The sequence below is a fragment of the Microbispora rosea genome, from assembly GCF_044460045.1.
GTDB lineage: Bacteria > Actinomycetota > Actinomycetes > Streptosporangiales > Streptosporangiaceae > Microbispora > Microbispora rosea.
Genome location: NZ_JBITJO010000001.1, coordinates 411,047 through 1,309,773, shown reverse-complemented (window position 1 = coordinate 1,309,773; position 898,727 = coordinate 411,047). Strand labels below are relative to the sequence as shown.

At 70.5% G+C, this 898,727-nt stretch carries 880 protein-coding genes, 9 tRNA genes, 1 other RNA gene, 14 pseudogenes and 2 riboswitches (2 of these 906 running past the window's edge); of the genes and pseudogenes, 426 read left to right on the top strand and 478 right to left on the bottom strand.

Going from position 1 to position 898,727, the window contains the following annotated elements; translation table 11 throughout:
- The 9 genes from ACIBK1_RS06410 to ACIBK1_RS06370 form a co-directional block, all read right to left on the bottom strand.
- Positions 1-826 carry the 5' portion of a hypothetical protein gene (locus ACIBK1_RS06410; protein ID WP_051762090.1) on the bottom strand. Its footprint begins 29 nt before the window's first position, so 826 of the gene's 855 nt are visible here — the first part of the coding sequence; it begins with the start codon at positions 824-826; its stop codon lies off the left edge, out of view.
- 54 nt (positions 827-880) lie between these two features.
- Positions 881-1,768, bottom strand: a complete 888-nt coding sequence (locus ACIBK1_RS06405; protein ID WP_396732781.1) for a glycosyltransferase family 2 protein — start codon at positions 1,766-1,768, stop codon at positions 881-883.
- Between the two features lies 1 nt (position 1,769).
- Positions 1,770-3,350, bottom strand: coding sequence for an oligosaccharide flippase family protein (locus ACIBK1_RS06400; RefSeq protein WP_396732778.1), 1,581 nt, complete (start codon positions 3,348-3,350; stop codon positions 1,770-1,772).
- Positions 3,351-3,365: 15 nt separating this feature from the next.
- The gene (locus tag ACIBK1_RS06395; RefSeq protein ID WP_030510106.1) at positions 3,366-4,373 is read right to left on the bottom strand and encodes a hypothetical protein; all 1,008 of its coding nucleotides are present in this window, start codon (positions 4,371-4,373) and stop codon (positions 3,366-3,368) included.
- Between the two features lie 4 nt (positions 4,374-4,377).
- Positions 4,378-5,634 (bottom strand): DUF4910 domain-containing protein, encoded by a 1,257-nt coding sequence (locus ACIBK1_RS06390; RefSeq protein ID WP_030510107.1) that lies wholly within the window; start codon positions 5,632-5,634, stop codon positions 4,378-4,380.
- Positions 5,631-6,650 carry an NAD-dependent epimerase/dehydratase family protein gene (locus ACIBK1_RS06385; protein ID WP_030510108.1) on the bottom strand — a complete coding sequence of 340 codons (1,020 nt, stop codon included), beginning with the start codon at positions 6,648-6,650 and terminating at the stop codon, positions 5,631-5,633. Before ACIBK1_RS06385 ends, ACIBK1_RS06390 begins: the two co-directional genes overlap by 4 nt.
- The gene (locus ACIBK1_RS06380; protein WP_030510109.1) at positions 6,650-7,297 is read right to left on the bottom strand and encodes a PIG-L deacetylase family protein; all 648 of its coding nucleotides are present in this window, start codon (positions 7,295-7,297) and stop codon (positions 6,650-6,652) included. The genes ACIBK1_RS06385 and ACIBK1_RS06380 overlap by 1 nt, the downstream gene beginning before the upstream one ends.
- On the bottom strand, positions 7,294-7,824 hold the full coding sequence (locus ACIBK1_RS06375) for a glycosyltransferase family protein (protein ID WP_231514047.1): 531 nt from the start codon (positions 7,822-7,824) through the stop codon (positions 7,294-7,296). The genes ACIBK1_RS06380 and ACIBK1_RS06375 overlap by 4 nt, the downstream gene beginning before the upstream one ends.
- Positions 7,825-8,069: 245 nt before the next feature.
- Complete coding sequence (locus ACIBK1_RS06370) at positions 8,070-9,284, bottom strand: class I SAM-dependent methyltransferase (protein WP_396732772.1); 1,215 nt, start codon at positions 9,282-9,284, stop codon at positions 8,070-8,072.
- Positions 9,285-9,461: 177 nt separating this feature from the next.
- Here ACIBK1_RS06370 and rfbC point away from each other — a divergent pair, with 177 nt between their 5' ends.
- Positions 9,462-10,028 (top strand): dTDP-4-dehydrorhamnose 3,5-epimerase, encoded by a 567-nt coding sequence (gene rfbC, locus ACIBK1_RS06365; RefSeq protein WP_396732769.1) that lies wholly within the window; start codon positions 9,462-9,464, stop codon positions 10,026-10,028.
- A gap of 42 nt (positions 10,029-10,070) precedes the next feature.
- Here the strand turns inward: rfbC and ACIBK1_RS06360 are convergent.
- Positions 10,071-11,272: pseudogene (locus ACIBK1_RS06360) on the bottom strand (RNA-guided endonuclease InsQ/TnpB family protein).
- A gap of 151 nt (positions 11,273-11,423) precedes the next feature.
- Here ACIBK1_RS06360 and ACIBK1_RS06355 point away from each other — a divergent pair.
- A complete protein-coding gene (locus ACIBK1_RS06355; RefSeq protein WP_396732766.1) occupies positions 11,424-12,269 on the top strand; it encodes a glycosyltransferase in 846 nt (281 codons plus the stop codon).
- Here ACIBK1_RS06355 and ACIBK1_RS06350 read toward each other — a convergent pair.
- From ACIBK1_RS06350 to ACIBK1_RS06310, 9 genes are all read right to left on the bottom strand, one after another.
- Positions 12,264-13,433 (bottom strand): hypothetical protein, encoded by a 1,170-nt coding sequence (locus ACIBK1_RS06350; RefSeq protein WP_396732763.1) that lies wholly within the window; start codon positions 13,431-13,433, stop codon positions 12,264-12,266. The two genes, ACIBK1_RS06355 and ACIBK1_RS06350, sit on opposite strands and share 6 nt — an antisense overlap.
- 4 nt (positions 13,434-13,437) lie before the next feature.
- A complete protein-coding gene (locus ACIBK1_RS06345; protein WP_396732760.1) occupies positions 13,438-14,226 on the bottom strand; it encodes a WecB/TagA/CpsF family glycosyltransferase in 789 nt (262 codons plus the stop codon).
- Between the two features lie 113 nt (positions 14,227-14,339).
- Complete coding sequence (gene rfbD / locus ACIBK1_RS06340) at positions 14,340-15,197, bottom strand: dTDP-4-dehydrorhamnose reductase (protein ID WP_396732757.1); 858 nt, start codon at positions 15,195-15,197, stop codon at positions 14,340-14,342.
- Between the two features lie 10 nt (positions 15,198-15,207).
- Complete coding sequence (rfbB, locus tag ACIBK1_RS06335) at positions 15,208-16,179, bottom strand: dTDP-glucose 4,6-dehydratase (protein WP_030510118.1); 972 nt, start codon at positions 16,177-16,179, stop codon at positions 15,208-15,210.
- 92 nt (positions 16,180-16,271) lie between these two features.
- Entirely contained in the window at positions 16,272-17,336 is a 1,065-nt protein-coding gene (locus ACIBK1_RS06330) for a glucose-1-phosphate thymidylyltransferase (RefSeq protein WP_363527249.1), read from the bottom strand.
- Between the two features lies 1 nt (position 17,337).
- On the bottom strand, positions 17,338-18,807 hold the full coding sequence (locus ACIBK1_RS06325; protein ID WP_051762093.1) for a sugar transferase: 1,470 nt from the start codon (positions 18,805-18,807) through the stop codon (positions 17,338-17,340).
- 531 nt (positions 18,808-19,338) lie between these two features.
- Complete coding sequence (locus tag ACIBK1_RS06320; protein WP_030510121.1) at positions 19,339-19,710, bottom strand: hypothetical protein; 372 nt, start codon at positions 19,708-19,710, stop codon at positions 19,339-19,341.
- Positions 19,711-19,786: 76 nt separating this feature from the next.
- Positions 19,787-20,401, bottom strand: a complete 615-nt coding sequence (locus tag ACIBK1_RS06315) for a GntR family transcriptional regulator (RefSeq protein WP_030510122.1) — start codon at positions 20,399-20,401, stop codon at positions 19,787-19,789.
- Positions 20,402-20,410: 9 nt separating this feature from the next.
- Positions 20,411-21,334, bottom strand: a complete 924-nt coding sequence (locus ACIBK1_RS06310) for an EamA family transporter (protein ID WP_396732752.1) — start codon at positions 21,332-21,334, stop codon at positions 20,411-20,413.
- A gap of 232 nt (positions 21,335-21,566) precedes the next feature.
- Between ACIBK1_RS06310 and ACIBK1_RS06305 the strand changes: the two genes are divergently transcribed.
- Positions 21,567-23,609 (top strand): sensor histidine kinase, encoded by a 2,043-nt coding sequence (locus tag ACIBK1_RS06305; RefSeq protein ID WP_396732749.1) that lies wholly within the window; start codon positions 21,567-21,569, stop codon positions 23,607-23,609.
- Positions 23,606-23,959, top strand: coding sequence for a DUF742 domain-containing protein (locus ACIBK1_RS06300; protein WP_030510125.1), 354 nt, complete (start codon positions 23,606-23,608; stop codon positions 23,957-23,959). The genes ACIBK1_RS06305 and ACIBK1_RS06300 overlap by 4 nt, the downstream gene beginning before the upstream one ends.
- Positions 23,960-23,963: 4 nt before the next feature.
- On the opposite strand, the gene ACIBK1_RS06295 is transcribed toward ACIBK1_RS06300, so the two are convergent.
- Both ACIBK1_RS06295 and ACIBK1_RS06290 read right to left on the bottom strand, forming a co-directional pair.
- Positions 23,964-24,368: a hypothetical protein gene (locus ACIBK1_RS06295; protein ID WP_030510126.1), complete on the bottom strand. Its 405-nt coding sequence runs from the start codon at positions 24,366-24,368 to the stop codon at positions 23,964-23,966.
- 90 nt (positions 24,369-24,458) lie between these two features.
- Positions 24,459-24,911 carry a hypothetical protein gene (locus ACIBK1_RS06290; protein WP_231514048.1) on the bottom strand — a complete coding sequence of 151 codons (453 nt, stop codon included), beginning with the start codon at positions 24,909-24,911 and terminating at the stop codon, positions 24,459-24,461.
- Between the two features lie 285 nt (positions 24,912-25,196).
- Between ACIBK1_RS06290 and ACIBK1_RS06285 the strand changes: the two genes are divergently transcribed.
- The gene (locus ACIBK1_RS06285; protein ID WP_231514049.1) at positions 25,197-25,523 is read left to right on the top strand and encodes a hypothetical protein; all 327 of its coding nucleotides are present in this window, start codon (positions 25,197-25,199) and stop codon (positions 25,521-25,523) included.
- 79 nt (positions 25,524-25,602) lie between these two features.
- Here ACIBK1_RS06285 and ACIBK1_RS06280 read toward each other — a convergent pair whose 3' ends face one another.
- Complete coding sequence (locus ACIBK1_RS06280; RefSeq protein WP_396733161.1) at positions 25,603-26,436, bottom strand: hypothetical protein; 834 nt, start codon at positions 26,434-26,436, stop codon at positions 25,603-25,605.
- Positions 26,437-26,526: 90 nt separating this feature from the next.
- Positions 26,527-27,081, bottom strand: a complete 555-nt coding sequence (locus ACIBK1_RS06275) for a TetR/AcrR family transcriptional regulator (RefSeq protein ID WP_030510130.1) — start codon at positions 27,079-27,081, stop codon at positions 26,527-26,529.
- 99 nt (positions 27,082-27,180) lie between these two features.
- Between ACIBK1_RS06275 and ACIBK1_RS06270 the strand changes: the two genes are divergently transcribed.
- Entirely contained in the window at positions 27,181-27,633 is a 453-nt protein-coding gene (locus ACIBK1_RS06270) for a nuclear transport factor 2 family protein (protein WP_030510131.1), read from the top strand.
- Positions 27,634-27,677: 44 nt separating this feature from the next.
- Positions 27,678-28,193, top strand: coding sequence for a GNAT family N-acetyltransferase (locus ACIBK1_RS06265; protein WP_063754670.1), 516 nt, complete (start codon positions 27,678-27,680; stop codon positions 28,191-28,193).
- A gap of 30 nt (positions 28,194-28,223) precedes the next feature.
- Here the strand turns inward: ACIBK1_RS06265 and ACIBK1_RS06260 are convergent, their stop codons facing one another.
- From ACIBK1_RS06260 to ACIBK1_RS06240, 5 genes are all read right to left on the bottom strand, one after another.
- Positions 28,224-29,411: an acyl-CoA dehydrogenase family protein gene (locus ACIBK1_RS06260; protein ID WP_396732744.1), complete on the bottom strand. Its 1,188-nt coding sequence runs from the start codon at positions 29,409-29,411 to the stop codon at positions 28,224-28,226.
- A 30-nt stretch (positions 29,412-29,441) separates the two neighbouring features.
- Positions 29,442-30,701 carry an acetyl-CoA hydrolase/transferase family protein gene (locus ACIBK1_RS06255; RefSeq protein ID WP_030510134.1) on the bottom strand — a complete coding sequence of 420 codons (1,260 nt, stop codon included), beginning with the start codon at positions 30,699-30,701 and terminating at the stop codon, positions 29,442-29,444.
- A gap of 113 nt (positions 30,702-30,814) precedes the next feature.
- Positions 30,815-31,033, bottom strand: a complete 219-nt coding sequence (locus tag ACIBK1_RS06250; RefSeq protein WP_396732741.1) for a hypothetical protein — start codon at positions 31,031-31,033, stop codon at positions 30,815-30,817.
- 77 nt (positions 31,034-31,110) lie between these two features.
- Positions 31,111-31,992, bottom strand: a complete 882-nt coding sequence (locus ACIBK1_RS06245) for a GNAT family N-acetyltransferase (protein ID WP_396732738.1) — start codon at positions 31,990-31,992, stop codon at positions 31,111-31,113.
- 43 nt (positions 31,993-32,035) lie between these two features.
- Positions 32,036-32,485, bottom strand: coding sequence for a MarR family winged helix-turn-helix transcriptional regulator (locus tag ACIBK1_RS06240; RefSeq protein WP_363396755.1), 450 nt, complete (start codon positions 32,483-32,485; stop codon positions 32,036-32,038).
- 57 nt (positions 32,486-32,542) lie between these two features.
- Between ACIBK1_RS06240 and ACIBK1_RS06235 the strand changes: the two genes are divergently transcribed.
- A complete protein-coding gene (locus tag ACIBK1_RS06235) occupies positions 32,543-33,151 on the top strand; it encodes a TIGR03086 family metal-binding protein (protein ID WP_396732734.1) in 609 nt (202 codons plus the stop codon).
- A gap of 179 nt (positions 33,152-33,330) precedes the next feature.
- Positions 33,331-33,768, top strand: a complete 438-nt coding sequence (locus ACIBK1_RS06230; protein WP_051762097.1) for a nuclear transport factor 2 family protein — start codon at positions 33,331-33,333, stop codon at positions 33,766-33,768.
- Between the two features lie 7 nt (positions 33,769-33,775).
- Here the strand turns inward: ACIBK1_RS06230 and ACIBK1_RS06225 are convergent, their stop codons facing one another.
- Complete coding sequence (locus tag ACIBK1_RS06225; RefSeq protein ID WP_396732731.1) at positions 33,776-35,266, bottom strand: nitrilase-related carbon-nitrogen hydrolase; 1,491 nt, start codon at positions 35,264-35,266, stop codon at positions 33,776-33,778.
- A gap of 232 nt (positions 35,267-35,498) precedes the next feature.
- On the opposite strand from ACIBK1_RS06225, the gene ACIBK1_RS06220 reads away from it, so the two are divergent.
- From ACIBK1_RS06220 to ACIBK1_RS06210, 3 genes are all read left to right on the top strand, one after another.
- Entirely contained in the window at positions 35,499-36,635 is a 1,137-nt protein-coding gene (locus ACIBK1_RS06220) for a sensor histidine kinase (RefSeq protein WP_396732728.1), read from the top strand.
- 4 nt (positions 36,636-36,639) lie between these two features.
- The gene (locus ACIBK1_RS06215; protein WP_363416893.1) at positions 36,640-37,320 is read left to right on the top strand and encodes a response regulator transcription factor; all 681 of its coding nucleotides are present in this window, start codon (positions 36,640-36,642) and stop codon (positions 37,318-37,320) included.
- 275 nt (positions 37,321-37,595) lie between these two features.
- On the top strand, positions 37,596-39,392 hold the full coding sequence (locus tag ACIBK1_RS06210; RefSeq protein WP_396732724.1) for a glycoside hydrolase family 6 protein: 1,797 nt from the start codon (positions 37,596-37,598) through the stop codon (positions 39,390-39,392).
- Positions 39,393-39,407: 15 nt separating this feature from the next.
- Here the strand turns inward: ACIBK1_RS06210 and ACIBK1_RS06205 are convergent, their stop codons facing one another.
- On the bottom strand, positions 39,408-41,870 hold the full coding sequence (locus ACIBK1_RS06205) for a DUF6185 family protein (RefSeq protein WP_396732721.1): 2,463 nt from the start codon (positions 41,868-41,870) through the stop codon (positions 39,408-39,410).
- A gap of 87 nt (positions 41,871-41,957) precedes the next feature.
- Entirely contained in the window at positions 41,958-42,938 is a 981-nt protein-coding gene (locus ACIBK1_RS06200; RefSeq protein ID WP_051762099.1) for a lytic transglycosylase domain-containing protein, read from the bottom strand.
- 168 nt (positions 42,939-43,106) lie between these two features.
- On the opposite strand from ACIBK1_RS06200, the gene ACIBK1_RS06195 reads away from it, so the two are divergent.
- Positions 43,107-44,210: a HesA/MoeB/ThiF family protein gene (locus ACIBK1_RS06195; protein WP_051762100.1), complete on the top strand. Its 1,104-nt coding sequence runs from the start codon at positions 43,107-43,109 to the stop codon at positions 44,208-44,210.
- On the opposite strand, the gene ACIBK1_RS06190 is transcribed toward ACIBK1_RS06195, so the two are convergent.
- Positions 44,195-45,079: an NAD-dependent epimerase/dehydratase family protein gene (locus ACIBK1_RS06190; protein ID WP_396732717.1), complete on the bottom strand. Its 885-nt coding sequence runs from the start codon at positions 45,077-45,079 to the stop codon at positions 44,195-44,197. The genes ACIBK1_RS06195 and ACIBK1_RS06190 overlap by 16 nt on opposite strands.
- 161 nt (positions 45,080-45,240) lie before the next feature.
- On the opposite strand from ACIBK1_RS06190, the gene ACIBK1_RS06185 reads away from it, so the two are divergent.
- The 4 genes from ACIBK1_RS06185 to ACIBK1_RS06170 all read left to right on the top strand — a co-directional run bounded on the left by ACIBK1_RS06185 (position 45,241) and on the right by ACIBK1_RS06170 (position 47,864).
- A complete protein-coding gene (locus tag ACIBK1_RS06185; RefSeq protein ID WP_396732714.1) occupies positions 45,241-46,092 on the top strand; it encodes a helix-turn-helix transcriptional regulator in 852 nt (283 codons plus the stop codon).
- Between the two features lie 145 nt (positions 46,093-46,237).
- The gene (locus tag ACIBK1_RS06180) at positions 46,238-46,666 is read left to right on the top strand and encodes a hypothetical protein (protein ID WP_396732711.1); all 429 of its coding nucleotides are present in this window, start codon (positions 46,238-46,240) and stop codon (positions 46,664-46,666) included.
- A complete protein-coding gene (locus ACIBK1_RS06175) occupies positions 46,660-46,893 on the top strand; it encodes a helix-turn-helix transcriptional regulator (RefSeq protein ID WP_030510150.1) in 234 nt (77 codons plus the stop codon). The genes ACIBK1_RS06180 and ACIBK1_RS06175 overlap by 7 nt, the downstream gene beginning before the upstream one ends.
- Entirely contained in the window at positions 46,890-47,864 is a 975-nt protein-coding gene (locus ACIBK1_RS06170) for an NAD(P)-dependent alcohol dehydrogenase (RefSeq protein ID WP_396732709.1), read from the top strand. Before ACIBK1_RS06175 ends, ACIBK1_RS06170 begins: the two co-directional genes overlap by 4 nt.
- A gap of 6 nt (positions 47,865-47,870) precedes the next feature.
- Here ACIBK1_RS06170 and ACIBK1_RS06165 read toward each other — a convergent pair whose 3' ends face one another.
- The gene (locus ACIBK1_RS06165) at positions 47,871-48,272 is read right to left on the bottom strand and encodes a nuclear transport factor 2 family protein (protein ID WP_030510152.1); all 402 of its coding nucleotides are present in this window, start codon (positions 48,270-48,272) and stop codon (positions 47,871-47,873) included.
- Positions 48,273-48,383: 111 nt separating this feature from the next.
- Here ACIBK1_RS06165 and ACIBK1_RS06160 point away from each other — a divergent pair, with 111 nt between their 5' ends.
- The 4 genes from ACIBK1_RS06160 (at position 48,384) to ACIBK1_RS06145 (ending at position 50,869) form a co-directional block, all read left to right on the top strand.
- Complete coding sequence (locus ACIBK1_RS06160) at positions 48,384-48,968, top strand: TetR/AcrR family transcriptional regulator (RefSeq protein ID WP_396732705.1); 585 nt, start codon at positions 48,384-48,386, stop codon at positions 48,966-48,968.
- 83 nt (positions 48,969-49,051) lie between these two features.
- On the top strand, positions 49,052-49,978 hold the full coding sequence (locus tag ACIBK1_RS06155) for an SPFH domain-containing protein (protein ID WP_030510154.1): 927 nt from the start codon (positions 49,052-49,054) through the stop codon (positions 49,976-49,978).
- A gap of 3 nt (positions 49,979-49,981) precedes the next feature.
- Complete coding sequence (locus ACIBK1_RS06150; RefSeq protein WP_030510155.1) at positions 49,982-50,224, top strand: hypothetical protein; 243 nt, start codon at positions 49,982-49,984, stop codon at positions 50,222-50,224.
- Positions 50,225-50,239: 15 nt separating this feature from the next.
- Positions 50,240-50,869 carry a GOLPH3/VPS74 family protein gene (locus ACIBK1_RS06145; protein WP_030510156.1) on the top strand — a complete coding sequence of 210 codons (630 nt, stop codon included), beginning with the start codon at positions 50,240-50,242 and terminating at the stop codon, positions 50,867-50,869.
- Positions 50,870-50,924: 55 nt separating this feature from the next.
- Here the strand turns inward: ACIBK1_RS06145 and ACIBK1_RS06140 are convergent, their stop codons facing one another.
- Positions 50,925-51,590, bottom strand: a complete 666-nt coding sequence (locus ACIBK1_RS06140) for an HNH endonuclease family protein (RefSeq protein ID WP_396732701.1) — start codon at positions 51,588-51,590, stop codon at positions 50,925-50,927.
- Positions 51,591-51,717: 127 nt separating this feature from the next.
- Between ACIBK1_RS06140 and ACIBK1_RS06135 the strand changes: the two genes are divergently transcribed.
- The gene (locus tag ACIBK1_RS06135; protein WP_030510158.1) at positions 51,718-52,707 is read left to right on the top strand and encodes a pirin family protein; all 990 of its coding nucleotides are present in this window, start codon (positions 51,718-51,720) and stop codon (positions 52,705-52,707) included.
- A gap of 112 nt (positions 52,708-52,819) precedes the next feature.
- On the opposite strand, the gene ACIBK1_RS06130 is transcribed toward ACIBK1_RS06135, so the two are convergent.
- A complete protein-coding gene (locus ACIBK1_RS06130; protein ID WP_396732698.1) occupies positions 52,820-53,401 on the bottom strand; it encodes a TetR/AcrR family transcriptional regulator in 582 nt (193 codons plus the stop codon).
- Between the two features lie 83 nt (positions 53,402-53,484).
- Here ACIBK1_RS06130 and ACIBK1_RS06125 point away from each other — a divergent pair, with 83 nt between their 5' ends.
- The 3 genes from ACIBK1_RS06125 to ACIBK1_RS06115 all read left to right on the top strand — a co-directional run bounded on the left by ACIBK1_RS06125 (position 53,485) and on the right by ACIBK1_RS06115 (position 56,873).
- Entirely contained in the window at positions 53,485-54,693 is a 1,209-nt protein-coding gene (locus ACIBK1_RS06125; RefSeq protein WP_396732695.1) for an FAD-dependent monooxygenase, read from the top strand.
- 77 nt (positions 54,694-54,770) lie between these two features.
- Positions 54,771-55,688, top strand: a complete 918-nt coding sequence (locus ACIBK1_RS06120) for a hypothetical protein (protein ID WP_396732692.1) — start codon at positions 54,771-54,773, stop codon at positions 55,686-55,688.
- 93 nt (positions 55,689-55,781) lie between these two features.
- Positions 55,782-56,873 carry a hypothetical protein gene (locus tag ACIBK1_RS06115; protein WP_396732689.1) on the top strand — a complete coding sequence of 364 codons (1,092 nt, stop codon included), beginning with the start codon at positions 55,782-55,784 and terminating at the stop codon, positions 56,871-56,873.
- A gap of 12 nt (positions 56,874-56,885) precedes the next feature.
- Here ACIBK1_RS06115 and ACIBK1_RS06110 read toward each other — a convergent pair whose 3' ends face one another.
- Positions 56,886-57,428, bottom strand: a complete 543-nt coding sequence (locus ACIBK1_RS06110; protein ID WP_363527317.1) for an isochorismatase family protein — start codon at positions 57,426-57,428, stop codon at positions 56,886-56,888.
- Positions 57,429-57,486: 58 nt separating this feature from the next.
- Between ACIBK1_RS06110 and ACIBK1_RS06105 the strand changes: the two genes are divergently transcribed.
- Together ACIBK1_RS06105 and ACIBK1_RS06100 are read left to right on the top strand one after the other, a co-directional pair.
- The gene (locus ACIBK1_RS06105; RefSeq protein WP_030510164.1) at positions 57,487-57,927 is read left to right on the top strand and encodes a MarR family winged helix-turn-helix transcriptional regulator; all 441 of its coding nucleotides are present in this window, start codon (positions 57,487-57,489) and stop codon (positions 57,925-57,927) included.
- 440 nt (positions 57,928-58,367) lie between these two features.
- Positions 58,368-58,525, top strand: a riboswitch (cyclic di-AMP (ydaO/yuaA leader).
- A gap of 94 nt (positions 58,526-58,619) precedes the next feature.
- Entirely contained in the window at positions 58,620-59,159 is a 540-nt protein-coding gene (locus tag ACIBK1_RS06100; RefSeq protein ID WP_396732685.1) for a C40 family peptidase, read from the top strand.
- 77 nt (positions 59,160-59,236) lie between these two features.
- Here ACIBK1_RS06100 and ACIBK1_RS06095 read toward each other — a convergent pair whose 3' ends face one another.
- On the bottom strand, positions 59,237-59,653 hold the full coding sequence (locus ACIBK1_RS06095) for a MarR family winged helix-turn-helix transcriptional regulator (protein ID WP_396732682.1): 417 nt from the start codon (positions 59,651-59,653) through the stop codon (positions 59,237-59,239).
- A 62-nt stretch (positions 59,654-59,715) separates the two neighbouring features.
- Here ACIBK1_RS06095 and ACIBK1_RS06090 point away from each other — a divergent pair, with 62 nt between their 5' ends.
- Entirely contained in the window at positions 59,716-60,510 is a 795-nt protein-coding gene (locus ACIBK1_RS06090; RefSeq protein ID WP_030510168.1) for an alpha/beta fold hydrolase, read from the top strand.
- A 7-nt stretch (positions 60,511-60,517) separates the two neighbouring features.
- On the opposite strand, the gene ACIBK1_RS06085 is transcribed toward ACIBK1_RS06090, so the two are convergent.
- On the bottom strand, positions 60,518-61,513 hold the full coding sequence (locus ACIBK1_RS06085) for a helix-turn-helix transcriptional regulator (protein WP_396723682.1): 996 nt from the start codon (positions 61,511-61,513) through the stop codon (positions 60,518-60,520).
- Positions 61,514-61,607: 94 nt separating this feature from the next.
- On the opposite strand from ACIBK1_RS06085, the gene ACIBK1_RS06080 reads away from it, so the two are divergent.
- On the top strand, positions 61,608-62,006 hold the full coding sequence (locus tag ACIBK1_RS06080) for a VOC family protein (RefSeq protein WP_396732679.1): 399 nt from the start codon (positions 61,608-61,610) through the stop codon (positions 62,004-62,006).
- Positions 62,007-62,033: 27 nt separating this feature from the next.
- On the opposite strand, the gene ACIBK1_RS06075 is transcribed toward ACIBK1_RS06080, so the two are convergent.
- From ACIBK1_RS06075 to ACIBK1_RS06050, 6 genes are all read right to left on the bottom strand, one after another.
- Positions 62,034-63,056: an alpha/beta hydrolase gene (locus ACIBK1_RS06075; protein WP_396732676.1), complete on the bottom strand. Its 1,023-nt coding sequence runs from the start codon at positions 63,054-63,056 to the stop codon at positions 62,034-62,036.
- Complete coding sequence (locus ACIBK1_RS06070) at positions 63,053-64,213, bottom strand: glycoside hydrolase family 68 protein (protein WP_396732673.1); 1,161 nt, start codon at positions 64,211-64,213, stop codon at positions 63,053-63,055. The genes ACIBK1_RS06075 and ACIBK1_RS06070 overlap by 4 nt, the downstream gene beginning before the upstream one ends.
- 160 nt (positions 64,214-64,373) lie before the next feature.
- Complete coding sequence (locus ACIBK1_RS06065; protein WP_030510173.1) at positions 64,374-65,291, bottom strand: ROK family protein; 918 nt, start codon at positions 65,289-65,291, stop codon at positions 64,374-64,376.
- A gap of 5 nt (positions 65,292-65,296) precedes the next feature.
- Positions 65,297-66,121: a carbohydrate ABC transporter permease gene (locus ACIBK1_RS06060; RefSeq protein ID WP_396732670.1), complete on the bottom strand. Its 825-nt coding sequence runs from the start codon at positions 66,119-66,121 to the stop codon at positions 65,297-65,299.
- Positions 66,118-67,026 (bottom strand): carbohydrate ABC transporter permease, encoded by a 909-nt coding sequence (locus ACIBK1_RS06055; RefSeq protein WP_051762101.1) that lies wholly within the window; start codon positions 67,024-67,026, stop codon positions 66,118-66,120. Before ACIBK1_RS06055 ends, ACIBK1_RS06060 begins: the two co-directional genes overlap by 4 nt.
- A gap of 68 nt (positions 67,027-67,094) precedes the next feature.
- Positions 67,095-68,450, bottom strand: coding sequence for an ABC transporter substrate-binding protein (locus ACIBK1_RS06050; protein WP_357320893.1), 1,356 nt, complete (start codon positions 68,448-68,450; stop codon positions 67,095-67,097).
- 141 nt (positions 68,451-68,591) lie between these two features.
- On the opposite strand from ACIBK1_RS06050, the gene ACIBK1_RS06045 reads away from it, so the two are divergent.
- Entirely contained in the window at positions 68,592-69,653 is a 1,062-nt protein-coding gene (locus tag ACIBK1_RS06045; RefSeq protein ID WP_357320896.1) for a LacI family DNA-binding transcriptional regulator, read from the top strand.
- Positions 69,654-70,342: 689 nt separating this feature from the next.
- Positions 70,343-71,707, top strand: coding sequence for a cellulose binding domain-containing protein (locus ACIBK1_RS06040; RefSeq protein ID WP_396732667.1), 1,365 nt, complete (start codon positions 70,343-70,345; stop codon positions 71,705-71,707).
- Between the two features lie 91 nt (positions 71,708-71,798).
- Here the strand turns inward: ACIBK1_RS06040 and ACIBK1_RS06035 are convergent, their stop codons facing one another.
- Together ACIBK1_RS06035 and ACIBK1_RS06030 are read right to left on the bottom strand one after the other, a co-directional pair.
- A complete protein-coding gene (locus ACIBK1_RS06035) occupies positions 71,799-73,169 on the bottom strand; it encodes a hypothetical protein (protein ID WP_396732664.1) in 1,371 nt (456 codons plus the stop codon).
- Positions 73,166-73,588, bottom strand: coding sequence for a MerR family transcriptional regulator (locus ACIBK1_RS06030; RefSeq protein WP_076435331.1), 423 nt, complete (start codon positions 73,586-73,588; stop codon positions 73,166-73,168). The genes ACIBK1_RS06035 and ACIBK1_RS06030 overlap by 4 nt, the downstream gene beginning before the upstream one ends.
- Before the next feature lie 28 nt (positions 73,589-73,616).
- On the opposite strand from ACIBK1_RS06030, the gene ACIBK1_RS06025 reads away from it, so the two are divergent.
- Positions 73,617-74,369, top strand: coding sequence for an MBL fold metallo-hydrolase (locus ACIBK1_RS06025; protein WP_030506921.1), 753 nt, complete (start codon positions 73,617-73,619; stop codon positions 74,367-74,369).
- Entirely contained in the window at positions 74,366-75,052 is a 687-nt protein-coding gene (locus ACIBK1_RS06020) for a siderophore-interacting protein (protein ID WP_396732660.1), read from the top strand. The genes ACIBK1_RS06025 and ACIBK1_RS06020 overlap by 4 nt, the downstream gene beginning before the upstream one ends.
- 87 nt (positions 75,053-75,139) lie before the next feature.
- Here ACIBK1_RS06020 and ACIBK1_RS06015 read toward each other — a convergent pair whose 3' ends face one another.
- Positions 75,140-75,868, bottom strand: a complete 729-nt coding sequence (locus tag ACIBK1_RS06015; RefSeq protein ID WP_396732657.1) for a LysR family substrate-binding domain-containing protein — start codon at positions 75,866-75,868, stop codon at positions 75,140-75,142.
- Positions 75,869-75,924: 56 nt separating this feature from the next.
- Here ACIBK1_RS06015 and ACIBK1_RS06010 point away from each other — a divergent pair, with 56 nt between their 5' ends.
- Entirely contained in the window at positions 75,925-76,296 is a 372-nt protein-coding gene (locus tag ACIBK1_RS06010; protein WP_396732654.1) for a DUF5997 family protein, read from the top strand.
- Here the strand turns inward: ACIBK1_RS06010 and ACIBK1_RS06005 are convergent.
- The gene (locus ACIBK1_RS06005) at positions 76,293-76,871 is read right to left on the bottom strand and encodes a TetR/AcrR family transcriptional regulator (protein WP_396732651.1); all 579 of its coding nucleotides are present in this window, start codon (positions 76,869-76,871) and stop codon (positions 76,293-76,295) included. The genes ACIBK1_RS06010 and ACIBK1_RS06005 overlap by 4 nt on opposite strands.
- An 82-nt stretch (positions 76,872-76,953) precedes the next feature.
- On the opposite strand from ACIBK1_RS06005, the gene ACIBK1_RS06000 reads away from it, so the two are divergent.
- On the top strand, positions 76,954-77,838 hold the full coding sequence (locus ACIBK1_RS06000; protein WP_396732648.1) for an NAD(P)H-binding protein: 885 nt from the start codon (positions 76,954-76,956) through the stop codon (positions 77,836-77,838).
- Positions 77,839-77,845: 7 nt separating this feature from the next.
- Here ACIBK1_RS06000 and ACIBK1_RS05995 read toward each other — a convergent pair whose 3' ends face one another.
- Both ACIBK1_RS05995 and ACIBK1_RS05990 read right to left on the bottom strand, forming a co-directional pair.
- The gene (locus ACIBK1_RS05995) at positions 77,846-78,463 is read right to left on the bottom strand and encodes a histidine phosphatase family protein (protein WP_396732645.1); all 618 of its coding nucleotides are present in this window, start codon (positions 78,461-78,463) and stop codon (positions 77,846-77,848) included.
- A gap of 40 nt (positions 78,464-78,503) precedes the next feature.
- Complete coding sequence (locus ACIBK1_RS05990) at positions 78,504-79,739, bottom strand: PEP/pyruvate-binding domain-containing protein (protein WP_396732642.1); 1,236 nt, start codon at positions 79,737-79,739, stop codon at positions 78,504-78,506.
- A 58-nt stretch (positions 79,740-79,797) separates the two neighbouring features.
- Between ACIBK1_RS05990 and ACIBK1_RS05985 the strand changes: the two genes are divergently transcribed.
- Both ACIBK1_RS05985 and ACIBK1_RS05980 read left to right on the top strand, forming a co-directional pair.
- On the top strand, positions 79,798-80,187 hold the full coding sequence (locus tag ACIBK1_RS05985; protein ID WP_396732639.1) for a DNA-binding protein: 390 nt from the start codon (positions 79,798-79,800) through the stop codon (positions 80,185-80,187).
- A complete protein-coding gene (locus ACIBK1_RS05980) occupies positions 80,184-80,819 on the top strand; it encodes a transcriptional regulator (protein WP_396732636.1) in 636 nt (211 codons plus the stop codon). The genes ACIBK1_RS05985 and ACIBK1_RS05980 overlap by 4 nt, the downstream gene beginning before the upstream one ends.
- Before the next feature lie 34 nt (positions 80,820-80,853).
- On the opposite strand, the gene ACIBK1_RS05975 is transcribed toward ACIBK1_RS05980, so the two are convergent.
- Positions 80,854-81,801 carry an SDR family NAD(P)-dependent oxidoreductase gene (locus ACIBK1_RS05975; RefSeq protein ID WP_396732633.1) on the bottom strand — a complete coding sequence of 316 codons (948 nt, stop codon included), beginning with the start codon at positions 81,799-81,801 and terminating at the stop codon, positions 80,854-80,856.
- Positions 81,802-81,910: 109 nt separating this feature from the next.
- Here ACIBK1_RS05975 and ACIBK1_RS05970 point away from each other — a divergent pair, with 109 nt between their 5' ends.
- Together ACIBK1_RS05970 and ACIBK1_RS05965 are read left to right on the top strand one after the other, a co-directional pair.
- Positions 81,911-82,576 carry a TetR/AcrR family transcriptional regulator gene (locus tag ACIBK1_RS05970; protein WP_030506910.1) on the top strand — a complete coding sequence of 222 codons (666 nt, stop codon included), beginning with the start codon at positions 81,911-81,913 and terminating at the stop codon, positions 82,574-82,576.
- A gap of 99 nt (positions 82,577-82,675) precedes the next feature.
- Positions 82,676-84,166, top strand: a complete 1,491-nt coding sequence (locus ACIBK1_RS05965) for an ArnT family glycosyltransferase (protein ID WP_396732630.1) — start codon at positions 82,676-82,678, stop codon at positions 84,164-84,166.
- A gap of 91 nt (positions 84,167-84,257) precedes the next feature.
- On the opposite strand, the gene ACIBK1_RS05960 is transcribed toward ACIBK1_RS05965, so the two are convergent.
- The gene (locus ACIBK1_RS05960; protein ID WP_030506908.1) at positions 84,258-85,283 is read right to left on the bottom strand and encodes a DUF5937 family protein; all 1,026 of its coding nucleotides are present in this window, start codon (positions 85,281-85,283) and stop codon (positions 84,258-84,260) included.
- A gap of 101 nt (positions 85,284-85,384) precedes the next feature.
- On the opposite strand from ACIBK1_RS05960, the gene ACIBK1_RS05955 reads away from it, so the two are divergent.
- From ACIBK1_RS05955 to ACIBK1_RS05925, 7 genes are all read left to right on the top strand, one after another.
- A complete protein-coding gene (locus ACIBK1_RS05955) occupies positions 85,385-85,960 on the top strand; it encodes a dihydrofolate reductase family protein (protein WP_030506907.1) in 576 nt (191 codons plus the stop codon).
- A 10-nt stretch (positions 85,961-85,970) separates the two neighbouring features.
- Positions 85,971-87,053, top strand: coding sequence for a questin oxidase family protein (locus tag ACIBK1_RS05950; RefSeq protein ID WP_396732626.1), 1,083 nt, complete (start codon positions 85,971-85,973; stop codon positions 87,051-87,053).
- Between the two features lie 168 nt (positions 87,054-87,221).
- The gene (locus ACIBK1_RS05945; protein WP_231513796.1) at positions 87,222-88,190 is read left to right on the top strand and encodes an ABC transporter ATP-binding protein; all 969 of its coding nucleotides are present in this window, start codon (positions 87,222-87,224) and stop codon (positions 88,188-88,190) included.
- Positions 88,183-88,935 carry an ABC transporter permease gene (locus tag ACIBK1_RS05940; RefSeq protein WP_156080836.1) on the top strand — a complete coding sequence of 251 codons (753 nt, stop codon included), beginning with the start codon at positions 88,183-88,185 and terminating at the stop codon, positions 88,933-88,935. The genes ACIBK1_RS05945 and ACIBK1_RS05940 overlap by 8 nt, the downstream gene beginning before the upstream one ends.
- Positions 88,932-89,690 (top strand): ABC transporter permease, encoded by a 759-nt coding sequence (locus ACIBK1_RS05935; protein WP_030506903.1) that lies wholly within the window; start codon positions 88,932-88,934, stop codon positions 89,688-89,690. The genes ACIBK1_RS05940 and ACIBK1_RS05935 overlap by 4 nt, the downstream gene beginning before the upstream one ends.
- 10 nt (positions 89,691-89,700) lie before the next feature.
- Positions 89,701-90,837: a sensor histidine kinase gene (locus tag ACIBK1_RS05930; RefSeq protein WP_396732621.1), complete on the top strand. Its 1,137-nt coding sequence runs from the start codon at positions 89,701-89,703 to the stop codon at positions 90,835-90,837.
- Positions 90,834-91,439 carry a response regulator transcription factor gene (locus ACIBK1_RS05925; protein WP_030506901.1) on the top strand — a complete coding sequence of 202 codons (606 nt, stop codon included), beginning with the start codon at positions 90,834-90,836 and terminating at the stop codon, positions 91,437-91,439. The genes ACIBK1_RS05930 and ACIBK1_RS05925 overlap by 4 nt, the downstream gene beginning before the upstream one ends.
- A 167-nt stretch (positions 91,440-91,606) precedes the next feature.
- Here the strand turns inward: ACIBK1_RS05925 and ACIBK1_RS05920 are convergent, their stop codons facing one another.
- Positions 91,607-92,326, bottom strand: a complete 720-nt coding sequence (locus ACIBK1_RS05920; RefSeq protein ID WP_363524221.1) for a DUF2306 domain-containing protein — start codon at positions 92,324-92,326, stop codon at positions 91,607-91,609.
- Positions 92,327-92,425: 99 nt separating this feature from the next.
- Between ACIBK1_RS05920 and ACIBK1_RS05915 the strand changes: the two genes are divergently transcribed.
- On the top strand, positions 92,426-93,166 hold the full coding sequence (locus ACIBK1_RS05915) for a TetR/AcrR family transcriptional regulator (protein ID WP_396732618.1): 741 nt from the start codon (positions 92,426-92,428) through the stop codon (positions 93,164-93,166).
- 224 nt (positions 93,167-93,390) lie between these two features.
- Here ACIBK1_RS05915 and ACIBK1_RS05910 read toward each other — a convergent pair whose 3' ends face one another.
- The 7 genes and pseudogenes from ACIBK1_RS05910 to ACIBK1_RS05880 form a co-directional block, all read right to left on the bottom strand.
- Positions 93,391-93,807, bottom strand: coding sequence for a PIN domain-containing protein (locus tag ACIBK1_RS05910; protein WP_396732615.1), 417 nt, complete (start codon positions 93,805-93,807; stop codon positions 93,391-93,393).
- Entirely contained in the window at positions 93,783-94,094 is a 312-nt protein-coding gene (locus tag ACIBK1_RS05905; RefSeq protein ID WP_036405561.1) for a hypothetical protein, read from the bottom strand. Before ACIBK1_RS05905 ends, ACIBK1_RS05910 begins: the two co-directional genes overlap by 25 nt.
- Before the next feature lie 479 nt (positions 94,095-94,573).
- Positions 94,574-96,646, bottom strand: coding sequence for a WD40 repeat domain-containing protein (locus tag ACIBK1_RS05900; RefSeq protein ID WP_396732612.1), 2,073 nt, complete (start codon positions 96,644-96,646; stop codon positions 94,574-94,576).
- Between the two features lie 495 nt (positions 96,647-97,141).
- Positions 97,142-97,558, bottom strand: coding sequence for a type II toxin-antitoxin system VapC family toxin (locus tag ACIBK1_RS05895; RefSeq protein WP_396732609.1), 417 nt, complete (start codon positions 97,556-97,558; stop codon positions 97,142-97,144).
- Positions 97,555-97,761 carry a hypothetical protein gene (locus ACIBK1_RS05890; RefSeq protein ID WP_030506893.1) on the bottom strand — a complete coding sequence of 69 codons (207 nt, stop codon included), beginning with the start codon at positions 97,759-97,761 and terminating at the stop codon, positions 97,555-97,557. Before ACIBK1_RS05890 ends, ACIBK1_RS05895 begins: the two co-directional genes overlap by 4 nt.
- Positions 97,762-97,904: 143 nt before the next feature.
- A pseudogene (locus ACIBK1_RS05885) lies at positions 97,905-98,009 on the bottom strand (peptide-methionine (S)-S-oxide reductase MsrA); the annotation flags it as partial.
- An 11-nt stretch (positions 98,010-98,020) separates the two neighbouring features.
- Positions 98,021-99,094 carry a hypothetical protein gene (locus tag ACIBK1_RS05880; RefSeq protein WP_396732606.1) on the bottom strand — a complete coding sequence of 358 codons (1,074 nt, stop codon included), beginning with the start codon at positions 99,092-99,094 and terminating at the stop codon, positions 98,021-98,023.
- Positions 99,095-99,337: 243 nt separating this feature from the next.
- On the opposite strand from ACIBK1_RS05880, the gene ACIBK1_RS05875 reads away from it, so the two are divergent.
- From ACIBK1_RS05875 to ACIBK1_RS05865, 3 genes are all read left to right on the top strand, one after another.
- Positions 99,338-100,615, top strand: a complete 1,278-nt coding sequence (locus tag ACIBK1_RS05875) for a sensor histidine kinase (RefSeq protein WP_081903364.1) — start codon at positions 99,338-99,340, stop codon at positions 100,613-100,615.
- Complete coding sequence (locus ACIBK1_RS05870; RefSeq protein ID WP_030506890.1) at positions 100,612-101,277, top strand: response regulator; 666 nt, start codon at positions 100,612-100,614, stop codon at positions 101,275-101,277. The genes ACIBK1_RS05875 and ACIBK1_RS05870 overlap by 4 nt, the downstream gene beginning before the upstream one ends.
- Before the next feature lie 80 nt (positions 101,278-101,357).
- Entirely contained in the window at positions 101,358-102,308 is a 951-nt protein-coding gene (locus ACIBK1_RS05865; protein WP_030506889.1) for a MerR family transcriptional regulator, read from the top strand.
- Here ACIBK1_RS05865 and ACIBK1_RS05860 read toward each other — a convergent pair.
- The 3 genes from ACIBK1_RS05860 to def all read right to left on the bottom strand — a co-directional run bounded on the left by ACIBK1_RS05860 (position 102,305) and on the right by def (position 104,887).
- Complete coding sequence (locus ACIBK1_RS05860) at positions 102,305-102,886, bottom strand: hypothetical protein (protein WP_051761458.1); 582 nt, start codon at positions 102,884-102,886, stop codon at positions 102,305-102,307. The two genes, ACIBK1_RS05865 and ACIBK1_RS05860, sit on opposite strands and share 4 nt — an antisense overlap.
- 463 nt (positions 102,887-103,349) lie before the next feature.
- Positions 103,350-104,318, bottom strand: a complete 969-nt coding sequence (locus ACIBK1_RS05855; protein WP_396732602.1) for an NADP-dependent oxidoreductase — start codon at positions 104,316-104,318, stop codon at positions 103,350-103,352.
- Between the two features lie 20 nt (positions 104,319-104,338).
- The gene (gene def / locus ACIBK1_RS05850) at positions 104,339-104,887 is read right to left on the bottom strand and encodes a peptide deformylase (protein WP_396732599.1); all 549 of its coding nucleotides are present in this window, start codon (positions 104,885-104,887) and stop codon (positions 104,339-104,341) included.
- 122 nt (positions 104,888-105,009) lie between these two features.
- On the opposite strand from def, the gene ACIBK1_RS05845 reads away from it, so the two are divergent.
- The gene (locus ACIBK1_RS05845; RefSeq protein ID WP_396733158.1) at positions 105,010-105,435 is read left to right on the top strand and encodes a LysR family transcriptional regulator; all 426 of its coding nucleotides are present in this window, start codon (positions 105,010-105,012) and stop codon (positions 105,433-105,435) included.
- Positions 105,436-105,944: 509 nt separating this feature from the next.
- Here the strand turns inward: ACIBK1_RS05845 and ACIBK1_RS05840 are convergent.
- The gene (locus ACIBK1_RS05840) at positions 105,945-107,129 is read right to left on the bottom strand and encodes an FAD-dependent monooxygenase (RefSeq protein ID WP_030506884.1); all 1,185 of its coding nucleotides are present in this window, start codon (positions 107,127-107,129) and stop codon (positions 105,945-105,947) included.
- An 88-nt stretch (positions 107,130-107,217) separates the two neighbouring features.
- Between ACIBK1_RS05840 and ACIBK1_RS05835 the strand changes: the two genes are divergently transcribed.
- Positions 107,218-107,730 (top strand): MarR family winged helix-turn-helix transcriptional regulator, encoded by a 513-nt coding sequence (locus ACIBK1_RS05835; protein WP_081903362.1) that lies wholly within the window; start codon positions 107,218-107,220, stop codon positions 107,728-107,730.
- Between the two features lie 251 nt (positions 107,731-107,981).
- Here ACIBK1_RS05835 and ACIBK1_RS05830 read toward each other — a convergent pair whose 3' ends face one another.
- A complete protein-coding gene (locus ACIBK1_RS05830) occupies positions 107,982-108,500 on the bottom strand; it encodes a type II toxin-antitoxin system RelE/ParE family toxin (RefSeq protein WP_396732594.1) in 519 nt (172 codons plus the stop codon).
- A gap of 3 nt (positions 108,501-108,503) precedes the next feature.
- Positions 108,504-108,812 carry a type II toxin-antitoxin system prevent-host-death family antitoxin gene (locus tag ACIBK1_RS05825; RefSeq protein ID WP_030506877.1) on the bottom strand — a complete coding sequence of 103 codons (309 nt, stop codon included), beginning with the start codon at positions 108,810-108,812 and terminating at the stop codon, positions 108,504-108,506.
- 178 nt (positions 108,813-108,990) lie between these two features.
- Between ACIBK1_RS05825 and ACIBK1_RS05820 the strand changes: the two genes are divergently transcribed.
- The gene (locus ACIBK1_RS05820) at positions 108,991-109,602 is read left to right on the top strand and encodes a DUF4240 domain-containing protein (RefSeq protein ID WP_396732591.1); all 612 of its coding nucleotides are present in this window, start codon (positions 108,991-108,993) and stop codon (positions 109,600-109,602) included.
- Between the two features lie 464 nt (positions 109,603-110,066).
- Here the strand turns inward: ACIBK1_RS05820 and ACIBK1_RS05815 are convergent, their stop codons facing one another.
- The 3 genes from ACIBK1_RS05815 to ACIBK1_RS05805 all read right to left on the bottom strand — a co-directional run bounded on the left by ACIBK1_RS05815 (position 110,067) and on the right by ACIBK1_RS05805 (position 111,652).
- Positions 110,067-111,140, bottom strand: coding sequence for a TRM11 family SAM-dependent methyltransferase (locus ACIBK1_RS05815; protein ID WP_396732588.1), 1,074 nt, complete (start codon positions 111,138-111,140; stop codon positions 110,067-110,069).
- 176 nt (positions 111,141-111,316) lie between these two features.
- Entirely contained in the window at positions 111,317-111,499 is a 183-nt protein-coding gene (locus ACIBK1_RS05810) for a hypothetical protein (RefSeq protein ID WP_051761454.1), read from the bottom strand.
- A gap of 15 nt (positions 111,500-111,514) precedes the next feature.
- Positions 111,515-111,652: a hypothetical protein gene (locus ACIBK1_RS05805; protein ID WP_357314367.1), complete on the bottom strand. Its 138-nt coding sequence runs from the start codon at positions 111,650-111,652 to the stop codon at positions 111,515-111,517.
- A gap of 335 nt (positions 111,653-111,987) precedes the next feature.
- Between ACIBK1_RS05805 and ACIBK1_RS05800 the strand changes: the two genes are divergently transcribed.
- Complete coding sequence (locus ACIBK1_RS05800; protein ID WP_396732584.1) at positions 111,988-113,409, top strand: recombinase family protein; 1,422 nt, start codon at positions 111,988-111,990, stop codon at positions 113,407-113,409.
- 379 nt (positions 113,410-113,788) lie between these two features.
- On the opposite strand, the gene ACIBK1_RS05795 is transcribed toward ACIBK1_RS05800, so the two are convergent.
- From ACIBK1_RS05795 to ACIBK1_RS05780, 4 genes are all read right to left on the bottom strand, one after another.
- A complete protein-coding gene (locus ACIBK1_RS05795; RefSeq protein WP_396732581.1) occupies positions 113,789-114,259 on the bottom strand; it encodes a DUF4262 domain-containing protein in 471 nt (156 codons plus the stop codon).
- A 291-nt stretch (positions 114,260-114,550) separates the two neighbouring features.
- Positions 114,551-117,652: a tetratricopeptide repeat protein gene (locus ACIBK1_RS05790; RefSeq protein WP_396732578.1), complete on the bottom strand. Its 3,102-nt coding sequence runs from the start codon at positions 117,650-117,652 to the stop codon at positions 114,551-114,553.
- A gap of 1,281 nt (positions 117,653-118,933) precedes the next feature.
- Positions 118,934-119,452, bottom strand: a complete 519-nt coding sequence (locus ACIBK1_RS05785; RefSeq protein WP_396732575.1) for a hypothetical protein — start codon at positions 119,450-119,452, stop codon at positions 118,934-118,936.
- 1,642 nt (positions 119,453-121,094) lie between these two features.
- Complete coding sequence (locus ACIBK1_RS05780) at positions 121,095-121,313, bottom strand: hypothetical protein (RefSeq protein ID WP_396732572.1); 219 nt, start codon at positions 121,311-121,313, stop codon at positions 121,095-121,097.
- 86 nt (positions 121,314-121,399) lie between these two features.
- Here ACIBK1_RS05780 and ACIBK1_RS05775 point away from each other — a divergent pair, with 86 nt between their 5' ends.
- The gene (locus tag ACIBK1_RS05775) at positions 121,400-121,651 is read left to right on the top strand and encodes a GntR family transcriptional regulator (protein ID WP_150935878.1); all 252 of its coding nucleotides are present in this window, start codon (positions 121,400-121,402) and stop codon (positions 121,649-121,651) included.
- Positions 121,652-121,681: 30 nt separating this feature from the next.
- On the opposite strand, the pseudogene ACIBK1_RS40600 reads toward ACIBK1_RS05775, so the two are convergent.
- The 3 genes and pseudogenes from ACIBK1_RS40600 to ACIBK1_RS05765 all read right to left on the bottom strand — a co-directional run.
- Positions 121,682-121,804, bottom strand: a pseudogene (locus ACIBK1_RS40600) (peptide-methionine (S)-S-oxide reductase MsrA); the annotation flags it as partial.
- A gap of 350 nt (positions 121,805-122,154) precedes the next feature.
- Positions 122,155-123,186, bottom strand: coding sequence for a hypothetical protein (locus tag ACIBK1_RS05770; RefSeq protein WP_396732569.1), 1,032 nt, complete (start codon positions 123,184-123,186; stop codon positions 122,155-122,157).
- 405 nt (positions 123,187-123,591) lie between these two features.
- Positions 123,592-123,690 (bottom strand): annotated as a pseudogene (locus ACIBK1_RS05765) (peptide-methionine (S)-S-oxide reductase MsrA); the annotation flags it as partial.
- Positions 123,691-123,801: 111 nt separating this feature from the next.
- Here ACIBK1_RS05765 and ACIBK1_RS05760 point away from each other — a divergent pair.
- A pseudogene (locus ACIBK1_RS05760) lies at positions 123,802-123,912 on the top strand (HNH endonuclease); the annotation flags it as partial.
- Positions 123,913-123,941: 29 nt separating this feature from the next.
- On the opposite strand, the gene ACIBK1_RS05755 reads toward ACIBK1_RS05760, so the two are convergent.
- Positions 123,942-124,457: a hypothetical protein gene (locus tag ACIBK1_RS05755; RefSeq protein ID WP_150935870.1), complete on the bottom strand. Its 516-nt coding sequence runs from the start codon at positions 124,455-124,457 to the stop codon at positions 123,942-123,944.
- Between the two features lie 438 nt (positions 124,458-124,895).
- Entirely contained in the window at positions 124,896-126,056 is a 1,161-nt protein-coding gene (locus ACIBK1_RS05750) for a hypothetical protein (RefSeq protein WP_396732566.1), read from the bottom strand.
- A gap of 188 nt (positions 126,057-126,244) precedes the next feature.
- Here ACIBK1_RS05750 and ACIBK1_RS05745 point away from each other — a divergent pair, with 188 nt between their 5' ends.
- Positions 126,245-127,765, top strand: a complete 1,521-nt coding sequence (locus ACIBK1_RS05745) for a recombinase family protein (protein ID WP_396732564.1) — start codon at positions 126,245-126,247, stop codon at positions 127,763-127,765.
- A 700-nt stretch (positions 127,766-128,465) separates the two neighbouring features.
- Entirely contained in the window at positions 128,466-129,863 is a 1,398-nt protein-coding gene (locus ACIBK1_RS05740; protein ID WP_396732561.1) for a replication initiator, read from the top strand.
- A gap of 197 nt (positions 129,864-130,060) precedes the next feature.
- On the opposite strand, the gene ACIBK1_RS05735 is transcribed toward ACIBK1_RS05740, so the two are convergent.
- A complete protein-coding gene (locus tag ACIBK1_RS05735) occupies positions 130,061-130,330 on the bottom strand; it encodes a GntR family transcriptional regulator (protein WP_076437814.1) in 270 nt (89 codons plus the stop codon).
- A 131-nt stretch (positions 130,331-130,461) separates the two neighbouring features.
- On the opposite strand from ACIBK1_RS05735, the gene ACIBK1_RS05730 reads away from it, so the two are divergent.
- Both ACIBK1_RS05730 and ACIBK1_RS05725 read left to right on the top strand, forming a co-directional pair.
- On the top strand, positions 130,462-130,803 hold the full coding sequence (locus ACIBK1_RS05730; protein WP_396732558.1) for a hypothetical protein: 342 nt from the start codon (positions 130,462-130,464) through the stop codon (positions 130,801-130,803).
- A 13-nt stretch (positions 130,804-130,816) separates the two neighbouring features.
- Positions 130,817-131,116, top strand: a complete 300-nt coding sequence (locus ACIBK1_RS05725) for a hypothetical protein (RefSeq protein ID WP_396732555.1) — start codon at positions 130,817-130,819, stop codon at positions 131,114-131,116.
- Positions 131,117-131,422: 306 nt separating this feature from the next.
- Here ACIBK1_RS05725 and ACIBK1_RS05720 read toward each other — a convergent pair whose 3' ends face one another.
- A complete protein-coding gene (locus ACIBK1_RS05720) occupies positions 131,423-131,923 on the bottom strand; it encodes a phage antirepressor KilAC domain-containing protein (RefSeq protein WP_396732552.1) in 501 nt (166 codons plus the stop codon).
- Between the two features lie 395 nt (positions 131,924-132,318).
- Between ACIBK1_RS05720 and ACIBK1_RS05715 the strand changes: the two genes are divergently transcribed.
- Positions 132,319-133,359 carry a helix-turn-helix transcriptional regulator gene (locus ACIBK1_RS05715; protein WP_396732549.1) on the top strand — a complete coding sequence of 347 codons (1,041 nt, stop codon included), beginning with the start codon at positions 132,319-132,321 and terminating at the stop codon, positions 133,357-133,359.
- 455 nt (positions 133,360-133,814) lie between these two features.
- On the opposite strand, the gene msrA (ACIBK1_RS05710) is transcribed toward ACIBK1_RS05715, so the two are convergent.
- Positions 133,815-134,477, bottom strand: coding sequence for a peptide-methionine (S)-S-oxide reductase MsrA (gene msrA / locus ACIBK1_RS05710; protein ID WP_396733154.1), 663 nt, complete (start codon positions 134,475-134,477; stop codon positions 133,815-133,817).
- Between the two features lie 135 nt (positions 134,478-134,612).
- On the opposite strand from msrA (ACIBK1_RS05710), the gene rarD reads away from it, so the two are divergent.
- Entirely contained in the window at positions 134,613-135,518 is a 906-nt protein-coding gene (rarD, locus tag ACIBK1_RS05705; RefSeq protein WP_036405613.1) for an EamA family transporter RarD, read from the top strand.
- Between the two features lie 75 nt (positions 135,519-135,593).
- Positions 135,594-136,445, top strand: a complete 852-nt coding sequence (locus ACIBK1_RS05700; protein ID WP_396732545.1) for a TIGR03621 family F420-dependent LLM class oxidoreductase — start codon at positions 135,594-135,596, stop codon at positions 136,443-136,445.
- 2 nt (positions 136,446-136,447) lie between these two features.
- Here the strand turns inward: ACIBK1_RS05700 and ACIBK1_RS05695 are convergent, their stop codons facing one another.
- Positions 136,448-136,921, bottom strand: coding sequence for an RrF2 family transcriptional regulator (locus tag ACIBK1_RS05695; protein ID WP_076439964.1), 474 nt, complete (start codon positions 136,919-136,921; stop codon positions 136,448-136,450).
- Positions 136,922-136,999: 78 nt separating this feature from the next.
- Between ACIBK1_RS05695 and ACIBK1_RS05690 the strand changes: the two genes are divergently transcribed.
- Complete coding sequence (locus ACIBK1_RS05690; RefSeq protein WP_396732542.1) at positions 137,000-137,743, top strand: SDR family oxidoreductase; 744 nt, start codon at positions 137,000-137,002, stop codon at positions 137,741-137,743.
- Positions 137,744-137,821: 78 nt separating this feature from the next.
- Here ACIBK1_RS05690 and ACIBK1_RS05685 read toward each other — a convergent pair whose 3' ends face one another.
- The 19 genes from ACIBK1_RS05685 to ACIBK1_RS05595 form a co-directional block, all read right to left on the bottom strand.
- Positions 137,822-138,790: a hypothetical protein gene (locus tag ACIBK1_RS05685; protein ID WP_396732539.1), complete on the bottom strand. Its 969-nt coding sequence runs from the start codon at positions 138,788-138,790 to the stop codon at positions 137,822-137,824.
- A gap of 25 nt (positions 138,791-138,815) precedes the next feature.
- Positions 138,816-139,811: a polyprenyl synthetase family protein gene (locus ACIBK1_RS05680; RefSeq protein WP_030506868.1), complete on the bottom strand. Its 996-nt coding sequence runs from the start codon at positions 139,809-139,811 to the stop codon at positions 138,816-138,818.
- An 11-nt stretch (positions 139,812-139,822) separates the two neighbouring features.
- Positions 139,823-141,376, bottom strand: a complete 1,554-nt coding sequence (gene nuoN, locus ACIBK1_RS05675) for an NADH-quinone oxidoreductase subunit NuoN (RefSeq protein WP_030506867.1) — start codon at positions 141,374-141,376, stop codon at positions 139,823-139,825.
- The gene (locus ACIBK1_RS05670; protein WP_030506866.1) at positions 141,376-142,881 is read right to left on the bottom strand and encodes an NADH-quinone oxidoreductase subunit M; all 1,506 of its coding nucleotides are present in this window, start codon (positions 142,879-142,881) and stop codon (positions 141,376-141,378) included. The genes nuoN and ACIBK1_RS05670 overlap by 1 nt, the downstream gene beginning before the upstream one ends.
- Positions 142,881-144,722, bottom strand: a complete 1,842-nt coding sequence (gene nuoL / locus ACIBK1_RS05665) for an NADH-quinone oxidoreductase subunit L (protein WP_036405611.1) — start codon at positions 144,720-144,722, stop codon at positions 142,881-142,883. The genes ACIBK1_RS05670 and nuoL overlap by 1 nt, the downstream gene beginning before the upstream one ends.
- Before the next feature lie 66 nt (positions 144,723-144,788).
- Complete coding sequence (gene nuoK / locus ACIBK1_RS05660) at positions 144,789-145,085, bottom strand: NADH-quinone oxidoreductase subunit NuoK (protein WP_030506864.1); 297 nt, start codon at positions 145,083-145,085, stop codon at positions 144,789-144,791.
- On the bottom strand, positions 145,082-146,008 hold the full coding sequence (locus tag ACIBK1_RS05655) for an NADH-quinone oxidoreductase subunit J (RefSeq protein WP_036405554.1): 927 nt from the start codon (positions 146,006-146,008) through the stop codon (positions 145,082-145,084). Before ACIBK1_RS05655 ends, nuoK begins: the two co-directional genes overlap by 4 nt.
- On the bottom strand, positions 146,001-146,516 hold the full coding sequence (gene nuoI, locus ACIBK1_RS05650) for an NADH-quinone oxidoreductase subunit NuoI (protein WP_396732534.1): 516 nt from the start codon (positions 146,514-146,516) through the stop codon (positions 146,001-146,003). The genes ACIBK1_RS05655 and nuoI overlap by 8 nt, the downstream gene beginning before the upstream one ends.
- On the bottom strand, positions 146,503-147,864 hold the full coding sequence (gene nuoH, locus ACIBK1_RS05645; protein WP_030506861.1) for an NADH-quinone oxidoreductase subunit NuoH: 1,362 nt from the start codon (positions 147,862-147,864) through the stop codon (positions 146,503-146,505). The genes nuoI and nuoH overlap by 14 nt, the downstream gene beginning before the upstream one ends.
- Positions 147,861-150,215 carry an NADH-quinone oxidoreductase subunit G gene (locus tag ACIBK1_RS05640; protein WP_396733151.1) on the bottom strand — a complete coding sequence of 785 codons (2,355 nt, stop codon included), beginning with the start codon at positions 150,213-150,215 and terminating at the stop codon, positions 147,861-147,863. Before ACIBK1_RS05640 ends, nuoH begins: the two co-directional genes overlap by 4 nt.
- A gap of 38 nt (positions 150,216-150,253) precedes the next feature.
- Complete coding sequence (nuoF, locus tag ACIBK1_RS05635; RefSeq protein ID WP_030506859.1) at positions 150,254-151,540, bottom strand: NADH-quinone oxidoreductase subunit NuoF; 1,287 nt, start codon at positions 151,538-151,540, stop codon at positions 150,254-150,256.
- A gap of 49 nt (positions 151,541-151,589) precedes the next feature.
- Positions 151,590-152,261, bottom strand: coding sequence for an NADH-quinone oxidoreductase subunit NuoE (nuoE, locus tag ACIBK1_RS05630; RefSeq protein WP_030506858.1), 672 nt, complete (start codon positions 152,259-152,261; stop codon positions 151,590-151,592).
- Positions 152,258-153,586, bottom strand: coding sequence for an NADH-quinone oxidoreductase subunit D (locus tag ACIBK1_RS05625; RefSeq protein ID WP_030506857.1), 1,329 nt, complete (start codon positions 153,584-153,586; stop codon positions 152,258-152,260). Before ACIBK1_RS05625 ends, nuoE begins: the two co-directional genes overlap by 4 nt.
- Before the next feature lie 49 nt (positions 153,587-153,635).
- Positions 153,636-154,301 carry an NADH-quinone oxidoreductase subunit C gene (locus ACIBK1_RS05620; RefSeq protein WP_030506856.1) on the bottom strand — a complete coding sequence of 222 codons (666 nt, stop codon included), beginning with the start codon at positions 154,299-154,301 and terminating at the stop codon, positions 153,636-153,638.
- Positions 154,298-154,849, bottom strand: a complete 552-nt coding sequence (locus tag ACIBK1_RS05615) for a NuoB/complex I 20 kDa subunit family protein (RefSeq protein ID WP_030506855.1) — start codon at positions 154,847-154,849, stop codon at positions 154,298-154,300. Before ACIBK1_RS05615 ends, ACIBK1_RS05620 begins: the two co-directional genes overlap by 4 nt.
- Positions 154,850-154,851: 2 nt before the next feature.
- The gene (locus tag ACIBK1_RS05610) at positions 154,852-155,211 is read right to left on the bottom strand and encodes an NADH-quinone oxidoreductase subunit A (RefSeq protein WP_030506854.1); all 360 of its coding nucleotides are present in this window, start codon (positions 155,209-155,211) and stop codon (positions 154,852-154,854) included.
- Between the two features lie 2 nt (positions 155,212-155,213).
- Positions 155,214-155,387 (bottom strand): hypothetical protein, encoded by a 174-nt coding sequence (locus ACIBK1_RS05605; RefSeq protein ID WP_156080834.1) that lies wholly within the window; start codon positions 155,385-155,387, stop codon positions 155,214-155,216.
- Complete coding sequence (locus tag ACIBK1_RS05600; RefSeq protein WP_396732530.1) at positions 155,384-156,637, bottom strand: geranylgeranyl reductase family protein; 1,254 nt, start codon at positions 156,635-156,637, stop codon at positions 155,384-155,386. The genes ACIBK1_RS05605 and ACIBK1_RS05600 overlap by 4 nt, the downstream gene beginning before the upstream one ends.
- A gap of 162 nt (positions 156,638-156,799) precedes the next feature.
- The gene (locus ACIBK1_RS05595) at positions 156,800-157,522 is read right to left on the bottom strand and encodes a demethylmenaquinone methyltransferase (protein WP_030506852.1); all 723 of its coding nucleotides are present in this window, start codon (positions 157,520-157,522) and stop codon (positions 156,800-156,802) included.
- A gap of 101 nt (positions 157,523-157,623) precedes the next feature.
- On the opposite strand from ACIBK1_RS05595, the gene ACIBK1_RS05590 reads away from it, so the two are divergent.
- Positions 157,624-158,871 carry a hypothetical protein gene (locus tag ACIBK1_RS05590; protein ID WP_396732527.1) on the top strand — a complete coding sequence of 416 codons (1,248 nt, stop codon included), beginning with the start codon at positions 157,624-157,626 and terminating at the stop codon, positions 158,869-158,871.
- Here ACIBK1_RS05590 and ACIBK1_RS05585 read toward each other — a convergent pair.
- The gene (locus ACIBK1_RS05585; protein ID WP_030506850.1) at positions 158,868-159,077 is read right to left on the bottom strand and encodes a DUF4229 domain-containing protein; all 210 of its coding nucleotides are present in this window, start codon (positions 159,075-159,077) and stop codon (positions 158,868-158,870) included. The genes ACIBK1_RS05590 and ACIBK1_RS05585 overlap by 4 nt on opposite strands.
- Before the next feature lie 259 nt (positions 159,078-159,336).
- On the opposite strand from ACIBK1_RS05585, the gene ACIBK1_RS05580 reads away from it, so the two are divergent.
- On the top strand, positions 159,337-159,558 hold the full coding sequence (locus ACIBK1_RS05580; RefSeq protein WP_036405550.1) for a BldC family transcriptional regulator: 222 nt from the start codon (positions 159,337-159,339) through the stop codon (positions 159,556-159,558).
- 113 nt (positions 159,559-159,671) lie between these two features.
- Here ACIBK1_RS05580 and ACIBK1_RS05575 read toward each other — a convergent pair whose 3' ends face one another.
- Together ACIBK1_RS05575 and ACIBK1_RS05570 are read right to left on the bottom strand one after the other, a co-directional pair.
- On the bottom strand, positions 159,672-159,908 hold the full coding sequence (locus ACIBK1_RS05575) for a hypothetical protein (RefSeq protein WP_030506849.1): 237 nt from the start codon (positions 159,906-159,908) through the stop codon (positions 159,672-159,674).
- Positions 159,909-159,917: 9 nt separating this feature from the next.
- On the bottom strand, positions 159,918-160,763 hold the full coding sequence (locus ACIBK1_RS05570) for a hypothetical protein (RefSeq protein WP_396732524.1): 846 nt from the start codon (positions 160,761-160,763) through the stop codon (positions 159,918-159,920).
- Positions 160,764-161,025: 262 nt separating this feature from the next.
- Between ACIBK1_RS05570 and ACIBK1_RS05565 the strand changes: the two genes are divergently transcribed.
- Positions 161,026-161,331 carry a PLD nuclease N-terminal domain-containing protein gene (locus ACIBK1_RS05565; RefSeq protein WP_051761469.1) on the top strand — a complete coding sequence of 102 codons (306 nt, stop codon included), beginning with the start codon at positions 161,026-161,028 and terminating at the stop codon, positions 161,329-161,331.
- A 34-nt stretch (positions 161,332-161,365) separates the two neighbouring features.
- Here ACIBK1_RS05565 and ccsB read toward each other — a convergent pair whose 3' ends face one another.
- The 6 genes and pseudogenes from ccsB to ACIBK1_RS05535 form a co-directional block, all read right to left on the bottom strand.
- On the bottom strand, positions 161,366-162,313 hold the full coding sequence (gene ccsB, locus ACIBK1_RS05560) for a c-type cytochrome biogenesis protein CcsB (protein WP_076440112.1): 948 nt from the start codon (positions 162,311-162,313) through the stop codon (positions 161,366-161,368).
- Positions 162,314-162,316: 3 nt separating this feature from the next.
- Positions 162,317-164,092 (bottom strand): cytochrome c biogenesis protein ResB, encoded by a 1,776-nt coding sequence (locus tag ACIBK1_RS05555; protein ID WP_396732520.1) that lies wholly within the window; start codon positions 164,090-164,092, stop codon positions 162,317-162,319.
- Positions 164,092-164,823: a cytochrome c biogenesis CcdA family protein gene (locus tag ACIBK1_RS05550; protein ID WP_030506844.1), complete on the bottom strand. Its 732-nt coding sequence runs from the start codon at positions 164,821-164,823 to the stop codon at positions 164,092-164,094. The genes ACIBK1_RS05555 and ACIBK1_RS05550 overlap by 1 nt, the downstream gene beginning before the upstream one ends.
- On the bottom strand, positions 164,816-165,418 hold the full coding sequence (locus tag ACIBK1_RS05545) for a TlpA family protein disulfide reductase (protein WP_363416667.1): 603 nt from the start codon (positions 165,416-165,418) through the stop codon (positions 164,816-164,818). The genes ACIBK1_RS05550 and ACIBK1_RS05545 overlap by 8 nt, the downstream gene beginning before the upstream one ends.
- 181 nt (positions 165,419-165,599) lie before the next feature.
- Positions 165,600-166,235 (bottom strand): annotated as a pseudogene (locus ACIBK1_RS05540) (histidine phosphatase family protein); the annotation flags it as partial.
- A gap of 12 nt (positions 166,236-166,247) precedes the next feature.
- Entirely contained in the window at positions 166,248-167,177 is a 930-nt protein-coding gene (locus tag ACIBK1_RS05535) for a LysR family transcriptional regulator (RefSeq protein ID WP_030506841.1), read from the bottom strand.
- Positions 167,178-167,378: 201 nt separating this feature from the next.
- On the opposite strand from ACIBK1_RS05535, the gene ACIBK1_RS05530 reads away from it, so the two are divergent.
- Together ACIBK1_RS05530 and ACIBK1_RS05525 are read left to right on the top strand one after the other, a co-directional pair.
- Positions 167,379-168,266: an EamA family transporter gene (locus ACIBK1_RS05530; protein WP_396732517.1), complete on the top strand. Its 888-nt coding sequence runs from the start codon at positions 167,379-167,381 to the stop codon at positions 168,264-168,266.
- A 100-nt stretch (positions 168,267-168,366) separates the two neighbouring features.
- Positions 168,367-168,963: a Uma2 family endonuclease gene (locus ACIBK1_RS05525; RefSeq protein ID WP_030506839.1), complete on the top strand. Its 597-nt coding sequence runs from the start codon at positions 168,367-168,369 to the stop codon at positions 168,961-168,963.
- A gap of 1 nt (position 168,964) precedes the next feature.
- On the opposite strand, the gene hemL is transcribed toward ACIBK1_RS05525, so the two are convergent.
- From hemL to ACIBK1_RS05490, 7 genes are all read right to left on the bottom strand, one after another.
- Positions 168,965-170,260: a glutamate-1-semialdehyde 2,1-aminomutase gene (gene hemL / locus ACIBK1_RS05520; protein ID WP_396732513.1), complete on the bottom strand. Its 1,296-nt coding sequence runs from the start codon at positions 170,258-170,260 to the stop codon at positions 168,965-168,967.
- A 205-nt stretch (positions 170,261-170,465) separates the two neighbouring features.
- Positions 170,466-171,110, bottom strand: a complete 645-nt coding sequence (locus ACIBK1_RS05515) for a bifunctional DNA primase/polymerase (RefSeq protein ID WP_030506837.1) — start codon at positions 171,108-171,110, stop codon at positions 170,466-170,468.
- Between the two features lie 123 nt (positions 171,111-171,233).
- On the bottom strand, positions 171,234-172,220 hold the full coding sequence (hemB, locus tag ACIBK1_RS05510) for a porphobilinogen synthase (protein WP_396732510.1): 987 nt from the start codon (positions 172,218-172,220) through the stop codon (positions 171,234-171,236).
- A gap of 68 nt (positions 172,221-172,288) precedes the next feature.
- Positions 172,289-173,878 carry a bifunctional uroporphyrinogen-III C-methyltransferase/uroporphyrinogen-III synthase gene (locus ACIBK1_RS05505; protein WP_396732507.1) on the bottom strand — a complete coding sequence of 530 codons (1,590 nt, stop codon included), beginning with the start codon at positions 173,876-173,878 and terminating at the stop codon, positions 172,289-172,291.
- Positions 173,875-174,747, bottom strand: a complete 873-nt coding sequence (gene hemC, locus ACIBK1_RS05500) for a hydroxymethylbilane synthase (protein ID WP_396733148.1) — start codon at positions 174,745-174,747, stop codon at positions 173,875-173,877. Before hemC ends, ACIBK1_RS05505 begins: the two co-directional genes overlap by 4 nt.
- 35 nt (positions 174,748-174,782) lie before the next feature.
- Positions 174,783-176,081: a glutamyl-tRNA reductase gene (locus tag ACIBK1_RS05495; RefSeq protein ID WP_030506833.1), complete on the bottom strand. Its 1,299-nt coding sequence runs from the start codon at positions 176,079-176,081 to the stop codon at positions 174,783-174,785.
- 25 nt (positions 176,082-176,106) lie between these two features.
- Positions 176,107-176,805: a redox-sensing transcriptional repressor Rex gene (locus tag ACIBK1_RS05490; RefSeq protein ID WP_030506832.1), complete on the bottom strand. Its 699-nt coding sequence runs from the start codon at positions 176,803-176,805 to the stop codon at positions 176,107-176,109.
- Positions 176,806-176,999: 194 nt separating this feature from the next.
- On the opposite strand from ACIBK1_RS05490, the gene ACIBK1_RS05485 reads away from it, so the two are divergent.
- Positions 177,000-177,248: a glutaredoxin family protein gene (locus ACIBK1_RS05485; protein WP_030506831.1), complete on the top strand. Its 249-nt coding sequence runs from the start codon at positions 177,000-177,002 to the stop codon at positions 177,246-177,248.
- An 85-nt stretch (positions 177,249-177,333) separates the two neighbouring features.
- Here ACIBK1_RS05485 and ACIBK1_RS05480 read toward each other — a convergent pair whose 3' ends face one another.
- Positions 177,334-178,956 (bottom strand): hypothetical protein, encoded by a 1,623-nt coding sequence (locus ACIBK1_RS05480; RefSeq protein WP_363524130.1) that lies wholly within the window; start codon positions 178,954-178,956, stop codon positions 177,334-177,336.
- Between the two features lie 289 nt (positions 178,957-179,245).
- On the opposite strand from ACIBK1_RS05480, the gene ACIBK1_RS05475 reads away from it, so the two are divergent.
- The 3 genes from ACIBK1_RS05475 (at position 179,246) to ACIBK1_RS05465 (ending at position 181,625) form a co-directional block, all read left to right on the top strand.
- On the top strand, positions 179,246-179,785 hold the full coding sequence (locus ACIBK1_RS05475) for a sigma-70 family RNA polymerase sigma factor (RefSeq protein WP_231513791.1): 540 nt from the start codon (positions 179,246-179,248) through the stop codon (positions 179,783-179,785).
- A 153-nt stretch (positions 179,786-179,938) separates the two neighbouring features.
- Positions 179,939-180,700: a DUF5667 domain-containing protein gene (locus ACIBK1_RS05470; RefSeq protein ID WP_030506828.1), complete on the top strand. Its 762-nt coding sequence runs from the start codon at positions 179,939-179,941 to the stop codon at positions 180,698-180,700.
- Between the two features lie 55 nt (positions 180,701-180,755).
- A complete protein-coding gene (locus tag ACIBK1_RS05465) occupies positions 180,756-181,625 on the top strand; it encodes an HAD family hydrolase (RefSeq protein WP_076440002.1) in 870 nt (289 codons plus the stop codon).
- A 298-nt stretch (positions 181,626-181,923) separates the two neighbouring features.
- Here ACIBK1_RS05465 and ACIBK1_RS05460 read toward each other — a convergent pair whose 3' ends face one another.
- The 11 genes from ACIBK1_RS05460 to ACIBK1_RS05410 all read right to left on the bottom strand — a co-directional run bounded on the left by ACIBK1_RS05460 (position 181,924) and on the right by ACIBK1_RS05410 (position 192,037).
- Positions 181,924-182,826: a lysophospholipid acyltransferase family protein gene (locus ACIBK1_RS05460; RefSeq protein WP_396732502.1), complete on the bottom strand. Its 903-nt coding sequence runs from the start codon at positions 182,824-182,826 to the stop codon at positions 181,924-181,926.
- Positions 182,827-182,836: 10 nt separating this feature from the next.
- A complete protein-coding gene (locus tag ACIBK1_RS05455; protein WP_030506825.1) occupies positions 182,837-183,889 on the bottom strand; it encodes an NAD-dependent epimerase/dehydratase family protein in 1,053 nt (350 codons plus the stop codon).
- Between the two features lie 71 nt (positions 183,890-183,960).
- On the bottom strand, positions 183,961-184,059 hold the full coding sequence (locus ACIBK1_RS05450; protein ID WP_018654693.1) for a 30S ribosomal protein bS22: 99 nt from the start codon (positions 184,057-184,059) through the stop codon (positions 183,961-183,963).
- Between the two features lie 155 nt (positions 184,060-184,214).
- Positions 184,215-184,418, bottom strand: coding sequence for a helix-turn-helix domain-containing protein (locus ACIBK1_RS05445; protein WP_030456159.1), 204 nt, complete (start codon positions 184,416-184,418; stop codon positions 184,215-184,217).
- A 312-nt stretch (positions 184,419-184,730) separates the two neighbouring features.
- Positions 184,731-185,522: a phosphatase gene (locus tag ACIBK1_RS05440; protein WP_357315956.1), complete on the bottom strand. Its 792-nt coding sequence runs from the start codon at positions 185,520-185,522 to the stop codon at positions 184,731-184,733.
- Between the two features lie 42 nt (positions 185,523-185,564).
- Positions 185,565-186,728: an acetoin utilization protein AcuC gene (locus ACIBK1_RS05435; RefSeq protein WP_030506823.1), complete on the bottom strand. Its 1,164-nt coding sequence runs from the start codon at positions 186,726-186,728 to the stop codon at positions 185,565-185,567.
- A 111-nt stretch (positions 186,729-186,839) separates the two neighbouring features.
- The gene (locus ACIBK1_RS05430; RefSeq protein WP_030506822.1) at positions 186,840-188,024 is read right to left on the bottom strand and encodes an ABC transporter permease; all 1,185 of its coding nucleotides are present in this window, start codon (positions 188,022-188,024) and stop codon (positions 186,840-186,842) included.
- 10 nt (positions 188,025-188,034) lie between these two features.
- Entirely contained in the window at positions 188,035-188,805 is a 771-nt protein-coding gene (locus ACIBK1_RS05425) for an ABC transporter ATP-binding protein (protein WP_396732497.1), read from the bottom strand.
- A complete protein-coding gene (locus ACIBK1_RS05420; RefSeq protein WP_036405547.1) occupies positions 188,802-190,199 on the bottom strand; it encodes an efflux RND transporter periplasmic adaptor subunit in 1,398 nt (465 codons plus the stop codon). The genes ACIBK1_RS05425 and ACIBK1_RS05420 overlap by 4 nt, the downstream gene beginning before the upstream one ends.
- Before the next feature lie 109 nt (positions 190,200-190,308).
- Positions 190,309-191,103 carry a pyrroline-5-carboxylate reductase gene (proC, locus tag ACIBK1_RS05415; protein WP_030506819.1) on the bottom strand — a complete coding sequence of 265 codons (795 nt, stop codon included), beginning with the start codon at positions 191,101-191,103 and terminating at the stop codon, positions 190,309-190,311.
- Positions 191,104-191,200: 97 nt separating this feature from the next.
- Complete coding sequence (locus ACIBK1_RS05410) at positions 191,201-192,037, bottom strand: NAD(P)H-binding protein (RefSeq protein ID WP_396732492.1); 837 nt, start codon at positions 192,035-192,037, stop codon at positions 191,201-191,203.
- 80 nt (positions 192,038-192,117) lie between these two features.
- On the opposite strand from ACIBK1_RS05410, the gene ACIBK1_RS05405 reads away from it, so the two are divergent.
- On the top strand, positions 192,118-193,098 hold the full coding sequence (locus ACIBK1_RS05405) for an AraC family transcriptional regulator (RefSeq protein WP_396732489.1): 981 nt from the start codon (positions 192,118-192,120) through the stop codon (positions 193,096-193,098).
- A gap of 27 nt (positions 193,099-193,125) precedes the next feature.
- Here ACIBK1_RS05405 and ACIBK1_RS05400 read toward each other — a convergent pair whose 3' ends face one another.
- Positions 193,126-193,860 (bottom strand): ABC transporter permease, encoded by a 735-nt coding sequence (locus ACIBK1_RS05400; RefSeq protein WP_030506816.1) that lies wholly within the window; start codon positions 193,858-193,860, stop codon positions 193,126-193,128.
- Positions 193,861-193,960: 100 nt separating this feature from the next.
- Positions 193,961-194,689 carry an ABC transporter ATP-binding protein gene (locus ACIBK1_RS05395; RefSeq protein WP_197042513.1) on the bottom strand — a complete coding sequence of 243 codons (729 nt, stop codon included), beginning with the start codon at positions 194,687-194,689 and terminating at the stop codon, positions 193,961-193,963.
- Positions 194,690-194,774: 85 nt separating this feature from the next.
- Here ACIBK1_RS05395 and ACIBK1_RS05390 point away from each other — a divergent pair, with 85 nt between their 5' ends.
- The 7 genes from ACIBK1_RS05390 (at position 194,775) to ACIBK1_RS05360 (ending at position 203,701) form a co-directional block, all read left to right on the top strand.
- On the top strand, positions 194,775-195,251 hold the full coding sequence (locus ACIBK1_RS05390) for a hypothetical protein (protein WP_396732485.1): 477 nt from the start codon (positions 194,775-194,777) through the stop codon (positions 195,249-195,251).
- A 190-nt stretch (positions 195,252-195,441) separates the two neighbouring features.
- Positions 195,442-197,307 (top strand): molecular chaperone DnaK, encoded by a 1,866-nt coding sequence (gene dnaK, locus ACIBK1_RS05385; RefSeq protein ID WP_030506813.1) that lies wholly within the window; start codon positions 195,442-195,444, stop codon positions 197,305-197,307.
- A gap of 32 nt (positions 197,308-197,339) precedes the next feature.
- Positions 197,340-197,948 (top strand): nucleotide exchange factor GrpE, encoded by a 609-nt coding sequence (gene grpE, locus ACIBK1_RS05380; RefSeq protein WP_396732481.1) that lies wholly within the window; start codon positions 197,340-197,342, stop codon positions 197,946-197,948.
- A 123-nt stretch (positions 197,949-198,071) separates the two neighbouring features.
- Positions 198,072-199,244 (top strand): molecular chaperone DnaJ, encoded by a 1,173-nt coding sequence (gene dnaJ / locus ACIBK1_RS05375; protein ID WP_076440022.1) that lies wholly within the window; start codon positions 198,072-198,074, stop codon positions 199,242-199,244.
- A 4-nt stretch (positions 199,245-199,248) separates the two neighbouring features.
- Entirely contained in the window at positions 199,249-199,596 is a 348-nt protein-coding gene (locus ACIBK1_RS05370) for a heat shock protein transcriptional repressor HspR (protein ID WP_030506810.1), read from the top strand.
- 24 nt (positions 199,597-199,620) lie between these two features.
- On the top strand, positions 199,621-202,212 hold the full coding sequence (gene clpB, locus ACIBK1_RS05365) for an ATP-dependent chaperone ClpB (protein ID WP_030506809.1): 2,592 nt from the start codon (positions 199,621-199,623) through the stop codon (positions 202,210-202,212).
- A gap of 160 nt (positions 202,213-202,372) precedes the next feature.
- Positions 202,373-203,701: a hypothetical protein gene (locus ACIBK1_RS05360; protein ID WP_030506808.1), complete on the top strand. Its 1,329-nt coding sequence runs from the start codon at positions 202,373-202,375 to the stop codon at positions 203,699-203,701.
- 218 nt (positions 203,702-203,919) lie between these two features.
- On the opposite strand, the gene ACIBK1_RS05355 is transcribed toward ACIBK1_RS05360, so the two are convergent.
- On the bottom strand, positions 203,920-204,459 hold the full coding sequence (locus tag ACIBK1_RS05355) for a YfgM family protein (RefSeq protein WP_030506807.1): 540 nt from the start codon (positions 204,457-204,459) through the stop codon (positions 203,920-203,922).
- Between the two features lie 163 nt (positions 204,460-204,622).
- Here ACIBK1_RS05355 and ACIBK1_RS05350 point away from each other — a divergent pair, with 163 nt between their 5' ends.
- Entirely contained in the window at positions 204,623-205,018 is a 396-nt protein-coding gene (locus tag ACIBK1_RS05350; protein WP_030506806.1) for a hypothetical protein, read from the top strand.
- A gap of 47 nt (positions 205,019-205,065) precedes the next feature.
- On the opposite strand, the gene ACIBK1_RS05345 is transcribed toward ACIBK1_RS05350, so the two are convergent.
- Both ACIBK1_RS05345 and ACIBK1_RS05340 read right to left on the bottom strand, forming a co-directional pair.
- Positions 205,066-205,635 (bottom strand): TetR/AcrR family transcriptional regulator, encoded by a 570-nt coding sequence (locus tag ACIBK1_RS05345; RefSeq protein ID WP_030506805.1) that lies wholly within the window; start codon positions 205,633-205,635, stop codon positions 205,066-205,068.
- A 281-nt stretch (positions 205,636-205,916) separates the two neighbouring features.
- Entirely contained in the window at positions 205,917-207,023 is a 1,107-nt protein-coding gene (locus tag ACIBK1_RS05340; protein ID WP_030506804.1) for a CapA family protein, read from the bottom strand.
- A gap of 100 nt (positions 207,024-207,123) precedes the next feature.
- On the opposite strand from ACIBK1_RS05340, the gene ACIBK1_RS05335 reads away from it, so the two are divergent.
- Together ACIBK1_RS05335 and ACIBK1_RS05330 are read left to right on the top strand one after the other, a co-directional pair.
- Positions 207,124-207,567: a Fur family transcriptional regulator gene (locus ACIBK1_RS05335; protein WP_036405543.1), complete on the top strand. Its 444-nt coding sequence runs from the start codon at positions 207,124-207,126 to the stop codon at positions 207,565-207,567.
- 68 nt (positions 207,568-207,635) lie between these two features.
- Positions 207,636-209,084: a catalase gene (locus tag ACIBK1_RS05330; protein WP_030506802.1), complete on the top strand. Its 1,449-nt coding sequence runs from the start codon at positions 207,636-207,638 to the stop codon at positions 209,082-209,084.
- Between the two features lie 194 nt (positions 209,085-209,278).
- Here the strand turns inward: ACIBK1_RS05330 and ACIBK1_RS05325 are convergent, their stop codons facing one another.
- Both ACIBK1_RS05325 and ACIBK1_RS05320 read right to left on the bottom strand, forming a co-directional pair.
- On the bottom strand, positions 209,279-209,485 hold the full coding sequence (locus ACIBK1_RS05325; RefSeq protein WP_030506801.1) for a DUF397 domain-containing protein: 207 nt from the start codon (positions 209,483-209,485) through the stop codon (positions 209,279-209,281).
- A gap of 63 nt (positions 209,486-209,548) precedes the next feature.
- Entirely contained in the window at positions 209,549-210,406 is an 858-nt protein-coding gene (locus ACIBK1_RS05320) for a helix-turn-helix domain-containing protein (protein ID WP_030506800.1), read from the bottom strand.
- Positions 210,407-210,924: 518 nt separating this feature from the next.
- Here ACIBK1_RS05320 and ACIBK1_RS05315 point away from each other — a divergent pair.
- From ACIBK1_RS05315 to ACIBK1_RS05305, 3 genes are all read left to right on the top strand, one after another.
- Positions 210,925-211,131: a hypothetical protein gene (locus ACIBK1_RS05315; protein WP_156080830.1), complete on the top strand. Its 207-nt coding sequence runs from the start codon at positions 210,925-210,927 to the stop codon at positions 211,129-211,131.
- Positions 211,132-211,235: 104 nt separating this feature from the next.
- Positions 211,236-211,838: an HD domain-containing protein gene (locus ACIBK1_RS05310; protein ID WP_030506799.1), complete on the top strand. Its 603-nt coding sequence runs from the start codon at positions 211,236-211,238 to the stop codon at positions 211,836-211,838.
- A gap of 101 nt (positions 211,839-211,939) precedes the next feature.
- Positions 211,940-212,848 (top strand): Rieske (2Fe-2S) protein, encoded by a 909-nt coding sequence (locus ACIBK1_RS05305; protein WP_357314547.1) that lies wholly within the window; start codon positions 211,940-211,942, stop codon positions 212,846-212,848.
- 39 nt (positions 212,849-212,887) lie between these two features.
- On the opposite strand, the gene ACIBK1_RS05300 is transcribed toward ACIBK1_RS05305, so the two are convergent.
- Genes ACIBK1_RS05300 through ACIBK1_RS05290 form a run of 3 tightly spaced genes read right to left on the bottom strand, consistent with a single transcriptional unit; the run spans position 212,888 to position 214,737 of the window.
- Positions 212,888-213,133, bottom strand: a complete 246-nt coding sequence (locus ACIBK1_RS05300) for a hypothetical protein (RefSeq protein ID WP_239104857.1) — start codon at positions 213,131-213,133, stop codon at positions 212,888-212,890.
- A gap of 6 nt (positions 213,134-213,139) precedes the next feature.
- On the bottom strand, positions 213,140-213,889 hold the full coding sequence (locus ACIBK1_RS05295) for a sulfite exporter TauE/SafE family protein (RefSeq protein ID WP_030506796.1): 750 nt from the start codon (positions 213,887-213,889) through the stop codon (positions 213,140-213,142).
- Positions 213,890-213,948: 59 nt separating this feature from the next.
- Entirely contained in the window at positions 213,949-214,737 is a 789-nt protein-coding gene (locus tag ACIBK1_RS05290) for an ABC transporter ATP-binding protein (RefSeq protein ID WP_030506795.1), read from the bottom strand.
- A 71-nt stretch (positions 214,738-214,808) separates the two neighbouring features.
- Here ACIBK1_RS05290 and ACIBK1_RS05285 point away from each other — a divergent pair, with 71 nt between their 5' ends.
- Positions 214,809-215,534 (top strand): hypothetical protein, encoded by a 726-nt coding sequence (locus tag ACIBK1_RS05285; protein ID WP_030506794.1) that lies wholly within the window; start codon positions 214,809-214,811, stop codon positions 215,532-215,534.
- Positions 215,535-215,541: 7 nt separating this feature from the next.
- On the opposite strand, the gene ACIBK1_RS05280 is transcribed toward ACIBK1_RS05285, so the two are convergent.
- From ACIBK1_RS05280 to ACIBK1_RS05265, 4 genes are all read right to left on the bottom strand, one after another.
- Positions 215,542-216,450 carry an LLM class flavin-dependent oxidoreductase gene (locus ACIBK1_RS05280; RefSeq protein ID WP_396723620.1) on the bottom strand — a complete coding sequence of 303 codons (909 nt, stop codon included), beginning with the start codon at positions 216,448-216,450 and terminating at the stop codon, positions 215,542-215,544.
- Positions 216,451-216,531: 81 nt separating this feature from the next.
- On the bottom strand, positions 216,532-216,996 hold the full coding sequence (locus ACIBK1_RS05275; RefSeq protein WP_030506792.1) for a MarR family winged helix-turn-helix transcriptional regulator: 465 nt from the start codon (positions 216,994-216,996) through the stop codon (positions 216,532-216,534).
- Positions 216,997-217,037: 41 nt separating this feature from the next.
- Entirely contained in the window at positions 217,038-217,661 is a 624-nt protein-coding gene (locus ACIBK1_RS05270) for a response regulator (RefSeq protein ID WP_030506791.1), read from the bottom strand.
- Complete coding sequence (locus ACIBK1_RS05265; protein WP_051761448.1) at positions 217,658-218,815, bottom strand: GAF domain-containing sensor histidine kinase; 1,158 nt, start codon at positions 218,813-218,815, stop codon at positions 217,658-217,660. Before ACIBK1_RS05265 ends, ACIBK1_RS05270 begins: the two co-directional genes overlap by 4 nt.
- 125 nt (positions 218,816-218,940) lie before the next feature.
- Between ACIBK1_RS05265 and ACIBK1_RS05260 the strand changes: the two genes are divergently transcribed.
- The 3 genes from ACIBK1_RS05260 to ACIBK1_RS05250 are packed head-to-tail and all read left to right on the top strand — an operon-like array spanning position 218,941 to position 221,266.
- Positions 218,941-219,603: an SDR family NAD(P)-dependent oxidoreductase gene (locus ACIBK1_RS05260; protein ID WP_030506789.1), complete on the top strand. Its 663-nt coding sequence runs from the start codon at positions 218,941-218,943 to the stop codon at positions 219,601-219,603.
- The gene (locus ACIBK1_RS05255) at positions 219,600-220,652 is read left to right on the top strand and encodes an S-adenosylmethionine:tRNA ribosyltransferase-isomerase (protein WP_396732470.1); all 1,053 of its coding nucleotides are present in this window, start codon (positions 219,600-219,602) and stop codon (positions 220,650-220,652) included. Before ACIBK1_RS05260 ends, ACIBK1_RS05255 begins: the two co-directional genes overlap by 4 nt.
- 41 nt (positions 220,653-220,693) lie before the next feature.
- Positions 220,694-221,266, top strand: a complete 573-nt coding sequence (locus ACIBK1_RS05250; protein ID WP_156080829.1) for a hypothetical protein — start codon at positions 220,694-220,696, stop codon at positions 221,264-221,266.
- 67 nt (positions 221,267-221,333) lie between these two features.
- Here ACIBK1_RS05250 and ACIBK1_RS05245 read toward each other — a convergent pair whose 3' ends face one another.
- The gene (locus tag ACIBK1_RS05245; RefSeq protein ID WP_051761446.1) at positions 221,334-222,329 is read right to left on the bottom strand and encodes a lysophospholipid acyltransferase family protein; all 996 of its coding nucleotides are present in this window, start codon (positions 222,327-222,329) and stop codon (positions 221,334-221,336) included.
- On the bottom strand, positions 222,326-223,060 hold the full coding sequence (locus tag ACIBK1_RS05240; protein ID WP_396732466.1) for a GNAT family N-acetyltransferase: 735 nt from the start codon (positions 223,058-223,060) through the stop codon (positions 222,326-222,328). Before ACIBK1_RS05240 ends, ACIBK1_RS05245 begins: the two co-directional genes overlap by 4 nt.
- A 189-nt stretch (positions 223,061-223,249) precedes the next feature.
- On the opposite strand from ACIBK1_RS05240, the gene serB reads away from it, so the two are divergent.
- On the top strand, positions 223,250-224,473 hold the full coding sequence (gene serB, locus ACIBK1_RS05235) for a phosphoserine phosphatase SerB (protein WP_231513787.1): 1,224 nt from the start codon (positions 223,250-223,252) through the stop codon (positions 224,471-224,473).
- 4 nt (positions 224,474-224,477) lie between these two features.
- On the opposite strand, the gene ACIBK1_RS05230 is transcribed toward serB, so the two are convergent.
- The 5 genes from ACIBK1_RS05230 to ACIBK1_RS05210 form a co-directional block, all read right to left on the bottom strand.
- A complete protein-coding gene (locus ACIBK1_RS05230; protein ID WP_396732463.1) occupies positions 224,478-226,610 on the bottom strand; it encodes an FUSC family protein in 2,133 nt (710 codons plus the stop codon).
- Positions 226,611-227,084 carry a SixA phosphatase family protein gene (locus tag ACIBK1_RS05225; RefSeq protein WP_063754572.1) on the bottom strand — a complete coding sequence of 158 codons (474 nt, stop codon included), beginning with the start codon at positions 227,082-227,084 and terminating at the stop codon, positions 226,611-226,613. It abuts the gene before it with no gap.
- Between the two features lie 177 nt (positions 227,085-227,261).
- Entirely contained in the window at positions 227,262-229,595 is a 2,334-nt protein-coding gene (locus ACIBK1_RS05220) for a sodium-translocating pyrophosphatase (RefSeq protein ID WP_030506781.1), read from the bottom strand.
- 550 nt (positions 229,596-230,145) lie between these two features.
- Positions 230,146-230,574, bottom strand: a complete 429-nt coding sequence (locus tag ACIBK1_RS05215) for an ATP-binding protein (protein ID WP_030506780.1) — start codon at positions 230,572-230,574, stop codon at positions 230,146-230,148.
- A gap of 19 nt (positions 230,575-230,593) precedes the next feature.
- Positions 230,594-230,944, bottom strand: a complete 351-nt coding sequence (locus ACIBK1_RS05210) for an STAS domain-containing protein (protein ID WP_030506779.1) — start codon at positions 230,942-230,944, stop codon at positions 230,594-230,596.
- A gap of 403 nt (positions 230,945-231,347) precedes the next feature.
- Between ACIBK1_RS05210 and ACIBK1_RS05205 the strand changes: the two genes are divergently transcribed.
- Entirely contained in the window at positions 231,348-233,732 is a 2,385-nt protein-coding gene (locus ACIBK1_RS05205; protein ID WP_396732459.1) for a DEAD/DEAH box helicase, read from the top strand.
- A 199-nt stretch (positions 233,733-233,931) separates the two neighbouring features.
- On the opposite strand, the gene ACIBK1_RS05200 is transcribed toward ACIBK1_RS05205, so the two are convergent.
- Positions 233,932-235,068, bottom strand: coding sequence for a hypothetical protein (locus ACIBK1_RS05200; protein ID WP_396733176.1), 1,137 nt, complete (start codon positions 235,066-235,068; stop codon positions 233,932-233,934).
- Between ACIBK1_RS05200 and ACIBK1_RS05195 the strand changes: the two genes are divergently transcribed.
- The 7 genes from ACIBK1_RS05195 to ACIBK1_RS05165 all read left to right on the top strand — a co-directional run bounded on the left by ACIBK1_RS05195 (position 235,040) and on the right by ACIBK1_RS05165 (position 240,255).
- On the top strand, positions 235,040-235,669 hold the full coding sequence (locus ACIBK1_RS05195) for a CpaF family protein (RefSeq protein ID WP_396733145.1): 630 nt from the start codon (positions 235,040-235,042) through the stop codon (positions 235,667-235,669). The genes ACIBK1_RS05200 and ACIBK1_RS05195 overlap by 29 nt on opposite strands.
- The gene (locus ACIBK1_RS05190) at positions 235,666-236,406 is read left to right on the top strand and encodes a type II secretion system F family protein (RefSeq protein ID WP_396733143.1); all 741 of its coding nucleotides are present in this window, start codon (positions 235,666-235,668) and stop codon (positions 236,404-236,406) included. Before ACIBK1_RS05195 ends, ACIBK1_RS05190 begins: the two co-directional genes overlap by 4 nt.
- 153 nt (positions 236,407-236,559) lie before the next feature.
- Positions 236,560-237,315 (top strand): type II secretion system F family protein, encoded by a 756-nt coding sequence (locus ACIBK1_RS05185; protein WP_396732456.1) that lies wholly within the window; start codon positions 236,560-236,562, stop codon positions 237,313-237,315.
- Between the two features lie 235 nt (positions 237,316-237,550).
- The gene (locus ACIBK1_RS05180; protein WP_396732453.1) at positions 237,551-238,042 is read left to right on the top strand and encodes a DUF4244 domain-containing protein; all 492 of its coding nucleotides are present in this window, start codon (positions 237,551-237,553) and stop codon (positions 238,040-238,042) included.
- An 80-nt stretch (positions 238,043-238,122) separates the two neighbouring features.
- Positions 238,123-238,455: a TadE family type IV pilus minor pilin gene (locus ACIBK1_RS05175; protein WP_036405542.1), complete on the top strand. Its 333-nt coding sequence runs from the start codon at positions 238,123-238,125 to the stop codon at positions 238,453-238,455.
- A gap of 326 nt (positions 238,456-238,781) precedes the next feature.
- The gene (locus tag ACIBK1_RS05170; protein ID WP_396732450.1) at positions 238,782-239,174 is read left to right on the top strand and encodes an Rv3654c family TadE-like protein; all 393 of its coding nucleotides are present in this window, start codon (positions 238,782-238,784) and stop codon (positions 239,172-239,174) included.
- 301 nt (positions 239,175-239,475) lie between these two features.
- Positions 239,476-240,255, top strand: coding sequence for a hypothetical protein (locus ACIBK1_RS05165; protein ID WP_396732447.1), 780 nt, complete (start codon positions 239,476-239,478; stop codon positions 240,253-240,255).
- On the opposite strand, the gene ACIBK1_RS05160 is transcribed toward ACIBK1_RS05165, so the two are convergent.
- The 3 genes from ACIBK1_RS05160 to ACIBK1_RS05150 all read right to left on the bottom strand — a co-directional run bounded on the left by ACIBK1_RS05160 (position 240,160) and on the right by ACIBK1_RS05150 (position 243,479).
- Positions 240,160-240,738 (bottom strand): ATPase, T2SS/T4P/T4SS family, encoded by a 579-nt coding sequence (locus tag ACIBK1_RS05160; RefSeq protein WP_396732444.1) that lies wholly within the window; start codon positions 240,736-240,738, stop codon positions 240,160-240,162. The two genes, ACIBK1_RS05165 and ACIBK1_RS05160, sit on opposite strands and share 96 nt — an antisense overlap.
- Positions 240,735-241,832, bottom strand: a complete 1,098-nt coding sequence (ssd, locus tag ACIBK1_RS05155) for a septum site-determining protein Ssd (protein ID WP_396732441.1) — start codon at positions 241,830-241,832, stop codon at positions 240,735-240,737. The genes ACIBK1_RS05160 and ssd overlap by 4 nt, the downstream gene beginning before the upstream one ends.
- Positions 241,833-242,702: 870 nt before the next feature.
- A complete protein-coding gene (locus ACIBK1_RS05150; RefSeq protein ID WP_030506769.1) occupies positions 242,703-243,479 on the bottom strand; it encodes a Fic family protein in 777 nt (258 codons plus the stop codon).
- A gap of 262 nt (positions 243,480-243,741) precedes the next feature.
- Here ACIBK1_RS05150 and acs point away from each other — a divergent pair, with 262 nt between their 5' ends.
- The 4 genes from acs to ACIBK1_RS05130 all read left to right on the top strand — a co-directional run bounded on the left by acs (position 243,742) and on the right by ACIBK1_RS05130 (position 248,230).
- Positions 243,742-245,718, top strand: a complete 1,977-nt coding sequence (gene acs / locus ACIBK1_RS05145; RefSeq protein ID WP_030506768.1) for an acetate--CoA ligase — start codon at positions 243,742-243,744, stop codon at positions 245,716-245,718.
- Between the two features lie 254 nt (positions 245,719-245,972).
- Positions 245,973-246,473, top strand: coding sequence for a phage holin family protein (locus tag ACIBK1_RS05140; RefSeq protein WP_030506767.1), 501 nt, complete (start codon positions 245,973-245,975; stop codon positions 246,471-246,473).
- Positions 246,463-247,383 carry an alpha/beta fold hydrolase gene (locus ACIBK1_RS05135; protein WP_030506766.1) on the top strand — a complete coding sequence of 307 codons (921 nt, stop codon included), beginning with the start codon at positions 246,463-246,465 and terminating at the stop codon, positions 247,381-247,383. Before ACIBK1_RS05140 ends, ACIBK1_RS05135 begins: the two co-directional genes overlap by 11 nt.
- A gap of 445 nt (positions 247,384-247,828) precedes the next feature.
- Positions 247,829-248,230 (top strand): DUF309 domain-containing protein, encoded by a 402-nt coding sequence (locus ACIBK1_RS05130; protein WP_231513785.1) that lies wholly within the window; start codon positions 247,829-247,831, stop codon positions 248,228-248,230.
- A gap of 102 nt (positions 248,231-248,332) precedes the next feature.
- Here ACIBK1_RS05130 and ACIBK1_RS05125 read toward each other — a convergent pair whose 3' ends face one another.
- The 3 genes from ACIBK1_RS05125 to nth all read right to left on the bottom strand — a co-directional run bounded on the left by ACIBK1_RS05125 (position 248,333) and on the right by nth (position 251,103).
- Complete coding sequence (locus ACIBK1_RS05125) at positions 248,333-249,523, bottom strand: MarP family serine protease (protein WP_030506764.1); 1,191 nt, start codon at positions 249,521-249,523, stop codon at positions 248,333-248,335.
- A gap of 88 nt (positions 249,524-249,611) precedes the next feature.
- Positions 249,612-250,274 (bottom strand): NUDIX hydrolase, encoded by a 663-nt coding sequence (locus ACIBK1_RS05120; RefSeq protein ID WP_030506763.1) that lies wholly within the window; start codon positions 250,272-250,274, stop codon positions 249,612-249,614.
- Between the two features lie 91 nt (positions 250,275-250,365).
- Complete coding sequence (nth, locus tag ACIBK1_RS05115) at positions 250,366-251,103, bottom strand: endonuclease III (RefSeq protein WP_030506762.1); 738 nt, start codon at positions 251,101-251,103, stop codon at positions 250,366-250,368.
- A 342-nt stretch (positions 251,104-251,445) separates the two neighbouring features.
- On the opposite strand from nth, the gene ACIBK1_RS05110 reads away from it, so the two are divergent.
- Positions 251,446-252,126, top strand: a complete 681-nt coding sequence (locus tag ACIBK1_RS05110; protein ID WP_030506761.1) for a Crp/Fnr family transcriptional regulator — start codon at positions 251,446-251,448, stop codon at positions 252,124-252,126.
- Positions 252,127-252,129: 3 nt separating this feature from the next.
- Here the strand turns inward: ACIBK1_RS05110 and ACIBK1_RS05105 are convergent, their stop codons facing one another.
- From ACIBK1_RS05105 to ACIBK1_RS05090, 4 genes are all read right to left on the bottom strand, one after another.
- On the bottom strand, positions 252,130-252,963 hold the full coding sequence (locus tag ACIBK1_RS05105; protein WP_396732436.1) for an MBL fold metallo-hydrolase: 834 nt from the start codon (positions 252,961-252,963) through the stop codon (positions 252,130-252,132).
- 45 nt (positions 252,964-253,008) lie between these two features.
- A complete protein-coding gene (locus ACIBK1_RS05100) occupies positions 253,009-253,818 on the bottom strand; it encodes an NUDIX hydrolase (RefSeq protein WP_030506759.1) in 810 nt (269 codons plus the stop codon).
- A 93-nt stretch (positions 253,819-253,911) separates the two neighbouring features.
- Positions 253,912-254,373 carry a RidA family protein gene (locus tag ACIBK1_RS05095; protein ID WP_030506758.1) on the bottom strand — a complete coding sequence of 154 codons (462 nt, stop codon included), beginning with the start codon at positions 254,371-254,373 and terminating at the stop codon, positions 253,912-253,914.
- The gene (locus ACIBK1_RS05090) at positions 254,373-254,525 is read right to left on the bottom strand and encodes a DUF4177 domain-containing protein (protein WP_076440089.1); all 153 of its coding nucleotides are present in this window, start codon (positions 254,523-254,525) and stop codon (positions 254,373-254,375) included. Before ACIBK1_RS05090 ends, ACIBK1_RS05095 begins: the two co-directional genes overlap by 1 nt.
- 412 nt (positions 254,526-254,937) lie before the next feature.
- Here ACIBK1_RS05090 and ACIBK1_RS05085 point away from each other — a divergent pair, with 412 nt between their 5' ends.
- A complete protein-coding gene (locus ACIBK1_RS05085; RefSeq protein WP_076440091.1) occupies positions 254,938-255,978 on the top strand; it encodes an ArsA family ATPase in 1,041 nt (346 codons plus the stop codon).
- Positions 255,979-256,038: 60 nt separating this feature from the next.
- Entirely contained in the window at positions 256,039-257,178 is a 1,140-nt protein-coding gene (locus ACIBK1_RS05080; RefSeq protein ID WP_076440093.1) for an ArsA family ATPase, read from the top strand.
- 88 nt (positions 257,179-257,266) lie between these two features.
- On the opposite strand, the gene ACIBK1_RS05075 is transcribed toward ACIBK1_RS05080, so the two are convergent.
- Positions 257,267-257,563: a WhiB family transcriptional regulator gene (locus ACIBK1_RS05075; RefSeq protein WP_030506755.1), complete on the bottom strand. Its 297-nt coding sequence runs from the start codon at positions 257,561-257,563 to the stop codon at positions 257,267-257,269.
- A 258-nt stretch (positions 257,564-257,821) separates the two neighbouring features.
- Here ACIBK1_RS05075 and ACIBK1_RS05070 point away from each other — a divergent pair, with 258 nt between their 5' ends.
- A complete protein-coding gene (locus tag ACIBK1_RS05070; protein WP_396732431.1) occupies positions 257,822-260,089 on the top strand; it encodes a transglycosylase domain-containing protein in 2,268 nt (755 codons plus the stop codon).
- A 144-nt stretch (positions 260,090-260,233) separates the two neighbouring features.
- Here ACIBK1_RS05070 and ACIBK1_RS05065 read toward each other — a convergent pair whose 3' ends face one another.
- Entirely contained in the window at positions 260,234-260,689 is a 456-nt protein-coding gene (locus ACIBK1_RS05065) for a GatB/YqeY domain-containing protein (protein ID WP_030506753.1), read from the bottom strand.
- 80 nt (positions 260,690-260,769) lie between these two features.
- Between ACIBK1_RS05065 and ACIBK1_RS05060 the strand changes: the two genes are divergently transcribed.
- A complete protein-coding gene (locus ACIBK1_RS05060; protein ID WP_030506752.1) occupies positions 260,770-261,702 on the top strand; it encodes a metallophosphoesterase in 933 nt (310 codons plus the stop codon).
- Positions 261,703-261,737: 35 nt separating this feature from the next.
- Positions 261,738-261,814, top strand: a tRNA-Pro gene (locus tag ACIBK1_RS05055).
- A gap of 463 nt (positions 261,815-262,277) precedes the next feature.
- On the opposite strand, the gene ACIBK1_RS05050 is transcribed toward ACIBK1_RS05055, so the two are convergent.
- Together ACIBK1_RS05050 and ACIBK1_RS05045 are read right to left on the bottom strand one after the other, a co-directional pair.
- The gene (locus ACIBK1_RS05050; RefSeq protein WP_396732428.1) at positions 262,278-262,646 is read right to left on the bottom strand and encodes a tyrosine-type recombinase/integrase; all 369 of its coding nucleotides are present in this window, start codon (positions 262,644-262,646) and stop codon (positions 262,278-262,280) included.
- 302 nt (positions 262,647-262,948) lie between these two features.
- Complete coding sequence (locus ACIBK1_RS05045) at positions 262,949-263,476, bottom strand: AAA family ATPase (RefSeq protein WP_363528275.1); 528 nt, start codon at positions 263,474-263,476, stop codon at positions 262,949-262,951.
- A gap of 360 nt (positions 263,477-263,836) precedes the next feature.
- Between ACIBK1_RS05045 and ACIBK1_RS05040 the strand changes: the two genes are divergently transcribed.
- Both ACIBK1_RS05040 and ACIBK1_RS05035 read left to right on the top strand, forming a co-directional pair.
- On the top strand, positions 263,837-264,961 hold the full coding sequence (locus ACIBK1_RS05040; protein ID WP_396732423.1) for a lactonase family protein: 1,125 nt from the start codon (positions 263,837-263,839) through the stop codon (positions 264,959-264,961).
- Positions 264,962-265,199: 238 nt separating this feature from the next.
- The gene (locus tag ACIBK1_RS05035) at positions 265,200-265,397 is read left to right on the top strand and encodes a hypothetical protein (protein WP_396732420.1); all 198 of its coding nucleotides are present in this window, start codon (positions 265,200-265,202) and stop codon (positions 265,395-265,397) included.
- Positions 265,398-265,454: 57 nt separating this feature from the next.
- Here ACIBK1_RS05035 and ACIBK1_RS05030 read toward each other — a convergent pair whose 3' ends face one another.
- Positions 265,455-265,589 carry a hypothetical protein gene (locus ACIBK1_RS05030; protein ID WP_396732418.1) on the bottom strand — a complete coding sequence of 45 codons (135 nt, stop codon included), beginning with the start codon at positions 265,587-265,589 and terminating at the stop codon, positions 265,455-265,457.
- Between the two features lie 131 nt (positions 265,590-265,720).
- Here ACIBK1_RS05030 and ACIBK1_RS05025 point away from each other — a divergent pair, with 131 nt between their 5' ends.
- Together ACIBK1_RS05025 and ACIBK1_RS05020 are read left to right on the top strand one after the other, a co-directional pair.
- Positions 265,721-267,580 (top strand): Na+/H+ antiporter NhaA, encoded by a 1,860-nt coding sequence (locus ACIBK1_RS05025; protein WP_396732415.1) that lies wholly within the window; start codon positions 265,721-265,723, stop codon positions 267,578-267,580.
- 117 nt (positions 267,581-267,697) lie between these two features.
- Complete coding sequence (locus ACIBK1_RS05020; protein WP_396732413.1) at positions 267,698-267,925, top strand: hypothetical protein; 228 nt, start codon at positions 267,698-267,700, stop codon at positions 267,923-267,925.
- Positions 267,926-268,231: 306 nt separating this feature from the next.
- Here ACIBK1_RS05020 and ACIBK1_RS05015 read toward each other — a convergent pair whose 3' ends face one another.
- Positions 268,232-268,561: a hypothetical protein gene (locus ACIBK1_RS05015; protein WP_357312758.1), complete on the bottom strand. Its 330-nt coding sequence runs from the start codon at positions 268,559-268,561 to the stop codon at positions 268,232-268,234.
- Positions 268,562-268,646: 85 nt separating this feature from the next.
- On the bottom strand, positions 268,647-268,982 hold the full coding sequence (locus tag ACIBK1_RS05010) for a TraR/DksA family transcriptional regulator (RefSeq protein ID WP_051761659.1): 336 nt from the start codon (positions 268,980-268,982) through the stop codon (positions 268,647-268,649).
- A 335-nt stretch (positions 268,983-269,317) separates the two neighbouring features.
- On the opposite strand from ACIBK1_RS05010, the pseudogene ACIBK1_RS05005 reads away from it, so the two are divergent.
- Positions 269,318-269,785: pseudogene (locus ACIBK1_RS05005) on the top strand (GNAT family N-acetyltransferase); the annotation flags it as partial.
- A 428-nt stretch (positions 269,786-270,213) separates the two neighbouring features.
- On the opposite strand, the gene msrA (ACIBK1_RS05000) reads toward ACIBK1_RS05005, so the two are convergent.
- The 4 genes from msrA (ACIBK1_RS05000) to egtD all read right to left on the bottom strand — a co-directional run bounded on the left by msrA (ACIBK1_RS05000) (position 270,214) and on the right by egtD (position 273,428).
- Positions 270,214-270,744, bottom strand: a complete 531-nt coding sequence (msrA, locus tag ACIBK1_RS05000; protein WP_030507816.1) for a peptide-methionine (S)-S-oxide reductase MsrA — start codon at positions 270,742-270,744, stop codon at positions 270,214-270,216.
- Positions 270,741-271,223: a peptide-methionine (R)-S-oxide reductase MsrB gene (gene msrB, locus ACIBK1_RS04995; protein ID WP_357312749.1), complete on the bottom strand. Its 483-nt coding sequence runs from the start codon at positions 271,221-271,223 to the stop codon at positions 270,741-270,743. The genes msrA (ACIBK1_RS05000) and msrB overlap by 4 nt, the downstream gene beginning before the upstream one ends.
- Positions 271,224-271,325: 102 nt before the next feature.
- Positions 271,326-272,093 (bottom strand): SDR family NAD(P)-dependent oxidoreductase, encoded by a 768-nt coding sequence (locus ACIBK1_RS04990; protein WP_030507814.1) that lies wholly within the window; start codon positions 272,091-272,093, stop codon positions 271,326-271,328.
- Between the two features lie 336 nt (positions 272,094-272,429).
- On the bottom strand, positions 272,430-273,428 hold the full coding sequence (gene egtD, locus ACIBK1_RS04985) for an L-histidine N(alpha)-methyltransferase (RefSeq protein ID WP_036406302.1): 999 nt from the start codon (positions 273,426-273,428) through the stop codon (positions 272,430-272,432).
- Positions 273,429-273,947: 519 nt separating this feature from the next.
- On the opposite strand from egtD, the gene ACIBK1_RS04980 reads away from it, so the two are divergent.
- From ACIBK1_RS04980 to ACIBK1_RS04970, 3 genes are read left to right on the top strand one after another with little or no spacing between them, the layout of a single operon-like run.
- Positions 273,948-274,259 (top strand): four-helix bundle copper-binding protein, encoded by a 312-nt coding sequence (locus ACIBK1_RS04980; protein ID WP_231513868.1) that lies wholly within the window; start codon positions 273,948-273,950, stop codon positions 274,257-274,259.
- A gap of 35 nt (positions 274,260-274,294) precedes the next feature.
- Positions 274,295-275,599: an ergothioneine biosynthesis protein EgtB gene (gene egtB / locus ACIBK1_RS04975; RefSeq protein WP_030507811.1), complete on the top strand. Its 1,305-nt coding sequence runs from the start codon at positions 274,295-274,297 to the stop codon at positions 275,597-275,599.
- On the top strand, positions 275,596-276,999 hold the full coding sequence (locus ACIBK1_RS04970) for a dihydrolipoyl dehydrogenase family protein (protein ID WP_231513867.1): 1,404 nt from the start codon (positions 275,596-275,598) through the stop codon (positions 276,997-276,999). Before egtB ends, ACIBK1_RS04970 begins: the two co-directional genes overlap by 4 nt.
- 159 nt (positions 277,000-277,158) lie before the next feature.
- Here the strand turns inward: ACIBK1_RS04970 and ACIBK1_RS04965 are convergent, their stop codons facing one another.
- Positions 277,159-277,722, bottom strand: coding sequence for a dihydrofolate reductase family protein (locus ACIBK1_RS04965; protein WP_030507809.1), 564 nt, complete (start codon positions 277,720-277,722; stop codon positions 277,159-277,161).
- A gap of 212 nt (positions 277,723-277,934) precedes the next feature.
- Between ACIBK1_RS04965 and ACIBK1_RS04960 the strand changes: the two genes are divergently transcribed.
- The 3 genes from ACIBK1_RS04960 to ACIBK1_RS04950 all read left to right on the top strand — a co-directional run bounded on the left by ACIBK1_RS04960 (position 277,935) and on the right by ACIBK1_RS04950 (position 280,838).
- The gene (locus ACIBK1_RS04960; protein WP_396732405.1) at positions 277,935-278,441 is read left to right on the top strand and encodes a hypothetical protein; all 507 of its coding nucleotides are present in this window, start codon (positions 277,935-277,937) and stop codon (positions 278,439-278,441) included.
- A gap of 416 nt (positions 278,442-278,857) precedes the next feature.
- The gene (locus ACIBK1_RS04955) at positions 278,858-279,064 is read left to right on the top strand and encodes a cold-shock protein (RefSeq protein ID WP_030507808.1); all 207 of its coding nucleotides are present in this window, start codon (positions 278,858-278,860) and stop codon (positions 279,062-279,064) included.
- Positions 279,065-279,404: 340 nt separating this feature from the next.
- A complete protein-coding gene (locus ACIBK1_RS04950; protein WP_081903502.1) occupies positions 279,405-280,838 on the top strand; it encodes a DEAD/DEAH box helicase in 1,434 nt (477 codons plus the stop codon).
- A 118-nt stretch (positions 280,839-280,956) separates the two neighbouring features.
- Here ACIBK1_RS04950 and ACIBK1_RS04945 read toward each other — a convergent pair whose 3' ends face one another.
- Together ACIBK1_RS04945 and ACIBK1_RS04940 are read right to left on the bottom strand one after the other, a co-directional pair.
- Entirely contained in the window at positions 280,957-281,211 is a 255-nt protein-coding gene (locus ACIBK1_RS04945; protein ID WP_051761670.1) for a helix-turn-helix domain-containing protein, read from the bottom strand.
- 618 nt (positions 281,212-281,829) lie between these two features.
- Positions 281,830-282,024: pseudogene (locus ACIBK1_RS04940) on the bottom strand (transposase); the annotation flags it as partial.
- An 83-nt stretch (positions 282,025-282,107) separates the two neighbouring features.
- Between ACIBK1_RS04940 and ACIBK1_RS04935 the strand changes: the two are divergent.
- On the top strand, positions 282,108-282,284 hold the full coding sequence (locus ACIBK1_RS04935; RefSeq protein ID WP_156080891.1) for a hypothetical protein: 177 nt from the start codon (positions 282,108-282,110) through the stop codon (positions 282,282-282,284).
- A gap of 378 nt (positions 282,285-282,662) precedes the next feature.
- On the opposite strand, the gene ACIBK1_RS04930 is transcribed toward ACIBK1_RS04935, so the two are convergent.
- A complete protein-coding gene (locus ACIBK1_RS04930; protein WP_396732401.1) occupies positions 282,663-284,141 on the bottom strand; it encodes an RICIN domain-containing protein in 1,479 nt (492 codons plus the stop codon).
- Between the two features lie 845 nt (positions 284,142-284,986).
- On the opposite strand from ACIBK1_RS04930, the gene ehuB reads away from it, so the two are divergent.
- From ehuB to ehuA, 4 genes are read left to right on the top strand one after another with little or no spacing between them, the layout of a single operon-like run.
- A complete protein-coding gene (gene ehuB, locus ACIBK1_RS04925; RefSeq protein WP_396732398.1) occupies positions 284,987-285,919 on the top strand; it encodes an ectoine/hydroxyectoine ABC transporter substrate-binding protein EhuB in 933 nt (310 codons plus the stop codon).
- 7 nt (positions 285,920-285,926) lie between these two features.
- Positions 285,927-286,658 carry an ectoine/hydroxyectoine ABC transporter permease subunit EhuC gene (gene ehuC, locus ACIBK1_RS04920; protein WP_396732395.1) on the top strand — a complete coding sequence of 244 codons (732 nt, stop codon included), beginning with the start codon at positions 285,927-285,929 and terminating at the stop codon, positions 286,656-286,658.
- On the top strand, positions 286,655-287,308 hold the full coding sequence (gene ehuD, locus ACIBK1_RS04915; RefSeq protein ID WP_396732392.1) for an ectoine/hydroxyectoine ABC transporter permease subunit EhuD: 654 nt from the start codon (positions 286,655-286,657) through the stop codon (positions 287,306-287,308). Before ehuC ends, ehuD begins: the two co-directional genes overlap by 4 nt.
- 31 nt (positions 287,309-287,339) lie before the next feature.
- On the top strand, positions 287,340-288,101 hold the full coding sequence (gene ehuA / locus ACIBK1_RS04910) for an ectoine/hydroxyectoine ABC transporter ATP-binding protein EhuA (RefSeq protein WP_396732389.1): 762 nt from the start codon (positions 287,340-287,342) through the stop codon (positions 288,099-288,101).
- Between the two features lie 114 nt (positions 288,102-288,215).
- Here ehuA and ACIBK1_RS04905 read toward each other — a convergent pair whose 3' ends face one another.
- Positions 288,216-289,070: a DUF6745 domain-containing protein gene (locus tag ACIBK1_RS04905; RefSeq protein ID WP_051761669.1), complete on the bottom strand. Its 855-nt coding sequence runs from the start codon at positions 289,068-289,070 to the stop codon at positions 288,216-288,218.
- Between the two features lie 277 nt (positions 289,071-289,347).
- On the opposite strand from ACIBK1_RS04905, the gene ACIBK1_RS04900 reads away from it, so the two are divergent.
- Positions 289,348-289,863, top strand: a complete 516-nt coding sequence (locus tag ACIBK1_RS04900; RefSeq protein ID WP_396732386.1) for a DUF6624 domain-containing protein — start codon at positions 289,348-289,350, stop codon at positions 289,861-289,863.
- Between the two features lie 110 nt (positions 289,864-289,973).
- Here ACIBK1_RS04900 and ACIBK1_RS04895 read toward each other — a convergent pair whose 3' ends face one another.
- Positions 289,974-290,579 carry a TetR/AcrR family transcriptional regulator gene (locus ACIBK1_RS04895; protein ID WP_396732383.1) on the bottom strand — a complete coding sequence of 202 codons (606 nt, stop codon included), beginning with the start codon at positions 290,577-290,579 and terminating at the stop codon, positions 289,974-289,976.
- Between the two features lie 141 nt (positions 290,580-290,720).
- On the opposite strand from ACIBK1_RS04895, the gene ACIBK1_RS04890 reads away from it, so the two are divergent.
- Positions 290,721-292,172: an MFS transporter gene (locus tag ACIBK1_RS04890; RefSeq protein WP_396732379.1), complete on the top strand. Its 1,452-nt coding sequence runs from the start codon at positions 290,721-290,723 to the stop codon at positions 292,170-292,172.
- A 19-nt stretch (positions 292,173-292,191) separates the two neighbouring features.
- On the opposite strand, the gene ACIBK1_RS04885 is transcribed toward ACIBK1_RS04890, so the two are convergent.
- The 6 genes from ACIBK1_RS04885 to ACIBK1_RS04860 form a co-directional block, all read right to left on the bottom strand.
- Positions 292,192-292,551 (bottom strand): hypothetical protein, encoded by a 360-nt coding sequence (locus ACIBK1_RS04885; RefSeq protein WP_357314863.1) that lies wholly within the window; start codon positions 292,549-292,551, stop codon positions 292,192-292,194.
- A gap of 140 nt (positions 292,552-292,691) precedes the next feature.
- Entirely contained in the window at positions 292,692-293,723 is a 1,032-nt protein-coding gene (locus ACIBK1_RS04880) for an ABC transporter ATP-binding protein (protein WP_396732376.1), read from the bottom strand.
- Positions 293,720-294,490 carry a molybdate ABC transporter permease subunit gene (gene modB, locus ACIBK1_RS04875; protein ID WP_081903500.1) on the bottom strand — a complete coding sequence of 257 codons (771 nt, stop codon included), beginning with the start codon at positions 294,488-294,490 and terminating at the stop codon, positions 293,720-293,722. Before modB ends, ACIBK1_RS04880 begins: the two co-directional genes overlap by 4 nt.
- 35 nt (positions 294,491-294,525) lie before the next feature.
- Positions 294,526-295,302, bottom strand: a complete 777-nt coding sequence (gene modA, locus ACIBK1_RS04870) for a molybdate ABC transporter substrate-binding protein (RefSeq protein WP_396732373.1) — start codon at positions 295,300-295,302, stop codon at positions 294,526-294,528.
- Between the two features lie 11 nt (positions 295,303-295,313).
- A complete protein-coding gene (locus tag ACIBK1_RS04865) occupies positions 295,314-295,724 on the bottom strand; it encodes a TOBE domain-containing protein (protein WP_030507791.1) in 411 nt (136 codons plus the stop codon).
- 81 nt (positions 295,725-295,805) lie between these two features.
- Positions 295,806-296,402: a class I SAM-dependent methyltransferase gene (locus ACIBK1_RS04860; protein ID WP_396732370.1), complete on the bottom strand. Its 597-nt coding sequence runs from the start codon at positions 296,400-296,402 to the stop codon at positions 295,806-295,808.
- 102 nt (positions 296,403-296,504) lie between these two features.
- On the opposite strand from ACIBK1_RS04860, the gene ypfJ (ACIBK1_RS04855) reads away from it, so the two are divergent.
- Both ypfJ (ACIBK1_RS04855) and ACIBK1_RS04850 read left to right on the top strand, forming a co-directional pair.
- A complete protein-coding gene (gene ypfJ / locus ACIBK1_RS04855) occupies positions 296,505-297,389 on the top strand; it encodes a KPN_02809 family neutral zinc metallopeptidase (protein WP_396732366.1) in 885 nt (294 codons plus the stop codon).
- A gap of 113 nt (positions 297,390-297,502) precedes the next feature.
- Positions 297,503-298,168 carry a DedA family protein gene (locus tag ACIBK1_RS04850; protein ID WP_396732363.1) on the top strand — a complete coding sequence of 222 codons (666 nt, stop codon included), beginning with the start codon at positions 297,503-297,505 and terminating at the stop codon, positions 298,166-298,168.
- 102 nt (positions 298,169-298,270) lie between these two features.
- Here ACIBK1_RS04850 and ACIBK1_RS04845 read toward each other — a convergent pair whose 3' ends face one another.
- Positions 298,271-299,305, bottom strand: a complete 1,035-nt coding sequence (locus ACIBK1_RS04845) for a lysylphosphatidylglycerol synthase transmembrane domain-containing protein (RefSeq protein ID WP_239104868.1) — start codon at positions 299,303-299,305, stop codon at positions 298,271-298,273.
- A 264-nt stretch (positions 299,306-299,569) separates the two neighbouring features.
- Here ACIBK1_RS04845 and ACIBK1_RS04840 point away from each other — a divergent pair, with 264 nt between their 5' ends.
- Positions 299,570-300,634: a sporulation protein gene (locus tag ACIBK1_RS04840; RefSeq protein WP_396732360.1), complete on the top strand. Its 1,065-nt coding sequence runs from the start codon at positions 299,570-299,572 to the stop codon at positions 300,632-300,634.
- Between the two features lie 267 nt (positions 300,635-300,901).
- Complete coding sequence (locus ACIBK1_RS04835) at positions 300,902-301,252, top strand: hypothetical protein (RefSeq protein WP_396732357.1); 351 nt, start codon at positions 300,902-300,904, stop codon at positions 301,250-301,252.
- 349 nt (positions 301,253-301,601) lie between these two features.
- Here the strand turns inward: ACIBK1_RS04835 and ACIBK1_RS04830 are convergent, their stop codons facing one another.
- From ACIBK1_RS04830 to ACIBK1_RS04820, 3 genes are all read right to left on the bottom strand, one after another.
- Positions 301,602-301,847, bottom strand: coding sequence for a hypothetical protein (locus tag ACIBK1_RS04830; protein WP_030507785.1), 246 nt, complete (start codon positions 301,845-301,847; stop codon positions 301,602-301,604).
- A gap of 351 nt (positions 301,848-302,198) precedes the next feature.
- A complete protein-coding gene (locus ACIBK1_RS04825) occupies positions 302,199-302,567 on the bottom strand; it encodes a hypothetical protein (RefSeq protein WP_030507784.1) in 369 nt (122 codons plus the stop codon).
- 136 nt (positions 302,568-302,703) lie between these two features.
- Positions 302,704-303,126 (bottom strand): hypothetical protein, encoded by a 423-nt coding sequence (locus ACIBK1_RS04820; RefSeq protein ID WP_030507783.1) that lies wholly within the window; start codon positions 303,124-303,126, stop codon positions 302,704-302,706.
- A 699-nt stretch (positions 303,127-303,825) separates the two neighbouring features.
- On the opposite strand from ACIBK1_RS04820, the gene ACIBK1_RS04815 reads away from it, so the two are divergent.
- Together ACIBK1_RS04815 and ACIBK1_RS04810 are read left to right on the top strand one after the other, a co-directional pair.
- Positions 303,826-304,761 carry a hypothetical protein gene (locus tag ACIBK1_RS04815; protein WP_396732352.1) on the top strand — a complete coding sequence of 312 codons (936 nt, stop codon included), beginning with the start codon at positions 303,826-303,828 and terminating at the stop codon, positions 304,759-304,761.
- A 410-nt stretch (positions 304,762-305,171) separates the two neighbouring features.
- Complete coding sequence (locus ACIBK1_RS04810) at positions 305,172-305,645, top strand: hypothetical protein (RefSeq protein WP_030507780.1); 474 nt, start codon at positions 305,172-305,174, stop codon at positions 305,643-305,645.
- A 258-nt stretch (positions 305,646-305,903) separates the two neighbouring features.
- On the opposite strand, the gene ACIBK1_RS04805 is transcribed toward ACIBK1_RS04810, so the two are convergent.
- From ACIBK1_RS04805 to ACIBK1_RS04785, 5 genes are read right to left on the bottom strand one after another with little or no spacing between them, the layout of a single operon-like run.
- Entirely contained in the window at positions 305,904-308,783 is a 2,880-nt protein-coding gene (locus tag ACIBK1_RS04805; protein ID WP_396732349.1) for a DUF5682 family protein, read from the bottom strand.
- Positions 308,780-309,895: an AAA family ATPase gene (locus ACIBK1_RS04800; protein WP_396732346.1), complete on the bottom strand. Its 1,116-nt coding sequence runs from the start codon at positions 309,893-309,895 to the stop codon at positions 308,780-308,782. The genes ACIBK1_RS04805 and ACIBK1_RS04800 overlap by 4 nt, the downstream gene beginning before the upstream one ends.
- 11 nt (positions 309,896-309,906) lie before the next feature.
- The gene (locus ACIBK1_RS04795; RefSeq protein WP_396732343.1) at positions 309,907-311,391 is read right to left on the bottom strand and encodes a VWA domain-containing protein; all 1,485 of its coding nucleotides are present in this window, start codon (positions 311,389-311,391) and stop codon (positions 309,907-309,909) included.
- Positions 311,388-312,869, bottom strand: coding sequence for a hypothetical protein (locus ACIBK1_RS04790; RefSeq protein ID WP_396732340.1), 1,482 nt, complete (start codon positions 312,867-312,869; stop codon positions 311,388-311,390). Before ACIBK1_RS04790 ends, ACIBK1_RS04795 begins: the two co-directional genes overlap by 4 nt.
- Positions 312,869-313,372, bottom strand: a complete 504-nt coding sequence (locus ACIBK1_RS04785; protein ID WP_051761668.1) for a hypothetical protein — start codon at positions 313,370-313,372, stop codon at positions 312,869-312,871. The genes ACIBK1_RS04790 and ACIBK1_RS04785 overlap by 1 nt, the downstream gene beginning before the upstream one ends.
- A 211-nt stretch (positions 313,373-313,583) precedes the next feature.
- On the opposite strand from ACIBK1_RS04785, the gene ACIBK1_RS04780 reads away from it, so the two are divergent.
- Positions 313,584-314,672 carry a ThiF family adenylyltransferase gene (locus tag ACIBK1_RS04780; protein ID WP_396732337.1) on the top strand — a complete coding sequence of 363 codons (1,089 nt, stop codon included), beginning with the start codon at positions 313,584-313,586 and terminating at the stop codon, positions 314,670-314,672.
- A 117-nt stretch (positions 314,673-314,789) separates the two neighbouring features.
- On the opposite strand, the gene ACIBK1_RS04775 is transcribed toward ACIBK1_RS04780, so the two are convergent.
- On the bottom strand, positions 314,790-315,248 hold the full coding sequence (locus tag ACIBK1_RS04775; RefSeq protein ID WP_030507773.1) for a nuclear transport factor 2 family protein: 459 nt from the start codon (positions 315,246-315,248) through the stop codon (positions 314,790-314,792).
- 84 nt (positions 315,249-315,332) lie between these two features.
- On the opposite strand from ACIBK1_RS04775, the gene ACIBK1_RS04770 reads away from it, so the two are divergent.
- Positions 315,333-315,971 carry a TetR/AcrR family transcriptional regulator gene (locus ACIBK1_RS04770; protein WP_231513864.1) on the top strand — a complete coding sequence of 213 codons (639 nt, stop codon included), beginning with the start codon at positions 315,333-315,335 and terminating at the stop codon, positions 315,969-315,971.
- A 52-nt stretch (positions 315,972-316,023) separates the two neighbouring features.
- Here the strand turns inward: ACIBK1_RS04770 and ACIBK1_RS04765 are convergent, their stop codons facing one another.
- The 8 genes from ACIBK1_RS04765 to ACIBK1_RS04730 form a co-directional block, all read right to left on the bottom strand.
- Positions 316,024-317,343 carry a sensor histidine kinase gene (locus tag ACIBK1_RS04765; protein ID WP_051761652.1) on the bottom strand — a complete coding sequence of 440 codons (1,320 nt, stop codon included), beginning with the start codon at positions 317,341-317,343 and terminating at the stop codon, positions 316,024-316,026.
- Complete coding sequence (locus ACIBK1_RS04760) at positions 317,340-318,029, bottom strand: response regulator transcription factor (RefSeq protein WP_231513863.1); 690 nt, start codon at positions 318,027-318,029, stop codon at positions 317,340-317,342. The genes ACIBK1_RS04765 and ACIBK1_RS04760 overlap by 4 nt, the downstream gene beginning before the upstream one ends.
- Before the next feature lie 102 nt (positions 318,030-318,131).
- A complete protein-coding gene (locus tag ACIBK1_RS04755; RefSeq protein ID WP_051761651.1) occupies positions 318,132-319,502 on the bottom strand; it encodes a cation:proton antiporter domain-containing protein in 1,371 nt (456 codons plus the stop codon).
- A 45-nt stretch (positions 319,503-319,547) separates the two neighbouring features.
- Complete coding sequence (locus ACIBK1_RS04750; protein WP_396732331.1) at positions 319,548-320,933, bottom strand: cytochrome P450; 1,386 nt, start codon at positions 320,931-320,933, stop codon at positions 319,548-319,550.
- Positions 320,927-321,970: an alpha-hydroxy acid oxidase gene (locus tag ACIBK1_RS04745; protein ID WP_030507767.1), complete on the bottom strand. Its 1,044-nt coding sequence runs from the start codon at positions 321,968-321,970 to the stop codon at positions 320,927-320,929. The genes ACIBK1_RS04750 and ACIBK1_RS04745 overlap by 7 nt, the downstream gene beginning before the upstream one ends.
- A gap of 5 nt (positions 321,971-321,975) precedes the next feature.
- Complete coding sequence (locus ACIBK1_RS04740; RefSeq protein WP_030507766.1) at positions 321,976-323,544, bottom strand: NAD(P)-binding domain-containing protein; 1,569 nt, start codon at positions 323,542-323,544, stop codon at positions 321,976-321,978.
- 31 nt (positions 323,545-323,575) lie between these two features.
- Positions 323,576-325,246, bottom strand: coding sequence for a class I adenylate-forming enzyme family protein (locus tag ACIBK1_RS04735; protein WP_396732328.1), 1,671 nt, complete (start codon positions 325,244-325,246; stop codon positions 323,576-323,578).
- 269 nt (positions 325,247-325,515) lie between these two features.
- Positions 325,516-326,376: a GNAT family N-acetyltransferase gene (locus tag ACIBK1_RS04730; protein WP_396732325.1), complete on the bottom strand. Its 861-nt coding sequence runs from the start codon at positions 326,374-326,376 to the stop codon at positions 325,516-325,518.
- 143 nt (positions 326,377-326,519) lie between these two features.
- Here ACIBK1_RS04730 and ACIBK1_RS04725 point away from each other — a divergent pair, with 143 nt between their 5' ends.
- Positions 326,520-327,182 (top strand): GNAT family N-acetyltransferase, encoded by a 663-nt coding sequence (locus ACIBK1_RS04725; protein ID WP_030507763.1) that lies wholly within the window; start codon positions 326,520-326,522, stop codon positions 327,180-327,182.
- Here ACIBK1_RS04725 and ACIBK1_RS04720 read toward each other — a convergent pair.
- Entirely contained in the window at positions 327,157-327,567 is a 411-nt protein-coding gene (locus tag ACIBK1_RS04720) for a DUF2000 domain-containing protein (RefSeq protein WP_030507762.1), read from the bottom strand. The two genes, ACIBK1_RS04725 and ACIBK1_RS04720, sit on opposite strands and share 26 nt — an antisense overlap.
- Before the next feature lie 74 nt (positions 327,568-327,641).
- Here ACIBK1_RS04720 and ACIBK1_RS04715 point away from each other — a divergent pair, with 74 nt between their 5' ends.
- Complete coding sequence (locus ACIBK1_RS04715) at positions 327,642-328,469, top strand: AraC family transcriptional regulator (RefSeq protein ID WP_396732322.1); 828 nt, start codon at positions 327,642-327,644, stop codon at positions 328,467-328,469.
- A gap of 2 nt (positions 328,470-328,471) precedes the next feature.
- Here ACIBK1_RS04715 and ACIBK1_RS04710 read toward each other — a convergent pair whose 3' ends face one another.
- The 3 genes from ACIBK1_RS04710 to ACIBK1_RS04700 form a co-directional block, all read right to left on the bottom strand.
- Entirely contained in the window at positions 328,472-329,638 is a 1,167-nt protein-coding gene (locus ACIBK1_RS04710; RefSeq protein WP_396732319.1) for an MFS transporter, read from the bottom strand.
- A 22-nt stretch (positions 329,639-329,660) separates the two neighbouring features.
- A complete protein-coding gene (locus ACIBK1_RS04705) occupies positions 329,661-330,122 on the bottom strand; it encodes a PPOX class F420-dependent oxidoreductase (RefSeq protein WP_030507759.1) in 462 nt (153 codons plus the stop codon).
- Positions 330,123-330,222: 100 nt separating this feature from the next.
- On the bottom strand, positions 330,223-331,266 hold the full coding sequence (locus tag ACIBK1_RS04700; protein ID WP_030507758.1) for a GntR family transcriptional regulator: 1,044 nt from the start codon (positions 331,264-331,266) through the stop codon (positions 330,223-330,225).
- 135 nt (positions 331,267-331,401) lie between these two features.
- On the opposite strand from ACIBK1_RS04700, the gene ACIBK1_RS04695 reads away from it, so the two are divergent.
- The 3 genes from ACIBK1_RS04695 to ACIBK1_RS04685 all read left to right on the top strand — a co-directional run bounded on the left by ACIBK1_RS04695 (position 331,402) and on the right by ACIBK1_RS04685 (position 333,417).
- Positions 331,402-332,505 (top strand): FAD-dependent monooxygenase, encoded by a 1,104-nt coding sequence (locus ACIBK1_RS04695; protein ID WP_030507757.1) that lies wholly within the window; start codon positions 331,402-331,404, stop codon positions 332,503-332,505.
- A 163-nt stretch (positions 332,506-332,668) separates the two neighbouring features.
- Complete coding sequence (locus ACIBK1_RS04690; RefSeq protein ID WP_030507756.1) at positions 332,669-332,860, top strand: DUF5999 family protein; 192 nt, start codon at positions 332,669-332,671, stop codon at positions 332,858-332,860.
- Positions 332,857-333,417, top strand: coding sequence for an ATP-binding protein (locus tag ACIBK1_RS04685; RefSeq protein WP_051761649.1), 561 nt, complete (start codon positions 332,857-332,859; stop codon positions 333,415-333,417). The genes ACIBK1_RS04690 and ACIBK1_RS04685 overlap by 4 nt, the downstream gene beginning before the upstream one ends.
- Here the strand turns inward: ACIBK1_RS04685 and ACIBK1_RS04680 are convergent.
- The 10 genes from ACIBK1_RS04680 to ACIBK1_RS04635 all read right to left on the bottom strand — a co-directional run bounded on the left by ACIBK1_RS04680 (position 333,380) and on the right by ACIBK1_RS04635 (position 341,789).
- Positions 333,380-335,785: an ATP-binding protein gene (locus tag ACIBK1_RS04680; protein WP_231513862.1), complete on the bottom strand. Its 2,406-nt coding sequence runs from the start codon at positions 335,783-335,785 to the stop codon at positions 333,380-333,382. The genes ACIBK1_RS04685 and ACIBK1_RS04680 overlap by 38 nt on opposite strands.
- A 139-nt stretch (positions 335,786-335,924) precedes the next feature.
- Complete coding sequence (locus tag ACIBK1_RS04675) at positions 335,925-336,149, bottom strand: hypothetical protein (protein ID WP_030507753.1); 225 nt, start codon at positions 336,147-336,149, stop codon at positions 335,925-335,927.
- Between the two features lie 73 nt (positions 336,150-336,222).
- Positions 336,223-336,726 (bottom strand): NUDIX domain-containing protein, encoded by a 504-nt coding sequence (locus tag ACIBK1_RS04670; protein ID WP_396732313.1) that lies wholly within the window; start codon positions 336,724-336,726, stop codon positions 336,223-336,225.
- A 126-nt stretch (positions 336,727-336,852) separates the two neighbouring features.
- Positions 336,853-337,833, bottom strand: a complete 981-nt coding sequence (locus ACIBK1_RS04665; protein WP_030507751.1) for a GlxA family transcriptional regulator — start codon at positions 337,831-337,833, stop codon at positions 336,853-336,855.
- A 42-nt stretch (positions 337,834-337,875) separates the two neighbouring features.
- Positions 337,876-338,289, bottom strand: coding sequence for a universal stress protein (locus ACIBK1_RS04660; protein ID WP_030507750.1), 414 nt, complete (start codon positions 338,287-338,289; stop codon positions 337,876-337,878).
- A 27-nt stretch (positions 338,290-338,316) separates the two neighbouring features.
- Positions 338,317-339,552 carry a YbfB/YjiJ family MFS transporter gene (locus ACIBK1_RS04655; protein WP_396732310.1) on the bottom strand — a complete coding sequence of 412 codons (1,236 nt, stop codon included), beginning with the start codon at positions 339,550-339,552 and terminating at the stop codon, positions 338,317-338,319.
- A gap of 190 nt (positions 339,553-339,742) precedes the next feature.
- A complete protein-coding gene (locus tag ACIBK1_RS04650) occupies positions 339,743-340,174 on the bottom strand; it encodes an ester cyclase (protein WP_036406283.1) in 432 nt (143 codons plus the stop codon).
- A gap of 80 nt (positions 340,175-340,254) precedes the next feature.
- Positions 340,255-340,806: a GNAT family N-acetyltransferase gene (locus ACIBK1_RS04645; RefSeq protein WP_396732306.1), complete on the bottom strand. Its 552-nt coding sequence runs from the start codon at positions 340,804-340,806 to the stop codon at positions 340,255-340,257.
- A gap of 78 nt (positions 340,807-340,884) precedes the next feature.
- A complete protein-coding gene (locus ACIBK1_RS04640) occupies positions 340,885-341,616 on the bottom strand; it encodes an MBL fold metallo-hydrolase (protein ID WP_051761647.1) in 732 nt (243 codons plus the stop codon).
- Positions 341,617-341,642: 26 nt separating this feature from the next.
- Positions 341,643-341,789 carry a hypothetical protein gene (locus ACIBK1_RS04635; protein ID WP_197042582.1) on the bottom strand — a complete coding sequence of 49 codons (147 nt, stop codon included), beginning with the start codon at positions 341,787-341,789 and terminating at the stop codon, positions 341,643-341,645.
- A 116-nt stretch (positions 341,790-341,905) separates the two neighbouring features.
- On the opposite strand from ACIBK1_RS04635, the gene ACIBK1_RS04630 reads away from it, so the two are divergent.
- Complete coding sequence (locus ACIBK1_RS04630) at positions 341,906-342,721, top strand: zinc finger domain-containing protein (protein WP_396733141.1); 816 nt, start codon at positions 341,906-341,908, stop codon at positions 342,719-342,721.
- A gap of 14 nt (positions 342,722-342,735) precedes the next feature.
- On the opposite strand, the gene ACIBK1_RS04625 is transcribed toward ACIBK1_RS04630, so the two are convergent.
- Complete coding sequence (locus ACIBK1_RS04625; protein ID WP_396732303.1) at positions 342,736-345,216, bottom strand: FtsX-like permease family protein; 2,481 nt, start codon at positions 345,214-345,216, stop codon at positions 342,736-342,738.
- A complete protein-coding gene (locus ACIBK1_RS04620) occupies positions 345,210-345,938 on the bottom strand; it encodes an ABC transporter ATP-binding protein (RefSeq protein WP_030507743.1) in 729 nt (242 codons plus the stop codon). Before ACIBK1_RS04620 ends, ACIBK1_RS04625 begins: the two co-directional genes overlap by 7 nt.
- 134 nt (positions 345,939-346,072) lie before the next feature.
- Between ACIBK1_RS04620 and ACIBK1_RS04615 the strand changes: the two genes are divergently transcribed.
- Both ACIBK1_RS04615 and ACIBK1_RS04610 read left to right on the top strand, forming a co-directional pair.
- Positions 346,073-348,820 (top strand): helix-turn-helix transcriptional regulator, encoded by a 2,748-nt coding sequence (locus ACIBK1_RS04615; protein WP_396732299.1) that lies wholly within the window; start codon positions 346,073-346,075, stop codon positions 348,818-348,820.
- A gap of 108 nt (positions 348,821-348,928) precedes the next feature.
- Positions 348,929-350,734, top strand: a complete 1,806-nt coding sequence (locus ACIBK1_RS04610; RefSeq protein WP_396732296.1) for a S9 family peptidase — start codon at positions 348,929-348,931, stop codon at positions 350,732-350,734.
- Here the strand turns inward: ACIBK1_RS04610 and ACIBK1_RS04605 are convergent.
- Entirely contained in the window at positions 350,731-352,209 is a 1,479-nt protein-coding gene (locus ACIBK1_RS04605) for a PP2C family protein-serine/threonine phosphatase (RefSeq protein WP_231513859.1), read from the bottom strand. The two genes, ACIBK1_RS04610 and ACIBK1_RS04605, sit on opposite strands and share 4 nt — an antisense overlap.
- A gap of 215 nt (positions 352,210-352,424) precedes the next feature.
- Here ACIBK1_RS04605 and ACIBK1_RS04600 point away from each other — a divergent pair, with 215 nt between their 5' ends.
- Together ACIBK1_RS04600 and ACIBK1_RS04595 are read left to right on the top strand one after the other, a co-directional pair.
- Positions 352,425-356,642 (top strand): HAMP domain-containing protein, encoded by a 4,218-nt coding sequence (locus tag ACIBK1_RS04600; RefSeq protein ID WP_051761646.1) that lies wholly within the window; start codon positions 352,425-352,427, stop codon positions 356,640-356,642.
- Positions 356,643-356,645: 3 nt separating this feature from the next.
- Entirely contained in the window at positions 356,646-357,269 is a 624-nt protein-coding gene (locus tag ACIBK1_RS04595; RefSeq protein WP_030507738.1) for a response regulator, read from the top strand.
- Between the two features lie 129 nt (positions 357,270-357,398).
- Here ACIBK1_RS04595 and ACIBK1_RS04590 read toward each other — a convergent pair whose 3' ends face one another.
- Both ACIBK1_RS04590 and ACIBK1_RS04585 read right to left on the bottom strand, forming a co-directional pair.
- Complete coding sequence (locus ACIBK1_RS04590) at positions 357,399-359,213, bottom strand: NYN domain-containing protein (RefSeq protein ID WP_396732292.1); 1,815 nt, start codon at positions 359,211-359,213, stop codon at positions 357,399-357,401.
- Between the two features lie 251 nt (positions 359,214-359,464).
- Complete coding sequence (locus tag ACIBK1_RS04585) at positions 359,465-363,271, bottom strand: sigma factor (RefSeq protein WP_396732289.1); 3,807 nt, start codon at positions 363,269-363,271, stop codon at positions 359,465-359,467.
- 188 nt (positions 363,272-363,459) lie between these two features.
- Between ACIBK1_RS04585 and pyrE the strand changes: the two genes are divergently transcribed.
- Positions 363,460-363,996, top strand: a complete 537-nt coding sequence (gene pyrE / locus ACIBK1_RS04580) for an orotate phosphoribosyltransferase (protein ID WP_030507735.1) — start codon at positions 363,460-363,462, stop codon at positions 363,994-363,996.
- Here the strand turns inward: pyrE and ACIBK1_RS04575 are convergent.
- Together ACIBK1_RS04575 and ACIBK1_RS04570 are read right to left on the bottom strand one after the other, a co-directional pair.
- Complete coding sequence (locus ACIBK1_RS04575; protein WP_396732286.1) at positions 363,966-364,439, bottom strand: hypothetical protein; 474 nt, start codon at positions 364,437-364,439, stop codon at positions 363,966-363,968. The genes pyrE and ACIBK1_RS04575 overlap by 31 nt on opposite strands.
- 165 nt (positions 364,440-364,604) lie before the next feature.
- A complete protein-coding gene (locus ACIBK1_RS04570; protein WP_051761644.1) occupies positions 364,605-365,285 on the bottom strand; it encodes a DedA family protein in 681 nt (226 codons plus the stop codon).
- Between the two features lie 177 nt (positions 365,286-365,462).
- Here ACIBK1_RS04570 and fbaA point away from each other — a divergent pair, with 177 nt between their 5' ends.
- The 4 genes from fbaA (at position 365,463) to ACIBK1_RS04550 (ending at position 369,518) form a co-directional block, all read left to right on the top strand.
- Positions 365,463-366,485: a class II fructose-bisphosphate aldolase gene (fbaA, locus tag ACIBK1_RS04565; RefSeq protein WP_030507732.1), complete on the top strand. Its 1,023-nt coding sequence runs from the start codon at positions 365,463-365,465 to the stop codon at positions 366,483-366,485.
- A 104-nt stretch (positions 366,486-366,589) separates the two neighbouring features.
- On the top strand, positions 366,590-367,012 hold the full coding sequence (locus ACIBK1_RS04560) for a DUF3151 domain-containing protein (RefSeq protein ID WP_030507731.1): 423 nt from the start codon (positions 366,590-366,592) through the stop codon (positions 367,010-367,012).
- 193 nt (positions 367,013-367,205) lie between these two features.
- Positions 367,206-368,489 (top strand): adenylosuccinate synthase, encoded by a 1,284-nt coding sequence (locus ACIBK1_RS04555; protein ID WP_396732283.1) that lies wholly within the window; start codon positions 367,206-367,208, stop codon positions 368,487-368,489.
- A 102-nt stretch (positions 368,490-368,591) separates the two neighbouring features.
- The gene (locus ACIBK1_RS04550) at positions 368,592-369,518 is read left to right on the top strand and encodes a glycerophosphodiester phosphodiesterase family protein (protein WP_036406278.1); all 927 of its coding nucleotides are present in this window, start codon (positions 368,592-368,594) and stop codon (positions 369,516-369,518) included.
- A gap of 296 nt (positions 369,519-369,814) precedes the next feature.
- Here the strand turns inward: ACIBK1_RS04550 and ACIBK1_RS04545 are convergent, their stop codons facing one another.
- The 3 genes from ACIBK1_RS04545 to ACIBK1_RS04535 form a co-directional block, all read right to left on the bottom strand.
- Positions 369,815-370,009, bottom strand: coding sequence for a ferredoxin (locus tag ACIBK1_RS04545; protein ID WP_030507728.1), 195 nt, complete (start codon positions 370,007-370,009; stop codon positions 369,815-369,817).
- 19 nt (positions 370,010-370,028) lie between these two features.
- Positions 370,029-371,225, bottom strand: a complete 1,197-nt coding sequence (locus ACIBK1_RS04540) for a cytochrome P450 (protein ID WP_396732279.1) — start codon at positions 371,223-371,225, stop codon at positions 370,029-370,031.
- Between the two features lie 188 nt (positions 371,226-371,413).
- Entirely contained in the window at positions 371,414-372,484 is a 1,071-nt protein-coding gene (locus tag ACIBK1_RS04535; protein ID WP_231513858.1) for a magnesium and cobalt transport protein CorA, read from the bottom strand.
- 538 nt (positions 372,485-373,022) lie between these two features.
- Here ACIBK1_RS04535 and purD point away from each other — a divergent pair.
- From purD to ACIBK1_RS04505, 6 genes are all read left to right on the top strand, one after another.
- Complete coding sequence (gene purD, locus ACIBK1_RS04530; RefSeq protein ID WP_396732275.1) at positions 373,023-374,264, top strand: phosphoribosylamine--glycine ligase; 1,242 nt, start codon at positions 373,023-373,025, stop codon at positions 374,262-374,264.
- A 91-nt stretch (positions 374,265-374,355) separates the two neighbouring features.
- Positions 374,356-375,204 (top strand): phosphoribosylaminoimidazolesuccinocarboxamide synthase, encoded by an 849-nt coding sequence (locus ACIBK1_RS04525; protein ID WP_396732272.1) that lies wholly within the window; start codon positions 374,356-374,358, stop codon positions 375,202-375,204.
- A 174-nt stretch (positions 375,205-375,378) separates the two neighbouring features.
- A complete protein-coding gene (gene murA / locus ACIBK1_RS04520) occupies positions 375,379-376,656 on the top strand; it encodes a UDP-N-acetylglucosamine 1-carboxyvinyltransferase (RefSeq protein WP_030507723.1) in 1,278 nt (425 codons plus the stop codon).
- A gap of 262 nt (positions 376,657-376,918) precedes the next feature.
- Positions 376,919-378,163: a transcriptional regulator gene (locus ACIBK1_RS04515; protein ID WP_159454805.1), complete on the top strand. Its 1,245-nt coding sequence runs from the start codon at positions 376,919-376,921 to the stop codon at positions 378,161-378,163.
- Between the two features lie 36 nt (positions 378,164-378,199).
- A complete protein-coding gene (locus tag ACIBK1_RS04510) occupies positions 378,200-379,162 on the top strand; it encodes an EamA family transporter (protein WP_051761643.1) in 963 nt (320 codons plus the stop codon).
- 291 nt (positions 379,163-379,453) lie between these two features.
- Positions 379,454-379,903 (top strand): Clp protease N-terminal domain-containing protein, encoded by a 450-nt coding sequence (locus ACIBK1_RS04505; protein WP_396732269.1) that lies wholly within the window; start codon positions 379,454-379,456, stop codon positions 379,901-379,903.
- Here the strand turns inward: ACIBK1_RS04505 and hisC are convergent.
- Both hisC and ACIBK1_RS04495 read right to left on the bottom strand, forming a co-directional pair.
- Positions 379,900-380,961: a histidinol-phosphate transaminase gene (gene hisC / locus ACIBK1_RS04500; protein WP_396732265.1), complete on the bottom strand. Its 1,062-nt coding sequence runs from the start codon at positions 380,959-380,961 to the stop codon at positions 379,900-379,902. The two genes, ACIBK1_RS04505 and hisC, sit on opposite strands and share 4 nt — an antisense overlap.
- Before the next feature lie 75 nt (positions 380,962-381,036).
- Positions 381,037-381,513 carry a hypothetical protein gene (locus ACIBK1_RS04495; protein ID WP_396732262.1) on the bottom strand — a complete coding sequence of 159 codons (477 nt, stop codon included), beginning with the start codon at positions 381,511-381,513 and terminating at the stop codon, positions 381,037-381,039.
- A 163-nt stretch (positions 381,514-381,676) separates the two neighbouring features.
- On the opposite strand from ACIBK1_RS04495, the gene ACIBK1_RS04490 reads away from it, so the two are divergent.
- The gene (locus tag ACIBK1_RS04490; RefSeq protein WP_396732259.1) at positions 381,677-382,504 is read left to right on the top strand and encodes a polysaccharide deacetylase family protein; all 828 of its coding nucleotides are present in this window, start codon (positions 381,677-381,679) and stop codon (positions 382,502-382,504) included.
- On the opposite strand, the gene ACIBK1_RS04485 is transcribed toward ACIBK1_RS04490, so the two are convergent.
- The 7 genes from ACIBK1_RS04485 to ACIBK1_RS04455 all read right to left on the bottom strand — a co-directional run bounded on the left by ACIBK1_RS04485 (position 382,483) and on the right by ACIBK1_RS04455 (position 391,759).
- A complete protein-coding gene (locus ACIBK1_RS04485; RefSeq protein WP_051761641.1) occupies positions 382,483-383,727 on the bottom strand; it encodes an acyltransferase family protein in 1,245 nt (414 codons plus the stop codon). The two genes, ACIBK1_RS04490 and ACIBK1_RS04485, sit on opposite strands and share 22 nt — an antisense overlap.
- 156 nt (positions 383,728-383,883) lie before the next feature.
- Positions 383,884-384,540, bottom strand: a complete 657-nt coding sequence (locus tag ACIBK1_RS04480) for an NUDIX hydrolase (RefSeq protein ID WP_030507715.1) — start codon at positions 384,538-384,540, stop codon at positions 383,884-383,886.
- Positions 384,541-384,738: 198 nt separating this feature from the next.
- Positions 384,739-385,326, bottom strand: coding sequence for a hypothetical protein (locus ACIBK1_RS04475; RefSeq protein WP_030507714.1), 588 nt, complete (start codon positions 385,324-385,326; stop codon positions 384,739-384,741).
- Positions 385,327-385,660: 334 nt separating this feature from the next.
- Entirely contained in the window at positions 385,661-387,487 is a 1,827-nt protein-coding gene (locus ACIBK1_RS04470; protein ID WP_396732255.1) for a DUF4434 domain-containing protein, read from the bottom strand.
- Between the two features lie 128 nt (positions 387,488-387,615).
- On the bottom strand, positions 387,616-388,704 hold the full coding sequence (locus tag ACIBK1_RS04465) for a glycosyltransferase (protein WP_030507712.1): 1,089 nt from the start codon (positions 388,702-388,704) through the stop codon (positions 387,616-387,618).
- 14 nt (positions 388,705-388,718) lie between these two features.
- Complete coding sequence (locus ACIBK1_RS04460) at positions 388,719-389,981, bottom strand: nucleotide sugar dehydrogenase (RefSeq protein ID WP_030507711.1); 1,263 nt, start codon at positions 389,979-389,981, stop codon at positions 388,719-388,721.
- A 110-nt stretch (positions 389,982-390,091) separates the two neighbouring features.
- Positions 390,092-391,759 (bottom strand): glycosyltransferase family 4 protein, encoded by a 1,668-nt coding sequence (locus tag ACIBK1_RS04455; RefSeq protein ID WP_076436212.1) that lies wholly within the window; start codon positions 391,757-391,759, stop codon positions 390,092-390,094.
- A 98-nt stretch (positions 391,760-391,857) separates the two neighbouring features.
- Between ACIBK1_RS04455 and wecB the strand changes: the two genes are divergently transcribed.
- Positions 391,858-392,985 (top strand): non-hydrolyzing UDP-N-acetylglucosamine 2-epimerase, encoded by a 1,128-nt coding sequence (gene wecB, locus ACIBK1_RS04450; RefSeq protein ID WP_363526323.1) that lies wholly within the window; start codon positions 391,858-391,860, stop codon positions 392,983-392,985.
- Between the two features lie 3 nt (positions 392,986-392,988).
- Here wecB and ACIBK1_RS04445 read toward each other — a convergent pair whose 3' ends face one another.
- Positions 392,989-393,390 (bottom strand): carboxymuconolactone decarboxylase family protein, encoded by a 402-nt coding sequence (locus ACIBK1_RS04445; RefSeq protein ID WP_030507708.1) that lies wholly within the window; start codon positions 393,388-393,390, stop codon positions 392,989-392,991.
- A 126-nt stretch (positions 393,391-393,516) separates the two neighbouring features.
- Between ACIBK1_RS04445 and ACIBK1_RS04440 the strand changes: the two genes are divergently transcribed.
- From ACIBK1_RS04440 to ACIBK1_RS04415, 6 genes are all read left to right on the top strand, one after another.
- The gene (locus ACIBK1_RS04440) at positions 393,517-394,422 is read left to right on the top strand and encodes a LysR family transcriptional regulator (protein ID WP_051761640.1); all 906 of its coding nucleotides are present in this window, start codon (positions 393,517-393,519) and stop codon (positions 394,420-394,422) included.
- Between the two features lie 67 nt (positions 394,423-394,489).
- Positions 394,490-396,568: a glycosyltransferase family protein gene (locus tag ACIBK1_RS04435; protein WP_030507706.1), complete on the top strand. Its 2,079-nt coding sequence runs from the start codon at positions 394,490-394,492 to the stop codon at positions 396,566-396,568.
- 251 nt (positions 396,569-396,819) lie between these two features.
- Positions 396,820-397,749: a CPBP family intramembrane glutamic endopeptidase gene (locus ACIBK1_RS04430; RefSeq protein ID WP_396732249.1), complete on the top strand. Its 930-nt coding sequence runs from the start codon at positions 396,820-396,822 to the stop codon at positions 397,747-397,749.
- A 90-nt stretch (positions 397,750-397,839) separates the two neighbouring features.
- Complete coding sequence (locus ACIBK1_RS04425; RefSeq protein ID WP_051761639.1) at positions 397,840-399,159, top strand: sensor histidine kinase; 1,320 nt, start codon at positions 397,840-397,842, stop codon at positions 399,157-399,159.
- Positions 399,147-399,806: a response regulator transcription factor gene (locus tag ACIBK1_RS04420; RefSeq protein ID WP_076436220.1), complete on the top strand. Its 660-nt coding sequence runs from the start codon at positions 399,147-399,149 to the stop codon at positions 399,804-399,806. Before ACIBK1_RS04425 ends, ACIBK1_RS04420 begins: the two co-directional genes overlap by 13 nt.
- 114 nt (positions 399,807-399,920) lie before the next feature.
- On the top strand, positions 399,921-401,453 hold the full coding sequence (locus tag ACIBK1_RS04415; protein ID WP_396732245.1) for an MDR family MFS transporter: 1,533 nt from the start codon (positions 399,921-399,923) through the stop codon (positions 401,451-401,453).
- Between the two features lie 32 nt (positions 401,454-401,485).
- Here the strand turns inward: ACIBK1_RS04415 and ACIBK1_RS04410 are convergent, their stop codons facing one another.
- Positions 401,486-402,517, bottom strand: a complete 1,032-nt coding sequence (locus ACIBK1_RS04410) for an aldo/keto reductase (RefSeq protein WP_396732242.1) — start codon at positions 402,515-402,517, stop codon at positions 401,486-401,488.
- 163 nt (positions 402,518-402,680) lie between these two features.
- Between ACIBK1_RS04410 and ACIBK1_RS04405 the strand changes: the two genes are divergently transcribed.
- On the top strand, positions 402,681-403,523 hold the full coding sequence (locus ACIBK1_RS04405) for a helix-turn-helix transcriptional regulator (RefSeq protein ID WP_363526310.1): 843 nt from the start codon (positions 402,681-402,683) through the stop codon (positions 403,521-403,523).
- A gap of 50 nt (positions 403,524-403,573) precedes the next feature.
- On the opposite strand, the gene ACIBK1_RS04400 is transcribed toward ACIBK1_RS04405, so the two are convergent.
- From ACIBK1_RS04400 to ACIBK1_RS04380, 5 genes are all read right to left on the bottom strand, one after another.
- Positions 403,574-405,082: an SPFH domain-containing protein gene (locus ACIBK1_RS04400; protein ID WP_030507700.1), complete on the bottom strand. Its 1,509-nt coding sequence runs from the start codon at positions 405,080-405,082 to the stop codon at positions 403,574-403,576.
- 46 nt (positions 405,083-405,128) lie between these two features.
- The gene (locus tag ACIBK1_RS04395) at positions 405,129-405,329 is read right to left on the bottom strand and encodes a hypothetical protein (protein ID WP_030507699.1); all 201 of its coding nucleotides are present in this window, start codon (positions 405,327-405,329) and stop codon (positions 405,129-405,131) included.
- A 199-nt stretch (positions 405,330-405,528) separates the two neighbouring features.
- Positions 405,529-406,575: an acyltransferase family protein gene (locus ACIBK1_RS04390; RefSeq protein WP_030507698.1), complete on the bottom strand. Its 1,047-nt coding sequence runs from the start codon at positions 406,573-406,575 to the stop codon at positions 405,529-405,531.
- 87 nt (positions 406,576-406,662) lie between these two features.
- A complete protein-coding gene (locus ACIBK1_RS04385) occupies positions 406,663-407,442 on the bottom strand; it encodes an SDR family NAD(P)-dependent oxidoreductase (RefSeq protein ID WP_030507697.1) in 780 nt (259 codons plus the stop codon).
- Positions 407,443-407,654: 212 nt separating this feature from the next.
- A complete protein-coding gene (locus ACIBK1_RS04380) occupies positions 407,655-408,467 on the bottom strand; it encodes an SDR family NAD(P)-dependent oxidoreductase (RefSeq protein WP_030507696.1) in 813 nt (270 codons plus the stop codon).
- 186 nt (positions 408,468-408,653) lie between these two features.
- Between ACIBK1_RS04380 and ACIBK1_RS04375 the strand changes: the two genes are divergently transcribed.
- From ACIBK1_RS04375 to ACIBK1_RS04360, 4 genes are read left to right on the top strand one after another with little or no spacing between them, the layout of a single operon-like run.
- Positions 408,654-411,215 carry a sensor histidine kinase gene (locus ACIBK1_RS04375; protein WP_396732237.1) on the top strand — a complete coding sequence of 854 codons (2,562 nt, stop codon included), beginning with the start codon at positions 408,654-408,656 and terminating at the stop codon, positions 411,213-411,215.
- Positions 411,212-411,619: a roadblock/LC7 domain-containing protein gene (locus tag ACIBK1_RS04370; protein ID WP_030507694.1), complete on the top strand. Its 408-nt coding sequence runs from the start codon at positions 411,212-411,214 to the stop codon at positions 411,617-411,619. Before ACIBK1_RS04375 ends, ACIBK1_RS04370 begins: the two co-directional genes overlap by 4 nt.
- A gap of 13 nt (positions 411,620-411,632) precedes the next feature.
- Entirely contained in the window at positions 411,633-411,998 is a 366-nt protein-coding gene (locus ACIBK1_RS04365) for a DUF742 domain-containing protein (RefSeq protein ID WP_081903487.1), read from the top strand.
- Positions 411,979-412,554 carry a GTP-binding protein gene (locus tag ACIBK1_RS04360; RefSeq protein ID WP_030507692.1) on the top strand — a complete coding sequence of 192 codons (576 nt, stop codon included), beginning with the start codon at positions 411,979-411,981 and terminating at the stop codon, positions 412,552-412,554. Before ACIBK1_RS04365 ends, ACIBK1_RS04360 begins: the two co-directional genes overlap by 20 nt.
- Here the strand turns inward: ACIBK1_RS04360 and ACIBK1_RS04355 are convergent.
- Positions 412,526-413,629, bottom strand: a complete 1,104-nt coding sequence (locus ACIBK1_RS04355) for an alkene reductase (protein WP_396732234.1) — start codon at positions 413,627-413,629, stop codon at positions 412,526-412,528. The genes ACIBK1_RS04360 and ACIBK1_RS04355 overlap by 29 nt on opposite strands.
- Positions 413,630-413,829: 200 nt before the next feature.
- On the opposite strand from ACIBK1_RS04355, the gene ACIBK1_RS04350 reads away from it, so the two are divergent.
- Positions 413,830-414,120: a helix-turn-helix domain-containing protein gene (locus ACIBK1_RS04350; RefSeq protein WP_036406260.1), complete on the top strand. Its 291-nt coding sequence runs from the start codon at positions 413,830-413,832 to the stop codon at positions 414,118-414,120.
- 56 nt (positions 414,121-414,176) lie between these two features.
- Here the strand turns inward: ACIBK1_RS04350 and ACIBK1_RS04345 are convergent, their stop codons facing one another.
- Complete coding sequence (locus tag ACIBK1_RS04345) at positions 414,177-415,055, bottom strand: LysR family transcriptional regulator (RefSeq protein WP_396732230.1); 879 nt, start codon at positions 415,053-415,055, stop codon at positions 414,177-414,179.
- 202 nt (positions 415,056-415,257) lie between these two features.
- On the opposite strand from ACIBK1_RS04345, the gene ACIBK1_RS04340 reads away from it, so the two are divergent.
- The gene (locus ACIBK1_RS04340) at positions 415,258-415,953 is read left to right on the top strand and encodes a type 1 glutamine amidotransferase domain-containing protein (protein ID WP_396732227.1); all 696 of its coding nucleotides are present in this window, start codon (positions 415,258-415,260) and stop codon (positions 415,951-415,953) included.
- Positions 415,954-416,014: 61 nt separating this feature from the next.
- On the top strand, positions 416,015-416,806 hold the full coding sequence (locus ACIBK1_RS04335) for an SDR family NAD(P)-dependent oxidoreductase (RefSeq protein ID WP_396732223.1): 792 nt from the start codon (positions 416,015-416,017) through the stop codon (positions 416,804-416,806).
- 112 nt (positions 416,807-416,918) lie between these two features.
- Here ACIBK1_RS04335 and ACIBK1_RS04330 read toward each other — a convergent pair whose 3' ends face one another.
- Entirely contained in the window at positions 416,919-417,131 is a 213-nt protein-coding gene (locus ACIBK1_RS04330) for a DUF4287 domain-containing protein (protein ID WP_030507686.1), read from the bottom strand.
- A 128-nt stretch (positions 417,132-417,259) separates the two neighbouring features.
- Between ACIBK1_RS04330 and ACIBK1_RS04325 the strand changes: the two genes are divergently transcribed.
- On the top strand, positions 417,260-418,285 hold the full coding sequence (locus ACIBK1_RS04325; RefSeq protein ID WP_396732219.1) for a PLP-dependent cysteine synthase family protein: 1,026 nt from the start codon (positions 417,260-417,262) through the stop codon (positions 418,283-418,285).
- A 173-nt stretch (positions 418,286-418,458) separates the two neighbouring features.
- Here the strand turns inward: ACIBK1_RS04325 and ACIBK1_RS04320 are convergent, their stop codons facing one another.
- The 3 genes from ACIBK1_RS04320 to xylA form a co-directional block, all read right to left on the bottom strand.
- Positions 418,459-419,124, bottom strand: a complete 666-nt coding sequence (locus ACIBK1_RS04320; RefSeq protein WP_363422493.1) for a DUF998 domain-containing protein — start codon at positions 419,122-419,124, stop codon at positions 418,459-418,461.
- 147 nt (positions 419,125-419,271) lie between these two features.
- Positions 419,272-420,642, bottom strand: a complete 1,371-nt coding sequence (gene xylB / locus ACIBK1_RS04315; RefSeq protein WP_030507683.1) for a xylulokinase — start codon at positions 420,640-420,642, stop codon at positions 419,272-419,274.
- A 28-nt stretch (positions 420,643-420,670) separates the two neighbouring features.
- The gene (xylA, locus tag ACIBK1_RS04310) at positions 420,671-421,816 is read right to left on the bottom strand and encodes a xylose isomerase (RefSeq protein WP_030507682.1); all 1,146 of its coding nucleotides are present in this window, start codon (positions 421,814-421,816) and stop codon (positions 420,671-420,673) included.
- A 242-nt stretch (positions 421,817-422,058) separates the two neighbouring features.
- Here xylA and ACIBK1_RS04305 point away from each other — a divergent pair, with 242 nt between their 5' ends.
- Both ACIBK1_RS04305 and ACIBK1_RS04300 read left to right on the top strand, forming a co-directional pair.
- Positions 422,059-423,342, top strand: a complete 1,284-nt coding sequence (locus ACIBK1_RS04305) for an ROK family protein (RefSeq protein ID WP_396732214.1) — start codon at positions 422,059-422,061, stop codon at positions 423,340-423,342.
- 350 nt (positions 423,343-423,692) lie between these two features.
- Positions 423,693-424,106, top strand: a complete 414-nt coding sequence (locus ACIBK1_RS04300) for a hypothetical protein (protein WP_396732211.1) — start codon at positions 423,693-423,695, stop codon at positions 424,104-424,106.
- A 184-nt stretch (positions 424,107-424,290) separates the two neighbouring features.
- Here the strand turns inward: ACIBK1_RS04300 and ACIBK1_RS04295 are convergent, their stop codons facing one another.
- Positions 424,291-424,527: a hypothetical protein gene (locus ACIBK1_RS04295; protein WP_231513856.1), complete on the bottom strand. Its 237-nt coding sequence runs from the start codon at positions 424,525-424,527 to the stop codon at positions 424,291-424,293.
- A 165-nt stretch (positions 424,528-424,692) separates the two neighbouring features.
- Here ACIBK1_RS04295 and ACIBK1_RS04290 point away from each other — a divergent pair, with 165 nt between their 5' ends.
- The 4 genes from ACIBK1_RS04290 (at position 424,693) to ACIBK1_RS04275 (ending at position 431,761) form a co-directional block, all read left to right on the top strand.
- On the top strand, positions 424,693-425,196 hold the full coding sequence (locus ACIBK1_RS04290; RefSeq protein WP_030507678.1) for a VOC family protein: 504 nt from the start codon (positions 424,693-424,695) through the stop codon (positions 425,194-425,196).
- A 184-nt stretch (positions 425,197-425,380) separates the two neighbouring features.
- Positions 425,381-426,238 (top strand): SAM-dependent methyltransferase, encoded by an 858-nt coding sequence (locus ACIBK1_RS04285; protein WP_030507677.1) that lies wholly within the window; start codon positions 425,381-425,383, stop codon positions 426,236-426,238.
- Positions 426,239-426,438: 200 nt separating this feature from the next.
- Complete coding sequence (locus ACIBK1_RS04280; protein WP_030507676.1) at positions 426,439-426,798, top strand: STAS domain-containing protein; 360 nt, start codon at positions 426,439-426,441, stop codon at positions 426,796-426,798.
- Between the two features lie 562 nt (positions 426,799-427,360).
- Positions 427,361-431,761, top strand: coding sequence for a cation-translocating P-type ATPase (locus ACIBK1_RS04275; RefSeq protein ID WP_396732208.1), 4,401 nt, complete (start codon positions 427,361-427,363; stop codon positions 431,759-431,761).
- Positions 431,762-431,768: 7 nt separating this feature from the next.
- Here ACIBK1_RS04275 and ACIBK1_RS04270 read toward each other — a convergent pair whose 3' ends face one another.
- From ACIBK1_RS04270 to ACIBK1_RS04260, 3 genes are all read right to left on the bottom strand, one after another.
- Positions 431,769-432,323, bottom strand: a complete 555-nt coding sequence (locus ACIBK1_RS04270) for a hypothetical protein (protein ID WP_030507674.1) — start codon at positions 432,321-432,323, stop codon at positions 431,769-431,771.
- A gap of 128 nt (positions 432,324-432,451) precedes the next feature.
- Positions 432,452-433,882: an aldehyde dehydrogenase family protein gene (locus ACIBK1_RS04265; RefSeq protein ID WP_363526256.1), complete on the bottom strand. Its 1,431-nt coding sequence runs from the start codon at positions 433,880-433,882 to the stop codon at positions 432,452-432,454.
- Positions 433,883-434,119: 237 nt separating this feature from the next.
- Positions 434,120-434,728: a cupin domain-containing protein gene (locus ACIBK1_RS04260; protein WP_396733138.1), complete on the bottom strand. Its 609-nt coding sequence runs from the start codon at positions 434,726-434,728 to the stop codon at positions 434,120-434,122.
- A 241-nt stretch (positions 434,729-434,969) separates the two neighbouring features.
- On the opposite strand from ACIBK1_RS04260, the gene ACIBK1_RS04255 reads away from it, so the two are divergent.
- Positions 434,970-436,082: a L,D-transpeptidase gene (locus ACIBK1_RS04255; protein WP_081903485.1), complete on the top strand. Its 1,113-nt coding sequence runs from the start codon at positions 434,970-434,972 to the stop codon at positions 436,080-436,082.
- A gap of 350 nt (positions 436,083-436,432) precedes the next feature.
- Here the strand turns inward: ACIBK1_RS04255 and ACIBK1_RS04250 are convergent, their stop codons facing one another.
- From ACIBK1_RS04250 to ACIBK1_RS04240, 3 genes are all read right to left on the bottom strand, one after another.
- Positions 436,433-438,916, bottom strand: a complete 2,484-nt coding sequence (locus ACIBK1_RS04250) for an HNH endonuclease signature motif containing protein (RefSeq protein WP_396732204.1) — start codon at positions 438,914-438,916, stop codon at positions 436,433-436,435.
- Between the two features lie 111 nt (positions 438,917-439,027).
- Positions 439,028-439,207, bottom strand: coding sequence for a hypothetical protein (locus ACIBK1_RS04245; RefSeq protein ID WP_396732201.1), 180 nt, complete (start codon positions 439,205-439,207; stop codon positions 439,028-439,030).
- Positions 439,208-439,368: 161 nt separating this feature from the next.
- Positions 439,369-439,857, bottom strand: coding sequence for a DUF5946 family protein (locus ACIBK1_RS04240; protein ID WP_396732198.1), 489 nt, complete (start codon positions 439,855-439,857; stop codon positions 439,369-439,371).
- A gap of 250 nt (positions 439,858-440,107) precedes the next feature.
- Between ACIBK1_RS04240 and ACIBK1_RS04235 the strand changes: the two genes are divergently transcribed.
- From ACIBK1_RS04235 to ACIBK1_RS04220, 4 genes are all read left to right on the top strand, one after another.
- A complete protein-coding gene (locus ACIBK1_RS04235; RefSeq protein WP_030507667.1) occupies positions 440,108-440,593 on the top strand; it encodes an SRPBCC domain-containing protein in 486 nt (161 codons plus the stop codon).
- A 171-nt stretch (positions 440,594-440,764) separates the two neighbouring features.
- Positions 440,765-440,887 carry a hypothetical protein gene (locus ACIBK1_RS04230; RefSeq protein WP_269321783.1) on the top strand — a complete coding sequence of 41 codons (123 nt, stop codon included), beginning with the start codon at positions 440,765-440,767 and terminating at the stop codon, positions 440,885-440,887.
- Positions 440,888-440,928: 41 nt separating this feature from the next.
- Positions 440,929-441,840, top strand: a complete 912-nt coding sequence (locus tag ACIBK1_RS04225) for a CDP-alcohol phosphatidyltransferase family protein (RefSeq protein ID WP_030507666.1) — start codon at positions 440,929-440,931, stop codon at positions 441,838-441,840.
- A gap of 57 nt (positions 441,841-441,897) precedes the next feature.
- Positions 441,898-442,344: a hypothetical protein gene (locus ACIBK1_RS04220; protein ID WP_051761632.1), complete on the top strand. Its 447-nt coding sequence runs from the start codon at positions 441,898-441,900 to the stop codon at positions 442,342-442,344.
- A gap of 201 nt (positions 442,345-442,545) precedes the next feature.
- Here the strand turns inward: ACIBK1_RS04220 and ACIBK1_RS04215 are convergent, their stop codons facing one another.
- On the bottom strand, positions 442,546-442,887 hold the full coding sequence (locus ACIBK1_RS04215; protein WP_396732194.1) for a winged helix-turn-helix transcriptional regulator: 342 nt from the start codon (positions 442,885-442,887) through the stop codon (positions 442,546-442,548).
- Positions 442,888-442,984: 97 nt separating this feature from the next.
- On the opposite strand from ACIBK1_RS04215, the gene ACIBK1_RS04210 reads away from it, so the two are divergent.
- The 7 genes from ACIBK1_RS04210 (at position 442,985) to ACIBK1_RS04180 (ending at position 449,769) form a co-directional block, all read left to right on the top strand.
- The gene (locus ACIBK1_RS04210; protein ID WP_396732191.1) at positions 442,985-443,857 is read left to right on the top strand and encodes an NAD(P)-dependent oxidoreductase; all 873 of its coding nucleotides are present in this window, start codon (positions 442,985-442,987) and stop codon (positions 443,855-443,857) included.
- 88 nt (positions 443,858-443,945) lie between these two features.
- Positions 443,946-444,440 carry a DUF1992 domain-containing protein gene (locus ACIBK1_RS04205; protein WP_396732188.1) on the top strand — a complete coding sequence of 165 codons (495 nt, stop codon included), beginning with the start codon at positions 443,946-443,948 and terminating at the stop codon, positions 444,438-444,440.
- Between the two features lie 146 nt (positions 444,441-444,586).
- Complete coding sequence (locus ACIBK1_RS04200) at positions 444,587-446,101, top strand: serine hydrolase domain-containing protein (protein WP_051761631.1); 1,515 nt, start codon at positions 444,587-444,589, stop codon at positions 446,099-446,101.
- A gap of 25 nt (positions 446,102-446,126) precedes the next feature.
- Positions 446,127-446,801 (top strand): response regulator, encoded by a 675-nt coding sequence (locus ACIBK1_RS04195; RefSeq protein WP_396732185.1) that lies wholly within the window; start codon positions 446,127-446,129, stop codon positions 446,799-446,801.
- Positions 446,802-446,805: 4 nt separating this feature from the next.
- Positions 446,806-448,404: a sensor histidine kinase gene (locus ACIBK1_RS04190; RefSeq protein ID WP_396732182.1), complete on the top strand. Its 1,599-nt coding sequence runs from the start codon at positions 446,806-446,808 to the stop codon at positions 448,402-448,404.
- Between the two features lie 167 nt (positions 448,405-448,571).
- A complete protein-coding gene (locus ACIBK1_RS04185; protein WP_036406256.1) occupies positions 448,572-449,225 on the top strand; it encodes a DUF6461 domain-containing protein in 654 nt (217 codons plus the stop codon).
- A 148-nt stretch (positions 449,226-449,373) separates the two neighbouring features.
- Entirely contained in the window at positions 449,374-449,769 is a 396-nt protein-coding gene (locus tag ACIBK1_RS04180) for an ACT domain-containing protein (RefSeq protein ID WP_396732179.1), read from the top strand.
- Between the two features lie 63 nt (positions 449,770-449,832).
- Here the strand turns inward: ACIBK1_RS04180 and ACIBK1_RS04175 are convergent, their stop codons facing one another.
- Together ACIBK1_RS04175 and ACIBK1_RS04170 are read right to left on the bottom strand one after the other, a co-directional pair.
- Positions 449,833-451,281 carry a pectinesterase family protein gene (locus tag ACIBK1_RS04175; RefSeq protein WP_396732176.1) on the bottom strand — a complete coding sequence of 483 codons (1,449 nt, stop codon included), beginning with the start codon at positions 451,279-451,281 and terminating at the stop codon, positions 449,833-449,835.
- A 266-nt stretch (positions 451,282-451,547) separates the two neighbouring features.
- On the bottom strand, positions 451,548-452,033 hold the full coding sequence (locus ACIBK1_RS04170; protein ID WP_030512167.1) for a DUF2000 domain-containing protein: 486 nt from the start codon (positions 452,031-452,033) through the stop codon (positions 451,548-451,550).
- A 110-nt stretch (positions 452,034-452,143) separates the two neighbouring features.
- On the opposite strand from ACIBK1_RS04170, the gene ACIBK1_RS04165 reads away from it, so the two are divergent.
- Both ACIBK1_RS04165 and ACIBK1_RS04160 read left to right on the top strand, forming a co-directional pair.
- Positions 452,144-452,596: an Lrp/AsnC family transcriptional regulator gene (locus tag ACIBK1_RS04165; RefSeq protein WP_030512168.1), complete on the top strand. Its 453-nt coding sequence runs from the start codon at positions 452,144-452,146 to the stop codon at positions 452,594-452,596.
- 261 nt (positions 452,597-452,857) lie between these two features.
- Entirely contained in the window at positions 452,858-453,559 is a 702-nt protein-coding gene (locus tag ACIBK1_RS04160) for a helix-turn-helix domain-containing protein (protein WP_357319342.1), read from the top strand.
- A gap of 18 nt (positions 453,560-453,577) precedes the next feature.
- Here the strand turns inward: ACIBK1_RS04160 and ACIBK1_RS04155 are convergent, their stop codons facing one another.
- A complete protein-coding gene (locus ACIBK1_RS04155) occupies positions 453,578-454,081 on the bottom strand; it encodes a nucleotidyltransferase domain-containing protein (RefSeq protein WP_396732172.1) in 504 nt (167 codons plus the stop codon).
- A 73-nt stretch (positions 454,082-454,154) separates the two neighbouring features.
- Positions 454,155-454,316 (bottom strand): hypothetical protein, encoded by a 162-nt coding sequence (locus ACIBK1_RS04150; RefSeq protein WP_231514182.1) that lies wholly within the window; start codon positions 454,314-454,316, stop codon positions 454,155-454,157.
- Between the two features lie 266 nt (positions 454,317-454,582).
- On the opposite strand from ACIBK1_RS04150, the gene trpD reads away from it, so the two are divergent.
- Positions 454,583-455,635, top strand: a complete 1,053-nt coding sequence (gene trpD / locus ACIBK1_RS04145; RefSeq protein WP_396732169.1) for an anthranilate phosphoribosyltransferase — start codon at positions 454,583-454,585, stop codon at positions 455,633-455,635.
- 48 nt (positions 455,636-455,683) lie between these two features.
- On the opposite strand, the gene ACIBK1_RS04140 is transcribed toward trpD, so the two are convergent.
- Positions 455,684-456,658, bottom strand: coding sequence for a LacI family DNA-binding transcriptional regulator (locus ACIBK1_RS04140; RefSeq protein WP_357319348.1), 975 nt, complete (start codon positions 456,656-456,658; stop codon positions 455,684-455,686).
- Between the two features lie 645 nt (positions 456,659-457,303).
- On the opposite strand from ACIBK1_RS04140, the pseudogene ACIBK1_RS04135 reads away from it, so the two are divergent.
- Together ACIBK1_RS04135 and ACIBK1_RS04125 are read left to right on the top strand one after the other, a co-directional pair.
- Positions 457,304-457,576 (top strand): annotated as a pseudogene (locus tag ACIBK1_RS04135) (cellulose binding domain-containing protein); the annotation flags it as partial.
- Between the two features lie 237 nt (positions 457,577-457,813).
- Complete coding sequence (locus ACIBK1_RS04125) at positions 457,814-459,385, top strand: cellulase family glycosylhydrolase (RefSeq protein WP_396733135.1); 1,572 nt, start codon at positions 457,814-457,816, stop codon at positions 459,383-459,385.
- Positions 459,386-459,622: 237 nt separating this feature from the next.
- On the opposite strand, the gene cpt is transcribed toward ACIBK1_RS04125, so the two are convergent.
- Both cpt and ACIBK1_RS04115 read right to left on the bottom strand, forming a co-directional pair.
- On the bottom strand, positions 459,623-460,159 hold the full coding sequence (gene cpt, locus ACIBK1_RS04120) for a chloramphenicol phosphotransferase CPT (protein ID WP_030512174.1): 537 nt from the start codon (positions 460,157-460,159) through the stop codon (positions 459,623-459,625).
- 172 nt (positions 460,160-460,331) lie between these two features.
- Positions 460,332-460,790, bottom strand: a complete 459-nt coding sequence (locus ACIBK1_RS04115; protein ID WP_396732166.1) for a nuclear transport factor 2 family protein — start codon at positions 460,788-460,790, stop codon at positions 460,332-460,334.
- Positions 460,791-461,013: 223 nt separating this feature from the next.
- Here ACIBK1_RS04115 and ACIBK1_RS04110 point away from each other — a divergent pair, with 223 nt between their 5' ends.
- A complete protein-coding gene (locus ACIBK1_RS04110) occupies positions 461,014-461,328 on the top strand; it encodes a hypothetical protein (protein WP_396732163.1) in 315 nt (104 codons plus the stop codon).
- 497 nt (positions 461,329-461,825) lie between these two features.
- Here ACIBK1_RS04110 and ACIBK1_RS04105 read toward each other — a convergent pair.
- The 3 genes and pseudogenes from ACIBK1_RS04105 to ACIBK1_RS04095 form a co-directional block, all read right to left on the bottom strand.
- A pseudogene (locus ACIBK1_RS04105) lies at positions 461,826-461,939 on the bottom strand (transposase); the annotation flags it as partial.
- A 494-nt stretch (positions 461,940-462,433) separates the two neighbouring features.
- Positions 462,434-462,775: a hypothetical protein gene (locus ACIBK1_RS04100; protein ID WP_396732160.1), complete on the bottom strand. Its 342-nt coding sequence runs from the start codon at positions 462,773-462,775 to the stop codon at positions 462,434-462,436.
- Positions 462,776-463,882: 1,107 nt separating this feature from the next.
- On the bottom strand, positions 463,883-464,530 hold the full coding sequence (locus ACIBK1_RS04095) for an RNA polymerase sigma factor (protein WP_396732158.1): 648 nt from the start codon (positions 464,528-464,530) through the stop codon (positions 463,883-463,885).
- A gap of 99 nt (positions 464,531-464,629) precedes the next feature.
- On the opposite strand from ACIBK1_RS04095, the gene ACIBK1_RS04090 reads away from it, so the two are divergent.
- Positions 464,630-465,676, top strand: coding sequence for an NBR1-Ig-like domain-containing protein (locus ACIBK1_RS04090; protein ID WP_396733132.1), 1,047 nt, complete (start codon positions 464,630-464,632; stop codon positions 465,674-465,676).
- A 59-nt stretch (positions 465,677-465,735) separates the two neighbouring features.
- On the opposite strand, the gene ACIBK1_RS04085 is transcribed toward ACIBK1_RS04090, so the two are convergent.
- From ACIBK1_RS04085 to ACIBK1_RS04075, 3 genes are read right to left on the bottom strand one after another with little or no spacing between them, the layout of a single operon-like run.
- Entirely contained in the window at positions 465,736-466,686 is a 951-nt protein-coding gene (locus ACIBK1_RS04085) for a peptidase inhibitor family I36 protein (protein ID WP_396732155.1), read from the bottom strand.
- 34 nt (positions 466,687-466,720) lie between these two features.
- Positions 466,721-467,617, bottom strand: coding sequence for a peptidase inhibitor family I36 protein (locus ACIBK1_RS04080; protein ID WP_396732152.1), 897 nt, complete (start codon positions 467,615-467,617; stop codon positions 466,721-466,723).
- A 41-nt stretch (positions 467,618-467,658) separates the two neighbouring features.
- Positions 467,659-468,504 (bottom strand): peptidoglycan-binding protein, encoded by an 846-nt coding sequence (locus ACIBK1_RS04075; protein ID WP_396732149.1) that lies wholly within the window; start codon positions 468,502-468,504, stop codon positions 467,659-467,661.
- 813 nt (positions 468,505-469,317) lie between these two features.
- Between ACIBK1_RS04075 and ACIBK1_RS04070 the strand changes: the two genes are divergently transcribed.
- A complete protein-coding gene (locus tag ACIBK1_RS04070) occupies positions 469,318-470,517 on the top strand; it encodes a PAS domain-containing sensor histidine kinase (RefSeq protein WP_396732146.1) in 1,200 nt (399 codons plus the stop codon).
- 325 nt (positions 470,518-470,842) lie between these two features.
- Here the strand turns inward: ACIBK1_RS04070 and ACIBK1_RS04065 are convergent.
- Both ACIBK1_RS04065 and ACIBK1_RS04060 read right to left on the bottom strand, forming a co-directional pair.
- Positions 470,843-470,915: transfer RNA gene (locus tag ACIBK1_RS04065), tRNA-Arg, on the bottom strand.
- A gap of 163 nt (positions 470,916-471,078) precedes the next feature.
- Entirely contained in the window at positions 471,079-471,537 is a 459-nt protein-coding gene (locus ACIBK1_RS04060; protein ID WP_030512183.1) for a MaoC family dehydratase, read from the bottom strand.
- Between the two features lie 209 nt (positions 471,538-471,746).
- Here ACIBK1_RS04060 and ACIBK1_RS04055 point away from each other — a divergent pair, with 209 nt between their 5' ends.
- Positions 471,747-471,869, top strand: coding sequence for a hypothetical protein (locus tag ACIBK1_RS04055; RefSeq protein ID WP_269321836.1), 123 nt, complete (start codon positions 471,747-471,749; stop codon positions 471,867-471,869).
- Between the two features lie 54 nt (positions 471,870-471,923).
- Here the strand turns inward: ACIBK1_RS04055 and ACIBK1_RS04050 are convergent, their stop codons facing one another.
- Complete coding sequence (locus ACIBK1_RS04050) at positions 471,924-472,439, bottom strand: DUF4142 domain-containing protein (protein WP_051762778.1); 516 nt, start codon at positions 472,437-472,439, stop codon at positions 471,924-471,926.
- Between the two features lie 108 nt (positions 472,440-472,547).
- A complete protein-coding gene (locus ACIBK1_RS04045; protein WP_396732143.1) occupies positions 472,548-473,369 on the bottom strand; it encodes a glycoside hydrolase family 16 protein in 822 nt (273 codons plus the stop codon).
- A 152-nt stretch (positions 473,370-473,521) separates the two neighbouring features.
- Here ACIBK1_RS04045 and ACIBK1_RS04040 point away from each other — a divergent pair, with 152 nt between their 5' ends.
- Positions 473,522-473,935 (top strand): ribonuclease domain-containing protein, encoded by a 414-nt coding sequence (locus ACIBK1_RS04040; RefSeq protein ID WP_030512186.1) that lies wholly within the window; start codon positions 473,522-473,524, stop codon positions 473,933-473,935.
- An 8-nt stretch (positions 473,936-473,943) separates the two neighbouring features.
- A complete protein-coding gene (locus ACIBK1_RS04035) occupies positions 473,944-474,312 on the top strand; it encodes a barstar family protein (RefSeq protein WP_396732140.1) in 369 nt (122 codons plus the stop codon).
- A gap of 27 nt (positions 474,313-474,339) precedes the next feature.
- Here the strand turns inward: ACIBK1_RS04035 and ACIBK1_RS04030 are convergent, their stop codons facing one another.
- Both ACIBK1_RS04030 and ACIBK1_RS04025 read right to left on the bottom strand, forming a co-directional pair.
- Positions 474,340-474,969, bottom strand: a complete 630-nt coding sequence (locus ACIBK1_RS04030; RefSeq protein WP_030512188.1) for a GNAT family N-acetyltransferase — start codon at positions 474,967-474,969, stop codon at positions 474,340-474,342.
- A gap of 149 nt (positions 474,970-475,118) precedes the next feature.
- The gene (locus ACIBK1_RS04025; RefSeq protein ID WP_030512189.1) at positions 475,119-475,814 is read right to left on the bottom strand and encodes an SDR family NAD(P)-dependent oxidoreductase; all 696 of its coding nucleotides are present in this window, start codon (positions 475,812-475,814) and stop codon (positions 475,119-475,121) included.
- Between the two features lie 101 nt (positions 475,815-475,915).
- On the opposite strand from ACIBK1_RS04025, the gene ACIBK1_RS04020 reads away from it, so the two are divergent.
- Entirely contained in the window at positions 475,916-476,776 is an 861-nt protein-coding gene (locus ACIBK1_RS04020; protein WP_030512190.1) for a helix-turn-helix domain-containing protein, read from the top strand.
- A 140-nt stretch (positions 476,777-476,916) separates the two neighbouring features.
- Here the strand turns inward: ACIBK1_RS04020 and ACIBK1_RS04015 are convergent, their stop codons facing one another.
- Positions 476,917-477,690 (bottom strand): SDR family NAD(P)-dependent oxidoreductase, encoded by a 774-nt coding sequence (locus ACIBK1_RS04015; RefSeq protein ID WP_396732135.1) that lies wholly within the window; start codon positions 477,688-477,690, stop codon positions 476,917-476,919.
- A 107-nt stretch (positions 477,691-477,797) separates the two neighbouring features.
- Positions 477,798-478,262: a hypothetical protein gene (locus ACIBK1_RS04010; RefSeq protein ID WP_396732132.1), complete on the bottom strand. Its 465-nt coding sequence runs from the start codon at positions 478,260-478,262 to the stop codon at positions 477,798-477,800.
- Between the two features lie 276 nt (positions 478,263-478,538).
- Here ACIBK1_RS04010 and ACIBK1_RS04005 point away from each other — a divergent pair, with 276 nt between their 5' ends.
- Entirely contained in the window at positions 478,539-479,546 is a 1,008-nt protein-coding gene (locus ACIBK1_RS04005) for an RNA polymerase subunit sigma-70 (protein WP_396732129.1), read from the top strand.
- Positions 479,547-479,769: 223 nt separating this feature from the next.
- On the opposite strand, the gene ACIBK1_RS04000 is transcribed toward ACIBK1_RS04005, so the two are convergent.
- A complete protein-coding gene (locus tag ACIBK1_RS04000) occupies positions 479,770-480,354 on the bottom strand; it encodes a dihydrofolate reductase family protein (RefSeq protein WP_396732126.1) in 585 nt (194 codons plus the stop codon).
- On the opposite strand from ACIBK1_RS04000, the gene ACIBK1_RS03995 reads away from it, so the two are divergent.
- Complete coding sequence (locus ACIBK1_RS03995) at positions 480,332-480,652, top strand: hypothetical protein (RefSeq protein WP_396732123.1); 321 nt, start codon at positions 480,332-480,334, stop codon at positions 480,650-480,652. The two genes, ACIBK1_RS04000 and ACIBK1_RS03995, sit on opposite strands and share 23 nt — an antisense overlap.
- The gene (locus ACIBK1_RS03990) at positions 480,636-480,770 is read left to right on the top strand and encodes a hypothetical protein (protein ID WP_396732120.1); all 135 of its coding nucleotides are present in this window, start codon (positions 480,636-480,638) and stop codon (positions 480,768-480,770) included. Before ACIBK1_RS03995 ends, ACIBK1_RS03990 begins: the two co-directional genes overlap by 17 nt.
- Before the next feature lie 4 nt (positions 480,771-480,774).
- Here the strand turns inward: ACIBK1_RS03990 and ACIBK1_RS03985 are convergent, their stop codons facing one another.
- Entirely contained in the window at positions 480,775-482,211 is a 1,437-nt protein-coding gene (locus ACIBK1_RS03985) for a serine/threonine-protein kinase (RefSeq protein WP_269321839.1), read from the bottom strand.
- Positions 482,212-482,374: 163 nt separating this feature from the next.
- Here ACIBK1_RS03985 and ACIBK1_RS03980 point away from each other — a divergent pair.
- Positions 482,375-482,488 (top strand): annotated as a pseudogene (locus ACIBK1_RS03980) (hypothetical protein); the annotation flags it as partial.
- Positions 482,489-483,121: 633 nt separating this feature from the next.
- Here ACIBK1_RS03980 and ACIBK1_RS03975 read toward each other — a convergent pair.
- Together ACIBK1_RS03975 and ACIBK1_RS03970 are read right to left on the bottom strand one after the other, a co-directional pair.
- A complete protein-coding gene (locus ACIBK1_RS03975) occupies positions 483,122-483,799 on the bottom strand; it encodes a hypothetical protein (protein ID WP_396732117.1) in 678 nt (225 codons plus the stop codon).
- Positions 483,796-484,401 carry a PadR family transcriptional regulator gene (locus ACIBK1_RS03970; protein WP_030512453.1) on the bottom strand — a complete coding sequence of 202 codons (606 nt, stop codon included), beginning with the start codon at positions 484,399-484,401 and terminating at the stop codon, positions 483,796-483,798. The genes ACIBK1_RS03975 and ACIBK1_RS03970 overlap by 4 nt, the downstream gene beginning before the upstream one ends.
- Positions 484,402-484,495: 94 nt before the next feature.
- Here ACIBK1_RS03970 and ACIBK1_RS03965 point away from each other — a divergent pair, with 94 nt between their 5' ends.
- Entirely contained in the window at positions 484,496-485,398 is a 903-nt protein-coding gene (locus tag ACIBK1_RS03965; RefSeq protein ID WP_051762873.1) for an alpha/beta fold hydrolase, read from the top strand.
- A gap of 23 nt (positions 485,399-485,421) precedes the next feature.
- On the opposite strand, the gene ACIBK1_RS03960 is transcribed toward ACIBK1_RS03965, so the two are convergent.
- Both ACIBK1_RS03960 and ACIBK1_RS03955 read right to left on the bottom strand, forming a co-directional pair.
- A complete protein-coding gene (locus ACIBK1_RS03960) occupies positions 485,422-485,715 on the bottom strand; it encodes a hypothetical protein (protein ID WP_156081272.1) in 294 nt (97 codons plus the stop codon).
- A gap of 376 nt (positions 485,716-486,091) precedes the next feature.
- The gene (locus tag ACIBK1_RS03955) at positions 486,092-487,018 is read right to left on the bottom strand and encodes a hypothetical protein (RefSeq protein WP_396732114.1); all 927 of its coding nucleotides are present in this window, start codon (positions 487,016-487,018) and stop codon (positions 486,092-486,094) included.
- A 1,122-nt stretch (positions 487,019-488,140) separates the two neighbouring features.
- On the opposite strand from ACIBK1_RS03955, the gene ACIBK1_RS03950 reads away from it, so the two are divergent.
- The gene (locus tag ACIBK1_RS03950; RefSeq protein WP_357314037.1) at positions 488,141-488,365 is read left to right on the top strand and encodes a tyrosine-type recombinase/integrase; all 225 of its coding nucleotides are present in this window, start codon (positions 488,141-488,143) and stop codon (positions 488,363-488,365) included.
- A gap of 59 nt (positions 488,366-488,424) precedes the next feature.
- Here the strand turns inward: ACIBK1_RS03950 and ACIBK1_RS03945 are convergent.
- Together ACIBK1_RS03945 and ACIBK1_RS03940 are read right to left on the bottom strand one after the other, a co-directional pair.
- Positions 488,425-488,514: transfer RNA gene (locus ACIBK1_RS03945), tRNA-Ser, on the bottom strand.
- Between the two features lie 180 nt (positions 488,515-488,694).
- Entirely contained in the window at positions 488,695-489,258 is a 564-nt protein-coding gene (locus tag ACIBK1_RS03940) for a YceI family protein (RefSeq protein ID WP_030512449.1), read from the bottom strand.
- Between the two features lie 98 nt (positions 489,259-489,356).
- Here ACIBK1_RS03940 and ACIBK1_RS03935 point away from each other — a divergent pair, with 98 nt between their 5' ends.
- Positions 489,357-489,854, top strand: coding sequence for a MarR family winged helix-turn-helix transcriptional regulator (locus ACIBK1_RS03935; RefSeq protein WP_030512448.1), 498 nt, complete (start codon positions 489,357-489,359; stop codon positions 489,852-489,854).
- 137 nt (positions 489,855-489,991) lie between these two features.
- Positions 489,992-490,996: a thermonuclease family protein gene (locus ACIBK1_RS03930; protein ID WP_396732110.1), complete on the top strand. Its 1,005-nt coding sequence runs from the start codon at positions 489,992-489,994 to the stop codon at positions 490,994-490,996.
- Between the two features lie 6 nt (positions 490,997-491,002).
- Here the strand turns inward: ACIBK1_RS03930 and ACIBK1_RS03925 are convergent, their stop codons facing one another.
- The gene (locus tag ACIBK1_RS03925; RefSeq protein WP_030512446.1) at positions 491,003-491,503 is read right to left on the bottom strand and encodes a SigE family RNA polymerase sigma factor; all 501 of its coding nucleotides are present in this window, start codon (positions 491,501-491,503) and stop codon (positions 491,003-491,005) included.
- 274 nt (positions 491,504-491,777) lie between these two features.
- On the opposite strand from ACIBK1_RS03925, the gene ACIBK1_RS03920 reads away from it, so the two are divergent.
- Both ACIBK1_RS03920 and ACIBK1_RS03915 read left to right on the top strand, forming a co-directional pair.
- Positions 491,778-492,758: a hypothetical protein gene (locus tag ACIBK1_RS03920; RefSeq protein ID WP_396732107.1), complete on the top strand. Its 981-nt coding sequence runs from the start codon at positions 491,778-491,780 to the stop codon at positions 492,756-492,758.
- Between the two features lie 3 nt (positions 492,759-492,761).
- Entirely contained in the window at positions 492,762-493,592 is an 831-nt protein-coding gene (locus tag ACIBK1_RS03915) for a MauE/DoxX family redox-associated membrane protein (RefSeq protein WP_030512444.1), read from the top strand.
- A 105-nt stretch (positions 493,593-493,697) separates the two neighbouring features.
- On the opposite strand, the gene ACIBK1_RS03910 is transcribed toward ACIBK1_RS03915, so the two are convergent.
- From ACIBK1_RS03910 to ACIBK1_RS03900, 3 genes are all read right to left on the bottom strand, one after another.
- Positions 493,698-494,879 carry an ATP-binding protein gene (locus ACIBK1_RS03910; RefSeq protein ID WP_357123710.1) on the bottom strand — a complete coding sequence of 394 codons (1,182 nt, stop codon included), beginning with the start codon at positions 494,877-494,879 and terminating at the stop codon, positions 493,698-493,700.
- Between the two features lie 390 nt (positions 494,880-495,269).
- On the bottom strand, positions 495,270-496,256 hold the full coding sequence (locus ACIBK1_RS03905; protein WP_396732103.1) for an ankyrin repeat domain-containing protein: 987 nt from the start codon (positions 496,254-496,256) through the stop codon (positions 495,270-495,272).
- A 105-nt stretch (positions 496,257-496,361) separates the two neighbouring features.
- On the bottom strand, positions 496,362-497,240 hold the full coding sequence (locus ACIBK1_RS03900) for an oxidoreductase (protein WP_396732100.1): 879 nt from the start codon (positions 497,238-497,240) through the stop codon (positions 496,362-496,364).
- Between the two features lie 82 nt (positions 497,241-497,322).
- Here ACIBK1_RS03900 and ACIBK1_RS03895 point away from each other — a divergent pair, with 82 nt between their 5' ends.
- Together ACIBK1_RS03895 and ACIBK1_RS03890 are read left to right on the top strand one after the other, a co-directional pair.
- Positions 497,323-497,988, top strand: coding sequence for a DNA-binding response regulator (locus tag ACIBK1_RS03895; protein ID WP_396732097.1), 666 nt, complete (start codon positions 497,323-497,325; stop codon positions 497,986-497,988).
- A 75-nt stretch (positions 497,989-498,063) separates the two neighbouring features.
- A complete protein-coding gene (locus ACIBK1_RS03890; protein WP_030512439.1) occupies positions 498,064-499,116 on the top strand; it encodes a protein kinase in 1,053 nt (350 codons plus the stop codon).
- 51 nt (positions 499,117-499,167) lie between these two features.
- On the opposite strand, the gene ACIBK1_RS03885 is transcribed toward ACIBK1_RS03890, so the two are convergent.
- The 4 genes from ACIBK1_RS03885 to ACIBK1_RS03870 form a co-directional block, all read right to left on the bottom strand.
- Positions 499,168-499,509 (bottom strand): hypothetical protein, encoded by a 342-nt coding sequence (locus ACIBK1_RS03885; protein ID WP_396732094.1) that lies wholly within the window; start codon positions 499,507-499,509, stop codon positions 499,168-499,170.
- On the bottom strand, positions 499,506-501,074 hold the full coding sequence (locus tag ACIBK1_RS03880; RefSeq protein WP_156081270.1) for a radical SAM protein: 1,569 nt from the start codon (positions 501,072-501,074) through the stop codon (positions 499,506-499,508). Before ACIBK1_RS03880 ends, ACIBK1_RS03885 begins: the two co-directional genes overlap by 4 nt.
- The gene (locus ACIBK1_RS03875; RefSeq protein ID WP_396732090.1) at positions 501,071-501,364 is read right to left on the bottom strand and encodes a hypothetical protein; all 294 of its coding nucleotides are present in this window, start codon (positions 501,362-501,364) and stop codon (positions 501,071-501,073) included. The genes ACIBK1_RS03880 and ACIBK1_RS03875 overlap by 4 nt, the downstream gene beginning before the upstream one ends.
- Positions 501,365-501,705: 341 nt before the next feature.
- Positions 501,706-502,539, bottom strand: coding sequence for a prolipoprotein diacylglyceryl transferase (locus ACIBK1_RS03870; protein WP_396732088.1), 834 nt, complete (start codon positions 502,537-502,539; stop codon positions 501,706-501,708).
- A 176-nt stretch (positions 502,540-502,715) separates the two neighbouring features.
- Here ACIBK1_RS03870 and ACIBK1_RS03865 point away from each other — a divergent pair, with 176 nt between their 5' ends.
- The gene (locus ACIBK1_RS03865; protein ID WP_396732086.1) at positions 502,716-503,546 is read left to right on the top strand and encodes a M15 family metallopeptidase; all 831 of its coding nucleotides are present in this window, start codon (positions 502,716-502,718) and stop codon (positions 503,544-503,546) included.
- A 763-nt stretch (positions 503,547-504,309) separates the two neighbouring features.
- On the opposite strand, the gene ACIBK1_RS03860 is transcribed toward ACIBK1_RS03865, so the two are convergent.
- A complete protein-coding gene (locus tag ACIBK1_RS03860; protein WP_396732085.1) occupies positions 504,310-505,932 on the bottom strand; it encodes a cellulose-binding domain-containing protein in 1,623 nt (540 codons plus the stop codon).
- Between the two features lie 601 nt (positions 505,933-506,533).
- Here ACIBK1_RS03860 and ACIBK1_RS03855 point away from each other — a divergent pair.
- Genes ACIBK1_RS03855 through ACIBK1_RS03845 form a run of 3 tightly spaced genes read left to right on the top strand, consistent with a single transcriptional unit; the run spans position 506,534 to position 508,847 of the window.
- On the top strand, positions 506,534-506,785 hold the full coding sequence (locus ACIBK1_RS03855) for a hypothetical protein (RefSeq protein ID WP_030510952.1): 252 nt from the start codon (positions 506,534-506,536) through the stop codon (positions 506,783-506,785).
- A gap of 39 nt (positions 506,786-506,824) precedes the next feature.
- Positions 506,825-507,700, top strand: coding sequence for an NUDIX hydrolase (locus ACIBK1_RS03850; protein ID WP_396732083.1), 876 nt, complete (start codon positions 506,825-506,827; stop codon positions 507,698-507,700).
- A 46-nt stretch (positions 507,701-507,746) separates the two neighbouring features.
- Positions 507,747-508,847: a calcium:proton antiporter gene (locus ACIBK1_RS03845; RefSeq protein ID WP_030510954.1), complete on the top strand. Its 1,101-nt coding sequence runs from the start codon at positions 507,747-507,749 to the stop codon at positions 508,845-508,847.
- A gap of 64 nt (positions 508,848-508,911) precedes the next feature.
- Here ACIBK1_RS03845 and ACIBK1_RS03840 read toward each other — a convergent pair whose 3' ends face one another.
- The 4 genes from ACIBK1_RS03840 to ACIBK1_RS03825 all read right to left on the bottom strand — a co-directional run bounded on the left by ACIBK1_RS03840 (position 508,912) and on the right by ACIBK1_RS03825 (position 513,276).
- Complete coding sequence (locus tag ACIBK1_RS03840) at positions 508,912-510,237, bottom strand: family 16 glycosylhydrolase (RefSeq protein ID WP_396732082.1); 1,326 nt, start codon at positions 510,235-510,237, stop codon at positions 508,912-508,914.
- 68 nt (positions 510,238-510,305) lie between these two features.
- Positions 510,306-511,151: an MBL fold metallo-hydrolase gene (locus ACIBK1_RS03835; protein ID WP_396732079.1), complete on the bottom strand. Its 846-nt coding sequence runs from the start codon at positions 511,149-511,151 to the stop codon at positions 510,306-510,308.
- A gap of 72 nt (positions 511,152-511,223) precedes the next feature.
- The gene (locus ACIBK1_RS03830; RefSeq protein ID WP_396732076.1) at positions 511,224-511,646 is read right to left on the bottom strand and encodes a nuclear transport factor 2 family protein; all 423 of its coding nucleotides are present in this window, start codon (positions 511,644-511,646) and stop codon (positions 511,224-511,226) included.
- Between the two features lie 199 nt (positions 511,647-511,845).
- Complete coding sequence (locus tag ACIBK1_RS03825; protein ID WP_396732073.1) at positions 511,846-513,276, bottom strand: MFS transporter; 1,431 nt, start codon at positions 513,274-513,276, stop codon at positions 511,846-511,848.
- 127 nt (positions 513,277-513,403) lie between these two features.
- On the opposite strand from ACIBK1_RS03825, the gene ACIBK1_RS03820 reads away from it, so the two are divergent.
- Positions 513,404-514,354, top strand: a complete 951-nt coding sequence (locus tag ACIBK1_RS03820) for a sigma-70 family RNA polymerase sigma factor (RefSeq protein WP_030510959.1) — start codon at positions 513,404-513,406, stop codon at positions 514,352-514,354.
- 7 nt (positions 514,355-514,361) lie between these two features.
- Here the strand turns inward: ACIBK1_RS03820 and ACIBK1_RS03815 are convergent, their stop codons facing one another.
- Entirely contained in the window at positions 514,362-515,060 is a 699-nt protein-coding gene (locus ACIBK1_RS03815; protein ID WP_036408336.1) for an alpha/beta fold hydrolase, read from the bottom strand.
- A gap of 148 nt (positions 515,061-515,208) precedes the next feature.
- Here ACIBK1_RS03815 and ACIBK1_RS03810 point away from each other — a divergent pair, with 148 nt between their 5' ends.
- A complete protein-coding gene (locus tag ACIBK1_RS03810; protein ID WP_197042843.1) occupies positions 515,209-516,408 on the top strand; it encodes an MFS transporter in 1,200 nt (399 codons plus the stop codon).
- A 52-nt stretch (positions 516,409-516,460) separates the two neighbouring features.
- On the opposite strand, the gene ACIBK1_RS03805 is transcribed toward ACIBK1_RS03810, so the two are convergent.
- On the bottom strand, positions 516,461-516,940 hold the full coding sequence (locus ACIBK1_RS03805) for a hypothetical protein (RefSeq protein ID WP_231514097.1): 480 nt from the start codon (positions 516,938-516,940) through the stop codon (positions 516,461-516,463).
- Positions 516,941-517,020: 80 nt separating this feature from the next.
- On the opposite strand from ACIBK1_RS03805, the gene ACIBK1_RS03800 reads away from it, so the two are divergent.
- Positions 517,021-517,866, top strand: a complete 846-nt coding sequence (locus ACIBK1_RS03800; protein WP_396732068.1) for a PIG-L family deacetylase — start codon at positions 517,021-517,023, stop codon at positions 517,864-517,866.
- A gap of 33 nt (positions 517,867-517,899) precedes the next feature.
- Here ACIBK1_RS03800 and ACIBK1_RS03795 read toward each other — a convergent pair whose 3' ends face one another.
- On the bottom strand, positions 517,900-518,610 hold the full coding sequence (locus tag ACIBK1_RS03795; protein WP_142619189.1) for a helix-turn-helix domain-containing protein: 711 nt from the start codon (positions 518,608-518,610) through the stop codon (positions 517,900-517,902).
- A gap of 240 nt (positions 518,611-518,850) precedes the next feature.
- Here ACIBK1_RS03795 and ACIBK1_RS03790 point away from each other — a divergent pair, with 240 nt between their 5' ends.
- A complete protein-coding gene (locus tag ACIBK1_RS03790) occupies positions 518,851-519,669 on the top strand; it encodes an oxidoreductase (protein ID WP_396732066.1) in 819 nt (272 codons plus the stop codon).
- A gap of 59 nt (positions 519,670-519,728) precedes the next feature.
- Here the strand turns inward: ACIBK1_RS03790 and ACIBK1_RS03785 are convergent, their stop codons facing one another.
- The gene (locus tag ACIBK1_RS03785) at positions 519,729-520,685 is read right to left on the bottom strand and encodes a helix-turn-helix transcriptional regulator (RefSeq protein ID WP_396732063.1); all 957 of its coding nucleotides are present in this window, start codon (positions 520,683-520,685) and stop codon (positions 519,729-519,731) included.
- A 59-nt stretch (positions 520,686-520,744) separates the two neighbouring features.
- Here ACIBK1_RS03785 and ACIBK1_RS03780 point away from each other — a divergent pair, with 59 nt between their 5' ends.
- The gene (locus tag ACIBK1_RS03780) at positions 520,745-521,290 is read left to right on the top strand and encodes a DinB family protein (RefSeq protein ID WP_363421807.1); all 546 of its coding nucleotides are present in this window, start codon (positions 520,745-520,747) and stop codon (positions 521,288-521,290) included.
- Complete coding sequence (locus tag ACIBK1_RS03775; protein ID WP_396732060.1) at positions 521,287-521,901, top strand: GNAT family N-acetyltransferase; 615 nt, start codon at positions 521,287-521,289, stop codon at positions 521,899-521,901. The genes ACIBK1_RS03780 and ACIBK1_RS03775 overlap by 4 nt, the downstream gene beginning before the upstream one ends.
- 24 nt (positions 521,902-521,925) lie before the next feature.
- Here the strand turns inward: ACIBK1_RS03775 and ACIBK1_RS03770 are convergent, their stop codons facing one another.
- Complete coding sequence (locus ACIBK1_RS03770; RefSeq protein ID WP_357316557.1) at positions 521,926-522,660, bottom strand: alanyl-tRNA editing protein; 735 nt, start codon at positions 522,658-522,660, stop codon at positions 521,926-521,928.
- 190 nt (positions 522,661-522,850) lie between these two features.
- Here ACIBK1_RS03770 and ACIBK1_RS03765 point away from each other — a divergent pair, with 190 nt between their 5' ends.
- The 4 genes from ACIBK1_RS03765 (at position 522,851) to ACIBK1_RS03750 (ending at position 527,923) form a co-directional block, all read left to right on the top strand.
- On the top strand, positions 522,851-523,684 hold the full coding sequence (locus tag ACIBK1_RS03765; protein WP_396732057.1) for a TetR family transcriptional regulator: 834 nt from the start codon (positions 522,851-522,853) through the stop codon (positions 523,682-523,684).
- 32 nt (positions 523,685-523,716) lie between these two features.
- Positions 523,717-525,720, top strand: a complete 2,004-nt coding sequence (locus tag ACIBK1_RS03760) for an ABC transporter ATP-binding protein (protein ID WP_396732054.1) — start codon at positions 523,717-523,719, stop codon at positions 525,718-525,720.
- Between the two features lie 332 nt (positions 525,721-526,052).
- Positions 526,053-526,682, top strand: coding sequence for a polysaccharide deacetylase family protein (locus ACIBK1_RS03755; protein WP_396732051.1), 630 nt, complete (start codon positions 526,053-526,055; stop codon positions 526,680-526,682).
- 50 nt (positions 526,683-526,732) lie between these two features.
- A complete protein-coding gene (locus ACIBK1_RS03750) occupies positions 526,733-527,923 on the top strand; it encodes an endo-1,4-beta-xylanase (RefSeq protein ID WP_036408340.1) in 1,191 nt (396 codons plus the stop codon).
- 239 nt (positions 527,924-528,162) lie between these two features.
- Here the strand turns inward: ACIBK1_RS03750 and ACIBK1_RS03745 are convergent, their stop codons facing one another.
- From ACIBK1_RS03745 to ACIBK1_RS03735, 3 genes are all read right to left on the bottom strand, one after another.
- Positions 528,163-528,987, bottom strand: a complete 825-nt coding sequence (locus ACIBK1_RS03745; protein ID WP_396732048.1) for a helix-turn-helix transcriptional regulator — start codon at positions 528,985-528,987, stop codon at positions 528,163-528,165.
- 134 nt (positions 528,988-529,121) lie between these two features.
- Positions 529,122-530,579: an MFS transporter gene (locus ACIBK1_RS03740; RefSeq protein ID WP_051762361.1), complete on the bottom strand. Its 1,458-nt coding sequence runs from the start codon at positions 530,577-530,579 to the stop codon at positions 529,122-529,124.
- A 327-nt stretch (positions 530,580-530,906) separates the two neighbouring features.
- Entirely contained in the window at positions 530,907-532,364 is a 1,458-nt protein-coding gene (locus ACIBK1_RS03735) for an MDR family MFS transporter (protein ID WP_231514100.1), read from the bottom strand.
- A 484-nt stretch (positions 532,365-532,848) separates the two neighbouring features.
- On the opposite strand from ACIBK1_RS03735, the gene ACIBK1_RS03730 reads away from it, so the two are divergent.
- Together ACIBK1_RS03730 and ACIBK1_RS03725 are read left to right on the top strand one after the other, a co-directional pair.
- A complete protein-coding gene (locus tag ACIBK1_RS03730; protein WP_030510978.1) occupies positions 532,849-533,961 on the top strand; it encodes a molybdopterin-dependent oxidoreductase in 1,113 nt (370 codons plus the stop codon).
- The gene (locus ACIBK1_RS03725) at positions 533,958-534,380 is read left to right on the top strand and encodes a hypothetical protein (protein ID WP_081903886.1); all 423 of its coding nucleotides are present in this window, start codon (positions 533,958-533,960) and stop codon (positions 534,378-534,380) included. Before ACIBK1_RS03730 ends, ACIBK1_RS03725 begins: the two co-directional genes overlap by 4 nt.
- Here the strand turns inward: ACIBK1_RS03725 and ACIBK1_RS03720 are convergent.
- A complete protein-coding gene (locus ACIBK1_RS03720) occupies positions 534,264-535,454 on the bottom strand; it encodes a hypothetical protein (protein WP_396732042.1) in 1,191 nt (396 codons plus the stop codon). The two genes, ACIBK1_RS03725 and ACIBK1_RS03720, sit on opposite strands and share 117 nt — an antisense overlap.
- A 106-nt stretch (positions 535,455-535,560) precedes the next feature.
- Here ACIBK1_RS03720 and ACIBK1_RS03715 point away from each other — a divergent pair, with 106 nt between their 5' ends.
- Positions 535,561-536,133 (top strand): TetR/AcrR family transcriptional regulator, encoded by a 573-nt coding sequence (locus tag ACIBK1_RS03715; protein ID WP_396732039.1) that lies wholly within the window; start codon positions 535,561-535,563, stop codon positions 536,131-536,133.
- 7 nt (positions 536,134-536,140) lie between these two features.
- On the opposite strand, the gene ACIBK1_RS03710 is transcribed toward ACIBK1_RS03715, so the two are convergent.
- Together ACIBK1_RS03710 and ACIBK1_RS03705 are read right to left on the bottom strand one after the other, a co-directional pair.
- Complete coding sequence (locus tag ACIBK1_RS03710) at positions 536,141-536,365, bottom strand: hypothetical protein (RefSeq protein ID WP_396723555.1); 225 nt, start codon at positions 536,363-536,365, stop codon at positions 536,141-536,143.
- A complete protein-coding gene (locus ACIBK1_RS03705; protein WP_357312679.1) occupies positions 536,362-537,036 on the bottom strand; it encodes an RNA polymerase sigma factor in 675 nt (224 codons plus the stop codon). The genes ACIBK1_RS03710 and ACIBK1_RS03705 overlap by 4 nt, the downstream gene beginning before the upstream one ends.
- A 101-nt stretch (positions 537,037-537,137) precedes the next feature.
- Between ACIBK1_RS03705 and ACIBK1_RS03700 the strand changes: the two genes are divergently transcribed.
- Positions 537,138-537,623, top strand: coding sequence for a peroxiredoxin family protein (locus ACIBK1_RS03700; RefSeq protein WP_030510984.1), 486 nt, complete (start codon positions 537,138-537,140; stop codon positions 537,621-537,623).
- Positions 537,624-537,737: 114 nt separating this feature from the next.
- Here ACIBK1_RS03700 and ACIBK1_RS03695 read toward each other — a convergent pair whose 3' ends face one another.
- Positions 537,738-538,460, bottom strand: coding sequence for a hypothetical protein (locus ACIBK1_RS03695; protein ID WP_396732035.1), 723 nt, complete (start codon positions 538,458-538,460; stop codon positions 537,738-537,740).
- Between the two features lie 68 nt (positions 538,461-538,528).
- Here ACIBK1_RS03695 and ACIBK1_RS03690 point away from each other — a divergent pair, with 68 nt between their 5' ends.
- Positions 538,529-539,173 carry a winged helix-turn-helix transcriptional regulator gene (locus ACIBK1_RS03690; protein ID WP_030510986.1) on the top strand — a complete coding sequence of 215 codons (645 nt, stop codon included), beginning with the start codon at positions 538,529-538,531 and terminating at the stop codon, positions 539,171-539,173.
- 72 nt (positions 539,174-539,245) lie between these two features.
- Here ACIBK1_RS03690 and ACIBK1_RS03685 read toward each other — a convergent pair whose 3' ends face one another.
- Positions 539,246-539,959: a Type 1 glutamine amidotransferase-like domain-containing protein gene (locus ACIBK1_RS03685; RefSeq protein ID WP_396732031.1), complete on the bottom strand. Its 714-nt coding sequence runs from the start codon at positions 539,957-539,959 to the stop codon at positions 539,246-539,248.
- A 143-nt stretch (positions 539,960-540,102) separates the two neighbouring features.
- Here ACIBK1_RS03685 and ACIBK1_RS03680 point away from each other — a divergent pair, with 143 nt between their 5' ends.
- The 3 genes from ACIBK1_RS03680 (at position 540,103) to ACIBK1_RS03670 (ending at position 545,458) form a co-directional block, all read left to right on the top strand.
- The gene (locus ACIBK1_RS03680) at positions 540,103-541,794 is read left to right on the top strand and encodes a hypothetical protein (protein ID WP_396732028.1); all 1,692 of its coding nucleotides are present in this window, start codon (positions 540,103-540,105) and stop codon (positions 541,792-541,794) included.
- Positions 541,795-542,584: 790 nt separating this feature from the next.
- Positions 542,585-542,980, top strand: coding sequence for a hypothetical protein (locus tag ACIBK1_RS03675; protein ID WP_036408343.1), 396 nt, complete (start codon positions 542,585-542,587; stop codon positions 542,978-542,980).
- 27 nt (positions 542,981-543,007) lie between these two features.
- Positions 543,008-545,458 carry a hypothetical protein gene (locus ACIBK1_RS03670; protein WP_396732025.1) on the top strand — a complete coding sequence of 817 codons (2,451 nt, stop codon included), beginning with the start codon at positions 543,008-543,010 and terminating at the stop codon, positions 545,456-545,458.
- Between the two features lie 569 nt (positions 545,459-546,027).
- Here ACIBK1_RS03670 and ACIBK1_RS03665 read toward each other — a convergent pair.
- A complete protein-coding gene (locus ACIBK1_RS03665) occupies positions 546,028-546,690 on the bottom strand; it encodes a TetR/AcrR family transcriptional regulator (RefSeq protein WP_030510991.1) in 663 nt (220 codons plus the stop codon).
- 127 nt (positions 546,691-546,817) lie between these two features.
- Here ACIBK1_RS03665 and ACIBK1_RS03660 point away from each other — a divergent pair, with 127 nt between their 5' ends.
- The 3 genes from ACIBK1_RS03660 to ACIBK1_RS03650 are packed head-to-tail and all read left to right on the top strand — an operon-like array spanning position 546,818 to position 549,755.
- Positions 546,818-548,254, top strand: a complete 1,437-nt coding sequence (locus tag ACIBK1_RS03660) for an aldehyde dehydrogenase (RefSeq protein WP_030510992.1) — start codon at positions 546,818-546,820, stop codon at positions 548,252-548,254.
- Between the two features lie 17 nt (positions 548,255-548,271).
- The gene (locus ACIBK1_RS03655) at positions 548,272-549,294 is read left to right on the top strand and encodes an aldo/keto reductase (protein WP_396732021.1); all 1,023 of its coding nucleotides are present in this window, start codon (positions 548,272-548,274) and stop codon (positions 549,292-549,294) included.
- Positions 549,295-549,341: 47 nt separating this feature from the next.
- A complete protein-coding gene (locus ACIBK1_RS03650) occupies positions 549,342-549,755 on the top strand; it encodes a carboxymuconolactone decarboxylase family protein (RefSeq protein WP_030510994.1) in 414 nt (137 codons plus the stop codon).
- Positions 549,756-550,608: 853 nt separating this feature from the next.
- On the opposite strand, the gene ACIBK1_RS03645 is transcribed toward ACIBK1_RS03650, so the two are convergent.
- Both ACIBK1_RS03645 and ACIBK1_RS03640 read right to left on the bottom strand, forming a co-directional pair.
- A tRNA-Ser gene (locus ACIBK1_RS03645) sits at positions 550,609-550,697 on the bottom strand.
- 86 nt (positions 550,698-550,783) lie between these two features.
- Positions 550,784-553,267 (bottom strand): nucleotide-binding protein, encoded by a 2,484-nt coding sequence (locus tag ACIBK1_RS03640; protein ID WP_396732018.1) that lies wholly within the window; start codon positions 553,265-553,267, stop codon positions 550,784-550,786.
- Between the two features lie 186 nt (positions 553,268-553,453).
- Between ACIBK1_RS03640 and ACIBK1_RS03635 the strand changes: the two genes are divergently transcribed.
- Together ACIBK1_RS03635 and ACIBK1_RS03630 are read left to right on the top strand one after the other, a co-directional pair.
- The gene (locus ACIBK1_RS03635) at positions 553,454-554,416 is read left to right on the top strand and encodes an NAD(P)H-quinone oxidoreductase (protein WP_030510997.1); all 963 of its coding nucleotides are present in this window, start codon (positions 553,454-553,456) and stop codon (positions 554,414-554,416) included.
- A gap of 58 nt (positions 554,417-554,474) precedes the next feature.
- Positions 554,475-555,002, top strand: coding sequence for a bacterial proteasome activator family protein (locus tag ACIBK1_RS03630; protein ID WP_030510998.1), 528 nt, complete (start codon positions 554,475-554,477; stop codon positions 555,000-555,002).
- 19 nt (positions 555,003-555,021) lie between these two features.
- Here ACIBK1_RS03630 and ACIBK1_RS03625 read toward each other — a convergent pair whose 3' ends face one another.
- Positions 555,022-555,819, bottom strand: a complete 798-nt coding sequence (locus ACIBK1_RS03625) for a Cof-type HAD-IIB family hydrolase (RefSeq protein ID WP_030510999.1) — start codon at positions 555,817-555,819, stop codon at positions 555,022-555,024.
- A 240-nt stretch (positions 555,820-556,059) separates the two neighbouring features.
- Between ACIBK1_RS03625 and ACIBK1_RS03620 the strand changes: the two genes are divergently transcribed.
- Positions 556,060-556,263, top strand: coding sequence for a cold-shock protein (locus ACIBK1_RS03620; RefSeq protein ID WP_030511000.1), 204 nt, complete (start codon positions 556,060-556,062; stop codon positions 556,261-556,263).
- A 352-nt stretch (positions 556,264-556,615) separates the two neighbouring features.
- Here ACIBK1_RS03620 and serS read toward each other — a convergent pair whose 3' ends face one another.
- The 7 genes from serS to ACIBK1_RS03585 all read right to left on the bottom strand — a co-directional run bounded on the left by serS (position 556,616) and on the right by ACIBK1_RS03585 (position 565,356).
- Positions 556,616-557,881 (bottom strand): serine--tRNA ligase, encoded by a 1,266-nt coding sequence (gene serS, locus ACIBK1_RS03615; protein ID WP_030511001.1) that lies wholly within the window; start codon positions 557,879-557,881, stop codon positions 556,616-556,618.
- A gap of 38 nt (positions 557,882-557,919) precedes the next feature.
- Positions 557,920-558,840, bottom strand: a complete 921-nt coding sequence (gene pheA / locus ACIBK1_RS03610) for a prephenate dehydratase (protein ID WP_030511002.1) — start codon at positions 558,838-558,840, stop codon at positions 557,920-557,922.
- A 92-nt stretch (positions 558,841-558,932) separates the two neighbouring features.
- Positions 558,933-559,352 (bottom strand): DUF4446 family protein, encoded by a 420-nt coding sequence (locus tag ACIBK1_RS03605; RefSeq protein ID WP_396732014.1) that lies wholly within the window; start codon positions 559,350-559,352, stop codon positions 558,933-558,935.
- 22 nt (positions 559,353-559,374) lie between these two features.
- The gene (locus ACIBK1_RS03600; RefSeq protein WP_363421758.1) at positions 559,375-560,628 is read right to left on the bottom strand and encodes a glycosyltransferase 87 family protein; all 1,254 of its coding nucleotides are present in this window, start codon (positions 560,626-560,628) and stop codon (positions 559,375-559,377) included.
- Positions 560,629-562,659: 2,031 nt separating this feature from the next.
- Positions 562,660-564,120, bottom strand: coding sequence for a polyprenol phosphomannose-dependent alpha 1,6 mannosyltransferase MptB (gene mptB, locus ACIBK1_RS03595; protein WP_396732010.1), 1,461 nt, complete (start codon positions 564,118-564,120; stop codon positions 562,660-562,662).
- 146 nt (positions 564,121-564,266) lie between these two features.
- Positions 564,267-565,001, bottom strand: a complete 735-nt coding sequence (locus tag ACIBK1_RS03590) for a glycosyltransferase (protein WP_036408349.1) — start codon at positions 564,999-565,001, stop codon at positions 564,267-564,269.
- 4 nt (positions 565,002-565,005) lie between these two features.
- Positions 565,006-565,356 carry an STAS domain-containing protein gene (locus ACIBK1_RS03585; protein ID WP_030511009.1) on the bottom strand — a complete coding sequence of 117 codons (351 nt, stop codon included), beginning with the start codon at positions 565,354-565,356 and terminating at the stop codon, positions 565,006-565,008.
- A gap of 260 nt (positions 565,357-565,616) precedes the next feature.
- Here ACIBK1_RS03585 and ACIBK1_RS03580 point away from each other — a divergent pair, with 260 nt between their 5' ends.
- The 3 genes from ACIBK1_RS03580 to ACIBK1_RS03570 all read left to right on the top strand — a co-directional run bounded on the left by ACIBK1_RS03580 (position 565,617) and on the right by ACIBK1_RS03570 (position 568,227).
- The gene (locus tag ACIBK1_RS03580; protein WP_231514101.1) at positions 565,617-566,018 is read left to right on the top strand and encodes a hypothetical protein; all 402 of its coding nucleotides are present in this window, start codon (positions 565,617-565,619) and stop codon (positions 566,016-566,018) included.
- 191 nt (positions 566,019-566,209) lie between these two features.
- A complete protein-coding gene (locus tag ACIBK1_RS03575) occupies positions 566,210-566,680 on the top strand; it encodes a hypothetical protein (RefSeq protein WP_396732005.1) in 471 nt (156 codons plus the stop codon).
- A gap of 11 nt (positions 566,681-566,691) precedes the next feature.
- Positions 566,692-568,227, top strand: a complete 1,536-nt coding sequence (locus ACIBK1_RS03570; RefSeq protein WP_396732002.1) for a multicopper oxidase family protein — start codon at positions 566,692-566,694, stop codon at positions 568,225-568,227.
- Between the two features lie 54 nt (positions 568,228-568,281).
- On the opposite strand, the gene ACIBK1_RS03565 is transcribed toward ACIBK1_RS03570, so the two are convergent.
- Positions 568,282-569,397 carry a sensor histidine kinase gene (locus tag ACIBK1_RS03565; RefSeq protein ID WP_030511013.1) on the bottom strand — a complete coding sequence of 372 codons (1,116 nt, stop codon included), beginning with the start codon at positions 569,395-569,397 and terminating at the stop codon, positions 568,282-568,284.
- Positions 569,394-570,107, bottom strand: coding sequence for a response regulator transcription factor (locus tag ACIBK1_RS03560; protein ID WP_030511014.1), 714 nt, complete (start codon positions 570,105-570,107; stop codon positions 569,394-569,396). The genes ACIBK1_RS03565 and ACIBK1_RS03560 overlap by 4 nt, the downstream gene beginning before the upstream one ends.
- Before the next feature lie 191 nt (positions 570,108-570,298).
- On the opposite strand from ACIBK1_RS03560, the gene ACIBK1_RS03555 reads away from it, so the two are divergent.
- The 4 genes from ACIBK1_RS03555 to ACIBK1_RS03540 all read left to right on the top strand — a co-directional run bounded on the left by ACIBK1_RS03555 (position 570,299) and on the right by ACIBK1_RS03540 (position 571,688).
- Positions 570,299-570,466, top strand: a complete 168-nt coding sequence (locus ACIBK1_RS03555; protein ID WP_167769268.1) for a hypothetical protein — start codon at positions 570,299-570,301, stop codon at positions 570,464-570,466.
- Between the two features lies 1 nt (position 570,467).
- Positions 570,468-570,749, top strand: a complete 282-nt coding sequence (locus tag ACIBK1_RS03550; protein WP_030511015.1) for a DUF6412 domain-containing protein — start codon at positions 570,468-570,470, stop codon at positions 570,747-570,749.
- 73 nt (positions 570,750-570,822) lie between these two features.
- Positions 570,823-571,485, top strand: coding sequence for a YidC/Oxa1 family membrane protein insertase (locus ACIBK1_RS03545; RefSeq protein ID WP_396731999.1), 663 nt, complete (start codon positions 570,823-570,825; stop codon positions 571,483-571,485).
- Positions 571,486-571,511: 26 nt separating this feature from the next.
- Positions 571,512-571,688, top strand: a complete 177-nt coding sequence (locus ACIBK1_RS03540) for a hypothetical protein (RefSeq protein ID WP_156081148.1) — start codon at positions 571,512-571,514, stop codon at positions 571,686-571,688.
- A 143-nt stretch (positions 571,689-571,831) separates the two neighbouring features.
- On the opposite strand, the gene ACIBK1_RS03535 is transcribed toward ACIBK1_RS03540, so the two are convergent.
- On the bottom strand, positions 571,832-572,284 hold the full coding sequence (locus tag ACIBK1_RS03535; RefSeq protein ID WP_308441062.1) for an ATP-binding protein: 453 nt from the start codon (positions 572,282-572,284) through the stop codon (positions 571,832-571,834).
- Between the two features lie 149 nt (positions 572,285-572,433).
- Positions 572,434-574,284: a PAS domain-containing protein gene (locus ACIBK1_RS03530; RefSeq protein ID WP_030511019.1), complete on the bottom strand. Its 1,851-nt coding sequence runs from the start codon at positions 574,282-574,284 to the stop codon at positions 572,434-572,436.
- Positions 574,285-574,625: 341 nt separating this feature from the next.
- Between ACIBK1_RS03530 and ACIBK1_RS03525 the strand changes: the two genes are divergently transcribed.
- The 4 genes from ACIBK1_RS03525 to ACIBK1_RS03510 all read left to right on the top strand — a co-directional run bounded on the left by ACIBK1_RS03525 (position 574,626) and on the right by ACIBK1_RS03510 (position 578,031).
- The gene (locus ACIBK1_RS03525; protein WP_030511020.1) at positions 574,626-575,186 is read left to right on the top strand and encodes a methylated-DNA--[protein]-cysteine S-methyltransferase; all 561 of its coding nucleotides are present in this window, start codon (positions 574,626-574,628) and stop codon (positions 575,184-575,186) included.
- A 359-nt stretch (positions 575,187-575,545) separates the two neighbouring features.
- On the top strand, positions 575,546-576,688 hold the full coding sequence (locus ACIBK1_RS03520) for an ABC transporter permease (RefSeq protein ID WP_396731995.1): 1,143 nt from the start codon (positions 575,546-575,548) through the stop codon (positions 576,686-576,688).
- Complete coding sequence (locus tag ACIBK1_RS03515; RefSeq protein ID WP_357312941.1) at positions 576,685-577,410, top strand: ABC transporter ATP-binding protein; 726 nt, start codon at positions 576,685-576,687, stop codon at positions 577,408-577,410. The genes ACIBK1_RS03520 and ACIBK1_RS03515 overlap by 4 nt, the downstream gene beginning before the upstream one ends.
- A gap of 24 nt (positions 577,411-577,434) precedes the next feature.
- On the top strand, positions 577,435-578,031 hold the full coding sequence (locus tag ACIBK1_RS03510; RefSeq protein ID WP_030511023.1) for a TetR/AcrR family transcriptional regulator: 597 nt from the start codon (positions 577,435-577,437) through the stop codon (positions 578,029-578,031).
- Between the two features lie 55 nt (positions 578,032-578,086).
- Here ACIBK1_RS03510 and ACIBK1_RS03505 read toward each other — a convergent pair whose 3' ends face one another.
- From ACIBK1_RS03505 to ACIBK1_RS03490, 4 genes are all read right to left on the bottom strand, one after another.
- Entirely contained in the window at positions 578,087-579,427 is a 1,341-nt protein-coding gene (locus ACIBK1_RS03505; RefSeq protein ID WP_363421728.1) for a purine-cytosine permease family protein, read from the bottom strand.
- Positions 579,417-579,534, bottom strand: a riboswitch (TPP riboswitch). (Overlaps the previous gene by 11 nt.)
- Positions 579,535-579,589: 55 nt before the next feature.
- Entirely contained in the window at positions 579,590-579,913 is a 324-nt protein-coding gene (locus tag ACIBK1_RS03500) for a rhodanese-like domain-containing protein (RefSeq protein WP_030511025.1), read from the bottom strand.
- A gap of 92 nt (positions 579,914-580,005) precedes the next feature.
- The gene (locus ACIBK1_RS03495) at positions 580,006-580,884 is read right to left on the bottom strand and encodes an Fpg/Nei family DNA glycosylase (RefSeq protein WP_396731992.1); all 879 of its coding nucleotides are present in this window, start codon (positions 580,882-580,884) and stop codon (positions 580,006-580,008) included.
- A gap of 23 nt (positions 580,885-580,907) precedes the next feature.
- Positions 580,908-581,513 (bottom strand): TenA family protein, encoded by a 606-nt coding sequence (locus ACIBK1_RS03490; RefSeq protein WP_030511027.1) that lies wholly within the window; start codon positions 581,511-581,513, stop codon positions 580,908-580,910.
- A gap of 43 nt (positions 581,514-581,556) precedes the next feature.
- Between ACIBK1_RS03490 and ACIBK1_RS03485 the strand changes: the two genes are divergently transcribed.
- Positions 581,557-582,207 carry a GOLPH3/VPS74 family protein gene (locus ACIBK1_RS03485; RefSeq protein WP_030511028.1) on the top strand — a complete coding sequence of 217 codons (651 nt, stop codon included), beginning with the start codon at positions 581,557-581,559 and terminating at the stop codon, positions 582,205-582,207.
- Positions 582,208-582,277: 70 nt separating this feature from the next.
- Here ACIBK1_RS03485 and ACIBK1_RS03480 read toward each other — a convergent pair whose 3' ends face one another.
- On the bottom strand, positions 582,278-583,531 hold the full coding sequence (locus tag ACIBK1_RS03480; protein WP_396731989.1) for an LCP family protein: 1,254 nt from the start codon (positions 583,529-583,531) through the stop codon (positions 582,278-582,280).
- Between the two features lie 254 nt (positions 583,532-583,785).
- Between ACIBK1_RS03480 and ACIBK1_RS03475 the strand changes: the two genes are divergently transcribed.
- Positions 583,786-585,270, top strand: coding sequence for a hemolysin family protein (locus ACIBK1_RS03475; protein WP_357312929.1), 1,485 nt, complete (start codon positions 583,786-583,788; stop codon positions 585,268-585,270).
- The gene (locus tag ACIBK1_RS03470) at positions 585,267-586,283 is read left to right on the top strand and encodes a hemolysin family protein (RefSeq protein ID WP_363421720.1); all 1,017 of its coding nucleotides are present in this window, start codon (positions 585,267-585,269) and stop codon (positions 586,281-586,283) included. Before ACIBK1_RS03475 ends, ACIBK1_RS03470 begins: the two co-directional genes overlap by 4 nt.
- A 637-nt stretch (positions 586,284-586,920) precedes the next feature.
- Here the strand turns inward: ACIBK1_RS03470 and ACIBK1_RS03465 are convergent.
- Positions 586,921-587,003 (bottom strand) — tRNA-Leu (locus ACIBK1_RS03465).
- A 157-nt stretch (positions 587,004-587,160) separates the two neighbouring features.
- Here ACIBK1_RS03465 and ACIBK1_RS03460 point away from each other — a divergent pair.
- The 7 genes from ACIBK1_RS03460 (at position 587,161) to pknB (ending at position 595,987) form a co-directional block, all read left to right on the top strand.
- Positions 587,161-587,901 carry an FhaA domain-containing protein gene (locus tag ACIBK1_RS03460; protein ID WP_030511032.1) on the top strand — a complete coding sequence of 247 codons (741 nt, stop codon included), beginning with the start codon at positions 587,161-587,163 and terminating at the stop codon, positions 587,899-587,901.
- 17 nt (positions 587,902-587,918) lie between these two features.
- On the top strand, positions 587,919-588,383 hold the full coding sequence (locus tag ACIBK1_RS03455; RefSeq protein ID WP_030511033.1) for an FHA domain-containing protein FhaB/FipA: 465 nt from the start codon (positions 587,919-587,921) through the stop codon (positions 588,381-588,383).
- The gene (locus tag ACIBK1_RS03450) at positions 588,380-589,654 is read left to right on the top strand and encodes a Stp1/IreP family PP2C-type Ser/Thr phosphatase (protein ID WP_030511034.1); all 1,275 of its coding nucleotides are present in this window, start codon (positions 588,380-588,382) and stop codon (positions 589,652-589,654) included. Before ACIBK1_RS03455 ends, ACIBK1_RS03450 begins: the two co-directional genes overlap by 4 nt.
- A gap of 26 nt (positions 589,655-589,680) precedes the next feature.
- The gene (locus ACIBK1_RS03445; protein ID WP_030511035.1) at positions 589,681-591,027 is read left to right on the top strand and encodes an FtsW/RodA/SpoVE family cell cycle protein; all 1,347 of its coding nucleotides are present in this window, start codon (positions 589,681-589,683) and stop codon (positions 591,025-591,027) included.
- Positions 591,024-592,481, top strand: coding sequence for a peptidoglycan D,D-transpeptidase FtsI family protein (locus ACIBK1_RS03440; protein ID WP_030511036.1), 1,458 nt, complete (start codon positions 591,024-591,026; stop codon positions 592,479-592,481). Before ACIBK1_RS03445 ends, ACIBK1_RS03440 begins: the two co-directional genes overlap by 4 nt.
- Positions 592,482-592,488: 7 nt before the next feature.
- Positions 592,489-593,994 carry a serine/threonine-protein kinase gene (locus tag ACIBK1_RS03435; protein WP_396731984.1) on the top strand — a complete coding sequence of 502 codons (1,506 nt, stop codon included), beginning with the start codon at positions 592,489-592,491 and terminating at the stop codon, positions 593,992-593,994.
- A gap of 67 nt (positions 593,995-594,061) precedes the next feature.
- Complete coding sequence (gene pknB / locus ACIBK1_RS03430) at positions 594,062-595,987, top strand: Stk1 family PASTA domain-containing Ser/Thr kinase (protein WP_396731981.1); 1,926 nt, start codon at positions 594,062-594,064, stop codon at positions 595,985-595,987.
- Positions 595,988-596,267: 280 nt separating this feature from the next.
- Here the strand turns inward: pknB and ACIBK1_RS03425 are convergent, their stop codons facing one another.
- Complete coding sequence (locus ACIBK1_RS03425; RefSeq protein WP_396731978.1) at positions 596,268-596,846, bottom strand: anthranilate synthase component II; 579 nt, start codon at positions 596,844-596,846, stop codon at positions 596,268-596,270.
- 195 nt (positions 596,847-597,041) lie between these two features.
- Between ACIBK1_RS03425 and ACIBK1_RS03420 the strand changes: the two genes are divergently transcribed.
- A complete protein-coding gene (locus ACIBK1_RS03420; RefSeq protein WP_030511040.1) occupies positions 597,042-597,287 on the top strand; it encodes a cell division protein CrgA in 246 nt (81 codons plus the stop codon).
- A 142-nt stretch (positions 597,288-597,429) separates the two neighbouring features.
- On the opposite strand, the gene ACIBK1_RS03415 is transcribed toward ACIBK1_RS03420, so the two are convergent.
- Positions 597,430-597,636, bottom strand: a complete 207-nt coding sequence (locus ACIBK1_RS03415) for a 4-oxalocrotonate tautomerase family protein (RefSeq protein WP_030511041.1) — start codon at positions 597,634-597,636, stop codon at positions 597,430-597,432.
- Between the two features lie 63 nt (positions 597,637-597,699).
- Positions 597,700-598,434, bottom strand: coding sequence for an SDR family oxidoreductase (locus ACIBK1_RS03410; RefSeq protein ID WP_396731975.1), 735 nt, complete (start codon positions 598,432-598,434; stop codon positions 597,700-597,702).
- Positions 598,435-598,546: 112 nt separating this feature from the next.
- Here ACIBK1_RS03410 and ACIBK1_RS03405 point away from each other — a divergent pair, with 112 nt between their 5' ends.
- A complete protein-coding gene (locus ACIBK1_RS03405) occupies positions 598,547-599,260 on the top strand; it encodes a TetR/AcrR family transcriptional regulator (protein ID WP_396731972.1) in 714 nt (237 codons plus the stop codon).
- Here ACIBK1_RS03405 and ACIBK1_RS03400 read toward each other — a convergent pair.
- Both ACIBK1_RS03400 and ACIBK1_RS03395 read right to left on the bottom strand, forming a co-directional pair.
- Positions 599,253-600,119, bottom strand: coding sequence for a rhomboid family intramembrane serine protease (locus ACIBK1_RS03400; protein WP_036408358.1), 867 nt, complete (start codon positions 600,117-600,119; stop codon positions 599,253-599,255). The two genes, ACIBK1_RS03405 and ACIBK1_RS03400, sit on opposite strands and share 8 nt — an antisense overlap.
- Before the next feature lie 120 nt (positions 600,120-600,239).
- Positions 600,240-600,773: a peptidylprolyl isomerase gene (locus tag ACIBK1_RS03395; RefSeq protein ID WP_030511045.1), complete on the bottom strand. Its 534-nt coding sequence runs from the start codon at positions 600,771-600,773 to the stop codon at positions 600,240-600,242.
- Between the two features lie 152 nt (positions 600,774-600,925).
- Between ACIBK1_RS03395 and ACIBK1_RS03390 the strand changes: the two genes are divergently transcribed.
- Complete coding sequence (locus ACIBK1_RS03390; RefSeq protein WP_143734430.1) at positions 600,926-601,414, top strand: hypothetical protein; 489 nt, start codon at positions 600,926-600,928, stop codon at positions 601,412-601,414.
- 138 nt (positions 601,415-601,552) lie between these two features.
- Here ACIBK1_RS03390 and ACIBK1_RS03385 read toward each other — a convergent pair whose 3' ends face one another.
- From ACIBK1_RS03385 to ACIBK1_RS03365, 5 genes are all read right to left on the bottom strand, one after another.
- Positions 601,553-603,823 (bottom strand): HelD family protein, encoded by a 2,271-nt coding sequence (locus ACIBK1_RS03385; RefSeq protein WP_396731968.1) that lies wholly within the window; start codon positions 603,821-603,823, stop codon positions 601,553-601,555.
- A 446-nt stretch (positions 603,824-604,269) separates the two neighbouring features.
- Complete coding sequence (locus ACIBK1_RS03380) at positions 604,270-605,445, bottom strand: zinc-dependent alcohol dehydrogenase (RefSeq protein WP_030512105.1); 1,176 nt, start codon at positions 605,443-605,445, stop codon at positions 604,270-604,272.
- Positions 605,442-605,918: a hypothetical protein gene (locus tag ACIBK1_RS03375; protein WP_030512106.1), complete on the bottom strand. Its 477-nt coding sequence runs from the start codon at positions 605,916-605,918 to the stop codon at positions 605,442-605,444. Before ACIBK1_RS03375 ends, ACIBK1_RS03380 begins: the two co-directional genes overlap by 4 nt.
- 195 nt (positions 605,919-606,113) lie before the next feature.
- On the bottom strand, positions 606,114-606,497 hold the full coding sequence (locus ACIBK1_RS03370; RefSeq protein ID WP_076437185.1) for an STAS domain-containing protein: 384 nt from the start codon (positions 606,495-606,497) through the stop codon (positions 606,114-606,116).
- The gene (locus ACIBK1_RS03365; protein WP_396731963.1) at positions 606,497-608,050 is read right to left on the bottom strand and encodes a PP2C family protein-serine/threonine phosphatase; all 1,554 of its coding nucleotides are present in this window, start codon (positions 608,048-608,050) and stop codon (positions 606,497-606,499) included. The genes ACIBK1_RS03370 and ACIBK1_RS03365 overlap by 1 nt, the downstream gene beginning before the upstream one ends.
- Before the next feature lie 379 nt (positions 608,051-608,429).
- Here ACIBK1_RS03365 and ACIBK1_RS03360 point away from each other — a divergent pair, with 379 nt between their 5' ends.
- Together ACIBK1_RS03360 and ACIBK1_RS03355 are read left to right on the top strand one after the other, a co-directional pair.
- Positions 608,430-609,242 carry a glycerophosphodiester phosphodiesterase gene (locus ACIBK1_RS03360; RefSeq protein ID WP_396731960.1) on the top strand — a complete coding sequence of 271 codons (813 nt, stop codon included), beginning with the start codon at positions 608,430-608,432 and terminating at the stop codon, positions 609,240-609,242.
- A 205-nt stretch (positions 609,243-609,447) separates the two neighbouring features.
- Entirely contained in the window at positions 609,448-610,707 is a 1,260-nt protein-coding gene (locus tag ACIBK1_RS03355; RefSeq protein WP_036409164.1) for an MFS transporter, read from the top strand.
- Positions 610,708-610,781: 74 nt separating this feature from the next.
- Here the strand turns inward: ACIBK1_RS03355 and ACIBK1_RS03350 are convergent, their stop codons facing one another.
- The gene (locus ACIBK1_RS03350) at positions 610,782-611,450 is read right to left on the bottom strand and encodes a class I SAM-dependent methyltransferase (protein WP_030512111.1); all 669 of its coding nucleotides are present in this window, start codon (positions 611,448-611,450) and stop codon (positions 610,782-610,784) included.
- 169 nt (positions 611,451-611,619) lie between these two features.
- Entirely contained in the window at positions 611,620-612,270 is a 651-nt protein-coding gene (locus tag ACIBK1_RS03345; RefSeq protein ID WP_396731957.1) for a PadR family transcriptional regulator, read from the bottom strand.
- A gap of 152 nt (positions 612,271-612,422) precedes the next feature.
- On the opposite strand from ACIBK1_RS03345, the gene ACIBK1_RS03340 reads away from it, so the two are divergent.
- Both ACIBK1_RS03340 and ACIBK1_RS03335 read left to right on the top strand, forming a co-directional pair.
- Complete coding sequence (locus ACIBK1_RS03340) at positions 612,423-613,001, top strand: RNA polymerase sigma factor (protein WP_030512113.1); 579 nt, start codon at positions 612,423-612,425, stop codon at positions 612,999-613,001.
- A gap of 2 nt (positions 613,002-613,003) precedes the next feature.
- Entirely contained in the window at positions 613,004-614,056 is a 1,053-nt protein-coding gene (locus tag ACIBK1_RS03335) for an LCP family protein (protein WP_396731952.1), read from the top strand.
- Positions 614,057-614,110: 54 nt separating this feature from the next.
- Here ACIBK1_RS03335 and thrS read toward each other — a convergent pair whose 3' ends face one another.
- A complete protein-coding gene (gene thrS, locus ACIBK1_RS03330) occupies positions 614,111-615,406 on the bottom strand; it encodes a threonine--tRNA ligase (protein ID WP_269321834.1) in 1,296 nt (431 codons plus the stop codon).
- 162 nt (positions 615,407-615,568) lie between these two features.
- Positions 615,569-616,459 carry a LysR family transcriptional regulator gene (locus ACIBK1_RS03325; RefSeq protein WP_030512115.1) on the bottom strand — a complete coding sequence of 297 codons (891 nt, stop codon included), beginning with the start codon at positions 616,457-616,459 and terminating at the stop codon, positions 615,569-615,571.
- A 141-nt stretch (positions 616,460-616,600) separates the two neighbouring features.
- Here ACIBK1_RS03325 and ACIBK1_RS03320 point away from each other — a divergent pair, with 141 nt between their 5' ends.
- The 4 genes from ACIBK1_RS03320 to ACIBK1_RS03305 all read left to right on the top strand — a co-directional run bounded on the left by ACIBK1_RS03320 (position 616,601) and on the right by ACIBK1_RS03305 (position 619,051).
- Positions 616,601-617,131, top strand: coding sequence for a YceI family protein (locus tag ACIBK1_RS03320; protein WP_030512116.1), 531 nt, complete (start codon positions 616,601-616,603; stop codon positions 617,129-617,131).
- A 114-nt stretch (positions 617,132-617,245) separates the two neighbouring features.
- On the top strand, positions 617,246-617,980 hold the full coding sequence (locus ACIBK1_RS03315) for a CPBP family intramembrane glutamic endopeptidase (protein WP_030512117.1): 735 nt from the start codon (positions 617,246-617,248) through the stop codon (positions 617,978-617,980).
- A gap of 31 nt (positions 617,981-618,011) precedes the next feature.
- Positions 618,012-618,347 carry a PadR family transcriptional regulator gene (locus ACIBK1_RS03310; RefSeq protein ID WP_030512118.1) on the top strand — a complete coding sequence of 112 codons (336 nt, stop codon included), beginning with the start codon at positions 618,012-618,014 and terminating at the stop codon, positions 618,345-618,347.
- Positions 618,347-619,051: a hypothetical protein gene (locus tag ACIBK1_RS03305; RefSeq protein WP_036409167.1), complete on the top strand. Its 705-nt coding sequence runs from the start codon at positions 618,347-618,349 to the stop codon at positions 619,049-619,051. Before ACIBK1_RS03310 ends, ACIBK1_RS03305 begins: the two co-directional genes overlap by 1 nt.
- Before the next feature lie 30 nt (positions 619,052-619,081).
- On the opposite strand, the gene ACIBK1_RS03300 is transcribed toward ACIBK1_RS03305, so the two are convergent.
- Complete coding sequence (locus ACIBK1_RS03300; RefSeq protein WP_030512120.1) at positions 619,082-620,200, bottom strand: serine hydrolase domain-containing protein; 1,119 nt, start codon at positions 620,198-620,200, stop codon at positions 619,082-619,084.
- A gap of 61 nt (positions 620,201-620,261) precedes the next feature.
- Positions 620,262-620,435 carry a hypothetical protein gene (locus ACIBK1_RS03295; protein WP_156081243.1) on the bottom strand — a complete coding sequence of 58 codons (174 nt, stop codon included), beginning with the start codon at positions 620,433-620,435 and terminating at the stop codon, positions 620,262-620,264.
- A 223-nt stretch (positions 620,436-620,658) separates the two neighbouring features.
- Between ACIBK1_RS03295 and ACIBK1_RS03290 the strand changes: the two genes are divergently transcribed.
- Together ACIBK1_RS03290 and ACIBK1_RS03285 are read left to right on the top strand one after the other, a co-directional pair.
- A complete protein-coding gene (locus ACIBK1_RS03290; RefSeq protein WP_030512121.1) occupies positions 620,659-621,393 on the top strand; it encodes a GbsR/MarR family transcriptional regulator in 735 nt (244 codons plus the stop codon).
- 155 nt (positions 621,394-621,548) lie between these two features.
- Positions 621,549-622,751, top strand: a complete 1,203-nt coding sequence (locus tag ACIBK1_RS03285) for a methyltransferase (protein ID WP_396731945.1) — start codon at positions 621,549-621,551, stop codon at positions 622,749-622,751.
- Here the strand turns inward: ACIBK1_RS03285 and ACIBK1_RS03280 are convergent, their stop codons facing one another.
- The 6 genes from ACIBK1_RS03280 to ACIBK1_RS03255 form a co-directional block, all read right to left on the bottom strand.
- Positions 622,752-623,615 (bottom strand): DUF72 domain-containing protein, encoded by an 864-nt coding sequence (locus tag ACIBK1_RS03280; protein WP_396731942.1) that lies wholly within the window; start codon positions 623,613-623,615, stop codon positions 622,752-622,754.
- Between the two features lie 36 nt (positions 623,616-623,651).
- Positions 623,652-624,605, bottom strand: coding sequence for a DUF4380 domain-containing protein (locus ACIBK1_RS03275; protein ID WP_396731939.1), 954 nt, complete (start codon positions 624,603-624,605; stop codon positions 623,652-623,654).
- Positions 624,602-625,669, bottom strand: a complete 1,068-nt coding sequence (locus ACIBK1_RS03270; RefSeq protein ID WP_396731936.1) for a zinc-binding dehydrogenase — start codon at positions 625,667-625,669, stop codon at positions 624,602-624,604. The genes ACIBK1_RS03275 and ACIBK1_RS03270 overlap by 4 nt, the downstream gene beginning before the upstream one ends.
- The gene (locus ACIBK1_RS03265) at positions 625,666-626,679 is read right to left on the bottom strand and encodes an ABC transporter permease (protein WP_363526927.1); all 1,014 of its coding nucleotides are present in this window, start codon (positions 626,677-626,679) and stop codon (positions 625,666-625,668) included. Before ACIBK1_RS03265 ends, ACIBK1_RS03270 begins: the two co-directional genes overlap by 4 nt.
- Positions 626,680-626,687: 8 nt before the next feature.
- Positions 626,688-628,181, bottom strand: a complete 1,494-nt coding sequence (locus tag ACIBK1_RS03260; protein WP_076437136.1) for a sugar ABC transporter ATP-binding protein — start codon at positions 628,179-628,181, stop codon at positions 626,688-626,690.
- A 62-nt stretch (positions 628,182-628,243) separates the two neighbouring features.
- A complete protein-coding gene (locus ACIBK1_RS03255; protein WP_396731933.1) occupies positions 628,244-629,257 on the bottom strand; it encodes a substrate-binding domain-containing protein in 1,014 nt (337 codons plus the stop codon).
- Positions 629,258-629,396: 139 nt separating this feature from the next.
- On the opposite strand from ACIBK1_RS03255, the gene ACIBK1_RS03250 reads away from it, so the two are divergent.
- From ACIBK1_RS03250 to ACIBK1_RS03230, 5 genes are read left to right on the top strand one after another with little or no spacing between them, the layout of a single operon-like run.
- On the top strand, positions 629,397-630,161 hold the full coding sequence (locus ACIBK1_RS03250) for an SDR family NAD(P)-dependent oxidoreductase (RefSeq protein WP_030512129.1): 765 nt from the start codon (positions 629,397-629,399) through the stop codon (positions 630,159-630,161).
- A gap of 18 nt (positions 630,162-630,179) precedes the next feature.
- Entirely contained in the window at positions 630,180-630,884 is a 705-nt protein-coding gene (locus ACIBK1_RS03245; RefSeq protein WP_030512130.1) for a FadR/GntR family transcriptional regulator, read from the top strand.
- Positions 630,881-632,026: a galactonate dehydratase gene (dgoD, locus tag ACIBK1_RS03240; protein WP_030512131.1), complete on the top strand. Its 1,146-nt coding sequence runs from the start codon at positions 630,881-630,883 to the stop codon at positions 632,024-632,026. The genes ACIBK1_RS03245 and dgoD overlap by 4 nt, the downstream gene beginning before the upstream one ends.
- A gap of 5 nt (positions 632,027-632,031) precedes the next feature.
- Entirely contained in the window at positions 632,032-632,664 is a 633-nt protein-coding gene (locus ACIBK1_RS03235) for a bifunctional 4-hydroxy-2-oxoglutarate aldolase/2-dehydro-3-deoxy-phosphogluconate aldolase (protein ID WP_396731929.1), read from the top strand.
- Positions 632,661-633,605 (top strand): sugar kinase, encoded by a 945-nt coding sequence (locus ACIBK1_RS03230; RefSeq protein WP_396731927.1) that lies wholly within the window; start codon positions 632,661-632,663, stop codon positions 633,603-633,605. Before ACIBK1_RS03235 ends, ACIBK1_RS03230 begins: the two co-directional genes overlap by 4 nt.
- A 127-nt stretch (positions 633,606-633,732) precedes the next feature.
- Here ACIBK1_RS03230 and ACIBK1_RS03225 read toward each other — a convergent pair whose 3' ends face one another.
- Positions 633,733-636,126: a discoidin domain-containing protein gene (locus ACIBK1_RS03225; protein ID WP_396731925.1), complete on the bottom strand. Its 2,394-nt coding sequence runs from the start codon at positions 636,124-636,126 to the stop codon at positions 633,733-633,735.
- Positions 636,127-636,395: 269 nt separating this feature from the next.
- On the opposite strand from ACIBK1_RS03225, the gene ACIBK1_RS03220 reads away from it, so the two are divergent.
- On the top strand, positions 636,396-638,720 hold the full coding sequence (locus tag ACIBK1_RS03220; protein ID WP_396731923.1) for a M28 family peptidase: 2,325 nt from the start codon (positions 636,396-636,398) through the stop codon (positions 638,718-638,720).
- Here the strand turns inward: ACIBK1_RS03220 and ACIBK1_RS03215 are convergent.
- Positions 638,708-639,379 carry a hypothetical protein gene (locus tag ACIBK1_RS03215; RefSeq protein ID WP_396731921.1) on the bottom strand — a complete coding sequence of 224 codons (672 nt, stop codon included), beginning with the start codon at positions 639,377-639,379 and terminating at the stop codon, positions 638,708-638,710. The genes ACIBK1_RS03220 and ACIBK1_RS03215 overlap by 13 nt on opposite strands.
- A 52-nt stretch (positions 639,380-639,431) precedes the next feature.
- On the bottom strand, positions 639,432-643,721 hold the full coding sequence (locus tag ACIBK1_RS03210; RefSeq protein ID WP_396731919.1) for an nSTAND1 domain-containing NTPase: 4,290 nt from the start codon (positions 643,719-643,721) through the stop codon (positions 639,432-639,434).
- Positions 643,722-644,107: 386 nt separating this feature from the next.
- On the opposite strand from ACIBK1_RS03210, the gene ACIBK1_RS03205 reads away from it, so the two are divergent.
- The 3 genes from ACIBK1_RS03205 to ACIBK1_RS03195 all read left to right on the top strand — a co-directional run bounded on the left by ACIBK1_RS03205 (position 644,108) and on the right by ACIBK1_RS03195 (position 646,002).
- Positions 644,108-644,701: a dihydrofolate reductase family protein gene (locus tag ACIBK1_RS03205; RefSeq protein ID WP_396731917.1), complete on the top strand. Its 594-nt coding sequence runs from the start codon at positions 644,108-644,110 to the stop codon at positions 644,699-644,701.
- A 94-nt stretch (positions 644,702-644,795) separates the two neighbouring features.
- Positions 644,796-645,335, top strand: coding sequence for an NUDIX domain-containing protein (locus ACIBK1_RS03200; protein ID WP_030512139.1), 540 nt, complete (start codon positions 644,796-644,798; stop codon positions 645,333-645,335).
- A 118-nt stretch (positions 645,336-645,453) separates the two neighbouring features.
- A complete protein-coding gene (locus tag ACIBK1_RS03195) occupies positions 645,454-646,002 on the top strand; it encodes a dihydrofolate reductase family protein (protein ID WP_030512140.1) in 549 nt (182 codons plus the stop codon).
- Positions 646,003-646,011: 9 nt separating this feature from the next.
- On the opposite strand, the gene ACIBK1_RS03190 is transcribed toward ACIBK1_RS03195, so the two are convergent.
- The gene (locus ACIBK1_RS03190) at positions 646,012-646,437 is read right to left on the bottom strand and encodes a nucleoside deaminase (protein ID WP_030512141.1); all 426 of its coding nucleotides are present in this window, start codon (positions 646,435-646,437) and stop codon (positions 646,012-646,014) included.
- The gene (locus tag ACIBK1_RS03185) at positions 646,434-647,282 is read right to left on the bottom strand and encodes an LLM class flavin-dependent oxidoreductase (RefSeq protein ID WP_396731914.1); all 849 of its coding nucleotides are present in this window, start codon (positions 647,280-647,282) and stop codon (positions 646,434-646,436) included. The genes ACIBK1_RS03190 and ACIBK1_RS03185 overlap by 4 nt, the downstream gene beginning before the upstream one ends.
- 93 nt (positions 647,283-647,375) lie before the next feature.
- Here ACIBK1_RS03185 and ACIBK1_RS03180 point away from each other — a divergent pair, with 93 nt between their 5' ends.
- On the top strand, positions 647,376-647,837 hold the full coding sequence (locus ACIBK1_RS03180) for an Lrp/AsnC family transcriptional regulator (protein WP_030512143.1): 462 nt from the start codon (positions 647,376-647,378) through the stop codon (positions 647,835-647,837).
- Positions 647,838-647,871: 34 nt separating this feature from the next.
- On the opposite strand, the gene ACIBK1_RS03175 is transcribed toward ACIBK1_RS03180, so the two are convergent.
- Positions 647,872-648,417: a MarR family winged helix-turn-helix transcriptional regulator gene (locus ACIBK1_RS03175; protein WP_396731912.1), complete on the bottom strand. Its 546-nt coding sequence runs from the start codon at positions 648,415-648,417 to the stop codon at positions 647,872-647,874.
- A 91-nt stretch (positions 648,418-648,508) separates the two neighbouring features.
- Here ACIBK1_RS03175 and ACIBK1_RS03170 point away from each other — a divergent pair, with 91 nt between their 5' ends.
- Together ACIBK1_RS03170 and ACIBK1_RS03165 are read left to right on the top strand one after the other, a co-directional pair.
- Positions 648,509-650,779: an LLM class flavin-dependent oxidoreductase gene (locus ACIBK1_RS03170; protein WP_396731909.1), complete on the top strand. Its 2,271-nt coding sequence runs from the start codon at positions 648,509-648,511 to the stop codon at positions 650,777-650,779.
- A gap of 115 nt (positions 650,780-650,894) precedes the next feature.
- The gene (locus ACIBK1_RS03165; protein WP_396731907.1) at positions 650,895-651,860 is read left to right on the top strand and encodes a hypothetical protein; all 966 of its coding nucleotides are present in this window, start codon (positions 650,895-650,897) and stop codon (positions 651,858-651,860) included.
- Between the two features lie 19 nt (positions 651,861-651,879).
- Here ACIBK1_RS03165 and ACIBK1_RS03160 read toward each other — a convergent pair whose 3' ends face one another.
- On the bottom strand, positions 651,880-652,833 hold the full coding sequence (locus tag ACIBK1_RS03160; RefSeq protein WP_030512147.1) for a helix-turn-helix transcriptional regulator: 954 nt from the start codon (positions 652,831-652,833) through the stop codon (positions 651,880-651,882).
- A gap of 96 nt (positions 652,834-652,929) precedes the next feature.
- Between ACIBK1_RS03160 and ACIBK1_RS03155 the strand changes: the two genes are divergently transcribed.
- Together ACIBK1_RS03155 and ACIBK1_RS03150 are read left to right on the top strand one after the other, a co-directional pair.
- Entirely contained in the window at positions 652,930-653,487 is a 558-nt protein-coding gene (locus ACIBK1_RS03155) for a DinB family protein (RefSeq protein ID WP_030512148.1), read from the top strand.
- 107 nt (positions 653,488-653,594) lie between these two features.
- Entirely contained in the window at positions 653,595-654,038 is a 444-nt protein-coding gene (locus tag ACIBK1_RS03150) for a GNAT family N-acetyltransferase (RefSeq protein WP_231514180.1), read from the top strand.
- A 58-nt stretch (positions 654,039-654,096) separates the two neighbouring features.
- Here ACIBK1_RS03150 and ACIBK1_RS03145 read toward each other — a convergent pair whose 3' ends face one another.
- Positions 654,097-654,648 (bottom strand): TetR/AcrR family transcriptional regulator, encoded by a 552-nt coding sequence (locus ACIBK1_RS03145; RefSeq protein WP_030512150.1) that lies wholly within the window; start codon positions 654,646-654,648, stop codon positions 654,097-654,099.
- A gap of 379 nt (positions 654,649-655,027) precedes the next feature.
- Between ACIBK1_RS03145 and ACIBK1_RS03140 the strand changes: the two genes are divergently transcribed.
- Entirely contained in the window at positions 655,028-655,906 is an 879-nt protein-coding gene (locus tag ACIBK1_RS03140) for an alpha/beta fold hydrolase (protein WP_396731904.1), read from the top strand.
- Between the two features lie 83 nt (positions 655,907-655,989).
- Positions 655,990-656,901, top strand: a complete 912-nt coding sequence (locus ACIBK1_RS03135) for a helix-turn-helix domain-containing protein (RefSeq protein ID WP_357312352.1) — start codon at positions 655,990-655,992, stop codon at positions 656,899-656,901.
- A gap of 99 nt (positions 656,902-657,000) precedes the next feature.
- On the opposite strand, the gene ACIBK1_RS03130 is transcribed toward ACIBK1_RS03135, so the two are convergent.
- A complete protein-coding gene (locus ACIBK1_RS03130; RefSeq protein WP_030512153.1) occupies positions 657,001-657,804 on the bottom strand; it encodes an aminotransferase class IV family protein in 804 nt (267 codons plus the stop codon).
- A 403-nt stretch (positions 657,805-658,207) separates the two neighbouring features.
- Between ACIBK1_RS03130 and ACIBK1_RS03125 the strand changes: the two genes are divergently transcribed.
- Together ACIBK1_RS03125 and ACIBK1_RS03120 are read left to right on the top strand one after the other, a co-directional pair.
- Positions 658,208-658,645 carry a VOC family protein gene (locus ACIBK1_RS03125; RefSeq protein ID WP_396731902.1) on the top strand — a complete coding sequence of 146 codons (438 nt, stop codon included), beginning with the start codon at positions 658,208-658,210 and terminating at the stop codon, positions 658,643-658,645.
- 474 nt (positions 658,646-659,119) lie between these two features.
- Complete coding sequence (locus ACIBK1_RS03120) at positions 659,120-659,551, top strand: hypothetical protein (RefSeq protein WP_363529655.1); 432 nt, start codon at positions 659,120-659,122, stop codon at positions 659,549-659,551.
- Positions 659,552-659,749: 198 nt separating this feature from the next.
- On the opposite strand, the gene ACIBK1_RS03115 is transcribed toward ACIBK1_RS03120, so the two are convergent.
- Positions 659,750-660,028 carry a class I SAM-dependent methyltransferase gene (locus ACIBK1_RS03115; protein ID WP_396731900.1) on the bottom strand — a complete coding sequence of 93 codons (279 nt, stop codon included), beginning with the start codon at positions 660,026-660,028 and terminating at the stop codon, positions 659,750-659,752.
- Between the two features lie 28 nt (positions 660,029-660,056).
- Between ACIBK1_RS03115 and ACIBK1_RS03110 the strand changes: the two genes are divergently transcribed.
- Together ACIBK1_RS03110 and ACIBK1_RS03105 are read left to right on the top strand one after the other, a co-directional pair.
- Positions 660,057-660,206 carry a hypothetical protein gene (locus tag ACIBK1_RS03110; protein ID WP_396731898.1) on the top strand — a complete coding sequence of 50 codons (150 nt, stop codon included), beginning with the start codon at positions 660,057-660,059 and terminating at the stop codon, positions 660,204-660,206.
- Positions 660,207-660,309: 103 nt separating this feature from the next.
- A complete protein-coding gene (locus tag ACIBK1_RS03105) occupies positions 660,310-660,498 on the top strand; it encodes a hypothetical protein (RefSeq protein WP_030512157.1) in 189 nt (62 codons plus the stop codon).
- Here ACIBK1_RS03105 and ACIBK1_RS03100 read toward each other — a convergent pair.
- Together ACIBK1_RS03100 and ACIBK1_RS03095 are read right to left on the bottom strand one after the other, a co-directional pair.
- On the bottom strand, positions 660,473-661,141 hold the full coding sequence (locus ACIBK1_RS03100; RefSeq protein ID WP_396731896.1) for a response regulator: 669 nt from the start codon (positions 661,139-661,141) through the stop codon (positions 660,473-660,475). The two genes, ACIBK1_RS03105 and ACIBK1_RS03100, sit on opposite strands and share 26 nt — an antisense overlap.
- Positions 661,138-662,208, bottom strand: a complete 1,071-nt coding sequence (locus ACIBK1_RS03095; RefSeq protein ID WP_396731894.1) for a sensor histidine kinase — start codon at positions 662,206-662,208, stop codon at positions 661,138-661,140. The genes ACIBK1_RS03100 and ACIBK1_RS03095 overlap by 4 nt, the downstream gene beginning before the upstream one ends.
- A gap of 121 nt (positions 662,209-662,329) precedes the next feature.
- Between ACIBK1_RS03095 and ACIBK1_RS03090 the strand changes: the two genes are divergently transcribed.
- A complete protein-coding gene (locus ACIBK1_RS03090; protein ID WP_396731892.1) occupies positions 662,330-662,896 on the top strand; it encodes a hypothetical protein in 567 nt (188 codons plus the stop codon).
- A gap of 73 nt (positions 662,897-662,969) precedes the next feature.
- Here ACIBK1_RS03090 and ACIBK1_RS03085 read toward each other — a convergent pair whose 3' ends face one another.
- The 3 genes from ACIBK1_RS03085 to ACIBK1_RS03075 form a co-directional block, all read right to left on the bottom strand.
- Entirely contained in the window at positions 662,970-663,815 is an 846-nt protein-coding gene (locus tag ACIBK1_RS03085; protein WP_030512161.1) for a carbohydrate ABC transporter permease, read from the bottom strand.
- Between the two features lie 10 nt (positions 663,816-663,825).
- Complete coding sequence (locus ACIBK1_RS03080) at positions 663,826-664,782, bottom strand: carbohydrate ABC transporter permease (RefSeq protein WP_051762769.1); 957 nt, start codon at positions 664,780-664,782, stop codon at positions 663,826-663,828.
- 66 nt (positions 664,783-664,848) lie between these two features.
- Complete coding sequence (locus ACIBK1_RS03075) at positions 664,849-666,126, bottom strand: ABC transporter substrate-binding protein (RefSeq protein ID WP_357312328.1); 1,278 nt, start codon at positions 666,124-666,126, stop codon at positions 664,849-664,851.
- A 561-nt stretch (positions 666,127-666,687) separates the two neighbouring features.
- Between ACIBK1_RS03075 and ACIBK1_RS03070 the strand changes: the two genes are divergently transcribed.
- A complete protein-coding gene (locus tag ACIBK1_RS03070; protein ID WP_396731889.1) occupies positions 666,688-667,680 on the top strand; it encodes a PaaX family transcriptional regulator in 993 nt (330 codons plus the stop codon).
- A gap of 439 nt (positions 667,681-668,119) precedes the next feature.
- Positions 668,120-669,418: a ricin-type beta-trefoil lectin domain protein gene (locus ACIBK1_RS03065; protein WP_396731887.1), complete on the top strand. Its 1,299-nt coding sequence runs from the start codon at positions 668,120-668,122 to the stop codon at positions 669,416-669,418.
- Positions 669,419-669,444: 26 nt separating this feature from the next.
- On the opposite strand, the gene ACIBK1_RS03060 is transcribed toward ACIBK1_RS03065, so the two are convergent.
- The gene (locus tag ACIBK1_RS03060; RefSeq protein WP_396731885.1) at positions 669,445-670,266 is read right to left on the bottom strand and encodes a DUF3626 domain-containing protein; all 822 of its coding nucleotides are present in this window, start codon (positions 670,264-670,266) and stop codon (positions 669,445-669,447) included.
- A gap of 352 nt (positions 670,267-670,618) precedes the next feature.
- Positions 670,619-671,872 carry an MFS transporter gene (locus ACIBK1_RS03055; RefSeq protein WP_051762690.1) on the bottom strand — a complete coding sequence of 418 codons (1,254 nt, stop codon included), beginning with the start codon at positions 671,870-671,872 and terminating at the stop codon, positions 670,619-670,621.
- A 42-nt stretch (positions 671,873-671,914) separates the two neighbouring features.
- On the opposite strand from ACIBK1_RS03055, the gene ACIBK1_RS03050 reads away from it, so the two are divergent.
- Complete coding sequence (locus ACIBK1_RS03050) at positions 671,915-672,595, top strand: FadR/GntR family transcriptional regulator (RefSeq protein WP_396731882.1); 681 nt, start codon at positions 671,915-671,917, stop codon at positions 672,593-672,595.
- Positions 672,596-672,775: 180 nt separating this feature from the next.
- Here ACIBK1_RS03050 and ACIBK1_RS03045 read toward each other — a convergent pair whose 3' ends face one another.
- A complete protein-coding gene (locus ACIBK1_RS03045) occupies positions 672,776-673,363 on the bottom strand; it encodes a TetR/AcrR family transcriptional regulator (RefSeq protein WP_396731880.1) in 588 nt (195 codons plus the stop codon).
- Positions 673,364-673,640: 277 nt separating this feature from the next.
- On the opposite strand from ACIBK1_RS03045, the gene ACIBK1_RS03040 reads away from it, so the two are divergent.
- Entirely contained in the window at positions 673,641-674,576 is a 936-nt protein-coding gene (locus ACIBK1_RS03040; RefSeq protein ID WP_396731878.1) for an LLM class F420-dependent oxidoreductase, read from the top strand.
- A gap of 287 nt (positions 674,577-674,863) precedes the next feature.
- Here ACIBK1_RS03040 and ACIBK1_RS03035 read toward each other — a convergent pair whose 3' ends face one another.
- Positions 674,864-675,472 carry a TetR/AcrR family transcriptional regulator gene (locus ACIBK1_RS03035; RefSeq protein WP_197042934.1) on the bottom strand — a complete coding sequence of 203 codons (609 nt, stop codon included), beginning with the start codon at positions 675,470-675,472 and terminating at the stop codon, positions 674,864-674,866.
- Between ACIBK1_RS03035 and ACIBK1_RS03030 the strand changes: the two genes are divergently transcribed.
- The 3 genes from ACIBK1_RS03030 to ACIBK1_RS03020 all read left to right on the top strand — a co-directional run bounded on the left by ACIBK1_RS03030 (position 675,375) and on the right by ACIBK1_RS03020 (position 679,318).
- A complete protein-coding gene (locus ACIBK1_RS03030) occupies positions 675,375-676,781 on the top strand; it encodes a glycosyltransferase (RefSeq protein WP_396731876.1) in 1,407 nt (468 codons plus the stop codon). The two genes, ACIBK1_RS03035 and ACIBK1_RS03030, sit on opposite strands and share 98 nt — an antisense overlap.
- Positions 676,782-677,344: 563 nt before the next feature.
- Positions 677,345-677,872, top strand: a complete 528-nt coding sequence (locus tag ACIBK1_RS03025; RefSeq protein ID WP_396723496.1) for a nitroreductase/quinone reductase family protein — start codon at positions 677,345-677,347, stop codon at positions 677,870-677,872.
- Positions 677,873-678,958: 1,086 nt separating this feature from the next.
- A complete protein-coding gene (locus ACIBK1_RS03020) occupies positions 678,959-679,318 on the top strand; it encodes an Arc family DNA-binding protein (protein ID WP_396731874.1) in 360 nt (119 codons plus the stop codon).
- Positions 679,319-679,831: 513 nt separating this feature from the next.
- On the opposite strand, the gene ACIBK1_RS03015 is transcribed toward ACIBK1_RS03020, so the two are convergent.
- A complete protein-coding gene (locus tag ACIBK1_RS03015; protein WP_396731871.1) occupies positions 679,832-681,502 on the bottom strand; it encodes a hypothetical protein in 1,671 nt (556 codons plus the stop codon).
- Between the two features lie 2,335 nt (positions 681,503-683,837).
- Here ACIBK1_RS03015 and ACIBK1_RS03010 point away from each other — a divergent pair.
- The 5 genes from ACIBK1_RS03010 to ACIBK1_RS02990 all read left to right on the top strand — a co-directional run bounded on the left by ACIBK1_RS03010 (position 683,838) and on the right by ACIBK1_RS02990 (position 687,275).
- Positions 683,838-684,680, top strand: coding sequence for a Scr1 family TA system antitoxin-like transcriptional regulator (locus ACIBK1_RS03010; protein WP_396731869.1), 843 nt, complete (start codon positions 683,838-683,840; stop codon positions 684,678-684,680).
- Positions 684,681-684,773: 93 nt separating this feature from the next.
- A complete protein-coding gene (locus tag ACIBK1_RS03005) occupies positions 684,774-685,193 on the top strand; it encodes an ATP-binding protein (protein WP_396731867.1) in 420 nt (139 codons plus the stop codon).
- A 5-nt stretch (positions 685,194-685,198) separates the two neighbouring features.
- Positions 685,199-685,465 carry a hypothetical protein gene (locus tag ACIBK1_RS03000; RefSeq protein WP_396731865.1) on the top strand — a complete coding sequence of 89 codons (267 nt, stop codon included), beginning with the start codon at positions 685,199-685,201 and terminating at the stop codon, positions 685,463-685,465.
- A gap of 146 nt (positions 685,466-685,611) precedes the next feature.
- Complete coding sequence (locus ACIBK1_RS02995; RefSeq protein ID WP_396731862.1) at positions 685,612-686,454, top strand: sigma factor-like helix-turn-helix DNA-binding protein; 843 nt, start codon at positions 685,612-685,614, stop codon at positions 686,452-686,454.
- Positions 686,454-687,275, top strand: coding sequence for an integrase (locus ACIBK1_RS02990; protein ID WP_396731860.1), 822 nt, complete (start codon positions 686,454-686,456; stop codon positions 687,273-687,275). The genes ACIBK1_RS02995 and ACIBK1_RS02990 overlap by 1 nt, the downstream gene beginning before the upstream one ends.
- Positions 687,276-687,310: 35 nt before the next feature.
- Here the strand turns inward: ACIBK1_RS02990 and ACIBK1_RS02985 are convergent, their stop codons facing one another.
- Positions 687,311-688,786 (bottom strand): restriction endonuclease, encoded by a 1,476-nt coding sequence (locus tag ACIBK1_RS02985; protein WP_396731858.1) that lies wholly within the window; start codon positions 688,784-688,786, stop codon positions 687,311-687,313.
- A gap of 373 nt (positions 688,787-689,159) precedes the next feature.
- Here ACIBK1_RS02985 and ACIBK1_RS02980 point away from each other — a divergent pair, with 373 nt between their 5' ends.
- The 8 genes from ACIBK1_RS02980 to ACIBK1_RS02945 all read left to right on the top strand — a co-directional run bounded on the left by ACIBK1_RS02980 (position 689,160) and on the right by ACIBK1_RS02945 (position 694,848).
- Positions 689,160-689,570 (top strand): plasmid replication, integration and excision activator, encoded by a 411-nt coding sequence (locus ACIBK1_RS02980; RefSeq protein WP_396731856.1) that lies wholly within the window; start codon positions 689,160-689,162, stop codon positions 689,568-689,570.
- The gene (locus ACIBK1_RS02975) at positions 689,570-689,839 is read left to right on the top strand and encodes a hypothetical protein (RefSeq protein WP_396731854.1); all 270 of its coding nucleotides are present in this window, start codon (positions 689,570-689,572) and stop codon (positions 689,837-689,839) included. The genes ACIBK1_RS02980 and ACIBK1_RS02975 overlap by 1 nt, the downstream gene beginning before the upstream one ends.
- Positions 689,839-690,141 carry a hypothetical protein gene (locus tag ACIBK1_RS02970; RefSeq protein WP_396731852.1) on the top strand — a complete coding sequence of 101 codons (303 nt, stop codon included), beginning with the start codon at positions 689,839-689,841 and terminating at the stop codon, positions 690,139-690,141. The genes ACIBK1_RS02975 and ACIBK1_RS02970 overlap by 1 nt, the downstream gene beginning before the upstream one ends.
- An 85-nt stretch (positions 690,142-690,226) precedes the next feature.
- Positions 690,227-691,654, top strand: coding sequence for an FtsK/SpoIIIE domain-containing protein (locus ACIBK1_RS02965; protein ID WP_396731850.1), 1,428 nt, complete (start codon positions 690,227-690,229; stop codon positions 691,652-691,654).
- Positions 691,651-691,806 carry a hypothetical protein gene (locus tag ACIBK1_RS02960; RefSeq protein ID WP_396731848.1) on the top strand — a complete coding sequence of 52 codons (156 nt, stop codon included), beginning with the start codon at positions 691,651-691,653 and terminating at the stop codon, positions 691,804-691,806. The genes ACIBK1_RS02965 and ACIBK1_RS02960 overlap by 4 nt, the downstream gene beginning before the upstream one ends.
- 89 nt (positions 691,807-691,895) lie before the next feature.
- Positions 691,896-693,470 carry a replication initiator gene (locus ACIBK1_RS02955; RefSeq protein WP_396733127.1) on the top strand — a complete coding sequence of 525 codons (1,575 nt, stop codon included), beginning with the start codon at positions 691,896-691,898 and terminating at the stop codon, positions 693,468-693,470.
- Complete coding sequence (locus tag ACIBK1_RS02950) at positions 693,467-693,712, top strand: helix-turn-helix domain-containing protein (RefSeq protein WP_396731846.1); 246 nt, start codon at positions 693,467-693,469, stop codon at positions 693,710-693,712. The genes ACIBK1_RS02955 and ACIBK1_RS02950 overlap by 4 nt, the downstream gene beginning before the upstream one ends.
- Positions 693,712-694,848, top strand: coding sequence for a tyrosine-type recombinase/integrase (locus ACIBK1_RS02945; RefSeq protein ID WP_396731844.1), 1,137 nt, complete (start codon positions 693,712-693,714; stop codon positions 694,846-694,848). The genes ACIBK1_RS02950 and ACIBK1_RS02945 overlap by 1 nt, the downstream gene beginning before the upstream one ends.
- A gap of 56 nt (positions 694,849-694,904) precedes the next feature.
- Here ACIBK1_RS02945 and ACIBK1_RS02940 read toward each other — a convergent pair.
- From ACIBK1_RS02940 to ACIBK1_RS02915, 6 genes are all read right to left on the bottom strand, one after another.
- A tRNA-Ala gene (locus tag ACIBK1_RS02940) sits at positions 694,905-694,980 on the bottom strand.
- A 150-nt stretch (positions 694,981-695,130) separates the two neighbouring features.
- Positions 695,131-695,847, bottom strand: coding sequence for an HAD family hydrolase (locus ACIBK1_RS02935; protein WP_036409044.1), 717 nt, complete (start codon positions 695,845-695,847; stop codon positions 695,131-695,133).
- A gap of 39 nt (positions 695,848-695,886) precedes the next feature.
- Complete coding sequence (locus ACIBK1_RS02930; RefSeq protein ID WP_208802288.1) at positions 695,887-696,006, bottom strand: DLW-39 family protein; 120 nt, start codon at positions 696,004-696,006, stop codon at positions 695,887-695,889.
- 304 nt (positions 696,007-696,310) lie between these two features.
- Positions 696,311-696,706, bottom strand: a complete 396-nt coding sequence (locus ACIBK1_RS02925; protein WP_030511964.1) for an ATP-binding protein — start codon at positions 696,704-696,706, stop codon at positions 696,311-696,313.
- Positions 696,707-696,846: 140 nt separating this feature from the next.
- On the bottom strand, positions 696,847-697,752 hold the full coding sequence (locus ACIBK1_RS02920) for a helix-turn-helix domain-containing protein (protein ID WP_357312284.1): 906 nt from the start codon (positions 697,750-697,752) through the stop codon (positions 696,847-696,849).
- A 77-nt stretch (positions 697,753-697,829) separates the two neighbouring features.
- Entirely contained in the window at positions 697,830-698,078 is a 249-nt protein-coding gene (locus ACIBK1_RS02915) for a DUF397 domain-containing protein (protein WP_139575366.1), read from the bottom strand.
- Positions 698,079-698,374: 296 nt separating this feature from the next.
- On the opposite strand from ACIBK1_RS02915, the gene ACIBK1_RS02910 reads away from it, so the two are divergent.
- The 3 genes from ACIBK1_RS02910 to ACIBK1_RS02900 all read left to right on the top strand — a co-directional run bounded on the left by ACIBK1_RS02910 (position 698,375) and on the right by ACIBK1_RS02900 (position 700,249).
- The gene (locus ACIBK1_RS02910) at positions 698,375-698,779 is read left to right on the top strand and encodes an ATP-binding protein (RefSeq protein WP_051762686.1); all 405 of its coding nucleotides are present in this window, start codon (positions 698,375-698,377) and stop codon (positions 698,777-698,779) included.
- A gap of 124 nt (positions 698,780-698,903) precedes the next feature.
- The gene (locus ACIBK1_RS02905; protein WP_396731842.1) at positions 698,904-699,746 is read left to right on the top strand and encodes an SAM-dependent methyltransferase; all 843 of its coding nucleotides are present in this window, start codon (positions 698,904-698,906) and stop codon (positions 699,744-699,746) included.
- 188 nt (positions 699,747-699,934) lie between these two features.
- Positions 699,935-700,249, top strand: coding sequence for an STAS domain-containing protein (locus ACIBK1_RS02900; RefSeq protein ID WP_197042932.1), 315 nt, complete (start codon positions 699,935-699,937; stop codon positions 700,247-700,249).
- A gap of 18 nt (positions 700,250-700,267) precedes the next feature.
- Here the strand turns inward: ACIBK1_RS02900 and ACIBK1_RS02895 are convergent, their stop codons facing one another.
- Genes ACIBK1_RS02895 through ACIBK1_RS02885 form a run of 3 tightly spaced genes read right to left on the bottom strand, consistent with a single transcriptional unit; the run spans position 700,268 to position 702,445 of the window.
- Positions 700,268-701,140, bottom strand: a complete 873-nt coding sequence (locus ACIBK1_RS02895) for an SRPBCC family protein (RefSeq protein ID WP_396731840.1) — start codon at positions 701,138-701,140, stop codon at positions 700,268-700,270.
- Positions 701,137-701,463, bottom strand: coding sequence for an ArsR/SmtB family transcription factor (locus ACIBK1_RS02890; RefSeq protein ID WP_076437341.1), 327 nt, complete (start codon positions 701,461-701,463; stop codon positions 701,137-701,139). The genes ACIBK1_RS02895 and ACIBK1_RS02890 overlap by 4 nt, the downstream gene beginning before the upstream one ends.
- A 46-nt stretch (positions 701,464-701,509) precedes the next feature.
- Complete coding sequence (locus ACIBK1_RS02885; RefSeq protein WP_396731838.1) at positions 701,510-702,445, bottom strand: aldo/keto reductase; 936 nt, start codon at positions 702,443-702,445, stop codon at positions 701,510-701,512.
- A gap of 111 nt (positions 702,446-702,556) precedes the next feature.
- Here ACIBK1_RS02885 and ACIBK1_RS02880 point away from each other — a divergent pair, with 111 nt between their 5' ends.
- The 3 genes from ACIBK1_RS02880 to ACIBK1_RS02870 all read left to right on the top strand — a co-directional run bounded on the left by ACIBK1_RS02880 (position 702,557) and on the right by ACIBK1_RS02870 (position 705,764).
- Positions 702,557-703,924, top strand: a complete 1,368-nt coding sequence (locus ACIBK1_RS02880; protein ID WP_396731835.1) for an NUDIX domain-containing protein — start codon at positions 702,557-702,559, stop codon at positions 703,922-703,924.
- Between the two features lie 119 nt (positions 703,925-704,043).
- Positions 704,044-704,481, top strand: coding sequence for a CBS domain-containing protein (locus ACIBK1_RS02875; protein ID WP_030511955.1), 438 nt, complete (start codon positions 704,044-704,046; stop codon positions 704,479-704,481).
- Entirely contained in the window at positions 704,478-705,764 is a 1,287-nt protein-coding gene (locus tag ACIBK1_RS02870; protein WP_396731832.1) for an ArsB/NhaD family transporter, read from the top strand. The genes ACIBK1_RS02875 and ACIBK1_RS02870 overlap by 4 nt, the downstream gene beginning before the upstream one ends.
- 108 nt (positions 705,765-705,872) lie before the next feature.
- Here the strand turns inward: ACIBK1_RS02870 and ACIBK1_RS02865 are convergent, their stop codons facing one another.
- On the bottom strand, positions 705,873-706,232 hold the full coding sequence (locus ACIBK1_RS02865) for a hypothetical protein (protein WP_396731829.1): 360 nt from the start codon (positions 706,230-706,232) through the stop codon (positions 705,873-705,875).
- A gap of 189 nt (positions 706,233-706,421) precedes the next feature.
- Here ACIBK1_RS02865 and ACIBK1_RS02860 point away from each other — a divergent pair, with 189 nt between their 5' ends.
- On the top strand, positions 706,422-706,685 hold the full coding sequence (locus tag ACIBK1_RS02860; protein ID WP_030511952.1) for a hypothetical protein: 264 nt from the start codon (positions 706,422-706,424) through the stop codon (positions 706,683-706,685).
- 108 nt (positions 706,686-706,793) lie between these two features.
- On the top strand, positions 706,794-707,264 hold the full coding sequence (locus ACIBK1_RS02855) for a MarR family winged helix-turn-helix transcriptional regulator (RefSeq protein WP_030511951.1): 471 nt from the start codon (positions 706,794-706,796) through the stop codon (positions 707,262-707,264).
- A 9-nt stretch (positions 707,265-707,273) separates the two neighbouring features.
- On the opposite strand, the gene ACIBK1_RS02850 is transcribed toward ACIBK1_RS02855, so the two are convergent.
- Positions 707,274-707,612 (bottom strand): hypothetical protein, encoded by a 339-nt coding sequence (locus tag ACIBK1_RS02850; protein ID WP_396731826.1) that lies wholly within the window; start codon positions 707,610-707,612, stop codon positions 707,274-707,276.
- A 181-nt stretch (positions 707,613-707,793) separates the two neighbouring features.
- Here ACIBK1_RS02850 and ACIBK1_RS02845 point away from each other — a divergent pair, with 181 nt between their 5' ends.
- Both ACIBK1_RS02845 and ACIBK1_RS02840 read left to right on the top strand, forming a co-directional pair.
- Positions 707,794-708,627: an alpha/beta fold hydrolase gene (locus ACIBK1_RS02845; RefSeq protein WP_030511949.1), complete on the top strand. Its 834-nt coding sequence runs from the start codon at positions 707,794-707,796 to the stop codon at positions 708,625-708,627.
- A gap of 130 nt (positions 708,628-708,757) precedes the next feature.
- The gene (locus ACIBK1_RS02840) at positions 708,758-710,179 is read left to right on the top strand and encodes an alkaline phosphatase PhoX (protein ID WP_231514170.1); all 1,422 of its coding nucleotides are present in this window, start codon (positions 708,758-708,760) and stop codon (positions 710,177-710,179) included.
- 63 nt (positions 710,180-710,242) lie between these two features.
- Here the strand turns inward: ACIBK1_RS02840 and crcB (ACIBK1_RS02835) are convergent, their stop codons facing one another.
- From crcB (ACIBK1_RS02835) to crcB (ACIBK1_RS02825), 3 genes are read right to left on the bottom strand one after another with little or no spacing between them, the layout of a single operon-like run.
- The gene (crcB, locus tag ACIBK1_RS02835; RefSeq protein ID WP_030511947.1) at positions 710,243-710,614 is read right to left on the bottom strand and encodes a fluoride efflux transporter CrcB; all 372 of its coding nucleotides are present in this window, start codon (positions 710,612-710,614) and stop codon (positions 710,243-710,245) included.
- A complete protein-coding gene (locus tag ACIBK1_RS02830; RefSeq protein ID WP_030511946.1) occupies positions 710,611-710,964 on the bottom strand; it encodes a DUF190 domain-containing protein in 354 nt (117 codons plus the stop codon). The genes crcB (ACIBK1_RS02835) and ACIBK1_RS02830 overlap by 4 nt, the downstream gene beginning before the upstream one ends.
- Complete coding sequence (crcB, locus tag ACIBK1_RS02825) at positions 710,961-711,488, bottom strand: fluoride efflux transporter CrcB (protein WP_396731822.1); 528 nt, start codon at positions 711,486-711,488, stop codon at positions 710,961-710,963. Before crcB (ACIBK1_RS02825) ends, ACIBK1_RS02830 begins: the two co-directional genes overlap by 4 nt.
- A 384-nt stretch (positions 711,489-711,872) precedes the next feature.
- Between crcB (ACIBK1_RS02825) and ACIBK1_RS02820 the strand changes: the two genes are divergently transcribed.
- From ACIBK1_RS02820 to ACIBK1_RS02790, 7 genes are all read left to right on the top strand, one after another.
- Positions 711,873-713,213, top strand: coding sequence for a hypothetical protein (locus ACIBK1_RS02820; protein ID WP_396731819.1), 1,341 nt, complete (start codon positions 711,873-711,875; stop codon positions 713,211-713,213).
- A 38-nt stretch (positions 713,214-713,251) separates the two neighbouring features.
- Positions 713,252-715,087: an AfsR/SARP family transcriptional regulator gene (locus tag ACIBK1_RS02815; RefSeq protein ID WP_396731816.1), complete on the top strand. Its 1,836-nt coding sequence runs from the start codon at positions 713,252-713,254 to the stop codon at positions 715,085-715,087.
- A gap of 203 nt (positions 715,088-715,290) precedes the next feature.
- Positions 715,291-715,503 (top strand): aroma-sacti cluster domain-containing protein, encoded by a 213-nt coding sequence (locus tag ACIBK1_RS02810; RefSeq protein ID WP_036409041.1) that lies wholly within the window; start codon positions 715,291-715,293, stop codon positions 715,501-715,503.
- The gene (locus ACIBK1_RS02805) at positions 715,500-718,610 is read left to right on the top strand and encodes an AAA family ATPase (RefSeq protein WP_396731813.1); all 3,111 of its coding nucleotides are present in this window, start codon (positions 715,500-715,502) and stop codon (positions 718,608-718,610) included. The genes ACIBK1_RS02810 and ACIBK1_RS02805 overlap by 4 nt, the downstream gene beginning before the upstream one ends.
- A complete protein-coding gene (locus ACIBK1_RS02800) occupies positions 718,607-719,548 on the top strand; it encodes a S8 family serine peptidase (RefSeq protein WP_396731810.1) in 942 nt (313 codons plus the stop codon). The genes ACIBK1_RS02805 and ACIBK1_RS02800 overlap by 4 nt, the downstream gene beginning before the upstream one ends.
- On the top strand, positions 719,535-720,161 hold the full coding sequence (locus ACIBK1_RS02795; RefSeq protein WP_051762674.1) for a GAF domain-containing protein: 627 nt from the start codon (positions 719,535-719,537) through the stop codon (positions 720,159-720,161). The genes ACIBK1_RS02800 and ACIBK1_RS02795 overlap by 14 nt, the downstream gene beginning before the upstream one ends.
- 115 nt (positions 720,162-720,276) lie before the next feature.
- The gene (locus tag ACIBK1_RS02790; protein WP_363527803.1) at positions 720,277-720,561 is read left to right on the top strand and encodes a DUF1540 domain-containing protein; all 285 of its coding nucleotides are present in this window, start codon (positions 720,277-720,279) and stop codon (positions 720,559-720,561) included.
- On the opposite strand, the gene ACIBK1_RS02785 is transcribed toward ACIBK1_RS02790, so the two are convergent.
- The 5 genes from ACIBK1_RS02785 to ACIBK1_RS02765 form a co-directional block, all read right to left on the bottom strand.
- Complete coding sequence (locus tag ACIBK1_RS02785) at positions 720,542-722,374, bottom strand: IucA/IucC family protein (protein WP_396731807.1); 1,833 nt, start codon at positions 722,372-722,374, stop codon at positions 720,542-720,544. The genes ACIBK1_RS02790 and ACIBK1_RS02785 overlap by 20 nt on opposite strands.
- A complete protein-coding gene (locus ACIBK1_RS02780) occupies positions 722,371-722,943 on the bottom strand; it encodes a GNAT family N-acetyltransferase (protein ID WP_396731804.1) in 573 nt (190 codons plus the stop codon). Before ACIBK1_RS02780 ends, ACIBK1_RS02785 begins: the two co-directional genes overlap by 4 nt.
- Positions 722,940-724,235 carry a lysine N(6)-hydroxylase/L-ornithine N(5)-oxygenase family protein gene (locus tag ACIBK1_RS02775; protein WP_396731801.1) on the bottom strand — a complete coding sequence of 432 codons (1,296 nt, stop codon included), beginning with the start codon at positions 724,233-724,235 and terminating at the stop codon, positions 722,940-722,942. Before ACIBK1_RS02775 ends, ACIBK1_RS02780 begins: the two co-directional genes overlap by 4 nt.
- A complete protein-coding gene (locus tag ACIBK1_RS02770) occupies positions 724,222-725,733 on the bottom strand; it encodes a pyridoxal phosphate-dependent decarboxylase family protein (RefSeq protein WP_396731798.1) in 1,512 nt (503 codons plus the stop codon). Before ACIBK1_RS02770 ends, ACIBK1_RS02775 begins: the two co-directional genes overlap by 14 nt.
- A gap of 87 nt (positions 725,734-725,820) precedes the next feature.
- A complete protein-coding gene (locus tag ACIBK1_RS02765; RefSeq protein ID WP_030511934.1) occupies positions 725,821-726,846 on the bottom strand; it encodes an ABC transporter substrate-binding protein in 1,026 nt (341 codons plus the stop codon).
- A 131-nt stretch (positions 726,847-726,977) separates the two neighbouring features.
- Here ACIBK1_RS02765 and ACIBK1_RS02760 point away from each other — a divergent pair, with 131 nt between their 5' ends.
- From ACIBK1_RS02760 to ACIBK1_RS02735, 6 genes are read left to right on the top strand one after another with little or no spacing between them, the layout of a single operon-like run.
- Positions 726,978-728,009, top strand: coding sequence for a FecCD family ABC transporter permease (locus ACIBK1_RS02760; RefSeq protein ID WP_396733123.1), 1,032 nt, complete (start codon positions 726,978-726,980; stop codon positions 728,007-728,009).
- The gene (locus tag ACIBK1_RS02755; RefSeq protein WP_396731795.1) at positions 728,006-729,046 is read left to right on the top strand and encodes a FecCD family ABC transporter permease; all 1,041 of its coding nucleotides are present in this window, start codon (positions 728,006-728,008) and stop codon (positions 729,044-729,046) included. Before ACIBK1_RS02760 ends, ACIBK1_RS02755 begins: the two co-directional genes overlap by 4 nt.
- Before the next feature lie 26 nt (positions 729,047-729,072).
- A complete protein-coding gene (locus ACIBK1_RS02750; protein WP_396733120.1) occupies positions 729,073-729,897 on the top strand; it encodes an ABC transporter ATP-binding protein in 825 nt (274 codons plus the stop codon).
- Between the two features lie 25 nt (positions 729,898-729,922).
- The gene (locus tag ACIBK1_RS02745; protein WP_396731792.1) at positions 729,923-732,208 is read left to right on the top strand and encodes a penicillin acylase family protein; all 2,286 of its coding nucleotides are present in this window, start codon (positions 729,923-729,925) and stop codon (positions 732,206-732,208) included.
- Positions 732,198-732,782: a GNAT family N-acetyltransferase gene (locus tag ACIBK1_RS02740; protein WP_396731789.1), complete on the top strand. Its 585-nt coding sequence runs from the start codon at positions 732,198-732,200 to the stop codon at positions 732,780-732,782. Before ACIBK1_RS02745 ends, ACIBK1_RS02740 begins: the two co-directional genes overlap by 11 nt.
- Before the next feature lie 16 nt (positions 732,783-732,798).
- Entirely contained in the window at positions 732,799-733,506 is a 708-nt protein-coding gene (locus ACIBK1_RS02735; protein WP_396731786.1) for a hypothetical protein, read from the top strand.
- A 70-nt stretch (positions 733,507-733,576) separates the two neighbouring features.
- Here ACIBK1_RS02735 and ACIBK1_RS02730 read toward each other — a convergent pair whose 3' ends face one another.
- Both ACIBK1_RS02730 and ACIBK1_RS02725 read right to left on the bottom strand, forming a co-directional pair.
- Complete coding sequence (locus ACIBK1_RS02730; protein WP_331281189.1) at positions 733,577-734,566, bottom strand: RNA polymerase sigma-70 factor; 990 nt, start codon at positions 734,564-734,566, stop codon at positions 733,577-733,579.
- On the bottom strand, positions 734,566-735,768 hold the full coding sequence (locus ACIBK1_RS02725; protein ID WP_396731782.1) for an NAD(P)/FAD-dependent oxidoreductase: 1,203 nt from the start codon (positions 735,766-735,768) through the stop codon (positions 734,566-734,568). The genes ACIBK1_RS02730 and ACIBK1_RS02725 overlap by 1 nt, the downstream gene beginning before the upstream one ends.
- 162 nt (positions 735,769-735,930) lie before the next feature.
- Between ACIBK1_RS02725 and ACIBK1_RS02720 the strand changes: the two genes are divergently transcribed.
- Together ACIBK1_RS02720 and ACIBK1_RS02715 are read left to right on the top strand one after the other, a co-directional pair.
- Positions 735,931-736,308 carry a type II toxin-antitoxin system RelE/ParE family toxin gene (locus ACIBK1_RS02720; protein ID WP_231514167.1) on the top strand — a complete coding sequence of 126 codons (378 nt, stop codon included), beginning with the start codon at positions 735,931-735,933 and terminating at the stop codon, positions 736,306-736,308.
- On the top strand, positions 736,305-736,643 hold the full coding sequence (locus ACIBK1_RS02715; RefSeq protein WP_396731779.1) for an XRE family transcriptional regulator: 339 nt from the start codon (positions 736,305-736,307) through the stop codon (positions 736,641-736,643). The genes ACIBK1_RS02720 and ACIBK1_RS02715 overlap by 4 nt, the downstream gene beginning before the upstream one ends.
- A 29-nt stretch (positions 736,644-736,672) precedes the next feature.
- Here ACIBK1_RS02715 and ACIBK1_RS02710 read toward each other — a convergent pair whose 3' ends face one another.
- The 8 genes from ACIBK1_RS02710 to ACIBK1_RS02675 all read right to left on the bottom strand — a co-directional run bounded on the left by ACIBK1_RS02710 (position 736,673) and on the right by ACIBK1_RS02675 (position 745,674).
- Positions 736,673-737,194, bottom strand: a complete 522-nt coding sequence (locus tag ACIBK1_RS02710) for an AAA family ATPase (protein ID WP_396731776.1) — start codon at positions 737,192-737,194, stop codon at positions 736,673-736,675.
- Positions 737,191-737,403: a hypothetical protein gene (locus tag ACIBK1_RS02705; RefSeq protein ID WP_076437008.1), complete on the bottom strand. Its 213-nt coding sequence runs from the start codon at positions 737,401-737,403 to the stop codon at positions 737,191-737,193. Before ACIBK1_RS02705 ends, ACIBK1_RS02710 begins: the two co-directional genes overlap by 4 nt.
- A gap of 196 nt (positions 737,404-737,599) precedes the next feature.
- On the bottom strand, positions 737,600-738,268 hold the full coding sequence (locus ACIBK1_RS02700; protein ID WP_030511921.1) for a response regulator: 669 nt from the start codon (positions 738,266-738,268) through the stop codon (positions 737,600-737,602).
- The gene (locus tag ACIBK1_RS02695; RefSeq protein ID WP_396731773.1) at positions 738,265-740,919 is read right to left on the bottom strand and encodes a DUF4118 domain-containing protein; all 2,655 of its coding nucleotides are present in this window, start codon (positions 740,917-740,919) and stop codon (positions 738,265-738,267) included. Before ACIBK1_RS02695 ends, ACIBK1_RS02700 begins: the two co-directional genes overlap by 4 nt.
- Positions 740,920-740,925: 6 nt before the next feature.
- A complete protein-coding gene (locus tag ACIBK1_RS02690; RefSeq protein ID WP_396733117.1) occupies positions 740,926-741,789 on the bottom strand; it encodes a potassium-transporting ATPase subunit C in 864 nt (287 codons plus the stop codon).
- A gap of 14 nt (positions 741,790-741,803) precedes the next feature.
- Complete coding sequence (gene kdpB / locus ACIBK1_RS02685) at positions 741,804-743,921, bottom strand: potassium-transporting ATPase subunit KdpB (protein WP_396731770.1); 2,118 nt, start codon at positions 743,919-743,921, stop codon at positions 741,804-741,806.
- A gap of 2 nt (positions 743,922-743,923) precedes the next feature.
- Positions 743,924-745,585: a potassium-transporting ATPase subunit KdpA gene (kdpA, locus tag ACIBK1_RS02680; protein WP_396731767.1), complete on the bottom strand. Its 1,662-nt coding sequence runs from the start codon at positions 745,583-745,585 to the stop codon at positions 743,924-743,926.
- Positions 745,585-745,674, bottom strand: a complete 90-nt coding sequence (locus ACIBK1_RS02675; RefSeq protein ID WP_051762707.1) for a potassium-transporting ATPase subunit F — start codon at positions 745,672-745,674, stop codon at positions 745,585-745,587. The genes kdpA (ACIBK1_RS02680) and ACIBK1_RS02675 overlap by 1 nt, the downstream gene beginning before the upstream one ends.
- Before the next feature lie 321 nt (positions 745,675-745,995).
- Between ACIBK1_RS02675 and ACIBK1_RS02670 the strand changes: the two genes are divergently transcribed.
- Together ACIBK1_RS02670 and ACIBK1_RS02665 are read left to right on the top strand one after the other, a co-directional pair.
- Positions 745,996-746,439 (top strand): hypothetical protein, encoded by a 444-nt coding sequence (locus ACIBK1_RS02670; RefSeq protein ID WP_396731764.1) that lies wholly within the window; start codon positions 745,996-745,998, stop codon positions 746,437-746,439.
- A 116-nt stretch (positions 746,440-746,555) separates the two neighbouring features.
- Entirely contained in the window at positions 746,556-746,933 is a 378-nt protein-coding gene (locus ACIBK1_RS02665) for a DUF3147 family protein (protein WP_030512020.1), read from the top strand.
- A 33-nt stretch (positions 746,934-746,966) separates the two neighbouring features.
- Here ACIBK1_RS02665 and ACIBK1_RS02660 read toward each other — a convergent pair whose 3' ends face one another.
- Entirely contained in the window at positions 746,967-747,611 is a 645-nt protein-coding gene (locus ACIBK1_RS02660) for an isochorismatase family protein (protein ID WP_051762716.1), read from the bottom strand.
- A gap of 95 nt (positions 747,612-747,706) precedes the next feature.
- Between ACIBK1_RS02660 and ACIBK1_RS02655 the strand changes: the two genes are divergently transcribed.
- The 6 genes from ACIBK1_RS02655 (at position 747,707) to ACIBK1_RS02630 (ending at position 753,143) form a co-directional block, all read left to right on the top strand.
- Positions 747,707-748,345: a TetR/AcrR family transcriptional regulator gene (locus tag ACIBK1_RS02655; protein WP_051762717.1), complete on the top strand. Its 639-nt coding sequence runs from the start codon at positions 747,707-747,709 to the stop codon at positions 748,343-748,345.
- Positions 748,346-748,502: 157 nt separating this feature from the next.
- Entirely contained in the window at positions 748,503-749,777 is a 1,275-nt protein-coding gene (locus tag ACIBK1_RS02650) for a cytochrome ubiquinol oxidase subunit I (protein ID WP_396731760.1), read from the top strand.
- 13 nt (positions 749,778-749,790) lie between these two features.
- Complete coding sequence (gene cydB, locus ACIBK1_RS02645; protein ID WP_030512024.1) at positions 749,791-750,804, top strand: cytochrome d ubiquinol oxidase subunit II; 1,014 nt, start codon at positions 749,791-749,793, stop codon at positions 750,802-750,804.
- A gap of 106 nt (positions 750,805-750,910) precedes the next feature.
- The gene (locus ACIBK1_RS02640) at positions 750,911-751,780 is read left to right on the top strand and encodes an MEDS domain-containing protein (protein ID WP_081904013.1); all 870 of its coding nucleotides are present in this window, start codon (positions 750,911-750,913) and stop codon (positions 751,778-751,780) included.
- A complete protein-coding gene (locus tag ACIBK1_RS02635) occupies positions 751,770-752,573 on the top strand; it encodes an STAS domain-containing protein (RefSeq protein WP_051762718.1) in 804 nt (267 codons plus the stop codon). Before ACIBK1_RS02640 ends, ACIBK1_RS02635 begins: the two co-directional genes overlap by 11 nt.
- Before the next feature lie 48 nt (positions 752,574-752,621).
- Positions 752,622-753,143, top strand: a complete 522-nt coding sequence (locus ACIBK1_RS02630) for a hypothetical protein (RefSeq protein WP_030512027.1) — start codon at positions 752,622-752,624, stop codon at positions 753,141-753,143.
- 12 nt (positions 753,144-753,155) lie between these two features.
- On the opposite strand, the gene ACIBK1_RS02625 is transcribed toward ACIBK1_RS02630, so the two are convergent.
- The 3 genes from ACIBK1_RS02625 to ACIBK1_RS02615 form a co-directional block, all read right to left on the bottom strand.
- Positions 753,156-754,202: a glucose 1-dehydrogenase gene (locus ACIBK1_RS02625; RefSeq protein ID WP_357312856.1), complete on the bottom strand. Its 1,047-nt coding sequence runs from the start codon at positions 754,200-754,202 to the stop codon at positions 753,156-753,158.
- The gene (locus ACIBK1_RS02620) at positions 754,202-756,061 is read right to left on the bottom strand and encodes a glycoside hydrolase family 15 protein (protein ID WP_051762719.1); all 1,860 of its coding nucleotides are present in this window, start codon (positions 756,059-756,061) and stop codon (positions 754,202-754,204) included. The genes ACIBK1_RS02625 and ACIBK1_RS02620 overlap by 1 nt, the downstream gene beginning before the upstream one ends.
- A gap of 188 nt (positions 756,062-756,249) precedes the next feature.
- On the bottom strand, positions 756,250-756,660 hold the full coding sequence (locus ACIBK1_RS02615; protein ID WP_231514174.1) for a winged helix-turn-helix transcriptional regulator: 411 nt from the start codon (positions 756,658-756,660) through the stop codon (positions 756,250-756,252).
- Between the two features lie 50 nt (positions 756,661-756,710).
- Between ACIBK1_RS02615 and ACIBK1_RS02610 the strand changes: the two genes are divergently transcribed.
- Entirely contained in the window at positions 756,711-757,607 is an 897-nt protein-coding gene (locus tag ACIBK1_RS02610) for an NAD(P)-dependent oxidoreductase (protein ID WP_396731753.1), read from the top strand.
- Between the two features lie 154 nt (positions 757,608-757,761).
- Here the strand turns inward: ACIBK1_RS02610 and argG are convergent, their stop codons facing one another.
- The 3 genes from argG to ACIBK1_RS02595 all read right to left on the bottom strand — a co-directional run bounded on the left by argG (position 757,762) and on the right by ACIBK1_RS02595 (position 761,573).
- Entirely contained in the window at positions 757,762-759,210 is a 1,449-nt protein-coding gene (argG, locus tag ACIBK1_RS02605; protein WP_396731750.1) for an argininosuccinate synthase, read from the bottom strand.
- A gap of 89 nt (positions 759,211-759,299) precedes the next feature.
- A complete protein-coding gene (locus tag ACIBK1_RS02600; RefSeq protein WP_396731747.1) occupies positions 759,300-760,385 on the bottom strand; it encodes an ROK family protein in 1,086 nt (361 codons plus the stop codon).
- Between the two features lie 360 nt (positions 760,386-760,745).
- Positions 760,746-761,573, bottom strand: coding sequence for an SDR family NAD(P)-dependent oxidoreductase (locus ACIBK1_RS02595; protein ID WP_030512034.1), 828 nt, complete (start codon positions 761,571-761,573; stop codon positions 760,746-760,748).
- A gap of 84 nt (positions 761,574-761,657) precedes the next feature.
- Here ACIBK1_RS02595 and ACIBK1_RS02590 point away from each other — a divergent pair, with 84 nt between their 5' ends.
- Positions 761,658-762,503, top strand: a complete 846-nt coding sequence (locus ACIBK1_RS02590) for a helix-turn-helix domain-containing protein (RefSeq protein WP_396731743.1) — start codon at positions 761,658-761,660, stop codon at positions 762,501-762,503.
- Between the two features lie 12 nt (positions 762,504-762,515).
- Here ACIBK1_RS02590 and ACIBK1_RS02585 read toward each other — a convergent pair whose 3' ends face one another.
- The 4 genes from ACIBK1_RS02585 to ACIBK1_RS02570 form a co-directional block, all read right to left on the bottom strand.
- Positions 762,516-763,145, bottom strand: a complete 630-nt coding sequence (locus ACIBK1_RS02585; protein WP_030512036.1) for a TetR/AcrR family transcriptional regulator — start codon at positions 763,143-763,145, stop codon at positions 762,516-762,518.
- Between the two features lie 52 nt (positions 763,146-763,197).
- Entirely contained in the window at positions 763,198-764,403 is a 1,206-nt protein-coding gene (locus tag ACIBK1_RS02580) for a cytochrome P450 (protein WP_076442689.1), read from the bottom strand.
- 150 nt (positions 764,404-764,553) lie between these two features.
- Positions 764,554-764,856 carry an STAS domain-containing protein gene (locus ACIBK1_RS02575; protein WP_030512038.1) on the bottom strand — a complete coding sequence of 101 codons (303 nt, stop codon included), beginning with the start codon at positions 764,854-764,856 and terminating at the stop codon, positions 764,554-764,556.
- Complete coding sequence (locus ACIBK1_RS02570) at positions 764,856-769,058, bottom strand: SpoIIE family protein phosphatase (protein ID WP_396731739.1); 4,203 nt, start codon at positions 769,056-769,058, stop codon at positions 764,856-764,858. Before ACIBK1_RS02570 ends, ACIBK1_RS02575 begins: the two co-directional genes overlap by 1 nt.
- A gap of 429 nt (positions 769,059-769,487) precedes the next feature.
- Between ACIBK1_RS02570 and ACIBK1_RS02565 the strand changes: the two genes are divergently transcribed.
- The 3 genes from ACIBK1_RS02565 to ACIBK1_RS02555 all read left to right on the top strand — a co-directional run bounded on the left by ACIBK1_RS02565 (position 769,488) and on the right by ACIBK1_RS02555 (position 772,406).
- Positions 769,488-770,465, top strand: a complete 978-nt coding sequence (locus ACIBK1_RS02565) for an L-threonylcarbamoyladenylate synthase (RefSeq protein WP_036409111.1) — start codon at positions 769,488-769,490, stop codon at positions 770,463-770,465.
- Positions 770,466-770,627: 162 nt separating this feature from the next.
- Entirely contained in the window at positions 770,628-771,257 is a 630-nt protein-coding gene (locus tag ACIBK1_RS02560; protein WP_030512041.1) for an HD domain-containing protein, read from the top strand.
- A gap of 234 nt (positions 771,258-771,491) precedes the next feature.
- Complete coding sequence (locus ACIBK1_RS02555) at positions 771,492-772,406, top strand: alpha/beta fold hydrolase (RefSeq protein ID WP_030512042.1); 915 nt, start codon at positions 771,492-771,494, stop codon at positions 772,404-772,406.
- Positions 772,407-772,454: 48 nt separating this feature from the next.
- Here the strand turns inward: ACIBK1_RS02555 and ACIBK1_RS02550 are convergent, their stop codons facing one another.
- Positions 772,455-773,498, bottom strand: coding sequence for an RNA polymerase subunit sigma-70 (locus ACIBK1_RS02550; protein WP_396731735.1), 1,044 nt, complete (start codon positions 773,496-773,498; stop codon positions 772,455-772,457).
- Between the two features lie 242 nt (positions 773,499-773,740).
- Between ACIBK1_RS02550 and ACIBK1_RS02545 the strand changes: the two genes are divergently transcribed.
- The 5 genes from ACIBK1_RS02545 (at position 773,741) to ACIBK1_RS02525 (ending at position 778,023) form a co-directional block, all read left to right on the top strand.
- A complete protein-coding gene (locus tag ACIBK1_RS02545) occupies positions 773,741-774,196 on the top strand; it encodes a cupin domain-containing protein (protein ID WP_396733114.1) in 456 nt (151 codons plus the stop codon).
- 120 nt (positions 774,197-774,316) lie between these two features.
- Positions 774,317-774,781, top strand: coding sequence for a DUF417 family protein (locus tag ACIBK1_RS02540; protein WP_051762721.1), 465 nt, complete (start codon positions 774,317-774,319; stop codon positions 774,779-774,781).
- Between the two features lie 154 nt (positions 774,782-774,935).
- Entirely contained in the window at positions 774,936-775,544 is a 609-nt protein-coding gene (locus ACIBK1_RS02535) for a hypothetical protein (protein WP_396731732.1), read from the top strand.
- A 131-nt stretch (positions 775,545-775,675) separates the two neighbouring features.
- Entirely contained in the window at positions 775,676-777,532 is a 1,857-nt protein-coding gene (locus tag ACIBK1_RS02530; RefSeq protein WP_396731729.1) for a glycoside hydrolase family 15 protein, read from the top strand.
- A 128-nt stretch (positions 777,533-777,660) separates the two neighbouring features.
- The gene (locus ACIBK1_RS02525; protein ID WP_030512048.1) at positions 777,661-778,023 is read left to right on the top strand and encodes a nuclear transport factor 2 family protein; all 363 of its coding nucleotides are present in this window, start codon (positions 777,661-777,663) and stop codon (positions 778,021-778,023) included.
- A gap of 103 nt (positions 778,024-778,126) precedes the next feature.
- Here ACIBK1_RS02525 and ACIBK1_RS02520 read toward each other — a convergent pair whose 3' ends face one another.
- The 3 genes from ACIBK1_RS02520 to ACIBK1_RS02510 are packed head-to-tail and all read right to left on the bottom strand — an operon-like array spanning position 778,127 to position 780,445.
- The gene (locus tag ACIBK1_RS02520; RefSeq protein ID WP_197042937.1) at positions 778,127-778,630 is read right to left on the bottom strand and encodes a hypothetical protein; all 504 of its coding nucleotides are present in this window, start codon (positions 778,628-778,630) and stop codon (positions 778,127-778,129) included.
- 19 nt (positions 778,631-778,649) lie between these two features.
- Positions 778,650-779,978: a diaminopimelate decarboxylase gene (gene lysA / locus ACIBK1_RS02515; RefSeq protein WP_030512050.1), complete on the bottom strand. Its 1,329-nt coding sequence runs from the start codon at positions 779,976-779,978 to the stop codon at positions 778,650-778,652.
- A complete protein-coding gene (locus tag ACIBK1_RS02510) occupies positions 779,975-780,445 on the bottom strand; it encodes an Lrp/AsnC family transcriptional regulator (RefSeq protein ID WP_051762722.1) in 471 nt (156 codons plus the stop codon). The genes lysA and ACIBK1_RS02510 overlap by 4 nt, the downstream gene beginning before the upstream one ends.
- 376 nt (positions 780,446-780,821) lie before the next feature.
- Here ACIBK1_RS02510 and ACIBK1_RS02505 point away from each other — a divergent pair, with 376 nt between their 5' ends.
- Complete coding sequence (locus ACIBK1_RS02505) at positions 780,822-782,735, top strand: amino acid transporter (protein WP_396723452.1); 1,914 nt, start codon at positions 780,822-780,824, stop codon at positions 782,733-782,735.
- 160 nt (positions 782,736-782,895) lie between these two features.
- On the opposite strand, the gene ACIBK1_RS02500 is transcribed toward ACIBK1_RS02505, so the two are convergent.
- Complete coding sequence (locus ACIBK1_RS02500) at positions 782,896-783,156, bottom strand: SAV_915 family protein (protein WP_051762723.1); 261 nt, start codon at positions 783,154-783,156, stop codon at positions 782,896-782,898.
- A gap of 409 nt (positions 783,157-783,565) precedes the next feature.
- Between ACIBK1_RS02500 and kdpF the strand changes: the two genes are divergently transcribed.
- Genes kdpF through ACIBK1_RS02470 form a run of 6 tightly spaced genes read left to right on the top strand, consistent with a single transcriptional unit; the run spans position 783,566 to position 791,571 of the window.
- Positions 783,566-783,655 carry a K(+)-transporting ATPase subunit F gene (kdpF, locus tag ACIBK1_RS02495; protein ID WP_051762724.1) on the top strand — a complete coding sequence of 30 codons (90 nt, stop codon included), beginning with the start codon at positions 783,566-783,568 and terminating at the stop codon, positions 783,653-783,655.
- On the top strand, positions 783,655-785,316 hold the full coding sequence (gene kdpA / locus ACIBK1_RS02490; RefSeq protein WP_396731725.1) for a potassium-transporting ATPase subunit KdpA: 1,662 nt from the start codon (positions 783,655-783,657) through the stop codon (positions 785,314-785,316). Before kdpF ends, kdpA (ACIBK1_RS02490) begins: the two co-directional genes overlap by 1 nt.
- Complete coding sequence (kdpB, locus tag ACIBK1_RS02485; RefSeq protein WP_396731722.1) at positions 785,316-787,469, top strand: potassium-transporting ATPase subunit KdpB; 2,154 nt, start codon at positions 785,316-785,318, stop codon at positions 787,467-787,469. Before kdpA (ACIBK1_RS02490) ends, kdpB (ACIBK1_RS02485) begins: the two co-directional genes overlap by 1 nt.
- Entirely contained in the window at positions 787,470-788,342 is an 873-nt protein-coding gene (locus ACIBK1_RS02480) for a potassium-transporting ATPase subunit C (RefSeq protein WP_396731719.1), read from the top strand. It abuts the gene before it with no gap.
- A gap of 5 nt (positions 788,343-788,347) precedes the next feature.
- Positions 788,348-790,906 (top strand): DUF4118 domain-containing protein, encoded by a 2,559-nt coding sequence (locus tag ACIBK1_RS02475; RefSeq protein ID WP_396723448.1) that lies wholly within the window; start codon positions 788,348-788,350, stop codon positions 790,904-790,906.
- On the top strand, positions 790,903-791,571 hold the full coding sequence (locus tag ACIBK1_RS02470; protein WP_030512511.1) for a response regulator: 669 nt from the start codon (positions 790,903-790,905) through the stop codon (positions 791,569-791,571). The genes ACIBK1_RS02475 and ACIBK1_RS02470 overlap by 4 nt, the downstream gene beginning before the upstream one ends.
- Before the next feature lie 295 nt (positions 791,572-791,866).
- Here ACIBK1_RS02470 and ACIBK1_RS02465 read toward each other — a convergent pair whose 3' ends face one another.
- Together ACIBK1_RS02465 and ACIBK1_RS02460 are read right to left on the bottom strand one after the other, a co-directional pair.
- On the bottom strand, positions 791,867-792,013 hold the full coding sequence (locus ACIBK1_RS02465) for a hypothetical protein (protein ID WP_156081280.1): 147 nt from the start codon (positions 792,011-792,013) through the stop codon (positions 791,867-791,869).
- Between the two features lie 224 nt (positions 792,014-792,237).
- Positions 792,238-792,624 (bottom strand): winged helix-turn-helix transcriptional regulator, encoded by a 387-nt coding sequence (locus tag ACIBK1_RS02460; RefSeq protein WP_051762904.1) that lies wholly within the window; start codon positions 792,622-792,624, stop codon positions 792,238-792,240.
- Positions 792,625-792,783: 159 nt separating this feature from the next.
- Here ACIBK1_RS02460 and ACIBK1_RS02455 point away from each other — a divergent pair, with 159 nt between their 5' ends.
- Positions 792,784-793,743 carry a quinone oxidoreductase family protein gene (locus ACIBK1_RS02455; RefSeq protein ID WP_030512513.1) on the top strand — a complete coding sequence of 320 codons (960 nt, stop codon included), beginning with the start codon at positions 792,784-792,786 and terminating at the stop codon, positions 793,741-793,743.
- Positions 793,744-793,774: 31 nt separating this feature from the next.
- Positions 793,775-794,539 (top strand): SDR family NAD(P)-dependent oxidoreductase, encoded by a 765-nt coding sequence (locus ACIBK1_RS02450; RefSeq protein WP_396731714.1) that lies wholly within the window; start codon positions 793,775-793,777, stop codon positions 794,537-794,539.
- Between the two features lie 46 nt (positions 794,540-794,585).
- On the opposite strand, the gene ACIBK1_RS02445 is transcribed toward ACIBK1_RS02450, so the two are convergent.
- On the bottom strand, positions 794,586-795,146 hold the full coding sequence (locus tag ACIBK1_RS02445) for a TetR/AcrR family transcriptional regulator (protein ID WP_449566878.1): 561 nt from the start codon (positions 795,144-795,146) through the stop codon (positions 794,586-794,588).
- Between the two features lie 115 nt (positions 795,147-795,261).
- Here ACIBK1_RS02445 and ACIBK1_RS02440 point away from each other — a divergent pair, with 115 nt between their 5' ends.
- Complete coding sequence (locus tag ACIBK1_RS02440) at positions 795,262-796,218, top strand: NADP-dependent oxidoreductase (RefSeq protein WP_036409567.1); 957 nt, start codon at positions 795,262-795,264, stop codon at positions 796,216-796,218.
- Between the two features lie 70 nt (positions 796,219-796,288).
- Here the strand turns inward: ACIBK1_RS02440 and ACIBK1_RS02435 are convergent, their stop codons facing one another.
- From ACIBK1_RS02435 to ACIBK1_RS02415, 5 genes are all read right to left on the bottom strand, one after another.
- Entirely contained in the window at positions 796,289-797,167 is an 879-nt protein-coding gene (locus ACIBK1_RS02435) for a metal ABC transporter permease (RefSeq protein ID WP_030512517.1), read from the bottom strand.
- Positions 797,164-798,015 (bottom strand): metal ABC transporter ATP-binding protein, encoded by an 852-nt coding sequence (locus ACIBK1_RS02430; protein WP_396731707.1) that lies wholly within the window; start codon positions 798,013-798,015, stop codon positions 797,164-797,166. The genes ACIBK1_RS02435 and ACIBK1_RS02430 overlap by 4 nt, the downstream gene beginning before the upstream one ends.
- Complete coding sequence (locus ACIBK1_RS02425; RefSeq protein WP_396731704.1) at positions 798,012-798,959, bottom strand: metal ABC transporter solute-binding protein, Zn/Mn family; 948 nt, start codon at positions 798,957-798,959, stop codon at positions 798,012-798,014. The genes ACIBK1_RS02430 and ACIBK1_RS02425 overlap by 4 nt, the downstream gene beginning before the upstream one ends.
- Positions 798,960-799,096: 137 nt before the next feature.
- The gene (gene rpsR / locus ACIBK1_RS02420; protein WP_030512520.1) at positions 799,097-799,324 is read right to left on the bottom strand and encodes a 30S ribosomal protein S18; all 228 of its coding nucleotides are present in this window, start codon (positions 799,322-799,324) and stop codon (positions 799,097-799,099) included.
- On the bottom strand, positions 799,321-800,460 hold the full coding sequence (locus tag ACIBK1_RS02415) for a CobW family GTP-binding protein (RefSeq protein ID WP_396731701.1): 1,140 nt from the start codon (positions 800,458-800,460) through the stop codon (positions 799,321-799,323). Before ACIBK1_RS02415 ends, rpsR (ACIBK1_RS02420) begins: the two co-directional genes overlap by 4 nt.
- A gap of 78 nt (positions 800,461-800,538) precedes the next feature.
- On the opposite strand from ACIBK1_RS02415, the gene rpmG reads away from it, so the two are divergent.
- The 6 genes and pseudogenes from rpmG to ACIBK1_RS02385 form a co-directional block, all read left to right on the top strand.
- The gene (rpmG, locus tag ACIBK1_RS02410) at positions 800,539-800,703 is read left to right on the top strand and encodes a 50S ribosomal protein L33 (protein ID WP_030512521.1); all 165 of its coding nucleotides are present in this window, start codon (positions 800,539-800,541) and stop codon (positions 800,701-800,703) included.
- The gene (locus ACIBK1_RS02405; RefSeq protein ID WP_030512522.1) at positions 800,700-800,945 is read left to right on the top strand and encodes a type B 50S ribosomal protein L31; all 246 of its coding nucleotides are present in this window, start codon (positions 800,700-800,702) and stop codon (positions 800,943-800,945) included. The genes rpmG and ACIBK1_RS02405 overlap by 4 nt, the downstream gene beginning before the upstream one ends.
- A complete protein-coding gene (rpmB, locus tag ACIBK1_RS02400) occupies positions 800,945-801,181 on the top strand; it encodes a 50S ribosomal protein L28 (RefSeq protein ID WP_030512523.1) in 237 nt (78 codons plus the stop codon). Before ACIBK1_RS02405 ends, rpmB begins: the two co-directional genes overlap by 1 nt.
- Complete coding sequence (gene rpsN, locus ACIBK1_RS02395) at positions 801,181-801,480, top strand: 30S ribosomal protein S14 (RefSeq protein WP_396731697.1); 300 nt, start codon at positions 801,181-801,183, stop codon at positions 801,478-801,480. The genes rpmB and rpsN overlap by 1 nt, the downstream gene beginning before the upstream one ends.
- A gap of 2 nt (positions 801,481-801,482) precedes the next feature.
- A complete protein-coding gene (rpmF, locus tag ACIBK1_RS02390; protein ID WP_030508570.1) occupies positions 801,483-801,650 on the top strand; it encodes a 50S ribosomal protein L32 in 168 nt (55 codons plus the stop codon).
- A pseudogene (locus ACIBK1_RS02385) lies at positions 801,608-801,826 on the top strand (oxidoreductase); the annotation flags it as partial. The gene rpmF and the pseudogene ACIBK1_RS02385, both read left to right, overlap by 43 nt.
- Before the next feature lie 213 nt (positions 801,827-802,039).
- On the opposite strand, the gene ACIBK1_RS02380 reads toward ACIBK1_RS02385, so the two are convergent.
- Positions 802,040-802,834, bottom strand: coding sequence for a Cof-type HAD-IIB family hydrolase (locus ACIBK1_RS02380; protein ID WP_396731694.1), 795 nt, complete (start codon positions 802,832-802,834; stop codon positions 802,040-802,042).
- A 354-nt stretch (positions 802,835-803,188) separates the two neighbouring features.
- Here ACIBK1_RS02380 and ACIBK1_RS02375 point away from each other — a divergent pair, with 354 nt between their 5' ends.
- The 7 genes from ACIBK1_RS02375 (at position 803,189) to ACIBK1_RS02345 (ending at position 807,825) form a co-directional block, all read left to right on the top strand.
- Complete coding sequence (locus tag ACIBK1_RS02375) at positions 803,189-803,326, top strand: site-specific integrase (RefSeq protein ID WP_331281172.1); 138 nt, start codon at positions 803,189-803,191, stop codon at positions 803,324-803,326.
- 216 nt (positions 803,327-803,542) lie between these two features.
- A complete protein-coding gene (locus ACIBK1_RS02370) occupies positions 803,543-803,743 on the top strand; it encodes a DUF4192 family protein (RefSeq protein WP_396733110.1) in 201 nt (66 codons plus the stop codon).
- Between the two features lie 3 nt (positions 803,744-803,746).
- Positions 803,747-803,944, top strand: coding sequence for a hypothetical protein (locus tag ACIBK1_RS02365; RefSeq protein ID WP_030508572.1), 198 nt, complete (start codon positions 803,747-803,749; stop codon positions 803,942-803,944).
- Positions 803,945-804,236: 292 nt separating this feature from the next.
- Positions 804,237-805,298, top strand: coding sequence for a hypothetical protein (locus ACIBK1_RS02360; protein WP_396731690.1), 1,062 nt, complete (start codon positions 804,237-804,239; stop codon positions 805,296-805,298).
- A 393-nt stretch (positions 805,299-805,691) separates the two neighbouring features.
- Positions 805,692-806,891: an RNA ligase RtcB family protein gene (locus ACIBK1_RS02355; protein WP_396731687.1), complete on the top strand. Its 1,200-nt coding sequence runs from the start codon at positions 805,692-805,694 to the stop codon at positions 806,889-806,891.
- A complete protein-coding gene (gene prfH / locus ACIBK1_RS02350) occupies positions 806,888-807,562 on the top strand; it encodes a peptide chain release factor H (protein ID WP_396731684.1) in 675 nt (224 codons plus the stop codon). The genes ACIBK1_RS02355 and prfH overlap by 4 nt, the downstream gene beginning before the upstream one ends.
- A gap of 137 nt (positions 807,563-807,699) precedes the next feature.
- The gene (locus ACIBK1_RS02345; RefSeq protein WP_269321786.1) at positions 807,700-807,825 is read left to right on the top strand and encodes a hypothetical protein; all 126 of its coding nucleotides are present in this window, start codon (positions 807,700-807,702) and stop codon (positions 807,823-807,825) included.
- A gap of 17 nt (positions 807,826-807,842) precedes the next feature.
- On the opposite strand, the gene ACIBK1_RS02340 is transcribed toward ACIBK1_RS02345, so the two are convergent.
- The 4 genes and pseudogenes from ACIBK1_RS02340 to ACIBK1_RS02325 all read right to left on the bottom strand — a co-directional run.
- Positions 807,843-809,303 carry a hypothetical protein gene (locus tag ACIBK1_RS02340; RefSeq protein ID WP_030508577.1) on the bottom strand — a complete coding sequence of 487 codons (1,461 nt, stop codon included), beginning with the start codon at positions 809,301-809,303 and terminating at the stop codon, positions 807,843-807,845.
- Positions 809,304-809,345: 42 nt separating this feature from the next.
- Positions 809,346-810,110 (bottom strand): hypothetical protein, encoded by a 765-nt coding sequence (locus tag ACIBK1_RS02335; RefSeq protein WP_051761825.1) that lies wholly within the window; start codon positions 810,108-810,110, stop codon positions 809,346-809,348.
- Between the two features lie 71 nt (positions 810,111-810,181).
- Positions 810,182-811,483, bottom strand: a complete 1,302-nt coding sequence (locus ACIBK1_RS02330) for a WD40 repeat domain-containing protein (protein ID WP_396733107.1) — start codon at positions 811,481-811,483, stop codon at positions 810,182-810,184.
- 297 nt (positions 811,484-811,780) lie between these two features.
- Positions 811,781-812,125, bottom strand: a pseudogene (locus ACIBK1_RS02325) (hypothetical protein); the annotation flags it as partial.
- 3,116 nt (positions 812,126-815,241) lie between these two features.
- Here ACIBK1_RS02325 and ACIBK1_RS02320 point away from each other — a divergent pair.
- Positions 815,242-815,502, top strand: a complete 261-nt coding sequence (locus ACIBK1_RS02320) for a hypothetical protein (protein WP_156080949.1) — start codon at positions 815,242-815,244, stop codon at positions 815,500-815,502.
- Between the two features lie 355 nt (positions 815,503-815,857).
- Here ACIBK1_RS02320 and ACIBK1_RS02315 read toward each other — a convergent pair.
- The 9 genes from ACIBK1_RS02315 to dnaA all read right to left on the bottom strand — a co-directional run bounded on the left by ACIBK1_RS02315 (position 815,858) and on the right by dnaA (position 828,327).
- A tRNA-Ile gene (locus ACIBK1_RS02315) sits at positions 815,858-815,934 on the bottom strand.
- Positions 815,935-816,089: 155 nt separating this feature from the next.
- On the bottom strand, positions 816,090-816,827 hold the full coding sequence (locus ACIBK1_RS02310; protein WP_231513924.1) for a DUF3566 domain-containing protein: 738 nt from the start codon (positions 816,825-816,827) through the stop codon (positions 816,090-816,092).
- Positions 816,828-817,044: 217 nt separating this feature from the next.
- Positions 817,045-819,546: a DNA gyrase subunit A gene (gyrA, locus tag ACIBK1_RS02305; RefSeq protein ID WP_030508583.1), complete on the bottom strand. Its 2,502-nt coding sequence runs from the start codon at positions 819,544-819,546 to the stop codon at positions 817,045-817,047.
- A gap of 29 nt (positions 819,547-819,575) precedes the next feature.
- Positions 819,576-821,522, bottom strand: a complete 1,947-nt coding sequence (gyrB, locus tag ACIBK1_RS02300; RefSeq protein WP_081903600.1) for a DNA topoisomerase (ATP-hydrolyzing) subunit B — start codon at positions 821,520-821,522, stop codon at positions 819,576-819,578.
- Positions 821,523-822,010: 488 nt separating this feature from the next.
- Positions 822,011-822,544: a DUF721 domain-containing protein gene (locus tag ACIBK1_RS02295; protein WP_396731677.1), complete on the bottom strand. Its 534-nt coding sequence runs from the start codon at positions 822,542-822,544 to the stop codon at positions 822,011-822,013.
- On the bottom strand, positions 822,534-823,721 hold the full coding sequence (gene recF, locus ACIBK1_RS02290) for a DNA replication/repair protein RecF (protein WP_396731674.1): 1,188 nt from the start codon (positions 823,719-823,721) through the stop codon (positions 822,534-822,536). The genes ACIBK1_RS02295 and recF overlap by 11 nt, the downstream gene beginning before the upstream one ends.
- Before the next feature lie 229 nt (positions 823,722-823,950).
- Positions 823,951-824,895 carry a phosphogluconate dehydrogenase (NAD(+)-dependent, decarboxylating) gene (gene gnd, locus ACIBK1_RS02285; RefSeq protein WP_030508587.1) on the bottom strand — a complete coding sequence of 315 codons (945 nt, stop codon included), beginning with the start codon at positions 824,893-824,895 and terminating at the stop codon, positions 823,951-823,953.
- Positions 824,896-824,998: 103 nt separating this feature from the next.
- Complete coding sequence (gene dnaN / locus ACIBK1_RS02280) at positions 824,999-826,138, bottom strand: DNA polymerase III subunit beta (protein ID WP_030508588.1); 1,140 nt, start codon at positions 826,136-826,138, stop codon at positions 824,999-825,001.
- Between the two features lie 524 nt (positions 826,139-826,662).
- On the bottom strand, positions 826,663-828,327 hold the full coding sequence (dnaA, locus tag ACIBK1_RS02275; RefSeq protein ID WP_357312414.1) for a chromosomal replication initiator protein DnaA: 1,665 nt from the start codon (positions 828,325-828,327) through the stop codon (positions 826,663-826,665).
- Positions 828,328-828,762: 435 nt separating this feature from the next.
- Here dnaA and rpmH point away from each other — a divergent pair, with 435 nt between their 5' ends.
- The 9 genes and pseudogenes from rpmH to ACIBK1_RS02230 form a co-directional block, all read left to right on the top strand.
- Positions 828,763-828,900, top strand: a complete 138-nt coding sequence (rpmH, locus tag ACIBK1_RS02270) for a 50S ribosomal protein L34 (protein ID WP_015772801.1) — start codon at positions 828,763-828,765, stop codon at positions 828,898-828,900.
- Positions 828,901-828,961: 61 nt separating this feature from the next.
- On the top strand, positions 828,962-829,339 hold the full coding sequence (gene rnpA / locus ACIBK1_RS02265) for a ribonuclease P protein component (RefSeq protein ID WP_030508590.1): 378 nt from the start codon (positions 828,962-828,964) through the stop codon (positions 829,337-829,339).
- A 26-nt stretch (positions 829,340-829,365) separates the two neighbouring features.
- Positions 829,366-829,650 carry a membrane protein insertion efficiency factor YidD gene (gene yidD, locus ACIBK1_RS02260; protein WP_396733105.1) on the top strand — a complete coding sequence of 95 codons (285 nt, stop codon included), beginning with the start codon at positions 829,366-829,368 and terminating at the stop codon, positions 829,648-829,650.
- A gap of 4 nt (positions 829,651-829,654) precedes the next feature.
- Complete coding sequence (yidC, locus tag ACIBK1_RS02255) at positions 829,655-830,605, top strand: membrane protein insertase YidC (RefSeq protein WP_030508591.1); 951 nt, start codon at positions 829,655-829,657, stop codon at positions 830,603-830,605.
- Between the two features lie 18 nt (positions 830,606-830,623).
- A complete protein-coding gene (locus ACIBK1_RS02250) occupies positions 830,624-831,118 on the top strand; it encodes a Jag family protein (RefSeq protein ID WP_030508592.1) in 495 nt (164 codons plus the stop codon).
- Between the two features lie 189 nt (positions 831,119-831,307).
- Positions 831,308-831,988 carry a 16S rRNA (guanine(527)-N(7))-methyltransferase RsmG gene (rsmG, locus tag ACIBK1_RS02245; RefSeq protein WP_030508593.1) on the top strand — a complete coding sequence of 227 codons (681 nt, stop codon included), beginning with the start codon at positions 831,308-831,310 and terminating at the stop codon, positions 831,986-831,988.
- Positions 831,989-832,310: 322 nt separating this feature from the next.
- The gene (locus ACIBK1_RS02240; protein ID WP_197042656.1) at positions 832,311-833,084 is read left to right on the top strand and encodes a ParA family protein; all 774 of its coding nucleotides are present in this window, start codon (positions 832,311-832,313) and stop codon (positions 833,082-833,084) included.
- A gap of 525 nt (positions 833,085-833,609) precedes the next feature.
- Positions 833,610-834,596, top strand: a complete 987-nt coding sequence (locus tag ACIBK1_RS02235) for a ParB/RepB/Spo0J family partition protein (RefSeq protein ID WP_030508595.1) — start codon at positions 833,610-833,612, stop codon at positions 834,594-834,596.
- A gap of 276 nt (positions 834,597-834,872) precedes the next feature.
- Positions 834,873-835,010, top strand: a pseudogene (locus tag ACIBK1_RS02230) (argininosuccinate synthase); the annotation flags it as partial.
- 626 nt (positions 835,011-835,636) lie between these two features.
- Here the strand turns inward: ACIBK1_RS02230 and ACIBK1_RS02225 are convergent.
- Complete coding sequence (locus ACIBK1_RS02225; RefSeq protein ID WP_030508596.1) at positions 835,637-836,587, bottom strand: D-alanine--D-alanine ligase family protein; 951 nt, start codon at positions 836,585-836,587, stop codon at positions 835,637-835,639.
- Between the two features lie 477 nt (positions 836,588-837,064).
- A complete protein-coding gene (locus tag ACIBK1_RS02220; RefSeq protein WP_081903601.1) occupies positions 837,065-838,297 on the bottom strand; it encodes an aminotransferase-like domain-containing protein in 1,233 nt (410 codons plus the stop codon).
- 352 nt (positions 838,298-838,649) lie between these two features.
- On the opposite strand from ACIBK1_RS02220, the gene ACIBK1_RS02215 reads away from it, so the two are divergent.
- Complete coding sequence (locus tag ACIBK1_RS02215; protein ID WP_030508598.1) at positions 838,650-839,270, top strand: GNAT family N-acetyltransferase; 621 nt, start codon at positions 838,650-838,652, stop codon at positions 839,268-839,270.
- A gap of 140 nt (positions 839,271-839,410) precedes the next feature.
- Here the strand turns inward: ACIBK1_RS02215 and trxA are convergent, their stop codons facing one another.
- From trxA to ACIBK1_RS02175, 8 genes are all read right to left on the bottom strand, one after another.
- On the bottom strand, positions 839,411-839,734 hold the full coding sequence (gene trxA / locus ACIBK1_RS02210) for a thioredoxin (protein ID WP_030508599.1): 324 nt from the start codon (positions 839,732-839,734) through the stop codon (positions 839,411-839,413).
- A 78-nt stretch (positions 839,735-839,812) separates the two neighbouring features.
- A complete protein-coding gene (trxB, locus tag ACIBK1_RS02205; protein WP_030508600.1) occupies positions 839,813-840,742 on the bottom strand; it encodes a thioredoxin-disulfide reductase in 930 nt (309 codons plus the stop codon).
- Positions 840,743-840,893: 151 nt separating this feature from the next.
- Positions 840,894-841,877, bottom strand: coding sequence for an anti-sigma factor family protein (locus ACIBK1_RS02200; protein ID WP_396731667.1), 984 nt, complete (start codon positions 841,875-841,877; stop codon positions 840,894-840,896).
- The gene (gene sigM / locus ACIBK1_RS02195; RefSeq protein WP_030508602.1) at positions 841,867-842,508 is read right to left on the bottom strand and encodes an RNA polymerase sigma factor SigM; all 642 of its coding nucleotides are present in this window, start codon (positions 842,506-842,508) and stop codon (positions 841,867-841,869) included. The genes ACIBK1_RS02200 and sigM overlap by 11 nt, the downstream gene beginning before the upstream one ends.
- Before the next feature lie 9 nt (positions 842,509-842,517).
- A complete protein-coding gene (locus ACIBK1_RS02190) occupies positions 842,518-844,044 on the bottom strand; it encodes a serine/threonine protein kinase (RefSeq protein WP_396731664.1) in 1,527 nt (508 codons plus the stop codon).
- 416 nt (positions 844,045-844,460) lie between these two features.
- Positions 844,461-846,059, bottom strand: a complete 1,599-nt coding sequence (gene murJ / locus ACIBK1_RS02185) for a murein biosynthesis integral membrane protein MurJ (protein WP_030508604.1) — start codon at positions 846,057-846,059, stop codon at positions 844,461-844,463.
- Positions 846,060-846,156: 97 nt separating this feature from the next.
- A complete protein-coding gene (locus ACIBK1_RS02180; protein WP_156080951.1) occupies positions 846,157-848,403 on the bottom strand; it encodes a hypothetical protein in 2,247 nt (748 codons plus the stop codon).
- Between the two features lie 46 nt (positions 848,404-848,449).
- Complete coding sequence (locus tag ACIBK1_RS02175) at positions 848,450-848,986, bottom strand: aminoacyl-tRNA deacylase (protein ID WP_030508606.1); 537 nt, start codon at positions 848,984-848,986, stop codon at positions 848,450-848,452.
- Between the two features lie 142 nt (positions 848,987-849,128).
- Here ACIBK1_RS02175 and ACIBK1_RS02170 point away from each other — a divergent pair, with 142 nt between their 5' ends.
- On the top strand, positions 849,129-850,565 hold the full coding sequence (locus ACIBK1_RS02170) for a CCA tRNA nucleotidyltransferase (RefSeq protein ID WP_396731660.1): 1,437 nt from the start codon (positions 849,129-849,131) through the stop codon (positions 850,563-850,565).
- Positions 850,566-851,831: an adenosylmethionine--8-amino-7-oxononanoate transaminase gene (locus tag ACIBK1_RS02165; RefSeq protein ID WP_396731657.1), complete on the top strand. Its 1,266-nt coding sequence runs from the start codon at positions 850,566-850,568 to the stop codon at positions 851,829-851,831.
- A gap of 21 nt (positions 851,832-851,852) precedes the next feature.
- Here the strand turns inward: ACIBK1_RS02165 and ACIBK1_RS02160 are convergent, their stop codons facing one another.
- Positions 851,853-853,151, bottom strand: coding sequence for an MFS transporter (locus ACIBK1_RS02160; RefSeq protein WP_076439863.1), 1,299 nt, complete (start codon positions 853,149-853,151; stop codon positions 851,853-851,855).
- A 101-nt stretch (positions 853,152-853,252) separates the two neighbouring features.
- Between ACIBK1_RS02160 and idi the strand changes: the two genes are divergently transcribed.
- A complete protein-coding gene (gene idi / locus ACIBK1_RS02155) occupies positions 853,253-853,849 on the top strand; it encodes an isopentenyl-diphosphate Delta-isomerase (RefSeq protein WP_076439861.1) in 597 nt (198 codons plus the stop codon).
- A gap of 78 nt (positions 853,850-853,927) precedes the next feature.
- On the opposite strand, the gene ACIBK1_RS02150 is transcribed toward idi, so the two are convergent.
- Entirely contained in the window at positions 853,928-855,007 is a 1,080-nt protein-coding gene (locus ACIBK1_RS02150) for an inositol-3-phosphate synthase (protein ID WP_030508611.1), read from the bottom strand.
- 13 nt (positions 855,008-855,020) lie between these two features.
- Positions 855,021-855,659 (bottom strand): PadR family transcriptional regulator, encoded by a 639-nt coding sequence (locus tag ACIBK1_RS02145; RefSeq protein ID WP_076439859.1) that lies wholly within the window; start codon positions 855,657-855,659, stop codon positions 855,021-855,023.
- Between the two features lie 125 nt (positions 855,660-855,784).
- Between ACIBK1_RS02145 and ACIBK1_RS02140 the strand changes: the two genes are divergently transcribed.
- From ACIBK1_RS02140 to ACIBK1_RS02125, 4 genes are all read left to right on the top strand, one after another.
- The gene (locus ACIBK1_RS02140; RefSeq protein WP_076439857.1) at positions 855,785-856,168 is read left to right on the top strand and encodes a DUF5318 family protein; all 384 of its coding nucleotides are present in this window, start codon (positions 855,785-855,787) and stop codon (positions 856,166-856,168) included.
- Positions 856,169-856,588: 420 nt separating this feature from the next.
- Positions 856,589-859,180: a transglycosylase domain-containing protein gene (locus ACIBK1_RS02135; RefSeq protein WP_396731651.1), complete on the top strand. Its 2,592-nt coding sequence runs from the start codon at positions 856,589-856,591 to the stop codon at positions 859,178-859,180.
- 103 nt (positions 859,181-859,283) lie between these two features.
- Complete coding sequence (locus tag ACIBK1_RS02130) at positions 859,284-860,651, top strand: glycosyltransferase family 87 protein (RefSeq protein WP_387067569.1); 1,368 nt, start codon at positions 859,284-859,286, stop codon at positions 860,649-860,651.
- 114 nt (positions 860,652-860,765) lie between these two features.
- On the top strand, positions 860,766-862,001 hold the full coding sequence (locus ACIBK1_RS02125) for a glycosyltransferase 87 family protein (RefSeq protein ID WP_387067572.1): 1,236 nt from the start codon (positions 860,766-860,768) through the stop codon (positions 861,999-862,001).
- A 43-nt stretch (positions 862,002-862,044) separates the two neighbouring features.
- On the opposite strand, the gene ACIBK1_RS02120 is transcribed toward ACIBK1_RS02125, so the two are convergent.
- Positions 862,045-862,836 carry a deoxyribonuclease IV gene (locus ACIBK1_RS02120; protein WP_387067575.1) on the bottom strand — a complete coding sequence of 264 codons (792 nt, stop codon included), beginning with the start codon at positions 862,834-862,836 and terminating at the stop codon, positions 862,045-862,047.
- Positions 862,837-863,017: 181 nt separating this feature from the next.
- Between ACIBK1_RS02120 and ACIBK1_RS02115 the strand changes: the two genes are divergently transcribed.
- The gene (locus ACIBK1_RS02115; protein ID WP_167530482.1) at positions 863,018-863,194 is read left to right on the top strand and encodes a hypothetical protein; all 177 of its coding nucleotides are present in this window, start codon (positions 863,018-863,020) and stop codon (positions 863,192-863,194) included.
- An 86-nt stretch (positions 863,195-863,280) separates the two neighbouring features.
- Here the strand turns inward: ACIBK1_RS02115 and ACIBK1_RS02110 are convergent, their stop codons facing one another.
- The gene (locus tag ACIBK1_RS02110) at positions 863,281-863,613 is read right to left on the bottom strand and encodes a hypothetical protein (protein ID WP_076439847.1); all 333 of its coding nucleotides are present in this window, start codon (positions 863,611-863,613) and stop codon (positions 863,281-863,283) included.
- A 184-nt stretch (positions 863,614-863,797) separates the two neighbouring features.
- On the opposite strand from ACIBK1_RS02110, the gene rpsF reads away from it, so the two are divergent.
- From rpsF to ACIBK1_RS02075, 7 genes are all read left to right on the top strand, one after another.
- A complete protein-coding gene (rpsF, locus tag ACIBK1_RS02105) occupies positions 863,798-864,088 on the top strand; it encodes a 30S ribosomal protein S6 (RefSeq protein WP_030508619.1) in 291 nt (96 codons plus the stop codon).
- A gap of 101 nt (positions 864,089-864,189) precedes the next feature.
- Positions 864,190-864,735 (top strand): single-stranded DNA-binding protein, encoded by a 546-nt coding sequence (locus ACIBK1_RS02100; protein ID WP_387067578.1) that lies wholly within the window; start codon positions 864,190-864,192, stop codon positions 864,733-864,735.
- A gap of 86 nt (positions 864,736-864,821) precedes the next feature.
- A complete protein-coding gene (gene rpsR / locus ACIBK1_RS02095) occupies positions 864,822-865,058 on the top strand; it encodes a 30S ribosomal protein S18 (RefSeq protein WP_076439843.1) in 237 nt (78 codons plus the stop codon).
- Between the two features lie 19 nt (positions 865,059-865,077).
- Entirely contained in the window at positions 865,078-865,524 is a 447-nt protein-coding gene (gene rplI / locus ACIBK1_RS02090; protein ID WP_030508622.1) for a 50S ribosomal protein L9, read from the top strand.
- 179 nt (positions 865,525-865,703) lie between these two features.
- The gene (locus ACIBK1_RS02085) at positions 865,704-866,585 is read left to right on the top strand and encodes an ABC transporter substrate-binding protein (protein ID WP_076439941.1); all 882 of its coding nucleotides are present in this window, start codon (positions 865,704-865,706) and stop codon (positions 866,583-866,585) included.
- Entirely contained in the window at positions 866,582-867,490 is a 909-nt protein-coding gene (locus ACIBK1_RS02080; RefSeq protein WP_083744672.1) for an amino acid ABC transporter permease, read from the top strand. Before ACIBK1_RS02085 ends, ACIBK1_RS02080 begins: the two co-directional genes overlap by 4 nt.
- Positions 867,487-868,230, top strand: a complete 744-nt coding sequence (locus ACIBK1_RS02075; RefSeq protein WP_030508625.1) for an amino acid ABC transporter ATP-binding protein — start codon at positions 867,487-867,489, stop codon at positions 868,228-868,230. The genes ACIBK1_RS02080 and ACIBK1_RS02075 overlap by 4 nt, the downstream gene beginning before the upstream one ends.
- A 1-nt stretch (position 868,231) precedes the next feature.
- Here the strand turns inward: ACIBK1_RS02075 and ACIBK1_RS02070 are convergent, their stop codons facing one another.
- Positions 868,232-869,560 carry an MATE family efflux transporter gene (locus ACIBK1_RS02070; protein WP_030508626.1) on the bottom strand — a complete coding sequence of 443 codons (1,329 nt, stop codon included), beginning with the start codon at positions 869,558-869,560 and terminating at the stop codon, positions 868,232-868,234.
- A gap of 291 nt (positions 869,561-869,851) precedes the next feature.
- Between ACIBK1_RS02070 and dnaB the strand changes: the two genes are divergently transcribed.
- Positions 869,852-871,219, top strand: a complete 1,368-nt coding sequence (dnaB, locus tag ACIBK1_RS02065) for a replicative DNA helicase (RefSeq protein ID WP_030508627.1) — start codon at positions 869,852-869,854, stop codon at positions 871,217-871,219.
- Positions 871,220-871,253: 34 nt separating this feature from the next.
- Here the strand turns inward: dnaB and ACIBK1_RS02060 are convergent, their stop codons facing one another.
- Positions 871,254-871,808 carry a PadR family transcriptional regulator gene (locus ACIBK1_RS02060; protein WP_387067586.1) on the bottom strand — a complete coding sequence of 185 codons (555 nt, stop codon included), beginning with the start codon at positions 871,806-871,808 and terminating at the stop codon, positions 871,254-871,256.
- Positions 871,809-871,902: 94 nt separating this feature from the next.
- Here ACIBK1_RS02060 and ACIBK1_RS02055 point away from each other — a divergent pair, with 94 nt between their 5' ends.
- Together ACIBK1_RS02055 and ACIBK1_RS02050 are read left to right on the top strand one after the other, a co-directional pair.
- Complete coding sequence (locus ACIBK1_RS02055) at positions 871,903-872,460, top strand: hypothetical protein (RefSeq protein ID WP_076439839.1); 558 nt, start codon at positions 871,903-871,905, stop codon at positions 872,458-872,460.
- A gap of 14 nt (positions 872,461-872,474) precedes the next feature.
- A complete protein-coding gene (locus tag ACIBK1_RS02050; RefSeq protein ID WP_387067589.1) occupies positions 872,475-873,794 on the top strand; it encodes a carotenoid oxygenase family protein in 1,320 nt (439 codons plus the stop codon).
- A 136-nt stretch (positions 873,795-873,930) separates the two neighbouring features.
- Here ACIBK1_RS02050 and ACIBK1_RS02045 read toward each other — a convergent pair whose 3' ends face one another.
- On the bottom strand, positions 873,931-874,302 hold the full coding sequence (locus ACIBK1_RS02045; protein ID WP_396731641.1) for a hypothetical protein: 372 nt from the start codon (positions 874,300-874,302) through the stop codon (positions 873,931-873,933).
- Between the two features lie 68 nt (positions 874,303-874,370).
- Here ACIBK1_RS02045 and ACIBK1_RS02040 point away from each other — a divergent pair, with 68 nt between their 5' ends.
- Positions 874,371-874,928: a TetR/AcrR family transcriptional regulator gene (locus ACIBK1_RS02040; RefSeq protein WP_159454856.1), complete on the top strand. Its 558-nt coding sequence runs from the start codon at positions 874,371-874,373 to the stop codon at positions 874,926-874,928.
- 71 nt (positions 874,929-874,999) lie between these two features.
- Here ACIBK1_RS02040 and ACIBK1_RS02035 read toward each other — a convergent pair whose 3' ends face one another.
- The 5 genes from ACIBK1_RS02035 to ACIBK1_RS02015 all read right to left on the bottom strand — a co-directional run bounded on the left by ACIBK1_RS02035 (position 875,000) and on the right by ACIBK1_RS02015 (position 878,870).
- Positions 875,000-875,734: a metallophosphoesterase gene (locus ACIBK1_RS02035; protein WP_076439831.1), complete on the bottom strand. Its 735-nt coding sequence runs from the start codon at positions 875,732-875,734 to the stop codon at positions 875,000-875,002.
- 96 nt (positions 875,735-875,830) lie between these two features.
- Positions 875,831-876,283, bottom strand: coding sequence for an SRPBCC family protein (locus tag ACIBK1_RS02030; RefSeq protein WP_239105219.1), 453 nt, complete (start codon positions 876,281-876,283; stop codon positions 875,831-875,833).
- Positions 876,284-876,365: 82 nt separating this feature from the next.
- Positions 876,366-877,157: a helix-turn-helix domain-containing protein gene (locus ACIBK1_RS02025; RefSeq protein ID WP_030508635.1), complete on the bottom strand. Its 792-nt coding sequence runs from the start codon at positions 877,155-877,157 to the stop codon at positions 876,366-876,368.
- Between the two features lie 79 nt (positions 877,158-877,236).
- Positions 877,237-877,986, bottom strand: a complete 750-nt coding sequence (locus ACIBK1_RS02020; protein WP_076439827.1) for an ABC transporter permease — start codon at positions 877,984-877,986, stop codon at positions 877,237-877,239.
- On the bottom strand, positions 877,983-878,870 hold the full coding sequence (locus ACIBK1_RS02015) for an ABC transporter ATP-binding protein (protein WP_076439825.1): 888 nt from the start codon (positions 878,868-878,870) through the stop codon (positions 877,983-877,985). The genes ACIBK1_RS02020 and ACIBK1_RS02015 overlap by 4 nt, the downstream gene beginning before the upstream one ends.
- 132 nt (positions 878,871-879,002) lie before the next feature.
- Here ACIBK1_RS02015 and ACIBK1_RS02010 point away from each other — a divergent pair, with 132 nt between their 5' ends.
- The 3 genes from ACIBK1_RS02010 to dnaN (ACIBK1_RS02000) all read left to right on the top strand — a co-directional run bounded on the left by ACIBK1_RS02010 (position 879,003) and on the right by dnaN (ACIBK1_RS02000) (position 882,299).
- The gene (locus ACIBK1_RS02010) at positions 879,003-880,502 is read left to right on the top strand and encodes a sensor histidine kinase (protein WP_396731634.1); all 1,500 of its coding nucleotides are present in this window, start codon (positions 879,003-879,005) and stop codon (positions 880,500-880,502) included.
- The gene (locus ACIBK1_RS02005) at positions 880,493-881,140 is read left to right on the top strand and encodes a response regulator transcription factor (RefSeq protein WP_030508639.1); all 648 of its coding nucleotides are present in this window, start codon (positions 880,493-880,495) and stop codon (positions 881,138-881,140) included. Before ACIBK1_RS02010 ends, ACIBK1_RS02005 begins: the two co-directional genes overlap by 10 nt.
- Before the next feature lie 67 nt (positions 881,141-881,207).
- Positions 881,208-882,299, top strand: a complete 1,092-nt coding sequence (dnaN, locus tag ACIBK1_RS02000) for a DNA polymerase III subunit beta (RefSeq protein ID WP_396731631.1) — start codon at positions 881,208-881,210, stop codon at positions 882,297-882,299.
- Positions 882,300-882,389: 90 nt separating this feature from the next.
- Here dnaN (ACIBK1_RS02000) and ACIBK1_RS01995 read toward each other — a convergent pair whose 3' ends face one another.
- The 6 genes from ACIBK1_RS01995 to upp all read right to left on the bottom strand — a co-directional run bounded on the left by ACIBK1_RS01995 (position 882,390) and on the right by upp (position 886,451).
- Positions 882,390-883,079, bottom strand: coding sequence for a FadR/GntR family transcriptional regulator (locus ACIBK1_RS01995; RefSeq protein ID WP_030508641.1), 690 nt, complete (start codon positions 883,077-883,079; stop codon positions 882,390-882,392).
- Positions 883,080-883,178: 99 nt separating this feature from the next.
- Positions 883,179-884,501, bottom strand: a complete 1,323-nt coding sequence (locus ACIBK1_RS01990; protein WP_036406927.1) for a helix-turn-helix domain-containing protein — start codon at positions 884,499-884,501, stop codon at positions 883,179-883,181.
- A 138-nt stretch (positions 884,502-884,639) separates the two neighbouring features.
- Positions 884,640-885,170 (bottom strand): PH domain-containing protein, encoded by a 531-nt coding sequence (locus ACIBK1_RS01985; RefSeq protein WP_030508643.1) that lies wholly within the window; start codon positions 885,168-885,170, stop codon positions 884,640-884,642.
- Complete coding sequence (locus ACIBK1_RS01980; RefSeq protein WP_156080953.1) at positions 885,167-885,343, bottom strand: hypothetical protein; 177 nt, start codon at positions 885,341-885,343, stop codon at positions 885,167-885,169. The genes ACIBK1_RS01985 and ACIBK1_RS01980 overlap by 4 nt, the downstream gene beginning before the upstream one ends.
- Before the next feature lie 75 nt (positions 885,344-885,418).
- Complete coding sequence (locus tag ACIBK1_RS01975) at positions 885,419-885,637, bottom strand: hypothetical protein (protein ID WP_030508644.1); 219 nt, start codon at positions 885,635-885,637, stop codon at positions 885,419-885,421.
- Between the two features lie 175 nt (positions 885,638-885,812).
- On the bottom strand, positions 885,813-886,451 hold the full coding sequence (gene upp, locus ACIBK1_RS01970) for a uracil phosphoribosyltransferase (protein WP_076439819.1): 639 nt from the start codon (positions 886,449-886,451) through the stop codon (positions 885,813-885,815).
- 138 nt (positions 886,452-886,589) lie between these two features.
- Between upp and ACIBK1_RS01965 the strand changes: the two genes are divergently transcribed.
- The 4 genes from ACIBK1_RS01965 (at position 886,590) to ACIBK1_RS01950 (ending at position 888,210) form a co-directional block, all read left to right on the top strand.
- On the top strand, positions 886,590-887,078 hold the full coding sequence (locus tag ACIBK1_RS01965) for a tRNA adenosine deaminase-associated protein (RefSeq protein WP_030508646.1): 489 nt from the start codon (positions 886,590-886,592) through the stop codon (positions 887,076-887,078).
- Positions 887,079-887,093: 15 nt separating this feature from the next.
- Positions 887,094-887,576 (top strand): tRNA adenosine deaminase-associated protein, encoded by a 483-nt coding sequence (locus tag ACIBK1_RS01960; RefSeq protein ID WP_030508647.1) that lies wholly within the window; start codon positions 887,094-887,096, stop codon positions 887,574-887,576.
- Positions 887,577-887,608: 32 nt separating this feature from the next.
- Positions 887,609-888,064, top strand: a complete 456-nt coding sequence (gene tadA / locus ACIBK1_RS01955) for a tRNA adenosine(34) deaminase TadA (RefSeq protein WP_396733102.1) — start codon at positions 887,609-887,611, stop codon at positions 888,062-888,064.
- Between the two features lie 61 nt (positions 888,065-888,125).
- Positions 888,126-888,210: transfer RNA gene (locus ACIBK1_RS01950), tRNA-Ser, on the top strand.
- Positions 888,211-888,289: 79 nt separating this feature from the next.
- On the opposite strand, the gene ACIBK1_RS01945 is transcribed toward ACIBK1_RS01950, so the two are convergent.
- The 4 genes from ACIBK1_RS01945 to ypfJ (ACIBK1_RS01930) all read right to left on the bottom strand — a co-directional run bounded on the left by ACIBK1_RS01945 (position 888,290) and on the right by ypfJ (ACIBK1_RS01930) (position 892,118).
- Positions 888,290-889,492 carry a tetratricopeptide repeat protein gene (locus ACIBK1_RS01945; RefSeq protein WP_396731628.1) on the bottom strand — a complete coding sequence of 401 codons (1,203 nt, stop codon included), beginning with the start codon at positions 889,490-889,492 and terminating at the stop codon, positions 888,290-888,292.
- Positions 889,486-890,814: an ATP-binding protein gene (locus ACIBK1_RS01940; RefSeq protein WP_076439816.1), complete on the bottom strand. Its 1,329-nt coding sequence runs from the start codon at positions 890,812-890,814 to the stop codon at positions 889,486-889,488. The genes ACIBK1_RS01945 and ACIBK1_RS01940 overlap by 7 nt, the downstream gene beginning before the upstream one ends.
- A gap of 94 nt (positions 890,815-890,908) precedes the next feature.
- Positions 890,909-891,205, bottom strand: a complete 297-nt coding sequence (locus tag ACIBK1_RS01935) for a type II toxin-antitoxin system VapB family antitoxin (RefSeq protein ID WP_030508651.1) — start codon at positions 891,203-891,205, stop codon at positions 890,909-890,911.
- A gap of 55 nt (positions 891,206-891,260) precedes the next feature.
- Positions 891,261-892,118: a KPN_02809 family neutral zinc metallopeptidase gene (ypfJ, locus tag ACIBK1_RS01930; protein ID WP_030508652.1), complete on the bottom strand. Its 858-nt coding sequence runs from the start codon at positions 892,116-892,118 to the stop codon at positions 891,261-891,263.
- Positions 892,119-892,251: 133 nt separating this feature from the next.
- Here ypfJ (ACIBK1_RS01930) and ACIBK1_RS01925 point away from each other — a divergent pair, with 133 nt between their 5' ends.
- Positions 892,252-893,790 carry a dolichyl-phosphate-mannose--protein mannosyltransferase gene (locus tag ACIBK1_RS01925; RefSeq protein WP_396731624.1) on the top strand — a complete coding sequence of 513 codons (1,539 nt, stop codon included), beginning with the start codon at positions 892,252-892,254 and terminating at the stop codon, positions 893,788-893,790.
- 8 nt (positions 893,791-893,798) lie between these two features.
- Here ACIBK1_RS01925 and ACIBK1_RS01920 read toward each other — a convergent pair whose 3' ends face one another.
- Positions 893,799-894,656 carry an MBL fold metallo-hydrolase gene (locus tag ACIBK1_RS01920; RefSeq protein WP_030508654.1) on the bottom strand — a complete coding sequence of 286 codons (858 nt, stop codon included), beginning with the start codon at positions 894,654-894,656 and terminating at the stop codon, positions 893,799-893,801.
- Positions 894,657-894,666: 10 nt separating this feature from the next.
- On the bottom strand, positions 894,667-895,515 hold the full coding sequence (locus tag ACIBK1_RS01915; RefSeq protein WP_396731621.1) for a LysR family transcriptional regulator: 849 nt from the start codon (positions 895,513-895,515) through the stop codon (positions 894,667-894,669).
- Positions 895,516-895,620: 105 nt separating this feature from the next.
- Between ACIBK1_RS01915 and ACIBK1_RS01910 the strand changes: the two genes are divergently transcribed.
- Positions 895,621-896,346, top strand: a complete 726-nt coding sequence (locus ACIBK1_RS01910; protein ID WP_030508656.1) for an SDR family oxidoreductase — start codon at positions 895,621-895,623, stop codon at positions 896,344-896,346.
- A 67-nt stretch (positions 896,347-896,413) separates the two neighbouring features.
- Here the strand turns inward: ACIBK1_RS01910 and ACIBK1_RS01905 are convergent.
- Positions 896,414-896,499: transfer RNA gene (locus ACIBK1_RS01905), tRNA-Ser, on the bottom strand.
- Between the two features lie 86 nt (positions 896,500-896,585).
- On the opposite strand from ACIBK1_RS01905, the gene ffs reads away from it, so the two are divergent.
- An RNA gene (gene ffs / locus ACIBK1_RS01900) (signal recognition particle sRNA small type) lies at positions 896,586-896,681 on the top strand.
- Positions 896,682-896,724: 43 nt separating this feature from the next.
- A protein-coding gene (locus ACIBK1_RS01895) for a DNA polymerase III subunit gamma and tau (protein WP_396731616.1) crosses the window boundary here: on the top strand, positions 896,725-898,727 show its 5' portion. It continues 181 nt past the right edge of the window; the window shows 2,003 of its 2,184 coding nt (coding positions 1-2,003); the start codon lies at positions 896,725-896,727; its stop codon lies beyond the right edge, outside the window.

Sequence of the window (898,727 nt, the reverse complement as noted above, 5' to 3'; positions counted from 1 at the left end):
GGCGGCCGACGTACCGGCCGTAGTCCGGGTGGTCGAAGCGGTGCAGCGCGACGATGTTGTCGTTCCACGGCGCGGGCACGGCCCGCTTGTGGCGCAGACCGTTGATCGGGGCGATCTTCAGAGTCTCGTTGGCCTCGTTGAACTCCCTGATGGCCCGCAGCTCGCCGACGTAGTCGTTGTGCAGGATCTGGTCGTCGTCGCCGACGGTGTCGTCCAGATAGCAGAAGACGCGGGGCAGGAAATACTTGTGGTCGCCGGCGAAGATCCGCAGCGCGGCGGCCGTGGACGAGTAGAAGTCCACGTCTACGGAGACGAAACCGATCGGCGCGGGCCGCCTGTCGTCCAGGAATTCCGCCACGGTGTCCGTGATGTTCCCGAGGACCAGGTGGGCCTCGGGCAGGCGCGCGTGCAGGGCCTCGACGTCCATGCTGAAGTCGCCCTCGCGCCAGATGTAGGGCAGGTCGCGGTAGTCGGTCGGCTTCGGCAGGCCCTCTCCCGTGTCGAAGCCGTACACGTCGATCCGCACGCCGGTGGCGGCGGTGGCCAGCCGTGCCTGGCGGCACATCTCGACCAGGCCCGCGCCGCCCGCGACGCCGAACTCGACCACGCTGATGCGGTCGACGCCGAGCCTCCTGGCCAGTTCGGCCGCCTGCTGGACCCCGTAGGCGTAGTGCGGCCGGGGGAACAGGTCGAGAGCGCAGCGCAGCTCGTACGAGCCGAAGGGCAGGCGGCGCATGACGGCGACGACCGCCCGTCCGGGCTGCATCAGCACCCGGACGAGGCGTATCGCGGTGCGGTCGAACCCGCTTCGCGGCGAGGACGTCATAGTGGGTCGGCCTTTCTTCTGGTGTGGTTGGTTTGCGGCCGCCGTGCCCGCGGGTCAGCCTCCCAGGAGGCGAACGGCGAGACCGGTGAGCTTGCGGCCGCGGTGGGCCAGCACCTGGCGCTGGCGGCGCCCGTAGATGCGGGCCAGCACGGCCCGGCCCCGGCGGCGCTGCTCGGGGGTGAGGTCCACGGTGCGCAGCGCCCGGTACATCGCGCGGAACTGGAGCGTGTTGGCGAAGTGCGCGGTCCACACCGGCACGCCGATGGCCCGGGCGATGTGCGGCAGCCGCTTCCAGCGCAGGTTGCGGTGGGCCAGCACCTCGGGGACGTGGCCCCACGGCCCGGTCAGGGCGAGCATGGTGGCGTACACCTCGTCCTCGCGGATCATCACGGGCCTGCGGATGCCCGCCACCGCCTCGCGCCGCATCACGCCGTACAGCGGGTCGAGGAGCATGTGCTCGGTGGTGACCGCGTCCCACAGCTCCGCCAGCCGGTCGACGGGGTCGGCGGAGAGCATCCCCGTGCCCTGGTAGGACGGCCGGTGCACCGAGCCGTCCGGGCTGGTGTACGCCGTGTCCGAGGTCACCAGGATGAGCCGCTCGTCGGTCAGCAACGGCTCGAGCGAGCGGGACACGCAGTGGGGCTCGAGATGGTCGTCGTCGCCCATCCAGCGGAAGAACTCGCCCCGCGCCAGCCGCAGCACCTCGGTGAAGTTGCCGACGATGCCGATGTTGCGGGGCTGGCGGTGGTAGACGACCCGGGAATCCTCCCGGGCGAGCCGCCGGCACAGCTCCTCCGTGCCGTCCGTGGACGCGTTGTCCGAGATGACGACCTCAAGCCGTTCGTGGTCCTGGGCGAGGACGGACCGCACGGCCTCCTCCAGCCGGTCGGCGCCGTTGCGGACCGGTATGCCGATGGAGACGAGTCTCCGTGAATCCGCCACGTCAGTGCTCCTTCGCCGTCGCCTCGACCGGCACCGGATGCCGGTGACCGGCGGGCAGCCGCTCCATCATGTGGCCGCCCACCGTTCTCATCTGGTGCAGCGGCACCACGATCAGCACGTAGACCAGCAGCCCTCCGGCGCCTCCGACGACGAGCTGGAGGAACTGGCTGCCTCCGGTCAGCGTGGCGAGGCCCACGGTGACGGCGAACGACACCGCGGCTCCGGCGAACGGCCGTACCAGCTGGGGGAGGATCGGGCGCAGCCGCACCCCGGTGCGCTGCACGGCGAGCATCGCGAGCGGAAGGGCCACCACCAGCGCGGCCGCCGCCTGGCCGACGGCCGCGCCCCGGATGCCGTCGAGGTGCGTGCCCACGATCACCGCGGGGATCAGGGCCACGCCGTACCCCAGGTTCATCCAGACGGTCGAGCGCGTGGCGCCCTGCCCGTTGAGGATGTCCAGGGCGAAGGAGGTCAGCATGCGCACCACCATCAGCACCGCGAGGAACCGCAGGACGCCGGCCGCCTGTCCCCACTTCTCGCCGTACAGGAAGTAGATGAGCGGATGAGCGAGCACCGCCATGGCCACGGCCAGTGGCAGGATCGCTGTGATCAGCATCGGCACCGACTTCTGCACGCCGAGCGACAGCGACTGCTCGTCACGCTCGGCGAGACGCGAGAAGCCGGCGATCGACACCGAACGGATCGCTGTGCCGATCAGTCCGGGCACCCAACTCGACACGTTGAAGGCCATCAGGTAGAAGCCCAGCCAGTCGGGCCCCATGATGGCGCCGACGATGATGTAGCCGACGTTGAGCAGCATGATTTCCAGGGCGATGCCCGCCGCGGAGGGGATGCCGAACCACAGCAGCTTCTTGGCGACGCCCCGGTCGAATCCCAGACGCCAGGGCAGCCGGGCGTAGGCGAGCATGAACACGCCGGTGACCACGGCGCCGGCCACCTGTCCCCAGGCGAAGCTGTACGGCCCGGCGCCCTCGGCGGCGAGCGCGATCGCCACCGGGGCGTTCACCAGGAACCCCGCCAGGATCGCCTTGGCGCTCTTGCCCACGTGGAACCTGCGCAGCAGTGTGGCGCTGCGCACCGCGGTGACGGCCTCGATGAGGATGACCGCGGTGAGGAGCCGGACGACCGGGGTGGCCTCCTCGCTCCCCGCGAGGCTGGAGAAGTACGGCGCGCCCACGTAGAACGCGCCGTACAGGGTGAGGGCGGAGATCATCGAGAGGGTGGTGGCGGTCGGCGCGACGTCCTCCAGCCTGCCCCGCCACTGCACGACCGCCGCCATGACGCCGATGTCCTTGACGACCATGACGAACTGGGTCGCGGCCAGCGCGACCGCGTAGATGCCGAAGTCCTCAGGGGACAGCAGACGGGCCAGGACGAGGCCCATGAGAAACGATCCCGCCCGGGTCGCCAAGGTGCCCAGCAGGCTCCAGCCGAGCCCGCGTCCGGCCTTGCGGCCGATCTCCCGGAGGTGGCCGGCCTCGCCGTCCGGCGGCCCGGCCGACTCCTCCGGCTCCTCCGGCTCTTCTAACTCCTCTGGCTCCGCGTCCTGGCTTTCTCGCATCGGCTCTCCCGATCCCTAGTTCTCCTCGGTGACCCGCTCCAGCCAGATCTCCCGCCAGAACGGCACGAACGCCCGTGGGCAGTTGGCCTTGTACACACCCGCGCAGACGACGCCGTCGAGGATGATGCAGGGGTTCTTCATCTGCAGCAGCCGCCCGGTCTTCTCGTCGATGCATCGTTCCACGCGCGCGGCGACCCGGCCCACGTGTCCGCAATACCGCGCCATCTCCTCCTCGAACCCCATGCCGCGGTTGAGCCGCTTCGTGTCGAGCGTGGCGACGATCGCCTCCCGCGACTTGACCCGCACGAGCTCGCCCGGTTGCAGGTCGCTCAGCTCGGTCGGGGTCGTGGTGTTCGGGCCTGGCGCCACGAAGCCCCATGCCATGCCGTCCCTGAACCGCAGCCGTCGGGGCAGCCTGCGGCTCGCCCTCTGTAATCGGTTGAACAGCCCGAAGAAGATCGTGCGGAGGGTGGCCAGGACGCCGGCGTTGCCCACCCGGACGTCCGTGACGTACTGGCCGAGGTCCCTGAAGGGCAGGGGCTCGGGCGCGGCGCGCAGCAACTCGGTCGCCTGGCAGCGGTACCGGACCTCGCCGTCCACGGCCGGTTCCCTGCGCGAGTTGATCTCAAGCAGGGGAAGCCTGCGCTCGGGCGCGGGCGCGTCGTCGGGCACGGGCGGGCCCGGGTCCACCCGTTTGAGCCAGGCCTCCTTCCAGTACAGCGAGCACGCGGTCTGGCAGCCGCCGTGGGCCGAGCCGTCGCAGCGCGCCCCGGTCAGGTGCACGGCGTCCCGCATCCGCCGCATGCCCGTGCCGGTCAGCGTGTCGCACAGCTTGTGCGCCACCTTGTGCACCGTCATCCGCCGCCCGCAGAACGACAGCATCTCCGGCATGAAAGGCAGGCCGTCGAGCTCGCCCTTCTCGTCGAGTGTGGCAATGATCTCCTCGACGCTGCGGACCTCCACCACCTCGCCGACCGTGAGGCCGAGGGCCTTCGGTCGTGCGGAGGCCTCGAACTGCGTCATCCGGTCACTCCTTCACGAGTCCCGCGACCAGCAGAGCCTGCGCCGCGTCCGCCACCACGTCGAACGGCAGTCCAGAACGTTCCGAGATGTCGAGCAGGCTGTGGGCGCCGTCGGACTGGTTCAGCACCCACAACATCGCCATCTGCGCCTGTTTCGTGTCGCTGCGCCCGCCGAGCGACTCGTACAGGCCGCGCCTGCCCAGCTGGGGCTCGCCGTACGGGCTGAGGTTCACGTAGGTGCGGTTGCGCTCCAGCACCTCGAAGGCCCGCACACAGGTGTCCAGCGTGTCCAGCATCGCCTCCTCTGTGACGAAGTCCGGGTCGTCCGCCGAAGTGTGATACTCGGGATAGCCGGCGTACGGGGTCCTGGTCAGGCAGCCGACCGGCAGGTCGAACCCGGGCGAGCAGTACTGCCGCTCGTCGTAGCCGTAGGGGGAGAAGTCCACCAGCGTGTGCGGGCGGTCCCGCAGGACGTGGGCGAGGACCCGGTCGATCTCGGCGTCCCCCCGCCGGCTGCGCTTGTAGGTGATCGGCCCCCGGTCTCCCGCGCAGGCGAGCACGATCCCGTGCCTGATCCGGCCGGCCCGGTCCCGGTTGCGCGCCAGCCAGGCGATGGAGCCGATGGTTCCGGGCGCGAACAGGAAGCGGTAGGTGTAGTGCCGCTCCTCCCGCGCCAGCAGCCGCGCCAGCCGGGTCGCCACGGCGACGCCCGCCAGGTTGTCGTTGGCGAGCGAGGGATGGCAGACATGACACGAGACCAGGACCTCCTCCGCGCTGCGGCCCGGGATCACGTGCTCGCCGTACGTCAGGTGCCCGTCGGCGAGCGACGAGTCGATGCGCACCTCGTACGGCCCCGGTCCCATCCCCGCCAGCGTGTCCTCGCTGAGGCAGAACCCCCACGTCTCGGCGTAGTAACTGGTGCGGTACGGCACCAGACCGGGCCGGCCGGGAAGCGTGTGCAGGTGGGGGCGGAGCTCCTCCAGGGTCATGGTCGCCGACACCGGCACGCTGTAGCCGACCACGTGCAGGTTGGACGCCGCGAAGTCGACGATCCGGGTCCCGGAGGAGTCCTTGATGTAGGCGTCGCGGATGTTCCATTCCTTGGGAATGGTCCAGTCGAGGACCTGGGTGCCCGTGGGCACCTCGCTGATCTCCAGCGGGATCGACTCGCCGATGATCTCCAGGGTGCGCCGCAGGCCGGATCCGGTGATGCTGCGGCACAGCGGGTAGAGCCGCCTGACCAGCGCGTGCATCTCGCTCATGGGCGCAGCGAGGAGTCGACGGCCCCCGCCTCCCGCCGGTCGGACAGGCGGGCGAGCCGGGTGAAGCGGCGCTCGAAGTCCTCCTTGGTCAGCCCGTACTCGCGGTAGGCGTCGACCAGTTCCACCGCGCCGTCCTTGACCGACCAGCGGGCCTCGTATCCGGGGAGGGCGGCCCTGATACGGGAGAAGTCCACGCGGTAGGAGCGCGGGTCGGCGCCCGCCTCGCCGGTGATCACGAGCGTGGCGCCGGGCACGGCCTCGACGACCTCGTCCGCGATCTCCGCGACGGTCAGGTTGTTGCGCTCGGTGCCCACGTTGAACGCCTTCGCGTGCACCGCCTCCCTGGGCGCGGCCAGCGCGGCGGCGAACGCCTCCGCGATGTCGCGGGCGTGGACCAGCGGGCGCCAGGGCGTGCCGTCCGACAGCACGCGCACCTCCCCCGACAGGCACGCGTGGCCGACCAGGTTGTTGAGCACGATGTCGGCCCGCAGCCTCGGCGAGAAGCCGAAGGCCGTCGCGTTGCGCATGAAGACGGGGGTGAAGTCGTCGTCCGCCAGAGCGGTCAGGTCGTCCTCCACCCGGACCTTCGACTCCGCGTACGGGGTCACCGGCCGGAGCGGCGCGTCCTCGTCCAGCAGGTCGTCGCCGCCCGACGCGCCGTACACCGAGCAGGTCGACGCGTACAGGAACCGGCGCACGCCGGCGTCCCTGGCGAGCCGGGCCAGCCGCGAGGAGGCGTGGTGGTTGATGTCGTAGGTCAACTCGGGGGCCAGCGAGCCGAGCGGGTCGTTGGACAGCGCGGCGAGGTGGACGACGGCGTCGAACCCCGCCAGGTGCTCGGGCCGGACGTCCCGCAGGTCCACCGCGTACGTCTCGGGGTCGGCGGGCGGGGGGCCGAGCACGCAGTCGGCGAACAGCCCCGAGTCGAGACCGACCACCTCGTGGCCGGCCTCGGCGAGCACCGGGGCCATGACCGTGCCGAGATAGCCCTGGTGTCCGGTCAGCAGTAGCCGCATCAGTTCTCCAGGTCGAGGGTGAGCTTGTCCACGTGAAAGGCCTCGGCGTACCGCGCGTGGCACTCGATGCCGCGGATGCGGGCGAGGCCGAGGAAGGCCTCCGGGTCGTACCAGGGGCGGTGCCGCTGTGAGGGGTAGTGGCTCTGCAGCAGGGCGACCTTCTCCTCCGCCACTGCGGGGGTGAGCGGCTGGTAGACCGCCGGCCGGCCGAGGTCGCCGTCCCACTTGACGATCTCGTAGCCCAGGACCAGGTGGTCACGGAACGCGGTCGGCACCAGTTCGGCGAGGCCCCGGTGATCCTGGTGCAGGTCGCCCCGGTGGGGGGCGACGACCAGGTCGGGGTCGCCCGCCGCGCGCAGCTCCTCGACGGCGTTCTTGGCCTCGTCCCAGTGGGCGGGCAGCCGCCCGTCGGGCAGCTTCAGCACGGTCAGCCGCAGGTCGGCGCCGGGGCAGAAGGCGGCGAGCGCGGCCCGTTCCTCGTCCTCCCTCTCGGTGCCGCCGCCGGACAGCACCAAGGCGTCCACGCGGACGCCGGGGTGCGCGGCGCAGACGGTCAGCAGCGTGCCGCCCGCCCCGATCGCGATGTCGTCGCAGTGCGCCGCGAGCGCCGCGATCCCGCGCACGCGGCCGGGCCGCAGCCCGATCACACGTGCTCCCACAGCGCCCACGGCCGGTCGCCGCGCGCCCACGCCTGGTCCAGCTCCAGCCGCTGGTTGACGGTGTCGCTCGGCCGCCAGTAGCCGCGGTGGGGGTAGGCGAGCAGCCGGCCCCGCTTGGCCAGCTCGGCGCAGCCGTCGGCCACGAGGTCGCCGTTCACGGGGATGTGGTCGAAGACCTCCTGGCGGAGCACGAAGAAGCCGCCGTTGACCCACAGCGGCATCTCGCTGACCGCCGTGATCGAGCCGACCCTGCCGTCCTCGCCCACATCCACGCAGTGGAAGGTGTTGGACGGCGGGACCACCATCATCGACGCCCCGGCGTCCGCGGCGCGGAACCGCTCGACGATGTCGGACAGCGGCGCGTCGGTGAGCACGTCCGCGTAGTTCGCCAGAAAGATCTCATCGCCCTCAAGATAGGGGCGTACCCGGCGGAGCCGCTCCCCGATGGGCGAATCGACCCCGGTGTCCACGAGGGAGATCGACCAGTCGGAGATGTCGGTGGACAACAGGTCCACGCGGCCGTTACGCAGGACGAAATCGTTGGACGCCGTTTCCTGATAGTTCAGGAAAAAACTCTTGATATGTTGCGCGCCATATCCGAGACAAAGGATGAAATCCCGATGTCCGAAGTGCGCGTAATACCGCATCACATGCCATAGCAGCGGACGAGGGCCGACGAGCTGCATGGGTTTGGGGATGTCCCCGCCGGGAAGGTCGCTGCGCATCCTGGTGCCCCGGCCTCCGCAGAAGAGGACGACTTTCACACGATCTCCAGACTGGGGATCGGGAAGACCAGCCGGCCTCCCCACTCGCGTACGTACGAGAGCTGGGCGGTCAACTCCTCCCTCAGGTTCCAGGGGAGCACCAGCACGTAGTCGGGGCGATCGGCGGCGATCTGCTCCGGTGGGAGGACGGGGATCCGCGCGCCGGGGGTGAACCGTCCGTGCTTGTAGGGGTTCCGGTCCACCGTGTAACGCAGCAGGTCGGGACGGATGCCGCAGTGGTTGAGCAGGGTGTTTCCCTTGCCGGGGGCGCCGTAGCCCACGACCGTTCTGCCCTGCGCGGCCGCGTCGAGGAGGAAGGTCAGCAGCTCCCGCCGGACCCGCGCCACCCGCTCGGCGAACTGCGCGTAGCCGGACAGCTCGTGCAGCCCGGCGGCCTTCTCCGCCGCCAGCACCTCGGCCACGCGCGGGCCCGGCTCCGCGCCGAGCTCCGCCGGGCGGGCCCACAGCCGGATCGATCCGCCGTGGGTCGGCAGCAGCTCGACGTCCACCAGGGCGAGCCCGCCGCTCGCCAGCGCCCGCTCGGCCGAGGCGACCGTGTAGTACTGGAAGTGCTCGTGGTAGATCGTGTCGTACTGGTTGAGCTCCATGAGGGTGAGCAGGTGCTGCACCTCGATGGAGACCCAGCCCCGGTCGTCCACGAGCGCGCGCAGCCCCTTGGTGAAGCCGATGACGTCGGGGATGTGCGCGTACACGTTGTTGGCCACGACGAGGTCGGCCGGCCCGTGCTCGGCCCGTACGGCGGCGCCCGTCTCCGGCCCGAGGAACGCCGTGACCGTCGGGACCCCGTTGTCCCTGGCCGCCTGGCCGACGTTCACCGACGGTTCGATGCCGAGGCACCGAATGTCGCGTTCCACGACGTGCCGCAGCAGGTAGCCGTCATTGCTCGCCACCTCGACCACGAAGCGGGGGCGCAGCCGCTCGGCCGCGTCCGCCACGAACCGCCGCGCGTGCTCCACCCACGAGGTGGAGTACGACGAGTAGTAGGCGTACTCGGTGAAGGTTTCCTGCGGCGTGATGAGCGCGGGGATCTGGGCCAGCCAGCAGTCGGTGCACACCCGCAGGTGCAGCGGATAGGTCGTCTCCGGTTCGTCGAGCTGCTCCGCGCCGAGGAACCGCTCGCACGGCGGCGTCGCGCCGAGGTCGACCACGCCGACGAGGCTCGCGGACCCGCACAGCCGGCACGTCGTCATCAGAACCTCCTCCGACCGTGCGGAGAACTTCGCACCGGCCGTTCTCCGGATGAATTCCGGGCAGGCGTAACCGACAGAAACTGAGCTGGCATTTCCCTCCCAGCACCGGAGTCCGACAGTCATAAGTCGGGCGCTGGACCGCGAGCGTTACAAGACGCCTGTGTCATGATTCCGGCCATGGAGCGGATGAGTATCGAGGGGGCGTGGAGCTTCACCCCACGAATCCACAGCGACATCCGGGGCGACTTCCTCGAATGTTTCAGGGCGGGGGAGTTACGCGAGGCGATCGGGCACAGCATGGAGCTGGCCCAGGCCAACTGCTCGGTTTCCCGGCGCGGCGTGCTGCGCGGCGTCCACTTCGCGGACGTACCGCCCGGCCAGGCCAAATACGTGACCTGCGTCTTCGGGGCGGTGCTCGACGTCGTGGTGGACCTGCGGGTGGGCTCGCCCACCTTCGGTATGTGGGAGGGGCTCGTCCTCGACGACGTGTCCCGGCGCGCGGTGTACGTGTCGGAGGGCCTCGGCCACGCGTTCGCCGTCCTCAGCGAGCAGGCCACGGTGCTCTACCTGTGCTCCCAGCCGTACGCGCCGGGGCGCGAGCACGGCGTGCACCCGCTCGACCCGGAGATCGGCGTCGACTGGCGGCTCGACGGTGAGCCGGTCCTGTCGGACAAGGACGCCGCGGCGCCCACGCTGAGCGAGGCGCTGGATTCCGGGATCCTCCCGAGATATCGGGCCTCCTGACATGGAGGAGACCCATACTGCTCGTTTGACTTCCTCCCGGCCCTAAAGGACCGGGATTCCCGCCCTCACGGGCTGGGCTTCCTGCTTCATTGCCGACCACCGAAGGGAGGCCCCTTGCGGACTTACGTCAGCTCCACAGGCGTACACCGCTCGACCAGCGGCCAGGATGTTCTTGGCGGCGTTGACGTCCCGGTCGTGCCGGGTGCCGCAGTCCGGGCACGTCCAGTGCCGGGTGGACAGGGAGAGTTCGGCGAGCAGGTGCCCGCACGCGCTACACGTCTTCGAGCTGGGATACCAGCGATCGATCATGACCAGGTGGCGGCCGTACCGCTGGGTTTTGTACTCCAGTTGACGGCGGAACTCCCCCCACCCGCAATCGGAGATCGCCCGCGCCAGGCAGTGGTTGCGCACCATGCCTTCGATGTTGAGGTCTTCGATCACGATGAGGTCGTGGTCGCGAACCAACCGCGTGGAGGTGCGGTGCAGGAAGTCGGCGCGGGCTTCCCGCACTTTGGTGTGGGCGCGGGCGACCTTCGCCCTGGCCTTGGCCCGGTTGTTACTGCCGCGCTGTTTGCGGGCCATCCTGCGCTGGTAGCGGGCCAGGTTCCTGGCCTTGCGCTCCAGATGGCGCGGGTTGGGGATCTTCTCGCCGGTGGACAGGACAGCGAAGTGGGTCACGCCGAGGTCAATGCCGACCTGGCCGCCGGTGGCGGGCAGCGGCTCGGGTCCGGTCGCGGTCTCCACCGCCAGGGAGACGTACCAGCGGCCATCAGAGTCGCGGGAGACGGTCACCGTGGTCGGGTTGATCGTGGCAGGGTCGACTTCGGGCCAGGACCAGACGAACTCCAGCGGGTCGTCCATCTTCGCCAGGAACAGCCTCCCGCCCCTCCAGCGAAACGCCGAGCGGGTGTAGGTCGCCGATTGCCTGCCATGCCGCGACTTGAAACGCGGGTATTTGGCGCGTCCGGCGAAGAAGTTCACGAACGCCGTGTGCTGGTGCCGCAACGCCTGCTGCAACGGGACGCTGGACACCTCGTACAGGAAGTCGTGGCCGCCGTCGCGTTTCAGTTCGGTCAGGTACCGGTCGGTCTGCGCATAGGACGTTCTCACGCTCTCGTCCCGGTAGCGCGCCTGCCGCCACGCAGGACCGTGTTCCAGACCAGGCGTACGCAGCCGAACGTGCGGTTCAGCACCGCTACTTGTTCGGCGGTGGGGTAGACCCGCACCTTGTAGGCCGTACGCATGTTCGTATTTTACGAGCACTTTGCCTGGCCGTCAGCGGAAGGAGCAGATCATGAGCGCTTCGCGCTCTGGGCAGCCCCGGCTTCGCCGGGCCACCCCTCACGGGGTCCGGATTCCTCCCGGCTCTGAAGCACCCTTCCTCAGGAGAATCCGGTGACGAGCGTCGTGATTCCCGCGCACAACGAGGCTCCGGTCCTCGGTCGTCTGCTCTCCGGGCTGCTGGGCGACGCCCGGCCGGGCGAGTTCGACGTCGTGGTCGTCGCCAACGGGTGCACCGACGAGACCGAGTCGGTCGCGCGGGCGCACGGAGTGCGCGTGCTCAGCACGCCGGTGCCCTCCAAACGCGAGGCGCTGCGTCTCGGCGACCGGGAGGCCCGCGGCTTTCCCCGGCTCTACGTGGACGCCGACGTCACCGTGAGCACCGCGGGCGTACGCGCGCTCGTGGCCCGTCTCGGCGGGCCGGGCACGCTGCTCGCGGCGGCGCCCGAGCGCGATCTGGCGCTTGCCGGACGGCCCTGGGCCGTCCGCGCGTACTACGCGATCTGGACCCGTTTGCCGCACGTGCGCACGGGGCTGTTCGGCCGCGGGGTCATCGCGGTGACCGAGGCGGGCAACGACCGGATCCGCGCGCTCCCGCCGGTCATGGCCGACGACCTGGCCGCCTCCCTGGCGTTCGGCGAGGACGAGCGGACGGTCGTGGCGGAGGCGCGGGCCGGGATTCAGACCCCCCGCACGTTCGCCGACCTGCTGCGCCGCCGCGTCCGTGCGGCGACCAGCGTGAGCGAGCTGGAGCGCGAGACCGGTCCGGGCGGGCCGTCCGCGCGCACGAGCCTGGGTGACCTGGTCCGCATCGCCGCACGAGAGCCGTGGCTGCTCCCGGCGGCGGCCGTCTTCACCTCCGTCACCGTGCTGGCGCGGCGCAGGGCGCGCCGCGCCGTACGGGCGGGCGACTACACGACCTGGCTGCGCGACGAGAGCAGCCGGGCGCCGGGATCATGACGGACGCGGCAGCTCGAACAGCCAGGCGTACAGGAGCCAGCCCAGCTCGTAGGGCCGGCATTCGCGGTCGACGGCGACCGGCGGGTAGAACCGGTCGAGGGTGGCGAGCCGGGCCGCCGGACGGGTGCGGGTGGCCACCGCGCGCAGACCGCGCACCAGCTTCTTCGGGTCCGCCCTGGCCGCCTTCCGCCAGGTGAGGCTCAGCCGCTCGTCGATGAGCGACTCGCCGGACTCGGGCCGCTCGCTCATCCAGCGCACGCCCTCGCCGATCTCGTCCAGGTAGGCCGTGCCCCCGGCGTCGGCGAGGTCGAGCAGGGCCATCGGGGCCATCGCGAGCTGGTGGACGCTGTAGACGGGATATCCCTCGACCACGGCGCCGGTGCGGGCGTCGTAATGCCACCACCACTGGCCCTCGGCGCCCTGGGCGGCGCAGATCCCCGCGGCCACCTGTTCCGCGGCGGCCAGGGCGTCGGCGTCCCCGACCGCGGCGTGCAGCCGCGCCAGCGCCTGCAGCGGGTACACCTGGTCGGCGAAGCAGCCGACGTGCGCCCGGTACCACGGCACGAGCGGCCCGGACGACGGACCGAGCACGTGCCGGTAGAGGCGGCCGGACGCCAGGCCGCCGAGCAGCCGGGCCCGGGCGCGTTCCAGCCTGCCGTCCAGCTCGGAGCTCGCTCCGAGCCTCGTCCTGGCGGCCACGAGCGCCGCGAGCTCCCACGCGGCCTCGACCGTGTACACCTGACCCGAGGAGGCGAGCCGGTCGATCCCGGCCAGGTGCCGCAGCGCCTCGTCCAGCGCCGGATGTCCCGTCTCCGCCGCCGCCCAGCAGATCAGGGCCGCGTCGCCGAGCCCGCGTACGCCGGGCAGCCGTCCGACGAGTCGCCCAGCCAGGTCGGCCGCGGTGTCACCGGCGAGCGCGGCTCGCTGCCGCTCCTCCGGGAGGGTGGCCACGCCGAGCGCGACGATCGCCGAATAACGCACGCTGCGGCCCTCCGCGACGGCGTCCCACGTGCCGTCGGGCCGCCGCATGCCCCTGCGGGTGAACACGAACTCCCCGTCCACGTAGCCGGGCGGCAGTCCGCGCACCGCCAGGTCCACCATGGCCGGCAGCAGGCCGGCCGGCGCGCCCGGGCCCAGCAGGGCGATTCTGCGGTGCTGCGTCACGTTGTCACTCCAGAGAATCGGCGGAACTCGCGAGACGGCCGCGGTCACGGATCAGTCCCGCGGCCACGAGGAGGAGGAACCTCCCGTTGGTCTTCAGATATCGGGGGCCGAGGCGCGCCGGCTCCTGCAGCAGGCGGTACAACCACTCGAACCCGAGGCGCTGCCAGGCGCGCGGCGCCCGGCGGGTGCGTCCGGACAGCACGTCGAAGGCGCCGCCCACCCCGTGCACGACCTTGGCCCCGGTGGCCTCGCCCCAGTCGCGGACGAAGATCTCCTTCTTCGGCGAGGTCATGCCGAGGAACAGCAGGTCGGCTCCGGACAGCGCGATCTCCTCCGCCACCCGCGCGGACTCCCCGGCCGGGAAGTAGCCGTCGCGGTACCCGGCGATCCGCAGGGCGGGGAAGTCGCGCCGTACCCGCTCGACCAGCAGGGCGAGCACCTCCGGCGTGGCCCCGAGGAAGTACGGCCGGTATCCGCGCCGCTCCCCCTCGGCCAGCAGCTCCGTGAACAGGTCGATCCCGGCCACGCGTTCCGGCAGCGGGTGGCCCAGCAGGCGCGCGGCCCACACGACGGCCTGCCCGTCGGCGAGGACGAGGTCGCAGTCGAGCACCGACCGCCGCAGCTCGGGGTCCCTGCGCATGGTGACGATCTTCGCGGCGTTCACCACGCCGATGTCGAGCCGTCCGCCGCCGTCCACCGCCTCCACGCAGGCGGCGACGACCTGCCGCATGGTCAGCGCGTCCAGCGTCGTGCCCAGCACCGACCGCCTGTGTGCCCGTCCCGGCGCCGTCATCGGGGGACAGTCCCGTCCGCGTCGTGCGCCACCGATCCGTCCACGAATCCCCACCGTCCATGAATGCGCCACGGGATGCCGTCCATGGGTTATCGCGCGGACGCCCGCGAACGTCACAACCCGCCGGAGCCGGCGAGCCAGGGCCAGGCGTCGCGCAGTGCCTCGCGCCAGTCCCGCATCGGGGCCAGCCCCGCCCTCCCCCATGCCTCGTGCCCGAGGACGCCGTACGCGGGGCGCCGGGCCGGGCGGGGGAAGTCCCGGCTGCTCGTGGGCCTGACGCGGTCCGGGTCGTCGCCGAGCAGGCGGAAGATCTCCCGGGCGTAGCCGTACCACGTCGTCCGGCCCGCGTTCGTCCCGTGGTAGACGCCGGGGGGCGGGCTCGCGCGCACCAGCCGCACGATCTGGGCCGCCAGGTCGCCCGTCCAGGTGGGCTGGCCGTGCTGGTCGTCCACCACGCGCACCGGGTCGCCCCCGGCGGCGAGCCTGATCATCGTCTTGGCGAAGTTCGGCCCGTGCGCGCCGTACAACCAGGCGGTGCGGACGACGTAGCCGCCGTGCCGCAGGGCGGCCCGTTCCCCCGCCGCCTTGGTCCGCCCGTACGCGTTGACCGGGTTGACCGGCTCGTCCTCGGCGTACGGCGTCCGCGCCGTGCCGTCGAACACGTAGTCGGTCGACAGGTGGACGAGCGTCGCGCCGTGGCCGGCGCACGCGGCGGCGAGCGGGCGCACGGCGTGGCCGTTGACCGCCAGCGCCTCCCGCTCGCGGGTCTCCGCCTCGTCCACGGCCGTCCAGGCCGCGCAGTTCACCACGACGTCCGGTTTCTCCGTACGGACCGCCGCCCGGACGGCCGCCGGGTCGCACAGGTCGAGGTCCCGCCGGGACAGCGCGGCGACGTCCTCGCCCTCGCCGGCCAGCAGCGTGGTGAGTTCGGCGCCGAGCATGCCCGCGGCGCCCGTGACCAGCCACCTCATGGCGTCGCCGTCACCGGGCCTCCGCCCGCAGCGGTTTCCACCACGACGGGTTGTCGGCGTACCACCGCACGGTCGACTCCAGGCCCTCGTCGAAGGACACCTGGGGGGCGTAACCGAGGGCGCGCAGCTTCCGGTCGTCGAGGGAGTAGCGGCGGTCGTGCCCCTTGCGGTCCTCCACCCGTCTGACGAGGTCGGGTGAGGCGCCGAGCAGGTCGAGCAGGCGCCGCGTGAGCTCCAGGTTGGTCAGCTCGGCCGTGCCGGCCACGTGGTAGACCTCCCCCGGCCCGCCCACCTCGGCGACGAGCTGGATGGCCCGGCAGTGGTCGGAGACGTGGATCCAGTCGCGGACGTTTCCGCCGTCGCCGTACAGGGGAACGGGCCTGCCCTCGATCAAATTGGTGATGAACAGCGGGACGACCTTCTCCGGGTACTGGTACGGCCCGTAGTTGTTCCCGCACCGCGTGACGGAGACCGGCAGCCCGTGGGTGACCGCGTACGCGCGAGCGATCATGTCGCCGCCCGCCTTCGAGGCGGCGTAGGGCGAGCGCGGCGCGAGCGGCGCGTTCTCGTCCCACGACCCCGTCTCGATCGACCCGTACACCTCGTCGGTCGATACATGGACGACGCGCCGCACCCCGGCGGCCAGGCACGCGTCCATGACCGTCTGCGTGCCCAGCACGTTGGTCCGCACGAAGTCGGCCGCGCCGTCGATCGACCGGTCGACGTGGGACTCGGCCGCGAAGTGGATCACCACGTCGTGGCCCGGCACCACCTCGCCGAGCAGGCCCGCGTCGCACACGTCGCCGTGGACGAAGTCGTACCGCCCCTCCACCGGGGCGAGGTTGGCGAGGCTGCCCGCGTACGTGAGCCGGTCGAGCACCGTGACGGACGCCCCGGCGAAGGCCGGGTATCCGCCCGTGAGAACCGTACGGACGTAGTGGGAGCCGATGAAGCCGGCGCCGCCGGTGACCAGTAACTTCACAGAAGAACCACACCTGTCTTCGAGCTCGGGACGGGAAAGGGCTTGTGCCGGACGGGCCGGGAGAGCGGCAGCGGTCGGAAACCGTGCGGCGGTCAGGAACTGATCTGGACCCTGCTGTGGTCCCCCAGCACCAGCCGGTGGGCCTTCGGCGTGTCCGGAGCCGGCGTGATCTCCACGTCGTGGCCGATCAACGACGCCTCGATCCGCCGGACCCCCTCGATGGACGAACGGGCGAGCACGATCGAATACTCGATCTCGCTGCCGCTCACCACGCAGTCGGCGCCGATCGACGTGAACGGGCCGACGTACGAACGGTCGATCACGGTCCCCGAACCGACGACCACCGGGCCGACGATGCGGGAGCGGCGCACCGAGGCGCCGGCCTCCACCACGACCCGCCCGATGAGCTCGCAGTCCTCGGTGTCGCCGTCGACACGGCGCTCCAGGGATTCCAGCACCAGCCGGTTCACCTCGAGCATGTCGGCGACGTTCCCGGTGTCCTTCCAGTATCCCGAGATTACGGCGGGCTCGACCTCGTGGCCGGCGTCGATGAGCCACTGGATGGCGTCGGTGATCTCCAGCTCCCCCCGCCAGGACGGCTTGAGCTCCGCCACGGCGTCGTGGATCGCCGGGGTGAACAGATAGACGCCGACCAGGGCGAGGTCGCTCTTCGGCTCGCGCGGCTTCTCCTCGAGGCCGACGACCCGGCCGTCGCCGGCCAGTTCCGCGACGCCGAACTGGCGGGGATCGGACACCCGGGTCAGCATGATCTGCGCACTGGGCCGCCGCTGCCGGAAGCGTCCGACCAGGTTTTCGATGCCGCCCACGATGAAGTTGTCGCCCAGATACATGACGAAGTCGTCGTCGCCGAGGTAGTCGCGGGCGATCAGGACGGCGTGCGCCAGCCCCAGCGGCGCCTCCTGCCTGAGGTAGCTCGCCTGCAGGCCGAACCGGGACCCGTCGCCCACCGCCGCCTCGATCTCGTCCTGGGTGTCGCCCACGACGATGCCGACCTCGCTGACGCCGGCCGCCGCGATCGACTCGAGGCCGTAGAACAGGACGGGCTTGTTGGCCACCGGGACCAGTTGCTTCGCGCGGGTGTGGGTGATGGGCCGCAGCCGGGTGCCGGACCCGCCCGCGAGCACGAGGGCCTTCATGTCAGTAGGCCCCCCTGCCGCCGGTGACCGCGGACCACGTCTTCCACAGGATCTGCAGGTCCAGCAGGAGCGACCAGTTCTCCACGTACCGCAGGTCCAGCCGGACCGACTCCTCCCAGGACAGGTCCGACCTGCCGCTCACCTGCCACAGCCCGGTCATGCCCGGCCGTACGACCAGGCGCCGGTGTACGTCCGTGCCGTACCGCTCGACCTCGGCGGGCAGCGGCGGGCGCGGCCCGACGAGCGACATCTCGCCGCGCAGCACGTTGAGGAGCTGGGGCAACTCGTCCAGCGAGTAGCGGCGCAGCATCAGGCCCACGCGGGTGATCCGTGGATCGTTCCGAATTTTGAACAACACGCCGTCCGAATCGTTGGATGCGGCCAGAACCGGCTTGAGCCGCTCGGCGTCCACGACCATGGTCCGGAACTTGAGCATGTGGAACTCGCGGCCGTACCGGCCGATCCTGGTCTGCCGGAACAGGGCGGGGCCGGGGCTGGTGGCGCGCACCACCGCCGCGATGGCCAGCATCGGGAAGAGCAGGACGAGCAGGAACGCGGCCGCCACGATCCTGTCGAAGCCGTTCTTGACGAGGCGCCTGGAGCCCTGGAGATCGGGGTGCTCGACGTGCAGCAGCGGCATCCCCGCGACCGGGCGGACGCTGATGCGCGGCCCCGCGACGTCCATCAGCGCCGGGGCGACGAACAGGTCGGTCCCTCGCGACTCGATCCCCCAGGCGAGTCGGCGCAGTGCGGCGCCGTGGAGTTCGGGACACGCGAGGACCGCGACCGCCTCGGCGTCGACCTTGTCGACCACCGTGGGCACGTCCCGGAAGTCTCCGAGCACGGGCACGCCGTCGATGTGGGAGCGCTGCCTGCGGTACTGCGCGCTCGGCAGGCATGCGGCCACCACCCGCATGCCGTGGTACGGCTGCCGCCTGAGCTGCAACACCAGTTCGTGGATGGACTGCCGGTGCCCCACCGCCACGACGGGCCGCATGTACCGGCCCTTCATGCGCAGCCGGTGCAGCCGCTTGCGCAGGCGGTGCCGGATCAGCAGCGTCAGCACCGTGGCGAGCGGCAGCATCGCCATGACGTAGCTGCGGGCGACGTTCGTCTGCGTGAGGTACGCCCCGATCGCGACCGCCGCGATGAGGCCCAGACCCGCCTGGGCGACCGAGCGGAACTCCTCCGTCCCCTCGCCGTGGGCACGCGTGCGGTAGCCGCCGGCGACGCCCACGACCAGCGGCCACGAGATCGTCAGGGTCACGCCGAACGCGAGGTCGTACACGGGGATGAAGGCGCCGAACCACAGCCGCGTGAGCTCGACGCCGGCGAGGGCGACGACAGCGCAGAGCAGGTCTCCCACCAGGAGAACCTTCGAATAGGAGCTCGTCGACACGCTCACCGGCAGCCGCACATGGACTTCACGGGGAAACACCCCCGATTGCGCCAACTCCGTTTGCGATTCCATCTCACCGCGCCTAGGTAGTCGGACCGTCCAGGTGATTGACGCCCCTCGCGTCCCAAAGGTTGACCCACGACTCACCCATTTGAGGGCGTGCCCGCACGAGGATGATGTTAGACAGCGACCGCCCGGTAGGGAACGTAAGCCTCCTGTCCACAATTGGTCGCAATGACCCCACCTGGAGGGCTTGACGGGAACGGTCCAAGATGGCACGACCGGCCCTCAGCACGACATATACCGGCAATACATGCCGATACATAACGTACCTACATGGCCAACTCATACAACCGCGAAGAGGCGCGGCAGGCCCGAAGATCCCGCGAATACCTACCCCTATACACCTCGGAAATACCGTTTGGTCGAATCAACTCCACAATCGCACCCGACCTTACTTTCCGATTCAAACATGCCGGAATGCGATGCCGTTTGGATGGCCGACGCCGGCCCCGGAAACTCACCGAACTACATCCGGAGGAGTGCGGAAGTCCGCCTCGCCGCGCGAAACGATTCACGGGACGGCGCGGCGCCCGCCGGCCTCTAGTCGTATTCCAGGTCCGGCAACGGGGAGGGGGGCTCCGGGCTGCGCCACACGACGACGTAGTCCGAGCGCGCGCTCGCGACCGCCGTGCTCAGGCGTTCGAGGTCGAAGTCCGGCAGGTAGCGCAACCGGGACAGGAAGCTCGCGTCGGTCGCCGAGTGCGGCACCACGCAGCCCTCGCCCTCACGGTCCAGCAGGACGATGAAGACGTCCTCCGGCTGGCCGGGCGGATCCTGATCGTCGTGGCCGCCGACGCGGACCTCGACCACGTCCTCCCAAGCGAGGGCCTCGACGCTGCCGTCGGCGTAGTGACGTGTCACGCCTTCTTCGGTGACGTACACATAGGTGTCCGGCACAGGGTTGCCGTGCATGGGCGCGATTGTGACGACTTGAAGCGGGGCCGTGCAAGGGAATCCGGATCTCCGGCCGCCCGGAGCGCCTCCGGGCTCAGGCGTGCCGCCACCGCAGGTGCTCGCGCATCGCGTGAACGGCCGCGTCCGCCGGCCCCTCGGCGACGAGGCGCAGCAGCGCGGCGTGCTCCGCGGCGAGCTCGTGGGGATCCTCGTAGGAGTGCCTGAGCCCGACCAGCCCGAGCCGCGTCTCGGCCGCGAGCGTGGCGTACAGGCGCTCCAGGCGGGGGCTTCCGGCGGCGGCGACGAGCGCCTCGTGCAGCGCCATGTGCTCGGCCACCACGGCCGCCCAGGGCGCGCCGGCCGGCAGGCCGGACAGGCGGTCCAGCGCCTCCTCCGCCGCCGCCACCCGGCGGCCCGCGACGGCCTGCGCCATCAGTTCCTCCAGCGGCGCGCGCACGTACATGAGGTCGGCGAGGTCGGCGGAGGTGAGCACCGGGACGTACGCGCTGCGGTTGCGCTCGCGCCGCAGCAGTCCCTCGTGGACGAGCAGCGCCAGCGCCTCCCGCACGGTGGGGCGGGCCACGCCGTATCGGGCGGACAGCTCCTGCTCGGGCAGCGCGGCCCCCGGCTCGATGTCCCCGGACAGCACCCGCTCGCGCAGCGCGGCGGCGAGCGCCTCGACGGTGGAGACGGGCCTCAGGGTGGTCACGTGCCGAGCCTAGTGGCGGCCGCGGGCCGGCGCCTTCGGCGTCTCGGGGGCGGGGGTGCCCGGCGGGCGCGTCCCGGCGGGCAGCGCCACCACGACCAGCCCGAGGGCGAGCAGCACCAGACCGGCCCACGAGACGAGGGACAGGTGCTCGCGCAGCGCCACGACGCCCAGCAGGGCCGCGACGGCCGGCTCGGCCAGCGCGAGCGTGGCCGCCGTGGCGACGGGCGTCGTGCGCAGGCCCCGGCCGTACAGGAGATAGGCCAGCCCCGTCGTGGCGCAGCCGAGGTAGAGCGCGGCGAGCAGGCCGCCCGGGCGCGCGAGCCAGCCCGGCCCGGTCAGCGCGAGGACCGGCAGCATGAGCACCGCCGCGCCGCCGAACATGACGCCCATGACGGTCCCCGATTCCATGCCCCCGCCGATGGCCCGGGCCGCCACCACCGCGTAGAAGGCGTAGAGGAGCCCGCCGAGGAGGGCGAGCGCGACGCCTCCGGCGTCCACGCCCCCCGTTCCCCTCCCGCCGGTGACGAGCACCGCGCATCCCGCGACCGCGGCGGCCGTGGCGAGCGCCCAGCGCCCGCTCGGCCGCTCGCGCCCGACGATCCAGGACAGGAGCCCGGTGAAGACCGGGCCGCTGCCGATGGCCACGACCGTGCCGATCGCCACGCCCGTCCTGCCGACCGCGGCGAAGAAGCACAACTGGTAGGCCGCGACCGCGGCGGCCCCAAAGACCAGCGACCGGCGCATCGGAACGTTCCCACCGGAGGCGCGGCGCTGCCTGACAAGCGCCAACGCGCCCAGCAGGGCCCCGCCGAGCACGAGGCGGGCCGCGGCCAGCGAGACGGAGCCGGCGGCGGCGAGGGTGCCCACGGTGCCCGCGGTCCCCCACAGGACGGCCGCCGCGACCACCGCGAGCGGGCCCGATCTGGAGTTCATGGCAGGATTGTCTGACAACTAGACAGTCCCAGGCAAGTACTTTCCCCCGGAACGTCGAGACTGTCCCGATATGGGGCTGTGGCCCAAGTCGTTAGGAACGATCCCTGGTGGCCCAGCTAACCGATTGCTATGGTTTCGCCACTGTTAACACATATGTAACCGACGGGCAGGTCTAATGGCTGGTCGGAAACGGTCCATCCGCTTCAAGATTTTCGCGATTCTGCTGGTGCCTGTGACCGCCCTGGTGGTGATCTGGGGGTTCGCCGCCAAGCTGACCATCGAGCAGGGGCAGCAGCTCCTGCGCATCCAGAAGGTCTACGACAACATCGTCTATCCCGTCAGTGCGGCCATCAACGAGCTGCAGACCGAACGGTTCGTGTCGGTGAGCTACCTCGCCTGGCGCACCTCGTCGCTGCGCACCGATCTCCAGGTGCAGCGCCGCAAGACCGACGCCGCCGCGGTCCTGCTGACCCGCCTGTCGGAGCAGGCCCGGGACGAGACGCCTCCCGCCATGTGGGACCGGGCCCAGGACCTGATCCGGCAGATGGACCGGCTCGACATCCTGCGCGGCCAGATCGACGACCACCGGCTCACCCGCCTGGACGCGATCGAGGAGTACAGCACGGTCGTCGAGACCGCCCACCAGGTCTACGACCGCCTGATGATCTCCCCGGACATCGACCTCATCGAACAGACCAAGGCGCTCATCCTGATCACCCGCAGCCGCGAGCTGGTCAGCCAGCAGTCCGCGCTCGTGCTGGGCGCGCAGGCGTCCGGGCGGATGACACAGGACGAACGGGACGCCTTCTCGGGGATGGTCGGCAAGCGCCGCCTGCTCTACCAGCTCGGCACGAGCCAGCTCGACGCCGGCCTGCTCAAGCAGTACGGCGCGCTGAACTCCACGCCGGTCTACACGTCGTTCGTCTCCCTGGAGGACGACGTGATCTCCAGGGTGCGGCCGGGCCAGCCGCTCCCGCCGGAGGCGCTCGCCTGGCCGACGACGGCTCAGGCCCTGACCCGCCAGCTCACCGAGACGACCGACGCGGCCGCCGACGCGACCGCCGCCCGCGCTGTGCCGCTGGCGCAGAGCGTGCTCTGGGACATCGGCATCGTCGGCGGGCTCGGCCTGGCGGCCGTCCTCGCGACCGTGTTCATCTCCTTCCGGTTCGCCCGTACGGTGACCGGCGAGCTGAGCATCCTGCACCGGGCCGCGGCCGACCTGGCCGGGCGGCGGCTGCCCGACCTCGTACGGCGGCTGCGGCGCGGCGAGGACGTCGACGTGGCGGCCGAGACGCCGCCGATGGCCCAGGCCAGCGGCACCGTCGAGATCGAGAACCTCGGACGCGCGTTCACCTCGGTGCAGCTCACCGCGATCGAGGCGGCCGTCGGCCAGGCCGAGCTGCGCAAGGGCGTCAACAAGGTCTTCCTGAACCTGGCCCGCCGCAGCCAGTCGCTCCTGCAGCGCCAGCTCGGCATGCTGGACGGCCTGGAGAAGGAGATCAACGACCCCGACCTGCTGAAACGGCTGTTCGGCGTCGACCACCTCACCACCCGCATGCGCCGCCACGCGGAGGGTCTGATCATCCTGTCCGGCGCCGTCCCGGGCCGCGGCTGGCGCAACCCGGTCCGGCTGTACGACGTGGCCCGCGCCGCCACCGAGGAGGTGGAGGACTACCTGCGGGTGGACGTGAACATGCCCCACGGCTACTCGCTCACGGGCGGCAGCGTCACCGACGTCGTCCACCTGCTCGCCGAGCTGATCGAGAACGCCACGGTCTTCTCCCCGCCGCAGACCCGCGTGCAGGTCAGGGGCGAGCTGGTCGCCCGGGGCTTCGCCATCGAGGTCGAGGACCGCGGGCTCGGCATCCCCATGGAGGAGCTGGCGCACCTCAACGCGCGGCTCGCCGACCCGCCGGAGTTCGACCTGGCCGACAGCGACAGGCTCGGGCTGTTCGTCGTCGGGCTGCTGGCCCGGCGGCACAACATCCGCGTCTCCCTGCGCACCTCGCCGTACGGCGGGACGAGCGCCGTGCTCCTGCTCCCGCAGGAGATCGTGGTGGAGAACGACACGAGGGAACCGGCGGTCGAGCGCCTCGCCCAGCCGGAGACCCCGCCCCCAGCCCTGGCCCTCACGCCGCCGATCGGCGGCGGCGCCCAGGACTCCCTCCCCCGCCGGGTGCGGCAGGCCAGCCTGGCGCCGCAGCTCAGAGAGGAGCGGGGCGACCTGTTCTCCTCCTTCCAGGCCGGCTGGCAACGCGCTCAGGAGGACTCGTGACAGAACACGAGGACGGGCCGCTGCTGCGCCCCTACACGCTCACCCGTGGCCGTACGCGCCCGAGCGGGCCCGACTTCGACCTGATGACCATCATCAGGACGGCTCCCGCGGCGTACAGCGGGGTCTCCGGGCTGGCCCCCGAGCACTGGCGGATCCTGCAACTGTGCCGGATCCCCCTCTCTGTGGCCGACCTGGCCTCGGAGCTCGGCATGTCGCTGAACGTCGTGCGCATCCTGCTGGGCGACCTGCGCGACCAGGGGCTGATCAACGCGCGGCCGCAGGCCACGGTCGCCCAGCTGCCCGAGGAGCGCATCCTCCGCGAGGTGATCCAGGGACTCCAGGCGCTGTGAGGCGTCAGAAGTCCTCCTCGCAGGACTCGATCAGCCGCTGCACGTGCCAGCGGGCCGGTGTCATCAGCTCGTCGGCGTACCGGTCCAGCAGGGCCGCGCACGCCACCGCGTCGGCGGTCTCGACGGACGGCAGGACCAGGATGTCCTCCTCGCCGTCCAGCACGAGGCCGCCCCGCACGCTGAACGTCTCCTCGCCGACCGCGACGGCGGTCTCGAACACGAGGTCGTGCCCCGGGAGCGCCAGCGCGGCGCCGAGCCGTACGGCGGGCCCGGCCAGGTCGGAGACGGGCTCGGCGCGGACGTGGGGGAAGAAGTCGCGGGAGACGGACCGCCCCATCTCGCTGAACCGCGCCGCCGTTCGCATCAGCGCTTCCAGGAGTTCGGCGGCACCCTGACTGTTGGCGTCCACCCCCGCAGGGTAGATCACGGAAAGTTGCGGTTTGGCCAAATTATTAGGTTGGACCGGAGATTTCGCCGGAAAGGGCGGCGATCCGGCAACTCAGCGGAAGGCGTAGCACTCCACCTCGGCCCGCCGGCGGGTCAGCCCGCCGCCCACCGACTCCTGGACGCAGGCGCGCTGCGCGGCGCTGAGTTCGAGAACGCCGCAGACGCTGACCCCGGAGTACGTGCGGCAGTCGAGGGCCGGGTTGAACGTGCCCACCTTGTATTGCTCGCGCACCTGCGTGCGGCAGCGGTCCCGCGCCTCCGGCGTCTTCGCGTAGCGGCATTGGCCGACGAGGATGTCGTACTGCCTCTGGCTCACCTCCTGCCGCTGCACCCCTCCTTTGGGCGGCACGGGCCCTTTGGGCAGGGCGAGCGCCTGCGGCGGACTCCCGGCCCACGGGCCGGTCCTGGGGTGGCCGCCGGTCCCGGCGGCCACCGACGCGACTGCGGCGACCGTGCCGAGCATGGTCATCGCAGCGAACACGGCGACAGCGACGATCTTTCTCATGGCGATCCTCCCGATCAGAAACGTACCCACGGCCGAACGGCCGCCCCCGGCGCCGCGCCGAGCCTCGCATGGACCGTCGTGACCTTGTGTCATGCCGGAGCCGACACATGCACTACGGGGAGTAAATACGTCATTGCGACGTGTGATCGAAGACGATCAAGGGTAGATGTGGCGACGGATCCGACGGGGACGGCGTTGCGCCATTCACACCCGATTCTTCGATCCGAAATCCGGTCATTTCCGATACAACGGAGCTTTTACGTGCGATTTGTTCAGGCAATCACGATGAGCGCGCTGGTCCTCACCGGGCTCACGGTCACCGGCGCGGGCGCGCTGGCCGACGCGGGCCCGCAGACCACGTCCCCAGCCGTCGTCGACGGCTACCAGATCGTGACGCTGCCCAACGCGAACGTGCCGAACTTCACCCGGCGCACCGTGTACTGCCCCGCGGGCAAGCGCGCCGTGGGCGGCGGCGGCGAGGCGCAGGGCAACGACGCGGTGCTCGTGGGCAGCTTCCCCACCCCGGACGGCACCGGATGGATCGCCCTCGGCCGGCAGAACTCCTACAACACCGTGGGCATCAGCGTCTACGCCATCTGCGCCAACGCCTGACCAGATCACACTCAGCGGATCACACTGGGCAGGGGAGCGGGCAGAGCCCGCTCCCCTGCCCACGTGAGGGCGTGACGCGTCAGGAAGTGCCAAGGGGCGACGGCGCCGGGCTCCCGGCCGGTTCCCTTCTGATGAAGGCGGAGGAGGCCCCGCCCAGCGCCAGGCGAGCCGGCAACCCCGTCGTCCGGCTTCGGCGCCCGGCGCGCGCGAGCCCGCTCACGGTCAGCGTCCCGTCGCACGGCCACTCGTCCGCCTGGTCGCCCGACCGGTCCCACACGGCCAGCGGGCCGTCCATGTGCGCGGTGAGCAGATACTGCAACGGAGTGCGCGGCAGGAACAGGTCGGCGTCGGGGGTCGCGCGCCGTACGGCCCGGGGCAGCACCGGCTCGCGCAGCCGCACCAGCGTGGCGGGCTCGGCCCGCTCGACCAGCGCGCGGATGTCCGGACCGGACAGGGTCGCCACCTCCCGCGCAATCGAGACGTTCCTCACCAGCACGCGCACCGGTCCGGACGCGCCGTCCATGCGGGCCAGCGCCTGCTCGGACCTGGCGTCGCAGACCACCTGGTCGGCGAACAGATCGTGCACGCGGGCCACGCCCCCGGCCCCGATCGCCGCGACGGCCGCGGTCAGCGCGTCCGCACCCGTGGCCGCCTCCCACCGGAGGGCGGGGCCGCAGGTCGCGCAGCCCGTCGCGACGGACGCGGACCTGCGGACGTCCGGCGCCCGGCTCTCCCGTCCGCAGTCCTCGCACAGGACGGCAGAGGGCGAGTCGGCAGAGGGCGGGCGGCAGTCGTCGCAGCAGACGAGCGGATACAGATACCTGCGGCCGGCCCGGTCGAACAGCTCACGCACGCAGGCCGGACAGAGCCCCCGCTCACTTCGCCGAGTGCCGGGGGAAGCCGAGATGACCATGGAAGCGGCACTGCCCACGGCCGAGCGCTCTAATCACACAGGTCACGGGATTCTCAGGAGTCCCACGCGCGGTCCTGCCGTACGGCCTCCTCAGCCGTCGGCGAGGGAGCGCAGGGACGGGCGGAGCGCCTCGGCGATCCGTTCGGGGGACGCGTCGCGCAGGGCCGTGAGGCCGAGCAGCTGATGGGCGATCGTCACGCCCAGCATCGTGCTGACCATCAGGGCCGCCCGCAGTTCGGCGTCGCCGGAGCCGATCGCGTCCGCCAGCTGCGCCACCTGGGCGTCGAGCTTGCCGCGCACCTCATCGGCGGCGTCGGGGTGAGTGAGCATCGAGCGCATCATCGCCACAGTCGCCTGCGGCAGCGGCCCCATCTTCATGCCGATCCTGCCCAGCAGCTCCTCGACCGGCTCCAGCTCGCCGTCCAGCGGCGGAATCGACGGAATCCGCACGGCCTGCTCGAACAGCTCCTGTTTCGACCCGAAGTACTGCATGACCAGGGCCGGATCGACCTCGGCCGCCGCCGCCACCGCCCGGATCGTCGTCCGCTGGAAGCCGCGCTCGGCGAAGATCGCGCGCGCGGCGGACAGGATGCGCTCCTCGGTGCGGCGCCGGCGCTCTGCCCGGCTCGTCGGCGTCCCCTCCACGCGTCGACTCTACCGGCGTTGACCGATCGGCCCATTCACTCTACAGTCGTTGAGTCTCAACAGCTGTTGAGTGAAGCGCTTGAACGATCGGAGATACGGATGCGACTCACCCCACGCGAGGTCCTGGCCCGCTACCACCGGGCGATGGTCGGCAGGTCGGCCGACGACCTCGCCGACCTCTACGCCGCCGACGCCCTGCACACGTTCCCGTTCCGGGCGCCGCTGTTCCCCGGCCGTCTGGAGGGGCGGGAGGAGATCCGCGCCCTCTACCGGGCCGCGTGGGGCGCGAGCCCCGTACGGATCGCCGAGCTCCACGACGTCGTCGTCCACGAGGCGGCCGACCCCGAGGTCGTCATCGGCGAGTGGGAGGCCACCGGCACGGTCGAGCCCGACGGACGGCCGTTCCGGGCCACGGGCCTGCTGACCCTGCGCGTACGGAACGGCGAGATCGTGGAGACGCGCGACTACATGGACGTGTTCGGCACCTACCACGCGATGGGCCGGCTGGAGGACGTCGTGGCCGCCGCGCAGAGCGGCGCGGCCACGGCCTGATCGGGATCACGCTTCCGCCTGCGGGCACGGCCACAATGGTGACCATGACGATCTCGGGGACCGTGGTCCGCCGGGCGGGGGCGGCGGACGCCGCGGCCCTCGTCCGCCTGCGCGCCGTGATGCTGGAGGACATGGGGGCGGACGTCGGGGACGAGAGCGCGCCCTGGCGGGCGACGGCCGAGGCGTGGTTCACCCGGCGGCTGAGCGATCCGAGGGACTTCGCCGCGTTCGTGGTGGACGACCCGGCGCTCGGCGTGGTGAGCTGTGCGGCGGGCACCTGTGACTCCCGCGCGCCGGGGCCGACGAACCCGAGCGGCCTGCAGGGCCACGTCTTCAACATCTGCACCGACCGGCGCCGCCGCCGGCTCGGCCTCGCCCGCGCCTGTCTCGACGCGCTGCTCGCCTGGTATCGCACCGAGACCGGGGTCCGGACGATCGACCTCAACGCCACGTCGTACGGGATCGAGCTGTATCAGTCCCTCGGGTTCGACGCGCCCCGCTATCCGGCTCTTCAGCTGCGGCTGGGCCCGCCGCTCGGGCACGGCTTCACGAGCCGCTAGCCAGTGCCCCTTGGTGACGATCGTGATCGTTCAGTAGGAGCGGGGCAGTCCGAGGACGTGCTGTCCGAGGAAGGCCAAGATCAGGTTGTTGTTGACAGGGGCGACCTGGTAAAGGCGGGTCTCGCGGAACTTCCGCTCGACGTCCCAGGTATCCACGAACCCGTTGCCGCCGTGGGTGTCCAGGCAGACGTTGGCCGCCTGCCAGCTGGCCTCGCTCGCCAGGAACTTGGCCGTGTTCGCCTCAGCTCCGCTGTGCTGCCCACTGTCGAACAGGGCGGCCGCGCGGGTGCGCATCTGGTCGGCTGCGACGACCTGGGTGTAGGCGCGGGCCAACGGGAACTGCACGCCCTGATCGGCCCCGATGGGGTGACCGAAGACGTCACGCTGCCTGGCGTACGCGACCGCCCGGTCGAGGAACCAGTACCCGTCGCCGATGGCCTCGGAGGCCAGGAGGATGCGTTCGGCGTTCCAGCCGTCGATGACGTAGCGGAATCCTTGCCCCTCCTCGCCGATCAGGCTGTCGGCGGGGATCCGCATGCCCTTGTACCAGACCTGGTTGGTGGCGTAGTTGAACATGGTGCGGACCGGTTCGATGACCAGCGTGCCGGGCTGCTCCTCACGGACCTTACGCAGGTCGACGAGGAAGAGACTGATGCCCTCGGCCCGTTCAGCGGGATCCTCCGCCGGCGGACGAGTGCGGGCCAGCAGCATCAGAAGGTCCGACTGGGCGATCCGGCTGGTCCAGTTCTTGTGGCCCGTCACCACGTAGTCCTCGCCGTCGCGCACCGCCATGGTGTGGATCCGGGTGGTGTTGGATCCGGCCTCGGGCTCGGTGATGGAAAATGCCTGCAGCCGCAGCCTGCCGGTCGCGATCTCGGGCAGATAGCGCCGTCTCTGCTCCTCGCTGCCGTGCCGCAGCAACGGTGCCATGGTGTACATCTGGGCGTGGCAGGCGGCAGAGTGCCCGCCGGAACGGTTGATCTCCTGCAGGATGATGCTTCCCTCAGTGACCCCCATCCCCAGCCCCCCGTACTCCTTCGGGATGAGGACTGACAGGTACCCGGCCTCGGTGAGGGCGCGTACGAACTCCTCCGGATAGGCCCGCTCGCGGTCGCGGGCGCGCCAATATTCGTCGCCGAAACGCTCACAGAGTTCGCGCACCCCCGCGGATAGCCGCTGGTGGGCGGCGTCGGTGTCGTGAATGGCGATATCGTTCATGCCCGGTCCCCTCCCTCATTGTGGCGCCGTTCAATGCAACAACCCGGCGTGGCGGGCCTCGTAGGTGAGCCGGTCGCGGTGATCGGGGTGGGCTATGGCGATCAGCGCGGCCGCGCGCTGGGAGATGCTGCGCCCCCTCAGCTCAGCGATGCCGTACTCGGTGACGACGTGGTCGATGGTGTTCTTCAGCGTGGTGACCGGGGTGGCGCGGCCGAGCTGGACCTTGATTCTGCTGATGCCGTCGCTGGTGGTCGCGTGGGTGACGAGGAACGCCTGTCCCCCGTCGGAGTACATGGCGCCGCGGGCGAAGTCGGCCTGCCCTCCCGAGCCCGACCAGTAACGACCTGCGATGGTCTCGCTGGCCGCCTGGCCCATGAGGTCGATCTCACTGGTGGCGTTGATCGACATCATGGCGGGTTCGCGGGCCACCACTCGTGGGTCGTTGACCCAGTCGACCGGCAGCATGGCCACCGACATGTTGCCGTCGAGCCAGTCGAAGAAACGCCGGGTGCCGATGCAGAAGGTGGCGACATGCTTGTCGCGTTGGAGCTTCTTGCGCACGCCGGTGACGACGCCTTGTTCCGCCAGGTGCATGACGCCGTCGGACATCGCCTCGGTGTGCACGCCCAGATCGCGGTGCCCCGCCAGCTCGGCCAGCAGCGCGTTGGGGATGCGGCCGACGCCGATCTGCAGGCATGCCCCGTTCGGCACGCGCTCGGCGACCAGTTCCGCGATGCGCGTGTCCCGGTCGTCGGATACGGCCGGCATCGTCTCCCGCAGGGGGTAGTCGGCGACGCACCAGCCGGCGACCTGGCTGACGTGGATCTGGTTCTGTCCGAAAGTGCGCGGCATCCGCGGGTTGGCCTCCAGGAAGAACGGCACCTCACCGATGAAGGCGGCCACGTAGTCGGCATTGGTGCCCAGGCTGAAGTAGCCCTGCTCGTCGGGCATGGTCGAGGCGGCCAGGACCAGGGAGTGCCGGGTGTGCTCGCGTAGCAGCAGGGGCATCTCGCTGAAGTGCGCCGGGACGAGCTCACACGTGCCGTTCCAGTACGCCTGCCGGCAACCAGGCCCCAGGTAGTAGCTGACATGGGTCAGCCGCCCTGGGTATTCGCCGTTGATATAGGGGCGTTCGCGGGCGGGATCCATCTGATGGATCCGAACACCGGTCAAGCGGTCGGCGTGGGCCTCAAGAGCATCAATGACAGTGTGCGGTTCGCCGTGGTGGATCGGCACGATCAGGTCCGCGCCGTCTCGTACCAGTTCCAGCACGTCGGTCGGCGCGTTCATGACACCTCCTGGTGGACCGCAACTGCCGTCGCGCCGCCGATCCGGCGGTCAGGTGTCTTCCTGACCTCCCTGCTTCAGCAATCGGCGGGCAGCCTCCAGTCGCGGCCTGTCGATCATCTGTCCTTCAACTCGCCCAGCGCCTCGGCGACAGCGGCTCTGGCCCGGATCTTGTCGTCGGGCGCAGGCATGGCGTTCTGGGTCAGGAGGGCCTGCCATATGTTGTCCGTGGCGGCCACCGTCCGCCCCAGCGGATGCCGATACATGCCGCCCACTGGGAAGTCCTCAAAGTAGCGGCCCGGCCACGAGACCCGCCCTGCCGATTCGGTGGTCATCTCGACCTCCTCTTCGGTCCGATTCCTTCCCAGTCTGCCACCCGACGCGGTCGCGCCCGGCAGATGTCAGAACGACCTTAGAGGTCGAGCCGGTACCGCACGGTCCGGTGCGTCGGCAGGTAGCCGAAGGCGTCGTTGATGGCCCGCATGTACGTGTTGCCGTCGGCGGTGTCGGCGAGCAGCCCGCCGAGGTCCGGGTGGCGTTCCCGGACCAGCCGGATCATTTCGGCCTTCATCCAGCGGCCGAGGCCGCGCCCGCGGTGCTCGGGAAGGACGCCGGTGCCGTAGTGCTGCCCGTCGCCCGTGCCGTCGCCGGGCACCACCAGCTCGGTGAAGCCCGCGATCGTCCCGTCGGCCTCGTCGACCGCGGCGACGGTGTGCAGGAGCTCGCCACGCCGCGCGATCGCCTCGGCGGCGGCCCTGACCCGGGCGACGTCCCAGGGCGCCGGCCGGTAATCGAGGCCGTCCATCGGCATGTCGTCCATGGCGCGGCGGGACTCGGCGAACGTCCCGGCCAGTTCGTCCGGGACGACGCCCTCCCAGGAGACCAGCCGATATCCCGGATGCGGCTCCGGGAGGGCCCCGCCGAGGACGGCGGGGTCCACCCCGGCCATCGGCAGGCGGGTGAACGTCAGCCCCAGCGCCGGGCGGAACCCCCGCGCGGCCAGGAACGCCTCTCCGGGGGCGCCGGCCTCCGCCTCCGCGGTGACGCACCGCCTGCCCTCCTCACGCGCCGCCGCCAGGGCCGCGCCGAGCAGGTGCGACCCCACCCCGGCGCGGCGCTCGGCCGGGTGGACGTGCAGGTCGAGCTCGGCGAGATGCTCGTGCCCTGCGGCGGTGAACAGGCGCAGGTACGCCGATCCCGCGGGCGCGCCGTCGGGCCGGGAGGCCACCCAGGCCAGACGGTGACTCGATGTGCCGGTGTGCGGATCGACCAGACGGGTCAACTGCAAAGACATGGGGGCACACCGTAACCATCGGCCCATCATCGATCAACGGGATTTACCGGAACTCCTGCGAAGGCAGAGCGGACAGGACCCGCAACACCCGCACGAACGCCTCCTTGTCGTCGTCGGGCAGCCGGGACAGCAGCCGTTCCTCCATCCGGCGGATGCCCGCCTGAGCCGCGTCCCGCAGGCGGCGACCCTCGGGAGTGATGGACAGGAGCCGGACGCGCCGGTCGGCCGGGTCCGGGCTCCGCTCGATCAGCCCTCTGCGCTGGAGGTCGTCCAGGACGCTGATGATGCGTGTCTTGTCGGCGCCGATCGACTCCGCCAGCGCGGCCTGCGTGCGCACGGGCCGCTCGTCCAGACGCAGAAGCACGGCGTACGCCCACATCGACAGGCCGTGCTCCCGCAGGATCGGCGTCTCCGCGGCCATCAGCGCCCTGGTCAGGGGGGCCGCCATCGCGGCGAGATCGGGGCGGTCGGGCATGCCCCACAGCTTAGGCATTGACAGACAATAAGCATGTGCATATTGTCTGCATGCGCTTATGAAATTGGAGGAAAGATGGACATGCGGGAACTGGACCGGCGGGCCGTGCAGGCGAGCGTCGACATCGTGGCCGAGGTGCGCCCCGGCGACCTGGAGCGCCCGACCCCCTGCGCGGGCTGGACTCTGGCCGACCTGCTCGCGCACATGACCGCCCAGCACCTCGGCTTCGCCGCCGCGGCGGAGGGCCGCGGTGCCAACCTCGACGCGTGGCGGGAGCGGCCCGCCCCCGACCCCGTCTGGGCCTACGCCGCGGCCGCCGAGCGCCTCACCGCCGCGTTCGCGGCCGAGGGGGTGCTCGACCGCGGGTTCGTCCTTCCCCACGTGGGGGTGGACGCGCCGTTCCCGGCCGCGCACGCCATCGGCTTCCACTTCATCGACTATCTGGTCCACGGGTGGGACGTCGCCCGCACACTGGGGATCGCCTACGACCCCGACCCCGACCTGGCCGAGGCGGCCTGGCCGATCGCCCTGGCCGTGCCGGACGGCGAGTATCGCGAGAGGCCGGGCGCCGCGTTCGCGCCGAGCGTGCCCACCGCCCCGGAGGCCTCCCGCTTCGACCAGATCCTCGCCCGCCTCGGCCGGACCCCCGCTGCTTCCCGCTCACGGGAGCAGCGGGCCCGATAGAGGGACCGTGGAAGGCACAGGACAGGGGCGCTGACGAGTCCTGAGTCCCCGTCGACTCACACGACCCAGCCTGTGACCTGGGTTATCGTGAAAAAGCCGCCGATGTCCGGGCTTCGTCATGCCGGTCACGGCGCATGCGTACCGTACGGCCGCTCTCGTCGGGGGGAAGGGAACGTCAGATGTCCGAAGTGCTTCGTGCCGTGGACAGGCTAAGACAGGCCATCAACCGTCATGACCTCGACGCCTTGGCGCAGTGCTTCGACGAGCGGGCCGTGCTCGTCGCCCCGGACGGCATCGCCGAGAGCAGGGAGGAGATCGCCTCCTATTACACCCAGTGGCTGGAGGCGTACCCCAACATGGTGATCACCCCGCAGTCGGTGACCTTGTTCGGAGACACCGTGGCGGCGGAGTTCACGATCAGCGGCACCCACAAGGGACCCCTCCTCTTCCCCGGCGGGGACGTGCTGGAGGGCACCGGGCGGGCCGTCCTCCTGCGCTCGTGCAGCTTCTCCACCGTGGAGGGCGGGGTGATCCTCAGCCATCGGCTCTTCTACGACCAGTTAGAGGTGGCGGCCCAGCTCGGGGGTGGTCTCTCGTTCGACGGCGGTTCCCCGTAGTGCCCCGTCACGGCGCGGCGGCGCTCGCCGCCCGCACGCGCCGGACGCCTGCCGCGCGCCGGTCGAGGGCCGGGGACGCGAGTGCGAGCAGCAGCAGGAGCGCGCAGGCCCAGGCGAACCAGTCGCCGAACCTTGTGTAGAGCGTGTCGGCCGAGCGGGCGGGCAGCGCGGTGAGGGCGGACACGACGGGCGCGTCCGCGCTGTGCGCCTCGGTCCTGATCCGGCCGTCGGCGTCGCTCACGACCAGGTCGCCGTTGCGCGCCGCGCGTGCCACGGTGAGCCCCGTCTCGACACCCCGGGTCACCGCCATCCTCCCGTGCAGCCAGCGGTCCCGGTCGAAGTCCCAGGCCGGCACGAAGATCGCCGTGGCGCCGCTCCTGCGGTAGTCGCGCACCAGGCCGGGCAGGTCCAGGTCGAAACAGATCGCGATCCCCCAGCGGGAGCCCGAACCGGGCACGAAGGCGTTGCGGTCCCCGGGTCGGAAGTCGCTTTCCAGTCCCGGGATCAGGTGACGCTTGAAGTACTCGACCGGCCGGCTCCCGTCGGCGGGCACGTCGAGGGCCGCGTTGCGGAGGGTGCCCGACCGCTTGAGGACCAGCCCGACGATGATGTCGACGTGGTGGTCGGCGGCGAGCCGCGCCAGCGGCGCCACCAGCAGGGGCAGCGTCGCGTCGTCGGCGATGAAGACCTTCTCCGGCATGACCACCACCCGCGCGCCGCGTGCGGCGAGGTCCGGGATCCGCGCCGTGTATCGCCCGAGGAGGGCACGTCCCTCCGCCGAGGCGACCGGCGCCCAGTCGCCCCCGTCGGCGGCGAGCAGCGCCACCTTCTCCGCGCCCGAGTCGTCCCCGTACGGCGCGCGCAGCCGCCAGGCGCCGTACCCCACCGCCAGGGCCAGGACGACCACGGCGGTCACCGCCACCCGCAGCCGCCCGGCCGCCCCCGGTGCTACGGGAAGCGGTGCGAGGAGCGCGGCGGCGGCCGCCGGAACCCCGAGGACCAGGAAGGTGATGCCCCACGGTCCGGTGACCGAGGCGGTCTGCAGGACCGGAAGGACGTCGGCCTGGGTGTAGGCCAGGCTCCACCAGGCCCCGTTCGGCGACAGCACCGAGACCGCGTACTCGGCCGCGACCCAGGCGGCCGGCACGACGGCGGCGGCCGCCAGCGGACGTCCTCTCCGCATCAGCGCCCGCGACGACAGGACGACCAGCCCGAACAGCAGCGCCGACCCGACGAGCATCGACACGACCATCGGCGGCGGGATCTGCACCGTGTCGAGGAAGTAGCCCCACATCGCCGTCTCACCGCCGAGCCACGCGGCCGACGCCGCGAGGAACGCGGTGCGCGCGCCGACGTGGTGAGCGAGGACGAACACCGGGAGCGGTGCGAGCCAGGTGAGCCAGGGCACCGGCGTGAGCCCGGTGCCGAAATGGAACAGCGTCGCCGACAACGCCGTGGCGGCGAGCGCCACGGCCAGACGTCGAATCGATGGATTCATCGAGCAGCCTCCTTCTCCAGCCGCCCCGACCCTCCGGGATCCGGCCTGGACGGCACATCACCGGCGAGAGCGAACCGGGGGCCGGTCGCGGGGACCTGAAGCACTCGGACGGCCGGGGCACGGCCTCTCACTCGAAGGAGCGAGACGGCCATCGGCCGGGCGGCGGAGGCGACCGCGGGCGCCGCGCGCATAGCCTTGCCGGGTTCCCTCGGACAACCCCCCGGAGCCGGTCATGCGGGCGAGCATCCTCAGTCCCTCAAGGGCCGACGTCGCGATCGCCGTCGCCGTCACCGTGATGACGGTGACGCCCGTCCTCCTCCCGCACCGGCAGCCGTGGTGGGCCGTGGTGCTCGCCGTGCTGATGTCGGTGCCCGTGCTGTGGCGGCGTCGCGCCATTCTTTCGGTCGGGGCGGTCGTGGGCTGCGCCACGACGATCCTGGCGATCACGGCGAAGTCGCTGCCGCACTCCTCGACCCTGGTGGTGCTGCTGCTTCCCTACGGCGTGCTGGTGTGCACCTACACGTTCGCGGCGGCGGATCTGTCCCGGGCGCGGCGCGCCGCGGGCATCGCGGGTCTCGTCGCCGGCGTGGCCGTGTCGCTCGTCGTCCCGCACGAGAATCTGGAGACCTACCGTTATCTCCTCACCGCGATCGTCGCCGCGTACGCCGTCGGCGTGGGCGCACGGGCCCGGCGGGCCGGCCGGGACGCGGAGCGGGAGCGCGAAGCCCGCATCCGCGAGGAGCGCGCCGCCGCGGTCGCCCGCGAACGCACCCGGATCGCCCGCGACATGCACGACATCGTGACCCATTCGGTCGGCCTCATCGTGATCCAGGCGGAGACCGGCCCGCTGGTGATGCGCGATCACCCGGAGAAGGCCGAGGCGGTCTTCGAGGCGATCGCGGCGGCCGGGCGGGACGCGATCGGCCAGCTCCGCCTGATCCTCGGCGCGCTGCGCGGAAGCGAGGCATCCGGCGGTCCGGCTCCGGCCCGGGGGCCCCAGCCGGGGCTCGACGCCCTGCCCGGCCTGTTGGACAACGCCCGCCGGGCGGGCCTGGAGGTCTCCGCCGACGTACGCGGCGAGCCGCGGCGCCTTCCGTCCGACGTGGACATCGCCGCGTACCGGATCATCCAGGAGGCGCTGACGAACACGATCCGGCACGCTGGAGCGAGCACCGTCCGCGTGGGGCTCCGCTGGTCCGGTGACACCCTGGACGTGGAGGTCGCCGACGACGGACGGGGCGCACGGGAGCTACGGGAAGGACACGGCATGATCGGGATGCGGGAGCGGGTCACGGCGTGCGGCGGCCGCCTCGCCGTCCGGGCCGGGAACCCGGGTCTCACCGTCACCGCGACCCTGCCGATCGGCTGACGGCATGCTGCGCGTACTCGTCGCCGACGACCAGGACCTGTTCCGCGGCGGCTTCGCCATGATCCTCGACGCCCACGACGACATCACCGTGGTCGGCGAGGCGGCCGACGGCGCCGAGGCCGTCGCGAAGGCGGTCGAACTGCAGCCGGACGTGGTGCTCATGGACATCCGGATGCCCGGCGTGGACGGCGTCGAGGCCACCGCGCGGGTGTGCCGCAGGACCGACGCGAAGGTGCTGGTCCTGACGATGTACGACGTCGACGAGTACGTCTACGACGCCCTGCGCGCCGGAGCCAGTGGCTTCCTGCTCAAGGACGTGCGGCGGGACGACCTCGTACGCGCCGTCCGCCTGGTCGCCGGCGGGGAGTCGCTGCTGGCCCCGGCGATCACCCGGCGCCTGATCGCCGAGTTCGTCGGGCGTGGACGTGCCCGGCCCCGGCTGCGGCAGCGACTCGGTGAGCTGACCGACCGGGAGATGGATACGCTCCGGCTGCTCGCACGCGGCCGGTCCAACGCCGAGATCGCCGCGGATCTGGTGGTCACCGAGCACACGGTCAAGAGCCACGTGAGCAACCTGCTGACGAAACTGGACCTGCGCGACCGCGCCCAGGCCGTCGTCTTCGCGTACGAATCCGGCCTGGTCGTCGCCGGCGACCAGGAAACGCCCCGCGCCGACCGGGGATGACGACGCGCGGCCGCCCGTCGCCGCGTCGGTCATGGTGCGATCACGCCGGTGAATATTTCACCGGATTCGGCGGCGATCGGCGATTCGCGTGCGTGAGTTTCCCGAGGTGCCGCGCGATTCCGGTGAATCCGGCGCGGAAACGAATATTTCCACTTCGGCGAACCGTGTACACGAGCCGGGCCGTTGCCGAATCTGGGAGCGTCGGCCCCCATGCGCGAACCGGAACGGGCGCCGGCAGGCCAGAGCCGGTCACCGCACCCTGGAGACGATCGCCCATGCCCTTCGGCGACGCACGGTTTGCCCGCAGGATCCTGACGGCCGCCGCGGCGGCGGTCCCCGTCGCGGCGGTGGCCGTGGCGACGCCGGTCGTGGGTGCGGCGTCCGCCGGCGCCGCGGTCACCTGTCAGGTGACCTACGCGACCACCCAGTGGGGAACGAGTTCGGGCGGCTTCACGGCCGGGATCACGGTCAGGAACACCGGCGAAGCGCTGACCGGCTGGAAACTGACGTTCACGTTCCCCGGCTCGCAGAGGCTCACGCAGGGCTGGTCGGCCCGGTGGACCCAGCTCGGCAACCGCGTCGTCGCCGAGAACGAGTCCTGGAACGGCGCGTTGGCGTCCGGCGGGTCCCTGCAGCTCGGATTCAACGGCACCTGGACCGGGAGCAACCCGCCGCCGACGGACTTCCAATTCGCCGGCGTGCCCTGCCAGGTCGTCGTGCCGGGCACGTCACCGAGTCCCTCCCCCAGTCCGAGCCCGAGCCCGAGCCCCAGCCCCAGCCCCAGCCCCAGCGGGGACGTGCCGGTGGACAACCCGTTCGCCGGCGTCAGGGGGTACGTGGACCCCGATTGGGCGGCCGACGTGGAGTCCTCCGCCACGAAGGTGGACGACGCGACCGCGCAGAAGATGCGCGGCCTGAAGCAGACGCCCACCGCGGTCTGGCTCGACCGGATCGCGGACGTCACCGGCGGCTCCGGAGTCGCCCGTACGCTGAAGGACCACCTCGACACCGCCGTCGAGCAGGGAGCCGGATACGTCACGCTCGTCCTCCACGACCTGCCCGACCGCGACTGCCGGTCGCTGGTCTCCACCGCCGAGCTGCACGAGCAGGAGAACGGCCTCAACCGCTACAAGGCGGAGTTCGTGGACCCCGTCGCCGCCCTCCTGGCCAGGCCCGAATATCGCCACCTGCGCGTCGCGGCCGTCATCGAGCCGCATGCCCTGATCGACCTCATCGTGGGAAGGACGAGCACCTACCCGTGCGACCAGGCGGCGGCGTCGGGCGTGTACGTGATGGGCATCCGTTACGCCCTCGACAAGCTCGCACCCCTGCCCAACGTCTACACGTACCTCGACGCGGGCAGCACGGGATGGGCCGGCTGGGAGGACAACTTCGCCGCGCTCGCGACCTCCATCACCGAGACCGCACGCGGCACGGCGGCGGGCCTGAACAGCCCCGACGGCATCGCCACGAACGTCGGGGACTACGTCCCCCTCGTGGAGCCCTTCCTGACCGACCCGGAACAGGTCGTGGCCGGCCAGCCGATCAAGCTGAGCAGGTTCATCGACTGGAACCCCTTCCTGAACGAACGGGACTACGCCCTCGCGATGCGGAACGCCCTGATCGCCAAGGGCTTCTCCAGCCTGCTCGGCGTGGTCGTCGACACCTCGCGCGACGGCTGGGGCGGGCCGGACCGGCCCACCGCGGTGAGCACCTCGCTCGACGTCAACACCTACGTGGACCAGAGCCGCGCCGACCGGCGTCCGTCGCGCAGCGCGATGTGCAACCAGAAGGGCGCGGGGCTGGGGGCGCGGCCGGTCGCCGCTCCCGTCCCCGGCGTCGACGCCTACCTGTGGATCAAGCGGCCCGGCGAGTCGGACGGCGCGGGCGGACCGCTCCTGCCCGAGGACTCCGACCGGCTGCTCGACCGCATGTGCGACCCCAACGGCTCCCTCACGCCCTGGTCGAACGGGATCCGGCCGACCGGCGCCCTCCCCGACGCGCCGCTGGCGGGCGACTGGCATCACGAGCAGTTCGTGATGCTGGTGGACAACGCCTACCCCGCCCTGTGAGCCCGTGATGCGTCCTCATCTGTCCACGCGGCCCAGGAGCACCTGCGCGTCGGCGCCGGCCTGCGCCTGGGCCGAGGTGTCCACCTGCGAGGTGATGTCGATGCCGTTCCTGAGCTGACTCCACAGGCCGAGGACGGCCGCCGCCTGCGCGACGATGAGCGCGATCCCGCTGCCCGCCGTACCGAGCCGGTAGACGACGGCCACGGGGGTGAGCCGCGACGCGAGACCACCCGGGCGGGTCTGGAGGGTCCGCGCGTCCATGAGGACGGCGACCACGGTCAGCACCAGGAACAGCAGCAGCACCCGCACGAGTGAACCGCGTACGGGGGCCTGGCCGATGACGTTGTTCAGTACGGCGTGGGCCCCCGTCGCCGCGGCGTACGCGAGGACGGGCACGACGCCCTTGAGATAGCCGCGCCTGCCGGGCAGGCGGCGCCACAGCGCGCCCAGCACGAAGCCCGCCACCGGCCAGATCAGCAGCCCGCCGATCAGGTCGCCGGCCAGGCCGTAGAACCCGTCGGGATCGCCGAGCCGGTCGAGCCAGCCGTCGTGTCCCCGGCTGTCGGTGCTCCACGTGGCCCAGATCAGGAACACGGCGGCGGGCGCGCCCACGTAGGACGCGTATCGGGCGGCGAGCCGCGCGTTCGCCCACCACGTCACCCCCGGGCCGCGCGACAGCGCGACGTCGAGCGGGCTGAGGCCGTCCTCCCTGTCGGGGTCGAGGCCGATCTCCATGCGGAGCCGTCGGATGCGGCCGACGACCGGCCCGGCCTCCTTGGTGTGTTCCTCGTCGTCGAGCTCCCCCGCCGCCCAGCGGCGCCGCAGCCCCTTCTCCCGCTGCTCCAGGTCCCGGTACTCGTCCACGATCATCGCGAGCCTGCGGCGTGACACGCCCGGGTCGGCGACCTCGGCCCGCCGCGTCAGCCGCAGCAGCAGGGGCAGCGCGGCCAGCCCCACGAGCCCGGCGAGCGGGAAGGGCATTCCCGCGTACGTGTTGAGCCACCTGATCGTGCCCACGACGAACAGGAACACCAGGAGCCACAGGGTGGACGGCCCGACGGAGTCCGTACGCCGCCCGTGCAGGCGGAGCAGCAGCAGGAGCAGGAGCACCACCAGCGGCCACATCAGATAGGCGAGGCTGCGCAGCAGGAAGAAGGGCGACGTCGCCGCGGCCGGCAGGAAGCCCGAGGTCCGCAGGCCGACGACGGCCGTCTGGGTCACGTAGGCGAGGGTCAGCAGCGCGAGGCCGGGGACGCTCCAGCACAGCAGGGCGCGCACGGCGCGCGGCGTCCTGCCCCGGACGCGGGCGGCCCGGACCGCGATCGCCCATGCCGCCCCGGTGAGCAGCAGCGCCGTGACCACGGCCGGCGCGACCCGCAGGGGGTCCGACGGCTGATCGCCGAAGAGCCGTGCCGCCAGGAGCGCCAGCCCGCCGACGGCGGCGAGCACCGCACCGGCGAGCATGGGGAGCCCCCACCGGAGTCCGGTGCGCGCCAGCCCCCGCACCGCCAGGCAGAGCGGAGCCGCCACCACGACGATCGCCAGCGTCTCCGGCACCTGGAACAGGCCGGCCAGGAAGAGCGTGCCGGTCAGCACGCCCACGATCAGCACCGCCTCGGTCGCCGTGATCATCGCCAGGGCGCCGAGGGTGATCCTGACGAGAGCGCGCTCGTCCCGGTCGCCGGAACGCCGATACAGCACCACGAGCAGCCCGGCCAGCAGCAGGTAGGGCAGCGCGAAGCCCAGGTAGGTCGCGACCGTCAGCACGTCCTGCCCCCGCACCCCGCTCCAGCGCTGGAACGCCGACCGCGCGGACAGCGGCAGAGCGACCTCGACACGCGGCGGGGCCGCGCCGTCGCGCCAGACGTACGTGCCGCCGGGAAGCACCTCCGACGGCAGGGGCGTCACGGTGCGTGCCCGAAACTCCGGCGTCTTGACGACCACGGTCCGCCACCGTGCCCCGGCCAGCCCCGGCGGCAGGTCCGCGGGCGAGGGCAGCAGCCCGACGAACCGGGTGTCGCCGGACGTGCGGCTCGACCACAGCCCGGCGGACTCCGCGCCCCACTCGGTGTCGTACAGCTCCAGCGGGGTTTCCCGGGTGCTCTGGACCACGACGTCGGCGCCGTCGGCCGGCATCGTGACGCTCGGCGTGCCGCCGGGCGGCAGCAGGCAGCCGACGGCGCTCCCGTCGCCGAGCAGGGCGGCGGCCCCCGGCCAGTCGCGGGGGACGCCGACGCGCGTCGTGCTCGTCATCACCGGGGTGTCGTGGCCGCGTTCCGCGACGACCACGGACGTCTCCACCCATGACGAGCGGGGAGGCCCGAATCCGCAGGACATGTCGTCGGCGAGCGCCGGACGCGGGCTCAGCGCCGGCAGGCCGAGCACCGCCGCGATGAGGAGCGCGGCTCCCCGAAGCAGCGCGGCTCCAGCAGATGGCCCGATGGGCTTCGTTCCGGCATCAGTCGTCAGCCGCCGCACAACCGACCTCCCGTACGCGATCGCTCCCGAAGGATGAGTCGCGCGAAAGGCGGCATCGGTTACGGATCCCCGCCTGCCGCCTTCTCGTCAGGGGCCGGTCAGGCGGCGCTCGCCCTTCGGTGTGATCACGTAGACCTGCCAGGTGTAGTAGGCGTAGTAGTTCCGGATGTCCCGCTTCATCTGGCGCGCGTGCAGCAGGACCGCGTCGACGTACGCCTGGGAGTGGTTGTAGGCGTACAGCGCGCGCCGGTAGTCGCCGGGCGCGCCCGACGCGTGGAGGTAGTTGGCCGCGGCGAGCAGGGCGTCGCCGGTGTCGTCGATGTCGCCGCCCATGCCGTACGCCTTCCAGGTGCCCGGCATGAACTGCATCGGCCCCTTGGCGCCCACGTAGCTCGGCGAGCGCACCCGCCCGAACTTGGTCTCCACGAGCATCACCGCCGCCAGCACCTCCCACTCGACGCCGAACCGGCGTTCGGCGCGCCGGAAGGCGGCGAGCAGGGCGTCGGCGGGCTCCGCCGGTCTGACCTTGATCTTGATCGGGCCGCTGACGGGGTGGGCGAGGGAGAGCAGGTCGCGGATGGCCGTCACGTTGTCCCGCGCCCGCGCGGCCATGTCCTTCGGCAGTTTTCCGTAGGTGCGGGACGCGACCGCGGGATTGCGGGCGAGATAGCGGTAGACGCGCTGCTCGTACAGGGACAGCAGGACCACCGATTCGGGCGCCTCCCCCTTCGCGGGGTCACCCGTACGTCTCCAGTCGTCGATCGCGTCACGCAGCCGCCCGACCGTACGCGTGAGTGCGTCGGCCAGCCGCTCGGGGTCCTTGGAGACCGCCGCGTCCGGCGCGGGCAGGTCCCGTGCCGACGGCTCCGGGCTCGCGGAGGACCGCTCCGGGCTCGCGGAGGACCGCTCCGACGCGGGCGGGGTCACCCGCTCACGGGAGGCGACCGAGGCGGCCTCGCCCGCCGTGCCCGCGCATCCCGAGAGCGGGACGACCACGGCGGCGAGCGCGGCGGCCAGCACCGTGCGGCGCGGCAGCGGCGGGGGGATCACGGCAGGCTGATCGTTCATCGTCACCAACGTATGCCCAGCGGTGACGTTCCATGCCCTCTTCGCGGCGGCGCGCCGCCCCGCGGGAGACGGCCGGTGCGGACGGGAACGTTTTACGGCCGACCCCTTTTTCCCTTCCGCGAAATTCGGTGTTGACTCGCACACTTATCGCCCACTAATCGTCGTCACGTGCGACTGCCCCGCGTGAAATTCGAGCACCGTCCTCATCGATACGAGGACGGCACCATTCGCATCGGCGGAGAGATTTACGGGATCGCCGCCGAAATCGCGGACCCGTACGGCTGGGTGTGGACGGCCCTCACCCTGATGGACGGCACCCGTTCTCGCGACGAGATCGCCGAACGGCTGCGCCTGGCCCATCCGGAGCTGCCGGACGCCCCGTCGATCGTCGAGCAGTTGGCGGCCACCCGATATGTGGAGGACGCCGCGGCGCTGCCGCCCGCCGGGCTGAGCGCCCGCGAGCTCGACCGCTACAGCAGGAACCACGCGTTCTTCCGGGCCGTCGACGTCGTCCCGCGCGCGCACGGCTGGGAGACCCAGGTCCGGCTGAAGTCCGCGCGGGTCGTCGTGCTCGGCCTGGGCGGCACGGGCTGCCACGCGGCCTGGGCGCTCGCCGCCCTCGGCGTCGGCGCGATCCACTGCGTGGATCCCGACCTGGTCGAGCTGTCCAATCTCAACCGCCAGGTGCTCTACGGCGAGGACGACGTGGGGCGCCCCAAGGCGGAGGCGGCCGTCGCCCGGCTCCGCACCGTCAACTCCGACATCTCCGTCACCGGAGAACGCCGCCACATCGGCAGCAGACGCGAGCTGGACGACCTGATCGCGGGCTACGACGCGCTCGCCCTCTGCGCGGACCGGCCCACCGGGCACGCGATCAGGGTGTGGGCCAACCGCGCCTGCGCCGCCGCGAACATCCCCTGGGCGGGTGGCGGATACAACGGGCCGCTGGTCACCGTGGGGTGCTTCGCGCCGGGAGCGGGCGCCTGCTACGAGTGCCTGAGCAGCGGCGAGGAGGCGCGGCGCCGCCCCGGCACGCCCGTGCACCTCTGCGGCCCCGGCGTGATCGCCACCTCGGCGGGCGTGTCCGGCCAGCTCGTCGCCCACACGCTGCTCGGGCTGCTGACCGGCGTGCCCGTGCCGCCGGTCGGCACCATTCGGGGAGTCAACCTGACCGCGGCGGACCACCATGTGTGGGTCCGACATCCGCCTCGTCCCGGCTGCCCGGTGTGCGGGGGAACCGGTCGTGGCGGCCGCGCTCAGGACTGTGCGTAGGAGCCGGTGGTCAGCTCCTCGACCAGCCCGGCCCGAGTGGGAGTCCAGCCGTACAGCCGGCGGGCACGCGAGGCGTCCAGCGGCGACGAACGGGTGAGCGTGGCGGCGAGCGGCCCCATCGCGGCGGTCCCCTGCTCCAGCGTGAGCGACACGGCCTGGGCGCCGGTCAGGCCGGCGACGGCCTCGGCGATGCGCCGGATCGAGGTCCGCTCGGCCGAGGCGGCGTTGACGACGACCCCCGGCTCGCGGCGCTCCAGCGCGGCCACGTACAGCGCCGCGAGGTCGTCGACGTGCACCGACGACCACTCGTTGGCGCCGTCGCCGATGTAGGGCACCATCCCGTTCTGCCGGCCGGCGCCGATGAGCCCCTGGAGCAGGCCCGATCCGCCGCGCCCATAGACCAGCGCCGCCCGGATCACCGTGCCCGCCACATGGCCGGCCGCCAGGACCCGCCGCTCGCCGAGGACCTTGTAGGGCTGGGGCGACGTCTCGGGGGCGACGGGGTGGTCCTCGTCCACGGTCGCGCCCTGCCGGTCGGGGTAGACCAGGCCGGTGCTGGTGTAGACGAACCGGCCGCCCTCGTTCAGGCCGCCCAGCAGCGCCGCGAGGGCGTCGCCCTCGATGTCGCCCATCTCGGGATCGGCGTAGTCGACGGCGGTGTGCACGACGGCCTCGGCCGCCGCCGCGGCGCCGCGCAGGACGTCGAGGTCCCGCAGGCTTCCGGACACCGCCTTGGCGCCCAGCCCTTCGACCCGCTCGCGGGCCCGGTCGGACCGGGCTAGGGCGACCACCTCGTGCCCGGCCCTGACGAGGTGCTCGGTCACGACTCCGCCGACGTAGCCGCTCGCACCCGTGATGAGAACTCGCATGATCACATGCCTTTCGTGAGGTCGGTGACCGGCGGCGCGTCCGTGTCCGCCGCCGGTCGGTGCCAACCCCACGGTCGCCCCGGGCCGTCCCGCACAACCAGGGACCAGGAGTCCGTGGCTGCGCGGTCCGTACGGTCGATTTCCGTCGTACGGTCGCAGGTATGGACAAGCACGGCCTGGCGAAGTTCCTGCGCGGCAAGCGTGAGCAGGTCGGCCCCGCCGACGTCGGCCTGCCCGAGGGACGCCGCCGCCGCACGCCCGGCCTGCGGCGCGAGGAGGTCGCCCAGCTCGCGTACATCTCGGTGGACCACTACACGCGGCTTGAGCAGGCGCGGGGGCGGCACCCGTCACGGCGCGTGCTCGACGGCATCGCCCGCGCCCTCCGCCTGTCGGACCAGGAACGGGCCCACCTGTTCCACCTGGCCGGGGAGCGGGAGGAGAGCCGGTCCGCCGAACCCGTACGCGAAGTGCGGCCGAGCACGCTGCGACTGGTCGACCGGCTGACCGACGCCGCCGCGATCGTCGTGGACGACACCTGCCGCGTGCTGGCCTGGAATCCGCTGGCGGCAGCCCTGTTCGAGGACTTCTCCGCGCTGGCGGGCCAGGAGCGCAACGTCATCCGGCGCTACTTCCTGCACCCCGACCCCGAGCGGCGGCACTACGGCATGGGCAGCTCGGAGCGGTTCGTCGTCACGGCGGTCAGCTACCTGCGCGTCGCCGTCACCCGCTATCCCGACAGCCGTGAGCTGAAGAGCCTGATCGATGAGCTGCTGGCCGGGAGCGCGGACTTCGCCCGCCTGTGGAACTCCCAGCGGTTCCACATCGAGCGGCACCTGCACCAGACCGTGCGGCACCCGCGCGCCGGGCAGATCGAGCTGGACTTCGACGTGCTGACCGTGCCCGACCAGGAGCAGCAGGTGGTCATCTTCACCGCCGAGCCCGGGTCCCCGGCGTACGAGTCCCTGCAGTTCCTGAAGGTCATCGGCGCCGAGCAGGTGGCCGCCGAGGCCTGACCCGCCGCCCGCGTACGTCCGTCCCCCGCTCGACCGCGCCGGGCTCGACCAACGTGCTCGATGTAAAAAGTTCTGTACATCACGTCAAAGACGGTTTACCTTGAGGGTGTCAAAGATTCTGTACATCCAGAAAGGGGGGCCGATCATGACGCACGAGGAGAAGCGCGCCTGGATCCGGCTGGTCGTCGCCGTGGTCGCCTACGCCGTGTACGTCGTCACCATCCTCAGACGGGCGGACGGAGGCCCGCTACCAGACGTGCCGTACGCCGCCGCCATGCTGTGGACGATCGGCGGGGCGATCGGCGCGGCGATCCTGGCCGAGATCGGGATGGCGATCGTCAATCCGCGGGCCTCGCGCGTCATCGACGTCCGCGACAAGGAGATCGGGCGGCTCGGCGACTACACCGGTCAGGCGTTCGTGGCCATCGGGGCGATCTCGGCGATGCTCATGGCCGTGGCGGAGTGGGACAGGTTCTGGATCGCCAATGTGATCTACCTCTTCTTCGTCCTGTCGGCGATCCTCGGCGACACCACCAAGATCATCCTCTATCGCAGGAGCGTGCCGGAGTGGTGAAGCCCACCCGAGTGACGAACCGCATCCGCGCACTGCGGTTCGCCCACGACGAGATGACCCAGGCCGAACTCGCCGAGCGCATCGGCGTGACCAGACAGACCGTCATCGCCATCGAGCAGGGCCGATACTCGCCGTCCCTGGAGATGGCCTTCCGGATCGCCCGGGTGTTCGGCGCCCCGCTCGACGACGTGTTCCAGTATCCCGACCTCCCCGAGGAGACGAAGTGAAGGCCATCGTCCAGGACACGTACGGCCCGGCCGACGTGCTCGAATTACGCGACATCGACCGCCCCTCGATCGGCGACGAGGAGGTGCTCGTCGAGGTCCGCGCGGCCGCCGTGGACCCCGGCGTGTGGGTCCTCATGACCGGCACGCCGTACCTCGCGCGCGCCGGATTCGGGCTGCGCCGCCCCAAGGTTCCCGTCCGGGGCCGCGACGTCGCCGGGGTCGTGACGGCCGTCGGCGCCGGCGTCACCCGCTTCCGGCCCGGCCAGGAGGTGTACGGCACCTGCCCGACCGGCTCGCTCGCCGAGTACGCGAAGGCGCCGCAGGCCCGCCTCGCGCCGAAGCCGGCCAACCTCACGTTCGAGCAGGCCGCCGCGGTGCCGGTCTCCGGCATGACGGCGCTGCAGGCCGTACGTGACGTCGCCGGCGTGCGCCCGGGGCAGCGGGTGCTGGTGATCGGCGCGTCGGGAGGCGTGGGGTCGTTCGCCGTGCAGATCGCCAAGGCGCTCGGCGCGAGCGTCACCGGCGTGTGCGCGGCGGCGAAGGCGGAGTTCGTGCGGTCGCTCGGGGCCGACGACGTCATCGACTACGCCCATGAGGAGATCGACCGCGACGGCGCACGCTACGACGTCGTCGTCGACACCGCGGGCAACCGGCCGCTGTCCCTGCTGCGGCGCATCCTGACCCCGCGCGGCACGCTGGTGATCGTCGGCGGCGGGCACACCGCGTACCGCTTCACCGGTGGCATGGGACGCACGTTCCGGGCGCCGCTGCTGTCGGCTTTCACGCGGCAGCGACTGCGCCCGATGTTCTCCCGCGAGCGCGCCGAGCACCTGGAGGAGCTGACCCGGCTCATCGAGTCGGGCGCCGTCGTCCCGGCGATCGACCGCGCCTATCCTCTCGCCTCCGCGCCCGACGCGATCCGCCACCTCGCCGGAGGCCATCCCGCAGGCAAGGTCGTCGTCACCGTGTGACCACCCTCAGGACGTGAGAGGGATCCGGCGGGCGCGGACCGTGCGGCGGCTGATCCGCCAGCCGTGGTCGTCACGCACGATCGTGTCCTCGTAGGTCACGCTGCCCGTGGTCCCGTCGGTGTCGACCCCGATGCCCTTCGACAGCGCTCGCGCCCGGCCGTCCGCCGCCTCGGTGACGACGATGTTGGTCACGTGGTGAGCGACCGGATTCCCTTCGCCCAGGGCGAGCGCGGCGTCGCGCAACGCCGCGAGCCCGACGATCACCCCGCCGCCGAGATCGCTGACGTCGTAGACCACGTCAGGCACGAACACCTCGTGCAGGCCGTCGAAGTCGCCGCTGTCCGTGAGATGGCCGTGCAGGTTGATCAGGTCCGTGATGGCCGCGCGGTCGTCGGCAGTCAGCGTCATCGTCCTCCGCCGTTTCATCCAAGTGGGGAGCTCCCCGGTTAGGCTTGTCACCGTAAACGGGGAACTCCCCAGATAGCAAGAGAAGCTGGATAGCAAGAGAAGGGAGTGCGGATGCCGTCGAGTGGTCCCGAGCCCGCGCCGCCCCGCCGTACGCGCAGGGCGGACGCCTCGCGTAACGCCACACTGCTGCTCGCCGCCGCACGCGAGCTCGTCGCGGAGTCGGGGCCGGAGGTCGCGCTGGACGAGGTGGCGCGGCGAGCCGGCGTCGGCAACGCGACCCTGTATCGGCACTTCCCCACCCGCGCCGACCTGCTCGTCGCCGTGTACGCGGACGAGGTGGCGGATTTGTGCCACGGGGGCGCCGACCTGCCGGCGGGCCTCTCCCCGGCCGACGCGCTCTTCTCCTGGCTGGACGCGTTCGTCGTGCACGTCGCGACGAAGCGGCCGCTCGCCCTCGCGGCCACGGAAGGTTCCACCGGTCGTCGTAGCGCGTTGTTCGACCAGTGGCACACCTCGATCCGCGCCACCGCGTCCGACCTGCTGCGGCGGGCCCAGGACGCCGGTGCCGTGCGGCCCGGACTCACCGTGACCGACCTGCTGGCGCTCGCCGGCGGCGCGGCACTCACCGGAACCGACGTGGCCCACGCCCGGCGGCTCACCGCGCTCCTGCGCTGCGGCCTGGAAACCGGCGACTGAGAGTTCGGCTTCTCGGGCGAGAACAGGTCTGGCGAAAAGTGATATCACTTTGCTAGTGTCGTGCTAGACACCGAGGAGAAGACATGACAGACCTGCAGATCGCCGTCGACATGCCGGCCCCCCAGACTCACGAGCGGACGGCGCGAGCGGCCTCGGGGTGGCCGCTGCTGGTCCTGGCCCTGCTCGGCCTGCTGAGCCCGTTCGCGCTGGTCCCGATCGGAGCCGTCCTCGCGGCCGGCGGCAGCGGCGGCGCGGGAGCCGCCCTGATCGCCGCCGGGGTGCTGCTCCTCCTGGCGGCCGTCGTCGTCTTCACCGGCCTCACCGCGGTCGCCCCCGGCGAGGCCCGCGTGATCCAGCTGCTCGGCCGCTACGTGGGCACGGTCCGCACGCCCGGCCTCCGGTTCGTGGCGCCCTTCACGCAGAAGCGCCGGGTGTCGACCCGGATCCGCAACCACGAGACCGACATCACCAAGGTCAACGACGCCGACGGCAACCCGATCGAGATGGCGGCCGTGGTGGTGTGGCAGGTCGAGGACACGGCGAAGGCCGTCTTCGAAGTCGACGACTTCATGGAGTTCGTCGCCTTCCAGACCGAGACCGCGGTGCGTCACATCGCCGGCAGCTACCCGTACGACGGGCACGACGACATGCTGTCCCTGCGGCAGAACGCCGAGGAGATCACCGGCCGCCTGTCGGCCGAGATCCAGGCCCGGGTGGCGTCGGCCGGAGTCGAGGTCATCGAGTCGCGCATCACCCGCCTGGCGTACGCCCCCGAGATCGCACAGGCGATGCTGCGCCGCCAGCAGGCCGGAGCGGTCGTCGCGGCCCGCCAGCGGATCGTGGACGGCGCCGTCGGCATGGTCGAGGCCGCCCTGGCCCGCCTCGACGAGCACAACGTGATCGAGCTCGACGAGGAGCGCAAGGCCACCATGGTCAGCAACCTGCTCGTCGTCCTGTGCGGCGACCGCGACGTGCAGCCCGTGGTGAACACCGGCTCCCTGTACCACTAGACCGTGGCGACCGAGAGAAAAGGCATCTTGTTGCGGCTGGACCCGGCGGTGCACGACGCGCTGGCCCGCTGGGCCGGCGACGAGCTGCGCAGCACCAACGCCCAGATCGAGTTCCTGCTGCGCCGGGCGCTGTCGGAGGCGGGACGGCTGCCGAGCGGCGCCGGTCGCATCCCCCGGCGCGGCCGGCCCGCCAAGAAGGGGACCCCGCCTCCGGAGGCTCCCACCGCCGATCCACCCGACGACTGAGAGGAAGCCAGTGCCGTGGACGTCCCCCGCTCCCTGACGGCTCAGCTCTACCTGCTGGCCTACGACGCCCGCAAGGAGCGGGTCGTGACGAACTACCGCTTCCCCTACCTGCTGCGCGCGGCCGCGCTCACCGACCTGCTGCTGACCGGACGGATCGCCGACGACGGCGGCAAGGTGCGCGTGGTGTCGGAGGACCGGCTCGCCGACCCGGTCCTCGACGGCCTGCTGCACCAGATCGCCCAGTCGGGGCCCCGGCCGTGGCGGCACTGGATCAGCAAGGACGGCCGGGCGACAGTGCGGGCGGTCCGCGACGAACTCGAGACGGGACGCTGGGTCAGGGTCGAACTGCGCCAGCCGTTCCTCGTCTTCAACAGGAGCTACGTCCGCGTACGCGACACACGTGTGGTGAAAAGACTCGTGTCACAGGTCTCCACCGCTCTCACCGGCCCGGTCTCCCGGGTCGGGGACCGCCAGGCCGCCCTTATCGGCCTGGCCGCGGCGGGAGAGCTCGGGACGATCCTCCCGCGAGCCAGACGACGGGCGCACGAGCAGCGTATCGCCCTGCTGTCCGAACGCGGCGGCCCGGCGGCGCCGGCCCTTCGCAAGGTCATCCAGCAGGCCCGCGCCGTCGCGAGCGGCGGCTGACCCCGGGACAGACCCGCCTGCCCCCACTCGGCCGCCGCTCCGGCACCGCCTCCGTTCACCTTCCGCAGGTGCGGAGCATGTTGAGCAGAGCGACCTTCTCCGTACGGGTCACGAAGAGCCGGTAGTGGTGCTTCACCGTGATCCACGAGGTCGCGTAGCGGCACCAGTAGGCGCGGCGCGGCGGACGCCAGCTCTGCGGTCCCTGGCCTCCCTTGGCCATGTTGACGGAGTGGCTCACCACAACCAGCTCGGGGCGGCTCAGGTCGTTGGCGAACGCGCGCCGCTTCGCCTGGCTCCACCTCTTCGCCCCGGAACGCCAGGCGTAGGCCAGGGGGACGACATGGTCGACGTCGACCTGCTTCACGCTCTTCAGCACCTTGCCGTCGTACGGGCTGCGCCAGACGCCCTTCACGGACTGACACGCCCCGTTCCTCCGTACGCCCCGGCCCTGGCGGGCGAGAACCACTTCCCGTGCGTCGCACTCCCCCTTGTGGTGCGCCCATCGCGGCTGGAACCGCCGATGGCTGTAGCCGCGCAGCGACAGCGGCGCGGCCACCTTCAGCTGCGCCAGCATGCGACGGGCCGACGCCCCCGCGTCCGTCCGGCCGCGGGCGTCGGCCGCGGCCGGCGGGGCGATCGCGACAGCGGTGATCGGAAGGACGGCAAGGGACAGTGCGGCGGCCTGGAGGGTGCGACTCAGGGAGATCATGGTTTCAGCCATATCAGTCCCTCCCCACGGGCCGTGACGATATGCGGCGGGAACGGGGCGATCCTCGGGTGGGAATGCCCGGCGACCGCGGATGGTTCCAAGGCGACGGAAGTTGAACATTCAATTAGGAGGGGCGGCCATGCCCGCTGTCACCGCCGACACCCTGACGCTCCCACGCGTCGCCGCACCGGATCCCGCCGTCGCGGCACCACGCCCCGTTCGCTCGGTGACGACCGCGCCCAGCGGCTTCGAGGGTGAGGGCTTCCCCGTACGCCGCGCGTTCGCCGGAGTGCCGCAGCAGACGCTGGACCCGTTCATCCACATGGACCAGATGGGCGAGGTCGAGTACGCCCCCGGCGAGCCGAAGGGCACGCCGTGGCACCCGCACCGCGGTTTCGAGACCGTCACCTACATCATCGACGGCGTCTTCGAGCACCAGGACTCCAACGGAGGCGGCGGCACCATCACCAACGGCGACACCCAGTGGATGACCGCCGGGGCCGGCCTGCTGCACATCGAGAAGCCACCGGAGCACCTGGTGGTCTCGGGCGGGCTCTTCCACGGCATCCAGCTGTGGGTGAACCTTCCTCGCGCGCACAAGTTCCACCTGCCCCGCTACCAGGACATCCGTGGGCGGGAGGCGGCGCTGCTCGCCTCGGCCGACGGCGGCGCGCTGCTCCGGGTGATCGCCGGTGAGCTGGACGGTCACGCGGGCCCGGGCGTCACGTTCACCCCGATCACGATGGTGCACGCCACCGTCAGCCCCGGCGCCCGGCTCGACCTGCCGTGGAACCCGGAGTTCAACGCCCTCGCCTACGTTCTGGCCGGTCAGGGCTCCGTGGGCGCTGAGCGTCGGCCGGTCCGCAAGGGTCAGCTTGCCGTCTTCGGCCCCGGCGGGTCGCTCACGCTCGCGGCGGACACCGCCCAGCCCCAGGCCGAGCCCAATCTGGAGGTGCTGCTGCTCGGCGGGCAGCCGATCCGCGAGCCGGTCGCGCACTACGGGCCGTTCGTGATGAACACCCGCGCCGAGATCATGCAGGCGCTGGAGGACTACCAGGCGGGCCGCCTGGGCGTCATCCCCGCCGAGCGGGTTCCGCACGCCGACGGACCCCTGACCGCGACGGACTGACCCCCACCGGCGCCCGCCGACCGGGCGGGCGCCGTCGAAACGGCCGGCCGAGAAGCATGCCCACCCGCCACTCGGCCGGCCTCACGCGGCGGAGAGCCGCGTTCGCCGCCGGTCACTCCGTTCCGAGCCCCGCGCCGACCGCGCGCAGCGCTTCGAGGAGATCGCGGGCCGACGGAGCCTGCTCGGGATCGACGAGCCACTGGGCCGCCATCCCGCCGAGCAGCGCCTGGTAGAACGCGCCGACAGCCACGGCCTTGCGGTCGTCCGCGGCCGGATCCAGGTGTTCGAAGATCGCCGCCAAGCCGAGCTTCGCCTGCCGGTTGGCGGCGGCGAACGCCTCGCGCAGCTCCGGGAGCCGGTCCATCTGGGCGATGAGCTCGAACTGGATGGCCCACAGCGGTCTCATCCTGGCGAACGACTCGATGATCCGCGTCCAGGTCGCCTCGAATCGCTGCGCGGGCGCGCCGTCGAGCGACGCGTCCGCGGCCAGGGTCTGCTCGATCTCCTTTCCCCATTCCTCCATCGCCTCGATGAGGGCCGCGTCGAGCAGGGCCTTCGTCGATCTGAAGTGATAGCCGATGGCGGCGAGGCTCGTGCCGGCGGCCGCCGCGATGTCACGCGCGGTGGTGCCGGAGTATCCCTTCTCCATCAGGCACCGTTTGGCGCCCGCGAGCAGATCTTCCCGGTTTCCCATGCTCAGAGCCTAGCCCATGCTCACACGAATGTCTTGGACAATCGTGCTAGACAGTTGATTGAGACGCTTGTACAGTTCAGGGCATGGCGAACATCTTGATCTCCGGCGGAAGCGTCGCCGGGCTGACGCTGGCTTACTGGCTCCGCGAGCGCGGCTTCACGGTGACCGTCGTCGAACGCGCACCCTCCCTGCGGGACGGCGGCTACAAGATCGACGTCCGGGGAGCGGCACTCGACGTCGTCGCCCGCATGGGGCTGCTCGACGAGGTGCGGCGGCACAGCACGGACATGCGGATCGCACGCTTCGTCGACGCGCGGGGCCGGCAGATCGGCACGATGAGCGCCCAGTTGTTCGGCGGCCGCGAGGGCGACGACGTCGAGATCATGCGCGGCGACCTCACCCGGCTCCTGCACGCGGCGGCCGATGACGGCGTCGAGTACGTCTTCGACGACTCCGTCACCGCGCTGCGGGAGACTCCCGAAGGGGTGCACGTCACCTTCGCCAACAGCGCTCCGCGCACGTTCGACCTGGTGGTGGGGGCCGACGGCCTGCACTCCACCGTGCGCGCGCTGACGTTCGGCGAGGAGTCGCAGTTCGTCCACGACCTCGGGCACCACATCTCGATCTTCACGGTGCCGAACCATCTCCACCTGGACCGGACGGAGATGATGTATCCGGCGCCGGGCACAAGCACCGGGATGTACAGCACGGGGCGCGCCGACGACGCCAAGGCGATGTTCCTGTTCTCCTCGCCGCCGCTGGAGTACGACCGGCGGGACCCCGCCCAGCAGAAGAAGCTGCTCGCCGACCTCTTCGCCGGTCAGGGCTGGGAGGTCCCGCGTCTCCTCGACGCCATGCGGGACGCGCCGGACTTCTACCTGGACTCGATCAGCCAGGTGCGCATGGACCGCTGGTCGTCGGGCCGGGTGGCACTCGTGGGCGACGCCGCCTACGCGGCCTCACCCGCGTCCGGTCAGGGCACCAGCCTGGCCCTGGTCGGCGCCTACGTTCTCGCGGGCTGCCTCGCCGAGGCGGCGGGGGACCACGCCGCGGGCTTCGCCGCGTACGAGCGCGAGCTGCGGCACTTCGTGGAGGAGAACCAGAAGCTCGCCGCGAGCAACCTCAAGGGGATGGTGCTGAAGTCCGCGGCGCAGATCCGGTTCCAGATGCTGATGCTGCGGCTGATGCCGCACCTGCCGGGGAAGAACCGCATGATCGAGCGGGTCACCGAGCCGATCCGCAAGGCCGCGACCGCGATCACGATCAGGGACTACCGGACGCCGGCCGCGTAGCCGCACGCACCGTCATCCGCAGGATCGCCGGGCTCGAAAGCGGCAACATTTCCGGGATCTCCGGCATCTCACCCCACATGAGATTGCGCACGGTTCTCGCGACGCTCCTCCTGACCGCCGTTCCCCTGGGCGGGCAGCCCGCGGCGGCCGCCACGCCGGTCACGATCGCGTACGCCCAGCGGACGCAGACCTGGGAACTGGTGCTGACCGACGGGCAGGTGGTGAAGGTGCCGGAAGCGCTCGTCGTGGCGCCCCGCGACACGATCAGCGAAGGGGCACCGGCGACGTTCCTGATCAGCGGAGATGGCCGGCACTTCTTCTACTTCCGCAAGTCCGACGGGCGATTCACCGAGCGGACCCTGCACGGCAAGGAAAGAGCGATCCGGGACATCACGGTGGACACGGTCGGCGAGGAGTGGCCGTCGTCGGTGTCGTACGACGGCAGTTTCGTGCTCACCGAGACCTCGGCGCCGGGCCTGGGGGCCCTGGTCGACCTGCGGAAAGGCAAGAGCCTGCCGCTGCCTGGAAAAATGGCCACGTGGGGCTTCGCGGGATTCAGCCCGGACGGCGAGCGGCTGCTGCTGCAAGGGGGCGAAGACGGCCGGATGACGGTGTTCGACCGCAGGCTGCGCACCTGCCTGCGGTCGAAGACGCGGCTGTGGGCGACGGCCCTGGCGAACGACTACGTGACGGCGGCGGAGCCCGTCGGCTCGTGGCCGAAGTCGCGCACGCTGCGCCTGGTCGACCTGCGCACCGGCAAGGCGAGCGGCACCGTGACCGTGCGGCTCCCCCGCGGGCAGCGGATCGACGATCTCGACTTCGACAAGGCGGGACACCTGGTCGTCCGGTCGAAGACCACGACCGGGGTGGCGGTCTACCGGGTCTCGAAGACGACCGGCGCGGTGACGCCGCTGCGGACGATGGTCAGGCCCGACGTGAAGGTCTGGGTGCTCCCCGGGGACGACGAATACGAGCCGTGGGCGGAGAAGAAGTGAGTCCGGCCCTTGCCGCCGGCCACGTGTGAACGGCCACGTGTGAACGGCTCCCCTCCCTCAGACGTCGTACAGGTGAGCGGAGGGGAGAGCATCGTGCGTACCGCATTCGTCTCGGGCCTGACGGCGCTCGGGCTGGCGTGCATGCCGGCCGTGGCGGCCTCGGGGGTGACCGACCAGGGCGGCCAGGCCGGTGAGACCGCGCCGGCGTGGCGACTGACCAGGGTGAACACCCTGCCTGGGGACGACGTGCTCGACGACGTGACCGTCCTGGGCAACGGGTCGGTGTGGGCGGCCGGTCACCGGGCCGTGAACGGCAGGCTGCGGGGCCTGGTCGAGTGGTTCGACGGCACAGCGTGGAAGGTGATCCCCGGCAGCCCGCCGTACGAGCTGAAGGCCGTGACCGCCGGCTCGAACAGGGACGTATGGGTCTTCGGCCCGGGGAAGGCGAGCCGGTGGAACGGCCGGGCATGGGCCACCTCCTCCCTCGGCAGCGGCTTCTCCACGACGGACGCCGACGGAACGGGCGCGAAGGACGTCTGGGCGGTCGCCGAGTCCTCGGCCTCGGCCAGGCACTGGAACGGGTCGTCCTGGAAGAGCGTCCGGCTGCCGGCCCACGCCGCAGCGGTCGACGCGTACAGGGCCGGTGACGTCTGGGCGGCGGGGACCAAGGGCGGCGGTCCCGCGATCATGCGGTGGAACGGGAAGGCCTGGGCACTGGCGCCCACCCCCGCGATCACGCTTCCCGCTCCCGACGCCGCCGCGGTCCTCAACGACATCGCCGTCCTGGGCCCCGGCAACGTGTGGGCCGTCGGCGGCGTCAGCTGGGAAGGGGCCAACGACGAGGGTGACGACGTGACCTTCAGCCGCACCCTGGTCATGCGCTGGAACGGCCGTTCATGGAGTGCCTCGCTCGGTGCCGCCAACGCCCAGCCCTACACGGAGGTGGAGCCCGACGGCAGGGGCGGCGTGTGGGTCGTCCAGGGCAACTGGAACCCCACCCTGTGGCGGGTCACCGGTTCGACGTGGCGGAGCACCCCGATCCCCCGGAAGGCCGGCACCGACGCCGCCCTGTTCTCGATGGCGCGCAGGCCCGGGACGACGACGGTGTGGGGCGCGGGCTTCACCGTGCCGCAGGGCGACCCCGACGACCCCTCGGCCAACGGCGCCTTCTGGCGTACGAACTAGCCGGCCTGCGGGTCACGCCAGCTGGTGCAGAGCGGCGATGACCTGCCGGCCGGCGGGTGTGGTGAAGTCGCGCACCATGTCGGCGGCGAAACCCGCCACCGAAGTCACCACGCCGCCCGCGGCCTCGATCTGCCGCAGGGCGGCGTCTTCGGTGCGGGCGGCGATGCCCCCGCAGGCGTCCACCAGGACCTGCACGTCGAGGCCGCCCTCGATCGCGTCGAGAGCGGTGCGCAACACCACGATCTCCGTCGTCACCCCGCAGATCACCAGGGTGGAACGGCCCCCGGACAGGACGGCCTCGCGCCAGGCCACGTCGTCCCAGCAGGACGGTCCGGTGCGCACGTACGGCTCACCGTCCGGCAGTTCCTCGACCATCACGGGGCCGCCGGGGCGAGGCGCGGCCGAGAGGGTGAACGGGATGTCCAGGGCTGCGACGAGTCCGTTCAGGACCTTGGCCGCGCGGCGGATGGAAGAGGCCGGGTTGGTCGCACTGGCCTCGACGATGCCGGCCTGAAGGTCGGCGAACACCACGTGGACGGAGGCGGGGTTCAGCATCGTTCTGACTCCAAATCGTTCAGAGGTTGAATCGTTTAAGGACGGTAGCATTGAAGGCATGAACGATGTCAAGCTGACCTCGACGCTGGCCTTCCGGCTCGGCACGCTGGGGGCCGTTGTGACCGAGCGGTTCTCGGCGCGCCTGGCCGGCCACGGCCTCAAGCCCAAGCACATAGGACTGCTGACGGTGCTGGAGTCCGGAACGGCGACCTCTCAGCTCGACATCGCCAAGCTCATGAACGTGGCGCCCAGCCTGGTGGTGTCGCTCGCCGACCGCCTGGAGGAGCTCGGCGCCATACAGCGCGAACGCGACCCTTCGGACCGGCGCAGGCAGACGCTCGCACTCACCGAAGAGGGCCGGGAGCTGCTGGCCACCTGCACCGCGGCGGCGGCCGAACTCGACAGCGAACTGACCGACGGCCTCGACCCCGAGGAGACCGAGGCACTGCGGAGCGTTCTGCTCACGCTGGCCCGCCGCAACGGCCTGCCCGCCGACTAGCGGGCGGCTAGCGGCGCATCCACGGACCGCGACCGGGTCCGGTCACCGGTCGTTGTGCATATGCCGGGCCGACGCCGTCCGGGCCCTCGCCCCCTTGTCCGCGACGCCACGAGGCCGCGACGGCGGGCACGCGTTTGCACTGCGGTGAGCACCCCGCCTTGCTGTGCAGCTCATACAGGCGCGCCCCCCTGCGACCGGAAGATCCCGGCAAGTGTGACGAGCGCCACATTTTGCATTCAGAGCCGCCCTGACCTGCGGTTTCGCGCTTTTGATCCTTTTTATACGGTCATTACCCTTTTCATGCCCTTTGCGGCGATATGGGCTGCTTGGTAGTTTCCTTGCCCTGCGGTGGGGTCCGCGTGACGCCGCCGTGACGAACCCGGCCCGGCCGGGTTCGACCATCCACTGTCGCCGTCGCCACGTCCTCTCCGCCCCCCTGGGCGACGGTGATGCCGAATCCGTGCAGCAAGGAGGCTCGGAGCCGGGGAACCAATCGACCTTCGACGAAGGTCTGGGGTGAATCGGCGCGCCAGCGCCGTAGGGCAACTTCCCTGCCCGAATCCGTCAGCTAACCCGGTAGGCGCAAGCGGAAGACCAAAGGGAGAGATCCCCTGTCCACCAACTCCACCACTCTGCTCCACATCGCCTGCGTCACGCTCAGTAGCGCGGCGCTCACCGCGTCCGCGGGAGCATTGAGCGCACTCCCCGCAGCCGCCGCGCCGACACCGGCGACGGCCCCGCCCCCGGCCTCGACGATCATCCCGCCCGAGCCCGCCGCCACGGCGACCACCCCGTACAACCGCGAGGCTCCCCTGACGTCCACGGCGGACGACTCCGCCACCACGAAGCTCACCAAGTCGGCCCTTCAGCAGCAGAAGGCCGAGCGCGCCATCGAGGTGGCGAAGAAGCAACTCGGCGATCCGTACATATGGGGCGCCACGGGCCCACGGGCGTTCGACTGCTCCGGGCTGGTCCAGTTCGCCTGGCGCAAGGCCGGCGTCAAGCTCCCGCGTACGACGTGGTCGATGCTCAACGCCGCCAAGAAGAAGGTCTCCCTGCCGCACCTCAAGCCCGGCGACCTCATCTTCACCAGTGGCGGCGGCCACGTGGGCATGTACATCGGGCACAAGAAGGTGATCAGCGCCCCCCACAGCGGCGCGGTGGTCAGCATCGACAAGCTCGACTCCTACTGGAGAGGCAGCTTCCTCACCGCCGTACGCCCCGGCGTCTGACCTGGGAATCCTCCGTGGAGATGCCCCGAAGCGCGCCGTCGGGGCGTCTCCACCGGAGGCCGGCCGCGGGCCGGAGGCTACGCGTCCTCCACGATGAGGCGCTGGAGCAGGGCCAGCAGCGTCGCGCGGTCTACGTCCGTCAAGGCGGTGTAGCACCTGGCGAGCACCTCGTCGGCGACCTTGTGCCCGGCTTCCAGGACCCGCTCGCCGGAAGAGGTGAGATGGTGCTCGATGCGCCGGCCGCGCCCGGGCCTGCGCTCGATCCATCCCTGGGCCACCAGCCGACCGGCGAGGGCCCCGAATGCCTGCTCGGTCTGGAACGTCGCCGCGGCCAGTTCCCGGGCCGACGCCCCGGGAGAACGGCTGATCGCTCGGAGGGCGTCCCACTGGGCGAGCGTCGCGCCGACCGCCGACAGCCCGCCCTCCAGGGCCCGGTGCTGCCGATATTGGACCTGCTTGACCGCTCGCCCGAGTTGTTGCAGATCACTACGCACGAGACGAGTGTAGTACGAAAACTAAGCTAGTTTAAATAAGCTTCTTTAGTTATGCTGCGGCCATGGACACCATCCCGCTCTATGACGATCTGTCCCTCCACGTGTCGGAGGCCGGAACCGGCAGACCGGCCCTGATCCTGCACGGCGGCGGCGGCCCCGCCACGGTCGCCGGGCTCGCCGGGCACCTCTCCCGGACGACACACACCGTCACGCCCGTGCACCCCGGCTGGGACGGCGCCCACCGCCCCCCATGGCTCACCGGCATAGACGACCTCGCCCTGACCTACCTGCACTGTCTGCATCGCCTGGGACTGCGCGACGTCCTCGTCGTCGGCTCCTCCCTCGGCGGCTGGACCGCCGCCGAGATGGCCGTACGCGACACGGCGGGCGTCATCACCGGGCTGGTGCTGATCGACGCCGTCGGCGTGGACGTGCCCGGCGAGCCGATCCGCGACTTCTTCTCCCTGGACGCCCGCGGCGTCGCCGAATACGCCTGGCACGACTCGCAGCGCTTCTACGTCGACCCGGCCGGCGTCCCCGCCGACCAACTCGCGCGCCGGGCAGCCGACATGGCCACCATGCGCACGCTGGCGGGCGACCCCTACATGCACGATCCCAAGCTGCTCCGCCGGCTGCGGCACCTCGACGTGCCCGCTCTCCTGCTGTGGGGGGAAAGCGACCGGATCGTCACGCCCGCCTACGGCGCCGCCTACGCCGACGCCTTCCGGAACGGCCGGCTGGAGGTGATCCCCGAGGCCGGTCACCTCCCGCACATCGAACAGCCGGCGGCCACCTTCGCCGCCATCGACCGTTTTCTGCACGCGGCCGCGACCGGTTCCCCGGCGGCCACGGCATAGCCCACCGTCACCCGGCGGTCCTGCGGGCGGAGGCCGCGAGCCGGTCCGCGAGCGCGGCGACGAGATCGCGTAGCTCGTCCGGTCGCTCGATGACGAACGGCCGGTCAAGCGACGCGAGCACCGCGGGCAGCCAGTCGAGCCGCTCCGCTCGCACCTCGACGCGGAGCCAGCCCTCGTCGCCGGGATCCGCGCCCTCCTCGGACGGGAATTCCTCCACGGTCGCGACGCCGGCGGGAAGCCGGACACGGATCTGCTCGGCCGTCCCCTGGATCCGCAGGACGACTTCGTGCCGATACCGAGCCGTGGCGAATCCGGTCAGGACGTGCTGCGCCGGATCCAGCCCGGCGGGCGGCTCGAACGAACCGGGCAGCGCCCTCGCGTCCGCGATGCGATCCAGCCGGAAGGTCCGATCCTCGCCGATCTCCGGATCCGCGCCCGTGACGTACCACCGGCCCGAATGGGCGACGAGCCCGTACGGATGCAGCGTGCGCTCGCTGCGCCGTCCGTCGGCGGCGGTGTACCTGATCGAGATCGGCCGTCGATGGCGCACCGCGTCGGCGACGGTGAGCAGGACCGCGGTCTCGGGGACGGCGAACTCGCCGGGCGGAGCCGTGAACGCGAGGGACTCGAGCACGGTGTCGAGCCTGCGGGCGAGCCGCTCGGGCAGGACCCGCCGGATCTTGGCCGTCGCCGTCTCGCTCGCCGTGCCCGTCGCCGTCGTCAACCCCGCCCGGCGGCCGGCCACCAGGCCGAGCAGCACGGCGAGCGCCTCGTCGTCGCTCAGCATGAGCGGAGGCATGCGGTATCCGGGGGCGAGGCGGTATCCGCCGTAGCGGCCGCGCACCGACTCGACGGGGACGTCGAGGTCGATCAGGTGGTCCACATACCGCCGCACGGTGCGCTCGTCCACGCCGAGCCGGTCGGCGAGCTCGGCCATCGTCCGGATGCCGCCCGACTGCAGGAGCTCCAACAGGGTGAGAACGCGATGCGTAGGTCGGGCCACGTCACACAATCTAGTGACGATACTGGGCGGTTTCTGTCCGGTATCCGCCCTAGTGTTCCGCGGGAGAACGGCCCCACGAACCAGGGAGATCACCATGGACTTCGTATCGATCCGCATCATCACCGCCGACGTGGCGCGCCTCGTGGGCTTCTACGAGCGCGCCACGGGAGTGCGCGCTACCCGATACAGCGAGGACTTCGCCGAGATCAGGACCGCCTCCGCCACCCTCGCGATCGGCAGCACCCGCACCGCTCCGTTCATCACGCCCGGCGCCGCCCGGGCGGCCGACAACCACAGTGTGATCGTCGAGTTCCGCGTCGACGACGTGGACGGCGTGCATCAGAGCCTGGCCGGCCACGTCGAGGATTTCGTCCAGGAGCCCACCACGATGCCCTGGGGCAACCGGTCGCTCCTGCTGCGCGACCCCGACGGCAACCTGGTCAACTTCTTCACCCCCGTCACCCCGGCCGCCGTCGCGAGGTTCGCCCGCTGACGACCGCGGCGGCGCGGGCGGCCTCCCTCACGGCCGATCGGCCGCCGGGCCGAGCGCGAGCCCGGCGGCCAGAGCGTCGAGCATGCCCTGGCGGAACGCGCGCATGGACGGCGCGGTCGCGTGGTGGTCGAAGTCGGCGGCGTGGTACATGCCGGGCTCGACGACGAGGTCGACCGGCACGCCGGCCGCCCTGAGCCCGTCGGCGTAGCGCAGGTTCTCCTCGTAGAAAAGATCGAGGTCGCCGACGCCGATCCACGCGGGCGGCAGCCCACGCAGGTCCTCCCGGCGGCCCGCAGCGGCGTAGGGGCGGGATTCGGCGACGCTCGGCCCGTGACCGAGATAGCAGGTCCAGGCGTACGCGTTGGAGCGGGGCGTCCATCCGATCCTGCCGCGTCCCCGATGGTCGCGCACCAGGGCCGTACGGTCGTCCAGCATGGGATAGAGGAGCATCTGAAACGCCACCGGCAGCCCCTGATCGTGCGCCTTCTGCACGACCGAGGCCGCCAGGCCGCCGCCGGCGCTCGCTCCGCCCACCGCGACACGCGTACCTTCCCCGCCGAGAGCGGGGGCGGCATCGTGCAGCCAGCGCAACGCGGCGAAGCAGTCGTCGAACCCGGCGGGGAAGGGGTGCTCCGGAGCGAGCCGGTAGCGTGGGCTCACCACCACGATCCGCAGGTCGCGGGCGATGCGGCTGCACAGTTCGTGGTCGCTCTCGGGGTGGCCGAGGATCGTGCCGCCCCCATGGATCCACAGCAGTGCCCCGCCGGGGCGCCGGTGACCGGGCGGCTCGTACACGAAGGCGTCCCGTCCGCCTGGAACGTCGTGCCGCGTGATCGCCACCCCCGCCACCGGGTCCGACGCCCGGCGTGAGCGCCGCCGGGCGAGGGCCAGGCTCCGCTTGCCGATGATCGGGCGCGGCAGCCACAGCGCCGGTGCCCTCAGCTCCGGCGCGACGGCGGACAGTGAGTGGTGACGACGCGCCGCGGTGACCGCCACCGAGGCGGCGGCCGCCGCGAGCACTCCCGCCGCCGCACCGCGCGACGTGCTCAACGCCCTGCTCCCGAGGACACGGGAACGACCACAGAGGTGGCGTCCTCGTTCAGGATGAGTTCGAGAACGGGCGCGATCGTCCCACCGAAGGCGGCCCTGGCCTCGGCGGGCCCGGCCTGCCACGGATCCGTTCCTCCGGTGGAGCGGTAGTTGACGAAGCCCACGACCTTCAGATCGGGCAGGACCACCCAGGCGTACGCCTGGTCGGGCTGTTCCGCGGGGTTGCCCAGCACGAGCCCCGAGCCGTTCAGCGGCGTGTACGGCCCGGTGAGGCTGGGGGCGACGAAGCCGTAGAGCCCGGTGGGCGCGCTTCCCGGCGGGTGGAACGAGTGACGATGCGTGCAGAAGAAGAGGTAGTACGACGACCCGTGCACCACGACGTGCGGCCGTTCGATCTCGTGGTTGACTCCGTCGGCCACGAGGAGCGGCGGCCGCAGCGACCAGCCGCCCGGTGTCGCGGCGGCGAGGGCCACCGCGCCCATGAAGGCGTGGTCCGCGTCGGCGGACGCCGCGACGGACGCGGCGACGAGCAGATACTCGCGCCCGTCGGCGGGGTCGCGGAACCAGCCCGGATCGCGGAAGGCCTTGATCCGCCCGGGTCCTCCCTCGACCTCGTCGGCCGGCAGGTACGTCACGCCGTCCGAACGGAGGATCTCCCGGTGCTCGGCGGCCTGGTCCAGCAGGATCCGGCCGTCATCGGTCACCAGCCGGCCGCGGGCCTCGACGACCGTCTGGGCGAACGTCGGGCGGGCCTCCCCTCGCCGGCCCGCGGCCGTGTAGAACACCGACAGCGTGCCGTCCGGTCTGCGGACCGTCGATCCCGACCATTCGCGGCTGCCCGGCGAGGCTCCGTCGGCGAAGACGTGGCCGAGGTCGGTCCAGCCGTCGGCGTCCCTGGCGAGCAGCCGGAGGCGGGCGAGGTCATGACGCTCCTCGGGGTGGCCGAGGGCGGGCGCGGAGAGCGCGATCCACAACTCGTGGCCCCGCACCACAGTCGTCGAGCCGTCCTCCTCCTGGATCGGCCACAGATCCCAGATGTCGTCGTGGGGCAGCACGCGCGGCGGGGCAGGAAGGCCGATCACCGGTGCGGTCGTCGCCGCGTCGCCGACAAGCGCGGCGAGGTGCTTCCGCGTCCAGCGCGCGGGCTCGCCGTTCACGCGGTCCCCCCGTCACGTCGCCGCCCGCCGGCGAGCACCTCGTACGCGCCGGACCGGATCTCCGGTCCGGGCGTGCCGTCTCGCCGCCCCCATGCAGCCATGCGAAGAACCTCCAACTCAGTCGCGCGGGCTGTTTCCCGGCGCGTCACGGAAAGCGTCATCAGAAACGGGGTGAGTTCGGCGCGGCCCCTGCCGCGCGTGCGAGTTCCACGGCTCCGGCCACCCCCGAACGGTCGCCGAGGAAGGGGCCGGTGACGTACTCCTCCATGGCCGCGGGGCCGACGGGCACCGGCGCCCCCGGGTAGCCGGCGGTGAGGGTGAGCAGCCGCGCCCGCACGGCGGGAAGCAGCGCGGGGTGCTTGGCGACGCCCCCGCCCACGACGATCCGCTCGGGCGACAGCGCGTAGGTCAGGTTCATCACCGCGAGGGCGACGTACTCGGCCTCGAGTTCCCACACCGAAGGGTCGTCCAGGTGCTCGGCGGGCCGCCCCCATCGCCGGCGCATCGCCGCACCCGACGCGAGCCCTTCGAGGCAGTCGCCGTGGAAGGGACAGCTCCCCTCGAACGGGTCCCTCTCCAGGTCGTGGGGGATGCGGATGTGCCCGAACTCGGGATGCAGGAGCCCGTGCACGAGCCCGCCGTTCACCACCGCCCCCATGCCGATGCCGGTGCCCACGGTGATGTACGCGAGCGTGCCGAGCCCCGCGCCCGCTCCCCGCCGCCATTCCCCCAGCGCCGCGGCGTTGACGTCCGTGTCCAGGCCGACGGGTACGCCCAGCGCGGCGCGGAAGGGGGAGACGACGTCGACGTCCGCCCAGCCCGGCTTCGGCGTGGCCAGGATGTGGCCGTACGTCGGCGAGCCCGGCCGCACGTCCACCGGGCCGAAGGTGCCGATGCCGAGCGCGGCGATCGGCTGACGATCCTCGAAGAACCGCATCGCGGCGCCAATCGTCGTCTCCGGCGTGGTCGTGGGGATCACCTCGGTCGCGAGGAGGTCTCCCTCGGCGTCGGCGACCGCGCACACCCACTTCGTCCCGCCCGCCTCGATCCCCCCGAAGAACGGGGCAGCTTCATCCATGTGCGTCACCCCTTCAGAGAACCCTGGAGCAGAGCCGTGACGAAGCGGCGCTGGAAGATGAGGAAGATCACGAGCGTGGGGGTCAGGATCAGCAGCGATCCCGCGCAGAGCAGCGGCATGTCGGTTCCCCACTGCCCCTGGAAGGCGCCCAGGGCCCCGGACATCGTCCGTTTCAGCGGGTCGTCGACGAGGACGATCGCCAGGAGGAACTGGTTCCAGGTCCACAGGAGCAGCAGGATGGCCAGGGACGACAGCGCCGGCATGGCCAGCGGGACGTGGATGCGCCAGAAGAGCTGCCACACGTTCGCGCCGTCCATCCGCGCGCTCTCGGACAGCGCGTCGGGCACGTTGACGAAGTGCGCCCGCAGCCAGAAGACCGAGAACGGCATGAACAGCCCGATGAGCGGCAGGATGATGGCCCACCGGGTGTTCAGCAGTCCCATGTCGCGCACCTGGTAGTACAGCGGCGTGATGATGCCTTCGAACGGCAGCGTCAGCCCGAGCACGAACACGAGGAACACCAGATTCCGTCCCGCCATCCGCAGGTGGCCGATGGCGAAACCCGCCAGCGTCCCGAGGAGCAACGATATGGGGACCACGCCGAGCACGATGAGCGCGCTCGACTTGATCAGCTCGATCATCTGGGCGGCCTGGAACGCCTTGACGAAGTTGCCCCACTGCGGATCGCGCGGCCACTCCAGGCCGGACGGGTAGCTGCCCGACGGGTGCAGCGCGGTGACGAACAGGCTGATGAACGGCATGAGCGTGACCGCCATCAGCAGGACGAGCAGCACCCTTGCGGTCCACGTCTCCCGACGTCCGACGATCATGAGGACCTGTCCTTGGTGAGCCACTGGATGGGAAGGGCGACGAGGAGGACGAGCACCATGAGCACGACGGCCAACGCGGACGCCATGCCCACCTGCCGCTCCGAGAAGGCCAGGTAGTAGATCTCCAGCCCGGGGACCATGGTCGCGTTACCCGGACCGCCCTGCGTGGAGACGTAGACGATGTCGAAGCTCGCCAGCGCGGCGATCACGGTCACCGTGATGCAGACGCCGATCTCCTGCCGCAGGCTGGGCACGGTGATCGAGACGAACTCGCGCAGCGGTCCCGCTCCGTCCATCCGGGCCGCCTCGTACAGCGCCGGGTCGATCTTGCTCAGGCCGGACAGGAGGAGGATCGTGCACAGGCCGAGCAGCACCCACGCCCCGATCACGCCGACCGCCGGCAGGGCCGTGGAGAAGTCGCCCAGCCATGCGCGTGCCACGCCGCCGAGCCCGGCCAACCTGAGCAGCTGGTTGACCAGTCCGGTCGACGACAACAGCCAGCTCCAGGCGATGCCGGCGGCGACGAGCGGGATGACCTGCGGCAGGAACAGGACCGTCCGCGCCACCAGCGCGAGCCGGCTCGCGGCGATGCGGCGGATCGTCGAGGCGATCGCCAGGCCCAGCAGGACCGGGATCACGCTGAAGAAGAGGATCAGCTTGATCGCGTTGAGGATCGAGGCGAACAGGTCGGGGTCGGTGAACACCTTGGTGTAGTTGCCCAGCCCGGCCCAGGTGGACGGGCCGATGCCGTCCCAGCGGTACAGCGAGTACTGAATGGTGAGGACGATCGGCCGTAGTACGAAGACCGCGTAGACGATGAGCGCCGGAGCGACGAACAACCAGGCGACCCAACTCGGCGTGCGGAGCCCCGCCGCGCTGGCGGGGCTCCCCTTCTTCCTCGTCACGGCTGCCGCCCCGGGGCGGGTCGCGGGGGGATGCCCGCGTTGTCGGGAGTCGGCCGTGTCATCGGTGCTCAGCTCCCCCCGACCTGGCTCGTGTAGTCGCTCTGCACCGACTTCAGCAGCTCCTCGGGGGTCTGCTGCCCGGCGACCAGCTTCTGCAGCTGGGGCGTCCAGCTCTTGGCGTAGATCGCGCCGGTGGCGTTGGCGATGAAGTCCATCGAGCCGTTGTCCTGGGCGATCTTCGCCCCTGCGTCCAGCGTGCTCGCGGTGACCGTGCCCTCCGCCACCTCCGGCATGGGGGCGTCCGCCGGGCCCATCGGGTGCGACCCGCCGACCTTCACGCCGATCTCACGCGCCTTCGGGTCGGTCGCCACCCAGTTGAGGAAGAACGCCGCGCAGTCGGCGTTCTTCGCCCTGGAGCTGATCCCGTAGGTGAGGGGCGCCGACATGGCGGCCTGCTTGCCGCCCTGCTGCACCGGCGGCATCAGGAAGAAGCCCACGTTGCCCGCCATCTGCTTGTCGAGGTTCCCCGACTCCCAGTCGCCGTTGAACGAGAACAGGCCGTCGCCCTTGATGAAGCGGCTCATCATCGTCGCGTAGTCGACGGCGTTGACGTCCTTCCAGAAGTACCCAGCCTTGATCCACTTCTCCAGGTGCTGCGTCGCCTGCACGTTGGAGGGGGTGTCGATCGTGGCGCCCGGCTTCTGGTAGATCCAGTCGTTGATCGGCCCCGGGGGACCGTACGAGGCCATCAGGTCCTGCAGCGGGAAGGCGAGTCCGCCGGTGGCCCCGCCGTTGAACTGGGCGATCGGGGTGATGCCCGCGCTCTTGGCCTTCGCGAGGGCGTCGTCCAGCTCGGCCAGGGTGGTCGGCGGGGACGACATGCCGATCTTGTCCGCGAGCTTCTTGTTGTAGAACACGCCGGTCATGCTGAAGTTCAGCCCCATGGCGTACAGCGATCCCTCGCCGCGCGTCTTCCCGCCGGGGGCCAGGCGCATCTGCTCCAGCTGAGAGGCGGGCCAGGCGTCCCAGCCGAACGCCTTCGCGTAGCCGTCGAGGTTCTTCAGCAGGTTGTTCTTCACCAGCTCAGACACCTGCGGGAGCCGCATCAGGTCCGGCGGGTCGTCGGCGAGGACGCGCGGCGCGTTCTGCGTGATCACCGCGAACTGGTCCTCACGGATGTTCCACTTCACGTTCGGATACTGCTTGGAGAACTCGGTGCTGAGCTCTTTCGGCAGGGGGAAGCCGGTCTCGATGTAGGCGTTGAGCGTGACCGGCGCCGTGCCGCAGGTCGGCGCGGCCGCCAGGGACGCGCTCGTGGCCTCCGGCTGAGGGGCGTCGCCGCCGGGCGCGCCGCAGCCGGCCGCCAGCGCCCCTCCCATCACGACCGCGAGCGCGGCCCCGTTCCAGCGAGTTCGACGCGACATCTGCGTCTCCTTGATTGCTAGGGGACTCGCCGGCACACACCGGATGCCCCAGGACTCAGGTTGCTAAATCGGATTAGCAGTGCGATAGTCTCATCACACGAGTCGCGCAGTGTCAACCCCCACATCGCAGGAGGTCACCCGGTGAGCCCACGACGGGTCACGCTGGCGGACGTTGCCAAGACCGCCGGCGTCTCGCCGACCACCGCGTCGCTCGTGCTGTCGGGACGCGGCCGGGAGCTGCGCATCTCCCAGGACGTCGAGCAGCGTGTCCTCAAGGCCGCAGCCGAGTTGCAGTACCGGCCGAACATCGTATCCGTAGGCCTGCGAACTGGGACAACTCGGACTATCGGCTTTATTTCGGACACGGTTGCCACGTCACGTCTCGCCGGCGACATGATCAAGGGCGCCCTCGAGGCCGCGCGGGAGCGCGGCTTCATGCTGTTCATCGGTGAGACGGAGGGCGACGCCGAGCTCGAACGGCTCCTGCTGCAGGCCATGCACGACCGTCAGGTGGACGGGATCATCCTGGCCGCGATGTACACGAGAACTATCAAGGTGCCGAAGGGCATGGCGGCGGCCCCCGCCGTCCTGCTCAACGCGCTCCCCAAACAGCCGTCACCGATGCCCTCGGTCATCCCCGACGAGATCGAGGCCGGACGCGTCGCCGCGAGGGCTCTGCTCGACGCCGGCCACCGCGAGGGCATCCACCTGATCGGCGCAGGCCCGGGACGGCGCAACGTCCCCGCGGGGGGAAGCGTCGCGGCCGTCGAACGGCTCATCGGCATTCGCGAGGTGCTCGCCGAGGCGGGAGTCAAGCCGGCCGGCGGCCACGTCTGCCCCGACTGGCAGCCAGAGTACGGCCTCGCCGTAACCCGGGAACTGCTGAAGAAGGAGCGCCCGAAGGCGTTGATCTGCTTCAACGACCGGGTCGCCCTCGGCGCCTACCAGGCGCTCGACGACTTCGGGCTCGAGGTGCCCGCCGACGTCTCGGTCGTGTCCTTCGACGACCACCCGATCGCCTCGTGGATGCGCCCCCAGCTGACCACGGTGGCCCTCCCGCACTACGAACTCGGCCGCAAGGCCGTCGACGTGCTGTTCACGGAGATCGGCCGTGACCGCGAGGACGACGGCGGGGAGGGCGAGGTGCATCGCGTGCCGATGCCCATCCGCCCCCGCGAGTCGGTCGCGTCGCCGGCCGCCTGACCGGCGCTCCGGCCGGCGGTGAAAAGGGCGGCCTCGCCGCCGGAAACGCGGAGCCGCGGGCGATGAAATTTTCATCGCGGCGTCGGCGGCGACCGCGACCTCTTCCCTGGTCAAAACTCAGGGAATGGACGGCCGCGGGCGAGGGGATCTCGGCCGGGAAGCAAGATCCTTGACATGCATCCTGACTTCATATTTGCTCCGCTTCACCACCACTTCCAGTCGCCCGGCAGAGAGGAGCACGCGCCCGCCCCCGTCTCTGTTATCGCTAACAATTTGTCGGCTCGACGCCAGGCGAAGCTGATCGGGGTCGCCAGATCCCGGCGTAATCCGCCTTCATCTGGCATTCGCCAGGCCACAAGCCGGATTCCACGATTCCGCTGCGTTCTCCGTCGGAACCGCCGAGGAGAGAACGCGGCAGCAGGATAACGGCGATAACGGAAACCTGAATTCGCCTTGCTCTTCCCCGGTGGGGAAAGGGCGAGCACGCGCGCGCCGACGACGGCCGGTCGCCGCGCTCCTCCGGGGTCGACTGACGGTGGGCTCATTCAGCGTTCGAATTCGTTCTGCGAGACCGCCCGGCCGGCAGGCACATGCCGGGGTTCCGGCGCTCCACCAGAACTTCACCAGAACGAGAACCCATTGGCTTCCCTATCGACGTACGTCGACTTTCGAACGACAAAGGGAGTTGCGTGAAGTTGAGACAGAGATCCATCTTTACCGCTGTCGCGGCCGCCGCGCTTCTCGTCCTGAGCACGGGACGCATGGCGCTGAGCGACAGCCTCGGTGCGACCACGCCGTCCTCGGCGAGCGCCGCCGCGGCGGCGACCTCCGGCTGCGGGAAGACCCCGGCGCTGAGAAGCGGTTCACAGACGATCACGACCAGCGGCAAGAGTCGCAGCTGGATCCTGCGGATTCCCGACAACTACGACAACAGCCGCCCCTACCGGTTGATCATCGCGTACCACTGGCTGAACGGCACGGCGCAGATCGTCGACTCGGGCGGGTCGGACGGGTCCGTCTGGGCCTACTACGGGCTCAAGCAGCTGTCGAACAACAGCACGATCTTCATCGCGCCCCAGGGCATCAACAACGGCTGGGGCAATTCCAACGGTGAAGACCTGACCTTCACCGACGACGTGCTGAGGCTCGTCGAGAACGATCTGTGTGTCGACACGACGCAGCGCTTCGCCATGGGGTGGAGCTACGGCGGCGCGATGAGCTTCGCGGTCGCGTGCGCCCGGCCGACGATCTTCCGTGCGGTCGCCGTCTACTCCGGCGCGCAGCTCAGCGGGTGCAACGGCGGCACCCAGCCGGTCGCGTACATGGGAATCCACGGCATCCACGACTCGGTGCTCAACATCTCCAACGGCCGGCAACTGCGTGACCGGTTCGTCTCGAACAACGGCTGCACTCCCATGAGCCCCAGAGAGCCCTCGCAGGGCAGCCTGACGCACATCATCACCGCCTACTCGGGGTGCCGGGCCGGCTATCCGGTCGTATGGGCGGCGTTCGACGGGGATCACACCCCCTCCCCCAACGACGGGTCCACCTCCACGAGCGGCGCCAGGACCTGGACGTCGGCAGAGGTGTGGAAGTTCTTCACCCAGTTCCAGTCCGGTCCGTCTCCGTCCCCGTCTCCCTCGGCTTCGCCGTCCTCGTCCCCGTCTGCGTCCCCGTCCGCGTCGCCTTCCGCGTCGCCTTCCGCGTCCCCGTCCCCGTCGCCCAGCGGCGGATCGGGCGCCTGCCGGGTCAGCGCCACCGTCAACGCGTGGAACAACGGCCTGACCGAGCAGATCGCCATCACCAACACCGGGTCCTCCACCGTCAACGGCTGGTCCCTGACCTTCACCCTCCCCAGCGGGCAGACCATCACCAACGGATGGAACGCCGCCTACTCCCCCAGCAGCGGACAGGTCACGGCGAGGAACGTCAGCTACAACGGCACGATGGCCCCCGGATCCACCACTGAGATCGGCTTCCAAGCCACCCACACCGGCAACGCCGCCAAGCCCACCGCGTTCGCCCTCAACGGAAACCCCTGCACCGTCGCCTGATCGCGGCAATCACCGGGGGTGGAGCCCGACCGGGCCCACCCCCGGGTCCTCCCCGCCGCGCAAGGCACGCGCCCTTCCGAAGCGGCGTTCCCTAGCCCGCACGCCAGAGAGCGGCGTGGGAGACGGCGAAGGGGTTCCCCTTCTTCGAGGTCACCGAGCCTGCCGCGTAGACCTGGCCCGTGCCGGGTCGCAGGGCCAGAGAGTTGACCTGTGCCACGTACCCCGCCGGCGCGGGGATGCGGTGGCGGGTCCAGCGCCCCTCGGACAGATGCCACAGCAGGTCGCCACGGCCGAGCACCCACAGGCCACCCCTGCCGTCGGGCTCCGCCTGGCCGAACGTCGTTATCCGCCAGGCGGGACGCCCCACGCTCGACCCCGGCGGACCCCAGTGGCAGGTCCACGACCTCCCGTCCCAGTGCAGAGCCACCGGGCGTCCCCTTTCCAGCGGCTCGCCCTCATCGTCGTACTCGTGCTCCATCAGCCACGAGACCCCGCCCACGACCCACACGTCATCCGGGCCGATCACGCCGACATCCCGGAGCACGCTGCCCGCCACTTCGTGGTCCGGCGTTTCCAGGACGGGCACCCCGATCAGGCGCCAGCCCACCTGCTCCCTGCCTACCTGCTCCCAGCGCATCGCCGCCGACTGCCCGCCGCGCCCCCCGGTCACGGCCCAGACCTGCTCGTCCTGCGAGCTGAGCGCCCCCGCCTCGGCGGGCAGGCGATAGTGCTGCCATTCCCGCCCCGTCCACAGCAGCCCCACCCGCCCGTTCACGGTCCACGCACGGTCCGCCCCAGCGGATCGCGCGGCGGTGAAGCCCCACCCGATCGTGTCGGCCGCCGGCTTCGCGAGTGCCTCCGAACGCCACCGGCCCCTCTCGTAGGTGCCGATGAAACCGATCGTGTCCCCGCCCTTCCTGCCACTGGAGTTGCCGATCGCCCAGGCCTTGTCCGCTGAGGCGGCGGCGAGCGCGACGACCGACGGCGCGCCACGATCGGGTAGGGGAGGGATCTCGAACGTCCGCCATGCCCCGCCGTCCCGACGACGCACCCCGCCGTCCCTGGTTTCCAGGGAGGTCCCGCGCTGCCTTTCTGTCCAGAAGGTGGCCCAGAGCGCGCCGTCGGCGGCCACGGCGAGCAGGTCGATGGATCCGCGGGCGCGGTCGACCCAGAGCGTCCGCCACGCCGTCGCGACATCGGACGCACGCAGGTCGTCGCGGCCCTCCGGCGGCAGCGCGCACCTCGCGGGCCGGGCCGGCAACGGCTGAAGCTCCGTAGCGCCGGCCGGACGCGGCGAGATCACGGCCATCGGCTTCGCATCGGCGGCGCGGCCTGGTGCGGGCGTACGCCTGCCGATGGCGTCAGACGTGGACGCGCGATCGGCGGGGGTCGCGTCGGGATTGAACGCGCAACCGGCGACGGCCACCATCAGCACGGCCAGTGCCCGACTCACCGTTCTCATGCCCGGAGTCTCTCGTCCGTCGAGCCGGGCGGGATACGCGCCGCGATCTGCTCGCGGGCGTGCGGGCAGTCCGCCAACCTGTGCGGGCAGGCGAGCGCGTGCTCGATCAGGTCCTTGGCCGCGCGCGCCCGCGCGATGCGCTGTTCCAGTGCGGCGACGTGGCGGCGCAACAGGTCCCGGTGGTCCATCGGATCGGGAGCCGACAGCACGGCGCTCAGCTCGCGCAGCCCGAGCCCCGCCTCCTTTCCCATCAGAATCAGCGCCACTCGCACCAGCGCGTCCTGTCCGTAGCGGCGCCGGCCGCCGGCACGCCGAGCGGGTTCGATCAGCCCCACGCTCTCCCAGTGCCGCAGCACATGCGTGGCCAGGCCGAACCGGTCCGCCAGCTCACCGATGGTCAGCTCCTCACTTGACTTCATGTGAACATTAACCGGCACCGTTGGCCGCATGCTCAAGCAAGCAATCGCCGTCACCCGCGTGGTCAACTCCTGCGTGCTACTCGAACTGGACGACCACGCCGTGCTCACCGACCCGTGGTTCACCGAACGATGGTTCCTGCGCCGGGGCGAGCCACTCGGGCTGCGGGTCGCCGAGTTGCCCCCACTCTCCGCGATCGTCGTCACCAATCTGGCCACCAATCACTGGGACCTGCGCGGGCTGCGCGCGTTGCCCGGCAAGGACTCCACACCGCTGTACGTGCCCACCGCGGGCATGGCCCGCCGGGCGAGGGCGCTGGGCTTCCGGCGCGCAGAGCGGGTGCGCTGGGGGGAGACGTACGAGATCGCGCCCGGCCTGTCCATGCGGGTCGTGCCTGCCGGCCGGACCCTCGTGTGGCCCAACAACGCCTACGCGTTCAGCACGGCGAACTCCCGGCTGTTCTTCGGCGGGGAGATCGCCGACGTGGCGCTGCTGGAGCGCTACCGCGCCGAGCACCCGCCTGCGGATCTGGCCCTGCTGCCGGTGAACGGCCTGCGGCCGCCGCTCGGACCGCCTTTGGTGATGGGTCCCGCCCAGGCCGTGGCCGGGGCGTCCGCACTCGGCGCGAAGGTCCTGGTCCCGGTGCACGACGCCCACGGGCACGATCCGCTCTCGGCGCTGTTCCGCACCACGGGCACCGCCTCGGACGCGATCGCCCTGGCCGGACCGGATCTGACGGTGATAAACCTGCCCACGGGCGAGCGCTGGGAGTTGACACCATGATCGGGTTCCTTCACGGAACGGTTTCGGAGATCGAGCAGATCGCCGAACGCATGCGCCGCATCCGGATCACCGGCCCGGACCTGCGCGACCTGACCTGGATGCCGGGCATGCACACCCGGCTGCGGGTCGGCGACCCCCGCTCGCCCCGCTCGTGGTTACGCGGGCTCCGCCGCACCTACTCCATCTGGGACTACTCCCCCGCCGGCCGGCTCGATCTGTGCGTACTCGACCATCCGTCCGCCGGGCCCGGAGCGCAGTGGGCGCGGCGGGTACGCGTCGGCGACCCGGCGGCTCTCACTTCGCCGGAAGGCAGGCTCGTCCTCCGTGAGGATGCGCGCTACCACCTGTTCGTCGGCGACGAGACCGCGACCGCGGCCTTCGGAGCGATGCTGCGCGCGTTGCCCTCGTCCGCGATCGTGCACGGCGCGATCTCGGTCGGGGACCCCGGCGACCGTCTCCCACTGGACCATGCGGATCGCCTGACGTGGAGGTGCCGCCCGGCCGACCTCGCCGACGTGACCCGCTCCCTGGAGCTCCCCCACACGCCGGGGGTCGCCTATCTCGCCGGAGAGGCCCGCGCGTGCCAAGCCGTACGTCTCCACCTCGTCCGAGAACGCGGCTGGCCTCGCGGATCCGTCGTCGTGAAACCGTTCTGGACCCCCGGACGGCGCGGCATGGACTGACCGCTTCATCGAAGGCCGCCCTTCGACGAGGGCGGCCTCGTACCTGTCACGCCCGCCTGCGGTCAGGCGAAGGTTCGGGGTCGGAGGTCACCGCGACCGATAGCCCTTCCTCTTGCGGCCGGCCGGCACGCCCCGGCGACCGGAGCCGTTCTGCGCGGGTTTCTGGGCCTGCCGGGGTGCTGGTTTCTCCGCGGGCGAGGCAGGGGTCCGGCCCCGCGAGCTGTTCACCGTCCGGCCGCGGACGATGCCGATGAAATCTTCGACCAGGTCGGTGGTCGCGTCCGTGGGCCAGGTCAGCGCGATCTGAGACTGCGGCGCGTCGAGCACCGGCCGGTACGTGAGATCCCTCCGGTGGTAAAGGCGTGCCAGCGACTGCGGGACCAGGAGAAGCCCGGTGCCGGCCGCCACCAGCTGGACCGCGTCCTCCGTCGTGGCCGGACGGGTGAACGCGCGCTGCCCGGGCCGGACCTGCCACTCGATCGTGTCGTCCAGGGCGTGGAACACCTCGTCGTCGGCGAGGTCGGCGACGGTCACCTCGTCGGCGGCGGCCACCGCGTGGTCCTTGGGCACCACGACCACTGTGGTCTCCACGTAGAGAGGAATCACGCTGAGCCCGTCTCGGTCGATCGGTAGCCGGGCGAATCCGGCGTCGGCGCCGCCGTTCCGGAGGAGCCCCACCACCTCGTCGGCGGCAACCGCGACCAGGGCGACCGGCACGTCGGGCGTCCTCTCGGTCCAGATCTTGACCCACTTCGCGGGTGTCACCCCGGGCACGTAAGCCAGCCGGAACACCCTGCCGGTCTCTCCATCAGTCACTTCCTCAGGCTACCGATGTCATGGGAACCCGCTCCGACTGACTACTCTTGACGTTTATGAGCTCGTCCAAGCCGAAGACCATCCAGACGATGAAGCCCGCGACCGCGGCCAAGAAGCTGGGTGTCCTCCTCTCGGCCACGCCCGCCGAGTTCCAGGCGGGTGTCGTCTCCAGGGACGAGCTGAACGAGTTGCAGTCGACGCCGCCCGCCTGGCTCCTCGACCTGCGCCGCAACGGCCCGCACCCCAAGCAGGTCATCGCCGCGAAGCTGAGGATCTCCATCTCCGGCCTCATTAGAGGCGGAATCACCGGACCGCTCACCACGGCCGAGATCGAGGCGCTGAAGGCGGAGAACCCGCCGTGGCTGGAGCACGAACGGTCCGTCCAGGCCGAGGTCCGCAAAGAAGCACTCCGTCTCAAGCAGCGCTAGACGTCTCCCGCGGCTGGGCCGGAGCCGCGGATGCCCTCCAGCACAAGCATGACGTGCCTGCGCCAGGCACCGGCACCGGTCATGTTGGCCATGGCACCACGGGTGATGAGCACGAAGTCATCGGCGCGGAAGTCTTCACGGAGGCGGCCGGCGTCGACGGCGCGCCGCACGATGCGTTCGGTGATCGCGGAGAAATCCGTCTTCTCGGCGGCGATGTCGTTCCAGCTCGGCTCTTCCGGGCCGAGGAGCGCGAAGCGGAACGCGGCGTCGGCCTCCGCGGACTCCAGATAGCCGTACAGCAGCGTCTCGAACGCCACCCACGGATCCTCGGCCTCGTCGGCGGCGCGGGCGAGGCCGGTTATCGCCTCGAACCGGCGGCCGATGATCGCCGCGAGTAGCGCTCGCTTGTCGGCGAAGTGCCGGTAGAGGGTGCCGACTCCGAGGCCGGCACGCTCGGCGATCTCGTCCATCTGCACGGCGTCGCCTCGCCGGGCGAACAGTTCGGCGGCCGCATCGAGGACGGCCTCGCGGTTGCGCCGGGCGTCGGCGCGCAACGAGCGTACGGGAGCGGTCATGGTCACTCCACTCTAATTGACGTTGCCTGGAAGCCGTGCCATATTCGGAACCGGAGTTCAGGTTCAGCTTAGGAGAGATCTAATGATCGTCGTCACCACACCGACAGGACAGATCGGCAGCCGGCTGGTCCGTCGGTTGCTCGACCAGGACGAAGAGATCCGGGTGATCGTCCGGGACGCCTCGCGTCTGAATGGCGCGGTCCGCGAGCGGGCCGAGATCGTCGTTGGCTCCCACGACGATCCGGCCGCGCTCGACAAGGCACTACCCGGGGCCGATGCGCTGTTCTGGCTCGTCCCACCGAATCCACAGGCGCCGAGCGCCGAGGAGCACTACCTCGCTTTCGCCCGGGCGGGCTCCGCTGCCGTCGCCCGCCACGACGTCGGTCACGTCGTCGGTGTCTCCAGCGCCGGGCACGGCTGGCCGGCCCCGGCAGGCGTCCTCTCGGCGGCTTTCGCGATGGACGCCGAACTCCGCACGTCCGGTGCGGCGTACCGGGCGTTGTCCATGCCCTTCTACATGGAGAACCTCCTCGGGCAGCTCGATGCGATCCTCGGACACGGCGCGTTCTCCCTGACCTGTGCGGGTGACCTGCCGCTGGCGTCGATCGCGACGCGGGACATCGCCGGCATCGCGGCCGGCCTGCTCACCGACCTGTCCTGGACCGGGCAGGAGAACCTCCCCGTGTTCGGCCCCGACCGGCTGACCCCTGACGGCATGGCCGAGGTGATCAGCCAGGAGCTCGGGCGTCCGGTCGCCTACCGTCGTGTGAGCCTGGACGATTACGCGTCGCTTCTGCGCTCCCGGGGCGCCGGCGACCAGGCGGTGAAGGACGTGACCGAGGCGTTCGCCGCGCAGGACCACGGCATCTACGACGCGGACTGGGCGACCGCCACGCCCACGCCGACGGACTTCCGCACCTGGTGCAGGGACGTGCTCAAGCCCGCCGCGGACGCCCGGGCATCCTGACGCCGCCTCACGGCCTGATGCCTGCGGGGAATCCGGTCCACCGCAGGTCGGGCGGGAGGTGACTCATGTCGTTGAACATCACGATCGTGGGCGGCAGGCCGTCGCGGTATTCGATGACCGTCAGCGCGGTGTTGGCGCTGTTCAGGCCAAGCCACCGGGACGGCGGCGCGTCCAGGGCGTGCCGCACCAGCCACGCGATCGGATAGGCGTGCGTCACCAGGACCTCGTGCGTGCCGGGCCGCACGCCTTCCGCGGTTGGCTCGGGGACCTTCGCGAACCGGGCGACCAGAGCATCGGCGATCCTCTGGCCCGAGGCCGCCGCGGCCTCGTCGTAGCCGTCGAAGAAGCCGGCCCAGGACGGGGGCGTCTCTGCCGCTCCGGGCACGTAGGGCACGTGGTCGACGAGTTCGGCCGCCTCGGTCACGGGCACGTTCTCCGGCAGATGACGCGCGAGTTCGTACGCGCTTGCCACCGCACGCGGCAGCGGTGAGTGCCACACCGCGTCGACAGGCACGGCCGCCAGCCGTTCGCCCAGCAGGCCTGCCTGCCGACGCCCGACATCGGTGAGTTCGCCGAACGCGTCGGCTGCGCCGTGGCGCGCGAGGTAGAGGCGTCTGATCGTCATGACAGGTACGGGAGCCGGCGCGGACGACGGAAGTGAGCAGTCACGCGTCTGCCGCCGTGACGGTGCCGGTGGTGCCGTCAATGGTGACGACGGTGTCGTCGCGGAGCCTGCTCGTCGCGTTCGGGACGCCGAGGACGGCGGGGATGCCGTGCTCCCGAGCGACAATCGCGGCGTGGGAGAGCACGCCTCCGGTTTCGGTGACGACGCCGGCGGCGATGCGGAGCAGCGGCGTCCAGGCGGGGTCGGTGAAGGGGCAGACGAGGATGTCGCCCGGGCGCACGCGCGCGAAGTCGCCGAACCCACGGACGATCCTCGCGGTGCCGGTCACGGTCCCGTGACTGCCGGGCGTTCCAGCGAGCTCGGCGATTGTGACGCCCGGGGCTCCGGGTGGGGGTGGTGGGAGTGCGGCGGTGACCGGCCGTGCTTGCAGAATCCACGTGCGGCCGTCGGCGATCGCCCACTCGATGTCCTGCGGTCCGCCGAGTGCGGCAGCGATCTGTCCGCCCAGCTCGGCGAGCCGCGCGGCGGTCGTGTCGTCGATGGCCGGCCGGTTCCGGACAGCGGTGGGCACGTCGCGGATGACGAGCCGCGTGCCACGCCGGTCGAGGCGCTTCTGTTTGTCCGCGACGGTGCGGGTGACCGACCCGTCCCGGGCGACGCGGTAGGCGTCAGGGGTGACTCTGCCCTCGACGATGCTGGGGCCGAGGCCCCAGGACGCCTCGATCCGGGTCGCCTCGTCCGGGTCCGCCGGTGTGAACATGACCCCGGAGATCTCGGCGTCTACGTGGCGCTGGACGATGACGGCCATCAGAAGATCGCTGAACGGTTGATCGTCCGAGGCAGCCCTGTAGGCGACGGCACGCGGGGAGAACAGCGAGGCCCAGCAGGCGCGTACGGCCGTGGCGACCGAACCGACTCCGCGCACGGCGAGGAAGCTGTCGTGCTGGCCGGCCGCCGATGCCTGGCCGGTGTCCTCCTTCGCCGCCGATGATCTCACTGCCACGGGCGGATCACCGAGCTGGTCGAGCGCGCGTCCCAGCGCATCGATCACGGCGGCGGGGACCGGCCGCGCCTCGACCGCCTGCCGCGCCGCGGCGACGTCGTCCGGCTCGCCGGCGAACCGCCCGAGGTCCAATTCATGGACAGCGGCGAGGTAGGCGTCGAACGGGACGACGAAGCCGTCAGGAACCGGCAGATCCGCACGGAGCAACGCGCCGAGCGCGCCGGCCTTGCCCCCGCACGTGCCGACGACGCTCTCCAGGAGAGGTACGACCACGACGCTTCCCTTCAACGAAGCGTTGACAATAATTTGTTGATTGTGCATTCTGAGCCCTATGCAACGCAAGGACGACATCAGCGCGCACGCCGACAACGTGCAGGCTCAGCGTGAACGGGACGCGCGTGAACGTCTTCTGGGCCTGGGCGCGGACGAGCTCGACGCCCGCCCGTGGCGTCCCTCACCCGTCCCGCCGTCGGCGGTCGACCTTGTGCAGTTCGCCGTCTGGCGCAACGCCGGCCTGGCGCCGGAGGACATCCTGAGCGCACTCGCCCTCCTGCCGGCCGCACGAGCCGAGGTCGAAGGACTCGAGTCCGCCCTGCTGTTCATCGCCCGGAGCGCAGGTCTGACCTGGGCGCAGATGGCACACGTGATGGGGTTCAACTCCCCCCAGGCGTGCCAGCAGCACTACACCCGCCTGACGGCACGACAGGACGCCGGCTCGTGACGCGCGACTCCGCGCCCGACCTCCTGGTCCTGCACGCCGTACGCATCACCGGGTTCGCGGACACCCCGGCGATCGCGCATCGGTACGGACTCGACGCGGCCACGACGAAGGAGGTGCTGCGCGACGCCGAGGCACGTGGCTGGGTGGAGCACACCGCCTTCGCGGGCACCGGAGGCTGGTCGCTGACCGAACCGGGCCGCGCCGAGAACGAGCGCCGGCTCGCGGCCGAGCTCACCCGCGTCGGCGGCGCCGACGAGGTCCGAGACGTCTACCGCATGTTCCTTCCGCTGAACGCTCTCCTGCTGCAGGCCTGCACCGACTGGCAACTCCGGCCCACCGCCGGCGATCGGCTCGCCGTCAACGACCACTCCGATCCCACCTGGGACGCCGGAGTGCTTCACGAGCTCGCCTGCATCGACCGGGCACTCACGCCACTCGTCGACCGGCTCGGCCGCGTCCTCACGCGGTTCCACGGATATGACACACGATTCGCCACAGCCCTGGCACACGCCCGAGCCGGGAAGGGCGCCTGGGTCGACCGCACCGACGTGGACTCCTGCCATCGTGTCTGGTTCGAGCTCCACGAAGACCTCCTCGCCACGCTCGGCCTCGACCGGCACGAGCGACCCTGACCCGTTCGCGTACGACGAAGGCGAACAACGCCGCCTACATCGTGACGACCGATCCGGAGGGAAACGGGTTCTGCTTGGACTGAACGACGGGGAACCTCACTCCGGTGAGGTCTTCGGAGACGGCCCACAGCCGCTGCTGGACGGCCATCTCGTACGACTCCGGGCTGGAGGTGACCAGCCGGGGGTGGCCCATGATCTCGTAGCGTCCGCCGGGACCGTAGTACTGGCCGCCGAGCACCGCGGGGTCGGCGGCGGCGCGCAGGGTCGGCAACGCGCCCATCGCCGACGTCTGGGCGATCAGCGGCGCGAGCCAGGTGAGCGGAAGCCGGAGGGCCGCGGGGGCGTTGCGGGCGAGCTCGGTGTTGGACACGCCGGGGTGGGCGGCCACCGCGACGGTGGTGCCGTGCGCGGCGAGCCGGCGCTGCAGCTCGTACGTGAACATCAGGTTGGCCAGCTTGGACTGGCCGTAGGCGGCGACCCGGCTGTACGACCGCTCCCACTGCAGGTCGTCGAAGTGGATCGCGGCCCGGACGCGGTGGCCGGTGCTGCTGACCGTGACCACGCGCGAGCCGGGCACCGGCAGCATCAGGTCGAGCAGCAGCCCGGTGAGCGCGAAGTGGCCGAGGTGGTTGGTGCCGAACTGCATCTCGAAGCCGTCCCGGGTGGTCTGCTTCGGGGTGTACATCACGCCGGCGTTGTTGATCAGCAGGTCGATCCGGTCGAGCCGGGACCGCAGCGCCGCCGCCGCGGCCCGGACGGAGTCGAGCGAGGTCAGGTCCAGCGCCTGCACAGTCACGTCGCCGGTCATGCGGGCCGCGGCCTGCTCGCCCTTCTCCACGTTGCGTACGGCGAGCACCACGGACGCCCCGCGCTCGGCGAGCGCCTTGGCGGTCTCGTACCCCAGTCCGGTGTTGGCCCCGGTCACCACGGCCACCCGTCCGCGCTGGTCCGGAATGTTGGCCGTCGTCCACTTCTCGCCCATGTCAGGCTCCCAACTAACTAACGTACCGAAGGTATCTTGTACCGACGACGCTAAGGTACTCGCGGTACGTTGTCAACGTACCGGAGGTACTTAAGTTAGGCTGGCGATCGTGACTTTCCAGCGGGCGCGCACCGAAGAGCAGCGGGAGATCCGCCGGCGGGCGATCCTCGACATGGCGTCGGCGATGCTCGACGAGATGCCCGTGGCCGCGGTCACCCTGAACGAGCTCAGCCGCCGGGTGGGCCTGGCGAAGCCGAACGTGCTGCGCTACTTCGAGTCCCGCGAGGCGGTGCTGCTGGAACTGCTGGACCGCTTCCTGCGGGAGTGGCTGAGGGAACTGGCGGACGAGCTGGCCGCCGGCGTCGACGAGAATCTGCCCATGGCGGAGCGAGCGGCAGCGGTGGCCGACATTCTCAGCCGCTCGCTCTCCAGCCGAGTGGTGCTGTGCGACCTCTTCGGCGCACAGGGCGGCGTCCTGGAGCACAACGTCTCCGTCGAGGTCGTAGCACGCTACAAGCGCGCCTCCCTGGAGCGCCTGGCGGCCATGACCGCCCTGATCCAGAACTACCTGCCCGAGCTGGGCGAGAACGCGACACAGTTCAGCCTGCAAACCATGGTCATGGCCGGCGCGCTGTCGGCGTACAGCACACCCCCACCCAGCCTGCAGGCGGCCTACCAGGCCGAACCCGACCTGGCCCGCTTCCACATGGAGCTGAAGGACTCCTTGAAGCTGGCCCTGACCGCGACTCTCCTCGGCGTGCTACCCCGCCGCTGACCTGCTCTGCTCCTGCTCGGCGATCGCCCGGGCGATTAGCTCTGATCGACTTTGTTACAGGCCCTGGCGCCGTGGCGGTAGCGCGATCACACTGTGACAATGCCGGACACCACCCAGCGCACCCGGTCCTTCGTCGTCCCCTGGCCGGTGGTCCTGATCGCTGGTCTGGTAGTCGCTCTGCTGCTGGCGTTCTCGGGCGCCTACGGCTTCCTGGGCGACGAGATGTATTTCGTCGTGGCGGGTCGGCATCCCGCCTTCGGCTACGTCGACCAGCCGCCGCTGACCCCGTTGCTCTCCGCCGCCTCGGTGGGCCTGCTGGGCGTCTCGCCGACCGCGGTCCGGGTGCTGCCGGCCGTGGAGGCGGCGCTCGTCGTCGTCCTCGTCGCGCTCATCTCACGCGACCTCGGCGGGTCTCGGCGGGCGCAGTTCCTGGCGGCCGTCACGGCCGCCGTCTCCGGCTATCTCGCCGCCGGCCACATGGACACCACCACAGGTCTCGACCTGCTCGCCTGGGCGCTCATCCTGTGGCTGGCGGTCCGGCTTCTCGCCGGTGCCGACCGGCGCCTGTGGCTGGCGGTGGGCCTGACCGCCGGGATAGGGCTGCAGAACAAGGACACCCTGCTGTTCCTGGCCGCGGGGCTGGCGCTGGGCGTTCTCGCCGCCCGGCGCTGGGACGTCGTCCGTTCACCGTGGCCGTGGGCGGCCATCTCGATCGCTTTCCTGCTCTGGGCGCCGAACCTCGCCTGGCAGGCGGCGAACGGCTGGCCCCAGCTCACCATGGCCTCGCGCATCGCCGGGTACGCGGCGGACAACCGCGCCCAGATCGTGCCGCTGCTCTGGCTCTTCACCGGTCCGATCCTGTTCGCCGTGAGCCTCGCCGGAGCGGTCTGGCTCCTGCGTTCGAGGAACGCGGTTCCGTGGCGGGCGATCGGCATCGCGGGCCCCGTCGCGCTCGTCCTCGCCGTCGCGACCGGAGGAAAGGCCTACTACGCGATCGGCACCGCGGCCGTGTTCATGGCCGCCGGTTCGATCGTCGTCGACCGCTGGCTCGTACGCGGCCACGCCGGCATCAAGGGGGCAGTCTTCACCGTCGCCGCCTTGGTCTCGGGTCTGCTCATCGCGTACCTGACCCTGCCGGTCCTGCCCGTCGCCACCTATGCCGCCAGCACCCTTCCGGCCACGGTGCCGGACACCGCGAACCAGATCGGCTGGCCGGCGTTCGTCTCCACGGTCAAGGGCGTGGTGGCAGCCCTGCCCCCCGACGAGCGCGCCCGAGCGGTGATCCTGGCCAACGACTACAGCGAGGCGAGCGCACTCGACCTGCTCGGATCGGGACTGCCCCCCACCTACTCCGGTCACAACTCGTACTGGTCATGGGGCCCGCCACCGGCTCAACGCACCGTCGTCGTCCACGTCGGCGACTGGCGGCCCACCGACTGGAGCAGGTTCTTCGTCGGCTGCCACGACGTGGCCCGGATCGACAACGGACTGGGCGTTCCGAACGGGGAGCAGGGCAAGGCCGTCTCGGTATGCACCGGCCTGAAGTCGTCGTGGACCGCGATGTGGCCCGGGCTCCGAACCATCAGCTGAGGAGCTCGTGCAGCCGGTGCCGCCACTGTTCGGCAGGGATCGCCGCGAGCTCGGCGGGCGCAAGCTCCCTGGTGGCGGGGGACGCTGCGGCTCAGGCGTCGGGCTGCCGGCCTGCCTCGCTGAGCAGCCGGTCGCCGAGTTCGGTCCGGGAGTAGAGCACCTGCCGGCCCGCCCGGCGCGAGGTGAGCAGCCCGGCGGCACGCAGCGCCTGGAGGTGCACGCTGAGCGTCGGCGCGGAGAGCGCCATCTGAGTGGCGGCCTGGCTGGTCGACATCGGCAGATCGAGCTGGGCCAGCAGGACGGCCCGGGTCTGCCCGAGGACGCCGGCGAGCGCCGAGCCGCTCTGCTCGGGGTACTCCTCCCAGAGCCGGCCGAGGCCGCGCGGGGAGTAGGAGACGCTGGGTGAATCCGGCTGCGCGGTCCGCACCAGGACGTCCGGCCAGGCGAAGGCGCACGGCACGAGGAACAGGCCGCGCCCGCCGCAGTCGGCGTGGCCCTCGTAGTACTTGACGATCCTCAGCGTCTGGTCGGCGAACGTCACCGACGGGTGCAGGTTGCCCATCATCCGGTCGACGCCGCCGTCGGCCAGGGCATCGAGTCGGTAGGCGATGTCGTCGTGGAGTAACGCATTGATCCGCGGCCACTCTGGGGCGATCGCGACCCGGTGGTACGTCTCGAGCGCCTCCGTGACGGGGCCGATGCCCGCGTCCGGCCGATCCACCAGCGCCTGGAGCAGCGCTCGCCGCCCTTCGCGGCCGGGCCCCTGCTGGGCCACCGGGTGGGCCGCCAGGTGCGCCAACTCCTGCGCCACGATCTCCGGGTCGGCGTCGGCGATCTGCGCCAGCGCGTCCGCGAAGGTCGAGGACCGGCGACCCGGCGGCGGCACCAGGAAGTCGGGGATGTAGCCCTCCGGACGCACCAGCGCCCGCAGGAGGTCGAGGTCGCGCTCGCGCAGCCGGCCCGCTCGCTCGGCGAACCGGTCCATCCAGGGCCGGTGCAGGTGCCGCCCCTGCCTGCGGGCGGCCAGCGTACGCAGGCTGGCGACGGTCTCCATGAGGGGTGAGACGGCGAAGCGTACGCGGGTCAAGTCCGTCGCCGTGAAGTGCAGGTGGATCACGCGGCCGCCCTTCCGATTAGCCCTGAGCCTAATCGTGGCCGTGTCCGTGATGTCAGGACAGACTCAGGCCATCCACGTTGACCACGGATAGGACATCGAAGATGCGCACGCTGATCTACACCGCCTTCGTCTCGCTGGACGGCGTCGTCGATTCTCCCGGCGGCGGCACCGAGGCCCACCGCAGCGCCGGCTGGACCTTCAAGGACATCGAGTTCCTGCCCGAGGCGTACGAGCTGAAGGGCCGGGAGATCGAGGAGGCCACCGCGCTGATGTTCGGCCGGACCAGCTACGAGGTGTTCTCGCCGGTGTGGCCGGACATGGAGGAGTTCGCCGCTCTCAAGGAACTGCCGAAGTACGTCGTCTCGACCACCCTCGGCCAGGACGCCCTCGTCGACAACTGGGGTGACATCACGATCCTGCGCTCCCTCGAGGACGTCGTGAAGGTCAAGGAGAGCGACGGCGGCCCGATCTTCATCCACGGCAGCGCCACCCTCGCCCACAGCCTCTCCGACGCCGGCCTGATCGACCGCTACCACCTGCTGGTCTTCCCCGTGCTGCTCGGAGCCGGCAAGCGGATGTTCAGCGACACCGACAAGGACAAGCAGATGCTGAAGGTGGCCGAGTCCGAGACGTACGCCAACGGCATCACCAAGCTCGTCTACGACGTCGTCCGCTGAGGTGGCCGTCATGACCCGCGAGTCGATGATGGAGACCCTGCCAGCAGCGTACGAGCGACTGCACGCGTACGGGCCGGAGTTCGGCGGCGACGAGGAGGGCAACCACGGGTTGACCAACCACGGTCCGATGGCCGTGGAGGTCATGGTCCGGCGGGGGCTCGACATCGACGTCGACGGCTGGCTCGACCGCTACGTACGCCGCCTGGCGGAGCTGCCCGGCACGAGCGCGGCCATCCAGCCGGGCGAGTGGCGCGCGGCGCTGGGCCAGGCGCGACGGCTGCCCGACTGGGCCGCGTACTTCCGGCACGAGCTGACCGAGCGCCCGTGGCAGGAAGTGCTCGCCGAGTGGTGGCCACGGCTGGTGCCGGGCATCGTGGCCGGCTCGACCCACGGCGTGATCCGGGTCAGTCACGCGGTGCGTACACTGCGCGGCACCGCTTGCGCCCCAGCACGCCAGACCCTCGACGAACTGGCCCACGGGCTGGCGTTCTGGGCCGCGCGCTATCGCGAGCTCGCCGGGGTGGTCGCGCCGGGGGGCGCCCTCACACCGCGACAGGCCCTGCCGGCCGTCACCCGGCTCAAGGAGCAAAACGGCTTCATCGCCCATCGGCTCGACCGGCTCGAGCGCAGCCCGGGCTGGACGGAGAGCCTGCGCGCGCTGAAACCCGCCGCGTCCGCCGAGGATGTCCCGGCGCGGCTGGAGTCGCTCGTCGACAGCGCCGCCCACGCGTACCTCGGGCTCGGCCACGGTTCGCCGGTCCTGCTGGTCCACGCCGCTACCGCGCCCAACGCCGTGCGGCACGTGCTCCCGGTCCTGCCGGCAGAGCAGTGGCTGCCGAGCCTGACGGCGGCCTGGGCGGCCGTGGTGGCGGTCATCGCGACGTACGCCCCGGCCCGGCCGGCCCCGTGCGCGGAGATCGTCCGGCGCTATCCCGAGCTGACCCGCGAGGACGCGCTCCAGCGAGCAGCCGAGCACGGCGACGAGCACGTCCTGAAGTTCGCCGACACGGCCGTCGAGTCGTACGACCGCACCGGCGACCCCGAGCTGCTCGCCGCGACCCTGCACGTCGGCGAGCTGATCGACCGTCCGTGACGCGAGCGAGGTCAGGTCCTGACGACGGCCTTGGTTCGCTCCTCGCGCATGCGCCGCCCCCCTCAATCGGTTCATGGGCGAGTCGCGCGGCTTCGTATGCATCGCTCGCGCCGCGAAGTTGTGAATTGCTCACTGTTTCCGTCGCCGCCCCGGGCGAAGGATCGAGACGTGGCAGCGATTCAGGTGAACCATCTCAGCAAGAGCTATGGCGGATTCCAGGCGGTCGACGACATCTCGTTCGAGGTCGAGGCGGGGACGGTCTTCGCCTTGCTCGGCCGCAACGGCGCGGGCAAGACCACGACGATGGAACTGCTCACCGGGTTCCAGAAGCCGGACGCCGGTTCGGTCAGGGTGCTGGGCCTCGATCCGTTCAAAGACCGCGCCCGGGTGCGCGGCAACGTCGGGATCATGGTGCAGGAGGCCGGATTCTTCCCCGATCTGACGGCCGGGCAGACGGTCGGGATCTGGCGTGACTTCACCCCCGCCGCGCGCCCGGCGAGCGAGGCGCTGGAGTTGGCGGGCCTGACGGCGAAGGCGAAGACGAAGGTGCGGCAGCTGTCCGGCGGTGAGAAACGCCGCCTTGACCTGGCGCTGGCCCTCCTGGGCGAGCCCGACGTGCTGTTCCTGGACGAGCCGACAACCGGCATGGATCCCGAGGCCCGCCGCAACATCTGGAAGGTCGTCCGCGATCTCGCCGCCGGGGGCACGACCGTGCTGCTGACCACCCACTATCTGGAGGAGGCCCAGCAGTTGGCGACGAACCTGGCCATCATGGACAGGGGCGAGATCGCCGTCGGAGGCGACATGGCCGAGACGTTGGCCGCGCGGGTGGGACGGGTCTCGTTCGAGCTGCCGTCCGTGAGCCATCCCGGGGAGCTGCCGCTGCCCGCGACCGTGCGGGGCAGGCTCGCCGTGGTCAAGGCCGCCGATCCCGACCTGGCCGCCCAGACGCTGCTGGGCTGGGCGAGCGAACGCGGCCTGCGCCTGCGCGGCCTGGAGGTCCGGACGGCCTCACTGGAGGACCTGTTCCTGGAACTGGCCCGAAACGACGAAATGTCCCAAACCAACGCGCCCGCCCGAAGCGACCACGGAACTCGAAGCGACCGCCCTGCCCGAAGTGGTGGCGCCGGTGCGTGAGGTGCTGGCCGTGGCACGGCTGGGCGGACGGCTGTTCTGGCGCGACGGGCGGGCCGTCGGCGGCATCGCGGCGCTCGGCGTCTGCCTGGGGGCGGGCCTGCCGTTGCTGATCGCCGCCTCGCTCAGGAGCCGCGACTTGGACGTGGTGCTCGGCATGCATCTCGGCATGCTCGCCATGGTCCTGACCATCGTCGCGACCACCCAGACGGCCGTGACGCTCTCGACCAGGCGGGAGATGCTGGTCCTCAAGCGGCTACGCGCCTCGGGCCTGCGCGGGCGGGCCATCATCAGCGGCGAGCTCGTCAACATCGTCACGCAGGCCACTCTCCTGTCGGCCGTCGTCTCGGTGATCCTCTACACCTTCACCTACCTACCGCCACCCGAACTGCCGCTGCTGTTCGCGGCGTGCGTCGTCGCGGTGGCTGGGGTGCTGGCGCTGATCGGCGTCGTCTTCTCGATCGTGACCCGCCGCCCCGACCTGAACGCCCCCGCCACGATCCCGTTCATTCTGGCCACCACGGTCGGGGCCGGAGGATATGGGCCGTTCGTCACCGGCCTCCTCCCCGGCTGGGTCCGCTGGACACTCGACCTGCTGCCGACCGGAGCGATGGTCGAGATCTCGCGGCTCGCCTACAGGGGCGGCGAGCTCACGACGCTGACCGGGCCCGTTCTGAACCTGACCGTCTGGGCCCTCCTCGGCCTGGTCGCCATCCGCCTCCTCTTCCGATGGGACCCACGTCGATGAGCCTCACGGCCACCTACAAGCTGAGCGCCCGGCTGTTCTGGCGCGACAAGGGCATGCTGCCCGCCTCCGTGATCACCCCGCTGGGGCTGGCGATCGGGATGCCGGCGCTGATGCGCGACGTTCAGGCCGACGGCGTCACGGCGGCGACGCAGATGTTCGTGGGGACGCTGGCGCTCATCCTGTCGGGGACCGCGTTCCTGAACATCACCGTCGCCCTGACCATGCGCCGTGACCAGCTCCTGCTCAAACGGCTGCGCACCACCCGGCTCACCGACCGGCAGATTCTCCTCGGCGAGGTCGCGAACACCGTCACGCAAACGGTCGCCCTCATGATCGTGTCGGCCGTGGCCGTACATCTCCTGGCCGACGTGCCGCTGCCGAGGAATCCCGTGCTGTTCGCGGTGTTCGCGGTCGCGGGTTCGGCGGTGCTGGCGACGCTGGGGGTGGCGTGGACGGCCGCGATTCCCCGCGGGGAGCTCGCGGCGCCCATGACTCTGCCGTTCTTCTTCCTGGCCGGCCTCGCGTCCGGGGCGATGGGTTCGATCATGGACCTGCTGCCCTCCTGGCTGCGCCCACTCCTCGCCGCCCTGCCCACCAGCGCGGTGGTCGACGCGGTCCGCGCCTCCTACGGGCCGGGCACACTCGGCTCCGATCTGACGGCGGCAGCCGTACCGGCTCTGGTTCTGGCGGTGTGGGCGGGGGTCGCGCTCCTGTCGATCAGGAGGTGGTTCCGCTGGGAGTCCAGGCGGTCATAATGGGGCGATCATGACCTCCACCTCCGCGCGACGGCTCGGAATCGCGCTGATCGTCCTGGTCAGTGTCGGCTACACGATCATCCCCCTCGCGGTCTCCCTTGCGACCACCTCCGCGTCGCTCAACGCCCGGCTGCTCATGGTGCTCACCGCTTTCTACTGGCCGCACTTCCTTCATGTACGGCAGGCGTTCACGGGCGTCCGATCCCGGTGGCTCCCCGCGACACTGGCGGTGCAGGTGGTCGCCACCTACCTGCCGGAGGCCCTCGGGTTCACCGGCTGGTCGGCCGGGACCGCGCCGCTCCTGGCCGGGCCGGTGCTCCTGCTGCTCCCTCTGCGCTGGGGCGGCGTCGCGGTGATGACGATGGCGGCGGCGGAGTTCTGGTGGCTACAGGGCATCTACCACAACGTCACCGGCTCGTTCTTCTACGCCCTCACCATCGTCATCACCGGTGCCATGATCTACGTCGTCGTGCGGCTGGTCCGGGTCACCGCCGAATTGAAGCAGGCGCGGGCCGACCTGGCGGAGGCTGCCGTACTGAAGGAACGGCTGCGGATCTCCCGGGACCTGCACGACGGGCTGGGCCACAGCCTCACCGCGATCGTGTTGAAGGGCGACCTGGCCGCCCGGCTCATGGACCGCGATCTCCCCGCCGCGAAGACCGAGGTCGGCGCGTTGGTCCAGGTGGCGAGAGAGGCCGCGCAGGAGGTGCGTCAGGTGGCTCGCGGCTACCGCCGGATGACGCTCGCCGATGAGGTGCACCGGGCCGTGGCGCTGCTGGAATCCTCCGGCATCGGCTGCCAGGTCAACCTCGCCGAGATCACCCCGTCCCGCGAGCCGGACGAGGTTCTCGCCTGGGCCGTGCGCGAAGGCGTCACGAACATCCTGCGGCACAGCCGCGCCACCACCTGTTCGATCACCACCTCGAACCGCGCGGGACGCACCCACCTGGAGATCGTCAACAACGGCCTCCAATCTGATGCCACGCGACCCGCTGCCGACCCGGTCGATGACGGGCCCGTGGGCGCCCAGCCCCTTGGCGGCGGGCTGATCGGGCTGGTGGAGCGGGCAGCGCAGGTGGGGGGCACGGTTGAGGCTGAGCGAACGTCCGAGGGCGGGTTCCGGCTGACGATGGAGGTGCCCACGTGATCCGCGTCCTCCTGGCCGAAGACATGCACATGATCCGGGCCGCGCTCACCGCCCTGCTGCACCTGGAGTCCGACCTGGAGGTGGTGGCCGAGGTGACGCGCGGGGACGAGATCGTCCCCGCCGCGCTGCGGGTGCGGCCGGACGTGGCGATCGTCGATATCGACCTGCCCGTCCTGGACGGCATCAGCGCCGCCGCGCAACTGCGGAAGATGCTCCCCACCTGCCGCATCCTGGTGCTGACCGCGATGGGCCAGCCGGGTCAGGTACGGCGGGCGTTGTCGGCGGGCATCGAGGCGTTCCTGGTGAAGGACGCCCCCGGCGACCGCCTGGCCGACGCCATCAGGCGTACGGCGGCCGGGCTGCGGGTGCTGGACGCGGAGTTGGTGGCCTCGGCGATGCAGCACGGAGAGAGCCCTCTCACCCCACGCGAGGCCACGGTCCTTCGCGAAACCGCCCGAGGGGCCTCCGCCGAGGAGATCGCCGCCCGGCTGCACCTGTCGGCGGGCACCGTACGCAACTACCTCACCGGCGCGATCACCAAGACCGGCGCCCGCAACAAGATCGACGCTATCCGAATCGCCGAGGACGCCGGCTGGCTGTGAACCGCGGTTCGCCGTGAGACCCGCAGAGCCTGTCAGGCTTCGCCGGTAGTGAGGCCGACGGCGCAGGAGAAGCCGGTGCCGACGAGCCTGCAGTGGCGGAGACCACCCGCGGCGGTGGTTCCCGGGCGGGCGGTCGTTCCGGGGTCGGATGGGACCGCCCTACGGGATCAGGTCGCGAGTGCGGTACGGCGGCCGCGGCGGGCCACCTCGCGCTCCAGGTACCACTCCACGGCCAGCAGCGGGATCGTCCAGCCGAGCCACCCGGACAGGCCGGAGATCGTCCACGCCATCAGGTCGGGGTCGCCGCGGAAGACGGTGTCCTGCAGCGGGGCCAGGGCGATGATCAGGGTCCCGGTCCACACCCGGTTGGTGATGATGGAGTAGGTCAGCACGGCGCTGCGCAGCATCCAGCGCCGGTGGTCGGCGTACCGGCGGGCGCGGGCGGCGCGCCAGCCCGCCACGGTGAAGGCGAGCCACAGCAGGGCGAGGAGCACGTCGCTGACCGCGAGGAACAGCCCGAACGGGGTACGCGCCCCGATGACCAGGCCGGTCAGCCCGGCAGGCAGCACCCCGGCGAACACGTAGACGCGCCCGGCGCGCCGATGCCCCACCGGGTGCCGCCGCCGGAACCACGGCCATACCTGGAAGAACGCGGTGACCATGGCGATCGAGGCGAACAGCACGTGCGCCACGAGCAGCGGGTAGTGCAGGCCGAACCCCTGTGGCTGCGGCACCCGGGACAGCGACGGGTCCCCGGTCAGGTACGGCGGCAACGAGAACGCGAGGAACCCGGCCGTGACCAGGCCGAGCGGCAGCGTCCAGCGGCGCCGCCACCACGGACGCCGGCGGGCCGATACCGGCGGAGGACTGTCGATCGTCGTGTGCATTACGGCTCCAAGAGGACGGTCGAGAATGCGTATCCCATACGCTAATGCGTACCATATACGCAACGCGTAGGCCATACGCAAACTGGTAAGCTCACTGGAATGCCGGACGACATCGGGAACGAGCTGCCGCACGCGCTGAACGTGCTGTGGGGACGGGCCAAGCCGAAGGGACGGGGACGCACGCCCGCGCTCAGCCTGGAGCGGATCGTGGCGGCGGCCATCGCCCTCGCCGACGAGGAGGGCCTGGCCGCGCTGTCCATGGCCCGGCTCGCCGAACGGCTCGGCTGCGCGCCCATGTCGCTGTACCGGCACGTGGCCGGCAAGGACGACCTGCACCTGTTCATGCTGGCCGCCGCGCCCGGCCCGCCGCCGGAGTTCGACACGGCGCCGGCCGACTGGCGCGGCTCACTCACCCGATGGGCCGTCGAACTGTTCGACGTCTACCTGCGGCATCCGTGGATCGCCCAGCTGGCGAACTCCCCGCCGATGGACCCCGGCCAGCTCGCCTGGCTGGACGCCGCGCTGCGCTCCCTCGGCGGCACGCCACTGGACCCGCGGGCCCGGTTCTCAGTGGTCATGCTGGTGCTGCACTACGTGCGCGGCGCCGCCCAACTCCTGACGTCCATCCCCGCCGAACCAGAGGAAAGGGCCGACGAGACGTACGCCGCCCTGCTCACCGAGCTCGCCGACCCCGCCCGGTTCCCGGCACTGGCCCGCGCCGTCGAGGCCGGGGTGTTCACCCCCCACCCGGAGGCCGCTCCGGACGACGACTTCCGCGCCGGCCTTGACCACCTGCTCAACGGCGTGGGAGTGGCGATCGAACGCGCCGCCCGGGCCTGAGCCGGGTCAGCCACGCTGGATCAGCGGGACTATCTCGTCATTGCCCCTCGTCATCTTCCCAAAGGGCAACGACTCACGATCCTGCCCGGCGACTGATCAGCTCTCGCCGGTGGTCAGACCGACGGGGCAGGAGACGCCGGTGCCGCCGATGCCTCAGTAGCCGTTCGGCACCTTGAAAAGGTATTGCTGGTGGTAGTCGTATCGCTGGGGCATTAGTTCAGCACCTACACGCGCACGAGACGAACCGTCTTGCCGCAGAGCTTGCTCATGTCGTCCTCGTTCGAGGTGAGGACGATGACGGGCCGAGTGGAGCGAAGTGCCGTGGCGGCCACGACGGCATCGATCGCGTACTTGTGGCCGTGAAGACCGCTCTCACGGAGCAGGTCCAGCGCGTGGACGGAGACCTCCTCGGTCACCGGTTCGACACGCAGTCGGGAAAGGTGCCAGCGCAACCGGTCGTTCGTCACCCGGCCGTCGAAGGCCTCGATAGGCGTCAGGGCACTGATGGCAACGCGAAAGTCGTTGTTCTGCGCCTCTCGCACGACCGCCGTAACACGCCGGTCGGCCGCACACCACTTCGAGAGTCCCTCGGAGTCAAGGATGACCGTCCCCGCACTCAGCTTGCTTCGTGCGCGTGCCATCCACGCTCCCCCTGTAGCTCCGGACCGGACTTCACGCTACGGAACAGCTGCTCGGCCTCGTCCCGCAGATGCTGCGGGATGGGACCGCACTCGTTCTCGTTCGCCTGCAGGGCCTCCTCCAGCAGGTCCCGCTCGATCTGCCGCTCCACAGCGGCGTCCACATAGGCGGAGAACCCACGTGCGCCGACACGCTCCTTGATGGCGCGGATATTGCCGGCCCGCAAGGAGACGCTCACCTTGGCCGCAGGCCCTTCCCCTGGCGGGAAGGCCTGTTCAGGCGTACTCATAGAAGCAGTTTACTACTTCAAGTAGCAAACCACCGGCACCGAAAACGTGAAACCTCCAAGTAGCGCGACGCCGCACGGAGGTCTCACGATCCCGCTACTCGCCGCCAGAGATCGCCAGGCCGACGGGGGCAGCTGACGCCGGTGCCGCCGAGGCCGCAGTAGCCGTTCGGCACCTTGAAAAGGTATTGCTGGTGGTAGCGGTTCTCTTCGGGCAATAATTCGCGGCTAGCGTGGGCTGGAGCGGAAGTCAGCCCAGACGTCGACCGCCTGCTGGAAGTCGAGGCGGCCACGTCCTCGCGAGACATACCGACGGTGGAGATCGAGCGATCCGCGAGCCAATCCGGCACCGGCTCCCTGGGAGGCAGTTGCGTCTACGCGAGGGTCTCGGCCGGTGGCGTGGACGCCTCGCCGACCGGTAGGACGTGGCGCTCGTAACGGCATCGACGACGCTCCGATGATCATTGGACGGTCCTCCTGTATTACGCGGCAGGCCCCAGATCCCAGGTCCACAGCGCTTCGCGACCGCCGCCGACAAGCACGGCGCGGCCGTCGAGGTAGCTGATCGAGAGAGAGCCGAGGTAGCGGGAAGGACGCTGAAGCGTCCCGACCTGCCGGCTGGTCGTGAGGTCCCAGACCCGCATGCTCTTGTCCTGTGGCGAGTAGGTGACCGCGATCGGGACACCAGCGACGCGCCCGGAGGCGATGCTGTTCACCTGCCTGGAGTGGCCGAGCAACGGACGCTCGACCTGCTTGCCCGTGGCGAGGTCGTAGAGTTCCACGGTCCGGCCTGTGGCCACGATCGCGACCGTCGTGCAGTCGAACAAGGCGATCTCCACCCGGGCCGAGTGCTCGGTCTTCGCGATGCGGAACGATGCCATCCGTTTTCCCGCGCCGACGTCCCAGAGCCGGGCGCGGGTGGCGCTGAAGGTCACCGCGACCGGCCGGCCGGCGAGGCTGATGAGGGCCAGCTGTCCGGCTGGGCCGTTTCTGACGGCGAGATCGTGCAGCAGCGCTCCCGAAGGAAAGTCCCAGATGCGTACCGCGCCCCGAGAAGAAGAGTCACCGGCCGCGTCGTCCTCGTCGACCGCTCCGACCACAAGCGCCCGGCGATCGGTTTCGGTCAGCGCGACCCCGTTGACGAAGCCGTCATAGCCGATGAGGGGTTCACCGATCGGCATGCGACTGGCAAGATCGAATACCCGGATCGAGGAGTCTCCGAAACCGATCCCCGCGACCAGAACCGCTCGTCCGCCGTACTCGCCGGTCGCGAACGAGGTGATGCCCCCGGGCAGCCTGACCGGCGCGTCCAGCGGCCTGCCGCTGCCGAGATCCCACACGCCGGGGAATCTGTCGTCACCGTTCCCTTGGGCCACCACGATCGGCCTGCCGCGCAACTCGCCGTTCACGGCGTGGATGTCACCGTTGGGCCCCCCGGTGGCGGGAGGAGCGGATTCCCGGCCGGTGGCGAGATCGTAGGCGCGGACGGCGTTGTCGCGCCCGCCGGTCACGATCATGGGACGGTCGCCGAGATCACCGACCGCCAGCGACGTGACGTGCCCCGGGATCTCGAAGGACGACACCCTCTCACCGGTGGCCGGATCGATGACCGCGATCGAGCTTCGGAGCCTCGATCCGTAAGGGTCGGTGGCGATGCCCTCGACGGTTTCGACCGAGACGAACACGGTCCGGCCGTTCAGCACGGCGAGCGACGAAGGGCCGAACCTCCCCTCCAGCGAGTGGTAGGTCGCCTCACGCGTGACCAGATCCCAGCGGATCACCCCGAGATCGGCCGTGGGGATCAGGGCCACCGGACGGCCGCCGATCGTGGTCGTCCTGATCGTGCTTATAGTCTGGATGAACTCGCTCTGAAGAGTGAGCGGTTTCCCGACGGGTTTTCCGGACACCGGATCCCAGGCGATCACAGCGTCGCCCTCTCCGGTCAGCACGAGCAGGACGCCGTGGACGCGGGTCAGCGCGACGGCGCCGAAGATCCCGGTGCCGATGGGCGGACCGATTCGGCGGCCGGTCGCCAGATCGAACACGTGGGCGCCGTCGGTGCCCGCCGCGGCGGCGATCGGCCTGCCGTCGAACTCGCCGAACGCGACGGCACGAAACCGCCCGGCGGGGAGCGGTCCGCCGACGGGCAGCCGAGTGGTCGCGTCCCACCTCTGGAGCGCCCCGTGGCTCCGGCCGAGGATGACAGGTCTGCCGTCGACGGTGCCGTACGCCACCGGGCCGTCGCCGGGGATCGGATCGCCGATCGGTTTCAGAGTGGCCCTGTCCCAGATCCGGATGGTGTGCTCGGCACCCGCGCTGATCGCGACGGGCCGGCCGTCCAGCTCACCCACGGCCACCGAGGTCACGTCCGAGTGACCGCCCATGTCCATCGCGACGGGCGCCGCGAACGAGGCGGGAACGCCACCGGGTGACGTCTCCTGGCAGGTGGTGGCCGCCCGGGGCCATCTCACGACGGTCGACCCGGCCGAGGCCAGCGGCACGAACCCGGCCAGAACCAGCACGGCGAGGAGGGGTGGCAGCCGTCGAAAGAACATCCGAACCCCTGTCGCCGAATCGCTCCCGAGCATAAACCGCATCCCCCGCCGGCAGTGTCGCCCCGACGTGATCCGCCGGAAGGACACCCGGGCCCCGCGCATCGAGTCCGGATACGATTCTCGGCATCGGCCCTCCGAACTTCGGTATCGAATCTCGCGGCAAGTCCTCGACGAACGTCAGGTTCGCCGACGTGCAACCATCCGGCACTGCCGAGCGGTGTCCCCGGCACCGCCTTGAGTCCGCGCGAGAGTCTCCCCACTGCCGCGCTTACTTCTCCGGGTCCGTCGGGCCCGTCTGGCAGTCGAGCCACTCGGAGGGATCACCTAGCTAGACGCTGGTGCCGCCGATGCGTCAGTAGCCGTTCGGCACCTTAGAAAGGTATTGCCGGTGGGAGCGGTTCTCTTCGGGCAATAATTCGCAAGGCCCGCGCCCGCCCTGGCAGGACCCTCAACCAAAGGGAACACCGCTCTCCATACTGGCGGGCGGGACAGCGTTCAGAGCCGCTCCGGTAGGAGCATGAACGCTCCGGTGTGCTGTGGGCGGACAACAGTGAAATGGCGGCGATCGAGAGTGGCCACCTCTGTGATACCGAGTCGTTCAGCGACGGCGACGACAGAGGCATCCACCGCACCGAGGGGAAGGCTGGCGTACGTCTCAACCAGAGTGCTCATTCGCTGAAGATCACGGTCCGCGAGCTCCACCAAGGTAAGGCCAGACTCGAAGGATCGCAGGAACGCCGCCTCCGCCTTGCTCCCCTGCCGCTTCTCAACGAGTTGACAGACCTCGGTGACCACGGTCGCGGGGACGAGCAGTGGCTCTGGATGGGTCTGCAGAAGGCGGGCACAGGCCTCGTGGTAGCGATCGCGGATCTTCAGGGCGGTGATCAACGGACCTGAGTCAATGACGATCACAAGGAGTGATTGTCCTCCGCACGCAGGATCTCCTCCGAGCGTTCCGCGAAATCAGGCTCCGCTTCGAGCAGGCCGATGAACGGCAAGTCACGTACCACAGGCGCTTCTTCGAGCTGATCGCGGACAAGCCTGAGCAGAGGAGCCACCTTCTCCTCCGGCAGCCGATCCACCAGGTGGTGGAGTTCCTCGCGCATCACGCTCATGCATCGAGGGTAATCAGTCGGGCTGCTACGGACAGTCCCGTAGCGCCTCTCCTTTACTTCCGCGAACCTGGCCGCTGCCGAGGCTGTCAGCCCAGGGCCTTCAGGCGGGAAGCCTGGCGTCTCCGGGCCGACGAGACCCGCCCTCAGGCTTCGCCAGCGGTCAGGCCGACAGGGCAGCTCACGCCCGTACCGCCGATGCCGCAGTAGCCGTTCGGCACCTTGAAAAGGTATTGCTGGTGGTAGAGCTCCATCTCATGCGCTAAGCGGGCAGGCCGGTCGAGTCCTCGGCGATCTGACAGTGGCGACAGGTTCCGCGCCGACGCAGGCCGTAGGCGCAGGCGGCGGCGCCAAGGGCAGCGCCCCACACGATCCACAGCATGCTCGGCGCGTTGGTGCCCCATACGGCGAGATCGACGCCCATCCGGACGTTCATCAGCCCGGCGGGTATCAGGACGACCGCCACGATGGACGCAGGGATCACGGCGAGCGCCGGCGGGACTCGTTCGCCCGCCTTGAACCAGACCCAGCGTGGGTAGACCTCGCCCCACCGGTGGACGAGGCCGTGGGTGAGGATGCATCCGCAGATCGACGCGATGGCGTACCCAAGTCCCACCTCCAGCATGCCGGGCGTCTCCCGCATCATCCGCGCGAAATCCTCCGGGATGCCGAGCGGGATTCCGAAATACCAGGCGATTCTGGTGACCTCGTACGGCACTGGTGCGGCGCACGCCACGTAGACGGCCCACCGGCCCCAGCTGCGCACCGCGTCCGGTGTGGTCCACCGCCCCGTCACCCCGCCGCGCCGGCCGCAGTGCGCGCACGCCCGCCTGGTACGCCTCTGGTAGGCGAGGGTCGCCAGGGCCCACAGCAGGCCACCGGCGAAGACCACGATCAGGTTCACCCGATGCCAGTACAGGATGTCCCCGATGCCGTCCTGCGGTCCGGGCACCCCGGTGAAGGCGAACACCAGTAGCAGCGGGGCCAAGGCCACCAGCATGAGCAGGGTGTAATCAGGGATCACCAGGGCGAGCGTCCCGGCCAGGGCCCAGCCGAAGACGACCAGTGCCGTACGGGTACTGTCTCGTCTCCATTCCCTGGCCATCGCCAGCGCGGCTATCGCGCCAACGAGTCCGACGACGGCCATGGCCGGCGCGACGATCCCGACCTGGCTGCCCTCCAGGATCGAACCCGACGCATGGTCGTCGCCGACGGACGCGAACGGAAAACCATCGCCGCCCAGCGCCCAGAAGAGCCCGAGCGCCCCGTATGACAGCGACCACGCGGCCGCGGCGTATCCGGACCAGGCCGGCCAATACCTCCACCAGCGGAGCATCTACCCATCACGTCCTGACGATCTCGTTGGGGAATCACGTTCGGACGCGCCGGCGGCTGCAGGCGTCCCAGGCGGCGGCGAGCCCATGTCCACGGCCCTGGGAAGGTCACGTCCTGGGTCCAGCGTCGAGGAAACATGGGCCATCGCCCATGTGCCGAACGGCATGGCCGAAGGCGGAGTCGGGCGTGTGAATGTGCCGTTCGGCACAGGCCGCTGGAACGGCCGGATATCTAGGCTCGGGGTATGCGTACACGACTCAGCGGAGCCCCGCGGTGGCGCGAGCGGGCCGGTGCGGCCGCTGCCGTCCTCGTGGCGCTGACCGGGATCGCCGCCGCGCCCGCGTGCGGCCCGTCGGCCACGCTGCCGATGTCTTCGACGATGGCGGCCGCGCTCGGGATGCTCGCCGTCTGGCCGTACGACGGCCGCCGGATCGCGGCGGTCACCGGCGGAGCGGGCGTCGTGTCGCTGACCGCTACCGCCGGCGTCCTGCTGCTCGGCCGGGAACACAGGGCGGCGACCTCTGCTACCGGCTGGATGGTCGGCGAGTCCGCGGGCTTACTCATCCTGGTCATCCTGGTGGTACGTGCCGCGCCTGTCCGCCACGCGCTGATCGCTGCTGGACTGGCGGGGGTGGCCACACCGGTCTTGCTGCTGCGGTTCGGGCTGGGGCCTCCGACCCTCGCAGCCCTGGCCGGATTCGCCGTCTGGGGGTTGTCGGCGGCACTCGCGGCCGCGGTCGGGCTCTACCTGCGCTCCATGGACGACCATCGCGCCCGCTCGGTACGCGCGGCGCGCCGGGCGCAACGCACGCAGCTCGCCCGCGACCTGCACGACTTCGTCGCCCACGACGTCAGCGGGATGCTCGCCCAAGCCCAGGCCGGCCGAATCCTCGCCGAACAGGACCCGCAGCAGGCGGTGGCCGCGTTCCAGCGCATCGAGCAGGCCGCGCTCCAGGCACTGGCATCGATGGACCGGACCGTGCGGGTGCTGCATGACGCGGACGATCTCACGGCCGGGGAGTCGGAGGGCCGAACGCCGCTCCCGGGGCTGGTGGACCTTCGCGGTCTGGCCGATCGGTTCTCCGACTCCGGCACCGCAGTGGTCCACCTCGACATTGACGCGCGGCTAGAAGACCCGAATGGCGGCCTGCCCCGGGAAGTGGCCGCAACGGCGTACCGGATCGTCGTGGAGGCATTGACCAACGTCCGCCGCCACGCGGTGACGGCGAGCCGAGTGGAGGTCACCGTCCGCCGCACCCGTATCGTGGGTGATCTCGCCGGGGGCGCCCTGGAGGTCACCGTGACAGACGACGCTCGAACCGGGCCCGCACCCACCCGGCCCGTGCTCGGCGCCGCAGGCCGCGGCGGCGGTTTCGGCTTGGCCGGCCTGACCGAACGCGTCGAAGCGCTCGGCGGCACGCTTGCCGCCGGCCCGTATGCTCCGCACGGATGGCGTGTCGCCGCCACTATGCCGCTGGCTGCCTCGCTCCATGGCGGGGGCATCCGGCCGGTGACAGCATGACCGGCAGGCCGACCCGGGTCCTGGTGGCCGACGACCAGGAGAACATCCGCAGCGCATTCCGGATCATCCTTGACGCCCAACCGGACATGACCGTCGTCGCAGAAGCCGCCTGCGGGGCGACCGCCGTCGAACAGGCCCGCCATCTGCGCCCGGACGTGGTACTCGCCGACATCCGAATGCCCCGCATCGACGGGCTGGAGGTGACCCGCCTGCTCGCCGGGCCACAGGTGGCCGACCCGATCCGTGTCGTGGTCGTCACCACCTTCGACCTCGACGACTACGTCCACACCGCACTGCGCAACGGAGCCTGCGGCTTTCTGCTGAAACGCTCCAGCCCCGCCCTCCTTGCCGAAGCCGTCCGCGCAGCCATGTCCGGTGACACCCTCATCAGCCCGCAGATCACCGTACGGCTCCTACGCGATTTCACCATGCCACCGCCGCCCACGCCCGGCCGCGTCGGCTCCACGCGACTCACCGATCGCGAACTCGGCATCACTCGCCTGGTCGCCCAGGGCCACACCAACGCTGAGATCGCGGCCGCCCTGTTCATCTCGCCCGGTACGGTCAAGAACCACATCGCCGGCATCCAGCGCAAGCTCGGGGCCCGGAACCGCGTCGGCATCGCCGCCTGGGCCTGGGACACCGGCAACGCCACCCCGTGATCGGGTTCGCCCCCTACCGGACGCGTCTCCCTCGTGAAGCCGGCACACCGAAAGGGCGGCTGATAAGCCAGGCTGGACGTGTGAAGGACGACGGGCTCTACACGATCGGCCAGGTGGCGCGGCTCGCCGGGGTGCCGGTGCCGACGGTCCGGTACTACTCCGACGAAGGGCTGGTACCTCCAGCTGGTCGGTCGGCCGGCGGCTACCGGCTCTACGATCACGACGCCCTGGACCGGCTGGAACTCGTCCGTACGCTGCGAGATCTCGGCGTCGAGATCGCGACGATCGCACGGGTGCTCGCCGACGCGCAGACTCTGGCCGAGATCGCCGACGGGCAGATCGCGGCCATGGAGGACCAGATCCAGACCTTGCGGGTACGCCAAGCGGTGTTGCGCTACGTCACCACCCGCCATATCGGCACGGCCGGAATCGCCCGCGTGAACCGGCTCGCCCGGCTACCGGCGGAGCAGCGCCGGCAGCTGGTGGCCGATCTCGTGGCCGAAGCGACGGGCGGGCTCGACATGGAGCCCGCGTTCGCCGCGCACCTGCGCTCGATGCTGCCCGACCTGCCCGACGACCCATCGGTCGAGCAGCTCGACGCGTGGCTGGAGCTGGCGCACCTGGTCCGCGACCCGCACTTCCGGGAGAGCGTACGCGAGGCGTTCGAGCGGCACGCGAGGGACCGCTCCTCCGGCGCCGATCACGGCGACCACGAGAGCTGGGCGCGGGCCGAGCAGGCCGCGCTGGACCTCGTCGGCCGCGCCCTGGCGGACGGGATTCCGCCGGTCTCCGCCCTGGCCCGGCCCATCGTGAACGAGCTGGTCGCCGTCTTCGCCCAGGCCCATCGGCGGTCTGACGACGCCGGGTTCCGGCTCTGGCTCGCCGAGCGGATCCGCATCGGGGCCGACCCTCGGGTCTCCCGATACTGGCAACTGCTGGCCATGATCAACGGTACGCCCCCGAAACCCGATCCGGTCCCTGCGGCCCGCTGGCTCCTCGCCGCACTCGACCCCCGCGTACCCGACCTCTAGGGAACGGGATGGTGCCGGAGCGCCTGAGTGAACCAGTCGAACGCCGGCGCCAGGCTCGGCGGCACCGGCCAGCCGTTGATCGTGCATAGCAGGGCGAAGTACCGCTCCGTACGGGGATCATTGGCGATCTCCAGCCGAGTCAGCAGCTTCCGGCGGTACTCGGCACTGTCGAGATGGCCGAATGTCGCGGTGTATCCGGCGATCAGCTCGACCAGCACCATTCGCGCCTCCGGCGAACCCGGCTCGACCCCGTCCGCCTGCGCCTGCCGCACCCGTTCCCGGACCAGCTCGGTCACCTCGTGATGCAGGCCGGTCTGATCCCCGGCCGCCCTCTCGGCCGCCTGATGCTCGGCCATCCTGCGGACCCTGGCCTTGAAGTCGGCATCGCGGACCAGCTCGGACAGCTCCGCCCAGGCGCCCAGCTGCTCAGGGCTGGGATCGGCGGGCATCTCAGGCACCACCGTACGCAGCATGGCGACGAATTCCGGGTTGGCGTCCAGATCACCGAAAGTCTCGTCGATGAAGTCGTTGATGAGGCGCTTGCCATCCTCAGCGGACGGCGCCACGTATCGCGGCATTGGAATGTGCTCTCCCGGAGTCGGATCGATGGGTCGCGGACGGCGGAAACGAGCACGCGCCGCCCACGGCATCGATCCTGGAGTCTCCGGTTACTTGAGGCTCAAGTGCCGGTCCGAACAAAGGCTCAGCCCGCAAGGCGAGCGGCGAGGAAGTCGTTGACGGCGGCGAGAAACTGGCACGTACGTTGTGGCCGGCCGCGATGATGACGAGGATGGCGTCGGGCATCCGCTCGACCATCTCGGCGATCAGGTGCCGGGAATCCGGCTGTCCGGGCGCCGCCGACAAGCTCACGGACCTGTGAGCCCGTTCTGAAACTCTGATGGCCCGCGATCATGGACCATCGGTTCGAAGGGTTACGCCTCGCCGCTGGCGAGGCCGACGGGACACGCGACGCCGGTGCCGCCGATGGCGCAGGAGCCGTTCGGGTTACGGAACAGATACTGCTGGTGGTAGCGATTCGGCTCAGGCGGCAGAATCGGGGTTGCCGTCTTCGGTGAGGACTTCCAGGACGACCTTGCCACGCGTGTGCCCGCGCTCGGCGTAAGCGTGTGCGTCGGCTGCCTGGTCAAGCGGAAACGTCCTGTCGACGTTGATCAACAAATCCCCGCGTCCGAGCAACTCGGCGACTCGATCGAGCTGCCGTCCCTCCGGGTGGACGAACACGGTGTATGCGATCAATCCGCGCGCCCGAAACCTCTCCAGATCAGGCGAGACGATGGACACGAAGGTTCCCCCCGGCCGCAGGAGCTCAGCCAGTTCGTCCTCGGCCTCCCCATGGGCATCGATCACGACGTCGACCGGGCCTTCGACCTGTACGGCGAGCTCCCGCGAGTAATCCAGGACCTGCGTGGCCCCGAGTCCCTCGACGAAGGAACGGTTGCGGGGGGACGCAATGGCGAGGACCTCGGCACCGGCCCCGCGGGCGAGCTGCACGGCGATGTGTCCCACCCCACCGGCGGCGGCGTTGACGAGCACCCGCTGCCCCTCTCGTAGTTTCGCGGCCTCGAAGAGCGCCTGCCACGCGGTGAGGGCGGCCAGCGGCGCACCCGCGGCCACCGGGAAGGTGACGCCGTCAGGCAGGGCGGCCAACTCGTTCACATGGGCCGTCACGTACTCGGCGTAGGTGTTCGCGGGCTGCGGGAAAGCCGGCAGGCCGAAGACACGGTCGCCAACGGCGAAGGCGTGGACTCCTGGGCCCGCCGCGCTCACCGTACCGGCGACGTCCCAGCCCAGCACAGCGGGAAACTGAGAGATGAGAGCGCCCTCGTGGCCCTGGCGGGTCTTCCAGTCGGCGGGATTCACCCCCACTGCATGCACCTTGATCTGCACCTCCCCCGGTCCGGGCTGGGGCCTGGGCGACCGGGTGAGCCGCAGAACCTCCGGACCGCCGAAGGCGTCGATCACGACGGCCGCCATCTCGGGCTGGGACATGTCACGCTCCTGGATCAGGGTCACCGGTAACGGCCGAACATGGGATGCGGGCTGACCTTCACCTGGGCTTTCCCGTCGGTGTTCCACGGCGCGTTCCGAATTTCACGCAGGGCGGTACGGCGTGTGCGAGGGTCCAACCGGTCGATGAACAACACCCCGTCGAGATGATCGCTCTCATGCTGCAGGCAGCGGGCCAGCTCGGCAGTGCCGACGACCTGGATCGGCCGACCGTGCACGTCGCGTCCACGCGCTACTGCGTTCAGCCGCCTGCGAGTGTCGTAGTACAGACCCGGCATGGACAGGCATCCTTCTGGACCGTCCTGCTCCTCGGCGTCAGGGAAGCTCAGCCCGGGATTGACCAAATGCCCGCGAACGCCGCCGACGTCGAACACGAAGACCCGAAGCGACACGCCGAGTTGCGGAGCCGCAAGCCCTGACCCACGCTCGTCACGCAAGGTGTCCGTGAGGTCCTCCACCAGGCGGCGCAGTTCACTATCGAAATCCACCACCTCCTCCGCAGGAGTGCGCAACACCGGATCACCGAAATATCGCACCGGCCGGATCGGCATCTTCCCTCCTCCGCTGACACCGTCAGACAGTCTCAGACCGGAGAATCAGCAGATCAATGCCCATTCACAGCACGGACGTGATGGAGGACAACACGATGGCGACTATGGTGTGACCGGTGGACATGCGCGAGATCGAGGCCTTTCTGGCCGTGGCCGAGGAACTGCACTTCGGCCGTGCCGCGCAGCGCCTGCACCTGTCGACCTCGCGGGTCAGTCATCTCATCCGTGCGCTGGAACGGCGGGCGGGCGCGCCCTTGTTCGAACGGACCAGCCGCCGCGTGCATCTGACGACGGCGGGTGAGGGACTTCTGGCCGAGGTCCGCCCCGCCTACGAGCGGCTGAGTACGGCCCTGCGACAGGCGCGCGAATCTCCACGCCGATGCACCCGATCCCTCATCGTCGAGATCACACCGGTCGGCGCCGAAGCTCACGACGAGACCGAGCAGCGCTACCGGATGCGCGACGTCGACGACCCACACCGGCCCGAACTGTACTTCTCCCACGCCCAGTGGGACGCGTTCGTCCACAGCGCGAGCGCTCGACAGTGATGCGCGTGCCGGAAGGTCCGCCCGGTTACCGGCATCCGCAGCCCACAGACTCCAGGGACAGACACCCGGGCGCCCTACAGGAACGACTCCGGCCTTCGATCGGGTCCGGACGAAACCGGCGATCGAGGGCCGTGGGCGTCCAGAGGTCACGCCTCGCCGGCGGTCAAGCCCACAGGGCAGCTCACACCGGTGCCGCCGAAGCCGCAGTAGCCGTTGGGCACCTTGAACAACTATCGCTGGTGGTAGCGATTCACTTCAGGCAGTAACTCATGCGGCAGAGGCACGTAGCTAATTCGTCAGGTGGCTTGGGCCCGACCATGAGCTCGCGAAAGTTGATCGGCCCCCGCCGAGGGGGTCCGTCGGACTTTCGAGCTCCGATCTAGTCCAGCTTGTTGGCGCAAAGGCGAGCGGGCGCGGCTGCAGGAACTCGCGGATCGCCCCCGCACTGCGGTGCTGCCGGTGCTTGCGAGCCATATGTGGAAACTCTTGTAACTGTCAGGTCATCCCGTTCACGAGGTGACCGTGCTGTCGAAGTCGATGCGGTGGTCGTACAGCCAGGCCAAGGCTTCGGGGCTGCCGAACCGCTTCATGAGCACCGGAAACATCGCGTCGCGGAGCACGCGAGCCAGGCCGGTGGCGGACTTGCTCCGGTTGACCTGCCGTGCGCCGGCGTGCACCTTGCGGAGGCGTCCTTCCCGTAGCCGCTGGTAGGCCGGAAGGGCTTGGGCCAGCGGCAGATCGCGCAGGCAGCGGGCGAGCTCGATGGCGTCCTCTATGGCCATTGCCGCGCCCTGTCCTGAACTGGGGGAGGTGACGTGGGCAGCGTCGCCGATCAGTACGGCCCGGCCCCGGTGCCAGGTCCTGGGCGCCTTCATCTGATGGGAAACGAACCAGTCGTAGCCGGGCGGCGTGGCCTGGATGATCCGGGCAGCAGGGGAGGCGTCGACCGCAAGGAGCTCATGCAGCCGGTGCCGCCACTGTTCGGAAGGGATCGCCGCGAGCTCGGCGGGCACGGGCTCCCTGGTGACGGGGACGTTGACGAACCACCACACGCAGCCGTCCTCGCGCTGCACGTAGCCGAAGAACGCTCGCCTGCCGAACACCATATGGAAGGTGCCGGGTTCGGTGTCCAGGTCGAGACCGTGCGCGAACCCGTTGGTGCCGAAGATGCCGCAGTAGCGGGGACGGGGCGCGCCGGGAGCGACGAATCGCCTGGTCGCTGAACGCATGCCGTCGGCGCCGATCAGTACATCGCCTACTGCCTCGCCGCCGTCAGCGAAGCGCGCGACGACTTGGTCTCCGTGGTGGTCGACCTCGACGAGACGCCTGCCGTACTCGGTGCGCACACCCCTGGTAGCGGCGTGCTCGTGCAGTGCGGCGTACAGGTCGGCGCGCAGGAGCTGGATGGCCGTCGTACCGTCCGGCAGCGGGGTCGGGACGTCCTCGCCGAGCCGCCGACCGTTGCCGAGCCACATCACGCCTCGGGGGCAGGGGAACCCGGCGTCGGCAACGGCCCGGTGCGCGTCCAGAATCTGGAGCGCTGCCAGCCCGTTGGTGGACAGGCCCATCGTGGTGCCAACGCCGTGCGCGCCGATGGGATGGGCCTCGCAGAGAGTTGAGTCGATGCCGACCTTCTGCAGCGCCATGGCCGCCACCGGCCCGGCGATGCCGCCGCCGATGATCAAAGCTTTCATGGTCTACCCTTCAGGCGAAATCTACACTTGAGGAAGTAGCTTCCTGGAGAAGGTTACTTCTTTGGGAAGCTAACTTGGGGAGCATCAGATGTCAACAGGGCGAGGAGAGTTGGAAGCCGCCGCCTTTGCGGAGATCCCGCAGTTCGTTAGTGCGACGACGCTGTTCCAGAACGCCGTGGCCGACCAGCTCGGCGTGCCCGTCAACGACCTGCACTGCCTGAACCTGGTGAGCTCGGGCCAGGCCGTGACACCCACGCAGCTCGCCGAGCGCATGGGGATGACCACCGGCGCCGTCACGAAGATGCTCGACCGGATGCAGGAGCAGCGGCTGATCCGGCGCGAGCACGACCCCGGCGACCGCCGACGCGTAATCATCAGCCAGCTACCCGACAGGCTCGCCGAGCTCGCCGAGCTCTACCGGCCCATGGCCGCCTTTCTCCAGGAACGGCTGGCCGCCTGCACCGTCGACCAGCTCCGATTCATCGCCGACTTCGCCGGCACGGCCAGGGACGTCGCTCTCGATCAGGCCGCCCTGCTGCGCAGGAACGGCAAGGCGCATGCCACGCGCAGGGCTGCCGCTGAGAAGCGTGAACGAATGTGAGACCTGAACGACACACGGCCCTGCTTAGATCAGGCGCCGGTGGTAGGCCATAGATCTCTGACGCATAACTTGTGGCCCTCGGTCGCCCGGGCGGCCGAGGGCCAGGATCAGTCAGTTACGGCAGGTCTACGCGTTCGCCAGTGGTCAGGCCGACGGGGCAGGAGACACCGGTGCCGCCGATGCCGCAGTAGCCGTTCGCCACCTTGAAAAGGTATTGCTGGTAGCGGTTCTCTTCGGGCAATAATTGACGGCTAGCGTGGGCTGGAGCGGAAGTCAGCCCAGAGGTCGACCGCCTGCTGCAAGTCGAGGGCGGCCACCTCCTCGCGAGACATCCCGACGGTGAAGATCAAGCGATCCGCGAGCCAATCCGGCACCGGCTCCCTGGGAGGCGGTTGCTCCACGCGGATGTGATCGGCCAGCGCGCCCAGGCGTTCGATGATCTGCCCAAGCTGCACCACCTCGGGACGCCCCTCGCCGGCGGCACGAACCCTGGATGTGGCCTCGGCGTAGACCTCACCGTCGGCTCTTTCGCCCACAGCCCATACTTCGCAGATCTCGATCGACTTCTCGTCCGTGATGCGATAGACGACCCGCCAGGTGTTACGCCCGACCACAAGCTTGCGAAAGCCAGTCAGCTCTCCGCCCAGCGGATAGCCCGCCTCGGGATTGTCGAGCATGAGAAGGATCTTCTTGAGCACCTTGGGCGCGGCGTCCGGACCGATCCGCCGAAGATCATCGACCGCCGGAGCCGTGAAGACGACGTCGGACACGGGCTACTCGTCGTCCGGCAGCGCGGCCAGAGACTCCCGCGTGTGCCCGAAAGCGGAGAGCACGTCATCGAGCGAGACACGCTCCCCCGTGTCGGTCACCGAGCGTGCGAGCACGAGCGCCAGATCTCGGAGATCGGCGGCGGCCTCCTCCAGCTCATTCAGGCGCCGGATGCTGACGACCGCCGCCACCGGCTGATGCCGACGGGTCACCACCAGATCGGTCCCGCGTTCAGCGTCGGCGACCAGACGGGCCACCCCACGCTGGGCCGCTTCTGTGACGCTCAACTCGGCAGCTTCATGCAGCACGGTCATACAACCACTGTACAGCAATCTATACAGAACAGACAGGCGACGCCCCGTCGTTCGGTTATGGCGATCATGACACCGGACCGCGTCATTTGAGCGGCTTGCGCGTCTCCCGGATGTGCACTGCTCACGCTGACTGCTTCCGCTGAACTATGGCGTGAACGCCGTGCCATTATCGCTTCTCGTGGACGAGGACCGATTCTGGGAACTGATTGAGCGTTCCGACAGAGAGACACGCAGCAGGAAGGAGCGCCTGGCCTGGCTGAACACCCAGCTCTGCCAACTCTCCGCCGACAAGATCATTGATTACCACATGTGGTGGGAACTCAATGCGAACCGCGGCTACACATGTGATATGTACGCGCTGAGCTGTTACCTGTTACGACGCGAATCGACTGACGGCTTCGAATATTTCATCTATTGGCTCATGAGCTTGGGTCGAGAAGCGTACGATCAAGTCGCCGATTGCCCGGATCGCGTCTTGGAACTGCCGCAGGTCGTACACCTCCTCGACCTGAAGCGACGCTGGCCTGCCGAACGACGTCGCGGCTTCCCGTGGTCCGACGAGGAGTACCCGGGTTTCGAACTCCTTGCCTACGTGGCGCTGGACGCCTATGAGCAGGTCACGGGCGAGAATGTGGACATTCTCTACGCCGCTCTCAAAGCTCGAGGAGTCCGCAGTAGGTTTCCGCTCCTTGCGGCCGAATTCGGCGAGCAGGACTGGCATATCGCCGATGATGGGGAGATTGCCCGTAGACTTCCCCGGCTGGCCCGCTACCTGACCAGCCCTAACTGAGCTCATGGGTTTCCGCAACCACTGATTACAGACGTGCTCCCTGAAGCGCCGGCGCGGGCGATACGGGCGCGGTCAGCGCTGCTTACTCTCCGCGCGCACCGATACCGCAGAGCCTTCGAGCGCTGCGCGTCAGCTTGATCATGCGTCCGTGTCTTTCGGATAGCGAGGCGAAGCCTAGATCACCCACACAGTGCGCGTCCCGTCGTCGACGACGTACCGGACGCGGCCTCCGTTTGTGACCTCAGGCATCGCGATAGCCAAGGTCCTGGGAGTATCCGCCCTCCTACCTCATCTCCGAGGTCCAGATGGAAAGCGAGTTCGGCGTCGCCCGCGTGACCATACGCAAGGTGACCGCCAAGCTCCGTGAGGACGGCCTCATCGTCACCACCCCGGGCATGGGTGGGCCCGCCGCCCGCCCCTCCGCCGGGAGTAGACAAGCATCCACTCCCGGCGGAAAGCCCCGCTCACCCCAGCCGGGGCGCCGTCCACCGGACGAGGAACGACTCCGCCCCGGCGACCCGTGCGCGTTGCAGGTGCACGGGCGTGAGGCCCTGACTGATGCCGAGCGGCAGCTCGCCGACGCCGGGAAGCAGGACCACGGCGGTCCCGCCGGGCGCGAGCACCCGGCGCAGCTCCGCCCACCAGCGTCCGGCGGACGCCGCCAGCAGACCGCCCGGGGCGACCTGCCCGCCCCAGGGCGGGTTGGCCAGCACGCGGTCGGCGACGCCGTCCGGCACCGGCAGGCGGCCGGCGTCGGCCAAGGTGACGGCGACGGGCAGCCCCGCGGCGTTCTCCCGCGCGGCCGCCACCGCCTGCCAGGCCAGGTCGAACCCGTGGGCGCGGATGCCCGGCCGCTGCCGCACAGCTTCGATCAGCAGCGTCCCAGCGCCGCAGCAGGGATCTAGGACCGTGTCGCCGGGTTCAATGCCTGCCATGGCCACCATGGCGGCGGCGAGCGGGGGGTGCAGGGTCCCCGGGACGGACCGCCGCTTGTACGCCCGCCGATGCAGGGGGCGCTCGGCGATCCGCAGCAGCAGCGTGGCCCGCTCACCGTCGAGGGTGACACGCCAGCCGCTGTGACCCGGGGGCGGCGCGCCGCCGCGCCGTGAGTGGTAACCGACCCCCAGGCGGGCAGCCAGGGCGTGCCCGACCGCGTCCTCCACGTCGTACCTCGTGAAGTTGCGCCTGCCGAGGAACGACGCTGACACCTCAACGCCGGTGATCGCGCCCAGGCCGCCGTGGTGGCGGCGCAGCCGTGCCAGGACGGCGAGGTCGGCGGCCCCCGCGAGGCCCGCGAGCGCGGCGGCTCCCTTCCGCGACACGCCGACGTCGGAACCCTGCGCGGCCAGCAGGAACACGTCGTCCGCCGTGCGCAGGTCCCCTATGAGGCCGGGCGGCGCGGGCGACCGCGCCACCCGGAAGTGCACCTCGCGATGCCCGATGTGAGTGATGACGCCGAGCCCGCGCCGCAGTACCTCTGCGGCGACCGTCGGCTCAAGCCCGTGGACGCACCGCGCCACCAGGCTCGCCGCCGTCATGGGACGGAGAGAGCGCTGGGACGCGGAGCGGTGAGAGTGACAGCGCGTACGCGCATCGTGACCGTTCTTCTTCCGCGTCGGCCCGGGACGGCACACCGCCGTCCCGCCTCGTCGGCGACGGGCAGGGCCTCGCTTCGCCGACGGCGGCTAGCGGAGGTGGAAGAAGAACGTGAACGTCACGGCCGCAATCCTAGGGGCCGCGGGAGCGTCCGATCAACGTCCCTCCCGGCCAGCGCGTTCACCGCGGTGCACGCTTCGGCGAGCGACCTGTCGCCCAGTTCCCGGAAGCGGGCCAGCGCGGGGACATCCCCGGCACGGGTCATCGCGGCCTGCACGACGTGCAGGTTCTCCTCGGCCACCCCGAGATCCTGCAATTAGGTCCGCAGGTAGGGCGTCTGGAAGTCGAAGCCCTCCCGTGGGGTGCCGGGGCCGTAGGCGCCTCCCCGGGCGGTGACCACGGTCACCGCCGTGTCGCGCAGGCGGCTGCTCCGGGTGTCGAGGTCGACTCGCACGCCGCACTCCGGCCCGCCGTCCCCGCACGCCATCGCCGACGACGGACTTCGCGTGATCGAGGTGACGCCTCACAACTACCGCCGGATGTCCGAGCTGCTCTCGGCCTACGCTTCGCTCCGGCTTCAGGCTGTGGACGCCCGCGTGATAGCCCTGGCCGAGCGCTTCGACCTTCGCGAAGTCGCCAGGCTGGATCAGCGGGACTGTCGTTGCCCCTCGTCATCTTCCCAAGGGGCAACGACTCACGATCCTGCCCGGCGACTGATCAGCTCTCGCCGGTGGTCAGACCGACGGGGCAGGAGACGCCGGTGCCAACGAGCGTGTATCTATGTGACCCATGCGCAGAGCTGCGATCTACTGCCGGATAAGCCAGGACCGCGCGGGTGCCGGGCTCGGCGTCGCCCGTCAGGAAGCCGACTGCCGAGCGCTGGCCGAACGCCGCGAATGGCAGGTCATCGACGTCTACTCCGACAACGACGTCAGCGCCTACTCCGGAAGCCCCCGCCCCGCATGGCAACGACTTCTCGGCGACATCGAGGCCGGGACCGTCGACGCCATCGTGTGCTGGCACGTCGACAGGCTGACACGGTCCCCGCGCGAGCTGGAAGACGTCATCGACCTGGCCGACCGGCGCGGCATCGAACTCGCCACGGTCACCGGGGAGATCGACCTGGCCACGCCGACCGGGCGGCTGATCGCGCGCATGCTCGGGGCCGCCGCCCGCCACGAGGCGGAGCACAAGGCCGAACGACAAAAGCGACAGCGACGCCAGAACGCAGAGGCGGGCAAGGTCTCCGGCGGTGGGATGCGCCCCTACGGCTACGCCGAGGACCGCATCACCGTGATCGACGAAGAGGCCGAGGTAATCCGCGAGGCCGCCCGGCGTGTGCTGGCCGGCGAATCCTTGGCGAGCGTGTGCAAGGACTTCCAGCGGCGGGACGTGAAGACGCCTTCCGGGCGTCACTGGGTTCCCACTACGTTGCGGCGCCTGCTCGCCTCAGCACGGATCAGTGGGCGAAGAGAGCACACCCCTCGCAGCAGCTTCCAGACCACCCGCCCTCTGCTGGGTGAGATCGTCGCCGACGCCGTCTGGCCCGCGATCATCAGCCCCGTCGACTCCGACCGGCTGCGCGTATTACTCAGCGATTCCGCCCGTGACTACCGCCGCCAGGCCGCCACCGGGCGCACCTACCTCCTGTCCGGGATTCTGCGCTGTGGCCGGTGCGGGCACCGGATGAACGGCCGTCCCCGAGCAGGAGTCCCCCGGTACGTGTGTCCGAACGTTCCCGGCAGCGGCTCATGCGGCGGTGTCGCCACCAACGCTGCCCGTACCGACGACTACGTCCGTGACATGCTGCTGACGGCGCTCGACTCTCCCGCCCTCGCCGAGCGCATCCATCACGACGGCGGCGATGACGACAACCTCGCCGAGGCCGTACGCGCCGACGAGGAACTGCTGGAAGAACTCGCCCAAGCCTGGGCCAGCCGTGAAATCAGCCGCAAGGAATGGATGGCCGCCCGCGCCCCGATCGAACTGCGGCTGGACAAGAACCGTGCCCAGTTGGCGAGCCTGTCGCGTACCTCGCCCCTGATCCCCTTCGTCGGCACCGCTCAGGAGATGCTCACCCGATGGGAGGCTATGAACGTCTCCCAACGACGCGCGATCGTCGCCGCGGTCATCCGCACGATCACTGTCGCGCCCGCCGACCCGCGCAAGAAGTGGGACCCTGATCGGTTCACCTTCGACTGGATCGCTTAGGCCACCTGGCGCAGGTGTTCCGGCCCGTCCTCGCCGACGAGCCGGAACACTGACGCCACCCATTCCAACACCGCCAGATCCTCGATCACTGGCGGAAGTCCCTGAGCCGCCCGAGATGCCGCCACCCGCGCCCGCATCTCGTCATTCACTCACTCCGACCGGTGAGCGATGGCCCGCACTCGCCGCCACCACACGGCACCGCTCTACCGGATCCTCCCCTCGCTGCATACGCTGCCTCCCTTCGCACTCCTCTCTGTCGATGGACAGGATCAAGGGTGCAGCCAGCAGCAAGGTCAAGGAGACCACCCGATGGGACGCCGTCAAGACGTCCTAGAAATCCCTCGCAGGAGCAAGTCGTCCCCAGCGCGGCGTCTTACCTTCACCGAGACGAAGAAAGATCTCGTTGGTCGCCGGGCCAGAGCCACAGCGAGGGCTGTAGCTCCCGATACTGCGCGGCGTAGTCCGGGTGCCAAGGGAACCGGCCATCGGGGTCAGGCCACACAACATCCAGCACCGAAAATGGTGAACGCCGATAGAACGCGATCGCCTGCCCAAAGAACTCCCGATACCACCGCAAGTCGACCTGCTTGAGGACGACGGGGTGCCGTGTGATGAGGTCGTGCCGCTCCTGCTCGGCTTCGACAGGCTCCCCGGAAGCGACACCGTCTCCGAGGCGGTTCAGCAGCTCGTGCATGAGGTGAATGTCCAGATTGAACATTGCCAGGTCGGGCGACCGGTAGGTGTGCCACAGGCCGACGGTGTAGGCGAAGCCGTGCCCCAGATCGTCCTCCGGAATCATCCTCACGCTCCAGCCGCGACTCCGGACGTGCTCAACGGTGTGCCGATCCATGGCATCCCACTCATCGCAGTCCCCGTAGTCACGGCAGAGGATGCAGCGACAACCCGAACCATCGGTAGACATGAGCCGTAGCGTACGGACTCCGCGACCAGCGGCGCAGCCGGCCTCCGACCTGCGACGTCCGGACTCGCCCCCAAGATCGGAAGCAACTTTTCTTCTCGCTATCAAGGGCGATCCGCCTGCGGCGTCTCGCCGCGCGTCGGCGGTCGCTGGCCGCGCTGCGGCTCTCCGGCCGGTCGCGGCCAGCGCCGCCCGGCGCGCTTGTGAATCGTGATCGACTTCCTACCCCCCTTCCATCCATTCGGGCGGGTTGCTGCCTTTGAGATTAAGCCACGTCTGTGTGACCTGCCTAGGACTCTCCTGATAAGCCGCACGAAGCAAACTGACAACAGTTGAAATCAACTTCTTTAGATCTCTTTCGGTAGCTATCTCCAGGCTCTCGATCAGAAAAGGAGCCGATTCTGCCGCCTTTTCATTTTGGAGAAGCACCATTCCCTTAACCGTCAAACTTGTTGCGAGGTCGGGGAGGAAGGCGTTGGGGCGGGTTTCTGCCAGGGCCCGGCGGATGCCCACTGCTTCCTCGATTGCCGCGAGGGCCTCTTCCCGTCGTCCGAGATCAGCTAGGCAAGTGGACTGGTTATTTAGCGACATGGCAAGGTCGGAGAGGAAGGCGTTGGGGCGGGTTTCTGCCAGGGCCCGGCGGATGCCCACTGCTTCCTCGATCGCCGCGAGAGCCTCTTCCCGTCGTCCGAGATCAGCTAGGCAAGTGGACTGGTTATTTAGCGACACGGCAAAGCCGGGAAGGAAAGCATCCGGGCGAGTTTCGGCCAGCGTGCGATAGAGGGTGGTGGCTTCCTCAATTGCCGCGAGAGCCTCTTCCCGTCGTCCGAGATCAGCTAGGCAAGTGGACTGGTTGATCAGCGATGCGGCGAGGTCGGGAAGGAAGGCGTTGGGGCGGGTTTCTGCCAGGGTCCGGCGGATGCCCACTGCTTCCTCGATTGCCGCGAGGGCCTCCTCTTGCCGGTCCAGCTTCGTAAACCGGATGGAGTAGTTGTTGAGCGATGCGGCGAGGTCGGGAAGGAAGGCATCGGGGCGGGTTTCTGCCAGGGTCCGGCGGATGCCCACTGCTTCCTCGATCGCCGCAAGACCTTCCTCCGCACGCCCCAGGCTCGCAAAGCGATTGGAGTAGTTGTTGAGCGATGCGGCGAGTTCGGGGAGGAAGGCGTCGGGGCGAGTTTCGGCCAGTGCGCGGTAGAGGGCGGTAGCTTCCTCGATCGCCGCCAGGGCATCCTCCCGCCGGCCCACGCCAGCCAGGCAGTTGGAGTAGTTGTTGAGTGATCCAGCGAGTTCGGGGAGGAAGGCGTCGGGGCGAGTTTCGGCCAGTGCGCGGTAGAGGGCGGTAGCTTCCTCGATCGCTGCCAGGGCGTCCTCCCGTCGCCCCACCCCAGCCATGCGGATGGACTGGTTGATCAGCGATGCGGCAAAGTCGGGAAGGAAGGCGTCGGGGCGGGTTTCTGCCAAGGTCCGGCGGATGCCCACTGCTTCCTCGATCGCTGCAAGGGCATCCTCCCGTCGTCCGAGATCAGCTAGGCGAGTGGACTGGTTGATCAGCGATGCGGCGAGGTCGGGGAGGAAGGCGTCGGGGCGAGTTTCGGCCAGTGCGCGGTAGAGGGCGGTAGCTTCCTCGATCGCCGCCAGGGCATCCTCCCGTCGCCCCACCCCAGCCAGGCAGTTGGACTGGTTGATCAGCGATACGGCGAGGTCGGGGAGGAAGGCGGGGCGGGTTTCTGCCAAGGTCCGGCGAATAGCCGCCGCTTCCTCGATCGCTGCCAGGGCTTCCTCCCGTCTCCCTAGCTCCATAAGGCGGATGGCCTGGTTGTTCAGCGATCTAGCAAGTTCGGGGTCGGCGCCGGGGCGGGATGCTAGGGTCCGGCGGATGCCCACTGCTTCCTCGATCGCTGCCAGGGCATCCTCCCGCCGTCCGAGATCAGCTAGGCAAGTGGACTGATTATTCAGTGACATGGCGAGGGCGGATAGATAGGCGCCGGGTTGCGTTGCGGTTAAGGTGCGATACAGGCCGGTAGCCTCCTCGATCGTGGCCAAGGCCTCCTCGCGCCTCCCGATTTGCGACAAAGCAACAGCGAGTTGACCGGTCCATCGCGCACGATCATCATGATCCACACCTGCAGAAAGAAAATCGCAGATCCGGGTTAAAGTGACGGCGCTGGCGTCAGCCAGGGCGATGGAGGGATACGGGATTACCTTGGCTATGGTCTGAAGATGCTCTAGCGAGGCAGAAGTCTCCTCCAACGCCCGGGCCAGAAGATCACCCAGGAGAACCCCCGTCTGCACCGCCACTGCCACCGCGGGCAACGCTAGATGCTCTAAATCGTCAGCCAAAGCCGTCGCCAATACTTTGCGCGCCGCGTCGTGGTGTGCGCACGCTCGTACCAGCACAGTCAATGCATACTCGGCCTGCTCAGAGTCTAGATCTGTCAGACAGCCGCGGCGTAGAGACTCCGAGGCTGCTAACTGCGTCGCGCAATGGTGCTCAGCCAACAAGTCCGGCCGTAGTGGTTCCAGCCAACTGTAATCCCGACCGGGATAGAGCTCCCGCAACCATCGGCTAATCCTCCCCAGCCGTTCCCGCCCAGCATCTGCCAGATCTGGTACCCGCATCAGCACATGCCGTACCTGATCCTCATCCCGTCCGCCGAGCAGAGCAACGGCGGCCATTACTTGCTTGATCGTGGTCAACGCCAATCCCAGCCCAGCCTGTTCAGCGCTGTCGACCCACAACCGCCCCTCATGCCCCAGCAGCGCGGCCAAGACCCCCATATCCACCATCGCTCGTGAGCCGTCGCCACCATCGGCTTGGGAGTCCAGTACCGCCAGTAGCGCCGCCGCGTGCAACACCAGGACCGGCAATCGCCTGCCGTCAGTCACCATGAATTGCACCGACGGCGCTGGCGTCCCTAACACACGTGCGAAACATGGCACCGCCTCTGCTGCCACGTCCTCCGCGCTGACACCCTCATCCAACGCCGCGGATAGCACCGCGACCGGTGTGGCGGCAACCAGATCACGCACTGCCGCGGCAGCCTTAGTGCCCAGCAGATCCCACCATTCACCAGCCTGCCGAGCCAGCAGTAGCACCCGCACCCCGGATGCATTTCCCTCAGCGACCAGCCTGGCAAGCCGGGTCAGCAGATCCTCCAACCCAACCCGGGTCTCGGCATAATCGATGATCAAGAGAACCGGCTGCTCCAGCGCCTGCGCCGTCGTGAGCGCGGCTGTCTCCTCCCCTTCACCGACCACTTGATACCGCCACGCTATGGCCTGGCATTCCTCGGCAAACTCCAATGCCAAACGGGTCTTCCCCACCCCACCTGGCCCTGTCAGCAACCAAAGTGGGCTGGCATCCTCCCTCTCACGCCACGATCGCAGTACCGACATCTCCACATCTCGCCCGCGAAACGGCACGATCCCCCGCTCAGGACGAAGCAGTCCGGTCAGACTGGACTCAGAGGTAGCTGGTTCAGCATGTAAGCGAGAGTTCTCCCGCGCTTTCTCGCGCTGAAGCTCTGCAGCGGCCTCTTCGGCACGCTGCGTTTCGTACCGCTCCAACGCCCTGTCAAGCCCCACTCCGGCAGCCGCAGAGAGGATGCCGCCCACCACAGACACCGCACCGGCACCAGCCGTCCCCGCAGCTAAAACACCAGCTAATGCGCTACCACCTGCACCCACCACCCCGAACCCCAAGGGCAGCGTCCATCGCCGACGAGGCCTCCGCATATACTCCATGCTCCCCGCCTGGCCATGCACAACGAAGCCATCGCCGTACACGGCGGCCTAACCGTTATCGGACATATATTGCCGCGCGGCTTCCGGGCCTCGGGCCTAGCGGCCCTGTGCTCCGGGTCAGCTTGCCACCGGATACGCGGGTTGCTGTGGTGTGCTGTACAGCAGGGAAGTACAGCAACGCCGCCTCACGCATCCTGATCGTCCCGTACGGCGCCCCATGGTTGAACAGTAGCGCCGACCCTGGGCCACGATGCTCCGCTTCACTCGTAATGACGTGTTCGCGGCGGAGGCTGTGACGATCGCCGGCTTCGGACCTCCCCGTAGGCGGCTGGGGCGATTGGAATTGACAGCCGCGGCCCTCCTGCGTCGGGCCTTGCCACCGGATATTTCTGGCCGAGGTGACAGCAGGGCTGACAGCAACGTCCCCACACGCCGACGCATCCAAGTCACCTTCTACACGCGTCTGACCAGGGTGGCGATCAGCCGAGCAGGATAATTGGTCCGCCTGAAAGCGGAAGGTCGGCAGTTCGACCACGTCCCTGATTACCGCCCCTGAACAGCAGAGGCCCTAAGCGTTGGCATCCGTGATGCCGAAACCAAGGTCTGGATGAGTTGTACTGGCCCAGGCCGTCACCCCATCATCTCGGCGAGCTGCCGATTCGTCATAGCGATCACAGTAATTGTCGGGTGTAACAGTCCCCAATTTTGTCATGCGGCAAAGTGCATGCGGGTTGCGCGGGAGAGGTAAAGAGGGGACGGGGTCGTTATCCTCCCGATCGGGCCAACGGTTAACGGGAGCTGGAGAAGGTCACGGAGAGCATCGGGCGGCATTAAAGGGATGACCACCAGAGAAAAGAACGTCTAGAGTACAATAAAAACATAGAGCGCAAGTCCGGCAAACACTGTTATAAATGACAGCCATAGGACTTGAAAATAGTCTCGAACCCCAGCGTTCCCGGTGAAGAAGGACAGCACAAGCTCAAGAATTCCCTTGTTCGCCTTGACGGGAGGCATAGGGAGGGGTGAGTCTCGCCAAAGCAGGTTGTATTCCTTAATGTACGCCACATTCGCCGCCCGGAAGTATCTGCCCTCGTGACGCTGGACCCTGAATGCCGTGACCGCGAGAACGATTCCGACGATAGAACCTGCTAGGATGATTATGATCTTTCCAGATGTGCCCAGGCTTGTGCTCGCCAAAGTTACCAGTTGAGCCGAAAGTAAGATCGATATCAGCCACGTAAAGTGCTTCTGTTCCTCCCAGATGGCGTTGTGATGATAGGAGCGTACTGTGAACATAAATTTGAGCCTTTCAAGGTTGTCGGTGCAGTCTGTTTCGGGAATGGAATTACTTGATGTATTGGAAAGCTCGGATTCGTGCATAATAGTTTCTCCCTTGTTGGGGTGACTTCAACCTACGGACTTGGTATTTCGACTGTCTGTGACTGATGCACAGCACTACATGTTTCTTGCCTCTAATGGCTTGAGAAGCCCAGGGCCGCGAACGGCGACGCGACGCTGCGCGCACTAGTCAAACACTCCTGGTAGGTGGCCGGGCAACCGTTCGCTGATCAGTTCAAGGTGCAGGCCCAGTTCGTCTCTTAGTAATGGGAGCACACTTCAATGTCGCCTCCCCCACACGGGTCGTTACATCTGTCCTGTGTGGGTCGTAGTCGTCTACATCACCCGGCATGGGAGCACGGGCCGCTCGCAGGTCGAAGCGAGTCCAGCGGCCTCCGCTCTCCCATACGGACAACACCGGTGTAGATCTTGGCGAGCCGTTCCAGGTATGAGCCGAGAAGTTCGCCCACGAGTAAGGCTTGGGCCACCAGGGTTGCCGAGGCAGTAGACATCTATACGCTGTCCGGTCGGGAGCGGCGTAGTTGGAGAAGCGGTGCTGTCCTACGATCGCGCCTGTGCGGGCGGCTTACGCTCTTCGGTCTGGACAAGACCCTGGTGGACTTGAACCACGCCTTTGGTGTCTGGGCCGCCGAGTTCGCAGAAGAGCGTGGATTGGGTGCGCAAGCGGTTGACTGGTTGATCGCGTTGGATCGGGTTGGCCAGCCTCATCGGAGCTATTCTTCGCCAGGGTCCGCGACCACGGACCGCGCCGGACGCCTGTCCAACCTGGGGAACGCACTGCGGGTCCGGTTCGAGCACACCGGGGTGATGGCGGACCTGGACGAGGCGATCCAACGGGGGCGCCAGGCGGTGCAGATCACTCCCGCCAACCACCCCGACCGCGCCAGGACCCTTCCCCATCACTCCCGACGGGTGACCGCCCTGTCCGATGACGCGTCAAAGCCGACAACAATGAGACGTCCCACCAGCGATCTCCCACCGGCGCACGGACTGGGCTGCTGGATGGTGGACAGGCGCGAACTATACGCGAAAAATGATCAAGCAGGGTACGAGGGCTTGCCAAGGCGTTTAGGCAGATCAACGCCATAGCTCAAGTTCAAGGATCACCGCTTTCCTAATGCGGGTGCTTCAAAGATCTGCCGCGCGGCTTCCGGTCCTCGGGCCTGGCGGCCCTCCGGTCCGGGTCCACTTGGCACCGGATTACGAGGGTGCGCCATCGGGCGAGGTTGCTGTACAGCAGTAACGCCTCACGCGGTAACACCTCACCTGCGCCGCCCGAGCAGCTTCCCTCCTGGCCTACGAGGCTCTTGCCTTTCCGAGACAGAAGTCAGGCGTCAACGGGCTGAGCCCATCAGAATCCGCATCCACCAGTAGCGGGCTTCGTCGCCTCTCCAACCGCCGGTGTATGTGTGCTCGGGCGGGTCAGACTGGATAACCTTGTGAACCTGGTAGATGCCGCCGACACAGATCAGCTCGTATACAACCGCCTGACAGCAACAGGTGTGGTCGACGACTCGGTAAGGGCCGCGAGGCTGGTCCTGCCACTCCAGCCGTTTCCGGCTCCGTAGCGCGATGCCCGGATGGACCGCGATTCCCGGACAGTCCCACTCTGGGAACCCCACCAGATCGCGTGCCAGCCGACGCGGCCCTCCCTGCACCGCCGTCATCGCGCCGCCGACCGGACGATCTGTTCGTCCAGCGCGCGCCGCAGCTCGTCCAGAGTCTCAGCGGCTACCGTCATGCAAGCGCCGGCCACTAGCTCGGCCTGGGTAAGCCGATGGCCCCGTCGCGTCGCGTACCAGTCTCCCGGCCTGTCATCTGCTCGGCTGCGCCAGATCGACCAGCCGGGGAAACCCGCTACCAGGTCCTCAAGCTCCGTCATGCACCGCAGGCTACAGAGCCTAAATATACCTGTCTATAGCTATGAGCTTCTATGCCTCTCCTGGAGCTACTACCTACAGTTGCCGAGTGATCGACTACGACCCGACGCGACCCAAGTGGGTGCAGATCTACGAGGTCGTACGCGCACGTATCGAGTCGGGCGAGTACCCGCCCCGCTACCTCATCTCCGAGGTCCAGATGGAAGGCGAATTCGGCGTCGCCCGCGTGACCATCCGCAAGGTGACCGCCAAGCTCCGCGAAGACGGCCTCATCGTCACCACCCCGGGCATGGGCTCCTTCGTGGCCCAGGACAAGAACGAGACCTCCGAGCAGGCCTAAACCGCCACCCGGAGGTCCCAGCAATCCCGGCTACTCCTCCGAAGAGGCCGTCAGCCCAGTCGGGCACCAGGCCGAAGGGTCACCTGCGTTGACACCGGTGCCGCCGATGCCGCAGTAGCCGTTGGGCACCTTGAAAAGGTATTGCTGGTGGTAGCAGTTCACCTCAGGCAATAGATCTTGCTCCGCGCACGACAGTGGATCGGATGTCCAGGTCTGGTCGAGGACGGTACCTCACGTACCCCCACCATAGGAAGCCGGCGGAGCGGCAACAGGGTGATCCTTTGTGACACAGGACCGCTGGTCGCCGCTTCCAACAAGACCGACAAGGATCATGCCCTCGCGGCAGACCGGACTCCGCACGTGCCGGAGGCGAGACCAGGCAGACACAGTGGACGCCATCGCGTGCCGGCATGGGGACAGGCTGACACGACGCCTTCGAGCTACAAGAACGCTTCCGTTGGTTGCCATCGCTTCTCACCTGGCGGCGGGCAGGCCGAAAGAACTCACTGCATATTCTCCAGATGAGGGTGGTCGAAGGACTCCGGACAGATGTAGATCTGCATGTTGTAGCCGCGGCCGATGGAGACCATCGGAGGGTCGGAAGGCCTGCGGAGGCCGGCTGGTCCCGGCGGTACGCGGTCTTCGAGGGGAATCCAGCTTCCGCTCCCGCCGTCCCATTCACCGGAGCTGACGGTCAGCAGTGGCCGGCATTCGGTCTTGCAGGTGGCACAGAGCATGGGGCACGGGTCGCAGAAGCTCCATGGCCCCCACCCACCGACCTTCCATCCGGGGGCGACGGACAGCTCATACTGGTAGTAAGCGCCGCCACTCTCATCTTCATCCTCCGGGTGGCTTTTGGCCCATTCCGCGGGGCCCCAGGCAACGAGACGGCCCGCCAACTCTTCCGGCAACTCATGCGGAGCCGGATACTCCATGACGGCCTCCGGGTGAAGGACGCAGGGTTCGGGGACATAGTTGCCGTAGGGATCGACATCGGCCGGCTCGGGCGGACTGACCAGAGGATCGACGACGCTCGCGGTGTCCCGCCACACCAGGCGGGCCGCAGGCAGTCCGCTTTCGTGATCGAGGGGACACCACAACACCTGGAGCAGATCTGCACCATCGGGGCCAGTCAGCCCAGGGATGTCGCGCAGATAGAGCTGTGCGACGGGCAGCAGGGCATTCGGCTCGCCGTGCCAGGGGTGGCCTGCTTCCAATGTGTCCAGTAGGGCCCGCTCCTCTGGGGAGAGAAGGTTCTCCTTAGGGCCACGGGGACGAAGCCATGCTGCTTCCAGCAGGGCACGACGCCTACGCACGTCGTCCAGCGACACCGGCAGCTGCCAATCATCGTGCACTTCCGCGCACACCGGCCACTCCTCATCCGCCGGCCAGAGCAGCGGGCCACCAATGGAACTCTCGTAAGGCGTCGGTATGCCTGGGCGCGGATGCAGCCGGATCGCCTGCCTGGCCAGCGGAGCCAGCTCAGGGAATATGGAAGCGATGTCAACCGGACGCGGCGGCGTAGTCCGCACCATCAAAACTCCTTCTACAGTCACCTGCGCCCGTCGGCGGCATGGTTCAATCGGTGATCATTCTCTGAGTGGGGCTACCAGGACCTGGACCTGTGGCCTCTTCTTTTATCAGGCGACAGCGACAGATCTGAATCACACGCCCGGACCGTCAGTTCTCGGACTCGACGACAAGACATACGGGTTCATCGAGGAGACGGACGGCGGTGACGGCGGCGGCTACGTGGGCGTCTTCCAGGTCGGCCAGTGGTGTGCGGCCATGGAGCCTGGATGCCCACGCTCCATGAGGTGGTTACCGAGTTGTCGCGGGGCTGTGAGGTGCCGGCGGTCCTCGCCGAGTACGGCTCCGGCCCTCGATCGGCACCGGGCTAGCCGGGCGACCAAGGGCCAGGATCAGTTAGTTACCGCAGGTCAGGCCTCACCGGTGGTCAGGCCTATCGGACACGCGACGCCGGTGCCGCCGATGCCGCAGTAGCCGTTCGGCACCTTAAAGAGGTATTGCTGGTGGTAGCGCTTCACTTGAGGCAATAGGTCTCGGCCAGCGCGGGTTGGACCGGAAGTCAGCCCAAAGCTCGACCGCCTGCTGCAGATCTCACCTCATAGGGACCACCACAGCCCGCGTGGGCGCGGCTCATGGTGAGTCGGCGACGCAAGACCCTCGCGCCCTGCCGGTCCTGCCACGTGTCGGTGATCTCTTGCTGCTCCTCCGACGTGGCGGCGTCTGTCGGCTGAGACCGCCAGGCGCCCGGGGCGGCGTAGGGCTACATTCCTCGCGCCCGCTGGTGCGTATCCAGAGGAGTGACGTTCTCTGGCAGTTCGTCATCGGCTGCTCGCTCGGCCACCTTCTCAAAGATCGCGCGGGCATCTCTGCCGATGTGGTCACTCTCCGGCGACTCCAAGGAGAGGATCTTCTCCGCCAGGTAGATGGCACCTCGGAGGTTTGCCTCCACCGCATCCGGTCGCCGTTCGTAGATCTTGCTGATCCAGATGTTGTTCCAGCTGCCCTTTTTGTGGCCTTGCTCTACGTAGGCGAGGAGCAGCCGCCCCACCTCTTCCTCCGCGGTCACTTCTCGTGCGGGGGCATGGTGCTCACCGAGAGTCTCCTCGACCCTCCTCAGCGCCCCCTCTATCCGCGCGATCGCCTTCTGCACCTCGGTGACCTGACGCTTGATTTCCTCGGCCGCCGTCCGCGTTTCATGAGAGGCATCTCGGGCCGCCTCTGCGGCATGTCTAGTCCGGCCCAGTATCGGGCCCTTCGCACTCCCTTGCTCCGTCATACATCCCCTCGCCTGGGTTGATGGAGACATCACCCGGAAGGTACGAAAAGAGAGGACCACCAGCCAGGCACGATTCCCTGCCCAGCTGGAAAGCGAGCGGTGGCCAACAAGGCCATATCAGCGTCCCCCAGTCAGCCGAGGAGGACCAGGTCGGCGATTCGGAGCAGGCGGGCGACGTAGGTCCGGCCCTCGCGCCGGCGTAGACGCGGAAGCAGCGGCCGCAGATCGCGGGCGCGCTCCCTCACGATACGGAGTTGATTCCAGCACCCCGCGCTAACTTCCTACATAGCTGGTCAGAGGGCCTGCACAGGAGTCGAGGTTACGGGGGCTAGTGGGAGCTCCGCGCGGGGTTGAGCCTGTGCGGAGGTCTCGTTCCGAAGCAGGCACCAACTCCCTACCCAAGGATGGCGCATCGATGCTCCCAGGGGGAAGGGAGGCTTAGATCCTCATCCTTCTACACGCCCTCTTGTACTCCTTCATGCAAGCTTCAATCGCCGCATCGTCCACAGAAAGCTCCAGGGTCAAATTTATTTCTAGCCTGCCCCTATTTGGCTTCTCCAACCACTGCGGTATCCTGCCGTACTCTTCCACTACCCGATCAACAAAATCCCGTATATCTCTAGCCAGCCTATCCGCCACCCGGGCAGCAAGCTCCGCGGCATGGCGCATCTCCTCTGGATATACAGTGCCGCGAATATCACTTGCCCAATCTAGAAGATCTTCATAAGTGGAGATTATCCGCCCGGCAAAGTGGACAATCTTCCCGGGATCCCCAGGGACTCCAGGAGGACCGAAAGCCTCCTCCTGAGCTCTTTCATCGAAGATAGGCTTGATCCCGTTACCGACAACAAGGGCGTCACCAAAGACGCCGCCGAGGCGAGCTACTGCAGACTTATCGTCGAGATATACGCCGTTGCGCCGCCCATATCCCATCTGAAAGTCGCGCCATTTTCCCTCGAGTCGCTCTTTCCCCTGCAGGAGTGACCCAGCAAAGAGGAGGTACTCCCAGGCTGGCGGAGCTTGCGAAATCAACAGCTGCTGCTCTTCGGGATTTCGCGGGACCCAAGTAACTACTGGATCCCTTTGATCTACTCTAAGAGATTCTATTTGCTCAGTTATCTCCTCAAGCTTCCACATGATGTCATTCGCAAGAAGATTCGGGAAGAGCTCTCTAACACTCTTGAAGCGCTGCAGCACTCCAGCAAAGTAATCCGGCCCTCGCCAGCTAACTTCAATATCAGCATCACGCCCCGCCTTCAATATGCGGGAAGCGATGGCTTCCGGTATCGGATAGTTTGAAAGAAACGTCCAGTGACGAATCTCCCAATCCCCATCACCTTTGAGGGCGATAGCCTTTTTCAGATCACTGCTCATCTTGGCATATATTTCACTATCTAGACCGCGATTTTGGATCCGCTTAAAACAGTGGGCCGCAAATATCCGTTTCTCAGACTTGAGGTAGCCGTCATTTCCTCTATCCGGCCTATCGTCATCAATTGGAAGAAAATCATCTCCGTACTCAGCTCGAAGGACAGTGTTACAGAGACGCGTGAAATCCTGAGGAACCGTTATTAGTTCTATCTGGGCTTGAAGGTTCACTCATCCACACTACATCGGCAGCCATACACTGCGATTCGATTCCACGCATTTCGGACACGGTAACGGCCTGATTTATGCGGTCCCTTATACGTCATACCTGCCCAAAATATCCATAGCGGGATGAATTTCGGATGGAAACCGCTGGCGGCAGTCCTGAGGCTCGGGCAATAATTGCTGCGGAGGTCGCCTTGGCAACGCACACGCCCCCCATTCCCGTCGTCTCCTACGCTCGTATCTCCGCCGACACCAAGCGGGACGAGCACGGAGTCCAGGACCAGCACAAGCTCAACCGGGAGACCGCGGCCCGGTACGGCTGGACCGTCGTCCATGAGTTCACGGACAACGACAAGTCAGCCGCGAAGGCCGATGTCGTCCGCGACGAGTTCGAGGCCATGTTGAAGGTGCTCCGCTCGGGCGAGCTTCCGGACGGCGCGGAGGTGCGAGGCGTCGTCATCGTGGCTGAGGATCGCCTCGCTCGACGTCCGGGTGACTACGAACGCTTCGTGGAAGCGATCACCTACCAGGACGGCCGCGTCTTCGCGGATGCGCGGGGTCAGAAGGATCTCTACAGCGAAGACACCGAAAGCATGGGCCTGTTCGGCGCGGTCATCTCCAAGATGGAGGTGCGGAAGATGCAGCGCCGCATGCGCCGCTCCCACCGGGCACGCGCCGAGCAGGGACTACCCGTTGGAGGCACGCGTCCCTTCGGCTGGTTGCCCGATCGCTTGACCCTCGATCCGCAAGAGGCGCCTCTCGTACGTCAGGCGATCCTCGACCTCGTCGCCGGCCGATCGCTCAACTCCATCGTGAACCAGTGGCAGCGGGATGACGTGAAGACCTCCCTGGGCAACCTCTGGACTCCCCGCTCCCTGAAGATCACGGTTACCAACCCTCGGGTTTGCGGCTGGCGCGAGATGAATGGCGAGTTGATACGGGACTCCGAGGGCAACCCGGTGGTCGGGCAGTGGGAGCCGATCGTGACGCCGGAACAGTGGATGGCGGTCAAGTCCATCTTCGATGCGCGCAAGGGTCACTTCGTCTACCGGGACGGCCGACTCGGCCCGATCCTTCCGCGAGACTTCAAGGAGCCCCGCCACCTGCTTACCGGGTTCCTCCGGTGTGGCCGGACCCAACCAGACGGCGCTCTGTGCAACGCGTCCCTCCGGGTCACGCACCAGAAGCACTGCGTGCAGCACATCTACATCTGTCCCGCCAAGACGGTGGGTGGCTGTGGCGGTCTCGGCAGACGTGGGGACATGGTTGACCTCTACGTCTCGGAAGCGGTCCTCGCGAAACTCGAAGAGGTGCAGTTGGCCTCTTCTACAGGTCCTACCGAATGGCCTGGCCAACAGGATTACGAAGACGCCAAGGCCCGACTCGAAGAGCTACGCAGCCAATGGACGGCTGGAAAAATCAGCAATGAATTGTTCTTCACGGCGGCTCCTGACCTAGAGAAGCGCATTTCCCGCCTTCGCGCCGACGCTCAGAGCTTCACGGCGACGGCTCAACGACGACAGGCCCGCTCCGCTACCGACGTGGCCGAGATACGGCGGCGGTGGTTCCTGTCGGAGAGTGAGGGCGGTCTACCGCTCTCGTTGAAGCGGTCCTACATTCGGGAGGCGCTGCATGCGGTGATCATCTACCCGAGCGGTAAGGGGCGTAGGCGCTTCGATCCCGACCTTCTTGAACTGGTCTGGCGTGAGGACTGAGAACGCGAGAACACCCAGGACGTCCAGGACGTCCAGGACGTCCAGGACGTCTTGCGATCGGCGGTAGCTCCTCCGGCCTTACTCGCAGGCGACAACTCGCTCACCGTCCTCCCACAGCAGCCGGACGTCTACGGACGCCACTGGACGCCAGCGGACGCCCTGGGACACCGTCAAAGACGTCATTCCAATTCCGGCTTCGGAACTGACCAGTACGCATACGCGTTCTACTGGGGTAGAACAGAACTGTAAGAAGTCACCGTCTCCCTGACGGAATGACACAGGCGAGAAGCTACGCGACCCATTTTCCGGCGTGCATGAGATCCGGGCGGCAAACAAAACAACTAACGCCGTACCGCTGGAGGGACCCGGCCCAGCGGCAGGCGTCACGCCATTTCACTTTCTGGTCGCACACTCCCAGGTTCTCTCGCTGACGTGCCCGTGTTCGGCCTTTCGGCTGCTGGCTCACGGTGCGCGGCGTCTGTTCCGCATGCGCGGCGGTGGCTCCACCCGCGAGGAAAGGAGCCCACCTGACCACACCGACCCCCATGTCTGCCCAGGAGTGGGGCAGACGCAAAGCCGCCGAGTCTCCTCGTTGGTCTGCCGACAAGTGGCACCGAGTGGCCACGGTTCTCGGTGCCGTTCTGGCCGACGAACCTGGCCGCGCCGAACCTACCGACGAGGAGAGCGGGAGGGATGCCGCGTGAGCGAACTCCCTCCCCTCTCCCCCGATGTCCTCGCCGCTGCCCAGCGCGCCTCCATGCCGGACTTCGCCCGGTGGCAGGAGATGGTGCGCGCCACGGGTGGCTGTGCCCAGCCGATCCGGCTGCAAGGTCACCGGATCACCTTCGATGCCGGGTTGGAGGTGCTGGACGTCTACCGGACGGCCGACGAGCCGACCGGCTACCTGCTGAGCGCGTGCGGCAACCGGCGCGCGTCGCGGTGTCCGGCCTGCTCGGAGGTCTACCGGGACGACACCTATCACTTGATCCTGTCCGGCCTGCGCGGCGGCAAGGGCGTGCCCGAGGACGTCAGTGCCCATCCCCGCGTGTTCGCCACGTTCACGGCCCCCTCGTTCGGCGCGGTCCATGCTCGTCGGCAGAAGGGTGACAAGGTGCTGCCGTGCCGTCCACGGCGGGACAACCCGGTGTGCGAGCACGGCAGGCCGGAAGGCTGCGGGGTCCGCCATGCCGACGATGACCCCCAGGTCGGACAGCCGGTCTGCGTGGACTGCTACGACTACCGGGGCGCGGTGCTGTGGAACGCGCATGCCGGTGAGCTGTGGCGGCGCTTCACCCAGGCGCTACCGACCACCTTCGCCCGGCACCTCGGCATCACGCGGGCCCAGCTGCGGCGACGGCTGCGACTGTCGTACGCCAAGGTGGCCGAGTACCAGGCGCGGGGCCTGGTCCACTTCCACGCGGTGATCCGCCTCGACGGCCCGGATGGTCCGTCGGACCGTCCGCCGGACTGGGCGACCGTGCCCGTGCTCCAGGAGGCGATTCGGGAAACCGCGGCTGCGGTCTCGGTTCCCGTACCGGACGATGACCCATCGTTCGTCGGCCAGTGGGGGACGCAACTCGATGTGGATCCCATCTACGTCGCAACGGGATTGGAAGGGCTCGCTGACCAGCGGGTGGCGGCCTACATCGCCAAGTACGCGACCAAAGGAGCCGAGTCAGCCGGGACCGTGGACGTGCCCATCCGCGAGGTCGCCGACGTCGCGCGGCTCCACGTCACGGAGCATGCCCGGCGCATGATCTACACCTGCTTCGCGCTCGGCAACGATCCGGCCTACCGGCTGATCCCGTTGCGGCGGTGGGCGCACATGCTCGGTTACCGGGGCCACTTCTCAACCAAGAGCCGCCACTACTCGACCACGCTCGGCGCGCTGCGTCAGGTGCGGGCCGATCACCAGGCCGAGCGGGCGCGAGAACGGCGGGGCCTGCCTGATCCTGCCGAACGGGAGACGGTGACGGTCGGTGAGTGGTGCTTCGCCGGGAGCGGGTACCGGCACGGCGAACACCTGTGGGCCGAGATGATCCGGCAACGCGTCGCCACCGCGCGCCGGATCGCCCGTGAACGGGGAGAGTCTGCCTGACCTTGCCGGATGTGAGGCGGGAGTGGCGCGGCCGGCGCAATGCCGTAGGCACCCGAAGGGCCGCGAAGCGGTTGGGCCGGCGGCGCCACGGCGGAACGCTACTGCCCTCGGCCCGTGGGCTCTACGCTTGGTGCGCCTTCCATCGTCTCGCTGACAACCGATAGAAGGCAGAAGGCCCCCGATCCGTTCGGGGGCCTTCACTCGTCTTCGGTGTCTCTCCTGGGCGGGCCGCCGGTCTCGGGGTCGGCGACGAAGGTTCCCTTGCCGAGCACGGTGTAGACGTCTCCTGCTTTGAGCAGTTCGTTAATGACGCGGCGTGCGGTGCCCTTGGCGATGCCGAACTCCTCGGCCATGCGGGGTTCACCAGGGATGGGGTGACCCACCTGGTATTCGCCCGTCCGGATACGCCGTCGTATCTCTTCGAGGACGGCTTCCCATTTGAGCTGGTCAGGCCGGAACTCGATCACGGGCTCAAGAGTAGGAACGAAAGCGTTCCATGTCGTTACCACAGGTACCTAGAGGTACCTACGAGAAGGACTAGGTACGAGTAGGAAGGTTGGCGTACGCTCAACCCGTCAGCGAGACAGACGGGAGAGACATGCGCCAGATCACGAACGGCACCCGAACCGCCAACCAACAGGCGGGCATCCTGGCCGCGCTCGGCGACCTGCTCCGATCACAAGGGGTCCAGACGCGCTTCATCAGCCACATCACCCTGCGGATGACCGGGTTCCCGGTGCAGGAGAAGGCGGGCTCGGAGCTGGACGTCTACGACTTCGGCGGGCAGGTCGCGACGGTCACCATCGACTTGGAGAACAAGCCACGCCGTTTCCTGATCAAGCTACCGAAGTCCGGGACCGTCGTTCCGCTGTCCACGGTCGACCACCCACAGTCCGCCGTCCGCTGGATCGCCGGCTGGGCCAACGGCGGGACACGGTAAGGCGGCAGTACTGATGGCGGCCTCCATCCCGCACCTGGACGAGTGCCTGAGTCCGCACTGGGAGATGCGCCAAAAAGATCACGTGAAACTCGTCTGGCATGAGCCGTTCGAAGGGGTCCGGCGGGTGCGAGCGCTCGCGTGGACGTGCGGCTGCCGGGCCGTCGTCTACGAACTACTCCAGGCCGGTGGGCAAGCGTTCATCCGCAAGACCACCCAGACCGAACCCATACCAACGGTCACGGAGACACACCGCTGGTCGATCGAGGAGGCGCGCAGGGTGTGGCATGCCCTGCTGCTCGGCGAGATGCGATAGACGGTCCAGCCCTCACGCGGCTCGGCTCACTCGGGCGGGGCCGCACTCGCGTTTACCCGCGCCACTCCTCCCCCGCCCCCGATAGCTGCCGACATCAGTGGCCCGACCGAGGTGTCAGTGCCGTCTTCGCGTGTCCGTCCACCAACGACGTACACCGCAACCCGACACCCAACCCGCACAGACGGCGTTGACACCGACCAAGGGCCACGAACAATCGAGCAGCGGGGGCGGAACGCAGCGCGTTACCCGCCCGCAGAACGTGAAGCGGCCCCGTCCACCGGGAACGGGGCCGCGTGTCGATCAGACTCAGGCCGCCGATCGGCGCCAACGGTCGATCACCAGCTGCGCGCCACTAGGCGTGGCGTAAGCGACTGAGAACGTCCAACCGTTCTTGCTCTCGATCTTCACCACGAAGTACCCCGCGTCCTGCGCACTCTTACGCGGGAGGTGCCGACGGCTCCCGTTCCGGGAGGGGTACTTCCGAAACAGCTTCTCCTCCACGAGCCAGGAGGTGAGCCGCCGGACGTCCACGTGCAGGATGTCGGCCAGTTCCGTCATGCCGACAAGACCTTCGGCATCGGCGCAGGCTTCCCACATGTCGGCCTTCGGCTTGGCGGACTCCAACTCGTTGCTGAGGACCTGCTCGCGCTCCAGGGCCGCGAGGTAGCGCCGCACGACCTCGATTTCGGACGCGACAGCATCACCGCCCCGGGACGTCGAAGCCGAGGGAAGGGTCGCGTGCCACGAGCTCCCAACCTGGGGGTTCGTGGACGGCTCCTCGAACCGCCCGCTATTCTCCTCACTCAAGGGCTACTCCTATCTATCGACTGCTGCGTTGATCGGGATAGTCCTCCGGCGTCCGGGTGTTCCTGCACCTGGGCGCCTTTTGCTGCCAGCCACCAGCCCTGCCGATGCGTTGAAGTCGCGAGCCCTCAAGATCCCGCCGCGATCCGCACTCGACAGGAGCCGTCGACCGCGTCACGGCTTCCCCCGATCGACAACGAGTGTCCCACCCCTGTCCCTCTATGCGCAACCTCTGCCACATCTTGACCACGTCGTTGGCCAAGCCCTGGAGGCGGGTCATGGTCAAGATCCTTTATTTGGTCGCCTTGCCTGCACATAGCCAGATGAGCAAGACTGCACTGGGATAGCTCTGAGACGCTTGAAGTGCCGAGCATCCTATTGATCAGGAGGGGGATCGAATGTCGGATAAGCGGATTATCGGCGACTTAGTGGCTGAACGGCGCAAGTCTCTAGCACTGACTCAAGCTGGCTTGGCCAGCCTGGCAGGAATTTCGCGCGGGACAGTCAGAAATATTGAGACCGGAACCGTCGAACCCAATGATTCAACTTGGGAGCGCCTTGAGCCCGTTCTCGGATGGGCAACCGGGAGCATGCGGGCTTTTCAGCAAGGCGACAACCCGATAGAGGTCTTGCCTCGTGATGCTCTTTCATTCGTGCTTGGCACTCTCACGGATGCCATCGAGAACGAATGGACGAATGACAGAGCCCAAAAGATCCTCACCAACTTCAAGGAGGTGATCAACCACGCAAGAGGCGACGGCTCCCTAAGCGACGAGGATCGTATTGCTCTTACCGACCTTGTCGATTCGTTAGAGCAGTTTGCAGACGAGGAACAAATTGAGGCTGCTCAGAAAGAGATAACCGAGTGGTTCAGAAGTAGATCCGTCGCTCCTCGTATGTCCCTCAGGGAAGTAGAGCAGCTCAACGAAGGTGACCAGGTAGTACACGCCAACTTTGGGCCCGGCGAGGTCATCTGGACGAGTGGGGCCGGCGAGAAGAGAAAAATCAAAGTCGCCTTCCAAGATGGCGAGAAGACGCTACTTCCACGATATGCACCACTTGTCATAGTTAAATCATCAGCCACGGGGTCAGCGGGAGTTCACACTATGCCCTCTCCGGAAAACCGTACGGAGCTCAACATGAATCAACTGGGTGATGATATCGCAAAGCTCCTCAGGGAAGGATACGTCATTGACTACCATGTAACCGAACCGGCAAATACGCAGAACGTAGCCATGGTAACACTGCTATTTCGGAAAGGTCCCGGCGCCCTATCTTCCGGAGACCGCTACTACATCTCCAACGCTATGAACGCGCCCGCAAGCCCCGAGTTGACGCTCCGCTTATCGGATGGCTCTTTTGTTCGGGTTAATATCAAGCCAAAGCCAAAGAGTCCAAGCTTCGGCGAAAATTCCTTTCCGGATGATCCGCCTTTCTAGAGCAGGTCTCAATGCCGAGCTCTCTATACGTGATCAGCAGCCTTCCCGCTTTCTGATTAGCCTCCTCGCACGGAAGGACTTGACCACAGGACCGGTGCGGCATCCCCCTGAGGCGATGGCAAGGAGAGAAATGCCATCCCCGCTCTCTCCGGTAGGGGGGCTGATCCTGCGGCTCTTCCCTCGGGTGAGCGCCTCCTGGCGATATCGACCGTCTTGCTGGTCGTGCTGACATCGCACTTCAGCGCCCCATGGTCTGGTCCCGCGAGGGGCGGCGCGGGCCGGGACCGGCCGGAGAGCCGCACGCCCGGCCCGCTGGCCGCCCTGCGCGGCGCGAGCCGCCGCAGGCGGCTCGCCTTGACCTTGTAGTGAAGGTTCTCGCCGAAAACGACTCTGGCCCTCGATCGGCACCGGGCTAGCCGGGCGACCAAGGGCCAGGATCAGTCAGTTACCGCAGGTCAGGCCTCACCAGTAGTTAGGCCGATCGGACACGCCACGCCCGTGCCTCCGATCCCGCAGTACCCGTTAATGTTGCGGAAAAGGTACTGCTGGTGATAATCCTCGGCGAAGTAGAACTCGCCGGCGGGGGCGATCTCGGTGGTGATCTCGCCGTACCCGGCCTTGGTGAGCACCTCCTGGTACGCGTCCCGGGACGTCGCGGCCGCCTTGGCCTGCTCCGGGCCGTGGGTGTAGACGGCCGACCGATACTGCGTGCCGACGTCGTTGCCCTGGCGCATGCCCTGCGTGGGGTCATGGGCCTCCCAGAACACCTTCAGGAGTTCCTCGTACGACACCTCCGCCGGGTCGAAGATCACCCGGACGACCTCGGTATGCCCGGTCCGCCCCGTGCAGACCTCCTCGTACGTCGGGTTCGCCGTATAGCCGCCCGCGTAGCCCACTGCGGTCGAGACGACCCCGGGGGTCTGCCAGAACTTGCGCTCGGCGCCCCAGAAACAGCCCAGCCCGAATTCGGCGATCTCCGTGCCCTCGGGGTACGGCGGAGCCAGCGGCGCGCCGAGGACCTGGTGGCGAGTGGCCACCGGCATGACCTCGACCCGGCCCGGCAGCGCCTCCGCGGGGTCCACCATCGTCGTCTTGTCTGTGCCGAAGAGCCAGCCCATCACTTACCCTTCCTTCCGCTCTGCCATCCCCAACCAGACACCAGGCGACCTTGTTCCCCACGTAAGCGTCTCTAAATCTCAGACATAGAGACCCTTATTTGTGCTGAATCCAGGTAAGCAGCGAAGATGGGGTTCATGCCTGATACGCGCCGCGGTGTCCTGTACGGCGTCGCCGCCTACACAATGTGGGGTCTGTTCCCTCTCTACTGGCCTCTGCTCAAGCCGTCCGGCGCCGTGGAAATCCTCGCCCACCGAATGGTCTGGTCGCTGGTCGTGGTCATCACGGTCCTCGCCGTACGCCGCCACTGGTCGTGGATCCGCGCGATAACGCGCCGGCAGCTGATCCTCCTCGCCCTCGCGGCCGTCACGGTCTCGGTCAACTGGGGCGTCTACATCTACGCCGTCAACGCCGGCCACGTTGTGGAAGGCGCGCTCGGCTACTTCATCAATCCCCTGGTCAGTGTGCTGTTCGGAGTGCTGATCTTCCGGGAGCGGCTGCGCCGGTGGCAGTGGATCGCCGTGGGGCTGGGCACTCTCGCGGTCCTCATCCTGACGCTCGGCTACGGGCGCCTCCCGTGGATCGCCCTCGTGCTCGCCGTCAGCTTCGGCACGTACGGACTGATCAAGAAGGCGGCGGGGGTGGGCAGCGCGGAGAGCCTGACCATCGAGACGCTCGTGCTGCTGGTGCCGGCCCTGGGCTACCTGCTCGTCCTGCAGGCGAACGGCACCGGGACCTTCGGCAACCACGGTCTCGGCCACGCGTTGCTGCTGGTGGTGTCCGGTCTCATCACCGCGGTGCCACTGATGCTCTTCACGGCCTCCGCGCTGCGGGTTCCGCTCACGGTCATCGGCCTGCTCCAGTACATCGCCCCGGTGTTGCAGTTCCTGTGCGGGGTGCTGATCGTCCACGAGACCATGCCCGTCAGCCGGTGGGCCGGGTTCGTGGTCGTCTGGCTCGCGCTGAGCGTCTTCACCTGGGACAGCGCGCGCTCCGCCCGTACGTCCCGGCTGGAGCGCGCGGCCGCGCTCGAAACCGTCTGATACGCCTTCCGGAGTACGGGACCCGCCTCCGGCGGTACGACGACGGGGCCGGCCGGAACGGCGAGGATCGGTGGCATGAGCAAGGAATTCCGTTTCGGGATCGTCGCCGGTCTGGCCCCCGACGCCGCCGCATGGACGCAGACGGCCCGCCACGCCGAGGGCCTCGGCTACTCGACCCTGCTCGTCCCCGACACGCTGGGGACGCTGCCGCCGCTGCTCGCGATGACCGCCGCGGCCACCGTCACGACGACGCTCCGCGTGGGCACGTTCGTGCTGGCCGCGCCCTACCGCAACCCCCGCCTGCTCGCGCACGAGCTCGCCGGGCTCGACTTCCTGTCCGGCGGACGGCTGGAGGTCGGCGTGGGGGCCGGACGTCCCGCCGCCGAGGAGGACGCCCTCGCGCTCGGCATGCCGTACGGCACGGCGGGCGAACGCCTCGCCCTGGTCCGTTCGGTGATCGGCGAAGTGCGGGAGGCCTTCGCCGGGAGCAGGACCAACGCCTTCGCCAGAAGCATGAACACCGTGCAACGCCAGGGTCCGCCAATCATGATCGCGGGAGCCGGTCCCCGCATGCTGACGCTGGCCGCGGAGGAGGCGGACATCGTCGCGCTCGCCGTACAGGCCGACACGCCGGAGGAGGGCCTGCGCGGGCCCGTCGGCACGCTGCGGGACCTGGCCGGGGCGAGGTTCGACGACATCGAGCTGAGCATGAACCTGCTCCAGATCGGCGACGAGCCGCCCCCATGGGTGCCCGAAGGGCTGAGGAGCACGTCGGCGCAGGCCGCCGCCATCTTGCGCGGCTCACCTCGCGAGATGGCCGACACGCTGCTGCGCCGCCGCGACGAGCTGGGCCTGTCCTACATCACTGTCAGCGGCTTTTTCGCCGACGCCCTCGCCCCCGTCGTCGAACTCCTCGCCGGTCGCTGACGTCACCGGGTGGCCGACAGGCGTGACCGGGTGCGGGCAGGCGCCCATGCTGGCAGCCCGGCGACGATGTCGGCGAGCGTGACCCCTCCGAGGCTGCCGCGCCACGCCCGGTGCGCCTCGGACATCTTCTCGGCGATGATGCAGATGCTCCGGCAGTCCTCGGGAGGCAGGGCCCCCCGTCCCTGCTGACGGATCTCACGGCACTCGTACGGCGAGGAGGCGCCGTCGACCGCCTCGACGATCTGCAGCAACGTGATGTCGGGAGCCGCCCGTGCGAGCCGGAATCCGCCCCGCGGGCCCGTCATCGCGGCCAGCACGCCGGCTCTGACGAGCGCCTGCAACTGCTTGGCCAGGTAGGGCGCCGGGACGTCGTAGTACTCCGCGAGCTGCGCCGCCGACGCGGTCGCTCCCGGCTCGAGCTGCGCCAGCGTGGCGGCGCAGTGCAACACCCACTCGGTGCTCGCAGGCAGCTTCATGCCCTCCAGTGTATTGGAGACATTGCAGATCTATTTTGTCCGAGATAGCATCCGTGGCGTCTAGCGAAGGAGAAGACAATGCGCATCGCAGTCGCCGGCGCCACCGGGAACATCGGGAAACTCACCGTCGCCGCCCTCGAACGGGACGGGCACGACGTCGTCCCCGTCAGCCGCTCTCTCGGTGTGGACCTGATGACGGGCGAGGGGCTCGACAAGGCCCTGGACGGCGTCGAGGCGGTCGTGGACGCGATCAGCTCAAACGCGGTCGACCGGGACGAGTCGGTGGCCTACTTCGGCACGACCACCAGGAACCTGCTGGCCGCCGAGGAGCGGGCGGGCGTCCGCCACCACGTGTTGCTCTCGATCATCGGAATCCACAAGGTGGAGGGCAACGCCCACTACGCCGGCAAGCGGGAGCAGGAGCGCCTGGTGTCCGCCGGTTCTGTGCCGTGGACGATCGTCCCGGTCGCGCAGTTCTTCGACTTCGCCGCGATGGTGGCGGGGTGGGCCGAGCAGGACGGCGTCGCCACCATCGCGCCGCTGCTGGTGCAGCCGATCGCGCCCGCTGACGTGGCCGACGTCCTCGCGGAGATCGCGGTGGGCAGGCCGCAGGGCCGTTACACCGACGTGGCCGGTCCCGAGCCGCAGGACCTCGTCGACATGGCCCGGCGCACCTTCGCGGCGCGCGGCCGGACGGTCAAGCTCGTGCCGACCTGGTCGGGAATCTTCGGCACGGCGATGGCCGGCGACGTGCTGCTGCCCCGGGAAAGCGCCCGCATCGCGCCGACCACCTTCGACGAGTGGCTCGCGACCCAGCAGTAGACACCGGCAGCGCGCCCCTTCGGGCCTCGTGCTCGGCCGCCCCCCACTCAGGGCAGGGCGGCCACGGTCACGAAGGCGTCAGGTCAGCGCCGCCTCGGCCCTGGCGTACGCGGCCTCGGCGATGCGCGGCAGCAGTACGGCGGGGTCGGTGCGCGGCCTCGGCCACTGGTTCGGGATCCGCACCTCCAGCACGTAACGCGGCGTCCGCACCACCTCGACCCACTGCGTGACCGACTTCCCCTCCATGACTCGGAAGGCCCAGGACCGGGTGCCAAGAGGCGGCACGGGGATCGGCCGCACGCTCATCGAGCGGCCGAACGCGCTGGAGAATTTCCGGCAGGAGGCCATCGCGGCGGGGTCCCCAAGAGTGCTCAGCATCGGAGCGGGCCCGGTGACGATGGTCTCTGAGAACTCCGCCGACCGTTCCCACGCCTCGTCAACCGTCGCGCGCAGCCGCGTCGCGGCGATCTGCACGCCGTGCCGGTTGAAGTCGCGTAGTACGACGCGCCACGATCCCTCGTTCCACCGCGTGCAGACGGATGACGCGTGGAACAGCTCGGCCGCCCTCGGCGGCGAGATGAACTCCACCGCTCGGCCCTCGGCGGCGGGCAGGGCGACGACCACGCCCGGCCTGGTGATCGGCTCGCCGGCCCCCTCGAAGTTGACGAGCAAGGCCTGACGCAGCAGGGGATCGCCGGGGCCGCTGCCAGGGTTGGGCAGCGAAGACGGCTGCCCCTTCTTCTTCAGCACCTCCGCCTTGAAATCCTGTTCCACGGAGGATTTCGGGGACGAGCGTGCCGACGCGCGCGAAGCCGGCTTGGGCGAAGCCGCCGCGGCGATGGCGTCGCACAGGGCTTGCGCCGAGCCCTCGCCCTCCCCGCACGTGAGGACCTGGTCCTTGTCCACCACGATGGAGTTCGCGGGTGTCGAACCCACCGGGGCCGGGACGGCGGCGGGCGTGCCCGCGCGTGGCATACCGCCGCAGGCCGCCACCGCCAGGAGGCACAGGGCCGCCGACACCACGACCGCACACCGGGTGAACTTCACCCGGCCATGATCTCCTACAGGACGGTCAGCCCGTGCGCTCGACGACGTAGTCGCACAGGGCGACCAGGGCCGTACGCGCGGGGATGTCGGGCAGGCCGGCGAGGGCGGACTTGGCCCGGTCGATCCAGCGGGTGAGCTCCTCGCGGGCCTGGTCCATGGCCCGGTGGGCCCGCAGCAGCGTCAGCGTCTCCTCGACGTCCTGCTCGGCCACCGGTCCCGACAGCAGGGTGCGCAGCCGGGCGTCGGCGGGGTCGTCGGAGGTCAGCGCGTACAGCACGGGAAGCGTGTGGACGCCCTCGCGCAGGTCGGTGCCGGGGGTCTTGCCCGAGTCGGCCGTGGGCGCGGCCACGTCGATGAGGTCGTCGCCGAGCTGCCAGGCCACGCCGATCGCCTCGCAGGCGTCGGTCAGGCGCTCGACCACGTCGGCGGGGGCGCCGGCCAGCATGGCGCCGAAGCGGCCCGAGGTGGCGATGAGAGAGCCGGTCTTGTCGGCCAGCACGCTGATGTAGTGAGCGATCGCGTCGCCGCCCTCGGCGGGCCCGATCGTCTCGCGGATCTGGCCGCGCACCAGGCGGGAGAACGTACGCGCCTGGATCCGGATGAGCTCGCTGCCGAGGTCGGCGAGGATCTCCGACGCCTGGGCGAACAGGTAGTCGCCGGTGAGGATGGCCACGGTGTTGTCCCACCGGGCGTTGGCGGACGGGGAGCCCCGGCGCACCGGGGCCTCGTCCATCACGTCGTCGTGGTAGAGCGTGGCCAGGTGGGTCAGCTCGATGACGACGGCCCCGGGCACGATGCCCGGGGCGTCCGGGTTTCCGAACTGGGCGGCCAGCAGCACGAGCATCGCCCGGAACCGCTTGCCGCCCGCCTCGATGAGGTGCCTGGACGTCTGGGTGACGAAGGCGTCCTCACTCTCGACAGACGAGCGCAGCAGCTTCTCCACCGCCGCGAGCCCGCCCGCGAGATCGTCGGCCAGCCGCTCGTCTACAAGAGGAATGTCCACAACGGGCGGCGCGGCCATACGGAGATCTCCTATCGTACGAACAGGGATTGTGCAGCCGTGTGCGCGAGGTCCAGCACGGGCTGGGGGTAAACCCCGAGAACTACCGTAGCCAATGCCGCGATGCCGACGACGGCCGCGGTCCCCCGCGAGGGCAGCACGACGGACGGACCGTCGGCGGCCGGGTCGCTGAAGAACATCAGCACGATCACACGCACGTAGAAGAACGCCGCGATGGCCGAGGCCACCACACCGATGATGACCAGCGGCGTGGCGCCGTTGGCGACGGCGGCCTGGAAGACCGCATACTTCCCGAAGAACCCGCTGGTCAGCGGGATGCCGGCGAAGGCCAGCAGGAAGAACGCGAACGTCCCGGCCAGCAGCGGCGAGCGCTTGCCGAGCCCGGCCCAGCGGGACAGGTGCCACGCCTCGCCACCCGCGTCACGCACCATCGTGACGATGGCGAACGCGCCCACCGTGGTGAAGCCGTACGCGACCAGGTAGAACAGCAATCCGGACAGGGCCGAGGTGTTCTCCGCCTGGGTGTGGCCGGTGGCGATGACGCCGATGAGCAGGAAGCCGCCGTGCGCGATCGACGAGTAGGCGAGCATCCGCTTGATGTCGGTCTGCGTGATCGCGAGGACCGCACCGACCACCATCGTGAGAATCGCCACACCGTAGAGCACCGGGCGCCAGTCCCAGTCGAGGCCGCCGAGACCGACCCAGAACACCCGCAGCAGCGCGCCGAAGGCGGCCACCAGGGTGCCCGAGGCCATCAGCGCGGTGATGGGCGTGGGCGCGCCCTGATAGACATCCGGCTTCCACGCCTGGAACGGCGCGGCGCCGATCTTGAACAGCAGGCCGACGCCGAGCATGGCCGCGCCGATGTAGAGCAGCGTGTCCTGGCCGCCGACCGCGCCCAGCGCCTGGTTGATCTTCGCGAGGTCGACCGAGCCTGCGTAGCCGTACAGCAGGGCCGTGCCGTACAGGAAGAAGGCCGAGGAGAACGCGCCGAGCAGGAAGTACTTGACCGCGGCCTCCTGCGACAGCAGGCGGCGGCGCCTGGCCAGGCCGCACAGCAGGTAGAGCGGCAGCGACATGACCTCGAGGGCGACGAACGCCACGAGCAGGTCGTTGGACGCGGGGAACAGCAGCATGCCGCCGACCGCGAACAGCAGCAGCGGATAGACCTCGGTGTGCGCGGCCCGCTCGACGAGCGACTGCTCCTCCTCGGCCGAGCCGGGCACCGCCGCCGCGGAGCCGACGAAGTGCTCCTCGTCCTTGATGAGCAGCACGCTCACGAAGGCGAGGATCAGGATCGTCCCCCAGATGAACAGGGCCGGGCCGTCCACGGCCACCGCGCCCATCGCGGCGGGCTTGGTGGGCACGCCCTTGATCGCCTGCCAGACGGCCAGCGCGAACGCGCCGGCCAGCGACAGCAGCGTGAGCGGCAGGTGGATCGCCGAGCGCAGGTAGCGCGGGGCGAATGCCTCCACCAGCACGCCGACGATCGCCGCGCCGAAGACGACGAGTATCGGCGCCAGCAGGGCGTACTCGATACTCGGCGCCTGAATGGTGCCGTTCACTACTGGCCCTCCTGAGCAACGGGTACGGCCGGCTTCGGGTCCGTGACGGAGACGCTCGACAGCGTGTCCTTCACGGCGGGGTTGATCACGTCGAGCAGCGGCTTGGGATAGAAGCCGAACACCAGCAGCAGCGCGACGAGCGGCGCCACCACCCACTTCTCCCTGGCGTTGAGGTCGGGCAGCGACTTGACCGACTCGGCCGTCGGGCCGTTCATCGTCCGCTGATACATCCACAGGATGTAGATCGCGGCGAGGATGACGCCGACCGTGGCGATCACCGCGGGGACGACGTACCGCTGGTAGGTGCCGGTCAGCACCATGAACTCGCTGACGAACGTGCTGAGACCCGGCAGCGAGAGGCTGGACAGACCCGCCACCAGGAACGTCCCGGCGAGGATCGGCGCCACCTTCTGCACGCCGCCGTAGTCGGCGATGAAGTGCGAGCCCCTGCGGTAGATGAGGAAGCCCGCGATCAGGAACAGCGCGCCGGTCGAGAAGCCGTGATTGACCATGTAGAGCGTCGCGCCCGAGCCCGCGCTGGTGGTCATCGCGAACACGCCCATCGCGATGAAGCCGAAGTGCGACACCGAGGTGTACGCGATGAGCCGCTTCATGTCGGTCTGCCCGATGGCCACGATCGCGCCGTACACGATGCCGATCACCGACAGCGTGATGACCAGCGGCGTGAAGAACTTCGCGGCGTCAGGGAAGAGCTCAAGGCAGAAGCGCAGCATGCCGTACGTGCCGACCTTGTCCAGCACGCCGACGAGCAGGACGGCCGCACCGGCCGGGGCCTGTGCGGCGGCGTCCGGCAGCCAGGTGTGGAACGGCCACAGCGGCGCCTTGATCGCGAAGGCGATGAAGAAGCCGAGGAACAGCCACTTCTGCGTCGTCACGTCCTGGATGGTCCCGACCAGGTCGGAGAACATGAACGTGCCCTTGCCGGCGATCGTGTAGAGCGCGATCACCGCCACCAGCATCAGAAGCCCGCCGAACAGCGAGTACAGCAGGAACTTCACGGCCGCGTACGACCGCTGCGCTCCTCCGTACGACCCGATCATGAAGTACATCGGGATCAGCATGGCTTCGAAGAAGACGTAGAAGAGAAAGACGTCGGTCGCCGCGAAGACGCCGATCATCATGGCCTCGAGCACGAGCAGCAGCGAGAAGTACGTCCGGACCGAGCGCTTGCCGGCCTCGGCGTCGTGCCACGAGGCGAGCACCACGATCGGCACGAGGATCACCGACAGCAGGATCAGCACCAGGGCGATGCCGTCCACGGCGACGCCGTAGTGGACCCCGAACTGGGGGATCCAGTCGTACGTCTCGGCGAACTGGAACTTGTCGCCGTTCGGGCTGAACTGGACCGCCATGGCGACGGTCAGCGCCAGCACGATCAGCGACACCACGAGGGTGAACTGCTTGGCGAGCTTGTCGTTGCGGACAAGGGTCACGCCCAGCGCGCCGAGTACGGACACGCCCATCAGGGTTGAAAGCCAGGGCATCACAGGTTCCCTACGACGAGCCAGGCACCGGCCAGAACGGCGGCGCCCAGGAATATCGACAGCGCGTACGAGCGGACGAACCCGGTCTGGACCCTGCGCAGGCGCCCGGACGTACCGCCGATGCCGGCGGCCAGGCCGTTCACGAGGCCGTCGACGCCGCGGTTGTCGAAGAACACGGCCAGGCGGGTCAGCCACTGGCCGGGGCGCATGAACAGCGCCTCGTTCAGGGCGTCGCCGTACAGGTCACGACGGGCGAAGGTGGTGAGGAACGAGGCGCGCGGGGCCACCGCGGGCACCTCGGCCCTGCCGTACTTGACCCAGGCGAAGGCCGCGCCGATCGCGACGAGCGCGAGCGTGACCAGACCGGTGAGGCTGAACGGGTGGAACGACGGCATCTCCTCCGGCGCGCCGACGGCCGGCGCGAGGAAGGTCATGAACCGGTTGCCCAGCACCAGGAACGCACCGAGCCCGATCGCGCCGATCGACAGGATGATCAGCGGCCAGGTCATGACGGCGGGCGACTCGTGCGGGTGGGCCGTGGGCTCCCAGCGCTTGGCGCCGAAGAACGTCATGAACACCAGGCGCGACATGTAGAAGCCGGTGATGCCCGCGCCGAGCACGGCCAGCCAGCCGAGGATCGCGTTGTGCTCCATCGCGGTCTCGATGATGCCGTCCTTGGTGAAGTAACCGGACAGCAGCGGGAACCCGATGATCGCCAGGTAGCCGATGAGGAACGTCACGAACGTGACCGGCATGACCTTGCGCAGCGCACCGTACTTGCGCATGTCGACCTCGTCGTTCATGGCGTGCATGACCGAGCCCGCGCCGAGGAACATGTCGGCCTTGAAGAAGCCGTGCGTGATCAGGTGGGCGATCGCGAAGGCGTAGCCCACCGGGCCGATGCCCGCGGCGAGCACCATGTAGCCGATCTGCGACATCGTCGAACCGGCCAGCGCCTTCTTGATGTCGTCCTTGGCGGTACCGATGATCGCACCGGCGAGCAGCGTCGCGACGCCGACGATCGTCACCACGAGCTGCGCGGTCCCGGCGCCCTCGAAGATCGGGCCGGACCGGACGATCAGGTAGACGCCGGCGGTGACCATGGTCGCCGCGTGGATGAGGGCCGAGACCGGGGTCGGGCCCTCCATCGCGTCGAGGAGCCAGGACTGCAGCGGGAGCTGCGCCGACTTGCCGCAGGCGCCGACCAGCAGCAGCAGGCCGATCGCGGTGAGCGTGCCCGAGGACGCCTTCGAGGCGTTCCCGAGGACGTCGCTGAAGGCCAGCGTGTGGAACGTCGCGAAGATCGTGAAAATGCCGATCAGCAGGCCGAAGTCGCCGACGCGGTTGACGATGAACGCCTTCTTGGCCGCGGTCGCCGCCGAGGGCTTGTGCTGCCAGAACCCGATCAGCAGGTAGGACGCGAGGCCGACACCCTCCCAGCCGACGAACAGGGCCACGTAGTTGTCGGCCAGCACCAGCAGGAGCATGGCCGCGACGAACAGGTTGAGGTAGGCGAAGAACCGCCGCCTGTTCGGGTCGTGCGCCATGTAGCCGATCGAGTAGATGTGGATCAGCGAGCCCACGAAGGTGATCAGCAGGCAGAACGAGATCGACAGCGGGTCGACCAGCAGGCCCACCTTCGCGAGGCCCGGGATGAAGTCGTACAGCTCGATCCCGCGGCGGCGCTCGCCGGGGGCGAAGCCGAGCAGCTGCGCGAACGACAGCGCCGCCACCACGAAGGACGCGACGGCCATGAGCACGCCCAGCAGGTGGCCGAACTTGTCGGTCCTCCGGCCGCCAAGCAGGAGGACCGCCGCTCCCACCAGGGGCAGAGCGATCATGAGCCAGGCTGCTCCGATCGCTCCGCCGGAGTGCTGGATGATCTCAGCGGGTTCCACGGCCACCTCTTAGTACTTCAGCAGGCTGACGTCGTCGACCGACGCGGACCTGCGGGTTCGGAAGATCGTCACGATGATGGCCAGGCCGATGACCACCTCGGCGGCGGCCACGATCATCACGAAGAACGCGATGAGCTGGCCGTCGAGGTTGCCGTTCTGCCGGGCGAAGGTGACGAACGCCAGGTTGCAGGCGTTGAGCATGAGCTCGACGCACATGAACACCACGATGGCGTTGCGCCGTACGAGCACGCCGACGCCGCCGATGGCGAACAGCAGCGCGGAGAGCACCAGGTAGTGCGTGGTCACTTGCCGTCCTCCTCGCTCAGGGACTCCCTCGGGGACTCACCGCGCGGGCGGACGACCCGGCCCGCCACGACACTGTCTCCGACGCCGTCGTCGGGCATCGGCTCGGTGTCGGGGCCGCCGTCCCTGGCCTCCTCGGCCACGGTGGGCGTGCTGTGGCCGTTCGCGTGCAGCGCGGCCTCCTCCTGCTCCAGCACCCGGGCGACCTCGGGAGACAGGATGCCCTGGGACTCCTCGTACCGGGCGATGTAGCGGTTGATCGACAGCGGAGAGACCGACCCGTCGGGCAGCAGCGCCGGCATGTCGATGGCGTTGTGCCGGGCGTAGGTGCCGGGGCCGGGCAGCGGCGCCGGGTTCTTGCCCGTCCTGCCGAAGGCGACGAAGCGCTGCCGGGACAGGTCCTTCTGGGTCGGCTTGGCCTCGGCGCGCTCCCGGTGCGCGAGCACCATCGCGCCGAGCGCCGCGGTGATCAGCAGCGCCGAGGTGACCTCGAAGGCGAACACGTGGCGCGTGAAGATCAGCTCGGCCAGGGAGGGCACGTTGCCCGCCTGCGTGGCGGCGGTCAGGCCCTTGGCGGAGCCGACCACCGCGTTGCCGATCCCGGCCGTGAGCAGGACGGCGAAGCCGAGCCCGCCCACGATGGCCCAGAACCGCTGTCCCCTGATCGTCTCCACGAGGGAGTCCGACGAGTCCACGCCCACGAGCATGAGCACGAACAGGAACAGCATCATGACCGCGCCGGTGTAGACGATGATCTGCACCGCCGCCAGGAACGGAGCGTCCTGCACCGCGTACAGCACCGCCAGCGAGAGCATGACGACGCCGAGCATGAGGGCCGAGTAGACGGCCCTGCGACTGAAGACGAGTCCGAGCGCCGCGATCACCGAGATGACCGCGAGCACCCAGAACGTGATGGACTCACCCATTGCTTCGACCCAACCGGTAGTAGTCCTCTTCGGTCTCGCCGAGGCGCATCGGGTGGGGCGGCTGCTCCATGCCCGGTCCGAGCGGCGCGAGGAGCATCTCCTTGGTGTAGATCAGCGAATCGCGGCTGGAGTCGGCGAGCTCGTACTCGTTGGTCATCGTGAGCGCCCGGGTGGGGCACGCCTCGATGCACAGCCCGCAGAGGATGCAGCGCAGGTAGTTGATCTGGTAGACGCGGCCGTACCTCTCACCCGGCGAGAAACGCTCCTCGTCGGTGTTGTCGCCGCCCTCGACGTAGATGGCGTCCGCCGGGCAGGCCCAGGCGCACAGCTCGCAGCCGACGCACTTCTCCAGTCCGTCGGGCCACCGGTTCAGCTGGTGCCGCCCGTGGAAACGCGGCGCGGTGGGCCGCTTCTCCTCGGGATAGTTGGTGGTCACCGGCTTCTTGAACATGTGGTGGAAGGTGACGCCGAATCCCTTGATCGGGTTCAGCCAATCAGTTGCTCCCACTGGTCACCTCCTTGGCGGCGTCGGAATTGAGACGCGCGGCGGGCACGGCTCCGTGGTAATGCGGGGCGTCGAGCGGCGGCACCGGGAACCCGCCCGCGGACGGCTCCTCGCGCAGCTGCTCGAACTCCTCCTCGATCGCGGCGGCCTTGGCCTCCCTGCGGCGCTGGTTGACGGTGTCGAACCGCAGCCAGATCGCGAGGGCCCCGATGATGACCACAGCACCGATGGTCATGATGATCGCCCGGTTGCTGTCCGGCATCCGGAGCGCCTTGAACGTGGCGGCCAGGAGGATCCAGGCCAGGTTGAGCGGGATCAGCACCTTCCAGCCGAAGGCCATCAGCTGGTCGTACCGGACCCGCGGCAGCGAGGCGCGGACCCAGACGAAGAAGCCGAAGGCGATGACCAGCTTGATGAAGAACCACAGCATCGGCCACCAGCCGGAGTTCGCGCCGTCCCACAGGGAGATCGGCCACGGGGCCCGCCAGCCGCCGAAGAACAGCGTGATCGCCATCGCCGAGACCGTGAAGACGTTCACATACTCGGCGAGCATGAACATCGCGAACTTCAGCGAGGAGGAGTACTCGGTGTGGAAGCCGCCGACCAGCTCGCCCTCGCCCTCGGGGAGGTCGAAGGGCACGCGGTTCGTCTCACCCAGCATCGTGATCGCGTAGATCAGGAAGGACGGGATCAGCGAGACCACGTACCAGGACGGCGCCGGGATGGACAGTCCGAGGATGTCCCAGGTGCCGCCGCTCGCCTGCTTCGCCACGATCTCCGAGGTGGACAGCGTGCCCGCCTGGAGGAACACCGCGACGAACGACAGGCCCATCGCGATCTCGTACGACACCACCTGGGCGGCCGAGCGCAGACCGCCCAGCACGGCGTACGGCGAGCGGGAGCCCCACCCGGCGAGCACGACGCCGTAGACGCCGATCGAGGCGGTGGCAAGGACCAGCAGGACCGCGACCGGCAGGTCGGTGAGCTGCAGCGGCGTCTTGTGGCCGAACATCCACACCATCGGCCCGAACGGCACGACGGAGAAGGCGAGGAAGGCCGGGACGGCGATGATGACCGGGGCAAGGAAGTAGATCACCTTGTCCACGGTGCGCGGCATGAGGTCTTCCTTGAGGCCCATCTTCAGGCCGTCGGCGACCGTCTGCAGCAGGCCGAACTTACCTGCGCGGTTGGGGCCGTAGCGGTGCTGCATGCGCGAGATGAGCTTGCGCTCGGTCCACACGCCCATCAGCACGCCCAGCATCAGGAACACGAAGATCGCGACGGCCTTGATGATCGTGATCCACAGTGGATCGTGGCCGAAGTCGCTCAGCGTGGGTCCGGGGTTGTTCACGAGACGCTCCCGATCGTTACGACGTCTCCGGCGACCGCGCGCAGGTCGCGCGTGACCGACAGGCCGGCGGAGTTGGACGGCACCCACACGACACGGTCGGGCAGGTCCGCGACGCGCACCGGGACGACCACGTCGTCACCGATGGTGATCTTGCCGCCGTCGACCGCGCCGATCTCGGCGGCCGTCGCCTCGGACAGCAGCGCCGCGACCGAGCGGGCGGTCCCCGCGAGGTAGGGCTCGCCGTCCTGCATCCGGCCGTCGTCGAGCAGCAGATGCCAGGTCGCCAGCACGGCCTCGCCCGCCTGCGGCTCCCTGACCGGGCGGCCGGTGACCGCCGGCGCGACCGGGCGGGTGCCCTTCCACGCGCCGAGCGCGGCCATCTCGCGCCGGGCGGCGGCGGGGTCGGGCAGGCCCAGGTGGACGTCCATCTGGTCGGCGACCGAGGCGATGGCGCGCAGGTCGCTCATCAGCCCCGGGACGGCCGTGGCCACCCCGAACGAGCGGCCCCTGCCCTCCCAGTCGACGAACGTCCCGGACTTCTCGGCCACCGCGGCGACCGGCAGGACCACGTCGGCCCGGTCGGTGACCGCGCTGGCGCGGATCTCCAGGCTGACGATGAACGGCGTGTTCTCCAGCGCCGCCAGCGCCCTGGCCGGGTCGGGCAGGTCGTAGGGGTCCACGCCCGCCACGACCAGCGCGTCGACCTCGTCGTTCAGCGCGGCCTCGATGATGCCGGCGGTGTCGCGGCCGGGCGTCCCGGGCAGCGAGGCGACGCCCCAGACCCTGGCGACCTCCGCGCGGGCGCTCTCGTCGCCGGCCGGGCGGCCGATCGGCAGCAGCCCCGGCAGGGCGCCCGCCTCCAGCGCGCCGCGCTCACCGGCCCGGCGCGGCACCCAGGCGAGCCTGGCGCCGGTGGCCTGCGTGAGCCGTACGAGCGCGGACAGGGCGCCGGGGGCGGTGGCGAGCCGCTCACCGGCGAGGACGATCGTGCCCGCGGGCAGCAGGTCGCCGCCGATGAGGTCGCCGAGCGCCTCGGCCTCGGCGCCGGGCGCGGTGCGGATCAGCGTGCCCTTCATCTTGGCCAGGCCCGGCGTGGCGAACGGCGCGAGCGAGTAGACCTTCAGGCCCCGCTTGCGCGCCGCCTTGCGCAGGCGCAGGAAGACGATGGGCGACTCCTCCTCGGGCTCGAACCCGGCCAGGAGCACGGCCGGGGCCGTCTCCAGGTCGGCGTAGGAGACCTCGATGCCCTTGCCGGCCACGGCGTGGGCGAGGAACCGCGTCTCCTCCTCGGAGTGCGGGCGCGCCCGGAAGTCGATGTCGTTGGTGCCGAGGGCGATCCTGGCGAACTTGCTGTACGCGTAGGCGTCCTCGACGGTGAGCCGCCCGCCGACCAGCACACCGGCCTTGCCCCGGGCCCGCAGCAGGCCCTCGGCGGCGACGGCCAGCGCGTCCGGCCAGGAGGTCGGGACGAGCTTGCCGCTCTCGTCACGGACCAGCGGCGACCGCAGCCGGTCGGGCGCGGTGGCATAGGTGAAGGCCCAGCGGCCCTTGTCGCAGTTCCACTCCTCGTTGACCTGCGGGTCGTCACCGGCCAGGCGGCGGGTGACCTTGCCGCGGCGGTGGTCGGTGCGCAGCGAGCAGCCCGACGCGCAGTGCTCGCACGCGCTCGGCGTGGAGACCAGGTCGAACGGGCGGGAGCGGAACCGGTAGGCCGCGCCGGTCAGCGCGCCCACCGGGCAGATCTGGATGGTGTTGCCCGAGAAGTAGGACTGGAACGGCTCGCCGTCGGCGACGCCCACCTGCTCCTTGGCCCCGCGCTCGAAGAAGTCGATGAGCGGGTCACCGGCGATCTGCTCGGAGAAGCGGATGCAGCGCGCGCACTGGATGCAGCGCTCGCGGTCGAGCAGCACCTCGCTCGACAGCGGGATCGGCTTCTCGAACGTGCGCTTCTGCTCGACGAACCGGCTCTCGCCCTGGCCGTTCGACATGGCCTGGTTCTGCAGGGGGCACTCGCCGCCCTTGTCGCAGACCGGGCAGTCGAGCGGGTGGTTCAGCAGCAGCATCTCCATCACGCCGCGCTGGGCCTTCTCGGCCACCGGCGAGGTGAGCTGCGTCTTGACCACCATGCCCTCGGCGACCTCGATCGCGCAGGACGGCTGCGGCTTGGGGAAGCCGCGGCCGTTGCCCGCGTCGGGGATGTCGACCAGGCACTGGCGGCAGTTGGCCGCCGGCGAGAGCAGCGGGTGGTCGCAGAACCGGGGGATCTGGATCCCCAGCAGCTCCGCGGCCCGGATGATCAGCGTGCCCTTGGGGACGCTGATCTGGAAGCCGTCGATGGTCAGGGAGACCATGTCCACGACCGGCTGCTCCGGCTGCGTCGTCTGAACTGTCACTTGGACCCCCACACCGTGGAAGCGGCGGGATCGAACGGGCAGCCGCCGATCTCGAAGTGCTTGAGGTATTCGTCGCGGAACTGCTTCACCGACGAGTGGATCGGGCTCGTCGCGCCGTCGCCGAGGGCGCAGAACGAACGGCCCAGGATGTTGTCGGCGATGTCGGTGATCGTGGCCAGGTCCTCCTCGGACCCCTGGCCCTTCTCCAGCCGCTTGAGCACCTGCTTGAGCCAGTAGGTGCCCTCACGGCACGGGGTGCACTTGCCGCAGGACTCGTGCGCGTAGAACTCGGTCCAGCGCAGGACGGCCCGCACCACGCAGGTCGTCTCGTCGAAGATCTGCAGGGCGCGGGTGCCCAGCATCGAGCCCTTGGCCCCGACCGACTCGAAGTCGAGCGGCACGTCGAGGTGCTCGGCCGTGAAGATCGGCGTCGAGGAGCCCCCCGGCGTCCAGAACTTCAGCTCGTGGCCCTCGCGGATGCCGCCCGCCATGTCGAGCAGCTCGCGCAGCGTGATGCCCAGCGGGGCCTCGTACTGGCCCGGCCGGGTCACGTGGCCCGACAGCGAGAAGATGCCGAAGCCCTTGGACTTCTCGGTGCCCATCCCGGCGAACCAGTCGGCGCCGTTGGCGATGATGCTCGGCACGCTCGCGATCGACTCGACGTTGTTGACCACCGTCGGGGAGGCGTACAGGCCGGCGACCGCCGGGAACGGCGGCTTGAGCCGGGGCTGGCCGCGGTAGCCCTCCAGCGAGTCGAGCAGCGCGGTCTCCTCGCCGCAGATGTACGCGCCTGCGCCGCTGTGCACGACGAGTTCGAGGTCGTAGCCCGAGCCGAGGATGTCCGTCCCGAGGTAGCCCTTCTCGTACGCCTCCCGGACCGCGGCCTGCACCCGGCGGATGACGTGGAGCACCTCGCCGCGGACGTAGATGAACGCGTAGTTGGCCCGGATGGCGTAGGACGCGATGATCACGCCCTCGACCAGCGCGTGCGGGTTGGCCATCATGAGCGGGATGTCCTTGCAGGTCCCCGGCTCGGACTCGTCGGCGTTGACCACGAGGTAGTGGGCCTTGCCGTCGCCCTGCGGGATGAAGCCCCACTTCATGCCGGTGGGGAAGCCCGCGCCGCCGCGGCCGCGCAGGCCGGAGTCCTTCACCGCCTGGATGACGGCGTCCGGGTCCATGCCCAGGGCCTTCTTGGCTGCCGCGTACTCGCCGTACCCGTCGAGGGTGAACGAGTCCGCCTGGTCCCAGTTCCTGGTGAGGACTGGAGTCAGCGTTGTCATCGGTCGCTCACCGCTCCTCGTTCGCTGCGCGGGCCGCTCGTCCGCGTCGTCACTTCTCGCTCCCCTCGGCCTTGGGGGCCTCCCAGCCGTTGGCCTTGGCGATCTTCAGGCCCTCCAGCGACGGGCCGGCGGCCGACGGGCCGTCACCGGCCAGGCCGTCGGGCAGCCCGGCGAGGACCCGGGACGCCTCCTTGAACGTGCACAGCCGGCCCGGGCCGCGCGTGGGCGCGACCTCCTTGCCCGCGCGCAGGTCGTCGACGAGCTGCTTGGCCGACTCCGGGGTCTGGTTGTCGAAGAACTCCCAGTTGACCATCATGACCGGCGCGAAGTCGCAGGCGGCGTTGCACTCCAGCCGCTCCAGCGTGATCTTGCCGTCCCCGGTGGTCTCGTCGTGGCCGACGCCCACGTGCTCGCTGAGCTCTTCCCAGATCCGGTCGCCGCCCATGACCGCGCACAGCGTGTTGATGCAGACGCCGACGTTGTACTCGCCGGCCGGCTTGCGCTTGTACATCGTGTAGAAGGTCGCCACGCCGACGACCTCGGCCTTGGACAGGCCCAGCATCTCGGCGCAGAACTCCTGGCCGTCGTCGGAGACGTAGCCGTCCTCCGACTGCACCAGGTGCAGCAGCGGCAGCAGCGCCGAGCGCGGCCGGGGGTAGCGGCCGATGATCTCCTTGGCGTCCGTCTCCAGACGCTCGCGGACCTCGGGCGAGTACGTCATCGGTCCACACCTCCCATGACCGGGTCGATCGAGGCGACCGCTGAGATGACGTCGGCGACCATGCCGCCCTCGCACGTCGCGGGCACCGCCTGCAGGTTCGTGAACGACGGGTCGCGGAAGTGGACCCGGTAGGGCCGGGTGCCGCCGTCGCTGACCACGTGCGCGCCGAGCTCGCCGCGCGGCGACTCGACCGAGGCGTACGCCTGCCCCGCCGGCACCCGGAAGCCCTCGGTCACCAACTTGAAGTGGTGGATCAGGGCCTCCATGGAGCTGCCCATGATGTGGGCGATGTGGTCGGGCGAGTTACCGAGGCCGTCGGGGCCGAGCGCGAGCTGCGACGGCCAGCCGATCTTCTTGTCCTCGATCATCACCGGGCCGCCCTTGAGCGGGCCGGACAGGCGGTCGAGCGCCTGCTCGATGATCTTGAGGGACTCCTCCATCTCGGCCATGCGGACGAGGTAGCGGCCGTACACGTCGCAGGTGTTCTGCGTCGGCACGTCGAACTCGTACGTCTCGTAGCCGCAGTAGGGCTGCGACTTGCGCAGGTCCCACGGCAGGCCGGCGGCGCGCAGCATCGGCCCGGTGACGCCCAGCGCCATGCAGCCGGTCAGGTCGAGGTAGGCCACGTCCTTGGTGCGCCGGGTGTAGACCGGGTTCGCGTCGAGGAGCTTGCGCATCTCCTTGATCCGCCCCGGCATGATCTTGAGGAACTCACCGATCTTGTCGACCGCGCCGGCCGGCAGGTCGACGCTGACGCCGCCCGGCCGGACGTACGCCATGTTCATCCGCAGGCCGGTGATGTACTCCATCAGGTCGAGCACCATCTCGCGCTCGCGGAAGCCGAACAGCATCGGCGTGGTCGCGCCCAGCTCCAGGCCGTACGTCGCGATCGCGACCAGGTGCGAGGAGATCCGGGTGAGCTCCATCGTCAGGACCCGGATGGCCTGCGCCCGGTCCGGGATCCTGTCGGTGATCCCCAGAAGCTTCTCGACGCCCATGCAGTAGGCGGTCTCGTTGAAGATCGGCGCGAGGTAGTCCATGCGGGTGACGAACGTGACCCCCTGGGTCCACGTCCGATACTCCATGTTCTTCTCGATGCCGGTGTGCAGGTAGCCGATCACCGTGCGGGCCTCGGTCACGGTCTCGCCGTCGAGGGTCAGCACGAGCCGGAGCACGCCGTGGGTCGACGGGTGCTGCGGGCCCATGTTGACGACCAGGCGCTCGTCGGCCGACTCGCTGACGGTCTTGACCAGCTCGTCCCAGTCCTGACCGGCGACGTCGTAGATCCGGCCCTGGGTCTCGGTGGCGGTCTCGGTGGTGCTCACGACGCTCTCCTCGCTGCGCTCGTCCACTCGTGCAGGTCGCCGCGGATGCTCACGAGTACGACCTCCTCCGGTCCGGCGCGGGGACCTCGGCGCCGCGGTACTCGACCGGGATCCCGCCGAGCGGGTAGTCCTTGCGCTGCGGGTGCCCCTCCCAGTCGTCCGGCATCTCGATCCGGGTCAGCGCCGGGTGGCCGTCGAAGACGATTCCGAAGAAGTCGTACGTCTCGCGCTCATGCCAGTCGTGCGTGGGGTAGACCTGAACCGTGGAGGGGATGTGCGGGTCGGCGTCGGGGCAGGAGACCTCCACCCGGACGCGCCGGTTGTGCGTGATGGAGCACAGGTGGTAGACGGCGTGCAGCTCCGCGCCGGTCTCCTCGGGGTAGTGCACACCCGAGACGCCGAGCGACAGCTCGAACCGCAGCGCGGCGTCGTCGCGCAGGTGCTGCATCACCTCGGGCAGGCGCTCGCGCCGCACGTGGAAGGTGACCTCGCCGCGGTCGACGACCACGCGCTCGATGGCGTCGGCGAACGCCGGCTCCAGCGCGTCGGCCACCTCGTCGAAGTACGACCCGTACGGCCGGCTGCTGGACAGCTTCGGCGCGCGGCGGACGACCAGGCGGTTGTAGCCGGAGGTGTCGCCGCTGTCCTTGACGCCGAACATGCCCTTGCGGGCGACGGGCTCCTCGGGCAGCCCGGGCAGGTTCTCGGTGGTCACTTCCCGGCCCCCTGGTCGATCAGCGGCAGCGTGCGCAGCGCCTGGAGCTCCAGCTCCTCGATCTGCTTCTCGCGGTGCGCGCCGAACTTCATGTTCTGAATCTTGTCGTGCAGCTTCACGATGGCGTCGATCAGCATCTCCGGGCGCGGCGGGCAGCCGGGCAGGTAGATGTCGACCGGCACCACGTGGTCCACGCCCTGCACGATGGCGTAGTTGTTGAACATGCCGCCGCTGGACGCGCACACGCCCATCGCGATGACCCACTTGGGCTCGGCCATCTGGTCGTAGATCTGGCGGAGGACCGGCGCCATCTTCTGCGACAGCCGGCCGGCCACGATCATCAGGTCGGCCTGCCGCGGCGACGCGGACGCGCGCTCCATGCCGAAGCGGGCCAGGTCGTGGTTCGGGCCACCGGTGGCCATCAGCTCGATGGCGCAGCAGGCGAGACCGAAGGTCGCAGGCCAGACGGAGTTCTTCCGGGCCCATCCGGCCACCTGCTCGACGGTGGTGAGGACGAACCCGCTCGGGAGTTTCTCTTCAAGACCCATGACTAATCCCAATCGAGGCCGCGACGCCGCCACACATAGGCGTACGCCACGAGGACGGTGACGATGAACAGCACCATCTCGACGAGCCCGAACACGCCGAGTTTGTCGAAGGCCACCGCCCACGGATAGAGGAAGATGATCTCGATGTCGAACACGATGAACAGCATCGCGGTGATCATGTACTTCAGCGGGAAGCGGCCGCCGCCGACCGGCTGCGGAGTGGGCTCGATGCCGCACTCGTAGGCGTCCAGTTTCGCGCGGTTCCAGCGCTTCGGCCCGGTGAAGGGTGCAATGCCCACGGAGAACACGGCGAATCCCGCCGCGAGGACCGCGAGCACCACGATCGGCACATACAGCTCCATGGCTACATGTCCTCGCTAACTCGGTGAATTTGGGCGATCACGAGAATGGCGGAGAGCGCGGCCGGCCGCACGGCCGTCTTCGGGGCCGGCGGCGCTGTGCGCGTCGTCTCGGTCATGCGGGCTTCAGTCATGCGGGTTCGCATCGTGCGGGTTCGCGTCATGCTGGCTTCGGTCATGATGGCGGAGCCACCTTCGACAGGGCGTTGATTATGCGGTCGGAGACGTCGCCCCGCCGGTCTGTGAGATTAGCGAGCAGCTTGAAGGCGAATCTCATCAGGGTGGGATGGGGCATCCCGTGCCGGGTGGCGAAGCTCATCACTCCCGGCCTCCCGATCGCCTCGACGAACAGGCGGCCGAGGGTGAAGTATCCCCCATGGGCGTCTTTGAGGATACGCGGGTAGGCGAGTAATACGCGCTCACGCTGGGCGGGCGTCGGCCGGGACAGCGCCTGGACGATCACCTCGGCCGCGGTCCTGCCGGTCTCCATGGCGTACGCGATGCCCTCGCCGTTGAACGGGTTGATCGACCCGCCGGCGTCGCCCACCAGCACCAGCCCGCGGGTGTAGTGCGGCTGCCGGTTGAAGCCCATCGGCAGCGCGGCGCCCCTGATCGGGCCCGTCATGTTCTCTTCGGCGAAGCCCCACTCCGCCGGCGTGTTCTTCATCCAGCGCCGCAGCAGGTCGCGGTAGTCGATGTTCTTGAACGCGTCGCTGGTGTTCAGCAGGCCGAGGCCGACGTTGGAGGTGCCGTCGCCGACGGGGAAGATCCAGCCGTAGCCGGGGAGCAGCCGCTCGCCGTCCCACAGTTCGAGCCACGTCTCCAGGTAGTCGTCGTCGTGCCGGGGGCTCTTGTAGTAGGTGCGCACCGCCACACCCATCGGGCGGTCCTCGCGCTTGTGCAGGCCCATCGTGAGCGACAGCCGGGTCGAGTTGCCGTCGGCCGCCACCACGAGCCGCGAGCGGTAGGACACCTCTTCGCCGTCCGTTTTGGCCGTCACGCCCACGATGTGGCCGCTGCGCTCGTCGAGCAGCGGGCCTGTAACGTTCACGCCCTCGCGCAGCCGGACCCCCGCGCGCTCGGCGTGCCTGGCGAGGATCTGGTCGAAGTCGGCGCGGGTGCGCACGAGGCCGAAGTCGGGGTAGCTCGACAGCTCGGGCCAGTCGAGTTCGAGGCGCACGCCGCCGCCGTAGACGCGCAGCCCCTTGTTCCTGACCCAGCCGGGCGCGTCGATGTCGACGCCCATGGTGATGAGTTCCTTGACCGCGCGCGGGGTCAGCCCGTCACCGCAGACCTTCTCGCGCGGGAAGCGCGTCTTCTCCAGAAGCAGCACGTCGAGACCGGCGCGGGCGAGGTGGAAAGCCGTCGTCGCACCCGCGGGACCCGCACCGACGACGATGACGTCGGCGTCGACATCTCTCCGCGTCACGCGGGCTTGCTCGCTCACGGGGGACCTATCCGTTCCAGGGAAGGAAGGCCTCGAATTGGTTTAGACCTTCGTGCCTTTGTGAACAACTTCACAAACTGTCGCGCCGCAGTCTAACCCCTTCCCGGCGCACAGTGTCAGAGGGGTATGGCCAAGCACGTCTCATTACGCTTTGACCGCCCGATGCAGGGCCACGATGCCGAGCGTGAGGTTGCGCCAGGCCACCTTCCGCCAGCCGGCCTTCTGAATGATTCCCGCCAGCGACTCCTGATCGGGCCACGCCCGGATCGACTCGGCGAGGTACTCGTACGAATCGGGGTTCGAGCTGACCATCCGGGCCACCGGCGGCAGCAGCTTCATCAGGTACTGCGAATAGACGAGATCGAACGACTTCGGCGTCGGCCGGGAGAATTCGCAGATCACCAGCCTGCCGCCCGAGCGGGTCACCCGCAGCATCTCGCGCAGCGCGTGCTCGGTGTCGGCCACGTTGCGCAGGCCGAAGGAGATCGTCACCGCGTCGAACGTCTCGTCGCGGAACGGCAGGCGCAGCGCGTCGCCCGCGACGAACGTCACCCCCCGCACGCCCCCGCCGTACAGGCCGGAGCCGCCGCGCCGCTCGACGCCGGTGCGGAGCATGCCGAGCGAGAAGTCGCACGCGATCGCCCGCGCCCCGAGCGCGGTGAACGCGTCGGTCGAGGTGCCGGTGCCCGCGGCGAGGTCGAGGACCAGCTCGCCCGGCCCCGCGTCGATCGCCGCCGCCGTGGACTTCCGCCACAGGCGGTCCTGGCCGAGCGAGAGGACGTCGTTGACAAGGTCGTAGCGCCGGGCCGTGCGATCGAACATCGCGGCGACCTCGTGCGGCTGCTTGTCCAGCGATGCGCGCGTCATGCACGCAAGCCTAGGCCGCGAAGGGCGTGCCCCCTCATCGCCGCCACCGGATGAGCGGAACGTAGTTCATCGATTACGCTGCGTCTGCTAGAAATTGGGGAATGCGCGTCACCACCGCACTGCTCCCAGTCGCATCGCTCGTCACCTTTGCCGCCGTCGTCCCCACCGTCGCCGCGTCCGCGGGGACGCCGCAGCCCCGCGTGGTCTCGGAGAACCCGGTCAACACCACTCCGCACGTGCTGGACGGCATCGTCAACGCGTTCGCGCTGGTGGGCCGCACCGTCGTCGTGGGCGGCGAGTTCAGCGCGGTCCGCGAGGCCCGGGGCGGGGAGGACCTGCCACGGTCGAACGTCTTCGCCTTCGACCTCTACACCGGGCGCGTCCTGCCCGACTTCGCGCCGGACCTCGACGGGCCGGTGGCCGCACTGGCCGCCGGTCCCGGCGACACGGTCTACGTGGGCGGCGCGTTCGGCGCTCCCTACCGGGGCCTGGTCCGCCTCAGCGTGGCCGACGGCGCTCCCGTCGAGGATTTCGCCGCCCCCGTCTACGGCGGGAAGGTCACCAGCCTCGTGCGGCTGGGCCAGGCGCTCTACGTCGGCGGCGACTTCAGCAGGATCGGCCGCAGCCCGCGCACCGCGCTGGCCCGCGTGGACGCCGAGACCGGCGCGGTGGACCCCCGGTTCACCGTCACCCCCGGCGACGGGCGCCACGGCGATCCCGGGATCTACGCCATGGCGGCCGTACGCGACCGCTTAGTGGTGGACGGCTCGTTCTCGACCCTGGACGGCCTGCGCCGCCCGCAGCTCGGCGTGATCGACCTGACGACCGGGCGGGTGGCCGGCTGGCGCACCGAGGCGTACGCCCCGGCGTGCAAGCCGAACTTCCCGTCGTACGTGCGGGGGCTCGACCTGTCTCCGGACGGCCGCTACTTCGTGGTCGTCACGACGGGCGGGGCGGCGCGCGGCACCTCGAAGCTGTGCGACTCGGCCGCCAGGTTCGAGACGTACGCGAAGGGCGAGGCGGTCCGTCCGACCTGGGTGAACCTCACCGGAGGGGACTCCCTGTACGCGGTCGCGGTCTCGGGGTCCGCCGTCTACGTGGGCGGACACCAGCGCTGGCTGGACAACCCGAAGGGCGCCGACACGGCCGGCGCCGGAGCGGTCTCCCGGCCCGGCATCGGGGCGATCAACCCCGCCACAGGCAGGGCGCTGCGCTGGAACCCCACGCGGGAAAGGGGAATCGGGGTAAAGGCCTTCCTGACCGTAAAGACAGGTCTTTTGGTGGGAAGCGACACGACGGAGCTCGGGCATGAGTACCATGCCCGCGTCGGCATGTTCCCGGCGACCTAGTTCTTCCCCGCCTCCCGCCGTTTCGCGGCGATGCGCTCGCTCACCGCGTCGCGCTGTTTGGTCAGCAACACGTAGCTGGCCAGGCCGCTGACCAGGACCGCGAGCAGGAGGAGTGGGAACGACCGCAGGCCGACGAGATACAGGACGCCGAGGGCCACAGCGAACAGGCCGAGGCGCGAAAGGGTGTAAACGACAACCGGATGCACAGCGTCGAGGTTACGTCACTCTCACGACGCGCCGGTCTCTCTTCGCATCTGCTGCGGGCACTGCTAGTGTTCACAACAAGGCGCTTTTGTAAAGAAACACCCATGAGCGCCCCAAAGAGGCTCTATCATATAACAATCGGGCACTGAGCCGGTAACAACCCGTGATCTTCTGCGAAAACCACGGATAAATCAGGCTTCGCTCGGCACACTGGTTACCTGTCCGCCCGCTGCAGGACGCGGGACGCGAGGGGGAGAGATTGTGGAGAGTAGCAGCGAGCGACTGCTGACTCCTGGAGAGGTTGCCGCTCTCTTCAGGGTCGACCCGAAGACCGTGACCCGTTGGGCCGCGGCCGGGCGTATCAGCAGCATCCGTACCCCCGGGGGGCACAGGCGATTCCGTGAATCGGAAGTGCACGCCCTCCTTCGCGGTGAGGACGTCTTCACGGCCGAACGGCCGAACGGCGACTCCCCGCGAGTCTGACGAGTACCAGCACCGGGTGATCCTGCGCGCTACCCGGACGCCGCAGGGTCACCGGAGTCAGCCCCACCGTCGAGTCTGCGTCCCCGGCCTGTCCTGCTCCCTTGCCGGGAACGTCAGTCCTGCTCCGCTTTGAAGGCCAGGAACGCCTGCTCCAACGCGTCGTCACCCTCACGCCAGCGGCGCCGCCGCTCGGCGTCCTCCTCCTCGGTGATCGACTCCGCCAGCCAGCGTTCGTAGTCCGGTTCTCCCGGCGCGACCTCCACGTACGCGTTGCCGATGAGGCGCCCGTCATCGGTGGTGAGTGACCTGGGCACGCGCAGCGTGCCGTCGCCGAGCCGGATCACGTACATCCGAATCACCTAGATTCCGTAACGCCGGTTGAAGAAGAGCATGACGTTGAGGGCGGTCCTCGTGTCGCCGCCCAGCATGTCGACAAGGGCCGGACGCTGCCGGGACGCGATCGCCGCGAACGCGTCGGCGAAGAACTCCTTGCGCCCCAGGCCGCCGGGCTGCCGGTGGAACGACGACGCGAACAGCGGCAGGCACTCCTCGTAGAGCGCCGCGAACTCGGGAGAGTCCGAGACCCACTCTCTCGGACCGGCGTCCACGTCGTCCAGCGCGTGTCCGACTTCGTGCATCATCACGTCCGGCGTCGGCGACGGCCGGTCCCCCACCACGATCTTGCGGTCGCCGTACGCGCCGGCGCAGATGTCCCAGGTGGCCCGTCCCGACGGCAGCGGCGCGCCGCGCAGGTAGCCCATGTCGTCCAGGTCGGGCACCCCGCCGCGCCCGACATAGATGCCTTCGAGCCCGATGGCGAGCTTGGTCTTGAGTTGCTCGGGCAGGCTCGCCAGGCTGTCCACGGCCCGCACGGCGTCGGCCGAGGGCGGTCCTTCCGCGGCGTCCCACTCGCGGTGCAGGATGCGCTCCAGCGGCCCGCAGTGCCGCCTACCGTCCCGCAGGTCAGGCGCGTCGGGAGAGTGGGGCGCGGCCCGCGTCGGGAGGTCGTCGAGCTCGAAGTCCTGCCAGATGTAGTGCGGCCGATCGTCCACCACGGGCGCCGTCACGGTGTGGACCCGGTCCACCGGCTGCTCCGGCGGCCAGCCGGGCCAGTCGGCGCCCCACTGCGCCTCCCACTGCGCGCGCCGGCCCTGCGAGCGTTCTGCGGGCCGATCTGCGGGCCGGTCCTGGGTCCATTCCGCCATATGGTCGGCGGCTCGGTCGGAGACCCGGTCGGGAGGGCGCTCCGGGAGGTCACTACGGCGGTGGGAGGACCAATAGGGCCCTCGCTGCCACCACCGCGACCCCCGCCGGTGGCGGCCCCTGTCGCCCGGCTCCGCCATCGCACCCCTCGTCAGGCTCCGCGTTCCCGCCATGCCGTGTACCGGTCCACCGTACGATGCCGGACCGTCCCCGTCACCCCGATGGCCGACACGATCAGTCGCCGGCATGGCTTACCGTGTGGGCATGCCTAGCGTGATTATCGGCCTGGCGCTGCTTGCCCTCTGGCTTTACTGCCTGTTCGACGTGATCACGACCCCCGAGGAGGACGTGCGCAACCTCCCCAAGTTCATGTGGGTCCTCATCGTGATCTTCCTGGCGGACGTGGGCGCGCTGACCTGGCTCCTCGTGGGTCGCCCCCGTAGTGCCCGGCACGCCATGTACGCGGCGGGCGGCGGCGGGTGGGCCCAGAGCGGCGACGTGCCCCGCGGCCCCGACGACGACCCCGAGTTCCTGCGCAGCCTGGAGCGGCGCCTGCGCGACGAGGACTGATTCCCCCTCAGGCGCCGCCCCTCCCCCGCCCGTCTTACTTGGGCACGTCGGCGTAGGAGTGCAGCCCCGAGAAGAAGATGTTGACGCCGATGAGGTTGAACAGCAGGCAGCCGAAGGCGACCAGCGAGACGATCATCGCGGCCTTGCCGCGCCACCCGGCCGTCGCCCGGGCGTGGAGATAGGCGGCGTAGACGACCCACGTGATGAACGCCCACACCTCCTTGGGGTCCCAGCCCCAGTAGCGGCCCCAGGCCCGGTCGGCCCACAGAGCGCCGGCGATGACGGCGAAGGTCCAGATCGGGAAGGAGATGACGATCGCGCGGTGCGCGACGCGCTCCAGGCCCTCCCTGCTCGGCAGCACCGACGGCCGCCCGTCCTTGCGGATCAGGTAGAGGATCGCGCAGACGCCCGCCAGGATGAACAGCCCGCTGGCCACGATCGCCGCCGTGACGTGGATCGCGATCCAGTACGAGTGCAGCGCGGGCATCACCGGCCCGGCCTGGACGTGCAGGAACAGCACGGCGAAGCCCAGCCCGAGTGCCGCGGTCACGGTCACGAACGCGCCGAGGAAGCGGATCGGCTGACGGATCAGCAGCGCGAGGAACGCGGTGACGGCGGCGAAGCAGATGGCCACCACGAACTCGTACATGTTGGCCCACGGCCAGCGGCCGACGGCTACGCCGCGGGTGAGGATGCCGGCGAGGTTGCCGGCCCACGCGATCCAGGTGAGGACCACGCCGACGGTTCCGGCTCGGGCCGCCCACGCGGCCGGCTGCGGGCCTGACGCCTCCGCCGTCTCCTCGGGCAGGGCGGGACCGCCCGCGCCGACAAGCTGCCGCCGGCGTTCGGCCACGACCGTACGGGCCCGGCCGAAGGCGAGATCCAGCGCGTAGCAGATCATCGCGCCGAGATACAGCAGGACGGTGACCAGGATGAGCTGGTCGCTCAGCGTGGCGAGACTCTCATTGACCTCGGCGGGCATCACTCACTCCTCGTCCGGGCGGGCGCCCGGCGCAGTGTTTCCGGTGGGCGCGTCCGGCGCGACGTGCCCGGCGCTTCCGGGTTCGTCCGGCTCGCCGCTCTTGTCGCCGCCCTGGTCACCGGTGGGCGGGTCGTCGCCCGCCCGGTCGCCGGTGGGCGGGTCGTCGCCCGCCCGGTCGCCGGTGGGCGGGTCGCCGCGCAGGGCGGCGACGATCTCCGCGAACTCCTCGGCGAAGGCCGCGCCACCGCCTTCGGTGCGGGTCAGTCCTCCCACCGTGACCGTCCCGTCCTTCACCCGCGCCCAGACGCGGCGGCGGCGGATCGTGAGGGACAGCACGAGCCCGATCACCGCGGCGGCCGCCGCAAGCAGGGCGGGCTCCCGGCCCGGGTCGTAGGTGATCTGGAGGCTGATCCACTCCTTGACGCCGGTGAACTCGATCTTCCCGGCGCCGTCGGCGAGCTCCTTGGTCTCGCCCACGTTGAGCGGGGTCGGCTGGGCCGACATCTTGCCGAGCGGCTTCAGGCTCGTGGTGTCGAGCTGGTACACCGACTGCGGCTGCCCCGACTTCAGGCCGAGGTCACCGGCGAACGGGAAGACCTGCACGGTCGGGTTCGCGGCGCCCGGGAAGACGGACACCCAGGCGTCGCCGTTCGGCACGGTCGTGGGCAGGAAGCGCGCCAGGAACCCGAGCTGGGTCGGCTGCGCGTCCGGCACCTTGATCACGCACTCGGACGTGTACGTGGCCTGGTCGTCGGCCAGACACGGCACCGGGCCGTCGTAGGCCACCTGGCCCTTGCCGTCGGTCACCCGGAACGTGGGGGCGTACCCGTGCCCGATCAGGTAGGTGAGGGTGCCGTTCACGTCGAGCGGGTCGTTGACCTTGAGGTCCACCTCGCGCGGCGCGGCCGTCGGCGAGTCCTGGACGGTGAGCTTGGCGAGGTAGTCGAGGGGCTGGCCCTGCTTCTCCCCCGTGGCCACGTAGCTCGCCTGGAAGTCCTTGAGGGTGAAGGAGAACGGCTCGAGCGACTCGGCGGTGACCCGGCTGCCGGGCATGAAGCGGTCGTAGGCCGCGACGGCGTTGGAGAAGCCGTCGCCCTCGACCACCAGCACGTTTCCGCGATAGCCGAACAGGCCTCCGGCGCCGACGGCGAACAGCAGCACGAGCAGCGCGACGTGGAACAGGAGGTTGCCGGTCTCGCGGAGGTAGCCCTTCTCGGCCGACACCCAGCCGTCGCCGGTGACCACCCGGAACCGCCTGCGCCTGAGCTCGGCGGCGGCCTGCTCCAGCGTGAGCCCGCCCTCGAACGCCTCGCTGTGCGGCAGGCGCAGGAGGTTGCGCGGCGCGGCGGGCGGGCGGCGCCGGATCTCCTTGAGATGCGCCAGCGCGCGCGGGAACACGCAGCCGGCCAGCGAGATGAACAGCAGCAGGTAGATCGCGGCGAACCAGGGTGAGCTGAAGACGTCGAACAGCCAGAACCGGTCGAGCCACTTCGCCTGGGTCGGGTTGTCCTTGAAATACTGCGCGACCCTGCCCGGGTCGACGCTTCGCTGCGGGTAGATGGACCCGGGGACCGAGCCGAGCGCGAACAGGAACAGCAGGATCAGGGCCGTGCGCATCGAGGTGAGCGTGCGCCAGGTCCAGCGCGCCCAGCCGACCACGCCCAGGCCGACGGGCTTCGTCCGCTCCTGTGCCTGCTGCCCGGCCTGCTCCTGCTCGGCCTGCTCCTGTGTGGCGGACTCTTCGCGCACGGCCGAGGCGAGGTCGTCGGGGGCGCTCATCAGATCACCGGCCTGAAGCCGCCGACCCAGACCTGCAGGTGGACGATGATCTCCGACCACTGCCCGGTCACGAGCAGCACGCCGACGGCCACGAGCATCGCCCCGCCGACCTTGGTGATCAGCGGGGTGTGGCGGCGGACCGCCTTGAACGTGTGGAGCGCCTTGCGGTAGGCCAGCCCCGCCACCACGAACGGCAGGCCGAGGCCCAGCGCGTACGCGAAGGCGAGGGCGGCGCCGCGCATCGCGCTGCCCTGGTTCACCGAGAGCGTCATCACCACCGCCAGCGTCGGGCCGATGCACGGCGTCCAGCCGAGGCCGAAGACGACCCCGAGCAGCGGGGCCGTCGCGATCCCGGCCGAGGGAAGCCGATGGATGCGCACGTCGCGCTGGAGGCCGGGGACGATCCCCACGAAGGCCAGCCCGAGGACGATCGTCACCACGCCGAGGACCCTGGTGATCACGTCGGCGTTGCCGTGCAGCGCCGCGCCGAGGCCGCCGAACAGCGCGCCCCCCAGCACGAACACGGCCGCGAACCCGAGCACGAACAGCGCGCTGCCGAGCACCATCCGGCCGCGCTTCGGGTCGCCGCTCATGCCCGTGACGTACGACAGGTAGCCGGGGACCAGCGGCAGCACGCACGGTGAGACGAACGACACGAGCCCCGCGGCCGCCGCGATCGGCGCGGCCAGCAGCAGCGACCCGGTCGCCACGGTGCTGCCGAGGTCACTCATCGGTCACCTTGGTGACGGCCGACAGCAGGTCGTCGTACTTGACCGCGCCGAGCGCACGGGCGGCGATGCGGCCCTGGGCGTCGATGATCAGCGTGGAGGGGATGGCGGCGGGCGGCACCGTGCCCTGGAACTGCAGCAGCACCTTGCCGCTCTGGTCGTAAATGCTCGGGTAGCCGGGCTCGATCGAGCGGTCGTACGCCTGGGCGGAGGCCTTGAGGTCCTTGAAGTTGACGCCGAGGAACTCCACGCCCTTGGACTTGCTGGTCGCCGCGATGTCCTTGAGCACGGGCGCCTCGGCCCGGCAGGGCGCGCACCAGGAGGCCCAGAAGTTCAGCACGTGGACCTTGCCCGCGGTGAGCGTAGCGGTGCCGCCGTCGAGGGTCTGCCCCTCGATCACGGGCGCCTTGTGACGCTGCGCGGCGGCGAAGAATTCGACACGGCCGTCCCCCGCGACGAAGCGCGTGTCGCCGGAGCGGGGCTGGGCCGCCTGGCCGCCCGCGCAGCCGGCGAGGGCCGTCGCGGCCACGGCCGCGGCGACGAGCGCGCTCAGGCGCTTGGCGGTGGCGCGGTCGGCTGTCAGGCGCTTGGCGGACACGGGAGGAGGATCTCCTTGTACTACAACCGGTAGAGCTGTAAGCCTACCGAGCGACGCGCGTGCCCCGTTCGCCGGGTCACACGCCGGGGACGGATCGCGGTCCGGGGGTCTCCTCGTCCTCCGAGCCCGGCCGAAGGACCTCCGGGAGCGCGTCGTCGGCCTTGTCGAACAGCGCGGCCTCGCCCTGCAGCGGCGCACCGGCCCTAAGCAGCGCCCCCGCGGGCTCGCTGTAGCCGACGCTGATGAGCCGGTTGCCCTCGAAGGTCAGGCTGGTGAGACTGGCGAGCGCGCACTGGCGGCGGCGGGGATCGTGCCACAGCCGCCTGCCCTCGGCCGCCAGCCGGATGATCCAGATGGGCAGCTGGTGGCTGACGAGCAGTGCCTCGTGGCCGCGTGCCGCCGCGCGCGCGTCGTCCACGACCGCCTTCATGCGCGCCACGACCTGCGTGTACGGCTCGCCCCAGGACGGACGGAACGGGTTCCTGAAGTGGCGGTAGGAGCGGGGGTCGCGGAAGACGTTGTCGCTCCCGGCCATCCGCAGGCCCTCGAAGACGTTGCCGGCCTCGGTCAGCCGCTCGTCGGTCGCCACCTCCAGGCTCAGTGCCTGGGCGGACGGCGCCGCGGTCTCCTGGGCGCGCTCCATGGGCGAGCTCCACAGCGCGACGATGTCTCTGCCCTCGACGGCCTTGGCGACCACCTCGGCCATCCGGCGGCCGGTCTCGGACAGGTGGTAGCCCGGCAGCCTGCCGTACAGGACCCCACGGGGATTGTGAACCTCACCGTGCCGGAGCAGGTGAACGATGGTCATCTCTGTCATGACCTGGACAGCCTACCCGCCGGGCAGCTCGGAGCACGCGGGGCGCAGCGCGTCGGTGGCAGAACGCAGCGCGTCGGTGGCGGCGCGGATCGCGGGGCGGCGGGCGGCGTCGGTCCGCCAGACCGCGTAGATCCGCCGTACGGGCGGCGGCTGGACGGGCAGGACGGCGACGCCCTCGGGCAGCGGTCCCCGGCCCAGCCGGGGGATGAGCGCGCAGCCGTGGCCCTCGGCGACCAGCGCGAGGTGGGTGGGGTACTCGTCGGCCATGCAGACGATCCGCGGCTCCCGCTCCTCGGAACGAAACAGGAACACCAGGAAGTCGTGACACACCGTGCCGGGGGTCGAGCTGATCCAGTTGTCGCCGGCGAGGTCGCTCAGCCGCACCCGCTCGGCGTTCACCAGGGGGTGGTCGGCCGGCACGACGACGTCGGCCACGTCGTCGAGCAGGGTCGTGCGCGACAACCCTTCGGGCAGCGCCATCGGCCGGTTGAGCCAGTCCTGCAGGACGGCGAGGTCGAGGTCGCCGCGTACCAGCTCGCGGATCTGCCGCTCCGGCTCCCTCTCGTAGAGCAGCAGGTCGAGATCGGGATGCTGTCTCTTGAGCAAGGTCAGGGCGCGCGGCACGATGCCCCGGGCCGCGGTGGGGAAGGCGGCCATGGTCAGCTTGCCGACCACCTCCCCGCGCAGCGCCTCGAAGTCGGCCTCCGCCGTCTCCACGAGCGCGAGGATGCGCTCGGCGTGCTCGGCGAGCAGCCCGGCGGCGTCGGTCAGTTTGACCCCGCGCCCGTTGCGCTCGATCAGGACGGCGCCGGTCTCCCGTTCGAGCTTCGCGAGCTGCTGGGAGATCGCCGAAGGGGTGACCATCAGCGCCTCGGCCGCCGCGCCCACGGAGCCGTAGACCGACACGGCGTGCAGTGCCTTCAACCGGTTCAGGTCCAACATGTAGCCAGTCTAAACCGTTCTGCTTAGAAAAACTTGTTTGCGCTCAACTGTTTAGCGATGCGACGATATATCCATGCGAATCTTCAACAGACTCTTCACGAAGCCCATCCGTTCCGAGCAGACGTCCTATCTGGAGACCCTGGCGCGGCAGACGCGGCAGTCCCGCGACCGCCGCCTCTCCTCGCGCTGATCCGCTGATCCATGCGCCCCCGCCACCTGGCTCTCGCCGTCGCACTCGCCGCCGTCTGGGGCTTCAACTTCGTCGTCATGCAGACGGGTCTGAAGCACTATCCGCCGCTGACGTACGCCGCCCTCCGGTTCCTGCTGGCCGCCTTCCCCGCCGTGCTCGTCGCCGGAGGGCCACGCGTGCCCTGGCGGTGGGTGCTGGCCACCGGCGCGTCACTCGGCGTCGCCCAGTACGGCCTGCTGCTGCTCGGCATGCGTGCCGGCATGCCCGCCGGACTGACCTCCCTGGTCCTCCAGGTACAGGCGGTCTTCACCGCGCTGTTCGCGACCACGCTTCTGGGCGAGCGCCTGGGGCGGCGCCGGATCATCGGTATGGCGGTGGCCTTCGGCGGCCTGGGCCTGATCGCGGCCGACGTGGCCGCGAAGTCGGGGGCGATCCCCTTCGGCGCGTTCCTGCTGTGCGTCGGCGCGGCGGCCGGGTGGGGGCTCGGCAACGTCGCCACCCGCAGGGCCGCGCCGCCCGACTCCCTGCGGTTCATGGTCTGGGTGAGCGCGGTCTCGGCGCCGCCCCTGCTGGCGCTGGCCCTGGCGACCGAGGGGCCGTCCTCGCTGGGGTCGTTCACGGCCGAGGGCGTGGGCGCCGTGCTCTACACCGCGTTCCTGTCCACCCTCGGCGGGTTCGCCGTCTGGGGGTGGCTGCTGGCCCGCTACGACGCCTCGGTCGTCGCGCCGTACAGCCTGCTCGTGCCGGTCTTCGGCATCACCTCCGCCGCGCTGTTCACCGGCGAGCCGATCTCCCTCCTCACGGTCGCCGCCGGCGCCCTCATCCTCGCCGGTCTCCTGTTCGCCAACGCGCGCCCTCGTACGGTTCTCACGCCACCCCCCGTGCCCGCCTCCCGCTGACCCTCGCCCTCGCATGCCGATCGGGAGACAATGGGTAAGGGTCACGAGATTGAGTGGAACGGCTACCGTGAGTGACGAGGATGACACTGAAGTGCACGACGTGAGCAGCGCACTCGAGTACTGGCCGGCGCCGCCTCCCTGGGGGTGGAGCGCGGACGACCTCGATCATCTGCCTTCGGAGGGCCCGAACGGCGAGCCCGACTTCTTCAAACGCGTCGAGCTGATCGATGGAGCACTCGTCTTCATGTCCCCCCAGCGGCGATTCCACCAGAGCCTCATCCGCGGCCTGAACGAACATCTCAATGCTCAGTCCCCAGCACACCTGACCGCCGTCGACCAGATGGACGTCAAGCTGGGGGAGCGTACGCGACCGTGCCCGGATCTGATGGTCATCGACGCCGAGGCCGCGGCGGACATGAACCGTACCTATTACGAAGCGCGGGAGGTCCGTCTCGTGATCGAGATCGTCTCCCCCGAGTCGGTGGAGCGCGACCGAAAGCTCAAGCCCCTACGGTATGCGGAGGCGGGCATCCCGCACTTCTGGCGGGTGGAGGAGAGCGACGGCCGTCCCGTCGTCTACGTGTACGAACGGGACCCCGCCACGGGCGCGTACACGCCGACCGGGATCCACCACGGGCACCTGGCGGTGCAGGTGCCCTTCCCGTTCGAGGTGGATCTCGACCGGCTGGTGAAGTGAGTCAGACCCCGGCGGTCTGGGCGGCGGCCTTGGCTGCCAGGGGCAGGGCCTCGGCCACGCGGGTCAGCGCCTCGTCGTCATGGGCCGCCGACAGGAACCACGCCTCGTATGCCGACGGCGGCAGGTAGACGCCCTGGTCGAGCATGCTGTGGAAGAACGCGCGGTACGCGTCGGTGTTCTGCGTCCGGGCCGAGTCGAAGTCGGTGACCGGGGTGTCCGTGAAGAAGATCGAGAAGAGGTTTCCGGCCCGCTGGAGCCGGTGCGGGACCCCGGCCGCGGCCAGCGCGTCGGAGGCGGCCCTGCCGATGACCAGCGCGGACGCGTCGATCCTGTCGTACGCGTCGTCGTCGCAGGCACGCAGCGTGGCCAGCCCGGCCGCGCAGGCGAGCGGGTTGCCCGACAGCGTGCCGGCCTGGTAGACGGGCCCCTCGGGGGCGAGGGCGGCCATGACCTCCGCCCGCCCGCCGAACGCGGCGGCGGGCAGCCCGCCGCCCATGACCTTGCCGAACGTCATCAGGTCGGCCTCGACGGGGTCCAGGCCGTACCAGCCGGAGGCGGACACGCGGAACCCGGTCAGCACCTCGTCGATGATCAGCAGCGCACCGTGCTCGGTGCACAGCTCGCGCAGGCGCCGGTTGAAGCCGTCCGCCGGCGGCACGACGCCCATGTTCGCCGGGCACGCCTCGGTGATCACGCAGGCGATCTCGAACGTGCGGAACGCCTCCTCGACCGCCTCGACCGAGTTGTACGGCAGCACGATCGTGTCGGCCGCGGACGCTCCGGTGACGCCGGGAGTGTCGGGGAGGCCGAAGGTGACGACGCCGGACCCGGCCGAGGCCAGCAGCGCGTCCACGTGCCCGTGGTAGCAACCGGCGAACTTCACGACCTTCGCCCGCCCGGTGAAGCCGCGGGCAAGCCGTACGGCGGACATGGTGGCCTCGGTGCCGGAGCTGACCAGGCGGACCTTCTCGACCGGGGCGACCCGGGAGACGATCTCCTCGGCGAGCAGGACCTCGCCCTCGGTCGCGGTGCCGAACGAGAAGCCGCGCGCGACGGCCTCCTCCAGGGCCTCCACGACGGCGGGGTGGCGGTGGCCGAGGATCATCGGGCCCCAGGAGCACACCAGGTCGACGTAGCGGTTGCCGTCCACGTCGGTGATGTACGAACCCTCGCCGGAGGCCATGAAGCGGGGCGTGCCGCCCACGGCGCCGAAGGCGCGCACCGGCGAGTTGACGCCGCCGGGAACGATCCGGCGGGCGCGGTCGAACAGGTCCTCGGAGGTCTGCGTGCGAGTCACGCCCTCCAGATTACGGGCCCACCCCTACGGGGCCTGTATCGGGAACGGGGAGCGTCTCGTGATCTTTTGCCGTAGCGAGGATCGGCCAGATGGATGCATCGCAAGGCCGAGGAGGAGCCCATAGCGGAGCTATGGGCGACGACGAGAACGCAGCGAGGCGCCATCTGGGTGACCGCAGTAGGCGAGAAAGATCACGAGACGCGACCTACTCGCAGAAGTCGGCGAGCAGGTCGAGCACGCGCAGCGGATCGGGCAGCGGACGCCCGTCGGGGGGCCTGATCCAGCCCAGGACCTCGCCCGAGGGCGTGGTGGACGGCGGCGCGAGCACGAAGCTGTCCCGGCAGTGCCAGCGCAGCCCCGGCGTGCTGTCGATCGTCTCGGGCCCCGCGTCCAGGCTGCAGGACCACCACTCGTCCTCGTCCTCGGGCGCCCCGCGCGTCGCCACGAAAAAAAGCACCCGGTCGCCGTTCTCGGCGACCGGGCCCGTGTCGAAGCCTGCGGCGTCCATCGCGGCCAGGGCGGGACGGCCCGCCGAGGCCGGTACGTCGAACACGTCGAACACCCTGCCGGTGGGCAGGATCACGTTCGCGTCCGGATCCTGTTTCCACCACCGCGTGAGCAGCGCCGTGTCCGTCGTGGCCTGCATCTGCCACGCGGGCGACAGCGGGTGCATGCCGGGGTCGGGACAGCCGACCCGGTCGCAGGAGCACGCCCTGCCTCCCTCGCTCAGCGGGTGAGCGCCCATACAGCTCGCCCAGCCCAGCTGCGCGTACTCGAGCACCGACGTCATCTTCCGCGGCGCGTGATGCGCACGCCGTTTCGCACGTCGGGCCAGCGGTACCCCCACCATGGCGCTCCTCCCCACAAGCGTCACGCCCGCTGCCCTCCTGCGTTACGCAAGATGCTCGCGGTACATGTACCTGATAATGCCTTCTGCCCGATCGCGGCGCGGCAGGACCCCCCTGATGAGGTGTCAGGATAGTCCGCGGGCGACCTCGGTGGCCCAGTAAGTGAGGATCATGTCGGCACCGGCGCGGCGGATCGCGATCAGCGATTCCATGATCACCCGCTCCCGGTCGATCCAGCCGTTGGCCGCCGCCGCCTCGACCATCGCGTACTCGCCGCTGACCTGGTAGGCCGCGACCGGCACCTCGACGGTGTCGCGCACCTGCCGCAGGATGTCGAGATAGGCCAGGGCGGGCTTGACCATGACCGCGTCCGCGCCCTCGGCCAGGTCGAGGCGCACCTCGCGCAGCGCCTCGCCGATCGGACCGGCCGGGTCCTGCTGGTAGGCGCTGCGGTCGCCGAACTGCGGCGCGCACTCGGCGGCGTCGCGGAACGGCCCGTAGAACCCGGAGGCGTACTTCGCGGCGTACGCCAGGATCGGGATCTCGGCGAAGCCGTTGCCGTCGAGGGCCGCGCGGATGGCCCCCACCTGGCCGTCCATCATGCCGCTCGGCGCGATCATCCTGGAGCCGGCCGCCGCCTGCGCGACCGCCGCCGACGCGTAGCGCTCCAGCGTCGCGTCGTTGTCCACCTCGCCGTCGGCCGTCAGCAGGCCGCAGTGGCCGTGGTCGGTGTACTCGTCCAGGCAGGTGTCGGTCATCAGCACCAGCGCGTCGCCCAGGTCGGAGGCGAGGTCGCGCAGCGCCACCTGGACGATGCCGTCCGGGTCGTCGGCGCCCGAGCCCCGGGCGTCCTTGTACGCCGGGATCCCGAACAGCATGATCCCGCCCACACCGGCCTCGGCCGCCTCGTGGGCCGCCTTGCGCAGCGACTCGCGGGTGTGCTGGACGACCCCGGGCATGGAGCCCACCGGCTGCGGCTCGGCGATGCCCTCCTTGACGAACATCGGCAGGATGAGCTCGGCCGGGTGCAGCCGCGTCCCCGCGACCATCCGGCGCATCGCGGCGGTACGGCGCAGCCGCCGGGGCCGTGCCACCGGGTATTGAGCGTTCACAGTGCTCTCTCCGCTCGGAACGGCGCCGGCCCGCGGAGACGTCTCCCGCGGGCCGTACGCGAATCAGTTCATTTCACGCGTCGCCGCGCGCCCCTGCGCATCTGGGACGGGCGGCGAGGCACCTCGCCCGCCGATACGGCGGCGTGCCGCATCTTGGCACCATAGTCCGCCAGCGCGGCGGCGAGAGCCGTAGCGGACGGTTTGTCGGCCATCACGTCGACCCGCAGGCCGAACTCCTCGGCCGTCTTGGCCGTCTGCGGCCCGATGACCGCGATCACCGTGACGTTGTGCGGCTTTCCTGCGATGCCGACGAGGTTCCGCACGGTCGAGGACGAGGTGAACAGCACGGCGTCGAACCCGCCGCCCTTGATCGCCTCGCGGATCGGGGCGGGCGGCGGCGCGGCGCGCACGGTCCGGTAGGCCGTCACGTCGTCGCACTCCCAGCCGAGCTGGGTCAGCCCCGCCACCAGTGTCTCGGTCGCGATGTCGGCCCGCGGCAGCAGCACCCGGTTGATCGGGTCGAGCATCGAGTCGTACGGCGGCCACTCGGCCAGCAGGCCCTCGGACGACTGCTCGCCCGTCGGCATGAGGTCGGGCTTCACGCCGAACTCCACCAGCGCCCGCGACGTGGCGTCGCCCACCGCGGCGACCTTGAGCCCGGCGAACGCCCGGGCGTCCAGGCCGTACTCCTCGAACTTCTCGCGCACCGCCTTGACCGCATTGGCGCTGGTGAAGGCGACCCACTCGTAGCGGCCGGTCACCAGGCCCTTGATGGCGCGATCCATCTGCTGCGGCGTGCGCGGCGGCTCGACGGAGATCGTCGGCACCTCCTCGGGCACCGCGCCGTACGAGCGCAGCTGCTCCGACAGCCCCGCGGACTGCTCCTTGGTGCGCGGCACGAGCACCCGCCAGCCGAAAAGCGACTTGGTCTCGAACCAGGACAGGCGGTCGCGCATGCCGACCGCGTCGCCCACCACGATCAGCGCGGGCTCGGTCATCCCGGCGTGCTTGAGGTCGGGACCGAGCCGCCCGAGCGTGGAGACCACGGTGTACTGCTCGGTGGTCGTGCCGTCGCTGGTCACCGCCACCGGGGTCGAGTCGGGCTTGCCGCCCGCGATCAGCGCCTTGCCGATCGGGACCGCGTCCGCGACGCCGTTGTAGATCACCAGCGTGCCGTCGCACGCGGCGTGCTTGGCCCAGTCTTCCGTCTGCGCGGCGTCCACGATGCGGAACTCCGGGGCCGACGCCGCCGGCGGGATGCCGGCGTACGTCAGCACCGCCGTGGCCGGCGGCACGCCGGGCACGATCTCGAAGTCCACGTCCGCCTTGGCGCAGGCGGCCACCTCGTCGGTGACCGAGGAGAAGAAGGACGGGTCGCCCGAGCAGAGCCGCACGACCGTGCGGCCCGCCTTGGCGGCCTGGATGGTCTTCAGCGACACCGAGTTCTCCGCCGCGTCGGCGGAGATGTCGACGACCTCGACGTCCTCGCGGCAGTGGCGCAGCAGCGAGCCGTACGCCTGCCGGTCGAGCACGACGACGTCCGCCCTGCCCAGCAGGTCGGCGCCGCGCAACGTGAGCAGGTTCTCGTCACCGGGGCCGGCGCCGACGAAGGCGACGAACCCGGACCGGGTCTGCGTGCTGTGATTCGCGGGGCTCAACGGGCCTGCTCCCCCATCAACGTGTCGGCCCCCTCGGCGATCATGGCTGCCGCGAGTTCGCGGCCCATCTCCACGGCCGCCGTAGAGGGTCCGGAGGTGGACTTGCGCACCGACCGCCCGCCGTCGACGGCGACGACGGTGGCGGTCAGATTGAGAATGTGCCCGTCACCGGAGGCGAAAGCACCTACCGGGGCCGCGCAACCGGCCTCGAGGGCGGCGAGCACCGAGCGCTCGGCGCTCACCGCGGCCCGCGTCGGCGGGTCGTCGACGGCGCGCAGCAGCTCGATGAGATCGTCACGGTCGGCCAGGCACTCGACGGCGAGGGCGCCCTGCCCGGGAGCGGGCAGCATCTCGTCGACCTCGAACACCTGGGCGATCTCCCCGTCCCGGCGGATCCTGACCAGCCCTGCGGCGGCCAGCACGACGGCGTCGAGCTCGCCCGACGTCACCTTGCCGATGCGGGTGTCCGCGTTTCCCCTGATGGGGACGTAGTCGATGTCCGGCCGGAGCAGGCGCAACTGGGCCACCCGGCGCGGTGAGCCGGTGCCGATGCGGGCGCCGGCGGGCAGGTCGTGCAGCTTGACCGAGCCGACGAGCGCGTCGCGCGGGTCGTCCCGCCGCGTGATCGCGGCCATGGCGATCCGCTCGTCCGGCTTGGTCGGCAGGTCCTTGAGCGAGTGGACCGCGAAGTCGACCTCGCCGGCGAGCAGCCGGCCGCGCAGGTCGTTGACGAACACGCCCGTGCCGCCGAGCTGGGTCAGGTGGGCCCGGGACACGTCGCCGAAGGTGGTGACGCCGACGAGCTCCACCGCCCGGCCGGTCAGGGCGCTCAGCCGGTCGGCGACGATCTGCGACTGCGAAGTCGCCATCAGGCTCTTGCGGGTGCCGAGCCGCAGGGGGGCGGTCACTGCTCCACCTCCAGGCTCGAAACGGCGTCGGGCGTCTTCGGGTCGAGGCCGAACAGCTCGCGCAGCGCCTCCGCGTACTGGTCGCCGCCCGGGGATGCGGCCAGCCGCTTGACCCGTACGGTCGGCTCGTGGAGCAGCTTGTCCACGACCCGCCGTACGGTCTGGTTGATCTCGTCGCGCATCCGCCCGTCGATGTCCGGCAGGCGGGACAGCAGCCGGCCCATCTCCGCCTCGACCACCCCGGCGGCCTTGCTGCGCAGGGCCACGACCGTGGGGGTGACGAGCGCGGCGCGCGCCGCGTCGAGGTAGGCGGCGACCTCCTCGGTCACGATGCGCCTGACCTCGCAGATCGCCTCGGCCCTGCCGCCGTCGGAGACGTCGTCGCCGACGCCGTCCTGCTGCATCGACTTCAGGTCGACCAGCGTCACGCCGGGCAGGTCCCGTACGCCGGGGTCCACGTCGTGGGGCAGCGCGAGGTCGAGGACGAACAGCGGCCTGTCGCGGTCCCCGAGCGTCTCCGGGGTGATCGTGCGGGTTCCCGCGCCGATGCAGGAGATGACCAGGTCGGCCTCCGCCAGCTCGGCCGGGACGTCGGCCAGGTCCGCGGCACGCCCGCCGACCGTCTCCGCGAGCCGTTCGGCCCGCTCGCGGGTGCGGTTGGCGATGACGATGTCGGTCACGCCAGCCCGGGACAGCGTCGCGGCGGACAGCGAGCTCATCGAGCCCGCGCCCACGACCAGGGCGCGCCTGCCGGTGATGTCGCCGAGCGCCCGCTCGGCGAGCGTCAGCCCCACCCCGACCAGCGACGCGCCGGCCCGGTCGATGCCCGTGTCGGCGTGCGCGCGCTTGCCCACGCGCAGCGCGTGCTGGGCCAGCTCGTTGAGCGTGGTCCCGGCCGTGCCCTCCTCCTGCGCCAGGCGCAGCGCGGTCCGGATCTGGCCGAGGATCTGCCCCTCGCCGATCACCATGGAGTCGAGCCCGCAGGCGACGGTGAACAGGTGCTGGACCGCCCGGTCCTCGTAGTGCACGTACAGGTGCCGCGCGAGCGTCTCCTGCGGCAGGCCCGAATGCACGGCGAGCATGTTGGTCACGGCGGTGACGCCGCCGTGGAACCGGTCGACCACGGCGTAGACCTCGACGCGGTTGCACGTCGAGACGACCAGCGCCTCGGACACGTTCTCGTCAGACTGCACGTCGTGCAGCAGCTTGACGAGCGCGTCCCCGCTGACCGTGACACGTTCGAGCAGCGCGACCGGCGTGGTCCGGTGGCTCAGGCCGACGACGAGGACACTCATGAGCTCGCTCCGATCGATGGCTCACTCACATGACCACCCCGTCCGGCCACTCCTCGGCCATGATGGGCCCTCCATTAGCCTTGCGCTGCTCGTGGAACGCAAGTATCTGCAGTTCGATGGATAAATCGACTTTACGGACATCCACGCCGTCAGGCACAGCCAAGACGACGGGGGCGAAGTTCAAAATACTGGTGACGCCGGCCGCGATGACACGGTCGCATACCTGCTGGGCCGACGTGGCGGGGGTGGCGATCACCACGATCGAGACTCCGCGCTTCTTGATCACGGACTCCAGCTCGTCGGCGTGCTCGACGACGAGACCTGCGATGCGATCGCCCACGACGTGCGGATCGGCGTCCAGCAGGCCCGCGATCCGGAACCCGCGGGAGGCGAACCCGCCGTAGTTGGCCAGCGCCCGGCCGAGGTTTCCCACGCCGACGATGGCCACGGCCCAGTCCTGAGTGAGACCAAGCTCACGCGAGATTTGATAGATGAGGTACTGCACGTCGTAGCCGACACCTCTGGTGCCGTACGACCCGAGGTGGGACAGGTCCTTGCGGAGCTTGGCGGAGTTCACTCCGGCGGCGAGCGCGAGATCCTCCGAGCTCACCGTCGCCGTGCCCCGTTCGGCCATCCCGTTGAGTGCGCGCAGGTAGAGCGGCAGCCTCGCCACCGTGGCGTCGGGGATGCCGCGGTCACGGGCCTGCGGGATACGGCGGATCACTTGCCGGGGCTCCAGGGGGACGGACGGCCGGTTGCGCCCCCGGCCGCATAGCGGATGCGACGGATGAGTACCAGGTTAGTGCCTTTGTGAAGCAATGCACAAAGTCGATCGTGCGCGGTTTCCCTCATCACAAGGGTCCCAGGAGGGGGCGGCGGTCTCCATTCCGGGCCGGGGGGATCGTGATAATCGAGGGCATGGCTCCTCAAGACCACCGGATCACGCTGCTCGGCAAGCCCGGCTGCCACCTGTGCGACGACGCCCGCGCCGTGGTCGAGCGCGTGGCCGCCGAGCTGGGCGTCCCCTGGGACGAACGCGACATCACCGCCTCGCCGGAGGACCAGGCCGAATACTGGGAGATGATCCCGGTCGTCCTGATCGACGGCGTGCAGCACGACTACTGGCGGGTCAACGAGAACCGCCTCCGGGAGGCCCTGCTGCGGTGAGACCGCGGCCGGCGTGGGTGCGGCGTGGGTGCGGCGTGCGGCCACCCTGAACCGGCCTGCCTGGACCTCTCCGGCCTGCCCGGACCTAGAGGATCCGGCGGGCGGGGAGGGGAACCACCTTGGCGGCGTTGACGCTGAGCTCGATGACGTTGGCCGCCAGCACGTACTTCACCCGCTCGGTCGCGAACCGCTCCATGTGCGGCTGCCGCTGGTGCTCGCCGTAGCCGACCTCGTCCCGGTAGAGCTCGTAGACGATGCGCTGGAGCGGGGCCGACTTGACCGCGTGGCAGACGAACAGCAGCGTGTCCGGCTCGTTGCGCTGGACCGCCTCCACCGTCTCCTCCGCCAGCGTGTCGAACGCCTCGCCCGAGCCGTCGAGCAGCGTGAAGACGGTCAGCAGGCCGTAGATGCCGGGGGCCGGCTTCACCGAGCCGCCCTGACCGGCGGGCCGGCCCGCCTGCTGCGGCCCCTGCCCGCCGTCCTGGCGGCTCATGGCCGGACGGGACCTGCCGCCGAACCCGACGCCGAAGCTCGCGGCGAGGTCGGCCGGATCGGGGACCTCCGCCCCGGGATAGAGGGCCCCCGTGGCGGGCATGGCCCGGTCGGGCTCGGCCGGAGCCGCCGCGGGCATGCCGTATTCGGGCCGGCGGGGCTGGCCGTACTGGTCCGCGGCGAGAAGCTGGCCGGTCGCGGGCCCGCCGAAGTCGTCGGGGGACAGCGGACCGTCGGAGGGCCGCATGCGGGCGGCGTAGTCGACCTCGTTCTGCTCCCCCGCCCGGTATTCGGCCACCAGGTCGCCGAGCCCCGAACGGCGCGGCGCTCCCGGCCCCCCGGCTCCCGCACCTCCGGCTCCCGGCATACCGGACGGCACCGCACCGGCTCCGGCGGAGCGGCCTCCAGGAGCCCCGCGCGGCGGCACGGGCGGCCCCGAGGGCGCGGAGGGCACGCGGGTCTCGGCCCGCAGGGCGCTGTCGGCCCGGCCGCCGCGCCGCCCCTGCCACTCCTCCTCCGGGGCCTCGTCGTCCTCGCCCTCGTCGTCGTACGGCGCGAGCGGCCGGGCCACGACGTACCAGACGCCTCCGGCGGAGGCGGCCAGCACCGCGACGACGACCAGCCCGGGAAGCCCGAACTCGAGCACACCCGAGATCGCCATTCCCGCCGGGGCGAGCACGACCGTTGCGTTCATGTTGTCGACGTCGTACTCGTCTCCGTCCCGCCAGGCCATCACCGCCATGGCGAGGCAGAGCAGGAGGATGAAGACCACCAGGCCGTGGACGCCCCGCAGCAGCCACTCCGGCCAGAGGTCCCAGTGGGCCGGCCCGTCGGGCAGCGACTTGCCGAAGCCGGCGGTGACGACGGGGTCGAGCACCATGATCACCGTGCCCACGACCGTGAGCGCGGCGCCGAGGAGCCAGCCGGCGAAGCGGGCGCCGCCCTTCTCCGCGAGGAGCTGGATGACTCCGATCGTCAGCCAGAGCGGCGCCAGCAGCGAGCCGGTGATCTGGTAGGCCCGGAACGTCACGGGCCCGAATCCGGTGAGATGGCCGACGGCGACGGCGCCGAGCGACAACGCCAGCGTGCCTGTGGCGATGCTCCACGCGATCAGCCAACCGGCCGGCTCGTCACGGAGACGCCCGACGAGGACGCCGGTGGTGATGCCGGCGAGCAGGGCGCCGGCGAACGCGAGGAGAGCGACGAGGACTTCCATGGTGGCACCCATGCTGCCGGACATCGGCTTGTCACCGGTAGCCGGTCACCCTGTCCGGGAATGTCACTCGCCGCGTACGCACTCCTGAAGCGGATTCCTCCACCCGAACGGATTGTGTAATCCCCCGTTGATTTCTAGAGTGTTCGAGCACGCCGACTCCCCTTCCCCCATGGGATCACGGATGCCGAACACGTGGCCGTTGGCCGGGCTTTCCCCTCCGGTAGCAGCAGGAGCAGCGCAACCCGCGCGTTCCGCCGATCTCTCCGATCGCGAGCGCGAGCACGACGAGATGCGGAGCCTCGTGCTGCGCGCCAAGACCGGCGACAGCGAGGCGTTCGGCGCGCTCTACGACCACTACCTGGATCTGGTCTACCGGTACGTCTACTTCCGGGTCGGCAGCCACGCGCTCGCCGAGGACCTGACGAGCGAGACGTTCCTGCGGGCACTGCGGGGCATGGCCGAGTTCACCTGGCAGGGTCGCGACTTCGGCGCCTGGCTCGTCACGATCGCCCGCAACCTCGTCACCGATCACTACAAGTCGGGCCGCAACCGCCTCGAGGTGACCACCGCGGAGATACTCGACACGCCTCTGGACGGCCCGCACATCCCCGAGAACGCGGTCGTCACGAACATGGTCAACGAGCGCGTGATGCAGGCGATCAAGCAACTCGGCCCGGAGCAGCAGGAATGCGTGATCCTTCGTTTCCTGCACGGGATGTCGCTCGCGGAGACCGCGATGATCATGGGCAAGAAGTCCGGGGCGATCAAGGCGCTCCAGTTCCGGGCGATCAGGGCGCTCGCCCGGGAACTCCCCGACGATCTCGGTTGACACCCCCCGTAACCATTACCCATACCCCATCGTTGGGCATGTGGCAGGTCGGATCTTCAGGTGGACTTCGCGGGCAGGCCGGAAGGTGACGAACGCTTCCCAGCCCCGCGAGCGGCTCCGCTGGGCGTCAAGCGGGGGATGGCGGGAGCGGTGATGGGCTGGTGGCGACGCTCGCGCCGCGGGGGCGGCCGGTCGTCGGCCCGTTCCCGCGACGGCGCCGGTCGCCGTTTCCTGCTGCGCGGCCGGTCGCCGGCCCGCACCCGCGGGGTCGTCGCACGCGTGGCCGGTCTCCGCTCCCTGCTGGGCGGCCGCCCGAGACCGGAGTTCCGCGAGAGGCTGCGGGCCGACCTGATGCGGGCCCACGCCGCCGAGCGCGCGGCGGGCAGGCAGGCGGCGGGAAAGCACGCGGCGCCCGCCGCCACACCCCCGCGGCCCCGGTCCCGCTGGTCCCTGCTCGTACGGCTGCGCCCCCTGCTGGTGTTCTGCGTGCTGCTGGCGGTGATGTTCGGGACCGGTGTGCGCACCCACTACGCGGTGCCCGGCGAGGTGCTGTATCCGCTGAAGAGGATGGCGGAGTCGACGGTGCTCCGTCTCGCGCACGACGACGAGGAACGGGCGCAGCGGCAGATGGTCGCGGCGCGGCAGCGCGCCTCCGAGACCGCGTCGCTGGTGAACGCGGCGACCCCGGAGCGCCGCCGGCTCATCGGGCAGACGCTCGACGACATGGAGACGACCACCAGGGCCGCGCTGAGCCGGGTGGTCCGGCAGGGACGCGCCGACGGCAAGGCGCGCGAGTTCGCCCGTGAGCAGCGCAATCTCGTGGAGCCGTTGCTGCCGAAGCTCGACGGGGAAAATCGCGACAAGGTTAACCAATACCTAATTTATATCGATTCGTTCACGGGTTCCGGACGTTGACACGTCATGTCCCGCTCCCGTTCCGTGCACTCTGCGGCGGTTAAGCTGATGAGTCATGAGGCGGCTATTGCGACGGCGGGAAGAGGCGGAGATCGCCGGCGAGGTGGCGGCCGCCGCGGCGGTGTCCGTCCCCGAGGTCGTCCCCGACCTCACGGCGGCGGCGTTCTTCGACGTCGACAACACCATGATGCGTGGCGCCTCGATCTACCACTTCGCCCGGGGACTGGCGTCGCGCGGCCTGTTCACCAGCCGTGACCTCATGAAGTTCGCGCTCGGGCAGGCGTGGTTTCGCGTGCGGGGCAACGAGAACCCCGAGCACATCGCCAAGGCCAAGGAGATGGCCCTCGCCTTCGTCGCCGGGCTGAAGGTGGACGAGGTCGTCCGCCTGGGCGAGGAGATCTACGACGACGTGATGGCCGACCGCGTGTGGCAGGGCACCCGCGCGCTGGCCCAGGCGCACCTGGACGCCGGGCAGCGGGTGTGGCTGGTCACCGCCACGCCGGTCGAGCTGGCCCGGGTCATCGCGCAGCGGCTCGGGCTCACCGGCGCGCTCGGCACGGTCGCCGAGACCGCGGACGGCGCCTACACCGGAAGGCTCGTCGGCGACCTGCTGCACGGCCCGGCCAAGGCCGAGGCCATCCGCGCGCTGGCCCGCCGCGAGGGCCTCGACCTGGCCCGCTGCTCGGCCTACAGCGACTCTGCCAACGACCTGCCGATGCTCTCCCTCGTCGGGCACCCGCACGCCATCAACCCCGACAGCGAGCTGCGCGAGCACGCCAGGGAGAACGGCTGGGAGGTCCGCGACTTCCGCACGGGCAGGAAGGCGACGATGATCGGTCTGCCGATCGCCGCGACCGCGGGAGCCATCGCGGGCGGCGTCGCCGCGGGCATCGCCCTGCGCCGCCACTACCGCTCCGCCCTCTAAGACACCACCGCTCCGCGCTCTAAGACACCGCTGCTCCGCGCTCTGAGCGCGCTCAAGGCGGCCGGGCACCTCACTCCCGCGGCCGCGCCGGCCGGAATCCGCCCGGCACGCGCCGCGACGGCGCTCAGGCGGCGGACCGGCCCTTCGACCGGCCCGGCGTGAGGTCCGGCGCGGCCCGCTCGATCAGGGCGGCCAGCTCGCGGTTCACCAGTCCTGGACGTTCGAAACCGATCATGTGCCCGGCGCCGGGGATCCGTACGGGGGACCCGATGCCCTACACGTTTCCCGCAGGGCGACGTCACATCGCGATCGGGGGAAACGCGGGGCCCCGGCGCAGCCGCAGCGCGTCGAGCTGCCGTTGCATGGTCTCCCTGATGTGGTCGGTCAGGTCGAAGACCAGCATGGGGTCGTCGGCCTCCTCCGGGGCGTACTCGTCGGTCCTGATCGGCTCGCCGAACTCGATCAGCCACTTGGACGGCAGCGGAAGCAGACCGAGCGGCCCGAGCCAGGGGAACAGCGGCGTGATCGGCAGGTAGGGCAGGCCGAGCAGCCGGGCGAGCGCGGGAAGGTCGCCGACCTTGGGGTAGATCTCCTCCGCCCCCACGATGGCGCACGGGACGATCGGCACGCCGGCCCTAATTGCCGACGCGACGAACCCGCCCCGGCCGAACCGCTGGAGCCGGTAACGCTCGGAGAACGGCTTGCCGATGCCCTTGAACCCCTCGGGGAAGACGCCGACGACCTCGCCCTTGCGCAGCAGCCGGTCGGCGTCCTCGGGACAGGCGAGCGTGTGCCCGGACTTGCGGGCCAGGTGCCCGAGCACGGGAAGCTGATAGACCAGGTGCGCCCCGAGCAGGCGCAGCGGCCTGCTCAGCTCGTCGTGCACCGCCACCTGCAGCATCAACGCGTCCACGGGCAGCGTGCCGGAGTGGTTGGCCACGATCAGCGCGCCGCTGTCGGCCGGCACGTTGCCGAGCCCGAGGGCCTCGGCCCTGAACCAGCGCCGGTAGAGCGGGCGCAGCGCCTCCAGCAGCACCTTCTCGTTGAGCTCGGGATCGAAGCCGAACTCGTCGACCTCGTAATCGCCGGTGATCCTGCGCCGCAGGAACGCGAACAGCTCGGCGAACCGATCGTCGGCCGCGCTCCCGTCCCTGCTCTCGTTCGTGCTGACGTCCGTGCGCCGGCCCTGGAAATCGTCCATCAACGTCCCGTCACGAGATCGGCCGGACGAAGTCGGCCAGCCAGTCGACCAGGGCACGAGGCAGGTCACCGGGGCCGCCGCGCGATCTGAGGAAGTCGTCAAAGGCCGCGGCCGTGCTGTATTTCGGCCGCCAGCCGAGCTCGGCGGCGAGCCTGGTGGTGTCCACCGCCCGTCCGTGGCTCATGAGCGCGAGCTGCTCGGGCGAGAAGTCCACCAGCCGCGCGCCCCGGGCGAGCCCGCTGACGAAGCGGAAGGCGGGGGACGGCATAGGGATCACCGGCCGGCCGGTGCGCCGCGCGCACTGCGACAGCAGCAGGACGCCGTCGCCCGCGACGTTGAACACGCCCGGGTGGTCGGCCCGCGCCGTACGGCACAGCACCTCGACGGCGTCGTCCTCGTGCACGAACTGCAGCCGGGGATCGAAGCCGAGCACGGTGGGCAGTACCGGCTGCGAGAAGTAGCCGGTCAGCGGCGAGTCGACGCCCGGCCCCATGAGAGTGGCGAACCGCAGCGTCGTCGTCGTCACGTCGGGCCTGCGCCGGGCGAAGCCCCGCACGTACGTCTCGACCTCGGTGGCGTCCCTGGCGTACCCGGAGTGCGACACCTCGACGGGCTCGGTGTCCTCCGTGAACACGGCGGGAGCGTGCGGCGAGGAGCCGTACACGGCCGTGGTGGACCGCACGACCACCCGGCGCACCGTGGCGGAGCGCTGGCAGGCCGCGAGCAGCTGCATCGTCCCGATGACGTTGTGCTCCTTCATGGCCGGCCGGCCGCCGCCCGATCCGCTCGCCCGGCCGCTGCCACCGGGGCCGCTGACCAGGCTGAGGTGCACGACGGTGTCGACGTCGGCGTCCCTGATGACCTTGACAAGGTCGGGACTGCGCAACGCGACCCGGACGAACTCGGTGCGGCCGAGCACCGCGCCGTCCTCCCCGGCAGGGGATGGCGGCGGCGCCGTGTCCACGCCGATGACCCGGTCGATCTCCGGGTCGGCCGCGAGCGCGAGCGCCACACGAGCGCCGATGTGACCGGAGACACCGGTGACCAGCACAGTACGAGTCATCGACGCCTCGCCGGGGGTGTGCGTGTTCACGGTCGCCCGGCCCCTGAGGACCGGTGCGCGCTCCGTCTCGGCTACTTCTTGTTACGCCGCTGGATGCGGGTCTTCTTCAGCAGCTTGCGGTGCTTCTTCTTGGCCATACGCTTGCGGCGCTTCTTGATCACAGAGCCCACGGGACCCCCAGGTGAAGGTGTGACTGTCTAACCGGCGCGCGAGCGCACACCGGCTCAACAGACTACCGGCGATCCGTGGTAGATCGCTCCCCCGGGGGACCCCGCGTCGACCGGGAGTCGGCCACGCCGCCGTCAAGCGTGGTCGCCTGCGCGGTTCACCCTGCTTCGATGAACGCGTCTCGCAAGTAGTCGTGGACCGCCTGCTCTGGCACTCTGAAGGACCGGCCGACACGGATGGCCGGTAACTCTCCGGAGTGCACGAGCCGGTACACGGTCATCTTGGACACCCGCATGACGGTCGCCACCTCGGCCACCGTCAAGAACTTCACCTCGCTGAGAGGTCTTTCGCCTGCACCCATCGGACGCCTCTTCCGCACGTGTTTCCGGGTTATCCCCACTGGTGCCATTGCTCACGCACGTGTACTGCCGTCAGCGTAAGTCCGGACTCCGAGTAGGCAAACCCCTCATTCCGTCAATCAACGGAGTCGTGTGCCCTCAGAGTCGGGAAAGTCGCTGGCAGCAGCCGGGTCGTGCCCCTCGCCTCAATCTTGGAACGGACCAACTTCTCTCACATTAGAGTCGCCCAGGCACACGAAAAAGTTGGCAAACGGCCGACACAGAGGCGCAAAAGCGGGCGCGAAATGCCCGGTTTGGGAGGTCCGGAAGGGGAGTCAGAGGCTGCGGGCGACCCGGGCGAGCAGGTACGCCGTCAACGGAGCGTAGAAGCGCGGAAGCACATTGTCATCCAGGGGAACGGTGACGGCGATCTTGCCCTCGGCCTCGCCCACGAACAGCGCGGGGTCGTTGCTGTCGGCGAAGCCCACGGTCTCGACCCCGGCCTCGCCCGCGGCCCCCGCCCAGCCGTGATCGGCGATCACGAAGTCGGGCCGCTCCTCGGCGAGCATCGCCTCCATCGGCGCCGCCTCGTGCGTGTGCACGAAGGTGCCCCGGTCCTCCAGCATCGCCACGCCGTCGAGGTAGCGGATCTGCCTGCGGCGGCCGAGGCCGCCGACGTACGTCCACCCCTCGGCCGGGAAGAGCAGGGTCGCCCCGTTCTCCGCGAGGAACCGCGCCAGCGCGAGGTGGACGGTGAGCAGACCGGTCGGATGCCCGGTGGCGAGCACGATCCGGGGCGCAGCGCGCCGCAGCACCTTGGCGATCCGCTCGCCCATCTCCTCCACGGCGTCGATGGTCCGCTCGGGGTCGATGGTGTCGGCGCCCTCGCGATGGCCGGGGTCGGCGGTCACCCCCACCTTTTCGGACATGAGCGCCAGCACGTCGGGGTAGGACCACTCGCCCTCGAAGGTGAGCCCGAAGAGGTAGTGCGGGTCGCGCAGCGCGAGCGACCGGTAGTGATCGAGGTTGTTCTCGCGGCTGGTCGCCACGTCACCCGCGATGGCGGTCCTGACGAGGTGCTCGCGCAGTTCGGCTCGGGAGGGCGTTCTGGAGGGTGGTGCGGTCACGACAGGTACAGCGCTCCTCGGCTCGGCAAGATTCCGTACTTCTCAGGGCATGGGGTCCAGGCCGTGGAAGGGGAACACCGCCTTCCTCGTCGCGATGACGGCCCGGTCGACGGCGTCGGCTGGATCGTACCCTTCCGAAATGTCGCGCCATTGCGGGTGACGCCCGTCTGTCATGGTCAGGGGTGGTATCTCCCCGGTGCGCTCCCGCACGTACGTCCGCCACGTCGCCGGTGTGGCGGTCGACGGCTCGACGGGGCGCCCCAGTGCCTCGGCCATCAGATGCGTCCACGCCCGCGGCACGACCTGGACGAGCTCGTATCCCCCGCCGCCCATCGCGATCCAGCGGCCGCCGGCGGTCTCGTGGGCCAGCCGGTGCAGCGCGGCGTACGCCGTGCGCTGCCCGTCCAGGCTCAGCATGAGATGGGCCAGCGGGTCGAGGGCGTGGCTGTCGCAGCCCTGCTGGGTGACCAGGATCTGCGGCGCGAAGGCGCGCAGCAGCGGCGGGACCACCGCGTGGAAGGCGCGCAGCCACCCGGTGTCGCCGCATCCGGCCGGCAGCGCCACGTTCACCGCGGTGCCGTCCGCGCCGGTCTCCTGCGGGAAGCCGGTGCCGGGAAACAGCGTGCGCGGGTTCTCGTGCAGGCTGATCGTGAGCACCCTCGGATCGTCGTAGAACGCCGCCTGCACGCCGTCGCCGTGGTGCACGTCCACGTCCACGTACGCGATCCTCGTCGCGCCCTGCGACAGCAGCCACGCGATGGCGACCGCCGGGTCGTTGTAGACGCAGAAGCCGCTGGCGGCGCCGGGCATGGCGTGGTGCAGACCGCCCGCGACGTTGACCGCGTGCTCGGCCTCACCCGTCCACACCGCCCTGGCGGCGGCCAGCGAGGCACCGGTGACCAGGGCGGACGCCTCGTGGACGCCCCTGAAGGCGGGATTGTCCTCGGTGCCGAGCCCGTAGCGCAGGTCGGGGCGGCCGTCCTTGGAGACGTTCTTGACCGCCTCGATGTAGTCCCGGTTGTGCACCAGGGCGATCTCGTCCTCGGTGGCGGGGACGCACCCGGTCATCTCGGCGCCGTCGAGCACGCCCAGGTCGCGGGCGAGCGCCATGGTGAGCTCCACGCGTACGGGCGCGAGCGGATGGCCGGGCCCGAAGTCGTAAGAAACCAGAGCGTCGTCCCAGACGACCCGCACCGCCTGACTCATGCCGTGACGCTATCGCACCGGCCCCCGGACGCCGTCGCTCGGGCAGTCGTCGCCGATCACGCGGGCGTCACCCGCGCGATCAGTCCATGCCCCGATCAGTCCGCGCCCCGATCAGTCCGTACGCAGCGCGACGACGGGATCGAGCCTGGCCGCCCGCCGGGCGGGGGCGACGCCGAAGAAGACGCCGACGGCCGCGGAGACCCCGAAGGCGAGCACGATCGACCACCAGGTGATCGACGCGGGCACCGGCGAGACCGCCTGGATCAGCAGCGCACCGCCGACCCCGGTCAGGATGCCGATCACCCCGCCGATCGTGGTCAGCAGCACGGCCTCGATCAGGAACTGGCCGAGGATGTCACGGCCGCGCGCGCCGAGCGCCTTGCGCAGGCCGATCTCCCTGGTGCGCTCCCTGACGCCGACCAGCATGATGTTGGACACCCCGACGCCGCCGACCAGCAGGGAGATCCCCGCGATGGCGGCCAGCACGCCGGTGAGCATGCCGAGGACCGTGCCGATCGTGCCGAGGAGCTGGGTCTGGGTGACGGCCGAGAACGTCTCGCCCGGATAGCGGGCGGCCAGGGCGGCCACGACCCGCTGCCGCAGCGGTTCGATCTCGTCAGGGCCGGAGGCGCCGACGGCGATGCCGTTGATCCTCGGCAGCCCGATCAGCCGCTGGGCGGTCGTGACCGGCAGATGCACCTCCTGGTCCCGCGCCACCCCGAACGTGGATCCGACGGTCTCGTAGACGCCGATCACGCGGAACCGCACCCCGGCGATCGTGACCTGGCGGCCGATCGGATCGACGTCCCCGAACAGCTTGGCCGCGACCTCCGAGCCGAGGATCACCACGCGCCGCCGCGTGTCCACGTCGGTCTCGGTGAGATAGCGGCCCCGGCGCAGCGGCCGGTCGAAGACGTGGGGCATGTTCTCGTCGGTCCCGGTGAGCGTGGCGAACACCTCCACGCGGCCCACCCGCACCGGCTCGCCGGAGTTCACCGCGACCGTCACCTTCGACGGATCGCCGACCACGCGGCGCACGTATGCGACGTCCGACAGGTCGAGGCGGCTCTGGGTGGGAGCCGCGCCCAGCCCCACCTGTCCCGGGACCACGAGGATGATGTTGCTGCCGAGCCCCGCGATCTCCTTCTCGACGGCGTTCTTGGCTCCGGTGCCGATGGCGACGAGGATCACGACCGAGAGCACGCCGATGATCACGCCGAGCATGGTCAGCATGCTGCGCAGCCGGTTGACCCGCAGCGCCTCCACCGCCATGCGCAGCGCCTCGGCCGTCCTCATGACGCCGTCCTCATGTGTCGCGCTCGATCCGGCCGTCGCGTACGTGAATCTGACGGCGGGCCCGGGCCGCGACGCCGGCGTCGTGGGTGACGAGGACGACGGCCACGCCGCCCTCGTTGAGCCGTTCGAGCAGGCCCATCACCTCCTCGCCGTTGCGGGTGTCGAGGTTGCCCGTCGGCTCGTCGGCCAGCAGCACCCGGGGATCGCCCACCAGGGCCCGGGCGATCGCCACCCGCTGCTGCTCGCCGCCGGACATCTGCGACGGCCGGTGCGTGAGCCGGTGGCCGAGCCCGACCGCCTCCAGCGCCGCCCTGGCCCGCTCCCTGCGCCCGGCGCGGGACACGCCCCGATAGACCAGCGGCAGCGCCACGTTGTCGAGCGCGGACGTGCGGGCCAGCAGGTGGAAGGACTGGAACACGAAGCCGATCGTGCGGTTGCGCAGATCGGCCAGCCGGGCGTCGTCGAGCGTCGCCACGTCCACGCCGTTCACCCGCAGCGTGCCTGAGGTCGGCCGGTCGAGGCAGCCGAGCAGGTGCATGAGCGTGGACTTGCCCGAGCCGGACGGGCCCACGATCGCCGCGAACTCCCCCTGCCCGATGCGCAGGCTCACCCCGCGCAGCGCGTCGACCAGCACTCCGCCGTCCAGCCGGTAGGAGCGGGTGAGGCCGATCGCCTCGAACGCCGGGACGGATGTGCCGGTCGCCCCCGGCGTCGCAGGCGTCGCCGGTGTCGCGGGTGTCGCCGATGTCACCGGCCCGTCGGCACGCTCGTCGTGGCTCACGACAGCGACTGGCCGGGGCGTACGGCGTCGGCGCCCTTGACGACCACCCGCTCACCGGGGGACACCCCGCTGAGGATCTCCACGACCGCGTCGCCCTGCGCGCCCAGCCGGACGGCCCGCCGCTCGGCTCTGCCGCCACGCACCGCCCACACGATCGTCTCCCTGCCGCTCGTCACGATCGCCGACGCGGGCACGGCCGTGGCGTTCTCCGAGCGGCGTACGGCCAGCCGCACCACGGCGCTCATCCCCGGCTTGGGCGCGGGGGCCGCGCCGCCGTCGTCGTAGGCGCCGCGGCCCAGGCGCAGCCGTACGGGATAGCTGACCCCGCCGGTCGCGCCCTCCTTGGGGGTGACCCCCACGCCCGTCACGCTGCCGGTGTACGTCGCGCCGGTCACCGCGTCGAACTCGACCTCGGCCGGCGTGCCCCTGCGCACCAGCAGCACGTCGGTCTCGTCCACGTCGGCCGACAACGTGAGCACCGACACGTCGGTCACCGTGACGATCGGGTCCCCGGCGGCGACCGGGACTCCGGTGGCGATCGTCCCGCCGGAACGGCCGGCGGGGGCGGCGGCCGCGGCTCCCGCCTGGCTCGCCAGGCCGGCCGGCAGCTGCGAGACCAGCGCGCCGAGACCGGCCCCGCCCACGGCGGAGGACGCGCCGCCGAGCGTGACCACGCCGCCGAACGGCGCCCTGACGACCAGGGCGTCCACGGTCTGCTCGGCCGCGCGCACGGCCGCCCTGGTCTGCGACCTCGACGCGGCCCGCAGGGATGCCATGGACGCGCTCAGCCCGCTCATCCCCGCGCTCACCTGGCCGCTCATCTGTGACAGCGTCTTGTCGAGCGAGCGGGCCAGTCCGTCGAGCACCTCGCCGAGCGCCCGCCGCTGGGCCCGCTGGCGCTTCTCGGCGGCGTCGATGGCGGCCAGCAGCCGGGTTCTGGCCGCGCGGTCGCCGATCGACCTGGCCGCCTTCCTGGCCTCGGCGAACGACCGGGCGACGTGCGCGTCGAGCGAGCCCGGCAGCCGCGGGCGCGGCAGCCGTACGCTCACCGGAGCGCCGCCCGCGCCTCCAAAGGAGACCGGGCGGGCGGCCTGCCGGTCGGCCTCGCGCGCGGCGGAAAGCTGCTGCCTGGCCTGCGGAGAGCCGATCCTGGCGAGGATCTGGCCCTTCTTCACCGTGTCGCCGTCCTGGACGTACAGGCGGGTGACCGTGCCGGACGCGGGAGCGGTCAGGGTGGCGGTCGCACGCGCGCCCACCGTCGCAGGGGCCTCGACGACCTCGCTGACGGTGGTTCTCGTCACCAGGGCCACCGGGGGCTTCTGGGGTTCCGAGGACGTGCATCCGGCGGCGAGCAGGACGGCGAGAAGCGGGACGACCCCGCGACGACACGTCACCCGCCAATCGTAAAGCGGTGGTCATCTCCCGTCTCGGGAACCCCGGTCGGCACAGGGCAAAGTGCGGCAACCGGGGCAGCCGTCCCCGAACCGGGGCGAGCGCCTTCCGTCAGCCGCCGGCGAGACGGCGGCTGCGCTCGCAGGCCGCCTCGATCGCGTCGAGGAACGCGGCCCGCACTTTGTGGCGCTCCAGCTCGGCGATGGCGGAGATCGTGGTGCCTCCCGGTGAGGTCACCGCCTCGCGCAGGATCACCGGGTGCTCCCCGGAGTCGCGCAGCATGATCGCGGCGCCCACGATCGATTGGGTGACCATGTCGAGGGCCGCGGCGCGCGGCATGCCCAGCAGGATCCCGGCGTCGACCATGGCCTCGACCAGGTAGAAGAAGTACGCCGGGCCGCTGCCGGACAGCGCGGTGGCGGCGTCCTGCTGCGACTCGGGGATGCGCAGCACCTTGCCCACCGGGCTGAGCAGTTCCTCGGTGCGCTTCAGATGCTCCTCCGAGGCGTGCGCCCCTGCCGAGATGACGCTCATGGCCTCGTCCACCAGGACGGGCGTGTTGGACATGACGCGGACGACCGCCACGCCGTCCCCGAGCCTCGCCTCCACGAACGCGGTCGTGATGCCGGCGGCCACCGAGATCACCAGCCGGTCGGCGGCCACGTGCGGGGAGATCTCGGTCAGCAGCGCGCTCATGTCCTGCGGCTTCACCGCGAGGATCAGCGTGTCGGCGAGCTTGGCGGCCTCGGCGTTGCCCGCGACGCGCACGCCGTACCGCTCGCGCAGCGCCTCGGCCCGCTCGGGCCTGCGGGCCGTCGCCACGATCTCTTCCGGCCGCAGACCGGCGCGTACCAGCCCGGAGAGCAGGGCCTCGCCCATCTTTCCTGTGCCGAGAATCGCGATCATTCCTGCACCTCTTCTGGGCTTCGCCGGGATCTCCCCGCAGCTTACCGACCCCGCGGAACGGAGCCGAATGCGCTGCGCCGCGGCCTGGCCGACAGGGTCAGTTCCAGTGGCCCGCGGCGGCGGTCTCGGCGACGTAGTCCTCGAACCGCCGGGGCGGCCGGCCGAGGGCGCGTTCCACGCCGTCGCAGGGCTCGGCGCCCCGCCCGTCGCGGATGTCCACGAGGAGACCGGTGAGCAGCCGCGCGGCGTCGGACGGGACGCCGTTCGCGACCTGGCGTTCCACGAAGGCCTCGGGGTCCACGTCGACGTGCCGGACCGTGCGTCCCGTGGCCCTGCCGATGAGCTCGGCCGCCTCTCCGAAGGCGATGGCCCGCGGGCCGGTCAGGTAATGGATCCGGCCGCTGTGGCGCTCCTCGGTCAGCGCCGCCGCGGCGACCTCGGCGATGTCCTCGGCGTCGACGAACGGGGTGCGCCCGTCGCCGGTGGGCAGGGCCAGGGCCCCGGAGACGATCCCCTGCCGCCAGAAGGCCTCGCTGAAGTTCTGCGAGAACCAGTCGGGCCGCAGGATGGTCCAGCCGACGCCCGAGTCGCGCACGGCCTGCTCCGCGGACTTCAGCGGGTGGTCGTCACCGGCCTCGCCCACGCCGTGGGCGGACAGCAGGACCAGCCGCCGCGCGCCCGCGGCCACCGCCTCGGCGACGAGAGCGGGGACGCGCGCCCGGCGGTCCAGGCCCGGCCGCAGGTCGGGCTCGACGATGTAGACGGCGGCGGCCCCGTCGAGCGCGGGCGCCCAGGTCTCCGGCCTGCCCCAATCGAACAGGACGTCCTCTCCGGTGCGGGATGCCGTACGGGCCTGCGTACCGGCGGCCTTCAGGCGCCGGACGACGCGGCGACCGGTCTTGCCGGTGCCGCCGAGAACGAGGATCTTCTCCATGCCTCAAGGAAACCGGGGGTAGCCAAGACAATCCATGGGAGAACGTCCCTCATTCATTTGTGAGCGTCTAGCGTGACGGCATGGACGTGCTGAGCGATCTGCTCCATCGGGCTCATGCCAGGAACGCGCTGGTCAGGCAGTTGATTCAGCGTCCGCCGTGGGCGCTGGCCTTCACCGGCGCCCCTCCTCTCACGGTCGTGGCCGCGCTCGGCGGCCACGCGTCGGTCCGGCTCGACGACGCCGGCGTCGCGCCGGTGCGCCTGGCCCCGGGTGACATCGCCCTCATCGGCGGCGCCCATCCGCACACGATCGCCGACGATCCGTCCACCCCGCCGCAGGCCGTGATCCACGGGAGCAGGAAACTCCTCATCGGCGACGGCGTGGCGGCGGCCGGGGCGGCGGCCGGGGTGATGGCCAGGGCGATGGTCGGGGTGCAGCGGAGTCTCGGCCCGCGCACCTACGGCGACGGCCTGCCCGGGGCCACGATCATGCTCAGGGGCGCCTGCGAACTGCGCGGCGAGGCCGGCGTCCGGCTGCTGGGCATGCTGCCGGCGTTGGCGGTCGTGCCGGCCGGGCCGCGCACCCGGGCGGCCCTGGATCTGCTCGCCGCCGAGGTCGCCCGCGACGAACCCGGCCAGGACGCCGTCCTCCACCGGCTGCTCGACCTCGTGCTCGTGCTGGCGTTGCGGGCCTGGTGCGCCGGACCGGGGGCTTCGGTCCCCTCCTGGCACCGGGCGCTGGCCGATCCCGTCATCGGCGAGGCGCTGCGCCTGCTGCACGAGCGTCCCGCTCATCGGTGGACGGTCGCCGAGCTGGCCGCCGGGGCCGGCATGTCCCGCGCCGCCTTCGCCGCGCGCTTCAGGAGCATGGTGGGCGAGCCCCCGCTCACCTACCTCACCGGCTGGCGGATGACCCTGGGAGCCGATCTGCTCAGCGACACCGATGCCACCGTCGCCGCCGTGGCCCGCGAGGTCGGCTACGGGGACGCGTTCGCGTTCAGTGTGGCGTTCAAGCGTGCCCACGGCGTCAGCCCCTCGGCCTGGCGCCGCCGGACGCACTGATGCGGCGGCGGCGCTCAGGGGATTCGGTCAGGAGGTTCGGCGGCGCAGCGTGGCGGCGCCGAGCAGAAGGGCCAGCACGGCCGACCCCGCCACCACGACGACGTCGCGCCAGAACTCGCCGCCCGGGTCGGCGTCCGCGACCGCGTGCGCCATCGCCTCGATCGCGTACGACATGGGCAGCACGTCCGAGATCCACTCCAGCAGGGTCGCCATCTGCCCGCGCGGCACGAGGATTCCGCCGAGCAGGATCTGGGGGATCATCACGATCGGCATGAACTGCACGGCCTGGAACTCCGTACGGGCGAACGCGCTGCACAGCAGGCCGAGCGCGGTGCCGAGCAGGGCGTTGAGCAGGGCGACGAGCACCAGCGGCCACAGCGGGCCGGGCAGGTCCATGCCCAGCCAGGTGAGGGAGACGGCCAGCGCCAGCGCCACCTGGGCACACGCCGCCAGCCCGAACGCGAGGCCGTAGCCGAGGAGGAGGTCGAGCCGGCCGAGCGGCATCGCCATGAGGCGCTCCAGCGTGCCCGACGTGCGCTCGCGCAGGGTCGCGATCGAGGTGATGAGGAACATCACCAGGAAGGGGAAGACGCACAGCAGGATCGGCGCCCAGTGGCCGAACGCGCGCTCGTCGTCCATCACGTAGTAGAGCAGGATCATCACCAGCGTCGGCACCAGGACCATGAGCGCGACCGTCCGACGATCGTGGCGGAGCTGGGTCATGATCCGCCTGGCCGTGGCGAGGGTGATCGCGAGACTCATGCCGCCTCCTCGCCTTCGGTGCGGAGTGGGGTCGTGCCGGAGGCGCGCAGGCGAACACCGCGCCGGACGCTGTGCCTGTCGATTCGCTCGCTGCGCTCGCTCACGCCGCCGCCCTTTCCTCGATCAGGCGCAGGAACGCCTCCTCCAGGTCGGTCGTGCGCGTGCGCGTGCGCAGGGCGTCCGGGGTGTCGTCGGCGAGGATCTCCCCCTGACGCAGCACGATCAGCCGTTCGCACCGCGCGGCCTCGTCCATGACGTGGCTGGAGACCAGGATCGTGGTGCCGCCCTCCGCCAGTCGGTGGAAGAGCGTCCACAGCTCCTGCCGCAGCACGGGGTCGAGCCCGACCGTCGGCTCGTCCAGCACGAGCAGTTCCGGACGGCCGAGCAGGGCCGCGGCGAGCCCCGCACGGCCCAGCTGACCGCCCGAGAGGGTGGACGCGAGCCGGCCGGCGGCGCCGGCGAGCCCCACCTCCGCGAGCACCCGCTCGGGGTCGTCCTTCGGCGCGCCGAGCACGGCGGCGAAGTAGCGCAGGTTCTCCAGCACGGTCAGGTCCCGGTAGACCGCCGGGCTCTGCGTCGAGTAGCCGATCCTGCGGCGCAGGCCCGCGCTCCCTGCGGGTTCGCCGAGCACGCTCACCTCGCCGCCGGACACGATCTGTACGCCCACGACCGCCCGCATGAGCGTCGTCTTGCCGCAGCCGCTCGGCCCGAGCAGGCCGGTGACCTGCCCTCGGGGCACCTCGAAGGTCAGGCCGTGCAGGACCTCCGCCCCGCCCCGGACCACCCGCAGATCCCGTACGGCGATCGCGGGACCCGATAAATTCATCATGTGATGAAATTAGACCCGCGGCACGGGCGCGTCAACGCTTGAGCGGCCGGTCGAACCACAGGCTCTTCACAGCCGTGTAAGGGGCATGAGAAAGCTCTGGCTCGTGGCCCTCCTGTTCCTGGCGGTCGCCTGCGGAGGGACCTCCTCCACCTCGGCCTCACCCGAGCAGCCCGAGGCCTCCCCCTCCGGCACCGGAGCCGATCACGGCTCGTCCGCGCCCGCCTCGCCGGTCGGCCCGTCCGGCGTGCCGAGCGGCACTCCGTCTCGCGTGACGCCCGCCGGCCCCACGCTGAACCCGCACAAGGTGCCGTGGGAGAGCGCCACCCCCACAGGGGACGGCAGGTCCCTCGACGTCGTGTGGTGGTCCGGAGTGGAGCCCTGCAACGTGCTCGACCGGGTCGAGGTGACCGAGACCGCGCGCGAGGTCACCGTCACCCTGTACGAGGGGCAGGACCGGCGTTCACCCGACGCCGTCTGCATCGAGATCGCGATCATGAAGAGCACGAAGGTGCACCTCAAGGCCCCCCTTGACGGCCGGAAGGTCGTGGACGGGGCGAAATAGATCACGTTCCGCCGCCCGGCATGTCCGTCCCAGACGGGGCAGAGAGGACCGTCCACACAAGTTCGTGATGACGGGATGAAACCCGCGCGCTCCAGGGTTGAGCCCCATAGACTCAAGACGTTTGACAGACCCCTCGGCGGGGCTAGTATTTGAGTCTGACCGACTCAACTTTGACTACAAGGACGTACTCATGGCACGTGCGGTAGGTATCGACCTGGGGACGACCAACTCTGTCGTCTCGATCCTCGAGGGCGGCGAGCCCACGGTCATCGCGAACGCTCAGGGCTCGCGGACCACGCCGTCCGTGGTCGCGTTCGCGAAGAACGGCGAGGTTCTCGTCGGCGAGGTCGCCAAGCGGCAGGCGGTGACCAACGTCGACAGGACCATCCGCTCGGTCAAGCGCCACATGGGCACGAACTGGTCGATCGAGATCGACGGCAAGAAGTTCACGCCCCAGCAGATCAGCGCGTTCGTCCTGCAGAAGCTCAAGCAGGACGCGGAGGCGTACCTGGGCGAGAAGATCAACGACGCGGTCATCACCGTTCCGGCGTACTTCAACGACGCCCAGCGGCAGGCCACCAAGGAGGCCGGCCAGATCGCGGGCCTCAACGTGCTGCGCATCATCAACGAGCCCACCTCCGCGGCCCTGGCCTACGGCCTCGACAAGGAGAAGGACCAGACCATCCTGGTCTTCGACCTCGGCGGCGGCACCTTCGACGTGTCCCTGCTCGACGTCGGCCAGGAGGACGGGCACGGGTTCGTCGAGGTCAAGGCCACCAGCGGTGACAACAACCTCGGCGGCGACGACTGGGACCAGCGGGTCGTCGACGAACTGGTGACCCGTTTCAAGAACGCGCACGGCGTGGACCTGGCCAAGGACAAGATGGCCCTCCAGCGCCTGCGCGAGGCGGCCGAGAAGGCCAAGATCGAGCTGTCGGCCCAGACCGAGACCACGATCAACCTGCCCTACATCACCGCCTCCTCCGAGGGTCCGCTGCACCTGGAGGAGAAGCTGACCCGGGCGGAGTTCCAGCGGATCACCGCCGACCTGCTCGAGCGATGCAAGGGCCCCTTCCACCAGGTCATCAAGGACGCGGGCATCAAGATCGCCGACATCGCCCACGTGGTCCTGGTCGGCGGCTCCACCCGCATGCCGGCCGTGTCCGAGCTGGTCAAGGAGCTGACGGGCGGCAAGGAGCCCAACAAGGGCGTGAACCCGGACGAGGTCGTCGCCATCGGCGCCGCGCTCCAGGCCGGTGTCCTCAAGGGCGAGGTCAAGGACGTCCTGCTGCTCGACGTCACCCCGCTCAGCCTGGGCATCGAGACCAAGGGCGGGATCTTCACCAAGATCATCGAGCGCAACACGACGATCCCGACCAAGCGCTCGGAGGTCTTCACCACGGCCGAGGACAACCAGCCGTCGGTGCAGATCCAGGTCTACCAGGGCGAGCGCGAGATCGCGGCGTACAACAAGAAGCTGGCCACCTTCGAGCTGACCGGCATCGCGCCGGCCCCGCGCGGAATCCCGCAGATCGAGGTCACCTTCGACATCGACGCCAACGGCATCGTGAACGTGTCCGCGAAGGACCTCGGCACGGGCAAGGAGCAGTCGATGACCATCACCGGCGGCTCGGCCCTGGGCAAGGACGACATCGAGCGCATGATGCGCGAGGCGGAGTCCTACGCCGAGGAGGACAAGCGGCGCCGCGACGAGGCCGAGGTCCGCAACAACGCGGACTCGCTGGCCTACCAGACGGAGAAGTTCCTCCGCGAGAACGACGAGAAGGTCCCGGCCGACGTGAAGACGGAGGTCAACGACTCGCTCGCCGAGCTGAAGAAGGCGCTGGAGGGCACCGACATCCCCGCCATCCGCACCGCCGCCGAGAAGCTCGCCACGGTCAGCCAGAAGATGGGCTCGGCCATCTACGCCCAGTCGCAGGCCGGCGCCGAGGGCGCCCCGGCCGGCGCGGACGCGGAGGGCGCCCAGGCGAAGGCCGACGAGGACGTGGTCGAGGCCGAGATCGTCGACGACGAGCGGGAGGGCGGCCACAAGTGAGCCCGCGTGAGAGCGGTTCCGAGGAGGAGCCGGTGATCCGCGACAACCGCAAGATCGACCCGGAGACCGGCATGGCTCGCGAGGCCGCCGGGGACGCCCCCGAGGCCGCCCCCGGAGACCAGGGCACGCAGACGGCGGCGGCGCCCGCCTCGGGGTCCGCGACGGACCTGCTCGCCGAGCGCACCGCCGACCTGCAGCGGCTCCAGGCGGAGTTCAGCAACTACCGCAAGCGGGTCGAGCGCGACCGGATCGCCGTCAGGGAACAGGCCGTCGCGAGCGTGCTCACCGAGCTGCTGCCGGTGCTCGACGACATCGGCCGCGCCCGTGACCACGGCGAGCTCACCGGCGGGTTCGCGAAGGTGAGCGAGTCGCTGGAGGCGGCCGTCGGCAAGCTGGGCCTGACCGCGTACGGCGTGAAGGGCGACCCCTTCGACCCGACCGTGCACGAGGCCCTGCTGCACAGCTACTCGGCGGAGGTGACCGAGCCGACGTGCGTCGAGATCCTCCAGCCGGGCTACCGGATCAACGACCGGATCCTGCGGGCCGCCCGCGTGGCGGTCGCGGAGCCGAGCGAGGATGCCGCGGCGCCGGAGGAGACGGCGGCCGGCTCCGGCGAGTCCGGCGAACCGGACGCGAACTGAGACCGCGGGGTCTCTCCCGATCGGCGAAGATCGGGAGAGACCCGCGAGGGCGCCCGTGACGACAGCCACGGGGGCCTGCGCGGAACACCGATTCACTCCCCTTTCGTGCGAAGGAAGCGATAGATGAGCACCAAGGACTACTTGGAAAAGGACTACTACGCCGTCCTTGGTGTGCCCAAGACCGCGAGCGCCGAAGAGATCAAGAAGGCGTACCGCAAGCTCGCCCGCAAGTACCACCCCGACGCCAACCCGGGGAACAAGGAGACCGAGGAGAAGTTCAAGGAGGTCTCCGAGGCGTACGACGTGCTCTCCGACGTCAAGCGGCGCAAGGAGTACGACGAGGCGCGCACGCTCTTCGGGTCGGGCGTCGGCGGCTTCGCGGGAGCGGGGGGCCCGCGCGGCGCCGGCGGCGGCTTCAACTTCGACCTCGGCGACCTGTTCGGCGGCTCGGGGTCGAGCGAGCGGATCGGGGACCTGTTCGGGGGGTTGTTCAACCGGGGCGGAGCGGGCACGCGCACGACCACTGCCCGGCCACGGCGCGGCCAGGACGTCGAGTCGGAGGTGACGCTCGCCTTCGGCGAGGCGGTCGACGGCACCACCGTGTCCCTCCGGCTCACCAGTTCCGCCGCCTGCACCGCCTGCGGCGGCACGGGGGCGAAGGCGGGCACCACGCCACGGGTCTGCCCGACCTGCGAGGGAACCGGAGCGGCCAGCCGCAACCTCGGCAACTTCGCCTTCTCCGAGCCGTGCCGCGACTGCCGCGGCCGGGGCCTGGTGGTCGACGACCCCTGCCCCGTCTGCGAGGGCAGCGGGCGCGGCAAGAGCACCCGTACGATCCAGGCCCGCATCCCGGCCGGGGTCGGCGACGGCCAGCGCATCAGGATCAAGGGCAAGGGCGCGCCCGGTGAGAACGGCGGCCCGGCCGGGGATCTCTACGTGCTGGTCCACGTCAAGCCGCACCCCGTGTTCGGGCGCAGCGGGGAGAACCTGACCGTCACCGTCCCCGTCACCTTCCCCGAGGCCGCGCTCGGCGCCGAGATCAAGGTGCCGACGCTCCGGGGGATGCCGGTGACCCTGCGCATCCCGGAGGGAACGCCCAACGGGCGGACGTTCCGGGTGCGTGGCCGTGGGGCCCCCCGCAAGGACGGCACGAAGGGCGACCTGCTGGTCACCGTCCAGGTCACGGTGCCCCAGACCCTCGACGACAAGGCCCGCGCGGCCCTTGAGGAGTTCAGGAACGCCACGGAGGGCCAGGACCTTCGCGAAGAGCTGATCAAGCAGGCCAGAAGCGAGTGAGCCGATGGATGCCAGGTTTTTCGACATCTCCGACGACACCCCCGTCTATGTGATCTCCGTAGCCGCCCAGCTGTCCGGGCTGCACCCGCAGACGCTCCGCCAGTACGACCGGCTCGGGCTCGTGAGCCCCGGCCGTACGGCGGGGAGGGGGCGGCTGTACTCGACAAGGGACATCGTGCTTCTGCGCGAGGTCCAGCGGCTCTCCCAGGAGCACGGCATCAACCTCGCCGGCATCAAGCGCATCCTCGAACTCGAAACCGAGAACATGCGCCTGCACGAGGAGGTCACCCGGCTCAGGGGTGAGCTCACGATGTTGCGGGCACTGGTCCGCTACGAACTGCCACCTGCCTGATCGGCGGAAACGAGGCATTCACATATGGACTACAAGTTCACCCAGAAGAGCCAGGAGGCCCTGTCCGCGGCCGTCCGGCGTGCCGCGGCCGACGGCAACCCCGAGGTCGCGCCCGCGCACCTGCTGACGACCCTGCTCGCGCAGAACGGCGGCATCGCCGGTTCGCTGCTGCAGGCCGTCGGCGCGGACCCCCGGCACCTGCGTGCCCAGGCCGAGGACCTGCTCGACCGGCTTCCGAAGGCGCAGGGCTCCACCGTGAGCGCGCCGTCCAGCTCACGCCAGCTGCTGACCGTGCTCAACACCGCCGCGCAGCGGGCCAAGCAGCTTGAGGACGAGTACGTCTCGACCGAGCACCTGCTCGTCGGGCTGGCCACCGACGGCGGGCAGGTCGCCGACCTGCTCAAGGCCGCGGGCGCCACCCCCAACGCGCTGCTGGAGGCGTTCGAGAAGGTCCGCGGGCACGGGAGGGTGACCAGCGAGACCCCCGAGGACACCTACCAGGCGCTGGAGAAGTACGGCGTCGACCTCACCGAGCGGGCGCGTTCGGGCAAGCTCGACCCGGTGATCGGGCGCGACAGCGAGATCCGCCGGGTCATCCAGGTGCTGTCGCGGCGCACCAAGAACAACCCCGTGCTGATCGGCGAGCCCGGCGTCGGCAAGACCGCCGTGGTCGAGGGCCTCGCCCAGCGGATCGTCGCGGGCGACGTACCCGAGAGCCTGCGCAACAAGCGCCTGGTCGCGCTCGACCTCGGCGCGATGGTCGCGGGCGCCAAATACCGCGGCGAGTTCGAGGAGCGCCTCAAGGCCGTGCTCAACGAGATCAAGGAGAGCAACGGCCAGATCGTCACGTTCATCGACGAGCTGCACACGATGGTCGGCGCGGGCGCCGCCGAGGGCGCGATGGACGCCGGCAACATGCTCAAGCCCATGCTGGCCCGCGGCGAGCTGCGCATGATCGGCGCCACCACGCTCGACGAGTATCGCGAGCGCATCGAGAAGGACCCGGCCCTGGAGCGGCGGTTCCAGCAGGTCTACGTCGGCGAGCCGACGGTCGAGGACACGATCGCGATCCTGCGCGGGCTCAAGGGCCGCTACGAGGCGCACCACCAGGTGCAGATCTCCGACAGCGCCCTGGTCGCCGCCGCGACGCTCTCCGACCGCTACATCACCGCGCGGTTCCTCCCCGACAAGGCCATCGACCTGGTGGACGAGTCGATGTCGCGGCTGCGCATGGAGATCGACTCGCGTCCGGTGGAGATCGACCAGCTCCAGCGGATCGTGGACCGGCTGAAGATGGAGGAGCTCGCGCTCGCCAAGGAGACCGACGAGGCCAGCCGGCAGCGTCTGGAGAAGCTCCGCGAGGAGCTGGCCAACCGCCAGGAGGACCTCAACGCCCTGGTCAGCCGCTGGGAGCACGAGAAGGCCGGGCTCAACAAGGTCGGCGAGCTGAAGAAGCAGCTCGACGAGGCGCGCGGCGCGGCCGAGCGGGCCCAGCGCGACGGCGACTTCGAGGCGGCCTCCCGTCTCATGTACGGCGATGTGCCGCGGCTGGAGAAGGAACTGGCCGAGGCCACCAAGGCGGCCGAGAAGGCGGAGGCCGAGGCCGAGCCGATGGTGAAGGAGGAGGTCGGGCCCGACGACATCGCCGAGGTCATCTCCTCGTGGACGGGCATCCCGGCGGGCCGGCTGCTGGAGGGCGAGACCGCCAAGCTGCTGCGCATGGAGGACGAGCTGGGCAGGCGCCTGATCGGCCAGCAGCAGGCCGTCCAGGCCGTCTCCGACGCCGTGCGACGGGCCAGGGCCGGCATCTCCGACCCCGATCGGCCGACCGGCTCGTTCCTCTTCCTCGGCCCCACCGGCGTCGGCAAGACCGAGCTGGCCAAGGCGCTCGCCGAGTTCCTGTTCGACGACGAGCGGGCCATGACCCGCATCGACATGAGCGAGTACAGCGAGAAGCACAGCGTGGCCCGGCTGGTCGGCGCACCGCCCGGATACGTCGGCTACGAGGAGGGCGGCCAGCTCACCGAGGCCGTGCGGCGCAGGCCCTACACCGTGGTGCTGCTCGACGAGATCGAGAAGGCCCATCCCGAGGTCTTCGACATCCTGCTGCAGGTGCTCGACGACGGCCGGCTCACCGACGGGCAGGGCCGCACGGTCGACTTCCGCAACACGATCCTGATCCTCACCTCGAACATCGGCTCGCAGTTCCTCGTGGACCCCACGATGGAGAACGAGGCCAAGCACGAGGCGGTGATGAACGCGGTGCGGGCGTCGTTCAAGCCCGAGTTCCTCAACCGGCTCGACGACATCATCGTGTTCGACGCGCTCGGCACCGAGGAGCTGTCGCAGATCGTGGACCTGCAGGTCGCCCGGCTCGCCCAGCGCCTGTCCGACCGCCGTCTCAAGCTGACCGTCACCTCGGCCGCCCGCGACTGGCTCGCGCTGACCGGCTACGACCCGCTGTACGGCGCGCGCCCGCTACGCCGCCTGATCCAGTCGGCCATCGGCGACAAGCTCGCCAAGGAGCTGCTGTCGGGGGCCATCCGGGACGGCGACGAGGTAATCGTCGATGTTGACGAAGCAGGTGACACGCTGACGATCCAGCCCTCTCGGTAAGGTCTTCCCCACCATTGGGGCAAGCGCGCCCCGCCCTTTCCTCTCGCTGCTACGTTCGGCGTTCGTCGGACTACCGTACGCGATCAGGGGGACGTGGATGTCCAGGACATCACGAAGTATTCGAGGGCGGTGCGTCGCGCTTGCGGCGGTCACTGCCGGGGTGAGCTGGCTCACCGGGGGCCCGGCGATGGCGAAGGACGGAGCGCTGGCCGACGCCTGCCGGGCCCAGACCCGCGACGTCACCGGCCACGACGCCACCGGCCGCGACCTCACGGGAGGACTGACCACCCTTCCGGCGGCGGGCGTGCTGAGCATCGCCGACGCGGCCGGAGCGGCAGCCGGGCAGGGGCACGACTCGCTTCCCACAGGCTCGGCCACGGTCGCCCGGACCATCCCGGGGCCCTCGGCGCTGCCGGCCGTGCCCGGCCCCCGTACGCTGCCGGGCACGGCATCCGGTGCCGCCAAGGCCGCTCCCGCCGTTCCCGGTGTTCCCAGCGTTCCCGGGGCCACAGCGGCGCTGCCCGCACCGGCGGGCGCCGCGAAGACGCTTCCCGCCGACGCCACGACCCTCTCGGCGCCCGCGAAGGCGGTCTCCGCGCCGGTGCACAACGCCGTGGCCGGCGCCACGGCCGTCGCCGAGCCGCGCCGCGCGCCCGCCGTTCCCGGGGCCGACGCCAAGACCCTGTTCCCGGTCAGGAGCACCGTGCCCCTCCTGGCCGTCGCCCCTGCCAAGCCCAGCACCGCGAACGCCTGCGCGCCGCAGGCGCTGCGGACCGCGCCGGCCGCCCGGGAGCGGGAGCACCCCGTCGCGCAGGGGAATCCGAAGAAGAGCCACCGGCATCCCAAGCCGCAGGACGAGTCGGCGGGCGCGGCGACCCGGGGCGACTCCGCCCAGGGCCGGGCGGCGCAGAAGCCGGGGACGCAGAAGCCGGGGACGCAGAAGCCGGGGACGCAGAAGCCGGGGACGCAGGAGCCGGGCCAGAGGCCGGATGCGCGGAACCAGGGCGCACAGGGCGCTCTCGCGCCCCAGGGCGTGTCCAACAGCACCAGCTCGCAGAGCGGCGCCTCGGGCCAGGAGCAGAGCACGAAGACCTTCCCGGTGAAGGACCGCCGCCACCGCAAGGCGCACCACCCCCACAAGCAGCCCGGCGTCGCGGCTCCCGCCCAGGGCGCCAATCAGGCGGGTCAGGCCGGGCGGCCCATGCCCGGCACGCGCAACACCGCCCTGGCCGAGGGCGAGCGCAAGAAGGGGACCAAGGACAAGCGTCAGCGGGACGACGCCGCGCGCGGGCAGGGAACCGGCATGGGCGTGGAGCCTGACGTCGCGGACGGCCGGCACGTGCCGCGGCTGCGGCCGCGCGTGTACCCCAAGGCGGCCTCGCACCAGCAGGTCGGCGACATCACCGCCCCGGCCGCCCTCACCAAGGCGACGGACACCCGCGCGGTGACCGATTTCGCCGCCGCGACCGGCAAGAAGCTCCTGCCGTAACCCCCGATCCGCCGTACGACGCGTAAGACGGCGGCCTTGCGGCCGGCGGCCCGGGTTCGGCGACCGGGCCGCACGACGAGTGGTTCGCCGGGCGAGTTCGAGAAGACAGCGTGACCAAGGGGCCGTGACGCACGGCCCCTTTTCACATGCCCTCACACCGGCCGGCGTACGTGACCGCTGCGACCCGCGCGGCCCCGAAGCCGGGATGCGGGAAGGACTCAGCGGGAGACGTCGAGGAGGGCGTCGAGGTCGTCCTCGGGCAGGCCGAGATCGACCCGGATGCGATAGCGGGTGCGCAGCAGCGAGTCGCGGATGCCCGACCCCGTCGTGCCGCACGCGCGGATGCCGTCGGTGGCCCACTCGTGCGCCGCGTCGAGGTCGCCGTACGCCATGAGCGTCTCGGCGACGGTCAGCGCGGTGGCCGGGTTCCAGTCCCCCGACCTGACCGCGGCGATCACCGCCCTGGCCTCCTCGGGCCGGTCGAGCTCGAACAGTGTGTCGGCGATTCCCGCCCGCGGGTCCACCGGCACCTCCCCGCCGTCCTCCAGGGCGCTCTGGTAACGGTCGAGGGCGGTCGCGGGCTGCCCGGCCGAGCGCCACTCCTCCGCGGAGAGCACGAGGATCGCCGCCCTGGACATCTCTCCCGACTCGTACCCCTGGGCCAGCGCGTCGAGGCGGCGGGCGAGGGCACCGTGGTCATCGAGCAGCAGAGCCTGTTCGAGCAGTCGGTCCACCTGCTCATTTGTCACATGTGCCACAGAGCCGAGGCTACCGATCCCGGCCTGTTTTCGCAGGACAACACCAGGCATTGCCGAAGCAACGATTAGTACACGTTTGACTACTATCCGCTTTTCCCAGCAGATAGTCGGGCATATCGCACCATGCCTGTGCCAATCGAAGCTCGGCGAGGAGCGTTACAGCATGTCCAAGCGGGTGATTCTGACTCTCGCCTCCACAACGGTGCTCGCCGCCGTGGTTCCGGGTTTCGCCGGCTTCGTCACGGCCCAGTACGAGGCGCTCGACCAGGCCCGCGCCGAACTGGCCCGGCTGCAGACCAAGCTTCAGATGATGGAGCTGCGCGTCGAGCCTGCGGCGACGCTGCGATGCCGCACCGGCGCGACCGGGAAGAGACAGCCGAGCCTGATGGACGAGGACGACACGCGGGAGCTGACGATACCGCCGCGCACCCGCACCAGGTCGTGGCAGAACACCGCCTACGTCCAGGGCACCGTACCGGAGCGGTGGCCCTCGATCGGCGTCCCCCGCGTCGTACCCGGCCCGCAGGCGCCGGGCGATCCGCACCGCCCCCGCGAGTGAGCCGCTCCGCCCATAGGGAACGGCCCGCACCGCGAGGGCGCGTGTCGTCAGGCGCGCCGCGAGACGGCGGAGGCGAGCTGGCGGGACAGATACCCGCGGACGAGTTGTTTGGCTTCGTCCACGATCCCGGGGTCGCCGTGCGGGTCGTGCCGGAAGGCGAGCTTCAGCACCGCGTCCCCGGCCTCGACGGCGACGAGGATGGCACGATCCAAATCCTCACTGTCGGCCAGTCCGAATTCGGCGAGCAGCAACGCGCGCAGCCGCCCGGCGATCACGGTGTTGTTGTCGGACACGGAGTCGAGGAGGTCGAGGTCGAAGACCTCGCCGAAGTGCAGCGAGCGGAACCCGGGAACGCTGCGGTGCATCTCGACGTACTCGTCGATGATGGCGCCGACGGCGTCCCACCAGCCGGAGTAGTCCTCCACCATGAAGCGACGCCCGACCCGCGCGACGAACAACTCGACGTTCCGCCGTGTCAGGGCCTGGCTGAGCGCCCGCTTGTCCGGGAAGAACTGGTAGACCGACCCGATCGCCACTCCGGCCCGCTCGGCCACCCGGGTGGTCGTCAGCGCGTCGTACCCGCCCTCGTCGAGCAACTCGGCGCAGGCGTCGAGCATCCGCTCCACTCGGCGGGCACTGCGACGCTGCGAAGGACGCCGCCGCAGCGGCTCACCGGGATGTGACGCGCGGGGCGACATCCCCTCACCACTCCCATGGCCCCGTTTTTCGGCGGCAGCACAGGTCTCAACGGCAGCACACTGCTCGACGGCGAAAGCGGGACCGCCTGCTTCCTTCACATACCGGCTGGACACTCACCCATCTTGCCTGTTTCACGCGCCGTGGTCAGCGCTTATCGACCGGTCGTCTGAATTGCGGCAAGAATCCCGTAGCGCCATCGTCAGGAGTCGGCGGGTGCGGCCGACAGGCCGGTGCAGCCGCGCAGCGCGCGGTACGCGCCGAGCGCCTGCTGCTTGGCCCCGCCCGTCACGGGAATCGGCACGCCGCCGTTGATCCGCGCGGGGGTCCACTGGTCCTTGAGCACCTTCCTGCCGTTGATCGTCAAAGTGAGCACCCCGGTCGTCCCGGTGTCCGGGCCCCAGTTGTAGAAGGCGAAGTTGCCCAGGCCGTAATGCACGTACGCCTCACCGGAGTAACCGCCGCCCAGCAGGATGTGCGCGTGGCTGCCCACGATGACGTCGGCTCCCGCGGCCACCAGCTTGTCCGCCAGGCTCCGCTGCACCGGCGTCGGGCACTTGACCAGCTCGGTGCCCCAGTGCAGGAACACGATGACGGTGTCGGAGTTCTTGCGTGCCTGCCGTACGGCACGCAGGAGGCGGGGCTCGTTCTTCGCCGACGCGAGCCCGGCCTTGTCCCCGGAGGCGGTCCACGACTGGATGAACTGCTGGTCGAGCACCTGGGTCGCACCGATGATCGACACCCGGTTGCCGTTGACCGTCCTGCGATAGGGCCGGTATGCCTCGGTCTCGTTCGCGCCGATGCCGATGACGGGGAACTTCGAGGACCTGATCGCGGCGAGCGTGTCCCGCAGGCCGCTCTCCATGTAGTCCATGCCGTGGTTGTTGGCCATCGTGACGACGTCCACCCCGGCGGCCTTGAGAGCCGTGAACGCCGCGGCCGGGGCGCGGAAGGTGAACTGCTTGCCCGGCGCGGGCGTGCCGGCGGTGGTGATGGCCGTCTCGAGGTTGAGGGCGGTGAGATTGGACCTGCGCAGCACGGCGGCGATCGGGCCGAGCGCCGTACGCGGGTCGGCGTTGAGCCGGTTGCGCAGGATGCCCTCGAAGTGCACGTCACCCGCGAAGGAGATCGTGAAGGGGCGCCGCTGCGGCTTGGGAGCCGGCGTCGCGGTCTTGACCTCCAGTTGTGACGCGCCGGGGACGGGCTCACTCTCCGCCGGGCTGCACCCCGCGACGAGGAGGGGGGCCGCGAGGAGAGCGAACAGGGACAGGGCGAGGGGCTGACGTCTCACGGCACCCGAGCATGCCATCTCCCGCCGTCGTCCGGGGAGCCCGGGGGAGATCCAAGGGCAAATAACTGGGAGAGTTCCTTTACTTGAATCGTTCAAGTGTGCTGCTAACGTGGGAGCTGTGGACGACGCCGGGCGCCTTCGCCAGGCCGGACTTCGGGTGACCGCGGCTCGGCTCGCGATCTTGCACACCGTGGATGGAGGCGACCACCTCGACGTGGAAGCCATCCATCGCGGAGTGTGCGATCGCGTCGGCCAGGTGTCCCTGCAAGCCGTCTACGACTCGCTGAACGCGTTGCAGCGCGGCGGACTGCTCCGCCGCATCGAGCCCGCGGGCAGCCCGACGCGGTACGAGACGCGGGTGGGCGACAACCACCACCACCTCGTCTGCCGCAGCTGCGGCAGAGTCACCGACGTCGACTGCGCGGTGGGGCACGCGCCCTGCCTGGAGCCGGTGTCGGACGCCGGCTACCTCGTGGACGAGGCGGACGTCATCTACTGGGGCCTGTGCCCCCCGTGCCGGGCCGAGACCGGCAGCGCCCAGCCCCACTCCGCCCACGCCTGAGCCTCGCGCCCCCTGCTTCCGTCGTTTCCGCACGCGGTTCCAATGAAGTGACTCCGGAGGACAGCCCCATGACCGACAGGCCCATCACCACCACTGACGCCGGGATCCCCGCTCCCAGCGACGAGTTCTCGCTGTCCGTCGGACCCAACGGCCCGCTGCTGATGCAGGACCACTACCTGATCCAGAAGATGGCCCACTTCAACCGGGAGCGGGTGCCCGAGCGCGTGGTGCACGCCAAGGGCGGCGGCGCGTACGGCGTGCTGCGGATCACGGAGGACGTCAGCCAGTACACCAAGGCCTCGCTGTTCCAGAAGGGCAAGGAGACCGAGCTCATCCTGCGGTTCTCGACCGTCGCCGGCGAACTGGGCAGCGCCGACACCGTGCGCGACCCCCGCGGCTTCGCGATCAAGTTCTACACCGAGGACGGCAACTACGACATCGTCGGCAACAACACGCCGATCTTCTTCATCCGCGACCCCTCGAAGTTCTCCGACTTCATCCACTCGCAGAAGCGCCGTGCCGACACCCACACGCACGACCACAACATGCAGTGGGACTTCTGGACGCTGTCGCCCGAGTCGGCCCACCAGGTGTCGTTCCTCATGACCGACCGCGGCACTCCGCGCAGCTGGCGGCACATGCACGGCTTCGGGTCGCACACCTTCCTCTGGTACAACGCCGCCGGCGAGAAGTTCTGGGTCAAGTATCACTTCAAGACCGAGCAGGGCGTCGAGAACTTCACCGACGCCGAGGCCAAGGCGCTGGTGGCGGAGGACCCGGACTTCCATCTCCGCGACCTGCACACCGCCATCAGGAACGGCGACCACCCGGCGTGGACGGTCAACGTCCAGATCATGCCGTTCGAGGACGCGGCGGACTACCGGTTCAACCCGTTCGACCTCACCAAGGTCTGGCCGCACTCCGACTACCCGGAGATCACCATCGGCCGGTTCATGCTGAACCGCAACCCGGAGAACTACTTCGCCGAGGTCGAACAGGCGGGATTCGAGCCGGCGAACCTGGTGCCGGGCGTCGGGCCCTCCCCGGACAGGATGCTCCAGGGCCGGCTGCTCTCCTATCCGGACGCCCACCGCTACCGCATCGGGCCGAACTATCTGCAGCTTCCGGTCAACGCGCCGAAGGTGCCCGTGCACAGCTACAACCGCGACGGTCATATGCGTTACCGCAACCCGGGCGACCCGGTCTACGCGCCGAACAGCGTCAACGGCCCCGCGGCCGACCCGTCGCTCTACGAGGGCGAGAACTACCAGATCACCGGTGAGATCATCCGGAGCGCCTACGTCAGGCACCGCGAGGACGACGACTACGTCCAGCCCCGCGCGCTGTGGGAGAACGTGCTCTCGGACGTCGACCGCGACCACATGGTGGGCAACATCGTCGGCCACGCCTCGGCTCCCGAGGTCACCGCCGACATGAGGAAGCGCGTTGCCGACTACTGGACCAACGTCCACAAGGACCTCGGCCAGCGCGTGGCGCAGGGACTCGGCGTCGCCTGACCCCCTTCCCCTGACGTACGGCTCGCGCCCTTCTCGGGGCGCGGGCCGTACGTGCGTGCGCGACCGTCGTCACGAGCGCCCCGCGGGCGTCGTTTCCCGAGGTCGGAACATCCGGCCGGACTCGCCTCGCGGAAGGCCGGATCACCGAGGACCGGGGCCTGCGAAGGCCGGATTCGCTGAAAGTCTGGGCTGATTTAAAGGTCGAACTCGCCGTCCTTCACGCCGCCGATGAACGCGTCCCATTCCGCGGAGGTGAAGACGAGAGCGGGACCGTCCTGGTTCTTGCTGTCGCGCACGCCTACATGCCCGTCGGGCAGTACGGCGACTTCCACACACTGGCAGTTGTTAGAGCTCCGGCTGCTCTTCCACCAGGCGGCGCCGGACAGGTCAATCGAGTTCATGGACAATGTTTCTCTCCCCCCGGAAATCATGTCGCGCAGGTTCCCGGGGCGGTCTAGAGCTGGCTAACGCCAGTGACGGACAGTTTTCTCCAAGAACCGGCGGGAGTCGTCCACGTCGAGAGCCTTCGTCTCCAGGTAGTCGAATGCCACCTCGTACCGGTAGACGATCGCCTCGTCCTCGACCAGACGCCCGCCCAGGAGTGCCTCCAGGTATACGACGTCGTGGAAGTCGGGCACCTTGAGGTGACAGAACGCCCCGGTGTTGATCGGGTGGTCCGCGTCGAGCGGCAGGATCCGCAACTCGACGTTCGGCAGCTCCGACACCTCGATCAACCGCTTGAGCTGTTCCCGCATCACCTCGTGGTCGCCGAACCGGCGCAGCAGGACCGACTCCTCCAGAACGGCCGAGATGGCCAGCGGGCTATCCGCCCTGAGAACCGCCTGCTGGCGCGCCATCCGGACCTCGATCCGGCTGCGGACGCCGCCCGGCAGCTCAAGGGTGCTCCGTTGTCCGCTCTCCATCATGGCCCGGACGTACGCCTCTGTCTGGAACAGACCCGGCACCACCTGGGGTTCCCAGTCACGTGCCGCCGTGGCTTCGGCCTCCAGTCCAAGGAACGTCGTGTATTCCTTGGGCAGGGAGTCGTGGTAATCCTCCCACCAGCCCTTCCGGGTCGCGTCCCGGTGCAGGGCGAGCAGCTCTTGGCGTTGGCGGGAATCTACCATGTAGATCACGAGAAGTGCCTCAACATCGCTCGTGCGAGGCGAGGTCCGCGCCGTCTCGATCCTGCTGATCTTCGCTGCCGACCAGCCGAGCCGCGCGGCGACCTGGTCGCCCGTCAGATCGGCACGCTCACGTAAGCGGCGCAGTTCCTGCCCCAGCCGACGGCGGCGGACGGTGGGACTGCCGTGCTCGGGCATCCCTGCCGACCTCCTTCATCCGGTGAATCCGGTGGTTGCGATGGACGCACGGATGGTGGGCGCGCCCTGGCCGATCGGGCGCGCGGGTGAGGGGCGCCCTGTTCGAAGATTACCGCGCCCGCTCGTGCAACTTGCACCGTAATTTTCAGCGTATCCACACAAGATTCTTGCGGATTTCTTTTCGTCAAGTATTGCAGGGCATTGCGTCCTGAGTCACGATCGATGTGGGAAAGGTCTCCGGAGTGTGGGGGCGCCGGCGTCGCCGGCGAAATACTCCGAAACCGCTTCCCCATCCGGGGCACGCGCCCGGCGAGGGGCGCCGGCCGCTTCGGATGCGCGTGACAACGGGAGGCATCCGGGCCAGCGGGATTTCGAGATTCGGCCGGCGTCGCCGGCGCTCGCATCGCACGAGCAGCGAACACCGAATTGAGCCGTTCCGAGGATTGGACGCGCTCTCCGTACGACGAATTCAGGACGACGAGATCTCCGTTTGGCACCTCTCCGGAAGGAGTCTCTTGGTGAACCCCCCAGGTGCCGCCTGGTTATTACTGATCAAAAGCCGGATGACGATGGCCGACCTGGCGCTGTGCGCCGACCAGGACAGGTGGGCGCGCGAACTGAGATGGACCGTGAGCCGCACCGGTTTCGGCGCCCGCCACTATCGCGACCCCCGCTTCGACCTCGTACGCGAACTGGAGGAGGTCGGCCGCCTCTTCACCGTCTGACGCCCGCGGGCGCCGGACGGGAGAAGGGCATGCGCTTCACCAGCCTGACGGCGCGCGGCGCCGGATCGGGGACGAACTGATCGTGACCGGTTAGGCTTGCACGGGTGACGACCGCGCTCATCCACGAACGGCTGCAGTCCCAGCTCGCCTTCCACACAGAGATCGACAAGCTGAAGCGCGTCATCCGCCGGAACTCGCTGATCGACGGCTCGCGCCGGGAGAACGACGCCGAGCACTCGTGGCATCTGGCCATGATGGCGATGACGCTGGCCGAGCACGCGCCCCCGGGAACCGACATGTCCAAGGTGGTCGCGATGCTGCTCGTCCACGACATCGTGGAGATCGACGCCGGTGACACCTTTATCTACGACCCCGTCGCGGTCGAGGGGCAGGCCGCTCTCGAACGCGCGGCGGCCGACCGGATCTTCGGGCTGCTGCCGGACGACCAGGGGGCGCGGCTGCGCACCCTGTGGGACGAGTTCGAGGAGCGGCGCACACCGGAGGCGAGGTTCGCCAGGGCGCTCGACCGGCTCGCGCCGATCATCGCCAACCACCACAACGAGGGCGGCACCTGGCCGCTCTACAAGGTGACGGCCGCCCAGGTCATGGAGAAGGTGCGGCTCATCGAGGAGGGGTCGCCCACGCTCGGCGAGTACGCGGCGGAGTTGGTCGCCGGTTCGGTCGCCCGGGGTCATCTGGCGCCCTGATTGGGAGCGCGCCGGCCCGGAACTCGCTTGTACCGTCCCATACCTGTCCATGTTCACACCTGTGACGCGGGGGTACGTGATCCCGTGTTAGGGGGCGAAACATGGAAGAGACGACCAGGCCGAAGGCGGGCCGGACGGCACGGAGGGTCCCTTCGGCAGAGCTCCTCGACGGGCTCGAGCGGGCCACCGCGCTCGACCGGCCGATCGCCGTCATATCCAAGAAGGTCCGCCGCAGACTCGGCCCGGGCAAGCTCCGGGACGTCCTGCACGGGGTGCCCATGGGACACCCGCTGCACCCGGCGCTCGCGGTGACGACCTTCGGCTGCTGGCTGTCGGCGAGCCTGGTGGACATGACCAAGACGGGCTCACGCGCGGCGCGGACGCTGATCCTGGCGGGGCTGAGCAGCGCCGTTCCCACGGTGGCGGCCGGCCTCACCGATTGGTCCACTCTCCACCGCGAACAGCAGCGCGTGGGCCTGGTGCACGCCATGACCAACACCGCCGCGGCGCTCTGCTACACGGGTTCTCTCTTCTTACGGGTGACGGGACGCGAACGCGCCGGGCGCATGCTGGGGTACGCGGGACTCGTGGCGGCGTCCGCGGGTGCGCACCTCGGCAGCCACATGTCCTACCGCCAGGCGGCCGGGGCCAACCACGCGGAGTCGGTCGGCCACCTCATGCCGCTCGGCTGGCACGACCTGTGCGCGCTCAAGGACCTGCCCAACGGGCGGCCGGTCCGGCGGCGGCTCGGCTACATCGACCTTTTCGTCCTTCGCCTCGGCGACGACGTGAGCGTCCTCGCGGACAACTGCTCCCACCTCGCCGGCCCTCTCCACCAGGGGCGGGTCGCCATGGAGGAAGGCCAGGCATGCATCGTCTGCCCGTGGCACGGCAGCGCCTTCCGCATCTCCGACGGCCGGGTCATGCACGGTCCCGCCACGTCGCGCCAGCCGGCCTTCCAGACCCGGCTGCGGCAGGACGGCGTCATCCAGGTCCGGCCCGCGGAGTGACTCCAGCCCGCAGCGGCGCGTCGCGCGCCCGGACCCGGGTCAGCCGGTGTCCGGGCCGCGGTCGTCGGCGGGATGTTCGACCAGCGCCAGCACGCGGTTGGACATGAACCGCGCGGTGCGGACGGGCGTGCCCGCCCGCGTGACCTCGGTGACCTCGACCACTCCCCGGCCCGTCGTGATCTCGATCCGGCGGCCCGCCCTGGTCGCGACCACCTCGTAGGTGCGCGGGGTTCCCCCCGCATCGATGACGATCTCCACCCGGTCGCCCTTCACAAGGGCATACATACCCTTTCAGGACAGCAGCTTCACTATCGCCACGATTCCGACGACAACAATGAATCCCCGCAGCAAGGGTGCGGGCAGCCGGCGGCCCACGCGGGCCCCGAGGAAGCCGCCGGCGGCCGAGCCCAGCGCGACCAGCAGCACGGCGATCCAGTCCACCGGCGCGATGAACGCGAACAGCACCGCGGCCGCGGTGTTGACCAGCAGCGACAGCAGGTTCTTCGCCGCGTTCACCCGTTGCAGGTCCTCGTCGAGGAAGCTGCCCAGCAGGCCGATCAGCACGATGCCCTGGGCGGCGCCGAAGTAGCCGCCGTACATGCCCGCGCCCAGCACGCCCAGCCACAGCCACGGCCCCCCGTGGGGGTGCGGCCTGCGCCGTGCGGCCAGCCACTCGTTGATCCTCGGCTGGAACACCACCAGGAGGCAGGCGACCGCGATGAGCACCGGGACGATGACCTTGAACGCCTCGGCCGGCAGGAGCAGGAGCAGGACCCCGCCGGCGAGCGAGCCGATCACCGATGCGACGCCGAGCCGCAGCAGCCGCTCACGCTGGCCCTTGAGCTCGGCGCGGTAGCCGAGCACGCCGGTCACGCCGCCGGGGACGAGCCCGACGTTGTTGGACACGTTCGCGACGATCGGCGGGAAGCCGACGGCCAGCATCGTCGGGAACGTGATGAGGGAACCCGACCCCACGACGGCGTTGATGGCCCCGGCCCCGACACCGGCCGCGAAAACCGCGGCCGCCTCCCACGGCGTCACTCGCATCTCTCCCTCGTACGGCTATCCGCCAAGGGTAGGCGGCGGGCTCCGCCCGAAGGTCAGAGGGGACGGGCGTACCAGCGGCCCTCCTGGCCGCGGTCGAGGTGCAGCGGCACGCCGAAGGTCGCGGACAGGTTCTCCTGCGTCATCACCGCGTCGATCGGCCCCTGGTCGACGACCGAGCCGTGCCGGAGCAGCAGCACGTGGGTGAACCCGGCCGGGATCTCCTCGACGTGGTGGGTGACCAGCACCATCGTGGGCGACTTCGGGTCCCGGGCCAGCGCGCCGAGACGGCGTACGAGATCCTCGCGGCCGGCCACGTCGAGCCCGGCGGCGGGCTCGTCGAGCAGCAGCAGCTCCGGGTCCGGCATGAGCGCACGGGCGATCTGCACCCGCTTGCGCTCGCCCTCCGACAGCGTCCCGAAGCGCCGCCGGATCAGGTGGGCGCAGCCGAGCTGGTCGATGAGCTCGACCGCCCGGGTGACGTCGTGGGAGTCGTACTCCTCCGTCCACCGGCCCAGGATCGCGTACGACGCGGTGAGCACGAGGTCGATGACCTTCTCGTCCGGCGGGATGCGCTCCGACAGGGCCGCGCTGGCCAGGCCGATCCGGGGCCGCAGGTCGAACACGTCCGTCTGGCCGAGCCGCTCGCCGAGGATCTCCACCGAGCCCTCGGACGGGAACAGCAGCGATGCGGCCACCTGGAGCAGCGTCGTCTTCCCCGCGCCGTTCGGCCCGATCACCACCCAGCGCTCGTCTTCCCTGACGCTCCAGTCGATGCCGCGCAGCAGGGCCGCGCCGTCCCTTCGGACGGCCACGTCCTGAAGCTGAAGCACCTGACCGCCCATGTGGTCCCCCTCCCGTGGTTCGCTGAGATAAAACTATGGCAGTCCCACCACATATCGTGGATCGGGTGCGCATCGAATCACCGATCTCCGCCACGCTCGTCGCCTGGGGCAACGCCTGGCTCGGGGGACACGTGAGCCTGGAGCACGCCCTCGACCGCGTCGAGCGCGAGGCCGGGCCTCAGGTGGTGGCGGCGGATGACGTCGAGACCCCCCTGCTCGCCTACCTCGTCGACCGGCGGATCGAGGGGCTGGGCGCGTTCCGGCTGGCCCTGCCGGTGCCCGGCGACCCCCTCGGGCTCACCGGGCCGCCCGCCTTCAACGGCGCCGCGATCGACGCGGGCCAGGCCGCCGTGGCCGTGCTGTCCGGCCGGTGCCTCGGTCTCGTGCCGTCCGCCGACCGGCGCGGCTCGTCGTACTGCGGAATCCGCTGGACCGTGGCCGAGGCGTCGTCCGTGCCACCCGACGTGCCGTCGCTGGCCGAGGCGGAGCAGGCGCTGCGGACCACCATGATGGCCGCCACCGAGGCGCTGCTGGGCGTGGGCGGCCCGGCGCAGGGCTTCCCGGCGCCGGACGCGCTCGACCGCGCGGGCGAGGCCCTCGCCCCCGGTTATCCCGGCAGGGCGCACCGGGTCGGCGCCCTGGCCGCCCGGTTGTCTGTGGCGCTGCGTCTCGCCGACGAGCGGGGGCTCACCTCCGGGCAGGTCACCGCCCGCGGGCAGGCCCTGCGCGACCTCGACCGCGCCGTACGGCGGGCCAGGGTGGCCGCGCACAACGCCATCGTCGAGTCCCAGGTCTGACCCGCGTTCACGGCGCGGCGACCGCCTCGCGGACGGCGGGCGCGACCTCCTGGGCCCAGCGGGCCAGAAGGGTGAGGTCGGGGGCGCCGTGGTCGGCGGAGAAGAGCGTGAAGCCCGACGCGCCGTGCTCCAGCACGGCTCCGGTCAGTTCCTCGACCCACTGGGCGGCGGAGCCGCCGATCCAGCGGCCGTCGGAGTCGCGGGTGGCGGGCAGCGGCCGGTCGGTGATGCGCCCGGGGAAGTTGAAGACCGTGCGGATCTCCCGCGGATCACGGCCGGCGGACGCCGCCGCCTCGTCGACGACCGGCCGCGACGTGCGGTAACGCTCGCTGAGCCAGTCGGCCGCGTGGCCGGGGATCCAGCCGTCGGCCACCCGGCCGGTGGCCGCCAGGGATTTGCGGCCGACCGACCCGGTCCACACCGGCGGCGCGGGCACCGGCGCCGGCTCTATGTGGTTCACCTGGTAGTGCGTGCCCTGGTAGGTGACCGGAGGGCCGCCGCCCGACAGCAGCTTGACCAGGACGATCGCCTCCTCGAAGGCGTCCACGGCGTCGCCTGGTGTCAGCCGCGGCACCCCCATGTCGGCGATGCGATCCCACAGCCCGCCCGCGCCCATGCCGAGCACGATCCGGCCGCCCGACAGCGCCGACAACGACGTCACCATCCTGGCCAGCATGGGGGCGGGGCGGGTCGGCAGGTTGGTGACGTTGGCGAAACCGGCGATGTGCCGCGTCTGCCCGAGGATGAAGCCGAGCGCGGCGTAGGCGTCCACGCGTCCGCCGAGGTAGGGGTGGTCCGACAGCGTGAAGATGTCGAGCCCGTCCCTGTCGGCCTGCCGGACCATGCGCAGCAGCTCGGGTATGTCGTCGACGCCGGAGTGCGCGCCGAACCCGAAGACGACGTCTTGTGCCGACATTGTTCCGCCTTTCCCCGAAAACAAAAGTTCGTGCCACGAACCATATTAGTTCGTGGCACGAACTTCAATCGTCCCCGGGATTCAGCGCACGGGATCCGGTTCCAGGAAGACGGTGGGGACCTTGTTGTCCGTCACGACACGGCCGAGCAGGGCGGCGAGCGTGTCACGCTCCGCCGGGGCCAGCCCCGACGCGAGTTCCTCGACACGGCGACAGGTCTCGGTGTAGAACTCGTCGGCCAGTTTGGCGCCCTGCCCGGTGAGCGACACCCGCACCGCGCGGGAGTCCTGGGGGTCGGGGGTGCGTTGCACCAGCCCGTTGCGCTCGCTGCGGTCCACCAGGCCGGTCAGGCTCGACTTCGCCAGGCCGAGCATCGCGCCCAGCTCGCTCATGCCGTAGGGCTGCGCCATCAGGACGCACAGCAACTGGCCCTGCTGCTGGGTGAGGCCGTACTCGCGGGCGGAATTCGCATACACGGCGTTCACCAGGAACGTGGACCGCACCAGTGCGGCCACCGTCCCGATCCGGCCATCGGCATTCTTGCTCACCGGACCAGAGTAACCAGTTCGCGACGCGAACTGACAGTTCGTCAGGCCAGGCCGTGGCGCACGGCATAGAGCGCGGCCTGGGTGCGGTCCTGCACGCCGAGCTTCATGAGCACGTTGGAGACGTGCGTCTTCACGGTCTTCTCCGCCACCACGAGCTCACGGGCGATCTCGCGGTTCGACCGCCCGGCGGCGAGCAGCCGCAGCACCTCGCGCTCCCGGTCGGTCAGCGCGGACCCCGCCTCGGTCTGCACGCGGTCCGCCGGGCCGGCCAGCATCGCCTCGGCCGCCTCGGGCGCGAGCAGGACCTGCCCGCCGTACACGGCCCGGATCGCCTGGACGAGGGCGCCGGGGTCCACGTCCTTGTAGAGGAAGCCCGCGGCGCCCGCCCGCATGGCCGGGGCCACGTCGCCGCGGTCGCTGACCGAAGTGAGGACGATCACTCGCACGTCCCGGCCGGACAGCTCCGCGAGCGCGCCGAGGCCGTCGAGCACCGGCATCTTCAGGTCGAGCAGCAGCACGTCGGGTGCGAGCGCACCGGTCATCTCGACCGCCTCGGCGCCGTCCGCCGCCTCCCCCACGACGCTGATGTCCTCCTGGATCTCCAGGAACGTACGCAGGCCCTGCCGTACGACGGGGTGGTCGTCGGCGATGAGCACGCGGATCACGCGGGCACCTCCAGTCGTACCGTCGTGCCGCGGCCGGGCGCGGAGGAGACCGTCAGCGTGCCGCCGGCGGCCTGGGCCCGGTCGCCCATCGACGGCAGCCCCAAGCCGTGCACGCCCGCCTCATCGAATCCGACGCCGTCGTCGGTCACCTCCAGCACCAGGGCGGCCTCCCGGTGCGCGAGCCGTACGTCGATGCGGGCGGCCCTGGCGTGCCGCACGGCGTTGTGCAGCGCCTCCTGGGCGACCCGGAGCACGGCGACCTCGATCTCGGGCGCGAGGTCGCGGTCGTCCGGCGGCTCGCCCTCCGCCGAGAACGCGACCGTCACGGGGTGCAGGCGGTCGAGGAGGGCCGCCTGCTTGCGCACGCTCTCCACCAGGCCGTGCCGGTCCAGCTCGGCCGGGCGCAGCTCCACGATCACCGCGCGCAGCTCGGTCAGCGCCTCACCCGCCATCCGCTCGACACGATCGATCGCCTCGGCCGCCCGCTCGGGGTCCGTACGCGCGAGCGCCGCGGCGGCCCGCGCGGTCAGCCGCAGCGAGAACAGCTTCTGGCTGACGGCGTCGTGCAGCTCGCGGGCCATCCGGGTGCGTTCCTCGACGACCGTGAGCTCACGCCCCCGCTCGTACAGCCGGGCGTTGGTGATCGCGATGGCGGCGTGCGCCGCGAACAGCGTCAGCAGCTCCTCGTCGGCCTCGCCGAACCCGCCGGGCGTCCGCTTGTTGGACAGGAAGATGATCCCGAGGACGGTGGCGCCGTCCGTGATCGGCACACCGAGGAAGTCCTTGAGGATGGGATGGGCCTTCGGCCACCACTCGAACCGGGGGTCCCTACGGATGTCGGGCAGCCGCACCGGCGTCCCCTCGCGCAGCATCGCGCCCAGCATGCCGTGCTGGCGCGGGGTGGGCCCGATGGCCGCCCACTGCTCGTCGGGGATGCCCTCGGCCACGAACTCCGCGAACGCGCCGTCGTCGTCCGGCACGCCGAGCGCGGCGTACTTCGCGTCGAGCAGCCGCGCCGCGGACCGCACGATCACCTGGAGGACCTCGCGGACCGACAGGTGACGGGTGACGGCGAGCACGGCCGAGCTGACCGCGTGCAGCACCGCGTCGCGGTCCCGTTCACAGGCGGCAGCGGGGTCGGCAGGCTCGGGCACGCAACACAGAGTAGGTCCCGCGGCGAGTGGGCCGCGTCGGCCGCAGGACCTAGACCCAACTGCCGAGCGACGGCCGGACCTCGGTCCGATGCGCCTCTGACGTGCCGATTTCTAGCGTGGAGCGCATGAAGCACGCACTCATCACCGGAGCGTCGCGAGGGCTGGGACTCGCTCTCGCCAAGGCACTCGCCGACGACGGCTGGTCGCTCCTGCTCACCGCGCGCGGCGAGGAGGACCTGATGTCGGCCGCTTTCGACCTCGGCGCCCGGGCCCTTCCCGGAGACGTCGCCGACCCGGCGCACGTGGCCAGGCTCGCCGATTCCGTGCCCGAGCTGGACCTTTTGGTCAACAACGCGAGCGGGCTCGGCCCCACCCCGCTGCCCAGGCTCGCCGACTATCCGCCGGACGCGCTGCGCGCGCTGTTCGAGACGAACGTGATCGCGCCGCTCGCGCTGGTCCAGGCGACGCTGCCCGCGCTGCGCAAGCGGAAGGGCGCGATACTCAACATCTCCTCCGACGCCGCCGTCGAGGCGTACGAGGGCTGGGGCGGCTACGGCGCGACCAAGGCCGCCCTCGACCAGGTGTCGAACGTCCTGGCCGCCGAGGAGCCCGACGTGGCGGTCTGGTGGGTGGACCCGGGCGAGATGCGCACCCGCATGCTGGCGGACGCCGTCGGCCCGGAGGAGGCCGGGGCGGCGCCGCCGCCCGAGAGCGTGGTCCCGGCGCTGCTGCGCCTGGTCGGCTCCCGTCCCGCTCCCGGCCGCTTCACCCGCGGAGCGCTGGAATGACGGCCCCCGATTCGGCGATCCGGCCCCATGGGGCGAAGGGGTCGTTCGAGTTCGCGCTGACGGCGCCGCTGGAGGCGCACGAACCGCCGGAGGCGCGCGGGCTGCGCCGCGACGAGGTCAGGCTGCTGGCGTCCCGGCGTGACACCGGCGAGATCACCCATCACGTCTTCGCCGACCTGCCGTCGCTGCTGTCCCCCGGCGACCTGCTGGTGGTCAACAACTCCGCCACCCTGCCCGCGGCGGTGCGGCTCGACCGGCTTGCCGTCCACTTCTCCGGCCGCCTCGCGTCCGGAGAGTGGCTGGTCGAGCTGCGCCGCCGTACGGCGAAGGCGACGGAGCCCTACTCCGGCGCCGCGCCCGGCGAGTGGCTGCCGCTGCCGGGAGGCGCCACGCTGCGCCTGCTGGCGCAGGAGACGCCGCGCCTGTGGCGTGCCCACCTCGATCGCGACGTGCTCTCCTACCTCGCCGCGCACGGCGTGCCCATCCGGTACGGCTATGTGGGGCGCGACTGGCCGCTCGCCCACTACCAGACGGTCTTCGGGGTCGAGCCGGGCAGCGCGGAGATGCCCAGCGCCGGCCGGCCGTTCACCCCGGAGCTCGTCACCGCCCTGGTCAGCCGGGGGATCGGCGTCGCACCGATCACGCTGCACACCGGGGTCGCGTCTCCGGAGAAGGACGAACCGCCCTACCCCGAGTGGTTCTCGGTCTCCCCGTGGACGGCACGGCTGGTGAACATCACCCGCGAGCACGGGGGCCGGGTGATCGCCGTCGGCACGACCGTCGTACGGGCTCTGGAGACCGCCGCCCTCGACGCCTCCGCCCCGGACACGGTGCGGGCGGCGTCGGGCTGGACCTCACACGTCGTCACGCCCGCGGGAGGCGTGCGAGCGGTGGACGGCCTCGTCACGGGTCTGCACGAGCCCCGCTCCAGCCACCTGATGATGCTGTCGGCGATCACCGGGACCGGCGTGCTGACCTCCTCGTACGAGGCGGCGCTGGAGGAGGGCTACCTCTGGCACGAGTTCGGCGACAGCCATCTCATCCTGTGACACGTGATCGAACCGTGATCTCGATCGTCAAGGCTGACCGCATGCGTACCCTCATCGGCAAGCCGACCGCGCTGCTGGCCCTGCCACTGGCCGCGGGCGCGCTGGTCGCGTCCGGCGCGCCCGCCTCCGCCGCGTCGTCGGCCACGTCCAGCTCGTCCTCGGCGACCGCGACGTCCGCGGCGACCACGGCGACCTCGGCGCCCGTCCGCATCCAGGTCAGTTTCCCCTACCGCGTCCGTGCCGGGCGCGTGGTGACGTACAAGGTCACGCTCGTCAACAAGCTCAGGACCAAGACCGACGAGATCTTCCTCGCGGTCAAGTTCCCCAAGAACGTGACCAAGACTCGGATCTACGTGCCGCACGGCTCCAGGTATCACGAGCACTGCACGCGGGAGCGGACGCGCGCGCTGTGCGTGCTGCCCGGCCTCCAGAAGGGCAAGAGCTACACGTTCTATGCGAAGGCCCAGGTGAGCGGGTCCGCCCGCGGCAACCTCTACGGCTACTTCGGCGGCGCCGTCGTCGACACGTCGACGAACACCAACCCCAAGGAACTGCTCACGGAGTTCGGCGACAGCATCGGCTGGGTGAAGTCGAAGAGCACGATCACCCGCTGACGTCCATCCATCCCCCACGGCGCCCGCCCGCGTCCCGGGCAGGCGCCGTCGATCGTCCGGCGCCCCGTCAGGCCGCTACGGCCTGCTCCCCGGGTCCCGCCAGACCCGTCCTGACCTGAGCCTCGGCGATCCGCGCGAGTGCCATCCGCGCCTCCCTCCTGGGGGTCCGCCCGCCGTACGCGGCCGGACGGTCCAGCCGTACGGCGGGGAAGACCGTCACCTCCGCGACGAGGCCCCTGGCGGCGACGATCCGCAGGACGGACGCGAGCAGCGTGTCGTCCCCGACGTACGACGGCCGGGTCGAAAGGGCGGTCCGCTCGCCGGCGCCTCCACAAACCCCGGCGCCTTCAAACGCTGCGCCTCCACGAACCGCGCTGCCTCGCCCGGCCGCGGCGCCCTCCAGGAAACGCAGCGCCATCGGCCGCACGGGCACCCCCGCGTCGAGCGCCGCCTGGAACACCGCGGGCCGGAACCGCCCCATCTCGCGTCCGCACCACGTCGTGCCCTCGGGGAACGCGGCCACGCTCTCACCGCGCCGCAACGCGGCGGTCATGTCCGCGACGACCCCCGGCAGGGCGGACGGCCTGTCCCTGTCGATGAACAGCGCGCCGCCCCCGGCGGCGAGCGTGCCCACGATCGGCCACCTGCCCACCTCCGCCTTGGCCAGCGGGCGGCAGGCGAAGGTCGCCGTGATCACCAGGGGGTCGAGCCACGAGACGTGGTTGCCGACGAGCAGGGCGGGCCCGTCCTCCTCCGGTACGGCTCGCGCCCGAGCCGCGCCCCCGATGCAGGAGAACCCGCGGCGCGTCACGATCCTGATGCCGAGGGCCCGCAGCAGCAGACGCGACCAGCGCGTCGTGACCGCCCCCCGCCACGCCGTACGGCCCAGCGCGAGCGCGATCGGCAGACCGGCGAGCAGCACGAGGACCGCGCCCGTCAGGCGGGCGGCCCGCCGCAGGGGACCGGCCGTACGCGCCTGCGTCCGCAGGCAGACGTCCGGCGCGCAGGGGGACGCCGGCAGCCAGGCGGAGGAGGCCGCCGGCAGGTGGGTGACGGCGCTCATCGCGTCCCGCCCAGGAAGTGCCGCAGGTAGCGGGGGTCGGCGTCGGCCACGGAGAGCAGCACGAAGAAGTCCGCGGTGCCGAAGTCCGGATCGTGGGCGGGAGCGCCGCAGATCCACGCGCCGAGCCGCAGGTAACCGCGCAGCAGCGGGGGCACCGTGAACCGGTCGGGGAGGGGGACCCCGGCATCGCGCCAGGGCGTGTGCGGCGTGACGCGATACTCTTCGGGCCCCAGCGCGACCCGGTCGACCACACCGGCGGCGACCGCGCCGCCGTCGTCCAGTGGCACCGAGCAGCAGCCCGCCAGCCAGGCGTGCCCGAGGCTGGTCATGTACTGCGCGATCGCTGCCCACATCAGGGCGACGACCGCGCCGCCGCGGTGGTCGGGGTGCACGCACGTACGCCCGGCCTCGACCAGGTCGCCGCGCAGGCCCTTCAGCGCGCGGAGGTCGAACTCGGAGTCGGAGTAGAGCCGGTCGGAGCGGCGGGGCGGCAGCAGGCGATAGGTGCCGACCACCGTGTCGCCCTCACGGACGAGGATGTGGTCGCAGTACGCGTCGAGCGGTTCGACGTCGAGCCCGTTCAGGGGGGAGTCGAGCCGGGCGCCCATCTCCCCGGCGAACACCTCGTAGCGCAGGCGCTGGGCGGCACGCAGGTCTGCGGCGCTCTCGGCGAGCCCGACGGTGTAGCGGCCGGAGTCAAGGGAGTGCTGGGACTGCAGAGAGATCGTCATGCGTGTCGCATCCTTCCTCGGGGGGTGCCGGCCGCGGCGAGGCGTCCCGTCTCTCCCGGCCCGTTTCGCGGCCCACCACCATGACGACATGCGGAAATGACAGCGGAGCCTCAGGGCGGGGGCATGAAGGCGTCCGCATCGTGAACCTCGTGCGCGCTCATGACAAGCGGCGCAGTAACCTCAAACAACGTGAACCAGCGCACGCTCCTGATCACGCTGACCGGTCCGGATCGCCCGGGCGTCACCTCGCGGCTGTTCTCCGTACTGTCCGGGTTCCCGGTCGTCGTGGCCGACGTGGAGCAGGTCGTCATCCGCGGCCGCCTCACCCTGGGCGTCCTCGTCGCCTACGCCGGGGGGCCACCCACCGGCACCGGAGGCACGATCGGCGGCCTGTGGACGGCCGTCGAACAGGTCGCCGCCGACCTCGACATGGACCTGGAGATCGCGACCGGCACCACTTCCAAGGAGAAGCGACGACGCGGGCGGCTGCACGTCACCGTCCTCGGCGCGCCACTGCTGCCCGCCGCCATGGCCGGGATCGCCGGCCGGATCGCGGCGAGCGGCGCCAACATCGACAGGATCGAACGCCTGTCGAGCTATCCGGTGACGTGCATCGAGCTCGCGGTGTCCGGCGCCGACCCCCAGGCGATGCGGGCGGAGCTGGCCGCGGAGGCGGCGGCGCAACAGGTGGACGTGGCCGTGCAGCGCACCGGCCTGCACCGCCGCGCCAAGCGCCTGATCGTGATGGACGTCGACTCGACGCTGATCCAGAACGAGGTCATCGAGCTGCTCGCCCGGCACGCCGGGTGCCTGGACGAGGTCGCCCGGGTCACCGACGAGGCCATGCGCGGCGAGCTCGACTTCGCCGAGTCGCTGGTCAGGCGGGTCGCGCTGCTCGAAGGGCTGTCGGAGGAGGTCTTCGAGAAGGTCGTCAAGGAGGTCGTCCTCACGCCCGGCGCGCGCACGCTGGTGCGGACCCTCAAGCGGCTCGACTACCGCTTCGCCATCGTGAGCGGCGGCTTCACCCAGATCACCGACTCCCTCGTGGCCGACCTCGGCATCGACTACTCGGCCGCCAACACCCTTGAGGTCGTGGACGGCCGGCTCACGGGCCGGGTCGTCGGCGAGATCGTGGACCGGCCGGGCAAGGCCCGCGCGCTGGAGCGCTTCGCCGCCGAAGCGGGCATCCCGGTGAGCCAGACCGTCGCGATCGGCGACGGCGCGAACGACCTCGACATGTTCGCCGTCGCCGGGCTCGGCATCGCGTTCAACGCCAAGCCCATCGTGCGGCAGGCCGCCGACACCGCGGTCAACGTGCCCTACCTCGACTCGATCCTCTACCTGCTCGGCATCTCCCGCGAGGAGGTAGAGGCGGCCGACGCCGAGGACGGCATGCCGCCCGCCATGAACTGAGATCTCAGGGCCCGGTTGCGAAGGCGTCGGCCGCCGCGGCGCACAGCCGTACGGCGTCGGCGTCCAGCGAGCGCAGCGCCTGGTCGACGGCGGCGGTGCGCAGCAGCGCCCGCCCCGAGCCCGGCTCGGTCGCGTCCGCCTCCAGTTCGGTGAGGCGGCGCTCGGCCTGGGCGCCGACCCACACGGCGTCGTCCGCGAGTCCCCGGCACATCTCCGCCGCCGGCTCGTACGGCTCCCGCCCCCGCACGGCCTGTGCGGTGGCCCGCAGGTGGCCGGCCACCGCGTCGAGGACGTCGGGGACCGGGCCACCACCCGTGGGCTCGTCGCGGAGCACCGAGATCAGCGTCAGCAGGTCGTCGCGGACCCGCTGGGCGGCCTCCAGGGCCTCGTCGACGGTCTCGGGGGCCGTGCCGCCGGGCTCCTTGGCGATGTAGCAGAGCGCCCCCGTGACCATCTCCGCGTCCACCGCGGCCTTCCTGATCCGTTCCTCGGCCCGCTCCGCGCCCGCCTTCCTCCTGGCCAGCTGCGCCACCGTCCGGGCGACCGCCGCGTGCGAGTCGAGCATCCGGCCGACCCGCTCGGCCAGGTGTTCCGTCTCCCCCCGCGGCCACAGCAGCCGCGCGCACGCGATGGCGATGACGCCACCGGCGACGGTCAGGACGACCCGCGACTCGGCGATCGTCGCGGTCTGCGGCATCTGGAAGTCGAGCAGCAGCAGCACGCACATCGTCATGAACGTCGCCCAGTAGGCCTGGTGCGTCGGCGCCAGGCCGAACGCCAGCGCGGCCGACACCCCGATCAGCGCGACGAGCGTCCAGTGCCCCGGCGCGATGTTCAGGATGGCCGCCGAGACCAGACCGCCGGCCGTGCTGCCGCCCACCCGCGCCCACACCTTGGCCCGCGTCTCCCCGTACGTCGGCTGGATGGTGACCAGCACCGCGATCACCAGCCAGTGCGGGAACGCGGGCTTGAACAGCACGATGACGATCGAGGCGAAGGCGGTGCCGAGCAGGACCCGCAGGGCGTGACGCACGCGGGGGTCGTCGAAGGCGAGCGACGAGGGAACCGCCAGGGTGGCAAGATCGAGGCGGTGCGCGCACAGCCAGCGGGCCGCCTCGGTGGAGCCGTCGAGCGCCTCCCGGATCCGCCCGGCGCTGTGGGCGATCTGCCGGAGGAGGACGAGCACCACCATCTCGCGCTCGCCGCCCGCGGCCCGGTCGCGCAGCCGGTCGACCCGGTCGCCGAAATCCATGACTGACACGTGCTCGGGCGGGCACTCGGCCAGATAGGTGCTCAGCGCCGCGGACAGCGAGCCCACGAGGTCGCGGATTCCCGCCTCGTCCGCCGCGCCGGGCGCACGCCGGGCCAGCGTGTCGCACAGCCCGCGCAACGCGATGATCTCGTGGAACACCCGGCGCAACGCGAGCGCGACGTCCGCGGCCGCCCGCGACCGCTCCCACCGGACGCGGCGGGCCCGGGCCAGGCGGACTTCGGCGATCGCGTCGGCCGCCTTCCTGCGGCGCTCGTCCCACTCGTCCTGACCCACCGAGGGGTCGGCCACGGCCTCGACCAGCCCGGCCAGGGTGTCGGCGGTCTCCCCCAGCATCGCGACGACCGGGCGGGTCCGCCGCCACGGCCAGGGCAGGGTGAGCAGGACGGCCGCCAGCAGGCCGCCGAGCAGTTGCAGGCCGGTGTGCGGCGCGGGATCGAGCGGCAGCGGGTTGGCGGCGGTCAGCAGCAGCGTGAGCGCCGGGGTGACGCCGATCGGGCGCACCAGGCCGCCCAGCCCGGCCAGGGCCGAGGCGACCAGGACCATGGCCCAGCTGCTGCCCGACAGCAGGATCCCCAGCGACGTCCCCACGCCGACCGACAGCACCACGCCGAGAAGGTAGGGCGTGCGCATGCCCGCGGGGTTCACGATGGCCCGCCCCGCGACCAGCCACGCGCCGAGGCCGACCGTCGCGCCGCCCGCGGGATGCCCGGTGAGCAGGCCCGTGAGCAGCGGGATCACCAGGCAGGCGGCCCCGGTCAGGCCGAAACCGAGCGCGAGGCGTGGATCCTCCAGCCTCAGCGCCCTGGCGAGCACGACGTTCCTGAGCGGCAGGCGCTTGTTATTACCCGCCGTGCCGCACCGCAATCAGGGGCGGCTCATCCGGGCCAGCCGCCCGGTGCCGGGGGTGAGGTCCTCCCACGGCACGTCCAGCTCGATCACCGCGTACGCGCCGGGTGGGAAGCCGTCGAGCCGCGCGTCGGTCAGGGCGGCGACGAGCTCGTGCACCCCCGGGTTGTGGCCGACGAGCACCACCGACATGATCTCGCCGTCCGTACGGCGCAGCACGCCGAGCAGGTCGTCGGGGTACGCCTCGTAGATGTCGCGCTCGATCTCGACGGGAGCGTCGAGGCCGAGCAGTTCGGCGGTCCTGCGGGTGCGGACCGACGGCGAGCACAGGACGAGTCCGGGGACGAGCCCGGGTGCGAGTCGCCGGATCTCCTCCCCCGCCTCCCGGGCGTCCCGCTCACCGCCGGGGGTGAGCGGACGTTCGCTGTCCGGGAGGCCCGGCGCCTGACCCGCCTTGGCGTGCCTGACCACGACGAGCGTCCGCGCGCTCACGGCATGGCCCAGACGGCGAGGCCCACGATCACAGCAATCATCACCGCCATGGTCAGCAGGATCAGCGCCAGCGTCCTGCCCCCGTTTGGCTTGTCCATAAGTGCTCAGTGTATGGAGAAGGTCCCCCGCTCCAGGAGCAGGGGACCTTCGTTCTCAGTGCCTTCGGTTGACGAGCGTTCAGTGCGCGACGGGCTCCGTGGCGCGGGAGGCCTCGTCGGCCTCGCCGGACGGGGCGATGCCCGAGGCGCGGCGCTTGGAGACCACCACGGCGCCGACCACGACCGCCACCGCCACGATCGTCGCGGTGACGCGGACCGCGACGTTGTCGGCGTACGTGACGACGGCCGGGGCGATCAGCAGCGCGACCAGGTTCATCACCTTGATCAGCGGGTTGATGGCCGGGCCCGCGGTGTCCTTGAACGGGTCGCCGACGGTGTCACCGATGACGGTGGCGGAGTGCGCCTCCGAGCCCTTGCCGCCGTGGTGGCCGTCCTCGACCAGCTTCTTGGCGTTGTCCCAGGCGCCGCCGGAGTTGGCGAGGAACACCGCCATCAGCGTTCCGGCCGCGATGGCGCCGGCCAGGTAGGCGCCGAGCGGCGCGTACCCGAGCGCGAAGCCGACCGCGATCGGAGTCAGCACGGCGAGCAAACCGGGGGTCGCGAGCTCGCGCAGCGAGTCGCGGGTGCAGATGTCCACCACACGGCCGTAGTCCGGCAGCTCGCTGCCGTCCATGATCCCCGGCTTGGTGCGGAACTGCTCGCGCACCTCGTACACGACCCGGCCGGCGGCTCGGCCGACGGCGCTGATCGCGAGGCCGGAGAACAGGAACACGACGGCCGCGCCGACGATGAGGCCGACCAGGACGTTCGGGGCGTCCACCGAGAGGCTGAAGTTCGCGAACGACCCGAGGGCGTCCTTCACGCCCTGTGACGCCTTGGCCAGCTCGCCCTCGACCGCGGTCCGGAACGAGCCGAACAGCGCGGTCGCCGCGAGCACGGCGGTCGCGATCGCGATGCCCTTGGTGATGGCCTTGGTGGTGTTGCCGACCGCGTCCAGGGAGGTGAGGACCCGGGCGCCCTCGCCCTCGACGTCACCCGACATCTCGGCGATGCCCTGGGCGTTGTCGGAGACCGGGCCGAAGGTGTCCATCGACACGATCACGCCGACCGTGGTCAGCAGGCCGGTGCCCGCGAGGGCCACGGCGAACAGCGCCACGGTCACGTTGCCGAAGCCGAGCAGGAAGGCGCCGTAGACCGCGCCGCCGATCAGCAGCGCCGAGTAGACCGCGGACTCCAGGCCGACCGAGATGCCGGACAGGATGACGGTGGCGGGACCGGTGAGCGAGCTCTCGCCGATCTCCCGCACCGGGCGACGGTTGGTCTCGGTGAAGTAGCCGGTGAGGATCTGGATGGCGCTGGCCAGGACCAGGCCCACGAGCACCGCGCCGATGGCGATCAGGCGCGGGTCGGCGGTGAGCCCGGCGACGTTCGCGGCGGCGCCGGACAGCTCGGCGAAGCTCGACGGGAGGTACGCGAACGCGGCGACGGCCACCAGCACGGCCGAGATGGCGGCGGAGATGAAGAAGCCGCGGTTGATGGCGGCCATGCCGGAACGGTCGCTGGAGCGGGGAGCCGTGGTGAAGATGCCGATGACCGCGGTGATCACACCGATCATCGGGACGATCAGCGGGAAGACCAGGCCCTCGGTGCCGAACGCGGCCTTGCCCAGGATCAGGCTCGCGACCAGGGTCACGGCGTACGACTCGAACAGGTCGGCGGCCATGCCGGCGCAGTCGCCGACGTTGTCACCCACGTTGTCGGCGATGGTGGCGGCGTTGCGCGGGTCGTCCTCCGGGATGCCCTGCTCGACCTTGCCGACCAGGTCGGCGCCGACGTCGGCGGCCTTGGTGAAGATGCCGCCGCCGACACGCATGAACATCGCGAGCAGCGCGGCGCCGAAGCCGAACCCCTCGAGGACGTTCGGCGCGTCACCCTTGTAGACCAGCACGACGATCGCGGCGCCCAGCAGGCCCAGGCCGACCGTGAACATGCCGGCGACGCCACCCGTGCGGAACGCGATGCGCATCGCGGTCTTCTCGCCCGACTCACGGGCGGCGGACGCCACGCGGACGTTTCCGCGTACGGCGAGCCACATTCCGATGAAACCGGTCAGCGCGGAGAACACCGCACCGACGACGAAGAACACGGACCGGCCGATTCGCTCGCCGGTCGAGCCCGCGGGGAGCAGCAGAAGCAGGAACGGAATGATGACGACGAATATGGCCAGCGTCCGGAACTGCCGCGCGAGATACGCGGCGGCGCCCTGTTGCACGGCACGCGCGATGTTCTGCATTCGCTCGGTGCCCTGCCCGGCGGCGAGCACCTCGCGGACGAGAGTGCCCGCGACCGCCAATGCCAGCAACGCCACGACGGCGACGACTATGACAAGAGTGAGATGGGAACCGTTCAGGGCTACCGCTGCGCCTTCGCCAGCGGCGTGCAAGGCAAACATCCGTCCTCCTCGGCCAGACGGGGTTTCGGTCCTCCTGCCCGGACGACGCTGGACGAACCCACTGGCTGTGCGGCGCTTCCGGGCGGGTTGGCAAGTGCCGCTTCCGGTTGCATCCGCAATACCTTGGCCGGTGCCGGGAGTCTACGCAGCGACGCCACGGATATGAAGGCCCTCGCGCGTCGTAATCGAAGCGGCGTCTAGTAATGCCCCAACATTTGCACCGCTATGAAGGGGCTTTGACCAGCGGAGTCAGGTGCGCGGCGGTGATGGTCGCCCTGGTTACGGCACTCCCTTGTCCCTGATTTCGGACCGTCCGAAATCAGGCCGGGCATAGCAAAAGATCGAGTGTCACGCCGGGGGCGACACTCGATCTGCTTGAAGGTCGTGCCTTGAAGGTCCCGTCCCAGCAGGTTTCGGAGTCCGTGAAGGTCCTGCCTACGGCGGGTTTCGGAGTCCGTGAAGGTCCTGTCTCGGCGGGGTTTCGGGGTCCGTGAAGGTCCTCCTCGGATGCCCTCGGAGGTTCTCCGAAGTCCTCGGAGGCTTTCGCCGGTCAGAGGGCGGCGATGCCGTGGGGCGACGCGGGCCAGCTCATGCGGATGCGCATGCCCTTGGGCCCCGGAAGCACCTCGACGTCGTCGGCCAGCCCCGCGATGACCGCGATGCCCAGATTGTCGATCTCGGGCATGAGGCTGCCGTCCGCCTCCAGCACCTGGGGCGTCACGTCCTCACCGGGGGCGGCGTCGGTGACCGTCACCTCGAAACGCCCCGCGTCATCGCGTAACTCGATGCGCACCGGCTCCCCCGGGCAGTGGAGGCGGTGCGCCTCCACAGCCCGCGAGCACGCCTCTCCGACGGCGAGCCGCACCTCGTCCAGGATCGCCTCAGCCACTCCCGTGCGACGGGCGATGGCCGTGGCGACCAACCGGGCCGTGCGCACGTGGGCGGGCAGAGCGCTGAACGTCAGCTCGACGGTGGCCATGTTGCTGAGTCCCCGGCCGTCACTTGTCCCGGCCGTGGGCTTCCTTGGCCTCCTCGACCGAGGCGTAGATCCCGAAGACCTTCGTCAAACCGGTGATGCGGAAGATCTTCAGGATGCGCTCCTGCGTGCAGACGAGCTCCAGGGAGCCGTCGTGCGCCCGCACCCGCTTGAGGCCGCCGACCAGCACGCCAAGGCCAGTCGAGTCGAGGAAGTCCACCTTCTCCATGTTCACGAGCAGGTGGAAGTTGCCCTTGTTGACCAGGTCGATCAGCAGCTCACGCAGTCTGGGCGCGGTGTAGACGTCGATCTCACCCTCGACATCGACGATGGTGAGATTGTCCTCGGAATGGTGGTCCAACTTCAGATCCACAGATCCTCCAGCGCCTTACTTGCGTAGGTCTCGATACAGGTCATGCATCCTGGTAGTCCAGAGGCACGACCCGATGCGCGGCATTCAACCACGCTACGACTCCGTGTCTATACGAAATCACGACTCCGGGCGACTCTCCCCGCAGATGCCAAACTGGAAACCAGTGACTCCGACTTCTTCGTCCTCTGCCCGAACAGGCGACCTTCTCACCCGTCTGCTCGCGGTTCCCGCACGCCGGGGGCGCGTGACTCATGTGGAGCATGTTCCAGCACGTCAGGCAGGTGAGGCGCGATGGCCGGAATGGGCTCCTGAGCTGCTGGTCTCACGCCTGCGCCTGCAAGGCGTCTCGGGCTTGTGGGAACACCAGTTTATAGCCGCCGAGCTGGTTAAACGTGGCCAAAACGTGATCATTGCCACAGGAACCGCGTCCGGAAAGTCCCTGGCCTACCTGGTGCCGGCCGTCGCGGAGATCTTCTCCGGTGGCACCGTGCTCTATCTCACCCCGACCAAGGCGCTCGCCGCCGACCAGCTCAGGGCCCTGCGCAAGCTGCGGCTGACGCAGGTGCGCGCCGCGACGTACGACGGCGACACGCCGCCCGAGGAACGCCGGTGGGTCCGCCAGAACGCCAACTACGTGCTGACCAACCCGGACATGCTGCACAGGTCGGTTCTGCCCCGGCACTCGTCCTGGTCGTCGTTCTGGCGGCGGCTGCGGCTGGTGGTCGTGGACGAGTGCCACGGCTACCGGGGAGTCTTCGGCTCCCACGTCGCCCAGATCCTGCGCCGGCTGCGCCGGGTGGCCGCCAGATACGGCTCCTCCCCGGTGTTCCTGCTGGCGTCGGCCACCGCGAGCGACCCCGCCGCCGCGGGAATGCGCCTGACCGGCCTTGAGATGGCCGAGGTGACCGCGGACGCCTCCCCCCGGGGTTCGACCACCTTCGCCCTGTGGGAGCCGCCTCTGACCGATTTACGCGGGGAAAGCGGCGCTCCGGTCCGCCGTACGGCCACGGCCGAGGCGGCCGATCTCCTGGCGGACCTCGTGATCGAGGACGTCCGCACTCTCGCGTTCGTCCGCTCCCGCCGCGGCGCGGAGGCCGTGGCCCTCACCGCCCGCCGCACGCTGGAGGAGGTCGAGGCCCTCCTCGACGCCGGGCCCGCGCCGTACGGGGAGTACGCCGAGGGCGTGCCGGAGGAGGTGGGCGGCGCGGGCGCCGGCGGAGCTCTGGGCGACGCTGCGGGGAACGGCGGAGCTTTCGGCGACGCCGCGGGCGGCGCCTTCGAGACCGTGGGCGGGACCTTCGAGACCGCGGGCAGGACCTTCGACGCTGCGGGCAGGGCCTTCGACGAAATCGGCGGGCGAGAGCGGTCCTCCTCCGGGGCTGCCGAGGCCTCTCAGGCCGCCGAGACCGCAGAGGCGGGTGAAACCGGCGTGGGACGCCGGACGGACCGTGGAGGGCAGCTGGCCGACCGGGTGGCGGCCTATCGGGCGGGCTACCTGGCCGACGACCGGCGCGTGCTCGAAAAGGCCCTGCGCTCGGGCGAACTGACCGGCCTGGCCACCACCAACGCGCTCGAACTCGGCGTCGACGTCTCGGGGCTCGACGCGGTCCTCATCGCCGGATGGCCCGGCACCCGGGCCTCCTTGTGGCAGCAGGCGGGCCGGGCCGGCCGCGCGGGCCAGGACGCGCTGGCCGTGCTGATCGCGCGTGACGACCCGCTCGACACCTACATCGTCCATCACCCGGAGGCGGTGTTCGGACAGCCCGTGGAGGCCATCGTCCTCGATCCCGACAATCCGTACGTGCTGGCGCCCCACCTGTGCGCGGCCGCCGCGGAGATCCCGCTGACCGAGGACGACCTGATGACCTTCGGCCCGGCGGCGCGGGGCGTGCTCGACGACCTGGTGGACCGGGGACTGCTGCGCAGGCGCCCCACGGGGTGGTTCTGGACGAGCCGGGACCACGCGGCCGATCTGGCGGACATCCGGGGCTCTGGCGGCGCCCCCGTGCAGGTCGTGGAGGCCTCCACCGGTCGCCTCCTGGGCACGGTCGACGAGCCGTCGGCGCACGCCATGGTCCATGCGGGAGCCGTCTACCTGCACCAGAGCGAGACGTTCGTGGTCGACGTGCTCGATCTGGACGCCGGGGTCGCCCTGGTCACCGCCGCCGAACCGGACTACGCGACCTTCGCGCGCGACGTCACCGACATCCGGGTGATGGAGTCGCTGCGTTCACGGCCCTTAGGGCCCGGCACCCTGCACTTCGGCTCGGTGGAGGTCACCCGCCAGGTCGTCTCGTACCTCAAGCGGCGCGCCCAGACCGGGGAGGTCCTCGGCGAGGAGCCGCTCGACCTGCCGCCGCGCACGCTCTGCACCCGTGCGGTCTGGTGGACCCTGCCCACGCCCGCACTCGCCGATCTCATCAAGCCCGGACACGGGGTGGATCTCGGCGGGGCGGCGCACGCGGCCGAGCACGCCTCGATCGGCCTGCTGCCCCTGTTCGCGACCTGCGACCGCTGGGACATCGGCGGCGTGTCCACCGAGCTCCATCCCGACACGGGCCTGCTCACGGTCTTCGTCTATGACGGCCACGACGGAGGCGCGGGCTTCGCCGAGCGCGGGTACGCCCGGGCGGCCGACTGGCTGACGGCGACGCGGGAGGCGATCGCCTCATGCGAATGCGAGCGCGGCTGCCCGTCCTGCATCCAGTCCCCCAAGTGCGGCAACGGCAACGAGCCGCTCGACAAGGCCGGTGCCATCCGCCTCCTCGACATCCTCCTGGGCACCTGACCCCGGCGCGCGGAACACGGCAGATCGCGGACCCGCCCTTCCGACAGCGGACCCGCCCTTTCGGGAGCGGACCCGCCCTTTCGGGAGGCGTTCGGGCACGCGCTCCCGGCACGACCGCCCGCGAGGCGAACAGGGGTGGAGGTAGCCGGCGCGCACCGAAGGCACGTGATCCCGGCAGGTGCCGGGGACCACGCGACCGTCAAAGGTCGTGGTGGCGGCCGGAGTAGAGGCTGTCGTCGTCCTCCGTCCAGACGTCCGGCTCGGGCTGGCGGAGAGGCCGTTCCTGCATCTGGTCGTTGATCGTCGTACCCGCGGGCATGGCCGACGCCGAGATCACCGGCATCTGCCCGGGCAGCACCGCCGGAGACGGCGACTCGTGAGCGGAGGCCCTCCGGCCGCCCTCGTCCGGCCGTGTCGTCAACGACGGAAGCGATGCCGGCCAGTCCGGCGTGGCTCGCACAGGCGGCTCGCCTTCGGCGGGAACGGCCGGCTCCTGACCGGACACCGTGGTCTCCGTGTCCGTGTCCGTCCTCATGTCCGTGTCCGCGCCCGCGACGGTGTCCACGCCCGCGCCTGAACTTGGGACGGTGCCCGCGCCCGCGCCTGCACCCGCGATGGTGTCCACGCCCGCGCCGGCGACGGTCTCCGCGCTCGCGCCTGAACTTGGGATGGTGTCCATGCCCGCGCCTGGGATGGTGTCCATGCCCTCGGCCGTCGAGGTGACGGCGTCCAAGCGGGCCTCGGTGTCGGCGTCCGCCTCCGGGAGATTCTCGCGGGGCTTCGGCCTGGCCAGGATCACGGAGGGACGTCGCACAGGCGCCTTCCCCCGGGTCTTCGCCGTGGCGGCGCCGCTGAACGCGGCCACGCCGCTCGCCACCGTGGCGGCCTCAGGCGAGGCGCCCGTCCTTCCTGCCGCCGGCCGCGGCTCCGAGCCACCGGATCGTCCCTCGCCCGCGCTGTCACTTGTCAGTCCCTTACGCCGCAGCCAGGCGCCCAGGTTCGCGCCCGTGAGCAGCAGGACGACGGCGAGAGCGACATACACGCCGAAGCTCAGCCCGCCGAGCGGCAGGAAAGACGACTGCGCCGTCATCTTCGGATCGTCGGTCTTCTCCGGGACGACCACCGGCTCGGTCTGGTCACTGCCGCCGTTCGCCTCCGGCAGCGTGAGCTCGGTGTCCTTCGGCAGCTCGGTGTCCTTGGGCCGTGTGGCGTCCTTAGGCAGCGCCGGTTCCGCGTTCGGCACGGCGGTGGACTGGTGCGTCTTCGGAGTCTCGGCGGCGGGCGACTTGACCGTGCTCCGCGCGATCATGGCGGCCCGGCTGGCGTTCCTGGTCACGGGCGGCACCGGCACTGGCAAAACGACGATGTTGAGTGCCATGCTCTCGCTCGCCGGCCCGGCGGAGCGCCTGCTGCTGGTCGAGGACTCCGCCGAGTTGCAGCCTCTGCACCCTCACGTCGTACGGCTGGAGGCACGGCCGCCGAACCTGGAAGGCGCGGGCGGGGTCGGGCTGCGCGATCTTGTACGGCAGGCTCTCCGGATGCGACCCGACCGCCTCGTCGTGGGCGAGGTGCGAGGGGCGGAAGTCGTCGACTTGCTGGCCGCGCTCAACACCGGCCACGAGGGAGGCTGCGGCACGCTGCACGCCAACAACGCCGCCGACGTGCCCGCGCGGCTGGAGGCTCTGGCCTGTGCGGCGGGGCTCACGCGTGAGGCGGTGCACAGTCAGATCGCCGCCGCGCTCGATCTCGTCATCCACCTCGTGCGGGAGGCCGGCGGCGGCCGCCGCCGCGTCGCGGAGATCTGCGTGCTCGAACGCGGCCCGTCCGGTCTGGTGGCGGCGGCTCCGGCCCTGACCTTCGATCCGGACGGCCGGGCGCGCCGGGGCCCGTCCTTCGAGGCGCTGCGGGCACGTTGCCCGGCCTCGTGGCCGTCATGACGCCGCCGGGCGGGCTGGCTCCGGGCCTGGTCGCGATGCTTGCCGCCGCCCTCGCCGCCTGGGAGTGGGCCGGGCCGGACGCCGGGACGACACGGCTGACGTCGCTCACGCGAAGGCGGCGGCCACGGGACATGCGCAGGTTCTGGGCCGCGCTCACCCGCCGTCCACGGCCAGGGGCGACGGCGGCGGCCTGGCGTGCGGCGTCCATCGAGCTGTGCCAGAGCCTGGCAGCCGAGCTGTCGGCGGGCAGGACTCCGGGCGACGCCCTCGCGCGGGCGGTCTCCTCGGTCAACCCGCCCGATCCGGCGGCGCTCGCGCCGGTGGCCGCCGCCGCCCGGGACGGCGGCGATGTCGCCGCGGCCCTGCTGCACGCCGCCCCCGCCCGCGGCGGCGAGGGACTGGTCCGGCTGGCCGCGTGCTGGCGGGTGAGCGTGGCCGTGGGCGGGGGCCTTATCGCGCTGGTGGAACGGGTGTGTGCGTCTCTTCGGGAGGCGCAGGCCCACCGAGAGGAGGTCGCCGCCCAGCTGTCCGGCCCCCGGGCGACCGCCCGGATGCTGGCGGGCCTGCCCGTGCTCGGCCTGCTGATGGCCGCCGGGCTCGGCATGGATCCTCTGGCGTTCCTGTCCGGCGGCCCGGCGGGGTTCGTCTGCCTGGTCGTCGGGCTCGCCCTCGACGCCGCCGGCGTCTGGTGGACCCACAGGCTCGTCACCAGGGCCGAGGAAATGACGTTGCCGTGAACGGCGGCCCCGTCATCGGCGCGAGCTGTGCCGGGGCTGTCGCGAGGGGTCCGGGCGGGGTGTCACGTGGGGTGAAGAGGACGGCTGTCGTCGTGGGAGACGACGCCGGTTGCTCTTCTGGGGACGGTTGTCCTGCTGGAAGGGGAGCGAGACATGATCGCTGTACTGGCCGGGCTTCTGACCACGCTGGCCATGCTGACGTGGCCGGTTGCTCGTTCGCCGGCCGTGCGGCTGAACGCCATCGCGTCGTCGGCGGCGTCGGAGGCGCCGGCAGGAGGGCCACCGGGCGCCGCGCCGATGGGCGCGAGCGCGGCACGCCGAGGGGTGGCCGTCGCGGCACCCGCGGGGATCGCGCTGTTCCTGCTTCTCGGTGGCCTGACGGGGGCGTGCGCGGGGACGGTGGTGGCCGTCGGTCTGTTCGCCGCCGTTCGCAGGCGGGAACCAGCCGAGGTCAGGCGCCTCCGGGAGCGTATGGGGGCCGACCTTCCGTTCGCCGTCGATCTGATCGTGGCCTGTCTCCGGGCAGGACAACCGATGAGCAGGGCAGTCGAGACGACCGCCGTCGCGATCGCGGGCCCGATGGGTGAGCGCCTCTCGTGGGCGGGCGCTCAGATGCGCCTGGGGGCTCCCCCCGAGGAGGCGTGGGCCGCCTTGTCCGACGAACCGGCGCTCGCCGTCCTGGCCAGGACGATGATCCGGGCTGCGCAGAGTGGCGCGCCGGTCGCCGACGTCCTCACCCGGCTGGCCGACGACTCCCGGCGTACGGCTCAGGCGACGGCCTCCGCTGCGGCGCGGAGGGTGGGCGTCCACGCCGTCGCGCCGCTCGGGCTCTGCTTCCTGCCGGCCTTCGTCTTTCTGGGGATCGTCCCCATGGTCGCGGGCCTGGCGGGTCAGATCCTCCTGCCGTGAACAGCCTGTGGACAGTCTCATCCACACGTGTGGACAGCGAATGGGGTAAAGGGCTCAGGAGCTCAGTAATCGCCGCTCGTTCTTCCGCACATGAGGGCTTGGGTGTTGTGGACAACCGCGGCGGCAGCGCTCCTGTCCACAGAACCACGCTCGGCCCGAATCCGCCCATGCGTGATCCCGCAGTCTGGCCCCAGCACGGGCGGAGTGGCCGCCCCGAGCGGGATCAGGAGGACCGATGAGCAAGCACGCCGCGACCGCCCGGAGGAACCAGGCGGGCACGACCCTCCGGCGGCAAGACGGTGACGCTGTGGGCCGTCACAGGGCGCGGCCGGCACGTTGGGTGGCGCTCGTGCGCTCCGCGCGAAGGGCGCTGCCCGGCCGCTCCGGGCGCACATCCGCGTTCACCCGTTTCGGCCGCCTGGGACAGCGGGCGGTCCTCGGCCGGCTCCGGAACGCCGTGCAGGGGATGGGCGACGTCCTGCGGAGGTCGTCCGCCGCGCTGCGGCAGCCGGTCGTCCGAGCCTCCTGCCGCGCTCGAGAGCTGACCCTTCAGTGGGCGGTGCAGGCCGGGACGAGGGCCGACGCGGGCATGTCCACTGCGGAGTACGCCGTCGGCACGATAGCCGCCTGCGGGTTCGCCGCACTGCTCTGGAAGGTGGTCACCAGTGCCGAAGTGAGGTCGATGCTCGCCGCGCTCATCCAAAAGGCCCTGAAGCTGGCCGCCTGAGGCTTCCGGTGATGCGCTGCCGTGCGTGGACGCCGCGACCTCGGCTGGTGGACGTGCGGCCCCGGCGAAATCGAGGGTCGGTGACGGCGGAGACCGCCGTCGCACTTCCGGCCCTCGTGCTGGTGCTGACCGCCGCACTGTGGGCGGTGACGATCGTGGGCGCGCAACTGCGATGCGTCGACGCGGCCCGGGCCGGCGCACGCGCGGCTGCACGTGGCGAGGTGACCGAGGAGGTGCGTGAGGCAGTCCGGCGACTGGCTCCGGAGGGCGCCACGGTGACCATCCGCGTGGATGCGGACACCACCCGGGTCGAGGTCGTCGCGACCGTCCGTCCGCCCTTCAGGTCGCCGCTTCCGCCCGCTCGCCTCCGGGCCGCCGCCGTCTCCAGCACCGAACCCGGCGTTCTTCCGTAACTGCGCGCGGCTACGGGCGCGAACCGGTCTCCGGGCTTCCGGGAAGACCTGGTCGCTCCGAGACCAGGCGCACGCGAACGACGATCGGCTCCGAAGCCGCGAGAACGCGGTAGGGAGTTGCCCTGGACTCGGAGGCCTGGGCTCGAAGGGCCGGGCTCGGAGGCCTGGGCTTGGAGGGTCGGGGCTCGAAGGACCGAGCTAAGGGCCGGGTTCGGAGGGCCGGGGCTCGGAGGACCAGGCTCGCAGGACGAGACTTGCGGGACCTGGGCTCGGAGGACATGGGCTCGGAGGACATGGGCTCGGAAGACAGGGAGGAGCGCGGAATCGTGAGAGCGGAATTTCAGGCCCGCGGGGGCGGAGGACCCTCCAGCCGGGAACGCGGCTCGGCGACCATCTGGACGATCGCCCTCATGACCGCCGTCTGGGCGATGGCGATGGTCGTCGTCCAGGTGGGCGTCGCTCGCGTCGCGCGACACCGAGCGCAGAGCGCCGCCGACCTCGGCGCGCTCGGTGCCGCTCGCGTGGCGCTGGCGGTCCCGGATGAGGCGTGTCGTCGAGCGGGGGCGATCACGGTCGCCAACGGCGCGTCGCTGCGGTCGTGCTCGCTGTCGGGCGGTGTCGCACAGGTCGCGGTAACCGTGCGGTTCGTGGTCCCCCTCCTCGGTCCCGCGACGGCCACCGCTTCCGCATCGGCCGGCCCGGTCGGTGCCGCAGCATGAGGGAGCCACCGGGGTGGGCGGATCAGCGTGCGGAAAAGAACAAGACTGCTTACTTCCCGAGGCCCGCCCTAAGTTCGACAGCCGTGGCGGATGAGGCGTAATCGGGCGCTCAGGCAGCGGCCTGCATACGAAGCATCCGGATCTCCGTAATCCGAGACTACTTGTGTCGCAATAGAATCACGACTTCTTGGACATAGGGTCTAAGAGTGGACGGCTGGCGTACAGTGCCGCGTACTCTCAGTCGCCGTGCGTATTCGGCCGAGGCAGCCGGGGCGGACGGTTTTCCATGAAGGGATGCGTCGTGACCAGGGTTCGTAGGCTGGGCACAACGGCGATGATCGTCCTGATGGCTCTGGCGTCCACGCCGATGATCGGTGCCGCACCCGCGTACGCGGCCGACGCCGAGATCCTGTCCCCGGCGGACGGGGCGGTGGTCAAGTCGTCCGGTGCGGTGGCCGTGTCCGCGAAGACGGACTGGTACCAGATCAGCATGGCCCTGTACGTCGAGGGACCCTCCCTATCCCGGCAGAAGATCGCCTCGGGTGGCGCGAACGAGACGATCAGCGGATCCTTCGACCCCGGCGACGCCCCCAACGGCACGTTCACGGTCAGTTTGTTCGGTGAGGTCACGCACAAGACCTACGCCACCTCGACCTTTGTGCTCAGCCGTCCGCCGGAGGCCCCCTCCGGCGTCCAGGCGCAGCTCAAGAATCCCTCGACAATCCTGGTCCGCTGGGCGAAGGGCGCGGAGCCGGATCTCCAGTCGTACGAGATCGCCTCGGTCAAGGCCGGCAGGTCCGGCTCCGTCTCCGCCGACTCCGCCTGCTCCGGATCGAGCTGTCAGACGAGCATGACGCTTCCGGCAGGCATGGCCGGACAGAAGGTGGACGTCTCCGTCCGCGCGTTCCGCTCGGACGGCACCGGCGGCACCGTCGCATCGCAGCGCTCCGCGGCGGCGTACGTGACCGTTCCCGCCCCGAAGCCGTCACCGAGCCCCTCTCCTAAGCCGTCGAAGAAGCCGGGCCAGTCGGGCGGCTCCGCCCTCCACGGCGAGTTCCTCCACCGTGAACGCCCGCCGTGACGGCAGCCGCAGGGACAGGCAGGTTCCCTCAGCCGCGATCGGCGGGAGGACCGCGTGCAGGCGCACGCCGCCGGCGAGCCGGGCGTCCACATAGGGGCAGGCGTCGTCGAGACGACGCCCGGCCGCCGCGGCCAGGCGCTGGGCGAGCCTGCGGACCTCGTCGTCTCCCGGAAACGTCACGCTCGTCCTGCGCAGGCCGTCCCCGTCGTCCACCCACACCTCGCGCGGCCCGTTCACCAGGATGTCCGTGACACCCGGCTCGGCCAGCAGGGCTTCGAGCGGGCCCGCGCCGATGAGATGGGCGCGAAGCGTTCGAGCGACGGCCAGGACCTCGGCGTCGCCCAGCACGGCCCGCTCCGCGCGCAGGGCCGCCGCCACCTGGGCCTCGCTGGGGGCGGCACCGGTCTGCGACAGCCGTACGCGAACCGCCTCGACGAGATCCGCGCCGACCCCGGGAACGGTCGCCGGTCCTTGGCGGGTCACGGGCCACCTGCCCCGGCAGAGGGCAGGCCGGTCGTGCCGGTCCTGCGGGTCTCGGGGATCCCGCCGACGAGGGACTCGATCAGCTCGCCGCAGAAGCGGCCCAGCGGGGAGCGGCGCAGCGGCGGCGGGTCTCCCCGATCCAGCGTCTCCACGAGCCCGCGCACCTCCGGGAGCACACCCACGCACGGGACCGACAGGGAGGCCGCGACGACCTCAGGATCGAGCGTGCCGGCGCGCATCACCAGGCGCAGATCGCCGGTCCCCGGCCGGAGCAGCGTCACCGTCTGAGCCGCCGCGAGGGCTCCTCGCAGGTCCGCCGGAACGACGACGATCGTCGCGGCGGCCCTGGAGAGCGCCTCGGCCTCGCCTTCGCCGAGATACCGGGGCAGGTCGACCACGACGAGGTCACAGCCACGCTGCGCGGCGTCGAGCACGACACGCATCGCCTCCCGGGGGATGCGCACCGGCTCGCCGCGATGCGCCGACAACACCGTGAGCTCCCCGAAGGTGGGCAGGGCGTCCTGAAGGGCGGCGAAGCTCACCCTGCCCTCCCTGCCGACGACGTCGGGCCAGCGGGCGCCCAGGGCCTCCTCCTGACCGAGCAGCACGTCGACGCCGCCGCCGAGCGGGTCGGCGTCGACGAGGAGCGTGCGCAGCCCGCCGCGGGACGCCGTCAGCGCCAGGGACGCCGCGAGGACTGTGGCACCGGCGCCGCCCTTCCCTCCCGCGATGCACAGGACCGTGCCGGCCCTGGTCACGGGCTCGGCGGCGTCGCCGAACTCCTCCACGAGGAGCCGCTCGGCCTCGGGCAGCTCCAGCACGGTGTGCGCCCCGACCGCGACGCACCTGCGCCACATGTCGGGATCGTCGGCCGTCCGCGTCACGACGACCACGTTCTGCCGGGGCGGCGGACCCGTGGCGGCGAGATCGTCGGCCAGGTCGCCGCCGACCACGACCAGCGGAGCCCTCGTCCAGTACGGCCGGGCGTGGGCCACCGCGTGGGCGACGTCGAGTTCGACGCCCGCAGCGGCGGCGATGCGGAGCAGGTCGTCGAGGAGTTCCTGATCGTCGGTTATGGCCAGTGGGCGTGGCATCGGTGTCTCCCTGTCGTCCGGGACGACTCGGCGGTTGGGAGGACCACGATGCGAGAGGCCCCGACCGGCACGGGCGAGCGAACGGCGTTCTGTGGACGAGGCCCGGCCTGTGGACAAGACCAAGGCAGTTCAGGTCGTCCGCTTTTGGCCGCAGGGAAGTCGATCGAGAAAAAGGCGACCCCCGCCGGGGGGGGAGAGCGGGGGTCGCCTGGCGGTCCGGCTCTGGGGGGGTAGAGCCGGTCCCGTTTTAGAAGAAAGCTTTAAACAAGGGACCAGGACATGGCAAGGGTTCGAACCCCCTCAAGCCACATCGTTCCGATGGAGACACACCGTATGCTGCCTGATCACGAGAGGTACGTCGAGAACCTCTCGCATCTGAGTAAAAATTTTTCCCAGAGTCAGTGTGGCATGTCGACATACACAGTTGCAACGGGTAAGGGAAGTGGCCACGAGGAGTCACACCGATCATCTCTCGCATGCGACATTCGGTACGAATGTGGACAGAAGTACCAGAATGACCAAGGTGGCTCGGTAAAGGTCTTGGACGCAGGGGTTTCCATCACGGGGAAACGGACGTAAAAAGGGATTACGGACCTGCGGGTTCGTGTACGACATCGGGCACCCACGCGCGACCAGCCGCGGGAGGCGTGTCGAGACGGGCTTGACCCGCTCCGACAGATCAGGTGCACGCTTGGTAACCCGGTGACACGTACCGGCGACGGCGTTCCACACCAGGGACGCCGTCCGCTTTGTCCGCCCCCGGTGCACAGCGCGACCCCCGCACCACCACCGCAGGAGCAGGCTCCACACGACCCGAGCGGACCGCACCCGCCCACGCAGGCGCCGCGTACGGCGGCCCGCAAGAGCGGATCAGCGGGACATGGCCTCGCAGATCGCCGTCGTCTCACGGACGCCGTGGACGACCGCCGAGGCGCAGTGCCTCACCCACGTTCCGACACCCTCACCCGTGCCCTTGAGATACGCCCTGAGGCCCTCGGCGTACGCGTCGCCGAGGTCGGCGTGGCCCACCTCCACAACGGCCAGCGACTTGGGATCCAGGCCGAGGTCGACCAGCGTGAGCCGCTCGGCGGCGCGGGCGACCAGGCCGTCGGCGACACCGAAGGGACGCAGCACCGCCAGCTCCGCATGCACGATCGCGGCGAGCACGAGAGCGGGCGCCGCGGTGGACTCCTCGACCAGCCCGGCGAGTGCCGACATGCGGGCCGCCGTCTCCTCCGGTCCGGGCGCCGGGCCGAGCCCGAGCGGATCGGCGGTCGTGGGCGCGGTCCTCGGCCTGCCGGGGTCCGCGGTCAGCCCGGCCGCCGCCAGCGCGTGCAGCCGGGCGAGGACCTGCCGCGGCGCCGAGCGCCATGTCGGGGCCAGCCGGCCGAGCTCGGCCGACGCGCGCAGCGCACCCTGCACGACGGGATCGGTCACCTCGCCCATGCGCAGCGGCTCGAGCGGCACCTCGACGCCCTCGATCGCGGCGGACGCGCGGGCGCCGCGCAGGGCCGACTCGGCCGACACCTCGGGACTGCGCCGGCGCAGCACCCGGTGCCGATAGAGCCGGTCGACGGCCTCTCGGGCCTCCTGTACGGCCTCGGGCACGCCGGGAAGACCGGCGATCGCGGCCAGGGGATCGCTCACAGCCCCCGACCATACCCGCCGGTAGAAGGTCGTTCGCCGAGGAGGTGAGGCCGTTCAGCGCACAAAGGCGACGCCGGTCTCGGTCGGTTCGTCGCCTATCGCTAGGTTGGCAGGTTATAGGCAGTAACCGGACAAAACGCCCCCACCCCGATTACTTGTACTTGACACCGCTCGCCTGGTGAAGTGGGACACGACATACCCCAGCTTGGCCGAGGCGGCCGAACGAGAGACAACCTTTTTAGAAGCTACGAAGGAGTACGGAGTGGCCACCGAGACCCCCGGTCAGGAAACCCAGGAGACGCTGTCGAACCTGCTGAGCGAGACGCGCCGGTTCGAGCCCCCGGCGGACCTGGCTTCGGCCGCGAACGTCACGGCGGACGCCTACGAGGAGGCCGCACAGGACCGGCTCGCCTTCTGGGAACGGGCCGCGGAGCGGCTGACGTGGGCGGAGCGCTGGAACACCACGCTTGAATGGAAGCCGCCCTTCGCCAAGTGGTTCATCGGCGGCAAGCTGAACGTCGCCTACAACTGCGTCGACCGCCACGTGGAGGCCGGCCGGGGCGACAAGGTCGCCTTCTACTGGGAGGGCGAGCCCGAGGGCGACAGCCGTACGATCACCTACGCCGACCTGCAGCAGGAGGTCGCGAAGGCCGCCAACGCCCTGCAGGAGCTGGGGGTGCGCAAGGGCGACCGGGTCGCGGTCTACATGCCGATGATCCCCGAGCTGCCGATCACCCTGCTGGCCTGCGCCCGGATCGGCGCGATCCACTCGGTGGTCTTCGGCGGCTTCTCCGCCTCCGCGCTCAAGAGCCGCATTCACGACGCGGACGCGAAGGTCGTCGTCACGGCAGACGGCGGATTCCGCCGCGGCGCGCCCAGCGCGCTCAAGCCGACGGTCGACGAGGCGGTCGCCGAGTGCCCCGGCGTCGAGCACGTCGTCGTCGTACGCAGGACCGGCCAGGACGTCGCGTGGAGCGACCTGGACGTCTGGTGGCACGACCTCGTGGACCGCCAGCCCGCCGAGCACGAGCCGGTGCCGCACGACGCCGAGGACCCCCTGTACATCCTCTACACCAGCGGCACGACCGGGAAGCCGAAGGGCATCCTGCACACCACCGGCGGTTACCTCACCCAGGTCGCCTGGACCCACGACGCGGTCTTCGACCTCAAGCCCGAGACCGACGTCTACTGGTGCACCGCCGACATCGGCTGGGTGACCGGGCACTCGTACATCGTGTACGGCCCGCTCGCCAACGGCGCGACCAGCGTGATCTACGAGGGCACCCCGGACACCCCGCACCGCGGCCGTTTCTGGGAGATCGTGCAGAAGTACAAGGTCACGATCCTCTACACCGCGCCCACCGCGATCCGTACGTTCATGAAGTGGGGCGACGACATCCCCGCGAAGTACGACATGTCGTCCCTGCGGGTGCTCGGGTCGGTCGGCGAGCCCATCAATCCCGAGGCGTACGTCTGGTACCGCGAGCACATCGGCGCCGGCCGCTGCCCGGTGGTGGACACGTGGTGGCAGACGGAGACCGGCGGCATCATGATCAGCCCGCTCCCGGGCGTCACGGCCGCCAAGCCCGGCGCCGCCATGCAGCCGCTGCCCGGCATCGCGGCCGACGTGGTCGACGACCAGGGCAACTCGGTGCCGAACGGCGGCGGCGGCTTCCTCGTGGTCCGCGAGCCCTGGCCGTCGATGCTCCGGACCATCTGGGGCGACGACAAGCGCTACATCGACACCTACTGGTCCCGGTTCGAGGGGATGTACTTCCCCGGCGACGGCGCCAAGCGCGACGAGGACGGCGACCTGTGGCTGCTCGGCCGGGTGGACGACGTCATGCTCGTGTCGGGGCACAACATCTCCACGACCGAGGTCGAGAGCGCGCTGGTCAGCCATCCGAAGGTGGCCGAAGCGGCCGTCGTCGGCGCCACCGACCCGCTGACCGGCCAGGCCATCGTGGCCTTCGTGATCCTGCGCGGCAACGCCGAGGAGAGCGACAACATCGCCGCCGAGCTGCGCGCCCATGTGGCCAAGACGCTCGGCCCGATCGCCAAGCCGCGGCAGATCCTGGTCGTGCCCGAGCTGCCGAAGACCCGCTCCGGCAAGATCATGCGCCGGCTGCTGCGCGACGTGGCGGAGAACCGCTCGCTCGGCGACGTCACCACGCTGACCGACAGCTCCGTCATGAGCCTGATCGCGGAGAAGCTGCCCAGCGCCAAGAGCGAGGACTGAACGCGAGCCGCCTGAGCTCGTGAGGAAGGCGTGGACGAACGGCGTCCACGCCTTCCGCGTCTCCGGCACCGGCCGCCGGCCCGGCACGACGAGGAGCGCACGGATCGCCTGCGCCGTCATATTCCGGTCGTCTGCGGGCAGACCTCCGCGTGACGCGTCCGTCGAACCGGGTTATCCCCAGGCAAGGGCTTCACGTGCACCGTGCGCGGACGGGCACGAGATGATGTTTGATAGTCGCAGATAGGAGTTCGCTCATGCCCGAGGACGAATCGCTCGGTGCGCTGGTCGCCCAGGCGAGCCATCACATCTCGACCCTCGTACGGTCGGAGATCGAGCTGGCGAAGGCCGAGCTCAAGTTCGACGCGAAGCGGGTCGGCGTGGCCGCCGGACTGTTCGGCGCCGCGGCCTTCATGGGGCACCTGTGCCTGATCCTGGCCTCGTTCGCGATCGCGTACGCCCTCGTGGCCGTGGGGCTGGCCACCTGGCTCGCGTTCACGATCGTCACGGTGTTCTACCTCCTGATGGCCGGGTTGCTGGTCTTCGTCGGCTACCGCCGGCTCAAGGGGCTGACCGGCATGAAGCGCACCAGGCGGAGCCTGCGCGGCCTGGGGGGCCCGGAAGAGGCGGAGGAGGAGCTGCCGGAGGCGGTTCCGTCCACCGTGTCGCGGCCCGCGGCCCCGGCGCCCCCGCCGTACACGGGCCCGACCGCCGGGCAGGTGGGCGCCCACCGGGAGTCCGTGAGCGATGCCGGTTGACGAGACGCTGATCGAGGTCGACGGCCCCTGGACACACCGGACGGTGCACGCGGGCGGTGTGCGCTTCCACGTGGCCGAGGCCGGCGAAGGGCCGCTGGTCCTGCTGCTGCACGGGTTCCCCCAGTTCTGGTGGACCTGGCGGCACCAGCTTCCGGCGCTGGCCGAGGCCGGCTACCGTGCCGTCGCCGTCGACCTGCGCGGTTACGGCACCAGCGACAAGCCGCCGCGCGGCTACGACCTGCCCACGCTGGCCGTCGACGCGGCGGGCCTGGTGCGCGCGCTCGGCGAGACGAGCGCGATCGTGGTGGGCCATGACTGGGGCGGCCTGCTGGGCTGGACGATGAGCGTCCTCGACCCGAAGGTGGTGCGGCGGCTGGTGCCCGTCTCGGCGCCGCATCCGCTGCGCATGCGCTCCGCGCTGTTCACCGACCCGCTCGGCCAGCTCAAGGCCAGCCGGTACGCCCTGGGGTTCCAGCTCCCCTTCCTGCCGGAGCGGAAGCTGGCCCGCAAGGGCGGAGCCGCGGTGGGCAGGCTCGTCGAGAGGTGGGCCGGACCGCAGTGGCCCGGCGACGGCGTCACGGGGGTGTACCGGGAGGCGATACGGCTCCCGGCGGTGGCGCACTGCGCGCTGGAGTACTACCGCTGGTTCGCCCGATCCCAGCTCCGCCCCGACGGCTTCCGCTACGCCCGGCAGATGCGCGCGGAGATCGAGGCGCCGACGCTGCAGCTGCACGGCGCGCTCGACCCGTGCATCCTGCCGCGGACCGCCCAGGGCTCCAGCAGGTTCGTGGCCGCGCCGTACCGGTGGCGGCTGATCGAGGGCGCCGGGCATTTCCCGCACGAGGAGCGCCCCGAGCAGTTCAACGCCGAGCTCATCTCCTGGCTCTCCGACCCCGAACCCGACCTCTGAGCCCGACTGCCGAGTCCGACCACCGGGTCCCACGGCGAACCCCGCGCTGGGCCCGCCGCCAAGCCCGTTCCGACCCGAGTCCGCCGCTGAGCCCGCCGCTCAACTGGGCCTCTGACGTGCCGCGGGGCACCAGGCACCGTCTGCGGCCGCCGGTCCGGCACACCGCCCTAACAGCCCGTGACCGCTCCCGGACGGCCGCCCCTGCTGCCGGATCGCTACCCGTGATCTTGTAGAAGATAGTAGAAATGTGCCCTGAAGTGGCTCAACTTCCTGGTTGATCTCCGGGCGATCCGGGAGTCGCCGGGGGCTTGCGCCGCTCCGAACCGCCCACGCGCCCTGCGGAGAGACCATGCGTGACCGTGACGAAGCGGGTCGCCCCCGCAATGCGCGCCCTCGCGACGAGTACGGCAGGCCGCTCCCCAGAGGCACAGAGGGAGTGCCCCGGGTGCCGGACGACTACGCCCCCACAGCCGAGGAGGCGCTGGAGGAGGCCAGGAAGCTGCTCGCGGCGGGCCGGCCGTTCCATGCCCACGAGGTGCTCGAGGCCCGCTGGAAGACGGGCCCGGACGAGGAACGCGAGTTGTGGCAGGGGCTCGCGCAGATATGCGTCGGTCTGACGCACATCCAGCGCGGCAACCTCTCCGGCGCCGCCGCCCTGCTGACCCGCGGGTCCGCCCGGCTCGGCGCGTACGGCTCCACCCGGCCCTACCGGCTGGACCTGCGGGCCCTGGCCGTGGAGGCCGACGCGGTCACGACCGCCATCGATGAGGGGAACGCCGACGCCGGCTCCGCCATCGCCGCCATCCTGACCCGTCTGACTCCGGCTCCGCCGAGGACGCCCTCCTGACCCGCCTGGCGCCTGCTGTGCCAAGGCTGCTCTCCTGACCCCGCCTGACGCCGGCTCCGGCTCTCCCGACCCGGCCAGCCCCCGCATAGCGACGCGGGGGGGCTAGTCGCAGTCCTGGGTGCCCACGCGGGCGACGGCGGCGCTGCCGTCCTTGGCGTCGGCCATGACCTCCTCCGCCGTGAGGGCGTAACCCGTCTCGGGCTGGTCCGTCGCGGCGGCGAAGATCACTCCGAACACCCGGCCGTCCGAGCTCAGCAGCGGGCCGCCGGAGTTGCCCGGCTGGACCTTGCCCCTGATGGCGTAGACCTCGCGCTCGACCTTGCGCCGGTTGTAGATGTCGAACGACTCGGCGCGCTGCTTGATCCTGATGCGCGCGGCGAGCGGCGTGAAGGGGTGTCCCTTCGGGTAACCCGCGATGATCGCGTTGTCGCCCTTGTCGGCGTCCAGGTCGAAACGCAGCCCGTTCATCGGAAGGCCCGGGACGAGCAGAACCGCGATGTCACGCTCGGGGTTGTACAGGACGACCTGGGCGTCGTACTGGTTGCCCTCGTAGTCGGTCACCCGCAGTCCCTCGGTGACCCCGGCGACGACGTGCGCGTTGGTCATGATCCGCTGCCGGGCGTAGACGAACCCGGTTCCCTCGATGCGCTTGCGGCAGCTCGGGGCCGTGCCCTGCACCTTGACGATCGCTCTGCGGGCCCGTACGAGGGCGGGGCTGCTGTTGATCAGGCTCTGGTCCGGCGGGGGCACGTTCTGGCCGCCGATGGACGTGATGACCTGCGGCCACTCCGACGTGTTGACGAAGTCCCTGAAGCGCTTCTGCAGCGCCCCTACGCCGTCCGGGATGGCCTCGTCGACCGTCCCCCACACGACGGATCCGTTGATCTGGTCCTTGATCAGCGGCTGGCCGATGCTCATCGAGACCATCAGGGAGCCGATCAGCCAGGCGATGGCCAGAACCGACAGGCCGCTGGCGACCGAGCCGCCGAAGGCGTCGACGGCCTTGGCCGGCTCCCAGGTGACGTGACTGCGGGCCACCGCGCCGATGGTCGAGGACGCGAACTGCCCGATCGTCGCGGCCAGGAAGACGATGACGATGGCTAACAGGGCCCTTTCGATGTCACCGCTGACGATCGCTCCGGCCAGGGGCGGCGCGATGAACAGGCCAAGGACGGCGCCCCCGATGAATCCGATGAAGCTGAAGGCCCCGATGATGAAGCCCTGCCGGTAACCGGATACCGCAAAGGCCACAACCAGGCCGATCAGAATGAGATCCAGAAGATCGCCGCGCACAGTTTCCACGGTATAGGCACGCCAGTCGTCGTGTGCGGGCGTCTGCCGGGTCTCGTCGCCATACGCGGCGTACGAGCACCTCGCCGGGTCAGCCCCGCGCGGCCAGGTCGACGACCTCGGGGGGAAGATCCTCGACCCGTGAGCGGTCCCAGGGACGCTCGAAGCCGGCCGCGGTCAGCACGCCGTCCAGCACGCCGGCGGTGAACCCCCACACGAGCAGGCCGCGTACGCGGAACGCCACGGAGGGGACGATGCCGGCCGGGTGGCGCAGCCGCAGCCGGTTGGCCGGGTCCACGAGCTCCGAGACCGGGACCCGCTCGACGGTCTCGACCTCGTCGGGGGACGCGGCGTGCACGGCGCAGGGCGTGTGCCACCAGGCGAGCACGGGCGTCACCCGGTTGTCGCTGCGCCAGACGTAGAGCTCGGGCATGGTGCCGACGACCTCGACGCCCGAGGGGTCGAGCCCGGTCTCCTCCTGGGCCTCGCGCAGGGCCGCACCGATCGGGCCGTCGTCACCGGGATCGACGCCGCCGCCGGGGAACGCGGGCTGGCCGGCGTGCACCCGGCCCTTCGAACTGCGCTGGATGAGAAGGATGTCGGGCCCTTCGGGCCCCTCGCCGAACAGCAACAGCACCGCGGCCGAGCGGCCGGCGCCGTTCGCCGGCGGCCGCAACGCGGTGGGAACAGGGCTGTGCGCGGCCTTCGCGGCCAGCTCCGTCAACCAGGGGGGAGCCACTGACCACCTCCACATCGTCACACCGCATCGTCACACGGGGCATGCGCGGACCCAGGCGTGCCGTACAACCACGCGAGAGCGTCCGAGCTTCCCGATTACCGCAGACTTATGAGAACGGTCCCGGTCGCACCAGCTTGCGCGCCTCGTCCGCGTCCGTGGGGCCGGTGCCGTACGACGGGCAGAGCGCGGCGAGGGGGCACACCCCGCAGGCGGGCTTCCTGGCGTGGCAGATGCGCCGCCCGTGCCAGATGAGCCGATGCGACAGCATCGTCCACTCGGACTTGGGGATCAGCTCGCCGACCTCGTGCTCGATCTTCACGGGATCGGTCTCGGTCGTCCAGCCGAAGCGCCTCGTCAGCCGCTGGAAGTGCGTGTCGACGGTGATCCCGGGGACGTCGAAGGCGTTGCCGAGCACGACGTTCGCGGTCTTGCGGCCCACACCGGGGAGCTTGACCAGGTCGGCGAGCTTGCCCGGAACCTCCCCCTTGTGGTGTTCACACAGAGCTTGCGCCATCCCGATGATGCTGTTGGCCTTCGCCCGGAAGAACCCGGTGGACTTGATGATCTCTTCGAGTTCGGCGCGGTCGGCCCCGGCGTAGTCGGCCGCGGTGCGGTACTTCGCGAAGAGCACCGGAGTGACCATGTTGACCCTCTTGTCGGTGCACTGCGCCGACAGGATCGTGGCGACCAGCAGCTCCAGGGGGTTGCCGAAGTCGAGTTCGCAGTGAGCGTCGGGATAGGTCTCGGCCAGGATCCGGTTGATTCGCCGCGCCCGCCGCACGAGCCCCAGGCGGGTCTCGGCCTGGCGCTGACGCCGTCGGGGAGCGGCCGTGTTCGTCGCCATGCCGCAAGCGTAGGGCCTCGCATCCTCGGCCCGCGCCCAGGTCATGGCTTGCCACACATGCCACATATCCAGCCTGTATTTGCCAATTTGTCCCTACGCTGCGCAATACACTGTGCCCGTAGGGGGACGACCGGCTGCCCGAGCCGGTCGAGCGCGCAGTGGGCGTAAGGATAGGTTTCCGCCAAGATTGTGTTGTTTCGCCAGGCACGACGCACACCAGTGCGAGCCGGGAGCCATGCCCATGCGACGTAACGGGACACCCCGCAATACGTCGTGGAAGGTGTGGGTCACAATGGCTAGCACGGAGCCGGCGACCGAGCGCGCCCGCAGCAAGGAGGCACCGTGAGCACCGAGGAAGTACTGAGCAAGGCGCCGCTGTTCTCCGCGCTCGACCGCGAGAGCGCCGCGGCTCTGCGTACGAGCATCACCGAGGTGGAGCTGCCCAAGGGCCGCACCCTCTTCAGTGAGAACGAGACGGGCGACCGGCTCTACGTGGTGCTCGAAGGCAAGATCAAGCTGGCGCGCACCGCCCCGGACGGCCGGGAGAACCTGCTGAGCGTGCTCGGCCCCGGCGAGATGTTCGGCGAGCTGTCGCTGTTCGACCCCCGCCCGCGTACGGCCTCTGCCATCGCGCTGACCGACGTGCGCCTGGCCGGGCTCGGCCACGACGACCTGCGGCCGTGGCTGACCGGCCGGCCCGAGGTCGCCCTCCACCTGCTGCGCGCCCTGGCCCAGCGGCTGCGCCGCACCAACGACGTGCTCGCGGACCTCGTCTTCACCGACGTCCCCGGCCGCGTCGCCAAGCAGCTCCTCGATCTGGCCGACCGCTTCGGGCAGAAGACCGACGACGGCATCCGGGTGCACCACGACCTCACCCAGGAGGAGCTCGCCCAACTTGTGGGCGCCTCGCGGGAGACGGTCAACAAGGCCTTGGCCGACTTCGCCCAGCGCGGCTGGCTGCGCATCGAGGCCAAGGCCGTCGTGATCATGGACAGGGAGCGGCTCTTCAACCGCTCCCGCTGACCGCTAGAGCGTCTTGAGGTAGTTGAGCTGGGCCGCCACCGACATCTCGGCGGCCGGCCACAGTGACCGATCCACGTCGGCGTAGACCATCTCCACGATCTCGCGCGCGTCTCTCGCGCCCCTGCGGATCGCCTCGCGGATCTGGTCCAGCCGCTCGCGCCGGTGGGCGATGTACGCGTCGAGCACCCCGGATGGATCGGGCAGGACGGGCCCGTGCCCCGGCAGCAACACCGCGGCCTCCAGCATCTCGGCGCCCTGCCTGAGCCTGTCCAGGCTGCGCAGGTAGTCGCCGAGATCCCCGTCGGGCGCGATGACGGTCGTCCCCCGGCCGAGGATCGTGTCGCCGGTCAGGATCGCCCGGTCGCCGGGCAGCCAGAAGCACAGCGAGTCGAACGAGTGCCCGGGCGTGCCGACGACCCGGACCTCCACGTCGCCCGCCGTCACCACGTCGCCGTCGGCCAGTCCCTCATCGCCCAGGCGGAGGCGCGGGTCGAGCGCCCGCACCGGCGCGCCCAGCATCCGCCTGAGCGTCGTCGCGCCCTCACTGTGGTCGGGGTGGCCATGCGTGAGCAGGACGGCGGTCACCCGGCGGCCGTCCACCCGCTCGGCGACCCGCCGCAGGTGCGCCTCGTCGTCCGGGCCGGGGTCCACGACCAGTACGGCGTCCGCCCCGCCGACGATCCACGTGTTGGTGCCGTCGAGGGTCATCGGCGACGGATTGGGCGCCAGCACGTTCACGGCGCTCGCCGTGCCCGCGCCGTCAAGGCCCCCGGAGGCGTCACGACCGGCGCCGCCACCACCGACGCCGTCCGGTCCGGGGATGCGCAGGCCGCTCACTCGGCCGCCTTTCCTGTCTCGGGAATCATCAGCTCTCAGGAATCATCAGCTCTCGGGAATCACGAGCACCATCCGCCCGTCCACCTCGGCGGGCTCCGGCATGACGGTCGTGATCGACCGGGGGCAGGCGAGCACGTCGCCGGCCGACTCGAACGCCGCCATCTCGGTCAGCGTCCGGAAGGTGGGCGGCAGCATGCGCGCCGTTCCCGCCCTCGCGGCGGCCAGCGCGTCGCCCGGCCGCATCCAGGCCACCCCCGACGCCTCCCCGCCCACGTCACGCGTACGCTGCCCGGGAGGCAGAGCCGCCACGAAGAAGCGGGTGTCGAAGCGCCGGGGCTCCATGACGGGCGTGATCCAGTGCGCCCACGCCTTGAGCAGGTCGGACCTGAGCACGAGACCACGCCGGTCGAGGAACTCGGCGAACGACAGCGTGCGCGCGATCAGCGCGAGGCGGTCGGCCTCCCAGTCCGGGCCGGTCGTGTCCGTCACCACCGTGTCCCGGCCGGGCCCGGCCAGGAGCACGCCCGACTCCTCGAACGTCTCGCGTACGGCGGCGCAGACGAGGCCCCGGGCCGTGCGCTCGTCGGCCCGGAAGACCTCGCCCCACTCGGCGGGCGACGGGCCCGCCCAGGCCACCATGTGGTCGGCGTCCCGCGGGTCGACCGACCCGCCGGGGAACACGTAGGCGCCGGCGGCGAAGGCCATCGTGGCCTTGCGCCTGAGGAGGTACACCTCCAGAGGGCTGTCACGCAGCAACACCACCGTCGCCGCGTCCCTGGCGGGGACGGGAGCCAGGCGGCCGGCGAGGAACTCCCGCGCCCGTTCGCCGACCTCGCCGGGCAGCGGAAACCCCATGAGGCCCTCCAGAACAACAATCGGGTCAACCGGCCCCCATGCTCCCCCACGCGTTCACGGAACCGCAAACCCCGGTTCCGGCCCGCCGTACGGTCAGCGGACCTCCGCGATGACCTCCACCTCGACCGGGGCGTCGAGCGGGAGGACCGCCACGCCGACCGCGCTCCTCGCGTGCTTGCCCGCCTCGCCGAACACCTCGCCGAGCAGCTCGCTGGCGCCGTTGACGACCTGCGGCTGTCCGGTGAAACCGGGAGCGCTCGCGACGAACCCGACCACCTTCACGATCCGCACGACCTGCGACAGGTCACCCACCAGCGCCTTGATGGCCGCCAGGGCGTTGACCGCGCAGATGCGCGCCTGTTCCTTGGCCTCCTCGGCCGAGACCTCCGCGCCGACCTTGCCGGTGACGCCCAGCTCGCCCTTCACGAGCGGAAGCTGGCCGGAGGTGTAGACGTGATCGCCCGTCCGTACGGCGGGCACGTACGCGGCCAGCGGGGGCACGACCTCGGGCAGCGTGAGCCCGAGCTCGGCGAGGCGCTCCTCCGGGGTGGCCATCACTTCGGCCGCTTCATGTAGGCGACCAGTTGCTCGGGGTTGGGCCCCGGAATGACCGAGACGAGCTCCCACCCGTCTTCGCCCCAGTTGTCCAGAATCTGCTTCGTGGCGTGCGTGAGCAACGGCACGGTGACGTATTCCCACTTGGTCATGGGCAAAGGCTATCGATGCACGGCGCGCCGGGGGCGCTCAGGAACGCCGTTCGCCGCGAGGCGTGCGGGCGTCCGCGTCGAACGGCGTGCCGGGCAGGCCGGCCGGGGCGGAGGACATCCACACGGGCACCTCATCGCGAGGATCCCCATGTGCACTTTTTGCGTGCGGTCGACGATCGGGACGATCAGGTGCGGACCGGGACTCGGCACTGGGCAAGCGCGCATTGGCGAACCCTTACCCCATCCACGCGCAAGCCGTACCTCCGGGTCCCTACTGGGGACGACCCCCGCGTATCGGCAGGTGACCCTTGGGTAGCCTTCCTCACGTGGGCGAGTGGAGCAGGCACGCCGACGGGAACCACCGCGCGACGACCCGCGGACGCGATCTCGCCGGCCGTCCGGAGGAGGCACGGTGAGTCAGCCGACCAGCAGTCGCGGCGGGAGCAACGGGGAGGCCCGTGACACCGACTGGGACGGCGTGCGCCTGCACATAGTGAGCGGCAAGGGCGGCACCGGGAAGACGACGGTCGCCGCCGCGCTCGCGCTGGCCCTGGCGGCGGGCGGGCGCAAGGTGCTGCTCGTCGAGGTCGAGGGACGGCAGGGCATCGCCCAGGCGTTCGACCTGCCGCCGCTGCCGTACGAGGAACGCAAGATCGCCGTGGCGCCCGGCGGCGGGGACGTGTACGCGCTGGCCGTCGACCCCGAAGAGGCCATGCTCGACTATCTCGAGATGTTCTACGGCATCAAGCGCGTGGGCAAGGCGCTGACCCGCATGGGCGTGGTCGACTTCGCCACGACCATCGCCCCCGGCCTGCGGGACGTCCTGGTCACCGGCAAGACCAGCGAGGCCGTACGGCGTCGCGACAAGCTGGGCCGGAGGGTGTACGACGCGATCGTCATGGACGCGCCCCCGACCGGCCGGATCGCCCGCTTCCTGAACGTGACGCAGGAGGTCGCCGGGCTGGCCCGGGTCGGGCCGATCAAGAACCACGCCGACCTGGTGCGGGGCGTCCTCGCCTCCCCCGAGACGGCGGTCCACTTCGTGACGCTCCTGGAGGAGATGCCCGTCCAGGAGACGCTGGACGGCATCGAGGAGCTGCGCACGACCGGCCTGCCGGTGGGCGGCGTGTTCGTCAACATGGTGCGCCCCGCCGGGCTGCCCGAGGGTGTGCTGGAGGCGGCCAGCCGGGGCCGGTTCGACTCGGCCGAGCTCGCGCTGGGCCTCAAGGCGGCCGGGCTGACGGACGTCACGGCCGACTCCTCCGCGGTCGCCGAGGCGCTCGCCCGCGAGGTGACCGAGCACGCCCTGCGGACCGAGCTGGAAAAGCGCGAGCGCGTCGCGCTGGAGGAGGCCGGCGTGCCGCGGTACGACCTGCCGCTGCTGCCCGACGGCGCCGACCTGGCCGGGCTCTACGAGCTGGCCGACGCGCTGCGGGCCCAGTCTGTCGCGTGAACTGTGCTGCTGTGCCCTGCGTGACCTGCTGATCGAGTGCATCGAGTGAGAGGCTGAGCTGTGACGAGGACGGCGCCCGCGCTGGACATCGACGCGATCCTGGATGATCCGGACACCCGGATCATCGTGTGCTGCGGTTCGGGCGGTGTCGGCAAGACCACGACGGCCGCGGCCCTCGGGCTGCGCGCCGCCGAACGGGGCCGCTCGGTGGTCGTCCTGACCGTGGACCCCGCCAGGCGGCTCGCCCAGGCCATGGGCCTGACCGAGCTCGACAACACCCCCAGGCGCGTCCACGATGTGGACGGCGCCGGAGAGGCCGGCGGCGAGCTGCACGCCATGATGCTCGACATGAAGCGGACCTTCGACGAGATCATCGAGGCCCACGCCGACCCCGAGCGCGCCCAGCAGATCCTGACGAACCCCTTCTACCAGTCGTTGTCGTCCAGCTTCTCCGGCACGCAGGAGTACATGGCGATGGAGAAGCTGGGCCAGCTGCGCCGTTCGAACGAGTGGGACCTGATCGTGGTGGACACCCCGCCGTCGCGGTCGGCGCTCGACTTCCTCGACGCCCCCGAGCGCCTCGGCCGGTTCCTGGACGGCAGGCTGATCCGCATCCTCACGGCGCCGGCCAAGGCGGGCGGGCGCAGCGCGTTCAAGCTGCTCAACGCCGGTTTCGGCATGGTCGCGGGCATCCTGACCAAGGTGATCGGGGCCCAGGTGCTCCGCGACATCCAGATGTTCGTCACCGCGCTCGACGCGGTGTTCGGCGGTTTCCGACAGCGTGCCGAGCAGACGTACCGGCTGCTCCAGGCGCCCGGCACGGCGTTCCTCGTCGTCGCCGCGCCCGAGCGCGACGCGATGCGCGAGGCGTCCTACTTCGTGGAGCGGCTTGCCGACGAGCGCATGCCGCTCGCCGGGCTGGTCGTCAACCGCGTGCACCGGCCGCTGGCGCCGTCACTGTCGGCGGCGCGCAGCTCCGCCGCCGCCGAAGACCTGGACGCCAAGGGCGAGCACGAACTCACCGCGGCCGTGCTGCGGTTGCACGCCGGAAGGATGCAGCTCGCCTCACGGGAGCAGCGCCAGCAGGAGCACTTCACCTCGGCGCACCCGACGGTGCCCATCGCACAGGTGCCCGCGATGCCCGAGGATGTGCACGATCTGGCGGGACTTCGCCAGATCGGGCAACTCCTCGCGTCCTGAAGACGCGACATCCGTCCTCAAGACGCGACATCCTGTCTGGAGACGCGACGTCCGGCGCCCCGCTTCGCCGCGGGACGCCGCGCCGGGCTCAGCCGGCGATCAACTCGTTGGTGCGCTCGTACTCTTCCTTGGCGGACTCCAGCAGGTCTCGCCAGGACTCCACATCCGGCCTGCGCCTGAGCAGCGCACGCCGTTCCCTCTCCGTCATCCCGCCCCACACCCCGAACTCGATGCGGTTGTCCAGCGCATCGGCGAGGCATTCGGTACGGACGGGGCATCCACGGCAGATGAGCTTTGCCCGGTTCTGGGCGGCGCCTTGCACGAAGAGTGCGTCAGGATCCGCACCTCGGCAGGCGGCACGGGAGGTCCAATCCGTGATCCACATGTTCGACCCCACTCCCCTTAGGTGGTCAGTCGTCGTTTCGGCCGACGGGCGCGGGCGTCGGGCCTCCTGGTTGCAGTAGCCGCAGAGGAGAAAGTACGCAACGAAACGATCGAACCGACATACCCCGGGGGGACCAAATTCGTGCATGGTCATGTCAGGCCATGTGGCCGGGAATGACTAGTCCCCCCCGCCAAGGGGTAATGCGGAGCTGTGATGTCGATGCCGGGAGAGTCACCAAACGGACGTACCCTTGGATCCGTGCAAGCTCACGGCAAATCTCTGGCATCCCGGACAGGTGCGGCCCTGCGCCTCGTCGGCGCCGCGGGCGTCGCGGGAGTGCTGGCGGCGGCGATTGCACTACCCGCCGTGGGCGGGGCCGGCGTCACGGTCAAATCGAGCATCGAGACCCTGAGCCTCAAGCCGGCGAAACTCGACGAACCGCCGCTGCCCGAGAAGACGGTCCTGCTCGACGCGGACGGCAAGCAGATCGCCCAGTTCTACTTCGAGAACCGGGAATCGGTCCCGATGGACCGTATCGCGCCGATCATGCGTAAAGCGATCGTGGCGATCGAGGACTTCCGTTTCTACGAACACGGCCCGCTCGACGTCGAGGGCACCACCCGCGCCCTCGTCAGGAACTTAACCACGGGTGGGGTGACGCAGGGCGGCTCGTCCATCACGCAGCAGTACGTGAAGCAGGTGCTGTACAACAAGGCGGAGACCGACGAGCAGAAGGCCGCCGCAGTCGCGCCGACCGTCGGTCGCAAGCTCAACGAGATCCGCTACGCGATGGGGATCGAGCAGAAGTACAGCAAGGACGAGATCCTCAACCGCTATCTCAACATCGCCTATTTCGGCGCCAGCGCGTACGGCATCGAGGCGGCGTCCAAGCGCTTCTTCGGCAAGCACGCCTCCGATCTGAGCCTGAGCGAGGCCGCCACGCTGGCGGGAGCCGTACAGGACCCGAACGCCACCGACCCCAACCGGGGCAAGGAGTTCCGCGACCGGCTGCTGACTCGGCGCAACGTCGTGCTCGACCGCATGCAGGAGCTGCACATCATCACCGAGGCCGAGCGTGACGCGGCCAAGAAGAAGAAGCTGGGGTGGAAGGACAAGGAGATCCCCGGCGGCTGCGAGGAGAGCGACTACCCGTACTTCTGCCTGTACGTGCGCAACGAGATCCTCAACGACCAGCAGTTCGGCAAGACCAAGAAGGCCCGTCAGGACTTCCTGGCCCGCGGCGGCCTGACGATCCGCACCACGCTGAACCGGAAGATGCAGAAGGCCGCCGATACGGCGATCAAGAAGTACGTCCACCCGTCGGACAAGCCGGTCGCCTCCGAGGCCCTGGTCGAACCGGGCACGGGTGCCATCAGGGCGATGGCCGCCAGCCGGAGGTTCGGCACCAGCAAGAAGAAGAACGAGATGTCGATCAACGTCGTGGCCGACGCGCAGCACGGCGGCGGCGCGGGCTTCCAGGCAGGATCGACCTTCAAGGTGTTCACGCTGCTCACCGCCTTGAAGGAGGGGTGGAAGATCAACGACGGCATCAGCACCGGCGCGACCTTCCAGGCCAGCGGTCCCTCGGCCTTCAAGGACTGCGACGGCAACCTGGTCGGTGACCCCCGGGTCGTCCAGCACAACTCCGAGGGCGGCAGCGGCGGGTTCCTGACCCTGCAGACCGGCACCTTGAAGTCGGTGAACACCTTCTTCATGACCCTGGAGCAGAGGGTGGGGCTCTGCGACGTCGTGAAGACCGCCAAGGACTTCGGCATCAAGCGCGCCGACGGCGCGAAACTGCGCGAGTTCCAGACGTTCACGCTCGGCTTCAACGAGATGGATCCGGTGACCGTGGCCAGCGCGTACGCGGCCGTCGCGGCACGCGGGAAGTACTGCAAGCCCATGGCGATCACTGAGATCACCGACCGCTACAACAAGGTGACCTCGTTCAAGCCGTCCTGCAAACAGGCCATCGAGGCCGAGATCGCGGACGCCGCCACCTACATCATGTCGGGCGTGTTCACCAAGGGCACCATGTCGGCCGTCGGCGGCATCGGCCGGGACGCCGCCGGCAAGACCGGTACCGGCGACGAGTCGCGCACCGTCTGGTTCGCCGGGTTCACCCCCGACCTCGCGGGCGCGGTCAGCCTCGGCGACCCGCGCGGCCCGATTCGGTATCCGCTCCCTGGACAGGTGATGGCAGGCCGGACGTACGGCTCGGTCTTCGGTGCCACCGTCCCCGGTCCGATCTGGAAGGCCACCTTCCTGTCGGCGCTCAAGGGCATCGAACCCTCGTCGTTCGTCAAGCCGGACATGTCGAGGTTCGGCGGCTGCGCCCACCAGTGCGCTCCCCCGCCGAAGCCGAAGTCCGACCGGGGCGACGGCGGCGATCATGGCGACGGTCCCGGCGGCGGCGGTTTCGGCAACGGCCGTGGCGGCGGCCCCGGTGGTGGGCACGGCGGCGGGCCCGGCGGAGGCCGTGGTGGCCCGGGTGGCGGCGACTCGCCCTTCAACCCGTTCGGGTGATCCTTCTCCCGATGGGCCGCTCCTCTCTCCGGGGAGCGGCCCATCGGCTTTTCAGCCTCGCCGTGAGGCGTTTCCAGCCTCGGCTGCGAGGCGGAGTTCCCGGTCTCGGCCGTGACGCCGGGTTTCCCGGCCTCGGCCTCGGCCTCAGGCGGACAGGCGGGCGCGTACGGCCTGGGCGACCCGGCCGCCCTCGGCGCGGCCCGCGACCTTCGGGTTCAGGATCTTCATGACCTGGCCCATGGCCTTGGGGCCCTCCGCGCCGCTCTCGGCGATCGCCGCGTCGACGAGCGCGTTCAGCTCGTCGTCGCTCAGCTGGGCGGGGAGGTACTCCTCCAGGACCGCCTGCTCGTCCAGCTCCGCCTGCGCCTGCTCGGCCCGCCCTGCGCCCGCGAACGCCTCGGAGGCCTCCCGGCGCTTCTTGGCCTCGCGGGTCAGCACCTTGATGACCTCGTCGTCGGAGAGCACGCGGGCCTCCTTGCCGGCGACCTCCTCGACGTTGACGGCGGCCAGAGCCATCCGGATGGTCCGGAGCCGTACCTCGTCACGGGCCTTCATCGAGGCCGCGAGGTCGGCCTTCAGCTTGTCCTTCAACGCACTCATGCGTCCATCTTGCCGTGCCCGGGCTCCCGACTTCGCCAGGTTATGCGGGAGGCGGGCCGTACGTCGGGCATCATGGCTGTGTGAGGAAAGCAGCCGCGATTCCCCTGTCCGTCCTCGGCCTCGGCATTGCCGGTGTCGGCTACGCCTCGGTGATCGAGCGAAACTGGTTCCGGCTGCGCCGGTTCGACGTCCCCGTCCTGGCTCCGGGCCAGCGGCCGGTCCGGATCCTGCAGATCTCCGATCTGCACCTCACGCCCCGGCGTCGCCGGCTGATCACGTGGGTGCGTTCGCTGGCCGCGCTCGACCCCGACCTCGTCGTGAACACCGGCGACACGCTGGCACACCCCGACGCCGTCGAGTCGTACATGTACGCCGTGGAGCCGCTGCTCGACCGGCCGGGCCTGTTCGTCTACGGCTCCAACGACCTCTACGCCCCCCGGCCGAAGAACCCCGCTCGCTATCTGTGGCGTACGTCCAAGGGGGACTCCCGGCAGCACGTGCCGAACCTGCCGTGGACCGAGCTGGGCGCCGCGATGCGGGAGGCCGGTTGGCTGGACATGAACAACACGACGGCCCGCCTCAAGGTGGCCGACCTCGACGTCCACGTGGGCGGCATCCACGACTCCCACATCGACCGGGACCGGTACGACGAGATCGCGGGCCAGGCTCCGGTGGACGCCGACCTGCGGCTCGGCGTCATGCACTCGCCCGAGCCACGCAACATGTCCCGCTTCGCCCAGGACGGATACCAGTTGCTGCTGGCCGGGCACACCCACGGCGGACAGCTGTGCATTCCCTTCTACGGCGCCCTGGTGACCAACTGCGGGATCGACCGCGCCCGCGTCAAGGGGCTGAGCAGGCACGAGAGCTCCTGGCTGCACGTCTCGGCCGGGCTCGGCACCTCGCCGTACGCGCCCGCGCGTTTCGCCTGCCCGCCCGAGGCGACCCTGCTGACGCTCGTCCCCCGCCGCCCCGTCGTGCCGGATGACACAAGCAGCCGCAAAGTCCGCTAGACTTGCCGAGGCGCAGGACGAAAAGTCCAAGCGACCGGGGTGTAGCGCAGCTTGGCAGCGCGCTTCGTTCGGGACGAAGAGGCCGTGGGTTCAAATCCCGCCACCCCGACCATGTAGTACCAGCTGAGAGGCCGGTTCCGAAGATCGGAACCGGCCTTCTGCATTGCTGAGTGACTAACTGAGTGACTACCCTCCTGATCAGCACCCGGCCGGGGCTCTCCGCCAGATAGCCGACTGGTTCAAACCGTAGGAATGCTGGCCGAGATCCTAAAGTGGCTAGGACGGCCGTGTTCGTGATCCCTGAATGGGGGGAGTCTCGGTTCGAGTCCGTGGCTTCCGCAGGCAGGGTCCGTGGCTGCTGCATGTCTGCTGCTGGTTCCGGAACTCCGTGACCTTAGGAAGAGGTGCATGCAGATGGTTTCTAAGCTCTTGAAGTCCAAGACATTCTCGTCTCTTCGAGTCCTCATGGCGGTTGTTGGTGTAATTGGCAGCACGCCCCCTGTTCAGGGATCGCGAGCCTGTACGACATGAGGCCCCACCACTTTTTCCGGATGGGGCCTCCGTCGTTGCTGCCACTATTCCTGTTTGAAGATCCGGTCCATGGTCGCGGCACCGCCCTGGAGGACAGGGCGGATCTGCTTGCGGTAGACGGCTTCCGTCGTGGCTGTACTGCTGTGGCCGACTAGGCGGGAGATCTCCTCCAGGGGAAGGCCGTTGTCGGACAGCAGCGAGACGAAGCTGTTCCGGAGCTCTCGGGGCGTCCACTCGGCGGGGTTCACCCCCTCGGCGTCCTTGATGGCGTTGCGGAAGTCGCGCCGTACGTGCGAGGGATCAAGGCGACGGCGCTCCGCGCCGCCGCTGGCGGCCCCACGCCCGCCCGCCGTCCGGGCGTGCGGCTCTCCGGCCGGTCCCGGACGTCGGCGGCTCGGGCCGCCCCACGGCAACCAGCGCCAGGCCGTACCGACCGAACCCGTCGATCACACACGCGCCGTCGCCCACCACTCCGCCGCCGGCCCAACCGCTTCGCGGCCCTTCGGGCGCCTACAGCGTTGCGCCGGCCGCTACGCTCCCCTGCTTGAGATACAGGGCCGAAAAGGGCTGAGCATGAATGTGCCTCCGGCGGGGGCACTCCGGCCCCGAGGTGATCGCCGAGCAAGAGCACGCGCCGTAGGTGGCGGGGCTGATCGCCTCGTGCTGTCACCGGAAGCGTTCACCGGGGCGCACAGTTTTCGCGTGGGGGCGAACCTCAACTTTTGACGGCCTCTGCGATCTGCAGTGCTACCTGGGCGGGTGTTAGGTGCGTGGTGTCGACGACCTCGGCCTCGCCGTGTAGCCACGTGCGGGCCGCCTCGGCGTAGGGCTCAAGGTATCTGAGACGGAAGGGAGAGGGGCGGGGGCCGAGAAGAGTGTCCCCCTCGATGCGCCTGCGGAGAGTGTCCTGGTCAGCGTGGAGGACGAAGTGCCGCACGGGGATGGCATGTTGGGTAAGGCCCGTGCTGATCTCGCGCCAGTACTGCTCGACCAGGACAGTCATGGGCATCACGAGAGTGCCGCCGGTGTAGTCGAGTACGAGGCGGGCGGTCTCGACTACGAGTGGCCGCCACGGCGGCCAGTGCTGGAAGTTGTCGGTCGCCGGCAGCCCCGGCGTGATGTCCATGAGTGTCTCGCCTACCTTCTCGGCGTTGAACACCCGTGAATTCGGGATCAGTTGCTGCACGAGTGCAGCGGTCGTCGTCTTGCCTGCGCCGTGGGTGCCGTTAAGCCATACGATCACGGAATCGGATGCTAGTGCTGTGCGGGCCGTGGGAACGGACGCCGAGAAACAGGTCCTGCCGTGGCGGATGCATGCCCCACCCGCGGTGAACGTTTCTGGTCACAGCACTAGCGAACTCGGCCCAGCAGGACCGAATGCCACCAGAGACGAGCCTCTGGCTGCTGGTGACCGGCGTGTTGTTCGCGAGGTCGGCGCCGGCCTGTGTCGTACTGGTGGGCTGGGCGTCAGGAAGCAAGCATCGGAGGGCAGATGTTACGAACCGGAAAACTGATCGTTAATTCGGCGGGCCGCCGGTAAGCATTCGGGCCGCGTGGCCACTAACGGACCGTTCGTCTTTACCCATCCTTGAACGAGGAGACCATGAAGACCACCGTCCGTGCCCTCAGCCTGGCCGGCGTCGCCGTCACCGCGGCCGCCGCACTCGCCGCCCCCGCCTCCGCATCGGCGCGGAGCGGGGACGCCCACCCGGTGTTCGTCCAGACCGACGACCTGCAGGGCAACACGGTCGTCGCCTATGACCGTGGCAGCGACGGCTCCCTCACCCAGGCGGGCACCTACGCGACCGGCGGCCTCGGCGGCGTACTCGACGGCTCGGTCGTCGACCACCTCGCCTCCCAGGGCTCCCTCACCTACGATCAGCAGCACGGCCTGCTGTACGCGGTCAACGCGGGCAGCGACACCGTCACCGTCTTCACCGTCCACGGCGACCGGCTCACCCGCACCCAGGTCGTGTCCTCGGGCGGAAGGTTCCCCGCCAGCGTCACCGTTCACGGAAACCTCGTCTACGTGCTGAACGCCCTGGATGGAGGGTCGATCCAGGGCTACCGCCGGATCGGCGACCGCATCCTGCGCGTTCCCTCCTGGAAACGCAGGCTCGACCTCGACCCCGCCGCCACCCCGCAGTTCACCACCACCCCGGGCCAGGTCGGCTTCACCCCAGACGGCGACCACCTCGTGGTCACCACCAAGGGAAACGGCCACGCCATCAAGGTGTTCGCCGTCGGCCCCCTGGGTCCCTCCGCCAAGCCGGTCACCACCACGGAGGACGGCACGGCCCCGTTCGGCTTCACCTTCGACGACGGCGGCCGCATGGTCGTCGCCCAAGCGGGGCCCAACGCCGTCGCGACCTACACCCTCGGCCGCACCGGCACGGCGACCCAAATCCAGCAGATCGCCACCGGCCAGGCGGCGACCTGCTGGATCGTGAAGACCGGCCCCTGGCTGTACGCCTCCAACACGGGCAGCGGCACACTCTCCGGATACCGGGACACCGGAATAGGCACGGTCAAGGCCCTCGGCACCACCGCCACCGACGCCGGCACCGTGGACGCCGCCGCCTCCTCCGACGGCCGCTACCTCTACGTGCAGACCGGCAAGGACGGGAACGTCAACGCCTTCCGCGTCAACTCCGACGGCTCCCTCACCCAGGTCGGCACCGTGACCGTGCCCGGCGCCGTGGGCGGCGAGGGGATCGTCGCGCTCTGAACGGCGCGGCTCCAGTGGTCCAGCACGTGAACCAGGACGCGATCCAGCACGTGATCAGACGCGCCCGCAAGGTGTGACGACTCTCGGAAACGCCTCATAGAACCCCGCGGCGGGCGCCCTTGCGTAGCCGGGCGTCCGCCGCGTCCACTGTCGTCTCCGCCGTCCGCTCGCGGCCTCGTCCGCGCAGCTCGCCTGGCCGTCGCCGCCGGGCAAGGATCGCGGCAACAAGATCCTCTGGGTGTCGCGGGTATCCCAGGACGGGGATCCCCTGCTGATCGAGGCGCGCCTGGACGGCTCGGGCTCGCCTGTCACGCGCGAGGTGCCCGGCGGGCCCGGTCCGTCGGGCGTCGACCTGCCGGAGGCGGGCTGCCGGCACGTGACGTTGCGCTGGTCCGGCCACGTCGACACCCTCAGGCTGCGGTACGTCCAGCCGTGACGGCGGGGCGGCGGGCGCCACCCGAAGCGGTGCCGCCCGCCGCCCCGCGCCGGGTTGTTACTGCGGGCCGGGCCGGAGCGCGCGGCCGCCGCCGTACGCCTTCACGCGGCAGTCATCCTGGATCTTGGAGATGTCGACGCCGGGTCCGGGAACGCTCCCGTACCGCCAGCCGAGCTTGGCGGGGCCGTCCACCTTGACAACCTGCCTCCGGCGGGGCCCTCGACTCCGGGCTGCGCCTGGCCGGCAGCCCGAGGACCGCGAGGCCTACAGCGTCTACTTGGGCCAGTTGCCGGCGAGACAGCCGGTGCTGTCACCATGTCGTCGTGTCGTACGACGAGACCACGCGTCGGGCCCACCGGTTCGCCGGCGGCTTGCGGACCTTCGCGGCCGCCGAGTCCGCCAGCGCCTTCGCCCTCGGCGCCGCCGTGGTGGCGGCACTGGTCTGGTGCACCGCCTCCCCCGAGGGCTATGAGAGGCTGTGGTCGACCCACCTCACCCTCACCCTCGGCGACCACGAGCTCGGAGAGAGCCTGCGGGTCTGGGTCAACAGCGGACTGATGACAATCTTCTTCCTCGTCGTCGGGCTGGAGGCGCGGCGCGAGTTCGACCTGGGCGACCTGCGGGAGCGCCGCCGCTTCCTCCTCCCCTGCGCCGCGGGCCTGGCGGGCATGCTCGTGCCCGCGCTGCTGTATCTGGTGATCCTTCGAGGTCACGACGGTGCCGGCGCCTGGGGCATGGTCATCTCGACCGACACCGCCCTCGCCCTGGGGCTGCTCAGCCTGGTCGGCCGCGGCCTACCCGAACAGCTCCGCGTCTTCCTGGTGACCGTCTTCGTCGTCGACGATGTGGTCGCGCTGCTGGTCGTCACCCTCGCCTACACCGACCACGTGAACCTCCGCCTGCTGTTCTTCGCCCTCGTAGCGCTGGCCGCCGTAGCCGTGGTCCGACGGTTGGGGTCACGCCCCGTGCTCGTGCCGGTGCTGCTCCTCGCGGTCGCCTGGGTCGGCCTGCTCGAGAGCGGGGTCGACCCGATCATCCTGGGACTCGTCGTGGGGCTGGCCACCTCTGCCTACGCGCCGAGCCGGGGAGACCTCGAGGAGGCGAGCAACCTCTTCCTCGGCTTCCGCGAGCAGCCGACGGCGGAGCTCGCCCTAGCGGCCAACGCCGGCGTGATCCGGAGCCTGTCTCCCAACGCGCTGCTGCAGAGCCGCCTCCTCCCGTGGACCGGCAACATCGTCGTACCGCTGTTCGCCCTCGCCAACGCGGGCATCCCCCTCGATCCCGACTTCCTCGCCTCCGCCTACTCCCACCCGCTCGTCTGGGCGATCGTGGTGGCCTACGTCGTCGGCAAGCCCGTCGGCGTCGTGCTGGTCTCCTGGCTGGTAGAGCGGCTGACCGGCGGCTCGGTCAGGCCCGCGGTGGGGTGGACCGGCGTCTTGGGAAGCGGGACCCTGGCGGGCATCGGCTTCACCGTCTCCTTCATCGTCGCCGCCATGGCCCTGAGCGGCGACCGCCTGGACGAGGCCAAGCTCGGCGTGCTCACGGCGGCCGTGCTGGCGACCGCCGTCTCGGTCGTCGTCTTCGCCCGCACCTCCCGGATGACGGAGGAGCGCCGGGCCCGTGCCCTGCTCGGTCAGGCGGCCCCGTTGCAGGACCTGCGCACCGACGTCGACCCCGAGCACGACCATGTCCGGGGCGCCGCCTGCGCCACCGTCACGCTCGTCGAGTACGGCGACCTGGAGTGCCCCTACTGCGGACGTGCCGAGCCCATCGTCCGCGAGCTCCTCGCCGACACCGACCTGCGCTACGTCTGGCGGCATCTGCCTCTCACCGACGTCCACCCGTATGCGCAGCTGGCCGCGGAGGCGAGCGAGGCGGCCGGAGCCCAAGGACGCTTCTGGGAGATGCACGACCGGCTCCTGGAGCATCAGGACCGGCTGGCGCCGCACGACCTGCTCGAGCATGCCCGAGCACTCGACCTCGACCTCGACCTCTTCCGTGAGGACCTGGTCAACCACCGCCACTCCGCGCGCGTCGCTCGCGACGCGGAGTCAGCGGACCTGTCCGGCGTGGCCGGGACACCGACCTTCTTCATCAACGGCCGGCGCCACCACGGCTCGTACAACCTCGCGACGTTGTCGGCAGCGATCGCCGACGCGCGAGCGCGAGCCCTAATGCGGTAATGAGCGGACCGGCCGACCCGTGCGGCATCGCACGGACTGGCTGGCCTCCCCGCCCTCGAGGAGATCGTCCAGGGTGGTCTAGCCCAGGTCGGGCAACGCGAAGCCGGCTCGAACGTCGTGATCGAGGCCATCAACCAGGGACTGCGCGCGCACCGAGAGCGGCGTACGCACATCGCCGAGGATCACTCCAAGCTGATCCAGATCCTCCGTACCGGCAACGGTGAGGCGGAGGCGATAGCCGCACCGGGCTCGCCCACCTTGATGGGCAGCGACCTCGGTACGTGGGCAGCATCGACGAGAACCGGGGGGCGACGGCTGCCACAAACCATGCGCACCGCGCCGTAGCCGTGCCGACTCGTCAACGGTGCGGGTTGCGCTCGGCGTGCTCGCGCCAGGCGGTGGCTGCTGCTCGGGCCACTGTTGGTGCGAGGCAGGGAACCACAGGCGGGTTCGGACCAACCTTGTCGCCGCGAATCACTACGTTCGGTGAAAGACACACCGGTATTGACGGTGACGAATGCCAGGTCGACTGCTCGCGAGCCGCCGCGGGTCGGTGGCAGCACGACCACACAACGTCCCTGGCCGGCTTCGGCCGAAGGAGCGCCAGATCATCACCGAGGAACTACCTCCGACAGCACGGCGACAAACGGCTCACAGATAGTGTCCCTCGAAGCGAGCACCACGTTCTGTCTCCGTGAAGGTCAGCCCTGTGATCACGCCCTCCTCCACGACCCAGCGCACCACGTAGGTTGCCTGGTAGTCCGGGGGCCAGAAAGACACGAACTTCCCGTCGCCAAGCACCCACCAATCGCCCCGACTCGGTCGGCCATGCTCCGTGTAGGTAGTGTGTCCATCCGAGGTGAAGACCTGGGTCGCACCGTCGCCGAACACAAGCGTCCCGGCAGTCAGTGCAGCGGGCATGTGATCAGCGTCGACGAGCTCGTCGTTGCCGACCCGTAGTTCTTCAAGTGCCTCAGGCATAAGATGCGCTCCTTTCACGAGCCCTACGCTTTGCAGCGTGGTCGGTTGGTGGGTTTGCACTGTACGAGGTCAAGATCGCCACCTCTTAGTGCCCGGCCTCATCGACGAGAAGCTCCGCCGCAGGGTCAGCCTCAAGCCGCTCGTCGGGGATCGGCCGGCCGCTGCGCAACGAAACTCCGTAGGTACCGGCCCGCAGGCGCTCGCCGGCCCGATCGAGTGCGGCCAACCGTGCGCTGAGTTGCTCGGCTACAGCATCGTCAAGAAGCTCTTGGGCGAGCGGGCTCGCCGAATCGAAGACCGAGGTCCTCGCGTCAGCGGCCGCGTCCAGGTCAGCCGCCCGCGCAGCGGCTGAGTACGTGAGAAGTTCCTTGATGCGTGCACGTTCAGCCTCGATCAACTCATGCGCGCGGTTTGGGTCCATCTGCAACTCCCTGCTGGTGTCGATTGATGATCAGCGTCGGTTGGCGAGACTCCAGCCGGCCGATCTCGCGGGGCGTTCGACACCACGTGTGCGGCACCGCCGCTCATCGGCCTCGTCCTCACTTCCGAGGTAGTGCTCGACCGCTCCGGGCCTTGCTGTCGGCCGGCCCAGGTCATGTCTGCCCCTGGCTCTCTTTCGATTAGTGTCCGGGAGGCCGCATCTCTTTCGTCCGGTGTCTCCGGCTCGCTGCGAGATCACCCGGTGCGGCTAAATGGTCGACTTCGTCCAATACGGCGTAATGTCATCAACCGCCAAGCGCCAGCTCGGAGGTCTCCCGGTGGCTGGCCCCGGCGATGGATCACGTCAACGACCTCGACCAGATGCGTGCGCTGATCACCGGATGGATCGCCGCACCTCCGCGACCCGAAGGGCGCCCGAGTGGCCGGTGGGTGATCGAGGAGACCGAGAGCGGGCGCGTCGCCGGCTCGGGGCAGATCCTTCCGCTGCCGCCGGAGGGCGAGGACCTGGAGCTGGGCTACCAGCTCGCTCCATGGGCGTGGGGTCGGGGGCTGGCGGCCGAGGCAGGTCATGCCCTGGCCCACTATGCGTTCAGCAACGGCGAGGAGGAGGTCTTCGCCGTCGTACGGCCCAAGAACGAGCGGGGCAGCCGCGCCGCCCGCCGCATCGGGATGGAGTGGGTCGGAGAAACGGACAAGTACTACGACCTGCGTCTTCAGGTCTTTCGGCTGCGGAAGGGCGACTTGGACACCTCCGCGCTCGAGCCGGGCCCCGTCGAACGCTGATCCCGGTTCACGCCTGGTCGTTCTCGAGCAAGATGGCCACACCCTGCCCCGAGCCCGCGCACACACCGAGAACGCCGTAGCGAGCGTTTCGCTCGCTTCGTGGACCTCCCACACACCGATCTCGTCGGGAGCGATACCTGCAGCCGTGATGACCTTGGTCATCGCCCACGCCGGCGCGATGCCCTCAGGCCAGGCTCCAGCGCATGCAGCGCCGAACCGACGATCCCGGCCAACGGCGCAACCCCTAGCTCCGCAACTGTGGCACCGCCGGCGATGAGCCTAGCCAGAGTGCCCAGCCGACGAGAAGCAGTCCCCATCTTGTTGGAGTCGCGGGGTCTGCTCCTGGCCTGGCCGTTTCGGTGATGTCGATTGCAGCGATCTCGGGGTGAGGCATCCGAGGCGGGTGGTCATCACCAGCCGCACTTCAATCAGCTGGCGTGTTCTTGGCGAGGCAGCTTCCACTGAGGCCGGACGTAGTGGCACGTGTAGCCGTCGGGATACTTGATCAAGTAGTCCTGGTGCTCAGGCTCCGCCTCCCAGAACGTCCCGGCAGGGGTCACCTCCGTAACGACCTTGCCGGGCCACAGACCGCTGATCTCGACGTCTTTGATCGTGGCGTTGGCGATGTCGCGCTGTTGCTCGTTCTGGTAGAAGATCGCCGAGCGGTAGCTCGTCCCGACGTCGTTGCCCTGCCTGTTCAGGGTCGTCGGGTCGTGGACCTGGAAGAAGAACTCCAGCAGATCGCGGTAGGTGACCTTCAGCGGGTCGTAGACGATCTCGACTGCTTCGGCATGGCCGGGATGGTTCCAATAGGTGGGGTGCTCGTTCTCGCCGCCGGTGTAGCCCACTCGAGTGGACAACACCCCGTCCTTCTTGCGCAGCAGGTCCTGCATGCCCCAGAAGCAACCGCCGGCGAGGACCGCGGTCTCGGGCTGGTAGTTCACCCCGCACGTGGTCATGCGACACCTCCCCCGGATGCCGCCGGGCCGGGAGCCGCGTCGAACAGGTGCGCGTACTGGCCATAGCCTTCGGTCTCGAGGTCCTCGGCGGCGATGAATCGCAGCGAGGCGGAGTTGATGCAGTAGCGCATGCCACCCGCATCGGCTGGGCCGTCCGGGAAGAGATGGCCGAGGTGGCTGTCACCGTGTGCCGAGCGAAGCTCTGTCCGGACCATCCCATAGCTGGTGTCGCTGTGCTCTACGACGTTGCCCGGCTCGAGCGGGATGGTGAAACTGGGCCAGCCCGTGTGACTGTCGAACTTGTGGACCGACGCGAACAGCGGCTCGCCTGAGACCACATCGACGTAGATGCCCGGTTCCTTTGAGTCCCAGAACTCGTTTTCGAAGGGCGGCTCGGTGGCGTCGCCCTGGGTGACCGCCCGCTGTCGTGGCGTCAGTCGCTCGACCGCCTCGGGCGTGCGCTCATATGTCTGTGCCATGGTCCTAGCTCCTCGCTGTGAGGTTTGCCTGCTCCTGTTGTCTGCCAAGGAGTCCGTGCTGCTCAGTGCCGGACCTCGCGTGGCCGGGAATCTCTTCGATGCCTAATTCCGGCCCGCCATGACGCCGCCGTCGACGTTGAGGATCGCACCGGTGACCCAGCCGGCATCGTCAGAGAGCAGGTAAGTCACCGCAGAGGCGATGTCCTTGGGCGTTCCCACACGGCCGAGCGGGTGGAAGCCGTTGAATCCGGCGAGCGCGGTCTCGAGCTGGTCCTTGGGGATGAAGCCCTCGTACAAGGGGGTCGCGACAACGGCAGGCGCCACGGCGTTGACGCGGATCTTGTGCTCCGCGAGCTCCATGGCCAGGTTGTGGGTGAGCGCGTGGAGGGCCGCCTTGCCCATCGAGTAACCGGACGAGGGAGTTACGGCGATGGCTTGGTGGGCCCACATCGAGCCGATGTTGACGATGGCGCCTCCGCCGGCACTGATCATGCCCCGGGTGACGGTCTGGGTGAGGAAGAAGGCCGACCTGGCGAGTTCGAGGTAGGAGTCGTAGTGAGACTCCTCGTAGTCGAGGTAGGGCCTGGGGATGAAGAAGCCGGCCGCGTTCAGCAGGAGGGTGGCGTCAGCGTGCTCGGCCGCCAGTATGTCCTGGACCCGCCTGACGTCGTCGCGGTTGGCGAGATCGGCAGTGATGCCCCATGCCTCCCCGTTCTTCGACAAGGTGGTGACGGTGTCGTCCACGCGGGCCTGGTCGCGGCCGATGATGACGGCCGAGCCGCCGGCCGCGACGACGTCTTCAGCACTCTGCCGTCCCATACCGCTGCTGCCGCCGATGGCGATCAGTTTGCGACCTTCGAAAGAACCCATGTTTCTTCACTCCTTCGCGATGCGGCTCGTGCCGCCGGTGGCGTCTGAACCACAGATCCTGCTGGGTACGTCTAGTGAGTGACAGGCTCGCGGCAGGTCTTACACGTCAGGTCGTCGGAGATCCAGAGGCCAGTCAGCATCCAGCTACGCGACGACCCGGGATCAGGCGCCAAGGCGGCCATCGGGTAAGGATCCCGGCGCGGGCGGTACGAACCACCTGTCAGGCCCGCTGGGTCCGGTTCAGCCTTTACGCATGTGCTGAATCGGACCCAGCTTGATGCCGGGGCGGCCGGGAGGAGGTTAAAGGGCTCGATGAGTCAAAACCCGCTGCACGGGTCAGGACCGCACGCCGAGCACGACGGCGTAGTCGCCGCCGGCGTCACTTTGGCCAGTGCCCTCGCTCTCGGCCCACCAGTCCGCGAGTGCGAACCCCGCGTTGTCGAACTCCCGCTCGAGGGTTGTGCGATCAAACTTGGTGGAGATCTCCGTACGGATCTGTTCTCCCTCTTCGAACGCGACCGTAGTCCCCAACAGGCCGAGTCGGACCTTCATTGCCTCCCGCGCCTGAAGCCTCATTTCGATCCAGGAGTGCTCCTCGTTCCACAGCGCGACGTGATCGAATCGGGCAGGCTCAAAGTCAGCCTCGAGGAGGCGGTTGAGCACGTTGAGCATGTTGAGATTGAACAGGCGGGTAGTTCCAGTCGCATCGTCGTACGCCTCGACGAGTCGCCTTCTGTCCTTCACCAGGTCGACGCCGAGCAGGAGACTCTCTCCGGGCGCCAAAGCGGCAGCCACGTTGTTCAGGAACATGGCCCGGCCCTCCGGGTCCAGGTTGCCGATCGTGCTGCCGAGAAGGGCCAGCAGCCGGTCCCCGTGCTGGGGCAGTGTGTCCAGCGGCTGTTCGAAGTCCCTCACGACTCCATGAATGGGGAGCAGCGGATAGGCCTCGCGTAGATCCCCAACGGCCCCAGCCAGAGCGTGAAGGCTGACGTCGACCGGCACGTAGTTCACGTTCGTGCTCAAACGCTGCATCGCGTCGAGGAGGAGAGGGGTCTTCGATGACGACCCCGAACCAAGTTCCACCAACGACGTGAACCTCGGAGCCGTGGCAACGATCTGATCGGCGCGTTGCGACAAGATCCTGCGCTCCAGCCGCGTCGGGTAGTACTCCGGTAGGAGCGTGATGCGCTCGAACAGCTCACTGCCTTGCTGATCGTAGAAGTACTTCGGAGGCAATACCTTCGCAGACGCCAACAGTCCGCGGGAGGCGTCTGCCACCAAGGTCTTTCGTAGCTGCTGCTCGGTGAGGTCGATGTCGATCCGAGTGAGGGTCATGTGCGACTGCATCCTTGGTCACCATTGAACGGGCTGAGCGAACGTCGGGCGTTGACAACGGCCGTCACACACCGCCCACTCCCTCAGCTGTCGACACAGCTCAGGGCCATCGGGTGGCGTCCTGTCTGCACGACACCCGAATCGGCAGGGCGATCAGCGGCTGCCGTGTCGCCGTTGACGAACCAGGCGCGGAGACCCTGGTCGTGTCCCGCTCTGCTTAGTGACGCGGGATGCCCGTCCCTTACGTGCGGCCCGACCCCTCGTCCATCTTCTCGATGCCCTGCCGCGTAAGACCTCGTGTGGGAGGCGCTACAGACAGACGAGCGAACAAGTCGAAGGGGTGCTCCCACTGATCGTGACTTTGGAAGGAGAGTCGAGAGCGAGATGACTTCGGTGGCTACGGCGATGTTGGAGAGCTACCCGGGCTCGACGATCGAGGTGCGGCAAGAGCTCCTCACCAGTTGCATCAGCGCTTGCCTGAAGTGTTCCCTTGCGTGTACAGCCTGCAGTGATGCGTGCATGGCTGAGAGTGACATCTCGGCGCTCGTCAAGTGCATCCGAACCGACCTCGACTGTGCCGACATGTGTGACGCGACCGTCAAGGTGTTGACGCGACAAACAGCGTACGACCTGACGGTGATCCGATCGGTCGTCAGCGCCTGCCTGACCACCGTCATCGCGTGTGCCGAGGAGTGCGAACGCCACGCAGCCCACCACGTGCATTGCGCGATCTGTGCCGATGTTTGTCGGCAGGCCGAAGTGGCCTGCCGAGACCTCTTGGTCGCCCTGGATGCCCGGCAAACGGGATCACCGGTAGGTGCACCGAACTGAAACGGACCACATCACCTGAACCCGGAGACAGGCAAATGACGGACACCCTTGACCCCGCTTCACTGCTCGGACGGTACGACGAGGTGCGCGCCTACACCGAGCGCCTCGCCGCACCGCTGTCACCGGAGGACCAGACGGTCCAGTCGATGCCCGACGTCTCGCCGACGAAATGGCATCGCGCCCACGTCACCTGGTTCTTCGAGACCTTCCTGCTCGCGGGGAACGAACCCGACTTCGCGCCCTTCCAGGATCAGTACTGGTTCCTGTTCAACAGCTACTACGAAGCGATCGGGCCACGTCATGCCCGCCCGATGCGCGGGGTGATCAGCCGCCCGGGCGCGCACGACGTGGGCGTCTACCGCGGCAACGTCGACGACCGCATGCGCGACCTCCTGAGCTCCCTCGATGAGAACGCGTTGGCGAAGCTCGCGCCCACGATCAACCTCGGCTTCCACCATGAGCAGCAGCACCAGGAGCTGCTGCTCATGGACATCAAGCACGTCCTGTCCCTCAATCCGCTGCAGCCCGTCTACGCCGGCCGGGCCGCCACACCCGGCCACGCGGGCCCGATGGGTTGGGTGGAGTACGACGGTGGCCTGGTGGAGATCGGCCATGCCCCCTCCAGCGACGGCGACTTCAGCTTCGACAACGAGCTGCCCCGCCACCAGCAGTGGCTGGGCCCCTACCGGTTGGCCGACCGGCTGGTCACCAACGGCGAGTGGCTGGAGTTCATGGAGGACGGTGGCTACCGCCGCCCGGAGCTGTGGCTCTCCGACGGGTGGGGCAGGGTCAACGCCGAGGGCTGGGCCGCGCCGTTCTACTGGACCGAGCGCGAGGGGGTCTGGTTCGAGCACACCTTGACCGGCACCCGCCCTGTCGACCCCTGCCTTCCGGTCTGCCATGTGAGCCACTACGAGGCCGACGCCTATGCCACCTGGGCCGGCAAGCGCCTGCCCACCGAGGCGGAGTGGGAGCATGCGGCCCGCCTCGAGGAGGACACCACGACGCCGGGGTATGCGCCGAACCTCGCCGACACGGAGACCTGGCACCCGCGGGCCGCCGGGGCACCCAACGGGCGACTTCGCCAGCTCTTCGGCGACTGCTGGGAATGGACCGCCTCCTCCTACCTCCCCTACCCCGGATTCCACCCCGGGGTAGGGGCCATCGGCGAGTACAACGGAAAGTTCATGTCGAGCCAGATGGTGCTCCGAGGCGGCTGTGCGCTCACCCCGCCGGGTCACGCCCGCGCCTCGTACCGCAACTTCTTCCCACCTGGCGCACGTTGGCCCGTCACCGGCGTACGGCTCGCCGACGATGGATTGAACAGGTGCTGCGAGTGACCTCCCTGAACGCGATTCCTCGACCGCCATCACATGATGGTGACCTCCGCACGGTTGACCTGGTGGTCATCGGTACCGGACCCGGCGGTGAGTCGCTCACAGCCCAGGCAGCTCGGGCGGGGCTGGATGTGGTGGCAGTGGAGAAGCACCTGGTCGGCGGCGAGTGCCCGTACTACGGCTGCATCCCATCCAAGATCATGCTCCGTGCCGCGGAGACGCTCGCCGAGGCCAGGCGCGCCGAGGCGATCGCCGGAGATGTCGACGTCAGACCAGACTGGCGCCGAGTTGCGGAGCGTATCTCCACCGAAGCGACCGACGGCTGGTCAGACACGGCCGCGGTTATCCGTCTGCAGCAGGCCGGCGCGACGGTGCTCCATGGGCACGGCCGACTAGCCGGTCCTCACCAGGTGGAAGTCGAGCACCCAGACGGCCGCACGACGCGGTATTCGGCGCGCACCGGAATCATCCTCAACCCCGGTACTCGCCCTGCGCTATCTACGATCGACGGTCTCGCAGCGACTCCCTATTGGACCAACCGAGACGCCGTCCAAACCCCTGCCCTCCCCCGAAGTCTGATCGTCCTCGGGGGTGGGGCGACGGCCGCCGAGCTCGCCCAGGCGATCGCGCGTTTCGGCGCCGACGTGACCATCGTCGAAACGGGCACTCGCCTCCTGAAGCGCGAAGAGCCGGAGGCCTCTGAGGCACTTCGCATGGCGCTTGAGAATGACGGCATCCGTGTGCTGCTCGGCAGCCACACGATGCGTGTCGATTACGACGGTGCCTTCACCGTCAGCCTGCGCGACGGTGCGCATCTCCACGCCGAGCGACTTCTACTCGCGACGGGACGAACGCCAAATCTCGAGGACATCGGCCTGGAGACGCTGAATCTGGCCCCCGAGTCCGTGCAGGTCGGCGACGACCTCACGATCGGCGACCGGCTCTGGCTGATAGGAGACGCGGCCGGGCAAGGCGCCTACACCCACGTCTCGATGCACCACTCGGAGATCGTGCACCGCCAGATTCTCGGTCTCGCCGGCCAGACAACGACATCTCCGGTGGTGCCTCGTGTCACCTTCACCGACCCCGAAATCGCCGCTGTCGGACTCACCGAAGACCAAGCCCGGGCCTCGGGCTTAGCCGTCGCCTCCGCTCATGCAGACCTGGGCTCACGCGGATTCACCCATGGCGAGGGTGCCAGGGCCGGTTTCGTCAAGCTGGTCGCCGACACCCAACGGCAGGCCTTGGTCGGTGCTACCGCCGTAGGTCCCTACGCAGGCGAGGTTCTCTCGATGCTCGCACTCGCGGTCCACGCGGAAGTGCCGATCGCGAAACTGAAGTCAATGATCTACGCCTACCCCACTTTCCACCGGGCGGTCTCTGCCGCGCTTACGGACCTGTGATGCCTCCCCATTGACATCAAACCGGGAAACTCCCGATCTCCGTGCAAGGCCGACGGTGTGATGCAGTCTGTCGCGTCACGCTCCGTCCCGATGAGCGACCCCCTGACGGTCCCGAGATCCTTGGGTGGCCCGAGCCCGGGCCGATCCGAGGTCGGGTATTCAGCGCCTGGTCTCGTACCGGGTCAGGAGCACGCCGTCGGGAAACGTCCGGGTCTCCACCAGGTTCAGGTTCACCCAGTTGTCCAGGGCCGTGAAGAACGGCGTGCCGCCGCCCACCAGGACCGGGTGGGTGACGATCGCGTACTCGTCGATCAGCCCGGCCCGCATGGCCGCCGCGGCGAGGGTGGCGCCGGCGACGTCCATGGGACCGCCATCCTCGGTCTTGAGCCGGGTGATCTCGGTGACAGCGTCGCCGGTGACCAGGCGGGCGTTCCAGTCGACCGCGCTGGTCGTCGAGGAGAACACCACCTTCGGCATGTCCCGCCAGCGGCGGGCGTACTCGATCTGCGCCGGTGTGGCGCCAGGCTGCTGGTCGGCGGTCGGCCAGTGGGAGCTCATCGTCTCCCACAGTTTGCGCCCGTACAGCGCCAGGCCCGTCGCCCCCACCCGGTCGGACCACCACTGGAACAGCTCGTCGCTCGGCACGCTCCAGCCGAGGTCGCCCCCAGGCGCGGCGATGTAGCCGTCCAGGCTCAGGTTCATGCCAAAGGTCAGTTTCCGCATGGCGAGAGCCTCCCGTGAGACGACCTTCGGGGCAACCTCGGCTGGCTACGTCCGCCGACAGGTCGGGCGGGCGAGCGGCCGACCCAGGCGCGGGAGATCCTGATCAACACGCCGAGCCCACGCGGGGGGAAGGACCGAGATCGAAGAGTGATCGCAAGGTTGAAGAACCGGCAATGGCCGTCAGCGGGCACCGGCAGGAATACGGTCACCGCATGGACGAGACTCACCCTTTGGTCCGCGAGCTCTTCCCAGAACTCATCGCGGACCTGATCGCATGCCTTGAGGAGGCCGGCGAAACCGAGCTTGCGATCGTTGCGTGGGATGTCCGTCTCTACCAGTGGTGCGAGTGCGGGGACGATTTCTGCCAGAGCTTCTACACAGCCCCACGTCCTGATGGGGCCTACGGTCCCGGGCACCGTTGCGTACCGCTGATCCCCAAGAAGGGCGACCTGATCCTGGACGTCGTACGCAACCGGATACATCGAGGTGTTGTACCATCCCGGTCTCCGCGGCGCGACGAGCCGCAATACCGGCCCGGATCAGGCCCAGGATTGAGTGACGAACTGAGTGACAACGGCTGCGGACAACCCTGGACATCGGTGGATCACCGTGGACTGAACCCGCAGGTCAGCCGCAATGAAGGCCGAGATGCCACCCTGATCCTGATCGCTTCGGGACGAACGATAAGTGACTACACCGGGGCCGTACGACCGCCTTAGAGGGTGTTTGATTCTGCGTGTTCCGTTTGCTTCGGGTTATGCGCCACGCCAGGTGCGAGTGGATTCGCCGGTGAGGCACCTGAAACCACATCAGACTGAACGGAAAGGATCAAACCTGGCTTTGCCCCTCGCCGCAGCTTCGGGAGCACTAGGCCGAGATGCGGGGCGGGGGTGGGGCGCCGCGCGGATGCGATTCGCCCAGGCGGAGAGCGGCGGGGCGCGTATCACGCCTCAGGTGTGCTAGGTTGTATGTAGTTGCAGTTGTGGTACCCATGATGAACTTGTGTGCACCTGACGGTATGTAGCCTCAGGTGCATTTTTTTGTTTGCCGGTCTTCTCCGGGTGGGCCTCTATCGCGGCAACGCGGAATTCGTGACAGTGCGGATTTCGGCTACACCCATCAAGAGGAGATCAACATGGCTTCTGGCACCGTGAAGTGGTTCAACGCGGAAAAGGGCTTCGGCTTCATTGCGCAGGACGGCGGCGGCGCCGACGTCTTCGCGCACTACTCCAACATCATCTCTCAGGGCGGCTACCGCGAGCTGCATGAGGGTCAGAAGGTGGCCTTCGATGTCACCCAGGGCCAGAAGGGCCCCCAGGCCGAGAACATCGTCGCCGCCTGACACTGACGCACCACGCAGCTGGGGCCCGCGCCGTAAGGTGTGGGCCCCAGCGCGTTGCTTTCGTGGTACCCGATGCGCCGTGACGGCCTCGCAACCTGTCTGTTCTTCCGCCGCACACCGGATGGACCACTAATGGCTCCGGTTCGGGCATAAGTCCGCTCCAGCTCTCTGATCGGTATCTCAGCCGCCGTTCTTCTCGGCGGATGCCGACAATTTCGACACACGAGTGCAGGCTGCTTTCCGTCGGCTCGGCTCGTTTTTCTTCGGCTCGTGCCGCCATTCTTACGCCGCTCATCGCGCCGAGAATCCTTGACACGTGCCGCATCGAGGAAGGTTCTGTATGAACCATGCAACTCGCAAGCACGACCGCTACTCCCCCACCCGCACGGGCGGCTCTGCCGACCCCGGCAGGGGCGACCGATCCGGCTCGTCGGTTCCGCATCGTTCAGGCACCCCCAGGCGTTCCGGTGGTCACGGGCGGCGTCCCGCCACGCTCCAGGGGGAGTTCGCACTGCCTGTCACCGTCACCCCGGCCCTGCCAGCAGCCGCGACATTCGCTGAACTGAACATGCCGCCCGCGCTGACGAAGATGCTTACCAGCCTGGGTATGAAGGAACCGTTCCCGATCCAGGCGGCCACGCTGCCGAACTCCCTGGCAGGCCGGGATGTCCTGGGGCGGGGGCGTACCGGGTCGGGCAAGACGCTCGCCTTCGGCCTGGCCTTGCTCGTCCGCACCGCCGGGCAACGCGCCGAATCGCGGCAGCCGCTGGCCCTGATCCTCGTTCCCACTCGGGAGCTGGCCCAACAGGTCACCGACGCGCTCGCCCCGTACGCCCGGTCACTGAAGCTGCGGCTGGCCACCGTCGTCGGCGGTATGTCGATCGGCCGGCAGGCCCAAGCGCTGCGCGGTGGTGCCGAGGTCGTCGTCGCGACCCCGGGACGGCTGAGGGATCTCATCGAGCGCGGCGACTGCCGCCTCGATCAGGTCGGCATCACCGTGCTGGACGAGGCCGACCAGATGGCCGACATGGGCTTCATGCCGCAGATCACCCATCTGCTCGACCAGGTGCGCCCCGGGGGCCAGCGGATGCTGTTTTCCGCCACTTTGGACCGTAACGTCGACCTGCTGGTACGCCGCTACCTGACCGACCCGGTGGTCCATTCGGTTGACCCCTCGGCGGGCGCGGTCACCACGATGGAGCACCACGTGCTGCACATTCAAGGCGCCGACAAGCAGGCCACCACTGTGGAGATCGCTGCTCGCGACGGCAGGGTGATCATGTTCTTGGACACCAAGCACGCCGTGGATCGGCTCACCGAAAAGCTACTGGACAGCGGCGTACGCGCCGCCGCGCTGCACGGGGGCAAGTCCCAGCCCCAGCGAACCCGCACCCTCGCCCAGTTCAAGAGCGGCCACGTCACGGTGCTGGTGGCGACCAACGTCGCAGCCCGCGGCATCCACGTCGACAACCTTGACCTCGTCGTCAATGTCGACCCGCCAAGCGACCACAAGGACTACCTGCACCGCGGCGGCCGCACCGCCCGCGCCGGCGAGTCCGGCAGCGTCGTCACCCTCGTCCTGCCCAACCAGCGCCGTGCCATGAGCCGCCTGATGGCCGACGCCGGTATCGTCCCGCGGACCAGTCAGGTCTGTTCGGGTGAGGCCGAACTAAGACGTATCACGGGCGCCCAGGCTCCCTCAGGGATCCCCGTGACCATCACCGCACCGGTTGTGAATCGTCGGGTGGGACGCAACGGCCGACGATTCGGGTAGCAGTTGGATGACCGCCCGGAGAGGATTGGCCTGGCCCCTTGCGGCGGCCAGGCGCACAGCTCCCACGTGCCGGTAACGCGATTGGAGACCAGGCGCAGGGGTGACAAAGCCGCCGGTATCAGTCTCCGGTCGTGCGGGATTCGTTGATGCGCAGCGCCTCGGCGAGCTGGTCTTCCAAGATGATGATCCGGCAGGCGGCTTCCACAGGAGTGCCCCGATCGACGAGTTCCCGGGCGCGCGCAGCCAGTCGCAGTTGGTAGCGGGAGTAGCGTCGGTGGCCGCCGCTGGAGCGTTTCGGCTCGATCAGTTTGGCGGCGCCGAGGGCCCGTAGAAACGACGGGCTGACCCCGAGCATCTCCGCGGCCGCGCCCATGCTGTAGGCGGGGTAGTCCTCATCATCGAACCGGTCTTCGGCGCTGTGCGCGGTGCTGTGTGTGGTCCTGGCAGCAGCGCGCTCGTCACCGGCTGGGTGCGTTTGATCCATAGATTCCTTTCATCATGCGAACAGGGGGCCCCGGCACCTGTAGCGCCGGGGCCCCGAAGAGTTCAACACCATCTACCGGCCATCTGGCCGGCTCACTGTTTTCCGCATCCGCCGTACTGAGCGGCGGGGGTGCGGGGATCGCGGATGCGTGACCGTAGACCACCTTCCTATCTGTGGAGCTGCGGTACCCGAGCGGCGAGACTCAGCCGGCAACGGGCGATCCTGATGGCGTCAAACACTCCCTTCATCTCTTTCCGGACCACTGTCCGGCTTCACCTGCGGCAGCGCATCCACGATCAGGGCCCCTGACCACTGCGCTGGCCCGTCACGTCCGACCTGCTGCCATCAACTTCCAACTTCATCGTGCTCCGGGCAGTTCATCGTGTTGCCAGTACTTCCGCTGCCCGGCCGAACCGTTCCTTACGATGCGAGAAACACTAGCCCCGACAGCAACAAATGTCTACTGTCGCGAACACAGATTTTCGGTGTCGAGCGCGGCAGACCTTCCGTGTCCAACGCGGCGGCGATCATCTGCGCGGCCAGGGCGGGTTTGGTGGCGAAGGCGGTCTCGTCCGGCACCCCGGCGGAATGGCACCGGCCCTGGTCGGCCCGCCAGGAATGCTCGGGCAGGTAGAGGCGGCGATCGATCAATGCCCGCCCGCGCGGGGTGGCATAGGCCAAGAACACGCCGGCCTGGCTGTTCGGGCGTGATCACGGTCCGGGGCTTCACGGCAACGGTCGGCGTTCTCACACCCCGGCCGGGGTGGATGTACGTCATCTGATCGTTGAGCGCGGTCGTGAAGATGACGCTGAGCAGGACCTTGGCGTACTCGATGGCCGGCGCCTTGACGCCGTCCTCCTTCAGCTTCGCGATCCATGCCCTGGCGTGCTCGGGAAGGACGTCGACCATTCACATGGGGCCGAAGGTCGGCAGGATGTGCCTGTTCAGCGTGTACGTGTAGCGGACCCGACCGCGCGAGCGTAACGTTCAATCCCGCCATCCCGACCGTGTAGTACCAGCTGAGAGGCCGGTTCCGAAGATCAGAACCGGCCTTCTGCGTTGCTGAGCGACTACTTCTCATTCAGAGCAGGAGTGGCAGCGTGTAGTTCATGTGCGTCCCAGCCGGCCAGCCGGCTCACCCCTCGGCGGCGTTACCTGGAGCGGCCATCGCGTCTTGTCGATTTGGGACGGCGGCCCGGGGAGACGGACCGGTGGCAGGACCGCACCGCACCTCGGGCCGACCACACAACGCCGCTGTCCGGATCCCCGGCACCGAGCGCACAGCACGAGATCGGCACCGGGGAGGGACCGCGGATCCGCGGTTACGGCGAGACGACCGTTAGACGGCCGTGCGCGACCACTGCTGGTTGGCGCCGGTGTTGCACGAATACTGCTTGAGGATCACGCCGTCCGCCGTCGATGCGGACGGTACGTCCACGCATTTGCCGCTGTGTCGTGCCCGGAGCTGGAAGTAGCCACCGTTGGCGACCATCTGGAACTGCTGATTGGCGCCAGTGCCACAGGTGTACTGGATGAGCTCGGCACCGTCGGCGGTTGAAGCGTTCACCACATCAAGACACTTCCCGCTGTGGCGGCTGACGATGCGCCAGTAGCCGCTGCCGGCGTCCTGGAACTGCCACTGCTGCCAGGGATTGCCGCCGTAGGTGTACTGGTCGACGCGCGCGCCGTTGTCGGTGCTCGCCTGCAGGACGTCCATGGCCTTGCCGCTGTGGCGCACGTTGAGCCTGTAGAACGTCTCCGGCTGCTGCGAAGGCGAAGGCGAAGGTGAAGGGGTGGAGTCGCGGACGGTGTCGCCCCAGCCGTAGCGGACCCGATCGGCGCCGGATTGGTTGCGGATGGTCAAGGTGAGGTTGGTGCCGCTGCCGCCGAGGGCGTACATCGAGTACCAGTCGTAGCCGATGTTGCCCGGCTTGCCGCCGAGGGCGGGCCAGTAGGTGCCGCCCATCTGGTTGTCACGCATGACCTGGGCCATGGCGCGGAGGTAGCGCACGAAGTTGTCGGTGCTGTTCGGGTCGGCGTAGTTGAGGCCGGTGGACATCGGCGCGCCGAATTCCGTCGCGATCGCGCGGGAGGCGCAGTTGCCCAGAAGCGTCTGGATGTGGCTCCGGAAGGCGTCGTAGGTCATCGCGCTGTAGAAGAAGGCGTAGTAGTGGAAGGACAGCAGCGTCGAGTTGAAGCGGCTGTCGTTGCAGATGTCCCGGAGGTCCTGGCTGAAGCCGGTGCCGCCGATGAGCACCCGGCCGGGCGCCGCCGAGGTGTGAGTGCTGAGCCAGTTCGCTGCTACGTTGCGCCACTCCGTCGATGAGTAGCCGTGCGGCTCGTTCATCGGCTCGAAGTAGACGTTGCCGTTCGAGCCGTACGTGTTGGTCACGGTGGACCACATCGCGTTCCATGCGGCGAGGTTGGTGATCCTGCCGCCGGAGGCTGCGCCGTCCTCCCAATAGGCCAGGATGACCTTGAATCCACGGTCGGTGGCGGCGTCGATGGCGCCGCGGTAGGAGTTCCACCAGGTCGTGTTGGCCACAGTGTGGGTGTTGATAGGCAGCCGGACGGTGTTGACCCCCATGACGTATTCCATGTGGTCGTAGAGCGCGTTGGCCTTGGCCCGTACTGTCGCGTTGCTGTCGGACTGGCTCAGGCCCTGCAGGACGAGCGTGCCGGTGCTGAAGTTGTCACCCAGCACGGCCCAGTTCATGCCTCGGAATTGGCTGGTGGCGGCATTGGCCGACGGCGCGGGGACGACGGCTGCCACTGCGGCGAGCGCGGTCACCACGAGGGCGATCAGCAACTGGCGCAACGACCGGACGCTCCACGATGGTCCTGATGAGTAACCATCGGACGCCGTGCTCAGTGCCATGAAAATGTCCCATCACTAGACCTGAATTGCTGGGTCGAAATTTCACTAGTGCACAGTGTTAGCGATAACAACACCCACGGAGGCCTCACGCTAGAGAGGAGGCGGGAGTGCGTCAACAGAAAGGGAGACGACGCGCTCGAACCGCTGGTCCGTCATGGGCGCCGCTGTAAATTTCAGGCCGACTTCCTGGTCACGCCAACGCCCCGACGGCGCCGATGCGACTCCACCGCGCCGGCCGCACGGCGCGGAGACTGCACATGGCCACGGCCACGTAGCAGCACGGCTCCGGGTGATCACTGACCCCCTGGTTACGGCCTCCCCTGCGGCGCTGCGGGCCAGAATCTCGGGGTTTGCCCAGGTCACAGGTTGACATCAATGTCCCGCGAGCAAAATCACAAGATTGTTTGCAGGTGGAAGCGCGCCGTGCCCGGATCGCGACCTTTCCGTGACGACCCTGCAAGCTCTCACAGAAGGCGCCCGCATGCCGGCAGTGAGGACGTTTGCACTGGTCAAAGGTTGGTGACACGAAGCACGACAGGAGCAAACGCCGCTCCAGCGGCTCAGGAAACGGAAAACTTCCCGCTCTACCCGGTCACCCAAGCTCTCAAACACCTCCACCTCGAAACGCTCAGAAGGGGCACGTGAAGCACTCCGCTACGTTCGAGGGCCATGTTGGCGAAACACATCGCCGGTCCGATGAACGCGCGGAACGGCAAGGTCCGCCCGTTGCTGAAGATTCGCGTGGACAAGCATGGTGACGACAACGGGACGAACGGGAGCGAAGCGTGACGGCCCACCGCTGGACACGTCGGGATTTCTTCAAGAGCTCGGGGCTGACCGTGGCGGCGCTCGCCGGTGCCCCGGCCCTGATCGCCGGCTGCAGCCGCGTCGACAACGGCGGCAGTACCGGCGCCAGCATGGAGGCCGACCCGCTGGCCAGGTTCAAGCAGGCGGGCACGATCAAGGTCGGCATCGCCAATGAGCAGCCGTACGGCTACCGCGACAAGGACGGCAACCTGACCGGCGAGGCTCCTGAAGTGGCCCGCGTGATCTTCAAGGCGCTCGGCGTGGACAAGCTGGAGGCGCAGATCGTCGACTCCTTCGGCTCCCTGATTCCGGGGCTGCAGTCCGGGCAGTACGACTTCATCGCCGCCGGCATGTTCATCACCCCCGAGCGGTGCGCGCAGATCGCCTTCTCCAACCCCGACTACGCCGCGGCCAACGCGTTCCTGGTGGCCAAGGGCAACCCCAAGCAGATCACGAGCTTCGAGGACATCGCCGGGGGCGGCGCCAAGGTCGGTGTGCTCGAAGGCGCCGTCGAGAAGGGGTACGCGGAGAGCGGGGGCGTCAAGGGCGACCAGATCAAGGTCTTCCCCAACCAGAACGCCGCGTTCAAGGGCATCCTCGCCGGCCGGGTGGACGCCGTCGCGCTGACCGCCGTCTCGCTGCGCTGGACCCTCCAGCAGCAGTACGCGGACGAGCCGCTGGAGGTGACCGAGTCGTTCGTCCCGGTCGTCGGCGGCAAGGAGCAGGTCGGCGCCGGCGGATACGGCTTCCGCAAGAACGACACCGCGCTCCTGCAGGCGTTCAACGCCGAGCTGAAGAAGCTGCAGGACGCGAAGGGCGTGCTGCCGATCATCGAGAAGTTCGGCTTCACCCAGACCGAGGTCGGCAACGCCGCCAAGCTCACCGCACAACAACTGTGCGCGGGTTCCTGACACGAGCATGATCACTATCAATCCGTGCAGCGCGGAGCTGCCCGGCGCCCTGGGCGAGACGATGCCCTTCCTGTGCGACGGGACCCTCATCACACTGCAGAGCGCCATCGGTGGTTCCGTGCTCGCCATCGCCATCGCCCTGCCCGTGGGGCTGATGGCGACCTCGCGCCACCGGGGCGTACGGGCCGTCGCCCGCGTCTACATGGAGTTCTTCCGCGGCACGTCGGTGCTGGTGCAGCTGTTCTGGTTGTTCTACGCGATGCCCCTCCTCACCGGCTTCCAGCTGGACAAGATCTTCGCCGGCGTCCTCGCGCTCGGGCTCAACCTCGGCGCGTACGGTTCGGAGGTGGTGCGGGGCGCGGTCCGCGCCGTGCCGCGCGGCCAGCGTGAGGCCGCCGTCGCGCTCAATTTCTCGCCGTTCCAGCGGATGCGGTACGTCGTCCTGCCGCAGGCGTTCGTCGAGATGGTCCCCCCGATGAACAACCTGCTCATCGAGCTGCTCAAGGCGACGTCGCTGCTGTCCGCCATCACCATGGCCGACCTGGCCTACGAGGGCCGGCTGCTCGTCAACTCCGGCAGTGACCAGCTGATCGTCTTTGCGCTGTTACTGGCGATCTACTTCCTGCTCTCGTACCTGATCACGTTGCTGATGAGGTTCGTCGAGAGGCGGGCCGCCCGAATGGTGGGCCGCGAGAGGCCGCGGCGCCGGGCCGCGCGGGCAGCGGAGGCGGCCCGATGATCTGGGACTGGGACTGGACGCTGGAAATCCTCCCGGGTCTCCTGACCCAGGGTCTGCTCGTCACCCTCCAGGCAACGCTCGGCGGGGCGGTGCTCGCCTTCGTCCTGGGGCTCTTCGTGGCGCTGCTGCGCCGCTCGCGCCGGCCGTACATCAGCCGCCCGGTGGGGGCGATCAGCGAGTTCATCCGCAGCACGCCGCTGCTGGTGCAGCTTTTCGTCCTCTACTACGTGATGCCGGACTTCGGGGTCAGGATGACCGCGCTGACGACCGGGATCATCGGGCTCGGCGTGCACTACGCCTCCTACACCTCCGAGGTGTACCGGGCGGGCATCGACGGGGTGCCGAAGGGTCAGTGGGAGGCGGCGATCGCCCTCAACCTGCCGCGCCGCTGGACCTGGATCAGCGTCATCCTCCCGCAGGCCGTACGCCGGTCACTGCCCGCCCTGGGCAACTACCTCGTCGCGATATTCAAAGAATCGCCGCAGCTGTCCGTCATCACCGTCGTCGACGTCATCGGACTCGCCCGCGAGCTCGGCTCCGAGCGCTTCCGCTACGTGGAACCGATGACCGTCGCCGGTCTGTTCTTCCTCCTCATCGCGATCCCCGCGTCGATCCTCATCCGCCGTATGGAGCGCCGCCTTGACACCTGAAACCCAGTCCGCCCGGGCCGAGGAGCCCTTGATGATCCGGTTCGACAAGGTCGGCAAGCGGTTCGGTGACGTGACGGTCCTGCGTGAGCTGGACTTCCACGTCGGACGCGGCGAGCGCGTCACGCTGATCGGCCCGAGCGGGTCGGGCAAGACCACGATCCTGCGCCTGCTGATGACCCTCGAACGGGTCACCTCCGGCACCATCCACGTCGACGGCCAGTGCCTGTCTCACATGCGGCGCGGCGACCGGCAGGTGCCCGCAGACGAGCGCCACCTGCGTCAGATCCGTAAGAAGATCGGCATGGTGTTCCAGCAGTTCAACCTGTTCCCGAACATGAACGTCCTACGCAACATCACCGAAGCCCCGGTCCGCGCCCTCGGCGTCCCGCGCGAGCAGGCGGAGGAGAAGGCCCGCGAGCTGCTGAAGATGGTCGACCTGGCCGGCAAGGCACACGCACACCCGTCGCAGCTGTCCGGCGGGCAGCAGCAGCGGGTCGCCATCGCGCGGGCCCTCGCGATGGAACCCGAGGTGCTGCTGCTCGACGAGGTCACCTCGGCACTCGATCCCGAACTCGTCTCCGGCGTGCAGAACCTCCTGCGCGACATCGCACACCAGGGCAACCTGACGCTGTTGTGCGTCACCCACGAGATGAACTTCGCCAGAGACATCTCCCATCGGGTCCTCATGCTCGACCAGGGGCAGATCGTCGAGGAGGGGTCGCCCGAGCAGATCTTCACCGAGCCGGCGCAGCAGCGCACCCGCGACTTCCTCCAGGCCGTACTCAACGCCTGAACCAGCCTGCGGCTACCGCATATGCCGGCCGTGAGCCTGTTCTGCTCACGCCGCACCTGTGGATCCGGGCGGGCCGGGACGGGACAGGCTGTCTCGTCCCGGCCCGTCCGTGGGTCAGGCAAGCAGCGGATGCCAGCCGTCGCGGTAGCGGACGCCACCGCGGCGGAGTCGGACCTCGTCGTGCCAGGTTCCCGGCACTGGTTCGGTGCGGATCACTTCGGGCCGATCCACGACGACGCACACGTCCTCGCCGGGCCACCACCAGCCGCAGGAGCGCACCAGTGCGGCCCAGTGGCCGAGATGCTCGAGTTCGTCCGGTCCGTAGGAGGCCAGACCGAGCCGGTGCAGGGCGTCGTAGTAGGCGACCCACGCGGCGTCCTGCTGCCCGTACCAGCACGCCGGCAGGGGCCCGCCGCCGGCGAGCGTGCCACGGATCGGGATGCGGAACCCGTGTGCGAGGCTCCGGTGCAGTGCGGTGCGGATGCCTTGGTGCAGCACCACACCCAGGGGAACGCCGGCATCGAGCGCCTTCGGCGGTGGCAGTTCGGGCCAGGGCTCGCCCCGTTTACCCCTCCGCACCGGGGACAGCTCAGGGTCGCTGTGGGAGACACCGGCGCTGAGTGCGCCGCGCAACTGGGACTCGATCATGGCCAGATCGCCGGCCAGTGGCGGTGTCCCCCGCGGATGAGGATCCCGAATCCACCCGTAGAGCTGGTCGAGAGTGGGCAGACCGGCGACAAGCGGGATCGCTTTGTACGGCGAGTCGACCCATTCGAACCGGGGCTTCGGGCGAGAGATCCTCGCGTAGATGGCGGTGAGGCTGTGTTCGACGGTCCGCCGGTCGGCGGGCTGTGTGGACAGACCGTGGTCCAGCCACTCCTGCCGGATCTTGACTGCTTCCTGCCACCGGTCGTGAGCGCTCTTGCTCCGGACGTCGGCCACAGGTTCGGCGGCGGCATAGCGCCGCATGAGCGCGGTCACCGCGCGTGGGCGTCGCCGCCCTTTCGGTTGGAGATCATGCCTCGATGATGGCCTGTGTTGCGCGCTGCGCGCAACCACTCGATCGGGCACCGCCCCGGCCCCCGTTTGCTCCGCAGCGGACGAGGCGATCGCGGCGAGGCGGGGAATGGGCCGGGGAGCGGGCGCCGAAAGCCGCACCCGGTCGACGGCATTCCAGTGCATTCCGAAATCGATTGCACAGCTTTCTCAAGCTGACCTGAAGCCGCCCGCATCGTAAAGTCGGAACATGACTGACGACGAACTGCGGGCGGAACTGCTGAAGCGCATGAAGGTCGATCAGAAAATTCGCGAACCGGCCGATGAGCCTCTGAACCAGGAGCGCATGGCCCAGTGGAGGAACATCGATCGGGACAACACGGCGTGGCTGCGTTCGGTGGTCGTCATGCGCGGCTGGCCGCTGTTGTCCCAGGTAGGAGAGGACGGAGCGCTCGCGGCATGGCTACTCGCCCAGCACGCCGACGTCTCGCCCGAGATTCAGCGCGAATTTCACCGGGCGCTTTCCGACGCCGTTGCCCGGAACGAGGCGAAGCCCGCCCACCTCGCATACCTCGAGGATCGAGTGCGCGTGAATTCCGGTCGTCCTCAGCTATATGGAACTCAGTTCTTCAACGATGGCGGCGGCCTCAAACCACACCCGATAGAGGACGCGGATCAACTGGACGACCGGCGCGCCGCAGCGGGCCTGGAGCCGTTCGAGCAGTATGAAGCGCAAATGCGGCGCCTTTACGAAGGCGACGCCTGACGCCGTTCTCGCCGTACCTTGCTATGCCTGCCGGGCGTGCCTACAGGGCGTCGGGGCGCCAGCCGGTGGGCACAGCCCCGAGGGCGGGCTGTCGCCCGTCGCAGGCGGCATCAGGTGAAAGCGCCGGCGCGGGCCGCTGCGAGGGCGGCTACCGCGGCCCGATCCGCCGCCGCCTCGTCCAGAGGTTCCCCGGTGTTGAGCAGGGCGTAGTACAGGGGCGCGGAGACCATGGCGATCACCTGGCGCGGATCGGTGCCGGGGGGCAGCTCGCCGCGTTCGATCGCGTCGGTGACGCAGCCGGCCCATTCGTCGATGCGTACGGCGTAGAAGCGGCGCAACGCCTGCGCCGCCTGCTCGTTGCAGAGCGAAGCGGCGATCAGCGCCTTGAACAGCCGCCCCTGGCGGGGATCGGTGAGGGTCTTGAGCACCAGGTGAGCGTTGTCGCGCAGATCCTGGTCGATGTCGCCGTTGCGCGAGCGGGGCAGGGATCGTTCGGCCATGTCCTGGAGGAGGTCGGCCGCGAGCGCGCCGGGCGTGCCCCAGCGGCGATAGAGGGTGGTCTTCCCGACTCCCGCGATACGCGCGATCTCGCCGAGGTCGAGCCCGTCGAAGCCCTTCTCGGCCAGGGTATCGGCGGCGGCTTCGAGGACGGCCTCCCGGACGCGGGCCGTACGTCCGCCTGGCCGGACGGCACCGGGCGGTGGAGTTGCTGCCATGACGGCTCCTTCCCAGAGGCCACTATCGGGACCGCTGTTCCCTTAAGGCGTTACGAGGTGCTAGCGTCCTCTTCAGTTTAACGGGACGGCAGACCCGTTAAGTCGACGCACCGCCTCCGTGTCCGAAGGGATATCCCTGTCATGTCCACTACGAAATGTCCACCGGCGGCCGTGTCCGCCGCTCACGAGACACCACCGCCGCGCCTGACCGGCCGCTTGAAGGTCATCCTCGCGGTGTTGCTGGTCGCCCAGTTCATGCTGGCCGTCGACTTCTCGATCCTGAACGTGGCGCTGCCCGCGATCGGCGACGACCTCGGATTCTCCCTGGCCAATCTGCAGTGGATCTCGACCGCTTTCGCTCTGTGCGCGGCCGGCTTCACCCTCTTCTTCGGCCGCATCGGCGACCTGATCGGCCGCAAGCGCATCTTCCTCGGCGGCCTCGCACTCCTGGGCGCGGCCTCGCTCGCCGGCGGGCTCGCCCCGAGCCCCGCGGTCCTCATCGTCGCCCGTATCGCCCAGGGGCTCGCCACCGCCGCCGCGACCCCGGCCGGTCTCGCCCTGCTCACCACGTCCTTCCCCGAAGGCCCGCTGCGTCAGAAGGCGCTGGGCCTCAACGGTGCGCTCATGTCCGCCGGGTTCACCGCCGGTGCCGTCCTCGGCGGCGTGCTCACCGACCTGCTGTCCTGGCGCTGGGCCTTCTTCGTCAACGTCCCCGTCGCCCTGGTCGTGCTCCTCGTCGCCCCCGCCGTCATCGCCGAGTCGCACCCGGCCGCCCGCCCGAAGGTCGATCTGCCCGGCGCGCTGTCGGTCACCCTCGGGCTGCTCGGCGTCGTCTACGGCCTGACCCGGGCCGGCGAACACGGCTGGACCGAGCCCCTCGCCCTGACGGGCCTGCTGGCCGGGGCCGTCCTGCTGGTCGTCTTCTATCTCGTCGAACGCGGGGCCGCCCAGCCCCTGGTCCCGGTTCGCGTACTGCGCAAACGCACCGTGGCCTGGGGAAACGTGCTCGGGCTGCTCGCCTTCGCCACTGAGACGTCCCTGGTGTACCTGCTCACCCTCTACATGCAGAAGACCCTCGGCTTCTCGGCCCTCGCCGCCGGGCTCTCCTTCGCAGTCCTGGGAGCCGGAACCGTGACCGGCGGCGTGCTCGCCCCGAAGGCGATCGCCCGTACGTCCACGGTGGCCGTCCTGATCGGCGGCGGGCTGCTCCAGGCCGGTTTCACCGCCGTCCTCATCTTCCTGGGAGACACGCCGGCCTCGATGGGGCTGCTGCTGCCCGCCACCTTCCTGGGCGGCGTGGGCAACATGCTCGTCATCGTCGGCTTCATGGTCACCGCCACCACCGGCCTCCCCGACCACGAACAGGGCCTGGCCACCGGCCTGGCGTCGATGTCCCAGCAGGCCGGCATCACCATGGGGACCCCGATCATGTCGGCGATCGCCACCGCCGCGGCCGGGGGCGTGGCGTCGGCCGGGGCGGTCCTGCACGGTGTCACGGCCGCCGTCACCGCCGACGCCGCCCTCGTCCTGCTGGGCGTCCTCCTCGCCGCGGTCTTCCTGCGCGTACGACGCGACCGCGCGCCGCGCGCCTGACCAGCCCGAGGCAGCACACTCACCGGGAGGCGAGCCACCGCCAGCGGGGCAGTTCGAGCACCACGGTGACCGCGGCCAGCACGGTCACCGGCACGGCGGCGAACGCGGGCCAGGCGACCCACGCCGCCACGATCGCCGCCACGAGCTGCACAAGGACCAGCGCGATGGTCACCATCCCGGGCACCGCGACGATCACGTTCCGCTTGTCCCCCGGGGTGGACAACAGCGTCGGCAGCCCGATCAGCACCACGACCGACAGCACCGCCAGCGGTACGGACCGCGAGGCGAGGGCCCACGGGGTCGCGACCCAGGCGACCAACTCGGTGGCGAACCGGAACACGGACGCGAGGCGATCGTCCGGCCGCGAAGTGGAGGACATGCGCGCAATGTACCGTTCCGTACCCCTGGGGGCGCGTGCGCGCGCCGCTTCGCCAGGACCACCGGGGGGTGGTACGGCAGCAGCGGCACGCCGTGCCGAGCGGAAGGCGTCGCGTGGCCGCCGGTAAGGGCGGGGCCCGTTCAGGCCGGGTAGGCGTGCGTCTCGGTGGCCTTGACGGCGGCCCAGACGTCCTGGCCCGGGATGAGGTCGAGGTCGGCAGCGGCCGACGGGGTGACGTCGGCGAGCAGCGGGATCGGCCCGTGGAGGTGCACGCGGACGTTGTCCCCGTGTCGTTCGATGCCGTCGATGACGGCCCGCCACAGGTTGCGGGGGCTGCCGTCCGGGCGGCTCCGATAGAGGGCGACGGCGGACGGCGGGAAGGCGACGAAGGCGGGCCCCGTCAGGCGTTCGACGCTGCTGAAGCGCACGTCGCCCACGACGACGTGGTGGCCGTCGGCCTCCCCCCGGTAGAGGTTGAGGCCGACGAGGCGGGCGACGTAGTCCGTACGCGGGTGGCGGGCGATCTCGCTCGGCGTGCCGGTCTGCACGACGGCGCCGTTCTCGATCACCACGAGCCGGTCGGCCAGGACCATCGCGTCGAGCGCGTCGTGGGTGACCAGGATGGTCGCGCCGTCGAAGCCGGCCAGGTGACGGCGCAGTTCGGCGCGGATCTCCAGGCGGGTGTGGGCGTCGAGGGCGGCCAGCGGCTCGTCCAGCAGCAGCAGGCGGGGCCGTACGGCAAGGGCGCGGGCGAGGGCGACCCGCTGCGCCTGGCCTCCGGACAGACGCCCGGGGCGGACGTGGGCATGACCGGCGAGGCCGACGCGGTCGAGCAGCTCGGCGGCGACCCGGCGGGCCGCGGCCTTGCCGAGCCCCTGACAACGCGGCCCGAAGGCGACGTTGTCGAGGGCGGACAGGTGCGGGAACAGCAGGTAGTCCTGGAAGACCACGCCGACCCTGCGGCGTTCCGGGGGCAGCCGCTGCACCTCGGCGCCGTCCAGCTCGACGCGCCCGCCGCTCAGGGGGGTGAGCCCGGCGAGGCCGCGCAGCGCGGTCGTCTTGCCCGCGCCGTTGGGGCCGAGCAGCGCCACCACCTCACCGGCCGCGGCGGCGATCCGGACGTCCAGGCGGAAGGCGGGACGTTCGACGACCAGGTGGGCCCGCACGCTCATGTGGCGCCCACCCAGCGGTCGCGCAGCCCGGCCAGCACGATCACCGAGACCGCGAGCAGCACCAGGCTGAGCACGATGGCGGCGTCAGGATCGGTCTCCAGCGCCAGGTAGACGGCCAGCGGCATGGTCTGCGTCCGGCCCGGGAAGTTTCCGGCGAAGGTGATGGTCGCCCCGAACTCGCCGAGCGCGCGGGCCCAGCACAGGACGGCGCCGGCCACCACGCCGGGGGCGACCATGGGCAGGGTGACCCGGCGGAAGACGGTCCAGCGGGAGGCCCCCAGCGTCGCCGCGGCCTCCTCGTAGCGCTGGTCGGCCGCGCGCAGCGCCCCCTCCACGGCGATGACGAGGAACGGCATGGCGACGAACGCCTCCGCGACGACGACTCCCGTGGTGGTGAAGGGCAGGGAGACGCCGAAGGCGTCGTACAGCCACTGCCCGGCGAGCCCGCGGCGGCCGAGCACCAGCAGCAGCGCGACGCCGCCGACGACCGGGGGCAGGACGAGCGGCACGGTGACCAGCGCGCGCAGCAGCCGCCTCCCCGGCAGGGTCGTACGGGCCAGCAGCCAGGCGAGCGGCACGCCGAGCAGCAGACAGACCGCCGTCGCGACGGTCGCGGTCACCAGGGAGAGCCGCAGGGCCTCCAGCACCCGCGGCTCGGCCAGCCGCCCCGGCAGGGTCGCCCACGGGGCGCGGACCAGCAGCCCGGCCAGTGGGAGGACGAGGAACGCCAGCCCCGCGAGTGCGGGCACCAGCAGCGGCCACGGCATGCGCGCCCGCGGGACTCGCGCTCGTCCGGAGCCGCTCACGGCGCCTGAAAACCGGCCTTGGTCAGCACGTCCCTGCCCTGCTGCGACAGCACGAGATCGACGAACTCCTTGGCCAGATCGGGTGCGGGCGCCTTGGCGAGCGCCGCGATCGGATAGTCGTTGACGGCCTGGGCGGCTTCGGGGAAGTCGATGCCCTTGACCTTCCCGCCGGAGGCGATCACGTCGGTGCGGTAGACGAGCGCCGCGTCGACCTCGCCGAGTTGGACCTTGGTGAGCGTCGCCTTGACGTCCTGCTCCAGGGTGACGGGGGTGACCGTGAGCCCCGCCGCGTCCAGCGCCTTGGTCGCCGCCGCGCCGCAGGGCACCTGCTCGGCGCACAAAGCGACCTTGACCTTCGGGTCGGTCAGGTCCTTGAGCGACCCGACCTTGGCCGGGTTGTCCTCGGGGACGGCGATCTGCAGCGTGTTCCTGACGAACACGGTGGGCGCGGAGGCCAGCCCGGCGTCGGTGACCGTCTTCATCGTGGCCGGGCTCGCGGCGGCGAAGACGTCCGCGGGGGCGCCCTGGGTGATCTGCTGTGCGAGCGTCGCGCTCGACCCGAAGTTGAAGGTGACCTTCGTGCCGGAGTGGGTGCTCTCGAACTGCCTGCCCAGCTCGGTGAACGTCTCGGTCAGGGACGCCGCGGCGAACACCGTCAGCGACTTCCCGGCGCCGGAGGAGGCGGGAGCGGCCGTGTCCGGGGAGGACGAGCCGCACGCCGCCAGGCTCAGCACCAAGACGAGGACGGCGGCCAGGGAGAGAAGTCTGAGCACCACAGCTCCTTCTACTGACTCGCGACGCGCGCGTGGTCCGGGATCTCGACGACGACGTTGGTGGACTTGACGACGGCCACCGCCATCACCCCCGGTTCCAGGCCGAGCTCGTCGGCCGCCTGGCGGCTCATCAGCGAGACCACCCGGAACGGCCCGGCGGCGATCTCCACCTGGGCCATCACCGCGTCCCTGATCACCTCGGTCACGATCCCGCGTAAGCGGTTGCGCGCCGAGGAGATTCCGGTGCGCTCGTCCGCCTCGGTCTGCGCCCGCGCGAACGCGGCGAGGTCGGTGCCGGCGATCAGGCGGTGGCCGTTCTCGTCGCGGTGCGCGGCGAGCCTGCCTGCGTCGACGAGACGCCGTACGGTGTCGGCGCTGACGCCGAGCACCGCGGCCGCTTCGCTGATCCGGAACGTCGTCACGGGCACCACCTTACGCCGCATTTGCGGATATCGGGACTGATATTGGCTTGCAGAGGCTCTTTCATTTGACATAACTCCCTCTCATCTGCGAGCTACGGCCAGATAGCGCTCCTTGGTGTCGTGATAGTCGAGCAGGGTCCAGCCGGCGGCGTCCAGCAGGGGACGGAGGTTGTGCTCGGCCCGTACGTCGTCGGGGGTCAGGGTGCGGCCGCGCCGGGCCGCGAGCACCGCACGGCCCACGGGGTGGAACAGCGCCAGCCTCCCGCCGGGGCAGGTCACCCGTGCCAGTTCGGACAGCACGGCCTCCGGCCGGAGAACGTGGGAGATCAGCCCGGAGGCCAGCACGCCGTCCGCGACCCCGTCGCGGAGCGGAAGCCGTCCGACGTCGGCGATCAGCAGCAGGCCGGACTCGCCCCGCCCCCGCTCGCGGGCCGACCGGATCATCTCCGGGGTGACGTCCACGCCCACCACCCGCCCGGCGGCCCCGACGGCGTCCCGCAGCAGGGGGAACGCGCGGCCGGTGCCGCATCCGGCGTCGAGGGCCAGGCCTCCGGCCGGCAGGGCCATCTCGGCGATCGCGGCGGCGAAGGCCGGGCCGTCGTCGGGATACTTCTCCTCCCAGGTGGCCGCCTTCGCGGCGAAGAACTCCCGGGTCTCGCGCAGGGATCGATCGTTCACGGTCTTCGGCTCCTCAGCGGAAGGAGGTGGATGAACGGATGCAGGAATGCGGCCGTCGGGGATCATAGGGCGTGGCAGGTCCCGGGGCAGGAAGGCGGGCTTATGGACTTCCGCGACGACGTTGATCTCGACGCGTCACAGGTGGAGGAGGGCGGCGGAGGGTTCCCGGGAGGCGGGCTCGCGATCGGCGGAGGCGTCATCGGCGTCGTCGCCCTGGTCGTCGCCCTGGTCCTGGGCGTCAACCCGGCCGACCTTCTCAGCGGTGGAGACTCCTCGTCCGGCGGGTCCACCGGCGCGCGTCCGGCCTCGGATCTGACCGCCCAATGCAAGAAGGGCAGCGACGCGGACCAGTCGGACAAGTGCCGCGTGGTGGGTGTGGTCAACAGCGTCCAGAAATACTGGCGGGACGCCTTCGCCGAGCGGGGCAAGCAGCCGTATCGCAACGCGCGCACCGTCCTGTTCACCAACGCGGTGACCACCGGTTGCGGCCGGGCGAGCTCGGCCGTCGGTCCCTTCTACTGCCCGGCCGACAGCCGGGTCTACCTCGACCTCGGCTTCTTCACGGAGCTGGAGAGCCGGTTCGGCGCCAAGGGCGGGCCCTTCGCCCAGGCGTACGTGATCGGTCACGAGTACGGCCACCACGCGCAGAACCTCCTCGGCACCACCCGGCGGGCCGGCGGCGACAGCCAGGGCGCGGACAGCGCCTCCGTACGGCTGGAGCTTCAGGCCGACTGCTACGCGGGAGTGTGGGCGAAGAACGCGGTCGACACGGGGTTCTACGAGAGCCCGTTCACCAAGGCGGACATCCAGGAGGCCCTGGACGCCGCGGCGGCGGTGGGCGACGACAGGATCCAGGAGCGCACCCAGGGCAGGGTGGACCCCGAGGGGTGGACGCACGGGAGCTCCCGGCAGCGGGTGAAGTGGTTCACCACGGGGTACACGACGGGCTCTCCCGCCCGATGCGACACGTTCTCCGGCGCTATCTGATGTTTTCCCGGCGTACGTGACGCTTACTGAGGTTTTCCCGCCGCGAGCTACTGGCGTTTCCCTTACGACGTGCATTGTGGGGAGACAGTCATCGCGGCGGCGGGGGGCATCCGATGACGCAGGGGCTGCACCAGTTCATGGCGGTGACGGGTTCGTGGGCCTATTTGGTGGTCGGGCTGATGGCCTGCGCGGAGACGGCGGCGCTCATCGGGCTCGTGGTGCCGGGCGAGCTCACTCTGCTGATGGCGGGCTTCCTCGCCTTCACGGGGCAGGTGAGCCTGCCTCTCATGATGGTCGCGGCCGGCGTGGGCGCGGTCGCCGGGGACTCGATCAGCTATCGGATCGGCCGGCAGCTGGGGCCTCGTGTGCGTGACAGCCGGCTGGGCCGCCGGGTGAGCGCGGAGCGATGGGACCGCACCGAGGACTACCTGCGGCGGCGCGGCGGGCCGGCCGTCCTCTTCGGCCGCTGGGTCGGTCTGTTGCGCGCCCTGGTGCCCATGCTGGCCGGCATGGGACGCCTGCCGTACGGGCGCTTCCTCGCCTACGGGGTGCCCGGCGGGCTGGTCTGGGGGGCGGGCACCGTCGGGCTCGGGTACGCCGCGGGAAGCTCGTACGAGCTGGTGGAGCGGATCTCCGGGCGGGTCGGTCTCCTGGTCGCGTGCGGCCTGGTCGCGGTGGCCGCCGCCGGCCTGGGTGTCCACCGGCTGACCCGGCCGCGAACGCCGGTCGCGGCGGAGTATGTCAGGGCCACGTCCTCCGGCCGCCAGGTGAAAAGGTAACCCGCCGCGCCACCCGCCTCACCGCACGCAGCGCCACCCGCCTGCCGCCGCACCGCACACCTTCGGTGGCACCCCTGGGCGCGCCCCGAAACGGCGGCGGCGTCACGTTCGTGCCCGTATGGTCAGCGACCAGACGCTCCAGGCGAACCACCCGACGGGGATCTCGATCAGGTGGGCGAAGAACCAGAACAGCAGCACCGCCGCCGTGGCCGCCCCGGGCGCGACGCCGAAGCCGATCAGCGCCAGCGCGGTCGCCGACTCGCTGATCCCCGACCCGCCGGGCGTGATGACCGCGGTGGTCAGCACCCGGTTGATCGCGAAGGCCGCGACCGCCTCGGGAACGGCGACCTCGGCGCCGGTCACGCGCAGGCACCCGATGAAAAGAACGCACTGCAGCGCCATGTAGGCGACCATGCCGAGCGTGAGCCGGGGCCAGCGCGTACGAGTGATCTCGATGGTGGAGTGACGCAGATCGAGCAGGAAGTCGCGCAGGCATGGCTTGCGCCTGAGCGGCAGGAACCGGACCATCCGATCCAGGCCCCGCCCCAGCAGGTCGGCCACCGCCTCCCGGCGGAGGGCGACCGACATGGCGACGACCACGCCGATGAGCAACGCGCCGCCGACCCCGGCGGCCACCGCGAGCCGGCGGTCCGGCATGTATCCCGCGCCGAGCAGGCAGACGAGTCCCACGGCGGGGAGCAGGAAGCGGGACAGCAGGTTCCACACCCCCGTCACGACCGCGGAGGCCGCGACCGGCCGCCGTGCGAAGCCCCACCTGGTCATCATGGCGACGGTCATGGCCACACCCACGGCCCCGCCGAACGGCAGCACGTTGCTGGCGCCGCTGCCGACGCAGTTGACCAGCAGCGCCCGGCGTCTGCTCAACCCCGGAAGGGAATCGCTCACGACGTTCGAGTACGCCCACAGCCCGGCCAGCCACACCCCCGTGAGCACCGCCATCGCGCCCCAGCCGACCCGCACCAGGCGCTCGTCGAGCTGCCCCCAGGTGACTCCGGTGAGGTGAGGGAGGAACGAGATGAGCACGGCCGCCAGCGCCAGGGAGATCAGCGACATGACGACCCTGCTCGGGGACGCGCGACCCGTCGCCGCCTCTGCCTGCGCCGCAACAGTCTCCACGCCGGTTCGCCACCTCCACACTGTCCGCTTCACCCGTATTAGCGAGCCAAATGGAGAACAATCCCAAACATGCCTATTTGAGCAAAAGCCGCGTCAAACTTGCGGCAGCATCGATCCGCTCGCGAGCCCTCCGTACGGGGCCGGGCCGGGGAAATCGTGATCACTTGAGTCGGCGATCTCCACCGGTGGCCGGAACCCGGCCACGGTGCTTGATCGTTCAGGTGGGCGGCTGACACCTCATCAACCGTCGACAGGGAGAGACACGTGGTCTTCAAGCGGATGCTGGGCGCTCTCGGGGTGGGCGCCCCCTCGGTGGACACCGTACTGACCACCCCACGAGTCCGGCCGGGCGGCATGCTCACAGGAGAGGTGAGACTGACCGGCGGCGACTTCGACGCCGAGATCGAGGACATCACTCTCGGCCTGGTGGCCGGAGTGGAGATCGAGCACGGCGACGGCGAGAGCGCGGGGCTCGGGGAGTTCTCCCGCGCCCGGGTGTCCGGTCCGTTCACCCTGCGCCAGGGTGAGAACCGGAGCATCCCCTTCCAGATCCCGGTGCCGTGGGAGACCCCGATCAGCCAGATCGACGGACAGCCCCTCACCGGAATGGCGCTCGGCGTACGCACCGAGGTGGCCATCGCGAAGGCCGTCGACAAGGGCGACCTCGACCCGATCGCCGTCGAGCCGCTCCCCTCGCAGTCGCGCGTCCTGGAGGCGTTCCTCCAGCTCGGCTTCGCCTTCAGGTCGGCCGACCTGGAGGCCGGCCACCTGTACGGCGTACGCCAGGAGCTGCCGTTCTACCAGGAGATCGAGTTCTATCCGCCCCCGCGGCACGCCGGGGTGGTGGGGGAGGTCGAGCTCACCTTCGTGGCCGGTCCCGCGGGTCTGGAGGTGATCCTGGAGGCCGACAAGCGGGCCGGCCGTTACTCCGGCGACGCCGTCGGCCGCTTCCACGTCGGCCACGAGGACGCGGCGCGCATGGACTGGGCCGCGGAGATCGACCGCTGGCTGACCGGGCTCACCGGGCCCGGCGCCCCGTACGGTGACCACCACGGTGGCTACGAGCACGGATATGGCCACGGGGACCACGGCCACGGCTATGACCAGGGGCCTGGACACGGCTACGGACATGGCTATGGCCATGGCTATGAGCACGGCAATGCGCACGGCTATGAGCACGGCGGCCACCACGAGCACCGCGGCGGACCCGGCTGGGGCGCGGTGGCCGCGGCCGGCGCCGCCGGGGTCGTCGGCGGCCTGGTGGCGGGCGAGATCATCGAGGAGATCTTCGAGGGCGACGAGGACGAGGGCGGGGACGGCGACTGGTAACCCCCGCCCGGCGCCTCCCCGCCCGCGACGGCGCCGCCGGACACGTCTCGGATAAGAGGTGAGATTTCGATCGGGATCGGCCGCCGGCGGCGGTCTCCGGGGACGCAGGTGAACCCAAGGGATCGGGCCGGCGCCCGCTGATCGGCGCGGCGGCGGCGCCCGCGACATTGCCTTCGCTTGGAGTGTCGCCGCCCACACGCGTGATCAGAGGGGTTGTAGCGTGACAGCGGTCACAGTCAGTGACATCACGCAAACAGGAGGTTACGCATGATCCGTCGACTGCTCCTGGCCGGCGCTGCCTGCGCCGCCGGGATCGTCGTCATGGCGCCGATCGCCGCCTCGGCGGAGACGGCAGCCCCGCAGCACGCGGCCGCGACCGCACAGGCCGGCGACTGGGGTCACGGCGGCTGGGGTCACGGCGGGTGGGGTTACCGCTCCGGCCGTCCCTGGCACGGTGGCTACTGGGGCAGCCCCCTCGGCTACTGGAGCCGCCCGCTGGGCTACTGGAGCACGCCGGTGGTCACCACGCCGGTGGTCACCGCGCCGGTGGTCCTGGTGGACAGTCTTGCCGACGACTGCGCGGCCGCCAACTACAACGCCACTCCCTGCGACGGCTGACCGAGGATCTCGTGAGAGATCCCGCCTGAGGATCGCACCCACCACCCTCGATCGAGCACGGACTCGGCGAGGGATTTAAAAACCCCAGGTTGTCAGCAGATTTTGCTGACAACCTGGGGCCAAAGCCGGCCGCAACCCACAGATCTTCGGATACCGTTCGTAGCCATTCCCTCTCCCTCAGTAATGGCATGACTTCCTTCGATCCGGAGCGCGTGATGAACGGCCACGACAGACCTCGCTCTCCCCGGCGCGCCGGGCGAGCCCCTTACGGCCCCGGCCGCGCGGCACGGCCCAAGCCCCCGCCGTACGCGCCGGCCCCCGGGCGGCACGACGACATCGACGGCGACCTTCATGGCCGATATGAGCCGGAACGCGAGCCCTCCCCCATTTCGAAGGCCGGACGGCATCGCTCCCTGCCACGCCCGACGCTGATCCGTGCAGCGATCCTGACCGGGGCCGCGGTGCTGACCGCGGTGAGCGTCTGGGCGAGCATCGACACCTCCGGTCCGGCGCCGGGCTCGCCCCCGCCCGCCGGCACCGTGGCCACGACGGCCCCCGGCATCACGACTCCCGGGATCACGGTCCAGCCCAGCACCGCTCCGCCGGAACCCGCGCGACCGCCGTCCGAGCACCGTTCCCGCTCGAAGCGGGGCGAGAAGGGCCTGCCGACGGGGGCCCGGCGGCACCACGGCCCCGCTCACCCGTCGAGGGGCACACGGCCTCCTGCCGCCCACCCCCGCCCGCATGAGTCCTGACTTCCTCCGTCTCCCCCTCCGCACCATCGGCCGGCCCGCAAGGCCGCATCATCGGCCGTCCGCAGGGCCGCCCCCTCCCCCTGACGCCGCCCGCGACCTCCCCGCAGGGCCGCCCCCTCTCCCAGACGCCGCCCGCGACCTCCCCGCCGGCGGCGCCACATCGTTCTGGCACGTTCCAGACGTTCCTGGGCTCACGTCGTCCGCCGGACGAAGGTGCGGGTGACGGCGGTGCCGGTGTCACCCAGGGCGGCGGCCAGTTCCTCGGTGATGAGGGTCTTTTCGACAGCGACCGTTATCTCCTCTGCCGCGTACTCGGCCACGACGAGCTCGTGGCCGAGATCCCCACTTCTTCTGATGCGGACGCGCAGCGCCGGCATCGGGCGCGCGTCGTCGACGGGCTGAAGCAGCTTCAGCGTCGCCGTACCGATCTCGTCCATGGGGACGATCAGCTCGGGAGCGAACTGGCTCTCGTCGACGAAGGCGATGATCCTGTTATCGCGAAGTGCGTGGTGGATTACCACCGGCAAGCTATGCAGCAAGTGGGCGCGACGGAATTCCACTGATGGTTGCGACGGTGATGACACGAATCATCCACCATATCCTTTCTGTGCAATCACGTCCCCGATCGTTTCGCTGCTCGATGCCAGGAAAGTTTGACGCATCAGCACCGGCTAAGGCGACCGTGCATCCGGAAAATCACCTTTCCTCCCTTTCCGGCTCGGCCGTGCTATTGATCACCTGCATGAGTTCGTCGGCGAGGCGTGCGCACTGTTCAGTTGTATAACCCGTCGGCACGCGGAAGATCAGGCGTTCTCCGGGGCCGGTCCGGACGTCGGCGATGTCCCATCCGATCCACTGACTGATAGCCAGCGCCTTGACGCTGTCCGGATCCATCTCGAGGCCGGCCGCGAGAGCCTCCAAACGCCACAGATCCGGCATTCGCGACACCCGGCCACTCAGCACGTCGGTGATCCACTGGGCGGTGAGGCTCTGACCTGTGCTCCCGCTGACAGACCTCAGTGCGAGCGTGCGGATGCTCATTCCCTTGTCCGCCACGTAGTCGCGGATGCAGTCGCTCAGGGGGGTGGGGGGCTGGGGTGTCACGCGCTGCGACGGCATTCGGTTGTCAGCTCCTCGACTCTTTCTGGCCGCGATCACCCCCATCATGCCCGCTAGATCCTGACGACAGGGAGCAAACCCCGGCGAAGCCAGGGACCAGTTGTGTCAACAAGATGCGTCACCAAAAAGCCGACCCGCACAAGATTTATTCTCGGAAACCTTCCGTTTTCACGTGCGGCCGCGCCCGGCCGGATTAGAGTGCGACCTGCAGTCGAGACGTCAGCAGAATCTGATGATGAAGTTTCCATCGGAGAGGTTCGCTATGGCGGGAAAGCCGCAGATGCACCTTCGGAGCGTGGCGCTCTTGCGCGCCTTGATGGTCGGTCACAGTCAGAGCGTGGCCGATTTCGCTCGCCGGGCAGCCCTTACCAGACAGTGCATCGACGGTCTGCTCAAACGAGGCACATGCCGCCGCACCACGGCGGACGCCATCGCGGCAGCAGCGGGGGTGCGGACTCTCGACCTGTTCCGGCCCTCCGTGTCGTCAAAATTCGCTGACAGAAGTGAGGACTCGTGATCGCGTCACGTGTTTCCGATCCGGGGTCACTCCTGATCCCCGGCGGAGGCTCTCGCGGCGAGTCCGGGCCGGAACCGCCTCGACTGCGGTCCTGCGCATTCCGCTTCGCCGTCGCCACACCGACGGCTTCCGGGATGCGCATTCGATCCGACAGCAGCACACCTCAGGAAAGGAATCGTCTCTTGACGATGAAGAAAGCCCTCCTCACGGGGGCACTCGCCACCGCTGCCCTGGTCACTCCCATGGTGGTGGCCGCCGAAGCCGCGAGCGCGGCGAGCACCGCGCAGCAGGCCTCCAGCAGCGTCTCCCGTCCGGCCGACACCGCCAGGCGCGGTCCGGATCCGCGCGCGGACATCCGCGTGCACCAGTTCATCCTGAAGGGCAAGACGTACATCCTCCCCAGCTGCCAGTACGTCGTCAACGGCGGGGTACTCGTCTCGCCGACCTGCGGGGCCGGGCTGACCCGGCCGGTGTACGTCGTGTCCGGCCGCACCTACGCCCTGCCGGGCACCTGGCGCGACCAGATCGTCACCGGCCTGCCCGGCCGCTGGTACGGCCTCCCCGGCTACCAGCTCGGCACCGGCGTCCACGAGTACGTCGTGGGCACCCAGACCTACGTGCTCCCCAGCTGCCAGTCCGTCGTCAACGGCGGGATCTACATCTCGCCGAGCTGCGGGGCGGGGCTGACCACGCCGGTCTACGTCGTCGACGGCCGCTACTACCCGCTGCCCGGCAGCTGGGGCTGCGACGCGTCCCTCGGCCTGCCCGGCCGGTGGTACGGCCTGCCCGGCCGCGGGTACTGGAACCCGGGCCACAACTGGGGCGGCAGCCACTGGGGCGGCCACTGGGGCGGCGGCAGCTGGGGCGGCCACGGCGGCCCCGGCGGCGGCACCTGGGGCGGCCACGGCGGCCCCGGCGGTGGCTGGGGCAACCACGGCGGCCCCGGCGGTCCGGGCGGCTCGAACCACGGCGGCCCCGGCGGTCCGGGCGGCTCGAACCACGGCGGCCCCGGCGGTCCGGGCGGCTCGAACCACGGCGGCCCCGGCGGTCCCGGCTCTTCCAGCCACGGCACGGGGGCCGGTAGCTGGAGCGGCCACGGCGGCTGGCGGCGCGGCTAACCGCTCGCCCCGAAGTCAGCCGGCGCGGTGAACGGACATCCCACCGCGCCGGCGACGACAGCACCGAAATGCTCTCGGCGAGTGCGCGCCACCGCCGAGAAAGGCGAGGGACGTGGGGGTTACTAGTGGACGTCCCTCGTCCGGTTCGCGGCGGAGTTGCCTTCCGGAGCACCGGATGATCGTTTCCATTCGTGCCCCGCTACCTGGGGCAGGGTCGCGGATGGAAACGCGCCGCGAGAGAGCGGCTGCGACCGGCATCGTCGCAGCCGCTCTCCTTGTTTCGTCTCACCTCTGGACCGTACCCACGTCCCGATTCCGACATCCCGCGACACGACAGAAGCGTGACAGCCGCGGTCGGGCACCGCCCGGGGACGAATGCAGGTGCGGCCTCCGACGAAGGGAACCCCTCCGTGACTCTGGACTGGTGCATCGAGGTGGCGCTGCTCGGCCTGCTCGCCTTCTCGTCCTGGCCCTTATCCCGAGCCCGCCTCCTACGGCAGCCACGCCTGCTCAGCGACATCGTCGAAGCCGAGTTCGACCAGAACACGCGCCTGTACGTGGTGACGCACGTCCGCGTCGGAGGATCCACCACCACGCCGCTCGTCGCGGATTGGCACCAGATCGCGACGTACGCCGCACAGTGCTCCGGCGAGATCGGCACCCTCTATGTGTGCGTGCTGCACGGCATGCAGAAGTGGTACTGGCAGTGGGGCCTGATGACCGACGCGCCGGCCGACGCGACCCGCGGCAGGCGGGACGTGCGCCTGCGACACACGAAGCCGTACGACTGCCGACAGCGGATCGACGCGGTGCTGGAGGCGCTGGAGGATCGGCGTACGCCGTCGGCCTGCCGGTTCCGCCGGCGCCCCCGGACCATCGGGTGATGAGGGTCCGCGGGGGAGCCGGGCTCAGGGGCGGCGCCCCCGATTTGCGGACGAGCAGGTCAGGCAGTGATCTACCAGAGGACGGCAGGGTCGCCGAGCAGCCGCGGGGGCCTCGATGACCCACCGGCCGGACCGCTGGAGAGCCGGCGCCGCCTCCGCCCGGGTGGGCGTCGGCACGGAATGCTCGACGGCGCCGCCACCGGGTGAAGGCGCGAGCATTGGCTCACGCGCCGAGCAGCGCGGCGACCGCGCATGGGCTCAGGCACCGAGCAGCGCGGCGACCGCGCCGGTCGTCGCCGGATGCCGGGCGAGCAGGGCCCGCACCTCGCCGTCGTCCTGCCCGGCGCTCCCCCACTCCGCCGCGCAGCCGAGCAGCGCGGCCATGGCGTCGCACGCCTGTGGATGCCGGGTCAGCAGCGCCGACACCGGACCGCTCGGCGCGGGCGCCGAGCGGGTCCTGCGTACCGGCCCGGCCGGCCGTTCCCAGGGCGGGGTCCAGGCGTCCAGCTCGGGCAGCGCGCCGGGGAAGGTCCGCCCGGCCTCACGGACGAGCACGGGGACCAGCTCCGGCGCGTGCCGGCGCAACGTGGAGATCAGCTTCGGCAGCCACGGCAGCAGGACGGGGTCGGGCAGCCGCGCGAAGGCCTTCGAGAGCGCCTCGACCACGAACGGCGCGAGGCCGGGGACGGGTTCGAGCGCCTGGACGAACCCGCTCACATAGAGCGGATAGGCCGGGACGACGAGCGGGTTGGCCAGCAGCTCGTCGCAGCGGGCGCGCAGCTCCTCCCTGGTGAGCAGGCCAAGCTGCGTCTGCGCCGCCCACAGGAGCGCGACCTTGGCCGGAGCCCGCGGGTGCGCCTGCCGTACGGCCAGTTCGAGCTGGGCCCGGTCGCAGCCCAGCGACAGCGCGAGGCTCTCCAGCGTGAATAGGAAGCCGAGCATCGCGCCGACCTGGCGCACGCCCGTGTCGTCGTCGGCGAAGGCGGTGGGCAGCAGCGTGCAGTAATGGGCGTATCCGGCCGTGACGAAGTCCTCGCACCAGGCGGGCAGCTCCGGTTCGCTCGCCTGGTAGTAGGTCAGCAGCCGCCTGATCCGGCGCAGGACCTCGGGCGCGTCGTCCACCGTGCGCTCTGCGGCCAGCAGCTCGACGGCGCGGGCGCCGAGCTCGCCGGCGAGGCGGCGGCCACCCAGATAGAGGATGGCGTCCTCGACGGCCGCGAGCGCGGCCCCCGCCGTGGCCTGGGGGTCCCAGGCTGTGCGGCGCAGCCGCTGCTCCAGCACCTGTTCGACCGTGACGCCCTCGTAGCCCAGCTCGATGATCTCCCGCTGGTGCCGGCCGAGCGCCACGTCCCAGCTTTCCTGAATGGGCCGTTCGCCGAGGCGGCGCGCGCCCATGATCGGCCGGACCGCGCCGTCCGGCAGCAGGCAACGCAACGTCCACAGCAGATCGGAGCACGGCTCCAGCTCGGGATCCGCCTTTAGGTCGAGCAGCACCCGCTGCTGGGTGCGCCTGGTCAGGTCGAGTCCGAGAGGCTCAAGCCGGTCGTACACGTCACGGACCAGCGGGGGCAGCGCGTCGTAGCCGACCATTCCGATCTTGTCGCCGCCCAGGAGGATCTCGCACAGGCGGCGGACGTCCCGGCGGCCCGGCACGGAGTCCTTCTCGATACAGGTCACGGCCGCGTCGGCGAAGTCGTACGGCGTGGGCCTGGCCCGCCCGCGCAACCCCGCCAGCAGGATCGACGTCTCGAACACGGCGATGGCGTCGGCCGTGCTGGCCAGATAGCCGTTGCGGCGGGCCAGCCGCACGATGTCGACGCACCAGCCGCGCAGTTCGTTCTCGTCCAGGCCGTCGAGCGCGGGCGGGCCGGCGAGGAACCCCGACAGCCGGTCCGCCGCCGGCTCGGCGGCGGGCGACGTGGCCGTGGCGGTCCCTGGTTTGGCGGCTTTGGTGGTTCTGGCGGCCCGCTTCCCTGATCCGTCCTGCTGTCCTGCCAGCCGGTGGGGCGTGAGGCCCCCGCGCTTGACCGCCTTGGCCCAGGTGGCGGCGGCGATGGACACCGAGCCCTGCGCCAGGCCGAACTGCGCCTCGATCGCGGAGTGGCTGGAGGGGATCAGCCCGTAGAGCCAGCCCGTGCCCGTGCGCGGCCCGATCTCGTACGGCGGCGCCTCGGACCGCAGGCCGAACTCGGCGATGGTGCTGACGGCGTGGAAGGCCCCGCACACGTACATGCAGTCGGCGGGGTCGGCGCCCGACGCGGCGAGGTGCTCGCGGATCCGCGTCCACATGTAGCGCTCGCGTTCCTCGTCGACGGCCAGGCGGCCGTCCGCGTCGGGGCGCAGCCGCCGGAACAGGCTGCCGACGAGCGCCATCGCCTGGCGATAGGTGCCGTAGTCGGCCCCGGTCAGCGGCTGCTCGACGTACTGGTCCCACCACTCCGACCAGTGCCGCACCTTGCCGTGGTGCAGCAGGTGCTTTTCCAGCTCGGCGAAGCGCGGCCGCAGGTCGCCGATCTCGACACCCACGGCGTCACCGTGCAACGCCGCCTCGTCGCCGTGCCCGTCTTCGGCGGAGCCCGCCTCCTGCGGAGCGGAGCCGGTTTCCCGCGGAGCGCCGGTTTCCTGCGGAGCCGAGCCGGCCGGACCGTCCGTCTCCCGGGGCAGCCATTGGAAGACGTGGTCCACCGAGCGGTCGACCAGCACGATCTCGACGCCGGGGGTGTCGAGCGCGTAGGCGATGGCCTGATACTCCGCCGACGCCTCGGTGACCGGCGCGATCACGCTGAGCGGCCCCGAGCCGGGCGGGAACCCGTCGAGCCGGGTGGCGAACGCCTGCAGCGCCACCGGCAGCCGGCAGTTGCGCAGCTCGTCCAGGAGCGGACGCAGGTCCTCGCACAGCTCCAGGTAGACGACCTTGGGCCGCTTGTCGCGCAGCCGCCGGGTCATGGCCAGGGCGGAGGCCGGCGAGTGGTGGCAGACCGGGAAGATCTCCAGCTCCTCGCGCAGCATGCGGTCGACGTCGTCGACCATGCCGGACAGGATGCCTGCCAGGGTCTGGGAAGGCGCCGCGTCCCCGTCACCGGAGAAGGCCGCCGCGGCGTCGAGAAGCTGCTCCCGCAGGGCGTCGAAGGTGCTCATGACAGCGTCGAGATCGCCTGGCGGCCGCCGTCGAGGAACCGCGTCCACTCGCCGCCGTCCTGCTTGCTGCGGGGTTCGACCACACCGTGCCAGTACTTGTTGAGGATGGCGAGGTCCTCCGGGGCACGCCTGGCCAGCGAGCCCACCAGGGCGCCGGCCAGCGTCTCGGCGCGCAGCGTGCGGTCGCCGAAGAACTGGCTGTGCAGGATGGCGTCCTCCAGCACGCCGATCTGCTCGGCGGTGGACAGGGCCGACTCCAGCTTCTCGTCCTCGCTGGTGGCCGACGCCGCCGCGGCGCGCAGGTCGGCGAAGCTCTGCAGCAGGATGTCCAGGAGCGCGGGCGGCACGTCCAGCTCGATGCGGTGACGGCGCAGCAGTTCCGTGGTGCGGAAGCGGACGATCTCCGCCTCGCTGGCCTTGCTCGTCACCACCGGGATGCGGACGAAGTTGAACCGCCGCTTCAGCGCGGAGGACAGGTCGTTCACGCCCCGGTCCCGGCTGTTGGCCGTGGCGATGATCGAGAACCCGGGCCTGGCGAACACGGTGTTATCGGTGTCCAGCTCGGGAATCGAGACGTACTTCTCCGACAGGATCGAGATCAGGGCGTCCTGCACGTCGCTGGTGGAGCGGGTCAGCTCCTCGAACCGGCCGATCATGCCCTGCTCCATGGCTGTCATGATCGGCGAGGGGATCATCGACTCGCGGGACTGACCCTTGGCGATCACCATCGAGACGTTCCACGAATACTTGATGTGGTCCTCGGTGGTGCCCGCCGTTCCCTGCACGACCAGGGTGGAGTCGCGGCAGATGGCGGCGGACAGCAACTCGGCCAGCCAGCTCTTGCCGGTGCCCGGGTCGCCGATCAGCAGCAGGCCGCGGTCGGAGGCGAGCGTCACGATGCTGCGCTCGACGAAGCTCCGGTCGCCGAACCACTTCTGCGGGATCTCGCGGTCCAGGCCGTCGGACCGCTCGCTGCCGAGCACGAACAGCCGGACCATCCGGGGGCTGAGCCGCCAGGAGAACGGCTTGGGGCCGTCGTCGATCGACTCCAGCCAGTCGAGCTCCTCGGCGTACTTCACCTCGGCGGGCGCGCGGAGCATCTCGTTGGTCATGTGGGGGTCTCCTAGGCGAGGAAGTTCTTGAGTTCGAACACGAGCTTGCGGATGTGGCCCGAGATCACCGGAGTGCCCAGGTCCTTGAGCTTCTGCCGGAACCACGGGTTCACGCTCTGGTGACCCGAGCTGTTCACCGAGCCGACCGGGATGAACTTGACCCCGGAGCGGTGCACCGACTGGATGGCGTCGAAGAGCGGCTGCGACCGGTCGAACTCGTAGAAGTCCGAGATCCACACCATCACCGTGTTGCGCGGGTCGGCGATCTTCGGCTGGGCCATGGCCATCGCGACGGGGCCGTCGTTGCCGCCGCCCAGGTTCGTGCGCAGCAGCACCTCGAACGGGTCGTGCACCCACGGCGTGAGATCGAGCGCCCTCGTGTCGTACGCGATCAGGTGGACGTCCACCTTGGGCAGTCCGGCGAAGATCGACGCGAGGATCGTGCAGTTGACCATGGAGTCCACCATCGACCCCGACTGGTCCACCACGACGATCAACCGGGCCGGGGTGGTCCGGCGGGCGGTGTGCCGGTAGTAGAGCCGGTCGACGTAGAGCCGCTGGTCCTCCGGGTTCCAGTTGGTGAGGTTCTTCCAGATCGTCCGTTCGACGTCCAGGTTGCGGAACACCCGTTTGGGCGGCACCGACCGGTCGATCGTGCCCACGCCGGCCTTCTCGACCTGTGTGCGCAGCACCTCGGCGACCTCGTCGACATACCGGCGGATCAGCGCCTTGGCGTTGGCCAGCGCCACCCCCGACAGGTTGGCCTTGTCGCGCAGCAACTGCTCGACCAGCGACATGCTGGGCGTGAGCTGCCGCGCCAGGGCCGGGTCGGCAAGGACCTCACGCAGCCGCATGCGGCTGACCAGCCCGGCCTCGATGTCGGCCAGCACCTTGGCCAGGTCGCCGCCGAGTCCGGCGTCGATCCCACGGCCGGTCCCGCCGCCGGGGCTCTGCCCGAACCCGGCCGCCGGCCCGGCATCAGACCCGGCATCCGGCCCCGTTCCGGCCGCCGCGCCGGACGCCGCGCCGGACGCCGCGCCGGACGCGCCGCCGGGCTCTCCGGCACCCGTGCCCATTCCCGCGCCCATTCCCGGTCCGGGCGCCGGCCCCGCGCACAGGGCCCGCTTGAGCCAGGCGGCGTCCTGCTGCCAGGTCGCGAGCTGGGTGGCGCTGACGTCACCCGCGCCGGTGGCGAAGACGTTGAGCAGCAGCTTCGAGACCAGTGCCGCCCGGCGCACCTCGCCGCCCGGCACGTGCTCGCCCGACGTGAGCAGGGTCTCGAACTCGGCGGCCAGTTCCGGGAAGCGCTGCACCAGCGAGTCGACGGAAACGGCCGGGTCGAGCAGCCCGGCGGGCAGGGCCAGGTCGCCGGCGACCGCGACGCTCGCGGTCTCCAGCGCGGGCTGCTCCTCGTGGTCGAACAGCCGGGCGAGCAGCCGCCAGTAGAGCACCTGACGCCGGTTGCGGTCGGCGTTCGCGGAGATGTCGTCGCTCATCGTCGCAGCAACCGTCCGGCTCGTTCCCGCAGCACGGCCTCCGCGTCGGCGGCCCTGGCCTCGGCCTTGGCCGCCTTGGGGTCGGTGGGGCCGAGCGCCCAGTCGCCGATGGCGACCACCACCGCCTCGCGCTTGACCGTCGCCTGCACGGCGAGCGGCTGCAGCGTCCATCGGCCGCCGTCCCACCGGACGAGTCCCACGCACGCCGTCGATGCCGCCACCAGCTTGGGCGTGAGCGGACCGCAGCCGGGCAGCCGTTCCGCGTCCACGGCGAGCATGGCTCCCCCCAGGTCGAAGGAGCCGTCCTTGGTGACCTTGTAGCCCTCCACGAGCACGGGTTCGGCGATCCGCACCGGAGCGCGGTCGAGGGGCGGCACCGCCGGGGCGAGCGCGCCGGGCAGGCACAGCCGGGCGGTCGCCAACGGGTCCGCGGGCTTGCTCACGAACGCGCGGTCGTCATGCCACACGAGGTCGCCGCTGTCGAGCAGGGGCATGTCCGCGATCTCGATGCAGCGGCGGTCGGCCAGCGCGGCCAGCAGCACCTTGTGGCGCTGCGGCAGCTTCCACAGCGCCGTCCCGACGATGGTGTCGACCTTGGCGGCCGTGACCGAGGTGCGCACCAGCAGGGGTGTGCCGCCGTCCGCGGGTTCCAGGACGGCGTGCACCTGGAACTGGACGGCGGTGCCGTGCTCGTGCACGTCGACGCCGAGCACCAGCAGCCGTCCCGACACCGTGGCGGCGGGCCGGGGCTCGCCGGTCAGCACGCCGTCCTGCGCCAGCAGCAGGGCGCGGGTCCACAGGTCGGCCCAGCGACGCACCGGCAGGTGCTCCGCGGAGCCGATCGGGCAGGAGGCGCGCAGTTCGGCGGCGAAGCCGTCGAGCAGCACCGCGAGCCTGCGCAGATCCGGCGCGGCGAGCAGGGCCTCGATGACCTGGTCCGCCGCGGACACGAGGTCGTGGTCGACGCCGCGCCAGCCGGTGATGGCCAGCTCGCGCAGCCAGGAGCGGACGCCGCCGAGCACGTTCCCGACCGGCTGAGTCTCGCCTGCGGCCGGTTGGGCGGCTGACTGGGCGGCTGACTGATGAGCGGCGGAGCCGCCCGCCGTCTCCGGGTCGCCGGGCGCCGGCGGCCACTCCGCCCGCTCCCGGCCGAGGGCCGTGTCCAGGCTGTCGAGCAGGGCGTCGTGCACGGCGCCGGACAAGGCGACCCGGCCGCCCGCCAGGGCCGTCAGATGCTCCTGCGTGATCGAACCGGACACGACCGCGCCGGCGGCCTCCGCCAGCCGGTCGCCGAGAGGCGTGGCGGCGAACGCCGCGGCCAGCGCGGCCACCGCGTCGGCGCGATCGTCGGCGAGCCGGGCCAGGCCGTGCACCAGGGCGTCGTCGAAGCCGTCGAGCAGCGCGAGCGCCTCCTCTGCCCCCTGACCGGTGCTTCCCGAGTCGCCGCCGAGCAGGGCGGTCAGCTGTACGGCGAGCATCAGCCCACCGTCCCCGTGGCCGGGAACCAGTGCAGCTCCGGGATCGGCAGGGTCGTGTCGGGCACCTCAAGGTAGGCCAGGTGGCGCAGGAACCGGCTGAACACGACCGCGGCGGGGGCGGGCTCGTGGACGCCGCCCAGGCAGCCGGCCAGATCCGCGCCCTCGGGGACCTCGACCCGCAGGTAACGGGACACCCGGTCGACGCCGTACTGGACGACGGCCTCGGCGACCAGGGCCCGCAGGTGTTTGCACGGCGAGCCGTACAGGCCGCCGCAGGGGCGGTTGTTGTTGGTGCTGCAGTTGTAGTTGTGGGTGCCGGCGGCGATGGAGGAGACGTAGACCCGGCCGATGTCCGAGCCGCTCGACACCACGCCCTGCAGCCGGCCGTCCGCCAGCTCCACGAAGGGGACCTTCGCCAGCTTGCGCGGCTGGACCGGCGGCACCACCCGCAGCCTGCTGTGTCGTGTCCACACGGCCGCGCCGTTGGGGGAACGGTCTGTCATGATCCGGAACGTAGCCGAGCCGTACGACAAAACAGCCCGGAGCCATCCGCCCGGAGCGGCCGGCCCGCGGACACGTCGCTCACCGCCGCCGTACGCAGGGACGATGCCGCTTGGGCATTCGTCTTGACATGGGTGGACACTTCCAGAAAGATCCACCTGTCGATTACTGTCCGGCTCGCGATGCCGAGAGGTCGCCTTGCGGTTGCCCCGTGTGAAAACCCAGCACCGCCCCCACCGGTACGGCAACGACCGGATCCGGATAGGCGGGACCGCCCAGGAGATCAGCGACCCTCACGGCCACGCCTGGGCGGCCCTGAACGCGATGGACGGCACCAGGACTCCGGAGGAGATCGCCGCCCGCCTGCGCCGGGCGTTTCCCCGGCTCACCGAGGCCGAGGCGACCGGCGTCGTCGATCGCCTGCTCACCTCCGGATATCTAGAGGACGCCGCCGGCCCGCAGCCCGAGGAGCTCACCCCGCGGGAGCTGGAACGCTATTCGCGCAACGCGGCGTTCTTCCGCGGCAGCGGCCTCGCGCCGCGCGAGCACGGCTGGGAGGCCCAGGTCCGCCTCAAACGCTCGCGCGTGCTCGTCCTCGGGCTGGGCGGGACCGGCAGCCACACGGCCTGGGCGCTCGCCGCGTGCGGCGTCGGCGCGATTCACTGCGTGGACCGCGATCTGGTCGAGCTGTCCAATCTGACGCGGCAGGCCCTCTATCGGGAGGCCGACATCGGCAGCCCCAAGGTGGACGTGGCGGTCGCCCGGCTGGCCGAGGTCAACTCCTCCGTCCGCGTGACCGGGGAGGCCCGCGCGGTGGAGTGCGAGGAGGACATGCTCGACCTCGTACGCGGGTTCGACGCGGTGGCGATGTGCGCCGACGAACCGGCGGGCCGGGGCGGCATCCGCATCTGGGTCAACCGGGCCTGCCTGTCGGAGAAGATCCCATGGGCGCTCGGCGGTTACAACGGCCCGCTGGTGAGCGTGGCGGCGTTCACTCCCGGGGGCCCGTGCTACGAGTGCCTGACCGCGAGCGTCGACGCCCCGCTCGCGCCGGGGATCCCCCTCGACCTCGGCGGGCCGGACGTCATCGCGCCCTCCGCCGGAGTCTCCGGCCACCTGACCGCCCAGGCGGTCATCGCGTTCCTGACGGGGATTCCCGCGACCTCGGGCAGCTACGTCACCGGCGTCAACCTCGTCGCGCCGGACCAGCACGTCTACACGCGCCATCCGGCGGCGCCGGACTGCCCGGCCTGCGCGCCGGACGTGCTCCGCGCCGGACCCCTCGGCAGCATGGCCGGGTGACACGGCGCCGGGCGAGCCGTGCGGGTCAGCCGGCCCCGCCAGGCTCCCCCGGTCAGGCGCCCTCGCCCGTGAGGCGAGCCGTGCGTCAGGCGAGGCCGATCAGGCGAGCCGTGCCGGTCAGGCGAGCGGGAGGCCGGCCCCGCGCTCCGACTCCGGGCGCGGGCCGCGGATGCGCCGCTCGCCCTCCTCGATCGGCACGTCGTTGATGCTCGCCTCCCTGCGGCTCATCAGGCCGTCGGCGGTGAACTCCCACAACTCGTTGCCGTAGCTGCGCCACCACCGGCCCTCGGCGTCGCGCCACTCGTACTGGAACCGTACGGCGATGCGGTCGCCGCCGAAGGTCCACAGGTCCTTGCGCAGGGCGTAGTCGCGCTCGCGCTCCCACTTGCGGCGCAGGAAGGCGACGATCTCCGCACGTCCGGTCACGAACTCCGACCGGTTGCGCCACACCGAGTCCTCCGTGTACGCGAGCGCGACGCGTTCCGGATCTCTGCTGTTCCAGGCGTCCTCGGCGGCCTGCACCTTCTGCCTGGCGGTCTCCTCGGTGAACGGCGGAAGCGGGGGACGTGTGCTCATCGTGCTCTCCTCTCCGAGCGAGAGAACGCTCGTTCTCCATACGTATCGTAGAGAACGAGCGTTTTCGTACGCGAGGAGGGGCCGGTGGACACACAAGGCGCGGACACCGCGCGGCGCGGGCGGATCGACGGCGACGAGGCGCGCCGCCGCATCCTCGACGCCGCCGAGCGGCTGTTCTACGCCCGGGGCGTCCAGGCCGTGGGCATGGACCAGATCCGCGACGCGGCCGGGGTCTCGCTCAAGCGGCTCTACCAGTGCTATCCCTCGAAGGACGTGCTGGTGGAGGCCTACCTGGAGCATCGCGACCGGCGGTGGAACCAGGCCCTGGCCGAGCACGTCGGCCGCGTCGCCACACCCCGCGAGCGGGTGGCGGCCGTCTTCGGCTTCCTCGCCGAGTGGTTCGAAACGGCGGACTTCCGCGGCTGCTCGTTCATCAACGCCTTCGGCGAGCTCGGCCCGACGTCACCGCCCGTCGCCGCGGCGGCGCGGGCGCACAAGCGCAGACTGCGGGAACGGCTTGGCACGCTCGTGACGGAGGCGGGCGCCGCCGACCCGGACGTGCTCGCCGACCAGCTCCTGCTGCTGGTGGAGGGGGCCATCGTCGCCGCCGCGATGGGCACGGCCACCGGCCCCGCCGAGCGGGCCCGATCCGCCGCGGGCGCGCTGCTCGACGCCGCGACCGCGCCCGACCACGCCCTCGTCCCGCCGCAGTCACGCCCGTAGGCACCAAGCACCGTTCAGCACCGGCAAGCGCCCCGGAGAGCTGCAGGGAGGGCTACAGGGAGGCGTCGCCGCGGCCGGAGGCGGTCGCCTCGGGCGTTCTGTCCGTCTCGCTCCGCGCCTGCTGCGACAGGAGGACCCGGGACAGACGCGGAGCGGGGTTCGCCGCCGCCTGTGGAAGACGGATGGTGAAGGTGGCCCCGGCACCCGGTCGCCCGTCCACCTCGATCGTGCCGCCGTGCGCGTCCATCACCTCGCTCACGAGAGCGAGACCGATGCCGAGACCTCCGGTGTGCGGCGCGCCGACGTGTCTGGCGAACAGGCGCTCGGCGTCACGCGGGTCCAGCCCCACACCGTCGTCCCGGACACCGAGCTGAACGGTCTCGGCACCCGAAGACACGGTCACCCAGATGTGGCCGCCCGCCGAGGTGTGGCGCAGCGCGTTGTCGAGGAGCGCCGAGATCACCCGGCGCAGCGCGGACGGCGCTCCGCACACGACGTGATCACCCGGACCCCGCCGCACGTCGATCGTCACCCCGCGCTGCCCGGCGCGGGCCGTCTCGGCGTCGGCCGCCTCCTCCGCCAGCACACCCAGGTCCGTGGGGCCGAACGGCCGGCGGTGCTGCCTGAGCTGGGTCGACAGCAGCAGGTCCTCGATCACCTCGCCCAGTTGCCCGATGCCGGTGACCAGCCGGTCGACGTCGCCCACGACGACGAGAGGATCACGCTCCCGCCGCAGCCGCCGGGCGGCGAGCTGCGCGCGGACGTGCAGCCGGGTCAGCGGGCTGCGCAGTTCGTGACTGACGTCGGCGGTGAACCGGCGCTGCCGGTCGAGGGCCTCGCCCAGCGGTGCGATCGCCCGGCGGGCGAGGACCTGGCCGATCAGCAACGCCGCCAGCAGGGCCGCCACCTCGGCCGCGCAGAGCGTGCGCAACAGCCGCTGCCGCTCGGTGACGGGGAAGTACAGGTCCATCACCGCCTGCGTGAGCACCTCGCCGCGCCGCTGCGTACGGACCAGGTAGGTGCCGCCGCCGATCTCCGCGACCTCGACCCGGGTGCGGCCGTCGGCGGCGACCCGGTCGAGCGCCTCGCGCACCGGCAGGTTCTCCGGCGCCCCCGGGGTGCCCCGCACGGTGTTGGCCCGGAGCTCGAACAGCCATACGCAGGGCGGCGGGTGGTCCATCGGGGCGGACACCGCGGCCACGGCCAGATCGCGCCGGGCGGTGGCATCCTGCGCGTCGACCACGAGGCAGTAGACCAGCGTGCCCAGGAGGGCGATCGCCAGCGAGAACACGGCCGCCACCTGCGCGGTGATCCGGCGGCGGGTCCGGATCAGCAGGCGCCGCTCCGGGTCGAAGGGCCGTCTCGTCGTCACAGCTCACCCAGGCGGTACCCCACGCCTCGCACCGTCCGGACGACGCCGGGCCCCAGCTTGTTGCGCAGGTAGTAGACGTAGGTGTCCACGATCGACTCGGTCCTGGCGCCGTCGAAGATCCGCTGCCGCAGCGAGGTGCGCGTGTGCACCTGCCGGGGACGGGCCGCCAGCGCGTGGAGAAGGCGGCACTCCTGGCCGGACAGCGTCACCTGCTCGCCGGACGGCAGCCGTACGGTGCAGGACGCGGAGTCGAGCCAGCCGGCGCCGAGCGGCAGCAGCGCGGCCTGGTCCAGGTTCCTGCGGTGCAGGGCGCGCACCCTGGCCAGCAGTTCGTCGATCTCGAACGGTTTGACCAGGTAGTCCTCGGCGCCCGCGTCGAGTCCGGTGACCCGGTCGGCGAGGGCGCCGAAGGCGGTGAGTATCAGCACCGGCGCGGTGACCGCCTGCCGGCGCAGCCGCCGCAGCAGATCGAGCCCGTCGACCACGGGCAGCCCGCGGTCGATGATCATCGCGTCGTAGCCGCGGCTCAGCGCCAGATGCAGCCCCCGCTGGCCCTCCAGCGCCAGGTCGACCGTGTAGCCCTGGTCGTTGAACACCTCGACCAGCATGTCTCCCAGCTCGCGGTCGTCCTCCACGAGCAGCAGGCGCAAGGAGCGCGGTTCGGATGTCCCCGATATCCGTGCCACCGGACAACCGTGGCACCGCGATGGGGAAATTTCCAGAGTTCGGAATGCCGTCCCCGGAAACATCCCCCCATATTCTGCGAATGTCCGAGTTCACACATGAAATTAGATGAAACCGGTTTCGCCCGCCGCCGCACCGACAGGCGCAGCGCTCCCCGTTTTCCTCGCGTCGGCCCGTTCGAGGCGCTCCGGCAGCGCGAGTTTGTACAGCGGCAGCGCTCCCGCCGTGGTGAGCACCGCCACGAGGACCAGCATCGCGAAGAGCTCCTGCGTGATCATGCCCTGCGCCAGGCCGATGTTGATGAAGATGAGGATCATCAATCCGCGGGCGTTCATCATCGCGCCCATCGCCCAGGATTCGCGCCAGCCGAATCCCAGCGCCCGCGTCGCGAGCGAACAGCCGAAATACTTCCCGGAGAAGGCCAGGGCCAGGATCAGCGCGAACATCAGGAGCGCGGAGCCTCCGGCGATTCCGCCGAGATGGGTGTTCAGCCCCGAGAACGCGAAGAAGACCGGCAGCAGCAGGGTCGACACGACATCCATCATCCGGCCGTGCAGAGCGGCGCGGAACGCCGGCTCGCGCGGCATGGCCAGCCCGGCGACGAAGCCGCCGAAGACCGAGTAGACGCCGATCGCGTCGGTGATCCATCCGGCCGTGAGCGGCACCAGCACGATCACGTACACGGCGCCGGCGCCGAGGTTGCCGGTGCGCGCGACCCGACGGCCCAGGGGGCGCAGCAGCGGAGCCACCACCCCGAGCATCACCACCGCGAACACCGCCGCCAGGGCGATGGTGCGCAGCGTGTCACCGGTGCCGCCGCCCAGGTGCACCGCCGACAGCGCCGCGAGCAGGCACCACGCCACGGCGTCGTCGATCGAGGCGGCCAGCAGGGCGATCCTGCCGATGCGGGAGTTCTGCAGCCCGCGTTCGTACAGGATTCTGGCGAGCATGGGGAACGCGGTCAGCGACAGCGCTCCCCCGAGGAACAGGGCGAACTCCACCCGGCCGACGTCCGGGCGGGAGAGGCTGTCCCACAGGACGAGACCGGCGGCGCCGCCGAGGACCAGCGGAGAGAGGATCCCCGACGCCGCGAGCACGCTCGCCTTGCGCAGCTCGCCCGGGGCACGCGCGTCGTGGTCCATCCCCGCCCCGACCAGGAACATGTACAACGTCAGGCCGAGGGTGCTGAGCACGTACAGGACCGGCCTGACCTCGGCGGGGAACAGGGCCGCCTGGGCGTCGGGGAACAACGCGCCGAGCAGCGTCGGCCCGAGCAGGACGCCGGCGACCATCTCGCCGACGACGCGCGGCTGCATCACCAGGGTGGCCAGCCGGCCGCACAGCGCCGCGGCCAGCAGGATGACGGCCAGGGCCGGCAGCACCCTGAGGGCCAGCTCCAGGTTGGCGTCGGCCGCCTGGGCCTCGGCGTGGACAAGGGCAGGGACAGAAGCGGGGAGAAGGGCCGGAAGGGGCATGACATGTGCCTCCGCTCGTGGTCGGTCCTGAGATCGGCGGGTCGTCTACGTGCCCTGGGGGCGGGCGTCGCCGGAGAAGTGCCGCTCGCACAGCCGCAGCCGGCGCGCGTCCCACACCATGTACGTGCCGAGGACGAGCTGAACCAGGCTGCGCCAGACGTCCTCCCAGCCGTCCTTGAGCCGCATGGACAGCAGCGTCAGGCGTCGTCCCGGCCCGTGCCGCGCGCCCGCCGGACCTCCCGGGTCATGCGGGGTGAGCAGGCACGGTCCCCGGTTGGGCAGCGACCGGGTGTGCGCGGCGGTGGAGTCGAGCTCGTACGCCCGCAGGACCTCCCGCACCGCGACCCGCAGGGCGAGCGGCGCGAGCCGCCACGCCGGGCAGGGACGGTTCGCCGGCATGCCGAACGGGATGTGGTTGAGCTCCCTGGCCGGGGCGTGCCCCGGGGCGAAGCGCCGGGGATCGAAACGCTCGGGTTCGGGAAAGCCCGCGCGGTGGAAGGCGGGGTAGTCGAAGCACAGCACCGAGCCGGCCGGAATGACGACGCCCTCGCCGACGCGGATGTCGTCCGTGGTGACGCGGTGGGCGATGCCGAAGAGCGGGTAGAGCCGCAGCGTCTCCGCGATCACCTGGTCGAGGTAGCGGTCGTCTCCGGCACGGGCCCTGGCCTGCACATCCGGGTGCCGGGCGAGCGCCATCAGCACGTGGGCCGTGGCCTCCGACATCTGCACCACCGCCGTGTTGAAGAAGGCGCCCTGGAGATACAGCGCCCGCTCCCGGGCCGTCAGGCCCGCCGGGAGCTCGTGCCGCACGCGGGGCAGCGACTCGACGAGATAGGCGGTCAGCCGGTCGCGCCGGTCCATGTGCCGCAGGCCGCAGCACTTGAGCGCGGTCACGACGTCGTCCGCGTTGCCGACGATGAGGTCGCGGGCGTGCGGCGGGCACGGCCCGCCGAAGACAAGCTCGTAGGAGAACTCGGCCCAGGCCGGCATGATCAGGTCGCGCAGCCGGACCACTCCGTGCCTGACCCCGTGCCTGCCCTCCAGCGCCCGGCCGACGCACCCGCGGGTGAGCTCCTCCACCCGCGCCCGCGGCAGGGACAGGATGCGGCGCGTGGCCAGGGCGACGGCGTCGTACCGCTCCCCCGCCTCCAGGTGCTCCTGGTGCATCTCGGGCCCCGGCGACAGCCAGTACCAGAACAGGTCGGACAGGACGGCGCCCTCACTCCGGCCGGAGGCCGCCGGATGGGAGTAGACCTCCCTGAACCGGTCCACGCCGACCAGGTCGCCGGGGACCGCGATGCTCTCCTCGCCGTTGATCCTGGTGAACACCCACCCGCGCAGCGCGACGACGCGGGCGGGGAGCCACCGGGGCAGGCTGATCACGACGACGGCCACGGCCACCCACAGCGCCACCCACACCGCCGTCAGCATCGCCGCACCAGCCCCGGCTCCAGGTCGTGCGTCGAGGCGAGGCCGCACAGGGTGAGCGCGTGCTCGACCTCGTCCCGCAGCAGCCCGAGCACGCGGGCCACGCCGCACTCGCCGCCCGCCGCCAGGCCCCAGATCACCGGCCGGCCGACAGCGACGGCGGACGCGCCCAGCGCCATCGCCTTGACCACGTCGGTGCCGCGCCGGATCCCACCGTCCATCAGCACCGGTACGGCTCCGCCGACGGCGGCCACGATCTCCGGGAGCAGATCGACGGTGGCCGGAACGCCGTCGAGCTGGCGTCCGCCGTGGTTGGAGACGTACAGCGCCGACACGCCGTGGTCGAGGGCGAGGCGCGCGTCGGCGGGATGCGTGACGCCCTTGAGCACGATCGGCAGCCGGGTCATCCGTCTCAGCAGATCGACGTGCTCCCAGGAGATCACCGGTGACGTGACGATCGGCCGCACCGTCCCGCGGTCGTCGTCGCGCAGGTTCTCGCAGCGCATGCCCTCGGGCAGGTCGTCGAAGCCGTTGCGCACGTCCTGGTCCCGGCGTCCCCGGGCGGGCGAGTCCACGGTGACGACCAGCGCCGCGCACCCGGCCGCCTCGGCGCGCCTGACGATCGCCTCGGTGAAGGCCATGTCGGGCTGCACGTAGAGCTGGAACCACAGGGTGGCGCCCGGCGCCGCGGCCGCGACGTCCTCGACGGCGACGGTCGCGGCCATGCTCACGATCATGACGGTCTCCGCGGCGGCCGCCGCGCGGGCCGTGGCCTTCTCCCCCTCCGGGTCGGCGAGCCGGTGGAACGCGGTCGGCGCCACCAGCACCGGCATCGCCGCGCGGCTGCCCAGCAGGGTGACCCCGATCCGCGGGCTCCCCGCGCCGCGCAGGACCCGCGGCAGCAGTGCGAGCCGGGCGAACGCCGCCTCGTTGGCCTTCACCGTGACCTCGTCGCCTGCCCCGCAGGCGAAGTAGTCGTAGTGGGCGGGGTCCAGCCGGGCGCGGGCCGCCGCCTCGAAGTCCCGGATCGCCGGCAGCACGGCCGTCACACCGTGACCGGGAGGCTCTGGCGCTGGAAGAAGTCCCGGAGCGGGCGCAGGTGCACCTTCTCCGAGGTCCAGTCGTTCTCCAGGTTCTCGGTGACGTGGTGGACGGCCTCCACCACACCGCCTCGATAGCGGCGTACGACCGGGTGGAGGTAGTGGCCCTCGTCCGCACGCTCCGCGTCGCTCTGCCTGATCCGCCCCACCGAGATGTCGAACGGGTCGATCTGGTCGTGGTGCGGGCCGTACTCCAGGGTGATCGCGAAGTGGCCCGCGTCGCCGACCGGCGGGCCCTGCAGGTCGAGCGGCAGCTCCTCCAGGTAGCGCATGCCGCCGAGCCCGTCCGGGACGATCATGTCGGCGAGCACCCCGAACTGCTGCCACAGCGCCGAGCTGCGGTTGACCCGTTCGAGCACGGCCGCCGCGAGCGCGTCGGGATCGGCGGGGAGGTCGCGGCCCGGCCAGGGGACGCCGTGATGCCGGTGCTCCAGCATGCGGTGCAGGGCGCGCGCGCCGTAGCGGAATCCGTGGATGAACCCGTTGGTGCCGCGCTTGAAGTCGAGCGACTGGGTGATCGTCCCGGCGAAGTGGAGACCGGGCACGTTGACCGACTCGTAGGCCGGGGTCAGCGCGGGGAACCGGTCCCCGATCGTCAGCTCGGGACGGCACTCGGGCGAGAAGATGGACGCGTCGAACCGGAATCCGGTGCAGACGATCACCCGGTCGTACGGAATGTCCTTGGTGACCTCGTCGGCACGAACGAAGGCCACCGTCACCAGGTAGGAGCCGTCGGCCCGGCGCTCGATGTGCCTGATGTCGCCGTCCAGCACGGCGTTCTGCAACTTGAGCTGGTAGGTGTCGAGGAAGCCGGCGTTGACCGCGCGCAGGTGCCCGACGAAGTGGGTCCGCCAGGCCAGGCGCACCGAGTGCGGCCCGGCCACGTGGACGACCGCGGCCGTCTCCAGAAGGTTGTCGGCGGTCTCGAAGGCCGAGTTGGCCTTGCCGATGACGAGCACCCGCATGTTCGTGTAGTCCGCGGGGTCGATCGAGTGGGTGCCGTACTGCTCGGCGGTCTCGATGCCGGGGATGCGCGGGATGTTGGGCCGGGAGACCCCCGTCGCGACGATCACCCGCCATGCCCGGTAGGTCCGGCCGGACTCGTCGGTCACGACGAACGGGCCTTCGGCGTCCGGGCGCGTGACCTCGGCGACCCGTGCGTCGTACGTTACGTGCAGGCCCTGGAAGGCGACGAAGTCCTCCAGGTAGCGGACGAAGTCCTCGGCGGCGGGGAAGTAACGGTCGCTGTAGCGGGTGAACAGGAGACGGGGGTCGTCCGACAGCAGCGAGTTCCAGTCCATCCGGAGGTTGAGCTCCGGATCGTCCCATCCGGTGTACTTCTTGTTGATGGAGATGAGCTTCCGATGGCGGGGGAAGGTCCGGAAGAACGCGCCGGGCTCGGGCGCCGCCTCGAGGATCCGGTAGCCGCGCCCCGCCCGGTGCAGGAAGTGGCCCATCTGCAGGCCCGCCGGTCCGGCGCCGACCACCAGGTAGTCCAGGATGTTGTCCGGCACTGACGCCTCCCTCACTGGGGTGGTTGAAGTTTCACCAGTGTTGGCGGGCGATTCTCAGAGATGGATCAGAGCGCGACGACAGATGCCGTTCCACCAGGGCACGCTTGTCCGGTTTGCCGCTCGGCGCAGCCGGTACGGAGGACACCGTGGTGATCGTCCGGGGGACGCTGTCCGCGCCGAGCTCGGTCCGCACCAGCTCCGCCAGGGCGGCGTGGTCCGGGGTGCGGCCCGGAGCGGGGACGACGAACGCGTGGACGGCCTCCCCGGTCCGCTCGTCCGGCGCGCCGGCCACGTACGCCTCGGCCACGTCGGGATGGCCGGCCAGCGCCCGCTCGATGGGACCGGCGTAGACGACGATCGCGTTCACCATGATCACGTCCCTGGTCCGGCCGGCCAGGTGCAGCAGGCCGGTCTCGTCGAGGTGCCCGAGATCGCGGGTGCGCAGCCAGCCGTCCCGCAGCACGTCGCGGGTCTCCTCCGGCTGATTCCAGTAGCCCGCCATCAGGTAGGGGCCGCGCACGTGGATCTCCCCGGTGCGTCCCGTGGCGACCGGGCGGCCCTCCTCGTCGCGCACGCTGATCTCCACGCCGGGGTGCGGGCGGCCGACCGAGCCGGGCGCGTCGTGGCCCTCCTCCGGCGTGAGCATGGAGATGGCGCCGGCCTCGGTCGCGCCGTACACGACGTGGACGACGGGGCCCAGCCGGTCCAGCGCCTCCAGCAGCCGATGCGGGCTGAGGGGCGACCCGGAGACCGTCAGCGCGCGCAGGCTGCCGAGGTCGACCGGCTCCTCGCGGAGCAGGTCGAGCATCTGGCACAGCCGGGGCACGGTCACGATCGCGCCGGTGATCCGGTGCCGCTCGATCGCGTACGGGAACAGTGGCCGGCCGTCCTCGTCGGGGATCACCGCGGTGCCGCCGCCGAGCAGGCACGGCGCCAGGAACTCCAGCACCACCAGGCTGGACAGGGTGCCGAAGAGCATGTAGCGGTGGAATGACTCGCCGAAGCCGGGCGCTGCCGACGACCAGCCGCTAAGGGCGGACCAGTGCGCCGCCAGGGCCCGGTAGGTGAGCACGCAGCCCTTCGGCCGGCCCGTGCTGCCGCTGGTGAAGGTCAGCAGGGCCGCGTCGTCCGGGCGTGCCGTCACGGCGGGGAAGCCGCCGTCGCCGGGATGGGCCAGGAGGTCGGCCGCCCCGGGGACGGGTCCCAGCGACAGCGCGGCGGCAGGCCCGGCGGACCGGGCGGCGTGGAGCAGTTCCGGCGTCGTCGTCGACCGGTCGACGACCACGGCGTCGACTCCCGCGCCGAGGACGTCGGCGAGCTGACGGGCCGTGTACCCGGGCTTCACGCTCACGACGCGACAGCCCAGCACGTGCGCGGCCATCTGCGCGGCGAACCCTTCCGGCGACAGCCCGGTGCGGACGGCGACGCCCTTGCCGGGGCCGAGTCCCGCATCGCGCATCGCGCCGGCCATGCGCCCGATGAGCTCCAGCAGCTCGCCCCGGGAGACGATCCTGTCGCCCTGTTCGAAGGCGGGCGTGCCGGGCGAGCCGCGCAGCGCCTCCAGCAGCAGGTGGGGGAAGGAATCGGCGGCGTGCTCGGGCGACCAGCCGGAGTCCGGCGGCGCGGTCAGCGGCTCAGTGGGCGGCTCAGTGGGCGGCGCGGCGCGATCATGGTGCGTGGCGCGGGTGACGGGATCGTGCATGTCCGGCTCCTTCGTCTCGCGAGGCACCCGCCCGCGGCGACGACACGACCGGCCGCGGCGCGGGCGCCGGTGTGCCACCGGCGGTCGCGACGGTAGGCGGCGCAGATCAGAGCCGGATCAGAACACGCGCCCGCGAGCCGTCGTGGGAGCGGCAAGGTGGAGGGCAGGCTGGGAGCGGCCCAGTGGCGAGGGGCCCGGTGGGAGGGGCCCGGCGGGAGGGGCCCGGCGGGAGCGACAGGGTGGGATTGGCGGGGCGGGATTGGCACAGCTCAGCCCATCGCGAGCATCATCGGGGCGAACATGCGGGTCCGGTCGCCGGGGACCGGCCTGCCGCCGTGGACCATGAAGGACGTCGAGAACGCCTGTGACAGGCCCCGCTCGCCGAGCCAGTCCAGCAGGCCCGGCCGGGCGCGCTCGGCCTCGATCCGCACCAGGCCTCCGGCCTTCCGCGCGAGGTCGGTGACGAGCGCGCGGGCGGCCGCCTCGCCGTCGGCGACCACCGGCCCGATGAACAGCGTGTCGACGCTGCGCCACGACACGGCGTAGCCGGTCAGCCCCGTCTCGTCCTCGGTGACCCTGACCTCCTCGGCGAAGGCGAACAGCCGCGCCAGCAGATCGGCCCGGTCGGCGCCGAAGACCTCCCCGTCCAGCGCCAGCAGGGCGCCGAGATCGGCGTCGAGGTCGGCCGGTCTCGACAGGACGGGGTCGTGCCCGGCGCGCAGGCGCCCCACGCGCGCCTCGGTCACGCCCAGCGCCTCGAATCCGAGCTTCTCGTACAGCGGCCTGCCGAACTCGGTGGCCCAGAGGAAGACGGTCGCGTCACCTGCCGCGTCGAGCACGTGCGTCATCAGCCGGCGGCCCAGCCCGCGTCCGCCGTACCGGGTGGCGACGAGCATCATGCCGATGCCCGCCGCGGCCGTGCCGTACCGGGTGAGCGTGACCGTGCCCGCGAGATCTCCCGAAGGGGCGTCGATCGCGTAGACCTCGGCGTTCTCCAGGAGGAACAGCCACTTGCGCTCCTCCCGGGCCCAGGCCCTGTCCTCGCTCAGGGCGAGGCATCGGCTCAGGTCCTCGGGTCCGAGCCGGCGTACGGGAAGCTCGGCGGCCGGCGTGGTGAGCGGGTCGGGCATGCGTTCTTCCTTGTCCGCGCCGGTCGCGGCCCCGGCGCTCGTGGCGGCATCCGAGGCTAGCCGCACCACCGATCACGCGGAAACCGATTTTCTCCAGGAAAAACCACTGTCCGGCGGGCGACCGATCTCGTCACGATGGTGTCATGCGACATTGGCCGCTCTTGTCCCTGCGACTGACGACCCCCCGGCTGGAGCTGCGCCTGCCCGGCCTGGACGACCTGGACGCCCTCGCGGACCGGGCCGCCGAGGGCGTGCACGACCCCGGCGAGATGCCGTTCGGCGAGCCGTGGACGGACGCCCCGCCGCACGAGCGCGCCCGCTCGACCGTCCAGATCCACTTCCGGCAGTGGGGCACCTGGTCTCCCGGCAACTGGGCGTGCTCGTTCGTGACCGTGTGGGAGGGCCAGGTGGCCGGCGTGCAGGAGATGCGGGCCGTCGACTTCGCCGTCACCCGGGAGGTCGACACCGGTTCCTGGCTCGGGCGGCGCTTCCAGGGCAGAGGCATCGGCACCGAGATGCGCGCCGCCGTCCTGCACCTCGCCTTCACCGGCCTCGGCGCGCGGTATGCGACGTCGGCCGCCTTCGTGGACAACACGAAGTCGCTGGCGGTCTCCCGGCGGCTCGGCTACCGCGAGGACGGGCTCGCCGTGGAGAAGCGCAGGGGCGAGGCCGCCCTGCAGCAGCGGCTGCGGCTGTCGCGCGACGAGTGGACCAGCCCCGACGGGTTCGAGATCCACGGCCTCGAACCCTGCCTCCCCCTGTTCGGAGCCTCGGAAAGGATCACGGATGCAGGGGGAGCCCCTTGAGCGTCTTGTCCACGGCGTTCCTGGGGCCGTGGACGGCCAGCCCGACGAGCGGCATCTCCTCGGCCGTGACGGCCCGTACGGCGGCCCGGTTGTCCACGTCGTTGCCGGTCTTGAACATCTCCTCGATGTAGACGGCCACGGCGAGCCCCCGTTCGACGGCGCGGGCGCGCACGCGGGCCAGCCCGGCGGGGTCCGCGGCGTAGACGAGCACGGGCTGGCGGAACATCGGCAGATAGGAGGTGCCCGAGCCGTCCTCGTACCGCTCCCCGATCACCTCGGGGGCTCCCCCCGCGACCGCGCTCGCCAGGAACGCCGTCACGTTCAGCTTCTGCCACACGGCCAGGTCCCCCCGGACCACAATGCCGATCTTGGTATCGAAACGCATGCGCCCCAGCCTGCCTCCGCGCGTACGGACGGTCTTGTACGCTCGTGCGCCGCCCATCCGCGCACAATGGTGCTGTGGCACATGATTGGTCCCGCTACTGGCGCTCTCCCGACCGGTCGCTGGAGGCCATGCACGCCCACTTCGCCCGGCACGTCTACCACCGGCACAGCCATGAGACGTATTCCTTCGGCCTCACCGAGGAGGGCAACCAGGCGTTCACCTGCCGGGGAGCCGCGCACACCAGCGTGACGGGCATGGTCATGGCGTTCAACCCGGACGACCCGCACGACGGGCACGCCGCCGACGCCCTCGGGTTCACCTATCGGATCGTCCACATCGGGCCGGAGCTGGTCACCGGCGTGCTGGGCGACGTGGCCGGGCGGGAGACGGGACCGCCGTTGTTTCCCCACCCCGTCGTCCGCGACCCGGCGCTCGCGGCCGGGCTCAAGGCGCTGCACAAGGCCCTGCTCGGGGGCGCCGGCGCGCTCCGCCGGGACGAGTTGCTGACCGCCGTCGTCTCCTCGATCGTCCGGCGGGCCGCCACTCAGCCGGTGCGCGCGCGGGAGGCCACCTCCGCGGACGCCCGCCGCATCGCCGAGCGGGTGCGGAGCCGCCTCCAGGACGCCCCGCTCGCCGAGGTCACCGCCGACGAGCTCGCCGCCGTGACCGGGAGCAGCAGGTTCGCCGTCTATCGCGCGTTCCGTGCCGTGTACGGCATGGCGCCCAGCGACTACCAGCGCCTGCTCCGGTTGCGTACGGCCCGGCGGCTGATCGCGCAGGGCCGTTCACTGGGCGAGGCGGCGGCCGAGGCGGGGTTCGCCGACCAGAGCCACCTCACCCGGTGGTTCGTCCGCTGTTACGGCATAAGCCCCGGGAATTACCGGGCGGCCGTAGCGGTCTGATTTCAGGCCGCCCACCGCCCGCGCCTGCCCGCGTACGCGGCGGCCCCCGCGAGCAGGCCGGCCAGCAGCAGATAACCCGAGGTCAGGGACAGCGCGGTCGCAACCGCCCCGACAAGGAGCGGGCCGCCCGCGTCGCCGATCTCCCGGCCGACCTCGGCGCTTCCCATGGTCTGACCCATGCGCTCGGGAGGTGTGGCCTCCGCCAGAACGGCGAACCCGAGCGGGGTGACCAGCCCGATCCCCGCGCCTGCCGTCGCCGCCGCGAGGACGAGCGGGACCACGCCCGGCACGGCGGCGAGCACGAAGGCCGCCGCGCAGAGCAGCAGCCCGGTGGCCAGGCCCCGGACCGGGCTGATCCTCCTCGCGTCGAGCGCCCGGCCCGCGAGTGGCTGGGCGACGGCGGAGCACGCGGCCAGCACGGAGACGGCCGCACCGGTCGCGATCGGCCCGAGCCCGTCCGCCCGCCCGGACACCGGCAGGAAGCCGACTCCCACCGACAGTGCCGCCGTGCCCGCAGCCAGGGCCGTCATCGGCCTCAGGAACCCGGGATCGGCGATACGCCGGATGAGGTCCCCCACGGTCTGCCTGGTGCGCGGCAGCGGAGGCACCCGGGGCACCGTGAGGGCCGCCCAGCACGCCACCGCGGCGGCCAGCACGGCCATGACCGCGAACAGCAAGCGCAGGCCACCCGCCGCCACGACCGCTCCGCCGAGGAAGGGGCCGATCGTGTAGCCGACGCTCTTGTAGAAGCCGTACGAGCCGAAGGCCCGGCCGCGCGCGGTCTCCGGGGTCAGCCGCGCCACCAGCGCGGACGCCGCGGGCGAGAACGCCGAGGCCGCCGCACCCTGCCCCAGCCTCGCGGCCAGGAGCCACCCGGTGTCCGGGAGACCATGGGACCGGGCCGCCACCACGTAACCGCCCGAGGCGAGCACGAACGCGACGAGGCCGCCCACGAGCACCGGGCGCGGTCCGATCCGGTCGGCCAGCGTGCCGAACGCCGGTTTGAGCACGACCTCGGCGCCGTCGTACAGGGCGAGCAGCAGGCCGAGCCGGAGCAGGGACGCTCCCGCGTCGTCGCCGGCCACGCCGAGACTGGCCGCGATGCCGTGTGCGCCGAAGGCTGTGGTGAACCCGGCGGCGTACAGGGGCCGCAGGCGCGCGCGGCTCACGGGCCGGTCCGGGACCGGCGCGTCACGCCAGGCGCGGCGGGAACCCGCCGGTGGCCACCGGCCCCCAGGACGTCGGGGTGATCCGCACCAGCGACTTGCCCTGGCGGGCCATGGCCGCGCGATACTCCTCCCAATCGGGGTGCTCTCCGGAGATCGAGCGGTAGTACTCGACCAGCGGCTCCAGTGCCTCCGGCAGGTCGAGCACCTCGGCGGTGCCGTCCACCTGCACCCACGGCCCGTCGAAGTCGTCCGACAGCACCACCACGCTCGCGCGCGGGTCGCGGCGGGCGTTGCGGGCCTTGGCGCGTTCGGGATAGGTCGACACGACGATGCGGCCCTCCGCGTCGACTCCGCACGTCACCGGGGACGCCTGGGGGCCGCCGTCGCGTCTCGTCGTGATCAGGATCGCCCGGTGGCGACCACGGAGGAAGTCGAGCAACTCCTCACGGGAGACCTTGTCCGCGGTCGCGATCCTGGGGCTCATGCTCGCTCCTCGCCTTCGGCTCGCAGCGGCATTCGCCAGGCGCTGTGCTCATTGATTCGCTCGCTACGCTCACTCATGCGGCCACTTTAATCAGCTTCGATCAGCATCCGGAGGCGCGGCTCCGCTCCACCAGGCCGGTGACGCCGTCGAGCAGGAGCCGCATGCCGAGCTCGAACAGGTCGTCGAGGCGGAAGTCGTACCCGTCCTCACCCAGGTCGCCGATGACCTTGGTGAAGGCCGGATAGCGCCCCGACCCCGCGATGGCGCTGAGCGCCGGCCCCTGGACGTCCATCCACTGGTCCTCGGACAGGCCGGTCGCCGCCGCGATCTGCGCCTCGCGCTCCAGGTTGATCGCCAGGCCCTGCACGTGGCTGTAGAGCAGGATGTGGACGTCGAGGACGGTCACGGGATCGAGGCCCAGACCGTCGAGGGCGGCCAGCGCCCAGTCGGCGTGCGCGGTCAGCCCGGGCAGCGGCAGCGGCCTGCCGAGGGGGCTGAGCTGCGCCAGCCAGGGATGCCGCCGGAAGGTCGCCCACAGCGTGCGCCCCGCGATCTCCAGCCGTTCCCGCCAGCCCGCCGGAGGATCGGCGGGATAGCCCAGCTCGCCGAACGCCGCGTCCGCCATGAGCAGGATCAGGTCGTCCTTGCCTCCGACGTACCGGTACGGCGACATGGCCGCGACCCCGAGCCGGGCCGCCACACCGCGCATCGACAGCGCCGTCAGCCCCTCGGCGTCGGCGATCTCGATGGCCGCCCGTACGACCCGTTCTCGGGTCAGCTCGCGTTCGGTCCCCGGGCCGGGCCGCCGCCGCGCCGTCTCCGCATCGGGTGAGGGCTGCGGCGTGAGGCGGGCCCGATCTCCCGGCTGTGCGGCGGCTCCCGGCGCGGGCGAGGAGGCCGGGAGCGGAGGGGTTGGGGACGGGACGGCCGGGGACGGCTCGGCGACGACCGTGCCGACGCGGGGTTCGGCCCTGACCAGCCCTTCCCTGCGCAGCTCGGCGAGCGCCCTCGTCGCGGTGGCGAGCGCGACCCCCCACTGCGCGGCCACCTGCCGGGTCGAGGGCACCCGATCACCGGGCGCCAGCTCGCCCTCGGCGATCCTGCGCCTGAGCTCGGCGGCGATCCTCGCGTACGGCGGTGTCACGTCGCCCTCCCTTCTGTACTAGGACAGAACCTAGCTGTCCTAGTACACAAATCTGCAATAATCGCAGGTTGCGCGGCCTTCGCTTACACCGTACATTCATCGTGCATACAGCATCCACACCCCAAGGGAGCTTCGATGACCAACGTGCTCGTCTCCGGCGCCGGTGTCGCGGGGATCACGCTCGCCTACTGGCTGCGCCGCCACGGCTTCGCCCCGACCGTGGTGGAGCGCGCGCCCGGCCTCCGCGCCGGCGGGCAGGCGGTCGACGTACGCGGCGTCGCGCTGGAGGTCGCCGGCCGCACCGGCGTACTCGACGAGGCCCGGCGCCTGCGCACCACCCACCGCGGCATGTCGGTGTACGACGGCGACGGCAACGAGATCATGCGCTCGCAGGAGTCGACCTACAGCAGCGGCCGTCTCGACAACGACGACATCGAGCTGCTGCGCGAGGACCTCACCCGCCTGCTGTACGACCGCACGCGCGAGGACGTCACCTTCATGTTCGGCGACTCGATCGCCGCGCTGGAGCAGGACGAGCGGGGCGTGCTGGCGCGGTTCGAGCACGCCGAGCCGCGCCGGTACGACCTGGTGGTGGGCGCGGACGGCCTGCACTCCACGGTCCGGCGCCTGGCCTTCGGGCCGGAGCAGGAGTTCGTCCGTCACCTGGGGACCTACCTGGCCGTCTTCGGCATGGACAACTTCCTCGGGCTGGAGGACTGGCAGGTCTGGATGCAGGACGGGGAGCGCGGATACGGCGTCTTCCCCGTGCGGGGGAACACCGAGCTGCGGGTCACTCTGGGCTTCCGGTCCGAGCCGCTCGACCATCGGGACCCCGCCCGGCTGCGCGCGGCCGTGGCCGAGGCGTTCGCGGGCGCGGGCGGCGAGACGTCGCGGCTGCTGAAGGGCATGGAGGAGGCGGGCGACTTCTACTGCGACTCCATGGCCCAGATCCACATGGACCGGTGGACGTCGGGACGGATCGCGCTCGTCGGCGATGCCGCCTGCTGCCCCTCCCCTCTATCCGGCCAGGGCACGAGCCTCGCCCTCGTCGGCGCGTACGTGCTGGCCGCCGAGCTGGCGGCGGCGGGAGGCGCGCACGAGGCCGCCCTCGCCCGCTACGAGCGGCGGATGCGGCCCTTCGTGGCCCTCAACCAGGCACTTGCCACGGAGAACCCGGGCAGAGGGGCCTCCGAGGAGTCGGTCGATCGCGCCAAGGACGCGATCTCCCTGGACGAGTGAGGGCCCGCCGGCGCTTTACCTGCCCTCTACCCGACTAGCACCCACTACGTACGTATGCCTCGAACAGGTATCGATACGGGTGTTTTCCCCCTGCCCGCCCCAAGACGCAAGAGGGCAGTCTGAAAACGTCTTAAAGAGTGCATGAGAGTCAGGGGGACCGATCATGTGCCAGCACCACCCGCAGTGCCCGTCGGCGGACGCACCGGACCGCGACGCGGCCTGTCTGATCGCTTTCCACCCGGAGCAGGGATGGGGCCTGCTCTGCAACGGCGTGGTGCTCTTCGACGACCGCGGTGAGCTCATGCCGGACGGCCGCAGCATTCCGGCTCGCGCGTCTTTGGGGTGTGCCGCATGAGTCTGCTCATTTCCGTTCAGGACAAAGCACTGTCACCCGCGTCACCGTCGTCCTCGCAGGGCGGCAACACGCCCCCCGCGCCGCAGCGCCGGCGCTCCGCGGTCCGGAACCGCTGGGAGGCGCTGCGGAAGCGGGTCGGCGACCTCGCGATCCAGCTCGTGGACGACCCCGACGTCGAGACGGCCTCCTGGCGGCTGCCCGCCGACGCCACCTCCGCCGGGCTGGCCCGGCGGCTGGTCCACGAGCGGCTCGGCGCCTGGGGCATGGAGAACCTGTCCGACGTGACGCAGCTGCTCGTGAGCGAGCTGGTCACGAACGTGCTGTGCCACACCTGCTGCGGCGACCTCGTCGTACGGCTGTCGGCCGTCGAGGGGCTGCTGCGCTGCGAGGTGGAGGACTGCGACGACGCGATGCCCGAGATGGCCCGGCCCTCCACGGGTGAGGAGCACGGGCGCGGACTGCGGCTGATGGACTCGCTGGCCTGCTGCTGGGGCGCGGAGCGCACCCGACAGGGCAAGATCATGTGGTTCGAGCTGCCCGTCTACGCCCTCCGCTGACCGGCCCGCTCTTCGGGCCGGTCGCGCCGTCCGCGACCTGGCCGTCCGCGTATTCGCTCAGCCGTTCCTGCACCCAGGCGGCGACCTGGGCCCGCGACTTGAACCCGAGCTTGTCGAGAATGTGCTCGATGTGGCCTTCCGCGGTGCGTTGAGAGATCACCAGCCTGCCGGCGATGTCCTTGTTGCTCAGTCCCTCGGCGACAAGGTGCGCGATCTCCGTCTCCCTGCGCGTCAGCGGTGCGATCCGGCCCTCGAACGGTGCCGGCTCGCGGACGGCCGGCACCCGTTCGAGCAGGGCGCACACCAGGGCCTCTTCCCTCGTCAGGGCCGCGCCTCGGGAGAACTCGGTCTGGAAGGCGCGCTCGCCCAACGCCTCCGAGGTGGCCGCCTCGCACTCGTCGTGACAGCGGATCATGTAGCGGAACTCCGCCAGCCGCGCGCCCACGGCCTGCCAGCAGGTCCGCGCGACGCCGAGCAGCCGGGCCGCCCGCTCGTACTTCTGCTCGCCGGCGGCGAACCAGGCATGCGCCTCCAGGTTCATGCCCATGCCGATCTGGTCGCCCATCGCCGTGTTGTAGCGCAGGCTCTCGTTGTTGATCTGGCAGGCCGTGCGTGTGTCGCCCCGGTTCCAGGCGTCGATCGCCAGCGCCAGCAGCGCGTACGCCCGGTGCCACCCCTCGCCGTACAGGTCGCACAGGGCCACGCACTCCTCGGCGAGATCACGGGCGGCCGGACGGCCGAGGAACGCGTTGGCCAGGGCGAGCCGGTTGAGGGCCAGTGCGAGGCCCATGGGGTTGCCGACGGCGCGGTGGGCGGCCTCCGCCTCCTCGTATCGCCGCATGCCGCTCTCCAGGTCGCCCACGGACACGGCCGCCATGCCGGACAGGAACGCGATGTAGCCGAGCGTCACCCGCAGCCCGAGCCGCTCGGCGATCGAGGCGGCCTCCTCCAGCCGTGCGAGCGTGGTGGCGCAGTCGCCCCTGAGCAGGGAGATCCAGGCGCCCGCCCACAGCGCGTGGGCGCGCACCTCGCCGGGTTCCGTGGCGGCGGCCAGGCTCCGGTCGAACCAGCCCGCCCCCTCCGACAGGTGGTAGCCGCTCCAGTGGTAGAGCAGTTCCGCGGTCATCGCCAGGCCCGTCTCGGCCTCTCCCGGCTCGCGCAGCGACCAGTCCAGGGCCTTGCGGAGGTTGACGTGGTCGGGCTGCAGGCGTTCCACCCAGGACTGCTGGGCGGCGCTGAACAGCTCCGCCCAGGCCCGTGAGGTGATCTTCCGGTAGTAGTCGCGGTGGCGCCGGTGCAGCGTCGCCTCCTCCCCGGAGGCGGCCAGCAGTTCCCGGCCGAACTGCCGCACCGTGTCGAGCAGGCAGTAGCGGACCATGCCGTCGGACTCCCTGCGGAGCAGGACCGACTTGTCGACCAGCCCCGCGACGAGTTCGAGCACGTCCTCGCGGGCGATCCCATCGCCGGCGCACACCTGCTCGGCCGCCTCCAGGTCCAGGCGGCCGGCGAAGACCGAGACCCGCTGCCACAGCAGCCGCTCCTGCTCGGTGCACAGCTCGTAGCTCCACTCGAACAGCGCGCGCAGCGTACGCTGCCGGGGCAGCGCGGCCCGCGATCCCCCGGTCAGCAGCCGGAACCGGTCGTCCAGCCGCTCCAGCACCTGCCGCACCGACAGGGCGCGCAGCCGGACGGCCGCCATCTCGATCGCCAGGGGCAGGCCGTCGAGCCGGCGGCAGATCTCGGCCACCACCTCCTCGTTCTCCTCGGTCACCTCGAACCCGGGGACGACCGACGCGGCCCGCTCGGCGAACAGCCGGACCGCGTCCGACTCGGCGAGCGGCACCGCCGAGTCGCCGCCCGGAGTGGGCGTCGACAGCGGCGCCAGCTCGAGGATCTGCTCGCCGGCGATGCCCAGCGCCTGCCTGCTCGTGGCGAGGACCCGAAGGTCGGGGAGCGCACGGACCAGCGTGTCCACGAGCACCGCGCACTCGGCGAGGACGTGCTCGCAGTTGTCGAGCACGATCAGGGCCTGCCTGCCCCGCAGGCGTTCGACCAGCACGTCGAGCGGCGGCCGGGTCGAGTGCTCGTTGACCGACAGCGCCTCGGCCACGGCCTGCGCCAGAAGGCCGGGATCTTCGAGCGCGCCCAGCTCGACGAGCCGTACGCCGCCGGGGAAGGTCCTGCGGACCTCCTCGGCCGCCCGCAGCGCGAGGCGGGTCTTCCCCACCCCGCCCATGCCGATCAGCGTGACCACGTGCGAGGTCCCCAGCAGGCGTTTGAGCTCGGCCACCTCATGCCGGCGCCCCACGAAGCTGGTCACCTCCGCGGGCAGCCCGTCCTGTTCCCCCCTGGCAGCTCTCGTTCGCATCGCGGTCATGACGCCCACGCCGCCCCCGTCGTCGGTATGCCACCACGTCGTGGCACATACCCAGCGTACAAAGCGGTTCCGGCCGTCCTCTGTCCGCTCGCCGAGGCGGCCGGGCGGCCGGGCGCCCCAGGGGGCGGGCTCAGCCCTTCATTCGCCGCAGGATCTGCTCGCGCCTGATCTGCAGGTCGTCGATGAGCGCCTCCTGCTGCTCGACGTTGGTCAGCAGGGTGGCCTTCTCCGCCATGTCCGTGGGCGCGTTCCAGCTCTGCCCGATCTCCTCACGTAGCTGCGCGGTCTCCCTGCGCATGCGCTCGATCTGGGCGTCCACCTCGTCGAGCTCCTTCTTGAGCTCCGGATCGTCCATGCCTCACCGTCCCGTCGCGTCACTCGCGTTCGCCATGGAGTGTTCGTCCACCCCATTCCACGGGGACGGGAAACTATTCGGCGACGGAGACAGGGAGGTAGACGGTTTCGCCGGTCGCGCGGGCCCGCTGCGCCGCCGTCAGCCGCGCCACCAGGTAGGCCGGCATGAGCGAGGCGGCCTGCTCCGCGGTGAAGAACCCGTAGTCGTCCAGCTCCTCCTCCTGCAGGACCACCCTCGTCCCGTCCTCGCCCGTTCCGTCCTCGCCCGTTCCGTCATCGAACGTGCCGCAGTCGAACAGGAAGTGGACCAGCGGGATCGGCCGGTCGTCCAGCGGCGGAACCCACTGGACCACGAGGAGGCGGCCCACCTGCCGGGTGAGGCCCAGCTCCTCGGCCAGCTCCCGGCCGCAGGCCGCCTCGGGCGACTCTCCCTCGTCGATGTGGCCGCCCGGCCAGCCCCAGTGATCGCGGTAGCCCGGCTTCACGAGCAGGACCCGCCCGGAGGGGTCGGTGAGGAAACCGGCCGCCGCGGCGGCCACCTTGAACAGCCCCGCGTAGAAGACGTCCGCCGGGATCATCGCAGCTCCGATCGCATGCCCCGAGCCTAGTCAGGGATGGTCCCCTAGATCACGCGGAGGAGTTGCCGCGCCGGATACGGCCTGCTCGTGCCGGTCCTCGTCACGCACCACCCGCGCCGGCACGCCCTACAGGCGGGTGGTGCGGAAGCGCGACCGGTACGCGGCGGGCGGCACACCGATCTCGCGGACGAACGCCCGCCGCATGGTCTCGGGCGAGCCGAACCCGGCGCGGCGCGCGACCACGTCGAGCGGATCGTCCCCGGCCTCCAGCAGGCCCCGCGCGGTCTCGATTCGGACGAGTTCGACGTACCGGGCAGGGGTGATGCCCGTCTCCCCCTTGAACAGGCGCGTGAGCTGGCGGACGCTCAGCCCCGCCCGGGCGGCCATGGCGCTCAGCCCGTGGTCCGCGGCGGGATCGACGGTCACCGCGTCCAGCACCGGCCGCAGGGCCTCGCCGCGCGTGGCCCCGCAACGCAGCCGCACGCTGAACTGCGACTGGCCGCCCGGCCGCTGCATGAACACCACCAGGTGCTTGGCGACCGTTCTGGCCAGTGCGGTGCCGTGGTCCTCCTCGACCAGGCCCAGGGCCAGGTCGATCCCGGACGTCACCCCGGCCGAGGTGATGACCCGGCCGTCCCGGACGAAGATGGCGTCCGGGTCGACCGTCACGCGGGGGTAGGTGAGCGCCAGCCGGTCTGCCAGGTCCCAATGGGTGGCCGCCCGGCGGCCGTCGAGGATCCCGGCCGCCGCGAGGACGAAGGCACCGGCGCACACCGATGCCGTGCGCCCGGCCCGCTCGGACAGCCGGCGGACCTGTTCGAGCAGGGCCCGGTCGCATTCGGTGGCCGAGACGTCCGGGCTGCCCGGCACGAGCAGTACGTCGGGCGCCTCCCCCGCCAGGTCCTCCAGGGCCAGGTCGGCGCCGAGGCGGACGCCGCCGCTGGTCCTGATGTCCCGCCCGCCCGGGGAGGCGGTGCGCAGCCGGTACGTCGCTCCGTGCTCGTTGGCCACGGTGAACACCTCGAGCGGGCCGGTCACGTCCAGCAACCGGACGCCGTCGTACACGACGACGACCACGCAGTGACCCGCCCCCGCCCGGACGCCCATGCGTCCAGTCTGCGCCACCCTGCTCCTCACCCGCCGGGCAGCTCAGAGCACCAGGAGGAGCGAGGTAGGCGTGTGCAGCCCGACCTCGTGGCTGACGCTGCCGCCGAGAAGTGCGCCGAGCCTGCCGTGGTGGCGGGGACCGAGCACGATGAGATCGGCTTTCATCGCGCGGGCCCGGTCGAGGACGGCGTCCGGGACGCCCTCGTGGAGGACGTTCACCACCTCACCGTCCGCCTCGATTCCGGCGGCGCGCAACGGGGCGAGGGCCTGGTCGACCACCGCGCGGGCCGTGGCGTCGTCCTCCAACGCGACCACCTGGTCATACACGGCCTCGCTCTCCTCGGCGTGGAGGACGTGGACCGCCGCGCCGGTGAGGCGGGCGAGATCGGTGACGGCCTGGATGACGCGGTCGGCCCGGTCGGAGCCGTCGATCGCGGCGAGAATGCGGGTGTACATGGAGTTTCTCCAGAGTGTGAGACGTGATCAGGACGGGGAGTGCTCGCGCTGGAACAGAGCGGCGACGGCGGCGAGAACAAGCAGACCGGCCGACAGCCACAGGCCCCTGGCGATGCCGCCCTGGCTGTCGGACAGCAGTCCAGACAATAGGGGGCCGACGGCCTGGCCCAGCGAGAAGGCCACCGTCAGCAGCGCGATGCCCGCCGTCCAGCCGTGCGCGGGGAGCATCCGCCGGGCGATCACGGTGGCGGCCGTGGGTCCGGCCATGAAGCTCGCGCCGAAGACGACGGCCGACAGCAGCGCGGCGGCCGGTCCAGGGGTCATGATCAGCACGGGCAGCACGCCGAGGAAGACCAGCGCGGCGACGAGGGCGGGGGCGTGCCCGCCGCGCAGCCGCCCCGCGAGGTGGCCCCACACCGTCAGCGTGGCGACCGCCGAGGCCGCACCGAGCACGACGAAGAACACGGCGACGATCGAGGAGCCCAGCCCCTGGCTGCGCAGCAGTGCGACCGCGAACGTCATGTAGCTGACGTATCCGGCTCCGAAGAGCACGTACCAGGCCAGCGTGGGGGCGAGGCGACGCACCTGACCGGCGGTGAGCAGGGCCGCGTGCGGACCGGTGGGCTCCGCGACCGCGCGGGCGCCGAGCCAGGCGGGCAGCAGGGCGGCGACCGAGGCGAGGCCCATCAGCAGCCAGCCGAGCCGCCAGCCCGCGTCCTGCCCCGCCGACAGCGCGGCCGGCACGACGAGCCCGGAGATCACCACGCCCACGCCGACGCCCGCCATGTAGATCGCGACCGGCAGCGCGGCACGGCCGCGACCGGCGCCGGTCGCGACACGCGAGGCGAGAACGGAACCGACCACGAACGCGACCGCCGTGGTGAATCCCCCCACGAAGCGCAAGGCGAGCAGCGCGGGGAAGTTCGCCGTGGCCGCCGTCGCGCACAGGGACAGCGCGCTCACCGCGAGGCCCCACAGGAACGCGGCCCGGTTGCCCAGCCGCCGCGCCCAGACGGCGGCCGTGGCCGCGCCGATGATGTATCCCAGCGCGTTGGCCGTGTTCATGCCGCCGGCCTGTGCGTACGACCAATGGAGCCGCTCGTGCATCACAGGGAGCAGCAGAGCGTAGGCGAAGCGGGTGAAGCCGAGCGCGACGACCGGGCCCGCGGCCAGGCCGAGCGCGGTGAGGGCGTGCCGGGTAGGTGACGCGCCGACGGGCGCGGGGGATTCGGCGACGGCGCCGGGGTGATCGACAGGACGCATGCGATGGTCTCCTGGTGAACGGGTGAGGACACCTGGCATCAATGCGCTGGGCAGGGCGATCCATCGCCGTCGTATGGGACACGGATCCCTCGAATCCGGCCACGGCCGGCGCGACCCGGCCCTGAACTCGCGGCCCCTCGCCGGAGGGCGCGGGAGTCGATCGTCTCGTGCGTGAGGAGACCCGCCGGCGCTAGCCGGTCGTGCCGAAGGTCAGCGGCATGCGCAGCCCGAGCTGCGTGTACAGCTCCAACTGGTCGTAGTAGTAGCGCTGGCTGACGACCAGGTCGTCCGCCAGGTGCCAGAACCAGGAGCTGCGCACAGAGGTGAACCGTCCCGTCGGCGGCAGGACCTGTCCGTCGGCGATCAGGTACGGTCCCCGATGGGTCCCCGCGGCCTGCATCTCGGTCGCCAGCGCGTCACCGTGGCTGACCTTCCCCCAGAGCGTGAACCGCAGGTCCGGAAATCCCTCCCACATCTGCAGGATGTAGGAACCGATCTCCTCCGGGTCTCCCGCCTCCATCTCCGGCCCGACCACCACCGCGCCCGGCGCGAAGCAGCGCAACACAGCGTCGAGGTCATGGGCGTTCATCGCGGCGAGCATGCGGTCCACGACGTCGGACATCGCAGAACCCCCTCTCCGGACAAGCGTATCGAAGGCCTCAGAGGGTGTTCGATTGCCCGCTGTCGCGGCTGCTCTCCACGTCAACCGCTTCCGTGAAGCCGGGGATCATACCTATCTTCATCCCACGCACCGCCGGGGGCTGCCCGCCGCAGGTCCTTCATCAGCAGCAGGAGGGGGAGGAGGTGCAGCGGGTCGCTCGGGCTCTGCTCGAACGCGGCGAGCCGCAGACAGAAGGCCCGCGCCGTCTCGCTCTCACAGTGGATGAGCAGGGCTCGAACTCCGATCTGGTCCGCTACCCGCGCCACCCTCCGGAGAGCGTCCGCCACGAGCGCCCGTCCCAGCCCGATGCCCTGTGCGGCTCTGTCCACGCCCAGCCGGGCCAGGATCACCACCGGTTGCGCGTGACGACCGGCTCCCTTGAGCAGCCGTGCGGGAGCCTCACCCGGAGTGACGCTCCCGGCCGCGAGAGCGTAGTAACCCGCCACCTTGCCGCACCCCATGCCGCGGACGACGTAGACGCGACGTCCCCCGCTCGCGTGCGCCTGTAGCGCGTGACGCGTAAGCCACTCGCTCTGCGCGGGAGAACCACAGTCGAAGCCGTCGAGGTCGTCGCCCTTCGTGACGGGGGACACCGGTTTTCGTCCAGGATCGTCGGGGTCCTGATGAGCTCGGCGCTTAACAAGAAAGATGAGCGAAGAGCGACCGGGTGATTACTTCATGTGAACGAAAGGGTCGGGGAAGTGGGAGGGGGCGAGGACGACGGCGCGGGCGAGGATGTCCGTGCGCGTCCGTACGGCGAGGTCGGGGTCCTCGTCGTACACGTAGCGGATCGTCGGGTCGGCCAGTTGGACGGGGTGGTGCAGGACGTCGCCGCTCATGACGACGTCTCCCGCCTCGACGATCTGGTGGCCGGGCGTGTGGCCGGGCGCGTGCAGCACCCGGACGCCGGGCACGGGCTCCGCGTCGCCGTCGATGACGTCGAGCAGGTCGCGCAGGGGATCGAGGATCAGCTCGCGCACCGGGCCGGCGGCCCACTCGGCCTCCGCTCGCTGCACCACATGGCGGGCGTTCGGGAAGGCGGGAGCGCCGTCCACGACCGCGCCGCCCATGTGGTCGCTGTGCAGGTGGGTCAGCACCACGACGTCCACGTCCTCCGGCGCGGTCCCGGTGGCGGCCAGTTCCGCGATGAGGCGGCCGGGCAGCGGCGCCCAGGTCGCGAGCGAGTCCGCGCCGCCGATCCCGGCGTCCACCAGGACCGTACGGCCCGCCGCCCGCAGCAGGTAGCAGTGGAAGTGCAGCACCCACTCCTCGCCGGGCTCGAACGTGGCACCGGCGAACATCTCGGGCAGCGGCTTGCGGACCGGATCCTTCATCGGCCCCACGGCATCGCAGAGCGGGACGATCTCGACACCGGACACGATTCTCGGCTCATGATGCGGCATCGCACCACCCTAGGTCCGGTCGTCGTTCAGCGGGCGGCGGCCGCGACGGGGGCGTAGTCGACGTCGAGGTCGGCGGCGTAGACGGCGCGCTCGCAGTGGGCGCAGCGGTAGAGGATCGGGCCCTCGTCGAGCTCGGTACGGCAGCGCGGGCAGCGGCGGCGGGTGCGGGTCATCTCGGTCTCCCCCTGGGAAAATGCCTTGCGCGTCCATGGAACCTCCGCCGGCTTGCCGTGCTCCTGCAGTCGGCTTGCCACCGGTTCGCACTCCGCTCGGGGTGGATGATGGACGGGTGCTCGCCGACGTCATCGACCACCTCGTCTGCCCGGCCTGCCGTACGGCGGTCCACCTGGCCGAGGGGTCGGTCAGATGCGCGCACGGCCACTCCTTCGACGTGGCGCGGCAGGGATACGTGAACATGCTCACCCGCCCGGCCGGCACGGCCGACACGCCCGCCATGGTGGCCGCGCGGGCGCGCTTCCTTGAGGCGGGCCACTACGCCCCGCTGGCCGGCCGCCTCGCCCGGCTGTGCGAGGGCGCCGCCGTGGTCGCCGACGCCGGGGCGGGCACCGGCTACTACCTGGCCGCGGCGCTCGGCGACGCCGCGGCGGGCATCGCGCTCGACGTGTCCAAGCACGCCCTGAAACGGGCCGCCCGCGCGCATCCCCGCATCGGCGCCGTCGTGGCGGACGTGTGGCGGCCGATCCCTGTCGGCGACGACCGCGTGGACGTGCTGCTCAACGTCTTCGCGCCGCGCAACGCTGAGGAGTTCGCCCGGGTGCTGCGGCCGGGCGGCTCCCTGGTCGTCGTCACACCCGGCCCCGGCCACCTGAGCCCGCTCGTCGAACGGCTCGGCCTGCTGAGCGTGGACGAGGACAAGGACCGCCGCCTTGAGGACGCCCTGGGCGGCCGGTTCGCCCGCGTCGGGGAGGAGACCGAGGAGGTCGCGCTCTCCCTCGGCCACGACGAGGTCGGGGCGGTGGTCGGCATGGGCCCGAGCGCCTGGCACACGCGCCCGGAGGAACTGGCCGCGAAGATCGATGCGCTGCCCGACCCGGTGCCGGTGACCGCGTCCTTCCACATCACCCGCTGGACCGCCTCGTCCTGACCGCGTAGCACCGGTCACGCGCGGGGGATCGCCACGCCCGTGGTGCGGATGGTGCGGATGGTGCGGATCGCGGGGACGACCGCCGCGGCCGCCCCCAGCAGGAAGCAGATCGCGATCACCACGGCGACCGGCCGCCACGGCACGTCGAAGGCGAAGAGCCCGGCCAGGCGCAGCAGGGCCGCCTCCAGCCCCAGCAGGCCGAGCGCCGTGGCCGCGAAGCCCAGCACCACCCCGACCGCCACGACCGCCAGCGCCTCCGCCACGACATACCGCAGCACCTGCGCGCGCGTCGCGCCCAGCAGCCGCAGGCCGCCCCGCTCCGCCGCCCGGTCGGAGGCCGCCATCAGCAGCGTGTTGACCAGCGCGATCACGGTGTAGCAGAGCATGATCCCCAGCACGGCCAGCAGGCCGAGCCGGCTGGCCGACGCCTGCCGGTCCCCGGACTCCCGCACCCACTCCGCCCTGCTCACCGCGCGGGCGTTGTGGCCGCGTACTGCATCCTCCAGTGCGGCCCGCACGGCCGGGGCCGAGGCGCCGGGACGTGGCGTCACGTACGCGACCGAGGGCAGGGCGGAGAAGGCGTGGGCGGGCGTGACGTAGGCGTCGGCGGGCGAATCGTCCCCGAGCACGCCGGTCACCGTCAGTGTGACCGGGCTGCCGTCGGCGCGCCACATGCGCACCCGCTGCCCCAGGCGGAGCTCCCAGGTGCGGGAGACGACGATCGTGTCGTCGTGCAGCCCGGCCGTCGATCCGGCGACCAGCGGGACCGACAGCGCCGTGGACAGCGTGCCCGGCTCGACGGCCTGGGCGGGCCTCCGGATGAGCTGGGTGTCGCCTTCGAGGGTGTACACGCTGGTCCCGGTCTCGGTGGCGACGTCCGCGCCGGGGATGGCCCGCAGCCGCTGGACGAGTTGCCGGTCCAGTCCGGCGTCCCCCTCGGGGAGCACCAGGTAGGCGGCGCGCACCGGCCGGGTCTGCAGCGCCGACTTGGCGGCGTCGGTCATCGCCGCCCCGCCCAGCAGCGAGGCCGCCAGCGCCACGGTGACCAGGACGGGCGCGGCCGTGGCGGCGGTCCGCCCGGCCGAGGCCGCCGTCCCGCCCGCGACCACGACGCCGCCGGCGCCGCGCAGCCGCTCCAGCGGCGCGACGAGCAGCCGGGTGACGGGCCGCACGAAGACCGGCGCGAGCAGGCCCAGCGCGGCGATGAGCAGCATGACGATCGGCATGAAGGTCTTGTTGTTCGTGGCCGACCCCGGATCGCCGACCGCGTTCACCGCCATGCTGACCAGCGCCGTGCCCAGCAAGCCCAACCCGGCGATCCACCGGCCCCGGGTCATCGCACGGGGTTCCACCGCCGCCTCGCGCAGCGCCTCGGCGGGTCGCACCCGCCCGGCCCGCCGCGCGGCCGCGACCACGCCGGCCAGCGCGACCAGCACTCCGGTGCCGAAGGCCACCCAGGCGGGCACGGACGACCGCGAGGGGGTCAGCCACTCCGACGCCATCCCGAGCGCGGCCAGCCGGTCGAGGATCGGCCGGGTGGCCGACGGGCCGAGGAACGCGCCGACCGCGGAGGCGGCCACCGCGACGAGGACCGCCTCGCCGTACATCATCCGCCTGATCTGGCCCGCGGTCGCGCCGATGGTCCGTAGCAGGGCGAACTCGCGCCGCCGCTGCCCCACCGCGAACGCGAACGTGGACGAGACCACGAAAATCGCGATGAAGGCGGCGAACCCGGCGGCGATGCCGACGATCGTGTTGGTGTTGTTGCGTGCCCGCTCGTCGGCCTCCCGGGACGGATCGGCCAGCGCCCGGTCCTGCCCGGTCAGCACCCGGGCCGCCCCCGCCACCGCCTTGGTCACCTCGGCGGCGGGTTGCCACAGCGCGAGCGCGTCCACCCGCGGCGACAGCCGGGCGGCGTGCGCGTCGGCGAAGAACACGGTGGGCTGCGGCCCCGCCGTCGTGACGCCCACCACGCGATACGTCTCGATCCCGGTCGCGGTCACCACAGGCACCCGCATCCCGACCAGTGCCCGCGCCCCGGTGGAGGTCCCCCGCCGCTCGGGCTGCGTCCCGGCGCTGATCGCGATCTCGGCGTCCCCCGAGGGCGCGCGGCCCGCGACGAGCGGCTGCGGGGCCGTACGGGCGGCCGACCAGGGCCTGCCCACCGACGGCGGCCCGTCCGAGAGCCGCGCGGGGAAGACGCGGTCCACCACCGCGCCGGGGAAGCGGGCGACGAGATCGTCCCCGAGGCCGCGCGGTTCGGCCAGGGGCGCGCTGCTGCCGCCCCGCCAGGTGTCCACGGTGAGCCTCTCGTCGGGCACGACCACGACGGGCGCGGCGGCGTACCGCTGCGGTCCGCGCGGCGGCGACGTGACGCTGGAGGCCAGCACCTGGCCGAGCGCGGCGATCAACGCGGCGCCCAGCGCCAGCGCGGCGAAGGTGCCCGCGAAGGAGATCCAGCGCGTACGCAGCGTGGACCAGGCGATCCTCAGCACGACGCCTCCAACTGCAGCATCCGGGTGGCGACCAGTTCGGCGGTGGGCTCGTGCAGCTCGCCGAACACGCGGCCGTCGGCCAGGAACACGACCCGGTCGGCGTACGAGGCCGCCACGGCGTCGTGGGTGACCATGACGATCGTCTGGGCCTGCCGGTCCACCAGCGTGCGCAGCAGGTGCAGCACGTCGCGGCTGGTGTTGGCGTCGAGGGCGCCGGTCGGCTCGTCGGCGAAGAGCACGGCGGGGCGGGTGACGAGCGCCCGCGCGATGGACACCCGCTGCTGCTGCCCGCCCGACATCTCGGCGGGCCGGTGCCCGGCGCGCTCGGCCAGGCCCACGGCGGCCAGGCTCTGCCGCACCAGCTCCCGGTCGGGGCGCCGCCCGGCGAGCCGCAGCGGCAGGCCGATGTTCTGCTCCGCGGTGAGCGAGGGCAGCAGGTTGAACGACTGGAACACGAAGCCGATACGGTCCCTGCGCAGCAACGTCAGCTTCCGGTCGCCGAGTGCGGCCAGGTCGCGGCCGTCCACGACCACCCGTCCCGCGCTGGGCCGGTCCAGCCCGGCCGCGCACTGCAGCAGCGTCGACTTGCCCGACCCCGATGGCCCCATCACGGCCGTGAACGTGCCGGCCCCGAAGCCGATCGTGACGTCGTCCAGCGCCGTGACGCCGTGTGCGTAGTGTTTGGTGACCCCGATGAGATCGACCGCGTGCGTGGTGTTCACCTTGTGAACGCTACGAACGCCGATGTCCGGGGGGTATCGGACACATGACCGGTGCTGTCACCGGAAGGGCCCCGGCCGCATCCTCCCCGAGCCGCCGGACCGGGCGGAACGATCGGGGGCACTAGGATTCCGGCGTGCTGTGGGGGCGTGCGAGCGATCAGGCGGTGATCGACGGCCTGCTCGACCGGGCGCGTGCCGGACGCTCCGGCGTGCTCGTGGTCGGAGGCGATCCGGGCATCGGCAAGACGTCGCTGCTGGCCTACGCGGCGGAATGCGCGGAGGACATGCGCGTGCTGCGCGGCGTCGGCGTCGAGACCGAGGCCGAGATCCCGTTCGCCTCGCTCCACCTGCTGCTCGGGCGCGGGCTCGACCGGCTGGACGCGCTGCCCGAGCCGCAGGCGGCCGCCCTGCGCGGCGCCTTCGGCCTGGCCCCGGTGACCAGCCGGCTCCTGGTGGGCCTGGCCGTCCTGTCGCTGCTGGCGGAGCTGGCCGAGGGCGGGCCGCTGCTGTGCCTGGTCGACGACGCGCAGTGGCTCGACCAGGAGTCGGCGCAGGCACTGCGGTTCGCGGCCCACCGCCTGCACGCCGAGGGCATCGTCATGATCTTCGCCGCGCGCGACGGCTTCGACCCCTCGGGCCTGCCCGAGCACCGGCTGCCGGGCCTCGACGCCGGCAGCGCCGCCGCGCTGCTCGATCACGCCGCCCCCGGGCTCGCTCCCGGCGCCCGCGACCGCCTCATCGAGGAGAGCTGCGGCAACCCGCTCGCCCTGCTCGAACTCCCGCGTACGGACCTGCCCGTCTACGACCGGAGCCCGCTGCCGCTGCCCGCCCGCATCCAGCAGGCGTACGAGGCCCGCATCGCCGAACTTCCCGCGGACGCCCAGAAGGCGCTGCTGGTCACCGCGCTGACCGACGGCGGCGACCTGGACGTGATCGCACGGGCGGGCCGGGAGCTGGGGATCGCGCCCGCCGCACTGGGCCTGGCCGAGAAGTCCGGCCTGGTCGGGATCGACGGCCGGCGGGTGGCCTTCACCCACCCCCTCATGCGCGCGGCGGCCTTCCGGCACGGCACCTACGACCTGCGGCTGGAGGTCCACGCGATCCTGGCGAGGCTGCTCGCGCATCAGCCCGACCGGCGGGCCTGGCACCTGGCCGCCGCGGCCACCGGCCCCGACGAGACGGCCGCGCTGGCGCTGGAGCAGGCCGCACGACGGGCCAGGGAGCGCGACGGCAACGCCGGGGCCTGCGCCGCGCTCGAACGGGCCGCCGAGCTCACCGAGGACCACGCGCTCAAGGCGCGGCGACTGACCGAGGCCGCCGTCGCCGCCGCCGACGCGGGCCAGGCCGGCCGGGCCAAGGAGCTGGTCGGGCGCGCCGCCGCGCTGGTCACCGACCCCCGTTCCCGCGCCCGGCTGCGTGAGTTGCGCGCCAGGATCGCGTTCGACGAGGGCGCCCCGCACCTGGCCCACGACCTGCTGATCGCGGGCGCGGAAGAGCTGACGGCACTCGCGACGGCGAGCACAGAGGACACGGACGACGCCGACGACGCGGACGGGCAGGCGCGGCAGGACCGGATCGCGGCCGGGCTCATGCTGACCGACGCCGCGCGCAACGCGTGGCAGCTCAGCGACCCGGCCAGGGTCGCCGAGGCGGCCGGCCGCCTGCACGCGCTCGGCCTGCGTCCGGAGGACGGCCTCGACCCCGCCGTCCAGGCCGTGACCGGCGCGGCCGTGCTGCTGCGGCACGGACCGGCGGAGGGCCTGCCCATCATGCGCGACATGGTCGCCAGGGGCGGCCGGATCGCCTCCGGCGCGCACACGTTCCGGATCAACGCGGCTTTCGTCGCCCCTCTCGTCGGCGACTTCAGGACCGGACACGACATCTCGGCCGCCATGGCCGCGGAATGCCGGGCCGCGGGAGACCTCGGCAAACTCCCCCTGGTCCACGTCACGCTCGCCGCCGCCGAGCTGTATCTGGGCAGGTTCAGGGACGCCGAGGCCACCGCGGCCGAGGGGCTGCGGCTCACCTCCGGCACCGGGCAGCGCAACCGGGCGGGCTACCTGGAGGGCACGCTGGCCTGGCTGGCGGCCATACGTGGAGAGGCGGACCGATGCGCCGAGCTGGCCGCCCGATCACGCGACCGCTTCGACGCCAACCACATCGTCAACGGCCTGGCGTGGGCCGAGTGGGCGCTGGCCCTGCTCGACCTCGGCCAGGGCCGGTTCGCCGAGGCTCTCGACCGGCTCGACGCCGCCATGACCGGCCCGGTACGCCACCAGATCCAGGCCGTCTACTTCGCCCCCGACCAGATCGAGGCGGCCGTACGCCTCGGGCTGCCCGCGCGCGAGCCGATGCGCCGGTTCGAGGAGTGGGCGACGGCCTCGGGGCAGGACTGGGCGCTGGCCGTCCTGCACCGCTGCCGGGCCCTGCTCGAACCCGACTGGGAGCGGGCCCGCGAGGACTTCGACGCCGCCGTACGGCTCCACGCCGGCAGCGGCCGTCCCTGGGAGGCGGCCCGCACGAGGCTCGCCTTCGGGGAGCGCCTGCGCAGGGAGCGCGACAAGGGCAGCGCCCGGCCGCACCTGCGGGCGGCGTGGGAGACCTTCGAGCGGCTGGGCGCCCATCCGTGGGCCGAGCGCGCCCGCGGCGAGCTGCGCGCCACCGGTGACACCAGCTCTCCGGTCGCGCGGGCGGAAGCGCTGCCCGCGCTGTCCCCGCAGGAGCTGCAGATCGTGCGGCTGGCCGCCAAGGGCATGACCAACCGGGAGATCGGCGCGCAGTTGTTCCTCAGCCCGAAGACCGTCAGCTACCACCTCTACCGGGCGTTTCCGAAGCTCAACGTGGCGAGCCGCGCCCAGCTCGCCGGTTTGGACCTGTCCTGACGGGCGCGCCGCCGAACTCACAGCCCGACATCGCCCATTTGTGAGGCATTGTCGCGACTGGCGGGACATACTGAACCCGACCCCGTAGCTGGGCAGGGGAGGGCCGGTATGAAGGCCGAGGAACGCTGGCAGGCCAGGTTCCGGGCACCGCGGGTGACCCTGCCCACATGGGCGCGCCAGGCGCCGCAGCGAGCCGTCTACTGCGGCACCGCGTCCGGCTCCTGGGAGATCTACGCCTGGGACCGGGCGAGCGGCCAGACCCGCCAGGTCACCGACCGCCCCCACGGCACCCGGTATGGCGCGATCGACCCCACCGGCCAGTGGATCTGGTGGTTCGGTGACGTACGCGGGGACCCGGACGGCGACGGACACGAGGACGGACACGGCGTCTGGTCGCGCCAGCCGTTCGGCGGCGGCCCGGACGAGCCCCTGGCGATGCCGCCCGGCCACCCCTGCGGGCTCGCGCTCGCCTCCGACGGCGCCGCGGCCGTCGGCCGCTCCTCCCGGGACGGCTTCGAGATCCTGCTGGCCAGGCCGGGAAGCGAGCCGGTCGCGCTGTATCGCCACGACGAGTACGCCGCGGTCGCGGACATGTCGCTCGACGGCTCGCTCATCGCCGTCAACCACAGCGAGCACGGCGACGTCCTGCACCCGGCCCTGCGGGTCATCAGGGCGAACGGCTCGACGGTCGCCGAGCTGAACGACGGACCGGGCAGGGGCGTGACCGGCGGCAGATTCGCCCCCGTCCCCGGCGACCGGCGCCTGCTCGTCCTGCACGAGCGCCGGGGCCGCCGCGAACCGCTCGTGTGGGACCCGATCACCGGCGAGCAGCGGGAGATCTGGCTGCGGGTGCGCGGCGAGATCTCCGCGGACTGGTACGACGACGGCCGGGCGCTGCTCATCATCCACACCCAGCGGGGACGCACGGAACTGCTCCGCTACGACCTCGCCGGAGGCGGCCTCACCCCGATCGAGAGCCCGCACGGGGTGATCGAGGCGGCCGCGCCGCGCCCCGACGGCACCGTCGAGTACTCCTGGTCGAGCGCCTCCCACCCTCCGGTCGTCAAGTCGAGCAACGGCCACGTGGTCTTCAGCCCGGGGCGCACACCGCCGCCGTCCGTGCCGCTGGAGGACATCGACGTGGAGGGCCCCGGCGGGCGCATCCACGCCCTCGTCTCCCGGCCGGAGCGGGTGGCCGCGCCCTACCCGACGGTGTTCCTCCTGCGCAGCGTGCTGCCGGGGTTCTGCGGCGGCCCTCGCGGCCAGGACGACGACTCGTTCCAGCCGCAGGTCGCGGCGTGGGTCGACAGCGGCTTCGCGGTGATCAGGGTGAACCACCGGGGCTCGGACGGGTACGGCTCGGCCTGGCGCGACGCCCTGCGCGGCGACGTCGGCCACATCGAGCTGGCCGACGTGGCGGCGGTGCGCGAATGGGCGGTGGAGCACGGCATCGCCGACCCCGACCGCCTCGTGCTCGCCGGCACGGCGTGGGGCGGCTACCTGACCCTGCTGGCGCTCGGCACCCAGCCGAAGTCATGGACGGCGGGGATCGCCGCCGCGCCGATCGCCGACCACGCGGCGGCGTACGAGGACGAGGCCGACTGCCTGCGTGCCGCGCACCGGGCGCTGCTGGGCGGCTCCCCGGCCGAGGTGCCCGAGCGGTACGCCGCGTCCTCCCCGATCACCTACGCCGACATGGTGGAGGCGCCGCTGCTGATCCTCACGGGTGCGAACGACCCGCGCTGCCCGCAGCGGCAGGTCGACCGCTACGTGCGGGCCCTGGCGGACCACGGCAGGGAGGCGTCGGTCTACCGGTACGGCACCGGACCGGGCACGTCGACGGTGGAGGAGCGGGTGCACCGGATGGCCGCGTCGATCGACTTCGCCGTCCGCACCCTGGGCTGTGCCGGCTAAGGCGCGCGCAGGACGAGGATGGCCAGGTCGTCGGCGCTCGGCTCGGGCGCGAAGTCCTGGACGGCCCGGCGGATGCGCTCGGCCACCGCGCGGGCGGACAGATCGGCGCACTCCGCCAGCAGCATGGCCAGGCCGCCGTCGTCGTCGAGCAGCCGGTCGCCCGACCGCCGCTCCGTCACCCCGTCGGTCACGCCCAGGAGCACGTCACCGGGGGTGAGCCGCAGGTTGTCCTCCTGGAACTTCGCCTCGGGGAACACGCCGAGCAGCGACTGCGGCGACGCGACGACCTCCACGACGCCGTTCGGCCGCAGCCGCAGTGCCTCCGGATGCCCGGCCGAGACGAGGCGGATGTCGAGGCCCTCCGGCACGACCGTGATCTGGCCGTGCAGCAGCGTCAGGAAGCGGGCGCGCTCCCCCTCCTCCAGGATGGCCTGGTTGAGCCGGCCCACGACGGCGGCCACGCCGTACCCCTCGCGGGCGAGCAGCCGCAGCGTGTGCCGGGCCAGGCCGGTGACCGCGGCGGCCTCGGGCCCGGTGCCGCAGACGTCGCCGATCGCGAAGCGCCAGACCCCGTCCGCGATCGGGAACAGGTCGTAGAAGTCTCCGCCGACCTCGTTGTTCTCCCCGGCCGGCTCGTAGATGACGTGGAAGTCGAGCCCGGGGGTCGTGGGCTCGTCGGGCGGCAGGAGGCTGCGCTGCAGCGCCCGGTTGGCGGCCGCCTGCTGCGCGTACAGGCGGGCGTTGTCGAGCGCGAGCGCGGCGCGCCTGCTCAGGTCCTCGGCGATCTGCATGGCCTCGTCGGGGAAGCGGTCGCGCCGGCCGAGGCACATCACGCCGAGCCGCCGCCCCCGCGCGGTCAGCGGGTAGGCCAGCGCCTGCCAGTCGCTCATCGGCAGCACGGCGGGGTCGTCGTCCGCCGGCAGCGCGATCTCCTCCAGCTCGTCGCGCATGGTGTCGATCTGGGTCTCGTCCGCGTGCCAGAGGTAGGCGGGCCGCAGCTCCCCCAGCCCGTCCTGGTCGGTGTAGACGGCGCACCAGCTCGCCAGGCGGGGCACCACGATCTGCGCGATGATCGCCGGGACCATCTCCGGGTTGAGCGTGCCCGCGAGCAGGTCGCTCGCGTCGGCGAGGAAGCCCAGCCAGCCCGGGCCGTGCGCGGCCTCCAGCAGCCACTCGTCGCTCTGCACCGGCTCCCCGCCCGGAAGTTCCAGCCGGGCCCAGCGGGTGCGCAGCGACGAGGTGAACGTGACACCCCACGTGACGGCGTCGGCGGGCGGCCCGAAGTCATGATGACCGTCCGTCTTCTCCCGCACCTCCACCTGGACGGACTCGCCGTGGTGGAGCCACACGACCTCGAAGGGCGCGCCGACCGCGTCCGCGACCAGTTCCCGCACCAGACGCTCCGCCTCGGGGTACACCGACATCGCGGCCCACGCCGTCATCACCTCACGGGTGAACCGCTTCACTTCGGACACGGCCGTCTCACCCGGCGCGAAGGACGCGGCGAGGACGGCTCTTGGGGTAGTTGCCACCACCATTGTGCTTACCACACTTCCTGCTGACTTCGGGTCAAGCAAGGGGCCCCGCACCCCACGGAACGTGACAGACTGGCATGGAGTCCGCGGCTGGACAGGCCGTACGAGGCCCAACGCCTTGGTCGCGTCAGCCCCGTCGGGGTAAAGGAGGCTAAATGTCGCCCGCCAACGCCGAGCTGGCCGGGACCGAACGGGTCTATCGCGAATCCGATCTCGTGCCGTTCCTGGAGACGCTTATCACATGGCGCGACGGCGACTTTCGCCGTCGCGTCTCCCACGCCCCGCCGGGAGTCCTCAGCGAGATCCGGCTGCTGCTCAACGAGGTGGCGGACCGGCGCGAACACCTCGCCAACGAGCTCGCCCGGGTGCGCCGCGAGATCGTCAAGGAGGGCCGTTTCACCGAACGGCTGAGCCCCGGGCCGGGCGTCGGCGCGTGGGCGGAGAGCGTGGGCTCGGTCAACGACCTCATCGACGCCATCGTGACGCCGGTCAGCGGCGCCGCCGACGTCATCGACGCGGTGGCCAAGGGCGACCTGTCCCGCCGGATCGACGTGGACCGCGCGGCCCGGGGCGAGGTGCGCCGCCTGGGCAAGGCCATCAACGGCATGGTCGACCAGCTCTCTCTGTTCACCTCGGAGGTGACGCGGGTCACCCGCGACCTCGGCACCGAGGGCAAGCTGGGTGGCCGGGCCAACCTGCGCGGCATGTCGGGAAGCTGGCGCGATCTCACCGAGGCCGTCAACACCATGTCCGACCGCGTCTCCGCACAGGTCCGCGACATCGCCGAGGTGACGACCGGGGTCGCGCGGGGCGACCTGAGCCGCAAGGTCACCGTCGACGCCGTCGGCGAGATGCTGGAGCTGAAGCACACCGTCAACACGATGGTCGACCAGCTCTCCGCCTTCGCCGAGGAGGTCACCCGGGTGGCCCGCGAGGTCGGCACCGAAGGCCAGCTGGGCGGCCAGGCGCAGGTGCGCGGCGTGTCGGGGGTCTGGAAGGACCTCACCGACAACGTCAACTTCATGGCGAACAACCTGACCTCCCAGGTGCGCCAGATCGCGGTCGTCTCCACCGCCGTCGCGCAGGGCAACCTGACCAAGAAGATCACCGTGGACGCCCAGGGCGAGATCCTGGAGCTCAAGGAGACCCTCAACACGATGGTGGACCAGCTGTCCGCCTTCGCCGACGAGGTGACCCGCGTCGCCCGCGAGGTCGGCACCGAGGGCAAGCTGGGCGGCCGCGCCGAGGTGAAGGGCGTGTCGGGCGTCTGGAAGGACCTCACCGACAACGTCAACTCGATGGCCAACAACCTGACCTACCAGGTGCGCAACATCGCCCAGGTGACCACCGCCGTCGCCAACGGCGACTTCACCCGCAAGATCGACGTCGACGCCCAGGGCGAGATGCTCGAACTCAAGAGCACCATGAACACCATGGTCGACCAGCTGTCGTCGTTCGCCTCCGAGGTGACCCGCGTCGCCCGCGAGGTCGGCACCGAGGGACGGCTGGGCGGCCAGGCGCAGGTGCGCGGCGTGTCGGGCATCTGGAAGGACCTCACCGACAACGTCAACTTCATGGCGAACAACCTGACGTCGCAGATCCGTCAGATCGCCGTCGTCTCCACCGCCGTGGCGCAGGGCAACCTGTCGAAGAAGATCACCGTGGACGCCCAGGGCGAGATCCTGGAGCTCAAGGACACGATGAACACGATGGTGGACCAGCTGTCCGCCTTCGCCGACGAGGTGACCCGGGTGGCCCGCGAGGTCGGCACCGAGGGACGGCTGGGCGGCCAGGCGCGCGTCCCCGGCGTCTCGGGCGTCTGGAAGGACCTCACCGACAACGTCAACTCGATGGCCAGCAACTTCACCTACCAGGTGCGCAACATCGCCCAGGTGACCACCGCCGTCGCCAACGGCGACCTCACCCGCAAGATCGACGTGGACGCCCAGGGCGAGATCCTTCAGCTCAAGAGCACCATGAACACCATGGTCGACCAGCTGTCGTCGTTCGCCTCCGAGGTGACCCGCGTCGCCCGCGAGGTGGGCTCGGAGGGCCAGCTCGGCGGCCAGGCCCGGGTGGAGGGCGTCGAGGGCACCTGGAAGCGGCTCACCGAGAGCGTGAACGAGCTGGCCGGCAACCTCACCACCCAGGTGCGCGCGATCGCCCAGGTGACCAGCGCGGTCGCCCGCGGCGACCTGACCCGGTCGATCACGGTCGAGGCGCCCGGCGAGCTGGCCCAGCTCAAGGACAACATCAACACGATGGTCGCCACGCTGCGCGAGACGACCAAGACCAACCAGGAGCAGGACTGGCTCAAGTCCAACCTGGCCAGGATCTCCCGCCTGATGCAGGGGCACCGCGACCTGATGGAGGTCGCGCGGCTCATCATGAGCGAGCTCACCCCGCTCGTCTCGGCCAGCCACGGCGCCTGCTACCTGTACGACGGCGGCCGGCTCAACCTGATCGCCGGGTACGGCATCCAGCCGGGCTCGGCCCCGAAGCCGAACTTCGAGCTGGGCGAGGGCATCATCGGCCAGGCCGCGCTGGAGGCCGAGCAGATCATTCTCGAGGGCGTGCCGGTCGACTCGATCACGGTCGAGACCGGGCTCAGCCGGTCGAACCCGGCGCAGATCGTCGTGCTGCCGATCCTCTTCGAGAACAAGGTGCTCGGCGTCCTGGAGATGGCCTCGTTCACCCAGTTCAGCGAGGTCCACCTGGCCTTCCTCACCCAGCTCGTCGAGACCATCGGGGTCACGATCAATACGATTATGGCCAACTCCCGGACCGAGGACCTGCTCACCGAGTCGCAGCGGCTCGCGATCGAGCTGCAGGAGCGCTCCGACGAGCTGCAGCGCCAGCAGGAGGAGCTGCGCCGGTCCAACGCCGAGCTGGAGGACAAGGCGGCGCTGCTGGCCAAGCAGAACCGCGCCATCGAGATCCAGAACTTCCAGATCGAGCAGGCCCGGCGGACGCTGGAGGAGCGGGCCGAGCAGCTCGCGGTGTCCTCCCGGTACAAGTCCGAGTTCCTCGCGAACATGTCCCACGAGCTGCGCACCCCGCTGAACAGCCTGCTCGTGCTGGCCAAGCTGCTTACGGAAAACGACGAGGGCAACCTGACCCCCCAGCAGGTCGAGTTCGCCCGGACCATCCACGACGCCGGTTCCGCGCTGCTCCAGCTGATCAACGACATCCTCGACCTGACCAAGGTCGAGGCGGGCCGCATGGACATCCACCCGCAGACGATGTCGCTGTCCGGGCTGGTCGACTACATGGAGGCCACCTTCGCGCCGCTCGCACAGGACAAGGGCCTGTCGTTCACGGTCCAGGTCGACCCCTCCGTGCCCGACGACCTGAGCAGCGACGAGCAGCGGCTGCAGCAGGTGCTGCGCAATCTGCTGTCCAACGCGGTGAAGTTCACCCACGAAGGCCAGGTCAGGCTGGAGGTGACCCTCGCGCCCGACGACGTCAACTACGTGGACGAGAAGCTGCAGGGCTCGCCGGAGAACATGCTGGCCTTCAGAGTCGTCGACACCGGCATCGGCATCGCGCCGGACAAGCTCGAAGTGATCTTCGAGCAGTTCCGCCAGGCCGACGGCACGACCAGCCGCAAGTACGGCGGCACCGGCCTCGGCCTGTCGATCTGCCGGGAGATCGCCCGCCTGCTCGGCGGCGAGATCCACGTCCAGAGCGTCCCCGGGGACGGCAGCACGTTCACGCTGTATCTGCCCCCGGACTACTCGGGGCCGCTCGCCGCGCCCGACGGCGGTGCGATCGCCACGCCCACGGAACCGGACGTCCGTGAGGACGAGGTGCCCGAACTGCACATCAAGGACATCCTCCCGGAGATCCCCCTCCCGACCGACCTGCCCGTCCCCCAGTACGCTCCGCTGGTCGACGGCCACGACTGGCAGGGGGAGGACCCGCTGTCCGGGGCGAAGATCCTCATCGTGGACGACGACATCCGCAACGTCTTCGCGCTGACCAGCGTGCTGGAACGGCACGGCGCGACCGTGGTGTACGCCGAGAACGGCCGTGAGGGCATCGAGCAGCTCGAACGCAACGAGGACGTGGCGCTCGTGCTGATGGACATCATGATGCCCGAGATGGACGGCTGGGCCACGACGTCGGCGATCCGCACGATGCCGCAGTTCGCCGACCTGCCGATCATCGCGCTGACGGCGAAGGTCATGCGGGGAGACCGCGAGAAGAGCATCGCGTCGGGCGCCTCCGATTACGTGCCCAAGCCCGTCGACGTCGACCGGCTGCTCGAACGGCTGCGCGGATGGCTCATGCGCGGCCGCGGGGGCACAGAACGAACGAGGGGCGTGCCGTCCCTTGAGTCCCCCGAGTCCCGAGACTCCCAGGAGGCATGATCGATGCCTGAGCGCGCCAGGGTCCTGCTGGTCGACGACCGCGAGGAGAACCTGATCGCTTTGGAAGCGATCCTCAGCTCGCTGGACGTCGTGCCCATTCGGGCCCGGTCCGGGGAGGAGGCGCTGAAGGCCCTCCTGTCGACCGACTTCGCTCTGATTTTGCTCGACGTGCGCATGCCGGGCATGGACGGCTTCGAGACCGCCGCGCACATCAAACGGAGAGAGCGCACCAGGAACATCCCGATCATCTTCCTGACCGTGGTCGACAGCGCCCCCGACTACGCTTTCCGCGGGTACGCCGCCGGGGCGGTGGACTACCTCACCAAGCCGTTCGACCCCTGGGTGCTGCGCGCCAAGGTCGCCGTGTTCGTGGAGCTCTACACGATGAACCGGCGGCTCACCGAGCAGGCGGCGTTGCTGCGCGAACGCCTGTCGAACGAGCTGCCGGGCGGCGACCACACCTCCGTGCTGGCCGAGCTGTCCGGCCGCGTCACCGCCGTGGAGGACGAGCTACGGCGGGTGCGGGATCTGGCGGACAAGTCCGGTGACGCGCCCCTGAACGGCGCCGTCGACGAGTTGAGCGAGCGCGTCGCCCACCTGCGGGCCGGCTTCGACGCCCTCGGCTGACGCCGCGTACCGGACATGGCCGGCTCGGGCACGGCCGGCTCGGTCGCGGCGGCTCGGTCGCGGCGGCTCGGACACGGCCGGTGACCCGGCATGCGGCGAAGCCCTCGGGCGGGAGCGCGGACGGCCGGGTCAGCGGCGGGCGCGCTCCAGGGCGTCCCAGAAACCGCGGCGAAGGGCGTGCCTGACCTCGTCGTGCAGCAGGAAGTCGATCGGCAGCGAGGACCCCTGCAGCAGGCGGGCCTCCAGGTCGGACGGCATCCGGGGCTTGCGGGCGAGCACGGCCTCCAGCCAGAGCGCGGGGGCGTCCCTGGCGACCGACTCGCCGAAGTCGTGGCCCTCCTTGTGGGCCGCCTTCACCGCCTCGGCGAGCGTCGTGGTGCCTCCCGTGTGGATCGGCACCGGCGCGGGCTGCGGACCCGTGTACGGCCCCAGCTGGGAGGGCGAGTAGCCGGTGGTGCCGGAGCCGTACTGGCTCTGCACCGGGCTGCTCGGCGGCGTCTGGACTCCCGAGGGCGGAGGCGGCGGAGGGGTGGACGCCGGCGGAGCCGGCAGCGGGGTGCTGGCGGGCGGCTGCGCCTGGTGCTGCTGCTGGGACGGCTGGACGGGCGGCTGCGGGGGCTCGGGCGAGTAGCCGTTGTAGACCGGCGGGGACGGCTGCGCGGGGAGGGCCCGACGCGCGTGGGCGGCGGAGGACCGCCCGCCGCTGTGCGCTCCGTTGCCGTGGGTGCCCGTGCCCTGAGTGCCCGTGCCCTGATTGCCCGCGCCCTGGGTGCCCGCGCCGTAGGCGCCCGTGTCGTGAGCGCCTACTCCAGGAGCGCCGGTGTCGTGAGTGCCCATGCCGCGGGCGCCGGTGTCGTGAGTGCCCGTGTCGTGAGCACCCGTGTCGTGGACGCCCATGCCGGGAGCGGCCGCGCCGGGAGTGCCCATGCTGTGGATGCCCATGCCGGGAGCGCCCGCGCCCTGAGTGCCGCTTCCCTGTGCGCCGCTTCTGTGGGTGCTGTTCCCGGAGGCGCCGCCTCCGTGGGCGCCGCTGCCGGGGGCGCCGCTCGCAGGGGTGCCCGTGCCGTGGGATCCGCCGCTGTGGGCGCCCGTGCCGGGGGTCCCCGTGGCGTGCGGCTGAGTGACGTTCGAGATTTCGCCGGAGCCGCCCAGGTCGTACGAGGCGCTCTGCGAGGGGGCGCCGTGCGATCCCGTCACCGGGGTCGCCCCGCCGTGAAGGCCGGGAGAGTGGCTTCCCGGCGACTGGCTGCCGTTGTGCTGTGCCCCGTTGTGCTGCGTCCCGTTCGGCTGTGACCCGTTCTGCTGGGAGCCGTTGAGGTGGGTCCCGTTGGCCGGCGAACCGTTGCCGTAAGGGACGAGGCCGTTGCCGTGGGGCTGGCCGTTGCCGAGACCGGGGCCCGGGTCCGCCCCCGTGAGCATTGTGACGTACGGCCGGAGATGGCCGCTCGCGATCTCGACGAGGTCGTCGCACTCCTGCCGGAGGGTGCGGGCCGCCGACCATGCGCCGTCGGCGGCGATCTGCATGACGGTCACGCGGATGCCGAGGTCCTGCGCGTCGCTCACCACCTGGGTGAGGTCCTCGTCGCCACTGACCACGACCGCGTCGCAGACCGCGTTGTTGCGTGCCAGGGTCATGAGGTCGCGGTGGACCTGGGCGTCCACGCCCTCCCGTCGGCCCGGCCGGATCCGGCCGAGGCGGAGCTTGAGCCCGGGGATGTCCGCCAGCACGTCGTGCTCCGGCGTACGGCGGCCCTCGACGGTCGCCTCGTACCAGTAGCAGCGCAGGAGCGGCAGGCCCGTGCGCTCTCTTGACAGGTTGGTCAGGAGCTGCAGCAGGCCCGGATAGTCCCAGGAGACGGCCTCGCGATGGCGAGTCCCGTGGACGGCCATCGCGCCGTCTGCCAGCAAGTAGCCGGCGTCAACGAACAGCGCGCAGCGATCCACGCGACACCGCCCTTCCTACGTGGCTCTCTCAGGGTAGACAAGGGTGTCTTCCCGCGAGGGTGATTCCCGGCGATTCAGCCCTCGCCCGCCTGGTGGGGGGATCAGGACGCCCACAACCCTGAGATCGGAAGCGTTCACGCCGACCGTACCAGTTTGTCCGGGTATCGCCTCTCACCAATTTGGTATGGAAAACGCGCATGGGAAAGACCGGTGAAGGGCTGGAAATCTATCCCCACAGCAAGGGGAGGCTGTCAAGACCACGTCCTCGCGCTCACGACCGCGACGCCGAAGAAGACGGGGTCGCGCCGCGTGGCGAGCTGGAGTGCGGGGTGGGGTCCCAGCAGGGCGTGAAGGGTGTCGACCGCGACGCCTCCGGCGTCCTCCTCGCCGAGGACACCCTCCCGGCTCCGGTCCTCCCCGTCCCCGCGAGCGCGATCGCTCATCGTGACGACCCCCGCCCTGACCCCCTCGCCGTTCCACACCATCAGGTCGATCCGCGCGGGCGCGCCGTCCGGGGCGAGGCCGTCGAGAGGGAGCCGCAGGGCCTTCTCCTCGCTCCCGATGACCGCCGCGGCGTCCAGAACCACGGCCCGTGTGTACGGCTGCCGCGCGTCCTCGGCCATCACCACCAGGCCCCAGGCCGCGTGCCGGACCGGTCCCGTACGCGCCGGGGCGCCCGCGACCCACCAGCGGCCCCCGCCGGCCGTACGGACGAGAGAGGTCACGTCGGCGAACGCCTGATAACCGGACCCGGCAGGCAGATCCCGCCGGGTGACCTCGGCGGCGTGCAGGGTCGCGTATCCGGGCGCACCCGGAGCACGCACCCGGATGTCACCCGCGGGAACCGCCCCCCGGCCGCCGCCGGACCAGTAGAGGCCCGCCCACAACACCCGGCTCCCTGCGGGCAGGTCGAGATCGGCGCAACTGGACGTACGCGTCGAGGGGTCCCTGTCGAGGTCGACCGGCACGCTGGTACCCGAGTCACGACCCCGGCCGCCCGTGGCGGCCCCGCAGGGAACGGCCGACCCGGCGGAGCTCACGAGCGCGTTGCCGACGACCCGGGCGAGGAGGCGGCCGTCCGCGGCGAAGCGCGCGGCCGCGCCCGAGGCGCGCACCCCCACGGTCGATGTGGCGGTGGTCTCCAGCCGCCCCGACCGTATCCGCACCGTGATAGCCCGTCCCGTGGACGCGTCCGCCGCCACAGCCACCTTCAGGAAGATCGCCGTGACCTCATCGGCGGCGAGCGGTCCCCGGACGCACCGTACCGTTTGGCCCATCGTTCGGCCCGTCGTTCGGCCCGCGACCGAGCGGCCCGACGCCCCACACGACCAGCCGTCGCCCGCCGCCCGGCCCCGGGCATCGCGCCCGTCCTGCCCCAGGTAGCGGACGCCGGGCGGGAGGGTCACCGTGGCGGCGACCTCGCCGGTGGCCGCGCCGCCCGCGTTGCGCAGCCGTACGGCGACGAGACCGGACTGGCCGCGCAGCAGGGCCCCGAGCGGATCGACGGCGGCGACGAGCGCCTGCTTCGCCTTCTTTCCGCTCTCTGCGGTCCTTCCGCTCTGTGCGGCCTCGTGGGCTCCGGTGCCGCTCTGTCCTGCTCGGGCGTGCTCACGGGCCTCACGGCCGCGGTCCGCGGCCTGCCGGCGACCCTGAGCGGTCCCTGGCCGCTCAGGTGAGGTGCGATCGGTGGCCGGACCGCCTGCCTGCGACTCGTGCCGCTCACGAGCCCGCTCGGGCGTCTGCCGAGCGCCGGTCTGAGCGCGGCCCTGGGCCTGCGCGCGAGCCTGGGCACTGTTTGGGCCGGTGCCCTGCGATCTCGCCTGGCCACCGCCCTGGGCGCTGTCCCGCGATCGGGCCTGACCGCTGACGTGGACACCCCCCTGCCCCGGGACCAGGGCACTGCTTGGGCCGGTGCCCTGCGATCTCGCCCGGCCACCGCCCTGGGCGCTGTCCCGCGATCGGGCCTGGCCACCGCCCTGGACGCTGTCCCGCGATCGGGCCTGACCGCCGCCCTGGACACCGGCCTGCCCGGGGGCCTGGGCGCGATGGTCCTGGTAGGGGCGCCGGGAGAGCCGGCCACGCACTTGCTGCCGTTCCGGAGCCGAGGCCCCTGCGGCGTCTCCAGGGCGGGAATCCCGCTCGCGACCGGCGACGACGGTGGTCGTATCCGGCTCGCTCACCGGACGCCTGCCCGCCTGCCCCCTGCTGCCCTGCCCCCTGCTGTCTTGTCCTCTGTCCGCCTGCGCGCTGCCGCCCTGCCCCCTGCCCGTTTGCCCCCTGCCCGTCTGCCCGCTGCCGCCCTGCCTGATGCCGCCCTGTCCGCCACCCGTGAGGCGACCGCTCTCCCGGCCGGCACCCGCGTGCTGTCCGCCCTCGCGGCCTTCAGCGCCCGAGGCCGCCGGTCGTCCGTCGTCGCGACGTGGGACCGGAAGATTGTCACCCGCCCGTGCCGGGTCTGCCTGGGCCGCGGGTTCCTCCTGCGGCGACCGCCGATCGGCACCGGGCGTCACCCTGCCGGTGATCTCGGGCATGCCGAGCGCGATGCCCCCGCTCCACCCGTCGGCGCCGCTCCCTGCCACCGGGTCGTCGGCGGTCTGCGGCGTCGGGGCGCTCACGGCCGTCGGAGACGCCTGCGCGCTCGACCTCCGCGGGTCGTAGGGAGACGGGACACCCGCCGCTTCGGTGTGGCCGGTGGCGGCCCGCGAACGCGAGGCGGCGCTGTCCGCGGGCTGCGGGCGGTCCAGGGCCCGTGTCCCGTCCTGTCCTCCCGGGCCGCCGGTGAAGAGCACGCCCGTCGGCTGGGCGACGAGCAGGAAGGCGGCCGTCACGAGGGCGGCCACGGCCACGCCTCCCAGCACCGCCCGATGCGGCGTCGGCACGCTCCGCACCAGGGCGGACAGCCGCGCCAGCGCCGCCCGCGCACGGGCGAACGCCACCCGCGGCGCCCTGACCACCTTCGGGCCCACCTTGCTCACCCTCGGGCCCACCTTGGCGGACACACGCCTCGTCATCACCCGCGCGCGGCCGTACACCGCCCCCGGCGCCGCGCTCACCCTCGCGCACGCGCGCCGGGTCGCCGTCCTGGCCCGGCCGTACGCCCCACGCAGCAGCCCGTCCACGCGGTCACGCGTACGCCCCACCGGGCCCGTCTCGCCCTGGGCGACCCGGACGCCGCCCCTTATGCGGCGATCCGCACGGCTCGTCAACGCCCCGATGTGATGGCGTACGGCTTCCAGCCGCGCCCGTGCCCCGGCGCCCACCCTGCCTCTCACGCCGCCGCCCCTCACGCTGCCGCCCGTCACGCCGCCGCCGTACGACCGTGGGCCCGTCGCGGCCGCGGTGGCGAGGTCGGCGAGGTAGTCGTCCACGGCCGGCCCGGCGATGAGCTGACCGACGACGGCCCGCAGCTCCTGGGTGAGATCGACCAACTGGAGGAAGACCGACCGGCAGTCGATGCACTCGGCCACGTGGGCGTCGACCGCGCCGGCCTCCTGCTTGGGCAGGCCGTTCTCGACATAGCGCAGGATCATGGACAGGATCGGCCGGCACTCGGCACGTGGGCCGTTCTCCAGGTGTAGCCGCAGGTACGCCTCCCGCAGGCCCTGACGGGCCCTCCGGGTGAGCAGGGCCGCGGCCCTGCCCGACAGGCCGAGCAGCGGGCCCGCGTCGGCGGGCCTGCCGCCCTCGATCTCCACGTGCCACAGCAACGCGCGCCAGCGTTCCGGCAGCGAGCGGTACGCGCGGGCGAGCGGCGAGCGCTCCAGCCCCGTGAGTTCGGGGTCCACGTAGAGGGAGTCGCCGTCGGCCAGATCGGCCACCCCGGCGGCGGCGTAGCGGCGCACCGACGCGAGGAGGTAGGGCCGGAACGCGCATGCGGGCCCGCCGCCCCGCCGCATCGCTTCGAGCACCCTCGCGAAGGTCTCGGCGAGGAGGTCCTCGACCGCGTCCTCGCCCTGCACGACCTGCCGCGCCAGGGACCGCGCGGCGGCCGAGTGCCGCCGGTAGAGCGTCCCGAAGGCCGCCGTGTCGCCTCCCCGCACGGCCTCAAGCAGTTCCATGTCGGTATGCCGGACTTCTCTACGCATTGCGACCTCGCGATTACGATGAGTTGCACGGCGATACATTCCGCAGCCCATGTCCTGGCTAAACCACTGGAGCATCTTTACTCTCAGTAATCACCGCACGCCACACGCGACCACCTGGCCGGTACGGCCCGCACCACGGGACCGGCCGTACGCTGAGGCTCATGAGTGACCGCGAGAGACTGCTGGACGAGATCAAGAACAAGGGCATCGTGCACGGCCGGGTCGTGTTGTCCTCCGGCAAGGAGGCCGACTGGTACGTCGATCTGCGCCGCATCACCCTGGACGGCGTGGCGGCCCCTCTGGTGGGCCGCGTGATGCTGGACCTCACCGAGGACCTGGACTACGAGGCGGTCGGCGGACTCACGCTGGGCGCCGACCCGGTGGCGACGTCGATGCTGCACGCCGCCGCGGCCCGCGGCCGCACGCTCGACGCGTTCGTGGTGCGCAAGGCGGGCAAGGCCCACGGCCTGCAGCGCAGGATCGAGGGGCCGGACGTCGCAGGGCGCCGGGTGCTCGCGGTGGAGGACACCACCACGACGGGCGGGTCCGTGCTGACCGCCGTGGAGGCGTTGCGCGAGGCCGGCGCACAGGTCGTGGGCATCGCGACGATCGTGCACCGGGGCGGCGACGAGGCGCTGGCCGCGACCGGCGTTCCGTACCGCTCCGCCTACTCGCTCGCCGATCTGTCGCTCGCCTGACCCGCGGACCGCTTCACACTGAACGCCTGCCGCTCACCGGCCGGCCCGGGGGACCTGACGGTTCCGTTCTCGAAGATCTGGACCGTGCTCGCGTCGTCGAGGACGACGTCGAGCTCGGGCTGGAAGTAGGACGCCTCCTCGCCCCGGGCCAGGTCCCGGTCGATGAGCACGTCGCCGCCGGGCACCCGGACGAACACGGGACACCGATCGGCCCGGCAGACCACGCGGACGGTGGGCACACGAGGCGTGGAGGGCTCGGCGGAAGGCGCGGCGGAGGGCCGCGCCGACGAGGTGGAGGCCGCGCCGGAGGCCGGCTCCTCCGAGCCGAACGTGGACAGCAGCGCTCTCGCGCCGACCACGATGACGGCGAGCAGCAGCACGGCCACCAGGCCGACCAGCGCCAGCCTGGCGATACCAAGGGGATCAGACCTGTGGCGTCCCACAATCGGGAGAGTAGCGGGTGTGAGGCATATCTCAGTACTGACCGGTCACTTCTTGTGCGGCGACGCCTTCCCGCAGGTCACCCGCCGACTGCCCGTAGGCACCGACTCCCCGTAGGCGCCGGCCCACGGCGGGCGCGCCCCACCGGGGGCCCCGCCGGGGGGGCGTCACCGGGGAGCGTGGTGGCGGCCCTTGGGGACGGCGGAGGCGGCCCGGCGGCTCTTCATGACCTCGCGCACGATCGGGATCACCGACAGGAGGATGACGACGAAAACCCCGGGAAGGATGTACTTGTCGATGCCCTCGACCTTGCTGCCGAGGAAATAGCCGAGCAGCAGCAGGGCCTCGACCCAGACGACACCGCCGAGGACGTTCCAGACGAAGAAACGGCGCGCGTCCATCTCCAGCACACCGGCCACCGGGTTCATGAAGGTGCGGACGATCGGCATGAACCGCGCGGCGACCACCGCCTTCGCGGGACCGAACTTCTCGAAGTAGTACTCCGCCTTCTCGACGTGCTCCCTCTTGAACAGCCGGGAGTCCGGCTTGTCGAACATCCTCCTGCCGACCTTCGCCCCCAGGAGGTGGCCCAGTTGCGCTCCCGCGATCGCCGCGAGCGGCGCGCCGATCAGCAGAGTGGGCAGTGACAGAGGCGCGATCCCGAATCCCTCCGCGGCGGCGACGGTGCTGAAAATTCCAGCGGTGACCAACAGTGAGTCACCGGGCAGGAAGAACCCGACGAGCAGCCCCGTCTCGGCGAATACGATGGCGATGACGCCGATCGTCGCGAAGGCGCCGAGCATGCTCAGCCACCACTTCGGGTCAAGAAGGTCCAAGAGCACGTCCACGGGGCGAGCCTACCTGTCCTGGATGAGATCAGACTGAGAAGCGGCAGGGCCTGTGGAAAACCGTGAATCGCGGAATGACCGCGGCTTTCCCGGTACCCCACATACCCGGCTTTCCCGATCGGCCCGGGCTTCGGGATACTTGCCACGCCGCATACCGTCAGAAGGAGATGACTTCGCATGCCTATCGCGACTCCAGAGGTCTACGCCGAGATGCTCGACCGCGCCAAAGAGGGCGGCTTCGCGTACCCGGCGATCAACGTGACCTCGTCGCAGACCCTGCACGCCGCGCTGCGCGGCTTCGCGGAGGCGGAAAGTGACGGGATCATCCAGGTGTCGACCGGTGGCGCGGAGTTCCTCTCCGGCACCACCGTGAAGGACATGGTCACCGGGTCGGTGGCGTTCGCCGAGTTCGCCCGCGTGGTCGCCGAGAAGTACCCGGTGACGGTGGCGCTGCACACCGACCACTGCCCCAAGGACAAGCTCGGCTCGTTCGTCCGCCCGCTGCTGGAGATCTCCGCCGAGCGCGTCGCGCGCGGCCAGGACCCGCTGTTCCAGTCGCACATGTGGGACGGCTCCGCCGTGCCGCTGGACGAGAACCTCCAGATCGCCAACGAGCTGCTCGACAAGACCGCGGCCGCCAAGGTCGTCCTCGAGATCGAGATCGGCGTCGTCGGCGGCGAGGAGGACGGCATCGTCGGCGAGATCAACGAGAAGCTGTACACGACGCCGGAGGACGCTCTGGCCGTCGCCGAGACCCTCGGCCTCGGCGAGCGTGGCCGCTACATCGTGGCCGCCACCTTCGGCAACGTCCACGGCGTGTACAAGCCGGGCCACGTCAAGCTGCGCCCGAGCGTGCTCAAGGAGATCCAGGACGCCGTCGGCGCCAAGTACGGCAAGGAGAAGCCGTTCTCGCTGGTCTTCCACGGCGGCTCCGGCTCCACCCTGGAGGAGATCCGCGAGTCGATCTCGTACGGCGTCGTGAAGATGAACATCGACACCGACACGCAGTACGCCTTCACCCGCCCGATCGTGGACCACATCTTCCGCAACTACGACGGCGTGCTGAAGGTCGACGGCGAGGTCGGCAACAAGAAGGCCTACGACCCTCGCGCGTATGGCAAGGCGGCCGAGGCCGGCATGGCCGCGCGCATCGTCGAGGCGTGCCAGCAGCTCAAGTCCGCGGGCACCAAGATCAAGTAAGGGAACGGCCCGGCGGGAAACCCGAAGCTCCATTCTTGTATCGGTCTTCGGTTCCCGCCGGGACGCCATACCCCTGCGGCTCTTGGACAGGTAAGACTGTCCCCATGGAATCGCACGAGAACCTCCTTGCCGGCCCGCCGCCCACCTTGCTGCCGGACAACGCCGAGGCGCGGCAGATGCTCGAGTCGGGCGCCAAGGCGGCAGACGTGGCCGCCCGCTTTCCCGCCCACTCGGCGGCCTGGGCCGCTCTCGCCGACGACTACTTCGCCGCGGGTCACGCCGTCACCTCGTACGCCTTCGCACGGACCGGTTACCACCGGGGTCTCGACCAGCTGCGCCGGGCGGGCTGGAAGGGGCACGGGCCGATCCCGTGGGAGCACGAGCCGAACCAGGGGTTCCTGCGCTGTCTGAACGCCCTGGCCCGGGCGGCCCAGGCGATCGGTGAGAAGGACGAGGCCGAGCGCTGCGCCCAGTTCCTTCGCGACAGCAGCCAGGAGGCCGCGGAGGCGCTCACCGCGAACTCCTGAGCGACTAATTGAACGAATTGCCGGGATGACTCCTGGACGAACTGCCAGAACGGGGCCACATACGGGACGGTTCGGCCGTCTCGGGACTTAAGACTCCGTTCACCCTCGGCATGCCCCTCAGGTAGTCTCTGTGTGCAAGAGGCCCCTGCCGCGCTTGCGTCAGGGGCTTTCGTCTTGGTGCGGGAGTTAAACCATGCCGGCTGTCGTTCTCGTTGGCGCCCAGTGGGGCGATGAGGGCAAGGGGAAGGCCACCGACCTGCTGGGCGGTGACGTCGACTACGTCGTGCGTTACCAGGGTGGCAACAACGCGGGCCACACCGTCGTCATCGGCGACCAGAAGTACGCGTTGCACCTGCTGCCGACGGGCGTGCTCTCCCCCGACGTGGTCCCGATGATCGGCAACGGCGTGGTGATCGACCCGGGCGTGCTGCTCAGCGAGATCGACGGGCTGGCCGAGCGGGGCATCTCCTGCGACCGGCTGCTGATCTCGGCCAGCGCGCACCTGATCATGCCCCAGCACAAGGCCATCGACAAGGTCAGCGAGCGTTTCCTCGGCAAGGCCAAGATCGGCACGACCGGCCGCGGCATCGGCCCGGCGTACGGCGACAAGATCTACCGCATGGGCATCCGGGTCCAGGACCTGCTCGACCCCGGCATCCTCGGCAAGAAGATCGAGGCCGCGGTGGGCGAGAAGAACCAGATCCTCACCAAGATCTACAATCGCCGCGGGCTCGACCCGGCGAAGGTGCTGGAGGAGTACCTCGGCTACGCCGAGCGGCTGCGCCCCCACATCGCCGACACCTCGCTCGTGCTCTCGCGGGCGCTCGACCAGGACAAGGTCGTGCTGCTGGAGGGCGGGCAGGGCACGCTGCTCGACATTGACCACGGCACCTACCCCTTCGTGACCTCCAGCTCCCCCACCTCCGGCGGCGCCTGCGCCGGCTCCGGCATCCCGCCCACCCGCCTGACCAGGATCATCGGCATCCTCAAGGCGTACACCACGCGCGTGGGGTCCGGGCCGTTCCCGACCGAGCTGCTGGACGAGCAGGGCGACTGGCTGCGCCAGACCGGCGGCGAGTACGGCGTCACCACCGGCCGCAACCGCCGCTGCGGCTGGTTCGACGCGGTCATCGCGCGGTACGCCACCCGGATCAACGGCGTGACCGACTTCTTCCTGACCAAGCTCGACGTGCTGTCCGGCCTGGAGCGGATCCCGGTCTGCGTGGCGTACGACGTCGACGGCGTCCGCCAGGACGAGATCCCCATGACGCAGACCGAGTTCCACCACGCCACGCCGATCTACGAGGAGCTGCCCGGCTGGCAGGAGGACATCACCGGCGCCAAGACGTTCGAGGACCTGCCGCCGAACGCGCAGGCGTACGTCAGGGCGCTGGAGGAGATGAGCGGCGCCCCGATCTCCGCCATCGGCGTCGGCCCGGGCCGCACGCAGACCATTCAGATTCGTTCCCTCATCTGAGGACCATCCGGATTCGCTCCCTTATCTCATGATCAGTGGCGTACGCGCCCGGAACCGGAGGGTTCCGGGCCGCGGACGGGCGAGGCGGTAAGGTACGCCGCTGTGCATGGATACGTTGAGCTGCACGGGCACCGTGGAGCGCGGGGCCTGAGGCCCGAGAACACCCTGCCCGGCCTGGCGTTCGCGCTGGAGCTGGGGGTCGACGCACTCGAGTTCGACGTCGCCATGTCCGCGGACGGGCAGCTCGTGCTCACCCACGACCTGCACGTGTCCGCGGTCACCAGCGCCGACACGGGCATGGCCGTTCCCGGGGACGAGATGTTCCCCTACGTCGGCAAGCCGATCATCGCGCTCACCCTGCCGCAGCTGCGCACCCTCGACGTCGGCGTACGGCTGCCCGAGCGGCCGGACGACCGCTTCGCGCTCACGCAGGTGCCGCTGCCGGACACCCGGATGCCGACGCTCGGGGCGGTGCTCGGCCTGATCGGCGCCCTCGGCGCCGACGACGTGCGCCTCCACGTGGAACTGAAGTCCGATCCGACCCGTCCCGACCTGTGCGCCGACCCGCGCCGCTTCGTGGAGGAGGTCGTCCACGAGCTCGACCGGCACGACCGGTTGTCGAGGTCGGCCCTGCTCAGCTTCGACTGGCGCATCCTGGAGGCCGCCAGGCCCATGGTCGAGCGGCGGTACGCCCTGGTCGAGCGCGACACGATGATCCCTGCCTGGATGAACGGCATCCGCCTCGGCGAGGTCGGCGGCGACCTCGCGGCGGCGGCCGCGGCGGTGGGCGCGACGGCGTTGTCCCCCGACCGCGTGCTCGTCGACGAGGCGCTGATGACCGGGGCGGCCCGGCGGGGCCTGCCGGTCGTGGTGTGGACGGTCAACGAGCCCGACGAGGCCGCCCGGCTGATCGACCTAGGAGCGGCCGGGATCGTCACCGACTACCCCGACCGCATGCGCCGCCTCTGGAAGGCCCGCGGCCTGCCGCTGCCCGGTCCGGTGACCCCGCTCCGCCCGGTGGGAGCCTGAAACCGGGAGCCCGAAACTGAGAGCCCGAAACTGAGAGCCCGAAGCACCGCTCGGAGCCCCGGGCGAAGGGGACGCCGCCAAGGGACGCGAGCAAAGGAACGCGAGCACAAGGGTCGGGCACAAGGGAAGAGCCCCGCCCTGAGGCGGTTGTCTCAACCACCGAGGCGGGGCTCCAGGGTCACCCACAAGAATGGCTTTCACAGCCAGCTTCCAGCCAAGCGCATCGGACCGTGCGCGTCAAGTAGCTGAGCGTCACCCGGCCCAGCGCGTAGCACCGTCACACGGCCCGTGCGGCCTCACTCCTCCACGGACAGCGCACCTGACGGGCAGAGCTGCACGGCCCTGTTCACGGCGGACGTGAGATCGGCCGGGGGCTCGGCGTCGAGCACCACGACCGTCCCGTCGTCCTCGCTCTGATCGAACACCCGGGGCAGCGTGAGCACGCACATCCCCGCACCGATACACCGTCCGGTGTCCGCTTTGATCTTCATCGTTCCCCAGCGACCTTCCTCACCACAGCACCGGCAGACGGTGCACACCATAGATGGCCATATTGGACCGCAACGGAACCTCCCGCGCGGGCACGGCCAGGCGCAGGTTGGGGAAGCGGCGCAGCAGGGCGGGATAGGCGATGCGCATCTCGATCCGGGCGAGCTGCTGGCCCAGGCACTGGTGGATGCCGTGCCCGAAGCTCAGGTGCCCGTGCGCCGGCCTGCTCACATCGAGGGCGTCGCCGCCCTCGAACCGCTCGGGATCCCGGTTCGCGGCCCCCAGGGACAGCGTCACCGACTCGCCGGCCCTGATCAGGCTGCCGCCGACCTCCACGTCCTCCAGGGCCGTACGGGTCGGTCCGATGTGCACGATGCTGAGGTAGCGCAGCAGTTCCTCCACCGCGTTCTCGACGGCGGCCGGGTCGTCCCGCACGACGGCGAGCTGGTCCGGGTTCGTCAGCAGCGCGAACGTGCCGAGGCCGAGCATGTTGGCGGTCGTCTCATGACCCGCGATGAGCAGCAGCAGCCCGACGCCGCCGATCTCCTCGTTCGTCAGCTCCCCGCCCGCGACCAGGCCGCTCAGGATGTCGTCGGTGGGCTCCTTCGCCTTCATCATGACGAGACCGTGCAGGTAGGAGTACAGATCCTGCACCGCGGCCCGGACGTCCTCGATCGGGGAGCTCAGGTTCAGCAGCACGGCCGAGTCGCGCTGGAACTTCTCCCTGTCCTCGTACGGCACGCCGAGCAGTTCGCAGATGACCAGCGAAGGGATGGGCAGCGCGAAGGACTCGACGAGGTCGGCGGGGGCGCCCTCGCGTTCCATGGCGTCGAGGCGGCTCTCGGTGATCTCCCTGATCCTCGGTTCGAGCTGCTTCATCCGCCTCACGGTGAACTGCCCGGTCAGCAGGCGGCGATAGCGGGTGTGCGCAGGGGCATCCATGCGGATGAAGAACCCCGGCGTCAGCGGCTCACTGCGGAACTCCCCACGCTGGGGGATCGGCGAGTGCAACAGTTCCGGGCGGGTGCTGAAGCGGTTGTCGGCCAATATGGCGCGGGCCTCGGCATAGCCGGTCACCAGCCAGCCCTCGTGCCCGTCCGCGTACGTCATTCGCTGGATCGGCGCCTCGGCGCGGCGGCGTGCCAGTTCGTCCGGTGGATCGAAAGCACGTTCCCGAGTGAGGGGATAAGTCGCCAGCCGGGGTGTCGCCTCTGTCATGACACGCTCCTGCGAGAGTGGAAACGGTCGATGTGTCGAGCGGCCCGCTCCCCCCACCTAACAACATCATTTGACATATCGCAATGACTGATTGCTCATGATTCCGGTCATGAAGCGTACGCGTCTCCGGAAGCCCGTCGACGCCCGCCGGGACGCCCGTGGGGCGGCGTCCCGGGGGAAAAGAGCGGTCAGAGCCAGCCGTTGCGGCGGAAGGCGCGATGCAGGAGCGTGCAGGCGACGACCATCACGCCGATCACGACGGGGTAGCCGTACAAGGAGCTGATCTCGGGCATGTGCTCGAAGTTCATGCCGTAGATGCCGGCGATCATCGTGGGGACCGAGATGATCGCCACCCAGGAGGAGATCTTGCGCATGTCCTCGTTGGCGAGGGCGTTGGAGCGCGCCAGGGCGGCCTGGAGGATCGAGTCGGACAGCTCGTTGGACGCCTGGACCTGCTCGCACACGCGGGACAGGTGGTCGCCGACGTCGCGGAAGTACTCACGCATCTCGGAGGGGATGCTGCGCCGCTGGGGAAGGGCGTTGAAGGGGGTCTGGAGCGGTCCGACCGCGCGCTTGAGCTCCAGCATCTCGCGCTTGAGCTGGTAGATCCTGTTGATGTCGCGGGAGCTGACCTCCGCGAAGACGGCCGCCTCGACCTCTTCGAGCTCGGCCTGCATGAGGTCGGCGACCTGCAGGTACTTGTCCACGACGTGGTCGGCGATGGCGTGCAGGACACCGGTGGGACCGCGGCCGATCAGCTTCGGCTTCGACTCCAGCTTCTCGCGGACGTCCCCGAGCGGACAGTGCCGCCCGTGCCGTACGGTCACCACGAAGTCGGGCCCGACGAACACCATGATCTCGCCGGTGCCGATGATCTCGCTGCTCGCCGCCGACACCTCGTGGTCGAGGAACGCGACGGTCTTGAGCACCACGAACAGCGAGTCGCCGTACCGCTCGACCTTGGGGCGCTGGTGGGCCTTGATGGCGTCCTCGACGGCGAGCGGGTGCAGGCCGAACACGTCGGCGAGCCACTCGACCTCGGGCGCGGCGGGCTCGTGCAGACCGACCCAGACGTACGCGTCGGGCACCTCGTTGGCCTGGTTGTGCTCGCGGACCAGGCGCACGGCCTCGGGAATGCCGCCGGCGTCGACCTTCTCGCCGCCGACGTACGCGCCGAACTCGACGAGGGAGTTGCTGGGCGGCACGCAGCGGACGATCGGGTCCACGTCCATGGGCGTGGCGCCAAGGTGGGCGGACATTACGCGGGTGTGCCTGTTCATGCGGGGAAAGAGCAGAGTGGAGCGCATGGCGGTCCCTTCCCGCCCGAGCCGGCACGCTCTACGCGCGACGCGATGTCACCCCTTCATACAGGCGTGAGCTGCCCCTCGGGCTTCAGTTTCGGAGTGGTCGGGAATGCGCACGACGTACGTGCGCGAGCACGTACTGACGGGATCACCAGAATTCATCCCAGACCACCTCCAATCGCCACGAGACAGCGCGAAGCCTGTCTAACCTACCACACAGCCGTTGGACACCTGTTCCAGGGTACCCGCGTCAAGTGCCGTCGATCATGCACTTCTTGCCAAAAACAGCCCGAGCAAACTGGCCATCGATGTGTATCCCCGCCCAAACCGCTCCGCCCAACCGCTCCGCCCGGGCGTGCCCGAGCCGTCGTGACGAGCACGGTGCCGTCACAAGGAGCACGGTGCCGTCATGACGAGCACGGCGCCGCGGCGCGGGAAGCGGCAGACAAACCGCGCCGGAGGTGTGACAGGCAAACACTGCGACAATGGTCGGGTGCGCGTACTTGTCATCGGTTCCGGGGGTCGTGAGCACGCTCTGTGCCGGGCCCTGCGGCTCGACCCCGCCGTCGTAGAGGTCCACTGCGCCCCCGGCAACGCCGGAATCGCCGAAGTGGCCACCCTGCACCAGGTCACGCCGACCGACGGGGCGGCCGTGACCGCGCTCGCCGAGCGCCTCGGCGCCGACCTCGTCGTGATCGGCCCCGAGGCACCACTGGTCGCCGGGGTCGCCGACGCCGTCAGGGCCGCCGGGATCGCCTGCTTCGGCCCGTCGGCTGAGGCGGCGCGGGTCGAGGGGTCCAAGGCGTTCGCGAAGGACGTGATGACCGCCGCCGGGGTGCCGACCGCGCGCGCGTACACCTGCACCACGCACGAGGAGGCCGCGGCGGCGCTCGACGCGTTCGGCGCGCCGTACGTCGTGAAGGACGACGGCCTGGCCGCGGGCAAGGGCGTGGTCGTGACCGACAGCCGCGAGGAGGCCCTGGAGCACGCCAGGGCGTGCGGGCGGGTCGTCATCGAGGAGTATCTCGACGGCCCCGAGGTGTCGCTGTTCGCCCTGTGCGACGGGACGGACGCGGTGCCGCTGCAGCCGGCCCAGGACTTCAAGCGGGCCTATGACGGCGACAAGGGCCCCAACACCGGCGGCATGGGGGCCTACACCCCGCTGCCGTGGGCGCCGGAGGACCTGTCCGAGCGGGTGATGGCCGAGATCGTGCGCCCGACCGTGGCCGAGATGGCGCGGCGCGGCACGCCGTACACGGGTGTGCTGTACGCCGGGCTGGCGCTGACCGCGGACGGCCCCCGGGTGATCGAGTTCAACGCGCGGTTCGGCGACCCGGAGACCCAGGTCGTGCTCGACCGGCTGGAGACCCCCCTCGGAGGGCTGCTGCTCGCGTGCGCGACCGGCACGCTCGCCGGGCATCCGCCGCTGCGGTGGCGTGACGGCGCCGCCGTGACCGTGGTGCTCGCCGCGGAGAACTACCCGGCCGACCCGGTGAAGGGCGACCCGATCGCCGGGCTCCCGGTGACGGTCGAGGGCGCGTACGCGCTGCACGCGGGCACGACCCTCGACGGGACCAACCGGGTCGTGTCGAACGGCGGCCGGGTGCTCAACGTGGTCGGCACGGGCGCCGACGTCGCCCAGGCCAGGGCCCGGGCCTACGAGGCGCTGGAGCAGATCACGATGCGTGGCTCTCACCACCGCTCCGACATCGCCCTGACCGCCGCATCCTCCTGACGCCCGACGATCGGTGATGTCCGCGTATCGAGGCGCGGCCGCGGGCTCTCCCCCTGCTCAATGCGCGGTGGAGAGCTGGGAAGATGGAAGAGTGAAGCACCTGCACTCCGGCAAGGTACGCGACCTCTACGAGACCCCCGACGGGCTGCTGCTGATGGTCGCCTCCGACCGCATCTCGGCCTTCGACTACGTGCTCGAACCCGGCATCCCCGACAAGGGGGAGATCCTCACCCGGCTGTCCCTGTGGTGGTTCGAGCAACTCAAGGACGTGGTCCCCAACCACGTGGTCTCGACCGACGTCCCGGCGGAGTTCGCCGGCCGCGGGGTGCTGTGCCGCAGACTGCGGATGGTGCCGGTGGAGTGTGTGGCACGCGGTTACCTCACCGGCTCAGGACTGGTGGACTACCGCAGAGAGGGCGTCGTCTCCGGCGTACCGCTCCCGGAGGGGCTCACCGACGGGTCCCGGCTGCCCGAACCGATCTTCACGCCGTCGTCCAAGGCCCCGATGGGCGAGCACGACGAGCCCATGACGTACGAGGAAGTCGCGGCCGAGGTGGGCGAGGACGTGGCCGAGCGGCTGCGTCGCATCACTCTCGACGTCTACAACCGCGGGGCCGAGATCGCTTTGGAACGTGGCATCATCCTGGCCGACACGAAGATCGAGCTGGGCTGGGACGCCGACGGCGTGCTGACGCTGGGCGACGAGGTGCTGACGCCCGACTCCTCCCGCTTCTGGCCCCTGGACCAGTGGGAGCCGGGCCACTCCCAGCCGTCGTTCGACAAGCAGTTCGTCAGGGACTGGCTGCTGTCCCCCGAATCGGGCTGGGACAGGTCGTCCGGCGAGGCGCCCCCGCCGCTGCCCGGCGAGATCGTCGAGCGCACCCGCAGCCGCTACGTCGAGGCGTACGAGCGGCTCACCGGCGAGCGCTTCCGCGGCTGAATCACAGGGGTCACGCAAGTAGTCTCAAGTGACTCGTTCCCCCCTGCGTTCTAGGGGTAGTTCCTCCCCGAAACTCCTGGAACAGCGGCTACTCTAGGCCGATCGTCCTCGCCGACGCGTCGGTCTGCCGGCTGACGGGAGTCCCCCATCCTTCCCCCGAAATAGGAGCAATTCATGGTCCGTTACCGCGTGCGCGGTGGCAACGTACTGCGTGGAACCGCCTTCATCCAGGGCGCGAAGAACGCCGTACTGCCCATGATCGGGGCGGCGCTGCTCGCGGCCGAGGGCCGCACGGTGCTCCGCAACGTGCCCGTCATCGAGGACGTTCGCCGGGCGGTCGAGCTCGCTCAGGCCGTGGGCGCGAAGGTGGAGTTCCACGAGAGCGAGCGGACGCTCGTCATCGACGCCTCCCGCCTGACCAGCCCGGTCCTGCCCGCGGAGATCGCCCGCCGGTTCCGGGGGTCGGTGCTGTTCGTCCCCGCGCTGCTCCACCGCCTCGGCGAGGCGATCATCGAGGGCATCGGCGGGTGCAACCTCGGCAGCCGCAACCTCGACTTCCACTACCTGGGCTACAAGCGCCTGGGCGCGATGGTGGACGAGGGCGAGGCCGTCATCCACATCAAGGCCGGCGGCCTGATCGGCGCCCCGCTGTACCTCGACACCCCGTCGCACACCGGCACGGAGAACCTGATCATGGCGGCCTCGCTGGCGCGGGGCACCACCGTCATCGAGAACGCGGCCCTCGAACCCGAGGTGCTCGACGTCATCACGATGCTGACCCGGATGGGCGCGCGCATCCGCGGCGGAGGCACGGGCTTCATCACGGTCGAGGGCGTCGACGAGCTGACCGCGGTGGAGCACACGGTCATGCCCGACCGGCTCGACGCGGGCGTGTTCGCGATGGCCGCGGCGATCACCGGAGGCGAGGTCAGCCTGGTCGGCGCCTCCCTCGAGCACCTCGGCGTGGTCCGGTGGAAGCTGGAGCAGATGGGCGTCGAGTTCGAGAACCACGGCGCGGTGCTCCAGGTTCGCCGCAACCGCCCGCTGCGGCCGATCAACGTCATCACCGACACCTACCCCGGCTTCGCGACCGACCTGCAGTCGCCGCTGATGACCGTGGCCTGCCTCGCGGAGGGCTCCAGCTACATCCACGAGCGCATCTTCGACGGCCGTTTCGCGCTCGCGGGCGAGCTGAACAAGATGGGAGCGAACGTCGAGGTCGAGGGCAGCCGGGCGGTCGTGCACGGTCCGACGCCGCTGCACGGCACCGACGTGACGGCCCACGATCTGCGATCGGGAATCGCGCTCGTGCTCGCCGGCCTCGCCGCGGAGGGCGAGACCACGATCGGGTCCGGATATCTCATCGACCGCGGGCACGCCGCGCTCGCCCAGCGTATGCAGGCACTCGGCGCAGATGTGGTGCGTGAAATTTCCACTTCGGACGAGGGCTGAGTCCGGAAACCTTTACTAATGCCCTGACCAGCGCGGATCTTCCGATTTACGGAACCGCCCAGACCACCCAGAATGGTATTCCGGTAAATCTGGGCGTGACATTACGGCCTTAACCAGCGATCGTTCCAAAGAGAAGCCACAACAACGAGGGCGACGTGGGATGGGACGAACATTGGTCGAACGCACGGAAGACACTCCGCGCGGGTCACGTCTGGGCACGGTGACACCCGACCTCACCATCGGCGTGGTGGGGTCGCATGATCTGGTCGAGCGGGTGATGCTCATGGGGCACTCGGCTGCCCCGGTGCCCTGCCGGCTGGTCGCCGCCGCGTACCGGGATGAGCAGGAGGCGGCGGACAAGGTGACCCGGCTCGGTCCGGGTGTGGACGCGTGCCTGTTCGCGAGTCCGGTGCCTTTCGAGCTCGCCCGGCGGGCCGGCGTGCTGACGATGCCGGCCACGCACGTGCAGCTCGGCGGGGCCGCGCTCGTGGCGGCGATCGCACGGGCCGCACTGGACGAGCGGATCGATCCACGCCGGGTGAGCCTCGACGTGCTCGGCCGGCCGGACATCGACGAGGCGTACACGGACCTCAACCTCTCCTCCGGTGAGGTGCACAGCCGTGACGAGCCGGGCCCGGTGGGCACGATCACGGCCTTCCACGAGCGGTTGTTCCGCCAGGGGGCCACGACGGGCGCGCTCACGTGCGTCCATGGCGTGGCCGACCGGCTGACGGCCGCCGGGGTGCCGGTGGTGCCGATCAGGCCGACCTCCGCGGCCGTCCGTACGGCACTGCACACGGCGGCGCTGCTCGGCGCCCGCCACCGGCTGGAGGAGTCGCAGCTCACGGTCGTGCTGGTCGAGGTGCCGACGCTGCGCGAGCCCGTACGGCGGGCCGCGCCGCGCTACTGGCGAGACGAACTGCGGCTGTCGCTGCACCGCCTGCTGGTGCAGGAGGCCAACCGGATCAATGCGAGCGTGTGGCCGATCGACGACCACAGCTACCTCGTGGTGGCGACCAAGGGCTCGATCGCGGCGGCCACGGACGGGTTCCGGGTGCTGCCGTTCGCCGCGCGGATCCGCGAGGAGCTGGGCCTGGCGGTCGAGGTGGGTGTGGGGATGGGCCGCACCACGCACGAGGCCGAGACGCACGCCAGGGGCGCGCTCGCCCGCACCCAGGGCGGCAAGCAGCCGCAGGGTTTCGCGGTGGACCGGGAGGGGCGCGCACTGGTGCCGCCGCCCCGGATGCCGCCCCAGCCGGGCGGTCCGGTCAAGCCCAAGGGGGTCGAGGTGCTGGCGCGCCTGGCCGCCAAGCTGGAGGGCGGGGACACGGTCGTGGACGCGGAGGGCGCCGGGCGCATGCTCGGGGTGACTCCACGCACGGCCAGGCGGTTGCTGCGCACGCTGGTTGACGAGGGACTCGCGTGGCCGCTTCCGCCCAACCGCACCCCTCAGCCGGGCCGGCCGCGACAGCTCTACCGGCTGATCGTGGAGAAGCTGAACCGGTAATCGTCGCTCTGAAGCGACGGTCTATTGTCATGACCCATGGAACGAAACGGTCATGACGCACGGGTGTGGCTGGCGCTGGCGGCCGTGTACGTGGTGTGGGGCTCGACGTACCTCGGCATCGCGATCGCCATCCAGACCCTTCCGCCTATGACGAGTGGTGGACTCCGTTTCGTCGCGGCGGCGCTGGTTCTCGGCACGGTCCTGCTGGTCAGGGCCGTGCCACTCCGCATGCGGTGGAGGGAGTTCGGGAGCGCCGCGCTCGTCGGGCTCCTGCTCCTCGCCGGAGGCAACGGCATGGTCGCCGTGGCCGAGCAGCACATCTCCAGCGGCCTGGCCGCGCTGCTCGTCGCCTCGACCCCGCTGTGGCTGATCGTGCTCAGGACGGTCTTCAGGGACCGGCCGCACGTGCTGACGTTCGCCGGCGTGCTGGTGGGCTTCGCCGGAGTCGCCTTCCTCTCGCTCAGGGGCGGCGGCGCGTCCGGCAGCGGGGCAGGCATCACCGTGGTGCTGCTGGGCTCGCTGTCGTGGTCGGTGGGCTCGTTCCTCTCCCCGCGGATCCCGATGCCGGCCAACCCCTTCGTGGCCAGCACGGTCGAGATGGCGGTGGGCGGCGTCGCCCTGCTGGTCATGGGCCTCGTGCAGGGCGAGCGGCTGCACCTCGCCACGGTGAGCTGGCAGTCGTGGACGGCTCTGGCCTACCTGGTGCTGGTGGGCTCGCTGGTCGGCTTCACGTCGTACATCTGGCTGCTCGGCCACGCGCCGATCTCACTCGTGTCCACCTACGCGTACGTGAACCCGGTGGTGGCGGTGCTCCTCGGGATGGCGGTCCTGGCGGAACCGGTCACCGCGGCCATGCTCGTCGCGGGAGCCCTGATCGTCGTGGGGGTCGCGCTGGTCGTCTCCACCGAACGCCGCGGCCGGCCCGCGACGCCGCCGGAAGAGGAGACCGCCGCGGGAGCCGGACGCGTCACGGCGTCCCAGCCGGCCTCCGAACCGTGAGACCGATCCGGCTCGATGGAACCCATGAGACCGATCCGGCTCGGTGAAGCACGAGGGCGATATCGGCAATTCGAGGCCATGACCGAATAAGGCACCTGATTTCGCTGCGATCTGCCGATTATCCCGCGGTATTCGCACGAGAAATGCGAAAGCGTCCCACGGAGGCCGGAGTGGGCGCCCCGATGGGGGCCGACTGCGAAATAGACAGAAGTCCACTAACGTCACAGCCGCAACCGGATCATGACAGGACCCGGAAGGGTTAACTGACACTGCTTTGCGAGGAACCGCGGGATGTTCGAGAAGTTCACCGATCGAGCGCGACAGGTCGTCATCCTGTCCCAGAACGAGGCCCGGACGCTCGGTCACGGCTCCATAGACACCGAGCACATCCTCCTCGGCCTGCTCCGTGAGGGCGGTGGCCTGGCGGCCCAGGTTCTCACGAGCCTGGGCCTGAGCCTCGAGGATGTGCGCCTCCGGGTCAAGGAGATCGTCGGCCACGGCCAGTCCGCCCCGCCGGAGTTCCTGCCGTACACCGCGGCGGCCGGCGCGGTCCTCCAGTCGTCGAACCAGGAGTCGGTGCAGCGCGGCCACGACCGCATCGGCACCGAGCACATCCTGCTCGCGCTCCTCCGCGATCACGGGAGCGTGGCGGCTCAGATCCTGGTCGCGTGCGGACTCGACGACGACAAGGTGGCGCGGGCCACGGAGGAGCTCGTCCGGCAGTACTACCCGGCCGGCTAGGACTGCCGGAACGCCTCGGCGGCGGCGAGGAAGACGTCGTTGGCCTCGCGGTCGCCGATGGAGATCCGGGCCCCCTCCCCGTCGAACGGGCGCACGGCGACGCCGACGGCCGCGCACTTCGCGGCGAACTCCATCGTGCGCTCGCCGAGGCGCAGCCAGACGAAGTTGGCCTCGGTGGGCGGGACGGTCCAGCCCTGCGACAGCAGCGCCTCCCTGACCCGGGTGCGCTCCTTGATCACGGTCTCGACCCGCTCCTGCAGCTCGTCCTCGGCCTGCAGCGACGCGATCGCGGCCGCCTGGGCGAGGTGGTTGACCGCGAAGGGCAGCAGCGTCTTGCGGACCGCCGCGGCCACCGGCTCGTGCCCGATCAGGTAGCCGGCCCGCAGCCCCGCCAGCCCGTACGCCTTGGAGAACGTGCGCAGGACGGCGACGTTGGGGCGCTCGCGGTAGAACGTGAGGCCGTCCGGCACGTCCGCGTCCCTGACGTACTCCCGGTAGGCCTCGTCGAGGACGACGAGGACGTTCTCGGGCACGCGATCGAGGAAGCGCGTGAGCTCGTCGGCCCGGTTCACCGTGCCGGTCGGGTTGTTGGGGTTGCACACGAAGACCAGGCGCGTCTCCGGCGTGATGGCGCCGGCCATGGCGTCGAGGTCGTGCGTCTCGTCGCGCAGCGGCACCTCGACCGCGTTGGCCCCCGAGAGGCCGACCAGCAACGGATATGCCTCGAACGAGCGCCAGGCGTACATCACGTCGGCGCCGGGCTCGCCGACCGCCTCGAGGATCTGCTGGGCGACCGCGACCGATCCGGCGCCCAGCGCGATGTGGTCGTACGGCACGCCGAACCGCTCGGCGAGCGTCTCGGTCAGCCGGACCGCGCCGGGATCGGGATAGCGGTGGACCTCCGTGGCCGCCCGCGCGATCGCCTCTACCACCGACGGCAGGGGTCCGAAGGGGCTCTCGTTGGAGGACAGCTTGTAGGACCGGCCGTCCGGGGAGACCACGGCCTTGCCCGGCTTGTAGGCCGGCACGGTGTCGAGGATCGAGCGGAATCGAGGCATGCCCTAACGATAGGAGATCCGCCTGGTCGGGCGGCACCCCGCACACCCCCTGTGGATGGCCCTCCGGCCCCGGGCTTACTTGTAGTAGGCGTAGAGCGTCTTCCAGGTGCCGGCGTACTGGCAGTTGAGGGACGGCTTGGCGGCCTTGGCCTCGGAGCAGACCTTGAGCTCGACCTCGCCGACGTTCTTGACGGTGAAGGCGAAGGTCTTCTTCGCGCCGTACGAGCAGGTGCGGTAGTTGCGGTATGCCAGGTGCGGCTTGTTGGCAGCGTCGAAGTAGCTGACGCGGAACAGGGCCCAGCCACAAATGGACGACTTGTGGGTCAGGCTGATGACCTTGCCCGAGACCTTGACGTACGGCGCGGGCAGGCTCGGGTCGTTCTTGGCCGCGGCGATCAGCGAGCCGCTGACCTTGGCCTTCGACCCGCTGGCGTAGTAGGGGCCCCAGGACTTGGCGGTGGCGGCCTGGGCGGCCGTCGCGGTGGCGAGAGGAGCGAGGGCCAGAATGCCGGCTGCGAGGGTGACGCCTGCGAGGGAGCGGGTGAGGGTCATGGCTGGGGTCCTTTCCTCTTCGTTGCCGGCAGTGTGTCCCGGGGCACTTTCAAAGCCCTTGACGCGCGCTGTACCGCGCCCTTCGCCTACCGCCGTCGCCTGGTCGGGCCGGGGTCCGCCGTTCCGATGACCATCTCATCGGGTTTCACTAAGATCCAGCGGCATGTGGCGGAAAGCGAGATTCGTGATGGCCGGCGCCTGCGCGGCGGCCGGCGTGTGCGTCGTCCCCACCGCGGCCGGACCCGCGACCGCCTCAGCCGTCCAGGCGACGGCCGTGACCGCGAAGACCGTGACCGCGAAGACCGTGACCACCGAGGCGGCGGCCACAACCGCGAAGGCCGCGACCCCTGCCGCGGCGCGGAAGAAGGGCACGCCCTACTGCGCCCGATACAAGTGCATCGCCCTCACCTTCGACGACGGCCCCTGGCCCTACACCCCGGCGCTGCTCGACACGCTGAAGAAGCACAAGGCGAAGGCCACCTTCTTCCTCCTCGGCCGGAAGGTCGCCAACCGTCCCGAGCTCACCCGGCGGATCCACGAGGAGGGGCACGACATCGGCAACCACACCTGGAACCACCCCTCGCTCACCACCCTGTCGGACGGTGAGGTGTTCGAAGAGGTCTCCAGCACCTCGAACATCATCAACAAGACGATCGGCAGGATGCCGGACTACATGCGCCCGCCGAACGGCGCGACCAACTCCAGGGTCGCGAGTCTCATGTCCGATCTGGGGCTGCCGCAGATCCTGTGGACGGGGTCCACGCTCGACTGGCAGGCCCGCGACACCAAAGTGATCGCCAAGCGCACGCTGAAGCTGGCCAAGCGCAACGGCGTGATCCTGCTGCACGACATCGTCCCCGAGACGGTCAAGGCCATGCCCGGCGTGCTCACCGCGCTGGAGAAGCAGCACTACAAGTTCGTCACGCTGACGACCCTGCTGCAGGGCCGCACACTGCGCCCCGGCGAGGTCTACCCGCCCCGCGGCAGGTAGGAGGTCCCCGGCGTCGTCTTCTCCACGTACGGCGCCGGCGGGGAGACCGCCGCAGAAACCGGCGCAGAAACCGGCGCGGAAACCGGCGCGGGCATCGAGGACACGGGAGAGACGGCCGCCGTCTCCGCCGGGGGGACGCGGCCGGCGTCGGCCGCGAGCGAGCGGTCGAGGGCCGCGCGCATCCGGGGCTGCAGGGGCCGCTCGACCAGCCGGTGCACGCCGTACGCGACCACGAGCACCGCGGCGACGGCCAGCGGGAGCGTGAGGCGGCTGCCCAGCACCGGGTGGAGCCACTGGATGAGCAGGAACCCGACGTGGTGGTGGAAGAGGTAGAGCGGGTAGGTCAGGGCGCCGAGGACGGTGAGCCACCGCCAGGCGATCCGGTCGAACGCGCCGACCGCCACGAGGATCATCACCAGGAAGATCAGCGAGATCACGCCGGCCACGAGCGCCGAGCCCAGCGCCTGCCCGAATCTCCGGACCGCCGGTGGTTCCTCGCTCAGCGCCGTGTAGAGCCCCAGGCTCCAGCCCACGCCCACGAACAGCCAGGGGAACAGCGACCCGCCGAAGCGGTGGACGAGGAAGAGGGCCATCCCCGCGATGAAATACGGCGCGCCGAACGGCACGAGCACCGCCTGCAGCAGGTCGGCGTTCACCCGGTCGGCGACCGCCAGCAGCAGCACCCACGCCCCCATGAACGCCAGGCACCTGCGGTAGGTGATCCCCACGGCCGCGAGGCAGGCGATGAGGGCGTAGAAGACCAGCTCCTGCCACAGCGTCCAGTAGACGATCTCCAGGTCGCGTACGCCGAAGCCGTGCTGGAGCATCGTCACGTTGGCCAGCAGCTCGGCGAGGCTCGGCCGGTGGTCGGTGACCAGCCCGCCGAGGGCCAGACCGCCCAGGACGAGCACGCTCGCCCAGTACGCCGGGAACAGCCGGGCGATCCGCGACGCCGCGAAGTGGCCAGGCGTGCGGCCCCAGGCGCTCATCAGGATCACGAATCCGCTGATCAGGAAGAACAGGCGCACGCCGTAGACGCCGAAGACGGTCACCATGCTCAGCGCGGGGAAGGCGTTGGGCGTGCCCCAGGCGCGCGTCTCGCCGAAGTGGAAGAGGACGACGCCGAGAGCCGCGCAGAACCGCAGCAGGTCGAGCACGCGCAGCCGGGACGGTCCGGGAGGAATGGCCGGCGCATCGGTGATGCGCGGGGCCGCAGCCAGCATGGCCGGAATATATCCTGAAAGTTTCCTGTGAGTCGGGACATTCCCCAGCGATGGGTGCGTAGCGTGCGCCTCCTGCGGCACAGGCAGAAACGGGGCAGGCCGGCCCGGCCAGACCCGCCTGTCGCGTACGCCGGCCGTCCCGCCGGGCGCGGCCGGTCAGGTGCGCAGCATGGGCGGGTGCAGCAACACGGCGGGGCCCCGGCGGTAGAGCATGGCGGGACGGCCGCCGTCCCGGGTCGTGGTGCACCCGGTGGGCACGAGGAAGCCCTCCGTCTTGGTGACCTTCCGGTGAAAGTTTCGCGGGTCGAGCGGACGTCCCCAGACGATCTCGTAGACGCGGCGCAGCTCCGCCACGGTGAACTCGGGCGGGCAGAAGGCCGCGCCGAGCGAGGTGTATTCGAGCTTGCCCCTGGCCCGCTCCACACCGTCGAGCATGATCCTGCGATGGTCGAAGGCCATCTCCGTCAGCTCGGCCACCGGCTGCCAGCTCATGTGGGCCTCGGTGGACGCGGGCAGGTCGGGGGCGAGGCCCAGGTAGGCCACGCTGACGACCCGCTGGCGCGGGTCGCGGTCCGGATAGCCGTAGGTCTGAAGCTGCTCCAGGTGGACCGGCGCCCCGGGAAGGCCGGCCCGTTCCGCCAGCACGCGGGCCGCGGCGGCGGGAAGGTCCTCCTCCAGCTTGATGAACCCGCCGGAAAGCGCCCACCGGCCCTCGTACGGCGGCCGGTCGCGCCGCCAGACGAGGGCGCTGAGCTGCTGGGACCTGACGGTGAGCACGACCAGATCCACGCTGACGGGGATGCGCGGGATCATGCCCAGCACGCTACAGGACGCGGGCCTCGGCTCGGACCGTCCTGACTGCGCCGGTCCGGCCCCGCGCGAGAGCTTCACCACCACATCACATCCCCGTAACCGGGTCTCGTGTCCCCGGAACGTCGCCCGGCATCATGCGACCGGCACAGCCCGGCCGGGACAGCGCGGCCGATGCCGGGCGACGCACAGCACGGAACGTCAGCGCGACTGCCCAGGCTTGACGTAGGTCACCCGGAGGTTCAGGTAGGCCGCCACGCCGGCGTCATGGCCGCGTACGGCGAGCAGGTTGCAGCAGTCGAGGTCGGCCGCGGGCACCACGACGTCGATCGCCCCGGCGGCGCACTTGCCGCTCTTGACGCTCTGCACGAGGTGGCCGTTGAAGTAGACCTGCGCGTCGTTGTCCACCGTGCCCTGGATGCGCACCGCCTGTGCGTCGCGCGGCAGGTGCAGCCAATGGCGCACCAGGATGTCGGTGCCGACCGCCCACTGGGTCCTGACGTCGGTCTGGTTGTTCCACGAGCAGGTCCCGTTGGTGGTGCCGAAGCCCGCCTGTCCCTGCGGCCAGGAGCTGTCGTCGAATCCCCGCTCGGCGAAGCCCGGCACCTGGGTCGTGGCGGGCACCTGGCGGTAGGTCCAGCCCGTGCTGTTGTAGCCGAGCGCGGTGACGACGTTCGCACGTCCGCTCGCGGCCTGGGCGGCGGTGGCGGCCGGGGCGGCCAGGGCCATCGCGGCCACCAGCGCGCCCGCCGCGAATCCTGCGGGCAGGAGGTGACGAAGTCGGTTCATGTGCGGTCTCCTTGTCGATCGTCGGACGCCCTGATGCGGCGGGCATCTCGGAACCGGCGTGGACGGGCCGGCCGTCGCGCCGCCTCCACAGCGAGATCCACTGGCGGCGGCGCAGGCAAAGGAGATCAGCGGGCGGCGCGGGCCACACGGACACCCCGCCGCGGCATTGTCCGTTCCTTGCGCGGACATTGCCATGCCGTGCTCATGACGCGGCACCGGCGTCCGCGTACGGCGCGGCTCCGGCACGTGTTCACCGCGCGCCTTCGGCACGACCTCACCACGCGCGTGCCGCACGGCGCGGGGCAGGGCCGAGGGCCGACCGGCTCGGCGGGGGTCAGCCGGTGTTGTGGTAGTAGACCGGTTCGGCGGACTTCCTGCCGTCGGCGGAGGTGACCTCCACCCGTACCCAGACGTCGTCGGGGACCGTGGCCCAGTCCACCGGGATCCAGATCTTCTCCGTGCCCGCCGGCAGCCCCTGGATCGGGGTGGTGTCGTGCCAGCCGACCGTGGCCGAGTCGACGACCCGCGGCGTGTCCAGGCCCGGCCAGCTCAGGGTGACCTTGGCCGTGCCGAGGTGGTAGCCGCGGATCTCCATGCCGTCCTGGATCTGCCGCGCGCGCCGCTGCGCCTCGATCGGGATCGGACGGTCCCAGTCCGCCGCGATCTCCTCCGACAGCGAGGGCGAGCCGCAGGTGAAGAAGTCGCTCCACATGTAAGAAATGATCTTCGACACGTACGGCGCGGCGAGCGTCACCTGCGTGTCCAGCCTGGGCTTGTCCGTGCGCCCGCGCGTGCCCTGACGGCCGCAATTCTCCGTCGAGGTGGACGGCTCGAACGCCTCGACGTTGGCCCACAGCTCCACCTGGACGCCCTCCTGGACCAGCTCCTGGCGGGCCAGCGACATCGCGCGGTAGTAGTCGCGGGTGCTGCCGTAGTAGGCAGTGGCGTACGTGCTCTCCCCGACGACCGGTTTGAGGCTGTCGTCCACCGGCTTGTTCTTCCAGTTGGGCCAGAACAGGCCGACCTTGCCCGTGCCCCGGCCGTCCTGCGGCGCGATGATCTCCACGCCGGTGCGCGCGAGTTCCTTGAAGCCCTGGGCCACCTGGCTGGGCGTGGAGGTGTACTTCACCCGCCTTCGGCTGTCGATGTACGGGCTCACCAGGATCGGTTTGTCCGGCAGTTCCTGTTCGACGATCAGGTGCTGCTCGGCGTACACCTGGAGCGTCTGGACCTTGCTCGGGTCGGGCCAGTCCCGCAACTGCAACTCGAACGGCTGGTAGACGCCGCCCAGCGACTCGCGGCCCTTGAAGCGGTCGCCGTAGTCCTGCAGGACCCGCCGGGTCAGCGTGGTCAGCGTGCCGATGTGGCGGGGGTCGGCCCGGGTGGACTCCTCGGGGTCGCGCGGGGCGAGCGGCAGGGCGGGGAAGACCTTGATGCCGAACCGGTCGCCGAGGTCGAGCAGCTCACTGAGGCTGTCCCTCGTGCCCGCCGAGACGAGGATCAGGTGGTAGCCGCGCCCCTTGCGGGTGAAGTCGCAGGTGGGGTCGTCCGAGCCGTCCTCGGGGGCGACGAGCCGGAAGAAGACGTCGTCCCCCACCACGATCTCGTGCTCCATCTGGGGACAGCGGAAGATGCCGGGGCCGAACCGCTCGTCGGTGCGGTAGACGTACGTCCTCGTGATGCGGTTGCCCGCGTTGGCCGCCTGGAGCTCCTTCTCCGCCTGCTTCACGCACGGCAGCCCGTTCTCGACGCAGCGGGCGTACCTGGCGTCGGGCTTGGGATCCTTCCCCTCGGGAGTCGAGGCCTCCAGGACCTGGCCGTCGTCGTCGGTCTCGCGTGGCGACAGGCCGAAGCCGAGGCGCACGACGGTGTCCCCGCCGAGGCGGTGAATGGCCTCCAGCTGACGGCGCCAGGTGCAGGGGTCGGAGGTCGGGATCAGCCAGTAGCCGCTCACGGCGTACGGCGTGGTCGCCGCGGTCTCGAACGTCCCGCAGGGGTCGGTGAACACGCTGTGCGTCGGCGACCCGACCATGGGGGTCGACGGGGTGGTCTGCCCGGCGCTGGCGGTGCCGGAGCCGGTGCCTCCGTCACGAAGGACGATCACCACTGATGCGACGCCGGCGAGGATCGCCACACCCAGGATCAGAGTGAGCCAGCGCACTTTCAGGACACTACCGCCCGTCGTTCAAATGATCTTGCCGCGCCCAGCCTACCCGGATGTTCTCGCCGCCGGGCCGGCCTCGTGGGCCGCCTGCGGCAGTGTTCACCGCGCGTTCAGCTCTCGCCTGATCAGCTCTTGACGCCGGCCCATGCCTCTAACTGGGTGACGAACCGGCGTGCGGAGTTGGGCCAGTGGTGGTTCGCCCGCGCGGCGGCGTAGCCGCGTCCACCGGTGCCGATCCGCTCGAAGGGGTTGTCCCTGAGCTGGAGCGCCGCCCGCGCCACCGCCTGGGCGTCCTGCCAGGGGACGACCAGGCCGCACTGGTAGCGCTCCACGAGCTCCACGGCCCGCGGCGAGGGAGTGGTGATGACCGGGATGCCGTGCGCCATGTACTCGACGATCTTCGTGGGCATCGAGTGGCGGTAGTTGGGCTCGTCGTGCAGCAGCGAGAGGCCGGCGAGCGCACCGTCGAGCCGCTTGAGCGCCTCGTCGTTCGGCATGAAGTCGCGCCATTCCAGCAGGCCCTGGGCGACGGCCTCGTTCAGCAGGGGGCGGCTCTGCGGGTCGGCGTAGCCGATGAGCTCCACGGCCACGCGGTGCGGCTGGAGCAGCCGGGCCACCTCGACGGCCTCCTGGACGCCCCGGGCCTCCGACAGCCAGCCGAGGTAGACGACGCGGTCGTCGCCGGGCGGGCTGACCCGGTCGGGCACCCATGTCTCGTTCGGCACCACGAGGTGCTGCTGCCTGAACCGGCCCGCGTACGCGGCCTCGGCCAGCAGCAGGTGGAGCCGGCGCTCGGCGGTGGTTTCGAGGAGCCGGGCGAGGAAGCGCATCGGCGGGCGCAGGAACGCCGGCAGCCACGGCTTGAGCGACAGCGTCGCGGGGGTGTCCTCGTGGACGTCCCAGACGACCGGCGGACGACCGCGCACCCCGGCGACCGCCAGCAGCAGCTCGGGGTCGTGGATGAGGGCCAGGTCGACCTTGCCCCGCATGCTCTTGAAGAGCTTGCGGGCGGCCCGCACCGCGGCCAGGCGGCGTCGCTCGGCGGCCCTGGGCAGGTCCACACCCGTCACCCACGAACGCGGCACGACTCCCCGCGCGGTGTACGGCGCGGCGTACGTGACCTCATGACCGGCGTCGACGAGTGCCCGGATCTGCCGGTGCAGGATCCGGGCGTCCTCGGGGTGATGCACCACCGTCATGACGAGCACGTGCACGCGCGAAACCCTTCCTACAACCGCTCGACGCGTTCGCTCGTGGCCAGCACGCCGCGAGTGTCCAGGACGAGAGGGGCTCGCTCCTCCACGACGTCGAGGTCGAAGATCGAGTGCTGCTGGAGCAGGACCACCACGTCGGCGGCGGCCACGGCCTCGGCCAGGTCCTCCTCGCGGGGGATCTGTCTGCCCTCGACCGACCACTCCTTCACGTACGGGTCGCAGAAGGACAGCTCGGCGCCCAGTTCCAGGAGCGCCTCGGCCACGGGGATGGCCGGCGTCTCCCGCTCGTCGGCGATGTCCGGCTTGTACGTGACTCCGAGGAGCAGCACGCGCGAGCCGTTCACGGCCTTGCGGGCCCGGTTGAGCAGCCGCTGCACGCGGGCCACCACGTACGACGGCATCCGCTCGTTGATCTCCTGGGCCAGTTCGACGAACCGGAAGGGGTAGCCGAGCTTGCGCACCGTGTAGGACAGGTACGACGGGTCGACGGGGATGCAGTGCCCGCCGACGCCGGGGCCCGGCAGGAACTTCTGGAAGCCGAACGGCTTGGTGGAGGCGGCCTCGATGGCCTCCCACAGGTTCACGCCGAGCTCGTCGCAGAAGATCGCCATCTCGTTGACGAGGGCGATGTTGACGTGCCGGTAGGTGTTCTCCAGCAGCTTGGCCATCTCCGCCTCGCGGGTGCCGCTGACCGGCACGACCCGCTCGACGAACTGCGCGTAGAAGGCAGCGGCCCGCTCCTTGCAGGCGGAGGTGTAGCCGCCGACGACCTTGGGGGTGTTGCGCAGGCCGAACTTGGGGTTGCCCGGGTCGATCCGCTCCGGCGAGAACGCCAGGTGGAAGTCCTTGCCGGCCACCAGGCCGGACTGCTCCAGGATCGGCCGCGCCAGCTCGTCCGTGGTGCCGGGCCACGTGGTGGACTCCAGCACGACGAGCGTGCCCGCCTGAAGATGCTCTGCGACGGCCCGGGTGGCGCCCTCGACGGCCGACAGATCCGGACGGTGGTCCTCGTCCAGCGGCGTCGGAACGCAGATGACGATCGTGCTCGACCGCGACAGCACCGACGCGTCCAGCGTGGCCGTGAAGCCGGCGGTGAGCATCGCGTCGAGGTCGGCGTCGGTCAGGTCGTCGATGTAGGAGCGGCCGGCGTTCAGGGCCTCGACCTTGCGGGGGTCGACGTCCAGACCAGCCACCCGCAGGCCCGCTGCCGTGGCCTCTTTGGCCAGCGGCATGCCCACGTATCCCAGCCCGATGATCGTGAGATCGAAGGCTGTCACGACGAGGCCTTTGGGGGAACCTGGGGGCGGAAACAACACTTCATGGTGGCAAAGGCTATCTCAACTCGGAACCAAGCATGCCTGATGCAACACATCCGACTTTCTGCTGTTTATCGGTTTTCGGTCAAGGACTGGTAGATCCCTTGGTACGTGCGGGCCAGGCTGCTCCAGGTCCGGTGCGCGGCGACCTCGGCCTTGCCCGCCTCGCCCATGATCCGGCGGCGTTCCGGATCGTCGCTCAGCGCGGCGAGCGCCTTGGCCAGCGCGGCCGGATCGCCGGGCGGCACCAGCAGTCCGGCCCCCTCGCCGCCGACGAGCTCCGACAGCGCGGGCAGGTCGCTCAGCACGACCGGCTTGCCCAGCGCCATCGCCTCGACCGGCTTCAGCGGGGTGACGAGGCGGCACACACGCAGGTCCTCACGCGGGCAGACGAAGATGTCGATGGCCGCCTGGGCCTGCAACGCCTCGTCCGGGCCCACCCGGCCGGGCAGGATCGCCTCCTTCAGGCCGAGCCGGTCGACCTGTTCGAGCAGCGCGGGCCGCTCGGCGCCGTCCCCGACCAGCAGGACCTTCACCGGCGTTCCGGCGTCGCGCAGCAGCGCGGCGGCGCTCAGCAATGTGGCGAATCCCTCGTAGGCGACGATGCTCGACACCGAGCCCACGACGATCTCGTCGCGCCCGATCCCGAACCGGTCGCGGAACGCCTCGCCGTCGTAGTCGGCCGTCAGCAGGGCGTCGTCCACGGCGTTGGGCGCGAGGAAGATGCGCTCCCTGGGCACGCCGCGCTCCACGATCTCGGCCGCCATCGTCTCGGCGAGCGTCACGACCGCGTCGGCCTCGCGCATGATCTGCGCCTCGCGCTCACGCTGCAGCGTGTGCCGCTCGCTGCCGACCCTGGCCGGGTCCCGGGAGACCCAGGTCTCCTCCAGGAAGCCGCGCACCTCGTACACGAAGGGCGTGTTCGTCCGCTCGCGCACCGCGAGCGCGACGGAGCCGTTGCGGTGGTCGGTCGCCGCGTGCAGGACCTGCGGACGCAGGGTCCTGACCAGCTCGGAGACGTCCGCGGCGCCGCGGATCATCCGCCCCTGGCTCTCGAACGGCATCTCGCCCTTGGGCAGCAGCCGGTAGTAGGGGATCCCGTCGATCTCCTCGTACGGCTCGGCGTCGGTGTGCCCCTGGAGCATGGGCCAGCCCCAGCTCGTCACGACGTGGGGGTCGAGCCCCGCCGCCTTCTGGGCGGTGACGATGCGGTGGGTGCGCACGGTGTACCCCGCCTGCGTGTACGGCAGGGCGTTGGTCACCATGTGCAGCACCCGGCCGGCCACCCGCTCACCCATGATGATCTTGGGCTTGGGCGGGATCGGGTTCGGTCCGAGCGCGGCCTTCTCACCCTCGTAGTAGGCCATCCTCCGGCGGACGAACGGCCACCGGGACTGCGGCTGGAGCACCCGGACCGCGTCCGACATCCGGCCGGCCTCGAAGTGCGCCTTGGCGTCCCGCAGCGGGCCCTTGGCCGCGCGCTGCAGGATCTTGCGGGTCCTGACCTTGACGAACCGGGCCGCGGGCCAGGCGACGCGTCCGACGACCGGGCGCACCCCGGGAGGTATCGCGTCGGCGGCGGCCTGGGCGACCCGCATCGGGTCGGACTTGACCTTGCTCACGAAGATCCGGGAGACGAGGACCGGGTTCCTCGCGAACCCCCGGAGGAAGCCGCCGAGGCCGGCCTTCGCGGACGCGGCGGACACCACCTTTGCGGGCTTGTTGGCCTCGGTTTCCACGGCGCGACCGTACCATAGGCAACGTTTGTGCCAGGGAGTGCGAAAACGCGCAGCAGGGCACGGCTTGTGAGCACGACCAGAGACGAAAGGCGAGGCAGATGAGAGACAACCCCCTCGTCCTGCACGTACTGGGCGCCCGGCCGAACTTCGTCAAGGCGGCCCCGGTCGTCAGGGGGCTGGCCGAGCTCGGGGTCCGGCAGGGCATCATCCACACCGGCCAGCACTACGACGCGCTGATGTCGGACGTGTTCTTCGCCGACCTGGGGCTGCCCGAGCCGATCGCGAACCTCGGCGTCGGCAGCGGCACCCACGCCCGGCAGACGGCCGCCCTGCTCACGGGGCTGGAGGACGTCGTGCTCGAACACCGCCCGGCACTCGTGGTGGTGTACGGCGACGTGAACTCGACGCTCGCGGCGATCCTCGTCTGCGCCAAGCTGCACGTGCCGACCGCGCACGTCGAGGCGGGCCTGCGCTCCTTCGACCGGGAGATGCCGGAGGAGGTCAACCGGGTCGTCACCGACGCGCTGTCCGACCTGCTGTTCGCCACCTCGCCCGAGGCGCTGTCACACCTCGCCAACGAGGGCGTGAACCCGGCGAAGGTGCACCTCGTCGGCAACCCGATGATCGACAGCCTGTTCGCCGCGCTGCCGAAGCTCGACCCGGCGCCGGTCCAGGAGCGGCTGGGGATCGACGGCGGCTACGCGGTGGCGACGCTGCACCGCCCGGCCAATGTGGACGACCCGGAGGCCGCCCGCGAACTGGTCGACGCCGTGCTCGGGGTGGCCGAGCAGGTGCCGGTCGTCGTGCCCCTGCACCCCCGCGGCCGGCAGCGGCTGGCGGAGGCCGGGCTCGTGGACCGGCCGAATCTGAAGATCGTGGACCCGCTGGGCTACGTGGACTTCCTGTCCCTGGTGCGGGGCGCCGCCCTGGTGGTGACCGACTCCGGCGGCGTCCAGGAGGAGACGACCATGCTGGGCGTCCCCTGCCTGACCGTCCGGCCCAACACCGAGCGGCCGATCACCGTGACCCACGGCACCAACCGGCTCGTCACCCCCGCCTCGCTGCCCGCCGCGGCGTCCAAGGCGCTCGCGGACGGCGCGGCCACGCCGAGCGGCGAGCTGCCGCCGCTGTGGGACGGCGCGGCCGGGCCGCGGATCGCCCGCGTCATCGACGCCTGGCTCCGCGGCGACAACCTCTCCCCCGCCGCCAAGGGCGCCCTGCCCTAAGCGTCAGGACAGGTTCTGGACGGGGGGCAGGCCGCGCTCGGCGAAGACCTTCTTCGCCACCAGCGTGGCGTTGATCGCCCTCGGCATGCCCGCGTAGACCGCCGAGTGCAGGAGTGCCTCGGCGATCTCGGTGGCGGTGAGGCCCACGTTCAGCGCGGCGTTGAGGTGCACGTCGAGCTCGATCTCGCAGCCCCCGAGGGCCGTCAGGACGCCGAGGGTGACGAGCTGCCGGTCCCGGGGTGACAGCTCGGGGCGTGCGTACATGTCGCCGAACGCCCACGCCACCACCTGGTGGCCGAGCTCGGGCGAGACGTCGGCGAGGGACGCGACGACGCGCTGCCCGGCCTCGCCGTCGACCTCGTTCAGCACCTTGAGGCCGTATTCGTAGCGCTCTTCGCGGTTCATGGTTCTCCATCCGGTCGGTCCGGGCCGCCTGTTCGGCGTCCCGGCTGCGACCAGCCTCGCCCCTCCCGCCTCCTGTCCCGCTCGGCAGGCGTGGGAATCTGCATCTCCTATGCCTCGGAGGTATGGATGAACCTGAGACTGCTCGAGTACGTGGTGGCGATCTGCGAGGAGGGGAGCATCAGCGCGGCGGCGCGGCGCCTGCACCTGACGCAGCCGACGCTCAGCCGGCAGGTGCACGAGCTGGAACGGCGGCTGGGGACGCCGCTGTTCGAACGCGAGGGCAGGGGGATGGTCCCGACGCCGGCGGGCCGTGCGCTGGTGGCCCGGGCCACCACGGTCCTCGCCGAGGCGCGGGCCGCGCTGGACGACGTCCGGCTGGCGGCCGAGGGGCTGGCCGGACGGCTGACGGTGACGTTCGCCGGCTCGGGGATCAACGGCCCGCTGGGCGGCGCGCTCGGCCGGTTGCGCCGGGAGATGCCCCGCGTCGAGCTGCGCCTGGTGGAGAGCTTCAACGACGCCGAGATGTCCGGCGGCGTCCTCGACGGCCGCTTCGACATCGCCGTCCAGCGTCTGCCCGCCCGCGACCCGCGTCTGGTGGCGCGCTCCTGGTGGCGCGAGCCGCTCAGCCTGTTCCTGCCCGCCGCGCATCCGCTGGCGCACGAGGCCGGCGCCGCTCCCCTGACCGCGCTCGGCCAGGTGCCGCTCGTCGTGTGGCCGCGCGAGGTCTCCCCGCACTCCTACGACGAGATCATCGCCTTGTGCGACCACGCCGGCGTGACACCCCGCATCGGCGCGGAGGGCCGGAGCGTGCAGACGGTGCTGGCGCTGGTCGCGGCCGGTTTCGGCGCGGCCGTGATGTCGGACTCCCATCGCGCGCTCCGCCGCGTCGGCGTCCGCGCCCGCCCTCTGGAGGGCACCTCCACGACCCTCCACATGGTCTGGCGGGCGAAGGACGCGAATCCCCTCGTCGAGCGCTTCCGCTCGGTGCTGGCCACCCTCGCCACGAGCGATCCCGCCAGACCGGTCCATTGAAACCCCTATATCGGCACAAAGGTCCCTGCAGCCCCTTTACGATGGCTTGTCCGTAAGGGGGAGAGGCATGGCTGAGAGCGACGAGACTCCTGAGACTCCTGAAGAGCCCCGTTTCCAGCGGCTGGGGCCGGTGAACTGGCTGCCCGAGGAGCGCAAGCACGTCGAGCAGTACGAGCAGCGGATCCGCGACCTGGAGAACCGGCTCGCCTACCAGGAGGCCCGCGCCGACTACGCCCTCTGGCGGCTGCAGGCCACCCAGACCCAGAAGCCCTACCGCGTCGCGCAGGTGCTGACGAACGCGGCGAAGCCGAAGAAGATCGTCCGGCTGCCCCGCGATCTCAGCAAGGCGATGAAGGACGGCAAGAAGGCGCCGAAGGCGCCGCCCTCCGCGATCGAGGTCGCCGCCGCCGCCGAGACACGGGGCCCCGAGGTCAAGATCCCGGGCCTCAGGTGGCCGGACGGCCCGGTCGTACGGCCGGACATGCCCGTCGCGGTCATCCTCGACGACTTCTCCCGCATGGCCTTCAAGTACGAGTGGGACCAGATCGAGTTCGGGCTGCAGGACTGGCGGGAGATCTTCGCCGAGAAGCGGCCGGAGATGCTGTTCTGCGAGTCGGCCTGGCACGGCAACCAGGGCCGCTGGCGCTACCAGATGACCGGGACCAACGCGCCCAAGCAGGAGCTGCGCGACCTGATCGCCTGGTGCCGCGAGGAGGGCATCCCCACGGTCTTCTGGAACAAGGAGGACCCGCCCAACTTCGACTTCTTCATCGACACGGCCAAGCTGTTCGACTACGTGTACACGTGCGACGGCGACATGATCCCGAAATATCGCGAGATGCTGGGTCATGACCGTGTCGGCGTGCTGCAGTTCGCCGCCCAGCCCCGGATCCACAACCCGATCCAGACCAAGATGGGCCGGCCGTACGACGTGGTCTTCGCGGGGATGTACTTCCGCGACAAGCACCCCGAGCGGCGCGAGCAGATGGAGACGATCCTCGCGCCCGTGCGCCCGCTCGGCCTGCACATCTACGCCAGGAACGCCTCGGTGGCCGACAAGTACGCCTGGCCGGAGGAGTATCGCCCCCACATCGTCGGCGAGCTGCCGTACGAGCAGATGCTGGCCGCGTACAAGATGTACAAGGTCTTCCTGAACGTGAACTCGGTGATCGACTCGCCGACCATGTGCGCGCGCCGGGTCTTCGAGCTGTCGGCCTGCTCGACCACGGTGCTGTCGGGGTGGTCGCGGGCCATCGAGGAGACGTTCGGCCCGCTCATCCCGGTCGCGCACTCCCAGGAGGAGGCGTACAACCGGGCGATCTACCTGATCAACAGCCCCGAGCTGCGGGCCCGCCAGGGTCACCTGGCGATGCGCGAGGTGTTCGACAAGCACCTGTTCTCCCACCGCGTCGACCAGATCCTCGGCGACCTCGGCCTGCCGGTCGTCTCCCGGTCGCGGTCGATCTCCGTGGTGCTGCCGACCAACCGGGCCGGCCAGCTCGAACACGCGATCAGCCAGGTGGCGCGGCAGCGGCACCGCAACCTGGAGCTCGTGCTGGTCATGCACGGCCTGTCGGAGGACCCTGCGGTCGTGCGCGACAAGGCCCTCGCGGCGGGCATCCCGGCCGTGAAGGTGCTGACCGCCGACCCCTCCTGGACGCTGGGCGAGGTGCTCAACCACGGCATCGCCCACGCCGAGGGCGAGCTGATCTCCAAGATGGACGACGACAACATCTACGGCGAGCACTACCTGTCGGACCTGGTCCGCTCCTTCGACTACGCCGACGCCGAGATGGTCGGCAAGGGCGCGCACTACACGTACTTCCCCGACCAGGACGTCACGATCTTCCGCCTGCCCGGGCTGGAGCACCGCTACGCCCACCTCATCCAGGGGGCGACGATCCTGGCCAGCGCCGACCTGCTGCGGGCGTTCCCCTTCGAGCCGGTCAACGCGGGCGAGGACACCCGTCTCGTGCGGCGCTGCAAGGAGGAGGGCGTCCGGATCTACTCGGCCGACCGGTACAACTTCATCTACATGCGCGGCTCGGACGCCACCGCCCACACCTGGCAGGCGGCGGACTACAAGCTGACCCGCAACGCGCAGTTCTGCTTCGCCGGCAACCCCGAGGCGCACGTCCTCATCTGACCGGCGCTCCTGTGGGAGGAGGCCGTCCAGGGCTCGTCACGGCTCTGGACGGCCTCCTTTTCGCTCTGCCCACGGCCCTCCCGGTCTCCCTGCGCCCTCTCGCCGTCGCCTGTCCGACGCTCCGACCTGCCCGTTCCCGCCGTGGTACCCCTGGCTGCACCTCCATTGGGCAGCACGCGGGAGCGACCGGGAGGGCCGGCGGCTGGTGTGCTGATCACTGTCAGTCGAACGCTCCCGCAGGAGAGAGTGAAATGGCAGTCGACAGCCGGCCGCGGGCCGGGCACCACACGAGCGAGACCGGGATCCGGGGCTTCATCCGCCGCCGTCCGCTGGTCGCCTTCTTCGCCCTGGCCAACCTCATGAGCTGGGCGGTCTGGTCACCCTACGTGCTCTCGGACAACGGCCTGGGGGTCTGGGACTTCGAGTTCCCCTCCGTGCTCGGGACATCCCAGTTCTCCGGCGTTCTCCCCGGCGCGTACCTCGGCCCCATCTTCGCCGCGTACATCGTGACCAGGGTCGCGGACGGCAGGGAAGGCGTCCGCCGATGGGTCCGGCGGATGACCAAGTGGCGAGTCGGCTGGGCCTGGTACGTCACGGCCGCCCTCGGCGTCCCCGCCGCCCTCGTCGTCACCGGGTACGCGCTCTCCGGCGAGAACGTCCACATGCCGTCCGTCGCCGCGCTGGTCGCCTACGTGCCCGGCCTGCTGCTCCAGATGGTCACCACCGGTCTCGCGGAAGAGCCCGGCTGGCGTGACTTCGCCCTGCCCCGCATGCAGCGGAGGTTCGGCCCGCTGGGCGCGACCGTCATCCTCGGCCCGCTGTGGGGCGTCTGGCACCTGCCGCTGTTCCTGAGCCAGTGGGGCGGGTGGCCGGACGTCACCTGGATGAGGATCGGCGAGTTCATCGCCTTCGCCTCCCTCTTCAGCGTGGTCGTCACCTGGGTGTTCAACCGCACCGGCCAGAGCCTGCCGCTGATCATGCTGCTGCACGTCAGCGTCAACAACTTCATGTCGATCGTCTACTCGGACATGTTCCCGTCGCTCGACACCCCCGAGCACGCGAGCCACGTCACGCTGCTCGCGGCCACCACGGCGGCGATCCTGGTGCTCATCGCGACCCGTGGACGCCTCGGCTACCGCCCGGCGGAGGAGTCCGCGCCGGAGCTCGCCCCGCAGCGCTGAACCGGCGCGCCGGGAGCCCGGACGCCGAGAGGGACACAGGCCCACACGCCGCGCGAAGACTCTAAGCTCGTCAGCCCGAGGGGGTGCATCATGGCGGCGCGCCAGCGGAAGCCGGCGGAAACCCGGCGCGACGGCCGGCAGGACGACCGGACAGACGACCGGACGGACGCCCGGCCAGGCGGCCGGAGGGGTGTCGCCGCACGCGCCCGTGACCTCTTCGACGCGTTCGAGCACCTCGTCGGCGGTCTCGGCACCGCGCTGCTGGCGCTCGCCGGTCTGGCGTGGCTCGTCCTGGTCGCGCTCACCTGCGTGATCGGCCTGGGCCTGCTCCTGGCGCCCACCGTGCCGCGTGCCGTACGGTCCGTCGCCGAACGGGAGCGCAGCCGGTTGTCCCTCTGGGGGCCGGAGATCGTCGGTCTGGGGCCCGCACCCGCCGGCGTACGCGCGGCCCTCGCCGATCGGGCCGTACGGCGGGAGCTGTGCTGGCTCCTCGTGCACGCCACGCTCGGCCTGTTCCTCGGCCTCGCGGCGTTGACCCTGGTGGTGGACGCCGTGCAGGACGTCACGTACCCGCTGTGGTGGCGGACGCTCCCCGTGGAGGACCCCGCCCCGACACCGGTGTTCTGGGACGTGCACGACGACGCCGACGCCTGGGCGGTCGCGCTCCTCGGCGTGGGGCTGGCCGTCTGCTTCCTGGCGCTCGGGAAAGGAATGGCCCGGTTGCAGGCGTGGCCGGGACGCCGGCTGCTGGCGCCCACCGCGGACATGGACCTGTCCCTGCGCGTCGCGCACCTGTCGGCCACCCGCGCGGCGGCGCTGGACGCCCACGCCGCGGAGCTGCGGCGGATCGAGCGCTCCCTGCACGACGGGGCCCAGAACCGGCTGGTCGCCGTCACCGTGCTGCTCGGCGCGGCCCGCCGCGCGCTGTCCCAGAACCGGCCGGGTGCGGAGGACATGCTCGAACGCGCGCAGGAGACCGCCGAGCAGGCACTGGCCGAGCTCCGTACGGTCGTCCGCGGCATCCTGCCGCCCGTGCTGGCCGACCGGGGGCTCGCCGACGCGCTCGCCGGGCTCGCGGCGAACTGCGCGGTGCCGTGCCGGGTCGACGTCGACGCGCCCGGCAGGTGCGCCGCCTCCATCGAGGCCACCGCCTACTTCGTGAGCGCCGAGGCGCTCACCAACATCTCCAGGCACAGCCGGGCCCGGCAGGCCACCGTGACCGTACGGCGTGAGGGCGGCCGGCTGTGCCTGCGGATCGAGGACGACGGCGTCGGCGGCGCGGACGAGCGGCACGGCTCGGGGCTCACCGGCATGCGCGGCCGGATCGAGGCGCACGACGGACGCCTCACCCTGACCAGCCCGCCTGGCGGGCCGACCACCATCGACGTGGAGTTGCCGTGCGGATCGTGATAGCCGAGGACGACCCGTTGCTGCGTGAGGGGGTCGCGCTGCTGCTGCGCGCCGAGTCCCTGGACGTGGTGGCCACGGCCGACTCCCCGGACACCTTCCTGGCGGCCGTCGACGCCCACCGGCCCGATGTGGCCATCGTCGACGTCCGGATGCCTCCGACCCACACCACCGAGGGCATCGCGGCGGCCGTGGAGGCCCGGCGTCGTCAGCCCGGCCTGGCGGTGCTCGTGCTGTCCGCCTACGTCGAGCAGGCGTTCGCCACCGAGCTGCTCGCCGCGGGAACCGACCGGCTCGGATATCTGCTCAAGGAGCGGGTCGGCCGCGTCGGCGAGTTCCTCGACGCCCTGCACCGGGTCGCCGCCGGAGGCACGGCCATCGACCCCGAGGTCGTCGCACAGCTGCTCACGCGCACCCGCTCCGACAGCGGGCTGGAACGGCTGACCGCCCGGGAACGCGACGTGCTCGCCCTGATGGCCGAGGGGCTGGGCAACACCGCCATCTCGGAACGGCTTTTCGTCAGCGAAGGCGCCGTCCACAAGCACATCCGCAGCATCTTCGCCAAGCTCGACCTGGCGCCCACCGACCGGGCGGACCGGAGGGTCACGGCCGTCCTGCGCTACCTGGAGGAGACCCAGCGCCGCGGCTGACGCCGCAGCGCTGGAATGCCGGGCGGTTTGCGATAGTTGCGCTGTTCCGGGACTCTTCCGCCCTCGGGCGGGCGGGTCCCGCGTACGTGCACGCCGGACAGGGGAGCCCCTCACGTGACCACGAAGTCGACCGCGACGACGGCATCGAAAGGCATCGGGCTACGGTCGGAGCGCGGTCCCGTGCTCGCCGCCATCATGCTCTGCACCGCACTGGTGGCGCTGGACAGCACGATCATCGCCACCGCGGTGCCGTCCGTCGTCACCGACCTCGGCGGGTTCTCCCAGTTCCCCTGGCTGTTCTCGATCTACCTGCTCACGCAGGCCGTGACCGTGCCCATCTACGGCAAGCTCGCCGACGTGCTCGGGCGCAAGCCGGTGATGTTCTTCGGCATCGGGGTGTTCCTGCTCGGGTCGGTGCTGTGCGGGGTGGCCTGGAGCATGCCCGCGCTGATCGCCTTCCGCGCGATCCAGGGCATCGGAGCCGGAGCGGTGCAGCCGATCAGCATGACGATGGCCGGCGACCTCTACACGGTCGAGGAGCGGGCCCGCGTCCAGGGCTACCTCGCCAGCGTGTGGGGCATCTCGGCGGTGGTCGGCCCGACGCTCGGCGGCATCTTCTCCGAGTACGTCTCCTGGCGCTGGATCTTCTTCATCAACCTGCCGCTCGGCGCGGTGGCCACCTGGATGCTCGCCCGGCGCTTCAAGGAGCAGGTGAAGCGGGGCTCCCACCGGATCGACTACACGGGCGCCGTGCTGCTCACCGGCGGCTCCTCCCTGCTCATCCTCGGCCTGCTGGAGGGCGGCGTCGCCTGGGACTGGAACTCGGCGCCCAGCCTGCTGATCTTCGCGGCGGGCCTCCTCCTGATCGCCGCCTTCGTGCTCGTGGAGCGTCGCGCGGCCGAGCCGGTGCTGCCCCTGTGGGTGTTCCGCCGCCGGACGCTGACCGGCGGCAACCTGACCTCCCTCGGCATCGGCGCCCTCACGATCGGGCTCACCTCCTACGTACCGACGTACGCGCAGGGCGTGCTGGGCACCGGCGCGCTGGTGGCGGGCTTCGCCCTCGCCGCGCTCACCGTCGGCTGGCCCCTCGCGGCGACGTTCTCCGGCCGCTTCTACATGCGCATCGGGTTCCGCGACACCGCGCTGATCGGCATCGTCGTGGTGGTGGCCGGCGCCGTGCTGTGCGCGCTGCTCGGCCAGGACGCCATGATCTGGCAGGTCGCGGCCGCCTGTTTCGTCGTCGGCGTCGGTCTCGGGCTGTCGGCCAGTCCCACGATGGTCGCCGTGCAGTCGGTCGTCGGCTGGGAGCGTCGCGGCGTGGTCACCGCGACCAACATGTTCTGCCGCTCGCTCGGCAGCACGGTCGGGGCCGCGGTGCTCGGCGCCATCTCCAACGCGACGCTGTCGGACCGCTTCGCCCACCCGCCCGCCGACGTCGCGGGACGGCTGCCGGACAGCCTCGACGCCACGAGCCTGGTGCTGAAGGCCCAGGGCGCGGCGGCCCACTCGGCCACCGCGTCCTTCGTCAGGGGCGCGCTGTACGACGCGGTCCACCACATCTTCATCGCGCTCGTCGTCGTGGCCGTGCTCAGCGTCGCCGCGCTGCTGCTCATGCCCCGCCGTACGACCGAGCTGACGTTCGACTGACCGAGCGCCCCGGACGTCAGGCGGCCGAGCTGTCAGGCGGCCGTGCGTTCGCCGAGGGGGCGGCGGCGCAGGCTCGTTTGCTGGAGAGCCGGCGGCACGTACGCCTGGTCGAGCACGCCGACGTCGGTGCCGGGCGGGACGATCGCGTCGATCCGGTCGAGGATGTCGTCGGTCAGAGCGACGTCCACGCCCGCGAGCAGGTCGTCGAGGTGGCTCATCGTGCGCGGCCCGATGATGGCGCTGGTCACGCCGGGATGAGCGATGGCGAAGGCCATGGCGAGGTGGGTCAGCGGCATACCCGCCTCCTGGGCGAGCGAGACGAACCGCTCGACGACCTCGATGCGGTGCTCGTCGTTGACGTGCTTGAGGAGGCCGGCGCGGCGGAGCTCGTTCTGCCGCCCCTTGCGGACCTGTCCGGTGAGCAGTCCCTGCCCGAGCGGGCCCCACACGAGCGTGCCCATTCCGTAGCGCTGCGCGGCCGGCAGCACCTCGCGTTCGATGCCGCGGTTGAGCAGCGAGTAGGGCGGCTGCTCGGTGCGGAACCGCTCCAGGCCGCGCCGCTCAGCGACCCACTGGGCCTCGACGATGTCGGACACCGGCATGGCGGACGTCCCGATCGCACGGACCTTCCCACTGTGGATCAGGTCGGAGAGCGCGGAGAGCGTCTCCTCGACGTCCGTGGCGGGGTCCGGCCGGTGGATCTGGTAGAGGTCGATGTGGTCGGTCCCGAGGCGGCGCAGCGAGTTCTCGACGGCGGTCATGATCCAGCGCCGCGAGGCGCCCTGCTGATTGGGATCGTCACCGACGGGGCGGCTCACCTTGGTCGCGAGCACGACGTTGTCCCGCCGTCCCTTGAGCGCCCTGCCGACGATTTCTTCCGAGTCGCCGTAGACGTCGGCGGTGTCGATGAGGTTGATCCCCGCGTCCAGCGCCTTGTGGATGATGCGGGCCGAGTCGCCGGGATCGGGGTTGCCGATGGACGTGGCGAACATCAGTGCGCCGAGCCCATAGGGGCTGACCTTGATACCGGTGCGGCCGAGCGTGCGGTACTGCATGCGAACCATGCCTTCCTTCGTTTAACAGTCCGGGTCGTCCGTAGCGTCGGCGAACCCGGCTCCCAGCTTCCGGCGGCGCGGGCGTGGGCGGGAGAGACGCCCTTATCCGGGGACAGGCCGTCCCTGGCAACCTCCGGCGCACCGGGGCATGGTGAGGGGCATGGTGAAGGGTGTGGACAGAACCGAACTGGCCGACTTCCTGCGTCACTGCCGCGCCCGAGTCGCCCCTGCCGACGTGGGGCTGTCGCACGGCGCGCGGCGGCGCACCCCGGGACTGCGCCGCGAGGAGGTCGCGCAGCTGGCGGGCATGTCCACCGACCACTACACGCGGCTCGAACAGGCCAGGGGCTCGCACCCGTCCCGCCAGATGCTCGCCGCCGTCGCCCGCGCGCTGCGGCTGACCGGCGACGAACGGGACCACCTCTTCCACCTGGCCGGTGAGGAGCCGCCGCGGGACCGGCCGGCCACGGAGCACGTCCGGCCCGGTCTGCTGCTCATCCTCGACCGGCTGATCGACACGCCCGCCCAGGTGGTGAACGACCGCGGCGACGTCCTCGCGCAGAATTCGATGGACAAAGCACTTCACGGTGACGCGTCCGCCCGCCCTGAGGCGGAGCGCAACGTCATCTGGCGCTACTTCACCGACCCGTCCGCGCGGGAGCTCTTCCCGGTTGAGGACCGTGACCACGCCGCCCGCACGGCGGTGGCGGATCTGCGCGCCACCTCCGCCCGCCGCCCGGACGACGCCCGGCTGGCAGAGCTCGTACGCCGGCTGCGCGCCCGCAGCGAGGAGTTCTCCGCGCTGTGGAACGCCCACGACGTCGCCGTACGCCGCGCCGACGTCAAGCGCTTCCAGCATCCGGTCGTCGGCCTGCTGGAGCTGGACTGCGAGGTGATGCTGAGCCCGGAGCACGACCAGCGGCTGGTCGTCTACACCGCCCGCCCGGGGAGCGAGTCCCACGAGCGGCTGGAGCTGCTGCGCGTGGTCGGCCTCCAGGACATGATCCGCGGCTGAACCACGAGACGTTCGTCCCCGTCCGAAGGGACGGGGACGAACGCGGGCCGTCAGGAGGCGGCGTCGATGGCGTTCTTCGTGGTGGGCTCGGCGCCGTTGACGCTCGCGCCGTCCTTGGCCGCGGCGGGGGCGCCGCCGGCCAGCAGGGAGCGGGCCAGGCCGAGGCCGGTGCCGCCGAGCGTGAGCGCCTTGGCCAGCATCTCCTCGATGCCCTGGGCGCCGTTGAGCACCACCATGTGGTCGACGTTGCCGAACGCCTTGGAGCCGGCCTCCACGATCTGCGGCCAGTTCTCGGCGAGCTGCTGCGCGATGACGGCCTCCTGGTTCTCGCGCAGCGCCTCGGACCGGGCCCTGATCGCGTCGGCCTCGGCCAGACCCTTGGCCTTGGCGGCCTCCGCCTCCGCGAGACCCTTGGCCTTGGCCGCCTCGGCCTCCGCGAGACCCCGCGCCTTGGCGGCCTCCGCCTCGCCCAGACCGGTCGCCTTGGTCGCCGACGCGGCGGCCTCACCGCGCACCCGCACCGACTCGGCGTCGGCCGCCGCCGCCTGCTTCACCTGGGACGCCTGGGCCGCTGCGCGCAGCTCGGTCTCCCTGGCCTCCGCCTCGGCCTGGGCGATGCGCGCGTCGCGCTCGGCCTGGGACAGCGTGACGGTCTCGTACGCCTTGGCGTCGGCGGGCTTGCGAACCTGCGACTGGAGCCGCTGCTCGGCGAGCTGGGCCTCCAGCTCCGCTGCCCTGGTCTCCTGGACGACGACCTCCTGCCGCGCGGTGGCCTCCGACAGCGGTCCTGCCTGCCGGGCCTTGGCCGCCGCCTGGTCCACCTCCGCCTGGTATCCGGCCTGCTGGATCTGCGACTCGCGGACGGCGGCGGCCTTCTTGGCGGCCGCGACCTGCTCGGCCTCGGTGGCCTCCTGGTCGCGCTGCGCCTCGGCGATGCGGGCGGCCGCGGCGATCTTCGCGGCGTGCGGCTTGCCGAGGTTCGTGATGTAGCCGGTCTCGTCCTCGATCTCCTGGATCTGCAGCGAGTCGACCACCAGGCCGAGCTTGCTCATCTCGTCGGCCGCGGAGCTGCGGGTCTCGCTGGTGAGCCGCTCGCGGTTGAGGATGAGGTCCTCGACGGTCAGGTTGCCGATAATCGAGCGCAGGTGACCGGTGAACAGCTCGTGGATGGCGCCGTTCATCGAGTCCTGCTGGTCGAGGAAGCGCCGGGCGGCGTTCGCGATGCTGGTGAAGTCGTCGCCCACCTTGTAGATGATCACGCCGCGCACCTGGACCGGGATGCCCTGCTGGGTCACGCAGTTGACCTGGAGGTTCGTGGCCCGGCTGTCGAGCCGCAGCCGCCGGGCGGTCTGGAAGCCGGGCAGCACGGCGGTGCCCTTGCCCGTCACGATCTTGAAGCCGAGACTGTCGGCCAGCTCGTTCTTCGTGTGCGCACCGAGACCCGAGATGATCAGTGCCTCGTTCGGTTCGGCGACCCGCCAGATGGCCTTGAACAGGAGGATGAGGACGATGACGGCGACGACGGCCACACCGCCCACGACCAGGATCTCCGTTGACATGGGAGCCTCCGTGTGGTGGGGGGAAAGGAGTGGGGGAGGGAGCGAGTCAGACGACCGCGCGAGCGACATAGACGGTGCGCGGGGGCGAATACTCCACGACGACGACGATGGACCCCACTGGGATCTCCTCGTCCGGAATGCTCGGATAGGCGTAGAACGCCTCGACACCCCCGCGGATGGGCACCATCACCTCGCCGACAAGACCGGGGCCGATCCTGCCCGTGACCCTGCCCTGTCTGCCGACCACCCGCGTCACCCCGTCGTTTTCACCGCTCCTGGCTGCACCGCGAATGCGCAGGTTACCCCGTATCACCGTGCCGTGACAGAGCCGTTTTCCGTTCCCAGCCCCGCCGGCCGCGCAATTCGCCCTACTTCGCACCATCACCTGGCAGAACGGGGAGATCACCCCAGAAGTTCCGTCAGGCGGCACGATCCGTACACGACTACTAGGCCGGCGCGGCGGGCTCCCTCTTCCCGGGCCGGCGGAGCCGGGTGAAGGCCCAGGAGACGTCGGGCTCCACCGCCCACCGGAACGCCCTGCGCACGGGGGACGTGCAGAGCAGGGCCGCGAGGACGACCCCGAGGACCGCCATGGCGGTCACGCCCAGCGGGTTGACGAGGACGTCGTGGAAGCGCTCGGCGACCTTCACGGCGAACCCGTGCAGCAGGTAGGCGTACATCGTGGCGCCGCCCAGGCCGGTGAACCAGGTGCGGCGGCTCGGCGCGACCGCCAGGAACGCCGCCACCAGCAGGGCGCCGGCCGCCAGCAGGGCGAGCCGGATCAGCGTGCCGGTCAGGTCGTCCACGCCGATCTGGTGGTTGGAGTGGCGCCAGCGGATCCACTCCGTCGGCACGAGCGTGTGCACGGCGAACGCGGCGGCGAGCGCCGCCGCCAGGACGGCCCCGCCCGCGATCCTCGCCCGGCGACCGCGCAGGAGGTCGAGGTGCTCCGGAGTGAGCATGAGGCCGAGCACGTAGAACGGCAGCAGGCCGAGGGTGCGGTTCATCGACAACTCGTCGGGCAGGGCGCTGGTGCCGGACAGCAGGCACAGCCCGACCGCGATCACCAGAGGGTGGCGCAACTGCTGCCAGACCGGCGTGGACAGCCGCCACAGGAACAGCGACATCAGGAACCAGGTCAGGTAGTACGGGTCGAGCAGGCTGATCTCGAGCTTGCCGTACAAGAAGAAGCGGGGCAGCGAATAGGCCACCTCGAAGATGACGTACGGCACCGCGAGGCCACTGATGAGCTTGCGCGCCTTACCCGGAGAAAACGTGAAATTACGGGACAAATAGCCGCTGACGACGATGAAGAGCGGCATGTGGAAGAGGTAGACGAAGAAGTAGAGCGCATGCGCCGCGGGGACGTCCCGCAGATCCTCGACGAGATGCCCGGAAACGACGAGCACGATGGCCAGGAACTTGGCGTTGTCCAGCAGGGGGTCGCGGGCGGCGGACCTGCCGGACGGGCGGGCGGGGGCGATCACGGTCATGCGGCCGGACCCTAGTCACCCGCCGTGAGCACCGGCGCAACCGCGGGCGAACACTCCCCGAACTCTTCCCACGCCCGCCCGGGCGGATCAGGCGGCGCGGTAGCGCGTGGCGAGCCGGTGGCTCTGGCCGCCGAAGGCGGCGAGCTCGGCCCGGAAGACCGCGTCCAGGAGTCCGGCGTCCTCGACGCCGGGAGCGCAGACGGTCTCGCCCAGCTCCAGGCCGCGCAGGCTCGCCGTGACGACGTCGTCGGCGCTCATGCGCGGCACGGCGCTCAGGTCGAGGCCCTGACGCTCGTGGAACTCGGTGGCCACCACGCCGGGGCACAGCACCTGCACGGCGACTCCCGTGCCTTCGAGCTCCGCGCTCAGGGTCTGGGACATCGCGACGAGGTGGGCCAGGGTCCCGGCGTAGACGGCCCTGCGGGGCATCTGGGAGTGCGGCGCGGGACCGCTGAAGGCGATCATCCCGGCCACGTTGACGACCGCGCCCTCGCCCCGCTCCCGCATGCCCGCGACGGCGGCGCGGGTGAGCATCGTCGGGGCGACGACCTTGACGTGCACGAGTTCCCTGGCCTTGGCGGCGGGGAGCTCGTCGAGCGGCATGTAGTGCGACACCCCGGCGTTGTTCACGAGCGTGGTCAGCGGCTCGGCCGCGCAGATCTCGGCGACCGTGTCGATGCCCTCGTCGGTCGACAGGTCGGCGGCCACCGTCCGCACCCCGACCTCGGGGTGCGAGGCGGCGAACTCCTCCAGGCGCTCCTTCCGCCGGCCCACGATCACCAGGTCGTGGCCGAGGGCGGCCAGCCGCTCGGCGAAGGCCCTGCCGATTCCCGAGGTGGCGCCGGTGACGAGTGCGAGCGTGCTCATGACTGCTGTTCCCTTTCCCTGCCCGGCCGCGGGGGCCGGAGTGCGGCTCTCGTGGAGCCGGGTCGTGTTCCGCATCCGTGACTCCAGGATGCGGAGACGACCGGGTGAGCAGCCAGATGACCCGTCTTCCTGGGACCGCCGATACCAGGCAGGGCGCGCTTGCGGGCGGGCAGCCGACGGCGCTTACGGGCGGACAGCCCGCCGGCGCTCCTTCAGGCGGACAGCCCGGTGGCCGCCAGGCTCGCGTCCCACAGGGCCGCGGCGAGGGCGGGGTCCGACATCCTCTCCGGCGCCCGTACGGGAGCGTTCTTGACGAAATACCGCCCCGGGTGATCGACGCCGTCGGCGTGGGTGGCGAGATGGACGATGCGCTCGGCTCCGGCCTGCGGCGGCTCGCCCATGCCCGGGAGGAGCCACACCAGCTTCATGAAGAACGTGCCCTCGGCGAACGAGGTCTTGAGCACCCCGGGGTGGAGACACGTGGCGGCCAGGCCCCGCTCGGCGAGCGACACGGTGAACAGCGCGTTGGCCTGCTTGGAGTCGCCATACTGCAGCCAGCCGTTCCAGCGCCGCCGCTCCCTGGACAGGTCGGCCGGGTCGAGGCGGCCCGTCTTCCCCGCCCGGGACGAGGTGGTGACGACCCTGGCGGACGACGCCGTGAGCCGGTCGAGCAGCAGGTTCGTCAGCAGGAACGGCGCCAGGTGGTTGACCTGCATCATCCACTCGTTGCCGTCCGCGGTGGTCCGGCGGTCGGGCGTCATCACGCCGGCGTTGTTGACCAGCACGTCGATGCGCTCGTACCGCGCCAGCAGCTCCGCCGCCAGCCCGCGCACCTCATCGAGGGAGGAGAAGTCCGCGAGGAGCATGTCCGGACGGCTGCCGCCGGCCTGCTCCGCGCGGTCCGCGACGGCGCGGAGCTTCTCCGGGGTACGTCCGACGAGCACGATTTGGTGACCTCGCCGGGCGAGATCAAGGGCAGAAGCTGCACCGATTCCGGCACCAGCCCCAGTGATCACTGTAATCATCAGTTCCTCCCACTGCGCCAGAACTGTATCGGTGCTAGCCTTCTGTGCGATCTTCCGGAGGTGCATTCCCCCATAAATGCGGCGCGAGCCTCCAGCAATGCAGGAGTGGCTATGGGTTCGAGAAACCGGTCGATTCGGTTCAAGATCTTCTTGTTGCTGCTCCTGCCATTGCTCATGTTGAGTGCTATGTGGGGATTTGCCCTAAAACTCACGGTCGGGGACGGCCTCGTCCTCCTGAACTCCAAGACGCTGTACGACACCATTGGAGTGACCTCCACCGACCTGGGCACCCAGATCCAGGCCGAACGCGCGCTGACCGCCGGCGTCCTCAGCAGCGGCCAGACGACGTCGGCCGCGCTCACCGCCCAGCAGGCCAAGACCACCGCCGCCGCGGACAGGTTCAAGAAGTCCGCCGACGACAGGGCGACCCGCAACGCCATGAGCGACGAGCTCCTGGCGCCCATGGAGTCCCTGCTGTCCTCCCTCGAACGCCTGCCCACGATCCGGGAGGGCGTCTCGCTCGGCAGGACCGACAGGCTGACGGCGATCACCTCGTACAACACGATCATGGACGACCTGTTCGCGCTCTACGAGCGGCTCGTCTCGGTGCCCGACCTGGCCACCTTCCAGCAGGCCAGCGCCATGCAGGGGATGGGCAACGCCCACGAGATGATCACTCGTGAGGACGCCCTCGTGCGCGGGGCGCTCGCCAGCGGCACGATGACGGGCGCCGAGCAGAACGCCTTCAGCGAGTGGGTCGCCACCCGGCGGTTCCTCTACGGCAAGAACCGGCCGGTCCTCAGCGGTGACATGCGGGCGCCGTACGAGCAGGTGCTCACCTCGCCGCTGTTCGACCGGTTCACCGCCCTGGAGAACCAGATCGTCAACCAGGTGCGCTCCGGCGGCCCGCTCCCCGCGGACGCCGAGAAGTGGTCGCCGACCGTCGACCAGATGATCCTCCGGCTCGACTCGGCCCGGGTGAAGGCCTCGGACGCGCTCAACGTCTCCGCCACATCGGTCGCCACCGGGATCATGCTCCGCATCCTGGTCGCCGGCGGGCTCGGCCTCATAGTGATCGTCGCCACGATCATCTTCTCCGTCCGGTTCGGCCGCCGTCTCGCCCGCGACCTCGCCGGGCTGCGCGACGCCGCGCTCGAACTCGCCGTCTCACGGCTGCCGCAGGTCGTCGACAAGCTGCGGCGGGGCGAGGACGTCAACGTCGAGGCGGAGGCGCCCCCGATCAAGGCGACGGGCTCCAACGAGGTCGAGGACGTCGCGCGCGCGTTCAGCTCCGTCCAGCGCACGGCGGTGGAGGCCGCCGTCGGCCAGGCCGCCCTCCGCCGCGGCGTCAGCCACGTCTTCCTCAACCTGGCCCGCCGCAACCAGACCCTGCTGCACCGCCAGCTCACACTCCTCGACACGATGCAGCGCCGTGCCGAGGACCCGGAGAGCCTGGAGGACCTCTTCCGGCTCGACCACCTGACCACCCGCATGCGCCGCCACGCGGAGAGCCTGATCATCCTGTCCGGCTCCGCGCCCGGACGGGCGTGGCGCAAGCCGGTGCCGTTGATCGACGTGGTCCGCGCCGCGATCTCCGAGGTCGAGGACTACACCCGCATCTCGACGGCCCCGATGCCGAACGTCGCCATCGCCGGCGCGACCGTGGCCGACGTGGTGCACCTGATCGCCGAGCTGCTGGAGAACGCCACGATCTTCTCGCCTCCGCAGACGAGGGTGGAGGTGCGCGGTGAGGTCGTCGCCAACGGGCTCGCGGTGGAGATCGAGGACCGCGGTCTCGGGCTGACGCCCGAGGAGTACGACGAGATCAACGCGCGGCTCGCCGACCCGCCGGAGTTCGACCTGGCGGACAGCGACCGGCTCGGGCTCTTCGTCGTCGGCCAGCTCGCCGCCCGGCACGAGATCGGGGTGGTCATGCGCGGCTCGCCGTACGGCGGGACGACCGCGATCGTGCTCATCCCCCGGACGCTGGTGGTGGAGGAAGGCTCGCCCGCGGCGCTGGCGGGTCCGCCCCCGCGCGGCGCCCACGCGAAGCCCGCGCTGGCGGCCGGCGGTCACGACACCGACATCTCGCTCAACGACACGCTCCAGGCCGACCTCGGGCTGCGCGGCTCCGCCGCCGGTGAGCCCCGCGAAGGCCGCACGCTCGTCGGGGAGATCGCGAAGGACGTCCCCGGAGAGGCTTCCGGGGAGGCGGAGGACCGGGAGGAGCGCACGGGCGCGTCCGAACCGTCCCCGTTCTTCACGCCGGCCGCCCTGCGGACCGAGGCCGTGCCCTCCGCCACGCGCGACGACCTCTCCTCGCGGTCTCCCGGCTCCGGCTTCGAGAACCCGCGCCAGGCGGCCGTTCCCTCCGCTTCGCCCTCCGTCGCCCCGTCCGCCGAGCCGGCGACCGCCGCCACAGGGGTGGCGGCGAACGGCCTGGCGCAGCGGACGAGCAGACAACGGGCCAGAGGCCCCGTCTCCAACGGCACCCACGCCGGCCTGCCGCGCAGGGTCCGCCAGGCCAACATCGCCCCGCAGCTTCGCACCCAGTCCCAGGAGACGGGTCCGCAGACGCCGCCGCTGTCCGCCCCGACCGTGGAAGAGCGGTCGCCGGAGGAGGCCAGGGCGATGTTCAGCGCCTTCCAGCGCGGCGCGCTTAGAGGTCGGGAGGACTCCGATCAGCCGGGTGGGGCCGCACCCGGCGACCACGCACACAACATGCACGGCGAGAAGGGTGACGAATGACCGGCAAAGCGACGTCGACCGGCGAACTGAACTGGCTGCTCGACGATCTCATCAGCAGGGTCGCCGCCGTCCGCCAGGCGGTGATCCTCTCCACCGACGGTCTCGTCGTTGGGGCCTCCCAAGGGCTGAGCCGGGAGGACGCGGAGCACCTGTCCGCGGTTGCCGCCGGGTTCCAGAGCCTGGCGCGGGGGGCGGGACGACACTTCGGCGGAGGCGAGGTCAGGCAGACCATCGTGGAGATGGAGGCCGCCTTCCTGTTCGTCACGGCCGCCGGCCAGGGCACCTGCCTGGCCGTGCTGGCCGCCTCCGACGCCGACGTCGGGCACATCGCGTACGAGATGGCGATGCTGGTCAAGCGGGTGGGCCAGCACATCTCCACCAACCCGCGGCGGATCTCCCCATGAGATGGGTGGCCACATGACGGGACCCCAGTGGATGGACGAGGAGGCCGGGCCGTTGGTCCGGCCCTACGCGCTGACGGGGGGCCGGGCGCGGCACTCCGGGGCCAAGCTCGACCTGATCACCATGGTGACCAGCACGGGCTCACCGAGGGACGTCCCCGGCATTGGCCCCGAGCAGCGGCGGATCCTCGAGATCGCGCGCAGAGGCGCGTCGGTGGTGGACATCGCGTCCGACATCGACCTGCCGCTGGGCGTGGTCCGCGTCCTGATCGGGGATCTGCACGACCTCGGACTCGTCGACGTACGAGATCCGGGCAAGGTGGCGCCGCTGCCAAGCGAGCGCATTCTCAAGGAAGTGATCAATGGCCTTCGCGCCCTCTGAGGAGCCGGTCGCCCTCAAGATATTGGTGGCCGGCGGCTTCGGCGTCGGCAAGACCACGCTGGTCGGCGCGATCAGCGAGATTCGCCCCCTGCGCACCGAGGAGGTGCTGTCCGATCGCGGCGTCGACGTCGACGACATCGACGGCGTCGAAGGCAAGACGACCACGACGGTGGCCATGGACTTCGGCCGCATCACGATCAGGGAAGGGCTCGTGGTCTACCTGTTCGGCACCCCCGGACAGGAGCGCTTCTGGTTCATGTGGGACGAGCTGTCCTACGGCGCGCTCGGGGCCGTCGTACTGGCCGACACACGCAGGCTGACCGACTGCTTTCCGTCGATCGACTACTTCGAGCAGCGCGGCACGCCGTTCATCGTCGCGGTCAACTGCTTCGACGGCGCCGACCGGCACGAGCCCGAGGACGTGCGGATCGCCCTCGACCTCGACCCCGACGTCCCCGTCCTGCTCTGCGACGTACGGCGCCGCGCCTCGGCCAAGGTCGTGCTCGTCACGCTCGTGGAGCACGCGCTCAAGATGCTGACGGCCGCCCAGCGGTAGCGCCCCGCCCGGCCCTGGGGTAATCGGTGTAGCCCCGCGTGTCGCCGCCGTAGAACGTGGCGCTGTCGGCCTCGTTGACCGGGGCGTGGTTCTGCCAGCGCCACACCAGGTCGGGATTGGCGATGAAGGCCCGGCCCACGGCGACGAGGTCCGCCTGACCACTCCGCACGCGTCGGCGAGCGGTTTTCTCGTCCGTCACGGGCTCCCAGCCGTCGTTGACGATGAGCGGGCCGCCGAACCGCGTGCGGAGGTCTGCGAGCAGCGGGCTGGACGGATCGCCGATGGTGTGCAGGTACGCCAGGCCCAGCGGCGCGATCCCGTCGATCAGTGCCCGGTACGTCGCGGCCGTCTCGGCCGGATCGTCCTCGACGGCGCCGTGAAGGTTGGCCGCCGGGGAGATGCGGATCCCCACCCGCTCGCCGCCGATCGCCTCGGCCACGGCATGGGCCACCTCGATGACGAACCGGGCTCGTGCCGTGGCGGAGCCGCCGTACGCGTCGGTGCGCCGGTTGGTGGAGGGTGCGAGGAACTGGTGGAGCAGGTAGCCGTTGGCGGAGTGCAGTTCGACGCCGTCCAGGCCGGCCTCGACGGCCGAGCGCGCCGCATGCGCGTACTCGCCGATGACGGACGCCACCTCCGCCGTCTCCAGGGCGCGGGGCACCGGATGCGGCTTGAGGCCGCGAGCGGTGAAGATCTCGCCGGGCGCGGCGACGGCGCTGGGAGCGACGGTTTCGTGGCCGTCCTTGTTGTCCGGGTGGGCGATGCGCCCGGTGTGCATGATCTGGGCGACGATGCGGCCGCCTTCCTCGTGCACGGCGTCCGCGACCCTGCGCCATCCCTCGATCTGCCGGGGTGTGTGCAGGCCGGGCGTGTTCAGGTAACCCTGCCCGGCCGCGCTGGGCTGGACGCCCTCGGTGATGATCAGGCCCGCGGTCGCCCGCTGCCGATAGTAGGTCGCGGTGATGTCCCGCGGTACGCCCGCTGTCCCGGCCCGGTTGCGGGTCATGGGCGCCATGGCGATGCGGTTGTTCAGCGTCCACGTGCCGACAGTCACCGGCTCGAACAGGTCTGGCATCGAAGGTCTCTCCTCCTGGATGGGTGCCGCGCAGCGGGACCGGAGCGGCTCCCGGACCGCCTCGGCGCGAAGACCAGGCACGAAGACGGGAGCGTGCAGAGGCCGAGGGCGGCGTCCTGGCCGGCCCGCGGGCAGGTCGAGAGTGACCCGCCCCCTGCTCTCGTCGCAATTTCTCTTGCCGTTTCGGCAAGCCGATCGGCATGGATCAGCTGAAAGACGTCCTCGCCGCCGTCGGGCCGAAGCTACGTGACCTGCGCAAACAGCGCGGTGTCACGCTGGCCGACCTGTCGCGGACCACCGGCATCTCGGAAAGCACGCTGTCGCACCCGGAGAGCGGAAGCCGCCGGCCGAACCTGGAGCTACTGCTCCTCCTGGCCCACGCCTACGGCGTCCCCCACTGGCTGGGGTCGGCCGACGCGCGCCCCGTCGAACTGCTCGTCCTGTTCGGTCCGCAGGGCGAACGCGCCCACTTGCGTGCCCGTCCCGCCTGAAGCGACGTCGGGCACCGACCGGCGCCCCGGACCGCCGCGCGCTCGAGCACGGGTTTTCACCAGTGGCGGGCCTCTTGCACCAGCCGGTCCCGTACGAGGGTGACCTGGCGGCGTTCGGGCGCGCCCGCCCTCTGCGCGAGGAAGCCGGTGTTGATGGGCGGGTCGTCCGGGTCGAGGAGCGCCACGAGTTCACCGGCGCCGAGTTCGCCGGCGCACAGATAGCGAGGCAGCGCGGTGATCCCGGCTCCGGCGACGACGGCCGACAGCACACCGCGCAGATCGGGGACGACCACCGCGGGCGACCTGGTCAGGCGCGTACGGAAAACGTGGCGCCAATACCGGCGGAGGATGGGCACATCCTCGGCATAGGCGACCAGCGGGGCGTCGTGCAGGGGCCCGGGGTCGTCGCAGCCGACAGGCCCGATCCGGTCCGCCCAGACAGGCGCGGCCACCAGCACGAACTCCTCGTCCATGAGCGGTACGGCTACCACGGTGCGGCCCCGTGGGCGGATCGCCGAGAGAACCAGGTCGAAACGCCCCGCGCGCAGGCCCTCCAGCAGGTCGTCGGCCAGCCCGGCCGTGACTCGCAGCCGCAGGCCCTGGTCGACCAGCGGTGCCAGGGCGGGCAGGACCCGGGCGCTCAGCACCTCGGCCGGACCTCCGAGATGCACCGGCTCGGAGGACTCGTCGCCGGAGCGGCCTCGTCCGGCCACCACAGCCAGTTGGTCCAGCGGGCCCGCGACCTGCGCGGCCAGTTCGTCGGCCACCGGCGTGGCGGCCACTCCTCTCGGCAGCCGTTCGAACAACTGGCGATCGAGCTGTTCCTCCAGAGCGCGCACCTGACTCGTCACGGTCGGCTGGGACAGCCCCAGCAGCGCGCCCGCCGCGGTGAAGGAACCGGCGCGATACACGGCGAGGAACGTCCGCAGCAGCATCAGATCCAGGGGCCCACCTGCTGCCCGGCCTCCCACGACAGCGACTGAGGTATCGGCCTGCCTATGGCTCATAGAGCCGATGCTATTGGTTCGCTGATGTCTGCGCGGCCTACGATCCAGCTCGTTCCCGCTGACGGGCAGCAGAGCACCGTCAGCTCACCCACCTCGCCTTCTGCGAGGACCGCGGAAAAGAGCACGAGTGATGGCGAAGATTCTTTTCGTGATGAGCGGTGCGCGCCACCTGACGCTGGCCGACGGCACCGAGCATCCGACCGGCTTCTGGGCCGAGGAGTTCGCGGCTCCATACCTGGCGTTCACCGCGGCCGGGCACGAGGTGATCGTCGCCACGCCCGGCGGTGTCGTGCCGACGGTCGACCAGGCGAGCCTCGCCCCCGAGGTCAACGGCGGCCAGGACGGTGCGGACGCGATCGCCGCCACGCTCCGGTCCGCCGCGGAGCTCCGGAGCCCGATCGCACTGGAAGGCATCGATCCGGCCTGGTACGCCGCGGTGTTCTACCCCGGTGGGCACGGCCCGATGGAGGATCTGGCGGCCGACGCGGACTCGGCTCGCGTCCTGGCCGCCGCCATGGACGCGGACATGCCGGTGGGCCTGGTCTGCCACGGTCTGGCCGCCCTCCTGGCCACCGGGCGCCCGGACGGCACCTCGCCGTTCACCGGCTACCAGGTCACCGGCTTCACCAAGGAGGAGGAGAGCCTGGCCGGGCTCGCCGACCGGGTGAAGTGGCTCCTGGAGAACCGCCTGGTCGCCCTGGGCGTGCGATTCTCCGCAGGTGAGCCCTGGGCGCCGCACGTGGTCGTCGACCGCAACGTCCACACCGGGCAGAACCCCGCCTCGTCCGCGGCGCTGGCCGCCGAACTGCTCAAGACCCTCGGCTGACCAACGCCCGTCCCTTCGTCCGGCCACGGCACGGAACGCGACTACCAGAAAGGTGGAAGACATGGCACTGATTCTCATCACCGGCGCATCGGACGGGCTCGGCCGCGCGCTCGCCGAAGACCTCGCCGCCAGTGGGCACCGGCTGCTGCTGCACGGACGAGACGCCCGGCGGCTCGCCGAAGTGGCCGAGGCCACCGGCGGCGAGACGTTCACCGCCGACTTCTCCTCCCTCGCCGAGGTCCGGCGTCTCGCCGCACGGATCGCCGAGGCCCACGACCGGCTGGACGTGCTCGTCAACAACGCCGGGATCGGGTTCCACGTCGAAGGAACATCCCGGCAGCTGTCGGCCGACGGGCATGAACTGCGCCTGGCGGTCAACTATCTCGCGCCGGTGCTGCTCACCCGGGAACTGCTTGGGCTGCTCCGCCGAGCCGCTCCCTCCCGGGTCGTCAACGTCGCCTCGATCGGCCAGCAGCCGATCGACTTCGACGATCCGCAGCTCGAACGCGACTACACCGACGTCGCCGCCTACTGCCGCTCCAAGCTGGCACTCATCTGCCACACCCGCGATCTGGCCGAAGAACTCGAGGGGAGCGGTGTCACGGTGAACAGCATCCACCCTGCCACGTACATGCCGACGGCCATGTCCAGGAGATCCGGCATGGAGGTCGTCGACACGCTGGAGAAAGGGGTGGCCGCCACCCGGCGTCTGGTGGACGCGCCAGAACTGGCCGAGATCACCGGCCGTTACTTCGACGGCGAGAAGGAGGCGCGGGCCTCCGAAGAGGCGTACGACCCGGACTACCGCCGCCGCCTCCGCGAACTGACCCGGAAGATGGTGGCGGACGTCTGACACCCCGGCTGGACGCGCTCCTGCGGCGGCCGGGAACCGCCCCGGCGCCTCCGACGACCGCCGCTCACGATGGCGGCGGCCGCCCGGCGCCGAGCGACCCGGCGCGTTCCCGCTACTTCGCGCCGTCCTCGGACAGGGTATGCGCGACGAGGGCGTTCGCATGACCGTGTCCCAGCCCATGCTCGGCCTTGAGCCAGGAGACGAGTTCCATGTGCTTGGTCAGTGGGGAGCTGCGGATCAGCTCCTTCCACTCGGCGATCGGCCGGCCGTACTTCTTCTCGATCGAGGGGAAGTAGCTGGCGGGGCCCTTCACGGCTTCGGTCATACGTTGTCCTGTCCGTCCTTAATCATGGTCAAATGCCGCGAGCGACAGTGTGCCAAACAGCGGCACGGACGGCGTACCCCCCGGAGGTCTGAGGTCGCCCGGGGAACGGCGATGGCAGGAGGACAACCATGCCCGACGGATGGGCGGCCGAGGCCGTCGCCCGTTTGGACCGGGAGCGCGAAGACGCCGGCACGACGCCGCTTCGCGAGTTTCCGCTGCCCGGGGCGTGGGGCGTGCGGCTGCGACTGAAGGACGAGTCGGCGCAGCCCACCGGTGGACTGAAGCACCGGCTGGCCCGCGCCCTGTTCGCCCAGGCGATCATCGACGGGCGGATCACCGAGGGGACCACCGTGGTCGACGCCACCGGCGGTCCCATGGCCGTCGCCGAGGCCTATTTCGCCCGGCTGCTCGGCCTGCCGTACATCGCGGTGATGCCGAAGAAGTCCTCCGGGGCGGGCGTCGAGCGGCTCGGCGGGACGTGCAGGCACGTCGACCCGCCGCTCGCGGTGTACGAGGAGGCCGCCCGCCTGTCCGCAGAGATCGGGGGTCACTACCTCGACCACTACCGCTCCGCCGCCGAGGTCGACTGGCGCGGCGCGAGCCTGGCCGACGAGCTGTTCGGGCAGCTCGGCGAGTGTCCGCGCTGGATCGTGGTCGGGGCGGGCACTGGAGCGACGTCCGCCGCGCTCGGCCGCCGTCTGCGGGCCGACGGCCTGGAGGGAAGGCTGGCCGTGGCCGATCCGGAGAACTCCGCCTACTTCCCCGGCTGGGCCACCGGCGCCCCCGACTACGCCACGGGCATGCCGACCCGCATCGAGGGCGTCGGCCGACCGCGGATGGAGCCCGCTTTCGACGCCGGGGTCGTCGACCTGGTCGTCCCCGTGCCCGACGCCGCGAGCGTGGCCGCCGCCCGGCACGTACGGCAGGTGACCGGGCTCGCGGTCGGCGCCGCCACGGGGACGAACCTGTGGGCCGCTCTCGAACTGATCACCCGGATGCGCGACCGGGGCGAGCACGGCGAGGTGGTCGGCGTGATCGGCGACGCGGGCGAGCGCCACCTCGCGACCTGTCACGACGACGCCTGGGCGGCGGCCAGGGGTCTCGACTGGCGGCCGTACGCCGAGCGCCTGCGCGACCTGCTCGGCGACCCCTGACTCCCCCCGCGCCTGCCCGTCGGCCTCAGCGGGCGGCCCGACGGCAGAGGGGCCGCACACCGGGCCGTGCGGCGCCCCCGCGCCCGCACGATCCGGCATGCGGCCCTTCCGGCCGGCGGTGAACCCAGCTCAGCGGTGAACAGTGGTGGACACAGCTCAGCGGTGAACCCAGCTCAGCGGTGGACCAGGAAGTCGCGCGCGGCGCGCCGGCCACCGATCCGGCCGCCGATCCGCCCTCTGAGCGACGGCCCCCACGTGAGCTGCGCGAGCCGTACGGCGAGCACTCCGAGGACGGCCACCTCGGCGGTCAGCAGCAGCCGTTCCACCAGGCCGATCATGACGCCGTGGCCGGGCAGGGCGACGTACGTGATGGCCGCCAGGCCGAGACCGGAGGCGAGCGTCAGCCACTCCAGCGGGCGGGCGACGGCCTTCCACCGCTCGTCCCGTCCCAGGCGGCCCACCAACTGGATCGCGGCTGCGGGCACGCTCACGAAGGCCGCCACCGACAGGGCGCCGTGGATGTCCCCCTGCCAGACGGTGCCCGACGGGACCACGGCCGCGCCGATGAGCGAGACGCTCCACAGGCCGATCAGGCGGGCGGGCCAGCCGTGCACCGGGGCGTCGAGCGCGCGCATACCGGCCAGCAGCGCGAGCGAGGCCAGGCCGAGGACGGCCATGGCCGTCTCGATGACGCCGCCCTCGTCGTGGGCGGCGTACTGGCTGATCGTCATGGAGACGGGGTCCAGGGAGGAATCCCCGCTCACCTGCGCCGCCACCACGGTGACGACCGCGAGCAGGATGCCGCCGCCGGCGAGCAGGGGATAGAGCCTCTTGACCATAAGGTGAGGATCCCGCGTACAGCCCGTTTCTAACATCCGGGACAACGCGTAGATCCCCCCGAGAAGGGGTCAGGGTCGTCTCAGGGTGGGGCCCAGAATTTCGGGTGCGTCCCTTGGAGGACGCACCCGGGGCCCCACCTCTGACGTCTACTCCTGCGCGGCCTCGTGGTAGCGCTCGCGCAGGCCAGGCGTGGGGTCCGCCTCGTAGCGCTCGGTGGCGCCCGAGTCCCACAGCGGCGGTTCCGGCTCCCCCGACAGCAGCCAGGCGGCCTGCTTGGCCGCGCCGTCCGCGACGTACTCCCCGGGGGTGGGGACGAGCACCGGACGCCCGAAGACCGTCGGGGCGATGCGGCGCACCGCCTCCGACCGCGCACCGCCGCCGATGAGCAGCACCCGCTGCGGCTCGACCCCGAGAGCGTCCAGCGCGTCGGCGAGGCCGCAGAGCATGCCCTCGACCGCCGCCCTGGCCAGGTGCTCGGGGGTGGACGTGGCGAGCCTGAGCCCGTGCAGCGACCCCGTGGCGTCGGGACGGTTCGGGGTGCGCTCCCCCTCCAGGTAGGGCACGAGCACCAGGCCGTCCGCGCCCGAGGGGGCCCGCAGGGCCAGATCGCTCAGCTCCTGGGGCGTGACCCGGAGCATCCGGGCCGCCGCGTCCAGCACCCGTGCCGCGTTCAGCGTGGCGACCAGCGGCAGGTAGCGCCCGGTGGCGTCGGCGAAGCCGGCGACACCCCCGGAGGCGTCGGCGGACGGCGCCTCGGAGACGGCGAACGCCGTACCCGAGGTGCCGATGGACACGACCACGTCGCCGGGCCGCATGCCGACGCCGAGCGCCGCCCCCATGTTGTCGCCCGTGCCCGGCGCGAGCAGAGCGCCGCCCTGCTCGGCCGTCCCCGCTTGTTCCGCGGGACCGAGCACGCGGGGCAGCTCCGGCACCCTGCCCATGGCGAGTTCGAGCAGGTCGGTCCGGTATTCACCGGTCGCGGGCGACCAGTAACCGGTGCCGGAGGCGTCGCCCCGGTCCGTCGTGATCGTGTCCGGCCGGCCGGCCAGCCGCCAGGTGAGCCAGTCGTGCGGCAGGCACACCGACCGCGTACGGCGGGCGTTGTCCGGCTCGTTGCGGGCCAGCCAGCGGAGCTTGGTCACCGTGAAGGAGGCCACCGGGACGCTGCCGACGCCCTCGGCCCACGCCTTCGGGCCGCCCAGCTCGGCGACCAGGTCGGCCGCCGCCCCGGCCGATCGGGTGTCGTTCCACAGCAGGGCCGGCCGGACCACCTCGCCGTCCTCGTCGAGGCAGACCATCCCGTGCTGCTGGGCCGCCACGCTCACCGCCGCGACGTCCGCCAGCCCTCCCGCCTGCTCGATCGCGCTCTGCAGCGCGGTCCACCAGTGCTCGGGATGGACCTCGGTGCCGTCGGGGTGGGAGGCGCGGCCCTCGCGCACGAGGGCCCCGCTCTCCGCGTCCCGGATGACGACCTTGCAGCTCTGGGTCGACGAGTCGACCCCAGCGACCAGCGTCACAGTCGTCCCTCCGCTCTCGTCGTACCGGTCAGCCGCGCACGCCGAGGAGGTGCTCCAGCGCGAGCTGGTTGAGCCGGGTGAAGTGGAAGCCGCGGGCGGCCACCTCGTCGACGTCGATCGACTCCGCGAGGAGGTCGTTGTAGGTCTCGCCCTCGGCGAGGGTCGGCTGGGCCAGCTCGGTGAGCTTGCTGGCGGCCAGCGCCTCCTGCACCTCGGGGTCGGCGCGGAAGGCCTTCGACTTCTCCTTGAGGATGAGGTAGGTCCGCATGTTCGCGGCCGCCGACTCCCAGACGTCTTCCTTGTCCTCGGTGCGCAGCGGCTTGTAGTCGAAGTGGCGCGGGCCGTCGTAGCCGCCGTTCTCCAGCAGGTCGACGAGGAAGAACGCGCTCTTCACGTCGCCGTGGCCGAAGACGAGGTCCTGGTCGTACTTCGGGCCGTGCTGCCCGTTGAGGTCGAGGTGGAACAGCTTGCCGTGCCACAGCGCCTGGGCGATGCCGTGGACGAAGTTCATCCCGGCCATCTGCTCGTGGCCGACCTCGGGGTTGAGGCCCACCATCTCGGGGTGCTCGAGCGAGTTGATGAAGGCCAGGGCGTGGCCGATCGTCGGCAGCAGGATGTCGCCGCGCGGCTCGTTCGGCTTGGGCTCGACGGCGAACCGGATGTCGTAACCCTTGTCGATCACGTACTGGCACAGGAGGTCGAAGCCCTCCTTGTAGCGGTCGAGCGCGACCCGCACGTCCTTGGCGGCGTCGGACTCGGCGCCCTCACGGCCGCCCCAGCACACGTACGTCGTGGCCCCGAGCTCGGCGGCGAGGTCGATGTTGCGAATGACCTTGCGAAGGGCGTACCGCCGGACGTCGCGGTCGTTGCTGGTGAACCCGCCGTCCTTGAAGATCGGGTGGGTGAACAGGTTGGTCGTGGCCATCGGCACCTTCATGCCGGTCTCACTGAGAGCCTTCTTGAAGCTCTCGATGGCCTTGGTCCGGTCCTGCTCCACCGCGAGGAGGTCGTCGTCGTGGAACGTCACACCGTACGCGCCGAGCTCAGCCAGGCGGTGCACGCTCTCGACCGGGTCCAGCGGGGCCCGGGTGGCGTCGCCGAACGGGTCGCGCGCCTGCCAGCCGACGGTCCACAGCCCGAACGTGAAACGGTCCTCGGGAGTGGGGGTGTACATGTCTCGCCTCCGATTTAGTCTACGTTGTGGACTAAATATCCGATGTGAGGAGCCGCATGGTCAAGGGGGTGTGTCCGTGTTCTCAACCACCGGCAGTGGAAGATGTGATGACACAGCCCGTCGGGCGTGAGGCGGGAGTCGCGTGGAGGGTGCGATGACGCGGGCGGAAACGGCGTGAGGCGGACCGCGCGCGTGCAGGAGCGCGAGAGCTGCGGGCGGTACGAGGTGGCGTGGAGGATGCGATGACGCAGGCCCTGCGGCATGACGCGATGCGCGCCCGGAACCTGGCGCTCGTCCTCGGCGCGGTCGGCGCCCGGGGATCGGTGACCCGGGCCGCCCTCGCCGAGATGACCGGCCTGACCAAGACGACCGTGTCCAAGCTCGTCGGCGACCTCATCGAGGGCGGGCTCGTGGTGGAGACCGGCGCCGTCCGGGACGGCGAGCGCGGCAGGCCCGGGGTCGAGATCCGGGTCAGCGGGCAGCACGTCGCCGCCCTCGGGCTGGAGATCAACGTCGACTACCTCGCCGTGTGCGTGGTCGACCTCGCCCGGACGGTACGGCTGCGCCGTACACAGGCTGTGGACAACCGGGCCGCGCCCCCTGTGGATGTGATCGCGCAACTTGCGGATTTGGCCTCCGCGGTTGTGGACGAATCTGTGGAGAAGGGCCTGCGAGTGGTCGGCGGCGTGCTGGCCGTGCCCGGCCCCGTGGACATGGCCAGCGGGGTCGTCCACAACGCGCCGAACCTCGGCTGGCGCGACGTGCCGCTGGCCTCGCTCCTGCGGCTCTCCTTCCCCGTACGTGTGGAGAACGAGGCCAACCTGGCCGCGCTCGGCGAGCTGTGGTTCGGGTCGGGGCTGCCGGACTTCCTGCACGTGTCGGGAGAGATCGGCATCGGGGCGGGCCTCGTGGTCCGCGGGCGGCTCTTCCGTGGTGCGCACGGCTTCGCCGGGGAGCTCGGGCACGTCGTCGTCTCCCCCGACGGCCCGCCGTGCCGCTGCGGCGGGCGGGGCTGCCTCGAACAGTACGCGGGCCAGGATGCCCTCCTGACCGCCGCCCGGGCCGCCGCCTCGATTCGTTCCGCCACCGACGCGCCCCCGGCTGCGGCGCCCGGGAGCGCACCGGCCAGGATGCCGCACAAGGAGGTGTACGAATCGTCGTCTTCGTCCGAGATGCTCCTGCCCGCGCAGCAGGGCGTGTCATGGGTGCTGTCCCGGCTCCGGGAGGGTGACGAGAACGTGCGCGCCGCCTGCGAGCGGGCGGCCTGGGCGCTCGGCGTGGCTCTGTCGTCGGCGGTCAACCTCGTGGATCCCGACGCGATCGTCCTCGGCGGCATCTACGGGCCGCTCTTCCCCTGGATCGGCCACATGGTCGCCGACACGCTGAAGGACCGCCTCGGTCAGATGCGCGGCGCCGTGCCGCCCGTGGTCGTGTCGCGCCTCGGCGCCGAGGCGGCCGCCCTCGGCGCGGCCGGGCAGGTGATCGAGCAGGTCATGGCCGACCCCGCCGCACTCCTGCACACCTGACGCGAGCACCCCTGAACCCTGCACCCCTGCACACCTGACGCGAGCACCCCTGCACACCTGCACCCCTGCACCCCTGACGCGAACGCCCGCACACACCTGACGCGAACGGCCCGCTTCTGCGACAGCACGGGCCGGCTGACGTGCAGCCGTCGCACCGCGGCCGGCATGCCCCCTTCCTCTGCCGCACCACGTGAGCGCCCCGGCCGGGTGCCAAAGGCCCGTAAGAACCTGTGCCGATCTTGTCCAGCCCAGGTCGCGGCCCTGCTCCGGCGGGGTATGAGGCCGCCGATCCACAGAACGGGACGGGCGACGTTCACCCTCGGCCGTCCAGCAGGAAGGCGTATCGCGATATGTCCCGCTACTGGACACGGCCCTCCGTCGACGCCGTGGTCCTCACGGCCCGGCGGCTGGCCCTGGCCGCGCTCGTGATCCCGGCGGCGGGAATCTGCGCCGCACGGCCCGCGACGGCACATGCCACCCCGCCGCCCGTACGCGAGAAGCTCGCGGCCTTCCGCGTCCACGAGCCGGGTGGAGGCGGAGGTCAGGTGATCAGAGGAGGGCGCGCGAGCGCCATCCAGAACAGGTCCGGCGCGGGCCTGTCCAACCAGAGCCTCACCGGGGCCATCGCCCCCACCTTCATAAGGGGGCAGTCGCAGCTACCGGTGACCCAGACGCGTTCGCTCGACCTGCAGGCCGCCTTCTGCGGATCGCAGCCCACCACCTGTGTCGTGGGACAGAACAAGCCGATCCGCCGGAGGCACTGACACTTCCCCCGTCCGTGCCCCGCCATTCCGGCAGGACCCGCTCCGCTGCCACCGCGCTTGCCGGATGCCACCGGGCTCTCCAAAAGGCGCGTGCCGCCCGGGAGCCCACCGCGCTTCCTGGGAGGCCTCCAGCGTGTGTGCTCCCCGGGAGACCGGGGCGGTCACGCACGCGGCGCTCAGCGGCTCACAGGCCCGAGGGGTCGCGGCCGAGGCTGATCTCCTCGGCGATGCGCCGCAGTTCGTCGGCGGCCAGCCGGGGTGTGCCGGGCAGTCCGGCGGCCAGCGCCGAGATCACCTGGTGATATGGCGCGCCGGCATGACGGACCGCGACCTCGTGCACCGCCCGGAACAGGACCAGGTTGTCCTCGTGCTCCCGCGTCGCCCTGTCCACGATCATGTCGTCCCCCTCCGCCGGCCTCATCACCGGCACCGCTCCCCGGACCGCGCCTCGGACGGCGCCCTCCGACGCCGTGCGGTGCGCCAGTGGGCGGCTGCCCGGTGGTCACGGTACGACCTGCCACCGACAGTTTCCGGGAAACCCGCCGAGGTACAATTACTTGAGAGTTCAAGTTTTCGGGAGGACGTCATGCCGGTCCAGCGACTCAACCACGCCGTGCTGTACGTGCGGGACGTCTCCCGCAGCGTGGCCTTCTACCAGGAGGCCCTCGGGTTCCGCGTCGTCCAGGCATTCCCCGGGGCGGCCTTCCTGCAGGCCGAGGGCTCCTCGAACGACCACGACCTCGGACTGTTCCAGATCGGGGCGCAGGCGGGGCCGTCGTCCGCCGGGCGCGCGACGGTCGGCCTCTACCACCTCGCCTGGGAGGTCGACACCCTCGCCGAGCTGCAGCGGATCGCGACCACGCTGACGGAGATGAACGCCCTGGTCGGCGCATCCGACCACTCCACCACCAAGGCCCTCTACGCGAAGGATCCGGACGGGCTGGAGTTCGAGGTGTCCTGGCTGGTGCCCGCCGACCTGCTCACCGAGGAGGTCCTCGACGGACGCGCCCAGATCAAGCCGCTCGACCTCGCGAAGGAACTCGAGCGGTACGGCGCGCAGACGCGCGGCGGAATCGGCGTAAGCGTCTGATCCGGCACTCGTGGGCGGCCCTCTTCCCCGAGGCCGCCCACGAGTTCCGGCCGAACCCGATCGGCCGGTCTTGCCCGCTGACCGACCTGTTCGCGCCATTTAGCGCAAACATCCTTCTCTGGACCGCCGGAAACCCATACCATGATCATGATCTGAACCGGTACGGCGAGGGACAGGACGGATCATGGCCGACAACGACCAGCACGCGGGCGACGGCCCGGCCGGACACGACCGGGCAGCCGCCAGGATCGACACGAGCAAACCGAGCGTCTCGCGGGTCTACGACGTCATGCTGGGCGGCAAGGACAACTACGCCGTCGACCGCCACGTGGCGGAGGCCGCCCTGCGGATCGCCCCCGACGCCCCGGCCGCCGCCAAGTCCAATCGGGCGTTCCTGCAGCGCGTGGTCCGCCACCTGGCGGCCGAGGCGGGCATCAGGCAGTTCCTCGACATCGGCTCGGGCCTGCCCACGCAGGGCAACGTGCACGAGGTCGCGCAGCAGGTCGCCCCGGAATCCCGGGTCGTCTACGTCGACAACGACCCCATCGTCCTGGTGCACGGCCGGGCGCTGCTGGCGAGGAACGGCAGCACCACGGTCGTCGAGGCCGACATCCGCGACCCGGAGGCGATCCTCGCCGACCCCGCCGTCACGGCGCTCATCGACTTCGGGCAACCCGTGGCCCTGCTGCTGCTCGGGATCCTCCACCACCTCAACGACCAGGAGAAGCCCGAGGACATCGCCGCCCGCCTCCGCGCGGCCCTGCCCTCCGGTAGCTACCTCGCGCTGTCCCACTTCCACAATCCCGGGCCGGCGATGCCCGAGGTGTCGGCACAGGCCGACTCGGCCGAGAAGCTGTTCAACGAGCACCTGGGCACGGGCCGGTGGCGCACCCGTGACGAGATCATGACCTTCTTCGGCGACCTGCCGCTCATCGAGCCCGGCCTGGTTCCGCTCCCCGAATGGCGGCCGAACCCCGGTGAGGTCTTCGAACCCGGCATCACCTACCACACGTTCGTCGGCGGCGTCGCGCGCAAGCCCTGAAACGTTCTTGCTGCGATAAACGTGACTTGCGTCACCGCACAGCCGTACGACCGGGCGCGCATCGCCGCAGGCAGCGGGCAATACGACGGCGGAGCGGCGATCGGCCGTACGGCCACCCGGACGGTGGTCGGGTTGACATCGGTGAGCGGCGACGGTGATGCTCGGAGGTGGCTGCCCCTCTACAGGAAGGCGGCACCGACATGATGATCACCAATGGGTCGTTCGAATCGGCCCTGAGCAAGAAAACACTGGTCTACCTCGACAAGCAACTGGTCGTACGCTCCTCCGACGACGGCGACACAGGCGGCGTACGGCTGATCGGGCAGATCGACCTCACCAACGGCGACGCCATGGCCGACGCCCTGCACAAGAAGTGGGCGAGGCCGGGCACGGGAACCGTGGACGTCGCCGAGCTCCAGTTCATCGACCTCTACGGCCTGCGCGCCCTGGCCCTGCTGTCCGACGTCCCCCTGGGCCGGCCGATCCGGCTGCACAACGTCAGGCCCGGCCTGCGCAAGCTGCTCACCCTGCTCGACTGGCCCGCCTTCACCATCGGGTGACGACGCGGCCCGGCGCGGACCCCCCACCGCGCCGACCCGTGGGACCGGCGCGTTTCTCGCACTCACCCCAGCACTCCCGGGTCTCTGCACTCACCCCCGCGCTGCCGGGTTTCTTGCATTCACCCCAGCACTCCCGGGTCTCTCGCATTCACCCCAGCACTCCCGGGTTCCTCGCAGTCACCCTCACACTCGCGCGTTTCTCGCAGTTACCCCCCCGCACTCGCGCGTTTCTCGCATTTCCGCGTTTCTCGCGCTCCGGATGGAGGAAAGGTATCCGAGGACGGTCGCACGACCGTTCTGACCAGCGCCTGAGCCTTCGTATGGGTTCAGGCGTAATCCATTCGTGAGTTCCCCCCGACTCGCATGAGGAGGGGTATGAGGTGTTTCCGGGCACTCCGGCAGCCCGCCACCGACGTCGACGGCCATCCGCCGACGTGGCACAGCCGCCGCGCTCTCACGCCGCGGTGACGAGGCGACCTGGCCCCCACCGGCTGACCCGCCGGTGCGGCCGCCCGCTCCACCCCGGACCCGGCGTCCGGGCTTCTGCCTGCTGGAGAGCCGAATGTTCCTGAACCAGGTGCTCACGACGTCCGCGGCCCTGCTGCGCGGCGTGCTGCCCGAGCCGTTCCGAGACCTGCTTCCCTGCCCGCGCGAGCTGCGTCTCTGCCCCGGCGGGCTGCACATCAACCTGCGCGGGATAGGCCGGCCCGGCTCCGAGGCGGCGGCCGGCCTGCTGGAGGAGCGGCTGGAGAGCATCCCCGGCGTCGAGCGGGCGGAGGTCAACGGCCGCATCGCCGCGGTCTTCGTCGCCTGCGCCCCCGACCAGGTCGACCAGGACAAGCTGCTGGCCGTCACCGCGGAGCTCGACGAGCAGGAGGAGCACGCCCACGAAAGCCCCGTCCGCCTCGTGGAAGAGCACCTGCTGGCGACCGTGCGGCTGACGGCCGGCGTCACCGGGATCGGGCTCATCTTCCTGGGCAAGGCGATGCGGGCCCCTCAGCTCCCGGTGGCCGTGCCCGCGTTGCTGCAACTGGCCAACGGCACGCCGGCGATCCGCGAGCAGCTCGACCGCCGGCTGGGACGCCGCCCCACCGAGGCCCTGTTCACCACCGCCAACCTCGTCACCCAGACCCTCACGCTCCGCCCCACCGCGCTGTTCGTGCAGGCCGTCGCGAACGTGGGCCGCTACATCGAGACCAGGGCCAGCCGGCACGCATGGGAGGGTCTGGAGGAGCGGCTGGCCACGTGTCCGGGGGCCTACCACCACATCAGGGCCGAGGCCCGGCCGCGGCCGGTCCCTCTGCCGCACGGGCCGATCGAGCGCTACGCCGACGTGGTCGCCCCGGTCAGCGCCGCCGCGTACGCGGTGACACGGGTGCTCGCCCGGGGCGAACGGGCCGTGTCCATCCTCGTCTCCACCACCCCGAGGGCCGCCGACCTCAGCCGGGAGGCGTTCGCGGGCGCGATCAGCCGCGCACTCGGCAGGCACGACACGGTCGTCTTCGACGCCGACTGCCTGCGCAAGATGGACCGCGTCGACACCGTCATCCTGCACGCCGACGCGCTGACGACCGGCTCGTGGACGATCGACCGGGTCGAGCCGCTGCGCGAGAAGGAGGACACCGGCGAGTTGTACTCCCGGCTCTACTCCCTCATCGACTTCTCCGACCCCGGCCGCACCGGGACCGTGGAGGGCTGGTCGGTCCGCCCGCTGCCGGACCCCGGTCCCCTGCTGTCGGACGCCGCCCTCTGGCGGTCACGCGGGCTGCGCGCGGTGGAGGTGTCCAGGGACGGTGTCCGGGTCGCCGTCGCCGGTCTCGCCCCGGAGATCGACGCCCTGGCCGTACCGGTCGTCGGCGCGGCCAAGGCGGCCGGCACGGTCCTGCTCGCGGGCGGCGACGAGGGCCTGGCGCAGCGCCTCGGGATCGGCCACACGGTGCCGGGAGGCCCCGAGCTCGCCGGGCACGTGCACGACCTGCAGGCGGCGGGCCACTGCGTGGTGGTCGTGTCCAGGGGCGCCTGGCGCTCGCTCGCGCAGGCCGACATCGGCGTCGGGGTGATCGATCCCACGGCCGCCGAGCCCGGATGCATGGTGCCTTGGGACGGCGAGCTCGCCGGCGAGCTGCACGGCGTCCATCTGTTCCTGCGCTGCCTGCCCCGGGCGCGTGGCAACAGCGCGAACGCCGTACGGCTCGGCGCGGCCGGAGCGTGCGTCGGCACCCTGCTGGCCATCGCTGGCCCGGCCGCCACCTCCCTGCGCCGGGCGCAGCTCGCCGGCGCCGCCGTCTCGCTGGGCGCCATCGCGCTGGGCGAATGGGCTGGGCAGAACGCCGGCCGCGTCCCCACCCCGCTGCGCGCCGACGCCACCCCGTGGCACGCCATGTCCGCGCGTGAGGTGCTCTCCCGGCTCCGTTCCTCCTCGGAGGGCATCGCCGAGGAGGAGGCGGGCAAGCGCCGTGCGGAGGCCGCGCCCGAGGAGGCGGAGGGGCCGCAGTCGCTGGCCCGGGCCACGATGGAGGAGCTGGCCAACCCGCTCACGCCCGCCCTGGCCACCGGCGCGGGCATCTCGGCCCTCGTCGGCTCGGCCCTCGACGCCGTGCTGATCAGCGGGGTCATGGTCATCAACGCGTTCCTCGGCGGCGTGCAGCGATACAAGGCCGACCGGGCGCTGCACCGCCTGACCGAGTCCACCGAGGTCCTCGTACGGCTGCGCCGCCCCGGCGGCGTCGTCGAGGCGACGAAGGACGAGCTCGCGCCCGGCGACGTCATCGAGCTGCGCGCGGGGGACGCCGTGCCCGCGGACGCACGCGTCGTCAAGGCCGTGGGACTGGAGGTGGACGAGTCCACGCTCACCGGCGAGTCCCAGCTCGTCACGAAGACGGCCGCGCCGACCGTGGCGGCGGCCATCGCCGACCGCAGCTCGATGGTCTACCAGGGAACCTCGATCGCGGCGGGCAGCGGCCGGGCGGTGGTCGTCGCGACCGGCGACATGACCGAGTCGGGACGCAGCGCCAGGCTCGCGGGCGAGCCGAGCCCACCGACCGGCGTCGAGCTGCGCCTGCGGGAGCTGAGCCGGCGCATCCTGCCGCTGTCGATCGCCTCGGGTGTGGTGCTGCTCCTCACCGACCTCCTGCGTGGACGACCGCTGGCCGCGGCGCTGACGCCCGCCGTCAGTCTGACGGTCGCCGCCGTGCCCGAGGGGCTCCCGTTCGTCGCCACCGTGGCGGAGCTGGCCGCCGCACGGCGGCTGTCCAGGCGCGCCGCCCTGGTGCGCAACCCGTCCACCATCGAGGCCCTGGGCCGGGTCAACGTGCTGTGCTTCGACAAGACGGGCACGCTGACCCAGGGCCGCATCAGCCTGCGGCACCTGTCGGACGGGTGGTCGGGCCATCCGGTAGAGGAGGCGGACGCCGGGCTGCGGCGCGTCCTCGCCGCGGCCGTCCGGGCCAGCCCCAAGTCCGGCGGGGGACGGGTGATCGCCCACCCGACCGACCGCGCGGTGCTCGACGGCGCCCATCGGCTGGACGTCACGCCGGCCGAGGGGTTCGACAGCTGGGAGCGTGTGGACGAGATGCCGTTCGAGCCGGGCCGGGGCTACCACGCCGTGCTCGGCCGCACCGAGCAGGGGCACCTGCTCAGTGTGAAGGGCGCCCCCGAGATCGTGCTCACCCACTGCACCACGGTGCACCGCGAGACCGGCCCGGTCGCCTGCGACGAGACCGTACGCGCGGAGCTGGAGCGCGAGGTGGAGCGGCTGGCCCGGCAGGGCTACCGCGTGCTCGCCGTCGCGCAGCGGCCCGCCTCCGACCGGAGCGACCTCGACGAGTCGCGCATCGAGGAGCTGTGCTTCCTCGGATTCCTCGGCCTGGCCGACCCGGTCAGGCCCACGGCCGCGGAGAGCGTCAGGCGCCTCATCCGGGCCGGAGTGCGGATCGTCATGGTCACCGGCGACCATCCCAGCACCGCCGAGGCCATCGCGGTCGAACTGAACGCGCTGAACGGCCAGCGCGTCATGACCGGCCCCGAGCTGGACGAGCTCGACGACGAGACGCTGACCAAGGTGCTGCCCGATGTGGCGGTCTTCGCCCGCACCACGCCCGCGCACAAGGCCAGGATCGTCACGTGCCTGCGGCGGGCCGGTGAGGTCGTCGCCGTCACCGGAGACGGCGCCAACGACGCGCCCGCCATCCGCACGGCCGACGTCGGAATCGCCCTGGGGTCCCGCGCGACGCCCGCCGCGCGGTCCGCCGCCGACCTCGTCGTCACCGACGACCGCATCGAGACGATCGTGGACGCCATCGTCGAGGGCAGGGCGATGTGGACCTCGGTGCGCGACGCGCTGAGCATCCTCCTCGGCGGCAACATCGGCGAGATCGCCTTCACCGTGGGGTCCAACCTGCTGGCCGGCGGAAGCGCGCTCAACGCCCGGCAGCTCCTGCTGGTCAACCTCCTCACCGACATGGTGCCGGCCATGGCGGTCGCCGTACGGCCGCCCGCCTCGACGGATCCGGACAAGCTGCTCGCCGAGGGGCCCGAGGCGTCGCTGGGCGCGTCGCTGACCCGCGACATCTACCTGCGCGCGGCGGTCACGACGGCGGCGGCGACGGCCGCGTGGATCCTGGGACGCATGACCGGCACCCGCGGGCGCGCGAACACCATCGGCTTGGTGGCGCTCGTGTCCGCGCAGCTCCTGCAGACGTTCGCGGGCGGCGGCCGGGACAAGATCGTCGTGCTCGCGTCGCTGTCGTCGCTGGCCGTCCTGTGGCTCATCGTCACCGTGCCGGGAGTCAGCGCCGTCTTCGGATGCCGGCCGCTCGGCCCGGCGGGCTGGGTCATCGGGCTGGGCAGCGCGGCCGCCGCCACACTGGTGGGAATGCTCGTGCAGCGTCCGGTCAGGGAGGCGACGACCCGCGCCGAGGCCGAGCGCCGGAGGGCCGCGGCCCACCTGCCCGTCCCGGCCTGATCGATCGTCAGCGGTGGCGGTGCAGGCCCTTGCCAACGTGGCGGCGCTTCTTGCCCTCCGCACGGACGGCATGCGCGCGGCCGGCATGCGCGCGGACGGCGCGGTGCTGCCGCGCCGCGCGGCTCTTCGACTTGTGCGCGCGCGGGGCGTGGGCGCGCGGCCTGTCCGTCACCTTGAACGTCTTGAAGCCGAAGTCGGGCAGCGTGATCGGCTTGGTGGGGTCGTCCGGGATCGGGACGACGTACACGTCGTGCCGGACACCGTCCTTGCCCTTCGTGTGATAGACGGCCTGCTTCGGCTCGGCGGCCTGCCCCATCAGCGGAGCGGGACCGGCGGCGAGCGGAGCGGGACCGGCGGCGACGGGCATGGCGGCGGGCGCGTACCCCATGCCGTCAGGCCCGGAGGGGCCGTAGCCGGGGTTGTGGACCGCTGTGTCGAGCGGCGCCGCGATCGGGGTCGCGCCACCCGTGGAAGCGCCCCCGGGCGGCGCCGGGTCCGCGAAAGCGACCGGTCCGGCGATCAGGGTTGCGGCGAGGGCGGCGGCGGCCGAGAAGATGATCATGAGTCTCCCCCGAGGTCACGGATCGTACGAGGAAGACCGTAGGCAGCATGTCACCGCCGATCGCGCGCCCCGCGCTCAGTGTCGGGTCAAACCTCAGAATCTCTTGACAGCGGACCCGGGCGATCGACTCAGGGGAGCGGGCTCAGATGGACGACCTTGGTGTGGGTCATCTCGTCGAGCAGCTCGGGGCCGTACCCGAAACCGTGCCCGCTGGCGCGGAGCGGCTGGGCCGCGCCGCCGGGCGCTCCGCCGAAGACGGCGTTGATCTTCACCGTGCCCACCGGCAGCTCGCGCCAGGCCCGCTGGGCGTTGGCCATCGACGGGGTGAGGACGGTGGCCGCCAGGCCGTACCGCGACTCGCGGGCCAGTTCGAGCGCCTCGTCGAACGACTCCACCACGCGCACCGCCGCGACGGGCCCGAACGTCTCCTCGCGCATGACGTCCATGTTCTCCATGCAGTCGGCCAGGACAGTCGGCGGATAGAACGCCCCCGGCCCTTCGGGCACGTATCCCCCGGTCAGCAGCCGCGCCCCCGCCTCGATCGCGCCGCGTACGTGCCGGTCCACGACGTCGCGCTGGGCCCGGTCGACGAGCGGCCCGAGCGTCGTCTCCTCGTCCGTGCCGGGCCCCAAGCGCAGCTCCTCGGCCCGCTGCACGAGTGCGGCGAGGAACTCCTCGGCGAGGTCGCGGTGGACGTAGACCCGCTCGGCCGAGGTGCAGATCTGCCCGGCGTTGGCGAAGCAGCCGGTCGCCGCCTGTCCCGCGGCCCACTTCACGTCCACGCCCGCGTCCACGATCAGCGGGTCCTTGCCGCCGTTCTCCAGCAGGGTCGCGGCGCCGGAGCGCGCGGCCACGGCGGCGATGGCCCGGCCCGCGGCGGTGGAGCCGACGTGCGCGACGAGGTCGATCCCCGGGTGCGCGGCCAGGACCTCGCCCGGGTGCCGGTCGCCCGGCACCATGGTCAGCACGCCCGGCGGCAGCTCCTCCGCCATCAGCTCAGCGAGCAGCGCCCCGGTGTGCGGCGTACGCTCCGACGGCTTGTGCACGACCGCGTTGCCGGTCACCACGGCCGCGCCGACGAGGCCGCAGGCGATGGCCACCGGGTCGTTCCACGGCGTGATCACCGCGACGACCCCGCGCGGCTCGTGGACCATGAGGTCGGTGGCGTCCCAGCCGCCCTGGAGGCTGCGGCCCCGGTGCAGCGGCCCCAGCTCGGCGTACTGCCTGAGCGTGCCGATCCCCGCCGCCACGCCGCCACGGCTGTCACCGATCGGCTTGCCCATCTCCCTGGTCACCAGCGCGGCCAGCTCGTCCGCGCGGGCCTCGATCCGGCCGGCCATCCGGTGCAGGCACGCCGCCCGCTCGGCGGGAGCCGTACGGGCCCAGCCGGGCTGGGCGCGACGGGCAGAGCCGACCGCCCGCTCCACGTCCTCGGCGCACCCGGCGGGGAAGCCGCCCACCGGCTCTCCGGTCGCCGGGTCGGCGATCGTGCGGTCACGTTCGCTCGCGCTCGCCGTCCACGCGCCGTCGGTCAGCACCCAGCGATCCTTGTCCCGCACCCCGGTTCTCCTCCCGCCGATCACCCGGCCGCGAACGCTCTACCCGTGCTCGCCTCTACCCGTGCTCGCCTCTACCCGTGCTCGCCTTTACCCCCTGGCTCGTACGGTTATCACCAGGCTTCCTAGAGTTCCCGTATGCGACGGCGGAGCAGCGCCTGAGCGCGGGGCGCGACCGGCGCCATCACCCGCCTCGGCGCGGCGGGACCGGTGCCGAGGGACCGGCACAGCGCGGGCCGCTCAGAGCGCGGTGAAGTCGGCGAAGTCGAAGCCGGGTGACACGACGCAGCTCACCAGCACGCCCTCGGCCCCCGCCGGGCGGGCCGCCTGCCAGGTGCCCGCCGGCACCACCGCCTGCGGAACCTGCCCGTTCTCCACGTCAGGACCCAGGACGACGACGTCCTCCCGGCCGGGCCGCTCGCCCGCGCCGCCGAGCACGAGCGTCAGCGGCCCTCCCCGGTGCCACAGCCACACCTCGTCGGACCGCACGGCGTGCCAGACCGACTCCTCGCCCGGCTCCAGCAGGAAGTAGATGCCCGTCGCCGTCGCCCGCGTGCCGCCGTACCCGGGAGGCTCGATGGAGGCCGCCGCCCGCCATGTCTCGCGATACCACCCGCCCTCGGGATGCGGCAGCAGGCCGAGAGCCTCGGCGACCGGGGGACGCGTCTGGATCGCCACGAACGCCCCGGTGACGTCCCGGCGCAGGAAGCGGAGGGCCGCGCCGCGGCCGTCCTCGTCCACCGCCACGACGGAATCCGTGCCGGGGAAGGCCGCGGCGGCGATCCGCAGCGCCTCCTCGTCGTCGCGGGCGGACAGTCCGGGCCCGCCGGGGTAGGCGTCGAGCGTCATCAGCAGCACGCGGCCGATCGTACGGCAGGGCGGCGCGGCGGATCCGCGCCGGCCGGGGCCGCCGGCGCACGTCGAGGCCGGGCGCGGGGGGCGATCGCGACGGCCGGGCCGGCCGGTGAACGACCGCCGCCGCCCATCCGGCGTTACTTGATCGTTACAGAATCGGCCGCACAAAACAGCCGTTTCGCACGTTCCAAGTCAGTGCAATTCGCTGTGAAACACCCCGTGTGAGGAGTAGACCGTGAATACCCTCCGGCGGGCGGCCCACGTCACATTGACCGTCGCCGCCATCGCCGTCGCTACGGCCTGCTCGGCGGGAGGCACAACCGCTCCCGCCGCATCAGTCACTGGTGCGGCCGGCACAGCCACTCAGGCTCCGGCCACTCAGGCCCGGGACGTCAAGACGGCGGCACTCGCCCCGCGCGCGGCGTCCCAGACGGCACGCAAGACAGGAAAGCCGAAGCTCGGCATCGCCGACATCACGCCCATGGGCGAGAAGGTCGAGCGGGTCGGCGTCGGTTTCCCGATCATCGTCACCTTCGACCGCGCCGTACGCGACAGGGCGGCCGCGGAAGCGGTGCTGCAGGTCCAGGCCCAAAAGCCCGTCGAGGGCGCATGGCGCTGGGTCTCCGACCGCAAGGTCGTCTATCGCACCAAGACCTACTGGAAGCCGCACCAGAAGGTCCTGCTCACCGCCAGGCTGAGCCAGATTCCCGGCAACGAGGCCGCCAAGGACGTCTCGCGCCGCTTCGCCGTCGGCACCGCCAACATCTCGGTGGTCGACACCAAGAGGCACGTGATGAAGGTGCGCCGCGACGGAAAGCTCGCCAAGACCATCCCCATCAGCGCGGGCCGCGGCGGCCTGCCCCGCAACGGCGTCGACGTCTACCTCACGACCACCGGCGTGCACCTCGCGATGGGCAAGAAGCGGGTCGAGACCATGACCTCGTCCTGGCTCGGCGTCACCGACCCCAAGGACCCGCTCTACTACAAGCTGGAGATCCCCTGGGCGGTCCGGATCTCCGACAGCGGCGAGTACGTCCACCAGAGCGCGGGCGACTACCAGTTCCTGGGGAAGTCGAACCAGAGCCACGGCTGCGTGCGCGCCACCCCCGCGGGAGCCAAGTGGTTCTACGGCATCAGCCAGCGCGGTGACGTCATCCAGGTCACCGGCACCAAGCGCAAGCTCGACTGGCGCAACGGCTGGAGCTACTGGCAGCTGAGCTGGACCCAGTGGAAGCGCGGCAGCGCGCTGCCCGCGGGCTCGGCGTCGGCGTCCGCGACGGCCTCACCCTCGGCCTCCCCGTCCGCCGCCCAGGCCGGTCTGCAGGGACAGGACGCCCTACAGGGATAGGCCCACCGTTCCGCACGGCGCTCCCGCCCTGGTCCGTACGACCCGGGCGGGGGCGCCGCCTGCTTTCCGGTGCCAGGCGGGGCTCGTCTTCGCCGTCCGCTCCGCGGGGCTTCACAGTGCCGCCCGGCGGCTGAGATCTGCGGTCAGTGTGTCGTGACCTCGGACGCAATGCTGCGGTGTCGGGCGGCGCCGTATTTCACAGTGGTCCGCCGGCGTCGAGGAGCGGAGCGGAAGGGAGCGAGGACCGGACTGCGACGCACGGTGAAGCATTGCAGCACGCTGTGGAGCCCAGCGGACAGCGCACCGGCGACTCTCGCATCGGGCCTCGCGTCGGCCCTCGGCCCTGGTGGTCATTCCCGCAGTCGCCGGACTCTCCCGAGACGGTGGTAGGTGAAGGTCCAGCGGTCGGTGCCGACTTTGCGGCGGGTGTAGCGCTCGGGGTGCTGGTAGCGGTCGCGGTTATGGAACTGGCAGGCCGGTCCGAGGAGTTTCAGGTCGGTCAGCCCGCCGGTGCACCAGTTGTCGGCGTGGTCGATCTGGCACATCGTCGCCGGGAGCGGGCAGCCGTCGATCCAGCAGGTGGCATACCGGGCGAAGACGGCCCTGCGTTGGGCGGGGGTGGCGAGGCGGACCTTGCGGCCCATGTCGAGCACCTGTCCCTCGGCGTCCATGACCAGCCGCACGAGGGTGCTGGTGCGAGCGAGCCGGTGCACGCCGGAGACGGGTAGCACCTGTCCGGTCGCCAGCAACAACCCCGGTACCGTCCCCAACGCCGTCCCCAACGCCGCCCCCAACGCCGCCCCCAACGCCGCCCCCAACGCCGCCCCCAACGCCGTCCCCAACGCCGTCCCCAGTGCCCCCGGTATGCCCTGGCCATGCCGGCAGTCCCCCGCAGGCCGAGGCCCGGCGTGGGTGTGATGTGCGGAGGCGTCCTTGGGACGAGGATCCGGCTGCGCCGCCTCCGAAGACGCCGCCTCAGAGGGCGCTGCGTGTGATGGCGGTGCGTCCGAAGCCGTCGCACCCGAAGACGCTGTGCCCCAAGGGGCTGTGCCCGAAGGCGCTGTATGCGAAGGCGCTGTATGCGAAGGCGCTGTATGCGAATGCCCGCCACCTTCAGCAGGCCATGCTGGCGCGCCCCGCCGGGCGCAGGTAGCTCCGGACCGGGCCACGCCGCGATCGCAGCCATCGCCCTCTACGGGCGCGGTCTCGTCGCACTCACCCGAGGCGACGTTCACAGTGTGGTTGCCCTCGGCAGAGGCGGTGCTCGCGGTGTCGCGCGGCTCGCACGCGCCCGGCCGCCGCTCACCGGTCCCGCGATCACCGACCCCGCAGCCGCGAGACTCCTCATCGCGAAGTCCGGTCGCGGCGTCGCCGGAGCCAGCGGCAGGGGCGGTGGCGGCGTCGGTGCTGCCCAGGTCGCTGAGGTCGCCCAGGTGGCCCATCTCGGCCCGATCACCAGTGCTGTCGGTGGCGGGGTCGGCCTCGGCCGTACCGACGCCGCTGACGTCGGCCTCTGCGATATCGCAAACATCCTCGGCGCTCCCAACACCGGCGTCTACGGCTCCGTCGGCATCGCCATCGCTCCCTGCACCGGCATCTGCCTCGGCTGTGTCGAGGTGGTCGGCCTCGCCGGGAGCAGGGTCGCTGGTGTCGTTGGCCTCGCCCGGAGCAGAGTCGCCCGTGTCGTCCTGGCCTTCCTCGAAGCCCTCGGCATCCCGTGTGTCTTCGGTGGTGTCGGTGTCTTCGGGGTCGGTGGGGAGGGATTCGGCGTTGACCACGACGAGGAGTTCGGTGGCGATCTCCTGCTCCAGCGCGGCTATGAGCGCGTCCGCCTGACGCACCGTCAGCGGGCGGTCATCGCCCTCGGCCCTCTGCTTGGCGTAGGCATGCAACAGGGCCATCAGCCGGGCGCCCGCCTCACGGGGGAGGTAGAACTCCCCTTCCACGCCGCCGTCCTTGCCCGGGCGGACCCGCAGGAACCGCCGCCCGTAATCGGCCCGCTCATCCCGCTCCTCACCGTCGGGGTCGAGCACCGCCCGCAGATAGCGGCCGGCTTTGGCCACCTCCGCCGCACCCGCCTTGCCCGCCTTGCCCGCCAGCTCCAGCAGGATCGGCTCCGCCAACGCGGCCTGCTCGTCGGACAACCCGGCGACGGCAGCGCAGATGGCCTCCACCACCCCCGCCGCCAACTCCCCGGCGGCGAACTTCTCGCGCACCTGCGGCAGGCGCGGCAGCTCCGCCACCAGCATGAGCAGGCGGCCCGCACCACCCACCGTCATCCCGGCGGCGGTACGAAGCCACGACCGGGTGGAGGCATGCCCATGCTGCTTGGCCTGACCGGCGGCATGCACCCGACCTACGCGATCGGCCAGCGCACAGGTGATCCGGTCGCGGGCGAACAGCAACTCCTCCGCCTCGGCAAGGCAGATATCCGCATCGTCGGGAAGCGGCGCCAGCGCCAGCTCCTGCGCCGACTCACGAACAGACCCCACCAACGCCCACGACGACCGGCCACGGCGATGACCACCCACATCGGAAGCACCCGCATCTGGGCCCTCCGCGCCAGTGGCGTCTGCGCCGTCGGCATGCGTGCCAGCGGCATCCGTGCGCGAGCCTCCTGTGCTCCCGGCACCGGGCGAACCGCCGCTGGCGACCGTGCTCGTGTCCTGGCTCGCGTGCTGCCGGGGCTCGGGGACGATGATCGGGAAGGGTTCGCGGGCGCATGAGCCATCGGACGACCACAACGGCGAACCGGCGGTCAACCGGTCCCACCACTCACCGTCGCCATCGCTCGAACGGCGAGGGCGCTCAGGATGGATGTCGAACAGATCCATCGCACCCTCCGCAATCGATTCGAAAACTTGTATGAATCCTCCCGCGACCTCTGGAGTGGATGCAAGATCAACTAAGAATCTCTTGGGGTCACAGATTGGGGATCGCGCCGGTCACGGGCGCAGTTCGCCGCGAGTGGGCAGGCCCTGCCAGGAGCTGTGGCCGGTGACCGCGAAGGCGGCCACCGAGATGCCGCGCTTGAGGCGGTCGGACGGGTGCCGGCCGTCCAGGATCGCGCTGAGGTAGCCCGCGACGAACGCGCCGCCGACCTCGGAGGGGTCGACCGCGGCCACCGGGGCGGCCTGGGTGCCGTAGCGCAGGCCCTCGACGGTGGCGCTGGCCCCCCGGCGCCCCGGGTCACGACCAGTTCGGGCGTGGACGCGAGCACGGGCTCGTCCTGGGTCGCGAAGAGCACGTCGGCCGAGGCGGCGAGTTCGGTGAGCCCTTGCCCGTATCAGGTCGTGAGGGTCCTCCAGGACTCCACGGTCGCCTCCGCGATGCTCTCCATGCGCCGGCCGTACGCCGGATATCCGTCGGGAACGATGCTGCCGTCCCTGAACGGCAACGCGCAGAAGCCGGCGCGGAAGGGCCCGGGGGATCCCCCCCGAGCGAGCGGCGCATACTCCGCGAGCGGGGCCATGTCGTAGCCCGGCCGCGACCCGTGCCTGTTCCGCGCCACCTGATGCGCCGCCACGCGGAGCAACGCGTCCAGGCCCTTGTCCAGATAGAGCTGCAGCAGGCGGAACTGACCGTCGAGGTACTTGTCGTAGGCCCTGGCGGGATGCTGCAGGAGATATGCGCAGACCACGACCGTGTGCCATCTGTACATCTCAGGATCGGCCTGCTCTTCGGCCAGGATCGCGTGGTAGTAGTCCACGCACTCGCCCAGCGGACCGGGGGTCGCGCCGCACTCACACTCACCCGTGCCGGAGCCGTCCGTCATGGCCCGCACCCTAGGCGGCCGGTGACAGCCCTGTCGACGGCATTTCGGGTAGGGCTCGGGCTCTGCCCCATGGTCCCGGTCCATGTCGGAGTACGGCGAGACGCCGTCCGCCGGCAGGCGCTCCCCGCCGGCCACGGTTCGCAGGGGTACGGCGTGGCGTTCTCGAGCGAGAGAGCACTGCTCTTGACATGTCTCACGTACGCGAGAGAGCATTGCTCTCGTTGATGAGCACTAGTCTCAAGGAGATGTCGTGTCGCTGCTCTACTCGGGTCCGTCCCTGGCCGTCCTGCACGAGGAGTACGCCGCGCGGGGACGCGTCGACCCCGGCGCCCAGCTGACCTCCTCGTCCCGGCTGGTCGTGGACGTGCCCGCCGACCGGGTCTGGGCGGTCATGGCCGACCTGCGGGCATGGCCGTCATGGGCCTCCCGCATCCGGATCCTCGAACTCGGCGACGTGCGCCCCGGCGCGCCCTTCCGGTGGCGCCTGAACGGCGTGCCCCTGCGGTCGCGGTTCGCCGTGGTCGAACCCCAGCGGGAACTCACCTGGACGGGCACCTTCCTCGGCCGCTATCGGGCGGTCGACCGGCACGTCCTGGAACCGCTGGAGGGCGGGCGCACGAGGATCACGGTGGAAGAGTCGCTCGCCGGTCCGCTGCTGCCGCTCTTCTACCGGGAGCCCATGCTCCGGGCCAACCACGAGCGGTGGCTTTCGGATCTCGCCCGCGCCGTCGCCTGAGCCGCCCGTCCCGGCCCCGGCCGTTGAAACCAGAAAATCGCAAAATTCGGCTTTTCGGGTAATTCCATCCGCCCGGAGGGCCTGTGGAAAACGTCAGCGAGAGATGTCGGGTGATGCTTTGATGAGCAGCAGTGAAACAAACGCCGGTCAAAGGGCAAAAACATGTTTAGGATGCTTATCCAGCAAATGGCGGCGCTGCTCGATGACGACGACCTGCACCTGGGCGATGACGCGCATGCGCTCGACCTGGACGACGACTGGGATGAAACGGACGATTTGGACGACGACTTCTGACGTTTCCCCTGAAATCCCCCCATAATCTAGAAAGCCCCCAAATGACGTTCACGCTTCACGACGTACGCTCTCGGACATATAAGGCGCGCGACGCCTGGTGGACCGTTTTCCTGGTGGATCCCCTGGCGGGCCGTCTGGTGGTGACGACCGCCAACCGCACGTCCATCACCCCGAACCAGATCACCTGGGGCGCGTTCGTGCTCGGCCTGGGCTCGGCCTGGTGCTTCCTCCAGGCCGAGTGGCCGTGGCTGGTCGCCGGGGCCGCCGTCTACCACGTGAGCTTCGTCCTCGACTGCATGGACGGCAAGATCGCGAGACTCAAGGGGACGGGGACGATCCTCGGCGGCTGGCTCGACTACGTCTTCGACCGGATCCGGGTGCTGGCCTGCACCGCCGCGCTCATGTGGGGGCAGTACCGCGCGACCGGGCAGGAGGTCTACCTGCTGCTCGGCATCGCCGTGGTGTTCCTCGACATGCTGCGCTACGTCGACGCGCTGCAGATCGCGAAGGTCCGGCGTCAGATGCGCCGCACGCTGCGGCACGCCTACGAGGAGTCGGTGTCCGGCGGCGCGGCCGCGCTGCCGGCGTCCCTGTTGCGCGAGGATCTCGACAACGACCCCGACGAGATCACCGTCCGGCTGACGCACGCCGTGGACCTGCAGCAGGAGTTCCGCAGCCGCTTCTCCTGGTATCCCGGCATGCGCGAGTGGCTGCGCGAGCACCGGATCCGCACGCACCTGGTCAGCGGCATCGAGTTCCAGATGGCGGTGTTCATCGTCGGCCCGCTGCTCGGCGCGGTCGTCCCGGTCACGATCGGCTCGGCCGTCCTCCTGCTCCTCTTCGAGGCGCTCATCATGTACAAGCTCGTGCTGTCGTCGCGGGACCTGAACCGCGCGCTGGCCTCGATCCGCTCGTCCGCCGAACCGTCCGCCTCCGGGACGCCCGCCGGTTGAGCGTCTCGCCGCTGTTCAGACGGATAGAGGCGCCGTCGCGAGGGGTAGCGGTGGGACATGACCGAACGTGAGGAACCCGCCGGCCTGCCCGATCCCGACCACCGCCGGCCCGAAGGGCTGGACGACGTCACGGTCGACGCGCTGGGCAGGCTCAGCAAGGCGCTGGAGACGATCCACCGGGTCAGGGGTCACCTGTACTCCTTCCACCAGCTCACCGGCACGGCGGACTTCGAACTGGACAACGCCGTACGGCTGCTGCGGCAGGCCGGGCACGACAAGTGGGCCGACCGGATCGAACGCGAGCTGATCGGCCGCAACGTCATCCCCGGCCGCTGGACCTTCCAGATCGTGGAGGAGTACGACGACGGCTACTACGCGGCCTTCCAGGAGCTGGAACGGCAGGCCCGCGACGAACTGGCCGGAGGACGCCGTCACCTCTACGAGGCCGAGCTGAAGCAGCAGCGGCGCACACCCGGGCAGCCCGGCCACGAGACCACCCCGTGAACCCCGCGTTCCCGCCCGGCAGTCCACGAACGTTCGCCGGGAGGAAGGGAGGGAGCGGCGGAAGGGACGGAGGCCGCGACCGGGCCCCGCGGAAATTCCGAGCCTGCGAGGAACTCTCGTGGGTGGAGCGGGTTTCGCGAGGACCGGAGGTTGCTTCCGGCGCGGTGACCGCCCTGCCAAGGTCCGTGGACACCCCACTGGTCAGTGACCCTCGCGTCCGCCGAGGAGATGCTCCCGCCCCCACGCGCCGAGCGGCGCCAGCGCCTCGTTCAGCATGACGCCGAGCGGGGTCAGCGAGTATTCGACGTGCGGCGGCACCTCGTCGTACACCTCGCGGTGCACGATGCCGTCGGCCTCCATCTCGCGCAGGTGCGAGGCGAGCACCTTCTCGGTCACGCCGGGCAGCATCCTGCGCAGCTCACCGAAACGGCACCGGCGTTCGTTCAGCGCCCAGAGGATCGAGCTCTTCCACTTGCCGCCGATCACCTCCATCGCCGCGTCGATCCCGCATCCGGACGCTCCCGGGCGCCGCGCGGTCCGCATGGTCCACCCCCTCCTGGCTGCTCGCTCACCCCGGGGTAAGCACCCACTTCGAAGTGCGTACTTGATCGTCTCGGGGCTCGTGACCAGCCTAATCGGCATGACTCACAACACTGAGAAGCCTCCGCTGTCCCTTCTCGGGCTGGGCGCGATGGGCGGCGCGCTCGCCCGCGCCTGGCTCGCCGCCGGACATCCGCTGACCGTCTGGAACCGCACCCCGGGGCGGGCCGAAGCCCTGGAGGGCGCCCGTGTCGCCACGACCGCCGCCGAGGCCGTCGCCGCGAGCGACCTGGTGGTCGTCTGCCTGCTGGACCACGCCTCGGTCGACGACGCCCTCGCCGGCGTCGATTTGTCCGGCAAGGACCTCGTCGACCTCACCACCGGCACCCCGGAGGAGGCCCGCGCCCGAGCCCGATGGGCGCGGGAGCGCGGCGCCCGGTTCCTCGACGGCGGCGTCATGGCGGTCCCGCCCATGATCGGGGTGCCCGGCTCAGGGGCGTACGTCTTCTACAGCGGCTCCCCGGCGGTGTTCGAGGCCCACGCGGGCACGCTGGCCACACCCGCCGCCACCGTCTACACCGGCGAGGACCCCGCGCTCGCCGCCCTCCACGATGTGGCGCTGCTCAGCGCGATGACGGGCATGTTCGCGGGGGTGACGCACGCCTTCGCGCTCGTCCGGGAGGAGATCCCCCCGAAGGCCTTCGCCGATCTCGTCGTGGGCTGGTTGCAGGCGATGGTCCCGTACGCGTACGGGGTGGCCGAGCACCTCGACAACGGCGACTACACGAAGGACGTCACCTCCAACCTCGCGATGATGGTCAGGGGCAATGCGACCCTGCTGCGTACGGCCGAGGAGCAGAAGGTCAGCCCCGAACTGCTCACGCCGTTCATGACGCTCATGGCGCGGCGGCTCGCGGACGGCCACGCCGACGAGGGCACCACCGGGGTGATCGACCTGCTGCGGGCGCCCTGACCTCTGCCCCCTGCCCCCTCCCCCTGCCCCCTGCCTGGGGCCGCCCACGCCGGAAGTTATCCTCGCAAGAGGATTGCGAGGTGAGGCCGTGACCGAACGCAAGCCCCTCGGCGTGAGCTTCGAGTCGTGGATCGACCGGCAGATTCGCGAGGCCACCGAGCGTGGCGAGTTCGACGACCTGCCGGGTGCGGGCAAGCCCATCCCCGGCCAGGGCAAGCCGCACGACGACATGTGGTGGATCAAGCAGAAGATGCGCGCGGAGAACCTGTCGTTCCCGCTGCCGGGGACGCTGGCGCTGCGCAAGGAGGCCGAGGATGCGCGGGCGGAGGCGCTCGGCGCGCGCACCGAGGCCGAGGCGCGCAGGATCGTCGAGGAGATGAACGACAAGATCCGCGACAGCTACCGCAAGCCCCTGTCCGGTCCGCCCGTCGTGCAGCCGCTCATCGACGTGGACGAGGTCGCCGCCGAGTGGCGGGCCCTGCGTCCGGTCGCCGAGAGGAAACCCGCCCCCGCGCCGGCTTCCGCACCCACCCCCGAGAAGCGCCGGAAGCGCTCCTTCCTCCGCTGGTTCGGGCGCCGCTGACCCGCCGGAGCCGCCGACCCCCCGGCTGCGCGACCTGACGAAAGTCAGGTGAGGACCTTCCGATCGCCCGCTGTGCCGCCCCTCCGGCCGCTCCTACCGTTCGTGACCTGCGAACGGAAAGAGCTCGGAGGGGAAACACGGTGCGGATGCGCAAGATCGCGGCGACCGCCGGCCTGGCCGGTGTGCTGCTGCTCGCGACGGGAACGGCGGCGGTGGACGCCGCGACGCGGGCGGCGACCACAGGCGGACGGACGGGTCCGACCGCGGAGTCCGTCGACCGATACGTACGCGACTACATCCGGCGCACGGACCTGCCCGGCGCGGTGGTGACGGTCGTCAAGGGCGACAAGGTCGTGTACGCCGCCGGGCACGGTCACACGGCCGGCGGCGAGGCGATCACCGCGGACACGCCCATGCCGCTCGCCTCGCTGTCGAAGTCGTTCACGGCCCTCGCGGTGCTGCGCCTCGCCGACGAGGGCCGGATCGACCTCGACGCGCCGGTCCGGCGTTACCTGCCCGAGTTCACCATGGCCGATCCCCGGGCCGAGAAGATCACCGTGCGGCAGCTTCTCCAGCAGACCTCGGGCATGAGCGACCGGACCTTCCCCGAGCTGACGCTCCCCGCGCCGGACGACCTCAAGGACGCCGTCGCGATGCTCAGGACCGCGCCGCTCGCCGCCGCGCCGGGCACCAGAATGATCTACCACAACCCCAACTACGCGGTCGCGGCGCGGCTGGCCGAGGTGGTGTCGGGGACGCCGTTCGCCGAGTTCATGGCCGCCACGGTGTTCACGCCGCTCGGCATGACGTCCACGCGGACGGTGGACACCACGGAGGAACTGCCCGGCGCGGGCGCCGGATACATCCGCGCGTACGGCCAGGTGATCGAGCGCGCGCACCCGAAGTGGTTCGTCAACGGCTCCTACGGGGTCGTCAGCACGGCCTACGACCTGGCCAGGTGGCTGATCATGCAGAACGGCCACGGCGGCGCCCTCCCCCGAGAGCTCGTCAGGGCCACCCAGACCCCGTCCGGGGTGGGCGGCAGCACGTACGGCATGGGGTGGTCGGCCGAGCGGACGGCCGGAGGGGCGCCGATGCTGCGGCACACGGGCTGGCTGCTCACGCACAACTCCGCGCAGACCCTCCTGCCCGGGGGCGAGTGGGGCATCGCGGTCGTCACCAACACCGGGATGATCTCCGGCGACGATGCGCTGATCATCAGCGACGGCCTGGTGGACATGATCGAGGGGCGGCCGGACGCGAACGCCGCGCCCTTCACCACGAGCGCCGACCCCTGGCTGGGCGGCCTGTCGCTGCTGAACCTGGGCCTCGGCCTGACCGGTGTCCTGCGCTCTCGCCGCTGGGCCGCCCGCCGCGCACAGCGGCGCACCTGGCGGATGATCGCCCGGCTGGTCCCGTACGCGCTGCCGGTCGCGTTCTACCTGGGACTGGCGGAGCTGGCCGGGGTGCTGCTGAACCGGGTGGGCACGCTGGACCAGCTCACCTATGTCTGGCTCGCGCTGTACGTCTGGGCCGCCACCGGAGCGCTGGCCGCCGTCGCCGTCGTGGCCGCCCGCCTCGTCCACGCCGTACGCCTCCGGAGACGGGCCGTTGGTAACGTCCCCGTGAGCGAAACGCGCCAATCAGCGAGTACTGCCTGATAGGCCGGGTTACGGGGGAAACGTGATGATCCGCGTCCTGCTGGCGGACGACGAGGCACTGATCCGCGCCGGCATCGCGAGCATCCTGGGCACGGCCGGCGACATCGAGGTGGTCGCCGAGGCGGCCGACGGGCGCGAGGCGGTCGACCTCGCCCTGCGGCACCGTCCCGCCATCTGCCTGCTCGACATCCGGATGCCGCGGCTCGACGGGCTCAAGGCCGCCGCGGAGCTGCGCCGGGTCCTCCCCGAGGTCGCCGTCGTGATGCTCACGACGTTCAACGAGGACGACTACGTGACGAGCGCGCTCGGCTCCGGCGCGTCCGGTTTCCTCCTCAAGTCGGGCGACCCACGCGAACTGATCGCGGGGGTCCGCGCCGTCGCCGCGGGTGGCGCCTATCTCTCCCCCGCCGTCACGCGGCGGGTCATCACCCGCCTCCGGGAACGCCCGCTCGGCACGGAGGCCGCCGCCCGCGCCCTCGTGGACCAGCTCGGCGACCGCGAGCGCGAGGTGCTCGCGCTGGTCGGGGCCGCCCTGTCCAACGCCGAGATCGCCCGGCGTCTGCATCTCGTCGAGGGCACGGTCAAGGGGTACGTCAGCCAGATCCTCACCCGTCTCGGCCTCCGCAACCGCGTCCAGGCCGCGATCCTGGCGTACGAGGCCGGTCTCGTGCCCGAGGCTCCGCTCGACGGGAGGGCGTGAGGTGATGAGGCCGTCCCGTCTGCTCGACCTCGGGCTGTGGCTCGCAGTGTGGCTAGCGGTGTGCGCGCCGCCCGTCGCGCTGGCCCTCGACGACGGCGACGCCCGGCGGCTGGCCACGGTGGCGCTGGCCGTGCCGCTGTTCGGGGCCGCCACGGCGGTGAGCCGGAGGTGGCCGCTGGCGGCGCTCGCCATACCGGTTGCGGTGAGCCTGGCCCTGGACGCCCAGATGTTCGGCCCCCTGTCCTGGACGTGGGCGGCGCTGGTGGTCTTCGGCTATCTGGCCGGGCACCGGATGGCGAGCGCCCGCCCGGCGCTTTGGTTCTTCTCGGCCGTCGCCCTCGCCGGGCTGCCGCTGTCCGGACTCGTCCTGCGCGACCTGTGGGGCTGGCCCACGCAGCTCATCACGCTGCTGCTCTCGGTGGTGGTGCCCTGGCTGCTCGGCCGCTGGCGCCGCCAGCACGCCGAACTGGTCCGCACGGGCTGGCTGCTCGCCGACCGGCTCGAACGCGAGCAGCAGGCCGTCGCCGACCGCGCCCGCCTGCGGGAGAGGGCGCGCATCGCGGGCGACATGCACGACTCACTCGGTCACGACCTGACGCTCCTCGCGGTGCGCGCCGGCGCTCTGGAACTCGACCCCGGCCTCGACTCGCGGCAGCAGGCGACCGTACGCGAACTGCGCGAGGCCGCCGCGGCCTCGACGGAGCGGCTCCGCGAGATCATCGGCGTGCTGCGCGCGGACGACGAGAACGCCGCCGCACCTCCGCGTGAGGAGAGCGTCGAAACGCTCATCGAGCGCGCCCGCGACTCCGGCGTGCCGATCGTCGTCGAGCATCCGGGCGACCACCCGGGTGACTGTCCGGGCGGCCTCCCGGGCGACATCGAAGGACTGCCCCCGATGACCGCGCTCGCCGTGCGCCGCGTGCTCCAGGAGGCCCTGACGAACGCCGCCAAACACGCTCCCGGCGCGACCGTACGCGTCCGGCTCGCCTTCGATGACGGCGTCGTCACCCTCAGGGTGGTCAACGACCCCGCTCCGGCGGCGGCCCCGGCGGGCGTGGCCTCGGGCGGCTCCGGGCTCGTCGGGCTGGCGGAACGGGTGCGGCTGGCGGGCGGCGTCCTGCGGGCCGGCCCGGCTCCGGGCGGGGGCTTCGAGGTCGCCGCCGAACTGCCCGTCACCGGGATCGGAACGGCGCACGAGCAGGCGCGGACAGCGGCCGGCCTCGGCGCGCCCGCGACCGCGGCGGCCCGGGAGCTGGACCTCGCCCGGCGGCGGGTGCGGCGGCGACTGGCGCAGGCGGCCGGAATTCCCGTGGCCGTGCTGAGCGGGATCTTCGCGCTCCTGATCCCCCTCGGCTTCGTCAGCTCGTCGTTCTCCGTCCTCGACCCGGCGACGTACGAGGGGCTGAAGGCGGGCGAGCCGCGCGACGACCTGCGGTCCCGGCTTCCGGTGTTCACCAGGGACGGCCCGCCGGACGGCGCTCCTGCCGCACCGCGGGGCCAGGACTGCGTCTACTACACGATGAAGACCGATTCCGCCCGCGCCTACCGCCTGTGCTTCGCCGGCGACCGGCTCGTCTCGAAGACCGTCGTGCCCACGCCGTGAGTGCGCGGGTTTCAGCAAGGTTCAAGTCGGTTCCAGGAGCGCGGCGCGATCATCCTGACGTCGGCGGCGTCCCGCTGCCGATCTGAGGAACGCGGCGGACGGCCTCGGCCCCCGGTTTTTGTCGGCGGCGGCTGCCACGATGTCGCGAAACGACCAAGGGAGCCCAGGTGCCCGATCGTCTCGCCCCCTTCCGGTGGCTGGCCGCCCCGGCGACGGACAACGTGCGCAATCCGCTGGGTGACATCTTCAGCGTGTCGTTCTTCCAGGGGGTGGAGCCCGCCGACGTCGCGGCCCGTTTCGAGCCCTCGGGAACGGCGGTCCGCTCGATGACCGTGGACGAGCTCGGCGACGAGGTCGCGGAGTTCGTCGAGGAGACCGACGGCGGCGACGGTGGCGGATACGTCGGCATCACCCGGATCGGCGATTGGAGCGTTGCAATCGAACCGTGTGGCCGGCACACCGCCCTGGGCGAGAACCTGGCGCGGCTCGCCGAGGGGTGCGAGGCGGTGGCCGTCGGACGTCACGACTACGCGGAGCACGGGTTCCTGTACGCCGTGGACGGTGAGATCGTCACCGCCTTCACGCCGCACGCGCCGGTCAACCGGTGGGGCAGCGACCCGGATCGGCTGAAGGAACCGATGCGCAGGGTCGGGCTGCCGTTGACCGCCACGACCGGCAAGGCGGCCTGGGACACCCGCTGGGACGACGCGCTGCCGAAGGCGTTCGCGCTCGCCGCCATGATCACCGGGGTGACCCTCACCCCGAACTCCTTCGACGGGCCGCTGCTGGTCGCCTCCATCACCGAGTGGGCCCAGGTCTAGTGGGGGGCCACGAACCTTGGCGGGGTCGGTCACCGGACCGGAAGGGAACTCCTGTCCCTCCACCCGATGAACATGGTGGACAGCGCACCAGACGTCCTGCCGGTGTCTTGTCGGGTCTCTTGTCGGGGGGCTCTGCTACACACGTGTCATGACCTCACCCGCCGCCCAGCGGCTCGGCATCGTGCCGTCCGTGTTCGCCGTCCAGCACCTGCCGCAGGCGACGTTTCCCGAAGACGACGACTGGATCGCGCTCGTCCGCGCCCCGGAGGGCCTCACCGTGGTTCGCGAGGCCTGGCCGACAGGATCCGGCGACCGGTGGATCGGCCTGTACGGCGGGGGCACGGGACACGAACTGGACGTGCCGGGCATGCTGGCGGCGATCGTGGGCCCCTTGGCCGAGGCGGCCATCCCGGTGTTCGTCGCCTCGACGTTCCACGCCGACCTGGTCCTCGTGCCCGAGCCGAGGATCAAGGAAACGGTCACCGTCCTGGAGGACGCGGGACACCGGGTGGACACCCGTCACCTGCGCGCGCCCGGCGCGTAGCGCCCGACCTCGCCTGTCATCCGGTGTCCCGGACGGCAGGCGAAGCGGACGTCCCGGCCGGGCTCAGCCGATCGGATTCCAGCCGTCGGATCCGGCCAGGTACTTCTGCGGCGTGTAGCCGGACGCCTGGGAGTCGCTCATCTGCGGGCGGTTGGAGTTCACCGTGGCGCCGGCGCCGGTGTTCCTGTACTCGAAGAAGCGGGCGTTCTTCCAGGAGTTGCCGGACATGTCGGTCCAGGGCTGCGCGACCTTGATGGTCGGGCCGAGCGACGACTCCCGATAGAGCACCTGGGCGTTGGGGCCCCACGGCCTCCCGAGCTGGGTGGTGTTTCCGGTCGCGCCCGTGATGCGGGACCGGTAGACGAGGAAGCCGTAGGTCTTGGCGGCGTCGGTCCTGGCCGCGGTGATGGGGGCGCCGCTGCTGCGCTTCTCGTAGATGTCGCAGTCGTCGAGAACCGCGGTGCCGCCGCCGAAGATGAAGTCGACGGTGCCCTCGATGTAGGAGCTCTTGACGTAGGTGCGGGCGGAGTCGTTGATCAGGAAGGTGTCCTGGTCGCCGAGTAGACGGACGTTCGACAGGACCGCCCGGTCGGCGTTGAGGTTCAGCGCGACGGCCTGCTGGTTGACCGTGCTGCCGTCCTCCACGTAGTCGTTGGAGATCGTCAGGTTGGCGAGGGCGGAGTCGTGGCCGTTCACGAACGCGGTGGCGCTGTTGAAGGTGCCGCCGTTCCCCCCGGCGTAGTGGTTGTCGACGATCACGACGTCCGCGGGCGACGAGCCCAGACCCTGCAGCGTGATGTACGGCTTGTTCGCCGGGATCGTGACGATCTCCCGGTAGGTGCCCGGCTTGATCGTGATGACCTTCCGGCTGGAGTTGCCCGAGGCCACGGCGTCGATCGCCGCCTGCACCGTCCGGTACATGCCGGTTCCGTCGGTGGCCACTGTGGGCTTCCCGCCGGCGGGCGACGGCGAAGGTGAGGGCGAGCGCGTCGGTGAGGGCGAAGGTGAGGGTGAGCGCGTGGGTGAGGGTGAGGGCGAAGGTGAGGGTGAGCGCGTGGGCGAGGCTGCGGGCGATGGGGTGGGGGACGGGGTGGTGGTGGAGCCGGTGCAGGTGACGCCGTTGAGGGTGAACGAGGCGGGCGTGGGGTTGGACCCCGACCAGCTGCCGTTGAAGCCGATGGACACCGACGCATCGGTGGCGATGGCGGCGTTGTAGTCCACGTTGGTGGCCGTGACGTTCTGCCCGCTCTGGCTGAAGGTGGCCGACCACCCGGTGTCCACCTTCTGGCCGCTGTCGGGGAAGGCGAACCCGAGAGACCAGCCGTTGATCGCGCTGCCCAGATTCTGGATCGTGACGGCGGCGGTGAACCCGCCCGGCCAGTCGTTGGTCGTGTAGGTCACCGCACACCCGGTGGCGGCCTGCGCCGTCGGGGCGGTGGCCACACCGGCCAGGGCGGCGACCGCCGCCAGGGCGCCGATCACCCCGGCGCCCGTTTTGGTGCTGCTTGTCACAACCGAGCTCCTTGCAGGTCGCGCAGGGCCCCTGACCGAGGAATGACTCCCGACCCCACAAGGGATTTCGTGCACCTGAACCACATACATCCACAGGAACACCGCGCAACAACGTACGATCCCGCCGAACACCGGTCAACGACACACCCCGACGGCTATCCGCACACGCCACATCCCACATGCACAGAAACCGCCAGAGACGAAAGGCAGGATCGTAGGACCGGCTGAAACTTGCAGCCCGAGCCCGCACCCACGCCGGTGCCGGGTCACGGCATCAGGGGCAGCTTTCCCACGATCTTGTCCACCCGGTTGCGCGGCCCGACCACGCCGACCGCGTAGTACTCGACGTCGTCGGCCGCGGTCTCCTTCATCGTGGCGAGATAGTCGGCGTAGACGCGCGTCCGCTGGGCCGCGGCGGGCATGTCCGCCACGAAGCACCCGGCGGACGACGCGGCCTTGGCGCGGATGGCGCGCAGCGTGGCGGCGTCCGCGGCCAGCACGGAGCAGCCCGCCCACGGCAGCCCGGGGTGGGCGCCGCCGTCGGCGTCCACCGCGTCGTCCCCGAGAAGCCCGGTCACCGCCGTCGAGGTCGCCGCGGCCACGCAGACGGCGGCGTTCACGGCACGGCCCGCGGGAAGGTCGCGGTCGACCACGATCACCCACTTCAGACGGGCCGCCCGGGTCGGGAGGGCCGGGTCGATCTCCTCGGGGGCGAACCCGACACGCGAGGTCGTCTGTTCATCGGCCGTCATCGGGTCCTCCTATGCATGCGTTCGGACGTACGCCGCCGATGCTAGGCACCCGTACGATTGAGCTGCAAGGAGTCCGTATTTGTATCGGAAACAGGGGTGTGCGGGCGGGCATGGACGAACTTGATAAGGCGATCCTGGCGGAACTGCAGTCGGATGCACGGAAGACCAATCGCGACGTCGCCGCCGCGGTCGGGGTCTCGCCGACCACGGCACTCGACCGTACGCGGGCGCTCCGGCAACGCGGCGTCATCCGGGGAGCGATCCTCGACGTCGACCTGGCGGCGATCGGGCGGCCGGTCCAGGCCCTCATCGCCATTCGCGTGCGCCCGCCCTCGCGACGCAACATCGAGGGATTCCGCAACTGGGTCAGCACGCTTCCCGACACCCTGGGCGTCTACGTGACGGCCGGCACGGAGGACTTCATCGTGCACGTGGCGGTGCCGGACAACGCCAGCCTGTACGCGTTCGTGATCGACAAGCTCACCGAACGGCCCGAAGTCGCCGACGTCCGCACGTCGATCGTCTACGAGCACATCCGCAACAACCGGATCAGCCCGATGTGAGCGCGACAGCACCCTCCTGACGCCGTCCGAGTACGGCCGGTTCCCCGGCCTCCGCCCAGAGCCCGCCGCTCAGCACCCACCGCTCAGCACAGCGCGAGCGGTGATGCTCGTCGACATGCGCGAGCGCAGGTGCGTCCGCCGCCGAACGGCTGGAGGCCGCGTGCTCGGTGTTCTGTCACCGGGGGGACGTACCATGACCCGGTGAACGGCCTGGACCGGGCCCGTATGACCACGATCGGCGAGTGAGGGGGAGTCATCCGGATGGGCTTGGAGATCGAGAGCCGATCGTCCGACTCGCCCTACATCGAGCGGGTGTGGCGCAGCAGCAGCAATGACGTGGAACAGATGACGGCGGTCGCGACCGCCCATTGGGATCTGGTCTTCTGGGAGCACCGCGGCCAGGTCAGCGCCTCCGTGCAGGGGCCGGAGACCAGGGCGAGCCAGGCCCCCGTTCCCGCGGACGCCACGTTCTTCGGGATCAACTTCTCGCTCGGCACCGCGATGCCTCATCTTCCCCTCGGCCGGCTCGTGGACGGGGGCGCGGAGATTCCCGGCACGACCCGCAGGTCCTTCTGGCTGAAGGGTTCCACCTGGCGCCTGCCCGACTGGGACAACGCCGAAGCGTTCGTCCAACGGCTGGTGCGCGAGGGCGTCGTGGAGCGCGACCCGCTCGTCGCCGCGGTGCTCCGCGGCGCCCCGCCGGACGTGTCGGAACGCACCGTGCAGCGGCGGTTCCTGGCGGCGACCGGGCTCACCCGCGGCGCGGTCCGGCAGATCGACCGCGCCAGGCGGGCGGCGGTCCTGCTCCAGGAGGGCGTGCCGGTCCACGACGTGATCCACCGCCTCGGATACTTCGACCAGCCGCACCTGGCACGGTCGCTGAGCCGCTACATCGGGCGAACCGCCACACAGCTCGGCGATCGGGAATCCGCGCAGTCGCTGTCGCTCCTGTACGCGACCTGACCGCTCGCCCCGGCGTGATCAGAAGTGCGTGGTGACGCCGAACTCCGCCCTCAGGCTCGCCATGTCGTGCAGATCGCGGTCGCGGGGCTCGTAGCCCTGGTGGAAGGCGACCTGCTGATCCACGGACAGGCAGCGCACCCGCACGCCCTCGATCGTGCCCGTGACGAAAACCGCGGCCGGGTAGTGGAGCGCCGCGCCGCGGTCGTCCAGGTGCTGCACGGCCGAGCCGTCCTCCCCGACGTGCAGCGGATGGAGATCGAGCTCGTGCCCACGGCCGTCGGTCATGACGAACCTGGCCGGCCGCCCGGGCACCGCGCCGGGCCGCTCCGCGTACCCGAGCGACTCCAGCTCGGCGATCACCAGCCGTTCCTGTTCGGCCCGGTGGAGCAGGTCGAGGTCATGATGGTCCCGGGTGACGCGTCCGACCAGGACGTCGATCCCCCAGCCGCCCGCGACCCAGACCTCGCATCCGGCGACGTCCAGTGCGTTCAGCACCCGCAACATCTCGCCGATCGGCAGCACCGGCCCGCTCCCCCTCATCTCGATCTTCGAGCCACGCTACCCCCGCCGAACCGGGGACAGCACGGGGGACCGGTCAGGGTGTGATGAGCACCTTCAGCGCCTGGCGGGCGGCCATGGCGCGGTAGCCGTCGGGCACCTCCTCCAGGCTCACGGTGCGGTCGAACACGCGGCCCGGCTCGATCGTGCCGTCGAGCACGTCGGGCAGGAGTTCCTCGATGTAGGCGCGGGCCGGCACGACACCACCGGTGCACCACGGCGTCCGTGGACTGTTCGACCACCGGGTCGGGCACGTTCTCCACGCGCACGTCGCCGGCGCCATATATCAAGGTCGCTCGCATGACAGCCTTCCGTTTCTCCCGTTCGTGTCACCGCTACCCGGGAACGGCCGACACTCGCGGATCCGTGCAGTTCGGACAGGTCAGGTTCGTGCCGACGGCCGACGATGCCGGTCACTAGGCTGGGAGCACCGCCTGGCGTCGTGCCCATGCCGAGAGGACCTTGATGACCGAGCCGTCCCGATCCTGGCCACGCCTGCTCACGACGCTTCTGCGCGGGCACGATCTCGACGCGGACGACACCCGATGGGCCATGCGGCAGGTCATGGACGACGCCGCCGATCCCGTGCAGCTCGCCGGGTTCCTGGTCGCACTGCGGGCCAAGGGTGAGAGCGCCGCGGAACTCCGGGGCATGCTCGACGCCCTCATGGAACGGGTCGTGCCCCTGCCCGTCGACGGCGCGGATGTCGTCGACATCGTCGGCACCGGCGGAGACGGCGCCCACACCGTGAACGTGAGCACCATGGCGGCGATCGTCGTGGCCGCCGCCGGCGCCCCGGTCGTCAAACACGGCGGCCGCTCGGCGTCCAGCAAGGCCGGTGCCGCCGACGTCCTGGAGGCCCTGGGCCTGTCGCTCGATCTCACACCTGACGACATCGCCCGGTGCGTGCGCGACATCGGCATCGGCTTCACCTTCGCCCCGCGCTTCCACCACGGGCTGCGTTACGCCGGTCCGGTGCGCAAGGCGCTCGGCGTCCCCACCGCCGTCAACTATCTGGCGCCGCTGACCAACCCCGCCAGTCCCCGTGCCGCCCTTGTCGGCTGCTCCAACCCCGCCCTCGCCCCGGTCCTGGCGAACGTCCTCGCGGAACGGGGCGCGAGCGCTCTGGTCGTGTGCGGGCAGGACGGCCTCGACGAGATCACCACCGCCGCGCCCACGAGCGTCTGGATCACCGAGAGCGGCGGTGTCCGGCAGGAGACGCTGGACGCCGCCGACTTCGGACTGGCCCGCAGCGGGCAGGACGCGCTCCGGGGCGGTGACGCGGCCTACAACGCCTCGGTCGTCCACCGGGTCCTGGCCGGCGAAGAGGGTGCCGCGCGTGACGCCGTCCTCGCGAACGCGGCCGGCGCCCTCGCCGCTCACCGCGGATTCGGCGGGAGCCTGCGTGACGCCTTCGCGACCTGCCTGGAAGACGCGCGCCGCGCCGTCGACAGCGGCGCCGCCGCCACCACCCTCGAAAGCTGGCTGAAGCTCGCGTCGTCCCTGGCCGGCCGGTAGCTCCGGGCCAGCCTTCCGAGGCACCCAGGCGGACCTCCGCTCGGACGGTCAGGCCGGCGGGGAGGTACTCCCCCGGACCGTGAGGGTGGTGGCCAGTTCGAGACCCACCTGCGACGTCTCCTCTCCCCGCCCCAGGGCGAGTGCCAGCTCGGTGGCGGCCGCGGCCATCTCGGTGAGCGGCTGGTGGACGGTGGTCAACGGTGGGTCGACAAGGGCGGTGATGGGCAGATCGTCGAAGCCGACCACGCTCAGGTCCGCCGGAATCCGCAACCCCAGTTCGCGGGCGGCCTGGTAGACGCCGAGCGCCTGGAGGTCGTTGCAGGCGAAGATCGCCGTGGGGCGCTCCGCGCGCTCGAGCAGGTTGATCGCGGCCGTTTGCCCATCCTCCTTGGTGAGGCCGGTGCGGACGACGAGGCCGGGGTCGGCAGCGAGGCCGGCGGCCTCCAGAGCGGAGCGATACCCGTCCAGCCTGGCCCGGCAGCACAGGACCCGGTCGGGGCCGGCGATCATCGCGATCCTGCGGTGCCCAAGCTCGATCAGGTGGCGCGTGGCCGACCGGCCACCCGCCCAGTTCGTCGCGCCGACGAAGGGGACGCCGTCGGGCAGTTCGGTAGTGGGATCGAAAACCACGAACGGGATGTCCTTGGCGCGCAGCTGGTCGCGCTGCTCCTCCGACAGCTGGGCCACCGTCACGACGCAGGCAGGGCGGCGGGCCAGTGTCTCGTCGATCGGATGTTCCCCCGTGTCGCGCCGTGGGCCGAACTCCGTCAGGACGACCCCCACGCGGTGCTCACGGGCCACCCGCTCGACACCGCGGATGATCTCGACTCCCCACATGTCCTCAAGCTCGCCGAAGACGAGCTCCATCATGTTCCTGCGATTGACCTTGCGGTATCCGTACTCGCTGATCAGCGCTTCGACCCGGGCGCGGGTGTCCGGGGACACGCCCGAACGGCCGTTGATGACCTTCGACACCGTGGGGATCGACACCCCGGCGGTCTCTGCGATGTAGGAGATGGTCACAGGCCGGGCCGGGTCGCCTTTCGAGCGCTCGTGGTCGGCAACCGGTCCGTGCGACTCGGCGTACGACAACTGGCCCCCTTCTTCCCCGGCACGGCGCCGGCTCGCGCCGTGCCGTCCCCCGCCCGGTCAGCCGCCGCGGGCCATTTCACGGCGCAAGGATAACCCGTCGGGCCTCGCCTGGACGTCGCGCTGCTCGTGGAGTGGAACCGGTCGGATCGGCGGCGCATATGCGGGTGACCGCTCCGGCGATGCCGACGGTTACCTCTGTCCGGCACGGGCAGCGCAACTGAAACTTTCAAAGTGTTGTTGACGAAAGTTTCTCACTCTGGTTTCTGCGCATGGGGGGAGAACAAGCGATCACATCAGTGACCTCGCGGGAGACGCAGTTGAGCGACTCCTGGCGCGTGCACTTCGACATCCACTAATACCCATGCGAGACCGCCGGGGATGGCCAGTGGTCGCCGACAGTTGCCGATGCTATGTTTCCAGCGATTTTCTTAGAAAGTTTCTCATGTGACGATCGGTGCCATCCAAGGCTGGCGCGCACAGGGGAGAGTGACCGTGGATCCGTTCAACCTGCGAAGAACCCGTCTGCGCGTCAGCGCGGTTATCGGGGCCTTGATCACACTGCTGTCGGCAGCGACGATGACGGCCGTCAACGCCCAAGCCGCCGTCGGGTGCCGCGTGGCGTACGCGGTCTCGGCCCAGTGGCCGGGCGGTTTCACCGCCAACGTGGAGGTCACCAACCTCGGCAACCCGGTCAACGGCTGGAAACTGGCCTGGACGTTCCCCTCGGGGCAGCAGGTCACCCAGGCGTGGAATGCGACGGTCACCTCGTCGGGCGCGCAGGTCACCGCAGCGAATGCGAGCTGGAACGCGGCCATCGCCACCAACGCGACGGTCTCCTTCGGCTTCAACGGGTCGTGGTCGGGCAGCAACACCGCACCGGCGGCGTTCACGCTCAACGGCGTCACCTGCACGGGAAATACCGGCGCCTCGCCGTCTCCCAGCCCGTCGCCATCCGCCAGCCCGTCACGGTCACCGTCGCCATCCGTCAGCCCGCCGCGGTCACCGTCACCCAGCCCGTCGCCGTCGCCCTCGCCGTCGCCCTCGCCGTCGCCCTCGCCGTCGGCGTCTCCGCAGCCGGGCGACGCGATGGCCAGGGTGGCCGCCATGCAGCCCGGCTGGAACCTGGGCAACACCTTCGACGCGATCCCCGACGAGACGTCATGGGGCAACCCGCCCACGACCCAAGCCATGCTGCACTACGTGCGGTCCCAGGGATACAACAGCATCCGGATCCCGATCACCTGGAGCGACCACCACGGCCCGGCGCCGGGCTACACCCTCGACGCCGCCTGGCTGAGCCGCGTCCGCCAGGTGGTCGACTGGTCCCTTGCCGAGGGCTTCTACGTGATGATCAACATGCATCACGACTCCTGGCAGTGGATCAACGGGTACCCCGGCGACCGTACGACCGTGATGAACCGGTACACCGCGCTGTGGCGGCAGCTCGCCGGCACGTTCCGCGACTACTCGCAGAAGCTGGTGTTCGAGAGCATCAACGAGCCGCAGTTCACGGGCACCTCGGGAGACGGCGAGAGCGACCAGGTGCTGAACGAGCTCAACACCGCCTTCGTCCGCCTTGTGCGCGCGTCTGGCGGCGGCAACGCCACCCGGCTGCTCGTGCTGCCCACCCTGTACACCAGCTCCGAGCAGGCCCGGCTGGACGCGTTGTCGGGCACCTTCACCCAGTTGCACGACCCCAACCTCGCCGCGACGGTGCACTTCTACGGGTGGTGGCCGTTCAGCGTCAACATCGCGGGCGGCACCCGGTACGACAGCAACGTCGAAAACGACCTGGTCAGCGGCTTCGACCGGGTGTACAACACGTTCGTGTCCCGCGGGATCCCCGTGATCGTCGGAGAGTGGGCGCTGCTCGCCTACGACTACACGCGGCCCGGCATCATCGAACGCGGCGAGTTCCTGAAGTTCATCGAGGCCGTCGGCTACCACGCCCGCATCCGCAAGCTCACCACCATGCTCTGGGACGCGGGCTCCTTCCTGGAACGCAACGAGCTGCGCTGGCGGGACCAGGGCGTGTACGAGATGATGAAGGCCGGCTGGACCACGCGATCCGCCACGGCCTCGTCCGATCAGGTGTACGTGCCCCGGAACGGCACGATCACCGCCAAAACGCTCACCCTCAACCTCAACGGCACCTCGTTCCAGGGCCTGCGGCAGAACGGTGTCGACCTCGCTGACTACACCGTGTCCGGCAACACGCTGACCCTCACCGCGGCGGCCCTCACCCGGCTGGCCGGGAACCGGGCCTACGGTGTGAACGCCACGATCGAGGCCCGCTTCTCCCAGGGCGCGCCGTGGCAGATCAGCATCATCACCTCCGATCCGCCGACCCAGGCCGCCGCCACCGGCACGACCTCCTCGTTCGCCATCCCCACCCAGTTCCGCGGCGACCAGCTCGCCACCATGGAGGCCAAGTACGCCGACGGGAGCCCCGCCGGACCGGCCAACTGGACCCCGTACAAGGGTTTCTGGGACCACTTCCAGCCCGACTACAGCGCCAACACCGTCATCCTCAAACCCGAGTTCTTCAATGAGGTCAACGACGGCCGCGTCACCCTCACCTTCCACTTCTGGAGCGGGGCGCAGATCACGTACTACATCACCAAGTCCGGCAGCACGGTGACCGGCGGCACCAGCTGACGAACCATCCGGCGCACGCCACGGCCCTTTCGGCCGCGGCATGCGCCGGCGAGGAGCACCCGGTTGACAGCGGAGGGCCGAGGGTGGTCGACCATGTGAGGTCAGTTCGCACCGGATTCGGTGGTCAGGGCGACGTGGAGACGTTCGAGCGTCGATCGCCGTGCTCACCGAGGCATCGGTCACTGCTCGTGGTGACCGGTGCGAGCGGTCGTTCGCGGAACTGCGAAAACGCCGGCGTCAGCGACGCACTCGGCCGGCGATTGTCCGCGCGCACGTCAGGGACTCCGTGTGTGTGGTGTCCACCACGAGGTCGTAGACCACGCCCTCGTGAACCACTTCCGCCTGCAACGCGGCCATCCCTATGACACGGTCGCCCCGCGCGATCTCTCGCCCTGCCGCCACCGCGCTGTCGCACCGCACACCGACCCAGAGCACCTCCAGCCCGGCAAGGACTTTCTCCCAGCGTTGCCGCGACGCCGGCCCGCCGAGAAACACGTCATCCACGATGACCCGGGCGCCCGCGCGGGCCATCGCGGCGATCCCCTCCGTCCACGCCGCATCCATCGCCTGGAATGCCGGCCCGACATCGACCCGGCCGTCCGGTGCGAAAGTGATCCCCGCATCCGATGCGCGCAAGGAGGCGGGCATCGCCTCGACCATGGTGTCGACCGAGAGAGCAAGCCACGGATCCGGAAGGACCGCCTGCAAGCACCGGGAGATCCCGGACTTGCCGGAGCTGGAACCGCCGTTGAGGACAATCACCTGTGTCGCCACCGCGCCACGGTAGAGGGCGGCCCTACACGTTCTCAAACGGTTTTCAGGTGGCCCATCCGCGCCGTCCAGCGACCGGCGCCAGAGGCGCTCCGCCCGGGGCGCGACATCTGTACGGCCAGAGCGCGTCTGTGGGAGCCGCCCCGACAGCCGGCCTCACCGGCAGAGCGGCCTTTCATGGCGCGGACTCGGCGCGCACCTGGTCGAAGAGCTGGGTCAGACGCCCGAGCCCCGCCGCGGTCCGCAGCACGTCCGAGTAGTCGCGCAGGTGGACGATACGGCCGTCGCGGGCGCGCAGGACGAGCACGAATCGGGAGGTGAACGGCCGTCCGGTCGCATGGTTGACACCGTCCATCTCACCCTCAGAGATGATCACTTCGGGGTCGGCCGTCTCGTGAACACACACCTCGCCGAATCCGGTCAGCGGCGGCTTGGACACCGATCCCCACGCCGCCCTGAAGCCGACGCGGATCTCCTCCCGCCCGTCGTACCGCTGCGACGGACCGCGATGTGGCGTCCAGAACACGAACTCATATATCGCCTCATCGGCGAACAGGTCGGCCAGCGCGTCGGCCGAGAAGTCGAGCATCGCCTGCTGGAAGCGGTCGAGCAGATCGCGCGGAGTCGCGGGCATCCCGCCTCCTTCGTCGACGCCGACTCTGCTCGACAAACCTAGACTGAAGAGGACAATCGGTCAACAAGCGTGGAGCGAACGAATGTCCGAGGTCGCTGCCACCGCCACGATGACCGAACCGCCCCCGACCGGCCCCCACCTCGACGTAGCCCGGGAGCGCGGTAGTGGTCTCCGGGCGTGAATCCGAAAAGACCCACCAGGCTGGCCACCTGGCGGGCCCTCGGTGTTCGTAGAGCTAGTGACGATGATGACGGTGGTGGCCATGGTGGTGCCGGTGGTGCCGGTGGTGCTGGCCATGGTGGTGGCCGTGATGGCGGTGCTCGTGCTGGCCGCCACCGCCGCCGCCTCCGCCACCGCCGCCGCCTCCGCCGCCTCCGCCGCCGTTGCCGCCTCCACCTCCGCCGCCGTTGCCGCCGCCACCGCCGCCGCCCTGGTCGTAGGTGCGAGGCGTGAGGTCAGTGCGGTGTCCGGGGCTCGAAGTCGGCATCGACGAGAACGCGTCGTGTGCTGCGGCGGTCTCCGAAGCGCCGACTGCTGACGTGTTCGCCGGGCTCGCTACGGCTGACGCTTGGGATGTTTGACCCAGCCCCAAAGTCAGGGCTCCGATGAAAATCGCGCCCGCCGCATAGAGTCGCTTATCGGCCATTAGCGTCTCCCTCCGGTTTCGCGCGACAACTGTCGGATCGCGCGACGATTGCACTTACGACCCATCGTTAGCCTGGACTCTGAAGGCGTCCAGATGAGGTGACGTGGAGTTGCAGGATTTCACGAGCCCGTAATGCTGACGGCGGATTCCTGCTTTGGACAACCACCGATGCAATTACCTGTCCGATGCGATCACAAGAACTCTCGAAGAGACAACGAGAACACATCCGTCACTACACCCTGCATCAGCTGATCAGATCTAGCTCAACCGGTCATGCACGATCCCTGATCTTCACGCTGACCGCTCGTCCGGCACCGCTTCGAACGCCGAGCAGTCGACCACGTTGCCTCGCGGTCAGGTGCAGAGCCATGGGCAGGCCGCCTGCTGCCCTGCTTCTCCTCCAGCAGACGCGCCCAGGTGTCGCCCTGGTCCCAGCGCTTGAATCGCTCGCAACAGGTCCGCCAGGGACCGTACCGCTCGGGGATGTCGCGCCACGGACGGCCCTTGCCGTCCGTGGGCGGCAGTAACGGAGCGGTCCGCTTGCCAGGCCTTGTCGGTCAGCTCACCATGCCTCACTACGAGCGATCACCTGACCGCACCAACAGTGATCGTCTGTCAGACAGGCTCTAGATCTGATGGTCCGATGCCGAGTGTTTCGATGGATGTGTTCTCCTTGCCTCTCCAAGAGTTCATGCGACCGCATCGGACCGGTAAATCGCATCGGCGGCATCCAAAGCAGATATCTGCCGTCAGCATTGCCGGCTCGCGGAATCCTGCAACTCCACGTCACCTCATCTGGACGCCTCGCAGCGTCCGGGCTAACGATAGGTCGTAAGGGAAATCGTCGCGCGATCCGACAGTTGTCGCGCGAAACCGAAAGGAGACGCCGATGACCGGTAAGCGACTCTCTGCGGCGGGCGCAGTTTTCATCGGAGCCCTGACTTTAGGGCTGGGCCAAGCAGCCCAAGCGTCAGCCGTAACGAGCCCGGCGAACACGTCAGCAGTCGGCGCTTCGGAGACCGCCGCAGCACACGACGCGTTCTCGTCGATGCTGACTTCGAGCCCCGGACTCCACACTGAGGACGCGCCCCTCGCCCACGAGCAGGGCGGCGGCGGTGGCGGCGACGGCGGTGGAGGCGGTGGCGGCGACGGCGGTGGAGGCGGTGGCGGCGACGGCGGCGGTGGCGGTGGCGGCGACGGCGGTGGAGGCGGTGGCGGCGACGGCGGCGGTGGCGGTGGCGGCGACGGCGGCGGCGGCGGTGGGTGACACCACCACCGGCTCGACCACGACCACCACGACCTGAGCCCGAAGGCGGAACACCAGAAGCTCGACGACCACCGGGACCGAGTGACGAAGCCCAGTTTGCCGAGCACTCACAGCGAAGAACCGCAGGGGGCTCCGCCCCCTGCACCCCGGCCCTCCTCGGAGATGAGCAGGGAGGGTGCGGGTTGTAAGGGTCGTCTCATCCCTGGGCGGCAGGTGAGACGATCGGTCATGTCCCCGGAAACCGTGCGCCTCTGGCGGGCCGGCGATTGACAGCGGTAGAGCGAGTTGCTGTAGGCGGTTGCAAGTTCGAAAAGGCCCTCCCGGTGATCGAAATGGGCCTTCGAGCTGGGCACGGCCGAGAGGACTCGAACCCCTGAGCTTGATCCGTATGTCCCCCGGACCATGTCCAGGCGTTCGAAGCAGTTCGCCGAGCTGCTCACCGGAGCCCTCGCCGTTCAGGTTCCGATCCAGTTCAGGACCGTTCGTCCGGGCGGCTCCCAGGAACAGGAACCGTGGCGTGTGAACTCGACAGCAGAGGTCGGTTCCCGACCAGAAGCACCTCTTCTTAACTTCCCGCCATCTCTCTGGCCTGCACATGCAAGGCACGCACAGGGCTGCCGGGCTTGGCCAGATAGGCTCCCAGGCTCCAGCCCACTCCCGGGGCGTTGCCAAGCCTGAACTCCAGCACCAGGGTCTCTCGAGATGCATGAACTCCGGCGAGATCATGAACTTGTCCCTGCTGATGGGACGCGTGACATGCCTGGAACGCCAGTGCTCCGGCCGGTCGAACTCCTCACGGTGCTGTGCGGTCATGTTCTTGGGGTTCGGCGAGACGTAGGCGTAGTCCGCACCGATGAATCGTCCAGGTGCGCACTTCTTATCCCGTGGGGTGTAGGTGACATCGGCCCTGATGCCCTGGGCGTTCAGCTCGGCCTGGAGACCTTCGGGGTCCTGCAACTCCTTGACCGTCACGACGAGTGTGCCGTCAGGGTTCTTCACCACCGCGTAGGCGGCCGCTCCTCCCCAGCGTCAGGGGAACCGCGACAGCGGCCGCCGTTATCCCCGCCACCGCGAGGATGCGGGCGCGGGTCATGATCCCGCGCTGCTTACGGGTGGCTTCCTGCGTCGCTCACGTAGCCATTTCGGCCTTGAGCTCCATGAGCAGCCTCTCCTCGAAGTTCATCGGAGTCCTTCCACGACGGCGGGAGGCATTACGCCGGGAGCGTGGCGTAATGGCTGACGGGCACGGTGCAAGCGGACCCTGGCGGTCCCCTGCCTGATCCCGAGAGCCGCTGCCGCCTCTCCTACAGTGAGCTGGTCGATAGCCACCAGTTCCAGGACGGCCCGCTCGCTCTCGGGCAGCACAGCCATGGCAGCGAGCGCCTGCCGAGCAGGGCTCTCCGCGTCCAGGCGCTCTTCAAGACGCGACAGATCGTCGGCGTCGAGCAGCCTGCGTCCGCTGATCCGCTCAGTCAGCCGGAACTCACGCACGGAGCGCTGCTGTTCAGCGGAGAGCACGTTGCGTGCGATGCCATACAGCCGACCGATCTCACTGCCCAAACTGGGACGGTAGGTATGCGCCGAGTCGAGCACTGCCATGAAGACCTCTGCGACCAGATCGGCGACTGTGTGAGGGTCATCGACCCGACAGGCCATGAACCGCGTGACGGCTTCGACGTGCCGGTCATCCCGGCACAGGTCATCCCGGCACAGGTCATCCCGGCACAGGTCATCCCGGCACAGGTCATCCCGGCACAGGTCATCCCGGCACAGTGCGGCAGGGCCGGCCCCGGACGCCGAACGGACGGGGGCCGGACACCATTCCAACCCTGCCGCGGGGACCGAGGCGCAGGAGGACGTATGCGAGATACTCCGTAAGCTTGAGCGGATACCGCGGGCGCTGTTAGCTTCACCCGGGTGGACGACATGCGTGCACGCGCGGAGGCGATCGAGGACTTCGCGGCGGCATTGCGAGAACTTCGCAAATCGGTCGGCAACCCACCTTTTCGCGAAATGTCCGGCCGGTCGGGAGCGATCTCACACACGACGTTGCACGAGGCCACGAAGGGCAACCGGCTCCCGAGTTGGGAGACCACCGTCGAGTTCGTCAAGGCGTGCGGCGCGGACCCCGCCGCGTACCGCGAACGCTGGGAGGGGGCGAACCTGGCGGTCAGGTCGGCGAGCGCCGGGGCTCCGCCGAACCGCGCGGGCACTTCGGCGGCCCATCCGCTGCACGGACTCGAAGCCTCCGCCACGGACGTCACGGAAGGTCGAACCGCGCAGAGTGCCACCGGGTCGCATGCCGCACGGCCTGCTGGTGAGACCCCGGCGACTCTGACCACGCCGCCGCCACCGCCGGACGAGATCGCGGGCGACGTCCAGCCGGTTCCCTCTGCGCCGGGCGGCCGGGGGCGATTCCGGCCATCCCGCCCGGCTGCCGCCGCGCTCGCGACAGGGGCAGTCGGTGTGGCGACGGTGGTGCTCATCGCGGTCACCGTCGATCGTGGTTCCGGGACCGGCGGGCACGGCGTGAACCCGTCGGAGAGCCCGTCGAAGACCGGGCTGTCTGCGGCCGACTGCCCGGTGCACCCCACCAGCCCTCCGTGGAGCCCGCCCGCGCACGAGGGTGATTCGGCGAAGTTCATCGGGGACATCACGCTGCCCGACTGCACGCGCGTCGGCCCCCGCCAGACCGTGACCAAGGTCTGGCGGCTCAAGAACGCCGGGACCGTGCCGTGGAAGGGATATTCGTTGCACCGCCTCGACCTCCCGCAGCAACCCGATCAATGCCAGACCGTCTCCGACGTACCGATCAAGGACACGCAGCCCGGAGAGATGGTCGACATCCGGACCGACATCACCACGCCGAAGACGCCGGGCCTGTGCTACGTGCGGTTCAAGATGATGGAGGGTTCGGGGCGGGTCGCGTTCCCCGGAGGGCGGCCACTCAACTTCCAGGTCATCGTCGACTGACGCCTGTTCCCCGCCGCGTACGACACGGCGGGGAACAGGGGCGGACGGTGTTGGGGGTTTCAGGATTGGAGAACGATCCCCTTGTAGTAGTACGTGAGGATCCTGGAGTAGCTCCAGCCCGCCTCCGCCTTGTCGCGAGAGCCGTTCTGCGACATCCAGTCGCCGGTGACCCAGTGACGGCACGCCGTCGTCGTGGAGCAGTACTGGGCCTTGAAGATCTTGCCGTCGCGCGTCATCCGGATGCCCCATGTCGCGTCCACCGCGGCGTTCGTCGCCGCCGTCGCGGAGCCCGGCTTGTACATTTGGCTGGCCGTGTCGTCGGCGACGTCGTAGCACTGGCCGCTCGGCGTCTTGCTCGCCGACCTCAGCGCCCAGTACCAGCCGAACTGCTTGACCGCGATCGCCCCGGCCCTGAGAGACTCCCTCGGCCAGTGCGACCGCCACTCGTTGGGCAGGACGTTCTTGACGTACGTCTTGAACTCCACCCGGTCCACGCGGTTGAGGGATCTCCGGTAGACGAGGATCGTCGTGGGCAGCTTGCCGTACGTGCCGTCGGTCTTGCACCCGGTCGGCGGCGCGGAGCTCAGGAACCGGTGGGAGGCGTTCTGGTTCTTGAGGCCGGCCTTGAGGTTGCCCTTGGCCCCGGGGGCGAAGTCCTGGTAGACGCTGCCGCCGTAGTTGCTGTTGTAGTAGACGCGTACGGTCTTGGCGCTGCGGTTCCAGACCGAGGCGGCGGCGTTCTTGATGCACCTGCCCTTGCCGGCGCCGGGCCCCTTGAAGTCGAAGCAGGAGGGCTGCCGGGTTCCGTAGCCCCCGGCCGATCCGGCGAAGTCGGACACCGACCCCTGGTTGTTGCTGTTGAAGTAGTAACAGAACTCACCGGCCTCGCACACCCCGTTGCGCGCGGCCGCCGAGGCGGGCGAGGCGGTGGCCAGCACCGTCCCACCGAGCACCATCGCGACGGCAGCCGCGGCGAGCGGCGAGATCAGCCGTGCATTTCGTGGAGACACAGTTGCCTTCCTCTTCATCGCAGGCCGCGGTCCGCTAGTGGATGTTGTAGCCCTGGGAGATCCAGAACGAGTTCGGGTTCGGGTTGCTCAGCGTCGAGTCGCCGACGCTCTTGGCGGCGAGCTTCTGCCGTCCGGGGCGCATCTCGACGTGGGTGTGCGCGGCGCTGCTGGACGACACCCCGTGCCACGCCTCGTCCGCGATGACCTGGCCGCGCGCGATCTGCTGGCCCACGCGCAGCGAGGGCAGCGGAGCGGAGTGCAGGTAGATGATCGTCTTGTTCAGCGAGGCGTTGTAGACGGCGATCGTGGAGAGCCCGGAGCCGCCGTTGCGCCCGTACACGACGTTGATGATCTGACCGCTCACCAGGGCGTGGACATCCGAACCCACGCTGCGCTTGATGTCGATACCCTCATGCCGGCCAGAGGTGTGGACGTAACCGTCGAAGCCGCAGCTGATGTAGCCGCCGCCGGTTTTGTACAGCGCGTACGACATGTTGACGCGCGCCGATGACGACGGGCCGAACTGGTGGGAGGCGTTCTGGTTCTTGAGGCCGGCCTTGAGGTTGCCCTTGGCCCCGGGGGCGAAGTCCTGGTAGACGCTGCTGCCGTAGTTGCTGTTGTAGTAGACGCGTACGGTCTTGGCGCTGCGGTTCCAGACCGAGGCGGCGGCGTTCTTGATGCACTTGCCCTTCCCGGCGCCGGGCCCCTTGAAGTCGAAGCAGGAGGGCTGCCGCGTTCCGTAGTCCCCTACCGAACCGGCGAAGTCGGACACCGACCCCTGGTTGTTGCTGTTGAAGTAGTAACAGAACTCACCGGCCTCGCACACGCCGTTGCGCGTGGCCGCCGAGGCCGGCGAGGCGGTGGCCAGCACCGTCCCACCGAGCACCATCGCGACGGCAGCCGTGGTGAGGATCTTGTCGAACGTTCCCATGGTGTTCTCCTTCGTGTCTGTGCGGTCTGGCTTACGGATGGTCAGCGGCGCCGGTACTCCTCCCAGGTGCGAATGGGCACCTTCGGGCCGTCGTCCGGGCCGCGGCCGGCGAGCCCGTTCAGACCGAGGTAGTAGTCACCGATCTGATGCTGGGCCTGGCTGGAGAGGTCGGTGTCGTTGACGGCGGCGGCATGGATGTGCCACGGCCAGTCGTCCTGATCGGGGTTGCGCAGCCATGCCGCGAATCCGACACGCCGCAACGCACGGACGGCGGCGATACGAGTGGCGGAATCCATTCCCTTGACCGAGATGTCGACGACGCCCCCGCCGTCGTGGGTGCCCGCGGACGTGGGATCGCCGCCGCGGTTGTACGACCCCTGCAAGAGCACGAGGTCGCGGCCGAGCAGCCGCTTCGCCTCGGCCAGCATGCTCCGCGTGCGGGTGTCGACGACGACGCCGCCGGTGGACACCCGAGCACCCGGCCCGATGACGTGGGTGACCGTGAAACGGCCGGCTCCAAGCCTGGTGAGCGACGCCGTGTCCGGAAGGCCGCTGGCGGCGAGACCAGTGCGGCCGAGCGACCTCTGGAACTTCGCGAAGGCGGCGACGGTCGTGGTGCCGAAGTAACCGTCCACCCACTTCGCGTCGAGCAGGTGCCGGTCGCGCAGCGCCTCCTCGACGAGCAGCACGCCGGCCTTGGCCCCCGGGGTCAGCGTGTGGTCGGACCGTCGCGGGTCGATCTGAGCCGCCTTGACAGTGGCTTCCATGTTCACGCCCGGCCGGGCCCCGGCCTCGGCTGCCTGTGCCGCCGACGCCCCGGGCGCTCCGGTCAGGCAAGCGAGCAGGGCGCCCGCCGCGAGGGCGGCGGCGCATGGAGGCAGCTTCATCGTTTCTCCCGGTGTCGAACGCCGGCAGGTGGTTCCTGCGGCGGGACCCACGGTTTCGGATCTCCGGCGCCGTCCACAACGCGATCGTGTTGTCAGCCTGTACGGCAGGCTCCTCGTACAGGCGTACGCGCCGCCTGACAGGCGATCCTCTGGCAGACGGCGGCGTCACGATCGCCAGGGGCGTCCGCTGGCGGGCCGAAGAGCGCTGTACCGGGCCGACCGAAATGGGTGGCTCCCAAGGTGGCTCCCGTACTCGGCTCGATTCGCGGCCTCTGAAGTGGGCCGGCGACGAGTGATGACGCGGGGTTGGTGGACGGGGCTCTCAACGTCTCCCGTGGATTTCCGGCGTTCCGCCGTCTCGGGCGGAACCAGAACGGAGCTGAGGCCCCGCCGTTCCGGCGGGCAGTTGACTTGACGCTCAGAGATCGTGGCGATGGTGTCACTCACTTGGTCGCTCAGGCCGTCTCGCCGATTCCCGGTCCTCACGGCCGGACCAGCTCTGAGCTAGGGCGTTTCGGATCATCGTCTCGGCGGGTCTTGACAATCTTCACATACAAGGGCAAACTGGACGAAATCGTCCAATCTCCCGGCGACGGGTGTCTTCGCGCCAGCACTCGGGGTGAAAGCCGGTCGCGGCCTGAATCGGCCCAAGAGGTCACATCGCCAGAGACACGCCCTGGCGAGCCTGTACGGACTTTCCCCCCAGGTCAACCACCTGTTCGTGTATCAAGGCAACCCGAATTACGCCGAACCCAGGTGAGGTGTTGTGATGGATTTGAGGTTGTAATGGATTCAACGGTTGACTTCAGGGCGGTGTTCAAGGCCCTCGTGTCCCCGTTGCTCATAATGACACCGGACTTCGTCGTAGTGGCGGCCAACGACTCCTTCCTGAAGTTGGTCGGGCGGAGTCAGGCGGACCTGCTCGGCCGGCACTTCTGCGCCGTCTTCCCCGGCAATCCCAACGCTCCTAACGATCCCGACGTGCAGGGGGTGGTGCGTCTGCGTGCTTCGGTGGAACGCGTTGTCGCCACCGGCAAACGGGACATCATGGCGCTGCAGCGGTACGACATCGAGGCAAACGACAGACTGGGGGTGTTCGAGGAGCGGTACTGGAGCGTGTCCAACTCGCCCGTCCTGGGCCCTGACGGTGAAGTGAAGCTGATCGTTCACCGTTCCGAGGAGGTCACTGACTTCCTCCAGGAGCTGAGGTTGTCCGGCGAGCGTGACGTCACGAGGGCTCGGTCTGAGCTTGAGGCGATGAGAACCGACCTCTACGCTCGCGCATGCGAGCTCCAGGAGCTCAACGAAGAACTCAAGCAGGCGCACAGGCAACAACGCCAGACCACGTCGATGTTACGAGAGGTCATCGAACGGCAGCGGCGGTTCGTCTTCGACGCCTCCCACGACTTGCGCAACCCGATCACTGGGCTCCTGACCGAGCTTGAGGTCGCGATCGCGGAACCTGACAGCGACCTGCACCAGATCCTGCGCAAACTGCTGATGGACGTCGAGCGACTCAACGACATCGTGAACGATCTGCTGGAACTCGCCCGTCAGGACGCCGCGCCGCCCGCCCCAGCCGAACCAGTCGACCTGACCCATCTGGTGATAGATGAACTGGAACGCCGCGCTCTGACCGTATCCGTCGTCACCCGGCTCGAGAGGCAGGTGATGGTAAACGCCTCCCGGATCCGGCTGGTGCGGCTCCTGAGCAACCTGGTCAACAACGCCGAACGGCACACCTCCGCGATGATCGAGATCAGCGTCACGGTCGACCCGCCGGACGCGGTCCTAGAAGTCATCGACGATGGCCCCGGCATTGCTCCGGCCGACCGCGAAAAGATCTTCGAGCGCTTCTTCCGCCTGGACGATGCCTGTCGCCGGGATCCCGGTGGCTCCGGGCTCGGGCTGCCCATCGCCCGCGAGATCGCCCGCGCCTACGGCGGGCGCCTGTACGCCGCTGATCACCCCACCGGCGCCCGCTTCGTCCTCCGTCTCCCCCTCGCGGCCTAGGGGTCGTCGTGCGTAGGTGATTGTTGCGACGGAGAGGCAGGCCATCAGTGGTTTGGCACAGCAGCCGCCTGACGGCCGTGGCGGGCAGACCCTGGCGTAGCGATGCTGCCCCTCAAATTTGGTTAAGACGGAACTTCCGAAGATCCACTTCATGACCTTCGACGCACAGGCGACACGCCGGCCGCGGCCACGGGCGCGATCTCTGGGCCGGCCGAAACGGGTGGCTCCCAAGACGGCTCCCACAGACACGGGAGAGACCGCATAAAGCCGGAAAACACTAAGGCCCGCCACCAGGTTTTCCTGGTTACGGGCCTTCTGTGATGTGCGCGGCCGAGAGGACTCGAACCCCTAACCTTCTGATCCGTAGTCAGATGCTCTATCCATTGAGCTACGGCCGCTTTGCTGCCTGTTCACCTGCGGTGCCCTGCAACGGGTGTAACTCTACCAGACCCGTCACCCCTGCTTGCGCCAATAAACCGCTCCGCCCCCGGTCAAGCCGTCAGCCCGAGCCCGTACGCGCGGAGCACCGCGAGCGGACGGGCCGGGGACGCGCGGGGCCGGTCACTCCTGAGGAACGAAGAGCGTGAGCGTGTCGGCGATGCAGGCCGGCCTGTCGACTCCCTCGACCTCGATCGTGACGCGGAGGTTCGCGAGGGTGCCCGAGGGAGTGCCCTTGACGTCGGTGACCTCCGCCCCCGCCCGTACGCGGGACCCGACGGGAACCGGCCGGGGGAAGCGCACCTTGTTCAGCCCATAATTGATGGCCATGCGCAGACCGTCCACGCGGTACAACTCACCGAGCAGCGACGGCAGCAGCGAGAGCGTGAGGTATCCGTGGGCGATGGTGCCGCCGAACGGGCTCTCCTTCGCCCGGTCCGGGTCCACGTGAATCCACTGGTGGTCGTCCGTCGCGTCGGCGAAGGCGTTCACCCTCTCCTGACCGATCTCTCGCCAGTCGGTGTACCCGAGATGCTCGCCCTTGGCCGCCTTGAGTTCGGCGAGGTTCGTGAAGATCCGCATGATCGCAGCCTATTCACGCGGACCCGGGACCGGCGGGAATCGGGAGACGGGGGGCGCGTTGACCTCCACACTGGTTCCATCGGGGGAGCGAGCGAGTGCTGCCACTAGGCAACAGACACATCACTGTGAGTGACGAACAGCCCATGACCCTCGGGGGTATCTGCACAAGGCGGGGTGTACGCCGGAACACGCCCCGACGTGGAGGGAACGTGGACGAGCAATCCGGTCCACCCGGCAAGCGGTATCGGCTCCGCGGACTCATCGCGGTCGTGGTCGCGGGTCTCGTCTGCTGGGCGCTCATCATCCTGCTGCTGGTCAAGCTGCTCGGGTGAGCATGCGGGGAGGGGACGTGCCGGCCGGAGACCAGCCCCGGCCGGCACCGGTCGTCACTCACCACTCTGAATGCTCGTGACCAGGTCGAGATGCTCCCGGACCACCGGCTTGGCGTCCCGGGCGAGGTTCTTCACCTCCGGGGAGGAACCGGTCGAGACTTCCTTGTCCAGGAAGTCCAGGGTCTTGCGGTGATCCTCGACCTGCGCGCCGATCCACATGCGGTCGAACGCGGTGCCGCCCTTGGCGGCGAACTTCCGCAGCTCGGCCTGCTGCTCCTCGCTCGGCCGGCTCGGCAGGTCCACACCCAGTTTCTTGGCCACCCGCTTGAGCTGGTCGTCGAGGGAGGTGTGGTCCTCCACGAACTTCCTGCCGGCGTCCCTGACCGACTGCTTGCCGGCCTGCCGCTCGGCGATCTGCCCGCCCTGGATCTCCGCGAGGTTGTCCTGGTGCGCGCCGACCAGGAAGGCCTTGTCCTGATCGCTGACATCCGGCGGCGCCGCGTGACCCGCGGTGACCCCCGACAGCGCCGGGACCACGGCCGCCACCAGGACGATGAGCCATCTCAGCATCAGATCCCCCGATCCTTCGCCCGGCGGCCGAGCAGCGACTGATCGGCCTCGACCATCCGGGCATGACGCTTCAAATACCTCATACCCATCAGCCGCGCCTCGTACGGCTCAATTCGCCATAGGCCGGTAGCCCCTGACGTAGTCGACCACGAACTCCTTGGGGTACGGCCCCACCCTCTCGGGTCCCTCCGCGCCGGGAAACTCGTAGATGCCGAGCATGAGTTGCATCGGATAGTCCGGAGACTGCCGGATGGTCCTGACGTGCCGGCCGTCCACGAAGAACGTCACCCGCTCCTTCGTCCACTCAACCGCGTACACATGGAAATCACGCGCGTCGATGGGGAGGACCTCGGCGGCGAACTCGTCGGTGATCGCGGGATCGCCGAACGGATGGACGCCCATGCCGACCGCCGTCGCGTCCCGGCATACGTCACGCCCGAAGATCTCGCAGACGCAGATCTCCGCCGACCGCTCGGGAGCGTCCTCGAAGCCGATCATCCACAGCGCGACCATGGCGCGCGGATCGTCGGTGGCCCGGGCGCGCATCTCGATCAGGCCGAAGTGCGGGGTGTAGAGCCGCGCCTCGTCCTGTGCCTCGCGGACGACGGCCCGGCCGCCCCTCCCGTGCTGGCCGACGGCGCTGCCCACCGGCCCGGAGAACACACCCGTCTGCAGTGAGGACACGCGCATCCGGCCCTCCATCTCCGGCGACCACGCCGGCTGGTCCTCCTCGATGAGCAGGCGCAGGCGGCCGTCTCCCACGCGATAGTGGGCCGCCGAGGCGGCGCGTGTGGTCCATTGGGGCAGATAACGCGGAATCCAGCGACGCTCGTCGAGCCCGTCCCCGTCGAAGGTGTCCTCGAACTCCAGCACGTAGCCGGCCTTCGCCGCCGGGTCCAGCGCGTACGTGCCGTTCTTGGCTTCGCTCATGCGTCAATCCTGGATCGATCCGTGGAGGAACCAGGCACACCTCGGGGCATACGGAAAAGACAACGGGAGTTCACCGATCTCTCCCTTGGTTCGTCCCGGTTTCGAGGTGATGCTGGCGAATGTCTGTCCCCTCGCCCCCACAAGGAGGTCTCGTGCAGACTTCGCGACGCTTCCGGCCGTCCTGGCCGCGACGGCTCACCGTCATGCTCGCCGCCATCGTGTCCCTCACCGGAGTGACCGGCACCGTCCCCGCCCACGCGTCGGTCTACGGCTCCTGCACCATCTCCCGCTGCGCCGACGCCCGCTCGGCGAACGCCATCTGGGCCGGGAAGGGCTACCCCACCAGCAGCGGCTGGTATTCCTGGCCGGACGGCAGGTACAACTACACCGGCGGGCGCTTCTACAACCGGGAGGGACAGCTCCCCAGCGGCGCCACCTACTACGAGTACGACGTCTACTCCCGTGCGCGGGGCGCCTCGCGTGACGCGTACCGGATCGTCGTCAACCGCAGCACCGGCGTGACCTGGTTCTCGCCCAACCACTACACCGACTTCTACAGGCTCTAGGACCTCCCATGACCTCCGCCGAGCGTCCGCTGCCCCCGTGGCTCACGGTGACCACCGATGCGGCCCCGGCGGTCGTCGACGGGCGGGCCTGCCGGACCCGTGCCGCCTTCTTCGACGAGGTGGCACGGGCCCTGCGCCTCCCGGCGTACTTCGGTCGCAACTGGGACGCCCTCACCGACTCCCTACGCGACATCGGGCCGGTCCACCTGGCCGTGGAGCACGCCGAGGAACTGCTCGACGCCGAGCCTCCCGGGCAGTTCACCACCCTGCTCGCCGTCCTCGCCGGCGCCGCCGAGGCCGGGCTGACCCTGACCCTCCACACGGACCCCGCCCACGGACCCCGGCTCCGCCGCCGGCTGACCGACGCCCTGCCCTGATCACCCGTACGATCCTCAGCCGGACCGTCACTCGGGCGGCGGGACGAGAAGTGCCTCGGCGCCGATCGGAACGTAGCCCGCGGCGAGGAACGCCCGTACGCTCGCGGCGTTGCCCGGCGCGATCTGCGCCCAGAGCGGGTGCGGGGTGAGATGCCGGGCCGCACGGGCGAGGGTGCGGCCGAGGCCTCGCCCACGAGCGGCCGGCTCGACCTCGATCGCGACCTCCCACCGCCCGCCCACTCCCCGTCCGACGAGCACGAGCCCTCCCTCGCAGGTCCAGACGCGTACGTCGTCCCGATAGCGATGGGCACGCTCGATACGCGGATGGGCCGCGTCCGCCACCTCGGCCAACTCGACGGGTGGGGGACCTTCGGCGGGGGCGGCCAGGGTGAGCAAGTCGATGTTGTTCACCCGGCGTCCCGTGCGTTCCTCCAGGTCCCTGAGGAACGGCGGATTGAGGGGCGCCGACAGATCGTCGCGGGGCAACCGGGACCTGATCCAGTCCTCGCCGACATCGGCGAAGACCACGTTGTGCGCGGTGAAGGCGATGACTCCCGCGTGACGTGCGGACGGCTGCGGAACGATGGTCGGACCCGCACCCGGCTCGGGCGGGTGCCCGCCGGCCGCACGAGCGAGGACGTCAGCCAAGGTGATCATCGGGAAACGGTAGCCATCGGCCGCGACGCGCTCAAAAGCCGCACTCCAAACGGTCGCGTCAGTCGCCGGTACGACGCGCCGCCCCGTGATGGGCACCCGTCGGACACCACGACGAGCACCAACCGACTCCGACCGACCGGCCGGAGCCGTCACCAGGGCACGGGCCCGAAGCGGTCGACGAACCGGCCCGTTCCGCCGTCGGCTCCCTCGGTCGCGAGCGTCACGATCGCGTCGGTCCCCTCCGTCACGGTCTGGGGGCCGCTGTGCCCGTTGAGGTCGGTCGCGGTGTAGCCCGGGTCGGCGGCGTTGACCCGGATGCCGGGCAACGCCTTCGCGTACTGCGTCGTGAGCATCGTCACCGCGGCCTTCGAGGACGTGTACAGCGGCCCCACCACCGTCGACTCCACCCGGCCGGGGTCGTGGGTCAGCGCGAACGAGCCGGTGCCGCTGCTCACGTTGACGATCGCCGGGTGTTCCGACTTGCGGAGAAGCGGCAGGAAGGCGCCGGTCACGCGGACGATGCCCACGACGTTCGTCTGGAAGACCTCCAGGGCGTGGGCCGCGGTCAGCTCGTCCGCGGGCACGTGCGGGCCGATGATCCCGGCGTTGTTGATCAGGACGTCGACGCGACCCTCGTGCGCGGCGACGTCGGCCGCCGCGGCGGCGACGGACGCGTCGTCGGTGACGTCGATCCGCACGAAGCGTACGCCGAGCTTGTCGGCCGCCGTCCGCCCGCGCTCGGGGTCCCGGGCACCGAGGACGACGGTGTGACCGAGGTCGACGAGGCGGCGAGCGGTCTCGAACCCGAGGCCCTTGTTGGCCCCGGTGATGAAGGTGATGGTCATGCGTCGAGCCTCGGTCCTCCGGGCGCGCACAGCCAGGGAGAGCTCGCCGGTAGGACAGGCAGTACCACCCTGGCGTCTCGCCGCCGACGCAGAATGAGCGCATGACGACGGACGAGACGAGCCTCGGCGCGACGATCCGCGCCTGGCGCGACCGGCTCTCCCCCGCGGCTGTCGGCCTGCCCGCCGGCCGCGTACGCCGTGCCGCCGGGCTGCGTCGCGAGGAGCTGGCCGACCTCGCGGGCGTCTCGGTGGACTACGTCGTACGGCTGGAGCAGGGCCGGGCGACCACGCCGTCGGCGCAGGTCGCCGCCGCGCTGGCACGGGCGTTACAGCTCGATGGCGCCGAGCGCGACCACCTCTACCGGCTCGCCGGACTGCAGCCGCCCACGGACGGCGCGATCAGTGATCACATCCCGCCCGGCATGCAGCGGGTGCTCACCCGGCTGGGCGACGCGCCGGTCGCCGTGTTCGCCGCCGACTGGCGGCTGCTGTGGTGGAACCGGAGCTGGGCGGCGCTCCTCGGCGACCCCTCCGTACTCGCGCCCGAGGAGCGCAATCTGGTGCGCTCGCGTTTTCCCGTGCCGTCCGATCGAGGGCGCCTCGCGGCATGGCCCGTCGTCTCGGAGAACGCGGAGGCGACCGACCGGGCCATCGTCGCCGACCTGCGCCGCGCCTCCGGGCGTTATCCGCAGGACGCGCGCCTGAGCGGGCTGATCCGCCGGACGCTGGACGGCAACCCAGGGTTCGCCCGGTTGTGGCACTCCGGCGCCGTCGGCCGCCACGCCGAGGACCGCAAGACCATCCGGCACCCGGTGATCGGGGACATCACCGTCGACTGCGACGTGCTTTCCGACCCGGACAACGACCTGAAAATCGTCGTCTACACGGCCGTCCCCGGCAGCGAAGACGAGACCAAGCTCGACCTCGCCCGCGTCGCCGGTGTCACGGCCGCGAGGTTCTGAGCCGCCCGCCCCGCGTCCGGTCCCCGCCGCGTACGGGCTCGGAGCGGAACGCGATGACGAGGCCTAGCGGGTGCAGCCCACGAGGATCGCGTGGCCTGGAGGGTCACAACCTTGATCGCTGCTGGTCAGCGCCGGGGCTTTCAGGCTTCTTCGGGGTCGCGCCCGAGTATCGACCGGCCTCCGTCGACCGGGACGGTCGCGCCGTTGATGAAACTCGCCTCGTCGGACAGCAGATAGGCGACGGTGGCGGCCACTTCCTCCGGGCGGCCGACCCTGCCGACCGGATGCAGCAGGCTCATCTCGTTCTCGATGCGTGCGGCCGCCGCGGGCTCCTGGTTGTGGAGCAAGGCTTCATAGCGTTCGGTGCTGATCGAGCCGAGAGCGACGGCGTTGACCCGTACGCCGCGTGGTCCGTAGTTGACGGCGAGCGCTCGGGTGAGTCCTTCGACGGCGGCCTTGGCCGTCGCGTACGGCAAGGAGCCACGCACCGGCCGCTGCGCCTGGTGGGAGGAGACGTTGACGATCGCCCCGCCCGCATCGGCGCTCAGGAAGCGGCGGATCGCGGTCATGCATCCGACGACCGCGGGGGCGAGGTTCGCCTCGATGACATCCAGGACCTCGCGCGCCGGCGGGCAGTCCAGTGAGGCCTCGCGGAACACGGCGGCGTTGTTGACCCAGCCGGCGATCGGGCCCGCGGCCTGCGCCAGGTCGGCCGCCCGCTCCGCGACCGCCTCGTCCGCCGCGTCCCCGGCCACGGCGATGACCCGGGAACCGGCCGGGTGGGCGCGGGTCCACTCGAGCGCCGACGGGTCGAACTCGATCACGACGACGCTGTTCGCGTCGGCGAGGAGTCGTTCGACGAGTGCACGTCCGACGCCGCGGCCGCCCCCGGTGACAACGTACGAAGAGCTCACATCCGCCCCTTTCGTAGAACCGAGATCTACGTGGCCGCGAATGACGTACCCAGAACGACTGTATGTAGATCACCGTGACGGGGCGCCGGCTGTTGCCTGCGCGGATGTCAGACGGTTTCACCCAACTGCTCGGCCAGCCGCTCCAGGCCGCCCTTGATGAGCTGCCCATACTCGTCGTCGCCTAGCGCACCGATCCCGGCTCGGGCCTGCCGAAGGTGTTCACGGGCGCGATCGAGATCGCCGAGCTTGCGGTAGCACTCACTCAAGTTCAGGTGCAACGACGGATACAGGCCCGCCACCGGAAGCGGCACCCCAGCGTGCGCCATCCCCTCCTCGGTGACCCGATCAGCGGCCGCAAGCGCTCGCAGATCCCACATCAGCTCCTGACGCACGTCGTCTTGCACATCGGCCATCGAGTGGGCAAGAACGCAAACATGCAGCGGATCGCCCTGCTCGCCGCCGATTTCGTCCCAGATCTGCGCGAACAGGTCGCGAGCGGCTTCGCGCTGACCTTGGTGGTGATGCAGCTCCACCCCCTGGCCGATCCGGGCCAGCGTTGGATCGGTGGTCATCAGTGGCTCCTTCACCGTCGTCGGCAACCGCGGTCAGCCTACTGGGCTGACGTCAATTGAAGATCGGCTTCCGCCAGTCGCCGACGTCGAGCCAGACGACCGTCCCCCCGACCGGGTACGCGCTGCCGGTCCTGCCGACCGACGGGCCTCCTGGGGCGTGAGGCAGCCCCAACCAGGACGACCTTTCCCCGGTGTCAGCGGCTTCACCGCTCAGAAACGCTCCGCCACATCGTCAGTTCTGGCAACCCCTCGCCACCCGCGGAAGGATTGACGACCATGACCGACGCCAGACTGCTAGGCGACGACGAGGCCGCGTTCATCGCGGCGGCCCACTCAGATGACGCGGCACAGTTCGCGCTCATCACGGAGCGCTACCGGCGTGAGCTGCAGGTGCACTGCTACCGGATGCTCGCGAACTACGATGACGCCCAGGAAATGACGCAGGAGACGTTCCTGCGGGTGTGGAACAAGCGGGAGTCGTTCAAGGGCCACGCTGCGCTGCGGACCTGGCTGTACCGAATTGCGACGAACGCCTGCCTCGACTTCCTCGACAAGCGCAACAACCGCATACCCGTGCCTGCCGAGCTGCCGGGCGCGGGCTCGGAAGTGCACTACCTGCAGCCCTACCCGGACCGGATGCTCCCGGAGGACCCGCAGGAATCGGTGGTGGCGCGGGAGACGATCGAGCTGGCGTTCATCGTCGCCGTCCAGCACCTGCCGCCGCGGCAGCGGGCGGTGTTCATCTTGCGCGACGTCCTCGGCTGGCCGGCGTCGAAGGCCGCCAACGCCCTCGAGCTGACCGTCGCTTCGGTGACCAGCGCGCTGCAGCGGGCGCGCGTGACGATGCGCGAGCAGCTGCCCGACCGCCGCATCGACTGGCGGAGCCCTGCCACGCATGAGCTGTCGGATGACGAGCGCGGGGTGGTGAAGTCGTATATGGACGCCCATGAGCGCAACGACCTCGACGGGCTGATGGCCCTGCTGCGCGACGACCTGCGCTTCACGATGCTGCCCGACCCGGGCACCGTGACCGTTACGGCCAAGGACGCGGTGGACGGCTGGGTCTCCGGTGGGCTCTTCCAGCGCGGCTACGAGGACTGGCGCTGCACCGCCACGACGGTCAACCGCATGCCTGCCGCCGCGCTGTACCTCCGCACCCCCGACGACCTGAAATACCGTTTGTTCACCATCGCGGTCCTGCACATCGTCGACGGCAAAATCGTCGAACTCACCGGATTCGACGCCGCCGACAAACCATGGCTGACCCTGCCCGCGACGCTGTGATCAGGCAAGCTCCCATCGTCGACAAGTCCAGCGCACGTCCCGGCGTCACCGAAGTCCCCGCAGAATGAGCACCCCGACCAGCTGACCACCCCCGCCCCGCCGACGTTGCCGGCGGGGCGTCTTCGCGTCCGAAGAAGGGAGAGGCTCCCTCATCGCCGAGGGTCACGGTGAGCACGTCAGAAGGATTCCGGTCTTGCCTTACGAGGCCGGCATCTGCCCGTGCTCATCGCCTCGTCTCGTATCGGGTCATCACCACGCCGCCGGGAAATGTTCGCGTCTCGACCAGGTTCAGGTTCACCCAGGTGTCCAGCGCGGTGAAGAACGGCGTGCCGCCACCCACCAGGACCGGCACGGTGACCAGCGCGTACTCGTCGATCAGCCCGGCCCGCATGGCCGCCCCGGCCAGCGTCGCACCGCCGATGTCCATCGGACCGCCGTCCTCCGCCCTGAGCCGGGCGATCTCGGCGACCGCGTCGCCGGTGACCAGGCGGGTGTTCCAGTCGACCTTGTCGATCGTGGACGAGAACACCACCTTCGGCATGTCCCGCCAGAGGCGCGCGAACTCGATCTCCGCCGGGGTTGCGTCGGGCCGCTGATCGCCGGTCGGCCAGTGGGAGCTCATCGCCTCCCACAGCTTGCGCCCGTACAGCGACAGCTCGCTCGCCCGCATCTGGTCGTACCACCACTGGAACAGCTCGGCGCTCGGCGACGAGTCCGGTCCGTCCTCTCCACTCCAGCCGATGTCGTCACCGATCGCGGCGATGTAGCCGTCCAGGGTCACGTTCATGCCGAAGATCAGTTTCCGCATCGTGCCAGCCTTCCGTGAGTCGATCTCACACGTACAGACGGGCGCGGCGCGGAAACCTGATCGGTGCGCGGATCTGCGTCCGCAGGCAGCCCAGCGTTCCGGGCTCAGCACGGCGCGCTCGGGCGCTACCGACCAGATCTCGATTCCAGCGACCATCACGCTTCCTGACGGCACCCGCCGCTACGCCACCTTCATGACCCTCGGAGTTGTCAGCAGGGTCATGAAGCGCCGGCAGGACATGGGCGAATGCCTCAACGGCCCGATACTTCTGGACCTCCGACTTGGTCATCAGCCGTGAGGCCGGCCTCGCCTCGATGGTCGACGCCACGAGAGACATGATCATAACTGGAGAGATCGAGGGTGATGTCACCGTACGGGAGGAGTGGGAGGCCGTCACCGAGGCCGCCCACGGCTGAGTCGTCAGGATCGGCGGACCAGCAGGGAGACCAGCGACAGCACCACGAGGACCGCGGCCAGCGCGATCGCCGTGTACCAGCCGTAGGAGATGGAGACGTGGAAGCTCGTTCCGAGTTCGCGCAGATCATCGGCCGTCAACATCCCCGCGCTGGGATGCTTGGAGTGCAGGTCGTCCTGGCGGATCCAGAACACGGCCATCGACGCGGCCGCGACGCCGCCGGGCACGACCGCCCAGGCGGCGGACAGACGCCGGGTGAGCGCGTCGGTGACGGCGACGGCCATCGCGGCCACGGCCATGACCAGGGTGATGACTCCCCACTGTGTCGCGAGACCGGCGACGTCGGCATTGTCGATGGGCAGGGTGATCGACCCGAGCAGCTTGCCGACCCTTCCCCAGGGAAGGAACGTCGAGGCACCCAGGAAGAGGGCCGCGGCCGCGACCGCGTATGCCGCCGCCCGGCGGCCCGCACCGGCCCGCTCGCCGCCTGGCGCCGCCGGTCGCGCAACCTGCCGGGTAGGCGGCTCCCCGACCGGCCGGGTGGGCTCAGCGGAAAGCAGGGTGCCTGATGCCGAGGCCCGCGCACCCGCGATGAGCAACGTCTCCGGTGTCGACGAGGACTGCGTCCCGCCGAGCAGTCGGAGCAGGATCGCGCGTGCGCTGGGGCGCCGGGCAGGGTCCTTGGCGAGGCATTCGGTCACGATGCCGTGCAGCGCTCCCACAAGCCGGCCGAGGTCGGGCTCGCCGGTCAGGATGCGGTGCATCACCGCGGGGATCGAGTCCTGCCCGAACGGCGTGACGCCGTTGGCGGCGTAGGCGATGGTGCACGCCCAGGCGAAGACGTCTGCGGCCGGGCCGACCTCGCCCCCCTCGATCTGCTCGGGTGCCATGAAAGCGGGCGTGCCGACGATCGCACTCGACAACGTGCCGGTCGCGTCCAGGGCGCGCGCAATGCCGAAGTCGATGACGCGTGGCCCATCGGCGCCCATGATGACGTTGCTGGGCTTGAAGTCGCGGTGCACGATCCCGGCCTCGTGGATGGCGGCGAGCGCGGTCACCGTCGCGATCGCCAATCTCTCCAGTGCGGGTCCCTGAGGCGCCTGGCCGGCCGCGATCACCTGGGAGAGCGCCGGACCGTCCACGAACTCGCTGACGATGTAGGGCCTGTCGCCTTCCACGTCCGCGTCCAGCACGCGTGCCGTACAGAACGCGGCGACCTTTCCGGCGTGCGCCAGCTCAGCCGCGAACCGCGCTCGGGCCTTGGCGTCCCCGCTGAACCGCGCGTGCAACAACTTGACCGCGACAGGCTCGGCGTTCACCCCCACGCCCCGGTACACCACGCCCTGGCCACCCTCACCGAGCAGACCGACGATCCGGTACGCACCGACCTGACGGGGATCATCCGCGCGAAGCTGCTGCGACCCTTGCAATTCATCCTCCACGGGTACGCGGAAACGGAGGCGACATTACCGGGCCGGTGGTTCTTCCGACACGAAACGATCGTTAACGCGGACGGGATCCGGTCAATACGATCCCGCTCCGTAGTGGAAGGCACTCCTCCGCGAGGCCGGGGTCAGAGAAGCCGGACTCCATGACGCGCGACACACGGCGGGAACGCTCCTCGCCGAGCAGGGCGTCCACATCCGCGTCGTGCAGGAGATCCTCGGCCCCGCCCGCGTCACGACGAGCGTTACCCCCGCATCACCAGTCCCCAGGTGAAGGATGCCAGCGAGCGCATGGGGGCGGCCCTGTGGGGCGAGGACTGAAAGCGCCCGCAACCCGAAGGCTGAGAGCAACTGCAACTAGAGGCCCTATGGAGATCAAAAATCCCCTCTCGCCGAAGACCGGCGAGAGGGGCTTTGAACTGCGGAGGCTCGGGGATTTGAACCCCGGATGGGCTTAAGACCCAAACCGCATTAGCAGCTCGGCTCTCGACCGTCCCGATCCGTTCCACCTGGACCAACGCCGCCCGGTGATCCTCCTGGAACGACCTGGTACGGCGGGGAACTGCAACTAAAACTGCAACTAGAGCTGGCACGTGACCTGCGCGGACGCGCACGCCTCGGCCTTCCGCGCATCCCGTATGCCGTCGACCCACCGCGAAGCGGCAGCGGGCCGGCGACGGAGGGGCAAGCCCGTCTTTGCGTGTACCTTAGCCGCTCGTCGTTCCTCGGCCATCGGACGCCAAGGGTCACGGACGGGCTTGAGCCGTAGGAGCCGGTCTGCTGGGCTCTGCCTGGGTCGATGGCAGAAGGGATGCGCGCTCCTACCTCAGCCACTCGCGGCCCGCGCTCTCCAGCTCGGCGACATCCCGGAGCCGGAGGCCCTCGCCGGAGGCGCCTTAATGGCGGTTCAGTGTCGGCTCCAGATGCGGTGGGTCTCGAGTGCGTCGGAGAGTTCCTGGGCCACTTCCGGCGAGCTGGCGGAGAAGAACCCACGCTCCAGGATCACCGCGGGTGCCGTTCCCCTGATCCATCTGTCCAGGAGCGCATACCACTCGGCGCCGTGGGCGACGGCGACAGTGAAGTCGTGCATGAGCCACGCCATGTGGCGGGCCGCCGCCTCGGTGGTGTTGGACTCCCACTCGGCCAGGTGGGGAGCCAGATCCAACTTCAGGTCATCGGCGATGATCTCAATCAAATCCATGCCGTCGACGTCACGCGGATAACTGCTGAGGGTCTGTCGCCACCATGCGCCGACGGTGCCAATGACAGCTTCCTGCTCGATCTTGCTCCAGGTTTGCCACCTGACGCCGAGTCGCAGCATCAAGGAAGGGGCGTGCAGGCCGTCAAGCTCCTCGAGGAGGAGCAGCTCCAGCAGCCGGGGCAGGTAGTGCTTGAATTCCTCGACGTCTCCCCATGTGTACAGGCCATTCCAGGCGTGGGGACTCAGCGCGGCTGCCGTGAGCATCCGAAGTGGTGCGGCACGCGCCGCGCGAACCCGCTCAGCCGACACGCAGTGGTCACACACGTTGGTCTTGGCCGACAGGCGTGAATCCGTCGTATGTGCTGCTTTCGGTGCCGATTTCACTCCGGGCTTTCCGCGAAGGCCACGAGGTCAGCGGCCGACCAGGTCAGCTCACCGTTGCGCATTTCGTCGACGACCGAGCGGAGCCACTGCAGTTCCGCCGCAGTCACGACGCGCAGATATTCGGCTTCCAGCATAGTGATGCGAGGGAGTCCGTGTCCGGTTTCAGCACTTATTTCGGCCTCTAGTCCGGCCAGTGCTTCGCTGAGCGTTCTGACGCGCCGATCCAAGGCATCGCTTATCTCCTGAGGGGCGAGCATCAGCAGATGGGACAACGCCGCCGGGAACTCCGGAAACTCCTGCTTGGGCATGGCCAGCATGTCCAGCAGCCACTCGCGGGCCACCGCACGTCCCGCATCGGTGATCTCATAGACGGTTCGCTCCGGATACGCCTGATCGCGCTCGGTCTCTCGCACACCGATCAGGCCGGCGGTGATGAGGCGGTCGATCGTCCGGTAGAGGCTCGTTCGCTGGCCCACGTTGACCACCTTGTCCTTTCCCCACTGCTTGATCAGCCGCTGGATGCCGTAGGGGTGCAACGGCTTGTACTGCAACAGCGCCAGGACGGTCAGGGCGAGAGGTGAGCCGGTACGAGGAGTGGTCATTCCCCCACACTAACACCGGACACTAGTTGACTAGAAACTAGTTACTGTGACACTATCCGGAGAGTCGGTTCGCAGCCACCCAAAGGACTCCACAATGACCATCCAGGAACGGCCGCAGGCGGCAGAGCTCACCACCAGCTTCGTCACCTCTGACGACGGCACCCGTATCGCTTTCCACACCATCGGGCACGGACCCGGTGTTGTCCTGCTGCACGGCTCCATGGAGACGGCCAGGAATCACGTGACCATGGCCGAAGAGCTGGCCGACGCGTTCACCGTCCACCTGCCCGACCGCCGCGGCCGCGGCCAGAGCGGACCGTACGGGGACGACTACAGCGTGCGGAAGGAAGTGGAAGACCTCGACGCGGTTCTGAACGAGACGGGTGCCCACTACGTCTTCGGCGTCAGTGCAAGCGGCGTCGCCGTGCTCCAGGCGGCACGCACGCTACCGGCGATTCACAAGGTCGCCGTATACGAACCGGCACTTCTTCTGGAGGACATCCCTCAGTTGACCGGATGGATCGACCGCTTCGACCGGGAGATGGCCGAAGGCAAGGTGGCAGCCGCACTAGTGACCAGCATGCTCGGACTTCGACTTGGGCCGCCGATCATGAACGTCATGCCGCGGGGGCTGCTGACCTGGCTGACCGGCCTGCTGACGAAGAGCGAGGACAAGAATGCCAAGCCAGGCGATGCGACCATGCGCATGCTCGCCCCGACTCTGCACTACGAAGGCGTGCTGATGGCCGAGCTGGCCGACACCCTGGACCGTTTCGCCGACGTACAGGCTGAAGTACTCCTGCTCGGCGGAAGTAAAGGACTCCCCTTCCTCAAGCCCGCGCTGTCCGGTCTGGAGAAGACCATTCCCCACGTCGAACGGATCGAGTTCCCCGGACTCGACCATGACGCGTCAGGAGATGTGAGCAAGCGCAATCCCGCCGGCCGTCCGGAGATCGTGGCGGCCGAACTGCGGCGTTTCTTCACGGCGGCCGCCTAAGGGCCAAGGCCTCGGGACGACAATCATCTTGTCGACCGCTCCGGCTTCGCTGCCTTCGGAAGGAGTAGAGGGGAGGTGTGGCGGCCGGCTTCCTGTCCGCCGACCATGCCGGTATGGGCGTCCTCTTCGACCAGATCCGGGCCGTCCCCGGTGTCTCCATCGCCGTCTACGACGGCGGTCCGTTCCTCTTCTACATCGGCCAGCTCGCGCTCGTCGTCCAGCTCGCCGTCGTCCGCCGCGTCAAGGTCTGGACGCCCTTCCTGGTCCTGCTCGACCTCCTCCTCCCGTTCATCTCTTCGCTGCCGTTGGGCGATCATCCCCCTGAGGGCGCGCAAAGCGTGATCGGCACGCGGTATGCCCCCATGTGCCCACCGCGCCACCGTAGAGATCAAATAGGCCCCCGTCCGGTCGTCCCGAGCGGGGGCCTATTTCCTGCTCAGCTGGCGGAGGCTCGGGGATTTGAACCCCGGATGGGCTTAAGACCCAAACCCATTAGCAGCTCGGGAGGTCGGCGTTCAGGACAGTCCGACCTGGACCAACGCCCCTAACTGGTCTTCCTGGAACGCGCTGGTGCGGCGGTGAACTGCAACCCAAACTGCAACCCGAGCGGGCTCCCGGCCACCTACGGACCCTGCTCTTGCCCCTACTGATGAGGAACCTGCGGGTATCGCCCGAGGCACGGCTCACCAGCCGTCACTGCCAGGCCCGCTCCACGGCCAGCACGCGTGCGGCCTCCGTCTCGGTCGCGTCCCGGACCGTCAGCACTTCGCCGTCGTCGTTGAGCACGGTCACGATCGCGGAGACCAGCACCTCGTCGCGGGAGCCGTCCTCACTCTCGATCCGCCGGTCGACGCCGAGGACGGCGGGTTCGTTCTCCCTCACCGGCCGCCAGAGCCGGGCCCGGCAGGTCGCGCCGGTGTTGGCCCTCAAGGGGCTCCGAGGATCTTCCGCGTGCCGCCTGAGGATCGTGAAGGTGGGCGCACCCTCGGGATTGAGCTGCCTGGCAATCCGGGCACGGGTCCTCCTGAGGGCGGCGGCCTCCCAGTCCTCGTCGGAGTCGTCGGCCGTGTCGGGCTCTGGCAGGTCGGGCTGACGGCGCAGGGCCGGCCAGTCTGTGGCGGGAACGTACCCGGACGGCCGAGGCGCCGCCGTCGTCCTCTCCGGCCGGGCGTGCAGGACGGGGTCGAAGACGTCCCGGATCGGCCAGAACCGCAGCAGCACATGCTCGGTCTGCGGATCCTCATAGAACTCGTGGCCTCTGCCCCAGACGGACGGGACCCGGTAGGTGCGCAGGCCGTACAGGAAGTACGACGGCCCCAGCAGCAGCCGGTCGGGCCACGCCTCGCTTCCCACACTGACGATTCCCGAACCGGTGAGGTAGGCGTTCTCCCAGGTCAGCACCCAAGGAGCGTCAGCCGCCGGTGGTTCGGCGTCCCAGATCTCCACGCGTACATCAGCTTTACCGTGAGTGATGTCGCATTCGATGTTCAGGTGGTTCGACACCCTCAGGTGTGGGTGGGAGATCGCGGAATCGTCCAGATGCGGCCCAGAGTCCCCGATATAGAAGTGTCCGTACTCGACGTCGTCCTCATAGTTGATCCTCCGCAGCACCTCTGCCACCGGTGTCCTCCTGACGAGTGCACGCCCATAGGAGGACCGACAGTAAACCTCAGGACCGACAGACCTGAGACTCTCGGGACCGGAGCATAACTACCAACGGCCCGGACCCGGTTCAAGACGTAGGGGGCTGGGTTGGAGTACCTGCAGAGAGCCGCCTCAGAGATCATTCCGCGCACTTTCCGGATCAGGGAAGACGGCATCTCTCCTGCTGGCTCATACCTCGGCTTGGAGCTGGACCGCAACAACGCTGCTCGGTGACCCGTGCTGAGGAACGAAGCACGGATCGTCGATCGCCCCCAACAATCTACGGCGACCGGCCATGCAGTGGCGATCGTAGGGCTGCATCTGGCGGAGGCGCGGCAACCCCAGTCGGAGCGTCCGGTTTAGTACGGCGAGGCCGGCGTGCGGTGCCCGGCCCGGTGTCCCGCCGCCGTCCGGGACCGGCCCCCAGGCCGCATGCCCGGACGGCGAGCGGGCGGAGGGCCGGGGGTGCGGCGGCGCGCCGCGCCGCCGCTTGAGCCGCTGACGCGGAACGAAGCACGCAAGATCCTGGAGGCGGCCAAATCGCGCCGGAACGCGGCCCGCTGGTCGGTGGCTCTTGCCCTCGGCACCGCCAGGGCGAAGCGCTCGGCCTCCGATGGTCCTTCGTCGACCTCGAAACCGGCGTGATCAAAGCCTGGTACCAGGCACAGCGATCACCGTGGAAGCACGGCTGCGACGACCCGCACGTGTGCGGCAAGGAGTGGCACCGCTGGCCGTGCAAACCGCGGTGCAAAGTCCACAAGCACGACCCCGGCTGTCCACAGGACTGCAAGAAGCGCGGCCACGTCTGCCCGACACGGACATGCGCGAAGGACTGCACCGGCCACGCGGACCGCTGCCCCAACCGCACAGGGGGCGGCATTGTCTTTCGGCAACGCAAAGGCCGGAGTCGGCTGACGCTCCAGTGTCCGCCTGAGCTGCTTCCGATCCTCCGTGAGCACAAGAAGCGCCAGACGTCGAACGCGCGGAGGCCGGTGAGCTCTGGGAGGATCACGACCTGCTCTTCCCAACCCGCCGTGGCCGGCCGATGGAGCGCAGCGAGGACTACAAGATCTGGAAGGCGCTCCTGCGCAGGCCGGGGTGAGGGAAGCCCGGCTGCACGACGCCCGCCACACGGCCGGGACGCTCCTCGTCGAGCAAGGCGTCCACATCCGGGTCGCGCAAGAGATCCTTGGGCACGCCCGCGTCTCGACGACAGAGCGTTACACCCACGTGGCCAGTCTCCAGGTGTGGGGTGCGAGCGAGCGCATGGGCGCGGCTCTCTGGGGAGACGACGACCAATTGCAACTCGAATTGCAAGCCTGACGGGTCTGGAGATCAAAAAGCCCCTCTCGCCGAAGACCGGCGAGAGGGGCTTTGAACTGCGGAGGCTCGGGGATTTGAACCCCGGATGGGCTTAAGACCCAAACCGCATTAGCAGTGCGGCGCCATAGACCTGACTAGGCGAAGCCTCCTGGTAGCGCGTTGCTCAGCACAGCGTACCGGCGATCGTCCAAGGCGGCAAAGCGGATTGCCGAGCGTCCTACTGGATCACTTCGGGGATCCCGTTTGGATCGATGCACAGCCCTTGTCCACAGGATGTGGATAAGGGCTGTGCACACAGTGTGGATAACCCGCCTCAGCGTCGGCACGGGCTACGCCTGACGGACGGCCTCGCCCTCGATCTCGATCTTGACCTTCTTGCCGACGAGGACGCCGCCGGTCTCCAGAGCCTGGTTCCAGGTCAGACCGTACTCCTCGCGGTCGATCTCGGTCTCCGCGCTGAACCCGAAGATCTCCTGACCCCACGGGTTGGTGGCGGCGCCGTTGAACTCGACCTTGAGCGCGACCCTCTTGGTCACGTCACGGACCGTGAGGTCGCCGACGAGCGTGAACTCGTTGCCCGACAGGTTGCTCACCCGCTGGCTGCGGAAGGTGATCTCCGGGAACTTGTCGGCGCTCAGGAAGTCGTCGCTCCGCAGGTGGCCGTCGCGGTCGGCGGCGCCGGTCTCGATCGTGCCCGCCTTGATGACGACGTCCACGCTCGACTCGAGCGGGTTCTCGGCGATGACGATCTTGCCCTCGAAGTCGGCGAAGTGGCCGCGGACCTTGCTGACCATCATGTGCTTGACGACGAAACCGACGCGCGTGTGGGCCTTGTCCAGCGCGAACTCGCCGGCCGTCGGGACCTTCAGGCCCTCCCACTCACGGATGCTCATGGCTGCTCCCCAGATTGTTGCTGTGCGGATGTCTCACTAAGCAAATGTCTACCCGAGAAATATTCCTCACGTCAACTATCGTGCCGTAGACTTGAACCATGGACCCATTCGACGACCCCCGGCTCACGGCGATGGGCCTGTTCGCGGAGGTCTACACCGGGCTGTCGAGCAAGACCAGCCCGACACTGGCCGCCGCAGGACTCTCCGAGGTCGACTTCGAGACCCTGATCCGTCTTGCCCGCTCTCCCGAACGACGGCTGCGGATGAGCGACCTCGCCGCCCAGACCTCGTTGTCCACGAGCGGGATCACCCGCGTGGTCGACCGTCTGGAACGCGACGGGCTCGTCGAACGGCATGCCTGCGCCAGCGACCGCCGCGCCTCCTACGCCGTGCTGAGCGAGGCGGGGGCGGAACGCCTGCGTGCGGTGCTCCCCCAGCACATCAAGGACATCGAGACCTGGTTCACCGGACTGCTGACCGAAAATCAGCTCGTCGATTTCCTGGAGGCGCTGCGGATGATCCGCGACGTCGTACGGCCCTGCGCGACCGCCGGCGTGCGGGAGGTGAGCAGGGCACCGAGGGCCAAGACAGGCTGATACGCACCGGAACGTGATTCCTGGGAACTGACCGGACGGGGTGGCGTAAACGATCGATTTCTGGTGGACTCCATAATCCAGGAAACGGCTCCCCGACAGCCGACGCAGCCCCCCGTACCCGAGCCCATGGAGCATCCGTGCGTTTCCCCTCGCACGCACTCGCCGTCCTCGCGGCCGCGGCCCTCGCGGTTCCCGTCGCGGCTTCCACCTCCGCATTCGCCGCGGCCGCGGCCTCCCCGAGCCCGAGCCCGACGCCCGCTCAGACACAGACGCAGACGGCCGCCGCGACGAGCCCTAGCCCGCAGCCGGTGGTCACCGTCACCAAGACGGTCACCCCCAAGCCCACCCCCCAGACGACCAAGACCACGACGACGAAGACGACCCGGCCGAAGTCCGTGCCGAAGGACACCGTCCAGGTCACCGTCAAGAAGGTCGTGGACGGCGACACCGCCGATGTCGTCACCGAGAGCGGCAGGACCGTACGGATCGGCCTGCTGGAGGCGGACGCTCCCGGCAAGGGCGCCTGCTGGTCCGAGGAGGCGTTCGCCCGGCTGATGACCCTGCTCCCGCCGGGCAAGCCCGCGTACGTCCGGGCCGCCGAGCAGGTGCCCGAGAAGGGACGCATCCTTATCTATCTGTGGTCGTCCACGGGCGTCTACGTCAACGGCGACATGGTCAGGATCGGCCTCGCCCAGGCCGTGAACTCCTTCCCGGAGCACAGCTACACCGAGTGGCAGTACTGGGAGCAGGTCCGTGCCCAGACGGACAAGCAGGGGCTGTGGTCGGGTTGCTGGGCGGCCGACACCTACGACAAGCGTTCGGGTGTCCAGGTCCCGTCGGGGACCGGCGGCGACGCCCTGACTCCGGCGCCGATCGAGCCGGCGGACGCGTCCCCGGCCCCGCCCGGCACGACGTACTCCCCCGAGCCCATCCCGCAGGGCAACACCACCGGATCGGTCGCGGTCAGCCCCTCTCCGACTCCCAGCCCCAGCCCGAGCCCCAGCCCCGGCGGCTCGACCGACACCAGGTACAGCACCTGTGAAGAGGCGATCGCCGCGGGACACGGCCCGTACTACCGCGGGACCGACCCCGAGTACGACTGGTACATCGACGCCGACAGCGACGGCGTGGTCTGCGAATGATGACGGTCAGTTGACCCTCCTGCGAGCGTCGGGCACGACCAGGTCGCCGCGCAGCTTGGCCATGCCGCGCGAGACCGAGCTCTTGACCGTGCCCACGCTGATCCCGAGGGTCCTGGCGATCTCGGGCTCAGTCATGTCCTCGTAGTAGCGCAGCACGATCGCCGTGCGCTGCCGTACGGGGAGACGGTCGAGCGCCTGCTCCAGCTCGTCGTACCGGTGCCGCGCGTCCTGCTGCACCGGTACGTCGGGAAGCTCCTCGGAGGGGTATTCCTCCAGCTTGCGCCGCCGCCACCAGGAAATGTTGATGTTCACCATCGCCCGCCGCACGTAGCCGTCGAGCGACGACCGGTCGCGGATGCGGTCCCATGCGAGATACGTACGCGCGAGGGCGGTCTGCAGGAGGTCCTCGGCATCGCAGGGGTTGCCGGTCAACTGGTTGGCCACGCGGAGCAGTGCCGCCCCACGAGACTGGACGTACGTGCGAAACTCCTCATGGTTCACGATCAGGGATCACCAACCCGGCCAGAGAGGCATCTCGTGCCAGAATCGCAGCCGCGCCCCTGGATCCGGCTGAACCGAAATCCAGGTTTCGCACCTACCTGGGCAAAGAGCGGGCAAGCCGGTGGCGGCCGGTCGCCCATGCCGTACGTCCTGTCGGGCGATGGTTTGCCCGAAACAGGTGGCAACGCCTTGCACCGGGAGGAGGAATATTGATCCCGGACGCCACCATCGCCCGGAAAACCGCCTCTCCATCCCCGTCCGGCATGTGAGGCTGGAGAGCGTGGAAGGGGCGATGCACCACCGGGCCGGAGAACGCAGGCGGAAGCTGGCGGCGGCGGTTCTCGGCCGCGACCCCCGGCCCGCGCCGCGGTCGCCGGAGGAGACCGAGCCGTTCGACGTGGTCAGCGGCGAGCTGCTCGACGTGAGCCCGCACCTGATCATCCTTGAGACCGCCGACGGCGAGCAGCGACGCCTGGTGATCGCGCCGTGGGCGACCGCGTGGCGCGGGGGCACCGTGGCGCCCGCCGACCTGCCGGCCGGGGCCCGGATCGTCGTCCGGGCGCTGCGCGGCGGCACGGTCGCCGAGCACATCTGGGCCGACATCACCCGGATCACCGGCGTCATCCGGGAGGTCGGCGGCCGGCGCGACCTCACCGTCGAGCTCGATTGCGGCCCCCATCGCCGGGAACGCTCCATCGTCGTGCCCTACCGATCGTCCGGGCGGATCCGGGTGCGGCACCCCAAGCTGGAGCCGGGCTACCTGTTCGACGCGATCGGGCTGCTCGACCAGGGCACGTCGCTCGCGCATCTCCCCGCGACCTCGCAGCCGCCCTACCGGGCCACGGCCGTGCCCCCGTCTCAGGTGACGTACGGCGGAAGCGAGACGGGCATCTCGGGCACGGCGGTCTGGGCGGACCTCACCGACCTCCCGGGTTTCGCGGAGGCGGGCGTCACGGAGGGCGTCGCCTATCCCATGCTCGAACGCGAGGAGACCGGCTGCGGCGACGCGGGCGTCTCCTGCGCCGGCCTGCCCTATCTCGCGCTGGGCTCGCTGCTGCGCGTACGCAATGTGTGCGACGGCCGGGCGGACACACTGCCGATCGTCGCGTGCGGATGCCTCGCGGGGCGGTTCTGCGACCGATGCCTGGAATGCGGCACGTCCCCGCGCGGCAGGATCGTGGAACTGACCGCGTCCTCGTACGTCGCGCTGGGTGGAGACTTGACCAAGGGCTGCTTCAATGCCCGCGTCGGATTGGGGTGACCGGTGCTTTCGACCATCGCGGCTGCCGCGCTGCCGATCCTCGTGGTGACGCTTGCGCTGGGCGGCGTCGCCAAGCTGGCCACGGTCGGGCGCGAGGCGTCGCCGGGCGCGCTGGCCCGGCTCGGCCCGGCGGTGCTCATGCCGGAACGCTTCGCCAAGGCCGCCATGATCGCCTGTGCCCTGGTGGAGTTCGCACTGGCGGCCGTTCTGCTGGTCGTGGACCACCCGGTCGCCCGGTGGCTGCCGGCCGCGTTCTTCGCCGTGGCGACGTACGTGCTGTGGGATCTGCGCAGGCGGCGGCCGGACGTGGGGTGCGGCTGCTTCGGAGACGTGAGCGACACCCCGGTCGGGCTGCGCTCGATCGGCCGGGCCGCGGCGCTGACCGCGATGGCGGCCCTCGTCGGGGCCGAGGGCCTCACGGGACTGCCCCAGGTCACCGTGGAGATCGCCCCCTGGATCGGCGGAGGGGTCGCCCTGCTGCTCGCCTGCTCCCCTGAGGTCGACGGGTTCGTCTCCCGTCTGCGTCACCGGGCGCCGTGCGAGCAGCGGCCGATGCCGCCCGGGCGGGCGCTGTCGCGGCTGCGGGCCAGCGCGGCGTGGCGGGCTCAGGCCGGGTCGCTGCTGGCGGACGAGCCGTCCGACATGTGGCGCGAACTGTGCTGGCGTTTCTTCGTCTTCCCCGCCCAGGGCGATGCGGAGGTCGTGTTCGCCGTGCATCTCCGCGGGCGGCGTCCCGCCGTACGGGCCGTCGTGGTCGGCGCGGACGGCCAGGTGGTCGCGCCCGACGACCGCGGCGATGCCTCTCTGCGGGAATCTACGCCTGTATCGGCCTGACGCTATACATGCGTAGATTCCCACATCGAGGTCTTTCACTTCAGCTCTCTACGGCTCTCTAGCTTCCCCTCTAGAAAGCCGTAGAGAGGTCGATGGGCGCGCCGCTCAGAGCGGCTGCGCGCGGAGGAACCTCCCGAAATGCGGAACGGTGAACCCGATCACGCCGCGCTCGGCGCTGTAGATCAGGCCTTTCTTGATGAGACTGTCGCGGGCCGGGGACAGGCTCGACGGCTTGCGGCCCAGCGTCTCCGCCACCTCGGCGGTCGGCACCGGGTCGTCCCCGAGCTGGGCCATGGCGTGCATGTAGTCCCGCTCGGCGGGGGTGGCCCGCTCATATCGGCTGCCGAAGAAGCCCACCGCGAGCTCCTCCTCGGCCTCCGGGGCGGACACCTTGATGTCGTCGGCCGTGATCGGGCTGCGCGGGGCGAGATCCCAGGCGACCTTGCCGTACGCCTGGACGAAGTAGGGGTAGCCGTCGGCCGCCTCGTACAACGCGTCGAGCGCGTCGGGGGTGAACTCGACGTCCTCGCGGGCGGCCGGGGCGATGAGCGCGAGGTCGGCGGCGTCCCGGTCGAGCCGGTCGATGCGCGCGTACCGGAACAGCCGCTCGGAGTAGCTCTTGCTCGCCGACAGCACGCTCGGCAGATGGGGCAGGCCGGCGCCGACGACGATCAGCGGGCCGCCGTTCTGCGACAGCTCGTGGCAGGCCGCACACAGTGCCGAGACGTCGGGCGCCTGCACGTCCTGCATCTCGTCGATGAACAGCGCGATGCCGACGCCGAGGTCCGTCGCCACGCCCGCGGCGTCGACGAACAGCTCGGTCAGGTCGATCTCCAGGTCGCCGGAGTCGGCCCGGCCGCGCGCGGCGGGCACGTCGATGCCGGGCGACCAGTGCGAGGTGCCCTTCGCCGCGGCGGGGTCGCGCATCGCGAACGCCTTGAGCACGCCGAGGAACTCCTCGATGCGCTCGGGGGCGCGGTGCCGGGGAGCGAGCTCCCTGATGGCCATGTGCAGCGCGGCGGCCACCGGGCGGCGGATCGACTGGTCGGGCCTTGCCTCGATCTTGCCGGTGCCCCACAGCCGCTGCATGGCCATGGACTTGAACGTGTTGAGCAGGACGGTCTTACCCACGCCGCGCAGGCCGGTGAGGACCATGCTCCGTTCCGGGCGGCCCCGGGCCACCCGCTCCAGCACGATCTCGAACTGCTGCAGCTCGCGGTCGCGTCCGGCGAGTTCCGGGGGGCGCTGGCCGGCGCCGGGGGCGTAGGGATTGCGCACGGGGTCCACGCTCTCGGACTTTATGACGGGATATAGCGGCCGTCGTAGATTTCCGTAGAGAGCGCTACGGCGTGTCGCCCGGCGCGGCCGCGGCACGCACGGCCCGGCGACGGACGGAGCCTGAACCGGGACGACCGGGACGACGACGGGCGGAGCCGGGGAGGGCACGACCGGATCGAAGACCACGGGTGCGGCGACGGCCGGCACGAGAGTGTCGGACACCGTGAGCACAGCCATCACACACCCCTTACCTGCCGGGACTCGACCGAACCCGTGTTCGATCCGATGGGCATGACTGTAGCGCGTCATCGAACACCTGCGCGAGCTTTCCGCGAAAGCTCCGTCAAACGCCGTCGTTCAGCGACGCCTCCACGGGGGTTTCGTGGCCCGGGCGGCCGGTCAGCTCCAGTAGTCGCGTTCGGGGAGCCTCACCCACATGTCGGGCTCCCCGGCGATCGGTGCGGCGTCGTCCAGCCGCAGGCCCGCTCCGGCACAGCAGTACGCCATGGCGTTGCCCTGATAGAGGTACTCGATGAGGATCTCGCCGGCCGGTTGCTCCGGATAGGGACTGCCACCGCCGGGGTGGGTGTCCCAGTCCACGATCTCACCGTCCCGGGTGACGCTTCCCTGGTTGCCGCTCTTGGGGTTGGCGAACATGGCGTAACAGACGGTGCCGGCCGACAGGAGCTTCGTGACGCCGGGCATGTACGGCCCGTATCCCCACGGCTGGCTGACGACGCAGCCGCCCGGCACGTCCGTGACGCCGACGACTCCAAGGCTCTCGTCCATGTGGGACCAGGGATCTTCTGCGATCTCCTCGACCTCGGCGGCGTCGGCCGGGACCGCCTCCAGACGGCGCACCGCTTCCGCCGCACTGATCCCGGCGACACAGGCCAGCCCCATCCCGTCGTCATAGGAATCCCCCACAGCGGCGATCAGATGCCGGGCTTCGGCCACGGCAGCGGCCTCGGCACCGGACAGACCGGGCCGACCGGGCCGACCGGGCCGACCGGCGTGATCATCGAACAGGTCAGGGGCCGGCGTGGCCAGGCTGAGCCGCCCGGGCGACCACCCGTTCATCATCGGCCGCCACGGGTCGGCCCCGGCCTGCACCAGGACCCGGACGTTGTCCGGACGGTTGGCGAAGACGGCCGCCCACAACGCCGTACGGCCCTCGTGCTCGGCGTCGACGTCGTCGACCCGGGCGGCCAGTTCCGCCACCACGTCGGGAGAGCCGCATTCGGCGGCCGCATGCAACGGCCGTCTGTGAAAGAACCCACCGATATTGGGATCGGCGCCCGCGTCGAGCCGGGCCCGGATCAGCCTGAGGTTCTTCCAGGAGTCCCAGCCGATGCCGGACCAGTCTGCTTCGTGGGCGACAGCCATGACGCTCCCTCGGTGAGTAAGTACGCCGATCATGGCGTGGCCCACCGACAGTTTCGCCGGCTCTGCGCGGCGAGCCGTCGACGAGGCAGATGCGGGTGATCGAAGCTAGTCCTGTTCCAGGGCGGCGAGGTCCTCCGCGGTCAGCCGGATCCGTCCCGCCCCCATGTTCTCCTCCAGGTGGTCGAGGGAGCCCGTACCGGGGATCGCGAGCGACACGGGCGAGGCCGCCAGCAGCCACGCGAGCGCGATCTGCGCCGCGGTGGCGCCGTGGCGCTCCATGACCGGCGTCAGGCGGGTCCGGTCGATGGGCCGCAGCCCGCCGCCGAGCGGAAAGAAGGGCACGAAGGCGATGCCGTCCTTCTCGCACCGCGCCAGGAGCTCGGTGTCGCCCCGATCCTGCACGTGGAAGCTGTTCTGCACGGCGGCCACAGGGGCGATCGCCAGCGCCTCGTCCAGATGGACGGCGGTGACGTTGCTGATGCCCAGGTGCCGGATCAGCCCCTCCTCACGCAGCTCGGCCAGGACCGCGAACCTGTCCGAAAGCGATTCGCCGCCCGGCGGGTTCAGGCCACCGATCCTCAGATACACGAGGTCGAGCCGCTCCACGCCGAGAGTGCGCAGGTTGTCCTCCACCAGCCCGCGCAGCTCGGCCGGACCGGCCTGGCTGCTCGGCACCCCGTTCTCGTCGAGCAGGGGCCCGACCTTGGTCGCGATCACCAGCTCGTCCGCGTACGGCGCGAGCGCCCGGCGGATCAGGTCGTTGGCCGCCACGCCTCCTCTCCTGTAGAACCAGGCCGTGTCGATGTGGTCCACGCCGAGCTCGACGGCGCGGCGCAGCACGGCGACGCCCGTCTCCGGGTCGCGGACCGCACCCTGGAAGGTGCCGGTCGGCAGCCGCATGGCCCCGAAACCGAGCCGGTGAACGGGAAGGTCGCCGCCGAGGAGGAACGTGCCGCCGAGCGCGGCGTTCGTGTTCGTCGTCATACCCGTCAGCCTCGTGCAGCCGAGGACGACGGCCAACGCGGTGGCAGCAAGCTGCCACGTCCGGCGGGGTCATAATGAATGGGTGACAGCCGACAAGGTCATGACAGTCCGCGGCGACGCGGAGCTCGTGGCCCGTGCCGGTCATCTGTTCACCGGTGCCCGGCACGAGTTCGTGTGCGCGGCCCGCGACCTCGACACGTGGTCGCAGCCCGACGCGCGGCAGTCCGTGGCCCGGCGGCTGCCGAGGCACGGCGCCTCCGGCCTGGCCGTCAAGAAGCTGTTCACCCCCGTCGCCCTCGCCGACGAGGCCGCGCGGGCGCACCTGCGCGAGGTCGTGGCCAACGGCGTCGAGGTGCGCATCAGCTCCACACCGCTGCCGCACGAGACGATCGTCATCGACCGGCGCGTGATGATCCTCGCCGAACGGGACGGGCCCGGCCTGCGCGAGTACACCGTGACCACCTCGCCCACGCTGGTGAACGGCGTGTACTCCCTCTTCGCGGCCGCCTGGGACGCCGCGACCGAGCTGACCGCCTACCTGCGCGGCGACGCGCCGCACCTCGACGACGACAGCCGCGCCGTCCTGCGCGCGCTCGGCGCGGGCTACACCGACGAGACCGCGGCGCGGCATCTCGGGCTGTCGTTGCGTACGTACCGCAGGCGCGTCGCGGAGCTCATGGAAGCGCTGGAAGCCGATTCACGCTTCCAGGCGGGGCTACGCGCGGGCGAACTCGGGCTCACGGGCTAGCGGCGCCCCCGCCTCTCCCGGTCGCCGGCAGTGCGACGATCAGTGCCAGGGAGCCGATGGGAATGGGGGCCGCCGATGGCGCATGCGGAGCAGCGGCGCCTGGCACGTGTCGACGCCTACGCGAAGGTGTCCACCGCGCTTGCCCTGATGAGCGACCGCCGGCTTGCCGCGCTCGTACGGGAAGCCACCCCGCTGGGCACCGGCATCGGCGGAACGTCGGCCCTCCTGGACGTCGAAGGCGTGCGGATCTTCGTCAAGCGGATCCCCCTGACCGACCTGGAACTTCGCCCCGGCAACCGCATGTCCACGCGGAACGTGTTCGGGCTGCCGGGCTTCTACCAGTACGGCGTGGGGTCGGCGGGGTTCGGGGCCTGGCGTGAACTGGCCGTCCATCAGATGACCACCAACTGGGTCCTGGCAGGTGAGTTCGCCGGTTTTCCGTTGGCGTACCACTGGCGGGTGCTGCCTGCCCCGGCCCCTCCTATCGGACTGTTCTCGGAGTTCGGCGGTCTGGAGGGCGCCGTGGCGCACTGGGGCGGCGCACCAGCCGTCCGGAGACGCCTGAAGGCGCTCGAACGCTCCACCATGAGCATCGCCGTCTTCCTTGAGCACATTCCGCGGACCTTGGGCTCCTGGCTCGCCGACACGGAGGTCTCGGCGTTTCCGCAGGTGGAGAGGGAACTGGCCGAGGGGGTCGCATTCATGAGGAGCCGACACCTGATCCACTTCGACGTGCACTTCCGCAACGTTCTCACGGACGGAGACCACCTGTACTTCTCCGACTTCGGTCTCGCGCTCAGCTCCCGTTTCGAGCTCTCCGCCTCGGAATCGGACTTCCACGTCACGCATCGGGACTACGACCACGACTACGCCATGGCCCACTTGGTGAACCAGCACCTCGCCGCGCGGGTTGGCGGTGGCGCGGATCGGCGGCGCTTCGTCCGGGACTGGGCCGACGGCGACAGGCGATCCGGCGTCGCCGGATCGGCCGCCGTGATCCTTGACAGGCATGCGGCAACGGCAGCGGCGATGGACGATTTCCACCGGCGCCTCTGCGAGAGCAAGCAGGCGCGCTATCCGGCGGACGAGTTCGGCCGCATTCGGTGCGGGGCCGCTCCCGACACCTGATGAGGCGCTTGCGCCACGTCCTGGTGTTAGCGGCCCCCGTCGCCGGAACGCCTACCGCAGCAGCGGGAGCACGAGGGCCGCCGCGGCGACCAGGGTGAGCAGCCCCAGGTAGGCGAGGACGAGCCGGGTGTCCCTGAGATAGCACTTGCTCCTGGTCAGCCCCGCGCGGCGGGCCCGCCAGTATCCGGCGAATCCCAGGGCCGCGAACCCGAGCACGGCCCACGCCCCGAACAGCCAGGCGAGCAGCGCCACCGTCGCGTAGACGCACAGCTTCAGCGGGTCGTACGGCTTGGCCTGCCCGCCGTCGGACGCCTGGGCCGTCTCGGCGGCGCGCGCCTGCTCGTACGCGACGCCGGTCGGCCGGTCGCCGGGCTCCCCGCGCGGGAGGGTCATGTGATCTCCAGCAGCGGGAGCCGTACGCCGGCGTCGGCCGCGGCGACGGCGGACAGGCGTTGCCGCGCGAGCGCCGGCCAGGCCTGGACCGCGCAGAACGGCGCGCACTGGTCCTGGTCGGAACGGGTGCCGACGTGGACGCAGCACTGCACCAGGCGCTCCTCCAGCATCGTGGACATGTCCATGAAGGGCTTGATCGTGATGCGTACGACCCGTTCGCCCAGCAGCCGCCTCAGCCGCCGCCTGCGACCGGGCAGGGCCGAGGACGCGAGCGTCAGCAGGGTCGTCAGCCCGAGGTCGCAGTTCTCGCAGATGTCGCGCCAGACCTTGCCGATCTCGGGGTGCGACAGCGACGACTGCTCCGACAGCAGGCCGAGCAGCGACTCCTGCACGGCCATGCGGAGCTGGTGAGGGATCTCCGAGTCGGCGATGCGGTTGGAGACGAGCCCGAGGTTCTCCTTGAGGCGGTCGTGCCCGATCAGCGCGGTCAGCGAACGCCACCGATCGGCGTCATCCTTGATCATGTAGCCGACCGAGCAGCAGTGCGGATGCGAGCAGGGCAGGGCGGTCAGGTCGCGCCAGGTGACCAGGCCGTCCGTCTGCGGGCCCAGGCGCTTGAGCACCCCGGTATGGGTGAGCCGGTCCATCGGGTCGATCGCACCGGACCGCCCCGAGCCGAACTGCGGCTGGATCGAGACCCCGCCGACGTACGGAGTGTCGAGGGCCAGGCGCACCACGTCGCCGATCTCGCCGTCGTTCACACCCAGGGCGGCCGTCATGACCAGCGTCGTGAAGATCTCCCGCTCCGACAGCCGCCGCAGCGCCTCCGCCTTGAGCCGCCGCAGGTCACCACCCCTGTGGTGCCGGGACGCCTCGGCCGACACGCCGTCGTACTGCAGGTAGACCTCGACGCGCTCGCGGTGCTCGGTGAGCAGGTCGAGCAGGGCGTCGTCCCTGGCCACCAGGAGTCCGTTGGTGTTGATCAGGATGCGGGTGACGGGCCGGGCGGTCAGTTCGGCGAGCAACTCGGGCAGATCGGGGTGGAGGGTCGGCTCGCCGCCGCTGAGCATGAGCACGTCGAGACGGCCGTTCTCGCGGGCCAGGCGCTGGTCCACGTTGGCGAGCACCTCCCGGACCGGCACGATCCCCCGCAGGTCGGGCGAGGAGTCGGTGAAGCAGGTCGGGCAGCGCAGGTTGCACGCCTCCGCCACGTCCTCCAGCAGGATGCACGTGTGCTGGGTCTGCATCTCCGGCAGCCCCCGCAGGTAGGCCTCCGGGACGGGGTCGAAGTTTCCCGCGACGTCGGGCAGATGCGCCTTGGTGGGGGCGGTCCACTCCTCCAGGTAGGCGAGGATCTCCGGGTCCTCGTCGTAGAGGGTCCTGACCATGCCGTGGGTGCGGCAGCCGCGCTCCAGGTAGACCCGGCCGTCGCGGGCCGCGAGCCAGCCGGACAGGCGCGGCACCTCCGCCAGCGGACGGTCCGGCCGCTCGTCGTGGCAGCGTGGGCAGAACGCGTTGACGTAGCGGAGGATGCGGTCTCCCCGCAGGGGCATCCCGGTGGTCACAGGGCACCGTCCGTGTAAAGCGAGGGGTTGACGCCGGTGCAGAAGCCGGCGGTGAAAATCGTCATGAGCGCCCAGCCGATCATCAGGCCCATCCCGAGCCCCCGCGACCAGGGCTTGCGGAGGAGGAGCAGCAGCGTTCCGCCGCCGAACGCGATCAGGGCGAGGATCACGGATCCGCCGATGAGCGCGACGTTCTTGTAATCGCTCGCGACACCGTCCGCCGCCGCGAGGGTCGCGAAGAAGAGCACGAAATTGACGACCACGTAGGCCACGATCCCCGCGATCGTCATCGCGATGACCACTCCGGTCGTGTTCGGGGCCGGGGGCGGCGGCCACGCGCGCGGCGGCCCGCCCGGGCCGGAGGGGCCGTACGGCCCGCCGGGACCGGGACCATACGACCCACCCGGGCCCTGCGGCCCGTAAGGCGGCGGGCCAGACGGACCGTGAGGCGGCGAACCGGCCGGACCGTGGGGCGCCTGAGGCGCGTGAGACGGCGGACCGGTCGGACCGTGAGACGGCGGCGGACCGGAGGGGCCGGGCGGACCGCCGGGAGGCGGCGGCACGGGCGGCCGACCGGGAGGATCGCCCGGCTGCGGGTCGCGCGGCTGCTCGGGCGGCTCGGGGGGTGTACTCATCTCTCCTCCTCGCCCGCGGGCGACAGCAGGGCGGCCGGTAACAGCGGTCGCCGCTCGCCCCGGCGGGGGAGCAGCCGATCGTAGAAACCCTTGCGATATCCGATCCCGAGACGGACGCCGAGGAGCATCAGCCCCGGGACGAGAAACCACTGCGGGCGGGTCAGGTCGAGCCAGACCGTCTCGTTCGCCCGGGTGAACTCGACGAGGAACCGGAAGACGGCGTACGCGCCCAGATAGAGGGTGAACAGCTCGCCCGGCCTGTCGACCCGGCTCCGCGCCCACAGCAACGCGCCGAAGGCGGCGAGCTGGAAGACGGTCTCGTACAGGTATGACGGGTGCATGGCCTGCCCGGACACGCAGCCGGGGCATTCCGGAACGGTGGCGGGCGCGTGGACGCCCCAGGGAAGGCTCGTGGGACGGCCGGGCGCCTCGGTGAGGAAGCAGCCGATGCGGCCGACGGCCATGCCGAGCGCGACGGCGGGCGCGAACAGGTCGCCGGTCCGCTCCCGGTAGCCGATCAGCCGTTTCGCCACCAGCACCCCGACGTATGCGCCGGTCAGGCCGCCGAGGATGCTCCGCGCGCCGAACATCCACGCCTCGACGAGGCCGGGATTGAGCGCGGGGTCGAGATGCTCGGCCCAGCCGGACAGCCGCATGCCCAGCGCCCCGCCGACCAGCGCGCCGGTGACGGCGACGAGCGACTCCTCCCGTAACGCTCCCCGGCGCCGCGCCTCCAGGACGAACACCACGCTCGCGAGGATCACGCCGAGACCCACGAAAAACGCGTGGGTCGGCACGCTCACCCCGCCGAAACGTAGTTGCTCAAGCACGACGCCACCCTAGCGGCGGGCCACGACGATTCCGATCGTCAATTCGTACGGCTTACAGCCCCTTCATACGGCGATTCCGGCCAACCGCCCCCGGGGCTTCGTCCACAGGAGTCCCGTTGTCCACAGGAGCGGGCGCGACCGCCCGCGCATGCCTCGGCCACGGGTAACCTGCGCCTATGACCTCCTTGTGGAACCGCAGGTCAGCGATAGTGATGGCGGCCCTCGTCGGGATGACCGGCTGCGCCGGGGTCGGCGACGCCGGCGCGTCCGCCGCCGCCCGGACCCGGGTGCCCGCGCCCGCCGCGGCGTCGTCGGCACCGGGCTCGTCCACGCCTGCCGCTCCCTCCTCTATGCCGGCCTCCTCCCCGTCCGTCACCCCGTCCTCCGTGCCGGTCTCGCCTGCGCCCGGCGAGGGGCCCACGCCGAGCCCGAGCGGACCGCCGCCCTTCTCCGCCAAGATCGAGAAGGTGTCCCGCGACGACGTCCGGCACTCCTGGCGTCCGGGCTGCCCGGTTCCGCTGAGCGGGCTGCGGAAGATCAACATGACCTACTGGGGATTCGACGACCAGGCGCACACCGGCACCCTCGTGATCAACAAGAAGGTGGCCGAAGACGTGGCCTCCGTCTTCGGGAAGCTCTACGAGATGCGCTACCCCATCCGCCGGATGGAGCCCGTCGACGTCTACAAGGGCAGCGACTACGACTCCATCGACGCCGACAACACCTCGGCCTTCAACTGCCGCAACGCCACCGGCTCCGGCAGCTGGTCCAACCACGCGTACGGGCTGGCGGTGGACCTCAACCCGCGGGAGAACCCGTACGTCTACGCGAACGGCTCACACGCCCACCGCAACGCGGACGCGTTCGTGGACCGGCCGCTCAAGAAGCCCGGCGTGATCAACAGCGGAGACCGCGTGGTGCGGGCCTTCGCGCAGATCGGCTGGGGCTGGGGCGGCTCGTGGTCCGGCGCCAAGGACTACCAGCACTTCTCCGAGAACGGCCGCTGAAACCAGGGCCCTCGCGGTGTCACCGAAACAGCTCAGGGAAACAGCCCTCTCCTCTGCCGATACCTTCCCCGGCGGGTCTTCCTCCTTGGTGGCCCGCTTTCTGCTCTGGATCGTCGAGCCCGCCGCCCCTCTTGTGCTTGCGTCCTTCCCTCCCGTCCCTGCACGTAAGGTGATCTCATCCCGACAAGCGGTGTAGAGAGGGCGCCCGAGGCGTGGCCAAACCGGCGGGAGTACGAGGCGGTAGACGGGAGGTCCGTACGCGTGATGCACGACCGGCATCCTGAATAGTCCCCGTCGGACCTCTCCTCCCGGGAATCCACCAAAGGCGGCTTGAAGACGTAAGCGAGTCCGTAACAGCAGGGAGCCAGTGCGGTGACCACGAACGTTCACCGGGCTTGCCGAAGCCGTTGACAGTGCCCTGGGGCACCAGCGCGTCCCTGAGTGCCCTGGATGTGCCCTCGGCGGACGGCTGAGGGCCGTTGCCCCAGTTCAGTCGGTGCGAGTGCTGGGTATTTGCGGACTACCAGCACTTCTCCGAGAACGGCCGCTGAGATCGGGGCCGATCGCTCGATCGGCTGTGTGTGAGGCGCCTGCGCAGAGGCTGTGGAAGCCGGGATGCACCCGCGCCCGATCCGCGGACGGCCCCACCGCCCGGCATGCCCCGGCCCACCGCGTACGGCACGGTGAGCGGGATCGCCCCGGCGGCGGCCCTGGGAGAGGTCGGTCCGCCGGGGGGGCGCTTGCCGGGCGACGAGACGACCGGTTACGGCGTGACCTGCCTGCCGCCGAAGGTGACGACGAGGTGGCCGTCCGAGGCGTAGGACCAGCCGAGGGCGCCGGTGTAGGAGGAACACCGGGATCCGTTCGAGCCCGACCAGAACTGGTTGGAGCTGTCCGCGTTCCCGACGATCTTGTCGTTGGACCCGCTGCCGCTGCGGCAGGAGGTGTTGCCGCGGAACACCGAGGTGCCGGTGTCGAAGGAGAAGTTGCGCTCGGCGTTGTCGATGCCGACGTTGTCCGAGATCGACATCGTGCCCGGGTTGCTGTTGTAGGTGAACCCGTGGTGGCCGTTGCGATAGGCGATGCTGCGCCGGACCACGTGGTTGACGGAGATCTTGTCGCCGCCGAGCTTGTAGCCGTTGCGGTCGCCGTCCCCGGCCTGGCTGCCGTCGGTGAGTGTGCCGTTGTTGTACGACAGGGAGTCCTCGATGGTGACCGGCCCGATGGCTCCCGTGTCCGTCTTGGTGTAGAGGTCCCAGCCGTCGTCGATGTTGTTGTGGGACACGTCGTAGCGGAAGACGTTGCCCGTGCCGGTGGTGAGCTTGGCGGCGAAGCCGTCGGCGTCCTCGCCGTCGGCGTCCGCGTTGTCGTGCGACTCGGAGCTGAGGATGAGGTTGTTGGACGGCCACTGGTCGCGGGGGGTGTCGGAGGCGATCCGCCCGAGCTGCAGCCCGGTGTCGCGGTTGTAGCGGGTGATCGTGCGCTCGATGACGTTGTTGCTGCCGCCGACGTAGATTCCGTTGTCGCCGGCCCGCTCGACGACGACGCCGTACACGCGCCAGTAGGAGCCGTTCACGGTGAGCCCGCGGTTCGACGAGGACTCGCTCTGTGCCGAGAAGTTCAGCACCGGAGTCTCACCGGGGTAGGCGGACAGGGTCTTGCGGGCGTTCGAGGTGCCGTTGTTGCCCTGCGCGATGGTCACCGTCTGCGCGAAGTTGTATCGCCCGCCCCGCAGGTAGATCGTCCCGCCGGGGGCGACGCGGCTTATCGCAGCGGCGAGGGTCGTCGGGTCCGACTGCGTCCCCGCCGCACCGTCCCTGCCGTTCGGCGACACGTACAGCGCACCGTTCGACGGTGTGGTCGTGGGCGACGGCGAAGGTGAGGGTGAGCGCGTGGGTGAGGGTGAGGGCGAAGGTGAGGGTGAGCGCGTGGGCGAGGCTGCGGGCGATGGGGTGGGGGACGGGGTGGTGGTGGAGCCGGTGCAGGTGACGCCGTTGAGGGTGAACGAGGCGGGCGTGGGGTTGGACCCCGACCAGCTGCCGTTGAAGCCGATGGACACCGACGCATCGGTGGCGATGGCGGCGTTGTAGTCCACGTTGGTGGCCGTGACGTTCTGCCCGCTCTGGCTGAAGGTGGCCGACCACCCGGTGTCCACCTTCTGGCCGCTGTCGGGGAAGGTGAACCCGAGAGACCAGCCGTTGATCGCGCTGCCCAGATTCTGGATCGTGACGGCGGCGGTGAACCCGCCCGGCCAGTCGTTGGTCGTGTAGGTCACCGCACACCCGGTGGCGGCCTGCGCCGTGGGGGCGGTGGCCACACCGGCCAGGGCGGCGACCGCCGCGAGGGCGCCGATCACCCCGGCGCCCGTTTTGGTGCTGCTTGTCACAACCGAGCTCCTTGCAGGTCGCGCAGGGCCCCTGACCGAGGAATGACTCCCGACCCCACAAGGGATTTCGTGCACCTGAACCACATACATCCACAGGAACACCGCGCAACAACGTACGATCCCGCCGAACACCGGTCAACGACACACCCCGACGGCTATCCGCACACGCCACATCTCACATGCACAGAAACCGCCGGAGACGACGAACGGGGCCCGGGAGCGGGTGAAACGTTCAGGTGAGAACGCGGAAAACAAGGGCGGCGACTGCGCCGTCCCCTGCCGGTGAGGATGCACCGGCAGGCGACGGGCAACGACCACCACCACCGCGCCGGCGAACGGCGCGAGAAGCGGAGAGAAAAGGGAGGACAACGCCCGCTCCTCCGGCCGCAGGAAGCGGGCGTCTCTCCAGATATGACATCTCCTGATTCTCCGGACAATGGGGGAATCACGAGTGAGGGATCAAACGCTAACGGGCTACGGACTCCAGGCTGGAAAGGATCGCTTACCGGTTAATAACGATCGGCCTACGACCCCGTCACGCACTGGCGATCAACCCGGCCCCGTCGGTCAACTGCTGCGGAGACGGCGTGACGGGAGAGACATGTCTGGTTGGCACCACTCCACTCCCCTTCCCCCGGCATGGCCGCCGGACCGGTTCGAGGTCCGCTCGACCCGGCCCGTCCCGGACGGCGCCGCGGCCGATCGGTACCACTTCCCGCAGGCCGCCCACGAAGCCGCCTCCCGCCTCCGGGACGTACGCTTCGCGACGCAGATCCAGGTCGTTCGCATCGAGGACGGCGTCACCCTCTTCGATCTGGCCTCCGGGGTGGAGGTCCCCGTCGAACACTGGTGACCATCGGAGCGTGCCGGCAGGCTGCGGCAAGATGGATGCATGACGGCGAAGGACGGCGACGGCTGGGCCCTGTGCGCGCTGGGACACCAGCACTGGGGACTGTACGGCGCCGCCGGCCTGCTCACCGTGCACCACACGGTCGACGGCATGCCGTACGTGCTGATGCAGAAGCGTGCCTGGTGGAGCCATCACGGCGGGACGTGGGGCCTGCCGGGCGGCGCGTGCGACAGCCACGAGGACGCCGTCACCGGCGCGCTGCGCGAGGCCCGTGAGGAGGCGGCGCTGGACTCCGACCTCGTCCGGGTACGCGGACTCTACGTCGACGACCACGGCGGCTGGTCGTTCCAGACGGTGATCGCGGAGGCGGGGGGGCTGCTCGACGCCGCGCCCGCCAGCGGCGAGAGCGCGGACATGCGCTGGGTGGCGGCCGACGAGGTCGTGTCGAAGGAGTTGCACCCCGGCTTCGCCGACTCGTGGCCGAGAATCAGGCCCGCGCTGAGCCCGGTGGTCGTCGTCCTCGACATGGCCAACATCATCGGTGCGCGGGCCGAGCACGGCTGGTGGAAGGACCGCGCGGGCGCCGCGAACCGCCTGCTCAACGAGCTGGTCCCGCTCTGCGAGCAGGGCATCGGCGAGATGCCGGAAGGCGTGCCGGCCCTGACCCGATGGTTCCCGCGCATGGTCGTGGTGCTCGAAGGGGCGGCGGCCCGCGCCGCCGACCCGGGGCCGGTGACCGGCGACCTGACGGTCATGGTGGCCGGAGGCAGCGGGGACGACACGATCGTGGAGGCGGTGCGCGACGTGCGGCCGTGGGAGACCACCCTTGTCGTCACCGCCGACCGAGGGCTGCGCGAACGGGTGAAGGCCCTCGGCGCCATGGTCGCCGGTCCCCGCTGGCTGCTCAAGCAGCTCTGAACCGAGATTTTTATACCGTTCGTCCTATTTGGGCAGGATACAGCGTGTGATCCTGCTCTTCCGCCGACTGGCCACCACCTGGACCGCGACTGTTCCGATCCTCGCCGTGGCAGTGCTCGCGCTGGCGTGGGGCCGGACCATTCCTCCCGTCGTCGTGGTGATCGCGGCGCTCTTCCTCGCCGCTTCCGTGCTCGCGGCCGTGCACCACGCCGAGGTCATCGCCCATCGGGTGGGCGAGCCGTTCGGGTCGCTCGTGCTCGCCGTGGCGGTCACCGTGATCGAGGTGGCCCTGATCCTCAGCCTCACCGTGTCCGGAGGGCCGGCCGCGTCGTCGCTCGCCCGCGACACCGTGTTCGCCGCCGTGATGATCACCTGTAACGGGATCGTCGGCCTGTCGCTGCTGGTCGCGGCGCTGCGGCGGCGGGTGGCGATGTTCAACGCGGAGGGGACGGGAGGCGCGCTGGCCACCGTCGCGACCCTGTCCACGTTGAGTCTCGTCCTGCCGGCGTTCACCACCAGCAGCCCCGGGCCCGCCTTCGCCCCGGCCCAGCTCGCGTTCGCCGCGCTCGCCTCGATCGCGCTGTACGGCCTGTTCGTGCTCACCCAGACCCTGCGGCACCGCGACTACTTCCTGCCGGTGGAGTCCGGCGGCCACGGTGCGGACGCCGGCGAACACGCCCAACCCCCGACCACGCGGGCCGCCGCGGGCAGTGTGGCACTGCTGCTGAGCGCGCTGGTCGCGGTGGTCGGCCTGGCGAAGGTCGAGTCTCCCGCTATCGAGGCGACCGTACGCGCGGCGAGCCTCCCGCAGTCGGCGGTGGGCGTCGTGATCGCGCTGCTGGTGCTGCTACCGGAGACCCTCGCCGCCGTACGCGCGGCTCGGCGGGCCCGGGTGCAGGTCAGCATGAACCTCGCCTTCGGCTCGGCCATGGCCAGCATCGGTCTCACGATTCCGACGATCGCCGTCGCGTCGCTGTGGCTGAAGGGGCCGCTGCTGCTCGGGCTCGGCCCGACGCACATCGTGCTGCTCGGCCTCACGGTCGTCGTGGCGACGCTGACCGTGATGCCCGGCCGGGCCGGCCTTCTGCAGGCGGGCGTGCATCTCACGCTGTGCGCCGCATTCCTGCTCCTGGCGGTGAGCCCGTGAACGACAGCGACACGGAAAATGTGAGAGGCCGGATGACGCCCGGCCTCTCACGCCGGTCATGCGGTCAGCCGCGGGTCCACTTCTGGTTGGCTCCGCCGGTGCAGTCCCACAGTTGGAGGCGTGCGCCGTTGTTGGGGTTCACGTCCACGATGTCCACGCATCGGTTGGCTGCGGTGCTGACGAGGTCGCCCGCCGCGGTGAGCGTGAAGCGCTGGGCGCCGGTGCCGTTGCACGTGTAGAGCTGGATCGGCGTGCCGTTGGCGGTGCCGGCCGCCGCGGCGTCCATGCACTTGCCCATCGCGCGTACCGTGCCGTCGCCGTTGATCGTCCACTGCTGGGCGGCGGTGCCGTTGCAGTCGTACATCTGCAGCCGGGCGCCGTCGACGGGGTTCGCGCTCGGGATGTCGATGCAGCGGCCGTTCAGGCTGGACTTCAGCGCGCCGCCGGTCCCGCCTCCCCCGTCACTGGTCCAGCCGGAAACGCGGACCCAGTCGATCAGCATCGTCTGCGGGAACGACGTGGTGGAGTCGGGGTTGCCCGGCCAGTATCCGCCGACCGCCACGTTCAGGATCAGGAAGAACGGGTGGTCGAAGACCCACTGGTTGCCGCGGATGTCGGCCGGCGTGACGCGGAAGTACTCCGAGCCGTCCAGGTACCAGACGATGAGGTTGGGCGACCAGTCGACGCGGTAGGTGTGGAAGGCGTCGCCGAGCGGCGCGCCGATCGTCCGGTTGCCGCCGACCCCGCTGCCGCCGGAGTAGCCGGGGCCGTGCACCGTGCCGTAGACGGTGTTGGGCGTGTTGCCCACGTTCTCCATGATGTCGATCTCGCCGGTGTTCGGCCAGTTGCCGCCGCCGAGCATCCAGAACGCCGGCCAGATGCCCTGTCCCTTGGGAATCTTGATGCTCGCCTCGAAGCGGCCGTACGCCTGGCTGAACTTGTCGGCGGTCAGGATGCGGCCGGAGGTGTACTGGCAGGTGCCGTAGTGGCACTGGTAGTTGGACGGGTTCTCCTTGCGGGCGGTGATCGCGAGGTGTCCCTGTCCGTCGTGGTACACGTTGCGGGTCGAGTTGGTGTAGTACTCCAGCTCGTTGTTGCCCCAGCCGCCGCCACCGGTGTCGAACTTCCACTTGGAGCCGTCGACGGGCGTTCCCGCCGCGGCGTTGAACTCGTCCGACCAGGTGACGGGGCCGATGGCGGCTTCGGCCCGGTCGGCGCCCGTGCCGCCGACCAGGCCGCTGAGGGTGACGACCACGGCCGCGGCCATGATGAGGAGCCGGGGTTTGCGCATGGAGATCTCCGGTTGGTGGGGGGATGCCAGCAGGATCTCCGGCCCGCGCCGTCGCCGAGTGTGCGGGCGCGCGCCGGAGTGGTCCAGCGCTTCACGCAAGCTTTAGAGCTTGAATTAAGGCAACACCCTTACCGTACGGGCTGTCAATAGGCCTTGACTCGACCCTGTCAGCCGGGCCCGACGACCGGGCGGGGCGGCCGTGCGCCGGCTTGCCGTACGGGCAGGCGGTAGGTCTCGCCGCGCATGATGTAGTGGACCAGGTGCGACAGCCCCGCACGCCGCACGTGCTGCTGGAAGTCCTTCAACGGGGAGGCGAACGCCGCGTAGTCGTCGTAGTGGATGGGCAGGGCCGACTCCGGCTGCATCAGCCTGAGCCACTCCACCCCCTGGGCGCCGTCCATGGTCACCGTGACGCCGAGGATCCGCGTGCCGCCGAGGTGCACGATGCCGACGTCGATGTCGGGGAAGCGGCGCGGGATCTCCGACAGACACTCGTCCATGATCGTGTCGCCGCTTATGTGCATGCGCAGGTCCACCTCGCCCGCGTGCGCGAAGTCGAGCACGCTCCCCATCACCGGCGGCATCAGCGAGTTCGCCGGGCCCGGCGCGTGCCGGGCGGGCGTGGCCGTCACCGTGAGCGTGCCGTCCCCGTGGCGCTCGTGGTGGTACTCCCACGGCTCCAGGCCGACGGCGTGGCCGAATCCCTGGCGGCGCAGCCGGGCCGCCGCATGGCGGGTGGTGACGATCGGCAGGTCCTTGTCGAGGCCGTTCCTGGCGATCCTGTCCCAGTGGTCGCCGTGCATGTGCGACAGGACGACCAGGTCCAGCGGCGGGAGCTCCGTGACCTCCATCGCCGGCTCGGTGCGGCGGCGGGTGCTCACCCCCCAGCCGAGTTGGGCCCGCTGCCCCTGGTGCAGGAAGTTCGGATCCGTAAGCACAGTGAACCCGTGAGAACGGATGATCATGGTGGCGTTTCCCACGAAGAACACGGTCGCGTCCGCTGGATCGGGCATGACGCCTCCCCTCTCCCAGGCTTTCAGGCTACGTAAACCGCCATAAATCACCCGAAAGCGGGGGGTGGTTAGCTAGTCGGGGACGAGCGAGTACCCGAGCTGGTAGTACAGCTCCAGCAGGTCGAAATAGTCCCGGTGGGCGACCACGAGGTCGTTCTTCGCGTGACACGCCCCGCAGCCGCGCACGGTGATCCGCCGGCCGCTCGCGCCCACGACACCGTCCGGCAGCGCGAAGGACCCGGTGTGCGTGCCCGTCATCGTCCACTCGCTGAAGCCGGGGTCGGCGCACTCCACCCTGTTCCAGACCGTCATGGCCATGTCGGTGAAGCCCTTGAACAGGCTCTCCCAGTAGCCGACGATCTGCTCGCGCCCCTCGCACACGCCCAGCGGGGTGACCAGGACGGCGTGCCGGTCGTAGCACCTCGACAGCCGGTCCAGGTCATGCGCGTTCACCGCGTCCAGCACGCGGTCCGCAAGCTGTCGGCCGTCAGGCATGGCGGATCACTCCCCAGGGCGTACATCCACACGGTAACGCCGCCATGGCAAAGGCCGTCCGCAGGAGACGCAACACCGCCGGATGCAACGGGGGAAACGCCTGCCGGGTCCCCGGAGTCATGGACGACACCCGCAGCGGTACGCGGGCGGGATCGGCGCGAGGGCCGGCGCCGATCCCGCCGATCCGTCCGGCCTCGGGTCACGCGGGCCGGGGCCGTGCGGCGCGGGCCAGGGCGACCGCGCCCGCCGCGCCCGCCGCCGCGGCCAGCGCCAGCCACCAGGCGGTCGCGCCCATGGCCTCCGGCCGCGGCGGGTCGGCCAGGGCGAGGAACACCGCGCCGAACACCGCCACACCGCCGAGCTGGCCGAACTGCATGGTCGTCGTGAGCAGGCCGCTCGCGTCGGCGGCGCGGGCGGACGGCACGTGAACCAGGGCGTGGGTGAGCAGGCTGGTCGAGACGCCCAGCCCCGCGCCGTACATCACCAGCGCGGCCCACATCACCGGGCCGCCGGTCACCGAGACGGCCAGAGCCGCCGTGCCGAGGACGCTGAGCGCCAGCCCCGCCGGTGGCAGCAGGTGGTGGATCCGCCCCGGGAGCCCGCGCCAGTAGAAGCTGCCCAGCCCGAACGCCGCCGCCATCGGCAGGAACGTGAGCCCGGCACCCAGCGGGCTCTCCCCGAGGACGCCCTGCAGGTGCAGGGCGAAGGTGAACAGGAACCCGCCGTAGGCGACCATCAGGGCCATCAGCGTCGTCAGCCCCGAGGGCATGCCGGCCGCGCGCAGCACGTCCAGGTTCAGCAGCGGGTCGCCGCCCCGGGCCGCCGTACGGCGCTGGGCCACGACGAACACGGCGGCGAGCACGATCCCCGCGGCCATCGACGCGTACGTCCACACGGGCCAGCCGGCCTCCCGTCCCAGCACGAGCGGGAGCACGACCAGCAGCGTGGCGGGCAGCGCGAGCGCGAGGCCCCGCAGGTCGAGCCGGCGCTGGCCGCGCGCCCTGTCCGATGGCGCGTCCGACGGCGCGTCCGGCGGCACCAGCCGGGGCACCACGAGCGTCAGCAGCACGCCCACGGGCACGTTCACGAGGAACACCGGCCTCCAGCCGGTGCCGGCCAGGTCGGCGCCGACCAGCACCCCGCCCAGTGCCAGCCCGGCGACCGAACCGGCCGAGAGCACCGCGGTGTACGCGCTCAGCGCGGTGGCCCTGGCCCTGCCGGTGAACCTGGTCTGGATCACGCTCATGATCTGCGGGACCATGACCGCCGCCGCGGCTCCCTGGACGAACCTGAAGGCGATCAGCGTCCCGGCGTCGGGCGCGAGCCCGCACAGCAGCGAGCCCGCGGTGAAGCCCGCCACCCCGATCACGTACATGCGACGCCTGCCGTACAACGCGCCGAGCCGTGCGCCGGTGATCAGCAGGGTCGCGTACGCGATGATGTAACCGCCGACGACCAGTTGCAGCGCGGCGCCGGACGCCCCCAGGTCGGCGCCGATCCTGGGGATCGCCACGTTGACGATGTAGAGGTCCAGCAGCCCCATGAACTGGCCGGCGAGCAGCACCGCCAGCATCGGCCAGGGCCGCCCGGCACGGGCCGGCGCGGGGCGGACGGTATGGCTGAGTGTCACTTCGTGTCCTTCCGCAGTGGGTTCGCCGGTACGTACCGGGACCGGCCGGAAAACTCATCGGCGACCGATGAGTCCGGCCCGGCGCGGCGGTAGATACCGGTGACGGCCACGCGACGCGGGAGAACACATGTGGAGTGACGAGGAGTTCGAGCGGATCACCGGGCCCTACCGGCGTGAGCTGATGACGCACTGCTACCGGATGCTCGGCTCGGTGCACGACGCGGAGGACCTGCTGCAGGAGGTCATGCTGCGGGCGTGGCGGGCGTCCGGCGACTACGACGAGCGGCGGGCCTCCCCGCGCACCTGGCTCTACCGCATCGCGACGAACGCCTGCCTCACGGCACTCGACCAGCGCGGGCGCAGGGCGCTGCCGTCCGGCCTCACCGGCCCGTCCGACGACCCGGACGCGGGACCGCAACGGCGGCTGCCCGAGGTGACCTGGCTGGAGCCCGTCCCCGACGCGCTGGTGGACCCCGCCGCGGTCGTCGCGTCGCGGGGCGGGATCCGGCTGGCGTTCGTCGCGGCCCTGCAGCACCTGCCGCCGCGGCAGCGGGCGGTGCTCATCCTGCGCGAGGTGCTGGCCTGGCGGGCGAGCGAGGTCGCCGGCCTGCTGGAGACCTCGGTCGCGGCGGTCAACAGCGCCCTGCAGCGCGCCCGCGCCCAGCTCGCCCAGGCGGCTCCCGCGGAGGACGACCTTCTCGAACCGGACGACCCGGCCTGCCGCGACCTGCTCGACCGCTACGTCGCGGCGTTCGAGAAGGCCGACGTCGAGGCCCTGGAGCGGCTGCTGCGGGAGGACGCCGTCCTGGAGATGCCGCCGTTCCTGTCGTGGTTTTCCGGGCGGGAGGCGTTCGGCGGCTTCATCCGCTGGGTCTGCGCCACCCGGGGACCCTGGCGGATGGTGCCGACGCGCGCCAACGGGCAGCTCGCGCTCGCGGCCTACCTGGACGGCGGCGACGGCGTCTTCCGGGCCCACTCGCTCCAGGTGCTCGCGATCGCCGAGGACGGCATCGCGCGGAACGTCGTGTTCGGCGACCCCGCCCTGTTCGCCGTCTTCTCCCTGCCGCCCACGGCCTAGCCGTGCTCTAGGCCGTGGCCTCGCTCCGGCCGAGGAAGGCCGTGACCTCGCGGACGAAGGCGTCGGGGGCGTTCTCGTGCACCAGGTGCCCGGCCGGGATCATGACGTGCGCGGCGCCGGGGATGCGGCGGGCCATCTCGGCGACCCGGTCCTGGGGGATGTGGCTGTCCGGCCCGCCGCCGATCACGAGCGTGCGGGCGGTGATCCGGCTCAGCCGTCCCAGCCAGGCCGGGTCGGGGTGGTCGATCTGGGGCCTGACCGCCTCCACCATGGCCCAGTCGAACGGCAGCGGCCCCTCCGGCCGTACGAGCGGGGGCGGGTCGCGCGGCACCGGGGGCGGGACGTCCTCCAGGACCAGCGTCCGCACCCGGCCCGGCCGCTCCGCGGCGAGCAGGTAGGCGACGAGGCCGCCCATGGAGTGGCCGATCACGTCCACCGGGCCGAGCGACAGCGCGTCGAGGAAGGCGAGGACGTCGTCGCGCATCGGTTCCAGGCCGTAGTCCCCCGGCCAGTCGCTGGCGCCGTGGCCGCGCAGGTCCAGGGCGTACGCGTGCCGGTCGGCGGCCAGCGCGCCGGCCACGCCGTCCCAGCCGGCCATGCCCTCGCCCAGGCCGTGCAGCAGGATCAGCGGCGGGGCGTCGTCCGGACCGTACGTCCGGTACGCGATCCCGACGCCGTTGACCTGAACCCTCGCATGATCCGTCACCTTGCGACGATAACCCCCGGTAAACCTCTATGGGAGCAACAGGCACACCAAGTAACATGTCGCCGGAAAACGGGATGACCGTTGATCACGGATACGGCCGATCCCGCATGCCGGGTGGCCGGAAGGCTGCTCGTACGCGGGAGGTCAGGTGTCCGCAGTGCGGCGCGAGTTGTGGGCGCCGGTCGCGCTCTCCTATGTCACCTTCATCCTGGTCGGCCTGAGCTCCGGCGTCGGCGGGGTGCTGCTGCCGGCGCAGATCGACGACTACGGCCTCGACAAGGCCACGATCGGCACCCAGTTCTTCGCCTTCTCCGCCGGGTTCATGCTGTCCGGCTCGACCGCGGGCCCGCTGATCCACCGCCTCGGGATCCGGGCCTCGCTCATCCTCGGCGGCGGCACGTTCGCGCTGGCCGGCCTCTTCACGGCCGTGCGCCCGCCGTTCCTGGCCTTCCTGGTGGCCCAGATCGTGGCCGGGTACGGCACGGGCATCTTCGAATCGGTGCTGAACGCCTACCTCACCGACCTGCCCAAGGCGACGACGCTGCTCAACCGCCTGCACGCGTTCTTCGGCGTCGGCGCGCTGCTCGGGCCGCTGCTGGCCACCTGGATCCTGACCTTCCTGCCCTGGACGGCCGTGTGGCTGATCCTGGCCCTGGTCTGCCTGCCGCTGCTGATCGGCTTCTACCTGACCCTGCCCGCCCGCGAGGCCCCGCCGCCCGCGACGGCCGAGGAACAGGCGGAGCGTCCCGGTCTGCTGGCGACCGCGTCGCGGCAGCCCGCCGTCCTGCTCGGCGCGGTGTTCCTCGCCGTGTACGTCGGCCTGGAGATCAGCGTGGGAAACTGGGGATTCAGTTTCCTGGTCGACGAGCATGGACAGAGCGACCTGCTGGCCGGATACACCGTCTCCGGCTATTGGCTCGGGCTCACCCTGGGCCGCTTCCTGATCAGCCCGATCGCCACCCGGCTCGGCATGACCGCGACCGGGATGACCTTCCTCTGCCTGGCCGGAGTCACGCTCAGCACGATGCTGGCCTGGCTCGTGCCGGGCTCCGCGATGGCCAGCGTCAGCTTCGTGCTGCTCGGCTTCTGGCTCGGGCCGATCTTCCCCACCACGATGGCCGTGGCGCCTCGGCTCACCGTGGCCCGGCTGGTGCCCACCGCCATCGGGCTGATCAACGGGGTGTCGGTGGTCGGCGGCGCGGTGTTCCCCTGGCTCACCGGGGCGATCGCCCAGGGGGTCGGCGCCTGGACGCTGCCGCCTTTCGCCGTGTCGCTGGCCCTGCTGCAACTGGTCATCTGGTGGCTGGTGACCACTCGGATGGCCCCGGCCTCCCGCACCGCCTCCTAGCGCCCAGCTCCTAACGCCCAGCTCCTAACGCCTAGCTCCTAACGCCCAGCTCCTAGCGCCGGCGGCGGGACCTGGTCAGTTCGAACGCGGCGACCGTGGCGAGGCCGTACCCGAGGTGGGGGACCAGGTCGGCCGTCCAGCCGCCGACACCCCACTCACGCGGGTCGGTGAGCCCGAGCGCGGTCATCGGCGCGCTGCCCGCGACCGCCGCCGCCATGCCCACCCCGGTCGCCGCGACCGGGAGGCTGACCCTCCGCCGTACGGCATGGCGGAACAGGCCGTAGGCGAGGCCCACGCCGACGCCGGTGAGGATGCCGAGCATGGGCCCGAGCCCCTGCTCACGGTTGCGGGCGTCCTCCTCCTCGCCGAGGCCGACGTGGAGCCGCTCGCTGACCGCACCGGCCGCCTGCTCCGGCAGCGAGCTCGCCGGGCGGGCGCGCACCGCCATGTCCAGATAGGTGATCGCGTTGAGCACGGTCGTCCCGGCCGCACCCGCCGCCGCTCCCGCCGCCATGTCTCGATAAATCCCCATAGCGGTCGCCTAACCCGGCCGGGCCGCCTCAAACGACACGCGCCCGCGCCACGTTCAAGGGGCGATATAGGCTCGTCCGGGTGACGGTAAACGACACTCCGGGGGACGGAATGGATCGAGAGCTCACCCTCATGGCGGTGCACGCGCACCCCGACGACGAGGTGATCGGCACCGGCGGGATCCTCGCGAAGTACACGGCCCAGGGGATCCGCACGGTCCTGGTGACGTGCACCAACGGCGAGCAGGGGGACGGCCCCGGCGGGGTGAAGCCGGGCGAGCCCGGCCACGACGACGCCGCGGTCGCAGAGCGGCGGCTGGCCGAGCTGCGCGAGTCGGTCGCCCATCTGGGGATCGACCACCTGGAACTGCTGGGCTACCGCGACTCCGGCATGGACGGGTGGGACGGCAACGGCCACCCCGACGCGTTCGCGAACGTCCCGGTCGAGACGGCCGCCGGAAGGCTCACCGCGCTGATGGAGCGCTACCGCCCCCAGGTGGTCGTCACCTACGACGAGAACGGCAACTACGGGCACCCCGACCACATCCAGGCCCATCGCATCGCGGTCGCGGCGGCCGAGAAGACCGGGATTCCGGACAAGTTCTACTACACGGCCGTTCCGCGTGAGGGCATCCGGCAGATGTTCGAGTTCATGCGGGCGAACGGCATGGCTCCGGACGACTTCGAGCTCCCCGACGACTTCGGCACGCCCGACGAGCTCATCACCAGCGTCGTGGACGTCTCGCCGTACGTGGAGAACAAGCTGAAGGCGCTGGCGGCCCACGCGAGCCAAGGCGAGAACATCCCCTTCCTGCGGATGCCGCCGGAGGCCCAGCACCAGGCGTTCTCGCGCGAGTACTTCATCCGGACGACGTCCCGGGTGGCAGCCCCCGACCACGAGGACGACCTGTTCGCCGGCCTCCGCTGAGTTCGCGCCCGCTCGGCCGGCTGCGAGCGGCCTTCAGGGGAGGCGCTGGAGGGAGACGGTCTGCCGCCAGTGCTCGGCGGCCTGCGCCATGTCGCGGCTGAGGAGCTCGAAGAACCGGCTGGTCGTCCGCAGCCGCAGGCCCACCGGCGTGCCGGCGCCGAAGACGTCCGCCCCACGCCGTGTGGTGTCCGCCCACAGTGTCATCGACCTGGCACTCTCCGACCAGGTGCGATACCAGACGTCGACGGCGACGGCGTAACGCTCGCGCCGGCCCTCGCGTCCACGGCTGACCAGGCCGCGCTGTTCAAGCCACCGGATGGCCTTGGAGATCGACGCCGGACTCACGTGCAGGCGTTGGACCAGTTCCGCGGCGGTCAGGCTGGCGCCGTCGCTGACGAACAGCGCGGCGAACACCCTGGCCGTCAGCGGTGACATGCCCGTCTGGATCATCATTGCGGTGAAGTCCTCGGTGAACTCCTGGACCGTGCGGGCGTCCCGATCGCCGTACGTGTCCGGGAGTTCGGGCGGCGGGACCTGCCGGCGCCGCCGGGCGCGCCAGTTCGTCGCCTGCTGGGCGTGGTGGGCCCGATAGCCGTGCGGGCCGCCGTTCCGGGAGATCTCGCGGCTGACGGTCGACCTGGGCCGCCCCAGCCGCCGGGCGATCTCCGCGTAGGTCAGCCCGTCCCTCAGCCCTTCGGCGATGCGGCGTCGGTCGTCGAAGCTCAGGCGGCTTCGCGCGGGCATCCGATCCTCCTCGTCGTTCGTCGGATCGTCCCAACCGGTGGTGGCCGGGCGCAACACGACGGCGCGTACGGTGCGTTCTGCGACAGCTCTTTGCACCACTCGAAGGGCGTCTAGCTGGGAATATACGAGAAGCTCGTTGCCGTGGGACGAAATGCGTCCCTAGCCTTTCCCCAGTCGTGAACGGCGTGCCGTCCGTGCCGGCCTGCCGGCCCACGGAGTCCCCATCCGGGAGGTCTGATCATGAAGGTCGTACTCGTCACCGGGGCCTCGTCCGGCATCGGCAAGGCCACCGCGCTGGAACTCCTGCGGGCGGGTCACATCGTGTACGGCGCGGCCAGGCGGGTGCGGAACATGGACGTCATCGGCGACGCGGGCGGGCACGTGCACCCGATGGACGCGCGCGACCCCGCTGATCTGGAGCGGGTCGTCCGCACCATCGTCGAGGAGCAGGGCCGGATCGACGTCCTCGTCAACAACGCCGGCACCGTGGTGCACGGCGCGGCCGAGGACGTCCCCCTGGAGTTGGCGCGCGACCAGTTCGAGGTGAACCTCTTCGCACCGGCCAGGCTGATCCAGCTCGTCCTGCCGCACATGCGCGAGCGGGGGTCCGGCACGATCGTCAACGTGTCGTCGATCGGCGGCGAGATCGCGTTGCCGCTGGGCTCCTGGTACTACGCGACGAAACACGCTCTGGAGGCGTACTCCGACTCGTTGCGCATGGAGGTCGAGCCCTTCGGGATCGAGGTCGTCGTGATCCAGCCCGGAGTCATCAAGACGGGGTTCGAGGATCACACCGCGCAGGACCTGCGGGAGATCTCCGGTGCGACCGCCTACGGGGCGATGGCCGAGGCCATGGCCAGGCGGAGCGAGACGCAACTCGGCGCGGACAGTCAGGCCTCCGATCCCGGCGTCGTGGCCGCGGCCATCCGCGAGGCCGTCGAAGCCGCCAAGCCCGAGACCCGCTACGTCGTCGGCTGGTTGGCCGACAGACTGCTCGAACTCAACAGGACGCTGCCGGACCGCGAGTTCGACAAGCTCGTCACCGGCTCCATCCGATAGCCAGACCCTGCGCGCCCGCTCAACCGGCTCCGCACCTGATCCGAGAAGCAGGAACCGCTCTACGATCCGGCCTGGAGGAGGCGCCGGCCCAGGGCTTCGGCGGCCTCCCGCAGTTCGCGCGACCCGACGATGCGGAAGGGCGCCCGGATCGCCGTGAGCTGCCGGACGTACCAGTCCGGTTCGTCCGTGCTGCCCACCAGGCGCGTGGTGGTCGCGTCGATCGGCTCGCGGCGGCCCAGGCTGCGCGGGACCCACTCGGCCACGGCCTCGGCGGGCGCGTCGACGACGACCTCCACCTGGTGCCGCCACCCCGCCGACAGATGGTCCTCCAGCATCTCCGCCGGGTCGAGATCGGGCGGAGGGACGGCCGGCACGTCGAGCGCCTCGACGCCCGCCACCTTGTCCACCCGCAGCACCCGGCGGGCGTTCCTCGTGTGCGACCAGCACAGCAGATACCACCGGCCCCGGCGTACGACGACGGCCCACGGGTCGACCTCCATGATCCGCTCGTCTCCGGGACGGATGCGATATCCGAGGCGCAGCCGGCGGCGCCCGGCGCAGGCCTGGACGAGGTCGGCGGTGGTCTCCGGGCTGGGCGTCCTGGCCCCGGGCTCGGGGTGTCTCGCGCTCAGGCTCCGTACGGCCGCGGCCGGACCGGCGACCGCCTCGGGAAGCACCCGCAGGATCTTGCCGAGCGCGCCGCCCACGGGATCGGCCGGGTCCGCCGCGTTGTCGGGGTGACCGTCGAGCACGGCCATCACCAGCCCGAGCGCCTCGGCCTGCGTGAACATCAGGGGCGGCAGCCGGAGCCCCCGGCCGATGCGGTAGCCCCCGTAGCGGCCGCGCTCGGACTCGATCGGGATACCGGCCTCGCGCAGGATGCCGACATAGCGCCGGGCGGCCCGCTCGGAGACGCCGAGCCGGCCGGCCAGCCGTTCCGCCGTGATGCCGGGGCTGCTCTGGATCAGTTCGAGGAGCAGGAGCGCCCGCGCGGTCGGGCTCTCGTCGTGCGTCATTCGGCAACCCGTCGCATTCCGGAAGTGGATCGTCCGGAATGCACCGTAGCCTGTGCCCCATGACCGAAAACGTCCTTTATGAGCCGCCGGTCGCCGGCGACGAGATCGACACCTTGCTGGGCTCCCTGGACCGCCAGCGCCGGATATTCGCGTGGAAGTGCGGCGGGCTCGACGCGGCCGGCCTGCGGGCGACCGTCGCCGCGTCGTCCATGACTCTGGGAGGGCTGCTCAAGCACCTGGCCCTGGTCGAGGACGACATGTTCTCCCAGAAGCTGCTGGGGCGACCGCCCGCGCCGCCGTGGGACACCGTGGACTTCGACGCCGACCCCGACTGGGAGTGGCGCACGGCCGCCGACGACAGTCCCGAGCAGTTGACGACGTTGTGGCAGGACGCGGTGGCCCGCTCCCGGGCCAACGTACGCCAGGCGCTGGCCGAGGGCGGCCTCGGGCGGCTCGCGGCGTACGCCAACTCACGCGGCGAGTCGCCCAGCCTCCGCCGCCTGCTGATCGACATGATCGAGGAGTACGCCCGCCACGCCGGGCACGCCGATCTCATCCGCGAAGCCGTGGACGGCCTGGTCGGAGAGGACCAGCCGGCGGGATGAGGCAGGACATCACCGAGCCGATTCCCGCCGATCGACTCGTCGTCGTCCCCGCCAACCGGGCGTCGTGGGACGACCTGCGGGCCGTCATCGGCACGACGGACTGCCATTGCCAGCGCTACAAGATCTTCACCTATCAATGGCGCTCGGTCTCCGACGCGGAGCGTGCCGCGCGCCTGCGTGAGCAGACCGGCTGCGGAACCCCCGGAGCCCGGTCGACCAGCGGCCTGGTGGCCTACCTGGACGGCGAGCCGGTCGGGTGGTGCGCGGTCGAGCCCCGGACGGCCTACCCGCAGCTGACCCGCACCCGCGTCCCCTGGAAGGGCCGGCAGGAGGACGAGACCGACGACAGCGTCTGGGCCGTGACCTGCTTCGTCACCCGCAAGGGCTTCCGCCGGCGCGGGGTGACCTACGCGCTCGCGCGCGCCACGATCGACTTCGCGCGCGAGCGGGGAGCCCGGGCGCTGGAGGCGTACCCCATGATCACCAGGCCGGGCGTCGAGATCACCTGGGGCGAGCTCCACGTCGGCAGCCGCGACGTCTTCCTCGACGCGGGGTTCACCGAGGTGAGCAGGCCGACCCTCAGGCGAGCAGTCGTACGGATCGACTTCTGACCGTCCCGCCGGAGGTCGGCCCGGTCAGTCGGCGATCGCGATGCGGAGGCGGCGGAAGCCGCGGCCCTTGCTCTCGATCTTGGCGACCTTGATCCTGCCGATCTGCTTGGTCGAGGCGACGTGTGTGCCCCCGTCGGCCTGGGTGTCCAGGCCCACGATGTCGACGATCCGCACCTCGGGGATGCCCTCCGGCACGAGGTTCGTCGCGGTGCGGATGATGTCGGGGATCGCGAAGGCCTCCGCACGAGGCAGCACCCGTACGTCGATCCGGCGGTCGGCGGCGATCTCGGCGTTGCACGCGTCCTCGATCGCCTCCTTGAAGCCGGGCGGCACCTCGGGAAGGTTGAAGTCCATCCGCGCGGTCATCGGCTCCATGTTGCCGCCCGTGACCAGGGCCCCGTAGTCGCGGAACACGACGCCGCACAGCACGTGCAGACCCGAATGCGTGCGCATGAGCGCGGAGCGCCGCTCGTCGGCGACCGCCGCCCGGACGACCGTGCCGGCGGGCGGGATCGGGTCGTCCTCCGCCGGGACGAGACAGAGGTCGTCTCCCTTGCGCACGCCCTCGATGCGTGTTTCGACACCCTGCCACAACAGCACGCCGTGGTCCGGCGGCTGGCCTCCGCCGCCCGGGTAGAAGGCCGATCGGTCCAGGACGATCCCGTCCGGCGTGGCCTCCAGCACGACGGCCTCGAAGGACCGCAGATCCTGGTCGGTCAGCTCCAGCCGCCTCGTCCGCCCATGAAGATCGAACGTCACCTCACCGAGTCTAGTCACGGCCGCCGGGCCGAGGCCCGTCCCAGGTGCGGGCGAACGCGGTAGCCGCGCGGCATTTCCCCGGCCCGGGGCTCGGCATCGCCTCGTCACTCAGGCGGCGGCAGGGCCGCGGACGATCAGGATCGGTAAAAGCGCCTTGACGGAGTGAGCGCTCACTTCGTACGGTCGGGGCATGACGCAACCCAAGCCGAACGACCCTGACGCGGCGGCCCCCTCCCCCCAGCCGACCCGTACGCCGAACGACCCTGACCCGGCGGCCCCCTCCCCGCAGCCGACCCGGCGCCGGGCCCCGAGCATGAGCCCCGAAGCACGCCGCGCCATGATCGTGCACGTGACCCTGCCGCTGGTGGCCGAGTACGGAGCCGCGGTGAAAACCAGCCAGATCGCCGCGGCGGCCGGGATCGGCGAAGCGACGATCTTCCGGGTGTTCAAGGACAAGGACGAGCTTCTCGAAGCCTGCATCGCCGAGGCGCTGCGGCCGGACAACGTGGTCGAGGCCATCCGCGCCATCCCGTTGGAGATCTCGCTGCACGACCGGCTGCACGAGGCCGCCGCCGCGATGGAGGCGCACATGGACAGAATGGGCCGCGTGCTCGGCGCGATGCACGCCTCCGGCTTCCGCAGCGGCCCCCGCAATCGAAGCGACGCGCCCGGCCAACCGCACCAGCGGGACGACGCGTCCGGCCAGCCGCGCGAGCGGGACGACGCGTCCGGCCAGCCGCGCGAGCGGGACGAGGCATCCGGGCAGCCGCGCGAGCGGGGCGGCCGGGTCGCCGGCATCGCCGCGACCAGGGCGGCGCTGGCCGAGCTGTTCGCCCCCGAGCAGCCCGCGTTGCGCCTGCCCGCCGACCAGCTCGCGGGCGTCCTGCTGGACCTGCTGTTCGCCCGGTCCCGCCGGCCCGATGCCGGCAGCGAACCGATCTGCGTGGCCTCGCTGATCGAACTGTTCCTGCACGGCGCGTTCGACCAGGCGAAACTACCCGCCGAGTTCCAGGGCGGTGCTTAGTGGACCATGGTGGGGGCGGCATCGAATCGGCGATGCGCCGCCTGCCACTCGGGCTGGACGACCCGACCAGCATCGCCGACAGCGGGCTGACCGGCCCCATCGACATTCCGGACCCCAAGCCGCGAAAACAGCCCAGGGACCTGAGGTCGCGGTGGCGGCGGATCCGGCAGACGGTCGCCGGCACCGTGCGCGGCCTGCCGCGCGTGGTCGGGCTGACGTGGCGGGCCAGTCCCGTGCTGACCGTGGTGATCGGCGTGGTCACCGTCGTCAGCGGCCTGCTGCCCACCGCCTCGGCGTACATGACGAAGCTGCTGATGGACTCGGTGGTCGAGGGCATCCAGGTGCACTCCCAGCACCGTCCTGACCTCGTCATGCTGACGGTGCCGCTGTTGCCCGGCATCGCCATGACGTCGTTCGGCAAGATCATCGCAGTGGCCGCGCTGCAGTTCCTCCTCTTCACGTTGACCACGGTCGTCACGTCGCTGACGAACATCGCGCAGCAGCTGCTGCAGGAGAAGATGGTGCTCACCATCCGGCACACCGTGATGGAGCACGCGAGCACCCTGCATCTCGCCTTCTTCGAAGGCTCCCAGTCCTACGACCTGCTGCGGCAGGCCGACCAGGAGGCGCCCAGCCGTCCGCTGTCGATGATGAACTCCGCGTTCGGCCTGGTGAAGACCGTGATCACGTTCTGCACGATGATCGCCATGCTGATCGCGATCAGCCCGCTGCTCGCGGTCGTGGCGCTCGTCACCCCGATCCCGGCGTTCGTCTCGCAGACCCGATACTCCGCCCGGAGCTTCGCGTTCAACTTCCTCGGCTCCCCCATCCGCCGCCGGATGGAGTATCTGGCGGGGCTCGTCACCACCGACACGTACGCCAAGGAGATCAAGCACTTCGGGCTCGGCTCCTACCTCGTCGACCGGTTCCGCCGGCTCGGCCAGGTCTACTACGAACGGCAGCGCAGGCTGATCGGCACGCGCAACGCGGCCGCCGCCGCCTGGAGCATGCTGACGACCCTCACCAGCTCCGGGATCTACCTCTACATCGCGCTGCAGGCCGTCTCCGGCCGGCTCACCCTGGGCGATCTTGCGCTCTACACCGGCGCCGCGGCCGCCGTGCAGAGCTCCGTCCAGGGCCTGTTCCTCGGGGTCAGCGGCATGTACGAGAACAACCTGTTCCTGGACCTGCTGTATCGCTTCCTCGGCACCCGCCCGGCGATCCGCAGGCCGGAGCGGCCCCGCCCGATGCCCGCGGACGTACGCGGTCACGTGCGGTTCGAGGAGGTCTCGTTCAGCTACTCCGGATCCGACGTCAAGGCACTCGACCGGGTCGGCTTCGAGATCCGTCCGGGCGAGACCGTCGCGGTGGTCGGCCGCAACGGCGCGGGCAAGTCCACGCTGATCAAGCTGCTCTGCCGGCTGTACGACCCGACAGAGGGCCGGATCCTGCTGGACGGCGTCGACATCAGGGAGTACGACCCGGAGGATTACCGGGCCAGGATCAGCGCGATGTTCCAGGACTTCGTGACCTATCAGGCCACCGCGAGCGAGAACATCGGCCTCGGCGACCTCCCTCGGCTCGAGGACAGGGAGGCGATCGCGGACTCAGCCGAGCGGGCCGGGATTGCAGAGCGCATCGAGCGGCTGCCCAGGGGCTTCGGCAGCCCGCTCGGCCGGTGGTTCGACCAGGGCGTCAGCCTGTCCGGCGGCGAATGGCAGAAGATCGCGCTGGCCAGGGCGTTCATGCGCAGGTCCGCGATCCTCGTGCTCGACGAGCCGACCTCCGCACTCGACGCGCAGGCCGAGCATGATCTGTTCACCCGGCTGCGCGCCCTGGCCGCGGGACAGACGACGCTCTACATCTCGCACCGCTTCTCCACCGTCCGCCAATCCGACCGGATCATGTTCCTGGAGGACGGCACACTCGTGGAGGACGGCACCCATACCGAACTGATGCGGCTCAAGGGCAGATACGCGGAGTTGTTCACCCTGCAGGCGTCGGCGTACCTCTGGGACGAGAAGGCCGCCGGGTGATCCCTCGCGTGATCACGCCCTCCCCGTTCGCAGGCCGCCTCACACCTGAAGCCCGAAAGTTTCGGAGAGACTCTGGGGCGTTTTAGGGCAGCCGGGAACTCACGACCACCTCTCCCGCCAGCGAGTCCGCGAGATCTGCGTACCCCCGGGCGCTTTTGACCCCTTGACGTACCACAATCGCGTTCCTATGGTCTGCATTACTTTCGTTACGTCACAGAAACTTTCGGGCGTACTCGCGTGAAGATGGAGTCATCGTGGTCAACAGAAGCCGGCGCCCACGCGGGCCACGTCTTCTCGCCGTTCCACTGGCCGCGATAGGTCTCCTGCTGGGCATGGCACACCCGGCCCTGGCGGACAACCCGACCCCCACGGTCGTCGACTCGACCCGTGGCGGCGGACTGTCGGTCGGCTTCACCTTCGACGACGGGCCGAACCCTCCCGACACTCTGCGCCTGCTCGACGTGCTGCGCGAGCACCACGCGAAGGCGGTCTTCTGCCTCTGGGGTGAGCATGTGCGGCAGCACCCGGAGGTCGTCCGGCGGATCGTCGCCGACGGGCACACGCTGTGCAATCACGGCATGCGCCACGACGACATGGCGGCCTGGCCGGCGGAGCGGGTCCGCGCCGACCTGCTGGAGACGAGCGCCGCCATCCGCGCGGCCGTGCCGGGAGCGCACATCCCGTACTTCCGGGCCCCGTACGGCAACTGGGGGCAGACGCCGACCGTCGCGGCCGATCTCGGCATGCAGGCGCTGGGCTGGCGTCTGGCCATCGGCGACTGGGATCCACCGGGGACCGCCGAACTGATCCGCCGCCTGAGAGAAGGGATCACGCCGGGGGCGGTGGTCCTGATGCACGACGGCGGCGGGGACCGGAGTCAGACCGTCGACGCCGTCGACACGGTCATCCCCGCGCTCCGGTCGGAGGGATGGCACCTGTCGCTGCCCGCCCGGCGGGGCTGACCTGACCGCAGTACCCATCAACCCCCCACTTTCACCCCCGAGGAGTTCGTGTGCTTCGTTCCGCACTGTCCATCGGCCTCGTGAGCGCCACGGTCCTGCTGAGCGGGGCGGCCCTCACCGGCTCGGCCTCGGCCGACCCCGGCGCCGCCCCCGCCCCTCATCCGCCCGGCCCCGGGCACTCCCAGCCCGTCCGCCCCCCTGCGGACTCGCTGCGCGCCCTCGGCGACCGGGTCGGCCTGCGCATCGGCACCGCCGTGAACACGGACGAGCTCGGCAGCAACGCCGACTACACCCGGATCACGGCCGAGCAGTTCTCCAGCGTCACCCCGGAGAACGTGATGAAGTGGCAGCTCGTGGAGCCCACCCGCGGCACGTACGACTGGGCCGCGGCCGACCGGCTGGTCTCCTTCGCGAAGGAGAACAAGCAACTGGTCCGCGGCCACACGCTGGTGTGGCACAGCCAGCTGCCGACCTGGCTCTCCTCCGACGGCTACACCACCACGCTGTCGAACGACGAGCTGAAGGCCCTGCTCAAGAAGCACATCCAGGACCAGGTGAAGCACTTCAAGGGCGACATCTGGCAGTGGGACGTGGTCAACGAGGCGTTCGACGACGACGGGAAGCCGCGCGAGACCGTCTGGTACAAGGCGTGGGGCGGCCTCGGCTACATCGCCGACGCCTTCCGCTGGGCGCACGAGGCCGACCCCAAGGCCCTGCTCTTCTACAACGACTACAACCTCGAGTTCACCGGGCCGAAGAGCAACGCGGTGTACGACTTCGTCAAGACCCTGAAGGCCCAGCGCGTGCCCATCGACGGCGTCGGCTTCCAGGGCCACCTGGACACCCAGTACGGCTTCCCGGACCTGCAGAACAACCTGCAGCGCTTCGCGGACCTCGGCCTGAAGGTGGCTGAGACCGAGGTGGACGTCCGCACGTTCACCGAGGCCGCGCCGAACGTGAACACCCCGACCAGCCCGCTGGCCTCCTACGCCCAGGAGAGCTACTGGTCCCGCGCCCTGAAGGCCTGCCTGGCGGTGCGCGAGTGCATCTCGTTCACCCCCTGGGGCTTCGGCGACACCTACTCCTGGATCCCCGGCTGGTTCAACAACCCGCAGGAGGGCGCCGCCCTGCTGTATGACGCGGACCTGAAGCCCAAGTCGCAGTACTACGTGATCCAGCAGGACCTCGCCCTGGCCGCGGGCGCTCCGCGTCGCGCCGACGGGGGCCCGGGCCGCCACTGACCGTTCCTCGGCGACGGGCACGGGGCGCGCTCACGAGGCCGCCCCGTGCGCCGTACCCCGCCGTACGACGCGTGGCGGCACTCTCTCAGGGGATGTGCCGCCAGGCGTGCGACCGCCGGGATGACCAGACCCGCCTGCGACACCTCACCCGCACGTGCACGCCGCGGCCCGGCATCTGCTGCGCGCCGCCCGGTGAGCGGGTGAGTGAACGAAACAAGCGCTGAGCAGCCGGCCGAGACTCAGGAGGCGCCGGTTCCCGTTTCCTCGGTCGGCGGCAGGTGAATCACCAGGGAGTGCGCCGGGCTGTCCACGACGCTCGCGACGACGAGACGGAAGGCGCGTCGGCCGAGGCCGGGAACGTCGAGCGTCCGCGTCCGCTGGTGCTGCCCCCGCACGTGCTGCTCGTGCCACCAGCCGCGGAAGTCGGCGCTGGCGCTCTTCAGGTCGCCCACCAGCTCCTGCATCCTCCGGTCCGCCGTCCTGGTGGCGTACGCCAGCCGCAGCCTCGCGATGACGTCGAGCGTGTCGTCGGCCCAGTTCACCAGTCGCTTCCTGGCCTCGGGCTCGGTGAGCATCCACCACAGGATGTTCCTGCGCGGCCGGGGCAGCGCGCCGAAGTCGGTGTACCAGTCGGCGGCGGCGCGGTTCCAGGCCACCACGTCGCCGTACCGGTTGCCGGCGTACAGCGGAAAAGGGCCGTGGCCCGCCACCTCCACCACCTGGGAGACCAGCTTCTCCGCCGACACGTCCAACCCGTACGGGGCCTCGGCCGGCCCCTGGCCGAACGCGAGCCGGTGGATGTAGGCGCGCTCGTCCTCGCTCAGGCCGAGGACGCGGGCCAGGCTGTCGAGGACCTGCGGGGAGGGGTGGATGTCGCGGGCCTGCTCCAGGTAGGTGTACCAGGTGGGGCTGAGCCCCGCGAGAACGGCCACCTCCTCCCGGCGCAGGCCCTTCGTACGCCGGTGGACTCCGGTGGGGAGCCCCGCCTCCTGGGGGCTTATGCGCGCGCGACGGCTACGCAGAAACTGAGCGAGCTCCTGTCTGTTCTCGCTCCTGTCGGACACGGCATCCCCTAACGCCTGCGGTGACAAGGCCAGGGCCGGTCAGCGTGAATCGGCTTGATCTCATTGTCGTGGAGTTGTATCGCCCGATGAAGATGCTTGCCCCGAGCGAAATATCGGCGATCAGTCCGGTGGCGTCACCGGGCGTGGAACCGTCCGGTCCACCAGCGGTTCGGCATGGTCACCACGGACGCCAGCGCCGCGAGTGCGATGAGGTAGACGAGACTCGCCGCGAACGCTCTGCCGTAGCCGGCGGGGGAGACGCTCGCGCCGTCGAGGGTGCCGAAGAAGACGATCCCGATGATCGCGACTCCGAGGGCCCCGGCCATCTGCTGGACCGTGGACAGCACGCCCGAGGCCGACCCGGCGTACTCCGGCTCCACGCCGAGCAGCACCTGGGACAGCAGTGGGGCGCCGACCATGCCGATCCCGGCGCCGGCCACAGCCGTCAGCACCTCGTACAGCGGCAGGTTCACCCCGGCGCCGGCGTCGCGGGTGATCAGTGCGAGGCAGACCTCCCCCGCGACGATCAGGATCGCGCCGGCGGTGAGCGTGCGGCGACCGAGCCTGCGGATGAACTTCGCCGCGTTCATGGATGTGGCGAAGAACGCCACACCCATGGGCAGGAAGACCATCCCCGCCCTGAGCGGGGAGTAGCGCAGACCGTCCTGCACGTACAGCGCGATCACGAGCATGAACGAGGCCATGCCGCCATAGACGGCGAGCACGGTGGCCAGACCGGTCACGAACGACCGGGAACGGAACAGGGACGGCTCGACCAGAGGTGTGCCGCCCGCCCGGGACAGGCGCACCTGCTGCCACGTGAACAGCGCGAACACCACGACGCTCGCCGCCAGGGAGACGAATGTCCAGGCGGGCCAGCCCTCCTGCCGGCCCTCCACCAAGGGCACGAGCAGCAGCAGGACGGCGGGGAACACGATTGTCACGCCGGCCAGGTCGAGACCGCGCGCGCTCGCGGACCGCGACTCGGGGACCAGGCGCGGCAGCAGGAGCAGCGTGACCAGGCCGATGGGCAGGTTCACCAGGAAGCAGGCCCGCCAGCCCAGCCCGAGCACGTCCGAGGCGATCAGCAGGCCGCCGATCACCTGCCCGCCGACGGTGGCGAGACCGAGGGCGGCGCCATATCCGGCGAACGCTCGCGGCCGGTCGTCACCGGTGTACGTGACGTTGATGATGGACAGGACCTGCGGGAACATGAGCGCGGCCGCCATGCCCTGCAGAGCCCGGGAGATCACCAGCATCTCCGGGCCCACCGCCAGGCCGCACAGGGCCGAGGCCACGGTGAACGCCGTGAGACCGATGGCGAACACCGAACGCCTGCCGTACAGGTCGCCGAGGCGCCCGCCGGTGATCAGGCCCGAGGCGTACGCGACGCCGTAGCCCGCGACGACGAACTGGACCTGCGCGTCGCTGGCGTTCAACTCCGCCTGGGCCGACGGAATGGCGACGTTCACGATGAAGAAATCAAGAATCGTCATGAACGTGCCGACGAGAATGACGGGAAGCGCGAACCAGCGGGTGCGGTCGCGCGCTTCCCCGATGCTCGCTGGGACGGATCCGGTGACGCTGCTCATGCCGTCACCTCACAGCGGTGCACGGCGTTCGCCGGAGGCGCACTTTCGACCGCCTTGCGAAACGCGCAGTGCAGGATGATTCGCTCGCTTCGCTTGCTCATCTTCCTCTCCTGGGGCGTGTGAACGGGAGATTCCGATGAAGCTTCTCCGGCGGCGGCCGCGTGCTCCAGAATCGACCTGTGCTGGTATCGCGAGTACCAGCGTCAGCCGCGGTCGCGGCTGGGGCGACGCCGAGCCCTTCGGCGTGACCGAGCGGGCCGGGCCCGGAGCGGACGTCCTGCTCGCGGCCGGCCCCACGCGTCCCGCTCCGGCGGCGTCAGGCCCGTCTCAGTGGACGGATTGCCCGGGCTCGACGACGCTGTCCGCTCGGGCCGGCAGGAGCACGGCGGTGACGACCACGGCCAGAGACAGCACGGCGCCGATGACGAAGGCCAGCCGCATGCCGTCGAGGTTGGCGAGCGCCTCCGTGACTCCCGCGGATCTCAGGGCATCGGCTCGCGCGCTCATCACGGTGATCACGAGCGCGGTGCCGAAGGCCGCGGCGACCTGCTGCAGGGTGTTCAGGATCGAACTGCCGTGGGAGTAGAGCTGCGGGGGCACCGCTCCTAGCCCGAGGGTGAACACCGGGGTGAAGGTCGCGGCCAGGCTCACCATCAACAGCGCGTGCAGCCCCAGGAGCTGCCAGAACGGCATGGTCATGGTGACCTGCGTGAGGCCGGCGAGCGCGAGCGCGATTCCGATCGCGCCGGGGATGACCAGAACCCGGCCCCCGAACCGGTCGAACAGGCGGCCGACGGCGGGACCGAGCAGCCCCATCGCGAGACCGCCCGGCATCACGAGGAGTCCGGTCTCCAGGGGAGTGAGCTCGCGGACGTTCTGCAGATACAGCGGCAGCAGGATCATCGAACCGAGCATCGCCATGAAGGCCACCGACATCAGGATGAGCGCGACCGTGTAGGTGCGGTGGCGGAGGGTGCGCAGGTCCATCAGCGGCACACCGCGCTTCTGCAACGACAGCTGGCGGACGACGAAGACGGCGATGGCGGCCAGGCCCCCTGCCACGATCGCGGCGGCCACGCGGACGTCGCCGCCCTCGAACCGGCTGAGTCCGTAGACCAGGCCGCCGAAACCGGCGGCGGAGGTCACCACGCTCAACCAGTCGATCGCACTGACCTGGGTCTCTCCGACGTTCTCGAGCTGCTTCAGGCCGCGCCAGGCGATTATCGCGGCGATGGGGAGCACCACGGCGAACAGCAACCGCCAGGAACCGAGCTGAAGGATCACGCCCGAGACCGTCGGGCCCATCGCGGGCGCGACCGAGATGGCCAGGCTGACGTTGCCCATCACGCGGCCCCGCTCCGACTCGGGCACCACCTGCATCAACGTGGTCATCAGCAGCGGCATCATCACGGCCGTCCCGGAGGCCTGGACGATGCGGGCGCCCAGCAGCACCTCGAACGACGGCGCGACGGCGGCCAACGCCGTGCCGAGCAGGAACAGACCCATCGCGGTGGCGTACGCGCGGCGGGTGGACACCCTTTGCAGGAACCATCCGGTGATCGGGATCACCGCGGCCATGGTCAGCATGAAGGCGGTCGAGAGCCACTGCGCGGTCTGCTCGGTGATGTGCAGAGCGCCCATCAGCCGCGGGATCGCGTTGATCATGATGGTCTCGTTGAGTACGACCACGAACGTGGCGAGCACCAGCAGCCGGATCACGGCCGGGGTGCGCCTCGGCACCGCGGTCGCGGGTTCGGCGGGGGAATCAACCTGTGCGATGGACACGGCACCTCGATCAGGGGTTGTCGGGGAACGACGTGGTCGCTGCTGGCGTCCCAGCCTGGGCTTCCACAACGATTTGCGGTTCATGGCAAGCCTGACAGGCGCCACCGACAAAACTCATCGCCCACGCCCGAGCCCCACGCCCACGCGCCATCACCGACCGCGGAGCGTGGGGCCCACGAGACCGGTCCCCCGGCCCCACGGGTGTTCGAGAGCGCAGCCGCGCCGGCTCTGAACGCGTGCCGGCCGGCGAAAAGAGGACGGTCGTCCCGCGAATGTCCCGCCGTGGATCGGCCCACCCGGGTCTCCCGGCGGCCCGTCATGGATCCGTAAGCATTCGCGAGGCCGGGCGGCGGTACGGTCGCGACTGTGCTTCCGAATGTCCTTTCCGGCGCGGATCGCGATTCGCCGCCATTCCGGAGAAAGAGGCCGGACGATGGTGCGTGATTCTGTCACGAGGGAACGGGTCGAAACACTTCTGCGGGGTGTGCCGGGCCGTTTCGGCAGCGTGCTGTATTCCGAGCGGGTGGCCGCCCGGCTCGGCCTGTGGCTCGGGATCAGCTTCACCGTGGCCTTCGCCACCGGCCTGTTCAGCCACTTCATGCAGCATCCACCCGGCCGCCTGGCGTGGCCGTCCCGGCCGGTCGGGCTTTATCGGATCACGCAGGGACTCCACGTCATCGGCGGGCTGGCGACGATTCCGCTACTTCTCGCGAAACTCTGGACCGTTTATCCGAAGCTGTGGCAGTGGCCGCCGTTCCGGTCGCTCTCCCATGCCGTGGAACGCGGGCTCGTGCTCGTTCTCGTCGGCGCTTCGCTGTTTCAGTCGATCACTGGACTGCTGAACATCTCGTACGTTTACCTGTGGCCGTTCTCTTTCCCCGCCGCGCATTACTGGACGGCCTATCTCCTCTATGGGGCTCTGATCATTCATGTGGTCAACGAATGGGCGAAGGTGCGCAGGCAGCTGTGGACACGGGAGCAGGTCGAACCCCGGGAGGTGGTGACGGCCCGGCGTCGCTTCCTCGGCACCGTGGCCGCCGCGTCGGGCCTCACCGTCCTGTTCACGGTGGGCGAGACGTACGCGCCGCTTTCCGGGCTCGCCCTGCTGGCGCCGCGCGAACCGCACACCGGCCCGCAGGGCCTGCCGGTCAACAAGTCCGCCGCGGCGGCGGGAGTGACCACCGTGATCCACGATCCGGGATACCGGCTCACCGTGACCGGCGCGGTGCACACGCCGCTGTCCCTGACGTACGACGACCTGCTGCGGCTCCCCCAGCACACCGTCCGGCTGCCGATCGCCTGCGTGGAGGGCTGGAGCGCCGAGGCCGAATGGTCGGGGATCCGGTTGCGTGATCTCGCCGCCCTGGCGGGCGTCGCCCCGGACGCCGTGCTCACGGTCGAGTCGCTGGAGAGAGGCGGGGGATACCGGTCGAGCGAGGTGCGCCCACCGCACTGGAACGACCCGCTGACGCTGCTGGCGCTGCGGATCGGCGGCGCGCCGCTCGCGCCCGACCACGGTTTCCCCGTACGGCTGATCGCGCCGAACAGGCCGGGAGTGCTGCAGACCAAGTGGGTGTCGAAGGTGGTGGCCGCGTGAAGAACGGCGTGAACGCACCGCGCCTGCTGGGATACGGGCTCGGCGGCGCACTGGTCGTGACCGGGTTCGCCGGCCTGGTCGTGGACGCCCACCTCACCGATCCGCTCGGCTGGGCCCTGTGGTTCGGCGGCCTGATCGTGGCGCACGACGGGGTGCTCGTGCCGCTGGTCCTGCTGACCGGCGTGGCCGTCGGCAGGATGCGCTCGCCGTCGCCGGTGCGGGCCGGGCTGACCGTCGCGGCCATGCTGTCCCTCCTCGCCCTGCCGATGGTCACGGGTCTCGGCCGCCGGGCCGACAACCCCTCACTTCTGCCGCTGGACTACGGGCGCAACCTGCTCGTCGTCCTGGGCCTGGTCGCCCTCGGGACGGCCCTGGCCGCGATCGCCGTACGGCTGCAGGCCAGGCGCCGGCGTGGATAGACGCCCGCTCAGCCGGTGGTTGGTCTCGGTCACCGCGTCGACGAGGTCCCGGTAGGGCTCGTCCCACGGGTCCTTCAGCCCGAATCCGCGGTGGGGGTTCTCGAGCCAGCTGCACCAGTGCCAGCCCAGGCACCACGGGCGGGCGGCGAACGCCTCGGCCGCCGCCGTGTAACCCGCTCCGCGTTCCCGCTGGTCCCGGCAGGAGCCCGTACGGCCCGGGCTCATCGTCGTCGGGCACCAGTTGCCGGTGTCGGCGATCAGGACGGGCCGGGTGGTGCGTTCGTGCCATCGGTCGATGCGGTCGAGCGCCGCGTCCAGGTGGCCGGGCCCGGGAGGGGGGAACGCCTGCACCGACAGCACGTCGACGTACGGCGCCATGGCGTCGAGCACCGGCTCGGGCACCCCGGCTCGGGTGCCGTAACGGTCGCCGAGGATCAGGTGGTGGGGGTCGTGACGCCGGATCGCCTCGGTGGCGACGCGATAGTAGGCCTCCGCGATCGCGGGGAGCTCGTCGGCCGGGTAGCCGCCGCCCGCAGGGTGCGGGCCCCAGCAGGGCACGTCGACGAGGAAGTAGCCGAGCAGATTCGGGTCGTCCGGGCGGCACAGCGTCCTGGCCAGATGATCGCACCACTCCGCGAAGGCCGGCGCGCGGGGATCGCGGTAGGCCGGCGACCCGTTCCACAGCTCGATCTCGGCCACCCGCAGCGACAGCGTGTACGGCAGGCCCGCCCCGGCGAGCTCGTCGGGCGGCAGGCCGTCCGAGTGTCCGAGGTCGACGGCGCCGCCCTCCGTGGCGAGGCCGGAGCCGCTGACGTACTCCGAGGTCCAGCCGATCGTGTTGAACCCCCACGACCTCATCTCGGGCACCAGTCCCTCACGCAGCCAGCGCCGGCGTGATCCCCTGTACCGGGTCCGGTAGATCCCGATGTTGTGCGGATACCGCAGGTTGGTGTCGTCCGCGTGGACGACCCCGATGGACAGGAACGGGGTCCCGTCGGGCGTACGCATCGACCATCGGTCACGGCGTTCCACGGTGAAGCCGCTTACGACGGTGGTGGCGGGGTTTCCGCTCACAGCGCGCTCCTCTTCACGAGTCTCTTCTGCGAGACGAGATGCCTCGTCTCGCATCAACCGTACACGAGACGAGATGTCTCGTCTCTTCCTCGGCTACAGTGTGCCCATGCCCGCCGATCCCGCCCGCCGCAGCCAGGAGTCCTGGCGGGCGATCCTCGACGCCGCGTACGCGCTGTTCGTGGAGAACGGCTACCAGTCGGTCACCATGGGCGGCATCGCCGCCAGGGCGGGGGTGGGGCGGCAGACGCTCTACCGCTGGTGGCCCTCCAAGGGGGCGGTCGTCTTCGAGGCGTTCCTCGACAAGGTGAGCATCGGCCCCTTCCCCGCCGGCGGCGACTTCGCCGCGATCCTGCGCGCCTACGCGCACGGATTCCTCACCCTGTACGTGGACGGGGCCGGGGGAAGCCGGCTACGCGAACTGATCGGCGCCGCGCAGACCGACCCCGACCTGGCCCGTGCCATGGCGGAGCAGTGGTTCGAGCCCCGGCGGGCACCCGTACGGCAGGCGCTGCGCGAGGCGCAGCGGGCCGGGGCCGTCCGCGCCGACGTCGATCCGGACACGGCTCTCGACCTCGTCTTCGCGCCGCTGCACTATCGCCTGCTGGTGTCGGGCCAGCCCCTGGACGCCGCGTACGCCGACACCGTGGTCGACCTCTGTCTCCACGCGTTGCGCAGTTAGCCGCGCGCTAGCCCAAGGTGCCGGACACCGCGGCCAGCAGACCTTCGAAGTCCTCGTTGCAGGGACCGCAGGCGCGCAGATGCGCGGCGATCCCCGGATATCGCCGCTGTGCGGCATCCGGGTGCTGGGTCACGAGTTCGACGTACACGTGGAGCAGGTCGATCGCCTTCTCGCAGCCCACGTCGCGCGGGTCCGTGCGCAGGAACCGGTCGAGCTCGTCCCAGCCGTTCATGACCGCCTCGAAGTGCCGATGTCCAGATAACCCCGGGCGACGAGCGCGGCGCGCAGCTTCCGCCTGGCGTCGAACATCGTCTTGTAAACGGCGTTGCGGTTCGTGCCCAGCTCGACGGCCAGAGCGTCCGGCGGGACGCCCTTGAGCACGATCGCGACGAAGATCTGGCGCTGCCGTTCGGTGAGTTCCTCGTCCACGGCACGGCGCAGCGCGGCGACCAGATCCCGCCACTCGAGGCGTTCCGCCGGGTCGAACCCGAACCTGCCCGGCAGGCGCTCCCAGTCCTCGCCCTCCAGCGGCACCCCCGGATCACGCCAGAAGTGGCGCCCGAGCTTGACCGACACCTCCAGCACGGCGAACTTGTAGGCCCAGGTGGTGAACCGGCTCTCCCCGCGGAACTGGCCAAGCTTGGCGATCAGGGCAAGCAGGGCGTCGGCCGCGGCCTGGTGAGCCACGTCGTCCAACTCGGGTCCGGACAGGCGCAGTCGCGGGGCACGCCTGCGCACCTCGTTGCCCGCCACGCGCAGCAGGATCGCGTGCAGCCGTTCCACGGCCGCCTCCCGCTCCGCTCGGGCGCCGCCGAGCGTACGCAGCCACTCGGCCGACTCCGCATCGACCGAGGCGAGGGTGGAGGTGGCCTGGTTCTCCCCGAGGCCGGGATCCGCCGCCATACGTCCGATGCTATTTGACCGCCCCCGGAAGGTAAGACCTCGGCCGACGGTGACGCGAAGACAGTGACAAACCCGATTTCCGAGACGACAGGGACATCGACATGACACTGCTCCAGCCCGGCGACCGCTTTCCCGATCTGGCCGTCGACCTTCCCGGCGGGGAGACCCTGCACCTGCCCGGCGCGCTCGCCGGAAGCTTCGGCGTCGTGCTCTTCTATCGGGGTTCGTGGTGCCCCTACTGCAAGGCGCAGCTGCGCGCCTTCCAGCGGTCGCTGGACACCCTCAGCGGTGTGGAAGCCAAGGTGGTGGCCCTGTCGGTGGACGACGAGGCCACCACGGAGGAGCTGGCCACCACGCTCCGGCTGGACTTCCCGGTCGGTCACAGCGCCGACCCCGACCTGCTGGCCCGCGCGACCGGCGCCTTCGTCAACGACGACCCCAGGTATGTCCAGTCGACCGGCTTCGTGCTCGACCCCGAAGGCCGGGTCGTCGTCAGCGTCTACTCCAGCGGCGCGATCGGCCGTCTCGTCCCCGACGACGTCGTCGGCCTGATCCGCTACATCAAGGAGCACTCGCCCGCCGCCTGAACCCGCCATAACAGGCGACGGGCGAGATGACACGGGCAGGCCAGCCCGCCACCGGCCTGCCCGTCCCGGTCCCCGCTGCTCGGCCGGGTCCCCGGCGGCCCCGGGACGGCTCCCTCAGCTGATCGTGATGTTCGAGATGTCGACGGTGATGGGAGCCCAGGAGAGGTCCGGCGTGCCGTCCTCGTTGCGCCGGTGGATGTGCCGCTTGACCGGGACGGGAATGCCGTCCACCACCTCATGCGCCCGGATGTAGTGCGCCACCTCGGTCCGGCCGTTCACGTCGGGCTGGTAGTCCATCCGTCGCAACAGCCCGGAGTCGTCGTAGTAGTACAGCTGGGTCGCGTTGTGCGTGTGGATCGACGGCGGATAGGTGACGCTCAGCACCCGCCACTTCTCGCCGGCTTCGGTCCACGGCTCCACCTCGTGCGCCTCGACCCCGGGCCAGGTGAAGACGTACGGCTCGACGAGGTAATGCCAGACGGCATAGCCGCGGAAGTACGCGATCTGGCCCAGGTTCCACGGCGTGTCCTGCCTGTAGCCGTCGAAGGTGGACCGCGGCTCGGACAGATCGGCCAGCACCTCGCCGTCCGGCCCGGTGACGGTCACCCGGTCCGACTCGCCGTCGTACACGACCGTACGGCCGGTCGCGGGCCGGCGATGGACGACGCGCTCCTTCTGGAGGCTCACCTCCACGACGTCGTCGCCGGCGAAGTCGGCATGACCCTTGAACTCCCAGAAGGGACCGCCGGCGGTGATGCGGGCGGTGAGGGTCGACAGGTTCTTCCAGCGTTCGAGTCCACCGTGGGCCTCCATGACGCGGGCGAGCAGTGCGTCCATCCTTACTCCTAACGTCGCACCTATTGCTCCTAAATTAGGATCGATCGGTCCTGAAGTAAATTCGACCTGTGTCACAGCGAAGTTATGGAGACGGATGCGGCACCGCCCTCGCGCTCGACGTCGTCGGCGAGCGATGGGCCCTGCACGTCGTGCGGGAGCTGGTCTTCGGCCCGAAGAGGTTTCGCGACCTGCGCAACGCCCTCCCCAACGCCAGCCAGAACGTGCTCAGCCAGCGCCTGCGCGAGCTGGAGGACGAAGGGGTGGTCCGCCGGGTGGAGCTCGGGCCGCCGGTCAGCGCCCGGGCCTACGAGCTGACCGACAGCGGCCGGGCCCTCGAACCGGTGCTGATCGAACTGTCCCGCTGGGGTGCGCGCCGGGCGACACTGGACGGCGCCGAGATGAGCACCGACGCGTTCATGCTGCTTCTCAAGGTCTTCTACCGGCCGCCCGCCCCGGAGACCCCGGCGCTGGCGGTCCGGCTGGTCGTGGGCGTCGACGCGTTCGAGGTCACCGCCACGCCGTCCGGGGTGACCGTGGTCCGCGGCGGACAGGCGGAGGTGCATGCGACGGTGCGCGCCGATGTCCGTACGCTGCGGGCCCTGATCTTCACCGGCCTCACGGTGGCCGCGGCGGCCGACGCCGGCGACGTGCAGTTGAGCGGTGACGCGGACGCGGCCCAGCGGTTCTTCCGGCTTTTCGACAAGGAACGCTGACCGGGGGACGTCCGATCCTCACGGGTGGACGCGGCGGCCGGAGCCGGCCGACCAGGGCCTATGGTTCATCCATCACGCGCCGGCCGGAGTCAGGAGCCGGACCGGGGAGGCGGTCTCCGTGGCCGTGCCGTGGGCGGTGGCGGTGACCCGGTGGACAGCGGCGCCGGGCACCCGTGAGACGGCCTCGGTGAGGACTCCGTCCGTGAAGAGGGCGGCCGCGCCGTCGTCGAGGGCCCAGCCGCCGGGCAGGGTGCCGTCGGCCACCGCGCTCAGGAAGGCGGGCCGCCGCTCGGCCTCCGCGTCGTAGTGGGGGCAGAAGCTTCCGTCGATCAGTCCCAGACCGTCCAGGAGAGGGCTCATCGGGCCGAACGAGTCGGTGAGGCAGGCGTCGAACCAGCAGGCCGCGCCCGCGCTGATTCCGCAGAGCAGCACTCCGGCCTCGTACGCCTCGCGCAGAACCTCGTCCAATCCATGTAGGCGCCAGACCGCGATCAGGTTGGCGGTGTTGCCTCCCCCGACGTACACCACATCCTGCGACAGGATCAAGGCGCGCAGGTCGCGGTGCTCGCGGCGGAACAGTGAGAGGTGGGTGGGCACGCAGTCCAGGGAGGAGAAGGCGGCGTAAAAGCGGTCGACGTATCCCGCCGAGTCTCCGCTGGCCGTCGGAACGAAGCAGACCTTCGGGCGCTCCTTTCCCGTTGTCGCGAGGACGAAGTCGTCCAGCAGAGTGTCGGGGTCGTCGGAGAAGCCGCCGCCGAGCAGGGCGATTCTTCGGGTGTGAGTCATGGGGCGTACTCCTTGTGCTCATGAAAGCTGACCGACCGGTGTAGCAACCTACGCACCTGCGGCGGGTCCGCCGAGTCGAGGGGCCCGGCAGAGAGGCGGTATTTCGATTGACACCGGCGCGAGCCGGTGTGGAGGGTGGCGGGGTGTCCGATGATCTGCCGGTAGAGGTGCGCGCGGCTTTCGGAGTCGCATCCGGCCCCGCGCGGCTGTTGCCCGGCGGGGCCGGCACCTGCTGGCAGGCGGGCGAACTGGTGCTCAAGCCCGCCCCGCGGCCGGCGGTGGCGTCGTGGCTCGCCGAGGTGTTCGCCGATCTGCAGGGTCCGGGTTTCCGGGTGCCCCTGCCCGTGCGCGCGGCCGACGGCTCGTGGGTCGCCGGCGGGTGGGCGGCGTGGACCACTGTCGAGGGCGAGCCGGACCCCGTGGCCCGGTGGCCGGAGCTCGTCGCGGCCGGCCGGGCTTTCCACGCGGCCCTCGCCGGGGTCCCTGCACCGGGCTGGCTGGGACGCGGCAGAAACCGCTGGGCGGTGGCCGAACGAGTGGCATGGGACCAGGCCGAGGTCGAGCTGGCGCCGGAACTGTCGGATCTGGTGGAGGGCCTGCGGGCCGCCACTCGGCCGGTACGGCTGCCCAGCCAGCTCGTGCACTGTGACATCGCGGGCAACGTGTTGTTCGCGGCTGGGCAGCCGCCGGCGGTCATCGACTTCTCACCGAGCTGGCGGCCGGCGGGCTACGCCTTGGCGGTCGCTGCCGTGGACCTGCTGGCCTGGTCCGCCGCACCACCGAGCATCCTCGACGAACTGGCCGGCGAGGACGACATCGACCAGTTGTTGCTGCGCGCCCTGATATGGCGCCTGGTCACCGAGTCGCTCGGCCGTCCAGACCCAGGCAGCAGGCAGGCGGTCCGCCGCGCCAACGAACCGGTGGTCGAACTGCTGCTGTCGCGCGTGTCCGGCCGGCCCGTGACCACCGGGCAGGCAACCGACGCCGGCATCGCCACCTCGGCCGGCCGCGCGCTCGGCTGCGAGATCACGAACCTGCGACCGGTCACGGGCGGGCACAGCAGGTCCGTGGCGCGAATCGCCGACCGTGCCGGTGGCGGTTCCGTGTTCGTCAAGGCCGCCGCGCCTGCCGACCGCGCCGAGCTCGGTGTCGAGCAAGCGGTGTACGAGGCACTGGGCGACCGCCCATTCCTGCCGCGGCTGCTGGCGAGCACGCGTGAGCCGATACCGATGCTCGTACTGGAAATGCTGGAGCAGGACCACTGGGTCCGCCATTGGACCGCACCCCTGGTCACAGCCACCAGGAAGCTGCTCCACGAGGTGCACACGCTGCCCGCACCGTCCGGTGTGCCAGTGTTGCGGGAGGCGTCCAACCCCTGGGAAGCCATCGCCGCCGACCCGGCCCGCCTGCTGCGCATGAGCGTATGTTCGCGCCGGTGGCTGGCCGAACACCTGGACACGCTCCATGCCGCGGCCGCCGAGGCACCCATCGAGGGGGGCAGCCTGATCCACCGTGACGTACGCGCGGCGAACCTCTGGTGCCACGACGGCCGCCTGGTACTGGCCGACTGGGCGTCGGCGGCGATCGGCGACCCCTGGCTCGACCACCACCTCTGGCTCGTCGCCCTACACGCCGAAGGCGGCCCCGCACCGGACACCGGCCAGGGACCGCATGCCACAGGCCACGCCGCGCTGATCGCCGGGCAACAGCCCCTGCTCACCCCGGCGCGCGACGCCAATCCGGCCCTGTTCGAGCAACGCCGGCGCCGCCTCACCGCCGCCCTGTCCTGGGCCGCCCGCCTCGTGCATCTCCCACCCCCGCAGCCACCCACCTGACACCCGACGCCAAGGCGGTCTTCAACAACTCCCCCGGAAAGGGAGCCGTAACGGCCGACAAGGCCGATCTCAACGGCCTGAACAGCAGGGGAGGGGTGCGGACGACGCATAGATCGGCCTTCCCAATACGACACCCTCATGAGCAGGACACGCACGGCTCTATCGATCGGCGAGGGGTGGAGGCTTTTTCTCCTTGCTGACCGTTTCCTCGTCGTCGTCCTGGCGCTGAATTCCACCCGGGCAGGTGCGGACATTCTTGGACCCGGCCGAAGATGACCGGCCGCGTCCAGCTGTACTGGATCGTGCCGCTGCGGGGCCTACGCCGTGGTGACCCGTGCGCTCTGTGACGGGATGATCTGGACCCGGCAACCGGGCACGCCAAGGTCGCGCAGACGGTTCTCCAGCTCGGCGGCCGGATCGTCATCGACGCCCTGAAGCCCAAGGCCGGGCACCCTATGGCGTCCCTGGACGCGGAGACTGGAAAGCTACTTCAAGGCACCCGCAGCGCCCAGCGGCGCGAGCGGTTCGACCACACCCCTGCCGCCATCGGCCGATCATGGCCCGGCTCGTGGCCCGGTGACCGGAGCGGTGTTCCGGCGACTGGGCCAGCTCATGATGGTGCTGCATTCCCCGTGGCTGCGTCCGCCTGCGCCACCGAGAGTCTCGTCCTGATTCATTTCTTCAGCTTTGTTCTCTCGGTGCCGCATAACTAATACAGGGATAGCCCTCTATCGGGGCCTTTCGTGGACCCGTATGTTCTACGTAGTAGTCATACCAAGGAGGACCTACCGTGGATATTGCGGCGATGGCATTGGCCGCCACCGCGGGTCAGGCGCTCGTTCAGGCTATGGTCACCGACGGGTGGGCGGGTGTGCGGGCAAAGGTGGCTCGGCTGCTCAGCCGTGGCAACCAGGACCAGGAGCAGCGTGAGCTAGACGAACTCGACGAGGCGGCGGGGGCGGTCCGCGCTGAGGCGATTCCAGCGTCGGTCGTGGCCGGACACCTTCAGGGTCGGATTCAGGCGCTACTGGAGAACTACCCGGAAAGCGTGGCCGAAATCGAGGCACTCGTGGCCGGACTCGGAGACACGGGCTCGATAAACATACACGTCGGCGGCAACGTTTCGGGCCAGATCATCGCGGGGTCGAACAATAACGCGACATTTCGGGTGATACATAAGCCTTGATCGAGAGGGCTTTAAATGGGGCACCAGGTGGACATCGGGGGCGACGTCTACGGTGTGGTGATTGTCGGCGACGGCAACGTCGTCACCTATTACGCCGACCGGGCCTCACGGGTCGAGCCAGGCGGGTCTGTGCCGGACGTAGCGCGGCGCCCCGCCCCTTCCGATCCGCTGCTTGCGGGTGTGCTGTGGGGGCGCGACGGCGAACTGGCGCAGATCGACAGGTGGTTGCGTACGCCGGGCGCGTTGGTGCAGGTGCACGGGGTACCCGGTATCGGCAAGTCGGCGCTGTTACGCCGGATCGCCGCCGACCGGCGCGCGGCCGGTGACGACGTGGTGTTCCTGTCCGGTGCAGGGCGACCGGCCGAGGATCTCGTGCAGGAGCTGTTTGAGGTCTGCTACGACAGTCCCGACCATCGGCCCTCGCCGATGCGGCTGCGGCGGCTGATGGGCATGGTCCGGGCGCTGATCGTGGTCGACGACTTCGATGGTCCTCCCGGCGACCTGGCCGCCTTGCTCGACGCGACACCCGCGAGCAGCCTGCTGATCGGGTCGTCCGCACGAGGTTTGGTTGAGGACAGCTACTACCTTGAACTGCGCGGTCTGCCGGAAGTGGCCGCGATGGCCCTGGTCACCCACCAGGCCGGGATTCCGCTTACGCCCGCGCAGGCAGTGGCCGCCCGCGATCTGTGCCGCCGCTCAGGCGGGCACCCTCGGCTGCTGCTCCAGGCGGCTGCCGTGCTCGCGCTGACGGGTGAGATCGGTGCCGATCCCCGTTCGGTCCTGGCGGCTTCGCTGGACCTGGACGCGCTGGCCGTCTACCGGGTGCTCGGCGCACTGCCCGGCCGACCAGTGACGCCGAGGCTGCTCGCGGCCCTGGCCGGGATCGCGTCCGCGGGCGGCGCGATCGCCACGCTGACGCGGCTCCGGCTGGTGGACCACTCGGGCGGTGCCGTCGTTCGGTCCGATGACAGCGCGCACGAGCAGTTCGATGCCGCCGTGTACGCCTCCAACCTGGCCGCCTGGGCCGCCACCGCCACGCGCGGGCAGATCGTCGGGAGCGCCCCGGCGGTAATAGGTGTTCTCGAGCTGGCAATGGCACGGGAAGCGTACGACCCAGCGCGGATCTTGGCCCGCACAGTGGCGGCGGCGCTCGGCCGGTCGCTGCGGTGGGGCGCGTGGGGTCGAGTGCTGGACCTTGGCGCGCAGGCCGCCGCGCGGGTCGGTGCGGCTGATGACCTGGCCTATTTCCAGAGTGAGGAGAACACCAGGAAACGTGCCCTCGGTCTGGCGGCCGGTCTCACAGTCGGCGGCGCAGGGGCGGGTGCCGCCATCGGTACGCTCGGCGGTAAGACGGGAGCCGGTATCGTCAGCGTCCAGTCGATCGCCATCGCGGTGGTCACCGCCGCGACGGTGGCGACCCTGGGGGTAATCGGGGTGAGCGTCGCGACAACGCATCCGAGTTCCAGCCCTGCAGCCTATGTCACGCCGACCATCTACAACCCCAGTCAGCCGGTCGTGCCGCCCCTTTCCGACACCGGTCAGCCGGTCACGACGCATCCGTCCTCACCTTCACCCCCGCCTTCGCCTTCGCCTTCGCGCTCACCGGAAACGGTCACGCCCAGCCCACAAAGGCCGCCCCCTGACGCCGGGCTGAAGCTCTCCGCGAGCTCCGTTTCCGCCGGGCAGGCGGTGACCGCGCGAGCCACCGGATTCTCGCCGGGCGAGCCTGTGGCATTCGTCTGGTCGGGTCCCGCTGGATCCGGGCAGCCCGCGACGGCCACCGCCGACGCCCAGGGCGCGGCCGCGCGCGACATCACGCCAGGAACCGCTCCCGGGTCGTACACGATCACCGCGACGGGTAGCGTCTCCGGACGGTCCGCGCATGAGACCGTCTCGGTCATCGCACTTACGCTGTCGCCGCCCAGCGTCGCCGCCGGTGGGAAGTTCACGGTTTCGGCGCGCGGGTTCGACGATGGCGAGCCGGTCACGTTCACCCTCGACGGTGCCTCACTCGGCACCGTCGCCGCGCAGGCCGGCGTCGCCTCCCTTGAGGCGACCGCGCCCGGCACCCCCGGCGATCTCGAGATCGTCGCCACGGGCCGTAGCCAGGACCGTCGCGCCCCCGCCCGCCTCCAGGTGACCGGCAGGGACCTGAGCGGGGCGTGGAAGTGGGGTAGCGGGAGCTTCGAGCTGCGCCCGGTCCGTGGAGGATGGGATGGCTACTCGCTCGCCGATGTGGTCGAGCCGATATCGCGCTGCGTGTTCCATACCGGAGATCTCACCCTGCGCATACGCGGAGCCGACCCCAACTACGCGGGCACGGAGGTTCTCTGGATCCACGGCCAGAACGGCCAGAACTGCGTGTCCAAGTGGGCCGCCGCGACGGCCGTGAAGGTCAGCGCGGGCGGCGACCGGATCGACATAGAATCCACCAGTCCGTTCGGACAGGGCACTGAGCGCAACGTCTTGACCCGATGAGTGCAGTTGCCGGGGGTGTCAGGCGAGGCTCCCGTCTGGGAGGCGGTAGCTGGGGAGGCCTGTGGGCGGATTAGCGCTGCCCCGGCCTGCGACACCCACGACGTGCGGAAATACCGACAAGATCATTCCGCGTTTATCCCGCGAATAGCGGCCGAGAGCTGCTCAGGGTGGCGTACAGCTGCGCATGGCCGGAACGAGCGACGGCGTCTGACCCGAGCGAAACCGCTGGTCAGACGCCGTTTGGGCTGGTTGAGCGGAGAGCGTGGGATTCGAACCCACGAGACCGGTCACCCGGCCTAGCGGTTTTCAAGAGCGCTACGATTTCTGCCTCATCAGTGGCTCTGACCTGGTGAAATGCTTGCGCAAAGCCACATAACGGCGAAGGTCATCCCGCATATATCCCGTGCCGGGTCCTGATTGCGGATCTGGGCACCGCTTCGATCACTTGGGCGTCGTTGGTGCTCCTGGTCGCCGCCTGCGTAGCCGTGATCGGCGGCAAGAAGCACGCCTTCCCTAAGGGTGCCTGAAGCAGATGGCCACGGGCCCCAAGGACCACTCGGGCACCCGCTTCATGCACGGGTGAGCAGGCCGGCGAGCGTGGTCTGAAGGATCTCTCCGTACATGGTGGCGAAGTCCACCCGGGAGCCCGCGAGCCGGGGGTCGGCCGTGGCCTCGACGACGGTCGGGGTCGGGTTGCTGAACGGCCACAGGCCCACCAGTGAGACGACGGCGTACTCCGTCAGGGTGAGCGCGGCGTCCGCGGTGAGGGCCGGCACCCGGTCCCTGACCAGCTTCGCCAGCCTGGTGCGGTGTTCCAGGTCGACGAGTTTGTAGATGCGTACGGTGTCGGCGGAGACGTTCCGCTCCAGGACGCTCGGCAGCAGGCTCCACAGTTGGCACAGGACCGGCCGGGCGGCGAGCGAATCGGCCCAGGCCCGCATCACCTGGTCGGGCTCGCACGGCGCGGCCGGCCACTCGTCCGCCAGCGCGTCGAGCCAGGCCAGCCGGAGCCTGGCGAGCAGCCCTAGGAAGACGCCCTCCCGGCTCTCGAAATAGCGCACCACATGCGTCTTGGACACCCCGAGCCGGCGCCCCAGCTCCCGGAGGCTGATCTCGTCGGCGGGCATCTCGGCCAGCAGCGCCTCCGCGGCGTCCAGGATCTCCTGCTTGCGGAGCTCCCGGTGCTCGGGCCGCCTGGCCCGCTGGAAGGACGGTGCCTCCACCTCGTCCATCGAACCTCCTCGCGCACCGCGGATCATGGCAGCTCCCACATTAGCGGTCCATCGGACACTTGATACGTGTCCACTGGACCGCTATAGTCATAACGGTCCGATGGACACCTATATGAGGAGTATTTCCGTGATCACTTACCCGAACCTGTACGTCGGCGGCCAGTGGGTCGCCCCGGCCACCGCGGATGTCCTGGAGGTGCGTTCCCCGCACGACCGCTCACTGGTCGGGACCGCGCCGCACGCCGCCCCCGCCGACGTCGACCGGGCGGTCGCCGCCGCCCGCCGGGCGTTCGACGAGGGCCCCTGGCCCCGGATGAGCCCGCAGGAACGGAGCGCCGTCGTGGAGCGGTTCTCCAAGCTCTACGCGGTCCGCGCCGAGGAGTTCGCGGCCCTGGTCACCGCCGAGAACGGCTCGCCGCTGTGGTTCACCCGCTGGACGCACCTGCAGTCCCTCCCGGAGATGACGGAGGCGTACGTGCGCGCCGCCGCCGCTATCGGCTGGGAGGAGGAGGTGGGCGCCGTCGGCGACGCCACGACGCGGCTGCGCCGGGAACCCGTCGGCGTGGTGGCGGCGGTGATCCCGTGGAACGCTCCACACCAGTCGGCCCTGGTCAAGCTGGTTCCCGCGCTGCTCGCCGGCTGCACGGTCGTCCTGAAGGCCTCCCCGGAGACGGCGCTGGACGCCCTGGCGCTCGCCGAGGTCTTCGACGCGGCCGGGCTGCCCGAGGGAGTGGTGAGCATCCTGCCAGCGGGCCGCGAGACCAGCGAGTACCTGGTCGCCCATCCCGGCGTCGACAAGATCGCCTTCACCGGCTCCACCGCGGCCGGCCGGCGCATCGCCTCCGTCGCCGGGGAGCAGCTCAAGCGGGTCAGCCTGGAGCTGGGCGGAAAGTCCGCCTCAATCATCCTTGAGGACGCCGACTTGACGGCGGTCGTGGCAGGCCTTAGGGCCCTGTCGCTGGGCAACAACGCCGAGAACTGCGTGGCCCACACCCGCATCCTCGCCCCGCGCAGCCGCTACGAGGAGGTCGTCGCGGCGCTGGCCGCCATGATGGAGGACGTCCGGGTCGGCGACCCCTCCGACCCCGAGACCTTCATCGGGCCGATGGTCCGCGCCGACCAGCAGCAGCGGGTGCGCTCCTACATCGAACTCGGCGTCGCCGAAGGCGCCCGGATGGTGACCGGCGGACTCGAGACCCCTGACGGGCTGGAGGGCGGGTACTACGTCCGTCCGACGCTGTTCGCCGATGTCGACAGCGACATGCGGATCGCCCGCGAGGAGATCTTCGGCCCCGTCCTGGTCGTCATCCCGTTCGACGACGAGGACGACGCCGTCCGCATCGCCAACGACTCCGAGTACGGCCTCGGCGGTGGCGTGTGGGCCGCCGACCGGGAGCACGGCATCGAGGTCGCCCGCAGGATCCGTACCGGGTGGATGACCGTCAACGGCGCCGCCCCGACCTACGACGGCGCCTTCGGCGGCTACAAGAGCAGCGGCATCGGCCGCGAGTTCGGCGTCGCCGGCCTCGCCCAGTACGTCGAGTACAAAACCATCGCCGCCTGAGGACCAGGAGGACCATCATGCGCGAAGCCCGTGTCACCCTCGGGCACACCGACATCTCCGTCCGGCCGATCGGCCTGGGCTGCATGGGGATGTCCCAGTTCTACGGCGACGCCGACGAGGCGGAGTCCGTCGCCACGATCCACGCCGCCGTCGAGGCCGGCATCGACTTCTTCGACACCTCCGACATCTACGGCGCCGCCGGCGCGGCCACCGGCCAGTTCCAGAAGGGCTTCGGCCACAACGAGGAACTGCTCGGCCGCGCCGTGCGCGGCCTGCGCGACCGGGTGGTCCTGGCGACCAAGTTCGGGGCGCGGCCCTCGGAGGAGGGCGGGGTGGTCTACGACGGCCGCCCGGAGTACGTGGCCGCCGCCTGCGAGGCCAGCCTGCGCCGCCTCGGCGTCGACCACATCGACCTCTACTACATCCACCGCCTCGACCCCACCGTGCCGATCGAGGACACGGTCGGCGCGATGGCCGACCTGGTGACCGCGGGCAAGGTGCGCGCCATCGGGCTCAGCGCGGTCGGGCCGGACATACTTCACCGGGCGGCCGCGGTGGCGCCGATCTCGGCTCTCCAGAGTGAGTACTCGCTTTGGGCCCGCGAGGTGGAGCAGGAGGTGCTTCCCACCTGCCGTGAGCTGGGCATCACCTTCGTCCCGTACAGCCCCCTGGGGCGAGCCGCGCTTGCCGGCCGCTTCACCAGCGGCACCTCGTTCTCCGGCGACGACTTCCGCTCCACTCTGCCGAAGTTCCAGAAAGAGAACTTCGCGGAGAACCTCCGCCTCGTCGAGGGGCTGAAGGCGTTCGCCGACGAGCGGGGACACGCCCCTGGGCAGGTCGCCCTGGCCTGGCTGCTCGCCCAGCCGTACGACATCGCGCCCATCCCCGGCACGAAGCGGGCGGCGTACGCACGCCAGAACGCCGCCGCGACGGCCGTGCCGCTGAGCGCGGACGACCTCGCCTTCCTCTCGGGCCTGTTCGACCCAGCGCTGGTGCGTGGCGGGCAGTACGGCGAGCTCAACGTCCGCCCCCAGCACTGATTTGCGCATTCCGACCCTCACAAACTACAAGCGATCGAGGAACCACCATGACCGACGACCAGCAGGAATCCGGCTACGCGGCCGCACTCGACACGGCCGCGCGGCTGCTCGGCAGGCGGCTGGAGCCGTTCCTGGAACCCGGCCCGGGCGAGCCGGCCAACGCCGCGGACTTCACGCGCCTGGCCACACTGCACACCTTCGGCGACGCATGGCCGCGCACCGACGTCCTCGACACCCGCACCCGCGCCATCATCTCCGTGACGATCGCCGCCACCCTGGGCACGCTCGAACCGCTGCGCGGACAGCTCCGCATCGCACTCGGCAACGGAGTCACTCCACAAGAGATCGTCGAGGCGTTCATCCACATCGAGGCGTACGCCGGCGCCGCCCGGGCCTTCGACAGCTATCAGATCGCCCGGCAGGTCTTCCAGGAGATCCACGCAGCCGAACAGCCCCGGTGAGAGCCGCGCGCAGTGGTCACCCAGGCCAACCTCAGGTGGCCAGGGTGCTGCTCGCGAAGAGGTTCTCCATGACCGCCGGGGCCGACGTCAGGCCCTGCTCAGCGAGCTGAACAAGCTGAACCGGCTCGTCGGCCGCCTGTGCCTGCGGGCCGAGGACATCGCGGATGACGGACTCAGCCTGACCCTGGCGGCATGGGACGACCTCGTCGACGCTGAACTCGCCGTCGAGACGCCGCGCCCGGTCATCGTCTGACGACTCTCGGTTCGCACGAAACGCCCCGCCTCTCTTCACGAAGGCGGGGCGTTTCCCGGAGGGGCTCCTCGCGGAGCCCGGTTAGCTCGACGAGTATCTGCTTGGCGAGCACGGTCGCGAGCGCGCGTAAGTCCTCGATCCCGAGGATGGATGCCGCTCAACCACGGCGCCGCCCACATCGAACTCGGCAGCTTCTCGACCTCGTGCCCTCGGTTGCCTTCGCAGTGACCAACCAGACTTTTCTCGGTGGCAGGCCGACCTGGAGCTTAAGGCCGCCAGGCGGCCGATTCCCTCGTCAACGCCGCATTGGCCTTGGGCAGCCGGTCGAATAGACAGTCGGAGCGGAGGCCGCAATCCTCGGTGAGATGGCTCGTCATTCCCACCCTGACGAGGCCTGGCATCGCCTTGTTGCTTAGGACGTAAACGAAGCCGACAGAGTACGTGGGGAATGCGCCTGCCACCCCAAGATCATCCCGTGAATATAACGTGGACAGCGGCCGAGGGTTGCTCAAGGTGGCGTACGGCTGCGCATGGCTGAAACGATCAACGGCGTCTGAACCGACCGAAGTCGCTGGTCAGACGCCGTTTTGGCTGGTTGAGCGGAGAGCGTGGGATTCGAACCCACGAGACCGGTCACCCGGCCTAGCGGTTTTCAAGACCGCCGCCATCGTCCACTAGGCGAGCTCTCCCCGGCGCCCACGCTGGGGCGCCACGCAGCAGCCTAGTCTCTCACTCTCCGGTACACGACCGCGACCGCGAAAGAGATCATCCTCGCTTACAGGTGGTCCGGGATCTCCGAGAACCTGGGCGCGGCCAGCGCCTGTGGCCCGGCGAAGCCGTCGCCCACGGACGCCGCCAGACGAAGGTAGGCGTCCCTGGTGGCCTGCTGGAGGCGGTCCAGGTCGATCTCCGCACCCTCCTCCAGGTGGGCGTCGTACGGCACGCGGACCACAGTGCGGCAGCGGGCGGCGAAGTGCGCCTCCAGCTTGTCGAGGTCCACGGTGGACTTCGACCGGGGCCGTACGCTGCAGAGCACCACGGTGGCGGCCCGGACGAGGTCGCCATAGTGGTGCGCCTCCAGCCAGTCCAGTGTGGCCGAGGCCGCCCGGGCGCCGTCCACGGACGGCGAGCTGACCAGCACGATCTGGTCGGCCATGCCGAGCACACCCGACATGGCGGAGTGCAGGAGACCGGTGCCGCAGTCGGTGATGCAGATGGAATAGAAGTTCTCCAGCACATTCGCCACCGCGTGGTAGTCCTTGGCGCTGAACGCCTCCGACACCGACGGGTCGCGGTCCGACGCCAGGATCTCCAGCCGCGAGGGGGTCTGCGAGGTGAAGGCCCGGATGTCCACGTACCGCTTGATCTGCGCGCGCTCGTTCAGCAGGTCGCGCACGGTGGCCGAGGTCTCCAGCTCGACCTTGTCGGAAAGCGTTCCACGGTCGGGGTTGGCGTCGACCGCGATGACGCGGTCGCCGCGCACCTGCGCCAGCGTAGCGCCGAGCCCGACGGTCGTCGTGGTCTTGCCCACCCCGCCCTTGAGGCTGAGCACGGCAACCCGGTGGTGACCGGTGGCGACGGGTGTGCGGGCGCGCTGCACGAGTTCACGACGCCGCCGCACCTCCGGGGCCTCACCCGGTTTGATTATCCCGGCGGACGCCTTGTAGATCAGCCGCCGCCAGCCCGTCGAGGGAGCGTTCCGCCGGCCCCTCAGCAGGGTGACCGGATCGAGGCTGTCGGCGGTCGGCTTCGACCCCGCCGACTTCCCCGTCGTACGCGCGGGCGAACTGAAGGCGGAGGCGGGAGCCGGCCGGCGCGGGGGCTGGTACGCCTCCCGCTCCGCCACCGCGTCCCGTTCCACGGCCGGCGCCTCGGCCGGTGCGGGGCTCGGCGCCGAGGCGCGCTCGGGCGCGGGTTGAGGCGACGGCGACGGCACCGGTGCCGGTGCGGGCTGAGGCGACGGCGCGGGCGGGGGCGGAGGTGCCGGCGCCGCGACCGGACCCGGCTCGTACGGCTTCCGCTCCTCGGCGGCCAAATCGTCCCGCAGGGAGCCGGTGAAACGGTCGTCCGCGAAGTCCGGCACGGCCTCGGCCCGTGGGGTGGCGAACGGAGACGGGATCTCCGGTGGCGCGGGCGGCTCCTCCGGCTCGTCGGGGACGGCAGGTTCCTGCTGGGCGGCCGGCACCGGCACGGCCGGCTCCAGCCAGCCCCGCAGCGACTCCTTGGTGGACGACGTGCCGGACGCCGGGGAGGCGAAGGGCGTGGCCGACTCGCTGCCGGAGAACGCGCCGAGGTTCTTGTACGCGTCGGTGTCCGCAGGGGAGCCGGGGAAGGCGTCACCGAACAGGGGCGTGGTGAAGGACGAGGGACCGCTCAGCCCGCCCGGCTGCGGGGCGGGGTGGCCGTCGTCGTCCGTTGAGGCCTGGTCGTCGCCCGGCGTCTCCTGCGTCGCGTTCGAGGTGTCCTTGGAAGACTCCGGTCCCGAGCCGGAAGAGGCGTCGGAGGACCCCGGGAACGACGGCTCGACAGTACGGTCCGGCGTCCGCTCGGAGGACGACTCCGACGCCGCCCCACTACCGAACGACGAGCCGAACGACGGGGCGTTCACCGGCCCCGTCGAGGTGGCGGGCTCCTCGCTCCTCGTCTCCGGCGGCGTGCCGAACGCGGTGCTCGCGGTGGGCGGCTCGGCCGGCGCGTCCTCACGCGAGTCCGCAGGCGAGGACCCAGGCGAGGGCGCGGGCCTGGTCACGAAGGCCGTCGTATCGCCGAAGGCCGCGGTGTCACTCAAGTTCGTCGTGTCGCCGAAACCCGAGTCACCGTAACCCGAGTCACCGAAGCTCGAGTTGCCAAAGGCCGAGTCGCCGAAGCTCGAGTCGCCGAAGGCCGTCGTGTCGCGGAAGTTCGTGTCGCCGTAGGTCGAGTCGGCGCCATAGCCAGCCCCAAAACCGGACTTTTCGCCGCTTTCACGCCCAAAACGCCCCGAATAGTCAGGGTCGAAGAGGGGATCGCGGACGGGACCGGTGGACGACGACTCGGATGTCTGCGCGTCCTCCTGCGTCGGGGCGCCGTACGCGGAGCCGGTCGCGCCGTCGGCCGCGCCGCGGAGCAGGCCGCCGGACGCGGGCTCGGCCGGGACGAGGCTCCAGGGGTCGGCCGGGTACGGCGAGGCGGGCTCGGAGTCGGCGGGCGGTGGCGGCTGTGGAGACGCGAGCGTGGCGGAGGTAACCGCGCTGACCGCTATCTCCACCTCGTCGGGCATTTCCTTGATCGCGTCAAGCCATGCCAGCTGGTCCTCGAGAGAATGCGGATCCTCACGATCATGTCTCGCCACCGTGTACCCCCTCGGGCTGGGCTAATGGGGTAGCAAACACATTGCAGATTAGCGCCACGTAATACGGTGAATGCGGGCAACCGCCGAGTTCTCCGCCACGCTACTTTAGGTCACATGCGTGCGATCGTGATTTCCGAACCCGGCGGACCTGAGGTTTTGGCCTGGAAGGAAGTGCCCGACCCGCGTCCCGGCGCAGGTGAGGTGCTCATCGACGTCGCCGCCTCGGCCGTCAACCGGGCGGACCTGCTCCAGCGCCGCGGCTTCTACCCGCCGCCGCCCGGGGCCTCCGAGATCCCGGGGCTCGAATGCTCCGGCACGATCGTCGAAGTGGGCGAGAACGTCCCCCATCTCGCGCCCGGCGACCGCGTCTGCGCCCTGCTGGCCGGCGGCGGGTACGCCGAACGGGTGGCGGTGCCCTGGCAGCAGGTGATGCCGGTACCGGAGGGCGTCGCGCTGGACGAGGCCGCCGGTCTTCCCGAGGTCGCCTGCACGGTGTGGTCGAACGTCTTCATGACCGCCCGCCTGCGCAAGGGCGAGACCCTGCTCGTCCACGGCGGCGCGAGCGGCATCGGCACCATGGCCGTCCAGCTCGCCAAGGCGTACGGCTCCCGCGTGCTCGTGACGGCCGGCTCCGCGGACAAGCTCGCGCGCTGCCGCGAGCTCGGCGCGGACGAGGGCGTCAACTACCGCGAGGAGGACTTCGCCGAGCGGTTCGAGGGGCAGGCCGACGTCATCCTCGACATCATCGGCGCGAAGTACCTGCCCGGGAACCTGCGCGCCCTCGCCACCGGCGGCCGCCTGGTCGTCATCGGCATGCAGGGCGGCGCGAAGGGCGAGCTCGACCTCGGCACGCTGCTCGCCAAGCGGGCCTCGGTCCAGGCGACCGCGCTGCGCAACCGTCCGGTGGACGACAAGGGCGTGATCTGCCGGGGCGTGGTGGACAACGTGTGGCCGCTCGTCGCCGCCGGAGCCGTACGGCCCGTGGTGCACGAACGGATCCCCCTCGACCAGGCCGCCCGCGCCCACCAGATGCTCGAGGAGGGTGAACACATCGGAAAGCTGCTGCTGGTCAGGTGAGTTAAGTTGAAGGGGTGAGCACGGTGTGCCCCGGCGAATCAGGAGTTGTAAGCGATCGATGAACGCAGACGAGAGCACGCCGCAGATCGTGGTCGTGGGTCCGCAGGGCCTTTCGGTCTCCGGCGGCAACGGTAATGGCGAGCACGAGGAGCGGTCCGTCGCCGACCTGGTGGAGCAGCCCGCCAAGGTCATGCGGATCGGCAGCATGATCCGCCAGCTGTTGGAGGAGGTGCGGGCGGCTCCCCTCGACGAGGCCAGCCGCAAGCGGCTCAAGGACATCCACCAGAGCTCCATCAAGGAGCTGGAGGAGGGCCTCGCCCCCGAACTGGTCGCGGAGCTGGAACGGCTGTCCCTGCCGTTCAGCGACGAGAACGAGACCCCGCCGAGCGACGCTGAGCTGAGAGTCGCGCACGCCCAGCTCGTCGGCTGGCTGGAGGGCCTGTTCCACGGCATCCAGACCACGCTGTTCGCGCAGCAGATGGCCGCCCGGGCGCAGCTGGAGCAGATGCGCCGCGCACTCCCCGGCGGGATGCCCCAGACCGGGCAGGACGACCAGGGCCACCGCGCGGGCGGCCCTTACCTGTAACCCCCGATACCCCGCCGACTCAGAACAGGGTCTCGAGGACGACCGCCACACCGTCGTCGTTGTTGGCCGCCGTCACGTGATCGACGGCGGCCAGCACGTCGCGGTGGGCGTTCGCCACGGCGTACGACGTGCCGGCCCAGATCAGCATCGGCAGGTCGTTCGGCATGTCGCCGAAGGCGACCACCTCCGCGGGCTTGATCCCCCGCTCCTCGGCCAGCGTGGCCAGCGCCGTGGCCTTCGTCACACCCTGCGCGCTCATCTCGATCAGCGCCCGCCCGCTGGAGTGGGTCGGAGTCACGATGTCGCCGACGATCTCCAGCACCCCGCGGTGCAACTCGTCGGGGTCCATCGAAGGGTGCTGTGCGAGCAGCTTGGCGCACGGCCGGGACGTCAGCGCCGCGACGGCCACCATCTGCCCGTAGGACAGCTCCCGGGCGTCCCAGCGCCCCAGCGCGTAGTCGGACTCGTGCGCGAAGCCCCCCTCGTACTCGACGGAGAACGCGAGACCGGGCACGTGCTGACGCAGCCGGGCGACGCACTCTTCGAGCACGTCAGCCTCGATCAGGTGCGACTCGACGATCTCCTCGGTGTGGAGGTCGTAGACGAGCGCGCCGTTCGCGCAGATCGCGAGCCCGCGGTGCCGTACGGCTCCCGCGACGCTGTGCATCCACCGGGGCGGCCGCCCGGTCACGAAGACGAGAGTGCCGCCGGACTCCTCCACCCGGGCGAAGGCGGCGGCGGTGCGTGGAGAGATCGATCCGTCGGTGCGCAGGGCTGTGCCGTCGAGGTCCGTGGCGACGAGGCGGGGGCAGGTCATGACAGGTTCCAGTGTGCACCGAGACATGCCGTGCCATGCCCTCTGCCACACGTAGGGCGAGAAATCTCCGCCGGACGTGGAACACCAACGGGCTACATAGTGTTAGATGTGAAGGCGTTGTATTAGCTGTTCCCGTAGCGAAAACCAGTTTGACTGTATGAGCCACCCGGGGAGCTGTGCGACACACCCGGGGTCCACGAGGTGTGGTCCCCAAGATTCACTTCCTTAGGGAGAGCAGTAATGGCTCAGGGAACCGTCAAGTGGTTCAACGCTGAGAAGGGCTTCGGCTTCATCGCACCGGACGGCGGCGAGCCCGACGTGTTCGTGCACTTCTCCGCGATCACGGGCAGCGGCTACCGCAACCTCGAGGACGGCCAGCGGGTCGAGTTCGAGGTCATCGCCGGTCCGAAGGGTCCGCAGGCGTCGAACGTCCGGGGCATCTGACCTGACTTGACGAAGGCGGGGTTCGCGGTTGCGAGCCCCGCCTTTCGCATGTCCGGGGGCGCCCGGCCGTGAGCCGGGGGGCGGACCCCCGGAAGGCCGAGCGCATGAAAGTTTCACGAACGGAGGCCTTCTCGACGCTCGGATGCCCTCCGAACCACGAGATTTACATCACATCTGACGGTCCTGCCATCAAAGGTGCGGATTCCGCTTTCGGCGGACGATGGAGGCATTCCCCACCGACGCGGGTGGCTATCCCGGAACCCGCCGCAGAACGTCACCGTGAGACGCGAAGACCCCCGGACGCGGTGGGCGGCACCACATCCGGAGGTCCTCGATCAGAGCCGTGGGTCTTCTACCGCGACAGCGGCTCCAGAACGTCGAGTCCCACGTACGGCCGCAGCGCCTTGGGGACGACCACCGAGCCGTCGGCCTGCTGGTGGTTCTCCAGGATCGCCACGATCCAGCGGGTGGTCGCCAGCGTGCCGTTGAGCGTGGCCACGTGCTGCGGCTTGCCGTCCTCGTCCCGGTAGCGCACCTTCAGCCGGCGGGCCTGGAAGTCGGTGCAGTTGGAGGTCGAGGTGAGCTCGCGGTAGCGGCCCTGCGTGGGCACCCAGCCCTCGCAGTCGTACTTGCGCGCCGCCGACGAGCCGAGGTCGCCGCCCGCCACGTCGATCACGCGGTAGGGGACCTCGACCTTCTCCAGCATCTCCCTCTCCCAGGCGAGGAGCCGCAGGTGCTCCTCGTGCGCGTCCTCGGGACGGCAGTAGGAGAACATCTCCACCTTGTCGAACTGGTGGACGCGGATGATCCCCCGGGTGTCCTTGCCGTACGACCCGGCCTCGCGCCGGAAGCAGGACGACCAGCCGGCGTACCGCATCGGCAGCGCCGCCCGGTCCAGGATCTCGTCGGAGTGGTAGGCCGCAAGCGGCACCTCGCTGGTGCCGACCAGGTAGAGGTCGTCGGCTTCCAGCCGGTAGACCTCGCTCGCGTGGGCGCCGAGGAAGCCGGTGCCGGCCATCGCCTCGGGCTTGACCAGAACGGGCGTGATCATCGGCGTGAAGCCGGCCTCGACGGCCTGCTGGATCGCCATGTTGAGCAGCCCGAGCTGCAGCCGCGCGCCGACGCCCTTGAGGAAGAAGAACCGGGCGCCGGACACCTTGGCCCCGCGCTCGGTGTCGATCGCGCCGAGCAGCTCGCCCAGCTCGACGTGGTCGCGGGGCTCGAAGTCGAAGACCGGCTTCTCGCCGACCTCCTCCAGCACCACGTAGTCGTCCTCGCCGCCGGAGGGCGCGCCCTCCTCGACGAAGTTCGGGACGGTCATGAGCAGCTCGTCAAGCTCGCTCGCCAGCGCGGCGGCCTCGGTCTCGGCCGCCTTCACCTGCGCGGCCAGTTCCTTCGCCCGGTCGAGCAGCGCCTGGCGCTCGTCTCCAGACGCGCGGGACACCGACTTGCCGATGCTCTTCTGCTCGGCGCGCAGCGACTCGAAGTTGTTGAGCGCGGCACGGCGGCGCTCGTCGAGCGACAGCAGGGTCTCCACGACCGAGTCGTCCTCGCCGCGGACGCGCTGCGACGCCCGGAGCCGGTCAGGGTCCTCACGAAGGGTTCGCAGGTCAATCACGGCTCAAAGGCTACCGGAGCCGGTGCGGCTCCCGCCCGTCAAGCGAGCCCGGCGCGGATCTTTCCGAGCCATTCGGCGGCCTCGGCGAAGTCCGTGTCGCCCGTACCCTCCTTGATCTGCGTCGGAACCCGGTCGGCCCGCGGATAGCTGCCGAGGAAACGCAGGTCGTCGCAGAGCCGGTGAAGGCCGGAGACGGCCTCGCCGACCCGTGCGTCGGCGATGTGACCCTCGAAGTCGAAGTGGAAGAAGTAGCGGCCGATGCCGTCGCCGGTGGGACGCGACTCGATGCGGGTCAGGTTGACCCCGCGCACCGCGAACTCGCTCAGCATCTCGAGCAGCGCGCCCGGGTGGTCGTCCCGCAGGAAGGCCACGAGCGAGGTGCGGTCGGCGCCGGTGGGCGCGGGCAGCTGCCCCGGACGGTTCACCCTGATGAACCGGGTGACGGTGTCGGAGCGGTCGCCGATGTCCGAGGCGATCTCGTCGAGCCCGTAGTACTCCCCGGCGATGGCCGGGCTGATCGCCGCGTCGTACGGAGACTCGGGCGAGGAGACCTCCTGCGCGGCGGCGGCCGTCGACGAGGCCGCGATCACCACGGCGCCGGGCATCTCGCGCTCGATGAACCCGCGGCACTGGGTGTGCGCCGCCGGGTGGGTGATGACCCGCTTGATCTGGGCCAGCTCGGTGCCGGGCCGCACCAGCAGGGAGAACTCGACCGGAAGCAGCCACTCGCCGGTGATGTGGAGCGGCCTCCCCCCGGCCAGCTCATCGAGGGTCTGCGTGATCGCCCCCTCGACCGAGTTCTCCAGCGGGACCACCGCGCCGTCCGCCTCGCCGTCGCGGGCGGCGTCGAGCGCGGCTCCGACGTTGGCGCAGGGCAGGCGCTCGGCATCCGGCTCCAGGAGTCGCAGGGCTGCCTCACAGAAGGTGCCCTGAGGCCCCAGGTACGCGAGCTTCGACATGTCCCCAAGGGTATCCGCAGGTCGGTATGGCAGGCGTGCGGAGACTCCCCTGCGCCGACCGGCTTTCGCCCGCGAACCGCCGTCCCGGCTGCTCAGTGGGGGAGGCGTTGCGGCTCGACCTCCGGCCCGATGCCGAGCCTGGCGGCGCGCACGGCGTGCTCCTCCTCCGGCGACAGCGGCTGCAGCCCCTTCCCCCCGCGTACGGCACGGGCGTACGTGCGGGTCTCGGTGCGTCCGTTGATCGACGTCAGCACGACGCCGTCGCCGAAGCCGTTGATGAGGGCGAGCGAGAACGACAGCCTGCCGGTCATCTCGTCGAGCGCGTCATATCGATACAGCGCCACGTCGCGGATCGCCCTGCTGTCCACCGGGCCGTCGACGGCGGCCCGCCGGTCCAGGGCGTCCAGGCACACCCCCACGGAACGGCGCGCGGCGCGCAGCGCGATCAGGCCGACGGTCGCGCCTGTCGCCCCCGCCAGCACAGCGGCCATCTCCACAACGGTAACCAGCACGGCACCGAGCGTAATGAATTGGTCAAGTGGCCGCAGCGGGAACGGCGACAGCGGCCCGCCGCCGGGGCAACCACTCCCCGAGGAGCCAGACCAGGCCGATCGCGCCGAGGCCGAAGGCGTTCTGCACGATCTTGCCCGCGACCGGGCTGAGCAGGGGTATCTCCAGCGCCTTGAGCGACACTCCCCACCACGGGATGGGCAGCACGTAGTAGAGCCACACGCCCGCCGCGACCAGAAGCCGTACCCGGTCGCGCCCGGACCCGGCGAGGGCCGCGAGCACGACCACGACCCAGGCGATGTGGTGGATCCAGGCCACCGGCGAAAGCAGCACCGCCATCAGCCCGGTGAGCGCCACCGCCGTCGTCACGTCGCCGTCCAGGTACGCCCGGCGGGCGCGGCGGAAGCCGTACCAGCCGATCAGGGCGACGGCGGCGAGCCAGAGCACCGTGGTCAGCCAGCCGGGCAGGTAGAGCCTGAGCAGCATGCCGCGCAGCGACTGGTTGGTGGTGGCGGCGTTCGCGCCGAGGCGCTCGGAGTCGAGCAGCGCCCCGAACCAGAAGTCCCGGGCGTCGTCGAAGATCACCAGGAACGGCAGCAGTGTGAGCAGGGCCGCCGTGAACACCGCCATGAAGAGGGCCCGGCGCTGTCCTTCATCCCCCTCCCGGGCGGGGAAGGCGGTGATCGCCAGGTAGACGAGGAACACCCCGGGGGTGAGCTTCACCGCCGTGGCGATGCCGATCAGCATGCCGCGCGGCCACCACGGCCTGCGCACCACGCAATCGAGCAGGCACAACGCCAGGAGGAACAGGTCCACCTGGCCGAACCTGAACTGGTCTCTGATCGGCATGAGATAGGTGCACGCGGCGCACAGCACGGCGAACAGCAGCGGCGCGGCCAGGGCGCCCCGCACGCCGTCCAGGAAGGCCCGGAAGGCGTGCCGGACGGTCACGGCGAGCACGGCGACGAGGGCGACCGTCCACACCCACTGCGCGACCGGCCACGACATCATGGCGAGCGGCACCGCCAGCATCGCGGCCACCGGCGGATAGGTGAACGGCAGCAGCTGGGGAGCGGGCGTGATCACGTCGTAGACGGGCAGGCCCCGCAGCAGCGCCCAGCCGCCCGTACGGTAGACGTCCAGGTCCACCAGACGCTGGTCCTCGGGATTGGTCAGCCAGTAGGCGATGAGCGGCGACGCCGCGGCGGCCAGCGCCACCAGGGCGAGCGCCCACGCCCAGGCGGGCCGGCGGGCCCCGGCGATGCGGCCAGTCGTCATGACCAGGCAGGCTACCGTGGACCGTGTCCGCACCGTTATCGATCATGAGGGAGCACGGAACAGTGCGTGGCAGGCTGGCGGGGTTCTTCGCGTCGATCCTGGTGCTCGTCGTGGCGGCCCTCGTCCTGCCCGCCGCTCCCGCGTCGGCCGCACGGCAGGCCGCCGCGGTGACGGGCCGGGTCGTGGTGATCGGGGTGCCCGGCCTCCGCTGGGACGACCTCGACCCGCGGCGGACCCCCGCGCTGTGGGGGCTGGCCGCCCGCGGCTCCAGCGCGTCGCTGTCCACGAGGGCGGTCCCTCCCGAGGGTCTGCCGGTCACCTGTCCGGCCGCCGGCTGGCTGACGTTCTCCGCGGGCCAGCGGGCCACGGCTCCCGGCCCGGGCTGCGCGCCCCTTCCGGAGCCCGTCACCGCCGCCGGCGGCGCGGCGACGATCCCGAACTGGTCAGAGCTGGTCGCCGCGCAGCAGGCCAGTCCCTTCAAGGCCCGGCTCGGGCTCCTCGCCGACGCCGTGACCGCCGCCGGGGGGAAGATCGCCGCCATCGGCCCGGGGGCCGCCCTGGCCGCCGCCGACCGGTCCGGCAGGGTCGCGACCTACGCCGCGACCCCCGCCGCGCTGCCCGACCTCACGCCGTACGCCCTCGTGGTCGCCGAGGCGGGGGAGATCACCAGAGCCTGGGCCGACGACTCGCGTGGACAGGCGCGGCGGGCGGCCGTGAGCGCGGCCGACCGGACCGTCGCCGAGGTGCTCGCCAGGGTGCCCGCCGGTTCGGCCGTGCTCGTGGCAGGACTGTCCGATTCCGGTTCCATAGCCCACCTGCACGTCGCGATCGCCTCCGGCGGGCCGTATGGGCACGGGTCGCTGACCGCGGCCTCGACCCGGCAGCGGGCGCTGGTCACGATCACCGACGTCACGACGACGGTCACGCACCTGCTCGGCGTCCCCACTCCCGAAGGCGCGGTCGGCAGGGCATGGTCCGGGGGCGGCGACGCGCCCTCGGTGGCCGAGCTGGCCGACGCCGACCTGGCGAGCCAGGTGCTGAGGGAGGTCAGGGAGCCGTTCTTCATCACGCTGGTCGCCGCGCAACTGCTCTTCTACGGCCTGGCCGCGCTCATGATCAGGCGCTATCGGCGGATGCCGACGACCACGCGGGTCGTCGCGACGGTCAGCGGCGCACTCCCGGTGTCGATCTTCCTGGCGCAGCTCGTGCCGTGGTGGGGCTTCGCGCACCCGATGCCCGCCCTGCTCGGCACGATCCTGGGCTTCGCCGTCCTGGTGGCCGGGCTCGCGTACGCCGGGCCGTGGCGCCGCCACGTGCTGGGGCCGCCCGCCGTGGTCGCCGGGATCAGCTCGCTCGCGCTCCTCGCCGACGTGGTGACGGGCTCGCGGCTGCAGGTGAACGCGGTGGCCGGCTACGAGCCCGTGACCGGCGGCAGGTTCTACGGCTTCGGCAACATGGCCTTCGCCGTCTACTCGACCGGCACGATCCTGCTCCTGGCGGCCGTCGCCTGCGCGCTGCGCCGCCGGCCGAGGCTCGCCGTGGCCGTCTGCGTGGCGTACGGCCTGCTCGCGATCGCCGGGGACGGCTGGCCGACGTGGGGCGCGGACTTCGGCGGGGTGCCGTCGTTCGTCCTCGGCGTGGCGGTGTGCGTGCTGATGGTCACGGGCAGGCGGGTGTCGGTCCTCCGGCTCGGGCTGGTCGCCATGGCGGGGGTCGTGCTCATCTCGCTGATCGCGGTGGCCGACTGGCTGCGCCCCGCCGACCGGCGCACCCACCTCGGGGCGTTCGTCCAGCAGATCATCGGCGGCGAGGGCGGCTCGGTCGTCGGACGCAAGCTCGGGGCGATGCTCCACACGCTGGGCAACCTCCCGCTGACGCTGCTGTCGCTGGTCGCGCTGGCGTTCCTGTTCCTCGTGCTGGCCCGGCCGTCCCGGTGGGGCGCGCCCGCGCTGAGCCTGGCCTACGAGCGGGCGCCGCAGCTGCGGGCCGGGCTGTTCGGCGCGCTGACCTCGGCGTTCGCCGGGTTCCTGATCAACGACTCGGGAATCGCGATTCCGGCGATGGCCCTGACGGTCGCGGTGCCGCTGGCGCTGGCGGCGTCCGTACACGCGCTCCAGACCGCGACGCCCACCACAGCAGCGCGATCGTCAGCGCCAGCAGGAGCGACGGCGCCACCCAGCCTCTGACCACGTCGACGAGCCACCCCAGGTCGTCCGGCTGGTCCGCCTGACGCGCGGGGAGGTAGGCGGACGCGAGCACGGCCAGCCGGGCGACCAGGAACGCCTCCAGGCCCGGCCACGCGACCAGGGCCAGCAGCGCGAAGCCCAGCCCGTCATACCAGGGCAGCGCGTACGGCGTGGCGAACAGCCAGGCCACGGCGACGGCCAGGGCGACGACCGGCCCCTCGCGCTCGGTGACGGGACGTCCTCGCAGGAGGAGGACGGCGAGCGCGGCCAGCAGGAGCAGCGACCCGGCCTGGATCCAGGCCCGGTAGGCCCCGGGACCGAACAGCGCCTGCAGCGCCCTCTGCGCGAGCTTCCACGGTGTGGCGAGCGAGACCGACTTGCTGGCGTTCAGCAGCTGGTCGAGCGAGTGCGGCCCGGCCAGCAGATAGGCCACGACCACGGTCAGCGCCGCCAGCCCGGCGACCAGGGCGAGCCGCCGGGGGCTCCTGCGCAGCTCCCACGCCGTGCCCAGCGCCACCAGGCCCACGGTGGCCTTGACCGCGACCCCCAGACCGAGCGGCACGCCCCTACGGGCGACCAGCCCCGCCACGACGAACGCGATCGCCACGGTGTCGAGGTGCATCCCGGCCACGAGCTCGTAGACGAGCAGCGGGTTGGCCGTCCACAGCAGTGCCGCGCGGCGCTGCCGTACGGGATCGCCGGCGGCGGCCCGGTGGAGCAGCAGGCCGGTGGCGACGAAGGCGGCGGCGTTGACCAAAGCCATCACGAAGACCGTCAGGCGGACCGAGTCACCCCCGACGTGGCTCGCCAGCGCCTGCACGGCCGTCGCGACCGGGCCGTACACGCTGGGCGTCCTGGTCCACTCCTCCACCCGGCCGATGACGGGATCGGCGGGAAGGTCGGCGGGCACCGTCAGGTACGGGTCGTGGCCGAGGGCCGCCATCCGGCCGTACGCGGCGTAGTTGAGGTGATCGGCCGACCCGGAGGGCGGCAGGAACGCGAGGACCGCGGCGGCGGCGCACCCGGCGACGACCAGCGTGCGCGCCCGCGGCATCCGGTCGGCGTACGCGAGGCCGGCGGCCAGGCCTGCCGTGCCGAGGACGAGCGCCGCGGCGGCCAGCGCGACGACGAGATGACCATTGGGCGCGAGATCGAGCGAGTAGGGGGGCTGCCATGACGGTCCGGGCAGCCCGGGCACCATCGCCGACGGCCCGAGGACCCCGATCGTGATCGTGAGGACGATCGAAAGGCCGCCGGCGGCCGGGGCCAGCCGGGCGGCGATCCGAGCACGCCCCCGCGAATCCACCCGCAAATTCCACCACACCCACGCCGTGATCTTGGATTTTGTCGCAAGTGGCGGCGTCGACCAGGGGCTATCCCTTTCGCGATCTTGCACTGGTCACGTCTCACAGGCGCCCACCTGCGACATCTCTACAAGATCACGGCGGGGGGTCAGGGGAGGTGGCGACGGATCGGGGGCATCAAGGGGTCACGGGCGGCGAGGGCCAGGCCGACGTCGCGGAGCTGCTTGGCCCTGTGCAACTGGGCGCGCCAGTCGGTGCCGGTCGCCCGGTGCGACATCTCGACCTCGGCCTCGACCACCCGGAAGCCCTTCTTGAGCAGGTCGACGGTCATGCCGGTCTCGACGCCGAAGCCGTGGGCGAGCGGCCGGGCCGCCTCGAAGGCCTCCCGCGTGAGACACCGCTGCCCGTTGAGCGGCTGGGTGGCCTCCCAGCCGGTGAGCCTCTTGATGCCGTCGCGGGCCACCCGTACGACGATGCCGTGCCCGCCGAGCTTGACCCTGGTCGCGAACTTCGCGATGGTCATGTCGGCCTCGCCGTCGCGCACCGGCGTGATCAGCGGGAGAGCCGCCGCCGCCGTCTCGCCCAGGTCGGCGTCGAGGAACAGCAGGTGCCGGGGATGGTCCTCGTCCAGGAGGCGCACGGCCTCGGCGCCGCTCTCCATCGCCGCCGCCTTGCCCCGGTTGCGGCTGTGCCGTACGACCCGGGCGCCCGCCGCCCTGGCCACCCGGCCGGTCTCGTCGGACGAGCCGTCGTCGACCACGACCACGAGATCCACACCGGGCAGCTTCAGGGCGGCGGTCACGGTGGCGCCGATCCTGTCGGCCTCGTCCTTCGCCGGGATCACCACCGCGGTGTCCGGCTCGGGCACTGCCATCTCCCCCATGCGCCTAGCCCTGATGCTCGGCCGTGAGCAGGTCGGCGGGCACCGTGTCGTGCACGGTGAACACCGAGTCCAGGCCCGTGACCTGGAGAATCTTACGCACCGCCGGTCTCGGCGCCGCCACCTCCAGCGTGCCGCCCCGCTCGCGCAGCCGCTTGAGCGCCGACAGCAGCACGTTCATGCCGGTGGAGTCGCAGAACTCGACTCCGGACATGTCGATGACCACCCGGTCGGGCCCGGTCTCCAACAGGCGGGTGAACTCCGCCTGCAGCCGGGGCGCGGTATATAGGTCGATTTCGCCGAAGACGGCCATGACGGCCTGACCGGCGTGGGATTGCGTCGCGACTTTGAGCTCCACGAGGCGCACACTAGCGTCGTCCCGGCCCCGGGTCACGCTCCATCGTAATCGTCGAAGAGTCGTCCGCCCTTTGTCCCCGATTCCGGCCCCATGTAAACGCCGAGTGCGCGAAGCTTGACGCTATGCGACACCGGCGTCGCCGGATGGAGGGCCCGGAACCTCCGCGTCTTGGTCGTCACTTCGCAAAGGAGGGCGGGCGCCGAGCACAGCGGGCCCGAGAGCAGATGAATACTGAGATACCCGAGGATCCACAGCGGCGCGTGCTGCGTGAGCATCTGGAGACCATCCAGGTGCGCACCGAGAAGGCCTCGTCGTGGCGCGACGCGGCCGAGCCGCTGCGCGGCCTCGTCAACCGCGAGGGGTACGTCCCGGTCAGCGCCCGGCTGGCGGCCGAGGACCTCGATTTCCTCTCCGAAGCGCGCGAGGAGCTGCTGAGCTTCTCCGAGCTCGGCATCCGGCTGCTCGACCTGCACCAGCCCAGAGACGCGGGCGGCATCTCGAGCGACCCGGCAAATCCGATTCTCCGGTGCCGGAGCTGCATGTGGCGCTGGCCGTGCCCCACGTTCCGGGCCATGGCGGAGGCGTTCACCCCGCGCCAGCGGGAGGCCGCACCCGGCATCCCCTCCTGGCGCGGGCAGCTGGAGCCCCAGACCGACGTGTGACCCCGCGTTTTCGTACCGGATCCGGCGACGCCAAGAGTCACCGAAGTCGTCATTAAGTGTTCGCCATGGAGGCGTTCCTACCGTCCTCTGTGTAAGGGCCGGCGCGCGAAGACGGGCGCCGGCCGACACAGGAGAGGACCGCGGAGCCCGGATGTCGGAGGGCTCGCCTGGTCCCGGATGGGAAAAGCGTCATGAAGCTGGTCTACAAGGTCCTGGCCGCACTCGTCGCGGCCGAGGTCGCGGTGCAGGCGATGATGGTCGTGCTCGGCGACGCCGGGCTGTTCAGGTACGTCGAGCAGGGCGGAGTGATCGACAAGGCGAGCGCGGAGAGCGGCGACATGGCGTTCCCCGAGTTCTTCGCCTTCGTGGTCCACGGCATCAACGGGATGATGGTCATCCCCACGATCGCGCTGCTCCTGCTGGTCTCCTCGTTCTTCGCGAAGATCCCCGGCGCGGTCAAGGGGGCCGCCCTCGTGGTCCTGCTCGTCGCGGTCCAGGTCACCCTGGGCCTCCTCGGCCACCAGATCACCGCCCTGGGCGCCCTGCACGGCCTGAACGCGCTGCTGCTGTTCGGCGCGGCCGTCCACGCCGCGCTCCGCGGCCGCCGGGCGGCCACGGGCGCGACCGCCCAGCCCCACGCCCGCGTCGAGACCGTCGTCTGACGACATCGCGCATGGAAGGGACTCGCCGTCGCGGCGCCCGCCTCCGGCTCGCCCTGGCGGGCGCCGCGACCATCGCCCTGCTCGGCCCGCCGGCCTGGATGTGGCAGGACAGTCTCATGCCTGGCGCGTACTCCGTCATGGACATGGGGTACGCGGACTACGGCGGCGCCCTGACCCACGTGGCCGCCGCGGACACCTCCGCGCACGGCTCGCACGCGGAGCACAGCGGGCACTCGGCGCACCCGGCGTCGGCGCGCAGCCTGACGTCGCTGACGGCCGACAAGGACCGCGCGGCCGACGTCGTGATCACCCTGGTCGCGCGCAGGCAGCGGTTCCGGCTGGCCGGCGGCCACTCCGTGGACGGATACACGCTGAACGGCGCCTCGCCCGGCCCGGTCATCCACGCGACCGCCGGGCAGCTGGTGCAGGTCCGCCTGGTCAACGAGTCGGTGCCGGACGGCATCACCCTGCACTGGCACGGCGTCGACGTGCCCAACGCTGCGGACGGGGTCGCCGGCGTCACCCAGGACGCGGTCGGCGTGGGCAGGTCGTTCACCTACCGGTTCGTCGCCGGCCAGGCCGGCACCTTCTGGTACCACTCCCACCAGATGTCCCACGAGCAGGTGCGCCGCGGTCTGCTCGGCGCCCTGGTGGTGACCCCGGCTGCCCGACCGCCGGCGGGCACGGCCGACGTCGTGGCGCTGCTGCACCTCTACGACGGGGTCCGCACGATCAACGGACGGGAGGGAGACGTCCGCGCCGAGGCGCGCCCCGGCGAACGGGTGCGGGTCCGGGTGATCAACACGGAGAACGGCCAGACGCCCGTATGGGTCGCCGGCGCCCCGTTCCGGCTCGCCGCCGTCGACGGCACGGACCTGCACGAGCCCGCTCCCGTACGGGACACCGCCGTGATGGTCACGGCGGGAGGCCGGGCCGACATCGAGGTGACCATGCCCGAGGACGGCTCGCCGGTGCGGGTGCACATCGGCGGCCCGGCCGGCGTCGTGCTCGGCTCGCGGTCGTACGACGTGCCCGCCGTCCCCCGGCCCGCGACCTCGCTGGACCTGCTCTCCTACGGCACGCGGGCGCCGCTCGGGTTCGACCCGGACCGGCCCGATCGGCGGTTCGACTACGAGATCGGGCGCCGCCCGGGCTTCCTGGACGGACGTCCCGGCATCTGGTGGACGATCAACGGTCACATGTTCCCCGACGTGCCGATGTTCGTCGTCGCGGAGGGCGATGTGGTGCGGGTGCGGATCGTCAACGACAGCGGCGAGCCGCACCCGATGCACCTGCACGGCCACCACGCCGTGGTGCTGAGCCGCGACGGCGTGCGCGCGACGGGAAGCCCCTGGTGGGTGGACTCGCTCGAAGTCGGTTCCGGCGAGTCGTACGACATCGCCTTCGTCGCCGACAACCCGGGCATCTGGATGGACCACTGCCACAACCTGCCGCACGCCACGGAGGGTCTGGTCGCCCACCTCATGTACGAGGGAGTCACCACGCCCTTCACTGTGGGCGGGACGGCGGGAAACGAGCCGGAGTGAGTCCCTGCCGGGGCCTGTACGCGAACCTGATCGCGTAGGTCGGCCGACGCGCCGTCAGGCCAGGGGCAGCGTGATCGTGAACAGGCAGCCGGGCCCCTCGTTGACCACGCCGATCTCGCCGTCGTGGGCCTCCACGATGCCGCGCGCGATCGCGAGGCCGAGCCCGGCGCCGCCGTCGGGCCCGGGCGTCCGCGCCGCCTCGCCACGGAACGCCACGTCGAAGACGCGGGGAAGGTCCGCCTCCGGGATGCCGCCGCAGCCGTCCAGCACCGACAGGCGGGCGATCGTCCCCTCCGCCACCGCCCGCACGACGACCGTGCCCCCGGCGGGCGTGTGGCGGATGGCGTTCACCACCAGGTTGCGTACGGCCCGGCCGAGTTGCCCGGCGTCCGCGGACACCGGGACCCGCGGGTCCGCCTCGCCGGTCAGGTGCACGCCCTCGGCGCGGGCCAGCGGTTCGACGGCGGCGAGGGTGTCCGCGACGAGGTCGCCGAGCCCCGTGCGGGTCAGCCTGGGCCGCAGCGTGCCCGCGTGGATGCGCGACAGCTCGAACAGGTCCTCCACCATCCCCGCGAGCCGGTCGACCTCCACCCTGATCTGGACGTGGTAGCGCTTGACGGTCTCGGGGTCGTCGGCCACCCCGTCCTCCAGTGCCTCCACCATCGCCCGCATGCCCGCGAGGGGAGTGCGCAGGTCGTGACTCACCCAGGCGACCAGTTCGCGGCGCGCGCTCTCCAGCGCCCGCTCACGCTCGTGGCCCAGCCGCAGCCGCTCGTACGCCTGCTCGAGTGCGGTGCTGATCGTCTGCAGCTCGGCGGGGAGCGGCGCGCGCGGCGGGGTGAACCGGCCGGAGGGCGGCACGCTCTCCAGCGCGCCGACGAGGCTCCTGCTGGCGTGCACCACAGTGCGGGCGTTCACCAGCGCGACGCCGAGGCCCACCAGGCCACCGATGGCGACGACACTGAGCACGATGTTCTTCGGCCCCCCATCGATGATCATGGCAAGGGTGATGGCGACCACCCCGGCCAGCGTCGCGGCGACCGTCACGGCAGCGACGACCGCGAGCATCACGCCGATGGACCGGCGGCGCAGCACCCGCAGCAGCGCCAGACCGAGGGCCGCGATGACGAGGCCGAGGCCGGCGGCGACCGCGACGATCTGGACGATCACGGCAGGGGCTCGTAGCGGTAGCCGACGCCCCAGACCGTGACGATGCGGCGCGGATCGGTGGGGTCGTCCTCGATCTTCTCCCGCAGCCTGCGCACGTGGACCGTCACCGTGGAGGAGTCACCGAACGACCAGCCCCAGACCTGGTCGAGCAGGGCCGTGCGGCTGAACGCCTGACGGGGGTTGCGCAGCAGGTAGACGAGCAGGTCGAACTCCCGGGCGGTCAGCGTGATCTCCTTTCCGCCCAGGCGCACCTCGTGGGCGCCGACGTCCACCACGAGGTCGCCGTCGCGCAACACTCCGGTGCCCGTCGGCACCAGTGCGCCGCGGGCCCGCCGCAGCACGGACTGCACCCGCAGGGCCAGTTCGCGCGGGCTGAACGGCTTCGCCACGTAGTCGTCGGCGCCGGTCTCCAGGCCGACCACCCGGTCCATCTCCTCCCCGAGGGCGGTCAGCATGATCACCGGGACGGGCCACCGCTCCCGCAGCTTGCGGCAGACCTGCAGGCCGTCGAGCTTGGGCAGCATCAGGTCGAGCACCATCAGGTCGGGCGGGTCGGCCAGGGCCCGCCGCAGCGCCTCTGCCCCGTCGCCCACGCACTCGACCTCGTGCCCGTCCCGCTCCAGATAGCGGGCCACCACCTCGGCGACGGTGGGGTCGTCGTCCACCACGAGGACACGGGCGGGATTCGGGGGAGTCTTCGGCGCAGGCACGGATTCAACGGTACGTCCGCCGGACCACCCGGCCGAGCCCCGTCACCGTCTCGTAAGAACCGGCCACGCGAGCAGTCCTGACCATTCGCCGCCAAACACGATGATTCACGTGAAACCTCATGGATCGCGGGTATGCGAACCGATTCTGGATCAAGCTCGCGGTTGTCGGTGTCACCGCGTACCTTGGGGCCATGGCCCGTACCGTACTGACCGTACTGGGGATCCTCCTGGCCCTGTGGCTGGTGTTCGGACTCGTGATCCCCGCACTGTTCGCGACGCTGAAGTTCCTGTTCATCATCGGGATCATCGCCCTCGTCGTCGTTGTCGCGGTCACCGTCGTCGGGAAGCTGTCCCGCTGAGGTGAACGCTCTCCAGGCCGCCGTCGGATCGCTCGTCTGGCTGCTGGCCGGGTTGGCCGCCGGGCCCTCGGGCCCCGGCGCGCTGACCGCGGCCGGCCTGGCCGGCGTGGCCGTCCTTGTCTTCGCCTGGATGCTCTGCCGGCTGACCGGCGTCCCCGTTCTGCGTCAGGGGCCGGGCAGGCCGTCGTACACCGGTGAGACGGCGATGGTCAGGCTGCGCGATCCCGGCGCGCCCGGCCGTCCCCGTCCCCGCGCACCATCAAGAAGCCCCGCGCTCGTCTGACCGGCCATCCGGTCGCGAGCGCTTTCGTCATGCCCTCATCCATCGGCAGAAGGCCACAGACGAAAGGCTTCCCATGTTCGACTTCGTGCTCGACCCCGCCTACCGGCTCATCGAGGCGCTCAGCCAGGTCACCGGCGGCGGGCTCGCGATCGTCCTCGTCACCCTCGCCGTACGGCTGTCGCTGCTGCCGCTGAGCGTCCGCGTCGCCCGTGCCCAGCGGATCAGGACGCGGCTCGCTCCCCAGGTGGACAGGCTCCGCACGCGGTGGAAGAACGACCCGCAGCGGCTCATGCGTGAGGTGAACGCGGTGTACGCCAAGGAGGGCGTCGGCCAGTTCACCGGTTACCTTCCGGCGTTCGCGCAGTCACCGTTCTTCATGGTGACCTACCGGCTGTTCACCGCCGCCGTGATCGCGGGGCACCCGAACCTGCTGCTGGCGCAGAGCGTGCTCGGCGTGCCGCTGGGGGAGCACCTCGCGGCCGCGGTCGCCGGGGCGGGCCTGGTCAGCCCGCCGGTCGCGGTGTTCGCGCTGCTGCTGGCGCTGCTCGTGGCCGTGGCCGTGATCGCCGCCCGCAAGGTCGAGCCCACGGCTCCGATGCGGCGCATCCAGCTCCTCACACCGTTCTGGACCGTGGCCGTGGCGGCCTTCCTCCCACTCGCGGCGGGCGTCTACCTGCTCGTGAGCAGCGCCTGGACGACGGCCGAGCGGGCCGTGCTCTATCCGCGCACGGCGTGACTGCGGGCAGCTGGAGTGCTGACAGCATGACCCGTGACCACGTGATCGTGACCTGGGCGGCCGGGGACGCCGGCGGGGACGGCCTGCGGACGACCGCGATCGCTCTCTACGAGCGGCTCGGCTTCATCGTCACCGAGTCGTGGGATTCCAGGGACGACCTGGCCTGCATGGAGCACGCCTTCGGCGGCGGAGGCGAAGCGTAACGACGGAAGAACGGCGCGACAGCGAGCACGCGACGGCAGAGCACACAGCGCGACGGCAGAGCACTCGGCGCGGCGGCGGAGGGGGCGGCGCGACGGCGAAAGCGCAGCGTGACGACATGGGCGCGGCGTAGCGGCGGGGACGCTCAGCCGACCTCGCGCAGCACCGGTGTTTCGGACAGCTCGTGATGCCCGTTCTGGGCTGGCCATGAGGCGGGGACGACGGCCCAGACGGTGGTCGTCTCCTCCTCGTGCCTCACTCCCCAGCGCTCGGCCAGGTATTCGACGATGCCGAGTCCGCGACCGCCGAGGGACGAGAGAGTCGGGCGGCCCGCGCGGGGTTCCGTATACGCGCCCCCGTCGCTCACGGCCACCTCGACCTGGGTGTCCGAGCACAGCCACGCCACTTTGAGCTGCCCGGACGGGAGAGGGTGGGCGTGTCGCAGCGCGTTGCTCAGCAGTTCGCTCATGATCAGAACGACGTCGTCGACAGCGGAGGCGAGCAGCCCCGCGCTCGAAAGATCGGCGCTGAGGCGCTGACGTGCGACGGCGACGCTCGACGGTGCGTACGGCAGCATCACGACGCTCGACGCACTCACCTCCCCGATCCCCCGTTCCTGCTGCACAAGCCAGTACGACCGAAATGCCCCGCTTACTCGGCCGGGAAACCGTGCCCCGGATCACAGCTTGTGCACATTGGACAATAGTTCAGTCCTTAAGTGGTGACGCCACGCTCCGATCTGTCTTATCAGGATGAAGATCCTGCGGAGTTCAACACCAGCCGCATCCGGGTTCCCCCACCGGATCGGGCCAGCGCGGCGACGTCTCCGCCCTGGGCGCGGGCGAGGTTGCGCACGATGTAGAGCCCGAGCCCGACCCCGCCGAACCTGCGCCGGTTGCCGCTGTCGGCCTGGACGAACCGCTCGAAGATCCGCTCCCGGTCGCCCGCCGCGATGCCCACTCCCTCGTCGTCCACCACCAGCACGACCCGGTCGTCCTCCGGCCACGCCTCGACCCGGATCAGGCCGCCGTCGGGGGAGTACTTGAACGCGTTCTCCAGCAGCTGGGCGAGGAGGATGTCGGTGGCCAGCGCGTCCCCGTACACGAAGGGGAGATCGGGTGGGATGTCGACCTCCAGCCGGTGCCGGTCGGACAGCACCGGCAGCCCGAGCGTCGCCGCGTGCACCCGGGCGGCCAGGTCGAAGGGCTCGACCCTGACCTTCAGCTCCTCCGCGCCCGCCCGCGCGCCGAGCAGCAGGTGGTCCATGAGCTGCCCGAGCGAGCGGGCGCGCTCGGCGATCGTGTGGACCGCCGAACGCCGCTCCTCGTCGGACAGGTGGTCCCACCGCGAGTCGAGCGTGCTGGCGAAGCCGTGCACGATCGTGATCGGCGTACGCAGCTCGTGGCTGGTGGTGGCGAGGAACAGGTCCTTGGCCTCCTCCAGCTCCTTGGCCCTGGTGACGTCGCGGAAGTCGACGACGGTCTCCCCCGTCTCCCGGATCTCCGCGCACAGCACGTCGAGCCATCGGCCGGACGGGAGCTGGAAGGTGAGCTTCTCCCCCGGCGCCGGCAGCGGGAAGGGCAACGGCCTGCCGATGACCCGGTCCGCCGGGTGGTCCGTCAGCTCGGCCGCCGCAGGGTTCCACCGGACGACCGCGCCCGCGCCGTCCAGCACCGCGATGCCGTCGGCGCTGGCGTCGAAGACGGCCCGCTCGTGGGCGCGCTGCCGCACCGCGTCCTGGTAGGCCATGGCGTTGGCGACCGCGATGCCGGCGTGCCCGGCGAGGAGTTCGAGCAGTTCGAGCTCCAGATGGCTCGCCTTGCGCCGGGCGAACAACGCGTAGAGCGCTCCATAGGGACGCCCGCCCACGGCGGCGATGCCGACGGCGATCGTGTGCAGGCCGGGCACCCGCGCCCAGATCAGGTCCTGAAAGCCCTCGGGGCCGGTCTCGAGCAGCACGGTCTTGCCGGTGCGCAGCAGCTTGGCGACCAGGCTGGTGTGCAGCCCCGCGGTGGCCCCGCGCAGCGTCTCCGGCAACTGGTGGACGCCGACCAGGCGCAGCCGCTCCCCCTCGATGGACACGAAACCGCCGGCGTCGGCGCCGGTCAGCTCGGTCAGGCTCGCGGCGATGCGGTCGAGCACGACGGGCAGGTCGAGCTCGGCGTTGATGTCGCCGACCACGTCCGTCAGCCGCCGCACCAGTCGGGCGCGGCGCACCATCCTGCCGTGCGCGGCGTCGTCGTCCTCGGCGGCGTGGTAGACGCTCACGTAGCCCAGCAGGACGCCGGACGGCGAGCACAACGCGCTCGTGTCCACCCGCAGATCGAGCAGCCGCCCGTCGCGGTGGAGGCGCTTGGTGGTCAGCGACACCCGGCCGCCCGCGCGTACGCGTTCGAGCACGGCGTTGTGCTCGGCCATCAGCTCGTCGGGCACAAGCGGGGCCCGCCTGCCCAGCAGATCGGACGCGGGCCAGCCGAACAGCCGCTCGGCCGCCGCGTTCCAGTTCAGCACCGCCAGGTCGCGGTCGAGCGCGACGATCGCGTCGGGGGAGCCGGCCAGGACCGCACGCGCGAGGCCCTCATCGGCGTCGTCGAGGATCGCGTCGCCGAAAGCCGCGTCGCCCAGGGCGGCATCATCCAGAGCAGCGTCATCCAGGGCAACGGCGCCGGAAGCCGGATGGCCGTCGTCGGCGGAAGCCGCGTCGCCCAGGGCAGCGACGTCCGGAGCCCCGGCGTCCGCACCCGCGGCGTCCGCACCCACGGCGTCCGGGACCGCGGCGTCCGGGACCGCGGGGGCGAGGTCCGCCGCCCGGCCGTCCACGCTGCTGTCACCCACGTCCCCATCGTGCCGTCTTTCACCTTTTGATCTTGGGGTTTTCCGTCACCTCGCGACCGCTCCGATACGCTGCCTGCACGCAGAGAAGAGAAAGTGGGGCGCCCATGTCCACCGAGGACCTCGAAGCCCTGCTCCGCGTGACCTCGCCGGGCTACGTCGGCGTGACCCCGCCCGAGGTCGCCTTCGGCACCATGGACGCGCCGGTGGGCCGCCTGGTCCTCGCGGTGACCGCGCGCGGCGTGCTGGCCTGCACCTACGAGGACGAGCACGAGGTCTTCGCCCGAGTCTCCCGCGCCGTCGGCTCGTTCATCGGGCCCGACCCGCGCCGCATCGATCCCCTGCGCAGGGAACTGGACGCGTACTTCACGGGCAGGCTGCGCACCTTCTCCCTTTCCGTTGACCTGCGCCTGGTCACCGGCTTCAGCCGTACGGTGATCCAGCTCATGCCGGCCGTGCCGTACGGCAGCGTCACCACCTATCAGGAGATCGCCGAGCGGATCGGGCGGCCGCAGGCGCCCCGCGCGGTGGCCAACGCCCTGGCCGGCAACCCCGTCTGCCTGCTCCTGCCGTGCCACCGGGCGGTGGATGGTCCCGGCTCGCTCGGCGGGTACGCCGGCGGCCCTGCGGCCAAGGAGCACCTGCTCCGCCTGGAGGGCGCTCTCTAGCCGGGTAGTTCCGAGAGCCGGCATCGCCTGGAGCACCCGCCGAGGGTCAGGTGCGGCGGGCGGCCCCGACGGTGCGCTCGGCGCGTACGGCGAGGTCGTCGCGCACAGGATGCAGCACAGGATGCGGCGCGGCATGCGGCGCGGGCTGCCGGCGTCCAGGAGCGCGCGCCGAGGGCGGCGAGGGCCTCGGGGTCCTCGGGGCTCAGTGCGGGTGCGTTCGAGACCGATCTCACCTTGAGAGGCGCCGGCCAAGACCATGCGCACGCTATCTTCCCGACGCACTGTTGGTATGTTTACCAACGGCGCGTCGGGAAGTCGGGGCGCTCGTCGTCCCTGAATTCCTGCTTCTGAGGAGTGTCATGTTCCTGGCCTGGCGCGAGCTGGTCTTCGCCCGCGCACGCTTCGGCCTGATGGGCGGAGTCGTCGCCCTCATCGCGATCCTCGTCGTGCTGCTGTCCGGCCTCTCCTCCGGGCTCGTCAACGACGGCGTCTCCGGGCTCAAGCGGTTGCCCGTCACCGCGTTCGCCTTCGCCGAGGGCACCAAGACCGACTCCGCCTTCTCCCGCAGCACCGTCAACGTGAGCCAGGCCGAGGTGTGGAAGGGCCGCGACGACATTGGCGACGCCGCGCCGTTCGGCAACACGCTGGTCAACGCCAAGGCCACGACCTCCGCCGGCGCGCAGGTGCCGATCGACCTGGCCCTGTTCGGCGTCGATCCCGGCTCCTTCCTCGCACCCTCCGTCTCCGACGGCGCCGGACTCGGCGACCCCGACGGGATCGTGGTCAGCAAGACCGTCTTGGACGAGGGCGTGGCGATCGGCGACACCGTCGTCGTCGACCGCCTCGGCACCCGGCTCAAGGTCGTCGGCACCACCGGCGACCAGCGCACCTTCGGGCATGTCGACGTGGCGTACCTGCCGTTGCGCACCTGGCAGCAGGTGCACGCCGGCGCCGGGCCGGGAGACGAGGTGCGTGACGGGGCATACGAGGAGGCCACGGCCATCGCCCTGCGCGCCCGGGACGGAAACCGGATCGACCTGCCCGGCGGCGACGCCGCGGCGGGCACCACGAGCATGACGCTCGGGGAGTCCTTCAACGCCTCCCCCGGCTACTCCGCCGAGACCTCCACGCTCACGCTGATCCAGGTCTTCCTGTACGCCATCTCCGCGCTCGTCGTCGGGACGTTCTTCACTGTGTGGACGATCCAGCGCAAACACGAGCTCGCCGTCATACGGGCCATGGGCGCCTCGACCGGCTATCTCATGCGGGACACGCTGATCCAGGCGACCGTCATCCTGACCGTGTCCACCGCCGTCGGCTTCCTGATCGGGGTGGGCGGCGGCAGCCTGCTCACCACGACTCCCATGCCGTTCCTGCTGGAGGTGGGGCCGATCGTCCTCGCCGCCCTGCTCCTCATCGGCCTCGGCCTCGCCGGCGCCGTGGCGGCCGTGGGCCGCATCGTCCGCGTCGACCCGCTCGCAGCCCTGGGAGGGCAAAGATGACCACCAGCTCGACGTCCCCGCGCCCGGACTCGCTCCGGTCCGGCGCTCAGGAACGCGGCGGCCTGCTGGTGGAGGGCGTCACCCTGACCCTCGGCGACGGGGACGCCACGGTCACCGCGCTCGACGACGTGCACCTCGGGGTGGCGCCCGGCGAGTTCGTCGCCATCGTCGGGCCGTCCGGCTCAGGCAAGTCGAGCCTGCTCGCCGTCGCCGGCGCGCTCACCACGCCGGACACCGGCCGGGTGCTGCTCGACGGCGTCGACATCACCCGGGCGAGCACCCGCGAGAAGGCGCGGCACCGCCGCGAACGGATCGGGTTCGTCTTCCAGTCCGGCAACCTCATCCCGGCCCTCACCGCGCTCGACCAGCTCCGCTTCGCGCTCGACGTGGGGGGCAAACGCCCGGCCGACGGTCACGACCCGCGAGAGCTGCTCGACCGGGTGGGCATGGGGCACCGCGCCGGGCATCGTCCCCACCAGTTGTCCGGCGGCGAGCGGCAGCGCGTGGGCATCGCCCGCGCACTCGTCACGCGTCCGGCTGTGCTTCTCGTGGACGAGCCGACCGCCGCGCTCGACCGCGCCCGCAGCGACGACATCGTCACGCTCCTCGCGCACGAGACGCACGAGTCCGCCGTCGCGACGATCATGGTCACCCACGATCACGATGTGCTCGGCCACTGCGATCGCGTCCTGTCGATGGTGGATGGGAGACTGTCGGAATAGGCCGACCACGGTGGAGGGGAGCAGGTGCCACGCATCCGGGCGTCTACCGTTGCCGAGCATCGGGCCGCCCAGCACCGGGCGCTGCTCGACGCCGCCAGGCAGATCCTCGCGGAGACCGGCCGGCCGCCGACGCTGACCCGGGTCGCGGAGCGCGCCGGGCTGGCCCGCCCCAGTCTCTACCAGTACTTCCGGTCCTCAGAGGACCTGCTGAACGCGCTGGTGGAGGACGTCTTCCCCCGCTGGTCGGCGGGGGTCGCCGCGGCGATGGACGCCGCCGCGACCCCCGGCGACCGCGTGCTCGCCTACGTGCTGACCAACTTCGAGCTCATCAGCGAGGGTGAGCACGCGCTGGCCACCGTCCTCGCGGAGGTCGCGCCGGGCGACACGGTCGCCGAGCAGAGCCGTGCCATGCACCGGCAGCTCCTGGAGCCGCTCGTGCGGGCGCTGCGCGATCTCGGCGTCTCCGCGGTGCCCGAGACCGCGGAGATGATCAACGCCATCGTGTTCGCCGGGTCCCGGCTGATCGAGTCCGGCACCGACCTGCAGACCGCCTGGGAGTCCGCACGGGCGCTGCTGGAACCGTTCGTGCGCACCGCGGGCACGACCGTCCGCCCGTCCTGACCCGCCGGACGCGCCCTCGAACGGCTCGTGGAGCGTCAGGTGAGGCTCGATGAACTCAACGGCGCGACCGCAGGCGGCGGGCCGGGACGGACAGCGCCACGGTCGCCAGCGCGGCCACCAGGAACGCGGCGAGCGCGGCGTTCATCCAGGGCTGGTGGACGAACCCGAGGGCGAGGCGGACCTCGGTCCAGATCCCGTCCCACCAGCCGACGGTCGGGGTGGAGGTCACGATCCAGTACGCCGCGAACCCGAGGATCCACGGCACGACCATGAGCCAGCGCGAGGGGGCGTCCTCGGCCGTGTTCCACCGGGCGGCCCCGCCGAGCAGGAAGTAGTCCACCACGAGCACGGCGAACATCGGCACGAACACCGCCCCGATCACGCTCAGGAACGCGCCGTAGGAGTTCACGTCGGCGAACAGCGCGATCAGCGTGGTGAGCACGCCGATCACGACCGAGATCACCCGGCGGTCCCAGCGCGGCGCGAGGTTCTGGATCGACACGGTCGTCGAGTAGACGTTCGCGAACGACTGGTCGGCCTCGCGCAGCACCAGGATGCCGAAGAACACGACCCCGAGAGGGGCGGCCACGAACGGGTCCCACACCTTGTCCCCGTCGTTGCCGACCAGGGCGAGCGCGGCGATGCCGAGGGCCAGGCAGGCCACCTGGGCGATCGTGTATCCGGCGACCACGCCGGTGAACGCCGCGCCGCTCGACCGCGAGTGCCTGGCGTAGTCGGCGGCCATCGGCACCCACGACACCGACAGCGCGATGACGTAGTCGACGGCGGGGGCGAAGGCGTCCCAGGTGCCGCCCCCCACGGACGGCCCCTGCCGGAACAGGGCGATCGACAGCCAGATCATCGCGATCACCACGCCCGCCGTGACGTACCGCCGCAGCAGCCGCAGCGCGCCGAGCGGCCGGATCGTCAGCGCGATCGTCAACGCACCCGCCGCCACCGCCCACACCGCGTACGGCACCGCCGTGCCGAACAGCGCCTGCGCGCCGTTGGCGATGACCCACAGCTCGAAGGCGCCCCAGCCGAGCATCTGCACGATGTTCAGCACGGTCGGGATGTACGAGAGCCGGGCCCCGAACAGGCCACGCAGCAGCACCATCGCGGGCCGCCCGGTGCGTACGCCGGGGATCGCGGCCAGGCCGACCATCGCGGTCCCGAGCAGGCTGCCGACGACGGCGGCGAGCACCGCCGCGGTGAACGTGAGCGGCTTGCCGCCCAGCGGGTCGAGCAGGAACAACGCGCCCGAGAAGCCGAGGAGGCTGACGCCGAGGTTGGCCCAGAAGGCACCCTGGTCGAGCAGGCCCAGCGTCCTCGGGGCTTCCTCGTCCAGAGTGAGCGGAACCTCCGCGTGCACGTCGTCGACGACGGCAGAAGTCATCACACGCTCCCTACGCCGGCATTATCCGGACAGGTTCATGCGGTCGGCGGCACGAGTTCGATCCGCCCTCTCAGCCCGGTCACGCCCGAGCTCCCGCGGGGTATTGATGATGTCTTTGGGATTATGACACTTCTTTGACCGTTTTCCTACGCCGCCCCCGTCCTACGCCACGTAGGGCGCCTCGCCGGTCTCGCTCACCATCGGGCGCCCGACGGCGGCCCAGGACCGCATGCCGCCGTCCACGTTCACGGCGTCCCGGCCGATGTGGTTGAGCCACATCGCGGCGTGCGCCGACCGGCCGCCGACCCGGCAGACCACGTACACCGGCCGGTCGTGCGGCACCTCGTCCGCCCGCGTCTGCAGCTCGCCGAGCGGGATGTGGACGGCGCCGGGCGCGTGGCCCGCCACCCACTCCTCGTTCTCGCGCACGTCCAGCAGGTACGCGTCCTCGGGCAACGCGTCGGGGGCGATTTCCGGCAATGTCATGCGCCCATTGTGACGGCACGCCACCGATGCCCGGGCCCAGGCGGCGAGCTGTGACCCACGGTGATCCGCGGACCGCGCCCTTTCAGTCCCGCCTACTTCAGCAGGCGCGACATGCGGCGGTCGGCCAGCGGCTTGCCGCCGGTCTGGCAGGTCGGGCAGTACTGCAGCGACGAGTCGGCGAACGACACCTCCCTGATCGTGTCGCCGCACACCTCGCACGCCTCGCCCGTACGGCCGTGCACGCGCAGGCCCGACTTCTTCTCCGACTTGAGGTCCTTGGCCGCCAGCCCCCTGGCCCGCTCGACGGCGTCCCGCAACGTGCTCACGATCGCGTCGTGCAGGTCGGCGACCTGGCCGTCCGTCAGCGTTCCGGCGATCTTGAAGGGGGACATCTTCGCGACGTGCAGCACCTCGTCGGAGTAGGCGTTGCCGATGCCCGCGATCACCTTCTGGTCCCGCAGCAGGCCCTTGATCTGCGCGCGGCTGCCGCCCACGATCGTCTTGAGCAGGTCCGGCGTGAAGTCCTCGGCCAGCGGGTCGGGCCCGAGGCCGGCGATGCCGGGAACGTCCTCGGGATCGCGCACCGCGTAGACGGCCAGGCGCTTCTGCGTGCCCGCCTCGGTCAGCTCGAACCCGGGGGCGCGGCCGTCCTCGCCCGGCGACAACCTCACCCGGACCGCGAGCGGGCCCTTGCCCGGCCGCACCGGTTTGGCGCCGGTGAGGTCGTCACGCCAGCGCAGCCAGCCGCCGCGGGCGAGATGGGTGACGAAGTGCAGGCCGTCGCAGTCGACGTCGAGGAACTTGCCGTGCCGCGCCACGCCGGTGACGAGCAGCCCGGCGAGCGCGGTGACGGGCGGGTCGACGGTCTTGAGCGCCTGGAAGGCGGTCACGTCCACCCCGATGACGGCACGGCCGACGGCGTGCTCGCGGAGGAACTCGGCGAGCGCCTCGACCTCGGGCAGCTCCGGCATGCCCTCACACTAACCCCGGCCGGTCAGGGGACGTCCCAGAACGCGAGTTCGTGCTCCATGCCGCGGACGAACATCTCCCGGGCGCGCGCCGGGTCCGGAGCCGCCTCGTCGATCATCACGGCGATGCGCGCGGCGAGGGCGGCGAACCCGGGGTCGGCGTAGGTGTCCACCCAGGCGCGGTAGCGCGGCTCGGCCGGCGGATCGGCGGCCAGGATCCGGCCGAGCGTCGAATAGCCCCACATGCAGGGGTAGAGCGCCGCCAGCCCCGCGCCGTAGTCCGCCGCCGACTCCAGCAGGAACGAGGTGTACGCCGCGCAGGCCGGCCCCTTCACCGCGCCGTCGAGGTCGGCGCCGAAGCCGGCCGCCAGCGACCGGTGCAGGTCGAGCTCGTCGTGCCACGTCGCGTGCGCCAGGTCGACCAGGTCGCCGAGGTGGGCGTCCGGAGCCTGCCAGGCCAGCCGCGAGAACACCCGGACGTAGTCGAGCAGGAACAGGTAGTCCTGCTCCAGCCATGACCGGAAGACCGCCTCGGGCAGGTCGCCCGCCGCGATGCCGCGTACGGTCGGGTGCGCGAGCTGGGCGTCCAGCATCGGCCGCCCGATGGCATGCAGGTCCGCAGAGATTCCCATAAGGGCTCATTGTGGCCGTAATCCGCGAGTTAGGCTCGACTCCGTGACACTGACGATCGCCGAGGAAGTGCTGCTCCTGGCCTACCGGGAAGACACCGGCAAGCCGGTCATCGGGTCGGTGGAGCTCGACTGCGCGCTCGCCGGGGCCCTGCTCGCGGAGCTGACCGTACGCCGCCGGGTGGACCTCGACGGCGCGAAGGTCGTGCCCGTCGATCCCACCCCTGTGGGCGAGGAGGAGCTGGACACGGCCCTCACCCGCATCGCCGAGGAGCGCGGTCCGCGCAAGGCCGACTGGTGGGTGGGCAAGCTCCGTGCGAGCAAACTGCGCAAGCGGCTGCTGACCCGCCTGGCCGCCCGGGGCGTGCTGAGCGAGCAGGTGGGCAAGATCCTGGGGATCTTCCCCACCACGCGCTATCCCGAGCTCGACCCGAGCCACGAGCAGGGCGTGCGGGAACGCGTTCATAACGTGCTGGCCGGAGCCGAGCCGGACGAGCGGACGGCGGTCCTGATCGCGGTCATGCACGCGGCGAAGCTCGACCGCAAGGCGTTCCCCGACGCGCCGAAGGGCCGGATCAAGGAGATCGCCGAGGGCCAGTGGACCGCTGAGGCCGTTCGCAAGACGATCGCGTCGATCCACGCCGCCGTGGCCGCGGCCACGACCGCCGCGACGGTCGCCGCCACCGCCGGGAGCTGACCCCCTGCCGCTCGTGCCGCGCACGTCGTGCGCCGCGCGAGCGGCGGTGCCCCCACGCGGGGACGACGGCCTACTTGGTGATGACGTCCTTGGGCACCTGCTTGTCGGCGGCGAGCGCCTCGAACAGGCGCAGCGCCTTCTGGGTGTCCCACTTGACCACCGCCTGGCCGCCGATCGTCGGCAGCGAGCCGATCGGCACGGCGGTGGCGACCGGCCCCTCGCGCATCGCCATGCCGACCGACAGCAGGTCGAACAGGCCGGTGCCGGGGTCGACGGCGACGGAGTCGGCCGCGCTCAGTGCCAGCGGGACCGAGGTGAACGGATTGATCAGCGTGCCGGGGCTCGCGGCCTTCTGGACGACGGCCGAGAAGAACTGACGCTGCCGCTGGGTGCGCTCGAAGTCCGGGATGGCGCCGGTGGCCCGGGTGCGGACATAGCCGAGCGCGGTGCCGCCGTCCATGTCCTGGCAGCCCTTCTTCAGGTTGATCCCGGCCTTCGGGTCCTTGATGTCCTGCTTCACGCAGATGTTGACCCCGCCGACCGCGTCCACGATGCCGACGAACCCGCCGAAGCCGATCTCCATGTAGTGGTCGATCCTGATGCCGGTCACCCGCTCGACCGTCTTGGCCAGCAGCTTCGGCCCGCCGAAGGCGTAGGCCGCGTTGAGCTTGGTGCTGCCGTGCCCCTCGACGGGGACGTACGAGTCACGGGGCAGGCTGACCAGGGTCGGCCGGCCGCTCTCGGGGATGTGCAGCAGCATCATCGTGTCGGTGCGCTTGCCGACCGCCTTTCCGGTGGCCAGCTTCTTGCGCTGTGCGGCCGTCAGGCCCGCCCGGCTGTCCGACCCGACCAGCAGCCAGTCCTGGCCCGGTGTCTCGGCGGGCCGTCCGTCGTAGTCGGTCAGCGACTCGACCGGCTTCAGCCGGGACCCGATCCAGAAATATCCGGCGACGGCGGCGACGAGCAGGAGCACGACCACCACGACGACGACCCGCAGGACGATCCTGCCCCTCCGTCGCGGCCCGCGTCCGCCGCCGCGTACGGACCCGTCGCGGCCCGTCGGCCCGCCGCCCCCGCCGTGCGGGGCGCCTGCCCGGTCTCCGGCCTCGTGCTTGTTCCCGCCGAGCGGACGGACCGGGCTGTCGCCGGAGCGCGGCTTGCCGTACACCTTGGACCGGACGCGGGGGACCGTGTCCTCCCTGCCGGACCCTGCCGGAGCGGCCGTCTGAGGCCGGCCGGGCATGGGCTGGGCCGCCGGTGGCGGAGCCGCCGGCGGCCGGGCCGCGCGCCGGTACGCACGGGTCGCCTCGTCCTCGTCGGCCACCTGAACCCCCAGCCCTCAGCGTCCTTGCGACTGCTTTGTCCGCAGCGGCGGAAGTCTTTACCGCTGCGCCCCCGTCTTCACGGTACCCAGACGTCCTCTAAGCAGTCAGTAAAGGCTGCTGGGAAACACAGGAGAGATTCCAGCCGTTACGGTGGTATACCACCACGCGAAAGGATCGTCGTGTCCGTTCCGGACCCCTGGAGTACCTGCCCGTGCACCAGCACGGGATCTCATGATCGCACGGCGGCCGCCCGATGAGCGCCGCTCTGGGCCTCCTGGCCGTTCTCCTTCTGACCCTGGCCACCGGATTCTTCGTGGCGCAGGAATTCGCCTTCGTGGCCGCCGACCGCGGCACCCTCCGCGAGCAGGCGGCGGCGGGCGACGTCGCGGCGCGCCGGGCGCTCGATATCACCGGACGCCTGTCGTTCATGCTCTCCGGCGCGCAGCTCGGGATCACCGTCACCACCCTGCTGGTGGGCTTCATCGCCCAGCCGGCGATCGCCGACCTGCTGCGCGGCCCCCTGGAGGCCGCCGGGCTGCCCGGTTCGGCCGTTCCCGGTGTCGCGGTGGCCCTCGGGGTCGCGATCGCCACGGTCGTGCAGATGATCATCGGTGAGCTGGCCCCCAAGAACCTCGGCATCGCCCGTCCCGACGACGTCGCGAAGTTCCTCTCCCGTCCGACGCACCTCTATCTCGTGGTCGCCGGACCGGTCATCCGCCTGTTCGACGCCGCGGCCACCCGGCTCGTGCGCCTGTTCGGCATCGAGCCCGTCGAGGAGCTCGAACACGGCGCCACCCCCGAGGAGCTGTCGCGCATCGTGGCGGAGTCGGCCGCGGCCGGCGAGCTGCCGCCCCGGCTGGCGGACATGCTGGAGCGGGCGCTGGAGTTCGGCGACCGCACCGCCGAGGACGTCATGGTCCCCCGCCCCCGCGTGGTCTCGCTGCGCGCCGAGTGGCCGGTCGACGAGTTCCTCGACGCCCTGCGCACGCACGGCCACTCCCGCTATCCGGTCCTGGGCACCGACGCCGACGACGTCGTCGGGGTGGCCGGGCTGCCCGAGTATCTGAAGGCCGGCTCGCCCTCCGACGGGCTCGTCGGCGGCATCACCCACGCGCCGCTGCTCGTCCCCGCGACCCTGCCGCTGCCCGAGCTGCTGCGGCGGATGACCTCCGCGGGTGAGACGTTCACCTGCGTGATCGACGAGTACGGCGGTCTGGCCGGCGTCGTGACGCTGGAGGACCTCGCCGAGGAGCTCGTCGGCGAGCTGGTGGACGAGAACGACCCCGAACCGCTCGGCGTCGTACGGCGCGGCGCGGGCGTCTGGGACGTGCCGGGCACCCTCCGCCTCGACGAGGTCGAGCGCGCCACCCACATCCGGCTGCCCGAGAGCGAGGACTACGAGACCGTGGCCGGCCTCGTCCTCGCGCTCCTCGGCCGGATGGCCGAGCCGGGCGACCGGGTCGTCTCCAGCCTCGTGCCCGAGCCGCACCTCTTCGACGACGGGGACGACGACGCCGAGCGGGCCGTGCTCACGGTCCTGAGCGTGCGCCGCCGCGTCCCCGAGTGGGTGCGGGTGTCGACGGAGGCGTCGGCGGACGCGCCGGCCCAGGAGCCGGCCGATGCCGACGCCGGGGAGCGGCACGGGCGGGAGAAGGCCCGCACGGCGGCCCGCGGCGGGGGCGGCGCCGACTACGCCCCCGAGCTCTTCTCCGCGCTGTTCCAGGGACGGCCCGCATGAGTTCTCTCACCGGCGTTCTGCTCGGCGTCGTCCTGCTCGCCGTCAACGGGTTCTTCGTCGCGGCCGAGTTCGCCCTGGTCTCCGCCCGACGCCACCGGCTGGAGGAGATCGCCGTCCACGGCGGCATGCTGGCCAAGGTCACGGCCCGCGCCGCGGTCAGGGGCGGACGCGAGCTGTCGCTCATGCTCGCCGGGGCGCAGCTCGGCATCACCCTGGCCTCCCTCGGCCTCGGCATGGTCGCCGAGCCCTCCATCGAGCACCTGATGGAGCCGGTCCTCACGCTGCTGCCGGAGTCGCTGCGCACGCCCGTGGCGTACGTCGTGGCGCTCGCCCTGGTGACGTTCCTCCACATGGTCGTCGGCGAGATGGCGCCCAAGTCGCTGGCGCTCACGCGGCCCGAGCGTGCCGCGATGGGGCTGGCGCTGCCGTTCCGCGGCTTCGCCTGGGTCGTCCGCCCGATCCTGGCCCTGCTGAACGCGCTGACCAACGGCATCCTGCGGCTGGCCGGCGTGCGGCCCCGCGACGAGCTGGCCACCACCCGCACACCCCGCCAGCTCGCCATGCTGGTCGCGGAGTCGGGCCGGATGGGCATGCTCGACCGCGACGAGCACGACCTTCTCACCCGCGCCCTGCGGGTCCACTCCCAGCCGGTCGAGCGGCTGATGGTGCCCGTCGGCGACGCGCCCTCGGTGCCCGCGAACGCCGACGACCTGCTCGTCCGCCGGACGGCCGCGCACGGCGGGAGCCTGCGCATGCTGGTCGTCGCGCACACGACGACCCCCGGCGACGTGGTCGGCGTGCTCCACGTGCGCGACGCGGTCCTCCAGCCGGGACGCAGGGCCGGCGAGCTGGCGACTCCCGCCCCCCGCATGGCGAAGGACACCACGATCTCCGACGCCGTGACCCTGCTGCAGGAGGCCCGCGCGCAGCTCGGGCTCGTCACGGACGCCGGCGGCACACCCGTCGGTGTGATCGATCTCACCACTCTGGTCGGCGAACTGCTCGCCGCCTGACGGATGCGGCGCGCCCGCCGCGTGAGCGGGCGCGCCGGCCCGGGGCGGCAGGGGCAGCGCAGGGCGGCAGGGAGCGGCACGACCCCGCCCCGGCGCCCGCGATGTCCCCGGAAATCTCCCACTGCGAGACGTCTGCGCCCACGAACTGGGACAGAGGGTAAAGATCACCCCGTGCAAGCGCGGGGAAAGTGGTTTGAAAGGCGGTCTCCTGAGAATGTGCAGTGCGCGACGGAGGGGCCCCGATCTTCGGGGCCCCCGCCGCGACATCGTCAGGAGTGCCCGTGCCGTACGGGCCGGAAGGGGAGGCCGGACGTGGACGCTTCGCTTGCGATCAGGCGAGGCCACCCGTCTGGCCGGGGGCCGCAGGGGGTGATCCCCCTCCCCGGTGCAAAGAAAGAACCCCGCCGGGCGGAAGATTTTCTTCCGGCCGGACGAGGCCGCTCACCTGCTCGGAGGTCCCGGGGGGTTGCCACTCTTGGCACAAAAAGAAAGCCCCGCGGAGGGGAAGCTCTGCTTCCGATCACACGAGGCTGCCCGTCTACCCGGGGGTTCCAGGGGGTTGCCCCCCTGGGCGAGACAAAGAGAAAGCCTCACGGGTGGGAAGCTTCGCTTCCGACCACACGAGGCTGCTTTCTCGTGGGCAAGGGGGGAGTTGAACCCCCACGTCCTTTCGGACACACGGACCTGAACCGTGCGCGTCTGCCATTCCGCCACTTGCCCTTGCGGTTGACCCCCATCTCTGGGTGCCTGGAAAGGTTAGCACGTATCCGCCCGTGCTTACGAACCCGGATACGATCCTTCTAAACGACGATGCGAAGGGGCTCAGTGCAGCACCGGAGCGGTCGCGACCATAGTGGCAATGGAAGGGAGGGATCCGGTGGGAGTCCTTCAGCGCTTCGAGCGCAGGCTCGAAGGGTTGGTTGAAGGTGCCTTCGCTCGGGCGTTCAAGTCCGATCTCCAGCCGGTCGAGGTCGCCAGCGCCGTGCAGAGGGAGATGGACGAGCGCGCCGCGATCGTCGCTCAGGGTCGCACGCTCGTGCCGAACGACTTCGTGGTGGAGCTGTCGACGACCGACAGCGAGCGGCTGGAGGTGTACGCCGACAGCATCAGCCACGAGCTCGCCACTCTCGCACGGGAGTACGCCAAGGAGCAGGGCTATTCGTTCGTCGGGCCGGTGCGGGTGCGTTTCGAGACCGCAGACGACCTCGCGGTCGGGCTCTTCCGCATCCGGTCGGGTGTGATCCGGGGCGCCACGGTCGAGCAGGACGAGATCCGACAGCCGCCGAGCGACGTGCCGGCCGGCCGGCCCAGCGCGTTCCAGGGCCGTCCCCGGCTGCTCGTCTCCACGCAGGACGACCCCCAGGGCCAGCGCTCGTACGAGCTGACCACACCGGTCACTTTGCTGGGCCGCGGAACCGATTGTGATCTTCGGCTGGTGGATCCCGGCGTATCACGGCATCATGCCGAGCTAAGAGTGGAAGGGCCGCAGGTCGTGCTCGTGGACCTGGGCTCGACCAACGGCACCTTCATCAACGGCCAGCCGATCCGCAGGATCGAGATGCAGGACGGGACGAGGGTGACGCTCGGCCGCACGACACTGGTTTTCAGGCGCGATTAGAGGTAGACAAACGGTCCATGTCCGAGCTAACGCTGCTGCTGATCCGGCTCGCCTTCCTGGCGGTGCTGTGGTTCTTCGTGATCGCCGCGGTCGGCGTCATCCGGACAGACCTGTTCGGTCCGCGTACGGCTCCCGCGCCCGCACGCAAACCGGTCAAGCAGCCCCGATCGGTTTCCAAGCCCAAAAAGGGCGAACCCCGCCAGCTGATCGTCACCGGTGGCCCCCTGCAAGGGACCATCATCAACCTCACGGAGACGCCAATCACCATCGGCCGGGCGAACGACGCCACGCTGGTTCTCAGCGACGACTACGCTTCGAGCCGGCACGCCCGGCTCTTTCCTCAGGACGGCCAGTGGATCGTGGAAGACCTCGGATCCACCAACGGCACGTTCCTCGAACGCTCGAAAGTGACCCGCCCGACCCCGGTGCCCCTCGGAGTTCCGATCCGCATCGGCAAGACCGTCATCGAATTGCGCAAATGACCATCGCACTCCGCTACGCCGCTCGCTCGGACGTCGGGCTCCTCCGTGAAGGCAACGAGGACTCGGCGTACGCTAGCGGCCGCCTGCTGGCCGTCGCAGACGGCATGGGCGGGCATGCCCACGGCGAGGTGGCCAGTTCGGTCGCCATCGCCGCACTGTCGTCCCTCGACCGGGACGCCTTCGGCGGTGACCTGCTCAGCACCATCGAGGCGGCGGTCCGGGACGCCAACCACCAGCTGCACGCGATGGTGGCCCGGGACCCGAGCCTCAAGGGCATGGGCACCACCCTCACCGCGATGCTCTGGAGCGGCTCACGCTTCGCCCTGGTCCATGTGGGCGACTCCCGGGCGTACCTGCTCAGGAACGGCGAGCTGTACCAGATCACGCACGATCACACGCTGGTGCAGTCACTGGTGGACGACGGGCGGATCACCCAGGAGGAGGCCGCCAACCATCCCCAGCGCTCGATCCTGCTGCGCGCGCTGGACGGGAGCGGCGAGGTCGATCCCGACCTGCAGGACCGGGAGGCCCAGGTGGGCGACCGTTACCTGCTGTGCTCGGACGGCCTGTCCACCGTGGTCAGCGCCGAGACCCTGCACCACACCCTGAGCACGATCGACGATCCCGAGGACGTCGTCCGGCAGCTCATCGACCTCGCCAACCGAGGCGGCGGGCCGGACAACATCACCTGTGTGGTCGCCGACGTGGTCGAGGTGGACGACCTGCAGCCGCCCCTGGGGACGGCGGCGGTCGTCGGTGCGGCCGGCTCCGGCCGGGCCCGCTCGGCGCCGCCCGACACCCCCGCGGGCCGGGCCACGACCGTCACCGCACCCCAACCCGTGATCATCGACGACGACCTGGACGACGAACCCGCGCGCGAGGCCCAGGCCTCCGCGCGGCGTTCGCGCAAAAGCCGATCGGGCCCGAAAGTGGCCGTCGGTGTGCTGGTCGTCGCCGCCGCGCTCGGGGTCGGCGGCTACTTCGGCTATCAGTGGACCCAGAGCCAGTTCTACATAGGCGCCAAGGGAGACGAGCTGGTCGTCTTCCAGGGCGTCGACGCGGAGGTCGGGCCGGTGTCCTTCAAGAAGGTCGCCTACACCGACCACCTCCGCGTCTCGTCGCTGCCGGCGGTGCAGCAGGACCAGGTCCGCAGCGGCATCCCGGTCGACGACCTGCAGGCCGGGATATCCAGGATCAAGAGCTTCGGCGACTCGGCGACGCCCACGGCGGACGCCAAGTCGACGCCGACCCCCACGAGGTCCAGTAAGTGACTGCTGTCGAAGCCACGCCCGTACCGATGACCGCGAAGCGGCGCGGCGCCCAGCTGGGCATGCTCGCCTTCGCCGTGCTGATCGTGATGGGCGCGTACGCCGGCGTCGGGCTCGGGATCAACGGCAAGGTCCCGTCCGGCATGCTCGGCTACGGCCTCGGCCTCGGCGGTCTGATGCTCGCGGCCTACCTGGTGCTGGCCAAGTGGGCACCGTGGGCCGACCCCCTTCTGCTTCCCCTCGTGACGCTGGTGAACGGCATCGGTCTGGTGATGATCTACCGGATCGAGCTGGCCGGGGAGCATCTCGCCTCGGCGGCGAACCAGCTCATGTGGACGGCGCTCGGCGTGGTGATGTTCTCCGCGACACTGATCGCGTTGAGGGACCACCGCGTCTTGCAGCGCTTCACCTACACCGCTGGCTTCGCCGGCATCGCGCTGCTGGTGCTGCCGATGCTGCCCTTCATCGGCAGGGAGATCAACGGCGCGCGCATCTGGGTCGGCATCGGCCCCTTCAGCATCCAGCCCGCCGAGTTCGCCAAGCTGGCCCTGGTCGTCTTCTTCGCGGGATATCTAGTCGCCAAGCGCGACGTGCTGGCTCTGGCGGGCCGCCGCCTGCTCTTCATCGACCTGCCCCGCGCCCGCGACCTCGGTCCCGTCCTCATCACCTGGGGAATCAGCCTCGGCGTCCTGGTGATGCAGAAGGACCTCGGCAGCTCGCTGCTGCTGTTCGGCGCGTTCGTCGCGATGCTCTACGTCGCGACCCAGCGCACCTCGTGGGTGCTCATCGGCATCCTGCTGTTCGTCGGCGGCGCCTTCCTCGCCGGGCAGATCTTCAGTCACGTCGAGGCCCGCTTCAACGTCTGGCTGCACGCCGAGGACCCCGCGCTGTACGACGCGGGCGGCGGCAGCTTCCAGCTCATGCAGGGCATGTTCGCCATGGGCTCGGGCGGCATCCTCGGTACCGGCCTCGGGCAGGGGTACCCGTACAAGGTCCCGCTGTCGTTCTCCGACTTCATCTTCACGGCGACGGGCGAGGAACTCGGCCTCACCGGCCTGATGGCCATCCTCATGGTGTACGCGCTCATCGTCGAGCGGGGGCTGCGCACCGCGCTGGCCGCCCGCGACCCGTTCACCAAGCTGCTCGCGGCCGGCCTGTCGTTCATCCTCGCCTGGCAGGTCTTCATCATCGTCGGCGGCGTGACCCGGCTCATCCCGCTGACCGGTCTCGTGACGCCGTTCATGTCCGCCGGAGGCTCGGCGCTGCTGGCCAACTGGATGCTCATCGCCCTGCTTGTACGGATGTCCGACGCGGCCCGCCGACCGCCGCCGCAGGCGATCCAGGACGAGGGACTGACCCAGGTGATGCAGCGATGAACAGCCCGCTCAAGCGTGTCGCCGTGGCCTGCCTGCTCATGTTCGGCCTGCTCATGGCCAACGTGACCTACTTGGGCTCGGTGAAGGCCGAGGGCCTGCGCAACGACTCGCGCAACGTGCGCATGTTGTTCAACCGCTACAACATCGACCGGGGCTGGATCACGGCCGACAACGGCAAGACGACGCTGGCCAAGACGGTGGACACCGGCGACAAGCAGTTCCGGTTCGAGCGGGAGTATCCGCTCGGCAAGCCGTTCACGCACGTGGTCGGCTGGTTCGCGCCGGAGAGCGCCTCGGGCATCGAGGCCGCCATGAACCGCTACCTCGACGGCAGCCACCCCGACCTGGTGGTCCGCCGGGCCATCGATATGGTCAGCGGCAAGCCCGCCAAGGGCGCGAGCGTCGACCTCACCCTGAACAGCAAGGCCCAGGAGATCGCGTACAAGGACCTGGCCGGCACCGGCAAGCGCGGCGCGGTCGTCGCGCTCGAACCGAAGACCGGCAAGATCCTGACGATGGTGTCGGTGCCGTCGTACGACCCGAACCCGCTGGCCAAGGCGAACAAGGACACCGTCAACAAGGCCTACAACAAGCTGGACAAGGACGACAACAAACCGCTGCTCGACCGGGCCATCGACCTGACGTTCGCCCCGGGGTCCACGTTCAAGACGGTCACCTCGGCGGCCTTCCTCAGCGACGACACCTCACGCGACGAGAACACGCAGGTCGACGCGCCCGACTCGCTGCCGCTGCCGGGCACGAGCATCTCGCTGCCCAACTATCACGGCGAGTCGTGCGGCGGCCGGGCGACGCTGGTGCAGGCGCTCACCATCTCCTGCAACACGCCGTTCGCCATCATGGGCATGGACGTCGGCTACGACAAGCTCAAGGAGCAGGCCGAGAAGTTCGGGGTCGGCCAGCCGCTGGAGATCCCCCTCAACGTCGCGGCCAGCAACATCGGCCCGGACGAGGGCAAGGCGGCTCTCGCCAAGACCGCGATCGGCCAGCAGAGCAACCAGATGACCCCGCTGCAGATGGCGATGGTCGCGGCCGGCATCGCCAACCAGGGCACGGTCATGAAGCCGTACCTGGTCAACAAGATCATGGGGCCGGACGGCGCGGAGATCGACGGGACCGACCCCGAGGAGCTGGACGAGGCCGTCACGCCCGAGGTGGCCGGCGAGCTGACCAAGATGATGATCGGCGTGATCGAGAACGGCACCGGCGGCGCGGCCAGGCTCCCCGGCATCACCGTGGCGGGCAAGACCGGAACGGCGGAGACCCTGCCGGGCAAGCCGTCGCACGCGTGGTTCATCTCCTTCGCCCCCGTGGAGGACCCGAAGGTCGCCGTAGCGGTCTTCGTGGAGTCCGGCAGCGCCGGCAACGACGCGACCGGCGGTGCAGTGGCCGCGCCGATCGCGCACGACGTGATGCAGGCGGTGCTCGGGCGGTGACCGACACATGAGCGACACCGTGCTCGGTGGCCGATACCGGCTGACCTCCCCCATTGCCGCGGGCGGCATGGGCGAGGTCTGGCGGGCCGAGGACGAGCTGCTCGGCCGGGAGGTGGCGATCAAGCTGCTCGGCCGCCATGTCGCGGGCGACGCCACCTTCCGCGACCGGTTCCGCTCCGAGGCCAGGATCACCGCCGCCCTGACCGATCCCGGCATCGCCCAGGTCTTCGACTACGGCGAGAGCGACGGCCTGGCCTACCTCGTGATGGAACTGGTGCGGGGCGAGCCGCTGTCGGCCATCCTCGCCCGCACCGGCGCGCTCGGGCCGGACGTCACGCTCGACGTCGTCGAGCAGACCGCCCGGGGCCTGCACGCGGCCCACCGGGCCGGCGTCATCCACCGCGACGTCAAGCCCGGCAACCTGCTCGTCACCGAGGCGGGCCAGGTCAAGATCACCGACTTCGGCATCGCCCGCGCGCTGGAGGCCGCGCCGCTGACCGCGACCGGCACCATCCTCGGCACCGCCCAGTACGTGAGCCCGGAGCAGGCGTCCGGCACCACCCTCACCCCGGCGAGCGACGTCTACTCGCTCGGGGTGGTGGCCTACGAGTGCCTCGCGGGCCGCCCGCCGTTCACGGCGGAGACCGCGGTGGCGCTCGCGCTGCGGCACCTCAACGACACGCCTCCGCCGCTGCCCGGGAACGTGCCCGCTCCGGTGGCGGCTCTCGTGATGTCCATGCTCGCCAAGGACCCCGCCGCGCGGCCGGAGACCGGGCCGGTGCTCCTCGACAGGGTGCGGACGCTGCGCGAGACCCTCGCGGGCACCGCGGCCTCGACGGCGGTCCTCGGGGCGCTGACCGACCCCGGGGGCTTCCCCGCGGCGGGCGGCGCCGGCCGTACGATGCCTCCGGCCGCGCCCGGCCTGACGACGCCCCTGGGTGAGCCCGCGGGGGCCGGCGCGCCGGGCCCCGGAGCCACAGGCTCGCGTCCCGGCGCCACCGCGCCGCTGGGGCCGGTCCCGCCCGCCCCGCGCAGGGCTCCCTCGGGCGTCCCCGACGCCCGTACGCGACGTCCCGGCGGCCTGGAGGGGCCCGCGGGCGGGCGGCGCCGCCGTACGACCCTGATCCTCGCGACGGCGGGCTGCGCCGCCGCGGTCGGCATCGGGGTCCTGGCCTTCACCGCGGCCCACACCGGCGAACCGCCGGCGGACCTCGGTGAGACGGCAGCGCCCGTCTCAACGTCCCCCTCGCCGTCGCCAAAGCCGTCGCCGGTACGTACGCACAGGTCAGAGATTCCACGGACGCAACGGCCGACCGCTCCGGCGGCGTCGGACGAGCCGAGCGCCGTTCCGTCGGCTACCGTAAGCAGGTCGGCATCAACGCAGACGCCCACACCGGCTTCGTCCCCGACCTCGACCCCTACTCCGACGTCCACCCCGGCCACGGAACCCAGTGAGACTCCGCCCCCTACGGAAGCCCCACCCGACACGAACCCTCCGGATGAGGGGGAGTGATGAGCAGAGGGGTCGATGATGGAGACCGGTGGCACCCCACGATGAACGGCAAGGGACAGTGCAGGAAATGACTCAGCCACGACTTCTCGGCGGACGCTACGAGCTGGATGGCGTCGTGGGGCGTGGCGGCATGGCCGAGGTGTATCGCGCCCGGGACATCCGGCTGGACCGTATCGTCGCCATCAAGACGCTCCGCTCCGACCTCGCCAGGGACCACACGTTCCAGGCGCGCTTCCGGCGTGAGGCGCAGTCCGCCGCATCGCTCAACCACCCGTCGATCATCGCCGTGTACGACACCGGCGAGGACATGATGGACGGCACACCGGTGCCGTACATCGTGATGGAGTTCGTCGACGGGCGGACGCTGCGCGACCTGCTGCGCGCCGACCGGCGACTGCTGCCCGAGCGGGCCATGGAGCTGGTGGACGGCATCCTGCGGGCGCTCGACTACAGCCACCGGGGCGGCATCGTCCACCGGGACATCAAGCCGGCCAACATCATGTTGACGGTCAACGGCGAGGTCAAGGTCATGGACTTCGGCATCGCCAGGGCGATGGCCGACTCCGCCGCCACGATGACCCAGACGGCGCAGGTGATCGGCACCGCGCAGTACCTGTCTCCCGAGCAGGCCCGCGGCGAGCGCGTGGACGCCCGCAGCGACATCTACTCCACCGGCTGTGTGCTGTACGAGCTGCTCACCGGCCAGCCGCCGTTCACCGGCGACTCCCCCGTGGCGATCGCGTACCAGCACGTGCGGGAGGATCCGATCCCGCCGTCGCGGATCGACCCCGAGATCCCGCAGTGGGCCGACGCGATCGTGCTCAAGGCGATGGCCAAGGACCCGGTCCACCGCTACCAGAGCGCCGCGGAGATGCGCGGCGACCTCCAGCGGGCCCTGTCGGGCATGCCGGTCGACCCGCAGACGATGGCGATGGCCACCCAGCAGTACAACGGGTACGGCGCGCCCGACCGCACGCGGACGATGACCACGGCCGGCGGCGCGCCCATGACGCAGAGCACCCGCGCCATCCCGGACTACGAGTACGCCCGTGAGGAGCGCGGCGGCGGCCGGTACGACGGGCGGCGGCGCAGCGGCGGCGGCAACACCGCGCTGAAGACCGCCCTGTGGATCCTCATCCCGCTGGCGGTGATCGGCGCCATGATCGGTGTCGGCTACGCCTTCCTCGGGTCCGGCGGCTCCGCGACCGCCGACAAGATCCAGGTGCCGTTGGTGACGAACCAGACGAAGGCGGCGGCCGAGCAGGCCTTGAAGGCGGCCGGGTTCAAGGTCGCCTTCGGGCCGGAGGAGTTCAACAGCGACGTGCCCAAGGGCGCCGTCGTGAGCACCGACCCCGCCGGGGGTGAGCAGACCGACCCCGGGGCCACGGTCACCGTCGTCGTGTCCAAGGGCGAGGAGAAGGTCACCGTCCCGGACGACCTGATCGGCAAGACGCAGGAGGAGGCCAAGGCCGAGCTGGAGGCGCTGGAGCTGAAGGTCAGCATCGTGCCGAAGGCCTCCGCCAAGGAGCAGGGCAAGGTCTTCGACACCAACCCCAAGCCGGGCGAGAAGGTCCAGAAGGGCGCCCTGGTCAGGCTGTACGTGCCCCAGGAGATGACCGAGGTCCCGAGCGTCGTCGGCCTCACGCTCGAGGACGCGACGCGGACGCTGAAGGGCGCCGGCTTCAAGGTCAAGACGTCGGAGCAGGCGAGTGACGTGGTGGCGCCGGGCAACGTGATCGACCAGTCGCCGCAGGCGGGGACCAAGCTCAACCCCAACACCACGATCACGCTGACGGTCTCCAGCGGCCCGTCGCAGCAGCCGCCGACCGACCAGCCCAACACCGACCTGCCCACGGACGGCACCGGAGACACCGGCGATCCCGGCGACGGCACCGGAGACACCGGTGACACCGGCGACCCCGGTAACGGCGGCGGCGGCGGTGTGCAGATCGGGCCGCCCGGAGAGGGCGGGGACAACCCGTTCGGCAACTAGTGCCGCGATGAGCGGACGGCGGCCATCGCGGTGCGGTGGCCGCCGTCGGCGTTTCGTCGGCCGAGGTCTTCGCTGGGACCATTCGTCCCGGGGAACGTCCCCGGTGAGCGGCCCGGATGAGGCATCGACGCCGGCAGGGCCGTCGACGGGGCCGTGGCCGCCGCGGCATCCCCGCACAGGCCGGCCCCAGGACAGGCGCCGGGCATGAGGAAGGGCTTCCGCCACTCGGGGGCAATGGCGGAAGCCCTCACTCTTCTAGTCGTAACAAGAGCGGAAAGCGTTACACAATCTGCGCGAGCCAATTTCCGAGCAGCCGATGACCGTGCTCGGACACGACCGACTCGGGGTGGAACTGCACGCCCTCGATGGGGGCGTCGCGGTGGCGCAGGCCCATGATGACGCCGTCCGGGGTGGTGGCCGTCACCTTCAGCGCATCCGGCACGGTGCCGGGGACCACGGCGAGCGAGTGGTAGCGCGTCATCGTGACCGGCGACGGGAGCTCCCGGAACACGCCCCGCCCGTCGTGGGAGATCAGGCTGGTGCGGCCGTGCATGAGCTCGGGCGCGCGGTCCACCGTGGCCCCGTACGCCACGGCGATGGCCTGGTGACCGAGGCAGACCCCGAGCAGCGGCAGGCCGCGCTCGGAGCAGTGCTTCACGAGGGACACCGACACCCCGGCGGCCTCCGGCGTGCCGGGTCCCGGCGACACGAGCACGGCGTCGAAGCCGTCGGCGTCGCCCACGGCGACGCGGTCGCGCGGCCGTACGTCGCAGTCCGCGCCCAGAGCGCGCAGATACTGCACGATCGTGTGCACGAAGCTGTCGTGATTGTCGACCACGAGCACCCGGGTCGGGCTCATCGGTGTCTCCCGCTTCACCGGGGTGGCTGGGTGTGCCAAGCGGAAATCGGACTTTCAGCGTACGGCAATCCCGCATGGGGGATCGCCCGGCGGGGCCCGCGCCGACTATCCTTGCTCGGGACTTCACCGCCACAGCGATTACGCTATTGACACCAGCCCGCACGACCGCGCGGGTACCCACCAGGAGAAGCTCCCGTGCCCAAGTCGAAGACCCGCAAGAAGGCCGTTTACACGCCGCCGCAGAAGGCACAGACGGTGAAGGTCAGCCCTCGTTGGCTCGCCCCCGTCATGGTGGCCTGCTGGATCATCGGTATCGCCTGGATCGCGATCTACTACATCGCGCCGAGCGTTCCCGGCATCTCCACTCTGGCGAACTGGAACCTGCTCATCGGTTTCGGGCTCATCATCGTCGGCGTCATACTGTCGACGAAGTGGCGTTAGGCTGCTTCCTTAAGATTCTTTCCACAGCCTTTATCCACAGCCTGTGGGCAGCAGGCGATAAGCGGCCCCTGGACGGGGCGCCGCGGGCTTGGCGCGGGGTTCGGGCCGGGCGGTGCGTTGCCCGGCCCGGCCGCGAGAAGCGTCAGCTCCGGCCGAGCATCTCGGCGGTGAGGATGCTCCCGCCGAGGCCCCAGCCGCCGTCAGGCACCTCTTCGAGCAGGACCAGGGTGGTCGCCCGGGCCCGCTCGCCGTACACACCGGCGTAGGCGTCGGTGACGGCGTCGATGAGCTTCTTCTTGGACTCGGGAGTCAGGGTGCCTGCGGGCACCTTGAGGTTGGCGAACGGCATGGTCGTTCCTTTCAATCTCTTCGGGTGTTTCCGGAGGTGTGTGGCAGAGGAGCGCGGCGGACGTCAGACGATGCCGCCGTTCGCGCGCACGACCTGCCCGTTGATCCAGTGCCCCGCGGGGCTCGCCAGGAAGGCGACGACCTCCGCGATGTCCTCGGGGGTGCCGAGCCGTTCGAGCGGGGGCTGCTTGGCCATCCGCTCGACGGTGGTCTCGTCCTTGCCGTCGAGGAACAGTTCGGTGGCGGTCGGGCCGGGCGCGACCGCGTTGACCGTGATCTGCCGCCCCCGTAGTTCGCGGGCGAGCACGAGCGTCATCGCCTCGACGGCGCCCTTGCTGGCGACGTACGCCCCGTAGGTGGGCAGTTGCAGGCCGACGACGGACGTGGACATCGTGATGATCGTGCCGCCGTCGCGCACGCGGCGCGCGGCCTCCCGCGCCGTGACGAAGGTGCCGCGGATGTTGGTGCGGTGCAGGGCGTCCAGGTCGTCGAGGTCGAGATCGGCGATCGGGGACAGCGACAGGCGCCCCGCCGAGTTGACGACGACGTCGATCCCGCCGAACTCCTTCTCCGCGGCGTCGAACATCGCCGCGACCGCGTTCTCGTCCGCGACGTCGGCCTGTGCCGCGATGGCCCGGCCACCGGCCGACGTGACGGCGTCGACCACCTCGGCCGCGGCCGAGGCCGCTCCCTGGTATCCCACGACGACGGCGAAGCCGCGCGCCGCCAGCGTCGTCGCGATCGCCCGGCCGATGCCGCGGGAGCCGCCGGTGACGACGGCCACGCGCTGAGCACTCATTGGACAACTCCCTTGATCATATCGACGATACGTACATCACGTATCGTCGTTACGCGAGAGACGTTAGCACGATCTCCATATCGGCGCTAGCGAAATTCCGTATCATGGTTACATGGCAGGTGTGGACACCCTACGTGCGGTGATGATCGAGGCCGCCGAGAAGCAACTGGCGATGTCTACGGACAACGACATCGCCACGCGGGCGGTCTGTGAGGCGGTCGGCGTGACCCAGCCTGTGCTCTACCGGCTGTTCGGAGACAAGCGGGGGCTCCTCGACGCCGTCGCCGACCACGGATACGAGCGTTACGCCGCGCTCAAGGCCGCACAGGAGCAGACGACCGACCCGGTGGCCGACCTACGGGCCGGCTGGGACGGTCACATGGCGTTCGCACGGGAGAACCCCGCCCTCTACCAGCTCATGTTCACGCCCCGGCCGTGGTCCCGATCCACGGCTCGCCACCGGGTGTTCGAGCTGCTGGAGGAGACGCTCGTACGGTGCGCGGCGATCGGCGCGCTGAGGGTGGTTCCGCCGGTCGCGGCCCGGCTGATCCTTTCCGCGAGCGTCGGGACCGCCCTCGACCACATCGCGAGTCCGGAGCTCTTCGACGACCCCGCGCTGTCTCACCGCATGCGCCAGGCCGTGTTCGCGCACGTGCTCACCGAGGCGACCGCGCGAGAGGACGCCGATCCCCTCCGCGAGGCCGCACTGCGCCTGCGCGCGCAGCTCGACCTCGCAGGTGCCGACGCCCTCGAGCCGGTCGAGACCGCCCTGCTCCGGCGCTGGCTCGACCGCATCACGCAGCCCGGCGAGGGGAACGTCAGGTGAAGGCGCCTTCGAGTGGCAGGCCGTACGGCGGCAGCGTGGTGACGAGCAGGACCAGCGCCACCAGCACCGCGGCGGCGATGCAGGTCTGCACGAGGGTGCGGTTGCGCGGCGGAGCGTAGGCGAAGCCGGCGGCGACGATCGTGCCGGTCACGAGCCCGCCGAGATGGCCCTGCCAGCTGATGCCCGGAACGACGAACGTGAGCACCACGTTGATGCCGATCAGCCAGAGGGCGCCGCGGGCGTCGTAGCCGAGCCTGCGGGCGACGACGAACAACGCGCCGAACAGGCCGTAGATGGCCCCGGAGGCCCCGACGGCCGACGTGCCGAACAGGTAGATGGCGACCGAGCCGCCCAGCGCCGACAGCAGGTAGAGCGCGGCGAACCGGCCCGCGCCGAGCCTGCGCTCCAGTTCCGGGCCGATCGCGTAGAGCGCCCACATGTTGAACAGGATGTGCCAGAACGACGGCGGCGGGGAGTGCAGGAAGGCACTGGTGATCAGCCGCCACCACTCGCCCATGTGGACCCCGAGCGACCACATCGCGAACCGCTGGATGACCTCGTCGGGGCGCAGGACCTCGGCCGCGTACGCGAGCACGTTGAGGATCAGCAGAGCCCACGTGACGCGGGGCGCGGCCACGGCGGCACCGCCGAAGGTCGCCTGGGCCTGCCGCACCTCGCGGTTGCCGTCGCGGACGCACTCGGGGCACTGGTGGCCGACCGCCGCCTCGCGCATGCAGTCAGGGCAGATCGGGCGCTCACAGCGCTGACAGCGGACGTAGGTCTCGCGGTCGGGGTGCTGGTAGCAGGTGGGCACGGCTTGCGCCCCCGGCTGCGGGGGCGGCGGAGGCTGGGAGGTCATGGGGTCCTTTCCTGACGAGTCCCTGTGTGGGGGCGCATCCATGAGCCAGCCTATAAGCCGGAGACGCCCCGGCCGCGTGTTCGCGGCCGGGGCGTCTCGGGAGCGCCGGAAGGGGCGCGGTCAGGACCGCTCGATGGTGACCTCTTCGAGGACCACGTCGTTGACCGGCCGGTCGTTGCGGCCGGTGGGGGTCTTGGCGATCGCGTCGACCACCTCGGTGCCCTCGATCACCTCACCGAAGATCGTGTGCCCCTGGTTGAGGTGCGGGGTCGGCCCGACGGTGATGAAGAACTGGGAGCCGTTCGTGCCCTTGCCGAACCGCTTGCCCGCGTTCGCCATGGCGAGCAGGTAGGGCCGGTTGAACTGGTTCTCCGGGTGGATCTCGTCGTCGAAGCTGTAGCCGGGGCCGCCGACGCCCTGGCCGAGCGGGTCGCCGCCCTGGATCATGAAGCCGTTGATGACGCGGTGGAAGATCGTGCCGTCGTAGAGCTTGGTGTTCGTCTGCTTCTCACCGGTCTCCGGGTGGGTCCACTCCCGGGTGCCCTCGGCGAGTTCGACGAAGTTGCGCACGGTCTTCGGCGCCTTGTTGGGGAAAAGCTGAACGCGGATCGTGCCGTGGTTCGTGCGCAGATTCGCGATGAGGTTGTCAGCCACGAGGGCCGCCCCCTTAGGTAGCTCGTGTTAGTTGTCCGGTGAACAGGGTAGCGAGCATGCCTTCAAGCACCGCTCGTGATTGAGCCACAACCATCCGGGAAGGGGTCGTTCCGGGGCCCCGTCGATTGGGGAGGTTGATCGTGTCCCTGACAATGAACAGAAGGCGCCGCGCCGAGGTGGTCATCCCGCAAACGTGGCTGAGCAGGATGAGAGACCAGGCGATGAAGGCCAGCGGCCGGATGAGCCCGGTGGCGGAGACCGCAAGGGATCTCGCCACGCACCGGATCGAGGACGCCAGGGTCTGGGCGGCGCCGAAGCTCGACCAGGCGGCGCAGTCGGTCGAGGAGCAGATCGCTCCGATCGTGAGCGCGTTCCTGGCCGAGTTGGCCCGCAGGATCGACGTGACCAGCACCAGGAAGACCCGACGGCGCTGGCCGGTCGTCGCACTGCTGGGCGGCGTCGCCATCGGCGCGGTCGGTGTGGCGATGTATCGGAACAACGCCCAGCGCTGGACCGAGACCATGCGGGAGAGCATGCGGCACACCGGCTCCGACGCCAGCAAGTGGGTCGGCGACAAGGCCGGAGAGGTCGAAGACAAGGCCGACAAGGCCGCTGACGAGATCTCGGGAAAAATGTCCTAGCACGTCCCTCACAGCCACCCGGTACGGCCGGCGTTCCCCCAACGCCGGCCGTACCGTGTTGCCCGCTTCGCTCATCGGCTCGCTCGGTGTTACCCGCTTCGCTCGGTTTTGTCCGATTCGCTCGGCGGGGAGCTCCCATCAGGTGATCGGGGTCTCCAGGCGGTGCAGCACGGCGGGGAGGCGGTCCTCGTAGACCACGGTGAGCCGCCGGGTCGCCCGGGTGATGGCGACGTACAGGTCCTGGCCGCCCTTCGGCGACTGACGCAGGATGCCTTCGGGATCCACCACCACCACGGCGTCGAACTCCAGGCCCTTCGAGCCGCGCACGGTGAGAACGGCCACCGGGCTGTCCAGGGGATCGACGGCCTCGGGGAACAGCGCGGCGACCTCCGCGTGCCGGGCGTCCGGCGTGACGACGCCGACCCGCCCCTCCTCGATCTCGCGCAGCTCCGACTCCACCAGCAGCCGCAGGTCGGTGCCGTCGGCGGGCACGGCGCGGGGACGGGCGCCGCCGAGCCTGACCGACTCGGGCGGCTCCTCCCCGGGCGCCACAGCGCGCAGCACGTCGGCGGCGACCTCCATGATCTCGGCCGGCGTCCGGTAGTTGACCAGCAGGCGCTCCTCCCGCCAGCGTCCCTTGACGTACGGGTCGAGCATCTCGCCCCACGACCGCGCGCCCGCCGCCGAGCCGGTCTGGGCGATGTCGCCGACGACCGTCAGGGAGCGGGCCGGGACCCGCCGCATCACCGTCCGCCAGGCCATCGCCGACAGTTCCTGCGCCTCGTCCACGATCACATGCCCGTACGCCCAGGTGCGGTCGTGACCGGCCCGGTCGGCCGTCGTCACGTACGGCCCGTCCTCGCGGTTGCGGCCCGCCAGCAGGGTCGCGTCGAGCACCGGATCGACGTCGGTGATCGTCAGGACCTCCCGCGCGTACAGTTCCTCCTCGCGGCGCTCGTCCTCCGCGCGGCGTCGCCTGGCCCCGGCCCCGTAGTCGTACTCGCCGAGCAGTTCCGCGGCCTCGTCCAGCAGGGGGACGTCGCCGACCGTCCACGGCGCCTCCCTGGGCCGCAGCAGGAGCGCCGACTCCTCCTCTGTCAGGTAGGGCCCGGCCGCCGCGCGCAGCCGCTCCTCGTCCGACAGGAGTTCTCGGACGAGCCGCTCCGGGGTGATCTCCGGCCACAGAGCGTCGAGCGCGTCGCGCACCGTCCGGTGCTCCCACAGGGTCGTGGCGGCGTACTCCAGGTCGCCGTCCTCCAGCGGCCGGTCGAGCTGTGCCGCCTCGTCGAGCGCGAGCGCCCGCAGCACCGGGTCCACGAACGTCCAGCGGGCGATGTTGTGCTGCCGCCGCAGGCCGCGGGCGCGGTCGCGGGCCCGCAGGCACGTGGCGTGGTCCGCCCGCAGCGTCATCTCCTCGACCACGACCTCCACGCCGCCGCGCACCGACGTGCGGACGGGGATCTTCACCTCCAGGTCGCCCTCGGGCACCCGCTCGCGGTCGCGGACCGCCTCCTCGACCACCCGGGCCATGCGCGGGTCGCCCTTGACGACGGCGACGGCCGGCTCGTCCTCGGCGGTGGCCCGCACCCCGGGGTGGAGGCCGCCCATGCTCGTCAGCACCACCTGCGTCTCGCCCAGCGCGGGCAGCACCTGGCTGATGTAGCGGGAGAACGTCGCGTTGGGCCCGACGACGAGCACGCCACGCCGCTCCAGCGTGTCGCGATGGGTGTAGAGGAGGTACGCCGCCCGGTGCAGGGCGGCGACGGTCTTGCCCGTGCCCGGTCCGCCCTGCACGACGAGCGCTCCCGCCAGGCCCGAGCGGATCACCCGGTCCTGCTCGCGCTGGATGGTGGCGACGACCTCGCCCATTCGTCCGGTGCGTCCGCGCCGCAGCGCCGCGAGCAGCGCGGCCTCGCCGACGAGCGTGCGGCGGTCTCCGTCGGCCATCCGGTCGAGGTCGAAGACCTCGTCGTCGATGCCCACGACATCGCGGTGCCGCGTGTGCAGGTGCCTGCGGCGTACGAGTGGGCCGGGATCGCTGGGGGTGGCGACGTAGAAGGGGCGGGCGGCGGGGGCCCGCCAGTCGACGAGCACGGACGTGTGGTCGTCGTCGCGCAGCCCGACGCGGCCGACGTAGAGGGTCTCGCCCCCGGCCTCGTCGATGCGCCCGAAGCACAGGCCGCGTTCGACGGCCGACAGTTGCGCGAGGCGGCGGGCGTGCTCGGCCGCCATCACCTCCCGCTCCACGACGGCCTGCCGGGTGCCCGTGCCGCCGCGGGCCAGGACGTCATGCATGCCGCGCTCGGCCCGTTCGCGGGCGACGTCGAGGCGGCCGTACAGCATGGACACGTAGGACTGTTCGATCCGCAGGGCCTCGGCGCGAGCGGAGTCGGATTGACGGTCACCCATTCCTGTGATAAACTCCTAGTGAGAGCGTCTGACTTTCAGATAACCGGGAATCTCTCACTATACGGCACCGCACCTCTGTGGCGTGTCATGTCTCCGTCCACTCCGTCTGGGGTGGATTTTTTTGTTTCACGGGACTTCTGTGACTGATGTGAGTGATGTCGCGTCTCTCCTGGGTAACGGGGAGACGGCGCGATCGGTGGGACGCATCGCCACATTCCGTCCGGATTCGCATCGCGCCCTGGTCAACCGTCGCGCGGCGCGGGACGTCTTTGGAAACAAGGAGGCCCGGATGGACGTCCTCGAGAGCCTCGTGGACGACGAGCTCCGCCTGGAGCTCGTCCTCATCGAGGCACTGCATCACGAGGCGGAACGGCTGGCCGCCCCGGCCGTCCGCTGAGATCACCGCCCGCCGCCTCACAGTGGGGCGGCGGGCGCCCTCTCACCCGTCAGGCCCAGGGGCGGAAGACGGCGCGGACGCAGCCGTCCTTCTTGTGCTTGAACATGTCGTAGCCCTTGGGCCCCTCGTCGAGCGTCATGGTGTGCGTCGCGAGGTAGGACGTCTTCAGATCGCCCTTCGCGATGCGGTCGAGGAGCTTCGGGATGTACCGCTGGCCGTGCTGCTGCGCGCCGCGCAGCGTGAGGCCCTTGTTCATCAGCGCCCCGAGCGGGAACTTGTCCACGAAGCCGGCGAAGACCCCCAGCACGAACACCGAGCCGCCCTTGCGGCAGGCGTGGATCGCCTCCCGCACCGCGATCGGGCGGTCCTGCTCCAGGCGCAGCTGCTGCTTGATCCCGTCGTAGACGCGCTGGATCCCGGTGCTGTCGGCCTCCATGCCGACGGCCTCGACGCACACGTCCGGGCCCCGGCCTCCGGTGCGCTCACGCAGCTCGGCCGTGACGTCGGTGCTCGTGTAGTCGATCACCTCGCAGCCGACGTGGCGGGCGGTCATGGCCAGGCGTTCCGGATAGCGGTCGATCGCGATGACCCGCTCGGCGCCGAGGAGCATGGCGGCCCGGGCGGCCATCTGGCCGACCCCGCCGCATCCCCACACCGCGACCACGTCTCCCGGCCGTACGCCGCCGAGCTCGGCGCCCATCCAGCCCGTCGGGGCCGCGTCGGAGGCGAACAGCGCGTCGAGGTCCGAGACGCCCTCCGGGATGGTGAACGCGTTGTAGTCCACGAAGGGCACCCGGATGTACTCGGCGTGACTGCCCCGGAAGCCGCCCATCGCGTGGGAGTAGCCGAAGATGCCGGCGGTCGTGCCGCCCCACATCAGGTCCGTGACGCCCGGCGTGGGGTTGCTGTTCTCGCACAGCGACCACTCGTCGTGACGGCAGGCCCAGCAGCGGCCGCATCCGATGATCGAGCAGACCACCACCCGGTCGCCCGGCCGGTGCCGGTTCACCTCGGGGCCGACGTCGACGATCTCGCCGATGAACTCGTGCCCGATGACGTCGCCGGCCCGCATGGCCGGGATGTAGCCGCCGAGCAGGTGGAGGTCGGAACCGCAGGTGGTGCTCGCCGTCACCTTCACGATCGCGTCCTGGGCGTTGAGGATCGCGGGGTCGGGCACCTGCTCGACCGACAGCTCGTTCACGCCTTCCCAGCACAGTGCCTTCACAGCCGCCCCCCTTCCGCCGCGCGTCCCAGCGCCATGTCGAGGACCTTGCCCGGCAGGGTCGGCCTGGTCGTCTCGAACTCCTCGTCCGAGCGCAGCACGTCTCCGGTCTCCAGCAGCGACTTCGTCTCGCGCAGCGCCGTACGGATCCCCGTCCGGGGATCCTCACCCCGCAGCCGGGCGAGGACGCCGTCGGCGCCGGCCCGCTGTTCCCTCGGCCGGGCGTAGATCTCGGTCCCCCGGTCGCCGGGTGCCCGGTTCATCCGCACCTCGGCGTCCACCCGGCTCAGCGGCTCGGGCAGGTGCCCGCCCGGGGCCACCTCGTCCGGCGGCCGGTTGATCGTGATGCCCAGCCAGCGGCTGGACTCCAGCGGGTCCTTCGCCGCGGCCGGCACCCGGCCACGCGAGGCCGCCCATCGCGCCATTCCCAGACCGGCAACCGCGAGCGCCGCCGCTCCGGCAACGAGACGTTTCATGGCTTCGCCCCCTCCACGGCCGACTTCCTCGGGTGTTACCCCCGCTCATGGGCTCTATCCCGCCCAGAGCTGGCGGGTGGAAAGGAGTTGGACGCCGGGTGGCGGTTCGGGACGACGGCGTCGCGGGCTGTTCGGCGTCGCGGGCTGTTCGGCCCCGCAGGCTATTCGGCCCCGCAGGCTATTCGGCCCCGCAGGCTATTCGGCGTCGCGGGACGGCGCGGCGGCGAGGGCGTCCGCGACGGTGGGGAAGATCGGGACGTGGGACGCCAGCCCGGTGATCCACAACGCGCGGGCGGCGCCCCGCTCGACCGCGACGAGGCCCAGCCAGCCTCCCTCTTCGAGCGCCCGCTTCCAGCGGGTGACCAGCAGCCCCGTCGCCCTGGAGTCGAGGAAGTCGAGTTCGAGCAGGTTCACCACGAGGTACGGCCCGAACTGGGCGAATGCCTTGTCGAAGAATTCCGTGGCCTGTTCGTGTGTGGTGAAGTCGAGCGTCCCCCGCACCGTCAGCACTCCGATGCTTCCGCTGCTCTCGGCGGCGAACGTGGCCTCGGCTGTCGAGAGGTGGGGAAGATCGGACATCAGAACACTTCCAAGGAGTTCGGCAGAATGCGCGCGACCAGGATGCAGGTGTCGTCGCCGGTGTTGCTCGGGGCCAGGGCCTCCATGACCGCCGCCACACGATCCTGCGGTGGCACCTTCGGCACGGTCCCGGCGATCGCCGCGCTGAGGATGTCGAGGCCTTCGAACAGGTCCCGGCCCGGGCGTTCGATGAGGCCGTCGGTGAACATGAGGAGCAGATCGTCCGGCTCCAGCTGCATCTCGGCGCAGCTGTAGCTCACGTCCTCGAAGACGCCGAGCAGCACGCCGGGGTGCAGCAGCCGGTGCACCCTGCTCCCTCTGACAAGCAGCATGGGCGGGTGGCCCGCGTGGGTCCACCTCAGCGTACGGTCCTTCATGCGGTAGTGGGCCACGACGGACGTCGCCAGCACGTCGGGCCGCATCCGCCGGAGCAGCCGGTTCAGCGCCACGAGGATCTGCGCCGGATCGTGATCGGCGAAGGCCAGCCCCGTGATCGCGTGCCGCAGCTTGGCCATGGCGGAGGCGGCGGCCAGGCCGTGCCCGGCGACGTCGCCCACGGCCAGCAGCGCCTCCCCGTGATCGAGGTGGATGGCCTGATACCAGTCACCGCCCAGCGGCGCCGTCTCGGCGGGAAAGTAGCGCACGCCGAGCTGCAGCCCGGGCACCGAGTCCTGCATCGGCAGGATGATGCTCTGCAGTCGCGCGGTGAGCTGCGACTCCTCCTCCAGTCGCTGGGTGACCTCGGCGAGCTCGTCGGCGGTCCTGCGCCAGTCCGTCACGTCCTGCACGACGCCGTGGATCTCGACGGGTCTTCCCTCCACGTCCCGGGTGACCTCGGCCGTCGCCCTGATGTGCCGGTACTCGTCACCGACACGGATGCGGATGTCGAACTCGTGCGGCCCGCCGCTGCCGCCCAGCGTCATCAGCGCGTGCTCGACGATCGGGACGTCGTCGGGGTGGGCGATCTCGCGGTAGTGCTCCAGCGCGAACGGTCCTTCGGCCGGGTCACGTCTGTGGATGACGTAAAGCTGGTCGGACCACTCGGCCTCGCCGGTGATCAGGCTCCAGTGTCCCCAGCCGAGGTGTCCCAGGCGCTCGGTGTGGAGCAGCCGGGCCGACAGGCGCTCCTCCCTGTCGTGGCGGACCCAGGAGACGAGAAGGCCGCCCTGCAGGGGGGCGAGGCGGACGCCGTAGGTGGACAGAGCGGGCACGCCGCCCCCGTCCTCCCGGTGCACGTAGGGGTCGACGTCCTCGGGTTCCCCGGTCTCCATCACACGGAGGTAGGCGTCCCACAGAGGGGAGCCGGCGACGCCCGGATACGCCTCGATCGTGCGCAGGCCGACGAGCTCCTTACCGGCCCTGTCGCGGATGTCCCTGGCCTCGGGACTGGCCGCGCACACCTCGAAGTCGCGGATCACACCGGCCTGATCGCGGATGGGCAGCAACCAGACGCCCTGGTTCGCGATGGCATCGAGCACGGCTTGCACCAGCCCGACCACGGCTTCGGGGGACGCTTCGAGAGGGTGGCCGCTCACAGGACTGAGCCGCGTCATGCGATCACCTCCGCCCATGGGCCACCTTCCCTGAGGTATCCACAAGAGCGGACTGTCTGGAGGATCGCTCTTGCCTTCCCGATGAGGTTACCTTCCGCGCGTTGGGATAGGCACCGGATGCCCCGTGGCCTACCCACGAGGTTCCGTCCGTCCCTGGCCACACTCCCCTTCGACTCCCGGGATCTTTTGCCCACTTTTTACCTGCTCGGGCGTACTCGGGACTCCAGACCGCCCAGCTCGCCTGCACCGCTCCCCGTAGTCGTCAAGAAAGGGTCCGCCCGCGCGGCACGCGCCGCCCATTCCCCGGCGGCGCGCACAATGGCTGGTCGGCCGCACGGCGGGCAGGGCGCGAGCACGGAGCGACCAGGGAGGACGAGCGATGACCAGGGCAGCGGTGAGAGCCGCGCTGGCCCTCGTGGTCGCGGCGGCCGCCGCGCCCGCACCCACGCCCGCATCCGCGCACGCGGCGGAGCCGCCGCCGTGTCCGCTGGTGATCGGCCACGGCGGCTACCCGAAGAGCGCCGGCGCCAAGGCCAAGGACGTGATCCGCCAGCCCAACGTGCTGCGGGCGGTCGACGACCAGGCTTCGTGGGGCGCCGACGGCGTCGAGGCCGACGTCCAGCTCACGCGGGAGGGCACCAAGGCCGTCATGTGGCACAACAGGACGACCAACGGGCTGACCGGGCCCCGGCAGGAGATCCGCGAGATCGGGTGGGCCGACGGGCCCGGCAACCTGCGTGACCGCCGCGTCGCCCGCGGGCCGTACGCGGGTGAGCGCGTGCCGACCCTGCGGGAGTGGCTCGACCACGTCCGCGCCCTGGGGCTGCTCGCGCTGCTGGAGATCAAGAAGGCCGCCGCGCCCGTCCTCGCCGATCCCGCGTACGGCGAGGCGGCCTGGCGGGAGATCATCGATCCCATCGTCGAGCGGCAGGACGCGCAGCCGATCCTCGTCTACTCCCGCGACAAGTGGATCAAGGCGGAGCTCGCCGACCGGCTGCCGGAACACCTGCGAGGTTCGGCGGCGAAGTGGACCGACGGCGTCACGTGGGACGAGCCGCCGCCGCCCTGGCAGCTCAACGAACCGCAGTGGCAGGCCGTGCTCGACCAGGCTCCCAACAGCGTGATGACCAGCCACACCGCGGACTACCGCGCCTGGCTCGGCGGCAGATGCCTCCGCTATTCCGGCGCCTGACCGGAGCCGGCGGCTCCGGACGCGCTGGTCGCGGACGCACACGGCGGTCTCCGCCCGTCTCCCGGCCGGTCCCGGGATCCGGCCGATGCCCCGCACCCGCCATAAATGAGGTGACGGACACGGGCGGGGAGGGGACGATGATGTGTCGCCCTCCTTCTTCTCTGTTCCGCGTCTTCTCTGTTCCACGTCCTCCGGAGTTGTTCTCATGCCTGGCCTCCGCCGTGATCTCGGCCTGCTCAGGGACCGGCGGTTCGCCCTGCTGCTGGCGGCCCGGACGATCTCCGTACTCGGCACCGCCTTCGCGCCGGTTGCCCTCGCCTTCGGCGTGCTCGGCCTCCCGGGCGCGACCGCCACGACGCTGTCCGCCGTGCTCACCGCCGAGGCGCTGCCGATGGTGCTGTTCATGCTCGTCGGCGGGGTGATCGCCGACCGGCTGCCGCGCCACCGCGTCATGATGGTGGGGGAGTCGCTCAACGCGGCGGCGTACTTCTGCCTGGCCGCGATGATGCTCACCGGCTGGACGCCGCTGCCCGCCCTCGTGACCGCGAGCGCGGTGAGCGGCATCGCCTCCGCGGTCCTGTTCCCCGCCCTCACCGGAATCATCCCGGACGTGGTGCCCGCCGACCGGTTGCAGACCGCGAACGCGCTGCTGGGACTGGGACAGAACATCGCCCGCGTCACCGGCCTCGTGCTGAGCGGCGCGGCCGTGGTCCTGCTGGGGGGCGGGTGGGCGCTGACGGCCAGCGGGGCGATGTTCGCCGTGGCCGCCGTGCTGATCGCGCTGCTGCGCCTCACTCCCGCCGAGCGCGCGGCCGGCGGCGGGCACTCGGTGCTGGCCGAGCTGCGGGACGGCTGGCGCGAATTCGTCTCGCGGCAGTGGCTGTGGGTGGTCGTCGCCCAGTTCTCGGTCCTGGTCATGGCGCTGCAGGCCGCTCACGGCGTGCTCGGGCCGCTGGTCGCCAAGCAGTCGCTGGGCGGGGCGCCCGCCTGGTCGGCCGTCCTCGCGGGCGAGGCCGTCGGCATGATCGTGGGGGTGGTCGTCACGCTGCGCCTGCGGCCCCGGCGGCCCATCCTGTTCGCCACGCTCCTCACGCTGCCCACCGCCGCGCCGTACGTGCTGCTCGGCCTGAGCGCACCGCTGTGGACGGTCGTGGGCGGGGCGTTCGTGATGGGGGTGTGCTTCGACATCTTCGGCGTGCTGTGGCAGACCACCATGCAGCGCGAGATCCCGGCCGAGTCGCTGTCACGCGTGAGCTCCTACGACGCGCTCGGGTCCCTGATGTTCGGGCCGCTCGGCCTGCTGCTGGCCGGGCCGGTGGCCATCGCGGTGGGGCCGCGGCCGGCGCTGGTCGCGTGCGGGGCGGTCATCATCCTGGTCACGCTGGCCGCGCTGCTCGCCCCCGGCGTGCGCGGGCTGCGGGTCGCCGACGACGAGCCCGCGGGCGTGCCGGCCGCGACGCACTGACGGCCGGTCGCACTGACCGCCACCCGCCGGCCGGGGCGCGGTGCCTGGACGCCGCGCCCCGGACCCGCGGACGCCTACCGGGCCCGCTTGGTCAGCCGCACCTCGATGCTGATCCCCTCCGTACGGATCTCACAGGTTCCGAACGCGCTCTCGGCGGCGAGGCGGGCGAACACGTTCCGGGAATAGGCGCGGCGGCGCAGCGCCAGCAGCGGCACCTTGGTCATCAGGGAGTTCAGCGGGGTGAGCCCCATCCCTGCGACCTCCTTGTCGATGGCGGTCCTGGACGCCTCCCGGCTCATGTCGTTGACGACCGCCGTGCCGCCGTGCCGCAGCACCCGGTGCATCTCGTCCAGCACGCGGACGGGCCGTCCGAAGTTCTTGAACGCGGCCTGACAGACGATCAGGTCGAACGAGCCGCCGGGATAGGGGAGGTCGGCGGCGTCGCCCTGCCGCACGTCGACGCGCACCCCCGCCCGGGCGGCGTTCTCCGCGGTGATCTCCACGAACGTACGGCTGAGATCGATCGCGCTCATCGCACAGCCCAGCCGGGCCATCTCGACGGCCAGATAACCGGGCCCCGGGGCCACCTCCAGGACGGCCGCTCCTGCGGGCAGGCCGGCGGTGACCTGCGCCGCGTACCGCCGTACGGCGGCGATCTGGGGCGCCGAGGCGCGCTGCCGCGCGTACCACCGGGCCATCGCGCCCTCCATGCCGGGCGCCTGCTTCTGCGAGATCTTCTCCATGGTCTCCTCCGGTTCCGGATCATGCGTGTCCGAACCGGCCCGTGGAGGAAGCCCGGCTATCCTTGCGGTTGCCACCTTCCGACCGGATTCCGCCCGCGGGTCTCGGTTCGAGGGTCACGGACTCCGGCCGGGTGTTCCCGCACCTCGGCCGGGGTCCGTCCTGACGAGTTCAGTCCGTTGTGAGGCCCCTTTCCGCGAGTTCGGCCACCTCGGGCGGCATCTGCCCGGACTCGTGCCAGGCCCGCCACATCGGCAGGCCGGGGAACGAGCCGGTGGTCAGCTCCTCCGCGAAGGCGCGCACCCAGGACGCCTCGGCGTCACGGACGGCCAGCTCATACTCCGCCTCGATGAGGAACAGCCGAGGCACTCCCTCCCGGCATGACACGTCGAGCATCTCCCGCTGCGCGGCGATGTCCTCCTGCAGCAGGGCCAGCCGCCGCAGCAGCAGTCCGGCCAACTCCTCCGGCGGAAGCACCCCGCTCACGGAAAGACCCGCCTGGAAGCCTGACTGCTCGCGTTCCGGGGTCGCGACCAGGTCGCGCACCCAGCCGGCCAGTTCCGCCCGCCCGGCGTCCGTGATGCGGTAGATCGTGCGCTCGGGGTGCGCTCCCTCCCGTGCGATCCCCTCTACGGCGATGAATCCGTGTTTCTCCAGGTTCCGGACGACGGTGTAGAACGAGCCCCACTTAACGCTCATGTCGCGGTCCTTGCCGCGGTCGCGGATCAGCCTGGCCATCTCATACGGGTGCATCGGCCGCTCGATGACGGTCGCGAGCACGGCCAGGCCCAGAAGGTTGCTCACCTTCCGCCGTCCGGCCATGGTCCTCACTCCATCCTGATACTCGTGAGCGACTATACGTCGGCGAGTAGTGTCTGGTCCATACACCGTGAACCCGAAGCGCGGCGAGTGGCGAGACATGGCTGTCAGTTCCCACCGAAGGGTTAGGCCGGCTCGATGCCATGGTGTCGTTGATGATCCCCCTTGCCACCCCACGCCTGGACTCGGACCTGATCGCCGAGTCCAGGGCGCGGCCCGAGGCGTTCGCGGTGCTGTTCGACCGCTACGCGCCGATGCTCTACCGCTACGCGTCCCGCCGCCTCGGTCCTGAGGTCGCCGAGGACCTGGTGGGCGAGACGTTCCTGGTCGCGTTCCGGCGCCGGGACCGCTACGACCTGACCCGCCCCGACGCCCGTCCCTGGCTGTTCGGCATCGTCAGCAAGCTCGTCTCCCGGCACCACCGCGACGAGGCCGCCCGCTATCGGGCGCTCACCCGCAGCCCGCTCGACGACGTCGCGGAGTCCCCCGCCGAGCGCGTCGAGGACGGCGTGAGCGCGTCGGCCGTCCGCCCACTGCTGGCCGGCGCGCTGGCGCGCCTGTCGAAGGGCGACCGCGACGTCCTGCTGCTCATCGCGTGGGCCGACCTGTCGTACGACGAGGTGGCGCAGGCCCTCGGCATCCCCGTGGGCACCGTGCGCTCGCGTCTGAACCGAGCCCGTCGCAAGGTGCGCGAGTCGCTCGGCCACACCAATCCGCTGCGGGACGAGGAGTAGCCATGGACGACCTCACGATGCTCCGCGACCTCGGCCGCGACCTCGAACATGAGCCCCCGGCCGGCCTCGCGCGCCAGCAGCGCCGCCTGCTCGACGAGGCGGCGGACGGGCGCCGCCGGCGCCCGACGTGGTTCACCGGTGGACGCCGGGCGGGCTGGATCGCGCTGGCGGCGGTCGCCGTGGTCACCGCCGCGCTGGTCGTGGTGCCGACCGTGCTGCTGCGCGGGACGACCGGCGCGCACACCGTGGCGCCGCCCGCGGGAGACCGTCCTCCCAAGAAGGGCCAGGCCCTGACCGTGCTGCTCCTCGGCTCCGACCGGCGCCCATCCTGGGGCGACCCGGGGTCGAGTGAGCGGAGCGATCTCATGATCCTCCTGCGGCTGTCCGCCGACCGGAAGCAGGCGACGGCCGTCAGCCTGCCCCGCGACTCCATGGTCCAGATCCCGCAGTGCCGGTCGGCCGACGGCCGGACCGTCGCCGCGCATACGGACATGATCAACCAGGCGTACGCGATCGGCGGCCTGGCCTGCGCGCGGAAGACGGTCGAGTCCGCCACGGGCGTGCGCGTCGACCACGCCGTGGCCATCCGCTACGACGGGCTGGCGAAGCTGGTCGACGCGCTCGGCGGCGTCGCGGTCACCCTCCCCCGCGCCGTGGACGACCCCAAGTCGAAGCTCAGGCTGCCGGCCGGCCGCTCGGTGATCGACGGCGAGACCGCCGTGGCGTACGCGCGCCTGCGCTACGTGGGCGACGGCTCCGACATCGCCCGCATCAAGCGGAACGTGGCCCTGATGCAGGCGATGCTGAAGAAGGTCTCGCGTATCGACAACCTCGCCGCCCTGGCCGCCCTCGTCCGCGTGGCCGCGACGTCGGTCACCACGGATCCGGCGCTGGACCTGGACACCCTGGTCATGCTGGCGGTGGACGTGCAACGGGCCGGCACCCGGGTCACGGCCCTGACCGTGCCGTGGCGGCCCTACGAGAAGGATCCGAACCGGATCGAGTGGAAGCAGCCCGAGGCCGCACGCCTGTTCGCCCGGCTCACCGGCGGCTGAGGCCGCCGGCGGTGACCCCTCGGCGCCGGTGCCGTCAGCGTCGTCGGCGCGCGGTCAGGCCCGCTGGACGGCCGGCTCCCACAGGGCGGCGGCACGGGCCGCGACGAGACCGCCGATGCGATCCAGCGCCTCGGCGGCGGGCATCGCGTCCAGGGCGCGGCCGTCACGCAGGCGCAGCGCGACCTCGTCGCCTGCGGCCTCCTTCGCACCGATCACCGCCTGGTAGGGCGCCAGCCGCGCCGCCCGGACGCGGGCGCCCAGGCTGCCGTGCTCGGGCCCGGAGACCTCCGCCCGCAGGCCCAGCTCGGCGCAGCGCCGTACGAGCGCCTCGGCCCGCGGCAGTTCGGCCTCGGTCACCGGCAGGACCACCACCTGGGTGGGGGCGAGCCACGCGGGGAAGGCGCCGCCGTACACCTCGATGAGGTGCGCCACGGCCCGCTCGACGCTGCCGATGATGCTGCGGTGGACCATGACCGGCCGGTGCCTGCCGCCGTCCGGGCCGATGTAGTGCAGGTCGAACTGCTCGGGCTGGTGGAAGTCGACCTGCACGGTGGACAGGGTGGCCTCCCGCCCGGCGCCGTCGGCGATCTGCACGTCGATCTTCGGGCCGTAGAACGCCGCCTCGCCCTCCACCGCCTCGTAGGCCAGGCCGGAGCGGTCGAGGACGTCGGTCAGCATGGCGGTCGCCCGCCGCCACATCTCGGGGGCGGCGACGTACTTGCCGCCGGCCCCGGGCAGGGACAGCCGGTAGCGGACCGGGCGGATGCCGAGCGCGGCGTACGCGCGCCTGATCATCTCCAGGGCCCCGGCCGCCTCGGCGGCTACCTGGTCGAGGGTGCAGAAGATGTGCGCGTCGTTGAGCTGGATCGCCCGTACGCGGGTGAGCCCGCCGAGCACGCCCGACAGCTCGGAGCGGTACATGCCGCCCAGCTCGGCGACGCGCAGCGGCAGCTCGCGATAGCTGTGCGAGCGCGAACGGTAGATCAGCGCGTGGTGGGGGCACAGGCTCGGCCGCAGCACGACCTGCTCTCCCCCGAGGTCCATGGGCGGGAACATGTCGTCGCTGTAGTGCGACCAGTGCCCGGAGATCTCGTACAGCTCCCGTTTGCCGAGCACGGGGGAGTACACGTGCCGGTAGCCCGCCCGCCGCTCGGCGTCGCGGATGTACTCCTCCAGGGTGTGCCGGATCACGGCTCCGTCGGGCAGCCAGTAGGGCAGCCCGGAGCCGATCAGCGGGTCGGTGTCGAACAGGCCGAGCTCGCGCCCCAGCTTGCGGTGGTCGTGCATCGCGGTCTCCTCGCGTCTCTTCTTGAGCGGGGCGAGCGACCGGACGACGAAGCCCCGGGGCACTCGCCCCGGGGCTTCGATGAAAGTACGTGTCAGCGCGCCGGGACAGTCTCCGGCGTCGTCGTCAGGCAGGCGCGCATCATGCCGCGAACGCTAGCACAGCCGTTGATCGTCTCCGAACCCTTTCTCGCCCGCGCGGCAGGCCCGCGCTCCCCGTCGTCGCCCTCACAGCGAGATGGGGCCGAGGTCGGCGGCGGTCTCCGCCAGCACGCGGATCGCGGGGCTGTCGGCGGTGGAGCGCCACGTCAGGGCCCAGTGAAGGGTGGGGGCGTCATGGATGGGCAGGAACACGACCCCGGGCGGTCTGTTGTAGCGGGCGGCGATCTCACCCAGCGGGTGGACGCAATGTCCGGCGGCCACCAGGGACAGGATCTCGTGGAAGGTCCGCGCCGCGGGCCCGCGCGGGATACGGCGGCCGAGCGGTGTACGCGTGGGGACCATGGACTCGACCCAATACTCGGGGGCGCCGGGGCCGAGGTCGACGACGTGGTTGTCGGCGAGGTCCTCCAGGGACGCGGTGCCGCGCTCGGCGAGCGGATGGTCCGCCGACACGGCCAGCACGCGGCCCCCGGTGAGCACGGTCGGGCCGACCGTGAGGTCCGGTTCTGCGATGGGCAGCCACAGCACGTTCATGTCGTGCTCTCCGGTGCGCAGGGCGGTGAACGGGTCGCTGCCGTAGATCTCGCCGAACTGGACGTCGCCGCCCGGGTAGCGGGCGCGGAACGCGTCGACGAGGGGGCGTAGTTCGTGTCCGGCATGACCGAACACGCCCAGCCGCAAGGTCTGACCCGCGCGCAGACCGGCCGCCTCGGCGCGGGCGAGTCCCGCCTTGATCAGGTCGAGGGCCTGCTGGAGGTCTTCGCGGAGGCGCCGGCCCACAGGGGTCAGGGCCACCCGCCGGCTGGTGCGATCGAACAGGGCCACGCCGAGGCGCCGTTCTTGCTTGCTGATGGCCTGGCTGACGCGGGCCTGGGACACGCGAAGCCGTTCCGCCGTGCGGCCGAAGTGCAACTCCTCCGCCAACGTGAGGAAGATCTCGATGTCGCGCAGCTCCACTGATAACCCCGCTGTTATGGATCGCCCCGCGAATCGTACATTGTTCCGCCGCTGACCTGCCTCGATGCTGGACACACGTCATCACCGGAGAGGCGGCAGGCGAACGGTCACCGCCTTCCCCTTTTCCCAGGAGCGACCAGCGTGACAACCGCGGCTCTGACCGGCGACTACACCCTCGACATCGCCCGCACCCGGATCGGCTTCGTCGCCCGGCACACGATCGGCCCCAAGGTGCGCGGACGGTTCGAGGAGTTTGAGGGCAGCGCGCACCTGGACGGCGACGACCCGTCCAAGTCGAACGTCGAGCTCACGATCCAGGCCGGCAGCATCCAGACCCACAACCCGCAACGCGACGAGATGCTGCGCGGCAGGTTCCTGAACCTGGCCGGCCACCCGGCCATCACCTTCGTCTCGACCGCGGCACGGCAGATCGGCGCGACCACCTACGAACTCACCGGTGACCTGACCATCCGCGGCGTGACCAGGCCGGTCACCGTGGCCCTCGATCGGATCGGGGCCGAGCACGATCCGCAGGGCGGTGTCCTGCTTCGTTTCACGGGCGGCGCCACGATCAACCGCAAGGACTGGGGCGTCGCCTCGATCGCCGCTGCGGGCCTGGTCGGCAAGAAGGTGGTGCTGGAGCTCGATGTCGCCGCGATCCGGCGGATCTGACGAAGGCGGGCTCGGATCATCGCGATTCCACCCCCTCCTCCAGACTAGGTTGCATTCCTAACTAGATAGCTTTATGGTCTAAATCGCCAACACGGCTAGGAAGGACGGCGATTTATGACCAGCTCCGCGAGCTTCTCGACCCCGGGCCTGCTCCTGGCGGTCGCGTTGACGGCCTATCTGGCCTTCGTCTCCCCCTGGCTGGGCAGGCGTCAGTACGACCGGCTGGCACGACGCCGGGACCACGAGCCCAGGGCGCTGGTGCGGGCGTACCGGCTGTGGATCGCCGAGGAGTGGGTCTGGGTCGCCGTCACGGCGGTGATCCTCGTGCTGTCTCCCGGGGTCCGCCTCGCGGACCTGGGCTTCACCATGCCGAGCCACTTCGGCGAGGTCGCCCCGGCGGTCGCCGGCATGTCGGGGGCGCTCGTGATCAGCATCGTGATGGCGCGCCAACTCGCGAGGTCCGGCAGGACGGCGCCCGGTCAGGCGGCTGTGCGGGAGCTGCTGCCGCGCACGACCGCCGAGCGGTGGCACGCCCTCGCGATGTCGGTGACCGCCGGCTTCTGCGAGGAGATCGTCTACCGTGGCCTGCTCATCGCGCTCGGCGTCGGGGCCCTGGGCCTGAGCACCACCGCGGCCGCCGCCCTGGCCCTGGCGGTCTTCACCGCGGGCCACCTCTACCAGGGATGGAAGAGCATGCTCGCAGTAGCTCTCGCCGGTTGCGCGCTCACCGCCCTCTACCTCGCCACCGGCAGCCTCCTGCTGCCGATCCTTATGCACGCCCTGATGGACATCCGCGGCCTCGTGTGCACGCCGCAGCCCGCCCCGAAGACGGTCGGTCACGCGGTCTAGGTAGTGGTCCTACCGTGCGAGGATGAAGCCCATGGCGACCGACCGCCGCGCGAGCTGGCTCAAGGGCGTCCTCGACCTGCTGGTGCTTGCCAGCCTGACGGAGGGCGAGAACTACGGCTACGAGATCGCCAAGATGCTCGCCGGCTCGGGGCTCGGGCAGATCCGCGGCGGCACGCTCTATCCCGTGCTCAACCGCCTGGAGGAGGCGGGCCTGGTGTCCGCAGAGTTCCGGGTGACCGAGCGCGGGCCCGGCCGGCGCTACTACCGGCTGACCGAGCAGGGCCGGCAGACGCTGGCCGAGCAGGGCCGCCTGTGGCTGGCGTTCGACGAGTCCGTACGCACGGTGCTGTCCTCGGGAGGGCTGTAGTGAGCGCCTACCTCGACGAGCTGGCGGCTCTGCTGCGCGCGGGCGGCGTGCCCGCGGAGCAGGCCGAGGCCACCGTCGCCGACCTGGCGTCGTACGTCGCCGAGACCGGCGGCGACCCGGAGGAGGAGTTCGGGCCCGTCGGCGAGTTCGCCGGGCAGTTGCTGGCGGCGCGGGCGCCCGAAACCGACGCGACGGACGCCACCGAGTGGCGGTGGACCGCCGACATCTTCACCGACCGCCAGATGCTGGCCCGGCTGGGCGACCAGGGCTGGGAGATCGACCGGGTCGACCACCTCGGCAGGTTCGTGAGCCACCGCGACCCGGACCGGCCGCAGCGGTGGGAGTATCGCAGGGAACCGTCGATCGCCGGTTCCGCGCTGGCCGCGCGGCTGGCGCCCGAGGGCTGGGAGCCCTGCGGCACCTGGATGTACTGGCGATACTTCAAGCGGCCCCGGGCCGCCAGCGTGGGACCGGCCGCGCAGCTCGACTCCCCGCCCGCGGCCCCCGGCCGCAGCGTCTTCTTCAGCCGCCGGTTCTACCTCGTGCTGGCCGTGACCCTGCTCGCCCTGGTCGTGCCCGGGATCCTGTGGAGGCCGTCGGACGGCGAAGGGCCGGGCTTCCTCGCCGGCATGGCCGTCGGAGGCGGCGTCGCGATCGCCGTCCTGGCGGTGATGTGGCTCAGGATGGCCCGCCGCCGTTCCTGAGCCCGCCGCCGGGCCCTCCGCCCCGGATGCTCAGCCCGTCTGCCGAGCCGACCCGGCCTGCTCACCGCCGAACACCTCGGCGACGAGGCGCTGTGTCGCCTGCTGGAACGCCTCGCCCATGGACAGGTCGGTGTCGTCCACATAGTTGAGGGCGGCGGTCAGCGTCGTGCTGCCGTCGGGCGTGCTGTACATCAGCGCCGCGTGACCCGCCATGCCGCCGTTGTGCGTGATGACGGTGCCGCCGCCCGGCGTCTCCTGCACGAACACCCCCAGGCCGTAGCCGGCCTTCGCCTCGGGCGTGCACATCTCGGCCAGCAGCTCGGCCGGCAGCAGCGTGCCGCCCAGCAGTGCGGAGATGAACGTGTGCAGGTCGCGGGTGGTGGAGATCATGTCGCCGCCGGAGGAGATCCAGGAGGGGTTCTGGCGGGTGACGTCGACCGTCCGGGTCTGGCCGTCCTCCTCATATCGGTAGTAGGCGTGGGCGTGCGGCTCGGGGATGCCGGTCTCGATGGTCGGCTGGATGGTGCCGGTCAGGTTGAGCGGCCCCAGGATCAGCCGCTGCATCTCCTCGGCGACCGAGCGGCCGGTGACCTTCTCGATCAGCAGCCTGGCCAGCACGTAGTTGGTGTTGGCGTAGCTCCAGTCGGTGCCCGGCTCGAAGCGCGCCGGCTTCGACAACGCCACCCGGACCAGTTCCTCCGGCCGATAGGTGTGGAACCGGTTGTCCACCCATTCCTTACCCGTGATGGTGGCGGTGATCCCCGGGACGAAGGTGCCGTCGTCGAAGTACTCGCCGGTGAAGTTGAACACCCCGCTGGTGTGCTGCAGCAGCATCCGCACCGTGATCCGCCGGTCCAGCCCGAACTCGGGCAGGTAGTCGTCCACTGCGGTGTCCAGCCCGATCCTGCCCTCAGCCACCAGCCGCAGGACCACGGTGGCGGTGAAGGTCTTGGTGTTGCTGCCGATCCGGACGTGCCCGTCGATCGGCGGCTCTTCGATCCGGCCCAGCTCGCGCAGCCCGGCACTGCCGGTCCACTCGCCGTGCTTGTCGTGCACCCGGAGCGTCACCCCGACGAAACCGGAATCGACCATCTCCTCGATGATCTTCTGCAGCTCCGGGCGGGCGTGGCCGGTGAGAGTGACGGACATGGTGGGGCTCCTTCAGGTCGGTGATGAGGTCGCGTGAACGGATGGGGACGGAGGCCGCGGGTCAGAGGCTGCGGGCGACGATGTGGCCGTAGGCGGTGGTCGCGTGGATGTCGAGCTGGGCGGCCGGCAGGACCTCGACCACGGTGTCGGCCCGCTCGGCCGCGATGAACTGGACGCGCCCGGCGGCGACGTCGAGGACGGCGGAGATCGGGGCGGGGGTGTTGAACTTCTGCATCGCGCCCTCCGGTGACTCGTTGTTTCGAACACTGGAAACGCTACGTTGCATTTCTAGATTGCACAACTTCACTCTTGCGTTTTGACGCTATAAACGCAGGTCATAGCCGTACAATCGTTGCACTGGTTCTACATTTAACGCAACATCGCTTCGACTGTTCGTTGCAACCGATAGAAAGTGAACGCTATGCTGGACAGGCCACAGGACCACGAAGGAGACCGCGATGCCGGGAGGCAGGCTCACCCAGCAGGACCGCCAGCAGATCGCGCTGGGACTGGCCGACGGCCTCGCCTACGCGGAGATCGCCCGAGGCCTCGGCCGCCCCACTTCGACGATCACGCGTGAGGTGATGCGCAACGGCGGCCCCACCGCCTACCGCGCCGACCTGGCCCACCGCGCCACTGAACACCGCACCCACCGCCGCAGGAAGACCGCGCCCCGGAACCCCGGAACCCCCTCCGAGGCCCACGGACGCGACGCCGAGGCGGTGCGTGAGTACGAGGAGGTGTTCGCCACGGTCTTCATGCAATCGGGCCTGCCCAAGATGACGGCACGGGTGCTGGCCGGCCTCTACACCACCGACGCCGGCAGCCTCACCGCCTCCGAACTCGCCGGACGCCTGCAGGTCAGCCCGGCGTCCGTCTCCAAGGCGACCACGTTCCTGGAGAGCCAGGGCCTGATCCGCCGGGAACGCGACGAACGCCGCCGCGAGCGCTATGTCGTCGACGACGACGTCTTGTACCAGTCGATGATGGCCAGCGCCCGTGCCACCGCCCACCTCGGCGAGGTCGCACGACAGGGCGTCGGCATCCTCGGCCCCGGAACCCCGGCCGCCGCCCGTCTGGAGAACATCGCCCGCTTCGTCGCCTTCGTCTCCGAGAGCATCGTCCGCGCCGCGGACCAGGCCCGCGAGATCCTCCACACGAGAGTCGGAACGACTTCGGACAGCACCACCTGAGCGATCGCGGGCGGACAGCCTGCGATCACCGCCGGCACGTCAGCCGGCTTCGGGACACACCCAACCGTTGTCACGCCTGTCCTCGGACGTCACTCGCGGCCGATTGGGGACTCATTGCACGGACCCGAGCGAAGGGCCCACTAGCCTGAGCGGCGATGGACCGTATGACGACGGCGCGGGGCGGCTTCGACCTCGCCCGCTTCCCCGAGGATCCCCGCGACCCGCTCCGCGCGTGGGACGCGGCCGACGAATACCTGCTGCGGCACCTCGACGAGCGCGAGGGCGGGCCGGTGGACCTGTCGGGAAGCCTGGTCGTGCTGGGCGACCGGTGGGGCGCATTGTCCACCGCACTGGCCACCGCACGGGCCACAGCACTGGCCGCGCAGCGCCCCGTCCACCGTCCCGTGCAGATCGGCGACTCCTTCCTCGGGCAGCAGGCCACCCGCGCCAACCTGGAGCGCAACGGCCTCGACGCGGACGCCGTACGGCTGCGCACGACCAGGGACGCGCCGCCGGACCGGATCGACGTGCTGCTGGTGCGGGTGCCCAAGAGCCTGGCCCTCCTGGAGGACCAGTTGCACCGCCTCGCCCCCCACGTGCACGAGGGCACGGTGGTCGTCGGCGCGGGGATGGTCACCGAGATCCACACCTCGACGCTGAAGCTGTTCGAGCGGGTCCTCGGGCCGACGCGGACCTCGCTGGCGGTGAGGAAGGCGCGGCTCATCTTCTGCTCGCCCGACCCCGGTCTGCCGCGAGGGGCCGATCCGTGGCCGCGGAGCCACACGTTGCCCGCCGACGCCGGGGTGGTCTCCGGGCTGACCGTCGTCGACCACGCCGGCGTCTTCTCCGCCGAGCGTCTCGACGCCGGCACCCGTCTCCTGCTGGGCAGCCTGCCCGCGCGTACAGGGCCCGAGCATGTGGTCGACCTCGGCTGCGGCAACGGGGTGGTCGGGCTCGCCGCGGCGCTGTCCAACGGCGAGGCCGAGGTGACGTTCATCGACGAGTCCTACCAGGCGCTGGCCTCGGCGGAGGCCACCTTCCGGGCGAACACCGCGGCCGGCACCGGAGCGGAGACCGTCGCCAGGTTCGTGGCGGCCGACGGCCTTTCGGGCTTCCCGCCGGGCACCGTGGACCTGGTGCTGAACAACCCGCCGTTCCACACCCATCGGGGCAGGACCGACGCGACCGCCTGGCGCATGTTCAACGGCTCGCGCGCCGCGCTGCGGCGGGGCGGCGAGCTGTGGGTGGTGGGCAACCGCCACCTCGGCTACCACGTGAAGCTGCGCCGGCTCTTCGGCAACTGCGAGGTCGTCGCGAGCGACCCCAAGTTCGTCGTGCTGCGCGCCGTCAAACGGTGATCAGAACAGGGTGAGCGGCTCGTCCGGCGCCTCCGCGGACATGGGCCCGGGCAGCGGTTCGACGCCGGGCACCTCGGCGCGTACGTCGTCGTGGAACCGCCGGGCGAGCGTCAGCGCGTCGGCGTTGTCCGGGGTGTGGACGAACACCGTCGGCGAGCGTCCCTCGCGCAGCCATCCGGCGACCGCGTCCACCCAGTGCCGCCAGCCCTCGGCCGTACGCTCGGGATCGTCGCGGCCGATGTAGCGGACGATCGGGCGGTCGGTGAGCGCGGCGGTCCGCAGCGGCACACGCGGCTTCTTCGACCAGGCGTCCCGTTCGGCGTCGCTGGTCGGCGGGCTGCGGAACAGCACGGTCGTGTCGAACGGCACCCACTCGGCGCCGGCCCCGGTCAGCACCCGCTCCAGGAGCCGCGTGGCCCGGGGGTCCTCGAAGAACGCGCGGTGACGGACCTCGACGGCGTAGCGGTGGTCGCGGGGAAGGCGGCCCAGGAAGGCCGCGAGCGCGCCCACGTCCGCCGGGCCGAACGAGCCGGGAAGCTGGATCCACAGCGCGTGGGCGCGCGGACCCAGCGGCTCGATCGCGTCGAGGAACGCGTGCAGGTCCTCGTCCGCGCCTGTGAGACGGCGCTCGTGGGTGATCGGCCTGGGCAGCTTGACCACGAGGCGGAAGCCGGGATCGGTCTGCCGCGCCCAGGACTCCACCGTGCTCCGCGAGGGCGTCGCGTAGAACGTCGTGTTGCCCTCGACGGCGTCGCACCAGGTCGCGTAGGCGCGCAGCCGCTCCCCCGGAGGAAGCGGGTGCGGCAGGAGGCGCCCCTGCCACGGCGCGTGCGTCCACATCGCGCATCCCACATGAAGCCGCATGGCCCCGACGCTATCCGGTCCTGATCACTCCCCCGCTCACTCCCCGGCGACGGGCGGCGGCACGTCCGTCACGGACCACGTGACGCGGTGGCGCAGCACCTCGCCGGGGGCGAGCGAGGTCAGGGGCGACATGGTCTCGGCCTCGACCAGCCGGGCGGTGGGACGCAGGCCCTCCAGCCCCGCGAGCTCCTCCTCCTTTGGGTACTGCATCCAGATCGCGATCTCGGAGCCCTCGTCCGGGTAGGGCGCGCCCGGCCGCACGTCGAACCGCTGCGTCAGCGTCGCCCCGCCGGGGGCCGTCACGGCGAGCCATCCGGCCGTGCCGCCGATGCCGATCTTGCCGACGACGTCGCGCACCGGCACCCGGCCCGCCGAGGGGGAGACCCGCTCCAGGACCGGCGCGCCGTCGGGCGCGAACAGCGTCACCGGCGCCCGGTGCCGGTCGGTCAGCCCGATCCACACCCCGCATCGGGGATCGTCGTGTCCGCGGAACGACTCGGTCTCGAACTGGGTCACCGTCCATGCCGCCCACCGCACCGGATGATCGGTGACGTTCTCCAGCTCGCTGTCGACCACGAGGACGGCCTCGGCAGCCGACATCGTGACCGTGCGGGTGACGGCCAGCCCGGTTCGCGGGTCGTCGCCGCTGCGCATCCGCACCCGCAGGCCGTCCCGCTCCAGCACGGTGTAGGCGCCGGCGTCGAGCACCGGGTCGGGCGGCCCCGCCCACTCCTCGCCCGACGACCATCCCTGCGGAGCCGGCCAGGTCTTGTCGCCGCCCCAGTTGGCCCAGCTCGCGAAGCCGGTGGGGGCGGGCAGCCGGCGCGCGGCGGGGGTGAGCGCGAGCGACGCGTCGAGCAGGTCCGGATTGCGCCACAGCCATTCGCGGCCCGCGGCGCGCAGCGAGATGATCCGCCCGCCGCGTCCCGGCAGGACCGCCGCCTCCCCCCAGGGCGCGGCGAGCCGGACCACGGGTTCCGAGCTCGTCATCGGTCGAGCGAGGGGACCAGGCAGACCTTGCCGGTGCGCCCCGAGTCGGCCAGCCGGTATGCCTCGTCGGCCTGCTCCAGCGGCAGCACGTCGGTCACCAGCCGCTCGGGACTCGCGCCCCACCGCACCAGGCGGAAGGCCAGCTCCTCCATCGACTGCAGCGAGGTGACCCAGGAGGCGTACAGGGTGAGCTGGCGGTGCAGCAGCAGGTCGGAGACCTCCGTCTCCAGCCGGCCGCCCTCGCCCACCAGGGAGACGCGGCCCCACTCGGCCGCGCCCCGGATCGCGACGCTCCGGCCCGCGGCCGAGCCCGAGCAGTCCATCGTCACCGAGCAGCCGCGTCCCCCGGTCGCCTCGTCCAGGGCCTCGGCGACCCCGTCGGCGGCGGTCAGGACCTCGTCGAACAGGCCGAGAGACCGGGCGTGCGCGGCGCGCTCCGCCGACCGCTCCACGCCGAGCACCCGGATCGCGCCGAGACCGCGGGCGATCATGGCGGCGGCCAGCCCGACCGGCCCGAGGCCGACCACGAGCAGGTCGTCGCGCCCGCCGACCCCGGTGCGCAGCAGGCCCTCGTACGCCGTGCCGAACCCGCAGGCGATCAGGGCGCCGTCCACGTAGGACAGCTCGTCCGGCAGCGGCACGGCCGTGCTCTCCTCGACCAGGATGTACTCGGCGTGCCCGCCGTCGCGCTGCCAGCCGTACGCCGACCTGCGCTCGGGGTCGGAGCAGCTGATCATGTGGCCGCGACGGCAGTTGGAGCAGCGCCCGCAGCCGGAGATGTGGTAGACGATCACACGGTCGCCGACGCCGAACCGCCGGCAGCCGGGGCCGGTCTCCACGACCTGCCCGCTGGGCTCGTGCCCGGCCACGACCCCCTTGTACGCCGGGCCCTCCTGGCCGACGTGGGTCTTGTGCCCCCGGTAGATGTAGGACAGGTCGCTGCCGCAGATGCCGGACGCGCCCACGCGTACGAGCAGCTGACCGGGACCGGGCGTGGGCACCTCGACGTCGCGAAGCACAGCGGTGAAGTCGCCGGGCAGGAAGACGCCTTTCATGGTGGTCATGAGCTACGGGCTCCGTTCCGCTGGGAGAGCAACACGTTGATCAGCACGGCGCCGACGATGATGACGCCGCGGACCACGTCCTGGAAGAAGGCGTTGACCCCGAGCAGCACGAGGCCGTTGCCGATGACGGTGATGAAGGCGACGCCCAGCAGGGTGCCGAGCAGGGAGCCCTTGCCGCCCGCGAGGGAGGTGCCGCCGATCACGACCGCGGCGATCACGTCGAACTCCAGGCCCACCGACGCGCCGCCGTTGCCGGACCCGAGGCGCGCCGCCAGCAGCAGGCCGCTGACCGCGGCGAGCAGGCCGGTCGTGGCGAACAGGATCACCCGGATCCGGGAGACGTTGATCCCCGCGAGGCGGGCGGCCTCGGCGTTGCCGCCGACCGCGAAGACCGAGCGGCCGTACGCCGTGCGGTTGGCCACGAAGAGGAACACGACGAACAGGATCGCCATGATGATGGCCGGGGTCGGGATGCCCAGGACGCTCCCGGCCAGCACGTCGAGGAACCCGTTGGCCTCCAGCGGGACCGGCAGGCCGTCGGTCATGTACTGCGCCAGCCCGCGCAGGGCGCTCCACAGGCCGAGCGTGGCCACGAACGACGGGATGCCCCAGCGGGCGCGCAGGAACCCGGCCCCGGCCCCGAGCAGCAGGCCCACCGCGAGACAGACCAGCACGGCGAGGGCGAACGGGATGTGCCATTCCCCGCTGGCCTTGGCCAGCAGGACCGAGGAGAACGCCACGGCCGGGCCGATGCTGATGTCGATCTCGCCGGCCACGATGACGAGGGTCATCGCCCACGCCACGACGCCGATCGTCGCCGCGTCGCGCAGGATGGCCAGCTGGTTCGTCACGGACAGGAAGCCCGGCGCCGTGGCGGAGAGCACCACGAACAGCACCACGATGGCCCCGATGAGCCCGATCTCGTTCAGCCGTTGCGTGTTGCGTCCCAGCCGCCCGCCCCGGGCGTCCGCCTTGGCCACGGGCGGGCCAGTGGGCGTGGTCGTGCTCATGTTCTCCCTCACTCCTCGGCAATCGCCAGGGCCATGACCCTGTTGAGCTCGATCTCGTCGCCGCTCAGCTCGGCCACGGCGCGCCCGCCGCGCAGGACGACGATCCGGTCGCAGACGTCGGCCAGCTCCTCCACCTCGCTGGACACGAAGACCACGGCGCGCCCGTCGTCGGCCAGCAGGCGCATCTGGTCGTAGATCTGGCGCTTGGCCTCCACGTCCACGCCGCGGGTGGGCTCGTCGAGCAGCAGCACGTCGCTTCCCGCGTGCAGCCATCGGGCGAGCACGGCCTTCTGCTGGTTTCCGCCGCTGAGCGTGCCGATCGGCGTCCCCGGACGGGCCGTCTTGATCGCCAGGCGGTCGATGAGCGCCCGGGCGGCCTGCCGTATCGCGCGGCGGTCCAGCACGCCCGACCTGCTCACCCTGCGCAGGTCGCTGATGACGATGTTCTCGTCGACGCCCATGAGCGGCACGATCCCCTCGCGCCGCCGGTTCTCCGGCGTCATGCCGAGCCCCCTGGCGAGCATCGCGGCGAACGCGCCGGGCCGTACGGCCTCGCCGCGCAGGCGGATCTCGCCGGAGGCCGGGCGGTCGAGCCCCACCAGGGCGCGCAGCGTCTCGGTGCGGCCCGAGCCGAGCACCCCGGCGATGCCCAGGATCTCGCCGGGCCGCACGTCGATGTCGAGGCCGTTCAGCCGGTCGCTGACCAGGCCGCGCGCCGACAGCACCGGCGGCTCTGCGCTGGGGCGGCGGGTCCGGGCCGCCACGGCCTCGGGCGCCGTGCCGAGCATCATCGCGACGATCTCGTGCGTCGAGGCCGTGCGCACCGGCAGCGTCTCCACGATCCTGCCGTCGCGGACGACCGTGGCGGTGTCGGCCACCTGCCGGATCTCGTCCATGCGATGGCTGACGTAGATGACCGCAACGCCCTGCTCCGCGACGGTCCTCACGACGTCGATCACCTGCCGGACCTCGGCGGCGGCCAGGGAACTGGTCGGCTCGTCGAGGATGAGCAGGGTGGGCCGCTGCGCGACGGCGCGGGCGATCTCCACGAGCTGCTGACCGGCGGAGCCGAGCGAGCCGACCGGGCTGTCGACGTCGATGTCCACGCCGATGCGCGCCATCGCCTCCTTCGCCTCGGCGCGCATCCTGCGCAGGTCGAGCGCGCCGCGCGAGCGCGGCCAGGCCCCCAGGAACAGGTTCTCCGCGACCGTCATCTCCGGCACCAGGCTCAGCTCCTGGTAGACGGTCGCGACCCCCAGGGCGGCGACGTCCCGCGTGCCGAGGCCCGCCAGCGGTTTGCCGCGTACGAGCGCCTCACCCGAGTCGAGGTGCTCGGCGCCGGACAGGACCTTGATCAGGGTGGACTTGCCGGCGCCGTTCTTGCCCAGCAGCGCGCGGACCTCGCCGCGCCGCACCGCGAAGTCGACGTCGCTGAGAGCGGTGACGCCGGGGTAGCGCTTGGTGCCCGCACGCACCTCCGCGACGACGTCGGTGTTCGACATGGGAGCCTTCCTGGGGAGCCTTCGGTGGGACGAGTGACTGCGCCTTCCATACGGGGGACGGTTTACGGGATCCCGTCGGCGTGCTCGGTCAGCCACTTCTCGTTCGTGGCCTTGTCGTCGGCGGTGTAGAGGATCGGGTCCACCGGGATGACGAACGAGTCGTTCTTGGCGCCGCCCGACGCCTTGCGGGCGGCCTCGTACGCGAGCTTGCCCACGGTCTGCGCGGGGACGTCGATCTCGGCCTTGAGGATGCTGCCGTCGACCAGGGCCTTGGCGATGTCGACGGTCATGTCGCTGCCGAAGACGACGGTCTTGCCGACGCGGGAGCGCGTGGTGACGGCCTTGACGCCGGCCAGGGTGCCGCCGCCCGCCACGGCGTAGAACGCGTCGAGCTCGGGGTTGGCGGTGATGATGTTCTCGGCGACCGGGGTGGCCTTGTCGACGACCGCGCCCTCCTGGTCGGCGACGTACTGGGCGCCCGGCACGGACTCGGCCAGGCCGTCCTTGAAGCCGCGCTTGCGCTCCTTGCAGACCTCGACGAAGTCGCAGTTCAGGATGGCGACCTTCGGCTTGTCGAGCTTCTGCGAGGTGAAGTACTTCCCGGCCTGCTCACCAAGCTTCTTGCCGAAGACGTACGGGTCGGACAGGACGTAGCCCCACACGTACTTCTTGGCGTCCGCGTCGTTGATGCAGGTGTTGTAGCAGACGACCGGGATGCCGGCCTTGCTCGCGGCCGCGATCGCCGGGGTGGACGCCGTGGCGGAGACGGCCGAGGTGATGATCGCGTCCACGTTGGAGGCGACCAGGGTCGACATGAACGAGGACTCCTTGGCCGCGTCGCCCTGCGCGTTGTTGCCCAGCAGCTTGAGCTGCGAGTCCTGGGCGGCGGCGGTCTCGATTCCCTTCTTCACGCCGGCGTAGAAGCCCTGCGAGTCCAGGTAGATCACCCCGACGCGCAGCTGCTCCTTCCCGCCCGAGGCGCCGCCGGACCCGGCGGACTGACCGCAGGCGGCGAGCACGGCGCCGACGGCCAGCAGGGCGATGCAACGCACCGCCGTGAGTCGAACTGATGCCACGAATGGCCTCCCATGAGTCTGTCTTCGGTTGGCGACGCCACCGGGTAGGGCGCGCTGCGCCACGTTCCAGATGATGAGGCGGTCGTAACGTGCCTGTCAATAAATTGTCATAAAAAAACACTTATCGTAGAGTGGCGGCGTGAACCTCCCCGGACCTTCCACGGAGGCCGGATGCTGCGCGGTCGTGACCGGCGCCGCGTCCGGCATCGGCGCGGCAACCGCCAGGCGTCTCGGCGCGACGGGCACGCCCGTCCTGCTGTGCGACATCTCCCCGGCCGGGGAGGACGTCGCCGCAGCTGTCGCCGAGGCGGGCGGCACGGCAAGATTCGTGCGCATGGACGTCAGCGACGAGAGCGCGTGGGGGGAACTCCGTCGCGTCGCCCACCGGGAGTACGGCCCGGTGCGGCACCTCGTCAGCAACGCCTACGTCGTGGACGTGAGACCCGTGCACGACCTGGGCGCGGCATCGTGGAAGCGCCAGCTGGACGTGAACCTCACCGCCTCCTACCTGGCCTTTCGCACGCTACACGAGGATCTGGATGCGACGTCGGGGGCGGTCGTCCTCGTCTCGTCGGTGCACGCCCTCGTCGGTCTGCCCGGCCATCCGGCGTACGCGGCGACGAAGGCGGCGCTGGTGGGGCTCGGCCGCCAGCTCGCGGTGGACTACGGTCCCGGGGTGCGCGTCAACACCGTGCTGCCCGGGCCGATCATGTCCCCCGCGTGGGACCGTGTCGCGGAGGAGGACCGGAGGCTGAGCGTGGAGGCCACGATCGCCAAGCGGTTCGGCGAGCCCGCGGAGGTCGCCGCGGCGATCGCCTTCCTGCTGTCGGACGAGGCGTCCTACATCACCGGCACCACCCTCGTCGTCGACGGCGGCTGGAGCGCGACGAAGAACTCCTCCTGAGAGGGATGACCGCAGAGCATGAGCACCTACAAAGGGCGTGGCATCCACGGCCAGGTCGTCGAGACCATCGGCCGCCGCCTCGTCACCGGGCAGTTCGCCGAGAACGGGCGCATCGACCTGGTCGAGCTGGAGGCCGAGCTGCAGGTGTCCCGCACCGTGGTGCGCGAAGCGCTGAAGGTGCTGGCGGGCAAGGGCCTGGTCGACTCGCGGCAGAAGCGGGGCACGGTGGTGCGCCCCCGCAGCGAGTGGAACCTGCTCGATCCCGACGTCATCAGCTGGGAGTTCGAGAGCCGGGGCAGCGAGATGCTCGGGCAGCTCGCCGAGGTGCGGCAGATGTTCGAACCGGCCGCCGCCGCGCTCGCCGCCGGCCGGCGCACCGACGCCGACCTCGCCGAACTCGAGGCGGCCCTGGAGGACATGACCGCGGCCAGGACCCCGGCCGAGGCGGCCTCCGCCGACCTGCGTTTCCACCGCGCCGTCCTGGCCGCGACGGGCAACGAGCTCCTGGTGCGCATGGAGGTCGTCATCGAGTCCGTGCTCGCGGAACGGGACCGCATCGTCCACGACGTCGTCACCGCCGACGACCCGGTGCCGAGCCACCTGGCCCTGCTCGACGCCATCCGGGCGGGGGACGGCGAGGCCGCCAGAACCCGCGCGCTCGCGCTGCTCGACAAGTCCATGGCCGACGTCGACCGCGCGGCCCGCCTCCAGGGAGACCGGTGAAGATCACGCGCATCGAAACGTTCCTGGTCCCGCCCCGGTGGCTGTTCTGCCGGGTCGAGACCGACGAGGGACACGTGGGCTGGGGCGAGCCGGTCGTCGAGGGGCGGGCCCAGTCGGTCAGGGCGGCGGTCGGCGAGATCGCCGAGCTGCTCGTCGGCGCCGACCCGCTGCGCATCGAGGACCACTGGCAGGTCATGACCAAGGGCGGCTTCTACCGCGGCGGGCCCGTGCTCGCCAGCGCCGTCGCCGGCCTCGACCAGGCCCTGTGGGACATCGCCGGCAAGGCGCGCGGCGTCCCCGTCCACGAACTGCTCGGCGGTCCCGTACGCGACCACGTCCGGGCGTACGCCTGGATCGGCGGCGACGAGCCCGGCGAGATCGAGGAGGAGGCCCGGCGCCAGGCGGAGGCGGGCTTCACCGCGGTGAAGATGAACGCCAGCGGCCGCATGTCCCCCATCGCGGGCCCGGGGGAGATCGACGAGGTCATCGAGCGCGTCGCGGCGGTCCGCGAGGCGCTCGGCCCGGGCCGGGACGTCGCGGTCGACTTCCACGGCCGGGTGTCCTATCCGAACGCCCGGCGGCTGCTGCCGCTGCTCGAACCGCTCACGCCGCTGTTCGTCGAGGAACCGGTCGTGCCGGAGTCGATGCCCCAGATGCGCAGCCTCGTGGAGGCGTCGAACATCCCCATAGCACTGGGCGAGCGGCTCTACTCCCGCTGGGATTTCCTGCCCGCCTTCCAGGCGGGCGTCGCCGTGGCGCAGCCGGACCTGTCCCACGCCGGCGGCATCTCGGAGGTCCGCCGCATCGCCGCCCAGGCCGAGGTGTTCGGCGCCCTGCTCGCTCCGCACTGCCCGCTGGGGCCGATCTCCCTGGCCGCCAGCCTCCAGGTGGCGTTCGCGACGCCCAACTTCCTGATCCAGGAACAGAGCATCGGCATCCACTACAACGACGGCAACGAATTGCTGGACTACCTGGTCGACCCGTCCGTCTTCGCGTTCAGCGACGGCCGGCTCTCCCGGCCGACCGGGCCGGGCCTGGGCATCATGGTCGACGAGGCCGCAGTGCGTGAGGCCGACAAGCAGGGCCACACCTGGCGCTCTCCGATCTGGCGCTATCCCGACCGCTCCTTCGCAGAATGGTGACCGGCGTGCAACCACACGATCTGCTCGATCTCCTCAGAGCCAGGCGGCTCCTGGCCATCGTCCGCGGCGACGACCCGGCGGCGGCGCTGCGCAGCGTCGAGGTCCTCGCCGAGGAGGGCGTGAGCCTGATGGAGGTCTCGCTCAGCGGCGCCGGCGCGCTGTCGGTCATCCGGAAGGCGGCCTCCGCCCTGGGCGCGGGCGTGCACCTGGGCGCGGGGACCGTGCTGACGGCGCGGGACGCCGTCGCGGCCCGGGACGCGGGCGCGACGTTCGCCGTCACCCCCGGTCTCGGCGAGGGAGTGGACGAGGCGCTGCGCCTCGGACTGCCCGTGCTCGCCGGGGCGATGACCCCCACCGAGGTCATCGCCGCGACCGCGCGGGGCGCCGCCGCCGTCAAGCTCTTCCCCGCCTCCGCGGGCGGGGTCTCCTATCTGCGCGCGCTGCGCGACCCGTTCCCGGCCGTGCCGTTCGTGCCGGTCGGCGGGGTCGGCCTCGATGCCGTGCACGACTATCTGGAGGCCGGCGCCGTCGCGGTCGGCCTCGGCTCGCCGCTGCTCGGCGACGCCCCGCGCGGCGGCGACCTGGACGGCCTGCGCCGCCGGATCAGGACCGCACTCGACCTGGTGGGCGCTCCATGAGGGCGGACGTTCTGACGATCGGCGAGGCGATGGTCACGGTCCGCTGCGCCGGACCGCTGCGCCTCGGCGGCGACTCGCGGGTGTCCACCGCCGGCGCGGAGGCCAACATCGCGATCGCCCTGGCCCGCCTCGGGCACACGGCCCGCTGGACCGGCGCCCTCGGGAACGACGAGCCCGGCGAGCTGGTGCTGCGCACGCTGCGGGCCGAGGGCGTCCTGACCGACCACGTCGTGCGGCGCACGGACGCCCCGACCGGCCTGCTGCTCCGGGACGTGGCCGCCGGGGGCCGGGCCCGGGTGCACTACTACCGCAGGGACTCGGCCGCCTCGACGCTGTCGTGGGACGAGGTGCGGCCCGCCGTCGACGCAGGTCAGGCGGGCCTGCACCTCACCGGCATCACGCCGGCGCTGGGACCCGCGCCGCTGGAGGCGGTCGCCGCCGCCGCCCGGCAGGCGCACCGGTCCGGCGCCTGGGTGAGCCTCGACGTCAACCACCGTTCCCTGCTGTGGTCCGGGGAGGAGGCCGTCCGGGCGCTGCGCCCGCTGCTGCCGTACGTCACGGTGCTGGTCGCGTCCGACGACGAGCTCGCCCTCGTGGCGGACGGCGACGGCGAGCGCGACCGCGTGGCGGCCCTGCTCGACGCCGGTGTCGAGGAGGTCGTCGTCAAGCGCGGCGCGGCGGGCGCGAGCTATCACGACGCGCGGACCTCGTTCGACGTCCCGGCTCGACGGGTGCCCGTGGTGGACGTCGTCGGCGCGGGCGACGCGTTCACCGCCGGGTATCTGTCCGGACGGCTCGACGGGCTCGACGCGTACGGCCGGCTCGAACGGGCGACCCTGCTGGGCGCCGCCAGCGTGGCCTGCGCCGGGGACTGGGAGGGGCTGCCCACCCGGGCGGAGCTGCCCGCGCTGGCCCTGCCGGAGGGGGACACGCTGCGCTGACGTCGCCGGAGCCGCTGGTGACCTCCGCGCGGTACGGCCTCGCCGGCCCGGCCCCGGCCGACGGGCGTTGTGGACGTGCGACGCGGGGGTAAGCCCCCCCACCGGCCCGCGCCGCCGTCCTCACCCGCTACCCGGAGTAGACCTCCAGCTCGCCGATCTGGGCGGCGGGCCAGCCGGTGTTGCCGGTCACGGTGATCCGCACGTAGCGGGCCGAGACCGGCGACAGGTTGACCGTCACGGCGTTGCCCGACGCCGGGTCGAACGTGTAACCGCCAGGCCCGGCCACCGTGGAGAACGACGACCCGTTCGCGCTCGCCTGCACCGACAACGTCTGCGTACGCCTCTCCCACGCCGCGGACGGCGGCAGCTTCAGCACCACCCGCCCGACCGTCGCCGCGGCACCCAGGTCCACCTGCACCCACTGCGGGAACGCGTTGTTCGCACTCTCCCAATAGGTGCTCGCGTCCCCGTCCACCGCGTTGCCGCTGCCGTAGTTCTGCGTGTGCCCGCTCTCCGACGTCGCCTTCCCCCGCGCGAGGTTCGTGTTCCGGTCCGCGTCGGTCGTCACGGACACGCCGTTCGACGCGGGTGAGACGTTGCCCGCCGCGTCCCGCGCCGTGACCGTGAACGTGTACGCGGTCGCCGGGCTGAGTCCGGTCACCGTGTGCGTGGTGCCCGGCACGGTGGCCGCGACCGTGCTTCCCCGGCGGACCTCGTAGCCGGTCACTCCGGTGTCGTCGCTCGCGGCCGACCACGACAGCGAGACGCTGGTGGCGGTCTTCGCGGTCACGGTGAGGTCGCCCGGTGCGGTGGGGGCCGTGGTGTCGCCGCTCCCCGCCGTGCCGTAGACCTCCAGCTCGCCGATCTGCGCGGCGGGCCAGCCGGTGTTGCCGGTCACGGTGATCCGCACGTAGCGGGCCGAGACCGGCGACAGGTTGACCGTCACGGCGTTGCCCGACGCCGGGTCGAACGTGTAACCGCCAGGCCCGGCCACCGTGGAGAACGACGACCCGTTCGCGCTCGCCTGCACCGACAACGTCTGCGTACGCCTCTCCCACGCCGCGGACGGCGGCAGCTTCAGCACCACCCGCCCGACCGTCGCCGCCGCCGCACCCAGGTCCACCTGCATCCACTGCGGGAACGCGTTGTTCGAACTCTCCCAATAGGTGTTGGCGTCCCCGTCCACCGCGTTGCCGGAGGCGAATCCCTGCGTGTGCCCGCTCTCCGACGTCGCCTTCCCCCGCGCCAGGTCGGCGTCGCCTCCGCCGTTCACGACAGGCGGCGTGGGGCGTACGGGGGTGAGCGCGATCTGGCCCTTGAGCATCCGGCCGCCGTCGCGGGTGAGCCGCAGGTAGTAGTCCGACGAGCAGACCGTGCCGTCCTCATCCAGCCCGAGGAGGCCGGAGCCGACCGGGATCATCGAGACGTTCTCCGCGGTCTTGGCGATCTGGTTGCCCTCGTTGAACTCGTCGAACATCGAGATGTAGACGCCCTGGGCCCCGGCGCGGACCATGTTGTAGAACTGCCGCCACATGAAGTCGCCGTGCGCGCGCTGCCGCGACTTCACGTCCCCCGGCAGCACGCACGGCTGGTAGTCGATGCCGTGGGCGTCGCAGTACGCCTGGTCGGGGACGTTGAGGTTGGCGTAGAACCGGTCGGAGTCGGCCGCGTTGCCGATCCGGCCGACCATCCACGGCGAGAGCATGTTCAGGGCGTTGAAGACGTCGATGAACCCCGGCCGGCAGTCCTCCACGCCCGTACGCCAGTAGGTGGGCACGCCGCCCATCACGTAGCAGCCCTGGGCCTTGAACCAGTTGACCACGTCGAGGCAGGCCGCCGGGTCGGACGGGTGCTTGTCCTCGTTGAACCCGAAGCCCCAGATGCCCACGACCGGCTTGCCGTTCTGGCGCGCGTACGCCGAGGAGGCCGTCAGGGCCGACATCTTGGTCGTCCAGTCGATCTTGATCTCCGGGTGGAAGTTCGTCCAGCCGGACACGTCGTACATGACGTAGAACTTGCGGCCGTTCGCCTCGGCGGCGCTGCGCACCTTGACGGCCATCGCGTCGCGTGTGGCGCCCTCGCCGCCGTTCGGGTTGAAGCGCTGCAGGGCGGCCGTGTCGATCTCGTTGTCCCGCATCCAGCGGAAGTGGGTGTCCACGGTCTGCTGGTCGTAGGAGGAGAACAGCGTCGCGGGCTGCCCGCTGCCGAGGTTGCCGTACGCGGTCGGGTAGGCGTGGGTGAACTCCCGCATGTCGGGCCAGGCCACGATGGCGGTGTTGCCGGGGGAGGGGGCCTGGGACCAGTTCTGGCTCCAGTGCCACCAGCCGTTGATGGGGGCTCCGTCGCCGGGGCAGGCGAACCAGCCCTGGTAGCCCACGGTGATCTTGCCCACCACGTCGCCGGGGCCGCTCGCCGCGCTTGCGGCGGCGGTCAGCGCGGACACCAGCTGACTGGACGACACCGCGGCGAGGGCGGATCCGGAGACCACGGACGTGATGAACGTACGGCGAGAGAACGGCACGTGCACTCCTCATGCTGGGCAGCGTTCGCTGGCCGCGCCGTCCTTCCGGTAGCACCGGGGACGCCAGGAGGCACGGGGCGGCCCGGGCCGTTTCCGTCCCGTGGGCCGCTTGCCGTAATGGTTACCGCGTCCGGCTTCTTCGTGCAATAGGTCAATTTCTTGCGGAGTCGGACGCCACCGGCACCACGGCCACCTGCGGAAAACCGCAGGAGAGAACGGAAACGCGCATCATTCCGGACACCGGGCGGCCGAACCTAACGTTCCCCTCCATGACAGAAGCGTTGATCGACGTGCCGCGCCGGGTGATCTCTGCGGTCGCGGCCCTGGGCGTCCTGGCAGCGGTGATCATGCTGACCGCGATGTCGGGAAGCACCATGCAGCCGCTCCCCGCGTCGGCCCCCGCCGGGGAGTTCAGTGCCGAGCGGGCGCTGTCCCACCTGCGGAAGTTCGCGGCCGAACCACGTCCCATCGGCAGCCCGGCCGGTGACCGCGCACGTGACTACCTGACCGCCAGGCTGCGGGCGGACGGCCTGAAGGTCCAGGTCCACCGGGCCGTCGGGACGTGGTCGTCCACCGGGCTGGCGACGTTCGGCATGGTGGACGACATCGTGGCCACGCTGCCCGGCACGGACCCGACGGGCACCGTCCTGCTGGCCGCCCACTACGACTCCGCGGCCATGGGGCCCGGCGCGTCGGACGACGGCGCGGCCGTCGCCGCCATGCTGGAGACCGTACGCGCGCTGCGGACCGGCGCCGCCCTCCGCAACGACCTGGTCCTGCTGATCAGCGACGGCGAGGAGGACGGCGTGCTCGGCGCCGAGGCGTTCGTCCGGGAGCACCCCCTGGCGCGTGCGGGCGGGGTGCTGCTCAACTTCGAGGCCCGCGGCGTCAGCGGCCCCTCACTGATGTTCGAGACGTCGAGGAACAACGCGGGCCTGGTCGCCGCGTACGCGGACGCGGCGCCGCGTCCCCGTGGCGACTCCTCGATGGCGGAGCTGTATCGGCTCCTGCAGAACAACACCGACTTCACTCCCCTGACCAGGGCGGGCTTCGCCGGTGTGAACTTCGCGTACATCGAGGACTCCGCGAAATACCACACCGCGGGGGACTCGATCGCGAACCTCGACCACGGGAGCCTGCAGCACCACGGCTCCACGATGCTCGCGCTGGCCCGCGCCTTCGGCGGGGCCGACCTGGCCACGCTCCCCTCGGATCACGACGCGACGTACTTCCGGATCTTCGGAGTCCTGGTCACCTACCCCGCGTCGCTGGTCTGGCCGCTCGCGGCGGCCGCCGTCGTGGCGCTCGCCGTGCTGACGCTACTCGCGCGGCACCGGGGGATCACCAGCATCCCCCGGGTCGTCGCCGGCGCCGCGTCCGCGATCGTGCCGCTCGTCGCGGCGGCGGCCCTCGCACAGGGGCTGTGGACCGTGCTGGCGACGTGGCGGCCCGCCTACGACGCCATGGGAGGTTTGCTGCATCGTCCGCTGCCCTATCGGGCCGCCGTCGTGGTCATGGCGATGCTCGCGGTGCTGCTCTGGTATCTGTGGGCGCGCCGCGCGATCGGGCCCGTGGGGGCGGCCGTCGGCGCACTGGCCTGGCCGGCCGGGCTGGGAGTGCTCTGCGCCCAGGTCGCCCCCGGGGCGTCCTTCCTGTTCACGCTGCCGGCGTTGTCCTGCGCGATCGGCGGGATCGTGGCCGTGCTGCTTCCCGGTCCACCGGGAGCGCGGCTGGGGCGGGTCGTCGCAGTGACCCTCGGGGCGGTCGCGGGCGCGGCGCTGCTGCCCGCCCTGGCCGGCAACGTCTTCGACGGGATGGGCCTCGCGCTCGGCGGGGCCGCGGCACTGGTGTTCGCCCTCTTCTGCCTCACCCTGCTGCCGATCGCAGAACCGGCGCTGCCACGGCCGGGGAGCCTGCCGGGCCGCCACGTTGCCGTCGCCGTGCCGTCGATCGGCGCGGTGCTCGTGCTCGCCCTGACCGGTCTCGGCCTCAACGTGAACAGGCCCGGCGCCGCGGCCCCCCAGCGGACCCATCTGGCGTACGTACTGGACGCGGACACGCGCACCGCCAAATGGGTCAGCGGGGACGTCGATCCGCCTGCCTGGACCCGGCGCTACGTGACGGGCCGCGAGGTGACAGCGCTGCCGCCCGGCTACGTCCGGGGGGAGCTGTGGACGGGTCCGGCCCAGGCGATCGACGCCGGCGGTCCTCGGGTGAGCGTGCTCTCACGCGCCGGGGACACCGTCACGCTGCGGGTGGCCGCGGGTCGTGGCGCCCGCTCGCTGACGCTGCGGCTCGACCACCCGATCACCTCGGTGACGGCCGCCGCCGACGGGATGCGAGCGGTCACGGCCGCCGTGACCGGCACCCGCGCTCGCACCTGGCCGGGTGAGATCCGCTTCCGCGGCATCCCGTCCCGGGGCGCCCGGATCACTCTCAAAATCCCGGGCACGCGGACGGCGCGACTCACCGCGATCGCGGAGACGGACGGTTTCACGGCCGTGCCGGGCTTCGTGCCGAGGCCTCCGGAGCTGGTCGCCTCGACCCGCGAGGACGGCGAACTCGTCGCCGTCACCCGGACCTACGTGATCTGATCGAGCCGGAACATCGCGGCCAGGTCCGCGGCCAGGTCCGCGACGCTTCGGGAGCCGTCGACGGGCAGCACCGGCAGCCCGAGTTCGCCGGCCTGGCGTCGCACCTCCTCGTCCCAGAGCCGGTCGCGGGCCAGGCGCCTGGCCAGCGCGACGGCGTGGTCACCGCCTCCCCAGTTGGCGCGCGCCCGGGCGGGATCGGCGAACCGGGCGCCGAGCGCACGGGCCCGGAAGCCGGGCGCAGGCAGGAGGAAGACGGCGTGTTCCGGCCGGGTGAGCAGCGGCGCGACCTCCCTCGGCAGGGTACGGAAGTCGTCGACGAGGACGGGACGGTCGGCGGGCAGGGCGAGCAGGTCGTCGAGGACGAAGCCGAAAGTCTCGCCGTGCAGGCTGGGCATGGCGTGGAAGATCTCCTCGGCGGTGCGGCTCGCCCATCTGTCCTCCCGGGGTGTCCGCAGCAACGCCCACAGATAGGGCTGTCGCTGCGGGTCGCACCTGTGGACGTAGCCGAGCTCGGCTCGGTCGCCGTCGTAGACGAGCACGTCGTGCCGTTCGGCCAGTGCCCGGGTGACGGTGCTCTTGCCGGCTCCGGCGCCGCCGGCTATCCAGCGGACATGCGCGAGCCTGCGGCGGAGATCGGCGGTGGAAGACCGGCTTGTCATGCCCGGCAGTCTCACAAACGCGAGCGGAGCCGGTCCAGGGCCGCGGCGGCTGTCAGCAGGTGGGCCGGTAGTCCACGGTGGGGAAGTGGGCGGCCCACTCCGCGCGGGTGAGGTCGCGGCCGATCGCCTCGCAGAGCTTCCCTGCGAGCGGGCCGGGCCGCAGCTCCCACCGGATGATCCGGCCGTCCTCCCCGCCCGAGATCAGGTCTCCGCCGGCGGTGAAGGCCAGGCCCCGGATCGGCGCGGTGTGCCCGGTCAGCGTGGCCGCCGGCGTTCCGGTCCCGAGGTCCCAGACCATGATCGTGCGGTCGTCCCCCGCGGACGCGAGCGACCGCCCGTCCCGGCTGAAGGCGAGGGCCTGGACCGGGGCGGTGTGGCCGGTGAGCGTGGCGTACGACGTCCAGGTCCGCGTGTCCCAGAGCTTCACGGTGCGGTCGGCGCCGGCCGTGGCGATCGACCCGCCGTCCGGGCTGAAGGCGACGTCGAGCACCGAGCCCTGCCCGGTCCTGAGGGCGCGCACCTCCCTGTCGCGGGCGAGGTCCCAGACGACCAGGTCACCGGCGGGGCCGGTGGTGGCGAGCAGCGGATCGCGGGGGCTGAACGCCAGCGCCGAGACGAGATAGCCACCCGCGAACGGCACCTCGACCGGCCTGCCCGGATCGCTCACGTCCCAGCGGAACCGGCCGAGCGCGGTGGCGACGAGGAAGCGCCCGCGCGGATCGAAGCCGACGTCGGTGGACGCGCCGAGCCCCCGGTACGCCGCCGTGCCGAGCCTGCGTCCGCTGCCGACGTCCCAGAGGGTGAGCGTGTGGCTGCGGGTGACGGTCGCGAGGCGGCGGCCGTCCGGGCTGAACGCGACGGCCCTGACGTGATCGGGGTGGTCGCCGAACGTGGCGACCGGCTTCCCGGTCACGTCCCACAGCCGGACGGTCCTGTCGCTGCTCGCCGAGGCCACGAGCCGGCCGTCCGGGCTGATCTCGATGTCGTTCACGGCCTGACTGTGTCCGCTGAACGGAGGAACGGCGTGCTCCCGGACCACGACGGTCCGGCCCAGCCCGGCCGAGGCGAGCGTCGAGCCGTCGGCGCTCAGGGCGAGGGACAGCGTCTCCGTGCGGCTCCTGTCCTGGTAGGTCTCGACCGGCTGCCGTCGCGCCACGTCCCAGACGGTGATGAGGCCGTCCTCGTCGGCGACCGCGATCCGGCCGGCGGCCGGGGCCGACATGTCCCAGGTGTACGGCGACCGCTTGGGCAGCCCCGGCAGCCGATTCACATGGTCATGGGCGATCCGCCAGAACCGCACGCCGTAGTGCGACGATCCCGTGGCGAGGATTCCGCCGGCGGGATCGAATCCCAGCCTGTGGACGTTCACGGCGTCGAGCGCCGCGACCTTCGCGCCGGAGGCGGCGTCCCACACGAGGGGTTTCTCGGTCCCGCCCGTGGTCGACACCAGGAACGCCTGGTCGGGGCTGAAGGCGAGCGCCACGACCTCCTCCCGGTGTCCCTTCAGCCTGCGCATGCTCCCGTCGCGCAGGTCCCACAGCTCGACCGCGCCCTTGCCCACCCCGACGGCGATCCTCGTCCCGTCCGGGCTGAGCGCCATCGCGTCGGTGAGCCGCTCCCGCTGCCGCTGGAACACGGGCCGGCGGGAGGCCACGTCCCACACGACGACCACGCCCCTGCTCGATTCGAGCGCGGCGTCCCTGACCACGGAGGCGAGCAGCCTGCCGTCGCGGCTGAACGCCGCCGCCCTGGCGTGGATCTCCCCCGGTCCCGTCCTGGCCAGGGGCCCGGGGAAGGCGGCGACGCGGGTGCGGGTGCGCAGGTCCCAGAGGGCGACGGCGCCGTCGGTGCCGGCCGCGGCCAGCCGCGACCCGTCGGGGCTGAACGCCAGCCCGAAGACCGCGGGTCCTTCCACGTTGAGCTCGATGCGGCGGCGCGCCGCGGCCGACACGCTCAGCAGGGCGCCCCGCGTCTCGGGTTCCGGGTCGAGCCGGTACGCCGCGATCGCCAGCAGGCCGGCGAGATCGGGATCGGTGGCGAGCAGCGATCGGGCCTGCAGCGACTGCTGCCGCGACAGGGCGACCAGCTGCTGGTGGCCTGCCTCCCTGCCCTGCCGTACGGCGACGCCGCCGCCGAGCAGGGCGAGCAGGAAGAGCGCGGCCATCCCGGCCAGCAGGCGTTGCAGCAGCCGGGTGCGGCGCCGCGCCGCGGTGCGCTCGCCGTCCTCCAGCGCGCGGCTGGCCCGCAGGAAGGCGCTTTCGACGTCGTTGAGCTCCTGCGGGTGGTCCTCCGCCCAGGTCCCGGCCACGAGAAGCTGGGCGCCTCGATACAGGGCGCCCGGGTCGCGGTCCAGCTCCCGCCACGTCTGGGCGGCGCCGGTGAGCCGCCGGTGGACGAGCAGGTTCTCGCGGTCGTCGGCGAGCCAGCGGTGGAGCCGCGGCCACGCCCTGATCAGGGCCTCGTGCGCCACGTCAACCGTCTCCTCCGCGAGGACGACGAGCCGTGCGGCGGCGAGCCGGTCGAGCACGCGGGCGGTCACGCCGGGGTAGGCCACGCCGGCGAGCTCCGTACGGGAGATGGGCCGCCTGGTGTCCTCCGTGCCGTCTCCCAGCGCGGTCAGCCGCAGGAAGATCCTGCGGGCGGCCTGCCGCTCCGCCGCGCCGAACTCGCCGAAGACCCGTTCCGCGCTCTGCGCGATCGCGCCGCGTACGCCGCCGGCCGCCTGGTAGGCCGCCAGCGTGAGCCTCGCGCCGGTCGCGTTCCGCCAGGTCTCCAGCAGCGCGTGCGAGACCAGCGGCAGGCTGCCCGGCTCCTCGGCGGCGTCGGCCAGCACCGTGGCCAGCAGGTCGGGGTCCACGGCGAGCCCCGCCCGGGCCGCGGGCCGTACGACGATCTCCTGGAGGTCCGGCGACGACACCGGCCCGACGAGCATCTGGGCCTCGCCGCCGAGCGCCTCGACCAGGGCGGGATGCTGGGTCAGATGGGCGAGGAAGTCGGCGCGGACGCCCAGCACGAGGACGACGCGGCGGCCGGTGCCGGACGCGCCGCCGAGTGCGACGCCGAGGAGCGCGTCGATGAACCGGCGGCGTTCCCCGTCGTCGGCGCACAGCGTGAAGATCTCCTCGAACTGGTCCACCACCAGCAGCAGGCGGTTCTCCGGCCCGCCGCCGACCGCACCTCCGACTGCACCGCCGAGCGCGACGGCCAGCGCGGCCGCCAGTGCGACGGCAGGTGCGTCCGGGTCGCGGGCCATGTCGTCGCGGAGCGCCACCGGGTCGCCGCCCGACGCCTTCGCCACCACGTCGGCCAGCGCGTCCAGCGGGTGTTCCCCCGGCGTCATGAGCAGGCCCCGCCACGGCGCGGCCGTACGGTCCTCACCCGAGACGGACCCCAGCAGACCGGCGCGCAGCAGGGACGACTTGCCGCTTCCCGACGCGCCGAACACGCCGAACACGGGAAGCCGCCCGGCCAGTTCGCGCAGCCGGTCGACCAGGAGGGACCGGCCGAAGAACCAGTCCGCGTCCTCCGGCTGGAACGCCGTCAGACCCTGGTAGGGGCAGTCGTCCGTCTTCCGCCGATCCGCCTCCTGGGGCGGGGCCAGGGCGGGAAGGAGGTGCTCGTCGCCCCGGAGCATGGCCTCGTGCAGCCGCTGGAGCACGGGGCCGGGCTCGATGCCGAGCTGGGCGTTCAGGACGTCGCGGGTCCCGCGGAAGACCTCCAGCGCCTCGGTCTGACGCCCGGACCGATACAGCGCGAGCATGAGTTGCCCGTGCAGGCTCTCCCGGTAGGGATGCTCCCTGACCAGGCCGGTGAGTTCCGCCGCCACCTCGACGTGCCGCCCCAGGGCGAGCTCGGCCTCCGCCAGCCGTTCGTGCGCCACGAGCCGCGCCTCCTCGAGTCGCCTGGCCTCGTCGGCGACGAGCACGCAGTCGGCGAACTCCGCGAACGCCGGCCCCCGCCAGAGGTTCAGCGCCGCGCGCAGCCGGTCACGGGCGGATTCGAGGTCTCCCCGGTCCAGGGCCGCGCTCCCTTGCGCGGCGAGGCCGCGGAACCGCGCCGCGTCGAGCGCGTCGGGGATGATCGCGTAGCCGCCCGGCCGTCCGGGCAGGACGTGGGCGCCGTACGCCCGCCGCAACTGGTGGACGTAAAGGTGGATGTTGCGCCGCGCGGACGCGGGCGGCCGGTCGCCCCAGACCGCGGCGATCAGCCAGTCGACCGACACCGGTTGGCCCGCCTTCGACAGCAGCGCGGCCAGGGTGAGCCGGAGCTTCGGCGCGCCGCCGACAGGGATCGGGTGACCATCGCGGGAAACGCTGAGCGGCCCTAGGACGTGAAATTCCACTCAGATCCGCCTCTGTCCGGACACCGGAGTGAAGAATCCAGGATCACCGCCCGATTTGTCAATGATCCAGTCAGGGCGACGATCCGCGGCCGGTCGAGCCCTTTCACCGGACGGCGGACACGTCCCCACCAGCGGCTATACGCCTCGTATACCGGGCCGTCCGATGCTCCATCCGACCCGATCCGGCTCGACGCCGGTCATGGCGACCGGACGAATCGCCAGGGGGGATATCGGCAGGGGCATATCCCTCCTGGCACTCGTCCGCGCGACCCGCCCGTCCGCCCACCACTCGTCCGCCAGGCTTCCGACAAAAAGAATTGTCTTGACAGAGAAACTAGTCGGCTGCGATCCTTGGGTCACGCAAGCGCGAGACCGAGGAGATCCAGATGCGCAAGATCGTCGCCAGCTTCTTCATGTCCCTCGACGGCGTCGTCGAGGCGCCCGACCAGTGGCACTTCCCCTACTTCAGCGAGGAGATGGGTGCCGCCGTCGGCGCGCTGATGTCCGAGTCGGACGCGATGATGATGGGCCGGGTCATGTACGAGAGCTGGGCCGCCTACTGGCCCGGCAAGGCCGGCACGGACGACCCCTTCGCCGACTTCATCAACAACATCCCCAAGTACGTCGTCTCCTCGACCCTCGACACCGTCGAATGGCAGAACTCCACCCTCGTCACCGGCGACTTCGCCGAGGAGATCACCAAGCTCAAGCGGCAGCCGGGCAAGACGATCGGCATCAGCGGCAGCACCGAGCTCGTGCGCTCGCTGATGCGGCACAACCTGCTCGACGAGCTCCGGCTGCTCGTCCACCCGATCGTCGTGGGGAAGGGTCAGCGGCTGTTCGAGGAGGGCCTGGAGATCCCGATGACGCTCGCGTCCTCGGAGACCTTCCCGACGGGCGTGCTGTCCCTCGCATACCGGCCCGCCGCCGAGCAGAGCACCGCCGGCCAGAGCACCGCCGGCCAGAACACGGGGGAGTGACCGCCGCGGCCGGACACGCGCCGCCCGGTCGTGCGCCCCGCGCGCCTCTCCCGTACCCGGACGTGCGGCCGAAGCGTGGGTAGTATCCGGCCATGTGACCGAAGCGCAGCCCGTGATCCGGCAGGTGTCCTCCCGAATCGTCTACAGCAACCCGTGGATGACGGTCCGCGAGGACGCGATCGAGCGCCCCGACGGCTCTCCCGGCCTGTACGGATACGTGGTCAGGCCCGACTTCGTGCTGATCGTGCCGGAGGAGGACGACGGCTTCCACATCGTGGAGGAGTACCGATACCCGATCGGCCGCCGTTCCTGGAGTTTCCCGCAGGGCGGCGCCGAGGCGGACAACCATGAGGACGAGGCCCGGCGCGAGCTGGTGGAGGAGACCGGGCTCCGGGCCGAGCGGCTGCGCTACCTGGGGCACATGGACAGCGCCCACGGGATGACCGACCAGGGGCTGCATGTCTACGTGGCCACCGGCCTCACCAAGGGCGAACCCCAGCGCGAGCACACCGAGCAGGACATGCGCCAGCGGTGGGTGCACCACACCGAGTTCGAGCAGATGATCCTCGACGGCGCCGTCAGCGACTCGTCGTCCGTCGCCGCCTACCTGCTCTGGCGGCTGCGCCGGGCGTGACCCCGGTGGTCCGTCTTACCGGCCGTACGGCCGTGTCGGTTTTATACAAGACCCGCGCCGGCGTTCCCGCATAGTCTCCCTCTGCAGCCAACGGCATACGGCTAAAGGAGCGGAACACATGGCCAGGATCGTCGCCAACTTCTTCATCTCGCTGGACGGCGTCGTCGAGTCCCCCGACCAGTGGCACTTCCCCTACTGGAACGACGAGATGGGCGCCGTGATCCAGGCGGGCATGCAGAACTCGGCCGGGATGCTGATGGGCCGCACGCTGTACGAGGAGTGGTCCGCCTACTGGACGACGACGGACCAGGACCCGGAGATCGCCGAGGCCTTCAACAACGCCCCGAAGTATGTGCTGTCGAACAGCCTGGAGAAGGCGGACTGGAACAACACCACCGTCGTCAACGGCGACGTCGCGGCCCGGGTGCGCGAGCTCAAGGAGCGGATCGAGGGCGGCGACCTCCAGATGTCCGGCAGCGCGACGACCGTGCGGTGGCTCCTCGCCCACGGGCTGCTCGACGAGCTGAACCTGCTCGTCCACCCGATCGTCGTCGGCCGGGGGCAGCGGCTGTTCGAGGACACCCCGACCCACAAGCTGAAGCTGGTGAAGTCCGAGACGTTCAAGACCGGCGTGCTCAACCTGAGCTATGTCCCGGACGCCGGCTGACGGCGCGCGTCAGAGGTAGTACCCCTCGACCGGCACGCGCGCCTCGTCGAAGAGCGCCGGCCCCTCCTGCCGGAAGGACGACGGGCCGGCCGGCGGCTTGAGCCCGCCGAGCTGATCGGTGGACAGCGCGAAGACGACACGGCCGAGTCCGGAGCGCTCGATGGCGCCCGCGCACATGCCGCACGGCTGGCAGCTCGTGTACATGGTGGTGCCGGCCGCGGCGGCCGGGTCGAGCTCGCGGGCGGCCCAGCGCGCGAGCTTCAGCTCGGGATGCGCGGTGATGTCGGCCTCCGTGAGCGAGGTGTTGCGCTCCTCGGCGAGCACGTCGCCGTCCGGGCCCACCAGCAGCGAACCGAACGGCGGGTTGCCGCCCGCTCGCGCCTCGGCGGCCAGCTCGATCGCCCTGCGGAGGAACTTCTCGTCGCCGGGTGTCATGGGTGCTCCTTCGTGTACGCGGCGGCCACTGTCTCGAGCATGTGCCACGCCGTCTCCGGATGGTTCGTCTCGCCGGGGTCCCCCTGGAAGGGGTCGAGCAGGACGGTCTCGGCGCCCAGGAGGCGCAGCCGTTCCAGGTCGGCCATCACCTGGTCGATGGTGCCCTCGCCGGCCCGGCGTCCCTCGCCCGTCACCGGAGCGCCGGTGAGCCGCAGCAGGATGCGCGGGGCGAGCACGGGTGCGGGACGCCCCAGGCTCTCCGCGACGGCGGCCAGCCGGTCCATCCGCTCGTCCAGCCACGGAAGGGTGAAGCGCAGCGGATGCCACGCGTCGCCGAGGAGCACCGCCCTGCGCAGAGCGGCGTCGCTGCCGCCGCCGACCCAGATCGGAACCTGCCCGGTTCGGTAGTCCTTTTCGTTCTGCCACGCCAGGCGCATCGTCCGCAGGTGCTCGTCGGTCAGCGCGCCGCGCCGCTCGTACGGCACGCCCAGGGCCTCGAACTCCTGCCTGGCCCAGCCCACGCCCACGCCGAGGACCAGCCGTCCCCCGCTCAGATCGTGGAGGTTGGCCGCCATCCGGGCGGTCAGCAGCGGGTGCCGGTAGGGCAGGATCAGCACGGTGGTGCCCAGCCTGATCCTGGTGGTGATCCCGGCGAGCCACGACAGCGTGGTGAAGGGCTCGTAGAACGGCGCGGGATACTGCTCGGCCACGTCGGGGGTCACCACGACGTGATCGGAGACCATGAGCAGGTCGAACCCGAGCCCCTCCACCGTCTCGGCCCAGCCGCGCAGCACGCCGGGGCGAGTGCCCGGCCCGAAGTTCGGGACGTTGACGCCTAGTTTCACCGCACCAGCGTATTAAGGCGATCACTTCGTCCGGAAGAACGAACTCCCTGGTTATCGGCGGGTCTGCCGTGGATTCCCCGGTATATTCGGCCGATGGCCGAGAGTCTTGACGCGACCGACTGGTCCATCCTGGCCGAGCTGCAGCGCGACGGCCGGGTGCCGCTCACCGAGCTGGCCCGGCGGGTCAGCCTCAGCCCCTCCGCGACGACCGAACGGGTACGGCGGCTGGAGGCGGCCGGCGTCATCAGCGGCTATCGCGCGGTCGTCGACCTGGGAAAGGTCGGTTACGCCGTGCTCGCCGTGGTGCGGCTGAAGTATCCGGGCAGCCGGCACGAGCCGCTGCACCGGCTGCTCGGCGAGCGTACGGAGATCCTGGAGTGCCTGCGCACCACGGGCGACGACTGCTACACGCTGAAGGTCGCCGCGACCTCCATGGCCCACCTGGAGAAGGTGATGGACGAGCTCGCCCAGTTCGGCAGCACCACCACCAACATCGTCTACAGCGAGACGCTCCCCTACCGCGGGCCGCATGCCCCCGTGCCGTCGAGCGCGTAGGCGAGGCCCCCGGACTTCCAGGCGCCGGCGGGGGTCACGCCTCCTGCGTCAGCGCGGCCGATCTCGCGACGGCCGCGCAGCGGTCCTCGCTGGGAGCCGCCCCGCCGGCGGCGTGCTCCAGCAGCGCCAGGAGGACCCGCCGGTCCTCGGACGGAAGGGTGGAGAGCAGCTCGTCCTCGGCCTGCGCCACCCGCCCGTCCACCTCGGCGAGGACCCGCCGGCCGTGGTCGGTCGGCACGATGCGCCGCGCCCGCCGGTCGGCCGGGTCCTGCCTGCGCTCCAGCAGCCCGCATCCCTCGAACTTGTCGAGCAGGTAGGTCATGACCGTGCGGTCGATGCCGAGCCGGGCGGCGAGCGCGGCCTGCGTGGGCGGCGTCTCGTGCACGACCGCGGAGAGCACCTGGTAGCCGCGCACCCCGTGCGGCAGGTCGCGTGACGCGTCCTCGACGCGTGCGCTCCACTCGCGCAGCAGCACGGTGAGGGACCACCCGAGCACAGAACCGTGCGACGAACCCTGCGACGAGCCCTGCGTCGAAGCCTGCGATGAGGTCGTCGTGGAGTGGGGTGCGCGTGCGGTCACGCCCTCCACTCTAACCCGGAATACGATGACCACTCGATAAGTTGTGCCACATATAGTCTGTTTGACAGATTAATTTTCAGAGAGGCCCGGCATGACGGACTACGGCCACGAACTGGCCTTCGGCACCTTCCTCACCCCCCAGAACCAGGACCCGCAGGGGCCGGTCCGGCTCGCCCAGGTCTCCGAGGCCGCCGGGCTGGATCTCGTCACATTCCAGGACCACCCGTACCAGCCGGGGTTCCTGGACACCTGGACGTTGCTGTCCTGGGTGGCCGCGCGGACCGAGCGGATCACGGTCTCGGGCAACGTGCTCAACCTGCCGCTGCGCCCGCCGGCCGTGCTGGCCCGCGCCGCGGCGTCGCTCGACCTGCTCTCCGGCGGCCGGTTCGCCCTCGGCATCGGCGCGGGCGGCTTCTGGGACGCGATCGAGTCGATGGGCGGCACCCGCCTGACGCCGGCCGAGTCCGTGACCGCGCTGGAGGAGGCCATCGAGATCATCCGCGGCATCTGGAACGTACGCGAGCGCCGCATCCTCCGCGTCGACGGCGAGCACCACCGCGTCGCGGGCGCCAAGCGCGGACCGGCCCCCGCGCACGACATCCCCATCTGGCTCGGCGCCTACAAGCCGCGCATGCTGCGCCTGGTGGCGCGCGAGGCCGACGGCTGGCTGCCCTCGCTCGCCTACCTCAAGGACGGCGACCTGCGGCGCGGCAACACGATCATCGACGAGGCCGCCGAGGAGGCCGGGCGCGACCCGGCGCAGGTGCGCCGCCTGCTGAACATCAGCGGCGCGGTCGCCGAAACCCGCCAGGGCTTCCTCCAGGGACCGGTCGAGCAGTGGGTGGAGGAGCTGACCGCTCTGGCGCTGGAGGACGGCGTCGGCACGTTCATCCTGGGCTCGGACGACCCGCGGCTCATCCAGGTGTACGGCGAGGAGATCGCCCCCGCCGTACGGGACGCGGTGGCGCGCGAGCGGGCGGCCACCGGCACCGTCCCCGCGACCGCCCGACGCGGCGCCGCCGCGATCGCGCTGCGCCGCGACGGGATCGACTACGACAAGATCCCGGCGAGCCTCGCGGCCGAGGCCGTCGAGCCCGGCGACCGCGCCTACGAGTCCGTGCGGCACAACTACCTGCGCGCCGGATCCCCCGGCCTGGTGCTGCGTCCCCGGACAGTGGGCCAGGTCGTCGAGGGGCTCGCGTACGCCCGGTCCCAGGACGTCCCGCTCGGCGTACGCTCCGGCGGGCACGGGATCAGCGGCCGTTCCACGAACGACGGCGGCATCGTGCTCGACGTCGGCGCGCTCGACGCCGTCGAGGTCGTGGATCCGGCCACTCGCCGAGTGCGGCTGGGCGCGGGCGCGACCTGGGGCCGGGTCGCCGAGGCGCTGGTGCCGCACGGATGGGCGATCAGCTCGGGCGACTTCGGCGGCGTGGGCGTGGGCGGCCTCGCGACGACGGGCGGCATCGGCCTGCTCGGGCGAAAGTTCGGCCTGACGATCGACCACGTCGTCGCCGCGGAGGTCGTGACCGCCGACGGGCGGGTGCTGCACGCCTCGCGCGAGGAGAACCCCGACCTGTTCTGGGGCCTGCGCGGGGCCGGGGGCAACCTGGGCGTGGTCACCTGGGTCGAGATCGAGGCGATGGAGCTCGGCGACGTCGTCTTCTCCCAGATGACCCTGGACGCCCGTGACACGGCGGGGCTCCTGGAGCGCTGGGGCGCCGCGGTGGAGAAGGCCCCGCGTGAGCTCACGAGCTTCCTCATCCTCGCCCCACCGCGCCGCGGCCAGGACCCGGTCGCCCAGCTCATGACCGTGTACGCGGGCACGGACACCGAGGCCGCGGTGAGCGAGCTCGAACGGCTCGCCGAGGCCGGTCCGCTGCTGGGGCACCAGGGATACGTGCTGCCCTATTCCGGCGTGGTGCAGCCGGCCGAAAGGCACCACACCGGCGGCGGGAACCCGGCCGTACGCTCCGGCCTGGTCACCCATCTCGACGGCGACGCGAGCCGCGCCTTCGAGCGGATGGCGCACTCCGGGCTGGCCTACTTCCTGCAGATACGCGCCACCGGCGGGGCCGCGCACGACCTGGCTTCCGACGCGACCGCGTATCCGCACCGGCACCAGAACTTCGCGCTCACCGCCATGGGCATGACCCAGTCGGCCCTGAACGCCGCGTGGGACGCCGAGGTGGCGCCGTGCACCGACGGCCTCTACCTGTCCTTCGACACCGACACCCGGCCCGAACGGCTGCTCGACGCGTTCGGCGAGGCCAATCTCGCCCGGCTGCGGCAGGTCAAGCGCGCCTACGACCCGGACAACGTGTTCCGCGCGAACTTCCCCATCCAACCGGCCGACGACTGAGCCCCGCGCGAGCGGATCACCCGCCTGCGCGGGTGATCCGCTCACCTACTACCCTTCGGGCATGGCCGGCCGGAAGCCGAGTTCACCGCCACGACCGATCGCACCCGGGGACGTCGTGGCTGCGTTCTCCGAGTCTCTCGACGCGTGGACGGCCGCCCAGATCACCGGCCTCAATCCGGACTGGCAGACGGCGGGAGTGCTCGAGCTGGACTGGTCGGGGCCGGAGCCCGCCTCCGTGGCGGACCTCGGCGAGGTGTCGCCTCTGATGCTGACGCACGCGAACTGGTTCGACAGCCTGTCTCATTGCAACTACGAGTGGGTTCTGCCACGCAGCTACCGGGTCATCGGCTCGTTGCCGGTGTTGTGCACCGAGCCCGCACAGAGTTACTCGATCGGGTGGCGGCTCGGCGAGCAGCTCGCCCTGCAGAGGCGCTGGGACAGGGGCGAGCGCACCCCCTGGTCGGATCCGCGCGAGCTGAGCATCACAGGCGCGGACGTCGACCGGATGACGAGCGAACCGGCCGAGCCCCGCCCGGACATCCGCCACCTGCGCGTCACGGAGGTCGAGTCGCTCGACTGCCAGCGGCTCGCCGAGCGCTTTACCGAGCTGAGGACGCTCTCCCTGTCCGGCGACCTCGGCCTGCTCGTCCACGCGTCCGCTCTCAACCGGCTGGCGTCGCTTCGACAGCTGTGGATCACCGATCTCTTCGGCATGAGCGCAGCCGATGCCCTGCTCCCCGAACGCGTTCCCACGCTGGAGTTGTTGTATCTGTGCAGCATCCCGCACGAGTACGCCGTGGCGATGCGATCGAGATGGCGCCCTCAGGTCGCGTACGGCACCTACGTCGACATCACCGCCGCCCGCAGACCCGAATGGATCGCGGAGAACCGCGGTAACCCGTTGCGCCACTGCTTCAACCTGCTCGATCGCCGGACGGAGTTCATCGAGACCGTGGAACGCGAGGAACTCTTCGCCGCCCTCGACGTCATGGTGAGCGAGGCGGAAGCGGCTCTCGGCGTGCGACTCGAATCGGTGGCGGACATGCTCGCGGCCGGCGTGGACGCCGTACGCGACTGGTAGAACGCCGTCCGGCCGGGTGTCAGGCCCGTTGGAACCGGGCTCCCCACTCGTGGACCTCGTCGAGCAGTTCGGGCGGCGCGAGGACGCGGAACTCCGCGCCGGCCATACCCAGCGCCATGGCCGGCCAGTGCAAGGAGTGGGTGACCATCCGGATCCGGCAGCGTCCGGCGTCGACCTCCTCGACCGTGCACCAGTGGCCGATCCGTCGGCGCACGGTGACCGCCGGAGCCTCGACGAGCGCCTCCACCCGGTAGGGACGGGGCAGGTTGTCCATGGCGGCCCGGACGAACTCGGCGGCATCGGCGGCGGGCAGGTCCCGGGGGCGGAACCGGGTGCCGGTGCTCTCGGGCTCGGTCAGCCGGTCGGCCCGGAAACTCCGCCAGTCGTGCCGGGTGAGGTCGTACGCGACCAGATACCAGCGGCGACCGAGACGGACCAGCCGGTGCGGTTCGACGTGCCGCTCGGTTCGCCTGCCGTCCGCGGAGGTGTAGGTCATGCGGAGCTGTTCGCGGTCGCGGCAGGCCAGCGCGACCGCGGTGAGCACACCCGGGTCGACGCTCGTCCCGGCCTGGCCGTCCCATCCGGCGGGCACGGTCATCGTGCGCAGCGCCTCGACCCGATGCCGCAACCGGGCGGGCATCACCTGCACCACCTTGGCCAGCACCCGCACCGACGACTCGGCGATGCCCTCCACCGCCCCCTGGACTGCGGTCTGCAGTCCCACGGCCAGCGCGACGGCCTCCTCGTCGTCGATGACCAGCGGCGGCAGTGCGGCGCCTGCGGCGAGCTGGTAACCGCCGTCGACGCCGCGCTGCGCCTCGACCGGATAGCCCAGCTCACGCAGCCGGTCGATGTCCCTGCGCAGGGTGCGTACGGAGACTCCCAGCCGTTCGGCCAGTTCACCGCCCTGCCAGTACCGGTGGTTCTGGAGCAGGGAGAGCAACCGCAGCGTCCGCGAGCTGGTGTTCGCCATGTCCCCGATTCTCGCGCCGATTCAGGTCAGAAAATGGCCGCTATGGCTCCTAGCGTGGTCCTCGACCGAAGGTGGACCAACGGAAGGCAGACAACTGTGACCGTCAACGAGCTGAGCACTCCCGGCCTCACCGACACGCCGGCCGTCACCGGCGAGCGCGCCGACCTGCTGGCGGCGCTGTCCAAGAACCGGCACTTCCTGCGCTTCACGACCCGCGACCTGACCGACGAGCAGGCTGCGCAGCGCACCACGGCCAGCGAGCTCTGCCTCGGCGGCCTGATCAAGCACGTCACCCTGGTCGAGCGGAGCTGGGCGGACTTCATCCTGAACGGCCCGTCGGCGATGGGCGACGCCACCACCATGACCGAGGCCGAGCATGCCTGGTGGGCCGACCAGTTCCGGATGCTGCCCGGTGAGACACTCGCCGGTCTGCTGGCCGCCTACGCCGAGGTGGCCCGCCGTACGGACGAGCTGGTGGCCACCCTGCCCGACCTGGACGCGACCCAGCCGCTGCCGAAGGCCCCCTGGTTCGAGGCCGGCGCGCGATGGTCGGCCCGCCGGGTGCTGATGCAGATCGTCTCCGAGACCGCCCAGCACGCCGGCCACGCCGACATCATCCGCGAGTCCCTGGACGGGGCCAGAAGCATGGGCTGAATCGCGATCCGAGGCCGGCCGGGCCTCTCCGAGGGCCGGCCGGAAAATGTCCCCGGCATAGTGGTTACCGCCCCTATGGTCTTTTCGTGAATGAATCGCTACGGCTGGTGCCGATCACTCCTGCCAACGTCGAGACGGCCATGGCCGTCAAAGTCCGCCCCGGCCAGGAGCGCTTCGTATCGCCGGTGGCGAAGTCCCTGGCCGAGGCCTACGTACAGCCGCAGGTGGCCTGGCCTCGCCTCATCCTCGACGGCGATCGTCCCGTCGGATTCCTCATGGCCTTCATCGACATCGACTGGGACGGCAAGGGAATCGACTTCCGGTCAGGCCTGTGGCGTCTCAATGTGACAGCCGAGGCCCAGGGACAGGGGGTCGGCCGATTCGCCGTCAGGGCCGTGGCCGCCGAAATCAAGCGTCGCGGCGCCACGCGGATGTACGTCACGTGGGAGCCGGCGGAAGACGGGCCAGAAGGCTTCTACCTGAAGCTCGGGTTCCAGCTCACGGGCGAGGAAAGCGGTGGCCAGAGAGTCGGAGCGCTGGACCTGATCTAGCCGACCTGCCGCGGTCGGGCGGCGACCTCACGACGAGGGCCGCGCACTCCGTGGGCGTTCACTCGGTCAGCCGAGCCGCCGCCTTCCGCGCCGCTCGCAGGATCTCTTCGGAGACAGGGGAGCCCGCCGTCGCTCGCGCGAGCAGGAGAGCGCCCACGAGGGTGGACAGGGCGGCCAGCCCGGCGTCCCCGGGCGCTATCCAGCCGGCCATGTCGCGAATTCCGGCGGCGTAGGTGTCGCGCCACTCGGGATCGCGGGCGAAATCGCCGGCGAACCCGGCTGCCGGGCATCCGTTGCCGGGGTCGTCACGCGCCTCGGGTGACAGGTAGGAGTCGATCAGCGCCGACCACGCGGCATCGTGACCCGCGTGGTCGCCGTCCAAGGCCGCCAGATGCCGCAGCATGCCGGAGAAGGCCTCGGCCGTCGCCTCGTCGACGAGCGCCGCCTTGGAGGCGAACTGCTTGTAGAAGCCGCCCTGCGTCATGCCGACCGACTGCATGACGTCGGCGACGCTCACATCGCGCACCCCTTTCTCGCGGAAGAGCCGCGAGGCGGATTCCACCACACGCTGTCGATTGGCCCGTGCCTCAGCCTGTGATACTCGGCTCATCTTCGATCCCTCGTCGCTTCGATCGATCACGAGAACGTGCCGGAAGCTTGATGCCAGGCGGCCGGGGCGGCGCACCCACGCGACAACCAGATTACAAGCGTAATCTATGCGTGCCGTCCAGGCCAGAGATCCGGGGAGAGCGACCGCAGACCCGGCAGCCCGGCCAGAGAATCACCCAGACCAACGTGAGGTGCATCACGAAACCCCGTCACACGCACACCCTTCTAAGATCATGGATGTAATCTAAAGGCGGCTGTACGCCCCACGACGGGGAGACCCTCTGAGGAGTCCCGATCTCGCCTGACGACCCCCGAGTCGGCGAAACGCCCCCGTCCGAATCCACCGATCGGTCGTCGGCCGACACACAAAGGGATGACGCATGAGTTCCACCACCTCCCGTTCCCTCGCGCGGGGAAGGCATGAAGTCAGCATCGAGGGCACGCGGCAGGTCTTCCACATCGCGGGCACCGGTCCGGTGTGCCTGGTGCATTCGGGAGGTCCCGGCATCGCCTGGGAGTACCTGCGGATGCCGGCCCTGGAAGAGCACCTGACCATGGTCTATCTGGAGCCGATCGGCACCGGGTCCTCCGGCCGCCTCGACGACCGCAGCGACTACCGGATCGACACCTACGCCCGGTTCGTCCATGGCGTGGTCGAGCATCTGGGCGCACCCACCGTCTTCCTGCTCGGCCATTCGCACGGCGGATTCGTCGTCCAGCGCTACGCGCTCGACCACCCCGATCGCGTCGCCGGAGCGATCCTCTACTCCACCTCGCCGGTCACAGGAGAGGAGTTCTGGGCCGACGCGATGGCGAACATCGGCAGGTTTCCGCAGCGCCTCCCGCACCGGCCCGCGGCCCGCGAGATCCCGGACGCGTTCCAGCGAGCGCTGGCGGCCCAGGACGACGAGGCGTACACCACGTCCCTGCGGGAGATCCTGCCGGCGTACTTCGCCGACTACTGGGCGCACGAGCAGGACCTGGCGCCGTTGCGCGCCGCCCTGAACGCGTGGATCGACCCGATGCACGGCGAGGAGCCCGCGCCGTTCGACGTGCGGGACCAGCTCCGTTCCCTCGATGTCCCCGCACTGATCATCTCCGGTGTGCACGACTTCTTCGGCGGCACGCGCTGGGCACGCGTGGCCCACGAGGGCATCACGGGCTCCCGCCTGACCGTGCTCGAGAACAGCGGGCACATGGGCCATCTCGAGCAGCCTCAGGAGTTCATTCGCGCGATCACCGAGTTCGTTCACCCCTGACCGCCTGCCGAGGACGCCGGAGGTTGTCCAAGGCAGGCAGGCGGGCTTGAGTCTCGAGTAGCTCGAAGGTGCAGGCTCGTCGTGTGACTGACGGAACAGAGCTGTACACCGTGGGCCAGATCGCTCGGCGTACCGGTCTTTCGGTGCACACCATCCGCTTCTGGTCCGACAGCGGCCTCATCGCGCCCACCGACCGCTCGGCCGGTGGGTACCGCCTCTACGACGCCGCCGCCGTGGCCCGGTTCGACCTGGTCCGGGCCCTGCGCGAACTCGGCATCGGGCTGGAGGCCGTCCGGAGGATCCTGGCGCGGCAAGCCACGGTGGCCGAGGTGGCCGAGGTGCACGCCCAGGCGCTGGACGCGGAGATCAAGGCTCTGAAGCTTCGCCGCGCCGTGCTCCGTACGATCGCCAGGCGCGGTGGCACAACCGAGGAGACGACGATGACGCACAGGCTCGCCCATCTGTCCGCCGCCCAGCGGCAGCAGGTCATCGACGAGTTCGTCGAGAACACGTTCTCGGGGATCGCGCTGGATGACGACGCCGAGGTGGTCGCCGAGTGGATGCGGGAGCTGCCCGGCGAGCTGCCGGACGACCCCGCACCAGGCCAGGTGGACGCCTGGATCGAGTTGACCGACCTGGTCACCGACGAGGACTTCCGGCAACGGCTCCGGCGGATCGCCCTGGCCGGCGCCTCATCCGTGGCGTCGCGCTACGGCCTTGAGCTCCGGTCGCTGGCTCTGCGGCACGCCGACCGGGCGAGGGCCGAGTCGATCGCACCTGACTCGGCGGAAGGCCGGTCGATTCTCGACCAGATCGTCGAGCCCGGCCTGCCGGGCGTTGAACGCGACGAACTGCGTCGCTGGCTTGAGACCGTCGCCGACGCCCGGGTGGAGCGCTACTGGGAGCTGATCGCCGTGCTCAACGGGCGTGAGCCCGCCCCGCCGGCCATACCCGCTCTCTCCTGGCTGCTCGCCGCCATGCGCGCCCACGGCTGAGCCGTACACCCGGATCAGGGATGCACGGGGCGGATGAAGAGGTGGGGGCGGCCCGGCCCTTCCGTGGAGGCGGTCTGGGACGCGACCGGACCGCCCCTCCTACAGCGAGGTGAGCCGTTCGGCCTGGTAGGCCCGATGCAGCACCTGCACGAATGACAGCGCCTCAGGCAAGGGCACAGAGCCGATCCGGTGCACCGGCACTCCCGGGGTCCACGAGTTCATCACCACAGCCCCCGCCAGAGCCGGCAGGTCCGCGAGCGTGACCTCCTGTACGCGCTGGGGCACACCGAGGCGATCCAGTTGCCTGCGGACGATTCCCATCGTGGTGCCGTTCAGCATCTCGGCCTCGGGCCACACCACCGCGGTGCCGTCCCAGAAGGCCAGGTTCCAGATCGACCCCTCGCTGAGCTGGCCCCGCCGGTCGACGAAGGCGACGTCGTCGAAGCCCTGTCGAACGGCCTGCCGCGGAAAGTACGTCTTGGCTATCTCTCCGACGTGCTTCACGGCCGGGAGGACCCGTTCGTACTCGACCACAGCCAGCGCGAGCGGTCCCTGCGGGCCGGACGCGGCCGGTCCGGTACGCACCAGCAACTCGGGCTCCCCATGAGTCCCCGTCACCGTGAACTCGGCCGCCGGGGGATAGACGGTGGCCGTGAGCGAAAGGTCGGCCGGACCGGCCTCTACCGCCGCCCGCAGGCAGGCCCGCACGCGATCGTCGGGCAATGCCCGGCCGAACAGTTCCAGGGAGGCGGATCGCAGCCGTTCCAGATGGAGGTCGAGGCCCCGGACCTGGCCTCCACGCACCTGCATGGCGGTGAAGTGGGCATAGGCCCCGAAGGCGAGCGGCGCCAACTCCTCGGCGCTCGCCACCCGGCCATTACGGTGCGCAACATAAGAGGACATACATCGCTCCCGCGGTGCGAATAGGTTGGGCTGCGGACAACCGCCCGAGATGTCCGGCCATGGAGCGACGTTAGCGCCTCTCATCAATCGAGGCCCAGGCCGGCAAACCGGTCCCTGGCCTGGGCGTCCACGTGAACGGATGAGCCTGGCCGGCCGTGCTGCCCGACGGCGCGCAGGCGCACGGGGAGCTCCTGTCTACAGTGGAGCGACGGGAAAAGGGCCGCACAAAACGCGCACATCCGGTCCGGCTCGCCACCTTGGCCGGATACGGAATGGCGAGGCGGTTCAGGCGTTGCTGACGGCGATGAGGAACGCCCGATCCTCATCGGGCCTGCCCCTGCGCGAGCCCCTCACCGACGGGAACAATGCGAGGACGCCGCTCTCGACTGGAAGAGGAAAAGCTGTGGCGACCAGGTGGAGTCTGACGATCGACTGCGCGCAACCGGCGAAGCTGGCGAGGTTCTGGGCACTGGCCTTGGGATATGCCGAGAAACCGGCCCCGGCGGGCTTTGAGACGTGGGAGGACTGGTTCGCGCATCACGACATCCCGGAGGAGGAGTGGGGTGAGGGCGCGTATCTGTCCGATCCCGATGGGGTGGGTCCTGACGTGTCCTTCCTGCGGGTTCCGGAGTCGAAGGTGGTGAAGAACCGGCTGCACCTCGACATACAGGTCGGCGGAGGCCGTAGCACGCGGTGGGAAGTGCGGTGGCCGCGTGTGGCCGAGGCGGTCGAGCGGTTGACCGCCGCGGGCGCGACCGTCATTCGCCAGGACGAACTCCAGGGAAGGCCTGATCACGTGGTGATGGCGGACCCGGAGGGAAACGAGTTCTGCCTGGTCTGACGCGAGCGGCCGAACTGCCGACGGCCGGGACCGGCCCCCATGCCGCATACCCGCCGCCGAATGCGCACCAGGCCGCGAGGCGGCGCGATGCGCGCCCTCGACAGGCCGGCCGAGGCGTATCCGCTGCTCCGATGAACGGCGGACTCGGAAAACGAGCGGATCATGAGTGGGCCCTGACGCTGGTGTGGATCCGAGCCCCGGAGGAGGGCGATCTTCTTCACGACCCGCACAATGCGGCAACGTCGCCGGCGTCTCTTTCCTGTCCCGAGCCGGGATGGTGCCGTGAATTCGTCACGTCGCGGGCTCCGATATGAACCGATAGTTCCAGTGCGTCGGGCCCAGTAACTGGACGTGACCCGCTTGACTCGAATGTGCAGGATTCTTGTCCGGACTTGTCCGGATACGGCAATCACGCCAGAATCAGTTCAGCCTTCAACTATTTGGTGAAGGGTCACTGCACGGATGAGGAGAGGCATGAAGCGCACCATCTCCGTTCTCGCCGTCACCACCGGCGTCCTCGGCGCCACGCTCACCGGCATCGGTCCCGCATCCGCAGCCACTCCTATCGTCGACTGCTCCACGGGTGGATACACACGGGTTCTGACCAGCTACGTCCCCACCAATGTCCAGCGGCCGGCGGTGGACGGTCACAGCTACAACATCGGCGGTCCGTTGGCGTACACCTATGAGGTCTGCCTCGACATCCCGGACACCTCGACATTCACCATCGAGGTGCGGATCTGGAACAACGGCACACAGACCGTGTTCGTGGACGACCGGCCCGGAGACAAGGTCTTCCGCTACTCGCTCGACCCCAACAGCTTCTGGCAGGTCTACGGCACGATGACCGGGCCCGACAGCACCTACATCTACTACACCTGGAACGAGAAGCAGATCCAGGCCTGACTCTGAACGGACCGGCCGCCTCGCTGGGCCGAAGTGGCCGGCCCTGCCGCTCTCAAGCGGCTCGGTGCGCAACTGGATTCGCAGCTCGGCCTCCCTGGACTCAGAACCGGTAGCGGAGAACGCGCGCTCCTTGTCGCGACAACGTCGTGCTGCGGGCGGTGAGCCGGGTCAGCGCCCGCAGCGGTTGCGGGAACCGGGCTACGTCCGGTGCAGCATATGTTCGGCTCGAAGGTGCACCACTTCGGGGAAGTCGATGTCGTACCAGTCGACGCCGGGCGGGGGCTCGCAGCGGAACATCCTGGTGTCCAGGCCGCAGCCCAGGTCGAGCACCACGCATCCGGAATGAGCGGCGACGTACGCGCGGACGACGTCGTCAAGTTTCTTGGCGCGCAGAGCGGTGGTGACGACAAGGTTGGGCTTGACCTTCAGCTTCCGGAAGTCGTAGTCGGCGGAGTCCGTGTCGGCCGCCGGAACCACCACCGCCTCCATCAAGGGAACGGCGCGGATGTACTTCCCGGCCCCGGGCAACGACATCCGGGTCACCGTCGACGCGCACGGTGAGTACACCAAGGAGAGCCCCGTCTCCCCCACCCGCGCCTGGGGCACGTTCCGCATTTATCACGCCGTCGAGGAGCCGGGGAGGCCGCGCCAGTGAACTGGGGCGAGCTCAAGGTCGACTGCCTGACCACCGGCGGCCCCACGGCGACCGTCACGGGAACGCTCGTCCAGGCCACCCGGGCGGCCCGTGGGAGGACCCGGTGACGCGCAAGGTCCGCATGGGTGTGAGCTTCTACGTCGCCGCCAAGGGCAGGGGCCCCAGCCGGATCGGCCTGTCCGGGGCGACGTCACCGGGAGAAGCGCTGCTGACCAGGTGCATGGCCCCCGCCCCCGACGCGCCGGTCATCGGGGGCGGCTACGTCCTCAGGGACAAGGGCCCGCTCCGATGACGCGCCCCTCGGCGCCGGGGAAGACCAGGCCGAATTCGTAGGCGAGGACCGCGGCCTGGGTGCGGTCGCGAGCACCCAGCTTGTCCAGCACGTGGCGGACGTGCGTCTTGATCGTCTCCACGCTCACGTAGAGGGCCGCCGCGATCTCCGCGTTGTTTCGCCCGAGCGCGATGTGCCGCAGCACATCGTGCTCGCGCGGGGTCAGCCCGACCGGCACGCGCGGCCTCGACGCGCCGTGATGCGGCCCGGCGATGCGGCGCAGCGCGTCGGGGAAGAGCACCGCGTCGCGAGAGTGCACCAGCCGGACAGCGTCCACCAGTTCGTCCGCGGGCGCGCGCTTGAGCACGTAGCCGGCGGCGCCGGCGCGCAGCGCGCCCCAGACCAGCTGGTCGTTCTCGAACGTGGTGACCACGATGACCCGGGTCGTGAGGGAGCGGCGGGCCAGCTCCCGGCTGGCGGCGAGACCGTCCATCCGGGGCATGCGGATGTCCATGAGCACGACGTCCGCACCGATGCCGGCCTCGACGGCCTCGTGGCCGTCGGCCGCCTCGCCCACAACCTCGATGTCGTCCTCAAAAGACAGCATGGTGGTCCACCCCGTGCGGATCAGCCTCTCGTCGTCGGCCAGGACGACCCGGATCACAGCGGCAGCGTCGCCTGAATGCACCACGTGCCGTCCACCTCCGTTCTCGTGCACCTACCGCCGGCCAGACGGGCCCGCAGGCGCATGCCGGCCAGGCCACGCCCTTCTCCGTCAGGCCGCGGGGCGGCGCCGGCCACCTTGTTCTCCACCGTGAGGATCAGGTCGGCGCCGGTGGCCACGTCGATCGTGATCGGCCCGTGGCCGTGACGCAGCGCGTTGGTGAGCGCCTCCCTGACGATCGCGAATGCCACCCGCGAGGTCGGAGCCGGGACGCGGTCGAGGCGGCCGACACTCGCCCGCACATCGAGGCCGCGGACCAGCGTGGCGAGCGAGTCCAGGGTGGGCGCCTCGGCCGGGTCGCCGTCGTCGAGCACGCGCAGCAGCACGTCGAGCTCCTGCTGAGCGTCCCGGGCGGTGCTCACCAGATGGTCGAGCGACTCGCCGGCCTCGGGCACTCGCGCCTTCCGCAGCGCCGCCTGCGCGGCCATCCCCTGCACCAGGACGACACTGAGGGCGTGGCCCACCGAGTCGTGCAGCTCCAGGGCCAGGCTCTGGCGGCGGCCGAGTTCCTCGATCACGCGGGAGGGCTCGGCCTGCAGGAGCCGGCGCGCCACCCACCGCTGGCCGAGCCCGGCCCCGACGATCGCGGCCAGCGTTGCCAGCGTGAGGACGCACACCCCAGCCAGCTCGCCGGGAGCCACGCGCCAGCGAGCGACGTCACCCAGCCGGACCAGCCCGGGAGACAGCAGCAGGACGCCCGCGCCCAGGGTGGCGCCGCCGTACAGGTGCAAGCTCGTCAAGGCGACCAGGTAGAGCCGATCGGCCCTCTCAGGCACATCGACGCCGAGCAGTTCGGCCAACGCGGCCACCTCAAGACGTCGCATCGACGGCACCGCGGCGACCAGCATGGAAGCGGGCAGGCAGGCGGCCCACAGTACGAACACGCGGCCCCGAGTCTGCTCCGCCAGGATCACCAGGCCCAGCACCACCGCCGCCGGAGTCAGCAGCGCGGCCCCCAGCAGCTGGTAGATCCCGGCCCTTACGGCACGAGCGACGAGGCCCTTCACGACGATCGACGTTAGCCGACCAGCCAACGCTCGGCCTCCCTCGCGAGGGTGATGAGCGCGCTCCGGACAAGGGCGATCCTCGAAGGCGTCCACCCGTCGACGTTCCATCAGAGAGCTTTTCATGACCGTTCGCACCATCTTGAGGAAGGCCCATGGCGGTACCGCGGCCGGCGTGCCGCGCTGGGCCGTCCTGGTCGCCTACGCCATCCCGCTGGTCGTACTGCCCTCCAGCCTGTGGCGTATCGCCGGGTTCGTCTTCCATGTGCCGCTGCTGGAGTTCGGCCCCATGCCGCCGGGCGGCCACAAAGGGCTGGACGGCGGATGGTGGTACGTCCTTCTGCTCAGCGTGGTGAGCGAGGCGGCGGCCTTCTTCGCCGTCGGGCTGGTCAGCGAGTGGGGAGAGATGTGGCCGCGCTGGGTGCCGGTTCTTGGCGGCCGCCGGGTTCCGGTCATGGCCGCGGTCATCCCCGCCGGTCTGGGCGCGCTCGCGCTATTGATCTTTCCGTACGCGATGACGAGGATCGGTCTCGGGCTGGCGATCGACGACGCACCCCTGAGGCTGGTCACACACGGGTGGCAGACCGTGATCTTCCACGTCATGTACTGGCCGCTGGCCACGTGGAGCCCCTTGCTGGCCCTGCTGACCGTGCACTACCACCGGCGCCGCACCAGAAAGTCCTTCGGGTAGGCCGACAAGTTCGACGAACCGGTGGACCGCCCACGTCCTCTCCGTAGCCGCCGGGGTCCCGTGAGCGGCGGCCTCAGCCCTTGAAGGCGCCGTTCATGATCCCGGACACCATGCGCCGCCCGACGAAGACGAACAGGACGAGCAGCGGGAGGGTGGCGAGGAAGGAGCCGGACATGGCGAGCCCGAGGTCGATGTTGAAGCTGTTCTGCAACGCCTTGATCGCGATCTGGACGGTGTACATCTCCGGCGACTTCAGCACCACGAACGGCCACAGAAAGTCGTTCCACGCGGTGACGAAGCCCAGCAGACCGAGCACGAAGGCGGCGGGACGCACCAGCGGGAACGCGACGCGCCAGAAGATCTGCCAGGTCGAAGCCCCATCGATGCGGGCCGCCTGAAGGATCTCGTCACTGATCGCGGACGAGATGTGCTGGCGCATCCAGAAGATGCCGAAGGCGTTGGCCAGCCCGGGGACGATCAGCGCCTGGAGCGTGTCCACCCAGCCCAGCCACGAGGTGATCATGTACTGGGGGACGATGGCGAGCTGGGTCGGCACGGTCATCGTCAGGACGACGAGCAGGAACAGCGCGTCGCGGCCACGGAAGCGCAGTTTGGCGAACGCGAAGCCCGCCAGCGCGCACAGCACCGCCTGGCCCACGCCGATCGTCCCGGCCACGATCAGGCTGTTGACGATCGACCGGACGAACGGCACGGTCGAGAACACCAGGCCGGCGAGGTAGAAGAAGTTGTCGCCCGGCACGATCTCGGGCGGCAGATTCGTCGCCGTCGCGGTGTCGGTGGTGGCGACGATGAACATCCAGTACAGGGGGAACAGGCAGGCGAAGACGGCGAGCGCGAGCAGCGCGTAGGTCCACCATCGGACACGCTCGCCGGAGCGCCGTCTCCTCGTAGTCTTCATGATCGCCCCCTTAGCCCTTGACCGGGCGGATCCGGGTGGACAGGAAGTAGTTGAGGCCGGCGAGCACGACGACCATCACGAACAACGCCACCCCGACCGCCGCGGCGTAACCGAACTTGAACTGGATGAACCCCTGCTCGAACAGGAAGAGCGTGAGCGTCTGACACTGGCGGACCGGTCCGCAGGTGTTGGCCGCGCCACGGTTCATGAGCAGGGCCTCGGTGAAGATCTGCAGCCCGCCGATCGTCGAGGTCACGATCGTGAACACGATGACCGGCCGTAACGAGGGGAGGGAGATGTGCAGGAACTGCCGCACACCTCCGGCTCCGTCGACGGCGGCCGCCTCGTAGATCGCTCGGGGAACCGCCTGCAGTGAGGCCAGGTAGAGCAGCGTCGTGTAGCCGAACCACCGCCAGGTCACCATGACGGCGATCAGCACATGGCTGCCGATCACCGACTGGGTGAAGTCGATGTGCTCGAAACCCACCAGGCCGAGAAGCCAGTTCAGCAGCCCGTAGTCGCGGTCGAACATCTGGACGAACACGATGGCGGTGGCGGCCACCGAGGTGATGTACGGCACGAGCATCGTCATGCGGAAGAACAGAGCGAGGCGCAGCCGTACGTGGTTGAGCAGGTGCGCCAGCACCAGCGCGATCAGCAACTGAGGCACGGTGGACAGCAGCCAGATGCTCACGGTGTTGCGCGCCGCGTTCCAGAACCGCACGTCCCCGACCAGCCGGCTGAAGTTGTCCAGGCCGACGAACACGTGCTCGCCGATCGGGTTCCAGTCGAACAGCGCCACATAAAAGGTGAACAGCAACGGGATGAGGCCGAACACCGCGAAGATCACGAAGAACGGGGTGATGTAGGCGTAGGGGGCGATGATCTCGGTGAAACCGCGCCGCGCCGCCTCCGCCGGCGGGGCTGGGGGCAGGCCCGCCTTGGTGGCGCTGATGCTCGTCGTCACGGTCTGCTCACTTCCCCGCCGCCCGCACGGGCCGTGGGGACGGCCCGTGCCGGCGGCGCACGTTACCTAGCCGCCGATCGCGTTCTTGATGTTGGTCACCGCCGCGTCCCACGCCTTCGCGGGATCACCCTTGCCCTGCTCGACGTTGGCGATGGCGTTCGTGAACTCAATACCGATCGTGGTGCTGTCGGGCCCGATGAGGAACGGCTTCAGGCCAAGCAGAGAGTCGGTGTAGATCGTGCCGATCGGCGCGCCGGAGAAGAACTCGTCCTTGGCGGAGGTGAGCTTCGGGTCCTTGTAGACCGACGGGGTCGCGGGCAGCGACCTGGCCTTCGAGAAGTGGTCGAGCTGGCCCTGCGGCGACTGGGTGGCGGCGATGTAGTCCCAGGCGGCCTTCGGGTTCTTGGCGCCCTTGGGGATGGCGAGGAAGCTGCCGCCCCAGTTGCCCGAGCCGCCGGGGATCGTGGCGATGTCCCAATTGCCCTTGGTGTCGGGGGCGTTGTCGCGGATGGAGCCGAGCATCCAGACCGGTGCGGCGATGACGGCGAAGTCCCCCTTCTTCATCGCGGCGCTCCAGCCCTCGGTGAAGGTGCTCTGCTTGGCGGTGATCCCGGCGGCCACGGCCTTGAGCGCCAGGTCGAAGGCGGACTTGACCTGGGGGCTCCGTTCGTACACCAGATTGCCCGCGGGGTCGTAGTACTTCTCCTGCCCCTGGTTGACCACCTGCGAGTAGATGCTCCCGCCGGCGTTGTCGACGAACGCCTTGCCGGTGGCCGCCGTGTACTTCTTGCCGGTCTCAATGAAGGCGTCCCAGGTGGGCCAGAGCTTGCTGACCTCCTCGCGGTCCGTCGGCAGCCCGGCCTTCTTGAACAGGTCGGCGCGGTAGGCGATGGCCATGCCGCCGACGTCGGTCGGGATGCCGATGATCGAACCGTCCTTGGCCGTGGGCTGGCTGATCACCCAGTCGAGGTAGTCACCCTTGATCTTGTCGGCGCCCATCGTGCGCAGGTCGACGAAGTTCTGCGGCTGCTGGACGAACTTGGGCAGGTCGTCGCCCTGGATCAGCACCAGATCGGGCACCTTGCCGCCGGCCAGCGCCGTCGTGAGCGCCTGCGCCGTCTCCTGCGCGTTCCCCACCTCGGTCAGCTTGATCTGGATGTCCGGCCTCTTCGCCTTGTACTCGGCGGCGGACCCCTTCGCGTCGATCCCGGTGAACGACCAGAACTCGAACGACTTGCCGTCGGACCCGCCGGAGGAAGTCCCGGACGACGAGCCTGAGCACGCTGCCATGCTGAGGGCCGCGGTAGCGGCGAACACGACCGCTGAGACGTTGCGTAACTTCACGGCGACCTCTTTTCGCTCGGTGTGGTCAGGGACGTGATGTGCGGTCCGGCACCGGGAGGATGCGCTGCGCTCAGCGGACGCCTCCTACGCGTGTAGGACGGCGACGGCGCCGTGCCGCTTCAGGCTTCGGTTCGCACGTGCCCGACAGGTTCAGCACCGCCATGCCGACCTGGTCTTTCGTTTACAGAGCCTTCTGACATCACCCTTGAGCACGAAACTTTCGGAATGTCACGTGGATCATTGCTCCAGGACACTAGGTCTCCGTTCACCTGAGCGTCAATATTTTCCCGGTGAAGTGTCTGAAACAATCGGGCCGGTAGTTTTATGTTTCGGACGGCGCCCGCGGGGGTTCCCCTGGACCACATGCGCCCCTGGAACACACCGCGCCCCCTCCACCTGCACGGCCGAGGCGGCCTGCCCGGCACCCCACCCGGATCGGGGAACGCGCCCTTATAGGGCATGAGCCCCGGCGGCTCGGCGATCGCCCTCAGGGGGTGACAGAACCGCCGCGCGATCGCGTACCCGTGCGGCGTGGGCGTCGTCGTGAGGCAAGCTGATGACGTGAGTGTCCACGTACCTCGCGACGATGTCGGAGCCCCACGGGCCCAGGCCGGCCCCAACCCGCAGCACCTGCTGACGACCTTGCTCGGTGAGTACCTCGACTCCGCCGACGCGAGCCTTCCCTCGATGGCGGTGGTCGCGATGCTCAGGGAGTTCGGCATCAGCGAGCCCAGCGCGCGGGCCGCGCTGTCCCGGCTGACCAAGCGAGGGCTGATCGCCGTACGGGGATCAGGACGGCCGCCCGTCTACCACCTCACGCCTCAGGCGATCGCCAGGCATCGCGTACGGATGGATCACTTCCTGAGCTTCGGCGCACGCCCGCCGCGATGGACCGGCGACTGGGTGACGGTCTCCTTCTCGATCCCCCAGTCAGGGCAGGCACAATCCGGTCAGGCGCGGTCCAGGCAGGCACAATCCGGTCAGGCCCCACGGCACGCGGTCCGCAAGGCTCTGGGGGCGCTGGGTTTCGCGCGGCTGTACGACAGCGTGTGGATCCGGCCTGGATCCGACTCAGGCCCGGTGACCCAGGCGCTGCGTGACATCCTCGACGACGTCGACGGCGCTCGATGGTCGGTGATGAACACGCGGTTCGCCGAGGAGACCGGCCCGCACGGTCCGGCCGCCGCCTACGACCTGGCCGGCCTCGCCTCGGCCTACGAGGCTTTCCTCGCGCAGTACTCGGACCTGCGGGCGGCCGTCCTCCACGGGGAGATCGACGCGACCCGGGCGCTGGTGGTGCGGACCTCCGTCATGGACTCCTGGCGGAAGTTCCCGGACATCGACCCGAACCTCCCCGAGCACCTCCTGCCGGCGCCATGGCCCCGCCAGGCCGCCAGGGAACTCATGCTGGAGATCCATTCCGCGCTGGGCTCGCTCGCCGAGGCTCGGCTCATCGAGGTCGCGACGCCGTACTGGCCGGACGCCGCGTCATGGATCACCCACTTCCAGGCATCGGAGGACCCCGTTGCGACCCCCGTCGGCGGGGGCGGCTGAAGAAACTTTCACGCACCCGAGCGGCTGCCCGTACGCCGGGGCGCGTTTCGTGCCCGCTGCCGCGCGTGGCTTCTCGACTGACCCGCCACCGGCAAGGGCCCGCCGGAGCGTCAGACCGGCCGGGCATCGTGACCTGCCGCGAAATCCTCGGCGCCGGTCCGTCCGCCCGGCGCCGGGCAGGACCGGTTGCGCCCTCCCGATGGCCGGGCGGCCCACGCCCGGATCCGGATGAAGCAGGAGCGTCACCGGTCCGTACGCGTACCGGCCGACTGACCGAATGCCGTTGCTTGACACTTTTTATTACCGCAGTGATAGTAACTGCACGCTGCTCTCATCGGCTCGTTTCGCCTGGCACGGGCGCAACGCGCAGTCGATTGTTCGCCACATCAATCTCCAGATTCGGGCGCGAAGCGCCGTCGTGACACTGTCGGAGGGCGAAATGAGAAAACGCTCGATCATCAGCGCATTAGTGGTGGCCGCGGTCGCCCCGGTCTGCGCCGGAATAGTGGCGCTGACCACGACGCCGGCCGCCGCGGCGGTCGGCGGCTCGGGCCCTTACCCGGCTGATTACGAGACCTCCACCAGCCTGCCCAACCACACCATCTATCGGCCCAACACCCTCCCGTCCGAAAAACTCCCCATTTTCGTGTGGGGCAACGGAGGCTGCTCCGCCGACGGAACGGGGCAGTTGCCCTTCCTCCGCGAGATCGCCTCGCACGGGTTCCTGGTCATCGCCAGCGGCAGCCCGAACGGCTCCGGATCGACGACGTCCCAGATGCTCACCCAGTCCATCGACTGGGCAGTCGCGGAGAACAGCCGCCAGGGCAGCAAATACAACGGCAGGATCGACACCGGCAAGGTCGCCGTAGGAGGCTGGTCCTGCGGCGGGCTGGAGGCCTACGCCGTTTCGAACGACTCACGTGTCACCACGACCACCATCTTCAGCAGCGGATTGCTGAACGACTCCGACGACTACCAGCTCCGCCGGCTGACGAAGCCGATCGCCTACTTCATCGGCGGTCCCAGTGACATCGCCTACCCCAACGCCATGGACGACTGGGGCAAGTTGCCGGCGGGGCTGCCCGCGTTCATGGGCAACCTGAACGTCGGGCACGGTGGCACCTACACGCAGACCAACGGCGGCGAGTTCGGCCGCGTGGCGGTGCTGTACCTCAAGTGGCGGCTGAAGGGCGACACGACGGCCGGCGCCAACTTCGTCGGCTCCAACTGCGGCCTGTGCAACACCCAATGGCAGGTCCAGCAGAAGAACCTCACGCTCGGCGACGGCAGCCCCTCCCCGTCACCCGGCGGCAGCCCGACCCCCAGCCCGACCGTGACTCCGACCCCCGGTGGCGGTAGCGGGCCGGTCAAGGGCGTGGCCTCCGGCCGCTGCCTGGACGTCCCCGGTGCGAGCACCGCCGACGGCACCCAGGTGCAGCTGTGGGACTGCAACGGCCAGACCAACCAGACCTGGTCCTCCACCTCAGCGGGCGAGATCCGCGTGTACGGCAACAAGTGCCTGGACGCGGCCGGCACCGGCAACGGCGCCAAGGTGCAGATCTACAGCTGCTGGGGCGGCGACAACCAGAAGTGGCGTGTCAACACCGACGGCTCCATCCAGGGCGTCCAGTCCGGGCTGTGCCTGGACGCCACCGGGCAGGGCACCGGCAACGGCACCAAGATCCAGCTGTATGCCTGCCACGGCGGCGCCAACCAGAAGTGGGCCTGGAACAGCTAGCCCGCACCTGTGGCCTGCGGTGCACATCACCCGGCACCGCAGGCCACGCAGGCCGCCCCTCGCCCCGCGGGCCGGTGGGGGTCTGGAATCTCACCAGCCGGGGACAGAGACGAGCCGAAGCGCGCCACGCAGTGCCAGACCTTCTTCAGTGCCTGCACGTCGTAACGCCCGGTGCGGGCAGCGTCTCCGATGATCCGCGGATCGAGCAGGCCGTCGACCGCGATCTCGGCGCCGAGCGCTACGTACTCCTGTCCCCGGTAGTTCGGGTGGCGCCGCAGATGCTCGATCGTGAGGCGGAATCCGGAATGCCATTCCACCGGGCATGGAAGCCGGCGGGCCGCGGCCTCCACAGCCGTGCCGCGATAGCTGGGATCGAGGACCAGGGCCTCCACGTCCCGGTCGAGCCTGACCGGCCCGTGCACCTGAGCCTCGATGTAGTCGTCCAGGAGGTCCGGGTCGTCAGCCTCGGCCAGCTCGATCAGCGCCATCCGGGACGCGACACCGAACGCCGAAGGCTCGAAAAAGCTGTCTGGGTAGCAGAATGTGGCTCGGCGAAGAGTCTCGGCCGTCAGTCTGAAGTGGGCGGAGCCGAACCGTGGCGCGGCGCCGATGGACCTGCGTCGGAAGTTCAGCGCGCCGTAGACGGGGCGCTCCTCTGCAGGTGCGTGGTCGTACGCTCCACCGAAGATCCTGCTTTCCCAGCGCCACCGGTCGCCGCCGGGGTGAGCAGTGAGTCCCCCGTTGCTTGTTCCGGTGACGAACTGCGACAGATAGACGCCGTCGTCGGCCAGCCGGAGCAGGATCTGCCGGCCGCCGGCCGAGCGGTCGGGGTGGAAGTTGAGGGTCACACGCGACCGAGGGTCGAGCGGATCCCCTGACGACCGGGCCTCGACATGGCGAAGGGCTTGCTCTCGCGGCGATGCAGGCGTGGGCGCGCTCATCCGCGCAGTCTGCCTGAGCGTGATCTGTCGTCGCACCCCGAATAGGCTTCGGGCTTCGGCCCGGCCGTCTCTCCCCCACTGCGACCGGATTCATAGCGGTTGCCGTGTTTCGGTGCCGTACGAGACCACAAAGGCCACCTCCGGATCATGGGAGGTGGCCTGTGAACGCGTGGAGCCCAGCCGTTGTGTCTTATCTCTGCCGAGCACGATCAGGCGATGCCCGCCGATGAAATCGTGCAACTCGCACGATGCATGACCCTTATCGCGGCAGCTGGTCAGCCTCGCGCTTCGTCGGCTGTGGCGCAGCGTCCTCCACGAAGCGAGGACGGCAAGCGAACCAGCCGGCGATCATCCCGGGGATGGCGCTCGCGGCGAGCACCAGGAGCGGGATCGACCATGATCCGGTCGCCTCGTGCAGAAGGCCCAGACCGATCGGGCCCAAGCACGCCAGCCCATAGCCGATGCCTTGCACGAATCCCGACACGGCGGAGGCCGTCTGCGGGCTCTTGGTTCGGCGGTTGATGAGGGTCATGCAGAGCGGGAAGGTGCTCACTCCGATTCCCAGCGCGCACATCCACATCAATGTGCCGTCGAGCGGCGACAGGAGCAGGCCCAGGTATCCCGCTACCAGGAAGATCGCGCACCCGACGACCACGATGAACGGGTTCGTCATGCGCGTCGCCAAGTGCGGAACCACCAAGGCCGCGAGCATGCCCCATGCCGAGTAAAGCGCGACCATGGAGCCGCCCAGGGTCGCACTGCCTCCTGCGTCGGTGAGCACTGCCGGGACCCAGGTGATGATCCCGTAGTTGGACAGCGAGATCATCGCAAAGAGGATCACCAGGCCCCAGACGGTTGATGATCGGCTGATCCTCGGCCTCGCATCGGTCGCCGTCACGGCCGCGGGCACGTGGTGATCGGCGGGCAGCCTCACTGCCAGGACGAGCCAGACCACAGCGGCCACAGCAGCGGGTCCCGCCCACATACCTACCGAGAACCGCCACGTCGCCGCCTCTGCTACCGGGACCGCGAGGAGCGGGGCGATGAACTGGCCCGCCTGCATGAGGATCAGGTAAAGCGAGGTCCCCAGGGCCAGTCGATCGGCGAACCAGGCCTTCACCAACGGAACGACCACAACGTTCGCGGCTCCGATTCCGGCCAGCGCCAGCACGGTCGAAAGGACCAGCAACACGGGCATCGGAGAGAAGGCGCGCATCAGGAGCGACAGAGCCGTGAGTCCCAGCGCCACAGTGGCCGTGCGCTCGAGTCCGAACTTCCTCGTCACCGCTGGGGCGAGAAACCCGAAGATGCCGAAGGACACCGCCGGCACGGTGCCGAGCAGGCCGGACAGCGTCACCCCGAAGCCGAGATCGGCTCCGATGATCTCCAGGAGCGGAGTGAACCCGGTCACGGCCGTTCGCAGGTTGAGCGCCGTCAGGGCGATGGCGAGCCAGGCCCACAAGGTCAGGCGCCCACGCTGTAACGGAACGACCGGTGAGGAGAGCGATGTCACGTTATACTCCGATAGAAGGTCAGCAGATGATGGGATTATGGGATGACTCAGGAAGAGTCTGCCACGCGACAGCCGATGCGTCGAGTGGGACTCATCGATCAGGCTGCCGAGCGCTTCCGCGAGGAGGTGGCCTCTGGACGCTGGCCGGTCGGTGAACGGATACCGACCGAGGCCGCACTGGTGTCGGAGTTCGGGATCGGCCGGAACACGGTGCGCGAGGCGGTGCAGTCGCTGGTGCACGCAGGTCTGCTGCGCCGCGAGCAGGGCCGCGGCACCTTCGTCATCTCCAGCTCCGAGCTGACAGGCACTCTTGAACGTCAGCTCGCCGGTGGCACCCGTCGCCACTACCTGGAACTACGCCTTGCTCTTGACAGCGCTGCGGCAGCACTGGCCGCGCTGAACCGCTCGGATGCCGACGTCGAACTGCTGCGCGAGCTGCGCGACCGTCGGGAAGCGAGCTGGTCGGCCGACGATCCCGACCTGCGAGCGAGCGCGGACCTCGCCCTGCACCACGCGATCGTGGCAGCGACGCACAACCCTCTCTACGTCAAGCTGTACTCCAGCATGCTCGACATCTTCGCCGCCCACATGCGCGACGAGAAGAGCGAAGACGAGGACGCGGCACACCGCCACCATCACGAGCTGGTCGAGGCGATCGCGGACGGGGACGCCGACCGTGCTGTCACAAAGGTGGTCTCCATCTTCAAGCCCTTCATGGGCTGAACCACGCGATCGCCTCCCCGCTCGGACGAGGCGTCTCTCCCCCGGACAGTTCTCGTAGCGGACTGGCCGGTGACCGCGGCAGCAGACGCCGCCCCCTCGCTCAAGCCGCGCAGAAGGCGGTGAGGATGTGCCGCCGGCGCCGGCCGAGTTCGAGGGGTTGGAGGTCAAGCCGTACGTGCATCAGGCGACGGGGCGGCCGGCCTTCCGGGTGGCTAGGAGGAGTTCGGCGGTCTTCCGGGCGGTCCGCGCGCTCGTTTTCGAGTGGTCGAGGTGCGCGGCCGCGTTGGCGCCGTCGTACACCTGCACCAGCGCAGCCACCAGCTCGTCGTCGTTGTCCGCGGGAAGGGGACCGAGGAGACGGGAGAACAGGGCCGGCAGCCAGGTGCGGTCGTACGCGACGGCTTTCTGGACGTCCGCGTGGTGAGGGTATTCGGCTGCAGCGTTGGCGAACGCGCACCCCCGGAAGCCAGGCTCCGAAATCACCTCGTCGAGAACATCGAAGACGGACAGGATCCGCTCCTCAGCCGGCTCCTGGGCCCGCGCCTCCACCTCCCGCGTCACACGCGCGCGCATGACGTCGCTGCGGCGACGCAGATACTCCGCCACCAGGTCTTCCTTGGTCCGGAAGTGCACGTACATGCTCGACTTGGCGACGCTGCTTTCGGCGATCACCCGGTCGATGCCCACGGCGTGGATTCCCTCGGCATAGAACAGCCGGTCGGCGGTCTCGAGCAGCCGTTCACGCACCGTACCCGGCTTCTTCTCCATGCCAGCAGTATCGAACGAACAGATCTGTTTGACAAACACGCCTGGGCGTCTCTACGGTCAGGTATCGAACGAACAGGTCCGTTCGATCCGGTCACCAGCCCGCCAAGGTGACGACGACCCGGCTGGCCACGAGGCTCGGTAGTGGGGTCCAAGCACGGCCGGTCTTCGACGGGCAGAGGGTCACGGCGGAGGCCAGGCTGCGTGAGCACGGCATGAATCTGGTCGATGTACTTCCCTTGCAGCGGCCACAGCGATCATGGTCACAGCGGAGGTTCAGGTGAAACTCGGACTGCGTCTGCCCCAGAGATTGGGAGTCGACCTACAACACGACCTGGTCGAAGCGGCCAGAACAGCCGAAGCGGCCGGGTATGCCAGTTTGTGGACGTACGAACGGCTGCTCTTCCCGGAGACGCCCGCGGAACCATATGCCCCGCCGGACGTGCCATGGCCGGAAACCCAGCGGCAGGCCGCCGACCCCCTGGCAGTCCTCACGGCAGCGGCGGTGGCGACCGAACAGGTGCGCCTCGGTACTTCTCTTCTGATCGCTGCACTCCACACACCCGTCCAGCTGGCGAAGGCGTTGGCCACGATCGATCAGATCAGCGGCGGCCGCCTTATCGCGGGTATGGGCGCCGGCTGGTCCAGCGACGAGTTTCGGGCTACCGGCACCACTCGAGCAGATCGCGGCCGCTTCCTCGACGAGACGCTGGACGTCTTCGACGCCGTGTGGGGGCCCGACCCGGTGTCCTATCGAGGTCCTCGCGTAGTCATCGACAACGCCTCGGTCCTGCCCAAGCCCGTTTCGAGAATCCCCGTGTTGCTGGGCGGCGGTGGCAGCGCCAGGGCCCTGCAGCGCATCGCCGAGCGCGCAGACGGCTGGCTGTCGTTCCTGACCAGGCCGGGCCCGGAAGGAGCCGCAGAACTGCACGCAAGCTGGGACCGTATCCGGGAAATGGCTTCCGAGTACGGCCGGGACGCAAGCCGAATGGAGATGGTCGTGGTGGGAAACGTCACCTTCACCGACCGTCCGGCAGGACCTGACCGATCGCCGTTCGTCGGCACTCTCGACCAGATCATGGATGACATCCACACGGCCGCAGAGGCGGGCGCACACGAACTCATCGTGGATCTGAATCTGCAGGACTGGTTCAGCAGCACTCCGCAGATGCTTGAGACGGCGGTGGAGATCCGCGAGCGGACCGCGCTCTCATAACCGATGTTGCCAATGCCGCCCTCTCCACTGGGGTGAGCATCTCCGAGCGTCTCACGAGCGGAGTTCGCCGCCATGTCCCGAGGTACGCCGCGTCTCGATGACCGGAAGTACGGACATGGACCGACACGGCAACGACGATCTCTACGACCCCTACGATCGCGCACACAGCAGAGGCGATTTCAACGAGGGCGAACAATTACCCCCACGGCGTAGATCGTCTCGCGCATATCCCGCACGCTTATTGGTCGGCTACGGCGTGGGCCGGCCGAGGATTCCCGCTACGGCCGTCACCCCACGCGGAGCCGCGCCAGGTGGTAGTCGAGCAACGCCGCGACCTCCTTGGGCGTGTAGTGCCCGACCAAGGTGGCGTTCACGATGCCCTGCGCGAAGGCGTACAGGATGCTCGCCTCCTTGGCGGCATCCAGATGGGCGGCGAGCTGCCCGGCGGCCTGGGCGGCCCTGATCTGCTCGGCGAAGAAGGACAGCAGGTGCGAGTACCCCATTCGCATCGCCACCGCCTGATGGTCGTCCACCACCGAGCTCGCCTGGAACGCCAGTCCGACGCGGTTCAGGTAGCCGCGCTCGTCGTCCAGCGGCAACAGCTCCAGCACGGTGTCTCGCAGCAGGTCGAGCGGCGTGGACTGGCGCGCGGCCACGGCTGCCACCCGGTTGCCGATCCACATCCCGATGTGTTCCAGTGCCAGCAGCAGCATCTGGTTCTTCGTCGCGACGTAGTACTGCACCGCGCCCATGGACATTCCGGCCTCGGCGGCGACCTCCCTCAGGCTGACGCTCTCCATGCCCCTGTCGTGGATGATGCGGTGCACGGCCTCGGCGATGTGCCGTCGCCGGTCGTCATGGTCGACGATCTTCGGCACGGCCCACCACTTTCTCATGCGAGTGCATGGTAAAAGCTTACTGCCCCGTTTTACCATGCGACTGCATGACAAAACGAGACAGGTGGTGACGTGGATGCGGGTTCTGATCATAGGAGTCGGTACGCGGGGGGACGTGGCACCGTACGCGGGGTTGGGGGTGCGCTTACGCGAGGCCGGGCATGAGGTGGCCATCGCCGCCCACGAGCCGTACGCGGAACCAGTGACTGACGCGGGCCTGGAGCATCTGCCGCTTCCCGGAGATCCGCTCTCCGCACTGACCGGCCGCATCTCCATCGGCGCGTTCAAGGAGTACAGCGAGCAGCTCATGGACGGGCTGACTCGGATCGCCGAGCAGCAGGAGGCGGACCTGCTCCTGCTGGGCGTGGCGGGCGCGCAGGGCTCTCACGTCGCCGAGGCGATGGGCGTGCCGAGCATGGGCGTGCACCTGCAGCCGATAGACCCCACGGGTGAATTCCCGCCGGTCATGAGCCTGTTCCAGGGGTCGCTCGGGCGGTGGGGGAACCGCAGGGCGGCCCGGCTCGCGTTCGAGGTGCCCGCCGCCGGCCCGCTGATCGCCGGGATGAGCACGAAGATGCGGGCCCGGCTGGGGCTGCCCCCGATGACCCCGCGCGACCTCTACCGGCGCCGGGAGAGCACACACTGGCCGGTCTTCCACGGGGTCAGCCCGCTGGTGCTGCCACGCCCGGCCGACTGGCGGCCCGGGCTGGAGATCACGGGTTACTGGTGGCCGCTCCAGCCGCGGGACTGGCGGCCGGATCCGGTGCTGCGCGACTTCCTCGCGTCGGGGCCCACCCCGGTCTTCGTCGGCTTCGGCAGCCTGGCGGGCACGCGGGCCGAGCAGTACACGGATCTGGCCGTGCAGGCGCTGCGGCGGGCCGGGCTGCGAGGCGTGCTGCAGACGGGCCTGCGGGGACACATCTCCGACGACGTACTGGCGGTCGGCGACGTACCGCACGACTGGCTTTTTCCTCGTATGGCCGCCGTCGCCCACCACTGCGGCAGCGGCACCACCGGGGCCGGGGTCCGGGCGGGCGTGCCCGCCGTGGCCGTGCCGGTGATGAACGACCAGCCGTTCTGGGCGTCCAGGTTGACGGCACTCGGCGTGGCTCCGGCCGCGATCCCGTTTCGCCGCCTGACGCCCGCACGGCTGGCCGCCGCGCTCACCAGCGCCGTAACCGACCCGGCCTACCGCCAGCGCGCCCAGGCCCTGTCGGTCCGGGTCTCGGCAGAGGACGGCGCGGCGCCCGTCATCGAGGCGGTGAACCGGCTCCGAGTCACCCGCGGGCCCGGCCTCCGACCAGGATGAAGAGCATCAGCAAATTTGGCTGACCAGCAGAAACGGCGCTCCGGATCGGTACCACCGTAGGTACGGCAACTCGCTCAACCGGGCATCGCGCTGCGGCGCTCGGACATCGACATCAACGCACGTACGATCCGCGTGCGGGAACATCTCATCGACCTGGATGGCGGAGAAGTGGTGCTCGCGCCGCCCAAGTCGTGCATCGGCGCCAAGAGGTGGCACCGCGCCCAAGTCTGCCCAGGTAATGCGCTCGGGCCAGCTCTTGGCCTCCCTGGCGAAGTCGGCATCGCTCCGATGGCTCGGCCTCTTACACCTCGAAGCTATGTGATCCAGGCTCACGGTCAGTCCAGTGCGGTTGATCCTCGTGATGGCGACCCGCAGCATCCGGTCCCGCGTCTCCGGTCGGACAGGCAGCGGTCACGACGGGCAGCCCGGTCGGAGTGTGTGGAGATTGGCCCATTGCGGCTTCTTAAGGGATTTCAGACTCTATGTCTCAAGTTTTCGCATCGCCAATCCTTGAATCAGGAAGACAGCCGCAACTGCCCGCGCGTGAGCCAAAGGAGGACGCGATGGCAAAGCTGGGAAGCTGGCCCTGGTCCGAGGACCGCGTTCGAGCGATGTACCGGGGTGGACGCGCCAACGCCACGGCCCGCCGCCTCGCGCGCCTGTGGGCGGTGATGCTCGGTCTCGGCCTGGCGCCCCGGCGCTGGGTGACGCTCGAGGTCGTCGGTCGCCGCACCGGGCGTATTGTTCGGTTCCCGCTGGGCATGGCCGATTGGCGTGGCGAGTGGTACCTGGTGCCGATGTTGGGCGAGAACTGCAACTGGGTCCGCAACGTACGGGCAGCCGACGGCCTGGTGAAGATCCGGCACGGACGCACCCGGAACTGCCGCCTGGTCGAGATACCGGTCGGGCAGCGTGCACCGATCCTCAAGCGGTATCTGCAGAAGGTCCCCGGTGCCCGGCCGCACATGCCTCTCGACCCGCACGCGCCGCTGGCCGAGTTCGAGGCGATCGCGGCGCGCTACCCCGTCTTCCACGTAGGGCCCGCGGTCGTACCGATCCGCCGTGGCAACCAGGAGGAGAGCAGGACATGACACGTACGCTTTCGCCCTCCACGCACACGCCGCAGGGATCCCGCCACAAGCGCGGGACCACGGCGGCCATCAAGATGGCGCCGACGGCCGGGCCACCTCGGCCGACCTGCGCATCAACCTGCGGGCTCTGACCTCCGGCGGCAGGCCGGCCCCGCAGTTCGGCAAGACCCTCGACGCCGAGCACCATCCGGCGGCGACCGTGAGCCTCGGTCACGGTCGCCGCCGGCCCTCGACTCCCGCCTCGCCTCCGGCACCGCCACCACCCTCACCGCCCCTGGCCGGCTGTACGGCGTCAGCCGTACCGTGACCGCAAAGCTGACGGCGTGCCGGTCCGCGGACGACCTGCAGGTCAACGGATCGATCCCAGACACCCTGGTCGGCTGGGGCATCCCCACGCCCGCCTGCCTCATACCGCACTCTGGGGGACCGCCAATCGCGACCGCTCTCGCCGCGCAGCGCGGGCGGGCGGGCGGGCGCGGACAGCAGAACAGCCCGACCGAAGCACCTCTCGGTCGGGCTGTACCGCCAATATCGAGTGGAGCCTAGGGGATTCGAGCCCCTGACTTCCTGCTTGCAAATCGGCCTGATCACCAGGGACAACGGCCCCGATCTGCGCTTCAAACAGTCGGCGAGTGACCGTGAGTACCCCCTGTTGACCGCCCTTCACGGCCCGCTAATGGCCCGACAATCAGGCTCGCGACCTGCCGGCGGGCACGGGCGCCCCCTGGTCCATCCCATCCTCTTCGTGGCTGCCGACGCTCAGGACGCAACCGCCGTCTCGATGGTCGGCTCGCTGTAGACCGGAACCCCTACCTACAGGGGTTGTGTCCGACATAATATGGGCCTGAAGAAGTTGCGCTTCTACCGGTCGGCGAGGAGGCACCGCATCGGGCAGGCGCATGCCCTGCATGTTGTCCGATCTGGGCCCCCAGTGATCGTGCTGGCTAGAGACCCGACGTTGGAGGATCGATGGGTCTGGATCGGCCCCGACGATCGGGGCACAGAGCTGGAGGTGATCGGCATCCTCACCGACAAAGCTCTGGTGATCATCCACGTGATGCCGACCGCGCTACGGAGAAGGACGCCATGACTGAGCACGAGGCAGCCTGGCCACCCGAAGACATCGAACTGGCCCTGGACCACGATTTCGATATCGACAGCGACTCCGAAGAGATCTACGACGCCAAAGGCAACCTGATCACGGACGAGTACGTACGGGACGCAATCGGCGACGTCCACCGCGCGATCGACGAAGGCCGCGTACCCGTGCCTACCAGTCGCCCCGGACGTCCATCTCTCACAGGCGAGAGCACACATTCCCCAAGGGTCTCCTTCAGACTCCCCGAGGAGTTGCGTGAACGCGCGAGGGCCCGCGCCGAGCAAGAGGGCAAGAGTGTCTCCGCGCTGGCACGGGAAGCCTTTGAGCAATTTCTCAGAGCGGGATGAGCACGCGCGACGGGCGACAGCACCAAGTGGCCAAGAACTCGACAACCGAATAACGATCAAAGCCCAGGTGGGGAAACTGGCCCCTGGCCTGGTCTTTTGAGTTGGTGGACCCTAGGGGGATTCGAACCCCTGACTTCCTGCTTGCAAATCGGCCTGATCACCAGGGGAAACAGCCCCCACCTGGGCGAGAGACAGTCCGCGAGTGACCGTGAGCACCCCCTGTTGACCGCCCTTAATGGCACGTTAATGGCACGGCGATCACGCGATCCGACCTGCCCAGACAGGGGGCTAGCGCGGCCCGTCTCCTGGTCCGCCCCCGTCCTCCTCGTAGCTGCCGACTCCCAGGACGGGACCGCCGTGTCAAGGGTCAGCGAAGCTGATCGCGAAGCGACGCCGCAGGCGCCCTTGACTCGGCGGTCACGCCCTGGACACTCGATCAGCGAGGAGGATGAAGGGCCATCGGATTATGAATAGCTAAAGTCCACTGGTTAGTATGAACGCCGGACAGCCACCTTATGGCCATGGCGAAGCCTCTCCCGTCTCGGTATTGACGTGGAGGTCAATTACTTCCTCCGTACCCAATCCGCAGACGAGGCGTACGCGAGGGGCAGGGATGGACCACGGGCGATTCCTGACCTCCTTGCAGAGAGCATCAATGCTAGCCTGTTCCCATGCGGAGGCAGCAGTCGCGATCAGGATTTGATCAGCATTCAACTGTTCGGCAAGCAGAGCTCGTTTTGCGACCGTTTGCAGGAGCCTTCGGCCATCTCCTAGGGAACCGGGTCGTTTCGCTTCTGCGGTAACTAGCTGCCCATCGCTCACCGCGAGCAAATCCGCCTCTGCGAGCGGCACAGCATCGGGGCCAATCAGTTCCAGTTCGGCTACATCGGTGTAGCTACGGCTTCTGGTGCGGAGGTAGTGCGAAAGGAGAAGGGGGATGTCGCCGTCCTGGCTGAGATGCTCGCGAACGGTTGGGTGCAGATCGTAATACCAGTAGGGTTCAGTTTCCGGCTTCTTCCAGCGGGGCTGAGACAGGTTACTGGGTGCCGAGCATCTAGGGCAGCGGTTGACCTGCCCCAGATCGTCTATCGGGACAAATGCTGGCTTGCCGCACTGCGCACAGCCGATGATGAGGCCTCGCCGGAGAATGCCTAGTGCCAACATTTCGTCTACCTGACTACGGAAAGCAGTTACCTGCTTATCTTCCGCCTTCCCATACCTGAGGATCCCGGAGAAGGTTAGGTATCCTTCCCAGAGATTCTCACCAGCTCCTGTGGGGAGAATAACTCCATCAGTTTCCTCAAAGTTGAGGTCGGCCTTCTTACTGGTGGGTCGATATGTTCGCAGGACCGGCAGCATGGGGCCGGCGAACTGTGCGGCTAGGGCGTTGCGGTTCTGCCAGAGATGCCGCATCACTTCGACCCGCCGTCCGGCTGCTGAGAAGGCCATACGCCTGCCGTCTTGCCTGGCTCTAAGATCGGCCCAGGTGGCCAGGCCGGGTACCCGAAAACGGGGCCGTGCTAGGCGGGACACAGGCGGTGTACCTGCCGCGATGAAGTTATAGCGCTCCGATTCGTACGTGATGCCGTCACGTCCGCTGCGAATCCATGTCAGGTAGGGATCCTCTCCTTCAGGGAGTAGGACATGACCGTCAAGTCCCCGACCGCGAGGCATGATCGCCTCTATCAGCTCGATGTCCACCTGCCAGTGGAGTGTCGTGCACGCCACGAGAGCTCGATGATTGATGACCGGGGGCGGACAAGGAACGACCATCTCGATATCGTCAGTATCGCTGCGGGCGATGGGAATGGCGTAGTCCTGGTTGAACTGGTCGGCAACAGCTAGGAATTGGACCGAATCTACAGGCCACTCAACGACGCCCCGTGTCACCTGCTCCTCGTACTGCCGAACTGTGCGCTCTTCTTCTCCTTCAAGCCACACGTCGGGCTGCCGCAAATCTGCCACGCTCGTGTCGAGCGCGAAGTCATCGACCGAGGTGGTGGTGACGGTAACGCTTTCGCCCTTCAGGACACGATCAGATATCGCCATTCGAATAGCGAGGTGTACGAGTGAATCCGCCGTGTTCTTCGGGAGCCATGTGGTGGGTAGCCAGATCCCGCTCCCGTAGAGACGCTGGTACGCATAGGCAAGGGCGAAATCGTCTGCCGCGTCGCCAACGGACACCACGGTACGACGCCGTGATCTGAGCCCCCGGCCGATCAGCGTGAGGCCCTGCACCGTCCTCTGAAAAGCGGTGACCACAGTGGCCGGGTCGAGACTGGACGCTGCACCGGGATGCCACACGATGTCAGAGGGCGGCGCACCAAGACCGTTGGCAGGGTCAACCAACCAGGAAACTAAGTTCCGAAACTCACGCTCGCCCAGACGAGGCTCCGTACCAGGACGCGGTTCCTCAACCGCCCCGCAGAGAGCGGCAACCGCAACACCGAGTGGGCCACCCCACTCGGGTGGAGCGCTGAGGCAGGCATTCACGGAGTTGCCCGGGATGTCATCTGCCTTTGTGAGGTGCGCGACATTGCCGTTGATGGCCAGCGAAATTACGTGCTCGTCCCATTCCTCTGTGTCATGCTCTTGGCGACGTCGATGGGAGGAACAGACCTCGGCTACTTGCTTCCGCGCCTGGTGAGCGGTTGCTGATGATATAGGGCTGTCTCCCAACTGTTCGATAAACTGGTCGCGAGAAACTCCCTCCAACTGCTTACCCTCAGAATCTGAGAGATTGAGTGAGCCAGGTGTTGCCCGTTCAATTGTGCGCGCGGTCGGGTCCAGGGCAACGACGTAGTCGGGGTCGTACGCTCGGGCCGCTGCCAGCATCTGCGGGTGCACCTGACCCCGAGTGTGCGGGATGAGAATGAACCCCTCACCGCCCCAGAGCTTCGTACAGGCATGCAGGGCCAGTCGCGCCCAATAGTGCCAGTGCTCGCCACCCTCGAAGATCACTGCGACCCGCGGAGGGCGCAAGCACATTCGAAGAGTCGCGTATCCAGAGCTGTCCGCCAACGTCTCTCCCGGTATGCCTAGGGTGGGTCGGTCAGGCGTCAGGCCGCCGACCGCGCCCTACATCCCATCACGTGTTGGAGCCCGACGCCGAGCGGAGGAGCCGCGTTCGTCCGGCCAGGGCCGATAGGTACGGCCTGACGGGGGTTGGCTTCAACTCAGGCAGGTAGGGCCTTCATCGCCGCCAGGAAGCCAGTTTCAGGAGTCAGGATGCGTTCTCGCGCCTTGGGCCGGCCTGAAGCCGGCCGCGCGCGAGAACGGCCTCAAGGCCGCACGCGCAGCGCGCGGCCAGGCGCAGGGCCGCACGCGGTGCGAAGCAGCGCCTTGATTCTCACGAGCACAATTCGGCAAGATAGGTAGAAGTTACGGACTGCTCACTCGCAGTTGGGCATCGTCCGCAGGTCCCCTCCGAACGCGACCGGCAGAACAAACCGGTTTGTAGCCAGCAATCCGGATACGACATGATGGAGTTATGCCGAGACGACGCCGCCATGATGGCGTTATGCATTTTCGTTGGCCGATCCCTGTCGCTCCCGATGCACTTGGCCATGCTCAGTCCATCGAAGTTGGCAACTTCTACTCAACTCTAATCATGCCCGTCGCCAGTAGCGACGGGCGTGGCCTGATATCACCGCCCGACTCACGTGGACGTCCGCTACAGATGCCGAGTCCTGTTAGGTGGGGATATCGTTCAACAGATTCGTTATATTACGCTGAAGCTGCTAGAATTTCGATCCTTTTACCACCAGCGACTGATCATGAATTGCTGGAAGAGCTTAGTCGACTAAGCCGCGAATTCAAAAGCTGGTTTGAGATTGTGCGGTACTGGACTGCCGCATGGAGCGGAGAACCCCTGCGGCCCGCCGAGGATTCTCATGGATCAGATTTTCACATCCTCACACCGCGCGGCCAACTACTGGGATCTGGAGTCAGAATGCAGGGCGTCTTCATCGGCGCTCGCCCTCTTAGCCGCGAACAGGTTCAAGGGGCGTTTACGCGCGCATCACGTAAGACGCACTTACCCGCCGAACATCGTTTGATCATGAATGCAGAACAGGCGGTGATGGAAGGTGACCTCCGGCAGGCTGTCATCGATGCAGGAACCGCGGCCGAAGTGGCACTCTCGACAGTAATAGCTACCGATCTGCGAGCACAGGGCATCTCAAGCGAGGTTTCCGAACAGGTAATTGTCAATGCCAACGGATTGGTTGGCCTGATCTCCCTCTACTCATCGCTTGGCCACACGCCTGCAGTATCCAAGAATAGAGCACGTTCCGAGATAGCTGAGGTTCGTAATCGAGCAGCGCATGGAGGTCATGTCCCGTCAGCCGCTGACGCAACCCGTGCTGTACGACATGCTCGGGCTCTAGTAGATGCTGCCTGCCCGCTCCCTACCGCCTAAGCTCTTCAACCTCCAGAGGACGGCCGATTTGCGTTGCTACAGTTACCGCCCTTCTCCTTGGCAAGGGCAAGGGATAGCCGGACGTGGTACAACGCTCGCGTGGAAGAGCGGCGGGATCGGTTGCGAGAGCTGGGTGAGCTGCTGCGGCGGCTGCGCAAGGATGCAGGTCTGACGGGTAAGGAACTAGCACAGCGGGCCGGAGTGGCACAGCCAACGATCTCTCGGATGGAGACCGGGCGGCTGCTCCCGACTCCCGAGACGGTTGAGCGGGTCTCCGCGGCCTTACAGCTCGACCAGGACGCACGGCGGGAGTTGGACACCTTGCTCGTGCGGCTGCGTGACGAGGTGTCGCGGCTGAGGAATGGACTTGCTGGCCGGGAGGCGGCCAATGCTGCACGGGTGCGCTCGTCGAAGTGGATGGCCGTCTTCTCCTCGGCGATGATTCCGGCCTTGTTACAGACGGCCGACTATGCGCGGCTGGCGGTGGCGATTAGCCGCGATGTCGATGAGGACGATGCGGCCAAAGCCGCCGCGGTACGGGTCGATGCTCAAGCGGTGCTGTTTGAGGAGGACCGGCGGTTCGCCTTCGTGCTGACTGAGGGTGCGGTCCGTACATGGCCGGGGTCGCCGTCGTTGATGCTGGCCCAGCTAGATCGGTTGGCCCAGGTGTTGACGTTGCCGCATGTTCGGCTCGGCGTCGTGCCGTGGAAGGTGCAGGCTCCGGCCTTTCCGCTGCACGGGTTCTCCATCTACGACGGAACTGTGAGCGTGGTGGAGAGCCTGACCGGTGATCTCACGCTGACAGAGGCGGCCGAGATCGGCGCTCATGAAGAGGCGTTCGAGGCGTTCGCGAGTGCGGCCGTGTACGGGGACGAGCTGAGGGCGCTGCTAGGCGAGATCGCGGCGGACTTCCGGGAGCTGGCGAAGCAGCTCAATGAGTGACGCATTTATGCGTCACTCATTGAGAACCTTCTAGCGTTGGTCATACGCTCAGTCGAAGGCATGTCTAGCCCCCTATACGACGGAGCGTGTCCCATGCCCCCATGGCGCCTATCCCGGCACTTCCTCGGCCGTCCCGCCTCGGTCACCGAAGCCAGACGCTTCATCACCGCAACCCTCGGAGCGTGGCCGGTCGTCGAGTCTGCCGAGCTCATCGTGAGCGAACTGGCGACCAACGCCGTCCGGCACACCGACTCGGCCCGGTTCGGCGGCAAGTTCATCGTCAGCATCCAGGCCGAACCCGATCAAGTCTGGCTCGGCGTCACCGACGAAGGCGGCCCCGGCGCCCCCCGGCTGGTGCGGCCCAGCGACGACGAAGGCGGCCGCGGCCTACTGCTGGTCGCCTCCCTGGCCGACAACTGGGGCGTGTACGGCAACCAGACCGGCCGCACCGTCTGGGCGCTGCTCAAGGTCGACCCCATCGCAGCCGCCGCCCAGGCGACGTGCCGGTCATGAGGTGCGTGAGCCCGCACGTCCCCGTTCGCCGGCAGCCCGGGTGCACGAAGCTGGAATGGTTCGAGCCCTCGGACGGGGCGCGGGTACGAGTGCTCGCCTGGACCTGCGACTGCCTGGCCATGGTGTACGAGCTGTGCCAGGCGGGCGGCCAAGGGTTCATCCGGCGCACCCTCCAGAACGAGGACGCACGCGAGATCCGCGAGACTCACCACTGGCCCATCGCCCAGTCGCGCGAGACCTGGGCGGCTCTGCTGACGGGAATGGCGCGGTGAGCCCGCGCGGTGTCCCCAACCGGCGCTCCGCGATCCGGGCCGTAGACCCAACCACTGGCAAACCCGCCAAAACCGTACTGTCAAGAGGGATAGACGGCATATCGTCTAGGGGCCTAGACTCGGATGCGCACCACCGAGGAGGAACCGTGCCACCGAGCGACCTGGACAAAATCGCCGCCATCGACGATCCCTACCTGCTACTCCGGGTCGCCACCGAACGACTCAACGCCGCCCAGCAAGAAGTCACCGAACTGGCCCGGCTCCGCCGCCGCGTCATCCAAGAACTCCACGCCCAAGGCATGTCATACGCGCAGATCGCCGAGAAGGCCGGCCTGTCCCGCGGGCGAATCCACCAGATCCGCCACACCGGCCCCGCCCCCGAAGGCGCCTTCCTCGGCGTCGGCACCGTCACCGTCGTGACTCCCCTGCGGCACGACGCCGCAACCGGACGCTCCATGGTCGCCCTGGACGACATGCGCGCCGGCAAGCGCCTGGAAGACCTCGCCCGCACCTTCGGCCTCACCGTGGCAACCGACAACGTCACCGTCAATGGGCAGATCGACCTCAACCGGCCCGGCCTGCTCGTCATCTGCGGCCCCCGTATGTCCGAGGCCATGCGCCAGGCGTACGAGGCGGACCCGGTCATCCACTGGGACCGCGATGACATGGGCTGGAAGCTGGTGGACACTCGCACCGGCCGCCAGTACCGGTCCGGCTCCCAGCTCGACCCCGCCCAGCCGACCGACTCGGCCTTCCTCGGCCGGCTGCCCCGCCCGGACGGCAACGGCTCGTTCCTGGCCATCGCCGGTATCCACCCCAACGGCTCCCTCGGCGTCATCCACCTGCTCGCGAATGAGATCGCGACGTTGTGGGGGCAGGTCGGCGACCGCCGCTTCTCCTGCGTGGTCGGCGTCGAATACGACCCGCAAACCGGGGAACCAGTGCGGGCGGAACTGGCCAGCCCGCTCTACCGGCACGAGGACACCTGATGCGCGTCGCCTTCGCCAGCGAACCCGGCCACCCCGACCGGCCCAACGAAGACTTCATCGGCGCCACCGCCGACGCCGTCGTCCTGCTCGACGGCGCCAGCATCCCCCCAGGCATCACCTCGACCTGCTCGCACAGCGTGCGCTGGTACTCCCACACCCTCGGCTCCACCCTGCTCGCCGAGATGACCCAAAGCGCCGGCCCCCTGCCCGAACTCCTCGCCCAGGGCATCAAGCACGTCACCTCACTGCACGACTTCACCTGCGAACTGACCCACGGCGGCTCCCCCTCCGCCACCGTCATCATGCTCCGCCAAACCGCCGACCACCTCGACTGGCTCGTCCTCGGCGACAGCACCCTCATCCTCGACACCGGCACACCCGAGCCGATGGTGATCTGCGACGACCGGCTAGAGCAGGTCGCCGCGCCCCATCGCGCACGGCTCGACAGCCTGCGGGGTGGCACTCCCGAGCATGCCGAAGCCCGCCGCGAGTACGTCGAAACTCTCGGCCGATACCGCAACCGCGACGGCGGCTTCTGGGTCGCCTCCACCGACCCCCTCGCCGCCGACCAAGCCCTCACCGGCACAACCCCCGCCGACCAGGTACGCGCCGCGGCCTTGCTCACCGATGGAGCCGCCGACGCCATCAGCCGCTACCGGCTCATCACCTGGCGGCAACTCCTCGACGTCCTGGCCCAGAAGGGACCGGCTGCGCTGATCCGCAAGGTCCGGATAGCCGAGCGCTCGGATCCCCACGGCGAACGCTGGCCGCGTAGCAAGACCCATGACGACGCGACCGCTGTTCACTGCGACCTGCCGTGACAGAGGATCCAGGTTTTGCGGCGATCGCGAGGCATTTATTGGGCAGGACCTGGGCGGCCTGATTGCCTATTGTCGGAGGCGCGCGCATTACGAGGTGGCGTAGTGCCTGGAATCACGTCGATGTTCAGATATTCCTTAATAAGATGTTTTAGCTCGGCGCCATTGATCAAGGTTATCCTGTTTCGCTGGGCGAACTGCTCGCTAGCGCGTCCAAACCAAGACGTAGTAACCAGAACGCCTGTCGTTGCGTTATGGTCGGCCATGACACCGGTCAGTGCGTGAACGGCATCGAGACCGACAAGTCCTGACCATCGCTTCGCCTGTATGAGGCAGACTCCACCAAAGAAGAGATTCTTGCTGGTGGCGACAGCGTCTACGCCGCCGTCCTTCGAGGGGATAGTCGTCCATGCTTCAGCGCCCATAGCTACAAAGAGTTCCCTCACCAGATGCTCAAACTCAGTGGGCGACAGTTTGAGTAGGTTACGGCGGGAGTCCAGCCCTGAGACAACGTCCATATCTTCAGTGAACCGGAATCGTTTGAGGTCGAAGGTGATGAAGGGCTCGATGGCTTCCAGGTCGTAGGGGTTGGGAGATACGAGGGCGTTAAGGCGCTTCAGGCAGGCGACTGGATTTACGTCGGCTAGGACGAGCTCCTCGAAGACGTTTCGTTCGGCCTGAACGCTCAGCAGGTGGGGCCGGACCTTCTTGCCGGTCGCCTGATCTATGGTGTTGCGGCGTCCGTTGAACACGACCGCCTCGACGACGTCCGGGGTAGCGGTGAAGATTTCGTGCAGCGTTCGTAGAGCTACACAGGCGAGAAGCGTGGCATACCTCTGCTTGACTTCCGTCTGCGGTCGGGGCACTGGGTCGATGGCGTCCCGCTGTTTTACATACTTGTATGCGCGAACGTCTGGGATGATGCTCTGCGGAGGTAGCTCGAATTCGACAACCAAGTCGCGATTCTCAGGACGGTAGGCTACCTGGTACATACGCGGGAAACCGCTTGGATATGTCGACTTTTCCAGCACCTTTCCAACAAACCATTCAACCGCTTCGGGTTGACCGGCATCTAGTCCTCTTCGCAAGTCGCTCAAACGTGCATTCTCCGCCGTCACCTTTGTTCTAGAGGCCGCAACGTGGAGATCATAAGCAGACCGAGCGGAATTAAGATCACTAATACGGCGCTTCTCGCGCTGTTGGTGATGCACGACTGCGCTATTAAAGCGCTCCCGCGCCTCTAATAGCGCACGCTCATAGCGGGACTGCCCGCCGAGATATTTGCTTAGTCCAGACGGCGGCAAGGGCGCGTATTCCTCCCACTTGGGAGCAGGCTCGGCGACAGCGAGGCGACCCGGATCGAAGGGTGCTATGGAAGCGGTCGTCCGCATGTCGTCGAAAGACAGGGGACGCACTTTCAACGCATCTATCAGGATCCGGTCCAGCTCTTCGATACGTTTCGCGACTTTTGCGCTTCTTCGCTCCGCTGTCGCTTGCTGCTTCTCCAGATGCACTCGTTGGCGTTCGCGTTCCTGCTCCTTAGCCCGTCTTGCCGCCTCGCGAGCCTGTCGTTCGGCTTCCCGGCGAAGAGCTGCTTGACGCCGTTCCCACTCGCTACGACCACTCGCCACTCGATCGGCCTCCGTTCATCTATGCATAGATCGATGCGGATGTTGAACCTTCGGCACCTACCGTGACTTCTAGTCGAGAGTAGATCGACTGCGTGTGTTCGTCATGACTGCTTCCACGTCTGAAGTCCCTAACCGCGTTTACCCCCCTAGACAGGTGAACAGATCAGGGCTATCGTCTTCCGCATAGCCCCCTAGACAGTTCTCGTGACGGATCGGCCGCCACCGTCTAGGGGGGTTGACAAGGAGGTGGTGAACGATGGCACTGCAAGGACCCATCCCGATCAGCTTCGAGCTGCTGTTCCCGCACGGCTGCTACGTCGTGGGCGAGGTGACCGCGGCGAAGGACTTCGACGCCAAGCGGGACACCCAAGCCAAGGACAAGGCGACCGGGCTTCCGGTGTGGCAGGTCCCGGTGATGGACGCTGACCCCTCGCTCAAGGCCGCGCAGAAGACGGTGACCGTGAAGATCCTCGCCGAGGTTCAGCCGGTCGTCCCGCCGTCGCTGCCCGGTGTGCCGCTTGCCCCGGCCGAGTTCGACGGGCTGGAGGTCAAGCCATACGTACATCAGGCGACGGGGCGGCTGGCCTACTCCATCTCGGCCCGGGTCATGCGGGCTCCGCGTACGGGGGCCGGCAAGTCCGGCAACGCTGCGAAGGATGCGGCGTGATGGGGCGGCGGACGGTACGACCCTCGGCCGTGATCAGCCTCAACACCGGGGGCGGGGCCTCGGCCAAGACCGTGCCGTACCCGGCGCGGACGCCGGTGCTGGCGCTGGACTTCGGCTCGACCTCGGTGCTGGTGAGCACCTCGGACAGTGACCAGGTCAGCCCGGCCGATGTCGAGTTCGCCCGGCAGCTCGCCCGTGAGGCGGCCTCGTTCGCCCGGTCGGTCGAGCGGCGATTTCACGGCCTGGCCAACGGTCGCGGGGTGGCCTGATGACGCACGGTCCCTACACCCACGTGTCGATGTCGATCGACCCCGGCCAGCGGCCCCGCATCGGCATCTCGTTCTACACCTCGATCACTCGCGCGCGCGCTCGGGTGCTGGAGTCCGGGCGGCCGTACCTGGTCCTGGAATCCGACGAGGCAGACGTGACGGTCTCAACCACCGGGGCCGGCACCGTCACCGCCGACGACCTGGACATCGCGCGGGAGATCTTCAACGCCGCCGCCCGGTACCTGGCCGACTGCGAACGCCTGCACGCCGAACACACCCTGGCCACCGATACGGCGGCCTAACGCAAGCGGGGCCGCTGGAAGCGGCAACTTCCGGCGGCCCCTCGGTCTCTCCCTGACTGCGCATCACAAGAGAGGAGTTCAGCTTATGCTCAAGCGCCTTCCCGGTGGCGAGGTCCGCAACCTCGTGTCCACCACACCCGACACGGCGGTCGTGTTCAAACCGGCCGTCGTCCAGACCCCGGCGATCCTCACGATCCTGGTCTTCTTCGGCCGCCTGGTCGCCGGGCTCGTCCGTACCCTCCTCGTCCACCCCATCGCGGTGGCGGTGCTCGCCGTCCCCGGCGTGATCTGGGTCCGGTACGGCTGGCCCACGGCGGTCGCCGCTATCACCATCCCCGTTTCGCTGTTGTTCGGCTGGGTGCTGACCGACAGGGCCTCGTTCGCCCGCTGGATCGGCTGGCGGCTGCTGGCCTTCTGGCGCCGCTTCTGGATCTACCGGCGGCACTGGCAACCGGTAATGATCGTGTCCGGGCTCGGCCGACACCTCCAGGGCCGCGACTACCTGCCCCGTCTGCTCCGGGTCGATTGCGACGGCTGGGCCGACCGCGTCACCGTGCGCATGCTGTCCGGGCAGGCCGTCAAGGACTGGTCCGACCGCACCGACCACCTCGCCCACGGCTTCGGCTCCCCCTCCTGCCGGATCGCCGTCGCTCAGGCCGGGCGGCTCGTGCTCACCTTCCCCCGGCGTGACCCGCTCGCCGAACCCCTGCCCGCCGTCCCGGTTCCCGAGACGGCGACGGTCGGACCGGTGGAAGTCGGACGGTGTGAGGACGGCACACCGTACCGGCTCAAGGTCCACGGCACGCACGTCCTCATCGCGGGCGCGACCGGGGCCGGCAAAGGCTCGTGGCTGTGGTCGACGATCCGCGGCCTGCTTCCCGCGATGCGGGCGGGCCTGGTCCAGGTCTGGGCGCTTGATCCCAAACGGATGGAGCTGTCCTTCGGCCGGGCGCTCTTCGGCGCGCGGTATGCCGCCGACCCGAAGGAGTGCGCCGACCTCCTCGATGAGGCCGTGAGCGTGATGCAGGAGCGGGCCGACCGGTTCGCCGGCCTCCAGCGCTCACACGTCCCCACTGTCGATGACCCGTTCGTCCTGGTGCTCGTCGACGAGGTCGCGTTCCTCACCGCCTACCAGTCGGACAAGGGCCTCCGCCAACGGATCACGGCGGCCCTGGCCACGCTCACCACACAGGGCCGTACGGTCGGCATCGGGGTCATGGCCGCGCTCCAGGACCCCCGCAAGGAGGTCATGAACATCCGCAACCTGTTCCCCGACAAGATCGCCCTCCGTCTCGACGAGAGCGAACAGGTGGACATGGTGCTCGGCGACGGCGCACGCGACCGGGGCGCACTCGCCGACCACATCTCACCTATTCCAGAGCTCGGCGCGGGCGTCGGATACGTCCGGCTGGAGACCTCCCCCGATCCCGTGCGAGTCCGGGCCGCCTACGTCTCCGACGCCGACATCCGGCAGATGGTCGCCGAGTACGGCGGTCGAAGCGAGGCCGCATGAACAGCCAGGCGCACTTCCTCGACGGACTGCGCTGCTCCATCTGCGACGCGCTCAACGTCCTGTGGCTCGACCCCCTGCGCGGCCTGGTCGAGTGCCACGAATGCGGCCAGACCGCCCTCACCATCCCCGAGACCGCAGAGGAGGACAGTTGATCGACCTCACCGACGCCCAGCAGGCCGGGGGAGACCAGCCGATCTCCCCCGCTCGGCTCAACGACCGATCCACTCCCCGCGCCGTCCGTATGGCACAACCGCTCGCGCGGGACGTCGTCGAGGAGATCGCCAAGCAGTACGGCGTGTGCATCCGCCCCGTGCCGCTGCGGCGGCAGGACATCCTCACCGGACAGGTTGAGGTCATCGACGTGCCGTGCGGGGCCACCTTGGAGAGCAAGTGCCCGCCGTGTGCCAAGCGCAACCGGCAGCTCCGGCGGGCGCAGTGCCGGGAGGGCTGGCACCTCGACCACGAACCGGTCAACCTCCCCGACAACGCCGACGACTATCAGCGTCACCTCGTGGAGCTGCGGGCCGACGCCCAAGCCTGGCGGGACGAGGTCGAAAAGGCCGGCGGCGACACCACCGACCTCGACGCCGCCATCGAGGACCTGGACGAGGAGATCAACCGTGCGGGCATGCGCGGCAACGTCCTCGGCCGCACCTCCGGCAAGCGCTCCCGCTCGACCAAGCGGCGGCAGGACGCTCCGGACCTACCTAAACGGCAGATGACCAAGACCACGCTCGGGCGGACCTTCACCGGCTCTGACGGCAAGACCCACCGGCCCTCGATGTTCGTCACCCTCACCCTGCCGTCGTACGGGCGAGTGCTGGAGGGCGCGCCCCTGGACCCGGACCGCTACGACTACGCGCGGGCGGCCCGCGACGCGCTGCACTTCTCCAAGCTCGTGGACCGCTTCGTGCAGAACCTCCGACGAGTGGCGGGCTATGACGTGCAGTACTTCACCACCGTCGAACCTCAGAAGCGGCTCGCCCCGCATCTGCACATGGCGATCCGCGGCACGCTCCCGCGTGCGGAGCTGCGGCAGATCATCGCGGCCACGTATCACCAGGTGTGGTGGCCCTCGACGGACACTGTCCGATTCGAGGGTGACCACCTGCCGGTGTGGGAGGACGGGGCCGGCTACCTCGACCCGGTCACGGGGGAAGTGCTGCCGACCTGGGATCAGGCCCTCGACGCTCTCGACCAGGACGACGAGGCCGAGCCTCTGCATGTGCTGCGCTTCGGCGACCAACTCGACATTCAGAGCGTGCTTGCGGGCACCTCGGACGCCGACCAGCTCGTCCAGTACCTGTCGAAGTACCTCACCAAGAGCCTCGGCGACGCCCTCGGCACCGACGATCCACGCCGCAAGGCGCACGCGGAACGGCTGCTGGAGGCATTGCGGTTCGAGCCGTGCTCGCCGACGTGCCCGAACTGGCTGCGGTACGGGGTGCAGCCCAAGGGCGCCAAGCCCGGCATGGCTCCGGGCCGGTGCAAGGGCAAGGCGCACAAGCCCGACCACCTCGGCTACGCGGGCCGCCGCGTCCTCGTCTCCCGGAAGTGGTCGAACAAGACCCTCACCGAGCACAAGCAGGACCGGCGTACCTGGGTCCTGGAAGCCCTCGGCGTCGAAGACGAGCCGGTCGACCCCCACCGCTACATCTGGCGACCGGTCAAGCCCGGAGATCCTGAACTCGCCCCGATCGGCGTGCGCCTCCTCCGTTCGGTCCATGAACGCCAGCGCTGGCGCAACCACCTCGACCGGCTCGAAGCCGAGGCAGACGGACAAGTTCTTTCGGCAACTGAAGGGAGGGCAGCATGACGAACGCGATTTCACCGACCACGCCACTCCCACCAGAGGCCCAAGGTCGTCTTCTCCGTGTCGAAGAGGCGGCCGAACGGCTGAACACCTCTGTTCGCTTTCCTCGTCGGCTGATCGCCGAACGCCGTATCTTCTTCGTCCGCATCGGCCGGGGCGTTCGCATTCCCGAAGCCGCACTCGAAGCGTTCATCGCGGCCGGGCTCGTCGAGCCGGTCAAGGCGCCGAAAGGGCGGGCGGCCTGATGGCGAACCGAGATGGTCACCGGCGTTTCGGCAATATCCGCAAGCTTCCCTCCGGCCGCTTTCAGATTCGCTATCCCGGCCCCGATGGGCGCATCCACACGGGCTCCACGACCTACGCCACGAAGACGGACGCGGATCGTGCGCTCACGCTGCTTGAAGCGCAGATGATCTCTGGAGAGTGGACGGACCCCGACCGTGGAAAGGTCCTGATCGGCGACTACGCCCGGACCTGGATCAAAGAGCGGCCGGGCCTGCGGCCCAAGACGGTCGAGCTCTACACCTGGCTCCTTGAGCGGCACATCGCTCCCGGCCTCGGCGAAGTGCCGGTCGGCAAACTCACCACAGCGCTTGTTCGTTCATGGCGTGCCGCCCTCATAGATAAAGGTGTATCCGTGTCCACCGCTGCCAAGGCGTACCGGCTGCTGCGGGCCGTTCTCATGACGGCGGTCGAAGAGGACAAGCTGATCAGCCAGAACCCATGCCGGATCAAGGGCGCCGACAACGAGCAGACGCCGGAGCGGCCCATTCTCACCGTCGCCCAGGTCTTCGAGTTGGCGGACCGGATGGCGGACCGGCGATTCCGGGCGCTGATCCTGCTGACCACCTTCGCGAGCCTGCGATGGGGCGAGGTGATCGCGCTGCGGCGCTCGGACATCGACATCGAGGCGCGCACGGTCCGCGTCCGGGAACAACTCATCGAGTTGGACGGGGGAGACATGGTGCTCGCTCCGCCCAAGTCGCGGGCCGGCAAGCGCACCGTCAGCATCCCCTCGGCCATCGTTCCGGCACTCGTCGACCACCTCGACCAGTTCACCGGCACGGGCGAGGACGCGTTCGTCTTTCTCGGCAAACGCGGCGCCTACCTCCGCGGTGGCAACTTCCGGCGTGAGGCCAAGTGGGCGGAAGCGCTCAAGGAGATGGGCGTCAAGGGCCTGCACTTTCACGACCTGCGACACACGGGCAACACGCTCGCCGCGCAGTCGGGTGCGAGCCTCGCCGACCTCAAGGCGCGGATGGGCCACGACAGCGACCGGGCCGCGCTGATCTACCAGCATGCGACGCGTGACGCCGACCGGAAGATCGCCGATGCGCTCAGCGCGCGAGTCGAGGCGGAGCGCGATGCCGGCAAGAGCTAATGGCACGTTAATGGCACGAACGCCGCTTCCCATGATCGGAGAAGCGGCGTTTTGGCTGGTGGAGCCTAGGGGATTCGAACCCCTGACTTCCTGCTTGCAAAGCAGGCGCTCTGCCAGCTGAGCTAAGGCCCCCTGACGGGTGCGAACTGCGCATATGTGCAGATCCACAGGCCGCCGGTGCGTACACCGTAGCAACAGCCCGCACCCGAGCGCCACTCGATACCGCCGTGCCGCCCGCGTGGCTTCCCGTGCCGGGAGGACCCGTAGGGAGACGAACAGCGATCAGGTGGCCGCGGTGGCCACGGGCGAGGCGTCGACCTCGTTGCCGAGGACGAGCCCGGGGAAGTCGGCGACGGATTCGATGATGTGCGTCGCGCCGCCGCCGAGCAGCCGATCCTTGCTGTGGACGCCGGTGAGCACTCCGGCGACGATCGAGGCGCCCGCGCGCCGGCCGCACAGCATGTCGCTCTCGGAGTCGCCCGCCACGGCGACCTGCCGTACGTCGTCGACACCGGAACGCAGGACGGCGGTGAGCACCATGTCGGGGTAGGGACGGCCGCGTCCGGCATCTTCGGGACACAGCGCGAGATCCAGCATGTCGACCCAGGTGAGGCTGCTCAGCACCCGTCCCAATGTCGCCCGGCTGAATCCGGTGATCAAAGCGATTTTCAGGCCCGCGTCGCGCAGCTTCGCGATGGCCTCGACGGCCCCCGGCAGCGGCACGAGCCCGGCCCGTTCGATGGCTCCCTCGTAGGAGCGCTCGAAGGTCAGGTTCGCCGCCTGCGCCTGGGCCTCGTTGCCGGGGAAGATGCCCCGGAAGACCTCGATTTTGGGACATCCCCGAGACCTGTGCACATGCACCATGGCACGGGCATAGGCACTGGTCCCGGGGACGATGCCCTGCGTGGCGATCGCCTCGGCGAACGCCCGTTCCACCATGTCGATGTCACCGATCGTGGTCCCGGCCAAATCAAGACAGGCCAGCTTCACGGGGCTCATTCCCGTACCCTTGCCACGATCAAGCACCATCCCTGGTGGTCAGTTCTCGCTGCCGGTGGCCTCGGTCCACAGGTCGAGCTCGGCGCGGTCGGCCTGCACCTTGCGCCAGACCAGAAGCCCGCCGACGGCGACCAGAGCGAGAACAAGCAGCTTCTTCACGGTGTGACCCCACTTCTCGACGGTCTCACCTGCCGGGTGAGACAACGCCCGGTTCTACGGTTCCCTGCAGCCTAGCAAGGCTTCGGCGCCCGACCCGGATTGCCCGAAATTCCGGTGCACCAAAATAATGATTACGGCCCGCCCTGCCTGTCTGCCGTCCGACCCTGGCGGCAGGGCGGCGAGATCAGAAGTGCCCAGCTCATAACGGCGCTAACCATGTGCGCAGACGAGGTTCGGCGAGATGGGGAGGCCTGGTTTCGGTCAGGCGGCCCGTGCTCCGCTCTCAGCGGAAGTCAGAAGTCGATCAAGAAACCGTCGTGCAGAGGCGGATCGTCGTTCCCTCGGCCCCCGTACGCACGACGAGGTCGGCCAGGCGGTTCATGAGCCACAGTCCGCGTCCCCCGAAGTCGAACCGCGTCACCGTCTGCTCGCGCTCCAGCACCTCGTCGGGTATGCCGGGACCTTTGTCGGTGATCTCAGCCACCAGCACCCCCGCCTCACGCCACATGGCGATCCCGCGCGGCGGCGAGCCATATCGGACGGCGTTGGTGACCGCCTCGTGCACCGCGAGCACGAAGTCCTCCAGGGCCACGCCCTCGAGTCCGGCCTCCTGCGCCGACACCATGACGAGATGCCGCACCCTGGTGACCGAACTTCGGTCGAATTCCAGGCTGAGCAGGCTACCCGCCAAGGTTCTCACCGCCCTCCTGCTTGCCCCACGGTGTGGTAGTACTCCATTTACCGCCCACGCGCACCTGACACGTATTTTCGGGTACGGCTTGCGCCATCGTCTCCTGCGGGCGTGCGGCAGCGAGGTGCGCACGTGACGCTAGCGCATCGTCACAGTTCCGTCATGAACTGCCGCAGCATCCGCTTGGTCTCCGAGGCCGGTCTGGCCTGGATGCACAGTCGCTCCATGACTGCGAGATAGCGGTCGATGTCCTCCCGTTTCTCCAGGTAGATGGCGCTGGTGAGCTGTTCGAGGTAGACGACGTCGGGCAGGCCGACCCCCGCGAAGCGCAGGATGCTGAACGGCCCGCCGGCGGCGGCGTGCCCCCCGGCGCTGAACGGAACGATTTGGAGCGTTACACGCGGCAGGGTGATCACCTCGAGCAGGTGCTCGATCTGGGCCCGCATCACCTCGGCCCCGCCCACCGGACGTCGCAGCACGGCCTCGTCGATCACCGCCCACAGAACGGGCGGATCCGGCCGGACCAGCACCTCCTGGCGGTCCATCCGCAGCCGGACGCGGCGCTCGACCTCCTCGTCCGACGCGTCGGGATGGCCGAGCCGCACGACCGCTTCCGCGTACTCGGGGGCCTGCAGCAGCCCGGGCACGAACTGCACCTCATAACAGCGGATCGCGCTCGCGGCCTGCTCCAGGCCGACGTACGCCTCGAACCAGGAGGGCAGGACGTCGTCGTACTTGTGCCACCAGCCGTGCGCGTTGGCCTGGGCGACGAGCGAGAGCAGCGCCTCCCGCTCGCTCTCGTCGGTGACGCCGTACAGGGTGAGGAGATCGGCGACGTCACGGCGGCGGAATCCGACGCGGCCGAGCTCCATCCGGCTGATCTTCGAGTGGGAGGCGCGGATGGCCTGGCCGGCCTCCTCCAGGCGGATATGCCTGCTTTCGCGGAGCCGTCGCAGCTGGGTGCCGAGCAGGATGCGCAGGACGGTGGGGCTGCGGCGTGACCGTGCCGCCAGGTCGAGCGGGAGAGGCACACCCTCCGTAGGGGCCGCAGTCATATGGGGTCCTTTGAGGTGCACCGACGTTTACGTCACGTTAACGATACCCGCCGCTTCGGGCCGCGCAAGTGGCGCGATCACTTCTCCACTTCGCCGAGAAGGTCGTCGAATTCGCCCTCCTTCGCGGAGCGGAGGAATGCGGCCATGTCCTGAAGAGGCACGATCAGCGCCGGTCCGGTCGGGTGCCGGGAGTTGCGCAGGGCCACACGCCCGTCGGGCAGCGCGGCGATCTCGACGCAGTTGCCGCTCGGATTGCTGTGCCGGCTCTTGCGCCAGGCCTGCTGCCCCAGATGAGATGAGGGCATTCCGTTGTAGATCACGGACACGGGGCGCCTCGTTTCGGAATCCCAGCCCAATCAACGACATTCGTGCGTTTGCACGTGCATCTGTACTTGCACAGGAGCATCAATGGGAGCAGTATGACTTACTGAGTCATCCCCGCCACACGGTCGACATCAACCTCATAAGGCTCTCAATGACTGGTTATCGGACAGACCGCGCTTCCCTCGCAGAAGCCGATAGCGTTGCCCGGGACCCCTGGCTGGGCACACTTGAGCAGGTCTTTCCGGGAGACAAGCGCTGGCCGTGGACCTGCGGCGAAGAACCATGCGGTGTCCCCCAGGTGGCCGTGCACGAGTTCCACCGTGAGAGTCTCGCCGCGCGCACCGCGCGGCACTTCACCGCCGGGGTGCTGCGGACCTGGTCCATGGAGGACGTCGCCGACGACGCCGCGCTCGCGGTCTGCGAACTGGTCACCAACGCGCTGCGCCACGGCCTGCGGCACCAGGCCATCCATCCCCTGCCGGTGCGCCTGTTGATGTTCCGCTCGTCCCGCGCGCTGCTGTGCATGGTCACCGACCCCAGCAACGACCCGCCGGTGCTGCGCGAGCCCGACTACGTCGCGGAGACCGGGCGCGGCCTGCAGGTGGTCGCCGGAGTCAGCCGCATGTGGGGCTGGGCACGGCTACGTCCCGTGGGCAAGGCCGTGTGGGCCGGCTTCACGGCAGAGGCCGCCGCCTACTGCTGATCCGCCGCCCGAGAAGGCTCGGGCCGCATCGCGACGTCCGCGCCGCAGTCCCGAACGCGCCCGAATCCTCATTCAGGCACCTGTTGCACCGGTAATATCGGTCATCAGGGCTGAACGGAGGATCATGCCGGGTTTCTCCCCGGTCGAGCCTGTGGGTTTCGACCCGTCCGTTCCCAACGAGGCCCGGGTCTACGACTACTGGCTCGGTGGGAAGGACAATTTCGCCGCGGACCGCGAGGCCGCGGAGGCGGCGCTGCTCATCGCGCCAGAGCTCCCCCTGATGTGCCGCGAGGGGCGAAAGTTCCTGCGCAGGACTGTACGGTTCCTGGCCGCTGCCGGGATCCGCCAGTTCATCGACATCGGCTGCGGCCTGCCGACACAGGGCAACGTGCACGAGATCGCACGGGAGTGCGCCCCCGACGCCCGCGTGGTCTACGTGGACAACGACCCCGTCGTGGTCAACCACGGCCAGGCGCTGGTGGAGGAGAACGAGCGCGTCGTGGTGATCCACGGCGACGTACGCGACCCCGACGCGATCCTCACGCATCCGCGGCTGCGTGAGCTCGTCGACCTCGACGAGCCCGTGGGCCTCCTGCTCGTCTCGGTCCTGGCGGCGATCAACGACGACGACCTCACGATGGCCATCACCGCACGCCTGCGCGAGGCGATCGCGCCCGGCAGTCATATGGTCATCAGCCACGCGATCTCCGACCTCCGGCCGGAGGTGACCGACAAGCTCGCCCTGCTGTTCGCCGGCGAATGGGCGGTCAAGGACGACGGCCGCCTGCGGCTGCCCACCCGGGCCGAGATCCTGCCGCTGTTCGGCGACCTGGAAATGGTGGAGCCCGGCCTGGTCCAGGTGCCCGAATGGCGGCCGGAGCCCGGCGAGCTGCGACCGCAGAAGGACACGGTCTGGTCGGTCGGTGGCGTGGGCCGCAAGCGCCGGCCCGAAGCGTCGGGTCTTTGACCTTCGTTGAATATTAACTGGGCTAACCATTGACAGATGCGCTGTCGGACGGCAACGCTCAGTGATTATCTCCATTTCCAGCGAGGAGGTGGGACCGTGACGCCGTTCACCGTGTCCTGCTCCGAGAACATGTGTCCACGACCTGCGGATATCCCGCCATACACCGGCTCGCCCCGCCGGTGCGCTTCGTGAATTCGGCCGGCGGCCACTGCGGCGTCCTCTACACGGACACCTACCTCAGCATCAGGTGGTCTCCCGCGGACTCGTCGGTGATCCTCGACGGGGAGGTCGACCTCTCGAACAGCGCCGCAGTGGCGAAAGCGCTCGCCGAGGCGAAGAGCGAGCGCGGCGAGATCACCGTCGACATGAGCGCCCTGCGGTTCATCGACCTGGCGGGGCTGCGGGCTCTGCTGACTCCGGCGTCCCCTGCGGCGGACGACGCCGTACGGCTCCGCAACGTGCCGCCTCACCTGCGCCGCCTTCTGGAGATGCTCGACAGGTGACGGCCCCGCCCGCCGGGCTCAGGCGAGCAGCCGCCGCGCCAGCGCCTCTATCCGGTCCCGCCATGCCCGCAGAGGTCCGTCGGGGTCGGGCAGGCCGCTCTCGGTGACGACCAGCCGGGCGCCGTGCCCGGTGCCCTGCGACAGTTCCCAGCGCACGTGCCTGCCCTGCTCTCCGGACTCCACGTACGCGGGAAGCTCCGCGGCGGGTTTCCCGACGGCCGTGACGATCCCCTCACCGAGGCCGCCGGGCACCGGCGCCCCCGGTGTCGCGGCAGGCGCGCCGGCGGCCGCCCAGACCTCCTCGACCGGCCGGGTGAGCTGCCGCTCGAAGCGCACCCGCCACCCGCCGCCCGCCTGCTCACCCGGCCGCTCGGCCGGCCGCTCGGCCGAGCCCTCCGCCAGCCCGAACGCCTCCACGTACGCCTCGTGAAGGTGGGCGAAGTTCCCCTCGGGCCACTCGGCGGGCCGGCCGCCGACGATCGCGTCCATGGCGTCGAGGCAGACCTGCCAGCCGGACGCGTAGCTCGCCGCGGCGGGCCGGTCGTGGAAGACCTGGGTGAACACGAGCAGGCAGCCGCCCTCCTCGGGCAGCAACTCGAAGCGCAGGACGTTGTCGCCCTCGCGCGGCATCTCCCGCGGCGCGTGCTGGACGAAGGCGAACAGGCGGGGCGGGTCGAGCTCGGTGATCTCGGCGTCCGTCGTCGTGCCGCCGCCGTCGAACGTGATCTTTCCGCCGACCCGCAGGTCCATCTCGACGACCGTGAACGGGAACCACTGGCCGAGCCGGTCGGGCTCGGTGACCGCCCGCCAGACCTTCTCCGGAGGGTGGGCCAGCCTGCGCTCCATGCGCAGGGCCGCCTGCTCGCCGAACATGCCGAGCGTCGCGTTCACGATGTCTCCTCTGAGTTTCCGGAAGTCGCGTCCAGGTGCCGTTCCAGCGCGTCGAAGCTGTCCGACCACAGCCGCCGATAGGGCGCGAGCCAGGCGTCGATCTCGGCGAGGGGCTCGGGGCACAGTTCGTACCACCGGCGCTGGGCGTCCCTGCGCACACGGACCAGCCCGGCCTCCCGCAGCACCTTGAGGTGCTTGGAAGTGCCGGGCTGGGTCAGGCCGAGCCGCTCGGTGAGCTCCCCGACCAGGCGGGGACGTTCGAGCAGCAGGTCGAGGATGCGCCGCCTGGCGGGCTCGGCGAGTACGTCGAAGGTCACTGACACGACCTCGAACATACCCGCTCAGCTATATAGCCGCAAGTGCATATGCTCAGCTCGCGATCTCGTTCAGCTCCTTCAGCGCCGCCTCGTCCGGTCGCCACGCCGCCGCCGCGACGTTGGCCTTGATCTGCTCGGGCCGGGTCGCCCCCGCGATCACGGAGGAGACGGCCGGCTGCGCGAGCAGGCCGCCGATCGCGACGTCCAGCAGGGTCACGCCCTGCCGTTCGGCGAACTCCCGCAGCCGCTCCACCACCTCGAACCGCGCGTCGGTCAGATACTGCGGCCGGCCCGCGAGGCGGGTGCCCGCCGGCGGCTCCTCCCCGCGCCGGTACTTGCCGGTGAGCAGGCCGTTGGCCAGCGGGAAGTACGGCAGCAGGCCGACGCCGTGGTGCAGCAGCGCCGGGACGAGCTCCCGCTCCACGCCCCGGTCGAGCAGGCTGTACTCGTTCTGCGCGCTCACGAAACGCTCGAAGCCGCCGGTGCGGGCGATCCAGTCCGAGTCGGTGACCTGCCAGGACGCGAAGTTGGACGAGCCCACGTAGCGGACCTTGCCCTCCCGCACCAGGTCCGTCAGGACCGACAGGGTCTCCTCGATCGGCGTGGACGGGTCCGGGAAGTGCAGCTGGTAGAGGTCGATCCAGTCGGTCTTGAGGCGGCGCAGGGACCGCTCGACCGCCAGGCGCACGTACCGCCGCGAGGCCCGCGCGCCCCAGTCGGGCCCGTTGGCGCCGTTCACGTCCCCGCCGAACTTGGTCGCGATGACGACCTGGTCGCGCCGCCCCTTCAGCACCTCGCCGAGCAGCGTCTCCGACTCGCCGTAGATGTCCGCGGTGTCGATCAGCGTGACGCCGGCGTCGAGCGCCGCGTCGACCACGGCGCGCGTGGCGTCGAGGTCGATCCTGCGGCCGAAGTTGTTGCCGCCGAGGCCGAGAGCCGAGACCACGAGTCCCGAGTCGCCCAGCCGCCGGTAGGTCATTTCGGTCATGCCCCTGCATCCCCTTCTCACGTGACCTCTCCCTGCGGGGAGAGCTCTCCTCACCGTATTTCGGCCTCCTTCCGCAGCGGACGGCGGACCGTCCGCGAGAGGATGCCGGACATGACCTCCGTACGGCACAGCGTCCGGGCCATCCTGTTCGACGGCGACGACGTCGTCCTGTTCCGCCGCGTGCGGGCGGGGCGGGAGCCGTACTGGATCACGCCGGGCGGCGGGGTGGAGCCCACCGACACAAGTCCCGAGGCGGCCCTGCGCCGCGAGCTCGACGAGGAGCTCGGAGCGACGGCGGGACCGGTGCTGCAGGTGTTCACCCTCGTCGAGCCCGGCCGCCTGAGCACGGTCTTCGCCTGCCGGCTGGTGTCGCTCGACCTGTCGCGCCGCAGCGGCCCGGAGTTCCTCGAACCGGACATCGGCCTGCACGAGGTGCGGCGGGTGCGCCCGGAGGAGGTGCGCGCGCTGAACATGGTCCCCCCCGAGCTGGGGGAGTTCATCTCCGCGAACGCCGCGACCCTGCCCGCGCTGCTCGACGCCGCGACGTACGCCCCCGGCCGCTATCGGCCGGTCGTCGACGTGCACCTGCTGCTCATAGACGGCGGGGCGCCTGTGCACAGCGGGGTCTCCACGGGCGGCGCGAGGGTGCTGCTCGGCCGCCGCCAGGGCACCGGCTATGCCGACGGGGAGTGGCAGATCATGCCGTCCGGGCACCTGGAGGAGGGGGAGTCGGTGGTGGACACCGCCGTCCGCGAGGCCCGCGAGGAGCTCGGCATCGAGGTGGACGGCTGCGAGGTGGTCCACGTCATGCATCACCGCAACGCGGGCGGGACGGCACGCATCGGGATGTTCCTCGTGCCGCGCTCCATCACCGGCATACCGGTCAACGCCGAGCCGCACAAGTGCGCCGAGCTGGCCTGGTTCCGGCTCGACCGGCTGCCCGAGCGGACCGTGCCGTACGCGCGGGCGGGCGTCGAGGCCGTGCGGCGGGCGCTCGCCTCGCGCCCGCCGGGCCTCCCCGCGGCCGTCGGCACCGCCGCGGTCGTCTCCGGGCCGCCGGTCTTCTCCCTGCACGGATGGGACGTCCCCGGCTCCGCCGATCTGGCGTCCGAGGCCGTACGCGCCGGGTTCGAGGAGGTCACGGTCTGCCTGGTCGCCCTGCTCGACGGCGCGGTGCTCGTCCACTCCGACGACGAGACCGACCGCCTGCCCGCCACGGTCGTACGGCCGGGGGAGGGAGTGCAGGCGGCGCTGGCGCGGCTCGCCCCGGTGGAGGAGGTGGCCTTCGCCGGCGCGGACGACTACGTCTCACCCCTGGGACGCATCGGACGCCGTCTCGCCTTCTCGGCCCGGCCGGCGGAGGCGCCCGAGGGCCTGGTCCCGCTCCCGGCCGGGTCGCTCGGACGCCTGCCGTACGCGGAGGGGGTGTTCGTCCGCCACGCCTCTTCGGGGCTTTTGCACGGCCTGTCCAGTCGATAGCCTTATGCGGGGCGTGCCGGGAAGTCTGGTCGGCGAAGGGGTCCCCCGTATCCGGGGGACCGTATCGGCGACCGGAAGGCAGACGTGAGCACAGCCGCACGTGGCAGGCAGGTGAGAGCATGCGTGCCCGAGATCTCGTGATGCCGTTCCCCACCGTGGAGCTCGACTCCCCCGTAGCCGACGCCGCTCGCCTCATGGCCGAGCGCGAGCTGCCCGGACTGATCGTGCTGGACGAGCGCGGAGCGCCGGTGTCGATCCTGCCGGGCACGCAGGTGCTGCGCCTGGCCGTGCCCCGCTACTGCCAGGACGACCCCGCGCTGGCCCGGGTGATCGACGAGGCGCACGCCGACGCGTTCGTCCGCGCGCTGGGCGAGCGCACGGTGCGCGAGGCGCTGCCGGAACGGCCGCGCGAGCTTCCGGTGACCGATCCCGACGCCACGCTCCTGGAGATCGGCGCGCTGATGGCACGCACCCGCAGCCCCCTGGTCGCCGTGCTCGACGGCGGCCGCCTGCTGGGCGCGGTCACGCTCTCCGCGCTGCTCAAGCGGCTCGCATGACGGTGACCGCGTGGGTGGCGGCGATCGTCTTCGCCGCCACGTACGTCCTCATCGCCAGCGAGAAGGTCCACCGGGTCAAGGCCGCGCTGGGCGGCGCCGCGATCATGCTGCTGGTCCACGCGACCGCGGCCGGCTCCGCGTTCTTCTCGCAGGAGTCCGGCGTGGACTGGAACGTCGTCTTCCTGCTGCTGGGCATGATGATCATCGTCGGGGTGCTGCGGCAGACCGGCGTGTTCGAATACCTCGCCATCTGGGCGGCCAAACGGGCCAGGGGACGGCCGTTCCGGCTCATGGTGCTGCTCCTGGTGATCACGGCCGCCGCGTCGGCGCTGCTGGACAACGTCACGACCGTGCTGCTGATCGCGCCCGTCACGTTCCTCGTCTGCGAACGACTCGCACTGCCGGTCGCGCCGTTTCTGATCGCCGAGGCGATGGCGTCCAACATCGGCGGCACCGCGACCCTCGTCGGCGACCCCCCGAACATCATCATCGCCTCCCGCGCCGGGCTGACCTTCAACGACTTCCTCGTCCACCTCACACCGCTGGTGATCGTGCTGACGGCGGTCTTCATCGGACTGTGCCGGCTGCTGTTCCGCAAGGCGTTCCGGTACGACCCCGAGCGGGCGGCCGAGATCATGCAACTGGACGAGCGGGCGGCCATCGAGGACAAGGTCATGCTCGTGCAGAGCCTGTCCGTGCTCGGCGTGGTCATCGCGGCGTTCGTGCTGCATCCGGTGCTGCACTACGAGCCGTCGGTCGTGGCGCTGCTCGGGGCGGGGCTGCTCGTGCTGGTCACCAAGATCACCACCGACGACGCGCTGCGCGAGGTGGAGTGGCCCACGCTGGTGTTCTTCGCCGGGCTGTTCGTGATGGTCGGCGCGCTCGTCGAGACCGGTGTCATCGCCCAGGTGTCGCAGGCCGCGGCGGAGGCGACGGCCGGGCGGCCCGGCGTGACCACCATGGTCCTGCTCTGGGCGTCGGCCGGGCTGTCGGCGATCGTGGACAACATCCCGTATGTCGCCACGATGAGCCCGATCGTGGCCGACCTCGCGCAGCACGTGCCCGGCGACCACAACGTGCTGTGGTGGGCGCTCGCGCTCGGCGCGGACCTCGGCGGCAACGCCACCGCCGTAGGGGCCTCCGCCAACGTCGTCATCCTCGGCATCGCCGAACGCAACGGCACGCGGATCAGTTTCTGGCAGTTCACCAAATATGGCCTGGTGGTCACCGTCGTCACGGTGGCCCTGTGTGTGCCCTACCTCTGGCTGCGTTACCTGCTCTGAGGCCTGCGCGGTCGCCCGTACGAGCCCTGGCGCGAGCCCCGGCACGAGCCCCCGCGCCGGGCCCGGTCAGGCCGCCTTATCCACAGCCTGTGGACAAGGCGGACTCGGTCATTCGTGGAGCGTCTGGCCGGCAGGGCGTCGCCGTCCCAGGCGACGGCCGGTCTCCTCGATCACCTCTCGCAGGACCGCCGCGAGCTCAGGGCGCTCCGTCAGGGCGTTCTCGATCCGGGCGCGCCAGGCGCCGACCTCGGCGGACAACGCGTCCCCACCTGGGGCGCGGGGGTCCTGCACCGGCCGGGCCTCCTCTCGCTGGAGGCGCAGACGAGTGCGGGTCAGGTCCTGCTCGTACGTCTGCCCGAGACGTTGTGCGAGCGTCTCACCGAGCCACCAGTAGGCGTCGGCCGTCGCAGCCGCGACGAACACCCTGGCGCTCTCCCACGCCACACGTTCCCTGTGGATGACGGCCACGCCATGACGGTACGTCCGAACGTCACGGTGGGCAATGGCCGCCTCGCCGTCGGTTTTTGCCGGGCTTTTGGGGCCTCGCCGGGCGCGCCCTGAGTTTGTCGCAACCTGCGCACGGATACGAAGAGTGATGATCGAGCACGGTGAGTTATATCTGAGATGAGGAATCTAATGCACCGCCCTATTCGTCTTATGTCCCTGGCCGTCCTGACCTGCGCGGGCCTGCTCGCCGCCGCCCCCGCCTACGCGGGCTGCGGGTGTGACGCGCCGAAGGCCGCCACGCCCGCGACCGCCGCCGTGGACCTCGGCGCGAGGGCCGACGCGGGCCTCAACGTGGGCCTCGGCCTCGACGTCGCCCTCGGCCTGGACCTCGGTCTCGGCCTGAACGCGCAGGCCGGCGCCCGCCCGGGGACCATGAGCTGCGGCAAGCCCACGGTGCTGCGCCGGTGCCGCTGACGGAGCCGGCGTGACCCGGCCGGCGCCGGGTCACGCCACCCGAAAAAACCTCGTGCACGATTGGACCGTTCACGTGCAGATGGCGGCCGAGGCTTCTAGAGTGGGAAGATGACCGGCACCACGAGCGAGCGGTTTCCCCGCGTCCTCGACGACAAGATGTGCTTCGCGCTCTACGCCGCCTCCCGCGCCGTCACCGCCCTCTATCGACCGCTTCTCGACGAGATGGGTCTCACGTACCCGCAGTTCCTGGTCCTACTGGTGCTGTGGGACGGCCCCGAGGAGGGCGTCACGGTCAAGGAGCTCGGCGGGGCGCTGCACCTCGACTACGGCACGATGACGCCACTGCTCAAGCGCCTTGAGGCGAACGGCCTGCTGCGCCGGGAGCGCCGCGTCGACGACGAGCGCACGGTGCAGATCACGCTGACCGAGAAGGGCGCCGAACTGCGAGGGCGCAGCGACGGCATCTTCGCCTCCGTCGGTGACGCGATGGCGCTCGAACCCGAGGAGTTCGCCCGCACCCTCACCACACTGCGCCGCCTGACCGCGAACGTCACCACCCACGCCGACCGGCGAGGCTGAGGGCCGCCCTCACCGCTCAGCCGGCAGATCCCGCGATGCCGGGCGCCCGAGCGTCCGCTCAAGGGCGATACGGGTAAGCCAGCCGAGGGCGGCGGTGAACAGCGGCGGCCACGCGATCGGGCCGAACGAGTAGGCGACCAGCACCACGAGCGGGATCCACACGCGGTGGACGGCCTGGTAGAGCACGCCGGGCGGCCGAACTCCGGCGAGCCGCGCGAGGTCGATCAGCGCGAAGAACACGAGTGCGGCGACGGTGGTCGGCACGCCGTACTTGACGCTCTCGAAGACCGCGAACGCGGCCAGGAAGAGCGCGAACGCCCCCCAGCCGATCTTTCGCAAACCGGCCACCGCCCTTCGCCATGGGCCGCGGCGCGACCTGCACATCCGTGATCTTACTCGCCTACCCCTCTGCGAGCCCATCGAAAGCGATTACCTTGCGCACAACTTAATTGTGCCCTAGTCTCTGGGGCGTTCGAGGAAACCGGTTGCAAGGCCGGGGTCACGCACTGGAGATCAGAAGGAGCGCGTCATGGCGTACATCACCGTCGGCCAGGAGAACAGCACCGACATCAACCTCTACTACGAGGACCACGGCAGCGGGCAGCCCATCGTGCTCATCCACGGCTACCCGCTGGACGGCCACTCGTGGGAGAAGCAGATCCCCGCCCTGCTCGACGCCGGCTATCGGGTCATCACCTACGACCGCCGCGGCTTCGGACAGTCGAGCCAGCCCACCGTCGGCTACGACTACGACACCTTCGCCGCCGACCTGAACACGCTGCTGGAAACCCTCGACCTGCGCGACGCGATCCTCGTCGGCTTCTCCATGGGCACCGGCGAGGTCGGCCGCTACCTCGGCACGTACGGCTCGGCGCGGGTGGCCAAGGCGGCGTTCCTGGCCTCCCTCGAACCGTTCCTGCTCAAGACGGAGGACAACCCGGAGGGCGTCGACGGCAGCGTGTTCGAGGGCATCATCGAGGCCGTGACCAAGGACCGCTACGCCTACTTCACCGACTTCTACAACGCCTTCTACAACACCGACGAGAACCTCGGCACGCGCCTGAGCGAGGAGGTCGTCCGGGCCAGTTGGAACACCGCCGCGGGCGCCTCGTGGTACGCCTCGTCCGCCGTCGTCCCCACCTGGCTCACGGACTTCCGGGCCGACATCCCCAAGATCGACGTGCCGGCGCTCATCGTCCACGGCACCGCCGACCGCATCCTGCCCATCGACTCCACCGGCCGCCCGTTCCACCGGGCGCTTCCCCAGGCCGAGTACGTCGAGATCGAGGGCGCCCCGCACGGTCTGCTGTGGACCCACGCCCAGGAGGTCACCGACGCGCTCCTCGCCTTCCTGGCGAAGTGACCCGCGGGCGGGGTCTGCCGTCCTGAGATCGTTGTCGCGTGTTCACCCCCACGTCCGGTGCGCGGAAGGAGGGGTTCACGACGAGGAAATGGGATCACCTGGCCTGCCGTATGCACCGAAAGGTACGCCTGTGAGTTCCTCCCTCTCCCGTCGCGATCTCATGCGCTCGGCCGCCGCCGGCGGCCTCGGCATCGTCATCGCGGGCAGCATCGAGGCCATCGCCGGTCCCGCCGCCGCCCAGGCCGCCCAGGCGGGTGCCGGCAAGACGACCGGGTATGGCCCGGTCGTCGCCGACCCCGCCGGTCTGCTCGCCCTGCCCGCGGGCTTCTCCTACAAGATCGTCGCTCAGGCCGGCACGACGGTGCTGGAGTCGGGTGAGCCGACCCCCAGCGACGCCGACGGCACCGGCTGCTTCCGCGGCCGTGACGGCTGGGTGCTGGTGAACAACCACGAGATCGGCGGCGACGAGCCGTACGGCGTGCCCGCCCTGCCCGGGCTGACCTACGATCCGGGCGCGAAGGGCGGCACGACGACCATCGAGGTCGACAGGGACGGCAACCGGGTCCGCGAGTACGTCAGCGTGGCCGGCACGCACAACAACTGCGCGGGCGGCATCACGCCGTGGGACACCTGGCTGACCTGCGAGGAGACCGAGCAGCGGGCCGGCGGAGCCTTCCAGAAGGACCACGGGTACGTCTTCGAGGTGGACCCGTTCGACCGCGAAGCCAACACGAACCCGGTGCCGCTGAAGTTCCTCGGCCGCTACTCGCACGAGGCCGTCGCGGTCAATCCGCGCAACTCCGAGATCTACCTGACCGAGGACGCGAGCGGCCCGAACGGCCTGTACTTCCGCTGGACGCCGCCCCACGGCTTCCACGGCCGCAAGGGGGCCCTGCGTGCGCTGGCCCTCGGCCCCGGCGGCGACACCGCCGGGAAGCTGCAGGCCATGCGGTGCCGCAAGGGCAGCAGGCACATCGCCGACCTGTCCGAGGCGACCCAGCCGGGCACCCGCTACAAGGTCGAGTGGGTCGACGTGCCGGACCGGGACGCCAAGACCACCTCGGTGCGCAAGCAGTTCGCCGACGACCAGGTCACCCGCAGCCGCAAGCTGGAGGGCGCCTGGTGGGGCGACGGCGGCGCGTACTTCGTCGCCAGCTACGCCCGGCACGACGACGGCAGCGTCAACGAGCACGACGGCCAGGTCTGGTTCTACGACCCCGAGTCGGAGACCGTCACACTGAAGACGATCTTCGGCGTCAACCCCGACCCGGAGCAGGACACGAACTACGACGGACCGGACAACATCACCGTCTCGCCGTACGGCGGCGTCATCCTCGCCGAGGACGGCGAGGGCCTGTCGCACCTGGTCGGCGTGACCGACAAGGGCGCGCCCTACCCGATGGCCCGCAACGAGCTCAACGACAGCGAGTTCACCGGCCCGACGTTCAGCGAGGACGGGCGCATCCTGTTCGCCAACATCCAGACCCCGGGCTACGTCTTCGCGATCACCGGTCCCTGGACCCAGAAGCACGGCGGCCACGGGCACCACTGACCGGGCACCACTGACCCACGGGAACACCCGGCGAGCCTTCCTGCCCGCCGGGTGTCACGTGTCTCAGGCGAGGAGGGCGGCCAGCGCGAATCCGGCGGCCGCGGCGAGGACGCCGAGGACCAGGCTACCGAGCGCGTTGAGCCCGGCCTCCAGGACCGAGCCCTCCTCCAGCAGCCGTACGGTCTCGAAGCCGAACGTGCTGAACGTCGTGAACGCGCCGCAGAAGCCGGTGCCGAGCAGGGTGACGATCGCGGCGGGCAGCCCGAGGTGATCGTGGGCGCCGAGCAGCAGCCCGAGCACGAACGACCCGGACAGGTTGACCGACAGCGTGCCCCAGGGGAACACGCTGTCGTGCAGGCGCTGCACCAGGCGGTCGGCGAGATAACGGGCGGGAGCGCCGACGATGCCGCCGAGGAAGACGAGCAGCACGGTCACGACTCGGCCCGCCCCGGCTCGCGCCCCACGTAGCGATAGACCTCCACGGGATCGACGATCACCAGGCCCTCGGTCACCAGTTCGTCCAGTTCCGCCACGAACGCGCTGATCCTCTCCGGGACGTCCACGATGACGACGGCGATGGGCAGGTCCTCGCTGAGCGACAGCAGGCGGCTGGTGTGGATGCGCGAGGAGGCGCCGAATCCCTCGATGCCCCGGAACACGCTGGCCCCCGCCAGGCCCATCCGCCGCGCGCGGTGCACGATCTCGGTGTACAGCGGCCGGTGCCGATACTGGTCGCTCTCGCCTATCAGGATCGTCAGCCGCTGCGCGGGGCCGTGCAGTCTCATTCGCCCCTCCTCCGGCGCCGTACGGGGAGGCCCGCCAGGGCCCGGGCGAGGACGATGCCGCACCAGACCGCGACCAGTCCGGCGACCAGGCTGGCCGCGGCGTACGCCCCGGCCACCGGCCACGCGCCGAGCGACGACCTGTCCACGATCTCCACGCTGAAGGTGGAGAACGTCGTGAAGCCGCCGAGGACGCCGACCCCGAGGAACGGACGGACGTAGCGGCGCGGCGGCCAGACGTCCAGGACGAAGACCATCAGGAGCCCGAGCGCGAAGCAGCCGCTGACGTTGACGAGGAACGTCCCCCAGGGGAATCCGGTGGCCGGCGCGGGGAAGGCCTGGCCGACCAGATATCGGGCCACGGCGCCGGCTCCGCCGCCGATCGCGATCACGGCGAGGATGTCCCAGGTCCGCGCACGGGCCGGGGGCGCCGACGGACGGAACATGTCCGGTTCGTGACGGAGGTCCACATCGGGGTCGATCGGCAGATCCGCCTCTTCCCGATCGCCGTGTACGCGCCGGCTCACCCCGTCCTCCTCACCTCGCCACCCGGCCTGCCGCCCTGTCCGCCGCCCGGCCTGTCCGCAGGTCCGCGCGACGGTCGAGAAGGGGAGCGGATTCCGCACGAGTGCATCCCAGTTTAGGTGCCGCACCGGAACGGCCCATCCGGACCGTCGTGGTCGCCGGGGCGGCGATTCGCGATCAGCGGCAGACGCCCCTATTCATGAATTGCTGACGACCACAAATTAAAGGTCGGGACAGAACGACGGGCAGGGCTTCCGGTAGTCACCGCTTTCCGGACCCGTATCCCCGGTGACCTGCATGAATGAAACTCCTACATATCGCGATAAATTCAGCAATCAATCATAATAGGGTTCTATTGACAGCAAACCGGGACGACCATTTGACTGGTGGGATATGGGCGTGATCACGAAAAAGAGGCCGGTGGAAGCGGCACCGGCGCACGGCGACGGATCGGGATCGCGCACGGCTGCGGTCTCGCCTTGCTGAGCGCCGCCGGAGTCCCGGGCCAGGCCGGACTCGGCTCGTCGTGCGGCCCCCACGTCACCGTCGACCTGCGCGGATCGCCCGGCTCGGTGTCGTGGCGGCTCCCGGAGCCCGGACCGGCCACGGACGCCACGCCCTGCGTCGTGCTGGCCGACCGGGCGGGCTGCGCCGAGTTCGCCGTCCTCCAGGACACCCTGCATCACCTGGGTGTGCCGAGCGTACGCGTCGACGCCGAGAGCGTGGCCGCACTGCGGCTGTCCGCCACGCTTGCCGCTCCCGCCAGAGCGCACAGGCCCACGGAGGACAGGCCGGCGGTGGACAGGTCGGCGGTGGACAGGCCCACGACGGACGGCGCACCGGCCGGGAGCGGCGGGGTGGCCGGAGGGAGGCCGTGTGCCGTGCTCGATCTGGACGGCCGCCGGATCGCTCCGACCGTCGTCTGGGCGCGGCACTTCTCCCCCCGGGCCATGCCCGCGTCGGCGAGCGCCGCGCAGACCCTCCTGCGGGCCGAGTCCTGGCACGCGGTCGTCCGCCAGCTCTGCTCGCTCGCGCCGGCGAGCCTGCCCGGCAACCGTCCCGGCCGCCTGGAGCAACTGGAAGGCGCGGCGGCGGCCGGCATCCGCGTCCCCCGCACGATCGTCACCACCGACCCGGCCGGGGCCGCCGCCGCGATGCCGGGCCGCAGGGTCGTGGTCAAGGTCGTCGGGGAGCACTTCGTCGAGACCTCCCCCGGGCTCCTGACCGGGGTGCTCCCCGAGATCGCGGCACGTGCGGAGGTCCTGCGCCGGCCCGCCCTCGACTATCCGGTCATCGTGCAGGAACACGTCGAGCACGACGCCGAGCTGCGGGTCTACCACGTCGCCGGGGCCGTGCACGCCTACGCCGTCGGCAAACGCGCCCCCGACTCGCCGTGGCGGGAGGCGGCCGAGGTGACGGTCACGCCGGTCGCCGCCCCGCCCGCGGTCGCCGACGCCGTACGCGGGCTCGCGAGCCTGTGGGGGCTGACCTACGGCGCCTTCGACCTGCTGCTCAGCGCGGGTGAGGTGGTGTTCCTCGAAGTCAACACCGACGGCGACTGGCGCTGGTTCGAGGCGAAGGCCGGCGGGCGCCCGGTCTCCACGGCCGTCGCGCTCGCGATCAGGACGCTCCACCTGACGGCCCTGGGGAGCGCCGGACCTCCGTCGCCGCCCGAACTCGTCGACTTTCTCCTGCTCGGCACCCGGACACTCGGCTCCGGCCGATGACCGAGGTCGCCACACCGGCCCGGACCAAGGAAAGCGCCATGGGTGACGTGAGCTCGCCGCGACTGCACTGTTCCGTACTCGGCTCGCTGGAGGTCCGCGTCGCGGGCCGAAGGGCCGTCATCGGCGCTCCGAAACAGCGGCTCCTCCTGGCGATACTCCTGTGCCACGCGAACGCGGTCATCCCGTCGGACCAGCTGATCGACGCGTTGTGGGGCGAGACCCCGCCGCGTACGGCCCGCAAGAACCTCCAGGTCTACATGTCCGCGCTCCGCAAGATCGTGGGCGACCGCATCAGCTTCCAGGGCTGGGGCTACCGCATCAGCGCCGATCGCGAGGAGCTCGACCTGCTGCGCTTCCTGGAACTGGGCAGGTCGGGGCGGGCCGCCGTCCGGAGCGGAGACCTGGCCACCGCCGCCGCGCTGCTGGGCGACGCCGTCCTCCTGTGGCGGGAACAGCCGCTTGAGGAGTTCTGCCGTGTCCCGCTCGTGGCCGCCGAGGTGGGCCGATTCACCGAGCTCTACCTGTCGGTCTACGAGGACTGGGTCGAGCTGGAGATCGAGCTGGGCCGCTGCGTCGAGGCCCTGGGCTCCCTCGACGTCGTCGCCGCGCGGTTCCCCGCCCGCGAGCGCATCGCGGCGGCCAGGATGACCGCGCTGTCGCGGTGCGGGCGGGCGGCGGAGGCCCTGGCCCACTTCGAGGGCCTGCGCCGGCACCTCGCCGCCGAGATGGGCATCGATCCCAGCCCGGTGATCAGACAGCTCTACCAGGCCATCCTCCGCGGCGACGGGCCCCCGCCCGCGCGTCTTCCCGGCCTGGCCGGCGTCGCCCGCCCCCGGCCCGTACGCGCCCTCGCGAACCGGCTGCCCCGTGACGTCGACGACTTCGTGGGCCGGGAGGAGGAGGTGCGGCGCGTCCTGGACGAGCCCGCGGCCGTCACGGTGATCGCGGGCGGGCCCGGCACCGGGAAGACCGCCCTCGCCGTGCACGTCGCGCACATGCTGGCCCCCCGCTATCCGGACGGCGCCCTGGTGATCGCCTTACGGCGCCACGGTGTCCCCCGGCCGGCCGCGGACGTCGAGAGGGAGATCCTGGAGGGCGTCGGACTGGAGGTCGCCGGTGTGCGCGAGGACGACGTGCTGGCCTCCGTCTGGCGGTCGTGGCTCGCCGACCGGAAGGTCCTGCTGGTCCTCGACGACTCACCGGACGAGTCGAGCGTCCGCATGCTGCTCCCCGGCACCACGTCGAGCAGGGTGCTGGTGACGAGCCGGAGCAGGCTCAGCGGGCTGGAGTCGGTGGCCAGGATCTGTCTGGAGGACCTGTCCACGAGTGAGGGCGTCGAGTTCCTGAGCCGGTTGATCGGCCGCGACCGGGTGGCCGGGGACCTGCCCGCCGCGCTGCGGATCTTCCGCAGGTGCGGGCTGTCGCCTCTGGTCCTGCGCCTGCTCGGGGGCCGCCTCGCCGGGCTGCGGCACCTGCCGATCGGCCTGCTGGCGGAGCGGCTGGAACGGACCGAGAACGTGCTGGACGAGTTCGTCGCGGGGGACGTGTCGCTGCGCCGGCGGTTCGAGGAGTCCTACGCCGACCCGGCGTGGCCGCACCGCGCCGCGTTCCTCGCCCTGGGCGCGCTCGACGGCCCGGTCTTCGGGCACGAGGAGCTCGTCACGGCGCTGGACGGCACGGAAGGGCCGGGCGAGCGGGTCATCGAGTCCCTGCTGGAGGCGGGTGTCCTGTCGATCCCTCGGATCGAGACCGACGCCATCGAGACCGACGCCATCGAGACCGACGCCGAGGTGGCCGCCCACTCCCTGACGTACGCGATGTCACCGCTCGCCCACCGGTTCGCGGCCGAGCTCGCCCGGAGTGGGAACCGCTGAGGGCGGGAGCCGGCTCGCTCCGCCCGGCGGCCGCGTCCCGTAGGGGCGCGCGGTATGGGGCCGGTATGCGCGGCCCGGCCAGGCCCGATCGGGGTCAGTATGGCGTCGGCATGGCGTCGCCATACTGCCCCTGAACCCTCCGTACCTACCGTTGGCGGCGTACCACTGTGGCCGACAGGTCCCGCACGACCAGGAGGTTGCCGATGAACAGCCGCGAGGTTCAGGGCGGGCCGGCGCCGTTCGACCCGTTGACGGCCCTGCGCGAGGCGGGCCACCCGGTGGACCTGCTCAACGAGCGGCAGCGGCAGGTGTTCGCCGAGCTGAGCAGGCCGGAGGTCGAGCTGCTCAACTCGATCAAGACCCGTCTGGACGCGGCGGCAGGCGAGGTCGAGGGACAGGAGCTGAAACTGGTATGAGCACGCGGGCGGCCCGCCCTGCGCGCCGGAACGTCGTCGTCGTCTTCATCGACCTGGTCGGCTCGACGGAGCTCGCAGAACGGCTCGATCCCGAGCTTCTCCGGGACGTGCTCGACCGCTACTACCAGGCGTGCACCTCCGGCATCGCGGAGCACGGCGGGGTGGTGGAGAAGTACATCGGAGATGCGATCATGGCCGCCTTCGGCATCCCCGCCGGCCGCGAGGACGACGCGCTCCGGGCGGTGCGCGCCGCGCACGCCGCGCTGCAGCGGGTGCGCGAGCTGAGCGAGGACCTCGCCCCCACGCACGGCATCCGGCTCGACGTGCACTGCGGCGTGAGTGCCGGGGAGGCGGTGGTCATCGCCACTCCGGGAGCGGACCTGCGCGTCATCGGCGACACCGTCAACACGGCCGCCCGCCTGCAGTCGGCCGCGGGCGTCGGCGAGATCCTCGTGGGAGACGAGGTCGCGCGCATGGTCCGCGCCCAGGCGCGGCTCGAGCCCGTGCCGCCGCTCACGCTGAAGGGCAAGAGCAACCCCGTGCGGGCCTGGCGGGTGACCTCGCTGGAGCCGGACACCGGCCACGACGACGACCGGATCCCGCTCGTCGGCCGCACCGGAGAGATCGGGCGGCTGCGCGCGGCGTACCACGAGGCGGTGCGGGACCGCCGGTGCCGGCTGGTGACCGTGCTCGGCGTGCCGGGCATCGGCAAGTCCCGGCTCGTGCGCGACTTCGTCCACGAGCTGCCGGCCGGGGTCACCGTGCTCACCGGCCGGTGCCGCTCGTACGGCGTGGGGATCACCTATCGCCCCATCGTGGAGATGGTCGAGTCCCTCGGCGACGACTGGCGGGACCTACAGCCGGCGCTGGAGGAGTCGAGCCGCTCCACGCTGCGCGGCCTGGCGACCGCGGACGCCTCGCGCGCGCCCCGCACCGGGGAGGACGCGGGCGTCGAGGAGATCTCGCGGGCGGTGCGCGCGCTGTTGGAGTCGCTGGCCCGGCGTGGCCCGCTGGTGGCGGTCTGGGAGGACCTGCACTGGGCCGAGCCGACCCTGCTCGACCTGATCGACGACCTCGCGGCGTGGCTCGCCGACGTGCCCGTCCTGGTCGTACGGGTGGCCAGGCCCGAGCTGCTGGAGGCGCGGCCCTCCTGGGGGGACGACACGGACCGCGCCGCCGCGTTCGAGCTGGGGGCGCTCGACGCCGCACAGATGGAACGGCTGGTCGCCGAGCTGGCGGCGCATCGGCTGCCGGACGCCGAGGTCGTCGCGCACGACCTGGCCGCCGGCCCGGCCCTGTGCCGGCGGGTCGCGCGGAGCTCCGACGGCAACCCGCTGTTCGCCGAGCTGCTGCTGGAGACGCTGGCCGAGGAGGGGGAGGACGCGCCGCTGCCGCCCACCATCCAGGCGTTGCTCGGCGCGCGCCTCGACCGGCTCGACGAGGGGGAGCGCGACGTGCTCGAACGCGCCGCGACGATCGGGCACGTCTTCACCCGCGACCAGCTCGGCGTCCTGTGCGCGGCGGAGCCGCAGGCCCGGCTCGACGTCGACGAGCTGCTCGGGCGCCTGCTCCGCACGCGCATGGTCCGGCGTGGGGAGGCGCCGGGTTCGTTCCGCTTCACCCAGACGCTGACCCGCGACACGGTCTATGCCATGACCCGCAAGGACCTGCGGGCCACCTGGCATCTGGCCCTCGCCGACCGGATCGCCGGGCGGGCCGACCCCGCCGGGGACTCCGGCGCCGCCGTCTCGTCCCGTGCCGCCGCCTCGTCCCCTGACGGCGAGGAGAGCTCGCACGGCGACCTGGCCCATCACCTGGAGACCGCCTGCCTGCTCAAGCGCGAGGTGCGGCCGGACGACCCGCTGCTGCCCGCGCTCACGGAGCGGGCCGCCCGCGCCCTGGTGGGCGAGGGCACCCAGGCGCTGCACCGCAAGGACCTGCCCGCCGCCATCGGCCTGCTGGAGCGGGGACGCGACCTGCTGCCGGCCGGTCATGCCGAGCACCGGGTGCTGGCGGTGCGCATCTGCGACGCCGGGCTGGCCCGCGGCGAGGCCGACCGGCCGTACGACGCGCTGGACGTGGCCGAGCGGATGCTGCCGGACGATCGGCGCAACCGGCTCGTCTGCGCCATCCAGCGCGAGACCCTGGCGGCACGCTTCGGCGTCAGGGCCGCGTCGGCCGAGCCGTTCCGCGACCTGCTGGCCGCCGACCCCGGCGACGACCTCGGCTGGTGCCGTTTCCACCATCTGGAGGCGCTGGTGCGCATCGGCGAGGGCCGGTTCGGGGCGGCCGAGGCGGCGCTGCGCGACGCCCTGGCCCGGGCCCGCTCCCTCGGCGACAGATATGAGGAGAACCGCCTGCTCAGCGGGCTCTGCGAGCTGGCGCAATGGTCTCCCACGCCGCTGGCGGAGGGGCTGAGCCTGTGCGTCGGCGTGTCGGCCAGGTTCCGCGCCGACCGGGCGATGCTCCTGCCCGTCCTGGTCACCGAGGCGCGGCTGCTCGCGCTGGCCGGCTACGTCACCTCCGCCAGGGCCGTCCTCGACAAGGCCGACCGGTACGCCCGCGACCTCCACCTCGACCTGGCGGCGACCGCGGTCCTCCAGGTGCGCGGACTGGTGGAGTCGCTGGTCGACCGGCACGCCGAGGCGGAGGCGCTGTTCCGCAGGGCGGCGGCGGACCTGCATCGGGCGGGCCAGTCCGAGCCGGCCAGGACGCTGGAGCTCTACGCCGCACGCGAGCTGCTCCGGCAGGGGCGCCATCCCGAGGCCGCGCGGGAGCTGGACCGGCTGCGGGCCGGGGGCGGACGGCTGCAGGCCCGCGGCGAGCTCACCCTTCTCGCGCTGAGCGCCCGGGTCGCGTCCCTCGACGGCGACCACGGCGCGGCGGACGCCCTCGCGGCCAGGGCGGAGGATCTGCTGGCCCGCACCGACGACCCCTGCCTGCGCGGGGACGTGCTGGCCGACCTGGCGGTGGCGCACCGCGCGGCCGGGCGCACCGGCGCGGCGGACCGGGCCGCCGCCCGCGCGCTGGGCGACTACGCGGCCAAGGGAGCGGAGCTGCCCGCCCGGCGCGTACGCCGGTGGATCGAGGAGGAGAGGCGACCGTGACGCAGCCCCCATGGCGCCGGGAGCGGCGTGAGCACTTCCCCGGCGTGCCGGCCTGGAGCCTGGCGACCTCCCGGCTGGCTCCGGAGGAGTTCGGCGTGAGCCGACTGGAGGACGTCACCAGGGAGTGGGCCTGGGGTGGTGACGGCACAGGTGGTGACGGCACAGGTGACGGCACGGGAGTCGACAGCACCGGCGACGGCGTCGCGGGCCGCGCCGACGGAGCGGGCGTGCGCGTCTGCGTGCTCGACACGGGCGTGGACGGCGGTCATCCGCGGGTCGGCGGCCTGGAGCGGTCGCTGGTGGTCGCCGACGGCGAGGACCTGACGGTCGTCGACTGCGACCCGGTGGACCCCGTGGGACACGGCACCGCGTGCGCGGGGGTGATCCGCTCGATCGCCCCGGCCGTCTCGCTGACCTCGGTGCGGGTGCTGACCGACGGGCGCTCCGGCAGCGGCGCCGCCCTCCTGGCCGGGCTGCGCTGGGCCGTCGAGGAGGGGTTCGACCTCGTCAACCTCAGCCTGTCCACCACCAGGAGCCGCTATCTGCCCGAGCTGCACGAGCTGGCCGACCGCGCCTACTTCCGGCGCTGCCTGCTGGTGGCCTCGGCCCACAACATGCCGGTGGTCAGCTTCCCCTGGACCTTCTCCTCGGTCATCTCGGTCGCCAGCCATGACGAACCCGACCCGATGACCTATTACTACAACCCCGCGCCACCGGCCGAGTTCCTCGCCCGGGGCGTCCGGGTGCCGGTGGCCTGGCGTCGCGGCCGGGAGATCCGCAGCACCGGGAACAGCTTCGCCGCTCCGCACATCACCGGGATCTGCGCGCTCATCCTGAGCAGGCACCGGTGGATGACCCCCTTCCAGCTCAAGTCCGTGCTCTACCTGGCCGCCAGCAACGTCGTCGTATCCAAAGGAGGCGCGCATGTCCGTGCATGAACGGCGCTCCGACAGCGAAATCACCGAGCGCAGACTGCTGCAGTCCACCGTCGAGGTCGCCCGGCACGTCTTCGACTCGGCCGCGGCCTCGGTCTTCCTCGTGGACCAGGAGACCGGCGACCTGGTCTTCGAAGCCGTGTCGGGCGAGGGGGAGCAGCACCTGGTCGGCACGCGCTTCCCGGCCGGCACGGGCATCGCGGGCTGGGTCGCGGCGAGCGGCCAGCCGATGATCGCCGACGAGGTGGCGGCGGTGCCGCAGTTCGCCCACGACGCCGCCGAGTCCACCGGCTATGTCCCGCACAGCATCATGGCGGCGCCGGTCATCCGGCAGGAGAGCTGCATCGGTGTGCTGGAGGTGCTCGACAGGTCCGCCACCTGGCGCGGGGACCTCGCCGACGTGGACCTCCTCGCCATGCTCGCCGCCCAGGCGGCGTACGGCCTGGATCTCCTGCTGCGGCTGCGGAGAGCCGAGACGACGCTCCCGGCCGCGCCCGGCGGCGACGACGTCCACGTGCTGCTGCAGCGGATCTCCGACCGGGTGCCGCGAGGCGGCGGGGCCGCCGACCCGACCGCCCTGAAGCTCCTCGCCGTGGCCGAGGAGCTGCTGCACTAGATCGTGTCCCCTGGCGTGGCTTGGCCGAGTCTGGGATCGCGGCGGAGATTGCCGACCTGGTCGAAGGCGGTATTAGCCAGGACGAAAGCCACGATCGTCAGGGGGACAGCCGCTCATGGAGATGCCCGTAGTCAACCGTTGCGAGGCCACCTCGTGCGCCTACAACCGCGACGGCAGGTGCCACGCCACCGCCATCACGGTCGGGGACGTGTCCCACGCGCACTGCGACACGTTCTTCACCGCACCCACCGCGGGAGGCGACCAGGAGACCGTGGGCCGGGTGGGCGCGTGCAAGATGTCCGACTGCCGGCACAACGTGTCGCTGGAGTGCCAGGCGCCCGGCATCGACATCGGCTACGCCCGGGACGAGGCCGACTGCCTCACGTACGCCCCGGCGTAGCGCCTCCGCCCTCAAGACGAACCGGAGCGAAGCGGGCGATGGGGTTGACCAGCTCGCCGGCCATCTGCTGCGCGGCCGACGGGTCGGTCAGGTCCACCATCTGCCGGTTGTTCCGCAGTTGCAGGCGGTTGAGGCACGACAGGGCGAACGTCTCCGCGAACAGGTCGTGGCGCCGGAACCGGTCCGCGAGGTGCGGGACCGACCGCTGGTAGGCCGTCGCGCACTCGGCGACGGTCCGCCAGAAGACGTCCTCGTCCAGCACGCCGTCCGTGGCGAGCACCGCGTTGAGGAAGCGCAGGAAGCAGTCGAAGACGTCGGTGAAGATCGACAGCAGCCGGTGGTCCTCGGGGACCTCGGCGCGGATCCGCCGGACCTCGGGCGGCAGGTCCGCGGCCGGGTCCATGACCACGATCTCCTCGGCGATGTCCTTGAAGATCACCCGTTCCACCGCACCGCCGTCCAGGACCAGGATGACGTTCTCGCCATGCGGCATGAACGCCAGGTCGTAGGCGTAGAAGGCGTGCAGCAGCGGCACGAGGTACGCGTCGAGATAGCGCCGCAGCCACACCTCGGGGGCGAGGCCCGACTGCTCGATCAGCGCCGCCGCGAACGACCGCCCCGCCTCGTCCCCTGACCCTCCAGAGGAAACGTGGAGCAGGGAGGCCATGGTGGCCAGGCGCCGGCCCGGTTCCAGGCCCGCGACCGGGCTCTCCCGCCACAGCGCCGCCAGCATCTTCCGGTAGGGCGAGTAGCGATCGGTGGCCGCCTCGAACCGGCGGTTGCGGTAGCCGACGGCCGCCCGCTCACGGATGATCGTCAGGCGGGTCGCGCGGAGGACCTCGTCGTCCCTGATCAGGTCGGCGAGCCAGTCGTTGATCGCCGGAGTGCCCTCCATGTACGCCGCCGACAGACCTCGCACGAAGCCCATGTTCAGCACCGACAGGGCCGTCTTGACGTAGTGCCTGGACGGCTCGCTCGCGTTGAAGAACGTGCGGACCGACTGCTGCGCGAGGTGCTCGTCGTCGCCGGGGCCCAGGCAGACCAGCCGCCGCTCGGCGACCTCCGCCGCGAACGTCACCGAGATCCGGTTCCACCACTGCCAGGGGTGCACCGGCACGAGCAGATAGTCGGCCATGTCGAGCCCCAGGCCCGCCAGCGTGCCCGCGAAGCGCGCCAAGACCTCCTCGCCCAGTTCGCCCCGCATGAGCCGTTCGTAGTCGATGTCGCGCGTGCAGGTGAACGTGGCGTGGTCGCGATGGGCGGCCAGCCAGATCAGCCGTACGGGTGCGGCGGCCTCGGGAGCGTAGCGGTGGTGGTCGTCGATGCCGTAGCCGATCCTGCCGCTGTTGGCCACGAAACACGGGTGGCCCTCGGTCATGGCGGCCTCGATCTCCTGGAAGCCGGCCCTCGTCAGCTCGGCCGTGCCGACCGGCGGCCGGCTCAGCTTGTACGCGAGGCTCGCCAGTGTGGAGGTGATCTCCTCCAGGTAGACCGGGAGGATCTCGTCGCTCAGCCCGAGCGTGCCGCGCATCTCGGTGACGAACTCCAGCGCGTCGAGCGGCAGGGGCTCGCCGGAGGGCCCGTGGCGGGTGACCTCGCCGATATGCCAGTGGTGGAGGGACATGACCGCGGCGGTGAAGCGATACTCCACCTCGCCGGAGTCGCCGCGCACGGCCCACCGCCCGTCGCCGAGCGGCTGCGGGGTGAGCAGCCGCTCGTGGGCGAACTCGGCGAGCGCCTTGCGCACCAGCCGCCGGTTGGCCTTCTCCCAGGTGGCGGGGGTGAGATGGGAGACCGCCTGGACGGGATTCACGCCGTCGCCTCCCGGGTCGCCGCGAGGAACCGCTCCCGGGTGCAGACGCTCAGCAGGGCGTCCTTCTCCGGCTTGGCGACGGTGCCGACGACCTCGAAGCCGACGGCCGTGTTGAGCGCGTGCACCGCCGTGTTGCGCACGTCGGGCTCGACCACCACCCGCCGGGTCGCGGGATCGGCGAACAGCAGTTCCATGACCGTGGTGATCACGGCACGGGTGAAGCCGTGGATCGGGGTCTCGGCGGGCGCGCACAGGAAATGCATGCCGGCGTCGCCCTCCTCGGCGTCGTAGAGGCCCGCCAGCTCGACCCGGGCGGGGTCGTAGCGCTCGGCCAGGAAGGCCGGGCGGCCGTTCACCAGACCGAGGAACGCGTCCCGGTGCGGGTGTTCGACGATCTCGCGATACTCCTTCTCCACCCGGGTGACGTCGGCGTCCTGCATCATCCAGAACACGGCCTTGGGGTGGGTGACCCAGGCGTGCACGGTCTCGGCGTCGGCCGCCGGGTCGAGGCGGCGTACGGCGAGCTCGCCGACCCGGTCGTCGGCGCGGCGGAAGAGGACGTCACTCATGCGACCACGCCCTCGGGCGCGCCGAACTCCTGGAAGGCGATGGTCTTCTCGATGGGGTAGTGCTCCCGGCCGAGGATCTGGCCGATGATCCACGAGTTGCGGTAGGGGCCCATGCCGAGGTCGGGGGAGGTCACGCTGTGGGCGTGGGTGGCGCCGTTCTGCACGAAGATCCCGCGGCCGGTGACGTCGACGCTGTAGTTCCTGGCCACGTCGAACCGGCCGTGCCGGTCCCACCGGATCCGGTCGCGCACGGGTTCGAGGAAGTCCGGGGGCGTGTAGCGGTAGCCGGTGGCCAGCACGAGGCCCTGCGTGACGAGCGTGAAGTCGCGCTCCTGCTCCACGTGGCGCAGCCCGAGCGTGTATTCGCCCCGGCCGGCGTCGTAGGCCGCCTCGCGCAGCTCGGTGCAGGTCAGCAGCCGGGTTGGGATCGGGCCGTCGACGGTCTTCGCGTAGAGCAGGTCGAAGATCTCGTTGATCAGCGCCGCGTCGATGCCCTTGTGGAGGCCCTTCTGCTCGCTTTCGAGGCGATATCGGGTGTCCTCCGGCAGCGCATGGAAGTAGTCCACGTACTCGGGCGAGGTCATCTCCAGGGTCAGCTTGGTGTATTCCAGCGGAAAGAACCGCGGGGACCTGGTCACCCAGTTCAGCCGGTAGCCGCGCGCGTCGATGTCGGCCAGCAGGTCGCGGTAGATCTCCGCGGCGCTCTGCCCGCTGCCGACGATCGTGATGCTCTCCTTGGCCTGCAGCGCGGCCTTGGCGTCGAGATAGCCGGTGTTGTGCACGAGATCGCCGCCGAGGTCGCGGCAGGCCTCCGGCACGTACGGCGGGGTGCCGGTGCCGAGCACGAGGTGCGGGGCCTGGTGCTCGGTCTCCTCACCGTTCTCCGTCACCGCGCGTACGACGTAGTGCCCGTCGGCCTCGTCGTACGCCACCGAGGTCACGCGGTGGCCGAAGCGGACGCTGCGCAGCCGCGCGGCGGCCCACCGGCAGTACGCGTCGTACTCGGCGCGGAGCTGGTAGAAGCTCTCGCGGATGTAGAAGGGATAGAGCCTGCCGGTCTCCTTCAGGTAGTTCAGGAAGGAGTACGGCGAGGTCGGGTCGGCCAGCGTGACGAGGTCGGCGATGAACGGCGTCTGCAGCGTCACGGAGTCGAGCATCATCCCGGGGTGCCAGGCGAAGCCGGGCCTCGCCTCCAGGAACACGCCGTCGAGCTCGGCGATGGGCTCGGCCAGGCAGGCCAGGCCCAGGTTGAAGGGCCCCAGCCCGATCGCGACGAAGTCATGAGCAGACATGCGTCATCTCCGGGTGGTCGGCGAGCGGGGCGAGGTCGTCCACGTACCGCTGGGCGTGTCCGGCGAGGAGGTCGAGGACGTGTGCGACGTCGTCCAGCGTGGTCTCCGGGTTGAGCAGGGTGAACTTCAGGTAGTGGCGGCCGTCGACCGTGGTCCCCGCGACGACGGCCTCGCCGGAGGCGGCCAGCGCCTCGCGGGCGTGCAGGTTCGCGTCGTCGGCGAGCTTGCGGCCGACGCCCCCGTGCTGCAGGTGATCCGGCGGCAGGTAGCGGAAGACCAGCGTGCTCAGCGGCGACCGCGTGACGACCTCGAAACGCGGGTCCGCCGCGACCAGGGCGTGCGCCTCCGCGGCGCGGTCGACGACCTCGTCGAACAGCTCGCCGACCGCGTCCGGGCCCATGACCCGCAGCGTCAGCCAGAGCTTGAGCGCGTCGAAGCGGCGGGTGGTCTGCAGGCTCTTGTCCACCTGGTTGGGGATGCCCCGCTCGGCCATCCGCCGAGGGTTGAGGTAGTCGGCGTGGTGGGCCGCGTGCCGCAGCACCGCGCCGTCGCGCACCAGCACGGCACTGGAGCTGACCGGCTGGAAGAAGGACTTGTGGAAGTCGACGGTGACCGAGTCGGCCCGCTCGATCCCGTCGAGCAGGTGCCGCCGTCTGCGGGAGACCAGCAGCCCGCAGCCGTAGGCCGCGTCCACGTGCAGCCACACCCCCGCCGCTGCGCACAGGTCGGCGATCTCCGGCAGGGGGTCGATGGAGCCGAAGTCGGTGGTGCCCGCGGTGGCCGCCACGGCCATGACCACCAGTCCGGCGCGGCGGCAGCGGTCGAGTTCGCGGGCGAGCGCGGCCGGCCGCATCCGCCGTTCGTCGTCGGTCTCCACGGTGACGACGGCGTCAGGCCCGAGGCCGAGCAGATTCGCCGCCTTGCGCACGCTGAAGTGCCCGGCCTCTGACGTGATCACGCGCAGCCGCGCCGGCGGGGCGTCCGTACGGGCCTCCTCGCGCGCGAGCAGCAGGGCGTGGAGGTTCGACTGCGTGCCGCCGCTGGTGAAGACGCCGTCGGCGGCGGGGCCGAAGCCGATCCGGCCGGCCGTCCACTCGATCAGGCGGCGCTCGATGAGCGTGCCGCCCGCGCTCTGGTCCCAGGTGTCGAGGGAGGAGTTCACCGCCGACAGCACCACCTCTCCCAGCAGCGCGGGGATCACCACCGGGCAGTTGAGGTGGGCCAGGTAGCGCGGGTGGTGGAAGTAGACGGCGTCACGCAGGTAGACCCGTTCGAGCTCGTCGAGGGCGGCGGCGTGATCGTGCAGCGGCCGTTCGAGGTCGATCGCGGCGATCTCCGGCGCGAGCCGTTCCGGGGACACGCCGCTGAACGGCCGGTCGGCGTGCCGGATCCGATCGGCCACCCGCTCGGTTCCCTCGGCCATCGCCCGCCGGTATCCCTCCACCGTGCGGTCGTTGAACAGGTACGGTCGCGCGGCCCCGGCATGGGGATAGGTCATTGTCATCCTTACCGCTAGGAGTTAGGTTAGGCAAACCTAACTATTGGGAGTCGACACGTGTCCCCGGGTGATTTCTCCGACGTGGGGTCAGCCGAGCTTCTTGGCGTTCCGGATCGCCGAGGCAAGGTTCTCCAGGATCGGCGCGGCTCCGGCGTACGAGAAGCGCGGCACGGGATCCCAGCCGATGACCTGGTCGGCCTTAACGGCGGGCAGCGTGCCCCAGGACGGCTTGGACGTCAGGTCCTTGAGCTGCAGCGCGGTGCTTCGGTTGTCGAGCAGGATCAGGTCGGCGTCGTACTTGTCGGCGTTCTCCCAGCTCAGGTTCTCGTAGTAGCCGCCGTCGCCGGGCTTTTCCGGCTTGACCACGTCGACCCCCAGCTGGGTGAAGTACATGAGGTCGGTGTTGACCTCCGGGTTGGAGACATACAGCACGTCGGGGCTGCCCGAGGCGGCCAGGACCTTGATCCCGGGGTTGTCGGCGACCGCCTTCCGCACGCTCTCGGCGGCGGCCTCGAACCTGGCCTTGGCCTCGGCGACCTTAGGAGCGCCGAGGTCCGCGCCGAGCGACTCGGCGAGGGCGGCGTACCGCTCGATCGGCTCGGTCATCGGCACACGGGCCACGCTGACGGCCACGGTCGGGGCCAGCTTGACGATCTTGTCCTTGCTCTCGTCCGGGACGTACCACAGGGCCCCGGGGTCGTACATGTGCGTGACGAGAAGGTCGGGACGCAGCGCGGCGTACTTCTCGATGTTGAACTCGCCCCAGACGTTGCCGAGGATCGTGACCTTGTTCACGTCCAGGTCGCCGGCCTGCGGGTCGGGCGAGCCGTCGGCGCGCTTGGTCTCACCGAAGACGCCCGCGACCTTCTGCTGCAGGCCGTAGTCGGCGAGCACCGCCGCCGTCCCGGTGAACGCCACGACCCGCGACGGGACGGCCGCGGCCGTGACCGCCTCCTTCCTGTCGTCCGTGAAGGACCACGATTTCGCGCTCTGACCTGCGGAGGAGGGCGCAGGATCGCTCGACCCGCAGGCGGCCAGCGCCAGGGTGAGCACGGCCGCTCCGCCCGCCGCGAAGAAGCCGCGACGTGACGTGGGGGAGTTCAGGTTTCGCACGGTTCGTCTTTCTCTCGCATGCCCCGGAGTCTTGGGGGCTGATCGTTAGTTAGGTTACCCTTACCTAAGTTCTTGTCCAGAGGGGTGATGGAAATCGCCCCCCGCCCCCACCGGAGCCGGTCGTGGTCGTCATGGAGTCCGCGCAGATCAGCGAGCCTGCGGGGCCGCCGCGAAAACGCGCGGAAAACGGCCGGCGCGCCGCGGCGCTGCTGGGCTCGGCGATCGCCCTGGGCGCCGTCCTCGTGCTCAGCCTCGGTCTCGGCGCCCGGCAGCTCTCCCCGGCCGAGGTCTGGCACGGGCTCGTCGACGCCGGCTCGGCCGCCTACACGGTCGTCCACCAGATGCGGCTGCCGCGCACCCTGCTCGGGCTGCTCGCCGGAGTCGCGCTGGGAGTCGCGGGCGGCGTCATGCAGGCGCTGACCCGCAACCCCCTGGCCGACCCCGGCCTGCTGGGGATCAACGCGGGCGCCTCGGCGGCGGTCGCCACGGCCTCCGGGATCTTCGGGGTGGCGACGTTCCAGGGCTACGTCTGGTTCGCCCTGGCCGGCGCGGCGGCCGTGTCCGTGCTGGTGTACGCCGTGGGCGGCGGGCGCGCGGCGACCCCGGCCCGGCTGGCGCTCGCGGGAGCCGCCGTCAACGCCGCGCTCTACTCGTACGTGAACGGGACGATGCTGCTCGACGCGGCCTCGCTGGAGACCATGCGCTTCTGGACGGTCGGCTCGCTGGCGAGCGCGCCGGGCGCGACCGCGGCCATGATGGCGCCGTTCATCGCGGCGGGCCTGCTGCTGGCGCTGGCCCTGGCCAGGCCGCTCAACGCGCTCGCGCTCGGCGACGAGTCGGCGCGCTCGCTCGGCGCGCATCCCGCCAGGGTCCGCGCGGGCGCCATCGTGGCGGTGACGCTGCTGTGCGGGGCGGCGACGGCGGCCTGCGGGCCCATCGTCTTCGTCGGGCTCATGGTGCCGCACCTCGTCCGGGCGCTGACCGGCCCCGACCAGCGCTGGATGCTCCCCTGCTGCGCGCTGCTCGCGCCCGTGCTGCTGCTCGGCGCCGACGTGCTCGGGCGGCTGGTGGTCAGGCCGGGCGAGCTGCAGGCGGGCATCGTCACGGCGGTGCTCGGCGGCCCACTGTTCCTGTACTTCGTGCGAAGGAAGGTCCGCGCATGACCGCCGTGAGGTCCATGCCCGTCCGAAGGATCGCCGGCGGCATGCCCCTGCGGTTCAGGGCCGTCGCCGTCGGAGCCGGCTGCCTGCTGCTCGCGCTCGGCTTCGGCGTGCTCGCGGTGGGCGGCGGCGACTATCCGATGAGCCCCTCCGACGTCGTCCGCACCGTCCTGGGCGGCGGCAGCCCGGCCGAGGACTTCGTCGTGCACGAGCTCCGGCTGCCCCGCGTGGTCACCGCGCTGCTCGTCGGCGCCGCCCTCGCACTGGCCGGCGCGGTCTTCCAGTCGCTCGTACGCAACCCGCTGGGCAGCCCCGACCTGCTCGGGTTCACCCAGGGCTCGTCGGCGGGGGCGCTCCTCGTGGTCGTCACGGGAGGCGGCAGCGCGGCGCTCGCGGGCGGCGCGGTGCTCGGCGGGATCGTCACCGGAGTGGTCATCTACGCGCTGGCCTGGCGCGGTGGCCTGCACGGCCACCGCCTCGTGCTGGTGGGCATCGGCGCCACCGCGATCCTCACCGGCGTCAACGGCTACCTGCTGACCCGGGGGCGGCTGATGGAGGCGGCGCGGGCCATGCTGTGGCTCACCGGGAGCCTGGACGCGCGCGGTTGGGAGGACGTCCTCCCGCTGCTCGCCGCGATGGCGGTGCTGGCGCCGGTGGTGCTGCTCGGCTGCGCGCGCCCGCTGGCCATCACGGAGATGGGCGACGACCTGGCGCGCGGCCTCGGGGTGCGGGTGCAGGGCATGCGCCTGGTGTTGCTGGGCGCCGCCGTGCTGCTCACGTCCCTGGCGGCGGCGGCCGCCGGGCCCGTGTCGTTCGTCGCGCTCACCGCCCCGCACCTGGCCAGGCGGATGACCGGGGCGCCCGGGCCGAACCTGCTCGCCGCGACGTGCACGGGCGCGGCGCTGCTGACCGGCGCCGACCTGGCCGCGCAGCGGCTGTTCGCGGGCCACCAGCTGCCCGTCGGAGTGGTGACGGGAGTGCTCGGCGGCGGCTACCTCGTCTGGCTGCTCGCCGCCCAGCGGAAGGCGGGACGGATTTGACCGACACGATCGTGGACAGGAACGCCATGGCAGGACCGCACGACGACGGGCCGCGCCTCAGCGGCAGCGCGCTGACCCTCTCCTACGACAAGATGGTCGTCGCCGAGGGCCTCGACGTCGACATCCCCGACCGGTCCTTCACCGTGATCATCGGGCCCAACGCCTGCGGCAAGTCCACGCTGCTGCGGGCGCTGGCGCGCACGCTCCGGCCGGCCGCCGGAACCGTGCTGCTCGACGGGCGGGACATCACCTCCCTGCCCGCGAGGAAGGTCGCCAGGACCCTCGGCCTGCTGCCCCAGACGTCCGTCGCACCGGACGGCATCACGGTCGCCGAGCTGGTCGGCCGCGGGCGCTATCCCCACCAGCGGCTGCTGCGCCAGTGGTCGGCCGACGACGAGCGGGTGGTGCGCGAGTCGATGGAGGCCACCGGGGTCGCCGACCTGGCGGGACGCCTGGTCGACGAGCTGTCCGGGGGGCAGCGCCAGCGCGTGTGGATCGCGATGGCACTGGCGCAGGAGACGCCGCTGCTGCTCCTGGACGAGCCGACGACCTATCTGGACATCGCCCATCAGATCGAGGTCCTCGACCTGTGCGCCCGGCTGCACGAGGAGCGTGGACGCACGCTCGTGGCGGTGCTCCACGACCTCAACCACGCCGCCCGCTACGCCACCCATTTGATCGCGATGCGCGACGGCCGCGTCGTGGCCGCCGGGCCGCCCGGAGAGGTCATGACGGCCGGCCTGGTGGAGGAGGTCTTCCGGCTGCCCTGCCGGGTGATCGACGACCCGGAGACCGGCACTCCGCTGGTCGTTCCCGCCGCCCGCCGCCGTACGGAACCGGCCACGCGATGATGCGGACTCCGCCGGGAGCGGCGTCGTGAGCAGGCTGTATCGGGACGCCTGGGGCATCCCCCATCTACGCGCGGGCGATCCGTACGAACTGGCCTTCGCCCAGGGACGAGTCACGGCCCTCGACCGGGCCTGGCAGATCGAGGTCGAGCGGCGGCGGGCGACCGGCACGTCGGCGGCGGTCCTCGGGCCGGACGCCGTCGCGTGGGACCGCTTCGCCCGGCAGGCCCGGCTCGCGGACACCGCCGAGCGCTGCCTGCACGCCCTGGACGACGACACGGCGCGCTGGGTGAGCGCCTACGTGGACGGCGTCAACGCCGGGCTTCCCCAAGGAGCGCGCCGGGCTCCGGAGTTCACGGCGGGACAATACGAAACAGCACGGCACGAGGCGGCAGAGCACGACGTGACAGGGCCCGCGGGCGGGCTCGGTGCGGGCGGCGTCGGTGCGGCCGGGCTCAGTGCAGGCGGGCTCAGTGCAGGCGGGCTCGCGCCGGGCCGGTGGGAGCCGTGGACGCCGATGGCGATCTGGCTGTCCCACCACATCCTCTTCGCGCACTTCCCCGCCAAGCTGTGGCGCGAGGCGGTGGCCGAACGGCTCGGTCCCGATGCGGTCGCGCTGTTCGCGGCCGACGGGCCGGGCACCGGCGGGAGCAACGGCTGGCTGGTCCCCGGGGATCGCACCGCCACCGGCGCGGCCCTGATCGCGGGCGATCCCCACCGGTTCATCGAGGACCCCGGCTTCTATCAGCAGATCCGCCTGGCCTGTCCCGAGTTCGACGTGGTTGGGCTGGCCGTGCCGGGCGTACCGGGCATCGCCCACTTCGGGCACGCCGGCTCGGTCGCCTGGGCGATCACCAACGCCATGGCCGACTATCAGGACCTCTACCGCGAGCGGCTCCGGCGCGGGGACGGCGGCGTCGAAGCACTGGGACCGGACGGCTGGCGTCCCTGCACCGCCCACGTCGAGGTCGTCGAGGTGGCGGGGGAGGCCCCGGTCGAGATCGAGGTTGTCGAGACCGCGCGCGGCCCGGTCGTCATGGCGGACGCCCGCGTCGCGTGGGAGACCGGCCACGGACGCGTGTGGGAGGCGATGAGCCTGCGTTACCCACCTCGGGTGCGCCGTGACCTGGGGTTCGCGGCGCTGCCCGCGCTGCTGCGGGCGACGACCGTGGCCGACGTGGACCGGGCGCTCGACCGCTGGGCCGAGCCCGTCAACGTCGTGCTCGCCGCGGACACCGCCGGTGGCCTGCTGCACCGGGTCGCCGGGGTGGTGCCCGCCCGTCACCCGGACAACGCGCTGCGGGCCGTGCCCGCCTGGGAGCCGGGCCACGAGTGGCGCGACCGGCAGGCGCCCATGCCCCGCCGCACGGTCCGCGGCATCACGGTCATGGCCAACGAACGGGGGATCGCCGCGCCGCTCGGCGTCGAGTTCGCCCCGCCCCACCGCGCCGACCGGATCAGGCGCCTGCTCGACGGCACGCCGCGCTGGTCGGCCGGGGACATGGCGGCCGTCCACACCGACACCCTGCTGCCCGGCGCCGGGCCTCTCCTCGACCTGCTGGACGGGCTGGACGGGCTCAGCCCCGAGGCCGTACGCCTGCGGGGCCGGCTGTCGGCCTGGGACCGGCGCATGGACGCCGACAGCACCGGCGCGGCGGCGTACGCGGTGGTCCGCGCCGAGGTGGTGCGGCGCCTGGCGGCCCACCCCGCCCTGGCCTCCCTGGCCGGACTGGACGCGGGGGCTCCCGAGGTCTTCCGGCCGTGGCTCGCGCTGACTCCCCGGGTCGCGTACGCCTTGGAGAGCCTGCTGACGACCGGCGCGCTGCCCGGGCTGGATCGGGCGGCCCTCGCAGAACTCGCCAGGGCGGCGCTGGAGGACGTGGCGGCAACCGGCGAGCCGGCCGGCGTCCGGTGGGGTGACCTGCACCGGCTCGCCCCCTGGCGGGCGCTGCCGTCCCCTGCCGTCTCATCCCCCGCGATCCCGTCCCCTGTGGACAACGCGGGCTCGGTGGACGGGCCGGGATCGGTGGACGGCGTCGCGCCGATGGAGGCGGGCCTGCCGGGCGACCACGACTGCGTGCTGTCCACGTCGAGCGTGCCGGGCGTCACCCATCACTGTGCCCGGGGCCCGGCGGCGCGCTACGTCTGGGACCTCGCGCGGCGCGACGGAAGCCTGTGGATCGTCCCGTTCGGTGCGAGCGGCGTGCCCGGCGACCCGCATTGGCGCGACCAGCACCCGCTGTGGCTGCGCGGCGCGCTCGTGCCGGTGATCACGGATTGGGACCTACTCACCGAGGAGCGGCATGACCTCTGAAGCGCACACCACGGCCTCCGCACGGCGACGCGAAGCCGTGTGGGAGCAGGTGGTCGAGGGATTCGGCGCCTTCCGCATCGTGCCGGTGGACCCGCCGGCCGACGCCGACCTGATCCACTCGTGGGTCACCGAGGAGCGGGCCCGGTTCTGGGGCATGCTCGGCGCGAGCCGGATGCGGGTTCTGGAGATCTACGACTACCTGGACGGCCTGGCCACCCATCACTCCTATCTCGTCCATCGCGACGGCCATCCGGTGGCGCTCTTCCAGACGTACGAGCCCGAGGCCGACCCGGTCGGGGAGTGCTACGACGTCCAGCCGGGCGACTTCGGCGTCCACCTGCTCCTCGGGCCGGCGACGGGGGAGGGCGAGCGCGGCTTCACCCCCGCCCTGGTGTCCGTGCTCCTGGCGTACGTGTTCTCCGATCCGCGCCACACCCGGATCGTGGCCGAGCCGGACATCCGCAACGACAAGATGATCGACCGGATGCTGCGGACCGGCTTCACCCTCGGGCCCGAGATCGACCTGCCGGACAAGCGGGCCCGGTTGCTCTTCCTCGCCAGAGACCACCACTGACATCAAGGAGTGCGGAGTGCTGCTCGACGCCCTTTCCAGCCACTTGGAAGGCCTCGCGGCGGAGCGGGGCGGCGTGCTGGGGGTCCTGCCCAGGCTGGTCGCCGACGACTCCCCCGGCTGGGTCCCCGCCGCCGACCTGGTGCGGGAGCCGTACGAGGGTCTGCTCGCGCTGGTGGACGAGACGGCCGGACGCTGGAGCGCGCCGCGTCACGTGGCGGCGGCGCTGCTGTGGAAGACCTACGGCTACTGGCACACGATGCCGATGGCCCTGGGCTGGGGGCTCGGCCGCCGGGTGCCGCTGATGCGCCTGGAGGACACGCTGGTCAGGCCGTCCGCCGCCGGAGTGACGGTCGCGGCGTCGCGGGTGACCGTGGCCGTGCTCCCCGGCGACCCGCTGGCCGGGGCCGAGGGCACCGTCGTCGTCCCCGACCTCGCGTCGGCCATCGGGGAGGCGCTCCTGGAGAGCCAGTATCCGTTCGTCAGGACGCTCAGCACCCTGACCAAGGTGGGCGAGCGCACCCTGTGGGGCTCCACCGCGGAGGCGTTCGCCCACCCGCTGCTCACGCTCGGGTCGTACGCCGAGGCGGCCCGCCTGCTGGCCGAGATCGGGCCACCGGTGGCCGGACTGCTCGCGGCCGACGGCGACGGATATCGCCGCCGCACGTGCTGCCTGTGGGTCACGCTGCCGGACGCCGAGCCCTGCTCCACCTGCTGCGTGTGCTGAGCCGCGTTCGTCGACGGCCTCGCCGCCGGGCGCGGCGGCCGTCGCCGCCGCGCCTGCCGGAGGCCGGTGCTCAGCGCGTCCCGAGGCTGCGGGTGGTGCCATCGGCGACTGCCTGGAGTTTGTCCGGGTTGGCCACGTTATGGATGGTGGTGATCCGGCCGTCGGTGTCGAAATCGAAGGTGACGGTGGCGACCACGCGACCCGGAGCGCTGAAGACGATGCCGGGACCGCCGTTGATCTCGACGAGCTCGGCGTTCATGTCGGCGGGCTCGACGCCCTGGTAGCTGACCGTGCCGACGGCCGCGAACCAGGCGGCCACCGTCGCCGCGCCCACGACCGGGCGCAGGGCCTGGCGGACCTTGCCGCCGCCGTCGGTCCACAGGGTGACGTCCGGGGACAGCAGTTCCATCAGGGCGTTCACGTCACCGCCGGTGGCGGCGGCGAAGAACCGCTCGGTGACCTGACGCTGCCGCGACCGGTCCGTCGCGAAGCGCGGCCGCCGGGCCCGCACGTGTTCGCGGGCGCGGTGCGCGGCCTGCCGCACGGCGGCCTCGGACCGCTCGACCGCCTCCGCGATCTCGGCGTGGCTGAAGTCGAAGACCTCCTTCAGCACGAACACCGCACGCTCGAGCGGGCTCAGCGTCTCCAGCACGACGAGCATCGCCATCGACACCGACTCGGCGTCCGCGACGGTCTCGGCGGTGTCTCCGCTGGTCAGGATGGGCTCCGGAAGCCACGGCCCCACATAGGCCTCACGCTTGCGCTGCGTGGAGCGCAGCCGTTCCAGCGCCACGTTCGACACGATCCGCGTCAGGTACGCCTTCGGGTCGGCCACCTGCGAACGGTCGGCCGCCGACCAGTTGAGCCAGGCGTCCTGGACCGCGTCCTCGGCGTCGGCCGCGCTTCCGAGGAAGCGGTAGGCCACCGAGAACAGCAGGTTCCGGTGCTGGACGAACACCTGCTGGTCGAGGTCGGCGGTCTCGGTCAGGTACGGGGGCCGGGCCATGTCGGGGGGCCGGGCCATGTCGGGGGGCCGGGCCTTGTCGGGGGGCTGGGTCATCACGCCTCCCGGACGCGGGTGAAGCGGCCCCCGCGGGGCCAGAACACGCCCGAGGCGGGCATCTTCTTCATGCGGCCCCACGTGGGCCACGGTGCGGCAGTCACCGTCTCCTTGTATCGGACGGCGACGCGGCCCGTCAGGTGCAGCCGCCGGGGGCTGTCGTCGGGGTGAGTGAACTGCACGACCGCGTCGTGCCGGCCCAGGCTGACCGGCGTGTGGTAGTAGCCGAAGCGGAACGGCTTGGGCCGCTTGCCCTTCAGCTCCCGGAGGATCGACAGCGCGGCGTGCACACCGGTCGGCATGCCGCTCTGGCAGGTGCCGTGCATGACGCCGTACCCCTGGCGGATCGCCGCCGCGTCACCCACGGCGTACACCTCGGGGTGGGACACCGACCGCAGCGCGGCGTCGGTGACGATGCGGCCGTGCTCGTCGACGGTCAGCCCGGCGGCGGACGCCAGCGGCGACACCCGCGTGCCGCTCGTCCACAGGACCGCGTCGGCCGCCACGCTCTCCCCGCCGGCCAGCTCGACCGTGCCGGGCAGCACCTTCACCACCTCGGCCCCGCTGCGCACCTCCACCTTCAGGCGGTCGAGCGCGGCCCGGACGTATGCCCTGGCCTTCGGGTTCATGGCCGCCCCTGGCTCGCTGCGGCCCAGCAGCACGACGTTCAGCTCCGGGTGCCGTTCGGCGATCTCCGCGGCCGATTCGACGCCGGTCAGCCCACTGCCGACGACCACCACCGTGCCCCTGCCGAGCCGCGACAGCCGGTCGGCCAGCACCTCGGCGTCCTGGGCGCTGTTCAGGGTGTACGCGTGGTCCTCGACCCCCGGGACCGCCGCCGTGTCGGCCACGCCGCCCAGCGCGTACACCAGCGTGTCGTAGGGCAGGACGTGTTCGTCGTCGATCCGCACGGTCTTCGCGTTCACGTCCACCGCCGTCACCCACCCGCGCTCGAAGTGCGCGCCCGTGCCCTCCAGCAGTTCGGGGATGCTCAGCTCGGCGAGCCGCTGCCCGCTCGCCGTCATGTGCAGCCGCAGCCGCTCGGTGAACCGCTCCTGCGCGTTCACCAGGGTCACCCGCACGTTCTCGCCCGGCCCGACCCTCGACGCGAGCTGGATCGCCGCGGACAGGCCCGCGTATCCCGCACCCAGGATCACCACTCGGTGGATGGTCGCCGCGCCGGCTTCGTGCTGTGCGCTCATCGTTCCGCCTCCTCGTCTGACCGTTGACGACCAGCAGATGGAAGCGGCCCGCCCATTCGTGACATGCACCCGATGTGATCCGCGCCACACTAACCATGGCCCACCGATCCGATCGCTCCATTACCGACCTGCGAAGTTAACACTTGCGTTAACCTGCGCGTCGTGGCTCAATGGGAAGTGGTCCTGGTCGCGGAGGTCGCGGCGTGGTTCGAAGCACTCGCCGAGGAGGACTGGGATAGTGCGGAGCAGGTCGAGGACGCCATAGACATGCTGGCCGAGGCCGGCCCCGCGCTTGGGCGTCCACTAGTAGATCGCATCAAGGACGCCGAGCTTCACCATCTGAAGGAGCTGCGACCGGGATCTGTGGGTGGCAGCGAGATCCGCATCCTGTTCGCCTTCGATCCGGTACGCCGAGCGGTGCTCCTGGTTGCGGGCGACAAAGCGGGGAACTGGCAGAAATGGTACGACGTTAATATCCCGCTGGCCGAAAAGCGCTACGAGGCTCATCTCATCGAGCTGAAAATCAGGGAGTACGAATGACCTCTGTGGGCTGGGAGGAAACCAAGCGCAGGGTGCATGAGCGCCGTGAGGCCTCAGGACTGCCGGTGCGGTCGGAGGAACAGAAAAGGACCGACATGGATCGGTTGGCCGCGGAAGCACGCGCCCACCGGCTTGCGGAGATTCGGCAGGAGCAGGACTTGACCCAGCGGGATGTCGCCGCGCTGATGGGTGTTTCCGCTCCTCGAGTGTCCGCGATCGAGCACGGAGAGATTGACAGAGCCGAGGTGTCGACCCTCCGGTCCTACGTCGAGGCGTTGGGCGGCAGGTTGCGGGTGGTGGCCGACTTCGGAGACACGGAATACACGCTCGCCTGAGCCCTGTGAACAGTGGGTGAAGGGCGGGGTCAGGTCCGATCGGGTGTGACGGCGGCGGCGATGTGCGCCGCGACCTCGGTCGGGGGGAGGTGCGTCGTGTCGATGATCCGTGCCTCGCGGCTGAGCCAGGGGAGTGCGTCCTGGTAGGCCGTCAGATGGTCCAGCCGCCATGACGGGGGCAGCTGCGGGTCCCCCTCGATCCTGCGGACGAGCGTGGCCCGGTCGGCGTGGAGCACGAAGTGGTGCAGCGGGATGCCCGCCGTCTCCAGGCCAGCGCGGATCTCCTGCCAGTAGTCCTCGGCCAGGACGGTCTGGGCCAGGACGAGGACGCCGCCGAGCTGCCCGGCCAGTCGCGTGACGGTCTCTACGACGAGCGTCCGCCAGAGCGCCCAGTCCTGGAAGTCCTCGACCTTGGGCAGGCCCGTGGCATGCCTGAGCATGATGCCCACCTGCTCGGGGTCGAAGAAATGAGCCTCCGGGATCAACCGCACGAGCTCCGCCGACGTGGTGGTCTTCCCCACGCCGAACGTCCCGTTCAGCCAGACGATCATGCGGATTCCCTCCGGCGTACGGCGGCGGCACGGGCGGCGAGGAGCACGGACAGGGCCTCGCAGTCGTCCGGGGTGAGCGGCGCGAAGGGGAGCAGGTAGAGCCCGCCCCCCGGGCCGTCGACGAGCTCGACCGGCAGGGAACGTGCGGGCACGTCCGCCTGCGCGGGGATGGTCGGCGCGGGATTCGTCGGCGCGGTGGTGGTGGTCATGATGAAGGGATTCTTCCGCACCCGACCGACAGTTCCGCCCCCACGAGGCGTCCCGACGTTCCCTTCCCCGAACCCGTCCCGAGCCGTCCCGACGCGTCCCAGGCCGTCCCGAGCCGTCCTCCTCCGAAGCGCCGTCCCGAAGCGTCGTGCCGGAGCGATCGAAGGGCCGCCGCGGCACGACGTCGGAGTGCGGCCGTCAGGGAGTGAAGCGGTAGCCCATGCCCGGCTCGGTGATCAGGTGGGCGGGGTGGGCGGGCTCCTTCTCCAGCTTGCGCCGGAGCTGGGCCATGTACTGCCGCAGGTAGTGCGTCTCCTTGACGTACTGCGCGCCCCACACCTCGCTCAGCAGCTGCCGCTGGCTGATCAGCTTGCCGGGATTGCGCACGAGGAGTTCGAGGATGTGCCACTCGGTCGGCGTCAGCCGTACGTCGCCGGAGACGGTCTTCTCGGCGAGGTCGATCACGTGCTCCCCGACCCGTACGCGGGCGGGCTCGCTCTCCCGGGAGCCGGTGCGCCGGGTCACCGCGCGCACGCGGGCCAGCAACTCGTCCACCCCGAAGGGCTTGGTGACGTAGTCGTCCGCGCCGGCGTCCAGCGCGTCGATCTTGTCCTGGTTGCCGGTGCGCCCCGACAGCACGATGATCGGCACGCTGCTCCAGCCGCGTACGCCGTGGATGACCTCGACCCCGTCCATGTCGGGCAGCCCGAGGTCCAGCACGATCAGGTCGGGACGCCGGTCCGCGGCCTCGCGCAGCGCGGAGCCGCCGTCCACCGCGACGACGACCTCATAGCCGCGCGCGGCCAGGTTGATCCGCAGCGCGCGCAGGATCTGCGGCTCGTCGTCGACGACGAGGATCCGGCTCACGGCGCTCCACCGCCGAGATCCGGAGAACCGTCGAGATCCGGAGAACCGTCGAGATCCGGAGAACCGTCGAGCCGCCGGGAACCGCCGTGTTCCGCCGGGCTCTCACGCAGGTCGTGGAGGTGTACGGCGACGGGCAGGGTGAGGATCATGGTGAGCCCTCCCCCAGGCGTCTCGTCGGGCGTCAACTCTCCTCCCATCGCCTCGGTCAGTCCGCGTGCCAGGGCCAGGCCCAGTCCGACCCCGCTGTGGTTGTCCCGGTCCCCCAGCCGCTGGAAGGGCAGGAAGATCCGGTCGTAGGCGTCGCGTGGCACACCGGGCCCACGGTCGATTATCCGGACCTCGGCCCGGTTGCCGTATCTGCTGGCGGTGACGAGCACGCTCTCTCCGGCGGGGGTGTAGCGGACGGCGTTGGCGACGAGGTTGGCGAGCACCCGCTCCAGCAGCGCCGGATCGGCGACGACCTCGGGGAGGTCGTGCGGGATGTCGATCTTCACCTCGGCGGTGAGCGGCTCGATGTCGTCGACCGCCCGGGGCACGACCTCCTCGACGGCGACCGGCTGGGCGGCCACGCCGAGCACCCCGGCCTGCAGGCGGCTCATGTCGAGAAGGTTCGCCACCAGGCGGTCGAGCCTGGCCAGCGACTCGTCCGCGGTCTCCAGCAGCTCGGCGCGGTCCTCCGCGGACCACTCGACGTCGGTGGCGCGCAGGCTCTCCACGGCGGCCTTCGCGGCGGCCAGCGGGGTGCGCAGATCGTGGCTGACCGCCGCGAGCAGCGCGGTGCGCATCCTGTCGGCCTCCGCGAGCGGCCTGGCCTGCCCGGCCTCCTCCTCCAGCCGTTCCTGCCGCAGGGCCACCGCGACCTGCGCGGCGAACGCCTCGATAACGCGGCGCTCGGACGCGTCGAGCAGCCGGCCGCGCGCGGCGAGCACGAGATCGCCGTCGATGTCCACGTCGATGCCGGCGGCGTCCGGGCAGGTGCACGGCTCTCCCCCCGAGGTGGCGACGATCCGCCAGGAGGAGGGGTCGGACCGGTCGTCCGGTCCCTGCCCCGCCTCGGGCCGCCGTTCCAGCAGGGTGACCGAGACCAGGCCGAACGTCTCCCGCGTACGCGCGAGCAGGGAGGGCACGGCGGCCTCGCCGCGCAGCACGTGCCCGGCCAGCGCGGACAGGATCTCCGCGTCCGCCCCGGCGCGGGCCGCCTCCCTCGTACGGCGGGCCGCCACGTCCACGATCATGCTGACCGCCGCCGCGACGAACACGAAGACGACCAGGGCGAAGAAGTTCTCCGGATTGGCGATCGTCAGCGTGTGCAGCGGCGGGGTGAAGAAGAAGTTCAGCAGCAGCGAAGTCGCGACCGCCGCCGTGATCGCCGGCCACATGCCGCCGATCAGCGCCACGCCCACGACGGTGGTCAGGAACAGCAGGATGAAGCTGGGCAGCGCCAGCGTGCCCCGGAAGGGAAGCAGGACGGCGGTGAGCAGCGGCAGGCCGGTGAGCGCGACGACCCACCCCGTCAGCCTGCGCTGCCGGGTGAGCGCCGCCCGCGACCGCTGCGGGCGCTCCCGCCCCTTCTTCGCCTGCTCATGCGTGATCATGTGGACGTCGATCGAGCCGGACCTGGCGGTCGTCTCGACGCCCACCCCCCTGCTGAAGATCTGGGCGAACCGGCCGCGCCGGGAGGCGCCGAGCACGAGCTGAGTGGCGTTGACGCCGCGGGCGAACTCCAGGAGCGCCCGCGGCACGTCGTCGCCCACCACCTGGTGGTAGGTGCCGCCCATGCTCTCCACGAGGGCACGCTGGCGGGCCAGCAGCGCCGGGTCGCCGCCGGCGAGCCCGTCGGCCCGGGTGACGTGCACGGCGAGCAGGTCGGCGCCCTTGGTGCGGGCGGCGATGCGGGCCGCCCTCCGGACCAGGGTGTCGCCCTCCGGTCCCCCGGTCAGGGCGACGACGACGCGCTCGCGCGCCTCCCACGTGTCGGCGATGCCGTGCTCGGCGCGGTAGCGGTCGAGCTGCTCGTCCACCTCGTCGGCGAGCCACAGCAGGGCCAGCTCGCGCAGTGCGGTGAGGTTGCCGACGCGGAAGTAGTTGGCGAGCGCGGCGTCCACCTTCTCCGGCATGTACACGTTGCCGTGCGCGAGCCGCCGCCGCAGCGCCTCCGGAGTCATGTCGACCAGCTCGACCTGGTCGGCCCGCCGTACGACCTCGTCGGGCACGGTCTCGCGCTGGGGGATGCCGGTGATGTGCTGGACGACGTCGTTGACCGACTCCAGGTGCTGGATGTTGACCGTGGAGATCACGTCGATCCCGGCGTCGAGGAGTTCGTCGATGTCCTGCCAGCGCTTGGCGTTGCGTGAGCCGGGCACGTTGGTGTGCGCCAGCTCGTCGACCAGGGCGACGCGCGGGCGCCGGGCGATGACCGCGTCGACGTCCATCTCGGTGAAGGCCGCACCCCGGTAGGTCAGGGTCCTGCGGGGGACGATCTCCAGTCCCTCCAGCAGTTGCGCCGTGCGTGCGCGGCCGTGGGTTTCCACCAGGCCGACCACGACGTCCGTGCCGCGTTCCCCGCGGCGGTGCCCCTCGCACAGCATGGCGTAGGTCTTGCCGACCCCGGGTGCCGCGCCGAGGTAGATCCGCAGCCGCCCGCGTGGCATGGCCGCTCACCTCTTCCTGTCGAGGGCCAGGTTGAGCTCCAGCACGTTCACGCCGGGCTCGCCCATGAACCCGAGCGCCCTGCCGGTGGTGTGCTCCGCGATCAGGGCCCGCACCCTGTGTACGTCCAGCCCTCGTTCCCTGGCGACCCGGGGGGCCTGCAGTTCGGCGTAGGCGACGGAGATGTGCGGGTCGAGGCCGCTGCCGCTCGCGGTGACGGCGTCCGGCGGGACGACCGCTCGGGCGTTTCCGCGGACCGGCACGGTACGTCCGGCCGCGTAGTCCTCGCCCGGCTTGCCGCACTCGACCTTCACCCCTTGGTAGACCGGGATGAACGGCGTGGCCGGGCACGCCTGGTTGACGCTGACCACCCGGGTCGGCGTGCCGACGGCGGGGAAGACCTTCAGCACCGCGCCGACCCCGTCGCCGGTGCAGTACGGCCGGGCCCCGCTGACGCCTTCCAGCGCACCGACCTCCTTGGAGCGCGCGCAGACCTGGGTCAGCAGGGAGATCCTGCCCTTCCTCGCGGCCTGGCCGGTCCCCCGGGGGTCGGGCAGCCGGTCGACGACGTCCTGCGGGCCGAGGTTGCTCGCGCCCGAGGCCAGCGGGTCGTACCCGCCCGCGGAGGGACGGCTCTGGAAGTACTTCGTGAGTGGGTGGCCGTCCCTGCCGGTGAAGCTCTGCCCGATGAGGGCGCTGCCCACGTCCCTGCCGTCCTCGCGCAGGATCGAGCCGCCGGCCCGGTGGGGGAGGAGGACCTGGGCGATGCCGGTCACCAGCAGGGGATACAGCACGCCCAGGATCACCGTCAGCACGGCGACGGCCCGGACCGCCGCGAGGTGCCGGCGGAGCGTGTTCGGCAGGCGTTCCATGACGTTCGCAGCCATCAGGACATCCCAGGCAGGAGTTGGACGAGCAGGTCGATGAGTTTGATGCCGAGGAACGGGACGATGATCCCGCCGAGGCCGTAGACGGACAGGTTGCGGCTGAGCAGTTTGGGGGCGCTGGAGGGGCGGTAGCGGACGCCGCGCAGGGCGAGGGGGATCAGGGCGACGATGACCAGGGCGTTGAAGATCACCGCGGACAGGATGGCCGACTGGGGGCTGTGCAGCCGCATGACGTTCAGCGTGTCCAGGCCGGGATAGACCGCCGCGAACATCGCGGGGATGATCGCGAAGTACTTCGCGATGTCGTTGGCGATGGAGAAGGTCGTCAGCGCCCCGCGGGTGATGAGTAGTTGTTTGCCGATCTCGACGATCTCGATGAGTTTGGTGGGGTTGGAGTCGAGGTCGACCATGTTCCCGGCTTCTTTGGCGGCCGAGGTGCCGGTGTTCATCGCGACTCCGACGTCGGCCTGGGCCAGGGCGGGGGCGTCGTTGGTGCCGTCGCCGGTCATGGCGACCAGCCGCCCGCCTTCCTGCTCCTTGCGGATGAGGGCGAGTTTGTCTTCGGGGGTGGCCTCGGCGAGGAAGTCGTCCACGCCGGCTTCGTCGGCGATGGCTTTGGCGGTCAGCGGGTTGTCTCCGGTGATCATGACGGTGCGGATGCCCATCCGGCGCATCTCGTCGAACCGCTCGCGCATGCCCTGTTTGACGACGTCCTTGAGGTGAATCACCCCGAGCACGCGCGCGGTGCCGCCGTCGGTGATCTCGCCGACGACCAGGGGGGTGCCGCCGGAGGCGGAGATGCCGTCGACGAGTTGCCCGATGTGGGTGGTGGGGTGGCCGCCGTTGTCGCGGACCCATTTCATCACGGCGGTCGCGGCGCCCTTGCGGACCTGCCGGCCGTCCAGGTTCACCCCGGACATGCGGGTCTGGGCGGTGAAGGCGATCCACTCGGCGTGGGCCAGCTCACCCGGCCGCCGCTCACGCAGGCCGTAGGCCTGTTTGGCGTGCACAACGACGGAGCGGCCCTCGGGAGTCTCGTCGGCGAGACTGGCCAGCTGCGCCGCCTCGGCCAGGTCGAGTTGCGAGGCGTCCTCGACCGGGACGAACTGCGACGCCTGCCGGTTGCCCAACGTGATCGTGCCGGTCTTGTCCAGCAGCAGGGTGCTGACGTCTCCGGCGGCCTCGACCGCACGGCCGGACATGGCCAGCACGTTGCGCTGCACCAGGCGGTCCATGCCCGCGATGCCGATGGCCGACAACAACGCCCCGATCGTCGTCGGGATCAGGCAGACCAGCAGCGACACGAGCACCACCCCGCTCACCCCCTCGGCGCCGAGCGCGGGCGTGTCCGGTACGCCTGGATTCTGCGCCTTGGAGTAGATGGCCAGCGGCTGCATGGTGACGGTGGCGATCAGGAAGATGATCGTGAGCGCGGCCAGCAGGATGTTCAAAGCGATCTCGTTGGGGGTCTTCTGCCGATCGGCGCCCTCGACCAGAGCGATCATCCGATCGATGAAGCTCTCCCCTGGCTTCTGCGTGATCCGCACGATGATCCGGTCCGACAACACCTTCGTGCCGCCCGTGACCGCCGAGCGGTCCCCGCCCGACTCGCGGATCACCGGCGCGGACTCACCCGTGATCGCCGACTCGTCCACACTGGCGATGCCCTCCACCACATCGCCGTCACCCGGAATGACCTCCCCGGCCTCGACCACGACATGGTCACCCTGCCGCAGTTCCGGGGCGCCCACCACCTCCCACCGGGCCGGATCGCCCGGGTCCGCCAGACGCCGGGCCATGGTGTCGCGCTTGGCCGCCCGCAACGTCGCGGCCTGAGCCTTGCCCCGGCCCTCGGCCACCGCCTCGGCCAGATTGGCGAACAGCACGGTCAGCCACAACCACACCACGATCGCCCACGCGAAGAACGAGGGATTACTGAACGCCAGCACGGTCGTGAACGCCGCACCGACCTCGACCACGAGCATCACCGGGTTACGCCACAGCGTCACCGGGTTCAGCTTCCGCAGCGCGTCGGGCAGCGAGGTGACGAGCTGCCGCGGATTGAGCAGGCCGCCGCCGATCCTGCCGCCCGTGCGGGGTGATGCCGTCGTCGGCATGGCTAGGAGAGTCCTTCCGCGAGCGGCGCGAGCGCGAGGGCCGGCAGGAACGTGAGGGCGACGAGGACGACTGTGACCCCGGCCACCATCCCGACGAACTGCGGGCGGTGGGTGGGCAGCGTCCCCGCGGAGACCGGCACCGGCGCCTGCCTGGCCAGCGAGCCGGCCAGCGCGAGGATGAAGACGATCGGCAGGAACCGGCCGAGGACCATGCACAGGCCGAGCGCAACGCACCACCACGGCGTGCCCGCCGAGATCCCGGCGAACGCCGACCCGTTGTTGTTGGAGGCGCTGGTGAACGCGTAGAGGATCTCCGAGAGCCCATGGGGGCCGCCGTTCGACATGGCCGCGAGCCCCGCCCGGTTGCCCATCGCCGCGGCCGTGCCGGCGAGCACGAGCGCCGGGGTGACCAGGAAGTAGAGCGAGGCCAGCTTGATCTCGCGCGAGCCGATCTTCTTGCCCAGGTACTCCGGCGTACGGCCCACCATGAGCCCGGCCACGAAGACGGTGATCAACGCCAGCACGAGGATGCCGTACAGGCCGGAACCGGCGCCGCCCGGCGCGACCTCACCGAGCATCATGTTCAGCATCGTCATCATGCCCCCCAGGGGGGTGAAGGAGTCATGGGCGGAATCGGCGGCGCCGGTCGAGGTCAGCGTCGTGGCCGCGGCGAACGTCGCCGAGCCGGGTACGCCGAAGCGGACCTCCTTGCCTTCCATCGCCGCCCCGACGGCGCGGGGGACGGTGGCGCCGCCGGAGATCTCAAAGACGTTCGTCAGCAGCACGCTCACCAGGGCGATCACCGCCATGACGGCGAGGATCGCGTGTCCCTGACGCACCTGGCCGACCATGCGGCCGAAGGTGCGCGGCAGCGCGACCGGGATCGCCAGGAGCAGGATGATCTGCAGCCAGTTCGTCCACCCCGCCGGATTCTCGAAGGGATGGGCGGAGTTGGCGTTGTAGAAGCCGCCGCCGTTGGTGCCAAGCTCCTTGATCGCCTCCTGGCTCGCCACCGGCCCGCCGGTGATGCTCTGCGTGGCCCCGGCCGGCGTCGTCACCGTGTGCGGCGACGCGAGGTTCTGCACCACGCCCCCGGCGACCAGAACCACTGCGGCGACGAACGCGATCGGCAGCAGGACCCGGAACGTCCCGCGCACGAGGTCGACCCAGAAGTTGCCGATGGTGTCGGCCTGCCTGCGGGCGAAGCCCCGCACGAGCGCGATCGCGACGGCCATGCCGACCGCCGCGGACACGAAGTTCTGCACCGCCAGGCCGGCCATCTGCACCAGGTGACCCATCACGGTCTCGCCCGGATACGCCTGCCAGTTGGTGTTCGTCACGAAGCTGACGGCCGTGTTCCACGCGACGTGGGCGGGCACCGGGGGCCGCCCGAGGCCGAGGACCAGCCGGTCCTGCAGTCGCTGCATGCCGTACACGACCAGCACGGAGACCGCGGAGAAGGCCAGCAGGGCGCGTGCGTAGACCGCCCAAGGCTGCTCGGCGTCCGGCCGCACGCCGATGAGCCGGTAGGCGAGGCGCTCGGCCGCGGTGTGGCGGGTGCCGGTGTAGACCCGGTACAGGTAGTCGCCCAGCAGCAGGTGGACGACGGCGAGCACCGCGACGACGGAAAGCACGAGCAGGGCCCCCGCCGCTGCCGCGCCCATCAGAAGCGCTCCGGGAACAACAGGGCCGCGACCATGAAGACCAGCAGCGCAGCGGCCACGCCGAGACCGACGGCGTTGATCACGCTCACAGGCGCTCCACCGCCCTCACGACGAGCCCTGCGACCACGAACACCGCGATCGTCAGAGCGACGAAGATGACGTCCGCCATCCCCACTCCTCGGTTGTGATCACGTCCGCCGGACTACGGCGGTCTCAGCACAAGCAAAGTCCGGAATCAGGGGCATTTGGCGGCTCTTGACGGCTTTCATACGGGTTCGAACCGAGTATTGACGCGCTCTGTACGCCGTCCACGCCGAGGGTTTCGCGCGTACCCGTGCCGGAAATCAACGCGGTTCAACCGGCGAGCGGCGCCCCCCGATCATCTGTGTCGGCTGGGGAGGGGACGCGGTGTGGGCGAGGTGACCGGCCAGATCGTGGAGGTCGTGCTGAAGGCGCTGGCCGGGGGCGTCTTCGTGCTGGCCTTCGCGGCGCTGGCCGAGATGCTGACGCCGAAACGGCTCGCCGGGGTGTTCTGCGCCGCCCCTTCGGTGGCCCTGGCCAGCCTCATCGTCACCGCCGGCATCGCCGGTGTCCCCGACGTCCTCGCCTCGGCCCGGGGCATGCAGATCGGCGCCGTCGGGTTCACCCTCTACTGCCTGATCGCCGTCCCTCTGTTGCGCAGGTGGGGCGCCTGGCGGGGGGCGCTGGCCGCGCTCGCCGTCTGGGGCGTCGTCGTGGCCATCGGTCACGCGCTGGCGCCGCAGGGCCTGCTCGGCGTCCGCACCACGACGGTCCCCGGCTCGCCTCCCGGGCCGGCGGCCCTGGACCTCGCGCCACCGGCGCGCCCGTCGTGAGCGCCCGCCGAGACGACGGCCCGGCTCCCGGCGGCGGGCGGCCTGCCGACGACGGGCCACCTCCTGATGGCGGCCGGGCTTCCGACGACGAACAGGCCTGCGATGACGAGCGAAAGGTGCGGCTGCGGCTCAGTGAGCTACGGCGACCGCCCAGGCGCGACTGGGCGGTCCGGTTCGCGTTCGGCGCCGGAGTGTCGGCCCTCGCCGGGGTGGTGTCCGTGCTGGCCGGCCCGCGCGCGGGCGGGATCTTCCTCGCGTTCCCGGCGATCCTGCTGGCGAGCGTCACCCTCGTCGCCAAGGAGGAGGGCGTACGCCAGGCCGGGCAGGACGTGCGGGGCGCGACCTTCGGCGCCCTCGGACTGATCGGCTTCGCCGTCATCGTGGCGCTCACGGTGACCACCTGGCCACTGTGGCTGTCCCTCACGGTCGCCACCCTGACCTGGGCGGCCCTCTCCCTGGCCCTGTACGCCACCGTGACCCGGCTGCGCCGCTAACCCTGCTTTAACCCTGCTTTGCGGGCCCCGGTTTCAGGCCGTCGCGGGCGCGAGCCGCCCCTGACGCACGCCGGCGAAGAACGTGCGGCCCGCCATCGTCATGGCCGGCTGGAACTCGCTCATCAACTGCGCGCGGTACGGCGCGTCGGCGAAGCGCGGCTCCAACTGGAACTCGGCGGCCAGCGACCACCAGGTGACCGGCACGACGCCGGACATCGCCATCCGCTGCACCGCCGCGTCGTGGGCCTCCCTGCTGAGGCTCGCCGTGGCGTCCACCACGACGTACGCCTCGTAGCCCTCGCGCAACGCGCCGAGCGCGGTCTGCAGCACGCACCCGTCGGTGGCGATGCCGCCGATGACCAGCCTGCGGCGGCCGGTGGCGCGAACGGCCTCGGCGAAGGCCGGATCGAGGAAGGAGTTGAACGCCGTCGTGCGCTCGATCACCGGCCGGTCGCCGATGACCTCCAGCAGTTCCGGATAGAGCGGGCCCGAGGGCTTGGACGCCTCACCGTTGGTCACCACCAGGCCGCTGCCGTACGCCGTGGCGGTCCTGGCGAGGCCGGCGACGTTGGCGATGTGCTCGCGCAGGTCGTGTGAGCGGAGCAGGTTGGCGAAGCCGACGGCGTAGTCGACCAGGACCACGGTGGTGTCGTCGGGGGAGAGCGGGGCGAGGTTCATCGCGATCACTCCTGGTATGCGGGGACTTCTACTGACCACGTGGTCAGTAATGTACGCCGACGTCGCCCCTAATGTCCACGTGTACAGTAAGCGGCATGGTGTCCGACGCGTCACAGTCCAGCGCCGCGGAGCCCGCGCCCGCCCCCCGGAGGAAGCGGGTGCGCGACCCCGAGGCGCGACGAGCCGCCATCCTCACCGCGGCACGCTCGGTCTTCGCCGAGCGCGGATACGCGAAGGCGACCATCAGGGAGATCGCGCAGCGGGCCGGGGTGACCCACGGGCTCGTGGTGCTGCACTTCTCCTCCAAGGAGCAGCTCTTCCTCGCCGCCGTGCCGGGGACGCGCGACCTCGCCGACAGCGTCCGGGGGGACGCCGAGGGCCTGGCGGGGCGGGTCGCACTCGCCTACGTCGCCCGCATGGAGTCGGCCGACAGCGCCGACCCCTTCATCGCCCTCGTACGCAGCGCGGCCGGTGACCAGGAAGCCGCCAAGGCACTGCTGCGGGCGATGCGAGAGGAGAGCATCGCCGCCTACCGCACCGTGCTCACCGGCCCGGACGTCGCGCTGCGGGTCGACCTGCTCGGCGCGCACCTCATCGGGGTCACGTTCAGCCGGTACGTCCTGGCCGACGGTCCCATCGCGGCGATGCCGGCGGGCGAGCTGACCGGCTACCTCACGATGACGCTCGACGGCATCCTGTTCGGCTCCGCAGGGGCGGCCCCCGCATCCTCCTGATCGGGTCACGGCCCCGATCATCTTCCGCGCGACGTGTGAGGATATGATCCGTCCACTCTTGCGGACTTTGCGAGAAAAGGGCTGATTTGTCGCACCCCCCACGCCCCGGACCTCTCCCCGCCGGTGACGGGCGGACATCGATGACGGGCGGACACCGGTGACGGACGAGACGCTGGCGCGCCTCCAGTTCGCGACGACGGCCGGTTTCCACTGGCTGTTCGTGATGCTCACCCTCGGCCTCGCCCCGCTGATCGCGGTGATGCACACCCGGCACGCCCTCAGGGGCACACCGCTCCTGGAGCGCATGACCCGGTTCTGGGGGCAGATCTACGTCGTGAACTACGTGCTGGGCGTCGTCACCGGCCTGGTCATGGAGTTCCAGTTCGGGCTGGCCTGGAGCGGGCTGGCCGAGTACGCCGGCAACGTCTTCGGCGCTCCGCTCGCGCTCGAGACGATCGTCGCCTTCTTCGCCGAGTCCACCTTCCTGGGCATGTGGATCTTCGGCTGGGGGAAGCTGCCCAAGGCGGTGCACGTCACGCTGATCTGGCTGGTCACCCTCACCGCGTACGCCTCGGCGTACTGGATCATGGTGGCCAACGGCTTCCTGCAGCACCCGGTGGGGCACGAGGTGCGCGGCGGCGTCGCCTACCTCACCGACTTCGGGGCCATGCTCACCAACCCGAACGCGATCAACGCGCTGGTGCACGCGGCCACCGCCGCGCTGATGGCCGGCGGAGTGTTCGTGGCGGGGGTGAGCTCCTACCACTTCCTCAAGCGCACGGCGGAGCGGGAGTTCTTCCGCGCCTCACTGCGGCTCGGCCTGTTCGTGGCCACGCCCGCGGCGTTCGTGGCGCTCTACTACGGGTTCGTGCAGATCCCGACGCTCGTGGACACCCAGCCGATGAAGGCGGCGACCCTGCAGGGTCACATCGACGACGTCGGCTCCCTGCGGGTCGAGGACGTGCAGGCCCAACTGGTGCAGCGGTTCGGCGCGGGGGACTACCGGCCGCCCTCCTGGATCGCCACCGCCTTCGACGTCATGCAGGGCACCGGTTATCTGATCTTCCTGCTGATCGTCGTGGCCCTCGTCCTGCTCTACCGGGACTGGTACCTCCGGTTCCGCCCGGCGGCGTACCTGCTGCTGGTCGCGGTTCCCCTGCCCTTCGTCGCCGCGCTCGGCGGATGGCTGCTGCGCGAGGTGGGGCGCCAGCCGTGGGTGGTGTACGGCGAGCTCACGACGGCCGCCGCGCGGTCGCATGTCGGCTCGATGACGGCGTCCCTGGTCCTGTTCTGCGGGGTGTTCCTCGCGCTGGCGGTCGCCGACGTGGCGCTGATCGCCCGGTACGCCCGCCGCGGCCCGGCCGCCACCGACCTGGGCGGCGCACCCGGCGACGGGCAGCCGGAGCGGCCCACCGCGTCGCTCGCTTTGTGAAACAGGAGCCCTTGTGACTTTCGGACTCGTGTGGCCGGCCCTGCTCGGGCTGCTGCTCGCCGGTTACTTCGTCCTGGCCGGTTTCGACTACGGCGTGCAGATGCTCACCCCCTGGCTCGGCCGCGACGACCGCGAGCGGCGCGCGCTGCTCAACGCCTTCGGCCCGTTCTTCCTCGGCAACGAGGTCTGGCTGGTGGCCGCGGCGGGGGTGCTGTTCGGCGCCTTCCCCTTCCTGGAAGGGCGACTGCTGTCCGGGATGTACTTCCCGTTCGCGGCGATCCTGGCCGGCATCGTCGTCGGCAACGCCGCCGTACAGTTGCGCAGCCGCCACCGGGGCGCCTCGGCACGCCGGCTCTGGGATGGGTTGATCTTCCTGGGCGGGCTGGTGCCCGCCGTGGGGTGGGGGCTCGTGACCGGCCGCCTCCTCGCCGGGGTGCCGCTGGACGCCCGGAACGTCTTCTCGATCGGACCGGCCGACCTGCTTCACCCCTTCGTGCTGCTGTGCGGCGCCACGACCGCGGCGGTGTTCCTCGCGCACGGGGCGGCCTTCCTGGCCTGGCGGACCGGCGGCGAGCCGGGCGCGCGGGCCGCGCGGGCCGGCGGTCGTGCCCTGCTCATGGCGGCCGTGGCGGCGGCCGCCGTCCTCGTCACCGGCTTCCTCACCTCGGCACGGCACGCCCTCGTCAACCCGTGGCCCGCCCTCGCGACCGGCGTTGCCCTGGTGGTCGTGCTCCTCGCCGGGGCGGCTCTGCTGCGCGCGGGCCGTTCGGGCCGTGCCTTCGCCGCGACCTCGTGTGCGGCCGCCCTGCCCGTCGTGGCACTCGGCGCGGGCCTGCACCCCTTCGCGCTGGTCTCCTCCGGGGCCCCCGGCACCGGCCTGCGGCTGGCGGAGGCGATGGCGGAGGCGGGCACCCTGCGGATTCTGACGGTCTTCGCCGCGGTCATGGTGCCGCTGATGGTGCTCTCCCAGGTCTGGAACTGGTGGATGTTCCGCGACCGGGCCGGTCGTACGCCGACGTACCTGTAGGTCCTCGCGCCAACACCGAGACCGATTCTTTACGAATGCCCGTCACTAGGATGGGTACTCCGATCAGGCAGTAGGCGGCGGGGACCGCCCCGGGGGTGGTGGCGCGGTGACGGTCAGTGCTGAGGTGCAGATCACGGACCTGACGATCAACGATCACGCATGCCTGACCTTCGGTGAGCCGGAGGAGTTGCTCGACCTCACCGCGGCGTTCGTACGGGACGGGCTCGCGGGAGGACTGCGCGTCGTCTGGCTGTGCGAGGAGCCGCAGGGAGCGGCGGCCGAGCTGAGCCGCCGCGGGATCGCCGTGCAGTCCGCCACCGAGAGCGGCCGGATGGACGTCGTCGCCTCTCAGGAGGGCCTGCTGTCCGGCCAGACCTTCGACCTCGATCACGCGATGGGGTGGCTGAGCTCCCAGATGGAGCTGACCTCGCACGAGGGCTACTCGGGACTACGGGTTGCCCTCGACATGGGCTGGGCGCTGCGGCCGGTCCACGGCGTGGAGCAGCTGCCCGCCTTCGAGGAGAAGATCGCGACGATCCTGTCGGACAGCAGCGTGTCGGTGTTGTGCCAGTACGACCGGGAACGCTTCGACCCGGTCACCCTCGCCTCGGTCTCCCCGTTTCACACGCGGGCGGTCACCGCGGCCACCTACTACGACGACCCGTTGCTGCGGATCTGCCGCCAGTACGCGCCGCCCGGAATCCGGCTGGCGGGACAGATCGACCGGGCGGCCGAGGACGCCCTGGTCCTGGCGCTGAGCGAGGCGATCAGGACGGACGGCCCCGTCACGATCAACATGGCCGAGCTGTCCTTCATCGACCTGTCCTGCACCCGGACGATCATCGACGTGGCGCGGAGCCTGGCGCCCGCCCGTGCGGTCGTCCTGCGCTGCAACCCCGCCATCGCGCCGCGGTTCGTGCTGCTCGGCGCACAGGGCATTCCCGGGATCAGCCTGGTGACCACGCATGAGCGATGACGGAACCTCCCACGCCACCCACGTCGCCTCGTGCTCCGGCGGCGAGAGGCGGGACGCCGGAACGCCGGTGCTGATCCTCGACCAATCGTTCGACCGCGGGTCGCTCTACCCCCTGCGGGAGACGCTGGAAGCCCACGTCGTCCACGCCGGGCTTCCCCACGGACGGTCCATAGACCTGGTCCTCACCGTCCACGAGCTCGCCACCAACGCGGTCTTCCACGGCTCGGGAACCGGACGGGCGAGGATCCGGCAGCTCGACGGCGTGCTGCGGTGCGAGGTCGCCGACCCCGGCTCGTCCGAGCACGACGCCGCCGCATGGCCGGTCAGGCACGGGCACGGGCTGTGGCTCGCCCGCTACCTGTCGGACCGGTTCACGATCGGCTCCGGTCCGGACGGCACCCGGGCCACGGCCGATTTCGCCCTCCCCGGGCCCGCGTCACGCCAATCCGCCACCCCCCGGCTGCGCCGTCTCGACTCGCACGCCGTCCTGGAGCTGGACGGCGCCCTCGACGAGCAGGCGGCCCCCCAGATCACCGCGGCGGTCGGCGAGCTCGTCTCCGGCACACCGGCGCCGAGGCTGGTGATCGACCTGTCCGCGGTGACCTACTGGGACAGCACCGGCATCACCGCCCTGATCGTGGCGCAACAGCGCGTGTCGGAGACGGCGGCGGGGATCCTGGTCCTGACCGGCCTCGCGGCCGAGTTCGCCGATCGCCTCGACGCGCTCAGCCCGGTTCCGTTCACGACCCGCGAGACACCCGCCGCGGCGGTCCACCTGTTTCCGCCCTCCTGAGGCACCCACATGTGCTGAAATGTGCCGGTGAATCGGACGAGGCAGGCGATGGGTGAGATGCTCATCTACCTGTTCGCGGCCTTCCTGATCACCGGCGGCGTCCTGGCGTTCTCCTACGTGCCCAGCGGCGAGACGGTCTCCTACACCGGCGACTACGAGCCGCTGCGAGGCGTGCAGATGAGCGCCGCCTACCATTCGATCCTCGACATCAGCTTCGACGATCACGGCGGCCTGCTCGCACGGCAACTGCACCACCGCTGCGCGATCCTGCTCGGCCTGGGGACCGTCGTCTGGGCCCTGCTCGGCCGGTTCCGGTACGCGCTCCCGGTGCTGGGCCTGGCCGCGGTCGCCGAACTCGGCGGCTACGGGTCCGCCGACGACCTGCTGTCCGGCACCTTCCTGACCAGGGTGCCCATTCCCGTCTGGTACGGCCTGCACCTTGTGGCGGCGCTCGCCGTGGGCGCCCTGCTGGTCGTCTCCTCCCGCCGGGAGGCCGCCCGGCAGCCCAGGACGGCCGGCTTCGTGGCGGCGACCCTCGGCCTCACCGCCATGCTGATCTTTGTGCTGTGAGCGGGAGAGCCGTCACAACTCGACGACGACCTTGACGTCCTCCGGCCCGGCGGTGAAGGCGTCCCGGAACGACTCCAGCGGCACCCTGCGGGTGATCAGCCGGTTCAGCCAGGCGAGGTCGGCCTTGGCCAGGGCGTCGGCCGCGGTGGCGTAGTGGCCGCAGTTGGCGTTGACCGAGCCGATGAGCACGTCGTTCTCCAGCACGATGTCGCGGTTGAGGCTGCCCGCGTCGAGCGTGATCCGGCGCCCGGCCGAGGAGACGCCGGTGAGACAGACGATGCCGTACGGCGCGGTGTTGGCCGCCACGGCGAAGATGACCGGCCCCGCGCCGGTCGCCTCGATCACCACATCGGGGCGCACCTTCGCGGCGACCTCTGCGGCGTCCCCGGCGTGGTAGACCGCGCCGAGGTCCCGTACGAGGGCCGGTTTGGGGCCGTCCGTGACCCGGTCGAGAACGTGCACCTCCAGCCCGCGCTGCACGCCGAGCAGCGCCGCGAGCAGGCCGATCGGACCCGCGCCGGTGACCAGCGCGGTCTTCGGCGCGAACCAGGCCCGGGCGCCGACCTTCTCCACCTCGTCCCAGGCCTTGGCGACGACGCTGGTGGGTTCGAGGAGCATTCCGACGTCGGCCAGCCGAGGGTCGAGCCCGACGGCGTAGCCGGGCTCGACCACCCAGCTCTGACTTGCGTATCCGTCGAGTTCCTTGATGCCGCGCTCGGTGTAACGACCGTTGCGGCACATGTCGAACTGCCCGTGCGCGCAGGCGCCGCACGGCACCGGGTCGGGCCGGCGGACCACTCCGACCACGAGGTCACCCGGGGCGAAGCCGCTGCCGGACGGCGCCTGCCGCACCCTGCCCAGCGATTCGTGGCCGATGACCAGGCGCTCGCGGCCGGGCGGGGCCCAGCCGTACTCCCCTGCGGCGATCTCCTTGTCGGTGCCGCACACGCCGACGGCGAGACCGTCGACGAGCAGGTCCCCCTCGCCCGGCTCCGGATCGGGGACCTCGGTGACGGCCAGGGAGTCCTTCAGCGACGGAATGACGGTGAGAGCGCGCATCAGCGCTCACCTCCAACGTGATCGCGGCCGTGCGCGGTGCGCTCGGCCGGCCGGGCGCCGGACAGGTGAAGGGCGGCGTTCACCAGCCCGACATGACTGAACGCCTGCGGGGTGTTGCCGAGCTGCCGCCCGGTCCCGGGGTCGTACTCCTCGCTCAGCAGCCCGAGGTCGTTACGGAGGCTCAGCAGCCGTTCGAACAGCTCGTACCCCTCCCGGTGGCGGCCGAGGCCGTACAGGGCGTCGGCGAGCCAGAACGTGCAGGTGACGAAGGCCCCCTCGGTGCCGGGAAGGCCGTCCACGTTGCCGTCGGCCTGCGGCTCGTAGCGCAGCAGGAACCCGTCGGAGCACAGCTCGCGTCGCACCGCCTCTACGGTGCCGGCCACCCGCGGGTCGTTCCACGGCAGGAACCCCACCCGGGGGATCAGCAGCAGGGCGGCGTCCAGCCCCTTCGAGCCGTAGAACTGGGTGAACGTGCGCCGCTCCGCGTCGTAGCCGCGGTCGCACACCTCGGCGTGGATCTTGTCGCGGGTGGCGCGCCACCGATCCGCGGGCCCGTCCAGGCCGAATCGTTCGACGGCCCGCACGGCGCGGTCCAGGCCGGCCCACGCCATGACCTTGGAGTGCACGAAGTGGCGGCGGTCGCCGCGCACCTCCCACAGCCCGTTGTCCGGGTCGTCCCAGTGGCCTTCCAGGAAGTCCAGCAACGCCCGTTGCAGGTCCCATGCCTGCTCGTCGGCGTGGATGCCGGCCGTCCTGGCCAGGTGCAGCCCGTCGAGGACCTCGCCCCACACGTCGAGCTGGAACTGCCCGGACGCCGCGTTGCCCACCCGCACCGGAGCCGAGCCCTCGTAGCCGGGCAGCCAGTCCAGCGTGTATTCCGGCAGGCGGCGGGTGCCGTCGATGCCGTACATGATCTGCAGGTCGGCCGGGTCTCCGGCCACGGCCCGCAGCAGCCACTCCCGCCAGGCCCTGGCCTCGGCGACGAAGCCGGTGCCCAGCAGCGCCTGCAGCGTGAACGTCGCGTCGCGCAGCCAGCAGAACCGGTAGTCCCAGTTGCGTGGCCCGCCCGGCTGTTCCGGCAGCGAAGTGGTGACCGCGGCCACGATGCCGCCGGTCGGCGCGTACGTCAGCGCCTTCAGCACGACCAGTGATCGGCGCACGGCCTCCTCCCACCGGCCCTCGTATCGGAAGCCGCGCATCCACGACGTCCAGAACGCCTCCGTGTCGGCGAGGGCCTTCTCCGCGTCCACCGGACGTGGCATGCGCTCGTGCGAGTGCCGGTAGGTCAGCACGAACGGCACCCGCTGCCCGGCAGCCACCTCGAAACCAGCGTAGGTCGTCATGTCCTCGCCGCTGAGCGGCACCGGCGTCTTCAGCCAGGCGGCGTCCGGTCCGGCGACCGCCGCGAGCCGTCCGTCCTGGTGGCGCACCCAGGGCACGATGTGCCCGTAGTCGAACCGCAGCCGCAGCGCCATCCGCATCGGCACCCGTCCGCTGACCCCCTCCACGACGCGCACCACGTCGGCCGCCTCACCGCGTGGCGGCATCGCGTCGATCACGCGTACGGATCCCTCGGGGGTGTCCCACTCCGTCTCCAGGACGAGGGAGTCACCGCGGTAGCGGCGGCGCGTGCAGAGCCCGCCCGCCGCGGGGGCCAGGCGCCAGAACCCCGCCCGTTCGTCGCCGAGCAGGGCGGCGAAGCACGCGGGGGCGTCGAACCGGGGCAGGCACAGCCAGTCGATCGACCCGTCGCGTCCCACCAGCGCGGCCGTGTGGAGGTCGCCGAGCAGCCCGTAGTCCTCGATCCGCAGTGCCACCGCGCCTCCCCCTCCGGCGGTCGATCTCGTCCTCGCGGACATGGGCCGAGCTACCCGGGCAAAGACCACGTATGCGCTGGGCAAAGAACCGCTGATCGTGGGGGCGGGGCTTCACCGCCTACCCACCTTTTTGTGGGTACTTGTCGGCTGGGGCCGAGCGGCGTGAAGCTGGTTGCGGGCAGCCGGAAGGCGGCCCGATGCCAGGCGGGAACGGGGGTGACGGCGGTGTGTCAGGAGACCGGCAGGGGCCCTGCCTGCGCCTCCCCGGACGGCATCCCCTCGGATGGCGCCTCCCCGGACGGCGCCTCCCGGGCCAGCTTCTCCAGGCGGCGATGTCCCCAGTCGGACAGCGGCGCCAGCGCCTGGGAGAGCTCACGGCCGAAATCGGTCAGTGAGTACACCGTCTTCAGCGGGCGGCCGTCGTGCACCTCACGGTGCACCAGCCCGTCGGCCTCCATCTCCCTGAGCGTCTGAGTCAGCACCTTCTCGGTGAGGCCCGGCAGCCGCCGGACCAGCTCGCCAGGGCGACGCGGAGCGGATTCCAGGAGCCAGAGCAGGATCGTCTTCCACTTGCCGTCGATCACGGCGATCGCGGCGGTGACCCCGCAGACGTTCGTGTCTCCGGCACGGCTACGCGTCATCTTTCCATTCCGTTCAGCGCCTTCGCTGTCATGCATGCAGGAGTCGAGACATGAGCCAGCACGCCCACCAGTCTGCCGTCACCGTGCTCGGCCTTGGGCCGATGGGCCGGGCCCTGGCCGGGGCCTTCCTGGACGCCGGCCTCCGGACCACGGTCTGGAACCGGACGCCGGGCAAGGACCGGCAGTTGGCCGAGCGGGGCGCGTACGGCGCTCCCACACCGGAGGCGGCTGTCGCCGCGAGCGAGCTGACCGTGGTCTGCGTGGTGAACTACGACGCGGCGGACGCCGTCGTGCGGCGCGAGGCGGTCGCCGGCGCGCTCGGGGGACGCACGCTCGTGAACCTGACGGCCGACACGCCCGGCCGCGCCCGGAGCACCGCGGCCTGGGCCGCCGGGCACGGCATCGAATATCTCGACGGCGCGATCATGACGCCGACCACGACCATCGGCACCCCGGCCGCGGTGTTCCTGCACAGCGGCCCGGAGGAGCTCTACCGGCGGCACCGGCCGGTGCTGGAGGCCCTCGGCGGCACGCACACCCATCTGGGCGAGGAGATCGGCCGGGCGGCGGCCTACGACATCGCGTTGCTCGACGTCTTCTGGACCGCGATGGCGGGCTACGCGCACGCGCTGGCGGTGGCGCGGGCCGAAGGGGTGACCGCGCGGGAGCTGGCGCCGTTCGCCAAAGGCATCGGCGCGATCCTGCCGCCCATCTTCGAGGAGGCGGCGGCGGAAGTGGACAGCGGCGGGTTTTCCGGCGAGGGCAACCCGATCACCTCGGCGGCCTCGTCCATGGCCCACGTCGTCCATACCTCCGAGGCCCACGGCATCGACGCGAGTGTGATGCGCGCGGCCGAGGGCTGGGCCCGCCGCGTCATCGCAGAAGGCCACGGCGCCGACGGGTTCACCCGGATCACCGAGCTCCTCACCGCCCACGCCCACGCCTGACCCGGCTTCCGGACGCCCCCAGTCCGGCTTGCAGACGCCCCCGGCCTGTCGTCCCCGGCCCGGCTTGCAGACGTCCCCGGCTTGCGGACGTCCCTGGCCCGGCTTGATGACGTCGAAGGGCGCCCGGCGACACCGGGCGCCCCAGTCGTGGTCGTCAGTCGGTGCCGAGCTCCATGGCGGCCTGGTCGAGCAGCTCCTCCTCGCTGGAGACCTCACCGCGAGAGGCGATCGCCTCGGCTCCGCCCTCGGGCATCGCGCCGATCAACCCGGTCGACGCCGCCTGGGCGGCCCCGATCAACGCCGGCTGCTGGCTGCCGACCATGCCGAGCCTGGCGTACTGCTCCAGCTTGGAACGAGAGTCGGCGATGTCGAGGTTGCGCATGGTCAGCTGACCGATGCGGTCCACCGGGCCGAAGGCGGAGTCTTCGGTGCGCTCCATGGAGAGCTTGTCCGGGTGGTAGCTGAACGCCGGCCCGGACGTGTCCAGCACGGAGTAGTCCTCACCGCGCCGCAGCCGCAGGGTCACCTCTCCGGTCACCGCCATGCCGACCCAGCGCTGCAGCGACTCGCGCAGCATCAGCGCCTGCGGGTCCAGCCAGCGGCCCTCGTAGAGCAGCCTGCCCAGCCGCCGTCCCTCGATGTGGTAGCTGGCGAGGGTGTCCTCGTTGTGGATCGCGTTGACCAGCCGCTCGTAGGCCGCGTGCAGCAGCGCCATGCCCGGCGCCTCGTAGATGCCCCGGCTCTTGGCCTCGATGATCCGGTTCTCGATCTGGTCGGACATGCCCAGGCCGTGACGGCCGCCGATGGCGTTGGCCTCCAGCACCAGATCGACGGCGGAGGGGAACTCCTTGCCGTTGATCGTCACCGGACGTCCCTGCTCGAAGCCGATCGTGACGTCCTCGGTCGCGATCTCGACGGCGGGGTCCCAGAAACGCACGCCCATGATGGGCTCGACGATCTCGATGCCCGTGTCGAGGTGCTCAAGGGACTTGGCCTCGTGCGTCGCGCCCCAGATGTTGGCGTCGGTGGAGTAGGCCTTCTCCACGCTGTCCCGGTAGGGCAGCGCGTGGGCGAGCAGCCACTCGGACATCTCCTTGCGCCCGCCGAGCTCGTTGACGAAGTCGGCGTCCAGCCACGGCTTGTAGATCCGCAGAGAGGGATTGGCGAGCAGACCGTAGCGGTAGAACCGCTCGATGTCGTTGCCCTTGAAGGTGGAGCCGTCTCCCCAGATCTGCACGCCGTCCTCGAGCATCGCGCGCACCAGCAGGGTGCCGGTGACGGCCCGCCCGAGCGGGGTGGTGTTGAAGTACGTGCGGCCGCCGGACTTGATGTGGAAGGCCCCGCAGGCCAGGGCCGCGAGTCCCTCCTCGACCAGGGCCGCCCGGCAGTCGACCAGCCGGGAGATCTCCGCGCCGTACGCGGTGGCACGCCCCGGCACCGAGGCGATGTCAGGTTCGTCGTACTGGCCGATTTCGGCGGTGTAGGTGCACGGCACTGCACCCTTCTCCCGCATCCACGCGACCGCTACCGAAGTGTCGAGGCCACCGGAGAAGGCGATCCCGACACGCTCGCCGACAGGCAGAGAAGTGAGCACCTTGGACACGAGTAGAATATATACACGGGAATGCATGATCATGCAATCCCCTGCGACCGGGATGCGTCATCGGCGGGGCCTCACGGGACGAGCACCGATCACCGGGGGAAGCCGTAGACCTCCTCGCTCACGAGCCTGGCCGCGCCGATGACGCCGCCCTGCGGGCCGAGATCGCTCATCGTGATCGGCAGATTCCTGGTGGCGAGGGGCAACGAGCGGCGGTAGATCGCGCCGCGGATCTCGGCGAGCAGGACGTGACCCAGCAGGGTGAGGCGACCGCCCAGCACGATGAGACTCGGGTTGAAGAACGACACCAGACCTGCCAGCACCTCGCCCACGCGCCGTCCGCCGTCCCGCACCATCTGGAGGGACGTCGGGTCACCGGCGGCGACCGCCTCGCCCACCTGTGCGGCGGTCAGCGTGCCGTCGCGTTCGAGGAGCTCGCCGAGCAGGGGCGAGCGCTCCGACCTGGCCGCGACGAGCGCGTCGCGAGCCAGCGCGTCACCGCCGAAGGACGCCTCCAGGCACCCCGTGTTGCCGCAGGCGCAGATCTCGCCGGAGCCGGCGACGCTGATGTGCCCGATATCCCCCGCGCACCCGTCCATGCCGCGATAGAGCTCACCCTTGGCCACGATTCCGCAGCCGATGCCCGAACCGAGCTTGACGAACAGGAAGTTCTCCGCGGTGCTCGCCACACCGGCGTGTCGTTCGCCCAGTGCCATTACATTGACAACGTTGTCCAGCACGACCGGACAATCGAACTGCCTCCGGAGGACATCGCGGACCGGATAACCGTCCCACCTCGGGATGATCGGTGGTGAGACCGGGACACCGCGGGAAAAGTCCACCGGAGCGGGCACGCCGACGCCGACTCCCGTCGGCTTGTCCACTCCCGATTTCAGGAGCAGCCGCCGGCCCTGTTCCATGGCGAGTTCGAGCACGGGCTCGGGGCCCTGACGCACGTCGCATTCCATGCGTTCGAATGCGAGGACGCGCAGCCCGCCGTCGGTGACCGCGGCGGACACCGAGGTCGCGCCGATGGCGACGCCGACGAACCTGACCCGGCCGGCGAGATCGACGACGGTCGACCGGCGCCCTCCACGAGACGCGGCCGGCCCGATTTCCTCGACGAGTTGAAGTGCCGTAAGCCGGCCGAGTTCCGTCCCGATCGTCGTACGTGACACTTGGAAGTGTTCCGACAGCTGAATGCGGGATTGCGGACCGGCGTCACGCAATCGCGTGAGTATTTTGGCCTGGAGCCGCGTTTCGGCTCGCCCTGGCCCCGAAGTCTCCACCGCCCAAGTTTCTCATCGGGCGGCTCCTCATACGTCCTCCACGCATAGTCCGGCGCCGCCCGGAATTTTTTTCGCCTTCACTCCTCGGAGAAGGATTTGTGAGGAAGTCCGGTCCGATCCGGGCACCACCCCGGAAATGAAACTTTCATCGCCTCCTCGGCGGAACTCCGCGTTTCACCGGCCGCGTTCGGCGACCCGGCCGAAGGTTCCCCTTCCGGCCGGGCGCCGAGAGCCGGACCGCGGAAGGGGTCACCCGTCGGCGGACTCGGAGAGGGCGCGCCACTCCCGCCAGGTGTCCAGGCGTCCGGCGTAGGCCCGCTCGGCGATCGGCAGGCAGTAACTCCCCAGGAACAGGCGCAGCGGGGGCCGTTCCGCGTCCACGACCGAGAGGACCGCCTCGGCCGTGGCCTCGGGGCCGATCGGTTCCCTGCCCGCCGCGGCGGCCCGGCGGGCCTCCCGGACGTGCTCGTACGCGGGATGCGGCTCGGCGTGGACGGCCGACGATCCGCTCCAGTCGGTGCCGTAGGGGCCGGGCTCGATGATCGTCACCTTGATGCCGTACGGGGCGACCTCCTGGGCGAGCGACTCGCTGAACGCCTCCAGGCCCCACTTCGACGCGTTGTAGAGCCCGAGCATGGGAAACGCGGCGACGCCGCCGATGCTCGACACCTGCAGGATGTGGCCCCGTCCGCGTTCCCGCATCCCGGGCAGCACGGCCTGGGTGACCCAGAGCGCGCCGAGCAGGTTCGTCTCCAGCTGAGCTCTCGCCTGGGCCTCGGTGACCTCCTCCACCGCTCCGAAAAGGCCGTACCCGGCGTTGTTGACGACGACGTCGATCCCGCCGAAGCGTTCGGCCCCCCGGTCCACCGCGGCGAAGGCGGCCTCCCGGTCGGTGACGTCGAGCGTCAACGGGAGGATCGCGTCGCCGAACTCGTCGGCGAGCGGCTTCAGCGCGGAAACGTCGCGCGCCGTCGCGACGACCCGGTCGCCGCGCCGCAGCGCCGCCCGCGTCCACACGTTTCCGAAGCCGCGGGACGCTCCCGTGACGAACCAGGTGATTACGTGTTCGGTATTCATGGCAGTCACTCTGCCCCCCGCGGGACGGCGCAGCCATCACCGTGACAGGGTCACCATCGGGCGTTGCGTACAGTGGCGCGTGACATGCCCGGCACCAACACTCTCGGCAGCTTCATCAAGGCCCGCCGCGCGCTCGTACGCCCGGAGGACGCCGGGCTGCCCGCGCTCGGGCGACGCCGCGTAGCCGGGCTGCGCCGCGACGAGCTGGCCGCGCTCGCGGGCGTCAGCCTCGCCTACCTGACCCGGCTTGAGCAGGGCCGGGACCGCAATCCCTCCGAGCAGGTGCTCGACGCGCTCGGGGCCGCCCTGCGCCTCGACGCAGACCTCACAGCCCACCTGCACGCCCTGGCCCGCGACGCGTCGAGACCGAACGGCGGCCAGGCCCGCCGGCCGCGTGATCGACCGGCCCCGGGGGCAGGGTCTCTCCTCGACGCGTGGGCGGGCATACCCGCTTACCTGCGGGGACGCCGGTTCGACGTGCTGGCCGCCAACGGGCCGGCGATGGCCCTCGCGCCCATGTATCGGCCCGGCCGCAACCTCGTCCGAGACGTCTTCCTCGATCCCGGCGCGCGGGCGCTGTTCCCCCAGTGGGACGCCGTCGCGGCCGGCTCTGCCGCCGCGCTCCGGGCCGGGGCCGACCTCGGCGACCCCGCCCTGCGCGAGCTGGTCGAGGAGCTGTCGGCGGCCTCCGAGGACTTCCGCCGCCTGTGGGAACGCCACGACGTCCGCCCGACGCGAGACGAGACGAAGGAGTTCGCCCATCCCGTCGCCGGGCCGCTCGTCCTGCGGCGTCACAGCCTGACCGTCGGCGGGACGGACGGCCAGGTCGTCATCGCCTACCAGGCCGAGCCCGGAACGCCCTCGGCCGCCGCGCTCGCCAGGCTCACCGCTCCTGGGCAGGATCACGACGCGTCCTTCCCCTTGCCGTAGGCCGCCCGTGCGTCACACCGGCCAGCCGCCCCCCTTGCGCGCCGACCTGAGCGGCACGGCATCCGGCAGCGGGGAGGCCGCGCCGGGAGACAGGGCGTCGAGGACGAGCGCGAGGTAGCGCCGCCAGCCGTCACTGCCGGGTTCCATCGTCCACAGCACGCCCATCAGCATGACCATGATCCTCGGCAGGTCGCCGGGGACGAGGTCCTCGCGGATGACACCGGCCTCCTGCCCGCGCCGGGCCAGCAGGGTCAGCGACTCGATGAACGGGCTGCTGGCCTCGGCGGTGACGGCGCCGGAGTTGCGGGCGGCGGCCAGGGTGTTGCGTTCACGGGCCGCCGTGGACATCGCCGCTTCCAGCACCGTGGCCAGACCGCGCCGGGGATCGTCGTCGTCGAGCGCCCGCTCGATGGCGGGGGCGATGTCCTCGGCGAAGCTCTGGTCGAGGGCCGCCCTGACCAGGCCCGCCTTGTCGGGGAAGTGGCGGTAGAGGGTCGCGATGCCCACACCGGCGCGGCGGGCGATGTCTTCGAGCAGCGCGTCGGGCCCCTGCTCGGCCCAGACCTGCCGGGCCGCACGCAGAATCCTGCCGGAGTTGCGTGCGGCGTCGGCGCGCAGCCGTCGCGAGGTCTCGGTGGTCACCCCCACAGGATAGCCAAGTGATAGGTGACTATCGATTAGGTCGGCACGGGCGTCAGGGCCGGTCCCATGTGACAAGCATGTGCTCGGGTCCCCGGGTGGACAACCCCGTCTTCCACACGACGTCGTCCTCGGAGCCGGCGAGGCGGAGCCCCGGCAGCCGGGTGAGCAGCGTACGCAGCGCGACCTGCAGCTCCATCCGGGCGAGCGGGGCGCCGAGGCAGTGGTGCGCCCCGTGCCCGAACCCCACGTGCGAGGCCTGCTGACGGTCGAACTCGAGGTCGTCGGGGTTCGTGTAGACCGACTCGTCGCGGTTGGCCGACACCAGGCTCACGACGACCGGCTCACCGGCGCGCACCGTGACGCCGCCCAGCTCGACGTCCTCCAGCGCGTAGCGCGCGATGGAGGCGCCGCCGCCGAGCGGCACGAAACGCATCAGCTCTTCGACGGCCCTGGGGATCAGATCGAGGTCCGCGCGCAGCGCCGCGAGCTGCTCGGGGTGGGTGAGCAGCACGTAGACGAAGTTGGGGATCTGCGTGGCCGTGGTCTCGTGGCCGGCGACCAGCAGCGCCTCGGCCAGCGACAGCATCTCCTCCTCCGACAGTCGCTCCTCGTTGTCGCGGGCCGCGACGAGCGCGCTGAGCAGGTCGTCCTTCGGGGTCTGCCGGCGCTGGGCGATGAGCCCCGCCATGTACTCCCGGAGCAGCCCCATGCAGCGCACCACCTCCTCGGGGGTGAACCGCGTGGTGGACAGAAGCGCGTCCGACCAGGTGCGGAAGTCGACCCGGTCCTCGACGGGCACGCCCAGCAACTCGCAGATGACCGTGATCGGCAGCGGCAGCCCGAAGTCCTCGACGAGGTCGGCCGGGGCGCCCTTCGCCAGCATCGCGCCGACGAGATCGTCGGCGATCTCCTGGGTCCGGGGCCGCAGCAACTCGATCCGCCGTACGGTGAACGCCTTCGACACCAGCCTGCGCAGCCTGCTGTGCTCGGGCGGGTCGAAGCTGAGGATGCCGTCGGGGCGGGACCGGTGGGGCCGCATCCGCGGCTCGTCGCGGCCGATCGCCGCGGCCCGGCTGAACCGCGGGTCGCCGAGCACGACCTTGACATCCTCATAGCGGGTCGCGAGCCACGCGGGTTCGCCGTAGGGCAGCCGGACCCGGGACAGCGGTTCCTCCTGCCGCAACCGGGAGAAGAGGGGGTCCACCTCCAGCCGGTCCACCTGGCCGAAGGGGAAGATCCGGGGTTCGACAGTGGTCATGATGCCTCCAGAGCGGATCGCCGTTTCACCACGAGCCGTCGAGCAGCCACTTGATAGTCAACTATCACATGACTCGTGTAAAGAGATCAACGCAAGCGAGAGCAAAATCTCATTTAAGGCGATGACCGGAGGAGGAGGCGGGAACGCCCGCTATCGGGCGCCGGAGTCACCGCCGGCGACGCCGACGAGGTCCGCCAGCCCGGAGATGGTCAGGACGGGGGTCAGCAGAGGGTTGGCGATGAGCGTGATGTGGTCGGCGTGGGCGAACAGGACGCTCAGCCCGGCGCTGTCGAGGTATTCGACCGAGGTCAGGTCGAGGACGACGGGCCCCGGGGTGCTCTCGAGAGCGGCCGCGAGGGCGTCGGTGTTGCTCATGTCGATCTCACCGGCCGCGGTCAGGAGAGCGGCGCCGTCCGGGCGAACCCCAGGAGTGAGGGTCAGGGGTGTGGTCATCAGGCGATCCTCATCTGCATGTCGACGGTGGTCCCGTACGGGCCGGGGGTGATGGTGACCTGCTGCATCATGGCGCGCATGAGCGCGACGCCCCGGCCGCGGTGGGAGTTCGCCTCGGGCTCGGGGGACTTCCAGCGGCCGGTGTCGGCGACGGTGAGGCGCAGGTTGTCGACCGACGCCTCGGCCCGCAGACGGACGATGTCGCCGGGGGCGTGCCGGTGGCCGTGCTCGATGGCGTTCGCGCACGCCTCGCCGGCGGCGACCAGGACGTTCTGGACGATCTGGGTCGGCAGGTCGCACTGGCCGAGCCAGCTCCGCAGCGCCTTGCGGACGGGCGCCAGCTGGGACGACTCGGCGGGGAAGGTCATCTCCAGCGGGGCCGGGTGCCGGTAGAGCAGCAGAGCGACGTCGTCGTCGTAGCCGTCCGAGGGCGCCAGGCGGATCATGACCTGGGTGGCGAGGTCGTCGACAGCGACGTTCCTGCCGTCCTGTACGGCCTGGCTGGCCTGGTCGATCCCCGAATACAGCGGGCGGCGGCGGCGCTCGACCAGGCCGTCCGTGTACAGCATGAGCGTGGCGCGCGCGGGGATGGTCGTCTCGCTCTCCGGGCGGGTCGCGCCCGGGCGTACGGCCAGCGGAACGGAACGCCCGCCGTCGAGCAGGCCGGTGCTGCCGTCGGGGTGGGCGAGGATCCCCGGCGGGTGTCCTGCGCTGGAGTAGGACAGGCGCCCGCTCTCCGGATCGAGGACGGCGCAGAAGACGGTGGTGCACCTGGCGCCGGGGACCCCGGCGGCGAACTGGTCCAGGGCCATGAGCACGCGGGCCGGGCTGTCGTCCTGCAGCAGCAGCGCGCGGCACGCGCTGCGCAGCTGTCCCATGACGGCGGCGGCCTCCACCCCGCGCCCGACGCAGTCGCCGACCACGATGCCGATGCGCCCGCCGGGCAGGGCGATGGTGTCGTACCAGTCGCCGCCGACCTCCAGGGGCCTGGTGGCGGGCTCGTAGCGTACGGCGAACCCGTCGGGAAGCTGGGAGGGGCCGAGGATCGCGCGCTGCAGCGCGATGGCGGTCTCGCGTTGCTGGTCGATCTGGTGGGCGCGCACCAGTCCCTGGGCGAGACGCCCGGCCAGCAGCGACAGCAGCACCTGGTCCTCGCCGGTGAAAGGCCGATGGTCGCCCAGGTCGATCCACAGGGCCAGCTGGCCCTCGGGGTGCTCCAGCAGGATGCCGGCCCCGTCGCGGTCGGCGACCGGGGTGAGCAGCGGCCGCCGCAGCAGATCGGTGAGGACGCGGCGGCGCTCGCCGGGCAGCCCGCGCCAGTCCACCGGCTCGCCCGCGACGGTCAGGGTCGCTTCCTCACCGTGATCGAAGACCGCGGCGAGGACCGACCGGGCGCGCCACAGGCTCCGCAGCTCCCGCAGGGCGCCGATCAGCGCGTCGGAGAGGCTCCCGGCCTGGGACAGGCTGGTGCTCAGCGAGGCGAGGGCGGTCTCGCGCTGGATGGCGTAGTGCTCCGCGGTGACGTCGCGGAAGGTGCCGACGACGACCTGCCGCCCGGTGTCGGGATCCTGCGCCTGGTTGAAGGTGACGCTGACCCACAGCCGGTGCCCGTCGCGGTGGGTGACCGGGATGGTGTAGCTGCCCTGGCCCGGGCCGATGAGGCCGCTGAAGGCGTCGGCGACCTGCTGGTGGGCCGCGGGATCGGTGGCGGCGTCCGGCCACCACGGGTGGATCGGCGTGTAGGGCAGGTTCTCGGGGCCGTAACCGAGGATGTCGGTGAAGGCACTGTTGATCTCGACGACGGCGCCCTGCTCGTCGCAGACGAAGAACGCCTCCTGCAGCGAGTCCACCAGCGCGCTGCGCCAGCGCGCCTGGTGCTGGCGCAGCCGCGCCATGTCCATGTTCGCCCTCACCCGCGCGAGCAACTCCGCGGCGGCGAAGGGCTTGACCAGGTAGTCGTCGGCCCCGGCCTGCAGCCCCTCGATGGACGCCTCCTGACCCGCCCGGGCCGACAGCAGCACCACGGGCACGGCGGCCGTACGCGGATCGGACCGCAGCGCCGCGACCAGGGACAGACCGTCCAGGCGCGGCATCATCACGTCGCTGACCACGAGGTCGGGGGCGTCCGCGCGGATGCCGTCCAGGGCCTCCATCCCGTCGCCGGCGGTGCTGACGAGATAACCGGCGCCCTTGAGGAGACGGACGAGATATCCGCGCATGTCGGCGTTGTCGTCGACGACCAGCACCCGCGCCGGGGCGGACGAGCCCCCGGACCGGGCGGCGGAGCCGTCGTGGGACGGCAGCCCCATGGTGTCCCCGGTGGCCTCGCCGGTCTCGTCCCCGGGCAGCCAGCGCAGCGCCTCTTCGACGTACGGGTCCGCGGTGGTCGCGCCGGCGCCGGCGCCGCACGTGGTGATCGCCTCTGCGGGCAGGTGCGCGGAGCCGTACGGCAGGCGGATGGTGAAACGGGTGCCCTCACTCTCGGCGCTGTCCGCGCTGATGGTGCCGCCGTGCAGGCCGACCAGCTCCTGCACGAGGGCCAGCCCGATGCCGCTCCCCTCGTTGGATCGCGAGCGCGCGTTCTCGATGCGGTGGAACCGCTCGAACAGCCGCGGCACCTCCTCGGCCGGGACGCCGATGCCCGTGTCGGTGACGGTCACCACCGCGTGGTCGGCCTCGCCGCGCACGGTGACGCCGATCGCGCCCTCGAAAGTGAACTTCAGCGCGTTGCTGAGAAGGTTGAGCACCACCTTCTCCCACATGCCGCGGTCGATGTAGACCGGCTCGTCCATGGGAGGGCAGTCGACCCGGAAGTCCAGGCCCGCCTTGTCGATCGCGGAGCGGAAGAGGCTCGCCAGCTCGGCCGTGACGGCGGCCAGGTCGACCGGCTCATAGCTGGCCTGCATCCGGCCGGCCTCGATGCGGGAGAAGTCCAGCAGGGTGTTGACCAGCTTGCCCAGCCGCAACCCGTTGCGGCGGATGACCTCCAGCTCCTCGCGCACCTGCGGGTCCGCCGCCTGCAGACGGCCGCGCAGTTCCTCCACCGGCCCCATGATCAGGGTCAGCGGCGTGCGGAACTCGTGACTGATGTTGGAGAAGAAGACGGTCTTCGCGCGGTCGAGCTCGGCCAGTTCCTCCGCCCGCCGCTGCTGGGCCTGGTAGCTGCGGGCGCTCGCGACGCCCGCCGCGACGTGTCCCGCGGCCAGCTCGATGAACCCGCGGTACGCCTCGTCCAGAGTACGGAAGCGGTTGAGCGCGGCCACCAGGAACCCGTACGGCGCGCTGCCCTGCTGGAGCAGCGGCACCACCAGCGCCTGCGTGGGCGGCTCGGGCCAGGCTCCGGCCGGGAGACCGGCGAACGGGGCCCGATGGGGTGGAACAGGGTGGAGTGGAACAGGGTCGAGCGGCACGATCACCGACTCTCCCCGGGCCAGCGCCGCCGCGGGCCACACCGCGTCCGGGTCGTCGGCCGGCAGCGTGAGCGGGGCGGCCGGGTGCCCGGCGGAGATGCCGGTCACCCCTGCCAGCCGTGCGCCGCCGCCGTCCTCGAACAGGTAGGTCAGCGTGAACGGAAGGTCGTGCAGGTTGCGGCCGAGCTGGCGACAGGCGAAACCCAGCATCTCCTGCTCGGTGCGGACCACGCTGGGGTCGGACCCGAGATCCCGCAGCGTCGCCATGCGCCGCTCGCCGATGACCCGCTCGGTCTCCTCGCTGACGACGCACAACATGCCGACCACGGCGCCGGAGTCGTCACGGAGGGGGCTGTAGGAGAACGTGTGGTAGCTCTCCTCCGGATAGCCGGCCCGCTCCAGGAACAGCAGCAGCGCCTCGTCCCAGGTCGCCTGCCCCGTGGCCAGCACGGTGTCGATCCGCGGGCCGATGTCGTCCCAGATCTCCGCCCAGACCTCGCTGGCGGGCCGGCCCAGCGCCCACGGATACTTCCGGCCCAGCGTGTCGCGCCGGTAGGCGGCGTTGCAGAAGAAGGTCAGCTCCGGCCCCCACGCCATCCACATGGAGAACCGGGACGACAGCAGGATGCTCACCGCCGTCTGCAGGCTCTGCGGCCACTCCTCCGGCGGCCCGAGCGGAGTGGCCCCCCAGTCCACCGACGCCAGGTCCCGGCCGACCTCGTCGTCGGCGAGGAACACCCCGGCCCCGGCCGCTACCGGCAGCCCCTGCTCAGCGTCCTCACAGCGCGTCACTAGACACCCTTTCGTTCACGCCGAGCCCAGCCCCACCCGCGCCGCGCCGCACCGCACCGTGCCGTGCCGTGCCGTTGCCACGCGGCGGGTCCCGCAGAGGGGTGGGGGAGGTCGGTGACATGTGCGCAGCAGGATACTCCGGCCCGTCGAACCCGGATTAATCGTGCGAATGCGTGTCCGGCGGCAAGTCGAGGGTGAGGTGTGGGCGGAGCAGCGCGAGGACCCGCGGCACCTGGGGGTGGATCGGATGGGACCTGCGGGTTCTACGCTGAAGTGGACACGTTCCGGCGGTGTTCCCCCGTGCCTCTGTGACGGATTTCGTCCGTCCGGGCCCGCGCGGCGCCGTCGGCCGTGGTTCTTCGCCAGGCGCCGGCGAGAGCCCGGCATGTGGAGAGCGGTGGAGAGCGGAACAGTGAAAGGATCGCGAGGGTGACGGCAGGAACCGGTGACATCGAGAAGGCGGCCGACGTGCTGCGCGCCGGAGGCCTCGTGGCCCTCCCGACCGAGACCGTCTACGGTCTGGGCGCCAACGCCGAGGATCCCGCCGCCGTCGCGCGCGTCTTCCAGGTCAAGGGGCGTCCGCCCTCCCACCCGCTGATCGTCCACATCGCCGGCGCGGAGCACCTGGGCGACTGGGCCGAGGACGTGCCCGAGACGGCGCGCCTGCTGGCCGAGCGCTTCTGGCCCGGGCCGCTCACGCTGGTCCTGCGGCGTGGTCGCCGGGTGCCCCTCGAAGCGACCGGTGGCCTGGAGACGGTGGCCGTACGCGTGCCCGATCACCCCGTCGCGCTCGCGCTGCTGTCGGCCTTCGGCGGGGGTGTCGCGGCCCCGTCCGCCAACCGCTTCGGCTCGGTCAGCCCCACTACGGCGGACCACGTCCGTGCGGAGCTCGGCGACGCCGTCGACTTCGTGCTGGACGGCGGCTCCTGCGGGGTCGGCGTCGAGTCCACCATCGTCGACGCCACGGGCGACGTCCCGAGCATCCTCCGGCCCGGCGGGGTGACGCGCGAGGACCTCGAAGCGGTGCTCGGGCACCCGCTCGCGGTTCCGGCGACGAGCGCCGTCCGGGTGCCCGGCCAGCATCCGTCACACTACGCACCGCGCGCGCGGGTCGTCCTCGTCGAGCCCGGGAAGGTCGTCGCCGAGGCGGAGCTCGCACAGGAGCTCGGGCACCAGGTGGGCGTCTTCCTTCCCCCCTCCTTCGCCGGCGCCCAGGTGAAGGCGCACGCCGTGGTGGCGGTCCCCGGTTCGATGGACGCCTACGCGCGCGGGCTGTACGGGTTCCTGCGCGAGCTCGACCAGCGGGGGTGCGACCTGATCATCGCGTCACTGCCGGTGGAGGAGGGGCTCGGACTCGCGATCGCCAACCGGCTCCGCCGCGCCGCGGGGCCCCGGCTCTCCGAGTGACCGGCGACGCTCCTCGCTGATCGCCGTCCCTCGCCCGCCCTCCGCGACCAGGCCATGGACAAGGCAAGCGACTGCCTTCTCCACGTGTTGATGCGATGTCCCCCGGCCGCCGCGGGTGACAGTGGAGCCCGGCACGGCGCACCACCGGAGGGGAGCAGAACCATGACGATCGGCCAGACCGTACCCGATACCAGGTTGGCGACGGAGGCCACGGAGTTCGTCCGCGAGGTCACCAGCGACCTGATCTACCACCATTCACGCCGTGTCTACTTCTTCGGCAGCCTGATGGGGCGGAGAAGGGACCTGAGTTTCGACCCGGAGCTGCTCTACATCGGCGCCATGTTCCACGACCTGGGGCTCAACGAGGAGTATCGCGGCAGCGGGCGGCGCTTCGAGGTGGACAGCGCCGATGCCGCCCGCCGCTTCCTGCTGGAACGCGGTGTGCCGGAGGACAGCGTCCGCCGGGTGTGGACGGCGATCGCCCTGCACACCACCCCCGGCATCCCCGAGTTCATGGAGCCGGAGGTGGCGCTGGTCACCGCGGGCGTGGAGTACGACGTGCTCGGCATCGGCTATCACGAGCTCGACGACGCCCGGCGCGCCGAGATCACCACCCTGCATCCGCGGCCGGGTTTCAAGGAGGCGATCCTGCGGGCGTTCACCGAGGGCATCGCGCCCAGGCCCGAGACCACGTTCGGCAACGTCAAGGCCGACGTTCTCGAGCGCTACGTGCCCGGCTTCCGGCGGGGGAACTTCGTCGACACGATCCTCGGCTCCCCTTGGCCGGAGTAGGTCACCGCGAACCGTGACCGGGGACGACACGGGCGATCCTCCCGCCCGTGTCCCCCGCGTTTGTCCCCCGCGTTTGTCCCCCGTGCGAGCTACCGGCGAATGTCCACTGTGCGGTGACGATCCGGGAACGCCCGATCCGTAGCGTTACGACGCAGCCACGGCGCTGCGCCGGCTTTTCCCGCTACGCCGCCGTGCGCGTCACCCCCGGCGTCGACTCCCTCACTGGAGGACCTCATGCTTCCCAGGATCAAGACATCCGTTGTGGCCGCGCTCTGCTGCACCGTGCTCGGCGCGGCGGTCGCCGGCTGCGACGGCGAAGCGCTGGAGAACTGGGACCCCCTCGCCCCCGCCACGCCGACAGCCGATGCCGCCCCGATCTCCGGGACCGAGAGGATCGAGGTCGGGGGCCGGTCGGTGAACGTGTCCTGTTCCGGCGACCCGGAGAAGGGCAGGCCCGTCGTCATCCTCCTGGCCGGGGCAGGCGACGGGCTGGACAAGCTGGCCGCCGTCCAGAAGACGCTGAGCACGCAGAACCGGGTCTGTTCCTACGACCGGCTCGGCGAGGGCGCGAGCGACCAGCCGGACGGCCCGCAGAGCTTCTCCAGCACCGGGAAGATCCTGACGGGCGTGCTCGACCGCGTCGCAGGCGACGGCCCGGTCGTCCTGGCCGGCCACTCGCTGGGCGGGCTGATCGCCGCCAGGTACGCCCCCGAGCACCAGGACAGAATCAAGGGACTCGTCCTGATGGACGCCACCCCGCCCACCATGCTGAACGACATGACGAAGGCGATCCCCGGGTCCGCCACCGGCCCGGCGGCCGAGTTGCGCGCGCAGAACCTCGCGATGTTCAAGGGCGAGAACCCGGAGAAGCTCGTCGTCGAAGACGGCAGGGTCAGTTCCGCCGGAGACATCCCGGTGGAGGTGATCCAGCACGGCACGCCGTACCTCGCGGCCGTCCCCAAGTACGGCCCGCGCCTGGAACAGGCATGGGCCGCGGGCCAGCGCAAGTGGCTCGCGCTGTCCAGCGGCAGCAAGCTGAGCACGGCCGCGAAGAGCGGCCACTACATCTACGTCGACCAGCCGGATCTGGCCGTCCAGGCGATCGAACGCGTCACCGCGCGGGCCGCGCGTCAAGCTCAAGCTGAATAGCCGCAGATCCCACGGGTGCGGAGGCTGCGCGCCGCCGATGCGCCGGGACTACTCCGTGCCGTCAGCCGGCAGGCGCTCCGGCAGCCCGAGCCGGGGGAACCGGTCGGCGTGAAAGACGACGATCTCGGTGATCGCCCCGCCGACGACGCGCAGGACGTCGATCGTCAGCGGCAGATACGCGCCCTCCCGCTTCTGCCAGAGGTAGAAGGCGACGGCGGGCTGCCGGTTCACGGAGGTCTGGACGGCGCGCAGGTTCTCCAGGCGGTCGAAACCGTCCTCAACCCAGTCCTTCACCACCGCTTCGCGGCCGGCGCACAGGCCCGGCGTGGGCGGCATCGAGCAACGGACGTCGTCCCGCAGCAGTGCGGCGAGCCCGTCGATGTCCGTGGCCACGCTGGCGTCGGTGAAGCGCCGCACCAGCTCGCGCGTCCCGGCGTCCTCCTCGCCGCCGGTCCAGTCCTGCCGCTCGGCGGGCAGGTGCTCCCGCATGCCGGCGCGGGCCCGCTGCAGCGCGCTGTTCACGGAGTTGACGGAGTCGCCGAGGAGCCCTGCGACGTCCTTCGCCGGCCAGCCGAGCACGTCCCGCAGGATCAGCACGGCCCGCGGACGCGGCGCGAGGTGCTGGACGGCGACCAGGTAGGCCAGCTCGATCGTCTCCCGCGCGACGGCGACGCTCTCCGGCTCGTCCGCGTCGCCCGCGGGCAGCTCGTCGAGCAGCCGGTCCGGATAGGGCTGCAGCCACAGCACCTCGCCGCCGGTCGCAGGCTCCGGGCGACACTTGGCGAGCAGGTCCAGGCAGGCGTTGGTGGCGATCCGGTACAGCCAGGCGCGGAACGTCGAACGCCCCTCGAAGGTCTCCCGCCGCCGCCAGGCCCGGAGGAACGTCTCCTGCACCGTGTCCTCGGCGTCCTCGAACGACCCGAGCATCCGGTAGCAGTGCACGTGCAGCTCCCGCCGGTGCCGCTCCGCCAGCGCCGAGAACGCCGGCTCGTCGACGTCGCCCAGACCGCCCACACCCATGCCGCTCACACTCAGACCACTGGCACCCAGACCGCTCACACCCAGCTCCTCCAGCCGCGTGTCCGCACTCATCACGTCATCCTTCCGCCTCGACGTGTTCCGTCGTAGGTGTGACGGGTGCGGGCGCGACAACTCATCACCGGCGTCGGCCGGCATGGCCGATCGATGACCGAGCGTGCGTGCCGGCTCGTTTCCGGGGCTGTCCGCGTAGATCCCGAACTCGGCTGACTACGCTGGATTCGCACGCTGTGGGAGGTCGCGGCCCGTGAACGGCTGGGCGCAGAGGACCGAACAGGAGGCCCGTTGTGATCGGAATGCAGATCATCGGAGGACTGCTGGCCGTCGCCACGCTGACCGCGGCCACGCCTCTCTCCACCTCGGACCAGCCCACCCCCGCCACGACGTCGCCCGCGGCCGTGGAATCGAGGAACCCCGCCGAGACCCTCACGCCACTGCTCCAGCAGAGCCTCCCGAATGTGAAGGGCAAGACCTTCACCTCGGCGATCGTCGACTTCCCGCCCGGCGCGCGTGCGAGGCCGCACCGGCACGGCAAGGCGTTCGTCTACGCCTACGTTCTCGAAGGCAGCGTACGCAGCAAGCTCGCCGGCAAGCCCGCGTGCACCTATCACCAAGGCGAGAACTGGGTCGAGCAGCCGGGCGCCCACCACGTCCTCACCGAGAACACCAACCGCACCGAGCGGGCCAGGCTTCTGGTCGTCTTCGTCTCTGACACCGGAGACAAGCTCAAGGTCGACGACCCGACGTCGTAGCCCGTCCTCCGCGGCGAGCGGCGCCACGGACACGGCCCGGCGTATGGTCGTCGCCCGCCGGCGTTGGCTGATGTTTCGAGTCCTGTACCAAGCGAAATCGACGCGTTGAGCGAGGCTTCGATGGAACTGCAGCGCATCGGCAAAATAGTGCATGGCCTGGGGATTTCGACCATTCGGTATGGTCTTGCGCTCAACCTTCTGGAGATCGGCCGACTGAAATTCGAAGACTACGAGGTGGACAACATCCGCCCCCTCGTGACCGCAAGCCCCCCGCTCGCGTGGCTCATCGCCCGGCTGGGGGAGAAGAAGGTCGCCGGATTGATCGGCGTCACCGAGATCGCCCTGGGCTCGCTGATCGCGGCGAAACCGATCGCGCCGAGAGTGTCGGCCCTCGGCAGCCTCGCCGCCGCCGGCATGTTCGCCACCACCCTCAGCTTCCTTGCCACGACGCCCGAGGCGTGGCAGGAGACCCACGGGGATCCGAAGCTGTCCATCACGGGGCAGTTCCTGCTGAAGGACATCGTGCTCCTCGGAGCCTCCTTGCTGGCGGCCGCGGACGCCCTGCAAGCCGCCGAGAGCCGGTAGCTCGGTTTCACCTGACGTACTCCGAAGGTCGTACGCCGGCCTGCCCTCACTCCTGATGCGGTAGCCGCGACAGGCTTCCCTCGGGTGACGACGGCGGCGAGCGCGGGCGGCAGCATCTCCAGTGGCCATCTCCTCTTCGGAAAGGACGCTGCCGATGCTGTTCATCGAGCTTCGAGTGCCTGTGGGCGTCTTCGACGAGCCGGCTCGACGGCGACTCGCCGAACAGCTCACGGGGCGGCGGTTGCTGTCCGCCGAGTCCGGCACGGCGGGCGCCGATCCCGGCGTGATCGACCTGTTCGACTCGCTCACCCACGTGGTGGTGCGGGAGGAGGAAGTCTGGGTCGCGGGCAAGACCCCGCACGATCGTGCCCAGCGCCCGTGGTGCGTGGTCAATGTGATCGTCGGGATGTGGGGCAAGGAGATGAGCGAGCACCTCATCTCCCGGATCACCGAGGAACTGGCGCAGGCCACGGGCGCATCCGAGCCCCGGGTCGTGGTGAACGTCATCAGCGTGCCCGAAGGAGGCTACGGACTGTACGGGCGGGTCCACCGCTCCGCCGACGTCCTGCAACTGATCGAAGAAGCCAAGACCGGCTCCGCGGCGCCGGTCCCGGACGACATGATCGTGGATCCGGTCTGCGGCGCGACCGTGCCGCTCGCCGACGCCGTCATCCTGGAGCGCGACGGGCGGACGTACGGCTTCTGCTGCCCGCACTGCCGCGGCCACTACGCCAAACAGCTTCGCGAGGCGGAGGCGTCCTGACGACGGCCGCGGTCGCCGGTGGGGCCCGTCAACCGCGATCGGGCGTACGGAACGCTCGGCTGTAATTGCCTTTGCCGCGATTTGCCCGGCCCGTACGCAACGCTGTGGTCTTCTCCGGGTATCGGGCGTTGATGAGCACCACCCCCATCGCCGACCTCGCGTTGGTGTCCGATCGCCATTCCGCCGGCCTCATCAGCAGGGACGGATCGGCCGAGTGGCTGTGCTTCCCCCGGTTCGACGGGCCGTCGGTCTTCGCCCGCCTGCTGGACGACGAGGCTGGGCACTGGTCGATCCGCCCGGCCGTCCCTTTCGAGACGACGCGCCGCTACCTGCCGCAGACGATGGTGCTGGAGACCACGTTCCACACCGGGAGCGGCGTGGTCGTTCTCATCGACGCCCTGCTCACCGGACCGGACGACGGCGGCCACCGGCTCGGCGTCGGAGTGCCGCACCTGCTCGCCCGGCGGGTGTCCGGCCTCGGGGGCGAGGTGCCGATGGAGGTCGATTACCGGCCCCGGCCGGAGTACGGCCTGATTCACCCGATCCTGTCCGTCGTCGACGGCGGCGTGACCGCCCACGGCGGAGCCGAGTGGCTCGTGCTGACCACGCCGGTCCCCCTCCGCATCGACGACTGCAGCGGACACGGCGTGTTCACGGTGCGAGAGGGCGAGACACTGCACTTCGGGATGCAGCGCTCGACGCTGCAGGAGACTCCCGCGCGGGTGTGGGACCAGGCGGAACTGGCGGCCCGGCTGGACGGCACGATCGCCGCCTGGCAGTCGTGGTCCAGCCTCCACCAGGCGTATGACGGCCCGTGGTGCGACCTGGTGCACCACAGCGGGCGGGTGCTGCAGGCGCTGTCCTTCCAGCCCAGCGGCGCGATCATCGCGGCCGCCACGACGTCGCTGCCCGAGTGGGCCGGCGGTGAGCGCAACTGGGACTACCGCTACACGTGGGTCCGGGACGCGTCACTGACCATGAGCGCCCTGTGGGTCGCGGCCTGCCCCGACGAGGCGAGCGACTTCTTCTCCTTCCTCACCACCGCAGCCCCGTCTCTGGACAAGGACCGCGCGCTGCAGATCATGTTCGGCGTCCGCGGCGAGCACGACCTGACCGAACGCACCCTTCCGCACCTGCGCGGCTGGCGCGGCAGCCGACCGGTACGCGTCGGAAACGGCGCGTGGAACCAGCGGCAGATCGACGTGTACGGCGAGCTGCTGGACGCCGCCGCGCGCCTCGAACACCAGATCGGCGGCATCGACGACGACGTCAGGCGCTTCCTCGTCGCCTGTGCCGACACCGCGGCCGAGCGCTGGACGGAGAAGGACCAGGGCATCTGGGAGATACGCGGGGAGCCACGCGACTTCCTGTACTCCAAGCTCATGTGCTGGGTGGCGCTGGATCGCGGCATCGCCCTCGCCGGTCTTCTGCGGGCGCAGGATCGTACGCAGTCCTGGCGGCGGACCCGCGCCGAGATCCGCGACACGCTGCTGCGCGAGGGCTGGAACGAGCGGGTGGGGGCGTTCACGCAGTCCTTCGGCTCCGACGAGCTGGACGCCAGTGCCCTCATGGTGCCGATCATCGGCTTCCTGCCACCCGACGACCCGCGGGTGCTGTCCACGATCGACGCGATCGCGGAGCGGCTCACCGACGATCAGGGCCTGGTCTACCGCTACCGCACCGCGGACGGCGTCCACGGCGTCGAGGGCGTCGACGGCCTCGCCGGAGAGGAGGGCACCTTCCTGTTGTGCTCGTTCTGGCTGGCGCAGGCGCTCGCCGTGTCCGGGCAGGTCGGCCGGGCCAGGGAGGCGTTCGAGCGAGCCGCCGCGTACGCCAACGACGTGGGCCTGCTGTCGGAGGAGGTCGACCCCGGGAGCGGCGAGCTGCTCGGCAACTTCCCGCAGGCGTTCAGCCACATCGGGCTCATCAACGCCGCCTGGGCCATCGACGAGGCCGAACGAACCGCACGGGCCGGCGGGGCGGCCTGAACAGGCGCGGGGGAAGCAGCCAAGTCGCGGACTCGGAGACGAAATCCCCACCCTTGCGCTAGTTGTACGCCACCGTTCGCCCCGTATCGTCCCCCTCAGTGATCCCGGCTGCGTGAGAAGGGACCCGCATGTCCGACGACGCGGTGCGACGCGTTTTCCGATCAGTCGATTCGTTCGATCCCGACGATTTCGGGCGACTGCTGGCCGAGGACGCCACGCTGGTATTCGGCAACGCCGAACCGCTTGCGGGACGCGAGGCCATCGTCGCCGGACTGCGGGAGTTCTACTCCACCATCGGCGGCCTGCAGCACCGGATCGTCCGGAACTGGCGGGTGGACGCCGACATCATCGCCGAGACCGAGGTGACCTATCGGAGACTCGACGGCAAGGACGCGAGCGCCGTAGCCGTATCGATCTGGCGCACCCGCGACGACGGCCTGATCTCGGACTATCGCATATTCGTCGATCTCGCCCCCGTCTACGCGATCTAGCACTCCACCGCCTTCGCGGTCGAGGTGGCACGAGAACGGCACAGAAGCCGACGCCTGATGGGCGCGAAGATCGGAGACCGGATCGGGCTGACCGTCGCCGCTCTCAGCGCCCTCTGGCCGTGATGGTCCGCCATTCACCCTCCCACCCGGCCACGGCGCGCCGCGCGGTCCACGCGCGGCGTCCGGACCGGACGAGATGACCGGCGGTCCAGATGCCGCCGGCCACGGTCGGTCCCGCGAGCAGGGCGATCACGACGACCATGGCGGTCGGCGCGGGGCCGGGAGCCGGCTCCTCGCCGCCGTCGACCCACAGGGCCAGCCGGTCTCCTGCCCGGTGCCCGGAGGTCGTCACCGTTCTGCCCGTGTGGGTGCGGCCGTCCCGGCCGGTCCAGACGACCTCCACCGCCGTGGCGGGCAGAGCGGCGGACCGGGCCGCGGCGACGGGGGTCCGGAACACCCGTACGACCTGGGCGGTCACCTGCCGGTGGCCGTCGGTGTAGGCGTCCGCGTCGTGGATCAGGAGCGCGCTGACGATCGCGCTGGTCACGCAGGCGACGGTCATCAGGAGCGCCGGCGTCAGGACGCGCCCTGTCGATGAGGCGTGCACGATCTTCCTTACGGCCTTCTCAGAGGCCGACGTCACGGCGCAGCAGGTCGTCGAGGCCTTCGCGGCGCACGACGAGGCGGGCCTTGCCCCGGCTGACGGCGACGACCGGCGGGCGGCCGGTCATGTTGTACGTCGAGGCCATCGAGTGGTTGTAGGCGCCGGTGGCGGCGACGGCGAGCACGTCTCCGGGGCGGATGTCGGCGGGGAGCGCGGCGGCCTCGGCCAGCGTGTCCCCGCTTTCGCAGTGGTGGCCGACCACGGTGAAGTCGCGCTCGCCCTCGTGCGTCGCCCGGCCGATCATGCGCATCTCATACCGCGAGCCGTACATCGCGGGCCGGGGATTGTCGCTCATGCCTCCGTCGACCGCGACGTACGTGCGGCGCAGCCCCTTCTTGACGGCGATCACCCGGTAGAGCGTCACGCCGGCGGGCCCGGCGACGGCCCGTCCGGGTTCGACGGTCAGCCGCGGCGCCGGCAGGCCGATGCCGGCGCAGCGCCTCTCGACGGTCGCGGCCAGCGCGCCGAGCCGGGAGGGGGCCAGGCCGGTCTGCCCGCGCGTGTACGCGATCGCGTGACCGCCGCCGAGGTCGAGCTGGGGCAGCGTCACGCCGTGCGCGTCGCGGATCCGCGCGAGCTGCTCCACCAGCACACGCGCGCTCTGCTCGTACGGCTCGGCGGCGGTGATCTGGGATCCCAGGTGGCAGTGCAGGCCGACCAGTTCCAGGCGCGGCTGGCGGAGGATCCGGTTCACCGCCTCCCTCGCCCCACCGGCCGCGATCGACAGCCCGAACTTGTGGTCCTCCCCGCCCGTGCGGATGGCGGCGTGCGCTCCGGCTTCGATGTCGGGAATCACCCGCACCAGCACCTTCTGCCGCATCCCCGCGGGGACGAGCGCGGCGAGGCGGTTGATCTCGGCGAGATCGTCGATGACGATGCGGCCGACGCGCTCGTCCACCGCGGCGCGCAACTCCGCCGGGGTCTTGGCGTTGCCGTGGAGGATGATCCGGTCCGCCGGGAAGCCGGCGGCCCTCGCCACGGCCAGCTCACCGGCCGAGCACACGTCGAGGGCGAGCCCCTCGGACCGCACCCAGGCGGCCATGGCCCGGCACCAGAACGCCTTGGCGGCGTACGCGACCTCGGCCCGGGGCAGCGCGGCGCGGTAGGCGCGGCACCGCAGGCGCACGTCCACCTCGTCCATCACGTACGCCGGGGTGCCGAAGCGCGCGGCCACCTCCATCAGGTCGACGCCGCCGACCTCCGCATGCCCGTAGGCGTCGAAGCGCGCGGTGGCCGGCCAGGGGCCGTCGGCCGTCTCCGTCGTACGCGGTGGTGTGATCAGCAGGCTCATTTCGTTCTCTTCTCCGCCAGGAGCGCCTGGCCGAGTCCGGTGACCGTACGGGTCACGATCTGGGTGCAGGTGGTGTCGGCGCCCGCGTCGCGGAGCGTCGCCACCGCCAGTTCGAGGTCGTCCATGCTCCGGCAGGCCACGCGTACCTCGATGTCGGCGTCGCCGAGCAGGACCAGCGCGCTCAACACCGCCGGTATCCCACGCAGCCGCCGCTCGTAGGTCGCGCACGTCACGTCGTGGCGCAGCCGGACGCGTACGACGGCCTGGATCGGGCGGCCGAACGCCGCGGGGTCCACCTCGACGCGGACGGCGGCCAGCGCGCCGCTGTCACGCAGCCTGCGCAACCGGGCGGAGACCGTGCTGTCGCCGAGCGCGAGGTCGCGGGCGAGGGCCCGCACCGGAGCACGGCCGTCTCGCGTCAGCGCCTGGAGCAGCGACCGGTCGACGTCGTCGAGGGATCTCACCACACACCGCCTCCTGAACGGCCCTGACGAGCCGAACGGGCAACAGCCCGGAAATGGGACACACGACACGCTAAGCACGGGCCGGCCCAGAGGCGGGCGATCCTGACGCGATCCCTACGGCGGGCCCGCCTAATCTGACGCCCGATTGACACGCGCTGCTTGTGAGGGGACGGCCGGCCGGTCGCCCCGCGGGAGCGGACGCCGCGCCCCCCGAGACGCGTGAGCCCGCCCACGAGACCTCGTGACCCGAGCGCCGTCGTCACGTTCGGTGATCGAACAACTTCCGCTCTTGACGCCTTCTTGACGCCCTGGCCTCTCTGACAGCGATAAACGCGCCAGTAGTGTGCATGCGTTGCTTTACGCGTCCTTGATGCCGGAGGTGGCCAGGTTGGGGCGTTCTGTCGCCACGCCGACGGGTCCGGTGCGTACCTGGTTGCTCGAAGGTCTCCAGACCGATCGCAAGGAGATCGAGCACGGGCCGCACGCGAAGCACCCGTGGTGGCGGGTGATGTGCCTGACCGGTGTGGACTACTTCTCCACGCTCGGCTACCAGCCGGGGATCGCGGCGCTCGCCGCCGGGTTCCTGTCTCCGCTCGCCACGGTCTTCCTGGTCGCTCTCACGCTGCTGGGCGCGCTGCCGGTCTACCGCCGGGTGGCGGCCGAGAGCCCGTACGGCCAGGGCTCGATCGCGATGCTGGAGAAGCTGGCGCCGCAGTGGTGGGGCAAGCTGTTCGTCCTGGCCCTGCTCGGCTTCGCGGCCACCGATTTCGTCATCACCATGACGCTGTCGGCCGCCGACGCGACCGCGCACATCCTGGAGAACCCGTTCGCGCCGCACTGGCTCCAGGGACAGCGGGTGCCCGTCACACTGTTCCTGCTGGCCCTGCTCGGCGGAGTGTTCCTGATGGGCTTCACCGAGGCGATCGGCATCGCGGTGATCCTCGTCCTCGTCTACCTCGCGCTCAACGCCGTCGTCGTGGTCACGTCGATCATCCACGTCCTTCAGGCGCCCCAGATGGTCGTCGACTGGACGCACACGCTGGACGCCGGCTACAGCGGCCCACTGGCCATGATCGGCCTGTCGCTGCTGGTCATGCCGAAGCTCGCGCTGGGCATGTCGGGCTTCGAGACCGGCGTCGCCGTGATGCCCGTCGTCAGGGGCGACGTACGGCAGCGCATCACGGGCACCAAGCGCCTGCTCACCGTGGCCGCCCTCGTCATGAGCGTCTTCCTGATCTTCTCCAGCTTCGTCACGACCATGCTGATCCCCCACGAGGAGTTCGGGGAGGGGGGCAAGGCGAGCGGCCGTGCGCTGGCCTACCTGGCGCACACGTTCCTCGGCGAGTGGTTCGGCAGCGTGTACGACGTCTCCACGATCGCGATCCTGTGGTTCGCGGGCGCCTCGGCGATGGCCGGCCTCATCAACCTGGTGCCGCGCTACCTCCCCCGGTACGGCATGGCGCCCGAGTGGACCGGGGCGGTGCGGCCCCTGGTGCTCGTCTTCGCGGCGATCGCGTTCGCCATCACGATCATCTTCGACGCCGACGTGGACGCCCAGGGCGGCGCCTACGCCACAGGCGTGCTGGTGCTGATGCTGTCGGCGGCGGTCGCGGTGACCCTGTCGGCGTTCAGGAGGGGCCAGACGGCCGCCTCGATCGGCTTCGGGCTGATCGCGGCGGTCCTCGCCTACACGCTGGTCGACAACGTGATCGAGCGGCCGGACGGCGTGAAGATCGCTTCCTTCTTCATCGCCGCGATCATCATCACCTCGGTGATCTCCCGGGCCACCCGTTCCACGGAGTTGCGAGTGACCGAGGTCGACCTGGACCCATTGGCCGAGCAGTGGGTGAACGGGGCCGGCGGCCTGATCCACCTGATCGCCAACGAGCCCCATCAGCGTGACCAGGACGAGTACAACGACAAGCTGCGCGAGCAGTGGCTCAACCACCGGCTGCGCAGCGACGAACCGGTCATGTTCGTCGAGGTGACCGTGCCGGACGCCTCGGAGTTCGAGACGGAACTGCACGTCCGGGGCGAGGAGCGCTACGGGCACAAGATCCTGCGGATCGAGAGCTCCGCCGTGCCGAACTCACTGGCCGCGCTCCTGCTCCACCTCCGCGACCGCACCGGCGCGGTGCCGCACATCTACTTCCACTGGGCCGAGGGGAACCCGGTGCTCGCCATGCTGCGCTACCTGGTGTTCGGCGGCGGCGACGTGCCTCCGCTCACCCGTGAGGTGCTGCGCAAGGCGGAGCCGGACCTCGAGCGCAGGCCTCACGTCCACGTCGGCTAGTGGGCTGGTCCCCGCCTCTCGGTGTGCTTCTCGGGGTCCTGCCGGTCGAGGTCGTGCCGGAGACCGCTGGGGTTCTCCTGTCCGCGTGAAGGCGGATTCCCGGCCGTCAGCGGCTCTGCGAATCGGTCTTGGTCGGTGAGGTTCTGTTGGAGGATGCACATCACGCGGTCCTGGGGATCGGCCGGCTCATCACGCCGGCGGGGTCGATCACGATGCCGATCACGCCGAGATCATCGGTCATGCTCCGCAGCGCGGGCTCACTCAGGCGGACCCAGTCCTGGCCGCTGCCCAGCACCTTCGTCAGCCGGAGCGGCGAGGTGAAGGCCACCGCCGTCCGCGTGCCCGCGGCCGTACGGAACAGGCGTAGCGCCAGGGAGAACGAACTGCGGCGAACCGGCACATATAAGGGATCTTCGAGCATCTCATGCCTTCCAGAGGACTCTACGAAGGCGACGTTAGATTCCACGCGACCAGCGGGAACGCCATCGCTACGGAATCCCGACGCCATGCCGCGGAAAGCTGACGCGACGTTGACGCATGGCCGCGGTCCTGGTCGCGCCCGCGCGTGACGGCGCGCCGGCCATTCGACTGCTTCTCCACCCAGCCGGCCGCGTAGGAACCGCGTAGCTATTCCGGCGTCCGGCGTATGAAAGGCGTCAAGAACATCAGGGCCTCCTCGAACCTGGCGCTTTGCTGGTTTGTGGCCGTCTGTCCGGCGGCCAGGCAAGCATCCGGATTTGAGGAAGTGAGATGGCTGACGTCATCTTCGTCGCCCTGACGGTCGCGATATTCGCGATCTGCGGGCTCGTAGTGAAGGCGGTGGAGCGCCTGTGAGCGCTGTCAACGCCGTGGGTCTGGTCGTGGCCGCCGGCCTGGTGATCTTCATGGTCGCGGCCCTGCTGTTTCCGGAGCGTTTCTGATGTCGCCGACCACGGCCGGGATCCTGTTCATCGCATCCCTCGTCGTCGCCCTGGTGCTGACGCACCGGCCGCTCGGCGACTACATGTACCGCGTCTACAGCGGCACGCGGCACCTGGCCTTCGAGCGAGTGATCTACCGTCTCATCGGGGTCCGGCCGGACACCGAGCAGCGATGGGGCGTCTACGCCCGCAGCGTGCTCGCCTTCTCGGCCGTCTCGATCCTGTTCCTCTACGGCTTCCAGCGCCTGCAGGACAAGCTGCTGCTGAGCCTCGGTTTTCCCGGGGTGACGGACCACGTGGCGTGGAACACCGCGGTCAGTTTCGTCACCAACACCAACTGGCAGGCGTACTCGGGTGAGTCCGCGATGGGCCACCTCGTGCAGATGGCCGGCCTGGCGGTGCAGAACTTCGTGTCGGCCGCGGTGGGCATGGCCGTCGCGGTCGCGCTCGTGCGGGGCTTCGCCCGCAAGCAGACGGAGAATCTCGGCAACTTCTGGGTGGACCTGGTCCGCGGCACGATCCGCATCCTGCTGCCGATCGCGTTCGTCGGGGCGCTCCTCCTGGTGGCCGGCGGCGTCATTCAGAACCTCTCGGGCATCCACGAGATCTCCACGCTGGCCGGGGGCACGCAGGGCATCACCGGCGGGCCGGTGGCGAGCCAGGAGGTCATCAAGGAGCTCGGCAACAACGGCGGCGGCTTCTACAACGCCAACTCCGCCCACCCCTTCGAGAACGCGGCCTCGTGGACGAACTGGCTGGAGATCTTCCTGATCCTCATGCTGCCGTTCGCGCTGCCGCGCACCTTCGGCCGCATGGTCGGCGACCGGCGGCAGGGCTACGCGATCGTCGCGATCATGGGCGTGCTGGCCCTCGCCTCCGTCGCGCTGGTCACCGGGCTGGAGATCGCACACCACGGCACCGTTCCTCAGGCGGTCGGCGCCGCGATGGAAGGCAAGGAGGTCAGGTTCGGCGTGCCGAACTCGGGGACCTTCGCCGCGGCCACGACGCTGACCTCGACCGGCGCCGTCGACTCCTTCCACGACTCCTTCACCGCGCTCGGCGGCATGATGACGATGTTCAACATGATGCTGGGCGAGGTGGCGCCCGGCGGGGTGGGCGCCGGCCTGTACGGCATGCTCGTGCTCGCGGTGATCACCGTCTTCGTCGCCGGCCTCATGGTGGGCCGTACGCCGGAGTACCTGGGCAAGAAGATCGGCTCGCGAGAGATCAAGCTGGCCTCGCTCTACTTCCTGACCACCCCGGCGCTCGTGCTCGTGGGCACCGCCCTGGCCATGGCCTCACCCGAGCAGCGGGCGAGCATGCTCAACTCCGGGCCGCACGGCCTGTCCGAGGTGCTCTACGCGTTCACCAGCGCCTCCAACAACAACGGGTCGGCGTTCGCCGGCATCACCGTGAACACCCCGTGGTACGACACCGCGCTCGGGCTGTGCATGGCCTTCGGCCGGTTCCTGCCGATCGTCTTCGTGCTCGGCCTCGCCGGCTCGCTGGCCAGGCAGGCCCCCACGCCGGCCTCCGCGGGGACGCTGCCCACCCACCGCCCGCAGTTCGTCGGCATGGTCGTCGGCGTGACGATCATCGTGGTGGCGCTGACCTTCCTCCCCGCTCTGGCTCTCGGCCCGCTCGCAGAAGGAATCCAGTGATGACAGTGCTCCAGGCGCCGGAAGCTCCGGGCCAAGCGCCCGCTCCCGGGAAGGGCGGCAAGGTGAGCAGCGGCCTGCTCGACCCCAAGCAACTCGTCACCTCGCTGCCCGACGCGCTGCGGAAGCTGAACCCGGTGACGCTGTGGCGTAACCCGGTGATGCTCGTGGTCGAGGTCGGTGCGGCGTTCACGACCGTGCTGGCGTTCAGCGATCCCTCGTTGTTCGCCTGGGCGATCGTGGTGTGGTTGTGGCTGACGGTCGTGTTCGCCAATCTGGCCGAGGCGGTGGCCGAGGGCCGGGGCAAGGCTCAGGCCGCGACATTGCGGGCGGCCAAGCGCGACACCACGGCGCGCCGTCTCAAGGACTGGCGGCCGGGACAGGCGGCGGTCGAGTGGGACAGCGTCGGCGCGCCGGAACTGCGGCAGGGTGACCATGTCGTGGTCGAGGCGGGAGAGGTGATCCCGGGTGATGGCGATGTGGTGGAGGGCATCGCCAGTGTGGACGAGTCGGCGATCACGGGTGAGTCCGCGCCGGTGATCCGCGAGTCGGGCGGGGACCGCTCGGCGGTCACGGGCGGCACGAAGGTGCTGTCGGACCGGATCATCGTACAGATCACGCAGAAGCCCGGAGAGAGCTTCATCGACCGGATGATCGCCCTGGTCGAGGGCGCCAACCGGCAGAAGACCCCCAACGAGATCGCTTTGAACATCCTGCTGGCCGCGCTCACGATCATCTTCCTGATCGCCACCGTCACCATGCAGCCGCTGGCCATCTACTCCAAGGCGCAGAATCCAGGCGTACCGGACACGCCCGCGCTCGGCGCCGAGGGGGTGAGCGGGGTGGTGCTCGTGTCGCTGCTGGTCTGCCTGATCCCGACCACGATCGGGGCGTTGTTGTCGGCCATCGGCATCGCGGGCATGGACCGCCTGGTGCAGCGCAACGTGCTGGCCATGTCCGGCCGTGCGGTCGAGGCCGCCGGAGACGTCAGCACCCTGCTGCTGGACAAGACCGGCACGATCACGTTGGGCAACCGGCAGGCGGCCGAGTTCCTCCCGGTGCCCGGGGTGCCCGTCATGGAGCTCGCACAAGCGGCGCAGCTGTCCAGCCTGGCCGACGAGACCCCCGAGGGCCGTTCGATCGTGGTCTATGCCAAGAACGCCCACGGCCTGCGTGAACGGCGTCCGGGTGAGCTGGCCCACGCCGAGTGGATCGCCTTCACCGCCCAGACCCGCATGTCCGGGGTCGACGTCGACGGGCGCCGGGTCCGCAAGGGCGCCGCGACCGCCGTGATGAAATGGGTCCGCGACAACGGCGGCCAGCCGGGCGGGCACGTCGGGGAGCTGGTCGACGGGATCTCCGCCTCCGGCGGCACCCCCCTGGTCGTCGGCGAGATCACCGACGGCGGCACCGCGCGCGTGCTCGGGGTGATTCACCTCAAGGACGTCGTCAAACAAGGCATGCGCGAACGGTTCGACGAGATGCGCCGGATGGGCATCCGCACCGTCATGATCACCGGAGACAACCCGCTGACCGCCAAGGCCATCGCCGACGAAGCCGGCGTGGACGACTTCCTCGCCGAGGCCACCCCCGAAGACAAACTCGCACTCATCCGCAAGGAGCAGGAAGGCGGGCGGCTGGTCGCCATGACCGGCGACGGCACCAACGACGCCCCCGCCCTGGCGCAGGCCGACGTGGGCGTGGCGATGAACACCGGCACCTCGGCCGCCAAAGAAGCCGGGAACATGGTCGACCTCGACTCCAACCCCACCAAACTCATCGAGATCGTCGAGATCGGCAAACAACTACTCATCACCCGCGGAGCGCTGACCACCTTCTCCATCGCCAACGACATCGCGAAATACTTCGCGATCATCCCCGCGATGTTCGCGGCGGTCTATCCCGGCCTGGACACGCTGAACGTCATGCGGCTGCACAGCCCCCAGTCGGCCATCCTGTCCGCGGTGATCTTCAACGCCCTGGTCATCGTCGCCCTGATCCCCCTCGCCCTGCGCGGCGTCCGATACCGCCCCTCCAGCGCCTCCAAGCTCCTCAGCCGCAACCTCTATGTCTACGGCCTCGGCGGGATCATCGTCCCGTTCCTCGGCATCAAACTCATCGACCTACTGATCCAGTTCCTTCCGGGGATGTCATAAATGGAACGCCTGCCAAGCTGGATTCGCCAGCACCTCGCGGCGCTGCGCGCGCTTCTCGTGCTCACCCTGGTGACCGGAGCGATCTACCCACTGCTGGTCACGGGCATCGCGCAGGCCGTGATGAACGGCAACGCCAACGGTTCCCGCCTCCAGGAGGGCGGCAAGGACGTGGGCAGCGCCCTCATCGGGCAGAGCTTCACCGACGGGGACGGCCTCCCACTCACGAAGTACTTCCAGAGCCGTCCCTCCGCGGGCGGGTACGACCCGCTGGCCTCGGGCGCGAGCAACCTCGGCCCGCAGGACGTTCTCGACACCCTCCCGGTGCCGGGCGCGAAGGACGACGAGGGAAACCCCGACACCGGCAGGCAGAGCCTGCTCACCCAGGTGTGCGCCCGTTCCAAGGAGGTCGGTGCGCTGGAAGGCGTCAGCGGGGCCCGGCCGTACTGCACCGGCGACGGGGTCGGCGCGGTGCTGAAGGTCTTCCCCGCCGTCGGCACGCCGACCCGGGTGGTCAGCGTCAACCAGGCGTGCCCGGCCACGCCGTTCATCCCGGTCTACCAAGGGGTGAAGGTCGAGTGCGGCAAGCCGGGCGAGGACTACGCGGCGGGCCGTACCGTGCCGGTCCGCGGAGACGCCCGAGCGGTCGTCCCGCCGGACGCCGTCACCGCGAGCGGCAGCGGCCTCGACCCGCACATCTCCGTCGCCTACGCCGAACTGCAGGCTCCCCGGGTCGCCAGGGAACGAGGGCTGGACGTACACAGGGTGCGGGCCCTCATCGGGCGGCATACCACCGGCAGGGCGCTCGGGTTCATGGGCGAGCCCGGCGTGAACGTGCTGGAGCTCAACCTGAATCTGGACAGGCTGAAGGGATGAGGTAGATGGCGCGCGGGCGGCTGCGGATCTACCTCGGCGCGGCACCCGGGGTCGGCAAGACCTACGCGATGCTCAGCGAAGGTCGCAGGGCCACGGAGCGGGACAAGGACGTGGTCGTGGGTATCGTCGAGACCCACGACCGCCCCCGCACCGCCGGACTCCTTGAGGGCATGGAGGTCCTCCCACGGCGACGTGTCGTCTACAAAGGTGCGACCTTCACCGAGCTGGACGTCGAGGCGGTCATCGCCCGCGCACCAAAGATCGTCCTGGTCGACGAGCTGGCGCACACCAACGTGCCCGGCTCGCGCAACGTCAAGCGCTGGCAGGACATCGACGAGCTCCTCGACGCCGGGATCGACGTCGTATCAACGGTGAACATCCAGCACCTGGAGTCGGTCAACGACGTCGTCCAGGAGATCACGGGCGTCCCGCAGCGGGAGACCGTGCCCGACGAGGTCGTACGGCGGGCCGACCAGGTCGAGCTGGTCGACATGTCCCCCGAGGCGCTGCGCCGCCGGATGGCCCACGGAAACGTCTACCCACCTGAGAAGGTGGACGCCGCGCTCGCCAACTACTTCCGGGTCGGCAACCTGACGGCGCTCCGCGAGCTGGCCCTGCTGTGGGTGGCGGACAAGGTGGACGAGCAGCTCGACCGCTACCGCGCCGAGCACGGCATCGCGGGCACCTGGGAGGCCCGGGAACGCGTCGTCGTCGCGCTCACCGGCGGGCCGGAGGGCGACACCCTCATCAGGCGAGCGGCCCGCATCGCCGCCAGGAGCAAGGGCGCCGACCTACTGGCCGTGCACGTCACCCGGGCCGACGGGCTCGCCGGCGGCGACCCGGCGCTGCTGGCGCACCAGCGCACGCTGGTGGAGAGCATCGGCGGGACCTACCACCAGGTCGTCGGCGATGACGTCCCCCGCGCGCTGCTCGACTTCGCCCGCGGCGTCAACGCCACCCAGCTCGTGCTCGGCGCCTCCCGGCGCGGCCGGTTCGCCCAGATCTTCTCCCGCGGTGTGGGAGTCCAGACGACGGCCCGCTCCGGCTCGATCGACGTCCACATGATCACTCATGAGCAGGTCAGCAAGGGCAGGCATCCCTCACGGTCGCAGGCCGCGCTCACCCGCAACCGGCGGATCGCCGGCTGGACCACGGCGATCCTCGGGCTTCCCCTCCTGACGCTGGCGCTGCTGCCGTTCCGCCACGACCTGTCGCTGCCCAGCGAGATCCTGCTGTTCCTGCTCGCCGTCGTGGGCGTCGCCCTGATCGGCGGCAGGTGGCCCGCGGTCACCGCCGCGGTGGGCGGCTCGCTCCTGCTGAACTACTTCTTCACCCCGCCCGTCAGCCGGTTCACCATCGCCGACCCGGAGAACCTGCTCGCCCTGACGATTTACGTACTGGTCGCGATCATGGTGAGCACCGTCGTCGACCTCGCCGCCCGGCGCACGCGCGAGGCCGCACGGGCCCAGGCCGACGCCGAGGTGCTGTCCACCCTGGCCGGGCACGTGCTGCGTGGCGAGCACGCGCTGCCTTCGCTACTCGCCAGGCTGCGGGAGACCTTCGCGCTCACCTCGGTCACGCTGCTCGAACGCCGCCCCGACGCCACGACGAGCCCCGACGTGCACTCAGAACCTGAGGCGTGGCGCATCGTCGCCACCGCCGGGGGTGCCCCCTGCACGTGTCCGGCTGTCGCGGACACGGATGTGGCCGTCGACGACGACCTCGTCCTGGTCCTGCGCGGGCGGCTGCTCGACGCCGCCGACCGCCGCGTGCTCCAGGCCTTCGCCGCCGAGGCCGCGGTGGCCCTCCGACAGGAGCGTCTGCGTGAGGAGGCCGAGAAGGCCAAACCACTGGCGGAGGCGGACAAGATGCGCACCGCGCTGCTGGCCGCCGTCAGCCACGACCTGCGCACTCCTCTCGCCTCGGCGCGCGCGGCCGTGGAGAGCCTGCGCGCGACCGATGTCGACTGGTCCGCGGAGGACCGCGAGGAGCTGCTCGCCACGGCGGACGAGTCGCTGTACAAGCTCGACCGGCTCGTCGCGAACCTTCTCGACATGAGCCGGCTGCAGGCCGGAGTGCTCGGGCTGTCGCTTCAACCGGTGGCGCTGGAGGAGATCGTGCCCCGATCGATCGACGACCTCGGACCGCTGAGCGACCAGGTGGAAGGGGACATCGCGCTTGAGCTTCCCGAGATCGTCGCCGATCCCGCACTGGTCGAACGCATTCTGGTCAACCTGATGACCAACGCCGTCCGCTACAGCCCGGACGGCGGGAAGGTTCTCATCACCGCGAGTTGGCACGGCGACAACGTGGAGATACGCGTCGTCGATCGTGGTCCCGGCATTCCATTCGAGGCGTACGACCGCGTCTTCATGCCCTTCCAGCGCCTCGGAGACCGGGACAACCACACCGGCATCGGCCTCGGCCTCGCGCTCTCGCGCGGCCTGGCGGAGGCCATGGGAGGCAGCCTCACGCCCGAGGAGACCCCGGGCGGCGGTCTCACCATGGTCCTCACCCTGCCGATCTCCTCGCGAGCCGCCATCGCACAGGGGGGAACGACATGACCCGAATTCTTGTCGTCGACGACGAGCCCCAGATCCTCAGGGCACTGCGCATCAACCTGGCCGCCCGCCGATACGAGGTCGAGGCCGTCGCCGACGGCTCCTCCGCCCTGCGCGCCGCCGCCGACTGGCGCCCCGACGTGGTGCTGCTCGACCTCGGTCTGCCCGACATGGACGGCGTGGACGTCATCCACGGCCTGCGCGGCTGGTCCTCGATGCCGATCCTGGTCCTGTCCGGACGCACGGCCACCACCGACAAGATCGCCGCTCTGGACGCCGGCGCCGACGACTACGTCACCAAGCCCTTCGGCATCGACGAACTCCTCGCCCGCGTGCGAGCGGTGACGCGCAGAGCGGCCATCCAGGCGCACGAACTCGCGTCCGTCAAAATCGGCGACCACGTGGTGGATATGACGAGCAAAACAATCTCGGGGGGACTGCGGCTCACCCCGACGGAGTGGCACCTGCTGGAAATCCTGGTCCGCAACCCCGGCAAGCTCATCAGCCAGCGGCACCTGCTCGCCGAAGTATGGGGCCGCACCCACGTCAAGGAGACGAACTATCTGCGTCAGTACATGGCGCAACTTCGCAAGAAGCTCGAACCCGACCCCTCTCACCCCGTGCACCTGGTCACAGAGCCGGGAATGGGCTACCGGTTCACGCCCTGAACCAGGCGGTTCCGACTGACGAGCATGAGTTCGCCCTCGACGCCCTCGCAGGAGGGGAGGGACGTCAATATCGCGTCAGAAGTCATCTCGGAGGCGTAGGAGTATCGTATACAAAACGGCGCAAAAGACTTTGAATGCGCTTTCATCGAGGCATGAGGTTTCGCGTCATTCGCCCCGCCCCACTCGAATTTCTCTTGGTGGGTGGATTCGTATCGGCCGTACTGTCCTGCGCCGCCGCATCGGCCTTTTCCACCATCGCTGATCGGGTGATGACCGTCGCGATCGTCGTGGCCGTTTACGCGGCACGAGGCCGGAGCCTGATCAACGCGTCGGCCACGGCCACCATGGCGTGGATGTTCCTCACCGGGTTCCTGGTGAACGACGCCGGAACCCTCACGTTCTCCCCGGCCGACATGGCCAGGCTGGGGATCCTCCTCGCCATAGGACTGCTCGGCGGCGCTGTGGGCGTGCTGCGTGGCCTTCGTCCTCGTCATCCGATGCGTTACCGACGCTCTCCCCTCCTGACCCGGTCTCTCCACCGGCGCAGCCGGGACCTCCCGGCGCTCGCGGGTGCCCGGCACCTTGGCGCCGAGCGCGACCCCGGGCTCGTCGACGCGGATCAACACTCCGGCCTGGTCGAATCTCGGCAGCCCGGATCTGCCACGTTCATCTGGCGTCGAAGGTCGTCCTGGACTCCAGAATGCCTGGGGCGTTGTCCTCGGCCCATCCGGCCAGGTCGCGGACGATTTTGAGCAGACTGAGCCCGCGCGAGGTCAGCGCGTAGTCGACTCGCGGGGGAGTGGTGTCATGGACGGTCCGCGTCACCAGACCGTCCCGTTCGAGGCCGCGCAGTGTCGTGCTGAGCATGCGCTGGGTGATGGGCGCGCTCATCCGGCGCAGTTCGTTGAACCGCCGGGTGGTGTCGCTCAGCTGGCAGATGACCACCACCGACCACTTGTCGCCGACCCGTTCGAGTACGTCGCGGATCAGGTCGCGCGCCTGCTCGCATCGGTCTGCGGCGGTGTCGTCCGCCTGCGGGATCGGATGCGTCATACCATGCAGTATACGAGCTATACCAGGTTCCTGTAAGGAACGGTTCTCTCGGCGATACCTGGGCATGTCGAAGTGCCTTCTTGCCGCCTCCGTCAGCCTCGTGCAACGGTACTGAAGTCGTACCAGGTATAAGAAGAGAACCACCGAGGAGCTGCGGCTATGCAAGCAGTCGGCCTGTATGAGTTCGGAGGGCCCGAGGTGTTGCGGGTCGTCGACCTGCCGGAGCCGCATGCCGGGCCCGGCGAGGTCCGGGTGCGGGTGCGTGCGGTCGCGGTGAATCCGGCGGACACGCTGTTGCGCTCCGGCGCGCTCGCGCGGCTGTTCACCGGGGTGCGGGCGCCGTACGTGCCCGGGATGGACGTCGCCGGCATGGTCGACGAGATCGGACCGGGCACGGAGACCGCGCTGGCACCGGGAGACCCGGTGATGGCGATGGTGCATCCGATCGGCCCGGCCGCGGGCGGCTACGCCGAATACGTGGTGCTGCCGGTCGGCTGGGTCGTCCGCGCCCCCGCGGGCACCGACCACACGGCGGCGGCCACGCTGCCGATGAACGGACTCACCGCGCTGCTGACGCTCGATCGGCTCGCACTCGCGCCCGGCTCGGTCCTCGCCGTGATAGGGGCCGCCGGGACGCTCGGCGGCTACCTGGTCGAGCTGGGCAGGCACGCCGGACTGAACGTGGTCGCGGACGCCGCGCCCGCCGACGAGGACCTGGTCCGCCGCTCCGGCGCGGCGGACATCGTGGCCAGAGGATCCGACGTCGCCGAGCGTATCCGGGCCCGGTATCCGGACGGTGTGGCCGCGATCGCCGACACGGCGCTGGTCGGGCCACGCCTTCTTCACGCCGTACGCGACGGCGGTCAGTACGCACGCTTCCGCACCGCCGGCGAGCCCGGCGGCCAAGAGATCGACGGCGGCGGCCGTGTCACGGTGCTGACACCGTTCGTCCCCGACTACGCGGGGCGGACGGACAAGCTGGAACAGGTCCGCCTGCTCGCCGAGTCGGGCCTGCTCACTCCCCACGTCGCGGCGGCCCTGCCCGCGGCCGAGGCGGCCGAGGCGCACCGGCGGATCGAGGCCGGCGGTCTTCGCGGCCGGCTCGTGCTCACCTTCTGACATCGCCAACCCGCACATCAAGGGAGTAGTCATGCCTGCACGTTTCGCAGAGAAAGTCATCCTGATCACCGGTGCCACCTCCGGCATGGGCCGTGCCGCCGCCGAACTGATCGCGGCCGAGGGCGGACACGTTGTTCTGGCCGCACGTGGCAAGAACGCCGGCGACGCGCTGGCCGCCGCACTGCGCTCCGCCGCAGGCGAGGCCACTTTCGTACCCGCCGACGTGACAGTGGAGGCCGAGATGGCGGAGCTGGTCCGGCAGGCGGTGAGCCGGTACGGCCGACTCGACGGCGTCTTCAACAACGTCGGTGCCGCCACCGCGGTCGGGCCGGTGACGGACGTGGACGGCGACGCCTGGCACGCCGACCTGGCCCTCAACCTCAGCAGCGTCTTCTTCGGCCTGAAGCATCAGATCCCCGCGCTACGGGCCGCCGGCGGTGGCGCCATCGTCAACAACGCCTCCGTACTCGGCGTCACCGGGCAGGCGGGCATGGCTTCCTACAGCGCTGCCAAGCACGGCGTGCTCGGGCTGACCCGGTCGGCGGCGCTCGACGTGGCCGGGTCCGGCATACGAATCAACGCCCTGGTCACCGGTGGCGTCGACACGCCGCTGCTGCGCGGCAACCTGGGTCCGTCACCGGAAGAGTCCCTGCGCGCGGCGGGGGCGATGCACCCGATCGGACGGATCGCTCAGCCGGAGGAGATCGCCGCGTTCGTGGCGTTCCTGCTGAGCGACGAAGCCCGGTTCATCACCGGTGCCGCGCTCGCCATCGACGGCGGAATGACCGCCGCCTGAGGGTGTGGGGAAGACCCGCCTGATCACGAATCCGGGTGAACCGGGCTCAGGCCGGCCGGGCGGCGGGCCGGAGGCCGTCCATCAGGAGGTCCAGCAGGCGACCGGCCTTGGCATCATGCTCGCGCCGTGGGGCCACGGTGAAGATGCCGATGAGGGAGGCGGCGATGTCTTCGGCGGCGACGTCGGAGCGGAGGTCGCCCGCCGCGCGACCGGCGTCGAGAATCGTGGTGATGGCCGCCAGTAGCTCCCCCCGGGTCTGTGCATGGGCGATCTCGCCCGACTCGATCATCGAGAGCAGCGTGTCGAGCATGCCGTTCTTGGTCGCGATCCAGTCCCCGAACAAGTCCATCCAGCGCCGCATCGCCGCAGCCGGGGGCAGCCGCCCGAGCAGCTCGCGGGCGCCGGTCGTCAGCCGCACGACCTGGTCCCGGTAGACCGCGTCGACCAGCGACTCACGGGTCGGGAAGTGCCGGTAGAGCGTGGCGATGCCGACTCCGGCCTCGCGGGCGATCGCCCGCATCGACGGCTCGGCGTCGGCCGACATGAACGCGCGGGTCGCCACCGCGAGCAACTGGTCGCGGTTACGGGCTGCGTCCGCCCGTGGCACGCGCATCTCCGCCTCAGCCAAAATGGAACACGCTCCGGTTGTGTTAGGGTCACGCACGGAAACGGAGCATAGTCCGCTTCAAGGCGTTCCCTCGACCCCAAGGAGACAGGCGTACATGCAGGAACAGAGCGATCAACCGCCGATGGGCAGGAGCAGGGCGGTCCGGCTCGATTCGTTCGGCGGCCCCGAAGTCCTGGACGTCCGTGAGGTCCCCGCTCCGCAGGCCGGCCCGGGACAGATCCGCGTGCGGGTCACCGCGGCCGGTCTGAACCCGATGGACTGGATCATGACCGCGGACGCGGACACCGCCGCCCGGTTCGGCTTGAGCCTCCCCGCCGGGTTCGGCACCGACTACGCGGGACTGGTCGACCAGGTCGGTGACGGGGTGACCGGTTTCGCGCCCGGCGACCGGGTGTTCGGGGGCGCCCTGTCCCGCGCGGTCGCCGACTTCGTGGTTGTCGACCCGGCCGGGGGGATCGCGGCGAACGAGGCCCATCACACTCCCGACGGCGTCGACGACCGCACCGCCGCCACCCTCACGATCGCCGGCCGCACGGCATCCGCCGCCATCGCCGCGGTCGCCCCCGGCCCGGACGACACCGTGCTGATCGGCGGCGCGGCGGGCGGTGTCGGGGTGTTCGCCGTCCAGCTGGCCCGGATCGCCGGAGCGCGCGTGATCGGGACGGGGTCGGCGACATCATCCGATTTCCTGCGCGATCTCGGAGCCGAGCCGGTCGCCTACGGCGACGGCCTGGCCGGCCGGGTCCGAGCACTCGCTCCCGGCGGTGTCACCGCCGCCATCGACCTGCACGGTACAGAAACAGTGCACGCCGCGAGGGAACTCGGCGTCCCGGACGGCCGCATCTGCACCATCGCCGCGCACGTCGACGGCGTGCCGGCGGCCAACGGCGCGAACGCCGCCCCCGGCGCTCTGGAAGAGATCGCCCGCCTGGTCGCGGCGGGCCGGCTCCGGGTGCCTGTCGCGGCACACTTCCCCGTCGAGCAGATCCGCCGCGCGACCGAGCTCCAGGCCGGCCGGCACGTGCACGGCAAGGTCGTCATCGACCTCTAGATCACGGCCATCGCGACGATGAACGCGGCCGCGTGAACCGGGCCGGGGAGGAGCGGATCTCCCCATCGCCTCAGCCGGCGACCACAGCCGGGGGTCTGCGCGCCCAGCCGCTTCGGGTGCGTACGGCGCCCGCAGCGCGGCAGGCCAAGTAGATGACGAAGGCGATGGTGGTGACGTACGGGCTGATCGGGATGCTGCTGCCCAACGCGATGAGGATGCCGCCGACCACGGACGTGACGGCGAACAGGACGCTGAGCAGAGGGATCAGGCGAGGGGAGGCCGTCACCCGGGTGGCGGCGGCCGCGGGGGTGACCACCAGGGCGAGCACCAGCAGAGCGCCGACGATCTGGATGGTCGTGGCCACGGCGAGCCCCAGCACCAATGTGAACACGGGGGACAGAGCCCGGACGGGCACGCCGCGGGCGGCGGCGACGTCGGGATCGAGGCTGGCGAAGGTCAGCGGACGCCAGATGACCGCCAGGACGAGCAGGACGACGACCGACACGCCGATCAGCCAGGCCGTCTGCGGGGTGTCCACGGCCACGATCTGCCCGGTGAGCAGCCCGAACTTGTTGGCGGAGCGGCCTTTGTACAGCGACAGGAACAGCACGCCGAGTCCCAGTCCGAACGGCATCAGGACGCCGATGGCGGAGTTGCGGTCCCGGACACGTACGCCCAGGGCGCCGATTACCGCGGCGGCCAGGACCGATCCGGCCAGGGATCCTGCCACCACGTTCACCCCGAGCAGGAGTGCGGCCGCCGCGCCGGCGAAGGAGAGCTCGGCGATCCCGTGCACGGCGAAGGCCAGATCTCGCATCATCACGAATGTGCTGATCAGGCCGCCGACCACGCCGAGCACGGCCGCGGCGATGATCGAGTTGGCGACGAGGGACAGCAACTGTCCGTAGTCGTCGTAGTTGAAGATCTGGTGCCAGATATCGGGATTCATGGCTGGGCGCCTCCAGCGGGATCGGGGTGGTGCGGAGTGGGAGCGCCGGCGATCAGATAGCGACCGTGGGCTTGGACCACCTCGACCGAGCCGCCGTACAGGTCGGACAGAACGGAAGACTTCATCACCTCGTCGGGCGTGCCGACGCGGAACCGGCCACCGGCCAGGTAAAGCACCCGGTCGACCAGCGGCAGGACCGGATTGAGCTCGTGGGTGACGAAGAGCACCGCGGTGCCATGGGCGCGCCGTCGCCGGTCGAGCAGGTCGACGATCGCGTGCTGGTGGTGCGGGTCGAGCGCGAGGAGGGGCTCGTCGCACAGCAGAAGCGTGGGATCGGTGGCCAGGGCCTGCGCGATGCGCACCCGCTGCTGCTCGCCGCCGGACAGCAGGCCGAGGGGGATGTCCGCGTACTCGTGTGCCCCCACCTCGGTCAGCAGGTCGTCGATGCGACGCCGCAGCCCTCTGCTGCCGAGGGGCAGGCCCCAGCGATGGCCGTCGACGCCGAGCCGTACCAGGTCGCGGGCGCGCAGTGGCGTGTGCGGGGCGACGGCGCGCTGCTGGGGGATGTAGCCGATCAGATCGCTGCCCCGCCGGGGTGGGCGGCCGTCGATCAGCAGGGTCCCGGCGGAGAGGGGCAACTGGCCCAGGATGGCGTGCAGCAGGCTGGTCTTGCCCGATCCGTTCGGCCCCAGCACGGCGATGAACTCGCCGCGGCGCAGCTCCAGATCCAGCCCGGACCACAGCACGCGCTCACCACGGCGCAGTTCCGCATGGGTCAGGCTGAGGACGACGGGTGTTCCGCCGGCGGGGACGGCCTGCGGTGCGATGGTGCCCAACTGTTCGATCATCGGCCCAGGGCCTTGCCGAGCGCGTCGAGGTTGGCGGTCATCCAGCCGACGTAGTCCTCACCGGAGGGCAGGGTCTCGGTGACCGGGACGACGGGGATGCCTTTGCCGGTCGCCGCCTCGCGGACCTTCTCGGTCTCCGGGCCGGCGGTCTGGGAGTTGTAGACCAGGGCCTGCACCTTCTTGCCGGTGAACAGGGCCAGGGTGTCCCGCAGGACGCGGGGGGAGACGTCGTTGCCTTCCTCGATGGCCTCGCTGAACTCCTCCGGGGCGGCGTTGGTCAGACCGCACGCCTCGATCATGTACAGCGGGACCGGCTCCGTGATCGCCACGGCGGTGCCCTTCGCCGTCTGCGCGATCGCCGCCTCCTGCTCCTCCAGCGGTTTGAGCTTCTGCTTGAAGTTCTCGGCGCCGGCGGTGAAGGCGGCGGCCTCGGAGGGGGCGGCCTTGCCCAGCGCGGCGGCGATCGAGTCGGCCAGCCGCGCGACGGACGGGAAGTCGTACCAGACGTGCTCGTTCAGCTCCTCCTCGGCGGCCGCCGTCTTCCCGGAAATCTCGACCGCGTTCAGCACCTGGGCCGAGGTGTTGCCGGCGGCGTCGCGCATCGTGTCCATGAAGTCGTCGTAGCCGCCGCCGTTCTCGACGATCACCTTGGCCTTTGACAGCGCCAGTTGGTTCTGCGGATTGGCCTCGTAGGAGTGCGGGTCCTGGTCAGGGCTGGCGATGAACGCGGTCACCGCAACCTTGTCGCCGCCGATCTGCCGGACGATGTCGCCGTACACGTTGGTGGAGGTCACCACGGCGACCGCGCCCGGGCCGGTGGACGCGCTCACGGTCGGCTGGGGAGGTGTCGCGGGGGAGGACGGGCCGCCGCAGCCGGCCAGCAGCGCAGAAGTCAGGCCCCCGAGGACGAGCAGGGAGGGACGACGCAGAGGGGAGGTGTTCATGTCGATCCTTGTCACGATTGAAAACGGTTTTCATTTTCAACCTAGCATCGTCACCTGGATCAGCCGCATTGGTGGCAGGAGGCGCAGAAGGTCGCCGCAAGGCCGTCGAGAGCCGGCGGCGCCGTCCTCTGTATCGGTCATGAACGCGGCCGGGAGGCGTAGGGGAGCAGCGCCATCTCACGGGCGTTCTTGATGGCGCGGGCGATCTGGCGTTGTTGCTGCACCGTGACGCCGGTGACGCGGCGGCTGCGGATCTTGCCGCGGTCGGAGATGAACCTGCGCAGCAGGTCGGTGTCCTTGTAGTCGATGTAGCTCACGCCCTGCAACGGGTTGCCCTTCTTCCGGAGGGTGCGGCGGGGCTTCATGCGATCTCCTTGAGGTCGAGGATGTGGGCGAAGGGGTCGTCGTAGCCGGCCCACACGTCGGAGCCCGCCAGGGCCTCCTCCTCGGTGAGCAGGCAGGAGTCGAGCAGAGCGTGGAGGCGCTCGCGGTCGAGGTCGGGCCCGCTGAACACCAGGTGCTGGACGCGGTCGCCGGTGATGTCGTCCCAGTCGAGGTCGGCGGCCGTGCGGCGGGCGGGGGAGACCATGTCCCAGGCGGCCTCCGGGAGCGCGGCCAGCCAGGGCCCGGCGTCCTCGACCGACACGATGCCCGCGACCGCGTCCCAGGCGAGCAGCCGATCGGGCCGGCTGGCCAGCCAGAACCGCCCGCGGGAGCGTACCGATTGGGTGACCAGCTCATCCACGGCCTCGAACAGGCGGGCGGGGTGCAGCGGGCGCAGCCGACGCCAGACGACCGTGGTGATTTCGTCGGTCTGTGCGTCGCAGGGCAGTTGGGCGGTGGCGGGGTCGACGCGTTCGGCCAGTTCCCGCGAGCACAGCCCGGCGCCGGTCACGCCCGGCAGCGACTCGGTGAAGACCGGGGTGCAGGGTGCGAGGTGGGCGAGCACGGCGCGGGAGAGCTCCGCGTCCTCTTCATCGCCGCCGTGCAGGGTCAGGGCGGTGGCGTACTCGATCTGCCTGGTCAGGACTTCGGCGAGATAGCGCTGGTCGCCTGCCGCGGCCGGCTGGCCGGTCTCGCTCAGCCGGTCGCCGCGGGTGATGTCGACGGGCATGTGCTCGGCGTGCAGCGCGGTCAGCACGCAGGTCAGCCGCAGGATCTCGTGGGCTTCCTCGCAATCGAGAGCCTCGGCGACCGAGCGCGGCTCGACCGAATCCCACAGGTCGACCACGAGCAGCGACGCGGTGGCGGCGTGCCGCACCAGCTGAGGGAGAAGGTCCTCGCGGACGGTGCAGGTGACACAGCCGTGCGCGAGCCGTACGTCGGCCAGGTCGAGCACGGTGGAGGCGTCGCGCACCACGCGCTCCACCCGGCCGGCGGTCACCTCCCGCAGGTCGTGGTGGACGGCGAGGGAGCCGGGGTGGTCGCGCAGGAGGCGATCGACGACGCGCGTGCGAGCAGAGGCGTGCAGGCCCGCGACCAGGACGACAGGGGTGGACATGGGGCCTCCGAGCGAGTTGCGGGAATGAAAACGATTGTCGTTATCATTACACAGACCGATGGCGAGAGAGGAAGGCCCATGGCCAGAAACGAGCTACGCCCCGTGATCAAGCTGCGATCGAACGCGGGGACCGGCTACACGTACGTGACCCGCAAGAACCGCCGTAACGACCCCGACAGGCTCACGCTCCGCAAGTACGACCCGATCATCCGCAGGCACGTCACCTTCCGGGAGGAACGATGAAAAAGGGCATCCACCCCGGCTACCACCCGGTCGTGTTCCGCGACCCGGGCGCCGGGTTCGCCTTCCTCACCCGCTCGACCATCACCAGCGACAAGACGATCGAGTGGGAGGACGGCAACACCTATCCCGTGGTGGACGTCGACGTCTCCTCGGCGAGCCACCCCTTCTACACGGGGCGCAGCCGGGTGCTCGACACCGCCGGCCGGGTCGAGCGGTTCAACCAGCGCTACCGGAGGGCCTGATGTCCGCGCACTGCCAGCTCACGGGAGCCGCTCCTGTCTTCGGCAACCGCGTCTCCCACTCCCACCGGCGCACCCGCCGGCGATGGAACCCCAATATCCAGCACCGCCGCTACTGGCTGCCCAGTGAGAACCGCCATGTCCGGCTCACGCTCAGCGCCCGTGCGATCAGAACCCTCGACAAGATCGGCATCGAGGCCGCCGTCACCCGGATCCGGGCCCGGGGAGAGAAGATCTGATGGCCAAGAAGAGCAAGATCGCCGCCAACGCGAGGCGCAAGGCCGTGGTCGCCCGCTACGCCCAACGGCGTGCGGAGCTGAAGAAGGTCGTACGCACCGGCACTCCGGAAGAGCGGGCCTCGGCTGTGCGCGAGCTGGCGCGCCAGCCCCGGGACGCGAGCGCGACGCGCGTGCGCAACCGAGACGCGGTGGACGGCCGCCCGCGCGGGTATCTCGGCACGTTCGGGCTGTCCCGGATCCGTTTCCGGCAGATGGCTCACCGGGGCGAGCTGCCGGGTGTGACGAAGGCGAGCTGGTGATCGTGGCCGTCCCCAAGCGCAGAACCTCGCGCAGCAACACCCGGCATCGCCGCAGCCAGTGGAAGGCGACTCCACCCGACCTGGTGCCGATCACTGTGAACGGACGCGAACTCCTGGTGCCCCGCCGATTGGTCCGCGCCTACCAGCGCGGGCTCATCGTCCCCGACTGACGACAGCCGACCTCACCTCAGAGGCATGCTTCGACGGCGTCGAGATCCACGGCGCCAACGGCTACCTCGTCCACCAGTTCCTGTCCAGCAACGCCGACGAGCGCATCGACCAGTACGGCGGATCGGTCGACAACCGCATCCGCTTCGCCGTCGAGGTCGCCTCGGCGATCGCTGGTGCGCTCGGCAGTCAGGACAACGGCCGGTCGCGCGACTGCTCATCCTGGAGGAGCGGACTTCGGTCGCCCTACGGCGAGTGTTGTTCTCCGACGACGAGCGCGCGTGACCGTCTGGTGCTTGGTGCATCTGGCAGAGGGAACCGGCCGTGCCGCCCTGGTCGTGGAGCAGGTGCTTCCGGGCACGCTTCACGAGCTGGAAGACGCCTACGCCCTCTAGGAGAACAGCCGCTCCAGGACGACCGCGACGCCGTCTTCGTCGTTCGACAGGGTGCGGCGTTCGATGGCGGCCAGCACGAGTTGGTGGGCGTTGGCCATGGCATACCCAGTGCCCGCGAACGTGAGGACCGCCAGGTCATTCGGCATGTCGCCGAACGCGACCACCTCGGCGGGATCCACCCCTAGCTCCTGGCAGAGCAGGGCGAACGTACCCGCCTTGGTCACGCCGGGCGCGCTGATCTCCACGAGGCCGTGCACGCCCGTGTGGGTGATCTCCGCATGCCCCTCGACGACGGGCAGCGCCATCGCAAGCATGTCGTCGGCGGTGTGCTCGGTCGAGACGGCGAGCAGCTTGACGAAGGGCTGGTCCTCGTCGCAGATGTCAGGTACCTCCTGTATGAAGGCCGCGTCGTGGACGTCGGGCCAGGTGTAGCCCCCTTCGACCAGCACTCTCCTGCCCGTCTCCGCAGCGAACGCTACGCCCGGCACGGCCTCGGCGAGGGCGGCGGTGAGCTTCCTGATCGTGGCCGGGTCAAGGGCGTAGCTAGCGGTTAACCGATGGGTGGCGAGGTCGTACACGATGGCGCCGTTGCTGCAGATCATCGTGCCCGTGACGCCAGCCTGCTCGGCGATCGGGACGACGCTGCGCGGCGGTCTTGCCGTCAGGAACACGATCTGCGCGCCAGCATCACTGGCCAGTCGAAGGGCCTGCCGGGTACGTGTGGATACGGAGCCGAGGGAGTTGAGGAGGGTACCGTCAAGGTCGGTCGCGACGATGCGGGGAGAAGTCACACCGGGATTGTCACATCGCTACGACAGGCCCGGCAGAACGCCGCGCTTAGGACTGGGCCGGGCGCCGACGAAATGCGATTCGAGGGGGGACCACCTGCCGGTGTGGGAGGACAGGGCCGGCTACCTCGACCCCGACACCGGCGAAGTGCTGCCAACCTGGGAACAGGCCCTCGATCGGCTTGACCTGGACGACGAGGCGGAAGCCCTGCACATGCTCCGCTTCGGCGACCAGCTCGACACACAAAGCGTCCTCTCCGGGACCCCCGACGCTGAACGAGCGATCAGCCCTGGACGGCCGACGAGGCGAGGGCCTTCCTGCGGGTCGCGCGCTATGACCCGCTGTATCCGGCCTTCGTGCTTCTCCTCGTGTACGGCCTGCGCCGTGGCGAGGCGCTGGGGCTCCGCTGGGTGGACGTCGACTTTGACGAGGGCCACGTCCACATCCAGCGTCAGCTCGTCCGGGTCGGAAGGAGCTGCACCACGAGCCGGTGAAGACGAGGGCCGGCAACCAGTCACTGCCTCTCCTCGGCGTCGTGCGGGAGGCGTTGGAGATCCAGCGGGACGACCAGAAGATCCTCCGCGAGGAGGCGGGCAAGGACTGGACGGACACCAGACTCGTCGTCGCGCCGCGTGACGCCATGGAAATCCTCGGGCACAGCCGGATCTCGGTGACGATGGAGATCTACACGCACGGGGACGGACGGGCCGCTGGCGCGCGTCGCCGTGGAACGGGCGCTCTCGATCGATCCCCACTACAGCCTGGCGCACCTGATCCGCACTGCCCTGAACTGCGGTCTGCCGCCGGAGGCGGCCGCCGGGATGGACTGCGCGGGCATGGCCGACGAGGTCGCCGACAAGGCTGCGCAGTGCCCCGAGGGGACCCGCCCGGTATTGCCGGTGGGGTGGTGAGGCATGGGCTACGCCTCCACCCGGTCGCTCGCCCTGATCGGCCTGTCCGCCCACGTGATCGACATTCAGGCCCATGCCGTACCCGGCGACGCGGAGTTGTATCTGGTCGGCCTGCCGGAGACGTCGGTCGGGCCTGCCCGCGCGAGGATCTGGGCCGCGATCCTTAACAGCGGAACGTCCTGGCCGGGAGGATCACGGTGAGCGTGGCACCGACTATCCCGGTTTATGATGCGGCGGCCGATCTCGCGCTGGCCGCGGCGCTGCTGGCCGCCGCCGGTGTCATCCCGCCCGAACGGATCACGGGCGGGTGTTCCTCGGCGAACTGGCGTTGGACGGCGGGATACGCCCGGTTAGAGGCGTCGGTACGGCAACAGCCGTAACAAGTTCGGCGGGAACCGTAGTGTCATCGGCCAGTTGGATGTCACCTTGGTGTACTGCCTGGCCACGTTGATTCTCCGGTGTGCCAGTCATGGGCCGATCGGCTGGAGGTGCTTTGAACAGCGACGGAATGTTCCACATCGACGAGTCCGGTCGCCTTCTCGCGATGCGTCTAGCGCCGTACGAAGCCGAAGAGGTGCTCCAGACATTGTTGGCCACTCACCCGGATCTTCTGGCGGGCGGACAGATGACACCCGGTGACCCTCGTCGCTGGCTGCTGATCCGGCGGGAGGCCAGCGTCCCGGACCGGGACGGAGGCGGTGGACGCTGGAGTCTCGACCACCTCTTCGTCGACCAGGACGGCATCCCCACCTTGGTCGAGGTCAAGCGCGCCAGTGATAGCCGCATCCGCCGCGAGGTCGTCGGTCAGATGCTCGACTATGCCGCCAACGGCGTCCTCTACTGGCCCGTGCACAACCTGCAGGCGCTGTTTGAGCAGACCCAGCGCGAGTCCGGCCACGATCCTCAAGGTATGGTCGCGCAGCTCTGCGGGGACGACACGGTCACCGTGGAGACCTTCTTCGCCAAGGTGGGCGACAACCTGCGAGCAGGCAAGATTCGCATGGTCTTCGTCGCCGACGCCGTGCCCGATGATCTCCGCCGCATCGTGGAGTTCCTCAACGAGCAGATGAATCCCGCAGAAGTCCTCGCGGTAGAGGTCAAGCAGTACGTCGCCGAGGACCATGGATTGCGAACACTCGTCCCAGCCGTGTACGGACGCACCGCAGCCGCCTCCGCCAAGTCCGCCATTGCCCAGCCAAGCCTGAGAGAACTTCGCGACAAGGCCGACGAAGACGTCCGCGCACTCTGGACTCTGCTCGAGCAGTGGGCTGACGAGGGGGGACGGCTGCTGACCAACACCGCTGCGGGCGTAATCGTCTCGAGCCGAAACGATCTGCGCATCGCGCAGCTCTATCCAAAGAATCGAGCGCTGTGCATCAACCTTGACCCGCTTCGGGGACGGGGACGCGAGGAACTCGCCGAAGCCTGCCTGGCGACCTTACGCACGCTGACGAACAAGCCGCTGACATCGGCTTATCCGTTCTTTCCCGCACACGATGCCGTAGCCAAGTGGGACGACATCGTCAAGCTCCTGGACCAACTTGCCACTGCATAAGGCGTCGAGAACGCATCCCGATCCGAGGAACGTCCGCACCTGGCACCGAACAGGGCCCTTCACCGGCGAAGGGTGAAAATGGAGCTTCCAACTGAAGGACGTTAGCTTATCCAGCCGACAGTCCGGAATCTGCTGGGCACTCGATGAGAATGCACTCATCCGCCATGGCCTCAGCGTGTCGACCACAGCGCACCCCTCACGTCGTTGAGTGAGGGGTGCGTGCAGGCGCGCAAGCCCGTACGGGCCGAAAATGGCTTGCCTCGCCTGGCGGGCTCAGGAAACGTTGTGTCCATGATGCTCTAACGGACAGCACCCCGCTACTTCGAGATGCCACGGCGCCGACTCGCGCCGTAATGCCGCCCGTCCATAACCTGTTCAGCAAAGAGAGCGTCTTTGTCTCAGCAACGCTCCCGGCAGGAGTTTCTGCCGCCGTCCATCCCCGCCACGGGGTCGGCCACCGTCGCCGTGTTCGCCTCCCCCACCAGTTGGATCGAGTCCGATGCCGTCGCGCAGTGCCACCAGGTGGCCGTCCTCGACGGCATGATGCACGTCGCCGCCATGCCGGACCTGCACCCCGGCAAGGGCGCCCCCATCGGTGCCGCCATGACGTCGACCAGGCTGTACCCGTTCCTGGTGGGCTCCGACATCGGTTGCGGCATCGCCGTGTTCCCCATCAAGCTCAAGCGCGCCGTACCCGAGAAACTCGCCGCCCGGTTCCCCGATCTCGATCGCGCGCTGCATCCTGAGCAGGATGCCGACGACCCGGCCTGGGCCGTTGTAAGGGGCGATATTCCCGCCGGTCACGTCGAGGGCCTCGGGACGGTCGGCCGAGGCAACCACTTCGTCGAGCTGGCGCGCATCGGGACCGTCTTCGAGCCGGGCCACGCGAGCCGTCTCGGACTCGCCGCCGGCGACCTGGTCCTCATCGTCCACAGCGGTTCCCGAGGGCTGGGCGAACGGATCCTGCGAGCCCACACCGCGGTCCATGGCGCGGGCCCCGCCGCTGATCCCGGCGCCTATCTGGCGATGCATGACGACGCCGTACGCTGGGGATCACTCAACCGGCGGCTGCTGGCCGCCCGGGTCGCCCACGCGCTGGGGAGCGAGCCCACCGAGCCAATCGTCGACCAGTGCCACAACCTGGTCGAGGTCCGCGACGAGATCTACCTGCACCGCAAGGGGGCCGCGCCGGGCGACGGCCGCGACGTGCTCGTCGCCGGTACGCGAGGCACCCCTTCCTACCTGGTGGCCGGCCACGCCGGGTCGCACGCCAACTATTCCGTGGCGCACGGCGCGGGCCGCAAGATGTCCCGTGCGGACGCCCTGCGCCGGGGCCGGGCCAAGCACAGGGTCGAAGAGCTGCGCCGCACACCGATGGGGTCGCTGGTGGTGTGCGGCGACCGCCAGCTCCTCTTCGAGGAGGCACCGACGGCCTACAAGCGCATCGAGCAGGTCATCGCCGACCTCGTCGACCATGACCTGGCCACGCCCGTGGCCACCAGCATTCCTCTGGTCACCTACAAGACGCCCGACCTCGGGTCCACACCCCGAACAGACCACCGGGACCACCGCCGCAAGCGAGGCCGGCCGTGAGCGTTCACCTGCTCGTGTCGGCCGGGCGTGGCCCGCAGGAGTGTGCCTGGGCGCTGGCCCAGCTGCTGCACCGGTTGGAAGCCGACGCCGCCCGGCAGAATCTGGAGATCCATCGGGCCCAAACTGTCCCCGGTGACCGGGGCGGCACCTACCGATCGGTCCTCATCCAGATCGCAGGAGACGGCGCCGAGGCATTCGCCGCCTCGTGGACCGGCACCCTGTGCTGGCAGGCTCCCAGCCCATACCGGGCCAACACCGGCCGGAAGAACTGGTACGTCCTCGCCCAACCGTGCCGGGTCGACACCCCGCGCACGACATTCGCGGAAGCAGACGTCGACATCGTCGCCTGCCGCACCGGCGGCCCCGGCGGCCAACATCGCAACAAGGCCAGCACGGCGGTACGGGCGACCCACCGGCCCACGGGGATCGTCGTCACGGTCGACATCGAGCGGCAGTTCAGCCTCAACCGCCGCATCTCCATGCGGCTGCTGCGACAGGCCATCGAGCACAGCGACGAGGAGGCAGAGCGCGCCGCCATCACCGCCCGCTGGCGCATCCACGTTGACCTCGTACGCGGCAACCCCACCCGCATCGAACGTCCGGAACCGTCTAAGCAGGACCTGGCCCCGCAGAAGCAGACGCGCCGACGACGCCGGGCTCGTGACGGCTGACGGGCTTCCCCGGCTGCTGCACGCGGCTGGACACTGGCAGACCTACGCGGCGCCGACTCGATCACGTTCTGTTCCCCGCGGCGGACGGGTACGGCTTTCTGCAATACACGGACGAGAACGGTGTCCACTGGACCCATGTGACGACGGGCGTGGAGCACCTGCGCCTACTCGTGGCCGCGCCGCAGACCGTGCTGGCCGACCTTGAGATCCCGGAGGACAAGTTCCCCCGCTCCCGTGAGGGCTGGCCCGACGAATGGCGATGAAGGACCCAGCGTCGTGCTCAGATCAGGTGCCACCAGCGCTCGTCATACAGCTTCCGCCAGGTCGAGGCCCCGGTTCCGCCCGTCCTTGCGGTGGCCACGAGCTCCACCGTCATCGACCCTGCGGGCCCGTATGCGAGGCCGAGCGTGCCATGCGACAGGTCGCGCGTGCCGGAGACATCCGCCCAGTCGCCGTTGATGCCGTCCGGGCCGATCGTGCCGCGGAACACGGTGAGGAATTCGGCACCCAAGTCCCGGCTCATGCCGAGCCACCAGAGCTCGTTGCCGATCTGGCGAATGAAGTACGTGCCGCCGTCGTCAGCCTGCCAGGCACCGGTCAACTCGGCTCCGGCGGGGCGGCGGGCAAAGTCCTGAAGAACGTCCACGCGGTAGACAGGATGCAGTTCGGCACGTCCGGGTCTGGCGAGATCGGCATTGAGCGCGCCGATCACCCGTACCCGTGTACCGGGCTCCAGCCGCAGATCGACTGGACGGCCCTCGGTGGTATGAGCGGGATGGAATGGATCCTCAATCGGGAAATGGTCCGCAAGTCCCTCCCCGCGAAATCGCTCGTCATCGATCCCTGCCCTGCCACGGAGCACCCGGAAGGCGATCCGGCCATCCGACAGGAACGCGGACCCGTTGATGGGGAGCCCGCAGATGAGCACGCTGTCGCCGTGCTGCTCGCGCCAGCCGGGGAGCAGCACGCGCGGTGCCCGACCGCAGCCAGCCTCATCGTTCGCCCGCCCGTACATGATCATTCGGCAGGTGACAGGCTCTCCGCCAGCCAGTACGCCGTCGTCGGGTCCGAGAGTCAGCGGCCTGTCGGAAGTGAGGCCAGCGGCGTGCGGGTCGAGCGCCTCGGGCCTGCCCGGAAGATCGGGCAACAGGTCGAAACTCAGCGTGCCATCGCCGCCACCCTCACCGCGGACAAATGCGCAGTACCCGTGCTCCGCCGCGGACCAGTTCAGGCCGGTTCCGGACTCGGCGACCCGCCCGGTCACTATGACGAAGCCCCCGGCCGGGCGCAGGCCTGGCCCACTCGCGTCACCGTTCGGAAGGCCACCGGCCCGCCGGACACTCGCTAGCCGCGCCTCGATGTCGCCGGGGATTCCGGCCCCGGCGGCGCGCCGCCGCCATACTGAGCCGCCGAATCCCCCAGTGGTCAGCTCGTCGCGGCGGCGCAGCTCGTGCCGCAGACCCGCAGTGCCCGGTACCGGCGGGAGCGTCACCACGTCGAGCGCGATGTGTCCCTGCGCGAGGACGGAACCTCGGGGCGCGTCTACCCAGTCCCCGTCGATCATTCCAGTCTCCGGGCATAGGCGGCCGTGGAACACGTTGGCGAAGAACACGCCCTGGTGAAACTGCGTCCACCCGTGCATGCCAATCCACCACACCACGCCGTCGTCGTTGTGCGCCACGTGGTAAATGGCCCCGTCGTCGGCCGCCCAGATTCCGGTCAGGTTCATCGGCTGCGGCACCCCGCCTCCTGGGCGCCGGGCAGAGTCCCGCCACCGAGCCGGCTACCCATTGGACGGGCCTTGAAGGTGGCCGGAAAGAGCGGCGAGCGTCCGTCGGTGGGCGAGATACCCGGACGCGGTATGGAAGTCGAGCAGCCCAATCGTCTCCTCATAGTTGGCGTCCGGAGTGAACCGCCGGGTGAAGGGGCGTGGGATCGCGATGATGTCCCCCACGTCGGCGATGTTGATCCAGTGCCTCACCCCCGGCGGGCGCTCGCCTCGCTCGCCTGGAGCGGGCCTCAGCCTTTCGAAGATCACGCCTGGCATGCCGAGCGGCGAGCCGAGCGTCACCAGCAGCTCGACCTCCAGCTCGGGTCGGTGCCACAGGGCCTCGTACGCGACAACAGACCCGAGCGAGTGCGCGATGACCACCTGCGCGCGGTGTGCTGCTATGGCGTCTGCCACCGCGTCGCGGGCGGCGTGATGCCCAGCGCCGTCGCGCATGTAGGCCGCGACCTCCCGGAAGAACACCGCGACGAAAGTGCGCAACATAAGCCGGTTGAGCCGGCGCCTCTTCGCGATGCGATCGATGATCATTCGGATGGGTACGGTGGCATAGCCCTGCGCCACGTCGTCCGGCATCGGTTCGAGCAGCCCGGCCCACTGCGTGATCATGTCCTGTACATCGCCGGGCAGGTGGTCGAGCCCGTCTCCGCCCTGCGCAACGACAGCATTGAGGAAGGGCGCGTAGTAGGCCATGCGGACGTCGAACCCCACCAGGTCACCCAGCCCTGTCCCCAGCCCATCGGCCCACTGCTCGCCGAGCACGGCGGCGGCCTCCGCCGGGGGGACTCCCGGTTGGTGGTTCCAAACCCCGTGCACACCAACGATCCGAATTGTCAACGGCCCGCTCCCATCTGTGCCCCGACCCACTCCAGCACCGTCACCTCCCAGCCGAACGCCACCACGATCTCGCCTTCCGGGCCGCCCGCGAGCGCGTGCGCCGCGTTGGGAAGCGTGACATGGGCCTCTCTGGCACCGGTGGACATGTCCCACAGTTGCAGCGTGCCATCATGGCCGGCACCGATCGCCATCCTTACCCCGCCAAGATCGACGCAGGCGACGGCGTTTACGGGGGCGGTGTGGCCAGTAAGCACGCGCAGTTCGGCGCCAATTTCGGGATCCCAGACTCGAACGGTGTGGTCCTGCCCGCCGCTGACCAGTACGGTGCGCCCGTCGAAGACTGCGCAGGCGACGGAGCTAACCGGGGCGGTGTGGCCAGTAAGCACGCGCAGTTCGGCGCCAATTTCGGGATCCCAGACTCGAACGGTGTGGTCCTGCCCGCCGCTGACCAGTACGGTGCGCCCGTCGAAGACTGCGCAGGCGACGGAATTAACCGGACCGACGTGACCCGCCAGCGTGTGCACCGCGGTCCCGGTCATCGGATCCCAAACCCGCACCGTGCCGTCGTTACCGCCGCTGACTACGGTCACTCGGTCGTCAGCCACCGCGCAGTCCACCGTGTTCGCCCAGCCCACGTGCCCTTCGAGAACCGCACCAGGCGCTCCGGTTCGCAGGTCCCACACGCGTATGGTGCCGTCCCGTCCGCAGGTCACGGCCAGGGCGTCAGCGCCGCGGTGCGCGCATGCGACGGCGTTCACCCGGCCTCCGTGGCCTGTGAGGAGCAGAACCGGCGCGCCAGTCGCGAGGTCCCACACACGAGCGGTGTGGTCATGGCTCGCGGTGACGACGACCGCCCTCCCGTCCACGACAGCGCAGGCAACGCCTCGGACCAGGTTGCCGTGCCCGAGTGGCCGAGGCGCGCCAATCACCGCGCTCAGATCCCAGATCCGGGTGCCGTCGTCGCCACCTGTCACCGCCACAGGCCAGCCCTCGACAGTCGCAAAGGCGACCGCCGTCACACGCTTGACGTGGCCAGTCAGCACCGCGATGACCGTGCCCGACTGCAAATCCACAACCATGACAGTGCCCTCGTTGCTGCCGATCACCGCCACGTCCCGCCCATCCAGCACGGTATGGGCAACCGCGTTCCCCCTGTCACTTTCGCTAGGCCGGGCCAGCAACTCACCGGTGGCGAGGGCCCAGGTCCGGGTGCCGTCATGGCTCACCGTGATCACAACCTGCTGGTCGTGTACAGAGGCGCAGCAGATCCCGTTGACTGTGTCGGACTGGGCGGCCATTGCCCCGAGGCCAGTCCCGTCGGCCAGATCCCAAACGTGGGTGCCGTCATGACCACCGGAAACGCCAACTGCGCGCCCGTTCAGCACCGTGCATGCGATCGCGTTCACCCAGCTCGCGTGGCCCGCGTAGGTCGCTGTGCAGGCACCCAATTCGAGGTCCCACACCCGTGCGACGCCGTCCGTGCTCCCGGTCACCACTATCGGCCTGCCGCCCACCTCCGTATATGTCACCGCGGTGACCACGTCGGGGTGCTCAAGGACGGCAGTACACTCTCCGGTCGACAAGTCCCATACCCTTGCCGTCCCGTCGGTTCCGCCGGTCACCGCAACCGGCCTGCCGTGGAGATCGACGCAGGCCACCGCGTTGACCCAGCTTTGGTGACCGGACAGTGTGGACGTGCACGTGCCCGTAGCCAGGTCCCAGACCCGGGCGGTGGCGTCGCGGCTTGCGGTGACCGCTACAGGCCGCCCGCTCACCGTGCAGCAGGCCAGCGCGGTGATCGCCTGTGTATGGCCAGTGAAGACAGCGCGTACCGCCGCCGACACCTGGGCTGCCGTAGCCCACCGAGGCCGTAAGGGCGGCCATGCTTCGCTGCGTGGTCGAGCCAGGCGACTAGCCAGCCGCCGCTGCCCGTGCCGCATAGCGTCGATCGCCAGAACGTCCCGGCGGGACGCGGGGTGGGCCCGTTGCTGCCGTTGTAGGGAGGTGCGGTAGACAGCGGCGGCGGCGCGGGCGTCCGCCGAACCAGCCGCGTTCAGCAGCCCAGCTAGTGCGTCCGAGTCCGCGTGCACGAGGAACTCGGGATCGGCAAGCAGATCGTCGAGGCGCCCCACCGAGGCGGCGTGGTCGGCGACATGGCGCAGTAGGTAGGGCTCCGCTGTGTGCCAATCCCCGCCACCTTGCGGTGTGAAGCCTACCGTCGCAAGCATCCGGTCGAGCAGTGACCGTTCGAACGCCGTAGCCCTCTCCACCGCCTCGGCTTCCCAGGCAAAGCCGGGCCCGTTACCGAAATGGAGCCCTGCTCGCAGATAGTCGGCAAGGCCCTGGTGAAACAGCCGGTACACGGTGACGCCTTCGCTGTCGATACCGTTGCGGAGATAGAATCCGGCTTGCCGCAGCGCCTCGCCAACGTCCACCTCCGGCTCGGTAGAGGCACTCGCCGATCGGCCACCCGAGACACCCGCCTCGATGACAGCACGAGGCATGCCGTCGCCGCGGGCGAACGCGACGGTGCCAAGCACTTCCCGTAGTCCGGGTACGCCGCGAAGCCGCAAATCTAGGTCGAGGACCTCGGGTAACGTGCGGGGGATGGCCGCTGCGGCCGCGGCCGCCTCCGCCCCCTCCAAGGCTTTTCTATGGCGCGCCAGATAGTTGGTGAACAGGCCGGCGACCAGGAACTCCCCCCACCGTGGCTGTCCGTCATCGAGTCGCTCGCTAGCCAGCACGCTGGCGACCGTCTCCGCTATCGCCCGCCGTGCAGCCCTGTGCTGGTCCGATGCGTAGGTGCCGTAGGCGCGCAGCAGGTCGCCAACGTATCGGGCTAAATCATCGCGAAGCACAGCCCGCGGAACGGTGTCCAGATCTAATAGGGCACCGTCCCGATCCGCGCGCCGCAACAGCGGGGCCAAACACGCCCATGGCCGCGTTCCCACGAGGATCCGGCACGCCGCCGAGCCGTCGTTGCGACGGATCTCGGCCAGCGGCAGGATCAGCTCGCTCATCATCCCGCCAGCATCTATCGCCTCGTCCAGTGCGTCGAGCACGATTACACCCGGCCGCCGACGCCGGATGAGTGCCTCGGCGAGCCCTTCGACGGTCGGTTCGTTCGCGTGGGGCAAATGGAGTTGGCGGTGCAGCGATGCGACGACGTCCGTGAGCCGCCGGCCCCGCGCGTGTATGGCGGCCAAGTCGGGGTTCACTAGGGGCATTTCGTCGCCCCGGCTCTCGTAGATGTAGCGGGTGCGGTCCGCGAGCTCCGGATGCGTTGCGCAGACGAGCATTCCGAGAAGTGAGGACTTGCCCACACCGGGGCTGCCGGTCACCACCTGTAATGGGCCGCCGCTCCCGTCCAGCCAGGCCCCCAGGGCGGCCATCTCCCGATGTCGGCCTCGAAACAGTGCCAGCGGGCGCTCGTCCGGATCAGCCACCCCACCGGACGCCCTGGATATGAAGTGCCACGGGTCCATCAACTCGTCCAGCGCTTCCCAGAACTCCTGCAACTCGCACCTCAGATCACTACGGTCCCGGCGGCGCATGTCGACTTCAACCCGATATCCCGGATTTCGAAAGAAGGGCAGCTCGATTTCGGACGCTATATCCACACGGGTTCCGACTACCAACTGCCCGTAGCCATGCGCCGACAGCCGATTAACCTCCGCCCGGACCGCGCGCGCCACCGCGGGCAGCGGCACGAATGGCAGGGAGGCGTGCACGTCCAACGCACCCTGTGCGATGCCGTCCAGCACATTCGCCACGGCCAAGGTGAACCAGCCGTTGAAACCGGGCCGCTGAGGCAGGCAACCGGCCAGGACCCAGGCCCTGCGGCGCTCGTCGGCCACAGCGGTCTGCCACGCCAGCCGCGCGGCCTGCCCGCCTCCACACACGTCGACTAGGAACAGCACCGTCGGCCCGCCGAGACCACCGTCCGTCGCGTCGTCGTCTTCCTGTTCGTCTAGCCCGGACGCATCGGCGAGCCAGCTGTTCAGGTCGGAGCGCGAACTAGACCTTCCGTCCGCGCCCACTACTCGTACCGATCCGAAGCCCTCCTCACCGTGACTTAGCACGTGCACGATCACCATGTCGTCCGGCCTACTGTCGCTCAGCAGGTCCTCGACGAGATCGCCCATCTGCCGGGCGGTCGGCTCCTCGCCCTTCAGCGGAAGGGAGGCGTATCCATGCTGGGACAACGCGTCGAGCAGTCGGGCGGATCGGTCACGCGCGAAAGGCAGCGGAGCATAGATTCCGGTGGGTGGAAACGTAGATATAGCCATGCTGACCGCCCGCCTGCGCATTCCCTACCTCCAAACGCGACGGAGCGATGCGTGTTCATGCTAAAGGAACGCTGGCCATTTGCACCATCACCGACGATCTCGAACTTCCTAGGCCACTGAGACCGCCCAGCAGAATGATCTCTGTTGCGATTTGATCTTTCGCGGTAACCGGCGAGATGAGTAAGAAGTCCTAACAGAATGATCAGCGGGTGCCTGCTGGCCATCGTTGAGTTTCAGGAGGCCCAGACCAGTACCGACTGCAGAGCCTCGAAGGAGTGCTAGAGCTTTCCTCAGCTCGTTCTTGATCGAACCTGAGGCCCTCGGACGTGGTCACCAGGACAAGCCGGTCGTTCTCATGGCCAGCAGTGAGGTGCTGCTGTACGAACTGTCTGACTGTCTTGGCCAGCTCACTCGACTCCCTTGAGGACAGGCTGATTGAGGGCTTGGCCTGAATCGCCAATACGGTGCCGTCAGTCTCGACCCGGCAATCATCGACCGGGTCACCCGTCTCACAGGCAATTCGACATACTCGCCCCGACCAACGATGACCGGAGCCGACGTTGAGCGTCTCAGGAGCGAACTGTTCTTGCTCGACGCCATCGCCTTTCAGCTGTATGCCTCCAGCGGCGCCATCGATCGCACTGGGCAACCCCCCACACCCGAGCAGGTCCGACTCATCGATGAAGCCGCCCCACTGCCCCAGACACTCGCGGCCGTCCCCGCCGCGAGCGTCGTTACACCACCTCATCGAGATCTACGAGCACGTCTTGGATCAGCGCCCTCAGCAGGCTCTACTCGCCGTACGGGACATCCTCACCAGAGTAGGCACGCAGAGTGGCTACACCGGCGACTCTCTCGGGATCGACATCTGCGTACGCTTTGTCGAGAGAAATCTTCCTGACCACCGCAGCATCCTGCAGGCACCTGGCCACCTGACTGCGCTGCGCGAGATCTGCGACACCTTCATCGACGCTGGTTGGCCCCAAGCCCACCGCCTTATCTACGGCATCGAACAGATTTTCCGCTGACCAAGTCTCGCTCCCACCTGCCCCGAAGCTAAGCCAGGGTGAGCAGCATCAGGCCCTCCGCCGGCGCATCTGCCCGCTGCTCTTAGCATGTCTGGGTCAGCTCAGCTGGCCATTCGAACGCTTCCCTGCGGGCAGCAAGGCGAGCTTGAGCCTGTTGACGCTTCACGACGCCGCTCCACACTTGAACCGAGAGCGGTAGCTCAGGTTAGTAGGGCCGCGAATCGCGATGCCATGCAAACCTTCTTGAACGCGTCGATGCCTACTCGTGACGGACAGCGCGACGGTCAGATGACGGTCAAACGATCAAGAGGCCAGGTCCCTGATTACGGGAACTGGCCTCTGAGCTGGTGATTCGTGGTGGGGCTACCAGGACTTGAACCTGGGACCTCTTCCTTATCAGGGAAGCGCTCTAACCGACTGAGCTATAGCCCCGCACCGCGCAACGAAGGTTACCGCATCCCGTTTCCGGTGGCGAATCCGTCGTTCCGAACGAGGAAAAGCTTACCGTCTCCGGGCCCGTGGTCGTGCCATCGAGGCGCATCCGTACGGCGGGCCGCTCGTGTGGGCGGCCTGCCGTACCGGTAGGGTCACTCGGCTTCGCTGAAGGTGACCTCGACACCGCCCACGAGGTCCGCGGAGATGTTGTAGATCACGGCACCGAGGGTGGACAGCGCGGTGATGAGCACGACGTTCAGCGCGCCCAGCAGAGCCGCGTACCCGAGGATGCGGACCGGCTCGAACCAGCTCGCGATGTCGATCGTGCCGGCCCCGGCGCCACCGGCGCCGCTGGTGAGCTGGTTGACGGTGTCGGTGATCGAGGAGAAGACGCCGAGCGCCGACAGCACGCCGTACAGCACGGCGACGGCCACGAACAGCACGACGAAGCACACCAGCGACACGACGAAGCTGAACTTCATCGCCGACCACGGCTCGATCCTGCGCAGGACCAGGTGGGCCTTGCGCGGCGGGCGCACGCCGAGCTTCTTGTCCTTGTCCTTCTTGGAGGGCTCGGCCCGGTCTCCGCCCGGCCCCGGCCCGAAGCTCAGGCCGCGTACGGAGCCGCCGTCCACGGGAGGACGAGCGTCCGTGGAGGGACGAGCGTTGTCCACAGACGGACGGCCGTTGTCCACAGGGGGTGTGGACGTACCGAGGCCGGCGGGCCGGGGGTACTGCGCGGTCGCTCCACCGCCGTCAGACCTGCCGTTCTCGGACCTGCCGTTCTCGGACGCGCCGTCCGTGCCCGGCTGCCGCTTCCATGGCTGGTCGGCGGCCGAGGTCCGGATGCGCATGGTGTCGTCGGCCTTCGCCTTGTCGGCGGCGGTCACGTCATCTCCTTCGGAAGCCACCTTGGCGACGCTACCGCCATCGTGCGCCCGTGCGGTAACGCCGTTCGAAGACGACGCCGGGCGGGCGCCCGTGGGTCTCTGCTTGCCGCCCGGTGTCCGCGGTCCGCCGGTGTCACTCATGCCACGCCCTCATCTGACGGCTCGGGTGCGCATCCGCGAATCGCGCTGTGCTCAGCGCTTCGCCCGCTACGCTCGCTCATGCCTCGCCTCCTGCCCCGTTCTCCTCGGTCTCCAACGACTCGGCGTTGCGAGCGAGGGCCACAACGCTGTCACCCTCGGCCAGGTTCATCAGGCGGACGCCCATGGTCTGGCGGCCCGACTGCTTGATCTCGCCGGCGCTGGTACGGATCACCCCACCGGCAGAGGTGATCGCGAAGACCTCGTCCTCGGGACGCACCATGACGGCTCCGACCAGCTTGCCACGAGCGCTGACAATCTTCGCCGTCAGTACGCCCTTGCCGCCCCGGCCCTGGACCGGGTACTGGTCGGCGGGTGTCCGCTTCGCATACCCACCCTCGGTCGCGATCAACACGTCATCGCCGTCGCTCATGACGTTCATCGCGAGCAGTTCGTCACCGTCAACGAAGCGCATGCCGATCACACCGCTGGTGGCGCGGCCCATCGGGCGCAGCGCGTCGTCCGAGGCCGTGAACCTGATCGACTGCGCGTTCTTGGACACGAGCAGCAGGTCGTCACCCTCGGAGACGAGACGGGCGGCGATCACCTCGTCATCCTCGCGCAGATTGATAGCGATCAGGCCACCGGATCGCGGCGAATCGTATTCGGACAGCCGCGTCTTCTTCACCAGGCCGCTGCGGGTGGCCAGCACCAGGAAGGGCGCGACGTTGTAGTCCCGCAGGTCGAGGATCTCCATCACGTGCTCGTCGGGCTGCATGGCGAGCAGGTTGGCCAGGTGCTGGCCGCGGGCGTCCCGCCCCGAGTCCGGCAGCTCGTACGCCTTGAAGCGGTAGACCCGGCCCTTGTTGGTGAAGGCCAGCAGCCAGTGGTGCGTCGTGGTGACGAAGAAGTGCTCCACGATGTCGTCCTGGCGGAGCTGCGCGCCCCTGACGCCCTTGCCGCCGCGCCGCTGCGCCCGGTAGAGGTCGGTGCTCGTCCGCTTGGCGTAGCCACCGCGCGTGATCGTGACGACCACGTCCTCCTCGGCGATCAGGTCCTCGATGGACATGTCGCCCTCGTACGCGATGATCTCGGTCTTGCGTTCATCGCCGTACCTGGAGACGATCTCGCCGAGTTCCTCCGACACGATCCGGCGCTGCCGCGGCTCGGAGGCCAGGATGTCCTGGTAGTCGGCGATCTGCGCCATCAGGCCGTCGTACTCGTCCTGGATCTGCTGCCGCTCCAGCGCGGCCAGCTTGCGCAGCTGCATGTCGAGGATGGCCTGCGCCTGGACCTGGTCGATGTCCAGCAGCGTCATCAGGCCGCCCTGCGCCTCGGCCGCCGAGGGCGACCGCCTGATCAGGGCGATGACGTCGTCGAGCCGGTCGAGCGCCTTGAGCAGACCGCGCAGGATGTGGGCCCGCTCCTCGGCCTTGCGCAGCAGGAACCGGGTCCGCCGGACCACGACCTCGATCTGGTGCGTGATGTAGTGCCGGACGAACTGGTCGAGGCGCAGCGTCCGCGGCACACCGTCCACCAGCGCGATCATGTTCGCACCGAACGTGGTCTGGAGCTGGGTGTGCTTGTAGAGGTTGTTCAGCACGACCTTGGCGACCGCGTCGCGCTTGAGCACGATCACGAGCCGCTGGCCGGTACGCGAGGACGTCTCGTCGCGGACGTCCGCGATCCCGGTGACCTTGCCGTCCCTGACCAGCTCGGCGATCGTGAGCGCGAGGTTGTCCGGGTTCACCTGGTACGGCAGGGCCGTGACGACCAGGCACTGCCGTCCCTTGGGGTCCTCCTCGACCTCGACGATGGCCCGCATGATGATCGAGCCGCGGCCGGTGCGGTAGGCGTCCTCGATGCCACGGCGGCCGACGATCAGCGCGCCGGTCGGGAAGTCGGGACCCTTGACCCGCGCGAGCAGCCCCTCGAGCAGTTCCTCGTCGGTGGCCTCGGGGTTGTCGAGCGCCCACTTGACGGCCTCGCCCACCTCGCGGAGGTTGTGCGGCGGGATGTTCGTCGCCATGCCGACCGCGATGCCGGCGGATCCGTTGACCAGCAGGTTCGGGAACCGCGACGGAAGGACGATCGGCTCCTGCGACCGCCCGTCGTAGTTGGGCTGGAAGTCGACGGTCTCCTTGTCGATGTCCCGGAGCATCTCCATGGCGATCGGCGCGAGACGGCACTCGGTGTACCGCATCGCGGCGGCCGGGTCGTTGCCCGGTGAGCCGAAGTTGCCCTGGCCGTCGACGAGCGGGTAGCGCAGCGACCACGGCTGCGCGAGCCGTACGACGGTGTCGTAGATCGACGTGTCGCCGTGGGGGTGGTAGGAGCCCATGACGTCGCCGACGACGCGGGAGCACTTGAAGTAGCCGCGGTCGGGCCGGTAGCCGCCGTCGAACATCGCGTACAGCACGCGGCGGTGCACGGGCTTGAGGCCGTCGCGGACATCGGGCAGCGCGCGGGACACGATGACGGACATCGCGTAGTCCATGTAGCTGCGCTGCATCTCGGCCTGGATGTCGACCGGCTCGATGCGATCGGCGGGAGGCCCAGGCGGCGTGTTCACTTCCGTCACGAAAAGTCCTTCTGGTCGGCCACGCTTGCTCAGACGTCGAGGAAGCGGACGTCGCGTGCGTTGGTGATGATGAAGTTCCTGCGGGCCTCGACGTCCTCACCCATCAGCACACTGAACAGGTCGTCGGCCTGGGCGGCGTCGTCGAGGGTGACCTGGCGCAGCACCCGGGTGTCGGGGTTCATCGTGGTGTCCCACAGCTGGGCGGCGTTCATCTCGCCCAGACCCTTGAACCGCTGCACGCCGTCGTGGAGCCGGGGGTCGCGCCGGCCGCGGGCGACGCCGTCCTCGATGATCGCGTCCCGCTCCCGGTCGGAGTACGCGTACGACGCGTCCTCGCCCTTGCGGTCCCACTTGATCTTGTAGAGCGGCGGCTGGGACAGGTAGACGTGCCCGGCCTCGATCAGCGGACGCATGAAACGGAACAGCAGCGTCAGCAGCAGCGTGGTGATGTGCTGGCCGTCCACGTCGGCGTCCGCCATCAGGATCAGCTTGTGGTAGCGCAGCTTCGAGATGTCGAACTCGTCGTGCACGCCGGTGCCGAGGGCCGTGATGAGTGCCTGGACCTCGTTGTTCTTGAGGACCTTGTCGATCCGGGCCTTCTCGACGTTCAGGATCTTGCCGCGGAGCGGGAGGATCGCCTGGAACTTGGGGTCGCGCCCGCCCTTGGCCGAGCCGCCGGCCGAGTCGCCCTCGACGATGAACAGCTCGCACTTCTCCGGCTCCGACCACTGGCAGTCGGCCAGCTTTCCGGGGAGGCCGCTGCCGCTCTCCAGCAGCGATTTGCGCCGGGTGAGGTCGCGGGCCTGCCGGGCCGCGATGCGGGCCCGGGCCGCCTGGAGCGACTTGTTGATGATCTCCTTGGCCTCGCCCGGGTTGCGCTCGAACCAGTCGCGCAGGTGGTCGTTGCAGGCCTTCTGGACGAACGACTTCGCCTCGGTGTTGCCCAGCTTCGTCTTGGTCTGGCCCTCGAACTGCGGGTCGGCCAGCTTCACGGAGATGATCGCGGCCAGGCCCTCGCGGACGTCGTCGCCGCTGAGGTTGTCGTCCTTGCCCTCCTTGAGGAACTTCTGCTCGCGCGCGTACCGGTTGACGATGGTGGTCAGCGCCGCGCGGAAGCCCTCCTCGTGGGTGCCGCCCTCAGCCGTGTTGATCGTGTTGGCGAACGTGTAGACCGACTCGGAGTAGGAGGCGTTCCACTGCATGGCGATCTCGACCGAGATGCCGTCGCCGTGCTCCTCGAAGTCGATCACCGAGTTGTGGATCGCGTCCTTCTTGGAGTTGAGGTGCTTCACGAAGTCGGACAGGCCGCCCTCGTAGTGGTAGGTGAGCACCTTGGGCTCGCCGTCGATGATGTGGTCGGGCCGCTCGTCGGTCAGCGTGATCTTGAGACCCTTGTTGAGGAAGGCCATCTCCTGGAACCGGCGCGCCAGCGTCTCGAAGTTCCAGGCGGTCGTCTCGAAGATCGCCGGGTCCGGCCAGAAGCTGATCGTCGTGCCGTGCTCCTCGGTCGGCTCGCCCTTCTCCAGCGGCGCCGTCGGCTTGGCCGTCACGTACTTCTGCCGCCACACGTGGCCGTCGGTGCGGACCTCGACCTCCAGGCGCGTCGACAGCGCGTTGACAACCGAGGCGCCCACGCCGTGCAGGCCGCCCGAGACGGCGTACGACTTGCTGTCGAACTTGCCGCCGGCGTGCAGCACGGTGAAGACGACCTCGACGGCCGGCCGGCCCTCGGCGGCGACGATGCCCACGGGAATGCCGCGTCCGTGGTCCATCACGCGCACGCCGCCGTCGGCGAGCAGGGTGACCTCGATCAGGTCGTTGTAGCCGGCCAACGCCTCGTCGACCGCGTTGTCGACGATCTCGTAGACGAGGTGGTGCAGCCCGCGCTCACCGGTGGAGCCGATGTACATGCCAGGGCGCTTGCGGACCGCTTCCAGCCCTTCGAGAACGGTGATAGAGCTAGCGTCGTAGGACAAGTGCGAAATCCTCCTGCCGCGGACACGCGGCGGGCGACACCGTGGATTGGCTGCCCCTGCCGTGCCCGTCACCGTCGTGAGTGCCCCGATGCGCACACCCAAGGGAGATCGGCCCATGGGACCGGGGTGACGCAAACCGGACGTGTCCTTGAGTCCGTTTGCATTCTACCGGTCCGACGGACATCAGGTGGCATTCACGGGGGCTGTGGTGCCCTGTCGCTTGACGATCATGTTTCTGAGCACCCCCCACACGGAACGGGGGTCGGAGCCTCACACGCGATTTTGGGCCGGTTCGGCGCTCTTCACGGGTCGGTTCGGGCTCTGCGCGGAGCGGTTCTGCGCCCGTAACGGGCCGCGGACGGGCGGCGGACAGGCCGTGGCGGCGTCGTGGCGGCGTCGTGGCGGCGTCGTGGCGGCGTCGTGGCGGCGTCGTGGCGGCGTCGTGGCGGCGTCGTGGCGGCACTGTGGAATGCGCCCCCGTCCCGCCCTCAGGCGTACGTGTCGCCCGGCCCGCGGCTCCCGCGTACGCGCAGGCCGCCCTCAGGGCGGTGGCCCGCGCCGGGGCCGTGCACCTTGACGCGGGTCACGGTGCCGTCGCCGAGCTCCTCGTTCAACCTTCTGACCAGGGTGGGCGCGAGCAACCGGACCTGGGTCGCCCAGGCGGTCGAGTCGGCGGCGACGACCACCTCGCCGTCCTCGAAGGTCTCCGGCCGGGTGTGTGCGGCCAGCTCGGGGCCGACGATCTCCGCCCAGCGGCCGAACACCCCGCCCACCGCGACCGGCTGCTCCCAGCCCCTGGCGGCGAGCAGATCGCGGATCGCCCGGCCGAACGGCAGCGGGTCGCCGGAGTCACGCCGCGGGCCGCCCGAGCCGGAGCGGCGGCGCGGCTCGCTGCGGGGGAGCTGCCCCCGCTTCAGCGCGTCGGACTTCGCCTGCGCCAGCTTCTCCCGCGCCAGCGCGGCGCCCCGCGCGACCGAGCCCTTCGGGGACTGTCCACCGCCTGTGGATATCTCATCGGACACGGGTCACGCTCCCATCCATGACGTCGAACCGGGCGCCGGCCAGTTCGGGAGGCACGTCGTCCGGCACCGCCGCCGTGATGAGCACCTGCTCGGCCGGGGCGACGATCTCGGTGAGCCGCCTGCGTCGCTGGCCGTCCAGCTCCGCGAAGACGTCGTCCAGGATCAGCACGGGGTCGCCGCCGTCGGCTCGCAGCAGGTTGTAGGCGGCCAGCCGCAACGCGAGGGCGAACGACCACGACTCGCCGTGGCTCGCGTAGCCCCGGGCCGGCAGCTCGCCCAGCCGCAGCAGCAGGTCGTCGCGGTGCGGGCCGACGAGAGTCACGCCGCGTTCGAGCTCGGCCTGACGCGCCTCCGCGAGGCCCGCCCGCAGGTGCTCGGCCAGTGGTTCCCAGTTTGTCCCCAGGGTGGGGATATCTGTGGATAAGCCCGACGGCCGGTATTCGAGGTCGGCGAGTCCGGACGATGGGGCGAGCGTGGCGTACGCCTTCGCCGCGAGCGGACGCAGCGCGTCCACCAGGCGCAGCCGCGCCGCCAGCAGTTCCGCGCCGTGGCGCACCAAGTGGGAGTCCCAGACCTCGAGCGTGCTCAGGACGTCCCCCGCGCCGGCGGCGGCGAAGGCCGCGTCGTCCTCCTGCCTGCGGCCGCCGCGCCGACGTCCCGCCCGCGTCGCCGCGGCCGTACGCAGGAGGGCGTTGCGCTGCTTGAGCACCCGCTCGTAGTCGGCGCGCACGCCCGCGAACCTGGGGACGCGGGCGACGAGCAGGTCGTCCAGGAAACGGCGGCGCTCGGACGGGTCGCCCTTGACCAGCGCGAGGTCCTCCGGGGCGAACAACACGGTCCGCAGCAGGCCGAGGGCGTCGCGCGGCCGGGGGACGGGCGAGCGGTTCACCCTGGCGCGGTTGGCCCGGCCCGGGTTGATCTCGATCTCGATCAGCGCCCGGCGGTCGTCCCTGACCACCGCCGCCCGCACGATCGCCCGCTGCGCGCCGTGCCGCACGAGCGGCGCGTCGGTGGCCACGCGGTGGCTCGAATGGGTCGCGATGTAGCCGAGCGCCTCGACCAGGTTGGTCTTGCCCTGCCCGTTCGGGCCGACGAACGCCGTCGCCCCTGGTTCCAGCACGAGTTCGACCTCCGGGTATGACCGGAAGTCGGTGAGGGACAGGCTCGCCACGTGCACCCCGCCAGGCTAGTGCCGGTGCCCGGCCTTCGTGTCCCGGCCGCGGCGGGCTGTGGAGAAACGACGCAGTGTGGAGAAGCGGGTGGGTGCGGGGTGGTTCGTCCACAGCCTGTGGAGGAACCACGCAACCGGCCCGCGGTCAGGCGACGTCACCTGGGGTGAGGCCCGGTATCCACATGCGTGTGGACGAAGCCGGGGCCGGGCGTGGACGCCGAGGTCCGGCCGCTGGTCAGCCCTCGGCCTCCACCGGCGGGGTGACGTCGGCGCCGGGGGCGTCGGCGCCCTTGCCGGTCTGGCCTTCGACCGAGGCGACCGCGTGCCCGCCGAACTGGTTGCGCAACGCCGCGACCATCTTCATCGCCGGGGAGTCGGTCTGGCGCGAGGAGAAGCGGGCGAACAGCGCGGCCGTGATGGCCGGCAGGGGCACCGCGTGGTCCACAGCCGCCTGGACCGTCCACCGGCCCTCGCCGGAGTCCTCCGCGTAGCCCTTCAGCTCGGTGAGGTCGCGGTCCTCCTCCAGCGCCCGCACCAGCAGGTCGAGCAGCCAGGACCGGATCACCGTGCCGTGCCGCCAGCTCTTGAACGTCTCGGGGACGTTGGTGACGACGTCGCTGGCCTCCAGCAGCTCCCAGCCCTCGGCGAAGGCCTGCATCATGCCGTACTCGATGCCGTTGTGGACCATCTTCGCGAAGTGCCCCGCGCCCACGCTGCCCGCGTGGACGAAGCCGTCCTCGCCTTCGGGCTTGAGCGTCTCGAAGATCGGCATGAGCCGGCGGACGTGCTCCTCCTCGCCGCCGGTCATCAGGGCGTAGCCGTACTCCAGCCCCCAGACGCCGCCGCTGACGCCCACGTCGACGAAGCCGATGCCGTGGGTGCCGAGGTCGGCCGCGTGCCGCTGGTCGTCGAGGTAGTGCGAGTTGCCGCCGTCGATGACGATGTCACCGTCCGACAGCAGGTCGCGCAGCTGCTCGACCGTGCTCCGCGTGGGCGCCCCCGCGGGGACCATGACCCAGACCGCGCGCGGCGCCTGAAGCCTCTCGACGAGCTCCTTCAGGCTGCCGACGTCGCTGATGGAGGGATCGCGGTCGTAGCCGACGACCTCGTGGCCGCCGCGCCGCAGCCGCTCGGCCATGTTCCCGCCCATTTTGCCGAGCCCGATCATGCCGATCTGCATCTGAGCCACCCCTCAACGTCTGCGTCGTCCACGAGGCACGCGTACCCCTACGTCAGGGGTCCATGCCCGCAGGAGATCGTACGCCCGGGGTGTTCCGGCCGTGTCAGCTGGACAGGCGGATGGGCATGATGAGGTAGCGGTAGTCCTCGCTGCCCCCGTCGTCCACAGGCTTGCCGCCGGTGAGGATGGCCGGCTTGGTCGGCGTGGTGAACTGGAGCCGCGCGACGTCGGAGTCGATCGCGCCGAGACCCTCCAGCAGGAACTGGTGGTTGAAGGCGATGTTGATCTCGTCGCCGTCGAACTCGACCGGCAGCGCCTCCACGGCCTGCGCCTCGTCGCCGCTGCCTGCCTCCAGGACGACCTCTCCACCCCGGAAGGCCAGCCGTACGGGGGTGTTGCGCTCGGCGACGAGCGCGACGCGCTTGACGGCCTCCACGAACGAGGCTGTGGACAGGTCGGCGCGCGCGGAGAACTCGGTGGGCAGCAGCGAGCGGTATTTGGGGAACTCGGGGTCGAGCAGCCGGGTCGTCGTCCGCCGGCCGGAGCTGGAGAACCCGATCATGCCCTCGCCGGTGCCGCCGGCCGAGCTCAGTGCGATCTCGACCTCCGCGCCGGTGCCGCCCAGCGCCTTGGCGGTGTCCGCCAGCGTGCGGCCGGGGATCATCGCCACGGCCTGGAAGTCGGGCTGCTCGGGCTGCCACTTGAGCTCGCGTACGGCGAGGCGGTAGCGGTCGGTGGCGGCGAGGGTCACGGTGTCGCCCTCGATCTCCATCCGTACGCCGGTGAGCATCGGGAGAGTGTCGTCCTTGCCCGCCGCGACGGCCACCTGGCCGACGGCGGAGGCGAACACGTCGCTGCCGACCCGTCCGGCGGCGGGCGGCATGGCCGGCAGGGAGGGGTAGTCCTCCACAGGCATGGTGAGAAGTGTGAACCGTGCGCTGCCACACGTGACGACGGCCTTGGCGCCGTCCACAACCAGTTCGACCGGCTGTGCGGGGAGCGCGCGCGTGATCTCGGCGAGGAGCTTGCCCGAGACGAGAACCACGCCCGGCTCTCCGGTCTGCAGGTCGAGGGTCACCTCGGCGGAGACCTCGTAGTCGAAGCCGGAGAGCTTCAGCCGCTGGTCGTCGGTCACCTCCAGCCGCATGCCGGCGAGCACCGGCACCGAGGGACGGGCCGGAAGGCTCCGTGCCGTCCACGCCACGGCCTCGGCGAGCACGTCGCGATCGATCCGGAACATCACGTGGATCAGCCTCCTGGGTGTCGCTGCTTCGTCAAGTCTTCACTCTCCCGCACCTGTGTGCCTCCAGAACCCCTTCTATGGTTCTTGAGTTCTTAGGGAGAGAGATACAAGTCGTCTTATTAGGCAGTGTGGATATGTGGATGTCGAGCATTTTCGCAGCTCAGCGGAGCTGCTTCATCCACTGCCGGTGTGGGGGAAACGTGGACGGACCCCCTGTGGACTGTGGGCGGCCCCGCTGTCCCCACACCCGTTCCCCAGGCGGAGGGCCCTCTGTCCACGAGTAATCCACGAGGTTTCCACCGGTTGTCCACGGGGTAAAAGGGACAGCTGAGTTGCGTGTGACGAGTACGCACAGGGCGTCCCCAGGTCGTCCACGAGTATTCCCCAAACCATCCCCAGGTTCTCCCCAAAGTTGTCCCCAAGTGGGGACGGCGCGTTGGCGGGCCGGAGAGGGTGGGGGTAACGCGACGGAGCCGCCGCCGAGGGCGGCATTTTTGATCCACAGAGTTATCCACAGCTGTGTACTAAGCGTTGCGTGCCCGCTGCTTGATCCGTGTCGTCAGCTCGTTGACCTGGTTGTACATCGAGCGCCGCTCGGCCATGAGCGACCGGATCTTACGCTCCGCGTGCATCACGGTCGTGTGATCGCGTCCGCCGAACTGCTGGCCGATCTTGGGCAGCGACAGGTCGGTCAGTTCGCGGGCCAGATACATGGCGATCTGGCGGGCGGTGACCAGGGCGCGCGAGCGTGAGCTTCCACACAGGTCGTCGAGCGATACACCGAAGTACTCGGCGGTTGTGGACATGATGAGGGAGATGGTGATCTCCGGGCTCGCGTCCTCGCTGATGAGGTCCTTGAGGACGATCTCGGCGAGCTGGATGTCCACAGACTGCCGGTTGAGACTGGCGAACGCGGTGACCCTGATGAGCGCGCCCTCGAGTTCGCGGATGTTGGTCGCGATGCGGCTGGCGATGTACTCCAGCACGTCGGGCGGAGCGGCCAGGCCCTCCTGGATCGCCTTCTTGCGCAGGATCGCGATGCGGGTCTCCAGCTCGGGCGGCTGGACGTCGGTGATCAGCCCCCACTCGAACCGGTTGCGCAGCCGGTCCTCCAGCGTCACGAGCTGCTTCGGCGCCCGGTCGCTGGAGATCACGATCTGCTTGCTGGCGTTGTGGAGGGTGTTGAAGGTGTGGAAGAACTCCTCCTGCGTCTGCTCCTTGCCCTCGAGGAACTGGATGTCGTCCACGAGGAGGATGTCCACAGCCCGGAAACGGGAGCGGAACCCGTCGGCCTTGTGGTCGCGGATTGAGTTGATGAAGTCGTTGGTGAACTCCTCGGAGCTCACATACCGCACCCGGGCGCCGTCGTACAGGCTCTGGGCGTAGTGGCCGATCGCGTGCAGCAGGTGGGTCTTCCCCAGCCCGGAGTCGCCGTAGATGAACAGCGGGTTGTACGCCTTGGCGGGGGCCTCGGCGACCGCGACGGCGGCGGCGTGCGCGAAGCGGTTGCTGGCGCCGATGACGAAGGTCTCGAACGTGTACTTGGCGTTCAGCCGGGCCGGCTCGCCCGAGGTACGGCCGCCGCGGGCGTCCCAGCGGTTCTGCCCGGGGCCGCCGGGCACAGGACCGGACACAGGACCGGACACAGGGCCCGGCATCGGCTCGGGCTTGGGCGCGGCGGGCGGTTCGGGGGAGTAGCCGCCGTGCCGCTGCGGGTGGTCCGGCGGGGACATGTGCTGCGGAGGCTGTGGATACTGCTGGCCCTGTGGATAGTGCGGCCCGTGCGGCTCGGCCTCGCGATGGATCGGGCCGTCCTCAGCTAAGGGAAAGCGCGGAGCCTGAGGGCGGGGCTGTGGATAATCTGTGGACGGCGCCTGTGGGCGATGGTCGGCCGGCGGCGCCACGGAGGGGTCCGAAGCGGCGGGCAGGCCGGCGCCGGGATCCACCATCACGGCGATCCGCACAGGCCGGCCGAGCTCCTGCGACAACGAGTGGACGATCAGCGGGCGCAGTCGTACCTCGATGACCTCTTTGGCGAAGTCGTTGGGGGCCGCCAGGAGAATCGTGTCGTTGATGAGGCCGGAGGGCTGCGTCATCTGGAGGAACGCGCGCTGCTGCCCCGAGACGCCCTCGTCGAGCAGGGTCCTGAGCGCCCGAGCCCATACAGCGTTGAGATCGACGCCTTCCATGGCTCGGCCCCTCCTCTCGTTACGCGGCCCCGCTCGCCCGCCGCGATCCGTGTCGTTTCTCAGTCCTGCGCGCCTCGCCGCGCCGGTCCTCGTCCGGCTGCCATCCACATATGATCCACATGATGTGCACAGCCCGTGCATCCTCCCCGGGCACATTCACGCTGATGAGGGGAAGGGCCGGACGGCCGACGGTAGCGGTATGCGCAACCTGCGTTCAAGGCGTTGTCCACAGCCTAACGGCCCATGGTCGCTCGCCGTACTCGCTTGCCGTCACGTGTGCCGGTTTGACCTGACGTACGGTGGGCCCGTAACGTGTCCCGGTCGGCTAATCACGCGACGGCTATTTCGCATGCCCGCGCATCTGACGAGCCGTGACCATGGAATGTACCGCGCCCGCGGAACGCCGCGGACGTACCTGAAGCCTGGAGCCCACTCGTGAGCAAGCGTACTTACCAGCCGAACAACCGTCGCCGCGCGAAGACCCACGGCTTCCGGCTGCGCATGCGCACCCGGGCCGGCCGCGCCATCCTGGCCGCGCGCCGCCGCAAGGGCCGCGCCGAGCTGACGGTCTGACCATCAGACGCCGCCCGCCCGTGCCGAGCGGAGCGGGCGGCCATACGTCGAGGAAGGCCCGGTGCTGCCGTCCGCGTCCCGCATGCGGCGGGGTGACGAGTTCGCCGACGCGATTCGCCGTGGGCGGCGCGCCGGGCGTCCGACGCTGGTCGCACACCTGAACCTGCGTGACGCCGACGAGCCACCGCTGGTCGGCTTCGTCGTGAGCAAGGCGGTCGGTGGCGCCGTCGTGCGGAACCAGGTCAGGCGCAGGTTGAGACACCTCGTGCGGAGCCGCCTGTCACTGCTGCCGAGAGGTAGCCTTCTGGTGGTACGCGCCAATCCACCGGCCGCGTCCGCGCGTAGCGAGCACCTGGCCGCCGAACTCGACGTCGCGCTGAGTCGTTTACTCCGGCGGCGCGGGTCCGATTCCCGGACCCCGACGGATGGACGGTCATGACAGCGCAGCAACCGACCCCGGCTGTGATGCCCGGGGAGGCCGATCGGCCCGCGACCTGGCCGGTCGCTCGCGTGCTGCTCGCGATCATCCGGTTCTACCGCGCCTTCATCAGCCCGATGCTGGGGCCGAGGTGCCGGTTCGAGCCGTCCTGCAGTGCCTATGGTCTGGAAGCCGTCGCCGTTCATGGAGCGGCGCGCGGGGTATGGCTGACCGTCAGGCGTATCGGACGGTGTCACCCGTTCCATCCTGGAGGTTTCGACCCGGTGCCCCCACGCCGAGTCCGGTCTCACGACGAAACGCAAGGGAGCTAGCTCGGTGGAGCTGCCATTCCTGAATTGGCTGTATACGGCGGTGGCCTGGGTGATCACCCAGATCCACGCCGGCTACAGCACTTTCATCCCCTCCAGCAGCGGTCTCAACTGGGCGCTGACCATCATCACGCTGACCGTGCTGATGCGTCTGCTGATCTTCCCGCTCTTCATGAAGCAGATGCGCTCGTCGCGCAAGATGCAGGAGCTGGCGCCCAAGGTCCAGGAGCTGCGGAAGAAGTACAAGAACGACAAGCAGCGCATGAACCAGGAGGTCATGCGGCTGTACCAAGAGGGGGGCGCCAACCCGCTCGGGGGCTGCCTCCCGATCGTCGCGCAGTTCCCGATCTTCATCTCGATGTTCACCGTGCTGCGGGCCATCGCCGAGGACCGGGCCGTTTTCGGCATGACCAAGGAGCTGGTGAACAGCGCGCGTGCCGCGCATGTCATCGGCGCGCCACTGGCGGCGAAGTTCTTCGACAGCGCTGAGGTCATCAGGAGCCTCGGCGCCCAGCCGCTGATGACGAAGATCGTGCTCGCCTGCTTCGTGGCCATCAGCTCGTGCACCACGTTCCTCACCGTCCGGCAGAGCGTGAAGCGCTCGGTGGCGCAGATGCCGGACAACCCCATGGCGCAGCAGCAGAAGATCCTCATGTACATCTCGCCGCTGTTCGCCGTCTTCAGCCTGAACTTCCAGCTCGGTCTGATCCTGTACTGGGTGACCACCAACCTGTGGACACTCGGCCAGCAGCACTGGTTCTACAGCCGTCACCCGATGCCGGTCGTGGACGAGAAGGGCAACATCACCACCCCCGAGCCGACGAACGGCATCTTCACCAAGTTGGTGGGAAAGCCCAAGGCGGCGCCGCAGCCTGAGCCGGAACCCGCCCCCAAGATCGTCCGTCAGCAGCCGACGCGCCAGCCCCGCAGCAAGCGCACCGGCAGCAAGAAGTCGTAGGAGAAGGAGAGTCCGGACGTGACCGAAGCTGAGGAGACCCTCAAGCCTGCTCCCGACATCGAAGCCCTGGAACAGGAGGGCGAGATCGCGGCGGACTACCTGGAGGGCCTGCTCGACATTGCCGACCTGGACGGCGACATCGACATGGACGTCGAGGGAGACCGTGCCGTGGTCTCGATCGTCGGCATCAAGGGCGACGAGCTCGTGGGCCCCGGCGGGGAGGTGCTGGAGGCGCTGCAGGAGCTGACACGCCTGGCCGTGCACCGGCAGACGGGGGAGCGTTCGCGGCTCATGCTCGACGTGGGCGGTTATCGGGAGCGGCGCCGCGCCGAGCTCACCAAGGTGGGCGCCGCGGCGGCCGACGACGTCAAGCGCACCGGTGAGCCGAAGGCGCTCAAGCCGATGACGCCGTTCGAGCGCAAGATCGTGCACGACGCGGTCGCCGCGGCGGGCCTGCGCAGCGAGTCCGAGGGCGAGGAGCCCCGCCGCTTCGTGGTGGTCCTGCCCGCCTGATCGCTTTTCACAGTTCCGACGCGGGGAAGCCGCCGGTCCCGACTAAGGGACCGGCGGCTTTTCCGTCCTGTACGTCCCTTCCTCGCCCTTCTCCTTCGGCCGGGTCCGCACCGCCGGATGTACGGCCGGCCGTCGCCGAAGGGGAAGGACGGTTACCCTTGGCCAAGAGCGTTCCTGGATGAGTGAGTGATGACGGAGAGCAACGAGCTGCCCGAGGCGCCCCCGGTGGCCCGGGAGATTTTCACCGGTGAGGCGTTGGAGCGGGCCCGGGTGTTCGCCGAGTTGCTCGCCGGGCCGGGCGTGGTGCGGGGACTGCTGGGACCGCGCGAGGTGCCCCGCATCTGGGACCGGCACCTGCTGAACTGCGCGGTCGTGGAGGAGGCGGTCCCGCCGGACTCGACTCTGATCGACATCGGCTCGGGCGCCGGCCTGCCCGGCCTTGTGCTCGCGATCGTCCGGCCCGATGTGACGGTGACGTTGCTGGAGCCGTTGCTGCGCCGCACCGTTTTCCTGTCGGAGTGCGTCGAGGCGCTCAAGCTCGACAACGTGGAGGTGCTGCGCGGGCGGGCCGAGGAGCTCGCCGGCAAGCGCGTCTTCGATGTGGCGACGGCGCGGGCGGTCGCGCCGCTCGACCGTCTGCTGTCGTGGTCGATGCCGCTGCTGCACGAGGGCGGGGAGTTGCTCGCGATGAAGGGGGAGCGGGCACAGGAGGAGCTGGACGCCGCCCGTCCCCAATTGGATTCGTTCGGAGTGAGGCACGTCGAGTTGGTCACAGTGGGGCGCGGTAGGGTCGAGCCGCCCGCGACCCTCGTTCGCGTCGTCGCCGGACGGTCTCCGCGGACGGACACGCGGAGGCGACGAAAGAGGTGAACCGGTGGCGGACGCCGGATCAGGCGGTGTGACAGCGGGTCTGGGTTGGCCGGAGACTCGGCTCCCCCTACGCTGGGAGATCGCGACAGCAGGCCGGTCCTCCGGGGTGGGCTGGCCTCGTCCCCCTGTCTCGCCGGTCGAAAGGACGACGACCGTGTCCCAGACCCCCCTTAACTCTGGCGATTCGCCGCTGGTACGAGAGGCACTGAGTTCTGTGGTTTCACGTGAAACAGCCGCCACGCCCCCGCAGGCGGCTGCGCCTTCCGTCGGTTACTCGACGCGCGACGAGGGGGCCTGGCCCCGGCCTTCCCGGTGTCGCGTGATGACGGTGGCCAACCAGAAGGGCGGCGTGGGGAAGACCACCACGGCCGTCAACCTCGCGGCGGCGTTGGCCATGCACGATCAGCGCGTTCTCGTGGTCGACCTGGACCCGCAGGGCAACGCGTCCACGGCGTTGGCGACCGAGCACCGGTCGGGGATGCCGTCGGTGTACCAGGTCCTCGTGGACGACATGCCGCTGTCGCAGATCGTGAAGCCGGTCCCCGACATGCCCAATCTGTACTGCGCTCCGGCGACACTCGACCTTGCAGGTGCGGAGATCGAGCTGGTTCCGATGGTCGGCCGGGAGACCCGTCTGCGGCGGGCGCTCGCCTCGTTCGACGCGATGGAGTTCGACTACATCCTCATCGACTGCCCGCCGTCGCTGGGCCTGCTGACCGTGAACGCCATGGCGGCGGCGCAGGAGGTGCTGATTCCCATCCAGTGCGAGTACTACGCCCTGGAGGGCCTCACCCAGCTTCTGCAGAACGTGGAACTGGTGCGCGCACACCTCAACCAGACGCTGTCGATCTCGACCATCCTGCTCACGATGTACGACGGGCGCACCCGCCTCGCCTCTCAGGTGGCCGAGGAGGTTCGTTCCCACTTCGGGGACACCGTGCTCGACGCCGTCATCCCCAGGAGCGTCCGCGTCTCCGAGGCTCCCAGCTACGGCCAGTCGGTCATGACGTACGACCCGGGATCGAGCGGGGCACTGGCGTACATGGGCGCCGCGCGTGAGATCGCCTATCGCGCTGCGGCCCTCACCGGCGCCTGACGGAGCCGAGATCCTGGCGTAGGCGCCGCCGCATGGACGGCGGAAGAGACGGCGGCGTGCGGACGAGGGCGTGATGGCCGCACGTCACGGCCTCCGCACGCGCCGGCTTGGCCTGATTCGGCGCGTCATGGCTTGGGACGTTCATGGCTTTGGGCAAGACGCCACTGCCACTACATGTGCCGGCTCGGGCAAGATCCGGTGCGTCACGGCTCGGGACATTCACGGCTTCGCCGGGGACGTCACTGCGCCGGGCAGAGACTCCGGTCTTCGCGAAGCCCGCTCCGGTCAACCCGCGGGGCCGCCGGGTCTGGGCGTTGGCTGTGGTCCTCACTCCCGCCCGCTCCGCTCCGTACGCCTGACCCACACACGGGGATCTGGCGGAAGGGGTGTGCACAGCCGGATGCGTGGAGACTCATGGCAGGGCTTCGCAGCGGTACTCTCTCCTGGTGTGTGCGTGCTGGTGCCCAGTGACCCCGAGTCGCTGGGCACCGGCTTCTGTGCGGGTGCGGGCATGAAGGAGCAGCGGTGAGCCAGCAGCGTCGGGGACTGGGCAAGGGTCTTGGGGCTCTGATCCCCACGGGACCGATCGTCGATCCGGCGTCCGCCGCGAGCGCTCCGCCTCCCGGTTCACAGGCGACCGTGCCGGGGGCGCAGGCGGTGGGCCTGCGTCCGGTCGAGGGCGCCTACTTCCAGGAGATCGAGGTCGGCTCCATCTCCCCGAACGCACGGCAGCCGCGAGAGGTGTTCGACGAGGACCGGCTCGACGAGCTCGCGGCGTCCATCAAGGAGGTCGGCCTGCTGCAGCCGGTCGTCGTCCGCGCCGTGGAGGACGACCGCTTCGAGCTCATCATGGGGGAGCGGAGGTGGCGCGCCTCGCAGATCGCCGGGCTCGACCGCATCCCTGCGATCGTCCGCAGCACCCAGGACGACGAGATGCTCCGCGAGGCGCTGATCGAGAACCTCCAGCGGGAGCAGCTGAACGCGCTGGAGGAGGCGGCCGCCTATCAGCAGCTTCTGGACGACTTCGGAGCCACCCACGAGGTGCTCGCCAGGAAGGTCGGACGGTCGCGCTCCCACATCAGCAACACCCTGCGATTGCTGAACCTTCCTCCCGAGGTGCAGCGGCGGGTGGCGGCAGGGGTGATCAGCGCCGGGCACGCCCGGGCGCTGCTGGCGCTGAACGACCCCGCGACCCAGGAGCGGCTGGCGACCCGGATCGTGGCCGAAGGGCTGTCGGTCCGGACCGTCGAGGAGATCGTGGCTCTGGGCGAGGCGACCGCGGGGCCGGCTCCCCGCAAGCCTCGGGCGAAGAAGCCGACCGCTCCGGCGCTGCGCGAGCTGGCGGAAAGCCTCTCGGACCACTTCGAGACGAAGGTGAAGGTCGATCTCGGCAGCCGTAAGGGGCGCATCGTGGTCGAGTTCTCCACGATCGACGACCTGGAGCGCATCATCGACACGATGGCGCCGGATGCCGCCCACGCGATGCGCAGCAGGGGCATCACGGCGGAGTGACCGCAGAGTCTGCGCTGATACTCGCGACCTGACGCAGGTTTCACGTGAAACATCGCGCCCAGTGCCAGGTGAGTGAGGTCCTGCGACGTCCAGACTGCGGGCAGGTCCGCGTCCGGTTCGCTTGACGACAGCCTGCGCGAGCCCCATCGCCGACTTCATCGCCGACCCACGCCTCGTTGTGCTCCTTGCCGCTGCGCAGCCGGATGGCCGTGGCGCTCACATGGCTGGACGGCCGCAGGAGGCCGGCGGCTCGGCTGTCTCGGAGGCTAGCGGTAGCCGGCGTTGATCCGGGTTGCCCACGCGTTGTCGACCGGGTTGATGGGTGCGATGCCCGAGGGCGGGGCCGAGCCGATCGCCTCTCGTGGGGAGCTCTCCACCGAGGGGGAGTTGCTCGACCAGGCAGCCCTGGAGTAGACAGCCGTGGCGCAGGCAGCCCTGGAGCTCGGCACCGACTGACAACCACGACCGGGGGACCCATGCCGCCCCGAGGCGAATGGCCATGATTGCCTGAGCCGCGTCGCCGGCCTGGAGAGAGTTCCTAGGCCGGCGACGCCGACGTCGTGATTCGGGGCACCCAGCGCATGAGGCAGATGCGACTCCCGGCCGCAGCGGCAGAACGGCCGCCGCGAGTGTCGGCCGCCATGGGGGAGAGCACGTGGGATGGCCGGAGACGCCGCCACAGGGACCGCGCGGACCTCAACCCGCCACGTTGCCCCCGTGTCACCGGCGGAGGGAGCGGAGCGGAAGGGGGCGAGGACCGCAGCGAAGACCCAGAGCGGATGGAGCGGACGCCACCCCCGCCAGCGTCCTGCTCACCGCACGGCGCACCGACCGGTCCCTGCCGAGAAGCTCGCACGCTCCATCGGCGTGGTTTCCTGGGCGGCTGTCTCGCGCAAGAGGGCGCCGCACTGTCACCGGGCACTGAGATCGAGCGTCCTCGCCGTCGTGACCCCGCCGCCCGTAGAAGGGCGGCCCGTTCGGTTGAGCCGCCCCTCCAGGTTGAGCCTGGAGGGGAGTGTTTCACGTGAAACGAAGGCGGATCAGCCTCGGGTGGCGGCGAGCTCCAGGAGTCCCTTGCACAGCGTGCCGAGATCCCGCCCCGCAGCCTCCGCCGCCATGGGCAGCAGAGAGGTCTCCGTCATGCCAGGGGCCACGTTCACTTCGAGAAAGTACGGCTTGCCGTCGGCGTCGACGATGAGGTCGGTGCGGGAGATGTCCCGAAGGCCGAGCGCGGTGTGGGCGGCGACCGCCATGCCCGCGCATGCCTCGGTGGCCTCGTGGGAGAGCCGGGCCGGCGCGAAGAACTCCGTCTGTCCGGCCGTGTATCGGGCTGCGTAGTCGTACACGCCTCGGTCGGGCACGATCTCCACCGGCGGCAGGGCGACCGGCCCATCGCCGAGATCCACCACGGAGACCGCCACCTCCACGCCCTGGACGTACCGCTCGATGAGCGCGGTGTCGCCGTAGGCGAAGCAGCCGACCATGGCGGCGGGCAACTCCTCGGCCGTGCGCACCATGGAGGCGCCCAGCGCGGAGCCGCCACGCGAGGGCTTGACGAAGAGCGGCAGGCCGAGCCGGTCGATGATGCGGGCGAGCACGGCCGTGGCACCGAGATCGTGGAACGTCTCCTTGGGCAGTGCCACCGAGTCGGGCGTGTTCAGCCCCCAGGAGCGGACGACCGCCTTCGCCGTGGGCTTGTCGAAGGCGACCCGGCAGGCGTCCGGGGTCGCGCCGACGTAGGGGACGTCGAGCAGTTCCAGCACCGAGCGGATGGCGCCGTCCTCTCCGGCGCCGCCGTGCAGGGTGACGAAGACCGCGTCCGGAGGGTCCGCCAGCACGGCGGGCACGAGGGTGGCGTCGGCGTCGCGGGTCTCCACGTCCACACCGGCACTGCGCAGCACTTCCGCGACGCGGCGTCCGGACCGGATGGAGACCTCACGCTCGTAGGAGAGCCCTCCCGCGAGGATGAGCACGTGGCCCAGGTCACTCATCACGCCTCACCGCCCATGCGCTCCGCCACGGCGCCGACCGCGGTCCGGCGGTGATCCGTTCCGCCTGGCCCGAGTCGCGTCCCCCTCCACGGACGCGCGGGGGGCGATCCTTGGGTCATCGTTCGCTCGCTCACGAAGAGGGCCTTTCTCGCCTCGAGAAGTCAGTACGGCCAGCCTGAACAGGCTAGTGCCCCGCCCGTGCCGCCGCGTCGTCGCCGTCACGTCTCGGACAAGGTCGTACTTGTGCCGGAGCCGCCCATGAGCGGTGCCATGGGCGGCTCCTCTGTCACGTGCGGGCAGCGGCCGTACCGTGTCTAGTGCGCTGTCCGCCACCATTCACCGGGCGGAGAGAGCGGAGCGGAAGGGAGCGAGGACCACAGCGAGAACCCAGAGCAGGTGAAGCGGAGCGGGCTTCGCGGGGACCTGCGTTTCCTTCCGGCGCAGTGACCGACCCGGCCAAGGTTCGTGGACACCCCGCTAGGCGAGATCCGGGCCGGGAGTGTCGACGCCGGCGTGCCCCGGGGTGGAGCCCGTGCCGAACGTGTCCCGCAGCCTGAGCTCCTGCTCGATCACGCCGGCCAGGCGGCGCACGCCCTCCTTGATGCGGTCGGGCTCCGGGTAGCAGAACGACAGGCGCATGTTCCGCGCGCCGCCGCCGTCGGAGTAGAAACCGGTGCCGGGCACGAACGCGACCCGCTCGGCGACCGCACGGGGGAGGATCGCCTTGGAGTTGAGCCCCTCGGGCAGTGTCATCCAGACGAAGAACCCGCCGGCGGGGCGGGTCCACGTGCAACCGGGCGGCATGAGCACGTCGAGCGCTCCGAGGAGCGCGTCGCGCCGCTCGCGGTACAGCTCACGGAACGACTTGATCTGCTCCCGCCACGGCTGGGTGGCGAGATACTGGCCGACGGCGAGCTGGGTGAAGGACGAGTGCGACAGCACCGCCGACTCCATGGCCAGGACCAGTTTGTCGCGTACGGCGTGCGGGGCGAGGGCCCAGCCGACGCGGAAGCCGGGGGCGAGGGTCTTGGAGAACGAGCCGAGGTAGACCACGCCCTCGGGGTCGTCGGCCCGCAGCGCGCGCATCGGTTCCCCGTCGAACCCCAGCAGGCCGTAGGGGTTGTCCTCCACCACGAGGACACCGGCGCGGCGGCAGATCTCCAGCACCTGGCGGCGGCGCACCTCGTTCAGCGTCACGCCGGCCGGGTTCTGGAAGTTGGGGATCGTGTAGAGGAACTTGATCCGGTTGCCGGCCGCATGGAGCGCGTAGATGGTCTGCGCGAGGGACTCGGGGATGAGGCCCTGGTCGTCCATCGCGATGTGCACGACCTTGGCCTGGTAGGCGCTGAACGTCCCGAGCGCGCCGACGTACGAGGGTCCTTCTGCGAGCACGACGTCGCCGGGGTCGATGAAGATTCTGGTGATCAGATCGAGCGCCTGCTGCGAGCCCACGGTGACGACCACGTCGTCGGCGTTCGCCTCGATGCCCTCCATGCGCATGACCTCACAGATCTGCTCGCGCAGGGCGGGGTCGCCCTGCCCGGAGCCGTACTGCAGAGCCACGGAGCCGCGCGAGGCGACCAGGTCGGCGACGAGCTCGCTGACGAGGTCGAGGGGGAGCGCGTTCACGTACGGCATGCCGCCGGCGAGCGAGACCACCTCGGGCCTCGACGCGACGGCGAAGAGAGCTCGGATCTCGGAGGCGACCATCCCGGCTGCGCGGGCGGCGTACCTGTCGACGTAGGCGTCAATGCGCGACCCATGAGTCGCGTTCGTCCGACCGTGATCAATCTCTTGTGCCACGGTCCACCTCCGATCACGTAGCCGAGAAATCCAGGGTACGGTAACGCGCCACTCCGATCACAACAGGGTATTGACCATCAAGGGCCCCTTTTCTTGCATTCCCGCACCACTGGTTTCGGCCCGCCCAACCCCTTTAATGGTCGTCGGCGGCCGTTGTGGCGGACCCGCTCCCGCCCTTCCGCTGAGTTACGATGCGAGCTGGAGACGCCGTATTCGCGCGCTTTTCTGGCAGGACTCCTGACGGGGATTGGGGCATCACGTGTCGCGTCGGCTGGTCAATGTCACCCTGGACAATCTCGATGACCTGCCGCGGCGGTGCCGGCGGTGCGTGTTCTGGGAGCTCGACCCCGTCAGCGGTGAGCGCGCCGCGGAGGCCGGCGACCCGGCCCTGGAGAAGGAGGCGTGGATCTCCGCGACCCTCCTCGAATGGGGAAGCTGCGGGAAGATCGCCTATGTCGACGGCGTGGCGGCCGGATTCGTGCTCTACGCCCCGCCCTTGTACGTCCCGCGCTCGGTGGCGTTTCCGACCTCCCCGGTCAGCTCGGACGCCGTGCTGCTGATGACCGCGCACATCGTGCCGGAGTTCACCGGCGGCGGGCTGGGCCGGATGCTCGTGCAGGGCGTGGCCAAGGACCTGACCCGCCGCGGCGTACGGGCGATCGAGGCGTTCGGCGACCTGAAGTGGGAGCAGGTGGGCGGCTGCGTGCTGCCCGCGGACTACCTGCTGTCGGTCGGGTTCAAGACCGTACGCCCGCATCTGCGCTTCCCCCGGCTCCGGCTGGAGCTCAAGACGGCCGTGTCGTGGCGTGAGGACGTCGAGGTGGCACTGGAGCGCCTGCTGGGGTCCATGTCTCCGGAGCGGGCCCTGCGGCCCGTCTGAGGCGCTTCCAGCGATCCCGTACACGCTCCGGGAGCCGGTCCCGTACGCCCCCCAGGGAGCCGGTCCCGTACGGACCCGGGAAACGCGAGAGCCCCCCGCACACGCGGGAGGCTCTTCGGGTGGTGCCGGCGGAAACCGCGTCAGATGACGCCGTCGAGCTCGCGCAGCAGCATGGCCTTCGGCTTGGCGCCGATGATCTGCTTGACGACCTCTCCGCCCTTGTAGACGTTCATCGTCGGAATCTGGAGCACACCGTAGTCCCGCGGCGTGACCGGGTTCTCGTCGATGTTCAGCTTGACGATGGTCAGCTTGTCGGCGTTCTCGGCGGCGATCTCCTCGAGGATCGGCCCGACCTGACGGCACGGACCGCACCACTCGGCCCAGAAGTCGACCAGAACCGGCTTGTCGCTCTTGAGGACCTCGGCCTCGAAGCTCGCGTCGGTCACGCTCTTGATCGCGCCCACGGTATCTCTCCCCTTGCGTGAGTGGTGTGGCGGTGCAGTCAACCGCGGGGACGGTCCCCGCATTCCCGATGCCGGGACTCAGGCGTTCAGCGTCAGCCAGCGCTCGGCGTCCAGCGCCGCCGCACATCCGGTCCCGGCCGCCGTGATGGCCTGACGATAGGTGTGGTCCACGACGTCCCCGGCCGCGAACACCCCGTCGATGTTCGTCCGCGTCGACGGCGACTCGACCTTGATGTACCCCTGCTCGTCCAGATCGATCTGGCCCTTGAGCAGCTCGGTGCGAGGATCGTGTCCGATCGCGATGAACAGGCCGCCCACCGCGAGATCGGACTCCTCACCGGTCTTGACGTTGCGCACCCGCACACCGGAGATCCGGTCCTCGCCGAGCACCTCGACGATCTCGCTGTCCCAGACGAAGCGGATCTTCTCGTTCGCGAACGCCCGGTCCTGCATGATCTTGCTGGCGCGCAGCGAGTCGCGGCGGTGGATCACCGTCACCGACTTGCCGAACCGGGTCAGGAAGATCGCTTCCTCCATCGCCGTGTCGCCGCCGCCGACGACCACGATCTCCTGGTCGCGGAAGAAGAACCCGTCACAGGTGGCGCACCACGACACACCCCGCCCCGACAGCCGCTTCTCGTTCTCCAGCCCGAGCTCGCGATAGCCCGACCCGGTGGCCAGGATCACGGCCTTGGCGTAGTAGGTGTCGGTGTGGGTCTTGACGACCTTGGGGTTCGCCTCCAGGTCCACCTCGACCACGTCGTCGGCCACCAGTTCGGCGCCGAACCGCTCGGCCTGCTTGCGGAAGTTGTCCATGAGGTCCGGTCCCATGATGCCGTCGGGGAACCCGGGGAAGTTCTCCACATCGGTCGTGTTCATCAACGCGCCGCCGGCGGTGACCGACCCCTCGAAGACGAGCGGCTTGAGGTCCGCGCGCGCGGTGTAGACGGCCGCCGTGTAACCGGCCGGACCCGACCCGATGATGATCACGTTACGAACGTCGCTCAACGGACCCGCCTTCTTCGCTCCCGGTGGATGTGCAGTGCCGTCAACAGATCCTAGGCCCCGGTCATTCCCGTGCCGAGCCCCGATACGGCGAAGCCCCCCGGAGGTCGCGGGGGGCTTCGTCACTGCCGATGGTACGGCTCGCGCCGCGCGGTCACTTCCAGGAGGCCAGAACCTCGGGCCGCAGCTTGTGGCACTGCGAGTCCACCACGACCACCCGGACGGCGTTGCTGCTCTTGTCCTCCCAGAACGCCATCACCGTGGCCTCGTTGCCGTTGTAGAGGGCCTTGTCGACGCCGATCGGTGTGCGGTCGAGCTCGGTGGAGAACCGTTTGACGCAGGTGTCGAGGTCCTCGTCGTCGTTGGTGCCCGAGCCGGGCGCCACGCCGAAGTAACCCAGCAGCGGCCCGTGCAGCTCCCGGCTGGTGTAGTTGTGGCCGCTGGCGTACGTCGAGTAGGTCAGCGCCTCGACATTGTCCGGGCTCTGGCCGGGGTCGCCCTGGCTCACCACCTGCTGGGCCGGCGAGTCGCCGAACGAGAGCAGGCCGGTGGCGAGACCGCCGCTCCCGATCACCACGGCCGCCGCCGCGGCGACCGCGGCCGGCAACGCCCACGTGCGCCGCCTGGACGCCTTGCGGCCCGCCGTACGCGGTCCCGATCGGCGCCTGGCCGGCACGATCGTCCCGTCGTCGGCGACGACGCCCAATGGAGCCGCCGTGGCGGCCACCGGCGCCGGCTCGCGCTCCGGCTCCACGTCCGCAGCGGTTTCCGCGATGGTTCCCACGGGGGTCGCGACCGGAGGCTCGACCGTCTCCCACGGAACGTCGTCCCATGGGGCGCTGTCCCACGGAGCGGTCTCCTGTGGAGCGCTTTCCCATGGCGCGTCCCGCAGGACGCGGTCCCAGTCCGGAGCCTCGGCGGCCAGCGCCCGGTCGATACGCCTGGCGACGCCCAGGGGCATCGCCGGCACCGGCATCGCCGCCAGGACCTCGCGGACCGCGGCCAGGTCGGCGAGACTCTCCCCGCAGGGGTCGCAGACCGCGAGATGCTCGCGGACCCGCCGGGCCGTCGTGTCGTCGAGGAGACCCTCCGCCAGTTCGGCGAGAACCTCCAGGTCGTAGTGCGTGTCACCCGTCACGAAGTTCTGCTCCCTTCCCGGATGAGACGCGAGTGAGGTCGGATCGGTTCCGCAGATGCGAAAGAATCGGGGCGAGTTTGGCGCGCCCCCGTGCGCAGCGGCTCTTCACGGTGCCCGGTGGGACGCCCAGCACCGCCGCCGCGTCGTCCACCGCGTACCCCATCATGTCGACCAGCACGAGAGCCGCCCGCTGGTCGGGCGGCAGCAGCTTGAGAGCCGCCGTGACCTCCAGGGAGACCTCGCGCTCGCCTGCCTGGTCGGTCGCCGGGGACTCGCGCTCCGCGGCCTCGATGAGCTCGTCGTCGGCGACCGGGCGCACCGACTTGCGGCGCATGCGGTCGAGGCAGGCGTTGACCACGATGCGGTGCAGCCAGGTCGTGACCGCCGCCTCGCCGCGGAAGCTGTCCGCCTTCCGGTACGCCGAGACGAACGCGTCCTGGACCGCGTCGGCGGCCTCGTCGGGATCGCCGAGCGTACGCAGGGCGACCGCCCACATCCGGTCGCGGTGCCGCCTGACGATCTCGCTGAACGCGTGAGGGTCGCCGCCGAGATGGCGGGCCAGCAGGTCGGCATCGGACGTCGCGCGTCGCGCGTGCTCAGCCGTCGGGGGATTGTCTGGTGGGGAATTCACAAGTCCCTGCTATGCCGATCCTGGGGAATGCACCGTTACGTCGTAGATAGTGCCACGATACTGCCCGTTGTAGGGGGGAAGCCGAGTGAACCAGATCAAAACGTACTGACCCGTCGTGGCCTTTTCCGGAGTGAGCGTCACCGAACCCGATGCGCCCTTCTTCTCCGCCACGGTCTTGAGTGAGGACAGTTCCGCCGCGTCGCCCACCTTGAGCTGCACGGTCGATCCGCCGGCGTTACCCAGGGAGACGACCACGTCGGCGATGGGGACCGGCTTGCCCATGTCGAGGATGAGCCCGACCCCGTCCTTGAGCCGCCCCAGGTCGGCGCTGCTGTAGCTGTCGGTGTGCCAGTCGGTGGACGGCTTGCCGTCCACGGCGAGCGGAGCGATCTCCGGCTTCTCGGCGCGGTCGGTGCCCAGGGGGTCGAACCCGGCCGCGCTCACCGGCTTGACGGTGACCGGCTTCCGCGAGGGGGAGGGGGACTGCGCGGCGCCCGACTCGGCCACGCCCCGCGGGGTGTTGCCGAGGTTCTTGCCCACGGTCCAGGCGCCCACGCCGACGGCCGCCATCACGAGCAGGACGATGACGGTCAGCAGGATCTTGCTCGCGGCGCCGCTCTGCGGGCGCGGCGGCAGCGGCGGCGGCGAGGTCATCGCCATCTGGTGCGCCAGATGAGACGGCATGCGGGGCGGCATGGTGGACATGCCCAGCCCGTCCGGCGCCTCGCTGCGCAGGTTCAACGCGGGCGGCGCGGTGGTGACCGGCGCCGGCGCGGGGCGGGGCACCACGGCGAGCGCCTCGGCGACGTCGGCCGGGGTGGCGAGCGGCGGCTGCCCCCGCCGCGGCTCCTGCAGCAGCGCGCGGCAGGTGATGGCGTCGAGATAGCCGGGGACTCCGGCGGTGACCTGCCGGGGCGTGCAGATCTTGCCGTCGTCCAGGGGCGCGGCGGGCAGCCCGCAGTCCAGGTCGCCGGGCCAGTGGCCGGTCAGCGCCGCGTAGAGCAGGCGGCCCAGCCCTTCGGCGTCCTCCCTGGCGGGATCCTCGCTGCTCAGGTCGAGGATCGCGGCGTCGACGGCGAGGCCGAGGAGCTTGACCGTGCCGCCGCTCGTCCAGACCAGGCGGCCGGGGGTCAGGTGCAGGTGGGTGAGCCCCGCCGTGTGCGCGTGCGCCAGCGCCTCGGCGGCCTCGGCGACCAGGGCCGCGCCCCGCTCGGGCTCGACGGGCCCGCTCTCCAGCAGGTCGAGGAGCGACTCTCCGCTGACCCACTCGCTCACGACGTACGCCGTGCCGTCCTCGTCCGCCGCGTCGAAGACCTGGGTGAGGCGGGGGTCGGTCAGGCGGCTCGCCTGGCGGGCGGCGGTGACCACCTCCTGGACCCGGGAGAAATCGGGTGTGAACGTGTGGACCGCGACCGGGCGGGCGAGGATCTCGTCCAGGGCCTTCCACAGGGTCGCGCCGCCGGACTCGTGGACCCTGTCCTCCAGGCGGAACCGATCCGCCAGCCGGGTCCCCGGTTCGACCGTGGACATGCTCATGCGGCCGCCCCGCTCCGCGGCTTGTCGGCATGCATCAGCCGATGCCGGGTGGTTCCGCCCACGCCTTCCCGCTTCCGCTCGCCGGTCCGAAACTCCAGATCGCGCCCCTAAGACCTCCTGCCTGCCGTGGTCGCCGAGCGGAGCACCGCCGGGTCGGCGAGACCCCGGAGACGAGCATCCGCGGGGCCGGAACAGGCCCGCACGGCCGCCGCCGCCGGTCCTCCTCCGCCTCGCGGTCGCCCGCCCGGCCGAATCCATCGGTAGGGCAAGTTTCTGCGGGACGTTCCCTGAGTGTGTCTCAACACTCCCTGGCGCACCATGCTAGTGCCGTGCCGCTTGTGCCCGCCTTCCCGATCGAAGACGTCCGAATCGGACTTTCGAGTTACCTTCCAGTTGCCGGTCGTTCTTGAGGACTCTTACCGTCCTACCCGGCTTGCGACAAGTCCAATGATGGAGCGGACCTCGGGAACCCGCAGCCGGTGCGCGGCCAGCATGTAGAGCAGCATTCCGGCGCCGCCGCCCACCACGAGCACCACGGCCGAGCTGACGGGGGTGATCGAGGTGATCTCCCTGGCCAGCCACAGGACCGCCAGCGCCAGCGCGGCGGCCGGGATCGCCGCCGCATACATCCGGCCCAGGCCGGCGGTGACCTCACGGCCGCCGAGTCCGCCGATCTTCCGGCTCGCCAGCACCCACCCGACGCCGCAGAGCGCGACGTACGTGATCAGGTAGGCGAAGGCCAGCCCGATGACGACATACCGATCGGGGAGAGTGAAGTAGGCGACGAGACTGAGTGACGCGTTGATGACCACGTTCACCCCGGCCATGATCGCGGGCGTGCGGGTGTCCCCGAAGCTGTAGAAGACCCGCAGCAGGAGCTGGAAGACCGAGAACGGCATGAGCGCGACGCCGAACACCTGCAGCACATGACCGATGTAGATCGCGTTGGCCGTCGTCATGTGGCCCCAGGAGAAGATCAGTGTGGTGACCGCCGGGCCGAGCACCATCAGCAGCAGGCCCGAGGGGACGATGACGCAGGAGACCATCCGCACACCGGAGGAGAACTCCTCGCGGGCCGTGGCGAGGTCCCCGTCCGCCACGAGCCTGCTCATCCTGGGCAGCATCGCCGTGATCACCGACACCGCGATGATCCCGTACGGGAGCTGGAAGAGCTGGAACGCGTACGCCCACGCGCTGTTGCCGGCGCCCGGGGCCCGCTCGCCCGCGCCGGTGGCGAGCTTGGTGATGACCAGGAGCCCGATCTGGTTGACGCCGACGAAGACGAACGTCCACACGGCGGCCCTCGCCGCCTCGCCGAGCCCGGTGTTGCGGACCCCGAAGCGCGGGCGGAACCGGAACCCGACCCGGTGCAGCGCGACGATCAGGACCAGCGCCTGGGCCAGAATGCCCGCGGTGGTGCCGAGGCCGAGCAGCGTGAGGTCGCGCTCGGTCACCTTCTCGATGTCGGACGTCCCGACGACGTAGTAGGCGGCCAGGACCCCCATGACCACGATGTTGTTGAGCACCGGCGCCCACATCGGGGCCGCGAACCTGTCCCGCGTGTTGAGGATCGCCCCGGCCAGTGAGCCGATCCCGAAGAACGCGATCTGCGGGAGCAGATACCTGGCGAGCGTGGTGGCCACCGCGACCTTGTCCTCGGACCAGTTCGAGGCGGTGTAGAGCTCCATGATCGGCCGGGCCAGCAGCACGCCGATCACCGCGACGGCCGTCAGCACCACCACGCCCAGCGTCATCAGCCGCTGCTCGAACGCCTGGCCCCCGTCGGGGTCCCGCTTCTGCGCCCGCACGATCACCGGCACGACCACGGCGCTGAGGATGCCCTGGAGCAGCAGGTCGAGCAGGATGTAGGGGATCTGGTAGGCCGCGTTGTAGGCGTCGCCGAGCGCGAGGGTGCCGATGGCGGCGGCGAGCATCGCCGTACGGACGAAGCCGGTGAGCCGCGAGACCATCGTCCCGGCCGCCATGATCGCGCTGGCCCGCAGCATCCTGCTCATGGTTGTCCTTCGGTTCGCGGCGGCCGGACTTGGGGTGGCCGCCTTCCTCCAGTGGTCCCGGGCGTGAGAGTGGTGGTCCGGATTATGGCGACCCAGACTACGGCGATTGGGTGCGCTCGGCCGGGACGGCTCCCTGCCGGTCGCCGGGCGGGCCCTCCTCGTCACCGGAGCCGTCGAACGGGAACGCCTTGCGTGACCTGCGGCGCAGGACGCGCATCACCACGGCGGCCAGCATGATGACCACGGCCGCCCCCACGATGACGAGGGCGATGCCGGTGTAGCCGGTCGCGCGCACCACGACGCGCACGGCACTGCCGTACTTCTCGTCACCGTCGGTCAGCAGCTGCACCGCGATGCTCGCGTCGCCGCCCTCGTTGCGCACGATCACCGGCACGTTCACGAGCTGGCTGCGCCCCGCGAGGATCCTGGTGGTGGGGGTCATGTAGACCCCTGCGGGCGCGTCGATCGCGAGCCGCGACTTGCTGGCCGACGTGACCCGGATCTTGATCTGGATGTCCTTGTCCAGGTTGTTGGCCACGCTGACCGGGACCTGGCCGTTGCTTCCCGCGACCGCGCGCGGGGTGTCGAGCACGGACACGTCGTCGATGCGTTCGTCGATGGCCTTCTGCACCTGCCCGGCGAAGGACAGCGCCCGCTTGCCGTCGCCCCGCCAGGAGGCCGAGGACAGCCGGAGTATGGCCGTGTGGAAGACGTCCGTGTGCTCCTCGGTCACGGTGGCCACGGCGTCGGCCTTGCGCTCCAGCTTGCGTACGGTCGCGAGGTAGGAGCGGCTCAGCTCGGCCTGGCGGTCGCGCTCGGTGTACGTCAGGTCGGCGCGCGGCACCCCCGCCCGGCCCGGCTTGATCGAGTCGAGCGAGGTCATGCGCAGCCAGGGGGCGCTGGAGGCGGCCTGCAGGAGGCTGGAGACGAACGCCGGGTCGGGCGTCCACAGATGCGACTCGGGGGTCGCGATCACCGTGCGCGTGGCCGCCTTCGCCGTGTCGCCCTGCCCGGTCCCGCCGGTCTGGCCCGTCTGTCCGGACGGGCCGGTCTGCTGCTCGAAGGCGATCATCGCGGTCTCGGCGAGGAACCGCTGCCGCGCGAGCATCGCGGCGCCGGGAGCGGACATGTTCCCGCCGAGGACCTCGCTGAGCGTGGGGTCGGCCAGCAGCGCGGTGAGCGGGTTGTCCGCGACGGTGTCGAGCGTGGCGGCGCCGTCGGGAGTGGTCTGCGCGGGCGGGGGAACGGGCTGACCGTTCTGCGGCGCCTCCTGCCCCGTGTTCTGCGCCGTGGCCCGCGGCGGCAGCGCGTCTCCCGAGAGCAGCACGGACGTCACGCCCGACATCGCCAGCTCGTCCACCGCGTCGCGGTCGATCTTGCCGTTGGCCGGCCACGCGGTGGTGCCGTGGATCTCCCGGCCGAGCAGTTCGCTGGCGAGCGCCGCCCCGCGCTGGACGGACGCGGCGGCCTGCTTGTCGAGGCCGTGGTGGACCAGCGCGGCCATGTCCGGGTCGGCGTACGGCGTGGCGAGGACGGTCTTGTCCGTCAGCGCGCTGCGAAGGCCGTTCAGCCACTGGCCCGCGGCCGGGTCGGCGTCCTTGCGCGTGCCGCGCACGTTCCTGGGACCGGAGGACAGGACGCGGACGTCGTCGAGCAGGGCGGGGTCCACGAACCAGGTCACCCCGTCGCCGGTGTCCTGCGCCGTCTGGAGCAGCGACGCCAGGCGGCCGGAGGTTAGCGAGGCCGACAGGTCGTCGTCCATGAACGTCGCGTCGTCGGCGCGGTGGGGCCGGTCGACGATCGGCAGGGCGACGGCCAGCTTGACCTTGGGGATCTGCTCGCCCTTGGGGGCGTACGTCAGGAAGGTCCGCTCGACCCCGAGCCGCTGCCCGGTCCCCGCGTCAGTCAGCTCGATCTCGAAGGGATAGACCCCGGGCCGGGGCATGCCCAGCTCCGCGGGGGTCACGGTGAACCGGAACGGAAGCTTTCCCGACTGGTCGAGCGGCGTGGCCTGGATCCTGGTGCTCCAGTTGGTGGTGCCGTACCCCTGCTCCGAGAGGTAGGCCGCCATCTCGGCACGGGAGGCGAACGGTCTGCCCCGGGAGTAACGGACGGCGACCCGGACGAATGATCCCGGAGTGCCGGAGACGGTCCCCGCGACCGTGATGGGGGAGGTGGCGACGCGCACGACCTCCGGCGTGATCTCGCTGACGGAGAGCGGATCGGCCGGTGCCGCGGCCGCGACACGACCCGGAGGAGGTGCCGCGACAGCCGTACCGGCCATGCCCGCGGGGGAGGCGAGCAGGGCGGTCAGCAATGTCAGCAGCGCGGCCTTACGGATCATGTGCCGGCCGGCGGTGAGGTACGGCGCACGCCCAGAATGCTATGGCCTAAGCCGTCCGCATAGGACTCACCAGGCTCGCCAGTCCCCTCCTGTGGGTGGCGCTCAGGTCGACGGGCTTGGCCGCGACCAGGTCGAACAGGTGGATGGCACGCAGGCGCAACGCCGTGCGGCGCTCGCCGGTCGCGGTGTGGACGACCTCGTCGGGATCGATGCGGTCCATCAGGCGCTGGTCCACCAGAACGGTCAGGTCGTCGGGCAGCAGGAGCGGGCAGACCAGGCCGTGCGCGTAGTCGGTCGCGGAGTTCACGGTGAAGGCGGACGCGGGGGTTACCCTGTGGGCGCGCAGGACGGCGCCCACAGCCGCCGGCACGGGGCAGGCGTTCACCGCGCTCACCACGGCCACCTCGTGGGTCCGCCCACGCGCCGACACCTCGAACAGCGACACGCACAGGCACTTCTCGGGAGTGACCCCCAGCACCTCGGGGAGCTCGTCCGAGCATGTCAACGGGCGCGGAAGACGTACGATCTCATGGTGGATCTGGTGGGCGAGGAGCCAGCGGTGAATCGCGAGAGCGTCTTTCATCTCGTGTGCTCCTTGCGTCGTCCAGCGCCCCCGAACCGTCCGTAGCCTGGTGATCGCTAGGTGTGTCTCCCCTGGGTGACACCCGAACACCTGGGCCATCGGGGGAGAGTTTCTGTTCCGTGACCGAAGGACCTACCCAGCCTTGTCCGTTTCAAATCTGAGCGACAGCCAGCAGCACGCCGTGAACGAACTGTTCCGCCGGATCGCCCCTGTCGCCGACGAACTCGGTGAGCTGTTCTCGGCCCGGGGGCACGAGCTGGCCCTGGTCGGCGGTTCCGTCCGCGACGTCCTCCTCGGCCGCGCGAGCAAGGACCTCGACCTGACCACGGACGCCCGCCCCGAGCGGGTGCTGGAGATCGTCAAGGACTGGGCGGACGCCGTCTGGACGATCGGGATCGACTTCGGCACCGTCGGCGTGCGCAAGGGCGGCTGGCTGCTGGAGATCACCACCTACCGCAGCGAGTCGTACGACCCCGCCTCGCGCAAGCCCGAGGTGATGTACGGCGACTCGCTCGACGGCGACCTCGCCCGGCGCGACTTCGCCGTCAACGCCATGGCCGTCCGCCTGCCCGGCCACGAGTTCGTCGACCCGTACGGCGGGCTGCCGGACCTGGCCGCCAAGACGCTGCGGACCCCGGGCAGGCCCGAGCAGTCGTTCGACGACGACCCGCTGCGGATGCTGCGGGCGGCCAGGTTCGCGGGCCAGCTCGGGTTCACCGTGGCCCCCGAGGTCGTCGAGGCGATGACCGCGATGTCCGACCGCATCGAGATCGTCTCGGCCGAGCGCATCCGCGAGGAGCTCGACAAGCTGATCCTCGGCGCGCACCCGAGGCTGGGGCTGGCGCTGCTGGTGAACACCGGGCTCGCCGCCCACGTCCTGCCCGAGCTGCCCAAGCTGCGGCTGGAGATCGACGAGCACCACCGGCACAAGGACGTCTACGAGCACACGCTGATCGTGCTGGAGCAGGCGATCGGGCTGGAGACGGCCGGTCCCGACCGGGTGCTGCGGTGGGCGGCCCTGCTGCACGACATCGGCAAGCCGAAGACCCGGCGCAACGAGCCCGGCGGCCGGGTGTCGTTCCACCACCACGAGGTCGTCGGCGCGCAGATGGCCAAGAAGCGGCTCACCGAGCTCAAGTTCCCCAAGGACGTGGTGTCCGACGTGTCCAGGCTCGTGGAGCTGCACCTGCGCTTCCACGGCTACGGGACGGGGGAGTGGACCGACAGCGCCGTGCGCCGCTACGTCCGCGACGGGGGGCATCTCCTCGAACGCCTGCACAAGCTGACCAGGGCCGACTGCACCACCCGCAACAAGCGCAAGGCCCAGGCCCTGTCGCGCACCTACGACCAGCTGGAGGAGCGCATCGCCCGGCTGGCCGAGGAGGAGGAGCTGGCCAAGATCCGTCCCGAGTTGGACGGCAACGAGATCCAGGAGATCCTCGGCGTGCCGCCGGGACCGGTCATCGGCAGCGCCTACAAGCACATGCTGGAGATCCGCATGGACCAGGGCATGATCGGCAAGGAGGCCGCGCGGGAGGCCCTGCTCGCCTGGGCGCGCGACAACGGGATCGTCTCGTAGGTGGACGCCGGGGAGGTCCTCCGGCTCGACCGGGAGCACGTCTGGCATCCGTACACGGCCGTGCCCTCGGGGACGCCCGTGCACGTCGTCCGGCGGGCCGGGGGCGTGCGGATCACCCTCGGCGACGGCCGTGAGCTGATCGACGGCATGGCCTCCTGGTGGGCGGCCATCCACGGCCACAACCACCCGCGGCTCAACCGGGCCGCACGCGATCAGATCGACGACATGGCGCACGTCATGTTCGGCGGCCTGACCCACGAGCCCGCCGTACGGCTCGCGCACCGGCTGGCCGGGATGACCGGGCTCGACCGCGTCTTCCTCGCGGACTCGGGCTCGGTGGCGGTCGAGGTCGCGATCAAGATGGCGGTGCAGTACAGCGGGCGCTCGGCCCTGCTGACCGTGCGGGGCGGCTACCACGGCGACACGTTCGGCGCGATGTCGGTCTGCGACCCGGTCAACGGCATGCACCATCTGTTCACCGGAATGCTCCCGCGACACGTCTTCGCGCCGGCGCCGCCGGACGACTACGGCCGCCGCCCGGCCGCGAACTCGGAGGCAGGTCCCGACGAGGTGTATCTGGCGGAGCTGACCGCGGCCGTCGAGGCTCACGCGGACCGGCTCGCCGCGATCATCGTCGAGCCCGTCGTGCAGGGCGCGGGCGGCATGCGGTTCTATCACCCGGCCTACCTGCGCCGGCTGCGCGAGCTGGCCGACGAGCACGGCATCCTGCTGATCGCCGACGAGATCGCCACCGGCTTCGGCCGCACGGGGGAGATGTTCGGCTGCGACCACGCCGGGATCAGGCCGGACATCATGTGCGTGGGCAAGGCGCTCACCGGCGGTTATCTGACGCTCGCCGCCACGCTGTGCACCGCGCGGGTGGCCGACCGCATCGGCGTGCTGATGCACGGCCCGACCTACATGGGCAACCCGCTCGCCTGCGCCGTGGCCGGCGCCTCGCTCGACCTGCTCGCCGAACGGCCCTGGCGGGAGGAGGTCGCGCGCATCGAGGCGGCCCTGCTCGACGGCCTCGCCCCGGCCGCTGCCGCCCCCGGCGTACGGGACGTACGGGTGCTGGGCGCGATCGGAGTGATCGAGACCGACCAGCCCGTCGATGTCGCGAAAATTCAGGACATCGTGATGGGGTATGGCGTGTGGCTGCGGCCCTTCGGCCGTCTGATCTACACGATGCCGCCGTACGCCTGCACGCCCGACGACGTCGCCCGCATCGCCGATGCCATGGTGGCCGCCACGGCGGCGCTCTGAGTCAGTCGGCGTCAGCCGGAGTCAGTCGGTGGCGGGGACCGGCGGCCTGCGTACGGCGGAGGGCAGGGTCAGCCGATACGCCACCGCGCCGAGCAGGTAGCCGACGGCGATCACGGCGAGCGCGAGATAGGACTTGCCGTCGGGCGGCAGCAGCGCCGCCGCCAGCACCGCGCCGAGGACGGTCATGCCATTGAACAGCATGTCGTAGACGGAGAAGGCGCGGCCGAGATAGGCGTCCTCGACGTCACGCTGCACGACGGTGTCCACGCAGATCTTCACGCTCTGCCCCGCGACCCCGATCACCAGCCCGGCGCCGAAGAACGCCCACTCCCGGAACGTCGCGCACAGTGCGAACTCCAGGACTCCGCAGGTGACGAGCATCATCGGAATCCAGACCTCGATGCGGATCCGCTCGGTGGCCCACGGGGTGACCACGACCGCGGCGAAGCTTCCCGCGCCGACCGCGCCCAGCACGAGCGCGATGCCCTTCAACGCCTCGTCGGCGTCGGTGGTGAAGTGGTAGCGGTAGAGCATCACCACGGCCGCCGTCGAGATGCCGAACATCAGGCGGTGGGTCGCGATGCCGCCGAGGGCCGCCGCGGCCGAACGCCGGTGCGCGATGTGCCGCGCGCCGTCCACCAGGCCGGCCAGCACGTGCCGTACGGCCTCGCGGGCCTGCGGACGGTCCGGATCGTACGCGGGGCCGAGCAGGGAGCGCTCCATCGTCCGCGCGATCAGCGCGCTCAGGCCGAAGACGAGGCCGGAGCAGACCAGCAGCACGGCGACGCCCTTGTCGTCCGATCCGGAGATGATGCGGAGCACGACGCCGGCGCCCGCTCCGACGAACGTCACCACCGTGCCCGAGGTGGGCGTGACCGCGTTGGCCATCATCAGCTGATCGGACGGCACGACGTGCGGCAGCGCGGCGCTGAGGGCCGACAGGAAGAAGCGGTTGACCGCGAGGACGCCGAGGGCCGCCGCGTAGAAGACGACGTCGGAGGCCCCCGCCGCGATGAGGCAGGCGGCCAGCACCAGCAGCGTCCCGCGCACGATCGGCGCGATCACGAGGATCTGCCGCCGGGACCAGCGGTCGATGAACACCCCGACGAAGGGCCCGAGCACGCTGTACGGCAGGAGCAGCACGGCGAGGCCCGCGGCGATGTCGGCGGCGCTCGCCTGCCGTTCCGGGCTGAAGAACGCGTAGCCGCCGACGGCGAGCTGGAAGATCCCGTCAGAGAACTGCGAGACGAGCCGTGTGGCGAAAAGCCGCCGGAAGTTTCGGCCCCGCAGGACCACCCGCAGATCGGAGACGTAGGACACGGCGACAGCCTACGCGGGCGATCACGCACGGGCATCAGGAGCAACCCCGATAAAGCCCCGTACATCTCACTGAGATCGAGGTGATCACGTACTCTCGCAGAGTGACTTCACAGGAACATGTCGTGCTGCTCGACGGCGAGGGCAACCCGATCGGCACCGCTCCCAAGTCCACCGTCCACGGCGCGGACACGCCGCTGCATCTCGCATTCTCCAGCTACGTCTTCGACCACCAAGGGCGCGTGCTGCTGTCGCGGCGGGCGGGCACGAAGCTGACCTGGCCCGACGCGTGGACCAACAGTTGCTGCGGGCATCCGCTGCCGGGTGAATCGCTGTCGTCGGCGGTGATCCGCCGGCTCGGGTTCGAGCTGGGCCTGGCGGTCGAGTCCGTCGACCTGATCCTGCCGGGCTTCTCCTACCGGGCCGTGATGGACAACGGCATGGTGGAGAACGAGCTGTGCCCGGTCTACCGGGCCGTGGTGACCGAGGAGGCCGCGCCCAACGCCGAGGAGGTGGGCGAGGTCCGCTGGGAGCCGTGGACGCGCTTCGCCGCCGAGGTGATGAGCGGGGAGCTGGACATCTCGCCCTGGGCCCGGGAGCAGGTGCCCCAGCTCGTCGCGCTCGGGCCCGACCCGCTGGCGTGGCCGGTGGCCGACGCCGCGGCTCTGCCGCCGGCCGCGCGCCCGCTCACGCATCGCTGAGGTGTAGCGGGCGGGGACATGCGACCGCCCCGGTCCGATCGATCGGACCGGGGCGGGACACGCGGTGGACGACGGACGTCAGCGCTCGAGCTGGCCGCGGATGAACTGCTCCACGGCCTCGCGGGCGTGGTCGTCGGAGTACTGCTCCGGCGGCGACTTCATGAAGTAGGACGAGGGCGACAGCAGCGGGCCGCCGACGCCCCGGTCGAGGGCGATCTTGGCGGCGCGGACCGCGTCGATGATGATGCCGGCGGAGTTGGGCGAGTCCCAGACCTCGAGCTTGTACTCCAGGTTGAGCGGGGTGTCGCCGAACGACCTGCCCTCGAGGCGGACGTAGGCCCACTTGCGGTCGTCCAGCCACGGCACGTGGTCGGACGGGCCGATGTGGACGTCGGCCTTGGCCATCTCGTGCGGGATCTGCGACGTGACCGACTGGGTCTTGGAGATCTTCTTGGACTGGAGACGGGTGCGCTCCAGCATGTTCATGAAGTCCATGTTGCCGCCGAAGTTGAGCTGGTAGGTGCGCAGCAGCTCGACCCCGCGGTCCTCGAACAGCTTGGCCAGCACCCGGTGCGTGATCGTGGCGCCGACCTGGGACTTGATGTCGTCACCCACGATCGGGACGCCGGCCTCGGTGAACTTCGCGGCCCACTCGGGGTCGGAGGCGATGAAGACCGGCAGCGCGTTGACGAAGGCCACCTTCGCGTCGATGGCGCACTGCGCGTAGAAGCGGTCGGCCTCCTCCGAGCCCACCGGCAGGTAGGACACCAGGACGTCGACCTGGGCGTCCTTCAGCGCCTGCACGACGTCGACCGGTTTCTCGTCGGACTCCTCGATGATCTCGCGGTAGTACGTGCCCAGCCCGTCGAAGGTCGGGCCGCGCTGCACGGTGACGCCGAGCGGCGGCACGTCGCAGATCTTGATCGTGTTGTTCTCGGAGGCGACGATGGCCTCCGACAAGTCGCGGCCGACCTTCTTGGCGTCCACGTCGAAGGCCGCGACGAACTCCACGTCGCCGACGTGGTAATCACCGAACCGCACGTGCATGAGGCCCGGCACACGGCTGCTCGGATCCGCGTCCTTGTAGTAATGGACGCCCTGCACCAGCGATGAGGCGCAGTTGCCCACACCGACGATGGCTACGCGCACCGAACCCATAGCACTCGCTCCTTTACCTATCTGCCTCGGGCGTGTCCGCCCTCTGGGTCTCTTCCTGTACGGCTTGCGCGGGATCCGGGGGGTGATCCCCCTCGCCGGGAACCGAACGGCTCCGCCGTTCCGAGTCGATCAGCTCGTTCAGCCAGCGGACCTCGCGCTCGACCGACTCCAGCCCGTGGCGCTGGAGCTCAAGCGTGTAGCTGTCCAGCCGCTCTCTTGTGCGGGCGAGAGCCTCACGGACGCGGTCGAGGCGCTCTTCCAGGCGGCTGCGGCGGCCCTCCAGGATGCGGAGCCGCACTTCCGCCTCCGTGTGGCGGAAGAAGGCGAAGTGGATGCCGAAGCTTTCGTCCTCCCAGGAGGACGGGCCCGACTGGCTGAGCAGCTCCTGCAACCGCTCCTTGCCCTCCGCCGTGATCTTGTAGACGATCTTCGACCTGCGGCCGAGAACCGTGTCCTCAGGAGGCTCCTCCTCGGCGATGAGGCCCTCGTTGAGCAGACCCCTGAGGCAGGGATACAGCGAGCCGTAGGAGAACGCACGGAACATGCCGAGCAGCGTGTTGAGCCGTTTGCGCAGCTCATAGCCGTGCAACGGCGTTTCGTGCAGCGATCCCAGGACGGCGAGCTCCAGCACACCTCCACGAGAGCCCGTCACTGGAACCACCTCCTGTGTCCGACCGATGTATCGACTCGATACATCCGCAGGATACGTCGGGGTGTCATAGATGGCAACGGGTCAACGGTTGGGCAAGATTTGGCAAAGGGTCGTAATCTGGCCGTATGTGGTCACAGCGGTCGGTCGTGGACTACGGCCTCGCTAAGCGGGCGGCCGTGCAGTCAGTCCGCTCCGGCCGCATGCGGGCGCGGGACGTGTGTGACGCCCACCCTTACCTGCTGCGCGCGGCTCGGTTCCACGGAGAGCCGACGGCTCGCAGCTGCCCCATATGTGAACGAAGGAACGTGACCAACGTCACATACGTATATGGGGATGAATTAGGACGAGTGGCCGGCCAGGCAAAAGGGATGGCCGAGCTCAGCGCGATGGCCCGGGAATACCGCGAATTCCGGGTCTACGTGGTGGAGGTCTGCCAAGGTTGTTCCTGGAACCACCTGGCGGTGTCGTTCGTCCTCGGAACAGCCGATCCCCCGGGCCCTTCCCTGTAGGGCGACCTCCACCTCCAGGAGGCAGCCCGCCGGCCTGCCGGCCGACGTCGACAAATTCCCCGAACCATCTGACGAGGACGCGTGACTTACAGCAGCTATGGACCGGAGCCGACCGGCCGTCCCGAGGACGCCTCGGGCTCCGGTGGATCATCCCGCCCTGGGCGCCGTCGTCGCTCGCCCCGGGAATCCGACGAGTACGACGAGTACGGCGAGCCCGCCCCGCCGCGACAGCCCGGCAGGGGACCGGCCCCGCAACCGCCTCGGGCCGCCCGGCCGGCCGCACCCGAGCACCACCGCCGTGAGGCGGCCGCCTTCGAGGACACGGCGGCCATGAACGCGGTGCCCCCTAGGCCGGAACAGAGACCGGAGCAGGGCCCGCCGCAGAGGCCGGTCCGGGGGCAGCAGGGCGCCCGGGGACCGGTGAGCGGCGGACGCCCGCCGGCGGGCCGTGACCCGCGCTACGCGGCCGGTCCCGGCGGCCCCGCGGGTCCCGGCGTTCCCGGCGTTCCCGGCGGGGACGAGCGCACCCAGGCGCTGGGCATGCCGACGGGCGGCTTCCCCCGCGACGCCCGAGGGGACGGGCAGAGCACCGAAGCGATGCAGACCGGCGGCCGCCGCCGCAGGCCCTCGGGCCGGGGCGGCCACGGTCCCGGCGGCCCCGGAGGCCCGGGGGGTCCAGGGGGCCCGGGTGGGCCCGGCGGGCGCGGCCCCCGGGATCCGGGCGACTTCGACGACTTCGACGAGGACGACGAGAGGCCGCGCCGTACGGGCTGGAGGCGCTTCGTCCCGAGCTGGAAGATCCTCGTGGCGGCCTTCACCGTGCTGGCCGCCGGCACCTTCGGCATGATCGCGGTGGCCTACGCCAACACCCCGCTGCCCGCGGCGACGCAGGCGGAGGCCGTGGCGCAGGGCAGTGCCATCTACTACAACGACGGCAAGACGCTGATCGGCAAGGTGGGCACCCCGCGCGTCATCCTGGACAACATCAACAAGGTGCCGAGGCACGTCCAGGACGCCGTCATCGCGATCGAGAACGACACCTTCCGCGACGACAGCGGCATCTCGATCCCCGGCATGATCCGGTCGGTCTATATGACGGCGACCGGGCAGCAGCTCCAGGGCGCCTCGACCATCACCCAGCAGATGGCCCGCAACTACTACGACGGCCTCAGCCAGGAAGTGTCGATCAAGCGAAAGATCAAGGAGATCTTCGTCTCGGTCAAGCTCGACAAGTCGATGACCAAGGACCAGATCCTTCTGCAGTACCTCAACACGGTGCCCTTCGGCCGTGCGTACGGCATCGAGGCCGCCGCGCAGGCGTACTTCAAGAAGCACGTCGAACAGCTCACCCCGGAGCAGGGCGCCTATCTCGCCGCGCGCATCCAGACGCCCGCCCTGGACGCCGACTCCCCACGGCTGCAGAGCCGGTTCAAGGACGTCGTCAACGCCATGGCGAAGCTCGACCCGGCCAAGTACGGCAAGCTGCCGAGCACGGCCAAGTTCCCCAAGACCGTCCCGGCGAACACCAGAGACGAGTACGGCGGCCTCAGGGGTTACATGATCGTCCAGGTGCTGCAGGAGCTGAAGACCCGGATGAACCTGTCGCCCGACCAGGTCAGGAGCGGCGGCTACAAGATCATTTCTACCTTCGACAAGAAGCTCATGCAGGCCGCCAAGAAGGCGGTGACCGCGACCACCTCCACCATGTCGAAGGAGTTCCACGCCGGCCTGGCCGCCGTGGATCCCAAGACAGGGCGCGTGCTCGCGTTCTATGGCGGCAACGACTACGTCAAGGATCCCTGGAACGAGCCGTTCGACTCGAAGAAGCAGGCCGCCTCAGCGTTCAAGCCGTACGTGCTGGCCGCCTGGCTGGATGCCGGCTACAGCCTGAACAGCTGGCTGCCCGGCAACCAGACCGTGCCCAAGGAATTGCCGGGTCAGGCGAAGGGCGGAATCACCAACGGCCACTCGGTGCCCGCCGCCATCAACGCCATCTATGCGACCTCGCACTCGATCAACACGGCCTTCGCCTCGATGGCGTACAAGCTGGACGAGGAGAACGGCACGATCGGGCAGCTCAGCGCGGTGAAGCAGATCGCGGAGGACGCCGGGCTCGACAAGACCCGGCTGGAGGACGACGTCAAGGAGCACCAGTACCAGTTCTCCATCGGTAGCGCCCTGGTCACTCCGGTCGAGCAGGCCGCCGGATATTCGATCTTCGCCAACGAGGGCAAGCACGTCGACTACCACGTCGTCAAGGAGGTCCGGAAGGACAAGGCGGTCGTTATCGCCGAGCGGCGGGACATCAGGCAGGTGATCACGCCGGAGGCGGCGGCGGACTCTGTGGCGGCCATGGAGGAGGTCCTCAAGACGGGTACGGCGATGGGCAAGGGCATCGGCCGCCCCGCCGCGGGCAAGACCGGCACGAACAACGACGAGAAGGAAGCCTGGTTCGTCGGCTTCACCCCGCAGTTGTCGGTCGCGGTCGGCATGTACCGCGAGCAGTGCCTGACCAAGAGCGGCAAGATCGTGGAGCCGATCTACTCCAACTGCCCGGTTACCCCCGGCGGCAAGGAGAGCAAGAAGTACGGCCCCAACACCCCTTACACCCGGCCGCATGAGGTGTCCCTGGGCTTCGAGGGCGCCGGCCCGCCGACCACGATCTGGCGGACGTTCATGATGGATGCGCTCGCGGGCAAGCCGGTCGAGCAGTTCCCGCAGAAGGCCGGACTGGGCAGTCCGGAGAACATCGTGCCGAGCCCGACGCCGTCGCCCAGCCCGGAGCCGGACGACGCCGGGTTCCCGACGGACTTCCCGACGGACTTCCCCGACGACGGCAGCTGCTTCGACGGCGGCCCGGGGTGTGACAGCGGCGACGGCCTCGGCGACGACCAGGGCACGGGCGGTCAGGACGGCGGCCCCGGGGGCGGCGACGTCCCGTTGAACATCAACCAGGCCCCGGCCGCCATGCCGACCGGTTCGGGAAACGGCAGAGACGGCACCGGCGCCTGATCCACGATCCGGCGTCCCGAAGGGGCCCGCGGCGACTCCCGCCGCGGGCCCTTCCGGTGCGCGGAGTCGCCAAGCCGAGGCGTTGAATGGTGCAATACCGAGCATGACGACCCGGATCACGAACGCCTTCGCCCCGTTGCTCAGGGTCGCCGCGCGGGCGATGCCGTACCTGCCTCTCGGGCTTCTCGCGGGGCTCGGCGCCGTTCTCGCATACCTGTGGAAATATCCCTGCCGGTTCGGCGGAGCATGGAACGGCGGTGTCGGGCAGTTCACGAACTTCTGCTACACCGACATCTATCCGCTGTTCTGGGCCGAGAAGCTCAACGAGGGCAAGGTCCCGTACGTCGACTACCCGGTCGAATACCCGGTGGGCATCGGCGGGATCATGGAGTTCGCCCGCCGGCTCGCGAGCGGCGACGGGGTCGTGTTCTACGACGTCACCGTGATCCTGATGGGGATCGCGCTGGTCGCGGGCGTGCTGCTCACGGCCGCGCTCGCCGGACCGGCCCGTCGCTGGGACGCGCTCTGGTACGCCGTCGGCCCGGCCGTCATCCTCTGCGCGTACATCAACTGGGACCTGGCCGCGGGCGCCCTCGCGCTCGGTGGCCTGCTGGCCTGGGCCCGCAACCGGCCGTGGCTCGCGGGCGTGCTGCTGGCCCTCGCCGTCGCCACGAAGTTCTACCCGCTGATGTTCTTCGGCGCGTTGTTCCTGCTCACGGTGCGTACGGCGAAGTGGGTGCCGTTCCTCAAGACGGTCGCCGGGGCCGCGGCCGCGTGGCTGCTGGTGAACGTGCCGATCATGCTGGTGAACTTCGAGGGCTGGGAGAAGTTCTACGCGTTCAGCAGCGAGCGCGGCGCCGACTGGGGTGGGCTGTGGTTCTTCTTCCAGAAGACCCAGTGGTTCGGCATGGAAAGGCCCGGTTTCCTGGCCTTTCTCGGCGACGCCGAGAAGCTGAACACCATGGCCATGGTCGCGCTGGCGGTGCTCCTGCTGGGCGTCGCCGTGCTGGCGCTGGCCGCGCCGCGCCGCCCGCGCCTGATGCAGCTGTGCTTCCTCGCCCTGGCCGCCTTCATGATCACCAACAAGGTCTGGTCGCCGCAGTACGTCCTGTGGCTGGTGCCGTTCGCGGTGCTGGCCAGGCCGAGGTGGGGGGCGCTGGCCGCCTGGCAGGTCGCCGAGTGCTGGTACTTCTTCTCGATCTGGCTCTACCTGGTCAGCCAGTATCCCGACCACGCCGGGGAGGGCATCGGCGACGACCCCTACTTCCTGTCGGTCTGGGCCAGGGCGCTGACCATCGTCATCCTCATGGCGCTCGTCGTGCGCGACATCCTGCGGCCCGAGCACGACGTCGTACGCCAGAGGGAGGCCGACGACCCGTCGGGCGGGGTGTTCGACCACGCCGAGGACCGTCTCGTGCTGCGCCGTTCGCTCCTTGCGCGAGGCGTGCGGCAGGAGCCGGAGACGGCGTGAACCCGTGAAAGTTACATCGGATTTCGCGCCCGTCGCGGCGCGGCCCTGAGCCGTCCGAGCGGAGGCATCGCGTAGCGTCGCGTGAGAGTCTGCGCGACGAACGGGGGAGACACGATGCGCCGGAGGCCACCATGGCTCCTGCTGCTGGTGTGGGCCGCGACCAGGGGGATGCTCCTCCTCGTCGCGACCCAGACCATCCCGACCGGGCACGGCGAGGCGTTCAGGAACGACGTCACCCTCTATCGTCGCTGGTCCGAGATCCTGATGGAGGGGGAGTTCCCGGCGGGTGACGAGAAGTGGCAGTATCCGCCCTTCGCGGCGGTGCCGCTGCTCGCCCCCCGCCTGCTGCCGCTGGGCTACCACGTCGCCTTCTTCCTGCTGGCGGCGCTGTGCGACCTCGTGATCCTGCTCCTGCTGTGGCGGTTCTCGAACTCGCGGCGCGGCGGGGGCCGCACCGGCCCGTGGGCGTGGACCGTGGGCGCGGCCCTGCTCGGCCCGGTGCTCGTCTCCCGCTATGACCTCATGGTCACGCTCGTGGCGGTGCTCGCGCTGACGGCGTCGGCCAACCCGGCGGTGCGCGGGTCGCTCATCGGCGTCGGGCTCCTCGTGAAGGTCTGGCCGGTCGCGCTGCTCGCCGGCCTGCGGCGGTGGCGCGAACTGCTGACCGCGTCGGGGCTCACGCTCGTCGTCGCGGTCGCGGGGTGCGGCGTGGCCGCCCTGCTCATGCCGCACGCGCTGGACTTCCTGACCGCGCAGGAGAAGCGGGGGCTGCAGATCGAGTCGCTGGCCGCCACGCCGTTCGCGCTCGCCCGGGCCCTCGGCTGGTGGGACGGCTACACCACCTACCGGCACGGCGCGATGGAGGCCGTCGGCGGCGGTGTGGGCGTCGCGACGACGCTGAGCCTGGTCGCCACGCCCCTGGCGCTGGCGCTGATCGGCCTGTGGTGGCTGCGCGCGGCCCCCAGCCCGCGGTCGTACTACGACGCGGCCCTCACCACCGTGCTCTTCCTGGTCGCCACCAGCCGGGTGCTGTCACCGCAGTATCTCGTGTGGGTGATCGGCATCGCCGCCGTCATCCTGTCGGTGCGGCGCGACCGGCCGGGCCCGACGCAGCGCCCGGCCGCACTGCTCGTCATGGTCGCCGCCCTGCTGACGGGCATCATGTACCCCTGGGTGGAACTGGACTACAGCTGGCGGGGCGCCCTGCCGGGAACGCTCGTGCTGGTCCTGCGCAACCTCGTCTTCCTCGCCGCGGCCGTCACGTCGTACGTGCAGCTGTGGCGTGCCACGCGCAGGCCCGGGAGGGTGAGGGACGAGCGGGGCCTTGAGGCGGCCGTACCCGCTTCCTGACGGTTTCAATCCGCAGAGTTATCCACAGGGTGTGGACGAGCGTCTACAGGTGCTTTCGCAGGAACGCGATGTCGTCGGCCTGGCCCTCGAACGGCGTCTCCACCACGATCGGCGCGCCTGCCGCCCGGCAGACCTCCAGGATCAGCTCGGGGTCGATCTGGCCGCTGCCGAGGTTGGCGTGGCGGTCGGCCCCGGAGTCGAACGCGTCCCGTGAGTCGTTGCAGTGGACGAGGTCGATGCGGCCGGTGATCGCCTTCACCCGCTCCACGAGGCCGAGTAGTTCCTCGCCGCCCGCGTGGAAGTGACAGGTGTCCAGGCAGAAGCCGACGACCGAGGGGTCAGGCGCCCCCGACGTCACCGCGTCCCACAGCCGGGCGATGCGCTCCAGCTTGCGCGCCATCGCGTTGCCGCCGCCGGCCGTGTTCTCGATCAGCACGGGGATCGGGCACTCGGTGCGCTCGAAGACCTTGCGCCAGTTGTCGAAGCCGGTCTGCGGGTCGTCGCCCGCGTTGACGTGCCCGCCGTGGACGATCAGGCCCTTGGCGCCGATGGCCGCCGCCGCCTTGAGATGCGAGTCGAGCAACTTGCGGCTCGGGATGCGGATGCGGTTGTTCGCGGTGGCCACGTTGATGACGTACGGCGCGTGCACGTAGACGTCCACGTCCGAGGCGCGCAGGGCGTCGGCGGTGGCGGGTGTCACGGGCCCCTTCCACCCCTGGGGGTCGCCGAGGAAGAACTGCACCACGTCGGCGTCGCGGGCCGCCGCGTGCGCCAGCGGGTCGTCCTGGTCGACGTGGGCTCCGATCCGCGGGCGGGCGCCGTCGTGGCTGTCCATGCCGTTCCTCCACCTTTGCTTGCCTGTCAGGGGGCTGCCGGACGCGGAGGGCGAACTCTAGGCGCTCTCCAAGAGCGTTTCAAGAGGACACGCTGTTTCAAAAGTGCGAGCCAGGGCAGTCGCGTGGTCACGCGCCCCCGAAATCCGCGCGCGATACTACTTCGTCGTCAAGGAGACGAGCATGAGATATCGCTTAGGCAGCTTCATCCTTCTCATCTACATCCTCGTCGGCCTCTATGTGGCCTGGCTCCACCACTACATCACCCCCACCCTCCTCAAGCAGGTCGCCCAGGCTCTGATCGCGGTCTTCCTGTGGTTCCTCGTGCTGCTCGGCGTGGACCTCCACATCGGCGGCTGATCGGCCACGCCGCGACCGCCCGGGCTTCGGTCGCCCGGGCTTCGGTCGCGTGGGCTTCGGTCGCGTGGGCTTCGGTTGCGTGGGCTTCAGCCGCGCAGGGTGAAGCCGCGGGGGAAGAAGCCCCCGTGCGCGATGCCCAGCGCGGCGCCGACGAACGACCCCACGATCCCCACGATGATCAGCGCCCGCTGTCTGGTGGTCGACGAGGCGTACTGGGCGTACAGGCCGCCCCAGAACCCGATCGCGCCCACCCACGACGCGATCATGTGGGCCATCACGATGAAGCCCGTGACGAACGCCACCAGGCCGCACACCAGCGTCGCGATCGTCATCGCGTTCTCCCGCGGGTGCGGCCTGCCGTCCGTGTTCAGCGTGAGGTGACCGGGGTGCCTCCTTTTGCGGCCGATGGCGTTTCGCATCGCGCCTACCCCCTCTCCGACCTCCAGTTTCGCTCTCCGGGCCGGGTACGGCCAAGTGGCTGGTAGCCTTATTCGACTGCGTCTGATAAGGGCCGGGGGCACTGCCGCCCGGCGCCGAGCGCAGGGTCCTCCTGTCACGGCAAGGCGTCGTGACCGCAAGAGTCCAGAGGAGGTTGGATCACACATGCGTCGCTACGAGATGATGGTCATTCTCGACCCGTCCCTCGACGAGCGCACCGTGCAGCCGTCGCTCGACCAGTTCCTCACCGTCGTCCGCAATGACGGCGGCACCGTGGAGAAGGTCGACGTCTGGGGCCGCCGCCGCCTGTCCTACGACATCGCCAAGAAGTCCGAGGGCATCTACGCCGTGGTCGACCTGACCGCCGAGCCCGCCACCGTGAAGGAGCTGGACCGCCAGCTCAACCTGAACGAGGGCATCCTCCGCACCAAGGTCATCCGCCCCGAGCTCCACTGAGCTCCACTGGCAGAACCCGAAGCCCGGCGGTTTGTCGGGCCCGGGCCGTACTCTGAGCCTTTGACGGCTCAGCTGACGGGATAGGAAGGCGAAAGCGACCGATGGCAGCAGGCGACACCCAGATCACGATCGTCGGCAATCTTGTCGACGACCCGGAGCTGCGCTTCACCCCGACGGGGCAGGCCGTGGCCCGGTTCCGCATCGCGTCCACTCCGCGGTTCCTCGACAGGCAGACCAACGAGTGGAAAGACGGCGAGGGCCTGTTCCTCACCTGCAACGTCTGGCGGCAGGCGGCGGAGAACGTCGCCGAGAGCCTCCAGCGCGGCATGCGGGTGATCGTTCAGGGACGGCTGCGCCAACGGTCGTATGAGACCAAGGAAGGCGAGAAGCGCACGGTCTACGAGGTCGAGGTCGACGAGGTCGGCCCCTCGCTGCGCAACGCCACGGCGAAGGTCAACAAGACCTCGCGCCAGGGCGGCGGCGGTGGCGGCGGCTTCGGCGGCGGACCGTCCAACGACCCGTGGGCGACCGCGGCACCCGCTCCGCAGGGGGGCTACGGCTCCGGCGGCGGTGGCGGTGGCTTCGGCGGCGGCCCGCAGGGCGGTGGCGGCTTCGGCGGCGACTTCAGCGACGAACCGCCCTTCTAGGTCACCGGGGCCTTCCGGTCCCACCACCGTAAACACAACCGAGCGACCATTCCCGCTTCATGCGGGGCTCTGAAAGGAGCACCACGATGGCGAAGCCGGCAGTGCGCAAGCCCAAGAAGAAGGTTTGCCTCTTCTGCCATGACAAGATCTCCTACGTCGACTACAAGGACACGGGGCTGCTGCGGAAGTTCATCTCCGACCGCGGCAAGATCCGTGCCCGCCGGGTGACGGGCAACTGCACCCAGCACCAGCGCGACGTGGCGACCGCTATCAAGAACGCCCGTGAGATGGCCCTGCTGCCGTACACGAGCACCGCGCGCTGAGAAAGGAGACTCAGGACAAATGAAGCTCATCCTCACGACTGAGGTCTCCGGCCTCGGCGCTCCCGGCGACATCGTCGAGGTCAAGGACGGCTACGGCCGCAACTACCTGATTCCTCGTGGCTTCGCCATCCGCTGGACTCGCGGCGCCGAGTCGCAGGTCGCCTCGCTGAAGAAGGCGCGTGCCGCCCGCGAGATCCGTGACCTGGGCTCCGCCAAGGAGGTCGCCGGCCAGCTCGGCGCCCTCAAGGTGCGCCTCAAGACCCGCGCGGGCGAGTCGGGCCGGCTGTTCGGCTCGATCACGACCGGCGACATCGCCGACGCCGTCAAGGCCGCCGGCGGTCCGCAGCTCGACCGCCGCCGCATCGAGATCGGCAACGCGATCAAGAGCGTCGGCACCCACAAGGTGAGCGTCCGGCTGCACCCGGAGGTCGCCGCCACCCTCGACGTCGAGGTGGTCGCGGGCTGACACCCGTCGCAGTCCGTCGAGGGCCCTTCTCCGTCCACCGGAGAGGGGCCCTTCGCGGTTCCCCGAGTCGTCCGGCGAAGAGACGATTCCCCTCAGGTAAACGGGGGTTATACGGAACGCTAGTATCTTGCCGTCCGATTTACCGGATTTCGTGGAAAGACCCTCTGATGGAGGCTGTGATGCGCCGTCCCTCACTTCTGCTGGCGTCCGGCGCCCTCGTGCTGGCGGCCGCCGCCTGCGCTCCGGCGGACGACACCTCCACCACCGCGAGCGCGGCCGCGAGCCCGGCCGGTTCCGGCGCCGCCGACGCGTGCGCGAAGGAGAGCCTGAAGCTCACCACTCCCGGCAAGCTCACGATCGGCACCGACAAGCCGGCGTACGAGCCGTGGTTCAAGGATGACAACCCCTCCAGCGGGCAGGGGTTCGAGAGCGCGGTCGCCTACGCGGTGGCCGGGAAGATGGGCTTCACCAAGGACGAGGTCGCCTGGGCGGTCGTGCCGTTCGACTCGTCGTTCGCCCCGGGGCCCAAGCAGTTCGACTTCGACGTCAACCAGATCTCGATCACCCCCAGCCGGGCCAAGGCCGTCGACTTCAGCCAGGGCTACTACACGGTCAAGCAGGGCGTCGTGGCCCTCGACGGCACGAAGTTCGCCTCCGCCACGAGCCTCGCCGAGCTCAAGGACGCCAAGATCGGCGTGCAGGCGGGCACCACCGCACTGGAGGCGGTGCGGTCGGTCATCCAGCCCGCCAAGGACCCGAGCGTGTTCAACCAGCAGGTCGACGCGGTCAACGCGCTGAAGAACAAGCAGATCGACGCCATCGTCGTCGACCTGCCGACCGCCTTCTACGTCACCGCCGCCCAGGTGGAGGGCTCGAAGATCGTCGGCCAGTTCGCCGCGAACGGCGGGGAGCCCGAGGAGTTCGGCCTTCTGTTCCAGAAGGGCAGCCCGCTGGTGAGCTGCGTCGACAAGGCGCTCGGCGAGCTGAAGTCGTCCGGTGAGCTGGCGCAGATCGAGAGCCAGTGGCTGACCGCCGCCGCGGGCGCTCCGGAGCTGAAGTGACCGACGGGCAATCCGCCGCCTCGCCCGCGCCGTCGCAAGACGCGGAGCAGGTGGGGCCCGCGTGGGTGAAGAGCGAGCGGCAGCTCCGCCGGGAGGCGGAGCTGCGCGGCCGGGCGCGGCGGTCCATCTCCATCGCGACCGCGTCCACGATCGTCGTGGTGGTCGCCCTGGTTGTCGGAGTGGCCTCCTCGCCGGGATGGCCCCGGGTCCAGGAGTTGTTCTTCAGCCCCCAGGCGTTCGTCGACGCGCTGCCCGACGTGCTGCGCGGCTTCCTGCTCAACATCAAGATTTTCCTCATCGCCGAGGTGTTCATCCTGGTGGTGGGCCTACTCGTCGCCGTCGTACGCGGCCTGCGCTCACCGGTGTTCTTCCCGCTGCGCGCCCTGGCCGTGCTCTATACGGACGTCTTCCGCGGCATTCCGACGATCCTGCTCATCTACCTGGTGGGGTTCGGCATCCCGGCGCTCCAGTTGCAGGGCACGCCGAGTGACCCCGTGACGCTCGGCATCATCGCGCTCGTGCTGTCCTACGGCGCGTACGTCGCGGAGGTGTTCCGCGCGGGGATCGAGTCGGTGCACCCGAGCCAGCGGGCGGCGGCGCGGTCGCTGGCCCTGAGCCACGGTCAGACCATGCGCCACGTGGTGCTGCCGCAGGCCGTCCGCCGGGTGATTCCGCCGCTGCTCAACGACTTCGTCTCGCTGCAGAAGGACAGCGCGCTGGTCTCCGTGCTCGGCCCGCTGGAGGCGCTGCGCCAGGCCCAGATCCACGTCGCATCCTCCTTCAACTACACGCCCTACCTGGTCGCCGCGCTGCTCTTCATCGCGCTGACGGTGCCGATGGCGCGGTTCACCGACCATCTCGCCGCGCGGGCCGCCCGGCGCCGTACGGGAGGCGGCACGGCATGAGCCTGCTGAAGATCGAAGACGTCTGGAAGCACTACCACGGGCTGAGCGTGCTGCGCGGGATCGACCTGGAGGTCGCGCCGCACGAGGTGGTCTGCCTGATCGGGGCGTCCGGCTCGGGCAAGTCGACGCTGCTGCGCTGCGTCAACCTGCTGGAGACGATCGACGACGGCGCGATCCATCTGGACGGCGCGGAGATCACCGATGTGCGGGCCGACGCCGACGACGTGCGCCGCCGCATCGGCATGGTGTTCCAGGCGTACAACCTGTTCCCGCACATGACCGTGCTCGACAACATCACGCTCGCGCCGCGCAAGGTCCACGGCGTGCGGACGGAGGAGGCCGAGGCGCGGGCGCGGGAGCTGCTCGACCGGTTCGGGCTGGCCGATAAGGCGGGGGAGTATCCCGACCGCCTGTCCGGCGGCCAGCAGCAGCGGGTCGCGGTCATCCGCGCGGTCGCGACCGACCCTCGCCTGCTGCTGCTCGACGAGGTCACCTCGGCGCTCGATCCCACGCTGGTCACCGAGGTGCTCGGCGTGATCCGCGAGCTCAAGGAGACCGGGATGACGATGATCCTGGCCACCCACGAGATGGGCTTCGCCCGCGACATCGCCGACACCGTGTGCTTCCTCGAAGGCGGCGTGCTGCTGGAGAGCGGCCCGCCCGAGCAGATCTTCAGCGCGCCGGAGCATCCGCGCACGCGGGCGTTCCTCCAGCGCGTGCTGGAGGCCCGCCGCATGTGAGTCAGGCGGCCGTCCGCGAGGCGCCCGTGACCATCCAGGCGGTGCCGTACGCGCGGAGGGCGAGCGTGACGAGCCGGGCGGCCATCCAGACGCCGAGCGCGAGCCACAGGGCGACCAGGGTGCCCGCCACGGCGGCGAACGGCAGGTAGGCCAGCGTCGTCCACAGCCCCGCCCAGGCGAGGTAGCGCTGGTCGCCGGCCCCGATGAGCACCCCGTCGAGCACGAACACGACGCCCGCGATCGGCTGCAGGAGCGCGACCGGCCACAGCACGGCGAGCAGCTCGGCGGCGGCCTCGCCGTGCGCGTCGAACAGGCCGGGGACCAGCGGGCGCGCCAGCAGGACGGCCGCACAGAACACGACGCCGCATCCGATGCCCCACATCACCATGCGCCTGGTGGCCGCACGGGCGCCCGCGGCGTCGCCCGCGCCCAGTGCGCGGCCCGTGATGGCCTGCCCCGCGATCGCGATGGCGTCGAGGGCGAAGGCGAGGAACGTCCAGATCCGGGCGGCGATCGTGTGCGCGCCGATCTGGTCGTCGCCCATCCGGGTGGCGAGCGAGGTGGCGACGAGCAGCACGGCCTGCAGGCATGCCGTACGGACGACCAGGGCGAACCCGGCGGCGCCCGCGGCCCGCACTCCGGCGAGGTCGGGCAGCAGCGAGGCGCCGTGCGCGCGGGCGGTCCGCACGACCAGCGCGAGGTAGGTCGCGGCGGCCAGGGACTGCGCGACGACCGTGCCCCAGGCCGATCCGGCGATCCCCCAGCCGAGGCCGAGCACGAACCAGATGTTCAGCAGCCCGTTGAGCCCGAACGACGCGACGGACACGGCCAGCGGCGTGCGGGTGTCCTGCAGCCCGCGCAGGACGCCGGTGCCGGCGAGGACCAGCAGCATGCCGGGGGTGCCCAGGAGGCTGATGCGCAGATAGGTGACCGCCTGCGCGGCGAGCTGGCCCGTCGCTCCGAACAGGTGTACGATAAATGGAGCAAGAGGCCAGCACGCCACACTGACGGCCAGTCCGATGATCGCGGCCAGCCACAGGCCGTCCATCCCCTGGCGCATCGCCTGCCTGACGTCCCCCGCCCCCAGCCTCCGCGCGACCGCGGCCGTGGTGGCGTACGCGAGGAACACGCACAGCCCGACGAGGGCCGACAGGGCCGCGCTGGCCACGCCGAGAGCGCCGAGTGCAGGATCGGGGAGGTGGCCGACGATGACGGAGTCGGTGAGCAGGAAGAGCGGCTCGGCCACCAGTGCCCCAAATGCCGGGATCGCGAGCCTGAGGATCTCCCTGTCGTGGGCACGGCCGTGTCCCGTCTCGGTGGTAAGTGGCATAAGACTATTTTGCGGCTTACTGGGCCATGCTCGATCGGTATCGGAAATCTCCGGTGACTTTCTTTCCTCCACAGGCCGTGGATATCGAAATCCCAGGTGGGAGCGCCCTTCGCCGACGTGGTCACATCGCTGTCCACAGGGTCGTCCCCAGGGTTTTCACATGTCCGGGGAGCGGACTGCACATGTTGTCCACAGGGTTGTCCACTGGTCAAGTTGCCGCCCGGCCCTGAGGTTGGGGAGACTTGCGGACCGGGCTGGGGATGCTGTGACCGCTGGGCAGGGGGTGTGAGGGTGAGCGTGCTCGACTTCCCGGGGGGACCGGGAGGCTCCGATTCGACGTTCGAGCGGACGCCACCGCACAACATCGAGGCCGAGCAGTCGGTGCTGGGCGGCATGCTGCTGTCCAAGGACGCCATCGCCGACGTCATCGAGGTGCTGCGCGCCGACGACTTCTACCGGCCGGCCCACCAGATCGTCTTCGAGGTGATCACCGACCTGTACGGCCGGGGCGAGCCCGCCGACTCGGTGACCGTCTTCGACGAGTTGCAGAAGCGCGGCGAGGTCGCCCGGGTCGGCGGCGGCGCCTACCTGCACACGCTGACCGTGATCGTGCCCACCGCGGCGAACGCCGGCTACTACGCCAAGATCGTCCGGGAGCAGGCCGTCCTGCGCCGCCTCATCGAGGCCGGCACCCGCATCGTCTCCTACGGGTACGGCGGCCAGGGCGAGGAGGTCGACGACCTGGTCGACCGCGCGCAGGCCGAGATCTACAAGGTCACCGAGCGCCGCACGTCCGAGGACTACCTCCCGCTCGCGGAGATCATGCCGTCGGCGCTGGACGAGATCGAGGCCATCGGCAGCCGTGGCGGCCAGATGGTCGGCGTCCCGACCGGCTTCCAGGATCTCGACGCCCTGACCAACGGCCTCCACCCCGGCCAGATGATCGTCGTCGCCGCCCGTCCCGCAATCGGAAAAAGCACATTGGGTCTGGATTTCGCCCGATCTGCGGCGATCAAGCATGGGATGACCACGGTCGTCTTCTCGCTGGAGATGTCGCGCAACGAGATCACCATGCGTCTGCTGTCCGCCGAGGCGCGGGTGGCGCTGCACACGATGCGCTCGGGCATGATGAGCGACGACGACTGGACGCGGATGGCCCGCCGGATGGGCGAGGTCGCCGAGGCGCCGCTGTTCATCGACGACTCCCCGAACATGTCGATGATGGAGATCCGGGCGAAGTGCCGCCGCCTGAAGCAGCGCCACGACCTGCGCTTCGTGATCGTCGACTATCTCCAGCTGATGAGCTCGCCCAAGAAGACCGAGAGCCGCCAGCAGGAGGTCTCGGAGCTGTCCCGTGCCCTGAAGCTGCTGGCCAAGGAGCTGGAGGTGCCGGTCATCGCGATCTCCCAGCTCAACCGTGGTCCCGAGCAGCGTACGGATAAACGCCCACAAGTGTCAGACCTGCGTGAATCGGGCTCCATCGAGCAGGACGCCGACATGGTCATCCTGCTGCACCGGGAGGACGCGTACGAGCGGGAGTCGCCGCGCGCGGGCGAGGCGGACCTGATCGTGGCCAAGCACCGAAACGGCCCCACGGCCACGGTCACCGTGGCCTTCCAGGGCCACTACAGCCGCTTCGTGGACATGGCCACGCACTGACGCCGGGACACGCGTACGACCGCGTCGGAAGTCGTCACTCCGCCGCGGACTGCCCGGCCTTCTCCTGGTCCAGCGCCGCCACCCGTCCGGCGGCCCACTGGGCCCAGTCGCGCTGCGCGGCGGTCAGGCGCAGGCCCCACTCAAGCGCGATGTCGCCGTACAGCCGCAGCGCGTCGTCGCCCTGGCCGATGACGAACTCGCGGATGCCGAGGAGCTGGTCGTGCTCGTGGACGGCCCGGTCGGCCAGCCGCTCCAGGTAGCCGCGGGCGGCGTCGCTGCCGACCTGATCGAGGAAGAAGACCCGCAGCAGCATGTCGCTGCGCCGGCTCATGGTGGGCGGCACCTCGACCAGCCAGTGGTGCAGCTCGGCCCGGCCCTCCTCGGTGATCTCGTATTCCTTACGCCCGCGTGGGCCCTCCGCCGCGACCTCCACCAGCCCTTCCTTGGCCAGCCGGCCGAGCTCGGCGTAGAGCTGGCTCTGGGTCGCGGGCCAGACGTTCTCCAGCGACAGTTCGAAGGTCTTCAGCAGGTCGTAACCGCTGGCGGGCCCGGCCGACAGGAGGCCGAGCATGGCATGACGAAGGCTCATGGTCCGATCCTACATTCCTGTGTTGACATGTCGCTAGTGGAGGTTCTACTTTCGACATGTCACTTATGGAACGTCGAATCGAAGGAACCCCCCGGTGCTCCGCTACGTCCTCACCTTCCTCCCGTGGATCGCCTTCGCCGTTCTCAGCACGAACGGCGAGGCCAGGTTCGGAGCCGCGGCCGCGCTCCTCGTCTCGCTCGTGCTGCTCGCCATCGACCGCCGGGCGGGGCGCGGCTGGGACGAGATGGTCATCGAGCTCAGCTCGGGGGTGTTCTTCGCCGGTCTGACGCTCGCCGCGTTCACGGTCACGCCGGCGCCCTTCGGCGAGTACGGCCCGGCCGTCTCGGTGGCCTGGCTGGCGCTCACCGCCTGGGGGTCGCTGGCCGTCCGCAAGCCGTTCACGCTGGGCATCGCCCGCCGGACGACCCCGGCCGCGGTGCAGGCGACCCCGCTGTTCTACCGGGTCAACGCCGTCATCACCGCCGTGTGGGCGGTGGGCTTCACCCTCAACGCCGTCGGCCTCGCCCTGCTGCTCGCGTTCGCCCCGCACGCCACCGTCGCGATCATCGCGGTGAAGGTCTGCGGCTTCGCGCTCCCCGCGCTGTTCACCATCCGCTACCCCCAGATCGTCCGCGCACGCTACGCCGCCTGAAGGGAACCACCGAGATGAGTGCCTCCTACCTGACCGGCCGTCTCGCCCCCGTCCCCGACGAGATCGACGCCGTCGACCTGCCCGTCGAGGGCACGCTGCCGCCCGAGCTCACCGGCCGCTACTTCCGCAACGGCCCCAACCCCCGCCCGGGGGAGGACGGCGGGCACTGGTTCGTCGGCCACGGCATGATCCACGGCATCCGGCTGCGCGACGGGCGGGCCGAGTGGTACCGCAACCGGTGGGTCCGCACCAAGCGCCTCGCCGGCGCGCCGTACGTGCACGAGCGCGGCGTGGACCTCGCGGCCGTGCCCGCCAACACCCACGTGATCCGGCACGCCGACAAGATCCTCGCGCTCGTGGAGAACGGCCTGCCGTACGAGATGACGCCGGAGCTCGGCACGGTCGGCCCCTGCGACTTCGGCGGGCGGCTCGCCACCGCGATGACCGCGCACCCGAAGGAGGACCCGATCACCGGGGAGCTGCACTTCTTCGGGTACGGCTGGGCCGAGCCCTACCTCACCTATCACCGGCTGTCGGCCGACGGCGAGCTGGTGGAGACCCGGCCGGTGGACGTGCCGGGTCCCACCATGGCCCACGACTTCGCGATCACCGAGCACCACGTGGTGTGGCTCGACCTGCCGGTCGTCTTCGACTTCGACCTGGTGGGCCGCGGCATGCCGTACCGGTGGGACGACGCGTACGGCGCGCGGCTGGGCGTGATGCGCCGCGGCACCGGCGAGGTGCGGTGGTTCGATGTCGACTCCTGCTACGTCTTCCACGTGGGCAACGCGAGCGAGGACGAGCACGGGCGCGTCGTCGTCGACGCGGTGCGCTACTCGCCGGGGGCGTTCTGCGGCTTCTGGCCGACCATCGGCGGCGTGGCCAACCCGGCCGCCCACACCGGCGGCGCGGCCCTGCACCGCTGGACGCTCGACCCCGCCACGGGCGTCGCGCGCGACGGGCAGCTCGACGACCTGGACGTCGAGTTCCCCACGATCAACGAGACGCGCACCGGCCTGACCAGCCGTTACATTTACGCGGTGAGCAAGGGCGCGATCGTGAAGTACGACACCGCGAACGGCGCGAGCCGGGCCCACCAGACGGGCGAGCGCTCGCCGGGCGAGGCCGTGTTCGTCCCCGCCGCGGGCGCCAGGGCCGAGGACGAGGGCTGGCTGTTGTCGATCGCGACCACCGAGCACGGCGCCGAGCTGCTGGTGCTCGACGCGTCGGACCTGGCCCGGGTGGCGTCCGTACGGCTGCCGCGCCGGGTGCCGGCCGGGTTCCACGGCTCGTGGATCCCGGACGAGGTTCCCGGCGACGTCCTCGGCGCGTGAGCCGTACGGACGCGCACTGGGGTCAGACCCGGGTGACCCGGACGGCGTCGGCCACGACGCAGCCCGTGCCGGAGGTCCAGCGGCTGACGCCGACGGCGTTGTAGGTGCCGGCGTGCGCTCCTGGCTCGACGGAGTACTAGGCGGTACGACCGAGCTGGTGGATGCGTCGCACCCGGCCGTCGTCGGCGACGTCGCCGATCAGGATCCAGTCGATCATCACGTGCCCGCGCTTGCGGTGCTCCGTTATGAGGCGGCAGCGTGCGGCGAACTCGTGGCCGCTGACGAAGAGGTCGTCGATTCGCATCTCGATGGAGGTGACGTTCTTGCGTGCCGGGGCCGCATGGCCGACCAGTTGGCCGCGGGTGAGCGTTGTGCCGTCGGTTACCCAGACCGCGTCGGCGGTCATGGTGCGGTCCACGATCCGCTCGGGGTCTTCGTCGGAAAGGGCCATGTCGCGGGTGTAGTCGATCAGAAGACGGCGTGCCGCCCGCTCAGTTATCTCTGACATGGTTGTCAGCATTAGGGTGGTGGTTATGGTTGTCAACCGTGTCAGATATAAGGCGGCGGCGTCAGCGGGTGGAGGTCGTCCGCAACCGTGACGCGCTGGTGTCGGCGGCGATCCGGGTTCTCGCCCAGCACCCAGAGGCGAGCATGGCGGAGATCGCATCCATGGCCGGTGTGACGCGGCAGACCGCGTATGTCCACTTCGGGACCCGCGAGGCGCTCCTTGCGGCGGTGCGTGACGAGCTGAGCCGCCGTGCGTTCGCCGTGCTGGACGCCGCTGATCTCGAGGCAGGTACCGCCACCGAAGCTCTCGGCCGTTTTCTCACCGCAGCCGGAACGCTGCTGACCGAGCAGGCGGCAGTCGGTCATGGGGATGCCACCCAGGAGGAAGACGCGTCGCATCACCTGCCGGTCGAGGAGAGCTTGGAGAGCCTGATCCGTCGCGGCCGCGACAGCGGCGAGTTCGCGACCGACCTGGACACCGGCTGGTTGGTCGCGGCGACGATCGCGCTCGGCCATGCCGCCGACCGTCACATCCGCGCCGGCCGCTTGGACGCACGGGGGGCGGCCAGGCACTTCCGGGCCTCGGTGATGCGCTTGTGCGGCGCCGACGATCCTGACCCCGTGTAACGCGCGATGCGCGTTGGTGCCGCAGGTGGGAGCGCCGTGGATTTGCGTCGTGCCTGGCCGGGGGCACCCGGCTAGGGCACGGGGCGGTAGTGGGTGGTGATCCGGCCGTCGTCCAGCACGTGGAGGGCGATGGCCGGCGGCAGGTCGTAGTCGACCGGAGGGCGCGCCGAGGTCTCGGACGGCAGCAGCACGGTGCTGACCACCCCCGGCGCGACCAGCAGCGGCAGCCCGGCGAACGTCGTCGCCGCCGCCGTGTGGGCGTGCCCGGCCAGCACCGCGACGGCGTGCGGATGGCGGCCCAGGACCTCCGCCAGCCCCTCCGGCCGCCCGAGCCGGATGCCGTCCACGTACGGGATGCCGAGCGCGACGGGCGGGTGGTGCATGCCGACGAAGGCGGGGACGCCGGGCGTGGCGGCGAGCACGGAGTCGAGCCAGGCCAGGGTGTCGTCGGACAGCGCGCCGTCCGGGCGGCCGGGGATGCTGGAGTCGCACAGCGCGATCGTCGCGTGGTCGAGGTTGAGCGCCTGGTTGACCGGGTGGTCGCCGTCCTGCTCCAGCAGGACCTTGCGGAGATCGCCGCGCGCGTCGTGGTTGCCCGGGCACAGCACGAGCGGCACGTCGTCGCCGGCGATCAGCTCGCGGACGGTCTCGTACTCCTCCACCGCGCCGTGGTCCGCCAGGTCACCGGTGAGCACGATCGCGTCGGGCCGCAGTGACCGCGCGTAGGTGAGCGCGCGTGCGGCGCGCGAGGTGTTCCGCTCGCTTCCGTCGATGTGGATGTCGCTGACGTGCGCCAGCACGAGCATGTGATACCTCCGGGGCGGAAGGGGAACTCCAGCTTCTCACGCAAGGCCGCGTTGCATCGGCGGGAAACCGGCCGGAGCGTGCCTGCCGGAGTCCGTTCACGAACCGTGCGCAGACCGCGCGGACAGCCGTTCGGCGAGGATCCGGGCCCTGGCGAGCTGCACCTTGCGCGCCTGGCCCGCCGCGAACCCCATGACGAGCCACGAGGCGCTCAGGTCGAGCCGGTCGTCCACCCGCGTGCCGCCGGCCTCCGGGGACATGTCGAAGCGGTAGCCCATCCGGACGCCGCCGGGGCTGCGCACCTCGCCCCGCACGGACAGTCTCTCGGCGGTGCGCTCGGTCAGCAGCGTGACGGCGATGGGGTTGTCGTACTTCAGGCCGAGGAAGCGGAACCGCTCGACCGAAACGTAGCGCACCACCCCCGGCTCGGACCGGTCGACATCCCGGACCGCCACCACGAGCGGTGACAGGCCGATGTAACTGTCCGGCGTCGTGAGGTGCGCGAACACCTCCTCCGGCGCGGCGTCCACGTGGAACGTGTTTTCCAGCACCCGTGCGGCCACCCCGGTCCCCTCCCCTGATCCTTTTGCGGGAATTGTGGCAGGGCCGTATCGCTGCACGGACGCCGGATGATCACGAAGAGGTGTCGCGGAGGAAGGCCGCCGTCGCCGCGTCGGCCGGGTAGAACGACTCGATGGCCAGCTCGGAGACCGTGATGTCGAGCGGGGTGCCGAAGGTGGCCACGATGCTGAAGAACGACAGCTCCCGCCCGGCCCGCCGCACCCGGAGCGGCACGAGGATGTCACCGGGGCCGGGCAGCTCCACCTCGGGTTCGGGCTGGTCGCAGGGGTATTCGCGCAGTTCGGCGTACAGCTCGGCGAGCTGCGGATCGGTGGTGAGCGTGATCTGCCGCCGCAGCCGGCCGAGCAGGTGCGCCCGCCACTCGCCCAGGTTGACGATGTGCGGGGCGAGCCCCTCGGGGTGCAGGCTTCCCCGCAGCACGTTGCCGAGCAGGTCGGGGTCGATGCCCTCCGCCAGCAGCCCGATGCCGTCGTTGGCGTCGACGAGGTTCCAGAGCCGGTCCACCACCACGGCCGGGTAGGGATCGTGGGCCGACAGCAGCCGCCGGATCGCGTCGTACACCGCCGCCATCTGCGGCGAGGCGAGCGGGGACTCGCCGTAGACGGGGGCGTAGCCCGCGGCCAGCAGCAGGTGGTTGCGCTCGCGGAGCGGAAGGTCGAGGTGCTCGGAGAGATGGAGCACCATGTCCCGGCTCGGCGTGGACCGGCCGGTCTCCAGGAAGCTGATGTGCCGGGTGGAGATCTCCGCGCGGTTGGACAGATCCAGCTGGCTCATCCGCCGGTGCTCGCGCCACTGACGCAGGAGCTCACCGAACGGCCGCTGATAGGGCGTTGCGACGGTCACGTCCTGGACGCTATCGGGTCGCCGATCGGCCCGGCGATTACCTCCGAGGTAGCCGCCGGGCCGTCCGTACCCGCATCGATCACTCCCAGCGGAACAGCCGGGCCGCGACGAGACCGGTGGCCAGCGCCCAGCCCGCCAGTACGGCGAGGTGGAGCGGCTGGGGGGCGTGCCCGCCCAGGGCGTCCATCAGCCCCTGCCCGAAGGCGCCGGTGGGCGTGAAGTCGCTGATCCGGCGCAGGATTTCGGGCATCAGCGGCCGGGGCAGCCACATCCCGGCGAGGAACAACAAGGGGAACATGAGGGTCGAGCCCACCCCCTGGACGACCCGGGAGCTCGGCGCGACGGCGGCCAGCAGCAGCCCGATGGCGAGGACGGTGAGCGTGCCGAGGACGAAGACCGCCACGAACGCCAAGGGGGAGCCCGGCAGCGGCACCCCGAGGACCAGGTGACCCAGCACCAGCGTCAGCGTGGTGGCGACCACGGACACGACCACGTTGATCAGCAGTTGGGCGGACAGCAGCGCGCCCGGCCGCACCGGCGTGGTGGACAGCCGCCGCAGCACGCCGCGCTCCCGGTAGATCACGAGGCTGCTCGGCAGCACGCTGAGCCCGAGCGTCACGACCGACAGCAGCACCATCATCGCCGTGAAGGGCGCGTCCACGAACCGCTGCCCGCCCAGCGACGGATCCGCGTCCCGGAAACCGGGGATCGTCAGGCCCAGCGCCAGCAGCAGTCCCACCGGCAGCACGATCGCGAAGAACACCGCCATCGGCTCGCGGAGGAAGAGCCGGGCCTCCACGGCCGCGAGCTTTCCGAAGGACTTCGTCATGACTCCTCCTTGCCGGTGAGGGATTCGGCGGTGAGAACGAGGAACGCGTCGTCGAGGGAGGTGCGCTCCATGCGCAGGCCCCGCGTCCTGGACGGGGGCAGCACGGCGGCCACGGCGCTCAACAGGTCGCCGGTGCCGGTGACGGTGACCTCCGTGCCGTTCCTGTCGGCAACGGTGACCGACGCCACCTCGGGCAGCGCCCGCAGGCCGTCGACGGGATCGTCGGTGTGGAAGATCAGGCGCTGCTCGCCGCCGGCGCGGGCGACCAGTCCGGCGGGGGTGTCCACCGCCCGGACCCGCCCCCGGGAGATGACCGCGACCCGGTCGCACAGGCGCTCCACCTCCTCCATGAAGTGGGTCACGAGCAGGATCGTGACGCCGCGCTCCCTGATCCGGGCGATCAGCTCCCAGGTCTCGCGGCGGGCGCGCGGGTCGAGGCCGGTGGTGAGCTCGTCGAGTATCGCGACGCGCGGGCTGCCGACCAGCGCGAGCGCGACCGACAGCCGCTGGCGCTGCCCGCCCGACAGCTTCCCGAAGGGCGCGCGGAGGTCGAGCCCGGCCTCCGCGGCCAGGGCCCGCCAGTCGGCCGGCCGGGAGTAGAACGAGGCGTAGAGCGCCAGCGCCTCCCCGACCCGGATCTTGTCGGGCAGCGAGCACTCCTGGAGCTGCACGCCGACCTGTTCCTTCAGGTCCGCGTCCACGGTGACCGTGCCCGCGGTGGGGGTGCGCAGCCCCGCGACGCACTCGACCGTCGTCGTCTTGCCCGCTCCGTTGCGGCCCACGATGCCGAAGACCTCGCCCTCCTTCACGGAGAACGACACGTCCTCGACCGCGACCCGCGTTCCGTACGTCTTGCGGAGGTGGTCCACGGTGATGATTGCCATGCCGACGACGCTAGGAATCTGGCGGGCGGCCCGGAATGCGGCTGCGGACCCGATGGGGGTGCACTTTCCTCCACCCCCATCGGGCGGCTTCGCCCACTGTGCCCACCCGGCGTCAGCGCCCAGACTGAACACATGGCCTCAGCTCGCTCGACCCTCACCGCCCTGGCCCGGAGCACCGCCCTCGCCGGCCTCGCCCTGCTGGGCCTGGCCGCCGGCCTGGCGATGCTCGTGGCGGTGATGCTCACCTTCCTGGTCGGCCTGGTGTTCGTCTTCCCGCCGGCCGTACGGTTCGCGCGGGCCGTGACCCGGCGGCAGCGCGGGCTGGCCGCCCGCTGGTCGGGCGTGCCGATCGACGACCCGTACCGGCCCGCGCCGCCCCCGCCGATCCCACAGGCCGACGGCTGGTATCGCGACGGCCGCACCCTCTACAGGAAGCCCACGATCCCGGCCTTCAACAAGCGGTGGAACTGGATGACCAAGGACCCCGCCACCTGGCGGGACCTCGCCTTCCTGGTCTCCGCGCCGTTGGCCGGCGGATTCGTGGCCGCCGCTCCGCTGCTGGCGGTCGCGTACGGCGTCGCGTGGGCGGCCGGGGGCAACCCGGCGATGGGCGCGGTCTGGATCCTGCTCGCGGTGATCGTCGCGCCCTGGTACGCGCCGTGGGCCGTGCGCCTGCACGGCCAGGTCGCCGCCGCGCTGCTGGGGCCCACGGAGAAGGCCAGGCTCGCCCAGCGGGTCACCCGCCTCGACGCCGCCCGCACCGAGGCCGTCGACTCCCAGGCCGCCGAGCTGCGCCGGATCGAGCGTGACCTGCACGACGGCGCGCAGGCCCGCCTGGTGGCGATCGGCATGACGATCGGCGCGGCCGAGCAACTGCTGGAAAGCGACCCGCGGGCCGCCCGGGCGCTGCTCGGCAAGGCGAGGGAGGCGTCGGCGACCGCGTTGCAGGAGATCCGGCGGCTGGTGCGCGGCATCCATCCCCCGGTGCTGGCCGAGCGCGGCCTCGGCGACGCCGTACGCGCCCTCGCCCTGGACAGTCCGCTGCGCGTCCACGTCACCGTCGACCTGCCCGAGCGGGCCTCCGCGCCGCTGGAGTCGGCGGCGTACTTCGCGGTGAGCGAGCTGCTGGCCAACGCCGCCAGGCACGGCGACGCGACCGAGGCGTGGGTGGACGTGAGCGCGCAGGGCCCGGCGCTGCGCGTGACGGTGACCGACGACGGCCACGGCGGCGCGGACCCCGAGCGCGGCACCGGCCTGCGCGGCATCGAGCGCAGGCTCGGGGCCTTCGACGGCGTCCTCGCGGTGAACAGCCCGGTGGGCGGCCCGACCACGGCCGTCATCGAACTTCCCCGGGCGTTCCGGACGAGGCCGGCGCCGACGACCCCGTGGCGCTACTTCGGCCGCCTGTGCTGGGCGCTGTGGCCGATCGCGCTGTTCCCGCAGGGACTGGTCGCGATGGTGTTCAAGCTGGTGGGGTCGCCGGTGAAGTCCTGGTTCCTGGCCCTGTACATGCCCGGGCCCTTCCAGTGGCCGGCCATCGTCGGCATGATTCTGCTCGGCGGCGGCCTGCTGGCCGTCGCGCTGGCGACGACGGTGCGGACCAGGGAAACGGAGGGCGGCGGGTGCGCGTAGTGCTGGCCGAAGACCTCCACCTGCTGAGGGAGGGCCTGGTCGCCCTGCTGCGCGCGCACGGCTTCGAGGTGGTCGCGGCGGTCGAGTCCGGCCCCGAGCTGCTCACCGCGCTCGTGGGGGAGCGTCCCGATGTGGCCGTCGTGGACGTGCGGCTCCCGCCGACCTTCACCGACGAGGGGCTGCAGGCCGCTCTGGCCGCGCGGCGGCAGGTGCCGGGCCTGCCGGTCCTCGTGCTCTCCCAGCACGTCGAGCAGCTGTACGCCAGGGAGCTGCTGGCCGACGGGTCCGGCGGCGTCGGCTACCTGCTGAAGGACCGGGTGTTCAACGGCGAGCAGTTCGTCGACGCCGTACGCCGGGTCGCGGCCGGCGGGACGGCCATGGACCCCGAGGTGATCGCCCGGCTCCTGGCGAGCAACGCGCGAAACGAACCGCTCGGCCGCCTCACCCCCCGGGAGCGCGAGGTGCTGGAGCTGATGGCCGAGGGCAGGTCGAACGCCGCCATCGGGCAGCGGCTGTTCCTCAGCGACAGCGCGGTGGGCAAGCACACGGCGAACATCTTCACCAAGCTCGGCCTCGCGGCCTCCGACGACGACAACCGCCGCGTGCTGGCCGTGCTCGCCTTCCTCAACAGCAAGTAGCACCGCCGGGATTGTCGGTGCGGGCCGCTACGTTGGGAGCGAGTCGTGGCACAGGCAGGAGGTCGGGATGAAATTCCAGGTGAACCGCGACGTGCTCGCCGACGCGGTGGCGTGGGCGGCCCGGGTGCTGCCCGCCCGGCCCGCCGTGCCCGTCCTCGCGGGCCTGCTGCTGGAAGCGGGAGACGATCTGCGGGTGTCCGCCTTCGACTACGACGTCTCGGCCCGTGCCGACGTCGAGGCCGATGTCGCCGAGCCGGGGCGGGTGCTGATTCCCGGCAAGGTCCTGGCCGAGATCACCCGGAGCCTGCCCGCCCGGCCCGTCGAGATCGTCAGAAGCGGCTCGGAGGCGGTGCTCACCTGCGGCAGCGCGGAGTTCGGGCTGATCACGATGCCGGACGAGGACTTCCCCGCGATTCCGCCGATGCCGCCGAAGGTCGGCGCCGTGGGCGGCGGCGCGTTCGCCACCGCTGTCGGGCAGGTGGCCGCCGCCGCGAGCCGCGACGACACGCTGCCCATGCTGACGGGCATCCGCGTGGACATCGAGGGCACGCGGATGTCGATGGCCGCGACCGACCGCTACCGCATCGCCGCCGCCGAGTTCCTGTGGCATCCCGAGCGGGAGGACGCGCAGCACGGCGTGGTCGTGCCGGCGCGGGTGCTGGTCGAGGTGGCCCGATCGCTGCGGGGCGGCGAGGTGGCGATCGGCCTGGGCGACAACGTGGCGGGTTTCGAGAGCCAGGGACGCACGACGACCGTGCGGCTGCTGGACGACCAGTTCATCGACTACCGGTCCCGGCTGACCTCAGAGTGGACGATCCACGCGGACGCCGAGGTGGGACCGTTCGTGGAGGCCGTCAAGCGCGTCGTGCTGGTCGCCGAGCGCAACGCCGCGGTCCGGTTGTCGTTCTCCCAGGGACAGGTGCTGATCCAGGCCGGAGGCGGTGACATCGGCAGGGGCGCGGAGGTCGTCGAGGCCGAGCTGGCGGGTCCGGACATCCAGATCGCCTTCCAGCCCCACTTCCTGCTCGACGGGCTGGCGGGGGTCGAGACCGGGCGGGCGCGCCTCCACATGGACTCGCCGACCCGTCCCGCGCTGATCACCGACGAGGGCGAGGACCCTGGTTTCCGTTACCTCGTCATGTCCCTGCGGCTCGGCTGAGCACGCTCGCCTGACCGCGTGCCCACCTGATCGAGCCCCGCGGGTGCCGTTCGCGCGGCCCCGCCGGGCAGTGGGGTTTCGGGGCGGGGCTCAGGAGGGGATGGCGGCGGAGTCGGTGAGGGCGATGAGGATGTGCTCCATGCACGCGTGACCGGCCCGCTCGGCCGCGGTGGCGTCGCCGGCGACGATCGCGCGCACGATCGCGTCGTGGGGAATGTAGTTCTGCTCCAGGGAGCCGCCGGCCGCCGCGATGCTCGCCCGCAGCGCCGCGGAGAAGTCGCTGTAGAGGTCGATCAGCACCCTGTTGTGCGTGGCCTCGACGACCGCCACGTGGAAGGCGAGGTCGGCCTCGACGAACGCGTCGGGGTCGCCGCCCGACCATGCCTTCTCGCGCGCGGCCAGCGCGGCCTCGATCGACGCGACGTCCCCGCCGGTCCGTCGCGTCGCCGCGAGCCGGGCCGCCTCGACCTCCAGGGCGCGCCGGACCTCCAGGATCTCCAGCTGCTCGGCCGCGCGCAGCCGCCTGGCCATCGCACCCGACAGCTCGCTGGTGGCCCGCACGTACGTGCCATCGCCCTGTCGGCACTCCAGCAGTCCGGCGTGCGTCAGCGCGCGGACCGCCTCACGGACCGTATTCCTGCCGACCCCGAGGTGCTCGGCGAGCACCGTCTCGGTGGGAATCTTGGCATTCATCTGCCAGGAGCCGGAGGTGATCTGCTCCTTGAGCTGGTCGATCACCTGGTCCACGAGAGACGCCCGCTGCGCCGTCCGCAGGCTCACGTCAGCCTCCTTTGGGTTGCCAATCATCCGATGATGGAATGAGTGGTAGACCCTCATTATTCCAGAGCCTCCAGAACAAGTCCGGAGCCCCAGGGGAGGCTATCGAGCGAGCACCGTCGTGGTCATGGAGCCCGGTATGTTCACGCGGATTCCGACCGCTTCCAGGGCTCTACGATATGCCCCTGACTGCCGGTCGAGGGCACCGGCCTGTCCCCACAGGTCGCCGAGCATGCGCCAGGCCCGGGCGGTCTCCCGGTCGGGCGCCTCGTCGTCCAGCAGGTCGTGAGCACGACCGAGCGCGGCAGCCGGATCTTGGGACCGTGCCAACGCGATCTCGGCCAGGACCATGTTTGCGGTCGCCGCGGTGGTCCCCTTGGCGCCGTCCAATAGATCCAGTGCCTCACCGGCGAGTGCGGCTGCGGATTCCGCGTCTCCGGTCCGGAATCGTACGAAACCCAGCACCACAAGGCTCCGTGCGTGGTTCTGCCGCTCGGCCGGGAAGCCCGCGAAGACGTCCACCGCGGACTTCGCCAGGTCGTTGGCTCGATCCAAATCGGCACCTTCGGGATCCGCCGCGGTGATGCGAGCCCAGTGCATCGCGATGCGCGCACGGCGCACGGCGATCCGGGCCGGACGGCCCGCCGCGAGGGCGTCCTCGGCGAGCTGCACGGCCAGCGCCGAGTCCTCGCCTTCGGCCGCCGTGACGCTGGCCTGCCACAGCGCGAGGATCTCCGTGCTGCGGTCGCTCGCGTGCGCCGGACCCGCGGCCGACAGCACCCGCTCGACGTACGGCAGGCCGGTCTCGACCTCCACCAGCGCCAGCGCCAGTTCGACGGCCAACTCGCCCTCGATCACGCCGAGCCGGTCGATCTGGCCGAGCGCCTGGGCGCCGAGGTCGCGCGCCCGCAGCCGGTCGCCGGCCCGCTGGTAGCAGCGGCACAGCGCCACCGTCAGCGGCAGGTCGGCGAGGCGCTCGGGGTGCGCGGCGGCCTCGCGGCGCAGCCGCTCGTACGCCTCGACGGCCCGGCCGATGCGGCCCTGGGCCTCCAGCGCCCGCGCCACACCGAGGCGTGCGTGGGCGGCCAGCATGGCGTTGTCCTCACCCGCCGCCTTGACGATCTCGCCGAAGCGGTCGGCCGCCACGGCGGGATCGCCGTGATACAGCTCGAGCTCGGCATGTCGCAGGCCGAGCTCGGTGTCGATGCGCTGCCGGGGTTCTATCCCGTGGAGCAGGAACTCGGTGGTGCAACCGAGCCGCTCGGCGAGTAACCGGGCAACGACCGGTGTGGGCGTCCGCTTTCCGGACTCAATGAGTGAGACGTAACTGTCGGACAGGTCGGGTCCGGCCAACTGGGCCTGTGACATGCGCCTGCTCAACCGCAATCCGCGGACGCGGTCGCCGATGGTTCCCTGACTCGGCATCTGGTCTCTCAGGGCGGGGGAAGGGTCAATAGTGTCGCCATAATGGCACGAAGCGACCGAATCGTGTAACCCTCCGTCAAGAATCACGACGGTGAAGGTTCGATCACGGTGTCGAGATATCGGACGGTGGACCGTCGGTCAGTCGTCGTCTCCGTCCTTGCTGGGGAAGATCATCTGACAGACCTCGAGGTACAACGTCTCCGGATAGGGGATGTGGGGGACGGTGCGCAGGGCCTGATCCTGGCCGGCCGACTCCATCACGAACTCGCCGTAGCCGAGCATGCGGCCGAGGAGCGAGCGCTGGAAGCTCATGTCGGTGACCTTGCTCAGGGGCATCATCGCGACCTTGCGCGTGATGAGGCCCGTGGTGAGAAGCATGCGCTGGGAGGTGACGACGAAGTAGTCGACCGACCACTCCGCGACCTTCCAGACGAATCGAACCAGCAGGAGGAGCCAGGCCCACCAGACGAGGGCGAGGGCCTGGCTCGCGCCGTTGTCGCTCAGGAACTTGCTGAGGACTCCGGCGAGGATGAGGCCGCCGAAGATCTCGGCGATAGGGCGCAGGAGGACGGCGGGGTGACGCCGGACCATGATGACTTGTTGTTCGTGGGGGAGGAGGTAACGGTTGACCGACGACGGGGCCGAGTCCCCGTGGGTCACAAGTCTCATGTCAGGGTGGCGAAGAACTGCGCCATCGAGTCGGCCGCGCTGATGATTCCGTTGAAGGCCCCGTGGACCGTCTGAGCCGCGTCAGTCGGTCTCGTGAGCAGGTAGAAGCCCGCCGACACGATGAGCGTCCACTTGATGACTTTCTTCGCCTGCACCGCCGTCACCACTCCCATGACCAATACATTACCCAGACGCCCCGTTTGGTAAAGCGGCTAATCGCCAACGGGTTTTCGTGATCGTGACGGCCGTCAGCCCCGCTCCGCCGCGGCGGTCGCCAGGACCCGCAGATGCTTGCGGGCGATGCGCTCGACCAGTGCGGGGTGCGCGTGTCCGGTGACCTCGATGGCGCCGTGGTGGGCGGCCTGAACGCACCGGGTCACCGTCGCGGGAGGATGCACCTCCGCGAACTCGTCCCTGAGCAGGGCCTCGAGCTGTTCGTAGTGCTCGTCGGCCGAATGCTGGATCATCGCTCTCCCTGGTGGCGCGCCGCTCGCGAGAGCGCGAGGTGACGTCGTCATCACACTGAGTACCCTACTGGGCGCGCAGTGTAACCAGAGGTGAGATAGGGACGGACCACGCGGAAAGGAAGGGAAATCAGACCCCGGGGAAATCGCCCCCGGGGAGACGGGCGGCCGGCAGGAGTCAGACGACGCCGTACAGGCGGTCGCCGGCGTCGCCGAGGCCGGGCACGATGTAGCCGTTCTCGTTCAGCCGTTCGTCGAGGGCGGCCGTCACCACCCGGATCGGCCGGTCGCCGCCGCGGAACGCCTCGTCCAGGTACGCGATGCCCTCGGGGGCGGCCAGCAGGCAGATCGCGGTGACGTCCCGCGCGCCGCGGTCGAACAGGAAGTTGATCGCCGCGGCGAGGGTCCCGCCCGTCGCGAGCATCGGGTCGAGCACGTAGCACTGCCGGCCGGACAGGTCCTCCGGCAACCGCGTGGCGTAGGTCTGGGCCTTGAGCGTGGACTCGTCGCGGATCATGCCCAGGAAGCCCACCTCTGCGGTCGGCAGGAGCCGGGTCATCCCGTCGAGCATCCCCAGCCCCGCGCGCAGGATCGGCACCACGAGCGGCGCGGGGCGCGCCAGCCGTACGCCGTGGGTGGGGGTGAGCGGTGTGTCGACCGTCACGTCGGTGACCCGGACGTCTCTGGTGGCCTCGTAGGCGAGCAGCGTGACCAGCTCGTCGGCAAGGCGGCGGAACGTCGGCGAGTCGGTCCGCACGTCGCGGAGAGTGGTGAGCTTGTGGGCGACGAGCGGGTGGTCGACGACGAGGGTCTCCATGGGTAGAAAAGTTACCGTCTCCTGGGCAGACTCTCGACGTCGGCTGAGTCTTTGATCACGATTTGGAGTGAGCACCGTACGGTGTGACTCCGATTCTGCGACCATTGCCTGCGTGAAGAGCGCGCGGTGGGGAAGACGATGACAGACGTGGACACACTTGACTTCGCCATCGTCGTCTATCGCGAGGAGGACCGCTGGGAGGCGGAGATGCTCCCGGTGGCGCTCACCTCGGACCTGGACGGACTCATTCACGCCCTCCGCCAGACCCCCAGCATGGGGACCACGATTGGCATGGTCGCCGTAGGGGATGACTTCTTCGTGGCGTTACGGGTCTTCGGTGAGCAGGTGGACGTCTTCCTCTCGGACATCACGGCCGCCTGGGAGTGGCCGCTGGCGCAGCAGGTCCTCGAATACCTCGACGTGCCGGTGCCCGAGGAGGAGGAGCTCGACAGCGTGCTTCCCGCCGGGGACCTGTCCATCTTCGCCGACCTCGGGCTCGACGAGATGGAGCTGGGCGCGCTGTCCGGCGACCTCGATCTGCTGCCCGACGAGGTCCTGTCCAGCATCGCCGCGCGGCTGGGCTTCTCCCAGCCGTTCGAACGCGCCGTCGACGCCGCCATCGGCTGACCTGGGGAGACGGCAATGCCCTCCAGATCCAACCTCTTCTCCGCCGGTTTCGCCCGCATCGACGGCCGCTGGGCCGGCGCCGAGGTCGATCTCGGCGAGGCCGAGATCGCCGACGACCTCAGTGACGCCCTGCAGGAGGCCCTCGGGCTCAACGGCGACGAGCTCGCGCTCCTCTGCGTCGAGGTCGAGGACGAGTGGTTCGCGATCATCCGTTATGAGGACGACCTCGACCCCCGCGTGTTCATCTCCGACGCGCACGCCGTGCAGAACGACCCCCTGGGCGAGATCTTCGCCGAGCTGGCCGGCGTCGTGGTGGACAAGGACGCGCCCGACCTCGGCATCCGTCCCGTCGGCGACCTGGAGCTGCTCGGCGACTTCTCGCTGAGCGCGGAGGAGCTCGTGGAGCTCAGCATGGAGGAGGGCGTGCTGCCCGCCGACATCCTCTCCCTCATCGCCGAACGGCTCGGCTTCGCCGACGAGCTCGACCGGCTGCGGTGACCGGCTCGCCGCCGGACGCGTACGAGGCCGCCATGCGGCTGGCGCTGGCGGAGGCCGTACGAGCGGGCGGGCGCGGCGAGGTGCCGGTCGGCGCCGTCGTGCTCAGCCCGTCACGGCCCGGGTCGGGGGCGCCGGGAGAGGTGCTCGCCGCGGCGGGCAACGACCGCGAGGCGAGCGCGGACCCCACGGCCCACGCCGAGGTGCTCGCCCTGCGCGCGGCGGCGGCGCGGATCGGCGACTGGCGGCTGACGGGCTGCACGCTGGTCGTCACGCTGGAGCCCTGCACGATGTGCGCCGGGGCCGCGGTCCTCGCCCGGGTGGACCGCGTCGTGTACGGCGCGGTGGACGAGAAGGCCGGGGCCGCCGGATCGCTGTGGGACGTCCTGCGGGACCGCAGGCTCAACCACCGGCCCGAGGTGGTCATGGGCGTGCTGGCGGGCGAGTGCGCGGCCGTGCTGACCGAGTTCTTCTCGGGCCGCCGCACCTGAGCCGGCGGGCGGAAGAAAACGGATGCACGCGCAGTGGTGTTCGTCCGGTAAGCTGCTGCGCGGTGGAGTCGCCTAGTGGCCGAGGGCGCACGCCTCGAAAGCGTGTGTAGGGCAACCTACCGTGGGTTCAAATCCCACCTCCACCGCTCGACGTGAGAGCCGCCGATCCTGATCACAGGGGTCGGCGGCTTTCTTGCGTTCAGGGGTGCCGCCCGGCGCGGCCGGTCAGAGCGCGTTCGCCGCCCGGCTCCCGGCCAGCCGCCGTACGCCCGCCGCGACCCAGATGCCGGCCAGCCCGGCATAGGCGGTGAGCAGCGCGCCGGAGGGGGAGGACAGGAGCATCGCCAGGGCGGCGGCCAGTCCCAGGAGGATCGCCCAGCCGTACAGGACGGCCCGGCCCCGGGGTGCGCTCGTGTGCGCCGCCTCCTGCACGGGGGTGATCAGCGCCAGGACCGCCGCGCCGCCCATTCCCACGGCTTCCCGGGCGGTCGCCACGCCCGTCACGAGCAGCACCGCGCCGACGGCCAGCAGGCAGCAGCACACGAGGGCCACGCGGGCCTCCGTGCCCTCGAAGAGCAGCCGGGTGGCCCTGGCCCGGGCCAGGCGCAGGGTGGTGACCGCCTCGGCCACCCAGGCCGCCCAGTGCAGGAGCGCGATGAGGGCGAACAGGGCGATGACCGGAGGCACGACCGGCAGCAGGAACAGCATCCGCCACCCGCCGAAGAACGTGCCGCGCAGCCGCGCGAGCAGGCGATAGACGGGGTTGCGCAGCTTGAGCGCCGCCACCAGGAGGTCCCTGGCCTGGTCGAACCCCGGCGACAGGCGGAGCACCTCGCGGAACGCGCGGGCGGCCTCGCCGGGTGAGCCGAAGGCGAGCTGCGCGCGTCCGTACGCCAGGTGGGCCAGGGCGCTCTCGGGGTCGAGCCCCACGGCCCGCGCGGCGGCCTCCGTCGCCCCGGCGGCGTCGCCGAGCATGGTGAGGGCCACCGCGAGCAGGCTCGCCAGGTCGGCGTCCTCGGGCGCGAGGGCGAGCCCGTGGCGGGCCGCGTCGGCCGCCTGCGGCCACTGCTCGGCGTGGATGTGCACCCGGGCCAGCAGCTCCCAGGCCGGCGCGTGCTCGGGGGCGAGCTCCAGGCACGCCCTCGTGGCGTCGGCGGCCTCCCCGGGCCGGCCCGCCCGGTAGTACGCCTGACCAGCCACGTAGTGCGGGAACCAGTGGTCCGGCGCGAGCCGTACCGCCTCCGCGGCCTCGCCGATCGCCTCGCCCGGCCTCCGCTGCCGCGCCAGCGCCACCGCGAGGAAGGCGTGCCCGTTGACGTCCTGGGGGTCCTGGGCGAGCAGGCCCCGCAGCTCCCGCTCGGCCTCCACCGGACGGTTCAGCTCCAGCAGCGTCCGCGCCCGCTCAAGCGGTGCCGCGGCGGTCACCATCTGCCTCTGCTGCCCTTCTTGCCGTCGATCCAGGGCATCAGCTCGTCCCATGCGCCCGAGTCGTTGGCGTGCAGGACGTAGTTGCGCGCCGTCCCCAGCCACTCCTTCACGGCCGTCGGTTTCGTGCCCTGGGCCACGGCGAGCAGGTCGTGGGTCGTCAGCGGGAGGGGACGGCCCGCGCTGATCGACTGGCGCAGCTTGGTCTCCACCGCGCGGTCGACCACGCCCTTGAGGTCCGCGCCCACGAAGCCGTCCGTCACCTTCGCCACCGCGTCGTAGTCCATCTCGGCCAGCGGCTTGTCGCGGCACAGGATGCGCAGGATGGCGGCGCGGGCCGAGGCGTCGGGCGGGGGCACGAACACCATCTGGTCGAACCGCCCGGGACGCCGGAACGCCACGTCGATGTACCAGGGCGCGTTGGTGGCCGCCAGCACCAGGACGCCCTCGTTGGCGTTCTCCTCCACGCCGTCGAGCTCGGCCAGGAACTGGTTGACCAGCTGCCGGGTGTGCGCCTGCCGCATGTCGGAGCGGCGCGCGGCCAGCGCGTCCACCTCGTCGAAGAAGAGCACGCACGGCCGGTTGCGGCGGGCCATCTCGAACGTGGCCCGCAGATTGCGCTCGCTGGAGCCGATGTACATGTCGAGGATGTCGGCCAGCCCGACGCTGATGAACGCCGCGCCGAGCTCGCCGGCCGCGGCCCTGGCGAGGTGGGTCTTGCCCGCGCCGGGAGGGCCGTACAGCAGCACTCCGCCGCCCGCCCGCTTGCCGAACGCGGCGAACAGCTCGGGCTGCTGGACGGGGAGCAGGAGCTTCACCCGCAGCGCCTCCTTGACCGCCTCCATGCCGGCCACGTCGGCGAACGTGACACCGGAGCGCTCGGCGTTGTCCGGGGGTGTTTCGGGCGCGTGCGGCGTGGCGGGCTGGGGCGTCAGCCGGGCGGCGAGGTCGGGGTCGGCCAGCGAGGGATCACGGGAGACCGCGTCGTGATACCGGCGCGCCGCCCCCGCCACGTCGCCCTCGCCCAGCAGCGCCCTGGCGGCGAGCAACCCGGCGCGCGGCGCGTGGCCGGGAGCCGCCAGGAGCGGTTCCAGCGCCGACAGCGCGGGGCCGTACGCACTCTGCCGCACGAAGGCCTCCGCGAGACCGGCGATGACGTCCGGGTCCTGGGGTGACAGCACGAGGGCGGCGCGGAACTCGGCCTCGGCCTCGGCGAGGTAACCCTTGGTCAGAAGCTGCTCGGCGAGGTGGCGCCGCAGGGGAAGGTTGTCCGGAGACAGCCGAGCCGCCTCGCGGAGGGCGTGGAGTCCGGCGTCGTCGAGCACTGCCCGGCTCCCTTCTTTCTAGGGCTGGTCAAGTCAAATGACCGCAAGGCTACCGAAGCAGTCAGACACTTGATCTCGCCCAGGGAGCGTCCGGCTAGTCCTGGACCTCCAGCACGCGGGCGTGCAGCACCGAGCGCTGGTGGAGGGCGGCGCGCAGGGCGCGGTGCAGGCCGTCCTCCAGGTACAGCTCGCCCTTCCACTGCACCACGTGCGGGAACAGGTCGCCGTAGAAGGTCGAGTCCTTGGCGAGCAACGAGTGCAGGTCCAGCACCGCCTTCGTGGTGACCAGTGTGTCGAGCCGGACCTGCCGGGGCGGGATCTGCGCCCACTCGCGGGACGACAGTCCGTGCTCTGGATAGGGCCGTCCGTCACCGACCAACTTAAAGATCACGGTATGTAGTTTAGGAGACGACGCAAAGGTTCGCGCCCAAGGCCCTTTTCAGGTCTCAGATGCCCCCGGAGAAGGTGTCGCAGCGCGCGGGGTCGCCCGACGAGTAGCCGTTCGTGAACCACTTCTGCCGCTGGGCGGAGGTGCCGTGGGTGAACGCGTCCGGGTTGACGCTGCCCTGGGCCTGCTCCTGGATGTGGTCGTCGCCGACCGCCGCGGCGGCGTCGAGCGCCTCCTGGATGTCGGCGTCGGTGAACGGCTCGGCGTAGAAGCCGGTGTCCACCGCGTTCTTGGCCCACACGCCGGCGTAGCAGTCGGCCTGGAGTTCGAGCCGCACCGAGCCGCTCTCCGCGCCCTGGTCCTGGCCGACCCGGTTCATCGTGCCGAGCAGGTCCTGCGCGTGGTGACCGTACTCGTGGGCGATCACGTACGCCTGGGCGAACGGGCCGCCCTTGGCCCCGAACCGCGACTGCAGCTCGTCGAAGAACGACAGGTCCAGGTAGACGTGCTTGTCGGTCGGGCAGTAGAAGGGGCCGACGGAGGAGTCCGCGGCGCCGCAGCCGGTCTGCACCCCGCCGGAGAACAGCGTGGTCTTCGCCCCGGAGTACCCCTGGATCTGCTCGCTCCAGTATTTCTGGATGCTGTTCACGACGCCCACGACCCGGCACTTCTCCGACTGGTCGGCGTCGGCGCCGGTCTTGCACTGCGCGCTCAGATCGCTGGTCGGCTGAAGGCCGGCGGGGTCGTCGCCGCCGGTGATGTTGCCGGGGTTGACGCCGAAGATCAGGGCCACGATGAGGGCGATGATGCCGGCGGCTCCGCCGCCGACGGCCAGACCCCCGCCGCGGAACCCGCCTCCACGGCCGACGTCCTCGACCTGCGAGGCGTCGAGTTGCGCTCGGTCATCGAAATCCATCTGCGACGCTCCCAATGGAGTTGCCGGTGGTTGGCGGGGCTACTGCCCCGGATGACGGTGATCATGCGGGACGGTCGCCATGCCGGATCCGTCTTGCCCTGATCTTCGCGTTTTGCCGGGTTAGGATCACCGCGTGCCTCTGACCGCACTACCCCGGCTGGTGCCGCCGATGCCGGGCGGGCGGGGGTGGCTCGGCCCGCTGGCCGTGGCCGCTTTCGGGGGATTCCTCCGGTTCCATCGTCTCGATGTCCCGCAGGCGCTCGTCTTCGACGAGCTCTATTACGCCAAGGACGCCTACTCGCTGATCACGTTCGGGGTCGAGCGGCAGTTCGCCGACGGCGCCGACCAGGTGTTCGCCCGCGGCGGCACGGAGGTGTTCAAGGCGTGCGGGACGGTCGAGGAGTGCGCCGCGTACGTCGCCCACCCCCCGCTCGGCAAGTGGCTCATCGGCGCGGGAGAGTGGCTTTTCGGCGTCACGCCCTTCGGCTGGCGCTGCGTCGCCGCGCTCGCGGGCACGCTCAGCGTGCTGGTCCTGGCGCGGACCGCCCGCCGGATGACCCGCTCGACGCTTCTCGGCTGCCTCGCCGGTCTGCTGCTGGCGCTCGACGGCCTGCATCTGGTGTTGTCGCGCTCCGCGCTGCTCGACGTCTTCCTCATGTTCTGGGTGCTCGCGGGCTTCGCCTGCCTGGTCGCCGACCGCGACGCGGCCCGCGCCCGCCTGACGGAGTGGTATCGCACCTCCCCTCTGCACGGGCCGGCTCCACGGCTCGGCGCACGGCCATGGCGGCTGGCGGCCGGGGTGTGCCTGGGCGCGGCGACGGCGACCAAGTGGACCGGCCTGCTGTTCGTCGTGGCGTTCGGGATCATGACGCTCGTCTGGGACTGCGGGGCCAGGCGTGCCGTCGGTCTGCCCCGGCCCTGCCGGCAGGCGGCCCGCCTCGACTGGCCGCTCGGCCTCGCCTGGCTCGGCGCCGTGCCGGCCGTCGTGTACGTCGGGTCGTTCGCCGGATGGTTCGCCTCGGCCGGGGGATGGGGCCGCAACTGGGACCGCGCGACCGCGAACGGCTGGGCCTACTTCGTCTTCGACTCGCTTCGCTCGCTGGTGAGCTACCAGAGCCAGGTGTTCGGCTTCCACCAGGGGCTGAGCTCGCACCACGACTACCAGTCGGACCCGTGGACCTGGCCGCTGCTGCTGCGGCCGGTCGCGTTCTTCTACCGGTCGCCTGACGGCGCGTGCGGCGCCGCCTCCTGCTCGCAGGAGATCCTCGGGACCGGCACCCCGGTGATCTGGTACGGCGGGCTGCTCGCGCTGATCGCGATGGTGGTCCGCTATCTGCGGACCCGCGACTGGCGGGCGGGCGCCGTCCTGCTCGCCTACGGCGCGGGATGGCTGCCGTGGTTCTACTTCGCGCTGGCCGACGACCGCACGATGTACCTGTTCTACGCGCTCCCGGCGGTGCCGTTCATGGTCCTCGCGCTCGTGCTGGCGTGCGGGCTCGTCCTCGGGCCGCCGGGCGCGCCGGCCGTGCGGCGCTCCACGGGGGCGGCGGTGGTGGGCGCGTTCACGCTGCTCGCACTGGTGAACTTCTGGTGGCTGTCGCCCGTGCTCACCGCCGTGCCCGTGCCGTACGACGTCTGGCTGAGCCGCATGCTGCTGCGCGGCTGGATCTGATCGGATCGCTAGGCGTAGACGATGAAGTCGGGATGGACGTGGACGCCGGGCCGGCCGCCGATCTCCGCCACCGCGTCGCGGATCCGCCGCAGCTGCTCCACCGTCATCTGGAGCGGCGGCTCGTCCGGCTGATACGTGGTGCGGATCGGGTAGTCCTCGCCCGGCACACCGGTCATCTCGATGTGGCAGCCGAGAACGTGGGTGACGGGACGGGACTCGGCGAACTTCACCAGGCGGTCGATGGTCTGCTCGAACGCCGGCCAGTCGGCGACGTACAGCCGCCCGGGGTAGACGGTGTCACCGGTCAGGAGCAGGCCGGTGGCCCGATCGTAGAAGGTCACCGCCGAGCCGTGGTGCCCCGGGCTCGCCACCGCGTCCAGAACGCGGCCGCCCAGGTCGACGGTCCCGGGAACGTCGAGATCGCCGCCGAGCCCGAAGAACTCGCGTACGCGCTCCGCCGCGGGGTCCACGATCACCGTGTCCGGGCGGTCGCGGAACTGGCCGTCGCCCGCGATGTGGTCGCCGTGGCCGTGCGTGTGGGCGACGAGGAGCCCGTAGCCCTCGCGGGGGTGATCGGCCAGCCAGCGGTCCACGATCTCGTCCACCGTCCGGCGCAGCGGGAAGTACGCGGGTGAGGCGGTCGCGCCGGTGTCGAGCAGGAGGGCCCGGGCGTTCCCGAACATCAGGAACATGAAGGGCGCCTCGTAGTTGATCGCCTTGTTCTGCCGCAGGACGTACGTGTGCTCGTCATACCGGTGCACCTGGATGTCGGGGTCGGTGTTGTGCTTGGCCGACTCAGAGCCGTGGATCCACCGGACGTCGAGGTTTCCCGCACTCGGAATCGCCGGGAAGCAGATCTGTTCCATGCGCCCCAACCTAGAGACGGGTGGCGGCCCGGACCAGCGCGGCGACGGCCTGCGACCGGCTGTGCGGCGGCCAGGCGATCACCGTCGTCACCTCCGGGGCGTCCAGCACCGGCACCGCGGCGAGGCCGGAGGGCAGATAGGCCCGGGTCGACTCCGGCAGCACCGCCGCGGCCCGGCCGAGCGCGATCGTCTGAAGAAGCTGCGTATGATCGCGGACCTGCGGGCCTGGACCGTCCGGATAGGTGCCGTCGAGGCCGGGCCAGCGCGGCATCGGCAGTCCGGGCAGGGCGGTGATGTCGGCCGTCAGCACGTGCGCCCGGGAGGCCAGGGGATGCCGGGCGGGCAGGACCACGACCTGCCCTTCCGTGCGCAGCTCCTCGGTGTCGAACCCGGACGCCGAGTCGAACGGCCGGTGCAGCAGCGCCACGTCGGCCCGGCCGTCGCGCAGCAGCCGCTCCTGCTCGCCGGGCCCGCACAGGTGCACGTCGACGGCGACCGCACCCGGCTCGGCGGCGTACGCGTCGAGCAGCTTCGGCAGCAGTTCGCCGGCCGCCCCGGCCTTCGTGACGAGGACCAGGCCGGGGCTGCCCGTCGCGGCGAGCGCGGTGCGGCGGGTGCGGCGCTCGGCGGCCTCGACCGCGTCGAGGGCGGCCCGGCCCTCGCGCAGCAGCACCGACCCGGCCTCGGTCAGCGTGACTGAGCGGCTCGTGCGCTCCAGCAGCGTCACCCCGAGCCGCCGTTCGAGCTGCCCGATCGCCCGCGACAGCGGCGGCTGCGCGATCCCGAGCCGCTGCGCGGCCCGCCCGAAGTGCAGCTCTTCGGCGACGGTGACGAAGTACCGCAGCTCACGCGTCTCCATGCCGCCACGGTATCGCCGGAAGCCGGCGATCGATATCGGGGAGGTATCGATGCCCACCCAAATGGTGTTGGAGGTTTCGCGGCGGGCGCGGACAGGATGAGATCCATGAGCGAACAGACGATCGCGCTGGTCACCGGCGCGAACAAGGGGATCGGATACGAGATCGCGGCCGGACTCGGCGCCCTCGGCTGGAGTGTCGGCGTCGGCGCCCGGGGTGACGAGCCCCGGGAGTCCGCGGTGGAGAAGCTGCGCGCGGCCGGTGTCGACGCGTTCGGCGTGCCGCTCGACGTTACCGACGACGCGAGCGTGGCCGCCGCCGCCAGGCTGATCGAGGAGCGCGCGGGACGTCTCGATGTGCTCGTCAACAACGCGGGGATAACCGGGGGCATGCCCCAGACGCCGACCACGGTGGACCCCGCCACGATGCGGGCGGCCGTGGAGACCAACGTGATCGGCGTCATCCGCGTCACCAACGCGATGCTGCCGCTGCTGCGCCGTTCGGCGTCGCCGCGGATCGTGAACATGTCCAGCACCGTCGGCTCTCTCACCCGGCAGACCACTCCCGGCGCCGAGACGGGCCCGATCTCCGCCGCGTACGCGCCGTCGAAGACGTTTCTCAACGCCGTCACCGTGCAGTACGCCAAGGAGCTGAGCGGCACGAACATCCTGATCAACGCCGGTTGCCCCGGCTTCTGCGCGACCGACCTCAACGGCTTCCGCGGCGTCCGTACGCCAGAACAGGGCGCGGCGATCGCGATCCGGCTGGCGACCCTGCCCGACGACGGCCCGACCGGCGCGTTCTTCGACGACGCCGGGCCCGTGCCCTGGTGAATCCGAATACGCGAAAGGCCCGGTTGGATGGACCGGGCCTTTCGCGTTTTTGCTGCTCAACCAAGCGCGGAGGATAGGAGATTCGAACTCCTGAGGGGTTGCCCCCAACACGCTTTCCAAGCGTGCGCCCTAGGCCAACTAGGCGAATCCTCCGTCGGACAGCTTAGCCCACTTTCCGGCGTGGTTTCGACTGTTGTCTCGACGGCCCGCGCACACCCGTCGAGTGGCTAGACTGTGCAGCGGACCCCTCGCGCGGCGTCATCCTGTGAACCTCCCCAGGGCCGGAAGGCAGCAAGGATAAGCGGGCTCTGGCGGGTGTGCGAGGGGTCTCTCCGTTAGCGGGGCACTCCGGCCGGGTCGACCCTCCGAGGAGGCGGCATGAGTCTTGCGCTGTACCGCAAGTACAGGCCCGGGACGTTCGCCGAGGTCAAGGGGCAGGAGCACGTCACCGACCCGCTGCGCCAGGCGTTGCGCAGCGGCCGCATCAACCACGCCTATCTCTTCAGCGGCCCGCGCGGCTGCGGCAAGACCTCCAGCGCCCGCATCCTCGCCCGGTCGCTGAACTGCGAGAAGGGCCCGACGCCCGACCCCTGCGGGGAGTGCGAGTCCTGCGTCGCGCTGGCCCCCACCGGGCCCGGCCACCTCGACGTCATCGAGATCGACGCGGCGTCGCACGGCGGCGTGGACGACGCCCGCGACCTGCGCGAGCGGGCCTTCTTCGCCCCCGTCTCGGCGCGCTACAAGATCTACATCATCGACGAGGCCCACATGGTCACCCGTGAGGGCTTCAACGCGCTGCTGAAGCTGGTGGAGGAGCCGCCGCCGCACCTCAAGTTCATCTTCGCCACCACCGAGCCGGAGAAGGTCATCGGGACGATCAAGTCCCGCACCCACCACTACCCCTTCCGGCTGATGCCGCCCGCGACCCTGCGCCGGCTCATGGAGGAGATCCTCGACTCCGAGTCCGTGCCGTACGAGCCGGCGGCGTTACCGCTGGTCGTACGGGCGGGTGCGGGATCGGCCCGGGACACCCTGTCGATCCTCGACCAACTCCTCGCGGGCGCCGACGAGTCCGGCATCACCTACCAGCGGGCGGTGTCCCTGCTCGGCTACACCGATGGCGACCTGCTGGACGAGGTGGTCGACGCGTTCGCCAAGCGGGACGGCGCGGCCGTGTTCCAGGCCGTGCACCGGGTGATCGAGGGCGGTCACGACCCGCGCCGCTTCGCCACGGACCTGCTCGAACGCTTCCGCGACCTGGTGATCCTCTCCAACGTCCCCGAGGCCGCGGGCAGCGGCCTGCTCGACCGGCCTGCCGACGAACTGGAGCGGCTGCAGGCGCAGGCGGCGTCGATGGGCCCCGCCGAGCTGACCCGGGCGGCCGAGGTGTTCAACGCCGGGCTGACCGAGATGCGCGGCGCGACCTCCCCCCGCCTGCTGCTGGAGCTGATGTGCGCCCGCGTGCTGCTGCCCGGGGCCGACCAGGGCGAGGCCGCGCTGCTGACCCGGCTCGAACGGCTGGAGCGCGGCGTCGCGGCCGGGACCTACGCCGCCGCGCCGCAGGCTCCCCCAGCTCCACAGGTTCCCGCAGCTCCACAGGCTCCCGCGGCTCCGGCTCCGGCACCGGCACCGGCGCCGCAGGTTCAGACGCCTGCCGCCGCCCCGGCTGCCCCCGCCGCGGACGACTGGCCGACCCCCGTACGGCCCGGCGCCGGGACGGCGCCGCCTCCGCCGCAGGCACAGCAGACACAGGCACAGGCGCCGGCCGCGGGCGGTGGGCCGGTGCAGCAGGCCTGGCCCCAGGTGCTCGAAGCGATCAAGAACCGTCAGCGGGTGGCCTGGATGATCCTCAACGCCCAGGGCAGGCTGCTCGGCGTCGAGGGCAACGTCGTGACCGTCGGCTTCGAGAAGCCGGGCGACGTGCAGGGCTTCCTCAAGGGCAAGCGCGACGAGGTGGTGGCCGCCGCGCTCGGCGACGTGCTCGGCGGCACCTGGCGCGTCGATGTCGTCGTCGGCGGTTCGGGCCCCGGCCCGGCCGGTCCCGCCACGCGCGGGCCGTCCGGCCCGCAGACGCCCGCGCCGCCTTCCGTGCCGCCTTCCACGCCACCTCCTGCGCCACCTCCTGCGCCGGCGGCTCCGCCGGCCACGGCCGCGCCCTCCGCGCCCGCGCCGGCCGCTCCCGAGGCCGCCCCGGCGCCGGAGCGGAAGGCCGCCGCGCCCACCACACCCGCCGCGCCTACCGCGACCGACGAGTCGTGGCCGGACGCGCCGTCCGACGACTACGACGCACCCTCACCGTCACCGGCCTCGCGGTCCACGCCGAGCCCCGGCCTGGCCGCGGCGCGCTCGGCGGCACGGTCGGCGGCGCGGGCCGCCGCCCA

Excerpts from the sequence above, each read along its gene's own strand:
- ACIBK1_RS03705 (WP_357312679.1), bottom strand. The coding sequence starts at position 537,036 with ATGGCGGCGGATCCCGGCCTCGGGGAGAACCAGGCCACCTCCACCCTC.
- ACIBK1_RS03885 (WP_396732094.1), bottom strand. The coding sequence starts at position 499,509 with ATGACCCTCCCGCGCGGGGAGCCCGGCGACCGGCCGACCGGCGTCGCG.
- ACIBK1_RS03245 (WP_030512130.1), top strand. The coding sequence starts at position 630,180 with ATGAGCACCTACAAAGGGCGTGGCATCCACGGCCAGGTCGTCGAGACC.
- ACIBK1_RS04445 (WP_030507708.1), bottom strand. The coding sequence starts at position 393,390 with ATGAACCGCGAAGAGCGCTACGAATACGGCCTCAAGGTGCTGAACGAG.
- ACIBK1_RS06035 (WP_396732664.1), bottom strand. The coding sequence starts at position 73,169 with ATGAGAACGGTGAGTCGGGCACTGGCCGTGCTGATGGTGGCCGTCGCC.
- ACIBK1_RS04435 (WP_030507706.1), top strand. The coding sequence starts at position 394,490 with ATGGCTGAGAGCGACGAGACTCCTGAGACTCCTGAAGAGCCCCGTTTC.
- ACIBK1_RS06135 (WP_030510158.1), top strand. The coding sequence starts at position 51,718 with ATGCCCGCTGTCACCGCCGACACCCTGACGCTCCCACGCGTCGCCGCA.
- ACIBK1_RS04490 (WP_396732259.1), top strand. The coding sequence starts at position 381,677 with ATGTGGCGGAAAGCGAGATTCGTGATGGCCGGCGCCTGCGCGGCGGCC.
- rfbC (WP_396732769.1), top strand. The coding sequence starts at position 9,462 with ATGGAGCGGATGAGTATCGAGGGGGCGTGGAGCTTCACCCCACGAATC.
- ACIBK1_RS04375 (WP_396732237.1), top strand. The coding sequence starts at position 408,654 with ATGTGGGGATTTGCCCTAAAACTCACGGTCGGGGACGGCCTCGTCCTC.
- ACIBK1_RS03785 (WP_396732063.1), bottom strand. The coding sequence starts at position 520,685 with ATGACGCACGACGAGAGCCCGACCGCGCGGGCGCTCCTGCTCCTCGAA.
- pheA (WP_030511002.1), bottom strand. The coding sequence starts at position 558,840 with ATGTCGAAGCTCGCGTACCTGGGGCCTCAGGGCACCTTCTGTGAGGCA.
- ACIBK1_RS05475 (WP_231513791.1), top strand. The coding sequence starts at position 179,246 with ATGCGGAGCCTCGTGCTGCGCGCCAAGACCGGCGACAGCGAGGCGTTC.
- ACIBK1_RS04350 (WP_036406260.1), top strand. The coding sequence starts at position 413,830 with ATGGATCAGCTGAAAGACGTCCTCGCCGCCGTCGGGCCGAAGCTACGT.
- rplI (WP_030508622.1), top strand. The coding sequence starts at position 865,078 with ATGAAGCTCATCCTCACGACTGAGGTCTCCGGCCTCGGCGCTCCCGGC.
- ACIBK1_RS03195 (WP_030512140.1), top strand. The coding sequence starts at position 645,454 with ATGGCCAGGATCGTCGCCAACTTCTTCATCTCGCTGGACGGCGTCGTC.
- ACIBK1_RS06230 (WP_051762097.1), top strand. The coding sequence starts at position 33,331 with ATGTCCGAAGTGCTTCGTGCCGTGGACAGGCTAAGACAGGCCATCAAC.
- ACIBK1_RS02480 (WP_396731719.1), top strand. The coding sequence starts at position 787,470 with ATGGAACGCCTGCCAAGCTGGATTCGCCAGCACCTCGCGGCGCTGCGC.
- ACIBK1_RS04080 (WP_396732152.1), bottom strand. The coding sequence starts at position 467,617 with ATGGGAACGTTCGACAAGATCCTCACCACGGCTGCCGTCGCGATGGTG.
- ACIBK1_RS06320 (WP_030510121.1), bottom strand. The coding sequence starts at position 19,710 with ATGCACGGCAACCCTGTGCCGGACACCTATGTGTACGTCACCGAAGAA.
- nuoE (WP_030506858.1), bottom strand. The coding sequence starts at position 152,261 with ATGACGTACTCGCCCGAGGTCCGCGAGCGTCTGGAGACGGACGCCAAG.
- ACIBK1_RS02725 (WP_396731782.1), bottom strand. The coding sequence starts at position 735,768 with ATGAGCGCACAGCACGAAGCCGGCGCGGCGACCATCCACCGAGTGGTG.
- dnaA (WP_357312414.1), bottom strand. The coding sequence starts at position 828,327 with ATGGAAGGCGTCGATCTCAACGCTGTATGGGCTCGGGCGCTCAGGACC.
- ACIBK1_RS03640 (WP_396732018.1), bottom strand. The coding sequence starts at position 553,267 with ATGCCCGACGAGGTGGAGATAGCGGTCAGCGCGGTTACCTCCGCCACG.
- ACIBK1_RS02180 (WP_156080951.1), bottom strand. The coding sequence starts at position 848,403 with ATGATCCGTAAGGCCGCGCTGCTGACATTGCTGACCGCCCTGCTCGCC.
- ACIBK1_RS05965 (WP_396732630.1), top strand. The coding sequence starts at position 82,676 with ATGCCGGACACCACCCAGCGCACCCGGTCCTTCGTCGTCCCCTGGCCG.
- nuoF (WP_030506859.1), bottom strand. The coding sequence starts at position 151,540 with ATGACAACGCTGACTCCAGTCCTCACCAGGAACTGGGACCAGGCGGAC.
- ACIBK1_RS06090 (WP_030510168.1), top strand. The coding sequence starts at position 59,716 with ATGGACACCATCCCGCTCTATGACGATCTGTCCCTCCACGTGTCGGAG.
- ACIBK1_RS05840 (WP_030506884.1), bottom strand. The coding sequence starts at position 107,129 with ATGAAAGCTTTGATCATCGGCGGCGGCATCGCCGGGCCGGTGGCGGCC.
- ACIBK1_RS03455 (WP_030511033.1), top strand. The coding sequence starts at position 587,919 with ATGTCCGAGCTAACGCTGCTGCTGATCCGGCTCGCCTTCCTGGCGGTG.
- ACIBK1_RS05470 (WP_030506828.1), top strand. The coding sequence starts at position 179,939 with ATGGGCTGGTGGCGACGCTCGCGCCGCGGGGGCGGCCGGTCGTCGGCC.
- ACIBK1_RS02060 (WP_387067586.1), bottom strand. The coding sequence starts at position 871,808 with ATGAGCCTTCGTCATGCCATGCTCGGCCTCCTGTCGGCCGGGCCCGCC.
- ACIBK1_RS03650 (WP_030510994.1), top strand. The coding sequence starts at position 549,342 with ATGACCGACGACCAGCAGGAATCCGGCTACGCGGCCGCACTCGACACG.
- ACIBK1_RS02960 (WP_396731848.1), top strand. The coding sequence starts at position 691,651 with ATGAACAGCCAGGCGCACTTCCTCGACGGACTGCGCTGCTCCATCTGC.
- ACIBK1_RS03805 (WP_231514097.1), bottom strand. The coding sequence starts at position 516,940 with ATGGGGATTTATCGAGACATGGCGGCGGGAGCGGCGGCGGGTGCGGCC.
- egtD (WP_036406302.1), bottom strand. The coding sequence starts at position 273,428 with ATGACCCTCACTCGGATCGACATCGACCTCACCGAGCAGCAGCTACGA.
- ACIBK1_RS03315 (WP_030512117.1), top strand. The coding sequence starts at position 617,246 with ATGACCAGCTCCGCGAGCTTCTCGACCCCGGGCCTGCTCCTGGCGGTC.
- ACIBK1_RS05920 (WP_363524221.1), bottom strand. The coding sequence starts at position 92,326 with ATGCACACGACGATCGACAGTCCTCCGCCGGTATCGGCCCGCCGGCGT.
- ACIBK1_RS02970 (WP_396731852.1), top strand. The coding sequence starts at position 689,839 with ATGACGCACGGTCCCTACACCCACGTGTCGATGTCGATCGACCCCGGC.
- ACIBK1_RS06370 (WP_396732772.1), bottom strand. The coding sequence starts at position 9,284 with ATGACGACGTGCCGGCTGTGCGGGTCCGCGAGCCTCGTCGGCGTGGTC.
- ACIBK1_RS02795 (WP_051762674.1), top strand. The coding sequence starts at position 719,535 with ATGTCCGTGCATGAACGGCGCTCCGACAGCGAAATCACCGAGCGCAGA.
- ACIBK1_RS04320 (WP_363422493.1), bottom strand. The coding sequence starts at position 419,124 with ATGGTCAAGAGGCTCTATCCCCTGCTCGCCGGCGGCGGCATCCTGCTC.
- ACIBK1_RS03555 (WP_167769268.1), top strand. The coding sequence starts at position 570,299 with ATGGCCCGTACCGTACTGACCGTACTGGGGATCCTCCTGGCCCTGTGG.
- ACIBK1_RS05955 (WP_030506907.1), top strand. The coding sequence starts at position 85,385 with ATGCGCACGCTGATCTACACCGCCTTCGTCTCGCTGGACGGCGTCGTC.
- ACIBK1_RS02630 (WP_030512027.1), top strand. The coding sequence starts at position 752,622 with ATGGGTGAGATGCTCATCTACCTGTTCGCGGCCTTCCTGATCACCGGC.
- ACIBK1_RS06285 (WP_231514049.1), top strand. The coding sequence starts at position 25,197 with ATGAGCGCGCTGGTCCTCACCGGGCTCACGGTCACCGGCGCGGGCGCG.
- msrB (WP_357312749.1), bottom strand. The coding sequence starts at position 271,223 with ATGGCACAGACATATGAGCGCACGCCCGAGGCGGTCGAGCGACTGACG.
- ACIBK1_RS05260 (WP_030506789.1), top strand. The coding sequence starts at position 218,941 with ATGAAGCACGCACTCATCACCGGAGCGTCGCGAGGGCTGGGACTCGCT.
- ACIBK1_RS02990 (WP_396731860.1), top strand. The coding sequence starts at position 686,454 with ATGCGCGTCGCCTTCGCCAGCGAACCCGGCCACCCCGACCGGCCCAAC.
- ACIBK1_RS02150 (WP_030508611.1), bottom strand. The coding sequence starts at position 855,007 with ATGGGTTCGGTGCGCGTAGCCATCGTCGGTGTGGGCAACTGCGCCTCA.
- ACIBK1_RS06160 (WP_396732705.1), top strand. The coding sequence starts at position 48,384 with ATGCCGTCGAGTGGTCCCGAGCCCGCGCCGCCCCGCCGTACGCGCAGG.
- ACIBK1_RS06065 (WP_030510173.1), bottom strand. The coding sequence starts at position 65,291 with ATGGATGAAGCTGCCCCGTTCTTCGGGGGGATCGAGGCGGGCGGGACG.
- rarD (WP_036405613.1), top strand. The coding sequence starts at position 134,613 with ATGCCTGATACGCGCCGCGGTGTCCTGTACGGCGTCGCCGCCTACACA.
- ACIBK1_RS01965 (WP_030508646.1), top strand. The coding sequence starts at position 886,590 with ATGACAGACGTGGACACACTTGACTTCGCCATCGTCGTCTATCGCGAG.
- ACIBK1_RS03435 (WP_396731984.1), top strand. The coding sequence starts at position 592,489 with ATGAGCGACACCGTGCTCGGTGGCCGATACCGGCTGACCTCCCCCATT.
- ACIBK1_RS05900 (WP_396732612.1), bottom strand. The coding sequence starts at position 96,646 with ATGTTCTTTCGACGGCTGCCACCCCTCCTCGCCGTGCTGGTTCTGGCC.
- ACIBK1_RS04945 (WP_051761670.1), bottom strand. The coding sequence starts at position 281,211 with ATGGGCGCGGCCGCGGAGATGCTCGGGGTCAGCCCGTCGTTTCTACGG.
- ACIBK1_RS03515 (WP_357312941.1), top strand. The coding sequence starts at position 576,685 with ATGACCACCAGCTCGACGTCCCCGCGCCCGGACTCGCTCCGGTCCGGC.
- ACIBK1_RS02885 (WP_396731838.1), bottom strand. The coding sequence starts at position 702,445 with ATGACCGAAATGACCTACCGGCGGCTGGGCGACTCGGGACTCGTGGTC.
- ACIBK1_RS02190 (WP_396731664.1), bottom strand. The coding sequence starts at position 844,044 with ATGAGCATGTCCACGGTCGAACCGGGGACCCGGCTGGCGGATCGGTTC.
- ACIBK1_RS05795 (WP_396732581.1), bottom strand. The coding sequence starts at position 114,259 with ATGGATCGGCACACCGTTGAGCACGTCCGGAGTCGCGGCTGGAGCGTG.
- dnaJ (WP_076440022.1), top strand. The coding sequence starts at position 198,072 with ATGAGCACCAAGGACTACTTGGAAAAGGACTACTACGCCGTCCTTGGT.
- ACIBK1_RS04660 (WP_030507750.1), bottom strand. The coding sequence starts at position 338,289 with ATGTACACCCGCATTCTCGCCGCGATCGACGGCTCCGACCGGGCCGAC.
- ACIBK1_RS03170 (WP_396731909.1), top strand. The coding sequence starts at position 648,509 with ATGACGGACTACGGCCACGAACTGGCCTTCGGCACCTTCCTCACCCCC.
- ACIBK1_RS01990 (WP_036406927.1), bottom strand. The coding sequence starts at position 884,501 with ATGCCGAGTCAGGGAACCATCGGCGACCGCGTCCGCGGATTGCGGTTG.
- ACIBK1_RS04370 (WP_030507694.1), top strand. The coding sequence starts at position 411,212 with ATGACCGGCAAAGCGACGTCGACCGGCGAACTGAACTGGCTGCTCGAC.
- kdpB (WP_396731722.1), top strand. The coding sequence starts at position 785,316 with ATGACAGTGCTCCAGGCGCCGGAAGCTCCGGGCCAAGCGCCCGCTCCC.
- ACIBK1_RS04390 (WP_030507698.1), bottom strand. The coding sequence starts at position 406,575 with ATGACCGTGATCGCCCCCGCCCGCCCGTCCGGCAGGTCCGCCGCCCGC.
- ACIBK1_RS05455 (WP_030506825.1), bottom strand. The coding sequence starts at position 183,889 with ATGACTCGTACTGTGCTGGTCACCGGTGTCTCCGGTCACATCGGCGCT.
- ACIBK1_RS02120 (WP_387067575.1), bottom strand. The coding sequence starts at position 862,836 with ATGGACAGCCACGACGGCGCCCGCCCGCGGATCGGAGCCCACGTCGAC.
- ACIBK1_RS04495 (WP_396732262.1), bottom strand. The coding sequence starts at position 381,513 with ATGACCCTCACCCGCTCCCTCGCAGGCGTCACCCTCGCAGCCGGCATT.
- ACIBK1_RS05590 (WP_396732527.1), top strand. The coding sequence starts at position 157,624 with ATGCGCGTCACCACCGCACTGCTCCCAGTCGCATCGCTCGTCACCTTT.
- ACIBK1_RS05445 (WP_030456159.1), bottom strand. The coding sequence starts at position 184,418 with ATGGGTGCAGGCGAAAGACCTCTCAGCGAGGTGAAGTTCTTGACGGTG.
- ACIBK1_RS04990 (WP_030507814.1), bottom strand. The coding sequence starts at position 272,093 with ATGGGTTCTTTCGAAGGTCGCAAACTGATCGCCATCGGCGGCAGCAGC.
- ACIBK1_RS02590 (WP_396731743.1), top strand. The coding sequence starts at position 761,658 with ATGCCCGGCACCAACACTCTCGGCAGCTTCATCAAGGCCCGCCGCGCG.
- ACIBK1_RS04485 (WP_051761641.1), bottom strand. The coding sequence starts at position 383,727 with ATGCTGGCTGCGGCCCCGCGCATCACCGATGCGCCGGCCATTCCTCCC.
- ACIBK1_RS02610 (WP_396731753.1), top strand. The coding sequence starts at position 756,711 with ATGAGCCAGCACGCCCACCAGTCTGCCGTCACCGTGCTCGGCCTTGGG.
- ACIBK1_RS04345 (WP_396732230.1), bottom strand. The coding sequence starts at position 415,055 with ATGCTGCTGCGGACGTTCCTCGCCGTGTATCGCGCCGGTTCCTTCACC.
- ACIBK1_RS03285 (WP_396731945.1), top strand. The coding sequence starts at position 621,549 with ATGGACCGTATGACGACGGCGCGGGGCGGCTTCGACCTCGCCCGCTTC.
- ACIBK1_RS04735 (WP_396732328.1), bottom strand. The coding sequence starts at position 325,246 with ATGCACGATCCCGTCACCCGCGCCACGCACCATGATCGCGCCGCGCCG.
- ACIBK1_RS02790 (WP_363527803.1), top strand. The coding sequence starts at position 720,277 with ATGGAGATGCCCGTAGTCAACCGTTGCGAGGCCACCTCGTGCGCCTAC.
- ACIBK1_RS02875 (WP_030511955.1), top strand. The coding sequence starts at position 704,044 with ATGCGTGCCCGAGATCTCGTGATGCCGTTCCCCACCGTGGAGCTCGAC.
- ACIBK1_RS03295 (WP_156081243.1), bottom strand. The coding sequence starts at position 620,435 with ATGCAGAAGTTCAACACCCCCGCCCCGATCTCCGCCGTCCTCGACGTC.
- ACIBK1_RS05290 (WP_030506795.1), bottom strand. The coding sequence starts at position 214,737 with ATGGGCGGTCAGGTGCTTCAGCTTCAGGACGTGGCCGTCCGAAGGGAC.
- ACIBK1_RS06155 (WP_030510154.1), top strand. The coding sequence starts at position 49,052 with ATGACAGACCTGCAGATCGCCGTCGACATGCCGGCCCCCCAGACTCAC.
- rpmG (WP_030512521.1), top strand. The coding sequence starts at position 800,539 with ATGGCCAGAAACGAGCTACGCCCCGTGATCAAGCTGCGATCGAACGCG.
- ACIBK1_RS03350 (WP_030512111.1), bottom strand. The coding sequence starts at position 611,450 with ATGGAGAAGATCTCGCAGAAGCAGGCGCCCGGCATGGAGGGCGCGATG.
- ACIBK1_RS04705 (WP_030507759.1), bottom strand. The coding sequence starts at position 330,122 with ATGAGCCCCAGGATCGCGACCGCGGACAAGGTCTCCCGTGAGGAGTTG.
- ACIBK1_RS03695 (WP_396732035.1), bottom strand. The coding sequence starts at position 538,460 with ATGGACGCACTGCTCGCCCGCGTCATGGAGGCCCACGGTGGACTCGAA.
- ACIBK1_RS04535 (WP_231513858.1), bottom strand. The coding sequence starts at position 372,484 with ATGTCCGCCCACCTTGGCGCCACGCCCATGGACGTGGACCCGATCGTC.
- ACIBK1_RS04600 (WP_051761646.1), top strand. The coding sequence starts at position 352,425 with ATGTCGCCCGCCAACGCCGAGCTGGCCGGGACCGAACGGGTCTATCGC.
- ACIBK1_RS06265 (WP_063754670.1), top strand. The coding sequence starts at position 27,678 with ATGACGATCTCGGGGACCGTGGTCCGCCGGGCGGGGGCGGCGGACGCC.
- ACIBK1_RS06260 (WP_396732744.1), bottom strand. The coding sequence starts at position 29,411 with ATGAACGATATCGCCATTCACGACACCGACGCCGCCCACCAGCGGCTA.
- ACIBK1_RS02450 (WP_396731714.1), top strand. The coding sequence starts at position 793,775 with ATGCCTGCACGTTTCGCAGAGAAAGTCATCCTGATCACCGGTGCCACC.
- ACIBK1_RS03995 (WP_396732123.1), top strand. The coding sequence starts at position 480,332 with ATGCCGAAGATCAGTTTCCGCATCGTGCCAGCCTTCCGTGAGTCGATC.
- ACIBK1_RS03835 (WP_396732079.1), bottom strand. The coding sequence starts at position 511,151 with ATGCCCGATCCAGCGGACGCGACCGTGTTCTTCGTGGGAAACGCCACC.
- ACIBK1_RS02035 (WP_076439831.1), bottom strand. The coding sequence starts at position 875,734 with ATGCTCGTGCTGGCGCACGTCAGCGACATCCACATCGACGGAAGCGAG.
- ACIBK1_RS04200 (WP_051761631.1), top strand. The coding sequence starts at position 444,587 with ATGCGCAAGATCGCGGCGACCGCCGGCCTGGCCGGTGTGCTGCTGCTC.
- ACIBK1_RS03400 (WP_036408358.1), bottom strand. The coding sequence starts at position 600,119 with ATGACCTCCCAGCCTCCGCCGCCCCCGCAGCCGGGGGCGCAAGCCGTG.
- ACIBK1_RS05680 (WP_030506868.1), bottom strand. The coding sequence starts at position 139,811 with ATGGCCGCGCCGCCCGTTGTGGACATTCCTCTTGTAGACGAGCGGCTG.
- ACIBK1_RS04050 (WP_051762778.1), bottom strand. The coding sequence starts at position 472,439 with ATGCTGAGATGGCTCATCGTCCTGGTGGCGGCCGTGGTCCCGGCGCTG.
- ACIBK1_RS04360 (WP_030507692.1), top strand. The coding sequence starts at position 411,979 with ATGGCCTTCGCGCCCTCTGAGGAGCCGGTCGCCCTCAAGATATTGGTG.
- ACIBK1_RS03270 (WP_396731936.1), bottom strand. The coding sequence starts at position 625,669 with ATGACCACCATGAAAGGCGTCTTCCTGCCCGGCGACTTCACCGCTGTG.
- ACIBK1_RS06345 (WP_396732760.1), bottom strand. The coding sequence starts at position 14,226 with ATGACGGCGCCGGGACGGGCACACAGGCGGTCGGTGCTGGGCACGACG.
- ACIBK1_RS02730 (WP_331281189.1), bottom strand. The coding sequence starts at position 734,566 with ATGACCCAGCCCCCCGACAAGGCCCGGCCCCCCGACATGGCCCGGCCC.
- ACIBK1_RS06200 (WP_051762099.1), bottom strand. The coding sequence starts at position 42,938 with ATGAACGATCAGCCTGCCGTGATCCCCCCGCCGCTGCCGCGCCGCACG.
- ACIBK1_RS03830 (WP_396732076.1), bottom strand. The coding sequence starts at position 511,646 with ATGCCTGACGGCCGACAGCTTGCGGACCGCGTGCTGGACGCGGTGAAC.
- ACIBK1_RS05695 (WP_076439964.1), bottom strand. The coding sequence starts at position 136,921 with ATGAAGCTGCCTGCGAGCACCGAGTGGGTGTTGCACTGCGCCGCCACG.
- ACIBK1_RS03780 (WP_363421807.1), top strand. The coding sequence starts at position 520,745 with ATGACCGAAAACGTCCTTTATGAGCCGCCGGTCGCCGGCGACGAGATC.
- ACIBK1_RS02435 (WP_030512517.1), bottom strand. The coding sequence starts at position 797,167 with ATGAATCCCGATATCTGGCACCAGATCTTCAACTACGACGACTACGGA.
- ACIBK1_RS05835 (WP_081903362.1), top strand. The coding sequence starts at position 107,218 with ATGTCAACAGGGCGAGGAGAGTTGGAAGCCGCCGCCTTTGCGGAGATC.
- ACIBK1_RS02595 (WP_030512034.1), bottom strand. The coding sequence starts at position 761,573 with ATGAATACCGAACACGTAATCACCTGGTTCGTCACGGGAGCGTCCCGC.
- ACIBK1_RS02405 (WP_030512522.1), top strand. The coding sequence starts at position 800,700 with ATGAAAAAGGGCATCCACCCCGGCTACCACCCGGTCGTGTTCCGCGAC.
- ACIBK1_RS06270 (WP_030510131.1), top strand. The coding sequence starts at position 27,181 with ATGCGACTCACCCCACGCGAGGTCCTGGCCCGCTACCACCGGGCGATG.
- ACIBK1_RS02550 (WP_396731735.1), bottom strand. The coding sequence starts at position 773,498 with ATGAGTGCGGACACGCGGCTGGAGGAGCTGGGTGTGAGCGGTCTGGGT.
- ACIBK1_RS04305 (WP_396732214.1), top strand. The coding sequence starts at position 422,059 with ATGACGCAGGCCCTGCGGCATGACGCGATGCGCGCCCGGAACCTGGCG.
- ACIBK1_RS04685 (WP_051761649.1), top strand. The coding sequence starts at position 332,857 with ATGAGTCTGCTCATTTCCGTTCAGGACAAAGCACTGTCACCCGCGTCA.
- ACIBK1_RS02620 (WP_051762719.1), bottom strand. The coding sequence starts at position 756,061 with ATGTCCGCGAGGACGAGATCGACCGCCGGAGGGGGAGGCGCGGTGGCA.
- ACIBK1_RS03050 (WP_396731882.1), top strand. The coding sequence starts at position 671,915 with ATGACTCAGGAAGAGTCTGCCACGCGACAGCCGATGCGTCGAGTGGGA.
- ACIBK1_RS06325 (WP_051762093.1), bottom strand. The coding sequence starts at position 18,807 with ATGGAATCGCAAACGGAGTTGGCGCAATCGGGGGTGTTTCCCCGTGAA.
- ACIBK1_RS04720 (WP_030507762.1), bottom strand. The coding sequence starts at position 327,567 with ATGCGTTTCGATACCAAGATCGGCATTGTGGTCCGGGGGGACCTGGCC.
- ACIBK1_RS05195 (WP_396733145.1), top strand. The coding sequence starts at position 235,040 with ATGGCGGCCCGGCTGGCGTTCCTGGTCACGGGCGGCACCGGCACTGGC.
- ACIBK1_RS02775 (WP_396731801.1), bottom strand. The coding sequence starts at position 724,235 with ATGTCTGCTCATGACTTCGTCGCGATCGGGCTGGGGCCCTTCAACCTG.
- ACIBK1_RS03700 (WP_030510984.1), top strand. The coding sequence starts at position 537,138 with ATGACACTGCTCCAGCCCGGCGACCGCTTTCCCGATCTGGCCGTCGAC.
- ACIBK1_RS02440 (WP_036409567.1), top strand. The coding sequence starts at position 795,262 with ATGCAGGAACAGAGCGATCAACCGCCGATGGGCAGGAGCAGGGCGGTC.
- ACIBK1_RS04125 (WP_396733135.1), top strand. The coding sequence starts at position 457,814 with ATGGCCAGGGTGGCCGCCATGCAGCCCGGCTGGAACCTGGGCAACACC.
- ACIBK1_RS01960 (WP_030508647.1), top strand. The coding sequence starts at position 887,094 with ATGCCCTCCAGATCCAACCTCTTCTCCGCCGGTTTCGCCCGCATCGAC.
- ACIBK1_RS03790 (WP_396732066.1), top strand. The coding sequence starts at position 518,851 with ATGAAGGTCGTACTCGTCACCGGGGCCTCGTCCGGCATCGGCAAGGCC.
- ACIBK1_RS05485 (WP_030506831.1), top strand. The coding sequence starts at position 177,000 with ATGGCTCCTCAAGACCACCGGATCACGCTGCTCGGCAAGCCCGGCTGC.
- ACIBK1_RS02560 (WP_030512041.1), top strand. The coding sequence starts at position 770,628 with ATGACGATCGGCCAGACCGTACCCGATACCAGGTTGGCGACGGAGGCC.
- ACIBK1_RS06010 (WP_396732654.1), top strand. The coding sequence starts at position 75,925 with ATGAGCTCGTCCAAGCCGAAGACCATCCAGACGATGAAGCCCGCGACC.
- ACIBK1_RS04330 (WP_030507686.1), bottom strand. The coding sequence starts at position 417,131 with ATGACCGAAGCCGTGAAGGGCCCCGCCAGCTACTTCCCCTCGATCGAG.
- ACIBK1_RS03045 (WP_396731880.1), bottom strand. The coding sequence starts at position 673,363 with ATGGAGAAGAAGCCGGGTACGGTGCGTGAACGGCTGCTCGAGACCGCC.
- ACIBK1_RS05435 (WP_030506823.1), bottom strand. The coding sequence starts at position 186,728 with ATGAGTCAGGCGGTGCGGGTCGTCTGGGACGACGCTCTGGTTTCTTAC.
- ACIBK1_RS03475 (WP_357312929.1), top strand. The coding sequence starts at position 583,786 with ATGAGCGCCGCTCTGGGCCTCCTGGCCGTTCTCCTTCTGACCCTGGCC.
- ACIBK1_RS02015 (WP_076439825.1), bottom strand. The coding sequence starts at position 878,870 with ATGGCAATCATCACCGTGGACCACCTCCGCAAGACGTACGGAACGCGG.
- ACIBK1_RS03415 (WP_030511041.1), bottom strand. The coding sequence starts at position 597,636 with ATGCCGTTCGCCAACCTCAAGGTGCCCGCAGGCACCCTGACTCCCGAG.
- ACIBK1_RS03190 (WP_030512141.1), bottom strand. The coding sequence starts at position 646,437 with ATGACACCCGGCGACGAGAAGTTCCTCCGCAGGGCGATCGAGCTGGCC.
- rfbD (WP_396732757.1), bottom strand. The coding sequence starts at position 15,197 with ATGAGGTGGCTGGTCACGGGCGCCGCGGGCATGCTCGGCGCCGAACTC.
- ACIBK1_RS05670 (WP_030506866.1), bottom strand. The coding sequence starts at position 142,881 with ATGCCCTGGCTTTCAACCCTGATGGGCGTGTCCGTACTCGGCGCGCTG.
- ACIBK1_RS05405 (WP_396732489.1), top strand. The coding sequence starts at position 192,118 with ATGGACGTGCTGAGCGATCTGCTCCATCGGGCTCATGCCAGGAACGCG.
- ACIBK1_RS05610 (WP_030506854.1), bottom strand. The coding sequence starts at position 155,211 with ATGGAGCTGTATGTGCCGATCGTGGTGCTCGCGGTCCTCGCGGCGGGA.
- ACIBK1_RS05770 (WP_396732569.1), bottom strand. The coding sequence starts at position 123,186 with ATGGTGCGGACTACGCCGCCGCGTCCGGTTGACATCGCTTCCATATTC.
- ypfJ (WP_396732366.1), top strand. The coding sequence starts at position 296,505 with ATGGACTTCCGCGACGACGTTGATCTCGACGCGTCACAGGTGGAGGAG.
- ACIBK1_RS03410 (WP_396731975.1), bottom strand. The coding sequence starts at position 598,434 with ATGAGTGCTCAGCGCGTGGCCGTCGTCACCGGCGGCTCCCGCGGCATC.
- ACIBK1_RS04800 (WP_396732346.1), bottom strand. The coding sequence starts at position 309,895 with ATGACCAACGAGATGCTCCGCGCGCCCGCCGAGGTGAAGTACGCCGAG.
- ACIBK1_RS02220 (WP_081903601.1), bottom strand. The coding sequence starts at position 838,297 with ATGGTCGCCTCCGAGATCCGAGCTCTCTTCGCCGTCGCGTCGAGGCCC.
- ACIBK1_RS03065 (WP_396731887.1), top strand. The coding sequence starts at position 668,120 with ATGAGAAAACGCTCGATCATCAGCGCATTAGTGGTGGCCGCGGTCGCC.
- ACIBK1_RS03505 (WP_363421728.1), bottom strand. The coding sequence starts at position 579,427 with ATGACTTCTGCCGTCGTCGACGACGTGCACGCGGAGGTTCCGCTCACT.
- ACIBK1_RS02455 (WP_030512513.1), top strand. The coding sequence starts at position 792,784 with ATGCAAGCAGTCGGCCTGTATGAGTTCGGAGGGCCCGAGGTGTTGCGG.
- ACIBK1_RS02500 (WP_051762723.1), bottom strand. The coding sequence starts at position 783,156 with ATGCTCGAAGATCCCTTATATGTGCCGGTTCGCCGCAGTTCGTTCTCC.
- ACIBK1_RS02075 (WP_030508625.1), top strand. The coding sequence starts at position 867,487 with ATGAGCCTGCTGAAGATCGAAGACGTCTGGAAGCACTACCACGGGCTG.
- ACIBK1_RS03570 (WP_396732002.1), top strand. The coding sequence starts at position 566,692 with ATGGAAGGGACTCGCCGTCGCGGCGCCCGCCTCCGGCTCGCCCTGGCG.
- ACIBK1_RS05605 (WP_156080834.1), bottom strand. The coding sequence starts at position 155,387 with ATGACCGAAGCCAGCATGACGCGAACCCGCACGATGCGAACCCGCATG.
- ACIBK1_RS02860 (WP_030511952.1), top strand. The coding sequence starts at position 706,422 with ATGTCCCTGGCCGTCCTGACCTGCGCGGGCCTGCTCGCCGCCGCCCCC.
- ACIBK1_RS03440 (WP_030511036.1), top strand. The coding sequence starts at position 591,024 with ATGAACAGCCCGCTCAAGCGTGTCGCCGTGGCCTGCCTGCTCATGTTC.
- ACIBK1_RS03575 (WP_396732005.1), top strand. The coding sequence starts at position 566,210 with ATGAAGCTGGTCTACAAGGTCCTGGCCGCACTCGTCGCGGCCGAGGTC.
- ACIBK1_RS06240 (WP_363396755.1), bottom strand. The coding sequence starts at position 32,485 with ATGCCTAAGCTGTGGGGCATGCCCGACCGCCCCGATCTCGCCGCGATG.
- ACIBK1_RS04790 (WP_396732340.1), bottom strand. The coding sequence starts at position 312,869 with ATGCTCGCCGTACAGCTGACCGCCCTGCTCGGCGGCGACTCGGGAAGC.
- ACIBK1_RS02085 (WP_076439941.1), top strand. The coding sequence starts at position 865,704 with ATGCGCCGTCCCTCACTTCTGCTGGCGTCCGGCGCCCTCGTGCTGGCG.
- ACIBK1_RS04355 (WP_396732234.1), bottom strand. The coding sequence starts at position 413,629 with ATGCCAGACCTGTTCGAGCCGGTGACTGTCGGCACGTGGACGCTGAAC.
- ACIBK1_RS04775 (WP_030507773.1), bottom strand. The coding sequence starts at position 315,248 with ATGAGCACACGTCCCCCGCTTCCGCCGTTCACCGAGGAGACCGCCAGG.
- ACIBK1_RS02130 (WP_387067569.1), top strand. The coding sequence starts at position 859,284 with ATGACGACCCGGATCACGAACGCCTTCGCCCCGTTGCTCAGGGTCGCC.
- ACIBK1_RS04045 (WP_396732143.1), bottom strand. The coding sequence starts at position 473,369 with ATGAGCGAAGCCAAGAACGGCACGTACGCGCTGGACCCGGCGGCGAAG.
- ACIBK1_RS05880 (WP_396732606.1), bottom strand. The coding sequence starts at position 99,094 with ATGCTCCGCTGGTGGAGGTATTGGCCGGCCTGGTCCGGATACGCCGCG.
- ACIBK1_RS02020 (WP_076439827.1), bottom strand. The coding sequence starts at position 877,986 with ATGACGAAGTCCTTCGGAAAGCTCGCGGCCGTGGAGGCCCGGCTCTTC.
- proC (WP_030506819.1), bottom strand. The coding sequence starts at position 191,103 with ATGATCGCGATTCTCGGCACAGGAAAGATGGGCGAGGCCCTGCTCTCC.
- murA (WP_030507723.1), top strand. The coding sequence starts at position 375,379 with ATGGTCCGTTACCGCGTGCGCGGTGGCAACGTACTGCGTGGAACCGCC.
- ACIBK1_RS05065 (WP_030506753.1), bottom strand. The coding sequence starts at position 260,689 with ATGAGTGCGTTGAAGGACAAGCTGAAGGCCGACCTCGCGGCCTCGATG.
- ACIBK1_RS03875 (WP_396732090.1), bottom strand. The coding sequence starts at position 501,364 with ATGACGATCGCGGGGATCGTGGCCTACGTGGTCGTCAATTTCGTGCTC.
- ACIBK1_RS04505 (WP_396732269.1), top strand. The coding sequence starts at position 379,454 with ATGTTCGAGAAGTTCACCGATCGAGCGCGACAGGTCGTCATCCTGTCC.
- ACIBK1_RS03450 (WP_030511034.1), top strand. The coding sequence starts at position 588,380 with ATGACCATCGCACTCCGCTACGCCGCTCGCTCGGACGTCGGGCTCCTC.
- rpsR (WP_030512520.1), bottom strand. The coding sequence starts at position 799,324 with ATGAAGCCCCGCCGCACCCTCCGGAAGAAGGGCAACCCGTTGCAGGGC.
- ACIBK1_RS02070 (WP_030508626.1), bottom strand. The coding sequence starts at position 869,560 with ATGCCACTTACCACCGAGACGGGACACGGCCGTGCCCACGACAGGGAG.
- ACIBK1_RS05595 (WP_030506852.1), bottom strand. The coding sequence starts at position 157,522 with ATGACGCGCGCATCGCTGGACAAGCAGCCGCACGAGGTCGCCGCGATG.
- ACIBK1_RS05755 (WP_150935870.1), bottom strand. The coding sequence starts at position 124,457 with ATGACGGAGCAAGGGAGTGCGAAGGGCCCGATACTGGGCCGGACTAGA.
- ACIBK1_RS03600 (WP_363421758.1), bottom strand. The coding sequence starts at position 560,628 with ATGACGACTGGCCGCATCGCCGGGGCCCGCCGGCCCGCCTGGGCGTGG.
- ACIBK1_RS05345 (WP_030506805.1), bottom strand. The coding sequence starts at position 205,635 with ATGCTCGACGCCTGCGCCGAGTTGCTCGACGAGGGCGGGTACGACGCG.
- ACIBK1_RS05725 (WP_396732555.1), top strand. The coding sequence starts at position 130,817 with ATGGCGGCCTCCATCCCGCACCTGGACGAGTGCCTGAGTCCGCACTGG.
- ACIBK1_RS04545 (WP_030507728.1), bottom strand. The coding sequence starts at position 370,009 with ATGAAGATCAAAGCGGACACCGGACGGTGTATCGGTGCGGGGATGTGC.
- ACIBK1_RS05515 (WP_030506837.1), bottom strand. The coding sequence starts at position 171,110 with ATGGTGGGGGTACCGCTGGCCCGACGTGCGAAACGGCGTGCGCATCAC.
- ACIBK1_RS03855 (WP_030510952.1), top strand. The coding sequence starts at position 506,534 with ATGTCTGGTTGGCACCACTCCACTCCCCTTCCCCCGGCATGGCCGCCG.
- ACIBK1_RS04595 (WP_030507738.1), top strand. The coding sequence starts at position 356,646 with ATGCCTGAGCGCGCCAGGGTCCTGCTGGTCGACGACCGCGAGGAGAAC.
- ACIBK1_RS03540 (WP_156081148.1), top strand. The coding sequence starts at position 571,512 with ATGACCCGTGACCACGTGATCGTGACCTGGGCGGCCGGGGACGCCGGC.
- ACIBK1_RS03035 (WP_197042934.1), bottom strand. The coding sequence starts at position 675,472 with ATGAGAAAGTGGTGGGCCGTGCCGAAGATCGTCGACCATGACGACCGG.
- ACIBK1_RS03310 (WP_030512118.1), top strand. The coding sequence starts at position 618,012 with ATGGCGACCGACCGCCGCGCGAGCTGGCTCAAGGGCGTCCTCGACCTG.
- ACIBK1_RS05100 (WP_030506759.1), bottom strand. The coding sequence starts at position 253,818 with ATGGGGTTTCCGCTGCCCGGCGAGGTCGGCGAACGGGCGCGGGAGTTC.
- ACIBK1_RS05640 (WP_396733151.1), bottom strand. The coding sequence starts at position 150,215 with ATGGTCTCCCTGACCATCGACGGCTTCCAGATCAGCGTCCCCAAGGGC.
- ACIBK1_RS04905 (WP_051761669.1), bottom strand. The coding sequence starts at position 289,070 with ATGCGGCGCTATGCCGCCGCCGAACCTGTGGCCGACGTCCGGAGCAAG.
- ACIBK1_RS06225 (WP_396732731.1), bottom strand. The coding sequence starts at position 35,266 with ATGAATCCATCGATTCGACGTCTGGCCGTGGCGCTCGCCGCCACGGCG.
- ACIBK1_RS03500 (WP_030511025.1), bottom strand. The coding sequence starts at position 579,913 with ATGACATTGCCGGAAATCGCCCCCGACGCGTTGCCCGAGGACGCGTAC.
- ACIBK1_RS05305 (WP_357314547.1), top strand. The coding sequence starts at position 211,940 with ATGGAAGAGACGACCAGGCCGAAGGCGGGCCGGACGGCACGGAGGGTC.
- ACIBK1_RS02715 (WP_396731779.1), top strand. The coding sequence starts at position 736,305 with ATGACCTCTGTGGGCTGGGAGGAAACCAAGCGCAGGGTGCATGAGCGC.
- ACIBK1_RS04075 (WP_396732149.1), bottom strand. The coding sequence starts at position 468,504 with ATGAAGCTGCCTCCATGCGCCGCCGCCCTCGCGGCGGGCGCCCTGCTC.
- ACIBK1_RS04650 (WP_036406283.1), bottom strand. The coding sequence starts at position 340,174 with ATGTCCGACGTCGTGGACCGCATGCTCGCCGCGATGAACGCCCATGAC.
- ACIBK1_RS04340 (WP_396732227.1), top strand. The coding sequence starts at position 415,258 with ATGGCGAAGATTCTTTTCGTGATGAGCGGTGCGCGCCACCTGACGCTG.
- ACIBK1_RS06390 (WP_030510107.1), bottom strand. The coding sequence starts at position 5,634 with ATGAGCGAGATGCACGCGCTGGTCAGGCGGCTCTACCCGCTGTGCCGC.
- ACIBK1_RS04425 (WP_051761639.1), top strand. The coding sequence starts at position 397,840 with ATGGCGGCGCGCCAGCGGAAGCCGGCGGAAACCCGGCGCGACGGCCGG.
- ACIBK1_RS02225 (WP_030508596.1), bottom strand. The coding sequence starts at position 836,587 with ATGAGTGACCTGGGCCACGTGCTCATCCTCGCGGGAGGGCTCTCCTAC.
- ACIBK1_RS03620 (WP_030511000.1), top strand. The coding sequence starts at position 556,060 with ATGGCTCAGGGAACCGTCAAGTGGTTCAACGCTGAGAAGGGCTTCGGC.
- ACIBK1_RS02880 (WP_396731835.1), top strand. The coding sequence starts at position 702,557 with ATGACCTCCGTACGGCACAGCGTCCGGGCCATCCTGTTCGACGGCGAC.
- ACIBK1_RS03820 (WP_030510959.1), top strand. The coding sequence starts at position 513,404 with ATGTGGAGTGACGAGGAGTTCGAGCGGATCACCGGGCCCTACCGGCGT.
- ACIBK1_RS03140 (WP_396731904.1), top strand. The coding sequence starts at position 655,028 with ATGAGTTCCACCACCTCCCGTTCCCTCGCGCGGGGAAGGCATGAAGTC.
- ACIBK1_RS06255 (WP_030510134.1), bottom strand. The coding sequence starts at position 30,701 with ATGAACGCGCCGACCGACGTGCTGGAACTGGTACGAGACGGCGCGGAC.
- ACIBK1_RS02945 (WP_396731844.1), top strand. The coding sequence starts at position 693,712 with ATGGCGAACCGAGATGGTCACCGGCGTTTCGGCAATATCCGCAAGCTT.
- ACIBK1_RS05090 (WP_076440089.1), bottom strand. The coding sequence starts at position 254,525 with ATGACCAAGTGGGAATACGTCACCGTGCCGTTGCTCACGCACGCCACG.
- ACIBK1_RS05875 (WP_081903364.1), top strand. The coding sequence starts at position 99,338 with ATGCGTACACGACTCAGCGGAGCCCCGCGGTGGCGCGAGCGGGCCGGT.
- xylA (WP_030507682.1), bottom strand. The coding sequence starts at position 421,816 with ATGTACACCCCCACTCCCGAGGACCGTTTCACGTTCGGGCTGTGGACC.
- ACIBK1_RS04290 (WP_030507678.1), top strand. The coding sequence starts at position 424,693 with ATGCCGGTCCAGCGACTCAACCACGCCGTGCTGTACGTGCGGGACGTC.
- ACIBK1_RS06165 (WP_030510152.1), bottom strand. The coding sequence starts at position 48,272 with ATGACGCTGACTGCCGACGACCGCGCGGCCATCACGGACCTGATCAAC.
- ACIBK1_RS03265 (WP_363526927.1), bottom strand. The coding sequence starts at position 626,679 with ATGAGCACGACCACGCCCACTGGCCCGCCCGTGGCCAAGGCGGACGCC.
- yidD (WP_396733105.1), top strand. The coding sequence starts at position 829,366 with ATGCCCGGGGAGGCCGATCGGCCCGCGACCTGGCCGGTCGCTCGCGTG.
- ACIBK1_RS05995 (WP_396732645.1), bottom strand. The coding sequence starts at position 78,463 with ATGACGATCAGACGCCTCTACCTCGCGCGCCACGGCGCAGCCGACGCG.
- ACIBK1_RS02655 (WP_051762717.1), top strand. The coding sequence starts at position 747,707 with ATGGTGTCCGACGCGTCACAGTCCAGCGCCGCGGAGCCCGCGCCCGCC.
- ACIBK1_RS06005 (WP_396732651.1), bottom strand. The coding sequence starts at position 76,871 with ATGACCGCTCCCGTACGCTCGTTGCGCGCCGACGCCCGGCGCAACCGC.
- ACIBK1_RS05860 (WP_051761458.1), bottom strand. The coding sequence starts at position 102,886 with ATGCCGCGATACGTGGCGCCGTCCGCTGAGGATGGCAAGCGCCTCATC.
- ACIBK1_RS03960 (WP_156081272.1), bottom strand. The coding sequence starts at position 485,715 with ATGATCGCCCAACGGCAGCGAAGAGATGAACGGGAGGAGGAGGTCGAG.
- ACIBK1_RS02695 (WP_396731773.1), bottom strand. The coding sequence starts at position 740,919 with ATGCCACGCGGGCGGCTGCGGATCTACCTCGGCGCGGCACCCGGGGTC.
- ACIBK1_RS05785 (WP_396732575.1), bottom strand. The coding sequence starts at position 119,452 with ATGCACGAATCCGAGCTTTCCAATACATCAAGTAATTCCATTCCCGAA.
- ACIBK1_RS03360 (WP_396731960.1), top strand. The coding sequence starts at position 608,430 with ATGACCAGGGCAGCGGTGAGAGCCGCGCTGGCCCTCGTGGTCGCGGCG.
- ACIBK1_RS06060 (WP_396732670.1), bottom strand. The coding sequence starts at position 66,121 with ATGATCGTCGGACGTCGGGAGACGTGGACCGCAAGGGTGCTGCTCGTC.
- ACIBK1_RS02535 (WP_396731732.1), top strand. The coding sequence starts at position 774,936 with ATGCTGTTCATCGAGCTTCGAGTGCCTGTGGGCGTCTTCGACGAGCCG.
- ACIBK1_RS05615 (WP_030506855.1), bottom strand. The coding sequence starts at position 154,849 with ATGGGTCTTGAAGAGAAACTCCCGAGCGGGTTCGTCCTCACCACCGTC.
- ACIBK1_RS03740 (WP_051762361.1), bottom strand. The coding sequence starts at position 530,579 with ATGAGCAGCGTCACCGGATCCGTCCCAGCGAGCATCGGGGAAGCGCGC.
- ACIBK1_RS02430 (WP_396731707.1), bottom strand. The coding sequence starts at position 798,015 with ATGATCGAACAGTTGGGCACCATCGCACCGCAGGCCGTCCCCGCCGGC.
- ACIBK1_RS05460 (WP_396732502.1), bottom strand. The coding sequence starts at position 182,826 with ATGGACGATTTCCAGGGCCGGCGCACGGACGTCAGCACGAACGAGAGC.
- ACIBK1_RS03495 (WP_396731992.1), bottom strand. The coding sequence starts at position 580,884 with ATGCCGGAGCTGCCCGAGGTCGAGGCGCTCGCCGAGTTCCTCCGCGAG.
- ACIBK1_RS05340 (WP_030506804.1), bottom strand. The coding sequence starts at position 207,023 with ATGGCATGCTCGGGTGCCGTGAGACGTCAGCCCCTCGCCCTGTCCCTG.
- ACIBK1_RS05255 (WP_396732470.1), top strand. The coding sequence starts at position 219,600 with ATGACGGCCCCCGATTCGGCGATCCGGCCCCATGGGGCGAAGGGGTCG.
- dnaN (WP_396731631.1), top strand. The coding sequence starts at position 881,208 with ATGAAATTCCAGGTGAACCGCGACGTGCTCGCCGACGCGGTGGCGTGG.
- ACIBK1_RS03230 (WP_396731927.1), top strand. The coding sequence starts at position 632,661 with ATGAGGGCGGACGTTCTGACGATCGGCGAGGCGATGGTCACGGTCCGC.
- ACIBK1_RS03685 (WP_396732031.1), bottom strand. The coding sequence starts at position 539,959 with ATGACTCACACCCGAAGAATCGCCCTGCTCGGCGGCGGCTTCTCCGAC.
- ssd (WP_396732441.1), bottom strand. The coding sequence starts at position 241,832 with ATGCCACGCCCACTGGCCATAACCGACGATCAGGAACTCCTCGACGAC.
- ACIBK1_RS05215 (WP_030506780.1), bottom strand. The coding sequence starts at position 230,574 with ATGGCCACCGTCGAGCTGACGTTCAGCGCTCTGCCCGCCCACGTGCGC.
- ACIBK1_RS04000 (WP_396732126.1), bottom strand. The coding sequence starts at position 480,354 with ATGCGGAAACTGATCTTCGGCATGAACGTGACCCTGGACGGCTACATC.
- ACIBK1_RS02690 (WP_396733117.1), bottom strand. The coding sequence starts at position 741,789 with ATGGAACGCCTGCCGAACACGCTCCGCCGGCACCTCGCGGCGGTCCGG.
- ACIBK1_RS04430 (WP_396732249.1), top strand. The coding sequence starts at position 396,820 with ATGGCAGTCGACAGCCGGCCGCGGGCCGGGCACCACACGAGCGAGACC.
- ACIBK1_RS04750 (WP_396732331.1), bottom strand. The coding sequence starts at position 320,933 with ATGCTGACGGCGGTGTGGGTGGCGCTGTGGGTGGCCGTGGCCGTCGTC.
- ACIBK1_RS05075 (WP_030506755.1), bottom strand. The coding sequence starts at position 257,563 with ATGTGGATCACGGATTGGACCTCCCGTGCCGCCTGCCGAGGTGCGGAT.
- ACIBK1_RS04955 (WP_030507808.1), top strand. The coding sequence starts at position 278,858 with ATGGCTTCTGGCACCGTGAAGTGGTTCAACGCGGAAAAGGGCTTCGGC.
- ACIBK1_RS02975 (WP_396731854.1), top strand. The coding sequence starts at position 689,570 with ATGGGGCGGCGGACGGTACGACCCTCGGCCGTGATCAGCCTCAACACC.
- ACIBK1_RS03260 (WP_076437136.1), bottom strand. The coding sequence starts at position 628,181 with ATGTCGAACACCGACGTCGTCGCGGAGGTGCGTGCGGGCACCAAGCGC.
- ACIBK1_RS03710 (WP_396723555.1), bottom strand. The coding sequence starts at position 536,365 with ATGAACGGCTGGGACGAGCTCGACCGGTTCCTGCGCACGGACCCGCGC.
- ACIBK1_RS02580 (WP_076442689.1), bottom strand. The coding sequence starts at position 764,403 with ATGACCACTGTCGAACCCCGGATCTTCCCCTTCGGCCAGGTGGACCGG.
- ypfJ (WP_030508652.1), bottom strand. The coding sequence starts at position 892,118 with ATGGATTTCGATGACCGAGCGCAACTCGACGCCTCGCAGGTCGAGGAC.
- ACIBK1_RS06050 (WP_357320893.1), bottom strand. The coding sequence starts at position 68,450 with ATGTCGCGTCGAACTCGCTGGAACGGGGCCGCGCTCGCGGTCGTGATG.
- ACIBK1_RS04275 (WP_396732208.1), top strand. The coding sequence starts at position 427,361 with ATGTTCCTGAACCAGGTGCTCACGACGTCCGCGGCCCTGCTGCGCGGC.
- ACIBK1_RS05395 (WP_197042513.1), bottom strand. The coding sequence starts at position 194,689 with ATGATGAATTTATCGGGTCCCGCGATCGCCGTACGGGATCTGCGGGTG.
- ACIBK1_RS03335 (WP_396731952.1), top strand. The coding sequence starts at position 613,004 with ATGGACGACCTCACGATGCTCCGCGACCTCGGCCGCGACCTCGAACAT.
- ACIBK1_RS04240 (WP_396732198.1), bottom strand. The coding sequence starts at position 439,857 with ATGACGGACGGCTCCGGCACGGGTGAGTGTGAGTGCGGCGCGACCCCC.
- ACIBK1_RS03300 (WP_030512120.1), bottom strand. The coding sequence starts at position 620,200 with ATGTCCGTCACTCTCACCGGCCACGCCCGCCCGGAGCTGCAGAAGATC.
- ehuC (WP_396732395.1), top strand. The coding sequence starts at position 285,927 with ATGATCACTATCAATCCGTGCAGCGCGGAGCTGCCCGGCGCCCTGGGC.
- ACIBK1_RS06190 (WP_396732717.1), bottom strand. The coding sequence starts at position 45,079 with ATGCGAGTTCTCATCACGGGTGCGAGCGGCTACGTCGGCGGAGTCGTG.
- ACIBK1_RS03795 (WP_142619189.1), bottom strand. The coding sequence starts at position 518,610 with ATGCCCGCGCGAAGCCGCCTGAGCTTCGACGACCGACGCCGCATCGCC.
- ACIBK1_RS06120 (WP_396732692.1), top strand. The coding sequence starts at position 54,771 with ATGAGATTGCGCACGGTTCTCGCGACGCTCCTCCTGACCGCCGTTCCC.
- ACIBK1_RS03765 (WP_396732057.1), top strand. The coding sequence starts at position 522,851 with ATGACGCAACCCAAGCCGAACGACCCTGACGCGGCGGCCCCCTCCCCC.
- ACIBK1_RS05370 (WP_030506810.1), top strand. The coding sequence starts at position 199,249 with ATGGATGCCAGGTTTTTCGACATCTCCGACGACACCCCCGTCTATGTG.
- ACIBK1_RS04655 (WP_396732310.1), bottom strand. The coding sequence starts at position 339,552 with ATGCGTCCTGTCGATCACCCCGGCGCCGTCGCCGAATCCCCCGCGCCC.
- ACIBK1_RS04005 (WP_396732129.1), top strand. The coding sequence starts at position 478,539 with ATGACCGACGCCAGACTGCTAGGCGACGACGAGGCCGCGTTCATCGCG.
- ACIBK1_RS05220 (WP_030506781.1), bottom strand. The coding sequence starts at position 229,595 with ATGTTTGCCTTGCACGCCGCTGGCGAAGGCGCAGCGGTAGCCCTGAAC.
- ACIBK1_RS02415 (WP_396731701.1), bottom strand. The coding sequence starts at position 800,460 with ATGTCCACCCCTGTCGTCCTGGTCGCGGGCCTGCACGCCTCTGCTCGC.
- ACIBK1_RS02845 (WP_030511949.1), top strand. The coding sequence starts at position 707,794 with ATGGCGTACATCACCGTCGGCCAGGAGAACAGCACCGACATCAACCTC.
- ACIBK1_RS02475 (WP_396723448.1), top strand. The coding sequence starts at position 788,348 with ATGGCGCGCGGGCGGCTGCGGATCTACCTCGGCGCGGCACCCGGGGTC.
- ACIBK1_RS05350 (WP_030506806.1), top strand. The coding sequence starts at position 204,623 with ATGTCCAAGCGGGTGATTCTGACTCTCGCCTCCACAACGGTGCTCGCC.
- ACIBK1_RS05015 (WP_357312758.1), bottom strand. The coding sequence starts at position 268,561 with ATGCCTGAGGCACTTGAAGAACTACGGGTCGGCAACGACGAGCTCGTC.
- ACIBK1_RS03850 (WP_396732083.1), top strand. The coding sequence starts at position 506,825 with ATGACGGCGAAGGACGGCGACGGCTGGGCCCTGTGCGCGCTGGGACAC.
- ACIBK1_RS04795 (WP_396732343.1), bottom strand. The coding sequence starts at position 311,391 with ATGAGCGACGACATCTCCGCGAACGCCGACCGCAACCGGCGTCAGGTG.
- ACIBK1_RS03365 (WP_396731963.1), bottom strand. The coding sequence starts at position 608,050 with ATGACGCGGCTCAGTCCTGTGAGCGGCCACCCTCTCGAAGCGTCCCCC.
- ACIBK1_RS05300 (WP_239104857.1), bottom strand. The coding sequence starts at position 213,133 with ATGTATGCCCTTGTGAAGGGCGACCGGGTGGAGATCGTCATCGATGCG.
- gnd (WP_030508587.1), bottom strand. The coding sequence starts at position 824,895 with ATGCAGATCGGCATGATCGGGCTCGGCAAAATGGGCGGGAACATGGCC.
- def (WP_396732599.1), bottom strand. The coding sequence starts at position 104,887 with ATGCCGATCCGGCCGGTGCGATATTTCGGTGATCCGGTGTTGCGCACT.
- ACIBK1_RS04675 (WP_030507753.1), bottom strand. The coding sequence starts at position 336,149 with ATGGACGATCCGGAGCTCAAGAAGGAGCTCGACGAGGTGGACGCCCAG.
- ccsB (WP_076440112.1), bottom strand. The coding sequence starts at position 162,313 with ATGCCCGCCGAGGTCAATGAGAGTCTCGCCACGCTGAGCGACCAGCTC.
- ACIBK1_RS05575 (WP_030506849.1), bottom strand. The coding sequence starts at position 159,908 with ATGTACGTGATCCGGCTCGGCGACGGCACGCTGCGCGTGCCCAGGTCA.
- ACIBK1_RS03275 (WP_396731939.1), bottom strand. The coding sequence starts at position 624,605 with ATGACGAGCTCGGAACCCGTGGTCCGGCTCGCCGCGCCCTGGGGGGAG.
- ACIBK1_RS02110 (WP_076439847.1), bottom strand. The coding sequence starts at position 863,613 with ATGCGAAACGCCATCGGCCGCAAAAGGAGGCACCCCGGTCACCTCACG.
- ACIBK1_RS06180 (WP_396732711.1), top strand. The coding sequence starts at position 46,238 with ATGACGCACGAGGAGAAGCGCGCCTGGATCCGGCTGGTCGTCGCCGTG.
- ACIBK1_RS04230 (WP_269321783.1), top strand. The coding sequence starts at position 440,765 with ATGCTTATCCAGCAAATGGCGGCGCTGCTCGATGACGACGACCTGCAC.
- ACIBK1_RS04730 (WP_396732325.1), bottom strand. The coding sequence starts at position 326,376 with ATGCCCGACCCGCTCACCACGCCGGCCGCCGAGCTTCCCGTACGCCGG.
- ACIBK1_RS02920 (WP_357312284.1), bottom strand. The coding sequence starts at position 697,752 with ATGACTGCGGCCCCTACGGAGGGTGTGCCTCTCCCGCTCGACCTGGCG.
- ACIBK1_RS02240 (WP_197042656.1), top strand. The coding sequence starts at position 832,311 with ATGACGGTGGCCAACCAGAAGGGCGGCGTGGGGAAGACCACCACGGCC.
- ACIBK1_RS04325 (WP_396732219.1), top strand. The coding sequence starts at position 417,260 with ATGCCCGACGGATGGGCGGCCGAGGCCGTCGCCCGTTTGGACCGGGAG.
- ACIBK1_RS05330 (WP_030506802.1), top strand. The coding sequence starts at position 207,636 with ATGACCGACAGGCCCATCACCACCACTGACGCCGGGATCCCCGCTCCC.
- ACIBK1_RS04480 (WP_030507715.1), bottom strand. The coding sequence starts at position 384,540 with ATGATCCCGCGCATCCCCGTCAGCGTGGATCTGGTCGTGCTCACCGTC.
- ACIBK1_RS05730 (WP_396732558.1), top strand. The coding sequence starts at position 130,462 with ATGCGCCAGATCACGAACGGCACCCGAACCGCCAACCAACAGGCGGGC.
- ACIBK1_RS05535 (WP_030506841.1), bottom strand. The coding sequence starts at position 167,177 with ATGTTGGACCTGAACCGGTTGAAGGCACTGCACGCCGTGTCGGTCTAC.
- ACIBK1_RS02705 (WP_076437008.1), bottom strand. The coding sequence starts at position 737,403 with ATGACCACCACCACCGCGCCGACGAATCCCGCGCCGACCATCCCCGCG.
- ACIBK1_RS04060 (WP_030512183.1), bottom strand. The coding sequence starts at position 471,537 with ATGCGGATCTTCACGAACCTCGCCGAACTCAAGGCGGCCAAGGGCGAG.
- ACIBK1_RS04670 (WP_396732313.1), bottom strand. The coding sequence starts at position 336,726 with ATGATCCCGGCGGACGTCTTCTACGCGGGGCTGTTCAAGGTGGCCGCC.
- ACIBK1_RS06185 (WP_396732714.1), top strand. The coding sequence starts at position 45,241 with ATGGACAAGCACGGCCTGGCGAAGTTCCTGCGCGGCAAGCGTGAGCAG.
- ACIBK1_RS02115 (WP_167530482.1), top strand. The coding sequence starts at position 863,018 with ATGAGATATCGCTTAGGCAGCTTCATCCTTCTCATCTACATCCTCGTC.
- ACIBK1_RS04475 (WP_030507714.1), bottom strand. The coding sequence starts at position 385,326 with ATGAACCGACTTCGTCACCTCCTGCCCGCAGGATTCGCGGCGGGCGCG.
- ACIBK1_RS06025 (WP_030506921.1), top strand. The coding sequence starts at position 73,617 with ATGCTCAAGCAAGCAATCGCCGTCACCCGCGTGGTCAACTCCTGCGTG.
- ACIBK1_RS05250 (WP_156080829.1), top strand. The coding sequence starts at position 220,694 with ATGCGTACCCTCATCGGCAAGCCGACCGCGCTGCTGGCCCTGCCACTG.
- nth (WP_030506762.1), bottom strand. The coding sequence starts at position 251,103 with ATGGCGACGAACACGGCCGCTCCCCGACGGCGTCAGCGCCAGGCCGAG.
- ACIBK1_RS03020 (WP_396731874.1), top strand. The coding sequence starts at position 678,959 with ATGACTGAGCACGAGGCAGCCTGGCCACCCGAAGACATCGAACTGGCC.
- ACIBK1_RS03090 (WP_396731892.1), top strand. The coding sequence starts at position 662,330 with ATGACCGTTCGCACCATCTTGAGGAAGGCCCATGGCGGTACCGCGGCC.
- tadA (WP_396733102.1), top strand. The coding sequence starts at position 887,609 with ATGCGGCTGGCGCTGGCGGAGGCCGTACGAGCGGGCGGGCGCGGCGAG.
- ACIBK1_RS05040 (WP_396732423.1), top strand. The coding sequence starts at position 263,837 with ATGAAGACCACCGTCCGTGCCCTCAGCCTGGCCGGCGTCGCCGTCACC.
- kdpA (WP_396731767.1), bottom strand. The coding sequence starts at position 745,585 with ATGGGCGCGGCAGCGGCGGGGGCCCTGCTCGTGCTTTCCGTCGTCGCG.
- ACIBK1_RS05550 (WP_030506844.1), bottom strand. The coding sequence starts at position 164,823 with ATGAGTGACCTCGGCAGCACCGTGGCGACCGGGTCGCTGCTGCTGGCC.
- ACIBK1_RS04635 (WP_197042582.1), bottom strand. The coding sequence starts at position 341,789 with ATGACCCGCACCCGCCGCCGCTGCCCGCGCTGCCGTACCGAGCTCGAC.
- ACIBK1_RS03145 (WP_030512150.1), bottom strand. The coding sequence starts at position 654,648 with ATGAGCCGAGTATCACAGGCTGAGGCACGGGCCAATCGACAGCGTGTG.
- ACIBK1_RS03340 (WP_030512113.1), top strand. The coding sequence starts at position 612,423 with ATGATCCCCCTTGCCACCCCACGCCTGGACTCGGACCTGATCGCCGAG.
- ACIBK1_RS05800 (WP_396732584.1), top strand. The coding sequence starts at position 111,988 with ATGCGCAGAGCTGCGATCTACTGCCGGATAAGCCAGGACCGCGCGGGT.
- ACIBK1_RS02710 (WP_396731776.1), bottom strand. The coding sequence starts at position 737,194 with ATGATCGTCTGGCTGAACGGGACGTTCGGCGTGGGGAAGACCACCACG.
- ACIBK1_RS02125 (WP_387067572.1), top strand. The coding sequence starts at position 860,766 with ATGCGCCGGAGGCCACCATGGCTCCTGCTGCTGGTGTGGGCCGCGACC.
- ACIBK1_RS03180 (WP_030512143.1), top strand. The coding sequence starts at position 647,376 with ATGGCCGAGAGTCTTGACGCGACCGACTGGTCCATCCTGGCCGAGCTG.
- ACIBK1_RS03425 (WP_396731978.1), bottom strand. The coding sequence starts at position 596,846 with ATGAGCCCGACCCGGGTGCTCGTGGTCGACAATCACGACAGCTTCGTG.
- ACIBK1_RS05780 (WP_396732572.1), bottom strand. The coding sequence starts at position 121,313 with ATGACGGAGCTTGAGGACCTGGTAGCGGGTTTCCCCGGCTGGTCGATC.
- ACIBK1_RS05975 (WP_396732633.1), bottom strand. The coding sequence starts at position 81,801 with ATGGGCGAGAAGTGGACGACGGCCAACATTCCGGACCAGCGCGGACGG.
- lysA (WP_030512050.1), bottom strand. The coding sequence starts at position 779,978 with ATGAGCCTGCTGATCACACCACCGCGTACGACGGAGACGGCCGACGGC.
- ACIBK1_RS06235 (WP_396732734.1), top strand. The coding sequence starts at position 32,543 with ATGGACATGCGGGAACTGGACCGGCGGGCCGTGCAGGCGAGCGTCGAC.
- ACIBK1_RS04020 (WP_030512190.1), top strand. The coding sequence starts at position 475,916 with ATGACGACGGACGAGACGAGCCTCGGCGCGACGATCCGCGCCTGGCGC.
- ACIBK1_RS02805 (WP_396731813.1), top strand. The coding sequence starts at position 715,500 with ATGAGCACGCGGGCGGCCCGCCCTGCGCGCCGGAACGTCGTCGTCGTC.
- ACIBK1_RS03385 (WP_396731968.1), bottom strand. The coding sequence starts at position 603,823 with ATGGGTGACCGTCAATCCGACTCCGCTCGCGCCGAGGCCCTGCGGATC.
- ACIBK1_RS04980 (WP_231513868.1), top strand. The coding sequence starts at position 273,948 with ATGGCTGAGAGTGACATCTCGGCGCTCGTCAAGTGCATCCGAACCGAC.
- ACIBK1_RS04510 (WP_051761643.1), top strand. The coding sequence starts at position 378,200 with ATGGAACGAAACGGTCATGACGCACGGGTGTGGCTGGCGCTGGCGGCC.
- ACIBK1_RS06130 (WP_396732698.1), bottom strand. The coding sequence starts at position 53,401 with ATGGGAAACCGGGAAGATCTGCTCGCGGGCGCCAAACGGTGCCTGATG.
- ACIBK1_RS02470 (WP_030512511.1), top strand. The coding sequence starts at position 790,903 with ATGACCCGAATTCTTGTCGTCGACGACGAGCCCCAGATCCTCAGGGCA.
- ACIBK1_RS03120 (WP_363529655.1), top strand. The coding sequence starts at position 659,120 with ATGAAGCGCACCATCTCCGTTCTCGCCGTCACCACCGGCGTCCTCGGC.
- trpD (WP_396732169.1), top strand. The coding sequence starts at position 454,583 with ATGACCGAGCCGTCCCGATCCTGGCCACGCCTGCTCACGACGCTTCTG.
- ACIBK1_RS05930 (WP_396732621.1), top strand. The coding sequence starts at position 89,701 with ATGACCTCCACCTCCGCGCGACGGCTCGGAATCGCGCTGATCGTCCTG.
- ACIBK1_RS06220 (WP_396732728.1), top strand. The coding sequence starts at position 35,499 with ATGCGGGCGAGCATCCTCAGTCCCTCAAGGGCCGACGTCGCGATCGCC.
- ACIBK1_RS02750 (WP_396733120.1), top strand. The coding sequence starts at position 729,073 with ATGGCAGGACCGCACGACGACGGGCCGCGCCTCAGCGGCAGCGCGCTG.
- ACIBK1_RS05825 (WP_030506877.1), bottom strand. The coding sequence starts at position 108,812 with ATGACCGTGCTGCATGAAGCTGCCGAGTTGAGCGTCACAGAAGCGGCC.
- ACIBK1_RS04380 (WP_030507696.1), bottom strand. The coding sequence starts at position 408,467 with ATGATTACAGTGATCACTGGGGCTGGTGCCGGAATCGGTGCAGCTTCT.
- ACIBK1_RS02780 (WP_396731804.1), bottom strand. The coding sequence starts at position 722,943 with ATGAGTGACGTCCTCTTCCGCCGCGCCGACGACCGGGTCGGCGAGCTC.
- ACIBK1_RS04160 (WP_357319342.1), top strand. The coding sequence starts at position 452,858 with ATGGGCTTGGAGATCGAGAGCCGATCGTCCGACTCGCCCTACATCGAG.
- ACIBK1_RS02540 (WP_051762721.1), top strand. The coding sequence starts at position 774,317 with ATGGAACTGCAGCGCATCGGCAAAATAGTGCATGGCCTGGGGATTTCG.
- ACIBK1_RS02615 (WP_231514174.1), bottom strand. The coding sequence starts at position 756,660 with ATGACGCGTAGCCGTGCCGGAGACACGAACGTCTGCGGGGTCACCGCC.
- ACIBK1_RS02760 (WP_396733123.1), top strand. The coding sequence starts at position 726,978 with ATGGAGTCCGCGCAGATCAGCGAGCCTGCGGGGCCGCCGCGAAAACGC.
- ACIBK1_RS01920 (WP_030508654.1), bottom strand. The coding sequence starts at position 894,656 with ATGGAACAGATCTGCTTCCCGGCGATTCCGAGTGCGGGAAACCTCGAC.
- ACIBK1_RS04695 (WP_030507757.1), top strand. The coding sequence starts at position 331,402 with ATGACCAACGTGCTCGTCTCCGGCGCCGGTGTCGCGGGGATCACGCTC.
- ACIBK1_RS05890 (WP_030506893.1), bottom strand. The coding sequence starts at position 97,761 with ATGAGCGTGATGCGCGAGGAACTCCACCACCTGGTGGATCGGCTGCCG.
- ACIBK1_RS05910 (WP_396732615.1), bottom strand. The coding sequence starts at position 93,807 with ATGGCACGCGCACGAAGCAAGCTGAGTGCGGGGACGGTCATCCTTGAC.
- ACIBK1_RS03005 (WP_396731867.1), top strand. The coding sequence starts at position 684,774 with ATGCCCCCATGGCGCCTATCCCGGCACTTCCTCGGCCGTCCCGCCTCG.
- dnaK (WP_030506813.1), top strand. The coding sequence starts at position 195,442 with ATGGCACGTGCGGTAGGTATCGACCTGGGGACGACCAACTCTGTCGTC.
- ACIBK1_RS06330 (WP_363527249.1), bottom strand. The coding sequence starts at position 17,336 with ATGAAGGCCCTCGTGCTCGCGGGCGGGTCCGGCACCCGGCTGCGGCCC.
- ACIBK1_RS04195 (WP_396732185.1), top strand. The coding sequence starts at position 446,127 with ATGATCCGCGTCCTGCTGGCGGACGACGAGGCACTGATCCGCGCCGGC.
- ACIBK1_RS02980 (WP_396731856.1), top strand. The coding sequence starts at position 689,160 with ATGGCACTGCAAGGACCCATCCCGATCAGCTTCGAGCTGCTGTTCCCG.
- ACIBK1_RS01985 (WP_030508643.1), bottom strand. The coding sequence starts at position 885,170 with ATGAGACTTGTGACCCACGGGGACTCGGCCCCGTCGTCGGTCAACCGT.
- ACIBK1_RS04090 (WP_396733132.1), top strand. The coding sequence starts at position 464,630 with ATGCGTGCACGCGCGGAGGCGATCGAGGACTTCGCGGCGGCATTGCGA.
- ACIBK1_RS06395 (WP_030510106.1), bottom strand. The coding sequence starts at position 4,373 with ATGACGCAGTTCGAGGCCTCCGCACGACCGAAGGCCCTCGGCCTCACG.
- ACIBK1_RS06080 (WP_396732679.1), top strand. The coding sequence starts at position 61,608 with ATGGACTTCGTATCGATCCGCATCATCACCGCCGACGTGGCGCGCCTC.
- ACIBK1_RS04960 (WP_396732405.1), top strand. The coding sequence starts at position 277,935 with ATGGACGAGACTCACCCTTTGGTCCGCGAGCTCTTCCCAGAACTCATC.
- ACIBK1_RS06000 (WP_396732648.1), top strand. The coding sequence starts at position 76,954 with ATGATCGTCGTCACCACACCGACAGGACAGATCGGCAGCCGGCTGGTC.
- ACIBK1_RS01975 (WP_030508644.1), bottom strand. The coding sequence starts at position 885,637 with ATGATCCAGCATTCGGCCGACGAGCACTACGAACAGCTCGAGGCCCTG.
- ACIBK1_RS04025 (WP_030512189.1), bottom strand. The coding sequence starts at position 475,814 with ATGACCATCACCTTCATCACCGGGGCCAACAAGGGCCTCGGGTTCGAG.
- ACIBK1_RS06210 (WP_396732724.1), top strand. The coding sequence starts at position 37,596 with ATGCCCTTCGGCGACGCACGGTTTGCCCGCAGGATCCTGACGGCCGCC.
- rpmB (WP_030512523.1), top strand. The coding sequence starts at position 800,945 with ATGTCCGCGCACTGCCAGCTCACGGGAGCCGCTCCTGTCTTCGGCAAC.
- ACIBK1_RS03940 (WP_030512449.1), bottom strand. The coding sequence starts at position 489,258 with ATGAGCATCCGTGAGTGGGAGGGCCTGAAGGTCCCGACGGCCGGCGAG.
- ACIBK1_RS04170 (WP_030512167.1), bottom strand. The coding sequence starts at position 452,033 with ATGACGGCCGATGAACAGACGACCTCGCGTGTCGGGTTCGCCCCCGAG.
- ACIBK1_RS03630 (WP_030510998.1), top strand. The coding sequence starts at position 554,475 with ATGAACGCAGACGAGAGCACGCCGCAGATCGTGGTCGTGGGTCCGCAG.
- ACIBK1_RS03900 (WP_396732100.1), bottom strand. The coding sequence starts at position 497,240 with ATGACGACGAACACGAACGCCGCGCTCGGCGGCACGTTCCTCCTCGGC.
- ACIBK1_RS06125 (WP_396732695.1), top strand. The coding sequence starts at position 53,485 with ATGGCGAACATCTTGATCTCCGGCGGAAGCGTCGCCGGGCTGACGCTG.
- ACIBK1_RS03775 (WP_396732060.1), top strand. The coding sequence starts at position 521,287 with ATGAGGCAGGACATCACCGAGCCGATTCCCGCCGATCGACTCGTCGTC.
- ACIBK1_RS03905 (WP_396732103.1), bottom strand. The coding sequence starts at position 496,256 with ATGGCTGTCGCCCACGAAGCAGACTGGTCCGGCATCGGCTGGGACTCC.
- ACIBK1_RS03205 (WP_396731917.1), top strand. The coding sequence starts at position 644,108 with ATGCGCAAGATCGTCGCCAGCTTCTTCATGTCCCTCGACGGCGTCGTC.
- ACIBK1_RS04805 (WP_396732349.1), bottom strand. The coding sequence starts at position 308,783 with ATGAGCACCTTCGACGCCCTGCGGGAGCAGCTTCTCGACGCCGCGGCG.
- ACIBK1_RS06105 (WP_030510164.1), top strand. The coding sequence starts at position 57,487 with ATGAACGATGTCAAGCTGACCTCGACGCTGGCCTTCCGGCTCGGCACG.
- ACIBK1_RS05190 (WP_396733143.1), top strand. The coding sequence starts at position 235,666 with ATGACGCCGCCGGGCGGGCTGGCTCCGGGCCTGGTCGCGATGCTTGCC.
- ACIBK1_RS05985 (WP_396732639.1), top strand. The coding sequence starts at position 79,798 with ATGCAACGCAAGGACGACATCAGCGCGCACGCCGACAACGTGCAGGCT.
- ACIBK1_RS03965 (WP_051762873.1), top strand. The coding sequence starts at position 484,496 with ATGACCATCCAGGAACGGCCGCAGGCGGCAGAGCTCACCACCAGCTTC.
- ACIBK1_RS02460 (WP_051762904.1), bottom strand. The coding sequence starts at position 792,624 with ATGACGCATCCGATCCCGCAGGCGGACGACACCGCCGCAGACCGATGC.
- ACIBK1_RS02905 (WP_396731842.1), top strand. The coding sequence starts at position 698,904 with ATGCCGGGTTTCTCCCCGGTCGAGCCTGTGGGTTTCGACCCGTCCGTT.
- ACIBK1_RS05715 (WP_396732549.1), top strand. The coding sequence starts at position 132,319 with ATGTCGGATAAGCGGATTATCGGCGACTTAGTGGCTGAACGGCGCAAG.
- ACIBK1_RS04690 (WP_030507756.1), top strand. The coding sequence starts at position 332,669 with ATGTGCCAGCACCACCCGCAGTGCCCGTCGGCGGACGCACCGGACCGC.
- ACIBK1_RS04835 (WP_396732357.1), top strand. The coding sequence starts at position 300,902 with ATGATCCGTCGACTGCTCCTGGCCGGCGCTGCCTGCGCCGCCGGGATC.
- ACIBK1_RS05410 (WP_396732492.1), bottom strand. The coding sequence starts at position 192,037 with ATGGAGAAGATCCTCGTTCTCGGCGGCACCGGCAAGACCGGTCGCCGC.
- nuoL (WP_036405611.1), bottom strand. The coding sequence starts at position 144,722 with ATGATCGCTCTGCCCCTGGTGGGAGCGGCGGTCCTCCTGCTTGGCGGC.
- ACIBK1_RS05655 (WP_036405554.1), bottom strand. The coding sequence starts at position 146,008 with ATGGGTGAGTCCATCACGTTCTGGGTGCTCGCGGTCATCTCGGTGATC.
- ACIBK1_RS02175 (WP_030508606.1), bottom strand. The coding sequence starts at position 848,986 with ATGAAAGACGCTCTCGCGATTCACCGCTGGCTCCTCGCCCACCAGATC.
- ACIBK1_RS02465 (WP_156081280.1), bottom strand. The coding sequence starts at position 792,013 with ATGGCGAGGAGGATCCCCAGCCTGGCCATGTCGGCCGGGGAGAACGTG.
- ehuA (WP_396732389.1), top strand. The coding sequence starts at position 287,340 with ATGATCCGGTTCGACAAGGTCGGCAAGCGGTTCGGTGACGTGACGGTC.
- ACIBK1_RS02575 (WP_030512038.1), bottom strand. The coding sequence starts at position 764,856 with ATGACCACACCCCTGACCCTCACTCCTGGGGTTCGCCCGGACGGCGCC.
- ACIBK1_RS03355 (WP_036409164.1), top strand. The coding sequence starts at position 609,448 with ATGCCTGGCCTCCGCCGTGATCTCGGCCTGCTCAGGGACCGGCGGTTC.
- ACIBK1_RS04885 (WP_357314863.1), bottom strand. The coding sequence starts at position 292,551 with ATGTCCTCCACTTCGCGGCCGGACGATCGCCTCGCGTCCGTGTTCCGG.
- ACIBK1_RS02770 (WP_396731798.1), bottom strand. The coding sequence starts at position 725,733 with ATGACCTATCCCCATGCCGGGGCCGCGCGACCGTACCTGTTCAACGAC.
- ACIBK1_RS05870 (WP_030506890.1), top strand. The coding sequence starts at position 100,612 with ATGACCGGCAGGCCGACCCGGGTCCTGGTGGCCGACGACCAGGAGAAC.
- ACIBK1_RS02425 (WP_396731704.1), bottom strand. The coding sequence starts at position 798,959 with ATGAACACCTCCCCTCTGCGTCGTCCCTCCCTGCTCGTCCTCGGGGGC.
- ACIBK1_RS03665 (WP_030510991.1), bottom strand. The coding sequence starts at position 546,690 with ATGGACGAGGTGGAGGCACCGTCCTTCCAGCGGGCCAGGCGGCCCGAG.
- ACIBK1_RS05245 (WP_051761446.1), bottom strand. The coding sequence starts at position 222,329 with ATGAGCGCCGTCACCCACCTGCCGGCGGCCTCCTCCGCCTGGCTGCCG.
- ACIBK1_RS05140 (WP_030506767.1), top strand. The coding sequence starts at position 245,973 with ATGCCCGAGGACGAATCGCTCGGTGCGCTGGTCGCCCAGGCGAGCCAT.
- ACIBK1_RS02935 (WP_036409044.1), bottom strand. The coding sequence starts at position 695,847 with ATGAGCCCCGTGAAGCTGGCCTGTCTTGATTTGGCCGGGACCACGATC.
- ACIBK1_RS01910 (WP_030508656.1), top strand. The coding sequence starts at position 895,621 with ATGAGCGAACAGACGATCGCGCTGGTCACCGGCGCGAACAAGGGGATC.
- ACIBK1_RS02855 (WP_030511951.1), top strand. The coding sequence starts at position 706,794 with ATGACCGGCACCACGAGCGAGCGGTTTCCCCGCGTCCTCGACGACAAG.
- ACIBK1_RS04965 (WP_030507809.1), bottom strand. The coding sequence starts at position 277,722 with ATGCGGAAACTGACCTTTGGCATGAACCTGAGCCTGGACGGCTACATC.
- ACIBK1_RS05565 (WP_051761469.1), top strand. The coding sequence starts at position 161,026 with ATGCCTAGCGTGATTATCGGCCTGGCGCTGCTTGCCCTCTGGCTTTAC.
- ACIBK1_RS06250 (WP_396732741.1), bottom strand. The coding sequence starts at position 31,033 with ATGACCACCGAATCGGCAGGGCGGGTCTCGTGGCCGGGCCGCTACTTT.
- ACIBK1_RS03220 (WP_396731923.1), top strand. The coding sequence starts at position 636,396 with ATGACAGAAGCGTTGATCGACGTGCCGCGCCGGGTGATCTCTGCGGTC.
- ACIBK1_RS02530 (WP_396731729.1), top strand. The coding sequence starts at position 775,676 with ATGAGCACCACCCCCATCGCCGACCTCGCGTTGGTGTCCGATCGCCAT.
- ACIBK1_RS02755 (WP_396731795.1), top strand. The coding sequence starts at position 728,006 with ATGACCGCCGTGAGGTCCATGCCCGTCCGAAGGATCGCCGGCGGCATG.
- ACIBK1_RS05570 (WP_396732524.1), bottom strand. The coding sequence starts at position 160,763 with ATGGCGGAATGGACCCAGGACCGGCCCGCAGATCGGCCCGCAGAACGC.
- ACIBK1_RS04540 (WP_396732279.1), bottom strand. The coding sequence starts at position 371,225 with ATGACAGAGGCGACACCCCGGCTGGCGACTTATCCCCTCACTCGGGAA.
- ACIBK1_RS05185 (WP_396732456.1), top strand. The coding sequence starts at position 236,560 with ATGATCGCTGTACTGGCCGGGCTTCTGACCACGCTGGCCATGCTGACG.
- ACIBK1_RS04820 (WP_030507783.1), bottom strand. The coding sequence starts at position 303,126 with ATGCCGTCGCAGCGCGTGACACCCCAGCCCCCCACCCCCCTGAGCGAC.
- ACIBK1_RS04365 (WP_081903487.1), top strand. The coding sequence starts at position 411,633 with ATGACGGGACCCCAGTGGATGGACGAGGAGGCCGGGCCGTTGGTCCGG.
- ACIBK1_RS04260 (WP_396733138.1), bottom strand. The coding sequence starts at position 434,728 with ATGACGCTCGACGCCTACCCCGGCGGGCCCGGACTGTCCGCCCGCGAC.
- kdpB (WP_396731770.1), bottom strand. The coding sequence starts at position 743,921 with ATGCCGACGACGGCATCACCCCGCACGGGCGGCAGGATCGGCGGCGGC.
- ACIBK1_RS04115 (WP_396732166.1), bottom strand. The coding sequence starts at position 460,790 with ATGCCCGCGACTCCGCGCGATCTGCTCGACCGCTTCCAGCAGGCGATG.
- ACIBK1_RS05700 (WP_396732545.1), top strand. The coding sequence starts at position 135,594 with ATGAGCAAGGAATTCCGTTTCGGGATCGTCGCCGGTCTGGCCCCCGAC.
- ACIBK1_RS02545 (WP_396733114.1), top strand. The coding sequence starts at position 773,741 with ATGCAGATCATCGGAGGACTGCTGGCCGTCGCCACGCTGACCGCGGCC.
- ACIBK1_RS04010 (WP_396732132.1), bottom strand. The coding sequence starts at position 478,262 with ATGACCACCGATCCAACGCTGGCCCGGATCGGCCAGGGGGTGGAGCTG.
- msrA (WP_396733154.1), bottom strand. The coding sequence starts at position 134,477 with ATGGGCTGGCTCTTCGGCACAGACAAGACGACGATGGTGGACCCCGCG.
- ACIBK1_RS03160 (WP_030512147.1), bottom strand. The coding sequence starts at position 652,833 with ATGGCGAACACCAGCTCGCGGACGCTGCGGTTGCTCTCCCTGCTCCAG.
- ACIBK1_RS06280 (WP_396733161.1), bottom strand. The coding sequence starts at position 26,436 with ATGGTCATCTCGGCTTCCCCCGGCACTCGGCGAAGTGAGCGGGGGCTC.
- ACIBK1_RS04210 (WP_396732191.1), top strand. The coding sequence starts at position 442,985 with ATGACTCACAACACTGAGAAGCCTCCGCTGTCCCTTCTCGGGCTGGGC.
- rpsN (WP_396731697.1), top strand. The coding sequence starts at position 801,181 with ATGGCCAAGAAGAGCAAGATCGCCGCCAACGCGAGGCGCAAGGCCGTG.
- ACIBK1_RS03755 (WP_396732051.1), top strand. The coding sequence starts at position 526,053 with ATGGCACACCCGGCCCTGGCGGACAACCCGACCCCCACGGTCGTCGAC.
- ACIBK1_RS03445 (WP_030511035.1), top strand. The coding sequence starts at position 589,681 with ATGACCGCGAAGCGGCGCGGCGCCCAGCTGGGCATGCTCGCCTTCGCC.
- ACIBK1_RS03490 (WP_030511027.1), bottom strand. The coding sequence starts at position 581,513 with ATGGGAATCTCTGCGGACCTGCATGCCATCGGGCGGCCGATGCTGGAC.
- ACIBK1_RS04640 (WP_051761647.1), bottom strand. The coding sequence starts at position 341,616 with ATGCCGCATCATGAGCCGAGAATCGTGTCCGGTGTCGAGATCGTCCCG.
- ACIBK1_RS04585 (WP_396732289.1), bottom strand. The coding sequence starts at position 363,271 with ATGGAACTGCTTGAGGCCGTGCGGGGAGGCGACACGGCGGCCTTCGGG.
- ACIBK1_RS06020 (WP_396732660.1), top strand. The coding sequence starts at position 74,366 with ATGATCGGGTTCCTTCACGGAACGGTTTCGGAGATCGAGCAGATCGCC.
- ACIBK1_RS04035 (WP_396732140.1), top strand. The coding sequence starts at position 473,944 with ATGACCTCCGCCGAGCGTCCGCTGCCCCCGTGGCTCACGGTGACCACC.
- ACIBK1_RS05010 (WP_051761659.1), bottom strand. The coding sequence starts at position 268,982 with ATGGACCCAAACCGCGCGCATGAGTTGATCGAGGCTGAACGTGCACGC.
- ACIBK1_RS05280 (WP_396723620.1), bottom strand. The coding sequence starts at position 216,450 with ATGTCGGCACAAGACGTCGTCTTCGGGTTCGGCGCGCACTCCGGCGTC.
- wecB (WP_363526323.1), top strand. The coding sequence starts at position 391,858 with ATGAGAGACAACCCCCTCGTCCTGCACGTACTGGGCGCCCGGCCGAAC.
- ACIBK1_RS02045 (WP_396731641.1), bottom strand. The coding sequence starts at position 874,302 with ATGTCAGAGATAACTGAGCGGGCGGCACGCCGTCTTCTGATCGACTAC.
- ACIBK1_RS03345 (WP_396731957.1), bottom strand. The coding sequence starts at position 612,270 with ATGGCCGGACGGCGGAAGGTGAGCAACCTTCTGGGCCTGGCCGTGCTC.
- ACIBK1_RS03865 (WP_396732086.1), top strand. The coding sequence starts at position 502,716 with ATGACCTCCTTGTGGAACCGCAGGTCAGCGATAGTGATGGCGGCCCTC.
- ACIBK1_RS04385 (WP_030507697.1), bottom strand. The coding sequence starts at position 407,442 with ATGAGCACGCTCGCACTCGTCACCGGCGCCACCTCGGGAATCGGCAGG.
- ACIBK1_RS04285 (WP_030507677.1), top strand. The coding sequence starts at position 425,381 with ATGGCCGACAACGACCAGCACGCGGGCGACGGCCCGGCCGGACACGAC.
- modB (WP_081903500.1), bottom strand. The coding sequence starts at position 294,490 with ATGCCGTGGCCGCTGCTGGTGCCCGCACTCGCGGGGCTGGCGTTCCTC.
- ACIBK1_RS03280 (WP_396731942.1), bottom strand. The coding sequence starts at position 623,615 with ATGCGGCTTCATGTGGGATGCGCGATGTGGACGCACGCGCCGTGGCAG.
- ACIBK1_RS04680 (WP_231513862.1), bottom strand. The coding sequence starts at position 335,785 with ATGCGAACGAGAGCTGCCAGGGGGGAACAGGACGGGCTGCCCGCGGAG.
- ACIBK1_RS04250 (WP_396732204.1), bottom strand. The coding sequence starts at position 438,916 with ATGGATCTGTTCGACATCCATCCTGAGCGCCCTCGCCGTTCGAGCGAT.
- ACIBK1_RS03110 (WP_396731898.1), top strand. The coding sequence starts at position 660,057 with ATGTACTTCCCGGCCCCGGGCAACGACATCCGGGTCACCGTCGACGCG.
- ACIBK1_RS05480 (WP_363524130.1), bottom strand. The coding sequence starts at position 178,956 with ATGGAAGTCCTCGTCGCTCTCCTCGCGTTCGCCGGCGCCCTGCTCGCC.
- pknB (WP_396731981.1), top strand. The coding sequence starts at position 594,062 with ATGACTCAGCCACGACTTCTCGGCGGACGCTACGAGCTGGATGGCGTC.
- ACIBK1_RS03970 (WP_030512453.1), bottom strand. The coding sequence starts at position 484,401 with ATGACCACTCCTCGTACCGGCTCACCTCTCGCCCTGACCGTCCTGGCG.
- ACIBK1_RS05915 (WP_396732618.1), top strand. The coding sequence starts at position 92,426 with ATGCCGGACGACATCGGGAACGAGCTGCCGCACGCGCTGAACGTGCTG.
- fbaA (WP_030507732.1), top strand. The coding sequence starts at position 365,463 with ATGCCTATCGCGACTCCAGAGGTCTACGCCGAGATGCTCGACCGCGCC.
- ACIBK1_RS04665 (WP_030507751.1), bottom strand. The coding sequence starts at position 337,833 with ATGGGCGTCCGGGCGGGGGCGGGTCACTGCGTGGTCGTCGTCGTGTAC.
- ACIBK1_RS02365 (WP_030508572.1), top strand. The coding sequence starts at position 803,747 with ATGGGCTACGCCTCCACCCGGTCGCTCGCCCTGATCGGCCTGTCCGCC.
- ACIBK1_RS03370 (WP_076437185.1), bottom strand. The coding sequence starts at position 606,497 with ATGTCCGATCTTCCCCACCTCTCGACAGCCGAGGCCACGTTCGCCGCC.
- ACIBK1_RS06030 (WP_076435331.1), bottom strand. The coding sequence starts at position 73,588 with ATGAAGTCAAGTGAGGAGCTGACCATCGGTGAGCTGGCGGACCGGTTC.
- murJ (WP_030508604.1), bottom strand. The coding sequence starts at position 846,059 with ATGAGCAGGATGCTGCGGGCCAGCGCGATCATGGCGGCCGGGACGATG.
- ACIBK1_RS05495 (WP_030506833.1), bottom strand. The coding sequence starts at position 176,081 with ATGAGTGTCCTCGTCGTCGGCCTGAGCCACCGGACCACGCCGGTCGCG.
- ACIBK1_RS04895 (WP_396732383.1), bottom strand. The coding sequence starts at position 290,579 with ATGGCAGCAACTCCACCGCCCGGTGCCGTCCGGCCAGGCGGACGTACG.
- ACIBK1_RS04400 (WP_030507700.1), bottom strand. The coding sequence starts at position 405,082 with ATGTCAACGGAGATCCTGGTCGTGGGCGGTGTGGCCGTCGTCGCCGTC.
- ACIBK1_RS04900 (WP_396732386.1), top strand. The coding sequence starts at position 289,348 with ATGACTGACGACGAACTGCGGGCGGAACTGCTGAAGCGCATGAAGGTC.
- ACIBK1_RS04215 (WP_396732194.1), bottom strand. The coding sequence starts at position 442,887 with ATGCGGACCGCGCGGCGCCCGGGAGCGTCCGGATGCGGGATCGACGCG.
- ACIBK1_RS03405 (WP_396731972.1), top strand. The coding sequence starts at position 598,547 with ATGGCAGGTGTGGACACCCTACGTGCGGTGATGATCGAGGCCGCCGAG.
- ACIBK1_RS02555 (WP_030512042.1), top strand. The coding sequence starts at position 771,492 with ATGCTTCCCAGGATCAAGACATCCGTTGTGGCCGCGCTCTGCTGCACC.
- rpsF (WP_030508619.1), top strand. The coding sequence starts at position 863,798 with ATGCGTCGCTACGAGATGATGGTCATTCTCGACCCGTCCCTCGACGAG.
- ACIBK1_RS04180 (WP_396732179.1), top strand. The coding sequence starts at position 449,374 with ATGACCTCACCCGCCGCCCAGCGGCTCGGCATCGTGCCGTCCGTGTTC.
- ACIBK1_RS05400 (WP_030506816.1), bottom strand. The coding sequence starts at position 193,860 with ATGAGTCTCGCGATCACCCTCGCCACGGCCAGGCGGATCATGACCCAG.
- ACIBK1_RS06245 (WP_396732738.1), bottom strand. The coding sequence starts at position 31,992 with ATGTCTTTGCAGTTGACCCGTCTGGTCGATCCGCACACCGGCACATCG.
- rsmG (WP_030508593.1), top strand. The coding sequence starts at position 831,308 with ATGACGGAGAGCAACGAGCTGCCCGAGGCGCCCCCGGTGGCCCGGGAG.
- ACIBK1_RS02140 (WP_076439857.1), top strand. The coding sequence starts at position 855,785 with ATGTGGTCACAGCGGTCGGTCGTGGACTACGGCCTCGCTAAGCGGGCG.
- ACIBK1_RS05240 (WP_396732466.1), bottom strand. The coding sequence starts at position 223,060 with ATGACGATCTCTCTGCAGTCCCAGCACTCCCTTGACTCCGGCCGCTAC.
- ACIBK1_RS03715 (WP_396732039.1), top strand. The coding sequence starts at position 535,561 with ATGCCCGCCGATCCCGCCCGCCGCAGCCAGGAGTCCTGGCGGGCGATC.
- ACIBK1_RS05095 (WP_030506758.1), bottom strand. The coding sequence starts at position 254,373 with ATGGCCACCCCGGAGGAGCGCCTCGCCGAGCTCGGGCTCACGCTGCCC.
- ACIBK1_RS05180 (WP_396732453.1), top strand. The coding sequence starts at position 237,551 with ATGAGCAAGCACGCCGCGACCGCCCGGAGGAACCAGGCGGGCACGACC.
- ACIBK1_RS04440 (WP_051761640.1), top strand. The coding sequence starts at position 393,517 with ATGAACCTGAGACTGCTCGAGTACGTGGTGGCGATCTGCGAGGAGGGG.
- ehuD (WP_396732392.1), top strand. The coding sequence starts at position 286,655 with ATGATCTGGGACTGGGACTGGACGCTGGAAATCCTCCCGGGTCTCCTG.
- ACIBK1_RS06140 (WP_396732701.1), bottom strand. The coding sequence starts at position 51,590 with ATGGCTGAAACCATGATCTCCCTGAGTCGCACCCTCCAGGCCGCCGCA.
- ACIBK1_RS05430 (WP_030506822.1), bottom strand. The coding sequence starts at position 188,024 with ATGAGGACGGCCGAGGCGCTGCGCATGGCGGTGGAGGCGCTGCGGGTC.
- ACIBK1_RS02870 (WP_396731832.1), top strand. The coding sequence starts at position 704,478 with ATGACGGTGACCGCGTGGGTGGCGGCGATCGTCTTCGCCGCCACGTAC.
- ACIBK1_RS03590 (WP_036408349.1), bottom strand. The coding sequence starts at position 565,001 with ATGGGGGAGATGGCAGTGCCCGAGCCGGACACCGCGGTGGTGATCCCG.
- ACIBK1_RS02330 (WP_396733107.1), bottom strand. The coding sequence starts at position 811,483 with ATGGCCGCCCAGTCCGACACAGTCAACGGGATCTGCTGCGCCTCTGTA.
- ACIBK1_RS03390 (WP_143734430.1), top strand. The coding sequence starts at position 600,926 with ATGAACAGAAGGCGCCGCGCCGAGGTGGTCATCCCGCAAACGTGGCTG.
- ACIBK1_RS05905 (WP_036405561.1), bottom strand. The coding sequence starts at position 94,094 with ATGAGTACGCCTGAACAGGCCTTCCCGCCAGGGGAAGGGCCTGCGGCC.
- ACIBK1_RS04410 (WP_396732242.1), bottom strand. The coding sequence starts at position 402,517 with ATGGTTCGCATGCAGTACCGCACGCTCGGCCGCACCGGTATCAAGGTC.
- ACIBK1_RS03655 (WP_396732021.1), top strand. The coding sequence starts at position 548,272 with ATGCGCGAAGCCCGTGTCACCCTCGGGCACACCGACATCTCCGTCCGG.
- kdpA (WP_396731725.1), top strand. The coding sequence starts at position 783,655 with ATGTCGCCGACCACGGCCGGGATCCTGTTCATCGCATCCCTCGTCGTC.
- ACIBK1_RS03545 (WP_396731999.1), top strand. The coding sequence starts at position 570,823 with ATGTTCGACTTCGTGCTCGACCCCGCCTACCGGCTCATCGAGGCGCTC.
- hemC (WP_396733148.1), bottom strand. The coding sequence starts at position 174,747 with ATGGCGACTTCGCAGTCGCAGATCGTCGCCGACCGGCTGAGCGCCCTG.
- ACIBK1_RS05320 (WP_030506800.1), bottom strand. The coding sequence starts at position 210,406 with ATGCCCGAGCACGGCAGTCCCACCGTCCGCCGCCGTCGGCTGGGGCAG.
- ACIBK1_RS03890 (WP_030512439.1), top strand. The coding sequence starts at position 498,064 with ATGGCGCATGCGGAGCAGCGGCGCCTGGCACGTGTCGACGCCTACGCG.
- ACIBK1_RS04755 (WP_051761651.1), bottom strand. The coding sequence starts at position 319,502 with ATGCCCCTTCCGGCCCTTCTCCCCGCTTCTGTCCCTGCCCTTGTCCAC.
- ACIBK1_RS05690 (WP_396732542.1), top strand. The coding sequence starts at position 137,000 with ATGCGCATCGCAGTCGCCGGCGCCACCGGGAACATCGGGAAACTCACC.
- ACIBK1_RS04555 (WP_396732283.1), top strand. The coding sequence starts at position 367,206 with ATGCCGGCTGTCGTTCTCGTTGGCGCCCAGTGGGGCGATGAGGGCAAG.
- ACIBK1_RS02830 (WP_030511946.1), bottom strand. The coding sequence starts at position 710,964 with ATGAGACTGCACGGCCCCGCGCAGCGGCTGACGATCCTGATAGGCGAG.
- ACIBK1_RS03290 (WP_030512121.1), top strand. The coding sequence starts at position 620,659 with ATGCCGGGAGGCAGGCTCACCCAGCAGGACCGCCAGCAGATCGCGCTG.
- upp (WP_076439819.1), bottom strand. The coding sequence starts at position 886,451 with ATGGAGACCCTCGTCGTCGACCACCCGCTCGTCGCCCACAAGCTCACC.
- ACIBK1_RS02010 (WP_396731634.1), top strand. The coding sequence starts at position 879,003 with ATGGCCTCAGCTCGCTCGACCCTCACCGCCCTGGCCCGGAGCACCGCC.
- ACIBK1_RS02955 (WP_396733127.1), top strand. The coding sequence starts at position 691,896 with ATGGCACAACCGCTCGCGCGGGACGTCGTCGAGGAGATCGCCAAGCAG.
- ACIBK1_RS01980 (WP_156080953.1), bottom strand. The coding sequence starts at position 885,343 with ATGGGAGTGGTGACGGCGGTGCAGGCGAAGAAAGTCATCAAGTGGACG.
- ACIBK1_RS03375 (WP_030512106.1), bottom strand. The coding sequence starts at position 605,918 with ATGAAACGTCTCGTTGCCGGAGCGGCGGCGCTCGCGGTTGCCGGTCTG.
- ACIBK1_RS03625 (WP_030510999.1), bottom strand. The coding sequence starts at position 555,819 with ATGACCTGCCCCCGCCTCGTCGCCACGGACCTCGACGGCACAGCCCTG.
- ACIBK1_RS01945 (WP_396731628.1), bottom strand. The coding sequence starts at position 889,492 with ATGGTGACCGCCGCGGCACCGCTTGAGCGGGCGCGGACGCTGCTGGAG.
- ACIBK1_RS02050 (WP_387067589.1), top strand. The coding sequence starts at position 872,475 with ATGAGTGCCTCCTACCTGACCGGCCGTCTCGCCCCCGTCCCCGACGAG.
- msrA (WP_030507816.1), bottom strand. The coding sequence starts at position 270,744 with ATGACCACGTGCGGGGTGAACTACCAGCCCGAGACCGCGGTCCTCGCC.
- ACIBK1_RS02660 (WP_051762716.1), bottom strand. The coding sequence starts at position 747,611 with ATGAACCTCGCCCCGCTCTCCCCCGACGACACCACCGTGGTCCTGGTC.
- ACIBK1_RS04165 (WP_030512168.1), top strand. The coding sequence starts at position 452,144 with ATGGACGAACTTGATAAGGCGATCCTGGCGGAACTGCAGTCGGATGCA.
- ACIBK1_RS03130 (WP_030512153.1), bottom strand. The coding sequence starts at position 657,804 with ATGTCCTCTTATGTTGCGCACCGTAATGGCCGGGTGGCGAGCGCCGAG.
- ACIBK1_RS03030 (WP_396731876.1), top strand. The coding sequence starts at position 675,375 with ATGCCCCTGTCGTGGATGATGCGGTGCACGGCCTCGGCGATGTGCCGT.
- ACIBK1_RS06310 (WP_396732752.1), bottom strand. The coding sequence starts at position 21,334 with ATGAACTCCAGATCGGGCCCGCTCGCGGTGGTCGCGGCGGCCGTCCTG.
- ACIBK1_RS05815 (WP_396732588.1), bottom strand. The coding sequence starts at position 111,140 with ATGACGGCGGCGAGCCTGGTGGCGCGGTGCGTCCACGGGCTTGAGCCG.
- ACIBK1_RS04560 (WP_030507731.1), top strand. The coding sequence starts at position 366,590 with ATGGAATCGCACGAGAACCTCCTTGCCGGCCCGCCGCCCACCTTGCTG.
- ACIBK1_RS03935 (WP_030512448.1), top strand. The coding sequence starts at position 489,357 with ATGGACCCATTCGACGACCCCCGGCTCACGGCGATGGGCCTGTTCGCG.
- ACIBK1_RS02525 (WP_030512048.1), top strand. The coding sequence starts at position 777,661 with ATGTCCGACGACGCGGTGCGACGCGTTTTCCGATCAGTCGATTCGTTC.
- ACIBK1_RS02635 (WP_051762718.1), top strand. The coding sequence starts at position 751,770 with ATGAGCGATGACGGAACCTCCCACGCCACCCACGTCGCCTCGTGCTCC.
- ACIBK1_RS04225 (WP_030507666.1), top strand. The coding sequence starts at position 440,929 with ATGACGTTCACGCTTCACGACGTACGCTCTCGGACATATAAGGCGCGC.
- ACIBK1_RS03470 (WP_363421720.1), top strand. The coding sequence starts at position 585,267 with ATGAGTTCTCTCACCGGCGTTCTGCTCGGCGTCGTCCTGCTCGCCGTC.
- ACIBK1_RS03085 (WP_030512161.1), bottom strand. The coding sequence starts at position 663,815 with ATGAAGACTACGAGGAGACGGCGCTCCGGCGAGCGTGTCCGATGGTGG.
- ACIBK1_RS04270 (WP_030507674.1), bottom strand. The coding sequence starts at position 432,323 with ATGATCATCTTCTCGGCCGCCGCCGCCCTCGCCGCAACCCTGATCGCC.
- ACIBK1_RS03520 (WP_396731995.1), top strand. The coding sequence starts at position 575,546 with ATGTTCCTGGCCTGGCGCGAGCTGGTCTTCGCCCGCGCACGCTTCGGC.
- ACIBK1_RS06110 (WP_363527317.1), bottom strand. The coding sequence starts at position 57,428 with ATGCTGAACCCCGCCTCCGTCCACGTGGTGTTCGCCGACCTTCAGGCC.
- ACIBK1_RS06290 (WP_231514048.1), bottom strand. The coding sequence starts at position 24,911 with ATGAGAAAGATCGTCGCTGTCGCCGTGTTCGCTGCGATGACCATGCTC.
- rpsR (WP_076439843.1), top strand. The coding sequence starts at position 864,822 with ATGGCGAAGCCGGCAGTGCGCAAGCCCAAGAAGAAGGTTTGCCTCTTC.
- ACIBK1_RS04220 (WP_051761632.1), top strand. The coding sequence starts at position 441,898 with ATGACCGAACGTGAGGAACCCGCCGGCCTGCCCGATCCCGACCACCGC.
- ACIBK1_RS02950 (WP_396731846.1), top strand. The coding sequence starts at position 693,467 with ATGACGAACGCGATTTCACCGACCACGCCACTCCCACCAGAGGCCCAA.
- clpB (WP_030506809.1), top strand. The coding sequence starts at position 199,621 with ATGGACTACAAGTTCACCCAGAAGAGCCAGGAGGCCCTGTCCGCGGCC.
- ACIBK1_RS02740 (WP_396731789.1), top strand. The coding sequence starts at position 732,198 with ATGACCTCTGAAGCGCACACCACGGCCTCCGCACGGCGACGCGAAGCC.
- ACIBK1_RS04950 (WP_081903502.1), top strand. The coding sequence starts at position 279,405 with ATGAACCATGCAACTCGCAAGCACGACCGCTACTCCCCCACCCGCACG.
- ACIBK1_RS05325 (WP_030506801.1), bottom strand. The coding sequence starts at position 209,485 with ATGAACTCGATTGACCTGTCCGGCGCCGCCTGGTGGAAGAGCAGCCGG.
- ACIBK1_RS02625 (WP_357312856.1), bottom strand. The coding sequence starts at position 754,202 with ATGCGCGCTCTCACCGTCATTCCGTCGCTGAAGGACTCCCTGGCCGTC.
- ACIBK1_RS04725 (WP_030507763.1), top strand. The coding sequence starts at position 326,520 with ATGCGACATTGGCCGCTCTTGTCCCTGCGACTGACGACCCCCCGGCTG.
- ACIBK1_RS03760 (WP_396732054.1), top strand. The coding sequence starts at position 523,717 with ATGCGCCGCCTGCCACTCGGGCTGGACGACCCGACCAGCATCGCCGAC.
- ACIBK1_RS04850 (WP_396732363.1), top strand. The coding sequence starts at position 297,503 with ATGACGCAGGGGCTGCACCAGTTCATGGCGGTGACGGGTTCGTGGGCC.
- ACIBK1_RS05845 (WP_396733158.1), top strand. The coding sequence starts at position 105,010 with ATGCGCGAGATCGAGGCCTTTCTGGCCGTGGCCGAGGAACTGCACTTC.
- ACIBK1_RS06385 (WP_030510108.1), bottom strand. The coding sequence starts at position 6,650 with ATGCGGCTACTGCTGACCGGACACCAGGGCTATCTCGGCACGGTCATG.
- ACIBK1_RS01915 (WP_396731621.1), bottom strand. The coding sequence starts at position 895,515 with ATGGAGACGCGTGAGCTGCGGTACTTCGTCACCGTCGCCGAAGAGCTG.
- pyrE (WP_030507735.1), top strand. The coding sequence starts at position 363,460 with ATGAGTGACCGCGAGAGACTGCTGGACGAGATCAAGAACAAGGGCATC.
- ACIBK1_RS04300 (WP_396732211.1), top strand. The coding sequence starts at position 423,693 with ATGTCCCGCTACTGGACACGGCCCTCCGTCGACGCCGTGGTCCTCACG.
- ACIBK1_RS05135 (WP_030506766.1), top strand. The coding sequence starts at position 246,463 with ATGCCGGTTGACGAGACGCTGATCGAGGTCGACGGCCCCTGGACACAC.
- ACIBK1_RS05120 (WP_030506763.1), bottom strand. The coding sequence starts at position 250,274 with ATGTGGAGGTGGTCAGTGGCTCCCCCCTGGTTGACGGAGCTGGCCGCG.
- ACIBK1_RS04280 (WP_030507676.1), top strand. The coding sequence starts at position 426,439 with ATGATGATCACCAATGGGTCGTTCGAATCGGCCCTGAGCAAGAAAACA.
- ACIBK1_RS02810 (WP_036409041.1), top strand. The coding sequence starts at position 715,291 with ATGAACAGCCGCGAGGTTCAGGGCGGGCCGGCGCCGTTCGACCCGTTG.
- ACIBK1_RS02815 (WP_396731816.1), top strand. The coding sequence starts at position 713,252 with ATGGGTGACGTGAGCTCGCCGCGACTGCACTGTTCCGTACTCGGCTCG.
- ACIBK1_RS05855 (WP_396732602.1), bottom strand. The coding sequence starts at position 104,318 with ATGTCCCAGCCCGAGATGGCGGCCGTCGTGATCGACGCCTTCGGCGGT.
- hisC (WP_396732265.1), bottom strand. The coding sequence starts at position 380,961 with ATGCCTCGATTCCGCTCGATCCTCGACACCGTGCCGGCCTACAAGCCG.
- ACIBK1_RS05465 (WP_076440002.1), top strand. The coding sequence starts at position 180,756 with ATGAGGCGGCTATTGCGACGGCGGGAAGAGGCGGAGATCGCCGGCGAG.
- ACIBK1_RS03635 (WP_030510997.1), top strand. The coding sequence starts at position 553,454 with ATGCGTGCGATCGTGATTTCCGAACCCGGCGGACCTGAGGTTTTGGCC.
- ACIBK1_RS05555 (WP_396732520.1), bottom strand. The coding sequence starts at position 164,092 with ATGAGCGCCCCCGACGACCTCGCCTCGGCCGTGCGCGAAGAGTCCGCC.
- ACIBK1_RS03025 (WP_396723496.1), top strand. The coding sequence starts at position 677,345 with ATGGCAAAGCTGGGAAGCTGGCCCTGGTCCGAGGACCGCGTTCGAGCG.
- ACIBK1_RS02100 (WP_387067578.1), top strand. The coding sequence starts at position 864,190 with ATGGCAGCAGGCGACACCCAGATCACGATCGTCGGCAATCTTGTCGAC.
- ACIBK1_RS04335 (WP_396732223.1), top strand. The coding sequence starts at position 416,015 with ATGGCACTGATTCTCATCACCGGCGCATCGGACGGGCTCGGCCGCGCG.
- ACIBK1_RS04610 (WP_396732296.1), top strand. The coding sequence starts at position 348,929 with ATGAAGGCCGAGGAACGCTGGCAGGCCAGGTTCCGGGCACCGCGGGTG.
- ACIBK1_RS05950 (WP_396732626.1), top strand. The coding sequence starts at position 85,971 with ATGACCCGCGAGTCGATGATGGAGACCCTGCCAGCAGCGTACGAGCGA.
- ACIBK1_RS03525 (WP_030511020.1), top strand. The coding sequence starts at position 574,626 with ATGTCCACCGAGGACCTCGAAGCCCTGCTCCGCGTGACCTCGCCGGGC.
- ACIBK1_RS04190 (WP_396732182.1), top strand. The coding sequence starts at position 446,806 with ATGAGGCCGTCCCGTCTGCTCGACCTCGGGCTGTGGCTCGCAGTGTGG.
- ACIBK1_RS05390 (WP_396732485.1), top strand. The coding sequence starts at position 194,775 with ATGAGAAAGCTCTGGCTCGTGGCCCTCCTGTTCCTGGCGGTCGCCTGC.
- ACIBK1_RS03215 (WP_396731921.1), bottom strand. The coding sequence starts at position 639,379 with ATGACAAGCCGGTCTTCCACCGCCGATCTCCGCCGCAGGCTCGCGCAT.
- ACIBK1_RS04030 (WP_030512188.1), bottom strand. The coding sequence starts at position 474,969 with ATGATCACCTTGGCTGACGTCCTCGCTCGTGCGGCCGGCGGGCACCCG.
- ACIBK1_RS04295 (WP_231513856.1), bottom strand. The coding sequence starts at position 424,527 with ATGAGGCCGGCGGAGGGGGACGACATGATCGTGGACAGGGCGACGCGG.
- ACIBK1_RS04890 (WP_396732379.1), top strand. The coding sequence starts at position 290,721 with ATGTCCACTACGAAATGTCCACCGGCGGCCGTGTCCGCCGCTCACGAG.
- ACIBK1_RS02965 (WP_396731850.1), top strand. The coding sequence starts at position 690,227 with ATGCTCAAGCGCCTTCCCGGTGGCGAGGTCCGCAACCTCGTGTCCACC.
- ACIBK1_RS04785 (WP_051761668.1), bottom strand. The coding sequence starts at position 313,372 with ATGACAGACCGTTCCCCCAACGGCGCGGCCGTGTGGACACGACACAGC.
- ACIBK1_RS06400 (WP_396732778.1), bottom strand. The coding sequence starts at position 3,350 with ATGCGAGAAAGCCAGGACGCGGAGCCAGAGGAGTTAGAAGAGCCGGAG.
- ACIBK1_RS05935 (WP_030506903.1), top strand. The coding sequence starts at position 88,932 with ATGAGCCTCACGGCCACCTACAAGCTGAGCGCCCGGCTGTTCTGGCGC.
- ACIBK1_RS05530 (WP_396732517.1), top strand. The coding sequence starts at position 167,379 with ATGCGCCCCCGCCACCTGGCTCTCGCCGTCGCACTCGCCGCCGTCTGG.
- ACIBK1_RS06215 (WP_363416893.1), top strand. The coding sequence starts at position 36,640 with ATGCTGCGCGTACTCGTCGCCGACGACCAGGACCTGTTCCGCGGCGGC.
- egtB (WP_030507811.1), top strand. The coding sequence starts at position 274,295 with ATGACGGACACCCTTGACCCCGCTTCACTGCTCGGACGGTACGACGAG.
- ACIBK1_RS04880 (WP_396732376.1), bottom strand. The coding sequence starts at position 293,723 with ATGAGCGTGCGGGCCCACCTGGTCGTCGAACGTCCCGCCTTCCGCCTG.